This window comes from Luteimonas panaciterrae, from assembly GCF_020511115.1.
Taxonomy (GTDB): Bacteria; Pseudomonadota; Gammaproteobacteria; order Xanthomonadales; family Xanthomonadaceae; genus Luteimonas; species Luteimonas panaciterrae.
Window position 1 is genome coordinate 286,493 of sequence record NZ_JAJAVH010000001.1, and the last position, 651,008, is coordinate 937,500.

General features: G+C 65.4%; 562 protein-coding genes, 2 tRNA genes, 9 pseudogenes and 1 riboswitch (2 of these 574 running past the window's edge). Of the genes and pseudogenes, 326 read left to right on the top strand and 247 right to left on the bottom strand.

Annotated features, from left to right (window positions below; translation table 11 throughout):
* The 11 genes from dnaN to LG367_RS01320 all read left to right on the top strand — a co-directional run.
* Window positions 1-247, top strand: partial view of a DNA polymerase III subunit beta gene (dnaN, locus tag LG367_RS01270; RefSeq protein WP_226467400.1) — the 3' portion only. It extends 854 nt beyond the left edge of the window; 247 of the gene's 1,101 nt are visible here — the last part of the coding sequence; the start codon falls outside the window, past its left edge; the stop codon is at window positions 245-247.
* A gap of 115 nt (window positions 248-362) precedes the next feature.
* Window positions 363-1,466 (top strand): DNA replication/repair protein RecF, encoded by a 1,104-nt coding sequence (recF, locus tag LG367_RS01275; RefSeq protein WP_226467401.1) that lies wholly within the window; start codon window positions 363-365, stop codon window positions 1,464-1,466.
* Window positions 1,467-1,743: 277 nt separating this feature from the next.
* The gene (gene gyrB, locus LG367_RS01280; RefSeq protein ID WP_226467402.1) at window positions 1,744-4,245 is read left to right on the top strand and encodes a DNA topoisomerase (ATP-hydrolyzing) subunit B; all 2,502 of its coding nucleotides are present in this window, start codon (window positions 1,744-1,746) and stop codon (window positions 4,243-4,245) included.
* Between the two features lie 27 nt (window positions 4,246-4,272).
* Complete coding sequence (locus tag LG367_RS01285) at window positions 4,273-5,112, top strand: CPBP family intramembrane glutamic endopeptidase (protein WP_226467403.1); 840 nt, start codon at window positions 4,273-4,275, stop codon at window positions 5,110-5,112.
* An 80-nt stretch (window positions 5,113-5,192) separates the two neighbouring features.
* Window positions 5,193-6,005, top strand: coding sequence for a M48 family metallopeptidase (locus LG367_RS01290; RefSeq protein ID WP_226467951.1), 813 nt, complete (start codon window positions 5,193-5,195; stop codon window positions 6,003-6,005).
* Window positions 6,006-6,399: 394 nt separating this feature from the next.
* The gene (locus tag LG367_RS01295) at window positions 6,400-7,605 is read left to right on the top strand and encodes a tetratricopeptide repeat protein (RefSeq protein ID WP_226467404.1); all 1,206 of its coding nucleotides are present in this window, start codon (window positions 6,400-6,402) and stop codon (window positions 7,603-7,605) included.
* A gap of 139 nt (window positions 7,606-7,744) precedes the next feature.
* A complete protein-coding gene (locus LG367_RS01300) occupies window positions 7,745-8,416 on the top strand; it encodes an energy transducer TonB (protein WP_226467405.1) in 672 nt (223 codons plus the stop codon).
* Between the two features lie 85 nt (window positions 8,417-8,501).
* Window positions 8,502-9,281 carry a MotA/TolQ/ExbB proton channel family protein gene (locus tag LG367_RS01305; RefSeq protein WP_226467406.1) on the top strand — a complete coding sequence of 260 codons (780 nt, stop codon included), beginning with the start codon at window positions 8,502-8,504 and terminating at the stop codon, window positions 9,279-9,281.
* Between the two features lie 42 nt (window positions 9,282-9,323).
* Entirely contained in the window at window positions 9,324-9,749 is a 426-nt protein-coding gene (locus LG367_RS01310; protein ID WP_226467407.1) for an ExbD/TolR family protein, read from the top strand.
* Window positions 9,750-9,761: 12 nt separating this feature from the next.
* Complete coding sequence (locus LG367_RS01315; RefSeq protein WP_226467408.1) at window positions 9,762-10,175, top strand: ExbD/TolR family protein; 414 nt, start codon at window positions 9,762-9,764, stop codon at window positions 10,173-10,175.
* Between the two features lie 245 nt (window positions 10,176-10,420).
* A complete protein-coding gene (locus LG367_RS01320) occupies window positions 10,421-10,831 on the top strand; it encodes an ExbD/TolR family protein (protein WP_226467409.1) in 411 nt (136 codons plus the stop codon).
* 4 nt (window positions 10,832-10,835) lie between these two features.
* On the opposite strand, the gene LG367_RS01325 is transcribed toward LG367_RS01320, so the two are convergent.
* From LG367_RS01325 to cls, 3 genes are all read right to left on the bottom strand, one after another.
* Window positions 10,836-11,582 (bottom strand): pyridoxine 5'-phosphate synthase, encoded by a 747-nt coding sequence (locus tag LG367_RS01325; RefSeq protein ID WP_226467410.1) that lies wholly within the window; start codon window positions 11,580-11,582, stop codon window positions 10,836-10,838.
* A 69-nt stretch (window positions 11,583-11,651) separates the two neighbouring features.
* On the bottom strand, window positions 11,652-11,927 hold the full coding sequence (locus LG367_RS01330) for a hypothetical protein (protein ID WP_226467411.1): 276 nt from the start codon (window positions 11,925-11,927) through the stop codon (window positions 11,652-11,654).
* 136 nt (window positions 11,928-12,063) lie between these two features.
* The gene (cls, locus tag LG367_RS01335; protein ID WP_226467412.1) at window positions 12,064-13,506 is read right to left on the bottom strand and encodes a cardiolipin synthase; all 1,443 of its coding nucleotides are present in this window, start codon (window positions 13,504-13,506) and stop codon (window positions 12,064-12,066) included.
* Window positions 13,507-13,582: 76 nt separating this feature from the next.
* On the opposite strand from cls, the gene LG367_RS01340 reads away from it, so the two are divergent.
* The 4 genes from LG367_RS01340 to LG367_RS01355 all read left to right on the top strand — a co-directional run bounded on the left by LG367_RS01340 (window position 13,583) and on the right by LG367_RS01355 (window position 19,086).
* Complete coding sequence (locus tag LG367_RS01340; RefSeq protein ID WP_226467413.1) at window positions 13,583-14,704, top strand: PA0069 family radical SAM protein; 1,122 nt, start codon at window positions 13,583-13,585, stop codon at window positions 14,702-14,704.
* 466 nt (window positions 14,705-15,170) lie between these two features.
* Window positions 15,171-17,210 (top strand): elongation factor G, encoded by a 2,040-nt coding sequence (fusA, locus tag LG367_RS01345; protein ID WP_226467414.1) that lies wholly within the window; start codon window positions 15,171-15,173, stop codon window positions 17,208-17,210.
* Between the two features lie 158 nt (window positions 17,211-17,368).
* Window positions 17,369-18,541 carry a sensor histidine kinase gene (locus tag LG367_RS01350; RefSeq protein ID WP_226467415.1) on the top strand — a complete coding sequence of 391 codons (1,173 nt, stop codon included), beginning with the start codon at window positions 17,369-17,371 and terminating at the stop codon, window positions 18,539-18,541.
* Between the two features lie 101 nt (window positions 18,542-18,642).
* The gene (locus LG367_RS01355; protein WP_226467416.1) at window positions 18,643-19,086 is read left to right on the top strand and encodes a response regulator; all 444 of its coding nucleotides are present in this window, start codon (window positions 18,643-18,645) and stop codon (window positions 19,084-19,086) included.
* Window positions 19,087-19,280: 194 nt separating this feature from the next.
* Here the strand turns inward: LG367_RS01355 and LG367_RS01360 are convergent, their stop codons facing one another.
* The 4 genes from LG367_RS01360 to LG367_RS01375 all read right to left on the bottom strand — a co-directional run bounded on the left by LG367_RS01360 (window position 19,281) and on the right by LG367_RS01375 (window position 22,948).
* Window positions 19,281-19,994, bottom strand: coding sequence for a 2OG-Fe(II) oxygenase (locus LG367_RS01360; RefSeq protein ID WP_226467417.1), 714 nt, complete (start codon window positions 19,992-19,994; stop codon window positions 19,281-19,283).
* The gene (locus LG367_RS01365) at window positions 19,991-21,007 is read right to left on the bottom strand and encodes a class 1 fructose-bisphosphatase (RefSeq protein ID WP_226467418.1); all 1,017 of its coding nucleotides are present in this window, start codon (window positions 21,005-21,007) and stop codon (window positions 19,991-19,993) included. The genes LG367_RS01360 and LG367_RS01365 overlap by 4 nt, the downstream gene beginning before the upstream one ends.
* 134 nt (window positions 21,008-21,141) lie before the next feature.
* A complete protein-coding gene (locus LG367_RS01370) occupies window positions 21,142-21,777 on the bottom strand; it encodes a response regulator transcription factor (protein WP_226467419.1) in 636 nt (211 codons plus the stop codon).
* A gap of 31 nt (window positions 21,778-21,808) precedes the next feature.
* Window positions 21,809-22,948 (bottom strand): sensor histidine kinase, encoded by a 1,140-nt coding sequence (locus tag LG367_RS01375; protein WP_425490902.1) that lies wholly within the window; start codon window positions 22,946-22,948, stop codon window positions 21,809-21,811.
* A 244-nt stretch (window positions 22,949-23,192) separates the two neighbouring features.
* On the opposite strand from LG367_RS01375, the gene LG367_RS01380 reads away from it, so the two are divergent.
* Window positions 23,193-23,891, top strand: a complete 699-nt coding sequence (locus LG367_RS01380; protein WP_226467421.1) for a DUF308 domain-containing protein — start codon at window positions 23,193-23,195, stop codon at window positions 23,889-23,891.
* A 28-nt stretch (window positions 23,892-23,919) separates the two neighbouring features.
* Here LG367_RS01380 and phhA read toward each other — a convergent pair whose 3' ends face one another.
* A complete protein-coding gene (phhA, locus tag LG367_RS01385; RefSeq protein ID WP_226467422.1) occupies window positions 23,920-24,810 on the bottom strand; it encodes a phenylalanine 4-monooxygenase in 891 nt (296 codons plus the stop codon).
* Window positions 24,811-24,937: 127 nt separating this feature from the next.
* On the opposite strand from phhA, the gene LG367_RS01390 reads away from it, so the two are divergent.
* Window positions 24,938-25,414, top strand: coding sequence for an Lrp/AsnC family transcriptional regulator (locus LG367_RS01390; protein ID WP_226467423.1), 477 nt, complete (start codon window positions 24,938-24,940; stop codon window positions 25,412-25,414).
* A 60-nt stretch (window positions 25,415-25,474) separates the two neighbouring features.
* Here the strand turns inward: LG367_RS01390 and LG367_RS01395 are convergent, their stop codons facing one another.
* The 7 genes from LG367_RS01395 to LG367_RS01425 form a co-directional block, all read right to left on the bottom strand.
* Entirely contained in the window at window positions 25,475-27,208 is a 1,734-nt protein-coding gene (locus LG367_RS01395; protein WP_226467424.1) for a M28 family peptidase, read from the bottom strand.
* Window positions 27,205-28,182: an alpha/beta fold hydrolase gene (locus LG367_RS01400; RefSeq protein ID WP_226467425.1), complete on the bottom strand. Its 978-nt coding sequence runs from the start codon at window positions 28,180-28,182 to the stop codon at window positions 27,205-27,207. Before LG367_RS01400 ends, LG367_RS01395 begins: the two co-directional genes overlap by 4 nt.
* Before the next feature lie 112 nt (window positions 28,183-28,294).
* Window positions 28,295-29,392, bottom strand: coding sequence for a serine hydrolase domain-containing protein (locus LG367_RS01405; protein ID WP_226467426.1), 1,098 nt, complete (start codon window positions 29,390-29,392; stop codon window positions 28,295-28,297).
* 95 nt (window positions 29,393-29,487) lie between these two features.
* Complete coding sequence (locus LG367_RS01410; RefSeq protein WP_226467427.1) at window positions 29,488-30,033, bottom strand: porin family protein; 546 nt, start codon at window positions 30,031-30,033, stop codon at window positions 29,488-29,490.
* 176 nt (window positions 30,034-30,209) lie between these two features.
* Entirely contained in the window at window positions 30,210-30,818 is a 609-nt protein-coding gene (locus tag LG367_RS01415) for an outer membrane beta-barrel protein (protein WP_226467428.1), read from the bottom strand.
* A gap of 82 nt (window positions 30,819-30,900) precedes the next feature.
* Complete coding sequence (locus LG367_RS01420) at window positions 30,901-31,884, bottom strand: NAD-dependent epimerase/dehydratase family protein (protein WP_226467429.1); 984 nt, start codon at window positions 31,882-31,884, stop codon at window positions 30,901-30,903.
* Window positions 31,885-31,964: 80 nt separating this feature from the next.
* Entirely contained in the window at window positions 31,965-32,756 is a 792-nt protein-coding gene (locus tag LG367_RS01425) for a rhomboid family intramembrane serine protease (RefSeq protein WP_226467430.1), read from the bottom strand.
* Window positions 32,757-32,933: 177 nt separating this feature from the next.
* On the opposite strand from LG367_RS01425, the gene LG367_RS01430 reads away from it, so the two are divergent.
* On the top strand, window positions 32,934-34,103 hold the full coding sequence (locus LG367_RS01430) for a class I SAM-dependent rRNA methyltransferase (protein ID WP_226467431.1): 1,170 nt from the start codon (window positions 32,934-32,936) through the stop codon (window positions 34,101-34,103).
* 37 nt (window positions 34,104-34,140) lie between these two features.
* Here the strand turns inward: LG367_RS01430 and LG367_RS01435 are convergent, their stop codons facing one another.
* On the bottom strand, window positions 34,141-34,464 hold the full coding sequence (locus tag LG367_RS01435) for a hypothetical protein (RefSeq protein ID WP_226467432.1): 324 nt from the start codon (window positions 34,462-34,464) through the stop codon (window positions 34,141-34,143).
* Window positions 34,465-34,698: 234 nt separating this feature from the next.
* Here LG367_RS01435 and LG367_RS01440 point away from each other — a divergent pair, with 234 nt between their 5' ends.
* Window positions 34,699-35,982: a DNA recombination protein RmuC gene (locus tag LG367_RS01440; RefSeq protein ID WP_226467952.1), complete on the top strand. Its 1,284-nt coding sequence runs from the start codon at window positions 34,699-34,701 to the stop codon at window positions 35,980-35,982.
* A gap of 150 nt (window positions 35,983-36,132) precedes the next feature.
* Here LG367_RS01440 and LG367_RS01445 read toward each other — a convergent pair whose 3' ends face one another.
* The 9 genes from LG367_RS01445 to LG367_RS01485 all read right to left on the bottom strand — a co-directional run bounded on the left by LG367_RS01445 (window position 36,133) and on the right by LG367_RS01485 (window position 42,187).
* The gene (locus LG367_RS01445) at window positions 36,133-37,248 is read right to left on the bottom strand and encodes an MlaA family lipoprotein (protein WP_226467433.1); all 1,116 of its coding nucleotides are present in this window, start codon (window positions 37,246-37,248) and stop codon (window positions 36,133-36,135) included.
* A 37-nt stretch (window positions 37,249-37,285) separates the two neighbouring features.
* Entirely contained in the window at window positions 37,286-37,582 is a 297-nt protein-coding gene (locus tag LG367_RS01450; RefSeq protein ID WP_226467434.1) for an STAS domain-containing protein, read from the bottom strand.
* 10 nt (window positions 37,583-37,592) lie between these two features.
* Window positions 37,593-38,267: an MlaC/ttg2D family ABC transporter substrate-binding protein gene (locus tag LG367_RS01455; protein WP_226467953.1), complete on the bottom strand. Its 675-nt coding sequence runs from the start codon at window positions 38,265-38,267 to the stop codon at window positions 37,593-37,595.
* Window positions 38,267-38,803 carry an outer membrane lipid asymmetry maintenance protein MlaD gene (mlaD, locus tag LG367_RS01460; RefSeq protein WP_226467435.1) on the bottom strand — a complete coding sequence of 179 codons (537 nt, stop codon included), beginning with the start codon at window positions 38,801-38,803 and terminating at the stop codon, window positions 38,267-38,269. Before mlaD ends, LG367_RS01455 begins: the two co-directional genes overlap by 1 nt.
* Before the next feature lie 4 nt (window positions 38,804-38,807).
* Complete coding sequence (locus LG367_RS01465; RefSeq protein WP_226467436.1) at window positions 38,808-39,557, bottom strand: MlaE family lipid ABC transporter permease subunit; 750 nt, start codon at window positions 39,555-39,557, stop codon at window positions 38,808-38,810.
* A complete protein-coding gene (locus tag LG367_RS01470; RefSeq protein WP_226467954.1) occupies window positions 39,557-40,321 on the bottom strand; it encodes an ABC transporter ATP-binding protein in 765 nt (254 codons plus the stop codon). Before LG367_RS01470 ends, LG367_RS01465 begins: the two co-directional genes overlap by 1 nt.
* Before the next feature lie 240 nt (window positions 40,322-40,561).
* Entirely contained in the window at window positions 40,562-41,533 is a 972-nt protein-coding gene (locus LG367_RS01475; RefSeq protein WP_226467437.1) for a CorA family divalent cation transporter, read from the bottom strand.
* A gap of 48 nt (window positions 41,534-41,581) precedes the next feature.
* Window positions 41,582-41,977 (bottom strand): hypothetical protein, encoded by a 396-nt coding sequence (locus LG367_RS01480; RefSeq protein WP_226467438.1) that lies wholly within the window; start codon window positions 41,975-41,977, stop codon window positions 41,582-41,584.
* 57 nt (window positions 41,978-42,034) lie between these two features.
* A complete protein-coding gene (locus LG367_RS01485) occupies window positions 42,035-42,187 on the bottom strand; it encodes a hypothetical protein (RefSeq protein WP_226467439.1) in 153 nt (50 codons plus the stop codon).
* Between the two features lie 437 nt (window positions 42,188-42,624).
* Here LG367_RS01485 and recC point away from each other — a divergent pair, with 437 nt between their 5' ends.
* The 7 genes from recC (at window position 42,625) to LG367_RS01520 (ending at window position 54,756) form a co-directional block, all read left to right on the top strand.
* Entirely contained in the window at window positions 42,625-46,125 is a 3,501-nt protein-coding gene (gene recC, locus LG367_RS01490) for an exodeoxyribonuclease V subunit gamma (protein ID WP_226467440.1), read from the top strand.
* Complete coding sequence (locus tag LG367_RS01495) at window positions 46,122-49,733, top strand: UvrD-helicase domain-containing protein (protein ID WP_226467441.1); 3,612 nt, start codon at window positions 46,122-46,124, stop codon at window positions 49,731-49,733. Before recC ends, LG367_RS01495 begins: the two co-directional genes overlap by 4 nt.
* On the top strand, window positions 49,730-51,565 hold the full coding sequence (recD, locus tag LG367_RS01500) for an exodeoxyribonuclease V subunit alpha (protein WP_226467442.1): 1,836 nt from the start codon (window positions 49,730-49,732) through the stop codon (window positions 51,563-51,565). The genes LG367_RS01495 and recD overlap by 4 nt, the downstream gene beginning before the upstream one ends.
* Window positions 51,566-51,792: 227 nt before the next feature.
* A complete protein-coding gene (locus LG367_RS01505) occupies window positions 51,793-52,182 on the top strand; it encodes a hypothetical protein (RefSeq protein WP_226467443.1) in 390 nt (129 codons plus the stop codon).
* Window positions 52,183-52,403: 221 nt separating this feature from the next.
* The gene (gene folE, locus LG367_RS01510) at window positions 52,404-53,006 is read left to right on the top strand and encodes a GTP cyclohydrolase I FolE (protein ID WP_226467444.1); all 603 of its coding nucleotides are present in this window, start codon (window positions 52,404-52,406) and stop codon (window positions 53,004-53,006) included.
* A gap of 177 nt (window positions 53,007-53,183) precedes the next feature.
* A complete protein-coding gene (locus LG367_RS01515) occupies window positions 53,184-54,434 on the top strand; it encodes a TCR/Tet family MFS transporter (protein ID WP_226467955.1) in 1,251 nt (416 codons plus the stop codon).
* Between the two features lie 94 nt (window positions 54,435-54,528).
* On the top strand, window positions 54,529-54,756 hold the full coding sequence (locus tag LG367_RS01520) for a hypothetical protein (protein WP_226467445.1): 228 nt from the start codon (window positions 54,529-54,531) through the stop codon (window positions 54,754-54,756).
* 191 nt (window positions 54,757-54,947) lie between these two features.
* On the opposite strand, the gene LG367_RS01525 is transcribed toward LG367_RS01520, so the two are convergent.
* The 6 genes from LG367_RS01525 to LG367_RS01550 form a co-directional block, all read right to left on the bottom strand.
* Window positions 54,948-55,241 carry a hypothetical protein gene (locus tag LG367_RS01525; RefSeq protein ID WP_226467446.1) on the bottom strand — a complete coding sequence of 98 codons (294 nt, stop codon included), beginning with the start codon at window positions 55,239-55,241 and terminating at the stop codon, window positions 54,948-54,950.
* A 176-nt stretch (window positions 55,242-55,417) separates the two neighbouring features.
* Window positions 55,418-55,852 (bottom strand): barstar family protein, encoded by a 435-nt coding sequence (locus LG367_RS01530; RefSeq protein WP_226467447.1) that lies wholly within the window; start codon window positions 55,850-55,852, stop codon window positions 55,418-55,420.
* Entirely contained in the window at window positions 55,849-56,337 is a 489-nt protein-coding gene (locus LG367_RS01535; protein WP_226467448.1) for a guanyl-specific ribonuclease, read from the bottom strand. Before LG367_RS01535 ends, LG367_RS01530 begins: the two co-directional genes overlap by 4 nt.
* A 51-nt stretch (window positions 56,338-56,388) precedes the next feature.
* Entirely contained in the window at window positions 56,389-56,748 is a 360-nt protein-coding gene (locus tag LG367_RS01540; RefSeq protein WP_226467449.1) for an I78 family peptidase inhibitor, read from the bottom strand.
* 85 nt (window positions 56,749-56,833) lie between these two features.
* Window positions 56,834-57,709 carry an SGNH/GDSL hydrolase family protein gene (locus LG367_RS01545; protein WP_226467450.1) on the bottom strand — a complete coding sequence of 292 codons (876 nt, stop codon included), beginning with the start codon at window positions 57,707-57,709 and terminating at the stop codon, window positions 56,834-56,836.
* A gap of 109 nt (window positions 57,710-57,818) precedes the next feature.
* Window positions 57,819-59,285 (bottom strand): MFS transporter, encoded by a 1,467-nt coding sequence (locus tag LG367_RS01550; RefSeq protein WP_226467451.1) that lies wholly within the window; start codon window positions 59,283-59,285, stop codon window positions 57,819-57,821.
* 275 nt (window positions 59,286-59,560) lie between these two features.
* Here LG367_RS01550 and LG367_RS01555 point away from each other — a divergent pair, with 275 nt between their 5' ends.
* Both LG367_RS01555 and LG367_RS01560 read left to right on the top strand, forming a co-directional pair.
* Window positions 59,561-61,483 (top strand): M61 family metallopeptidase, encoded by a 1,923-nt coding sequence (locus LG367_RS01555; RefSeq protein WP_226467452.1) that lies wholly within the window; start codon window positions 59,561-59,563, stop codon window positions 61,481-61,483.
* 42 nt (window positions 61,484-61,525) lie between these two features.
* Window positions 61,526-62,713 carry an acyltransferase family protein gene (locus tag LG367_RS01560; RefSeq protein ID WP_226467453.1) on the top strand — a complete coding sequence of 396 codons (1,188 nt, stop codon included), beginning with the start codon at window positions 61,526-61,528 and terminating at the stop codon, window positions 62,711-62,713.
* Between the two features lie 43 nt (window positions 62,714-62,756).
* Here the strand turns inward: LG367_RS01560 and LG367_RS01565 are convergent, their stop codons facing one another.
* Entirely contained in the window at window positions 62,757-63,197 is a 441-nt protein-coding gene (locus LG367_RS01565) for a MarR family winged helix-turn-helix transcriptional regulator (protein WP_226467454.1), read from the bottom strand.
* A gap of 158 nt (window positions 63,198-63,355) precedes the next feature.
* On the opposite strand from LG367_RS01565, the gene LG367_RS01570 reads away from it, so the two are divergent.
* The 3 genes from LG367_RS01570 (at window position 63,356) to LG367_RS01580 (ending at window position 66,766) form a co-directional block, all read left to right on the top strand.
* Window positions 63,356-63,928, top strand: a complete 573-nt coding sequence (locus tag LG367_RS01570; RefSeq protein WP_226467455.1) for a cysteine hydrolase family protein — start codon at window positions 63,356-63,358, stop codon at window positions 63,926-63,928.
* A gap of 20 nt (window positions 63,929-63,948) precedes the next feature.
* A complete protein-coding gene (locus LG367_RS18595; protein ID WP_226467456.1) occupies window positions 63,949-64,947 on the top strand; it encodes an FUSC family protein in 999 nt (332 codons plus the stop codon).
* A 175-nt stretch (window positions 64,948-65,122) separates the two neighbouring features.
* Window positions 65,123-66,766, top strand: coding sequence for an acetolactate synthase large subunit (locus LG367_RS01580; protein ID WP_226467457.1), 1,644 nt, complete (start codon window positions 65,123-65,125; stop codon window positions 66,764-66,766).
* A gap of 58 nt (window positions 66,767-66,824) precedes the next feature.
* Here the strand turns inward: LG367_RS01580 and LG367_RS01585 are convergent, their stop codons facing one another.
* From LG367_RS01585 to LG367_RS01605, 5 genes are all read right to left on the bottom strand, one after another.
* The gene (locus LG367_RS01585) at window positions 66,825-70,559 is read right to left on the bottom strand and encodes an indolepyruvate ferredoxin oxidoreductase family protein (protein WP_226467458.1); all 3,735 of its coding nucleotides are present in this window, start codon (window positions 70,557-70,559) and stop codon (window positions 66,825-66,827) included.
* A gap of 252 nt (window positions 70,560-70,811) precedes the next feature.
* A complete protein-coding gene (locus LG367_RS01590; RefSeq protein ID WP_226467459.1) occupies window positions 70,812-71,468 on the bottom strand; it encodes an ankyrin repeat domain-containing protein in 657 nt (218 codons plus the stop codon).
* A gap of 334 nt (window positions 71,469-71,802) precedes the next feature.
* On the bottom strand, window positions 71,803-73,362 hold the full coding sequence (locus tag LG367_RS01595) for a Tle-like phospholipase domain-containing protein (RefSeq protein ID WP_226467460.1): 1,560 nt from the start codon (window positions 73,360-73,362) through the stop codon (window positions 71,803-71,805).
* A gap of 221 nt (window positions 73,363-73,583) precedes the next feature.
* A complete protein-coding gene (locus LG367_RS01600) occupies window positions 73,584-74,324 on the bottom strand; it encodes an ankyrin repeat domain-containing protein (protein WP_226467461.1) in 741 nt (246 codons plus the stop codon).
* Window positions 74,325-74,411: 87 nt separating this feature from the next.
* Entirely contained in the window at window positions 74,412-75,410 is a 999-nt protein-coding gene (locus tag LG367_RS01605) for a Tle-like phospholipase domain-containing protein (protein ID WP_226467462.1), read from the bottom strand.
* A 132-nt stretch (window positions 75,411-75,542) separates the two neighbouring features.
* On the opposite strand from LG367_RS01605, the gene ggt reads away from it, so the two are divergent.
* Both ggt and LG367_RS01615 read left to right on the top strand, forming a co-directional pair.
* A complete protein-coding gene (ggt, locus tag LG367_RS01610) occupies window positions 75,543-77,294 on the top strand; it encodes a gamma-glutamyltransferase (protein WP_226467463.1) in 1,752 nt (583 codons plus the stop codon).
* 46 nt (window positions 77,295-77,340) lie between these two features.
* Complete coding sequence (locus tag LG367_RS01615; protein WP_226467464.1) at window positions 77,341-78,378, top strand: hypothetical protein; 1,038 nt, start codon at window positions 77,341-77,343, stop codon at window positions 78,376-78,378.
* A 34-nt stretch (window positions 78,379-78,412) separates the two neighbouring features.
* On the opposite strand, the gene LG367_RS01620 is transcribed toward LG367_RS01615, so the two are convergent.
* Window positions 78,413-79,900: an AAA family ATPase gene (locus LG367_RS01620; protein WP_226467465.1), complete on the bottom strand. Its 1,488-nt coding sequence runs from the start codon at window positions 79,898-79,900 to the stop codon at window positions 78,413-78,415.
* Window positions 79,901-80,132: 232 nt separating this feature from the next.
* Here LG367_RS01620 and LG367_RS01625 point away from each other — a divergent pair, with 232 nt between their 5' ends.
* The 13 genes from LG367_RS01625 to LG367_RS01685 all read left to right on the top strand — a co-directional run bounded on the left by LG367_RS01625 (window position 80,133) and on the right by LG367_RS01685 (window position 93,425).
* Window positions 80,133-80,759, top strand: a complete 627-nt coding sequence (locus LG367_RS01625) for a ParA family protein (protein WP_226467466.1) — start codon at window positions 80,133-80,135, stop codon at window positions 80,757-80,759.
* A 159-nt stretch (window positions 80,760-80,918) separates the two neighbouring features.
* The gene (locus LG367_RS01630; RefSeq protein WP_226467467.1) at window positions 80,919-81,395 is read left to right on the top strand and encodes a SixA phosphatase family protein; all 477 of its coding nucleotides are present in this window, start codon (window positions 80,919-80,921) and stop codon (window positions 81,393-81,395) included.
* Between the two features lie 2 nt (window positions 81,396-81,397).
* Window positions 81,398-82,015: a YceI family protein gene (locus LG367_RS01635; RefSeq protein ID WP_226467468.1), complete on the top strand. Its 618-nt coding sequence runs from the start codon at window positions 81,398-81,400 to the stop codon at window positions 82,013-82,015.
* Between the two features lie 81 nt (window positions 82,016-82,096).
* Complete coding sequence (locus tag LG367_RS01640) at window positions 82,097-84,040, top strand: phospholipase D family protein (RefSeq protein ID WP_226467956.1); 1,944 nt, start codon at window positions 82,097-82,099, stop codon at window positions 84,038-84,040.
* 405 nt (window positions 84,041-84,445) lie between these two features.
* Complete coding sequence (locus LG367_RS01645; protein ID WP_226467469.1) at window positions 84,446-84,646, top strand: hypothetical protein; 201 nt, start codon at window positions 84,446-84,448, stop codon at window positions 84,644-84,646.
* 42 nt (window positions 84,647-84,688) lie between these two features.
* Entirely contained in the window at window positions 84,689-84,901 is a 213-nt protein-coding gene (locus LG367_RS01650) for a hypothetical protein (protein WP_226467470.1), read from the top strand.
* A gap of 71 nt (window positions 84,902-84,972) precedes the next feature.
* Window positions 84,973-85,404: a hotdog fold thioesterase gene (locus tag LG367_RS01655; protein WP_226467471.1), complete on the top strand. Its 432-nt coding sequence runs from the start codon at window positions 84,973-84,975 to the stop codon at window positions 85,402-85,404.
* A 117-nt stretch (window positions 85,405-85,521) separates the two neighbouring features.
* Entirely contained in the window at window positions 85,522-86,280 is a 759-nt protein-coding gene (locus LG367_RS01660; RefSeq protein WP_425490889.1) for a lysophospholipid acyltransferase family protein, read from the top strand.
* A 10-nt stretch (window positions 86,281-86,290) separates the two neighbouring features.
* Window positions 86,291-87,337: a YheT family hydrolase gene (locus LG367_RS01665; RefSeq protein ID WP_226467472.1), complete on the top strand. Its 1,047-nt coding sequence runs from the start codon at window positions 86,291-86,293 to the stop codon at window positions 87,335-87,337.
* Between the two features lie 129 nt (window positions 87,338-87,466).
* The gene (locus LG367_RS01670; protein ID WP_226467473.1) at window positions 87,467-89,530 is read left to right on the top strand and encodes a tetratricopeptide repeat protein; all 2,064 of its coding nucleotides are present in this window, start codon (window positions 87,467-87,469) and stop codon (window positions 89,528-89,530) included.
* Window positions 89,531-89,542: 12 nt separating this feature from the next.
* A complete protein-coding gene (locus LG367_RS01675; protein WP_226467474.1) occupies window positions 89,543-90,160 on the top strand; it encodes a YbhB/YbcL family Raf kinase inhibitor-like protein in 618 nt (205 codons plus the stop codon).
* A gap of 146 nt (window positions 90,161-90,306) precedes the next feature.
* Window positions 90,307-91,368 (top strand): sensor domain-containing diguanylate cyclase, encoded by a 1,062-nt coding sequence (locus LG367_RS01680; RefSeq protein WP_226467475.1) that lies wholly within the window; start codon window positions 90,307-90,309, stop codon window positions 91,366-91,368.
* Between the two features lie 125 nt (window positions 91,369-91,493).
* Window positions 91,494-93,425 carry an acyl-CoA synthetase gene (locus tag LG367_RS01685; RefSeq protein WP_226467476.1) on the top strand — a complete coding sequence of 644 codons (1,932 nt, stop codon included), beginning with the start codon at window positions 91,494-91,496 and terminating at the stop codon, window positions 93,423-93,425.
* Between the two features lie 50 nt (window positions 93,426-93,475).
* Here the strand turns inward: LG367_RS01685 and LG367_RS01690 are convergent, their stop codons facing one another.
* Together LG367_RS01690 and LG367_RS01695 are read right to left on the bottom strand one after the other, a co-directional pair.
* On the bottom strand, window positions 93,476-94,342 hold the full coding sequence (locus LG367_RS01690; protein WP_226467477.1) for an META and DUF4377 domain-containing protein: 867 nt from the start codon (window positions 94,340-94,342) through the stop codon (window positions 93,476-93,478).
* A 103-nt stretch (window positions 94,343-94,445) separates the two neighbouring features.
* Window positions 94,446-95,252 (bottom strand): undecaprenyl-diphosphate phosphatase, encoded by an 807-nt coding sequence (locus tag LG367_RS01695; RefSeq protein WP_226467478.1) that lies wholly within the window; start codon window positions 95,250-95,252, stop codon window positions 94,446-94,448.
* 256 nt (window positions 95,253-95,508) lie between these two features.
* On the opposite strand from LG367_RS01695, the gene glnA reads away from it, so the two are divergent.
* From glnA to LG367_RS01725, 6 genes are all read left to right on the top strand, one after another.
* The gene (gene glnA, locus LG367_RS01700) at window positions 95,509-96,918 is read left to right on the top strand and encodes a type I glutamate--ammonia ligase (RefSeq protein ID WP_226467479.1); all 1,410 of its coding nucleotides are present in this window, start codon (window positions 95,509-95,511) and stop codon (window positions 96,916-96,918) included.
* The gene (locus LG367_RS01705; RefSeq protein ID WP_319004000.1) at window positions 96,918-97,511 is read left to right on the top strand and encodes a GNAT family N-acetyltransferase; all 594 of its coding nucleotides are present in this window, start codon (window positions 96,918-96,920) and stop codon (window positions 97,509-97,511) included. Before glnA ends, LG367_RS01705 begins: the two co-directional genes overlap by 1 nt.
* Before the next feature lie 136 nt (window positions 97,512-97,647).
* A complete protein-coding gene (locus tag LG367_RS01710) occupies window positions 97,648-98,394 on the top strand; it encodes a TorF family putative porin (protein ID WP_226467480.1) in 747 nt (248 codons plus the stop codon).
* Window positions 98,395-98,427: 33 nt separating this feature from the next.
* Window positions 98,428-98,766 (top strand): P-II family nitrogen regulator, encoded by a 339-nt coding sequence (locus tag LG367_RS01715; protein ID WP_226467481.1) that lies wholly within the window; start codon window positions 98,428-98,430, stop codon window positions 98,764-98,766.
* Window positions 98,767-98,785: 19 nt separating this feature from the next.
* On the top strand, window positions 98,786-100,342 hold the full coding sequence (locus tag LG367_RS01720) for an ammonium transporter (RefSeq protein WP_226467482.1): 1,557 nt from the start codon (window positions 98,786-98,788) through the stop codon (window positions 100,340-100,342).
* Between the two features lie 195 nt (window positions 100,343-100,537).
* The gene (locus LG367_RS01725; RefSeq protein WP_226467483.1) at window positions 100,538-101,269 is read left to right on the top strand and encodes an N-acetylmuramoyl-L-alanine amidase; all 732 of its coding nucleotides are present in this window, start codon (window positions 100,538-100,540) and stop codon (window positions 101,267-101,269) included.
* A 10-nt stretch (window positions 101,270-101,279) separates the two neighbouring features.
* On the opposite strand, the gene LG367_RS01730 is transcribed toward LG367_RS01725, so the two are convergent.
* Window positions 101,280-102,146: an alpha/beta hydrolase gene (locus LG367_RS01730; protein ID WP_226467484.1), complete on the bottom strand. Its 867-nt coding sequence runs from the start codon at window positions 102,144-102,146 to the stop codon at window positions 101,280-101,282.
* A gap of 286 nt (window positions 102,147-102,432) precedes the next feature.
* Between LG367_RS01730 and LG367_RS01735 the strand changes: the two genes are divergently transcribed.
* On the top strand, window positions 102,433-102,960 hold the full coding sequence (locus tag LG367_RS01735; protein WP_226467485.1) for a CHRD domain-containing protein: 528 nt from the start codon (window positions 102,433-102,435) through the stop codon (window positions 102,958-102,960).
* 103 nt (window positions 102,961-103,063) lie between these two features.
* Window positions 103,064-103,477 (top strand): BON domain-containing protein, encoded by a 414-nt coding sequence (locus LG367_RS01740; protein ID WP_226467486.1) that lies wholly within the window; start codon window positions 103,064-103,066, stop codon window positions 103,475-103,477.
* 56 nt (window positions 103,478-103,533) lie between these two features.
* On the opposite strand, the gene pdxR is transcribed toward LG367_RS01740, so the two are convergent.
* Entirely contained in the window at window positions 103,534-105,003 is a 1,470-nt protein-coding gene (pdxR, locus tag LG367_RS01745) for a MocR-like pyridoxine biosynthesis transcription factor PdxR (protein WP_226467487.1), read from the bottom strand.
* 105 nt (window positions 105,004-105,108) lie between these two features.
* On the opposite strand from pdxR, the gene LG367_RS01750 reads away from it, so the two are divergent.
* The 3 genes from LG367_RS01750 to LG367_RS01760 are packed head-to-tail and all read left to right on the top strand — an operon-like array spanning window position 105,109 to window position 107,936.
* The gene (locus LG367_RS01750; RefSeq protein WP_226467488.1) at window positions 105,109-105,915 is read left to right on the top strand and encodes an MBL fold metallo-hydrolase; all 807 of its coding nucleotides are present in this window, start codon (window positions 105,109-105,111) and stop codon (window positions 105,913-105,915) included.
* Window positions 105,916-105,950: 35 nt separating this feature from the next.
* Entirely contained in the window at window positions 105,951-106,850 is a 900-nt protein-coding gene (locus LG367_RS01755; protein ID WP_226467489.1) for a DMT family transporter, read from the top strand.
* A 60-nt stretch (window positions 106,851-106,910) separates the two neighbouring features.
* The gene (locus LG367_RS01760; protein ID WP_226467490.1) at window positions 106,911-107,936 is read left to right on the top strand and encodes an SDR family oxidoreductase; all 1,026 of its coding nucleotides are present in this window, start codon (window positions 106,911-106,913) and stop codon (window positions 107,934-107,936) included.
* 25 nt (window positions 107,937-107,961) lie between these two features.
* Here the strand turns inward: LG367_RS01760 and LG367_RS01765 are convergent, their stop codons facing one another.
* Window positions 107,962-108,855: a LysR family transcriptional regulator gene (locus tag LG367_RS01765; RefSeq protein ID WP_226467491.1), complete on the bottom strand. Its 894-nt coding sequence runs from the start codon at window positions 108,853-108,855 to the stop codon at window positions 107,962-107,964.
* 109 nt (window positions 108,856-108,964) lie between these two features.
* Between LG367_RS01765 and LG367_RS01770 the strand changes: the two genes are divergently transcribed.
* From LG367_RS01770 to LG367_RS01780, 3 genes are all read left to right on the top strand, one after another.
* Window positions 108,965-109,555, top strand: coding sequence for a DUF1989 domain-containing protein (locus LG367_RS01770; protein WP_226467492.1), 591 nt, complete (start codon window positions 108,965-108,967; stop codon window positions 109,553-109,555).
* Window positions 109,556-109,577: 22 nt separating this feature from the next.
* Window positions 109,578-110,399, top strand: coding sequence for an arginase family protein (locus tag LG367_RS01775; protein WP_226467493.1), 822 nt, complete (start codon window positions 109,578-109,580; stop codon window positions 110,397-110,399).
* A 287-nt stretch (window positions 110,400-110,686) separates the two neighbouring features.
* On the top strand, window positions 110,687-111,955 hold the full coding sequence (locus LG367_RS01780; protein ID WP_226467494.1) for a glycosyltransferase: 1,269 nt from the start codon (window positions 110,687-110,689) through the stop codon (window positions 111,953-111,955).
* Window positions 111,956-112,057: 102 nt separating this feature from the next.
* On the opposite strand, the gene LG367_RS01785 is transcribed toward LG367_RS01780, so the two are convergent.
* A complete protein-coding gene (locus LG367_RS01785) occupies window positions 112,058-112,450 on the bottom strand; it encodes a hypothetical protein (RefSeq protein WP_226467495.1) in 393 nt (130 codons plus the stop codon).
* A gap of 97 nt (window positions 112,451-112,547) precedes the next feature.
* On the opposite strand from LG367_RS01785, the gene LG367_RS01790 reads away from it, so the two are divergent.
* From LG367_RS01790 to LG367_RS01800, 3 genes are all read left to right on the top strand, one after another.
* Complete coding sequence (locus LG367_RS01790) at window positions 112,548-113,678, top strand: ATP-binding protein (protein WP_226467496.1); 1,131 nt, start codon at window positions 112,548-112,550, stop codon at window positions 113,676-113,678.
* On the top strand, window positions 113,668-115,104 hold the full coding sequence (ntrC, locus tag LG367_RS01795) for a nitrogen regulation protein NR(I) (protein ID WP_226467497.1): 1,437 nt from the start codon (window positions 113,668-113,670) through the stop codon (window positions 115,102-115,104). The genes LG367_RS01790 and ntrC overlap by 11 nt, the downstream gene beginning before the upstream one ends.
* Window positions 115,105-115,235: 131 nt before the next feature.
* Entirely contained in the window at window positions 115,236-115,826 is a 591-nt protein-coding gene (locus tag LG367_RS01800; RefSeq protein ID WP_226467498.1) for a superoxide dismutase family protein, read from the top strand.
* A 38-nt stretch (window positions 115,827-115,864) separates the two neighbouring features.
* Here LG367_RS01800 and LG367_RS01805 read toward each other — a convergent pair whose 3' ends face one another.
* Window positions 115,865-116,734, bottom strand: a complete 870-nt coding sequence (locus tag LG367_RS01805) for a hypothetical protein (protein WP_226467499.1) — start codon at window positions 116,732-116,734, stop codon at window positions 115,865-115,867.
* 190 nt (window positions 116,735-116,924) lie between these two features.
* Between LG367_RS01805 and LG367_RS01810 the strand changes: the two genes are divergently transcribed.
* The gene (locus tag LG367_RS01810; RefSeq protein ID WP_226467500.1) at window positions 116,925-118,202 is read left to right on the top strand and encodes an acetyl-CoA C-acetyltransferase; all 1,278 of its coding nucleotides are present in this window, start codon (window positions 116,925-116,927) and stop codon (window positions 118,200-118,202) included.
* A gap of 24 nt (window positions 118,203-118,226) precedes the next feature.
* Here LG367_RS01810 and LG367_RS01815 read toward each other — a convergent pair whose 3' ends face one another.
* A complete protein-coding gene (locus LG367_RS01815; protein ID WP_226467501.1) occupies window positions 118,227-119,213 on the bottom strand; it encodes an alpha/beta fold hydrolase in 987 nt (328 codons plus the stop codon).
* Window positions 119,214-119,376: 163 nt separating this feature from the next.
* On the opposite strand from LG367_RS01815, the gene LG367_RS01820 reads away from it, so the two are divergent.
* Complete coding sequence (locus LG367_RS01820; RefSeq protein ID WP_226467502.1) at window positions 119,377-120,237, top strand: helix-turn-helix domain-containing protein; 861 nt, start codon at window positions 119,377-119,379, stop codon at window positions 120,235-120,237.
* A 163-nt stretch (window positions 120,238-120,400) separates the two neighbouring features.
* The gene (locus LG367_RS01825; protein ID WP_226467503.1) at window positions 120,401-121,477 is read left to right on the top strand and encodes a DUF4349 domain-containing protein; all 1,077 of its coding nucleotides are present in this window, start codon (window positions 120,401-120,403) and stop codon (window positions 121,475-121,477) included.
* A 45-nt stretch (window positions 121,478-121,522) separates the two neighbouring features.
* Here the strand turns inward: LG367_RS01825 and LG367_RS01830 are convergent, their stop codons facing one another.
* Window positions 121,523-122,359 (bottom strand): nuclear transport factor 2 family protein, encoded by an 837-nt coding sequence (locus LG367_RS01830; protein ID WP_226467504.1) that lies wholly within the window; start codon window positions 122,357-122,359, stop codon window positions 121,523-121,525.
* Between the two features lie 96 nt (window positions 122,360-122,455).
* On the opposite strand from LG367_RS01830, the gene LG367_RS01835 reads away from it, so the two are divergent.
* Window positions 122,456-123,313 carry a LysR family transcriptional regulator gene (locus LG367_RS01835; protein ID WP_226467505.1) on the top strand — a complete coding sequence of 286 codons (858 nt, stop codon included), beginning with the start codon at window positions 122,456-122,458 and terminating at the stop codon, window positions 123,311-123,313.
* A 44-nt stretch (window positions 123,314-123,357) separates the two neighbouring features.
* Here LG367_RS01835 and LG367_RS01840 read toward each other — a convergent pair whose 3' ends face one another.
* On the bottom strand, window positions 123,358-123,783 hold the full coding sequence (locus LG367_RS01840) for an XVIPCD domain-containing protein (RefSeq protein ID WP_226467506.1): 426 nt from the start codon (window positions 123,781-123,783) through the stop codon (window positions 123,358-123,360).
* 255 nt (window positions 123,784-124,038) lie between these two features.
* Between LG367_RS01840 and LG367_RS01845 the strand changes: the two genes are divergently transcribed.
* Both LG367_RS01845 and LG367_RS01850 read left to right on the top strand, forming a co-directional pair.
* Entirely contained in the window at window positions 124,039-125,616 is a 1,578-nt protein-coding gene (locus tag LG367_RS01845) for a CocE/NonD family hydrolase (RefSeq protein WP_226467507.1), read from the top strand.
* Between the two features lie 94 nt (window positions 125,617-125,710).
* Complete coding sequence (locus LG367_RS01850; protein ID WP_226467508.1) at window positions 125,711-126,157, top strand: NIPSNAP family protein; 447 nt, start codon at window positions 125,711-125,713, stop codon at window positions 126,155-126,157.
* Between the two features lie 165 nt (window positions 126,158-126,322).
* Here the strand turns inward: LG367_RS01850 and LG367_RS01855 are convergent, their stop codons facing one another.
* The 3 genes from LG367_RS01855 to LG367_RS01865 form a co-directional block, all read right to left on the bottom strand.
* Complete coding sequence (locus LG367_RS01855; RefSeq protein ID WP_226467509.1) at window positions 126,323-127,573, bottom strand: heme biosynthesis protein HemY; 1,251 nt, start codon at window positions 127,571-127,573, stop codon at window positions 126,323-126,325.
* An 88-nt stretch (window positions 127,574-127,661) separates the two neighbouring features.
* Window positions 127,662-128,642 (bottom strand): hypothetical protein, encoded by a 981-nt coding sequence (locus tag LG367_RS01860; protein ID WP_226467510.1) that lies wholly within the window; start codon window positions 128,640-128,642, stop codon window positions 127,662-127,664.
* 48 nt (window positions 128,643-128,690) lie between these two features.
* The gene (locus tag LG367_RS01865; protein WP_226467511.1) at window positions 128,691-129,530 is read right to left on the bottom strand and encodes a uroporphyrinogen-III synthase; all 840 of its coding nucleotides are present in this window, start codon (window positions 129,528-129,530) and stop codon (window positions 128,691-128,693) included.
* A gap of 115 nt (window positions 129,531-129,645) precedes the next feature.
* Between LG367_RS01865 and LG367_RS01870 the strand changes: the two genes are divergently transcribed.
* The 7 genes from LG367_RS01870 to LG367_RS01900 all read left to right on the top strand — a co-directional run bounded on the left by LG367_RS01870 (window position 129,646) and on the right by LG367_RS01900 (window position 134,015).
* On the top strand, window positions 129,646-130,107 hold the full coding sequence (locus tag LG367_RS01870) for a YiiD C-terminal domain-containing protein (RefSeq protein ID WP_226467512.1): 462 nt from the start codon (window positions 129,646-129,648) through the stop codon (window positions 130,105-130,107).
* Between the two features lie 136 nt (window positions 130,108-130,243).
* Window positions 130,244-130,582: a hypothetical protein gene (locus LG367_RS01875; protein ID WP_226467513.1), complete on the top strand. Its 339-nt coding sequence runs from the start codon at window positions 130,244-130,246 to the stop codon at window positions 130,580-130,582.
* A 379-nt stretch (window positions 130,583-130,961) separates the two neighbouring features.
* Window positions 130,962-131,528, top strand: coding sequence for a hypothetical protein (locus LG367_RS01880; RefSeq protein WP_226467514.1), 567 nt, complete (start codon window positions 130,962-130,964; stop codon window positions 131,526-131,528).
* 78 nt (window positions 131,529-131,606) lie between these two features.
* A complete protein-coding gene (locus LG367_RS01885; protein WP_226467515.1) occupies window positions 131,607-131,762 on the top strand; it encodes a hypothetical protein in 156 nt (51 codons plus the stop codon).
* 139 nt (window positions 131,763-131,901) lie between these two features.
* Window positions 131,902-132,339 carry a rhodanese-like domain-containing protein gene (locus LG367_RS01890; RefSeq protein WP_226467516.1) on the top strand — a complete coding sequence of 146 codons (438 nt, stop codon included), beginning with the start codon at window positions 131,902-131,904 and terminating at the stop codon, window positions 132,337-132,339.
* A gap of 122 nt (window positions 132,340-132,461) precedes the next feature.
* Entirely contained in the window at window positions 132,462-132,962 is a 501-nt protein-coding gene (gene secB / locus LG367_RS01895; RefSeq protein ID WP_226467517.1) for a protein-export chaperone SecB, read from the top strand.
* Window positions 132,963-132,980: 18 nt separating this feature from the next.
* Window positions 132,981-134,015 carry an NAD(P)H-dependent glycerol-3-phosphate dehydrogenase gene (locus LG367_RS01900; protein WP_226467518.1) on the top strand — a complete coding sequence of 345 codons (1,035 nt, stop codon included), beginning with the start codon at window positions 132,981-132,983 and terminating at the stop codon, window positions 134,013-134,015.
* A gap of 235 nt (window positions 134,016-134,250) precedes the next feature.
* Here LG367_RS01900 and LG367_RS01905 read toward each other — a convergent pair whose 3' ends face one another.
* The gene (locus tag LG367_RS01905) at window positions 134,251-134,829 is read right to left on the bottom strand and encodes an OmpO family porin (RefSeq protein WP_226467519.1); all 579 of its coding nucleotides are present in this window, start codon (window positions 134,827-134,829) and stop codon (window positions 134,251-134,253) included.
* Between the two features lie 449 nt (window positions 134,830-135,278).
* On the opposite strand from LG367_RS01905, the gene LG367_RS01910 reads away from it, so the two are divergent.
* Both LG367_RS01910 and LG367_RS01915 read left to right on the top strand, forming a co-directional pair.
* Window positions 135,279-138,212, top strand: coding sequence for a YadA-like family protein (locus tag LG367_RS01910; RefSeq protein WP_226467520.1), 2,934 nt, complete (start codon window positions 135,279-135,281; stop codon window positions 138,210-138,212).
* A gap of 83 nt (window positions 138,213-138,295) precedes the next feature.
* The gene (locus LG367_RS01915; protein WP_226467521.1) at window positions 138,296-139,093 is read left to right on the top strand and encodes an OmpA family protein; all 798 of its coding nucleotides are present in this window, start codon (window positions 138,296-138,298) and stop codon (window positions 139,091-139,093) included.
* A gap of 48 nt (window positions 139,094-139,141) precedes the next feature.
* On the opposite strand, the gene LG367_RS01920 is transcribed toward LG367_RS01915, so the two are convergent.
* Both LG367_RS01920 and LG367_RS01925 read right to left on the bottom strand, forming a co-directional pair.
* The gene (locus LG367_RS01920) at window positions 139,142-139,597 is read right to left on the bottom strand and encodes a tRNA (cytidine(34)-2'-O)-methyltransferase (protein ID WP_226467959.1); all 456 of its coding nucleotides are present in this window, start codon (window positions 139,595-139,597) and stop codon (window positions 139,142-139,144) included.
* A 177-nt stretch (window positions 139,598-139,774) separates the two neighbouring features.
* On the bottom strand, window positions 139,775-140,722 hold the full coding sequence (locus LG367_RS01925) for a LysR family transcriptional regulator (protein WP_226467522.1): 948 nt from the start codon (window positions 140,720-140,722) through the stop codon (window positions 139,775-139,777).
* A gap of 77 nt (window positions 140,723-140,799) precedes the next feature.
* On the opposite strand from LG367_RS01925, the gene gstA reads away from it, so the two are divergent.
* Together gstA and LG367_RS01935 are read left to right on the top strand one after the other, a co-directional pair.
* The gene (gene gstA / locus LG367_RS01930) at window positions 140,800-141,429 is read left to right on the top strand and encodes a glutathione transferase GstA (protein WP_226467523.1); all 630 of its coding nucleotides are present in this window, start codon (window positions 140,800-140,802) and stop codon (window positions 141,427-141,429) included.
* An 8-nt stretch (window positions 141,430-141,437) separates the two neighbouring features.
* Window positions 141,438-141,767 (top strand): DMT family transporter, encoded by a 330-nt coding sequence (locus LG367_RS01935; protein ID WP_226467524.1) that lies wholly within the window; start codon window positions 141,438-141,440, stop codon window positions 141,765-141,767.
* Between the two features lie 71 nt (window positions 141,768-141,838).
* Here the strand turns inward: LG367_RS01935 and LG367_RS01940 are convergent, their stop codons facing one another.
* Entirely contained in the window at window positions 141,839-142,561 is a 723-nt protein-coding gene (locus tag LG367_RS01940; protein ID WP_226467525.1) for an SDR family oxidoreductase, read from the bottom strand.
* A 119-nt stretch (window positions 142,562-142,680) separates the two neighbouring features.
* Between LG367_RS01940 and LG367_RS01945 the strand changes: the two genes are divergently transcribed.
* The 7 genes from LG367_RS01945 to oleD all read left to right on the top strand — a co-directional run bounded on the left by LG367_RS01945 (window position 142,681) and on the right by oleD (window position 151,655).
* The gene (locus LG367_RS01945; protein ID WP_226467526.1) at window positions 142,681-145,551 is read left to right on the top strand and encodes a M16 family metallopeptidase; all 2,871 of its coding nucleotides are present in this window, start codon (window positions 142,681-142,683) and stop codon (window positions 145,549-145,551) included.
* 71 nt (window positions 145,552-145,622) lie between these two features.
* Window positions 145,623-145,949 carry a DUF4156 domain-containing protein gene (locus LG367_RS01950; RefSeq protein WP_226467527.1) on the top strand — a complete coding sequence of 109 codons (327 nt, stop codon included), beginning with the start codon at window positions 145,623-145,625 and terminating at the stop codon, window positions 145,947-145,949.
* 14 nt (window positions 145,950-145,963) lie between these two features.
* The gene (locus tag LG367_RS01955) at window positions 145,964-146,626 is read left to right on the top strand and encodes a DUF6348 family protein (RefSeq protein ID WP_226467528.1); all 663 of its coding nucleotides are present in this window, start codon (window positions 145,964-145,966) and stop codon (window positions 146,624-146,626) included.
* Between the two features lie 228 nt (window positions 146,627-146,854).
* Window positions 146,855-147,877, top strand: a complete 1,023-nt coding sequence (locus LG367_RS01960; RefSeq protein ID WP_226467529.1) for a 3-oxoacyl-ACP synthase III — start codon at window positions 146,855-146,857, stop codon at window positions 147,875-147,877.
* A gap of 88 nt (window positions 147,878-147,965) precedes the next feature.
* Window positions 147,966-148,901, top strand: coding sequence for an alpha/beta fold hydrolase (locus LG367_RS01965; RefSeq protein WP_226467530.1), 936 nt, complete (start codon window positions 147,966-147,968; stop codon window positions 148,899-148,901).
* A gap of 40 nt (window positions 148,902-148,941) precedes the next feature.
* Window positions 148,942-150,645 carry an olefin beta-lactone synthetase gene (gene oleC, locus LG367_RS01970; RefSeq protein WP_226467531.1) on the top strand — a complete coding sequence of 568 codons (1,704 nt, stop codon included), beginning with the start codon at window positions 148,942-148,944 and terminating at the stop codon, window positions 150,643-150,645.
* A complete protein-coding gene (oleD, locus tag LG367_RS01975) occupies window positions 150,627-151,655 on the top strand; it encodes a 2-alkyl-3-oxoalkanoate reductase (protein ID WP_226467532.1) in 1,029 nt (342 codons plus the stop codon). Before oleC ends, oleD begins: the two co-directional genes overlap by 19 nt.
* 67 nt (window positions 151,656-151,722) lie before the next feature.
* Here the strand turns inward: oleD and LG367_RS18600 are convergent, their stop codons facing one another.
* From LG367_RS18600 to ddlA, 3 genes are all read right to left on the bottom strand, one after another.
* Window positions 151,723-153,204: a peptidoglycan-binding domain-containing protein gene (locus tag LG367_RS18600; RefSeq protein WP_319004001.1), complete on the bottom strand. Its 1,482-nt coding sequence runs from the start codon at window positions 153,202-153,204 to the stop codon at window positions 151,723-151,725.
* A 16-nt stretch (window positions 153,205-153,220) separates the two neighbouring features.
* A complete protein-coding gene (locus LG367_RS01990) occupies window positions 153,221-153,640 on the bottom strand; it encodes a hypothetical protein (RefSeq protein WP_226467533.1) in 420 nt (139 codons plus the stop codon).
* A 101-nt stretch (window positions 153,641-153,741) separates the two neighbouring features.
* Window positions 153,742-154,875, bottom strand: a complete 1,134-nt coding sequence (ddlA, locus tag LG367_RS01995) for a D-alanine--D-alanine ligase (RefSeq protein WP_264179742.1) — start codon at window positions 154,873-154,875, stop codon at window positions 153,742-153,744.
* A 49-nt stretch (window positions 154,876-154,924) separates the two neighbouring features.
* Here ddlA and LG367_RS02000 point away from each other — a divergent pair, with 49 nt between their 5' ends.
* Genes LG367_RS02000 through LG367_RS02010 form a run of 3 tightly spaced genes read left to right on the top strand, consistent with a single transcriptional unit; the run spans window position 154,925 to window position 158,050 of the window.
* Window positions 154,925-155,605 (top strand): ubiquinone biosynthesis accessory factor UbiJ, encoded by a 681-nt coding sequence (locus tag LG367_RS02000; RefSeq protein WP_226467535.1) that lies wholly within the window; start codon window positions 154,925-154,927, stop codon window positions 155,603-155,605.
* A complete protein-coding gene (ubiB, locus tag LG367_RS02005) occupies window positions 155,602-157,275 on the top strand; it encodes a ubiquinone biosynthesis regulatory protein kinase UbiB (protein ID WP_226467536.1) in 1,674 nt (557 codons plus the stop codon). Before LG367_RS02000 ends, ubiB begins: the two co-directional genes overlap by 4 nt.
* A gap of 25 nt (window positions 157,276-157,300) precedes the next feature.
* On the top strand, window positions 157,301-158,050 hold the full coding sequence (locus LG367_RS02010; RefSeq protein WP_226467537.1) for a pseudouridine synthase: 750 nt from the start codon (window positions 157,301-157,303) through the stop codon (window positions 158,048-158,050).
* Here LG367_RS02010 and LG367_RS02015 read toward each other — a convergent pair.
* Both LG367_RS02015 and LG367_RS02020 read right to left on the bottom strand, forming a co-directional pair.
* Entirely contained in the window at window positions 158,019-158,654 is a 636-nt protein-coding gene (locus tag LG367_RS02015) for a hypothetical protein (protein WP_226467538.1), read from the bottom strand. The genes LG367_RS02010 and LG367_RS02015 overlap by 32 nt on opposite strands.
* An 88-nt stretch (window positions 158,655-158,742) precedes the next feature.
* Entirely contained in the window at window positions 158,743-159,285 is a 543-nt protein-coding gene (locus LG367_RS02020) for a DUF2059 domain-containing protein (RefSeq protein ID WP_226467539.1), read from the bottom strand.
* Between the two features lie 108 nt (window positions 159,286-159,393).
* Between LG367_RS02020 and arfB the strand changes: the two genes are divergently transcribed.
* From arfB to LG367_RS02055, 7 genes are all read left to right on the top strand, one after another.
* Complete coding sequence (gene arfB / locus LG367_RS02025; RefSeq protein ID WP_226467540.1) at window positions 159,394-159,810, top strand: alternative ribosome rescue aminoacyl-tRNA hydrolase ArfB; 417 nt, start codon at window positions 159,394-159,396, stop codon at window positions 159,808-159,810.
* Between the two features lie 88 nt (window positions 159,811-159,898).
* Window positions 159,899-160,540, top strand: a complete 642-nt coding sequence (locus LG367_RS02030) for a lysophospholipid acyltransferase family protein (RefSeq protein WP_226467541.1) — start codon at window positions 159,899-159,901, stop codon at window positions 160,538-160,540.
* 88 nt (window positions 160,541-160,628) lie between these two features.
* The gene (locus LG367_RS02035; RefSeq protein WP_226467542.1) at window positions 160,629-166,517 is read left to right on the top strand and encodes an alpha-2-macroglobulin family protein; all 5,889 of its coding nucleotides are present in this window, start codon (window positions 160,629-160,631) and stop codon (window positions 166,515-166,517) included.
* Window positions 166,518-166,603: 86 nt separating this feature from the next.
* Window positions 166,604-166,969, top strand: a complete 366-nt coding sequence (locus tag LG367_RS02040) for a hypothetical protein (protein WP_226467543.1) — start codon at window positions 166,604-166,606, stop codon at window positions 166,967-166,969.
* 32 nt (window positions 166,970-167,001) lie between these two features.
* Entirely contained in the window at window positions 167,002-169,359 is a 2,358-nt protein-coding gene (pbpC, locus tag LG367_RS02045) for a penicillin-binding protein 1C (protein ID WP_226467544.1), read from the top strand.
* A gap of 148 nt (window positions 169,360-169,507) precedes the next feature.
* Window positions 169,508-171,664 carry a peptidyl-dipeptidase Dcp gene (dcp, locus tag LG367_RS02050; RefSeq protein WP_226467545.1) on the top strand — a complete coding sequence of 719 codons (2,157 nt, stop codon included), beginning with the start codon at window positions 169,508-169,510 and terminating at the stop codon, window positions 171,662-171,664.
* 92 nt (window positions 171,665-171,756) lie between these two features.
* Window positions 171,757-172,509, top strand: coding sequence for an SIR2 family NAD-dependent protein deacylase (locus tag LG367_RS02055; protein WP_226467546.1), 753 nt, complete (start codon window positions 171,757-171,759; stop codon window positions 172,507-172,509).
* Between the two features lie 20 nt (window positions 172,510-172,529).
* On the opposite strand, the gene sigJ is transcribed toward LG367_RS02055, so the two are convergent.
* Together sigJ and LG367_RS02065 are read right to left on the bottom strand one after the other, a co-directional pair.
* Window positions 172,530-173,417 carry an RNA polymerase sigma factor SigJ gene (gene sigJ, locus LG367_RS02060; RefSeq protein ID WP_226467547.1) on the bottom strand — a complete coding sequence of 296 codons (888 nt, stop codon included), beginning with the start codon at window positions 173,415-173,417 and terminating at the stop codon, window positions 172,530-172,532.
* A gap of 1 nt (window position 173,418) precedes the next feature.
* A complete protein-coding gene (locus tag LG367_RS02065; RefSeq protein WP_226467548.1) occupies window positions 173,419-173,850 on the bottom strand; it encodes a carboxymuconolactone decarboxylase family protein in 432 nt (143 codons plus the stop codon).
* A 155-nt stretch (window positions 173,851-174,005) separates the two neighbouring features.
* Here LG367_RS02065 and LG367_RS02070 point away from each other — a divergent pair, with 155 nt between their 5' ends.
* Window positions 174,006-175,055, top strand: a complete 1,050-nt coding sequence (locus tag LG367_RS02070) for a bifunctional nicotinamide-nucleotide adenylyltransferase/Nudix hydroxylase (protein ID WP_226467549.1) — start codon at window positions 174,006-174,008, stop codon at window positions 175,053-175,055.
* A 130-nt stretch (window positions 175,056-175,185) separates the two neighbouring features.
* The gene (locus LG367_RS02075) at window positions 175,186-176,610 is read left to right on the top strand and encodes a nicotinate phosphoribosyltransferase (RefSeq protein ID WP_226467550.1); all 1,425 of its coding nucleotides are present in this window, start codon (window positions 175,186-175,188) and stop codon (window positions 176,608-176,610) included.
* A 222-nt stretch (window positions 176,611-176,832) separates the two neighbouring features.
* Here the strand turns inward: LG367_RS02075 and LG367_RS02080 are convergent, their stop codons facing one another.
* The 6 genes from LG367_RS02080 to LG367_RS02105 all read right to left on the bottom strand — a co-directional run bounded on the left by LG367_RS02080 (window position 176,833) and on the right by LG367_RS02105 (window position 184,966).
* Entirely contained in the window at window positions 176,833-178,281 is a 1,449-nt protein-coding gene (locus tag LG367_RS02080; protein ID WP_226467551.1) for an efflux transporter outer membrane subunit, read from the bottom strand.
* Window positions 178,275-179,021 (bottom strand): SDR family oxidoreductase, encoded by a 747-nt coding sequence (locus tag LG367_RS02085; protein ID WP_226467552.1) that lies wholly within the window; start codon window positions 179,019-179,021, stop codon window positions 178,275-178,277. The genes LG367_RS02080 and LG367_RS02085 overlap by 7 nt, the downstream gene beginning before the upstream one ends.
* A gap of 158 nt (window positions 179,022-179,179) precedes the next feature.
* Window positions 179,180-182,356 (bottom strand): efflux RND transporter permease subunit, encoded by a 3,177-nt coding sequence (locus tag LG367_RS02090; RefSeq protein ID WP_226467553.1) that lies wholly within the window; start codon window positions 182,354-182,356, stop codon window positions 179,180-179,182.
* A 257-nt stretch (window positions 182,357-182,613) separates the two neighbouring features.
* Window positions 182,614-183,828: an efflux RND transporter periplasmic adaptor subunit gene (locus LG367_RS02095; RefSeq protein WP_226467554.1), complete on the bottom strand. Its 1,215-nt coding sequence runs from the start codon at window positions 183,826-183,828 to the stop codon at window positions 182,614-182,616.
* Window positions 183,825-184,712 carry an SDR family NAD(P)-dependent oxidoreductase gene (locus LG367_RS02100; RefSeq protein WP_226467555.1) on the bottom strand — a complete coding sequence of 296 codons (888 nt, stop codon included), beginning with the start codon at window positions 184,710-184,712 and terminating at the stop codon, window positions 183,825-183,827. The genes LG367_RS02095 and LG367_RS02100 overlap by 4 nt, the downstream gene beginning before the upstream one ends.
* Window positions 184,709-184,966 (bottom strand): hypothetical protein, encoded by a 258-nt coding sequence (locus tag LG367_RS02105; RefSeq protein WP_226467556.1) that lies wholly within the window; start codon window positions 184,964-184,966, stop codon window positions 184,709-184,711. Before LG367_RS02105 ends, LG367_RS02100 begins: the two co-directional genes overlap by 4 nt.
* Before the next feature lie 272 nt (window positions 184,967-185,238).
* On the opposite strand from LG367_RS02105, the gene LG367_RS02110 reads away from it, so the two are divergent.
* Window positions 185,239-186,291 (top strand): LysR family transcriptional regulator, encoded by a 1,053-nt coding sequence (locus LG367_RS02110; protein WP_226467557.1) that lies wholly within the window; start codon window positions 185,239-185,241, stop codon window positions 186,289-186,291.
* A 404-nt stretch (window positions 186,292-186,695) separates the two neighbouring features.
* Window positions 186,696-187,730 carry an NADP-dependent oxidoreductase gene (locus tag LG367_RS02115; RefSeq protein ID WP_226467558.1) on the top strand — a complete coding sequence of 345 codons (1,035 nt, stop codon included), beginning with the start codon at window positions 186,696-186,698 and terminating at the stop codon, window positions 187,728-187,730.
* Window positions 187,731-187,736: 6 nt separating this feature from the next.
* Here the strand turns inward: LG367_RS02115 and LG367_RS02120 are convergent, their stop codons facing one another.
* A complete protein-coding gene (locus LG367_RS02120) occupies window positions 187,737-188,561 on the bottom strand; it encodes a penicillin-binding transpeptidase domain-containing protein (protein WP_226467559.1) in 825 nt (274 codons plus the stop codon).
* 137 nt (window positions 188,562-188,698) lie between these two features.
* Between LG367_RS02120 and LG367_RS02125 the strand changes: the two genes are divergently transcribed.
* Window positions 188,699-190,213 (top strand): hypothetical protein, encoded by a 1,515-nt coding sequence (locus LG367_RS02125; protein ID WP_226467560.1) that lies wholly within the window; start codon window positions 188,699-188,701, stop codon window positions 190,211-190,213.
* 152 nt (window positions 190,214-190,365) lie between these two features.
* Here LG367_RS02125 and LG367_RS02130 read toward each other — a convergent pair whose 3' ends face one another.
* A complete protein-coding gene (locus LG367_RS02130) occupies window positions 190,366-191,331 on the bottom strand; it encodes a LysR family transcriptional regulator (protein ID WP_226467561.1) in 966 nt (321 codons plus the stop codon).
* Window positions 191,332-191,539: 208 nt separating this feature from the next.
* Here LG367_RS02130 and aceB point away from each other — a divergent pair, with 208 nt between their 5' ends.
* Together aceB and aceA are read left to right on the top strand one after the other, a co-directional pair.
* Window positions 191,540-193,141, top strand: coding sequence for a malate synthase A (aceB, locus tag LG367_RS02135; RefSeq protein WP_226467562.1), 1,602 nt, complete (start codon window positions 191,540-191,542; stop codon window positions 193,139-193,141).
* A gap of 74 nt (window positions 193,142-193,215) precedes the next feature.
* Window positions 193,216-194,508 carry an isocitrate lyase gene (gene aceA / locus LG367_RS02140; protein ID WP_226467563.1) on the top strand — a complete coding sequence of 431 codons (1,293 nt, stop codon included), beginning with the start codon at window positions 193,216-193,218 and terminating at the stop codon, window positions 194,506-194,508.
* A gap of 79 nt (window positions 194,509-194,587) precedes the next feature.
* On the opposite strand, the gene LG367_RS02145 is transcribed toward aceA, so the two are convergent.
* From LG367_RS02145 to LG367_RS02160, 4 genes are all read right to left on the bottom strand, one after another.
* Window positions 194,588-196,663, bottom strand: a complete 2,076-nt coding sequence (locus LG367_RS02145) for a S9 family peptidase (protein WP_226467564.1) — start codon at window positions 196,661-196,663, stop codon at window positions 194,588-194,590.
* A gap of 155 nt (window positions 196,664-196,818) precedes the next feature.
* Entirely contained in the window at window positions 196,819-198,333 is a 1,515-nt protein-coding gene (locus LG367_RS02150) for a YifB family Mg chelatase-like AAA ATPase (protein WP_226467565.1), read from the bottom strand.
* Between the two features lie 11 nt (window positions 198,334-198,344).
* Window positions 198,345-198,611 carry a ubiquinone biosynthesis accessory factor UbiK gene (ubiK, locus tag LG367_RS02155; RefSeq protein WP_226467566.1) on the bottom strand — a complete coding sequence of 89 codons (267 nt, stop codon included), beginning with the start codon at window positions 198,609-198,611 and terminating at the stop codon, window positions 198,345-198,347.
* 289 nt (window positions 198,612-198,900) lie between these two features.
* Complete coding sequence (locus LG367_RS02160) at window positions 198,901-199,074, bottom strand: glutaredoxin family protein (RefSeq protein ID WP_226467567.1); 174 nt, start codon at window positions 199,072-199,074, stop codon at window positions 198,901-198,903.
* Between the two features lie 315 nt (window positions 199,075-199,389).
* On the opposite strand from LG367_RS02160, the gene LG367_RS02165 reads away from it, so the two are divergent.
* Both LG367_RS02165 and LG367_RS02170 read left to right on the top strand, forming a co-directional pair.
* On the top strand, window positions 199,390-199,674 hold the full coding sequence (locus LG367_RS02165) for a DUF418 domain-containing protein (protein ID WP_226467568.1): 285 nt from the start codon (window positions 199,390-199,392) through the stop codon (window positions 199,672-199,674).
* 93 nt (window positions 199,675-199,767) lie between these two features.
* Window positions 199,768-200,106, top strand: a complete 339-nt coding sequence (locus LG367_RS02170; protein ID WP_226467569.1) for a P-II family nitrogen regulator — start codon at window positions 199,768-199,770, stop codon at window positions 200,104-200,106.
* Between the two features lie 15 nt (window positions 200,107-200,121).
* On the opposite strand, the gene speE is transcribed toward LG367_RS02170, so the two are convergent.
* Entirely contained in the window at window positions 200,122-200,967 is an 846-nt protein-coding gene (gene speE / locus LG367_RS02175) for a polyamine aminopropyltransferase (RefSeq protein ID WP_226467570.1), read from the bottom strand.
* Window positions 200,968-201,140: 173 nt separating this feature from the next.
* Between speE and LG367_RS02180 the strand changes: the two genes are divergently transcribed.
* From LG367_RS02180 to LG367_RS02190, 3 genes are all read left to right on the top strand, one after another.
* Complete coding sequence (locus LG367_RS02180; protein ID WP_226467571.1) at window positions 201,141-202,988, top strand: M48 family metalloprotease; 1,848 nt, start codon at window positions 201,141-201,143, stop codon at window positions 202,986-202,988.
* 87 nt (window positions 202,989-203,075) lie between these two features.
* Window positions 203,076-204,965, top strand: a complete 1,890-nt coding sequence (speA, locus tag LG367_RS02185; RefSeq protein ID WP_226467572.1) for an arginine decarboxylase — start codon at window positions 203,076-203,078, stop codon at window positions 204,963-204,965.
* Window positions 204,966-205,010: 45 nt separating this feature from the next.
* Window positions 205,011-205,265 carry a YciI family protein gene (locus LG367_RS02190; RefSeq protein ID WP_226467573.1) on the top strand — a complete coding sequence of 85 codons (255 nt, stop codon included), beginning with the start codon at window positions 205,011-205,013 and terminating at the stop codon, window positions 205,263-205,265.
* 105 nt (window positions 205,266-205,370) lie between these two features.
* Here LG367_RS02190 and LG367_RS02195 read toward each other — a convergent pair whose 3' ends face one another.
* From LG367_RS02195 to argS, 6 genes are all read right to left on the bottom strand, one after another.
* Window positions 205,371-206,120, bottom strand: coding sequence for an SDR family NAD(P)-dependent oxidoreductase (locus tag LG367_RS02195; protein ID WP_226467574.1), 750 nt, complete (start codon window positions 206,118-206,120; stop codon window positions 205,371-205,373).
* Between the two features lie 68 nt (window positions 206,121-206,188).
* Complete coding sequence (locus LG367_RS02200; RefSeq protein WP_226467575.1) at window positions 206,189-206,740, bottom strand: methyltransferase family protein; 552 nt, start codon at window positions 206,738-206,740, stop codon at window positions 206,189-206,191.
* 90 nt (window positions 206,741-206,830) lie between these two features.
* Window positions 206,831-207,385, bottom strand: coding sequence for a methyltransferase family protein (locus tag LG367_RS02205; protein WP_226467576.1), 555 nt, complete (start codon window positions 207,383-207,385; stop codon window positions 206,831-206,833).
* Between the two features lie 42 nt (window positions 207,386-207,427).
* Window positions 207,428-207,805 carry a hypothetical protein gene (locus tag LG367_RS02210; protein WP_226467577.1) on the bottom strand — a complete coding sequence of 126 codons (378 nt, stop codon included), beginning with the start codon at window positions 207,803-207,805 and terminating at the stop codon, window positions 207,428-207,430.
* Between the two features lie 131 nt (window positions 207,806-207,936).
* Window positions 207,937-208,773 carry an SPOR domain-containing protein gene (locus LG367_RS02215; protein ID WP_226467578.1) on the bottom strand — a complete coding sequence of 279 codons (837 nt, stop codon included), beginning with the start codon at window positions 208,771-208,773 and terminating at the stop codon, window positions 207,937-207,939.
* Between the two features lie 20 nt (window positions 208,774-208,793).
* Window positions 208,794-210,482 carry an arginine--tRNA ligase gene (argS, locus tag LG367_RS02220; RefSeq protein WP_226467579.1) on the bottom strand — a complete coding sequence of 563 codons (1,689 nt, stop codon included), beginning with the start codon at window positions 210,480-210,482 and terminating at the stop codon, window positions 208,794-208,796.
* A 136-nt stretch (window positions 210,483-210,618) separates the two neighbouring features.
* Here argS and LG367_RS02225 point away from each other — a divergent pair, with 136 nt between their 5' ends.
* From LG367_RS02225 to LG367_RS02235, 3 genes are all read left to right on the top strand, one after another.
* Window positions 210,619-211,059, top strand: coding sequence for a DUF6196 family protein (locus LG367_RS02225; RefSeq protein ID WP_226467580.1), 441 nt, complete (start codon window positions 210,619-210,621; stop codon window positions 211,057-211,059).
* An 84-nt stretch (window positions 211,060-211,143) separates the two neighbouring features.
* Complete coding sequence (locus LG367_RS02230; protein ID WP_226467581.1) at window positions 211,144-211,662, top strand: SLOG cluster 4 domain-containing protein; 519 nt, start codon at window positions 211,144-211,146, stop codon at window positions 211,660-211,662.
* A gap of 81 nt (window positions 211,663-211,743) precedes the next feature.
* Window positions 211,744-212,067: a putative signal transducing protein gene (locus tag LG367_RS02235; RefSeq protein WP_226467582.1), complete on the top strand. Its 324-nt coding sequence runs from the start codon at window positions 211,744-211,746 to the stop codon at window positions 212,065-212,067.
* Between the two features lie 6 nt (window positions 212,068-212,073).
* On the opposite strand, the gene radC is transcribed toward LG367_RS02235, so the two are convergent.
* Window positions 212,074-212,748: a RadC family protein gene (radC, locus tag LG367_RS02240; protein WP_226467583.1), complete on the bottom strand. Its 675-nt coding sequence runs from the start codon at window positions 212,746-212,748 to the stop codon at window positions 212,074-212,076.
* A gap of 360 nt (window positions 212,749-213,108) precedes the next feature.
* On the opposite strand from radC, the pseudogene coaBC reads away from it, so the two are divergent.
* From coaBC to LG367_RS02255, 3 genes and pseudogenes are all read left to right on the top strand, one after another.
* Window positions 213,109-214,352 (top strand): annotated as a pseudogene (coaBC, locus tag LG367_RS02245) (bifunctional phosphopantothenoylcysteine decarboxylase/phosphopantothenate--cysteine ligase CoaBC).
* Window positions 214,353-214,454: 102 nt separating this feature from the next.
* Window positions 214,455-214,910, top strand: a complete 456-nt coding sequence (gene dut, locus LG367_RS02250; protein ID WP_226467584.1) for a dUTP diphosphatase — start codon at window positions 214,455-214,457, stop codon at window positions 214,908-214,910.
* A 138-nt stretch (window positions 214,911-215,048) separates the two neighbouring features.
* Entirely contained in the window at window positions 215,049-217,388 is a 2,340-nt protein-coding gene (locus LG367_RS02255; RefSeq protein WP_226467585.1) for a phosphomannomutase/phosphoglucomutase, read from the top strand.
* Window positions 217,389-217,467: 79 nt separating this feature from the next.
* Here the strand turns inward: LG367_RS02255 and LG367_RS02260 are convergent, their stop codons facing one another.
* Window positions 217,468-219,255 carry a DUF885 domain-containing protein gene (locus LG367_RS02260; RefSeq protein ID WP_226467586.1) on the bottom strand — a complete coding sequence of 596 codons (1,788 nt, stop codon included), beginning with the start codon at window positions 219,253-219,255 and terminating at the stop codon, window positions 217,468-217,470.
* A gap of 149 nt (window positions 219,256-219,404) precedes the next feature.
* Here LG367_RS02260 and LG367_RS02265 point away from each other — a divergent pair, with 149 nt between their 5' ends.
* A complete protein-coding gene (locus tag LG367_RS02265) occupies window positions 219,405-221,786 on the top strand; it encodes a S9 family peptidase (protein WP_226467587.1) in 2,382 nt (793 codons plus the stop codon).
* Between the two features lie 71 nt (window positions 221,787-221,857).
* Here the strand turns inward: LG367_RS02265 and LG367_RS02270 are convergent, their stop codons facing one another.
* Window positions 221,858-222,574 carry a glutathione S-transferase C-terminal domain-containing protein gene (locus LG367_RS02270; protein ID WP_226467588.1) on the bottom strand — a complete coding sequence of 239 codons (717 nt, stop codon included), beginning with the start codon at window positions 222,572-222,574 and terminating at the stop codon, window positions 221,858-221,860.
* A 357-nt stretch (window positions 222,575-222,931) separates the two neighbouring features.
* On the opposite strand from LG367_RS02270, the gene LG367_RS02275 reads away from it, so the two are divergent.
* The 4 genes from LG367_RS02275 (at window position 222,932) to LG367_RS02290 (ending at window position 230,693) form a co-directional block, all read left to right on the top strand.
* A complete protein-coding gene (locus LG367_RS02275) occupies window positions 222,932-223,561 on the top strand; it encodes a TIGR00645 family protein (RefSeq protein WP_226467589.1) in 630 nt (209 codons plus the stop codon).
* Window positions 223,562-223,709: 148 nt separating this feature from the next.
* Window positions 223,710-227,063, top strand: coding sequence for an EAL domain-containing protein (locus LG367_RS02280; RefSeq protein WP_226467590.1), 3,354 nt, complete (start codon window positions 223,710-223,712; stop codon window positions 227,061-227,063).
* A 62-nt stretch (window positions 227,064-227,125) separates the two neighbouring features.
* Window positions 227,126-229,351 carry a DNA helicase II gene (uvrD, locus tag LG367_RS02285; RefSeq protein WP_226467591.1) on the top strand — a complete coding sequence of 742 codons (2,226 nt, stop codon included), beginning with the start codon at window positions 227,126-227,128 and terminating at the stop codon, window positions 229,349-229,351.
* Window positions 229,352-229,457: 106 nt separating this feature from the next.
* Window positions 229,458-230,693, top strand: a complete 1,236-nt coding sequence (locus tag LG367_RS02290) for a threonine aldolase family protein (RefSeq protein WP_226467592.1) — start codon at window positions 229,458-229,460, stop codon at window positions 230,691-230,693.
* Between the two features lie 58 nt (window positions 230,694-230,751).
* Here the strand turns inward: LG367_RS02290 and cycA are convergent, their stop codons facing one another.
* Entirely contained in the window at window positions 230,752-232,128 is a 1,377-nt protein-coding gene (cycA, locus tag LG367_RS02295) for a D-serine/D-alanine/glycine transporter (protein ID WP_226467593.1), read from the bottom strand.
* A 382-nt stretch (window positions 232,129-232,510) separates the two neighbouring features.
* Here cycA and LG367_RS02300 point away from each other — a divergent pair, with 382 nt between their 5' ends.
* Together LG367_RS02300 and LG367_RS02305 are read left to right on the top strand one after the other, a co-directional pair.
* Window positions 232,511-233,527 carry an AI-2E family transporter gene (locus tag LG367_RS02300; protein WP_226467594.1) on the top strand — a complete coding sequence of 339 codons (1,017 nt, stop codon included), beginning with the start codon at window positions 232,511-232,513 and terminating at the stop codon, window positions 233,525-233,527.
* A gap of 27 nt (window positions 233,528-233,554) precedes the next feature.
* The gene (locus LG367_RS02305; RefSeq protein WP_226467595.1) at window positions 233,555-234,232 is read left to right on the top strand and encodes a LuxR C-terminal-related transcriptional regulator; all 678 of its coding nucleotides are present in this window, start codon (window positions 233,555-233,557) and stop codon (window positions 234,230-234,232) included.
* A gap of 24 nt (window positions 234,233-234,256) precedes the next feature.
* Here LG367_RS02305 and LG367_RS02310 read toward each other — a convergent pair whose 3' ends face one another.
* Window positions 234,257-236,932, bottom strand: a complete 2,676-nt coding sequence (locus tag LG367_RS02310) for a PAS-domain containing protein (protein ID WP_226467596.1) — start codon at window positions 236,930-236,932, stop codon at window positions 234,257-234,259.
* 170 nt (window positions 236,933-237,102) lie between these two features.
* Between LG367_RS02310 and LG367_RS02315 the strand changes: the two genes are divergently transcribed.
* Genes LG367_RS02315 through LG367_RS02325 form a run of 3 tightly spaced genes read left to right on the top strand, consistent with a single transcriptional unit; the run spans window position 237,103 to window position 240,962 of the window.
* Window positions 237,103-238,434, top strand: coding sequence for a dicarboxylate/amino acid:cation symporter (locus LG367_RS02315; RefSeq protein WP_226467597.1), 1,332 nt, complete (start codon window positions 237,103-237,105; stop codon window positions 238,432-238,434).
* Between the two features lie 15 nt (window positions 238,435-238,449).
* Complete coding sequence (locus LG367_RS02320) at window positions 238,450-239,430, top strand: alpha/beta hydrolase (protein ID WP_226467598.1); 981 nt, start codon at window positions 238,450-238,452, stop codon at window positions 239,428-239,430.
* 47 nt (window positions 239,431-239,477) lie between these two features.
* A complete protein-coding gene (locus LG367_RS02325) occupies window positions 239,478-240,962 on the top strand; it encodes a porin (protein WP_226467599.1) in 1,485 nt (494 codons plus the stop codon).
* A gap of 29 nt (window positions 240,963-240,991) precedes the next feature.
* Here the strand turns inward: LG367_RS02325 and LG367_RS02330 are convergent, their stop codons facing one another.
* On the bottom strand, window positions 240,992-242,056 hold the full coding sequence (locus LG367_RS02330) for an oxidoreductase (protein ID WP_226467600.1): 1,065 nt from the start codon (window positions 242,054-242,056) through the stop codon (window positions 240,992-240,994).
* Window positions 242,053-242,364, bottom strand: a complete 312-nt coding sequence (locus LG367_RS02335) for a DUF2782 domain-containing protein (RefSeq protein WP_425490890.1) — start codon at window positions 242,362-242,364, stop codon at window positions 242,053-242,055. The genes LG367_RS02330 and LG367_RS02335 overlap by 4 nt, the downstream gene beginning before the upstream one ends.
* 105 nt (window positions 242,365-242,469) lie before the next feature.
* Here LG367_RS02335 and polA point away from each other — a divergent pair, with 105 nt between their 5' ends.
* Both polA and LG367_RS02345 read left to right on the top strand, forming a co-directional pair.
* On the top strand, window positions 242,470-245,238 hold the full coding sequence (gene polA / locus LG367_RS02340) for a DNA polymerase I (RefSeq protein ID WP_226467601.1): 2,769 nt from the start codon (window positions 242,470-242,472) through the stop codon (window positions 245,236-245,238).
* Between the two features lie 517 nt (window positions 245,239-245,755).
* A complete protein-coding gene (locus tag LG367_RS02345) occupies window positions 245,756-246,232 on the top strand; it encodes a DUF421 domain-containing protein (RefSeq protein ID WP_226467602.1) in 477 nt (158 codons plus the stop codon).
* 156 nt (window positions 246,233-246,388) lie between these two features.
* On the opposite strand, the gene hemF is transcribed toward LG367_RS02345, so the two are convergent.
* The 9 genes and pseudogenes from hemF to LG367_RS02390 form a co-directional block, all read right to left on the bottom strand.
* Window positions 246,389-247,300, bottom strand: a complete 912-nt coding sequence (hemF, locus tag LG367_RS02350; RefSeq protein ID WP_226467603.1) for an oxygen-dependent coproporphyrinogen oxidase — start codon at window positions 247,298-247,300, stop codon at window positions 246,389-246,391.
* A 94-nt stretch (window positions 247,301-247,394) separates the two neighbouring features.
* Window positions 247,395-247,889, bottom strand: a complete 495-nt coding sequence (locus tag LG367_RS02355) for a hypothetical protein (protein ID WP_226467604.1) — start codon at window positions 247,887-247,889, stop codon at window positions 247,395-247,397.
* A 16-nt stretch (window positions 247,890-247,905) separates the two neighbouring features.
* A complete protein-coding gene (locus tag LG367_RS02360; RefSeq protein WP_226467605.1) occupies window positions 247,906-248,523 on the bottom strand; it encodes a hypothetical protein in 618 nt (205 codons plus the stop codon).
* Entirely contained in the window at window positions 248,520-250,895 is a 2,376-nt protein-coding gene (locus tag LG367_RS02365) for a S9 family peptidase (protein WP_226467606.1), read from the bottom strand. Before LG367_RS02365 ends, LG367_RS02360 begins: the two co-directional genes overlap by 4 nt.
* A gap of 159 nt (window positions 250,896-251,054) precedes the next feature.
* Entirely contained in the window at window positions 251,055-251,684 is a 630-nt protein-coding gene (locus tag LG367_RS02370; RefSeq protein WP_226467961.1) for a YadA-like family protein, read from the bottom strand.
* A 177-nt stretch (window positions 251,685-251,861) separates the two neighbouring features.
* Window positions 251,862-252,047: pseudogene (locus tag LG367_RS18730) on the bottom strand (hypothetical protein); the annotation flags it as partial.
* A complete protein-coding gene (locus LG367_RS02380; RefSeq protein ID WP_226467607.1) occupies window positions 251,959-252,561 on the bottom strand; it encodes a hypothetical protein in 603 nt (200 codons plus the stop codon). The pseudogene LG367_RS18730 and the gene LG367_RS02380, both read right to left, overlap by 89 nt.
* 173 nt (window positions 252,562-252,734) lie before the next feature.
* Window positions 252,735-255,620: a serine/threonine-protein kinase gene (locus LG367_RS02385; protein WP_226467608.1), complete on the bottom strand. Its 2,886-nt coding sequence runs from the start codon at window positions 255,618-255,620 to the stop codon at window positions 252,735-252,737.
* Complete coding sequence (locus LG367_RS02390) at window positions 255,617-256,186, bottom strand: ECF-type sigma factor (protein ID WP_226467609.1); 570 nt, start codon at window positions 256,184-256,186, stop codon at window positions 255,617-255,619. The genes LG367_RS02385 and LG367_RS02390 overlap by 4 nt, the downstream gene beginning before the upstream one ends.
* Window positions 256,187-256,327: 141 nt before the next feature.
* Here LG367_RS02390 and LG367_RS02395 point away from each other — a divergent pair, with 141 nt between their 5' ends.
* The 9 genes from LG367_RS02395 to LG367_RS02435 all read left to right on the top strand — a co-directional run bounded on the left by LG367_RS02395 (window position 256,328) and on the right by LG367_RS02435 (window position 264,867).
* On the top strand, window positions 256,328-257,746 hold the full coding sequence (locus LG367_RS02395) for a cytochrome ubiquinol oxidase subunit I (protein ID WP_226467610.1): 1,419 nt from the start codon (window positions 256,328-256,330) through the stop codon (window positions 257,744-257,746).
* The gene (gene cydB, locus LG367_RS02400) at window positions 257,743-258,753 is read left to right on the top strand and encodes a cytochrome d ubiquinol oxidase subunit II (RefSeq protein ID WP_226467611.1); all 1,011 of its coding nucleotides are present in this window, start codon (window positions 257,743-257,745) and stop codon (window positions 258,751-258,753) included. Before LG367_RS02395 ends, cydB begins: the two co-directional genes overlap by 4 nt.
* A gap of 113 nt (window positions 258,754-258,866) precedes the next feature.
* Window positions 258,867-259,139, top strand: coding sequence for a YcgL domain-containing protein (locus LG367_RS02405; RefSeq protein ID WP_226467612.1), 273 nt, complete (start codon window positions 258,867-258,869; stop codon window positions 259,137-259,139).
* Window positions 259,132-262,452, top strand: a complete 3,321-nt coding sequence (locus LG367_RS02410; RefSeq protein ID WP_226467613.1) for an ankyrin repeat domain-containing protein — start codon at window positions 259,132-259,134, stop codon at window positions 262,450-262,452. Before LG367_RS02405 ends, LG367_RS02410 begins: the two co-directional genes overlap by 8 nt.
* Window positions 262,453-262,586: 134 nt before the next feature.
* Window positions 262,587-262,757, top strand: coding sequence for a YegP family protein (locus tag LG367_RS02415; RefSeq protein WP_226467614.1), 171 nt, complete (start codon window positions 262,587-262,589; stop codon window positions 262,755-262,757).
* A 173-nt stretch (window positions 262,758-262,930) separates the two neighbouring features.
* On the top strand, window positions 262,931-263,230 hold the full coding sequence (locus tag LG367_RS02420) for a hypothetical protein (RefSeq protein ID WP_226467615.1): 300 nt from the start codon (window positions 262,931-262,933) through the stop codon (window positions 263,228-263,230).
* Between the two features lie 884 nt (window positions 263,231-264,114).
* Window positions 264,115-264,273 (top strand): hypothetical protein, encoded by a 159-nt coding sequence (locus LG367_RS02425; RefSeq protein WP_226467616.1) that lies wholly within the window; start codon window positions 264,115-264,117, stop codon window positions 264,271-264,273.
* Window positions 264,266-264,412 carry a hypothetical protein gene (locus LG367_RS02430; protein WP_226467617.1) on the top strand — a complete coding sequence of 49 codons (147 nt, stop codon included), beginning with the start codon at window positions 264,266-264,268 and terminating at the stop codon, window positions 264,410-264,412. The genes LG367_RS02425 and LG367_RS02430 overlap by 8 nt, the downstream gene beginning before the upstream one ends.
* A gap of 86 nt (window positions 264,413-264,498) precedes the next feature.
* A complete protein-coding gene (locus tag LG367_RS02435; RefSeq protein WP_226467618.1) occupies window positions 264,499-264,867 on the top strand; it encodes a TfoX/Sxy family protein in 369 nt (122 codons plus the stop codon).
* A 16-nt stretch (window positions 264,868-264,883) separates the two neighbouring features.
* Here the strand turns inward: LG367_RS02435 and LG367_RS02440 are convergent, their stop codons facing one another.
* Entirely contained in the window at window positions 264,884-266,689 is a 1,806-nt protein-coding gene (locus tag LG367_RS02440; RefSeq protein WP_226467619.1) for a monovalent cation:proton antiporter-2 (CPA2) family protein, read from the bottom strand.
* Window positions 266,690-266,855: 166 nt separating this feature from the next.
* Between LG367_RS02440 and LG367_RS02445 the strand changes: the two genes are divergently transcribed.
* The 5 genes from LG367_RS02445 to LG367_RS02465 all read left to right on the top strand — a co-directional run bounded on the left by LG367_RS02445 (window position 266,856) and on the right by LG367_RS02465 (window position 270,936).
* The gene (locus LG367_RS02445; protein ID WP_226467620.1) at window positions 266,856-267,713 is read left to right on the top strand and encodes an energy transducer TonB; all 858 of its coding nucleotides are present in this window, start codon (window positions 266,856-266,858) and stop codon (window positions 267,711-267,713) included.
* Window positions 267,714-267,744: 31 nt separating this feature from the next.
* Window positions 267,745-268,656 (top strand): energy transducer TonB, encoded by a 912-nt coding sequence (locus tag LG367_RS02450; protein WP_226467621.1) that lies wholly within the window; start codon window positions 267,745-267,747, stop codon window positions 268,654-268,656.
* A 116-nt stretch (window positions 268,657-268,772) separates the two neighbouring features.
* Window positions 268,773-269,525, top strand: coding sequence for an energy transducer TonB (locus tag LG367_RS02455; protein WP_226467622.1), 753 nt, complete (start codon window positions 268,773-268,775; stop codon window positions 269,523-269,525).
* Window positions 269,526-269,769: 244 nt separating this feature from the next.
* Entirely contained in the window at window positions 269,770-270,579 is an 810-nt protein-coding gene (locus LG367_RS02460; RefSeq protein ID WP_226467623.1) for a hypothetical protein, read from the top strand.
* 51 nt (window positions 270,580-270,630) lie between these two features.
* Window positions 270,631-270,936 carry a hypothetical protein gene (locus LG367_RS02465; protein ID WP_226467624.1) on the top strand — a complete coding sequence of 102 codons (306 nt, stop codon included), beginning with the start codon at window positions 270,631-270,633 and terminating at the stop codon, window positions 270,934-270,936.
* Window positions 270,937-271,097: 161 nt separating this feature from the next.
* Here LG367_RS02465 and rho read toward each other — a convergent pair whose 3' ends face one another.
* On the bottom strand, window positions 271,098-272,810 hold the full coding sequence (rho, locus tag LG367_RS02470; protein WP_226467625.1) for a transcription termination factor Rho: 1,713 nt from the start codon (window positions 272,808-272,810) through the stop codon (window positions 271,098-271,100).
* A 300-nt stretch (window positions 272,811-273,110) separates the two neighbouring features.
* Complete coding sequence (gene trxA, locus LG367_RS02475) at window positions 273,111-273,437, bottom strand: thioredoxin TrxA (protein WP_226467626.1); 327 nt, start codon at window positions 273,435-273,437, stop codon at window positions 273,111-273,113.
* A 230-nt stretch (window positions 273,438-273,667) separates the two neighbouring features.
* Here trxA and rhlB point away from each other — a divergent pair, with 230 nt between their 5' ends.
* From rhlB to LG367_RS02515, 8 genes are all read left to right on the top strand, one after another.
* Window positions 273,668-275,395, top strand: coding sequence for an ATP-dependent RNA helicase RhlB (gene rhlB, locus LG367_RS02480; protein ID WP_226467962.1), 1,728 nt, complete (start codon window positions 273,668-273,670; stop codon window positions 275,393-275,395).
* Window positions 275,396-275,585: 190 nt separating this feature from the next.
* On the top strand, window positions 275,586-276,275 hold the full coding sequence (ftsE, locus tag LG367_RS02485; RefSeq protein ID WP_226467627.1) for a cell division ATP-binding protein FtsE: 690 nt from the start codon (window positions 275,586-275,588) through the stop codon (window positions 276,273-276,275).
* A gap of 67 nt (window positions 276,276-276,342) precedes the next feature.
* Complete coding sequence (gene ftsX, locus LG367_RS02490) at window positions 276,343-277,275, top strand: permease-like cell division protein FtsX (RefSeq protein WP_226467963.1); 933 nt, start codon at window positions 276,343-276,345, stop codon at window positions 277,273-277,275.
* Window positions 277,276-277,285: 10 nt separating this feature from the next.
* The gene (locus LG367_RS02495) at window positions 277,286-278,119 is read left to right on the top strand and encodes a response regulator (RefSeq protein ID WP_226467628.1); all 834 of its coding nucleotides are present in this window, start codon (window positions 277,286-277,288) and stop codon (window positions 278,117-278,119) included.
* Between the two features lie 5 nt (window positions 278,120-278,124).
* Window positions 278,125-278,571, top strand: coding sequence for a DpnI domain-containing protein (locus LG367_RS02500; protein ID WP_226467629.1), 447 nt, complete (start codon window positions 278,125-278,127; stop codon window positions 278,569-278,571).
* Between the two features lie 110 nt (window positions 278,572-278,681).
* Window positions 278,682-279,404 carry a uracil-DNA glycosylase gene (gene ung / locus LG367_RS02505; RefSeq protein ID WP_226467630.1) on the top strand — a complete coding sequence of 241 codons (723 nt, stop codon included), beginning with the start codon at window positions 278,682-278,684 and terminating at the stop codon, window positions 279,402-279,404.
* 25 nt (window positions 279,405-279,429) lie between these two features.
* The gene (locus tag LG367_RS02510; RefSeq protein ID WP_226467631.1) at window positions 279,430-280,206 is read left to right on the top strand and encodes a HipA family kinase; all 777 of its coding nucleotides are present in this window, start codon (window positions 279,430-279,432) and stop codon (window positions 280,204-280,206) included.
* The gene (locus LG367_RS02515) at window positions 280,184-280,570 is read left to right on the top strand and encodes a DUF3037 domain-containing protein (protein WP_226467632.1); all 387 of its coding nucleotides are present in this window, start codon (window positions 280,184-280,186) and stop codon (window positions 280,568-280,570) included. Before LG367_RS02510 ends, LG367_RS02515 begins: the two co-directional genes overlap by 23 nt.
* A 40-nt stretch (window positions 280,571-280,610) precedes the next feature.
* Here LG367_RS02515 and LG367_RS02520 read toward each other — a convergent pair whose 3' ends face one another.
* The 3 genes from LG367_RS02520 to putA form a co-directional block, all read right to left on the bottom strand.
* Window positions 280,611-281,081: a hypothetical protein gene (locus LG367_RS02520; protein ID WP_226467633.1), complete on the bottom strand. Its 471-nt coding sequence runs from the start codon at window positions 281,079-281,081 to the stop codon at window positions 280,611-280,613.
* 84 nt (window positions 281,082-281,165) lie between these two features.
* Window positions 281,166-282,209 (bottom strand): C2 family cysteine protease, encoded by a 1,044-nt coding sequence (locus LG367_RS02525; RefSeq protein ID WP_226467634.1) that lies wholly within the window; start codon window positions 282,207-282,209, stop codon window positions 281,166-281,168.
* Window positions 282,210-282,469: 260 nt separating this feature from the next.
* Entirely contained in the window at window positions 282,470-285,712 is a 3,243-nt protein-coding gene (gene putA / locus LG367_RS02530; protein WP_226467964.1) for a bifunctional proline dehydrogenase/L-glutamate gamma-semialdehyde dehydrogenase PutA, read from the bottom strand.
* 463 nt (window positions 285,713-286,175) lie between these two features.
* On the opposite strand from putA, the gene coxB reads away from it, so the two are divergent.
* Genes coxB through LG367_RS02550 form a run of 5 tightly spaced genes read left to right on the top strand, consistent with a single transcriptional unit; the run spans window position 286,176 to window position 290,498 of the window.
* Window positions 286,176-287,168, top strand: a complete 993-nt coding sequence (coxB, locus tag LG367_RS02535) for a cytochrome c oxidase subunit II (protein ID WP_226467635.1) — start codon at window positions 286,176-286,178, stop codon at window positions 287,166-287,168.
* Window positions 287,169-287,196: 28 nt separating this feature from the next.
* A complete protein-coding gene (ctaD, locus tag LG367_RS02540; protein ID WP_226467636.1) occupies window positions 287,197-288,837 on the top strand; it encodes a cytochrome c oxidase subunit I in 1,641 nt (546 codons plus the stop codon).
* A 10-nt stretch (window positions 288,838-288,847) separates the two neighbouring features.
* Window positions 288,848-288,979 (top strand): hypothetical protein, encoded by a 132-nt coding sequence (locus LG367_RS18490; protein ID WP_264179745.1) that lies wholly within the window; start codon window positions 288,848-288,850, stop codon window positions 288,977-288,979.
* A gap of 10 nt (window positions 288,980-288,989) precedes the next feature.
* A complete protein-coding gene (locus LG367_RS02545; RefSeq protein WP_226467637.1) occupies window positions 288,990-289,580 on the top strand; it encodes a cytochrome c oxidase assembly protein in 591 nt (196 codons plus the stop codon).
* A 36-nt stretch (window positions 289,581-289,616) separates the two neighbouring features.
* Window positions 289,617-290,498: a cytochrome c oxidase subunit 3 gene (locus LG367_RS02550; RefSeq protein ID WP_226467638.1), complete on the top strand. Its 882-nt coding sequence runs from the start codon at window positions 289,617-289,619 to the stop codon at window positions 290,496-290,498.
* Between the two features lie 146 nt (window positions 290,499-290,644).
* On the opposite strand, the gene LG367_RS02555 is transcribed toward LG367_RS02550, so the two are convergent.
* Window positions 290,645-290,863 carry a twin transmembrane helix small protein gene (locus LG367_RS02555; RefSeq protein ID WP_226467639.1) on the bottom strand — a complete coding sequence of 73 codons (219 nt, stop codon included), beginning with the start codon at window positions 290,861-290,863 and terminating at the stop codon, window positions 290,645-290,647.
* A 56-nt stretch (window positions 290,864-290,919) separates the two neighbouring features.
* On the opposite strand from LG367_RS02555, the gene LG367_RS02560 reads away from it, so the two are divergent.
* Genes LG367_RS02560 through cyoE form a run of 4 tightly spaced genes read left to right on the top strand, consistent with a single transcriptional unit; the run spans window position 290,920 to window position 294,376 of the window.
* A complete protein-coding gene (locus LG367_RS02560; protein WP_226467640.1) occupies window positions 290,920-291,651 on the top strand; it encodes an SURF1 family protein in 732 nt (243 codons plus the stop codon).
* Window positions 291,648-292,253, top strand: a complete 606-nt coding sequence (locus LG367_RS02565; protein ID WP_226467641.1) for a hypothetical protein — start codon at window positions 291,648-291,650, stop codon at window positions 292,251-292,253. Before LG367_RS02560 ends, LG367_RS02565 begins: the two co-directional genes overlap by 4 nt.
* 46 nt (window positions 292,254-292,299) lie before the next feature.
* The gene (locus LG367_RS02570) at window positions 292,300-293,454 is read left to right on the top strand and encodes a COX15/CtaA family protein (RefSeq protein ID WP_226467642.1); all 1,155 of its coding nucleotides are present in this window, start codon (window positions 292,300-292,302) and stop codon (window positions 293,452-293,454) included.
* Window position 293,455: 1 nt separating this feature from the next.
* Window positions 293,456-294,376 (top strand): heme o synthase, encoded by a 921-nt coding sequence (gene cyoE / locus LG367_RS02575; RefSeq protein ID WP_226467643.1) that lies wholly within the window; start codon window positions 293,456-293,458, stop codon window positions 294,374-294,376.
* On the opposite strand, the gene LG367_RS02580 is transcribed toward cyoE, so the two are convergent.
* Window positions 294,377-295,396: a bile acid:sodium symporter family protein gene (locus LG367_RS02580; RefSeq protein WP_226467644.1), complete on the bottom strand. Its 1,020-nt coding sequence runs from the start codon at window positions 295,394-295,396 to the stop codon at window positions 294,377-294,379.
* A 111-nt stretch (window positions 295,397-295,507) separates the two neighbouring features.
* Here LG367_RS02580 and LG367_RS02585 point away from each other — a divergent pair, with 111 nt between their 5' ends.
* Window positions 295,508-295,966, top strand: coding sequence for a RidA family protein (locus LG367_RS02585; protein ID WP_226467645.1), 459 nt, complete (start codon window positions 295,508-295,510; stop codon window positions 295,964-295,966).
* 15 nt (window positions 295,967-295,981) lie between these two features.
* Here the strand turns inward: LG367_RS02585 and LG367_RS02590 are convergent, their stop codons facing one another.
* A complete protein-coding gene (locus LG367_RS02590) occupies window positions 295,982-297,994 on the bottom strand; it encodes a S9 family peptidase (protein WP_226467646.1) in 2,013 nt (670 codons plus the stop codon).
* 177 nt (window positions 297,995-298,171) lie between these two features.
* Here LG367_RS02590 and LG367_RS02595 point away from each other — a divergent pair, with 177 nt between their 5' ends.
* Window positions 298,172-298,813 carry a LysM peptidoglycan-binding domain-containing protein gene (locus LG367_RS02595; RefSeq protein ID WP_226467647.1) on the top strand — a complete coding sequence of 214 codons (642 nt, stop codon included), beginning with the start codon at window positions 298,172-298,174 and terminating at the stop codon, window positions 298,811-298,813.
* A gap of 53 nt (window positions 298,814-298,866) precedes the next feature.
* Here the strand turns inward: LG367_RS02595 and LG367_RS02600 are convergent, their stop codons facing one another.
* Window positions 298,867-299,253: a hypothetical protein gene (locus tag LG367_RS02600; protein WP_226467648.1), complete on the bottom strand. Its 387-nt coding sequence runs from the start codon at window positions 299,251-299,253 to the stop codon at window positions 298,867-298,869.
* Window positions 299,254-299,356: 103 nt separating this feature from the next.
* On the bottom strand, window positions 299,357-301,090 hold the full coding sequence (gene dnaG / locus LG367_RS02605) for a DNA primase (protein ID WP_226467649.1): 1,734 nt from the start codon (window positions 301,088-301,090) through the stop codon (window positions 299,357-299,359).
* A gap of 130 nt (window positions 301,091-301,220) precedes the next feature.
* Here dnaG and LG367_RS02610 point away from each other — a divergent pair, with 130 nt between their 5' ends.
* Window positions 301,221-302,114, top strand: a complete 894-nt coding sequence (locus tag LG367_RS02610) for a Vps62-related protein (protein WP_226467650.1) — start codon at window positions 301,221-301,223, stop codon at window positions 302,112-302,114.
* A gap of 1 nt (window position 302,115) precedes the next feature.
* On the opposite strand, the gene LG367_RS02615 is transcribed toward LG367_RS02610, so the two are convergent.
* From LG367_RS02615 to rpsU, 3 genes are all read right to left on the bottom strand, one after another.
* Complete coding sequence (locus LG367_RS02615; RefSeq protein ID WP_226467651.1) at window positions 302,116-302,634, bottom strand: GNAT family N-acetyltransferase; 519 nt, start codon at window positions 302,632-302,634, stop codon at window positions 302,116-302,118.
* A gap of 11 nt (window positions 302,635-302,645) precedes the next feature.
* On the bottom strand, window positions 302,646-303,107 hold the full coding sequence (locus LG367_RS02620; protein WP_226467652.1) for a GatB/YqeY domain-containing protein: 462 nt from the start codon (window positions 303,105-303,107) through the stop codon (window positions 302,646-302,648).
* 127 nt (window positions 303,108-303,234) lie between these two features.
* Window positions 303,235-303,450 carry a 30S ribosomal protein S21 gene (rpsU, locus tag LG367_RS02625; protein WP_056134345.1) on the bottom strand — a complete coding sequence of 72 codons (216 nt, stop codon included), beginning with the start codon at window positions 303,448-303,450 and terminating at the stop codon, window positions 303,235-303,237.
* 98 nt (window positions 303,451-303,548) lie between these two features.
* Here rpsU and tsaD point away from each other — a divergent pair, with 98 nt between their 5' ends.
* From tsaD to folK, 3 genes are read left to right on the top strand one after another with little or no spacing between them, the layout of a single operon-like run.
* Entirely contained in the window at window positions 303,549-304,625 is a 1,077-nt protein-coding gene (tsaD, locus tag LG367_RS02630; RefSeq protein WP_226467653.1) for a tRNA (adenosine(37)-N6)-threonylcarbamoyltransferase complex transferase subunit TsaD, read from the top strand.
* A gap of 34 nt (window positions 304,626-304,659) precedes the next feature.
* Entirely contained in the window at window positions 304,660-305,013 is a 354-nt protein-coding gene (folB, locus tag LG367_RS02635) for a dihydroneopterin aldolase (RefSeq protein WP_226467654.1), read from the top strand.
* A complete protein-coding gene (folK, locus tag LG367_RS02640) occupies window positions 305,013-305,510 on the top strand; it encodes a 2-amino-4-hydroxy-6-hydroxymethyldihydropteridine diphosphokinase (protein WP_226467655.1) in 498 nt (165 codons plus the stop codon). The genes folB and folK overlap by 1 nt, the downstream gene beginning before the upstream one ends.
* Window positions 305,511-305,566: 56 nt before the next feature.
* Here folK and LG367_RS02645 read toward each other — a convergent pair whose 3' ends face one another.
* Both LG367_RS02645 and LG367_RS02650 read right to left on the bottom strand, forming a co-directional pair.
* Entirely contained in the window at window positions 305,567-305,929 is a 363-nt protein-coding gene (locus LG367_RS02645) for a VOC family protein (protein WP_226467656.1), read from the bottom strand.
* A gap of 32 nt (window positions 305,930-305,961) precedes the next feature.
* Window positions 305,962-306,708, bottom strand: a complete 747-nt coding sequence (locus tag LG367_RS02650; protein ID WP_226467657.1) for a pteridine reductase — start codon at window positions 306,706-306,708, stop codon at window positions 305,962-305,964.
* Between the two features lie 143 nt (window positions 306,709-306,851).
* On the opposite strand from LG367_RS02650, the gene LG367_RS02655 reads away from it, so the two are divergent.
* Both LG367_RS02655 and LG367_RS02660 read left to right on the top strand, forming a co-directional pair.
* Window positions 306,852-308,033, top strand: a complete 1,182-nt coding sequence (locus LG367_RS02655; protein WP_226467658.1) for a class I SAM-dependent methyltransferase — start codon at window positions 306,852-306,854, stop codon at window positions 308,031-308,033.
* A complete protein-coding gene (locus tag LG367_RS02660) occupies window positions 308,030-308,440 on the top strand; it encodes a VanZ family protein (RefSeq protein WP_226467659.1) in 411 nt (136 codons plus the stop codon). Before LG367_RS02655 ends, LG367_RS02660 begins: the two co-directional genes overlap by 4 nt.
* A 28-nt stretch (window positions 308,441-308,468) precedes the next feature.
* Here the strand turns inward: LG367_RS02660 and LG367_RS02665 are convergent, their stop codons facing one another.
* The 3 genes from LG367_RS02665 to LG367_RS02675 form a co-directional block, all read right to left on the bottom strand.
* Entirely contained in the window at window positions 308,469-310,772 is a 2,304-nt protein-coding gene (locus LG367_RS02665; RefSeq protein ID WP_226467660.1) for a beta-N-acetylhexosaminidase, read from the bottom strand.
* Window positions 310,773-310,896: 124 nt separating this feature from the next.
* Window positions 310,897-313,647, bottom strand: a complete 2,751-nt coding sequence (locus LG367_RS02670; protein WP_226467661.1) for a TonB-dependent receptor — start codon at window positions 313,645-313,647, stop codon at window positions 310,897-310,899.
* Between the two features lie 114 nt (window positions 313,648-313,761).
* On the bottom strand, window positions 313,762-314,805 hold the full coding sequence (locus LG367_RS02675; RefSeq protein ID WP_425490891.1) for a glucokinase: 1,044 nt from the start codon (window positions 314,803-314,805) through the stop codon (window positions 313,762-313,764).
* Window positions 314,806-315,192: 387 nt separating this feature from the next.
* On the opposite strand from LG367_RS02675, the gene LG367_RS02680 reads away from it, so the two are divergent.
* Genes LG367_RS02680 through LG367_RS02700 form a run of 5 tightly spaced genes read left to right on the top strand, consistent with a single transcriptional unit; the run spans window position 315,193 to window position 320,900 of the window.
* Window positions 315,193-316,467, top strand: a complete 1,275-nt coding sequence (locus LG367_RS02680; RefSeq protein WP_226467662.1) for a sugar MFS transporter — start codon at window positions 315,193-315,195, stop codon at window positions 316,465-316,467.
* A gap of 30 nt (window positions 316,468-316,497) precedes the next feature.
* Entirely contained in the window at window positions 316,498-317,562 is a 1,065-nt protein-coding gene (locus LG367_RS02685; RefSeq protein ID WP_226467663.1) for a LacI family DNA-binding transcriptional regulator, read from the top strand.
* 7 nt (window positions 317,563-317,569) lie between these two features.
* Window positions 317,570-318,652: an SIS domain-containing protein gene (locus tag LG367_RS02690; RefSeq protein WP_226467664.1), complete on the top strand. Its 1,083-nt coding sequence runs from the start codon at window positions 317,570-317,572 to the stop codon at window positions 318,650-318,652.
* Window positions 318,652-319,806 (top strand): N-acetylglucosamine-6-phosphate deacetylase, encoded by a 1,155-nt coding sequence (gene nagA, locus LG367_RS02695; protein WP_226467665.1) that lies wholly within the window; start codon window positions 318,652-318,654, stop codon window positions 319,804-319,806. The genes LG367_RS02690 and nagA overlap by 1 nt, the downstream gene beginning before the upstream one ends.
* A 5-nt stretch (window positions 319,807-319,811) precedes the next feature.
* Window positions 319,812-320,900 (top strand): acyltransferase family protein, encoded by a 1,089-nt coding sequence (locus LG367_RS02700; protein ID WP_226467966.1) that lies wholly within the window; start codon window positions 319,812-319,814, stop codon window positions 320,898-320,900.
* Window positions 320,901-320,969: 69 nt separating this feature from the next.
* Here LG367_RS02700 and LG367_RS02705 read toward each other — a convergent pair whose 3' ends face one another.
* The 5 genes from LG367_RS02705 to LG367_RS02725 all read right to left on the bottom strand — a co-directional run bounded on the left by LG367_RS02705 (window position 320,970) and on the right by LG367_RS02725 (window position 326,557).
* Window positions 320,970-322,310 carry a S41 family peptidase gene (locus tag LG367_RS02705; RefSeq protein ID WP_226467666.1) on the bottom strand — a complete coding sequence of 447 codons (1,341 nt, stop codon included), beginning with the start codon at window positions 322,308-322,310 and terminating at the stop codon, window positions 320,970-320,972.
* Window positions 322,307-322,798, bottom strand: a complete 492-nt coding sequence (locus LG367_RS02710; RefSeq protein ID WP_226467667.1) for a MarR family winged helix-turn-helix transcriptional regulator — start codon at window positions 322,796-322,798, stop codon at window positions 322,307-322,309. Before LG367_RS02710 ends, LG367_RS02705 begins: the two co-directional genes overlap by 4 nt.
* A gap of 79 nt (window positions 322,799-322,877) precedes the next feature.
* Window positions 322,878-324,098, bottom strand: a complete 1,221-nt coding sequence (locus LG367_RS02715) for a multifunctional CCA addition/repair protein (RefSeq protein WP_226467668.1) — start codon at window positions 324,096-324,098, stop codon at window positions 322,878-322,880.
* Window positions 324,099-324,111: 13 nt separating this feature from the next.
* Window positions 324,112-324,489, bottom strand: a complete 378-nt coding sequence (locus tag LG367_RS02720) for a PH domain-containing protein (protein WP_226467669.1) — start codon at window positions 324,487-324,489, stop codon at window positions 324,112-324,114.
* 79 nt (window positions 324,490-324,568) lie between these two features.
* Window positions 324,569-326,557 carry a lytic transglycosylase domain-containing protein gene (locus LG367_RS02725; protein WP_226467670.1) on the bottom strand — a complete coding sequence of 663 codons (1,989 nt, stop codon included), beginning with the start codon at window positions 326,555-326,557 and terminating at the stop codon, window positions 324,569-324,571.
* A 173-nt stretch (window positions 326,558-326,730) separates the two neighbouring features.
* Here LG367_RS02725 and LG367_RS02730 point away from each other — a divergent pair, with 173 nt between their 5' ends.
* Window positions 326,731-329,628: a TonB-dependent receptor plug domain-containing protein gene (locus tag LG367_RS02730; protein ID WP_226467671.1), complete on the top strand. Its 2,898-nt coding sequence runs from the start codon at window positions 326,731-326,733 to the stop codon at window positions 329,626-329,628.
* Between the two features lie 236 nt (window positions 329,629-329,864).
* Here the strand turns inward: LG367_RS02730 and LG367_RS02735 are convergent, their stop codons facing one another.
* From LG367_RS02735 to LG367_RS02750, 4 genes are all read right to left on the bottom strand, one after another.
* Window positions 329,865-330,626 carry an endonuclease/exonuclease/phosphatase family protein gene (locus LG367_RS02735; RefSeq protein ID WP_226467672.1) on the bottom strand — a complete coding sequence of 254 codons (762 nt, stop codon included), beginning with the start codon at window positions 330,624-330,626 and terminating at the stop codon, window positions 329,865-329,867.
* An 89-nt stretch (window positions 330,627-330,715) separates the two neighbouring features.
* A complete protein-coding gene (locus LG367_RS02740; protein WP_226467673.1) occupies window positions 330,716-331,540 on the bottom strand; it encodes a thiol:disulfide interchange protein DsbA/DsbL in 825 nt (274 codons plus the stop codon).
* Window positions 331,541-331,602: 62 nt separating this feature from the next.
* On the bottom strand, window positions 331,603-332,289 hold the full coding sequence (locus LG367_RS02745) for a thiol:disulfide interchange protein DsbA/DsbL (RefSeq protein ID WP_226467674.1): 687 nt from the start codon (window positions 332,287-332,289) through the stop codon (window positions 331,603-331,605).
* Between the two features lie 120 nt (window positions 332,290-332,409).
* Window positions 332,410-333,264, bottom strand: a complete 855-nt coding sequence (locus LG367_RS02750; protein ID WP_226467675.1) for a c-type cytochrome — start codon at window positions 333,262-333,264, stop codon at window positions 332,410-332,412.
* A gap of 283 nt (window positions 333,265-333,547) precedes the next feature.
* On the opposite strand from LG367_RS02750, the gene yihA reads away from it, so the two are divergent.
* Entirely contained in the window at window positions 333,548-334,168 is a 621-nt protein-coding gene (gene yihA, locus LG367_RS02755) for a ribosome biogenesis GTP-binding protein YihA/YsxC (RefSeq protein WP_226467676.1), read from the top strand.
* Window positions 334,169-334,201: 33 nt separating this feature from the next.
* On the opposite strand, the gene LG367_RS02760 is transcribed toward yihA, so the two are convergent.
* The 9 genes from LG367_RS02760 to LG367_RS02800 form a co-directional block, all read right to left on the bottom strand.
* A complete protein-coding gene (locus LG367_RS02760; RefSeq protein ID WP_226467677.1) occupies window positions 334,202-334,897 on the bottom strand; it encodes a VIT1/CCC1 transporter family protein in 696 nt (231 codons plus the stop codon).
* A gap of 108 nt (window positions 334,898-335,005) precedes the next feature.
* The gene (locus tag LG367_RS02765; RefSeq protein ID WP_226467678.1) at window positions 335,006-335,452 is read right to left on the bottom strand and encodes a hypothetical protein; all 447 of its coding nucleotides are present in this window, start codon (window positions 335,450-335,452) and stop codon (window positions 335,006-335,008) included.
* 45 nt (window positions 335,453-335,497) lie between these two features.
* Entirely contained in the window at window positions 335,498-336,001 is a 504-nt protein-coding gene (locus tag LG367_RS02770; protein ID WP_226467679.1) for a hypothetical protein, read from the bottom strand.
* An 11-nt stretch (window positions 336,002-336,012) separates the two neighbouring features.
* Complete coding sequence (locus tag LG367_RS02775; RefSeq protein ID WP_226467680.1) at window positions 336,013-337,440, bottom strand: leucyl aminopeptidase family protein; 1,428 nt, start codon at window positions 337,438-337,440, stop codon at window positions 336,013-336,015.
* Window positions 337,437-338,213 (bottom strand): HAD family hydrolase, encoded by a 777-nt coding sequence (locus LG367_RS02780; protein ID WP_226467681.1) that lies wholly within the window; start codon window positions 338,211-338,213, stop codon window positions 337,437-337,439. The genes LG367_RS02775 and LG367_RS02780 overlap by 4 nt, the downstream gene beginning before the upstream one ends.
* Before the next feature lie 74 nt (window positions 338,214-338,287).
* The gene (locus LG367_RS02785; RefSeq protein ID WP_226467682.1) at window positions 338,288-338,809 is read right to left on the bottom strand and encodes a hypothetical protein; all 522 of its coding nucleotides are present in this window, start codon (window positions 338,807-338,809) and stop codon (window positions 338,288-338,290) included.
* The gene (locus tag LG367_RS02790; protein ID WP_226467683.1) at window positions 338,806-339,294 is read right to left on the bottom strand and encodes a phage holin family protein; all 489 of its coding nucleotides are present in this window, start codon (window positions 339,292-339,294) and stop codon (window positions 338,806-338,808) included. The genes LG367_RS02785 and LG367_RS02790 overlap by 4 nt, the downstream gene beginning before the upstream one ends.
* 45 nt (window positions 339,295-339,339) lie before the next feature.
* Entirely contained in the window at window positions 339,340-339,708 is a 369-nt protein-coding gene (locus tag LG367_RS02795; RefSeq protein ID WP_226467684.1) for a hypothetical protein, read from the bottom strand.
* 127 nt (window positions 339,709-339,835) lie between these two features.
* Entirely contained in the window at window positions 339,836-341,311 is a 1,476-nt protein-coding gene (locus tag LG367_RS02800; RefSeq protein WP_226467685.1) for a Do family serine endopeptidase, read from the bottom strand.
* Window positions 341,312-341,919: 608 nt separating this feature from the next.
* Here LG367_RS02800 and LG367_RS02805 point away from each other — a divergent pair.
* The 8 genes and pseudogenes from LG367_RS02805 to LG367_RS02840 all read left to right on the top strand — a co-directional run bounded on the left by LG367_RS02805 (window position 341,920) and on the right by LG367_RS02840 (window position 350,572).
* The gene (locus LG367_RS02805) at window positions 341,920-344,103 is read left to right on the top strand and encodes an adenosylcobalamin-dependent ribonucleoside-diphosphate reductase (RefSeq protein ID WP_226467686.1); all 2,184 of its coding nucleotides are present in this window, start codon (window positions 341,920-341,922) and stop codon (window positions 344,101-344,103) included.
* A gap of 162 nt (window positions 344,104-344,265) precedes the next feature.
* A pseudogene (locus LG367_RS02810) lies at window positions 344,266-344,679 on the top strand (hypothetical protein); the annotation flags it as partial.
* 124 nt (window positions 344,680-344,803) lie between these two features.
* The gene (locus tag LG367_RS02815) at window positions 344,804-345,610 is read left to right on the top strand and encodes a TSCPD domain-containing protein (RefSeq protein ID WP_226467688.1); all 807 of its coding nucleotides are present in this window, start codon (window positions 344,804-344,806) and stop codon (window positions 345,608-345,610) included.
* A 42-nt stretch (window positions 345,611-345,652) separates the two neighbouring features.
* Complete coding sequence (locus tag LG367_RS02820) at window positions 345,653-347,263, top strand: DUF6119 family protein (RefSeq protein ID WP_226467689.1); 1,611 nt, start codon at window positions 345,653-345,655, stop codon at window positions 347,261-347,263.
* A gap of 226 nt (window positions 347,264-347,489) precedes the next feature.
* Entirely contained in the window at window positions 347,490-347,708 is a 219-nt protein-coding gene (locus tag LG367_RS02825) for a hypothetical protein (RefSeq protein ID WP_226467690.1), read from the top strand.
* A gap of 377 nt (window positions 347,709-348,085) precedes the next feature.
* On the top strand, window positions 348,086-348,562 hold the full coding sequence (locus tag LG367_RS02830; protein ID WP_226467691.1) for a hypothetical protein: 477 nt from the start codon (window positions 348,086-348,088) through the stop codon (window positions 348,560-348,562).
* Between the two features lie 247 nt (window positions 348,563-348,809).
* Window positions 348,810-349,838 (top strand): sensor histidine kinase, encoded by a 1,029-nt coding sequence (locus tag LG367_RS02835; protein ID WP_226467692.1) that lies wholly within the window; start codon window positions 348,810-348,812, stop codon window positions 349,836-349,838.
* On the top strand, window positions 349,835-350,572 hold the full coding sequence (locus tag LG367_RS02840; protein ID WP_226467693.1) for a LytR/AlgR family response regulator transcription factor: 738 nt from the start codon (window positions 349,835-349,837) through the stop codon (window positions 350,570-350,572). The genes LG367_RS02835 and LG367_RS02840 overlap by 4 nt, the downstream gene beginning before the upstream one ends.
* A 61-nt stretch (window positions 350,573-350,633) precedes the next feature.
* On the opposite strand, the gene LG367_RS02845 is transcribed toward LG367_RS02840, so the two are convergent.
* Window positions 350,634-351,593: an alpha/beta fold hydrolase gene (locus tag LG367_RS02845; RefSeq protein ID WP_226467694.1), complete on the bottom strand. Its 960-nt coding sequence runs from the start codon at window positions 351,591-351,593 to the stop codon at window positions 350,634-350,636.
* A 580-nt stretch (window positions 351,594-352,173) separates the two neighbouring features.
* On the opposite strand from LG367_RS02845, the gene LG367_RS02850 reads away from it, so the two are divergent.
* The 10 genes from LG367_RS02850 (at window position 352,174) to LG367_RS02895 (ending at window position 366,404) form a co-directional block, all read left to right on the top strand.
* A complete protein-coding gene (locus LG367_RS02850; RefSeq protein ID WP_226467695.1) occupies window positions 352,174-353,562 on the top strand; it encodes a carbohydrate-binding protein in 1,389 nt (462 codons plus the stop codon).
* 371 nt (window positions 353,563-353,933) lie between these two features.
* The gene (locus LG367_RS02855) at window positions 353,934-354,572 is read left to right on the top strand and encodes a YjfI family protein (RefSeq protein ID WP_226467696.1); all 639 of its coding nucleotides are present in this window, start codon (window positions 353,934-353,936) and stop codon (window positions 354,570-354,572) included.
* Window positions 354,569-355,303, top strand: coding sequence for a PspA/IM30 family protein (locus LG367_RS02860; protein ID WP_226467697.1), 735 nt, complete (start codon window positions 354,569-354,571; stop codon window positions 355,301-355,303). Before LG367_RS02855 ends, LG367_RS02860 begins: the two co-directional genes overlap by 4 nt.
* Complete coding sequence (locus LG367_RS02865) at window positions 355,300-355,932, top strand: OB-fold-containig protein (protein ID WP_226467698.1); 633 nt, start codon at window positions 355,300-355,302, stop codon at window positions 355,930-355,932. The genes LG367_RS02860 and LG367_RS02865 overlap by 4 nt, the downstream gene beginning before the upstream one ends.
* 69 nt (window positions 355,933-356,001) lie before the next feature.
* Window positions 356,002-357,990, top strand: coding sequence for a flotillin family protein (locus LG367_RS02870; RefSeq protein WP_226467699.1), 1,989 nt, complete (start codon window positions 356,002-356,004; stop codon window positions 357,988-357,990).
* 95 nt (window positions 357,991-358,085) lie between these two features.
* Entirely contained in the window at window positions 358,086-358,352 is a 267-nt protein-coding gene (locus LG367_RS02875; RefSeq protein ID WP_226467700.1) for a hypothetical protein, read from the top strand.
* 68 nt (window positions 358,353-358,420) lie between these two features.
* Window positions 358,421-363,820 (top strand): DNA repair ATPase, encoded by a 5,400-nt coding sequence (locus tag LG367_RS02880; protein WP_226467701.1) that lies wholly within the window; start codon window positions 358,421-358,423, stop codon window positions 363,818-363,820.
* Between the two features lie 59 nt (window positions 363,821-363,879).
* The gene (locus tag LG367_RS02885; protein ID WP_226467702.1) at window positions 363,880-364,605 is read left to right on the top strand and encodes a hypothetical protein; all 726 of its coding nucleotides are present in this window, start codon (window positions 363,880-363,882) and stop codon (window positions 364,603-364,605) included.
* The gene (locus LG367_RS02890; RefSeq protein ID WP_226467703.1) at window positions 364,602-365,708 is read left to right on the top strand and encodes a toxic anion resistance protein; all 1,107 of its coding nucleotides are present in this window, start codon (window positions 364,602-364,604) and stop codon (window positions 365,706-365,708) included. Before LG367_RS02885 ends, LG367_RS02890 begins: the two co-directional genes overlap by 4 nt.
* 3 nt (window positions 365,709-365,711) lie before the next feature.
* Window positions 365,712-366,404, top strand: a complete 693-nt coding sequence (locus tag LG367_RS02895) for a phospholipase D-like domain-containing protein (RefSeq protein ID WP_226467704.1) — start codon at window positions 365,712-365,714, stop codon at window positions 366,402-366,404.
* A gap of 10 nt (window positions 366,405-366,414) precedes the next feature.
* Here the strand turns inward: LG367_RS02895 and LG367_RS02900 are convergent, their stop codons facing one another.
* Entirely contained in the window at window positions 366,415-367,383 is a 969-nt protein-coding gene (locus tag LG367_RS02900; RefSeq protein ID WP_226467705.1) for a 3-oxoacyl-[acyl-carrier-protein] synthase III C-terminal domain-containing protein, read from the bottom strand.
* A complete protein-coding gene (locus tag LG367_RS02905; RefSeq protein WP_226467706.1) occupies window positions 367,383-369,197 on the bottom strand; it encodes a thiamine pyrophosphate-binding protein in 1,815 nt (604 codons plus the stop codon). Before LG367_RS02905 ends, LG367_RS02900 begins: the two co-directional genes overlap by 1 nt.
* Before the next feature lie 205 nt (window positions 369,198-369,402).
* Here LG367_RS02905 and LG367_RS02910 point away from each other — a divergent pair, with 205 nt between their 5' ends.
* Window positions 369,403-371,352 (top strand): multicopper oxidase family protein, encoded by a 1,950-nt coding sequence (locus tag LG367_RS02910; RefSeq protein ID WP_226467707.1) that lies wholly within the window; start codon window positions 369,403-369,405, stop codon window positions 371,350-371,352.
* A 110-nt stretch (window positions 371,353-371,462) separates the two neighbouring features.
* Here LG367_RS02910 and LG367_RS02915 read toward each other — a convergent pair whose 3' ends face one another.
* The gene (locus tag LG367_RS02915; RefSeq protein ID WP_226467708.1) at window positions 371,463-372,179 is read right to left on the bottom strand and encodes an autoinducer binding domain-containing protein; all 717 of its coding nucleotides are present in this window, start codon (window positions 372,177-372,179) and stop codon (window positions 371,463-371,465) included.
* Between the two features lie 257 nt (window positions 372,180-372,436).
* Here LG367_RS02915 and LG367_RS02920 point away from each other — a divergent pair, with 257 nt between their 5' ends.
* The 12 genes and pseudogenes from LG367_RS02920 to ligD all read left to right on the top strand — a co-directional run.
* A complete protein-coding gene (locus LG367_RS02920) occupies window positions 372,437-372,835 on the top strand; it encodes a DUF4902 domain-containing protein (RefSeq protein WP_226467709.1) in 399 nt (132 codons plus the stop codon).
* 75 nt (window positions 372,836-372,910) lie between these two features.
* Entirely contained in the window at window positions 372,911-373,504 is a 594-nt protein-coding gene (locus LG367_RS02925) for an acyl-homoserine-lactone synthase (protein ID WP_226467710.1), read from the top strand.
* A gap of 129 nt (window positions 373,505-373,633) precedes the next feature.
* The gene (locus LG367_RS02930; protein ID WP_226467711.1) at window positions 373,634-374,554 is read left to right on the top strand and encodes an ACP S-malonyltransferase; all 921 of its coding nucleotides are present in this window, start codon (window positions 373,634-373,636) and stop codon (window positions 374,552-374,554) included.
* Window positions 374,547-375,335, top strand: a complete 789-nt coding sequence (locus LG367_RS02935; protein ID WP_226467712.1) for an outer membrane lipoprotein-sorting protein — start codon at window positions 374,547-374,549, stop codon at window positions 375,333-375,335. Before LG367_RS02930 ends, LG367_RS02935 begins: the two co-directional genes overlap by 8 nt.
* A gap of 1 nt (window position 375,336) precedes the next feature.
* A complete protein-coding gene (locus LG367_RS02940; RefSeq protein WP_226467713.1) occupies window positions 375,337-376,557 on the top strand; it encodes a hypothetical protein in 1,221 nt (406 codons plus the stop codon).
* A gap of 26 nt (window positions 376,558-376,583) precedes the next feature.
* Window positions 376,584-378,989, top strand: coding sequence for an efflux RND transporter permease subunit (locus tag LG367_RS02945; protein WP_226467714.1), 2,406 nt, complete (start codon window positions 376,584-376,586; stop codon window positions 378,987-378,989).
* Between the two features lie 63 nt (window positions 378,990-379,052).
* Complete coding sequence (locus LG367_RS02950; RefSeq protein ID WP_226467715.1) at window positions 379,053-387,155, top strand: type I polyketide synthase; 8,103 nt, start codon at window positions 379,053-379,055, stop codon at window positions 387,153-387,155.
* A gap of 37 nt (window positions 387,156-387,192) precedes the next feature.
* Window positions 387,193-393,492, top strand: a complete 6,300-nt coding sequence (locus LG367_RS02955) for a non-ribosomal peptide synthetase (RefSeq protein WP_226467716.1) — start codon at window positions 387,193-387,195, stop codon at window positions 393,490-393,492.
* Between the two features lie 89 nt (window positions 393,493-393,581).
* A complete protein-coding gene (locus tag LG367_RS02960) occupies window positions 393,582-394,727 on the top strand; it encodes an MFS transporter (protein WP_226467717.1) in 1,146 nt (381 codons plus the stop codon).
* Entirely contained in the window at window positions 394,724-395,488 is a 765-nt protein-coding gene (locus tag LG367_RS02965; RefSeq protein WP_226467718.1) for a 4'-phosphopantetheinyl transferase family protein, read from the top strand. The genes LG367_RS02960 and LG367_RS02965 overlap by 4 nt, the downstream gene beginning before the upstream one ends.
* On the top strand, window positions 395,485-396,642 hold the full coding sequence (locus LG367_RS02970) for a nitroreductase family protein (RefSeq protein ID WP_226467719.1): 1,158 nt from the start codon (window positions 395,485-395,487) through the stop codon (window positions 396,640-396,642). The genes LG367_RS02965 and LG367_RS02970 overlap by 4 nt, the downstream gene beginning before the upstream one ends.
* Before the next feature lie 153 nt (window positions 396,643-396,795).
* Window positions 396,796-397,659, top strand: a pseudogene (gene ligD, locus LG367_RS02975) (non-homologous end-joining DNA ligase); the annotation flags it as partial.
* Window positions 397,660-397,700: 41 nt separating this feature from the next.
* Here ligD and LG367_RS02980 read toward each other — a convergent pair.
* Window positions 397,701-398,204 carry a hypothetical protein gene (locus tag LG367_RS02980; protein ID WP_226467720.1) on the bottom strand — a complete coding sequence of 168 codons (504 nt, stop codon included), beginning with the start codon at window positions 398,202-398,204 and terminating at the stop codon, window positions 397,701-397,703.
* 241 nt (window positions 398,205-398,445) lie between these two features.
* On the opposite strand from LG367_RS02980, the gene LG367_RS02985 reads away from it, so the two are divergent.
* Together LG367_RS02985 and LG367_RS02990 are read left to right on the top strand one after the other, a co-directional pair.
* Window positions 398,446-399,141: a hypothetical protein gene (locus LG367_RS02985; protein ID WP_226467721.1), complete on the top strand. Its 696-nt coding sequence runs from the start codon at window positions 398,446-398,448 to the stop codon at window positions 399,139-399,141.
* Between the two features lie 237 nt (window positions 399,142-399,378).
* Window positions 399,379-399,612 (top strand): hypothetical protein, encoded by a 234-nt coding sequence (locus LG367_RS02990; protein WP_226467722.1) that lies wholly within the window; start codon window positions 399,379-399,381, stop codon window positions 399,610-399,612.
* Window positions 399,613-399,770: 158 nt separating this feature from the next.
* On the opposite strand, the gene LG367_RS02995 is transcribed toward LG367_RS02990, so the two are convergent.
* The 5 genes from LG367_RS02995 to LG367_RS03015 form a co-directional block, all read right to left on the bottom strand.
* Complete coding sequence (locus LG367_RS02995) at window positions 399,771-400,007, bottom strand: hypothetical protein (protein ID WP_226467723.1); 237 nt, start codon at window positions 400,005-400,007, stop codon at window positions 399,771-399,773.
* A gap of 18 nt (window positions 400,008-400,025) precedes the next feature.
* A complete protein-coding gene (locus LG367_RS03000; RefSeq protein WP_226467724.1) occupies window positions 400,026-400,430 on the bottom strand; it encodes a hypothetical protein in 405 nt (134 codons plus the stop codon).
* 46 nt (window positions 400,431-400,476) lie between these two features.
* A complete protein-coding gene (locus LG367_RS03005; RefSeq protein ID WP_226467725.1) occupies window positions 400,477-401,247 on the bottom strand; it encodes a LytR/AlgR family response regulator transcription factor in 771 nt (256 codons plus the stop codon).
* Window positions 401,240-402,511 (bottom strand): sensor histidine kinase, encoded by a 1,272-nt coding sequence (locus LG367_RS03010; protein ID WP_226467726.1) that lies wholly within the window; start codon window positions 402,509-402,511, stop codon window positions 401,240-401,242. The genes LG367_RS03005 and LG367_RS03010 overlap by 8 nt, the downstream gene beginning before the upstream one ends.
* Window positions 402,512-402,655: 144 nt before the next feature.
* Window positions 402,656-403,174, bottom strand: a complete 519-nt coding sequence (locus LG367_RS03015; RefSeq protein WP_226467727.1) for an adenine phosphoribosyltransferase — start codon at window positions 403,172-403,174, stop codon at window positions 402,656-402,658.
* Window positions 403,175-403,388: 214 nt separating this feature from the next.
* Here LG367_RS03015 and LG367_RS03020 point away from each other — a divergent pair, with 214 nt between their 5' ends.
* Together LG367_RS03020 and LG367_RS03025 are read left to right on the top strand one after the other, a co-directional pair.
* Window positions 403,389-405,317 (top strand): N-acetylmuramoyl-L-alanine amidase, encoded by a 1,929-nt coding sequence (locus LG367_RS03020; protein WP_226467728.1) that lies wholly within the window; start codon window positions 403,389-403,391, stop codon window positions 405,315-405,317.
* A gap of 148 nt (window positions 405,318-405,465) precedes the next feature.
* Entirely contained in the window at window positions 405,466-406,536 is a 1,071-nt protein-coding gene (locus tag LG367_RS03025) for a M23 family metallopeptidase (RefSeq protein ID WP_226467729.1), read from the top strand.
* A 53-nt stretch (window positions 406,537-406,589) separates the two neighbouring features.
* Here the strand turns inward: LG367_RS03025 and LG367_RS03030 are convergent, their stop codons facing one another.
* On the bottom strand, window positions 406,590-408,194 hold the full coding sequence (locus LG367_RS03030; protein WP_226467730.1) for an OpgD/OpgG family glucan biosynthesis protein: 1,605 nt from the start codon (window positions 408,192-408,194) through the stop codon (window positions 406,590-406,592).
* A 59-nt stretch (window positions 408,195-408,253) separates the two neighbouring features.
* Here LG367_RS03030 and LG367_RS03035 point away from each other — a divergent pair, with 59 nt between their 5' ends.
* On the top strand, window positions 408,254-409,042 hold the full coding sequence (locus tag LG367_RS03035; protein WP_226467731.1) for a lytic transglycosylase domain-containing protein: 789 nt from the start codon (window positions 408,254-408,256) through the stop codon (window positions 409,040-409,042).
* 132 nt (window positions 409,043-409,174) lie between these two features.
* On the opposite strand, the gene LG367_RS03040 is transcribed toward LG367_RS03035, so the two are convergent.
* Window positions 409,175-410,335, bottom strand: coding sequence for a PQQ-dependent sugar dehydrogenase (locus LG367_RS03040; RefSeq protein WP_425490892.1), 1,161 nt, complete (start codon window positions 410,333-410,335; stop codon window positions 409,175-409,177).
* Window positions 410,336-410,521: 186 nt separating this feature from the next.
* Window positions 410,522-411,820, bottom strand: coding sequence for a lipase family protein (locus LG367_RS03045; RefSeq protein WP_226467732.1), 1,299 nt, complete (start codon window positions 411,818-411,820; stop codon window positions 410,522-410,524).
* Window positions 411,821-412,065: 245 nt separating this feature from the next.
* On the opposite strand from LG367_RS03045, the gene LG367_RS03050 reads away from it, so the two are divergent.
* The 5 genes from LG367_RS03050 to LG367_RS03070 all read left to right on the top strand — a co-directional run bounded on the left by LG367_RS03050 (window position 412,066) and on the right by LG367_RS03070 (window position 414,812).
* Window positions 412,066-412,254: a CPXCG motif-containing cysteine-rich protein gene (locus LG367_RS03050; protein WP_226467733.1), complete on the top strand. Its 189-nt coding sequence runs from the start codon at window positions 412,066-412,068 to the stop codon at window positions 412,252-412,254.
* Between the two features lie 326 nt (window positions 412,255-412,580).
* On the top strand, window positions 412,581-412,949 hold the full coding sequence (locus LG367_RS03055; protein WP_226467734.1) for an EF-hand domain-containing protein: 369 nt from the start codon (window positions 412,581-412,583) through the stop codon (window positions 412,947-412,949).
* Between the two features lie 93 nt (window positions 412,950-413,042).
* Entirely contained in the window at window positions 413,043-413,822 is a 780-nt protein-coding gene (locus LG367_RS03060) for an HAD family hydrolase (RefSeq protein ID WP_226467735.1), read from the top strand.
* Complete coding sequence (locus LG367_RS03065) at window positions 413,819-414,280, top strand: copper resistance protein NlpE N-terminal domain-containing protein (RefSeq protein ID WP_226467736.1); 462 nt, start codon at window positions 413,819-413,821, stop codon at window positions 414,278-414,280. The genes LG367_RS03060 and LG367_RS03065 overlap by 4 nt, the downstream gene beginning before the upstream one ends.
* A 28-nt stretch (window positions 414,281-414,308) precedes the next feature.
* The gene (locus tag LG367_RS03070) at window positions 414,309-414,812 is read left to right on the top strand and encodes a hypothetical protein (RefSeq protein WP_226467737.1); all 504 of its coding nucleotides are present in this window, start codon (window positions 414,309-414,311) and stop codon (window positions 414,810-414,812) included.
* A gap of 38 nt (window positions 414,813-414,850) precedes the next feature.
* Here LG367_RS03070 and LG367_RS03075 read toward each other — a convergent pair whose 3' ends face one another.
* A complete protein-coding gene (locus LG367_RS03075; protein ID WP_226467738.1) occupies window positions 414,851-415,849 on the bottom strand; it encodes an AraC family transcriptional regulator in 999 nt (332 codons plus the stop codon).
* A 182-nt stretch (window positions 415,850-416,031) separates the two neighbouring features.
* On the opposite strand from LG367_RS03075, the gene LG367_RS03080 reads away from it, so the two are divergent.
* From LG367_RS03080 to LG367_RS03090, 3 genes are all read left to right on the top strand, one after another.
* A complete protein-coding gene (locus tag LG367_RS03080) occupies window positions 416,032-416,916 on the top strand; it encodes a metal-dependent hydrolase (protein WP_226467739.1) in 885 nt (294 codons plus the stop codon).
* A gap of 74 nt (window positions 416,917-416,990) precedes the next feature.
* Window positions 416,991-418,487: a flavin-containing monooxygenase gene (locus LG367_RS03085; RefSeq protein ID WP_226467740.1), complete on the top strand. Its 1,497-nt coding sequence runs from the start codon at window positions 416,991-416,993 to the stop codon at window positions 418,485-418,487.
* Between the two features lie 46 nt (window positions 418,488-418,533).
* Complete coding sequence (locus LG367_RS03090) at window positions 418,534-419,376, top strand: SDR family NAD(P)-dependent oxidoreductase (RefSeq protein ID WP_226467741.1); 843 nt, start codon at window positions 418,534-418,536, stop codon at window positions 419,374-419,376.
* A 39-nt stretch (window positions 419,377-419,415) separates the two neighbouring features.
* Here LG367_RS03090 and LG367_RS03095 read toward each other — a convergent pair whose 3' ends face one another.
* The 4 genes from LG367_RS03095 to LG367_RS03110 form a co-directional block, all read right to left on the bottom strand.
* A complete protein-coding gene (locus LG367_RS03095; RefSeq protein ID WP_226467742.1) occupies window positions 419,416-422,523 on the bottom strand; it encodes an efflux RND transporter permease subunit in 3,108 nt (1,035 codons plus the stop codon).
* A gap of 44 nt (window positions 422,524-422,567) precedes the next feature.
* Window positions 422,568-423,677, bottom strand: a complete 1,110-nt coding sequence (locus LG367_RS03100; RefSeq protein ID WP_226467743.1) for an efflux RND transporter periplasmic adaptor subunit — start codon at window positions 423,675-423,677, stop codon at window positions 422,568-422,570.
* Window positions 423,678-423,701: 24 nt separating this feature from the next.
* Complete coding sequence (locus tag LG367_RS03105) at window positions 423,702-424,364, bottom strand: TetR/AcrR family transcriptional regulator (protein WP_226467744.1); 663 nt, start codon at window positions 424,362-424,364, stop codon at window positions 423,702-423,704.
* Window positions 424,365-424,549: 185 nt separating this feature from the next.
* Entirely contained in the window at window positions 424,550-425,569 is a 1,020-nt protein-coding gene (locus tag LG367_RS03110; protein ID WP_226467745.1) for a sugar kinase, read from the bottom strand.
* A gap of 183 nt (window positions 425,570-425,752) precedes the next feature.
* On the opposite strand from LG367_RS03110, the gene LG367_RS03115 reads away from it, so the two are divergent.
* Together LG367_RS03115 and LG367_RS03120 are read left to right on the top strand one after the other, a co-directional pair.
* Entirely contained in the window at window positions 425,753-428,623 is a 2,871-nt protein-coding gene (locus LG367_RS03115; protein ID WP_226467746.1) for a TonB-dependent receptor, read from the top strand.
* Window positions 428,624-428,725: 102 nt separating this feature from the next.
* Entirely contained in the window at window positions 428,726-429,496 is a 771-nt protein-coding gene (locus LG367_RS03120) for a rhamnogalacturonan acetylesterase (RefSeq protein WP_226467747.1), read from the top strand.
* Window positions 429,497-429,517: 21 nt separating this feature from the next.
* Here the strand turns inward: LG367_RS03120 and LG367_RS03125 are convergent, their stop codons facing one another.
* Both LG367_RS03125 and LG367_RS03130 read right to left on the bottom strand, forming a co-directional pair.
* The gene (locus tag LG367_RS03125; protein ID WP_226467748.1) at window positions 429,518-431,107 is read right to left on the bottom strand and encodes a carboxylesterase/lipase family protein; all 1,590 of its coding nucleotides are present in this window, start codon (window positions 431,105-431,107) and stop codon (window positions 429,518-429,520) included.
* A gap of 16 nt (window positions 431,108-431,123) precedes the next feature.
* Complete coding sequence (locus LG367_RS03130; RefSeq protein WP_226467749.1) at window positions 431,124-432,494, bottom strand: pectate lyase family protein; 1,371 nt, start codon at window positions 432,492-432,494, stop codon at window positions 431,124-431,126.
* A 119-nt stretch (window positions 432,495-432,613) separates the two neighbouring features.
* On the opposite strand from LG367_RS03130, the gene LG367_RS03135 reads away from it, so the two are divergent.
* From LG367_RS03135 to LG367_RS03175, 9 genes and pseudogenes are all read left to right on the top strand, one after another.
* Window positions 432,614-433,447: a 2-keto-4-pentenoate hydratase gene (locus LG367_RS03135; RefSeq protein WP_226467750.1), complete on the top strand. Its 834-nt coding sequence runs from the start codon at window positions 432,614-432,616 to the stop codon at window positions 433,445-433,447.
* Window positions 433,444-434,433, top strand: coding sequence for a TRAP transporter substrate-binding protein (locus tag LG367_RS03140; RefSeq protein WP_226467751.1), 990 nt, complete (start codon window positions 433,444-433,446; stop codon window positions 434,431-434,433). Before LG367_RS03135 ends, LG367_RS03140 begins: the two co-directional genes overlap by 4 nt.
* Before the next feature lie 38 nt (window positions 434,434-434,471).
* Entirely contained in the window at window positions 434,472-434,993 is a 522-nt protein-coding gene (locus LG367_RS03145; RefSeq protein ID WP_226467752.1) for a TRAP transporter small permease, read from the top strand.
* Between the two features lie 2 nt (window positions 434,994-434,995).
* On the top strand, window positions 434,996-436,276 hold the full coding sequence (locus LG367_RS03150) for a TRAP transporter large permease (RefSeq protein WP_226467753.1): 1,281 nt from the start codon (window positions 434,996-434,998) through the stop codon (window positions 436,274-436,276).
* Window positions 436,277-436,391: 115 nt separating this feature from the next.
* A pseudogene (locus tag LG367_RS03155) lies at window positions 436,392-437,186 on the top strand (family 43 glycosylhydrolase); the annotation flags it as partial.
* 62 nt (window positions 437,187-437,248) lie between these two features.
* On the top strand, window positions 437,249-438,334 hold the full coding sequence (locus tag LG367_RS03160; RefSeq protein ID WP_226467754.1) for a LacI family DNA-binding transcriptional regulator: 1,086 nt from the start codon (window positions 437,249-437,251) through the stop codon (window positions 438,332-438,334).
* Between the two features lie 135 nt (window positions 438,335-438,469).
* Entirely contained in the window at window positions 438,470-439,318 is an 849-nt protein-coding gene (kduI, locus tag LG367_RS03165; protein WP_226467755.1) for a 5-dehydro-4-deoxy-D-glucuronate isomerase, read from the top strand.
* Window positions 439,319-439,343: 25 nt separating this feature from the next.
* Window positions 439,344-440,102 (top strand): 2-dehydro-3-deoxy-D-gluconate 5-dehydrogenase KduD, encoded by a 759-nt coding sequence (gene kduD, locus LG367_RS03170; RefSeq protein WP_226467756.1) that lies wholly within the window; start codon window positions 439,344-439,346, stop codon window positions 440,100-440,102.
* Window positions 440,103-440,132: 30 nt separating this feature from the next.
* Window positions 440,133-440,630 carry a cupin domain-containing protein gene (locus tag LG367_RS03175; protein WP_226467757.1) on the top strand — a complete coding sequence of 166 codons (498 nt, stop codon included), beginning with the start codon at window positions 440,133-440,135 and terminating at the stop codon, window positions 440,628-440,630.
* Window positions 440,631-440,651: 21 nt separating this feature from the next.
* On the opposite strand, the gene LG367_RS03180 is transcribed toward LG367_RS03175, so the two are convergent.
* Together LG367_RS03180 and LG367_RS03185 are read right to left on the bottom strand one after the other, a co-directional pair.
* Window positions 440,652-442,142 (bottom strand): MFS transporter, encoded by a 1,491-nt coding sequence (locus LG367_RS03180; RefSeq protein WP_226467758.1) that lies wholly within the window; start codon window positions 442,140-442,142, stop codon window positions 440,652-440,654.
* Between the two features lie 41 nt (window positions 442,143-442,183).
* Window positions 442,184-443,218: a LacI family DNA-binding transcriptional regulator gene (locus tag LG367_RS03185; protein WP_226467759.1), complete on the bottom strand. Its 1,035-nt coding sequence runs from the start codon at window positions 443,216-443,218 to the stop codon at window positions 442,184-442,186.
* A gap of 331 nt (window positions 443,219-443,549) precedes the next feature.
* On the opposite strand from LG367_RS03185, the gene LG367_RS03190 reads away from it, so the two are divergent.
* The 7 genes from LG367_RS03190 (at window position 443,550) to LG367_RS03220 (ending at window position 453,700) form a co-directional block, all read left to right on the top strand.
* Window positions 443,550-446,021, top strand: a complete 2,472-nt coding sequence (locus LG367_RS03190; RefSeq protein ID WP_226467760.1) for a TonB-dependent receptor — start codon at window positions 443,550-443,552, stop codon at window positions 446,019-446,021.
* On the top strand, window positions 446,021-448,576 hold the full coding sequence (locus LG367_RS03195) for a glycoside hydrolase family 3 protein (RefSeq protein WP_226467761.1): 2,556 nt from the start codon (window positions 446,021-446,023) through the stop codon (window positions 448,574-448,576). The genes LG367_RS03190 and LG367_RS03195 overlap by 1 nt, the downstream gene beginning before the upstream one ends.
* 96 nt (window positions 448,577-448,672) lie before the next feature.
* Window positions 448,673-449,689 (top strand): tRNA dihydrouridine(20/20a) synthase DusA, encoded by a 1,017-nt coding sequence (gene dusA, locus LG367_RS03200; protein WP_226467762.1) that lies wholly within the window; start codon window positions 448,673-448,675, stop codon window positions 449,687-449,689.
* The gene (locus tag LG367_RS03205) at window positions 449,689-450,660 is read left to right on the top strand and encodes an arginine deiminase-related protein (RefSeq protein ID WP_226467763.1); all 972 of its coding nucleotides are present in this window, start codon (window positions 449,689-449,691) and stop codon (window positions 450,658-450,660) included. The genes dusA and LG367_RS03205 overlap by 1 nt, the downstream gene beginning before the upstream one ends.
* 233 nt (window positions 450,661-450,893) lie before the next feature.
* Complete coding sequence (locus LG367_RS03210; protein ID WP_226467764.1) at window positions 450,894-451,286, top strand: hypothetical protein; 393 nt, start codon at window positions 450,894-450,896, stop codon at window positions 451,284-451,286.
* Window positions 451,287-451,359: 73 nt separating this feature from the next.
* Entirely contained in the window at window positions 451,360-452,046 is a 687-nt protein-coding gene (locus LG367_RS03215; RefSeq protein ID WP_226467765.1) for a response regulator transcription factor, read from the top strand.
* Window positions 452,047-452,320: 274 nt separating this feature from the next.
* Complete coding sequence (locus tag LG367_RS03220) at window positions 452,321-453,700, top strand: ATP-binding protein (protein WP_226467969.1); 1,380 nt, start codon at window positions 452,321-452,323, stop codon at window positions 453,698-453,700.
* Between the two features lie 124 nt (window positions 453,701-453,824).
* Here LG367_RS03220 and LG367_RS03225 read toward each other — a convergent pair whose 3' ends face one another.
* The gene (locus tag LG367_RS03225) at window positions 453,825-454,577 is read right to left on the bottom strand and encodes a M90 family metallopeptidase (RefSeq protein ID WP_425490903.1); all 753 of its coding nucleotides are present in this window, start codon (window positions 454,575-454,577) and stop codon (window positions 453,825-453,827) included.
* 77 nt (window positions 454,578-454,654) lie between these two features.
* Window positions 454,655-454,936 (bottom strand): hypothetical protein, encoded by a 282-nt coding sequence (locus tag LG367_RS03230; RefSeq protein WP_226467766.1) that lies wholly within the window; start codon window positions 454,934-454,936, stop codon window positions 454,655-454,657.
* A 234-nt stretch (window positions 454,937-455,170) separates the two neighbouring features.
* Between LG367_RS03230 and birA the strand changes: the two genes are divergently transcribed.
* The 3 genes from birA to LG367_RS03245 are packed head-to-tail and all read left to right on the top strand — an operon-like array spanning window position 455,171 to window position 457,789.
* A complete protein-coding gene (gene birA, locus LG367_RS03235) occupies window positions 455,171-456,196 on the top strand; it encodes a bifunctional biotin--[acetyl-CoA-carboxylase] ligase/biotin operon repressor BirA (RefSeq protein WP_226467767.1) in 1,026 nt (341 codons plus the stop codon).
* The gene (locus LG367_RS03240) at window positions 456,193-456,936 is read left to right on the top strand and encodes a type III pantothenate kinase (RefSeq protein WP_226467768.1); all 744 of its coding nucleotides are present in this window, start codon (window positions 456,193-456,195) and stop codon (window positions 456,934-456,936) included. The genes birA and LG367_RS03240 overlap by 4 nt, the downstream gene beginning before the upstream one ends.
* Window positions 456,937-456,985: 49 nt before the next feature.
* Entirely contained in the window at window positions 456,986-457,789 is an 804-nt protein-coding gene (locus tag LG367_RS03245) for an SPOR domain-containing protein (RefSeq protein WP_226467769.1), read from the top strand.
* A 50-nt stretch (window positions 457,790-457,839) separates the two neighbouring features.
* Here the strand turns inward: LG367_RS03245 and LG367_RS03250 are convergent, their stop codons facing one another.
* Window positions 457,840-458,244, bottom strand: coding sequence for a hypothetical protein (locus LG367_RS03250; RefSeq protein ID WP_226467770.1), 405 nt, complete (start codon window positions 458,242-458,244; stop codon window positions 457,840-457,842).
* Window positions 458,245-458,456: 212 nt separating this feature from the next.
* Between LG367_RS03250 and LG367_RS03255 the strand changes: the two genes are divergently transcribed.
* Window positions 458,457-458,532: transfer RNA gene (locus tag LG367_RS03255), tRNA-Thr, on the top strand.
* Window positions 458,533-458,621: 89 nt separating this feature from the next.
* Here LG367_RS03255 and LG367_RS03260 read toward each other — a convergent pair.
* Complete coding sequence (locus LG367_RS03260) at window positions 458,622-459,188, bottom strand: GNAT family N-acetyltransferase (RefSeq protein ID WP_319004002.1); 567 nt, start codon at window positions 459,186-459,188, stop codon at window positions 458,622-458,624.
* Window positions 459,189-459,357: 169 nt separating this feature from the next.
* Here LG367_RS03260 and rocF point away from each other — a divergent pair, with 169 nt between their 5' ends.
* The 3 genes from rocF to LG367_RS03275 all read left to right on the top strand — a co-directional run bounded on the left by rocF (window position 459,358) and on the right by LG367_RS03275 (window position 461,286).
* Complete coding sequence (gene rocF / locus LG367_RS03265; RefSeq protein WP_226467772.1) at window positions 459,358-460,281, top strand: arginase; 924 nt, start codon at window positions 459,358-459,360, stop codon at window positions 460,279-460,281.
* Window positions 460,282-460,519: 238 nt separating this feature from the next.
* Window positions 460,520-460,675 (top strand): entericidin A/B family lipoprotein, encoded by a 156-nt coding sequence (locus tag LG367_RS03270; protein ID WP_226467773.1) that lies wholly within the window; start codon window positions 460,520-460,522, stop codon window positions 460,673-460,675.
* A 410-nt stretch (window positions 460,676-461,085) separates the two neighbouring features.
* Window positions 461,086-461,286: a CsbD family protein gene (locus LG367_RS03275; protein WP_226467774.1), complete on the top strand. Its 201-nt coding sequence runs from the start codon at window positions 461,086-461,088 to the stop codon at window positions 461,284-461,286.
* Window positions 461,287-461,355: 69 nt separating this feature from the next.
* On the opposite strand, the gene LG367_RS03280 is transcribed toward LG367_RS03275, so the two are convergent.
* Entirely contained in the window at window positions 461,356-462,144 is a 789-nt protein-coding gene (locus LG367_RS03280; RefSeq protein WP_226467775.1) for a hypothetical protein, read from the bottom strand.
* Between the two features lie 128 nt (window positions 462,145-462,272).
* Here LG367_RS03280 and LG367_RS03285 point away from each other — a divergent pair.
* Together LG367_RS03285 and LG367_RS03290 are read left to right on the top strand one after the other, a co-directional pair.
* Window positions 462,273-463,508 (top strand): annotated as a pseudogene (locus LG367_RS03285) (tryptophan--tRNA ligase); the annotation flags it as partial.
* Window positions 463,509-463,630: 122 nt separating this feature from the next.
* Window positions 463,631-463,939 carry a hypothetical protein gene (locus LG367_RS03290; RefSeq protein WP_226467776.1) on the top strand — a complete coding sequence of 103 codons (309 nt, stop codon included), beginning with the start codon at window positions 463,631-463,633 and terminating at the stop codon, window positions 463,937-463,939.
* Window positions 463,940-463,965: 26 nt separating this feature from the next.
* Here the strand turns inward: LG367_RS03290 and LG367_RS03295 are convergent, their stop codons facing one another.
* Both LG367_RS03295 and LG367_RS03300 read right to left on the bottom strand, forming a co-directional pair.
* The gene (locus LG367_RS03295) at window positions 463,966-464,883 is read right to left on the bottom strand and encodes a hypothetical protein (RefSeq protein ID WP_226467777.1); all 918 of its coding nucleotides are present in this window, start codon (window positions 464,881-464,883) and stop codon (window positions 463,966-463,968) included.
* Window positions 464,884-465,018: 135 nt separating this feature from the next.
* A complete protein-coding gene (locus LG367_RS03300) occupies window positions 465,019-465,822 on the bottom strand; it encodes a M23 family metallopeptidase (protein ID WP_226467778.1) in 804 nt (267 codons plus the stop codon).
* A gap of 178 nt (window positions 465,823-466,000) precedes the next feature.
* Between LG367_RS03300 and LG367_RS03305 the strand changes: the two genes are divergently transcribed.
* Complete coding sequence (locus tag LG367_RS03305) at window positions 466,001-466,933, top strand: MBL fold metallo-hydrolase (RefSeq protein WP_226467779.1); 933 nt, start codon at window positions 466,001-466,003, stop codon at window positions 466,931-466,933.
* Window positions 466,934-466,954: 21 nt separating this feature from the next.
* Here LG367_RS03305 and LG367_RS03310 read toward each other — a convergent pair whose 3' ends face one another.
* The 8 genes from LG367_RS03310 to LG367_RS03345 all read right to left on the bottom strand — a co-directional run bounded on the left by LG367_RS03310 (window position 466,955) and on the right by LG367_RS03345 (window position 475,973).
* Window positions 466,955-467,341 (bottom strand): VOC family protein, encoded by a 387-nt coding sequence (locus tag LG367_RS03310; RefSeq protein ID WP_226467780.1) that lies wholly within the window; start codon window positions 467,339-467,341, stop codon window positions 466,955-466,957.
* Window positions 467,342-467,359: 18 nt separating this feature from the next.
* Window positions 467,360-467,749 carry a VOC family protein gene (locus tag LG367_RS03315; RefSeq protein WP_226467781.1) on the bottom strand — a complete coding sequence of 130 codons (390 nt, stop codon included), beginning with the start codon at window positions 467,747-467,749 and terminating at the stop codon, window positions 467,360-467,362.
* The gene (locus LG367_RS03320; protein ID WP_226467971.1) at window positions 467,749-469,164 is read right to left on the bottom strand and encodes a dihydrolipoamide acetyltransferase family protein; all 1,416 of its coding nucleotides are present in this window, start codon (window positions 469,162-469,164) and stop codon (window positions 467,749-467,751) included. The genes LG367_RS03315 and LG367_RS03320 overlap by 1 nt, the downstream gene beginning before the upstream one ends.
* Before the next feature lie 36 nt (window positions 469,165-469,200).
* Window positions 469,201-469,563, bottom strand: coding sequence for an SH3 domain-containing protein (locus tag LG367_RS03325; protein ID WP_226467782.1), 363 nt, complete (start codon window positions 469,561-469,563; stop codon window positions 469,201-469,203).
* A 4-nt stretch (window positions 469,564-469,567) separates the two neighbouring features.
* Window positions 469,568-469,933, bottom strand: coding sequence for a cupin domain-containing protein (locus LG367_RS03330; RefSeq protein ID WP_226467783.1), 366 nt, complete (start codon window positions 469,931-469,933; stop codon window positions 469,568-469,570).
* 14 nt (window positions 469,934-469,947) lie between these two features.
* On the bottom strand, window positions 469,948-470,976 hold the full coding sequence (locus tag LG367_RS03335) for an alpha-ketoacid dehydrogenase subunit beta (protein ID WP_226467784.1): 1,029 nt from the start codon (window positions 470,974-470,976) through the stop codon (window positions 469,948-469,950).
* Window positions 470,973-472,046 (bottom strand): pyruvate dehydrogenase (acetyl-transferring) E1 component subunit alpha, encoded by a 1,074-nt coding sequence (gene pdhA, locus LG367_RS03340; RefSeq protein WP_226467785.1) that lies wholly within the window; start codon window positions 472,044-472,046, stop codon window positions 470,973-470,975. Before pdhA ends, LG367_RS03335 begins: the two co-directional genes overlap by 4 nt.
* 348 nt (window positions 472,047-472,394) lie before the next feature.
* Window positions 472,395-475,973: a lamin tail domain-containing protein gene (locus tag LG367_RS03345; RefSeq protein WP_425490893.1), complete on the bottom strand. Its 3,579-nt coding sequence runs from the start codon at window positions 475,971-475,973 to the stop codon at window positions 472,395-472,397.
* A 126-nt stretch (window positions 475,974-476,099) separates the two neighbouring features.
* Here LG367_RS03345 and LG367_RS03350 point away from each other — a divergent pair, with 126 nt between their 5' ends.
* Together LG367_RS03350 and LG367_RS03355 are read left to right on the top strand one after the other, a co-directional pair.
* Window positions 476,100-476,984 (top strand): tryptophan 2,3-dioxygenase, encoded by an 885-nt coding sequence (locus LG367_RS03350; RefSeq protein WP_226467786.1) that lies wholly within the window; start codon window positions 476,100-476,102, stop codon window positions 476,982-476,984.
* Window positions 476,985-477,161: 177 nt separating this feature from the next.
* The gene (locus LG367_RS03355) at window positions 477,162-478,757 is read left to right on the top strand and encodes a peptide MFS transporter (protein WP_226467787.1); all 1,596 of its coding nucleotides are present in this window, start codon (window positions 477,162-477,164) and stop codon (window positions 478,755-478,757) included.
* Window positions 478,758-478,840: 83 nt separating this feature from the next.
* Here LG367_RS03355 and LG367_RS03360 read toward each other — a convergent pair whose 3' ends face one another.
* A complete protein-coding gene (locus LG367_RS03360) occupies window positions 478,841-479,362 on the bottom strand; it encodes a MarR family winged helix-turn-helix transcriptional regulator (RefSeq protein WP_226467788.1) in 522 nt (173 codons plus the stop codon).
* Window positions 479,363-479,523: 161 nt separating this feature from the next.
* On the opposite strand from LG367_RS03360, the gene hppD reads away from it, so the two are divergent.
* Window positions 479,524-480,633, top strand: a complete 1,110-nt coding sequence (gene hppD, locus LG367_RS03365) for a 4-hydroxyphenylpyruvate dioxygenase (RefSeq protein WP_226467789.1) — start codon at window positions 479,524-479,526, stop codon at window positions 480,631-480,633.
* A 149-nt stretch (window positions 480,634-480,782) separates the two neighbouring features.
* Complete coding sequence (hmgA, locus tag LG367_RS03370; protein ID WP_226467790.1) at window positions 480,783-482,090, top strand: homogentisate 1,2-dioxygenase; 1,308 nt, start codon at window positions 480,783-480,785, stop codon at window positions 482,088-482,090.
* 36 nt (window positions 482,091-482,126) lie between these two features.
* On the opposite strand, the gene LG367_RS03375 is transcribed toward hmgA, so the two are convergent.
* A complete protein-coding gene (locus LG367_RS03375; RefSeq protein WP_226467791.1) occupies window positions 482,127-482,672 on the bottom strand; it encodes a hypothetical protein in 546 nt (181 codons plus the stop codon).
* Between the two features lie 136 nt (window positions 482,673-482,808).
* Window positions 482,809-483,444, bottom strand: coding sequence for a hypothetical protein (locus LG367_RS03380; protein WP_226467792.1), 636 nt, complete (start codon window positions 483,442-483,444; stop codon window positions 482,809-482,811).
* A gap of 141 nt (window positions 483,445-483,585) precedes the next feature.
* On the opposite strand from LG367_RS03380, the gene LG367_RS03385 reads away from it, so the two are divergent.
* From LG367_RS03385 to LG367_RS03405, 5 genes are all read left to right on the top strand, one after another.
* A complete protein-coding gene (locus LG367_RS03385; RefSeq protein ID WP_226467793.1) occupies window positions 483,586-484,251 on the top strand; it encodes a lectin in 666 nt (221 codons plus the stop codon).
* Window positions 484,252-484,340: 89 nt separating this feature from the next.
* On the top strand, window positions 484,341-485,291 hold the full coding sequence (locus tag LG367_RS03390; protein ID WP_226467794.1) for a calcium/sodium antiporter: 951 nt from the start codon (window positions 484,341-484,343) through the stop codon (window positions 485,289-485,291).
* 5 nt (window positions 485,292-485,296) lie between these two features.
* Window positions 485,297-486,733, top strand: a complete 1,437-nt coding sequence (gene nhaD / locus LG367_RS03395; protein WP_226467795.1) for a sodium:proton antiporter NhaD — start codon at window positions 485,297-485,299, stop codon at window positions 486,731-486,733.
* A 61-nt stretch (window positions 486,734-486,794) separates the two neighbouring features.
* Window positions 486,795-488,042 (top strand): Na+/H+ antiporter NhaA, encoded by a 1,248-nt coding sequence (gene nhaA / locus LG367_RS03400; RefSeq protein ID WP_226467796.1) that lies wholly within the window; start codon window positions 486,795-486,797, stop codon window positions 488,040-488,042.
* 1 nt (window position 488,043) lies between these two features.
* Entirely contained in the window at window positions 488,044-488,910 is an 867-nt protein-coding gene (locus tag LG367_RS03405; RefSeq protein ID WP_226467973.1) for an NAD-dependent epimerase/dehydratase family protein, read from the top strand.
* 92 nt (window positions 488,911-489,002) lie between these two features.
* Here LG367_RS03405 and LG367_RS03410 read toward each other — a convergent pair whose 3' ends face one another.
* Genes LG367_RS03410 through LG367_RS03420 form a run of 3 tightly spaced genes read right to left on the bottom strand, consistent with a single transcriptional unit; the run spans window position 489,003 to window position 490,790 of the window.
* Entirely contained in the window at window positions 489,003-489,494 is a 492-nt protein-coding gene (locus tag LG367_RS03410; RefSeq protein ID WP_226467797.1) for an Mpo1 family 2-hydroxy fatty acid dioxygenase, read from the bottom strand.
* Window positions 489,495-489,516: 22 nt separating this feature from the next.
* Window positions 489,517-489,852 (bottom strand): DMT family transporter, encoded by a 336-nt coding sequence (locus tag LG367_RS03415; RefSeq protein WP_226467798.1) that lies wholly within the window; start codon window positions 489,850-489,852, stop codon window positions 489,517-489,519.
* A gap of 26 nt (window positions 489,853-489,878) precedes the next feature.
* Entirely contained in the window at window positions 489,879-490,790 is a 912-nt protein-coding gene (locus LG367_RS03420) for a phosphoribosylaminoimidazolesuccinocarboxamide synthase (RefSeq protein ID WP_226467799.1), read from the bottom strand.
* Window positions 490,791-491,010: 220 nt separating this feature from the next.
* Here LG367_RS03420 and LG367_RS03425 point away from each other — a divergent pair, with 220 nt between their 5' ends.
* The 7 genes from LG367_RS03425 (at window position 491,011) to LG367_RS03455 (ending at window position 497,409) form a co-directional block, all read left to right on the top strand.
* On the top strand, window positions 491,011-491,343 hold the full coding sequence (locus LG367_RS03425; protein ID WP_226467974.1) for a J domain-containing protein: 333 nt from the start codon (window positions 491,011-491,013) through the stop codon (window positions 491,341-491,343).
* 320 nt (window positions 491,344-491,663) lie between these two features.
* On the top strand, window positions 491,664-492,338 hold the full coding sequence (gene rpe, locus LG367_RS03430; protein ID WP_226467800.1) for a ribulose-phosphate 3-epimerase: 675 nt from the start codon (window positions 491,664-491,666) through the stop codon (window positions 492,336-492,338).
* A 28-nt stretch (window positions 492,339-492,366) separates the two neighbouring features.
* Window positions 492,367-493,119 carry an AAA family ATPase gene (locus LG367_RS03435; RefSeq protein ID WP_226467801.1) on the top strand — a complete coding sequence of 251 codons (753 nt, stop codon included), beginning with the start codon at window positions 492,367-492,369 and terminating at the stop codon, window positions 493,117-493,119.
* Window positions 493,120-493,247: 128 nt separating this feature from the next.
* The gene (gene rraA, locus LG367_RS03440; protein WP_226467802.1) at window positions 493,248-493,721 is read left to right on the top strand and encodes a ribonuclease E activity regulator RraA; all 474 of its coding nucleotides are present in this window, start codon (window positions 493,248-493,250) and stop codon (window positions 493,719-493,721) included.
* Between the two features lie 170 nt (window positions 493,722-493,891).
* A complete protein-coding gene (gene yegS, locus LG367_RS03445) occupies window positions 493,892-494,824 on the top strand; it encodes a lipid kinase YegS (RefSeq protein WP_226467803.1) in 933 nt (310 codons plus the stop codon).
* 255 nt (window positions 494,825-495,079) lie between these two features.
* Entirely contained in the window at window positions 495,080-496,555 is a 1,476-nt protein-coding gene (gene trpE, locus LG367_RS03450; protein ID WP_226467804.1) for an anthranilate synthase component I, read from the top strand.
* 86 nt (window positions 496,556-496,641) lie between these two features.
* Window positions 496,642-497,409 (top strand): SIMPL domain-containing protein, encoded by a 768-nt coding sequence (locus tag LG367_RS03455; RefSeq protein ID WP_226467805.1) that lies wholly within the window; start codon window positions 496,642-496,644, stop codon window positions 497,407-497,409.
* 21 nt (window positions 497,410-497,430) lie between these two features.
* On the opposite strand, the gene LG367_RS03460 is transcribed toward LG367_RS03455, so the two are convergent.
* Window positions 497,431-498,591: an FAD-dependent oxidoreductase gene (locus tag LG367_RS03460; protein ID WP_226467806.1), complete on the bottom strand. Its 1,161-nt coding sequence runs from the start codon at window positions 498,589-498,591 to the stop codon at window positions 497,431-497,433.
* A gap of 204 nt (window positions 498,592-498,795) precedes the next feature.
* Between LG367_RS03460 and LG367_RS03465 the strand changes: the two genes are divergently transcribed.
* The 15 genes and pseudogenes from LG367_RS03465 to LG367_RS03535 all read left to right on the top strand — a co-directional run bounded on the left by LG367_RS03465 (window position 498,796) and on the right by LG367_RS03535 (window position 513,447).
* A complete protein-coding gene (locus LG367_RS03465; RefSeq protein WP_226467807.1) occupies window positions 498,796-499,002 on the top strand; it encodes a hypothetical protein in 207 nt (68 codons plus the stop codon).
* Window positions 499,003-499,250: 248 nt separating this feature from the next.
* A complete protein-coding gene (locus LG367_RS03470) occupies window positions 499,251-499,481 on the top strand; it encodes a hypothetical protein (protein WP_226467808.1) in 231 nt (76 codons plus the stop codon).
* A gap of 136 nt (window positions 499,482-499,617) precedes the next feature.
* Window positions 499,618-500,301 carry a response regulator transcription factor gene (locus LG367_RS03475; protein ID WP_226467809.1) on the top strand — a complete coding sequence of 228 codons (684 nt, stop codon included), beginning with the start codon at window positions 499,618-499,620 and terminating at the stop codon, window positions 500,299-500,301.
* 13 nt (window positions 500,302-500,314) lie between these two features.
* Window positions 500,315-501,748, top strand: a complete 1,434-nt coding sequence (locus LG367_RS03480) for a sensor histidine kinase (protein WP_226467810.1) — start codon at window positions 500,315-500,317, stop codon at window positions 501,746-501,748.
* Between the two features lie 102 nt (window positions 501,749-501,850).
* A complete protein-coding gene (locus LG367_RS03485) occupies window positions 501,851-502,429 on the top strand; it encodes an anthranilate synthase component II (RefSeq protein WP_226467811.1) in 579 nt (192 codons plus the stop codon).
* A gap of 8 nt (window positions 502,430-502,437) precedes the next feature.
* A complete protein-coding gene (trpD, locus tag LG367_RS03490; protein WP_226467812.1) occupies window positions 502,438-503,469 on the top strand; it encodes an anthranilate phosphoribosyltransferase in 1,032 nt (343 codons plus the stop codon).
* 10 nt (window positions 503,470-503,479) lie between these two features.
* Window positions 503,480-503,845, top strand: coding sequence for an antibiotic biosynthesis monooxygenase family protein (locus LG367_RS03495; protein ID WP_226467813.1), 366 nt, complete (start codon window positions 503,480-503,482; stop codon window positions 503,843-503,845).
* Between the two features lie 54 nt (window positions 503,846-503,899).
* Window positions 503,900-504,748 (top strand): cyanophycinase, encoded by an 849-nt coding sequence (locus tag LG367_RS03500; RefSeq protein ID WP_226467814.1) that lies wholly within the window; start codon window positions 503,900-503,902, stop codon window positions 504,746-504,748.
* A 20-nt stretch (window positions 504,749-504,768) separates the two neighbouring features.
* A complete protein-coding gene (locus LG367_RS03505) occupies window positions 504,769-505,335 on the top strand; it encodes a hypothetical protein (RefSeq protein ID WP_226467815.1) in 567 nt (188 codons plus the stop codon).
* 16 nt (window positions 505,336-505,351) lie between these two features.
* The gene (gene cphA / locus LG367_RS03510) at window positions 505,352-508,159 is read left to right on the top strand and encodes a cyanophycin synthetase (protein WP_226467816.1); all 2,808 of its coding nucleotides are present in this window, start codon (window positions 505,352-505,354) and stop codon (window positions 508,157-508,159) included.
* A gap of 481 nt (window positions 508,160-508,640) precedes the next feature.
* A pseudogene (locus tag LG367_RS18735) lies at window positions 508,641-508,964 on the top strand (endonuclease domain-containing protein); the annotation flags it as partial.
* A 171-nt stretch (window positions 508,965-509,135) separates the two neighbouring features.
* Window positions 509,136-510,599, top strand: a complete 1,464-nt coding sequence (locus LG367_RS03520; protein WP_226467975.1) for a Mur ligase family protein — start codon at window positions 509,136-509,138, stop codon at window positions 510,597-510,599.
* Window positions 510,600-510,608: 9 nt separating this feature from the next.
* A pseudogene (gene trpC / locus LG367_RS03525) lies at window positions 510,609-511,415 on the top strand (indole-3-glycerol phosphate synthase TrpC); the annotation flags it as partial.
* A 153-nt stretch (window positions 511,416-511,568) separates the two neighbouring features.
* The gene (locus tag LG367_RS03530; protein ID WP_425490904.1) at window positions 511,569-512,309 is read left to right on the top strand and encodes a haloacid dehalogenase-like hydrolase; all 741 of its coding nucleotides are present in this window, start codon (window positions 511,569-511,571) and stop codon (window positions 512,307-512,309) included.
* Between the two features lie 115 nt (window positions 512,310-512,424).
* Window positions 512,425-513,447, top strand: coding sequence for a bifunctional helix-turn-helix transcriptional regulator/GNAT family N-acetyltransferase (locus LG367_RS03535; RefSeq protein ID WP_226467817.1), 1,023 nt, complete (start codon window positions 512,425-512,427; stop codon window positions 513,445-513,447).
* Here the strand turns inward: LG367_RS03535 and LG367_RS03540 are convergent.
* Window positions 513,444-513,914 (bottom strand): GNAT family N-acetyltransferase, encoded by a 471-nt coding sequence (locus tag LG367_RS03540; RefSeq protein ID WP_226467818.1) that lies wholly within the window; start codon window positions 513,912-513,914, stop codon window positions 513,444-513,446. The genes LG367_RS03535 and LG367_RS03540 overlap by 4 nt on opposite strands.
* A 7-nt stretch (window positions 513,915-513,921) precedes the next feature.
* The gene (gene crp, locus LG367_RS03545; RefSeq protein WP_226467819.1) at window positions 513,922-514,614 is read right to left on the bottom strand and encodes a cAMP-activated global transcriptional regulator CRP; all 693 of its coding nucleotides are present in this window, start codon (window positions 514,612-514,614) and stop codon (window positions 513,922-513,924) included.
* A gap of 130 nt (window positions 514,615-514,744) precedes the next feature.
* On the opposite strand from crp, the gene speD reads away from it, so the two are divergent.
* The gene (gene speD, locus LG367_RS03550; protein ID WP_226467820.1) at window positions 514,745-515,536 is read left to right on the top strand and encodes an adenosylmethionine decarboxylase; all 792 of its coding nucleotides are present in this window, start codon (window positions 514,745-514,747) and stop codon (window positions 515,534-515,536) included.
* A 232-nt stretch (window positions 515,537-515,768) separates the two neighbouring features.
* On the opposite strand, the gene coq7 is transcribed toward speD, so the two are convergent.
* Window positions 515,769-516,416 (bottom strand): 2-polyprenyl-3-methyl-6-methoxy-1,4-benzoquinone monooxygenase, encoded by a 648-nt coding sequence (gene coq7, locus LG367_RS03555; protein ID WP_226467821.1) that lies wholly within the window; start codon window positions 516,414-516,416, stop codon window positions 515,769-515,771.
* A gap of 298 nt (window positions 516,417-516,714) precedes the next feature.
* Between coq7 and rplM the strand changes: the two genes are divergently transcribed.
* The 7 genes from rplM (at window position 516,715) to maiA (ending at window position 520,982) form a co-directional block, all read left to right on the top strand.
* The gene (gene rplM / locus LG367_RS03560; protein WP_226467822.1) at window positions 516,715-517,143 is read left to right on the top strand and encodes a 50S ribosomal protein L13; all 429 of its coding nucleotides are present in this window, start codon (window positions 516,715-516,717) and stop codon (window positions 517,141-517,143) included.
* A gap of 3 nt (window positions 517,144-517,146) precedes the next feature.
* Window positions 517,147-517,539: a 30S ribosomal protein S9 gene (gene rpsI, locus LG367_RS03565; RefSeq protein ID WP_226467823.1), complete on the top strand. Its 393-nt coding sequence runs from the start codon at window positions 517,147-517,149 to the stop codon at window positions 517,537-517,539.
* A gap of 99 nt (window positions 517,540-517,638) precedes the next feature.
* Window positions 517,639-517,713, top strand: a tRNA-Gln gene (locus LG367_RS03570).
* 306 nt (window positions 517,714-518,019) lie between these two features.
* A complete protein-coding gene (locus LG367_RS03575; protein WP_226467824.1) occupies window positions 518,020-518,247 on the top strand; it encodes a hypothetical protein in 228 nt (75 codons plus the stop codon).
* 153 nt (window positions 518,248-518,400) lie between these two features.
* Window positions 518,401-519,138, top strand: a complete 738-nt coding sequence (locus tag LG367_RS03580) for a 2OG-Fe dioxygenase family protein (protein ID WP_226467825.1) — start codon at window positions 518,401-518,403, stop codon at window positions 519,136-519,138.
* A gap of 198 nt (window positions 519,139-519,336) precedes the next feature.
* Entirely contained in the window at window positions 519,337-520,326 is a 990-nt protein-coding gene (locus LG367_RS03585) for a fumarylacetoacetate hydrolase family protein (protein WP_226467826.1), read from the top strand.
* An 11-nt stretch (window positions 520,327-520,337) separates the two neighbouring features.
* The gene (gene maiA / locus LG367_RS03590) at window positions 520,338-520,982 is read left to right on the top strand and encodes a maleylacetoacetate isomerase (protein WP_226467827.1); all 645 of its coding nucleotides are present in this window, start codon (window positions 520,338-520,340) and stop codon (window positions 520,980-520,982) included.
* Between the two features lie 52 nt (window positions 520,983-521,034).
* Here the strand turns inward: maiA and LG367_RS03595 are convergent, their stop codons facing one another.
* Complete coding sequence (locus LG367_RS03595) at window positions 521,035-522,153, bottom strand: PilT/PilU family type 4a pilus ATPase (protein ID WP_226467828.1); 1,119 nt, start codon at window positions 522,151-522,153, stop codon at window positions 521,035-521,037.
* Between the two features lie 171 nt (window positions 522,154-522,324).
* Here LG367_RS03595 and LG367_RS03600 point away from each other — a divergent pair, with 171 nt between their 5' ends.
* The 11 genes from LG367_RS03600 to LG367_RS03650 all read left to right on the top strand — a co-directional run bounded on the left by LG367_RS03600 (window position 522,325) and on the right by LG367_RS03650 (window position 538,919).
* On the top strand, window positions 522,325-522,666 hold the full coding sequence (locus LG367_RS03600) for a DUF4398 domain-containing protein (protein WP_226467829.1): 342 nt from the start codon (window positions 522,325-522,327) through the stop codon (window positions 522,664-522,666).
* Window positions 522,663-523,271 carry a hypothetical protein gene (locus tag LG367_RS03605; RefSeq protein ID WP_226467830.1) on the top strand — a complete coding sequence of 203 codons (609 nt, stop codon included), beginning with the start codon at window positions 522,663-522,665 and terminating at the stop codon, window positions 523,269-523,271. Before LG367_RS03600 ends, LG367_RS03605 begins: the two co-directional genes overlap by 4 nt.
* A 491-nt stretch (window positions 523,272-523,762) precedes the next feature.
* Window positions 523,763-523,981, top strand: coding sequence for an HP1242/YdcH family protein (locus tag LG367_RS03610; RefSeq protein WP_226467831.1), 219 nt, complete (start codon window positions 523,763-523,765; stop codon window positions 523,979-523,981).
* Between the two features lie 737 nt (window positions 523,982-524,718).
* Window positions 524,719-526,095, top strand: a complete 1,377-nt coding sequence (locus LG367_RS03615; protein ID WP_226467832.1) for a pyridoxal-phosphate dependent enzyme — start codon at window positions 524,719-524,721, stop codon at window positions 526,093-526,095.
* A gap of 63 nt (window positions 526,096-526,158) precedes the next feature.
* Entirely contained in the window at window positions 526,159-527,355 is a 1,197-nt protein-coding gene (locus tag LG367_RS03620) for a cystathionine gamma-synthase (protein ID WP_226467833.1), read from the top strand.
* Window positions 527,355-528,164 carry an ABC transporter permease gene (locus LG367_RS03625; protein ID WP_226467834.1) on the top strand — a complete coding sequence of 270 codons (810 nt, stop codon included), beginning with the start codon at window positions 527,355-527,357 and terminating at the stop codon, window positions 528,162-528,164. Before LG367_RS03620 ends, LG367_RS03625 begins: the two co-directional genes overlap by 1 nt.
* Complete coding sequence (locus LG367_RS03630) at window positions 528,154-529,557, top strand: ABC transporter ATP-binding protein (protein WP_226467835.1); 1,404 nt, start codon at window positions 528,154-528,156, stop codon at window positions 529,555-529,557. The genes LG367_RS03625 and LG367_RS03630 overlap by 11 nt, the downstream gene beginning before the upstream one ends.
* Entirely contained in the window at window positions 529,547-531,715 is a 2,169-nt protein-coding gene (locus LG367_RS03635; RefSeq protein WP_226467836.1) for a class I SAM-dependent methyltransferase, read from the top strand. The genes LG367_RS03630 and LG367_RS03635 overlap by 11 nt, the downstream gene beginning before the upstream one ends.
* Entirely contained in the window at window positions 531,712-533,973 is a 2,262-nt protein-coding gene (locus LG367_RS03640) for a glycosyltransferase family 2 protein (RefSeq protein WP_226467837.1), read from the top strand. The genes LG367_RS03635 and LG367_RS03640 overlap by 4 nt, the downstream gene beginning before the upstream one ends.
* 105 nt (window positions 533,974-534,078) lie before the next feature.
* A complete protein-coding gene (locus tag LG367_RS03645; RefSeq protein WP_226467838.1) occupies window positions 534,079-536,373 on the top strand; it encodes a glycosyltransferase family 2 protein in 2,295 nt (764 codons plus the stop codon).
* A gap of 230 nt (window positions 536,374-536,603) precedes the next feature.
* Window positions 536,604-538,919: a glycosyltransferase family protein gene (locus LG367_RS03650; protein ID WP_226467839.1), complete on the top strand. Its 2,316-nt coding sequence runs from the start codon at window positions 536,604-536,606 to the stop codon at window positions 538,917-538,919.
* Between the two features lie 36 nt (window positions 538,920-538,955).
* Here LG367_RS03650 and LG367_RS03655 read toward each other — a convergent pair whose 3' ends face one another.
* The 7 genes from LG367_RS03655 to LG367_RS03685 form a co-directional block, all read right to left on the bottom strand.
* On the bottom strand, window positions 538,956-539,906 hold the full coding sequence (locus LG367_RS03655) for a glycosyltransferase family 2 protein (RefSeq protein WP_226467840.1): 951 nt from the start codon (window positions 539,904-539,906) through the stop codon (window positions 538,956-538,958).
* A 61-nt stretch (window positions 539,907-539,967) separates the two neighbouring features.
* Window positions 539,968-540,519 (bottom strand): hypothetical protein, encoded by a 552-nt coding sequence (locus LG367_RS03660; RefSeq protein ID WP_226467841.1) that lies wholly within the window; start codon window positions 540,517-540,519, stop codon window positions 539,968-539,970.
* A 258-nt stretch (window positions 540,520-540,777) separates the two neighbouring features.
* A complete protein-coding gene (locus LG367_RS03665) occupies window positions 540,778-541,734 on the bottom strand; it encodes a lysylphosphatidylglycerol synthase domain-containing protein (protein WP_226467842.1) in 957 nt (318 codons plus the stop codon).
* Window positions 541,731-542,480, bottom strand: a complete 750-nt coding sequence (locus tag LG367_RS03670) for a class I SAM-dependent methyltransferase (RefSeq protein ID WP_226467843.1) — start codon at window positions 542,478-542,480, stop codon at window positions 541,731-541,733. The genes LG367_RS03665 and LG367_RS03670 overlap by 4 nt, the downstream gene beginning before the upstream one ends.
* Before the next feature lie 142 nt (window positions 542,481-542,622).
* The gene (locus LG367_RS03675) at window positions 542,623-543,762 is read right to left on the bottom strand and encodes a glycosyltransferase (protein ID WP_226467844.1); all 1,140 of its coding nucleotides are present in this window, start codon (window positions 543,760-543,762) and stop codon (window positions 542,623-542,625) included.
* 29 nt (window positions 543,763-543,791) lie between these two features.
* On the bottom strand, window positions 543,792-544,733 hold the full coding sequence (locus LG367_RS03680) for an electron transfer flavoprotein subunit alpha/FixB family protein (protein ID WP_226467845.1): 942 nt from the start codon (window positions 544,731-544,733) through the stop codon (window positions 543,792-543,794).
* Entirely contained in the window at window positions 544,733-545,479 is a 747-nt protein-coding gene (locus LG367_RS03685) for an electron transfer flavoprotein subunit beta/FixA family protein (RefSeq protein ID WP_226467846.1), read from the bottom strand. The genes LG367_RS03680 and LG367_RS03685 overlap by 1 nt, the downstream gene beginning before the upstream one ends.
* A gap of 247 nt (window positions 545,480-545,726) precedes the next feature.
* Here LG367_RS03685 and LG367_RS03690 point away from each other — a divergent pair, with 247 nt between their 5' ends.
* The 3 genes from LG367_RS03690 to LG367_RS03700 all read left to right on the top strand — a co-directional run bounded on the left by LG367_RS03690 (window position 545,727) and on the right by LG367_RS03700 (window position 549,586).
* Window positions 545,727-546,470, top strand: a complete 744-nt coding sequence (locus LG367_RS03690) for a CoA transferase subunit A (protein WP_226467847.1) — start codon at window positions 545,727-545,729, stop codon at window positions 546,468-546,470.
* Window positions 546,470-547,105 (top strand): CoA transferase subunit B, encoded by a 636-nt coding sequence (locus tag LG367_RS03695; RefSeq protein WP_226467848.1) that lies wholly within the window; start codon window positions 546,470-546,472, stop codon window positions 547,103-547,105. The genes LG367_RS03690 and LG367_RS03695 overlap by 1 nt, the downstream gene beginning before the upstream one ends.
* Window positions 547,106-547,240: 135 nt before the next feature.
* The gene (locus LG367_RS03700; protein WP_226467849.1) at window positions 547,241-549,586 is read left to right on the top strand and encodes a reprolysin-like metallopeptidase; all 2,346 of its coding nucleotides are present in this window, start codon (window positions 547,241-547,243) and stop codon (window positions 549,584-549,586) included.
* Window positions 549,587-549,697: 111 nt separating this feature from the next.
* Here the strand turns inward: LG367_RS03700 and LG367_RS03705 are convergent, their stop codons facing one another.
* A complete protein-coding gene (locus LG367_RS03705; protein WP_226467850.1) occupies window positions 549,698-551,356 on the bottom strand; it encodes an electron transfer flavoprotein-ubiquinone oxidoreductase in 1,659 nt (552 codons plus the stop codon).
* A 191-nt stretch (window positions 551,357-551,547) separates the two neighbouring features.
* Here LG367_RS03705 and LG367_RS03710 point away from each other — a divergent pair, with 191 nt between their 5' ends.
* The gene (locus tag LG367_RS03710; protein ID WP_226467851.1) at window positions 551,548-552,138 is read left to right on the top strand and encodes an alpha-ketoglutarate-dependent dioxygenase AlkB family protein; all 591 of its coding nucleotides are present in this window, start codon (window positions 551,548-551,550) and stop codon (window positions 552,136-552,138) included.
* Window positions 552,139-552,215: 77 nt separating this feature from the next.
* On the opposite strand, the gene LG367_RS03715 is transcribed toward LG367_RS03710, so the two are convergent.
* The 4 genes from LG367_RS03715 to LG367_RS03730 are packed head-to-tail and all read right to left on the bottom strand — an operon-like array spanning window position 552,216 to window position 555,791.
* Window positions 552,216-552,902, bottom strand: a complete 687-nt coding sequence (locus LG367_RS03715) for an ABC-type transport auxiliary lipoprotein family protein (RefSeq protein WP_425490896.1) — start codon at window positions 552,900-552,902, stop codon at window positions 552,216-552,218.
* Window positions 552,899-553,825 carry an MlaD family protein gene (locus LG367_RS03720; protein ID WP_226467852.1) on the bottom strand — a complete coding sequence of 309 codons (927 nt, stop codon included), beginning with the start codon at window positions 553,823-553,825 and terminating at the stop codon, window positions 552,899-552,901. Before LG367_RS03720 ends, LG367_RS03715 begins: the two co-directional genes overlap by 4 nt.
* An 11-nt stretch (window positions 553,826-553,836) precedes the next feature.
* Window positions 553,837-554,667, bottom strand: a complete 831-nt coding sequence (locus LG367_RS03725) for an ABC transporter ATP-binding protein (RefSeq protein ID WP_226467853.1) — start codon at window positions 554,665-554,667, stop codon at window positions 553,837-553,839.
* Between the two features lie 2 nt (window positions 554,668-554,669).
* Complete coding sequence (locus tag LG367_RS03730; RefSeq protein ID WP_226467854.1) at window positions 554,670-555,791, bottom strand: ABC transporter permease; 1,122 nt, start codon at window positions 555,789-555,791, stop codon at window positions 554,670-554,672.
* A gap of 257 nt (window positions 555,792-556,048) precedes the next feature.
* Here LG367_RS03730 and LG367_RS03735 point away from each other — a divergent pair, with 257 nt between their 5' ends.
* Window positions 556,049-557,296, top strand: a complete 1,248-nt coding sequence (locus tag LG367_RS03735; protein ID WP_226467978.1) for a threonine/serine exporter family protein — start codon at window positions 556,049-556,051, stop codon at window positions 557,294-557,296.
* A gap of 90 nt (window positions 557,297-557,386) precedes the next feature.
* Here LG367_RS03735 and LG367_RS03740 read toward each other — a convergent pair.
* The 3 genes and pseudogenes from LG367_RS03740 to LG367_RS03750 all read right to left on the bottom strand — a co-directional run.
* Window positions 557,387-557,752 (bottom strand): annotated as a pseudogene (locus LG367_RS03740) (H-NS histone family protein); the annotation flags it as partial.
* Window positions 557,753-557,946: 194 nt separating this feature from the next.
* Complete coding sequence (locus tag LG367_RS03745; RefSeq protein ID WP_226467855.1) at window positions 557,947-559,671, bottom strand: proline--tRNA ligase; 1,725 nt, start codon at window positions 559,669-559,671, stop codon at window positions 557,947-557,949.
* Window positions 559,672-559,794: 123 nt separating this feature from the next.
* Window positions 559,795-560,229 carry a DUF4124 domain-containing protein gene (locus LG367_RS03750; protein WP_226467856.1) on the bottom strand — a complete coding sequence of 145 codons (435 nt, stop codon included), beginning with the start codon at window positions 560,227-560,229 and terminating at the stop codon, window positions 559,795-559,797.
* Between the two features lie 189 nt (window positions 560,230-560,418).
* Here LG367_RS03750 and pssA point away from each other — a divergent pair, with 189 nt between their 5' ends.
* Genes pssA through rimI form a run of 3 tightly spaced genes read left to right on the top strand, consistent with a single transcriptional unit; the run spans window position 560,419 to window position 561,961 of the window.
* Window positions 560,419-561,195 carry a CDP-diacylglycerol--serine O-phosphatidyltransferase gene (pssA, locus tag LG367_RS03755; protein WP_226467857.1) on the top strand — a complete coding sequence of 259 codons (777 nt, stop codon included), beginning with the start codon at window positions 560,419-560,421 and terminating at the stop codon, window positions 561,193-561,195.
* Window positions 561,192-561,464, top strand: coding sequence for a hypothetical protein (locus LG367_RS03760; RefSeq protein ID WP_226467858.1), 273 nt, complete (start codon window positions 561,192-561,194; stop codon window positions 561,462-561,464). The genes pssA and LG367_RS03760 overlap by 4 nt, the downstream gene beginning before the upstream one ends.
* On the top strand, window positions 561,461-561,961 hold the full coding sequence (gene rimI, locus LG367_RS03765; protein ID WP_226467859.1) for a ribosomal protein S18-alanine N-acetyltransferase: 501 nt from the start codon (window positions 561,461-561,463) through the stop codon (window positions 561,959-561,961). Before LG367_RS03760 ends, rimI begins: the two co-directional genes overlap by 4 nt.
* Before the next feature lie 60 nt (window positions 561,962-562,021).
* Here the strand turns inward: rimI and LG367_RS03770 are convergent, their stop codons facing one another.
* The 3 genes from LG367_RS03770 to LG367_RS03780 all read right to left on the bottom strand — a co-directional run bounded on the left by LG367_RS03770 (window position 562,022) and on the right by LG367_RS03780 (window position 566,880).
* The gene (locus LG367_RS03770; protein WP_226467860.1) at window positions 562,022-564,826 is read right to left on the bottom strand and encodes a valine--tRNA ligase; all 2,805 of its coding nucleotides are present in this window, start codon (window positions 564,824-564,826) and stop codon (window positions 562,022-562,024) included.
* Between the two features lie 75 nt (window positions 564,827-564,901).
* The gene (locus LG367_RS03775; RefSeq protein WP_226467861.1) at window positions 564,902-565,327 is read right to left on the bottom strand and encodes a DNA polymerase III subunit chi; all 426 of its coding nucleotides are present in this window, start codon (window positions 565,325-565,327) and stop codon (window positions 564,902-564,904) included.
* Window positions 565,328-565,377: 50 nt separating this feature from the next.
* On the bottom strand, window positions 565,378-566,880 hold the full coding sequence (locus LG367_RS03780) for a leucyl aminopeptidase (protein WP_226467862.1): 1,503 nt from the start codon (window positions 566,878-566,880) through the stop codon (window positions 565,378-565,380).
* Window positions 566,881-567,085: 205 nt separating this feature from the next.
* On the opposite strand from LG367_RS03780, the gene lptF reads away from it, so the two are divergent.
* The 3 genes from lptF (at window position 567,086) to LG367_RS03795 (ending at window position 571,113) form a co-directional block, all read left to right on the top strand.
* Window positions 567,086-568,183 carry an LPS export ABC transporter permease LptF gene (lptF, locus tag LG367_RS03785; protein WP_226467863.1) on the top strand — a complete coding sequence of 366 codons (1,098 nt, stop codon included), beginning with the start codon at window positions 567,086-567,088 and terminating at the stop codon, window positions 568,181-568,183.
* Window positions 568,180-569,280 carry an LPS export ABC transporter permease LptG gene (gene lptG, locus LG367_RS03790; RefSeq protein WP_226467864.1) on the top strand — a complete coding sequence of 367 codons (1,101 nt, stop codon included), beginning with the start codon at window positions 568,180-568,182 and terminating at the stop codon, window positions 569,278-569,280. The genes lptF and lptG overlap by 4 nt, the downstream gene beginning before the upstream one ends.
* A 174-nt stretch (window positions 569,281-569,454) precedes the next feature.
* Entirely contained in the window at window positions 569,455-571,113 is a 1,659-nt protein-coding gene (locus LG367_RS03795) for an FAD-binding dehydrogenase (protein WP_226467865.1), read from the top strand.
* Between the two features lie 10 nt (window positions 571,114-571,123).
* Here LG367_RS03795 and lpxL read toward each other — a convergent pair whose 3' ends face one another.
* Window positions 571,124-572,056, bottom strand: a complete 933-nt coding sequence (lpxL, locus tag LG367_RS03800; protein ID WP_226467866.1) for an LpxL/LpxP family Kdo(2)-lipid IV(A) lauroyl/palmitoleoyl acyltransferase — start codon at window positions 572,054-572,056, stop codon at window positions 571,124-571,126.
* Between the two features lie 104 nt (window positions 572,057-572,160).
* Between lpxL and waaA the strand changes: the two genes are divergently transcribed.
* The gene (gene waaA, locus LG367_RS03805) at window positions 572,161-573,477 is read left to right on the top strand and encodes a lipid IV(A) 3-deoxy-D-manno-octulosonic acid transferase (RefSeq protein ID WP_226467867.1); all 1,317 of its coding nucleotides are present in this window, start codon (window positions 572,161-572,163) and stop codon (window positions 573,475-573,477) included.
* 72 nt (window positions 573,478-573,549) lie between these two features.
* On the opposite strand, the gene LG367_RS03810 is transcribed toward waaA, so the two are convergent.
* The 16 genes from LG367_RS03810 to thrA all read right to left on the bottom strand — a co-directional run bounded on the left by LG367_RS03810 (window position 573,550) and on the right by thrA (window position 593,797).
* A complete protein-coding gene (locus LG367_RS03810) occupies window positions 573,550-575,007 on the bottom strand; it encodes a TolC family outer membrane protein (RefSeq protein WP_226467868.1) in 1,458 nt (485 codons plus the stop codon).
* A 19-nt stretch (window positions 575,008-575,026) separates the two neighbouring features.
* Window positions 575,027-575,695, bottom strand: a complete 669-nt coding sequence (locus tag LG367_RS03815) for a protein-L-isoaspartate O-methyltransferase family protein (protein WP_425490897.1) — start codon at window positions 575,693-575,695, stop codon at window positions 575,027-575,029.
* Between the two features lie 108 nt (window positions 575,696-575,803).
* A complete protein-coding gene (locus LG367_RS03820; RefSeq protein ID WP_226467870.1) occupies window positions 575,804-576,496 on the bottom strand; it encodes a TetR/AcrR family transcriptional regulator in 693 nt (230 codons plus the stop codon).
* Window positions 576,497-576,599: 103 nt separating this feature from the next.
* The gene (gene leuB, locus LG367_RS03825; RefSeq protein WP_226467871.1) at window positions 576,600-577,724 is read right to left on the bottom strand and encodes a 3-isopropylmalate dehydrogenase; all 1,125 of its coding nucleotides are present in this window, start codon (window positions 577,722-577,724) and stop codon (window positions 576,600-576,602) included.
* Window positions 577,714-578,298 carry a 3-isopropylmalate dehydratase small subunit gene (leuD, locus tag LG367_RS03830; protein WP_226467872.1) on the bottom strand — a complete coding sequence of 195 codons (585 nt, stop codon included), beginning with the start codon at window positions 578,296-578,298 and terminating at the stop codon, window positions 577,714-577,716. The genes leuB and leuD overlap by 11 nt, the downstream gene beginning before the upstream one ends.
* Window positions 578,298-579,779 (bottom strand): 3-isopropylmalate dehydratase large subunit, encoded by a 1,482-nt coding sequence (leuC, locus tag LG367_RS03835; protein WP_226467873.1) that lies wholly within the window; start codon window positions 579,777-579,779, stop codon window positions 578,298-578,300. The genes leuD and leuC overlap by 1 nt, the downstream gene beginning before the upstream one ends.
* The gene (locus LG367_RS03840; protein WP_226467874.1) at window positions 579,776-581,377 is read right to left on the bottom strand and encodes a 2-isopropylmalate synthase; all 1,602 of its coding nucleotides are present in this window, start codon (window positions 581,375-581,377) and stop codon (window positions 579,776-579,778) included. Before LG367_RS03840 ends, leuC begins: the two co-directional genes overlap by 4 nt.
* Window positions 581,374-582,585: a threonine dehydratase gene (locus tag LG367_RS03845; protein ID WP_226467875.1), complete on the bottom strand. Its 1,212-nt coding sequence runs from the start codon at window positions 582,583-582,585 to the stop codon at window positions 581,374-581,376. The genes LG367_RS03840 and LG367_RS03845 overlap by 4 nt, the downstream gene beginning before the upstream one ends.
* A 10-nt stretch (window positions 582,586-582,595) precedes the next feature.
* Window positions 582,596-583,501 carry a branched-chain-amino-acid transaminase gene (gene ilvE / locus LG367_RS03850; RefSeq protein WP_226467876.1) on the bottom strand — a complete coding sequence of 302 codons (906 nt, stop codon included), beginning with the start codon at window positions 583,499-583,501 and terminating at the stop codon, window positions 582,596-582,598.
* Window positions 583,498-583,734 (bottom strand): ACT domain-containing protein, encoded by a 237-nt coding sequence (locus LG367_RS03855; protein WP_226467877.1) that lies wholly within the window; start codon window positions 583,732-583,734, stop codon window positions 583,498-583,500. Before LG367_RS03855 ends, ilvE begins: the two co-directional genes overlap by 4 nt.
* Window positions 583,718-585,472 (bottom strand): acetolactate synthase 2 catalytic subunit, encoded by a 1,755-nt coding sequence (ilvG, locus tag LG367_RS03860; protein WP_226467979.1) that lies wholly within the window; start codon window positions 585,470-585,472, stop codon window positions 583,718-583,720. The genes LG367_RS03855 and ilvG overlap by 17 nt, the downstream gene beginning before the upstream one ends.
* Before the next feature lie 81 nt (window positions 585,473-585,553).
* The gene (ilvC, locus tag LG367_RS03865) at window positions 585,554-586,585 is read right to left on the bottom strand and encodes a ketol-acid reductoisomerase (RefSeq protein ID WP_226467878.1); all 1,032 of its coding nucleotides are present in this window, start codon (window positions 586,583-586,585) and stop codon (window positions 585,554-585,556) included.
* A 44-nt stretch (window positions 586,586-586,629) separates the two neighbouring features.
* Window positions 586,630-588,381 (bottom strand): dihydroxy-acid dehydratase, encoded by a 1,752-nt coding sequence (ilvD, locus tag LG367_RS03870; RefSeq protein WP_226467879.1) that lies wholly within the window; start codon window positions 588,379-588,381, stop codon window positions 586,630-586,632.
* A 355-nt stretch (window positions 588,382-588,736) separates the two neighbouring features.
* Window positions 588,737-590,077 (bottom strand): threonine synthase, encoded by a 1,341-nt coding sequence (thrC, locus tag LG367_RS03875; protein WP_226467880.1) that lies wholly within the window; start codon window positions 590,075-590,077, stop codon window positions 588,737-588,739.
* Window positions 590,078-590,167: 90 nt separating this feature from the next.
* Window positions 590,168-591,112 carry a homoserine kinase gene (locus tag LG367_RS03880; protein ID WP_226467881.1) on the bottom strand — a complete coding sequence of 315 codons (945 nt, stop codon included), beginning with the start codon at window positions 591,110-591,112 and terminating at the stop codon, window positions 590,168-590,170.
* A 186-nt stretch (window positions 591,113-591,298) separates the two neighbouring features.
* Window positions 591,299-593,797 carry a bifunctional aspartate kinase/homoserine dehydrogenase I gene (gene thrA / locus LG367_RS03885; protein WP_226467882.1) on the bottom strand — a complete coding sequence of 833 codons (2,499 nt, stop codon included), beginning with the start codon at window positions 593,795-593,797 and terminating at the stop codon, window positions 591,299-591,301.
* Window positions 593,798-593,876: 79 nt separating this feature from the next.
* On the opposite strand from thrA, the gene LG367_RS03890 reads away from it, so the two are divergent.
* Window positions 593,877-594,248, top strand: a complete 372-nt coding sequence (locus LG367_RS03890) for a hypothetical protein (RefSeq protein WP_226467883.1) — start codon at window positions 593,877-593,879, stop codon at window positions 594,246-594,248.
* A 372-nt stretch (window positions 594,249-594,620) separates the two neighbouring features.
* Window positions 594,621-596,057 (top strand): Ig-like domain-containing protein, encoded by a 1,437-nt coding sequence (locus tag LG367_RS03895; protein ID WP_226467884.1) that lies wholly within the window; start codon window positions 594,621-594,623, stop codon window positions 596,055-596,057.
* A gap of 129 nt (window positions 596,058-596,186) precedes the next feature.
* Here LG367_RS03895 and LG367_RS03900 read toward each other — a convergent pair whose 3' ends face one another.
* Both LG367_RS03900 and LG367_RS03905 read right to left on the bottom strand, forming a co-directional pair.
* Entirely contained in the window at window positions 596,187-599,027 is a 2,841-nt protein-coding gene (locus LG367_RS03900; protein WP_226467885.1) for a type 2 lanthipeptide synthetase LanM family protein, read from the bottom strand.
* A 129-nt stretch (window positions 599,028-599,156) separates the two neighbouring features.
* Window positions 599,157-599,369 (bottom strand): DUF6229 family protein, encoded by a 213-nt coding sequence (locus LG367_RS03905; protein WP_226467886.1) that lies wholly within the window; start codon window positions 599,367-599,369, stop codon window positions 599,157-599,159.
* 454 nt (window positions 599,370-599,823) lie between these two features.
* Here LG367_RS03905 and LG367_RS03910 point away from each other — a divergent pair, with 454 nt between their 5' ends.
* Window positions 599,824-600,921, top strand: a complete 1,098-nt coding sequence (locus tag LG367_RS03910) for an efflux RND transporter periplasmic adaptor subunit (RefSeq protein WP_226467887.1) — start codon at window positions 599,824-599,826, stop codon at window positions 600,919-600,921.
* Window positions 600,922-600,929: 8 nt separating this feature from the next.
* On the top strand, window positions 600,930-604,100 hold the full coding sequence (locus LG367_RS03915) for an efflux RND transporter permease subunit (RefSeq protein WP_226467888.1): 3,171 nt from the start codon (window positions 600,930-600,932) through the stop codon (window positions 604,098-604,100).
* Window positions 604,101-604,148: 48 nt separating this feature from the next.
* On the opposite strand, the gene LG367_RS03920 is transcribed toward LG367_RS03915, so the two are convergent.
* The 4 genes from LG367_RS03920 to glpD all read right to left on the bottom strand — a co-directional run bounded on the left by LG367_RS03920 (window position 604,149) and on the right by glpD (window position 609,583).
* A complete protein-coding gene (locus tag LG367_RS03920) occupies window positions 604,149-605,468 on the bottom strand; it encodes a carbohydrate porin (protein ID WP_226467889.1) in 1,320 nt (439 codons plus the stop codon).
* A 239-nt stretch (window positions 605,469-605,707) separates the two neighbouring features.
* Complete coding sequence (glpK, locus tag LG367_RS03925) at window positions 605,708-607,213, bottom strand: glycerol kinase GlpK (RefSeq protein ID WP_226467890.1); 1,506 nt, start codon at window positions 607,211-607,213, stop codon at window positions 605,708-605,710.
* A gap of 58 nt (window positions 607,214-607,271) precedes the next feature.
* Entirely contained in the window at window positions 607,272-607,991 is a 720-nt protein-coding gene (locus LG367_RS03930) for an MIP/aquaporin family protein (protein ID WP_226467891.1), read from the bottom strand.
* Window positions 607,992-608,059: 68 nt separating this feature from the next.
* Window positions 608,060-609,583, bottom strand: coding sequence for a glycerol-3-phosphate dehydrogenase (gene glpD / locus LG367_RS03935; protein WP_226467980.1), 1,524 nt, complete (start codon window positions 609,581-609,583; stop codon window positions 608,060-608,062).
* A gap of 153 nt (window positions 609,584-609,736) precedes the next feature.
* Window positions 609,737-609,831, top strand: a riboswitch (TPP riboswitch).
* Between the two features lie 126 nt (window positions 609,832-609,957).
* Here glpD and thiC point away from each other — a divergent pair.
* From thiC to LG367_RS03950, 3 genes are all read left to right on the top strand, one after another.
* Entirely contained in the window at window positions 609,958-611,853 is a 1,896-nt protein-coding gene (gene thiC, locus LG367_RS03940; RefSeq protein ID WP_226467892.1) for a phosphomethylpyrimidine synthase ThiC, read from the top strand.
* A gap of 183 nt (window positions 611,854-612,036) precedes the next feature.
* Complete coding sequence (locus LG367_RS03945; RefSeq protein WP_226467893.1) at window positions 612,037-612,642, top strand: DUF4136 domain-containing protein; 606 nt, start codon at window positions 612,037-612,039, stop codon at window positions 612,640-612,642.
* Between the two features lie 49 nt (window positions 612,643-612,691).
* Window positions 612,692-613,360 carry an ion channel gene (locus LG367_RS03950; protein ID WP_226467894.1) on the top strand — a complete coding sequence of 223 codons (669 nt, stop codon included), beginning with the start codon at window positions 612,692-612,694 and terminating at the stop codon, window positions 613,358-613,360.
* Between the two features lie 49 nt (window positions 613,361-613,409).
* Here the strand turns inward: LG367_RS03950 and LG367_RS03955 are convergent, their stop codons facing one another.
* From LG367_RS03955 to ppa, 5 genes are all read right to left on the bottom strand, one after another.
* Window positions 613,410-613,694, bottom strand: a complete 285-nt coding sequence (locus LG367_RS03955) for a contact-dependent growth inhibition system immunity protein (protein WP_226467895.1) — start codon at window positions 613,692-613,694, stop codon at window positions 613,410-613,412.
* 75 nt (window positions 613,695-613,769) lie between these two features.
* Window positions 613,770-614,264, bottom strand: a complete 495-nt coding sequence (locus LG367_RS03960; protein WP_226467896.1) for an RNase A-like domain-containing protein — start codon at window positions 614,262-614,264, stop codon at window positions 613,770-613,772.
* Window positions 614,265-614,498: 234 nt separating this feature from the next.
* Window positions 614,499-614,807 carry a DUF1272 domain-containing protein gene (locus LG367_RS03965; RefSeq protein ID WP_226467897.1) on the bottom strand — a complete coding sequence of 103 codons (309 nt, stop codon included), beginning with the start codon at window positions 614,805-614,807 and terminating at the stop codon, window positions 614,499-614,501.
* A gap of 28 nt (window positions 614,808-614,835) precedes the next feature.
* The gene (locus LG367_RS03970; RefSeq protein ID WP_226467898.1) at window positions 614,836-615,258 is read right to left on the bottom strand and encodes a hypothetical protein; all 423 of its coding nucleotides are present in this window, start codon (window positions 615,256-615,258) and stop codon (window positions 614,836-614,838) included.
* Window positions 615,259-615,274: 16 nt separating this feature from the next.
* Window positions 615,275-615,823 (bottom strand): inorganic diphosphatase, encoded by a 549-nt coding sequence (gene ppa / locus LG367_RS03975; protein WP_226467899.1) that lies wholly within the window; start codon window positions 615,821-615,823, stop codon window positions 615,275-615,277.
* A gap of 319 nt (window positions 615,824-616,142) precedes the next feature.
* Here ppa and LG367_RS03980 point away from each other — a divergent pair, with 319 nt between their 5' ends.
* From LG367_RS03980 to LG367_RS03990, 3 genes are all read left to right on the top strand, one after another.
* Window positions 616,143-617,714, top strand: a complete 1,572-nt coding sequence (locus LG367_RS03980) for a M91 family zinc metallopeptidase (protein ID WP_226467900.1) — start codon at window positions 616,143-616,145, stop codon at window positions 617,712-617,714.
* Window positions 617,715-617,940: 226 nt separating this feature from the next.
* The gene (locus LG367_RS03985) at window positions 617,941-618,468 is read left to right on the top strand and encodes a hypothetical protein (protein ID WP_226467901.1); all 528 of its coding nucleotides are present in this window, start codon (window positions 617,941-617,943) and stop codon (window positions 618,466-618,468) included.
* Between the two features lie 150 nt (window positions 618,469-618,618).
* A complete protein-coding gene (locus LG367_RS03990) occupies window positions 618,619-619,989 on the top strand; it encodes a DUF2252 domain-containing protein (RefSeq protein ID WP_226467902.1) in 1,371 nt (456 codons plus the stop codon).
* Window positions 619,990-620,078: 89 nt separating this feature from the next.
* Here the strand turns inward: LG367_RS03990 and LG367_RS03995 are convergent, their stop codons facing one another.
* Entirely contained in the window at window positions 620,079-622,112 is a 2,034-nt protein-coding gene (locus LG367_RS03995) for a sodium-translocating pyrophosphatase (protein ID WP_226467903.1), read from the bottom strand.
* Between the two features lie 253 nt (window positions 622,113-622,365).
* On the opposite strand from LG367_RS03995, the gene LG367_RS04000 reads away from it, so the two are divergent.
* Together LG367_RS04000 and LG367_RS04005 are read left to right on the top strand one after the other, a co-directional pair.
* A complete protein-coding gene (locus LG367_RS04000; RefSeq protein ID WP_226467904.1) occupies window positions 622,366-622,869 on the top strand; it encodes a hypothetical protein in 504 nt (167 codons plus the stop codon).
* Window positions 622,870-623,165: 296 nt separating this feature from the next.
* Entirely contained in the window at window positions 623,166-623,486 is a 321-nt protein-coding gene (locus tag LG367_RS04005; RefSeq protein ID WP_226467905.1) for a hypothetical protein, read from the top strand.
* A 92-nt stretch (window positions 623,487-623,578) separates the two neighbouring features.
* Here LG367_RS04005 and LG367_RS04010 read toward each other — a convergent pair whose 3' ends face one another.
* Window positions 623,579-624,019 (bottom strand): hypothetical protein, encoded by a 441-nt coding sequence (locus tag LG367_RS04010; RefSeq protein WP_226467906.1) that lies wholly within the window; start codon window positions 624,017-624,019, stop codon window positions 623,579-623,581.
* On the opposite strand from LG367_RS04010, the gene LG367_RS04015 reads away from it, so the two are divergent.
* Window positions 624,018-624,203, top strand: a complete 186-nt coding sequence (locus LG367_RS04015; RefSeq protein ID WP_226467907.1) for a hypothetical protein — start codon at window positions 624,018-624,020, stop codon at window positions 624,201-624,203. The two genes, LG367_RS04010 and LG367_RS04015, sit on opposite strands and share 2 nt — an antisense overlap.
* A gap of 59 nt (window positions 624,204-624,262) precedes the next feature.
* Here LG367_RS04015 and LG367_RS04020 read toward each other — a convergent pair whose 3' ends face one another.
* The 10 genes from LG367_RS04020 to LG367_RS04065 form a co-directional block, all read right to left on the bottom strand.
* Complete coding sequence (locus LG367_RS04020; RefSeq protein ID WP_226467908.1) at window positions 624,263-625,114, bottom strand: sterol desaturase family protein; 852 nt, start codon at window positions 625,112-625,114, stop codon at window positions 624,263-624,265.
* A gap of 54 nt (window positions 625,115-625,168) precedes the next feature.
* Window positions 625,169-625,696 (bottom strand): DinB family protein, encoded by a 528-nt coding sequence (locus LG367_RS04025; protein ID WP_226467909.1) that lies wholly within the window; start codon window positions 625,694-625,696, stop codon window positions 625,169-625,171.
* Window positions 625,697-625,741: 45 nt separating this feature from the next.
* The gene (locus LG367_RS04030; protein ID WP_226467910.1) at window positions 625,742-626,998 is read right to left on the bottom strand and encodes a 6-phosphofructokinase; all 1,257 of its coding nucleotides are present in this window, start codon (window positions 626,996-626,998) and stop codon (window positions 625,742-625,744) included.
* A 178-nt stretch (window positions 626,999-627,176) separates the two neighbouring features.
* On the bottom strand, window positions 627,177-628,562 hold the full coding sequence (locus LG367_RS04035; protein WP_226467911.1) for a condensation domain-containing protein: 1,386 nt from the start codon (window positions 628,560-628,562) through the stop codon (window positions 627,177-627,179).
* Between the two features lie 17 nt (window positions 628,563-628,579).
* A complete protein-coding gene (locus LG367_RS04040; RefSeq protein ID WP_226467912.1) occupies window positions 628,580-629,554 on the bottom strand; it encodes a glycosyltransferase family 2 protein in 975 nt (324 codons plus the stop codon).
* The gene (locus LG367_RS04045) at window positions 629,551-630,894 is read right to left on the bottom strand and encodes a condensation domain-containing protein (RefSeq protein WP_226467913.1); all 1,344 of its coding nucleotides are present in this window, start codon (window positions 630,892-630,894) and stop codon (window positions 629,551-629,553) included. Before LG367_RS04045 ends, LG367_RS04040 begins: the two co-directional genes overlap by 4 nt.
* Window positions 630,891-633,164, bottom strand: a complete 2,274-nt coding sequence (locus LG367_RS04050; protein WP_226467914.1) for a penicillin acylase family protein — start codon at window positions 633,162-633,164, stop codon at window positions 630,891-630,893. Before LG367_RS04050 ends, LG367_RS04045 begins: the two co-directional genes overlap by 4 nt.
* Window positions 633,161-634,471 (bottom strand): glycosyltransferase, encoded by a 1,311-nt coding sequence (locus LG367_RS04055; RefSeq protein WP_226467915.1) that lies wholly within the window; start codon window positions 634,469-634,471, stop codon window positions 633,161-633,163. Before LG367_RS04055 ends, LG367_RS04050 begins: the two co-directional genes overlap by 4 nt.
* Before the next feature lie 24 nt (window positions 634,472-634,495).
* Entirely contained in the window at window positions 634,496-638,545 is a 4,050-nt protein-coding gene (locus LG367_RS04060) for a non-ribosomal peptide synthetase (protein ID WP_226467916.1), read from the bottom strand.
* Between the two features lie 298 nt (window positions 638,546-638,843).
* Window positions 638,844-639,062, bottom strand: coding sequence for a hypothetical protein (locus LG367_RS04065; RefSeq protein ID WP_226467917.1), 219 nt, complete (start codon window positions 639,060-639,062; stop codon window positions 638,844-638,846).
* A 249-nt stretch (window positions 639,063-639,311) separates the two neighbouring features.
* Between LG367_RS04065 and LG367_RS04070 the strand changes: the two genes are divergently transcribed.
* From LG367_RS04070 to LG367_RS04080, 3 genes are all read left to right on the top strand, one after another.
* Complete coding sequence (locus tag LG367_RS04070; protein WP_226467918.1) at window positions 639,312-639,890, top strand: adenylate kinase; 579 nt, start codon at window positions 639,312-639,314, stop codon at window positions 639,888-639,890.
* A 97-nt stretch (window positions 639,891-639,987) separates the two neighbouring features.
* Window positions 639,988-641,361 (top strand): UDP-N-acetylmuramate:L-alanyl-gamma-D-glutamyl-meso-diaminopimelate ligase, encoded by a 1,374-nt coding sequence (gene mpl / locus LG367_RS04075; protein ID WP_226467919.1) that lies wholly within the window; start codon window positions 639,988-639,990, stop codon window positions 641,359-641,361.
* A gap of 154 nt (window positions 641,362-641,515) precedes the next feature.
* On the top strand, window positions 641,516-642,097 hold the full coding sequence (locus LG367_RS04080) for an LON peptidase substrate-binding domain-containing protein (RefSeq protein WP_226467920.1): 582 nt from the start codon (window positions 641,516-641,518) through the stop codon (window positions 642,095-642,097).
* A gap of 116 nt (window positions 642,098-642,213) precedes the next feature.
* On the opposite strand, the gene LG367_RS04085 is transcribed toward LG367_RS04080, so the two are convergent.
* Entirely contained in the window at window positions 642,214-644,217 is a 2,004-nt protein-coding gene (locus LG367_RS04085) for a bifunctional DedA family/phosphatase PAP2 family protein (protein ID WP_226467921.1), read from the bottom strand.
* Between the two features lie 244 nt (window positions 644,218-644,461).
* Here LG367_RS04085 and LG367_RS04090 point away from each other — a divergent pair, with 244 nt between their 5' ends.
* On the top strand, window positions 644,462-645,277 hold the full coding sequence (locus tag LG367_RS04090) for an SDR family oxidoreductase (RefSeq protein ID WP_226467922.1): 816 nt from the start codon (window positions 644,462-644,464) through the stop codon (window positions 645,275-645,277).
* Between the two features lie 275 nt (window positions 645,278-645,552).
* Here LG367_RS04090 and LG367_RS04095 read toward each other — a convergent pair whose 3' ends face one another.
* Together LG367_RS04095 and LG367_RS04100 are read right to left on the bottom strand one after the other, a co-directional pair.
* Window positions 645,553-645,753: a hypothetical protein gene (locus LG367_RS04095; RefSeq protein WP_226467923.1), complete on the bottom strand. Its 201-nt coding sequence runs from the start codon at window positions 645,751-645,753 to the stop codon at window positions 645,553-645,555.
* 27 nt (window positions 645,754-645,780) lie between these two features.
* Window positions 645,781-645,999, bottom strand: a complete 219-nt coding sequence (locus LG367_RS04100) for a hypothetical protein (RefSeq protein ID WP_226467924.1) — start codon at window positions 645,997-645,999, stop codon at window positions 645,781-645,783.
* Window positions 646,000-646,257: 258 nt separating this feature from the next.
* On the opposite strand from LG367_RS04100, the gene LG367_RS04105 reads away from it, so the two are divergent.
* Complete coding sequence (locus LG367_RS04105; protein WP_226467925.1) at window positions 646,258-647,490, top strand: acetylornithine transaminase; 1,233 nt, start codon at window positions 646,258-646,260, stop codon at window positions 647,488-647,490.
* 77 nt (window positions 647,491-647,567) lie between these two features.
* Here LG367_RS04105 and LG367_RS04110 read toward each other — a convergent pair whose 3' ends face one another.
* From LG367_RS04110 to thiE, 3 genes are all read right to left on the bottom strand, one after another.
* Window positions 647,568-648,263 (bottom strand): HAD family hydrolase, encoded by a 696-nt coding sequence (locus tag LG367_RS04110; protein WP_226467926.1) that lies wholly within the window; start codon window positions 648,261-648,263, stop codon window positions 647,568-647,570.
* On the bottom strand, window positions 648,260-649,552 hold the full coding sequence (gene hemL / locus LG367_RS04115) for a glutamate-1-semialdehyde 2,1-aminomutase (protein WP_226467927.1): 1,293 nt from the start codon (window positions 649,550-649,552) through the stop codon (window positions 648,260-648,262). Before hemL ends, LG367_RS04110 begins: the two co-directional genes overlap by 4 nt.
* Window positions 649,553-649,646: 94 nt before the next feature.
* A complete protein-coding gene (gene thiE, locus LG367_RS04120; RefSeq protein ID WP_226467928.1) occupies window positions 649,647-650,306 on the bottom strand; it encodes a thiamine phosphate synthase in 660 nt (219 codons plus the stop codon).
* 22 nt (window positions 650,307-650,328) lie between these two features.
* Here thiE and LG367_RS04125 point away from each other — a divergent pair, with 22 nt between their 5' ends.
* Window positions 650,329-650,568: a rubredoxin gene (locus LG367_RS04125; RefSeq protein ID WP_425490905.1), complete on the top strand. Its 240-nt coding sequence runs from the start codon at window positions 650,329-650,331 to the stop codon at window positions 650,566-650,568.
* Between the two features lie 81 nt (window positions 650,569-650,649).
* Here the strand turns inward: LG367_RS04125 and LG367_RS04130 are convergent, their stop codons facing one another.
* A protein-coding gene (locus tag LG367_RS04130) for a SirB1 family protein (protein ID WP_226467930.1) crosses the window boundary here: on the bottom strand, window positions 650,650-651,008 show its 3' portion. 487 nt of this gene lie beyond the right edge of the window; the window shows 359 of its 846 coding nt (coding positions 488-846); its start codon lies off the right edge, out of view; its stop codon occupies window positions 650,650-650,652.

Genomic DNA, 651,008 nt, shown 5'->3' on the forward strand with positions numbered 1-651,008 from the left:
CTCGCCGGGCCTGCTGAAGATCAACGCGCACAACCCCGAGCAGGAAGAGGCGCAGGAAGAAGTCGAGGCCGAGACCAAGGTCGACGGCTTGGCGGTCGGCTTCAACGTCAACTACCTGCAGGACGCCCTCACCGCCCTGCGCGACGAGCACGTGGTGCTGATGCTGCGCGATGCCAACTCTTCCGCCCTGGTGCGGGAAGCGAGCAGCGAGAAGTGCCGCCACGTCGTGATGCCGCTTCGGCTGTAATGCAGGTCCCTCTGCAAGAGCCCGGCCATCCCTGGCCGGACTTTCCAAAAGAGCGGTTCCACGTGGAACATTCCCGCCCGGTTACTGCCGGGCGGTGTCATTTTGGGCGGCCGCCATGCGCCTGACCCGCCTCGACATCCGCGGCCTGCGCCGCTTCGACACGATTACGCTGGCCCTCGCCCCAGGTCTCAATCTGATCACCGGCGACAACGGTGCCGGCAAGACCAGCGTGCTGGAAGCCATCCATCTGCTTGCCTACGGCCGCAGTTTCCGTGGGCGCGTCCGCGACGGCCTGATCCGCAGCGGCGCCCCGGCCGTGGAAGTCTTCGCCGAATGGTGGGAGGACGCAGGTGCCCGCGTCCGCAAGGTCGGCCTGCGCCACAGCGGGCAGGCTTGGGAAGGCCGGCTGGACGGCGCTTCCGTGGGCCAGCTCGGCGAACTGTGCGCCGCGCTGGCGGCGGTCACCTTCGAACCGGGAAGCCACGCCCTGGTCAGCGGCGGCGGTGAACCGCGCCGGCGCTATCTGGATTGGGGCTTGTTCCACGTGGAACCTGCCTTCCTGCCGCACTGGCGCCGCTATGCCCGTGCCTTGAAGCAGCGCAACAGCCTGCTCAAGCAGCGCGGCACGGCTGGGCGGCGCGTCGGTGACGCCCAGCTGGAGGCCTGGGACCACGAGATGGCCGAAGCCGGTGAGCCTCTGACGCGGCTGCGCCAGCGCTATCTGGAGCAGCTGCAGGACGCCTTGCAGCCCGCCTCGACCGAGCTGGCCCCGGAACTCGGACTGGCGACGCTGGACTTCCAGCCCGGCTGGCGCCGCGAGGACATGCCCCTGGCCGACGCGCTGCTCCTGGCCCGCGATCGCGACCTCGCCGCCGGCTACACCTCGGTCGGCCCGCACCGCGCCGACTGGCGCGTCCGCCATGCCGCCCTGCCGAACGGAGAGACCCTCTCCCGCGGCCAGGCCAAGCTTACCGCCCTGGCCTGCACCCTGGCCCAGGCGGAGCACTATGTGGCCCAGCGGGGCGAATGGCCGGTGGTGCTGCTCGATGACCTGGCTTCGGAGCTGGATCAGGCTCATCAGGGTCGAGTCCTGCAGCGCCTGGCCGCCGGGGCTGCCCAGGTGATCGTCACCGGGACCGAGATCCCGGCCTCTCTGGCCCGGCTCGGGTTGGAAACGGCAAGGTTCCACGTGGAACAAGGCCAGCTTCTGTCTTCGTAGGGCGGGCCTTGGCCCGCCATCGCCATCTCAAAACCAACGTTCCGCCGAAAGCTGCCGCGAATGGCTTTTGGCAATGGCGGGCCAAGGCCCGCCCTACGTTCTGAAGCGAGTCGAAAACGGCGGAACAGCCTCGTCCATCCCGCACCTGCGCTGACTGCGGCCGCGACAACAAGCGGTTTCGCCGTCTTCCGGATGCTATAATTTCGCTACAAATCCCTATAGCTAATGTGTCTCGGCGCCGGCTCTCAACGCCGCCGCCGCGGGAGCCTTGAGCCGCATGACCGAAACAACCGACGACGCCCTCCCCACGGGAGCTGGCGCCGGCCCAAACCAGAACAAGAACGTCCCTAACGATTACGACTCCAGCCGGATCACCGTGCTGCGCGGCCTCGATGCCGTGCGCAAGCGTCCCGGCATGTACATCGGCGACGTCCACGACGGCACCGGCCTGCACCACATGGTGTTCGAGGTGGTCGACAACGCCATCGACGAAGCCCTCGCTGGCCATGCCGACGATGTCGTGGTCACCATCCACGAGGACGGCTCGGTCAGCGTGTTCGACAACGGCCGCGGCATCCCGGTCGACATCCACAAGGAAGAGGGCGTTTCGGCGGCGCAGGTCATCATGACCCAGCTGCACGCCGGCGGTAAGTTCGACGACAACAGCTACAAGGTGTCCGGCGGCCTGCACGGCGTCGGCGTGTCGGTGGTCAACGCGCTGTCCTCCAAGCTCAGCCTGGACATCTGGCGCGACGATCACCACCACCACCAGGAATACGCCATGGGCGAGCCCCTGGCGCCGCTGGCCGTGGTCGGACCGCAGAACGGCAAGCGCGGCACGCTGGTGCGCTTCTGGCCCTCGGCCGAGACCTTCACCGACGTCGAATTCCACTACGACATCCTCGCCAAGCGTCTGCGCGAGCTGTCTTTCCTCAACTCGGGCGTGAAGATCACGCTGACCGACGAACGCGGCGGGCACACGCTCGAGGAAGGCGTGCGTCGCGACGTGTTCCAGTACGCCGGTGGCATCGCCAGCTTCGTCGAGCATCTGGCGCAGCTGAAGAATCCGCTGCATCCGAACGTGATCTCGGTGACCGGCGAGCAGAGCGGCATCACCGTCGACGTCGCCCTGCAGTGGACCGACGCCTATCAGGAAACGATGTTCTGCTTCACCAACAACATCCCGCAGAAGGATGGCGGCACGCACCTGATCGGTTTCCGCGCCGCGCTCACGCGCACGCTGACCAACTACATCGAGCAGAACGGCATCGCCAAGCAGGCCAAGGTCACGCTGTCGGGCGACGACATGCGCGAAGGCCTGATCGCCGTGCTGTCGGTGAAGGTGCCGGACCCGAGCTTTTCCTCGCAGACCAAGGAAAAGCTCGTCTCATCGGAGGTGAGACCGGTCGTTGAGAGCACGTTCGGCACACGTTTGGAGGAGTTCCTGCAAGAACACCCCCTCGAAGCCCGTGCCATCACCGCCAAGATCGTCGAAGCCGCCCGCGCTCGCGAGGCCGCGCGCAAGGCGCGCGACCTGACCCGCCGCAAGGGCGCGCTCGATATCGCCGGCCTGCCCGGCAAGCTCGCCGACTGCCAGGAGAAGGATCCGGCGCTCTCGGAACTGTTCATCGTCGAGGGTGACTCGGCGGGTGGCTCGGCCAAGCAGGGCCGCAACCGCAAGACGCAGGCGATCCTGCCGTTGAAGGGCAAGATCCTCAACGTCGAACGCGCGCGCTTCGATCGCATGCTCGGCAGCGCCGAAGTCGGCACGCTGATCACCGCGCTCGGCACCGGCATCGGCAAGGACGAATACAACCCGGACAAGCTGCGCTATCACCGCATCATCCTGATGACCGACGCCGACGTCGACGGCTCGCACATCCGCACGTTGCTGCTGACGTTCTTCTACCGGCAGATGCCGGAGCTGATCGAGCGCGGCCACATCTACATCGGCCTGCCGCCGCTGTACAAGATCAAGCAGGGAAAGAACGAGCTGTATCTGAAGGACGACGCGGCGCTCGATGCATATCTCGCCAACAGTGCGGTCGAGGCGGCATCGTTGATTCCCGCCACCGGCGAGCCGGCGATCGAGGGCGCGGCGCTGGAGAAACTGCTGCTCGCCTATGCGGGTGCGCGCGAGACCATCGCACGCAACGCGCATCGCTACGATCCGAGCGTGCTCGAAGCGCTGATCGATTTCACGCCGCTCGATGCCCAGCATCTGGTCGCGAATACCGACGAGCGTCATGAGCTCGACGCGTTGGAAGCGCGCATCAACCGCAGCGGTCTCGGCAAGCCGCGTTATTCGCTGCAGTTGCAGCTGGCCAACGAGTCGAGACCGGCCGCGCTGCTGATCACGCGCCGCCACATGGGCGAAGAGTTGGTGCAGGTGCTGCCGCTGTCGGCATTCGAAAGCGGCGAACTGCGTCCGCTGCGCGATGCCGCATCGCTGCTGCACGGCCTGATCCGCGAGGGCGCGCAGATCGTGCGCGGCAATCGCACGCAGCCGGTGGTGAGCTTCGCGCAAGCGCAGGCCTGGCTGCTGGAAGAAGCGAAGAAGGGCCGCCAGATCCAGCGCTTCAAGGGCCTGGGCGAGATGAATCCCGAGCAGCTGTGGGATACCACGGTGAATCCGGAAACACGCCGCCTGCTGCAGGTGAAGATCGAGGACGCGGTGGCCGCGGATCAGATCTTCTCCACGCTGATGGGCGATGTGGTGGAACCGCGCCGCGAGTTCATCGAGGACAACGCCTTGAAGGTGGCGAACCTGGATGTCTGATGTGGACGTCTGAAACAGACGTCCTGAATGAAGCAGGGGGACACACGCATGGAAGCCTACGATCCGAACACGCAGACGATCCCGGCGTTGCCGCCGCAACGGGCGGCTTCGTCAGCGTCGCCCGTGTGGGCATTCCTGCTCGATGTCGTGATCGCCGTGGCGATCATGCTCGCGGTGACCATGGCCTACGGCTTGCTGTGGGGTATCTGGCTCGGATTCGAACAGGGGCGCCGCGGCGTGCCCCTCGATCCGGCGATGATCCAGCAAGGACCGGGCACGCTTTCGCTCCTGTTGATGACCTTGCTGGGAATGTCCGCCGCGTCGTTCACGGTGTATTTCTGGCGTCGCCGCGCCAACGCGCAGGAGCGCGCGCTGTCCTGGCAGGCGGCACGCAAGCCCGCGACCTGGGGCTGGGTGCTGCTGACGCTCGCGGTCGTGATGTGCACGAGCATGGGAACGACATCGCTCGCCACGGCGATGGATTCCAGGTTTGCGCCGAGCAATCTGGAGATCATGCAGGACATCCAGCAGCGCATGCCTTGGCTGCTGTGGGTGTTCGCCGTCGTGCTGGCGCCGCTGTACGAGGAAGTGCTGTTCCGCCGCGTGCTGTTCGGGCGGCTGTGGGCGGCCGGTCGCCCCGTGCTGGGCGCGCTGCTGAGTTCGGTGCTGTTCGCGCTGGCGCACGAATTCCCGGGCATGGGCAACAATTCGCCGGCTGCCGCGGCGCTGCTGTGGACGTACTACGTCTTCATGGGCCTCGCCCTGGCCTGGATCTACCGCCGCACCGGCACGCTGTGGGCGCCGATCGGGGTGCATGCGCTCAACAATCTCGCCGCCTGCGTCATGATCGCCCTGGGCATCGGTTGATCGGGGATTAATCCTCGCAGGGCTAAAACGTCCCGGTCATCTCGAGGGGAGCCCTGATGAAAATCCTGACGGAAATCCTGATGAAACCGCAGCCGCTGTTGCTCGGTCTGGCGATCGCCGTGACCGTTGCCGGCTGCGCCACCACCAAATCGCCCACCGGCCGCACCCAGTACGTCGGCGGCATGTCGAAACAGCAGCTCAATCAGATGGGCCTGCAAGCCTTCGCCGAGCAGAAGGAGAAGGTGCCGCAGAGCAAGGACAGCAAGCAGATCGCCTACGTGCGCTGTGTGGTCAATGCACTGACGAGGGAACTGCCGCCGCAATGGCAATCCACCGGCTGGGAAACCGCCGTGTTCGTCAACAAGGATCCCAACGCCTTCGCGCTGCCGGGCGGCAAGGTCGGCGTCTACACGGGCATCTTCAGCGTAGCCAAGAACCAGGACCAGCTGGCGGCCGTGATCGGCCATGAAATCGGCCACGTCATCTCCAACCACCACGACGAGCGCATCACCCGCCAGATGAGCGCGCAGACAGGCCTGGGCATCGTCGGTGCCGTGCTCGGCGCGCGCTACGGCGAGGGCGCGGCGAACGCCACCAGCCAGATCGGCGGCATGGCCGCGCAGGGCCTGTTCCTGCTGCCGAATTCGCGCACGCAGGAGAGCGAGGCCGACGTCGTCGGCCAGCAGCTGATGGCCAAGGCCGGCTTCGACCCGCGCCAGGCCGTGAACCTGTGGCAGAACATGATCGCCGCCGGTGGCAGCCGCCCGCCGCAGTGGCTGTCGACCCACCCGGACCCGCAGGCGCGCATCAGTGAGCTGCAGGGGCGTGCCGCCGGCCTGGTGCCGACCTACGAGCAAGCAAGAGCCACCGGGCACAAACCGAAGTGTGGGTGAAGGGCCGCGTGCTAGCGGACGCCTTCACGGCGTCTGCTGCGGCCCTGAACGCCCGGCCACGGATGGCAGCACACACGCCCCGAAGAGGCTTCGACACTGATTCGAAAGACAACCGCTTTTGCTACTTTCGGATTTCCACGCCCAAGCAATCCAAAGCCAAAAACCAGTCTCTTCCCGCCCAAAACACGCCCTGAAATCCACATTACCGCCCACCCCCTCAGCCCCCGTTCACGAATGTCAACCCGTGACAGTGCAATGACATTTTTTGTCATTGCGGGGACAGATGAAGCTCACGTTAAATTCACATAGCGCTTGTCGCGTCCGATTCTGTTAGGGTTCGCACCCCCGGCCTCGCGACGGGTTCCAACTCCGCCCCCTTTCGTCTTGGTGATTTATGTCCAACAAGGCACGCAAGCATGCGCTGAGCGCAGCCATCGTCTCGGTGCTGCTCCTGTTCGCCACATCGGAATCGCTCGCCCAATCCAGCTCGGATGACGGCAACAGCCGACGCGGCAAGAGCTCGCAGAAGTCGGGCAAGGCCGAGGTGCTGTATCCGGACGCGGCGCGCAAGGCGCCCGAGGGCAAGGCCGGCAAGCTGGCATCGAAGATGCAGAAGATGCTGGACCTGTACAACGACGACAAGCAGCCCGAAGCGCGCACCGCCGCCGATGCCATCATCGCCGACGAGAAGGCCAACGCCTACGAGAAAGCCTTCGCCAACCAGATCGCCGCGCAGGCCGCCTACGGCCAGGACGACACCGCCGCCGCCAAGAAATACCTGCAGCAGGCCATCGACCTCAACGCGCTCGACAACAACGGCCACTACCAGTCGATGTACATGCTGGCGCAGCTGCAGATGCAGGACGACCAGTACGCCGAAGCGCTGGCCACGCTGGACAAGTTCCTCAGCGAAACCAAGGCGCAAAAGCCCGAGTACCTGGTGGTGAAGGGCAACATCCTCTATCGCCTGGAGAAGTACCCGGAAGCGATCGCCGCGCTGAAGCAGGGCATCGACTCCGCGGGCGCCGACGCCAAGCCGGACTGGCAGCAGGTGCTGATGGCCGCCTACTTCGACAGTGACCAGCCGGCCGAGGCCGCCAAGGTCGCCGAGAGCCTGCTCGCCAAGAATCCGAACGACGTGAAGCTGCAGAACAACATGGCCGCCATCTACATGCAGGCCGGCCAGAACGACAAGGCGATCGCGCTGATGGAGAAGATGCGCGCCGCCGGCCAGCTCACGGATGAAAAGCAGTATCGCAATCTCTACGCCACCTACCTCAATACGGAGAACAAGGAGAAGGAAGCGATCGCGGTGATCGAGGACGGCTTCAAGAAGGGCATCCTCAAGCAGACCGACTACCAGCCGAATCTGGCGCTGGCGCAGGCCTACTATTTCTCCGATCAGATCCCGCAGGCGATCGAGGCCTACAAGAAGGCCGCGCCGCTGTCGCCGGATGGCGAAACCTACCTGAACCTGGCACGCATCCTGTGGCAGGAGAACAAGATCGGTGACGCCAAGCAGGCCGCGCAGAAGGCATTAGACAAAGGTCTCAAGAAGCCTGAAGACGCCAAGAAAATCCTTGCGCTGAAGGGGGGCTGATGTCAGCGCGCACACTGCGGCGGTTGGTATCGCTGCCATCGATTGGTATAAGCTTAGAGGTTCCCGTGGCTGTGATTAGGCTGCGGTTCAACAACACCCGGTGCGCTGCGGCGTCCGGCCACATTCGAGCCTGCTGCGCATGACGGAACAGTTGCCGTTTCATTCCAAGCACGACGACCGCGATGACGACGGTCTCAACTGGCCGCGCATCGCGGGCATCACCCTGGCCATTGCCGTGCACGTCGGTGCGCTGTTGCTGTTGATGGCGCCGGTGGCGCCTCCCGGTGGTCCGAAGGACGAGGAAGAGACCACCCGCGTGGTGATCATCGAACCGCCGCCGCCGCCACCCCCGCCGCCGCCGCCGCCGCCGGAACCGCCCAAGCCGCAGGAAATCAAGCAGCTGGCACCGCCGCAGCCCACCCCGCTGCCGCCGCCGCCGGAAGAGCCGCCGATCATCGTCGACACCCCGTCGCCGATGGATACCCCGGCCCCGCCGCCGGCTCCGCCGTCGCCGCCCGCCCCGGTGGCTGACATCGGCGCCAGCGTCGATATCTCGTCGAAGAACATGAACCCGCCGAAGTACCCGCCTGCGGCCGTCCGCGCCGGCATCGAGGGTACGGTGGTCCTGATCATCGACGTCGATGCCAGCGGCAACGTCACCAACGTGTCGGTCGAGAAGTCCAGCCGCAACCGCGATCTCGATCGCGCCGCGATGGAAGCCGCACGCAAGTGGCGCTTCAACCCGTCCGTCGTCAACGGCCAGAAGGCCGCGGGCCGAGTGCGCGTCCCGGTCGACTTCAACCTCGGTTGATGTCGGCCTCGCTAAGAATCCTTTCGCAACATCGTTCCACCGCTCCACTTAAATCCAAACCACAACATCCACAAAGGTAAGCGTCATGCTGCAGGAATCCACCACCGCGCCCGCCGCCGCCCCCACGGGAGGCGACGCCGCCGCTGCTCTGTCCCAGATGGGTGTCGACCATCTGATTACCGAGATGACCACCAACCCTGGGCAGCACGTCGTCCAGTGGGTGGTGACCATCACTCTGGTTCTGATGTCGGTGATGTCGATCTACTGGATCGTCGTCAACTTCCTCAAGAACGCCAACCTGCGTCGCCGTGGTGACAACGTCACCACCACGTTCTGGGAAACCGCGAACGCGCAGGACGCGATCCGCCACATGGAAGATCAGCCCAAGAGCGAGCCGTTCTCCAAGATCGCTCTCGACGCTGCCCAGGCCGCCGCGCACCATCAGCGTCATGAAGGTTCGCGTCTGGTCGAGTCGCTGAACCGCTCCGAGTTCGTCGATCGCGCCCTGCGTCAGGCCGTGACCCGCGAATCGATGAAGCTCGAGAACGGCCTCACCGTGCTCGCCACCGTCGGTTCGACCGCGCCGTTCGTCGGTCTGCTCGGTACGGTGTGGGGCATCTACGGCGCGCTGATCCGCTTGGGCGCCGGTGGTCAGGCTTCGATCGACGCGGTGGCCGGCCCGGTGGGCGAGGCGCTGATCATGACCGCGGTCGGCTTGTTCGTGGCGATCCCGGCGGTGCTCGGCTACAACTTCTTCGTGCGCCTGAACCGCATCACCAACAACAAGTTCGACACCTTCGCGCACGACCTGCACGACTTCTTCGCCACCGGCGCTCGCGTCGGCGAAGTGCCGGTCAAGCGTTGATCTTGTTGAATCGATCTCCCTGAATCCTGACGGAGCCCGACCATGGCCTTCAGTACCGGCGACGATAGCGGCGCACCGATGTCCGAGATCAACGTCACGCCCCTCGTGGACGTGATGTTGGTGCTGCTGATCATCTTCATGATCACGGCGCCCCTGATGTCGCACAAGATCAAGGTGGAGTTGCCGAAGGCGAATCTCGACAAGATTCCCGATGCAACGCCGAAGACGCAGCCGATCACCATCACGGTTACCGATGATGGCAACCTGTATTGGAACGACCAGCTCGTCAACCGCGACACGATGGAAAGTCGTTTCTCGGTCGAGGCGCAGAAGACTCCGCAGCCGGAAATCCGTGTTCGTGGCGATTCCACCACCAAGTTCCGCTTCATCAACGAAGTGATGAACACAGCGCAAGGCCAAGGCATGCGCAAGGTCGGTTTCGTCGCCACGAAGGATCAGGGTAACTGAGGATTTAAGACCATGGCATTCAGTTCCGGCTCTACCGGCGGCCCAATGGCCAACATCAACGTCACGCCCCTCGTGGACGTGATGCTGGTGCTGCTGATCATCTTCATGATGACGGCGCCGATCCTGTCGTATCCGATCGATATCGATCTGCCGCAGCGCTCGCTCAATCCGCCACCGACCACGGTCGAACCGCCGCCGCCGATCCGTCTGCGCGTCGACGCCTCCGGCCAGGTGTTCTGGAACGACAGCCCGACACCGCTCTCGGCTCTGCGCAACATGATGGAGACCGAGGTGCAGCGTGACGTCAACAACCAGCCCACGCTGGAAATTGACGTCAACGAAGATGCCGATTACGGCATCCTCGCCAAGGTGCTGGCCAGCGCCAAGAACGCGCAGATGATCAAGATCGGTTTCGTCAAAAAGTAAAACCCAAGGCTGGCGCACCGCAGCGCGCCAGCCGGACGCTTACCAAACCTTTCGGCGCCGCCCACTGGGCGGCGCTTTTTTATGCGTGGCGCGGATGGCCCATCATTCCGTCATCCCTGCTTTCGCCGGGATGACGAGTTTCTGACTCATTCCCGGGGGGGGGGGGGGGTCGAAGTATCCGCTTGTGGGCGCCGCGCGGCCGGGTGTAGCGTGAAGCCGGGCCCATTCCGGAAGCGAGGCGCGTCATGGCGTTCTCCAACGGTTCCGCACAGCGCAGCATGGCCACGATCAACATCACGCCATTGGTGGACGTGATGCTGGTGTTGCTGGTCATCTTCATGATCGCCGCGCCGATCGCGACGAAGGTGATCCCGATGACGTTGCCACAAACGCCAATCGGCCCGATTCCGCCACAGCCGAAGAGCGAACCGATCGACCTGCGCGTCGACGCCTCCGGCGAAGTCTTCTGGAACGACAACGTGACTCCATTGTCCGCCTTGCGCGACATGATGCAGGCCGAAGTGCAGCGTGATCCGAGCAACGCGCCAAAGTTGGAAATCGACGCCAGCGGTGACGCCGACTACGCGGTCGTGGCGAAGGTGTTGGCCGCGGCCGAGAACGCCGGCCTGGAACAGGTCCGCTTCGTCCGGAACTGACGCGTCACACCGAAACGATGGCGAGGTAGCGCTTCACCGTCGTTTCCAAGCCGTCATACAACGCCTCGCCGATCAGGGCGTGCCCGATGGACACTTCGCTGACCTCCGGCACGCCGGCCAGGAACACGGCCAGATTGGCCTGGTTGAGATCGTGCCCGGCGTTCACGCCGAGTCCCGCCGCCAGCGCGGCGCGTGCGGTCTCGGCATAGGCGGGCAGGGCATCCAGGCCGGTGCCGGCGGCGAAAGCGTCGGCATAGGGACCGGTATACAACTCGATGCGATCGGCGCCGATCGCGGCGGCGCGCGCCACATCGGCGCCCGTATCGGCGAACACGCTCACGCGGCAATCCAATGCTTTCAATCCCGCGATCAGAGGCTGCAATGCGCCGGCGTCGCGGGCGAAATCGAAACCGTGATCGGAGGTCAGCTGTGCATCGCTGTCCGGCACCAATGTCGCCTGTGCCGGTCGCGCCTGCGCGCACAGGGCGTGGAAGCCCGGATAGCCGGCGCGCGCCGGCGCGAACGGGTTGCCTTCGATATTGAGTTCGACGCCGTACTCGCGCGTGAGCGCGGCCAGCGCCAGCACGTCATCCGCGCGCACGTGGCGTGCGTCGGGACGCGGATGCACGGTGATGCCATGCGCGCCGGCATCCAGGCAGACGCGCGCCGCGCGCAGGATGTCGGGCTCGCGCCCGCCGCGCGAGTTGCGCAGCACGGCGATCTTGTTGAGATTGACGCTGAGAACGGTCATCGCGTGTGACTCATCACATATGAATCCCGCACGAGCATGCGCCGCTTCGCGCATGCCATCCACGTGATGTCACGGCTGCGGCGAATCGTGTTGCGAAACGGGCGGCACGCCGGCGGTTTGGCTGCGCGCCTCGGCCTGCTCGCGCAGACGACGCAGCGCCTGCGGATCGAGCATGATTTCCACATCGCGGCTCTGGTTGCCGATGCGCTGCGCCAACAGGCCCAGCACCCAGGCGATCAGGAAACCGAGCGCGGCCAATAGGCAGAGGATCACCACGACCATCGAGGTGGTCTTCAGGGCGATCACGAAAGCGACGATGGCCAGCAGCAGGTAAAGCCAGATCATCTGCGCCTCACGGGAAGGGAAGGGACCAGGTGGCCAAGTGTAAATGGCGATGCCGCACACTTGCGAGTCACGCGATGGAGTCGCTGAGCGCGCGGTCACGAAAGGCCGGAACGACCGCCCCGGAGCTTGGCGGCGATCACAATAGCGGCGAAAACAGCCGCGCCACCGCTTCGGGCAGGCGCACGCTGAACAGGGATTGCGAGCGATCCTGACGCACGCGTGGCGCGTGGGCGAATTCGCCTTCGATCAGGCGCGCCAGCTGCGCCGCGATGCCGGCGTCGTGGAACAGCATCGACACCTCGAAGTTCAGGCGGAAGCTGCGGTTGTCGAAATTCGCGGTGCCGATCATGGCGACATCGTCGTCGACCAGCAGCGCTTTCGTATGCAACATGCGCGGACCGTATTCGTAGATCTTGACGCCCGCGGCCATCAGCTCGTCGTAGTAGGAGCGCGCGGCCAGCGTCACCAGCCGGCTGTCGCTGCATTGCGGCACCAGCAGGCGCACGTCCAGGCCGCCGAGCGCCGCCGAGGTCAGCGCCATCAGGGCCGCTTCGCCGGGCACGAAGTAGGGCGTGACCAGCCAGACGCGCCGGACGGCGGCGTGGATCGCGCCCACGTGCAGGCGATGGATCGCCTCCCACGAGGAATCCGGCCCCGAGGGCAGTACCTGCGCCGGGATCGGCCCCGGCCGCCGGTCGGGCAGGTTGCGCGCCAGCTCCGCCACGATGTCGCGCGATTGCGTGGCGTACATCCAGTCCTCGACGAACACCAGTTGCAGCAGATGCGCCGCATCGCCATCGATGCGCAGGTGCAGATCGCGGTAGGCGTCCGCGCGCAGCGCCTCGTTCTCCTCGTCGGTGATGTTGATGCCGCCGGTGTAGGCGATGCGTCCGTCGATCACCACGATCTTGCGGTGCGTGCGCATGTTCACCCAGGTGCGCGTCCAGATGCGGCCGAAGCGCGCCGGATGAAACCAGCAGAACTCGCCACCGGCCCGGATCAGCGCCTCGAAGAAGCGCGGATTGGCCTTCGATCCCACCGCATCGAGCAGTACGCGGACTTTCACGCCGGCGCGGGCGCGTTCCACCAGCGCATCGCGGATCGCCGTACCGGTGCGGTCGGGCAGATAGATGTAGTACTCCAGATGGATATGCTCGCGCGCGTTGCGGATGTCCTCCAGCAGCGCCGCGTAGGTGGCCGCGCCGTCGATCAGCAGGCGCACGTCCCGCGCCGACGAAGGCGGCAATCCGGTGGTGCGCTGGCCGAGCCGGGCCAGCTCCGCGCTCTCGCCGCTTTCCTCGTCGAGCCGCCTTTCCTGCAGCGTGAGCCGGTTGCGGCCGCGCCGCAGACGATGACGGGTGATCTTCTGCGGCCCGAACACCTGGTAGATGATGAAGCCGACGTAAGGCAGGGCGGCCAGGCTGAGCAGCCAGCCCAGTGTCGCCGCCGGCTCGCGCTTCTGCAGCACGATCCAGCTACACAGACCGACCAGATAGATCACCCACACCACGGTCACGTACATGCCCAGGTGCGGGATGGAGATGAATGCGTGCCACGCGTCCCTGAGCCACTCGATCATCGCAAGTATCCTTAACGCGCTGACGGCGCGTTTCGATGTCGCGTCGGCTGCGACGGATGCCTAGTAGGCTAATGCCATGCGCGACAACGGCAAAGTGGCGGTGGGGAAATTCGGTGCGATCAAGGGTCGCGGCGCGGCCTCGTATGTCACCGGGCGCTACGAAAAGCGCGTGGCGCGCGCCGAGGACGATGGCTGGGGATCGGCCTACGACTTCTCCGACGCCGCGGGCGAGGATGGCGAATTGCCGCCGCACCCGGCGACCAGCGTTACCGAGGAACGCGCCCGCAGCATCATCAGCCGCAACGATTCGCCCGACATCGGCTTCGGCCAATCGGTGAACCCCTACCGCGGCTGCGAACATGGTTGCGTGTACTGCTTCGCGCGGCCCTCGCATGCCTATCTGGATCTGTCGCCGGGCCTGGATTTCGAAACCAAGCTCTACGCCAAGACCAACGCCGCCGAACGCCTGCGCGAGGAACTCGCCAAGCCCTCGTACCGCTGCTCGCCGATCGCGCTCGGCATCAACACCGATGCCTATCAGCCGATCGAGCGTCAATACCGCGTCACGCGCTCGGTGCTGGAAGTGCTGGCCGAGTGCAGGCATCCGGTCAGCCTGATCACCAAGAGCGCGCTGATCCAGCGCGATCTTGATCTGTTGGCGCCGATGGCCGAGCAACGCCTCGTCACCGTCTACGTGTCGGTGACCACGCTGGACAACAAACTCTCCTCGAAGCTGGAACCGCGCGCCGCCGCGCCGCATACGCGACTGAAGACGATCCGCGCCTTGCACGAAGCCGGCGTGCCGGTCGGCACGATGGTCGCGCCGGTGATCCCGATGATCACCGACAAGCATCTCGAAGCGATTCTGGAAGCCGCCTACGAAGCCGGCGCGCGCGCGGCCGGTTACGTATTGTTGCGGTTGCCGCACGAGTTGAAGGAAGTCTGGCGCGAATGGCTGCAGCTGCACTATCCCGAGCGCGCCCAGCACGTCATGAGCCTGATCCAGCAGATGCGCGGCGGCAAGGATTACGACTCCGCGTTCGGCACGCGCATGCGCGGCGAAGGTCCTTTCGCCGAACTGCTCGCCATGCGCTTCGCCAAGACGCACCGCCGCCTCGGCTTCGGACGCCTGCCGCCGCTGGATGGCAGCCGGTTCGTGCCGCCGCGCAAGCCTTCACCGCAAGGCGAGCTGTTCTGACACGAGCGCCGCCGATTCCAATCGGCGGGTCCTAATGGCGGGACAATGAAACCCATGCGCCGTAATTGACGCTGTTGCGTCGCCGCGCGCAGAATTCGCATCTTCATTCATCCCATCCGACCACGGACATGACGCGGAATCCGCTACTGATCCTGCTGAATCATCAGCGCGCAAGCGCGGGTCGGGTGTGCCTGCCTTTCGTGATCGGACGCGTCGGATCGAACTGATCCCTCCGCCCGACATGCGAAACGAACAAGCACCCACCCGGGTGCTTTTTTATTGCCTGCTTTTTCGCCGCGATCGCTGTATCGAGCGTTGGCGGACGTACTGAACTCTTAATCACACCGCATCAAGACTCAAGGAGAACGTGCCATGCACTCACTCGCCGAGACCGAACCCTAGCCGCCCGTCCCGTTGCCAACAGGGGCGTGCGGCCCCGCATGTTGGCGACTGAAGACACGAACTCATGAATACCCGCACACTGCTTTCCCGCTGGCGCAACATTGGCGTCATTGCCCACATCGACGCTGGCAAAACCACACTCACCGAACGCCTGCTGTGGGCCTCCGGTGCCATCCATCGCATCGGCGAAGTGCACGATGGCGAAGCCACCACCGACTTCTCGGACATCGAACGCCGGCGTGGCATCACCATCGGCGCCGCGGCCGTGCGTCTGGACTGGATGCCACAAGGCGACCAGCCGCATCGGCTGACCCTCATCGATACACCGGGCCACATCGATTTCGCGATCGAGGTGGAACGCTCCTTGCGCGTGCTCGACGGCGCGGTCGCGGTCTTCTCGGCCGTCGACGGCGTGCAGCCGCAATCCGAAACCGTCTGGCATCAGGCGGACCGGCATGGCGTGCCGCGCATCGCTTTCGTCAACAAGATGGATCGTCCGGGCGCCGATTTCGAACGCGTGCTGACGCAGTTGCGAGAGAAGCTCGATGCACAACCGTGGCCGTTGGGATTACCGCTGGGCAGCGACGGTGCGTTCGACGGTTGGGTCGATCTCGTTCACCGCACGATCGTGCGCTGGAACGAGGCTGGCGACACTGAGCGAACCGACTGGTCGACCGCCGACGCAGCGAGTTACGAGGGCGCAAGGCAGCGATTGATCGAAGCGGTTGCCGCGCACGACGACTTGCTTGCCGAGGCGTACATCAACGAGCAGCCGATCGACGACGCGATGCTGCGCGCGGCCCTGCGCCGCGGCGTGCTGGCAGGCCTTGGCGTGCCGGTGCTCGCGGGCTCGGCCATCCGCAACAAGGGCATCGATACGTTGCTCGACGCCGTCGTGCATTACCTGCCTTCGCCGCTGGATCGTCCATCGATCCGGGCCGAGCGAAACGGCGAGGAGACGTGGCTCGCCGCCGATCCCGACGGTCCGCTCGCGGCATTGGTGTTCAAGATCGCGCATCAAGCGCACGGTCCGGTGACGTACGTGCGCGTGTACTCGGGCACGCTTCGCGTGGGCGACACGGTGTGGCGTTCGCGGCAGGAGAGTGCGCGTCGCATCGGACGCTTGGCGATCGTGCAGGCCGATCGCACGCAGGACGTGACGCAAGCCGTGGCGGGCGAGATCGTGGCCATCCTCGGCTGGAAGGATGCGGTCAGCGGAGAAACGCTGAGTGCTTCGACCCTGCCGATCACGCTCGAGACCATTCATGCGCAGCCCGCGGTGCTGTCGTGGCGATTGTCGGCGCAGAAGGCGACGGACCTGATCAAGCTCGGCCAGGGATTGGCCGCGCTGGCGCAGGAGGATCCCTCGTTCCGCGTCGAGACCGATACCGATACCGGCGAAACGCTCGCCTGGGGCATGGGCGAATTGCACCTGGAGGTGATGGTCGAACGCCTGCGCAACGAGTGGAACGTCGAGGTGCGCACCGGCACGCCGCGCGTGGCCTATCAGGAAACGCCGCGTGCCGCGGTGCATGGCGTCGAGGGCAAGGTCGTCAAGCGCAACGGAGGCGTGGGCCAGTTCGCGCGCGTGGTGTTCGACATCGCGCCGCGTGAGGATGGCCTGAACACCTTCGAAGACCGCACCGTCGGCGGCATGGTGCCGAAAGCGTTCGTGGCGGCGACCGAGAAGGGCGTGCGCGCGGCGTTGGCGGAAGGGCCGCGAGGCTATCCCGTCGTCGGCATCACGGTGCGCCTGGTGGACGGTGAAACCCATGCGGTGGATTCGTCCGACCTGGCGTTCCAGCGCGCGGCGATGGAGGCGATGAAGACGGCGCTCGCGCGGGTCGGCACCACGTTGCTGGAACCGGTGATGACCGTGGCCATCGACACGCCCGCGACACATCTGGGCGATGTCGTCGGCGATGTGCAGCGCCGCAACGGCCGCGTGGCGGCGATCGAGGACAAAGGCGCGCGCGCCGACATCCTCGCACTCGCGCCGCTGGCGGCGCTTGCCGGTTACACCACGGCGCTGCGCTCGCTCACGCAAGGTCGCGCGCAGGCCAGCGTGATCTTCCACGGTTACGAGGAAGCCAGTGGGCAATGAGTGATGCAATGCGGAGGCGCCGGGGAAAACGGAGTTGACCCCGGCGCCTCTTTTTTGATCAACGACTTGATGATGAACGACCCGCGCCCATTCACGAACCTTACGACCCCTCCACGGCCCTCTTGCTAAGGTGCCGGCGGGACAGGCAAGGTCATGGAATGTTGAACGCAGACAGCAGCAACGGGGGGGCGGATGACGGACGGTTTCGTCTGGCGATGGCATCGGCGGGCATCGGCATGGCGATCGCCGATCTGGACGGTCTCTGGCTCGAGGTGAATCCCGCCCTCGAACGCATGCTCGGCTACAGCGCCGAGGAACTGATCGGCAAACCGGTCTATCAGTTCAGTCATCCCGACGAGATCGTGACGGTGAAGAAATCCATCACCGATCTCGCCAGCGGCACGCGCGAGATGGTCGATGCCCGCAGGCGCTACATCCGCCGCGATGGGCAGATGGTCTGGGTGCATCTCAACGCCGCGATGATGCACGACACTCGTGGCAAGCAGGTCTATTGCATCCTGCAGCTGCGCGATATCACCGCGCAGCACGAAGCCGAGCAGGCATTGCGCGAACTCAACGAGACGCTGGAGCGCCGCGTGGCCGAGCGCACCGCGGAAGTGGAGGCCATCAACCGGCAGCAGGAATTGTTCGCCTACGGGGTGTCGCACGATCTGCGCGCGCCGCTGCGGGCGGTGGAAAGTTTCGCCGGCCTGCTGGCGAGCCATCATGGCGCCAAGCTCGACGATACCGCGCGCGATTACCTCGATCGCATCCGCAAGGCGACCACGCAGATGGCGACGCTGATCGACGGATTGCTCGAACTGTCCCGCGCTTCGCGCGCCGAGCTCAAGTTGCAGCCGGTCGACATGAGCCTGCTGGCCGACTGGGTGGGAATCGAGCTGGCCGAGGCCGAGCCGCAGCGCGCGAACACGATCGAGGTGGAGCCGGGCCTGGTGGCCTTCGGCGACGAACGCCAGCTCAAGGTGCTGCTCGGACAATTGCTGCACAACGCCTGGAAATTCTCGCGTGATCGCGATCGCGTCGAGATCTCGGTCAGCGGCCGGCGCGTGGGCGACCGCATCGTCATCGACGTGCGCGATCGCGGCATCGGCTTCGACATGCGCTATGCGAACAAGCTGTTCGAACCATTCCAGCGCCTGCATGGCCCGGAGCAGGCCGGTGGCAACGGCATCGGCCTCGCGATCGCGCACCGCATCGTCGAACGCCATCGTGGACGGCTGTGGGCGGAGTCGGAAATCGAAGTGGGCAGTACGTTCCATCTCGAATTGCCGGCGGTGGCGGAAGCCTCGGGATCACGCGATCCTGGCTAGAAAATGCGTCAACGCGCCGCAGACGCGCCGACGTTTAGGCTCTATTCTCCGGTTGCCCCGAAGCCTGGGCCTGGGAGCCATCAGTCACGAAGCGGGAAGGCATGTCGCAGAAAGAAATTTTGCTGGTCGAAGACAATCCGGACGACATCGAACTGACGAGGATCGCCTTTGCCGAGGCCAGGATCGTCAATCCTCTCACCGTGGTCGGCGATGGCGCCGAGGCGCTGGATTACCTGTTCGCGCGCGGCAAGCATGCCGGCCGCAATCTCGGCGAGCTGCCGACCATGATCCTGCTCGACCTGAATCTGCCGAAGGTCGACGGCCGCGAAGTGCTGGAAGCGATCCGCGCCGATGAGCGCACCCGGCATCTGCCCGTGGTGGTGCTGACCACCAGCGCCGAGCCTTTCGACGTCGAGGCCTGTTATGCGCTCGGTGTGAACAGCTACATCCGCAAGCCGGTGGATTTCGAGCAGTTCGTCGGCGCGGTGAAGCAGGTGGGGTTGTATTGGCTAGTGTTGAACCAGCCGCCGCGTCCGCTCGCGTGAGTGCTAAATCCGAGGCTTTAGAGCGGTCTTCCTGTACCGCTCATGCTGATCGGTTTTTTCAGCTCGTCATTCCCGCGAAGGCGGGAATCCATGGACTTTGCTATCGGTTTTGCTGTGTCGGAACGAACGTCCTTGGATTCCCGCCTTCGCGGGAATGACGGACCTGAGAGCGCTCGCGCTTGAACTGAAACGCTCTAAGCGCGTGCGTTCTCGCCATATAGCGCCTGCGCGCGCTGAAACAGAATCCAGCTGGTCGCGATGAACTTGTCGCCACGCTGCGGACGATTGCCGCGATGCGTATGCGTGAACGCGGTCGGCGCGATCAGCAAGGTGCCGGTCGCGGGTTTGATCTTGCGCTGCTGGAACAGGAACTCGGTTTCGCCCTCGTCGAATTCCTCGTTGAGATAGAGCGTCCACAGCAGATGCCGATGCAGGGTTTCGGCGCTGGCATCGCGCGGATACAGTTCGCAGTGCCAGTACGGATAGCCGCCGGACCCCGCCGTGTACCACTGCAGATTGATCGTGCCGGGGCGCAGGCAGGTGCGCGCCAGCTCGCCCAGGCGTCGATCGTCCATCGCCGAAAGATCCTCGGCGGTGAGGCGTTTCGGTGTTCCGTCCTCGCCGGGCTGTTGCAGCATCAGCGGTGCGATCAGCGCCTGCGGATAACGGCGCAGGTAGGCGAGCAGGCCGCCGTAGACGGCGACGTTGAGGGCCTGTTCCACGTCGGCCCAGTCCTGGCGGCCGGTCAGCGACAGATCGCGGCTGCGCTTGAGTTCGGGATGCACGCCACCGCCGACGCGGCCCGGCGCCAGCGCATCGCTGGCGCGCAGACGTTCGACGATCGCCGCACAGGTCTCGCGCGGCAATGCTTCATCGAAGACTTCGATGAAGTCGTGCGCCGTGGTCATGCGGCCGCGGCGTCGTGTTCGAGGTGATAGCGCATGGCGGCTTCCACTTCGCCCTTGGAACCGAGGAACACGGGCACGCGCTGGTGCAGCTGTGTCGGCGCGATGTCGAGCATGCGTGCGCGGCCGTCGCTGGCGGCACCGCCGGCCTGTTCGACCAGCAGACTCATCGGATTGGCTTCGTACATCAGGCGCAGCTTGCCGGGCTTGCCCGGGTCCTTGCGGTCCCAGGGATAGATGAAGATGCCGCCGCGCGTGAGGATGCGATGCACGTCGGCCACCATCGAGGCGATCCAGCGCATGTTGAAATCCTTGCCGCGCGGCCCTTCCTTGCCCGCCAGCAGATCGCCGACGTAGCGCTGCATCGGCGCTTCCCAATGGCGCTGGTTGGACATGTTGACGGCGAATTCCTTGGTCTCTTCCGGAATGCGCATGTTGGGCTGCGTCATCACGAACGAACCCTGCTCGCGATCCAGGGTGAACGCATGCGTGCCGTTGCCGATGGTGAGGACGAGCATCGTGCTCGGCCCGTAGATGCAGTAGCCGGCCGCGACTTGCGCGGTGCCCGGCTGCAGGAAATGTTCGTCTTCAGGCTGCACGACATCGTCCGGACAGCGCAGTACCGAGAAGATGGTGCCGACGCTGACGTTGACGTCGATGTTGCTGCTGCCGTCGAGCGGATCGAATAACAGCAGGTAGTTGCCGCGCGGATACATGTCCGGGATCGGCTGGCTGTGGTCCATTTCCTCCGATGCGCAGGCGGCGAGATGGCCGCCCCAGGCATTGGCTTCCAGCAAGATTTCGTTGCTCAGCACGTCGAGCTTCTTCTGCGCCTCGCCCTGCACGTTGCCAGTGCCGGCATCGCCAAGCACGCCACCGAGCGCGCCCTTGCCGACGGCGACGGAAATGCTCTTGCAGGCGCGCGCGACCACTTCGATCAGCAATCGCAGGTCCGGCTTGATGCGGTCGTTGCGCTGTTCTTCGATCAGGTAGCGGGTCAGGGAGATCTCGGACATGGGCTCGCTGGCAGGGGACAGGGGCCGACATTATGGAATGGTCGCGATGACAAACGAATCGCGACATGCCGAACCCCGGTGTTTTTGTTCACGACACGCGCTGCCGCCGGGGTTTCGCGCTTGCGAAATCGATTTCAGATCACCCGCAGCGTGATCGCCTTGAGCACCGCGCGCGTGCGGTCGCGCGTGCCCAGCTTGTCGAGGATGGCCGAGACGTAGTTCTTCACCGTGCCTTCGGCGAGGAACAGGGTGCGCGCGATTTCCTTGTTGGAATAGCCGCCGGCGAGCAGGCGCAGGATCGCGACTTCGCGCTCGTTGAACGTGTCCGATGGCGGCGCCTCGTCGTGGAACCGGTAGCGCGCGCGCACCGGATCGGTGCTGACCGGCTGCAGCAGCGAATCACCGCTGGCCACGCGCACGATGGCATCGCGCAGATCCTCCGGCGCGGCATCCTTGAGCAGGAACCCCTGCGCGCCGGCTTCGCGCGCGTGCAACAGCAGTTCGCTGTCGTCGAAGGTGGTCAGCAACAGCACCGGCGTGGCGTCGCCGCGTTCGCGCAACGCGCGCAGCAGGGCGATGCCGTCGAGGCCGGGCATGCGCACGTCGCTCAGCACCACGTCGACCGGCGATGCGGCGAGCTTGTCGAGCAAGCCGTGCCCATCCTCGGCTTCGATGGCGACGATGATGCCGAGGTTCTGCAGCAATGCACGCAGACCGGCACGCACCAGCGCCTGATCGTCTGCCAGAGCGATGCGTAGCGGCGCCGTCACGACGGAACTCCCACGATGCGCAACCCGACGCTCACAACGGAAGACTCGCGTGAAGCCGAAGCGCGCCCGATGCACCGGGCGCGATCGTCAGCGTTCCGCCCGCGGCCGCGACACGCTCGCGCATGCCGGACAAGCCATTGCCTTCGCGCAGTTCGCCGCGCAAGCGGCCATCGTCCTCGATGGTGATCAGCAAATTGCCGTCCTCGCATTGCAGTTGCACGCCCAGGGTTTCGGCGTGGGCGTGTCGTGCGGAATTGGTGAGCGCTTCCTGCACCAGGCGCAGCACCGTTTCGGCGACGGCGGGATCGCGCACCTGCACGTCGTCGTCGATGCGCAGGTGCAGCCGAGGTTTCGGCATCGGCGCGGCCAGGGCGCGCAGCGCGGTGGCGAGATCGAGGCCGTGCGTATCGCGCAGCGCCGACACCACGTTGCGGATGTCCTCGAGCAGTTCGCCGGAGAGTTGTTCGGCGATGCGGATTTCACCGCGCTGTCCGAGCACCGGATCGGATTGCAGCGCGCGCAGGTTCAAACGCATCGCGGTGAGCTTGTGGCCGGCCACGTCATGCAGTTCGCGCGCCACGCGCAGGCGTTCGGCATCGCGCGCGCTGTCGGCGAGCAGGGCGCGGGTGGCGAGGAGGTCGGCGTTGACCAGGGCGAGCTGGTCGCGCGTGCGTTCGGCGCGCTTGGCGTAGTAGGCGATCAGCGCGGCGAAGGCCTGAAACCCGAGGAAGACGGTGACCACGATCGGTGCGCCTTCCACGCGTCCGCGCCGCAGGATCAGGTACAGGATCAGGTTCAGCGCGACTACGATCACAACCGTCGTGCGCGGCGAATAGGTCAGCGCGAGCTGCGACACCAGGATCACCAGAAGCGCCGGCGCCACGCCGCCGCGCGGCGCGATCCAGATCACCGTCAGCGCGCATAGCGCCTGAAAGGCGAACCAGACGGCCGTGCGCGGCGAAACGGAATGCTCGACCAGATTGGTCAGCAGACTGGTGACGAGGAATCCCGTCATTGCCGCCCAGATCAGCGGACCGTGCGCGCTGTCGTAGGGAAGCGCCAGCCACACCGCGGCCCAGGTCAGCAGCACCGGCAGGTTGAAGGGGGTGAACAGCGCGCGCAGGAAATTCCTCACCCGGCCATGCTGCGAGTTGGCGGCGATGCTGGCAATGCGTGGCACGCACAAAGTGACTTCTGGCAGGGCGAGCCAAAGCGCGCTGAGCGCGGCATGCCGCGCTGCTTAGGCGAGCTGGGGCACCCGTAAGTCAGCGATGCAGCGCCAGGGACGGCAGTCGGATATCACGGAACAAGCGAGAAGTGACTTCTGGCAGGTCATCCCGATGACTGCAAGCACTGCTGCCGCGACCGGCTTCGGCGGAGCCTGATCACCAGGACACAGCCGAAGGATTCCCGCCATGACCGCCTACCGCCTCCTCGTCATCGTGCACGGCATGATCGGCCTGGTCGCCCTCATCAGCTTCTGGAGCGCGGGCTTCCTGCGCAAGGGCGGGCCCTGGCACCGCCGCATCGGCCGCGTGTACCTGCTGGCGATGGTCGGCATCCTGGTCACGGCCGTGCCGATTACCGCGAAGTTCTTCCTCGACGGCCGCATCGTCAGCGGCGTCTTCCTCGGCTTCCTGGCGGTGATCACCGCCGCCGCCGTGTGGAGCCAGTGGCGCGCCATCCTCGACAAGCACGACGTCGTCCGCTACACCGGACCGGTCTATGTGGGGCTGGGCGTGCTGTCGCTGGTCACCGGCGTGGCCGTGCTGATCTTCGGGCTGAAAACAGGCACGACGCTGCTCACCGGATTCTCGCTCGTCGGCATCCTGGCCGGCGCCGCCCAGATCCACAAACGCGTGCATCGCGAACGTCTGGCCGCGCGCCCGCGCTGGTGGATGATCGAGCACTACACCGCGATGCTCGGCAACGGCATCGCCACCCACATCGCCTTCCTGTCGATCGGATTGCCGCGCCTGATGCCGGCGCTCAAGGGCGACACGTTGCAGCTGCTGGCCTGGTTCGGGCCGGTGGTGGTGGCGGGGATCGCGAAATGGTGGCTGGATCGCCGCTGGAAGACGAAGCCCAAGCTCGCGCCGGTGACGCAGGGCTGACAGCGAAGCCCTGCATTGCCGGCAAGCGTCAGACGTCGCCGTCTGTTGCCCAGCCCTCGCCGGTGCCGCGATTGAGCACCACATCGCCCGGCAGTACATCGCCGGCAGGAATCGAAGGCTGTTGCGCCAAGCGTGCGTAGATCGGCGTGAAGTCCGGTTCCGTCGCGCGGATCAGCTGTTCGAAGCTGTCGATGACGAAATAGGTCTTCTGATAGGTGTCGATGCGGTAGCGCGTGCGCATGATGCGCTCCAGATCGAAGCCGATGCGGTTGGACGCATCGCTTTCCAGGCAGTAGATCGACTCGCCCTTCGACGAAACGATGCCGCTGCCGTAGATGCGCAATCCGTCCGGCTGCTGGATCAGTCCGAACTCCACCGTGTACCAGTACAGGCGCGTGAGGTTCTGCAACGCCTCCGGCCCGATCCCGTGCGCCTTCACGCCGCCCTTGCCGTAGGCCTGCATGTACTCGGCGAACACCGGGTTCATCAGCAGCGGCACGTGGCCGAACAGGTCGTGGAACAGATCGGGCTCCTCGATGTAGTCGATCTGCTCGGGTTTGCGGATCCACCACGTCACCGGGAAGCGGCGGTTGGCGAGATGGTCGAAGAAATCCAGTTCCGGCAGCAGGCCTTCCACGCCGATCAGCGTCCAACCGGTGGCCTCGCCGAGCACGCGGTTGATGTCGTCGAACTTCGGGATGCGGTCGGGCGTCATGCCCATCGCGTCCTGCGCGATCAGGAATTCGTCGCTGGCGCGGCCGACCAGCAGCTCGCGCTGGCGCGCATACAGCTGCGCCCAGGTGGCGTGGTCGTCGGCGCTGTAGTCGTCCCAGGGCTGCTCGATGATCCCGGTGGCGTACACCGGCACCTTGCCCTTGTCGGTATGCAGGTTTTCGACGCGGCGTGGCTGGGCGGACATGGGGGGATTCCTGGGATTTCCGTATATCGACTTTAACCGCGGATCGGCGCAATGGGCTTGCGTAGTTGCGTGGAATCCCGGAATGGGCGCACGATTATTGCGTATAACAGGATTTAGGCGCTCGAAAATGTCCAGCATCGCCCTCGACCGCACCGACCTCCAGCTCCTGGCCGAACTGCAACGCGACGGCCGCCTGACCAATGCCGAGCTGGCCGAACGCGTCCACCTTTCGCCTTCGGCCTGCCTGCGCCGCGTGCAGCGGCTGGAGCGCGAGGGCGTGATCGCCGGCTACCGCGCCGAACTCGATCCCGAACGCCTGGGCCTCGGCCTGCAGGCCTTCGTGCGCGTGCGCCTGGGACGCCACGATGCCGCCGCGGTGGCCGCTTTCGCCGAATTCGTCACCGGCTGGGACGAAGTGGTGTCCTGCCATGCGCTCACCGGCGACATGGACTACCTGCTGCAGGTGGTGGTGCGCGATCTGGAACACTTCTCGCGCTTCCTGCTCGACAACGTCCTGGCGCTGGCGGGCGGCGCCGACGTCAATTCCAGTTTCGTGCTGCGCACGGTGAAGGCGCCGCGTGGCTTGCCGTTGCCGCGGGCATAGGCAGGAAGAGATTGAGTGCTTATCCGCTCGTCATTCCCGCCATCACGGGAATGACGGACATTAGCGATCGGGCTTCGCGAACTTCCCGCCGAAGAAATCCCCATCGTTCCAGCGCGGCGGCTGCGCCGCATCGCCCACCAATCGACCCAGGCGCGCGCTGATGCGCGCGAGACGTTCGGCGTCGCCGTACTGGATCGGCTGTGTGGCATCGTCGCAGGGCCGGTGATAGCAGTTGCGAAGGTAATAGCGCAGCGCGATCTTGGGATTGCGCGCCTTGTCCGCATCGGCGGGCGTCACGCCACCGACCAGAAAAAGCGCGGGAATGCCGGCACGCACGAAGGCGTACTGGTCGCTGCGGATGAAGGCGGTTTCTTCCGGAAAGGGATCGGGCGACAGCACGACGCCAATGTCCTTCGCGGCGGCGGCGAGGTCGTCACGCAGCGAGGAATGCTCCGCACCGATGCCGGAAACATCGGTGCTGGGCGCCATCAGTACCGGCATGTCGAGATTGAGATTGGCGACGAACGAAGTGCCCGCCGGCGGATGCGTCGCGAGCCATTCCGCGCCCAGCAATCCTTTCTCCTCGCCGACCACCGCGGCGAACAGCATCGAACGTTTCGGCGCGGGCTTGGCGGCGACGAGCTGGCGCGCGCTTTCGAGCATGATCGCCACGCCCAGCGCGTTGTCGATCGCGCCGTTGTAGATGCGATCGTTCTCCACCGGCGCACCGACGCCGAGATGATCGAGATGCGCGCTGTAGACCACAGACTCCGCGGAGCGTGAAGCATCGCTGCCCGGCAGTCTTGCCAGCACGTTGCGCGAATCGAGCGGCTCAACGCGCGTGCGCTGCGCGAGCACGAGCGTGCCGGGCAGGGCGAAGCCCTTCAGCACATCCTTCCTGGCGTCATCGAACAATTCCGCGGCCATGCGCGGCTGATCCGCCAACACAAAATCGGCCGCCGCCGCGCTGACATTCACCACCGCGCGCAGCTGCGGAAAAACGCCGATCGCCTTGCCGGATTCGTCACGCAGCCGCATCGAGGGCCGATCCCAGCTGTCCGCGTCGTGCGACCAGGGCGAGTGCGCCTCGTTTTCCGGCGTATTGATGACGACGGCGCCCACGGCGCCCCGTTCGGCGATCACGCGCAGCTTTTCGGACAATGCGGAATGAAAGGCGCGTTGATCGTCGCCGAAACGCGACGGCGCCCCGTTGAACAGCACGGCGATCTTGCCGTGCAGATCGACGCCGGCGAAATCGTCGTGCCCGAGCCCGGGCGCGTGCACGCCCTGGCCGATGAAGATCGCCGGTGCTTCGACCTGCGTCTGCGGCGCATCGAAATCGGGGCGGGGCAGGTACTGATCGCGAAAGCGCAGCGCGATCGTGCGGCCGTTGCGATGCACTTCGAAACGCGCGCCCTCGGCAAGGCGGGTGGCTTTCAATAACGGCACGCGCTGGAAGAACGTGTTCGCATCGCCCACCGGCTGCAATCCGATGTCGGCGAAGCGCTTGGCGACGTAGTCCGCCGCCTTGTCGTAGCCGGGTGTGCCGGTTTCGCGGCCCTGCATCGCATCGTCGGCGAGTGCGCGCACGTCGGTCTCGATGCGTAGCGCCGCTGGATTCGATGCCCAAGGGGAAGAGGGCTTCGCCGCGTCGGCGGCGGGCGCGGGAGATTCGCGTTCGCATGCCGAGAGCAGCAGCAGCGAAACGACGGAGGCGGCCAGCGCGCGATGCAGCCGAACACACAGGCGTCGATATCGAATTACACGCGTGAAAACAGCGGAAAGCATCGTCATGGTGCGATCGTCGTCATGAAGTCGCGGATCGCCGCGGCAAAATCGCGGGTGTTTTCGTAGTACGGCAGATGGCCGGAATCCAGTTGCACCACCTGCTGGTGCGGGAATCGGAAGGTCTTGTAGTGCTCCGGGCCGACGGCATGGTCGCGACGGCCGCTCAGGATCAGGACGGGAATCCGGATGTCCGCGGTCACCGGCGTGTAATCCCGGTAGTACTCGGGCAGGTCGTTCGGTCGTGTCACGACGGCCATGCCGTAATCGATGGTGCGGGGATAGCTTTCATCCAGCTCGCTCATGGTGCGGACGGTTTTCTTGTCGTCGCTGAGGAAGCGGTAACCGTTGCCGCTTTCCTGCAACGCGGCGCGCGCCCGTGCGTGCGCCGCGGCGAGGGCTTCGCCGGAGACATCATCGGCGACGTCGAGCGAAGGATTCTTGAGCAAGGTGCTGACGAAGTGGATCTGCATCCGCCGCTGTTCGTCGCTCATGAAATGCAAGGAAGTGTTGGCCATCACCAGCGCCGAAACGTGTTCGGGGTAGCGCTGCGCGTATGCCACTGCGAGGATGCCGCCGAACGAATGCGCGATCAGGCATGGCTTGTCGACACCCAGCTGCCGGCGCACGTCTTCCATGTCCTGCACGACGCGATCGAGGTGATAGTCGGTGGCGTTGCTGGATTTTCCCGATCCGCGCTGGTCCAGGTAGACCATCGTCAGGAAGGCTTCCAGGGAATCGCCGCCCATCCGCTCGAACGAGAGCGAACCTTGCCCGGGACCGCCGTGCACGAACAGGCAGACAGGACCGCGCCCGGCCACCTTTACGTACAACTCGGTGCCATCGGGAACCTTGATCCGACGTTCGCCGGCCGGCAACGGACGGCTTGCGGCCTCCGGTTTGGCCTCGGTCGTGGTCGGTGCCGGCGCGTTGCAGGCCGCGAGCAGCAGGCACAGCAGGGTGATGGGAATGCAAGGTCGCATGGCGATGGTTCGAAAAGAGCCCGCCACGATGGTGGCGCCGGAACGGGGGAGTCGCCAAGGCCATCGGTCACGGATGACGCGGCTGGCGTCGATGGGATGCTCCGCGTGCCGTTCAGCGGGCCGGAGATTCTGGCAGGTACTGCGCCGCGATCTTCAGCGCGAGACGGTAAGGCTCCGGATCGTTGCGATTGGTCAGCAGGATCACGGTGAGGTGCCGCTGCGGCCAGCGCACGATGACATTGCGGAAGCCGACGGTTTCGCCGGAATGCCACAACACTTCGCCGTGGATGCGCCACCCGTAGCCATAGCCGTCGACGTCGGGCTCGTCGGTCTTGGTATGCGAGGCGAAGGCGAGCTTGCGCGAAGCCGCGCTCAGCAGGCGATCGTCGTACAACGCCGCATCCCACTTCGCCAGATCGTCGATCGACGAATACACGCCGCCGTCGCCGAGCACGGCACTGGTCGAACTCTGGTCGGTGCGTTGCCAGGTGCCGTCGATATGGCTGTAGCCGTAGGCGCGGTTGGCCACCGTCGAGATGCCTGGTTCGAAGGCGACGGTGTTGGTCATGCCGAGTGGCTGGAAGATGCGCTCGCGCAGGAAGCTGGCGAAGCCATCCCCCGAAAAGCCGCGTCCCGAAGCCTTGCCGACGATCAATGCGAGCAGGGCGTAGCCGCTGTTGCTGTAGCGATAGCCGGTGCCTGGTGCGAAGTAGAGCTTGTGCTGCGTCTCCAGCAGGTGCAGCACGTCGATGTCGTGCACCTGTTCGCGCGCATCCGGTGCCATCACGTCTTCGTAGTCGATCAATCCCGACGTGTGGGTGAGCAGATGGCGCAGCGTGATGGGGTCGGCTGCCGCGGGCAGCGACGGCAGCCATTTGCGCACCGGATCGTCGAGACCGAGCTTGCCGTCTTCGGCCAGCAGCAGGATTGCCGTGGCGGTGAACTGCTTGGTCACCGAGGCGAGGCGGAAATTGGTGTGCGGCGTGACCGCGACGCGCGCTTCCAGATCCGCGAGGCCGTAGCCGCGACGCACGAGCGGCGTGCCGTCGCGCAGCACCAGCAAGGCGGCGCCTGGGCCGTCGTCGTGCGCGTAGTCGTGCATCAGCGCATCGGTGGACGATGACTGCGATGACGAAGGAGAGGACGGACCGACACTCGCGCAACCGCCGATCGCGGCGCCGAGGAGCAGGGAAAAGGCGGACGGGCGCATGGCCGGATTGTACCCGGCGGCGGTTTTCGTTCCTCCGTCAAAAACAAAGGCCACCCGCAGGTGGCCTTTGTGAAACCGTCATGCCGCCAAAGCGATCAGAAACGGTACTCGGCGCTGAGCGTCCAGGTCGTCACCTTGACGTCGAAGTCCGTACCGAACAGCTCGGGCTTCACCTTGGTGTAGTCGTAGTTCAGACCCAGGCCGAAGTTCGGCGAGAAGTCGTAGCCGACGCCGACGCCGACATAGGGGCGCAAGTCGGTGTCGTCGTCGTTGCCGAGGAACGTGTCGACCTCGACCTTGGCGTTGACGATGCCCGCGCGGCCGCCGAGATAGAAACCGAGGTCGTCGTTGCCGAAATTCTTCTTGGCCGTGACGCCGACGCCAAAGCCGTTGACCTTGGTGTCGATGCCGTCGGATTCGTCGTCACCGTACTGCGTGTAGAAACCCTCGACGGCCCAGTTCGGGCTGAAGTAGTAGCCGCCGCGAATGCTGAAGGAACTGTCGTCGCCGTCGGCATCGCCGCCGAACTTGCTGTTGCCCGCCTCGACGCGGACGAAGCCGAAACCGGGCTCGTTGGCCGACACGGTCAGCGGGAGGGCGGTGGCCGCGAGTGTGAGGGCCAGCACCAGAATCTTTTTCATCCTAAATCCTCGAAATTAGACATGCCCATCATTGGGCGACGCGAGAATAACGAAAAGTTAATGCCTGTCAATGTGAAGAAATGCACAGACAGGGGCGCCGGTTCGACTGGGCGCGCGCTATGCAACCACCCGCGCCGGCGAGCTGCGCTGGCGCGGATGGAAGTGAAGCGATCGGATCAGAAGCGGTATTCCAGCCCCAGCGACAGGGTCTGCAGCTTGATCTTGGTTTCCGCGCTGTAGAAATCCGGTTTGCCTTGCGCGTAGTCGTAGCTCAGGCCAAGGCCAAAATTCGGATTGAAGTCGTAACCGATGCCGACGCCGGCATAGGCGTTGTTCCAGCTGTCGTCGGTGTCGACGCCAGGACCCTTGAACTCGGTCTTGGCATGGATCACGCCGGCACGGCCGCTGATATAGAAGCCCAGATCGTCCTGGCCGAAATTCTTCTTGCCGAAGATGCCGGCGCCGATGCCGGCGGTTTCCACGGTGCCTTTGCCAAATTGCTCGCTGCCATCCGGGAAGATGACGGTGACTTCATCGCTCTCGTAGCCGCCGAAATCGCTGTAGAAGAATTCGAAGCCGAAATTCGGCGTGTAGTAGTAACCGCCACGCAGACTGAAAGACGTGTCGTTGTCGTCGTCCTTGCCGCCCGCTTCGCGGAAATCGATATCGTGCTTGGTATCGCCCGCTTCCGCGCGGATGAACCAGCTTCCGGGACGGTTGGCCATGGCGGACAGCGGCAGCATGGCGGCGCCCAGCGCGGCTGCCAGCACCAGAATCTTTTTCATCCTGAATCCTCAAATAGAAAATGCCCATCATTGGGCGATGCCAGAATAACGAAACATTAATGACAGTCAATCATCCCGGCCCTCATTCGACCGGGTACACCCCGTCCTCGAACGTCTCCGAGTGGTAGCCCTTGCTGCCGATCGCCTGCGCCAATGGGCTGCGCGGGTCCTCGCCCGTGCGCAGGCGTGCGAGCACGTGGGCGAAGTCGTAACGTGGCCGCCAGCCCAATTCCTCGCGCGCCAGGGCGTTGACGTACACACGGTCGATGCCGGGAAACATGCGCCAGCCGCGATGCGTGTACTCCTCGGCGTACTCGGGCACGTAGCGCGCGAGCACCGATGGCGCGTCGGTACGCAGTTGCGCCAGGTCGTCCCGGCCGAACGGCGTGGTTGCGCTGATGATGTAGCGCCCGAATCCGATCGCGGCGGCGCGTTCGATCGCCAGCAGGTGCGCGTCGACCACGTCCTGCACGTCGACGCGGCGATAGAGGAATTCGTTGGCCTTGATGTTGCCGTCGGCGTAGGCATCGCGCAGCGCGCGGCTGTCGTCCGGTTCGGGGAAGAAGCGCGAGGTGCGCAGGATCAGGCAAGGCAGCTTGCGGTTGCGGTGGAACAGCCGGCACAGGTCCTCGGCGGCGGTCTTGGTGGCGCCGTAGATGTTCTTGGCGACGGGCGTCACATCTTCCGTGATCCAGGCCGCGGGCGCGCCCTCGGGCGGGACCAGCGCATCGCCGAACGTGCTGGTGGTGCTGGTGAAGACGAAGGCGCGCATGCCTTGATTCGCCGCGGTTTCCAGCAGGTTCAAGGTGCCGGTGATGTTGGTGTCGACGAAATCCTGGCGCGCATGCGTCGCCACATGCGGCTTGTGCAGCGTGGCGGCGTGCAGCACCACGTCGACACCTTGCATGCAGTCCTCGACGAAGGCGGGATCGACGATCGAACCGACGCGGTCGGTGTAGTCGGAAGCGACGATGTCGATGCCGATCGCATCGCGATTCTGCTCGCGCAGCGTGCGCATCAAGCCTTCGCCGAGGTGGCCGGCGCTGCCGGTGACCAGGATTCGCATGTGGAATCTGCCGAAAAGAAAGAAGCGCAGATTCTAGAAAAGATTCGAGGGCGGCCGTTATGGACGCGCGCAAGGATTCGCTAAGTGTCGGCGCCCGAGCGATCGTCGCGCGGTGGGAAACGCAGCACGACGCCGCGCGGTTCCTCCTGGCGCTGCCACAACACCGGCACTTCCTGCGGGCGTTCCGGCTCGAACTGATCGCGATCGGTGCGCGCGGCTTCCTCGGCCAGTTCTTCCTCGATCTCCCAGCTGTACTTGTGCCGCGGCGCCTGCGGATCGCGTTGGCGGAACAGGAAGGCCGATACCGCGCCGGCCAGCGCCCCGCCCAGATGCGATTGCCACGACACGCCCGGCTCGCGCGGCAGGATCGTCAGCAGCATGCCGCCGTAGAGCAGGAACGCGATCATCGCCGCGGCGATGGCGGGGCGGTCGCGGCGCAGCAGGCCAAGGAAGAACACCAGGAACATCAGCCCGTGCGTGAGCCCGCTGGCGCCCAGATGATGCGAGCCGGCCGCACCGAGCAGCCACGCGCCCAGTCCCGAGCCCAGCCAGATCAGCGGGATCGCGCGCAGCGTCGCGCGCGGGTAGACGCTGCCGGCGAGTGTGCCGAGCAGCAGCAGCGATACCGCATTGGCACCCAGGTGCTCGAGCGAGCCGTGCAGGAGCGGTGCGGTCAGCAGGCCCAGCAGTCCCGAGACGGACTGCGGCACCACGGTCAAAGGTTCCCAGTCGAAGGCCGTCTGCGCCGCGAACATGGCCGCGAGCAGCAGCACGAACGCCAGGCTGAGATTGAGCGCCCGCAGCAACCGGGCGCGGTCGGCCTTGCGCTGGGCCGGGGTGTCGGGCGGGGCTTCCGGCATCTCGAGGTGCATGAGCGAGCAATGGCGGCGGAATCGGCCGGATGCAAGACCGCGTTTCCGGGTCCTTTTTGGGAGAAAGCGTCCCAACGTCGCGAAATGCGTGGAGAAGTTCCACGCCACGGCGCCATTTCGTCCCCTTCGATCCGGTGGAAAACGGGGATCAAGGGCTCGTCTCGCTAAAATAGCCGGATGACCGACGCCCTCCCCAACATCCGCCTCAAGAACGCCTGGAGATCCAATCACCCCTGGATCTTCCAGAAACTGGTCGACAAGCCCGCCGTCCGGCCCAAGCCGGGCAGCATCGTCGACGTGGTGGGTGTCGACGGCGTGTGGATCGGCCGCGGCTTCTACAACGGCCATTCGCGCATCGCATTGCGCATCCTGGAAACCGATCCCGATGCGGTCATGGATGCGGCCTGGTTCACCGCGAAGATCGGCGAGGCGGTGCGCCTGCGTCGCGAGGTGCTGAAGCTCGACGAGGTCTCCGACGCCTGGCGCGTGGTGCATAGCGAGGGCGACGGCCTGTCCGGCCTCGTCGTCGACCGCTACGGCGATCTGCTCGTGGTCGAATTCTTCAGCGCCGGCATGTTCCGCCATCGCGAATGGATCTACGACGCGCTGCGACAGCACTTCCCCGGCGCGCGCTTCCACAGCTTCGCCGACGAGCACGTGCAGAAGCAGGAAAGCTTCGACTTTCGCGGCAGCGAGCCGGCGTCACCGTCCGTCATCACCGAATACGGCGTGAAGTTCCGCGCTGATCCCGCCGGTGCGCACAAGACCGGCTTCTTCGCCGACCAGCGCGACAACCGGCAATGGCTGTCGCAGCAGGTCGCGGGCAAGCGCGTGCTCGATCTGTGCTGCAACACCGGCGGCTTCGGCGTGTACGCGGCGGTGCGCGGTGCCAGCGAGGTGGTCGGCATCGACATCGACGAGGACGTGCTCGAGATCGCCCGCGGCAACGCCAAGCTCAACGACGTGCGTGTGCGCTTCGTGCAGGCCGACATCTTCCCGTGGCTGCGCGATGCCGCCAACAACGGCGAACGCTTCGACGTGGTGATCCTCGATCCGGCCAAGATGACGCGCGATCGCGAACAGGTGATCACCGCGCTGAAGAAATATCTCGACATGAACAAGCTCGCGCTCGGCGTGGTGAAGCCGGGCGGCCTGTTCGCGACCTTCTCCTGCACGGGCCTGGTGAGCGAGGAACAGTTCCTCGACATGCTGCGCCGCGCCGCGTTCTACGCAGGCCGCACGGTGCAGGTGTTGAAGGTGGCTGGCGCCGGTGCCGACCATCCGTTCCTCGCGCATGTGCCGGAATCGCGCTACCTCAAGGCGGTGTTCTGCCGCGTGCTCGATTAGCGCGGGCTCGATTAAAGCGAGCCTGGATGCAGGCGGCTCAGGGCGCGTTGGCCTGCATCGTCTCCAACTGCTTCTGGCACGTCGCGAGATCGGTGAACACCATGTATTCGATGTCGTCATTGACCTCGCAGAGGTAGCTCGGCACCGTGCCGGTGAACCCGCCTTCGGCGGAATGCTTGCAACGCTGGAAGCGCGCGCGCAGCTTCGGGCCGATCTTGGTGCAGCGCGCGGATTCCGGATGCAGCCAGTCGAAGCCGTACTTGCCGGCGGACAGCGCGACCGGCTCGACGGCGATAGAAGACGACGAGGCGCTGAACATCGCGGCGAACGAGGCCGCCAGTGCGAAAACGCCGAGACGCATGAGTTCGGGTCCTTCCGATCGATCGACGGCCCAGGATGGAGGAGCGGCCGCAGGCGCGCAAGCGCCGGAGGGGCGCGTCAGCGCGGGCTTGGCGATCGATTCTCCAGCCCTTGAAGGCCCACGCACCCAGGTGGCGCCGTTCGCAGCCCGTGTGACGGGGGCGACTACACTATCCGCATGCCCGCCACCGAACTCCTGCTGATTCTGCTCGTCATCGGCGTCCTCGCCGTAATCGTGCTGCTGATCGTCCTGCTGCTGCGCAAGCCCGAACGCGTGCTGGAAGCGGCCTTGCGCGAGGAGCAGCGCAGCGGTCGCAGCGAACTGCGCGAGCAGCTCGACAGCCTGTCGGCGGCGCAGGAGCAGCGCATCGAGGGATTCGGCGCGCGCCTGACCGATCTGAGCACGCGCACGGACCAGCGCCTGGACGTGTTGCGCGAAGCCCTGACCGAGGACGCGCGCAAGGCACGCACCGAAGGCGCGGAACTGCAGCAGCGCTTCGCCGATGTGCTCGGCCAGCGCCTGAACGAACTGACCCAGCGCAACGAGCAGCGCATCGGCGAGATGCGCGCGACGCTCGAACAGAAACTGCGCGAACTGCAGACCGACAACGCCGCGAAGCTCGAACAGATGCGCGAGACCGTCGACGAGAAATTGCAGACGACGCTGGAAACGCGCCTGGGCGCCTCCTTCAAGCTCGTTTCCGAACGCCTCGAGCAGGTGCAGCGTGGCCTGGGCGAGATGCAGCAGCTAGCCACCGGCGTCGGCGACCTCAAGCGCGTGCTGAGCAACGTCAAGACGCGCGGCATCTTCGGTGAAGTGCAATTGGCGGCGCTGCTGGAGCAGGTGCTGACCATCGAGCAGTACGAAACCAACTGTGCCACCGTGCCGGGCAGCAACGAGCGCGTCGAGTTCGCGGTGAAACTGCCGGGGCCGCGCGACGATGCGCCGGTGCTGTTGCCGATCGATGCCAAGTTTCCGCGCGAGGACTACGAGCGTCTGCTGGATGCGCAGGAGCGCGGCGACCTCGAAGCAGTCGCGGTGGCCGCCGCCGCGCTCGAGCGGCAGGTGCGGGTGGAGGCCAAGCGCATCCGCGACAAATATCTGGCGCCGCCGCATACGACCGATTTCGGATTGCTGTTCCTGCCCATCGAAGGGCTGTACGCGGAAACGCTGCGGCGCCCGGGCCTGTTCGATTCGTTGCAGCGCGACTATCGCGTCACGCTGGTCGGGCCGACCACGCTGCTGGCGCTGCTCAACAGTCTGCAGATGGGTTTCCGCACACTGGCGATCGAGAAGCGTTCCGGCGAGATCCGGCAGTTGCTCGGCGCGGTGAAGGCGGAGTTCGGGAAATTCGCCGGCGTGCTGGAGAAGGCGCGCGATCAACTCGATACGGTGCGCAACAGCATCGACAAGGCCGGCGTGCGCACGCGGGCGATCGAGAAGCAGCTCAAGGGCGTGGAGACGTTGCCGGCCGCGGAGGCGCAGCAGCTGTTAGGGAACGACACCGAGTCCGAATAATTAGGCGCGGACCTGTCGCTCGTCATTCCCGCGAAGGCGGGAATCCAAGGACGTTCGTGCCGTCGCGATAAAACCCACAGCAAAGTCCATGGATTCCCGCCTTCGCGGGAATGACGAGCAAAATCGAGCCCTGGGCAATCGACTGCCGGATCAGGGTACCGACGTCCCCGGCACGATCGGCATCACATCCACCGGCACGGTGGTGTTGTCCTGATCGTCCTGCAGGTAGTCCGGCAGGGCTTCGTCCTGCTGCTTCTTGCGGGTGCTGTCGTTGAAGATCTGATAGTTGCGGCGTTGCAGCCAGGCATCGCGCACCAGCGAGTAGTCGTCGGCAGCGCCTTCGCGAATCTCGTCGACCGCGAACAGCTTGGTGCGCACGTCCACCAGCTGCAGGCCCTGCAGGAAGACGCGGGCCTTGTCGTTCTCCACCTGTCGCAACGGCGAGAGCGGCGCGTCGCCGACCAGGCCGAAGGTATCGCGCACGGTACGCGGACCGAACAGCGGCAGTTCGACGTAGCGCGAACGCTGCCAGCCCCACACGCCGAGCGTCTGGCCGAAGTCCTCGCTCTTGTTCGGGACCTTGCCACGGGTGGCGGGATCGAAGATGCCGCCGATGCCGATGGTGGAGTTGATCAGGAAGCGGCCGAGCGAATCCCAGGCCTGCTTCGGCTTGCCCTGCAGCAGCGCGTTGAACGCGCTGACCGGCTGGCCGAGGTTGTTGAAGAAGTTGCTCACGCCCAGACGCACCGGGCGCGGCACCACTTTCACGTAGGCCTTGGCGAGTGGCTTGGCGACGCCGCGGTCGACGGCGTTGTTGAAGCGATGCACCTTGCGGTTCCACTTCTCCCACGGGTCGAAGCTCTGCGGCTGCTCGGCGGGCGTGGGCAGGGTGGAATCGGCGACGGGGTCGTAAGGGGCCTGCTGCTGCGAGCCGTAGATCGCGGCGCTGTCCTGTTCCGCCTGCGTGGGCGTGCCGGTGCTTGCGGGCGCGGAGGCGTTCGCATCCTGTGCGGCGGCGGATGTCGCTTCCGTGGCGGGCGTGGCCTGACTGTCCGAAGCGACAGGCGGATTCGTGGACGGCTCCGTCGCCGAAGTCGCTGCCTCGGCTGGCGCCGTCTGCGCGGTGGCGGTCTCGCTCTGCACCGGGGTCGACGTCGCCGCGTTGTCGCGCACGCCGCCCTGTCCCGCGCAGGCACTCGCCAACAGCGCCGCTGCTAGGACCGTTGACAGGCCGCCGATGCGGCGGAGGGATGAAATAGGGGTCATGGAGCACTCCGTCGCGAACATCGTGGGGAAAAACCGATCAAGCCGCCGCGAAGGCCAGGTTCGGGGTCAGTCGATAAGCAGCACGCAGTTCGGCCAGGCCGGCGGGGTCGCCATCGATCGTGACCTCGGCGCCGGCGCGCGCGGCCAGTTCCGCCAGCAGCGCCAGGCCGGCGCTGTCCAGGCGATCCACCGCGCGCAGGTCGAGCCGGCGCACGCCGGCCGGCGCGCCGATCTGCTTCCACAGGGCGGTGACGCCGCCACGCAGCAGCGCGCCGCTGAAAATCAGCGCGTCGCCGTCGCGGCGGACCTGGGAAGCAGTGGCGGCGGAGGTCATGGCGGGCGGCTTATTTCTTATTGCGATCGGTGGGCGCCGCCTGCAGCTGGCCGCTGCGCAGCTCGGCCGCCACCTGCGGGATCGACTTGCGCTGCAGCTCGCCGTCGAACTGCTGACGGAAGGTCTGCACGAACGACACCCCTTCCACCATCACGTCGAACACCTTCCACTGCCCGCCGCTCTGACGCAGCAGGTAGTCGACCGGAATGGCATCGCCGCCGCTGCGCAGCAGCTCGCTCGACACCTTCACGCCGAGCCCGCGCGGCAGCGGCGTCTCGGCCGTCACGCGCACGCGCAGCTGCGTGTTGAAGTCGAGCAGCGAGGAGCCGTAGCGCTGCATCAGGCCATCGGCGAGGGCATCGGCGAAGGTCTTGATGTCGGCGTCGGAGGCGCCGCGGCCGTGGCGGCCCAGCACCTGTCGCGCCGCGTAGTCGCGGTCGAAGATGTTGTTGAACTCGGTCATCACGAACTGGCGCAGCGCCGCGCGGTTGCGCGTGAACTCGGCGCGGCGGCTTTCCAGCGTGGACAGGATGCGCTGGCTGTTGTCGAGCACCAGCTTGCTGGGCGAACCCTGCGTGCTGACGGCAGGCGCGGTGGCTTTCGCGGCGGACTGCGCCAGCGCGAGGCCGGGCGCCGCGACGAGCAGCGAGGCTGCGATCAGGAGGGACAGCGCGTTACGTTTCATCATTGCGATTTCGCCTCTTCATTGGGGGCGGGGGTAGAAGACGTGCCGGCATCACCGGCGGCGCCGGGCTTGTCGCCGCCGCCGCCGCTGAAGATGTACTTGCCGACCATCTGGATCAGGTCGACGGCTGGCGTGGTGAATGCGATCTCATCGCCCGGTTTCAAGGACTCCGGATCGCCGCCCGGCTGCAGGCCGACGTAGCTGTCGCCGAGCAGGCCGTTGCTGAGGATGCTGGCCGAGGTGTCGGCGGACAGATCGTTGTAGCGGCTGTCGATGGCCAGCGTGGCCACCGAATCCAGGCGCTTGGGATCCAGGCCGATGCTGTCGACCCGGCCGATGGTGACGCCACCGATCTTCACCGGCGCCATCGGACGCAGCTGGCCGACGTTGGTGAAACGCGCCTTCAGCTCGTAGGTATCGCCGCTGAAGCCGAAGCGGCCGTTGGTGGAGGCGATCGCCAGCACGAGCAGTGAGCCCAGCGCCAACAGGAGGAAGGCGCCGACGGCGAATTCGAGACGGGGACCGCGGGTACTCATGGACTCACCTGAACAATAGGGCAGACAGGACGAAATTGAACATCAGCACCAGCAACGATGCGTTCACCACAGCGCGTGTGGTGGCCACCGAGGTGCCCTCGATGGTCGGTTCGGCGTGGTAGCCGACGTAGCAGGCCACCATCGCGGCGACGCCGCCGAACACGGCCGATTTCTCGAACGCCACCAGGAAGTCGTGGCGGAAATCGACCGCATCCTTGAGCACCTGCCAGAACGTGCCGGCGTCGATGCCGAGCACGTGCACGGCCTCGAAGTAGCTGGCGGTGATGCCGAGGCTGCAGAAGAAGCCGGTGAGCAGCGGCACGGTGAGCACCGCGGCCCAGAAGCGCGGCGCGACCGCCTTGGCGACCGGATCGATCGCCATCAGGCCGAGCGCGGTGACCTGGTCGGTGGCGCGCATCAGGCCGAGCTCGGCGGCGATCGAGGAGCCGGCGCGGCCGACGAACAATAGCGCCGTCAGCACCGGCGCCAGCTCGCGGTACAGACCCAGGCCGACCAGGGCGCTGATCTGGCCGGCGGCGCCGTAGGTTTCCAGCGCGCGATAGCCGAGCAGCGTGACCGACAAACCGACGAAGGCGCCGCCGACGGCGATGATCGGCAGGCTGCGCGCGCCGATCTTGTAGATCTCGCGGATGAGTTCGGCGAAGAAATCGGCGGTCGGCTTCGAGGCACGCAGCACCGACAGCGAGAACAGCCCGGCGCGGCCGAGCGAACGGGTGGCGGCGACGAACGCCATTACGCGGCCTCCGTGCGGGATGCGCTGTCGAATGCGATAGGGCCGTCCGGCTCGCCGCGCAGGAACTGCAGCACCAGCGGGTCCTGCGTGGCCTCCAGTTCGGCCGGCGTGCCGGAGAAGACGATGCGGCCGTTGGCGATCACGATAGCGCGATCGGCCACCGGCAGCGTCTCGTGCACGTGGTGGGTGACGATGATGCTGGTGAGGCCGAGGCTGTCGTTCAAGCGCGAGATCAGGCTCATGATCACGCCGCTGGCGATCGGGTCGAGGCCGGTCAGCGGTTCATCGTAGATCATCAATGGCGGATCGAGCGCGAGTGCTCGCGCAAGGGCAACGCGCCGCGCCATGCCGCCGGACAGCTCGCGCGGATACAGATCGGCGGCGGTGCGCAGGCCGACCGCGTGCAGCTTCATGTCCACCAGGCGCCGGATCACAGGCGTCGGCAGATCGGTATGCGCGCGCAGCGGCAGCGCCACGTTCTCGGCCACGGTCAGGTCGGTGAGCAGGCCGTTGCCCTGCAGCAGCACGCCGATGCTCTTGCGCAGCTCGAGCAGGGCGCGCTGGCGCTGCGGCACGGGCTGGCCGAAGACTTCTACGCTGCCCGCGGCCGGCACCAGTTCACCGGTCAGCGCCGCCAGCAGCGTCGACTTGCCGCTGCCCGAAGGCCCCAGCACCGCCGTCACGCTGCCGCGCGGCACGGCCAGATCGATCCCGGACAGCACCGTCCGCGTGCCACGGTCCAGGCGCACGCCGGACAGGCGCACGGCGAGAGCGCCCTCGTCGCGTTGACGACGCAACTCGATTTGCTGCGATGGCGAAAGCTCGGCGGACATGGGGTGGCTGGGTATGAAGGGGGTTTTCGCCCGAGGATACGGACGTAATCCCGCACAGCTTGGATAAACGCGGCTGAATAGGATTAAACCGGACAGTACAGGAATTATCCCCATTCCGCGCCGCACGTCACGCTGCCCGGCGCCCGGTTGTGACAGGGCGCCGGCATGGATTCACCGCAACCAGCCCTTGCGCTTGATGTAGACCAGCGGCAGCAGCGCGGCGAACAGCGTGAGCACGATCGACATGGTGAAGCCGTGCTTCCAGGTCAGTTCCGGCATCACCGAGAAGTTCATGCCGTAGAAGGTCGCCACCAGCGTCGGCGGCAGGAACACCGCCGTGATGATGGTGAACACCTTCACGATCTGGTTCTGCTGGATGTTGAGCAGGCCGACCACCGAGTTCTGCAGATAGCGCACCTTGTCGTGCTCGAACATGGCGTGCTCCTTCACGCCGTTGACGTCGGCAATCAGCTCCTTTACCAGCGCCTGCAGGTCGGGTTCCTTGCGGCCGTCCACCTCGCCGTTGAGATAGCGCACCACGCGCGCCAGGCCGAGCTGGCTTTCCAGGCAGCGCGAGATCAGCTCCTCGCTGTCGTTGAGATCGAGCAGGGTTTCGGTGAGATCGCTCACGCCCAGCTCGCGTCCGGACGTGCCGGTATCGCTGGACAGCTTGGCGATAGTGTCGGCCGTCTGCTCCAGTTCCTCGGCGATGCCCTCGATCACCTGGCTGGTGCCGTCGTTGACGCCGGCCAGGATCATGCGCAGCAGCGACTTGGCGTCCGTGGCCAGGCCGCTCTTGCGCGCGAGCCGCTGCAGGGCGCGGCTGAGCGGCGTGAATTCCGGCGTGTCGTGCAGCGTCACTAGCAGGCGGTCGCCCAGCACGAAGGTGACCTTGTGAAACTCCGGCTCGCGGTGCTCGTTCATCGCCACGATCTCCGCGAACAGGGACACGTACTCCTCGTCCTCGTGGACGCTGGAGTGCTGCAGCTGCGGATCGACGTTGTAGTGCTCGCGCAGCAGGTCGAGATCGCCCGGCTGCGTCTGGCCGACGTCGATCCACAGGAAGCCGCCGTGCCCGGGCAATGGCGCCAGGCCGGTCTGCGACTTGATCTTGTCCTCGTGCAGGAAGATGGAACGGATCATGGGAGTCTCCCGAATCGAAATGACGAAGTAAGGAATTGCAAAGGAAGGTCAGCGCGCGGCCAGCGGCGTGCGCAGGATCTGTCCGGTGGCGGCGTCGATTTCCACCTGCCAGGGCTTGCCGTCGCGCGTGGCGATGGCCTGGAAGCCGCTACCGCCCGCATGGACGTCACGGATTTCCTTGAAGCCGCCGCGCACGAGCGCCTGTCGCGCTTGCGGCAACGTCATCGGTTCGGCAAGCGCTGCTGAAACGCGCTTCGTCTTCGCGCTGAAATCGTCGTGCGCGGGCGAGGTCGAGGATGTCTTCGTCGGCGCCTCATCGGGCTGCATCTGGTGGATCGCCAGCAGGACCGCCGAGAGCAGGACGTAGAGAATGATCACGGCGAGGATCACTTCGTTCTCCAGCCGCGATTTCTGGATTTCGGGGCGTGCGCGCTTGAGGTTCATGGGCGTTCTCCGCAACGTGGGTGGGTCAGTGGGGAATCAGGACGCTCAGGCCGTGCGTCAGCCAGGGGCCGTTCTCCGGTCGACTTGGCAGTGGCCGGGCGGCGTGATGGCCGCGTCGTCGACGGACAGGCTCGCGCCCGCCCATGCGCGGAACGCGCACAACGGCATGCAGATCGCCAGCATCGCGGCAAGCGAAAACTTGAAGGGCATCGGCGCTCTCCGGAACACGGAAACGCCAAAGGCCTCCCACTCGGGAGTTGCGTGGATTGCGTTGGGGATTACGAGGCTAGGGCGCGAGTGCCAGTTCGCGTGCCACGGCCCCGTCCTGAGCGGACGGGACCGACCTTGGGGTCAGCGGGTCCGTCGGCTCAGGAGCGGCAACGAGATCGACTATGACTGTCCAAGGTGGGTGGCCTCTGGGCGGGGTGGGAAACGAAGGCGCGCACTATAAGCGCGCGCATGGCGAGGGGCAACCCGTGATTCGCGGGTTTTACGGGCAATTTATAGGCGGGTTCATGCGGGCAATTCCGTGAGGAAGCGATCAATGCAGGCCGTGCCTGATGTTGCCCGGTCGCAGGGCCGCATCGACGGCCCCGATGCACAAACGCTTCTCGCTTCACGCGACCGGTCTCCGGCATCATGCCGTGATGCCCGAACAGCGCGGCCAACGCAGCGGTTTCCGCCTGATCCACTCCAACGCGCTCGACGTGCTGGCCGCGGTGCTGGCCGAACGCCTGCGCGCGCCGCCATCCGACGGCGATTGGCTGCGGCCGGAAACGGTGCTGGTGCCGCAATACTCGATGCGGCGCTGGTTGCAGCAGTTCCTGGCCGAGCGCACCGGCATCTGCGCCAACGTGCGCTTCCTCACGCCGGGCGAATTCGTCGACATGGCGCTCGACGCCAATCTCGGCGCCGCCGCGCCCGCCGATCGTCTGCGGCCGGAAGCGTTGCGCTGGCATCTGTTGCGCGAACTGCGCGTGCGCCCGCCCACCGATTACGCACGCTTCGTCGCTAATACCGACGGCGCCGGCGAACGCAAGGCATGGTCACTGGCCTGCGCCCTGTCCGAGACGTTCGAGAAATATCAGGCCTGGCGCCGCGATCTGCTGTTGCGCTGGGAAGCCGGCGCCGAACCCAAGGACGCGCAGGCGCAGCTGTGGCGCCGCATCGCCCGCGGGCGCGCGCATCGCGCGCGGCGCATCGGCGATTACCTGCGGCATTACGGCGCCGAGAGTGCCGCCACACCGCAACAATTGCCGCCACGACTGTTCGTCTTCGCCTGCCAGAACGTCTCGCCGGACGTGCTGCAGGTGATCGCGAGCCAGGCGCGTGCCGGGGAACAGGATTTCTTCCTGCACACGCCCAGCCGCGCCTACTGGGGCGATCTCGCGCGCTGGGCGCGCACGTACGTGCCGGCCGAGATCGATCCGGTTGTCGGGAACGACGAAGGCTTGTCCGGTGATCTTTTCAGTTTCGATCACGACAGCCTCGATCGCCGCAATCCCTTGCTGGCCGCGTGGGGGCAGGCCGAACGCGATTTCATCGCCGCGCTCGGTGGCGGCGAAGCGGTGCGGGCGCGCTACGAAGCGCAGGCGTTTGTCGAGCCGCCGCGCGCGACATTGCTAGGACGTCTGCAAGCCGATGTCCTCGACAATCGCGGCCCGCTGATCGAGAACACACTGATCGAGAGCGCCGACCGTGCATGGCCTCGCGCGCGCGTCGATCGTTCCGACACCAGCTTGCAATTCCACGCTTGCCACACGCGCTTGCGCGAAGTGCAGGTGCTGCACGATCAATTGCGTGCGCTGCTGGAAGCGCCAGGCAACGACGATGCGCCACGCCTGGACCCGCGCGACATCGCCGTGCTCGCTCCCGACATCGACGCCTACGCACCGCACATCGAAGCCGTGTTCGGCGGCGCGCTCGGCACGCCGCGCGAGATTCCCTACACCATCGCCGACACCAGCCCGCTGGCCGGCGAGCCGCTGGCGGACGCATTCCTGCGCCTGCTCGATCTGCCGCTGCGGCCGCTGCGCCTGACCGAATTCCTCGATCTGCTCGCGGTGCCGACGATCGCGCGCCGTTTCGATCTCGACGATGGCGCGCGCACCAGCTTGCAAACCTGGCTGGAAACAGCCGGCGCGCGTTGGGGACTCGATGGCGCCGATCGCACGCGCGCCGGTGCCGCGGATGTCGAGCCGCGCCGTCAGCGCGGCGAGGATGCTTATACCCTGCAATTCGCGCTCGATCGGCTCTTGCTCGGTTACGCCGCCGATGCGGAGGAAGACATCGCCGGCGTGGCGCCCTGGCCCGAACTCGAAGGACAGTCGACGCGGGCGCTCGACGGCTGCCTGCGCTTCGTCGCGTTGCTGCACGAAACGGCATCCGCGCTGACCGGCCCGCATGCGCCGGGCGAATGGGCGATGCGGCTCGACCATCTGCTCGATGCCGCTTTCGGCGCCGAACCCGACGACGCCGGCGACCGCCGCACGCTGGAACGCTTGCGCCAGGCCGTGGCCGCCTTCGCCGACGGTGCGTCCGATGCCGATTTCAATGCGCCGGTCGAACATGCGCTGCTGCGCGATCAGCTGCTCGCCGATCTGCATGCGGCCGACGCGCGCGCACCGTTTCTCTCCGGTGGCGTCTGCTTTGGCCGCATGGTGCCGATGCGGCTGATTCCCTTCCGCGTGATCTGCCTGCTCGGACTCGACGACGGCGCCTTCCCCGCACGCGAAACACGTGATCCGCTCAATCGCATCCAACAGGCGCTGGATACGCCACAGCGCCGCATCGGCGATCCCTCGCGGCGCGACGCGGACCGTTATCTGTTCCTGCAGCTATTCAATTCCGCCGGGCGCGTGCTCTATCTCAGCTGGGTGGGCTTCGATGCGCGCGACGGCAGCGTGCGTGAGCCTTCGATGCTGGTGTCCGAGCTGCTCGATGTCGCCGCGCGTTATCACGCCGGCGATGCCGATGCGATCAAGCACGACTTGGTGGTGCGGCATGCCTTGCAGCCGTTTTCTCCGGCGGCTTTCGGCGCAGCGCATGTCGATGAAGGCGAGGGTGATTCGCGACGCTTCAGTTTCGATGCGCGCTGGCGTGGGGCGATTGCTGAAAACGCGCCCGCGCAGGAGCCGCTTGTCGAAACGCCGGTATTCGCGGTCGCGCTGCCGCCGCGCACGCGGGCGAGCGAAGAAAGTGACGCCGACGAAGTCGTCACGCTGGAACAACTGCGCCGATCGCTGAGCAGACCGCAGGCGACGTACTTGCGCGAAGGCCTCGGTCTTCGCCTGCCGGAAGACACGCCGCCGCTCGCCGAGCACGAACCTCTCGGCATGCCCGATGCGTTGCAGCGCCACGCGCTGCGCCAGAACATCTTCGAACGATGGCTGGAGACGGGCACGGCGCCGGACCCACAACAGTTGCACGCGAACTTGCTCGCGCGCGCGCAATTGGCGCCCGGTGCCGACGGTCTCGCCACATTGGCGATGGTGACCGCCGAAGTGCGCCCCTTCGCCGAGGCCGCGTTGTCCGCGGGATTCCAGGGCGAAGGCGATCCGGTCAGCTTCGCGCAAACGGTGTTCGATTTCGGAAGCGCGACACCACGCGCGCGCTTCGGCGGCGGATTGTGGGGCCGCTATCCGCAAGGATTCCTGCGCGTCGCGTTGAATCCGGGCGGGCTGCATGGCGGCCATGTTCTGCGACATCGCCTCGACGCACTGGTCGCCGCCATGTTGCACGAGCCGGTGCCGGTGTTCGAGCTGTCCGTCGGCGGCAAGGGGGATTCGCCCCGTATCGAGCAGATTCCGATGCCGGAACCCGAGGACGCGATGCGCGCGTTGCAGTCGCTGCTCGCGCTGCGCCGCCGCCTGTTGCGCGCACCGCTGCCGTTCCTGCCCAAGAGCGGCTATGCGTTCTACCAAGCCGGTGACGAGGATGCCGGTCTGCGCGCCGCCCGCGCGCAGTGGCTCGGCAACGATTTCGGATTGCCAGGCGAGGCCGACGCGACGACGCGGCTGGCCTTGCGTGGCTGCGATCCGTTCCTGGATGGCAATATCGAGATGCGCGCCCGCTTCGCCGATGCTTCGCGAGCGATCTTCGCCGCGCTGATCGAAGGTGACAGCTCCGGCGTGGAGGCGCTGCCATGAGCGGAGCCAACACTCCCGGCGGTGACGCGGTCTTCGACACACGCCTGGACGAACGCAGCCTGATCGAAGCCAGTGCCGGTACCGGCAAGACCTATGCGCTGGCCGGACTGTTCGTGCGCGCCGTGATCGAACGGCGCTTGCGTGTGCCCCAAGTCCTCGCCGTCACGTACACCGTCGCCGCCACGCAGGAGCTGCACGCGCGCGTGCGCCAGCGGCTGGAACGCGCCGAAGCATTGGCGGCGAACTGGCAGGAAGAGGGCGGTGCGGACGACGATGCGGAGACAGCCATGCTCCGCGGGCTGTTGCGCAATGCATTGCACGATGGCAGCGGCGAAACCCTGACGTCGCTGCGCTGGCGTCTCGCGCGCGCGGCGCGCGATCTCGATCTTGCCGCCATCTCGACCATTCATGGGTTCTGCCAGCGCGTGCTCGCCGAGCATGCGCTCGAGACCGCGCAACCCTTGCTCGCCGCCGAGATAGAAGCCCGCGACGCCGCGGCGCGCGCGCGGCTGGCAGTGGAGTTGTGGCGCAAGTTCTCGCAGCAAGAAAGTGATACCGCGCTCTCGGACGATCTGTTCCTGCGCCGCGGCTTCGGCGATCTCGCCGGGCTTGCCGGTGCCATCGATACGCTGCTCGCTCCGGAGCCATTGCTGCCACCGCCACCCCCGGCATTGCCGGCCGATCCGCGGCCGGCGATCGCGGCAAGTTGGCGGGCGTTGCGTACGGCATTCGATGCCGACGGCGACACCGTGCGCGAAGCACTGCAGCTTGCGATCACGGACAGGACGCTCAACAACACTCAGTACAAACCCGCGCACGTCGATACGCTCTGGCGCTGGTTCCTGGCACAGCACCCCGACCTTCCACCCGTGCAGTTGCACGAGAAGTTGGCCAAGTACACGCCACAGGCACTATTGGCTGGAACGAGCCAGAAGGGACAAGGGAAAACGCCGCAATCTCCCCTGTTCGTGAGCATCATGGCGTTCTGTGAAGCGCAGGCGATGCTTTCCATCTGGCAGGAATCTCGCGACCTGCAGCGTCTGCACGCGTTGCGCGAGGCAACCCGTCGCCGCGATGCGGCCTACAAGGCATCGTTCAATGTGCGCGATTACGATGATCTGATCGGCGCCGTGCACGCGGCCGCCGTTGATCCACACATCGGCCCACCGCTGGCGACCGCGCTGCGCGCGCAGTTCCCGCTGGTGCTGGTGGACGAATTCCAGGACACCGACGCGCGGCAGTGGGCGATCTTCGATGCGTTGTTCAGCGATGGCGGCCTTGTGCTCGTCGGCGATCCCAAGCAGGCGATCTATCGATTCCGCGGCGGCGACGTGCACACCTATCTGCAGGCACGCGCGACCGCCGAGGAGACGCTGTCGCTGCAGCGCAACTTCCGCTCGCGTCCCGGCGTGCTCGCCGCCATTGAAGCCTTGTTCGCGCAGGCGCCCGCCGATGCGCTGGGCGAGGGCATCGCCTTCGAGCTGGTGGCGCCTGGAGGCAATGCGCGCGATGACGATCTCCGTCTCGACGGCACGCCGGCGCCCGCACTCGCTTTCCACACCGTGCCGGCGCGCGAGGATGCGCGTGCGAAAGACTGGGCCAAGGAAGATTCGATCCGCATCGCCGCGGCGCTATGCGCGGATGCGATCCGCGACCGGCTGCAGCTTGCCCGCGACGGCCGCCTGCTGCGCCGCGATGGCGCTCTGGGGTTGCGACCGCTCGAACCGCGCGATTGCGCCGTCCTCGTCCGTACGCATCGCGAAGCCGACGCCGTGCGCCGCGCCCTGGTGCGTCGCGGCGTGCCGGCGGTGGCGAGCGGCCGCATCAGCCTGTTCGAAACCGAGGAAGCCGACGAACTGCTGATTTTGCTGCTGGCGCTGCGCGAGGGCCGCGACGATCGCCGCCTGCGCGCGGCATTGGCGACGCGCCTGCTCGGCTGCACCGCCGCCGACATCGATGTGCTCGATCAGGACACTCGTCTCCTGCGCGATTGGCAGCAACGTTTCGAGGACTGGCGCATGCGCTGGGAACGACACGGACCGCAAGCCTTGATCGCGCAGGTCGTCGCCGAACACGCGGCGCGCCTGCTGGCCGAGGCCGATGGCGAACGCCGTGTCACCAATTTGCTGCAGCTCGGCGAACTGTTGCAGGAAGCCGGCAGTCGCAAGCTCGGCACGCAGGGCCAGCTCGACTGGTTGCGTGGCGCCATCGCCACCGCCGAACCGGATGACGAAGCGCAGCAGCCGCGTCTGGAATCCGATGCCGGCCGCGTCCACATCCTGACGTTGCACAAGAGCAAGGGGCTGGAATATCCGCTGGTGTTCCTGCCGTTCGTCGGCATCGGACGCGATCCCCAGCGCAATCTCAAAGTGGCCGTCTATCCATACGAAGGCCAGCGCGTGCGGCAGTGGAAGACCGAACAGACCTATCCCGGCGCGCCGTCGTGGGACGAGGCCGTGCGGCGTCATGTCGAGGAAGATCGCGCCGAGGACATGCGCCTGCTGTACGTCGGCCTCACCCGCGCGCGCGATGCGCTGTGGCTGTGCGGCGGCGCTCTCGCCGAGCACGCGGGAACCGCATTGCAGCGTCTGCTGCAGGGCGATGCGCCATCGCCGGCGTTACGCGAATCGCTTGGCGGCGATCTGCTGTTGAGCGAAGGCTTGCCGGACGCGTCGCCTCGACGCCTGCCGCCAGCGCCCACCGAAACCGTGCCGCCGGCACGTGTCGCGACGCGCCGCCTGCAGCGTGACTGGTGGATCCACAGCTTCAGCCAGCTGCACCAGCAGAAATCGCAGGGCGCGCAGGCGTTGGCCGATGAAGCGCCCGCCGACGACGAACGAGTGACACTGCCTAGCACGGACCCGCGATTGGGCGGCACGCGCTTCGGCAATGCCTTGCATCATGCGCTGGAGCACGTCGATTTCTCCGCGTGGGGTGATCATGACGGCGAGGACATTCCCTCTTTGCAACGCGAGATCTTGCTCGACGCCCTGCGCAGCCAGCGTTATCGCGACGATGATCTCGAAGCCGGCCTGCAGGCGCTGGCGCCACTCATCGCACGCACGCTCAACGTGCGATTGCCAGAAGGTGTCCGGCTTTGCGATCTCGCGCCGGAAGCCCGCGTGTCCGAACTGGAATTCCATTTCGGGTTGCGCGGCGCCGCCACCCGCGATCTGTTGCGGCTGCTGCAGGCGCACGGTCTTCTGCCGGATCGTCACGACTTCGGCGCCTGGCCGCAGTTGTCAGGTCTGATGACCGGCAAGCTCGATCTGACCTATCGCGTCGGCGAGCGCGTCTACGTGCTCGACTACAAATCAAACCAGCTGCCGTCCTACGACCAGACGGCTTTGGCCGAACGGATGCGCGCCAGCGAGTACGACCTGCAGGCTTTGTTGTACGCCGTCGCCTTGCAGCGCTGGCTACGTCTGCGGCTGGGCGTGGCCTACGACTTCGATCGCCACTTTGGCGGAGCGCGTTACGTTTTCTGTCGTGGGCTGGATGCGCGGCACGACTTCGACGGCCTGGAGCCAGCCAGGGGGATCTTCGTCCCTGAGTTGCCGCGCGCGCTCGTCGATGCAGCCGAAGCGCTGCTGGCGGGTGATCCATGAGCCTGCTGTCGCGATTGCGCAAGCACGAGGCAGTGCGCGCGGTCGATCTCGCCCTGGCCGACACGCTGCAACGCCTGCGGCCCGAGACCGATGAGCATGTGCTGGCGGCGGCCGTGCTGGCTTCGCTGGCAGTCGCGCATGGGCACGCCGCCTTCGATCCGGAGCATCCGCAGCTTCTGCTGGGCGAAGCCTCTGGCGATTGGCCGGAGCCCGCGACGTGGCGGGATGCGTTGCGCGCATCGGCCTGGGTCTCGCAGCCAACCGCCGAGCGCATCGCCGATCCTGCAAAACCGCTCGTGCTCGAACATGGGTTGCTGTATCTGCGCCGCTATCGCGAGTACGAACGCCGTCTCGCCGCACGGTTGCTGCGGTTGGCGGCGGCGCCACTCACCGCCTTCAATCGGGAGGCGATCGCGCCGTTGTTCGCCGCGTTGTTCCCGGATGCCAGTGAACAGGACGATCAGGCACGGGCCGCGCTTCAGGCGTTGCTGCGCCCGCTGCTGCTGATCACCGGCGGTCCCGGCACCGGCAAGACCGCCACCATCGCCCGTCTGCTCTTGCTGCTGCTGGCGCAAGCGCGCGCGGACGAGCGTGACGGCCTGCGCATCGCGCTCGCCGCGCCCACGGGGCGTGCCGCCGAACGCATGGCCGAGAGCTTGCGACAGATTTCCGCAGGTCTGCGCGAACTGTCCGGCGTCGATTCCGCGTTGTGCGATGCATTGCCGAAGCAGGCCCACACGCTGCATCGCCTGCTTGGCACGATTCCCGACAGTCCGCGCTTTCGGCATGGGCCGGATCTGCCGTTGCCGTTCGACGTCGTCGTGGTCGACGAGGCCTCGATGGTCGATCTTCCGTTGATGTGCAAACTCGTCGAGGCCGTGCGTGACGGCGCGCGTTTGATCCTGCTCGGTGATCGCGATCAGCTGCCTTCGGTGGAGGCGGGCGATGTGCTGGCCGCCATTGTGGATGCCGCCGTCGATGCCGCGGGCATCGAGCCGCGCGGTCAGCGTGGCGATGTCGTCGATGCCTTGTTGCATGCAAATGGACATGACGAGCGGGTGCTGTCCGCCACCACGGCCGGCCTGCATGGCAGCCGCGTGCATTTGCGCCGCAGCTATCGCCAATCGCGCACGCTCGAACTCGCGCCGTTGGCCGATGCTGTTCGCCAAGGCGATGCGGACACCGCCTGGCAATTGCTGCAGTCCGGCACGCTCTCCGGCGTGCATTTCGAGCCTGGCCTCCTGGACCCATTGCATGGCGCCACGCGTGAACGGCTGCTCGCGCCCTGGCGCGCGTTGCAGACTTGCGCCGATCCCGCGACCGCGCTCCGGCTCGCCGGACAGCAGCGTCTTCTCACGGTGCTGCGAGAAGGGCCGCAGGGTGCCGTCGCCTTGAACGCGCGGATCGAGGAAGCGCTGGCCGGCAGTCACCGCGCGCCGTACTTCCACGGCCGTCTGCTCCTGATCGCCGAGAACAGCACGCGACATGGACTGTTCAACGGCGACATCGGCGTCTGCCTGCGCGATGGGGAAGGCGATGCGCTCGCCTGGTTTGCCGACGGCGCGGGTGGCGTGCGGCATTTCCATCCTTCGACCTTGCCCGCGCATGGCGGTGCGTTCGCCATGACCGTGCATAAGGCGCAGGGGTCCGAATTCGATACCGTTTGGCTACTGCTGCCACGGCGTGACGTGCGTCCGCTTTCGCGCGAGCTGCTCTACACCGCGCTCACGCGTGCCCGTGACGCCGTGCATGTGTGCGCTGGCGAGCCTGTCCTGCGCGCCGCGCTGGGCCGGCGCGCGCAACGCATTTCCGGCTTGTCCGCGCGCTTGTGATTCGCTTGCCGAAGCCTGTGGCCGAGCTTCGTCGAATCAATGTTTTTGTGCGAAGACGTTCTTCACGAAGCTGATCGGATGCGACGACGCTCGAGAGGCGTTATACCGGCGTACAGCCCGGCGTCCATCGACGGCTCTGGCTTCACATCGGACCGACGGTGTCATCGATAACCTCCATCGCCAAGTTAAGGAGGCACAGGACCGGAACAGGGACGGGACGAATGCCCATGAGCCATCACAAACGACATCACATCGACGCGCGCGACGTCACGAAACGTCCTCCCGGGGTGCACACCGCCCCTATGCCGTCCGTGTTGTCGGATCTGGAAGAGACTCACTTCCGCAATCATTTCCGCGATGCGGCCTATTACTCCACCGGGCGCGACTGGAACGATTACGCGCCCGCGTATCGTTACGGCTATGCGGCGCGCGCCGCTTATCGCGGCCGGCGTTTCATCGATGTCGAGCATTTGCTGGCCCGTGATTGGAATGGCCGCAAGGGTGCGTCGCGCCTGCTCTGGGCCGAGGCGCGCGGCGCCGTGATGGATGCCTGGCACCATCTCGACGAGGAATCGCTGCTGAGCGAGCATGCGTCGGGGCGCAGCGAGCGGCATTGAGAAGCACGCAAGACGGCGATTTCGTTTCGTCTGAGGAAGACGGCTATCCTCAACTGGATAATCGATTCGCGATCTCTCCGAGGCCGTGGCTTCTTGCGGACTAGACGGACCCTCTGTTCTTTCTTCGGACAGGCTTGAATCTCGCGAACACGCTCGACTTACCCGAATCACGGGTCGAGGAGTACCATGACGAGCTTCGCACGAGCAGATGGTTGACGGACATGGCGAACTCCCACGACGAACGCAACGGCATCGACCGGACGCAGGCCGAAGAGGCGGTGCGCACGCTGTTGCGCTGGGCCGGTGACGATCCGAAGCGGGAAGGATTGCTGGATACGCCCAAGCGCGTCGTGGACGCGTACGGAGATTGGTTCAGCGGTTACGAGGACGATCCGCGCGAGTATCTGGAGCGCACGTTCGAGGAAGTCGCCGGATACGATGAAATGATCGTGCTGCGCGACATCTCGTTCGAGAGCCATTGCGAGCACCACATGGCGCCGATCATCGGACGGGCGCACGTGGGCTATCTGCCGGACGGCAAGGTGGTCGGCATCAGCAAGCTGGCGCGGGTGGTGGAGACGTATGCGCGGCGGTTCCAGGTGCAGGAGAAGATGACGGCGCAGATCGCGCAGAGCATCCAGGACGTGCTGCATCCGCTCGGCGTCGGCGTGGTGGTGGAAGCCACACACGAGTGCATGACCACGCGCGGCATCCATAAGCGCGGCGTGAGCATGGTGACATCGAAGATGCTCGGCACCTTCCGCGAGGATGCGCGGACGCGCTCGGAATTCCTGCGCTTTCTGCGCGGTGGCCAGGAAGGCTGAAACCGCGCGCCTGGGCCGTGCTTTCGAGGCTCCGGGGTCCCGGAAGGAGTCCCCGGGTTTCCGGTCCTTTAATCGTTGAAAGCCCGTAAAAAAACGGGCCGGCGGCGCAGCGCGTGAGACGGGCCCGGCGTTAAACTGGCGCCTTTCGTCGACCGCGAATCCGTCGTGACCACTTCCATGCCAGCGCCGGGCGCGCGCCGTGCCGCCCTCATGTTCATTTTCATCACCGTCCTGATCGACGTGCTGTCGTTCGGCCTGATCATTCCGGGCCTGCCGCATCTGGTGAAGAACTTCGTCGGCGGCGATACCTCGACGGCCTCGTATTGGATCGCGGTGTTCGGGACCATGTTCGCGGCGATCCAGTTCGTGTCTTCGCCCATCCAGGGCGCGCTGTCGGATCGTTTCGGGCGGCGGCCGGTGATTCTGCTGTCCTGCTTCGGCCTGGGCGTGGATTTCATCTTCATGGCGGTGGCCAACAGCCTGCCGTGGCTGTTCGTCGGCCGTGCGATTTCGGGCGTGTTCTCGGCCAGTTTCACCACGGCCAATGCCTACGTCGCCGACATCACGCCGCCGGAACAGCGCGCCAAGAGTTTCGGCCTGCTGGGCGCGGCGTTCGGCGTCGGTTTCATTCTCGGGCCGGTGATCGGCGGTCAGTTGAGCCACATCGATCCGCGCCTGCCGTTCTGGTTCGCGGCCGGTCTGGCGCTGGTGAATTTCCTGTACGGGTGGTTCGTGCTGCCGGAATCGCTGCCGGTGGAGCGGCGCAGTCCCAAGTTCGACTGGTCGCATGCCAATCCCCTGGGGTCGCTGGAACTGCTGGGGCGCTATCCGCAGGTGTTCGGGCTGGCGGCGGTGGTGCTGCTCGCCAATCTGGCGCACTACGTATATCCGAGCGTGTTCGTGCTGTTCGCCGATTACCGATACGGTTGGGAGGAAGACGACGTCAGCTGGGTGCTGGGCGCGGTCGGTGTGTTGAACGTCGTGGTCAACATCGTGCTGGTGAGCGCCGCAGTGAAAGCGCTGGGCGAGCGGCGCACGTTGTTGCTCGGCCTGGCGTGTGGTGCGCTGGGGTTCGCGATCTATGGAATCGCGGATGTGGGCTGGATCTTCCTGCTCGGTCTGCCGATCAGCGCGTTGTGGGCGATGGCAGCGCCGGCGACCCAGGCGCTGATCACGCGGCAGGTGGGCATGGACGTGCAGGGGCGCATCCAGGGTGCGTTGATGAGTCTGGTGTCGCTGGCGGGCATCGTGGGTCCGACGATCTTCGGTGTCAGCTTCGGCTACTTCATCGGCGCACAGGCGCCGGTGCATCTGCCGGGCGCGCCGTGGTTCCTCGCGGGATTGTTCCTGAGCATCGCCGTGCTGATCGCGTGGCGATATGCGCGCGTCGCGCCGGTACAGGCCTCGGCTGCGGTCGACGCGGCCTGACACGGATACTGCGCGGCGGTCACTGCGGTCACTTTCGGCGCCAACCGTTTTGGGTACAGAATCGCCGCACCGACTGCTTCCAAGGAAGACTGCCATGCGCTTGATCATCGCACTCGTGCTCGCCCTCTCCGCCGCTGGCTGCGGCACGATGCAGTACGAAAACACCAGCGCGGCGGTCGATGCGAATCCGCTATGCGTCAACCAGCCGGATCGTCCCGGTGAACCGGTCGCGAGCAACTGCGAGCGCAAGGCGACGGGAAGCTGGTCGACGGAGCGGAAGAGCGAGCCGGTGGATTTGAGCGGCAAGAAGAAAGAAGACTAAGCGGGCGCCTCAAAATGGCGCCGAGGCGCTTGTTGCTGACAACCTGCGCCGGCCATTCGAGCGCTGAGCGCGATCACGCGCCGGGAACGCGGGGCTAAAGTTTCTCTCGCCACAACGCCAGAACCAGAAAAGAAAAACCCACCTCCCGCGAGGAGGTGGGCCAAGAGCCGAAACCTGGAGAGAGGTTTGGATCAGGTCTTCGGCGGTGACGACGGATCCGCCGGCGGGGTCTGCTGATCATCCTTCGGCGGCTCGGACGCGGGAGGCGTGCTGCCATCGGCCGGCGGAGTCGTGCTGTCCGCAGGCGGGGTGGTCGTATCCGCCGGAGGCGTCGTGGTGTCAGCAGGCGGTGCCGTGGTGTCGGTGGCCGGCGCTGTCGAATCCGCCGGCGGAGTTGCTTCCGGCGTGGCGGATTCTGGCTTCGGGGAACAGGCCGACAGCGTTAGCGCAAGGGCGGCGGCCAGCGGCAACAGGATGCCTTTCATGCAATGTCTCCTCGTCATGGGTCGTTGCGACGCTCACGATTCTCCACATGCAGATGTAGCAGAAGCGTTAGTTTTCGCGAACGAAAACGTATGTTGTGCCGATCCGTGACGCAATCGATTCATGCAAACGTGTTCGATGTACGCAAACGTTCAGGCTGCGAGACGCATCGCGTTGCTCATTGAACATCGGGCAACGATTCCGCCGACATCGGAATCACCGCCCAGAACGGAACATCCGCTTCGGCCCAACTCGCGGCAGCATCGTTGAGGATTTCGAGCAGAATGGCGAACGCCTCAGGCTCGGCGCCGCGCCATGCGGCGATGTGATCGAGCACCAGCACGTAACCCTTGGCCGGCCACCACGACAAATCGCCGAGACAGTCTTCCAGCGCATCCCAGTTGGCGCCGAACCAATCGGGAAAGCGCAACGCCTGGGCGAAGCGCTCGAGGATCTCGTCCTTGTCGGAGCAGCCGGCGCAGTCGATGACGGCGACGGCGAAATCGAGGCCGAGCGCGGCCTCCTCCAGTGCTTCGCGGTCGCGGATGTCGATGAAGTACGCGCCGCTTTGCGCGGGATCGGACAGCAGCGAGCCGAGTTCGAGCGCGCTCATCGCCGCGCGGCCTCTGATTCGGCAATATCAGGCGTGAAGCGGCGGAAGCTGCGGTAGTGATCGTCGGTGTAGAAGAATTCCCGCGGCGGATCGCCGCCGGCGACGATGCGGCGCGCGCCGCGATCATCCGATCCAGGTGTGTCCACGGTGTATTCGCGGTAGTAGCCGCGTGGTTGCCGGGGCAGGCGGCCTTCGCGGTTCTGGAAGGTGCTGCCGTCCTGGCGGTGCGGGAAGGGGCCGCCGTCGCGGATCAGTCGCAGGGTTTCGATCGCTTCTTCGGGCAGCCATGCCGGTGGCGATGCAGTCGATGCGGAGGGCGCGCGGCTTGTCTCCGTCGCGCCCGGCAGCGATTGCGTGGGTGTGCGTGCTTCCTCGTGCGTAGTCGCGGGCGCATGCGCGGGCACGGGCGCGCGCTGCGACCATGCCCAGAGTGCGATCAGGGTCACTACCGCAAGCACCGTGATTGGCCAACCGTGACGGCGCATCGTTCCTCTCGTTTATCGATTTCTCGCTTGTCAGTCGCTGGGTGGTGTGGATCAGCCGCAGGCGATCCTGACGATCTTGCCCTTCTCGTCCAGTTCGATATTCAGGCGGGCGCTGCTGTAGTCCATCGTTACCGCGTCGCCAGGCTTGATCACGCGATCGCGCTTGGCGCCGGTGGCGCTGCGGATGGCGCCGAGCGTGGCATCGCTGGCGTCCTGTCCGACATAGGACTGCACGGCATTGGCGTTGCAATCGCCGGGGGCGTTGGCGTCATCAGGATTGGCGGGCGCGGCGGCCGCGGGTGGTGTCGAGGCGGGTGGCGAAGCACTCGTGTCCGAAGCGTCGGACTGTTCGTGCGCGCAGGCGGACAGGGACATGGCCATCGACAAAGCGAGCAGCATGCGGAACGACATGAGGGCGTCCTCCAGAAGAGAGCGAACAGCCTGCCGCGCCGGGTGTATCAAAAGCGTTAAAGACGATGCCTTGATCTCGCGGAGTTCATCTGACGGCGGCGCGCTTCGCCGCGGGCAGCGCGGCGCGGATCATGGCGTTGTAGCCGACGGAGAGAACACCGAAGCCGGTCTCGGTGGGATGGATCTCGTCGTACCAGAACGCGGGATCGTCGGCATCGCTCACCTGGCTGAAATCGGCGAAGGTGAACAACGAAGGAAACTCACGCTTGGCCGCCGCCAGCACATGATCGCGGAAGCCCTGCACCAGCAGCAGATCGGCGAAGCGCTTCGCTTCCGTCTTGTTGCCGAGCACCGGTTTCATCGGCGGCCACAGCCAGGGGCCGACGTTGCCGATCAGCGGCGCGGCGAGACCGAGGTTCTTGATGCTGACCTTGCCCGGATCGCCGATGCGCTGCAGGCGCGCGTAGCCGTGGCCGACCACGCGGAAGGCACCGCCCACACCGCTCAGCGCCGAGAGCAGGATGCGGTAGCGTTCGAGGATGCCTTCGAATACGCCGGCATTCAGCAGGCGATCGAAGGCCGCGTCGGCGTCCATGCGGCCGGTGTTCGCGAACAGTTTCGCCAGCGGCACCATGCCGTCATTGCCGCCGATGCTGACGCAGACGAGATCGAACTCGCGCGACTTCAGGCGCTCGGCGTAATTCGCGCACAACGCCGGCGTGCACATCTTGGATGCGGTCAGGCCCGGTCCGCCCAGGCGCAGCGAGATGCCGTCGATGCGGGAGAAGCTGTTCCAGTAGAGATTCTTGTACAGCGGTGTGCTGAACCAGGAATCTCCCCAGTACGCGATCGCCGGGCGCGTGCGGAGGTAGTCGCGCCACACGCGGCGGTTGCGGCTGCTGGGCGTGCCGGTGGCGGCGCGGACCTGATCCCAGTTGTCGTAGATGCGCTTGAGCTGCATGGCGGTCTCCGGCGTGGAAACGACAGTGCGTTCGGGATGTGACTATGTCACGCCGCCGGCGCGCGAAACGAGACTGGATGGCGGATCTGGAGGACAGACCCGGCACGTTTCAATCGCGGCGGTCGTCCTCGACAAGCGACAGCGGCGCGGCCACCGTTTCCAGCGAACGCCGTTCGGCCGCCACGCCCCAGATGGCATGCACCAGGCCGGCGCCGATCATCAGCCCCGCGCCGATCAGGTAGCCGATGAAGACGTTGGTGCGGTTGGCGGTCTCGATCAGTGCGCCGAACAGCAACGGTCCGCTGATGCCGCCCAGCGCCGTGCCGAAGGCGTAGAACACCGCGATCGCCAGCGCGCGCATCTCCAGGGGGAAGGTTTCCGCCACCGTGAGATAGGCGGAGCTGGCGGCGGCGGAGGCGAAGAAGAAGATCACCATCCAGGAGATGGTCTGCTGGGTGGCATCGATAACACCCTGCTGAAACAAATAGCCGGACACGGTGAGCAGGAGTCCGGACATGATGTAGGTGAAGGGAATCATGATCCGCCGGCCGAGGCGGTCGAACAGCGGCCCCAGTATCAGCGGCCCGCAGAAGTTGCCGAGCGCGAAGGGCAGGATGTACCAGGGCACGTCGGGCGAGGGCACGTGGTAGAAGTCGGTCAGCACCAGCGCATAGCTGAAGAAGATCGCGTTGTAGAAGAACGCCTGCGAGGTCAGCAGCGCCATGCCCACCATCGAGCGTCGGAGATGGCGCTGGAACAGCACCTGGATCACTTCGAGCAGTGAGGTGTGATCGCGGCTGCGCAGACGCAGGCCCGCTTCGGGCGGCACCGGCTGCAGACGATGGCCCGCGCGTTCGAAGCGCTGCTCGATGCTCTCCACGATGCGGAGCGCCTCGTCGCGATGGCCGTGGATGAGCAGCCAGCGCGGGCTCTCGGGAATCCACCAGCGCATCAGCAGGATCACCAGGCCGAGCGCGGCGCCGATACCGAAGCACAGGCGCCAGCCGAGTTCGCCGCCGACGATGTCCGGATCGAGCAGGTAGATCGCACCCACGGCCCCCACCGCGGCGCCGACCCAGAAGGTGCCGTTGATCGCCAGATCCACCCAGCCGCGATAGCGCGGCGGTGTGAATTCCTGGACGGTGGAATTGATGGCCGAGTATTCGCCGCCGATGCCGGCGCCGGTGAAGAAGCGGAACAGCAGGAAGCTCCACAGATTCCACGAGAACGCGGTGGCGGCGGTGGCGATGATGTAGACGGCCAGCGTGATGAAGAACAGCTTGCGGCGGCCAATGCGGTCGGCGAGCCAGCCGAAGAACAGGGCGCCGAGCACCGCGCCGGCGATGTAGGTGGCGCCGGCCAGCGTGACGTCCGCGCTGCTCAGCCGCAGCAGCGGACTGTCCTTCAGCGCGCCGGCGACGGAACCGGCCAGCGTCACCTCCAGGCCGTCGAGCAGCCAGGTGATCCCGAGCGCGAGCACCAGCAAGGTATGGAAACGGCCCCAGGGCAGACGGTCGAGGCGGGCAGTGAGATCGGTGTCGAAGACCTGCGGCTCGACGGTGGCGGTGGCGGTCATGAAGGAACGGTGTACCCGGTGGCGTGCGGAATGCGGCAGGGTAGCGTGCCGGCGCGGGGAGGGCATGCTGCCCTGCGCCATCGGGTGCCGGTTTCGCGACATCGGCACGGCATGCGCGGTCTTTCAACAGAACACAGGGATGGCTGGACCGGACGTTCCGATCGGCGGACTGTCGCCGGGAAAGGCCGCGACGCTGCTATGGCGAATGGCAGGGGGTGAAACCATGCGGCTTGATTACGATGCATGGTTTGCCGTCTCTCGTGCAGGAGTCTGGAATGTCGCGTCCGTTGTCCGATCGTCCGTCGTCGCTGTTGGCCGCCATCGTGCTGGCGCTCGGATTCGCCGCGGCAATCCCCACTGCGCACGCACAGCGTGGTGCGATGCCGGCCGATACCGCGTATCCCGGCACGATCGCGCTGGAAGTGGACGCCACCGATCTGCAGCACCGCGTCTTCCGCGCCAAGCAGCGCATTCCGGTGCAGCCGGGCCCGCTGACGCTGCTGTATCCGCAATGGCTGCCCGGCAGACACGCCGGCTACGGTTCGGTGGACAAGTACGCCGGCCTGACCATCACCGCCAACGGCCAGCGCCTGGCCTGGAAACGCGATCCACTCGACGTATACGCCTTCAACGTCGACATCCCGCAGGGCGTGAGCGAGATCGAGATCGCCGCGCAGTACATCACACCCACCGATCGCGATCAGGGCCGCGTGGTGATGACGCCGGCGATGCTCAACCTGCAATGGAACATGATCGCGCTGTATCCGGCCGGGCACGCGGCCAGCAAGATCACCATCGTGCCGACACTGAAAGTGCCCGCGGGCTGGCAGCCGTTCACCGCGCTCGACGTCGACACGCGCACGGGCGACACCGTGCGCTACAAGCCGGTCGACTTCGACACCCTGGTCGATTCCCCGGTCTACGCCGGCAAGCACGCCAAGACGTTCGATCTCGATCCCGGTGCGAAGGTGCCGGTGCGCCTGAACGTGGTCGCCGACGATCCGCGTTATCTCGAAGCCAAGCCCGAGCATCTGGCGCAGCACCGCAATCTCGTGCAGCAGGCCTACAAGCTGTTCGGCTCGCATCATTACGACCATTACGACTTCCTGTTCTCGCTTTCCGACCAGATGTCCGGTAACGGCCTGGAGCATCAGCGCTCCAGCGAGAACGGCATGGACGTGGACTATTTCAAGGACTGGGACCCGAAGGTCGGCACCGACGATCTGCTGCCGCACGAGTTCACGCATTCGTGGAACGGCAAGTTCCGCCGCCCGGCGGGACTGCTCACGCCGAGCTTCAACGTGCCGATGCAGGACGACCTGCTCTGGGTCTACGAAGGGCAAACCCAGTACTGGGGCAACGTGCTCGCCTCGCGCGCGGGCCTGCGCACGCAGGCGCAGTCGCGCGACGAACTCGCGCTGGTCGCCGCCACCTACGCCGACAACCGCCCGGGCCTGGGCTGGCGCGACGTGCAGGACACCACCAACGATCCGATCATCGCGCAGCGTCGCCCCAAGCCCTATCGCGGCTGGCAGATGAGCGAGGACTACTACCAGGCCGGCCAGCTGATCTGGCTCGAAGTCGACGCGCGCCTGCGGGCGAAGAGCGACGGCAAGAAATCGCTGGACGATTTCGCGCACGCCTTCTTCGGTGTCGACAACGGCAGTTGGACCGCGAAGCCATACGACTTCGAGGAAGTGGTCGCCACGTTGAACAGCGTGGCCGCCGACGACTGGGCCGGCTTCCTGCGTGCGCGCCTGGACGGCCACGGCCCGCTGACCGGCGGACTGGAAGCCAGCGGCTGGAAGCTGGTCTACACCGACATACCGAACGCGGCCGCGAAAGCGCAGGCCAAGGGACCGCGCGGGACTGACGATTTCCTCTACTCGCTCGGCTTCACTGTCGGCAAGGACGGCAAGTTCAGCGATGTGCGCTGGGACGGCCCCGCGTTCAACGCCGGCATCGGCGCCGGCATGAGCCTGCTCGCCGTCGATGATCGCGCCTACAGCAAGGAAAATCTGGAGGATGCGATCAAGGCCGCCAAGACTTCCGGCGCGCCGATCAAGTTGCTGGTGAAGGATTTCGATCGCTATCGCACGGTGTCGATCGATTATCGCGGCGGGTTGCGTTATCCGCATCTGGAACGCATCGAGGGCAAGGCCGATCATCTGACCGCGATCTTCGCGCCGAAAAAATAATCGGCATCGAGGACGCGGCCGAGGGATCGCATGGAGCGCATCGTGTCCAGGGAAGACAGCATCGGCCCGCGCAACGCGGGCATCGATGCGCTGCGCGGCCTCTCGATCCTGCTGGTGGTGATCCACCACGTCGCCCTGCGCATTCCCTTGCGCGAGACGGCGCTGATCGACTTCCTGCCCAAGCGTCTGCTCAATGCGTTGAGCTACAACGGCTACGAAGCGGTCTTCGTATTCTTCGTGATCTCCGGGTTCCTGATCACGCTGCATTCGTTACAGCGTTGGGGCCGGTTGTCGGCCATCGACGTGCGCGCGTTCTACCTGCGGCGCGCCGCGCGGATCGTGCCGTGCCTGTTGCTCCTGCTGGTGGTGTTGTCGGTCATGCACCTGATTGGTGTGCCGAATTACGTGATCGACAAACCGACGCAGTCGCTCGGTGGCGCCTTGCTGTCGGCGCTCGGCTTGACGCTCAACTGGTACGAAGGCCGCACCGGCTGGCTGCCGGGCGGCTGGGACGTGTTGTGGTCGCTGTCGATCGAGGAAGCGTTCTATCTCGGGTTCCCACTCGCATGTCTGCTGCTGCGTGGTGGCCGATGGCTGGCGGTCGGGCTCGCGGTGCTGGCATTGTCATTGCCGGTCACGCGCGCGGCGCTGGAAGGCAACGAGATCTGGCAGGAGAAGGCCTATCTGCCCGGCATGGCCGCGATCGCGACCGGCGTGCTTGCCGCGATGGCGGTGTGGCGCTGGCGCGCGAGCGTGCGCGAGGCGACGCTGCTGTGCGTGCTCGGCGCGACGGGGATCATCGCCGTGCTGGGCTGGGGCGGGGTGCTGTGGAAGCTGTTCGGCAACGGCACGATGCTGGTGCTCACCGGCTCCGCGGCCTGTCTGATCATGGGATTGCACTGGCGCCAGTCGCGCGGTCTCGCGTCGGCGCCGCGCGGCACGGGTTGGCTGCGTTCGTTCGGGCGCCTGAGCTACGAGGTGTATCTCACCCACATGTTCGTGGTGTTCGCCGTGGTCGGCTTGTTCCGGTTGAGCGGTGGAGACATGCGGCATGGCTTCTGGTGGTACCTGCCTGCATTGTTCTTGTGCTGGACACTAGGCGTGGTCGTCGCGCGCCTGTTCTCGGAGCCTTGTGATCGCACGCTGCGGCGGCGTTGGTTGCCGCATGCGGTGGTTTCGCCCGATGTGGATGTTTCCGCGGCGCTGAGGCGTTCTTCGACGCAGGGCTGATCTCGGGCATACGAAGTGCTTCGGATGCCTTGTCGGTGAAGTGCTATTTGTTCCTGGTTTCGGAAAACGTCGCGATCCGTTCCATCAGATGACCGGCTTCGATCAGGCGTTCCCGCTCCTTGGCGGTCAAGCGCGTCTGCATGACGTCGACCAACCAGTGCTCGCGGCGGGCACGGCTTTCGCTGAGTAGACGGCGGCCGATCTCGGTCAGCTGCACCCTGACCTTGCGACGATCCTCGGCATCGGGAATTCGGACGATGAGATCGTCCTCTTCGAGATCGCGCAGCGCCTTGGCGAGGTTGGAGGAGCGCATGCCTTCGGATGCGGCCAGCCGCGAGGGCGTGGCGTCCTTGCCGAGACGGTCAATGGCGCCCATCAGCAGCAAGCGCGCCCAAGGCATCGCTTCGGTCTGTGCCTGCTGGCGCAAACAGCGCACCAGGGACATCAGTTGTTCGCGCAAGCGTCTGGCGTCGGCATTCTTCATCGGCGGCGGGATTCCAGAGCGAATCGACAGCTTGACCCGAGGCTAAACAAGCCAAGCGTGTGGAGGGAGGTGCAGGATTGATATATATAGATAGCTATATTAGTATAGTTAAATATTCGCTTCCAGACAAGCCTCTCCCGAGTCACGGAACCAGGAAAATGAACACCGCACTGATCGGCCTCGACTACATCGTCGACATCGCGCATCCGGATGGAAAAATCGCGCGTTCGGCCAGGCACGTCGCCGAACGCGATGTGATCGCCAAGGCCAATCGCGCGCTGGCGATCGCGCGGGACAAGGGCTGGTTCCGCATCCTGGTCAGGGTGGGTTTCGCGGCCGGCTATGCCGATCAGCCCAAGCAGTCGCCGATGTTCGGAAAGGCGCACACGCTTGGCGCGATCGCCCTCGATGGCCCGGGCACGGCGTTTCATCCGGAGCTGCGGGCCGATCTCGCCGATCTCGTCATCACCAAGCCGCGCGTGAGCGCCTTCTACGGCACGAGTCTGGACGCGGCGCTACGCGCGCATCGCATCGAACGGCTCGTGATCTGCGGCGTCAGCAGTAGCTGGGCGGTGCAGAGCACAGCGCGCGATGCGCATGACCGCGACTATCAGGTCATCGTCCTCGACGATGCCTGCGCCGCCGCCAGCGAGGAAGAACATCGCAGCTCGATGGCGCTGCTCGCCACCATCGCCAGTGTCATCACTGTCGAGGAACTCTCGCGGCTGTGACAACCATCGCCAGCACCTGGGTGCATGCCGAGATCGATGCGCCGCGGCTGCGGCGTACCGTGATCGTGCTGCTGCCGTTGTTGCTGGCCGCGCTCGTGACGGGTGACGAACGCTGGCTGAGCGCGCTGGTGGTCACGATCTCCTGCTTCATCGCGTTCGACAGTGCTTCGCTGGCGCCGACGGGTGTATTGCTGCACGGGCTGGTCGTCCTGATCGGATTTCTGGCGCTGTTCTTCGCGCTGCGAGTGCCCGTGGTTTTCGTCCTCGGCTGCGCCGTGCTGGCGGCCATCACGACGGGCATCACCCGCTTTGGAAGCGGCTTGCGCTCGCTGGGCAGCTTCACGTTCGTGCCCGCGCTGTATCTCGCTTGCGAGGCCGCGGAAAACTGCCCGCCGGAGATGTTTCCGCAGCGCGCCGCGCAGCTCTTGCCGTATTTCTGTGCCGCGATCCTTCCCGTCCTGGTCGCGTCGCTGGTGGTGCATTTTCGGAACAAATCGTTTCGCGGCGGCGGCATTCTCGCCAGGCTGACCAGGCTTCGAGGCGACGGTGACTTGGGAGAGCGCCGCCTGGCGGGCGAAGCCGTCGTCGCGGTCGTCCTGGCCGTGTCGATCGCCGCCGCACTGGTCGAGTGGCTGCGGCTCGATCACGGGCAGTGGGTGGTGTGGTCGGCCGCGAGCATCGTTACCGGCGACATTGTCACGGCGCGGCGCAAGCTGCGCGATCGCTTTGGCGGCGCGCTGGTGGGCGTCCCGGCCGGGATCGTCCTTGGCTTCGCACTGCCGCACGCGACCATCGCCTATCTGCTGATGACGATCGCGATCCCGCTCACCTTCGTCGCATTCCGCCGCTATTGGGTGGGCTTCGGCGCGCGTTGCGCCTGCATCGCCTGCGCCCTGGTCCTCACCGGCCAATCCATGATCATCGCGGAAGAGCGCGCGCTCAATGTACTGCTGGGTGGCGCCATCGGCGCCTCGTGCGTATTTGGTATTCACGCGATGGCGCGTAGCATGCGCGCATGAACATCCCTCGCGTGCGGCCGTCGTTCCGTGCCGCATGGTCTTCCGACCTCCCTCCGCCCGCCGTTCCGGTGGGCGCGATCGTTCCGGGTGCCGTATCGAAGACGCCGTCACGTGCAGCGAGGCATGAGCTTCTTCCAGCAGCGCGTAGTGCGCTTCGAATATCGAGGAGATTGCGATGAAGGCGGCGGAACTGTTCGTCAAGGCCTTGGAGGCCGAAGGCGTGCGTCACATCTTCGGCGTTCCCGGCGAAGAGAATCTGGATTTTGTCGAAGCGCTGCGGCATTCGTCGATCCGTCTGATCGTCACGCGCCATGAGCAGGCGGCCGGCTTCATGGCGGCGACGTGGGGACGTCTCACCGGCGAGGCGGGCGTGGCGCTGTCCACGCTCGGGCCGGGCGCCACCAATCTGGTCACGGCCGCCGCGTATGCGCAGCTGGGCGCGATGCCGATGCTGATGGTCACGGGCCAGAAGCCGATCCGCACGCACAAGCAGGGCTTGTTCCAGCTGGTGGACGTGGTCGACATGATGCAGCCGTTGACCAAGTACACGCGCCAGATCATCTCGGCGGCGACGATTCCGGCACGCGTCCGCGAAGCCTTCCGTCGCGCCGAGGAGGAGCGGCCGGGCGCGGTGCATCTCGAACTGCCGGAAGACGTGGCCGGCGACAACGCCGACGATGCGATCCTGCTACCCACCGAATACGCGCGCCGCCCGCTCGCCGACGATGCCGCGCTGGCGCAAGCGGCCGAGGCGATCCGTAATGCGAAACAGCCGATCCTGATGATCGGCGCGGGTGCCAACCGCCAGCGCACCGCCAAGGCGCTGCGCGATTTCGTCGACAAGCTCGGTATCGCCTTCTTCACCACGCAGATGGGCAAGGGCGTCGTCGACGAGGAGCATCCGCTATGGCTGGGCAACGCCGCGCTGTCGGACGGCGATTTCGTGCATCGCGCCATCGATGCCGCGGACGTGATCATCAACGTCGGCCACGACGTGGTGGAGAAGCCGCCGTTCCTGATGCGCAAGGGGCGGCGCACGGTCATCCATATCAACTTCTCGTCGGCCGAGGTCGACACGGTGTATTTCCCGCAGATCGAGGTCGTCGGCGACATCGCGCACACGGTCGAGTGGCTGACCGGGGCGATCGAGCCGCAGGCGCACTGGGATTTCGCCTTCTTCGACAAGGTGCGCGTTGCTTTCCATGAGCAGCTGCATGCCTACGCCGACGATCCGCGCTTCCCAATGCATCCGGTGCGCATCGTGGAGGACACGCGCAAGGGCATGCCGGACGACAGCATCCTGTGTCTGGACAACGGCATGTACAAGATCTGGTACGCGCGTTACTACCGTGCGCGCAGCCCGCACACGGTGCTGCTGGACAATGCGCTGGCGACGATGGGCGCCGGCCTGCCGTCGGCGATCGCGGCGAAGATGGTGCATCCGCATTGCAAGGTTTTAGCGATCTGTGGCGACGGCGGTTTCATGATGAACGCGCAGGAGCTGGAGACGGCGGTGCGGCTGAAGTTGGATCTGGTGATCCTGCTGCTGCGCGACGATGCCTACGGCATGATCCGCTGGAAGCAGGCGGAGATGGGATACGGAGATTACGGGATGCGCTTCGGCAATCCCGATTTCGTCGCCTTCGCCGAGGCGCATGGCGCGCATGGGCATCGTCCGGCCAGTGCCGACGAGTTCCTGCCGACGTTACAGCGCGCCTATGATCAGGGTGGCGTGCATCTGATCGATCTGGCGATCGATTACTCCGACAACCATCGCGTGCTCAATGAGGAAATTCGCGAGTTGAGCGCTGCGGTTTAATTACGCAGGCTCCTCATGTTCGTCATTCCCGCCTTTGCGGGAATGACGAACGGTTTGGTCAAGCCGCTTGCACGATCCGCAGCGGATTCTTCCACTCTTTCAGCAGCTCCGCCTCGCGCGCCTTGGCCTTGTGCAGGTGCGCTTCCTTGACGTGGCCATAGCCGCGGATCTGTTCGGGAATACCGGCGATCTCCGCCGCGAGGCCGACGTTGCCGGCATCCAGGGTGTCGAGCAGGCCGCCGATGGTCTTCTCGTAATCGGCGATCAGCTGGCGTTCGCTCTTGCGCTCCTCGGTGTAGCCGAAGATGTCGAGTGCGCTGCCGCGCAGGCCGCGCAGTTTGGCGAGCAGCTTGAAGGCGGTGAACACCCACGGGCCGTATTCGCGCTTCTGCAGGCGGCCTTCGGCGTCCTTCTTCGCCAGCAGCGGCGGGGCGAGGTGGAAGTGCACCTTGTAGTCGCCGTCGAACTGCTGCTCGATGCGGCGCTTGAACTCGCCGCTGGTATACAGGCGCGCCACTTCGTATTCGTCCTTGTACGCCATCAGCTTGAAGAAGTAGCGGGCGACGGCTTCGGACAGATCGGTGGAGCCGGGCACCTTGGCGGTTTCGGCGTTGCGCACCTTGGTGACGAGGTCGGTGTAGCGCTTGGCGTAGGCGGCGTTCTGGTACTCGGCAAGGAAGGCGCCACGGCGGCTGATCACTTCATCGAGCGAGCGTGACAGGCGCAGGTCGTCGAGCGGGAGGAAGGTGACGTTGTCATTGCCCTGTGCCGGCACGTGGCGCAGTTCGTCGCCGCGGCGCTGTGGCGCGGGTGCGGCGGTCGCGCCCCATTCCGTGCTTTCCCATTCGCCCGGCGGAAGGGATTCCAGCGCGTTCGGTGTGCTTTCGGCTGCGGTCGGGGCGTTGCGGACGATGCCGGCGGCTTCCGCGACGGCGTCGGGATCGACCGCGGCCAGGCGGCCCCAGGCGAAGGCGGTCTTGTTCATCTCGATCGCGGCGCCGTTCAATTCGACGGCGCGCATCAGCGCTTCGAACGAGATCGGCACCAGGCCGCGCTGCCAGGCGTAGCCGAGGATGAAGAGGTTGGCGGCGATGGCATCGCCCATCAGCGCGGTGGCGAGCTGCGTGGCGTCGACCAGCATCGGCGCGCCATCGCCCATGGCCTGTTTCACGGCATGCACGATATCGGTGGCCGGGAACTGCATGTCCGGACGCGTGGTGAAGGTGCCGGGCATCGCTTCGTAGGTGTTGAGCACGACCTGGGTGCGGCCGACGCGAATCTTCGACAGCGCCCAGTAGTCGTTCACCACGACCATGTCGCAGCCGAGCACGAGGTCGGCCTCGCCTGCGGCGATGCGCACCGCGTGCAGGTCCGCGGGCGTGCGCGCGAAGCGGATGTGGGTGGTGACGGCGCCGCCCTTCTGGGCGAGGCCGGTCTGGTCGAGCACGGTGGAGCCGCGGCCTTCCAGATGCCCGGCCATGCCGAGCAGGGCGCCGATGGTGACCACGCCCGTGCCGCCGACGCCGGTGATGAGGATGTTCCAGGGCTGTGACAGGTCGGTCGCGAACTGCGGCATCGGCAGGTTCGCCAGACGATCTGCCGCGCTCGCTCGGCTCTTACCAGGCACGCCGCCCTTGCGCGGCGCGCCGCCGTGCACGGTGACGAAGCTGGGGCAGAAGCCTTCGACGCAGCTGTAGTCCTTGTTGCAGTTGCTCTGGTCGATCTCGCGCTTGCGGCCGAATTCGGTGTCCTTGGGCAGCACGGAGACGCAGAAGCTCTTCACGCCGCAATCGCCGCAGCCTTCGCACACGAGCGTGTTGACGAACACGCGCTTCTGCGGATCGACCATCTTGCCGCGCTTGCGGCGGCGGCGCTTCTCGGTGGCGCAGGTCTGATCGTAGATCATGATGCTGACGCCCTTCACTTCGCGCAGGCGCTTCTGCGTGGCGTCGAGTTCGCGGCGGTCGAGGAATTCGACGCCGGACGGGAAAATGGTCTTGTCCGACCACTTCTCGATGTCGTCGGACAGCACGACGATGGTCTGCACGCCTTCGGCGCGCATCTGGTGTGCGATCTGCGGCACCGACAGCGTGCCGTCGACGGGCTGGCCACCGGTCATCGCCACCGCATCGTTGTAGAGGATCTTGTAGGTGATGTTGACGCCGGCCGCGATCGACTGGCGGATCGCCAGCGAACCGCTGTGGAAGTAGGTGCCGTCGCCGAGGTTCTGGAAGACGTGCGGCGTATCGGTGAACGCGGCCTGCCCGCACCAGGTGACGCCTTCGCCGCCCATCTGGGTGAAGGTGTCGGTGCTGCGGTCCATCCAGGTGACCATGTAGTGGCAACCGATGCCGCCGAGCGCGCGGCTGCCTTCCGGCACCTTGGTCGAGGTGTTGTGCGGGCAGCCGGAGCAGTAGTGCGGCACGCGCGGGAACTGCGCGCGCGGCAGGGCGAGTTCGCTTTCCTTGGCGTCCATCCAGCGCAGCACGTCGCGCATCTGCTCGCTGTCATGGAAGCGCTGGATGCGGCGGGCGATCACGCCGGCGATGCGCGCGGGGGTGAGTTCGTTGGTGGAAGGGAGAATCCATTCGCCGCTTTCGTCGTACTTGCCGACGATGGAAGGGCGGCTGTTATCGAGATTGCTGCTGTCAGAAAGCCTGAAGTCGAAGTTGTAGAACAGCTCCTTCATCTGGCTTTCGATGAAGCTGTGCTTCTCCTCGACCACGACGATGTCCTGCAGGCCGCGCGCGAAGTTGCGGATGCCGATCGGTTCCAGCGGCCAGGTCATGCCGACCTTGTAGACGCGGATGCCGAGATCGGCGCAGGCGCGAGCGTCCAGGCCCAGGTATTCCAGCGCCTGCAGCACGTCGAGATAGCTCTTGCCGGTGGTGACGATGCCCAGGCGCGCATTCGGCGAATCGATCACGGTGCGATCGATGCGGTTGGCGCGGGCGAAGGCTTGCGCGGCCTTCACCGCGTAGCGATGCAGACGCATTTCCTGATCGAGCGGCGGATCGGGCCAGCGGATGTTCAAGCCGCCCGGCGGCATTTCGAAATCGTCCGGTGTGACGATCTGCAGTGCGAACGGATTCACGTCCACGGATGCGGAGGATTCCACCGTTTCCGCGATCGTCTTGAAGCCGACCCAGCGGCCCGTGTAACGCGACATCGCCCAGCCGATCAGGCCGAGTTCGAGGATGTCCTGCACGCCGGCCGGGTTGAGGATCGGCATCATCGCGCTGGTGAACTCGCCTTCCGAGCCGTGCGGCAGGGTGGACGAACGGCAGGCGTGGTCATCGGCGGCCAGCGCCAGCACGCCGCCGTGCTTCGAGGTGCCGGCGGCGTTGCCGTGCTTGAACACGTCGCCGCAGCGATCCACGCCCGGACCCTTGCCGTACCACATCGCGTAGACGCCATCGACCTTGGCACCGGGGAACAGGTTGGTCTGCTGCGTGCCCCAGACCATGGTGGCGCCAAGGTCCTCGTTGAGGCCGGGCTGGAATTTCACGCCGGCTTCGGCGAGATATTTCTTCGCCCGCCACAGTTCGAGGTCGAAGCCACCGAGCGGCGAACCGCGATAGCCGGAGATGAAGCCGCCGGTGTTCAGGCCGGCGGCCTGATCGCGCAGCCGCTGCATCAGCGGCAGCCGCACCAGCGCCTGCACACCGCTGAGGTAGATGCGGCCCTCGGTGCGGGTGAACTTGTCCTCGAGCGTGTAGTCGGGATCGACCACGCCGTGCGTGAGCAGGGTGTTGGCGGAGGCGGGCGAAGACAGTTCGGCGGTGCTGGTCATGGGGCCTGCTCGTGGCGACGGCGCGTGGAACGCGCCGTTGGCTGCGGAAAGGCGGCGATTTTAACAGTCGGGCCCGCCTTTCCCTTCTCCCTCCGGGAGATCGAAGCCGCTTCAAGCGGCTGAGGGGCGCGCAGCGCCGGATGAGGGCGCGAAAATGATTTGCCAGGGAACGTTCCCGTGGAGCGGGGGTTTCCCGCCCTCATCCGCCCTCCGGGCACCTTCTCCCGGAGGGAGAAGGGAAGAGCTAGTGCGTTACTGCGCGTCTTCGATCGGAATGTTGTGCTTGAGCAGCCAGTCCTTGATCGCCTCGCGCTGGCGGCGGGTCTCGCCGTTGAGGACCTTGTCCGGCGTCATGAACAGGTAGCGCTGGAAGGTCGAGCCGCGGGCGTTCTTGAGGTTCGGGTTGGCGCCGTCCTCGAGCAGCTGCAGGGCGCGGCCCATCTCGTTGATCTTGGCGGCCACGTGCAGGGCGGAATTGCCCTGGCGGTCGACGGCGTCGAGCTTGGCGCCGGCCTTGAGCAGCAGGTCGGCGTTCTCGGAACGCTCGGTCATCAGCGCGGACATCAGCGGCGTGGCCTGGGTGAGCGTGTTCGGGGTGTCGGGGCTCACGCCGCGCGCCAGCAGGGTTTCCAGCCAGTACGGGGTGTTGGCCTGCGCGGCCAGGTGCACGGCGGTGTTGCCGTCGCTGTCGCCACGGGTGGGGTCGGCGCCGGCAGCGAGCAGGGCCTCGAAGCCGCTGCGGGTCTGGTTGAGCATCGCCCACTGCAGCAGCGGCAGCCCGTTCTCGCCCTCGGCGTTGGGATTGGCGCCGCCGGCGACCAGCTCGCGGATCTTGCCGGCATCCCCGTCCTTGACGGCCTCGGCCAGGGTGGCGGTGGTGGAATCGGTGAAGATCTTGTTGCTCGACATCGCAGAGGTTCCTGATCGGGCGCAGGCGGTGCAGGCGAACAGCATAAGCGACGCCAACAGCGCCAAGCGAACACCGGACCGCAGCGCGGAAACTGTCATGGAAGAGGTCATCTCAGGGGAGAGTCCGCGGGGGATCGCGGCGGGACGCGCCTTTGTGGAGAGTCCGGACATCGCAGCTGCGTCGTCAACGCGGCGAGGCGTGCGGGCTTTTGCGGAGGGATCCGCGTGGATTGAAGGGGTCATAAGACTTGAAATGAACAGGCCCGGCTGCCGAATGCAGCCGGGCCTGCAGCATAACGGAACGGAAGAAACGGACCGTTAGAGGACAGAAACCTCACCAGTTCCAGGGCATCGCCTTGCTGACCTTGTCGCCGACCCAGCTAGCACCGTCGGCGATCTTGCCGCCGGTCCACTTCAGGCCGTCGACGGTCTTGCCACCGAGCCACTGCGCGCCGTCCGTCAGGGCCTGCGCGCCGTCGCCGAGGCGATCGACGCCCCATTCGACCAGGTCGCCGCCCTTGTCGGTCAGCCATTCCACGCCCTTGCCGAGGCCGTCGGTGCCCTTGGCGACCAGGTTGCCGCCGCCTTCGACCAGACCGGCGACGAAGTCGAGCGGTTTCTCGACGATCGTGCCCCGGCCGACATCGCGCAGGAACTGGCCGCCGGTGTCGGTGACGTTCTGCACCGTGTCGCCGGCCAGCGACAGCGTGTTCGAGGCGGTCTTGCCGACCAGGTTGAGGCTGCCGTCGACCACGTCACCGACGATGCTGACCGTGCCTTCGACGTAGTTGCCCTGGCCGTAGTCGTTCTGGGCGGTGTTCTTGATCTCGCCGACGGTGTCCTTGACGGTGTTGACGGTGTCGTTGAAGTTGCTGCGGACGGTCTGCGCGAGGTTGCCGATCTGGTTGAACACCATCTCGCCGCCGTTCTGGATGGTGTTGAACACCAGTCCGTGTTCCTTCGGCTCGTATGGCGTCTGCGTGCGCAGCGATTCGACATAGGACGTGTCATCGCCGCTGCCGCCGTGGGTGCCGATGACCGGCGTGGTGCCGGGTGTCGGCGCGACGCGCAGTTCATGGCCGACGGCGTTGGGCGGCGAGCCCACCGGGATCGGGAGGATCGGCAGATCCTGCTGCGCGAGCGTCAACGGATCGGTGTTGACCACGTAGCGGCGGATCTGGCCGCTGTCGGCGAGATCGTCGCGCACCGCGTTCGGATTCATGCCGAGGGCGCGCAGGCTGTCGTTGCTGACACCGGCGGCGTTGAAGGTGACGGCGCTGGCGTCGACCGACAGGGCTGCGAACGACGCCAGGCCGCCACCGAGTGAGTGGCCGGCGAAGGCGACGTTGCCCTTGCCGAATTCGTCCGTGGCTTCCTTGGCGAGCGCCATCGCCTGGTTGTATTGCTTGGTCTCCAGGCCGAAGGCCTGTCCGGCGTCGGCGCGCAGGTCGCCCATTTCCTTCGGATTGGTGCCGGCGTAGGCGACGACGTACTGGCCCTGCGGGTTCTGGAAGATGGCCGCGCGGAAGCCGCTGGTCGTGTCCTCCAGCATCTTCGGATCGATGTTGATCCGGTTGCCGTTGCTGTCGACCAGGTGATCGGGGTTCTCGCCCGGCGCCGTCTGCAGGCGGGTCCAGCCCGCGGCCTTCAGTTCGGCTTCGGACTTGGTGCCGGTGAGGCCGGTCTCGGCATCCGGAATGTCATACGAATCGTTCGCCATCTGCGCGAACAGCAGATCGTTCTGCTGCTGCGGATTCGTGCCGGCGATGCTGTCGCTGAAGGTGCCATCGCCCTTGGGAGCCGGTTGCGGTTCCGGAGGAGGGGGCGGCGGAGGCGGCGGCGGGGGAGGTGGAGGAGGCGGCGGTGGCAGATAAGGTTCGATGGGGAAGCCCATTGTCGCGTCTCCACGGATAATTCCGGTCAGTGGCGCGCAGCATAGGCAAGCCGCTCCCAGACTGAACAGCTAGGACTAACCCTAGTGGTGAGTGAGTTAAATGCGGGGTCGCGGGCGAGGGGCGGCCCGTTTTGTGACACCCGGCTGGAATCAGTCGGCTAGGACTGGTCGGCTAGAAGCCGGTCGGCTGAAAGTCGATGCGTCTCAGCCGACGATCACGTTCAGCCCGCGCCGGCCTCGAGCGGAATCTGGTGCGCGCGCAGCCAGGCCACGACCGCTTCGCGGTTCTGCTTCGCCTCCGCGGTGAGCGATGCGGCCGGCGTCTTGAAGAAATAGGTCTGGAAGGTTTCGCCCTGGGCGTTGCGCGCGTTCGGGTTGGCGCCGCGTTCGAGCAGCAGCAGCACGTGCTGGCCGGCATTGATCATGGCGGCGACGTGCAGCGGCGTGTTGCCGCCGTTGTCGGCGAGATCGGGCTTGGCGCCATGTTCGAGCAGCATGCGGAACTGCGCGTCGGTGCGCGGTCCGGCCGCGCCGCTCAGCGGCGGCGCGCCGGAGCGTTGGTGCGGAATGTTGGGGTCGGCGCCGGCGGCGAGCAGGCGCTTGAGATATTCCGGATTGTTGGCGATGGCCGCGGTATGCACCACGGTGCTGCCGCCGAGGCCGTAGCGATTGGGATCGGCGCCGTTGTCGAGCAGGGCCTGCAGGCCATCGACGTTCTGCGCGGTCACGGTGTACTGCAACAGGGTGGCGCCGCTGTCGTCTTGCGCGTTCGGATCGGCGCCTTCCTTGACGAGCTCGCGCACCTTCGCCTTGTCGCCGTGCGTGGCGGCATGGGCGAGCGCGGTGATCTTGGGGTCGTTATGGAAGGCCTTGTCGGCGACGGGCGGCATGGGATCTTCGCTGCAGGCGGTGACAAGCAGTATGAGTGAAAGCAGCGGCGCGAAAAGGAGGGTGGAGCGCATGACCGGAATCCGTTGACCGGGAAGTGCGCAGCTTAAAGCCCCTTTCCCGACAGGAAAGGGGGTGGCGCGAAAACGCCTATGACTTTCCTATGACGCCCAGGGCCGCTGTTCCTCCAGCGCCTCGATCATGGTCGACTGCCGGTGCAGATCGGCGACGCGCGCGGCCTTGTCCTGGAGGTAGTCGGCGGTGCGCCGCGCCATCTCGACCGGGTTCCACGTCCACTCCGGCGCCTTGATCGGCGGCAGCGGGTCCTTGAGCGTGATTTCGTGGCCGGGAGCGTCCGGCATGATGCTGCTCAGGCCGGGCGTGTCTTCCTGCGCCGCGGTCAGCGGATCGCCGGCGACGTTGTAGCGGCGGATCAGCCCGTCCTCGGCCTGTTGCTTGACGGCGCCGGGATCGAGACCGAGGCGCTCCATGGTCTTGTCGTGCACGCCGGAGGCGTCGAAGGTCACCGCCGGCACGCCGGTGGCGAGTGAGGTGATGCCGGCCAGGCCGCCGCCGAGCGAATGTCCGGTGATGACGAGGTTGCCGTCGCGGCCGAATTCGCTGTTGGTCACCAGCTGCCCCAGCTGCACGGCCTGGTCGTATTGCTCGGCGTCGAAGCCGAGGCCTTGCGGGAAGTTGGCGCCGGTCCAGTCCTGGGTTTCGTTCGAGCCGGAGAAGGCGAGCACGTAATTGCCGTCGCCATCGCCGAAGACGCCGGCGCGGAAGCCGGTTTCCGGTGTTTCCAGCAGCGCGGGATCGATGCCCGCGGCTTGCAGGTCGGCATCGCTCACGCGCGTCCAGTTGCCGACCTGGGTGGTGTTCGGGTCATAGACGGCGTTGGCGATCTTCATCAGATCAAGATCGATCGGCTTGCTGTCCTGGCCGCGCACCTCGCTGGCGAAGCCGGTCGCGGTGGCGCCACCGGGGCCGGTCTTGGGTGTGAAATTGGCCTGCAGGCCGGCGATGGCCGGGTGATAGGACGGTTCGGGCAGGGACGGCTGGGTCGCCGCGGGTGGTTCCGGCGGCGGTGGCGGCGGCGGGGGAGGTGGCGGCGGAGGCGCCAGCACGTGCGACGCGCCGTTGATCGGTCCCAAGCCCATGTGCGTCTGCCCCCGGAGGAATCGTGGGCATGTTCTAAATCCGCCGGGATCGGGCGGACAAGCTGGGGCGTGCCCTAGTGAGGCATGCCCGCGGGTATCGTGGCGGGCGGTCCATTGATGTCGAGATCCCCCATGCGAACCTCACCCCGTCGTCCTCTCCGGCCGGCCGTCGCGATCCTCGCCGCCGCGCTGGCCTGGGGTTTCGCCGTGCCGGCGGCCGCCGCCGACCGCATCACCGGCCAGCCTTTCGCCACCCGCAGCGAGGTCTACGCGCCGCATGCGATGGCGGCCACCTCGCAGCCGCTGGCCACGCAGATCGCGCTCGACACGATGAAGGCCGGCGGCAGCGCGCTCGATGCGGCGATCGCCGCCAACGCCGCGCTCGGCCTGATGGAGCCGACCGGCAACGGCATCGGCGGCGATCTGTTCGCGATCGTCTGGGACCCGAAAACGCGCAAGCTCTACGGCTACAACGGCTCCGGCCGCTCGCCGAAGGCGCTCACGCTGGCCGAGTTCGAGAAGCGCGGGCTCACCGACATTCCGCCGCACGGGCCGCTGCCGGTGAGCGTGCCGGGCACGGTCGATGCCTGGTTCGCATTGCACGAACGCTTCGGCCGCCGCCCGATGCGCGAGAACCTCGCGCCCGCCATCCGCTACGCGCGCGAAGGCTTTCCGGTGAGCGAGGTGATCGCTTATTACTGGAATCTCTCGGTGCCGCGCTTGTCGAAATGGCCGGGCTTCACGGAACAGTTCACGCTCGACGGCAACACGCCTGGGGAAAGACGTGCGCCGCGCACGGGCGAGATCTGGAAGAACCCGAATCTCGCCGACACGCTCTCGAAGATCGCCGAGGGCGGCCGCGACGCGTTCTACAAGGGCGAGATCGCGCGCGTCATCGATGCCTACTTCAAGGCCAACGACGGCTTCCTGCGTTATGAGGATTTGGCCGAGCATCATGGCGAGTGGGTGGAGCCGGTCAGCACCAACTATCGAGGCTACGACGTCTGGGAACTGCCGCCCAACGGCCAGGGCATCGCCGCGCTGCAGATCCTCAACCTGCTCGAACCCTATGACCTCAAAAAATACGGCTTCGGCAGTCCCGAGCACGTGCACCTGTTCGTCGAGGCCAAGAAGCTCGCCTTCGCCGACCGCGCCGCGCTCTACGCCGATCCGGATTTCTACAAGACGCCGGTGGAGAAGCTGATCTCGAAGGCGTATGCGAAGGAGCGCGGCAAGGGCATCTCCCTCGACAAGGCGGCGCGTGTGGTCGCGCCGGGCATTCCGGCGCAGGTCAACGAGGGCGACACCATTTATCTCACCACCGCGGATGCCGACGGGATGATGGTGTCGCTGATCCAGTCCAACTATCGCGGCATGGGCAGCGGCATGGCGCCGCCGGGCCTGGGTTTCATCTTCCAGGATCGCGGCGAGATGTTTGTCTTGAAGAAGGGACACCCCAACAGCTATGCGCCGGGCAAGCGACCGTTCCACACCATCATTCCCGCCTTCGTCACCAAGGACGGCAAGCCGTGGCTGTCGTTCGGCGTGATGGGCGGGGCGATGCAGCCGCAGGGCCATGTGCAGATCCTGCTGAACCTGCTCGACTTCGGCATGAACCTGCAGGAAGCAGGCGACGCCCCGCGCATCCAGCACGACGGCGATGCCGAACCGACCGGACAGAACACGGCGACGCGCGACGGCGGCGAAGTCGATCTGGAAAGCGGCTTCCCCTACGAGACGGTGCGCGCGCTGATGCGCAAGGGCCACAGCGTGCGTTTCGCCGACGGGCCGTATGGCGGCTATCAGGCGATCATGGTGAATCCGCACGGTGGTTATGTCGGTGCCAGCGAGTCGCGCAAGGACGGGCAGGCGGCCGGCTATTGAGACCGTGGCATGGGATGATGGAATCCCGCATCCAGGTCGATGGCTCATGTCGCTGAAACCCTTGCTCGTTCCCGGTGTGTTGGCTTGCGCGCTTGTCGCCGGCCTGTCTTCCGCGCAGATCCCGGACTTCGAGGCTTCCGACCAGGACGCCGCGGGCATCAACGCTGCCGAGGGCTATCACCAACGGCTGGCGACGCAGCTCGCCGCCAAGGGCGGCGCGCGCGAACTGGCGCTGGCGGCGCTGCTGCGCGGCAAGTTCACCGAGGGCCAGATGCAGCCGGGTGCGCCGGCCGGCGATGAGCCCTCGCAACCGGTCGAAGAAGACGCCAACGCGGATGCCTGGCGCAATCGCGCGGCGGCTGCGCCCGGCCGCGATCCAATCGCCGACTTGCTGTTGCTCGTCGCCGGCGGCCAAACGCGCCGCGAGTCCGTGGCCGATTGGGCGAAGGCGGAGCCGGACAACGCCGCGCCGCTGCTCTACGGCGACCAGCCGGTCGATGCGCTGCTGGCCGCGCTGCGCGAACGCCAGCGCTTCGATCTGCACTACCTCGAGATGGCGCGCTGGCTGACGCAGGCCTACACCGACACGCCGCCGAACGACCAGGAAGCCGCGGCGATGTTCGATTCTCCCGCCGAGCGCGACACCTTCGCCGCGAATGCCGCGATGGGCCTGTGGGGCAGCGCCATTCCGCTGCCGAACTTCACGGAATTGCTCTCCGCCTGTCGCGGTGCGGCGCTGACCAAAACGCCCACGCGCGCGGCCGATTGCCGGCACCTGGCGGAGATAATGAGCGGAGCCTCCGATACCGCGATCGGTCGCGCCATCGGCAGCGGTCTGCGGGTGGATACGGCCGCCGACGAAGCCGCGCGCGCCGCCGCCGAGGACGCGCGCCGCAGTGTCGCCTGGCAGCTGCGCCAATTCGGAGAAACCACCAGCGCGCAGCCGGACAACGGCGCCGCGCAGCTCAAGCGGCTGCTGGCCGACGCCTCCATCCACACCGAGATCGACCTGATCGTGCGCGTGTTGAAGGAAGCGAACATTCCGCTGCAGCCGCCCGCCGACTGGCGGCCCGAGCAGCCCTGAACAAATCTTCGGGATGGACTAGTTCAGAACCCGGCTAGTCCGCCGACACCGTCCGCTCGCGTGCCCACTCGCGCAGCGCGCTCACCTGTTCGGCCATCAGCACCGACAGCGGCCGCGTCTGCTTGAGTTCGGCGCGCAGCTGGAATTCGTTGAGCGGTGCCGATGCCGCGTGCGCGGCGTAGAGCGCCGAGACGATGGCCTGTTCGATCTCGGCGCCGGAAAACCCGTTCGCCGCTTGCGCCAAGGCTGCGAGGTCGAATTCTTCCGCCGTCAGCCCGCGCTTGCGCAGATGCAGCGCGAAAATTTCCTCGCGCGCGGCCGCATCGGGCAGATCGACGAAGAAGATCTCGTCGAAGCGGCCCTTGCGCAGCAATTCCGGCGGCAGCGCGTCCACCTGGTTGGCGGTGGCGACCAGGAACACCTGCGACTTGCGCTCGGCCATCCAGGTGAGCAGATAGCCGAGCACGCGGCGCGACACGCCGCCATCGGAATCTCCACCGTCTCCGGCGAGGCCCTTCTCGATCTCGTCGATCCACAGCACGCACGGCGCCAGCTGTTCCGTGGACGCCAGCGCCATGCGCAGATTGCGTTCGGTCTCGCCGTGGAACTTGTCGTAGAGCGTGCCGAAATCCAGCCGCACCAGCGGCACGCCGAAACCGCCGGCGACCGCCTTGGCCAGCAGCGACTTGCCGCAGCCCTGCACGCCGAGCAGCAGCACGCCCTTGGGTGGGTCGAGTCCGGGCGGCGCATTGCCTTCGACGAAGACCTTGCGGCGTTGCTCGATCCAGCGCTTCAGCCGCTTCGCGCCGGCCACGTCGGCGAAGCGCGCGGTGTCGTATTCGTAATGCAGATGGCCGCTGCGGTTGAGCAGTTCGAACTTGAGCTTGGCCAGTTCCGGCAGGTCGTTCGCGTTGAGCACGCCGTCGCGGAAGATCAGCTGGCGGGCGATGCGGCGCGCATCGGTCAGGCTCAAGCCCTGCAGGTTGCGCACGATCTGGCGCACCGCGTCGGCGTCCACTTCCACGCGCTTGCCGCCGTTCTCGGTGGCGTAGGCGCGTGCCTCGTCCTGCACCAGTTTCAGCAATGCGTTGGCATCGGGCAGGCGCGGCGCGAAGCGGGTGGCCAGGGTTTCCAGTTCGTCGGGCAGCTCGATCTTCTGGCCGATCAGCACCAGGCAGTGCGGCTGGCAGTCGCGGCGCTGCAGGATGTCGCGCAGCTGGCGCTGCGTGCCGGCGTAGCCGAGATAGGGATGGAAATCGAGCAGCAGGTACACGCCGCGCTGCGATGCGTTGCGGATCGCCGAGAGCGTGGTGCCGGTGTCGGGCGGCGTCTCGGCTGGGTCCTCGTTGTCGAGGTCGATGCGGCGCAGGCCTTCGGTGATCGACCAGCGGTACAGCGCGCGCCACACGTGCAGCAGCGATTGCCGGAACAGGTCGATGACGCGGGCTTCGTCCGGCGTCTCGATCACGATCAACGGCGTGCCGGCACGGATCAGTGCGGCGAGGTCCTGCAGTTCGCTCATGCGCGGGGTCGGTCGATCGTGGTCCTTGGAGCGCGGCGACGATAGCAGATGGGCACCCGAGGTGTCGGTCGGCGGCCGCATCCTCAAGGGAACCATCCAGGTGGCGTTCCACCTTCGGATCGCCGGTTTTACTGCCGTGCGGGGAGGTCCCGGTATCGAGGTGCCGCCCCCAGGGCACGTGCGAATCGTCTGGTGTACGCTCGCGGTTCGTTTCCTTGAGCGGAGGTTGCGCATGAAGACGGTGCTGGTGGCCAGTTCCAAGGGGGGCGTCGGCAAGACCACGATCGCGACCCACCTCGCGGCCCAGTCGGCGTTGACGGGACTGAGCACCGTGCTGGTGGATGCGGACCCGCAGGGCTCCTCGACCCGCTGGGCCGAGCGCCGCGCCGGCCTGCAGAGCGCCGTGCTGCCGATCGACGGCACCCGCCGCAACTGGCAAAAATCGGTACCCGAGGACGCCCAGCGCCTGGTCATCGACGCCGCCGCCGGCGCCATGCGCGAGGATCTCGACTCCCACCTGGACGCCGCCGACGTGGTGGTGGTGCCGGTGCAGCCCTCGGTGCTGGACATCGACGCCACGGTCAACTTCCTCAATTCCCTGGCCAAGCATCCGCGCGTGCGCAAGGGCCAGACGCGCGTGGGCCTGGTCGGCAACCGCCTCAAACCCTGGACCAACGCCTCGCAGCAGGCGCTCGATTTGCTCAAGCAATGGCCCTACCCGGTGGTGGCGCAGCTGCGCGACAGCCAGGCCTACGTGATGCTGACCGGGCTGGGCAAGAGCCTGTTCGACTACAACTCCGCGCAGGTGCGCCAGCACCAGGAAGACTGGCAGCCCTTGCTGCGCTGGCTGAAGAAATGAGAAGGAACTGGCCCGCCGGTTTGCTCGTCATTCCCGCGAAGGCGGGAATCCAAGGACGTTCGACCCGATCATCGTAGTCTTGACGAAAGTCCATGGATTCCCGCTTTCGCGGGAATGACGACGCTAAACTCTCCGCACCCTGCCGCTTCACGGCCCTCCATGCGCGAACTGATCCTGCTCCGCCACGCCCACGCCGAACCGGTCGCTCCGGGCGAAACCGACCTCGACCGGCCCCTCTCGGCCGAGGGCGCCGCGGAGGCCGAAGCCGCCGGCCGCTGGCTGCACGAACACAAGCTGGTGCCGGACCGGGCACTGTGCTCGCCCTCGCGGCGCACCCGCGAGACGCTGGAAGCGGTGCTGGGCGTGATCGGCTATGTCGATCAGCGCCTGGAAACGGACATCTACGAGGCCTCCTCGGGCGCCCTGGCGGCGCTCGCCGATGCCCATCGCGACGTCGACCGGCTGCTGCTGGTCGGCCACAACCCGGGGCTGGAACGCCTCGCCGCCTTGATGCACAGCGGACAATCCGGTGATTACCGCGGCATGCCGCCGGCCGGAATCGTCGTGCTGACGCTGCCGGCGGATGCCGAGATCGAGCCAGGGATTGCCACGCTGTCCGCGTTCTGGTGGCCGTGAGCATGTTGGCGACCACTTCTCGTCGGGATGCCGGCGAGAAGGGAACGGCACGTCCGCCGCGCGGGCTGCGGCGGATGGCGGCCTGGTCCTGTCTGCTGGGCGCCCTGTTCGCGGCGCCGGCGGGCGCGGCTTCGATCGACACGATGAAGTCGGAGATCGGCTTCGCCCTGCGCACGCGCTGGGGACAGACGCTCGACGGCCGCTTCCCGCACTACAGCGGCGAGATCGCGGTGCTGCCGGATGGCCGCCACCAGGTGCGGCTGCAGCTGTCGGCGCGCGATGTTGAGATCACCGGCAACAAGACCTACACCAAGCTCACCCGCGGCCGCAGCTTCTTCGACGCCGAGCATTTCCCGACGATCGAGTTCATCTCCGAACCGTATCCGGCGAGCCTGACCTTGGAAGGCGGTTCGCTGATCGGCTCGCTGCGCATCCGCGGCGTGCGTCGCAATGAGACCTTCACCGTCGAGCAGGCCGCCTGTCCGCATCCGGCGCGCGACTGCGACGTGGTTGCGCACGGCAGCATCGACCGCAACGATTACGGCGTGGATCGTTGGCGCTTCGCCTTGTCCGATCGCGTGGTGTTCCGCCTGCGCGTGCGCACGCTGCCCGAAGAATGAGACATGCAGGAAACGGGGTGAGGGAAGCAGGTTGGGCAGGCATCCCCAGGGAGGGGCATCCAGTTGAGTGATCGGGCGAAGATGATCGACGTGAGGAGAGCGGGGCGGTGGCTGACACTGTTCCTTGCGCTCGCCTGCGCGTCGTGCGCCAGCCTCACGCCGGTGCAGCGCGATCGCGCGCTGCGCATCGCCGCCGAGGCGCGCTCCACCGAGATCACGTGCCAGGAACCGGACACCGCCTGCGCGCAACCCTCGCCGCTGCGCGAGCTGGCCGTGCGCGCCTACGGCGAAAGCGTGCCGGCCGCGCCCAAGCACTACGCGCTGCTGCTCGACTACGGCCAGGACGCGCTGCTGGCGCGCTTGAACCTGATCCGCAGCGCCACCCGCAGCGTCGATCTGCAGACCTACATCTTCGACGAGGACGACGCCGGCCATCTGGTGCTCGACGAACTGCTCGCCGCCGCCCGCCGCGGCGTGCGCGTGCGCGTGCTGGTCGACCAGCTCTCCGCACTCAAGCGCGTCGACACCCTGGCGGCGCTGGCCGGCGTGCACGCCAATTTCGAATTGCGCGTCTACAACCCGGTGCTCGGACGCGGCCGCATCAGTTATCCGATGTACGCCTTCGCCGCGGCATGCTGCTGGCGCAAGCTCAACCAGCGCATGCACAGCAAGCTGCTGCTGATCGATGGCATCGTCGGCATCACCGGCGGGCGCAACTACCAGAACGACTATTACGACTGGAGCAGCGTCTACAACTTCCGCGATCGCGACGTGCTCGTGGCCGGTCCGGTGACGACGGAGATGTCCGTCAGCTTCGAAACCTTCTGGAATTCGCGCCGCACGCGCCGTATCGCCGAACTCGTCGATGTCGGCAAGCGCCTGCTCGACCGCGGCGTGCCGGTGCTGCCGCCCAACGACTACGAGCTGCCCGAGCGCGCGCAGCGCATGGCCCGCGATGCCGGCGACGAGACGCTGGTGCGCGATCGCCTCGCCGCCGCGGCGATGCCGGTGGAGGGCGTCGAATTCATCGCCGACCTGCCGGAGAAGCACCGCCGCAGCAACGAGAACGAGATCGCGCCGTCGGCACGCCGCCTCCACGAACTGGTGGCCGCCACGCAGTCGGAGATGCTGCTGCAGACACCCTATCTCGTGCTCTCGCCGGCCGCGCAGGACCTGTTCCGTGAATTGCGCGCGCGCAAGCCGCGGCCGCGCGTGGTCATCTCCACCAATAGCCTCGCCGCCACCGACGCCTTCATCGCCTACGCGCTCTCGTACAAGTACAAGCGGCGCTACCTGCGTGATTTCGGTTTCGAGATCCACGAATACAAACCGTTCCCGCAGAACGCGCCGTTCGACGTGGAAGCCACCGGTGCGGTCGACATCCATTGGAACAGCGACGGCACGCCAGTGATCAGCGATGCCGCGCCCGCTGCCGGCAAAACGGGCAAAACGGAATCGCGGCATGGCCGCGAGCGTCCGCTCGGGCGCGAATACTCGGCGTTGCGCTGGGCGGGTTCCTCGGTCAACAAGCCGGTCAAGCTCAAGCGCGGCGGCACGCGCTTCGGCCTGCATGCCAAGTCGATGGTGATCGACGAACGCATCGGCGTGGTCGGCACCCACAACTTCGATCCGCGCGGCGACCGCTACAACACCGAGAGCGCGGTGGTGATCGACGATCCCGTCTTCGCACAGGCCCTGGCCAAGAGCATCCGTCGCGACATCGAACCGGCCAATGCCTGGACCATCGCGCGGCGCGACAAGCCGCCGTTGTTCTCCGGCCTGGAGTACTCGCTGGCGAAAGTGTCGGAACAACTGCCGCTGTTCGATTTCTGGCCGGTGCGCTACGCCACCAGCTACGAATTCAAGCCGAGCCCGGACTGCCCGATGCCGCTGCCGCCCAATGATCCCAACTTCCGCCGCTGCTACGAGCCGGTGGGCGATTTCCCGGAAGTGAAGATGGGCTTGAAAGGCCTGCTGACGCGGATCTTCACCGCGTTCGGAGCCGGGCTCGCCCCGATTCTGTAATCACGCGCCAAACCGTCATCCCCTAGACCGTCATCCCAGCGAAAGCTGGGATCCATCGTGCTGCTGCCTTTTCTGCGGCCACGCAAAAAATCAAAGTGGGTCCCAGCTTTCGCTGGGATGACGGGTGGGTCACTCGGCTGGGCTTTACGACTGGGCTCCAAGGCCATGTCTGGACGCCGATTCCAGCTGTAGCGGGGCGCAAGGCCCCTGACTGCCTGGTGACTAGGCCATCGGTCATGGCAACCGTGCGCCGTCGGGGCGCATCCAATCCCTTGATTTCACAGACATGTGCCCCGTTCCCAACCATGACTTTCGAGGGGGCATGACTTTCGGCACATGGTTCTGATGTCTCGGTGTTATACTTTACCAATACACCACTTCACTATCACTCCACTGGAGACCGCCATGAACCTGCAGACCCGCACCGCCGCCGCTTCCACCGCCCTGGTCGTCGCCGCGCCCCGCAACCGCCAGACCTCGCCGGCCGACTTCCGCCGTGAAGGCCGCGCCCGCGATTTCGGCATCGGCTACGGCCGCAGCAGCGGCTACGCCAGCGGCCGCCGCTACGTCAGCAACTGGGGCAACACCCGCTTCGAATTCTGCTGAAACCGCCGCTCAAACCAACACTTCCCCCCCCCGGAGAACGTCATGAACCTGCAAACCCGCACCACTTTTTCCCTCGCCCTGGTCGCCGCCGCCAGCGCCACCCGCAATCGCCAGATGCTGACCCCCGAGCCCTCCGAGTTCCGCCGCGAAAGCCGCACCCGCGACTTCGGCGTCGGCTACGGTCGCAGCAGCGGTTACGCCAGCAGCCGCCGCTACACCAGCAACTGGGGCAATGCCCGCTTCGAATTCTGCTGATCGGAACCCGCGCTCCGGTCCACGCGAAATGCTCTAGTCTGCGGCGCTTCCCCCCTAGCAAGCGCCACCACATGACCGACAGCATTTTTCGCAAGACCGCCACACCGGAGGCCTTGAACGCCTCCGCCCGCAACACGGCGATGGAAGCCCTGGGCATCGTCATCACCGAAGTCGGCCCCGACTACGTGCGCGGCACCATGCCGGTGGACGCGCGCACCCACCAGCCCTACGGGCTGCTGCATGGCGGGGCCTCGGTGCTGCTGGCGGAAACGCTGGGCAGCAGCGCCGGCAACCTGTGCGTGGGCGAGGACGCGCTCTGCGTCGGCATCGAGATCAATGCCAACCACGTGCAGGGCGTGCGCGAAGGCACGGTGACCGGCACCGCGCGACCGCTGCATGTCGGCCGCAGCACGCAGGTGTGGGAAATCCGCATCGAGGACGAAAGCGCCCGCCTGGTCTGCATTTCCCGCCTCACGCTGGCAGTGGTGCCGCGGCGTGCCTGAGGCGCCGCGCAACGCAGACGCCGCAAAACACTGCATGCCGTGCATGATCTGTAGCCGGACTCTAACCCCGTTCGGTATCGTGACGACCCCCCACTGCCATCTTGCCGCCCTCTGTCCGTGCGCGCCCTGCGTTACCTGATCCGCGTTCCGTTCCTGCTGTGGCACATCTTCATCGATCTGCCGCTGGCATTGATCGTGATGCTGCCGCCGTGGTGCGCGTGGCAGGTCGGCGGCACGCGGCTGGACCATCGCGTCATCCGCGCCTGGTCGGCGGGACTGATGCGCGTGTTCGGATTCCGCCTCAAGCGCATCGGAACGCCGGTGCCGGGCGCGGTGCTGTTCGTGGCCAACCACGTCAGCTGGGTCGACATCGTCACCCTGCACAGCCAGCGCATGATGGGATTCGTCGCCAAGCGCGAGATCGCCGGCTGGCCGCTGGTGGGCTGGCTGGCCACGCGCGGCGAAACCATCTATCACGAGCGCGGCAATCCCGAATCGCTGGGCGGTGTGATGGAAGAAATGCAGGCGCGGCTACTCGCCGGCCGTTCGGTCGGCGTGTTCCCGGAAGGCCGCACGCGTGATGGCCACGCCGTCGGGCCATTCCATGCCCGCATCTTCCTGGCCGCGGTGGAAGCCGGTGTGCCGGTGCAGCCGGTGGCGCTGTGCTATGGCAAGCGGGCATCCGCGCAGCACATCGTCGCGTTCGGGCCGAAGGAAAGTTTCTTCGCCAATTTCGTGCGCCTGGTCGGCGAGCCTTCGCGCGAGGTCGATGTGATCTTCCTCGAACCGATCACGCCGGAAGGCGCGGGCGGACGCCGCCGTATCGCCGAACTCGCGCGCGAGCGCATCGTGACTGCCATGGGGCAGACGGACTGAGGCGGCGGCCATGGACGTCTCGCTGCCGCTGCCCACCCCCGCATTGCCGCGGGAAAGTGATTACAAGCCGCCGCTGTGGCTGCGCAACCGGCACGTGCAATCGTTCCTGGGCGGCAGTCCGTTCCGGCGCGCGCATGGCGCGCGCGCCTTGGCGCGGCTGGGCGCGATCACGCAAGAACACCTGATCGACGGCGGTGACGGCGTGCGCCTGCACGGCCTGTACAGCACGCTGCCCGGATTGCGTCCGCGCGGATTGGCGCTGCTGCTGCACGGCTGGGAGGGCAGCACCGAATCCAGCTACATGCGCACGACCGCCGTGCATCTGTTGCGGCGCGGCTTCGACGTGTTCCGCCTCAACTTCCGCGATCACGGCGACAGCCATCACCTCAACGAAGCGCTGTTCCACTCCAACCGCATCGACGAAGTGGTGCACGCGGCCTGCGACATCGCGCGGCGCTTCTGGCCCGAGGCCGGGCCGCAGCGCCCGCTGGTCGCGGCCGGCTATTCGCTCGGCGGCAACTTCGTGCTGCGCCTGGCCGTGCGTGCGACCGCCGCCGGCCTGCCGCTGGCGCGCGTGGCCGCGGTGTGCCCGGTGCTCGATCCGGCCAAGACGATGCTCTGGATGGAAGAGCGCGCGCCGCAGGTCTACCTGCGCTACTTCGAGAAGAAATGGCGCGAATCGCTGCAACGCAAGCGCGTGCTGTTCCCGGAGCAGCACAATTTCGACGACGCCACCTTGCGCCTGCGCATGCGCGAGTTGACGCAGTGGATGGTGCAGCGCCACACCGACTTCGAAACCCTCGACCGTTATTTCGACGGCTACAGCATCGCCGGCGATCGCCTGGCCGCGCTCGACGTGCCGGCCGACATCCTCACTTCGGCGGATGATCCGGTCATCCCGGTCGAGGATTTCCACGCGCTCGTGCCGGCACCGGCGATGACGGTGGAGATCGCGCGCTGGGGCGGGCATTGCGGCTTCCTCGAGAACGGACGGCTGGATGGGTTCGCCGAGCGTTGGGTGGCAGAACGCCTCACCGGGCCTGCGCCGATCACCTGAATCTCCCAGACTCGTCATTCCTGCTTTCGCAGGAATGACGAGCAAAAGCGAGCCGCGTCCTCGGGCAGGCCGCCCACGCGGGGCTAGACTATGCGGTTCCGGGCCTCCGCCCGCCAACGCAGGAAGCCCATGCAAGAACGGATCTACGACGCCCTGCGCCGCGGCGCCCATGCCGAGGCACTGACGCTGGCCCGCGACGCCATCGCCGCCACGCCCGATCAACCACAGGCGCATCGCTGGCTGGCGCTGGCGCTGGATGCCGACGGCGACCGCGACGCGGCCCTGGCGAGCATCGATCGCGCCATCGCGCTGGCGCCGGAGGATGCCGATCTGCATTTCCAGCGCGCCGGCTTCCTGCTCGGCAAGCGCGACGTGGACGCCGCGCAGGCGGCGCTGTCGCAGAGCGTGCAGCTGGATCCCAACCAGTTCGGCGCCTACATCCTGCAGGCGCAGCTGGCGATCGCGCGCGGCGATCTCGACGAATCGCAGCGCTTGGCCAAACTGGCCTCGCGCATCGCGCCCGGCCATCCCTGGCTGCGCATGCTCGAAGGCACGCAGGCGCTGCAGCGCGGCGACGCCGATGCCGCGCTCTCGCTGCTGTCGAGCGCCGCGCGACAGGCGCCGGACGACACCCAGATCCGCTACGTGCTCGGCTTCGCGCATCTGCAGAAAGGCCATCTGGCCTTCGCCGAGCATGCGTTCAAGAGCGTGCTCGGACAGCTGTCCGATGCCGACAACCTGCGCGCCCTGATCGCGGATCTGCAGCGCCAACAGGGCCGCGTCGACGATGCCGCGGACACATTCGCGCCGCTGGCGAACGCCGCCGATGCGACGCCGGCGATGCAGCGGCTTGGCGGTCAGCTGGAACTGGCGGCCGGACGTCCCGATCGCGCCTTGCCGCTGTTGCGCTCATCATTGGCGGCGCAGCCGGAAGATCCACTGACGCTGGCGGCGATCCTGGAAGTCTGGCAGCGCACGGGTGATCGCGACGACGCGCGCCGCACGCTCGATGCCGCATTGGCGACCTCGCCGCAGGTCGAAGGCCTGTGGCGCGCGCGCGTCGCCGTCGAACCGCTCGATGGCGAGGACGTGTTGGCGGTGTTCGATCGCTGGTTCGCCGCCGCGCCCGACTCGCTTGCGGCGCTCGATCTGCAGATGCGCGTCTACACCACGCGCGGCGACACGGCGCTGGCGGAAACCGCGGCGCGCCGCATCATCGAACAGCAGCCCGACCACATGCCGGCGCAAAGCTGCGTGGCCGACGGCCATCTGCGCCGCGATCCGAAAATGGCGGTCGCCCACCTCAACGACCTGATCGGCAAGACAGAGAACGAAGACCTGAAGCGCGTGTATCGCGGCTGGCTCGGCCTCGCCCAGGACGCCGCCGGCTATCGCGATAAAGCGTTGCAGACCTGGCTGGCATTGCAGGACGACACCGCCGAACAGCGGATGCCGCCGCCGGAACCGACCACGGCTTCCGCGCCGCTACCGCCGATCACCGACATCATCCCGGGCACGCCACCGGCCGTATTCCTGATCGGCGCGCCGGGCACGTCGGTGGAGCGCATCGCCACGCTGCTGGCCGGCTGCATTCCGGCATTCCGTGGCGATCGCTTCCAGGCCGAGCCGCCGCGCGATGCGCTCCAGCAGTTCAACACCTATTCCCGACTCGCCAGCGGCGAGCTGGCGACCGCCGACGTCGCGCAAAGCTGGTACACGCAGCTGCCCGCGCGCGGCGTGCCCAACGCGCAGATCATCGACTGGCTGCCGTGGTGGGACAACGCGCTGCTCGCCGTCCTGCGCGCGCACATCCCGCAAGCGGGCCTGCTCATCGCGTTGCGCGATCCGCGCGACATGCTGCTCGACTGGCTGGTGTTCGGTGCGCCGTTCCGCTTCGTCTCCGCCGACGAGGCGGCGCGGTGGCTGGCGCGGCATCTCGAACAGTTCGTCGCGATCGAGGAAGGCGACCTGTTCCGCCGCACACTGGTGCGCATGGACGCCATCGTCAACGACGAAGCCGCTGTGGCGCAGGTGCTCAGCGAAGTGCTGCAGTCACCATTGCCGCCACCGCCAGCCGGCATGTTCGGCGCGCCGCGTTTCGCCGCCGGCCGCTGGCGCGATTACGCGCAGGTGCTGGCGCAGCCGTTCGCGACGCTGGCGCCGGTGGCGCGGAAACTGGGTTATTCCGAATAGAAGGAGCACCGCATGCGCATCTCCAGCAAGAGTTTCGAACACGGCCAACGCATCCCCGCGACGTTCGCGATGGGCGCGCCCGATGGTTTCGGCGGCAACCGAAATCCGCAGCTGTCATGGAGCGAGGTGCCGGCGGAGGCGAAATCCCTGGTGTTGCTCTGCGTCGATCCCGATGCGCCCACCGATCCGTCGCTGGTCGGCAAGGAAGGCGTCGAGATTCCCGTCGCGCATCCGCGCGGCCAGTTCGCGCACTGGGCGGTGGTCGACATCGCGCCGGACGTGTGCGAGATCGCCGAAGGCAGCTGCAGCGACGGCGTGACCAAGCGTGGCAAGCAGAATCCGGACGGCCCGTCCGGCGCGCGCCAGGGCCGCAACGACTACACCGGCTGGTTCGCCGGCGACGCCGACCTCGGCGGGGACTACTTCGGCTACGACGGCCCGTATCCGCCGCCGAACGATCTGCGCGTGCATCGCTACTTCTTCCGCCTGTTTGCGCTCGACGTCGCCAAGCTCGATCTGCCGGATGGATTCACCACCGCCGACGTGCAGCGCGCGGTCCAGGGACACGTGATCGCGGAAGCCGCGACCTATGGCACCTACACGCTCAACGCCAAGGCGAATGCACCTTGAAGGATGTCCCGGGCGCGCATCGGCTCGGGATTCATGAACGAAGTCAGCGAGCGTTCCTCGGAGCGTCGTCGATGAACGCGCCACACCGACTGTGCCGTTCGGAAAATTGGGCTAGCATGCCGGCGTGATTCTGGGGATTGCAGACCATGTCCTATCAACTCGGTCTGGAGCGTCTGGTCGACGCCGTGCAGGAGCTGTCGCTCGCGCGTGATCTCGACGCGGTGACCGCCGTCGTCCGGCGCGCCGCGCGCGCGCTCACCGGCGCCGACGGCGCCACCTTCGTGCTGCGCGACGGGGACGAGTGCTACTACGCCGACGAGGATGCGATCGCGCCGTTGTGGAAAGGACAGCGCTTCCCGATGTCGATCTGCATCAGCGGCTGGGCCATGCTCAACCGCAGCGCCACCGTGATCGAGGATATCTATCTCGATCCGCGCATTCCCCATGAGGCTTATCGTCCCACCTTCGTCAAAAGCCTGGTGATGGTGCCGATCCGCACGCGCGAACCCATCGGCGCGATCGGCAACTACTGGGCGCAGATGCATCGCGCCACCGACGAAGAGGTGCATCTGCTGCAGGCCTTGGCGGATTCGACATCGGTGGCGATGGAGAACGTGCAGGTCTATTCCGAGCTCGAGCGCCGCGTCGAGGAACGCACGCAACAGCTGCACGCGGAGATCTTCGAGCGCCGCCGCGCGCAGGAAGAGGTACACCGGCTGTCGCAGACCGACGAACTGACCGGCCTGCTCAACCGGCGCGGCTTCTTCGAACAGGCCGAGCACATCTACACGATGCTGCGCGACCGGGGCGAGAGCTGCAGCCTGATCTACGCCGATCTGGACGGACTCAAGCGCGCCAACGACGTGGCCGGCCACGCCGCCGGCGATGCGTTGATCCGCGCCGCGGCGGAACTGTTGCGTCACGTGTTCCGCGAAGGCGACCTGCTGGCGCGCATCGGCGGCGACGAATTCGTGGTGCTCGCGGCCGGCTATGCGCCCGTCGCCGACGAACTGCGTCTGCGCATGGCGGCGCGGGCGCGGACCTGGGAAGCCTCGTCGAAGATGCAGGGCGCACCGCAATTCAGCATCGGCGTGGCCCAGGCGGTGAACGGCCACAGCGCCACGCTCGACCAGCTGATCGCCGAGGCCGACCGTTCGATGTACGCCGACAAGTGCCGGCGCCGGGAAGGCGCCACGGCGGACCGCTGACGCGTATTCCTAAAACGCTGCATTCCGATGCGCGCCGAGATCCGGTGACGGCCCCGTGCGCCGCATCGTGTTAGCGTCGGGCGGTTTTAATCGAATACGACAGAGGGGGCTGCGTGAGCGGGATCGTGAGTCAGCGTGATATCGAGCGCATCGAGGCGGAAGACCCGTCGCCCGACCTTCCCGAAAGTACCTACGCGCTGATCGGCCGCGCCGCCACGCAACGTCCCGACGCGCCCGCGCTGTCGTTCTTCCTGCAAGTCGATCATTTCCGCCGCCCGGAAACCTGGACCTATCGCCAGTTGTTCGAGCGCATCACCCAGACCGCGAACCTGTTCCATACGCTCGGCGCGGACAAGGACACGGTGATCGCCTATATCCTGCCCAACCTGCCGGAAACGCACTGGACGATCTGGGGCGGCGAGGCGGCCGGTATCGTGCTGGCGATCAATCCGTTGCTGGAAGCAGCGGCGATCGGAGAGCTGCTGGACACTGCGCAGGCCACGATCCTGGTCACGCTGGCGCCGTTTCCGGGCACCGATCTCTGGCAGAAGGTGCAGCAGGCGATCGCGCAGGCACCATCGTTGAAACACGTGCTGCTGATCAACCTGGCCGATCATGTTCCCGGGATCAAGGGCTGGATCGCGAAACGGCTGCAGCGTCGCGAAGAGACGCGCTTGCATGGCAAGCGTGGCGTCGCCGGCGCGTTGCCGAAACACGTGGACGTGCGCGATTTCAAGACCGCGCTCGCCGACCAACCCGCGGATCGCTTGCGCAGCGGGCGCACCATCCGGGCGAGCGACTACTCCTCGTTCTTCTGCACCGGCGGCACGACCGGCACACCGAAGATCGCCATGCGCCGGCACGGCAACGAGATCGCCAATGCCTGGGGCGCCGCGCAGACGTTCGGCGAGGTCTTCAAACCCGATGTCACCCTGTTCTGCGGCTTGCCGCTGTTCCACGCCAATGCCGTGTTCGTCACCGGCCTGCTGCCGTTCTCGCAAGGCGCGCACGTGGTGCTGGGGCCGCCGCAGGGCTATCGCACGGAAGGGTTGGTCAAGCGGTTCTGGGAGATCGTCGAGCATTACCGCATCAATTTCTTCTCCGGCGTGCCGACGCTGTACGCCGGTCTGTTGCAGCTGCCGGTGGAGGGGCGCGATCTGAGTTCGCTGCAATTCGGCATCTGCGGCGCGGCGCCGCTGCCATTGGCGGTGTTTCGCGAATTCGAAGCGCGCACGGGCCTGAAGATTCTCGAAGGCTATGGCCTCACCGAAGGCAACTGCGTGAGTAGCGTCAATCCGCCGCTGGGCGAACGTCGATCCGGTTCGATCGGTTTGCGCCTGCCGGGACAGCTGATGAAAGCCGTGCAGTTGGACGACGACGGAAACTACCTGCGCGATTGCGCGGCCGATGAAGTCGGCGCGTTGCTGATCAGCGGGCCGAACGTCTTCGCCGGCTACCGGATCGCGGCGCAGGACAAAGGGTTGTGGGTCGATCTCGGCGACGGCAGGCGTTGGCTCAATACCGGCGATCTCGCGCGCCAGGATGCCGATGGCTATTTCTGGCTGACCGGCCGCAAGAAGGAGCTGATCATCCGCGGCGGCCACAACATCGATCCGGCGATGATCGAGGATCCGTTGCATCGCCATCCGGCGGTGCAAACTGCTGCCGCGATCGCGCGGCCGGATGCCTATGCCGGCGAACTGCCGGTGGCCTACGTCCAGCTCAAGCCCGGCGCCGCGGTCAGCGAAGAGGCGTTGCTGGAATTCCTGCGCGGCGAGATCGCCGAAAGAGCGGCGCTACCCAAGCGCATCCGCATTCTCGACATCATGCCGCTGACGCCGATCGGCAAGATCTACAAGCCGGCCTTGAAGCGGCTCGAAGCCGAGGATGCCCTGCGCGCCGCCCTGGACGAGGCGGGCTTGGCCGTGCATGAGCTGCGCGTGGAGGACGACAAGCTCGGTGGGCTGGTGGTCCATGCCACGCCTGGCGACGGCGTGGCGCCGGATGACGTGCGGCAGGTGCTGGAACGCTTTCCGCTGGGCGTGCGCTTGCAGTAGTCCGAGAGTGGACGGACGATGCATCGACATCGTCCGTCCGTGCGGATCGCTTATTTCTTCGTGTCGGGCACTTCGCTCTCGACCACCATGTCGAGCACGTACACCACGGAAGACGCATCGGCCGGCGGGTTCTTGCGTTCGAAGCGCTTCACACGCACGACGTCGCGCTGACCGTCGATGTGTTCGTAACCCTGGATGTCCTCGTACAACGGCTGCCATTCGGCCTTGGTGGGCTTCTGCACGCCGTTCTCTTCGTATTCGCGCTCGCGCACCTGCAGGCACTGGTAGTTCGGGATCAGCGGGTGTCCGCACGGCACGCGCTTGGCGGCGACTTCGAAGAACTCGATCTTGCCCTCGCCGCCGTAGCGCGTTTCCGGCGTCGGTTCGCCGGTGAAGGTCAGCTTGTCGCCATTGCCCGAGACCAGGATGAGCTGCGGTGCCTCGGCGTTGTCGCTGATGGTTGCTTGCAGCTTGCCCTTCAGGCGCGCGCTGATTTCGCTGTCGAGCAGCATCAGCGGCGAATCCATGCAGGCCATCATGGTCGAGCCGATCTTCTCGCCGACCTCGATCGCGCCCTGGCTTTCGGTATAGCTGCCGAACAGGCGGTTGCAGCCGCCGCTGATGTTGAGCCGGCCATTGGCGAAGGTCAGCTGCAATGGACGCTTCGGATCGGTGCCGGGTTGCAGCGTCGCGATGGGCTGGCCCTTGCCGTCGACGGCGCTGCTCAGGCGCCAGTAATAGCCGGACAGCGCGACGGCGGGTTGCGCCTGCGGCGTCTCCGAACCGGCCTGCGTCGCGGACGGCTGCTGCGCGGTCTGCGCTTCCTGCGAAGCGGTGGGCGTAGTGCAGGCGGCCAGCAACATGGCAGCCAGCGGCACAGTGACAAGCAGGGAAGCGGCGCGGGTGGTCTTCGTCATGGCCTTGCGTCTTTTCGATGAGTGGGAGCCAGGATCAACGGGTGGTGCCGTGGATCGGGGTCATCCGGTGCCGCGAAGCGTTCAGTTTTCGAACGGCAGCGGCTCAGTGCGCCACCGGCAGGAACCACAACAGCGCCACGCCGAGCACGGCCCGATAGATCGCGAACGCGGTGAAGCGGTGCGATTGGATATAGCGCAGCAGCCATTTGACCGCGATGAAGGCGGTGACCGCCGACGCCACGAAGGCGATCGACAGCGCGCTCCAGTCCTCGTGCGCGAGGCCGCCGCTCTTGTAGACGTCCAGCAGTTCGTAGCCGGTCGCGGCGAACATGGTCGGGATGCCGACCAGGAAAGCGAATTCGGTCGCCGCGACGCGATTGGTGGTGCCGAACAGCAGGGCGACGAAGATCGTCGCGCCCGAGCGCGAGGTGCCCGGGAACACGCCCGCGACCACCTGTGCGATGCCGACCAGGATGGCGACGGTCCACGTGATCGCGCTGCGTTCGCCCAGTGCCTGCGCGCGCTTGGCCGCGAAGTGCTCCGCCAGCACCATCCACACGCCGCCGAGGATCAACGCCCAGGCGATCGGCTGGATCGTGTCGGGCAGGGTCCAGCCGAGCTTCTTGACCAGCAGGCCGCCGACCGCGGTCACCGCGAACGCCACCGCGAGCTTCAAGGCGTAGTCGCGCTGCGCCGGTTCGCGCAGGCCGACCAGCAGGCCCCACAGGCGCTGCCAGTAGATCAGCACCACCGCGAGGATCGCGCCGGCCTGGATCGCGATGTTGAACAGGTCCGAGCGGTGACCCAGCCAGTGTTCGGCGATCAGCAGATGGCCGGTGCTGGAGATGGGGAGGAATTCGGTGATGCCTTCGATGATGCCCAGCAACAGGGCGGCCAGGAGGTCGGACATGTGAGGAATGGGGAATCGGGGGAAAGCTGGGCAGCGCAGAGGATACCAGCCGCGCCACGGCGCACCGTTTTGGTGCAAGCGGGTGCCAGGGATGCCCTGAAGAGGTGCTCGACATCTCAAAACCCTTCATCTGGCTTTAACAATCAAGGGCTTGTGAGCGAAAACGACGTTGGCATGACTTGTGCTTTGTAACCTTTGTCTCGGCCATGCCGGCCGCACGATTCCCCCTTTCACTTTTCACCGGATCACAAACAACATGTCCATCGAACACGTCGAAAAGCTCGTCAAGGATCACAAGGTCGAATTCGTCGACCTGCGCTTCGCGGATGTCCGCGGCGTGCAGCACCACGTCACCTTCCCGAAGTCGATCGTCGAGCCCGGCCTGTTCGAGGACGGCAAGATGTTCGACGGTTCCTCGATCAGCGGCTGGAAGGGCATCAACGAATCCGACATGGTGCTGCTGCCCGATCCGGACACCGCCTTCCTCGATCCGTTCACCGCCGATCCGACGCTGGTGCTCAGCTGCGACATCCTCGATCCGGCGACGATGCAGGCCTACTCGCGCGATCCGCGCGGCGTCGCCAAGCGCGCCGAGGCCTATCTGAAATCCAGCGGCATCGCCGACCAGGCCTTCTTCGGTCCGGAGCCCGAGTTCTTCATCTTCGATTCGGTGCGCTACGCCAACGAGATGGGCCACACCTTCTTCCACATCGACTCCGAGGAAGCGCACTGGAACTCGGCCAAGGAATACGAAGGCGGCAACAGCGGCTACCGCCCCGGCATCAAGGGCGGGTATTTCCCCGTGGCGCCCCTGGACTCGCTGCACGACATCCGCGCCGAGATGTGCAAGACGCTCGAGCAGGTCGGCATCGAAGTGGAAGTGCATCACCACGAAGTCGCCAACGCCGGCCAGTGCGAGATCGGCACCAAGTTCAACTCGCTGGTGAAGAAGGCCGACGAGCTGCTGACGATGAAGTACATCATCAAGAACGTCGCCTTCCGCAACGGCAAGACCGCCACCTTCATGCCCAAGCCGATCGTCGGCGACAACGGCAGCGGCATGCACGTGCACCAGTCGCTGGCCAAGGGCGGCGTCAACCTGTTCAGCGGTGACGGCTACGGCGGCCTGTCGCAGACGGCGCTGTGGTACATCGGCGGCATCTTCAAGCATGCGCGCGCGATCAACGCCTTCACCAACTCCACCACCAACTCCTACAAGCGCCTGGTGCCGGGCTTCGAGGCGCCGGTGATGCTGGCGTACTCGGCGCGCAACCGCTCCGCCTCGTGCCGCATTCCGTACGTGAGCAATCCGAAGGCGCGCCGCATCGAGATCCGCTTCCCCGATCCGATGCAGTCCGGCTACCTCACCTTCGCCGCGCTGATGATGGCCGGCCTGGACGGCATCAAGAACCAGATCGATCCGGGCAGCCCGAGCGACAAGGATCTGTACGACCTGCCGCCGGAAGAGGAGAAGGGCATCCCGACCGTGTGCCACTCGCTCGACCAGGCCCTGGAAGCGCTCGACAAGGATCGCGAGTTCCTCAAGGCCGGCGGCGTGTTCTCCGACGACTTCATCGACGGCTACATCGCGCTGAAGTTGAAGGAAGTCACCGCGTTCCGCGCGGCGACCCACCCGCTCGAATACCAGATGTACTACGCCATCTGATGTGTGTTGCCCTCCCCTCACGCGCGCCGCGAGGGGAGGGATCGGACCAGCTTCGCAGTCGTTTTTCGCAACGGAACGAGGTGTCTTTTTTGGAAATCCGCCTGGACGATCTTCAATCCACCGAAGTCATCGCATTGCTGCGCGAGCACTTGCACGGCATGCGCCAGGTGTCACCTCCGGAAAGCACTCACGCACTGGACCTCGCCGAGCTGCGCCGTCCGGAGATCACGTTCTGGAGCGTTTGGGAGGGAGACGAGCTGGCCGGCTTCGGCGCGCTGAAGGAGCTGGATGCGCTGCATGCGGAGATCAAGTCGATGCGCACGGCGATCGCGCACAAACGCAAGGGGGTTGCGTCGCGATTGCTGGAGCATCTGGTCGCGGAAGCGGAGCGCCGGGGCTATCGCCGGCTGAGCCTGGAAACCGGCTCCATGGATTATTTCGAACCCGCGCGACAGCTGTACGCGCGCTTCGGATTCGATTACTGCGCTCCGTTCGATGCGTACGTTGAAGATCCGAACAGCGTTTTCATGACGAGGGAGATCAGCTCTAGGGAAGCAGGCGAAGGAGCCGGCCAGCTTCGTGCTTTTGGATGATCCGCACGACGGATATTCGGAAACGCGGGCAAGCCGAGTCGACAGGAGAAAAGCAAACGGTCAGGGCGCCATAGAAGCGGCCGGCCAGCAACATCAGCAGTGACCGGGGAGGGCCATTCTTTGAAGAGGGCCTGTCATGTCGTTCCGAAAGATCGCAATCGCATCGTCCCTAACTCTCCTTCTGTTCGGAGCGGGTTACGCGCACGCCGGCACCACAGGCTCGGTCGCCCTGACCAGTGACTACGTCTTCCGCGGCGTGTCGCAGACCAATGAGGACCCCGCCCTGCAGGGCGGTATCGAATACGCGCACGACAGCGGTTTCTACGTCGGTGCCTGGGGGAGCAACATCAGCTGGCTGTCCGACATTCCCGGTGACATCTCCAGCAGCCTCGAACTCGACGGCTACTTCGGCTATCGCGGCAAGGCCGGCGATATCTTCGCCTACGACGTCGGCGCGCTCACCTACTACTACCCGGGCGATTTCCCCGACGACTTCAACGAAGCCAACACGACCGAACTGTACGTCGGCGGCACCGTCACGCCGATCGAGGAGCTGTCGCTGGGCCTGAAATATTCCTATTCGCTCACCGATCTGTTCGGTTACGTCGATTCCGACGGCAGCGGCTATCTCGACGCCTCGGTCAACTGGACCTTCACGCCGGGCTGGACGCTCAACGTCCATGGCGGCAAGCAGTGGATTAAGGAGAACGAGGATTTCGAATACACCGACTGGAAGCTCGGCGTCACCAAATCCTTCGACAACGGCTTCTCGATCGCCGCGGCCTACACCGACACCAACGCGGACGAGGCGCTCTACACCAACGCGCGTGGCACCAAGATCGCCGATGGGCGTTTCGCGGTGACCTTCGCCAAGGCGTTCTGAGGCAGCGATGCATATCAAGACTGGGAGAACCGCATGAAACTCATCACCGCCATCATTCGCCCGTTCAAACTCGACGACGTGCGCGGCGCGCTCACCGAGGTGGGCGTGTCGGGCATTACCGTCACCGAGGTCAAAGGCTTCGGACGGCAGAAAGGCCACACCGAGCTGTATCGCGGCGCCGAATACGTCGTCGACTTCCTGCCCAAGCTGAAGATCGAATGCGCAGTTACCGAGGAGCTGCTCGAACGCGCGCTGGAAGCGCTGCAATCGGCAGCGGGCACGGGCAAGGTCGGCGACGGCAAGATCTTCGTCACGCCGATCGAGCAGGCCATCCGCATCCGCACCGGCGAACTTGGCGCCGATGCGCTCTGACATCCACACGGAGGCAATTATGAAGACTCGATTTTTCTCCGGGTGGTCCACCCGTGTTCACGCGCTGTGCCTGACGCTGCTGTGCGGCCTGATGTTGTCCGGCCTCACGGCGGTCGCCTTCGCGCAGGAAACGCCCGCCGCCACTGCGGAAGCGGCGAGTGCACAGGAAACACCCGCTGCGTCCACGGAAGCGACTGCCGCACCGGCTGAAGCTGCCGCGGCAGAAGCTCCGGCGGAACCTGCGGCACCCGCCGCGCCGGCACCGACGGCCAGCAAACCCGACACCGTCTGGGTCCTGGTCTCCGCGGCGCTGGTGATCTTCATGACGCTGCCGGGCCTCGCGTTGTTCTACGGCGGCCTGGTGCGTTCGAAGAACGTGCTGTCGATCCTGATCCAGAACCTTACGGTGTTCTCGCTGATCGCGGTGTTGTGGGCGTTGTATGGCTACAGCTTCGCGTTCACCGAAGGCAGTGCGTTCATCGGCGGCACGGATCGGCTGTTCGCGAAAGGATTGGATGCGAACGCGCTCGGTGCCACGTTCACCAAGGGCGTCTACATTCCCGAACTGGCGTTCTTCGTGTTCCAGGGCGCATTCGCCAGCATCACCTGCGCGCTGGTGCTCGGTGCGTTCGCCGAGCGCGTGAAGTTCATCGGCGTGCTGGTGTTCACGGTGCTGTGGTTCACCTTCGCTTATCTGCCGATGGCGCACATGGTGTGGTTCTTCCCGGGCCCGGATGCGTTCACCGACGCCGACGCCGCGACCAAGGCGCTGGAGAAATCCGGCTTCCTGTTCGCCAAGGGCGCGCTGGACTTCGCCGGCGGCACAGTGGTGCACATCAATGCCGCCATCGCCGGTCTGGTCGGCGCGTATGTGATCGGCAAGCGCACCGGCTACGGACGTGAGGCGATCAAGCCGCACAACCTGACGCTGACGATGATCGGCGCCTCGATCCTGTGGGTGGGCTGGTTCGGCTTCAACGCCGGTTCTGCGCTGGAAGCCAACGGCGTGGCTGCGATCGCCTTCGTCAACACCTTCCTGGCGACCGCCGCGGCGGTGGTGGCGTGGGTGGTGGTGGAGTGGATCACCAAGCGCAAGCCGTCGCTGCTGGGCGCGGCCTCGGGCGCGGTGGCGGGACTCGTGGCGATCACGCCGGCGGCCGGTTTCGTCGGCCTGTGCGGCGCGCTCGCGATCGGTGCGATCGCCGGTGTGCTCTGCCTGTGGGGCGTGAGTGGATTGAAGCGCTTGCTCGGCGCCGACGACAGTCTCGATGTGTTCGGCGTGCATGGCGTGGGCGGCATTACCGGTGCGTTGCTGACAGGCGTGTTTGCGGCGCCGAAACTCGGCGGCGCTGGCATCTGGGATTACGTCACCGAAACCGCGCTGCCGGAATACGACATTGCCGGACAGGTGTGGATCCAGGCACAGGGCGTGCTGGTCACGGTCGCCTTGTCGGGCGTGGTGGCGCTGGTGTCGTTCCTGATCGTCAAGTTCACCGTTGGCCTGCGCGTGCCGGAAGAAGCCGAACGCGAAGGCCTCGACATCACCTCGCACGGAGAAAGCGCATACGAAGCATGACGGCCGTGCGGCGGATCTGAACCCTCCCCGGGGCCGCCGCACCATGCTGTTCATCCCGATGCATCCGCTCATGCGGTGCATCGGGATTTTTTTGTCTGCTCGTCGTGATCCTTCAGTTCGTCATTCCCGCGAAGGCGGGAATGACAGGGAGTGGGGCCTGCTTGCAAATCGTTGCTGGCGCGGTTGCAATGCGGCATGCGTTTCCGAAACCTCATCGCCGCCGTCCTCGCGGCGGCGCTCGCCGCCTGCGCGCACGCGCCCGAACACAATCCGCTCGCGCAGTGGGTGTCGTCGAAGAACTACGGGCCGCGCAAGGCCGTGCTGATCGTGATCCACGCCACCGAGCAGGATTCGGTGCAGGAAAGCCTCGACACGCTGCGCACCGCCAACAGCGGCGGCCCGGTCAGCGCGCATTACCTGATCGGCCGCGATGGCAAGCGTTATCAGCTGGTGGCCGATGGCGAACGCGCCTGGCATGCGGGACCGGGACGCTGGGGCACGATCGGTGATCTGAATTCCGCGTCCATCGGCATCGAACTCGACAACGACGGCCTCGCCGAATTCCCGCCCGAGCAGATCGACAGTCTGCTGGTGCTGCTCGAGGACTTGTGCACGCGCTTGAACATCGCGCGCACCGACATCGTCGCGCACGCCGATTTCGCGCCGACACGCAAACGCGATCCCGGTGCGAAATTTCCCTGGAAGCGGCTCGCGGACGCCGGTTTCGGCCGTTGGCCGGCGGCGGATGCCGGCGAACCGCCGCCGGGTTTCGATCCCTGGCTCGCGCTGCGCCTGATCGGCTATCCGCTGGAGGATCGCGCCGCGACCGTGCGCGCGTTCCATCGACACTTCCGCGGCAGCGAGACCGACGTACTCGATGCCGAGGACTTGCGCATCCTCCACGCGCTGACGCGGCAGGCGGACTGAGCGATTCCGGTCACGCCGCTGCGGCGGATCGCGGCGACAACCATGTCTCCAGCGCCGTCAGCACTTCGCTGCGGCCCGGATCGGCTTCGTTGAACAGCTCGTGATACAGCGTGTCGAACTTCTGCGTGGTCAGCAGCGCTTGCGGCGCGACAGCGGCGAAGTCGCGGCTGCCGGTAGGATCGACGAGGTAGTCGTCACCCGCGTACAGGAGCAGGCTCGGCACTCGCAGCTGCTGGGCATCGGCGATGCACGCCGCACCCGCGCGGAAGATGAAATTCGCCAGACGCGGCGTGACCCAGCCATAGCGCAACGGGTCGCGTTTGTACGCGGGCCCGACCGCGGGATCGTGCGAGAGCTTGTCGGCTTTCAGGCCGGCGCGCAGCGGCAGGTTCGGCAGCAGAGGCGTCAATCGCGCGGCCAGGGCCTGCAGCCACTTGGGTTCATGCGCACGCAGCACGGGCGAGGAGAGCACCAGCAGCGGCGGCGCGATGCGGCCATCCAGCACCGTGCGCAGCGCGACCAGGCCACCCATGCTGTGGCCGACCAGCAATGGCGCGAAACCGAGCGAGGTGGCGTAGTCGGAGTAGAGGTCGGCCAGATCTTCCAGCAGCGCATCCGCGCGTGGAATCGCGCCGTGTTGTCCGGGTGTGCGGCCATGCCCGCGCTGGTCGTAGCTGCGCACCGCATAACCGCGCCGGTTGAACCACTGCGCCAGCGCGTCGTAGCGCCCGCAATGCTCGCCGAGGCCGTGCACCAGCAGCACCGCGCGGTGCGCGCCGGAGACCGGCCAATCGCGCACGAACAACGCGGCGCCATCGCGCATCGTCAGCGGAGCGTGGGCCGCAGCCTCCCGTGCCTGTCCGTCGTCTGGAGGCATACGCCCTCGAAACCGTGGATGTTCGGCAGACGATGCACCGTCGCCAGGAACGGCGCAACCGGCCTGACGCGGCGCGGCGCCAATGTCCACCGTGCGCATCGTCGCGATTGTCCCGGCTGAACGGGCATCGGAGCCGACACCCGTCACGCCGCAACGGCGATGCCGGTCGACCGCGGACCGCTCGTCGGCGAGGCCGGCGCGGGCCGGGGAAATTCACTGCTGTTGAACAATCGCCTGCCTAGCGTGATTCGACCGCATCCGCGGTTTTCCTCGCCCGAGGTCCGCCATGAGAGCGTCCGCCGCTGTGCCGCGTCTGCTGCTGGCAGGTGCGTTGTGCGCCGTTGCCGCCGTGGCTTCCGCCGAAGTCGTGGTGGTGCCGTTGCGCAGTTTCGAGGAAGTGCCATCGGTGTCGTCGACGGCGAAAGGTGCGTTCGTGGCTTTCATCAATGATCGCCAAGGCAGCATCCGTTACGAGTTGCGCTACGACGCATTGCAGGGCGACGTTCGTCAGGCCCACATTCATTTTGGGCAGCGCGGCGTCAACGGCGGCGTGAGCGTGTTCCTGTGCCAGACCGCGGCCAATCCCGATCCCACCGGCCTGGCGCCCACGTGCGCGCCCGCGCCCGCGCGCGTGACCGGCACCTTGACCGCCGCCAACGTGATCGGACCCGCGGGGCAGGGCATCGCCGCGGGCGAATTCGCTGAACTGGTGCGCGCGATTCGCGCGGGCGCCGCATACGTCAACGTGCACTCGAGCACGTTCCCGGCGGGCGAAGTGCGCGGACAGACGCATCACGGATGGTCCCAGCCGTGAAGAGAGATTGAAGTGAGGTTCAGTCGCCACATCCGGCGATAACGTCACGGTTCCCTGAGGTTAACTCTCGTCGGCGTACGGTCGTTGTGCGCCGATTGCGGGCATGTGCGCGCTGTTCGTTCGCAACCGCTCTCGGCGTGATGGCTCATCTTACGAGGACGCCAATATGAAATCGATCACCATTGTTGCAAGCGTATTGCTCGGCAGCGCGTTGTCCCTCAATGCCATGGCCGCGGATTCGCGGAACGGGCAGCCACAAGGCACGGAGCAGAAAGAATCCGTGCAACCAGTCAGCGACAGCTGGATCACCACCAAGGTGAAGACCGAATTGCTGGCCGCGCGCGATGTGTCCGGCCTCAAGATCGACGTCGAGACCGTGAACGGACAGGTCAAATTGTCCGGTGCCGTGAAGACGCAGATGCAGGTCGACAGGGCGATCGCGGTGGCGCGTAGCGTCAAGGGCGTCAAGGATGTGGATTCCAGCGCGCTGACCGTAGAAGGTTCGGCGGGCCATTGATCCGCATTGATCCACGTTGATCTGGGGCTCGCGAGCGTTGCGCCCTTGGGCATGGACTATCCGCCTTCCGTGCCGGTGACTTCCAGGGCGCGGCGCAGCCGCGACAGCGCCGGCGCGATCTCCTCGGCATCGATCACGCCATAGCCGAACGAGAGCGCCGGCCGCTGTGGCGGTGTCAGCGAATATTCGGCAATTGATTGCGCGCCGGGCGCATGCCGCCGTGTCGCGGCGATGATGCGTCCGGCGTGCTCGGGTTCGCGGATGCGCGCGGCCAGATGCAGGCCGGCTTCGGAGGGAAGCGGATCGAGCCACGCGCCCAGTTCGCGTCGCATGCCATCGAGCAGCGCCTCGCGTCGCGCCGCATAAAGCGAGCGCATCTTGCGCACGTGCCGCGCCAGGTGGCCGCCCTGGATGAAGGCGGCCAACGTCATCTGCGCGATCTCGTCGCAATGCGAATCGGCGTACAGCTTGGCGGCGAGCAGGCCATCGCGCGCCCACGCCGGCGCGACGACGAAACCCTTGCGCAGGGCGGGGAACAAACTCTTCGAGAACGTGCCGACGTAGAACACCAGCGCGTCGCAATCGAGCGTTTGCAGGGCATCCAGCGGACGGCCGCCGAAACGGAATTCGCCGTCGTAGTCGTCCTCGATGATCACCGCGTCGTGCTTGCGCGCGAAATCGAGCAGGGCGGTGCGACGTCGCAGCGATAGCGCCACGCCGGTCGGCGACTGGTGCGAAGGCGTCACGCAGATCACGCGCACGTCGTTCGGCAACTGATCGACGCACAAACCTTCATCGTCCACGGGAATCGCCACCACACGCGCGCCGGCGTTGGTGAAAGTCGTGCGGAAGGTGGGATAACCTGGATCCTCCACCGCTACGCAGGTGCGATCGGGTGTCACCAGCAGACGCGCCAACAGATCGAAGGCCTGCTGCGCGCCGGAGGTCACGATCACGTCCTCGCCCGTGCACGCCACCGCGCGCGCGAACGCGACGTGCTGCGCGATCGCCTCGCGCAACGCGGGAATGCCTTCGGTGGGCGGATAGCGGAAGGGCGACTTCGCCCATGCGCGCAGGGACTGTGCCGACAACTGCCGCCATAACGCATGCGGGAAATGGCGGTGATCGGGAACGCCGATGCGGAAGCTCTGCGACGGCAGGCCGGGCGGCGCGGTCGGCCCCATGAAAGGCGGCTGCCAGTAAGTGGGGTTCAAGCGGTGGTCGTCCGGTTTCGGCAGATGCCGCGCGGCGTTCGCGGGGCGTCTGGCGGCGATGCTGGCGACCGTCGCCTTCGCGCCCGGTTTCGGCACCACGTAACCCTCCGCCATCAGCAAATCGTAGGCGGCGACCACCGTGTTGCGCGCGATGCCGAGCACGGCGGCGACCCGTCGCGTGGCGGGCAGCGCCGCGCCCGCGGCCAGGCGGCCGTCGAGGATCGCGGCGCGCAGCTGCTGGTGCAGGACCTGCGTCAGCGAGCCTTGTCCGCGTGCCGGCAGGGCCAGATCGAAGGGAAAAACTGGCTCCATCTTTTTTCCTAAAACTGGCATCTCCAAGGTGCCAGATTACGCCTTTCAATAGCCTCAGGCGGCAATCCCGGCCGCCGCGCCCACTCCAGCTCCGCGAGGCCCGCCATGCCCTGTTACGTCTGCGCCACCTGCGGTACCCAGTACGCCGAAACGGCTGCTCCGCCCGCCCATTGCCCGATCTGCGAGGACGATCGCCAGTACGTCGGCTGGCAGGGCCAGGCCTGGACCACCCACGAAGCGCTGGCCGCCAAGCACACGCAGCGGCTGGAAGACGACGCCGGCCTGCTCGGCATCGGCCTGTCGCCGGACTTCGCCATCAACCAGCGCGCGCTGCATCTGCGCACCGACGCCGGCAACCTGCTGTGGGAGTGCGTCAGCCTGGTCACCGACGAGGCGGTCGCCGCGTTGCAGGCGCGTGGCGGCGTCGATCGCATCCTCATCTCGCATCCGCACTTCTACACCGCGATGGTGGAGTGGAGCGAAGCGCTCGGCGGCGTGCCGATCCTGCTGCACGAGGCCGACAAGGCCTGGGTGCAGCGGCCGTCGAAGCGGATCGAATTCTGGGGCGGCGACACGCTCGCGCTGTCCAACGACGTCACTCTGATCCGTTGTGGCGGCCATTTTCCGGGCAGCACCGCCATCCACTGGAAGCATGGGCCGCGTCCCGGCGGCACGCTGTTGCCGGGTGACGCGCTGCAAGTCGTATTCGACCGCCGCCACGTCACCTTCATGTACAGCTATCCCAACTACGTGCCGATGAACGTGAGCGACGTGCGCGCGATGCGCGAACGCCTGGAGCCTTTCGATTTCGAGGACGTGTACGGCTACACCTGGGGCCGCAACATCATCGGCGGTGGCCGTTCAGCCGTCGACGCTTCGTTCGATCGCTTCCTGCTCGCCGCCGCCGCTTGACACACCATCGATACTGATCACCCGAGGTTCTCCTCATGCAAGCCATCGAGACCGCTCCCGTGCCGACCACGACTCCCGCTGAACGCGCCTGGCTCACGCCGCTGGAACTGTCCGTGCTTGGCGCGATCTGGGGCGCCTCGTTCCTGTTCATGCGCGTGGCCGCGAACGACTTCGGCCCGATCGCGCTGGTCGAGGTGCGGCTCGCGCTCGGATCGATCGCGCTGATGCCGCTGTTGTGGCGCGCACGGGCGCAGTTTCCGTTGGCTCTGTGGCCGAAGCTCGCGCTGATCGGCGCGATCAACTCGGCGTTGCCGTTCCTGTTGTTCGCCTGGGCCGCGCAGCGCGCGCCGGCCGGTGTCGGCGCGATCACCAATGCGATGACGGTGTTGTTCACCGCGCTGGTCGGCTTCCTGTTCTTCGGCGAGAAGATCGGCACGCGCCGCGCCGTCGCGCTGGTGGCGGGATTCGCCGGCGTCGTGGTGCTGGCGAGCAGCAAGGTGGCCGGCGCCAGCATCGGCTGGGCCGTCGCCGCGGGCGCGACCGCCTCGTTCCTGTACGGCATCGGCATCAACCTCGTGCGCCGGCATCTGACCGGATTGCCACCGGCCGCGGTCGCTTCCGCCACGCTCGGCAGCGCCGCGTTGCTCACGCTGCCGTTCGCGATCGCGACCTGGCCGCAGGCGGCGATCCCGATGAAGTCGTGGGTGTCGGCGGCGCTGCTCGGCATTCTCTGCACCGGGCTGGCCTTCGTCCTGTATTACCGGTTGATCGCCCGCATCGGCGCGGCGCGCGCGTCCACGGTGACCTATCTCATCCCGCTGTTCGGCGTCGCCTGGGCGTGGCTGCTGCTCGACGAACCGCTCACATTGAAGATGGGCATCGCCGGTGCGCTGATCCTCGGCAGCGTCGCCTTCAGCCAGCGCGCGCCGAAGTAGCGGCCGCGCGCCATCCTCCGTGCTACGTTGCCGCCTTCGATCCGCAGGCGAGGGACGGCGATGGCAACGGTGCTGGTGACTGGCGGTTCGGGATTCGTCGGCAGCCATTGCCTTTTGCAGTTATTGGCCGCCGGCCATGTCGTGCGCACCACGGTGCGCGATGCGAAGCGCGAAGCCGGCGTGCGTGCCATGCTCGCGCAAGGCGGTGCCGAGCCCGGTGATCAACTCTCCTTCGCCGTTGCCGATCTCGAACGCGATGCAGGCTGGGCGGAAGCGGTCGCCGGTTGCGACTACGTGCTGCACGTCGCTTCCCCTTTCCCGGAAAGCCTTCCGAAGCACGAAGACGAATTGATCGTCCCGGCGCGCGAGGGCGCATTGCGCGTGCTGCGCGCCGCGCGCGATGCCGGCGTCAAACGCGTGGTGCTGACATCCTCGTTCGCTGCGATCGGCTACGGCCATCCGCCGCAACAAGCCCCGTTCGACGAAACCAGCTGGACGCAGCCCGAGGGCGCCGACGTGCTGCCCTACGTGAAATCAAAGACGCTGGCCGAACGTGCCGCCTGGGATTTCATCGGACGCGAGGGTAGCGGACTGGAACTGTCGGTCGTCAATCCGGTGGGTATTTTCGGCCCGGTGCTGGGGCCGGATTACTCGACCTCGATCCTGTTGGTGCAGCGATTGATGGACGGCGCCATGCCGGGTTGTCCGCGCCTGTACTTCGGCGTCGTCGACGTGCGCGACGTGGCCGCGCTGCATCTGCGCGCCATGACCGATCCGGCCGCGAAGGGCGAACGCTTCCTCGCCGTCGCCGGTGATTTCCTTTCCATCCGCGACATGGCGAAAACGTTGAAGTCGCGCGTGGGCAGCGCGGCGAAACGCGCGCCGACCTTGCAGCTGCCCGACTGGCTGGTGCGGTTGGCCTCGCTGCGCGATCCGGCCGTGAAGCAGATCCTGCCCGAGCTTGGGAAGCCGAAGAACGCGACATCCGAGAAAGCGCGGCGCGTGCTGGGCTGGACACCGAGATCGAGCGAGGACGCGTTGGTCGCCACCGCCGAAAGCCTCGTGCGGCTCGGTTTGTTGAAGTGAATCGACGAAAGTTGTTGCGTCGCCGCTAGAGATCGCCCGTCAACTCTGACAACAACGCGCGCACCAATGGCGAGGCGGCAAGCGTCTTGCGCGTGAGCGCATGCACGCGGCGGCTGAGCGGCAAGCCGCCGGGCTTGCGGGTCACGATCGTGTCAGCACTCGGAAAACGCAGTCCAAGTTCTGGCGCGAAGCCCACGCCGAGTCCCGCCGACACCATCCTGAGCAGCAGATCGTAATCGTCGACGGTATGCGCGATCCGTGGCGCGAAACCTGCGGCCGCGCAGGCGCGTTGCGCCAGCAGGTGATCGTCGGTCTGCCGCGATCCGACGATCCAGTTCTCCCGCGCCAATCGTTCCAGCGCGATCGGACCACGCTCGGCTCGCCACGACGCTGGCAACGCGAGCAGCACGGGCTCTTCCAGCAGCAACTGCGAAGCGAGACCGGCTACTTCCGGCCGCGGTACCAGGTTGTAGGCGAACGCGATGGCCAGATCGCAGCGGCCATCGCGCACGGCCTCGATCGCATCGGCGGATTCGAGTTCGCGGAGCACCACGTGCATCTGCGGGAAGCGATCCCGCAGCCGCACGACGGCCGGAAGCAGATGTGTCTTGGCGAACGTCGAGAAGCAGCCGACTTCCAGTGCGCCCTTCGGGTGCTCGTCGGCCGCGCGCAGATCGTGCTCGGCGGCCTCGACCGCCTGCAGGATCGCGTCCGCGTGCGACACCAGCCGCGCGCCTTCAGCGGTCAGGCGCACGCGGCGCCCGACATGCTCCAGCAAGGCGACGCCGGCCTCGCGTTCGAGGGTGGCGAGTTGCTGCGACACCGCGGACGAGGTCAGGCCGAACGCATCGGCGACCGCCGTCATCGTGCCGCGATGGGCGAGTTCTCGAAGCAAACGCAGGCGGGTCAGGTCGAACATCAAGAAAATCTTACAATCAATTGAAGATTTGCGAAGTGGACCTGACAGATTGGCGCCGCTAAGGTCCCTCTCCATCGAGCCGGAGTAGTCCCGGCGAGAGGAGGGTTCCATGATCGAACAGCGAGTGATTCCAGCAGCCGGCGGCGTTGGGCTGCGACTCAGGCGCGGCGAGCGGTTGCGCATCATCGATCCGCAGGGCGGACAGAGCGGCGATCTCGTCGCCTTCTCGCAGGATGGCCGCGAGCGACTCTCGAACGGCCGCACGTTCGACTATGGCGGAAAGATTTACGTCTCCACGGGCGACATGCTCTGGTCGGATCGCAGCCATCCGATGCTGACCATCCTCGACGACCAGGTGGGACGGCACGACTTCCTGTATTCCGCCTGCAGCGCCGAGATGTATCGCATCCAGTACGGCGTCACCGGAGATCACGCCAACTGCAACGACAACCTCAGTGCCGCGCTGCGCGAACTCGGCATCGATCCGGAACCGTTGCCGACGCCGCTCAATGTCTTCATGCGCGTCGACGTGGCGGCCGATGGGCGGCTGGTCTTCGCGCCACCGCAGTCGCGCGCCGGCGATGCGATCGTGCTGCGCGCCGAGATGGATCTGGCGATCGCGCTGTCCTCGTGTCCCGCATCGACCTGCAACGACGGCGCGCCGCCCATGCCGCTCGCGTTCGAGATTCTCGTCGATTGACGCAACCCAACCGGAGATTCGAATGACCAGGCTTTCCCTGTTGGGCATCCCCAACGACGACAACTCCTCGTTCCTGCAAGGCGCCTCCGAAGCGCCTTCTCTGATTCGCCGCGCCCTGCACTCCGACGCGTACAGTGCCTGGAGCGAAACCGGAATCGATCTGCTCGCCGCGGGCAGGCTGACGGATCATGGCGACATCCGTTTCGACGACGCTTCCGATCCCTGGACTCTCATCGAGCAGCGCGTGGCGGATGCGATGGCCTCCGGCGATCCGTTGATCTGCCTCGGCGGCGATCACGCGATCACCTATCCGATCCTGCGCGCGGTGCGTCGTCGTCATGCCCGCCTGACCCTCCTGCACATCGACGCGCATCCGGACATCTACCACGCCTACCAGGACAATCCACGTTCCCACGCCTCGCCCTTCGCGCGGATCATGGAAGAGCGGCTGGCCGATCGCCTGATCCAGGTCGGATTGCGCACGCTCAACGCCGAGAATCGCGCGCAGATCGAACGCTTCGGCGTCGAGACCGTCGAAGCGGCGCACTGGCGAGGGGATCTCCGGCTCGACATCACGACCCCGGTCTACCTCTCGCTGGACCTCGATGGATTGGACCCGGCCCACGCCCCCGGCGTCTCGCATCGCGAACCCGGCGGGCCGACGTTGCGTCAGGTGATCGATCTGATCCAGGGCATCGGGCAGCCGATCATGGCCGCCGACATCGTCGAGTACAACCCGCGTTGCGACGTGTCCGACATGACGGCGCTCGTCGCGGCGAAACTGCTGAAGGAAATCGGCGGGATGATGGTGAAGAACGCACGGAAGAGCGCCGCAGCCGTATGAACTGACTGCGCGAATCCGGTGGAGGCGTCCACGCCGGGGTGAAAGGCGCGTGAAATCTCCAATCGCCACATGCCGCAGGGATGCCGCGCGTTGTCGTTTCATCGCGACCGATGGGATTCACGCAAGCGAGACGCGAATAACGTTCAAGCTGTGCGGCAGTTCATGCAAGCATCAAGCCGCATCGACGGGTTCGAGAAAACCGATCGCAGGTCCCGTGAAGACCGTTGAAGGCTCGATAGACTGCAATCAACCGGCATCGGTCGCGAGATGGGGAGTGGGGATACACGATGAAGGCAATCATCCTGACCGGAGGTTCCGACGGCGACATCCATCCGCATCTCGCGCTCGCCAGCGCGCTCCGCGATCGCGGGCACGAGGTCGTGTTCCTGGCGACGTACGAATACATCGAGGCGGCGCGATCGCTGGGATTGCGTGCCATCTGCACCCTCGGTGGCGACGAGAAGCGCACGTTCAACGAGGAGGCGAGCCGGATGCGGCCGTTGCAATGGATCCGCAGCCATTTCCGGTTCTTTTCCGGAAAGATCGCCGCCTGCGCGCGCCTGGCCGCGAATGAGATCGATGACGAGACCGTGATCATCTCGCCGCTGTCGGTCTCCGGCATCGCGCGGTTGTTGCACGATCGCTATGGAACGCCATACGTGTCGACGATGCTGACGCCGGCCGATCTGATCTCCCTGCGCGATCCGCCGTTCTACAAATCCTTGCGCGGCGTGCTCGGGCTGCCGTATGGATTGCGTCGTCCGGCGTTCGCGGCCGTCGAATATGCACTGATCGATCCGCTGTGCCGAAGCCTGCTGCGCGAGGCCGCGCGCGAGTTCGATCGCACGCTGCCGCGACGGATGTACAGCCGCTGGCTGTTTTCGCCGCAACGTATCATCGGCCTGTTTCCGGAATGGCTCTGCAAGCGTCCGCCTGATTGGCCGGCGCATGTCACGCTGACTGGGTTCCCGTTGTATCGCAGCGCCGACGCGGCGCGCGAACTGTCGGAAGGGTTGCAGCATTTTCTCGACGCCGGATCGCCGCCGGTAGTGGTCGCGGCCAGCACGGCGGCGACGAAGAGCCGCGCCTTCTTCGAAACAGCGATCGAAGCGCTTCAGGCCGCCGATCAGCGCGGCATCCTGGTGACCCGTCTCGCCGATCAATTGCCGCCGCTGCCGGACGGCGTCCGGCACGAGTCGTATCTGCCGCTCGATTTGCTACTGCCGCGTGTGGGCGCGTTCGTGCATCAGGGCGGCGTCGGCATGGCCGCGCTCGCGATGTCGGCCGGCGTACCGCAGCTGATGCTGCCGTCCTTCACCAACCAGACCGACAATGCGCGCCGCGTCGCCGCGCTCGGCTGCGGCATCACGCTGGAACGTGATCGTGACGCCGCGTCACTCGCGGCGGCGCTGCGTGAGCTCGTCAGCCCTGCGAGCATCGAACGCTGTCGCGCCGTGCAGCAGATGACCGAGCCCGGCGAGATCGCATGCGCGCGCGCGGTCGAGGTGATCGAGCAGACCGTGCGTGACGCGCGCGGGCTCGCGCTCGCGGCATAGGCGATCCCGTGTGCGGCGATCGAGCGATCCGGCGCGGGCCGCTGAAAGCATCCGGGCCTCGCGAACGCTGTGAATATGTTCCGCCCAGGGGAATGCCGGGTTTCAGCTCCCGCGTCTTCCGAGCAGCGCCAGCTTCATGCCCACCCATCCTTGTAGCGGCAATGTCAGCACGAGGCCCGCGCAGAACCACCCTGGATAATCGCCGCCCATCCTGACCACGCCCCACACGGCGGCAGCCAGCAGCATTACAAAGAACGCCAGGGCGTGCCCTCGCGGCGCGCGAGGCGCCGCGCGCGCCGCCACCCAGATGGCGGCCGTGCCGGATGCGATCACCCAGCCGAGATCCCAAGCCAGCCGACCGTCTCCGCCCGGCGGCAATCCGAACCAGTCCGCCAGCTCGCCGCCCAACAGGTTGATCACGACCACCGCCGCGAGGGCCAGTGCGATCGCCAGCAGGGAGCGCAGTATCGTGATCGGGATTCGCCAGGACGGCATGGCACCCTCTTGGTGCTTGGTGCGAACTTGGCCGCGAAGATTATCGGATTGCCGCGTCCGGCCCCCCAAGACCTCATCTCTGCACTATATTGGTGCAATGAGCGCTGATGATGCCGCCTACGATCTGTTGAGCACGCCTTTGGCGCAGGCCGACGCGGATGGCCACATCCTCTCGGCCAACACCGCCTTCGCCCGCTGGCTGGGCGTCAGCGCCAAGCGCATGCCGGGACTGCCGCTGGCCGCCTTCGAGTTCGAGGGCGATGCACTGGCGCGGTGCATGGCCGATCGTGGCGAGCGCGAGCTGGTCTGCCTGCGGCGCCTGCCGCTGGCGTTCCCAGGGGCAGTGGGGCCGCCGCATTTCGCCGATGTCTGGCTGGCCCGCCTCGATGCCGGCGGCTGGCGGCTGGAGGTGCATCCGGTCGACGAGTTCCCGGGTGAGGATCCGCTGGCGGCATTGCCCTCGGCGATGTCGGCGGCGTTGAAAGGGCTCGCGCATGAGTTGCGCAATCCGCTGGCGGGCGTGAAGGGCGCGGCGCAGTTGCTGTCGCGGCGTCATGACGATCCGGCTTCGCGCGAACTCACCGGCCTGATCGAATCGGAAGTCGAACGCCTCACGCAGTTGCTCGATCGACTGCTTTCGCCCGCGCCGCCGCAGCCGCACACCGATCTGAACATTCACGTCGTGCTCGAACGCGTGCTGCGTCTGGCCGAAAGCGATGCCGGCTGGACGGTGAAGCTGTTGCGCGACTACGACCCGAGCCTGCCCGATCTGCGTGGCGATGCCGATCGCCTGACGCAGGCGGTGTGGAATCTCGTGCGCAACGCCATCGAGGCCGGCGCGGCGACGGTCACGCTGCGCACGCGCGCCGAGCACGGCGCGCGCATCGCCGATCGTCTGTATTCCGTGGCGTTGCGTCTGGAGATTTCCGATGACGGGCACGGCGTGCCGGAATCGTTGGCCGAGCAGGTGTTCCTGCCGCTGGTGTCCGGGCGCGCCGAAGGCAGTGGTCTCGGTCTGGCGCTGGCGCAACAAGTGGCGCGCGAGCATCGCGGTTCGCTGACGTTCCGTTCGCGACCGGGGCATACCGTTTTCACGTTGCTGCTGCCACTGGCCATCACCGAGTTGGAACACATCGAATTGAAGCAGGCCGATTTGAAGCATGCTGACTTGAAACACGCTGACTTGAAGCACGCTGACTTGAAGCAGGAACTCGCGAATGGCAAATGAGTCGCTCCAAGACCCGGCCCACATCTGGGTCGTCGATGACGATCGCAGCGTGCGCTTCGTGCTGGCGACGGCGTTGCGCGATGCTGGCTTCGAGGTGACGGGGTTCGACTCGGCGCAATCGGTGCTCGAAGCGCTCGGCACGCGTACGGCACCGCAACTGTTGTTCACCGACGTGCGCATGCCCGGCGACGACGGACTGGTGCTGCTCGACAAACTCAAGCGCACGCATCCGCGGTTGCCGGTGATCGTGATGTCGGCCTACACCGATGTCGCCAGCACGGCAGGGGCATTCCGCGGCGGGGCACACGAATTCTTATCGAAGCCTTTTGATCTCGACGATGCCGTCGCGCTGGCGACGCGCACGCTCGCGCAGCAGCGCGAAGCCGCCGAAGGTGAGGTCACGCCAACGGGCGATGCGGGAGGCGACGCCGATACGCTGATCGGCGAGACGCCGGCGATGCGGCAATTGTTCCGCGCCATCGGTCGACTGGCGCAGGCGCCGTTGTCGGTGCTGATCACCGGCGAAACCGGCACCGGCAAGGAACTGGTGGCGCATGCGTTGCACCGCGAATCGCCGCGCGCGCGCGGTCCGTTCGTGGCCTTGAATACGGCGGCAATCCCGGCCGAGCTGCTGGAAAGCGAGCTGTTCGGTCACGAAGCCGGTGCTTTCACCGGCGCGTCGAAACGCCATATCGGGCGCTTCGAACAGGCCAACGGCGGCACGCTGTTCCTCGACGAGATCGGCGATATGCCGCTACCGTTGCAGACACGGTTGCTGCGCGTGCTGGCCGAGGGCGAGTTCTTTCGCGTTGGCGGACGCGAGCTGATCCGCGTCGACGTGCGCGTAGTGGCGGCGACGCACCAGCATCTCGAAGCGCTGGTCGCCGATGGACGCTTCCGCGCCGATCTGCTGCATCGTCTCGACGTGGTGCGTTTGCGTCTGCCGCCCTTGCGCGAGCGTCGTGAGGATATTCCGAAGCTGGCCGAACGCTTCCTGCAATCGGCCGCCGAACGCATCCAGGCGCCGCCGAAGCGTTTCGGCAAGGCCGCGCTCGAGCGTCTGCTCGCCTACGACTGGCCGGGCAACGTGCGCGAGCTGGAAAACCTGTGCTGGCGTGTGGCGGCGCTGGCGCCGACGGACACGATCACCGTCGCCGATCTCGATGGCACCTTGACCGCGAGCACACCACCGACAACGCCCGTCGTCGCGACGGACTGGGATGCGGCGCTCGCCGAGTGGACGCATGCGCGTTTGCGCGCGGCCGACGAGGACATCCATGCGCAGGCGCGAGAACGTCTCGATCGTGTTCTGCTCGAAGTCGCGTTGTCGCACACGGGTGGCAGGCGCGCGGAGGCCGCGGCTCGGCTCGGGCTTGGGCGCAACACGGTGACGCGCAAGCTGGGATCCGGACGCAAGCCTCGATGAGTGCGATCACCATCAAGGCTTGCGCAAATGAAGTGACGAGCGAATGCTTTCCGCTCAACACTCACGAACGCTTCATCTTGCATAAACCCCGCGCTGATTAGCGTAATCATCCCCCGTTGACGGAGTCTGTCATGCAAGTCTCCATGCGTCACACATTGCTTTCGGCCGCGATCGTCGTGATGGTTGCCGCCTGCTCCAGTACTTCCGGCACCAAGCCTTCGTCCAGCGCGACACCGAAGCCCGTGCCGGTTCCGACCACGAGCACCGCGAAATCGGCCACGGCGAATCTCGCTTCCGCATCGGGCAGCCTGGTCAGCGGCAAGCTCACGCTCGTGCCGATGCGCGATGGCGTGCACATCACCGGCGAGATCGGCGGTCTCGGCGCGGGTAAAACGCATGCCATCCACGTGCACGAGAAGGGCGATTGCAGCGCGGTGGATGCCAGCAGCGCGGGCGGACATTTCAATCCCACCGGCAGCACGCACGGCCGTAGCGGCACGGGCACGCATCATGCCGGCGACATGGACAACATCGTGGCCGACGCCGATGGCGTGGCGAAGATCAACATCCATCTGGTCGGTGTCACGCTGGGCGGCGGCGCCTACAACGACATCGTCGGCAGGGCGGTCGTGGTGCATGCGGCCGCGGATGATTACCGAAGCCAGCCGGCCGGCAATTCCGGTGCGCGCGTGGCTTGCGGTGTGATCAACGTGACGCAGTGATGGCGCTTTCCTTCTCCATGCGAGAAGGATTTCGACGCCTACAGCTCACCCACGGGATCGCCGCTGCAATGCGCGAACGTGACGGCGACACCATGCGCCATCAGCACCGCGGCCATTTGTCGCTGACGGGCTTCGAAATGTGAGAAGCCGCGCTGCAACCGTTCGATGTCGTCGCCGACATCGCGCGCGTAACGCTTGCGCCAGGCGTCGGGTGTGAGCAGGGCGACGCGCGCTTCGCCGTCGACGTAGTGCAGCAGTGGCTCCGGCGGCGCGTCCAGCCAGGCTTCACGCTGTGGCGAGAGCAGTGCCGTTTCCAGGATCGGCCACAACGGCGCCAGTCCGGCGTGTTCGTATTGCATCGCTGTGAGCGCGCACAGGTCGTGCACGGTGAGGTAGCGGGCGTGCTCGATGCGCAGTCCGAAGACTTCCTGCGCCTGCAGGGCGGTTGCCGCGCTGGCCATGCCGCGTTCCATCAGATCGCGTTCGAACACATCGCCAACCTGTCGCGCGATGGTGGCCTCTCCACTCAGCAGCCACGGCACCAGGCGCAGCGGTCCGCCGGCGTAATCACTGGAGGGTGCCAATGCCCCGGGCAGGCGATCCTCGTGGCTGCCGAAGGCGATGATGCGGCCTTGCTCGCCGCGGTTGCCCGGAGCGCGCGCGCCGAGCTGATCGAGTTCGCGATGCACGGGCCAGCCGGGGCGCAGCAGTTCCACGGGGTCGTAGTGGGCGCCGACGGTGATCAGGTCGAGCGCAGCGGCGTCGGCGGCGAAACCGGCGAGATCGTGCGCGATCGCGGCCGCCAGCGCACCCGCGGCCTCCTGCGGGAGTGCGTCGCGCGTGGTCCCGTCGCTCGGGGCCAGTTCCAGCGCCAGTGCGCCGAACACTTGAAAGGAGGGGTCATTCATTGCGAATCGGGGTCACTTCGAACAGTCACGCATCGAGCCACAGCATCTAATGTGGCGAGGATACGGGTTTTTGCGAGGAGTTCACGCCACGTGATTGGCCCTGCGCAGCGACAGCGCTAGACTGCATGCCTTCCCGCCCAGCCGTCAAAGCGCGCCGTCGGAGATGGCGCTCGAAAACCGAGGAAACCCCATGCTACAAGGCCGTCCCGTCGCCGTGCTCGGCGGCGTCCGCATCCCCTTCTGCCGGCAGTACACGGCGTACACGGATGTCGGCAATCTCGGCATGTCGGTCCGCACGCTCGGTGCCCTGGTGGAGAAATTCGGCCTGCACGGCCAGCAGTTGGGCGAAGTGGCGATGGGCGCGGTGCTCAAGCACAGCAGCGACTGGAACCTCGGTCGCGAGGCGACGCTGTCCTCCGGCCTGTCGCCGCTGACGCCGGGCATCACCCTGCAGCGCGCCTGCGGCACCTCGCTGGACAGCATCATCACCGTCGGCAACAAGATCGCCACCGGGCAGATCGAATCGGGCATCGGCGGCGGTTCGGACACCACGTCCGACGTGCCGATCGTGTTCGGGCAGAAGCTGCGCCGCCGTCTGATCGCCGCGGTCACCGCCAAGACCACCAAGGACAAGCTGCGCGCGTTCAAGGGGTTCCACCTGCGCGAGTTGAAGCCCGAGTACCCGGGCGTGGCCGAGCCGCGCACCGGCAAGTCGATGGGCGACCACTGCGAGGACATGGCCAAGGAGTGGAACATCGCGCGCGATTCGCAGGACGAACTCGCCGTCGCCTCGCATCACAAGCTGGCGGCGGCCTATGAGCGCGGCTTCTTCGACGATCTGGTGGTGAGCTTCCGCGGCGTCTCGCGCGACAACATCCTGCGCGCCGATACTTCGATCGAGAAGCTAGCCACGCTCAAGCCGGCCTTCGACAAGATTTCCGGTCGCGGCACGCTCACGGCCGCCAATTCCACTCCGCTCACCGATGGCGCGGCGGCGTGTCTGCTGTCCTCCGACGAATGGGCGGCCCGGCACGGGCATGAAGTGCTCTGCCACATTCGCGACGCGCAGGTGGCCGCGGTCGATTTCGTGCACGGCGAGGGCCTGCTGATGGCGCCGACCATCGCGGTGCCGGAGATGCTCAAGCGCAACGGCCTCACCCTGCAGGATTTCGACATCTACGAAATCCACGAAGCCTTCGCCGCGCAGGTGCTGTGCACGCTGCGCGCCTGGGAGAGCGAGGACTACTGCCGCAATCGCCTGGGCCTGGACGCGCCGCTGGGCAAGATCGATCCGGCCAAGCTCAATCCGCTCGGCTCCTCGCTCGCCACCGGCCATCCGTTCGCGGCCACCGGCGCGCGCATCGTCGCCACCGCCGCGAAGCAGTTGAAGGAACGTGGTCGCGGCCGTTGCCTGATCTCGATCTGTACCGCCGGCGGCATGGGCGTGGTGGCGATCCTGGAACGCTGAGGTGTTGCCGCCCTGACGGCACGCTCAGGCAACGCCCCACAATTGCCGCGCTTCCTCGGCGAGGACGTCCGGCTGTTCCTCCGGCCAGAACGTCTTCATGCCCTCCAGCCGGCGCACGCCGCGTGAGTTGCCGAAGGCGCGATCCAGGCGATCCGGGCTGTCCGGGGAGAAAAGCGTGTCGGCCGTGCCCCAGACGATCCGCACCGGCCCTTTGAAGCGCTTCAAGGCGGGCGCGATGTCGGTCAGCGGATTGGGTTCGAAGCCGATGATGGACGCATCCACCAGGGCGCGTTGTCGTGGTGAGCGGATCAGCGGAGTGAAGTAGTAGTCGATCGCTTCGTCGGTGAGTGTCGCGGGATTGGCGTAGACCGCGCCGCCGATGGCGTTCGGCAGGCGGGCGGAGGCCTTGTCCGCCAGCCAGCCATCAAACACATCGGTGGACTTTCCGGCGTGCGCGAGCGCGATCAGCGGCTTGAGCGCCGGAGGCGGGCTGTCCTGCGCTTCGTCGCCGTTGGTGAACAGCACAGTGCGCACGCGTCGCGGATGCTGCGCGATGATCAGTTGTGCGATGGCATCGCCGCTGTCGTTCGCGATGAGGTCGACGTCGCGGATGGCGAGCTTGTCCAGCAACGCCACCAACATGGTGGCCTGCGCGGCGGGCGTCACGCTCTGGCCCGCGGCGACACGGGTGTATCCCAACGCAAGCAGATCGGGCGCGATGCAGCGACGATGGGCCGAAAGGCGATCGAGCGCGCCACGCCATTGGAATCCGTTGTACGGATGGGCATGCAGGAACAGCGCCGCCTTGCCCGTGCCGCGTTCGACGTAGGCGATCTCGCCGAAGCGTGTTTTGGCGAAGCGTCGCGAAGCGTGGTACTGCGCGGCATTCAACGGACCGTTCGCATCGGGGACTGCATCGTGGACACCGGCGATCGCGCGGATGCTGTGTCCGCCCAATATTCCGCCTGCCAATGCGCCGGCCGCCAGGCCGATGAACTGTCTGCGTTGCATGCACGTGTCCTCGGAAAAGGGAGCCACTCGGCTCGGCGGCGAGGAGCATGGGCGGGTGGCGAGAGCCCTCGCAATGACCTCGGAGGTCATATCGCCGCGATTTCGCACGAGATAGGCCATCAGTCATGGCTCGCGACGGCCGTGGCCTCACTATGATCGTCACGTGGAATCTCCACCGCGCACGCCGAAGCCGTCGCACCCGCATGTGCATGCGGGTGCGCTATTGCGCGAATGGCGCACGGTGCGCCGATTGAGCCAGCTGGATCTGGCGCTGAGCGCGGGCGTGTCCGCGCGCCATCTGAGTTACGTGGAAACCGGAAAGGCACAACCCAGCCGCGAGATGGTGCGGCGCTTCGCCGAAGTGCTGGGCATGCCCGCGCGCGAGCGCGATGCCTTGCTGGTGGCCGCGGGCCACGCGCCGGAAGCGGCGGAAACGGTGTTGAGCGGATCGCAGCAGGCGAACATCCAGCGCGCCGTCGATTACTTCCTGGCCCAGCACGAACCCTATCCGGCATTCCTGGTCAGCCGGCACTGGGACGTGCTGATGGCCAATCGAGGCGCGCAGCGCATCGGCGATTTCGTCATGGACGGCCGTCCGAGCGCGCATCGGAACATCATCCGCCAGGTCTTCGATCCCGCCGACATGCGTGCGGCCACGGCGAATTGGGAGGAACTGGCGGGCGAGCTGATCCGGCACGTGCATGCGGCGGTGGCGGCGATGCCGTCGGACCCGGTGCCGCGCGCCCTGCTCGAGGAGGCGCTGGCCTACCCCGGCGTTCCGCCGCAATGGCGCACGCGGGATCCGGATGCGACGCTGTCTCCGCTGCTGACCACGGTGTTTCGCAAGCATGGGCGCGAGTTGCGCTTTTTCTCCAGCTTCACCATGTTCGGTTTCGCCCGGAACATCACCCTTCAGGATCAGCACATCGAATGCTGCTTCCCGATGGACGATGCCACGGCCGCGTTCTGCCATGAATTGCGCGATAGAGAAAAGGCGGCCAGTGAGGCCGGGCAATACGGCTGAAGGCCATCGATCCCGCCCGGACAGGTCGTGGCGCTATCGCTGGCCGCGGAGCACGACGGTGATCCTGGCCCGCCGCTTCCGTTAACCCCGAAGCGCGGGGTGGTGCGTATGCAGTCCTCGCCGACTGCAACGTCCACCCACCTTCATCGCCAAGGGGTCCACCATGCAAGCGAATGTCCGCACCGGTCTGCTGCTGTGCTGCCTGACCGTGCTCATCGGTGCCTGCGCCAAGCAGGAATCGCCCGCGTCCACCGCCGCCGCAGCGGGCAACGCCGAGATGGCGCAAGCCGTGCTCGCCGACCAGGTAGCCGCGCCCGCGGCACCGCCGATGCCACAGGAGGAGAAGCAAGTGTCCGCGAAAGCCTCCGGCTCCGCACCGCCTCCTCCGCCCGATCCCCAGACGCAACTGCAATCCTCGTCGATGGCCTTCGACGACGGCGAGCGCAAGTTCATCCGTACCGCCAACGCGCAGTTCAGCGTGAAAGAGGTCTATCGCTCGGCGCTCGCCATCGAGGATCTGACCGCGCAGTACGGCGGCTTCGTCACCCGAAACGACATCCGCGCCGACATCGAGAGCACGCTGTCGCGGCCCGACGGCGAGGGCCAGGTGATCGATCTGGCGACCTACGTCTTGCGTGCGGACCTGCAGGTGCGCGTGCCGAGCGCGCGCACGCAGGAGTTCCTGCGCGCGATGGCGGCGCAGGTGGAGTTCCTCGACCGTCGCGGCTTCTCCGCGCAGGACGCGCAATTCGAACTGCTGCGGCAGAAGCTGGCGTTCGCGCGCCAGCAACAGGCGCAAGGCGCGCTGGGCGAAGTGGCCGACGGCGCGGGCAGGACATCGGCGAAAACCGACGCGATCTACGCGCGCACCGAGGCGCAGGCGCAGCGCGATGAGGCCTTGATCGCGCAGAAGACCTTCGAGGACCGCGTGGCCTACAGCACGATCGATCTCGCCCTGTATCAGGCCCCGCAGGTGCGCCGCACCGTGCGTCCGGATGTGGAAGCGATCGTGCGCGCCGAATCGCCGGGCTTCTTCACGCGTCTGTGGCATTCCATGCGCGCGGGATGGGATGGCTTCTTGAATCTCGTCGTCGGATTGGCCGCGCTGTGGCCGTTGTGGCTGATCGTGATCGTGGTGGGCTGGTGGCTGCGCCGGCTGATGATGCGCCGCCCGCGCGCTGTCGCACCGTTGGCTGCATCGCCCGTCGAAACTCGTTCTGATACCGGTTCTGACACTTGATCCACGATGCATCTCCACTCCGGCACCGCGTCGCCGGAGTGGAGATCATGGCGAGGGCGTGGCCCTCGCCACCAGATAATCCAGATGCGCGATGCGCCACAGGCCACCGCTGCGCACCAGCAGGGCATAATCGACCACGACTCCTCCGGATCGGTGGTGCGTGAAGCGCGCCCAGCCCACGTTCCCGGCAGTCTCGATGCGTTCGATGCGGCGTTCCACACCTTGTGGCCGGATATCGGCCGCGGCATCCCTGTCGAAGCGCGCCGACCATTCCGCAATCGGCCACGCCACCAGCTCACCGTCTTCCAGCGTTGCCGTCTGTGCCTGCGGCAGATAGGCACTGGCGAGCAGGCCGCCATCGTTGGCGTCCATCGCGGCGAGTTTGCGCCGGATCAGTGTTTCGATTTCCTGTTTGCCACGCGCGTCTGCGGCTTTGCTGTCCGCGGCCGCATCGGCCAGCGATTGCCTGACGAAGACCTTGCCGACGATGCGCCAGCGCCCTTCGATGCGCAGCAGCGTGAGGTAGTCGCGGAACTGGAAATCGTCGAACCGGCTCAGCGCTTCCGCCGAAGCACCATCGCCGCTCTGGTCGATCCAGAGGATGCGTCGCTCCCGCGCGATGGGAATCACTTGCGCGCGATCGGCCAGGCGCGCCTTCCAACGATTCTGGTCGAGCGATTGCAGGCGTCCCTCGGCATCGGCCCAGAACATGATCGTGCCGGGATGGAAGGCGAGGCCGAGCTGCTTCGGATCGCGTTCGTCGTTGGCGGCGAAGTAGTGGCGGATCGCCTCCTCGATGTCGGCGCGATCGGGAACGGCGGATTGAGCCATCGCGAGCACGGGCACCGAAACGAGCAGCAGCGAGAGCAGGGCGCGAAGCATGGAAAATCCCGTCGGGGAGCGAAGGGCAAGCTAGCGCGTTGACACCGTTCGATCCATCTGATTTTCTTTGAGTCCATCGTCAAGGAAAATCGAACGATGCGATACGCGTTGCGATTCCTGCCGAGCTTCCTTGCCGTGGTGGATGCCGGCGGCGTGCGCGCGGCCGCGGCGCGCTTGCACAAGACCCAGGCCGCGGTGAGCTACGACCTGCAGCAGTTGCAGGCCGCGCTCGGCGTGCGGTTGTTCGTGCGCAGCGGGCGCGAACTGCGTCCCACCGCGACCGGCGAGCGGCTCGCGCGGGCCGGTGGCGATTGGCTGGCCGTGCTGGAGGCGGCGGTGGGCAGCGGACGCGAGGAGACGACGCCGGTGCGCATTGCTGCCGTCTCGGGATTCGGCCGCTACGTCGCGCATCGGCGATTGATGCGGCATGCGGATGGCCGCCCATTGCGCCTGCACTACCTGCTCAACGATGTGGTGCTGGCGCAGGTGCGCGATGCGCAGGCGGATTTCGGTTTCTGCTTCAGCGCCCGGCCGAGCCGGGCGCTCACTTTCGTCCCGGTGTATCGCGAGCGGTTGGTGCTGGTCGTGCCGCCGGACTGGCGGATGCCGCGCGAGGCCCTCGCGCGCAGGCGATTTCTGGCGGAGCGCCCGGCGGTGACCTACGACGAAAGCGATTACGTGTTCGCGCGCTGGTTCGACGCGGCGTATCGTGATCCGCGCCATCGTTGCGTGCCCGGCGATCACTACGCCGAGCTGGAAGAAACGCTGGCCGCCGTGGCCGCGGGCCGCGGTTACAGCATCGTGCCCGGCGACGCCGCGCAGGCGCTGGCGCGGCTACATCCGGTCAGGATTCCGGCATCGCAGCCGCGGGTGGAGAACCAGGTCCATGCCGTCCACCGTGTTGGGGACGATCGCTGGAACGGTTACTGGCGCGCGTTCGCCGCGCGCGATTGAGGATGCGGGATCGCGACGACGCTTAGTCGATCAGGCAAGAGCGATCAAAAGAGCCCGTGCCTTGGCGATTCCTGCTGCAGCCGATCCTGTTGCTGTTGCGCATCGATCGACTGTTGCTGCCGCGTTTGCAGCTCGAGTGACTGATTGACCGACTCCAGGCGCTGCATCGATTCGGCCACCGGCGTCTGCGTGGCGACCTGCGTCGGCATGTGGGCGCGCAGCATGGACGGATCGTCCGGCCGTCCCTGCACGAGGAAGACGTTCTGGCCGGGGGCGACGTCGCGATTCCTGCCGTCGCTCAGCATCACGTGATCGATGCGGGTCAGCCCGTTCTCCTTCGCCAGCGGCAGCAGGCTGGCGGCGAGGCGGTCGCTGGCCTCGTCGGACGCGCGGCCGTGCTGGGCATCCAGGCGCTGCACGCCGGCGCGAATCTGGGAATACAGCGGATAGTCGGGATGCGAGGATTCCATGGCATCGGGTCTCATCGGTGGAACACGAGTCGCCCGAATCGTATCGCCCATCTTCATTGCGTTCCAAGCGCCGGCGTCCCGGATCGGCTGTGCGCAAGGCTTCCGGATGACTGCTGCGGTGCAACAGCGACAGTGTGTCACGAAGACATTACGTAAATTTCATTGCTCCACGACAGGACGAGGCGCTAAATCGCCGCGCGAACCATACGGGTTCGTATAGAAGCGTATTTGGACGCCTTCGGGAGGGGGCAACTCATGCGTCGATTCGTCGTGTCGTTGTTGTTGTGGGCGGTGTTGCTGCTGGGCGCCGCGCCCGCCATGGCGGGAGGGTTCAATGCCAGCTATCGCGTGATCCCGGTGTACGGTGGTGTTTCGACCACGGGTGTGGTGTTGACGCCCAAGGATCAGGGGCCGGGGCCGTTTCCGCTGATCGTGATGCCGACCAGTTGGGGCGCGCCCAATCTGGAATACGTGGGACGCGGCGCCATCCTCGCCAGCCAGGGCTATGTGGTGGTGAGTTACACCTCGCGCGGATTCTGGGAGGCGGGTGGTCTGATCGACATCGCCGGTCCGGAAACGATCGAGGACGTGAGCGCGGTGATCGATTGGGCGCTGGCGAACACGCCATCCGATCCGACGGCGATCGGTGCGTCCGGCATTTCCTACGGCGCGGGGATCAGCCTGCTCGCCGCCGAGCGTGATCCGCGCATCAAGGCGGTGGCGGCGCTGAGCGGTTGGGCCGATCTGGCGGGGTCGCTGTACGCGAATCAGACGGTGAGTCAGCAGGGCGCAGCGTTGCTGGTACTGGCCAGCACCTTCACCGGCCGGCCGGGGCCGTTGCTGGCGGATGCCACCGCACACATTGCGCTCGGCGACTTCGACGGTGCGGTCGCGGGCTTGCTGCCGCATGCGCCGGTGCGCAGCGCCATCACCGATGTCGCCAGCCTCAACGCCAACAAGACCGCGGTGCTGCTGGCCAATGCCTACGGCGACAGTCTTTTCCCGCCGCTGCAGTACATCAACTTCTTCAATCACCTCAGCGGTCCCAAGCAGTTGCTGTTCGCGCACGGCGATCACGGCACGGTGGAAATTCCGGGTGTGCTCGGTCTGCCGAACGAAGCCTATGACGCGGCCAGCCGCTGGTTCGATCGTCATCTGAAGGGCCTGGACAACGGCGTCGACAGCGAATCGCCGGTACGCCTGAAGACGCAGGACGGGCAATGGAACGGCTACGCGGATTGGGCGGCGGTGCAGGCCGGTGCGACGACGTTCGGTCTGGGCAAGCCTAGCGGCCTGCTACCGACCGGCAGCCTGAGCGCCGGCACCAGCAGCGGTTGGCAGCATCGCATCAACACCGGCGTGCCGACGCTGGCCACCTCCGGCATCGTCTTCGCCAGCGGCTTCCTGCAAGGGCTCACGGTAGCGCAGCCAGTCTCGGTGCCGCTGATCTCGCGCTTCGATGCCGCGGTCTGGTCCGGGCCGGCATATGCGACGCGCAAGCGCGTTACCGGTGCGCCGAAGCTGCACATCACGGTGACGCCGAGCAAGGCGAACACTTCGTTGTTCGCCTATCTCTACAGCGTGGATGTATTCGGCACCGGCGAACTGCTCACCCACAAGCCCTACAGCCTGCGCAACGCCGTGCCGGGCGTGGCGCAGACGCTCGACATCGAGCTGGAAGCCACCAGCTGGGAAATCCCGGCCGGTCGCAAACTGGTGCTGGTCGTCGATACCATCGATCCGCGCTACACCAGCGCCAGCCAACTGGGCGGGAACGTCGAGTTCAGTTCGCCCGCATCGAGCCCGTCGACGCTGACGGTGCCGCTGCGCTGATCCGGGTGTGAAAAGCGGCGCCTGCCAACTTCCGGCAGGCGCCGCCGTTTCGATGCCGTGGCAGAGTCCCTCCGTCTTCGATGGAGGAATGGTCATGCGCGAAGCGATGTCGACAAGCCGCTGGCGGGCGATCCTGCTTGGGATCGTGGTGCTGTTCTGCCTAGCCGCGGGCCAGGCCGTCGCTGCAGACAAGCCGGCCGCTGACGTGATCCATCAGCTGCGCATCTACGAGATCTTCGACGGCAACAAGCAGCAGTTCCACGAGCGCTTCCGCGACCACGCGATGCGCATCATGGCGCGCTACGACTTCAAGATCGTCGCCACCTGGGAATCGAAGAACGAGGATCGCACCGAGTTCGTCTATCTGCTCGAATGGCCCGATAAGCAGACCATGGATGATCGCTGGGCGAAGTTCATGGCGGATCAGGAGTGGAGCGACATCAAGAAGGCCTCGCGCAAGTACGGCGCGATGGTCGGCGAGATCGAGAGCCGCACGCTGGTGCCGACGGAGTATTCACCGCGCACACGGTTGATCGATTGATCTGTTTTTAGTTCAAGCGTGCGTGAGAAGGCCGTCATTCCCGCGAAGGCGGGAATCCATGGACTTTCGTCAAGATTGCGAAGTCCGAACCGTACGTCCTTGGATTCCCGCCTTCGCGGGAATGACTAGCAAAAGCGAATAGCGATTTCCCGGCGCCACGCGTTCTTACTCACGCAGGCGCGGCACACCGTGCTGATCGCGTTCCTCGATCCCGGCCTGGTCGTAGATCTTCTGCCGCAGATCGCGGCCACCCAGCTCCTGCACGGCTTCGCCGCGCGCGGCGCGCAAAGCGTTCGCGTAGCTCTGTCGTGCACGCGCCTCGTCGCCGGCGCTGGTATAGCCGTGGCCGAATTCTTCCCAGGCCTCGCTGCCGGCACCCTGCGCCAGCGCGCGATGCAGATAATCCTCGGCCTGTTTCCATTGCCCTTGCGCACGCGCGAGGCGGGCGAGAGTGAGGAGCAGGGCGGGGCTGGAAGGATGTGCCTGCAGCCAGCGTTCGGCATTGCCGCGGCGCTGTTCCAGGCGTTGGATCGGCAAGGTGCCGTAGCTGGCGGCCAGGCGTTCGTCCCAGCGCGATTCCAGCGCCTGCTCGACGGATTTAGCGGCCGCATCTTCCCAACGCAGGGCGGCGGCGCGTTCGGCGTAGGCGATGACCACGCCGGCATCCGCCTTCAGCGCCTTCGGCAATTGCTCCCAGCGATCGGCGAGCACGTTGGCATCGCCGGCCTCGCGCAACGCGGCTTCGGCCCAGCGGGTTTCGAATTCCGACAATTGCGTTTCGGACAGCGCCTGCTGCTGACGCAGCGGGCCGAGCAGACCATAGGCCTGCGCGGCTTGTCCGGATGCGGCCAGCGCCTGCGCGCGCAATGCCAGACCGCGCGGCGGCAACGGCTGCGCCGCGGGCGCATCGAGCGCGACCAGGGCATCGGTGGGGCGGTGTTCGGCCAGCGCGAGTTCGGCATTGCCGATCGCGCGCACGGCGGCGTGCCGATCCGCGAGCGTATCCAGATGCGCTTTCGCCGCCACGGTATCGCCGCGCGCGAAGGCGGCTTCGGCGGCGAGGCCGCGTGCGGCGCCGGCGGTCGCATCGTCCTGCGCGGCTTGCGCCAGCAGTTTTTCGGCGCGCGTGTAATGGCCGAGGCGCAGCGCATCGAGACCACCGCCCAGGCGCGCGCGCGTCTGCCGGTCGCGGCGGCCGCGCCAGGCGCGGAACGGCAAGGAGATCAGCGTCCAGGCCAGCCACAGTACGAACAGGACCGCGACCAGCACCAGCACCGCCGACACCGCGGTCATCGAATATTCCATGCCGCGATAGCGCACCAGCACGTAGCCCGGGTCCTGCAGCAGCAATTGCGCGATCAGCGCGCCGACCAGGGCCAGCACGATCCAGAACAGGAGGTTGCGGAACAGGTTCATCGTTGGGCTCCCTTGATCGCTTGCATCAATCCCGACCGAACGGTGGCTTGGGGTCGCTGAACGTCGCCCGACGCGCGCGGGCGGGCATTCATTTAGAAGCGCGCATCGCGCGCAGCTGCGTCAGTGTCGTGCCGAGCGTCGGCAACGTGATGTCGAGTTTCAGTTCGCGCAATGCGCGCAGTTCGGCACGGCGTTCGCGCAGCGCGGGCGATTCCGGCCACAGGCGCGTCACCCAGCCGTCGGCGCGCGTGAGCGCGCGGCGATAACCGTCACGATCGCGGCGTTCGACCGCGGCCTGCGCCAATGTGATTTCCAGCTGCAGCGCGGCGAGCGCAGCGGCGCGATCGCCCGGTTCGACCGCGACGCTGCTGTTGGCCGGGCGCACTTCGATCAAGCGCGAGAACGCGCGGCGCCACCACGGCGCCTGCGGGTCCACGGCCGCTGGCGTGCTCGTCGGCAGGGCCGGCAGCGAGGCCGCGAAGGCATCCAGCCGTCCGGCCGCCACCGCGCGCGGATCGTCGGGCAGCGCGTCGATCGCACTGCGCTCCTGCGTGAGCGTCTGGCGCAGGCTGAGATAAGCCGGGTCATGAATGCCCTCCAGCAGCGTCGCCGCCAGCGCGTAGGCGTGACGCGCGCCGCCGAGATCGCCGGCCAGGCGCAGGCGCTGCTGGGCCAGGCCGAGCACGATCTCCAGTTCGTCCAGGCGCAGTGCCTGCGTGCCGTTGTGCTCGGGATCGGCGAGCTTGGACACGCTGTCCTCGATCAGCGCGGCGCGCTGGCCGAGGCCGAGCAGTTCGTCGCGCAGCACGCGGTTGGTGGCATCGCCCTGTTGCAGGCGCCGTCCCTGCGCGCGCTGGTCGTCGCGCAGCGCGGTGGTGCGTGCCTCCAGCGCGGCCAAGCGCTGTATGGATTGCAGTTCGGTGTTGCGCGCATGCGCCCGGTCCTGCTGCCACCAGCGCCAGCCGAACCAGCCGGCCGCGCCGAACGCCACCAGCACGAGCAGCCAGAGGAGCGGTGCGGCGCCACCACGTCGTTTTGTGGTGGCGGGAGTGGGTGTGGGCGTGCTCAAAGTCGGAAGCTGGGCGTCGGGGGACGGACAAATCCTAGCGGATCGGCGTCAGCGACGCTGTGCTTGCGCGGCCCTGGCGGCGGCGAGCAGGCTGCGCGGACGCGCGTTGTCGGCGATCGTGATGTCTGTCCAGCCCAGGCCGCGCGCGAGTTCGGCCAGCCGCGCGCTGGCGGCGCTCACCCGCGCGCGGCGCAGGATGGCCGTAGCGTCGGGTGGGAGTGCCGCGAGCAATGTCTGCAAGGCCTCGCCGCTGCTCAGCATCAGCCAGGCCGGCGTGTCGAGCGCGCGCAACGCGGCGATGCCGCGCTGCGATGGCGGTACCGGCACGCGTTCGTAGACATCGACGCGATGCAGGCGCGCGCCGCGTCGTTGCAAGGTGGGCGCCATGCGGTCGCGTCCGCCGGGGGCGGTCAGCACGGCGACGCCGACGCCGCGAAGATCGTGCAGTTCCGGCATCGCGAGCAGGCCTTCGCTGTCCATGCGCTCGGGCTTCCGGACACGGGCGATGCCGGCATGCCGCAGCGCCATCGCGGTGCCGTCGCCGACGGCGTACCAGCGCTGCCCGCGCCGTTCGCGCAGCGGCAGCAACGCCCGTGCCGCGCGCGCGGCGGCGGGACTGGTGACGATGACATGTGGTACGGCCAGCGCCTCGTGCAGGCGCACGCGCGTGGCGTCGTCGTCGCGAACGACGAGCTTCCACGGCGAGAGCGCGATCGTCCGCGCGCCATGCGCCGCCGCGGCGCGCCGCAGCGCTTCGTGGTCGCCGACCGGACGCAGCGAGATCACGGCGCATCCGGACAACGGCGAGTGGATCGACATCTCCGAAACCGGGTGCGTGGCGGCGCGAATGTGGGAACTGCGCGACATGATGCGGGCCAGCTTGGACATTCGTCGCAACGTCCGCAAGCCGGCTTGCGGCAGAATGCCGGGTTTCGGCATCGGTCCGGGCGCGGCAGGCGCGGACGATGGCCGTTTGTGCAATCCCCACGACTCAAGGCCCCCCATGCCGTCGACAGATCAAGCCCTGCGAGCGCTCAACCACCATTACCAATCGATGCCCCCGGTGGCGACGATGCACCTCAGCATCGCCGGCTATGACGGCGAACGCCTGCGCCTGCACGCGCCGCTGGCGCAGCATCTCAACGACAAGGGCAATGCCTTCGGTGGCAGCCTGATCTCGCTGCTGACGCTGGCCTCGTGGGGCCTGGTGACGATGCACGTGCAGGCGGCGGGCCTGGAGGCGGATGTGTACGTCGCCGACAGCGAGGTCCGCTATCTCGCGCCCCTGTACGCCGACATCGAGGCGGTCTCGCAACTGGCCGAGGACGCATCCTGGGACGATTTCATCCATATGCTGCGCAGCCGCGGCCGTGCCCGCACCACCCTGGTCGCCCACGTGCCGCTGCCGGACGGGCGCATCGCCACCACCTGTCGTTCCCGTTACGTGGCGATCCTCAAATCGTGAACGTCGCGGCACTGCTACGATGTGGCCATTCATCGGGGAGGCGATCGTGATGCGGGCTTTGAAATCGATGGGGCTGGCTGGATTGGTGCTTCTGCTGACATGTCTGGTCGGCGCCTGTGCCACCTCCAAGAGGAACATGAAGTTCGACGAGTCGGTGTACGCCTATTCGGCGGCGATCCGCTGGGGCGATTTCGAAGGCGCCTGGACCATGGTCGACCCGGAGTACCGCAAGGAACATCCGATCACGGACCTGCAACTGGAGCGCTACAAGCAGATCCAGGTGTCCGCCTATCGCGACATCGCCACCAAGAACGGGCCCAACGGCACCGTGCTGCGCGAGATATTCATCGGCGTGATCAACAAACACGACATGTCCGAGCGCAGCACGCGCTACACCGAGCGCTGGCGTTACGACGAAGCCACCAAGACGTGGTGGCTCACGGTGGGCTTGCCGGATTTCTGGCAAGGCGAGTGATCGGCTGAAGATTTCGAGCCGTGTCGTCGGCACGGCTCGAGGGGCGGGCGATCCGAAGCCGACCGTGCTTCGTGAGCAGATGGCCTCCAATGATCAGAGGCGCACAAATTTGGCGGCGTGCTGAATCGCGGTGCCTGGCGGATTCCAGCTGCCAATCGCTCTCAGGCGAGATACCGAAAACCTCGGCGGGAACAGCAGGCGAGTGCGGAATGCGCGCAAGGAATGCCTTCGCGCCACATGCACAAACAGTGATGTATCCAGCTGGATACAAATTCACCAGTCCTTCTGAAACTCTTGCGGATCATCTAACGGAATGCGGTGCTTGGCCGTAGGTCTGAACTTCCCTTGGATCCCGCTCAACAATCCTGCCGGGGTGTAAATGATCACGTTCAAAAGTGTCGTGCCTGCCGCTTTATTCGCTGCCGGCGCACTTCTCGCGTCTCCCGCGTCTGCCATGCATTGGCGGGTTCAGGGCGATGATGGTCAGTGGACAGATACGTATGAGGGCATCGTCATCTCCGGTCCTGTGGCATACGGGACACGAAGCGGAACGATCCCTTGCAACATCCGCATGGAGGTGTCGTTGAAAGGAGGGGTTGCCGCAGTTGTCGCGGCTGAATTCTCCGGCCCTTGGAGCTGTCCCGACATCAAGGCGAGCAATCTGCCTTGGGACATTGCCCCACCTGTCACCCCATTCCGGCCCGAGAGCTTTAAATCGTATCTTGTCATCAGCGGCATTGCTTTGTTCTTTCGCGTTCCCTACATCACCTGCCTGGAAGGTATCGCGGTTGGGGAGCTGGAGGCGGGGCAAAACGGCGGTGGGAATCCCTTTTCCTTCAACATCGGTTTTCCGCGCCAGCCTGCCACGCCATGCAACGGCATACAGACCCTCGAAGCTTTTGGAAAATTGACGACCAACAGAGTTCTCGACTTTGTCGGCGGATGATCGATCGCTTCACCTTGCGCGCTTCTCACAGCCGCGTGTCGAGCACGTGGAGCGCGGCAAGGTGCCGCCCATGTTTCGATGAACAGTGTCGCCGCGCCGCCAGGCAGCGGCGACGTGGCCACCAACATGCGGGAGCCGGACGATCCCGGGTTCAAGAAGAAATTCGCCGCGGCCGAGCTGACCGCGAGCCCGAGCCCCCAGCGCTGGTCGGCCACTGAGGGCCGCAGCCCCTGATAAAGCGGGCAAACAGCACGACACCATGGCGCACGGCCGTGCGTATCGCCGGTCGGCCGCCCCCCGATGCGATGAAAGCCCTGAAGGCGCGCCGCGGAGTCGTGCGACAATCCCCGCCCCGTCGCATCCTTGCCATTCCGTGACCCTCGACGAACTGCTGGCCTTCGCCGGCCGCAATCCCCTCCTCTCGACCGCCCTGGCCGGTCTGACCGTCGCGATCATCGCCAACGAGATCGCGCAGCTGTTCCGCGGCTACAAGACCGTGCGCGCGGCCGAACTCACCGCGCTGATCAACCGCGACAACGCGCTCGTGGTCGATCTGCAACCGATCGCCGACTTCGAAAAGGGCCACATCCCCGGTGCGAAGAACGTGCAGATGAGCCAATTCGACCCGGAGAACAAGCAGCTGGCGGCGGCGAAGACGCTGCCGGTGGTGCTGGTCTGCAAGACCGGTCAGACCTCCGGCGAAGCCGCCAAGCGGCTGAAGAAGGCCGGTTTCGAGCGCGTCTACGTGCTCGACGGCGGCATCGGCGGCTGGCTGCAGGCCGATCTGCCGCTGGCCAAGGGCAGAAAGTAAGCCGCCGCAGTCAGAGCACGCGAAGACGCTGCGTCTGCCGCAGATCGGTCACCGATTGCGTGCGATAATCACCCTCTTTTCCCGCTTCTTTACTTACAGTTCCCAGCCGGAGTGCACTCGAAATGTCCGACCAAGCCCAGAACGGCGCCGCCCCGGTCGCCAATGGCCCGCAGTTCAGCGTCGAGAAGATCTACATCAAGGATGTCTCTTTCGAAGCGCCCAACGCGCCCGCCGTGTTCAATGAACAGGGCCAGCCGCAGCTTCAGATGAACCTCAACCAGCGCGTGCAGCGCTTGAACGACACCGCCTTCGAAGTGGTGCTCGGCGTCACCCTGACCTGCACCGTCAACGAGAAGACCGCGTATCTGGCCGAAGTGCAGCAGGCCGGTGTGTTCGGCCTCGCCGGGTTCGACGAAAACGTGCTCGATGCCATGCTCGGCACGCATTGCCCGAACGTGCTGTATCCCTACGTGCGCCAGACCATCGGTGATCTGATCCAGGCCGGTGGCTTCCCGCCGTTCCTGCTGCAGCCGATCAACTTCGATGCGCTGTACGCCGAAGGCCTGCGCCAGCGCGCCCAGCAGGGCGATCTGGCCAACAGCGAGACCGCCGGCAACGCTTGATCTGCCGCGAGGGCGGTCATGACGTCAGCGGGACAGGACACTTTGTCGGTCGCGGTGCTCGGCGCGGGCTCGTGGGGCACCGCGCTGGCGGCGTTGATCGCGCGCCATCAACATCGCACGGTCCTGTGGGGCCGTGGCGAGGCGGCGATCGCCGCCATCGACGAACGCCACGAGAACTCGCGCTACCTGCCCGGCATCGCATTGCCGGCGTCGCTGCGCGCCACCACCGATCTGGCCGCCGCGCTGCGCGATGTCGATCTGGTGCTGGTCGTGGTGCCGTCCCATGCGTTCGCCGAAACCCTGCGCGCGCTGGCGCCGCATCGTCCCGCGGGTGCTGGCGTGGCCTGGGCCACCAAGGGCTTCGAACCCGGTTCGGGGCGTTTCCTGCATGAAGTCGCCGGCGAGGTGCTTGGCCCCGGCGTGCCGCTGGCCGTGGTCACCGGACCTTCGTTCGCCAAGGAAGTCGCGCTCGGCCTGCCGACCGCGCTCACCGTGCACAGCAACGACGAGGAATTCGGCCAGCAGGTCGCCGACGTGCTGCACGGCCCCGCCTTCCGCGCCTACACGGGCGACGACATGCGCGGCGCCGAACTCGGCGGCGCGATGAAGAACGTGCTGGCGGTCGCCACCGGCGTCGCCGACGGCATGAATCTCGGGCTCAACGCGCGCGCCGGCCTGATCACGCGCGGCCTCAACGAAATGCTGCGGCTCAATCTCGCCATCGGCGGACGCGCGGAAACGCTGATGGGCCTCGCCGGTCTCGGCGATCTCGTGCTCACCTGTACCGGCGATCTCTCGCGCAATCGCCGCCTCGGCCTCGCGCTCGGTCGCGGCCAGACGCTCGACGATGCCGTGCGCGAGATCGGGCAAGTCGTCGAGTCCGTGCAGACCGCCGACGAAGTGATGCGCCTGGCTGATCGTCACGGCGTCGAACTGCCGATCGCCAGCAACGTGCGTGACGTGCTGCACGGCGACATCACGCCGGCCGAAGGCCTCGCGCGTCTGCTCGCGCGCGAGCAGAAGGCGGAATATCCCACCGACCTGTTCCACTGACGGCGAGTTGCTAGCTAGACACGGATTCTTTCCATCGTCATTCCTGCGAAAGCAGGAATCCAGCGCCTTTGCCTTTGGTTTTGCTACGACGGACGAAAGACACTGGATTCCTGCTTTCGCAGGAATGACGAGCAAAAGCAAACAAATAAAAAGCCCGGCCATTGCTGGCCGGGCTTGGTCGCGACGCGTTTAGAGGGAGAGAGAGAACGCGGCGCGGTAACGGTGTCGCGTTGGCTTACCAGCTGACGCGCGGACCGACGAACCACTGCACATCGCCGCCCTTGATCAGCTTGGCGTCGGCGGAAATGCCCCAGGTCTGGTTGAACTTCACCTGCGCGCCGAGGCGGCCGTAGAAGTCGTGGTTGTCTTCCAGCACGTACTTGGCCTTGTCGTCATAGTGCTCGTAACCGGCCAGCGCGTAGCCTTCCAGGTTCGGCAGCAACGAGGCGCGCACGCCGACTTCGGCGCTGTAGCCGTCGAAATCGAAGCCGTGGCCGGCGTCGAACTTCTCGTAGGCCACGCGCGAGAGCAGGTCGACCTTCGGCGAGATCTCGCGGTTGTAGCCGACGCCGACGCGCCACTGGTCGAAGTCGGTGCTGGTGTTGTCGATTTCCTGGTTGCTGTAGGCGCCGAACAGGTGGAAGTTCGGATGCACGGCGACCGAGCCGTCGATGCCCCAACCGTCGGCATCGGCGCCGTCGGTGTTGGTCGCGGCGTAGCCGCCCTGGACGTAGTTGTAGGACAGGCCTTCAGCGGCGGAAGCAGCAAACGGCGTGGCCGCCGCCAGCGCGAGGGCAAGCAGATAGCGTTTCATGGGGGAGTCTCTCTAGAGGGTGGTTCTTGTTCTTGGTTTTTTTAAAAGAGCCGGCCCAGGCGTCCTAGGGGAGGGAGAGAACCGTTGAGGGGAATCACGGCGACGCCTGGACCGGTGACGCGCATTTTCCTCTCGGCGAGGCAACGCGGACTGAATAATGAACTGAAAAGTACAGGAACTTTTCAATGCGAGCGGTGTCTTGTGCCGCCCGCGACGCTCGGGGCGTCACACAAGCAGCCTAAAAAGCCTGTTTTCAAGGGGACGCGGATGAGATCCGCGCGTCGGCACCGGCTTGTTCACTGCTCGATAATGTGACGCAAGTCATATTTTAATAGACGACTTCGTCACATCAGTGGATGGGGAGGCAGTCGTTGCAACCAGGCCAGTGCCGACATTCGACCGGTGCTTCGGGCGCTTTGGCGTCATTCAACAGAGAGTGAGTGCAACGCATGAATGAGCAACAACAGGGGGGACGCTATCGCGTCCGTGGAACGGCTTCCAAGCCGGTGGTCAAGGAAACCGGCATGCGGGGCGGGAAGCTGCGCCTGACGGCGCAAGGGTCGGCCCTGCTGGCCGCGGGCCTGCTGGTCGGTGGCTGGCTGGTGCCGACGCAGCAGGCGCAGGCACAGGTGTACTGCGTCGATGCGGCCGGGAATCCGGTCGATCCGGCGGGCGCGGAAGGCAGTGATTCGGTGACCTGCGGCCCCAACGCGCAGGCGATCGGTCCCAACAGCGTGGCGGTCGGCAACGGCGCGAAAGCCGACGCGGCCAGCGCCGTCGCGATCGGCGTGGACGCCCATGCGGTGGCGGTGAGCAGCGTCGCGATCGGCAGTCTGGCGGTCGCCAACGACACCAACAGCCTCGCCCTCGGCGCGAACACCAGCGCCACCGGCACCAGCAGCATCGCCCTGGGCGACCGTGCCGCCAGTAACGGCGCCAACGCGCTGTCGCTGGGCGCGAACACGCAGGCGACAGGCACCAGCAGCGTTTCCATCGGCGATCGCTCCGTCGCCAATGGCGACAACACCTTGGCGCTCGGCGCCAATACACAGGCCACCGCGACCAGCGCCGCCGCCATCGGCGATCGCGCGGCTGCCAGCGGCATCAATTCGATCGCGCTGGGCGCGAACACGCAAGCCACCGCGACCAGCGGTGTGGCACTCGGCGACAGCGCGGTGTCCAACGGCGTGAACGCGTCGGCGCTCGGCGCGAACAGCCAGGCGCTCGCGGTCAGCTCGGTCGCGGTCGGCGACAGTGCCATCGCCAACGGCGCCAACGGCATCGCGATCGGTTCCAACGCCACCACCGCGGCCGTCGACGACGCCACGGCGATCGGCAAGAACACCCTCGCCAGCGGCACCGGCGCGGTCGCCCTTGGCGGTGATGCCGCCACCGGCGCGCAAGCGACCGGCAACTACGCGCTCGCGCTCGGTGCGCACAGCGCCGCCAGCACGCTCAATGCGGTGGCGGTCGGCAACAACGCGCAGGCGACCGGCGAACAGGCCACCGCGCTCGGCGCCGATACCGTCGCCAGCGGCGAGCAGAGCATCGCCTCGGGCGTGGGCAGCACGGCCAGCGGCAGTGGCAGCGTCGCTTCGGGCGCGCTGAGCGTGGCGTCGAACAACGAAACCACGGCGCTGGGTTACTTCAGCACGGCTTCCGGCGACAGCGCCACGGCGGTCGGCGCGGAAAGCACGGCCAGCGGTGATTTCAGTTCGGCGCTCGGTTTCGGTGCCAATGCCAGCGAAGCCAACAGCGTCGCGCTCGGCGCCAACAGCACGACGACGGCAGCGGTCGCCACGCCGAGCGGCGTCATCGACGGCACGATGTACAACTATGCGGGCGGTGCGCCAGCAGGCGTGGTGAGCGTGGGCGCGCCGGGTGCTGAGCGTCAGATCCAGAACGTGGCGGCGGGGCAGGTCAGCGCGACCAGTACCGATGCGGTGAATGGTTCGCAACTGTATGCCACCAATCAGGCCATCGAGAATCTGGCCAGCACGATCGAAGTCGGCGGCGTGAAGTACTACAGCGTCAATTCCACCGGCGGCGGCAACGAGAACAACGACGGCGCCACCGGTGCGGACGCGATCGCCGCCGGCAAGGACGCCGAGGCCACGGGCGATGGGAGCGTCGCGGTGGGTCTGGGTGCGAAGGCGACCGATGACGGCGCACTCGCATACGGTTCTGGCGCACAGGCCACGACACTCAACAGCCTGGCGATCGGTGCGGGGGCGCAGGCGACGCACGCCAACAGCGTCGCGCTCGGCGCGGGCTCGGCCACGACGGTCGGCGCGCAGAGTGGCTACAACGCCGCGTATGTCGGCAGCAGCAACTCGACGGGCGAGGTGAACGTCGGTGGCCGCACCGTCACCGGCGTGGCACCGGGCATCGCCGGCACCGACGCGGTGAACGTCGATCAGCTCAAGGCCGGTGTGGATTCCGCCAACGAATACACCAACACGCAGATCACCACCGTCAACACGCGCATCGACAATCTCGACAACCGCGTCACCAACATCGAAGGCGATATCACCGACATCAAGGGTGACATCACCAACATCGACAACCGGGTGACCGATATCGAGGGCACCGTCACCAACATCAGCAACACCGTCAACCAGTTCGACAACCGCATCACCAATGTCGAGAACGGGTCGAGCGGCATGTTCCAGGTTAGCCAGGACCACAACACGCCGCCGCCGAAACCCACGGGCACCAACTCCGCCGCCGGTGGCGCCGGTGCGGTGGCCTCGGGCAACAACGCGCTGGCCGTCGGCAACGACAGCACCGCGTCGGGCCACAACAGCACGGCGCTGGGCACGGGCTCGACCGCATCCGGCGCGAGCAGCACCGCGATCGGCCAGGGCGCCAACGCCTCGCACGGCAACAGCGTGGCGCTCGGCGCGGGCTCGTCCACGACGGTGGGCGCGCAGACCAACTACAACGCCGCCTACGTCGGCGGCAGCACGTCGACCGGTGAAGTGAACGTCGGCGGCCGCACGATCACCGGCGTGGCGCCGGGTATCGCCGGCACCGATGCGGTGAACGTCAACCAGCTCAGCGCCGGTGTGAACTACGCCATCAACCAGGCCAACCAGTACACCGACAACCGCGTCAGCCAGATCGAGAACGACGTGTGGAACATCGATCGCGGTTACCGCGGCGCCACCGCTTCGGCGATGGCGATGGCTGGTTTGCCGCAGGCGTATCTGCCGGGCAAGAGCATGCTGGCGGTCGGTGTCGGCGGCTATCAGAGCGAGTACGGCATGGCCGTGGGCCTGTCGGGCATCACCGAGAACGGACGCTACGTCTACAAGGCCCAGGCCAGCGGCAACACCGTGCGCGACTGGGGCTTCTCGGTCGGTGCCGGCATCCAGTGGTAAGGGGACGCGGCGCGACACGCGACGCGCACCGTAATCGACGACATTCGAATCTGGGGTACGACAACATGAAGTTTGATTTTTCCGTGGGTAAGCAAGGAATGCTGGCCGTGAGCGTCATGGCGATCGCGTTGACGGCCTGCGGCACGCGGCACATCAGCCGCGACATCGGCGACGATGGCCGCGCAGGCGAAGTGATCTTCCCGAAGGTGGAGGACATCGTGCTGAAGGAAGGCACGTTCCCGAATCTCGACAACCTGCGTGCGGTCGCGCCGGGCGTGACCAAGGACCAGCTGTACGATCTGCTCGGCCGTCCGCACTTCCGCGAAGGCTATGCCGGCGTGCGCGAGTGGGATTATCTCTTCCACTTCCGCAAGGACGACGGCAGTGTGACGACTTGCCAATACAAGGTGATCTTCGACAAGGATTACCACGGCCAGAGTTTCCACTGGGCGCCGGAGTCGTGCGCGGATGTGCTGAAGCCGGCGGCAGCGCCGGCTCCCGCGCCGGTCGCGCAGAGCAAGCCGATCTCGCTCTCGGCCGATGCGATGTTCGCGTTCGGCAAGGCCGAACTCTCGCCGCAGGGTCGCGGCGAACTGTCGGCGCTGGCCGCGCAGCTCAAGTCGGCGTCCTCGGCGCGCGCCACCGTGATCGGTCACACCGATCGCATCGGTAATGAAGCGGCCAATCAGGCGTTGTCGGAGCAGCGTGCGCAGGCGGTGCGGCAGTTCCTGCTCGATCAGGGCGTGACCGCGGCGATCACCGCCGAAGGCCGCGGCGAACGCGAGCCGGTGAAGGAATGCGAGGAGCAGCCGCGCAAGGCACTCATCGCTTGTCTGGCACCGAATCGCCGCGTCGAGATCGCGGTCGAAGGCAACCAGTAAGCCCGCACATCGCGCGGCCGGAGACGGCCGCGCGATGCTGCTGCATCGTCAAGCGAAACCGAGCTGCCGCCACGCCTCGAACACCACCACCGCCACGGCGTTGGAGAGATTGAGGCTGCGGTTGTTCGGCCGCATCGGCAGGCGCAGGCGTTGCGCTTCCGGCACCGTGTCGATCACCTCGGACGGAAGCCCGCGCGTTTCCGGTCCGAACAGGAACGCGTCGTTCTCGGCGAAGCGCGGCGTGTCGTAGCGCACGGCGTTGCGCGTGGAGAGGGCGAACAAGCGTGGCGGCGCGATCGCCTGCAATGCCGCGTCCAGCGATTCGTGCACGCGCACCGGCGCGTACTCGTGATAGTCGAGGCCGGCGCGGCGCAGCTGCTTGTCTTCGAGCGTGAAGCCGAGCGGCGCGATCAGATGCAGCCGCGCACCGGTGTTGGCGCACAGGCGGATCACGTTGCCGGTGTTGGGCGGAATTTCCGGCTGGTAGAGCAGGACGTCGAACATGTGCGCATTATGTCGTGAGGTATCGACGGTGAGGATGTTGCATCTGCTCGTCATTCCTGCGAAAGCAGGAATCCAGTGTCTTTCGCGCAGCAGGCAGACGATCTTCCGAAGAACAAAGTCGCTGGATTCCTGCTTTCGCAGGAATGACGAGCATCGGGTGGGCGGACGTCGTTCGCATCAGCGATCCGCGAACACGCTCTCGCGTCCTGTGAACAACGCGTCCTGCGCGCGCAGACGCTCGAACAGGAATTCGCCGAGCACGCGGAGGCGCCGCACCTGCCGCAGATCCGGATGCGTGATCAGCCACAGCGGTACCGCGGCGTCGTCCAACGTGGCGCCGACGCGCCGCAGCGCGGGTTCGCGATCGGCGAGGTAACAGGGCAGGGCGGTCATCCCCATGCCGGCCTTTGCCGCCTGCAGCAGCGCGAGCAGGGAGTCGCCGCGATGCACGATGCGTTCGCGCGCCACGTGCGCGGCGATCCAGCGCGCGCTGCCCACGTGCGAGAGCGATTCGTCGGGCGCGATCCAATCGTGTTCGGCGAAATCCTCATCGCCGAGGCCGCGCTGTGTTTGCCGCGCGAGATAGTCCGGCGTGGCATAGCGCGCGATCGCGACCGTCGTCATCTGCCGTGCGATCAGGTGGTCCGGCACCGTGGCCGTCGGGCGGATCGCCATGTCGGCATCGCGCCGGCTCAGGTCGAAGATGGCATTGCCGGCGGCGACTTCGATGACGATGCCGGGTTCGAGCTGGCGGAATTCGGCGAACAGCGGCGCCACGATGTGCAGCAGGGTGTCGGTGGTGGTGATGCGGATGCGGCCCGACAGGCGCAGATCCTCACCGAGCAGGCGGCGGTCGAGCGCGTCGAGTTCCTCGCCGATGCGGTCGGCGGCGGCGATGGCGATCTCGCCGGCGGGCGTGGGCGTGTAGCCGCCGCGCGCGCGATCGAACAGGCGCGCGCCGATGCGCGCCTCCAGCGCGGCGAGTCGGCGGAAGGCCGAGGAGTGGTCCACGCCCAGCCGCTTCGCCGCGCCGCCCAGGCTGCCGCGATCGGCGATGGCCAGGAGCAGGCGCAGGTCGTCGAGCGCGATGCCGCCGGTGGGAGTGATTATTTGCTTTTTACGCAAACGAAACGTTCTTTTTTGCCGTATTGGTTTGCGAAGAATACAACAACATGATTGGGCTCCCATCCCGGAGTCCCGTCATGAAGCTCTACTACGCCACCAACAGCTGCTCGCTTTCACCCCACATCATCGCCAATGAAGCTGGCATCTCCCTCGATCTGGAGAAGGTAAACATCACCAAGGCCCCGCACCTCACGGAAGCCGGCCAGGATTTCGCCGAGATCAACCCGAAGGGTTACGTGCCGGCGCTGCGTCTGGACGACGGCAGCCTGCTCACCGAGGGCGTCGCCATCGCCCTGTACCTGGCCGATCGCACGCCACAGAGCGGGTTGGCCCCGGCCGAGGGCACGCCCGAGCGCTATCGCTTGCTGGAATGGCTCACCTTCATCAGCAGCGAACTGCACAAGGCCTACAGCCCCTGGCTGTTCCATCCCGAGCTCGGCGAAACGGCGCAGCAGGCCGCGCGCGCGAAGATCGCGGACCGGCTGGCGCTGATCGAAAAACACCTGGCCACGAACGCCTATCTGCTCGGCGAGCGGTTCAGCGCCGCCGACGCCTACGCCTTCACCGTGATCGGCTGGTCGAAGTGGACCCGCGTCGACCTGACGCCGTACCCGCGCCTGCGCGACTACCTGCAGCGCATCGCCGCGCGCCCGCACGTGCGCGAGGCCATGCGCGCGGAAGGTATGGCGATCGCGGCGGCGGCCTGAGCATCGTCATGAGCAACGCACTCGCATGGGGAATGCTGCTCGTCGCCGGTGTGCTCGACGTGTTGTGGGCGCTGGCGATGAAACAGGCCGAGGGCTACACGCGGCTGGGCTGGAGCCTCGTCTCGTTGCTGCTGCTCGCCGCGTTCGTCTGGCTGCTGGGCAGGAGCCTGAGCGTGCTGCCGGTCGGCACCGCCTATGCGGTGTGGACCGGGATCGGCGCGGTCGGCACGGTGCTGGCGGGTGCGTGGTTGTTCGGCGAATCGCTGGGTGCGGTGCGTCTTGGTGGCATCGCGTTGGTGCTGGCCGGCATCGTGATGCTGAAGCTGGCGCCGGCGTGAACCCTCATGCTCGTCATTCCCGCCTTCGCGGGAATGACGAGCAAAAAGCCATGCGTTTCTGGCGCTGGCGCTCACCAGGGCAATTCGCGCCCCTGCCAATCGAAGAAATGCCCGCTCTGCGCCGATGTCGCGCCATCGATCACGCGCAGCAAGCCGCTCACCGCATCCGTGGCCGGCACCGTGGCGTCGGGCCCGCCCATGTCGGTCTGCGCCCAGCCGGGATGCAGCGCGATCACGGGGATGCCGCGCGGCGCCAGCGCCTGCGCCAGCAGCGCGCTGACCATGTTCAGCGCGGCCTTGCTGATGATGTAGCTCGGCGTGCCGAAACGGCTCACGCCGGCGATGGAGCCGAGCTGCGAGCTGATATTGGCGACCTTGCCGCCATCGGCGAGCGACTCGGCCAGCGCCTGCGTCAGCAGCAGCGGGCCCATCGCATTGGTGCGGAAGCTGTCCTCGACGATGCTCGCGCTCAGGCGGCCGAAGCGTTCGCCCGAATGCAGCACGCCGGCATTGTTGATCAGCAGATCGAGCTTGCCGGGTGCGTCGTCGTCCTGGCCGCCGAGCACCAGCGGCAGCTCGCGCGCCAGTTCGAGATGGGTTTTCGGATCGGCCACGTCCAGCGGCAGCACGTGCAACCGCCCCGGATGGCCGCCGGCGAGGGCGTTGAGCGCGGTGGCCTTGCCCGGCTTGCGGCAGGCCGCGATCACATGATCGCCGCGCGCCAGCAACTGGCGGACGAATTCGAGCCCGAGGCCACGGTTGGCGCCGGTCACCAGGCAGTGTCGGGAAGCCATGGTGGGGAGTCTATAACGTCGGAGAGCCGCGAAACCCCCACAGGACTTGTGGCCTAGGTCGCAGTCCTGGCCGAACGGCTAGGATGCGAGACCTTTCGTCCATCGCACAGGAGTGCCGAATGCCGTCCTTCGCCCGCCGTACGTCCGCCGCGCCGCGCCGCCCGCGCGCCGCCTTGCTCGCTCTCGCCCTTGGCGCCGCTCTTGGCAGCCTGGCGCCGGTCTCCGCGTTCGCCGCGCCGGCGACGACCAAGAGCGTCGACATCCCCTACGAGCAGTTCACCCTGCCCAACGGCCTGCGCGTGATCGTGCACACCGACCGCAAGGCGCCGATCGTGGCGGTGAACATCTGGTATCACGTCGGCAGCAAGGACGAGCCGGCCGGACGCAGCGGCTTCGCGCACCTGTTCGAACATCTGATGTTCAACGGCTCGGAGAACCACAAGGGCGAATTCTTCGAACCGTTCGAACTGGTCGGCGCCACCGACATGAACGGCACCACCAACAGCGACCGCACCAACTATTTCGAGAACGTGCCCACCACCGCGCTCGACATGGCACTGTGGATGGAGTCCGACCGCATGGGCCACCTGCTCGGCGCCATCGACCAGAAGACGCTCGATGAGCAACGCGGTGTGGTGCAGAACGAGAAGCGCCAGGGCGAGAACCAGCCCTACGGCCAGGTGTGGGAAAAACTCGCGCAGGTGATGTACCCGAAGGGCCATCCCTACCACCACACCACGATCGGCTCGATGACCGATCTCAACGCCGCCTCGCTCGAGGACGTGAAGAACTGGTTCCGCACCTGGTACGGCCCCAACAACGCGGTGCTGGTGCTGGCCGGCGACATCGACGCGAAGACGGCCAAGGAAAAGGTGGCGAAGTATTTCGGTGACATCCCGGCCACGCCGAGCATGGCGCAGCCGAAGGTGGACGTGGCCCGGCGCACCGAGAACACCCGCGAGGTGATGCAGGACAAGGTGCCGCAGGCGCGCATCTACCGCGTCTGGAACGTGGCCCAGGTCGGCACCGCCGACAACGATCGCCTGCAGTTGTTCTCGCAGGTGCTCGGTGGCAGCCAGTCCTCGCGCCTGGACAAGCGCCTGCTGCATGAGGAGAAACTGGTCGACAGCATCGGCACCGATGTCGATGTGCAGCAGCTGGCTTCCAGTTTCATCATCATCGCCAACGTCAAGCAGGGCGTCGATCCGGCCAAGGTGGAAGCGATCATCGACGAGGAGCTGAAGAAGCTCGTCGCCGAAGGCCCCAGCGCCGCCGAACTGCAGCAGGCCAAAACGGTTTATCGCGCCGGCTTCATCCGCGGCATCGAACGCATCGGCGGCTTCGGCGGCAAGGCCGACGCACTGGCGCAGTGCGCGGTGTATGAAAGCGATCCCGGTTGCTTCCGCACCTCGCTGAGCAATATCGAGACCACCACGGCCGATCAGCTGAAGGCCGTCGGCGGCCAGTGGCTCGGTGTCGGCAGCCACACCCTGGTGGTGGCGCCGGGCCAGCGCACCGCGCTGGTCGAGGAGCCGAGCGAAACGCCGGCCCCGCTGACCCTGCCGGCGGTCGATCCGAAGTACAAGACCGCCGCCAGCGACGTCGACCGCGCCAAGGGCGTGCAGGTGCCGTCGCAGTTCCCGGAGCTGAAATTCCCGCAATTGCAGCGCGCCACGCTCAAGAACGGCACCAAGCTGATCCTGGCCGAACGCCGCGGCGTGCCGGTGGTGCGGATGAGCTACGAGTTCAACGGCGGCTCGGCGAGCGATGACAAGGCCACGCTCGGCGCGGCCAGCTTCACGATGGGCATGCTCGACGAGGGTGCCGGCGATCTCGATGCGCTGGGCTTCGCCAACCGTGCCGAATCGCTGGGCGCCAACCTCGGCGCCGGCGCCTCGATCGACGGTAGCAACGCTTCGCTGTCGGCGCTGAAGGAAAACCTCGATCCTTCCATCGCGCTGTTCGCCACCATGCTGCGCCAGCCGCGCTTCGACCAGAAGGAAATCGATCGCGTGAAGGCGACCTGGATCGCCGGCATCCAGCAGGAAAAGGCGCGCCCGAACGGCGCCGCGCAGCGCGTGCTGCCGCCGCTGCTGTACGGCGCTGGCCATCCCTACGCGATTCCCTTCAGCGGCACCGGTACCGAAGCGTCGATCCAGGCGCTGAGCCGCGACAACCTGCTCGCCTACCAGCGCACCTGGCTGCGTCCTGAAAACGCCACGCTGATCGTGGTCGGCGACACCACGCTGAAGGAGATCGTGCCGCTGCTCGACAAGCACCTCGGCGACTGGAAGGGCGAGGGCGCGGCGCCCGCCGCCACGACCATTCCGGAGGTGGCGCGTCCGGCCAAGCCGCGCGTGTTCCTGATCGACCAGCCGGGCGCCGTGCAGGCCACCATCCTCGCCGGCGAACTGGTGCCCTCGACCAAGGACGCGGGCTCGGTGAAGTTCGACATCGCCAACTCCGTGCTCGGCGGCGAATTCTCCTCGCGCCTGAACATGAACCTGCGCGAGGACAAGCACTGGGCCTATGGCGCTTACAGCTTCAGCTCCGGCGCGCTCGGACAGCGGCCGTGGATCGCCTTCGCGCCGGTGCAGATCGACAAGACCGCCGATTCGCTCAAGGAACTGCAGCGCGAGATCAGCGAATACGTGAGCGGCAAGGTGCCGCCGAGCGCCGCCGAAGTCGCCAAGATCCAGGCCACCGAGATCCGCGGCCTGCCCGGCGCCTACGAAACCTCGGCCGCGGTGATGGGCACGATCGGCGGCATCGTCCGCTACGACCGTCCCGACGACTACGTGTTCAAGCGCAAGGCCGAGATCGAAGCCCTGACCCCGGCGCAGGTGGCCGAGGCGGCGAAGACCATCGACGCCGACACGCTGACCTGGGTGGTGGTCGGTGACCTGAAGCAGATCGAACAGCCGATCCGCGCACTGAACCTCGGCGAAGTGAGCGTGGTCGACGCCGACGGCAAGGCTGCCGGCAAGTAAACGTTCGCGCTGTACGGTGTCCACGATGCCCGCCACAATGGCGGGCATCGCATTTTCAGGCAGAGGTGATCATGTTCGAGTCGCGCATTTACAGGCATGTCCTGATCGGACTGCTGGCCGTGTCCACGGGCGCCTGCACCTGGGTGCACATGGCGCAGGGCGCCTCTGCGGTGAAGGTGGCGACCGCCGCGCCTTCGGGTTGCGAGAAGCGGGGCGACATCACGGTATCGGTGACCAGCAAGGTCGCGCTCTACAACCGCAATCAGCTGCGTGTGCGGGAAGAGTTGGAGACGCTCGCGCGCAACGAGGCGGTTGGAATCGGAGCGGATACTGTCAATCCGGTTGATCAGCCGTTGAATGGGAATCAGACGTTTGCGGCTTGGAAGTGTGGGCGCTGAGCGAAACGGGTCTCTTGAATAAGGACATCCTCACCCGGCTGCAAGAAGCGCTGGTCTCTCATGGGCTGCCCGCCGTCAAGTATGCGGATTTCATTTCCGTCGAGGGTGGCCGCCTTGAATTGGAGGCCGAAGTATTCGAGCGAGAAATTTTATCTGCTGGCAAAGCCTCGATTGTCTTGGAGGTCAGAGCGTACTCGGCGCCTCTTGGTGGAAGGCCCATCATTGAGTGTTTCGCTGGTGTGGGGGATTCCAAGGATCAAGCGGTTTCCAATGCCTTCGCAAAGATGTTGCTCGGCGTATTCCACGTTCTCATTGAAGCGCTTACCAGCCATTCCTGTGAGGACCAAGTCGAGGTCGAAAGCTGGAGGCGTCAAGATGCGGCCTGGAAAATTTTCAGTGGACCTCTTCTTACGCAGTATTCGGACAATTCCACTCTCTCGGATTCCTATCCCGAGGTCATTTCCAAACTTGACGCTCTGTTTGTCGAAATGGCGACCCCGGGTCCGCATTGGATTCGAGTATTTGTAGGTGCATACCACGGTCAGATTCAGGCGATCGAAGTGCTTTTGGACAATGAGGATTGGGGGCAGGCTCAATCGATCTTGGTATCACAAGACTGGGCATGCACCGAGGACTATCAGTCGCTTCGCCACTTTGTCCTTGCGCTTCCCGCTTAACTTGCAAGACATCGGCGCAATGCCGCAATTTGTGGCAAACCAATTAGGTAACCGTCCTAGTAACGTCCAGCCTCGGACAGTCCGGCCCGGCTATCCCTGGCTCAGCCGTTTACCAGAACTGTGCGGCCGTGCCGTACTTGGCACGCTCCGGACCGTCCCTACGCATGCGCACAGTCCCCGAAACCAGTACCCTATGTGCCCTTTCGCCAGCCTGACGGCGGCCAGCCCATGCTCTTTCAACACGTCGCCATCGCCGGCCTCGCTCATATCGATGCTCCGCGGCGGCTCTCCAGCCAGGAAATCAATGCTCGCCTCAAGCCGACCCTGGACCGGCTGAAGATCAAGGCGGACATGCTGGAAACCATCGCCGGCGTCAGCGAGCGCCGCCTGTGGGACGGCGATGTGAAGCCCTCCGACGCCGCCACCCTGGCCGGCGTGAAAGCGCTGGCCGACGCCGCCATCGAGCCCGACCGCATCGGCCTGCTGGTCAACACCTCGGTCAGCCGCGACTTCCTGGAGCCGTCCACCGCCTCCATCGTCGCCGGCAACCTGCGCCTGGGCGAGAACTGCCAGAACTTCGACGTCGCCAACGCCTGCTTGGCGTTCCTGAACGGCATGGACATCGCCAGCCGCATGATCGAGCGCGGCGAGATCGACTACGCCCTGGTCGTCGACGGCGAAACCGCCGACCTGGCCTACGAGAAGACCCTCGACCGCCTGACCCGCGCCGACGTCACCGCCGAGCAGATGCGTGACGAGATCGCCACGCTCACCCTCGGCTCCGGCGCCGCCGCCATGGTGCTGGCGCGTGCCGAGCTGGTCCCGGGCGCCCCGCGCTATCGCGGCGGTGTGACCCGCTCGGCCACCGAGTGGAATCACCTCTGCCAAGGCGACCTGCACCACGACCGCATGATCGCCGACGGCCGCATGCTGATGATCGAAGGCCTCAAGCTCGGCCACAAAACCTGGGCCGCCGCCAGGCAGGCGCTGGGTTGGGTGGCGGACGAACTCGACGAATTCGTCATCCATCAGGTCAGCAAGCAGCACACCAAGGCCTTCCTGCGCGCCTTCCGCATCGACCCGAACAAGGTGATGACCATCTTCGGCGAGCACGGCAACATCGGCCCGGCCTCGGTGCCGATCGTGCTGAGCAAGCTGCGCGAGAAGGGCCGCCTGAAGAAAGGCAGCCGCATCGCCCTGCTCGGCATCGGCTCGGGCCTGAACTGCTCGATGGCGGAAGTGGTGTGGTGATCGGCGGCGCGGATCGCGTCGTCGTCGTTGCCAACGTAGTCCTGTCGTAAGCCTGCTTCGTGACAGCGGCGGGTTTCCGTTCGATCGCATGAATTTTCCCGACTATCCCTTCGCTCCGCAGCGCTTCGAAGTGCGTCCCGGCATCGCGATGTCGTACCTCGACGAAGGTCCGCGCGATGGCGAAGTGGTGGTGATGCTGCACGGCAATCCGTCGTGGAGTTATTACTGGCGGCATCTGGTGCTGGCGCTGCGTGATCCGGCTGCTGGAAAGGCATACCGGTGCATCGTGCCGGATCACATCGGCATGGGCTTGTCGGACAAGCCGAACGACCTGCCTTCCGTGTCCCCGCATTACCGCTACACCTTGCAGTCGCGCGTCGACGATCTCGGCACGCTGCTCGACCACCTCGGCATCGACGGCCCGGTGACGCTGGCCGTGCACGACTGGGGCGGCATGATCGGTTTCGGTTGGGCGCTGTCGCATGCGGCGCAGGTGCGGCGCCTGATCCTCACCAACACAGCAGCCTTCCCGCTGCCGGCGGCGAAGAAGATGCCGTGGCAGCTGTCGTTCGGGCGCGACCTGCGCATCGGCGGCGCGTTGATCCGCGCCTTCAACCTGTTTTCGGCTGGCGCCTCGTGGCTGGGCGTGGAGCGGCGCATGCCGCCGGACGTGCGCCGCGCCTATGTGGCGCCGTACGACAGCTGGGCCAACCGCATTTCCACCTTGCGCTTCATGCAGGACATCCCGTTGCGCGCCGGTGATCCGGCCTGGGCGCTGGTGGAGGAAGCGGGGCGGCGGCTGCCGGAATTCGCCGATCGTCCGGCCTTCATCGGTTGGGGCCTGAAGGATTTCGTCTTCGACCACCACATCCTCGATGGCTTCCGCCAAGCCCTGCCGCGGGCGCAGGTGCGGGCCTACGACGATGCCGGGCACTACGTGCTGGAAGACAAGCACGAGGAGCTCGTGCCGATGATGCGCGCGTTTCTGGATTCGAATGCTCTGGACGCGAATCCGCTGTCCTAGCTCCCAAACACAAGAGCGCGCGGCAGGCGAGAATAGCGGCATGACCGACCCGTGCAACATCGCCGCCGCCCTGCCGAAACTCGCGGCCGAACGCCCCGACCAGATCGCGATGCGCTGCCCGAGTGGCAGCGGCCGCTACGACGTCACGCTCACCTACGCGCAACTGGACGCACGCAGCGACGCCATCGCCGCGGGCTTGGCCCGTCACGGCATCCGCCGTGGCGTGCGCACCGTGGTGATGGTGCGGCCGACACCGGAATTCTTCCTGCTGATGTTCGCGCTGTTCAAGGCGGGTGCGGTGCCGGTGCTGGTCGATCCCGGCATCGACAAGCGCGCATTGAAGCAATGTCTGCGCGAAGCGCAGCCGCAGGCCTTCATCGGCATTCCGCTGGCGCATCTGGCGCGCGTGCTGCTCGGTTGGGCGCGTTCGGCGCGCATCCGCATCACCACCGGCGCCTTCGCTCTGCTCGCGGATACGACGCTGGCGCGTGTGGAGCGCGACGGTGCCGTCATCCACGCCAACACGGTCGGCGCCTCGCAGCTCGCCGACACCGAACCCGATGAAGTCGCCGCGATCGTGTTCACCAGCGGCTCCACCGGCATTCCCAAGGGCGTGGTGTACCGCCATCGTCATTTCGTCGCGCAGATCGAGATGATGCGCGCCGCCTTCGACATGCAGCCTGGCGGCGTCGACCTGCCGACATTTCCGCCGTTCGCGTTGTTCGATCCCGCGCTCGGACTCACCTCGATCATTCCCGACATGGATCCCACGCGTCCGGCCTCGGCCGATCCGCGCAAGCTGCTGGCGGCGATCGAGCGTTTCGGCGTGACGCAGCTGTTCGGATCGCCAGCGCTGATGCGCGTGCTAGCCGATCATGGCGCGCCTTTGAAAGGCGTCACGCGCATCACCTCCGCCGGCGCGCCGGTGCCGGCCGACGTGGTGGCGAAGATCCGCACGCTCATGCCCGAGCACGGCCAGTTCTGGACGCCGTACGGCGCCACCGAATGCCTGCCGGTGGCGACGATCGAGGGGCGCGAGCTGGTCGGCCTGCGCGAACGCACCGAAGCCGGTGCCGGCACCTGCGTCGGCCGACCGGTGCCGCCGAACGAAGTGCGATTGATCCGCGTCACCGACGACGCGATCGAACGCTGGTCCGACGATCTGATCGTGCAGGGCGGGCTGGTCGGCGAAATTACAGTCGCCGGCCCGACCGCCACCGACACCTATTTCAGCCGCGACGCGCAGACGCGTCTGGCGAAGATTCGCGAAACCCTGCCCGACGGCAGCGAACGCGTCGTGCATCGCATGGGCGATCTCGGTTATTTCGATCGCGACGGCCGCCTGTGGTTCTGCGGACGCAAGACGCAGCGCGTGGTCACCGCTGCGACCACGCTGTGCACGGAGCAGATCGAACCGGTGTTCAACACGCATCCCGATGTGCGGCGCACCGCGCTGGTGGGCATCGGCGCCTTCGGTACGCAACAAGCTGCGCTGTGCGTGGAGTTGCGTGCCGGCGTGGATGCCAAGGAATGGCCGCGCATCGAGGAGGAGCTGCGCCATCTCGGCGAAGGCCATGTGCATACGGCCAAGGTGGAGCGCTTCCTGCATTATCCAAAATCATTTCCGGTCGACATCCGTCACAACGCCAAGATCGGGCGCGAGAAGCTCGCGCTGTGGGCGGCGAAGCAGAAGCCGCCGCGGCGCGACGACACGCAGGAAGACGGATGGGGCAGGGGCAGGTGACGCGTGTCCTGGTGACGGGCGGCGGCGGATTCCTCGGCCAGGCGCTGTGCCGCGGGCTGCTCGCGCGCGGTCACGAGGTCACGAGTTTCAATCGCGGCCACTATCCCGCGCTCGATGCGCTGGGCGTGCGTCAGGTGCGTGGCGATCTCGCCGATCGCGATGCGGTGATCGCGGCGGCGGCCGGGATGGAGGCGATCTTCCACAACGCCGCCAAGGCCGGCGCCTGGGGCAGCTACGAGAGTTATCACCAAGCCAACGTGGTCGGCACGGAGAACGTGCTCGCCGCCTGCCGTGCGCAGAGCGTCGGCAAGCTGATCTATACCTCGACGCCGAGCGTGACACATCGCGCCACGCATCCGGTCGAGGGCGGCACCGCCGACTCCGTACCCTATGGCGACGATCTCAAGGCGCCGTATGCACACACCAAGAAGATCGCCGAACAGGCCGTACTCGCCGCGAACGGTGGCGTGCTTGCTAACGGCGGTGCGCTGGCCACCATCGCGCTGCGTCCGCGCCTGATCTGGGGGCCGGGCGACAACCAGTTGCTGCCGCGACTGATCGAACGCGCGCGCAGTGGCCGCCTGCGTCTGGTGGGCAATGGCGAGAACAAGATCGACACCACCTACATCGACAACGCCGCGCAGGCGCACTTCGATGCCTTCGAATATCTCGCCCCCGGCGCAGCCTGCGCGGGCCGCGCCTATTTCATCAGCAACGGTGAGCCGAAGACGCTGCGCGAAACGCTCAACAGCCTGCTGCAAGCCGCCGGCGCGCCGCAAATCGAGGGCACCATTCCCTTCGGCGTCGCCTACGCCATGGGCGCGATCTGCGAGACGCTGTGGCCGCTGCTGCGCCTTCGCAGTGATCCACCGATGACGCGCTTCCTGGCCGAGCAGCTCAGCACCACGCACTGGTACGACATGGCGCCGGCCACACGCGATTTCGGCTACGTGCCGCGCGTCAGCTTCGCCGATGGATTGGCGCGATTGGCCGCGGTGTATCGGGCCTGAGGCTTGTAGCGGTGTCGTCTGGATGAACCAAGTTTTGGCCAGCAGTCGCGACTGTGGCCGGTATCGATCACGACATCACTGGGCTGGCGCGTGTGGGCTCGTTCTGACCGCGCGCGAACTCTTGCTGTTGTACCAGCGCCCGTTCCTGCGTCAGGGTCTGATTGGCCGCTTGCAGCTTTTCGTCCGACTGTTCGACCGGTGTTCGAGCCAGCTGCTCGACAGGCGCGAAGGCGCGCTTGTTCGCGGGGTCGCCGGCATCATTCGGATTCCCTTGAACCGCGAAGATGTTGCCGCTCTTCCCAAGAATCACATGATCGACGCGGTTCAGCGCATTACCCGCGAGTGAGTGGTCGAGCTTGTCCGGGTACATCTCCCGGTTGTCCTTGCAAGCCGCCAGCAAGCCACGGCTGATGCGTTCGCTCATCTCGTCGTAGGGCTTGCCGAGGCCTTCGTCGATCTTGCGCACGCCGGCGCGGATCTGTTCCAGCATCGCGTGGTCTTCGTGATCCGGATCGGCAGGGCTACGGCGTCTGTGCTGATTGACAGGCGGCTGCAACGGATCCGGCAAGCCCGGGCGATGATCTGGGTGATCGGGATGCCCCGGGGCTGTTGGCGCTTGAAGCTCAGGGCTTGCAGGAATCGTCCTGCCGGGGGCCGTGTGGTCCTGGCGGTCTGACTCTCGGCTTTGTGTTCTTTCAGGCGGCGCAAAGCTCAAGGTGGCGGCGTCAATGTCACCGGTCTGTGGTAACCCATGCGCTCGCTGGAAATCCAGCAATGCGCCTTGCATTCCGATACGGTAAACGCCGTCTTGATCGAGCGGCCTATCGCCTGTTGCGCGATATCCTTCATTCGACATGACGCGCTGTAAATCCTTGAGCCGATCGCTAGATTCGCCAAGACGAATAACACCATCGTCAATCACGGGAAGTGGCTGCACGCCAACACGCTGCTCCGCCTCGACAGGAAGCCGCCCTGTAGTCAAATCCGAAATGTAGTTCTCGTATTGTTGGTAGTAGCGCGTGTCCATCTCAAGATGAACATGCTTCGCGCCGGTTTGGACATCGCTTTGAGTGCCGAGCGATTGCCCGTATTCGATGGTCTGGCCTTCAGTGACTGCAATTCCTCGCATGTGCCGAACACGCGCGATGACGTCGCCGTCTTTTTTATCGTAGATATCGACGAGCCCTTCGGCTGCATTAACGTTGCCAACATAGCCAGCAATTGGCGACGGGACATCGACCTTGCGCGCATCCGCGCTCATGGTCGGATGGTTGGGGTTCTCGATGATGAAATCTTTTTTGAGTAGTACTTGATCCGTCTTTAGGTCGTAGGTTTTGCCGTTTCTTGCAATCTCAATTTCTTGAATCTCACCGCCTATGTAGGCGTGCTGCCTGCCCCGCTGACCGCCAACCACGGAGCCATCTTCCATGTGTGCAGCCTTGTTGTCACCAGGATGGTGCGTGACAAGACTTTCAAAGTCGGTGACTGGGACGTTACCGCCCTGGCCTTTTTGGATTACTCGATAAGCTGTTCTTGTTGAATCATTCATGGGGTCCTTCCCGCGTCTAGTGGCATTTCCTATATGTGGTTGAACGTTGTCCGTCAGTCACGGTCAAATAATCGCTGCCGCTCAAGACGAAGATGTCCACGACATCGTCTTGTTCTCCATCGTGCTGTTCTATCGCCTCGATCCTCCAAGCTTGGGGCGACTGGGAAATCACCTGGACGCGCTTTGGTGTGTTCGTATGTTCGTATCCCTGCAGGAGCTTCGGGGTGATCTTGAAGCCCGCGTCGCTGTCATAGTTCAGCGGTAAATTGCAGAGGTTAGGGCCAGGCTCCCATTGACCTAGAATTTCGGCGGGATATGTGTTGGCGCTGACTGGCTGCGCCTGGATTGGGTCCGCCTTGGTTGGGCCTTTGGCCGTGGAACACGCCGGCAACGCAAGGAGTGCTGCCAGCAGAAACGCGCGTGTGTCCGTCCCCATGTCCTATCCTCGATCCGTGAAAATCATCTAAGACGAGATGTCGTGAAGGTCGCGTTAACCGCTATGACACGGGTAGCTATTGCAGCGGGTGAGGCCCCTCTTCAGACCGAGCTGCGCAGCGCCGCATCAGCCGCATGCCGCTCGACCGCGAAATCGATCAACCGCGTGATCAATTCGCTGTAGCTGATCCCGCTGGCCTGCCACAACTTCGGATACATGCTGATGCGTGTGAAGCCGGGCAGGGTGTTGATCTCGTTCACCACGATGCGGCCTTCGGCGGTCAGGAACACGTCCACGCGTGCGAGTCCCGCGCACTCCAGCGCGCGATACGCGCGCAGCGCGACGGCGCGGATGCGATCGTTGGCCTCGGCATCGATCGCGGCGGGCACGACGACTTCCGCACCGCTCTCGTTGATGTACTTGGTGTCGTAGGCGTAGAACTCGTCGTGCACCACGATCTCGCCGCAGACGCTGGCCTGTGGATCGTCGTTGCCGAGCACCGCGCATTCGATCTCGCGCCCGACGATCGCCGCTTCCACCAGCACCTTGTGGTCGTAGGTGAAGGCGAGCGCGACGGCTTTACGGAGTTCGGCTTCGTCGCGCACCTTGCTCACGCCGACCGATGAACCCTGGTTGGCCGGCTTGACGAACATCGGCAAGCCGAACTGGGCCTTCAGTGCTTCGAAATCGACCGAGTCGCGACGCTTGAGGGTAACGAATGGCGCCACGTCCAGTCCGGCATCGCGCAGCAGGCGCTTGGCGACATCCTTGTCCATCGCCACGGCCGAGCCGAGCACGGGCGAGCCGACGAAGGGCAGGTTGGCCATGCGCAGCAAGCCCTGCAGGGAGCCATCCTCGCCGAGCGTGCCGTGCACGATCGGGAAGATCACGTCGATCTGGTCGAGGCTACGTGCCGGATTTTCAGGCAACAGCTGCCGCTCACCACGCCCCGGCACCATCGCCAGAGCCTCGCCGCTGCGGTTGAGGGCGATTCGCGCCGGATCGTCGGCGTTGAGCAGGAAGTCGCGGGTGTCGCTCAGGTGCCATTGGCCCTGTTTGTCGATGCCGATCAGGCTGACGTCGAAGCGCTCGCGGTCGAGGGCGTCGAGGATGTTCCGCGCCGATTGCAGCGAAACCTCGTGTTCCGCCGATTTGCCGCCGAAGATGATACCGACACGGAGCTTGCTCACGTTTTCAGGGTCCGAACGATGGAGTGGATGCGATTGGGCGCCCATTCTAGCGGTCTGCCCGCGGCCGGGCGGCGGTGCCGGATAGAATGCACGGATGGCAGAACCGCTTTTCAACTGGAAGCAGCCGGCCGGCCGTGCGCTGGAAACCGCGCTCAACCGCGCGCTGGCGCTCGATCCGGAGACACGCACCGGCCTCAAGCCGCTCGACGGCCGCAGCATCACGCTGACGCTGGAAGCCCCGGCGCTGGCATTGCAGCTGCGGGTGCAGGGCGAGCGCCTGGTGGTCGGCCCGGTCGAGGAAGGCCGCGAGCCCGATCTGGCGGTGCGCAGCACGATCGGTGCATTGGTGTCGCAGCTGCCCTTCCTGCGCCGCGACGACGCGCCACCGGTCGGACGCATGCGTGTGTCCGGCGATGCCGATCTGGCGCGGCGCCTGCAGCGGCTGGCCGAGCGTTTCGATCCGGATTGGCAGCAGCCCTTCGCCGCCGTGTTCGGCGATGTGCTGGGCGTGCAGATCGCCAACGCCGTGGCCACCGGTCTGAAGCAGGCGCGGACGCTCGGCAAGAACGCCGCCGAGAGTGCCGCCGAATACGTGACCGAGGAGTCGCGCGACGTGGTGCCGCGTGACGAGCTGGCCGCGTTCCACGACGACGTCGATGCCTTGCGCGACGACGTGGAACGAGTCGCCGCCAGGATCAACCGACTTCAGCAGGCTGTTGCATCGAGAAGTCCGGCCATGGACGGCCGAGCTCCTGCGGAGGAATCCGCGTCATGATCGCTTTCACGCGCGCCGCCAAGATCGGCCGGGTGCTGCTGAAGTACCGTCTGGACGATCTGCTCGACGGCACGCCGGCCGAGCGCTGGCTCAATCTGATGCGGCCGTTCGTGCCGCGCGCCTCGAAGGAGATCGCCGCGCAGTCGCGCGGCGCACGCTTGCGTTGCGCGCTGCAGGAACTCGGCCCGATCTTCGTCAAGTTCGGGCAGATCCTGTCCACGCGCCGCGATATCGTCCCGCCCGACATCGCGGTGGAACTGACGCTGCTGCAGGATCGTGTCGCGCCTTTCGACGGCGATGACGCGCGCCGGATAGTGGAAGCCTCGCTCGGACGGGGCGTCGACACTGCTTTCGCGAGTTTCGACACCACGCCGCTGGCGTCCGCCTCGATCGCGCAGGTGCATGCCGCGACGCTGCCGCCAGAGAAGGGCAAGCCGCCACGCGAGGTGGTGGTGAAGGTGCTGCGGCCGAACATCGAGAAGCAGATCGCCGCCGACATCGCGCTGCTCAAGAACGTGGCGAGCCTGGTCGAGCGCACCCATCCCAGCGCCGACAAGATTCGGCCGCACGCGATCGTCGCGGAGATCGAGAACACGCTCGCCGCCGAGCTCGATCTGCTGCGCGAGGGGGCCAATGCCTCGGTGCTGCGCCGCTTCTGGCAGGACTCCGACGATCTCTACGTGCCGGAACCGATCTGGAGCCACACCACCGAGCGCGTGCTCACGCTGGAGCGCGTGTACGGCATCCCCAGCGACGACATCGTCGCGCTGGATGCCGCCGGCATCGACCGCAAGGCGCTGGCCGCCAAGGGCACGCGCGTGTTCTACGCGCAGGTGTTCCGCGACAACTTCTTCCATGCTGATGCGCACGCCGGCAACATCTGGGTCGACATCGATCCGGCGCGCAAGAAGAATCCGCGCTTCATCGCGCTGGATTTCGGCATCATGGGGCAGCTCTCGGACGAGGATCAGTACTACCTCGCCGAGAATTTCATGGCGATCTTCAACCGCGACTATCGCCGCATCGCCGAACTGCACGTGCAGGCCGGCTGGATGCCGGCGCACAGCCGCATCGACGAGCTGGAAGCGGCCGCGCGCACGGTGTGCGAGCCGTACTTCACCCGGCCGTTGTCGGAAATCTCGCTGGCCGAGGTGCTGATCAAGCTGTTCCGCACCGCGCAGCGGCACGAACTGACGTTGCAGCCGCAGCTGATCCTGTTGCAGAAAACCTTGCTCAACATCGAGGGTGTCGGCCGCCTGCTCGATCCCGAACTCGACATCTGGGCGGTGGCGCGACCGGTGCTCGAACGCATCATGATCGAGCGCTACAGCCCGCAGCGGCTGATGGATCGCTTCCGCAAGCATCTGCCGGAACTGGTGACACATGCGCCGGAGATGCCGCGCCTCTTGCACGCCTGGTTGCAGCAACAGGTGGATGGACGGCACGAGTTGTCACTGCGTTCGAAGGATCTGTACGAACTCACCCAGACCATGAAAGGCATGCAGCGGCGCACAGTGTCAGCGATCCTCGGCACCGGCTTGCTGATCGCGGCCGCGGTGCTGTACGCATTGGATGCCGGCGGCATGCGCTTGCTGTCGATTCCGGTCGCCGCGTGGGTGGCGGGCCTTGGCGGCTTGTGGGCGCTGATCGCGGCCTGGCCGCGGCGCTGAGCGCGCGAGTCGAGAGCTGCGCACGATGATCGAAACGCTGTACGGCGACGAATCCCTCGCCGTCGTCAACAAACCCGCCGGGCTGATGGTCCACGACAGCAAGCTCGCGCGCGGGGAAACCGACTTCGCGGCCGATCGTTTGCGTGAGCAATTCGGGCGTCCGATCTTCCTCGTGCATCGGCTCGATCGCGCCACGAGTGGTTGCCTGTTGCTGGCGTTCGATCGCGAGACCGCGTCGCTGCTGGGCAAGACGTTGATGTCGCGTGCGGTGGAAAAAGATTACCTGGCGGTTTGTCGCGGCTGGCCGGCGGAACAGGCATTCGTCGTCGATCATCCGCTCGATGGCGGCCCGGGCAAGCCTGAGAAGAAACCCGCCATCACCCGTTTCGCGCGATTGGCCGCGACCGAACTCGAGATTCCATCCAGCGAATTCGCCACCTCACGCTACGCCTTGCTGCGGGCGTCGCCGGAAACCGGACGCTTCCGCCAGATCCGCCGGCATCTGAAGCATCTCTCGCATCACTTGATCGGCGACAGCAGCCACGGCGACGGGCGCCACAACCGCATCTTCCGTCAGCTCGGCGTGCATCGCATGCTGCTGCACGCGTGGCGGCTCTCGTTCGATCATCCGCACACGGGGCAGCGTGTCCGCGCCGAGGCGCCGTTTGACGCGGAATTCAGTCGCGCGCTGGCCCTGTTCGGCTCGGATGCTGTCAGTGCCTTTGAAGCCAGCACCTTCGAAGTCAGCGCCCTCGGCGCGACGCGGCCTGATTGAGCGCGCCGTCGAAGTCGCGCTTGGCGTCCTGCAGCGCCGGCATCAGCTGACGGCTGATGTCGTTCACGACGCCCTGCAGGGATTGCATGATCTCGGTCGCGTTGCCGCCGCTGATGTTGAGCCCCCCGGCGGAGCCGAGGCCGTTCTGTCCGGACAACATCTGCGCTGCCAGCGCCTGCAAATCCTGACCCTGCAGGCCGCCCTGTAGCGACAAGGCATCACCAATGCCGCCAATCCCGCCAAGGCCACTAGTCTCGGCGCCAGCGGAATAGACCCGCCCCAGCCGCTCCCGAACGTTGGCATTGCCGTAGGCCTGCTCGTAGTCTTGCGGCGAGCGTGTGGTCAGCTGGCGCCATTGCTCGGCGAGGGGCGATTCGGCGGCGGGTGCGCCCGGCGCTGCCTGTTGCGGAACGGTGTCCGGAGACGGTTGCTGCGCCGGCACCTCCGTCCAGCTGGAGGAAATCCGCGGTGTGGCGGAGACATCGGCGATGTCGACGCTGGAGGCGCCATCGATCCGGGCCGGGTCCTGCGGCGCGGCGAAGGCGGTCGGAATGGCCGTTGCCATGGCGAGCAAGGCGGCCGGGAGCAGGGATGAGCCTTTCATGGCAGGCGCTCCTAACAGGGGAAACCCGATGATCCGCCAGCAGCCGGGGCGGGTCAAATCCGCCCCGGTGCGCATGGAAACGCCGGAATCAGTGCTCGTGGGCCGGTTCGGCGGTGGAGGAAGCGTTCTCCAACTGCTTGGCTTCTTCGGCCAGATCGCGCTGCAGTTCCTGCATCGCGGGCATCAACAGCTTCTGCACCCCGGCCATCGTGTTCTGCATCAGCTGCGGCAGCTTTTCGAGCATCTTCTGGCCGGCTGGCGTGCGATAGAACGCAATGATCGCGTCCACGTCCTCGGCTTCGAAGCTCTGGCGGTAGGCGTCGCGATACAGCGGGGCGAGCTTGTCCCAGGTCATCACCTGCTTCATGCGATCGAAGGACTTACCCAGGATACGGTCGAAGGACTTGCGCTGTTCCTCGCTGACCTGCTGGCCTTCGAGCATCTGGTTCACCATCTGCTTCTGCGAGTTCTCGATTTGCGGGAGCAGGGTTTCGAGCGTCTGCCGGGCGCGCGAGGCTTCGAGGAGCTCGTCGAGCTTGGCATCGCTGGGCGGCGCGGCGATCGCGGGGGCGGCCAAGCCAATGAGAGCGGGGCCGAGCAGGGCGGCCAATAGCAAGGTACGCAGGGACATCGGGGAATCCTCCATGACGAAAGACCGTATGGTCGAGGAAGCCGCGCGCGGCCGTCAAACCGCGGCGTCGACGAAGCCGCAGCGACAGCCGCAGCTACAATTGGCGCCATGACCACCCCGGCCATCACCATCCCAGAGCAGGAATTGACCGAACGCTTCGTGCGCGCGGCGGGTCCGGGTGGCCAGAACGTCAACAAGGTGGCGACGGCGGTGGAACTGCGTTTCGACGTGGCCGGTTCGCCCTCGCTGCCCGAGCCCGTGCGCGCGCGCCTGCTCGCCAAGCGCGACCGCCGCATGACCGACGAAGGCGTCCTGGTGATCAGCGCGCAACGTTTCCGCACGCAGGACCGCAACCGCCAGGACGCGCGCGAGCGGCTGGCCGCGTTCATCGAATCCGGCCTGCACGCGCCCAAGCCGCGCATCGCCACGCGTCCCAGCCGCGCGGCCAAGGCACGGCGGCTGGACGCCAAGCGCGAACGCAGTACGATCAAACAGGGGCGTTCGCGGCGCGGCTGGGACGATTGAGCCGGAATGATCGAGCTGTAACGATTGAGCCGTTGAATGAAGAGGGCGGCGCCGGACCGATCGGCGCCGTTGGAACTCGGGGAGAGGCATGAGCGATACCGATAGCGACGACCAGCACCGCGATCACAACCAGCACGACGGTGTCGTGCCGATCCTGCCGCCGAACGCACCGCAGGTGAAACATAACGGCTTCACCCGTTGGCTCGGCCGCAGCATCCTGCGGCTGGGCGGCTGGCGCGTGATGGGCTCGTTTCCCAATATCCCAAGGCTGGTGATGATCGGCGCGCCGCACTCGTCCAACTGGGATGCCGTGTGGGCGTTCGCGGCCAAGGTCGCGATGGGGCTGGACGTGCGCATCCTGGTCAAGGACTCGGTGTTCCGCATCCCGGGCTTGGGCTGGATGTGCCGGCGGCTGGGCATGATGCCGGTCGACCGCAGCGCGCCGGCCGGCGTGATCGAACAGGCCGCGGCACTGATCCGCGACCAGGAACGCTTCTGGTACGGCCTGGCGCCGGAAGGCACGCGCAAGCGCGTGGAGCGCTGGAAGACCGGATTCTGGAAAATCGCCAAGGCCGCCGAGGTGCCGATCCTGGGCATCTATCTGCACTATCCCGAACGCGTGATCGGCGTCGGGCCGCTGTTCCATCCCACCGACGACATGGCCGCCGACATCGCCGCCATCCGCAAGTGGTACCTGCCGTGGGAAGGCAAGCACCACGGCACGCAATGACATCGCGCAACTGCTAAGCTGCGCGCCATTGCCGGGTGCGGGGGAAACACTCGGTTCACCAAAGTTGTAGTCGTCGTGCGGGGGCACGATGAGCGCCCAGGGAACGGAATCAGCCGCGTCTTCTTCTTCGCCCGAACCGGACATCTGGCCGGATCGAATCCTGCGCGCGTTGTTCGGCCGCTTCGACTGGCAACCGCCGCGCTGGCTCGCGGCGTGGGGCGCCAGTCTGCGCATGCGGCCGATGCATTGGCTCGGCGGCGCGTTCGCGCTGATCGCGTTGCTGTTGTGGTGGCACACGAAGCCACCGGCACCGCCGCAACCGGATGCGCTCGAAGTCAGACTCAGCGAACCGGCGCGCACCGACTACACGCAGACCCCGCCGAAACTCTCGCCACTGCGCCTGCATTTCTCCGGCTCCGCCGCGCCGCTCGACCAGGTCGGCAAGGCGCCGAAAGGCGTGACGATGCAGCCGTCGCATCCGGGCGAATGGATGTGGAGCGACGACAGCACGCTGGTGTTCACGCCGGCGAAGGACTGGCCGATCGCCACCGAATTCGAGATCACGCTCGATCCTGCCGTCGCCGTGGCGCCGAAAGTGCGGCTGGTGGCGAGCGAATTCGAATTCACCACGCATGCCTTCGAGGCCAGTGTCGCGACATCGGAGTTCTATCAGGACCCGCAGGACCCGAACCTGAAAAAGGCGGTGTACGAGCTGAAGTTCTCGCATCCGGTCGACGCGGCTTCGCTGGAGAAGCGCATCGGCTTCACCTACACCGATGGCGCGGGCAGGACACTGCCGTCGCCGACGAAGACGCTCGTCTACGATGAACGCCGGCTCCGCGCCTGGGTGCATTCGGCGCCCCTGACGATTCCGGAGAACGGCGGCAAGCTGCTGCTGGACATCGACGAAGGCGTCGTCAGCACGCTCGGCGGCGAAGGCACGGCGGAGAAGCTGTCCTCGAACGTCAATTTGCCGTCGCTCTACAGCGTGGCTGTCGACAGCATCGACGCCACGCTTGCCGAGAACGATCGCTACGAGCCGGAACAGGTGCTGGTGCTGACCTTCAACCAGGCCATGCGCGATACCGATGTCTCGCGCGCGGTCGAGGCGCGGCTGTTGCCGGAGAAAAATCCGAAACTGCCGGCCAAGCAGCAATCGAGCCCGTACAACTGGTCGGCGAACGAAGTCGACGAGGCGATCCTCAAGCAATCCTCGAAAGTCGCGCTGACACCGCTGCCGGCCGAGCGCGAATTCGTCGAGACGCACAGCTTCAAATATCAGGCGCCGCCGAACCGCTATCTGGTCATCCGCGTGGCGAAGGGCCTGAAGTCCTTCGGCGGCTTCCTGCTCGGACAGCCCGTGAACGAAGTGCGGCAGGTGCCGCCGTACCCGGAACTGCTGCGCTTCGTCGGCGAAGGCTCGCTGCTGTCGCTGCGCGGCGAGCGCCGCGTCAGCATCGCCGCGCGCAACGTGCCGGGTTTGCGTCTGGAAGTCGCGCGCGTGCTGCCGGGCGCGTTGCATCAGCTGGTGCAGAACAACAGCGGCGACTACACCAATCCCAGCCTCGACTATCTCGACGAGGACAGCCTGGTCGAGCGTGAGGAAACCCGGCGCACTTTCCCGTCCGGCGATCCCGCGAAGACGCGCTACGAAGGTGTCGACCTTGGCGAGTATCTTGCCCCCGGCAAGCGCGGCGTGTTCCTGCTCAGCCTGCGCAAGCTGGACACGGAAGACGCCAAGAAGACCGCACGGGAAACCCTGGACGAAAACGCCGGCGAGGAATCTGACCGCCGCCTGATCGTGCTCACCGACCTCGGCATGATCGCCAAGCTGGCGCTGGACGGCAGTCGCGACGTGTTCGTGCAGTCGATCGCCAGCGGCACCCCGGTCGCCGGCGCGCGCGTGCGCGCGATCGCGCGCAACGGCGAAACCCTGGTCGATGCCACCACCGACGCCGGCGGCCATGCACGCCTACCGGCGCTGAAGGCATTCGTGCGCGAGAAGAAACCGGTGATGCTCACCGTCGAGCAGGGCGGCGACCTGTCGTTCCTGCCGATTGGCGACGACGGTCGCACGCTCGACTACTCGCGCTTCGACATCGGCGGCGAGGAGAACGCGGCCGAATCCGGCGCGCTGAAAGCAAGCCTCTTCTCCGATCGCGGCCTGTACCGGCCCGGCGACACCGTGCATCTCGGATTGATCGTGCGCGCCGCCGATTGGTCGCGTCCGCTTGCCGGCCTGCCGCTGGAACTGGTGGTGACCGATCCGCGCGGCTCGGTGGCGCAGCGCCAGCGCCTCACGCTCGGTGAAGTGGGTTTCGAGAGTGCCGACTTCACGCCGAGCGAGAACGGACCGAGCGGTACGTGGTCCGCAGAACTATTTCTGATTGGTAAGGAAAACGAACGCACCAGCATCGGCAGCACCACCGTGCAGGTGCGCGAATTCCTGCCCGACTCGATGCGCGTGGAAGCGCGCTTCTCGGCGCAGGCCAGCGAAGGCTGGGTCAAGCCGGAAGGCCTGAAAGCGGTGATCACGGCGGAAAATCTGTTCGGCACACCGGCGCAGGAACGCCGCGTCGAAGCGAGCATGGTGCTGCGCCCCGCGTTCCCCGAATTCGCGCGCTGGCCGGGATGGAATTTCTACGATCCGCAGCGCGCCAAGGAAGGCTACGACGAAGCCCTGAGCGATGCGAAGACCGACGCCGAGGGCAAGGCCGAGATCGCACTGGGCCTGGAGAAGTACGCACGCGCCACCTATCAGCTCAGCTTGCTGGCGCGCGCATTCGAACCGGGCAGCGGTCGCAACGTCGCCGCCAGCGTCACCACGCTGGTGTCCAGCAACGAATACCTGGTCGGCATGAAGAGTGCCGACGCGCTCGATTACGTCAAGCGCGACAGCAAGCGTGGCGTGCAGCTGGTCGCGATCGGCGCCGACGCCAAGGCGCGTGCGGTGACTGGCTTGCACGCGGTGCTCGTCGAGCGCCGCTACGTCTCGGTGCTGACCAAGCAGGATTCCGGCGTCTACAAATACGTCTCGCAGCTGCGCCTGGACGATCGCAAGGACACGCCGCTCGCGCTTGCCGCCAGTGCGCAGAGCTATCCGCTGCCGACCGACAAGCCCGGCGACTTCCGCCTGGAGATCCGCGACGGCAACGGCAACGCGCTCAACCGCATCGACTATAGCGTGGCCGGCGCCGCCAACCTCACGCGCTCGCTGGAGCGCAACGCCGAGTTGACGCTCTCACTGTCGAAGGCCGACTACGCGCCGGGCGAAGAGATCGAAATCAGCGTGCGCGCGCCGTATGCCGGTGCCGGCCTGATCACGCTCGAACGCGACAAGGTCTACGCCCACGCTTGGTTCAAGGCCGACACCACCGCCTCGGTGCAGCGCATCCGCGTGCCGGCCGAGTTCGAGGGCAACGGCTACGTCAACGTGCAGTTCGTGCGCGATCCGAATTCGGACGAAGTGTTCATGAGTCCGTTGTCGTATGGCGTCGCGCCGTTCAAGGTCAACCGGAAAGCGCGCACGCAGCCGCTGTCGGTCGATCTGCCGAAAGTCGCCAAACCCGGCGCCGACATCCCGCTCACGATCAAGACCGAAGGCCGCGCGCGCGTGGTCGTCTTCGCGGTCGATGAAGGCATCCTGCAGGTGGCGCGCTATCGCGTCGGCGATCCGCTCGACACCTTCTTCGCCAAGAAGATGCTGCAGGTGGAGACCGCGCAGATCCTCGACCTGATCCTGCCCGAGTTCAGCCGCCTCACCGGCATGGCCGCACCGGGCGGCGACAACGGTTCGGACCTCGCCAAGAATCTCAACCCGTTCAAGCGCAAGAGCGAGAAGCCGGCGGTGTGGTGGTCTGGGCTGGTCGATGTCGACGGCGAGAAGACGCTGCACTTCAGCCTGCCCGACCACTTCAACGGCAAGGTGCGCGTCGTGGCCGTGGCGGTGACGCCGCAGAAGATCGGCCTGCTCGAAACCAACATGCTCTCGCGCGGCGATTTCGTACTCACGCCGACACTGCCCACGCACGTCGCGCCCGGCGACGAATTCGAACTGCCGATCGGCGTCGCCAACACCGTGCCCGGCGCCAAGGCGGCATTGCCGGTGACGGTGAGCCTGCTGCTGCCGCCATCGCTGCAGGCGGTCGGCACGGCCAAGGCGATGCTCTCGCTCGCGCCCGGCCGCGAAGGCACGGTGCGCCTGCGCCTGCGCGCCGGTGATCGCCTCGGCGCGGCCGCGGTGACGATGGTGGCGCAGTCCGGCAAGTATCGCGCGCAGCGGCGCATCGAATTGTCACTGCGTCCGGCGGTGGCGATGCGACAGGAGTTGCGCGTCGGCCATACCGCGACGCGACTGGAACTGAAGCAGCTGCGCACGATGTACGACCAGCTCGCGCAGCGCCGGATCGCCGCGTCGACATCGCCCTTCGTCGCCGTCGACGGCCTCAGCGCCTACCTCGCCGACTATCCGCACCTGTGCACCGAACAGATCGTCAGCGCCGCGATGCCGGCGCTGCTCAGCGGCGCGCATCCGGAATTCGCGCTGATGCCGGCGGATCAGGTCAAGAGCTCGACCAACAAGGCGCTCGGCGAACTGCGCTCTCGCCAGAATTCCGACGGCGGCTTCGGAACATGGCTGGCGACGCCGGACGTCGATCCCTTCGTTTCCGCCTACGCCACGCTGTATCTGATCGAAGCGAACGAGCGCGGGCAAACGGTGCCGCGCGATCTGCTCGACGCCGCCAACCGCTACCTCAAGAGCATGGCCGCCGATCGCGCGCTCACCTCGCAGACGCAACTACGCGCCCGCGCGCTCGCCGTCTACCTGCTGATCCGCCAGGGCCAGAACGCCAACAATCTGCTGGCCGGCGTGCGCGAACAGCTCGAACGCGATTTCCCGAAGCGCTGGCAGCAGGATGACGCCACCGCGATGCTGCTGGCCGCCAGCCATCGCCTGTTGCAGCAGGACAAACCGGCCAACAGCCTGGTCGCCACCGTGTTCCCGCGCATCAATGCGGCCAAACCGGCGCGCGTCTTTGCCTATGCCGACTACTACGATCCCGGCATCGCGCAGGGCTGGTCGCTGTACCTGCTGTACAAGCATTTCCCGGAACAGGCCAAGCGCCTCGGCAGCAGCGCCATCGATCGTTTGCTGTCGCCGCTGCGCGACAATAGCTACAACACGCTCTCGTCCGCCTTCATTCTGTTGACGCTCGAAGCCTACGGCGCTACGCAGATATCGACTGTGCCGCCGGGCATCGAAGCCATCGGTGCCGACAATCGCGCCCGTGCCATCGGCACTGCGCCAAGCGATGTCGCGGGCCTGCTGCGCCGTGCCACCTTTACGGGCAGCGATCGCAGCCTGCGCGTGCTGCCCGCTGGTGGCAGCACCGCCTGGTATGCGCTCGCGCAATCCGGCTTCGATCGCAAGCCGGGACCGGCGGTGCAGGACAAGGGCCTGGAGATCGTGCGTGACTACCTCGACGATGCCGGCAAGCCGCTGACCGAAGTGCCACTCGGCAAGGAAGTCACCGTGCGCCTGCGCGTGCGCGCATTGGGTTCGCGTACTTACAGCAACATCGCCATCGTCGACCTGCTGCCGGGTGGTTTCGAGACGGTGATGCAGACCGCGCCTGCATCCGACGTGCCGGATGAAAGCGAGGAAGAGTACGAAGAGGGCTGCGAAGAGGAGTGCGAGGATTCTGCTTCGAGCACCGAGACGCCGGGCCCCGCGCCGGCCACCTTGGCGCTGCCCGGATCGACGTTCTATCCCGAGCACGTCGAACCGCGCGAGGATCGCGTGCTGCTCTACGGCATCGTCACTGGCGAGATGAAGGAATTCCAGTACCGCATCCGTCCGGGCAATGCCGGCCGCTTCGTTGTGCCGCCGGTCTATGCCGAGTCGATGTACGAGCGTGGGGTCTACGCGCAAGCGGTCGCTGGAAATACACTGATTGTGCGGGTGCCCGGGAAGTGAGGATCTCGGGCGTCGAAGCGCATCGGCGACGGGGTGCTTTGCAATAGGCCCGATGGCATGAAGATGTGTCCTGGAGCCGTAATCCCGTGAAACCACGCAAGCCCGCGATCTATCTCGTAGTAATCGTGCCAATCTTGTGTGGTGGCATGATCGCGATCTCCGCGTGGCTGGTGTCCACGTACGCGGTGATGCGGGGCATCTCCATGAGAGATGTTCCGAATGCGACATCTCTCCTGATCACGCTGCCCGCGATCATCGTCTGGATTCCAATTGCGCTTCTGCTCTCGAACTGTGTCATGGCGGTGATGCCGCCGTTGAGTAAGGTTGCTCAGGCATACGCAAGGCGTACTGGTACACCGGGATTCCTCAAGTCCCAGTTTCAACTGATGGGATTGGCGGCGATCCTCGCCTTGATTTGTGTGCCGATCATCATCCTTGGATTCTCGCGCTGATGCCCGATGCGCCTTTTCGGGGTCGTAGATGGATGCGCTGGTTGGTGGTACTCGCCGGCCTTTTCATGGTCGCGATCACGATCCGTCTTTATCCGCATCCGGCGCTGTCGCAAGGGTTGCCGCAGTCGATCGCCGTCTACGACAAGCAAGACCGATTGCTTCGGCTGGCCTTGGCCGATGATCAGCGTTATCGGTTATGGATTCCACTGCAAGACATCACGCCGGGCTTGGTGAAAGGAGCGCTGCTGCACGAGGATGCCTGGTTCTATCTGCATCCCGGCGCGAATCCGATCAGTCTATTGCGTGCTGCCTGGAGCACATACGCGGGCGGCGGCGCGCGCATCGGCGGCTCTACCATCACCATGCAACTCGCGCGCCTGCGCTGGCGATTGGACACGCGAACGCCGCGCGGCAAGCTGGTGCAGATCCTGCGCGCACTGCAGCTGGAAGCCTGCTATTCCAAGCGCGACATCCTCGAGGCCTATCTCAATCTCGCGCCTTATGGCGGCAACATCGAGGGCGTCGGCGCGGCGAGCCTGATCTATTTCCGCAAGCCGGCTTCCGCGTTGACGTTGCCCGAAGCGCTCACGCTGGCGGTGCTGCCACAGGCGCCGACACGGCGCGGGCGATTGCAGGAGATGGAAAATGTGCGCGATGCCGGCTACGCCGGCGCCGGCCTGTCCGCCGCGCGCGCGCGCCTGTACGCGCGCTGGCGCGAGAAGCATCCGCCTCCCGACGGGCAGGATCTGGCCGCGCAGGATGCGCTGATGGCATTGCCGCTGTCGTTGCGTCCGCCGCGCACATTGCCGTTCGCCGCACCGCATTTCGTCGATCGCGTGCTGGGCGAACGCAGCCTGCACCCGACCGAAGGCTCGCGATTGACCACGACGCTCGACCTCCGCCTGCAACGCCTGCTCGAAGAGCGCTTGCGCATGCATCTGGAGCGCGTGCGCCGCCTCGGTCTGCGCAACGCCAGCGCGATGCTGATCGATACTCGTGACATGGGCATCCGCGCGCTGGTCGGATCGGCGGATTATTTCGACGCGGGCATCGCCGGACAGGTGAACGGCGCGGCGGGCAAGCGTTCGCCCGGTTCCACGCTGAAGCCTTTCATCTACGCGCTCGCGCTCGATCAAGGCGTGTTGCATCCGGCCACGGTATTGCGCGATGTGCCCAGCGCGTTCGGCCCGTACACACCGGAGAATTTCGACGGCCGTTTCCTTGGCCCGGTCACCGCGAGCGATGCGTTGATCCGTAGCCGCAACATCCCGGCGGTGGCTGTGGCGGCACAGTTGAACCAACCGAGCTTCTACCAGTTTCTGCGCGATGCCGGCATCTCGCGCCTGGCGAGCGAGCGCCATTACGGTCTCGCGCTGGTGCTCGGCGGCGGCGAGGTGACGATGGAGGAGCTCGCGCGCCTGTACGCGATGCTCGGCAACGATGGGCTGTTGAAACCACTGCGTTGGCGCGAACAGGATCCCGCTTCCGGCGGCACCGCATTGCTCAGTGCGGAAGCGGCCTTCATCGTGCGAGACATGTTGCTACGCAATCCGCGCCCCGACATCGGCGCGGCCAGCGGCGTGCGCGAGTTGCCGGTGGCATGGAAGACGGGCACGTCCTGGGGCTTTCGTGATGCCTGGAGCGCGGGATTGGTCGGCCCTTACGTGTTGGTGGTGTGGCTCGGCAATTTCGACGGCTCCTCCAACCCCGCACTGATCGGCGTCGATGCCGCGGCGCCACTGTTCTTTTCGATCGTCGACGGGTTGCGTGCGGCGCGCATCGACTTGCGCGAGCCCGCGCGCCGCTGGCCGCTCAATCTCAAGCGCGTGGAGATTTGCCGCGCCAGCGGTGATCTGCCCAATGCCTGGTGCCCGCAACGCGGCTGGACCTGGTTCATTCCGGGCAAGTCGCCGATCCGCGTCAGCACGGTGCATCGCGCGGTCGCGGTGGATCGCGATACGGGTCTCGCGGTTTGCGGAGACGTCGATCCGTCACGCGTGCGCATGGAGGTGTACGAGTTCTGGCCCACTGACCTGGCCCGTGTCTTCGCCCAGGCCGGCATCCCGCGCCGCAAGCCGCCGGCCGGCGCGGATTGCGCATTGGACGATCACGGCCTCGGCTCGCCGCCGCGCATTCAGTCGCCGCTGCGCGCCACGCGCTACACGCTGCGATTGTCGCGCCCGCAGCAATCGGCGATCACGCTCAACGCCAGCGTCGACGCTGACGTGGCGCGGGTGTTCTGGTTCAGCGGCGACAGCTATATCGCCACCACCCGGGCCGGGGAGAGCGCCAGCTGGACACCCGTCCAGGCCGGCGTTTTTCGCATTTCCGCCGTCGACGACCATGGCCGTGCCGATACACGGGAAGTCGAAGTCACGATGGCGCAGTGACACCGCAACCCGTTTCTCCGGGCGTGTTTTCCGGGGCTTCCTGAACGAGGCGATGAACCAATTGCACATGCTGCGCTCAGCCACGGAGCGCTAGGCTGCCCCGTTTCCTGTTTGATCGTTATTTTGCTCGTTCTTATCTGGAGTTCCCATGACGCGACATCTCGCGCTCGCCGCTGCGATTACCCTTGCGCTGGCGGCCTGCCAACAGCAGGCGCCGGAAAATAAATCCGCCGACACCGAAGCCAAATCCGCCGCCGTGACCCCCGCCAGCGAAAACCCGCTCCTCAGCCCCAGCACGCTGCCATTCCAGGCGCCGCCGTTCGACAAGATCAAGGACAGCGATTATCTGCCCGCTTTCGAAGAAGGCATGAAGCAGCACTTGGCCGAGATCCGCAAGATCGCCGATAACACGGAAGCGCCGACTTTCGCCAACACCTTCGAGGCGATGGAGCGCAGCGGTCAGACCCTCACGCGCGTGAGCCGCATCTTCTTCGGCCTGGTGCAGGCCGATACCAATCCCGAGCGCGAGAAGACCCAGAAGGAAATCACGCCGAAGCTGGCCGCGCATCAGGACGAGATCAGTCTCGATCCGAAATTGTTCGCGCGCATCCAGACGGTCTACGACCAGCGCGACAAGCTCGAACTCGATCCGCAGCAGAAGCGCGTGGTCGAACACACCTATGAAGAATTCGTGCGCGCTGGTGCCAAGCTGTCCGACACTGACAAGGCGGCGCTGCGCAAGCTCAACGTCGAGGAGTCCTCGCTCGCCACCGATTTCCACACCAGGCTCGTCGCCGCGGCCGCTGCTGGCGCGGTGGTGGTCGACGACAAGGCCAAGCTCGATGGGCTGTCCGAGGGCGACATCGCCGCCGCCGCGGAAGCCGCCAAGTCGCGCAAGCTCGACGGCAAGTGGGTGCTGGCACTGCAGAACACCACGCAGCAGCCGGTGCTCGATTCGCTGAAGGATCGCGATCTGCGCGCCAAGATCATCGAAGCCTCGGAAACACGCGCCGAGCACAACGACGGCAACGACACGCGCAAGATCATCCAGCGCCTCGCGCAGCTGCGCGCGCAGAAGGCCAAGCTGCTCGGCTTCGACAGCTACGCGGCCTACAGCCTGGGCGACCAGATGGCGAAGACGCCGGACAAGGCGCTCAAGCTCCTGTCCGACACCGTGCCGGCAGCCACCGCGAAGGCGCGTGGCGAGATCGCCAAGATGCAGGCCGTGATCGACCAGCAGAAGGGAGGCTTCAAACTCGCCGCCTCGGACTGGGATTTCTACGCCGAGCAGGTGCGCAAGGCCGAATACGATCTCGATCAATCGCAGATCAAGCCGTATTTCGAACTCGACAACGTGCTGCAGAACGGCGTCTTCTACGCCGCCAATCAGCTCTACGGCATCAGCTTCAAGGAACGCAAGGACATCCCGACCTATCACGCCGACATGAAGGTGTACGAAGTGTTCGACAAGGACGGCAGCTCGCTGGCGCTGTTCTACACCGACTACTTCAAGCGTGACAGCAAGTCCGGCGGCGCCTGGATGGACGTGTTCGTCGAACAGGACGGGCTGGCCGGCACCAAGCCGGTGGTCTACAACGTCTGCAACTTCACCAAGCCGGCACCGGGACAGCCCGCGCTGCTGAGCTTCGACGATGTCACCACGTTGTTCCACGAGTTCGGCCACGCGCTACATGGCATGTTCTCGAACGTGAAGTATCCCTCGATCGCCGGCACCAGCACCTCGCGCGATTTCGTCGAGTTCCCGTCGCAGTTCAACGAGCACTGGGCGTCCGATCCGAAGGTGTTCGCGAACTACGCCAAGCACTACAAGACCGGCGAACCGATGCCGGAAGCGCTGGTGGAGAAGATCAAGAAGTCGCGCACCTTCAACCAGGGCTATGCGACGACCGAATACCTGTCCGCCGCGCTGCTCGATCTCGCCTGGCACACGCTGCCCGCCGACGCGCCGGTGCAGGACGTGGACAAGTTCGAGGCCGAGGCGCTCAAGCGCTTCAAGGTTGACCTGCCGGAAGTGCCGCCGCGCTATCGCACCACCTATTTCGACCACATCTGGGGCGGCGGCTATTCGGCCGGCTACTACGCCTACTTCTGGTCGGAAGTGCTGGACGATGACGCGTTCGAATGGTTCAAGGAGCACGGCGGCCTGACCGCGGAGAACGGCCAGACCTTCCGCGACAAGATCCTCTCGCGCGGCAACACCGTCGATCTCGCCACGCTGTACCGCGAGTTCCGCGGCAAGGATCCGAGCGTGGAACCGTTGCTGGAGAGCCGTGGGCTGAAGTGAGGTTCGCCAGCGAGTGACGTTGGATGCACGACGGGCGGCCATGGGCCGCCCGTCGCGTTTGCGATAAGGTATTCGCAGGAGCGAGACCGCGCATGAAGCCAGACATACAACCGAACAAAGTCGTCGTCCTGTCCGGCTCCGGCCTGAGCGCCGAGAGCGGACTGCCCACATTTCGCGATTCCAACGGGCTGTGGAACCAGTACTCGTGGCATGAAGTCGCCAGCCCCGAAGGCTGGAAACTGCGGCCCGAGGCCGTGCTCGCGTTCTACAACGAACGCCGGGAGAAGGCGTGGCAGGCCTCGCCGAACGCCGCCCATCTCGCCATCGCCGCGCTGGAAGCGGTCTATGACGTGGTCGTGATCACGCAGAATGTCGACGGGCTGCACGAGCGTGCCGGATCTAGCAACGTGATCCATCTGCACGGCCAGCTCGCCTACGCGCGCGGCACGTCGCAGACGCCCAAGCGCTACCACATCGGCGGCGATCCGATCGCGATGGGCCAGCTGTGCGAGGACGGAACGCAACTCCGGCCGGATATCGTGTGGTTCGGAGAAGAAACGCAACACATGACCGAGGCGCGCGCGCACGTCCACACCGCGGCGAAGGTTCTGGTGGTGGGCACTTCGCTCAGCGTCTTTCCCGCCGCATCGCTGGTCAACGCTGCTCGCAACAGAGCGGAGAAAGTGCTCATCTCGCTCGAGATGGACAAGGTGCCGTACGGCTTCAGTTTCATTCGCAGCAATGCCGCGACCGCGGTTCCAAAGCTGGTCGAAAGATGGCTCGCCGATGGCGCGATCGGCTCGGACGATGCGTCGATGTCGGAGCCGCTCGACGAGCCGATCTGATCGGGATCTTGTCGACGGCTTCAGTGGATGACGGTTTCGTCCAGCCGTGCCAGCTTGTCCGGATTGCGCATGACGTAGATGCCGGTCATGCGGCCTTCGGCGTCGTGGGAGAAGGACACCACACCCACCGTCGCGCCTTCCTGCTGCAAGAGCAGGCCGAGATTGCCGTTGATGGTCGCCGGCACCTTGCGGTAGTTCGGCCACCAGAGGTGCAGCTTGTCGGTGATGAAGTCGAGCACCAGCGCCTTGCCTTCCAACACTTCGCCAAGCGCCGCCACCTTGCCGCCGCCGTCCGCCGACAGCCGGATGTCTTCCGACAGCATGTTCGCGAAGGGGCCGGCCGAGCCGGTCGCCACCGCCTGCTCGAAGGCGGCGAGCAGTTGCTCCTGGCGCCGCATCGGCACCACGCTGCGTACCTGCGATTGCTGGATGTTGTCGCGGGCTCGCGAGACCAGTTTGCGGCAGGCCGCTTCCTGGATCTCCAATGTGCGTGCGATTTCGGAATAATCGACGTCGAAGATTTCGTGCAGCAGATAAGCCGCGCGTTCCTTCGGCGTGAGCCGCTCCAGCATCAGCAGGAACGCGGTGCTCATCGAGGAGGCGAGCGTGGAGGCGTCCTCGAAATCACCATCGGCGGTGGTGAGGATTGGCTCGGGCAACCAGGTGCCCACGTAGCTCACGCGCGTCTTGTGCGCGGAACGCAGCAGGTCGAGGCAGCGGCGCGTGCAGGCGGTGGTCAGCCAGGCGCCGGGATTCTCGATCGCGGCGTGGTCGGCGTCGCGCCATTTCAGGAAGGTGTCCTGCACCGCGTCCTCGGCATCGGCATGCGAGCCGAGGATGCGGTAGGCCAGCCCCAGCAGATTGGGGCGGGCCTGTTCGAACAGTACGGCATCGTCATGCGGAGTCATGTCAGTGCCTCGAAACGTTCACGCGATTCCAGAGATTGGTCATGGCCACGTCGGCGGTCAAGGCGGCGATCTGCTGATCGGAGAAATGTTCGCGCAGACGGGCGCGCAGAGCGCCGAAATCGGTGACGTGGTCGATCGTGGTCAAGGCTTCGGCCCAGGCCAGGGCTGCTTTTTCGCGTTCATTGTAATCGTCCGATTGACGCCAGTCGGGCAGGCGTTCGAGACGTTGCTCGGTATCGCCGTGCTGGAGTGCCTCGCGTACATGCATGCGCACGCAGAAGTCGCAGCCGTTGATCTGCGAGGCGCGCAGCTGCACCAGGGCTTGCAGCCGCGGATCCGCGCTCAGATCGTTGATCAGTGGATGCGCATTGGCGAAATGGGCGATTACATCGGGGATTTCCTGTTCATATCGGATGGTCTGGGTGTTGTTCATCGTCAGCTCCGGAGTGGGGGGTGGTTGCCCTGTACTGGAATGACGATCGAGACAGCCGTCTTGTGACATCGCTTGAAATCGTCAATGGAAGGCGTAGCATTTCAAACAAGTCCAGGGACAGACCCGGGGCTGCCAACCAACCGTGAGGGAGCCTCATGGATTTCGATTATCTCGTCTTCATCGGGCGTTTCGAGCCCTTCCATAACGGCCATGCCGCCGTCGCCCGCCACGCGCTGGGCCGCACTTCCAAGCTCATTTTCCTGGTCGGATCCGCCGACATGCCGCGTACCGTCAAGAATCCATGGACGGTCGCCGAACGCGCGGTGATGATCCAGGCCGCGCTCGCGGACGCCGGCGGACGATTGCTGATCCGTCCCTTGCGCGATCATCTCTACAACGAGAGCCAGTGGATCGCGGGCGTGCAGCGCGCGGTCGCCGACGCGATCCGCGCCGATGGCGGCGATCCGGGCGCACGGGTTGGCCTGATCGGCATGGACAAGGATGCTTCGAGCTACTACCTGCGCGAATTCCCGCAATGGCCGCTGGTCGACGTGCAACACACCGAAACCATGTCGGCGACGGAGCTGCGCCGTTACCTGTTCGCCGCCGGCGACATCGATTTCCATGGCGCATTGCTGATGCTGCGCGGCAACGTGCCGGTGCCCGTATTCGACATGCTCGAGGCATTCCGCAAAAACTCGCCGGCTTATGCCGAACTGGTCGCCGAATATCGCTTCATCGAGCAATACAAGGCGGCGTGGAAGGACGCGCCGTATGCGCCGACCTTCGTCACCACCGATGCCGTCGTGGTGCATTCCGGCCACGTGCTGCTGGTGCGTCGCCGCGCGGCACCCGGCAAAGGGCTGTGGGCGCTGCCAGGCGGCTTCGTCGATCAGAGCGAGGGCATCCTCGAAGCCTGCCTGCGTGAATTGCGCGAGGAAACCAGGCTGAAGATTCCGGTGCCGGTGCTGAAGGGGTCGCTCAAGTCACAGCATGTCTTCGATCATCCGGATCGCAGCGCGCGTGGTCGCACCATTACTCACGCCTTCCACTTCGATTTCCCGGCTGGCGAATTGCCGGATGTGCGCGGCGGCGACGATGCCGACAAGGCGCGCTGGGTACCCGTCAGCGAAGCCCTGGAAATGGGGCCGAAGCTGTTCGAGGACCATCTGCACATTCTCGAATTCTTTCTTGGCCGCGGCTGACGTCATGTGGGTCCCTCCACCAGAGCCCGCACACCTCGCCGCGCTGACGGCGCGGCTGCGATGTATAGATTTTCCAATTTCCGCTGGCGGATAGACCGCTGGCTTCACTCGACGCGAAGGAGCTTCCGTCATGCAATGCCTCGATAACCTTCTGCTCAACACCGACAGCTACAAGGCCAGTCACTGGCTGCAATATCCCCCCGGCACCGACGCCACGTTCTTTTATGTGGAATCGCGCGGCGGCATCTACGACCGCACCGTGTTCTTCGGGTTGCAGGCGATCCTGAAGGAACATCTGGCCAAGCCCATCACCCATGCCGACGTGGATCAGGCGCGTGACGTGTTCGCCGCTCATGGTGTGCCGTTCAACGAAGCGGGCTGGCGTTACATCGTCGATCATCATGCCGGTCTGTTGCCGATCCGCATCCGCGCGGTGCCGGAAGGTGCGGTGGTGCCGACGCATCACGCGTTGATGACGATCGAGTCGACCGATCCGAAGGCGTTCTGGGTGCCTTCGTATCTGGAAACGATGCTGCTGCGCATCTGGTATCCGGTGACGGTGGCGACGATCAGCTGGCATGCCAAGCAGACGATTCGTCAATTCCTGGAGCGCACCAGCGACGATCCGCAAGGCCAGCTGCCATTCAAGCTGCACGACTTCGGCGCGCGCGGCGTCTCGAGCGTGAAGTCGGCGGCGATCGGCGGCGCCGCGCATCTGGTCAACTTCCTTGGCACGGATACCGTGTCGGGCTTGCTGCTGGCGCGCGCGCATTACCACGAGCCGATGGCCGGTTTCTCGATTCCCGCGGCCGAGCACAGCACGATCACCAGCTGGGGTCGCACGCATGAGGTCGATGCGTACCGCAACATGCTCAAGCAGTTCGCCAAGCCTGGTTCGATCGTGGCGGTAGTGTCGGATAGCTACGACATCTATCACGCGATCCGCGAGCACTGGGGCAAGACGCTGAAGGATGAAGTGATCGCCTCGGGCGCCACCATCGTGATCCGCCCCGATTCGGGCGATCCCGTCGCGGTGGTGCACCAGTGCCTCGAATTGCTGGACGAGGCGTTCGGCCACACCGTCAATGGCAAGGGCTACAAGGTGCTCAACCACGTCCGCGTGATCCAGGGTGACGGCATCAACCCGACCAGCATTCGCGCCATCCTTGAGCGGGTGACCAGCGCCGGCTATGCAACCGACAACGTCGCCTTCGGCATGGGCGGCGCGTTGCTGCAGCAGCTCAATCGCGACACGCAGAAGTTCGCGCTGAAGTGCTCAGCCGCGCGTATCGATGGCCGTTGGATCGACGTCTACAAGGATCCGATCACCGACCAGGGCAAGCAGAGCAAGCGCGGTCGCATGACACTGCTCAAGCACCGCGAGTACGGCAACTATCGCACCGTGCCGGTATCGCCTGAGGCTGCTTCGCTGGCCGATGTCGAGAAGCCGCTGGGCTACGACGATGCCATGGTGACGATCTGGGAGGACGGGAAGCTGATCCGCGACTGGACCTTCGCGCAGGTGCGCGAGCGCGCGGATGCTGAGCGGTTGTGACGCTTTTGCTTTTCACAAGCAACGGCAAAAGCAACAGCCAAATGGATCCCAGCTTTCGCTGGGACGACGATCAAGCGAGAGGCTGAATCCAGGCTTCGATCAAGCCAGAGCCTGGATGACCAGCCATCCGGCTGTTAAAAACCCGGCTTCCGCCGGAATGACAAGCAAAATCAAAGCCCTTCCCCAAAAAAGCGGAAGGGCTTTGAAAACAGGCGCTATACCTCAACGCCCGGCAACTTTCTCCCGCACCGGCAACGTCTGCGGCCAACCACCCGCCAATGCCTTGAACAGTGCGACCGCGCTGGTGGCACTACGCGTGCGCCCATCAGCGAAGGCATCTTCGGCTTGCAGGCGGGTACGCTCGGCATCCAGCACTTCCAGCAGACTGGTCGCACCGGCCTCGAACCGCACGCGTGCCAGCTGCGCTGCGCGCGCGCTGTCGCTGGCGGCGCGTTCAAGATGCGAGTCCTCCTCGCGAGTGCGATCGAAGCTCACCAATGCATTCTCGGTGTCTTCCAGCGCCAGCAGTACGGCTTGCTGATAACGTGCCAGCTCGCCTTCGGCTTCCGCATCGGCGGCCTTGATGCGCGCGCGCACGCGGCCGATGTCGAGGAACGACCAGTCGATGCCGAGCGCGACCAGACGCGTTTCGCTGCTGCGTTCGAACAGATTGCTGCTGTCGATCGCCTGGCTGCCGATCAGCCCGCCGAGCGTGAAGCGCGGGAACAGGTCGGCGGTAGCCACGCCGATGCGCGCGGTGGCCGAATGCAGACGCTGTTCGGCGGCGGCGACGTCGGGGCGGCGGCGCAGCAGATCGCCCGGCGCGCCGGGGTCGATTCCGGCCGGCAGTGTCGGCAGCGGCTTGGGCGGCGTCAGTTCCGCGAGCAAGGCATCGGGCGTGCGTCCGCTCAGCACCGCGAGGCGGTGCATGTCGGTGGCGATGAGTGCTTCCAGCGCGGGAATGCGGGCGGAGGTCGATTCCAGCTGCGCGCGGGCGCGGGCGGTGTCGAATTCGCTGTCGCGTCCGGCGTTGTAGCGTGCTTCCACCAACTGCAGGGTTTCGCGCTGGTTGTCGGCGTTCTCCCGTGCCACGCGCAGGCGTTCCTGCAATCCGCGCAATTCGAGATACGTGCGTGAGACTTCACCGACGATGGCGACCTGCGCCGCCTGCAGATCGGCGGCGGTGGCGGCGGCGTCGGCGCGATTGGCCTCGACGTTGCGGCGGATGCGGCCGAACAGGTCGAGTTCCCAGGTCGCATCGACCTGAGCGCTGTAGGAGTCGCTATCCCGATCATTACGCGACACGCCGGGCTGCTGATCGGCGCTGGCGCGATTGTTGCTGGCCTGGCCGCTGGCGGTGAGCGTGGGGAAGTAGTCGAACTTCGAGCCACGCAGCAGCGCGTTGGCGCGATCGTAGTTGGCAAGCGCGATGCGCAGGTCGTGGTTAGCCGACAGCGCGGCTTCCACGAGCGAGGTCAGCTGCGGATCGTTGAAGCCGAGCCAGAACGTGCCATCGGCGGCGGGCGTGGGTGTCTGCGCGACGCCTTCAGAGGTTGCGGCTTGCGCGAAGCGTTCGGGCGTGGCGACCGTCGGTCGCGTGAAGTCGGGTCCGACGGCGCAGGCGGCGAGCAGGGCCGCCGTGAGTCCGAGTGTGAGGGAACGAATCACCATGGCAGGGTTTCTCCGAGGTAGACGTAGCCGCCGCTCGGACCGTTCTGGTCGAGCAGGGCCATGCTGACGCTGGTCTTGGCGCCGGTCGGGATGTCGATCTCGCCTTCGCCGTTGTTCATGTCGGTCTTGACGTAACCCGGATGCACGGCGTTCACCTTGATCGGTGTGTCACGCAGTTCGTAGGCCAGATGCACGGTCCAGGAATTCACCGCGCTCTTGGAGGCGTTGTAGGCCGGGATCGATTTGAAGTCGTAGATCGGCGAGGCGGGATCGCTGTGCGCGGTGAGCGAGCCGAGGATGCTCGACACGTTGACGATGCGGCCTTCCTCGGACTTGTGCAGCAGCGGCAGGAACGCCTGCGTCACCGCGACGACGCCGAACAGGTTGGTATCGAAGGTGCGGCGCCAGTTGTCCAGCGGCTGCTCCGACGGCTTGCCGCCGGGCTGCTCGGCGACGATGCCGGCATTGTTGACGAGGATGTCGAGGCGGCCGTGCTTACGCGCGACTTCCTCGGCGGCGGCGGCGATGCTCTGGGCATCGGTGACGTCGAGCACGATCGCCTCGACCGGAAGGCCTTCGCCCTGCAGCTTCAGCGAGGCTTCGACGGCCTTGTTGCGATCGCGGCCGGCGAGCAGCACGTGCACGCCGTTGTTGGCGAGCTGGCGCACGGTTTCAAAACCGATGCCGCGCGTGGCGCCGGTGACGAGAGCGACCTTGGTGGAATTTGCGTTCGTGGACATGGGGAGATTCCTTGGAGCGGATGCAGGCGGGCCTGCATCGTGGAGAGGGAGGATTGCGATCGTCAGCGGTGAGGGATGCGCCGCTCGTCGGTGCACATTGCGGTGTCGTGACGAGCGGCGCTATCCGATTCTTGCTTCTTCTGTCTTGATCGACGCGATCACACTTGCGCGGTATGCGGCGCTTCCATCGTGGAATGACCGTGGCTGACCAGCTTGCCTCCAGCCAGCTTGCGCAGGGCGACGTAGAACACCGGCGTCAGGAACAGGCCGAACACGGTCACGCCCAGCATGCCGGCGAACACCGTGATGCCGGTGACCGAGCGCACTTCCGCGCCGGCGCCGTGCGAGAGCACCAGCGGGATGGTGCCGGCGATGAAGGCGATCGAGGTCATCACGATCGGGCGAAGACGCAGGCGGCAGGCTTCCAGCGCGGCTTCGACGATGCCCTTGCCCTGGATTTCCAGTTCGCGGGCGAACTCGACGATCAGGATCGCGTTCTTGCACGCCAGGCCCATCAGCACCACCAGGCCCACCTGCACGAACACGTTGTTGTCGCCGCCGGTGAGCTTGACGCCGAGCAGGGCGGAGAGCATGCACATCGGCACGATCAGGATCACCGCCAGCGGCAGCGTCCACGATTCGTACAACGCGGCCAGCACCAGGAAGGCGAGCAGGATCGCGAGCGGGAACACGACCAGCGCCGCCTTGCCCTGGCTGGCCTGCTGGTAGCTCAAGTCGGTCCACTCGATGTTCATGCCGTTGGGCAACACCTTCGCGGCCAGATCGGTGAGCGTACTCATCGCCTGCGCCGAGGACAGCATGCGCGGGTCGGCTTCGCCGGCGATGTCGGCGGCGGGATAGCCGTTGTAGCGCAGCACCGGGTCGGGGCCGTAGGTCTGCTTGATGCTCACCATCGAGGCGATCGGCACCATCTCGCCGCGATCATTGCGGGTACGCAGGTTGGCGATGTCCTCGACGCTGTCACGATACGAGCTGTCGGCCTGCGCGATCACCTGCCAGGTGCGACCGAACTGGTTGAAGTCATTGACGTAGGCCGAACCCAGGTAGGTTTGCAGCGTGTCGAACAGCTCCGTCAGCGGCACACCCTGCGCCTTGGCCTTGACGCGATCGACTTCGGCGTCGAGCTGCGGCACGTTGGCCTGGTAGGTGGTGATCGGGAATCCCATGCCCGGTGTCTGCGACACCGCGCCCTGGAAGCTGCTCACCGCGCTTTGCAACGCGCCGTAACCGAGATTGCCGCGATCCTCGATGAACATCTGATAGCCGTTGCCGTTGCCCAGACCAAGGATCGGCGGCGGCATGATGGCGAAGGTGAATCCTTCCTGCAGTCCACCGATCTTCTGGTTGATTTCGGCGGTGATTTCCGCGGCTGTGCGGCCATGACGCTCACTGAAAGGCTTCAGCGGCAGGAACGCGACGCCGGTGTTGGGCGTGTTGGTGAACTGGAGCGCGTTCAAGCCCGGGAAGGAAATCGTGTGCGCCACGCCTTCGGTGTTCATCGCGATGTCGCTGACTTTCTTCAGCAACGCGTCGGTGCGCGCGAGCGAGGCGCCTTCGGGCAACTTCACGCCGGCGATCAGATATAGCTTGTCCTGTGTCGGGATGAAGCCGGCCGGAACCAGCTTGAACATCATGCCGGTGCCCGCCAACAGGATCGCATAGACCACGAACACCGCGCCGCGCTTGCCCAGCGTGCGTGACACCGCGCCCTGGTACTTCTCGGAGCTGGACTTGAAGAAGCGGTTGAACGGACGGAACAGCCAGCCGAACAGACGGTCGATCAGGCGCGAGGGCGCGTCCTTCGGTGCATCGTGCGACTTGAGCAGGCGCGCGGCCAGGGCCGGCGACAGCGTGAGCGAGTTGATCGCCGAGATCACCGTCGAAATCGCGATCGTCACCGCGAACTGCTTGTAGAACTGGCCGGTCACGCCCGACAGGAACGCCATCGGCACGAACACCGCGCACAGCACCAGCGCGATCGCGACGATCGGGCCGGACACTTCCTTCATCGCCTGGTGTGCCGCATCGAGTGGACTCAGGCCTTCCTCGATGTTGCGTTCGACGTTCTCCACGACCACGATCGCGTCGTCCACCACGATGCCGATGGCCAGCACCAGGCCGAACAGGCTCAGCGTGTTGATCGAGAAGCCGAGCACGTAGAGCGCGGCGAACGTACCGACGATCGACACCGGCACCGCGATCAGCGGAATGATCGAGGCGCGCCAGGTCTGCAGGAACAGGATCACTACCAGCACCACCAGCAGGATCGCCTCGAACAGGGTCGAGACCACGGCCTTGATCGAGTCGCGAACGAAGATGGTGGTGTCGTAGACGGCTTCGTACTTGATGCCTTCAGGGAAGCTCTTGGTGAGCTCGTCCATGCTGGCGATCACCTGCTCCTGGATTTCCAGTGCATTGGCGCCAGGCGACTGGAAGATACCGATGCCCACCGCGTTCTTGCCGTCGAGCTGCGAGCGCAGGGTGTAGTCACCCGCGCCGAGTTCCAGGCGGGCGACGTCGGCCAGGCGCACGATCTCGCCGTTGCTGCCGCTCTTGAGCACGATGTTGCCGAACTCTTCTTCCGAGCGCAGGCGGCCCTGGGCATTGATCAGGGTGAGGAAGCTGCTGTTGGGCATCGGCTCGGCGCCGAGCTGGCCGGCGGAAACCTGCACGTTCTGTTCGCGCATCGCGCGCACCACGTCGCTGGCGGTCAGGCCGCGCGAGGCGACCTTGTCCGGGTCGAGCCAGGCGCGCATCGCGTAATCGCCGCCGCCGAAGATCTGCGCGTCGCCGACGCCGGGCAGGCGTGCGAGCACATCCTTCACGTGCAGGCGTGCGTAGTTGCGCAGGTACAGCGTGTCGTACTTGCCGTTGGGCGAGGTCAGGTGCACCACCATCAGGAAGACAGGCGACTGCTTCTGCGTGGTGACGCCTTGCCGTCGAACATCTTCAGGCAGACGTGCCTGTGCCTGCGCGACGCGGTTCTGCACCTTGACCGCGGCATCGTCGGGATCGGTGCCGGGGCGGAAGGTGATGGTCATCTGCAGCACGCCGTCGGAGCCGGCGACCGACTTGAGGTACATCATGCCCTCGACGCCGTTGATCGCTTCTTCCAGTGGCGTGGCCACCGTTTCGGCGATCACTTTCGGGTTGGCGCCGGGATACACGGTGCGCACCACCACCGAGGGTGGCACGACTTCCGGATATTCGCTGATCGGCAAAATCGGAATCGCGATCAAGCCTGCGGCGAAGATCACGATCGACAGCACCGCGGCGAAGATCGGCCGGTCGATGAAGAATTTGGAGAAATCCATGGGGGTTTCCTCAGAGGTTTTGCTCCCCTGCCCACGGTCGCGGGCAGAGGCGGGAGAAGACGGCCGGGCGCAATGCGCCGAGCTTGATTAGGAAATCGGGCGTTCTCTCCCCAACCTTCCCCGCGTGCGCGGGGAAGGAGGATCGAAGGGAGTGGCGGCTTCGCCGATCCTCCAGCACCGGGGGAGGCGGATGCGGGAGAATCGGCGGCCGCCGGACCTGCGTAGCGAGCTCAGTCCGACAAGGGGGAGAGAGATCGTTACTGCGCTTGCGCTACGCGGGCCTGTTGCTGGGGTTCCGGTGCGCCCATCACCACTGTCTTCGGGTTGACGGGCATGCCGGGGAAGAACACTTTCTGCACGCCGTTGATGATCACCTTGTCATTGGCGGCCAGACCGGACTGCACCACGCGCAGACCGTTGATCAGACGACCCAGCACCACGTCCTTGCGCAGTGCCTTGTTCTCCGGGCCGAGCACGTAGACGTACTTGCGGTCCTGATCGGTGAGCACGGCCTTGTCGTCGATCAGCATGGCCTTGAATTCGCCGCTGCCTTCCAGCTGCACGCGGGCGAACAGCCCCGGCGTGAACCGGCGGTCGGGATTGGGCAGCACCGCGCGGGCGTGGATCGTGCCGGTGGTCGGGTCGACCTGGTTGTCGGTGAAGTTCAGCGTGGCTTCGTGCGGATAGCCCTCTTCGCTGGCCAGGCCGACGCGCACCGGATTCTTGGTCGCGGCGCGTTCGCCCTTGCGCGCGAGTTCCTGATAGCGCAGGAAGCTCTGCTCGTCGCTTTCGAAGTACACATACATCGGGTCGACGGAGACGACGGTGGTGAGCAGGGTGGCATCGGCCTGCGCCAGATTGCCGGTGGTCACCATCGCGCGACCGGCGCGACCATTGATCGGCGAGCGCACTTCGGTGAACTGCAAGTCCAGGCGCGCAGTGGTCACCGCGGCTTCGGCGGCTCGCACCGAGGCGGTGCTTTGCGCGGCGGCGGCCTTGCGCGTGTCGAACTCCTCGCGCGAGATGGCCTTGGCTTCGATCAGGGTCTGGGCGCGCGTATTCTGCGACTTGGTCAGGAGCGCTTCGCTGCGTGCGCGTTCCAGATCGGCTTCCGCCCGCGCCAAAGCCGCACGGTAGGGACGCTGGTCGATGGTGAACAGCAGTTGGCCTTTCTTGACTTCATCGCCTTCGCGGTAGTTGACGCGATCGACGTAGCCGCTCACGCGAGGACGCAGTTCGACGGTTTCCGGCGAGGCGACACGGCCGGTGAAGTCGTCCCACTGCGTGACCTGCTTGGACAGCACAGTGGCGACGCTCACTTCGGGCGGCGGCGGCATTCCGGCGTTGGGGGCGGCGTTGCTGTCGCAGGCGGCGACGACGACCGCGATCACCGCGCTCAACAGCAGCGCGGGCAACGGGACACTAGTGCCCGAACGGGCAAGGGCTTTGCGAGAGATCGCGTGAGTGATCATGGGGAGGGGGTTTCCTGTGAGCGAGGGGAGGAGGCGATCGCGCGCAAGAGCGCGCGCACATCTACTGACGATTGAGCGGCGGCCGCTTCGACATGCGCGGCTGAATTCTGTTCAGGTGCCGTATCAGGATTTGAGACTGAGCGAGGGTGGTCCGGGACGGCGCCGCCATCGATGTCGTCTGACCAGACATCCAAAGGTGCCGAACGCACGTTGTGCCGGATGATGGCGTGGTTGGGAGGTTCGATTCCGGCGGTCATCGCCACGGCATGCCGCGCGATCGCATGCACGCTCGGCCACGTTTCGCAGGCGTGACGCGCGTTGGAATCGGTGCGCGCCGGCGAATCGACCGCGAGCAGCTGCACGCGTACCGCGAACGCGCGGGCTTCGTCGTGCAGCACGCGCGCGAGCATGCGTAGCGCGGCGTTGCCGATCGAACGATAGCCGTAGCCGGCCCACGGCTGCTCGGCGCCGGGTCCGCCGATCAGCACGTAACCGCCGCGTTTGGACTCGGCCAGCAGCGGCAGCAGGTGACGCGCGGCGAACAGGTGCGGCAGCAGATCCTCGTCGAGACGGCGGCGCAGGAAGTCGGCCGGCTTGTCGAGCAAACGTCCGCGTTCGACGTCGCCGCGGATGGCGACGATCACGCCGCCGATCGGGCGCTCGAGATCGCGGATGCGGTCGGCGAGCGTCTCCGCCTCGCGATCCGTGCCCACCGAGGCGGCCATCGTCACCAGATCGGTGCCGGGGTGCTTGCGGCGCAGCGAATCCAGCTCAGCGGGGTCGCGGGCGACCGCCACCACGCCGTGTCCGGCCTCGATCGCCGCCGCGACGACGGCACGGCCAATGCAGCCGGTGGCGCCGAGGATGATCAGAGTCGAGGTCATTGTCCCGCTCCCGGGATTTTTTCTCCCGTCATTGGGACGTTGTCACGGACTGTGACGGCGTCGAGAATAGAGTTCACTAGCGGCAACACCAGCATGGTCAGCGGCAGGGCAAGCAGGGCTGCCAGGCCCCAGGATTGCCAAAAAGTGACGCCAAACCATTGATTGAAAACAAAAGAAGTCAGGCCCAGCAGGTCGACCAAAAGGAACAGGACCAGAGCCGAGCCCAGCAGATTACGGCGATGGATGTTGCTCATGTCGAATCTCCGGGGGAGAGGGTGTATCGGAATGGAACAAACGATAATCCCGGCGCCGGGACTTGATTAGCCCCTGAATCGGGGAATAATTGTCCCGAATTCGGTCTAATGCCTGGATTGTCCTTGCAATCGGCGGCGGCAGACCGATATCGACTTGCGATATTCAGAGCCCGGCCTGGCCCGGTCGGGCACCCGGAGACGCGGCGAATGCCTGGCAGGGCATTGGCGTGCGGCGTTTCCTTCTTCTGCAGAGAGTTCCTCGGAGAACACCCATGGCACGCGATCTCAACGACACCCTGATCTTCGTCAAGGTCGTCGAACACGGCAGTTTCATCAGCGCGGCCAAGGCGCTGCGTCTGCCCAAGACCACCGTCAGTCGCAAGGTGCAGGATCTGGAAACGCGCCTGGGCGCGCAGCTCCTGCATCGCACCACGCGCAAGCTCGGTCTCACCGAGGCGGGTAATGTGTACTACGAACATTGCCAGCGCATTGCGCGCGAACTCGACGAAGCCGAGAGCGCGGTCGGACAGTTGCAGGGCGGGCCGCGCGGCTGGCTGCGCTTCACCGCGCCGTATTCGATCGGCATCACCTGGATCGCGCCGCTGCTCGGTGAGTTTCACGCGCAGCATCCGGAGGTGCGCGTGGAGATGCTGCTGAGCAACGAACCGATCGACCTGATCGATCGCGAGGTCGATGTCGCCCTGCGCGGTGGCAATCTGCCCGATTCCAATCTGGTGGCGCGCCGCTTGGCGATATTCCGAACCCAGGTCTACGCCAGCCCGCATTACATCGAGCGCCACGGCGAGCCGGTGCATCCGGATGACCTGCTGCACCACCGCACGCTGGCGATGCAGAAGTCGCTGCGCAACGGCCAGTACTTCTGGCCGCTGAACGATGGCGAGCACACGAACGACTACCGCATCGATCCGGTGCTGGTCGCCAACGATCCCGGCGCGCTCACCGGCGCGCTGATCTGCGGCGAAGGCCTGCTGCTGGCGAGCGATGTCAACATGAAGGCGCATGCCGAACTCGGCCACGTGACCCGCGTGCTGGCCGGCTGGACCGGTCCTGAGTACGAATTCAACGCCGTGTTCCCGCGCGGCCAGACCACCTCGCCGAAGGTGCGTGCGTTCGTCGACTTCCTGGTGGAGCGACTCAACTTCGACGCCGACTACATGCAGGTGCTGTGCCCGGACCGCAAACGCTTCATGGCGTCCAAGCGCGCGTCCGATCTGGCGAAGGCGCAGTTGGCGAAGGCGTCCTCGCGCAAGACGACCGTGCCGGAGACGGAAGAGCCGGACGACGAGGATCTCGAACTGGTCTGAGTGGGCGGCGCGCCGCGTCGCCCGCGGCCATGTACGCCGTCCCCGGAAGGCCAGGTGCATATGGCACCCGTGATGGTCGGGGAGAGGGCGGCATTGTGCGAGCGCCCCGATGTAAATGCAAACCATTCTCAATTGGGAATGGATTTCGTTTATCGCTCGTTGGGCATCGATGTCACGGGCGAACGAGCCGTGCGGTGAGAAACGATCAGGTCGGAGCGATGGCTTCGACCGCCCACCATTGAGGTCGCGAACAGCGCTTCTGTGTTTCGGCTTTGCGTCTTGGGGACGGGGCTGTGCTCCCGCATGGACGATGAGTCCGCTTCGAAATCTTTCGCCCGTTCCCTCTTCTTCGGATCTGGAACGACCCGCCGTACACCTCCCATCCTCGCTGGAGTTTCGATCCCATGCCGCAAAGCGATACCGTCAACCGCCGCATCGTCCTCGCCTCGCGCCCGCATGGCGCGCCGACACCGCGGGATTTCCGTCTCGATCAAACGCCCGTGCCGACACCCGGTGACGGCCAGGTCCTGCTGCGCACGCTGTACCTCTCGCTCGATCCCTACATGCGCGGCCTGATGGATGAAATCGGGCCGTCCTATGCGCCGTCGGTGAAGCTGGGCGAACCGATGGCGGGCGGCACGGTCAGCCGCGTCGTGGCCTCGAAGCATCCGCGATTCCGCGAAAGCGAACTGGTGCTCGGTGCCGCCGGCTGGCAGGACTACGCACTTTCGGATGGCGAAGGGCTGACCGCGCTGGGCGACATGGCGCAGCCGTCGCTGGCGGTGGGCGGACTCGGCATGCCCGCGTTCACCGCTTACGTCGGCCTGCTCGACATCGGTCAGCCGAAACCCGGTGAAACCGTGGTCGTGGCCGCGGCCACCGGCGCGGTCGGCGCGGTGGTCGGGCAGATCGCCAAGCTCAAGGGTGCACGCGTGATCGGCATCGCCGGCGGCGCTGACAAATGCCGTTACGCGGTCGAGGAACTCGGTTTCGACGTCTGTCTCGACCGCAACGACGCGCAACTGGCGCAGCGGCTCGCCGAGGTGTGTCCGAACGGTATCGATGTCTATTTCGAGAACGTCGGCGGCGTCGTGTTCGACGCCGTGCTGCCGCTGCTCAACAACTACGCACGCGTGCCGGTGTGCGGCGTGATCGCCCACTACAACGACGAGGCACCGCTGCCCGGCCCGGATCGTCTGCCGCAGGCGATGTCGACGTTGCTGCAGAAACGCATCCGCATGGAAGGCTTCATCATCCTCGATCACTACGCCGATCGTTTCGACGCATTCCGCCGCGACATGAGCGAATGGCTCGCCGCCGGCAAGGTAAAGCTGCGCGAGGATGTCGTGGACGGTCTGGAGCATGCGCCGGCGGCGTTCATCGGCCTGCTCGAAGGACGCAACTTCGGCAAGCTGGTGGTGCGCGTCGCCGACGCCTGAGTCAAGTCATCGCGCAGGCATGGCGTGTTCCTCGGCGAGCAGGCGCTCGCCGAGCGCGACACGCTTGTCGCGCGAGTCCAACGTCTTCAGTTCCACTTCCAGCACGAAGCTGGTGGCGCGGCCCTTGCCTTCTTCCCAGCCGATCCACCAGCCGACGCCCGGCTGGCCGTCATCTTTGAAATGCGTTCCGGTCTTGCCGTAGATACGGCGGCCATCGGCTTCGCGTTCAAGCATGACCGCCTTGACCGTGGCCAGGGTCGCGGGCTTGAACGGCAGGTTGCCGCGGCGCACGCGATCGATGAAGGCTAGCTGCTGCTGCGCGGTGACTGTCAGCACGCCGTCGTGCCAGGCGCTGACCGCCTTCGGGCCGATGCGGCCGTTGCCATAACCGACCCGCGTTACCCAGGCGGCGAGACGTTCGCGTCCAATTCGGTCGGCCAGCACGCGGAAGTAGCTCTCGCTGGATGTGCGCATCGCCTGTCGCAGCGCCATGTCGGCCTGCCATTCGGGATGGTCCGCATAGTTGCGGCCGTCCCAGGGAACGATCTCGTCCGCGCTGCGCAGGACGCCGGTTTCCAGCGCGATGAGCGCAAGCATCACTTTGAACGTGGACGCGGGCGGCTGCGGCTTCCCGGCGAGCGTCTCGCCATAAGCGACATGCGCCTTGTCGCCCTCGCGCTGGATCAGCCAGGCGCCGGCGTGGCCGTAATCGGCGAAGCGCGCGGCGATCTCGGTGCGGGTCTTCGTGGCGTTCGGTGTCGCGGCGTGCGCGTGACCAAGTGCCAGTGCGAGAAACAGCAGCATGCCTGCGCGGGGGCGAAGCATCGACATGGACATCCTCTCCGGAAGTGAGTGTGTGCCGCAGTCTGGGATTGCATCGTGTCCGTATCCAATCCGGCACACTGTCGCCGTCGTCACCGCCGTAACCGTCGTCACCGCGCACGGACGCGTATGCCAGACTTCGGTGCATGATCAAGATCGAGCTGGGAAGCGCGCCGCGCCTGCAGGGACAGCCCGTGCGCCGGCAGTCGCTGTGGCTGTTGTTGCGATTGTGGCTGGCGGCGAAGACGGAGGACGGCGCCGGCTGGGTCCGCGAAGCCGAGCTGCGTGAACGCTTTGCCGCCACGCGCAATCTGCGCATGGTGATCAGCCGCGCCTATGCCGACTTCGAGCGCTGGGGCGTGCGCGTGGGCTGGGGCAAGGATCGCGACCGGCCGCTGCACATGCTGCCGCTGGCCGGACGCAGCCGCGGGCCGCATTGGCTGGCGCGCGGTGAAGCGGAGCGCTTGCAGATCTTCCTGCGCGGGAACGCGGTCGATGCGGAAGCGGTCGCGGTGTGGCTGGGCCTACCCGCCACAGCGGTCGTGCAAAACACTACGAGCGGCTTCGGCGAAGCGGACCCGGCCTACTGGCACGCCTGGGCGGGCGCCCGTCGCGACATGCTCGACGGGCGATTGATCGTCGATGGCGATCACGGCGCGCTCGCCGGTTATCGTCACGCGCAAGCGCTGGCCTCGGATGCGCGCTGGCAGGCGCTCGCCTTGCTGCAACAGGCCATGGTGTGGCGCCGCGCCGGCAACGCGGATGCCGCGCGTGCCGTGCTCGATGAACTGGATCGCCACTGGCACGACGTACAGGCGCCTGAACATGCCTGGCTCGGCGCCATGGCCGCCATCGTGCGCGCGTGGTGCGCGTATGCCGAGCGCGATCCGCAACGCGCGTATCAGATCTTGCGCGGTGCCATCGACGATCCGCGCTGGGCGCCGCTGTTCCAGCATCATCCGCGCGTGTGCTGCGAGCATGCCAATCTGCAGGCGCTGATCCATCGCGCGTTCGCTTTGGATGCCCAGCGCACGCAGGACGAACGCAACCGGGCCGCCGACACCGCGCTGCAACACTATCGGCTTGCGTTGACGCTCGCCAACGAAGCCGAACTGTTCGATGCCGCGGCGTCCACGGCCAGCAATCTGGGCTGGTCGATCTGGCTGTTCGAGCGTTGCGGCTTCGATGTCGGTGCCGCCGGGCCGCATTCGCCGCTGTCGTGGATCGCGCTCGCGGCGTGGCTGAGCGAGCATCACGGCGTTGGCGGCGGCTGCTGGAACAGCATCTACCTGTTGCGCATGGTGCGCGGTGGCGGGCCCGATATCGTGCATCCGGACGAGGCCGAATTCCGCCGCTGGCCGGTGTTGAGCCCGCAGCAGTTCCGGACACGCACGGCGCCCATCGAGCTCACCTCCCGTTGGCCGCGTTGGCTCGACCTCGCGACGGCGTTGCAGGCCGAAGTGGACAGCGGCCGGCTGCAGGTCGATGCCTTGCAGCGCAGCAATCTGTTGCTGGAAGTGGCCTGGTATCAGGCTTACGAAGGCGATCAGGCCTCCAGCGCCGCCGCGGCGACGCGATTGCGGCGGCGTCTGCGTGAACTGGTGCCCGCCGATCGCGTGTTCTTCCGCGAAGCGCTGCGCCGGCTGCCGCAGCTATCGTGATGAAAGATGCCCTTGCTCGTCATTCCCGCGAAAGCGGAAATCCAGCGTCTTGCGCGCGGAAGTTTGTTGATTTCCGAAAAGCTAAAGTCACTGGATTCCCGCTTTCGCGGGAATGACGAGCAAAAGCGTAAGCGCTAACGTTGAGAATCTTCTCAGCGTTCGGAATGCCCAGCCTCGTCATAGCCGCGCGGCGAGAACAGGTGCGGCTGGATCAACTCGATGAAAGCGCGCGCCTGCGGCGACAGATATTTGCCCTTGCGCACCACCACGCCGTAACTGCGCGAGGGGAAGTAGTCGCGCAGACTGCGCGCGACGAGTTTGCCGCGATCGGCCTCGGTGAGGCAGATCGAACTGACGATGGAAATGCCCATGCCCATCGCCACGTACTGCTTGATGATTTCCCAGCCGCCCACTTCCAGCGCCACGGTGTAGGGCACGCGGTTCTGCTGGAACACCAGATCGACCAGGCGATAGGTGATCTGCCGGCGCGGCGGCAGGATCAGCGGATAGGGCGAGAGATCGTCGAGTGACAACTGCGGTTGTGTCGCGAGCGGATGCTCGGGCGGCACGATCAGCATCGGTTCGAAGCGATACACCGGCGCGTAGCTGAGGTCGCCGGGCACATCGAGCATCGAGCCGACGGCGAGATCGGCGGCATCCGAGCGCACCAGGTCGGTGCCGTCGGCGGTGATCGCCGGATGCAGCGTCAGCCGCACGTCCGGATGCGCGGCGCGGAAGCCGGCGACGATCTTCGGCAGCAGATACAGGATGGTGGAGCTGTTGGCGGCGATGTTGAGCTCGCCGGCATCCAGGCCGCTGACCTTCTCGCGGAACTCCGCCGCCAGATCGTCCAGCCCTTCCACCAGCGGCTGCGCCATTTCGTAGAGCAGTTGGCCCTCGCGGGTGGGGATCAGGCGCCGGCCGCTGCGTTCGAACAGGGGCACGCCCATGTCCCGTTCCAGCGCCTGCAGCTGCAGGGTGATCGCCGGCTGCGAGACGTACAGCGCCTCGGCGGCGCGTGAGACCGAGCCCAGCCGCGCCGTCTGGCAGAAGGCGCGCAGAGGCTTGAGACGGTCGCCCTTGTAGGCGAAACGGGGGTTGGCGGTCGGGGTCGTCATGATGTTTTCAGCCTCCGGCGGCTTGCCGTTCAGTGCTCCGAGCTTTCGTGGGCACGGCAAGACGCTTTTGTTTCAATGAGTTAGAGACACTCGAGCATTTCATCTAACTAAAAATAAGTAGAACTTATGATTTAGATTGAAAAAACTCAGTTGTCAAATACTATGCGCGGGCGGATGGTGGGGGCCCCAGTTGTCGCCGGAGTCCTCCATGTCCGCAGTTCTCAAGCAAGCCTTGCCGGGCGGGATCGAAATCGCCGCCCGCGCCGATGGCCAGGACGCCCTGCTGACGCCCGAGGCCCTCGCCCTGCTGGCCGGCCTGCATCGCCGCTTCGAAGCCCGCCGCCAGGCGCTGCTGGAAGCGCGCCGCGAGCGCCAGGCCTTCTTCGACAACGGCGGCCTGCCGGATTTCCGCGAGGACACCCGCGCCATCCGCGAAGGCGACTGGCGCGTGGCGCCGCTGCCGGCGGCATTGCAGGACCGTCGCGTCGAGATCACCGGCCCGGTCGATCCGAAGATGGTCATCAATGCGCTGAACTCCGGCGCCAGCTGCTACATGGCCGACTTCGAGGATTCCACGGCGCCGACCTGGCCCAACCTGATCCTCGGCCAGCGCTCGCTGCGCGAAGCCACCGCCGGCACGCTCGAATTCGTCAACGAACAGGGCAAGCGCTACGCGCTCAAGCCCTTCGCCGAGCGTTCGGTGCTGATCGTGCGCCCGCGCGGCTGGCATCTGGACGAGAAGCACGTGCGCATCGATGGCGAACGCCTCTCCGGCGGCCTGTTCGATGTCGGCCTGTTTGCCTTCCACAATGCCAAGGCGCTGGCGCAGATCGATCGCGGTCCGTACTTCTACCTGCCCAAGCTGCAGTCGATGGAAGAAGCGGCGCTGTGGCAGGACGCGCTGTCGTACATCGAGAGCGAACTCGTCCTGCCGCAGGGCCAGCTGAAGGTCACCGTGCTGATCGAGACGCTGCCTGCGGTGTTCCAGATGCACGAGATCCTGCACGCACTGCGCGATCGCATCGCCGGGCTCAACTGCGGGCGCTGGGACTACATCTTCTCCTACATCAAGACCTTCCGCGCCCATCCTGACCGCGTGCTGCCCGAGCGCGCGCAGGTGACGATGACGCAGCCGTTCCTGAAGGCGTATTCGGAACTGCTGATCCAGACCTGCCATCGCCGCGGCGCGCATGCGATGGGCGGCATGGCGGCACAGATTCCGATCAGCGGCGACAGCGTCGCCAACGAAGCGGCGATGGAGCGCGTGCGCGCCGACAAGCTGCGCGAAGTCGGCGCCGGCCACGACGGCACCTGGGTGGCGCATCCGGCGCTGATCCCGATCGCGCGCGAGATTTTCGACAAGGGCATGCCGTCGGCCAATCAGCACGGCAAGCTGCGCGAGGACGTGCAGGCCACGCGCGACGATCTGATCGCGCCGTCCAAGGGCACGATCACGCGCAAGGGCTTCGTCGGCAACGTCGAGGTGTGCGTGCGTTATCTCGCCGCCTGGCTCGACGGCAATGGCTGCGTGCCGATCCACTGGTTGATGGAAGACGCGGCCACCGCCGAAATCGCGCGCACGCAGCTGTGGCAATGGCTGCATGTGGGCGAACAGCAGCTCGACGATGGCACGCCGATCGATTTCGAACTGTTCGACACCGTGTTGCACGAATTGCCGTCGCTGCTGGCCGGACAGGCGCTGCCCGGCGTGGCGCGCGTGCCGGAAGCCATCGGCATGCTCGACCGGCTCACCCGCAACGACACGCTCGCCGATTTCCTCACGCTGCCGGCCTACGAACGTCTCGACTGACCGGCTTCGACACAGACCACACCCCCACACATCCCTATCTACAAGACAGGGCTCAACGCAAAGGCCAATCGACCATGACCAGCAAACTGCCCACCGCCGAAGAACTGAAGCAAGACTGGGCCACCAATCCGCGCTGGAAGGGCGTCACGCGCGCCTACACCGCCGAGGATGTGGTGCGTCTGCGCGGCACCGTGCCGGTCGAGCATTCGATCGCCAAGCTCGGTGCGGAAAAGCTCTGGAATTCCCTGCAGACCGAGGATTTCGTCAACGCGCTCGGCGCGCTCACCGGCAACCAGGCCATGCAGCAGGTCAAGGCTGGCCTGAAGGCGATCTATCTTTCCGGGTGGCAGGTGGCGGCCGATGCCAACCTCGCCGGCGAGATGTATCCGGACCAGTCGCTGTATCCGGCCAACTCGGTGCCGCAGGTGGTCAAGCGCATCAACAACACGCTGCTGCGCGCCGACCAGCTGTATCACGCCGAGGGCGATGACAGCATCGACTTCCTGCAGCCGATCGTGGCCGATGCCGAAGCCGGCTTCGGCGGCGTGCTCAACGCCTTCGAACTGATGAAGGCGATGATCGAGGCCGGCGCCTCCGGCGTGCATTTCGAGGACCAGCTGGCCTCGGTGAAGAAGTGCGGCCACATGGGCGGCAAGGTGCTGGTGCCCACGCGTGAAGCGATCGAGAAGCTGACCGCCGCGCGCCTGGCCGCCGACGTCAGCGGCGTGCCGACAATTATCGTTGCCCGCACCGACGCCGAAGCCGCCGATCTGCTCACCAGCGACGTCGACGACAACGACAGGCCGTTCACCACCGGCGAGCGCACGGTGGAAGGCTTCTACAAGACCAAGAACGGCCTGGATCAGGCGATCTCGCGCGGTCTTGCCTACGCGCCGTATGCCGATCTGGTGTGGTGCGAGACCGGCAAGCCGGACCTGGAATTCGCGCGCAAGTTCGCCGAAGCGATCCACGCCAAGTATCCGGGCAAGCTGCTGGCCTACAACTGCTCGCCGTCGTTCAACTGGAAGAAGAACCTCGACGACGCCACCATCGCCAAGTTCCAGAAGGAAATCGCCACCTACGGCTACAAGTTCCAGTTCATCACCCTGGCCGGCTTCCATGCGCTGAACTACTCGATGTTCAACCTCGCCCACGGTTATGCGCGCCGCCAGATGAGCGCGTTCGTGGAGTTGCAGGAAGCCGAGTTCGCCGCCGCCGACCGCGGATTCACCGCGGTGAAGCACCAGCGCGAGGTGGGCACGGGCTACTTCGATACCGTGACGCAGACCATCCAGGGCGGCCAGTCGTCGACCGTGGCGCTGAAGGGTTCGACCGAGGAAGAGCAGTTCGAAACCAAAGCGGCGTAAGCGCCGGACTCCGAACCAGGGAGAGAGGGAAAGATGGGAGGCCGGGCTTGCCGGCCTCCCATTCTTTTTTGCGCGTTAGTTACTTGCGGACCGCCTGCGTATGCGTCTTCAGCGCCTCCGCGACGCCCGGAATGCGATCCGCGCCATCGGGCACGGTGATGCTGGACCCGTTGAAGTCATCGCCGACCGGTTGCACGCGGCCGCCCAGGCATTGCGCGAGGAAGCCCTCGGTTACCGCGTTGAAGGCCTTGTTGTTCTCCGGCCGTGCGAAGCCGTGGCCTTCGTCCGGGAACAGCACGTAGGTCACCGGGATGTTCTTCGCCTTCATCGCCTGCACGATCTGATCGCTCTCGGCCTGCTTCACGCGCGGATCGTTGGCACCTTGACCGATCAGCAACGGCTTGGTGATCTTGTCCGCATGCGTGAGCGGTGAGCGTTCGGCCAGCAGTTTCTTGCCGTCCTCGGTGCGCGGATCGCCGACGCGCTTGGCGAACTGCTCGAAGAACGAGGCCCAGTACGGCGGAATCGTCGACAGCAGCGTGTTGAGATTGGACGGGCCGACGATGTCGACGCCGCACTTGAACACATCCGGCGTGAACGTCAGGCCGACTAGCGTGGCGTAGCCGCCATAGCTGCCGCCCATGATCGCGATCTGATCCTTGGTGGTGACGTTCTGTTTCACCGCCCAGCCGGCGGCGTCGATCAGATCGTCGTGCATCTTGGCGGCCCATTCGCGATCGCCGGCGCTGGTGAAGGCCTTGCCGAAACCGGAAGAACCGCGATAGTTCACCGACAGCACCGCGTAGCCACGGTTGGCCAGCCACTGGTCGTAGCCGCTGTAGCCGTAGGTGTCGCGCGACCAGGGGCCGCCATGCACGAACAACACCAGCGGCACGGGCTTGTCGGCCTTGCCGTCGTTGTTGGCGTCGGCGGACTTGGGCAGGGTGAGGTAGCTCACCAGCGTCAGGCCGTCGCGCGCCTTGATCTCCTGCGGCCACATCGCCACCAGCGGCTTGCCGTCGAGGGCGGGGCGCGCGGAGAACAGCTTCTCCGGTTTGCCGCCGCGCGCGTAGCGATAGAACACGACAGGCGACTCGGCAGCGGAATAGGTGACGATCCAGGTCTTGTCGTCGAGCGTGCGCGAGGTGACGGAGATTTCGCCAGGGCCGAGCGCCTGCAATGTTTTCAGATCGGCGCCGATGGCGGGATCGATCGCCGTCCATTCTTCCTTGAGATAGTTCGACGCCACCGCCTGTATCACGTTCGTCTTCGGATCGCTCAGCGCGCCGCCGATGTCGACGCGCGAATCCTTGTGTACCAGCGTCTTCTTGCCGCTGGCGACATCGATGGCGAACAGCGCCGAGGTGTTGCGGCCACGCGAATCGAGGAAGTACTGGGTCTTGCCGTCGGTGGTGAAGCCGGCGGGATTGGTGGTGAGCGAATCCTCGAAGGGAATCTCGTCGACCTTCTTCCAGCCGCCCTTGCCGTCCGGAACGAGCAGATCGGAGCCCCCGTCGGGACGCGACTTCTGCGCCATCCGTACCTTGTAGTCGGCATCGGTGATATAGCCGGAGAACTCGTTCGTGTTCTTTTCCACCAGCGTGCGCTGGCCGGTAGCGAGATCGACGCGATAGAGATCGTGCCACTTCGCATCGCGATCGTTCATGCCGACCAGGATCGATTCCGGATGCAGCTGGCTCACGCCGGAGACCTCGGCGCGCGTTTTCGGGAACGGCGAGAGATCGCGCTTCGTCCCGGAGGCCACATCGACGCTGTAGACATGGAAGTCTTCGTCGCCGCCACTGTCGCGCAGGTACAGCAGCGTATCGGGACGATAGCTCCAGAAATACTGGCGGATGCCGCGTGCCTTGTCGTCGGTGACGGCCTTGGCTTTGCCCGGATCGTCGGCGGGCGCCACCCAGACGTTCATCACACCATCCACCGGCGCCAGCCAGCTCAGCGTCTTGCCATCGGGGCTGATCTGCACGCCGGCGCGTTCGGGATTGCCGAACAGTGCATCGCGCGGGATCAGTTCGACTTCAGCCGGTGTGGCCGCGGCTTGCGGCGTATCGGTCTTGGCAGCCGGTGTTTCGGCGGATTGCTTGCACGCGGCCAGCGCGAGCAGAAGGCTGGAGACAAGAATCAGGCGTTGCATGCGATCCCCCATCGTTGCGGATAATGACCGCCACACTAAGCGCTGCCGTTCCGGCATACGTTTGTGCATGGTTAAAAACGGCCATGACTGATGGCAGGGTAGGGTTCCTCGCCGATGGCGAGTTGCAAGCAAAAGAGAGCCGTGTTCGCTTGTGATCAGGTGGCTTGGGACTGCGCGGACTGATCCGCGCGCCGATAACCGATCGCCTCGGTCAGATGCGCTGTCGCGATCTGATCGCTGCCGGCCAAATCGGCGATGGTGCGAGCGACGCGCAGGATGCGATGCATGGCGCGCGCGGACAGCTGCAGCGAATCGATGGCGCGTTCGAGCAGTTGCTGGTCACGTTCGCACAGCCGGCACGACGACATCGTTTCCGCTTGTCCGAGACGCGCGTTCAACACGCCGGCGCGTTGCATCTGCATCTGCTGCGCTTGCTCGACGCGGGTGCGGATCGTGCCGCTGGCTTCTCCGTCGGGCGCATCGGGGCGCAATTCCGAGGGCGGCAGTCTCGGCACTTCGACGTGCAGATCGATGCGGTCGAGCAGCGGTCCCGAGATGCGTGCGCGATAACGGCGGATCGCATCGGGCAGGCAGCGGCAGCGGCCGGAAACATCGCCGGCCCAGCCGCAGGGGCAGGGATTCATCGCTGCGACCAGCTGGAAGCGCGCGGGGAATTCGTTCTGTCGTGCCGCGCGCGAGATGGTGACGATGCCGGATTCGAGTGGTTCGCGCAGCACTTCGAGGGCGCGGCGATCCCATTCCGGCAATTCGTCGAGGAACAGCACGCCGTTGTGCGCCAGCGAGACTTCGCCCGGACGCGGTTCGCCACCGCCGCCGACCAGGGCGACCGCGCTGGCGGTGTGGTGCGGTGCGCGGAATGGACGTTCGCGCCAGCGCGCCGGATCGAGTCCGCGTCCGCTGACCGAGGCGATCGCGGCCGCTTCGAGCGCTTCGGTTTCGCTGGCTTCCGGCAATAGGCCGGGCAGTCGTGAAGCCAGCAATGTCTTGCCGCAGCCGGGCGGCCCGATCAACAGCAGGTGATGGCCACCAGCCGCGGAGATTTCCAATGCGCGTCGCGCGTGCATCTGCCCACGCACGTCGCGCATGTCCGGGCCGCTCACCGGCTCGGCGGAAGGGGCTTCGGCGATCGGCAATGTCTTGCTGCCGTTGAGCAGCGCGCAGACTTCCAGCAACGTGCGCGCGGTGTGGACTTCAACGCCAGAAGCCAATGCGGCTTCGGCGCCGTTGGCGAGCGGCACCACCAGTTTGCGTCCCGCCTGCGCCGCGGCAAGCGCGGCGGGCAAGGCGCCATCGACGGGACGCAGTTCGCCGGTGAGGCCGAGTTCGCCGAGGAATTCGTAACCGTCGAGCGATTCCCGCGGAATTTGTCCGCTGGCGGCGAGGATGCCGAGCGCGATCGGCAGATCGAAGCGGCCGCCATCCTTCGGCAGATCCGCCGGCGCGAGGTTCACGGTGATCACGCGCGCGGGGAATTCGTATTGCGCACATTGGATCGCCGCGCGCACGCGGTCCTTGGCTTCGCGCACCGCCGCTTCCGGCAATCCGACGATCGACATCCGCGGCAAACCGCCGGCCAGATACACCTCCACCTTCACGGCGGGCGCGTGAACGCCCGAGCGCGCACGTCCGTGCACGAGTGCGAGTCCCATGACGGCGGGGATCAGTGCGAGGCGGTGTTGTCGGTGCCGGCGCGCGTTTCGAGCTCGGCGACCAGCTGCTCCAGTGCTTCGAGCTTCTCGCGCGTGCGCAGCAGCACCGCGCGCTGCACTTCGAATTCCTCGCGCGTGACCAAGTCGAGCTTGGCGAGGCCGGACTGCAGCACGGCCTTGAAGTTTTCCTGCAGTTCCTCGCGACCCTCGCGCAGGCCGGGTGGAACCAGGCTGCTGAGGCGGCGGGCGAGTTCGTCGATGGGATTGAGGTCGATCATCTGAATGTCTGTTCCTGCGATGGCGTCCCGAGCATGCGCCGCGATCCCGTGATCGCGCCATCGGAGCGTCCCGCTACGGGCAGTCAGAAAATTCTGACGGCGGCGCGCACTACATCATGGGTGGCGTTTTCCGGCAAGCGCCGAACGTCGGCGAGCACGTTCAATGAGAACGACGGTTCAGGGAGATGGATTCGCGGATGACTTCTTCCCTGAAACCGCTGATGCGCCGGTCGCCGATGAAAAGGAGAGGCACGCCCTTTCCGTTCAGAGAGACGAACTGGCGTTCGGCCTACGGCGAGAGATCGATGACATAGTCGCGATAATCGACGCCTTCGCGCATCAGCAATTCGCGCGCCTGCTTGCAATAGGGGCAAGCGGGTGTGGCGAAGATCACGACCGGCTTGTTCGCCTGTTTACGCAGTACGCTGAAACCGCCGCTTTCGTATGCCGGCGACGGAAACATCCGAGCGTGTGATGACTGGCAGCAGGATCGCTTGCAACATGTGGTGCGTGCGCTTGCGGATCATGAAAGATTTTCCAAGGCTTCATGGAAAAACCCGACCGTCCTTGGTCGGCTCGGGGGAATCAGCAATATTTCTTGACGCAGATGCTCGCCTGCTGCGCACAGAGAAACGGTGGGAATCCGGCATCGATGCAATTGGTCAAGGCGAACCATCCGGCGCCGAACGAAAGTAAGGGCTTCGATATCGTGATTTTTCTTCCTTAAAGAAATGAGGGGAGATTCGTATGCACGCACGCGAGACCGCGCACCGCATGCATGTCATGGCGTGACGGCCTGCTGCTGGCCGCCGGACGCGTGCCGCTGAGCCATTCTCTGGGGCAGAGCCTGGTCTGCGTACCATTGTTCTATCGCTTTGGCCTCGGTCTGTTCGGGCGGATCAGTTACGGCGTGGCGCTGCTGATCGCGATCGCCGTCTGGCTGCTGCTGGCGTGGCTGGCCCGCGCCTGGCTGCGGTGCCATCCGCATGGGCCGATGGAAATGTTATGGCGGCGTTTGAGCTGCGCCGGAAGCGGTCGAGCCGCCGCCTGGGCCGAAACCTGAAGGCTGTGGCCAGCCGTCGCGCGGCGCGACGGTCGACAAATCCGTCATTCACTCGCGTTATGCTGGCCGCATCAGCTTCCAGGAGATGCCGTGATGAAGATGGTGATGGCGATCATCAAGCCGTTCAAACTCGACGACGTGCGCGAGGCGCTGGCCGAGGCCGGCATCACCGGCGTCACCGTCACCGAGGTGAAGGGTTTCGGACGCCAGAAGGGTCACACCGAGTTGTACCGCGGCGCCGAGTACGTGGTGGATTTCCTGCCGAAGATCAAGCTCGAGATCGCCGTGACCGACGCGCAGGCGGAGATCGTCACCGAAGCGATCCTGAAGGCGGCCGGCACCGGCAAGATCGGTGACGGCAAGGTGTTCGTGTACGACCTGGAGCGCGTGGTGCGCATCCGCACCGGTGAGTTGGACGCGGACGCGCTCTGAGTTGCGCTCGGTCGATTACCCGAGCGCGCTTTCGACGAACGGAGGCAGGATCAACGCAGCCCTGTGGATGTCGTCGCTGTAGTACTTGGTGTCGAAGGGCTTGTTGTAGCTTTCGCCTTCGCGGAACTCGAAGTCACCGGATTTGCGTGCCAGCGTGGCGCTCCACCAGCCGGTCGGATAGCAGGGCTGCGGGAACGGCAGTGTCTTGAACGTCGTGAAACCGGCCTTGGCCATCTCGCCGCGCATTTCCTTGATCAGCTCGAGCAGCACCAGCGGTGATTCCGACTGCTGCACGAGGATGCCGTCGTCCTTCAGCGCGCGGAAGCAGGATTCGTAGAAGGCGCGGTTGAACAGGCCTTCGGCCGGGCCGACCGGGTCGGTGGAGTCGACGATGACGATGTCGAGGCTGCCGGGCGCGGCATTCTTCATGTAGGCGATGCCGTCATCGAACAGGAGTTCGGCCCGCGGATCGTTGTTGGACTCGCACAGCTCGGGGAAGTATTTCTCCGCCATGCGCGTGACCTGCTCGTCGATGTCGCATTGCACGGCCTTGCGCACGCCCGGATGCTTGAGCACCTCGCGCAGCGTGCCGCAGTCGCCGCCGCCGATGATCACCACCTGCTGCGGATCGCGATGCGTGAACAGCGCCGGGTGCGACATCATCTCGTGGTAGAGGAAGTTGTCGCGCGTGGTCAGCATCAGCGCGCCGTCGATGAGCATCAGGTTGCCCCAGTCGGTGCTCTCGTAGATCTCGATCTTCTGGAACGGCGACTGCACCTCATCGAGCTTCCGGGTGATGCGGTAGCCGATGGCGCTGCCGGCGGGGTCGAAGTTTTCGTAGAGCCAGTTCGAGGAAGTCATACGGAAAGCCAAAGGAATGGGGCCGAAGCCGGAATCCGGAAGCGTCGCTCGCAACACCGAGTCGCCAGGACGCTATCCGTACGAGGCCGCAGATTGTAGCGAACCGACATGACGATCTCCCGGAATCTGACATACGATTGCGCCCGGGGATCACGGAACGGACGGAACAGGCAATGGCATCTGCCGAGGCTTATCGGGAGCTGATCGAGCGGCTGGAGGTCGAGGCGCGGGAGTCGCCCGGGCGTTACAAGGCCAAGGTCGCGCTGTTCGCCGCGTTCGGCTTCCTCGTGCTCGGCGGGGCGCTGCTGCTGTCGCTGGGATTGTCGGTGGGGCTGGTGATCGGGCTGATCCTGATCAGTCCGGTGCTGCTGCTCAAGCTGGCCAAGCTGATCTGGATTCCGATCGCCTTCGGCTGGCTGATGTTGCGGGCGCTGTGGGTCAAATTCCCGCCGCCGGAGGGTTACCGGTTGGCGGATGGGGAAGCGCCCGTGCTGCGCGCCGAGGTCGAGCGCCTGCGCGAGGCGGCCGGTGCGCCGAAGCTCGATGGCATCTACATCGACCCCGACCTCAACGCCGCCGCGGCGACGGTGCCGCGCCTGCTCGGTCTGTTCGGCCATCGCCATTACCTGCTGCTGGGATTGCCGTTGATGCAGTTGCTGGATCGCGAGCAGTTCGCCGCCGTGGTCGCGCATGAATTCGGGCATTTCGGCGGCGGCCACGGCCGCTTCGGCGGCTGGATCTACCACGTGCGGCTGAGCTGGTATCGCCTGCTGGATGCGTTGTCGGCGCAACGCTCCTGGACCGGCCGCCTGTTCGTGCGCTTCTTCAACTGGTACGCGCCGTATTTCAACGCGTACAGCTTCGTGATGGCGCGCGGTAACGAGTATCAGGCCGATGCGGTCGCCGCGCGCGTCACCAGTCCGCAGACGATTGGGCATGCGCTGATCCGGACCAATCTGGGCAGCGAGCGGCTGTCCCAGGATTTCTGGCCCGGCGTGCGCAATGCGCTGAAATCGCAACCGCAGCCGCCGGCGTTGCTGTTCCGGGAGATGGCCAGCAACCTGCGCCAGCCGGCGGCCGAGGATGATCTGCGCCTGCAGCGCGCGCTGGGGCAGAAGCCGGATTTCGACGACACCCATCCGACGCTGGCGCAGCGTCTGGCGGCACTTGGTGTCGATGCTGGCGCGGTGGCACCGCCGACGGTCTCCGCCGCGGAGGCGCTGCTGGGCGATCTGTTGCCGAAGCTGGAGCACCGCTTCAGCGAGGAATGGCGCGGCAGCGTCGAATCGGCGTGGCAGGAGCAGCACCAGCAGGCGCAGGCCGATGCCGAGCGTTTGGCGGTACTGCAAGGACAGGCGTCGCACACGCCGGAAGAGGCCGTGGAGCTCGCGCGCCTGACCGAGGATCTGCATCCGGACGCGGATGTCCTGCCGCTGTACCAGGATGCGGTGACGCGCGCGCCCGAGAGCGCGGTCGCCCACTTCCGCCTCGGTGCGCTGTTGCTCGATCGCAAGGACGCGAGCGGCGTCGCGCACCTGCGCAAGGCGATGGAGCTGGATGCCGAAGCGGCCGAAGCGGCACTGCACCAGCTTGGCCAGTACTACTACAGCGTGGGTGACGAGGACGGTCGCTTGGGCGTGATCGCGGAGCTCGAGACGCTGTACGGGCGGCGCAACCTTGCCGCGTACGAGCGCACGGAAATCAGCACCCGGGACCGCTTCGAGGCACACGGATTGAGCGAGGAGGCGTTGCGGGAAGCCCGCGCGGTGTTCGACCGCGTCGGCAAGGTCCGCCGCGCCTGGATCGCGCGCAAGCACATCGACGATCCGGAAGGACCGCCGCATTTCGTCGTGCTGGTGGAATGGCGGTGGCTGAAGTGGATGACCAACGAACAGGCCATGCTGGATCGCGTGGCCGAAGGCTTGGAGCTGCCCGGCAGCCTCGTCGTCTTCAGCCCCGGCAATCAGCGCGGCATCGCCAAGCGCGTGCGGCAGACCGGCGCGCCCGTCTACGGCGGCTGAAGCCGCCGGAGTCACGGGCGTGCAGCCCGCGAACGGTAGAATGCGCGCTTTCTCCCCCGCCGGTAGCACGCACATGGAAGCACGCCCATGACCGCCTGGTCGCCCGACCAAGCCCGCAAGACCTATTCGATCCCGCACTGGTCGGAGGGTTATTTCGATGTCGACGCCGGCGGCCGCATCGTGGTGCGGCCGGGTGGCGAGCAGGGGCCGACCGTGGTGCTGCCGGAAGTGATCGACGCGGCGCTGGACGCCGGCGCCAACATGCCGCTGCTGGTGCGCTTCCCCGACATCCTCGGCGACCGCCTGCGCAAGCTGCAGGCCGCCTTCGCGCAGGCGCAGGCCGAGTGGGATTACAAGGGCGGCTACACCGCCGTCTATCCGATCAAGGTGAATCAGCACCAGGGCGTTGCCGGCACGCTGGCCTCGCATCATGGCGAGGGCTTCGGCCTGGAAGCCGGCAGCAAGCCAGAACTGATGGCGGTGCTGGCGTTGTCGCGGCCGGGCGGGCTGATCGTCTGCAACGGCTACAAGGATCGCGAATACATCCGCCTGGCGTTGATCGGGCGCAAGCTTGGCCTGCAGACCTTCATCGTCGTCGAGAAGCCCTCCGAGCTGCCGCTGGTGATGGAAGAGGCCAAGGCCCTCGGTGTGAAGCCGGGCCTGGGCGTGCGCATGCGCCTGGCCTCGCTCGGCGCCGGCAAGTGGCAGAACAGCGGCGGCGACAAGGCCAAGTTCGGACTGTCGCCGCGACAGGTGCTGGACCTGTGGAAATCGCTCCGCGATACCGGCATGACCGATTGCCTCGGCCTGCTGCACTTCCACATGGGCTCGCAGATTTCCAACGTGCGCGACATCGCCAACGGCATGCGCGAGGCGACGCGGTATTTCGTCGAGCTGTCGCGGCTGGGCGCGAAGATCAGCCATGTCGACGTCGGCGGCGGCCTCGGCATCGACTACGAGGGCACGCGCTCGCGCAGCTTCTGTTCGGTCAACTACGGTGTGCAGCAGTACGCCTCCAGCATCGTGCAGCCGCTGGCCGATGCCTGCGAGGAACATGGCCTCACGCCGCCGCGCATCGTCACCGAATGCGGCCGCGCGATGACCGCGCACCATGCCGTGCTGGTCGCCAACGTGTCCGAAGTGGAAACCGCGCCGGAAGGCCGCGTGCCCGACGTGCACGATGACGAGCCGGCGGTGATCCGCCATCTGCGCGAGGTTCATGCCGAGCTGGAATCGCGGCCGGCGGTCGAGTTGTTCCAGGAGGCGCAGCATTTCCACGCCGAAGGCCTGGTGCTGTATTCGCTCGGCCAGATCGACCTCGTCCACCGCGCGCGCATCGACGATCTGTTCTATGCCATCGCGCATGCGGTGAAGTCGCGCCTGACCTACGACGAGAAGAGCCATCGCCCGCTGCTCGATGAGTTGAACGAGCGCCTGGTCGACAAGTATTTCGTCAACTTCAGCGTGTTCGAATCGATGCCGGACGTGTGGGCGATCGATCAGGTGTTTCCGATCACGCCGATCGAGCGCTTGAACGAAGTGCCGACGCGGCGCGGCGTGATCGCCGATCTCACCTGCGATTCCGACGGCAAGATCGACACCTATGTCGAGAACGAGGATCTCGATACCTCGCTGCCGCTGCACGCGCTGCGTCATGGCGAGAGCTATCGGCTCGGCTTCTTCCTGGTCGGCGCCTACCAGGAAATCCTCGGCGACATCCACAATCTGTTCGGTGATACCGACGCCATCGAAGTGCGCGTGCAGGGCGAGGGTTACGCGATCGTGCAGCAGCGCAAGGGCGACACCACCGACGTGATGCTCGACTATGTCGGCTACAAGCTCGATGCGTTGCGGCAGGCCTATCGCGACAAGATCGCGGCTGCGAAATTGCCGGAAGAAGAGGCCGAGCGCTTGAACGCGGCGCTGGAAGCCGGCTTGACCGGCTACACCTATCTCGACGACGCGCCGATTGCCTGATCGGCGTGGTGATCTGTCTGCCGCATTTCAGTTTTAGGAATCGAGATGAACCGCTATCTGGTCCTCACATTGCGCAATCCGGGTTTCGATCCCGCCGTGATCGAGCCGCATTACGCGTTCCTTGATGGTTTACGCGCGCAAGGCCAGCTTGAGTTGGCCGGCCCGTTCACCGACAAGAGCGGCGGCGCCTATTTGTTGCGTGCCGAAAGCATGGACGCCGCGCTCGCCATCGCGCATGCCGATCCGGTGCATGTCACCGGATCGTCGGAGGTGACTGTCCGCGAGTGGAGCGCGAAGTAGGCTCGTGCGCGCCTACGACGAGCGGATCTGGGACCCGTTGCTGGCTCGAGATCCATGCGGTCTCCGCTAAGCCTCGGGGCGGTCGGAATCTTTCACGCCGTGCCGCTAGCCGCGATGGATTTGAAGGCCAGCGAACGACTGGCTCACCGGCATCACTTCCAGCCGATTGATATTCAGATGCGGCGGCAGGTTCGCCACCCACCAGATCGCGTCGGCGATGTCGGTGCCGGTGATCGGGAACGCGCCTTCGTAGAGCTTGTCGGACGCCGTCGCATCGCCGCTGGTGCGCACCAGGGTGAACTCGGTCTGCGCCAGGCCGGGCTCGATCGAGGTGACGCGCACGCCGGTGCCGTGCAGATCGCTGCGCAGGCCGAGCGAGAATTGGGTGACGAAGGCCTTGGTGCCGCCGTAGACGTTGCCGCCGGTGTAGGGATAGCTGCCGGCGATGGAGCTGATGTTGACGATCGCGCCCCTGCGCTCGATCAGCCTGGGCAGCAGCGCATGCGTGATCGTGGCGAGGGCGGTGACGTTGGTGTCGATCATCTGCCGCCATTGTTCCAGGCTCGCGCGCTGCGCCGGCGCGGTGCCGAGGGCGAGGCCGGCATTGTTGACGAGCACGTCGATGTCGCGGAATTCGGGCGGGATGCCCTCGAGCGCGGCGCGCAGCGCATCGGCATCGCGCATGTCGAAGGCGAGGGCATGCACGCGTTCGGCGCCATAACGCTCGACCAGGGCTTGCAGACGGTCGGCGCGGCGGCCGGTGGTGACCACGCGCCAGCCGCCTTCGATGAAGCGATCGACGGTGGCGGCGCCGAAGCCGGAAGTACCACCGGTGATGAGAATGATCTTGGACATCCCAGGATTCTAAGCCCTCTCCTTGAAAGGGAGGAGAAAGCATCAGGCATCGCGCATGCGCGATGCACTCACCAGAGAAATGGGATCAGCCGCTTGGTCGCGAGCGCGTATGCGGGATAGGCGTCGGGAAACGCTTGGGCCAGTACTTGCTCTTCGACACGGATGCGTCGGATGAACACGGCCGTCACCGGAACAACGATGACCAGCAGCGAGAGCCAGCTGCCCAGGGCGGCGCCGAACCCGTAGAAGGTGAGCAGGGAGCCGGTGTAGGAAGGGTGGCGCAGCCACCGGTAGGGACCCTTGCGGATGAGGGTCTGGCCGGGTTGGATGGCGACGTCAATGGTGAAGAATTCGGCCAGCGTGCGGACTGCCCAGTCGCGCAGGGCCATGCCGGCGAACATCAGTGCGCAACCGGTCCAGAGCAGCGGCGCGGACAGGGATGAGGGGAAGCGCCCGCCCGGCCATAACGCCAGCCAGACGGCGGCGACCAGGCAAGGGAAGAAGACGATCCGCAACAGGAACAGCGTCCCGGCATCGAGGCTCCGATCGGCGGCGCGCTTGCGGTTGATCCACCATTCGTGGGCTCCCCACAACAGACACAGGATGAGCAGAAGCACCATCTGTCGGTTCACCCTCGGGCGGGAACGCCGGAAGCATACCTGTCGGGCCGTGGGTGTCGTCTATAACGGGCATCGCACAGGCCGACGCGCTCACCACAGGAATGGGATCAACCGCTTGGTCGCGCGCGCATACGCGGGATACGCCTCGGGAAACGCATCGGCCAGCACGCGCTCCTCGATACGGATGCGCCGGATGAGCGCGATCGTCATCGGCACGACGAGGATCAGCAGCGACCCCCAGCTGCCGAGGCCGAGACCCAGGCCAAGGAGCGGCAGCAGGAACCCGGTGTAGGAAGGATGGCGTAGCCATCGATAGGGGCCGTTGCGGATCAGGGGTTGGTCCGGACGGATCGCCACGTCGATGGTGAAGAACTCGGCCAGTGTGCGCACCGCCCACACGCGCACCGCGATGCCGATGACCATCAGCGCGCAGCCGATCCAAAGCAATGACGGGATCGCGGGTTCGGGAAAATGCCCGGCCGGCCAACGCGCCAGCCAGATGCCGAAAAACAAGCTGCTGGAAACGACGATCGCCAGCACGCGCAGCGTGCCGGCGTCACGGCTGCGATCGGCCGCGCGCTTGCGACCGATCCACCATTCGCTGCACAGCCAGATCACGCACAGGACGAGCAGCGGCAGAGGCATCTTCCGTTCCCTCGCGGCGGGAAGGCCCGCAGCTTACGCGCGTCAGGCAGCCGGTTTTGTCTTCTTCGTCGCGGATTTGGCCGGGGCTTTCGCCGCCGGCGTGTCGCTGCTCTTGGTCGTCGCGGCTGGTTTGCGCTTGCGTCCGGTGGCGGCCTTGCCATTGGTGCGGCTCTTGGCGGCGCGGTGTTTCTTGAGCATGTCCTCGGCCAGCACCACGTCCTCGGACAGGATGCCGGCGGCCTTGGCGACGGCGATGCGCGCCTCGGCTTTGTTCTCGTCCGGATTGGCTTGCAGCAATTCGCGGATGACCTCGCGCAGTGCTTCCTCGGCGTTGTGCTTCAGGCGCAGGTTGTCGCCTTGCTTGAACAGGCCAAGCAGTACATCGACCACGGGTTTGATGAGTGCGGCTTCGATGACCATCGTCGTTCCCTCCCAGTGGCCGACAGGATGCCGGAAGGGGTTCTCAGGGATCGCGACCCCGTGAGACGGTGAACCTGAAGCTTTTTGCGATGCGTCGCGAACTGCGAAACGACCCGCCGTCGGCGGAGGGTTTACTTCGCCTTGACCGCCATCGCGGGCAGGCCGCCATTGCCGAGCTTGCGCTTGGCCTCGGCCAGTTCGGTGGCGGTGCCGTACGGCCCCATGCGCACGCGGTAGACGGTCTTGCCGCCGATGCTGGCCGATTCGACGCGGGCATTGAGGCCGAGCATGGCGATGCGGGCCTTCAAGGTTTCGGCGTCGCCGGACGCGCCGAAGGCGCCGGCTTGCAGGATGTAGCGCGCCTGGGTGTCCGCCGCGGCGACCTGTGGTGCGGGTGTCGCGGCGGGTGTGGTGTTCGCGGATGTAGTACTCGCGGATGCAGTTGCGGGCGCCGTGGTTGTCGGTGCCGGTGTCTGCTCGGGGATCGGCGCGGGCAGGGTGTTGGCGGCGGCGGTCTGTGGCTGCTGCTGCTGTTGTTTTTGCTGTTGTTGTTGCGTGAGCTTGCGCTGACGATCTTCCTCCGCGCGCTCGCTGGCGGCGAGCTCGGCGTCGGACATCGCCACTTCCTGGCCGGGCAGCAGCGTGTAGAAATCGTACTGCTGCTTGTCGTCCTTCTCGCCCTGTGCCGGCTTGGCGTCGGTGGCGGCATGCGCGGCGGCGCCGGTGTTCGTGGCATCCGATTCCTGCACCACGCTGTCCTCGCTGGCGGACACGGCGGCCGGCTGTGCGTCGGGATTGGGCTTGGGACGGATGAAGCCGTCGCCGCCGTCGGACTTGAGCCACTTCGGCGCCATCAGGATCACGATCAGCGTCAGCACGATGCCGAGCACCAGCCAGGCCCAGCCGGGCAGGCCGCCGCTGTTGCCGGTGTTGCGTCGTGCTTGGGATTTGCCTCGTCTTGCCGCCATCAGAACTCAATCTCGGTTGGTTACATGCTGTCCGGTGCGTTCACACCGATCAATCCCAGGCCGTTCGCCAGCACCTGGCGCACGGCCAGAGCCAAGGCTAGCCGGCCGTTGCGCACACCGGTGTCGTCGACCAGGAACTGGTGGTCGTTGTAATACGTCTGGAACGCCTGCGCCAGCTCGTGCAGGTAGGTCGTAATCAGGTGCGGTTCCAGTTGCTCGCCCGCCGCCGCGACGACTTCCGGCCAGCGCGAGAGGTCGATCAGCAGGTCGCGCGTGGCTGCGCTGTCGAGATCGAGCGGCTGCGCCAGCCCGTTTTCGAGATCGAAGTCGAGCTTGCGTTCGTTCAGCTGACGCAGCAGGCCGCGGATGCGAGCGTGCGAGAGCTGGACGTAGTAGACCGGATTGTCGAGCGACTGCGAGCGGGCCAGATCGATGTCGAACACCAGCTGCGAGTCGGGCTTGCGCGCGATCAGGAACCAGCGCGTGGCATCGCGTCCGGCTTCGTCGATCAGATCGCGCAGCGTGAGGTAACTGCCGGCGCGCTTGCTCAGCTTCACTTCCTCGCCGCCGCGCATCACCGTGACCATCTGGTGCAGCACGTATTCCGGATACCCGGCGGGAATGCCGGTATCGAGCGCCTGCAGTCCGGCCTTCACCCGCATCAGCGAACCGTGGTGATCGGCGCCAAGTTCGGTGATCGCGCGCTCGTAGCCGCGCTGCCACTTGCTGCGGTGATAGGCCACGTCCGGCACGAAGTAGGTGTAGGTGCCGTCGGACTTGCGCATCACGCGGTCCTTGTCGTCACCGAAGTCGGTGCTGCGCAACCACAGCGCGCCGCCTTCCTCGTAGGTATGGCCGTGGGCGATCAGCTCGCGCACGGTTTCCTCGACCTTGCCGTCGGCGTAGAGCGAGGATTCGAGGAAGTACACGTCGAAGGCGACGCCGAAGGCGGCGAGATCGCCATTCTGCTCGCGCCGCAGGTAGGCGACGGCGAAGCGGCGGATGGCATCGAAGTCCTCGACGTCGCGCGCGCCGACGATGGTGTGGCCTTCCACCTCGACGGCGGCGCCGGCGAGATAGGCGTTGGCGACATCCTGGATGTAATCGCCGCGATAGCCGTCCTCGGGCCAGCCGGCATCGTCGGGCTTGAGGCCGCGCGCGCGCGCCTGCACCGACTTGGCGAGGTTCTCGATCTGCACGCCGGCGTCGTTGTAGTAGAACTCGCGCCTGACGTTCCAGCCGTTGGCCTCGAGCGCGAGCGCGATGCAGTCGCCGATCACCGCGGCGCGGCCGTGACCGACGTGCAGTGGGCCGGTCGGGTTCGCCGAGACGTATTCGACACCGGCGGTGCGGCCGCTTCCGCTGTCGTTGCGGCCGAACGCGGCGCCTTGTGCGTGCACCTCGCGCAGCTGGCGCTGCCAGGCGCTGGGTGCGAGGCGGAAATTCAGGAAACCCGGGCCGGCGATGTCGACGCCGGCGATGTCTTCGTCCTTTGGCAGCGCTTCGACCAGCAGCTGCGCCAAGGCACGCGGATTGCTGCGAGCCGGCTTGGCTAGCAGCATGGCGGCGTTGGTGGAGAAATCGCCGTGGCTACGATCCTTCGGACGCTCGACCACGAAATCGGGCATCGCCAGGTCGGCGGGGAGGGCGCCATTGGCGCGAAGGGCATCGATGCCCTGGGCGATCAGGGCGCGGAGTCGGGATTTCACGGCCGGGTGCGGAAACTGCGGGAAGTGCGAATTCTAACCGAGTGTCCGGGGGTTTTTTGCTTTCTGGGCGATGTCTGGCGCTGCCATACAGATAGCACTGGCGGCGGATTGGTGGCAGCTGGCAATCTCTTTAGCAATGTACATCAGCCACGAAACTCCCTCGCAAACGAACGCCCGCCTCGGCCAGGTCATCGCGAGTGCGGAGTTTGTTGTCCACGACCAGCCGTATGCGTTCGTGGAAACGGATGCGTGCCATTTCCCTCAAGCGTTGCTCGAAGAGGCATTGGCGTTCGTGAGGGATGAAGGCGTTTGGAGTGCTCTTGTCCCAAGCTCCAATCCTGAGCACGAACAGTTCGTCGTGTTCAGCTTCCACTTCGCGACGGGGCTCGACAACTCGGGGTTCGTCGGCTGGCTGGCCTCGCATCTCAAAGCGACGGTCGGCACGGGTGTGCTGGTGGTCTGCGGACAGAATTCGCAGCGTGGCGGCATCTTCGATTATTGGGGCGCGCCGCTGTCGGTGGCTGGGCAGGTCGTCGCTGAAATACGCAAGCTGCGAGGCGACACCAGCAACACCTGATGCTCCCGTCGAACGGATGCATTTCAGTGACTCGTCCGCTTCCGAATACTGCTCGAACGCCAAGTTTCGCGAGAACGATTACACATGACGCATTCGATTCGCCGCTCTCAAGTCTGCATTCTCGGCAGCGCGGAACCAGGCTCTCCCGCCTACGCGTTGGCCAGCGCCGCCGGAACACTCCTGGCCAAGCTCGGCATCACAGTCGTGAGCGGCTGCGGAAGCCCCGCGACCCGGGTCGCGGCCGAAAGCGCGATCCGCGAAGGCGGTCTGGTGGTGAGCATCATCCCGCCGGATGAGATGCCGCCCGCGGATTGGCCGGCCACCGTCGTCATTCCCTGCGGCATGGGCGATGCGCGCAATCTGCTGATGGCGCTTTCCGGCGACGCGTGCATCGTGATTGGAGGGCGTGCCGGCACGATTTCAGAAGTGTGCCTGGCCTGGCTGCACAAGCGGCCGTTGCTGCCGCTGGTCGGTTATGGCGGCTGGTCCGACGAGTTGCCGGCGAATCCTCCGGACGAGAGGCAGAATTCGCCGATCCTTCCGTGGGGCTCGATCGAGGAATTGGAGACGCGGCTTCGCGGCTTGGGCCTGATTCAAGCATAGCTGGGGAGGCTGCAAAAGTCGGGATATGGCCTAGACTTTTCGCTTAGACAAACCAATGGCTTGGTTTGTGTCGGGGATTGCATGAAGCTTCTGAGTTCATCGAACAGTCTTGCCTTCGTTCATTCTCTCCGGATTGCCCTGGATGGCGAAGGAATCGAGACGTACTGCACGGACGCCGACACCGCGCTATCCAGCATCGCCGGGCCCATGACGGGAAGCGCCGCCAGGATCTACGTGCTGCATGAGGAAGACTGGGCGCGCGCGGTCGAAATCATGCGTGAGCTGTCTGGACCGGCCAAGGCACAGACGGCGGAGGTATCCGGAAGAGCCGCGCTTCCAGTTTGGTTCTGGATCGCGGCTTCTGCCGTGCTAGTGGCTTTTCTAGTGGCCGCGCTGAGCAACTAGGACAAGCTACACCCAGCCGCGTGCCGCCATGGACGTCGGCATTCCGTCACCGACGACGAAGTGATCGAGCAACCGCACATCCACCAATGCCAACGCCTGCTTCAATCGTGAAGTGACGGCGCGATCGGCGGCACTGGGTTCGGCGCTGCCGCTGGGATGGTTGTGGCCGACGATCACGGCCGCCGCGTTGTGGGCGAGCGCGCGCCGGGTCACTTCGCGCGGATGCACTTCGGCGCCGTCGACGGTGCCGTGGAACAGCTCCTCGAACGCGAGGGCGCGATGCTTGGTGTCGAGGAACAGGGCGGCGAAGGTCTCGCGCGCGCGGCCGCGCAGGCGCTGAGCGAAGTAGCGGCCGGCGGCGAGCGGGTCGGTCAGCGACGCGCCGCGTTCGAGATTGGCGGCGAGGTGGCGGTTGCACATCTCCAGCACGGCGGCGAGCTTGCAGGCGCGCGCGGGGCCGAGCCCCGGCAGCTTGGCGAGTTCGGCCGGGCTGCGTTCGAGCAGGCCGCGCAGCGGGCCGTGCTCGGCGAGCAGACGGCGGGCCGTGGCGACGGCGTCGTAGCCGCGCAGGCCGGAGCCGAGGAAGATCGCCAGCAGTTCGGCGTCCGAAAGCGTGGCGACACCGCGCTCGATCAGTTTCTCGCGGGGACGTTCGTGGGCGGGCCAGTCGCGGATGAGCATGAGTGTGGGCCGTGTGCTAGCGGACGCTTTCAAGACGTCTGCTTCGGCTCCGAACGTTCCGCCAGGGATGGCCGGGCGGAGATCCGGAGAACCGGAAAAAGTTGCGCCAGGGACGGCAAAGCAGTCCATCCAATGCCGTCCAGGGCGTGTGGATGACCGACGGCGACCGGATTTGGAGACATGACCAGGGGAATGGGGTGTTCTCCGCACCGGCCGCCGCCGGTTGCAAACATTGGACCGCATCGCCGGGGCCGGCGCCGTCGGCCGTCGACCCGGCATCGGGTAAGCTGTGACCCCGATTCGTTGTAGGGAAATTCCGATCCCGTGACTGCCGTCAATGCCAATCTCGGGGGGCGCCGCATCCTGCTTGGCGTCAGCGGCGGTATCGCCGCGTACAAGGCCGCGGAGCTGGTGCGTCGATTGCGCGATGCCGGCGCCGAGGTGCGCGTGGCGATGACCGAGGGCGCGCAGCATTTCGTCGGCGCGGTCACCTTCCAGGCGCTCTCCGGCCAGCCGGTGCGCACCTCGCTGTGGGATGCCGAGGCCGAGGCGGCGATGGGGCATCTGGAGCTGGCGCGCTGGGCCGATCACGTGCTGATCGCACCGGCCACCGCCGACACGCTGGCCAAGCTGGCGCACGGCTTCGCCGACGATCTGCTGACCACGCTGTGTCTGGCGACGACCGCGCCACTGACCGTGGCGCCGGCCATGAACCACCGCATGTGGCTGCATCCGGCCACCCAGGCGAACATGGCGCTGCTGCGCGAACGCGGCGTGAAGGTGATCGGCCCCGACGACGGCCCGCTCGCCGAAGGCGAATCCGGCCCCGGCCGGCTGGCCGAGCCGGAGGCGATCGTCGCGGCATTGGCGGCGTGGGTATGACGACGCACGCGGTGGCATCCGCCGCCGGGCTGCGCATCGTGGTGAGCGCCGGCCCGACGTTCGAGGACATCGATCCGGTCCGCTTCATCGGCAACCGCAGCAGCGGCAAGATGGGCTTCGCCGTGGCCGAGGCCGCGGTGCGGCATGGCGCCGAGGTATTCCTGGTGGCCGGCCCCGTGGCGCTGGCGACGCCGGAAGGCGTGACGCGCATCGACGTGCGATCGGCGGCGCAGATGCACGATGCGGTGCTCGCGCAGTTGCCGGCGGATATCTACATCGGCGCGGCGGCCGTGGCCGATTTCACGCCGCGGCAGGTGGCCGGCAGCAAGATCAAGAAAACGGTGGAAAGTCCGCACAGGGATGTGCGGGCTCTTGCGAGGGACTCGCATATCATCACGCAGGAAGGCCTGACGCTGGAACTGGTGCGCACGCCGGACATCCTCGCCGATGTCGCCAGCCACGCGCGGCGGCCGCGCCTGGTGGTCGGCTTCGCCGCCGAGACCGACGATGTGGCGCACTACGCCCGCGACAAGCTGACGCGCAAGCGGCTCGACCTGATCGCGGCCAATCGCGTCGGCGTGGCCGGCAGCGGCTTCGAGAGCGACGACAACGCGCTCACCGTGTACTGGCCGGGCGGCGAGCGCGCGCTCGGTCCGGCGCCGAAGACGGCGCTGGCGGACCAACTGCTCGATCTGATCCTGGAGCGGCTGCCGGCTGCTTGATGCGACCGCGAGGCGCCGATCTCCCGTCGTGCCCGCTGTTCCGTCACGCGCGGAATGACGCTTCCCGAAGACAATCCTTTCCCTTCGATCCTTTCCTTCGCGATGCATACCCTTCAAGTCCGAGTTCTCGATTCCCGTTTCGGCGATGCCTGGCCGCTGCCGGCCTATGCCACCGAAGCCAGCGCCGGCCTCGATCTGCGCGCGGCGCTCGAACAGGCGCTGGTCCTGCAGCCGGGTGACGCGGCGCTGGTGCCGTCCGGACTTGCGATCCACATCGCCGATCCCGACCTGTGCGCGGTGGTGCTGCCGCGCTCGGGACTCGGACACAAGCACGGCATCGTGCTCGGCAACGGCACGGGTCTGATCGACGCCGATTACCAGGGGCCGTTGATGATCAGCGTCTGGAATCGCGCCCGCGAGGCGTTCACGATCGAACCGGGTGATCGAATTGCGCAGTTGGTCCTGTTACCGATCGTGCGCGCCGCGTTGCAGGTGGTGGATACTTTCGCCGACAGCGCGCGTGGAGCAGGGGGCTTCGGCCATACCGGGGTGCGCTGACGGGATCGATCGCGTTCGGCCGTCGCTCATCGGCGACGGCCGTCGTGCGAATGTCCGGACGCGGAACGCCGGACGACACGATTTGGATCGGCAAGCGCTGCGTCATGGACAGCAGTGCCGATGCTCAAGGGGGACACCATGACGGAAGAACAAGAGCCAAGCGGGCTACGCCGCGTGCTGCCGCAAATCCGGCCCTACCTGTCGGTGGTGGCGGTGTTGCTGGCGCTGCTGGGGCTGTGGCTGGCGTGGAGCGGCTGGCAGCAGATGCAGGACGAGTCGCGCCGCGCCGATCTGGAGCTGAGCCGCGATGCCGTCGCCACCGACACCCAGCGCCTGCTCAACACCGAGCGCGATCGCCTGACGCAGAAGCTGACCGCCGCCGAGGTGCAGACCGCCCTGCAGGTGGGCGATCTCGCCGCCGCCGGCCAGGCGCTGGGACGGGATTGGCCGCAGGTGCAGGAAGCGATCATCGTGCCGGCCGATCTGGAGGGCGTGTACGCGGCCCTGCCCAAATCCGGCTTCGGCCGCGCGGCGGCGCTCGAGGCCGCGCTGACGGAAGACAAGGCGATCGTGGCGATCGCGCGCATCGACGGTAAGCAGCAATTGACGCTGGCCGCGCCCGCGCGCCTGGGCGATCGGCTGGCCGGCGTCGCCTTCGTGCGCCTGCCGCTGACGCGGGTGACGCTGGCGCTGCAGAACGCCGTGGTCCCCGACGACGGCTATCTGGCGCTGCGTCAGGGCGGCCACACCCTGCTGGAGCGTGGCGATGCCAGCCTGGCGAGCGGCGCTGAGCGCCGGGGCGCGCCGATTCCGGGGACGCCGTTGCGGCTGGCGGCGGCCGTGCCGAGCGCCGCTGTGATCAGCCCGTTCGGACTCGGTGTCGCGGCTTCGTTCATCGCCGCCACCGTATTGTTGCTGTTGGCCTACGTGGCCTGGCGCATGCCCAAGCGCCTCGGCCGGCAATCGGCTGCCGCCGCTGCGACCGCGCCCACGCTGGCGCAGGCGATCGCAACGGCGCCTGCCGCGTCGGCGCCGCTTCCCCCAACAGCAACAGGAGAGAAGATCATCGACGTCCAGGACGCCCCCAAACCCGCGCCCGTTCTCATCGATCGCGGCATCTTCCGCGCCTACGACATCCGCGGTGTCGTCGGTGAATCTCTAGATGTCGGCGTGGCCAAGCTGATCGGACAGGCCGTCGGCACGCTGATGGCCGAGAAGGAACTCGACGACATCGTGATCGGCCGCGACGGCCGTATTTCCGGTCCTGAACTGGTCGCCGGCCTGGTCGAAGGCCTGCGCAGCACTGGCCGCAACGTCATCGACATCGGCATGGCGCCGACGCCGGTGACCTACTTCGGCGCCTACCACCTACGCACCGGCTGCTGCATCTCCGTCACCGGCAGCCACAACCCGCCGGACTACAACGGCTTCAAGATCGTGGTCGGCGGCGAAACCCTGTCGGGCGACGCCATCGTCGATCTCTACACCCGAATCAGCGAACACCGTCTGCACGCCGCGGCGACGCCCGGCACCGTGAACAAGCGCGACATCAACGACGACTACGTGCAGCGCATCGCCGGCGACGTGCATCTGTCGCGGCCGCTGAAGGTGGTGGTGGACGCCGGCAACGGCGTGGCCGGCGAGATCGGCCCGCGCGTGCTGGAAGCGATCGGCGCCGAGGTGATCCCGCTCTACTGCGAGATCGACGGCAGCTTCCCCAACCATCACCCCGACCCGAGCGAGCCGCACAACCTCGAGGATCTGATCGACAGCGTGTCGCGCCTGAACGCTGATCTGGGCATCGCCTTCGACGGTGACGGCGATCGCCTCGGCGTGGTCACGCGCAACGGCCAGAACATCTTCCCCGACCGCCTGCTGATGCTGTTCGCCGCCGACGTGCTGGATCGCAATCCCGGCGCGGTGATCCTCTTCGACGTGAAGTGCACCGGCCGTCTGCCCGGCTACATCCAGCGTCACGGCGGCAGCCCGCTGATGTGGAAGACCGGCCACTCGCTGATCAAGGCCAAGATGCGCGAGACCGGCGCGGAACTGGCCGGCGAGATGAGCGGCCACTTCTTCTTCGGCGAGCGCTGGTACGGCTTCGACGACGGCATCTATGCCGCCGCGCGCCTGCTGGAAATCCTGTCCTCGCGCGCGGAATCGCCGAGCATCGTGCTGGAAGCGCTGCCCAATGGCGTATCGACGGCGGAGATCAAGGTCGAGGCGCCCGGCGGCGATCCGCACGCCTTCGTCGAACGTTTCCAGGCGCAAGCCCAGTTCGAGGGCGCGCGCGCGTCCACCATCGACGGCTTGCGTGTCGACTGGCCGGACGGCTGGGGCCTGGTGCGCGCGTCCAACACCACGCCGGTGCTGGTGCTGCGTTTCGACGCCGATTCCAAGCAGGTGCTGGCGCGCCTCCAGAAGGATTTCCGCACGCAGCTGCTGCGCGTCGATTCCTCGCTCAAGCTGCCATTCTGAGCGGCTTGAGAACGCGAGAGGCGTAATCGTTCCAGTCCGTCATCCCGCACGGGATGACGGACGCCAGCGGAAGAGACAGTTATTTCTGCGCGGGCACGAACTGCTCGCGCACCGCCTTGCCGAGCAGATCCGGCGGCAGCATGCCCTGATCGATCAGGAAGTTGTTGAAGGCCAAACGATCGAATTTCGCGCCGAGTGCAAGCTCGGTCTGCATGCGCAGTTCGAGGATGCGGCTGTAGCCGTAGAAGTAACTGCCGGCCTGGCCCGGCGCGTTGAACATGTAGCGATCCAGTTCCTGCTTGGCCATCGCCTTGGACACGCCGACGTCGTTTTCGAGAATTTGTCCGGCGCGCTCGCGGTCGATCAGGCCGAGGTTGAGCATCGGATCGAGGATCGCGCGCGCCGCGCGCAGCAGGCGCAGCTGCAACGCGATCATCTGTCCTTCCACTGGCTCGTACGGCACCATTTCGGCCTCGGCATACAGCGCCCAGCCTTCCACGTTCACCGAGTTGAAGGCGAACATGCTGCGCGCCAGCGACACGCCGCGCTCCACCATCGCGGTGAACTGCAATTCGTGGCCCGGACGGCCTTCGTGCGCGGACAGCGTCCACGCCGCGGCGTCGTAATTGAAATCGTCGTATTGCAGCGAAGTGCCGTCCGGATTCGGCACCGCCACCGGCAGCACGAACTGGCCCTGCTGTCCGGTGTTGCCCACCAGCGGCGCCGGCAGGAAGTGCGGTGCCGGCTGCGCCGCGGATTCGGCGGGGCTGCCCAGGCGCATCACCATCGGTCGTTGCGGCACGTCGACGATGCGCTCGCGGCGGATGATCGGATCGATGGCGTCGATCACCTTGCGGTAGCGGCCCTCGAGCTGGTCGTTGGGGATGCTCTTCTTCTTCAGTGCACGGATCACGGCGATGTAGTCGCCAGTAGGAATGCTACCGGTCAAACCCTTGGCCTTCGCCACCTGCGGCGCCAGCTGGCGCATCGCCGCGCGCGTTTCCATGAACTCGACCTGGGCACGGCGCATCAGCAGTTGCGGATCGATGTCGATGCCCACCTGCTTGAGCTGATAGGCGTAAAGCTCCGGCGGCAGCTGCGTCGTGGAACGTGCTTCAGGCAGCACGACGCTGCGCGTCCACGCGGCGTAATCGTGCAGTTGCTTGTCCATCGCATCGAGCGCGGCCTCGGCACCGGCGATCTGGTATTTGGCGAACAGCTTGCGGATGCCGTCGGCGAAGGTGTCGACATTGCCGAGCGACTGCTCGACTTCGAGTTTGGTCGGCCGCAGCAAGGATTTGTCGCTCGCGCGTTCTTCGTAGCGCGCCTTCGCCTGTTCGATGACCGATTGCGAGCCCGGTGCCAGCCCGACGTAGGCCTTCAGGCGATCGAGCGCCTTGGTGCGACGCTCCGGCTGGGTCTGATCCGACAGCAGGCCCTGCATGCCGGAGAACACCGTCTGCGGCACGTCGCTCCACGGCAGGGTGAGTTTGTCGTACAGCGCGCTGCCTTCGGCCGCCTCGTCGGCGGCGTGGATCATGATCTCCAGATCCTGGCGCACATTCGGATCGCGTTCGAGCTGCAGCTTCGTCGACAGCGCCTGCTTCGCCTCGGCCATCGCCGCCACGAAGCGCTCGCTGCGGCGCGGGCCGAAGTCGGACACCTTGTCGTCGTAGCCGGGAATGCCGAAGAACGAGAACTCTTCCGGCGAGAACTGCGCCTGCGCCTTGATCAGGATCATCGCGTTGTCGTTGCTCGTGGTGACCCAGGCGGGCGTCGTGGCCGTGGCGGCGGGTGGCGCGGACGTGGCGGAAAGCGGGATCGAGGCGGACAACGCAAGCGCGAGAGCGAGAACGAGCGGCTTCATGGCATGACCTGTGGAAAATATCCGCCGACCCTACGCCCTGCGCTGGCGCGGAACAATGGTTCACAAGTCATGTGTGGGCGATGCGTGCCGCGACGCGTTAGCATGCCCGCCCATCGCCGCGCCGGCGCGGCCTTCCAGCGGAGTCAGGCATGGTCCCCATTTTCGGCACGCGGCATTCGCTCGGTCTGCTGGCACTGCTGGCCGCCGGGTTTTCGGCGCCGGCGATCGCGCAGAACGCCGCACGAAACGCCAGTGTCGGCGCCGACGACTACGCGCGCGCGGCGCGCTTGATGAAGCCGAACGCGGAATCGCTGGTCGATCATGCCGTCGGCAAGGTGTACTGGCTGGACGACGGCCGGTTCTGGTATCGCGATCACGACGCCAACGGCGATCGTTATCTGCGCGTGGATGCCGCTTCCGGTGAGATCGCGCCGGCGTTCGATCACGACAAGCTCGCCAAGGCGCTCGGCAAGGCCAGCGGCAAGACGCTGCGCGCGAATGCGTTGCGGATCGAGGATCTCGCCATCGAAAGCGGCGATCGTTATGAAATCACCTTCAAGGATCGGCATTATCGCTGCGATCTGTCCGGCAAGGGCAGTTGTACGCCCGTGCAAGCCGGCAAGAAGGAAGCCGACAAGAAGGAAAGCACCGACGGCAAGACAGCCGGCAACGAACCCGGCACACCGTCGCCGGACAAGACGCGCGAAGCCTTCATCCGCGACTGGAATCTGTGGGTGCGCGATCGCGCCACCGGCGAGGAGACGCAGCTTACCCGTGACGGCATCGAGGATTACGGCTACGCCACCGACAACGCCGGCTGGAAGCACACCGACAAGGCGATCCTGGTGTGGTCGCCGGATTCGAGCAAGATCGCCACCTTCCGCCAGGATCAGCGCAAGACCGGCGACATGGTGCTGGTCGCCACCACCATCGGCACGCCGAAGGTGGAGAAGTGGAAATATCCGCTGGTGGGCGATCGCGACGTCACCATGATCGAGCGTGTGATCATCGATGTGCCCACGCGACAGATGCTGCATCTGAAAATGCCGCCGGACCAGCATCGTTCCACGCTGTGCGACGACATCAGCTGCGACGGCGGCTGGGAAGACGTGCAATGGGCCGAGGATGGCAAGACGCTCGCCTTCGCCTCCAGTTCGCGCGATCACAAGCAGGTCTGGCTGCGCATCGCCGACGCGACGAGCGGTGAAGTGCGCACCGTCTTCGACGAAACGGCGAAGACCTGGTTCGACAGCGGCATCACCGGCGTCAGCTGGCGCTATCTGCCGCGCAGCCGCGAAATCCTCTGGTACAGCCGGCGCAGCAACTGGGGACAGCTCTATCTCTACGATCTGGACAGCGGCAAGCTCAAGCACGCGGTGACGAAAGGCGAGGGCAACGTCGCCGAAGTGCTGCGCGTGGATCAGGATGCGCGCACGGTCTGGTTCGTCGGCGTCGGCAAGGAAGCGGGCCGCAATCCCTACTACCGCCATCTCTACAAGGTCTCGCTCGACGGCGGCGAGCAGACACTGCTCACGCCCGAGGATGCGGACCACGCCATCACGTTGTCGAAGGACGGCAGTTATTTCGTCGACAGCTATTCGACCGTCGCCACGCCGCCCGCGACCCTGCTGCGCAGGGCTGACAATGGCGATGCGGTGAAGGAAATCGCGCGCGCGGACATCACGCGCCTGAAGGCCGCCGGCTGGGTTCCGCCGGAACCGTTCACGGTGAAGGCGCGCGACGGCAAGACCGATCTGTACGGCCTGATGTTCAAGCCAGCGAATCTCGATCCTGCCAAGCGCTATCCGATCATCGATTACATCTATCCAGGCCCGCAGCAGGGATCAGTGCAGAACTGGGGTTTCCTGGCCGCGCGCAGCGACAGCCAGTCGCTGGCGCAGCTGGGTTTCGTCGTCGTCGCCATCGACGGCATGGGCAGTAATCCGTGGCGTTCGCAGGCTTTCTACGAAGCCTATGCCGGCGACATGGGCGATTACACACTGCCGGATCAGGTGGTGGGGCTGCGCGAACTCGGCAAGCGTCATGCCTGGATCGACATGGATCGCATCGGCATCTGGGGCCATTCCGGCGGCGGCGCCGCCACGGCCGCGGCGATGTTCCGCTATCCGGACGTGTTCAAGGTCGGTATCAGCGAGAGCGGCAATCACGACAACCGCAATTATGAGGACGACTGGGCGGAGAAGTGGCAGGGCCTGCCCAGGAAGAACAAGGACGGCGGCAGCAGTTACGATGATCAGGCCAACCAGAACCACGCCAGAAATCTGAAAGGCCATCTGCTGCTAGCGCATGGCACGCTCGACGACAACGTGCCGCCGTACAACACGCTGCTGGTGGTGGATGCGCTGATCAAGGCCAACAAGGACTTCGATCTGCTCCTGCTTCCCAACGAGCGCCACGGCTTCAAGGACGCGGCCGCGTATATGACGCGGCGGCGTTGGGATTATTTTCTGCGCAATCTGATGGGTGTGGAGCCGCCGAAGGGTGTTGAGCTCAAGGTGGAGAAGCCCTGACGAAAGGCGCGCGGAGAAAAGCGTCCTCGTATTTACTCGTCATTCCCGCCTTCGCGGGAATGACGAATCCTTTAGTCCTTCTTGGTCCCGTGACCAAAAAGGTGCTTCCGCTCCTCATCCGTCACCGGCTTCCCGGCGGCAGGATTCACCTGCTTGGTGAGTGCATACGCGCGCTTGGTCGCCGGCCGTGCGGCGATGGCGGCCTGCCAGCGCCGCACGTTGGCGAACGGTGCGAGGTCCAGCGGCGCGGCGGCGTAGGGACTGATCCACGGATAGGTCGCCATGTCGGCGATGGTGTACTCGCCGCCGGCGATGAAGTCGCGGCCGGCCAGGCGCTTGTCGAGCACGCCGAGCAGACGTTCTGCTTCCTTGGTGTAGCGGTCGATCGCGTAGGGAATCTTCTCCGGCGCGTAGACGTTGAAGTGTCCGTACTGGCCGGTCATCGGGCCGAGCCCGCCCACCTGCCAGAACAGCCATTCCAGCGTTTCGATGCGCGCGCGCGCATCGGTCGGCAGGAATTTGCCGGTCTTCTCGGCGAGATAGAGGAGGATCGCGCCGGATTCGAACACACTGATCGGTTCACCGCCGCCGGCCGGGGCCGTGTCGACGATGGCCGGAATCTTGTTGTTGGGCGAAATGGCCAAGAACGCCGGTGCGAACTGGTCGCCCTTGCCGATATTGACCGGATGGATGGTGTAGTCGAGCGGTTGGCCCGCATCGACCAACTCCTCGAGGAAGAGCGAGATCTTGTGGCCGTTGGGCGTGGTCCAGTAGTGCAGTTCGATCATGGCAATTGGAGGTCGGGGATGCGCGGCGCCGAAAGCGGCTTCGGTCGCGCTGTGGGCGCCGGCCGCGGAAGGCCGGAACAGGGGAATCCGCGGCGGGTCTTCATCGCCACGGACGGTTCGGTTGCGTCGCCAGACTGTAGCGTAGGCAGGGTGGCCGTGCGAGCAATGCAGCGTTGCGCCCCCGACAGGCCGATTGGCCGATCGAGCGGTAACGAAGGGGTGAACCGAACGCACGAAACCGCGCCATGAGGTGCTCCGGTCGTGCGATCGCAGCAAAAAGCCCACGCCGCCGCGCTTGGCAGCGTCATCGCCGGCCGCTAACCTGCGCCCTGTTTTCCGCTGCAAACGCCCAATCGCATGACCGACGTCCGCTCGACCCGCCTCAATCCCCTGCCGGCGCTGATCTTCAGCTCGCGCTGGCTGCAGCTGCCGCTCTACCTCGGCCTGATCGTGGCCCAGGGCGTGTACGTGTTCCTGTTCGTGAAGGAACTCTGGCATCTGATCCACGACGCGCCGAAGCTGACCGAACAGGCGATCATGCTGATCGTGCTCGGCCTGATCGACGTGGTGATGATCTCCAACCTGCTGGTGATGGTGATCGTCGGCGGCTATGAGACCTTCGTCTCGCGCCTGCGCCTGGAAGGCCATCCGGACCAGCCGGAATGGCTGAGCCACGTCAATGCGAGCGTGCTGAAGGTGAAGCTGGCGATGGCGATCATCGGCATCTCCTCGATCCATCTGCTCAAGACCTTCATCGAGGCCGGTTCGCTCGGACTGCCGGTGTGCAGTTCGCTGGAATTCGCCAGCCTCACCCAGGCCGCCGGTGAAGCCGCTTCGCAGCTGAAGTGCACCACCGCCACCGGCATCGGCGTGATGTGGCAGACCATCATCCATTGCGTCTTCATCCTTTCGGCGATCGGCATCGCCTGGACCGACAAATTGATGTCGCAGACCTCATCCAAGCGCGAGCACGCCGCGGCGCATTGAGCGCCGCGAAGGCGTCCCGCGTGGCTCGTGATGGCACCGGGGCGCGCACATTCATTCATGGACCGGGGGCTGGCCGCCGCGCCGCGCTTGACGTCGCCCTGCGCCTGCGAAACATTGCCCGCCTAGAGGCGCACGCGCGGAGCCTGTCATGAGCACTGCCGCGACCGGGCAGAAACGCTGGAACTACCGCACCATGGTCTATGGTCTGGCGCCGGCCATGATCCTGGGCATGGCGGCGATCCTGGCGCTCGCGCTCTGGAACGACTACCGCGTCCGCTACGACACCGGCAAGGCGCACGCGGCGACGCTGGCCAACAGTGTCCTGCGCCAGGTGGCGCAGCTGCTGCGCGACATCGAGCACGGCACCGAGGTCGCGATCGACGACAGCGACGGCCTCGAGGAACTCCATGTCCGCTATCCGGAGCTGTACGCAATCGAGGCCGGCCCCGCACTGTCCGCACCCGCCGCGCCGCAGGCGTCGACAAGCCACGTGCTGCACGTGGCTCCGCCCGAGCGGCGCGGCAAGGAAGGCACCTGGGTGTTGCCGATGTATCTGGAGAACGGCGCGGGCCAGGTGCGGTTGCGGGTGTGGCTGCGCGTCAGCGTCCTGCAGGCGATGGTCGACGGCATCGGCATCGGCCAGCATGGCACCGTCGCCATCGTGCATGCCAACGGCAGCATGATCGCGCGCTCCAACGATCCCGCCTTGCGCTTCACCGGCACCGACATGAACAGGGCGCGCGCCTTCTCCGGAGCGTACCGGAACATGCGCACGGCCACGTACGTGGAGCCGAGCCCGATCGACGGGCAGCGGCGCATCATCAGTTTCCGCCGGTCGGAGGAATTCCCGCTGATGGCGGCGGTGGGCACGTCCTATTTGGATCTGCTGCTGGGCTGGCTCGGTTTCGCCGTCGTTTCGGGCGCTCTGTTCGCCCTGATCGCCACGCTGTGCCTGTTGGAGCTGTGGCGGCTCACGCGTGCGGCCGGGCGCGAGCACGCGCTGCAGCAGCACATGATGCAGGCGGCGCAGAATCTGGCCGAGATGCGCGAGCGCGCGCGCCAGGCCGAGGAGCAGTACCACTTCCTCTACGAACGCCATCCGTTGCCGGCATGGGTGTTCGACAAGCAGACGCTGCGCATCCTCGAGGTGAACGACATCGCGCTGGAGCAGTACGGCTACACGCGCGAGGAATTCCTCAACCTGAGCATCCTCGACATCCGGCCGGAAGAGGATCGCGACGCCGTCGCGAAATCCGCGCGATCGGAGGAGCCCGAGAAACGCCATGGCATGATTTGGCGGCATCTGCGCAAGGACGGCAGCCTGCTGTACGCGGCGGTGTACGCCAGCGACGTGATTTTCCAGGGACAGTCGGCGCGGCTGGCCCTGGTGCTCGACGTCACCGACCGCATTCGCGCCGAAACCGATCTCGCACGCAGCGAGGAGCGTTTCCAGCTGGTGGCGCGCGCCACCAGCGATGCGATCTGGGACTGGGACATCAGGACGGGCGCGCTGTGGTGGAGCGACAGCTTCTACTCGCAGTTCCGATGGCCGCGCGAACGGATCGAACCGACCCTGGAGGCATGGGAGGCGCTCCTGCATCCGGACGATCTCGATCCGACGATGCAGTCGTTGAGCGCGGCAGTCGACGCGAACGGGGCCGATCGGAGCGTGGACGAATGGAGCGGAAGCTATCGTTTCCGCCGCGGCGATGGCAGCTATGCCATCGTTCTGGACCGCGCCATCATCCAGCGCGATGCCGAGGGTCGCGCGGTGCGCGCCGTCGGCGGCATGATCGACATGACCCGCCAGCGCCGCGACGAAGCCGAGCTGCGGCTGCTGCGCAGTGCCATCGAGGCGGCGCAGGACGGCGTGGTGGTGGTCGATGCGCTGGACGAGAACCGGTCGCTGGTCTACGTCAACCCCGCGTTCGAGCGCATGACCGGCTACACCGAGGCCGAAGTGCTCGGGCGCCCGGCCGACTTCATGCTCGGCGGTGACAACCAGCCGGCGTTGCAGGAGCTTTCCTCCGCGCTGGCCGACGCGCGCGAGGCGCGCGCGTTGCTCCGCGGCTATCGCAAGAACGGCGATCTGTTCTGGTACGAGGTGCTGGTCTCTCCCGTCTACGGCGAGGAAGGCAAGGTGACCCACTACGTCGGTACCTTCAACGACGTCAGCGCGCGCCAGTATGCGGAAGAGCAGCTGACCTATCGCGCCACCCACGATCCGCTCACCGACATGCCGAACCGGCAGCTGCTGCTCGATCGCCTCGAGCATGCGGTGAGCGTGGAACGCAAGCCGATCGCCATCGCCTTCGTCGATATCGACGACTTCAAGCTCATCAACGACAGCCTCGGACATTCCGTCGGCGACGAAGTGCTGCGGATCATCGCCGCGCGCCTGCGGTCGACGGTGCATTCGGCCGACACCGTCAGCCGTTTCGGCGGTGACGAATTCGTGCTGCTGTTGACCCGGCCGGACGAGCTCGACGACGTCGACGCGATGATGCAGCGCGTGCTCGCGGCGCTGACCCGGCCGGTGGAAGTGCAGGGCGCGGTGCTGCACATCACGCCCAGCATCGGCTATTGCCGCTATCCCGAGGATGGCGCCGATCAGCAGACGCTGCTGCGTCATGCCGACCTGGCCATGTACCAGGCCAAGAGTTACGGCCGCAATTGCGTGACTGCCTATCAGCCCGAATTCGATCAGCGCGCCAGCCAGCGGCTGGAGCTGGTGTCGCAACTGCATGAAGCCTTGCAGTTCGGACAGTTCGAGCTGGTCTTCCAGCCGCAATACCACCGCGACGGTGCTCTGGTCGGCATGGAGGCGCTGCTGCGCTGGCGGCATCCGCAGCGCGGATTGCTCGAACCCGCCGAATTCATCGAGGCCTGCGAGGACAGCGGCCTCATCGCCCCGATCGGACGCTGGGCCCTGCGCGAGGCGGCGCGTCATCATCGGCTGCTGGCCGAACGCGGCTGGGGACACGTCCGCATCGCGGTCAACATTTCCGCCGAGCAGTTCCTGCAGAATCTGGTCGAAGATGTCATCGCCGTGGTGAACGAGCTGTCGCTGCCGCCGGGCGCGTTCGAGCTCGAACTCACCGAAAGCGTGGTCATGGCCAATCCGCAGGTGGCGATCCGCAGCATGCAGCAGATCCGCGACGCCGGCGTGCTGATCGCGGTGGACGATTTCGGCACCGGCTATTCCAGCCTCGCGTATCTGAAGCAATTGCCGCTGGACCGGTTGAAGATCGACCGTTCCTTCGTCAAGGATCTTGGCCGCGATCGTGACGACGAACTGATCTGCCAGGCGATCGTGCGGCTGGCGAAGGCGATCGGCCTGAGCACGATCGCCGAGGGCGTGGAAACCGAGGCGCAGCGGCAGTGGCTGCTCGACTGCGGGTGCGACGAGATGCAGGGCTTCCTGTTCGCCTCGCCGGATACCTTCGCCAATACGCTGCGGCGGATCGGCAACGCACCTGGTTTCGGGACGCAGCGCGCCTGATCGGACGCGTGTTCAGGCGCCCGTGTCTCACGTCTCGCGCCTGCTTGCGATAAAATACGCGCATGGACGTCTCGCATCTGCTCGCTGCGCTGAATCCCGCGCAACGCGAGGCGGTCAGTGCCCCCCCCGGACATTATCTGGTCCTCGCCGGCGCGGGTTCTGGCAAGACTCGCGTGCTCACGCACCGCATCGCCTGGCTCAACGAGGTGTTCGGCGTGCCGGCGCACGGCATCTTCGCCGTCACCTTCACCAACAAGGCCGCCGGCGAGATGCGCGCGCGCGCCGACGCGATGCTGCGGCATGGCGGTCGCGGTTTGTGGGTCGGCACGTTCCACGGATTGGCGCACCGCCTGCTGCGGCTGCACTGGCAGGATGCGAAGCTGCCCGAAGGCTTCCAGATCCTCGACAGCGACGACCAGCTGCGCCTGGTCAAGCGCGTGCTGCAGCAGCTGGAACTCGACGAATCGCGCTTCCCGCCGCGCCAGATCGCCTGGTGGATCAACGCGCAGAAGGACGAGGGCCGGCGCCCGCACAACATCCAGCCAGAGGCCGGCGTGTCCGGACGCGACGAATGGTCGGACGTGATGCTGCGCAGCTATGCGCTCTACCAGGAGCGCTGCGATCGTGCCGGCCTGGTCGATTTCGCCGAGATCCTGCTGCGCGCGCACGAACTGCTGCGCGATCATCCGGCGCTGCTGGCGCATTACCGCCAGCGCTTTGCCCACATCCTGGTCGACGAATTCCAGGATACCAACAGCATCCAGTACGCCTTCGTGCGCGTGCTGGCCGGCGAGACCGGCCAGGTGTTCGTGGTCGGCGACGACGATCAGGCCATTTACGGCTGGCGCGGCGCCAAGGTCGAGAACGTGCAGCGCTTCCTGCACGATTTCCCCGGTGCGAAAACCATTCGCCTCGAACAGAACTATCGCTCCACCGCCAACATCCTCAACGCCGCCAACGCGGTGATCGCGCACAACCCGGAGCGCCTGGGCAAGCAGCTGTGGACCGACAGCGGCGACGGCGATCCTGTCGATCTCTACGCCGCCTACAACGAAATCGACGAGGCGCGTTTCGTGGTCGAACGCATCCGGCAATGGGTGCGCGACGGCGGTAGCTACGGCGAGGCGGCGGTGCTGTATCGCAGCAACGCGCAATCGCGCGCGTTCGAAGAAGCGTTGCTGGCCGAGCAGATTCCGTACCGCGTCTACGGTGGCGTGCGCTTCTTCGAGCGCGCGGAAATCAAGGACACGCTGGCGTATCTGCGTCTGGTCGCCAATCGCGGCGACGATGCGGCATTCGAACGTGCGGTCAACACGCCCACGCGCGGCATCGGCGAGCGCACGCTCGACGAAGTGCGCCGGCGCGCGCGCACCGACAGTGTTTCCCTGTGGGAAGCCTCGGTTCGCGTCGCGCGCGAGTCGTCACCGTCGGAGCGGACGCTGACGCCGCGCGCGCGCAACGCGATCATGGCCTTCCACACGCTGATCGATGCCATCGCCGGTGAAGTCGTCGACCTGCCGTTGCAGGACAAGATCGATCACGTACTGATGCGCTCCGGCCTGCGCGAGCATTACACCAACGAATCGAAAGCCTCGATCGATTCGCGCGTCGACAACCTCGACGAACTCGTGTCGGTCGCTTCGCGTTTCACCCGCGGCGATGACGACGAATCCGCGGCATTGACCGAACTGGTCGCCTTCCTCGCTTACGCGGCGCTGGAAGCGGGCGAAGGCCAGGCGCAGGCGGGCGAGGACGGCGTCCAGATGATGACGCTGCACAGCGCCAAAGGGCTCGAATTCCCGCTGGTCTTCCTGGCCGGCATGGAGGAGGGCCTGTTTCCGAATGCGCGTTCCGTGGAGGAAAGCGGGCGACTGGAAGAGGAGCGTCGCCTTGCCTACGTCGGCATCACCCGCGCGCGGCAGAAGCTGGTGCTCAGCTATGCCGAGACGCGTCGCCTGCACGGTCAGGACATGTACGGCATGCCGTCGCGCTTCCTGCGCGAGATTCCCTCGCCCCTGCTGAATGAAGTACGGCCGAAGGTGCAGGTGTCGCGGCCGACGTATCTGTCTTCGCATGCTCAAGTCGAGTCGCGCCGCAATTTCGGGCACGCCGAGCTGGCGGCGCCGCCGGGATTCAAGCTCGGCCAGAACGTGCGGCATGCCAAGTTCGGCACCGGCATCGTCACCGACATCGAAGGCGCCGGCGGCCACGCGCGCGTGCAGGTGAATTTCGACGACGTCGGCAGCAAGTGGCTAGTGCTGGCGTACGCGAATCTGCAGCCGGCCTGATAAGGAGCGAAGCAAGTATCCGTGCGCATGAGCGGCGGACGTCCGCGCAAGCGGACACTTTTCGCATGACTACCGACACTGGTTGCGGTATCGGCGCGGGCACAAGGTGCGTGAACCCACGTTCGAGCGCGCCGCCATGACCATCGAATTCTGCGATTGCGCGAGTCCCGATTGCGCGGACCCTGCGCGCCGCCGGCTGTTCGCCGCCGCGCTGCCGGCGGGGCTGATGATGTTCGGTGCCAACGCACTCGCGGCCGCGCCCGCGAGCAGCGCATCCGCGCCGCCGCGTCCCAAGCTCACCGAACGCAGCGTGCTGTTCGGTGGCGATGGCGTGCCGATGACGACGCTGGAATGGACGCGGCATCTGCAACAGCTGCTCGAACGCGATCCGGAAGTGAAGGACGTCTATCTGGCCGAAGGCGCGGTGGAGAAGCTCGAGAAGCGCTTCGCCGAGAAACTCGGCAAGCAGACGGCGGTGTTCCTGCCGACCGGCACGCTGGCCAATAATCTCGCGTTGCGCGTGCTGTGCGGCGAGAACCGTCATGCGCTGGTGCAGCACGAGAGCCACGTCTATCTGGACGAGAGCAATGCTGCCTCCACATTGAACGGCCTGCATCTGGTGCCGCTGGCGAAGGGCCGCGCGGCACCGACGCCGGAAGAAGTGCGCGCGGCCATCGACGAAGCCGAGAACGGACCGTATCCGCTGAAGGTCGGCGCGATCTCGTTGGAGAGCCCGGTACGCCGCGCCGACGGCGCGATGGTGCCGTACGACACGGCGAAGGCAATTTCGGATCAGGCGCGCGCCAAGAAAATCCCCATGCATCTGGATGGCGCCCGCTTGCTGCTGGCGAGCGGTCTGCCCGGGTTCGAGTTGAAGGCCTACAGCGCGCTGTTCGATACCGTGTACGTCTCGCTCTACAAGTATCTCGGTGCGCCGTTCGGCGCGATCCTCGCCGGTGAGTCGACCACGATCGACAAGGTGCGCGAGTGGCGGCACGTGTTCGGCGGCACGATCTTTCGCGGCTGGCCGGCGGCATTGCCGGCATTGGATGCGCTGGAAGGATTCGAGGCGCGCTATATCGCCGCCAAGGCTGTGGCCGAACGCCTGTTCGCCGGGCTGGCGCAAGCCGGCGGCTTCACGCCGCAGCGGGTCGAGCACGGGACCAATATCGCGTTCCTGCAGGTGAGCCCGGAACGCGCCGAAGGCCTGGTCGAACGCTTGCGCCGCAACGACATCTACCTGCGCGACATCGAGCAGGGCCGCGTGCAGGTCGACATCAACCTCACGCTGCTGCGGCGCAGCCCCGACGAGTTGATCCGCGCGTTTACCGCGTCACGTTAGTCGCCTCGGTGGTGCCGGCGCGCTGCGACGGACCGAACACGCAGTAGTACGACGCCGGCTAGGCCACCGCCTTGCGTCCTTTCAGCCAATACCCGATCCCCAGCAGCACGAACCACACTGGCGCGATCAGCAACGCCTGCAGCGTGTCCGGTTTCAAGGTCAGCAGCACCAGCACGAAGGCGAAGAAGGCCAAGCAGGCCCAGCACATGAAGACTCCGCCCGGCATCTTGTACTGCGATTGCGCATGCAGTTCCGGGCGCTTGCGCCGATAGGCGATGTAGGACAGCAGGATCAGCGACCAGACGAACATGAACAACACCGCCGACAGCGTGGTGATCAGGGTGAAGGCTTCGATCAGGCTGGGAACCACATAGGTCAGCAGCGCGGTTCCCAGCAATACCAGGCAGGAGACCAGCAGGCCGAAGGCCGGGACCGCGGTACGCGAGAGTTTCTCGAAGGATTTCGGTGCATGGCCTTCCTGCGCGAGGCCGTAGAGCATGCGGCTGGTGGAGAAGACGCCGCTGTTGGCCGAGGACGCGGCCGAGGACATCACCACGAAGTTGATCAAGCTGGCCGCGATCGGTATGCCGGCCAACAGGAACAGGGCGACGAACGGGCTCATTTCCGGCACCACCTGGCGCCAGGGCGTGACGGCCATGATCACCACCAGCGCCAGCACGTAGAACAGGATCATGCGGATCGGGATGGCGTTGATCGCCTTGGGCAGATTGCGGCGCGGATCAGCGGTTTCGGCGGCGGCGGTGCCGACCAGTTCGATGCCGACGAAGGCGAACACCGCGATCTGGAAGCCAGCGAAGAAGCCGGTGATGCCATTGGGGAACACGCCGCCGTCATTCCAAAGATGGCTCAGCGAGGCGGTGTGCCCGGCGGGTGAGCGGAAGCCGGTGGCGATCATGTAAAAGCCGGTGCCGACCAGGGCGATGATGGTGACGACCTTGATCAGCGCGAACCAGAATTCCAGTTCGCCGAACAGCTTCACCGCGACCAGGTTCAGGACCACCAGCAGGCCCATGCAGGCCAGCGCCGGAATCCACGGCGCGAGGCTGGGAAACCAGAACTGCACGTACCCGGCCACCGCGATGATCTCGGCAGCCCCGGTGACGATCCAGCAGAACCAGTAAGTCCAGCCGCAGAAGAAGCCGGCCCACGGGCCGAGCAGGTCGGTGGAGAAATCGACGAAGGACTTGTAGTCCAGGTTCGACAGCAGCAACTCGCCCATCGCCCGCATCACGAAGAACAGCATGATGCCGATGATCAGGTAGACCAGCAGGATCGACGGCCCGGCCAGATGGATGCTTTTGCCTGCCCCCAGGAACAGGCCGGTGCCGATGGCGCCGCCGATGGCGATCAGCTGCAGATGACGATTGGATAGGCCGCGCTTGAGTTCTTGTGAGGCCTGTGGGTTCGCCTGCATTGCAATCTCCGGCTATGGATCGATTGGAGGTCGATTGGGAATTCGGAACGTGACATGTGACATCGCCGTCCGGGCCGCCCGCAAAATCGTCGCCGAGTGTAGACGTTTCGGCGGGAGCGATGCGGGCCGGGTGTCCAGACGCGGCGGGAGGGTGCGGGGATGCCGCCGCGACCAGACAGGTACAGCGTACGTGGCCGTATCGCGTCCGGCCCGGAAGAAAAGTTCCTGATTTCTTGATTTTTGCATTTCCCGGCGGCTTCCCGGTCGCGGCGACGCTTGCCGTGGGTGGCCGCAGATCACAAAACCGGCTTGCCGGACCGGCGTCAGCCGCCGTTCGTGGCCTTCGCGTAGGATGATGCGCACCCCGTCATCCGCGCTCGCCATGAACGACACGCTTCGCACCGCTCCGCCCTCGCGCATCGCCGCCTGGCTGCTCGCGTTGCTGGCGATGTTCCTGATCGTCAAGTTCGGCCTGGTCGGCGCCTTGCTCGCGGGCCTGTTGGTCTATCAGCTGATCGACGTGCTCGCGCCGCTGGTCGAGCGCATGGTGCGCGGCCCGCGCGCGCGCGTGATCGCGGTGGTGGTGCTGGCGGTCTTCGTGGTCGGCCTGCTCACGCTGGCGATCGTGGGCGTGGTGACCTTCATCAACACCGACGCCGGTGGCCAGCAGGCATTGCTGGCGCGATTGATGGACATCATCGACGCCTCGCGCGGCCAGCTGCCGCAATGGGTGCTGCCGTACCTGCCCGAGGACATGTCCGAGCTGAGGCAGGCGCTGAAGGCCTGGATCGATGAGCATCGCGCCGAACTCAGCATCGCCGGCGCCGAGGCGGTGCAGACCGCCGCGCGCCTGCTGATCGGCATGGTGCTCGGCGCGATGATCGCGCTCTACGACGAATTCACGGCGCCGCACCTGGGGCCGTTCGGCCGGGAACTGGTCGGGCGCGTCAGCCGTTTTTCCGATTCGTTCCGGCGCGTGGTGTTCGCGCAGATCAAGATCTCGCTGCTCAACACCACGTTCACCGCGATCTTCCTGTTGGTGGTGTTGCCGCTGTTCGGCGTGCACCTGCCGTTCGCCAAGACGCTGGTGCTGATCACCTTCGTCGCCGGCCTGTTGCCGGTGATCGGCAACCTGATCTCCAACACGGTGATCACCATCGTCGCGCTGTCGGTGTCGCTGTACGTCGCGATGGCGGCGCTGGCTTATCTGATCGTGATCCACAAGCTCGAATACTTCCTCAACGCGCGCATCGTCGGCGGCGAGATCCGCGCCCGCGCCTGGGAACTGCTGCTGGCGATGCTGACCATGGAAGCCCTGTTCGGCATGCCCGGCCTGATCGTCGCGCCGATCTACTACGCCTACATCAAGCGCGAACTGGTCGATCAGGGTTGGGTGTGAGCGGATCGCCGTGAGCGGGGCATGCCGATGAGCGCGGAAGCCGCGCCGCTGCTGTCGGTCGTGATCGTGGCGGACGATCATCCGATGTTCCGCGCGGCGATGCTGCATGCGATCGATGGCATGGTCGCCGCGGGTGGCGTGATCGAGGTCGCCAGCCAGAGCGCGCTCGATGCCGCGGTCGAGGCCGCGCCGCAGATCGACCTGGTGCTGCTCGACCTGACCATGCCCGGCGCGCTCGGCTTCTCCTCGCTGGTGCGTTTGCGCAGCGAACGCCCGGAAGTGCCGCTGATCGTGATCTCCTCCAACGACCATCCGCGCACGATGCGGCGCGCGCAGCAGTTCGGCGCAGCGGGATTCGTCTCGAAGGCGGCGCCGGCGCAGACACTGCGCGAGGCCGTGCGTGCGGTGATGGCGGGCGGTACCTGGTTCATGCTGACACAAGCCACACTCGCCCAGGCCGAGCGCAGTGAGCAGGACGAGCAGTTGGCCGCGAATCTGGCCCAGCTCACGCCGCAACAGTTTCGCGTGTTGATGCTGCTGGCCGACGGTCTGCTCAACAAGCAGATCGCCGCCGAGCTCGGGTTGTCGGAGAACACGGTGAAGATCCATGTCACCGCGATCCTGTCGAAGCTGCAGTGTCGTTCGCGCACGCAGGCGGCGGTGTTGCTGAAGACACTCGATCTGGAAGACGCCCAGCAAGCCTGATCCCGAGCCTTCGCGGTGCGATGATCAGTGGTTGCGGCGATTGGCTAGCAGCAGCTGCGTCAACAGCGCGCGCAACGCGGCCGGGGCGATCGGCTTCGGGAGGAAATGCAGACCGTCGGCGATGATGCGCTCACGCAATCCCGGCTCGCGCAATCCGGAAATCACGACAGTGGGCGGAAGCGTCGTCCACACCGTGGAGAGTTCCGGCAGCAGATCCGGCCCCAGTGTTTCGCCAAGTTGGTAGTCGAGCAGCAGCACATCGGGCCGCGATTGCGCATCGTGCAATACCAGGGCGCTGCTCCGGTCGTGCGCGATATGCACTTGACCTCCCCAGCCTTCCAGCAGCGTGCGCAGCGAATCGCGGCTGTCGCGATCATCGTCGATCACCCAGATCGTGCTGCCGGACAACGGCGAAGCCGCGACGGTATCGCCCGTGCGTGGCGACGGCTGTGGCACGGGTTGAACCTCCGCCAGCGGCACGCGCAGCGAAAACACGCTGCCGCGTCCCGGCGTGGACCGCAGCACGATCCCGTGTCCGAGCAGCTTGGCGATGCGATCGACGATCGACAGGCCAAGCCCGGCATTGCGTTTGTCGCGATCGATACCGCTATCGAGACGGCGGAATTCCTCGAAGATCGCTACCTGCTTGCTCTCGGCGATGCCGATCCCGGTATCCCACACCTCGATGCGGACGTGCGGGCCCTCACGCCGGCATCCGAGCAGGACGCCGCCGTTTCGCGTGTACTGCAGCGCGTTCGACAGCAGGTTCTGCAGGGCGCGTCGCAACAACAGGGCATCGCTGCGCACGGACAGACGCGTGTCGACGATGCGCAGGCGCAGCCCGCGCGCCTGCGCGACCACGCCGAACTGCGCGGCCAGACCGGAGAATAACGGCGACAGCGGCACGCTTTCGATCTTCGGCTGCAACGCGCCCGTGTCCAGGCGCGAGAGTTCGAGCAGGCTGGCGAGCAGATCGTCCTGCGCTTCCAGTGATTGGTCGACGCGCTCGGCGAGCGCCCGCTCGTCGCCGGCCAGCCGCTCCCGCAGCGCGCCGAGCAGCATGCGCGCCGCGTTGAGCGGCTGCAGCAGATCATGCACGGCGGCGGCGACGAAGCGACCCTTGTAGCGATTGGCGTCCTCCGCCTCGGACTTGGCCTGGCGCAGGTCGTGCGTGCTCTCCTCGATGCGACGCTGCAACGTGTCGGCGAGCGTGCGCAGGTCACGTGCCGAGGCCTTGTAGCTGGTGATGTCGGCGTAGCTGGTCACGAAACCACCGTCGGGCAGGGGATTGCCGCGAATTTCCAGCACCGTGCCGTCCGGCAGTTCACGCTCGTGCACATGCGGCTGCCGGTTGCGCAGATGATCGAGGCGCCGCTGCACGGCTTCGTCGGCGGAGCCGGGGCCGAGCCAGCCGCGACGCGCGTTGTAGCGCAGCATGTCCTCGATCGGGCGGCCGATCTCCAGCAGTTCCGACGGATAACGGAAGATCTGCTGATAGCGCGAATTCCATGCCACCACGCGCAGATCGGCATCGACCACGCTGACGCCGTGCGGCAGATGTTCGAGGCTCGCGTTCTGCCCCTGCGCGGCGCGATGCGCGGCCAGCACGATGCCGTCCTGCGCGCTGCGCAGCGCCTGCGCATGGTGCGCGACCATGCGTTCGAGTTCCTCGCGACTGCGCTGGCGCAGCCGCGCCAGGCGCACGCGCTGGCGCAGGAACAGGCCAAGCAGCAGCAGCGGCAGCCAGGCCAGCAAGGTCGCCACGAACGCTGTGCGCGCGGCGAGGTCGGCACCGCGCGTGTCCTGCAACGCGCGCAGTTTCCAGGCCTGATCGGGGAGCGCGACCGTGCGCATCAGCCAGGTGCCCGACATCGCGGGCGCGTCGATGCGCACCCGCGCGGTGCCGTCGTCACCGGTGCTGTCATCGCCACGATCGAGCACATAGAGATGCGCGGCTTGTAGCTGCTCCGTCCGGTACTGGCGCGTCGCGACCAGCGCGCTGCGTTCGGTCGGCGTGAGCATGTGCAGCATGCGGTAGCGCCATGCCGGACGATTGCTGAGGAAGACGATGTCGTGCGCGTCGCTGAGCAGGAGTAGCTCCGGTGTCTTGTCCCATGCGTGTTCGATCGTGTCCAGGGTGACCTTCACCACGATCGCGCCGATGGCGCGACCGCTGGCATCGCGAATTGCTTCGGCGATGAAGTAGCCAGGGACACCCGTGGTGACGCCGACGCCGTAGAAAGTGCCGGTGCCATTACGCATCGCGTCGCGGTAATAGGGACGGAAGCGGTAGTCGACGCCGACGTTGCTGATCGGGCTTTGCCAGTTGCTGGCGGCGATGGCGATGCCGCGACGATCGATCAGCGTCAGCGTGGAGACGCGCGTGGCGCCATTGGCCTGTTCGAGCTTGCGGTTGAGCGCGGCGGTATCGACGGCTTCGGGAGGCTGCGACAAGGCCTGTCGCAACTGCGGGTCGAGCGCCAGCACCGTCGGCAGCACGCGGTAGCGATCGATCATGCCCTGCAGCGCCTGCGCGCGCAGATCGAGCTGCCGGGCCAGACGCATGCCGTCGCGCTGCGCCGTGTACGTCCAGGCGAACCAGGCCGCGAGCGCCGCGGTGCCCGTCATCGCGGCGGCGATCAGGACGACCAGGGCAGCTCTGTGGAAGCCGGGGCTGCGTAGGAGCGAGACGAAACGCATCGACGGGCGGCAAGGCCGAATGTTGCGATGCGCCATCGTGGCACAGCCGCGGCCGATGCGGGCACGACTAGTACGAATAGGTTATTGGCCGGTCTTCCCCCGGGGCGTACAACGGACGCGTCGAACGGCGGCGTCCTTGCGCCTGCCGTCATCGAGGGAGGAGGGTCCCCATGCTGAAAACCGATCTTGAGATCACCGCGCCGCCGGCGCGGGTACCGTTCTATCGTCATCTGTATTTCCAGGTGATCGTGGCCATCGTGGTCGGCGCCGTGCTCGGCCATTTCGAGCCGGCGTTCGCGGTGCAGCTCAAGCCGCTGGGCGATGCCTTCATCAAGTTGGTGAAGATGATCATCGCGCCGGTGATCTTCCTGACCATCGTCACCGGCATCGCCAGCATGACCAGCCTGAAGACGGTGGGCCGGGTGATGCTGAAGGCGATGATCTATTTCCTTGTACTGTCGACGCTGGCGCTGGTGGTCGGCCTGTTGATCGCGCACGTCGTACAGCCCGGCGCCGGTATGAACATCAATCCGGCCGAACTCGACACCACCGAGGTGACGAAGTACGCGAGCAAGGCGCACGACCTCACCCTCACCGGTTTCCTGATGGACATCATCCCGGAGACGGTGATCGGTGCCTTCACCACCGGCAACATCCTGCAGGTGCTGTTCTTCGCCGTGCTGTTCGGCATCGCGCTGGCGCTGGTCGGCAAGCCGGGCGAGCCGGTGCTGAAGTTTTTCGAGGCGCTGACCTGGCCGATCTTCAAGCTGGTCGCGATCTTGATGAAGGCCGCACCGATCGGCGCCTTCGGCGCGATCGCCTTCACCATCGGCAAGTACGGCATCGGCGCGCTGGTCAATCTGGCCTGGCTGGTCGGTTCGTTCTACGTCGGCGCGTTGTTGTTCGTGTTGGTGATCCTGGGGCTGGTGGCGCGGGTGAACGGCTTCTCTATCCTCGGATTGCTGCGTTATCTCAAGGCCGAACTGCTGCTGGTGCTGGGCACCTCGTCGTCGGAAGCCGCGCTGCCGGCGCTGATGCAGAAGATGGAGCGCGCCGGTTGCGGCAAGTCCGTGGTCGGCCTGGTCGTGCCGACCGGCTATTCGTTCAATCTCGATGGCACCAATCTGTACATGACGCTGGCGGCGCTGTTCATCGCCCAGGCCACCAACACGCACCTGTCGATGAGCGAACAACTGGGATTGCTGGCGGTGGCGATGGTGAGCTCGAAAGGCGCCGCGGGTGTGACCGGCGCGGGTTTCATCACGCTGGCGGCGACGCTGTCGGTGGTGCCGTCGGTGCCGGTGGCGGGCATGGCGCTGATCCTCGGCATCGACCGCTTCATGAGCGAATGCCGCGCGCTCACCAACTTCATCGGCAACGCGGTGGCGACGGTGGTGGTGTCGCGCTGGGAAGGCGCGCTCGATCGCGATCGCCTGGATGCCGCGCTGCATGGACACGAGTTGCCGATGCCCGAGCTCAACGAGCCCACGCTCCCCACCTGACGCGGAGACATCACGATGAAGATCCGCTGGATCGCGATCATGCTCGCGACCTGGCTGGCAATGGCCGGCCTCGCAAAAGCTCAAGCTCCATCGCCGGATATGACGCTCGATCTCTGGCCCGCGACACGACTGGCCGATGCGCCGGTTAGCGGCCCCGAGCGTGTTGGCAAGGACGGCAGCGCACGCGGCGCGGTCACGCATGTTTCGCAGCCGCGTCTTGAAATCTACAAGCCGGCGCATCCCAACGGCAGCGCGGTGCTGGTGATTGGCGGTGGCGGCTATTTCCGCATCCAGATCGGCGGCGCCGCGAAGCCGATCGCGCAATGGTTGCAGGCGACCGGCACCACGGCGGCGGTGCTGTATTACCGATTGCCGGGCGATGGCTGGAAACCCGAGGCACCGTTCCAGGACGGCCAGCGCGCGATGCGATTGTTGCGCGCGCATGCCGCCGAACTCGGCGTCGATCCGAAGCGCATCGGTGTGATCGGTTTGTCTGCGGGCGCCAATCTCGCCGGCATCGTCGCCACGCGTCCGGATTTCGCGTTCTATGCGCCGCTCGATGAGGCGGATGCGTTGCCGGCGCGTCCGGATTTCGTGGGCATGATCTATCCGGTGGTGTCGTTGCGCCCGCCGCTGAACACCACGCGTTCGGCGCGCGAGCTGTCGAAGCAGCCGGATGCGGCCGAGGCCTATTCGGTGGAAGCGCACGTCGACGCGAAGACGCCACCGACCTTCCTCGCGCAAGCGGTCGACGATCCGATCGTCAGCGTCGGTCACAGCCTGCTGATGTTCTCGACCTTGCGCAAGGCCGGCGTGCCCGCCGAGATCCACGTCTTCGAGAAAGGCGGTCACAGCTGGGGGCTGGGCGCGCCGGGTTCGACGGTGTCGGCGTGGCCACGCCTGTTCGCGGCCTGGGCGCGCAGCCACGGCTATCTCGGCGCGACGCCCGAGGACACCGCGTCGAAACCGGCGGCCGCCGATGCGAACGGCGGCTGATGCCGCGCACCACCATCTCCCCCACTTCACGAAACCGAGAGATCGCCATGAAGCAGATCCGTCCATGCGTGCTGGCTGTTGTCGTCAATCTCGCCTTGTCGGGCGTCGCCTTGCCGGCATTGGCGCAGGACGGTGCGATGTCGAATGCGGAAATGGCGCGACTGATCCGCGCGCAGGCCGCCAAGATCGATGCGCTGGAAAAACGTCTCGCGGCCCTGGAACAGCAGAACGCCACGCTGGCCGCGAGTCCCGCCGCGCCGGCCGATCCGAAGCAGCTCGACCCAAAGCAGGCCGAAGTCGCCAATGCCATCGCCGACACCACGCGGCAATCCGACATCGCGCAGCTGCAGGCGCAGGTCGCGCAACTGGCGGCCGCGAAGAACGACGGCAATCCCAACATCGACTGGCGCGACGGTAGCCCGGAATTCCGCAGCGCCGACGGCAAGTTCACCTTCCGCCCGCGTGGCCGCGTGGCATTGGACATCTCGAGCACGCGCGGTTCGGACTTCGATGCCCGCAACATCGGCGGCACCGAGATGAGCCAGGTGCGTTTGGGGGCGGAAGGCACGATCGGGCCGTTCGGCTACAAGGTCGAGGCGGATTTCGCCGACAACGCCACGTCGGTGAAGGATGCCTTCGTATCCTACGAAACCAAGGCCGGCGGGCTGCCGTTGGAAATCTATGTCGGCAACAAGCTCAAGGATCGCAGCATCGAAGGCGCCGGCACGCAGACCCGCACGCCGTTCATGGACCGCAACGCAGTAGGGACGGTGACCTCACCTGTGAATGGGTTCTACGGTCTGGGCGTGCAGGCGCGCCTGTACGGATCGAACTGGCATCTCGGCCTCGGTATCACTGGCGACGATCTCAGCAACACCGGCGAGAGCAGTGATTCGGTGGCCTATACCGTCCGCGCGCATTGGAATCCGATCAAGCGCTCGCAGGGATTCGTGCATCTGGGCGGCTGGTACTACTACGAGAACCTCTCCGACGACGTGCTCAGCATCAACAAGACCTCGCGTATCGGGCTCGGTTTCAACGACAACCTGCGCGTCTCGGCGAGCGCCATCGACAATCCCACCGACGATCACGGCTGGGGTTATGAGATCGGTGGCGTGTATCGCAGCATGTATGGCTTCGTGGAGCAGGGCGAGCGCACCATCAATTCCAGCACCGAACCCAGCGTCGAGCACAAGGCGACGTCGGTCTACGGCGGCTGGATGATCACCGGCGAGAAGCCCGGTTTCAGCGCGCGTTCCGGCGTCTGGGGCACCACGCGTGTGGCCAATCCGGTGGGCGAGGGCGGGTGGGGCGCGTTCGAGGTGGCCGTGCGCTACGACGATTACGACTTCACCGACGCACCGCGCGGCGGCGAGGGCAAGGCCTACACCTTGGGCCTGAACTGGCACCTCAACGACTGGGTGAAGCTGATGCTCGACTACGTGCACTGGAAGACCGACAACCAGGTCGGCAGCTTCCGTGGCCTGGATACCGGCGACACCATCGGTCTGCGAACGCAGGTGGTGTTCTGACGCCAGCCGCTGCGTGTCGCGGCGATGCGTCAGCGCCAGTCGGCGCGTTCGGCTTCCGTCAGTGGCAGGTCGACGGCGGCGCCGTCGCGTGCGGATCGCAGCGCCGCTTCCAGCACGGCCACCGTCGCCAAGGCTTGCGCCGGCGTGACCGGTGCGTCGGTGTCATGGAGGATCGCATCGCGCACGCCTTCGTAGTAGCGGCGCTGATCGCCTGATGGCACTGGGAGTTGCTTCGGTGCGTCGCCGCTGCCGTCGAACAGCAGCAGCGGATCATCGTCCTCACCCCAGCCGGGATCGCCCGGACGCATCCCGCGCAGCAGTTGCGACTCCTGCGGATCAAGATCCCGTTTGACCAGACTGCCGCGCGTGCCATGCACGGTGAAGCGGGCACTGCCGCCGGCGACCAGCATGCCGGCATGCAGGATTGCACGAGCCTGGCCGTAATCCAGCACGACATGCGCCCAATCGAGCGTGCGGCCGCCGTCTCGCTGCGTGGCGAAATCGGCATTCACGCGATGCGGCAGGCCGAGCAGTTGCAAGGTCTGATCGATGAGATGCGGGCCGAGATCGAACCAGATGCCGCCGCCGGGCACGTTACGCTCGCGCCAGCGATCGCGCACTTCGGGGCGGAAGCGGTCGAAATGCGTCTCCAGATGCACGACCTCGCCGATCAGGCCATCGTCGATCGCCTGCTTCACCGCGAGGAAATCGCTGTCCCAGCGCCGGTTCTGGAATACCGACAGCTTGCGTCCGCGCTCTCGCGCCAGCGCGACCAGCGCTCTCGCTTCGTCCAGCGTAAGCGTGAACGGCTTGTCCACGACCACGTGCTTGCCCGCCTCGAGCGCGGCGCGCGCCAGAGGGGCGTGGCTGTCGTTGGGCGAGGCGATCACGACGAGATCGACGCCAGGATCGGCGATGGCCTGGAGCGGATCGTCGATCACCCGCGCATCCGGGAAATCCGCATGCACCTTGCTCGCATCACGCGAAGCCACCACGGCCAGTTTCAGCCCCAGCGTGGTGGCGATCAGCGGCGCATGAAAGGTCTTGCCGGCGAAACCGTAGCCGATCAGGGCGACGTTGAGCGGTTTCGTCACTTCCATTCGAACAGTTTGAAATACGTCTGCGGCGGATTGCCGCCTTCCTCGTCGACGATGCCGTCGCCATTGCGGTCGAACAGGTAGTAGGCCGGCCCGCGGGCAGGTTGCACCTTCACCGCGCGCAGCTTGCCGGCGACGCGGTATTGGGTGATCACATCGCCGTTGTCGTGGGTCACGGTGGTCGGCTCGGCATCGGGCGGGATGTCCGCTTCCGAGGCACCACCGTGGCTGGCGCCTCCCATCGTGGCGCAGCCGGCGAGCGCCAGCGACGAGGACAGCAGCAACGCGATATGAACTCGATTCACGACGGGCTCCTCGATATCTGTAAGGGATAGTATGCGCCGCCGCGGCGTTGGCCAGGAGTGACGGTACGTCAACGCTCAGTCTCGCGACAGCAGTAGAATCCCCGCATGACACGCCTAGTCCTGATCGACGGTTCCTCCTACCTCTATCGCGCCTTCCACGCGCTGCCGCCGCTGTCCAACGCCCAGGGCGAGCCCACCGGCGCGCTGTTCGGCGTGGTGAACATGCTGCGCGCGCACCTGAAGGAAAAACCCGATTACCTCGCCTTCGTGGTCGACGCGCCGGGCAAGACCTTCCGCGACGAGCTCTACCCCGAATACAAGGCCAACCGCGCGGAGATGCCGGGTGATCTGCGCGCGCAGATCGAGCCGATGATGGAAGTGGTCGAGGCACTGGGCATTCCGCTGCTGCGCATCACCGGTGTCGAGGCCGACGATGTGATCGGCACGCTCGCGCTCGCCGCGGCGGCCGACGGGATCGACGTCACCATCTCCACCGGCGACAAGGATTTCGCGCAGCTGGTGCGCCCGCATGTGGAACTGGTCAACACGATGAGCGGCAGCCGCATGGACTCCGATGCCTCGGTGATCGAGAAGTTCGGCGTGGCGCCGGGACGGATCGTCGATCTGCTGGCACTGATGGGCGACACCATCGACAACGTCATCGGCGTGGAGAAGTGCGGACCGAAGACCGCGGCGAAATGGCTGGAACAGTACGGCTCGCTCGAGGATGTGATCGCCAATGCGGACGGCATCAAGGGCAAGGTCGGCGACAACCTGCGCGCCGCGTTGCCGCGCCTGCCGCTGAATCGCACGCTGGTGACGATCAAGACCGATGTGCCGTTGGAACAGGCGCCAACCGCGTTGACGATGCGCGAGCGCGACGTCGAGAAGCTGCGCGAGCTGTACAAGCGCTTCGGCATGAACCAGGCGTTGCGCGAGCTCGAAGGCGCGAGCACCGGCAGCGATGCGGTGGCGCCGGCGCCGGGTTCCTCGCGTCGTGGCGGCGCGGCGTTCATCACCGCGCCCGCGGCGGAATCCGAAACGCCCGATGCCGAACTGGCCGCGCCCGGCCGCTACACGGCCGTCACCACCGAGGAACAATTCGAAGCCCTGCTCGCCAGCCTGCGCGCGGCGGACAGCTTCGCTTTCGACAGCGAAACCGACGCGCTCGACGCGATGCGCGCCAATCTGGTCGGCCTGAGCTTCAGCACGACGCCAGGTGAAGCCTGGTACGTGCCACTCGGCCACATTTATCCCGGCGCGCCGCCGCAACTCGACCTGGGCAAGACACTCGCCGCGCTCGCGCCGCTGTTCGCCGATCCGAACAAGAAGAAGATCGGTCAGCACGGCAAGTACGACCTGCACGTCCTGCGCCGCCACGGCGTGAACGTGGCCGGCTACGCCGAGGACACGATGCTGGAGAGTTTCGTGCTCGACTCCGGCCGCACGCGCCACGACATGGACTCGCTGGCGACGCGCTATCTCGGCTACCAGACCATCAAGTACGAGGAGGTGGCGGGGAAGGGCAGCAAGCAGATCTCCTTCTCGCAGGTCGCCATCGACGACGCCACGCGCTACGCCGCCGAGGACGCCGACGTCACACTGCGCCTGCATCGCGTGTTCGAGCCGAAGATCGCCGCCGAGGCGGGGCTGGAGCGCGTCTATCGCGAAATCGAGATGCCGCTGGTGCCCGTGCTCGAACGCGTGGAGAGCAACGGCGTGATGATCGACGCCGAGGAGTTGCGCCGGCAGAGCGCGGACCTGTCCAAGCGCATGCTGGCCGCGCAGCAGAAAGCCACCGAGTTGGCCGGACGCAGCTTCAATCTCGATTCGCCCAAGCAATTGGGCGCGTTGTTATTCGACGAGCTGAAACTGCCGGTGCTGGTGAAGACGCCATCGGGCGCGCCGTCGACGAACGAAGAGGCGCTGGAGGCGATCGCCGATCAGCACGAACTGCCGCGCGTGATCCTCGATTACCGCGGCTTGGCCAAGCTGCGCAGCACCTACACCGACAAGCTGCCGGAGATGGTCAATCCCGACACCGGCCGCGTGCATACCAGCTATCACCAGGCCGGTGCCGCCACCGGACGGCTGGCCTCGACCGATCCCAACCTGCAGAACATCCCGATCCGTACCGACGACGGCCGCCGCATCCGCCGCGCCTTCGTCGCGCCGGCGGGGCGCAAGCTGGTAGCCTGCGACTACTCGCAGATCGAGCTGCGCATCATGGCGCACCTGTCCGAGGACGCCGGCCTGCTGCGCGCCTTCGAATCCGGCGCCGACATCCATCGCGCCACGGCGGCGGAAGTGTTCGGCAAGCCGCTGGACGAGATTTCCGGCAACGAGCGCCGCGCCGCCAAGGCGATCAATTTCGGCCTGATGTACGGCATGAGCGCCTTCGGCCTGGCCCGCAACCTCGGCATCGCCCGTGGCGAGGCGCAGGACTACATCGCGTTGTATTTCTCGCGTTATCCCGGCGTGCGTGACTTCATGGAGCGCACGCGCCAGGAAGCGCGCGAGAAAGGCTTCGTGGAAACCGTGTTCGGCCGCCGCCTCTACCTCGAATACATCAACAAGGGCACGCAGGGGCAGCGCGCCGGCGCCGAGCGCGCGGCGATCAACGCGCCGATGCAGGGCACCGCAGCCGACATCATCAAGCGCGCGATGGTCGCCATCGACGGCTGGCTGGCGGAACAGGCCGGGCGCGCCATCATGATCCTGCAGGTGCACGACGAACTGGTGTTCGAGACGGACGCCGATTTCGTCCAGACGCTGCTGCCGGAGGTGACCAAGCGCATGTCCGCCGCCGCGCAGTTGCGCGTTCCGTTGGTCGTGGACAGTGGAATCGGCGACAACTGGGATGAAGCGCACTGACTATCGGTGGAAAGCATCGTCTTGCGCACTGCATGCAATGCGCATGCGATCTGTGTGCAAAGCAGCGTAAAGGCCGCGTAGACGCGATCAACGTCACCGATATGGAAACGATTTCCACCGCGAGTAAACACGCGCTGAACCCAACAAAAACTTAACACGACGCTTCACGAACTATCCATGCACTGGGTGGTCATATACGCCGTGACAGATGCAATGTCTGTCACTGAGATCACTCCCTCCCCTGGAGTCGATCCCCGGAACGAAGGCCCCTCCCCAGGCCCCGTTCCCCAGCCCCGTTGGCCCCCCCTGCCTGCGGGGCTTTTTATTGCCCCGCATTTTATGCGGAGCAATAAAACCCAAAGTTTGCAGTGCAAACTTTGGGTCCCGCTATGTTCCCCCAATCCCCGCGGCTTCGCCGCGCGCGTATGCGGATCCCTCCGCAAGAGCCCGGCCATCCATGGCCGGACTTTCCACAAAAAGCGACACACAATCAGCGTTTTCTTGGGGAGTGAATGCCATGTCCGATCTGTTTGCGCTTTCGGCGCCGTGGTGGCACTTCGTGCTGCGGGCGGTGGCGATCTATTTCGTGGTGATGCTGCTGATCCGGATTTCGGGCAAGCGCGCGGTGGGGCAGTTCACGCCGTTCGATCTGGTGCTGCTGATCCTGATCGGCAACGCGGTGCAGAACGGGCTCAACGGTGGGGACAATTCACTCACGGGCGCCGTGGTGCTGGCCGGATGCCTGATCGCGCTCAATTACGCGGTGGCGTGGCTGACGGCACGCAGCGCGGTGGCGCGGCGCATCGTCGAGGGCGAGCCGGTGGTGGTGGCGCAGGATGGCCGCGTGTTCCACGACGTGCTCAGGCATGAGCTGGTCAGCAAGGCCGATTTCCACGAGGCGATGCGCGAGGCGGGGTGTTCCGACGTCGCATTGATCAAGCTGGCGCTGCTGGAGACCAACGGCCACATCAGCATTACGCAAAGGGATGGGTGAGTAAGGGCATGCTTTGCGCGGTATTGCCGCGCAGCCCTTGCGAGCGTCCGGTCGCGGGCGGCCGGGCAGGACGCTCCGAAGTCATTGCGCAACGCCAGGGAGTGCGGAGGCCATCTTGATAAAGAGGAGCCTGCTGTGCAGTTGGGGACGAACGAATTACGAGGCCAATTCCCCCAACCAATCGCGCGGCCGCAGATACTCCTGCAGGCGTGCTTCGGCGCTGCCTGCCTCGGGTATGAAGCCGTACTCCCAGCGCACCAGCGGCGGCAGGCTCATCAGGATCGATTCGGTGCGGCCGCCACTCTGCAGACCGAACAAGGTGCCGCGATCCCAGACCAGGTTGAATTCGACGTAACGTCCGCGCCGGTACAGCTGGAAATCGCGCTCGCGCTCGCCGTAGGGTGTGTCGCGGCGGCGTTCGACGATCGGCAGGTAGGCGTCGAGGAAGCCGTCGCCGACGGCGCGCTGGTAGGCGAAGTCGCGTTCGAAGTCCTGGTTCAGGTCATCGAAGAACAGGCCGCCGACGCCGCGCGTCTCGCCGCGATGCTTGAGGAAGAAATACTCGTCGCACCAGCGCTTGTGGGCGTCGTAGCGGTCCTCGCCGAACGGCGCGCACAGTGCCTGCGCGGTGCGATGCCAGTGCAGCACGTCCTCGTCGACCGGATAGAACGGCGTGAGGTCGAAACCGCCGCCGAACCACCAGGCCACGGTCTCGCCATCGCGCTGGGCGCGGAAGTGGCGCACGTTGGCATGCGTGGTCGGCAGATGCGGATTGCGCGGATGGAACACCAGCGAGACACCGACCGCGCGCCACGAAGCGCCCGCCAGCTCCGGCCGCGCGGCGGTCGCCGTCGGCGGCAGCTTGGTGCCGGAAACGTCGGAAAACCCGATCCCGGCCTGCTCGAAGACCGCGCCGTCGCGCAGGATGCGCGTGCGTCCGCCGCCGCCTTCCGGGCGTGACCAAAGATCTTCCTTGAAACGCGCGGCGCCATCGGCGCCTTCAATCGCCTTGCAGATGCGGTCCTGCAGGTCGGCCAGGTAAGCGTGGACGCGATCGAAATCGTTCATGCCGCCATTGTAGGGCACCGCCGATTCGATCCCAGGTGACGTTTTGTCCTAGCCCCGAGGGCGCTCGGAGTTGGGTTCGCATCGGCGAACGAAGTCAGTCGCCGCGCGCTTGCAGGGCCCACGCCCGCCAGGCGTTCATGAGATCGGCCAGCGCCTGCGCGGTGCGGCCGTAGGTGTCCGGCAATGCCGCCTCGAACCCGGACAGGCCGGCGTTGAGCTTGCGCAGGTGCCCGTGCCCGCTGTGGCCGGCGGTGAAATTCCAGCCGACCATGCGGTTCACCATGACCTGGATGACGCCGAAGCTCGCGACTTCGCGCCAGGCGACGCGATGCGAGCGGAACAGCGAGCGCATCTCGAATCCTTCCGCATCCAGGCGCAGATGGCTCGCGCCGGGCAGCAGATTGAGGAGCGCAACCAGCGCGCACAACGCGAAGAACGCGCCGCCGAGGGTGCCGATCCAGAAGTGCTCCGGCAGCAGGCGGAAGCTGCCGTACGCGAGTGCCGCCGAGGCGGCCAGCATCAGCAGCCAGCGTCCTTTCGACAGCCGCAAGGTCAATGTCTTGCCGGGGCCGGGCGCGTCGTCGCTCATGATGACGTTTCCGCGATCAGAACTGCGTGCCGGAAGACTCGAGGTGCGCGGCGAATTCCGCGCGCACTCGCGGCGAACGCAGCTTCCATATCAGCCAGGCGAACAGGGCGGCGAAGACCAGACCGAATGCGGCGCTGAACAACCGGGAGATGATCGACGTCGCTTCCATCTGCGCTTGCATCATGGCCTGCATCTCTGGCCGGACTTCCTGTCCCATCATCATCAATCCCTGGAAGTGGTCCATCATCGACCACTGCAACGGAATCATGACGATCTGCCAGACGATGAGCAGCGCGAGCAAGGCGATGAACAATTTGCGCCCCCATTCCCGGCGCTTGAGCAATCCGACCGACGCCGTCACGAAGAGCAGGTTCTGCACGACGAACAGCACCGCCAGCCAGGGCAGCCATTCCAGCGCCATCGACAAGAACGCCGATGCCTGCGGATCGAGCGCGAGCTGCTCCTGCATCTTGGAGAACAAGCCCGCGCGGCCGGCGGCCAGGAACATCACCGCCTGTAGCGCCAGCATGAGCAGGCCCAGGCCGGCGAGGCAGAGGGTGATCCAGGCCGTCGCGTTCACGAACGAAGAGCGTGGCACGGGCGGCAGTGGCGGCGGGATGGCGGGTGTGTTCATTGTTTGAGAGTCCGTTCGAACAGCTCGTCGATGCGGCGGTATTCGTCATACCAGCTGTCCGGATGCACGAAGCTGTGACGTTCCAGCGGGTAGGGCGCGATTTCCCACTTGTCCTTGCGCAATTCGATCAGCTTCTGCGTCAGCATCACCGAGTCGCGGAAGAAGACGTTGTCGTCGAGCATGCCGTGGCAGATCAACAGATGATCCTGCAAGCCGTCGGCGAATTCCATGGGTGAGGAAAGCTTGTACGCCTCCGGGTCGATGTCCGGGGTGTTGAGGATGGCCGACGTGTAGCCGTGGTTGTACTGCGACCAGTCGGTGACCGGGCGCAGCGCCGCGCCGGCCTTGAAGACGCCGGGCGCGCGGAACAGCGCCATGAAGGTCATGAAGCCGCCGTAGCTGCCACCGTAGATGCCGGCGCGATCGCGGTCGCCTTGTTTCTCGGCGATCAGCCATTCGAGACCGTCGAGATAATCCTCCAGCTCCGGGTGACCCATGTTGCGATAGATTGCGGTGCGCCAGTCGCGACCGTAGCCCTGGCTGGCGCGGTAATCGAGATCGAGCACGATGTAACCCTGCTGGACCAGCAGGTTGTGGAACATCTGCTCGCGGAAGTAGTTCGGATAGCGCGCGCTGACGTTCTGCAGATAGCCGGCGCCGTGCACGAACATCACGACTGGATACTTCTTGCCGGCTTCCAGCTGCTTCGGGCCGTAGAACTTGCCCCAGATCGTCCCGGCGCCATGCTTGGACGGCACCTGCACGATCTGCGGCGGAATCCAGTCGATGGCCTTGAAGGCGGGCTTGCGCGTATCGGTGAGTTCGCGCGCCGTGCCACCGTTCGCATCGACCACGGCCAGCTGGATGGGAACGTAGCTGGCCGAGTGCCGGATCAGCAACTGGTTGCCGCTGGGAGAAAGCGCGAAGCTTTCCACGCCGTCGAGCGAAGTGAGCTCGCGCACCTCGCCGCCGGTGGCGGGCACCGAGCACACTTCGTAATCCCCCGGCGCCTTGCGATTGCAGAGGAAGAAGAACGTGCGGCCATCCGGCGAAAGGCTCGGCGCCGACACTTCCCAACGGCCCGATGTGAGCGCGCGCCCCTTGCCGCCGTCGGCAACATAGAGATGCGAATAGCCCGACTGCTCTGATTGCAGCCACAGCTTGTTATCCGGCGTCCACCCGAAATCGTTGTAGTCCCAGCCGATCCAGGCCGCATCATGCAGGCGATGGCGCGATTGCAGCGTCGCATTGGCCAGATCGACCTCGGCGATCCAGCGATCCTTGTTGTCCACCGAGCGCAGCATCAGCGCGACGTGGCGGCCGTCACTGCTCCAGCGGATGGTGTTGCTGCCGTCGACCTCCTCGCTGGTGAGATAAAGGTCGCGATTGCCTTGCAGCGTCGGTTTGCCGGCGGCCTTGCGCAGATCGGCGAGCGGGTCGTCCTGGATGCCCGGCAGGGAGTCGAACTTGAGTTCGCGCGCGGACGCATTGGCGATGTCCACCAGCCACGCCTTCTGCGGCGGCGGCGGATTGCGGCCGACGCGGGTGCGCGCTTCCTCGGTTTCCTCGTAACCGGATTCGGTCACGTACTTCGGCAGCTTGCTCTTCTGGCCTTCGTCGGTGTCCTTGGGTTGCGTCACCGCGATCAGCCAGCGCCCTTCCGGCGACAGCACGCTGTCGACGATCGCGACGTCCTTGCCGAAATAGACCGCGGCGGCCGCGCGGCTCGGATCGGCCTTGCGCCATTGCAGATCCTGCTCGCGCGCCGCGTCCTTGCGCGCCTTGTCGTCGCGCAACGTGGCGATGTAGCGCAGCTGGCGCGCGCGCAGCTCGTCTGAGAGTTCATTTGCCGATGGCTTCGCCGGATCGTCCTCGGCCTTGAGATTGGATGCCTGCGTGATGCCGTCGCGCGCCGTCCAGCGGAACCAGTTCTCGTCAGAGCGCCACACCAATGCGCCGGAGCTCGACCATTGCGGACGTGATTCCTTGGCGTCGCTGCGGGTGAGCTGGGTGAGCGCGCCGGTTTTCAGATCGCGCACGAAGATGTCGTCGTTGCGCTGGAAGGCCATGCGCGTGCCCGTGGCATCGATCACCTGCTGCGCGCCGTCGATATCGGCGAGCGCTGCGCCATCCAACCGTGCCGCCGCGCCACCGTCCACGCGCTGCGCATACGTGTCGCGGATGCTGCCGCCGTCGCGCTTGAGCAGGTAGTACGCCTGCTTGCCGTCCCACGACCACCAGGCCTGCTCGACCGGCGGGCCGATCCAGTCGGGATCGGCCATGATCTGGGTCATGGTCAGCGGCTGCGCAGGCGCGGCCGCTGACGAGAGGGCCAGCAGCAGGGCCGTGGAGAAAGCGGACGAACGAAGCATCGGGACGGGCTCGCGAGCGGAAAAACCGCAGGGTAGCAGCCGTTTCGCGTGCCCGGACCGGCCGGTGGTCATGCTGGCCGGCCGAATTCTTCCAATCCGCAAACAGTTCTGACGACTTGGCGCGCGATCTCGCATTCGCGCGCCGGATCGTGGATGCCATCACCAGCTGAAACCGGCGCCTCCCATCAGGCTCTTCTCGCCACCACCGAAGGCGGCGCCGATCGACACACTGGCGCGATCACCGATGGCGCGCTGGTAACCCACGGCCATCGCCTTCTCGCTGCCCTGACCGCCGACGCCGACCCCCACGCGATTGTGTCCCGCCAGGCCCGCGGTGTTCATCGCCATGCCGGCATAGGCGCCGCTCATCGCCGCCATCTTGTCGATGCGCTTGTCCATCTGCCGGAAGCGATCGTCGATGTCGGTGCGGAAGCCAGCCAATGCCTGATCCGTGTACTCCTTGGCCGACGCCAGGGTCTTGGTGGCCGTGGTGTCGGTGTATTCCTTGGCCGATTGCAGGGTTTCGGCATCGCCGGTATCCATTTGGCCTTTGTTGACCGCGTCGCTGGCTTCGACACCGTCTGCGAGGTTGGTGATGCGCGTGCCGTCCTGTCCCTTCAGGATGACCTGCTCGCCGTCTTCGAGCGGAACCTCGCCACCGCTGGGCGGATCGTAGAACACCGCATCGTCTAGGCGCGTGGAGAGAGCGCTCAGGCGTTGATCGACGGCGAAGAAGGCGTCGCCGACGTTGTGATAGTCGATACCTCGGATGGAGTAGGCAGGAGCCATGAATACGCCCTCTGCGAAATGGGCGTTGCCGCCTAGAGCCAATGCCATGGGTTCCATTTGAAAAAGATTGACGGCGTCGATCCCTTGCGTCGCCGCTTCGACATTGATGATCTGCCGCCTCATCGACGCGGAGCCCACAGCGACCGTGTTGATTCGGCTGTCACTGATGGAGAATGCGCCTAGAGCGACATTATTGTCTCCCCTGGCTGTGCTTCCATGGCCAAGAGCCAGGGCGCCTTCGCCAAAGGCAGAGCTGTTGTAGCCGAAGGCATTGCTATATTTTCCGTGGCAAGGCTTCCAACGCCGAAAGCACCGCTGTAGGCCCGAGAGAAAAATTGTCGGTACCGAAAGCGCTGCTGTAATCGCCGCCCGCGAAATTGTTGCTGCCAAAAGCGTTGCTGTTGAAGCCGCGGGCTTGGTTTACGGAACCAAAAGCATTGCTTTCGCTGCCGAAAGACCTGTTGAACCTTCCGAACGCGTTACTGTTGTCCTCGTAGGCAGTGTTGCCGGCGCCAAAGGCATTGCTGGCAATACCTGCTGCCCTGTTGATGACACCGAAGGCGCTGCTGCTGTCCGCTTCGGCGAAGTTGTAGCTCCCATATGCATTGCTCATGTTGCCGCCACTAATATTCCACGCGCTTACGGCATTGCTGTTGGCGTAGATGGCGGCATTCCATTCACCATAAGTACTCGAGGTGCCGGTACAGGTGGAGTTTGCTTCGCCATGCATATTGCCTCGATAGATGCTGCCACCGTCAGGGCAGATGACCTGGGTCCAGGTGGAGCCAGACATGATCAGCAGCAGAATTGCGACAGAGGACGCGACAAAAGCAGGCCGACCGCCGGATCGGCGATCGGAATGGATAGTCGAGCACATGAGTTCCCCCCGAGGAAAGTTGAGTGCCGCGAATGGAAACATCCCGGTCGTGCACAACTCTATGCCTGGATAATCTTCAAAGATGCGCCGTTCGAATTTCTCGATTTATCCTTGTTTAAGGATGATGCCGATGACAATGCGAATCGAGATGCCGACAACCGTTTACGAATCGGTCAGGAGAAACTGTTCAGCCCCATGTATCGGGGCGATTGGCTGCCGCCGAGCGTGATCAGGCCATCGCGCGCACGGGAAAGACGAGTGGTGGAAATGCCCGATGCCGCGTCGGCATCACGCGCCAGCGAATCGATCAGCAGATCGGCCTGCCAGATCATGGGCTTGTCCTCCGAGCCGATCGCTTTCGCCAGCGCATCGCGATCGGCACGCATGCCGTGCAGGATCGCGAAATCGGGCGTGGCGAGCATGCGCGCCCAAGCGCGATGCAGCTTGCAACGCAGCGTGCGCGGATGCGTGGCGCCAAGCGCGGTGGTCATCGCCGCGACTGCGCGTTCGAAGTAATCGCTCGCGCCGGTAAGGTCGTGCGCCAGCAGGCGGCAGCGCCCGAGGCTGTCGAGCGCTTCGGCGGCATTGGCGTTGGCCGGATTGTCGCTGGTGGCCAGTGCATCGGAGAGAGCAGTCTTGAGCGCGGGTTCGGCGGCGGCACAGTCACCGTTCTGCAACCAGGTCTCGCCGATGATCCACTGCATGCGGCCGCGTTCGAAGGAAGGTTCCATCGGATGGTCGCGCAGGTAGTTCGCGGCTTCGCGTGCCAGCGGCGCAGCTTCGGCGCTGCGCAGCGCATAGTTGAGGATCTTCGCCTTGACCAGGCCGATCTCGATGCGATCGCGCGGGTTCTGGATGCCACTGGCCGCCACGGCTTGCAGGTTGCGTTCGATCACGGCCAACGCCCTGTCGTACTCGCCGTTGCCGGAATAGGCCTGCGCCAGCTGGCTGCGCGCGATCATGGTGCGGTTGGATGCGAAGCCGACCAGCTTCTCCTGTTGCGGCACCACTTCTTCGAGGATCGGAATGGCATGGGCGTAATCGCCCAGGCGGGAATAGGCGAGGCCGACGTTGAAGCGGCTGACTAGGCGCTGCAATTTGTTGGCGTCGGGGGACTGACGCACCAGCGTGTACGACTTCTGGAAATTGGCGAGGGCTTCGCGCGGACGGCCGGTGCCGAGTTGCAGATGCCCCAGATTGTTGTACAGCAGCGCATAGCTGGCGGTGCCGGTGGCGGCGGCCTGTTCGTAGAGCGAGATCGCGGTGTGCAGATCGCGTTCCGCCTCTTCCGTGCGTCCGATCTCCGACAGCGCCCACGCGCGCTGCGACAGCAGGATCGCATCGGCCGGTTCACCGTGCAGGACGACGCCACGCAGGCGCGGGCGTTCGCGATCGACCAGGCGCAACGCGCGATCGTACTGATAGGTCTCCAGATAGGCGGAGCCCAGCGCCTCGATGCGCCCGGCGTAGAGTTCGCCGTGATCGGCATGCGCGGTGCGCAGCAGCGCGACGGCGCGATCGAGATGCGGGATGGATTTGTCGTGCAGGGTCAGGTTTTGATAGACATCGCCGAGTTCGCCGAGCAGTTGTGCCTTGGCGATGGGATCGTTCGGGAAATAGCCGTCGATGCGTTCGCCGGCGCGATCGAGCAACTGCATCGCGGTGAGCTTGGCGCCGTCGGTGTTGTCGGGTGCGTTGGCGGCGAAGATGTCGCGCATGAACGCCAGCGTGGTCTCGGCGCGCTCCCGTTGCTGGTGTTCGGCATGCGCGCGCTGGAACGCGTAGAACGCGCTGCCGGCCAACGCCAGCGCGAACACGGCGACCACGGCGGTCGCGACCCGGTTCCTGCGCACGAACTTGCTTGCGTGGTAGGCGAACGTGTCGCCACCGACCGAGACGGTGCGGCCTTCCAGAAAGCGCCGCAAATCCGTGGAGAACGCCGCCACGCTGGCATAGCGGCGCGGCGGCTCCTTGGCCAGCGCGGTCTGCACGATGCGGGTGAGATCGCCGCGCACGAAGCGGCGGAACGCGGTGGGGCTGGTGTCGCGCTGCGCGATGCGGGCGCGAACGTCTTCCGGATCGCCGGTGACCAGCGCCTTGTCCATGCGATCGGCGGTGCGCGAGGTGATCGTCTCGGCGGTGGCGCGCAGATCGTCCTGGTCGACGCGATAGGGCAGTTGGCCCGCGAGCAGTTGATAGAGGATCACGCCGAGCGCGTAGACGTCGGTGGCGGCGCTGATGGTGCCGCCGGTGATCTGTTCGGGCGCGGCGTATTCGGGCGTGAAGCCGGCGAACACCCCGGTGCGGGTGGTGCCTGGCGTGTCGTCGATGCGCTTGGCGACGCCGAAGTCGAGCACCTTGGGATGGCCTTCCTCGTCGACCAGGATGTTGGCCGGCTTGAGATCGCGATGCACGACGAAATGTTCGTGTGCGTGCTGCACGGCGGCGCAGACCGCGCGGAACAGTTCGATGCGCGCGTGCAGGCCGAGCCGGTGCGCGTCGGCCCAGTCGACGAGATTGCCGCCGTCGACGTATTCGAGCGCGAACCAGGGACGGCTTTCGGCATCGAGGCCGTGGTCGAGCAGCCGCGGAATATTCGGATGGGACAGCGCGGCCAGGATGCGCCGCTCCTGCAGGAAGCGCTGCGCCTGCAGGCTGCCGTCCCAGCGTCGATGCAGTCGCTTGAGCGCGGCGCGTTGCAACGTGTCGCCATCGTCGCGGCGTGCCGCGTACACGGTGCCCATGCCGCCGCGGCCGAGCACGCGCTCCAGCAGCCAGGGCCCGGCGTGATCGCCTAGGACGCCTTCCTCGTCATCGGCGAGAGACTTGCCAAGGTCAAACTTGCCGACATCGCGCGACAGGATGTCTGCGATGCCCTGATCGAACGCATTGGTGCTGGCATCGGCGGCCAGCATGCGTTCCAGGTCCGCGCGCAGATCGCGATCGTCGGCGCAGACTTCCTGCAGCCATTGCGCGCGCGATTCTGGAGGCAATTCGATGGCATGGTCGAACAACGCCGACAGGCGGCGCCAGCGTTCCGGATCGACCGAGACGCTCATCGCTCGGTATCGTCCAGATGCGCGAGCAGAAAAGCACGCGCCTTGCGCCAATCACGATGCACGGTGCGTTCGGTGAGGCCGAGGTGCGCGGCGATCTCGGCGAATTCCATGCCGCCGTAGAAGTGGTATTCGACGACCGTGACCAGGCGCGGATCGAGTTGTTCCAGCGCGGCGAGCCCTTGCTCGATGGCGAGGATGTCGACGCGATCGTTCTCGGCGGCCATGGGGATGTCCGTGGCCAGGGTCACGCGCACGCGATCGCCGCCGCGCTTGTGCGCGGCCGCGGCGCGCACGTGGTCGACCAGCACGCAGCGCATCGCCTTGGCGGCCAAGGCGAGGAAGGCGCCGCGATCACTGGCGTCGACGGTGTTGCCGGCGAGTTTGAGATAGGTCTCGTGCACCAGCAGCGTGGTGGAGAGCGTGGCGCGGGAGCGGCGGCCGGACAATTCGCGGCGTGCGAGCACCCGCAGCTGCTGGTACAGCTGTTCGAAGCGTGCGCGATAGTCCGGATCGTTCCGCTGGGCGACGGGCACGAGCGTGCTGGCAGCGGAAGTGGTATCGAACATCGTCTCCCTCCCCGGAGCGAGTCTTGGCCACATCCGCGCCGATTATGCGCTCAAGACATGGACAAAACGTCACATTTACGCAATCCATGATACGGAGCACACTATCTTAACCAGCGCTGCCCCGCGCTGCGGAGAACGCCCGTGGACACGCTCCTGTTGTCGCGGATCCAGTTCGGCTTCGTGATTTCGTGCCACATCCTGTTTCCGGCCTTCACCATCGGGCTGGCGAGCTGGCTGGCCTTCCTGGAATTCCGCTGGCTGCGCACACGCGATCGCGTCTGGCTCGATCTGTATGCGTTCTGGCTGAAGGTCTTCGCGGTCTCGTTCGGCATGGGTGTGGTGTCGGGCATCGTGATGAGTTTCCAGTTCGGCACCAACTGGTCGGTGCTGTCGGAACGGGCGGGCAACATCCTCGGTCCGCTGCTGTCGTACGAGGTGCTCACCGCGTTCTTCCTGGAAGCGACGTTCCTCGGCGTGATGCTGTTCGGCATGCGGCGCGTGCCGGAGAGACTGCATTTCCTCGCCACATGCATGGTGGCGCTGGGCACGCTGATCTCCACGTTCTGGATCATCTCGGCCAACAGCTGGATGCAGACGCCGGCCGGTTACACCCTGGTCGACGGTGCCGACGGTATCGGTATTTTTGAACCGGATGACTGGTGGCGGATCGTCTTCAATCCTTCGTTCCCATACCGGCTGGCGCACATGGTGCTGGCCGCGTTCCTCACCACCTGTTTCGTGATCGGAGGTGTCAGCGCGCGTTATCTGCATCGCGGCGAGCACGCCGATGCGGCGAAGCGGATGCTGAGGCTGGCGGTGGTGTTCGCGGCGATCACGGTGCCGTTGCAGATCTTCGCCGGCGATCAGCATGGCTTGAACGCGCTCGAGCATCAGCCGATCAAGGTCGCGGCCATGGAGGCGCACTGGAAGAGCGAGGGCGAGGGAGAAGGCGTGCCGCTGGTGTTGTTCGCGGTGCCGAACGAGGCGCGGGAACGCAACGATCACGAGATCGCGATTCCGCGGCTGGGCAGCTTGATCCTCACGCACTCCATGAATGGCGAGATTCCGCCGCTGACCTCGGTGCCGCGCGATCAGCGGCCGCCGGTGAAGCCGGTGTTCTATGCGTTCCGGGTGATGGTGGGGCTGGGCGTGGCGATGCTGGCGCTGATGCTGCTGTCGTTGTGGATGTGGTGGCGCAAGCGGTTGTTCACCACGCGCTGGGTGCTGGTCGGATGGCGTGCGATGACGTTGTCCGGCTTCATCGCCATCCTCGCCGGCTGGTATGTGGCGGAGATCGGGCGGCAGCCGTATGTGGTGTATGGATTGTTGCGCACGGCCGATGCGGTGAGTCCGACACTCGCCGCCGGCAGCGTGCTGGCTTCACTGCTCGTCTTCGTCACGGTGTATCTGGCCGTATTCGGTGCGGGTGTCTGGTATCTGTTCAAGCTGATCCGCAAGGGGCCGCAGCCGTTCGATCTTCCGGCGATGGAGGAGGGCAAGGACAAGCGGCCTGCACGTCCGTTGTCGGTGGCGGATGAACCCTGGGAGGGACAGACATGATCGAGCACTGGCTGCCCATCCTCTGGTTCTGCGTGATCGGCTTCGGCGTGCTGATGTACGTGCTGCTCGATGGTTTCGTGCTGGGCCTCGGCATCCTGGCGCCGTTCGCCGAGGACGAGAAGCAGCTCGACCACATGATGAACACCGCCGCGCCGATCTGGGACGGCAACGAGACCTGGCTGGTGCTGGGCGGTGCGGGATTGCTGGCGGCGTTTCCGAAGGCGTATGCGCTGATCCTGTCGGCGCTGTACCTGCCGGTGCTGCTGATGCTGATCGCGCTGGTGTTCCGCGGCGTCGCGTTCGAATTCCGCTTCAAGGCGCATCGCGCCAAGCGCTGGTGGGGCGCGGCGTTCGCGCTCGGGTCGTTGTTCGCGGCATTCGCGCAGGGGGTGATCCTGGGCGCGATCGTCGAGGGCATGCCGCTGGCCGACGGCAAGTACATCGGCGGCGCGTTCGGCTGGTTCAGCCCGTTCTCGATGCTGACCGGCGTGGCGGTGGTGTTCGGCTACGCGTTGCTCGGCTCGACCTGGCTGATCCTGAAGACCGAGGGCGCGATGCAGCAGGTGGCGCGCACCCTGGCCCGGCCGCTGGTGCTGGTGGTGGTGGCCTTCATGGGGTTGGTGAGCGCGTGGCTGCCGTTCCTCGACTCGCGGATCATGGCGCGCTGGTTCGAGGGTGGGAATTTCTGGTGGCTCTCGCCCATCCCGCTGCTGGTGCTGGCGAATGCGTTCTGGCTGTGGCGCGCGGCGATGCATCGGGATCGCGACGCCCGGCCGTTCATGCTGACGCTGAGTTTCTTCGCGCTCGGCTTCGCCGGTCTCGTGCTCGGCATCTGGCCGTATCTGGTGCCGCCGGTGCTGACGATCTGGCAGGCGGCCTCGCCGCCATCGTCGCAGGCGTTCGTGCTGGTGGGGCTGGTCGTGCTGCTGCCGGCGATCCTTGGCTACACCTACTGGTCGTACTCGGTGTTCAGGGGAAAGATCGCGGCGGATGCGGGATACCACTAGCCAGCGTTTTCAATACGCCAGCGGAAAAACCGTGAAAATCGGCGATCGGAATCGCAAAAGAAGGTAAGCTTCGGCCGTTGTTTCCGAAGCTTCCGAGAGCCCGTTCCGGCTGCATGCACGCCTACGTCTACAAGAGCCAGCGCAAGGCCGATACTTACGTCTATCTCGCCGCCCGCGATGATTTCGCGGTGCTGCCCGAACCCCTGCGCAGCCAGCTGGGGCCGTTGAGCTTCGTGCTGGATGTGGCGCTGACGCCGGATCGCAAGCTGGCGCGCGAGGATGCTGCGGCGGTGCGGGCCAATCTCGCCAGTCGTGGGTTCCATCTGCAGTTCCCGCCGACGCTCGGGCAGGACCCGATAACGGAGGATTGGGGGACCGATGCCTGAACCATCGCGTCCGACGCCATCGCGCCCGAACCGGCGATCGATGATCGCGCTCGCATTGGGCGTGGGACTGGCGTTGCTGACCGGATTCGGCGGCGTGCTGGCGGTGCTGGGCGGGTGGCTGGCGCAACCGGTGCTGGCGCTGGCGCTGCGCTGGTGGCGCGGCGAGGCGCGTGAAGACGCCAAGAAAACGCTCGATACCGTGGCGCTGCGCCAGGATCTGTTGGCATTGGGCCTGTTGTGGGGCGGGACGCTGCTGGCGACCGCCGCCTTGGTGGTGTGGCCGCTGACGGCGCTGCGCGAGAGCGGCAGCCTGGGTGCCGTGCTCGGGCTGAGCGCCGTGGTCGGTCTCGGCGTGGTCGGCCTGTGGCGGACCTGGCCACTGTGGCGGGCCGTGGAGCGTGAAGGCGGCAGCCTGGCGCAACGTTGGCACCAGTTCGGCGAAAGCGATGCCAGCGGCTGGCAGGGTGTCGCGGCCGCGGCGTGCGTGGCGGTGGTGCTGACGCTGGTGCTGGTGCTGGCCTGGCCGGACTTGCTGCCGCAGGGCGCGCGCTGGGGCCTGGCTGTGCTCGCCGCGATCGCCTGGCCACTGCTGCATGGCGCCTTGCAGCGCTTCGCGGCACCGGCGGCGCTGTCGTTGCCCGTGATCGAGATGCCCGGCGTCATCGCCGCGGCCGCGCCGGAAATCGACGGCGATCCAACCACACTCCTGTTCGATGCCGCGCGCCGAGGCCGCGTCGATCGCGCGCTCGAACTGCTCGATGCCGGCGCCGATGCCTTCGCGCTCCCGCCCACGGACGAGCGCGACCAGCGCAACCTGCCGGTGCTGGCGGCGGTGCTGCCGGACCTGCGCCTGCTGCGCGGCTTGATCGCGCAGGGCGTCGATCTCAACGCCGCGCATGCCGGCATGACGCCGCTGCTGGCCGCCACCCGCGACAGCTGGCACGGCCGCCCCGAGGCGGTGATGACCCTGCTCGCCAACGGCGCCGATCCGCGCGCGCGCGATGCCGACGGCAACACGCCGCTGCACCATGCCGCGCGCAGTTCCGATCCCGGCGTGGCGGCGCTGTTGCGCGATGCCGCGGCGGAGATGACGGCGCTGAACAACGACGGCCTGACGCCGCTCGGCGTCGCCTGCGCGGCCGGCAACTGGCGGCTGGCGCGTTTCCTTCTGGAGCGCGGCGCCTATCCCGAGCCGGAAGACGCCACGCCGGCTTTGCTCGCCGCATCAGGCGGCGACGAGGACGACTGCGCCGGCGTCACCCTGCTGCTGAAGAACAAGGCCAAGGTGAACGTGCGCAGCCGCGACGGCCGCAGCGCCCTGCACGAGGCCGCCTTCGCCGGCCATGCCGAGATCGCCGCGGCCCTGATCGACGCCGGCGCCGACGTGCAGGCGCGCGATGCGGCCGGACGCACACCGCTGCTCGAAGCCGCGCGCGGCGGGCGCCTGTCCACGTTCGAGGCCTTGGTGGCGGCACGCGCCGACATCCATGCGCTCGACAACGAACAACACGATGCGTTGCAGCTGGCCAGCCGCGCCGAGATCGTGTCCTCGTCGCTGGTGCGGCGCCTGCTCGAACTCGGTGCCGATGCCACGCGCACCGATGCCGACGGCAAGCGCGCCATCGACCATGCCGCGAGCGCCGGCCGCTGGACGCTGGTGGCGGTGCTCGATCCCGACTATCCGCTACCCTCGGCGGTCGCCGCCGAAGCCGGTGACGAGCTGTTGACCGGCCGGTCACCGCCGGATCGCGCGCCACTCTCGCTGCTGCGCGACGCCTTGCGCGAGCAGCGCTTCGAAGGTCACGAACGCTTGTTGTCGCTGCTGTCGCCAACCGAACTCGGCGGCCTGCTTGTCGATGCCGAGGCGCCGTTGTCGATTCCGCGCATCGAATGGTTGCTTGCGCAGGGCGCCGATCCCGAGGCGCGCGATGCGCATGGCGACACGCCGGCGTTCACGCTGCTCGCGCAGGGACCGGCCGCGGTGCCGGCATTGCAGGTGTTGCTGCGTGCCGGCGCTTCTCCGGCCGGCAGCGGTGGACTCGCGCGCTTCCTCGATGCCTGCGCCGCCGGCGATCAGGCCGGTCGCGGGCTGGAGCAATTCGCGCTAGAACTGCTCGAACGCGGTGCCGATCCGCATACGGTCTCGAAGACCGGCAGCCCGCCGCTGTCGCTGGCGGTGCGTCTGGGCTGGTCGCGCTTGCTCGAACGTCTCGTCGCGCACGGCGTCGACCTCGACGCGCGCGATGCCCACGGCATGACCGCGCTGCACCTGTGCGCTGCCCTGGCGCGCGAGCCGGCGCTAAAGATCCTGATCTCGCACGGCGCCTCGCCCGACATGCGCGCCGCCGACGGACAGACGCCGCTCGGCGTCGCGCTCTCCGGCGGTCATCGCGAACTGTCCGACTGGCTCGACTGGCGCGGCTGGCCGCTGCCCAAGCGCGCGCTGCGCGACACCGATCTGCCGTCGGCGGCGATCGTCGGCGACGCCGATGCCGTGCGCCGCCTGCTCGATCTCGGCTTCGCCGTGGATACGCCCGACGTGCAGGGCTGCACCGCGCTGCTGCGTGCGGCCGGCGGCGGTCATGGCGCGGTCGTCGATCTGCTGCTCGCACGCGGCGCCGATCCGCGGCAGGCCGCGAAGACCGGCGCCACGCCGTTGTCGGCGGCGGTGAGCATGCGCCAGGGCGAGATCGTCGAACGCCTGATCAAGGCCGGCGCGCAACTCGAACAGCGTTTGCCGGGCGAAGTCACCGTGCTGATGCTGGCGGCCGCATTCGGTCTGCCCGATCTGTGCGCGCGCCTGCTCACGCATGGCGCCGACATCCACGCCGTCGACGCGCAAGGCCTGACGCCGCTGCACTGCGCCGCGCTGTACGGCTTCACCGCGCGCGATCGTCCGCGCCTGCTCGCCCTGTTCGACACGCTGCTGCTGGCCGGCGCCGAACCCGATGCCGCCGCCGCGGGCGGTGTCACGCCGCTGCTGCTGCTGCTCGGTGCGCGCGCCGAGCCCGGCACCGCCTGCGACGAAGATGTGGTGATGTCGGCGCTCGACCATCTGCTCGACGAGGAAGTCCTGCTCGACGCGCAGGACCCGCGCGGCTTCGGCCCGCTGCATCTGGCCGCGTTGCACGGTCTGCTGCGCGTCACCCAGCGCCTGCTGCGCGCCGGTTGCAATCCGGATCTGCGCGACGCCCTCAACCGCCCGCCGCGCGAGATCGCAGTGATGCGCGGCTTCGTCGACGTCGCCGCGCAGTTCGCGCCGATGCAGACGGGGGTGTCAATGGCGCGGTTTCTGAGGGATCAGGCGGGGTGATTTGAACCGTTCTCCTCCGTAAGTGTGCGAGGGTAGGTAGTTCCGTAAGTGTTAGAGCCCAGCTTTCTCAGTTAATGAGACAAAAATGCGGTTCTGTAACCATGCGTCAATCCGACGCATGCTGAGCCACGCTCATGTACTTCAAACTTTATAAGGATACTGGCGGCTATTGGCGCTGGACGTTGTACTCCGCTAACAACAGGAAGATCGCCGATTCTGGCGAGGGTTATCACAATAAGTCGGACGCGGAGGCCGGGATCAACCTGGTTAAATCCACCGGGTATTCCACCCCAGTCAAAGAGTAGGCCTCACCTATTTTTTGGGCGGGCGCTGGCTCGCCCCTCTTTCTTCAGTCGCGCTATGCTCAGTATTAACAATTCATTCAAACCAAAGTGCCTCGTGACTCGGATTACTTCAGGTGTTAGGCGGCAAATAAGCATCGAACTTCGATGAAGATAACGATCGAACTTGACGGGGCATGGCGATCCCGCGCCACTGGCGTCGTACGACGCATGGCCCATGCTTCCATTCGTGGATTGTCGGGCTCGGTGTCTTGGCACTCCTTTGCTATTTCGCGTATGCGGTAGATGCGGCTAAGCAAAAACGCGTCAAAGAGAGAGCAATGGATGTTGTGCGCGAGGCCAATGCGGAAAAACCTGCAACCGGTAAACGAACGCGCAAGCAGTCATGGGAGTACGGTGAAGCCGAGGAGCGTATCGGGGAGCGGATGTTGCTTGGTCTTCCATCCGAGCCGCTGCCTCAAAAAAAAGACTACTGAAACGGCAAGTGATCGATAATCGGCAGCCCGGGTGGTCGGCTGCCACTTCACGGCGCGATTTAACTCAGATGTTAGGTGCCCAATGAAGCCTATGCAGTTCCGGATTGAGTATATGTCAGTGCTGCGAGGCATGGGTTATGTTATTGCTCGACAAATGACGTATGAGGAGTTTTCTCTTCCCGAGAGTCCCGGCCTTGGAGGCGTTCCAATCAAGTGCCTTCTGTCACAGCCGAGATCATTAAGGGCTGATGGCGCTTTAGATTTTACAGTCTTTGCTTTCCAGTTAGCGTTGTCGACAGACTCCGCCAAGCTATCGGTAGGCCAACTCGTTGAACTCTCCGGTGAGTGCGCCTAACAATTAATTCAAGATGAAGCCACTTGGCGGCTCGGACTTAATTCAGGCGTTACCCATCAATGAAAACGCCCCGTACTCTTTTGATGCTTCTCCTGGCAAGTGGGTGCGCCGGATGCGATCCAATTTCCAAAATAAACGTGGCAATTGACAGTTCAACAACCAAAGGGATGGATTGCGCGATACAGGCGTTACACGCAGAAGGTCTGAACACAGGCGATGTCGAGAACACGCAAGATGTGACGGTGCAGGCCGGAAGTATCTACATGGGGCTCCATGCACGGCAAGGCGGATACGACATTTACACGTCTAGGGTCGGTAGTCCACATACATGTACCGAGATTGAGCGGTTTTCTCCTTACATGAGGCGAGCCGTTAAAGCTGTTTCCACGCAATGCTCCGGGCCAACACCTCCAATAATCAAAGTTAAGCTCCCAACCGAGGGATGCGGAGTTCGTGTTGATGGCTAACAATCCGTTCAAACCGACATCGCTCCGCAGTGTGGCTCAATTCAAGCGTTAGCCACCCGCCCATGAACCGATCGGACGCCGCCGTAGGTGCGGAACTCGCCACAAAAGAGGCTCAGCTGCTGGAAGCCGGCGAGATGCTCGCGTATCGGCATCGCGACTACTGCGGTATGGGACTGCGTTACGCGGAGGGTCGCTTCATCTGTGGCGAGGTGGATGATTGATTCTTGCGATCATGTGCTCGACGAGGAAGTCGAGCTCGACGCGCAGGACCCGCGCGGCTTCGTCGATGTCGCCGCGCAGTTTGCGCTGATGCAGACAGGTGTGTCGATGGTGCGGTTCCTGCGGGATCAAGCCGGCTGAGACATCGCACGGAGAACTTCCAACGACCCCTCTCCCGCTTGTGGGAGAGGGGCGGAAGGATTGCTTGATTTCAAGCGAGAATCACAATGCGCACGAATGACAATGAATTCCTGCGGTTTGTCTTTGAACAGCTCTCGGCGCTGCCCGATCTGAGCGCAGCGGATTTCTTCGGTGGCACCGGCATCAAGGCCGGCACGGCGATGTTCGCCATGATCATGGACGGCACGCTCTACTTCGCCACCGATGAAGCCTCGCGCCAAGAGTACGTCGCGTTCGGGAGCCGACGCTTCTCGTACCGCACGAAATCGCGCCTCGTCGAGACGAAATTCTTCGAAGTGCCGGCAGAAGTTCTCGATGATCGCGAACGGCTGGCCGAATTCGCCAAATGCGCGATCGCCGTGGTACAGGCGACCTCGCATGCGCGCACGCGAGGTCGCCGCAAGCAGGAGGGCTGAACCCGCCGTCCGGGGGCTATTTGGCCGTTTCCTGCTGCGTGGGCGGGTTCTCCGTATCCGCCTCGAACAGCTGCATCAGCTCGGCCCGTGCTTCGCGGCCGGTCTGTCGCAGCGCTTCATCGTCGTCGTAGACCAGGTGCTGGTCCCGCAGCACCTTCTCGTCGTGGACGCGGAAGCGCTGCACGTGATCGGCGGCCATTTCCGGGGACATGCCCAGTGCCGTCATCACCTGCTCGCCCATCTCGAGACTGGAACCGAACATCTCGCGGAAGACCGTCGCCCCGAGGTCCATCAGCCGCCACGCATGACGACGGTCGCGCGCACGCGCGAACACCTTGGCGTTGGGATACATGCGCCGGACCAGCCGCACGGCCTTGGTGTTGGTGTCGGCATCGTCGATCGCCATTACGAACACCTTGATGCGGTCGCCGCCGGCGGCGCGGAGCAGGTCGGGACGCGTCGGATCGCCGTAGTACAGCTCCACGCCGAAGCTGCGCAGCGTGTCGATGGTTTCCAGGTCGTTTTCCAGCGCCACGATCGGAATGCGCTGTGCCACCAGCAAGCGCGCGACGATCTGGCCGAAGCGGCCCATGCCGGCGATCAACACCTTCGGCCGTTCGATCTCGATCTTGTCGAACTCGCGCTTGGGTTTCTCCTCGCGCCGTCCCGGAAAATCCTTCAGCAAGCGCGTCAGGCCGATCAGCAGCAGCGGTGTCAGCGCCATCGACACGCCGACGATCGCCACCAACCGATCGTGCACCGCATTGTCGAGCAGGCCGACGCGCAGCGCTTCGCGGAACACCACGAAGGCGAACTCACCGCCCAGCCACAGCACGCCGCCGAGCATGAGCGCGCTGCGCCCCGGCAGGCGTCCAGGCCACAGCTTGCCGACCAGGAACAGGATCGCGAACTTCACGATCAGCAACGCCAGCACGCCGCCGGCGATCAGCTGCGGCTCCTGGATGATGCGGTCCAGATCGATGCCCATGCCGACGGCGATGAAGAACAGGCCGAGCAGCAGGCCCTCGAACGGCTGGATCTGCGATTCCAGTTCGTGGCGGAACTCCGAATCGGCCAGCAGCACGCCGGCGATGAAGGCGCCCAGGCCGGCGCTCAGGCCGGCTTCCTGCATGAACCAGGCCGACCCCAATACCGCGAACAGCGCCGTGGCCGTGAACACTTCCGGCATGCGCGTGCGCGCGACCACGCGGAACACCCAGCGCAGCAGATAACGTCCGCCGATCACCACCAGGATCAGAGCGCCGATCGCCTTGCCGGCCACATCCCAGGTGAGCGTCTCGGCATTGGCGCCGCCGAGCAGTGGGATCGCGGCCAGCAGCGGGATCGCGACGAGGTCCTGGAACAGCAGGATCGCGAAGGCCAGCCGTCCGTAATCGGCGGACAGTTCCTTGCGTTCGCCGAGCAGTTGCAGGCCCACCGCGGTCGAGGACAGCGCCAGGCCCATGCCGATCACCAGCGCCGGCTTCCAGTGCTGGCCGCTGGCCAGCGCGATCGCGCCCAGCACCGCCGCCGTGAGCACCACCTGCAGGCCGCCCGAATAGAACACCGGCTTGCGCATCACCCGCAGCCGCGGCATCGACAGTTCCAGGCCGATCACGAACAGCAGCATCACCACGCCGATCTCGGAGGCGTTGAGGATGCGCGCGGTATCGCTGACCACGCCGATCCCATCCGGCCCCAGCACCACGCCCGCGGCCAGATAGGCCAGCACCGCGCCGAGACCGAAACGCTTGAACACCGGCACGGCGACCACGCCGGCCAGCAGGAATACCAACGCCAGTTCCAGACCACTACCGTGCATGCGCACCTCCGCCGGGGATTATGCCTGTCCGCGCAAGGGGGCCGAGGTGACCGCCGGGCTGTCGTCCTGCCCGGGAACGGGGAGTCGGGCGATGCGCCCTCATGCTGAAAATCCTGCCAAGATGGTGCTCGAGCGCATGGTGTGAGTATCGGAATCGGGGGAAGGAATGACCAGGAATCGGTGGTGGGGGCTTTGCCTGTTGTTCATGGCGTTCATGGCCGTTGCCGGCGTCAGCCGCAAGGAAGTGTTGCAGCAGATGGAATTGAGTCTGCTGGTCACCGGTTCGGTCGACATCGAGCCGGACGGCCATGTCAGTGCCTACGTGGTCGATCAGCCGGAAAAACTGCCCGGTGGCGTTCGGGAGTTGATCGCCAAGAACGTGCCGAAGTGGCGCTTCGAGCCGATCCTGGTCGATGGCAAGGCGGTTTCGGCGCGCGCCAAGATGAGCTTGCACGTCGTAGCCAAGCGTGTCGACGATGATCGCTTCGACGCCACGATCGACGCCGCCAATTTCGGCACGGGAGAACAGGTGCCTGGCGTGGACCTCACCGTGAAGGAGATGAAGCCGCCGAAGTATCCGAAGTGGGCGGTGATGAATGGCTTCAAGGGAACGGTGTATCTGGTATTGCGCGTAGATCGGCAGGGCGCCGTCGAGGATGTCGTGGTCGAGCAGGTCAACCTGCGGACGGCCGGTACGCCGAAGCAGATGGAACTGGGCCGCAACCATCTTTCCCGCGCTGCGCTGGACGCCGCGAAGGCATGGACCTTCGTGCCGCCGACCAAGGGCGAGAATGCCAAGCAAGAGTCCTGGTCGATCCGCGTGCCCGTTGACTACTCCCTGGAGGGCGAAGACCGGACGCAGAAATACGGCCGGTGGCAAGCCTATATCCCGGGCCCGAGACAGGGAATTCCCTGGGATACGGGCGAGGACGGCAACGCTTCCAGTCCGGATGCCCTGGCTGACGGCGATATCTACATGATCGGTGCCGGCCCGCGGCTTTTGACGCCGCTCGGGCAGGGGTGATTTCCGCTTCTGCGGAACACGAGCACACGGTATGAACGTGATCCTGCGGGATCTGGAGAAGGGTGAGGAGTTTCGGGAAATGAAAAGATTATGGTTCGGTGTCTGCCTGATGGTACTGGCGAGCGTTGTGATGGCGGGCGGCACTCGGCTCGCGATGCGCAAGTTGGCCGAGTCCAGCACGCAGGTCACCGGAACGATTCACATCGCTCCCGACGGCAGCGTGCACGACTATGCGCTGGACAAGTCCGAACGGCTTTCGCCCGGAATCAGGAAGCTGATTGCTGACAACGTGCCGAATTGGCGCTTCCAGATGCCGCAGGAGGCAGAGCCGTCGACCGACAGGCAGTTCGAAATGAGCCTGTTGCTCACGGCCAGGAAAAACCCGGATGCGGACAGCTATTCGCTGCGGATCCGCGCCGCCAACTTCCGGGACAAACTGCAGCCGGCCGACGAAAGGATCACGGCAACACTGTTCTCGCCACCGAAATATCCACCCGCGGCGGTTCGCATGAATATCCAGGGAACCGTGTATGTGGTGCTGCGCATCGACAGGCAGGGCAAGGTGCGTGATGCGTTCGCCGAACAGGTCAACCTCACCGTGCTCGGCACCGAGAACGAAATGAACAAGGCGCGGGGCATGCTCGCGCAGAGTGCGCTGGAGGCTGCCCGCGGCTGGACGTTCAAGGTTCCGACGAAGGGCGAGGGCGCGCACGCCGAGCTGCCGACGTTGCGGATGCCCATCAGCTACCACCTGTCTTCGAACCCGGAAGAGGCCAAGGACAAGGACGGATACGGAAAATGGGAAACCTACATTCCCGGTCCGAGGATGCGGGCGCCATGGGTGGCGGAAGATCTGGGCGCCCCGGATGCCCTGCTCGCGAATCAGGTTTATGACCTGAGCAGTCGGACTCCGCGCTTGCTGACGTCACTGGACCAGGGCTGAAAACGACGCGCCGACATCGGATCGTCATGGCGGGTGGGTCGGGAAAGGAAGGGTGGGGCGTGAGAGTGCCCGCATTCCATCTTTGGGAAGGATGCAAGAACCAAGGAGAGGTCGATATGAACAAGCGAAAGTGGGCCGCCCTGGCCCTGGCATTGACGATTGGTCTCGCGAATGCCGCCGAACCGGTGGCTTTCGACACCACCGTGAAGATAACCGTGGACAGCACCGGCACGCCGACCGCGGTGCAGGCGGTTCCGGAATTGCCGGAACTGGTGCGGGTGCAGATCGAAAGGGCAGTGTCCGCATGGCGCTTCGCACCTCCCAGCCTGGATGGCGCGGCGGTGACGGGCACCACCTACGTGCAGTTGGGCGCCTGCGCGATGCCGACGGCCGATGGCGGCATGAACCTGTCGGTGGCTTACAGGAGCAACGGGCCGGAGGCATTAGGCAAGGAGGTGCCCAGGTTCCCAACCCAGAATCGCCAGGCCCTGCTCGAGAATAAAGCCGAATTCCTGGTCGAATACACCGTCGGCAAGGACGGCAAGGCAACGCTGGAAGACATCAAGAAGACCACGGGCAGCGCGAAAGCGTTGGGAATTTTCGCGCCCACGCTGCGCGAGTGGGTGACACGGCTGCGCTTCAAGCCAGAAGAACTAGCGGGTGCGCCAATCAGCACGCGGATGCGCACGCCGGTGTCCTTCTCCTCTACAGAGTCCAGGCTGGCACCCTCACCCGAGGTACTGCGACGACAGGAGCAGGAGAAGAAAATGATGTCCCCGGAATGCATCGCTGCCGCCGGCAGGCAGCCGGCGACGGGCCTGGAGTCGTATGCGATCAATTCGCCGTTGAAGTTCCTGGGCCCGGGCTAAGCGATTGATATCGCAGCGGGAGACATGTCAGCGGCTATGCGCTCGACAGGACGGGGCGTCGTCTAAAAAGCCGTTGAATCGACCGTCGGGAATGTTCATGCCGTTTTGACCAGCCAAGAGATACATATGAACATCTGATGTCGGCATTTCAACAATTGCCAAACGGGGACGAATGAGGAAACCGGACAAGGCAGGTTTGTTAAATACAAGCTTGCCGGCGTGGTTTCGAAGATAGGGAGGTATTGTGTACAAGCATATATTTCTTCTGCTGTTGTTGTTCTACTCAAGCGGCGCAATTGCTAGTGGTTGCAAGGAACTGCCTAGGCAGTCCAGATATTCGACTAGCACGGTGCTGCTATCCGACACGCAAAACCCAAGTCCCGGACAGCAAATAAAGTTAACTGCGAGCATATCCACAGGGAATTTCTTTGCCGTTGAGTGTATTTATCCGCAGACGGATATTGGCGGCTACGTCAAATTTTATCTTGGCGACAATGTTGTCGAAAGCGTGAGGATCACTTCATGGAATACGCCGCCGGAATTTTTGTTTAGCTTCAACCCATGCGGCGGGTCCGGGTGCTCCGATTTCTCATATTTTGGCGCAAATGAAGCATTGATCTCCATTTATTACACGGTTCCTTTGAGTCAGAATCCTCTGACCTTCAGGGCGCAGTTCTCCGGGGATGATTATTTTTCTGGTGAATCATGGTCAGGCCCGGTGGAAATTAACCCCGGCCCTCCAAAGCCTCCTGCACCGTCGCCCCCGACATCGTCGCCAGTAATTGGGCATACCTATACGATCTCCTGGCTTCCTGTCGCAAATGCCGAAACCTACAGTCTGGATCGTATTGATCAGTACGGGGAGCGGCAGGCGATGATCTACTATGGGCCAAGCACCAGCTGGACGGAGGTCAACATGGCCTCTGGCGTATATCGCTATACGGTTATGGCTTGCCCCTCAAGCGGCGATTGCAGCGCGCCATCGGCTGAAAGCGCACCTGTTGTTGTCGCTCCGGACATTACGCCGATTATTACTCCATACATCACTCGATAGCCCGACAAGTCATTTGCTGTCGTTTCAACTCAATTATGAGGAGTGTCTTAGATGAGAAATTTAATTCTCGCGGTGATCATTATGGTCTCAGCGGTATTTCCCGCGCATGCAGGAACTGATACTGGCAGGGTGACGAGAATTTATGTGCATGGCAGTGACCAGGTCAGTTTCAGGATCGAAGGATCTTGCAAGCAAACGTATTACTGGTCTTTTGCGCTCACCGGCGAAATTGGGAAGGCCTGGTATGCTCAATTGCTCTCGGCAGCCGTTAATAAACTGCCGGTGCGAGTGCAATATGTAGGTACTTGCAACAATACCGAAGACACCACAATTAGCTACATTTATCAGGATTTTTAACTGAAGCGCTCGTATAGAGCAGCCAAGAAAAGCCTCTCCATCGCTACAGCTTCGGAAGCCAAGGTGGTGCGGTCAGCGCGTGGCAGGCGATGCTGGAATCTCGTGTAAAACAAAAACGCCCCGCATCATGCGGGGCGTTTTTGTTGAAGCCGTGTGGAACCTCAGCGCTTCATCGACTGGAAGAACTCGTCATTCGACTTGGTGGTCTTCATCTTGTCGAGCAGGAATTCCATCGCCGCGATTTCGTCCATCGGATGCAGCAGCTTGCGCAGGATCCAGATCTTCTGCAGCAGGTCCGGCTCGATCAGCAGGTCCTCGCGGCGGGTGCCGGACTGGTTGACGTTGATCGCCGGGTACACGCGCTTCTCGGTGATGCGGCGGTCCAGATGGATTTCCGAGTTGCCGGTGCCCTTGAACTCTTCGTAGATCACCTTGTCCATCGCGCTGCCGGTGTCGACCAGGGCGGTGGCGATGATCGTCAGCGAGCCGCCTTCCTCGACGTTACGGGCCGCGCCGAAGAAGCGCTTCGGGCGGTGCATGGCGTTGGAGTCGACACCGCCGGTGAGCACCTTGCCGGAAGAAGGCACGACGTTGTTGTAGGCGCGGGCCAGGCGGGTGATGGAGTCGAGCAGGATGACGACATCCTTCTTGTGCTCGACCAGGCGCTTGGCGCGTTCGATCACCATCTCGGCGACCTGCACGTGGCGCGCGGCCGGCTCGTCGAAGGTGGAGGAGACCACTTCGCCGCGCACGGTGCGCTGCATTTCGGTCACTTCCTCGGGGCGCTCGTCCACCAGCAGCACGATCAGGTGCACGTCGGGGTGGTTGCTGGTGATGGCGGTGGCAACCTGCTGCATCATCATCGTCTTACCGGCTTTCGGCGGCGAGACGATCAGCGCGCGCTGGCCTTTGCCCTGCGGGGCCATCAGGTCGAGGATGCGGCCGGTGATGTCCTCGGTGGAGCCATCGCCGCGTTCGAGCTTGAAGCGCTTGCGCGGGAACAGCGGGGTGAGGTTCTCGAACAGCACTTTGCCGCGGCTGGCTTCCAGCGGTTCGCCGTTGATGGTGTCGACGATGGCCAGGGCGAAGTAGCGCTCGCCGTCCTTCGGCCAGCGGATGCGGCCGGAGAGATGGTCGCCGGTACGCAGGTTGAAGCGGCGGATCTGGCTGGGCGAGATGTAGGTGTCGTCCGGGCCGGCCAGGTAGCTGGCCTCGGCCGAGCGCAGGAAGCCGTAGCCGTCGGGCAGGATTTCCAGCACGCCGTCGGCGGCGACGCCCTCGCCGTGGCGGGTGAGCACCTTCAGCAGGGCGAAGATGACATCCTGCTTGCGGGCGCGGGCCACGCCTTCGTGGATGTTGAGCTGTTCGGCGATGTCGAGCAGCTTCTGCGCCGGCATGCGCTTGAGGTCGCCGAGCGAGTACAGCGGGAAGCCTTCGGGGATGTTCGGCGGCGGCAGGCGCTGCGCCTGGTCGTTGTTGCCGTCTTCGCGGGGCAGGCCGTCTTCACGGTAGCCGCGGTTGTTGTTGCGGTCGCGGCGATTGCGGAAGCGGTCGCGGCGGTTGTGGCGGTTGCCGAAGTCGTTGCCCTGCTGCTGCGAGCGCTGCTCGCCGCCGTCCTGGCCGTTGCCATTGTTGGGGTTGCCGCCGCCGTTGCTGAAGGACTCAGAAGAAGCGGCGGGCGCTTCGGCGTGCTGGGCGGGAGGCGGTGGGGGCGGCGCCGGCGGTGGCGCGGTCTGGGCCGGAGGCGGTGGAGCGAGAGGGAGTGGCGCGGTTTCGGGCGCGTCGGCCGTGGTTTTGGCGGCCTTGGTGGTGCGCACGGTTTTGCGCACGCGCTTCACGGCGGTATCGCCGGAATCGGAAGTTTTGTTGGACAAGTGCGAATTCCTCGCTAGCTGCGAGCGTCCGCAGAAGGCGGACGGGATGTGGAAAGAGGAGGCTTCGAGATGGGTGCGGCGTGTGGATCGCGGTGGGCCGCGCCGATTGAACCGCCGGTTATGAGAAAACTAGCACCGACCAGACACGTCGGCAAGCGCCGGGTGTGTGATGGTTCATCGAAGCCTGTGGTCAGGGCTGACGGGGAGGGCGCCAGGCCACGATTCGGAGATGGGGGCAATGCCCCGGAAATCAAGCATTTCGCGCGCGCCAGCGGGTGTTGCGCCGGCGCGCCGGGGCGCTCAGAGCGCCTTGTCGATCATTTGCGCGAGCTGCGCCTTGCCGACCGCGCCGATCTGGGTGGCCTGGACCTGGCCGTCCTTGAACAGCAGCAGCATGGGGATCGAGCGCACGTGGTACTTCATCGCGGTGCCGCGATTCTGGTCGACGTTGACCTTGGCGATGCGGACCTTGCCGTCGTAGGTCTCGGCCAGCTCGTCCAGGGCGGGGGCGATCATCTTGCACGGACCGCACCATTCGGCCCAGAAATCGACCAGCACGGGCTCGGACGACTGCAGCACGGCTGTGTCGAAATCGGCGTCGGTGGCGTGGATGATCTTGTCGCTCACTGCAATCTCCTGGTCAATCAAGGGGATATAAATCACATGGCGCCGCGTGGCGGTACCGGTTAACTGTTAAACTGGGGTAAGGCGCGACCGTTTCAAGAGTCATTTCAAGAGCGAGCGGCCGAACCAAGGAGGGCGGTTCCGAAGCCGTGGCCGAACATTCGGCCGGCGCAGCCAGTCTGCGCGGCGGCCGCCATCCACGCAAGCGCATCGATGCGCACACTGCATTCTTCATGAGCGACAAACCTCTTACCGATATCACTTTTTCCGCGTTCGATCTGCACCCGGCCTTGCTGGCGGGGCTCGACGCTGCGGGGTTCACCCGCTGTACGCCGATCCAGGCGTTGACCTTGCCTGTGGCCTTGCCTGGACGCGACGTCGCCGGCCAGGCGCAGACCGGCACCGGCAAGACCCTGGCCTTCCTGATCACGGTCATCAACCGCCTGCTGTCGCGTCCGGCCCTGGCCGAACGCAAGCCCGAGGACCCGCGCGCGCTGATCCTGGCGCCGACCCGCGAACTGGCGATCCAGATCCACAAGGATGCGATGAAGTTCGCCTCCGACCTGGGCCTGAAGTTCGCCCTGGTCTATGGCGGCGTCGATTACGACAAGCAGCGCGCGCTGTTGCAGGCCGGGGCCGACGTCATCATCGCCACGCCCGGCCGCCTGATCGACTACGTCAAGCAGCACAAGGTGGTCTCGCTGCACGCCTGCGAGATCTGCGTGCTGGACGAGGCCGACCGCATGTTCGACCTCGGCTTCATCAAGGACATCCGCTTCCTGCTGCGCCGCATGCCGGCGCGCACCGAGCGGCAGACGCTGCTGTACTCGGCCACGCTCAGCCATCGCGTGCTGGAATTGGCCTACGAGCACATGAACGAGCCCGAGAAGCTCGTGGTCGAGACCGAGACCGTCACCGCCGCGCGCGTCAGGCAGAAGCTGTACTACCCCGCGGACGAGGAAAAGCTGCCGCTGCTGCTCGGCCTGCTGTCGCGCAGCGAGGGCGCGCGCACGATGGTGTTCGTCAACACCAAGGCCTTCGTGGAGCGTGTCGCGCGTGCGCTGGAGCGGGCGGGTTACCGCGTCGCCGTGCTGTCGGGCGACGTGCCGCAGAAGAAGCGCGAAACGCTGCTGAAGCGGTTCCAGGCCGGCCAGCTCGAAATCCTGGTCGCCACCGACGTCGCCGCGCGCGGTCTGCACATCGACGGCGTCAGCCACGTCTACAACTACGATCTGCCGTTCGACGCGGAGGACTATGTCCACCGCATCGGCCGTACCGCGCGCCTGGGCGCCGAGGGCGATGCGATCAGTTTCGCCTGCGAGCGTTATGCGATGGGCTTGCCGGACATCGAGGCGTACATCGAGCAGAAGATTCCCTCCGAGCCGGTGACGCCGGACCTGCTGACCGCGCTGCCGCGCAAGCCGCGTGAAGGCGGCGACGTGCAGATCGAGGACGAGGAGGAAAGCATCGGCGAGATCTTCAAGGAGGCGCGCGAGCAGCGTGCTGCCGACGAGGCACGCCGGGGCGGAGGTTCGCGTGGACGCGGAGGGCATGGTGCCGGCGGTGGTGCTGGTCGCTCGCGCTCTGGAGAAGCACGTTCCGGAGCCGGTGGCGGCGAAGGCCGGCGCGAACGCGAACCGCGTCCGCCGCGCAAGCCGGAAGACGCGCCGCGTCCGCAGGTGGCGAATGCTGCGAGCGCTCCGGCCGTGGTGGAAGGGGAGGAACGCGCACCGCGCAAGCGTCGCCGCCGTCGCGGCGGACGCCGTGTCGAAGGTGGCGAGGCCGTGGCACAGAACACCGTGCCGGCGCAGGGCACGCAGACCGCGTCGGTTCGCGCGCCCCAGCAGGTCAAGCCGAGCAAGCCCGCGACCGCGTCGTCCGAACCCGCGCCGTCGTTGCTGTCCCGCATCGGCCGCGGCCTGAAGAAGCTGGTCACCCGCGCGCCGCGGACACAGCACTAGATTTTCCCTTCTCCCTCCGGGAGATCGAAGCCGCTTCAAGCGGCTGAGGGGCGCGAAGCGCCGGATGAGGGCGGGGAGAGTCATTGCCCTGGGAGCGCTCCATGGCGCATCCACTTCCCCACCCTCATCCGCCCTTCGGGCACCTTCTCCCTGAGGGAGAAGGGTAAAAGGCTTCAGGCATAATCACAGCATGAGCGTCCTCCGCTTCGACAACGTCAGCAAGCAGTATCCGGGCGGCCACGCGGCGCTCTCGGACGTCAGTTTCGAAGTGCAGGCCGGCGAGATGCTGTTCATCACCGGCCATTCCGGCGCCGGCAAGAGCACGCTGCTCAAGCTCATCCATCTCTCCGAGCGGCCGAGCCGTGGCGCCGTGCTGTTCGGCGAACGCAATCTGATGAAGGTGCGCGGCCGTCGCGTCGCGCTGCACCGGCGCGAGGTCGGCGTGGTGTTCCAGGATCATCGCCTGCTCACCGATCGCAGCGTGTTCGAGAACGTGGCGCTGCCGCTGATCCTGCGCGGCATGCGCCGTGGCGAGATCGCGCGGCGCGTGCGCAGCGTGCTGGAGAAGCTCGGCCTGGGCGCGCGTGAACGCGCGCTGCCTTCGCAGCTGTCGGCCGGCGAGCAGCAACGCGTGGGCATCGCGCGGGCGATGGTGTCCGAGCCGCAACTGCTGGTCGCCGACGAACCCACCGGCAATCTCGATCCGACCTTGTCGGCCGAGATCATGACGCTGTTCTCCTCGCTGCCCGCACGCGGCACGAGTGTGCTGATCGCCAGCCACGATCTCGGTCTGGTCAAGCGCATGAAGAAGCGGGTGCTCGTGCTCGATCACGGCACGCTCGCCGACGACATCTCGCCGGAGGATCTTGCCGATGAGTGACGCCCCGCAGGCGCCCGCGACGCGCGCCAATCCGCTTGCGCAGGTGGTGGCGGGCGCCGAGCCGCTGATGCGCGTGCCGTCTCCGAAACCCAGTCCCGTCGGCACCTGGTTCGATCATCATCTCTACAGCTTCGTCGCCAGCCTCGGCCGCGTGCTGGGCAAACCGTGGGCGACGCTGCTCACCATCGGCGTGATGGCGGTGGCGCTGGCGTTGCCGCTCGGCTTGTGGCTGGTGCTGGGCAATGTCGAACGCTTCGCCGGGCATGTGGAACAGTCGCGCGAGATCAGCGTCTTTCTCAAGCAGGACGTGGATGCCGCGCGCGCGGAAGCGCTGGCGCAGGATCTGCGCGGCCGCCGCAATGTCGGCAAGGTCGAACTGCGCACGCCGCAGCAGGGGCTCGATGAACTGCGCGACAAAGGCGGTCTCGGCGATGCGATCGACGCGGCGGGAAACAATCCGCTGCCCTTCCTGCTGATCATCACGCCAAAGGGCGACGAGACCATGCTCGCCGACGGACTGCGGCAACTGCCGGAAGCCGATGTGGTGCAGCACGACGCGCAATGGCGCGCGCGGCTCGACGATTGGCTGCGTTTCGGCACCCGCGTCGCCTGGGTGCTGGCGGCGCTGCTCAGCCTCGGCGCGCTGCTGGTGGTGGGCAACACCGTGCGTCTGGACATCCAGTCGCGGCGCGAGGAAATCGGCGTGCTGCAGTTGCTGGGCGCCACCGACGGCTTCATTCGCCGGCCGTTCCTGTATCTGGGCGCGTGGTACGGCCTGGCGGCCGGTGCCGCCGCGATCGGGCTGCTGACGGCGATGGGGTTCGCGCTGCAGGAGCCGCTGGCGGAATTGGCGCGCAGCTATGGCAGTCATTTTGAACTGGCAGGCTTCACACCCATGCAGATCCTGATCGTGCTGATCGGCGCCGCCTTGCTCGGCTGGCTGGGCGGAGGCCTGGTCACCGGCCACTTCCTGCGCCAGACCCGTCCGACCGAAACCTGACCTCGCGATCATGGCCGCAGCCCAGGACCTCCGCCACGTTGCCAGCGATGCACCGCGGGTGATGGTGGTCGACGGCTCGCGGATGATGCGCAAATTGATCGGCGATGTGCTGCTGCGCGAATTGCCCAACGTCGAGGTGATCGGTTGCAGCGGTTTGGCGGAAGCCGCCGCGGCGCTGGCTTCCACGCCCGTCGACCTCGTCACCACCGCGCTGGTGCTACCCGACGGCGACGGCCTGCGGCTCGCGCAGGCGGTGCGCACCGCGGCGGGCCAGCGCTACATGCCGGTGATCGTGATTTCCGGCGATGCGCAGTCGCATCTGGAGAATCGGCGGTTCACCGAGGATGTCACCGACTATTTCGACAAGTCGCTCGGTCATCATGCGCTGGCGGCGTTCATTCGCGGCTACGTACAGCCGGAGCCGATTCCAGGCGCGCACGTGCTCTACATCGAGGACAGCCGCACTGTCGCGCTGGCGACGATGCGCATGCTGCAGGCGCGGGCGATGCGCGTCACCCACGTCGTCAGCGCCGAGGCGGCGCTGGATTTCCTGCGCGAGCGGCGCGATGCCGGCGACGCGCCGGGCGCGGATCTCGTGCTGACCGACGTCTATCTGAAAGGCGCGCTCGACGGGCGCGACGTGCTCACCGCCGTGCGCAACGAATTCGGCTACGGCAAGCGCCGCCTGCCGGTGCTGGTGATGACCGGCGATGCCAATCGCGACAACCAGTCGACGCTGCTGCGCGAAGGCGCGAACGATCTGGTGATCAAGCCGATCGAGGAGCGGTTGCTGGTGACGAAGGCGTTGTTCCAGTTGCGGTTGGCGCGGATCTCGGAGCACTAGCTTCTATGGCAACAGCAAAGCAACAGTTGGGCACATGGGGCGAGAAGTTGGTTGCGGCAAAGTGCACCTGCCCCAAGTGCAAGCGGCCAAAGACGCTGAAGCTTCTACCGCCAAATTTCAAATGTGCTGACCTTATTTGTGACTTCTGCGGGTTCTTGGCGCAAGTGAAAGCCATGACAGTCCCCGTCGTTTCGCCTCTGCCCAAGCAGGTTCTCGGGGCTGCTTGGGGGCCGCAAAAGGAACGGATGGATTCTGGCATCTACTTCCCGCTCTTCTTGGTTCTAAAAGCGCCGGCTGCTCAGGCCGTCTACTACTTGCCAGTGGATTTCCAGAGTCCTGCGCTGTTCTCTGCTCGTAAGCCACTCTCTGCTTCGGCCAGACGTGCCGGCTGGCAAGGCTTCATGTATGTTCTTGGAGCGGTGCCGGAAGGGGCATTCGTTCGTCTGCTTTAACGGCCGAATAAGCAGACGCCACGTCGCGGCGTCGCTTAATTCAAGCGTAGACCGCCTTTTGAGACAAAAGCGGGTACGCTTCGACATCTTCCGTTCCACGATTCCGTTCCATGTCCGACGACGATCGCATCAAGCTCGAACCTTCTTGGAAAGCGCACGTCGGCGACTACCTGCAGCGCGACGAGATGCGCGCGCTCTCGCAATTCCTCCGAGAACGCAAGGCGGCCGGCGCGCGCATCTATCCGCCGGCGTCGCGTATCTTCGCCGCTTTCGATGCCACGCCGTTCGATGCGGTGAAGGTGGTGATCCTGGGGCAGGATCCGTATCACGGGCCGGGTCAGGCGCATGGTTTGTGTTTTTCGGTGCTGCCGGGCGTGCCGGTGCCGCCGTCGCTGGACAATATGTACAAGGAGCTCCAGCGCGATCCCGGCGTCACGCCATCGTTTCGGCGTCCCGATCACGGCTATCTGATGCCGTGGGCCGAGCGCGGCGTGCTGCTGCTCAACGCGGTGCTGACGGTGGAGGAGGGACGCGCCGGCGCGCATCAGGGCAAGGGCTGGGAAGGTTTCACCGATCATGTGGTCGACACGCTCAATCGCGAGCGTGAGGGATTGGTGTTCCTGCTCTGGGGCAGTTACGCGCAGGCCAAGGGCCGGGTGATCGACGTGCGCAAGCATCGCGTGCTGAAGACGACGCATCCCTCGCCGTTGTCGGCGCATCGCGGCTTTCTCGGCAGCGGGCATTTCTCCGCGACCAACGATTACCTCACGCGCCGTGGTGCGACGCCGATCGACTGGTCGCTGCCGCCGCGCGCCGAACTGATCGTGAAGTGAGCATGCATTCGTGAGCACGCCTTCGATGAGATCGGTCGTCGCCACCCGCTACGTCACGCCGCTGCGTGAGGGCGGTTCGCTGCCGGCGGTGATCGAGGCCGATGACGAGGGCATGTACGTGATGAAGTTCCGCGGCGCCGGGCAGGGCGTGAAGGCGTTGATCGCGGAACTGATCGCGGGGGAATTCGCCCGCGCGCTCGGTCTGCCGGTGCCGGAGATCGTGCTGGTCGAACTCGATCCGGACATGGCACGTACCGAGCCCGACCCTGAGATCCAGCATCTGATCCGCGCCAGCGGCGGGCTCAATCTCGCGCTGGATTATCTGCCCGGCTCGCTCAACTACGACCCGCTGGTGGATCGCCCGGAAGCGGAGCTGGCCTCGCGCATCGTCTGGTTCGATGCCTTCGTCAGCAACGTCGACCGCACCGCGCGCAATACCAATCTGCTGATGTGGCATCGCCGGCTGTACCTGATCGATCATGGCGCGGCGCTGTATTTCCATCATGACTGGAGCAGTGCATCGCGCAGCGCGGCCGCGCCGTTCGCGATGATCAAGGATCACGTGCTGCTGCCGTTCGCCACGCGCTTGCGCGAGGTCGATCTCGAACTGGCCGGCCGCGTCGACGAGAGCGCGATCGCGCGCATCGTCTCGCTGGTGCCGGAAAGCTGGTTCGAGGAGGAGCCGGCATTCGACGACGCGGCCCAGCACCGTCTGGCCTACATCGAATATTTCTGCCGGCGCCTGTCCGGGCGCTCGGCTTTCGTGGAGGAGGCGATCCGTGCCCAGTCCATCCACGTATGACTACGCCATCGTGCGCGTGGTGCCGCGCGTGGAGCGCGAGGAGTTCGTCAACGTCGGCGTGATCGTGTCGTGTCCGGACGCGAATCTGCTCACCGCCGCGATCGAACTCGACGAGGTGCGTGTGCGCGTGATCGATCCGAGCGTCGATCTTGAGGCGGTGCGCGCCCATCTGGATGCCGTGGTGCGTATCTGTCGCGGTGGCGCGGAGGCCGCGCCGATCGGTCTGCTGCCGCCGCGCGCACGCTTCCATTGGCTGACCGCGCGACGCAGCGCGATCATCCAGATGTCGCCGGTGCATACCGGGCGCACGAGCACTCCGGAGGGTGTTCTCGAACACCTGCTGACGCGCATGGTGCGCGTCTGAGAGCCGGGTCCGGCACGACGTGCGTGCCGGACCGTTTCGCTTACTTCTTCGTGAGCTCGAAGTAGCCGATCAGGCGGCGGCCGTCGGTCAGCGGTTCCTTGGTCATCGCCACGGCAATGCGGCGCGGATCGTCACCGACCTTCCAGACCGCCACGAGGTCGATGCCGGGATCGTGCCAGCTGTAGCGTTCCTGCGTGCCGCCGAGATCCTGTTCGACATAGTTGCCGACCAGTTTCTCGACTGCGTTCCAGGTGGTGAAGTCCTTGCGCGTCAGGAAGTAGCGCTGGGCGGTGACGGTGTATTCGCCCTTCATGTAATTGGTGAGCCAGCCGGACAGGGCCTGTTCGGTCCTGGTCTGTTGCTGCGGTGAAAGCGGCTGACCTTGCGGGTCGCTCCATGCGGGAAGTTGGTCGATCAAGGTGGCATCCTCGGTAGCGGGACAGCCTGCCGTCATGCCCAGCAGGGCTGTCAGAAGAATGGATTTCAACAGGGGGAAGCGTTGTGGGGCCATGCCATCTCCCGGAGACCGGTACGCACCAGTTTGGGTGAACTGTACAACCTCGGTTCCGGCCCGGGATGAAGGCGGCGGGCGGCGTTACATGCGCCGCGCGGCCGGGGCCTTTTCCGCGACTTCGACGGTGTCGGGCTGCTGCTGCTGCGTGGCCTGCTGGTCCTGCGCCAGCTGCTTCCCTTCGGCGTGGAAGGCCTGGCCGTCCGGCGAACCGGCGAGGCCTTTCAGCGCTTCCTTGAAGGAGCCCGGATCGCCGAGGCTGCCGAGCAGCGCGTCGATCTGCGCGCCGGCCTTTTCGCCGAGCGTCTTGGTGGGCGTCTTCACTTCCGGGCCGATGTTGAAATACTCGAAGCCCTGATCCTTGAGGATGTCGTTGAACTTCACGGTCATGATCGGGCTCGGACTGTCCTTGCCTTCGCCGACGTTGCTGTTGTTCGTCCACGGATTGCGCAGGTCGACCATCACATCGCCGGCCTGGTTCTTGTACATGCGCTCGACGGTGTAGACGTGGTTGTCGACCAGTCCGTCCTGCGGCGCGCCGGCCTTCTCCGGATCGGTGGACAGCGTCACCGGGCGGCCGTCCATCAGCGCCTTGTCGATGCGTTCGAGGGTCTTGTCGACGCCGATGCTCTGCGCGGTGGCGTTGCTGATGTCCTCGCCCTTGCTGCCGGTGAGGGTGAGCATGGCGTTGCGCGCCTTACCGCCCGCGGCAATGACGTTGTAGCCTTCCTTGAGGCCTTCGACCTTCGGGTCGGAATCGTTCAACTTGGCGAACGCGGTCTCGATCACCGCCGGCCAGATCGGCGAGTCGCCGGTCTTGCGGTTGTCGACCGTGCTGCCGCCCTGGCGCTTGAGGTTGTCCTCGAGCTCGGCCTGGGTGATTTCAAGCTTGACCGGCTTGATCTTGCCGCCTTCGTCCTTGTGCAGGGTGACGCTGAAGGTTTCGGTCTTGGGGTCGTACTGGATCATGTCCTTGATCCGGCTCGGCTGCTGATCGGCGATGGCGCCGAGCGAGGCGACGAAGAAACAGTCGCCCAGCGCATCCTGCTGGATGTCGCGAGCCTGAGGTTGTCCGTGTTTGCGAAAGAGGTCTTCGCTGGTGAAGCGAGGGGTAGGCGTCCCGGCCATAAGTGCTCTCCTTGAGCGAGTTTGGGCGGCGAAAAGCTAATACCCCGATTGGGCCTTCGGTCAAGCAGAAATTGGGGGTTTCGTCGGGTCTTGGGCGTGCGCTGGCCTGGAAATCAAGGGGCGCCGCGAATTTGAATCGGTTGAAATCCCGCGAAATCGCGGGAAACCGGGAGCGCGATTATCTCCGACCGTTCGGCCGGAGATAACCAGGATTACACGGAATTCCCGGGAATTTGCTGCGTTTGCACGCGCGCCAGCGCTCAGTCGCCGAGCGTGAGCAGCGAGGCGTTGCCACCGGCGGCGGTGGTGTTGACGGTGACGGTCTTCTCGGTGGCGAAGCGCGGCAGGTAGTGCGGGCCGCCAGCCTTGGGGCCGGTGCCGGACAGGTTCTGGCCGCCGAAGGGCTGCACGCCGACCACCGCGCCGATCTGGTTGCGGTTGACGTAGACGTTGCCGACCCGGGCGCGCGTGGCGATGCGCTCGATGGTGTCGTCGATGCGCGAGTGGATGCCGAGGGTGAGGCCGTAGCCGGTGGCATTGATGGCGTCGATCACCGCGTCGAGCTGGTCGGCCTGCCAGCGGATCACGTGCAGGGCCGGGCCGAAGTTCTCGCGGGTGAGTTGCGAGAGCGATTGCAGTTCCCAGGCGCGCGGGGCGAAGAAGGTGCCGTGGGCGATGTTGTCGTCAGTCTTCGCTTCCGCGATGAGTTTGGCGCTGCCGGCCATCTTCGTGGCGTGGTCCTCGAGCAGCTTCAGCGCGTCGGTGTCGATCACCGGGCCGACGTCGGTGGAGAGCAGGCCCGGATCGCCGACGCGCAGTTCGGCCATCGCGCCGGCGAGCATGCCGATCACCTTGTCGGCGATGTCGGCCTGCACGAACAGTACGCGCGCGGCCGAGCAGCGCTGGCCGGCGGAGGTGAAAGCGGAAGCGAGCGCGTCCTTCACCAGCTGCTCCGGCAGCGCGGAGGAATCGGCGATCAGCGCGTTCTGGCCGCCGGTCTCGGCGATCAGCACGCCGATCGCGGCATCGCGGGCGGCCAGTGCGCGGTTGATGGCGCGCGCGGTGTCGGTGGAGCCGGTGAAGGCGACGCCGGCCACGCGCGGGTCCTTCGTCAGCGCGGCGCCGACGGTGGCGCCGTCGCCGGGCAGGAATTGCAGCACGGCTTCGGGGATGCCGGCTTCGTGCAGCAGCTTCACGGCTTCGTAGCCGATCAGGTTGGTCTGCTCGGCCGGCTTGGCGATGACGCTGTTGCCGGCGGCGAGCGCGGCCGCGATCTGGCCGGTGAAGATCGCCAGCGGGAAGTTCCATGGGCTGATGCAGACGAATACGCCGCGGCCGGCCAGTTGCAGGGTATTGGATTCGCCAGTCGGGCCGGGCAGGGCTTCGGGCGCGAACACCTTGCGGGCCTGCGCGGCGTAGTAGCGCAGGAAGTCGGCGGCTTCGCGCACTTCGGCGACGCCGTCGGCGAGGGTTTTGCCCGCTTCCTTGGTGCACAGCGCGATGTATTGCGGCAGGCGCTGTTCGAGCAGCGCGGCAGCGTGTTCGAGGATGGCGGCGCGCGAGGCGGCGGGCGTGGCGTCCCAGGCGGGCTGTGCTTTCACGGCGTTCTGCAGCGCCAGTTCGACGGTGGCGCTGTCGGCGGCCTGCCATTGGCCGACCTGCTGACGGCGATCCGCGGGATTGCTGACGGCGATCAGCGGGCCGCCGATCTGCGCGCCGGGCACCAATGGCGCGGCGCGCCAGGACTGGCCGGCGGCTGCGTTCACTTGTTCGGCCAGCGCGCGCAGTTGATCGTCGTTGGCGAGATTGACGCCCATGGAGTTGCTCCTATCTGCATACTCATTTACAGCCGCTTGGCTGCGGTACAGATCGACCGGCAGCGGAATGCGGGGGTGGGGAATGGCATCAGCCGTGCTGAATTCGCTCACGGTTTCCACCGGGTCGCGGATGAGATCGTCGATGGCGACGTCCTCGTCGGTGATGCGATTGACGAAGCTGGAATTGGCACCGTTCTCGAGCAGGCGGCGCACCAGATAAGGCAATAGGTCCTCGTGCGAGCCGACCGGGGCGTAGACGCGGCACGGCACGTTGAGGCGATCGGCGGGAATCACTTCCGCGTACAGATCGTCGCCCATGCCGTGCAGCTTCTGGAATTCGAAGCCGCGATCCTCGCCCTTGCCCGGCGGCAGCAGTTTCGCGGCCATGCGATGCACGGCGGCGATCGTCTGCGCGTTGTGAGTGGCGAACATCGGATAGATCGCGTCGGTGGCCAGCAGCAGGCGTCGCGCGTTGGCGAGGTAGGAGACGTCGGTGTTCGGCTTGCGCGTGAACACGGGGTAGCCGGCTTGGCCTTCCACCTGCGCGCGCTTCACCTCCGAGTCCCAGTACGCGCCCTTCACCAGCCGCACCGGAATGCGGCGTTCGAGGCGGCGCGCGAGTTCGGCGATGAAGTCGATCACGAACGGCGCGCGCTTCTGGTAGGCCTGCACGACGATGCCGAAGCCGTGCCAGTCGTGCAGCGATGGGTCGGCCAGCACCTGCGCGATCAGGTCGAGCGAGAGTTCGAGGCGATCGGTTTCTTCCGCGTCGATGGTCAGGCCGATGCCGTATTGCTTGGCGAGCCGGGCCAGTTCCAGCAGGTGCGGGCCGAGTTCGGCGAGGACGCGGGCGCGCTGGCCGTGCTCGTAGCGCGGGTGCAGCGCGGAGAGCTTCACCGAGATGCTGGGGGACGAGAACACATTATTGAAGGGTCCCCCCGCATCGCCTTGGCGATGCGGATTGGAATGTTTGCCGATCGCGTGGATGGCCTTTCGGTAGGCTTCGAGATAACGCTGCGCATCACGCGCGGTCAGCGCGGCCTCGCCCAGCATGTCGAAGGAATAGCGGTAGGCGGCGTTGTCGCCCTTGCGCGAGCGCGTCAGCGCCTCCTCGATGGTGCGGCCCATGACGAACTGGTGGCCCATGATCCGCATCGCCTGGCGCACCGCCAGCCGGATCACCGGCTCGCCGACGCGGCCGATCAGGCGCTTGAAGGCGCCATGCACGTCGCGCTTGGTGCCGTCGGCGAGGTCGACCAGATGGCCCGTGAGCATCAGGCCCCAGGTCGAGGCGTTCACCAGCACCGAGTCCGACTGGCCCAGATGCCGCTTCCAGTCGGCTTCGCCGAGCTTGTCGCGAATCAGCTTGTCGGCCGTTTCCTGGTCGGGAATGCGCAGCAGCGCCTCGGCCACGCACATCAGCAGCACGCCTTCCTCGCTGCCGAGGTCGTACTGGCGCATGAAGGCCTCGATCGCGCCCTGGTTCTCGGCGTGGGCGCGCACCCGGCGCACCAGATCGGCGGCGGTGGCTTGGATGGCCTGCCGGTCGGCATCGCTCCAGTCGGGGTGAGGCTGGCGCGCCTGTTCGAGCAGTTCGCGCACGTGCGCGGCCTCGTCGCGTGCCCAGGCGGCGGTGATCGCCGCGCGCAGCGTGGCCGGCGGGGTGGGGAGTTCGGGGGAAAGAATGCTGGTCACAAAGTGCTTCAGGGCACGAGAGGGGCGTGATTTTAGGGGTGAAGGCGTTCTTGACGCGACCTTCATCGGTTTCGGCATGCGTGGACGGCGGTTTTCGGCATTGCAGGCCGTCTTGGGGTGGGATGGTGTGTTCGCCCGGGCTGTGAAGTGCGCATTTTCCGCACTTGTCGTGCTTTCGTCGGCCGTCCGTGGCGGCACGAATTTGGCTTCCGATCGCCCGGTCCGGCCCTCCGTGGCCAGGCACTTCCCCGGTCTGCGCGGCAGTGCCGCGCCAAGCGCGGCCCGGTTCGTCCTTGCCCGCAAATGCCCGTCACCGCTACCATTTGCAGGTTATCCGCAGACCGCCGCCGCTTCCTGCGTGCTTTCCGGCCCCCGGCCGTGTAGGCCGGATGTGGTCGACGTCTAAGCCATTTCGCCTAGCCAGACGCCAACGAGGCACTCGGGGTTCGATGTGATGCAATTCGGTCAGCTCAAACAAGCGCTGCTTTCACCGGTCCGCTCGGGATCGGCAAGTCTCAAGCAGTGGGCCGCGGGCCTTGCCCTGTCGGCGGCCTCCGCCAGCGCTTTCGCGCAGTCGGCCGATCCGGTGGAGTGGCAGCTCAACATGGGCCGGGGCGTGACCCCGCTGTCCGAGCACGCCTACGACGCGCACATGTTCGTGCTGTGGGTCTGCGTGGTGATCGGCATCGTGGTGTTCGGCGCGATGGCCTATGCGATGTTCAAGTTCCGCAAGTCCAAGGGCGCGGTCGCCGCGCAGTTCAGCCATAACACCAAGGCCGAGATCGTCTGGACGATCGTGCCGGTGATCCTGCTGATCATCATGGCCTACCCGGCCACCAAGAAGCTGATCGCCATGTACGACACCCGCGAGAGCGAGATGTCCGTGAAGATCACCGGCTTCCAGTGGATGTGGAAGTACGAATACCTGGGCGAGGACGTGTCCTTCACCAGCCGCCTCGACCGCGAGAGCGACCGCGTGCGCCAGAGCGGCGAGCGTCCGACGACCGAATCCAATCCGCACTACCTGCTCGATGTCGACCATCAGCTGGTGCTGCCCACCGACACCAAGATCCGCTTCCTGATCACCGGTGACGACGTCATCCACGCCTGGTGGGTGCCGGCGCTGGGCTGGAAGCAGGACGCCATCCCCGGCATCGTCAACGAAGGCTGGGCGGTGATCCAGAAGCCGGGCATCTACCGCGGCCAGTGCGCGGAACTGTGCGGCAAGGATCACGGCTTCATGCCGATCGTGGTCAAGGCCGTGCCCAAGGAAGAATTCAAGCAGTGGCTGGCGGCCGAGAAGGCCAAGAACGCGCCGGCGCAACCCGCCGCTCCGGCCGCGCCCGCGACTCCGGCGCCCGCCGAAGCGCCGGCCGCTCCGGCCGAAGCCGCGCCCGCCGCGACCGCGCAGCAGCATTCCGACGCCTCCGCTCCCGCGGCCGGCTGATCGCACGCATTTCTTGAGGTCCTAGCTCATGTCCGCCACTCATCCCGAAACTGTTGCCGGCGCTGACAAGCACGGTCACGACGATCACGCCCACGAGCACAAGCAGAGCTTCGTCGAGCGTTGGTTCTTCTCGACCAACCACAAGGACATCGGCACGCTGTATCTGCTCTTCAGCTTCGTCATGTTCATCATCGGCGCAGGCATGTCGGTGATCATCCGCGCGGAACTGGCCGAGCCGGGATTGCAGTTCGTCAATCCTGAATTCTTCAACCAGATGACCACCGTGCATGCGCTGGTCATGATCTTCGGCGGCGTGATGCCGGCCTTCGTCGGCCTGGCCAACTGGATGGTGCCGCTGCAGATCGGCGCGCCGGACATGGCGCTGCCGCGCATGAACAACTGGTCGTTCTGGATCCTGCCGTTCGCCTTCACCATGCTGCTGATGACGCTGTTCCTGCCGGGCGGCGCGCCCGCCGGCGGCTGGACGCTCTATCCGCCGCTGAGCCTGCAAGGCGGCAGCAACGTGGCCTTCGCCATCTTCGCCATCCACATGATGGGCATCAGCTCGATCATGGGCGCGATCAACGTCATCGCCACCATCCTCAACATGCGCGCCCCCGGCGTGGACCTGCTGAAGATGCCGGTGTTCTGCTGGTCGTGGCTGATCACCGCCTTCCTGCTGATCGCGGTGATGCCGGTGCTGGCGGGCGCGGTGACGATGCTGCTCACCGACAAGTTCTTCGGCACCAGCTTCTTCAACGCGGCCGGTGGTGGCGACCCGGTGATGTTCCAGCACATCTTCTGGTTCTTCGGCCATCCCGAGGTCTACATCATGATCCTGCCGGCCTTCGGCGTGGTCTCGGAGATCCTGCCGACGTTCTCGCGCAAGCCGCTGTTCGGCTACCAGGCGATGGTGTACGCGATCGCCTCGATCGCCTTCCTGAGCTTCATCGTGTGGGCGCACCACATGTTCGCCGTCGGCATGCCGCTGGGTGGCGAGATCTACTTCATGTACGCGACGATGCTGATCGCGGTGCCGACCGGCGTGAAGGTGTTCAACTGGGTCAGCACGATGTGGCAGGGCTCGCTGAGCTTCGAAACGCCGATGCTGTGGGCGGTGGCCTTCGTGATCCTGTTCACCATCGGCGGCTTCTCCGGCCTGATGCTCGCCATCGTGCCCGCCGACTTCCAGTACCACGACACCTACTTCGTGGTCGCGCACTTCCACTACGTGCTGGTGACCGGCGCGCTGTTCTCGATCATCGCGGCGACCTATTACTGGTGGCCGAAGTGGACCGGGCGCATGTACAACGAGTTCTGGGCCAAGTTCCACTTCTGGTGGACCGTGGTGTTCGTGAACCTGCTGTTCTTCCCGCAGCACTTCCTGGGCCTGGCCGGCATGCCGCGCCGCATCCCGGACTACAACGTCGTGTTCGCTGATTGGAACCTGATCAGCTCGATCGGCGCCTTCGGCATGTTCCTCACGCCGTTCATGATGATCGCGATCCTCGGCTACTCGCTGAAGAAGGGCGCTCACGCCCCGGCGCGTCCGTGGGAAGCGGCGAAGGGTCTGGAATGGACGGTGCCGTCGCCGGCCCCGCACCACACCTTCACCACGCCGCCGGTGATCAAGGATGGCGATCTGGCGCACGGCGACGTGACCCACTGAGCGATCCGTGATGAGCCCCGCACAACTCTCCAGCGATGAAGTCCAGGCACGCCGCAAGTCGGCGCGCCGGACCGCGCTGTGGGTGGCGGGGATCGCGGTGCTGATCTACGTCGGCTTCATCGTCGCGGGAGTGCTGCGATGAGCGTGCTGCCATGAGCGTGCAGCGTTTCGGCGTGCTGAGAATGGTGGCCGTGGCGCTCGGCGCGTTCGCCTTCACCTTCGCGCTGGTGCCGCTGTATCGCATCGCCTGCGAGAAGGTGTTCGGCGTGCGTCTGGAGAAGACCGCGCTGGCCGATGAGCGTGCCGCCGCGATGGAAAAGTCTGCCGGCAAAAGCGAGGAACGCTGGATCACGATCGAGTTCGACGGCGGCGTCAATTCCAAGCTGCCGTGGGCGTTCCATCCGGAGCAGACGCGCATGCGCGTGCGCCCCGGCCAGCAGTACGAGACCCTGTTCTACGCCCGCAACAACGGCCAGCGCGCCATCGTCGGCAATGCCGTGCCGTCGATCGCGCCGGCGCGTGCCTCGGGTTATTTCAGCAAGACCGAATGCTTCTGCTTCACCGCGCAGACACTGGCGGCGGGGGAGTCGCGCGACATGCCGGTGCGCTTCATCGTCGCGCCCGACCTGCCGCCTGAAGTGAAGACGATCACGCTGTCCTACACGTTCTACAAAAACGACGCGCTCACGTCGCAGCTCGCATCGCCGGTTTCGGGTGCGGTTGCCTCACGCGCCAAGCAGTAATCACCGCAAGCCCCGTTTCGTTCCCGGACATTCGCCATGGCCCAAGCTCACGCCCACCACGACGCCAACATCTACTACGTGCCGCACGGTAGCCGTTGGCCAGTGTTCGCCTCCGTCGCCCTGTTCATCACCATGTTCGGGCTGGCCAGCTGGATGAACGACGCAAGCTACGGCAAGCCCACGTTCTTCGTCGGCGCGGTGATCCTGCTCGCCATCCTGTTCAAGTGGTTCGCCGACGTGATCCTCGAGTCGATCTCCGGCTACTACAACAAGCAGGTCGACACCTCCTTCCGCATGGGCATGGTGTGGTTCATCTTCTCCGAGGTGATGTTCTTCGCCGCGTTCTTCGGTGCGCTGTTCTACGCGCGCCAGTTCGCGCTGCCGCACCTGGGCGGCGATGCCAGCCGCATCATGACCAACGAGCTGCTGTGGCAGGGCTTCAGCGCGGCGTGGCCGAGCAATGGCCCGGGCGCGATCGGCGGCCAGTACCAGATCATCCCGCCGTGGGGCCTGCCGCTGCTCAACACGCTGATCCTGCTGACTTCGGGCGTGACGATCACGATCGCGCACCACGCGCTCAAGGCCGGTCATCGCAAGCAGCTGCTGCTGTTCCTCGGATTGACCGTGCTGCTCGGCGCGACGTTCCTGTACTTCCAGGCCGAGGAATACATCCACGCCTACAAGGAACTGAACCTCACCCTGGGTTCGGGCATCTACGGTTCCACGTTCTTCATGCTGACCGGTTTCCACGGCGCGCACGTCACGCTCGGCACGATCATGCTGATCATCATCTGGCTGCGCTGTGCCCGCGGGCACTTCAAGAAGGACGATCACTTCGCCTTCGAAGCGGTGGCCTGGTACTGGCACTTCGTCGACGTGGTGTGGCTGGGCCTGTTCCTGTTCGTCTACGTGCTGTAAGGCGTTTGATCTTTCCTTCTCCCTTCGGGAGAAGGTGGCGCGTAGCGCCGGATGAGGGTGTGGCGAAGTCCATGATGTCTGGACTCTATGGGCTTCGCCGTCCCCTCACTCCAACCCCTCTTCCGGAGGGAGAGGGGCTACAAAGTTCATCGCCCGATCCCATGCGGCGTGATCCACCCCATATAGATGCTGAGGATCACCAGCAGGATCAGCAGCACCGACAGCGCGATGCGGCGGGTGAGCGCGTTCACCGTGCGCTTGGTCTTGCCCTTGTCGACCAGCATGTAATACAGACCCGCGCCGAGGTTCCAGAGGATGAGTATCAGGAAGGCGACGATCACCAGGGTTTTCAGCGAATCGTTCATCACGGGCTCCAGCACGGGCGCATGAGCGATTATCGCAGGCCCGGAACAAAGCGCGCATGAGCCGTTCTCGTCTTCTGCCATTGCTTTGGACGTTGGCGCTGCTGGCCGCCGCGGGTTTCTGCGCGCTCGGTACCTGGCAATACGGCCGCATGCATCAGAAACAGGCCATGCTGGATGCGGTGCAGGCGGTGTTGCAGCGACGCGAAGCGCAACCATTGGCGCTGGCCGCCGATCCCGCGCGCAAGACCGACTACGACTGGGCGGCGGGCGAAGGCGAATTCGCGCCGGGTCCCGCCCTGCTGCTCGACAACCAGCAGCGCGAGGATCGTGCCGGCGTGCGCGCGTATCGGCTGTTCCGGCCGGAGATGGGCGCGCAGCCGCTGCTGGTGGAGCTGGGCTGGCTGCCGTTGCCCGGCGATCGCCGCCTGCCCGTGATCGCGTTGCCGGAGGGCCGCCAGCGCATCCAGGGTCTGTTGTCGCCACCGCCTTCGCACGGCCTGCTGGCAGCCGTGGTCGCCAGGCAGCCGGATGGCACGCTGCTGATCACTGGCCTGGATGCTGCGGATCTGCCGCGCGAATTGCAGCTGGAGCGGCTGCCCCCGCGCGTGCTCAAGCTCGATCCCGCGCTCCCGCTCGGCTACGCGCGCGACTTGGACATTTTGCCCAACACCCTGACGCCGGAACGCCATTTCGGCTACGCCGTGCAGTGGTTCGCGCTGGCCATCGCGGTATTGGTGACGGCCTTGGTGCTGACTTTGCGCGGATCGAAGCCGAAAATAGCCGCATGAGCGAAACCATCCACTCCCGCCAGCGCAATCGCAACCGGATGCTGCTGCTCGTGATCTTCGCCGTGTTCTTCGGCGGCGCGATCCTCGCCGGCGCGCTGCGTTTCGCCGGCTGGAAGCCCGAGGGCATGAAGAATCACGGCGAACTGCTGCAACCGCCCGGCGATCTGCGCAAGGTGGTGCCGCATCTGGCCGCCGGCGGCGAATACCGCTGGGAGCCGGCGGCGCGCCGCTGGCGCATCGCGATCGCGCCGCCGGTCGGCTGCGCCGAGGTTTGCGTCAGACTCGCGCACCAGCTCGATGTGGTGTGGCAGTTGTTCGGTCGCGACGCCGACCACGTCGACATCCTCTGGATCGGCACGCCGCCACCGGCCGGCGCCAAGACCAACGCCGCCACGCGCGTGCTGCGCGACGATCCGGCGCTGCGTGCGGCATTGCCGCGCCTGGATGCGGCTTCCAACGCAGATACGAAAGACAAGAAAAATGGCATGGGCCTGCCGGTCTACGTCATCGATCCCAATGGCTTCGTGATCCTGCGCTACGCGCCCGGCGCCGATCCCGGCGACTTGCGCGCCGACATGTCCAAGCTGTTGAAACTGATGTGAGGCCGGCGATGAGTCAGACTCGATGAGTGTGCCCACGAAACCGGCGATGTCTCGCCCGACCGTCTACAAACCGGCTGTTTATAAGCACTTCCACAGGATCGCCTGGCTGGCGGTCGCGCTCGCGCTCACGGTGATCGTGTTCGGATCGTTCGTGCGCCTGTCCAACGCGGGCCTCAGTTGTCCCGACTGGCCGACCTGCTACGGCCGCGCGGCCTGGCCGACGGCGGCGAATCAGGCGATCGACCATGCCGCGACCGCGATCCGCCCGGTCGAACCGCACAAGGCCTGGCGCGAACAGTTCCACCGCATGATCGCAGGCCTGCTCGGTGTGCTGGTGCTGACGCTGGCGTTGCTGTCCGCGCGCAAGCGCCGTTACGGCGTGCTGCAGATCATCGCGGCAGCGGCGCTGGTGGCGTTGGCGATCCCGCTGTACATGCGCGGAGAGCATGGCATCGCTTCGGGTCTGGCGATCATCGGCGAAGCGATCCTGCTGTTCGCCGCATTGCGCTGGTCGAATCTCGACCTCGCGCGCGCCTCGGCGCTGACGTTGGCTGTCATCATCTTCCAGGCATTGCTCGGGATGTGGACGGTCACCTGGCTGCTCAAACCCATCGTGGTGATGGGGCATCTGCTCGGCGGCCTGCTCACGTTCTCGCTGCTGATCTGGATCGCCTGGCGCGCGACGCATCTGCCGATCCGTCTCGCCGATGCCACGCGATTGCGGCGCTGGCTGATCGTGACGCTGGTCCTGCTCGCGGTGCAGATCGCGCTCGGCGGCTGGGTCAGCGCCAACTACGCCGCGCTGGCCTGCGCCAACGATTTCCCCAAGTGCGTGGGGCAGTGGTGGCCGCCGCATGATTTCCGCGAAGGCTTCGTGCTGTGGCGCGGCATCGGCGTCGACTACGAAGGCGGCGTGCTCGACGGCGCCTCGCGCATCGCCATCCAGCTCGCGCACCGGATGATGGCGGTGGTCGCATTCGCGGCGCTGATCGCCACGGCAGTGCGATTGTTGCGCACGCCCGGCCTGCGCGGCTGGGGGACGCTGCTGGCGTTGCTGGCCTGCGCGCAGGTGGCGCTCGGTATCGCCAACGTCGTGCTGTCGCTGCCCCTGCAGGTCGCGGTCGCGCACAATGCCGGCGCCGCGCTGCTACTGTTCGTGCTGATCTCGCTGCTGGCGCGCCTGCGCACAATTGATCAATGACATGAAAGGGACCTTCGGCCAGTACTGGGAACTGACGAAACCGCGCGTGGTGGCACTGATCGTGTTCACCGCGCTGGTCGGTATGTTCCTGGCCGTGCCCGGATTGCCACCGCTGCGCGAGACCGTGTTCGGCCTGCTCGGCATCTGGCTGGCGGCCGCGTCCGCCGCGGCGATCAACCATCTCATCGACCAGCGCATCGACAAGGTGATGGTGCGCACCGCGCATCGGCCCCTGGCGACCGGCGCGCTGCGACCGGCGCAGGTGCTGGCGTTCGCGGTGTTCCTCGGCGCGGTGTCGATGACGCTGCTGATCGCGCTGGTCAATCCGCTCACCGCCGGGCTCACCTTCGCTTCGCTGATCGGATACGCCGTCATCTACACCGGCTTTCTCAAGCGCGCCACGCCGCAGAACATCGTCATCGGCGGCATCGCCGGCGCCGCACCGCCGCTGCTGGGCTGGGCCGCGGTCACCGGCATGCAGCACGAATGGGACTGGGCGCATGCGTTGCTGCTGGTGCTGATCATCTTCGTATGGACGCCGCCGCATTTCTGGGCGCTGGCGATCTTCCGCCGCGACGACTACGCACGCGCACTGATCCCGATGCTGCCGGTGACGCACGGGGTGACCTACACGCGCTGGCAGATCCTGCTGTACACATTGCTGCTGGTGGTGGCGACCATGCTGCCCTGGGCCGCGGGCATGAGCGGGCTGTTCTATCTCGGCGGCGCGCTGGTGCTGGGCCTGATGTTCGTCTGGTACGCCTGGAAGCTGATGAATCCGCCGGACGAGTTCTTCGCCATGCGCGTGTTCAATTACTCGGTGATCTATCTGATGGCGCTGTTCGCGTTCCTGCTGGTCGATCACTGGCTGCTGCCGGTATTGCAGCCGACGCCCGTGTTCGAGCTGCGGCCAACCTACTGATCAATCGGCGATGTCGCCGGCGGTCGCATCCGCCGCGCGGCGATGCGCGGCACGCGCGTAGCGCTGCGCCACGAAGGCGCAGACGATCAGCTGGATCTGATGGAAGAGCATGATCGGCAACACGATCGCGCCGAGGCTCGTGCCCGCGAACAGCACCTTCGCCATCGGTACGCCCGTCGCCAGACTCTTCTTCGAGCCGCAGAAGACGATCGCGATCTCGTCCTCGCGCGAGAAGCCGAGGCGGCGTGAGCCGAAGGTCAGGATCGTCATCACCAGGGCGAGCAGCACGATGGCGATCAGCGCGACCGCGAGCAGTGCATCGAGCGGCGTCTTCCGCCACAGCCCCTCGATCACCGAGGCACTGAACGCGGTGTAGACCACCAGCAGGATCGTGCCCTGATCGGTGTAGCGCAGCACGCCGCGATGGCGTTCCACCCAGGCGCCGATCCACGGCCGCAGCAGATGGCCGGCGATAAAGGGCAGCAACAACTGCAGCATGATGCTGCCGATCGCCTGCAGCGGATGCGCCATGGCCGCGCCGGCACCATTCTGCGTGCCGGCGAGCAATCCCATCAGCAGCGGCGTGAGGAACACGCCGATCAGGCTCGACATCGAGGCACTGCACACCGCCGCCGGCACGTTGCCGCCGGCCATCGAGGTGAAGGCGATCGAGGATTGCACCGTCGACGGCAGCGTGCACAGGAACAGCACGCCGATATAAAGCTCCGGCGTGAGCAGCCAATGCGCCAGCGGCTTGCCCGCCAAGCCCAACAGCGGAAACAGCACGAAGGTGCTGGCGAAGATCGTCAGGTGCAATCGCCACGCGGCCGCGCCGGCGATGATCGCCTCGCGCGCGAGCTTGGCGCCATGGAGGAAGAACAGAAAGGCGATCCCGACATCGGTGACGACATCCATTACCCGCGCCGCGGTGCCGGACAACGGCAGCAGCGAGGCGAGCAGGACGGTCGCCAGCAGCGCGAGGGTGAAGGAGTCGATGCGGAGCTTGGACAGGATCGGCATGGCGAAAGTCTAGCGTCCCGACCTCGTCATTCCGTGAGCAGGGCGAAACACAGAGTTCGGGCCGGCACGACGTGCGCCTATGATGGCGCCACCGGATCATGGGAGCGGGCGATGGACAGGCGCGATTTCTGCATCGGCACCCTGGCGTTGGCGGCGGCGCCGGCTGCGTCGCAGGCGAAGAGCGGCGGAAAACCGGGTCGACGCGCGATCGCATCGGCGGCCGACGGCACCTACGCGCAGGCGCATGAAGTCACCGGCGCCACGCGCGTGCTGTTCGTGAGCGGCCAGGTGCCGGCCGATGGCGAAGGCACGGTACCCGAAGGCTTTCGCGCGCAATGCCGGCTGGCCTGGGACAACGTCGGCGCGCAACTCAAGGCCGCCGGCATGGATTACGGCCATCTGGCCAAGGTCACCATTTACCTCGCCGATCGCCGTTATCGCGACGAGGCGCGCGAGGTGCGTCAGCAGGTGCTGGGCAAACTCGACACGCCGCCCGCGTTGACGGTGATCATCGCCGAGATTTTCGACGAGAGCTGGTTGCTGGAGATCGAGGCCATCGCACTGGCGTGATGGCCTCGTTTCCGATTACTTGGCTTCGCCCAGCAGGTGCTGTTGCCAGAACAGGACGGAGGCGGCATTGAAATAGTCGCTGTTCGACTTCTTCTTGAAGCCGTGGCCTTCGTCGTCGAACATCAGGAACCACACCGGCTGATCATTACCGCGCACGGCTTGGGCGATCTGCTCGGCCTCGGTGTACGGCACGCGCGGATCGTTCTTGCCCTGCGCGACGAATAGCGGCACGCGGATCTTGCCCGCGTTCTTCAGCGGTGAAATGCGCTCGAACACCGCTTTCATCTCCGGAACGCGCTCATCGCCGTATTCGACGCGACGCAGATCGCGGCGATAGCTCTCGGTGTTGTTGAGGAAGGTGACGAAGTCCGAAATGCCGACGACATCGATGCCGGCGCGGATGCGATCGCTGTAGTGCACGAGCGATGCCAGCGTCATGTAGCCGCCGTAGCTGCCTCCCATCACGCCGACGCGCTTGGCATCGAGTTCGGGCTGCTGCGCGATCCAGTCGAGCAGGGCGCCGATGTCCTTTACCGAGTCCTCGCGCTTTTCGGCATTGTCCAGCGTGAGGTAGGTCTTGCCGTAGCCGGAGGAGCCGCGCACGTTCGGCACCAGCACGGCGATGCCGAGCTCGTTGACCAGGAACTGCGTGTTGGCGCTGAAATTCGGAAATGCCTGCGCTTCCGGGCCGCCGTGAATGTTGATGATCACCGGCACCTTGCCGCCGTTGGCCGCCTTGGCGGGACGGTAATAGAAGGCTGGGATCGTGCGTGGCTTGCCGTCGACGCTGTCGAAGGTGGGGAAGCGCACCAGTGTCGGCGCGACGAACTTGCTGGTGTCGAGCCCGCCGACTTCGCTGCGCGTCCAGCGCGTGAGCTTGGAGGACGCGAGGTCGATGACGTAGGCATCGGTCGGCGAGGTCGCGGTGTTGAGGCTCAATGCCAGGCGCTTGCCGTCGGGCGAGAACTCCAGTCCGCCGATCAGGCCGATCGGCAGCTCGGGCAATTTCACCGGTGTATGCGAAGGCAGCGACAGCACGTGCAAACGCGCGATGCCGTCCTCGTTGGTGGCGAAGGCCAGATGCTTGCCGTCCTCGGAAATCTCCAGATCGGTGACATCCCACGGAATGTCCGCGGACAACGCCTTGAACGTGCCGCTGGCGGGATCGCTGCTTTGAGGCGAGTGATAGCGCAGCGTCTGGAATTCGCTGGGCTTGCCGTCGATCGGTTCGTCGGAGACGAAATACACGGCCTTGCCATCCGGTGCGAACTTGAAGGGGCCGAACGCCGCCTTGCCGCCGTCGACGGGGAACATCTCCAGCTTGCCTGTCGTCAGATCGACCACGCCCGGATAAGCCTCCGTCGCCGATACGCCCTTGAAGACGAGCAGGCGCTTGCCATCGGGCGAGAAATCCAGGGCTTCCCATGCGCCGCCTTCGGTGACGACCGCCTTCGCCTGTCCCGTGGCGAGATCGCGCACCCACACGTCCGTATCGGTGCCGTTGCGCGCGGTGCTGCTGTAGGCGAGCAGCTTGCCGTCGTGCGAAAGCGTCGGAACGTCGTTCTTGCTGCGCTTGCCGTCGGTGAGCAGACTCGCCTCGCGCGTATCGAAGTCGAACCAGTACAGCTGCGAGAATTCGTCGCCGCCCTTGTCCTTGCCGAACACGAACCCGTGGCGTTGGGAAGCAGGCGTGATCGTGACGCTGCCGACTGGCTCGGGATAGAACGTGATCTGCTCGCGCATGCCGAGCGGCTCGCACACGCGATGCGCCTGGTTGGTCTCGGCGAAGCGGGTGGTGATCAGCAGGCAGCCGTCCTGCGTCCAGCCGTTGACGGCAGCGCCGCGCGTGTTCTGGTAGCGGTTGAGTTGTTCGCTCAGTGCCGGTGGAATCGTGGGGATGCTTTCGCTGACGCGGTTGCCCACGGTCTCGCGGACCACGCTCTTGTCTTGCCGTTGTGCGTCTTGCGCAGAGGCGGATGCACAGGCGCAGGCGATGGCTGCGAACAACAGACCGCGAACGAGCTTCATGTCGACACCCCCAGAAATGGAAGCCGCAGTCTAGCGCAAGGCCCCTGGGGTTTCCCCTACATAGGGTTGGTCCGAGTTACATCCCGGCGCGTGAGTGAGGAGACTGCATTGCGAACGCAGTGCAGGGGGCTGCTCACGATCCGCGTTCGACCGTCCGCAGTGCGGAGAGGGCCTGCCATGATCCACAACATCGTCAGGGGCGACACGCTTTCGGAACTCGCGCTTCGCTACGGGACTTCGGTCCATCGGCTGATGTCGCTGAATCCCGAGATCAAGGATGCCGACCTGATCTACGCGGGCGATACGTTGAATATTTCCGGCGGTGCGCCGCGCGGGCACGGCGGAGCGAATGGCACAAGCGGGACGAGGGGCGTGTCCTCCGACACGCGTGTGGATTCCGGCACCGGTAATGCCGCCGCGATCGCGAAGCGCTTCATCGGCCGCGACGCCAGCGAACTCAAGCGCAGCGGCGAGTTGCCGATGAATCCCAACGTGCCGAGCACGGTGTGTTGTGCGAACTTCGTCACAGCTTGTTTGCAGAAGGCCGGCGCGATCGATTGGCACACCGATTCCGTCACCGTGCTGCGCGACCGGTTGCAGGCCGAGGGCTGGCAGCGCGTCGATTTCCGTCACGCCAAGCCTGGTGATGTGGTGATCATGAAGAACGCCAACCAGTCGCATACCGTGCTGTTCGCCGGTCTCGATGCCAGTGGACGACCGCAGTTCATCGGTTCCAACAATCGCAATGCGGATGGCACGCAGGAAGTCAGCTGGGGTGGGGCTTCCGGCAACTGGTACATCCTGTCCCGGCCTGGCTGATCGCCTTCTCGATGCGAATCAGTGCTCGTGCATGAGCGCGATTTTCCGGAACATCATTGGCCGAAAAGTGCCGCGGGCGCGCCGTGGTCCTGCGGCCAGGATTCCCATGCGACGTCGCCGGGGCCGACGACGTGCGCGACGATCCGCCATTGCGCGCCTTCCTGCTTCAGCAATGCCGCATACACGTCGGAAAGGCCGCCCGCCGCGGCTTGTTCGGCCAGCGGTGTGCGCGAGAAGTCAAGTCGCCGTCCATCGGGTGCGCGCAATTGCGCCAGCAGGAAGGCCCAGGCGCCATAACGGTCGAGGCTGTCGACGTGCAACGAGATCGGCAGCGTCAGCACCTGTTCGGCGGGAATCCGGGCGACATCGAGTATGGCTGCGTAATCGGCATCGTCGGGCTGTAGTGCCTGCAACGTCGTTTGTGGAAACGAGGAATTCATGGCGACTCCGCTGCGGCCGATGTTTGAATACTAGAGCGTTATCGGTTCGGCCGCGAACGTGCCGGGAGGATTCCTCACGACTCTTGCTAATGACGAACAGAGTTCAGCGTGTCCCAGTCCTGCTGGCAAGCAAGCCACGCAACTCGGCTTTGTCCGCATCATCGAGACTGGATTCGCGTTGCTTTGCCTGCAACTCATCGACGCGTTGCTGCAACGTCTGCTTGTCCAGCTGCGCGATGGTGTCGAGGAATTCGCGTTGCCAGGCCGATTCCTCGCCCGGTAACTGCTGGCTCGCCAACTTCTGCAGCGCCACGGCTTCCTCGCGGCCTTCGAAGTGTTCGAGCAGGGCGCCGGTGCTGATCTCGGGACGCGCGCTGATCAGCGCGATGAGTTCGGTCAGCAGCTCGATGCCGGGTTGGCGCAGGCTGATGAAACGAAACGGCGGCGCCAGCTCCAGCGCCAACGCGGGCTTCTGCAACAGCAGCGCGATCGCGCTGCGCACGAAGCTGCGCTTGGGTGCGGTCGTGGGTGTCGCGTCGCGCGCGCGCTGCACGGGCACGTGCGTGTCGGGCGTGCTCGTGCGCGCGCCGACGCCGGTCAGTTCGGTGAGATGCTGTTTCATCAGATCACCGAAAGCGCCATCGGGAATCTGCGCCAGCATCGGCTTGGCGCGCTCGGCCAGTCGCGCCTTGCCGTCGAGCGTGGCGAGATTGACGTCGGCCGACAATGAGTCGAACAGGAATTGCGACAGCGGCGTGGCCGCGCGCAATCGCGCATCGAAGCCTCCGGCGCCTTCGCTGCGCACCAGCGTATCGGGATCCTCGCCGTCGGGCAGGAACAGGAAGAAGGCCTGGCGCCCGTCGCGCATGCGCGGCAGCACCGATTCCATCGCACGCGTGGCGGCTTTGCGCCCGGCGGCGTCGCCGTCGAAGCAGAAGTACACGTCGGGCGCGTTGCGGAACAGCAGTTCGGCGTGATCGGGCGTCGTCGCGGTGCCGAGCGTGGCCACCGCCTGCGACACGCCGTGCTGGAACAGCGCGATCACGTCCATGTAGCCTTCCACCACGATCAGCCGCTCGATCTTCTGGTGTGCCTGCCGCACTTGCCACAGGCCGTAGAGTTCGCGGCCCTTGTGGAACAGCGCGGTCTCCGGCGAGTTCAGATATTTCGGCGAATCCTCGGGGTCGAGCACGCGTCCGCCGAAGGCGATGGCGCGGCCGCGGCGATCGAGGATCGGGAACATCACGCGATCGCGGAACTTGTCGTAGACCGAGCCCTTCTCGCTCTTCGACAGCAGGCCGGCGCGATCGAGCAGGTTCATGCGCCGTGCGTCGGTGCCGAGCGCATCCTTCAGCGCCGAATAGCCATCCGGCGCGTAACCGATGGCGAACTGCGCGCGCACGCTTTCATCGACGCCGCGGCGGTCGAGATAGGCGCGCGCTTTCTCGCTGACATTCAACTGCCTGCGGAAGAACTGCGAGGCCGCCTCCAAAGCGCTGTACAGATCGCGGCTGTCCGAATTCTCGTTGCGCTGCTGCGTCTCGCGCGGCACTTCCATGCCGGAGCGCTTGGCCAGCTCGTCGACCGCGTCGAGGAATTCGAGGCGGTCGTAGTTCATCAGGAACGAGATCGCCGTGCCGTGCGCGCCACAGCCGAAGCAGTGATAGAACTGCTTGGTCGGCGAGACGGTGAACGAGGGCGAGCGCTCGTCGTGGAACGGGCAGCGCGCCGAATACTCCTTGCCCTGACGCTTGAGCGGCACGCGCGCGTTGATCACCTCGACGATGTCCGTCCGGGCGAGCAGTTCGTCGATGAAGGCGTCGGGGATGCGGGCCATGCGCCCATGATCGCATCTGTGTAAAGCACCCGCGCCCCGAGCCGCGTCCGGGCGCGGGCTAGGGTCGCCCCGGATGTGCGGAACGGGCGGGAGCGGGCTAGGATCGCCCCGTCCGATCAGGAGCGCCGCCATGTTTCCGTCCGACGTCCGTCTGCCCGCCACCCCGCCGCCGCCCGCGACCTCGCCGGCGACGTCCACCGCGGCGCCCTACTGCCTGACCCCGGCGCAGACGCAGCAGCTGGCCCAGCAGTACGCCCCGATCCTGTATTTCCATCCGGATGAGCAGAATTTCCTGCAGAACCCGCAGACCTACATCGACCAGTCGACCCTGCGCCAGGAGCGCGACTTCTGGGGCGACAAGGAGCTCTACGGGCTCGGCGAGGTTCCCGGCAGCGAGCTGGCCGGGATCGGCGAGGGCAATCGGGACGCCGACGGCCAGATCTTCCTCGACCACCAGAACGAGGAACTCGGCGACGGCATCCGCGCCGGCGACCTCGGCAACAGCCAGAACCTCTACCAGTACGACCCGGCCTCCAACACCATCACCTATCACCTGTTCTATTCGTACAACGACGGCCCGCCGGGCGTGGGCGACGTGCAGAACCACGAAGGCGACTGGGAAAAGATCACGGTGCAGCTGGACAGCAACTTCCAGCCGGTGGAGGTGTGCTACAGCGCCCACAATGGCCTGAACGTCTCGCGCTCCTGGGCCGATGCGCCGAAAGAGGACGGCCGGCCCGTGTCGTACGTGGGGCAGGGTTCGCACGCAAACTATCCCGAGCCCGGCGACTGGTCCACCAACTTTCCCGGTGTGAACGACATCGCCGCCACCGGCGGCATCCGCTTCGATCTGGCCGAACGGCCGGCGGTGGACGTCACGCAGGAGGATTACTACGGCGGCTACGTGCTGTGGGGCGAACGCGGCAGCGCCGCGGAAGTGGGCATCGGCGAGACGACGGGGCCAACCGGACCTTCATCGACCAAGGGACCGATCCTCGACGCATCGCCGCGCGAGCCGGAGTAGGTCAGGGCGAGGTGAATTCGCCAGCGAGCTTGTGCAGCGCTTCGCCGTCGATGCGCTGCACCGTCCATTCGTCCATCGCCACGGCGCCGAGCCGGCGATAGAAATCGATCGCCGGCGTATTCCAGTCGAGCACCCACCATTCGAAACGGCCGCAATCGCGTTCGACCGCGAGTTTGGCCAGATAGCGCATCAGCAGCAGACCGAGCCCGCGGCCACGGAATTGCGGACGGACGAACAGGTCTTCCAGATACAGGCCGCGCTTCCCGAGCCAGGTGGAGAAATTGTGGAAGAACAACGCGAACCCTGCCGGTGCGCCATCCACTTCCGCGATCACGACTTCCGCGCCCGGCCGCTCGCCGAACAGGCTCTCGGCGAGCGTGGCCTCGTCGGCCACGACCGCCTCCGGCGCGCGTTCGTATTCGGCCAGTTCGCGGATGAAGGCGAGGATCAGCGGGATGTCTGCGCGTGTGGCGAAGCGCAGGCGGACACTTGGATCGGAAGTTTCGATCGACGCGTTCATCGCGAATGCGATCAGGGAGAAAGCTTCTTCTTCACCAGCGCGGACACCTGCCCCATATCGGCCTGCCCGGCGAGCTTGGGCTTCAACACGCCCATCAGCTTGCCCATGTCGGCGGGGCCGGCAGCGCCGCCGCTCTCATTGGAAAGCTGGGCGATCGCGGCATCGATGGCGGCCAGGATCGCGGCTTCGTCCATCTTGGCGGGTACGTAACCTTCGATCACCACGATCTCGGCGCGCTCGATGGCGGCCAGGTCCTCGCGGTTGGCCTGCTCGTACTGGCTCACCGAGTCCTTGCGCTGCTTGACCATCTTGTCGAGCACGGCGACGACTTGCGCATCGTCGAGCTGAATGCGTTCGTCGACTTCCTTCTGCTTGATCGCGGCGTTGATCAGCCGGATCACGCCCAGGCGATCCTTGTCGCCCGACTTCATCGCGGACTTCATGTCGTCGGTGAGGCGTTGCTTGAGGCTCATGACAAATCTCCTGTATGCGGGTCCTTCCGCAAGAGCCCGCACATCCCGTGCGGACTTCTGAATGCTCTAAAACACAAAAAGCCGGCGACGCTCGCGCGTGCCGGCTTTGCGGACAAGCGACGCTGCCTCAGTAGAGGCGCTGGCGCTTGGTCACGTCGCGCGAGCTGCGGCGCGCCTGGCGCTTCACGGCCGCGGCGGCCTTGCGCTTGCGTTCCTGGGTCGGCTTCTCGTAGAACTCGCGCTTGCGGGTTTCGGCGAGCACACCGGCCTTCTCGCAGGTGCGCTTGAAACGGCGCAGCGCAAACTCGAAGGGCTCGTTTTCGCGGACTTTGACGCTTGGCATGGAATCTCCGGGACAATAAATCACCGGGGTCCACCCGGCGAGCCGCGTATGATAGCCGCAGCCCTTGCAGTGACGCAACCCATCCCAATTCTGTCTTCATGCGTGTTCTAGGCATCGAAACCAGCTGCGACGAGACCGGCGTGGCCGTCTACGACACCGCCCTGTCCGGGGCGGCGGGGCTGCGCGCGCATGCCGTCTACAGCCAAATCGCCCTCCACGCTGAATACGGCGGAGTGGTGCCGGAGCTGGCCAGTCGCGACCACGTCCGCAAGCTGCTGCCGCTGATCCGCCAGACCCTGGCCGAGGCGGACTTAGGCACGGGCGATCTCGACGGGGTGGCCTATACCGCGGGTCCGGGCCTGGTCGGGGCGCTGCTGGTCGGGGCCGGGGTGGCGCGTTCGCTGGCCTGGGCGCTGGATCTGCCGGCGATCGGGGTGCATCACATGGAAGGCCACCTGCTGGCCCCGCTGATGGAGGACGACCCGCCCGAACCCCCGTTCGTGGCCCTGCTGGTTTCCGGCGGCCATACCCAGCTGGTCGCGGTCGAGGCCATCGGCCGCTACCGCCTGCTCGGGGAGACCCTGGACGATGCGGCGGGCGAGGCCTTCGACAAGACCGCCAAGCTGATGGGGTTGCCGTATCCGGGTGGGCCGCAGCTGGCGGCGCTGGCCGAACAGGCCCGGCAAAGGGGCTCTGGTCAGGCTGGAGCCGCCGGCCGCTACCGCTTCGCCCGGCCGATGACCGACCGGCCCGGCCTGGACTTCAGTTTTTCCGGCTTGAAGACCCAGGTGCTGCTGGCTTGGCAGGACAGCGACCGCAGCGAGACCACCCGCGCCGACATCGCCCTCGCGTTCGAGGATGCCGTGGTCGACACGCTGGCGATCAAGTGCGAGCGCGCGCTCGACGCGGCCGGCAGCAAGATCCTCGTGGTGGCCGGCGGTGTCGGCGCCAATCGCCACCTGCGTGCCAAGCTGCAGCAGATGGCGGCCAAGCGCGGCGGACGCGTGTGCTTCCCGCGGCCGGCGCTGTGCACCGACAACGGCGCCATGATCGCGTTCGCGGGCGCGCTGCGCCTGCAGGCGGGACAGCACGACAACGCCGAAGTGCACGTGACACCGCGCTGGGACATGGCGACGCTGCCGCCGGTCGTGGCGGATCGCGCCCAGGCGTCATAATTCGCGCCTACTTCTGCGGTTGCCCTCCGGAGTCATGGACAAAGTCTTCATCGAAGCCCTCGAGATCGAGGCACTGATCGGCATCTACGACTGGGAGCGCCGCATCCGCCAGCCGTTGCTGTTCGATCTCGAAATGGACTTCGACAATCGCAAGCCGGCCGCGAGCGACGACATCGCCGACACGCTCAACTACAAGGACGTCAGCAAACGGTTGATCGAGTTCGTCTCGCAATCCGACTATGGGCTGGTGGAAACGCTGGCCGAACGCTGCGCCGAGATCGTGCTGAAGGAATTCGGCGTCGCCCGCGTGCGCCTGAAGCTGAGCAAGCCCGGTGCGGTGCGTGGCGCCAGGGCGGTCGGCGTGATCATCGAGCGCAGCGCCGCCTGATGGGGACGGCCTATCTGAGCCTCGGCAGCAACGTCGAGGCGGAAAAGCACATCGCGGCGGCGTTCGCCGCGCTGCGCGAGCGCTTTCCTGGTGCGACATTCTCGGCGGTGTATCGGACGCGCGCGGTTGGTTTCGACGGCGCCGATTTCCTCAATGCCGCGGCCAGGATCGAGTCGGATCTCGATCCTTACGCGCTCGATGCCTGGCTGCATGCGCTGGAGGATGCGCATGGCCGCGATCGCAGCGGGCCGCGCTTTGGCGATCGCACGCTCGATCTCGATCTTGTTCTCTACGATGACCTGGTGCTGGAAGGGCCGGGGCATCTACAACTGCCACGCGCCGAGTTGCGACACGCGTTCGTGCTACGGCCACTGGCGGAGATCGCACCGGATGTGGTCGAGCCGCGTAGCGGGCTGACATTGGCGCAGTTATGGGCGCAATCGCCCGAGCGCGATGCGGTGATGGAGCCGGTTTCGAGTGAAGGCGGCGCGCTCTGAGTTGAGTGATGCCGGGTTGCGCCGCGATTCCGGGGCCGGATGACCTGTAGGGTGTTTCAGTCCTCAGCCGGCCACTCACGAAAGATCACGCACACCGTGGTCTTGTCCAGCATGGCGAACTCCCGCGAGCCCCACGGTCTGCGCGAAACGGTATTCGAGTTCGGATGCAGCAGATGCGGTGCGCGTGCGGACATCTCTTTGAATATCGCATCGACGTTATCCGTGTCGATTCCAAGCTCCGGACGATCTTTCGCGGCGTACTCCGGACTTTGGACGATGTAAGCCTTGGCGCCGTCGCGCGCGATGACGGCCATGTCCGCATCCTGGTAAAGCACCTCGAATCCCAGGCCGTCCACGAAGAACTCGAGCCCGTCTTGTAGCCGATCGTAAAAAATCTTGGGGATGAGGTTCTTGAACATCCGGGTTCCTGAATTTGAACTGAGATGCTCGGCTAGGTTTCGAGCATGCGCCCGCCATCGAGGCGAATGATCTGCCCGGTGGTGTAGGTCGCATCCTGCAACAGCCAGCGCACGGCTTCGGCAATTTCTTCGGGCGTGCCGGTGCGGCCTAATGGCGTGCGCGCTAGGATCGCCTGCTGTTTGGCCGCATCGCCTTGATCGGGCCAGAGAATCGCGCCAGGCGCGATCGCATTTACGCGTACTTCCGGCGCGAGCTCCAGGGCCAGCGAGCGCGTGGCCATCACTAGTGCGGCCTTGGCCATGCAGTAGATCGTGTGGTCGCGCAGCGGACGTTCGGCGTAGATGTCGGCAAGATTGACGATGGCGCCGCGCGACGCCTTCAGATGCGGCGCCGCGGCCTGTGCCAGGAAGAACGGTGCGCGCGCGTTCGACGTGAACAGCGCATCCCATTGCGCCGGCGTGGCGGTGCCGAGCGGCGTGGGCGTGAACGTCGAAGCATTGTTGACGAGCGCATCGAGCCGGCCGTAGCGGCCGACGGTGCGGGCCACGAGTTCCGGGATGCGATCGAATTCGGCCAGATCGGCCTGCAGCGTCAGCACGCTGCCGCCGCGTCGCGCTTCCAGTTCCGCGGCCAGTGCTTCCATCTCGGTGGCGGAATCACGGTAGTGCAGGGCGAGGTCGTAACCCCCCGCATGCAGCGTGCGCGCGATGGTGGCACCGAGGCGGCGTGCCGCGCCGGTGATCAGGGCGACGGGGCGGGCGGATTGCGGTTCCGGCATGGGCACAGGATACGTGCAGAAGCTGCACGGTGCGACAGGGCGCGCGGGGACTCCTTGTCACTCGCTCACCGTACCCTGCTGGCCGATCAACGGCATGCGCACTGGTAACACGATGGCGCACCGCTTCGCTTTATGCTGATGGCATGTCCTTGATTCCCCCAGACGCCGAGGCCTCGGCACATAGCGCGCGTTTACGCGAGTTGATCCGCGCGCAGATCGTCGCCGCTGGCGGCGCGATCCCGTTCCATCGCTTCATGGAACTGGCGCTTTATGCGCCAGGCCTGGGTTATTACAGCGCCGGTGCGGCGAAGTTCGGCCGTGCTGGTGACTTCGTCACCGCGCCGGAACTCGGTTCGCTGTTCGCCGAATGCGTCGCCGAGGCGGTGGCGCCGGTGATCCGCGAGATCTGCGGGCGCGCGGAATTCCTGGAGCTGGGCGGCGGCAGTGGCGCCTTCGCCGAGTATGCGATCAAGCGCCTGATGGCGATCGACGCGATGCCGGCGCGTTACGCGATCCTCGAGCCCAGCGCCGATCTGCGCGAACGCCAGCGCGAGCATCTGCGTCTCCGTCTGACGCCGCCGGTGTTCGCGTGCGTGGAATGGCTGGACGGGCCGGTGCAGGAGCCCTGGAACGGCGTGCTGTTCGCCAATGAAGTAATCGATGCCTTGCCGACCTCGCGCTTCACGTTGCGGGATGGCGAAGTGTTCGAGGAATTCGTCGCGCTCGATGGCGGAGGCGACTTCGTGCGCACGGAGCGGCCAGCCGATGCGTTGCTGGCGGCGGCGGTGCGTCATGTCGAGAGGCAAGGGCCGGGGCCGTTCGCCGATGGCTATCGCTCCGAGCTGTTGCCGCAGTTGCCGTATTGGGTGCAGGCGGTGATCGGCGGGCTCGATTCCGGCGCCATGTTGTTTGTCGATTACGGCTATCCGCGTCGCGAGTATTACGCGGCATCGCGCGGCAACGGCACGTTGCGAGCGTTCTATCGGCACCATGTCGTCAACGACGTGTATGCGCGCGTGGGATTGCAGGACATCACCGCCTCGGTGGATTTCACTGCGCTGGCGGAAGCCGGCACCGAAGCTGGGTTCGATTTCGCCGGTTATTGCTCGCAAGCGAGTTTCCTGATCGGCAACGGACTGGAGCAGCGGCTGGCCGAGCAGGAAGCGCGCGCGCCCACCGAGGCGGCGCGGTATTCGCTGCGGCAGCAGGTGCAGCAGCTGACGCTGCCGGGTGCGATGGGCGAACGTTTCCAGGCGATGGGATTCGCGTGCGGCGTCGAATTCGGTACGGCGTTCCTCGCCGGCGATCTGAGTTTCCGTCTGTGAGCGCCGTTTCTTCGCTGAAACCGTTGCGATATCCACGTTTCTGGCTGGCGCTGTGGTGGCTGGCGGTGATCGTGACCGTGGTCGTCTGCCTGGTGCCGGCCGCCGATCTGCCCGAGACACCGCCAGGCGGCGACAAGGTTCAGCATTTCCTTGCCTATTTCGTGTTGATGGCGAGCGCGGTGCAGCTCTATTCGACCCAGCGGTCTTTGTTCCGTGTCGCGGTGGGGTTGCTCGTGCTGGGGATCGCCATCGAGTTCGCACAGGCAGCTCTCACGGCGACGCGCGCCGCGGATTTCTGGGATGCGATCGCCGATCTGCTCGGCATCCTGGCGGGATGGGGCGTCGCATGGACGCCGCTGCGAGATTTATTGGTGCATCTGGAGCGGAAGGCCGCGCCGCGCGCGTGAGCGTGCACGCGCGCAGCCGTGCGTGACGTCAGCGCGCGCGTCGCGTTGCGGCCCGTTTGCCGGGAAGCAGCGTGACGCGGTCCACGACCCACATCGCCGGTCGCGTGTCGCCGGTGAAGACGATGCACACATCCTGCGCTGCGACCTGCTTGCGCAGTGGCAGCGGCAGCTTCAGTGTCGCGAAGCCGTCGGCACCCGGTCGCGCCGGTAGACGCGCGCGGCCCAGCACCTCGCCATCGCAACCGGCGCGGATCTCCAGCTCGCCTGCTGGTGACGCGGCGGGCTGGAACTTGCGCTTGGCCTCGTCATGGGCGAGCTGGAAGTTGTACGGCAGGCGCCCCGCGCGCACCTCGATGGCGGCGATGCCGCGCAGATCGGCCTTCGGCCAGAGCCAGCAGGGATTGAGGATGTCGGCGCCGAAGATGGCGCGCTCGCCCTCGCGTGGACCATCATCCTCGATGCGCAGCATTGCTTCGCCATTGCACGAGGCGAGCATCGCGTTGCCACGCGTGCGCAACGAGACCGGATCGAAGTCGCGCGCGCTGGCGGCGACCACAGCCTGCTCGGCGACGAACACTGCCGCTTTCACTTCCGCCGGAAGTTTCAGCACGAACGGTTCGGTATAGCGCTGTGACTGCGCTGTAGGCGCGCTGCCGTCAGTGGTATAGCGGATGTCCTCGTAACCGGAGGGATTGGAGAGCGTGATCGAAACCTTGTCATCCGGGATATCGCCGGCGCCGTCGATCCACACCTGGAACGGCGTCTCGGCGTAGGCGATGCCGAGCTGCCGGTATCGCGGCAGCTGTGCCGGCAGACGCGTGAGGAAATCGCGATAGTCCTTGCGTTCGGCCGGCGACCAGGCGATCTCCGCGACCGCCGCCAGGCGCGGGAAGAGCATGTGCTGCACGCGCGCGAAGGTGCGCACATGCTCGGTCCAGAGATTGGCCTGCACGCCGATGATGTGGCGACGCTGCTTGGGCGCGAGCGTCGCCGGCACCGGCTCGTAGTCGTAGATGTGCCGCAACGTGGTGGTGCCAGGGTGGCTCGGCGGCTCGTTCGGCAGGTCGCTCTGCGGGCGATTGAGGTAAAGCAGGTTCGAGGGCGTCATCACCGCATCGTGTCCGCCGCGCGCCGCGGCGATGCCGCCTTCGATGCCGCGCCAGGACATCACCGTGGCGTCGGCGGGCAGGTCGCCATCGAGGATTTCGTCCCAGCCGATCAGGCGGCGCTGGTGTGCTTCGAGGAAATGGTTCAGGCGCGCGATCATCCACGCTTGCAGCTGGGTCTCGTCGCGCACGCCCAGCGCGCGCATGCGCGCCTGCACCTGTGCGGAGGCCTGCCATTGGTCCTTCACCGCCTCGTCGCCGCCGATGTGGATGTAACGCCCCGGAAACAGCGCGATCACTTCGGTCAGCACGTTCTCCAGGAACGTCATCGTGGCATCGTCGGGCTTGAACAGGTTGGGATACACGCCCCAGTCGTTGCCCACCGACAACGCCTGGCCGGAGATGCCAAGCTCGGGATAGGCGGCAATGGCGGCGGTGGCATGTCCCGGTACGTCGATTTCGGGAACGACCGTGATCTGGCGTTCGGCGGCGTAACGGACGACGTCGCGAATCTGTTCCTGCGTGTAGTAGCCGCAGTATTGATGCGGCTTGCCGTCGGCACCGATACCGGCGTCACCGGCCGGCACGCGGCAGCCGCCGATCTCGGTGAGCTTCGGATAGCGTTTGATCTCGATGCGCCAGCCCTGGTCATCGGTGAGGTGCCAGTGGAAGACATTGAGCTTGTGCAGCGCCATCGCGTCGATCAACTGCTTGATTTCCTCGATGGTCTGGAAATGCCGCGCGGAATCGAGCATCAGTCCGCGCCAGCCGAAGCGCGGTGCGTCATCGATCCGAACGGCAGGCACGTGCAGCGCGTTGTCGCTACCGGCTTCGAGCAACTGCCAAAGCGTGATCGCGCCGTAGAACAACCCGCGCGCGTCCGGCGCTTTCACGATGACGCCGTTGCGGTCGGCTTGCAGCGAATAGCCTTCCGGATTGGAAGAGGCTTTCCGATCGATGGCGAAGACGATGCCGCCGTTCGCCCGCTTCGACGCGATGTGCAGGTTGAGGTCTCGCGTGCGGGCGACGTATTCGACGAAACGTTCTGCTACCGCCCGCGCGGCGGCACCTTCCGCATGCACCGGTGTCCGCGCATCCACGACGAAAGCGCCGTCGCCGGCTTGCAGCTTCGCCGGTGCCGGAATCAGCGCCGGCGCGGCCAAGGCCAGCGGCGATGCCAGCAGCAGGACGCAGACAGTGAAAGCGTGGAAGAGCGAACGGTTCATATCGTCACCATCGGCAATAGTGCAAGCATCGCGGAAAAAAACGGGCCCGGACAAGTCCAGGCCCGCGAGACCGACACCTTGGTTGGGAGGGGCGTCAGAGCTTGAAACGTCAGAACTTGAAGCGTCAGAACTTGAAGCGGAAGTTGAGGTAGTACTGGCGGCCGTTCTCGTAGAACGCGTACGGCAGCTTGCGGCCCTCGCCGTTGACCTGGCTGTAGTACTTCAGCTTCGGATCGTTGAGGTTCAGGCCGTCCAGGCTCACCGTCACCAGATCGTTGATCTTGTAGCCGATCGAGGCCGACAGGTTGCCGATGCTGTCCTGGAAGAAGTCGTCGTTGCGGTTCACGCCCGCGTAGAACTCCGAACGGTGCGTATAGCTCAGACGTGCGTTGAACAGCTCGTTCTCGAAGTAACCGGAAAGGTTGTAGGTATTACGCGATGTGCCGTAGACAGGCTTGTCTCCGTCGGAATCACTGTCGGCATAGGTATAGTTGGCCGAGATGCCGAAGTTCTCGCCGATCGGCTGCTCGTAGGTCAGTTCCACGCCCTTTACGCGTGCGTCCGTATTGACCGGCACAGAGACCGTGTAATCGGAGAACACCTGGGTTCCACCCTGAGAGGCTTGCTGATCGAGGTAGGTACGGACCTCGTTACCGAAGGTGACGTAATCCTTTAGGCGCATCGAGTACACGCTGGCTGCGAGCAGGGCGCGCGGGGCGAAGTACCACTCCAGCGAGGCGTCGAAGTTGGTGGAGATGATCGGATCGAGTTCGGGATTGCCGCCGCTGCCGCTATGGGTCAGGTCGTCCAGCGAGACCGAGCCGGCCAGTGCCGAGAAGTCCGGACGGGTGAGGGTCTGCGAGCCGGCCAGGCGCAGTACCAGGCTGTCAGTGAGGTCGTACTTGAAGTTGGCGCTGGGCAGCAACTTGCTGTAGGTGTTCTCGTAACGGTTCTTGTAGTAGTTGCCGAACGCCGAGCCGGTGATGGGACCCTGCACCGTGTTCTTTTCCGGAACGCCCGTGTTGTAGTCGATGTCCGCGCGGGTACGCACGTAACGCAGACCAAAGTTGCCGCTCCAGCGATCACCCTGGAAGTTGGCCTGGATGTAGGCCGCGCCGGTCTTTTCCTGCACGCTGTACAGGTCGGCCCAGTAGAAGCGCGCCACCGGATCGCGGTTGGCGAACTGCGCGTTGATCTGCTTCAACTGTTCCGGCGTCCAGTACCAGATGCCGCCCGGGACGTTGCCGCCGATGCCGCTGCCGAAATCGTTCGGATAATTGCTGTGCGAGGTCGGATAGTTGGCGGGGTTCTGCCAGTCGGTGGCGAAATTGGGGCCCTGTGCGATTTCGTTGAGGCTTTCACGCGTGTGATCGGAATAGCGAAGGCCGAAATCGAGCGAGGACAGCACGCCTTCGAGGAAGGTGACTTCGCCGTCGGCCTGCGCCCACTTTTCTTCATCCAGTACATCGATGCCCTGGCCGCCGAAGATCCAGCCGTTCTGCGGACGGATGCCCGAGGGCGAGCTGTTGTCGCCGCCGAGCGACCAGTCGAGCGGATTGCCGTAGCCGTTCATCGTCCAGCTCGCGCCAGCGTTGCCGGCGGTGCCGAGTTCGATCACGTCCTGCGTCGGGCTGCGGCCGTGGCCTTCGGTCTTGCCGACCTGCATGTTGAGATGGAAGCTGTCGCTGACCTGCCAATCGGCATCGGCGGTGACGTACTTGGATTCGGAACTGGCGTTCGGACGCGAGATCTGGTCGTAGACGCCGAACGGCACGATCGGATCGGAGTTCGTCGGCGCGTATTGCGCGTGCGTCAGGATGCCGTTCTCGACGCGATAACCGGGCAGCGGCGCGAAGTTCGGCGCGAACTGGCTGGTCCACATCATGTAGTTGCGGTTGTAGTTGTCCGCTTCCAGCTTCGAGTAGAACGCGTTGAGGCCGAGGGTGAGGTTGTCGTTCGCCTTCACCTGGATGTCGAGGACGCCGCCCTTGCGCGTGCGTTCCTGTTCGAACAGCACCGCGCCGACCAGGTTCGGATAGAGCACGCCAGCCAGGTCGGGATTCGCGGTCGCGGCCGCACTGTCGGCGGCGATCGATGAGAACCCGCCCACCACTTCCTGTCCGTCACGGCGCAGATTGCGGCGCTCGTAGAACGCCTGCAGCATCACGCCGACATTGTCATCGGCGCTCTTCCAGTTGAAGAGGCCATTGAACTGCGGGTCGGTCTTGCCCGGCAGATCGGCGTACACCTCGCCGAACGTGGCTTCGGTGGTGATCTGATCGGCGAACTGCAGCGGCCGGCGCGTGATGATGTTCACCGAGCCGGCGCTGCCGCCTTCGACCAGCTTGGCTTCCGACGATTTGTGCACGACCACCTGGCTGACGATTTCCGCCGGCAGCAGGCTGTAGCTGACGCTGCGGCCCACGGTCTGCACCTGGCTGAGCACGAACCAGTCGCCGGTGCCGACGGTGTGTCCGTTGACCAGCGTCTGGGTGAGGCTCGGGCTGGTGCCGCGCAGGCTGATGCGGTCGCTCTCGTCGAAGCCGCCTTCGGTGGCGCTGGAGGAGCTGATATTCACGCCGGGCAGGCGTTGCAGCGTGTCGGCCACGTTGCGGGCCGGCAGCTTGCCGATGTCCTCGGCGGTCACGGCTTCGACGTGCGAGACCGAGTTGCGCTTGGTGTCGAGCGACTTCTCGACGCTGCCGCGAATACCGACCACGACGACGGTGTCCAGATCGGTCGCGGTGGGTGTTTGCGCTTGCGGTTGCGGCGCTGTCTCGGTTTGTGGCGGTGACTGTTCCTGTGCATGCGCCTGCGCGGCGAAGCCGAGACAGGTCACGATCGCAACGGACAGAGCGGATTTACGGGTCGTCATGGTCTCTCTCCCATCAATGTTGATGAATGCCAAGCGTCGGATGCATGCCCGCCGCCCTCTTGTGCCGCCGCTCTCCACACCATTTTTCCCCTTGATGTGGAGTGCGTTGTTTCGTCACGTCTGTCGTCTGGCGAGGAACCAGTGCGCCGCACCGATCACGCCGAGCTGGCCGTGCTCGACCAGCTTCACCGGGATGCACTCCAGCGCCTCGCGCATCACGCCCTTGTTGAGGAAGCGTTCGACGAAGCTGCTTTGCAGCAGGAATTCGCGGATCTGCGGCAGGATGCCGCCGGCCAGATAGATGCTCTGCACGCCGTAGAGCAACGCCATGTCGCCGACGGTGCCGCCGAGCAGGCCGCAGAACACGGCGAGGCTGTCGCGCGCGTTCGCATCGCGGCCGGACAATGCCGCCGCGGTGATGTCGCCAGGCGAGGTGTAGTCGTGGGTGACGCCACGCAGCGTGCACAGCGCGTTGTGCAGGTTCATCAGTCCCGGGCCGGAGAGCGCGTGCTCGACCGGCACGTGCGTGCGCTGCGACAGCATCTGCTTGAGCAGCGCCATCTCGAGGTCGTTGCCGACGGTCAGCGCGGCCTGTCCGGCCTCGGTGGCGAGCACCACGGCGCCGTGTGCGGTCGGAATCCAGACCGCGGCGCCGAGTCCGGTGCCGGGGCCGACCACCAGCGTCGGGCCACGCGGCGAGGTTTCCGGGCCGGTGAGGCGCAGCACTTCGCTGGCGTCCATGTGCGCGGCCGCATGCGCGACGGCTTCGAAATCGTTGACCAGGCGGAATTCGCGGAAGCCCAGGCGCTCGCGGATGTCCTTCAGCGAGACCGGCCAGGGCAGGTTGACGGTGATCAGAGTGCCATCGCCTTCATCGCCATCAGGCCCACCGAGTAGATAACCGGCGCTGGCGATCGCGCCGGCGTCCACGCGCACGCCGTCGAGTGTGCCGAGGAAGTCCTCGATGATCTCGGCCAGGCCGGCGAACGCGGCGCAGGCGTACTTGCGGTAGCTGAGCACTTCGATCGGGCGGGTCGCATCACTGCCCGGACGGACGAGTCCGATGCGGACATGGGTGCCGCCGACGTCCGCGGCGATGAACGGTTGCGTCGCCGCACCCGTGGCATCCACCGCTGGGGGTCTTGCGATTGCGGACACTGCGTACTCCCTCCCGATCGCGCTCGTTGCGGTTGGCAGCGTCAGCGCGGGGCGGAGTGTGGAAGTGGTTTGACAACGTTGTCAACAAGTCGTCACGATGCGCCGCGCCAGCTTTCGTGGCGCCGGGAAAATCGCGGCGGCCGGCGCCAGCAAAATGTGACAAAAATCAATATTTGGCTGAAACCATGGGGATTTTCATTCGAAATGACGAGGGCGAGCGCGCTTTCGATGTTGCGATGCAACAGTAATCCGCGCGGAAACGAAGCTTTCGTTTGTGCGGAAACCGTGGCCGCCACGGTAAAAATATGACAACGTTATTCCTGGGATGATCCGGGTCACGGAGAATTCCTTCGCCCGCTTTACCGCCCGCTGCAGGAGCCACCGCGTATGTCCACAGCCGCCGCATCCCCGTCCGCCGCCGCGCGCCCGATCGTTTCGATCGCGATCATCGGCGGGCTGTTCTTCATCATGGGCTGGTTCACCTGGCTCAACGGGCCGCTGATCTCGTTCGTGCAGCTCGCGTTCGATCTCGACGTGGTCAACGCGTTCCTGGTGACGTTCGTGGCGTATCTGTCGTACTTCGTGTGGGCATTGCCGGCGTCGGCGATCCTAGATCGCACCGGCATGAAGAAGGGCATGGCCATCGGCTTGTGGGTGATGGCGGTCGGGGCCGTGGCGTTCGGCCAGTTCTGCACGCAGCGCTGGTATCCGGGTGCGCTGGGCGGGCTGTTCGTGATCTTCGCCGGTCTTGCCATCCTGCAGACGGCATCCAATCCCTACATCAGTGTGCTGGGGCCGATCGAAAGCGGCGCGCAGCGCATCGCGGTGATGGGCATCTGCAACAAGATCGCTGGCATCCTCGCGCCCATCGTGCTGGGCACCGTGGTGCTGCACGGCATGGGCGACATCGCCACCCAGGTGGCCGCCGCCGATGCCGCCGGCAAGGAGCGCCTTCTCAACGAATTCGCCGCCAGCATCCATACGCCTTATCTGTTGATGGCCGGCGTGCTTGCATTGCTCGGTGTCGCCATCCTGTTCTCGCCATTGCCGGATGTGCGCGCCGAGCGCGGCGCGAACGCGGGTGCGGATGACGGAAAGAGCTTGTTCCAGTTCCCGCACGTCTGGCTGGGTGCGCTGGCGATCTTCGTCTACGTCGGTGCCGAGGTGATGGCGGGCGATGCGATCGGCACTTATGGCAGCGGATTCAACATTCCGGTCGATCAGACCAAGTTCTTCACGTCGTTCACTCTGGGCGGCATGCTGCTCGGCTACATCGTGGGCTTCGTGACGATCCCGAGATTCATTTCGCAGCAGCGCTATCTGGCGATTTCCGCGATCCTGGGAGTCGCGTTCACGCTCGGCGCGTACTTCACGACGGGCTATCTCTCGGTCGGTTTCGTGGCCGCGCTCGGTTTCGCCAACGCGATGATGTGGCCGGCGATCTTCCCGCTGGCGATCCACGGGCTGGGACGCCTGATCGAGCGTGGTTCGGCGCTGCTGATCATGGGCATCGCCGGCGGTGCGGTCATCCCGCAGCTGTTCGCGATGCTCAAGCAGCACCTGCACTTCCAGCTGGTGTTCCTGCTGCTGATGGTGCCGTGCTACCTCTACATTCTTTACTATGCGCGACGCGGCCATCGCGTCGGTCTGCCGAAGGACTGACGGCCCGTGGACGATCGAACCGGAGGTCCCGTGCGAAGACCGACCATCAAGGACGTCGCCGAGCGAGCCAAGGTCTCGCTGAAGACCGTCTCGCGCGTGATCAACAACGAGCCGTCGGTGATGCAGGCCACGCGCTCGCGCGTGCTGCACGCGATCGCGGAACTCGATTACGAACCCGATCCGTCCGCGCGCAATCTGCGCAGCGCGACGCCGTTCGTGATCGGCCTGATCTACGACAACCCGAATCCTTATCACATCATCGGCGTGCAGAACGGCGTACTGGCGGCCTGCCGCGAGACCGGGTTCGATCTGCAGATCCATCCCTGCGATTCGAGTTCACCGCTGCTCGCCGACGAGCTGAGCGAGTGGGTGCGGCGTTCGCGCCTGGCCGGTCTGGTGTTGACCGCGCCGATGTCGGAGTCGACGGATCTGGTGGCGGCACTGGCCGCGCGCGGCGTGAAGTTCGTGCGCATCATCGCCGCGACCGAGGATCCGAAGGACGGCCACCCCTGCGTGTTCGTCGACGATCGTGATGCGGCCTACGAAATCACCGAGCACCTGATCCAGCTTGGCCATCAGCGCATCGGCTTCCTGTGGGGTGGCCTGGCGCATCGATCGAGCACGGAGCGTTATCGCGGCTACGAGGAAGCGCTGAAGGACTACGGCATCACGCTGGACAAGCATCTGGTGGTGCCGGGCGATTACACCTTCGACGACGGATTCCGTGGCGCGCGCCGCCTGCTGGCGCTGCGTTCGCCACCGACCGCGATCTTCGGCTCGAACGACGAGATTGCCGCCGGCGTGTCGGCGGCGGCGAAATCGGCGGGCATGAGCGTGCCCTACGACCTGTCGATCGCCGGTTTCGAGGACAGCCCGTTCTCGAAGCAGTCGTGGCCGGCGCTGACCACGGCCAAGCAGGCGACCGAGGACATCGCGCGTCATGCCGCGCGCCTGCTGATCAGCGGGCTGCGCCAGGACGCCTACGACGATCATCCGTTCGTCGTCCACAACCAGGGTTTCGTGCCGCAATTGGTGGTGCGCGGTTCCACCGCGCCGCCGGTGCAATCGCGCGTGGCCGCGCGCAGCGAGGATTGATCAAGTGATGTCAGACGTGCCCAATGGGGCGGTGGCCGGTGGATTGCCCGCTCCCGAGCAGACCTGGATGTTTCGCGAGGCGGCGGAATCCTGCGATGCGATCGCGCGCCAGTACATGCGCAACATCGATGTCGTGCGTGCGCTCGGCGAGCAATTGCGGCAGTCGCCGCCGCCGTTCGTGGTGACCTGCGCGCGCGGCAGTTCCGATCATGCGGCGACTTACGCCAAGTATCTGTTCGAGACGCAGCTGGGCATCGTCACGGCTTCGGCCTCGCCCTCGGTGGGATCGGTGTACGCGGCACGTCAGAGCGTGCGCGGCGCGTTGTATCTGGTGATCTCGCAGTCGGGCAAGAGTCCCGATCTGCTGCGCAATGCCGAAGCGGCCCGCGAAGGCGGCGCGCGCGTGGTGGCGCTGGTGAATGTCGAGGATTCGCCGCTGGCGCAATTGGCGGAGGTGGTGCTGCCGCTGCGCGCGCGCGAGGAGCGCAGCGTCGCCGCGACCAAGAGTTATCTGGCCTCGCTGGCGGCGATCTTGCAGCTGGCGGCCTACTGGAAACGCGACGCGGCACTGATCAATGCGCTCGATGCGTTGCCGGACGCCTTGCGCGAAGCCTGGCGGATGGACTGGTCGCCATTGATCGATGGCCTCGCGGATGCGCGCAACCTGTTCGTGCTCGGTCGCGGACTGGGCCTGGCCGCGGCGCAGGAAGCGGCATTGAAGTTCAAGGAAACCTGCGGCCTGCATGCCGAAGCCTACAGCTCGGCGGAAGTGAAGCACGGGCCGATGGCGCTGGTCGGGCCGGGATTCCCCGTGCTGGCATTCGCGCAGCCGGATGAAACCGAAGCCGGGACGTTGGCGCTCGCGGAGGAATTCCGCGCGCGCGGCGCGCCGGTCTGGGTGGCCGCCACGCGCGGCGATCCTTCGGCGAGGCCCGGCGAGGCCTTGCCGTTGCAACCGGCGCCGCATCCGGTGTGCGCGCCGTTGCTGACGATCCAGAGCTTCTATCGCGCCATCAATGCATTGGCGCTGCGTCGCGGCCGCAATCCGGACATGCCGCCGCATTTGAACAAGGTGACGGAGACGGTGTGATGTCGGCTTCTGGCAAGCTCGATGCGTTGGTGAATGGTCGCGTGCTGGCGGACGAGGAGATTCGTGACGGTCTGGCCGTGCTCGTCGAAGGCAGCCGCATCGTCGCCGTCGTGCGCGAGGACGATGCGCGACTGCGCGATGCCGAGCGTCACGACCTGCAGGGTGGCACGTTGCTGCCGGGCTTCATCGATGCGCAAGTCAACGGTGGCGGCGGCGTGCTGTTCAACAACGCGCCCGATGTCGACGCCATTCGCCGCATCGGAGCGGCGCATCGCCGCTTCGGTACGACCGGCTTCCTGCCGACGCTGATCAGCGACGATCTCGAGGTGATGCGGAAGGCGATCGCGGCGACAAAAGACGCGATCGCGCAAGGCGTGCCGGGCGTGCTCGGCATCCATCTCGAAGGTCCGTACCTCGCACCCGCGCGCAAGGGGACGCACGACGTCGGCAAGTTCCGTGTGCCGGATGCGGAAGAACTCGCGGCGGTGACCGCGCTCGATGAAGGCATCACCTTGATCACGCTGGCACCGGAGCAGGTGCCGGTCGCCTCGATCCGCGCGCTGGTGGAACGCGGCGCGATAGTGGCAGCGGGCCATACCGCCGGCAGTTACGATGAAATTCGCGCGGGTCTCGAAGCCGGTGTCAGCGGTTTCACCCATCTCTACAACGCGATGTCGCCGCTGCAGGGGCGCGAGCCCGGCGCGGTGGGCGCGGCGATGGAGGATCGCGACAGCTGGTGCGGCGTGATCGTCGATGGCGTGCACGTGCATCCGGCCAGCCTGCGTGTGGCGCTGGCGGCGAAGCCACGCGGGAAGATATTCCTGGTCACCGACGCGATGCCGCCGGTGGGCGCGAACGATCCGAGTTACGAACTGTACGGTGAAGTGATCACCGTGAAGGACGGCGTGGTGCGCAATGCCGCCGGATCGCTGGCGGGATCGGCGCTCGACATGGCGACCGCGGTGCGCAACGCCGTCGACATGCTCGGATTGTCGCTGGCGGAAGCGGCACGCATGGCTTCGACGTATCCGGCGCAGTTCCTCGGTCTCGGCGAGACGCATGGCCGCATCGCGGCGGGTTATCACGCCGATCTGGTGCTGTTCGACGACAGCATGCAGGTCGTTCGCACGTGGATTGGCGGCATCGCCGCCTGATCAGCATGGGCGCGAGCGAATCGGCTGCGGCGATTCCGCGTTTTTCTTCTGTCGATGCGCTGCGCGGTCTTACGGTCGCGGCGATGCTGCTGGTCAACAATCCGGGCGATTGGGGGCACGTCTATGCACCGCTCGAACATGCGGAGTGGCATGGCTGCACGCCGACGGACTTGATCTTTCCGACCTTCCTGTTCGTGATGGGCGTGTCGATCACGCTCGGTATCGCGCCACGCATGGAGCGGGGAGTCGATCGAAGCCGGTTGCGGCGTGAGGTGCTCCTCCGCGCGGCACGCATCGTCGGGTTGGGGCTGCTGCTGCATCTGATCGCGTGGATCGTGCTCGATCGCGACTATTTCCGTCCGTGGGGCGTGCTGCAGCGGATCGGCGTGTGCTTCGCGGCAGCCGGTTTGCTGGCGATCCAGGTTCGGGCTCGCACGCAATGGTGTGTACTGGTGGCCTTGCTGCTGGGTTATTGGGCCTTGCTCACGGCCGGGGGGTCGTATGCGCCCTGGACCAATCTCGCCAGTCGTGTCGATACCGTGTTGCTGGGGTCGCTCAATTACAAGTTCGATGCCGCCACCGGACATGGTCACGATCCGGAAGGTTTGCTCAGCACTTTGCCGGCGATCGCCACCGCCTTGCTCGGTGTGCGCGCCGGTGCCTGGTTGCGTGAAGGCAATAGCAGGTATCTCTGGATCGGTGGTTTGTTGTCGCTTGCACTCGGTGGCGCATGGGCACTGGTGTTTCCGCTCAACAAGAATCTGTGGACCTCGTCCTACGTATTGTGGACGGGTGGATGGGCGATGCTCGCGCTCGCGGCCTGTCACGTGGCGATCGATCGCTGGGGCTGGCCGCCACTCGGCCGTCGCTTCGGCGTCAACGCCATCGCGGCGTTCGCGGGCTCGGCGTTGATGGTCTACGTGTTGCTGGCCCCGGGCTGGTGGGAGCCGCTGTATCGCATTGGCTTCGCGCAGTGGATGACGCCGCGTTTCGGCCCCTATCTGCCGTCGCTGACGTTCGCACTGGCGTTCGTCGCGGTGTGGTGGGGGATTGTGTACTGGATGGATCGGCGCGGCTGGCGGTTGAAGATCTGATCTATGAAGCCTGCAGATCGTCATCCCGGCTTTCGCTGGAATGACGACATCTCTCTATCTCGAGTGGAACTATTGCTCACGCGGATAAACGCGCGGCGCGGGATCGTCATGCCAATAGAGCTCGAGTGTTTTCCCGTTGAGCCTCGCGCGCATGATGTCGTTGCCTTCGATGGAGAACAGGCCGTCCTGCGTCAGCGGTGACAGGCGTGCCGCCGGTCGGTTGGGCCGCACCAGCCAGAGCGCATCGTCGCGATACGCGATCTCGATCGGCGCCGGGCCCGTGCCGGGCGCGCCGTAACGTCCCGCCAGCGCCATGAGCACCGAAGGCGCGAGCGCAACCGGATGCAATCGCGCCTCCACGCCCGTCTTCGCCCACGCATATTCGGTGCGCGCCTCGGGCGTCGCTTTGGTATCGGCGGACAATCGGTCCAGCGCGCGCACCTGTGCGACGTCGAACGCTTGCGCGGAAGGCGTTTCCACATCCGGCGCCACGCCGGCGCCTTCCCAGTTGCCGTGGCTGACCGGATGCTCGGGTCGGCCATACGACACGCTGAGGATGAAGCCCGGCGCCACCGGCAGCAGCTTGTTGTTGTTGGCCGCACCGGCGGTCTTGACGCCGATCAACTCGCCCAGCTTGAACTGCTGTACGTCGTAGGCGAAGGCTTCCGCGGCCGAGCCGGTGAAACCGTTGATCAGGACGTACAGCGGCTTGCCCTTCAACCGGCCCGCGGGGAGATATTCGAGCGTTCGCGATTGCACCGGCGGCTTGGAGCCTTCCAGGAACGTCATTTCCAGCGTGTCGCCGTCCATGAAATGGCTGACGAGGTAGCGTACCGCGGCATGCGAGCCGCCGCCGTTGTTGCGCAGGTCGATGATGATCGCGTCGCCGTCCTTCAGGAAGCGCATCGCATCGTCGTAGACCGCGCCGGTTTCATCGTTCACCCATTCGAAACCGCTGATCTTCAGGTAACGAAGATTGCCGGACAGGCGCTTCATCTCCACCAGGCCGTGATGGTCGCGGATCGCCTGTTTGCGCATGAAGGCGTCTTCGCCCGCATCGCTTTCCGGTGCCGCCAGCGCCGCGGCATAGGCAGCCGGATTGACCTGCAAGGACAGATGATGGTCATGCGCGACATCGCGCAGGTCTTCGGTGATGCGTTCGGCGAAGAGGAACGAATCGTCCACATCGTAGCGGCCGGCTTGCTGTTCGCGATCGAGCCGCTCGATGATCTTCGGTCGCATCTCCGGGAAGACATAGCGCTCGCGGAATTCCGTCTTGATGGCTTCCAGTGCGGCGCTTCGCGTCTTCGGCGAGAGTGTTGGCAGCCCCGATTTGGGAGGCGGAGCCGCGACTGCGGTCGTGCAGAGCAGGCCGAATGCGACTAACAGGGAGCGCGCATACCGCTTCATCGGAAAGCTTCCTTGTCGGAGGAGGGGGAGTTCGCGATCGAGGCAAGCCGGTCGCCGAAGGACTGGCGTTCCAGTGCCTCGATCGCTTCATGCAGCAGGGCCGAAAGCGGCATCGACAGTTCGCGATCGAGCGCTTCCGCCGCCGCGTTGGTGGCGATCCACTGCTGTTTCAGTCGCGGCACGATCGCTTTCGCCGCGGGCGTGAGCGCGACGATGCGCTCGCGCGCGTCGCCGCCGGGGCGCAACTTCACCAGTCCCTGTTTCGTCATCTGCGAGACGGTCTGGCTGACCGCCGAATGGGTGATGCCGGCGTGCTGCGAAATCGTGCGGATCGAAGCGGGGCCGAGTTCGAGCAATGCGCGGACGATCGGCGTGAAGCGCGGCCGATAGCCGGGGGCGATGCGGGCGTAGGTGTCTTCGACGGCGCCGTCGAGGGTTTCGGTCAGGTGCCGGAGCAGGGTGCCGAGAGTGGCGGTGCGCAGGGTCATGACGGATATATAACAGTGCTGTTATATCTCCGCATATGCCATTGGATGGGGCGGATGGATGGCTTGGAGGCTGCTTCGCCTAGCGCCGCGCCGCGGCGATCGCGGCGATGCGGGCCTTGCGCAGCGCTTCGCCGAGTTCGGGGCCGGAAAGACCGATGCCGGCAAGATCGGCGCCGCGCACCGACGCGGCGGCGGCATGCAGGCGCTGCAATTCGCGGCCCTGCGGATAGTCGAGGTCGGCGAGTCCCGCGCGGCCGCGCTTGTCGGCTTCGCAGACGAGCGCGAGAAGTGGAATGCGCTCGGGCTTGCGGAAGGCATCGCAGCGCGCGAGCAGATCGTGCACGGTGTCGTTGCGCAGTTCGAGCAGGCGATGCACGTTGAGGTGTTCGCGACAGGCGAGCAGGGCGAGGTCGCGATGTTCGGCGGGGACGCGCAGCCGTTCGCTCAGGGCGCGCAACGGCGCCGCGCCGCGCTGTTCGTGCAGGATATGTTTCGGCAATTCCTCGACGGGCGTCAGCGCCTTGCCGAGATCGTGGGTGAGCGCGGCGAATCCGACGACATCGTTGCCGGGTGCGAGCCTGGCGGCCATGTCGCAGACCAGTTCGATGTGAATGCCGGTATCGATCTCGGGATGGAATTCGGCGCGCTGCGGCACGCCGTAGAGCGCGTCGACTTCCGGCAGCACAACGCGCAACGCGCCGCAATCGCGCAGCGTGCGCAGGAAGGCGGACGGCCGCGCGCTGCGCAGCACGCGCGCGAGTTCCTGCCACACGCGTTCGGGCACAAGCGCGTCGAGTTCGCCGGAGGCCGTCATCTCGCGCATCAGCGCCATGGTCTCCGGCGCGACGGTGAAGCCGAGATCGGCCAGCCGCGCCATGAAGCGCGCCGCGCGCAATACGCGCAGCGGATCCTCGACGAAGGCCGGACCGACGTGGCGCAGCACCCGCGCCTCGATGTCGCGGGCACCGCCATAGGGATCGATCAGCGCGCCGTCCGGCATCTGCGCGATGGCGTTGATGGTGAAGTCGCGGCGCTGCAGGTCCTCTTCCAGCGTCACCGACGGATCGCTGTCGACGACGAAGCCGCGATAGCCGCGTCCGGATTTGCGTTCGGTGCGCGCCAGCGCGTACTCCTCGCCGGTTTTCGGATGCAGGAACACGGGGAAGTCGCGCCCGACCGGCTTGAAGCCGGCATCGAGCATCGCCTGCGGTGTTTCGCCGACGACCACATAGTCGTTGTCGCCCGCGGGGAGGCCGAGCAGTTTGTCGCGGACGGCGCCGCCGACGAGATAGGCCTTCATGTCCGGCGCGGCGTCACTTCGAAGTGTTCTGCGCCAGGATCGCGACGATGTCGGTGGCGCCGGAGTTGCGGCCCAGGTGCAGATCGAGCGGCGCGGCCTGGCCGGAGATCCAGATGTGCAGATCGGCTTCCAGGTCGAAGTGTCCCGCCGTCTCCAGCGCGTACATGACGATGGCGCGATACGGCACGCTGCGATATTCGACTTTCTTCGCGGTCACGCCCTGTTTGTTGACCAGGATCATGCGGCGGTCGGTGAAGACGATCAGGTCGCGGATCAGGCCGAAGGCGCGTTGCAGGGTTTCGCCCGGGGCCAGCAGCGGCGCGAATTCCTCGCGGATGTCGTCGATCGATTTTTCGCCGGCGTGGCCGAGCAGGGTGTCGATGAGGCCCATGAGTGGCTCCGGTCAGGCGGAAGGCCCATTGTAGGAGCCTTGCCCCTCGCCGGGGCCACGTGTGATCAGTCGGGTGTGATCAGCCAGAAGTCGCCTTCGTGGCGGTACAGACGAATTTCTTGCGCTTGTCGGGGGCTTGCCCGCGCAGACGCTGCGAGACCGGCACGGCGTCACCATTCATGCGCCAATCGTAGAGCACGCTGAAGGCGAGCACGCGCGCGACGTATTCGCGGGTCTCTTTATAGCTGATCGTTTCGATCCAGAAATCCGGATCCATGCCCGGCCGCTGTGACTGCCAGCGCGCCACCGGCGCGGGACCGGCGTTGTAGGCGGCGATGGCGTAATAAGGCTGGCCATATTTGTCGAGCATCTGGCGCAGATAGGCGCTGCCGATGGCGATGTTGGTGTCGGAGTCGTACAGGCTGTTCGCGCCCGCGTAAGGAATGCCAAGGCGCTTGGCGACGCCGGCGCCGGTGCCGGGCAGCACTTGCATCAGTCCCATTGCGTTGGCGGAAGAGCGTGCTCTCGGATTGAAGATGCTCTCGGCGCGGATTTCCGCGGCGACCCAGGCCGGATCGAGTGTGTTCTTGGCCGATTCGCGGCGAATGGTGTCGCCGTGGTGCAGCGGGAAGCGCAGTGTGTACAGGCGCGATTCGTCCGGATAGTTCTTGCCGCCGACGTTGACCAGGCCGAACACGCCGCGATCGAACCAGCCGTTGTCCTGCGCCACTTCCACGGCGAGACGGCGCTGGGTGTCGTCGAAGCGCGACAGGGCATCGTCCCATTCGCGTTGCGCCCAGCTGGTGCGGTCGATGCGGTTCAGAGCGACCGCGCGGATCAGCGCGGGATCGCGCGCGACCGCGGCCTTGGCGCTTTCGCTGTCGTTGGGGTCCCACGGACACAGCGTGTACGGCAGATTGAGCCGATCGGCGGCGAGGAAGCCGTGGAAATCCGATTTCGTCGCGGCGGCGCGGTAGAACGGTTCCGCGGCGGCCTTGTTGCCGGTGAGTTCGGACAGGCGCGCGGCGAAGTAGCTCCAGCGCGAATCGCTGCGTTGCTTCTCGCCCATCTTCTTGATGGCGGCGAGCGCGGCGGGCCAGTCGGAGCGCGTCATCGCTTCTCGCACGCGCCATTCGTGCAGGCGTTCGTCGTAGGCGGCATCCGGCACGGCGTTGAGGCGGCGTGCGGCGTCGGGTTCGTAGGAGGCCACCGTCCACAGCGCGGCCTGGTACAGCACGCGATTGCGCTCGGCATCGTTGAAGCCGAGTGCCTGGGCGAAGCGTGGCAGCGCCATTTCCGCGGCGACCGGCGTGGATTTCGCCAGCCGCGCCAGGCCTTGCGAGGCCATCAGGCGGCTGCGCGGAGTCTTGGGCCAATTCAACGCGCGATCGTTGACCGCTTCGAAGAAGGCGGCGTAATCGTTGGCGAGCGCGAATTCCTCGGCGGGCAAGCCGCGCGCGGCGGCGCGGATCACCGACGGCTGCCATTCCTCGGCGGCCTTGTCGATGCGTTCCCAGCGCAGAGAGGCGGGCAGCCCGCCCTTGGCGGCGAGGATGTTGAATGGCGCATCGCAGCTGTCGGGCAGCGGCTTGCCGCTGTTGCGCCACAGCGCCTGCGCATCCGACACCCACTGCGCATCGGCGCGGCCGGTGGCCTGACGGGCGTCGAGTTCGGCGCATTGCAGCTTCACGTCCTTGATGCCGGGCTTCCACGCGGCGAGAAACGCCGGCCAATCGTCACGACGCGCGGCCGCCGCCAGCCAGACTTCGCGGAACGTCTCGGCCACGGCCTGGCCCTGGTAGCGCTTCAGGAAGGCCTGCGCCTGCGTGTTCGGCAGGGTGTCGATGTTGCGGCGCAACCCGGCGTATTCGAGCCAGCCGAACAGCGGATCGCGCGCGAATGGCGTGCTGTCGACCGGCTGTCCGCGCTCGCTGGCCTCGATGGCGGCGCGGATGGCGGTGTCGGACGAGGTGGTCTGGCCCTGCGCGGCGCAGGCGAACGTGGCGCAGGTGAGTGCGGCGCAGGTGAAGGCGGCCGCGATGAGCGGAACGAGTCGTGATTTCGGCATCGGCGGACTATAGCCGAAGGGAGGTGAACCGGATTTTTCGCACATTTTTGACGCACGTCTTGGTCACGACCGGTGCTTTCGGCCTTGTATGTGCCGGTCGACTTGTTTACAAAGTCGTAACGTCGTGGGAACAGGGGCGCGACGTCCAGACCAAAAAATCCGGGAGAGAACCGATGAAGTCGTTGTCCCGCCATCGGCTGGCTGTTGCAGTCCAGCTGTCGCTGTTGTGTGTATTGCCCGTTCTGGCTCAAGCCCAGGAGGCGCAGCCCCAGCAGACCCAGGCCGACGAGGCCAAGACCCTCGATACCGTCACCGTGACGGGATCGCGCATCAAGAAAGCGGAACTCGAGACCTCGGTCCCGGTGCAGGTGCTCAGCCGCGAGGACATCGACCGGAGCGGGTTCACCTCCGTCGCCGACATCGTGCAGAACCTTACCGCCAGCGGCGCGGGCCTCAACACCAAGTTCAACTCCAGCGGCAACTTCGGCTTCCCGCCGGACGGCGGCGGCGTCGGTGCCGGTGCGGCCACGGTGGATCTGCGCCATCTCGGCGCCAAGCGCGTGCTGGTGCTGGTGGATGGCATCCGCTGGGTCAACGAATCCTCCGCCTCGGGCGTGGGCGCCTCGGTCGACCTCAACACGATTCCGCTGAACATCATCGATCGCATCGAGGTGCTGGAAGACGGCGCCTCGTCGATCTACGGCTCCGACGCGATCGCCGGCGTGGTGAACATCATCACCAAGCGCAACGTCGAAGGCGCGACCGTCGAGGTGCACTACGGCCAGAACAGCAAGCTCGATGGTGGCGAGACCTATGGCGCCGACATCAGCTGGGGCGGTACCACCGAACGCGCGCAGTGGTTCATCGCCGGGTCGTACTACAAGCAGAAGGAAATCTCGTCGTCGGAATACTGGGCGGCGCGTGAGCCGGTGCCGGGCACCGGTTTGGCGAACGGAAGTTCGGCGACGCCGAACGGGCGTTTCGTCTTCCAGGATCCGAATAGCGGACAGGTCTACAGCATCACGCCCAACACCGGCATCACCGATCCCACCTACGCCAGCGGGCAGCCGGACTGCCCCACCGCGCGCACCGATGATTACCACTGCTTCGGCACGCCGGACCGCTTCAACTTCGCGCCGTACAACCTGCTGCTGACGCCCTCCGAGCGCAAGTCGATCTTCGGCCAGGTGCGCTTCGAGTTCACGCCGAGCTTCAGCGGCTACGCCAAGGCGCTGTACAACGAGCGTGAATCAGCCAATCAGGCCGCGCCCGAGCCGATCTTCCTCGGCACCGATGCCGGCGTGTACAACAAGTGGGCCGAGAGCCTGCTGGTCATTCCCGCCAACCAGGCCTACAACCCGTTCGGCTTCGATCTCACCACGATGGGGAGCAGCCCGAACCTGTTCCTGATCGGCCGTCGTCCTGTCGAGGGCGGTCCGCGCCGCTACGAGCAGAAGGTCAAGACCTGGTACGTCAACGCGGGCCTGGAAGGCACCTTCAACGTCGGTGACCGGCCGTGGAGCTGGGACGTCAACTTCGTGCGCAGCGAAAGCAAGGCCGATCAGACCAACTACGGCAGCTACAACCTGCGCAAGATCAACCTCGCCCTCGGCGATCCGGCCGTGTGCGCGGCGACGCCGGGCTGCGTGCCGCTGAACATCTTCGGCGGCCCCGGCACGATCACGCAGGACATGTTGAACTGGATCCAGCCGGTCGTGCGCGACGAGAGCGAAAACAAGCTGACGCTCGCCTCGGCCAACATCACCGGCGATCTGTTCGAGATGTGGGCCGGTCCGCTGTCGTTCGCGGCCGGTTACGAATACCGCAAGTACGAAGGCAGCTACACGCCCGATCCGATCACGGTCGCGGGCGAGTACAACGGCGTGCCGTCGGGCCCGACTTCCGGCGAGTACGACGTCAACGAAGCCTATCTCGAACTCAGCGTGCCGCTGATGAAGGATTCGGGCCTTGGCAAGAGCCTCGACCTCAGCCTCGCCGGCCGTTATTCGAAGTACTCCACCTTCGGCAGCAAGAATACGGGCAAGGTTGGCCTGCGCTGGCAGGTGACCGACGAGTTCCTGATCCGCACGTCGTGGGCGCAGGGCTTCCGCGCTCCCACCATCGGCGAGCTGTACGGCACTCTGAGCCGCTTCGATGCGACCTTGCAGGATCCCTGCTCGGGGCTGGCCACGGTCACGCCCGAGTGCGTCGCCAACGGTGTGCCGCAGGGCTACGAGCAGACCAACTCGCAGATTTCGGTGGTCACCTCGGGCAACGGTGAGCTGAAGCCGGAAAGCAGCCGCAGCTTCATGCTGGGCGCGGTGTGGAGCCCGTCGTTCGCAGACAACACATCGTGGTCCGACAAGCTCGATCTCGGCGTGACGTTCTACAAGCACGAGATCACCGACGCGATCCAGGCGCCGGACGCGCAGGCGATCCTCGACCGCTGCGTCGCGAACGCCGATCCGGCCGCGTGCGCGGCGTACAGCCGCAGCTCGACCGGCCAGATCATCCGTTTCGACGACATCCTCGACAACCTCGGCACGATCAAGACCGACGGCTGGGATTTCACCGCCGCCTGGACGCTGCCCGAGCAGAATTGGGGCCGCCTGCGCTTCGACTGGAAGAACACGTGGGTGACCCGCTACGAGCTGGTCAACGAAACGGGACAGCTGGAGCCGCGTCAGCCGGGCATCGAAGTGAACAACAGCGCGATTCCGGAATGGACGTCGACGCTGGTGACGGATTGGAGCCTCGGTCCGTGGAGCGTGGCCTGGTCCATGCGCTTCATCGACGGCGTGGACGAATCCTGCGGCGGCGCGAACGGTTTTGCCATCTGCGACGACAGTGGTAACGACATCAACCACCTCGGCGCGGTCACCTATCACGATCTGCAGGTGTCCTGGGAAACCCCGGCCATTGCCAAGGGCTTGAAGCTCACCGCCGGCGTCAACAACCTGGGTGACAAGGATCCGCCGACCTGCCTGAGCTGCTCGCTCAACGGCTACGACGCTTCGACCTACGATCTGCCGGGCCGTTTCTGGTACGCGCGGGCGAAGTTCGAGTTCTGAAGTCGATGTTCAAGTTGTGATGGAACGAAGCTGGGTGAGGGAGCGCACGCTTAGCGGACGCCTTCAAGGCGTCTGCTGCGCTCCCGAACGCCCGGCCATGGATGGCCGGGCCGGACGCTCCGAAAGCCAGTGACGTTGCGCCAGGGATGGCGTCAAGAACAACGTCCATGGATTCCCGCCTTCGCGGGAATGACGAGCAAAAAGCGAGTGCCGGGAACGCCGCGGAAGCCGTTGGCTCAACGCCGCAACGCGGCCTCGGGAATCTCCAACTCCACCGACAACGCCAGATGATCCGAATACGCCGCCGGCAGCGCGCGCATGTCGCGTGCGCCGAGGTCGCCGGTGACCAGAATGTGGTCGATCGCGCGTTGCGGGCGCCAGCTCGGGAAGGTCGGCACCAGCGATACCGAAGGCTGCAGGCGCGTAAGCCGGTACAGCACGCCCATTTCGGGGCGTTCGGCGGTGCAGTTGAAATCGCCCATCAGCACCGCGTGTGGATGATCGCTGATGAGTTCGGCGATGTAGGCCAGCTGCGCGCGTCGCGATTGCGCGCCGAGCGAAAGATGCGCCACCGCGACCAGCAGGCCTTCCTCGCCCTCGCCGAAGCGCGAGAGCAGCACGCCGCGTCCGCGGACGCGGCCGGGCAGGGGATAGTCGATCACTTCCAGCGGTTCGAGCTTGCTCAGCAGGGCGTTGGCGCTGGAGGCGACGTTGCCGATACGGCGATTGGGCTGGTGGCTCCAGTAGTCGAAGCCGCCGCGCTCGGCGAGATAGTGGGTCTGGTTGGTGAAGCCCGAGCGCCAGCTGCCCGGATCGCTTTCCTGCAGGCCGACGATGTCGTATTCGCTGGCGAGCTTGGCGATGGCGTCGAGCGAACCGCGCTTGTTGCCGGCCGGCAGCACGTGCGACCAGCTGCGCACGGCGTAATCGCTGTAGCTACGCGTGCTGGAGCCGGCCTGGATGTTGGCGCTGAGGAATTTGAGGCGTTGCGTCGCCATTCGGGCGAATTATCCCTGCTCGTCAGTGTCGCGGGAAAGCGGGACTGACGAGCGGCGGGAACCGCGCATGGCGGCTTCCGGCGGGACGATTACTTGCTCCCCGACGCGCGCTCCTGCGCGATCAGCTGATCGGCGATGCGCAGCTGATCGTCGCGCGAGGTGCCTTTCACCAGGTACTTGCCGTTGACGATCAGCGACGGCGTGCCCTGGATCTGGCTGCGCAGCGCGAACTGCTTGGCCTTGCTGGTCTTGCCGGCGATGGTGAAGCTGTTCATCGTGCTGATGAAGGTTTCGGGATTCACGCCGTACTTGGCGTAGAACTTGGCGATGTCCTCGAGCGAATCGCGGCCGCGCTCGCCCTTGAGCGTCTGGTCCATGTGGATGGCGCGGTACAAGTCGTCGTGGCTCTTCTCTTCGATGCCGAGCGCCTGGGCGGTGTAGAAGGCCTTGGCGTAGTCGTCCCACATGCTGCCGAACAGCGCCGGTACGTAGGTGAAGCGCACGTCGGCCGGCAGCTTGGCCTTCCAGGCGGCCAGCTGCGGCTGGAAGCTGGCGCAGGCGGGGCAGACGAAGCCGAACACCTCGACCACCTCGATCTTGCCGTTGAGCGGATCGAAGGGCTGGCCGTTCTTGATCTCGTCGTAGTCCTGACCCGGCACGAGCGCGGCGCCGCTGTTGGCGGCCGGTGTCGATGCGGCGGGCGGCGGCGTGGCTTCGGCCGGTTTTGCATCGGCCGGCTGCGCGTCGGCAGCGGGTGTGGTGGCGGCATCCGCGGCCGGTGCCGCTTCGGCGGGCGCCGCGGGCGTTTCGCTCGTGGCCGGCGTCGCGGTGTCGGCGGGCGCGGCGTTGTCCTGGCGCGTGCAGGCGATCAGTGGCAGCAGGGACAGGGAGAGGAGGGCGAGGCGCAGGTTCATCGGATGACTCTCTCGTGGTGTTCGAATCGTTGGCGCGGCGGCGTGTGCGGCGGATCGTGCGATCAGGGCTGCTTGCCGGCCGCGGCGCGTTCTTTTGCGATCAGGTAATCGGCGATCTTCAGTGTATCGTCCGGAGACTTGCCGTCCACGCGGTACTTGCCGTTGATGATCAGCGACGGCGTGCCTTGCAGGTTGACGCTCAGCAGGAACGTGCGCGCCTTCTCCATTTTCGCATCGACGGCCGGGCTGGCCATCGCGGCCTTGAGCTTGGCCGCGTCCACGCCCTGCTGGCTGTAGAAACTGGCCAGTTCGTCGACGCTGGGGCGGCTCTTCGGCACGGTGCCGCTGTCGTGCACGGCGTGGAACAGGGCGGCGTGGGTCTTGCGCAGCACGCCGAGCTGCTCGGCGGCGAAGAACGCGCGCGAGAAATTGTCTTCCGATTCGAAGGCGGCCGAGAGGTAGCTGAACTTCACGTCCTTGGGCAGCTTGGCCTGCCAGGTCTGCACGTGCGGTTCGAATTCGGCGCAGTGCGGGCACCAGTAGGCGAAGACTTCCACCACTTCGATCTTGCCCTTCTGCGGCTGCCAGGGCTGGGCGTTGATGACGGCGTAATCCTCGCCCTCGACCGGTGCGGCGGAAGAGGAGGACTGCGCGCAGGCCACGAGGGGCAGCAGCAGGAGCAGGAGGGTGGCGAGGCGACGGATCATGGCGGGCCTGAAGTCAGTGGTCATGGTGGTCGAGAAGGTCAAGGATGCCATCCGTTGGCGGCATGGCTGGCTTCGGGAGGCAAAAAAATGCCGGTACAGGGAACTGTACCGGCGTCTGATTCAAGGGCTGTGCGGGGTTCGACAACACCGATCCCCGGAAGTTCATCCGCCCTGGGCGGGGGCCTGCGCGGGCGGGGTGGTGGCGGCAGGCGCGGGAGCGCTCGCGGCCTCGGCCATCGCTGCCTGGGTCTCGGCGTCCGGGCGCTCGTGCAGGCCCTGCAGGTAGCTGCCCAGCGACTTGATTTCCTCGTCGGTCAGCGACTTGGCCACGGTGGCCATGATGTTGAACAGGTGCGCATCGCGCTCGGTGGTGGTGCCGGCGCGGTATTCCTGCAGACGGCGCTCGACGTAGGCCGCTTGCTGGCCGCCGACGTGCGGGTAGGCCGGGCCCGGATTGCCGGCGCCGGCGGGGCCGTGGCAGGCCATGCAGGCGGGGATGCCGCGGCTCTTGTCGCCGGCGCGGAACAGTTGCTGGCCGACTTCGTAGAACTTCTTGTCCTTGTTCGGGCCATCCTTGATGACGGTGTCGTCGGCGATGCCGGCGCCCGCCTTCTGCGTGGCGAAATAGGCGCCGATGTCGCGCATGTCCTGCGCGCTGAGCGAGGAGGCGAAGGGCACCATCACCGCGGCCATGCCGGTGTTGCGTTCGCCACTCTTGAACAGGGCCAGCTGGCGGGAGACGAAGCGCTCGCTCTGGCCGGCGATGCGCGGGTACTGCGGATCGGTCGGATTGCCGTCGGCGCCATGGCAGGCGGCGCAGGCGGCGGCCTTGGTGGCGCCGGCCTTCGGGTCGCCCCACTTCGCCTTGTCCAGTTCGGACACCGCCGAAGCGTCCAGCGGCGCGGTCTGCACCGGGGCGTTTTCCGGCAACGGTGTCACCGTGGTCTGGGCATAGGCGGCTGCCGCCACCGCGAAAGCGGCGAGGCCGGCGATACCGTAGGTGCGAGCGTGGCGCATCAGCTGGGCTCCGAAAGGCTTGGGTCGTGCTTCAGATTGTTCGCGAACCCCCAGGCCCGCGTCACGACACGGACGCTGATCGCGCCCGCTCGAACGCGGAATTATCGTCGCGGGCCGTTGGCGCGGTCAAACCGAAGCCGCGGCAATCGGGCCGCCGTGGATGCCGGATGCCATCCATGAGGCCGACTTGGACCGCCGGACCGATCCCTCCATGACCGGATCATTCGGAGCCGCGGACGACACGTCGGCCAGGCGCGACCCCCGATCATGCGATCCTTACTGCATGGCCCCACCCAACCCACTCGCTCGCGCCCGCTATCTCCTCGCGGCCCATACGCACAAGCAGCTGCCGCCCGATGGCGGCTGGGAGGTCGCCTTCGCCGGCCGCTCCAATGCCGGCAAGTCCAGCGCCTTGAACGCCCTGTGCCAGCAGAACGCGCTGGCCCGCGTCTCCAAGACACCGGGTCGCACCCAGCAATTGGTCTATTTCGAAGTGCCTCCGCACGAGCAGCACTACCTCGTCGATTTGCCCGGCTACGGCTACGCCAAGGTGCCGCAGGAACTGCAGGCGCACTGGCAGGCCTTTCTCGACAGTTACTTCGGCAGCCGCGATGCGCTCAAGGGATTGGTGGTGGTGATGGACATCCGCCATCCGCTGAAGGATTACGACCGCCAGATGCTCGGCTATGCCGTCGAGCGCGGACTGCCCGCGCATGTGCTGCTGACCAAGGCCGACAAGCTCTCGCGCGGCGCGGCGTCGAACACGCTGCAGGCGGTGCGGCGCGAACTGTCGTCGGCGTTCGGCGACAGCGTCAGCGTGCAGGCGTTCTCATCCTCGGCCAAGCAGGGCGTGGACGAGGCGCGGAGCGTGGTGTCGTCTTGGCTCGGGTTGCGCGAAGGCTGAGCGCGTCGCGTCGTCGCCTCGCACCTGCTCGCCTCACACCCGCGCGTCGAACAGGCTGCCCACCGCCGAGGCGGCCGCCATCGCCAGCGCACCCCAGAACGCCACGCGCACGCCGCCGCGCAGCATCGGCGCGCCGCCGATCCATGCGGCCAGCGCGCCGGAGCCGAACAGTCCCAGCACGGTGATGGCGGTGACGATCCTGCTCGTCCACGCCTCCGGTGCGAGCAGCACCGCCACGATCGGCAGCAAGGCGCCGCACGCGAATGCGCACGCGGAAGCCATCGCGGCCTGGAATGGCTTGGCGCGCAACGGTTCGGTGATGCCGAGTTCGTCGCGCGCGTGGGCCTGCAGTACGTCATGCGCGCTCAGCTGGCGCGCCACTTCCGACGCCAGTTCCGGCGCCAGGCCGCGCTTGATGTAGATGTTGGTCAACTCCGCCAGTTCGCCCTTCGGGTCCTCGCGCAATTCGCGTTTCTCGATGCGAAGGTCGGCCTGTTCGGTATCCGCCTGCGACTGCACGGAGACGTATTCGCCGGCGGCCATCGACATCGCGCCGGCCACCAGTCCGGCGATGCCGGTGGCCAGCAGCGTCGTCTGGTCGACCCCGCTGGCGGCCACGCCGACGACCAGGCCCGCGACCGAGACGATGCCGTCGTTGGCGCCGAGTACGGCCGCGCGCAGCCAGCCGCTGCGCTGGATCAGGTGGCGTTCGCGGTGACGTCCGGCCATCTCGGCCCTGCTGTCGACGAGGATGGTGCGATCATGCCATCAGTGTGAGGACTAGCGTTGCTGCGGCACCCCAATGGTGTCGGGTGATTTGTTACCGCCGAGCGTGGCCTAGTAGCCAGTGCCCGGATTCGGCGCATCGGGTGCTTGTCGAGGCGAGAAGCGATCGCTGACAGGCGAAGCCCAGTACGCCAGCGCGAGGATCACGCCCCAGAGGATGCTGGAGATCTCGAACAGGGCTTGTTCCGCAGCCGACGACAGTGCGGGCCCGGAAAGGGGGATGAGGGCGATGCTGATGATCGTCGTCACGAGCGCCAGCGTGCGTGCCCACGACTTGAAGAAGAACATGCCGACGTAGCTGGCGAGCATGCCGATCAGCAGGACGGCGACGATGCCCAGGAAGGGCCAGAAATGGTCCATCCAGGCCGGCGCCGGTTCGTTCGCGTAAGCGTTCGTCAGCTCTTGCGAATATCCGCCCGGGATGAAGGAAACGACGATGCCCGCGACGAAGAGGACGCAATACACGGCCAGCATCAGGCGGAATCTGCTTGCGGTCATGACGACATCCTTGCGTTGGAGTTCGGTTTCGCCGTGGCGGCGCGACTAGGGAAGGCTTTTCTGCATGTCGCAGACGGCGAGGCCGGCGACGAGCTGGTAGTAGCGCATGGCTTTCGCGTCCTCCAGCTTTTCCGGATCGCCGAGCGCGCGTTGTTCCTGGTGCATGGCCTTGCATTGCTCGGCGAATTCCTTGTCCGACAGCTTCGGCGCTTCTCCGATCGGTGCGCCGTCGACATTGGACACCATGTCGGTGACGCTGCCGTTATCTCCGCGAGGGAAAACATCGACCTGATAGACGAAAGACTTTCCGGAGCACGCTTCGACGGACCAGTGTTCGACCGAACCCCCGGCACGTTTCTCCACGGTCCTGGAACCGGTGGCCTTCTTGAAGGGACAGTCGGGGTGTTGCAGATCGTGCCATTCGGCGACGTCGCGGATCACGGCCGGAATGTGCGATTTGGGCACGGCAGTATCGCGGAAGTCGGTTGCGTTCGCAGCGCCGGCCGCGAGCACAAGCATTGGAATCGCGATTCGTGTCCAGGCGCGCATGACGACAGCCGTCAGTCCGCCTGACTCGCGCGCCGCTTGAGCAGCGCGTAGACGGCGCGCAATCCTTGCGCCTCGCCGCCGGCCGGACGTCCCGGACGATCGTTGTCGTTCCAGGAATACACATCCAGATGCGCCCACTTCTGCTCGGCGGGCACGAAGCGCTCCAGGTACAGCGCCGCGGTGACGCTGCCGGCCATGCGCGAGGGGCCGCCGTTGGCGAGATCGGCGATGTTGCTGGTGAGGTAGCGCAGGTACGGACGCCACAACGGCATGCGCCAAAGTGGATCGCGTGTCTGCATGCCGGCATCGAGCCAGCCCTGCGCGAGCGCGTCGTCGTTGGCGTACAGCGCCGGCAGATCCGGGCCGAGCGCGATTCGCGCGGCGCCGGTGAGCGTGGCGAAATCGATCAGCCAGGCAGGTTTTTCCTCGCTCGCCAGCGTGAGCGCGTCGCACAGGATCACGCGGCCCTCGGCGTCGGTGTTGTCGATCTCCACGCTCACGCCCTTGCGCGTGGCGATCACCTCGCCCGGACGGAACGCGTTGGGACCGATCGCGTTCTCCACCGCCGGAATCAGCAGCGTGAGCCGCAGCGGCAGCTTGCGCGCCATCACCAGCTCGGCCAGGGCGAGCGCGTGCGCCGCGCCGCCCATGTCCTTCTTCATGTTGCGCATGCCATCGGCGGGCTTGATGTCGAGGCCGCCGCTGTCGAAGCACACGCCCTTGCCGACGAGCGCGATGTGCGGATGCGCAGCGTCGCCCCAGTCGAAGCGGATCAATCGCGGCGCGCGATGCGAGGCGCGGCCGACGGCGTGGATGGCGGGGAAGTTACGCGTCAGCAGTTCATCGCCGACCACGCTTTCGAAACTGGCGCCATGTGCCTGCGCGATCTCGTGCGCGATGGTTTCCAGCTGCTCCGGCCCCATATCCTCGGTGGGCGTGTTGATGAGGTCGCGCACGCGCGCACAGGCGTGCAGGAGGTCGGCGGTTTCCGCATCGATCTCGGCCACCACCAGCTGCGCCGGCGCGCGCGGCGCCTCGCGGTAACGCGTGAAGCGGTAGGCGCCGAGGCCCCAGCCGAGATGCAGCGCGCGCAGCGCTTCGTCGTCGATCTTGGCGTCGAGCTGCCACAGCCCCGGCGGCAAGACGCTGGGTGCGTGCGCGTAGGAGAACGGATCGAGCGGGTCGCCGATGCCGAGCACCGCGGCGGCGAACCCGCCATCCTCGCCCGGCAGCGACAGCACCGAGCCTGGTGCGGCGTCGAAGGCATGCGTCTGCAGCCATTGCGCCAGCGCGGGCGTCTGGCGTTCGCGCCAGGCGGCGAAGCTGTCGCGATGGATCAGATAGAACGGGCGCGGCGTCTGCGTTTGATCGCGCTGGACAGAATCATGCTGGGTAGCGCGTTCGGGATCGAGTCGGACGAATCCGTTCGGGAGATTCATGCGCGGGCAGCTCGTGAAAAAGGAAGGACGGCGGCATCGAGCCAGTCGGCCAATGCGGTCAGCGTGTCGAATTCGAGATCGGGGCGCGGATCATCGTGGGGCCATTCGCTATGACCACGCACGGCCGGATCGGCGCAGCGCGCTTTCTGGTCGGCACGGTTGATCCAGCAGGTGCGCAGCCCGGCGCGCGCGGCGCCGACCACGTCGAGATCGGCATCGTCGCCGACGTGCAGTACCTGATCGGGCGCGACGCCGAGGCGTTCGCAGGCGGCGAGGAAGATGCCGGCTTCAGGCTTGGCCGCGCCGTGTTCGTGGGCGCGCAGGTAGAAGCGGAAGTGGTGCGAGAGGCCGATCCGTTCCAGATCGGCATTGCCGTTGGAGAGCGCCGCCACCGGCACGCGCGCGGCGATGCGTGCGAGCGCGTCGAGGCTGTCGGGATAGCACTCGACTTGATTGCGCGCGGCGTAGAACGCTTCGTAGGCGGCGTCGGCCAGGGTCGGATCGGCGCCGCTCTCGCGCAGCGCGTGCGCCAGCGTCATGCGCCGCAGCGTGCCGATGTCGTGCACCAGCTGCGGGTTCGCGGCGACCACGCGTTCGCGCAAGGCGCGCATCTCGGGAATCGGAAAGAGTTCCGCGGTGCGCGGGCTGTGTGTGCGGAACCAGTCGTCGAGCACCCGTTCGATCCGCGTGGCGATCGGCGCGAACGGCCAGAGCGTATCGTCGAGATCGAGGGTGATGGCGCGGACGGGGAAATTGGATTGAGAGCGAGGCACACCCGTATGTTACGGGATCGGGCGAAGCGGCGGCTCTGGCTTTTCCCTTCTCCCGGAGGGAAAAGCGATAGCCCTCAGCGCTCCGAGATTTCCGTCGCCGCCTCGGCCGGGCGCGGCGGCGCATTCCAGGTCGGGTCCGGCTTGCGGCGGCGGTCGGAGGGCGGCACGGCTTCGGGTTCCGCCGTGGCCGTGACTTCAGCCGCGTGATGCGCGGCTTCGATGTCGTTCGCGGGCTCGGCCTCGGACGGCGTCCGCATCGCCGCGTCGTTCGCCGCATCGGCGGCCTGTTCGGTCGCTTTCTTCGCCGTCGCCGCGGCGAGCCCGCTCTGCAGCGATGCCAGCAGCCCAGACACCGCGGTGAACAACTGCACCCAGCGCGCGCTGTTGAATCCACCGAGCTTGCGCACGACGCGTCCGGGCCGCGCGCGTCCGATCAGGAAACCGCCGACCAGGCCGGCGAGCAGGATCCGCGTTGGCGTCCAGCTCTCACGCCAGGTGTCCTTCAGCGAGGTGGCGTGCGCCTGCGTCTGTTCGAAGCGGCCCTCGACCAGGCGTTCGCCGCGGATCACGCGCTGCTTCAGGCGTTCGAACTTCATGGCTGCCGTGCCTGCGCGTCGGTTGTGTTCAAGGCCTCGCCGTGCGGTTCGGCGACGTCATCCTCGTCATCGCCACCGATGCCTAGCCGCGCCAGCTGGCGCCGCGTGGCATGCATGCCGGCGTAATCGAAAAACACCGACACGCGCCAGGCGGCGATCGCGGTGACGGTGAGGCTCAGTGCCGCGGCGATGGAAATCGAGGCCAGCCACGGCAGCCCCAGCGATTGCAGCAGCGCGATCAACGCGGCCATCGCCAACAGCCAGGTGGAAGCGCCGAACACGATCGCCACCGCCAGCCACGCCAGCGCGCGTCCGCTGGCGCTGCGCGCGAGGGCGAGGTCGGCGCCGATCAGGCGGCGCAGCGCGCGCCCGGTATCGAGCGCGGAATCCAGCGTCGCGCGCCCCGCGGCATGGATGCGGCGCACGCTTTCGTCCAGATGCGGCGCCTTGCCGGCGTCGGCATCCTCGCGGCGTTCCTCGCTCACGATGTTCCCCTCAACGCATTCCCCCTCGACGCAGAGGGAATCAGCTTACCTGTCTCCACCGCCGCCGCGCGCAAGCTTGGCGATGATGAAACCGGCGGCGAACGCGACGCCGAAGGAAGCGAGCGGACGCTCGCGGATCAGGTCGGCGGCGCTGTCGATCAGGTCGCGGCCCTTGTCCAGCAGCGCATCGACCTGTTCGCGCGCGGCCGCGCCGCCTTCCTCGAGCGCGGCGATGCCGGACAGGGCGCCGTCGGCGAGATCGGCCTTCAGCTGCGCGCGCCCGAGGCGTGCTTCGTCGCCGGCGGCGCTGGCGGCATTGCGCAGTGTTTCGCTCGCGTGGCTGGCGGCGTCCTTCAGATGCGTGCCGGCTTCGCCGAGATTGCTCTTGAAGTTTTCGCTTGCGGTCGGATTCATCACGAGCTCCTTTGCATGAGTGCCTGGGAAGTGTGCCGGACGATGGGTTGCCGGAGAGTTAAGCCTGTGTGCTTGCTTTGCCCGTCATTCCCGTTTTCGCGGGAATGACGGGCTTATTCCTGAATGGTCACCGCATCAGCAGATTGCCGGTCGTCCCGCCGCGCAGCACGCGCAGCACCAGCTGCGCGGGTTTTTTCTCGAAACTGGCGCGGAAGCTGGGCAGGTCGGCGAACTCGCCATTGCTGCCTTCCACCACGATGTCGTTCGGACGCAGCCCGCTGTTCCAGGCGCGGCTGCCGCGCGTCACCGTGCCGACCTGCAAACCGCCATCGGCGCCCATGCTGCGCAGCTGCTGGCGCGTGCCTTCGTCCAGTTCCTTGAAGGTGGCGCCGGCCAGACGCGCATCGAGCGCATTGCCGTCGAGCGCGCGCGGGCTTTCCTTCAGCGTCGCGGTGAGCTGCAGCGCCTTGCCCTCGCGGCGCACGTCGAGCGTGACGCGGCTGCCGACGTCCTGCAGACCTTCGAAGTTGTGCAGGGACGGGCTGTTGTCCACGCGCTGCCCGTTGGCGGACAACACCACATCGCCTGGCTGCAATCCCGCGGCCGCGCCGGCCGATCCGGGATACACGCGCGTCACCACCGCGCCGCGCGGCTCGTCGAGCCCTAGCCCCTTGGCGATGCGATCGTCGACGTTCTGCGTCTCGATGCCGAGCGTGCCGCGCTTGACCTCGCCGGTGCTGACCAGCTGGTCCTTGATGTTGCGCGCCATGTTGATCGGAATGGCGAAGCCCAGGCCGATATTGCCGGCCATGCTGCCGCGCGGATTGAAGCTGGCGGTGTTGATGCCGACCAGCTCGCCGCGCAGATTCACCAGCGGGCCACCGGAATTGCCGGGATTGATCGAAGCGTCGGTCTGGATGAAGTTCTGGAAGCCGGCCACCGGAATGCCGCTGCGGCCCACGGCCGAGACGATGCCCGAGGTCACCGTCTGCCCGAGGCCATAGGGATTGCCCATCGCCACCACGAAATCGCCCACCTGCAGCGCGTCGCTGTTGCCGAGCGGGATGGCGGTGAGGTTCTTGGCGGGGATGCGGATCAGCGCCACGTCGGTATCCGGATCGGAGCCGAGGAATTCGGCTTCCAGCGTGCGGCCGTCGGCGAGCGTCACCGACACGCCGTCGGCGTTCACCACGACGTGGTGGTTGGTGAGCACATAGCCGTTCTGCGCATCGATGATCACGCCCGAGCCGAGCGCGCGCTCCACGCGTTCGCGCGGCATGTCGGGAATGCCGAAGAAGCGGCGGAAGAACGGATCGTCGGCGAACGGCCCGAGCGGGCTGGCCACGCGCACGGTCTGGCGGCTGTACACGCTGACCACGGCGGGGGTGACGCGCTTGAGCATGGGCGCGAGCGAGGGCACGGCCTGGCCCTCGACGGTGGCGGGCAGGCTGGCCATGGTGGCCGGCACGGCCACGGGCGCCGCCGATTCGGCACGGGCGGGCTGTTCCAGGCCTTCGCGCAGGGCCGTCGCGGCGAAGCCGCCGAAGGCCGCGGCCAGGGTCAGGGCGAGCAGGGTCTTGGTAGGAGTCGACAACCGACGCATGGGGTCCTCATGGGTGGATCGTGGTGCGCGACGCACAGTGTGCCGGGGCGGGCCCGGGGACGGCGTCGCGCGGTCCGATTAAGACGTTCAGTTTTGATGGAGACCGTTTAATCGGGGATGAAGTTTCGCCGATCCGTGGCGGCCAGGCGCCCTCCCGTCCCCCCTGAAATCAGCCCTGAAAACGCCCGGATCCAGGCTCGTTAACCGCCTGTCCGACCGGTCCCGGGGGCGAGGTGGCTGTCACAAAAAAACTTCAAGATTTCCATTTTTCCGGTTGACAGCGCCCTTGGCCCGGCGTAGTTTGATCTCCCGTTCGGCCACAAGATGTTGGGGTCGGACTGGGAGGAGAGGCCCAAGTGGTAGGGTTTACCTGATTTTGACACGTCGCTACAGGGGAAGGCGCACGATGCAAGCAGGCTCGGCCCCGACTACAGATCACGGATTGGAGCGCGGCGCGTAACACGCGGCTGCGGCTTCACCGTCGGTGGCTTCAAGGCAGGACGGCGGCACCGGGTTCCCGATGACGCCCGAAAACGGCAATTCAAGAAACCAACGACAAGAACAACAAGCCGCGGCACGAGCCCGGCCAGTCAGGAGAAAGATTCAGCATGAGCACGGTGCGCCTGGAGGCGGTGAAAAACGATATGGGACAGTCCCCTGACCCCAATCGCGCTGATCCTAATCGCGAAATCCCCATGCAGCCTGCGTCCCAGGACATCTGGGACAAGAAGTACCGCCTGAAGACCAAGCAGGGCGTGGCGGTGGATGCCGACATCGACGGCACCTACCAGCGCGTCGCCCGCGCCCTGGCCGACGCGGAAACCACCCCGGACAAGCGTGCCTACTGGAACGAGCGCTTCCTGTGGGCGCTGCGCCGTGGCGCGATCCCGGCCGGCCGCATCACCTCGAATGCCGGGGCGCTGGAGCACAAGCCGGCCACCAGCACGATCAACTGCACCGTCTCGGGCACCATCGTCGACTCGATGGACGGCATCCTGGACAAGGTCCACGAAGCCGGCCTCACCCTGAAGGCGGGCTGCGGCATCGGCTACGAATTCTCGACGCTGCGCCCCAAGGGCGCCTTCGTCGCCGGCGCCGGCGCGTACACGTCGGGCCCGATGTCCTTCATGGATATCTACGACAAGATGTGTTTCACCGTCTCCTCCGCCGGCGGCCGCCGCGGCGCGCAGATGGGCACCTTCGACGTCAGCCATCCCGACGTGCGCGACTTCATCCGCGCCAAGCGCGAGGACGGCCGCCTGCGCCAGTTCAACCTGTCGCTGCTGATCACCGACGGCTTCATGCAGGCCGTGGAAACCGACGCCGACTGGCCGCTGGTGTTCCCGATCAACGAAAAGGAAAAGGGCGACATCGACCTGTCCAACGCCGAACAGGTCGTCTGGCGCGACTGGCCCCAGCACGCCAGCTACATCGTTCGCGACGACGGCCTGGTCGCCTGCAAGGTCTACGGCCACATCAAGGCCCGGCACCTGTGGGACATGATCATGGTCTCCACGTACGACTACGCCGAGCCCGGCTTCATCCTGATCGACCGCGTCAACGAGATGAACAACAACTGGTGGTGCGAGAACATCCGCGCCACCAACCCCTGCGGCGAACAGCCGCTGCCGCCCTACGGCGCCTGCCTGCTGGGCTCGGTCAACCTCACCAAGTTCGTCCGCAACGCCTTCACCGACCAGGCCGAGTTCGACTGGGAGGAATACAAGGAAGTCGTGCGCGTGTTCACCCGCATGCTCGACAACGTGGTCGAAGTGAACGGCCTGCCGCTGCAGCAGCAGCGTGACGAGATCATGCGCAAGCGCCGCCACGGCATGGGCTTCCTGGGCCTGGGCTCCACCGTGACCATGCTGAAGATGAAGTACGGCAGCAAGGCCTCGTGCGAGTTCACCGAGCGCATCGCCCGCGAGATGGCCGTCGCCGGCTGGGAAATGGGTCTGACGCTGGCCGAGGAAAAAGGCCCGGCGCCGATCATGGAAGAGCGCTTCCCCGTCACCGCCGCGATGCTGCGCCAGCGTCCGGAGATGGCAGCCGACGGCTGGAAGATCGGCCAGGAGATCCCCGGCAAGGTCCTGCACGCCCGCTACTCGCGCTACATGCAGCAGATCGCCACGGTGGCCCCGGAGCTGGTCGAACAGCTCGCCGAGAGCGGCGCCCGCTTCACTCACCACAGCTCGATCGCTCCCACCGGCACGATCTCCCTCAGCCTGGCCAACAACGCCAGCAACGGCATCGAACCGTCCTTCGCCCACCACTACAGCCGCAACGTGATCCGTGAAGGCAAGAAGTCGAAGGAAAAGGTCGACGTCTTCTCCTTCGAACTGCTCGCCTACCGCGAACTGATCAACGCCAAGGCCATGCCGTTCAGCGACGACCCGGTCGCCAAGCTCCCCGACTACTTCATCGCCGCCGACGACATCACCCCCAAGGAACACGTCGACGTCCAGGCCGCCGCGCAGAAGTGGGTCGACAGCTCCATCTCCAAGACCGCCAACGTCCCCACGGACTACCCGTACGAGGACTTCAAGGACATCTACCGTTACGCCCACCAGCAGGGCCTGAAGGGATGCACCACCTTCCGCTTCAACCCCGCCGCCTTCCAGGGCGTGCTGGTGAAGGAAACGGACCTGGAGAACACCACCTACCGCTTCGAACTGGAAGACGGCAGCGTGGTGGAGGTGAAGGGCAACGAGCAGATCGAATACGACGGCGAAATGCACACCGCCGCCAACCTGTTCGACGCGCTCAAGGAAGGCTACTACGGCAAGTTCTGACGCCGCTTTCTCTCCCTCCCTTTCGCGCGGCGAAGGGGAGGGGCGGAAAAGGTTGCTCGCACTTGCGCAAACCCTGGTCGCCAGTGCGCACACTTCGCAAAGTTCGCGCTACATTTCGCTCCACGGGCGCCCGCCCGTGTCCACTGACCTGAGGGAACCACCATGAGCAACGGCAACGGGGTCACCGCGACCCTTTCCAACGCCGCCGAGGCCGTCGCCGACAAGGCGAAGGAAATCGGCAGCGCGGTGTCGAAAAAAGCGAGCAGCGCGGTGAAGACCGCGAAGAAGAGCGCCGCCAAGGCCAAGAAGGCCGTCAGCAAGCGCGTCACCAAGGCGAAGAAGAAACTCGCCTCGGTCAGCGCCAGCGCCAAGGCCGAGGTCGCCGCGCTGAAGAAGAAGGGCACCGCGAAGAAGACTGCCAAGAAGAAGACCGCCAAGAAGGCTGCGAAGAAGGCCCCGGCCAAGAAAGCCGCCGCCAAGAAAGCGCCAGCCAAGAAGGCCGTGAAGAAGGCAGCGAAGAAGACCGCCCGCAAGGCCCCCGCGAAGAAGGCGGCCAAGAAGGCGGCGAAGAAGAAATAAGCGACACCGCCCCGATTCCCCTCTCCCGTTCGCGGGAGAGGGGTTGGGGGAAGGGCCTCCAGCCCTATCTAGTTTTCATAACCACAAAAACAAGCAACACAGACCCATCAGGAACCGCGTCATGGCCGTCAAGATCGACAAGAAAATCAAGGGATACGCCGTCGTCACCGCCGAGGACAAGGAGAAGGCCGTCGCCGGCGCCTCCGTCGCCCGCGAGAAGATCGAGGCCGAACTGCCCACGGCCGATGTCATCCAGATGCACGAGCGCATCGAGCGCCCGGAAGTCCTGATCGGCAGCACCTACAAGATCAAATCCCCGCTGGTGGAACACGCCATGTACGTGACCATCAACGACATCGTGCTCAACGCCGGCACCGAGCACGAACAGCGCCGTCCCTTTGAGATCTTCATCAACTCCAAGTCGATGGAGCATTTCCAGTGGATCGTCGCGCTCACCCGCATCATGTCCGCCGTCTTCCGCAAGGGCGGTGACGTCACCTTCCTGGTCGATGAGATGAAGGCCGTGTTCGATCCCAAGGGCGGCTACTTCAAGGCCGGTGGCGTGTACATGCCGTCGCTGGTCGCCGAACTCGGCATGATCGTCGAGGACCACCTCAAGTCCATCGGCATGATGCACGACCCGGAAATGAGCGAACACCAGCGCGCCCTGATCGCCGAGAAGCGCCGCGCGTACGAGGAACGCTCAAAAAAAAACGCTGAAGTAAGCGTTCCGGTCCATCCGCAGCGTGAGGCGGGTGGGATCGAGGGGTCGTATCCCGATACCTATCCCGAGGACATCGCCGTGACTGGCGATGGCACCTCGTTTCCACCGAGCGCGACCATGTGCCACAAGTGCAATACCAAGGCCATCGTGATCATGGATGGATGTGCAACTTGTTTGAATTGCGGTTATTCAAAGTGTGGGTGAGTGGAGATAGCTAGCGTTTCCGCTCGGGGGGGCGGTAAGCGTATGGATGCGATTGCGCAAGCGGTAAGATTGCCGCTAAATATCTACCTATTAAAGAACGATATTGCCGACTTAAGCTCTGCACTGGAGCTATCGTCTTTCCCTGAAAAGATTCCTATAGCAATCGGGCAAGACATCTCTGCAGACTTACTCATTGCTCACACGGAAGGGATTCCGTTGTGGCTCAAGTCCCTGTCACAGCTGTCGGATAGGGTATCGATTCGGAGCACCGCCTCTACGATATCTGGCTTGCTAATTGTGCCTGTAGGGGCGAGAAAGTGCGCCATAACGTTTGGCCACGCTTGGCAGAAAATAAAGCCGAAGCTCATAGAGCCAAATTTCGGAGTCCGCTGTGTTCTCAATCTTGCAGAGCGCAACGCTTTAAGAGCGATCAGGCGCGATCGAATTGCAGAGGATTTTATCCAAGCTATCGAACAGATTCCCGACAGTGATGAGATTGATCGCTTTGGGATAGATGTTGAACGCGACATTCTCAGAGGCGTGAAGGCTAAAGTACAAGCTGGTCTCGAATTTGGTAGTTGGGTCGCTGGGGGTGATTCATTCAAAACATCGGTGGATTTGAAAAGCGAATCATTGATTTGTTTCCTCGAGCGATGCCTTACTTTGTGGGGTCTGGCACATTACAAAAAAGATTTCTCTTGGGTTGATAATATAGCCCCTATTAGAGACGAAGCGCTGGAAGCACAGTTGTCAGAGGCGCTCGTCACCGCCATTGCCGACGATCACGAAAAATTTGTTTTGTGTATTCCAGATCTGCTGGCATGGGATGATTTTGATATTTTCTCATTCCAGCCAAAAAGGAAAAAGCACGCTCCTTGTGCAGATTGCCTAGAGTTTGGTATGTGGTTGAAATGGTGGGGAAGGAAGGGTGCGACGCTGAATCTGGCCGCCCTAGAGAATAATTATATATACGCATACAAGGATGATGGATCGCCAGTGCAGCGATGGTCGGTTTTGTCTTGCATTCACGGCATGCTAAAGCATGAAAAAGACAATTACTTGGTGCACAGTGGGCACTGGTTCCGCGTCGATCACGCATTCGTTGAGAGAATCAACAAACGAGTTGCCTCTATTCCAGAAGCGACGATAGCTCTGCCTGCACCTGCTTTAAAAGAAAAAGAAGGCGACTACAATCTTAGGGCGGCTGGAGAGTCTGGTGGTACTCTCTTGCGTATCGATAGAAAGTTGATTGGCCATGGGGGTGGAAAGAGCCGCTTCGAGGTCTGTGACCTTTTCACAGACAATGGTCATCTAATATGCGTGAAGCCTTGGGGGCAAGCTTCGGGATCACTCAGTCATCTTTTCGCCCAAGCGAGGATTTCCATTCAACTTCTCAACAACGACCCGATTTATCGTCAGAAGACGAGGGACATGATAGCTTCTGTGGATAAGGGGTTTGCTTTGGTTTGGGAAATAATTTGTGAAAACCCTAAAGAAGCAGAGGTGGTTCTTGCTGTCATGAGAGGCTGTCCAAAAGAGTCTCTGCCATTTTTTGCGAAGCTTGCGCTTGTTAACTGCATAGATGATTTGCAGAACATGCGATTCAAGGCATCCTTTGTTGCGCTTCCCACTAAGATGACAACAGAGCACTAGAAACAAAGATGATGGGTGGCTTTCAAGCCTTAGAGTGGCGTCGAGTACCTGCATCTGGTCAAGGCGATGCGTCTCGGCCAGTTCCAGATCGGAAACAACAAGGGATTCATCAATGGATGGATCACGGCATCGAACATCTTCGGCAAGTGCATTCGGGTAGAGCCTTAGGTTCTCGAGAACAAAGTCATGAGGCCCTTATTCGACTAGGTGGGCAAAGGAAAGGCTTGTGAGTATCCAGATCGAACTGGCCGATGATGAGGCGCTTGTTCTCTTCGAATTGCTGAGCTCAGGCAAGCTGGACAACGACATCGAGGCTCCGGAAAGAAATGCTCTCTGGGTACTTGAGTCGCTCTTGGAAAAGCAGCTCGTGGCTCCGTTCTCGAAGAACTATTCCGAATTGTTGGAGCAGGCCAGGTCATCCCTGCTTGCTCGTTACGGCGCCTGAGGCATCCATGAGCAACTACGCATGGGTCTGCTTCGATTGCCGGATGGCCGTCAGGCGTCCGGGCAGCGCCAAGGATGTTCGCTGCCCAAGCTGTGCCAAGCCGTGCGAGTGTCTCGGCCATAAGATCCCCGTGCCGCCAAAGTCGAAGACGAAGGTTTGGGAGAGATTGCGAGAGACCTGGTTTGCATCAAAGCGCTCGGCTCTCCTGCGAAGTCATCGACAGCGCGTGCGCTTCATTCATGACACTGAGCGAGAGATTGCAAGGCTTCGAGTGCTACCTGAAGCGCCGGGCCGGTTAAACACGATCGACTGTCTTATCAAACGCTTGAGGAGGCATGGTGATTAACTTCCAACCAAGAATAGTACGGCGACTCTTCGTGCTATTGGTAGCCATGTTGATGGCGGCATGTGCGGCTGGTCGTGATGCTGGCTTGTCGGATGAATCGCTTCTTGGGGTTTGGGAATGCGGGCCGACCACGATGCATGGTCCAAACTTCGATCTAGTGGTTACGACGCGCACCACCAACAATTCTGATCACACCTATTCGAGCCTTACCACCTCTGTCATCACTCCTCATGGCAAGCACGCGATAACAAACAAGGATCTAGCGTATGGGTCCTGGCGTTTGGAAAAAGGGGTTGTTGTTTCTGTGGTGGAGCGGGTCCAGTTCCTCTCGTCTTCGGATCCGACTTTCAAGAATGAGTTGGGCCAGAAGATCCAGGATGACCTGTTAAAGAAAAAATCTGTATTCAAGTCTCGAATTCTTTATTTTGACGGCAATATCTCGCGCTCCATCCCGATTGATTCGATGTATAAAGAGGCAGAAGTCGAATCGACTTGTAGGCGCGTCTAGCGAACCACTTAAGCCGAATCCGATATGTCATGACAGGGTCATGGTCCAAAAAATGGGGTCAGGTTGACTTCCAAGCCCTGAAAGTAGACACGACTAGTGCTATAGAAGATGGGAGCTGTTTAGGCAGATCCCTTGCCGCAACCCACCAGCTATGCTGCGAGTGAAGTTTCAGCGATGACCGGTAATGGCACATAACAGCTAGCGTGTCAGGGATATGCAACGACAAGCGACGTTGACATGGTTTTGGGTGAGCGCCTGGTGGCTGCTCACCGGGCTGGTCTGGACGGGGCAAATGTATGAAGCCTTTTCCGGACAGGTCGCTTCGTCCTATTTGTTGCGCACGGAGATGGCCAAGGCCGTGCTGTGGATCCCGTTCACCATGTTTCTTTTCTGGTGGGCGGGCCGTCATCCGATGGAGCGCGGCACCATGCTTCGATCGATCGGATGGCTGACCCTTGCCGTTGCCGGGATCATCGTGGCGCGCGCGTTGTGCGTTGTGGCGCTCAATCCGTGGATCGGTTGGCATGCGCAGCTGCCAAGCTGGCCCGCACTGCTGCGCACGAGCTTTCTCAGCAATCTGCTCACCGCTTGGATGATCATCGGTGTGGCGCATGCGCTCTTGTTCGCGCGGCGCGAACGGTTGCGTCAACAACAGCACGCGGAACTGGAATCACAACTGTCGCAGGCGCGCTTCGAAGCACTCTCGGCGCGGCTCGACCCGCACTTTCTGTTCAATGCGCTCCATTCGATCAGCGAAGTGATGCATCGCGACGTGGCGGCCGCGGATCGCATGGTGGTCGGGCTCGGCGGTCTGTTGCGACAAAGCATCGACGGGGCGGCGACGCAGCAGACCACTTTGGGTGAGCAGGTCGAGCTGATCGAGGATTACGTGGAGATTGAACAAGTCCGGTTGGGGCCACGACTTCATTTTTCCCTCGATGTGGACAGCGCTTTGCACTCAGTCATGGTGCCGCGGCTCTTGTTGCAACCCCTTGTCGAGAATTCGATCCGCCACGCGATCGCCCTCCGCACGACGCCCGGCAGTATCCGAGTAGCCGCGCGAAGTCATGAGCAGCGATTGCTGATTGAAGTCGACGACGATGGCAGCGGAGAGGCCGCGCCAATGCCGGGGCATGGGGTAGGACTGGCGAGCACGCGTGCGCGGTTGCAATGTCTCTACGGTGAGGATTTTCGCTTCGAGGTGGAAACTTCGCCTGGTAGCGGGACCTGTGTCCATATCGATCTGCCTTTGCAACGGTTCTCGGAGGCCACATGAGCGGGCGTCTTCGCGCCATCGTGGTGGACGATGAGCCCATGGCCCTCGCGCGCCTGGCGCGCCTGCTGCGCGAGGAGGGCGGTGTCGAGGTTGTCGCGGAATGCGGAGACGGCGCGTCCGCGATGGCGGCCCTTCGCTCGCTTTGCCCCGATGTCGCCTTCCTCGATATCCGCATGCCCGGAATAGATGGGTTGCAGGTGTCGGCGAACGCCGTTGCGGGCGATACATGCGTGGTGTATGTGACCGCTCATTCCGAACACGCCGTTCATGCGTTCGAGACTGATGCCGTCGATTATCTGCTCAAGCCATTCTCCGCGCGCCGTCTGCAAGCCACGCTTGCGCGCCTGCGGGCACGTGTGACGGCACGTAAGCGGACCTTTCCGGAGCGCCTCTTGTTGCAGGCAAGCGCACGCCAACGCCTGGTGCCGGTACAGTCGATCGATTCGCTGCTGGCAAGCGACAACTACATCGAAGTGCACTGCGGGCATGAGCGTTACCTGGCGCGTGAAACGCTGACTGCGATCGAGGCCAAGCTCGATCCGGCGCAGTTCGTGCGCATACATCGCTCGCGCATGGTCCGCATTGGTGCCGTGCGCGATGTGGAATTGTTGCCGTCGGGACAGTATCTCCTTCGCCTGCACAATGGCCAGAAGCTATCCGGTGGGCGCAGCTATCGCGATCAGTTGCGAAAGGCGTTCGGTCTCGCAAGCCCCGCCGTATCCGAGATTCCATGATGTTGGGGCGATCGCATACTGCGCATACGTGATCGCATAGCGGCCTAAGAAACTCGGCCGCCTAGACGCCCCAAAGCGCTCGCGCTTCTTCCGCGATCACTTCCGGCCTCTCCTCTGGCCAGAACAGCTTCCCCCCCTCGACAAGCCGAATGCCACGGGATTCGGGCAGGGTTTCGTCGAGCCACGTGGCCCACACGACCGGGAAAAGCGGATCCGCCGTGCCCCACACCATGCGTGTCGGGACGTTCAACCGACGAAGGGCCGGCTCGATCGCAATCAGAGGATTCGGTTCATGTGCGGACAGGTAACGATTGAGCTGCGACTTGCGCAGCGGCGACGCGACGAGCGGTCTGAAATAGTATTCAATCACGTCATCCGTGACGTTCGCCGGATTCATGTAGGCCGAGCCGATGATGCCCTTCTCGGAGCGTGCGTAGACACGGTCATCCAAATGCCGCTGTATCTTTTGATCATAAGTGCCGGCCTTGGCGGCATTGATCGAGTTGCGCATTTGCGCGGGCGGGCTGTTTTCGTGCACGTCGCAGTTTGTCAAAAGCATCGTGCGGACACGATTCGGATGCTGTGCCGCGAATAGCTGTGCGATCGTGCCGCCGCTGTCATTGGCGACGAGATCGACGGATGGAATCGCGAGGCTGTCGAGAAACGCCACCAGCATGTCGGCTTGTGCTTGCGGGGAAAGGGCCTGCTGTTCGGAAACTTCCGTATAGCCAAGCCCCATCAAGTCCGGTGCGAGACATCGCCGATAGGGCGAGAGGTGTTCAAGCGATCCACGCCATTGCAACCCGTTCAACGGGAAGCCGTGCAGGAACAACGCCGCCGGTCCCATCCCTCGTTCCACAGACGCGATGCGTCCGAAAGGCGTCTCGACAAAGCGGCGAAGTGCGGTGAATGCCGTCGTATCCAGGGCCGCATTTCCCTTGCTCGGTATGACACGACAAGCGGGGAGGACGGCGGCGCCGGCAATCGTCGCGCACGTCCCGAGAAAGTTTCGTCGGTTCATTGGGGCTAGTCGCTGGATGGTGGCCGCACTGATGCCGCGATCTTGTGGCGCATGCAAGGCATTTGGGGTGAACGACCAAAATTTGGGCGCGAGTGTCGGCTGGTCAGTGGATCGAACGAGCTGAATAAGCCGGCCCTGGGGTTCTGGGACTGCGTGATAGTGATTGCAGAATCCGATACATGCCCTCCATGTCCCATGGACATGGATCAGGCCATGCGCAGATGCCGGAGGGCCCCGCGTCTGTCCATTTGCAAGTCTCGGACGACCGTCTTGCCGTCTCCAGCATGACACTGCAACTTCGATGCCGAGACCGCCGGATAACAAGAAAGTGGTCTGGATGCATGGCTCTCACGCTGCAAGCGCGCATTACGTCACGCATCCGCACAAAGGAGTGAGACGCCTCGTAACCGCTGGAAAGTAGCGCGATATCCACACTGTCTCGATCTGTCGAATGTCGTCACACGTATCGTGCAACATGCGCGAAAGGCTTCACACCGCATGTAGCACCGCGATGCGATGTTCGCGCCTCCCACGAGGAGAGGACATCATGAAGCGACTAGTGAGAGGCATGGTTTTTCTCATGGCTTCCGTGTTTGCCAGCGGAGCCTGGGCGCAGAACTGGCAACTGGTGTGGAGCGACGAATTCAATGGATCGATCGGATCGGACTGGGTATTCGAGACCGGCAACGGTGCGAGTGGTTGGGGTAACAACGAATTGGAGTACTACCGGCGCGAGAATGCCGGCATAGAGAACAATGCTTTGGTCATCACCGCGAAGCGCGAGGATTTCGGCGGGTTCCGCTACACGTCAGCGCGGATGAAGACGCAAGGTATTCGCAACTTCAGGTACGGCCGCATCGAGGCGCGGATGCGGCTGCCTTCGTTCATGGGCGCATGGCCAGCGTTCTGGATGCTGGGCGCCAATCTGCCGCAATTGGGTTGGCCCGATTCCGGCGAGATCGACGTGATGGAGCACGTCAACAATGAGGATCGCACCTACGGCACCATCCACTGGCGCGATCACAACGGCAACTACGCGCAGTACGGCGGTAACACCGGGATCGGTGTCGCCGACTGGCACGTATACGCCGTGGAATGGGATGCGAACGCGATCCGTTGGTACGTCGATGGCAACAAGTTCCACGAGGCTAATATCCAGAACGGCATCAACGGCACCGAGGAATTCCATCGTGACTTCTTCCTGCTGCTGAACTTCGCCATCGGCGGCAACTGGCCGGGCTTCAACGTCGACGAGAGCCAGCTGCCGGCCAAGATGTACGTGGACTACGTGCGCGTATACACCGCGAGCGGTGGCGCGACCGGCGTTGCCAGTGCATATCAGGATTGCAACTACGGCGGCTACAGCGTGGCGTTGCCCGAGGGCAGCTATACGCTGTCGCAGTTGCAGGCGCGGGGCGTGCGGAACGACGATCTGTCGTCGCTGCGCGTGAACGCTGGCTATCAGGTCACGCTGTACCAGGACGACAACTTCACCGGCCCCAGTGTCACCAAGACCGCCGACACCGCATGCCTGGTCGGCGATGGTTTCAACGATCGCGCCACCTCGCTTGTGGTCGCGCGCGTCAGCCAGCCGTGGTCGCTTACGCTGCAGGCGGAGAGCTTCAGCGCGCAGAGCGGCGTGCAGGTGGAGGCTTGCTCGGAAGGTGGTTCCAACGTCGGCTGGATCGAGACCGCCGACTGGATGGCGTACAACGGCATCGCTTTCCCCGCCAGCGGCAACTATCGGATCGAGTACCGCGTGGCGAGTCCAAGCGGCGGCACACTATCGCTCGACCTCAACGCCGGCGGCATCCTGCTGGGCCAAGTACAGGTGCCAGCGACCGGCGGCTGGCAGAACTGGGCCACGGTGTCGCACACGGTCACCGTCGCCGCGGGCACCTACAACCTCGGCCTCTACGCGCAGCAGGGCGGGTGGAACATCAACTGGATTCGCATCACGCGACTTTGAGCAATGCCCGTGAAGAGCGGGCGCCGCTGCGAGGTGGCACCCGCCGATCTGTTAGATGAAGGGTCGTGCCTGCCGGCGCGGCCCAAAATTTTGTTTGGCGAGGGCGGATCATGCCGCAAAGGCGATCGGGGGTGTTTCGGGGTGCGGTCGCGTTTCATAAGCGGCTGGGCACACGACGGTGATCGAAGCTGGAGGGGAGAGGCCGGGGTGCCGAAGTTCTCGCCGTTGCCGGCCCTTACCTGAAAGCGATTGGCTGCCCGACGGAGTGGCCGAAATTCCGTAATGCCAGGCCGGATAGGGCCAATGACCGTTCGTCGGGCGGCCGCTCAAGCCAGTTGAAAGGATTTCAGGAAAGATTTACAGTTCATTTCATGAAAGCGCCCCGCCCGAGGTCGTCGACCGAGTACGTCCGCGAATTCCGCGAGCGCATGCGCCGCGAGGGGTACGTCAAGAAGGATGTCTGGATCCTCCCGCAGCACGCTCCGGCCCTGGCCATGGTCGAGCGCCGTCTGCGTCAGCCCGGAGGCATGGGGGCTGGTCACGCCGAGGGCGGGGGCTTCCCGGCCTGGACGACGCGCTCGCTGCATGCCGCCCTGGCCGACACCGCGCCGGTGCGGGCGGGCGAGGTGGTGCTGGAACTGTTGGAAGGCGTCGAGCCCAGCCTGCATCTGGTGATGCGTGAGTACGGCGATCTGCCGATCTTCATCGCGGTGAGCGGTGAGCAGATCAGCGTCGAGTCGCTGATGTGGCCGGTGGAGGACGTGGCGGACCCGGCCGCGTTCAACGCGCACGTCCTGCGCACGCACAAGGTGTTGCCGCTGTCGACGATGGGTGTGGAGATCATCGGCGGCGTCGCCTGCTACATCATGTCCGGCGCACTGGATACGCGCTCCAGTCTCGACAACGTGTTGTTCGAGATCGAGACGCTGGCCGAGAACGTTCTCGGCGCGGCCGAAGCCTATACGCCTTTCCTGCGGCCGGAAGTCTTTGCCGTGGAGGCCGCGGCATGAATGCGTTGACTCGCATCTTCGGGCGTGTGCGCGAGCAGCTGGCCGAACTTGGCGAATCGATCGCCGGTAGCCAGGCTCAACGCGAGCTCGACGAGGAAATCCGCGGAATGGACGAGCGCCTGCGCGAGTGGCGCGCGAGCCTCGCCGCGTTCCAGGCCAACCGTTTCACCACGCAGGAACGCATCGAGGCGGCGGAAGCGGCGATCGCGCAGCGCGAGGCGCAGGCGCTGGCCAGTCTGCAGGCCGGAAAACACGAGCTGGCGCGCGAAGTGGCGACGGCGATTGTGCAACTCGAGGAGCGGCGCGACGATGAAATCGCGGCGCTGTCCTGCATCGACGAGCACATCGCGCAAATGAGGCATCTCATCGGACAGGGCGAGAACGGTCTGCGCCGGTTGCAACAACAACTGGATGCGCTGCGCGCCGCCGAGACCGTGCAGCGGGCGCAGGAGAGCGTCGTCGGGCGTCAACCCGGTGTCGCGCGCCCGCAGACGGCGATCGAATCGCTGCTACGCGCGCGCCGGCGCGCGCCCGCGCCGGAGATGTCCGCTGATGGGTTCGCGGCGGTGGATGATCCCGAATTGGATGCGCGGCTCGCGGCGGAAGGCATCGATGGCCGCGATGCGCGCATCCAATTCGTGCTCGACCGCGTCGGTCAGCGCCTGATCGAAACCTCGCGTCCGGGTGGACGCCGTGCCAAGCCGCGTGCAACTCCGGGGAATTCTCGATGATCGCTTTCCTGCAAACCGTGCTGACGTTTCCCACGCTGATCTACAGCATCCTGCTGACGGTGTGTGTCCTGTACTGGCTGTTGGCGGCCACCGGGCTGGTCGACCTCGACGGACCTGATCACGTGTTCGGCGGCGATGGCGACGGTGATCTGGGGGCCGTCGCGGCGATCGTGTCGAAGCTGGGATTGTCGGGCGTTCCGGTGATGATCGTGCTGACGGTGCTGAGCTTCTGTGGCTGGCTTGGCACGTACTTCGTGCAACTGCTCCTGCTGCAGCATCTGCCGGCCGGCTTGCGCATTCCGATCGGTATCGCTGTCGCGGTGGGGATGCTGATTCCGGGTGTGATCGTGACCTCGCTGCTGTTGCGTCCGCTCAGCCGGGTGCTGTTGCGACTGCGTCCGCCGCAAGAGCCTTCGATCCTGGGACGTACCGCGATCGTCAGTACGCCGTCGGTCGATGCCGGCTACGGGCAGGCGACGGTGGATGACGGTGGCGCCGGACTAGTGCTGCAGATCCGATGCCAGGATGCCGGTCGTTTCAAACGGGGAGATCGCGTGGTGCTGATCGAGTATCTCGACAAGCAGCACGCGTATCGGGTGATTTCCGAAGAGCAGTTCCAAAGTCTGTAACTGTATTTGCTGATGAGTTCCAACCCTACAACGTAGGATCACTAAGGAGAGGTTGAAATGAGTTTGTCCATGGTCCTCCCGCTCTTGATTGGAGTGGGCGTCGTGCTGGCCGTGATGCTGGGCTTGTTCGGTCTGTTCAAGGCCTTCTATATCAAGGTCGACCAAGGCACCGCCCTGATCGTCAACGACATGAGTTCCACGCCGAAGGTGCGTTTCACCGGCGGGTTGATCATTCCGGTGCTGTATCGCGCGGAGCACATGCGCATCAGCCTGATCACCCTGCAGGTGGATCGTCGCGGCAAGGAAGGACTGATCTGTCGCGACAACATGCGCGCGGACATCACCGTCGCCTTCTACCTGCGCGTGAACGAGACGCAGGCCGACGTGCTGCGCGTGGCCAAGGCCATCGGCGCCGATCGTGCTTCCGACAAGAACGCCGTCGACGAGCTGTTCAACGCCAAGTTCTCCGAGGCACTGAAGACGGTCGGCAAGAAATTCGAGTTCACCGAATTGTTCGAAAAGCGCCAGGAGTTCCGTGACGAGATCATCAAGGTCATCGGCAACGATCTCAACGGCTATGCGCTCGAGGACGTGGCGATCGATTATCTGGAGCAGACGCCGAAGAACCTGCTCGATCCGAGCAACATCCTCGACGCCGAAGGCATCCGCAAGATCACCGAGTTGACCGCCACGCAGAACGTGGTGACCAACGAGCTCGAGCAGAACGAGAAGCTGGCGATCACCAAGAAGAACGTCGAGGCGCGCGAGGCCACGCTGGCGCTGGAGCGCCAACAGGCAGAGGCCGAGGCGCGTCAGCAGCGCGAGGTGGACACCATCCGTGCCCGCGAGGAGGCCGAGACCGCACGCGTGCGCGAGGAACAGCGCTTGATCGCCGAGCAGGCACGTCTCGCGGCCGAGGAGCAGATCCAGATCCGCGACCAGAATCGTCAGCGTGAAGTGGAAGTCGCTGAGCAGAACCGTCAGCGCGCCGTCGCCATCGAGGCCGAGCGCGTGGCGCGCGCGCGTCAGCTGGAAGAGGTCACCACCGACCGCGAGGTGCAGCTGCAGGGCGTGGAGCGCGACAAGGTGGTCGAGACCGGCAAGATGGACGTGGCCAACATCACCCGCGAGCGCATCGCCATCGACAAGACCGTGGCGCAGGAAGAGGAGCGCATCAAGGAAGTGCGCACCGTCTCGCAGGCCGAGCGCGAGCGTCAGGCCAAGGTGATCGCGGCCGAAGCCGCGGCGCAGGAAGATCTGGTGCGCACCGTCAAGGAAGCGGAAGCCGCGGAAACGGCGGCCAAGTACCGCGCGGTCGAACTCACCACGCTGGCGCAAGCCGAAATGGACGCGGCCGCCAAGCAGGCCGACGCCAAGAAGCTGCTGGCCGAAGGCGTGAAGGCGGAAACCGCCGCGCCCGGTCTGGCCGAGGCGCAGGTGCGCGAGGCGACCGCGAGCGCGATCGAGAAGGTCGGTGTCGCCGAGGCGCGCGTGATCGAGGCCAAGGCCGAGGCCAACTACAAGCAGGGCAGCAGCGAGGCGCGTGTGCTGGCGGAGAATCTCACCGCCAAGGCCGAGGGCGAGGAGAAGATGGGGCGCGCGAAGGCCTCCGCGGTGGAATCGGTGGGTGTCGCCGAAGCCAACGTGACGGTGAAGAAGCTCACCGCCGAGGCGGAAGGCTTGACCGCGAAGTTCGGCGCGATCGATTCGCTGAGCGACAACGCGCGCGGCCACGAAGAGTTCCGCATGACGCTCGAGACGCATCTGGAGCAGGCGATGGCGGCGATCCAGGCCGGTCGCGAAGTGTCGAAGGAGAACGCGGAAGTGATCGCCACGGCGCTGCGCAACGCCAATATCGATCTGGTGGGCGGCGACGGCGGCTTGTTCGAAAGCTTCTCCAAGGCGTTGTCGCTGGGCAAGGCGGTGGAAGGCTTCGTCGGCAAGAGCCCGATCGCGCAGGACTTGCTGGAACGCTTCCTCCGCGTGCCCAAGCCGGAACCGCGCGAGCCGCAGGCATTGGTCGGGCGCGACGCGCCGGAACTGGGCGAGCACGCCTGAAACCTTGAGGAGCTGACCCGCGGCATTGCGGCCGCGGGTCAGCGTCCCTTGGCGCTTCAGGTCTCTTCTTCCGTTATCGATCGAGAGTTCAAGACATGAGCAAAGAGAACCGAGATTTCCTGGAAATGGCTTTCCGCTCGATCCATTGTTTCAGCGACGACGGCCGTCTGGATGCGGCCGAACTCGGCAAGATCCTCGCCATCGCAGAGCAGGATGGCGAGGTCGACGCCAACGAGTTGCGCGTGCTGGGCAATATCATCGCGCGCATCCAGCCGCATGAGATCGACGCGGCGATGCAGGCGCAGTTGGCCGACATCAGCCGCAAGTTCGGCATCCAGGCGCCAGGAACGACCAAGGCCTGATCCCGTCGTTCCGGATTGATTTTTTCGCAGTCGCTCATTAACCGCCCAGGATCGGGCGAGGTATCACGATGTCGCAACCCGTCACGCCAGTCGCGCAAGACGCCGCCACCGAAGCCGTACAAGTCAATCAGGCTGTTGACCGGGCCGTCGCCCAAGGCGGCGCCTATGAAGTCCTGCGCCGCCGGCTGAGCGAGCAGGGCGAGCGCCTGCGGCAGACGGCCAACACGCTCAACCAGCGCCGCTTGCAGGAATTCGGCGACAGCCGTCTCGAGGCGATCGGACGCCTGCGCATCCGCACCGAGAACAATTGCATCGGCCGTGACATCGTGCCGGTCGGCGATCTGTTGCTGTTCGGCTACAACGTTTTCATCGGCTTGAAGACCACTACCCGCGTGGAGGATGTGTTCGGGTTGTACAAGCTGGTGGAGGGCGCGGACGGCTACGACGTCACGCCGGTGGAGATCGCGTCGAGCTTCCTCGGCGATGCGGCATTCGTTCGTGATTTCAACGAGCTCTACGCCTATTACAAGGATGCGCGCCTGCTGCAGCTCGACGTGGCCGGCAGCAAGCTGCTTGCGGCCTTCCAGATCGGTGCGCGCAGCAGCGACGTGCGCGTGTTCCGCTGGGCGATCTCCAGCCAGGGCGAGCTGAGCTACATCGACATGCGCGGCGAGCGTGATCTCGTGCTGGCGCCGCCGTTCGATTTCACCTGGACGCGGGCCACGCGCGAACTGATGGTCAGCGGCCGCTTTCCGCATCTGAACATCCTCGACACGATCTTTGTCGAGACCAGCGGCGGTGATCTCACCATCAAGGTCGAGAACAACACCGAACGAGGCGAGGGCATCTACAGCGAGCCGGTCGAGGACAAGACACAGTCGCTGGACGATGCCGCGTTCGAGTTCGCCCGCGTCGGCTCGCTGATCCTGCTGAAGGTGCTGCCTTATCGCGAAACCGTCTGGCGCGGCCTGGTCTACAACACCCTGACCGGCAAGGTCACGCGTAACGACGCCATCGTGCAGGCCTGCGTGCAGCTGCCGGAAGACCACGGCATCATCTTCCCCGGCGGCTACTACCTGCAGAACGGCGAGCACAAGGCGTTCGACGCCAGCATGGACGGCATGCAATTGCAGCGCTCGATCCGCTCGCCCAACGGCGAGGACGTGATGTACGTCTTCTACGAGCACGAGGAAGGCCGCAGCGCGCTGTTCGTCTACAACATGATCCAGCGCAAGCTGCAGAACCCGCTGTTCGGCCACGGTCATGCAGTGTTGCAAGACGGACGCATGGTGCTGTTCCACGCCGAAGGCGACGGCGCCACCCGCATCCATCCGATGCAGGTCTGGCAAACACCGTTCGCCAGCGCGGAATTCGCCGCCAGTCGCCCAATGGGCACCAGCTTTATGGGCAAGATCGGCAACGCGGAACTGGTGCGCGGCATCTCCAATCTGTTCGATCTCGGTCGTGAGATCGAAAGTCCGGAGGTGTCGCTGCAGCGTTATCAGCTGCTCGTGCGCAACACTCGACGCCTCTTCGACGCCCACCATTGGCTGGATGATGCCAACTGCGAAGGCGCGGCCAAATTGTTGCGTGAAATCAGTGCGACCGGCGAGTCGGTGCTGGACGAGTTCGAGAAGGTCGAAAGCATCCGGCGTCAGTCCGACGCGGCGATGACGCAGGCGCGCGCCGACCACAAGACCCTGTTGGGCCGGTTGCTGCCGGAGAACTGGATGCAGGTGTCCGAGTTTGTGGAGGCGCTCAACGCCATCACGCGCCAGCGCGGCCACCTGTTGACCATCCGCGAATACCGGTACATCGACACCGCCGCGATCGACGTCATGGGCGCCGAACTGCAGGCCGAGCACGCGCGTATCGGTGCGGCCACGGGCGCCTTCCTCGGCGACGACAAGGCGCTGCAGCCGTATGCGAAGCGCGTCGAGGAGCTGGATGCACTAGCCCAGCAGGCGCAGACCGCGAAGCAGCTGGGCGAACAGGTGCAGGCACTCCAGGCCATGTCGGCTGATCTCGACATGCTCTCGGAACTGATCGCCGGTCTGCAGGTCGACGACGCCACGCAGCGCACGCGCGTGGTGGAAGCGATCTCGGCCATCTATGCGCGTCTCAATCAAGCCAGGGCGCGCGCCGAACAGCGGCGCAAGACGCTGGGCTCGGCCGAGGCGGTCGCCCAGTTCGGCGCACAGTTCGCGTTGTTCGGACAGGCGATCACCAGTGCGCTCGGTCTGGCCACCGATCCTGAGCGCGCCGACGAGCAGTTGTCGCGACTGATGGTGCAGCTGGAAGAATTAGAAAGCCAGTTCGGCGAGTACGAGCAATTCCTCGACGATATCCTCGGCAAGCGCGAGGAACTGCTGGAAACCTTCGAGTCGCACAAACAGGCGCTGCTCGACGAACGCCAGCGCAAGGCGCAGGCCGTGCTGGATGCCGCCGACCGCATTCTCGACGGCCTTGGTCGGCGCACCGAGAAGTTCGCCAACGCTGACGAACTCAACGCCTTCTTTGCCGGCGATCCGCTGATCCTCAAGATCCGCGAACTCGCCGAGCGGCTGCGCACGCTTAAGGACAGCGTCAAGGCCGACGACGTCGAGGCGCGCCTGAAGAGCGCGCGTGATCAGTCCGTGCGTGCCCTGCGCGATCGTACCGATCTGTTCGAGGATGGCGGTAACGTCATCAAGCTGGGCCGTCATCGCTTCAGCATCAACACGCAGGCGCTGGACCTGACTTTGCTGCCACGCGGCGACACGCTGGCGCTGCATCTCACCGGCACCGATTTCATGCAACCGCTCGAAAGCGAGGAACTCGCCGGGTTGCGCGAATTCTGGCCGGTCACGCTGGAGTCCGAGTCGCCGACGCTGTACCGAGGGGAATATCTGGCGGGGCAGTTGCTGGATGCCGCTGAAGCGGGACGAGACGGCATGAGCCTGGATCTGCTGCAACGTCAGGCCGCCGATCCCGAGGCGCTGGCGAAGATCGTGCGCGAATTCGCCGCGCCACGTTATCGTGACGGCTACGAACGTGGCATCCATGATCACGACGCAACGCTGATCCTGCGCACGCTGTTGGCACAGCGCGCGGCGGCGGGCGCTCTGCTTCACACGCCGAAGGCGCGTGCGCTTGCCGTGCTGTTCTGGGTCGAGCATGGGCAGCGCGAGGATGTACGTGGCTGGGCACAACGGCGCGTCGCCGCCAGCGCCATGCAAGAGCTGTTCGGCGCGCGCGCGGGACTCGAAGCGCTGCGCGCGGAGATCGCCGAGGCCATTAGCGGCTACATCCGGGATACCGCGCTGGCTTTCGACCCGGCGCTCGCGCGCAAGGCGGCGGATTACCTGGTCGATGAGTTGGATGAAAGCGAGTCGGCCTTCATGCTTTCGCGTTACGCGCGCGAGTTGCGCGAGGGCTTGCATGCGCGCCTGACGGCCGCCGGCATTCAGGACGCCTTCGCGCGCACGTTGACGGCGTTGCCGCCGGCCGCGCGTTGGGTACATGCCCTGCATTGGCTGGAAGGGCTGTGCTCGCAGGCACAGTTCGCGCCGCTGGCCGCGTATGCACCGGAAGCGGCAGCGCTTCTGCTCAGCGAATCGGCGCTGCGTCGTCACAACAACGATGCGGCTCTGCTGACGACCATTGAAGGATTGCTCGGCGAACATCCGCGCATCCAGGGCGGGCGCATGACGCTGGCAGCGGATGACCTGATCGAGCGCCTGCATGCGCATCGTGACAGTTTCCTGCCCGGCTATCGCCGCTACCAATCGATCCGACAGGACGTCGTCACGCGTGAGCGCGAGGCGTTGCGGCTGTCGGAGTTCAAGGCGCGGCCGCTGACCTCGTTCGTGCGCAACAAGCTCATCAACGACGTCTATCTGCGGATCATCGGCGACAACCTCGCCAAGCAGATCGGCACGATCGGCGAGGATAAACGCAGCGACCTGATGGGCCTGCTGATGATGATCTCGCCGCCGGGTTACGGCAAAACCACGCTGATGGAGTACGTCGCCCATCGCCTCGGGCTGATCTTCATGAAGATCAATGGTCCCGCGCTGGGTCATGGCGTGCGTTCCATCGACCCGGCGCAGGCGCCGGACGCCACTTCCCGGCAAGAACTTGAGAAGCTCAACCTCGCGTTGGAAATGAGCAACAACGTCATGCTGTATGTCGACGACATCCAGCACACGCATCCGGAATTCCTGCAGAAGTTCATCTCGCTGTGCGACGGTACGCGCCGCATCGAGGGCGTGTGGAAGGGTGGCACCAAGACCTACGATCTGCGCGGCAAGAAATTCTGTGTAGTGATGGCCGGCAACCCCTATACCGAATCCGGTGAGGTGTTCAAGATTCCGGACATGCTCGCCAACCGCGCCGACATCTACAACCTCGGTGACGTGCTCGGTGGCATGGAAGATGCGTTCACGCTCAGCTACATCGAGAACTGCCTCACCTCCAATCCGGTGCTGGCGCCGTTGGCCACGCGCGATCTGGCGGACCTCTATCTCTTCGTCGACAAGGCGCAGGGCAAGGAAGTCTCGCTCAATGGCTTGAGTCATGCCTATAGCGGCGCGGAGAGCAACGAGATCGTCGCCACCCTGCAACGCTTGATGCAGGTGCGCGATGTGGTCTACCGCGTCAATCAGCAATACATCGCCAGTGCCGCGCAGGCCGACAAGTACCGCACCGAGCCGCCGTTCAAGCTGCAGGGCAGCTATCGCAACATGAACAAACTCGCCGAGAAGATTTCGCCGGTGATGAACGAGGCCGAGCTGCAACAGATCATCAGCGATCATTATCTCGGTGAAGCGCAACTGCTGACCACGGGTGCGGAGGAGAACCTGCTCAAGCTGGGCGAGCTACGCGGCACGCTGACGGCCGAGGAGGCCGCGCGCTGGGCACAGATCAAGCGCGACTTCCTGCGCGACAAGGCGATGGGGGCCGACGACGCCGATATCGGCGGCCGCGTGGTGGCACAATTGGCCGACATCGCCGGCGGTCTGCAGGCGATCGGTGATGCTGCGGCGCAGCCATCCGCACCGGTTGTCGTCCCTCCAGCGGCAGCCGCGTCGGCACCTTGGGATGCGTTGCTGGCATTGCTGCAACGCGTGGCCGATCGGCCATCGCCTGCGTCCGAAACATCTGCGTCGGAAACGGCGAACATCGCCGAAGCTTTGCCGCAGACCTTGCGCGCCGCGGTCGAGCCCTTGCTGGAAGCATTGCGCGCCAGCCATGACCAGCAGCAGAAAATCCAGACCGCTATGCTGCAGTTGGTTGATGCGACCCGTGCCACTGGCGCGGAATCCAAGACCAAGACTTCCGGTGCGCGCAAACAACCGCATCGTCCTACGTCAGCGGAGCTTCCGCTCGACGCAGCCCTGGAAAAATTGGGCGATACGGCATCCATAGAAGCGGCATCGGTCAAGGCCTCGAGGCGTGGCGCCGGCTCGGAGGCGGATTCCTCGTGACATCCGACGTGCCAAGTTCGCAAGCGATATCGCCCGGGCCAGACGACGGTCGTGATGCCGTGCGACAGATCGGCGCCGACATTCTCGCCGCTGTCGATCTGGCCGCCATCAATGCACGCCTGGCGGAGCTGCCATCCGGCATATTGCTTGCCGAACTCGAGAACGTCCTGGCGGCGATCGATAGCGGCGATCCGGTGCGCCGCCGTCAGCGGGCCGGCGTTTTTGGCCGCCTCATCGGCCGCGATCTGGTCGCCGAAGCTCAGGTGGATTCGGTCGAGAGCCGGGTTCGGTTGCATGTCCTGGCGGCACAGGCGCACGCCGACACGCTCATCGATGGTCGGGCCAAGTTGAGGGCGCTGTCGACATCCCTGCAACAACAGATCGAGCGGCTGAACGACCTGCTCGTGCGCGAACGCGCGGCGCCGCCGGCCACGACCGAGCGCGAGGCGGCCCGGCAGCGCCGTTTGCAGCACCTCGACGCCATTCTCGCCTCGTGGCGGATGAGCGTGTCGCAGATCGCCATGGTGTGCGACCATGCCGCCGCGCTGCTCGATCGCCATGCACAGCTGCGCGACGTCCTGGTGCCGCTCTGGCGCCAGCGTGCTTCCGCCGAAGCCGTCGCCGCGCAACTCGATCGCGAGCGTGCAGCCGCGATCGCCGACGTTCGCGATGCCTTGCGCGCGCAACTCGCCTCGCTGCACACCGCTGCCTCGCGCCTTTCCGCAGACGGACTTTCCGCAAACGCGACACCCATCGAACGCACACCCAAGGAGCCACCGCCATGACCCAGCCCACCACGGACGTCGTCGTACTGCCCGCCTCGGGCCTGCCGGACGAAGCCGCATTGACGGCGCTCGGTCTCACCACCGCCGATGCCGCGCGCATTGTGGAGATCAGCCGCACGCTGCAGGATCTTGCTCCAGCGGGCATCCAGGGGTTCGGTCGCGACGTGGCCGCCAAGACCACGGCGTTTTCCAGTCAATTGCTCGACCAGGTGCGCAACCGCGATCTCGACGGGACTGGCGAAAAGCTCGGCGAAGTCGTGCGTATCGCGCGCACGCTCAACCTGCAGAAGCTCGGCGCGCGCTCGAAGCTCCCAATCGTCGGCCCCTTGATCGACAGGATGCGGGCGTCCAAGGGCGAGCTGGTGCAGAAGTTCAGCAATACCAATCAGCAGATCGAGCAGTTGATGCGCGATGTTTCGCGTCAGCAGGAGGATCTGGGCAAGCGCGTCAAGGAATTCGACCGCATGCACGAGATCGTGCGCGAGGAGCGCCACGAACTCGGCGTACACATTGCCGCCGGCCGTTTGCGCATGGCCACTCTCGAAGAGGAGCGGCGCGGGTTGGCGGACAAGGACGATCCGGAATCGCGCACGCGCCGCTCGGAGCTCGACAACGCGGCGCGCCTGCTCGACAAGCGCATCGGCGATCTGGTGCTTCTGCAGCACGCGGCCGACCAGTCGCTGCCGACGATCCGCATCATCCAGGCCAACGCGATGCTGCTCATCGAGAAGTTCGCTGCGGTGCGCGACATCACCATTCCGGCTTGGAAGCGCAGCTTCGCCATCCAGCTGTCGCTGCACGAACAGAAGAACGCGGTCGAGCTGGCCACGGCCATCGACGATGCGACCAACGAGATGATGCGCAGGAATGCCGATCTGTTGCACGAGAATTCGGTGGCCACCGCCAAGGCCAACCAGCGCGGTGTGATCGATATCGAAACTCTGCAATACGTCCATGACCAGTTGATCAAGACGGTCGAGGACGTGCGCGAGATCCATCGGGAGGGCATCGAGAAGCGGCGTCAGGCCGAGCGCGATCTCACCCAGATGCGGGAGGATGTCCAGAAACGTCTGGCCGCGCCCACGATCGAGCCGGTGGCCTAAGCGATGGATTTCGGCCAGCTTGACGAGGCCCTGCGCGCCAGCGTCGCGGATTTCAATCTCGACAACGAAGAGCGCTTCGAATTGCGGGAAATCGGTGCGCGCCTCGACGCCGAACGCATCCGCTACCTGCGCAATCGCGCCTTCGAGATGGCGCGGGAATTGGTGTTGGCCAACGGAGCCGACACCCTGGACGTGCTGCGCTGGCTCGAACAGGTGGTCAAGACGCTCGACCTCTCCACCGCGACCGCCGTCGCAGCGACGACAGCTTTCTTCACGCCCGGTGAGAGCTGCCTTCGCAAGCTGCGCGAACTGTGCCGCAGCAGCCGGCGCAGTATCGACGTCTGTGTCTTCACTATCGCGGATGATCGCTTGAGCGGCGAGCTTGTCGCCGCGCATGGGCGCGGCGTGCATGTGCGCATCATCAGCGACAACGACAAGCGCTTTGACGAAGGCAGCGATATCGCGAGGCTGGCATCGGATGGCATCGAGGTGAGGCTGGATGATGCGCCATCCCACATGCATCACAAGTTCGCCATGTTCGACGGCGAGCAGCTTGCCAACGGCAGTTTCAACTGGACGCGCAGTGCGAGCAGTTCCAATCAGGAGAATCTGATCGTCAGCCGGGATGCGTACCTGCTGCGCTGTTTCGGGATGCAGTTCGAGCAGCTGTGGGAGAGGTTTCCGGCGTTGTCCTGACGGCGTCGCTCTAGACCCGCAGCAGAACCGCCACCTGCGCCACGCTGCCGATGCCGATGCCGTAGAGCACGAGATAAGGCGTGCGCAGCTGCTTGCGGTAGCGGGCGAGGGTGAAGGGAACGGAGGCGAAGATCAGGTTACCCGCGTCTTCGAGTGTGTCGAAGTAGTCGCGCGGTCGGATTTTCGCGTTCCAGTGATCCATCAATTTGCGGCTGGCCTGGTGACCGATGAAGGTGATGTCGTCTCCGCGCAAGCCGGAACGTTCCAGCAAACGTCCGACGAGCGCGGGCGCGCCTTCCATGCCCAGGTGGAGAAAGGTGCGCATGCCGTCTTCCTCGAGCGCGAAGGTCGGCTGCTCCGACCCGGCGCCCGCGCGCGAGCGCAGTGTCATGGCCTGATACTGCGAGCCGAGCGTTTCCGCTTCCCAGTCCTGCACGGTCAACGATTCGCTTGCGCCAAGTACGACGGCGGCGGTGCCGTCGCCGATACCGAAGGCGCTGCCGCGACGGTAATCCATGTTGCGTGTCCAGCCGGCGCCGGTGGCGATCAGCGGGTGTTGGCAATGGCCAGCCTTGAGCGCCTCCCAGGCGGTGATCAGGCTCAGCACGAAGTTGGTGAACTCGCCCTGCAGTGGCAGCGTCATGAGGTTCGAGCGCAGGCCGAGCAGTTCGTGCACGCGATATAGCTCGGCCGGTGCGAGGTATTCCGATAGCGAGATGGCGCCGTAGAGGCGATCGATCTGTTCCGTGGCCAGGCGTGCGTCCGCGAGCGCCGCGCGCGCGGCATCGGCCGCCAGTTGCGCGAGTGTCTCGTCCGGCCCGAGCACGTGATGCTGACGATTGCCGTAGAACAGCGCGGCTTCGCTGATCCCGTTGCTGGCGGCTTCCTTGCGGATGTGGTCGAAGATCGGGTCCTCGCTCGTGCGCACACGCTTGGGCAGGGCAGAGCCGAGCCCGACGATACCGAACTCCTGCGCCATCACGCGGCTCCCGGCGGACCACCACCCGCGGCCTTCGACACGGAGCTGAAGCGATCGCCGTAGGGTGGGCAGACACGATGATCGATGTGTGCGACGACGACTTGCGGCTGTTTGTCCGCTTCCGCCCGCTCGAACGCGTCGGCGAGGCAAGGCCAGAGTTGGCTTGGACGCCGCACGGCATGACTGCGCGCGCCGAGCGCGCGCGAGAACGCTTCGAGGTCGAGCGTACCCAGCGAGTAGTACGGATCGTCGATCGAATAGGCGCGATCGGCGCTGGCCCGTTCGCCATGATTGACCGTGCCGAGATAGTTGTCCTGCAATATGATCGTGACGGTGCCGATGCCGTATTTCGCGGCCACGCCGATCTCGCTGCCGTTCATCAGGAACGCGCCGTCGCCGACCAGCGAGACGGCGCGCCGTTCGGGGCGCGCGATCTTGCCGCCGATCACCGCGCCGCAACTCCACCCCATCGACGATAGTCCGCAAGGAATGAAGATGCGTGCCGGCGGTCGCACGCACAGATAGTTCGCGGCCCAGGCGGTGCAATTGCCCATGTCGACGTAGAGATCGGTGTCCGCACGCAGCACGCGATTGAGTTCCCGCATCACGTGTTGCGGCTTGAGCGTGTCATCCTCGATCGGCTGTTCCTGTGGCCGCGGCAGGCTTTGCAGTTGCGCGATTTCCTCGAAACGGCGCGCATCGGGTGCGGGCGCCTGCAAGTCGCGCGCCAGCGAGATCAGCGTGCGCAGGAAAGCGCCGGCCTCGGCGACGATCGGCACCTGCGCCGGTCGCGTCTGGCCGATGTTGGCGAGCTTGAGATCGACCTGCACGAGCGTGGGGATGGCGTGCAATGCGGCCGAGAACCCCTTGCTCGACCATTCGCCGAGACGGCTGCCGATCACCACCAACAAGTCGACGCCATGCTCCAGATAGCGATCGGCGCGCGAGCTGCCGCCGATGCCGTAGACGCCGAGCGACAGTGGATGGTCTTCGTCCAGTAGCCCCTTGCCGCGCACGCTGGTGACGGTGGGCAGGCAATGCGTCTCGATGAACTGGCTCAAGGCCTCGTGCAATCCGGGCATCGCTTCGCGCGCGCCCGAGCCCAGATACAGCAACGGCCGCTTGGCGCGACGGATCATGTTCAGGACCGCGCGCGTTTCTTCCACGCACACGTTGTGCGCATGCCGCGTGGCCGAGACCGGCGGAATCTTCGTTCCCGCCGGAATCGGCTGGTTGCCGATGTTCGCGGGCAGGCAAAGATGCACCGCACCGGCCGGCTTGGAATGAGCGGTGCGCATCGCGCGTGCCAGCAGGCGCGGGAAGCTGCGCACGTCGCTCACCAGCGTGGAACTGGCGGTGCAGTGGCGCAGCATTTCCACGGTGTTGATACCGTTTTCTGACGTGCTTTCCTGGATCGCGGATTGCCCGAAGCGGTCGGTTGCGGTCTGTCCGCTCAGCAGCAGCAGCGGCACGTTGTCCAGCTGCGCGGAAGCCACGCCGGTGATGGCATTGGTTGCGCCGGGACCGGCGGTGACCGTGCACACACCGAGTTTTCCACCGGAGCGTGCGTAGCCATCCGCCATGAAGGCGGCGCCGGCTTCGTGATTGGCGATGAAGTAGCGCACGCGCTGTTGCCGGCGCAATGCCTGTGTCAGCGCCGAGATGTGTCCGCCCGGCACGCCGAAGACGGCGTCGACGCCTTCGGCATGCAGGCTATCGAGAAAATGATCGACGGCGGATACCGGGCGCGGAGGGCCGGATGCGGCAACGGGTTCCGCATCGGCGATCTCGGGTCGGGCGTCGGTGAGTTCCATCGCGGCCTCCACAGGCTCGGCGTATCGCACTGGCCTCCATCATGCGCAGCTCGCGGCGACGCCTTCACCTGACAAAGTTCGCAGGTGCCCGACATGGCGCTGTCGTCTAGATTTGTTAGCGACGTGACGGTGGTAGCGGTTTTGAGCCCCATCCTCGATCGAAGTCACGTCTTTGATGGGTCGGCTTCTCTCCCAGGAACTCCCGATGTCTGGTCTGCTCCGCTTCTGTCTGGTCTGTAGCCTGGCGACCGCATGGTCGAGCGCGTCCGCGCAGGGCGGTTCCCAGGTCGTCGCCGAACCGCCGCAGGCAGTGATCGCGCGTGCCGACGATGACGACGGCGGCTTCAAGCGGGTAGCGGGCGTGGCACCGATGTCCGGCGGCGGTGCGCGGCTGATGCTGGATCTGCAATACACCGATTCGCAGATCTTCAATCCGGCCACCGGCCGCTTCGACAAGGTCCATCTGCGTTCCTACCGAAACCCGGGCAGCACCACGCCGGCCGTGCCTTTCGTGGCGCCGACGATCTCCGTCTATCCGGGCGAAACGGTGCGCGTCAGTCTCAACAACAAGCTGCCGCGGGAAACGGGCTGTTCGTTGGCGGATGCGCCGCCGGACAATCACAACATCCCGCATTGCTTCAATTCCTCGAACCTGCATGCGCACGGTTTGTGGATCAGCCCCAGCGGCAATAGCGACAACGTGCTGATCACGTTGCGTCCTGGCGTGAGTTTTCAGTACGAGTACAACATTCCCGCCGATCATCCCGCCGGCACGTTCTGGTATCACCCGCACCAGCACGGATCGACCGCGCTGCAGGTATCCAGCGGGATGGCCGGTGCGCTGATCATTCGCGGCACGCGCCTGCCAACGTCCGCGCGGACCGGCGATATCGATACATTGCTGCGACAAAGCACCGGCGCACCCGTGCCGGAACGCGTGGTGCTGCTGCAGCAGGTGCAATATGCGTGTCGCGACACCTCCGGCAAGATCAAGACGCAGAAGAGCGCGGACGGCAAGACCGTGTCCTGGATTTGTGATCCTGGCGACATCGGTGGTCTGGAAGGCTACGACCAGTTCGGTCCCTTCAGCTGGGGGGAATCCGGCCGCTACACCAGCATCAACGGCCGCATCCTGCCCGTCTTCACCGACGTGCGAGCCGGCAATATCGAGCGTTGGCGCATCATCGATGCCGGTGTGCGCGACACCATCCAGGTGCAGTTCCGCAAGCTGCGCATGAGCGCGGCGGCGCCCGGGAAGCTACGGCCCGCTCAGCAGAACAAGTGGATTTCCGAAAATTGCACGGGCGAGTTGCTGTCGCAATGGGAGATCGCCGCGGATGGCCTGACGCACGGCCAGATGATCCGCAAGACCAGCAATACGATGCAGCCCGGTTATCGCAGCGACGTGCTGATGGTGTTTCCGGAGGCGGGGAACTATTGCATGCTCGATGCCGCGGCGCCTGCCGATGGCAACGTCAATGCCGTGCTCGAGAGTCGACAGTTGCTGGGTTTCGTTTCGGTCGGCGAGGGCACGAACGTCACCGGCGATCCGCAAGCCTATCTGCGCGATCAGCTGATCGCCGCCGCGCAGCGCTTCATGCCGCCCTCGATCTCGACGAGCGTGGTGGCCGACCTGCGGCAGAACCTGCGCACGCGTGCCTTCATGCCGCATCCGAATATCACCGATGACGAAATCACCGGCCACCAGAGCGTGACGTTCAACATCGACCTGGCCAAATCTCCGCCGGAGCCGACCATCGACGGCAAGCTGTTCGATCAGAACAATGTGCGCACGCTGGTATTGGGCGATGTCGAGGAATGGACACTCACGTCGAAGTTCATCGGCCATCCGTTTCACATCCACGTCAATCCATTCCAGATCGTCAAGATCCTGGATCCGGACGGCAACGACGTCAGCGTGAGCGGCGAACCGGGCGATTCGCAGTACGCGAACCTCAAGGGCACCTGGAAGGACACGATCTTCGTCAAGCAGGATTACAAAGTCGTCGTGCGTTCGCGCTACCGGCGCTACACCGGCGACTTCGTCCTGCATTGCCACATCCTCGATCACGAGGACCTGGGCATGATGCAGATGGTGCGCGTGGTATTACCGGACGGCGAAGGAGGCGCGATGCCGGTGGGCCACCATCACTGAACAAAGGTGGATATGATGGGGACAGGGGAAAAATCGGAGGCGCGAGGAGAACGATGAAACGCGAACGGCGACACTCCGAAGGCTCCGACATCGTCGGAGCGGGCAGGCAGTTACATCAGCAGCAGTCCAAGCACGACAGCGCGAACGACGGCCGCGGTTTTGTTGGTCGCGTTCAACTTGATCATGGCGTTGTTGATGTGGAAGTTGACCGTGCGCTCGGTGATGCCGACGATCTGCGCGATCTCGCCAGAAGTCTTGCCCTCCGCAGTCCAGCGCAGGACCTCTACTTCCCGCTCCGACAGCTTCTGCGTGGTTTCCGGCATCAGTTTGCCGGCCAGGCAGCTGGCCATTCCCTGATGGGCTGTCTGCGAGAGCCACATCATCTTCAAGCTCTTGTCTTTGAGTTCGGCTTCGGAGAGCGGGTCATCGGAGCGCGCCAGCGTGAGCATGCCGCGCGTGCCATCCGCGCTGCTCGAGGCTTGTGCCCAACCGAAACGCAGTCCGAACGAATAAGCATCTTCCCAAAATTCCGGCGACGAAGCGGAGGTGCTGTCTGACCAGGTAGTCGGCAGAAGCGAACGCATGCCCTGCTGCACGGTGGGGTCGACGGCGAGATAGTTCTTTTCCTGATACAGCTTCTGCCAGGCCGCCGGATAATTGTTGAACATCACGGTCTTGGGTTGCGTCAGCGGCAAGGGCGTGCGCATTCCGTAGGCGCAATAAGTGAACCCGAGGTCTTGGGCGATCGAGGTGATCTTCTTGAATAAAGCTTCTTCGCCACGAGTGGACAACAACGCGTGAAGCAGCTCTTCATTCCAGGTGGTCATGGCGCCTCCCCAGGCCCAATCTGTCACAAACGATGACGTGAGTCACGATTCGGCCTCAATCTAAGGGAACGTAATGTCTGCGCTACGTGAAAGATCTACTTACCAAAAAATAGATCGAGTTTTTAGATCGATAACTGTCAGAACTGACACTACTACGCTAAAGAAGTCATATGTATCTTGCGTGACCAAGTAATCAAAATTACTCATGAGCACAATGTTTTTCTTTATTAAATACGCGGTCGCAGGGATGCCACTGGATGATTAAGCTCGCCGAAAACGGGATCGTCCGTCTGAAGCTGGCCGCACTTCTGGATCTTCCTCTAGTGCATTTGCTCTCGGGGCTGGACGAAGACCTGCATGAACAAGAACAAGGTCTTCACGGCGCCACACGCGCGACGATCTCAGGCTATACCGAATGGGTGACGCGAAGCGTGCCCGTCATCACGCTGGGCTGGGACTGGAAACTGGACACCCTGCGCGGGAGTCCGGACCTCGTGCGCGTGGGCGAACCGCGCAGCAACGTCATGCTCGTCGATGTGCGCGGTAGCGATCTTGGCTTCGACAAGACTTCCGTGTTGATCGAATCCGCGATTGATTCGTTGCCGTGGCAGCAGGTCGTGATGAAGACGATCGACGCGCGTTATTCGAGCCCCTGATAACGTTGACAGTTACGTGATTGATCTTTCACTCGCAATACTCCTAACCGCCATCCGAAAAATGAGCGGGGAGATATGCGAGTCATTTCAGGTGCTCCGGCGACGCTTCCAGAAGGGGTGCATGCGAAGGTCGCGAATTATCGTCACAAGATTTTCGTCGAGCGGCTGGGCTGGCAGCTGCAGACACAGAACAACGAAGAGCAGGACCAGTTCGATCGTCCCGACACGATCTATGTCGTAGCACAGGACAGCAACGGCCGCGTTTCTGGCTGCGCGCGCCTGCTGCCCACCAACCGTCCTTACCTGCTGGGCGAAATCTTCCCCGAGTTGTTGAACGGGCTTCCGGCGCCGAATTCTCCCGAGGTCTGGGAGCTCTCGCGTTTCGCCGCGGTGGATCCGGACAATCCGGCCAGCACGGCGCGTGGACAACTTTCATCGACCACCGCGATCAAGCTGCTGCATGAAGCGATCGCCGGCGCGGCACGCCACGGCGCGAAGCATCTGATTTCCGTCTCCCCGATCGGCATCGAACGGCTGCTGCGCGCGGCGGGTGTGCGCGCGCATCGCGCCGGTCCGCCGCTGGTGATCGGTGGTCATCCGATCTTCGCGTGCTGGATCGAAATTCCCTCGTCCCTCACAGCAGCGGCGCCCGCTGAAATAGCCGCCTGAACACGACACGCCGCCCATGTCTCGCGCCGCCTCCCAATACATGCCCATGCGCCTTGAAGGATGCTTGTTCCGCACGCAGGGGAATGGCGCCATGAGTGCGAGCGTGCATGCGTTTCGCGGGAGCGCGTCATGATCGCGAAGACGGCCTGGGTGTTTCCGGGGCAGGGCGCGCAGTATCCCGGCATGGGGCGTGGTTTTCCGTTCGCCGTCGCCGTCGTGCGCGGCATCTTCGAGGAAGCCGAGACCCTGTGCGGACAACCGTTGCGCCGTCTGGCGCAGGAAGCTTCGGCCGACACATTGCGTGATCCGGCTGTACTTGAGCCGATGCTCACCGCATTCGCATTGTCCTACGCCGCGCTCTTGCAGGAGCGTGGACATCAACCGTCGGCGGTCGCCGGATACAGCGCCGGCGCCATCGCCGCATTGTGCTGCGCCGGCGTGATCGATCGCGCCAGTGCGCTGACGATCGCCGCACGCCGCGGGCGCTTGCTGCGCGAAGTCGCGCCGCGCCATGCAGGGCGGTTGACGGCCGCATTCGATCTTTCCGCTGAGAAACTGCTCGCCGTCACGGCGGCCGACGATGTCGAAGTCGCCGGCTGGAACGCACCCGACCATCTGACGTTCGTGGCGAGCGAGTCGGCGATGCGTGAAGTGATCGAGAAGATCGCGGCCGCGGGCGGGCACTGCTTTCCCGTCGACGTCGCCGGTGCCTGGCACAGCGAGCGCGCCGCGCCGGTGGCGGAGCATGTCGCGCGCCTGTTGCAGGATTTCGAATTCAAGACTCCGCGGATTCCCTTTTATTGCAGCGTCAGCGGCACGCGGGAATCGGCGCCGGAACGTCTGCGCGCGCATCTGGCCGCACAGATCCATCGCCCCGTGATGTGGCACGCCGCGATCGGCAACCTGCGCGCGCGCGAGGGCATCGATCGTTTCCTGGAGGTCGGCTGCGGGAGAACCCTGCACGGCCTCACCCGCCGTGTCGCGGCCTTCGCCGGCGACGCACTGTCCTTTCTCAATCTGTATCAACACCTGGAGCCTGCACATGCGTAAAGCAATCCTGACCTCGGCCCTGCTTCTGGCCTCGGCGCTCGCCAGCGCCAGCATCAAGCCGGGCGATCCCAAACTCACCGGCGAAGGCATCGAGCGCGATCAGGACAAGATGCAGAGCGGCTATATCGGCGAAACGCGCGATATGACGCTCACCCTGATCAGCGCCGACGGCAAGGAGACGGTGCGCAAGCTGACCTTCGAGGGTTTCGAAGGCCCGAACCGCCGCGACAAGACCGTCATGCGTTTCGTCTATCCCGCCGACATGAAGGGCGCTGCGGTGCTGACGCACGAGCAAGGCTCCGGCGATGACGACCAGTGGCTGTTCCTGCCGGCGATCAAGCGCGTCAAGCGCATCGCTTCCAGCAATCAGAGCGGCTCGTTCATGGGTTCTGAATTCGCCTACGAAGACCTGGTTGTGCGCCAGTTCGACAAATACACCTTCAAATATCTCGGCGACGAAGTGATTGACGGCAAGGACTGTTACGTCATCGAGCGCATTCCGAAGAACAAGAACTCCGGCTATTCCAAGGTTGTCCGCTGGCGCATGAAGGACAACCTGCAGGAGCTGCGCACGGACTATTTCGACCGCAAGGGCGAGCTGCTCAAGCGCCGCAAGATGGAGGGCCACCATCTGGTGGATGGTTTCTGGCGCGTCACCAAGGTCACCGTCACCAACGTGCAGACCAACAAGAAGTCGACGATGAGCTTCGACACGGTAGCGGTGAAGCAGAAGCTGCCGGAGCAGGAGTTCAGCGTGCAGGAATTCAACGCGGTGCAATGACGTGAGATTGTCGAAGGAAATCGCCGGGATAAAGACGATCGCCGTCCCTATCACCGCATTCGCCGCGCTTGCCTGGGCCTCGGCCGCCCAGGCCGAGTGGAGCTGGAAAGGTTTCGCCGGCCTGGAAGGCGCGCGCTATCCCAAATACGTCGGTGTCGACGGCGTCGTCAACCCGCGCCAGGAACGCGACAACCTGGCGTTCAAGGGGCAGCTCGAGATCGGCTACACGGCGGAGTCGAACTGGAGTGTCGGTGTGCGCGCCTTCGTGCGGGAGGATAAGTACAACGACGATCGAGACGCGACCCGCTTCGACGAGGCGTGGATTCAATACGCGACCGATGATTGGGACTTGCGCGTGGGCAATCAGTTGGTCACCTGGGGCAGTGTGGAGAGCGTCAGCCATCTCGATATCGTCAATGCGCGCGATTACGAAGAGGACATCGTCGAGCCGATGAAGATCGGCCAGACGGCAGCGCGCATGCGCTGGCGCTTCGATTCCAGCGATCTGGCGCTGTACTGGCTGCCGTACTACGAGCCGTCGCAGTTCGCTGGACGCCGGTCGTACTACAGCATCGGCGGCGGCATTCCGGAGGACTATCCGGACAGCGGCTGGAAATCGGATCAATGGGCACTGCGCTATTTCCAGTCGGGGGATGGATTCGACTGGGGGTTGAGCTACTTCAACGGCTTCGAGCGTAACGCCAGCTTCGATTTCGATCCCGAGCGCGGCGAGCTGGTCGGCGAGACGTACCGCGCGCGCCGCCTCGGCTTGGAAATGACCAAGGTGATCGGCGACTGGCTGCTCAAGGGCGAGTTCGTCTATCGCCACAGCGGCCAGCAGAACAATCGCGACGCACTGCTGTACACGGTCGGCGTCGAGTACACCGCCAGCAGCATCTGGCGGCACTCGGATCTGACGTTCTACGGCGAATACCTGGCGACCTCGCGCAACGTGGCCGCGCACGAGTTGATGCAGAACGATCTGTTCGCGGCGCTGCGCTGGACGGTGAACGACCGCCACCAGCAACGGATTTTGCTTGGCACCTTCCTCGATTTGGACAACACCACGGGCCACGTCTACAGGCTCGAATACACGATCAGCCCCATTCCGGATTACGACGTGGTGCTGCGCTATACGGACACCCGCAACTACTACCCGAGTCCCCGCCATACCGAGCGGGATGATGGCGCGATCAGCCTGTTCCTGCGCCGCAACTTCTGAATCTCCGCAACTTCCGAGCCGCGAACATGAAGCTTTCCGACTTCGTCCAAAACTACTCTGCCTGGATCGTCCGCAACCGGATCGTGGTGATCCTGACCTGCCTGATCGTGACGATCGCGCTAGGCACCTTCACCGACCGGCTGAAGTTCGACACCAACTACCGCATCTGGTTCGAATCGGACGATCCCTATCTGGCGCAGCACGACAAGTTCCTGCGCGAATTCGGCAACGACGACAGCTTCGTGGTCGCTTTCGAGGACGAGCAGGGCATCCTGCGCAAGGAACCGCTTCAGGCGATCCAGCGGCTCACCGACAAGTTCTGGCACCTGCGCGGCGTGATGCGCGTCGATTCGCTGAGCAATTTCCAGGCCACGCGCGCGACCGATGACGGTATCTCGGTGAAGGACCTGTTCCCGACCGACGAGCCCCTGGACACGCAGGCCATCAAGGCCGGCGCCGACTACATCGCCGGCGAACCGCTGATCACCGGCGCCCTGCTCAGCAAGGATCAGAAGGTCGCGGTGATCCGGGGCAAGTTCGCGCCCAATGCGATCAATCCGGAGCTGCCGCACGCGGTCTACACCCAGCTCAAGCAGATCCTCGACGAGGAATCCGCGCGCAGCGGCTACACCTTCCACATCGCCGGCGGCCCGATCACCGACGAGGCCTTCGATCAGGTCTCCAAGAGCGATGGCGCCAAGCTGATGCCGCTGCTGTTGCTGGCGATGGTGGCGATCCTGGCGCTGCTGTTCTTCTCGGCCTGGGCCGTGATCATTCCGCTCGTGGTGGCGGTGCTGACCATCGCCGCCACGCTGGGCCTGCACGGCCTGCTCGGCTTCAAGATCGACGCGGTGACCGCCATCACGCCACAGGTGCTGCTCGGCATCTCGGTGGCGACGGTCATGCACGTGCTGGCCACCTTCTTCGACGAGAAGCGCAATGGCGCGACCTCGAAGGATGCCGCGCGCGAGGCGCTGGCCGACAACTTCGTGCCGGTGGTGCTCACCAACATCACCACCGCGCTTGGATTCGCCTCGTTCATGGTCGGCAACATCGTGCCGGTCACGCTGTTCGGCTTCCTGGCCTGCGTGGGATCGATGTTCCTGATGGTGCTGTCGCTGAGCCTGGTGCCGGCATTGTTGAGCTTCTATCCGAAGAAGGCGGGCCGCTCGCCGCTGGCCGCGCTCGATCTGTCCTCGCGTCTAGGCCGCCTTGGTGCCTGGGTGGTGCGTCATCGCAAGCCGGTGATCCTGAGCTGGGTGGCGCTCACCGTGCTGTTCGCGGCCTTCATTCCGAAGCTGACGGTGGATTCCAACCCCAGTCTGTATTTCCGGGAAGGGCATTGGTTCCGCGATTCGATCAACTTCATCCAGACGAAGGGATCCGGCGGTGCGGTGTACGAGATCGTGGTGCGCGGCAATGGACCGGAGTCGATCAAGACCCTGGATTACATGCGCGACCTCGACAAGCTGAGCGAGTACCTGAAGAACGATGCGCCCGTCGATTTTGCCAACGTGTATTCGTTGTCGATCATTTTGCGAAACATCAATCGTTCGATGCATGCCGACGATCAGGCATATCACACCCTGCCGGACAGCGATGAAGCCATCGCGCAGTACCTCTTGTTGTATTCCTTGTCGGTTCCGGTCGGTCAGGACATCAACGATCGCTTCAACGTCGACAACTCGGCCACGCGCGTGACCGTGATCCGGCCGCTGACCTCCACCAAGATCAGCCGCAAGAACATCGACGCGATCAGCGCCTGGGCGGCGCAGAACCTCAAGCACGCCAAGCTCGAGTTCACCGGACGCGACGTGCTGTACACCAACATGGGCAACAACCTGACCGACAGCATGGTCAAGTCGCTGGCGTTCGATCTTCTGGTGATCATCCCGGTGCTGCTGTTGATGTTCCGCTCGGTCACCGCCGGCGTGGTGAGCGTGTTCTCGAGCGTCGCGCCGCTGGTGATCGTGCTTGGTCTGATGGCACTCCAGGGCATCATGCTGGACGTCGGCACGCTGATGGTGGCCGCGCTCGGCCTCGGCATCGTCGTCGACGATACCGTGCATCTGCTGGCGCACTACTTCAAATATCGCAAGGCTGGAGAAGACGCGGAAACCGCATCGGTGTCGACGATGCGCCACATCGGCACACCCGCGCTGGCGACGACGCTGACGCTGATCTGCGCGTTCGCGATGTTCACCCTCGCGCAGTTCCAGCCGAACCATTACTTCGGCTTGCTCATCAGCATCATGGTGGCGCTTGCACTCGTCGCGGATTTGAGCCTGACGCCGGCGCTGCTGGCCTGGCTTGACGGCAGGCGCGCGAAGGCACCCGTGGCGAAGCCGATTCGCGGGAACGTCGCGCCGCAAGTATGGCCAGAAGGCAAGGTCGATATCCCGGCGGACGCGATGCCGTCTCCGGCGCAGTAGGCAGGCAGTCAAGGCACGTTCCATTCCTTCCGAAACGAACAGGGAAACTCATCGGATTCCGTCATGGCCAAGAAATCTGCGAAAAAAACCGCGCCAGCCCGCAGCAACAAGCGCAAGACACCCGTCATGTCGCATGCGATCGGGCGCGCGCCGGCTGGTGTCCTCGATGCCGAAGGCTCACTGGCCGATCTGCTGCTGCGAGGCGCGCAGGCGAACGATGTCGGCATGGTGTTCGTGCAGCCCGACGGCAGCGAGCTCAACGTCAGTTACGCACAAATCCTGCAGCAGGCGAAGGCACGGCTGGCCGGATTGCGCGAGGCCGGTGTGCCGACCGGTGTTCCGGTGCCGATGGTGGTCAACCACGGCCCCGATTTTCTGGTGACGTTCTGGGCCTGCATTCTCGGCGGCATCGTGCCGGCGCCGTTGACGTATCCGACCTCGTTCACCTCGGCGAACAACGCGCTGACCAAGGTGTACGAAGTCTGGCAACAACTGGAACAGCGCCCGATCCTCGGCGATCGCATGCTCGCCGAGAAGCTGGCGCAGACGGAGCTGATCGATACCAGCGGCATGCGCGTGCTGGTCGGCGACGACCTCGACCGTCCTGGTACCGAAGCCGAGCCTGCGCCTGGCCGCGCGGACGACATTGCGTTCATCCAATACAGCTCCGGCAGCACCGGCAGTCCCAAGGGCGTGACGCTCACGCACCGCAATCTGCTGATCAACGTCGAGGCGCTGCTGCTCGCGACGGAACACAAGTCCGGCGAGACGATCGCGAGCTGGATGCCCTTCAGTCATGACATGGGGCTGATCTGCCTGCATCTGTTTCCGCTGGCCGGACTCGCCAAGCAGATCAACATGGCGCCGCAGTTGTTCGTGCGACGGCCGCTGCTGTGGCTGGAGAAGATCGCGGAGCATCGCGCGGTGCTGACCGGATCGCCGAATTTCGGTTATCGGCTGGTGCTGGACAAGCTCACGCCGGAATATGTGGAAGCACTGGACCTGAGCGCTTTGCGCGTCATTCTCAACGGCGCCGAGCCGATCTCGGTGCCGCTGATGCGCGAATTCACCGCGGCGCTCACACCGTCCGGGCTGCGTCCGGAAGCGGTGTATCCGGTGTATGGCATGGCCGAGGCCAGCGTCGGCCTGGCGATTCCGCCGATGGGGCAGCCGGCCATCATTCGCGCCATCGATCGCCGCCTGCTGGCGGAAAGCGGTCGCGTGAAGGTGGTCGACGAGCATGATCCCGAAGCCATCCTGATTCCGGACGAAGGTCCGCCGATCGCCGCCAGCGAATGCCGCGTGGTGGACGATGCCGGCAAACTACTGCCGGAAGGCAATGTCGGCCATATCCAGATCCGCGGCCTCAATGTCACGCAGGGGTTCTACGCCAATCCGGAGGCCACGGACGAAGCGAAGGATGGCGACTGGATCCGCACCGGCGATCTCGGCTTCATGATCGACGGGCGCCTGAGCATCACCGGCCGCGCCAAGGACATCATCATCGTCGATGGGCAGAAATTCTTCGCCTACGACCTGGAAGCTTGCGCGGAAAGCGTGGAAGGCGTCGCCACCGGCAAGGTCATCGCCTGCGGATGGAATGACGCGGACATTGGCCGCGAGCGCGTGGCGCTGTTCGTCGGCGTGCGCGGCGAGCAAGGCAGGGACTTGCTCGCCCAGGTGTGGCGCAAGATCAACGCCGTGTTCGGCATCGCCGCCGATTACCTGGTGGCGATCAAGTCGGTGCCGCGCACGACCAGCGGAAAATTGCAGCGCTTCGCGATGCGCAAGGCCTTCCTGGCCGGCGAATTCGCCGACAGCACGTTCACCGTCGACGATCTGCTCGCCGAGCCGGTGCGGGCGGAAGCAGCGGTGCAAGACATCGAAGTACTGTCCGCGGAGGCGTTGAAGACGCGCATCCGTTCGGTGTGGGCGCAGATTCTCGGTCGCGACGAAGCGAGGATTCCGCTGGATCGCCCCTTCCTGGAACTGGGCGGCACCTCGGTGAAGGCGGTGCAGGTGCTGGGCGCGCTGGAGCAGGATCTTGCGACCACGCTCAGCCACGAATTCCTACTGCAGTGCCGCACCATCGAGGACATGGCGGCCTATCTGCAGGCGCATCTGGCGCGGCACGACCATGCCGCCCTGGAGGAAACCAAGACCGTCGCCGCCAACATCGACAGCGACGAGGACATCGCGATCATCGGCATGGCCTGCCGTTTCCCGCAGGCCGACACGCCGGAATCCTTCTGGGACAACCTCATCCAGGGCCGCGATTGCGTGAGCGAAGTGCCGCGCGAGCGCTGGGATGCCGACATCCATTACCAGCCCGGTGTGGCTGGCAAGAGCAATTCGCGCTGGGGTGGATTCATCGATGCGCCGTATGCGTTCGATCCTGAGTTCTTCCACATCAGTGCCGAAGAGGCGCGGATCATGGACCCGCAGCAGCGCCTGTTCCTGCAGACGACGTGGGAAGCGCTGGAACGCGCCGGCCATGCGGGTGCGCGCACGCACGGCAAGCGCGTGGGCGTGTTCGTGGGCGCGGGCCATCTGAATTATCTGGAACACCATCTGCACGGTCTGGACCTGCAGCGCCTGCAAGGCTTCGACAGCGTGCGCAACCTGTCGCAGGAGCAGCGCGAGGCGCTGGTCGCGGAATGGAAGACGCGCTTCGGCGACAGCGAGCTGCAGCCCAACACGCTGGTCGACAACCTGCTCAACATGATCGCCGCGCGCACTTCGCATGCGCTCAACTTCAAGGGGCCGAGCCTAGCGGTCGATACCGCCTGCTCATCCTCGCTGGTGGCGGTGCATCTGGCCTGCGACAGCCTGCGGCGCGGCGAATGCGAGATCGCAGTGGCCGGTGGCGTCAATCTCAATCTCACGCCAACCCCCTATCTGATGTTCTCACGCGCCGGCGCGCTCTCGCCGAGCGGACGTTGCCGCGTGTTCGATGCCGAGGCCGACGGCATGGTGCCGGGCGAGGGCGCCGGCACCGTCGTGCTGAAGCCGCTCAAGCGCGCGCTGGCCGACGGCGATCCGGTGCTGGCGGTGATCAAGCGCTCGGCGATCAACAACGATGGCCGCTCGCTTGGCGTGATGGCGCCCAATCCCGATGGTCAGCGTGTTGCCGTCGCCAGCGCCTATCGTGATGGTCGCTTGAAACCAGCCGATATTCAGTACGTCGAAGCGCACGGCACCGGCACGGCGATCGGTGATCCGAGCGAATTGCGCGCATTGGCGCACGTGTTCTCGGAACTCGGCGCTCCTAACGACTGCGTGGTCGGATCGGTGAAGGCGAACATCGGCCATCTGCTCAGTGCGGCGGGCGTCGCCAGCCTGATCAAGCTTGTACTCGCGTTGCAGCACCGGCAGATGCCCCCGAGCCTGCACGTGAAGCGGGTCAACGCGCAGATCGATGGGCAGATCGATACTACTACGGGCAAGCCCGTATTCCGTGTATTGCAGGAGGCGCAAGGCTGGGAAGCGCCCGCGCAAGGCGCGCGCCGCGGCGCGATCAACTCCTTCGGCTTTGGTGGTACGAACTGTCACATGGTGGTGGAAGAATCTCCGTCGACCGCCCATGAGCCACGCGCCGAGCGGCCGCAGCACCTGCTGTGCCTTTCGGCCCAGAACGAGGCCGCCTTGCAGCGCCGCGCCAGCGATCTGGCCGCGGCGCTGCAACGGTGGTCCGACCAAGCCGCGATCGATGTGGGCGCAGCTGATATCGGTGCGGTTGATATTGCGTTTTCGCAACATACCGGTCGCGCGCATCTGCCTGAACGGCTGTTCGTCGTCGGCGACAGCACCGAAGCGCTGGCCGAGCAGCTCGCCGGTGGTGAATACAAGCGCGCTCGCGCATCGCAGGTGCCGGCCAAGGTCGCGCTGATGTTCACCGGGCAGGGCGCGCAGTATCCGGGCATGGCGCGTCGCTTGTACGACACGCTGCCGAGTTTCAAGCGCATCCTCGACGAATGCGCGGCCTGCTTCGAGGGACAACTCGAAAAGCCGCTGCTTTCCTATCTATACGCCGCCGACGGCGATGAAGCGCTGCTCGCGCAGACCTGGCTGACGCAGCCGTTGATGTTCAGCATCGACTATGCGCTCGGCCGGCTGTTGCTGGACTGGGGCGTCAAGCCGGCCTGCATGCTTGGCCATAGCGTCGGTGAATACGCAGCGGCCTGTCTGGCGGGCGTGATGCGGCTTGAAGACGCGGCGAAGATCATCGCCGCGCGCGGACGCCTCATCGCGGCATTGCCCGCCGGTGGCGGCATGACCGCGGTGTTCGAGTCGCAGGAGAATCTCGCGCCGCTGCTGGCGGCCTACGAGGGAGAACTCTGGTTCGGTGCCCACAACGGCAATCACCAGGTCGTGTCCGGCAAGCTAGACGCGCTGGCGAAACTGCAGGAGCAATTGCAGGCGCAGGGCAAGGTCTGTCGCGCGCTGAAGGTATCGCATGCCTTCCACACGCCGCTGCTCGAACCGATGCTCGATGCGTTCGGGAAGGTGCTGGCCGAAGTCGAATTCTCAGCACCGAAGATTCCGCTGATCTCCAATCTCGGCGGCCAGTGGATCGAGGATCGCGTTCTGGATGCCGGATATTGGCGCGAACACGTCCTGGCGCCGGTGTGCTTCGAGCAGAGTGTGCAACTGGCGGCCGAGCGCGGCATCGGTGTCTTCGTCGAATGCGGCCCCGACAAGGTGTTGTCGAATCTCGCCCGTCACATCCTGGGTGCGCAGGCGCAGGTGTTCCCGACGCTCGATCGCAAGCGCGACGACTGGCATGGCCTGCTGCCAGCACTGGGCGGACTGTATCTCAACGGTGTTGAACCGAATTGGGAAGCTTACGACGCCGACTTCGCGCCGAGGCGGATCGCACTCCCGACTTATCCCTTCGCGCGCGACGAATACCGCATCGTCACCCACGATACGGCTTCCGCATCGGCAGCAGCCACGCCGCGCGTGGAGGATTGGAGCGGCACCGCCGAATCCGGTCGTCTACTTGCCTTGCAGTCCGTGCCGGCGCGCACCGCCAATGAAGAGCGTTTCATTGTTCAGGCTCCCGCTCAGCAGAGAAAGGAAAGCGAGAAACCGTTGCAGGACTGGTACCAGGTCGTGCAGACGCTGGTAGCCGAACTCGCGGAGATTCCGGCGTCGCAGGTCGACATGTTCCGCAATTTCCACGATCTCGGCCTGGATTCGGCGACAGCGGTGAAATTGGCGGGACGGCTGGGCGAGCTGACGCAGACCAAGCTGCCGCCGACGCTTCTGTTCGAGCATCAATCACCGACGGCCCTGGTCGAATATCTGCTCGCGGAAGCGGTGCTGACGCGTCAGCCCGCGGCACACGAGACCGTCGGCGCACCGACGGCATCGTCCCTGATCCCTCTCGGCGCGACGAGCGCGGCACCCAGTGCGATTTCCATCGAGTCCACCGCGGATCTCCCCCACGTCCGCGATCACGACATCGCCATCATCGGCATGTCTCTGCGCATGCCGGGCGCCGACACGCCGGAACAGTTCTGGCAGGCGCTGATCGAGGGTCGCAAGGCGATCCGTGAAGTCCGGCCGGAACAGTGGTCGCTCGAGGACTACTTCAAGGCCGAGGATCAGGAAGCGCATACCAGCTACACGAAATGGGGCGCCTTCCTCGACAAGCCCTACGACTTCGATCCGATGTTCTTCGGCATCTCGCCGCGCGAGGCCGAAGCGATGGACCCGCAGCAGCGGCTGTTCCTCGAAGTCGCGTTCGAAGCCCTGCAGCAATCCGGTTACGGCGGCGATTTCCGCACGCGCGAGATCGGCATCTATGTCGGCTGCGAGCAGAACCAGTACGGCGAACATTTCGTCAGCCACCAGCGCTATCAGGCGTTGCTGCGCCGCTACGCGCAGATGGAGTGGTTCAAGCAGTTGCCCGAAGCCGCGCGTGCGGAACTGCTCGGCACGCTCAACGACGTGATGCGGCCGGCCGAGCTGATCTCCGACGCGGTGGCGGGGCAGGGCCTCAACGAGATTCCGGCGCGCGTGAGCCATTGGCTCGACCTGCGCGGGCCGAACCTCATGGTCAACACCGCGTGCTCGTCGTCGCTGGTCGCGCTACATCTGGCCTGCGAAAGCCTGCGCTCGGGCGAATCGCGCATCGCCATCGCCGGTGGTGCCTATCTGACCGGTTGCGACACACCGTTCGTGTTCCTCAGCCGTCTCGGCGCGGTGTCGCCGACCGGCGAATGCCTGCCGTTCGATGCCAAGTCCAATGGCATGGTGCTCGGCGAGGCGGTGTCGGCGGTGATCCTCAAGCCGCTCAAGGATGCGATCGCCGACGGTGATCATATCCATGCCGTGATCAAGGGTTCGGCGATCAACAACGATGGTCATTCCAACGGCATCACCGCGCCGAATCCGCGTGGCCAGGCCGAAGCGCTGCGCAAGGCCTACGTCAACGCCGGTCTGAGTCCGGATCTGGTGAGTTATGTCGAATGCCACGGCACGGGCACGCCGCTGGGCGATCCGGTCGAGATCGAGGGCATGACGCAGGCGTTCCGCAAGTTCACCGATCGCAAGCAGTTCTGCGCGGTGGGGTCGTTGAAGGCGGCGTTCGGGCACAGCCTGTCCGGCTCCAGCCTGCCGAGCCTGATCAAGGTGGTGCTGTCGCTGCAGCACCGCACGATTCCAGCCACGGCCGGTTACAACCAGGCCAATCCGCACATCGATTTCGCCAGTTCGCCGTTCCATGTCGTGGCCGGACGGCCGATGTCGTGGCAGCCGAGTGGCGATCAGCCGCTGCGCGCGGGCATCAACTCGTTCGGTTTCGGCGGCACCAACTGCCATGTCGTGCTGGAGGAAGCGCCGCGCCTGCCGCCGCCGGTGCAGAGCCAGGATGCGACGCAGCTGTTGCTGCTCAGCGGCCGCACCCAGAACGTATTGCAGGAGATCGCCACGCGCCTGCTCGGCGCCGTGGAGAAGCATCCGGAATACAAGCCGTCGCAGGTCTGCCTGAGCATGAACGGCACGCAGCGCGATCTGGCCTTCAAGGCCGCGCTGCTGGTGCGTGATCGCCATGATCTGCAGAGCAAGCTCGCCGCTCTGTCGGCGGGACGCGAAACCCCGGGCATCGAGGTGCGACGCGGCAATCCCAAGCAGGTGCCGCAAGTGAGTCTGGTGCTGGATGGTGTCAATCCGCTCGACGTGCAACAGGCGCAGGAATTGATCGACGCCTTCCCGCTGCTGCAGCAGATCTGCGACGACTGCAAGGGCTATTACCGCGATGCGATGGCCTATAGCAATCCGCTCAACCAGCAGCACCTGGATGAGTTGCTGTACGCATTCGCCGTGCAGTACGCGCTCGGCCGGTTGCTGATGTCGGCCGAGATCAAGCCGGCGGCGATCGTCGCGGAAGGGACAGGTGTGTTGGCCGGTGCGTGTCTGCTCGGGATGTTGAGCCTGAAGCAGGCGGTGGCGATGCTGAGCCGGTATGCGCTCGGCCGGCACGAAATCGTCGACGGCGCATTCGATTCAGAGGCGCGCGGCGACAGCTGGCACTGCCCGCTGGTGCTGCCGGGCGCGGTGCTGCGCAGCAACCAGGACCAGGCGGCGGTACAACTGAGCGCCTATCTGCAGCAGCCGCGCCGTCTCGGCGCACAGGACGTGCAGGAACTCGCGCGCGGCGACTACGGCCTGGTGCACCTGGGCGGTTCGCGCGAGTTGCGCGAACAGTTGGGCATCACCGACGCCGGCAACTGGCTTGGTGTGTCCGAGCCCGGGCAGGCGCGTGATGGCCACGAACGATTGCTGGCGCTGTTCGGCCGCATGTACGTGCGTGGCATCCGCTTCAATGCACGTGTGCTGGCGACGGCGGGCGCGCGTCGCGTGCCGCTGCCGACGTATCCGTTCGAGAACAAGCCGTACCGCTACAAGGCGCTGACCGTTCCGGGCCAGCAGGCCGTCGCCACCACATCGGTGCAGACGACTGCTCCGGGCGTGCCGGCGCTGGTCCCCATCGCGACGCCGAGGACGGCACCCTCGCTGCCACGCTTGCAGCCGGCCGCGCCGTCATCGCAGTCGCTCACACGTCTGCAGCCAGTCGCGCTGGCACAGCAGGCGCTCTCGACCGCACAACGCACGGCCCTGGCCGAGGAGCTCCGCAAGGAGCTCAGCCAGGTGTCGTGACCAATCAATGCCGTTGCCTATCGATCAGGTGAATTCCATGGCTACCGATTCCAATTCCTTGCAACAGCGTCTGCGCATCGCCGTCTCGGCCGTGACCGGCCACCAACCGGAGGACCTGGATGCCGACCAGTTCCTGGAAAGCGATCTCGGCATTGATTCGATCAAGATGGTGGAGCTCACGCAAAGCCTGCTGTTGATCGTCGCGGAACCGCTGCGTGAGCGCTTCATGGCGGAGGTGCCGACCGATCGATTGATGCAGGTGCAGACGCTGCGCGAGCTGGAGACGATTTTCCAAGGGTGGGATGGCGTTCCCACGCCCTCCCCTGCGACCGCAGGGGAGGGTTGGGGAGGGGTTGCGTCAGCGCCGATGGCCCTTCCGGAGAGTGCGCTCTCACCCGCAGGCTCCCCTTCCAGCTTCCCCCTGCAGCCGCAGGGGGAGGAGCCAAGAGCTGCGGATCTCACGCCGCGTGTATTCGCGCTGATCTCGCAGATCACCGGCCACAATCCGGACGATCTCGATCTCGATCTGTTTCTCGAGGGCGACCTCGGCATCGATTCGATCAAGATGGTCGAACTGAGTTCGAACCTGCTCACCCTGGTGCCGGCCGAACGGCGCGACGCATTCGCCGCGCAGGTACCGACCGACCAGCTGATGCAGGTGCAGACATTGCGCGAGATCGTGCAACTGTTCGCGTCCTGGCAGGCGTCCGGTAGTGCCGCTCCCGAGCAGCCCGCGGTCACGCTGGCGCCTCAGCCGAAACTGGCCGAAGCATCCTCGAATGCAGCGTCCTGGCCGGGCAATGCACTGTCCGAAGGCGGCGAACTGAACATGCTGCCTTCGCAATATCCGTTCCTGGTCTCGCACTGGGCGGTGTCCACCTGCAGCCTGTGCTCGCGCGTGCGCCTGCAAGGGCCGTTCGATCTGCAACTGGCGCAGCGCGCCTGGAACGACCTGCTCGGTCGCCATCCCGCCTTGCGCGCTCGCTTCGTCATCCCGGCCGAAGCGCGCAGCTTCAAGGAGTATCGCTACGAAGTGCAGGCGCAGGTGCAGGCGCCCGCGCTGGCACTCACGGATCTGCGGCATCTGCCACGCGCGCAGCAGGACGAGGCTGTCGCTGCCGAAGTCGAGCGCAACGTGAACGCACAGTGGGCACTGAGCGATCCTCTGTTGCATCGCTTCTTCGCCTGGCGGCTGGCCGACGATCTGCATGAGGTGTTCTTCACCAATCATCACCTGATCTCCGACGGCTTGAGCAATCAGCAGGTGATGCGCGAATTCCTCGCTCTGTATGCCGCCGCGGCGAACGGTCAGCCGGCTGCGCTGCCACCGGCCACATCGCTACAGCGTTATCGCGAAGTCGTCGACGGCATCAACGCTTGGCATGATCCGGCCGAGGACCAGGCCATCACCGATCTGCTCAAGCGCCAGGGCAAGCAATCCTTCGTCTGGAATCCGAACAACCGTCCGCGCGCCGAAGCCCTGGCGAAAGTGCGTAACTATCGTTTCCGTCTCGACAAGGGCACCACGCAGACCCTGCAACGCCTGACCGGCGAACTGCGCGTGTCGATGAACAGCGTGCTGGTCGGCGCCTATCTGCGCACCGTCGCCGGATTCGTCAACGAAGCGAAGCCCATCTTCCTCAATATCCCGACCAGCGGTCGCGTTTATCAAGGCATCGACGCGAGCGGGATCATCGGCTGCTTTGCGCAGAATCTGGCGTTGGACTTCGCGCCACCTGCCGCCAGCGAAGCCTGGGATACGTTGCTCGAACGTGTTCACCGCGGCATCGAAAGCGCGATCGGGCAGGGTGTGGATCGCGCGCAGACACGCTCGCTCGCGCATACGATCCGCGACCGCTTCCAGCTCGAACACGGCCGCATTCCCGAAGCACATGGTCCGCTGATCCGCGCGGGCATGAAGTCCAACCTGTTCCTGCCCTACATCGGCAACACCCACATCGCCGAGCAATATGCCGGGTTGCGCGTGGTCGATTACCAGGCAGCGACGGTGACCAACGCCGGCACCCTGGACACGGTGATCGAGCAGTTCAACGGTCATCTGGAGATGACCACCAACTACGACGCCAACCATTACGACATCGACTTCGTCGCCAAGGTCGCCGAAGCCTTCCTGGTGCAGCTGCGCAGCCTGGCCGTGTTCCGCACGCCGCAGCTCGCGCAAGTCGCCGCGCCGCGAACGACGTCGATCGATTCGGTGCAGGCCGATCAAGTGCGGCAGGTGGCCGAGGAAATCATGCATCGCGCGCTCACCGTCGCCGATCTGGACAAGGATCTGGAGGCCGATCTCGGCCTGGATTCGCTCGAACGTATCCGCATCGTCTCGCGGCTGGAGCAGTTCTCCGCGGGCCGCTTCGATCGTCAGGCGCTGCTCTCTTGCCGAAGCCTGGGGGAGATGGTGGCGCAGCTGGGTGGCGAACAGGCCGCGCCTGCATCGGCGAATGCGCCGACATCCAATGATGTCGACGCGGCCCTTGTGCCCTATCGGCAGATCATCGCGCAATGCGCGCGCACGCCGCAGGCGGTGGCGGTCCAGGCCGACGGCGTGTCGCTCACCTACGATGAGCTGCACCGGCAATCCAACCAGCTCGCCAATCAACTGCGTGCGCTGGGCGTGACGCGCGGCAGTCTGGTCGGTGTGATGGCGCATCGCGGCATCAACATGCAGATTGCGCTGCTCGGCATCCTCAAGGCCGGTGGCGGCTACGTGCCGCTCGATCCGGATTATCCGAGCGACCGCATCGCCTACATCATGGAGCACGCACAGCTGACGGCCGTGCTCACCGAGACCGCGGTCGCCACGCAGCTGGCCGCCTGCCTGTCACCGTCGCTGCCGTTGCGGCATCTGGTCTATCTGGACGAAAGGCCGTTCGCGGCGCCGTCGAACTTGCACAGCGTTGGCCGCGCCGAATGGCGCGCGCAGCCGGACGCCGATCTGGCGCAGATCAGCCAGCCCGACGACACGATGGTCGTGCTGTACACCTCCGGCTCGACCGGCCGGCCGAAAGGCGTGGTGCTCGGTCATCGCGGTTACGCCAATCGCCACGACTGGCATCAGCATCTGTTCCAGCTGCAGCCGGGCGAGCGCGTTGCCCAGAAGACTTCGATCTGTTTCGACATCTCGGTGTGGGAGCTGTTCTGGCCGCTGCAGGTCGGCGGTACCGTCTGCCCGGTGTCGACGGCGACGCTGCGCGATCCCTGGGCGTTGGCGCAGTGGATTCGAGACAACGGCATCCACGTCATGCATTTCGTGCCTTCTCTGTTCGGCGAGTTCCTCAACGCCGTCGAGGCGCAGACCATCGCATTCCCCGCATTGCGGCAGCTGGTGTTCAGCGGCGAAGCGATGCCGGTCACGCACGTGCGGCGCTGGTTCGCGCGCTTCGGCTTCGGTGCCAAGATGGCGAACCTGTACGGGCCGACCGAGGCGTCGATCGACGTCAGCGCCTGGCAGATGGATCGGATGCCCGATCTGAACATGGCGCGCGTGCCGATCGGTCACGCCATGCCGAACGTACAGCTGCTCATCCTCGACGAGAACATGCAACGCGTCCCGCAGGGCGAGCAGGGCGAGCTGTGGATCGGCGGTATCCAGCTCGCGCACGGCTATCTGCACGATGCGCAGCGCACCGCCGATAGCTTCCGTGTCAATCCGTTTCCGGATGTGCCGTGCCCGACGCTCTACAAGACCGGCGATCTGTGCGTGCAGCTGCCGGATGGCAGTTTCGACTATCGCGGTCGCGTCGACAGCCAGGTCAAGATCCGTGGCTTCCGCGTCGAACTCGGCGAGATCGAGAGCGTGCTCGGCACGCACCCGGCGGTGCGCGAGGCGGCGGTGCTGGCGGTCGATCACGGTGATGGCCATCTGCGCCTGGAGGCCTGGCTGTCGGGCGAGTACACCGAGCCGCGCGCCCTGCGCGAGCATCTGGCCAAGAAACTGCCGGCCTACATGCTGCCCAACACGTTCGACTGGCTGCCGAGCCTGCCCAAGAACCAGAACGGCAAGCTCGACCGCAAGGCGATTGCCGCGCACGGAAAGACGCCCGCGTCGACGTCGCCCGCGCTGCCCGTCGGCACGGCTGCGGTGGAAGCACCCGCGCAGACGCTGGAAGACCAGATCGTCGCCAATACCATCGATTTTCCGCTCGGGCCGGCGCAGAGCTGGCTGCTGAACTACTTCGAACCACCGTACCAGTGGGCCGGCTTCAGCCGCTTCCGCTATCTGCAACCGCTCGATATCGAGACATTCAACCGTGCCCTGCGCAAGCTGACGCAGAAGCATGCCGCGCTGCGTTCGGTGTTCCATCAGAAGGGCGGCGTCTGGCACCAGAACTTCCCCGAGCCGCGCGTGTGGCCGCAAGCTGAGGTGTACGACGGCACGCATTTGCCGCCAACCGTGCGCGAGGAGCAGCTGCGCGCGTTGATCGTGGAGCGCGTGAAGGGCTTGCGCCTGGACGGCAACGGGCCGCTGTGGTCGGTGCTGGTGATCAAGGAGACCGAGGATCGTTACGACATCTGCATCGTCGGCCATCACATCATCAGCGACATGCTCGGAAACGGTGTCGCCTTCAAGTCGCTGTGGCAGTTGTACAGCGAATGCCTGGCCGGCGAGGACCGGGAAGTCCATGAAGATCCGCCGCTGTTCGTCACCTATCTCGAGGCGCTGGAGAAGAAGCGCACGCGTGATGCGGTGGCGCGCTACGTCGATTACTGGACCAAGCAGTTCCCGGCCACCGATCCGGCCTTCAATGTGCCGCTGGATCATCGCAACGGCGAGAACACCGAGGCCTCGACGGCGAGCGAGCGCTTCGTCCTCGATGCCGTGGAAACGGCGAGCCTGCAACGCGCCCGCCAGCAGTATGGCAGCACGCTGTATCACCTGCTGCTGGCGCCGCTGTACCGGGCGCTGGCGGAGTGGAGCGGTAATCCGAAGGTGGCCCTCAGCCAGCGCACGCATGGCCGCGATCTTGGCGATGGCGCGACGTTCTTCGAATGCGTCGGCAATTTCGCCGTGAACTATCCGCTCGCGGTGCAGGTGGATGCGCAGTCCGGCTGGCAGAATCTGTTGCAGGCGATCAAGCAAGGTTTCGATGCCGTGCCGCTGAACGGCATCAGCTACGATCTCGTCGCCGATCGTTTGCCTGGACATCTGTACCCGGACAACAAGCTCACGCCGGTTCGCGCCAACTATCTCGGCAATCGCGAGTTGCCCAAGAGCAGGCTGTTCGAATTCGACAGTGGCGACTGGGATCAGCGGTTCAACCTGCCGGAACAGAAACGCAGCGCGTTGATCGAAGTGTTCTTCAGCATTGGCGAGGAGAACTCGTTGCAGGTGGAACTGGCCTATTCGAGCAATTTCCATCGCGCCGAAACCATCCGCCGCGTCGGCGAGCGTTACATGCAGCTGCTGCGTGACGTGCTGACGCAGGCGCCCGCGGCCAGGCCGATACCGGCGGCGGTGCAGGCGGCCCCCGCGCAGCTCGTTGCGGCGAACTCGGAAGTCATCGCGCTGCTGCCCGCCGCGGCTCCCGTACCCACGGCATCGAAGCCGCTCACCGGCAAGATCGCCGTCATCACCGGTGCCGGACGCGGTATCGGTCGCGATATCGCGATTCGTTTCGCCGAACAGGGCGCCAAGCTGGTGCTGGTGTCGCGTTCGTCGGGACCGCTGGAAGAAACGCTGCAGAAGGTGCGTCGCGTGACGCCGGATGCGATCGCCATCACCGCCGACGTCACCCAGGAAGCGGCGGTCGAGGCGATGATGCGGCAGGCGATCGCGCACTTCGGACGCGTCGACATCCTGATCAACAACGCCGGCGCCAACCACGCGATGCTGCTGGCAGAATCCGATCCGAAAGCCTGGCGCGAGATGATCGACATCAATCTGATGGCCGCCTATCTGTGCAGCCGCAGCGTGTTGCCGCAGATGATGGAGCAGGGTGGCGGCAAGATCGTCAATCTCGGCTCGGCGGCCAGTGTGATCGGCTATCCGCTGTTCAGTGCCTACTGCGCCGCCAAGCATGCGGTGGTCGGTCTGACCAAGTCGCTGGCGGAGGAGGTGAAGCAGAAGAACATCCAGGTGAACGTGGTCTGCCCGGCCTTCGTCGACACGCGGATGACGCCGGCGGCGTTCCGCAGTGCTTCGATGCCGGTCGAGCAGGTAGCCGAGGTCGTGCTGTTCCTCGCCTCGAAGGCGGCCGACGGCATCACCGGTGAAACCTTGAACATCTTCGGCAAGCAGGACATGTACTCCTACGGTTCCGACAAGATGAGCACGTTCAAGTCGATCACGCGCGACTTCAAACCCGGAGTCGCGGCGTGAACCAGAAGGCGGCACCGCAGGCCGCAACCCGTCATTCCCGTTTCCCGGCGGCGTCGTCGACGCAACGGGACGGGAGTGACGGGCAGGGGATGCGTGTCTTTTCGCCGCCGTTGCGTGCGTTGTATCTGGTCTCGGCGCTGGCGGGCGTCGCGATCGGGTTGTTCAATCCGTTGATCTCCGCGCTGTTGAATGAGCGTGGCGTTTCCGAACTCGGCATCGGCTTGAATGCCAGTACATTCTTCGCGTTCACGCTGTTGGGCGCACCGCTCGCGGGGCGGATGATTCATCGTGTCGGCACGCGCGGCACGATCGCGATCGGCATCGTGCTCACCGCGATCGCGGCCATGCAGCTGCCCTGGTGGCATCACCAGCTCGCATGGTTCGCGGCACGCGCGGTGATGGGCGTGGGCATCGGCCTGTACATGATCGGCGGGCAGACCGCGCTCAATGCGAGCGTTTCAGAAGCGCAGCGCAGTCTGGTTGGAGGCCTGCATGCGCTGGCGTTCGGAGTCGGGCTTGGCGTCGGTCCGCTGTTGGGCGGCGTTCTGTACGGAGCCTCGCCGATCCTGGCGTTCTACATCGGTGGCGTGTTGTTGCTGATGGGATTGCCGATCGTAGGAAAGCATCTGCCGACGTTGCGCGCCCACACGCCATCGCCGCGTTTCGATTTCGTGCGCCGCCTGTCCCTGCCGCTGCATGCGATCTTCGCCTACGGCGTGGCGGAAGCGACCTTGCTCACACTCTATCCGGTCTTCCTGCTGCAAAGCGGGTACAGCGTGAGTGGCATGAGTTTCGCGTTCGCTGCGTTCATCGGTGGCGGGTTGATCGGTACCTTGCCGCTGGGCCATCTGGCCGATCGTCATGGTCGAGAACGCGTGCTCGCGATATGCGCTGGTGTCGGCGCTGTGGCGACGATTGCGCTCGCCTTCGCGCCGAGCCTGCCGATCGCCGCGGCGGTGTCGCTGCTGGTCGGCGCGAGCCTTGGACCGGTGTTCGCCATTGCGCTCGGCATCGTCGGGCAGCGTCTATCGCGCGAGGAACTTCCCGGTGGCAGCGCCTTGTTCACCATGGCTTTCAGCCTCGGCTCGCTGGTCGCGCCCTGGATGTCGGCGCTGATCATGCGCGAACTCGGCAGTGTTCACGTGTTCACGCTCAGCGCGGTGTTGTTCCTGAGTCTGCTGCTGCGCCTGCTCTGGCGGCGCCCGGCGGTCGCGTTGGTGTCGGCGGAGGCATGAGCAAGATGCAGGCCGCGATCCGCCGACCGCAGGATTTGTTCCCCTCCACGTTGTTCAGCGTGGAAGCGGGTGCGTCCAATGGCGACGAAGCGTTGTTGCATCCACTCGAGCGCGCCCTGGTGGAGCGGGCGGTGAGCAAGCGCAGGCACGAGTTCGCCGCCGGCCGTGTCTATGCGCATCGTGCCTTGACGCGGTTGCAGGTCGCACCCGGGCCGATCCTCAGCGATCGGCATGGCTGCCCTCTCTGGCCGAGCGGTACGCTCGGCAGTATCAGCCACACCGAAGGCTGCGCGATCAGCGTGGCCGCGACGTCCGGACGCGTCACCGCGGTCGGCGTGGATGTGGATCGCCGCAGCAACGCTTTCAGTCACTCGGTGCTGCGCCATGTTTGCCGCGAGGAAGAGCTGCGCTGGATTTCCGGTTTGCCGGGCATGCTGGTGCCGATGTACGGCCTGCTGCTGTTCTCGATCAAAGAGGCGATCTACAAGTGCGTCTACGCCGCGACCGGCGAACGCCTCGGTTTCGGCGACGCATCCGTCGTGCTCGATCTGTCGCAAGGCCTGTTCAGCGCGCGGCTGCTGCGCGAGGTCGGCGAGGAGGGGCGCGACAGACTCGTCGGCCGCGTCGGCTGCAACGAGGACTACGTGTTCTCCGGCCTGTGGTGGCCATCCTCCGGCCCATCCGCTTTTCCCCATTCCCCACTTCGTCATTCCGATGTACTTCGGAATGCGACCGCTCACGAGAGGAGACTCCGACCATGACGACCGAACCCATGCCTTCCCGCCGCAGATTCCTGCGCTACGCCGCCGGCGCGGCATCGCTTGCCGTTCTGGGCGGCGCCGGCGCGGTCGGTTTCGCCGGTGGCGTGCATCCCAATGCCGCGGCCTATGGCTACTGGCGGCAGAAGGAGAAGAATGGATTGAGCGATCCGCAATATCTCGCGCTGTGCGCCACGCTCGCGCCGAGTCCGCACAACACGCAGCCGTGGAAGTTCGGAATTGCCGGGGATCGCATCGAGATCTTCGCCGACCTCAGCCGCCATCTCGGGACCGCGGATGCCGAATTCCGCATGATGCAGACGGCGATCGGCAGTGCGTTGGAGAACATCGACGTCGCCGCGGGGCGCCTGGGTTACCGCGCCGAGGTGCAGGATCTCGACGCCGATCGTCGCTTCGCGCAGGACGGCTATTGCGCCAGCGTCCGGCTGCATCGCGGCCAGGTCGTGCGCGACGGCTCGTTCGACGCGTTGTTCACCCGGCAGACCACACGCACTGAATACGACATGAGCCAGCCGGTTCCGGCCGCGCTGAAAACGGCGTTGAATCAACGGACGGGCGATCTTCCCGGCATCGGGCTGACCTGGTTTCCCGATGGACCGCTAGTCACGCGTCTTGGCAACGTCCTGCGCGGATCGGTGCGTGGCTTCCTCAGTGATGACCGCAATCGCGACGGCATGAAATGGTTCCGCATCACGCCCGACCAGTGGGAAACCCGGCGCGATGGCATCGCGGTGTTCAACGGCGACGCGCCGCTGCTGGCCAAGCGCTACGTCGAATGGTTCGTCCATGAGCAGGATCTGCTCAGCGCGCAGTTCAAGCAGGGTGAGATCGACACGCTGGATCGCCTGGTGTCCACCACGCCGGCCTGGGGCTTGATCTACGCCGATCGCGCCACGCCGAATCAGCGCATCCAGGCGGGGCGCCTGGCCGAGCGTGTCTATCTGGAAGCCGCCGCGCGCGGTTACGCCGTGCAGCCGCTTTGCTATCCGACCGAGTTCGAACCGAGCCGGGAAGGCTTGCGCGAGCTGGCCGGCCTGGCGCCGGCGCAGGATCCGCTGTTCCTGTTCCGCATCGGCAAATCCGACTACGTCGCGAAGTCCGTGCGACGCGATCTGAAGGAAGTATTGCTAGCCTGACGCCTCGAAACACGATTCCGGGATCGTCCGTTTGCGCGCGTCATCGCGTCGCGCGCTCCTGCGCGCGTCAGGCGCGTGCCATCGGCGCTTAACTTGTTCGGACACACTCTGTTTCTGGTTCATTCGATACGCTAGGCCATCGGACAGGAGATCACGATGGCAGAACAGCGTTTGACCCATCCGGAACGCATCGTCTACCCCGGCACGGACATCACGAAGGGCAGGGTGGCCGAATACTATCGTGCTGTCGCCGATTGGCTGTTGCCCGAACTGGTGGGGAGGCCGTTGTCGTTGCTGCGCTGCCCGGACGGCATCGATGCGCAGTGCTTTTTCCAGAAGCATCACAACGACAATCTGGGCGCGAACGTCCACCCGGTGACGCTGCGCGAATCCGACGGCAAGGCCGATTACGTCTATGTCGACGGCATCGAGGGCGTGCTCGATCTGGTGCAGATGAATACCCTGGAATTCCATCCCTGGGGCGCGAAACGCGATGCGCCGGATCGGCCGGATCGATTGGTGTTCGATCTCGATCCCGACGAGGGCATTACCTGGAGCGATGTCAAGCGTGCGGCGCGGGAAGTCCGTGATCGTCTCGAGGAGGCCGGCCTGCACAGCTGGGTGCGGCTATCCGGTGGAAAGGGCGTGCACGTTTGCGTACCGATCGTCCCCGACTCCGATTGGGATGCGGCCAAGGCATTCAGCGAAGCATTCGCCGATGCGATGGTGGCGCAGTCGCCATTGCGCTATGTCGCCACCGCCTCCAAGGCTGCGCGCAAGGATCGGATCTTCATCGACTGGTTGCGCAATGCGCGCGGGGCGACCAGCGTGGCCAGTTGGTCGCTGCGCGCCCGCGCGGGCGCGCCCGTGGCCATGCCGTTGCAGTGGGACGAATTGTCGCGCACGAAGTCCAGTGCGGATTTCGATCTGGCACGTGCTCTGCGACGCGCCGCAAGCTTGCGCGCGGACCCGTGGGAAGGATTCGCGACGACGCGCCAGAAGCTACCCGTCATCTAAAGACCGGGGCTCGCATGGCCGTTGGATGTGGAAACGATCCATCAGGCCATCACGGACGGCGCGTCGTAGTTCAATCGCACTGCGCCCAGGCGTTTCAGCTGCGGGTCGGCGCGTTCGTGCAATGCGTCCTCGCAGTCGATCACGACCAGGACATGGCCGGCTTCGATCTCGTTCTCGAACTTGCGCCGCACCGGATCAGGAACGGGCGAGCCGACCAAGGCGGACGCCCAGCAGCCGACCAGGGCGCCGGCGCCGAAGCCGGCAAGCATGATTCCGATCAGGGCGAGGTCCAATGGCGCGAGCACGATGGCCACCGCACCCGCGGCGAGAAAGCCAGCGGCACCGCCGTAGCCGGCGCCGCGGATCGCCGCCGGCATGAAGTCGGTATCCGCTGTCTTGCGGGCATCGGGAATCTGCGCCAGTTCGATATCCGAGCGCGCGATCAGGAAGATGCACGCGTAAGGAAGACCGGCTCGGTGGGCGATTTCCACCGCATGTCGTGCCTGGCGGATGTCGGGCGTGCTGAACACATGGCGCCGTTTCATGACGAGCCTCCCGATATGTCGAGGGCGATTTCTACGATGCGCTCAGCAACATTTATCGATCGTGAGCCGGACATGCAAAGTGCGTAACGAAAGTGGGAAGAAGATGTAAATACCGACGAGCGGTGTGATATCCGGAGCGCCCGATGTTCCGTTCATCTAAGCGTCGGAATCGGCCTGCACGGCTCATCCGGAATTCATCGAGTCCCGCCAAACTGTGCACACCATCACGAGGGGTGCTGCAATGAACAAAATGATGAAGGGAGCGCTCGCGCTGGCGCTCGCAGTGGGTGTCTGTGGCGCGGTCCAGGCCCAGACCATCGGATACAACATCCACACGGGCGATGTGTGGGTCGACAATCGTCTCGGCGAGATCAACGACTACGGGACGCGCTATCGCGAACCGTTCATCGATGAAATGTCCGGTCACTACGGCGCGCCGCGCTCGCTGGTGGAGGATCTGCTTGGCTCGCGGCATTGGGCACCGGGAGACGTGTACTACGCCTGTGCCCTCGCACGCTCGCTGGGGTTGCCCTGCATCGATGTCGTGCGCGAGTACGAGCGCAACCCGGGTCAGGGTTGGGGCGCGATCGCCAAGCACTACGGCATCAAGCCGGGTTCGCCGGCCTTCCATGCCCTGAAGCGTGGCGCGGTGGGTACCTACGATCGCTGGGGTTATCCGATCGCGATCGATCGCCCCGTGCATGTGGACTGGTCGAAGCATGGACCGGGTGGCCCCAAGAAGGCTGATGCTCCGCGTGGAAAGGGCAAGGCCGCGAGAGCGTGGGACGACGATCACTCGGGCAACGGCAAGTCAGGTAACGGTAAAGGCCACGACAATGCCGACAAGGGACACGGCAACGGAAAAGGTCCCGGCGGTGGCAAGGGCAAGGGAAACGACAAAGGCAACAACGACAAGGGACATGGCAAGCAGAAGTAAGTGACTCGCCGTTATCGAGCAGCCGAACGGAATCATCACTGTACGGCTGCTCGATGCGCGAATCGCGCATAACCGCCTTGCTTCTTCGATGTGTTAAGCAAGCGTTTGATGCGCAGCCGCGTGTCTGTTCGTGTTCATCTGCATGCGCGCATTCTTCGGCCCTGCGGTACAGGGGCGTTCCAACATGAGCGGGAATTCCGGACTGCTCATGCCATCTAGATGAGGAAACCACACTGCATGAACACCACGATCCGTAATGCCGTTTTCGCCCTCGCCGCTGTCGGCGCCCTGTCGCTGAGCGCGTGCAAGAGCACCGGCGAGACGAGTGAAGAACCGTCCAGCACGCCTGCGCCGACCGAGCAGCCGGCTCCCGACACCACGACGCCGCCGGCTAGCAGCACCACGCCGACGGACTCCACGACCACGCCGCCTGCGCAGGACGGCACGACGGCCCCGACGACGACGCCCTGATCGGCTGACGTCACGAGGCAACGGCAAAGGCGGTGAAAACCGCCTTTGCTGTTTCTGGGGTGCCGGAATCGAGTGCGTGCTTTCGAGAAATCCGCGCTTTCGAGAAAGCAAAGGGCGGAAGGTTTGCAGAGAATCTTTTCCTGACGTGATTCGAATCGTCAGGCGGCCGCGGCGTGGACTGCCCGCGTCTGATCAGGGCGCCATCCAAGCAGGCGCGCGGGCAGGAAGAGAACCGCGCGCAGGAACGCGAACACCGCCGAGACGGTGATGCCGACCAAACGGAACGGCAGCGAGAGCAGCCACAGGATTGGCCAGAGCACCAGCGCCAGCAACGCCAGCGGCCAGCACAGCACGAAAAGAATGCACCAGGCGATGAAAGCGATGAGGGTTTTCATGTAGATGGGCTCCTTGAGTCAACTGGTGGGATGCAGGCAACCCGGCGCGGTGGGCGTGGACTGATGATCGACGCATTGCTGCAGACCCTTCGGCAGATGATCGACGCGCTTGGAGGCGCCGGCCTTGAGGCTGAAGGCATGCACGATGCGCGCGGTGCAGGCGCGAGCGTCGCGTTGATCGTGTCGCTGCGGAGAATCGGCTTGCGCCGTGCTCTTGCAGTCCTCGGTGAACAGCACGAAGTGACAGAGCCCGCTCACGCTGTCGATGCATTCGAATTCGCCGTTGCCATCGAGGATGCGCGTGCGTGAGGAGTTCACGCCGACATCGCTGATCGAATAGTTGGTGGTGGTGAGCGTGCCCGCTTCGATCTTGCAGCCGGAAAGCAGCAGCACGGCGGCGAGCAGTGTTGTGGCGATACGCATGGAATCGGTTCCTTTCGCTTCGGTCGCGTGCGGTGTTCGGGGGAGGTCACATGTTGCGGAACAGGGTCATGAAGGGCTGGCTGATGGTCAGCGTTTCATCGCGCTGCTTCAGGCGCAGCGTGCCCTTGCCGGTGTCGTCGCGCACGATCGAGGCGATTGCCTTTAAATTGACGATGGTGGCGCGATGGATCTGCTTGAACACGGTCGGGTCGAGCGCCGCCAGCAATTCACGGATCGGCTTGCGCAGCAGCGCCTCGCCCTCGGCGGTGACCACGGTGGTGTATTTGTTGTCGGCACGGAAATAGAGCACGTCGTCGACCATGATCAGCCGCGTTTCCTTGCCCGTGCTGGCGGTGATCCAGGACAGCGCCTGCGCATTCGCGCGGCTGGGGAGCACATCCTGCAATCGCTTGACCAGGGCGGCGAGGGTATCGGCGTCGGGATGTCCGGCGGCGGCGCGCGCGCGCAGACGCTGCACGGTGGTCGTCAGTCGTTCACGCGTGACCGGCTTGAGCAGATAGTCGATCGCGCCGTTCTCGAATGCATCGATGGCGTATTGATCGTAGGCGGTGACGAACACGACCTGCGTGGGAATCTCCGCCTGCGCGGCGGCGGATGCCACTTCCATTCCGGTCAGGCCGGGCATGCGGATGTCGAGGAAGGCGTATTGCGGGCGATGTTCTGCGATGGCTTCGAGGGCGCTGCCGCCGTCCTCGCAGATCGCGATGATGCGCAGCTCCGGCCAGACCTCGCTGAGCAGCGACACCAGCGCATTGCGCAGCAGTTCCTCGTCTTCGGCAACGATGGCGTCAGGCATGTTGGCGCACTTCCGTTTGACGTGTTTCCGTTGACATTGCCGGCACGACGATCGTGGCAGCCACACCGGCGGGGAAATTGCTGACGAGATTGAACGACGCGGCGGGGCCGTAGAGCAGGCGCAGCCGCTCGCGCACGTTCTTCAGGCCGATGCCGGTGCCGCTGCTTTCCATGTGCAGGCCGTGGCCGTCGTCGGCGACGGTCACCGACAAATCACGATCGTTGGCCTTGGCGAGCACCCAGATCGTGCCGCCCTCGGGCTTGGGTTCGAGTCCGTGCTTGATCGCGTTCTCGACCAGCGTCTGCAGCATCATCGGCGGGAATGGCACCGATTGCAGCGCCGGTGCCACGTCGATCTTCGTGGTCAGACGCGCGCCCATGCGGATCTTGAGGATTTCGAGATAGGCGTTGGCGCGTTCCAGTTCCTCGCCCAGTGTCGAGAATGTCTGTTCGGTGCGCGGTAGCGAATGACGCAGGTAGGCGATCAGATGGCCGAGCATCTGGTCGGCGCGCACGGGATCGCTGCGCGTGAGCAGCTGCGCGCTGGCGAGGGTGTTGTAGAGGAAGTGCGGCTCCACCTGCGCGTGCAGCAGATTGAGCTTGGCCACGGTGAGTTCCTTTTCGGTGGCGGTCTGCGCGGCGGCCGCCTGCTCGCCGCGGCGATATTCGGCGACGCGGCGGGCGACAGCGCGGGTGATCGCGTCGGCGTTCTCGAGATTGGTGCCGTGGTCGACGCCGATGAAGTCCAGCCAGGCCGGACTGTCCGGCTCGCACAGCAGATTGACGCTGCTGGTATCCGGGCCGGGAATGATCGTGGCGGTGATTTGATTGCGACGATTGCCGAACCAGGTCAGCAGACCGAAGCGGTCGATGCGTTCGAGCAGGCCATGGCCGTACGGATCGGGACGGCGCACCTTGGCATGCACCTGCAGGCTGTCGCGCGCGCTTTCGACCAGTTCCGTGCGCGGCAGCTCGCGCAGGGCGGCGTCGACGAGCGCGAAGGCCTCATCGGCACCGAACGGAATCTCGACCTGACGATGATGGCGGTTGCCGAGTGCTTCCCGGTCGACGCGGCCGGCGATCAGGCGCACCCGGCGCACATGCGAATAGGCGCTGGGAATGACCAGGGCGATCGTCACGACCACGAGCAAGCCGAGCACCCAGTTCGGGCCTTTGTCGCTGACCACGCTGATCGCGATCACGATCATCAGGAAGAACAACAGCCAGGCGACGATGATGCGAATGACGAAAAGAAAGCCGGTCATGCCGGGGCCCCTGATGGCGAAGTGCGGAGGAGCATAGCGAGCACGCATCCGCTTGTGTCCGCCGTTGCGACGAAACCCGCCGCCGGGCGATGAAATCGGGTTTTGGTGCCGCGAAACCGGCCCGGCAGGGCGCTCGCGGGGCGCTCAGTAGCGCAAGACGGCGTGCAGTGGCGCGGCCGCGTCCCAGCGCTGGCGGCCTCCCAGGAAACCGAGTTCGACCAGAACGGCGGCGCCGACCACGGCGACGCCCAGGCGTTCGGCGAGCGCATGCGCCGCCAGCAAGGTGCCGCCGGTGGCGAGCACGTCGTCGATCAGGACGGCGCGCGCGCCCTTCGGCAGGGCGTCGGCGTGGATGTGCAGATGGTCGCTGCCGTATTCGAGCGCGTATTCCTGCGACAGGGTCCGTGCCGGCAGTTTGCCCGGCTTGCGCACCGGCACGAAGCCGACACCGAGCACATACGCAAGCGCCGCGCCGAGGATGAAGCCGCGCGATTCGATTCCGATCACCGCGTCGAGGCGCGCATCGCGCCAAGGTTGCGCCATCGCATCGATCGCCGCGGCGAAGCCGGCACGATCGGCGAGCAAGGGCGTGATGTCCTTGAACACGATGCCGGGCTTCGGAAAATCGGGAACATCACGGATCAAGTGCGGCCAGTCGGTCATTTGCGCGGATGGGATGAGAGTCGAGCCGGCGATGCTACCCGCGATGTGTATCCCCGCGCCATTCACGCCGTGATCACGCCGCTCGGCGGTTGATGCGCAGTCCTGGGCCGTGCATCACACATTGGCCTAGGGCTGTCACTAGCTTCCCGCCGTGGGCCGAATTGCTAGGCTCGCGACGGGGATCCGACATCGTCCATCAAGAGGGGAAATCTAGATGCAGATGTATAGAGATCCGAACCGCCTGGCGGTTGCCATGCTCCTCGCTTGCGCGAGTGCAACATCCGTGGCGACGGCGGCATCTCCCGCCGAGACATCATCCACGCTGGTCGCCGCGGACCAGCCCGTCCGCGCCCAGGCGCAGGCCGCGCTGAACACCCAGCGCATTCAGCGCGCACACTATCCGGCTTTCTTCCAGCGCGCCTACGCGCGCTATCCCGATCTGCCGCGTGGCGTGCTCGAGGCGATCGCCTACAACGAAACCGGCTGGAACAACGTCGCACCGGGCGAAAAAGCCGATCATCGCCACATGCCCGCCGCCTGGGGCGTGATGGGCCTGTATCACGGCGAAGGCTTCGCCGATCAGGTGTCGGAAGGCGCCAAGCTGCTTGGCGTACCGGTCAGCCTGGTGATGCGCGATCCCGAAACCAACATCCTGGCCGCGGCCGCGCTGCTCGATCGCGCCTCGAAGGAGAACAAGGCGATCGGCGAACCGTCGGCGAAGGCCGATCAGCCGGAAACGATGAGCGCGGTGCTGGCGCGTTATGTCGGCTACGGCCCGGGTTCCGGACAGATCTATACCTATGCGCGGCAGAGCTTCGCCTACGGCGTGCTGTCGTCGCTGCGGCGCGGCGTGAGCGAGAACGGCATCGCAGTGCCGGCGCGCGCGGTGAAGATGGAGCGCGCCTTCAGTCCCAATCAGTTGAGCAAATTGCGCGTTCCCGCGCTGCGCATGAATGCCGACGAGGACACCGTCGAACTCGATAATGCGCCGCCGACGACCAGCAAATCGACCGTCACGGCCAACGCCACACTGGCGGGCGATTTCGGTGAGGCGATCTGGAATCCGGCCAGCTCCAGCAACTACAGCACCGCCAGCAATTCGATGACCGCGGTGATCATGCACACGATGGAAGGTTCGTATGCCGGCGCGATCTCGTGGTTCCAGAATCCGAGCGCGCAGGTGTCGGCGCACTACCTGATCCGCAAGTCCGACGGCCAGATCACGCAGATGGTGCGCGAGTACCACCAGGCCTGGCACGCGAAGTACCACAACTACTACACCATCGGCATCGAGCACGACGGCTACGCCTCGGATGCCGGCAACTGGTCCACGGCGATGGTCAACGCCTCGGCGCGGCTGACCAGCAGCATCTGCGCGCGTCGCGGTGTCAATTGCGCTTCCGCATGGCAAGGCCCCGGTTACGACACCTGGCACGTGGTGCCGGACAGCGTGCGCGTGAAAGGCCACGGCATGCTCACCCAGAACGAGAACCGCTACGACCCAGGCAAATACTTCCCTTGGGCGTCGTACTACAGCCTGATCAACGGTGGTACACCGCCGCCGCCCACGACGGATCGATTCTGGGTCGACACCTACGCCAATGCACCGGGCTATGGCTCGCCGACCAGCACCACGCAGACCGGCACGTTGAACGCGGGCACCAACTACGTGTTCTGCAAGGCCTGGGGCCGCGAGGTCCGCAACGGCGACAGTTTCAATCACTGGTGGCTGAAGACCGATCTCGACGTCGGCCCGGCCGGACAGTGGGTGTCGGCGTACTACCTCAGCCGTTGGGGCAACGACGAGGCCAAGGACAACAACGGCGCCGTCATTCCGGATTGCGCCACGGCGCCGCCTCCGCCGTCGACGAGCAAGTACTGGGTGGATACGTACGCCAATGCCTCCGGTTATGCCTCGCCGACGAGCACCACCGCCACCGGCACGCTCAACGCCGGAACCAACTACGTGTTCTGCAAGGCCTGGGGCCGCCAGATCGGTAGTGGCAGCAGCTACAACCACTGGTGGCTGAAAACCGATCTCGATGTCGGCCCGGCCGGGCAGTGGGTGTCGGCCTATTACTTGAGCCGCTGGGGCAACGACGAGGCCAAGGACAACAACGGCACCGTGATCCCGGATTGCTGAGCCGTTGATTCCGCGAAACGGTTCGTCGCCTCTCCTTCGCTTGCACGAGAGGGGCGACGAATGCAGTCGAGCCAATCGCACCGCGCTCCATCCGTCTGCGACTCCATGCCGGGTCGCCAACGTTGATCAATTCACAAGAGGAATGCTCATGCTCGCCCGCTTACTTTCTTTCGCAGCGGTCATCTTCTTCTCTTGGAGTTCAACGGCGCTCGCCGCGCCGAACTTCAAGGCGCCTTATCCCTGCAATCAAACCTATTCCTACTATCACCACTCCAGCGAAGTGCGTCAGGCGCTGGACTTCAATGCCCCGTATGGAACGCCGGTCCTGGCATCGGCCGCCGGCTACGCGACGAGATACTACGAAGCGGGCGGTGCGGGGAACTACATCGTCATCGATCACGGCGGCGGCTGGAAAACCTACTACTTCCATCTGGACAGCTTTTCGGTGGCCAATGGCACGACGGTAAGCCAGGGACAGAAGATCGGCGTCACCGGCAACACGGGCAACAGCTTCGGTGCGCATATCCATTACGAACAATTGCTCAACGGCGTCGGGCAGGTGATCTACATCAACGGACGTTCGCTGGCGCCGTATCCGAGCGGCAGCGGCGTCGCCAGCCTGACTAGCGACAACGGCTGCGGCGGCAACCCGCCGCCGACCGGCCAATACTGGGTCGACACCTTCGCCAATGCGCCGGGTTATGGCTCGCCGACCAGCACCACGCAGACCGGCACGTTGTATGCGGGGACCAACTATGTGTTCTGCAAGGCCTGGGGCCGTGAGGTCCGCAACGGCGACAGCTTCAATCATTGGTGGTTGAAGACCGATCTCGACGTCGGCCCGGCCGGACAGTGGATCTCCGCGTATTACTTGAGTCGCTGGGGCAACGACGAGGCCAAGGACAACAACGGCAACGTCATCCCGGACTGCGCGCCACCCGCGGCATCGAAATACTGGGTGGATACGTTCGACAACGCACCGGGCTATGCCTCACCGACCAGCACCACGCAGACCGGCACGCTCAACGCCGGTACCAACTACGTGTTCTGCAAGGCCTGGGGCCGCCAGATCGGCAGTGGCAGCAGCTACAACCATTGGTGGCTGAAGACCGATCTCGACACCGGCCCGGCCGGACAATGGGTGTCGGCGTATTACTTGAGCCGCTGGGGTAACGACGAGGCCAAGGACAACAACGGCGCGGTGATTCCGGACTGCTGATGGTTTCCGGCGCCTCTCCCGCCGTTGCGAGAGAGGCGCTGGGTGAAGTTTTCTCAGTACAGCCGCCGCTCCGCCACCGAAGGCGGCGTCCACTGGTACAGCCAGGTCTCGCTGAGCGCGCCGTCCGCGTTCTTGAGATACAGGCGGATATCGATCTGCTGCGTCGAATCATCCGGTGGAACGGCGTCGAACATCACGCGATAGCCATCGATCTCATGCAGTGGGCGCGCGGACACGGTTTCGACGCGTCCGCCGCTGCCGATCTGCAGCACCGGTTCCACCGTTGCGTTCTTCGCGGCCAGCGCCGCGAGATCGCCACCGGCGAAATCCACGGCGAAGCGCCAGGAAAAGTAAGAGCGCTTGAAACCGATCCTGCCGCCGAGCCCGGTGCGCGTGGCGACACAATGCGCCAACGTCGGCGTCGCGGGCGGCCGCGCGCCCCAGTACAAGCGATAGCCGAACAGCAATTCCTCGCCCGCGCGCACGGGCTGCTGCGGATTCCAGAACGCGACGATGTTGTCGAAGGTTTCGTCGAGTGTCGGAATCTCGACCAGCTGCACCGAACCCTTGCCCCAGCCATGTTTCGGCTCCACCCACAGGCAGGGGCGCTTGTCGTAGAACACGCCGTCGTCCTGGTAATGATCGAAGTTGCGATCGCGTTGCAGCAGGCCGAAGCCGCGCGGGCCATCGTCCTGGAACATGTTGAAGCGCAAGTGCGGCGGATTGCACAGCGGACGCCAGATCCATTCCCCGGCCCCGGTCCACATCGCCAGACCATCGGTGTCGTGAATCTCGGGACGCCAGTCCCAGTCCATGCGTCGATCGTTCTCGCCGGTCTGATACATGCTGGTGCATGGCGCGATACCGATGCGCTCGATCGGCTTGCGCGGGTACAGCGCGCAGTCGATGTCCATCGCCAGCACTTCACCGGGCGTGATCGCGAAGCGATAGGCGCCCGCGACGCTTGGCGAGTCGAGCAGTGCGTAGACCACCACGGTGTCGGAGCCGGACGTCGGGCGTTCCAGCCAGTAGGCGATGAAGTCCGGGAACTCTTCGTCCTTGCTCGTGCCGGTGTCGATCGCGAGGCCGCGCGCCGATTGTCCGTACTGGCCCTCGGCACCGACCGCGCGGAAATAGCTCGCGCCGAGGAAGGCGGCGAAATCGCGTTTGGGATCACTGCGCCGATTGAGACGAAAACCGGCGAAGCCGAGATCGGCGGGCAGCGACTTGCCTTGCAGACCGCTCTCGCCATAATCGAACATCGCCGGATCGTAGCGAATCTCGCGCGCCTGACCGTCGACCAGTTCGTGCATCCGCACCGGTGTCTTGAAGAACAGGCCGAGATGGAAGAACTGCGCCAGGAAACGCGTATCGTCTTTCGCCCACAAGGCATGGTCCTGATGGAATCGGATCGACTGGTACTGATCCCAATCCAATTTCGATACGGCCGGCGGCAGGGCGACACTGCGCGGCAGATACACGGCTTCCGCCAGCGCGCGCGCGCGGCCCTTCAGCGCGGCGTAATCAAAGCGCTCCGGCGGGCCGAGATTTTCGCCCGTGGCGGCATGGGCGTCGCGGCCAAGCATCAGGGCAGGTACAGGCAGACCGAAGGCGGCGAACGTGGCGGCGGCGTTCTTCAGGAACTGGCGGCGGGTCATCTTCGAACCGGTATCATGAGGAATAACGGGGCATCCTAGCCAAGCGCCATCAGAATTGCATGAAACCATCGCAGGGCGCACTCGCTAGTCTGATCGCGATCACCGTTGCCGCGTTGTTGGCGGCGGCGCCCGCGCAGGCGCGCACGGTGTACCGCTGCGTCCGCGACAGCACCGTCAGTATGGCTACGGCGCCGGAGCCCGGCTCGAAATGCGTGGCCAAGGAGATCGACGACAACGCCATCCAGACGCCGAACCTGTGGGGCAACATGGGCGTCTTCAGCGGCACGCTCTACGAGCGCGAGCAGGATGGCAAGCTGGTGTATTCGACACGCAACCTGCCTGGATCGCGCGTCTTTCTGAAGTTCACCGTGCAGACGCCACCGGGCGAGCCGGCGCATGCCGGTCTGGGCAAGGTGGGCAAGCCGCAGTTGAACCAGCATGCCAAATTGTTCAAAGCGGCGGCGAAGGCGACCGGAGTGGATGACGCCTGGTTGCGTGCGGTCGCGCATGCCGAAAGCGGCTTCCTCGCCACCGCGGTGTCGGCGAAGGGAGCGCAGGGCGTGATGCAGCTGATGCCGGAGGTTTCGAAGGAGTATGGCGTGACTGATCCGTTCTCGGCGCAGCAATCGATTGACGCTGGGGCGCGGCATATGAAGATGTTGCTCAAGCGGTATGGCAATGACCGGGTGCTTGCGGCGGCGGCCTACAATGCGGGGATTGGTGCGGTGGCTCGGTACAAAGGGGTTCCGCCGTATGCGGAGACGCAGGCTTATATCGAGAAGTTGCAGGCGTTGTATGTGCTTTATCGGGAGGCGATGGGGTTCAAGATAGAAAGGCCGGCGCAATAAGATGTTGTCGTCCCAGCGGAAGCTGGGATCCATTTTGCTTCTGCTCTGCTTTTGCTTGAGTCAAAAGCAAAGACGTTTCGCCCCTTCAGGGGCGAAACGCCTTTGCTCTTTAAAACAATCACAAAGAAATATTCATCCCTTGAGCGGCGTCAACTTCAACAACCGCGCCCCCGATCCATCCTCGAGCAACCAGATCGCCCCATCCGGCCCTTCCACGACATCACGAATACGCTCACCCATATCGTAACGCGCCACTTCTTCCGCACGCGTCCCATCCAGCTTCACGCGCACCAGCGCCTGCGATGACAACCCGCTCAGAAACGCATTGCCACGCCACTGCGGAAACAGTCTGCCGGAATAGATCATCAGCTTCGAAGGCGAGATCACCGGCGTCCACCACAGTTTCGGCGCGGCGAATTCCGGTCGCGTGTCGTGATCGGGAATGTCTTTTCCGTCGTAGTGATCGCCATTGGAGACGATCGGATAGCCGTAGTTGGCGCCGCGTTCGATCAGGTTGAGCTCGTCGCCGCCCTTCGGGCCCATCTCCGCTTCCCACAACCGTCCTTGATCGTCGAAGGCGATGCCGAGCAGGTTGCGGTGGCCCAGTGACCAGATCTGGGCCGTCACGCCGCCTTGTGCCGCGAAGGGGTTGTCTTTCGGGGCGCTGCCGTCGTCGTTGAGGCGCAGCAGTTTGCCGAGATTGGAGCGCATGTCCTGGGCAGGATCGAATTTCTGTCGCTCGCTGGAAGTAATCCACAATTTGCCGTCGCGTCCGAACAGAAGACGATGACCGTAGTGGCCGCGTCCGGTCACTTTCGGAACCTGTCGCCAGATCACTTTCAGGTCTTCCAGCTTGCCGCCGCCCTTGTCGTCGAGCGCCAGCTTGGCGCGTGCGACGGCCGCGCCGCGAGTGTCGTCGGGGCCGGGTTCGGCATAGCTGAGATAGAGGACGTGGTTTTCGTTGTAGTTCGGATGCAATGCGATGTCGCCGAGCCCACCTTGTCCGCCGTAGGCGACTTCGGGAATGCCGCTGATGTCGCCCTGCTTGCCGCTGGCAATGTCGAGCAGCTTCAGCGCGCCTTCCTTTTCGGTCACGAGCAGGCGGCCGTCGGGCAGGAATGCCATCGCCCAGGGTTCATCGAACTTGGCCACGGTGGTGATGTCGAAAGGCGCCTTTTGCGCGGGCGCCGCGGCGGCCAGCGTGGGGTTCCCTGTGGCGGGTGGGGCGGCCTCGCTGCAAGCGACCATGCCGAAGGGAATGCAGCAGGCAAGCAATCGAGCGAACGTTTTCATGATCATTTCCGGTGCGTATGCCCTGAAGTGGGCAGCATCTCTTGCATCAAGCCATGAACGCTAGCAGACGTTTCGGAAATGACATGTAAAGCGCTTCACAAAAATTACCCCGCACTCGCGTACGGGGTATCGGAGAGGCGCCGCTCAAATCAACGAGCGGCGCGAATGCAACTGTTCGGCTGATGGTTAATTGCAGCTCGTGGTGTATGTCACCGGCAGGGTGGCCCGCTGTCCATTGAGACGGCTATTGAGATAGTTCAACGCCGGAACCGCGCCGAGCGCGACGAATGTGACGTGTTCGCCGCCAAGCGGCGTGCGCCAGTAATGCACGGGCGTGCCGGCCGCGCACCAGGCTTCCACCATCTTGTCGGTGCCTTCGACCGGGATCAGTTCATCGAAGACGGAGTGGTAGACCAGGATGTCGAAGTCCGGCACTTTTCCGGGTTGCGGCAGGTTGATCTTTGGCAGCGTGTTCAAGACGCCGGGTGAATTCAATGGATCGGCGACGGTAGTGTAGTCGGCGAAATGTCCGATGAAGGGCACCTTGGTGATGTCGCCGCCGATGCCGAGACAGCTGTCCTTCGTTCCTTCCGCCGCGGCGATGCCCTTCGCGTTGAGGATGGGCGTCACCATCTCCGGATAGGCGCGGTTGACGCCGATCACCGCCGAGTAGCCGAGGAAGAAGAACAGATTGCCAAGGCCGCTGTCGAACGCGTTTACGGCGCTACGCAGATCGGCCGGTGTGCCGCCGGAGGCGGTGCCGACGATGTTCAGTTCGGGCGCATACGTGGTCTTGAGCGTTGCCGCCCAGGCGGTGGCGAGACCGCCGCCGGAGTATCCCCACATCGCGATCGGCGTGGTCGTCTTGGAAAGGCCGAGTGGCGTGAAGTTGAGTGCGGCGCGGATGCCGTCCAGCGTGATCTGTCCGGCGATCTTGCCCGCGGCATAGGTCGAATTCGGGCCTTGATGGTCGGGAATCACGACCGTCCAGCCCATGGTCTTGACGCCGATCAGGTATTGCAGAGGTTCGAGTTGCGATGCAAAGCTGAAATTGGGAATGATCTCGCCGGCTGCCTGATGCGACGGCGCGCAGCCGAGCCCGAGGCTGTCCTCGGCGTACTGATACGACACGAGTTTGCGCGGACCGATCTGCAGTACCGGTTTGACCACGGTGGCCACCGCCGCGATCGGGCGGTCGTGCTGATCGCGCGAGACGTACTTCAGCCGCCACGCCTGGTTGAGCATCGGAATGCCGAAGCTCGGGCGGAACAGGATCGGCTTGGATTCCAGGATGGTGCCGACCGGCAGGTTCGGGAATGGAGATGGCTGGGCGTAGAACGGATCGGAATCCGGTGTTGGTGCGAAAGGAACCTCTTGAGCCGCCGTGACGACCGGCGAAAACGCCAGCACGACGGCCGCGAGCGGTGCGATGCGGCGCAACGAACGCCGCCAATCGCGAAAGATGCGAAGCGTGGACGAAAACATGACTGAGCCCTCCTCAGAATGTCGTGGATGCATCGTCCGGAAAAGAAGCCGCTGGAAGCCGGCCGATGGCGCAGCGACCATCACATGCCCGCCGCGCGGGGGCGATCGGTGAACAGGCCAAGGTGATTAGCAGAAAAGGCCGATGGAAGATGCGTGGCCGGAGTTGAAAATTCGCTGCGATGCAGCACGTCGCCTGATCGGGCGATGTGCCGGCATGTTGTAATTGCACGCACGGGAGAAATGTCATGTTGCCAAGCGTGGATGTGCAATGTCCGTATTGCGGCGAGTGGATCACGGTCCTGGTCGACGACTCCGCGGGCGAGCAGGACTACATCGAGGATTGCCAGGTGTGCTGCCGGCCGATCCGGATCGGCGTGGCCGTAGGCGATGACGGCGAAGTGGATGTCACCGCGCGTTCCGAGGACGACGCCTAGCACGGCGTGTCGTGATCGAGATCGCATTGCAGTGACCGGGCGACGATCGCGGCGTCACGGCCTCGTGCAGAGCCGTGTTTGTAAACGTTGTGTTGCATTCAGCGGCAACCGTTCGCGCGCGGAAGGCGAGCCGGCATCGCGATGCGCCGATGCGGGCGATGCGGACGGGCATTGCGACACGCCTAGACGCATTCGCGACGGAAGTGGTTAAGCGGATGTAAGCCCATCGTCCGCTGCGGGATCTGCGTTCATGCGTGCGGAGGCAAGGTCGCACCGTGCAGAAGCGATTTGCTATCGCGGCGCGCCCCTTACGTATGGAGAACTCGATGAACCTCACCCGCAAATCCCTGTCCGGACTGGTCGCCTTCGGCGCCGTACTCGCCATGCCGCTGGCATTCGCGCAGACCTCGCCGACCACGCAGGCCGATCCGGCGCAAACCACGCAGCCGACCACGACCCAGAACGCTGAACCGGCCACGCAGCCGGCCGGCGCCGCGCAGCCCAAGCAGGTGACCTGGGCCGATCTCGACACCGACAAGGACGGCAACCTGTCCAAGCAGGAAGTCACGCCCGTGCCGAGCCTGACGCAAGTGTTCGACCAGGCCGACAGCGACAAGGACGGCAAGCTCACTGCCGACGAATACAAGGCTTTCGCCGCGAAGAGCGCCGGCACCTCCGGCCAGTCCGGCGGCTGATCCACCAAACGTTCCGTTTCATGGTGTGCGCAGGCGGCCTTCGGGCCGCCTTTTTTATGGTTCGCGCGTCATAATCGTGCGATGAACACAGCCTTGAAAACAGGGTCTCTGACAGTGGGATCTTCGACGGCGGGATCTTCAAGAACGGGAATCCGCACCGTCGCCTTCGACGGCGACGACACCCTCTGGCGCAGCCAGGATTATTTCGACGAAGCGCAATTGGTCTACGAACGCATCGTCGGCGCCTACGTCGATCTCGCCGACGCGCGCGTGCACGAACGCCTGTACGCCTTCGAGAAGGACAACATCGACTGGTTCGGCTATGGCGTGAAGGGCATGACGCTGTCGATGATCGAGGCGGCGGTGGCGATCACCGAGTCGCGCATCAGCGCCGCCGACGTACATCGCATCGTGCAGTTGGGCAAGGAGCTGCTGCGGCATCCCGTGGAGTTGCTGCCCGGAATCCGCGAGGCGGTCGAAGCGATCGCGGCGAGACACGACATCGTGCTGATCACCAAGGGCGATCTGTTCCATCAGGAAGCCAAGGTGCGCGATTCGGGATTGTCCGGGTTGTTCCGCCGCATCGAGATCGTCAGCGAGAAGGACGTGCCCACCTATGCGCGGCTGCTGGAGGAGTTGGACGTCGCTCCGTCGCAGTTCGTGATGATCGGCAACTCGCTGCGCTCGGACATCGTGCCGGTGCTGCAGCTCGGCGGCTGGGGGGTGCACATGCCGTACCACACCACGTGGAGCCACGAACGCGAGGCCGATGTTGCCGGACTCGACGCGCGCATGCGCGTCAGCGCCGACCCGCAGGGATTGCCCGCGGCGGTGGCGTCGATCGTGGAGGCGGCCACGGAGCGCGCCGCATGATGCGGAAGAATTGCGCCCATCTGCATGGATCGGCGATCGTGCGTGTCGTATCGATTTTGTTCGCGCTGACGCTTGCCGGCTGCGGAGGCTCGCGCCAGTCGAACGCGCCGATCCCGGGACTCGGGCAGGGCGACGGCGAAGCGGAGTGGGGCGGGACCTTGTCCTGCACCGATTGCGACGGCATCGACACCCATCTGCTCTTGCGGCGGCAGGGCAACGATCGCCGCTATCAATTGCTGGAGACGTATCTGGCCGAGGACGGCGATCTCGAGTTCGCCGAACAGGGCGAATGGAAGCAGGTGGACGCTGGCGTGCTGGAACTTCACGGCGACGAAGGTGGCCAGCGCACGTTCGCCGTCGTGGATGGCGGAGGCCTGCAGTTGCGTGACGGCTCGGGCGATGCCCTGCGGGGTCGCGAGGACGATGTTCTCCTGCCGCAGGCGTCGCCGGGACAATGATCCGCGAGAACTTGACGAGGAGTGTTCGATGAAAACCGTTGCCGCCGCTGTTCTCCTCGTTTGCTTGTCGATCGTGATGACGGTGTCGCAGGCGCAGACGCCCGCCGTGGATTGGGATCCGCGCAGCGGTGATGCGTGGGTCGACCGCCAGCTCGGCGACATGAACCAATATGCCGCTCGTTATCGCGGCGCCTTCATCGATGAACTGGTGCGCTATCGCGCCGCGCCGCGCGATCTGGTCACTGAGCTGGTGATGAAACGCGGCTGGGCACCGGGCGATGTCTACTACGCCTGCGCCGTCGCGCAGCTGGTGGGCAAGCCCTGTCGCGCGGTGGTCGAGGTCTGGCAACAAGGGCATGCGGATGGCTGGCGCGCGGTGGCCAAGCAGGTGGGGCTGGGATCGCAACCCAATGCAGCGGGACGGATGAGGCAGAACATCACCGACAGCTTCGAGCGCTGGGGGCGGCCATTGGCGAAACCGTCTGAAAAGGCGAGCGCGAAGAAGAGCAAGGGATCGACCAAGGGTCGCTGACCCCGGAGAACGTCGCGAGCAAGAAGCCTAAAGAGCCCTCACGTCAGATGCGAACGCCGATAAGTCGCCGGCGGCTGTCCCGACCATTTCGAAAATGCCTTCGTGAAGCTGACGCGATCGGCGAAGCCGAGCTTGGCGGCGATGGCATCCAGATCCAGCTCCCGGTCGATCAGCATCGCTTTGGCCAGATCGAAGCGCACCTGCGACTGCAGCATCGCGAACGAGGTCCCCGCTTCCTTGAGCTTGCGCTGCAAGGTGCGCGGCTCGACGCCCAGCCGCAGCGATGCTTCCGCCATGGTGATCGATGGCGCGTGCCGCAGCATCAGCAGCAGCGTTCCGGTCAGGCCGTGCTCGGCTTGCAGCCGTTGCAGCCGTCCCTCCAGCAAGAGTTGCGCTTTGGCGTGCAAGGCCGGGGAGCCCGTCGGCAATGGCCGGTCAAGGAATTCCGCCCCGAACCGGATGGCATTGCGCGTGGCGCCGAAGACAGGTCGTGTGCCGAATTGCCGTTGATAGACGCCGAGCTCCGTCAAGGGCTCGTGCTGGAACGTCAGATCGAAATGGATGGAGTCCTGCTGCAGTACTTGTCCAAGAAACTTGGCGAAGACCACGAAGGCCGTCTCGATCAATTCCGGTGATCGGATCGTTTTCGTGCGTGCCTGCAAGTCGAAGTAGACGACCAACTGATCACCGATGATGCCGTAGCGCGACACCAGATCGGGCTGGACCAGATTCGGAATGTATTCCAGCAGCCAGACCGCCTCGCGCAGTGAACTGCTGGTGATCAGGAAGGCCTGCACCTCCGGCACGTTCTCGAAAGCGAAATGCTCACCGACCACGAACGGAAAATATCCCTTGGTCGAGCGCAGCCTGCACAGTTCGAACAGGCGGGCGACGATTTCCAGATCGAGCGGTGCTTCCTCCACATCGTGTCCGGGCACCTGGATGCCGACTTCCTTCAATACCGGCGCGATGTCGAAGCCGCACAGGGCGCCGACCGTGGTGAGCCTCGAAAGATCGTGGAGCGATATCGTAGGCATGTCCGGCAGTTCGATCCTTTCACTCGCGGCGGCGGTGCGACTGCACGGGTGTTCCTTTCAGCGCGAACCACGTCACGCTCGCCCGGCATCGTGTCGCATAAAGACACATCCTGTCGCCGCACATCATATCCCGCGCCACGTCCGGCCCCCTATCGTGCCGAGAGTTTGCTGGAGGGTGGGCAATGAATAGCGCCGTGGGTCATGGCGAGGCGATCGTGCCGCGCGAGAATCTGGACTTCGGTCTCGATACGATGTCGGACAAGTACTGGTTCCGGGGCGATCCCTACAAGACGCGCTACCTGGACGCGCTGCAGCTCGGCTTCCCGGACGGGGAGCGCTACTTCATCACCAGCGTCCGTGCTTTCCGCGACCGCATCACCGATCCGGTCATGCAGGAAGACGTGCGCAACTTCATGCGCCAGGAAGGCCAGCATGGCATGGCCCATTCCCGCTACAACCGCATGTTGCAGGCGCAGGGATTGCCAATCGAGCGCATGCTGGAGGAGTTCAAGCGGGTGCTCGACGCGGACACGGCGCGCTTCTCTCCCGAGTTCAATCTCGCCGCCACCGCCGGTTTCGAACACTTCACCGCGATGCTGGCCGAGGCTTTCTTCGCCCGCTCCTCGGTGACCGCCGGCGCCGACCGGCACATGGTGGCCCTGTTCGCATGGCACGCCATCGAGGAGATGGAGCACAAGGCGGTGGCTTTCGACGTCATGCAGCAGGTGGCGCACGTCGGATATGGAAAACGTGCCGGTGCAATGCTGTTCGCGACCTGGCGCATGGCTTCCCGCTCGTATCTGCTCACCGACATCCTGCTCAAGTCCGACGGCTTCGGTTTCTGGGCGCGTGCTGGGCTGCACCTCAAGAATTTCCTGTGGGTGTATGGCCCCAGGCGCGGTATCTTCGGCGCGCTGACGCCGAAACTGCTTGCCTACTTCAAGCCCGGATTCCACCCGAGACAGTTACCCAACATCCACAACTATCCGAACTGGGTCGAGGCTTATGAGCGCACCGGCGATCCTCTGATCGCCTGTCAGGCACTGTTGGCGGCCGCTTATCGTTGACGTTCAACCAACATGACGCCGCCAACACTACGGGTGGCACACGGACGAACTTGAGGAATCGCTTGAGACCTGGCATGCCCACCGAACACCTTGATGTCCTGATCGTGGGAGCCGGCCTGTCCGGCATCGGCGCTGGCTACCACCTGCAGACGACCTGTCCGGCCAAGCGCTACGCCATCCTCGAAAGCAGGGCCGATCTCGGCGGCACCTGGGACCTGTTCCGCTATCCTGGCGTGCGTTCGGATTCGGACATGTTCACGCTGGGCTTTTCCTTCCGGCCGTGGAAGGAAGCCAAGAGCATCGCCGACGGCGCGTCGATCCTGAAATACCTGAAGGACACGGCGCGGGAGTTCGGCATCGATCGCCACATCCGCTTCGGTCATCGTGTGCTGTCGGCATCGTATTCCTCCGCGGAGGCGCGCTGGTCGGTCGAGGTCGAGACGGCCGACGGCACTGAGCGGCACCGCTTCACCTGCGATTTCCTGTTCCTGTGCAGCGGCTACTACGACTATGCGCAGGGCTACACACCGGAATTTCCAGGACGCGAGGCCTACACGGGCCAGTGGGTGCATCCGCAGCAGTGGCCGCAGGACCTGGACACGCGGGACAAGCGCATCCTGGTGATCGGCAGTGGTGCCACTGCGGTGACGCTGGTGCCGGCGCTGGCGGACACCGCGGCGCACGTCACCATGCTGCAGCGCTCGCCGACCTACATCGCCGATCTGCCGTCGAAGGACATCGTCGCCAATGCGATCCGCGCGGTGTTTCCGGAAAGGGCCGCGCATCGTCTGGCGCGCTGGAAAAACGTGCTGATGACGATGGCGTTCTTCCAGCTGTGCAAGCGCGCACCGGGGCTGGCGCGGAAACTTCTGCGCCTCGGCGTGAGGAAGATGCTGCCGAAGGGCTACGACGTCGACACGCATTTCGCGCCGGATTACGCGCCCTGGGACCAGCGCCTGTGCCTGGTGCCGGATTCGGATCTGTTCAAGGCGATTGGTTCCGGCCGTGCGTCGGTGGAGACCGATCACATCGAGACGTTCACCCGCGACGGCGTGCGCCTGCGCTCGGGAAAGGAATTGCAGGCCGACATCGTCGTCAGCGCCACAGGCTTGAAGCTGCTGCTGCTCGGCGGCATCCGCGTCAGCGTCGATGGCGAGACGATCAACAGCGGCGAGCAGTTCGTCTACAAGGGGTTGATGGTCAGCAACGTGCCGAATTTCGCGTTCTGCGTCGGCTACACCAACGCCTCCTGGACGCTGCGTGCCGATCTGTCGGCCACCTATGTCTGTCGTTTGCTCAACCACATGCAGCGGCACGGCTACCGGCAGTGCGTGCCGCGCTGCGACCCGGATCGCCTGGAACCGCAGCCGCTGCTCAACCTCAATTCCGGTTACATCACCCGCGCGACCGACGTATTGCCCAAGCAGGGTGGCGAGGCGCCATGGCGGATGCCGCAGAACTATCTGCTGGACATGAAGATCATGCGCTTCGATCCGATCGAGGATCCCAATCTTCGGTTCTCGCGCGAAGGCGCCGAACCGGTGCTCGTCGTCGATGGGGCGACTGCTTGATGTACGGGAATACGCGGCGACGCCGTTCGCTGGTCAGGGGGTATGTTTGAAAAGTTTCGAAGGACGTGTCGCCGCCATCACCGGTGCGGGTTCCGGCATCGGCCGCGCGCTTGCCTTGGGATTGGCGACGCGGCAATGCCATCTGGCGCTCAGTGACGTCAACGCAGCCCGCCTGGAAGATACGGCGCGGCTCGCGACCTGGGCGCAGCCGGAGTTGAAGATCACCACGGCCGTGCTCGATGTCTCGCAACGCGACGCGATGCATGGCTGGGCCGCGGACGTGGTGCGCGATCACAGCAAGGTCAATCTGATTTTCAACAACGCCGGCGTGGCGCTGAGTGCGACCGTCGATGGAATGACCTACGAAGATTTCGAGTGGATCATCAACATCAATTTCTGGGGCGTCGCCAACGGGACGAAGGCCTTCCTGCCGTATCTGAAGGCCTCGGGCGAGGGGCATGTCGTCAACATCTCCAGCGTTTTCGGCCTGGCCGGTATTCCGGGGCAAAGCGCCTACAACGCCAGCAAGTTCGCCGTGCGCGGATTCACCGAAGCCTTGCGGCAAGAATTGGATCTGGCGCGATGGCCGGTGAGCGCCACCTGCGTGCATCCGGGCGGCATCAAGACCAACATCGCGCGCGCCGCGCGCACCAGTCCCTCGGTGCGCGAGATCGGCCTGGATGATTGCGACAACGGCGAGAAAGCCGAGAAGCTTTTCAACACCACACCCGACAGAGCGGCCGAGGTCATCCTGCGCGGTGTGCTGCGCAATAAGCGCCGCGTGCTGATCGGACGCGATGCACAGCTGCTCGACAAGGTGCAGCGCTTGTTTCCCACGTCGTATCACGTACTCACGAACTTCATCATCCGTCGCGCGATGGCGAAGTGACGCGGGTCTTGGAATCACTGGATGTGAAAATGCCCTGACTCAAGCGGTTTGAGCACCGGAAAGCGTGGGAGATGCGGCGTCTTCAGCCTCGATCTTCGCGGCATCCGGACGATGCTCCGACGCGAGCAGCGAATAGAATACCGGCACCACGAACAGCGTGAACAACGTGCCGACGACCATGCCCGCGACCAGGATGATGCCGATGCTGTTGCGCGCCTCCGCGCCTGGGCCGGTGGCCAGCACCAGCGGCAGCTGTCCGAAGACCATGGCCGCCGTGGTCATCAGCACAGGACGCAGGCGCGTCACCGCCGCATCGCGCAGCGCGTCCATCTTTGACATCCCGAACGATTGCCGCTGGTTGGCGAACTGCACGATCAGGATGCCACCCTTGGCAACCAGGCCGACCAGCGTGATCAATCCCACCTGCGAGTAGATGTTGATCGTGGTCAGATCGAGGAAGCTGAAGATCAGCGCACCGGAAATCGCCAGCGGCACCGAGCCGAGCAGCACGATCAGCGGATCGCGGAAGCTGGCGAACTGCGCCGCGAGCACCAGGTAGATCAGCACCACCGAGAAGGCGAGGGTGATCGTCAGCGCGGAGCTTTCGCGGCGAATCTGGCGCGATTCGCCGGCGTAGTCGAGCAGCACATCCGGCCCGGCGACGGATGCGGCCGCCGTTTCGAGCACGTTCAACCCTTCGGACTTGGTGACGCCCGGCGCGACGCCGCCGAAAATGCGCACGGCATTGCGCTGCTGGAAGCGGTTGAGCGTGCGCGGTGCGGTGCTGGTCTCGATGCGAGTGAAGGTCGACACCGGCACGAGCTGGCCGTCGGGCGTGCGGATCTTCAGATCGAGCAGTGGATCGGTGGTGGCGCGATTCTCCTCGCCGATCTGCGGGATCACCTTGTAGCTGCGATCGAAATAGTTGAAGCGATTCACGTAACCGCCGCCGAGCAGTGTGCCGAGTTCCTGGCCGACGCCGGCGAGATCGAGACCGAGATCGGCGACCTGCTCACGGTCGATCACCACCCGTGCCTGCGGCAGGTCGATCTTCAGATCGGTATCGACGTAGAGGAACTTGCCGCTCTTCCAGCCGGCTTCGAGCACCTTGCCGACGGTTTCCAGCATCTGTTCCGGCGGCACGTCGCTCTGCAGTACCAGCTCGACGTCGTACTGGCCGGGCGTGGGCAGTGGCGGATCGAGGCGCGGGAACACGCGCAGCCCCGGAATCTGCGAGACCGCGCCGTACACATCACCGTACATCTCCTCGGTGGAGCGTCCGCGCTCGTGCCAATGCTTCGCATCGAGACCGCCGAAGCCGCCCCAGGCCGCGATCAGGCCCCACATGCTGCGGGTTTCGTCGAAAGACGATATTGCGTCGTACACGTGCTTCGATTCGCGATCCACCGCGGCCAGCGAAGCATCGGGCGAAGGCTCGAAGAACAGGCTGATATGGCTCTGGTCTTCCACCGGCGCCAGTTCCTGCCGCGAGAAGTTGTACAGCGGCCAGGCCGAGATCGTGATCAGTGCCGCCGCGACGACGATCGTCCAGCGCATCTGCAACGCCACGTCGAGCGCACGGCCATAAGTGCGGCGCACCACTTCGAAGGTGCGATTCACCCAGCGCGCCAGCCGGCCTTCCTGCCCGTGGGCGGGTATGAAGCGCGAGCTCATCACCGGCGAGAGCGTGAGCGCGACGATGCCCGAGACGATCACCGCCACCGCCAGCGTAATGGCGAATTCCAGGAACAGCGCGCCGGTCAATCCGCTCTGGAAACCGATCGGTGCGTAGACGGCCGCCAGGGTGATGGTCATGGCGATGATCGGGCCGATCAGTTCGCGCGCACCGATCAGGGCGGCGTCGATGCGCGATTTGCCTTCGTGCACGTGCCGCTCGACGTTTTCCACGACGACGATGGCATCGTCCACCACGAGGCCGACCGAGAGCACGATCGCGAGCATGGTCAGCAAGTTCAGGCTGAAACCCAGCGCCAGCATCACCAGTGCCGCACCGAGTAGCGAAACCGGCAGTGCGATCAGCGGCACCAGCGCCGAGCGGATCGATCCCATGAACAGGAACACGACCACCGCGACGATCAGGATCGTCTCGGTCAGCGTCTTGTTGACCTCCTTGAGCGCGGCTTCCATGAACATCGTGCCGTCGTAGGCCATCTGCATGTCGATGTCCTTCGGCAGCGTCGGCCGGATCCGCTCCATCTCGGCGCGCAGGCGGTGCGCGACGTCGATCTCGTTCGAGCCGATCAGCGGCCAGACGCCGAGATAGACGGCGTTGTTGAAGTCCTTGTCGCCTTTCTGGCTGAACTTGCCGACCAGTTCGGCTTCCTCGGCGCCGAGTTCGACTTTCGCGACGTCGGACAGGCGCACGATGGCGCCGTCGCGCTCGGAGACGATCAGGTCCTTGAATTCGTCGGTCGAACGCAAGTCGGTGTTGGCGAGCAGGTTGATCTGGATCTGGTCGCCCTTGGTCTGGCCGACGGCGGCCAGGTAGTTGTTGCGCTGCAAGGCCGCCTGCACATCGCCAGGCGAGAGATTGAGCGCGGCCAGGCGATCCGGATCGATCCAGACGCGCATCGCCAGCTGGCGGCCGCCTTCGATGGTCACGCGCTGCACGCCGGCGAGCGTGGACAGTTGCGGCTGCAATGTGCGCGCGAGCCAGTCGGTGATGGCCGGAAGATCGCGCTGGTTCGAAGCGAAGCTGACGTAGAATGTGGCGTAGGGCCGGTCGGCGCGCTGCACTTCCACGACGGGCGGTTCGGCTTCGGAGGGCAGTTCGGAGCGCACCTGTTGCAGGCGCGCGGTGACTTCGGCCAGCGCCTTGGTGCTGTCGTGGTTGAGCTTCATGCGCACGGTGACCGTGCTCACGCCCGCGCGGCTGGTCGATTCGACGTTGTCGACGCCACCGATCGCCGAAACCGCGCGCTCGATCGGCGTGGTCAGGAAGCCGCGCACCGTTTCCGCGCTGGCGCCGTAGTAGGTGGTGGTGATCACCACCGATGAACTTTCGATCTGCGGGTACTGCTGCAGCGGCAGCGCGCCGAGCGCGCGCCAGCCGGCCAGGACCAGCACCAGGTTGACGACCACGGCGAGGACGGGGTGCTTGATGAAGATATCGGTGAACGCGCGCATGTCGGACTCTCTTCACGACGCCTGGTCGTGCGAAGCGTTGAAGGTCAGCGGGTGCCGGTCTGGGCTTGCGTGTTCTTGGGCGCGTCCATCACGGCGACGAGCATCGCGTCCTGCAATTTGAAGGCACCCGAGGCGGCGACCCGCTCGCCGGCGGCGAGCCCCTTGTCGATCACCACCTCGTGCGCGCGCGTCGCGCCCACCTGCACGGGCCGTAGCTGCGCGCGCGTCTTGCCTTGCTTGTCGGCCGCCAGGACGAAGACGTGATCGCCGGACGGCCCCTTGCGCAACGCGCTCACCGGAACAGCGACGGCATCGCGCGATTCGCCGAAGGCGATCCGCACGCGCACGGAAGCGCCGGGCGCGAGCACACCGTTGGCGTGTTCGACGCGGGCGCGCACGGTGGCGTTGCGTGTGGACGGATCCACGCGCGAGTCGATCGCGATGATCTCGGCGGTGAGCGCGGGCGCGTCACCGGCGACGATGTCGACGCTGGTGCCCGGACGCAATCCGGCTGCGATCTGCTGCGCGACCGTGAAATCCACGTGCGCGGCGTCATCGACGCCTTGCAGCGTCGTCAGCTGCGTGCCTTCGTCCAGGAACTGCCCCGGATGCACATCGGCGATGCCCACGCGCACGCGAAACGGCGCGCGGATGGTCTTGCGCGCGATCACGGCTTCGGTGCGGGCGATCTGCGCCACCGCCACGTCGCGTTCGGCGCGTGCCTGATCGTATTCCATGTCGGAGATGGCGCGCTGTTGGTTCATGCGCTGCACGCGTTCGAGCCGGCTCTGCGCCAGCGCCGCCTGGGCGCGCAGTGCCTTCAGTTCGGCTTCCTCGACGGCGACGTCGAGCGCGACCAGCACCGTCCCGGCCTCGACGATCCGGCCGGGTGTGAGCGCGGTCCTGCGTACCGTGCCGGCGACTTCGTTGCGCAATGTCACCGAGCGCAGCGCGATGACCGTACCGATCGAGGTGACGTTCTGGCGATACGGATGCTGCTTCGCGACAGCGGTGGTGACCGATTCGACCGGTTCGGGCTGGTTGGCCGCGGCGGCTTCGGCCGCGCGCAGCGAGACGAATTTCCATACGCCGAGCCCGAGGCCGACGGCGATGACGACCACGAGCAGCCAGAGGGATGCGAGACGACGATTCATGGACAGTGACCTCAAGGGCGTTGGTCAGTGACGGGTTTTCTTGGGGGACGAGCGTTTGTCCGAGGACTTCTTCGCGGCCTTGCGTGGCGCGGCTGGCTTTTCCTGCGCGGCTCGTGCCGGGAAATCGGGCACCGTGCTCGCGAGCATCTGTTCCAGCGCCGTGCGCACACGGACCAGCAGTGATTCGTTCACCGGGACCAGTCCGAGCACCCAGTACAGCCACAATCCGTCGATGGCCGCTGCCGCTGCTTCGCCGACGCCTGGTGGCAGGCCGTCATCGGCGACGCGTCGTTGCAGATCGCTGTAGACCGCGCGCATGGGTTCGATCAGGCTCGGATTCTGCGCGAGCGCGGCGAAGCAGACTGAGGAATTGCGCTGCAGTTCCTCGCTCCAGCTATCCAGGTCGGACAGACAGTGATCGAGCATCGCTCGCACCATGCGTCCGGGACCTTCCGGCGTGCGCTCGTAGGCTTCGTCGTAATAGCGGCGCGAATTCTCCGCGTTGCGACGGACCAGGGCTTCGACCAGGCGGTCCTTGCTCGGGAAGTGATGCAGCAGGCCGCCCTTGCTCAGGCCGGCTTCGGCGGCGACCGCGTCGAGGGTGAGATTGGCGATGCCCTGGCGGGCGACGACGGCGACGGCGGCGTCGAGCAGGGCGTCTTGCGAGTTGTCGGCGGGAGGTGTCATGGCGGAACAATACCGTCCAGACGGTCGGTTCTCAACCGTCCGGACGGTCTGTTGCACTGGCAATTCGGGAAAGCTCGACTGCCGTCACGTTCGGATCGGGCGGGCCGAGTCGAGAGCCTTGCCTTTCAGTCGGTTGCGAGCGGCGGCTCGGTTTTCATGGTGCGGGACGCTTCCGCCGGCGCGAATCAGCGCCGCACGTCGAACCCGCGTTCCGCCACTACCGCCGCGATCTCGGCTTTATCGGACAGACTGAAATCGCCGGGCTGCGAATGCTTGAGGCAGGCCGATGCCAGTCCGAAATGCAACGCGGCCTGATCGGACATGTCCGTGTACAGGCCATGCAGCACGCCGGCCGCGAACGCGTCGCCGGCACCGATGCGGTCGACGATGGCCGACAGCGAGTACGCCGGCGCGGTGAGCAGAGCGCCGTCGCGGGTGGCCATCAACGCGGTCAGCGAATGGTGATCGACGCTGTGCTGGGTGCGCAGCGTCGTGGCGAGTCTTCGCAGGTGCGGGAAGGCATCGAAGGCGGCACGCGCGGCGTCGACGAAGACTTCGGTTGCTGCTTTTCCGTTCGGCGTCAGTTCGAGCGCGATCGCGATATCGCGATGATCGGCGAGCGCGATGTCGGCTTCGGCGATGATCGCGCGCAGCACCGCGGGCGCCTGCTCGCGCCGTTCCGCCCACAGTTTCTGGCGGAAATTGCCGTCGAAGGAAACGTGCAGGCCCAGTTTCCGCGCCGCGCGCGCGGCGGACAGGGTCGCGTCGGCGCAGGCGCTGCCGAGCGCGGGCGTCACGCCGGAGACGTGCAGGGCATCGACGCTGGTCAGCAAGCTCGGCCAGTCGTAACTTTCCGCCGGAGCGAGCGCGAAGGCGGAGTGGGCGCGGTCGTACAGCACCTCGCTCGGCCGTTGCAGCGCGCCCGTCGCGAGGAAGTACAGTCCTTGCCGGCCCGCTCCCGTGCGCACCCGTGACGTGTCCACGCCATGACGGCGCAGTTCCCCCACGACCGCCGCGCCGAGCGGGTTGTCGGAGACGACGCTGACGACCGCCGCGGCATGGCCGAGCCTGGCCAGCGCGACGGCGACATTGGCTTCGGCGCCGCCGACGTGGACCTCCAGGTGCGGCGTCTGCAGCAGCCGTTCGCGGCCGGGAGCGCCCAGGCGCAACAGCAATTCGCCAAAACATAGGATGCTTTTCGGCATGTCCGCCCTCTCTCGTCCCCGACTGGTCCCGCTTGCCATCCCGCACCGCAGCATGCCTAGATCGAAACCTTCTGATAGGTTTTGACCAGCGGTGTCATTTTTGCCGTACCCGGACACCATAGCAAGCAAGACTGGCCAGTCAAGACCGCCGCGAGAGCGGGCTGATTTCTTGGGAGGGGATCAATGCAGACGGTTTTCGAGAGAAAAAAGACACCGGTTACCATGCTTACGCTGGCCATCGGGCTGGCGCTGCAGATGCAGCCGGTAGCGGCGCTCGCGCAACAGGCGGCCGAGTCCGCCGCGGGGGCCACGACACAGGACGGGGGCGATGCGGCGACTCAGGCGGCACCGGCCGCGCAGCAGCCGGCCGCCTCCGGGCAGGAAGACATCCAGGACATGCAGACCGTGGTGGCGACGGCCACCTACCGCGCCAGCCTGGAAAAAGCGCTGGACATCAAGCGCGGCGAGAAGGGTATGGTCGATGCCATCGTGGCTGAGGACATCGGCAAGTTTCCTGATCTGAATCTGGCCGAATCGTTGCAGCGCGTGCCCGGTGTGACCATTGCGCGTGATGCGGGCGAGGGTCGCAACATCTCGGTGCGTGGCCTCGGCGCGGATTTCACCCGCGTGCGCCTCAACGGCCTTGAAGCCTTGACCACCACGGGCGGCACCGACAGTTCGGGTGGCGCGAATCGCGGTCGTGGATTCGACTTCAACGCCTTCGCGTCGGAGCTGTTCAGTCAATTGATCGTGCGCAAGACGCCTTCTGCGGAAATCGAGGAAGGTTCGTTGGGCGCGACCGTCGATCTGCGCACCGCCCGTCCATTCGACTACGGTGGATTCACCTTCAGCGCCAGCGCGCTGGCGGGTTACAACGACCTGTCGGACAACGGCAGTTCGCGGATGTCGGCATTGATCAGCAATACGTGGGCGGACGGTCGATTCGGAGCGCTGCTGTCGGTGGCATACACCGACCGCAAACTGATCGAGGAAGGATCGAGCACCGTCCGCTGGGATCCGTCGACGGCCAACGGCGGCTTCGATCCCGCCTCACCGTACACGCCCGCGCTCGCGAACGACGTTTTCCATCCGCGCATTCCGCGCTACGGTGTGATGCGGCACGACCAGCAGCGCTTGGGCGTGACTTCGTCGCTGCAGTTCAAGCCGGGCGACAACACCTTGTTCACGCTGGACATGATGTACGCCAAGTTCGATGCGACCCGGACGGAGGACTACATCGAGGCGGTGTCGTTCAGCCGTTCCGGCTCCGGCAAACCCGCGACGATCGTGCGCGACGGTGAAGTGGATGGCCACGGCAACCTGGTCTACGGCGTGTTCGACAACGTCGACATCCGCTCGGAGTCGCGTTATGACGAGCTGTCCACCGAATTCCAGCAGATCAATCTGCTGGGCGAACACAGGTTCAGCGACGACTTCAAGATCAGCGGCCTGGTCGGACATTCCGAATCGGAGCACGACAATCCGATCCAGACCACCGTGATCATGGACAAGCTCAACGCACAGGGCTACACCTACGACTATCGTGGCGACAGCCGGTTGCCTTCGTTCAATTACGGCAGCGTCGACGTCAACGATCCCAACGGATGGGCGCTGGCCGAGATTCGCCTGCGGCCGCAGTGGATCAAGAATACGTTCGATACGGGGCAATTGGACTTCGCCTGGACTGTGTCTCCCTATTTCACGCTGAAGGGCGGCGTGCAGGCGAAGGAATATCAGTTCAGCAGCCGCGAGTGGCGGCGTGCCAGCGAGACGGCAGTCCCCACCTTGACCCAGGAACAGCGCGACGAGCTGAACAAGCAGGTCGAACTGGCGGGCATCAATGTCAGCGGCAATCCGTCACGCTGGGTGGTGCCGGATATCGATGCCTACAACCGCCTGCTCAACCTCTACAGCAACAGTGGTCTGTTCGCTGTGTCCGATCGGATTTCCGGTGTGGCCGGAAACAACCGCAAGGTCACCGAGAAGAACCGTGGTTTTTATCTGCAAGGCGACTTCTCGCTAGACCTTGGCTCCATCCCGCTGTCGGGCAACATCGGCGTGCGTCACGTCAAGACCGAACAGATTTCCGACGGTGTCGGCGTCGTGGGCAGTGCGTTGGTGCCTGTGTCGGTCCGGCGCGACTACAGCGATACGCTGCCTTCGCTGAACCTGGTGGCCGAAATCACCCCCGATTTCCTGATCCGTTTCGCCGCGGCGAAGGTAATGGCGCGCCCGGGTCTGGGCAACATCGGTTCCGGCGTTACCGTCAACGTCAGTGGCGGCAATCGCACCATCACCGCCGGCAATCCGTTCCTGGATCCGTTCCGTGCCACCACCTACGATCTGGGTTTCGAGTGGTACTTCGACGAGGGCGCCCTGCTCGGGGTCGGCCTTTTCTACAAAGACATCGATAGCTTCGTACAGACCACTCGCGAGAATCGTGTATTCAATACCATTCCGGGCCTCGACCCCGCGTTGCTCGAGGGCACCACGGCGTTGCCGACCGACGAGTTCCAGTACAACTACCCGGTCAACACCGAAGGCGGGCCGTTGCAGGGCGTGGAGTTGAACTACCAGCAGCCTTTCAGGTTCCTGCCGGGTCTGTGGTCCAATCTGGGTGTGCAGTTCAGCTACACCTATGTCGATTCGAAAATCCAGTACACCACATCCACCGGTGTGCCCACGATCAAGACGGACCTGCTCGGACTGTCCAAGCATTCCTATGCCGCCACGCTTTACTACGAAGGCGAGAAGCTCTCTGCGCGCGTATCCACCACCGTGCGCGACGACTACCTGACCACCGCGCCGGGCCGCAACAACACCAACGCACTGCCGGTCGGACCAGGGAACAACGATGTGGAAGGCACGAAGGGCACGACGACGGTCGATGCCTCCTTGTCCTGGAAATTGACCGACCAGTGGCAACTCAGCCTGGAAGGAACCAATCTCACCGATGAGTGGAATGATCAGTGGATCGACTCGGCCGCCGATCGTCCGGTCGTCTACACGCACACCGGACGCCAGTACATGCTGGGCGTGCGCTATAAGTTCTGAGTTGCGGCAGTTCGTGCTGGAGATCGGATTGCCTTGCGGGCGCGGGAAAATTCGCGCCCGCAAAGGCGTTGCCAGTGCGTGTGAGTTCAGAGGTGCTCTCGTATGAGAAAACTGATCGCGATCGCTTGCCTGGCGTTGTCGCCTTTGCTGGCAGTCGCCAGCGATGCGGTTTCATCCGCGATTGTCGTCGCGAAACAGCCGGTCACGCTGTTCCTGGCCGGGGATTCGACGGCCGCCGAGAAGCTCAAGACCAAACGTCCGGAAACCGGCTGGGGTGAATTCATCGGCGTGCAATTCCTGCCCGGCGAGGTGGTCGTCGACAATCGCGCCCGTAACGGCCGCAGCACGCGCACCTTCATCGAGGAGGGGCGTTGGCAGGCGTTGATCGATTACATCCGCCCTGGTGATTACGTGTTCATCCAGTTCGGGCACAACGACGCCTCGGTGCAGAAGAAGGATCGCTACACGCCGCCCGCCGACTATCGACGCAACCTCGAACGCTTCGTTGACGATGTGCGCACGCGCAAGGCGACGCCGGTCCTGCTCACGCCGGTGGCGCGACGCAAGTTCGAAGGCGGGAGGTTGCAGCCGAGTCATGGCGAATATCCGCGGATCGTGCGTGAGGTCGCGAAGGAGCGGCAGGTCGCGATGATCGATCTGCTGGCCAGCAGCGAAACGATCCTGCGCGAGGCGGGCGACGAAGATTCCAAGTCGCTGTATCTATGGGTGAAACCCGGCGAGAATCCTAATTACCCACAAGGCGTCGAGGACGACACCCATTTCTCGCCGGAAGGCGCAAGACGCATGGCCGAGGCGGTAGCGGCTGGGCTCCGTGCTTCGGATCTGCCGCTGAAGCAATCGTTGCAACCGTGATGAATCCGAGAGCGGGAAGCGCTAGAAAGTGCCGCGTTGAATGAACGGAACGCGTTGGTAGAGCTTGCGCTCGCCACCGCGCGGATCGTTTTCGAGTCGAGGCCGCACGTCGAACAGCATCGTCTCGCGGCGCTCAAGCGAGTATTGCTTCCACGCCGGCAAGCCGAGGTGGCTTGGGCTACCGGTGCGCGCGAGCGCGATCAGGCTTTCGCTCATCGAATCCGCGAGCCGCTGCGCGTCGGCGCCGTCGCCCGTGCGAGAGCCCGGTTGGTGGATGTTGTCGAACACCAGTGGAATATCGAGCATGTGCATGGCGCCGAACTTGCCGCCCTCGAGCGGTGAGCCCCAGTCGAGTTGGTAGACCCATGTCGGCGCGTTCTGTCTCGCACGCGCTTCGGCTTCCTCGATCGCGCCGCGCCAGGAGCGGCCGGCCGTGGTCGCGGCGAAGAACACGTCGGAAGGCGTGTAGCCGGGATACAGGCGCCGGTATTCGGCGATCACCACGTCCGGATCGATATCCGCGTACTGCTGCGTGCGCAGGCGCTCCGGCAGTTGTTCCCAGGTCAGTGCGAAATTGGTCGGATCGTTGCCGAGGAACGCACGAGTCTCGTCGCGGGTGTTGCCGATCACCAGCGGGATGTGGGCCGATTGCGGTGGCGCATCGGGCCAGAACGGATGCCGGGGCAGCGAACGTTCATCCAGTACGGGACCGAAGTACAGCGAGGTGTCCTCGATGCGCGATAAGTCGCGGACCTGTGTCGCTTCGAGCAGGCGTTCGACGGGCAGGGTGCGGATCTGGGCCAAATCCTTGGGCGCCAGCCTCAATGCATCCAGAAAAAGCTGCGCGCGCTGCGTGGCGGCGCGCGGGCCGGCGGCGGTGACCTGCTGCCCGCTCATCGTCATCGCGCGATGGAACAGGCCGCGCGCGGCCGGCATCGCCATCAGCGTGGCGATCTTGGCGCCGCCGCCGGATTGACCGAACACGGTGACGTTGCCGGCATCGCCGCCGAACTCGCGCGCATGCTGACGCACCCACTGCAACGCCTGCACGAGATCGAGCTGGCCGATGTTGCCCGACCAGGCGAAATCCGGTTCACCGAACTGCGCCAGATACAAGTAACCGAAAGCGTTGAGGCGATGATTGATGGTGACCACCACTACATCACCGCGGTGGCACAGATTGACACCGTCGTAGAGCGGGCTGCTGCCCGATCCATTGTTGTAGCCGCCACCGTGGATGTAGAACAGAATCGGTCGCTTGCCGTCGTCTCGCAGGCCCGGCGTGCGGACGTTGAGGAACAGGCAATCCTCGCTGATCGATTCCTCCGCCTTGAGCTGCGGCGAGGCGGCACCATGCCGCGTGGCATCACGGATGCCGTCCCATGGCGTTTCCCGCAGCGCCGGCATGAAACGCCGCGAGGCGGTGTCGGTGCCATAGGGAATGCCTTTGAACACGTGCACACCGCGATCGAGATAGCCGCGCACGCGGCCGCTTCTCGTGGTCGCGAGGGATTCGGTGATGGCTGCCTGCGTCGTCGAAGCCGGCAGCAATAAACCGGCGCCGAGCAGTGCGGAGGATTTCAGGAAGCGGCGTCGGTTCTCGCTGTCCATCTCGCGCGCACTCCGGTCAGCGCAGCGGGTCGCGTCGCGGCAGCGGTTTCAGCGGCTCCATCGTGTCGAGGTTCCAGTCCGCCGGGACGAACGCTTGCCTCGTTTCCTTCTGCTTCGGATAACCACCGACTTCTTCCTCACTGTCGATGATCTTGCCGCGTCCTTCGATCACGTCGGCGAGGATGCGGCGGTCCACGTCATCGCGATCCCACGGGCGCGCGCCCGCGTTGGCGACCACGGCGTCCTGCACCTGTGCCGAAGGCAGCAGCTGCACGCCGAAGGGCAGCGGCGGCGCTTTCCCGAGTGCATTCACCTTGACCGGCGTGGTGGTGTAGCTGCCTTGTTGCGGCACGGCCTGGCCGATGCGATCGATCGCGAGGTTGTCCTCGGCATACAAATCGATGTCCCCGGAACCCCCGATCATGAAGAACGCCAATGTCTCCGTGGACGGGCCGGCGCGCATCACGTTGCCGCGCAGGATCATCTCGCCGGGTTCGTAGGCGTGACCGATCCATTCCTCTGCGATCAGGTTGTAATGCACCGCGCGCTGGCCGGGATCGTAGATCAGGTTGTTGATCACCTGTCCGCGCACGCCGCCCTTGAACAGGGGATTGCGCTCGTAGTTGTGCGCGTAGAGATTGCCGACGATGAGGATGCCGTGCACATGGTCGTGCACCAGCGTGCCCTTGGAATGCTCGCCCTTGCCGTGCGTGGAGTGGGCCAGGCCTTCGGCGATGAGGTTGTTGCTGAAGGTGATGCGGTGCGAGGTGGCTTCGGCGAAGTTCTTGCTGTCGTTCGCGCCGGCCGCGAAGCGCGGGCCGGAGGCGGAGAGGTTTTCGTCGGTGGCCCAGGTCAGTGAACAGTGGTCGATGATCACATCGCGCGCGGCGACGGTGGAGATGGCATCGAAATCCACGCCCGCCAGCTTGCCGAGGCCGGTGCTGCCGGGCCGCACGCGCAGATGCCGGATGACGACGTCGTGCGTGGCGATATCGATGCCGCCGCGGATCAAGGTGATGCCCGGTTGCGGCGCGGTCTGTCCGGCGATGGTGAGGTAGGGTTCGGTGATCTTCACCGTCTTGCGCTGCAGATCGATCACGCCGCCGACCTCGAACACGATCGTGCGTGGTCCGGGTGTCGACAATGCTTCCAACAGGGAGCCGGGACCTTCGGTGGCCAGCGTGGTCACGCGCAGCAACTTGCCGCCACGTCCGCCGGGTGTACGCGCGGCCCAGCCTTGCGCGCTCGGGAAAGCGAGAGCGCCTTCGGCGGTGGCGGCGGCCTTCTTGGCCGCGATCGCGGCGGGCATGGGCAGGTAGAGCGCCAACCCGATCAGCCAGCCCGCGCCAAGCCCCGGCCAGGCACGGCCTGTCCACTTCCCAAGCATGTCCATCCTCCCTCCAGAGTTCGACCCGCCATCGTTACGGTGCGCCGCAGATTGTCAATGACACCGGTTTCCTATACAACTGCCCCATGCGGATTTTGCGAACGGGAGACGGGGTGGGGATGGATCGGATCGTCTTGGCAGGGGATGACGGCGAAAGCCGGGAGATCGCCCGGCGCCTGGTGCGCGCGCGGCTCAGGGCCGAGTCCCTGCCGATCTATCCGGGCGCCCGTCCGCAGACGATGGACGCGGGTTACGCCAGCCAGGACGCGGCGATCGAGCTGTGGCCGTCGACGGTGGCGGGCTGGAAGGTGGGTCGCATCCCGGACGAATGGCTGGCGCGGATGGGCGAGGAGCGCCTGGTCGGGCCGATCTTCGCCGACGCGATCCAGACTTTCGACGCTGGCACCCCGGCACGCTTTGAAGTGATCGAGGGCGGATTCGCCGCGGTCGAAGCCGAGTTCGTGTTCCGCCTGGGCGCCGACGCGCCCGCGCACAAGACCACGTGGAGCGAGGACGAGGCCGCCGAACTGGTCGACGCGCTGATGATCGGCATCGAGCTGGCGGGCAGTCCGATGGCCATGATCAACGTGTGGGGACCGGCGGTGGTGGTCTCGGACTTCGGCAACAATGCCGGCCTGGTGCTGGGCCCGACCATTCCGGGTTGGCGCGATCAGACCGAGGATGCGCTGTTGTGCGAGACCTTCATCGATGACCGCTCGGTTGGCACCGGCCGCGCCAGTTCGATCAGCGGCGGCACGCTGGCGGCACTGCGTTTCGCCCTGGCGCGTTGCGCTCGGCGCGGTTTGCCGTTGAAGGCGGGGCAACTGGTGTCCACAGGCGCCGCGACCGGCATCCACGACATCCGCGCCGGACAGCGCGCGCGCGTCGAATTCCCCGGCATCGGCACGATCCATTGCGAAGCGGTGCCGGCGCGGGCGAGGAGCGCGGCGTGATCGCGCGTCGCCGCTTCATCGCGATGGGCCTCGGCTCGCTGGCGGGCGCCATCGTGCCGTCTGCGTTCTCCGCGCCCGGCAAAACCCTGCTGCGCGCGGCCGACGTGCACGTCGACGGCTATCCGACCGTGGAGGCGGTGCGCTGGATCGGCCGTTATCTGCGCGAGCGCACCGACGGCCGTCTCGACACGCTGGTGTATCACTCAGGTCAGCTCGGCCGCGAATCGGTCACGGTCGATCTGGCGCGCTTCAATGCACTGGCGATGACGCGTGTCTATCTGGCGACGATGAACGATTCGGTGCCGGCGACGCGCATCCTCTCGCTGCCGTTCCTGATCGACTCCACGCCGCATCTGCGGCGCGCGCTCGACGGGCGCCTCGGCGCGTCGCTATTGGCTGGCTTCGAGCGGCGCGATCTGGTCGGTCTGGCGTTCTACGATTCCGGGTCGCGCAGCCTGTACAACACGAAGCGTCCGATCCACGAGCCCGCCGATCTGCGCGGACTGAAGCTGCGCGTGCCGGTGTCGGAGATCTTCGTGCGCCTGATCCACGCGCTCGGCGCCAACGCGACACCGTTGCCGTTCGGCGAAATCTTCTCGGCGCTGCAGACGCATCTGATCGACGGCGCCGAAAACAACATCAAGAGTTTCCAGTCCAGCCGCCATTTCGAGGTGGCCCACTACTGGTCGGAATCGCGGCATGCCTACACGCCGGACGTGCTGCTGATGTCGCGCGCGGCGCTGCAGGCGCTCACGCCGTTCGATCGCGAGTTGCTGCGCGAAGCCGCGGCGGCGTCGGTGCCGTACATGCGCGCTTTGTGGGATCAGGCCGAGAAGACCGCGCGCGATGCGGTGCTGGCTTCCTCGGTAAAGGCCAACGAAGTCGATCGCGAGGCGATGCGTCGCGCCACCGAGGCCGTCGCGCACGAGTACCTGCGCGATCCGGTGCTGGCGAAACTCTACGAAGACATCCGCGCTACTGCCTGAGCTCGGTGAATCAACACGAACATCGCCTGGAGGGGTCGGTGAACGAGACAGAACATCCGCCGCAAGATGCTGTTACACCAGAAGCCTCGCCCGGCTGGCTCGATCATCTGGCGCGGCTGGCGACATGGATCGCCGGCGGTGCGCTGCTGGCGATGGCCGCCGTGCAGGCCTGGCAGGTGTTCGCGCGTTATGTCCTGAACGCTTCACCGGACTGGACCGAACCGGTGGCGCTGCTGCTGCTCAACACCGCGATGATGTTCGGCGCGGCGGTGGGTGTGCGCGCGGAATCGCATTTTGGATTCTTCATCGCGCGACAAGCGGCACCGCCGCGCATTGGCCGTGTGATGCATGCGCTCAGCCGCGTGATCGTCGCCGCTACCGGCGCGCTGCTGGCCTGGTGGGGCGCGCGTCTGACCGCCGACAGCTGGGAGGTGCCGATGGCCGGCGCGCGGATTCCGGAAGGCACGTTCTATCTGCCGTTGTGCATCGGCGGCGTCTTGATCGCGGTGTTCGCATCGCATCGCCTGTTCGCGGGCGACGCACCTGCGCAAGGACATTGACGATGGCGATCACGATCCTGTTCGTTGTGTTCCTCGGCCTGCTGGTACTGGGCGTGCCGGTGGCGTTCTCGTTGTTCGCCGCGTCGCTGGCGACCTTGCTGTATCTCGATCTTCCCGCGATCGCGGTGGCGCAGCTCACCGCGACTGGTGCTGCTTCCGCGTCGCTGCTGGCGATTCCGCTTTTCATCTTCGCCGGCGAGATCATGTTGCGTGGCGGCATTTCCGAACGATTGATCGGGCTCGCCTCATCGCTGGTCGGCCACATGCGCGGCGGTCTGGGGCAGGTGAGCGTGTTGTCGTCGCTGTTCTTCGGCGGCGTATCGGGCTCCGCGATCGCCGATGTCTCGGCAGTGGGCGGAGCAATGATTCCGCAGATGGTCAAGCGCGGGTTCGATCGCGATTTCGCCGTCAACGTCACCATGACCGCCGCACTGGTGGCATTGCTGGTGCCGCCTTCGCACAACTTGATCCTGTATTCGGCCTCGGCCGGAGGCAGCATCTCGATCGCTGATCTGTTCGCCGCGGGTGTCATTCCGGCGTTGCTGATGACGGTGGTGCTGATGTTCACCACATGGCTGATCGCGCGCCGTCGCGGTTACGCCGTGGAGGTGTTTCCGGGATTCGCGGCGGTGGCGCGGCGTTTCGTCTCCGCGCTGCCGGGATTGCTGCTGGTGGCGATCATCTTCGTCGGTATCCGCGCCGGCATCTTCACCGCGGTGGAAAGCGCGGCGATCGCCGTGGTCTATGCGCTGTTGATCACGGGGCTGGTGTACCGCAGCCTGTCGTGGCGCGACTTCGTCGCCACCTGCGGCCATGCCGGGCGCACCACCGGCATGATCCTGCTGGTGATCGCATCCGCCGCCGCGTTCGGCTGGCTGCTGGCCTATCTGCAGGTGCCCGCCGCATCGGTCGAGCTGCTGACCGGCATCACCACCGACAAGAACCTGATGCTGTTGCTGATGATCCTGATCCTGCTGGTGCTCGGCACCTTCATGGATCTGGCGCCGATGATCATCATCTGCACGCCGATCTTCCTGCCGCTCGCGAAGGCGATCGGCATCGATCCGATCCATTTCGGCGTGATCCTGATCCTCAAGGGCGGGTTGAGCCTGATCAGTCCGCCGCTGGGCTCGGTGCTGTTCGTTGGCACCGCGATCGGCAAGATCAGCATCGGCGAATGCTTGCGCACGATTTGGCCGTTCTGGCTGGCATCGCTGGCGGTGTTGCTGGTGGTGGCGTTCGTGCCGCAGCTGTCGTTGTGGTTGCCGGCGTTGCTGAAGTGAGCGGTCGCAACGGATTGGCGAGAGGGTAGGGATGGGTTCGGGGAAACGAACGTTTCCGATGTGGTTCGCGCGCGTGTCGATGGCGATGTTCGTCTTCGCCACTGCACAGGCCATCGCCGCGACACCGCAGAGGAATCGCGGCATCGAGCATCAGCGCCAGGCGGACCTGGGTGACGACATCGAGGGCCGTTGGTGGATGCTCTATCACGGCTATGAACACGGCTTCTGGACGCTGGGCCGGCAGGCCTTGCTCGAACCGATCGAATGGACCGACGACGGCTGGTTCGTCGCCAAGGGCGGCACCCTCGGGCAGCCATTGAAGAAACCCGCGGGCGAGTCGGTCGGCCGGCATGGGCTGGCGTTGTCGGACGATTTCCGTGGCGGTCGGCTCGGGCCGCAGTGGGCCTTTTTCGATCCCGGGCCGGACGAGATGAAGCGGCTGTCCTTCGGCGGCGGCGTGATGACGGTGCAAGGCAAGGGCGCGTCGCCGCGCGATGCCTCGCCGCTCACGGTGATCGCCACCGACCAGGCCTACCAGATCGAGGTGGCGCTGGAGATCGAACCCGGCGCGATCGGCGGCATCCTGTTGTTCTACAACGACCGGCTCTATGCCGGGCTCGGCAGCAAGGGCGATGCCTTCGTCCTGCACCGCTATGGCGAGGAGCGGCCGGCACGGCCGCCGGCAGGCAAGGGCGGCCGGCTCTGGCTGCGCCTGACCAACGACCGCCACATCGTCACCCTCCACCACGGCCAGGACGGCGAGACCTGGCGGAAGTACGGCGTCCAGATGGAAGTCTCCGGCTACCACCACAACGTCGCGGGTGGCTTCCTGGCATTGAAGCCGGCGATCTATGCCGCTGGCGGCTGGCGCGTGCACTTTCGTGATTTCCGCTATCGTGCGCTGGATTGAAGCGCGGCACCGGAACGAGCCGCCGGGCTAAAATCGGCTGTACGGAGGAACATCCCGCCACCATGCCACCGCGCAAGACATCAAAGGAATCCGCGCCGGCACCGGCCATCGCCGCGACGCCCGCCGCGATCGGCAACAAGGTGGCGACGATCAACGACATCGCGCGGCTGGCGGGCGTGTCCAAGAAAACGGTTTCGCGCATCATCAACCGCTCGCCGCTGGTGCGGCAGGACACGCGCGAGAAGGTCGAAACGCTGATGCGGGAAGTCGGCTACGTGCCCGATCCGATGGCGCGCGGCCTGGCGTTCCGCAAGTCGTTCCTGATCGGCATGGTCTACGACAACCCGACCGCGCAGTACATCGTCAACATGCAGTACGGCGCGCTGGATGCGATCCGCGATTCCGGCTTCGAACTGGTGGTGCATCCCTGCGACAGCCGCAGCCCCGGCTACATCGAGGGCGTGCGCCGCTTTGTGCAGCAGCAGAAGCTGTACGGCGTGATGCTGGTGCCGCGCGTGTCCGAGGACCAGGCGCTGGCGGACATGCTGGTGGGAATCGACTGCCGCTATTCGCGCATTGCAGCGGTGGCGCTGGACGAGGCTTCGCGCATGGTCGTCACGCACGACCGCCAGGGCGCCGCCGAAGCCGCCGACTATCTGCAATCGCTGGGCCACCGCGACATCGCCCTGATCACCGGCCCGCGCACCTACCGGTCGGCGCACGAGCGCACCTCGGGTTTCGTCGAGGCCTTGGCCAAGGGCGGTATCAGCTTGCCGGAGTCGCGCATCATCGAGGCCGGCTACACCTTCGAATCCGGTGTCGCCGCCGCCGAGAGCCTGCTCGCCGGCAATCGCCGCCCCACCGCGATCTTCTGCGGCAACGACGAGATGGCGGCCGGCGTGTACAAGGTCGCGCTACGCGCCGGCATCAGCATCCCGCAGCAATTGTCGGTGATCGGGTTCGACGATAGCCCGCTGGCCTCGCGGCTGTGGCCGGCCTTGAGTTCGGTGCGCCTGCCGATCCGCGACATGGGCCGCATCGCCGCCTCGATGCTGCTGCAGCCCGATGCCGTCTCGGCCTCGCTGCTGGCGGCCAACAGCGTGCATCCGCACCTGGTCATCCGCGACTCCTGTCAGCCACCGCCCTGAAGGGCACCCGGCCGCATCGAGCGGGCTGTTTGCAATGCGAAATGACACCGGTTACCAGTCGGGCTAGAATCGACCCGACCCTTCTCCCCGGCGATGGATGCCTACCATCGACCCCGCGCGACCGGAGCCCCGTGCATGTACCGCAAGACCTATCACGCCACCCATCCCGACTCGCTGGCCGGCGCCACCAACGAACAGCTGCGCGATCGCTACCTGGTGCGCGAACTGTTCGCCGCCGACGAGATCCGCCTCAACTACACCCACTACGAACGCATCGTGGTCGGCGGCGCGGCGCCGGTGAAGGCCGCGCTGTCGCTGCCCGCGCAGACCGAGCCGGCATCGGCGGCGGGCAAACCGTTCCTGGAGCGGCGCGAGCTGGCCGTGGTCAACGTCGGCGATGGCGACGGGCGCGTCACCGTCGATGGCACCGCCTACGTGCTCAAGCCACGCGACGGTTTGTATGTCGCGATGGGCAGCGCCGATGTGCGCTTCGAATCGATCGACGCGGCGGCGCCGGCCAAGTACTACCTGTTCTCCACGCCCGCGCACGCGCGTCACGAGACCAAGCATCTTTCGATCGACCAGGCGGTACCGCTGGAACGCGGCGCGCTGGAAACATCCAACGAACGCACCATCTATCAGTACGTCGTTCCGGCCACCTGCAAATCCTGCCAACTGCTGCTCGGCGTGACATTGCTCAAGCCCGGAAGCGTCTGGAATACGATGCCGCCGCATCTGCACGATCGCCGCTCCGAGGTCTACTTCTATTTCGGTCTCGACGAAAACCAGCGCGTGATGCATTTCATGGGCGATCCGGCCGACATGCGTCATCTGGTCATCGGCAACGAGGAGGCCGTGCTGTCGCCGCCGTGGTCGATCCACATGGGCTCGGGCACCAGCAGCTACGGCTTCATCTGGGCGATGGGTGGCGAGAATCTCGACTACACCGACATGCATCAGCTCGACATCTGCCAGCTGCAATGACACCGGCCCCGTCAGGAGCAAACGCATGACGCACCCGTTCGATCTCGGCGGCAAGGCGGCGCTGGTGACCGGCGCCAACACTGGTCTGGGCCAGGCCATCGCGCTCGCGCTCGCCCAGGCCGGCGCCGACATCGGCGCGGTCGGGCGCAGCGCGCCGGCCGAGACCGAAGCACAAGTGCTCGCGCTCGGACGCCGCTTCGCCTGGATCGAAGCGGATCTTGGCGATGGCGCGAACAGCGCCGACATCGTGGCGAAAGCACGCGATGCGTTTGGCGGCATCGACATCCTGGTCAACAACGCCGGCACCATTCGCCGCAGCGACGCGCTCGATTTCAGCGAGCAAGACTGGGACGCGGTGATGAACGTCAACCTGAAGAGCGCCTTCTTCCTCTCGCAGGCGGTGGCGCGCACGTGGGTGGCGGACCGGCGCGGCGGCAAGATCGTCAACATCGTCTCGATGCTGTCGTTCCAGGGCGGCATCCGCGTGGCGTCGTACACCGCCAGCAAGTCGGGCCTGCTCGGTATCACGCGCCTGCTGGCCAACGAATGGGCCGCCAAGGGCATCAATGTCAATGCGATTGCGCCGGGCTATTTCGCGACCAACAACACCGAGGCGCTGCGCAACGATGAAGCGCGCAACAAGGCGATCCTCGAACGCATTCCGGATGGCCGCTGGGGAAACCCGGCCGATCTGGGCGGCGCCGCGGTCTTCCTGGCGAGCGCAGCGTCCGATTATGTGCATGGCGCGGTGCTGGCCGTCGACGGAGGCTGGCTGGCGCGCTGACGGCTCCGCGAAGTGATGATCCATGAGGGGATGACGCGCAAGGGCATGACGATGGACGAAACGACGCACATCGATCAGAAATGGCGGCTGCTCCTGCTGCTGCTCTCGTTGTTCGTGATGCTGCTCTTCGCCGCGGATGCGCTCGCGCAATCGACGGCCGAGCCGATGCGCAAAGATTCCTACGTACAGAACGAGCGCGATATCGCCATCGAGCAACCGGGGCCGCACGAAGGGCTCGGCAAGACCACGGCATACCCTTTCTTCGAGCAGGCCGAAGGCTTCGACCTGATCTTCCGCAAGCGCGCGCTGCATCCGGGCGCCACGATCGGCGCGCACACCAACGACAAGGACGAGATCTACTACATTCTCTCCGGCAAGGGCGAGCTGACGTTGCAAGGCAAGACACGCGAGGTTAGTCCCGGCGACGCCATCCTCACCCGCAAGGGCGACAGCCATGCGTTGAAGCAGTTGGGGAGCGAGGATCTGTTGATCTTCATCGTTTATCGCAAGCAAGCCGCCAAGCCGTGAAGCCGATCCTGCCGACGCGCGCTACCGCGTTGCATCGTTTTCCGCGGGCTTGCCGACGCGCAGGACGCAAAGCGCCGCCAACAGCAGACTGACTCCACCGATCAGCAGCGCGCAGATCGGCGCATTGCCGAAGAAGGTCTTCAACAGAAAACCGAGTACGCTGGCGGCGAGCAGCTGCGGGATCACGATGAACAGATTGAAGATGCCCATGTACACGCCCATCTTCTCCGCCGGCACGCTGTCGGACAGCAGGGCGTAGGGCAGGGACAGGATCGACGCCCAGGCGAAGCCGACGCCGACCATCGACAGCAGCAGCCAATACGGATCGCGGATCAGCAGGAACGACAGCAGACCGCAGCCACCCAGGACGAGATTGAGCAAATGGCTCAGACGCGGGCCGAGCCGGCGCGTCATCCACGGAATCAGCATCGCCGCAAGAACGGCGAAACCGTTGTAGGCGGCGAACAGCACGCCGGCCCAATTCGCGCCGTCGTTGTAGGCCGCCGAGCGCGTGTCCTCGGTGGCGAAATGCACGCTGGTCACCGCCGCCGTCGTGTAGATCCACATCGCGAACAGCGCGAACCAGGAAAAACACTGCACCGGCACGAGCTGGCGCATGGTCGCGGGCATCGTCAGCAGATCGGCGATGATCGCGGTGAGCGGATTGCGCGCGCGGCTGTAGCCGGCGATCAGCTGGATCACGCCGTAGGCGAACAGACCGGCGGCGAGGAGGTGCAGTCGCGCATCGGCCCGCGTCAGATGGATGGCGATCGAGGCCGCCAATCCGGTCGCGCACCAACACACACCGGTGAACCGCACGCGTGCCGGCAACGATGGCGCGGGTGCGGCTGGTTTCGGATCCTCGAATGCGGCGAGTGCGTCAGGTGGATACTCGCGCGTGGACAGCACCGTCCAGCCGAGCGTGCCGAACAAGACCGCGGCGCCGAGATAGAACGCAAGCTTCACCGTATCTGGAATCTCTCCGGCGACGGCAAGGTTGCTGATCCCGAATCGCGCGAGCAACCAGGGCAGCAGGCTGGCGACGACGGCGCCCGCCGCGATGAACAAGGTCTGCATCGCGTAACCAGCCGGCCGCTGCGATGACGGCAGCTGATCGCCGACGAACGAACGCAGCGGCCCCATCGAGACGTTGATCGCGGCGTCGAGAATCCACAACAGCAATGCCGCGCTCCACAGCGTCGGCGAATTCGGCATCGCGATCAGCGCCAGCGCGGCGATGATCGCGCCGACGAGGAAATACGGCCGGCGCCGGCCGAGGCGTCCCCACGTGCGATCGGAGTAATAGCCGATGATCGGCTGCACGAGCAGCCCGGTCAGCGGCGCGGCGATCCACAACGCGGGAATGTCATCGATGCTGGCGCCGAGTGTCTGGAAGATGCGGCTGACGTTCGCGTTCTGCAGCGCGAGGCCGAACTGCAGCCCCATGAAGCCGAAGCACATGTTCCAGATCTGCCAGAAGCCGACCGGGAGCCTGTTCGTCGTGGCGGGCATGGAAGTTTGGCCGAGGCGTGCGGCGTGCGCGGCGGCGTTGCTCAGCGCCGCTTCGCCGAGACCGGCGCGGGTCCGCCCGACTGCCGGATCTTCAGCTCGTAAGGCACGCGCACGAGCGCGCCCGCCTGCGGATCGCGGATCGCGGCGAGCAACTGCTCCGCGGCGATGTGGCCCATCTCGCGGCATGGCTGCCGCACCGTCGTCAGGCTCGGCCAGATCTGGCGCGAGGCCGGCGTGTCGTCGAAACCGAACACCGACAGGTCTTGCGGAATGCGCATGCCGCGTTCGAACGCCTCGTGCATGACGCCGCAGGCGCTGTCGTCGTTGGCGGCGAAGATCGCGGTGGGCGGATGCTTGAGATCAAGCAGCTGCTTCGCACCGGCGACGCCGTCTTCAAAGGTGAAACCACCATCGACGACGAGCTTGGGATCGTAGGGGATGCCCGCACGGCGCAGGCCGTCGCGATAACCGGCCAGCCGCCAGGCACGTCCGCCATGCGGCGGCGGGCCGGCGATGTGGGCGATGCGGCGGTGACCGAGCTCGACCGCGTGCGCGATCATGTCCGCCGCCGCCTTGCGCTCGTCGAGGATCGTGCCGATGCGCGCGTGGCCGAGCTTGGCCTTCGCGGAGATCGTGGCGTAGCGCACGCCGAGCGCGTCGAGACGATGCAGCAGCTTGACGTCGTCGGCGAACGGCGGCACCAGGATCAGGCCGTCCGGACGGTATTGCGCGATCGATTCCTCCACCGCGCGGATGTGGTCGGCATTGGAATATTCCAGCGGACGCAGCATCGCGCTGTAACGCTGGCGCTCGCAGGCGGCGAGCATGCCGACGATGATCTCCATGACGTAGCTCGACGCCGCGGCCGGATCGTCGTACACCAGCGAGATCAGATAGGAACGATTTCCCGCCAGGCTGCGCGCCGACGGATTCGGGCGGTAGTTCAGTGCCTGGGCCGCCGCCTCGACCTTCAGTCGAGTCTTCTCGCGCACGTTCGGTTCGTGGTTGAAGACGCGCGAGACGGTTTTCATGGAGACGCCGGCGGCCTGGGCGACATCTTCGATTCTGGCGCGCATCAATGCGTTTCCGTGGGGCAGGTGGTGGCGAGTCATGTTATCGCACGTGGCGATGCCGGCTGCTGCCTGGACCGTGGGCGAATGCGATCACGCCGGCACCTGTAACGACACGAAACGCCGCGCGAATTCGTTGTTGCAGCGCGGCATCCACGCAGCCCCCCCGGAGCGCCAATGTGACGCTTGTCGGCATAAATTGGCAGCGCTGTCATTTCGCAATTGACAGCGCTGCCATTCTGCCGTATCACTCGCTCCGCTCCACACCGGACGGCGGCAGAGTACTGTCGAAAAAGAGCCGGAAGACGGGAGCGTCCGAACTGGAGGGAAGAGGGACATGGCGTACCGCTCGCACGCGCTGTATGGCGCGATTCTCGTCGCGCTCGTTTCAAGTGATGCCTTGGCTGCACCCGTCGGTCAGGCGCAGGCCGCGGATCCCGCGCAACCGCAGACACCCGCGGCCGCCGCGCCGCAGGAAACCGTGCCGCAAGCAGGCACGGCGAAGACACTCGACACCGTCATCGTCACCGGCACCAAGCGCGAGACACCGCTGCAGAAGACGCCGGTTGCGATCAGCGCGCTCGATGCCGAGACGCTCGAGAAGGAGCGGGTGATGACCGTGCAGGACATCACCAAGCTGGTGCCGAGCATGCAGGCCACGCGGCAGGGCGACCACGACGTGGTCACCATGACCTTGCGCGGCATCGGCAACGATCAGGCCAAGACCGAATACGCCGATCCGGAAGTGGCGATCTTCGTCGACGGCGTGTACTCGCCGCGCGCCGAGGCGGCCGCCGGCCTGCTGCTGGACGTGGAAGCCGCGGAAGTGCTGCGCGGCCCGCAGGGCACGTTGTGGGGCCGGAATTCCACGGTCGGCGCGGTCAACTTCCGCACCGCGAAGCCGGAGATCGGCAGCTATTTCGGCAATGTCCAGCTCAGCGTCGGCAACTACAACGCGATCGGCTCGCGCGCGGTGGTCAATCTGCCGATCAGCGACACCTTCGCGATGCGCGTCGCGGTCGCGCAGGAACAGCACGATGGCTATGTCGATTATCAGGACCCGGTCGGCCAACTCCCGTCGGTCGATGCGCAGCGCGCCGCCTACGCGGCAGCTGGCGGCGATCCCGCCACGTTCCGGCCGATCAACCCGAACCAGTACGTCACCGACGGCGACAAGTACAGCGCCCAGGACCAATCGGCCGCGCGTGTGAGTGCGCTGTGGCAGCCCAACGATGCCTTCAGCTGGAACCTGGCGCTGGAATATTTCCGCGATCGCGGCACGCCGAGCATGAATCTGATGCAGCGCCCGCGCGCCGGGCAGGATTTCTGGTCGGCGCTGATCGACACCGCGCCGTACATCGTGCGCGATTCCTACGCGCTGCGCAGCCGCATGGACTGGGACATCAACGATGGCTTGCGGCTGTCCTACATCGCCGGCTTCGGCAAGTTCGACGGCCGTTCCACCTACGATCAGGACAGCGGCGTGCTGGTGCCGACCTGTTTCGCCTGCGGCCCCGCGCAGTTCCAGGAAGACCGCACCAACGATTCCGAATACAAGAGCACCAGCCACGAGTTCAATCTATCCTCGACCGGCGAGCAGACCATCGACTGGATCGTGGGCCTGTACTACGCGGCCGAGAAGAATTCGATCCGGTTCGACATCCCGATCTTCAACGGTACCCAGGAAGGCACGGTCGCCTGGCAAGGCTCGTTCATCCAGCCGAAGGAAACGGTGGATTCCTACGCCGCGTTCGGCCAGGCCACCTGGAACGTCAACGAGAACTGGCGTCTGACCGCCGGCGCGCGCTACACCGACGACAAGAAGAAGAACGTCGGCGGCCGTGGCTGGGGTTGGGCGTACAACCCGAACGTGCCGCAGGTGCCGATTTCTCCGGGCACGTATCCGAGTCCCGAGAACGGATTCAACGTCTCCACCGTCAACGATGGCGAATACAGCCACAGCCAGGTGACATGGCTGGCGCGCAGCGATTTCGACGTCGGCGAGAACGGACTGCTCTACGCCAGCATCTCCACCGGCTACAAGTCCGGCGGCCTGCAGGACGGCGGCGCGACCTACAAGCACGAAGAGCTGACCAACTACGAGATCGGCGGCAAGTTCAGTTTCCTGGAAGGACGCCTGACCTGGAACAGCGCCATCTACTACATGGACTTCAAGAACTTCCAGCTCTCCGCGCCGATCACCTTCCCCGACGGCAATCGCGGCCTGGGCTTCTCCAATGTGCAGGGCAGCACCAAGGTGTGGGGTTACGAAAGTGAGTTGTCCGCGCTGCTCGGCGAGAACGATCGCGTGCACCTGACCGTCTCGGGCATTCCGAAGAAGGACCTCGGCACGCTGCTCTACGCCGGCAGCAACGATTACCAGGGCTTGCCGACCTGCGCGCCCGAGTCGGGCATCCAGCGTTGCATGAACGTGTCCGGCAACGAGTTGCCGCATGCGCCGGACTTCGCGATGACGCTGATCTGGGAACACGATTTCCATCTAGGCAACGGCGGCACGCTCACGCCGCGTCTGACTGGCCACTATGAAACCGAAACCTGGTTGAGCGTGTTCAACCTCGGTCGAGAGGATCAGCAGAAGTCCTACGGCCGCGGCGATTTCTCGCTGCGCTACGAGGAGCCGGGCAAGCGCTGGTGGGCGGGGCTGTACATGCAGAACATCACCGACGAGAAGACACGCACGTCGGCCGGTCGTTTCGATCCGTCCGGCAATGGCGCCGGTCCGTTCCTGTGGGTGTCGCAATACCTGCCTCCGCGCACGTACGGCGTCAACTTCGGCCTGTATTTCTGATGCGACCGGCACTGGTCGCGCTGGCACTGCTCGTGGCGGTCGGAGCAACGAGCGGCGCCGGGGACGCATCGGGCGGCAGCGCACCCGCGGTCACGTTTCATCCGGACACGTTTCATCCGCAGCGCTGGCCCGCGCCGGTCTGGCCGTTTCCGCACGACGCGGCGCTGGAAGCACGCGTCGATACGCTGCTGAAAGCGATGACCGTCGAGGAAAAGGTGGGTCAGCTGATCCAGGGCGACATCGCCAGCCTCACGCCGGAGGACGTGCGCAAGTATCGCCTCGGCGCGATCCTGGCCGGCGGCAGCTCCGATCCCGGCGGCAAATACAACGCGCCACCGGCGGAATGGCTAGCGCTGGCCGACGCCTTCTACGAAGCCTCGATGGACACGCGCGACGGCGGCCATGCGATACCGGTGCTGTTCGGCATCGATTCCGTGCACGGGCACAGCAATGTCGTCGGTGCGACCGTGTTTCCGCACAACATCGGATTGGGCGCGACGCGCGATCCGGAACTGGTGCGCCGCATCGGCGAAGTGACTGCGGTGGAAACCCGCGTCACCGGCATGGAGTGGGCGTTTGCGCCGACGGTGGCGGTGCCGCAGGACGATCGTTGGGGACGCAGCTACGAAGGTTATTCGGAATCGCCGGATGTCGTGGCGAGTTTCGCCGGCAAGATGGTCGAGGGCTTGCAGGGCAAGGTCGGCACGCCGCAATTCCTAGACGGCACGCATGTGATCGCGTCGGTCAAGCATTTCCTCGGTGACGGTGGCACCGTCGATGGTCGCGATCAAGGCGACACGCGCGTCAGCGAAACCGAACTGATGCGCGTGCATGCCGCAGGCTATCCGCCGGCGATCGCCGCCGGTGCGCAGACGGTGATGGCCTCATTCAACAGCGTCAACGGCATGCATATGTCGGGTCACCGGCCGCTGCTGACCGATGTGCTGAAAGGACGCATGCAGTTCGGTGGCTTCGTGGTCAGCGATTGGAACGCCCATGCGCAGGTGCAGGGCTGCGACAGGCTGCGTTGTCCGGCCGCGTTCAATGCCGGCCTCGACATGGCGATGGCGCCGGATAGCTGGAAAGGGCTGTATGACAGCACGCTGGCGGCGGCGAAATCGGGCGAAATTCCGCCGCAGCGGCTCGACGATGCCGTGCGCCGCATCCTGCGGGTGAAGTTCCGTCTCGGACTGTTCGAGGCGGGCAAGCCCTCGCGACGTCCGCTTGGCGGTCGATTCGAATTGCTCGGCGCGCCCGAGCATCGCGCGGTGGCGCGGCAGGCGGTGCGCGAATCGCTGGTGCTGCTGAAGAATCAGGGCGGCCTGCTGCCGCTGCATCCGAAACAGCAGGTCCTTGTAGCCGGCGACGGTGCCGACGACATCGGCAAACAAGCCGGTGGCTGGACCTTGAACTGGCAAGGCACCGGCACCCAGCGCGCCGACTATCCGAACGCCGACACGATCTTCGAAGGCATCGCGCAGCAGGTGCGGGCCACGGGCGGCAGCGCGACGCTGTCCATCGATGGCCGCTACGCGCACAAACCCGATGTCGCCATCGTCGTGTTCGGTGAAGACCCGTACGCCGAATTTCGCGGCGATCTCGCCACCCTGCTGTACAAGCCCGGTAACGACGCCGACCTGCAGCTGATCAAGCGGCTGAAAGGCGAAGGCGTCCCGGTCGTGGCGGTGTTCCTCAGCGGAAGACCGCTCTGGGTGAATCGCGAGATCAATGCCGCCGACGCCTTCATCGCCGCCTGGCTGCCGGGAACGGAAGGCGGTGGCATCGCCGACGTGCTGCTGCGCAAGCCCGATGGCGGCGTGCAGTACGACTTCGTCGGAAAACTGAGCTTCTCCTGGCCGCGTACCGCCGCGCAGTACCGCAACAATGTCGGCCAGCGTGGTTATCGGCCGCAGTTCGCCTTCGGCTACGGGCTTCGTTATGGCGACGATGGCGATCTGCCGCGATTGCCGGAAACATCGGGCGTCACCGCCGCGCAGGCATCGAGCGGCGTCTACTACGCGCGCGGCAAGCCGCAGTCTGGATTGAAGATGCAGTTGGAGACGACCAACGGGCGCTCACACAAGCTGGATGCGATGCCCGCCGCGACGGAAGACGGCAGCCTGCGCGTGCGCAGCGAGGATCATCAAATCCAGGAAGACGCGCGCCGCTTCGTCTGGTCGGGCGGCACCTGGGGCCGCGCGGCCGTCGTCGCCGAGACACCGCTCGACCTCACCCGCGAAAGCAACGGCGACGTATTGCTGCTGACCACGTTGAAAATCGATGCCCTCCCGGCCGGCGACATCTGGATCGGCGTTGGTTGCGGCCAGGATTGCGGCGCCCGCCTGCCGCTGCGCGCGACCCTGGCGGCGCTGACGCCCGGGCAGTGGACGCGCGTCGGCATCCCCCTGAAATGCTTCGCCGACGCGGGCGCGGACCTGCGCCGGCTCGACCGCCCGTGGTCGATCGAAACCGACACCGCGCTGGAACTGTCGGTCTCGCGCATCGCGCTGGGGACGGCGGATCAGGCGGAGCGGATCGTGTCCTGCACGCCCTGAGGTGCCCGGCTCAAATGATTGGCCGGTACGGCCAATCCCGCGAGTAAACCCAGCACGGAGGAGGGTTCAGCAGGGGAGTCCGTACAATGGAGGCGAATGACTGCCTCCGTCGCCACCGCTGCCGCGATGCAACGCCTGTCCGTCGCCCCGATGATGGACTGGACCGACACACATTGCCGCGTCTTCCATCGCCTGCTCGCGCCCGGCGCGCGGCTGTACACCGAGATGGTGCATGCCAACGCGGTGATCCACGGTGATCGGTCCAGGCTGCTGGCGATGGATGACATCGAGCATCCGGTAGCCCTACAGCTGGGCGGCAGCGAGCCGCCTCTGCTGGCGCAGGCGGCGCGGATCGGCGCCGAGCGTGGGTTCGATGAGATCAATCTCAACGTCGGCTGTCCCTCGGATCGCGTGCAGGCCGGGCGCTTCGGCGCCTGCCTGATGCGCGAGCCAGAACTGGTGGCCGAGAGCGTGGCGGCGATGATCCAGGCGGTGGCGGGATTGCCGAAGCCGGTGCCGGTCACGGTGAAATGCCGGCTCGGTGTGGATGACGAAACGCGTTACGAGGTCTTCCGCGCTTTCATCGATGCCGTCGCGGCCGCGGGTTGCCGCGTGTTCGTGGTGCACGCCCGCAATGCCTGGCTGAAAGGGCTCTCGCCGAAGGAAAACCGCGAGGTGCCGCCGTTGCGCTACGAGTGGGCATACGCACTCAAGCATGAGCGGCCGGACCTGACCGTGATCGTCAACGGTGGCATCGTGGCGGTCGATGCCGCGATCGAGCATCTCTCGCACGCCGATGGGGTGATGCTCGGCCGTGCGGCCTATCACGAGCCTTACGTCCTGCATCGCCTCGATGCCGTGCTGTCCGGTACCGAACCGAAACCGCGCGCCGAATTGCTGCGCGCACTGCGCCCGTACGCCGAGGCGCAACTCGCGCGCGGCATGCCGCTCAAGCACCTCACCCGCCACGTGCTCGGCCTGTTTCATGGCGAGCGTGGCGGACGCGCGTTCCGGCAGATCCTCAGCGAGGGTGCGCACCGGCCGGGTGCGGACTGGTCGCTGGTGGAAGCGGCGCTGTCGGCGACGGAAGGTTCCGCGCGGATCGCGGCCTGATGTCGGCGGATTCTTCGATGCCCGCCGGCGTGATTACCCGCGATTGCGCCGAATTCCTGCGCATCGCGCGTGCCTCCACGACCGACTTCGGGCCGGCGACCGCGAAGGCGGCCTTCCTGGTGGCGCCCGACGGTTTCGCGCATGCCGCGCAGTCGGCCAGTGACAACCGCTACATGGCCGAGGCCGAGGCTTTCGATGCCGCGCGCGCCTCGCGGCAGCATCGCGATCTGCAGCGGGCGCTGTCGGCCTCGGTGCCCACGCTGTGCTTCCCGGGCGCGCCCGACACGCCGGATGCACTGTTCCCGAACAACGTCTTCGCCACCGCGCGGACGGATGCGCGCGTGCCCGGGCAGGCGCCGCCGCGCCTGATCGTCGGCCGCATGCGTCACCCGGTCCGCCAGCGCGAGGCCGGGCGCGCCGACATCCGCGGGTTCTTCCGCGACACCCTGGGCTATGCCGAGATCGACCTCTCGGACCAGCCGCATCCGTGCGAGCTGACCGGCGCCCTGGTGATCGACCGCGCGCGCGGCCTTGGCTTCTGCGGCCTGTCCGAGCGCTGCGACGAGGCCGGCGCCGCGCTGATGCATGAAGCTTTCGGCCTGCGGGCGACCTTGCTGTTCGACCTGGCCCCGGGGGAGTACCACACCAATGTGGTGCTGGCGGTGCTGGCCGGCCGCGCGGCCCTGCTGTGCCCGGACGGCTTCGCCGATGCCGCCGTGGTGGAGGCGATCGCCGCCCTCTACGCCCCGAACGCGGTACTGCTGTCATCCCAGGAGAAGCAAGCATTCGCCGGAAATGCCATCGCATTGTCCGAAGATGTGGTATGGATGAGCGAAGCTGCCGTGGCCGGGCTCACGCCCGCCAACCGTTCCGCGTTGGCAGGGGCCGGGTTCGCGGTGCGCGGCGTGGCGCTCGATGCCATCGAGGCAGCGGGCGGTTCCCTGCGCTGTTGCGTGGCCGAAATCTATTGAGGGCACCCTTGGACCGGCCTGGCCCGCTGGTGGATCGGTGCCGCGGGACTGTCTTCGTTGATGGGTTTGGCCGGACCGTTCGAGCCTCCGGCGAGGCCTCATCTGAATGAGGGCCATCACGCAAAGAAAAAGTTAAGGACGGATTCACCGCCGAATTTTGAGAATCATCGTCCAAAACCGTAATCCGCCGTCGGCTCCCCAAGGGCCGGCTCACGAAGGAATTGCCACTGCCCATGATCCGGTCGCTCCGCCTACTGTCGATGTTCGTCGTCTGTGCCGTGCTGGCGTCGGGCGGCGCGTGGGCGCAGGATCGTCGTGGTGGCGGCGACGGACGCGGAGGTGGACGTGGGGAGATGTCGGCATCGGGCATGCAGGGGATGCCGGACCGTGGCCGCATGGGGCCGCAGGTGCGGCCATCGCGTCGCGACGACACGCTGTCCAATTCGGTCCGCAACGCCGAGCGCACCACCCCGGGCGGTCAGATCCTGCGCGCCGAGCGCATGCAGTACGACGGCCGCGAGGTCAATCGCATTAAACTCATGGACGAACGCGGACGTGTCCGCACCTATATGGATGATCCGCAACAGCCGCGTCGTCTGTCGCCTACACGCGACGATGACGATTGAGCTTCCAAGCTTGGAAACAAGCCACACCGATCCGGGCGTTGCCCCCGCAACCGCCGCCAGAATGGAGTAGCCGATGCGAATTCTGCTCGTCGAAGACGAAGCCCCACTGCGCGAGACCCTTGCCGCGCGACTGAAGCGTGAAGGCTTCGCCGTGGATGCCGCGCAGGACGGCGAGGAAGGCCTGTACATGGGCCGCGAGGTTCCCTTCGACGTCGGCATCATCGACCTCGGCCTGCCCAAGATGTCGGGCATGGAACTGGTCAAGGCGCTGCGCGACGAAGGCAAGCAGTTCCCGGTGCTGATCCTCACCGCGCGCTCGAGCTGGCAGGACAAGGTCGACGGCCTGAAGCAGGGCGCCGACGACTATCTGGTCAAGCCCTTCCACGTCGAGGAACTGCTGGCGCGCATCAACGCCCTGGTGCGTCGCGCCGCCGGCTGGAGCAAGCCGACGCTGGAATGCGGCGCCGTGGTGCTCGACCTCGCCGCGCAGACGGTGACCGTCAACGGCGCCAACGTCGACCTCACCAGCTACGAGTACAAGGTGCTCGAGTACCTGATGATGCATGCCGGCGAGCTGGTGTCGAAGGCCGATCTGACCGAGCACATCTACCAGCAGGATTTCGATCGCGACTCCAACGTGCTGGAAGTCTTCATCGGCCGCCTGCGCAAGAAGCTCGATCCCGAGGGCACCCTCAAGCCGATCGAGACCGTGCGCGGCCGCGGCTATCGCTTCGCGATTCCGCGTAGCGGCGAAGGTTGAGCTTTTTTGCCGGCGTGCCGGCAAAAAGCTCCCCCAAAGTTTGCGTTGCAAACTTTGGGCCCCAGGCACGCGGCATCCACAACCCCGCCGCTGTCGCGGCGCCCCCTTAACTTAAGGGGGCTTTTCCCCAGAATGTTTGGCTTGAGCATCGGGCGTGCTGTCTTCAAGGACGGCATGCAGGATGCACTCGCTCTTAGGGCATGAGCCGGTAGACTCTCCCTCGCGCATGGCGACTTCTCGCAAACCCCTGCTGCCTGCCTGGCGTCCGCGATCGTTGCGGGCTCGGCAGTTGTTGACGGCGAGCGTGGTCCTGCTGGCGTTTCTCGCGCTGACCGGTTACGTGCTGTATCTCGCCTTCGTCAACGTGGCGGGACAGTTGCAGCGCGATCGCCTGCACGCCTATGCGATCAAGTACGTCGCCGACATCGAGTTCTTCCGCAGCGGCGACATCTATGTTCCGGAAGTGCCGCCTGATCCGCGCTTCGACCGGCCGGGCAGCGGTCTCTATGCGGTGATCATCTCGCGCGACTTGCGCTGGGAATCGATGTCCACGCGCGGGCCGCAATTGCCGGACGTGGACATGCTGGCGCCGAACCAGGAAGAGTTCCGCGGGCCGATCAAGATCACCAATACCGACGGTACGCGCGGCGAGGTATTCCGCTACGGCATCGGCCTGACCTACGTGCAGGAGTCCGACAGCGGCGGCGAGATCGAGATTCCCTACAGCGTCTACATCATGGAGGACGAGGGCACACTGGCGCGGCAGATTCGTCTGTTCCGCGGCGCGTTGTGGACCGGCCTCGGCATCTCGGGTCTCGCATTGCTGTTGTTCCAGCTGCTGATCCTGCGCTGGAGCCTGCGCCCGCTCGACAACGTGGTCACCGAGCTGAAGAGCGTGCAGCGCGGACAGGCCAACCGCATGAGCGACCAGCATCCGCGCGAACTGGCGCCACTCACCGAGAGCATCAACGCGCTGATCGAAAGCGAGCGCGAGAATCTCGAGCGCCAGCGCAACACCATGTCCGATCTCGCGCACAGCCTGAAGACACCGCTGGCGGTGCTGCGCACGCGTCTGGACGGCGATGCCAGCGAAGCGGAGTTGCGCGAAGAGGTCGCCACGCAATTGCGCCGCATGAACGACATGGTCGGCTATCAGCTCGGCCGCGCCGCGTCCGGTGGTCACAAGCTGTTCGCGGCGCCGGTCCTGATCGAACCGCATGCCGAGCAGATCGTGCGCGGGCTGGAGAAGATCTACGCGGCGAAGGGTGTGATCTGCGAATTCGAGATCGACGAACGCGCGCGCTTCCACGGCGAACCGGGTGATCTGCAGGAACTGCTCGGCAATCTGCTGGAGAACGCCTTCAAGTGGGCGAAGTCGCGCGTGCTGCTCACGGTGCAGGCGGGCGCGAGTTCCGCCGGCCGGCGTCCGGGTTTGATCCTGGCGGTGGACGACGACGGCCCCGGCATTCCCGAGGATCGCATCGCCCACGTTCTGCAGCGCGGCGTGCGTGGCGACGAGCGCGTACAAGGGCATGGCATCGGCCTGGCGATCGTGCAGGACATCGTGCGCAGCTATCGCGGCGTGCTCGATGTGGGCCGCTCGACGGAGTTGAGCGGCGCGCGTTTCGAAGTGACGTTGCCGCCGGGCTTGTAAGCGGTCGCCCTTGCTCGTCATTCCCGCGAAGGCGGGAATCCAAGGACGTTCGCGTCATCTGCACGAAACCAACAGCAAGGTCCATGGATTCCCGCCTTCGCGAGAATGACGAACAGAAGCGAACTCATCGCTCGCCGATCGCAAACTCTCCGTAGAACTTCCGCAGATGCTCCGCCACGGCCGGCATCGCCTCCCGCAACGCTTGCGGATCGCTGAAATGGTATTCGCTGCAGACGGCGAAGAATTCCTCCGGCGCCTCCGCCGCATACGGATCGATCGCGGTCTCGTGCTCACGGTCGACTTCATCGGCAAACGCATCGAACGCCCGCTGGAAATCACGCGCCCACTGCTTCTGCCACGCGCGCGGTAGCGGCGGCGTTCCATCGAGCACGCCGTCGAGCGCGTCGAGCTTGTGCGCCATCTCGTGCACGGCGACGCAGAAGCCGGCATCGGGTTCGTCGAGATCGGCTTCGATATCGGCCCAGGACAGGATCAGCGGGCCGCTTTCCCAGGATTCGCCGATCAACTCGTCGTCCCATTCGTGCAGCACGCCGGCGGCGTCGACATGCGTGCGGTTCACGCGGAACGCATCCGGATAGACGATCAGCTGCGACCAGCCGTGCAGGCCTTCGGCGCCGAATTCCAGCAAGGGCAGGCAGCACAGCGCAGCGAGCAGCGTGCGCTGTGCCTCGTCGAGCGACAGGCCGGCGACCGGCGTGATCGTCTTGTCGCGCAGGAAGCGCGCCGCGAGCAGTTGCAGGCGTTGATCGCGCTCGACATCGAGCGCGGCGATCCACGGCACGCGCGCGCGCACTTGACGCCAGAGTTCAGCGGGCGGTGGTTCGGGGGTCGTGCCTGCGAACAGGCGTCGGATCAGCTTGCGCACGGCCAATCAGTGGAGTTTCGATCGAGCCGGTGTTGCATCCGCGAGCGCTGCGCGGCTCGCGTCGAACCTCAGCGGAACATCCCCGGCAGGAAGCTGTGCCAGCGCGGCGGACGCACGTCGCCGATGTCGCCGGACTCACGCGGCACCACGGGCTTGGTCTTGCCGACCTTGCGCACCGGCGCGGGCTTGTTGCCCGCCGCGGGTGTGGCCGGGGTACGGTCTTCGTCGTTGTGCGCGGGCGTGTCGATGCAGGCGCCGCTGCCGTTCGGGCTGAGGCGGCGGGCTTCTTGCGCCATCAGCGGGAAGCTGATGCCGAACAGCAGCAGACAGGCGGCGAGACGGGGGGACATGGCGGTATTCCAATCCTGGAAAACGGTTCTGGAAGAACCGAGGTCGACAGGCGACTATACCCCGAGATTCGCGCGTGTGCAGAAGAAGGCATGCTGCAGAGCGGCAAAAACGCGATGCGTGACGGATGTCGCGATCGTGCTCCGGGTGGCGGCTGTTCCGGGAACGGGCTGTGCCATCACCGCTCCGGCCGCCCAGGAAGGCTCCCGGCCAGGGGCGCACTGCATAATTGCGGGATGAACGCGGAACGTGCCTTCCTCGAGCGCGCCCTGCTCGAACGCCTGATCGCCGGCCCCGCCACGGGCGACGCGCTGGCGCGCGAGAGCGGGCAGACGCGGGCGGCGGTGTGGAAACGCATCGAGGGGCTGCGCGAGGCCGGCGTGGCGATCGACGCGCAGCCTGGGCGCGGCTATGCCCTCGCGCAGCCGGTGTCGCTGCTGGAGGCCGATACGATCCTGGCGGCGCTGCCCGAGGCCGTCCGCGGGGACGTGGCGGCGCTGGAAATCGCCTGGTCGCTGGACTCCACCAATTCCGAACTGCTGCGCCGACCGGTGCCGGAAGCCGGGAAGGCGGACGTGCTGTTGGCCGAACGCCAGACCGGCGGACGCGGGCGGCGCGGGCGCAGTTGGGCCTCGCCGCTGGCCGCGAATCTGTATCTCTCGGTGATGCGCGGCTTCGAGGGCGGGCTGGCGCGCCTGGGCGGCTTGAGCCTGGTCGCCGGCGTCGCCGCGGCCGAGGCCTTGCAAGCGCTCGGCATCGACGGCGTGCGCCTGAAATGGCCGAACGATCTGGTCGTCGTCGATGAAGCGGCGGGCGATGTCGCGGGCTGGCGCAAGCTGGGCGGTCTGCTGGTCGAAGGCGGCGGCGAGCATGCCGGTCCGGTGCGCGCGGTGATCGGGCTGGGGCTCAACGTGCGGATGCCGGCGGCGAGCGCTGCGGGCATCGACCAGCCGTGGATCGACCTCACCGAATTGACTGCGCAAGCGCCGGATCGCAATCGCATCACCGCGGCCTTGCTGACGCAATTGTTGCCGGCACTGGCGCTGTTCGATCGCGAAGGGCTGGCGCCATTCCTGTCGCGGCATGCCGCATTCGATGTGCTGGCCGGGCGCGAGGTGGTCGTGCATGGCGGCGCCGACGCGCATGCCGTCACCCACGCGGGTGTCGCGCTTGGTCTCGCGGCGGACGGTGCGCTGCGCGTCCGTCTGCCCGAAGGCGAGCGCAATTTTCATGCAGGCGAAGTGAGCGTGCGCACGCGATGAGCATCTGGCTGTTCGATCTTGGCAATTCACGACTGAAGTGCGCGCCGTTGCGCGAGGACGGCGGCATCGGCGAGGTCGTGCACCTGCCGCATGATGGCAACGCGTTCGGTGCGAACTGGGCCGCGGCATTGCCCGAGCGTTTCGAGGCCGCCTACGTGTCCAGCGTGGCGCGCACCGAGTTGCGCGTCGCCCTGCTCGATGCGTTGACCCAGCACTGCGGGCTCATCTCGCTCGCGCGCACGCAGCACCGTTTCGGCGACGTCACGATCGCCTACGCGAATCCGGAGCGGTTCGGCGTCGACCGTTTCCTCGCGCTACTCGCGGCGCGCGCGCGCAGCAAGGAGCCAACACTGTTGGCCGGCATCGGCACCGCGCTCACCATCGACCTGCTCGACGGCGACGGCCGCCATCGCGGCGGCCGCATCGCGCCTTCGCCCGCGCTCATGCGCGCGTCCCTGCACGCGCGCGCCGCGCACCTGCCCGAGCAGGGCGGGGACTACACCGAATTCGCCGACGACACCGACGACGCGCTGGCCTCCGGCTGCGATGGCGCGGCGCTGGCGCTGGTGGAACGCAGCCTGCGCGCGGCCGAGGAACTGCTCGGGCAGACGCCGCGGCTGCTGGTGCATGGCGGCGGCAGCGAGGCCTTGTTCGCGCATCTGCCACAGGCGACCGCCGCGCCGTCGCTGGTGCTGGAAGGCTTGGCGGTCTGGGTCGGGGAAACGACGGGCAGGCGTTGAGATCGGGTGCCGCCGTTCATTCGGCATGCCAAATCAATAGAATCTGCCCATGCTCATCCGCGCCCTGCTGATCCTGCTGATCGTCCTGAATCTCGGCGTCGCCATCTGGTGGGTGGCGCGCGGCGACGATGCCGGCGAGGCGCCGATCGTGCAGCCCGAAGGCGTGACGCGGCTGCGTCTGGTGAGCGAGGGCGCGCCTGTCGCCGTTGCCAAGACACCGGCGCCGGTACCAGCAACAGCACCAGCCGCCACTACGCCGCCGCCCGCCACGGAAACGCCGTCGCCGCAGACCGCCGCTGCCGCCGCGCCGCAAACGCAGGCTCCGGTTCCAGCACCGGCCACGCCGACGCCAGCCGAACCGACGCCACCGGCAACGCCCGCGCTCGTCGCGGCGCGCTGTTTCGCCTTCGGCCCGTTCGAGAACGCCGAGCAGGCGAAGGAAGCGCGCGCGCAGCTGCAATCGCAGGTCATGCGCCTGCGTGAGCGTGCTTCCACGCCGACGGCGCGCGGCTGGCGCGTGACGATGGCGGTGCCGGGCAATCGCGACGCCGCGCAGGCGGTGGCCACGCGGATCGCGGCGGCCGGGTTCGACGATTTCTTCATCACGGCCAATGGCGATGCCAGCAGCGTGATCGCGCTCGGACGCTACGGCAGCGAGCGCGCCGCGCGCAATCGCGAATCCGCCCTGCATGCCGCCGGCTTCGCCGATGCCCGTGCCGAACCGCTTGGCGGCAGCGCCGAGGGGCAGATCTGGATTGATGTCCTCGCGCCGACCGCATTCGAGGCCAACGCCGCGCGCCGTGTCGCCGGGGCCGCCCGCGCCGATGCGATCGACTGCGCCAAGGTGCCGTAGTCCCCTGCGTCAGGCCGAGCCGGGGAAAAGCATCTGCGTGAATCGCGATGCTAGAACGGCCCCCAGTCGGCGACGCCGGAGAGCTTGCGCCCATCGGCTTCCAAGGTGCCTTTGCCGTCTTTCACCTTGAGTGTGAAGGAGGGCGGCGCGGACAAATCGCCGGGATTCTTGTAGCGGACGGTCAGTGTCTTCCGGGGCCGGTCCATCTTGATCGTGTAGGACTTGGCGGGAAGCGCATCGGAACCCGGGCTGCTGCTCCACTCGAGCATGATCATCCCCGGATCCTCGCGCCCGATCAGCTGAAGCTGGAAATATTCGTCGTCCGCCTCGGCGGTGAACGAGAACAGATCGCCCGAGGCCCACGCCGCGGGCATGACCAACAGCGCGAACAAGAGTGCGAGCCAGGCCAACGTCTGTCGCGATTTCAGGATGGGCGCTTCGCGGGCGAAAAGCATTCGTGAATCTCCTTATTCAACGGGGCGGCAGGCTCTCGTCTTGTTCCTGTGAGAGCTCCCCACATTCTGCGCTTTTTGGATCGGCGCGGAAGCGGGCGACTGGCTGGCCCTCACCCTCTCCGCGTCTCCGCCCCGGAATCCGATGCCGGCCGTGATCGCGTAGAATGACCGCCGGCAGGGGTGGTCCATCGCCCCTCGCGGATGTGCGACATGCCGGCATAGCTCAGTTGGTAGAGCAACCGCCTTGTAAGCGGTAGGTCCCCAGTTCGAATCCGGGTGCCGGCACCATTTTCCGAATCATGTCGAACGCGTGGCGTGCTGCATGATGCAGATCGCTGCGTCTTCATGTGCGCGCATTTCGTTGCGCATCGTGCCCGTCAACGCAGACGTTGCCACATATGGATCAGGGGGCGATAACCCGTCTCCATACGCAAGGCCATCGGTTCGACCGCATACGTTTCGAAGCCGCAGGATTCGTAATGGTGTTGCGCCGAGAGATTGCCTTCGATGAGCGCGAGTTGGATCACGGCGATATGTTCGTGCTCTTTCGCGCAATCGAGCACGGCCTGCACCAGGCCTCTTCCCACACCGCCACCGCGATGCTGCGGCAACACGTACATGCCGAACAGCGTGGCCTTGTGGCGTTCGCGTTCTCTTGCTTCGAATTTGATGCCGGCCGAACCGATCAGTGCATCTTCAGCGAAGGCGCCGAAAGTGATGCTCGATCCGCGCGTGTCGGCGATACGCGTCTCCCACCACTCGATGGGAAGCAGGACGCGTTCCGCATGCGTGGAGATGAAGGCATCGCTTTCGTGCGTATGGGCCTGGAGCATGAGGTCGCGATATCGCGCAGTGCTCGATCGTGTCAGGCGTTCGATGTGCATGGGTCGACGTCGGATTCCGTTGGTTTTCCGGAGCTGTGAAGGCCGGAAAACGCCTTGCATCCCGGGCCTCTAGTGTATCGATGTTAGAATTCGCACCGTGCCTTTGGTGCATTGCATCAGCGGCGCGCACCATGCACATGAGTTGCGCGCGTTCGTTGCACTGCACCGAAACAACCCGTTCGCCCGGTGCCGTGACGCCGGGCGTTGCACTATTCGGAGTGTGATGACGATGAGCCGCCAATATCCGCCCGTATCGATCTTTGGCGTTCCCACCGATGTGGGCGCCGGCACGCGTGGGGCCTCGATGGGGCCTGAAGCCCTGCGCGTCGCGGGACTCGCCGAGGCGCTCGCGGCACGCGGCATCGACGTGATCGATCGCGGCAATCTCGACGGTCCGCGCAATCCCTGGCGTGGACCGGTCGACGGATATCGCCATCTCGATGAAGTGGTCGCCTGGAACCAGGCCGTGCTCGATGCCGCGAGCACGGAACTGCAGGCAGGACGCATGCCGGTGCTGCTCGGTGGCGATCATTGCCTCGCGATCGGTTCCATCGCGGCGGTCGCCAACCATTGCCGCGCGACCGGCCAGAAGCTGCGTATTCTCTGGCTCGATGCGCACACCGATTTCAACACGGACGAGATCACGCCGTCGGGCAACATCCACGGCATGCCGGTGACCTGCCTGTGCGGCATCGGGCCTGACGTGCTCACCGGAATCGGCGGCCACGTGCCGGCGATCGAACCCGCGCAGATCCGCCAGATCGGCATCCGTTCCGTCGATCAGGAAGAGAAGCGCCTGGTCAAGCAGCACGCGCTCGACATCTACGACATGCGCTACATCGACGAAGTCGGCATGAAGCGGACGATGGAGGAGGCGCTGGAAGGCGTCGATGAGGACACCCACTTGCACGTGAGCTTCGACGTCGACATCCTCGACCCGAGCATCGCGCCCGGCACCGGCACCACCGTGCCGGGCGGCGTGAACTATCGCGAGGCGCAGCTGATCATGGAGATGATCGCCGACACCGGGCGCCTGGGCTCGCTGGACATCGTCGAGGTCAACCCGGCGCTGGACCGGCGCAACCGCACCGCCAAGCTGGTGGTGGACCTGGTGGAAAGCCTGTTCGGAAAGTCGACGTTGATGCGTGACTAAGTCGGACGTGCCGTCTCCGCCATCCGGGGCGCGGCCTCATCGGCTTCGGATCGTCCTGCCCATCGCCGCGCCGACAGCGCGGCTCTAAATCCTTGGCCGGGCGTTCGGAGCCGATGCCGATAGGGCATCGGTTAAGCGTGGCTCCGAGCCCACTTGGCTTTCACGTCCAGGTGCGCTTTCATTCATCCTGTGGGAAGCAGACTAATCACGGCCCACACATTATCCACAGGAGAGCCTCATGAAGCGTTTGATTGTCCTGATGCTGCTGACGATGTTCTCGGTTGGCATGCTGTCCGCTTGCAACACCATCAAGGGTGCGGGCAAGGATGTACAGAAGGTCGGCGAGAAGATCGAGCAGGGTGCCGATAAAACCGGGGGCACCGACTCGAAGTAATTCGAGCGTTTTGTCAGGCGTGACCAAACGGGCCGGATTTCCGGCCCGTTTGTTTTCATGCACTCGATGATTCGATCGCGATCCGGGCTCGGATGAAGAGAGGCATCGACGATCTTGCCATCATGCGAATAAAGCGGGCCGACCATTTGGCCGGCCCGCTCGCTGCGAACGCATCCTTGCAAGACTTGCTCCCCTCGCCGCGCTGACGGCGCGGCTCGGCGTCGAATCTGCAGCGAAACCTGGAATTGAGCAGTGGATGTCATCGATTTGTTAGCGAATTCGTGAGATGTACATGAACGGTTCAAGCAGTCACTCGATCGCAACGCAATCTTGATGTGTCATGAAGGCGCAGGCGTCCATGCTTGAGCCACGACAGAATTTCCTGTCGCCAGCGAAAGAGAGGCCAAGTCATGAACAAAGACATCATTGCTGGAAAATGGACGCAGTTGAAAGGCCAGGCCCAGGCGAAATGGGGCGAACTCACCGACGACGTATTCGATGTCGCCATCGGCGACAGCAAATATCTGGCCGGAAAACTGCAGGAGCAGTACGGCTGGGACCGCGATCGCGCGGAACGCGAAATCCATGATTTCGAGAAAACGCTCAACTAAGCGGATCTTCGATCCGAGGCAGAAGAGGCCGGCCGTCGCCGGCCTCTTTTTTGTTGCCGCGCGCCATCCTCACCAGCTCGGCGGATCGGCGACGAAGCCGCCCGGGAATGCTTGAGGTTCGTCCTCGCGCGCCCAGCGCCGAGTCGGTCGCGGCAGGATGCCGAGCGCGGCCAATCGATCGGGCGCGTCATAACGCAGCTGCACCAATTGCGCGGGCCGGCTGCTGGCGCGCACGAATTCGGTGCGGCTGACCGGCGCCCATTCGCGCGCGCCATGACCGGTGCCGATGCGCTGCTTGTTCAGGCCGTAGGGCTGTGCTTCGTCCACGGCCCTCGGCGCTTCGGCGGCCGCGTTGGCTTCGCGTCGCCCGTTCTCACGATAGACCGGCGCTGGCAGCGGCACGACGTAGGCACGGCGTTCGCGGAACACGGCGATGCCGATCACGCCGACGTTGTCGGGACGGCCGGTGCGCGCGGCGTAGCTGTCGGGCAGATCGGTGAAATAGAACTGCGCGACGTCGTCCATTGATTTGCGCCAGCCGGCGATCTCGGTGCTCTGCCAGGGCGCGAGCACGTAGCCAGCTTGCGCCGGGTCGGCGTCCTCGCCGCTGACGGCGTTCACGCCATCCACGGACAGCACGACCAGGACGCGTTCGCCGCTGGTATTGGTGAGCCGCACGGCGTAGCGATGGCCAGGGGTGCCGGGCACCCAGGTGTCGCCGCGGCCGCGGTATTGCGGCAGCCATTGGCCGTCGTCGTGATCGATGACGGTGATGTCCACCAGCGGCCGTGCCGACAGGGGCGCGCAGGCGGAGGCGGCAAACAGGGCGGCGGTCAGCAACAGCAGTTTGCGGATCATGGCGATGTCTCCGGGGAGGTGACAGGGCCAACGGATGGCGGCGGGGAATGGGGTTGTCCCGGTTTCGATGGCGCTTCGGTCTCTTCGGCGAGCGCGAAGGCCCGCTGTGCAGCGGTTAAACTTGTGGCATGTCCGCTTCGACCCCCACGGCCGCTCCCGGCCGCAAGACCCGCATCCTCACCGGCATCACCACCTCGGGTACGCCGCACCTGGGCAACTACGTCGGTGCGATCCGCCCGGCGGTGGCCGCCTCGCGCGCGCCCGATGCCGAGAGCTACTACTTCCTCGCCGACCTGCACGCACTGATCAAGGTGCAGACGCCCGAGCGCGTGCAGCGTTCGACGCTGGAGATCGCAGCGACCTGGCTCGCCTGCGGGCTCGATCCGGACAAGGTCTGGTTCTACCGGCAATCCGACATCCCGGAGATTTCCGAACTCACCTGGCTGCTGACCTGCGTCGCCGGCAAGGGCATCCTCAACCGCGCGCATGCCTACAAGGCCGCCGTCGACAAGAATCGCCTCGATGGCGAGGACGACGATGCCGGCATCACCGCCGGATTGTTCATGTATCCGGTGCTGATGGCGGCCGACATCCTGATCTTCGGCGCCGACAAGGTGCCGGTGGGGCGCGATCAAGTGCAGCACATCGAGATGGCGCGCGATTTCGGTCAGCGCTTCAACCATCTGTATGGCCAGTACTTCACCTTGCCCGAAGCGGTGATCGACGAGCAGGTGGCGACGCTGCCCGGTCTCGACGGCCGCAAGATGTCGAAGAGCTACGACAACACCATTCCGCTGTTCTCGCCGCGCGCGACGCTGCAGAAGCTGATCGCCTCGATCGTCACCGATTCGAAGGCGCCGGGCGAGCCGAAGGATGTCGACAACTCCAACGTGTTCCAGCTGTATCAGGCATTCGCGAGCGTGGAGGAAACCGCGGCGTTCCGGCGCGAGTTCGAGCACGGCATCGGCTGGGGCGATGCCAAGCAGCGGCTGTTCGAGCGCATCGACGCGGAAGTCGCGCCGCTGCGCGAGCGTTACGAGGCACTGATCGCCGAGCCTCAGAAGATCGAGAAACTCTTGCGTGAGGGCGCGCAGCGCCTGCGCGCGCAGCACGCGACGCCGTTGCTGCGGAAGTTGCACGAAGCGGTGGGGCTGCGCGATCTGGCGCAAGTGGCCAGCGAGCGCAAGGCGACCGGCAAGCAGAGCGCAGCGGTGGCGCAGTTCAAGCAGTATCGCGAGAACGACGGCCGCTTCTACTTCAAGCTCGTCGATGCCGGCGGCCGATTGTTGCTGCAAAGCGCCGGCCATGCTTCGGCGCGTGATGCGGGTCAACTGATCGCGCGGCTCAAGCAGGGCGCCGGTGCCGGAATCGCGTCGGAAGGCGCACGGGAATTGCGCTTCGATGGCGTGTCGCTGGGCGAGCTCGTGGAAGACGCGACGATCGACGACGTGGTCACCGCGCTGGCGGGGTTCGCCGAAGACGCGGCATGAGCGCGCTGGTCGAGAGCAATCTCGCGCTGATCCTGTTCCTGCCGTGGTTTCTGATCCTGACGGCGTTGTACTGGATCTATCCGCGGCAGCCGCGTCATGCCGCGCGCAGACTGTTCGATGTGGGCGCGATCGCGTTGTCGGTGATCGCGTTCGTGCTCACGATCCATTGGGCGCAGTCGATCGCCGATGCCAACGCGGGGCGCATCTGGCGGCAGGTTCTGGCGACCTCGCTCGGTTACGGCGCGTTCCTGGCCGTCCTCACGTTGGCGCTGATTGTGCGCTGGCGTTGGTTGAAGCGCGCTTGATCTAACCCGATCTTCCTCGGGAACGCTTAGTACGTGATTTCGGAGGAGTTGGCGTTCGCGGCCATCGACGCCTGTTTGTAGATGGCGTATTCATCGCGGGTCAGCGGGAAATTCTGCAGCGTGAACAGCGCGGCATTGCGTTCCTCGGTGCCGCTGCGCGGATTGCTGAGAATATCCAGCATGACGGTTTTCAGACGCTCGGAGCGCACGCTGGAAACGCCGGCGGCGCCGATCGCCGCCTGCCGCACCTGCGGCGAGGGATCGAGCAGCGCGGTGTACAGCACGTCTTCCAGATTTCCGCTCTTGTCCCATTGGATGGTCTGCGTGACGCTGCTGGCGCGCACGCTGGGGTCGGCGTTGCGGCGCAGTGCCGCGAGGCGTTCGAGCACGGGCGCGGAATCGTCGGTGGACATGACGGCCGGCGTCAGCATGTCGACCAGCTGCCGCAGTTGCGCGGGATCGGTTTCGCGCTGCATTTCCGAGATCAGCAGCGAGCGCGCCTCGGGTTTGTCCAGCGGGAAGACGCGCAACAGCGCCAGACCGTCCTGGTGCCTGGCCGGATCGGCGAGGAGTTGTTGCGCCAGTCGCAGCACGTCGTCGTTGGCCACGTTCTGCAGGGTGGCGAGGAGCGCGCCGCGTGCGTCGAAGTCGGCTTCGTTCAGATAACGCTTGATCAGCTCGCGCAGGAAAGCCGGATCCTTCTTGGCGCGATCGGCATCCTCGCCGAAATCCTTGCCGTCCTCGGTCAATGGTGCAAAGACGGGGGGCGAGGCGGGCGCGGACAGGTCCGATGGCGCGGCGGGGGCCCGCGTGTTCGCCTGCGCTGTGGTGTTCTCGGCGGTGGCGACAACGCGTTCATGCCGTGCATCGGTGATCCAGGCGCCGACGATTCCGCCCGCGATGGCGGCGGCGAGCAATGCGATGCCGAGTCGAAGTCCTGTCATGTCGCTGCGATCCTATGCCTCGGGTGATCCGAAGCGCCTATGGTCGCCATTCCGGTGGGCACCTTACAAGCACGAACGCCGGCCACGTGTGTGACCGGCGTTGTGTGTACGCGCGATTTGCTGTTTTTTTGCCGGTTAACAATCCGGCGCGACGCGTCCGTCGGAGCCCGTGTAGGTGTACACATCGGGAATGTAACGACCGGTGCCGATGCGATTCCATAGATTGCTGGTGCCATAGGTGCCGGTGACGGACTGACCGGCGATCTGGCAATAGATCGTGACCTGGGCGCCGTCCGCGAGCGATCCAACGATGCTGTAAGTCGTGCTCGGACCGGAGCGCACGTTGAGATTGGCGCCGCTGGTGTTCACGGTGCCCGAGGCGGTGCCGCTGCTGCATGCGTTGTGGCTGGTGTAGCTCTGCTTGGCGTAGTAGGGAATGGCGACGCCGTTCCATACGATCTTCTTCACCGTGCCGCCGTAGCGCTGTTCATAGTGCAGATGCGGGGCGAGATTGTATTTGGCGCTGGTGTTGCCGACCGTGCCGATCTTCTGACCGATCTTGACGCTCTGGCCCGCCGACACCGAGCGCGAGTTGAGATGCGCGTAGAGCGTTTCCCAGCCGCCGCCGTGATCGATGACGATGTAGTTGCCGTAGCCGGTGGTCGTCGAATACGTGGAGGTCTTGACGGTGCCGCCGTAGGAGGCGACGACGGTGTCACCGAGATCGGAGTCCGGATTCGGACCACGATTGAGATCGACGGCGTTGGCGGGGCTGTGCCCGTCCCAGGTGCTGCCAACCCAGGTCTGGCCGCATGGAAACGGCAGCTGGAAATTGGGCGCGGCCTGCGCCGTGGCGATGGGTAGAACGAACGCCAGGATAAATGGGGCCGCGACCAGCCCGAACAATCGACGGATGCGATGCTTCACGATGCCTCTCATGCGAATGATTCCCCTCGTTGGATGGACGTTGCGAGAACTCGGACCAACAACAACGCGAACAGACAACAACGCGAACTGCCAGGGTCGTTCATGGCCTGCCGGGCCTCTCTTTGCCCGTTCGATGCCGGTATCCTGCGGGCATCCATTGCAAGCGCACGACGACGCGTCGGGAGAGTACATGACCGGACATTACGGCATCTTCACGATCGACACCGGCTTCCATCGGCCTGAATTCTGCGCGGCCTATCTGATCAAGGAAGCCGGTCACGCGGCGATCGTGGATTGCGGCACCAACCATTGCGTGCCACGAATGCTGGCCGCGCTGGAGGCGCAGGACGTGCCGCGCGAAGCGGTCGACTGGCTGATCCTCACCCACGTGCATCTCGACCATGCCGGCGGCGCCGGCGCGCTGCTGCGGGAGTTGCCGAACGCACGGCTGGTGGTGCATCCGCGCGGCGCGCCGCACATGATCGATCCGGCGCGCCTGATCGCGAGCGCCAAGGCGGTGTACGGCGAGGAGGAATTCGAGCGTAGCTATGGCGAGCTGATTCCCGTGCCGGCCGAGCGCGTGGTCGTCGCGGAGGATGGCCACGTCGTCGATCTCGTTGGCCGGCCGTTACTGTGCGTCGATACGCCGGGCCATGCGCGGCATCATCTGGCGGTGTGGGATGCGCGCAGCCGCAGCTGGTTCAGCGGCGACATCTTCGGATTGTCGTATCGAGAATTCGACACTGCGCAAGGCGCGTTCGTGCTGCCGACGAGTTCGCCGGTGCAGTTCGAACCCGAAGTGATGCAGGCCTCGATCCGGCGCATGCTGGCGGAGCAGCCGGAAGCGGTGTACGTCACCCATTTCGGTCGCGTGACCGAAGTGCAGCGCCTGGGCGCGGAGTTGATCGAGCAGGTCGATGAGATGACGGCCATCGCGCGCGATTACGACGGAAGCGCCGATCGCCATGCACGATTGGTGGAAGCGCTGACCGGGTATTACAGCGATCGCGCGCGGCGCCATGGCGTCGCCGATGCGGCGACGACGGTGTCGGAGATCCTGCCCATCGATATCGAACTCAACGCGCAGGGACTGGAGGTCTGGCTCGACCGCGCCCGGCGCTGAACGCCGCGCGGGGCAGGGCGGTCAATCGTTCCAGGCGTTCAGATGCGGGCCGAACGGCGTGCGCTGCTGGCGCACCACGCAGAAGCGGTGGCCGCTGGGCGCTTCCATCACCCACCAGGTGTGGACTTTCTCGATTCTCTTGGCGCCGAGCTTTTCCAGTCGTGCGGCTTCGGCGTCCACGTCGTCGGCTTCGATGTCGAGATGGATGCGCGAAGGGTGCGAGACTCGCTGCAACAGCAGTATCGGTTCGTCGCGCTCGGTCTTCAGCTCGGCGTATTTGCCGTCGCCGTCCTGGTCGGCGCTGACGATGCCCTTGCCGAGCGCCTTGCTCCAGAATTCGACGTGCGGAGCGAGATCGTCGACGTTGCAGTCGAGGACGAACGTGGATAGACGGCTGTGGTGCGACATGTCGGTGCTCCTGATGTTTCAGTGCGTGGTGGGAGCGGCGAGGGGCTGCCCGAATTGCAGCAGATAACCGTTGTTGTCGTAGATGGCGAACTCGCGCATGCCGTAGTGGAAATCCTCGAGCGGATAGCAGACGCGCGCGGCATCCTTCAGGCGTCGCCACCAGGTGTCGACCGCACCGGTGCGCAGGTACAGCGACCCGGTGAACGCGGGCGCGACATCGCCTTCGTGCGCGTTCGGCGCGGCGAGCATGATCTCGATGCCGTCGCGACTGAGCGCGGCCCAGCCGTCATCGATTCCGCCGGCGTCGAGCGCGAAGCCGAGCGTGTCGGTGTAGAACGCGATCGACCCCGGCATGTCCCAGGTGCGCAGCGTCGGCGTCAGGCCGTGGAGCGAGGAAGGAGTGCTCATTATTGCGACAGTGCCAGATCGTCCAGCATCGCCTTCAGGAAACGCGCCGCTTCGCCGCCGGTGCAGGCGCGATGGTCGAAGGTGAGCGAAAGCGGGATGATCTTGTGCGATTCGAAGCCGCCGATCACCGGCGTGATCTGGTGACGGCTGCGGCCAGCGGCGACGATCGCCACCGTCGGTGGCACGATCACCGGCGTGGCGTAGCGGCCGGCGAACATGCCGAAGTTGGAGAGCGAGATGGTGTAGCCGCTGAGTTCGCTGGCCGGAATGCTGCGATCCTCGACCTGCGCGCGCAGCCGGTTGACGCCTTCGCGCACGCCGCGCGCGTCGAGCACGTCGGCATTGCGCAGTGCCGGCACGAACAGGCCGTCGTCGGTGTCCACGGCGATGCCGATGTCGACTTGCGGATGCAGCGTGCGGGTGAGCTTGTCGCCATCGAACCAGGCGTTGAGCGCGGGCACGGTGCGCGCGGCTGCGCAGATCGCACGCACCAGGCGCACGGTGACATCGTTGCCGGGCGTCCAGGCGTGGATGTCGGCGTCGTCGCTGAGCGTGGTCGGCACGACCTTGCTGTGCGCGTCCGCCATCACGCGTGCCATGTTGCGGCGCACGCCCTTGAGCTGTTCGGGCTGGCCGCTGACCGAAACGCCCGGCGGTTGCGTGCGCATGGGCTTGCCGGAGGCGGACAGGGCGGTACGGTTGTCGAGACTGCGAGCAGGTGCCGCCGAGGACGCCTGCGCATTTCCGCTCGCGGTGGCGCGCGGCGCAGCTGGCGCTTGTGCGCCGGCCTTTGCACTGCCATCAGAGGCGGCGCGCTTCACGTCATCCATCGTCACCACGCCGTCCGGACCGCTGCCGCGCACGCGCGTCAGATCGACACCGAGCTTGCGCGCCTGCGCGCGCACGGCCGGCATCGCCTTCACGCCGCCCACTGCCACCGCCTGTTCGCTGCGCACCGCGTCCGAGGACTGCATCGCGCCGACCACGGTGCCGCTGTCCTCGCGCTGGGCGGGCTCGCCGGCAGGCTTGCCTTTGGGCGCGGGCTGCGCGGCGTCGCTGATCGCGCCGCCTTCATCCGAGGCGACGACTTTGTCGCCGCCACTCGGCGCTTGGCTGCCGGCACCGTGATGGTGGCCGGTATCCTGTCCTTCGGAACGCTGCGGCAGATTCGGATCGACCTCGAACACCGCCAGCATCGTGCCGGTGACGATCACATCGCCGGCGCTGCCCGCGAGCTTGAGCACCTTGCCGGAAACCGGCGAGGGCACCTCCACCACTGCCTTGGCGGTCTCCATCGAGACCAGCGGTTCGTCGAGCCGGACGACTTCGCCGACTTTGACGAACCACTCGACGATGGTGGCATCCGGCAGCCCCTCGCCGAGATCGGGCAGGTGGAAGGTTTTCTGGTCGGCCATGGTGTCCTCTACGGTCGTGCTCATGCGTTTAAGGGTTCAGTCAATGCGGCTTGAATCGATCATTTCGATGGCGCGCGCCGGAATCCATCCGCTCGCGCCTTGTGCGTTCTCGGCCCACCACCAGTCGGCCATTTCGTAATGCAGCGTGAGCACATCGCCGGGATCGGCATCCAGCTCGCGCGTGTCGTAATCCTGTTGCGCGACTGCTTCGCCGACGTCGCGATCGAACAGTATGCTGGGAATCCAGCCGCCGAGACCGCTGGCGAGCGAGGTCCAGATGAACTGCGGCCAGTCGGTGTCGCGTTCGCCCAACGTCACCATGTCGCCGGTGCTGACGCGGATCGCGGGGCGTTCCGGCGCGCGATGCTGGAGGACGACGCGGGCGCGCCTTATTCCCATGAGTTCACACCCAGACGTCGCTGGCGGCGGTCAGCGTGCCGCCAGCGTCGCCCGTGTTCACCACGCCGCGCGGTTCGATGATCAGCGCGTGGCATTCCTCTTGCGCACGAGTGATGTGTTCGACACCGCGCGGCACCACGAACAGTTCGCCTTCGCGGATCGTCACTTCGCGGTCGCGGAATCCGATCCGCATCTCGCCTTTCATGACGATGAACACCTCGTCGGTATCCTCGTGCTGATGCCAGACGAAATCGCCTTGCAGTTTCACCAGCTTGAACTGGTAGTCGTTCATCTCCGCGACGACGCGCGGCGACCAGTGCTCGGAGAACTTGGCGAGCTTCTGTGCGAGATTGACGATGTCCGATGCCATGGTGGTTGCCTCGCTCAGGCGGCGAGCGCCCGCTTGGCCGCCGTCACGATCTTGTCGACGCTCGGCAGATACTTCATCTCCAGGCGGAACAGCGGGATGTGGGTGTCGTAACCGGTGACGCGCTCGACCGGTGCCAGCAGGTCGTACATCGATTCCTCGGCGAGACGCGCGGCGATCTCGGCGCCGAAGCCGGCGGTGCGCGGCGCTTCGTGCACGATCACGCAGCGGCCGGTCTTGGACACCGATTCGGCGATGGTGGCGAAATCGAGCGGCTTGAGCGTGGCGACGTCGATGACCTCGGCGCTGATGCCTTCGCCGGCGAGCTTGTCGGCGGCTTCCAGCGTTTCCTTCACCTGCGCACCCCAGGTGACGAGGGTGATGTCGCTGCCGTCGCGCAGCACGTAGCAGACATCGAGCGGCAATGCTTCGCCGTCGTCGGCCACCACTTCCTTGTACTGGCGGTAGATGCGCTTGGGTTCCATGAAGATCACCGGATCCGGATCGCGGATCGCGGCGAGCAACAGGCCGTAGGCGCGCGCGGGCGAGGACGGCAGTACCACGCGCAAGCCCGGCACGTTGGTGAAGATGGCTTCGTTGGCTTCGCTGTGATGTTCCGGCGCGCGGATACCGCCGCCCCACGGCACGCGCAACACCATCGGGCAGTGCAGGCGGCCGCGGGTGCGATAGCGGAAGCGCGCAGCGTGGCAGACGATGTGGTCGACCATCGGATACATGAAGCCGTCGAACTGTGCTTCCGCGACCGGCTTCATGCCCATCGCGGCCATGCCGACGGTGAGGCCGGCGATGGTGGTTTCGTCGAGTGGCGTGTCGAGCACGCGCTCGGGTCCGAACTTCTGCTGCAGGCCGGCGGTGGCGCGGAACACGCCGCCGTTCACGCCGACGTCCTCGCCGAGGACGATGACGCTGTCGTCGTTGCGCATCTCATAGGCCAGCGCCTGCGTGATTGCTTCGATGAGCGTGATCGCCACCGGCGTCGCCGCCTGCGCGGAGGCCTTGTTGTTGGCTTCGGTCATGACGTTCATGCGCGCTTCTCCAGTGCAATGGCGGCGGCACGCTGTTCGAGCAGATCGGGCGGCGGATCGGCGTAGAGATAGTCGAACATCGCTTCCACCGGTTGCACCGGCGTTTCCAGGTAGGCGTTGAGCTCGATATCGATCGCCTTGGCGCATTCCTCCGTCCAGGCTTTTTCCGCGGTCTCGTCCCACAGCTTCTTCGCGGTGAGATACGTGCGCAGGCGCGTGACCGGATCGCGCGTCCAGGCATCCTTCACTTCGGCATCATTGCGGTAGCGACGGGCGTCGTCGGCCGTGGTGTGATCGTGCAGACGATAGGTGAGGAATTCGATCACGCTGCCGCCACCACCGCTGCGCGCCAGTTCGGTCGCGCGGCGCATGCCCTCGAGCACGGCGATCAGATCGTTGCCGTCGACCTGGAACGAATTCAGGCCGCCGGCGATGCCCTTCTGCGCCAGCGTCTTGGCGCCGGTCTGCGCCGAGCGCGGCACCGAGATCGCCCAGCCGTTGTTGATCACGCACAGCACCAGCGGCAGCGTGTAGGCGCCGGCGGAGTTGAGCGCGGCGTAGAAGTCGGTCTTCGACGAACCGCCGTCGCCGCAACAGGCCACGGCCACGCGGGCTTCCTTGCGCAGCTTGAACGACAGCGCCGCGCCGGCGGCGTGCAGGCACTGCGTGGAGATCGGCACCGACCAGGCGAAATCGTGACGCGGTCCGGCGAAATCGTTGCCGCGCTCGTCACCGCCCCAGTACAGCAAGACTTCGCGCGGCTTCACGCCGCGCATGAACTGTGCGCCGTATTCGCGGTAGCTCGGCGCGAACACGTCTTCCGGCTTCATCGAAGCGCCGATGCCGATGTGCGTGGCTTCGTGTCCAAGGCAGGACGCATAGGTGCCGAGCTTGCCGGTGCGTTGCAGGGCGATCGATTTGCTGTCGAATGTGCGCACGTACAGCATCTGCTTGAACAGCGGCAGCAGTGTCTTGGCGTCGGCGAACGCGGCCGGCGGTTCGGCGACGAGCTTGCCGTCGGGACCGAGGTATTGGAGGTATTCGATTTCGAATTGGGCGGCGATTGTCATCGCATCGGCATCCTGGACATTCTGGACGGGGGAATGGCCCGGGGCGCCAGGGCATCGGGGGATGCGAGATGGCGTTCCGGACGGCTGGGTCCGGCGTGTGATGGACGTCGGGCCTGGCTGAGCGTCGGAGGAATCCGCCTATGGAAGGCTTGTGAGGATTCGCGGCGCCGGGTCCGAAAGATGATAACCGCAGGTTTGTTAACGCCCATTGCGCAATGCGGCACGAGCCGCCGCGTGGCACGGAGTGTCGTTGCCGATGGGACTTGACAAAAAAGGGCGCGGCGATGGCGCCGCGCCCTTTGTCACATTTCGCCGCTGTGCGCGGCGCCGGAACCTCAATTCACGACATCAGTTCACGGTGCTGGAGAACGTCGCCGAATTGTTCGAAGCGTCCGAGTCGGTGGTCGTCGTCGCGGCCGTGCCCTGCACGGTGACCACGCCGCCGGCGGGCGTCGGCTTGACGTTCGTCTTCAACGTGAATCCGACGCTGGCACCGGGTGCCAATGCGTTGGCGCTGCTGCAGGCGAAGCTCACCGCGCGCGGACCGTTCTTGACCTTGGTGCAGGTCCAGCCGGCGGGTGCGGCGAGCGTCGAGGTGGTCACCAGCGTGTTGCCGGAAACGGTCAGCGTCGGTTGCGCCGCGGCCAGTTGTCCATCGTTGCTCAACGTCAGCGTGTACTGCGCACTGAACGCGGAAGCGGGCAGGGTGGCGGGACCGCTGATGCTGAGCGCGAGGTCCGCCGCCGGCGGCAGTTCGATGGTCAGCACGGTGCTGGCGTTGTCGTTGGCTGCGTTCGTGTCCGGCGTCTGCGAGGTGATCGACGTCGCCAGCGTGAGCGTGCCGCCCGCGAGCGCGGCGTCGGCCAGGACTTGCAGCGTGAACGTCTGCGTGTCGCCGGCGGCGAAGCTGTCCTTGCTGCACGACACCACCGTGCCCGTCGGACTGGTCTCGGGCGCACCGCAGACCCAGCCGGCGGGAGCGGCCACGACCGGCGAGATACCGTGATCGAAGGCGAAGGCGATACCGGCGAACGCGGCCGCGTTCGGACCAACATTGCTGGCGTCGACGCTGAAGGTCGCGGTCTGGCCGGGCTGCACGCTGCTCGGCGTCACGTTCGCCGCCACGCCGAGGTCGGCGAACTGCTGTGCCTTCAGGCGCAGCAGCACGACGGCCGGGTCGTGGTCGGACAGGCGCGTCGGCGTGTTGGCGTCGTTGCGCGCGGTCTCCGGGAAGTCGGCGTTGATGCGGGCGTGGTCGATCTCGACCGTCGCGAGCTGATCGGAATTCATCAGCGCCGCATTGGCGATGACGTGATCGAGCGATTGCACGTTGCCGTCGTACGCATACGAGTAGCTCTGATCCGGCGTGTGCAGGAAGGTGAGATCGTCGTAGTCGGGATTGACCAGGTCGGCGCCGTCGCCGGCGATGACGGTTTCATCGTCCGGGCTGGGATGGCCGGTGACGATGCCCATCGGATCGACATAGCCGTCATTGAACTCGAAGGCATTGAAGTCGCCGAGCACCAGCACGTGTTCGCTCGGCTTCGCCGTCTGACGCGTCTGCAGCAGGTTGGCGAGGAACTCGGCCTGCTTCTGGCGCTTGGCGCGGATGCGCAGGCCTTCGGCGTCGTCGGTTTCCATGCCGTTGAGCGAACGCTGATGCACCGCGATGACGGTGATCGGGAGGCTGCGGCCGTCGGTGAAGTTCGCCTGTGCCTCCAGCACCAGCGGCGGGCGGTCGTTGAGCAGGCTGGTGCTGCCGTCCGGCGCGGTCCAGGTGGTGGACTTGCCTTCCTGCGTCACGCCCACGACTTCGATGCGGCTGACGGTGCCGACGCTCGCGCTCTTCACCAGGAAGCCGACGTCGATGCCGCCCACGTCATTGCCTTCCATCAGGTAGGCGACGTATTCCGGATTCGACTGGCCGGCGGCGACGGCATCGTTGTTGATGCGCGTGGCCACCGTTTGCAGCACGGTCAGGTTCTCGACTTCCTGCACGCCGACGATGTCGGGCGTGTTGAGGTAGTTGCGGATCGCCAGCGAGGCCTTGTTGAGGCGGTTCTCGTAGGCGGTCGGCGTGAGCACCGGTTCGCCGATGGCCGGATCGTTGACGGTGTCGAAGAAGCGCTGCATGTTGAAGCTGGCGACGGTGACGTCGTCGGCGCTCGGCAGCAGTGCGGCCTTCGGCTGATCGGCGCCGTTGCATTGCACTTGCAGCGCCTGTTCTGGATACAGCGTGTAGCGGCGGAAGCTGTAGTCGAGCGGACCGGTGGCGTTGCTCACCAGGCATCCGGACGCGGCGTTGACGAGACCGGCGCCGAGCGCGTTGCTGCTCACCGCGATCACCTGCGGGTTGGTGTTCCAGCGCGGCACGTTGGCGCCGCTGCCGGCGGGCAGCGGGTCGGGCTGCTGCACGCCGGGCTTGCGGTAGGCGCGCGGCTGGCCGGTGACGATGGCATGGAACACGCCGTTGCTGCTGCCGGTGGCGTTGGGCTCGCTGACGTTGCCGAGGGTCGGCGTGTTCACCGTCAGGCTGGCGGCGGTGACGCGCATGCCTTCCAGGCGTTCGAGCTGGTTGTAGGCGCCGTTGGCATCCGGGAAGCTCGCGGTGAGCGCGACCGGCATCGGCAGCGCATTGCCGCTGGAGAGCTGGGTGACGACCGGCGAACTGCCGATTTCGGTCAGCGGCGGCTGCGTCGGATCGGCGCTCGGCACGTATTCGACCACCGTGCCGCGCACCTGCACGCGGTTGCCGACCGTGGCGGCGGCCGGCGGTGCGGCGTTGGTGAAGACGAACACGCCTTCGGAAGTGAGCGGGTCGGCGTCGGCCTCGGCATCCGGCATCTGGATGAAGAAGCCGTTGTTGCGGCGCGCAGTGACGATGCCGCCGGTGGTGACCACCTGGCCGGCCAGCGGCGAGCTGTCGCCGTTGCCCTGGATGTCATGAATTGGTAACAGCACGATGTCGTCGTTGACGATGGTGCCGATGGCCTGCACATCGCCGGCGAGCGCGCCGGTCACGTTGCCGATGTTGACGAAGAAGGTTTCGTCGGCCTCGTTATTGGTGTCGCCCTGCACGCTGACGCTGAAGCTGTACGTGCTGGAACCGGCCGGGATGGTCTGCGCGGTCAGCGACTGGCTGGTGTAGTCCGAGCCGGCGCTGGCGGTGCCGTTGGCGGTGGCGATGTCGAAGCTGACGCCGCTCGTGCCCGCCGGCTCGCTGAGCGAGACGATGAAGGTGAAGGTCGTGCTGCCGCTGTTGCCTTCGGCCTGGACCACGTCGGCGATGTTCAGCACGGGCTGGCCGCCGCCGCAGACGTTCACTGTCGCGGCGCTGTTGCGCGGCGTCGGTGTGCCGGTGGCGAAGTCGGCGCCATTGTTGTTGCTGTCGGTGCAGCCGCCGCCGGCGCGCAGCACGGCGAGGGTGTTGCTCGGGGCCGGTGTCGGCGTGGAGCCTTCCGAGCAGTTGGCGGTGCTGCCGAAGCCGACGAAGTCGATGTTGCCGGCCGGGCAGGCGCCGCTCAGCGCCGTGGTGCTGTTGACCAGCGCCACCTTGCCGGCGGTGCCGCTCATCGGGATGGTGCCGGTGGCGTCCGGCGTCGGCAGTGCCGTGGTGCCGCCGGTGCCGTCGGCTTCCTTGATCAGGTAGTAGCCGCCCGGCGCGATGCTGCCGGAGAGCGTGGTCACCTGCCAGCTGGTGCCCGTGGCCGAGGCGTACTGCACGGACCAGCCGGCCAGGCTGACCGCGCTGGTGCCGTTGTTGTGCAGCTCGATGAAATCGCTTTTCAGCGTGGCGCCGGAATTGCCGCCACCGCCGTAGACCTGGCTGATCACTACCTGTTGCGCCTGCGCCATCCCTGTAAAGCCGAATGCCGCGCAGCAGGACAACAGTCCCCTCAACGCCCATCGGCGCATGATCTTGCTCATCGAATATCCCCAGAATGTGGACGGACCCGCGGCTTCCCCTCACCGCATTGGCGCGCGATTGTGCCGCAACCGGATGGCAGGCGCATGACGCGCCGAATACGCCAAGATCGGTTAATCTGAAAGGTTATGAGCATCGATAAAAATCAGCGGCCGCTCGAGGCGGGGATCCATACCGACCTGTCCGGGCGCCTGACGTATCAGGGTTACCTGCGTCTGGATCGCTTGCTGACCGCGCAGCAGCCGCTGTCGAACCCGCCGCATCACGACGAGATGCTCTTCATCATCCAGCACCAGGTGTCGGAGCTGTGGTTGAAGCTGTTGATCCATGAACTGTCGACGGCGATCGAATGCCTGCGCAAGGACATGGTCTGGCAGTTCGGCAAGGTGGCCTCGCGCTGCAAGCAGGTGCTGCGGCAACTCACCGAGCAATGGTCGGTGCTGGAAACATTGACGCCGTCCGAGTACATGGAATTTCGCGACGTGCTCGGGCCTTCCTCGGGATTCCAGTCGTTGCAGTACCGCACCGTCGAATTCCTGATGGGCAACAAGAACGCGGGCATGCTGCGCGTGTTCAAGCACGATGAAGAGGCCGAGGCGGGATTGCGCACCGTGCTGGAAGCGCCCGGGTTGTACGACGAATTCCTGCGCTACCTCGCGCGCTGGGGCCATGCCGTGCCGCAGCGTCATCTCGATCGCGACTGGAGCCAGCCGCACGTCGCCGATGCCGAACTGCTGCCGGTGTTCGAACGCATCTACGAGGACACCAATCGCTACTGGCGTGAATACGCGTTGTGCGAGGACATGGTGGATCTGGAGACGCAGTTCCAGCTGTGGCGCTTCCGCCACATGCGCACGGTGATGCGCATCATCGGCTTCAAGCGCGGCACCGGCGGTTCCAGCGGTGTCGGCTTCCTCAAGCAGGCGCTGGAGCTGACGTTCTTCCCGGAACTGTTCGACGTGCGCACGACCATCGGCCCGGGGGCCGAATACGGAAAACCGGCGGACAAGTAGTCCGCGGGGTTTGCGGGAATGCTATACCGGACCCGGGAAAGGGGGCGCGCGCCTGGAATGCTGCAAAGCAGCATGAATCTCAGGGCGATCCTGGTTTGACGTGGCCTTCACGGTCGGACATCCTCCCGCGCGCCCCGTGCCGGGCGTCGCATTCCATTCACCGACAGGGGAGACCGCATGAGCGGAGCCGCCACCACCCAAGTACCGGAAACGCCGATTCCGGAATTCAAGCAGGTCATGGGCCATCCGCGTCCGCTGTGGATGTTGTTCATGACGGAATTCTGGGAACGCTTCGCGTTCTACGGCATTCGGTGGGCGTTGGTGCTGTACATGGTGGCGCAGTTCCATAATGGCGACCCTTCCGGTGAGGCACCGTCCAACCGTACCTACGGCGCGTATCTCGCACTGATCTACGCGGCGGCGATTTTCGGTGGCTATGTCGCCGATCGCATCATCGGCTATCAACGTTCGATCCTGCTGGGCGCCGCGATCATGGCGGCTGGCCTGTTCATGATTTCGATCCCGGACCCGCTGGTGTTCGAGCTCGGCCTGGCCACGATCATCTGCGGGAACGGCCTGTTCAAGCCCAATATCTCGACCATGGTCGGCAAGCTGTACGCCGTCGGCGACGGCCGGCGCGACGCCGGATTCACGATCTTCTACATGGGCATCAACTTGGGCGGATTCCTCGCGCCCATCTTTACCGGCATCCTCGCCGACCAGATCTTCGGCACGCCCGAGATGCCCGCCTACAAGGTGGTGTTCATCGCCTCGGGCATCGGCATGCTGATCAGCCTGATCTGGTTCTGGTTCGGCCGCCGCCAGTTGCAGATCATCGGCCGCCCGCCGGCCGACAGCCAGGACAAGCGCAAGGTTGTCTACGTGCTGATCGGCGCGCTGCTGTCGATTCCGGCGGCGTACTTCCTGCTGGCCATCAATGCGATCACCCTGGCCTGGGTGCTTGGCGTCATGTTCGTGGCCTTGTGCGCGATGCTGCTGGTCGAGGGCATCCGCGAAGGCGCGGTGCAGCGCGATCGCGCGATCGCCATGCTGATCATCTTCGTGTTCAACGTGCTGTTCTGGATGTTCTTCGAACAGGCTGGCAGTTCGTTCACCTTCCTTGCCGACAAGATCGTGGATCGCGACATCTTCGGTCCCGGCGGCTTCGTGTTCTCCAATGCCTGGTTCCAGTCGGTCAATTCGCTGGCCATCATCCTCATCGCGCCGATTCTTGCGGTGATCTGGGTGTGGATGGGCAAGCGCAACATCGAGCCTTCGATCTCGCGTAAGTTCAGCCTGGGCCTGACCTTCAACGGCTTGGCGTTTCTGTTGCTGGTAGTGGTGCTGACCCCGGTGGTGCTGACGCTGTCCGGCGCTCACGACATCCCGTGGTGGATGCAGTGGGCGACGAGCGTTTCCCCCTCCACGCCGTACGAGGCCGCGGCGGGGAAGATTCCGTTCTGGTCGCTGTTCATGGTCTATGTCATCCAGTCGGTCGGCGAGCTGTGTCTGTCGCCGATCGGGTTGTCGATGGTGACCAAGCTGGCGCCGGTGCGCCTGGTGGGCTTCGGGATGGGCGGATGGTTCCTGTCCACCGGTATTGGCAACAACCTGTCCGGCATTTTCGCCGGTGTGGTGAGCGGCGAGGGCGGCATGAGCCCGCTGACGGCGCTGACCGGCTACGGGTTCGGTTTCCTGGTGCTGCTCGCGGCCGGAGTGCTGCTGTTCCTAGTCGCGCCTTTGATCAGCAAGCTGATGCACGGTGTGAAGTAAGCGCGAGATGAAGTGAAACCTGTTTTTGCCCGTCATTCCTGCAACAGCAGAAATGACGGGCGAAAGCCACAAGCTTGCCGGGCTCAGGGTTCGCCGCTTTCCAGCCGCGACAAGCCTTTCTGCAGCAGCTTGTCGATCACCGAATCCAATGCCTTGTGCTCCTCGTCGCTGAGGCATTCGAACAGACGGCGCTCGCAGTCCAGCGCCATCGGCACGACTTCGTCGTAAACGCCGTAGCCCGCCTCCGACAGTGTGAGCACCGAACGACGGCGGTCGTCGCCGTGAATCTCGCGCTGGATCAGGCCGCGTTCGAGCAGCTTGGCCACCGCGCGGCTCACCGCCACCTTGTCCATCGCCGTGCGTTCGGCCACCTGGTTGGCTGACAGATCGGGATAGCGCCCAAGCACCGCCATCACCCGCCACTCGGTGATCGCCAGAGCGAAGCGGGCGGCATAGAGGTTGGCGATGGTCTGGCTGACCCGGTTCGACAGGATGCTCAGCCGATAGGGCAGGAAGCGCTCCAGCTCGAGGATCTGGTGCTGCTCTTGGCCGGGACGTTCCTGGGCGGCGTGCGCGAGGGGCGTGGAGTCGGGGGATGGGGGCATGCTGCGCTGCACCTTGCAATTGGTTTCAGTTGAAACTATAAATGAGGGCAGGCCGCTTGCGCGGTACTGCCGCGCGGTCTGCACGAATGCCCGGCGTGCTTCGCCGGGCAATGCGTCACAAGTCCGCACTATCTTCGATTCTATAGCCGAGATCACCCGTCATGAGCGCGCAACAGACACCCCAGGCCACGCAGCCGGGCATGCAGGTCACCACATTCGACAACCCGATGGGGATCGACGGCTTCGAGTTCGTCGAGTTCGCCGCGCCCGCCGGACAGGGCGCGCTGCTGCACGACTATTTCCGCAAGCTCGGCTTCACCCAGGTGGCACGGCACAAGACCCGCCCGATCAGCACCTACCGGCAGGGTGACTGCACCTTCCTTATCAACGAGGACCCGGATTCGTTCGCCGCTGACTTCGCCGCCAAGCACGGCCCGAGCGCGTGCGGCTTTGCCATCCGCGTCAACAAGCTGGCCGAATGGGCACGCGTGCAGGCGCTGAAGAACGGCGCCGAGCAGATCGGCGAGCGCGAACTGACCAAGGCGGTGGCCGCGCCGGTGATCAAGGGTATCGGTGACTGCATGCTTTACATCGTCGACCGCTACGACGAGCAGGGCACCATCCACGATCCGGACTACGAATACCTCCCCGGCGTGGACAAGATGCCGAAGGGCTTCGGCCTGACCTTCATCGACCACCTCACCCACAACCTGTATCCGGGCAACATGGCGAAGTGGGCGGATTATTACGAGCGCCTGTTCAACTTCCGCGAGATCCGCTATTTCGACATCAAGGGCGCCAAGACCGGCCTGGTGTCGAAGGCGATGACCGCGCCCGACGGCATGGTGCGCATCCCGCTGAACGAGTCGTCCGATCCGAAGTCGCAGATCAACGAATACCTCAACGCCTATCATGGCGAGGGCATCCAGCACATCGCCTGCTTCACCGACGACATCTATTCGACGGTGGAAGCGATGCGCGCGGCCGGCATCGAATTCCTGGACACGCCGGACACCTATTTCGAGGTGATCGAGCAGCGCATTCCGAACCACAACGAGGACGTGGCGCGGCTTGCCAAGAACAAGATCCTCATCGACGCCGATCCGGAAACCAAGCAGCGCAAGCTGCTGCAGATCTTCACCCAGAACGCGATCGGCCCGATCTTCTTCGAGATCATCCAGCGCAAGGGCAACGAAGGGTTCGGCGAAGGCAACTTCCAGGCGTTGTTCGAGAGCATCGAGCGCGACCAGATGAAGCGCGGCGTGCTCTGAGGCACGCCGCCCGCTCCCTGTTCAGGGCCGCTGCAACGATCTGTTGAAATCGGAGTCCGGCCACGACTGGCGCGATCTGAATTAAGGTGGCGCCGGCGCTATTTCATCCCGATGCGATTCCGAAGGAATGGCATCCAGGAGTCAGAACCATGCAATCGAACGGCTATCAATCCGGCTTCGGCAACGAGTTCGCCACCGAGGCCGTGCCCGGTGCGCTGCCGCAAGGACAGAACTCGCCGCAGAAGGTGGCACACGGCCTGTACGCAGAGCATCTGTCCGGCACCGCGTTCACCGCGCCGCGTGGGCAGAATCGCCGCAGCTGGCTGTATCGCATCCGGCCCGCGGTGATGCATGGCCGGTTCGCCGCCTACAAGTCCGCGACGGGCGATGCATTCCACAACGAATTCGAAGAGGGCCCGGTTCCTCCCGACCAGCTGCGCTGGAATCCGTTGCCGCCGCCTGAAGCGCAAGGCGTGGATTTCGTGGATGGCCTCTACACGATGGCCGGTAACGGCTCGGCCGCCGCGCAACACGGCATCGGCATTCATTTGTACGCGGCGAATGCTTCGATGCGCGGCCGTTTCTTCTACGATGCCGACGGCGAACTGCTGATCGTCCCGCAACAGGGCCGGCTGCACATCGCCACCGAGTTCGGTGTGCTGGACGTCGAGCCGCAGGAGATCGCGGTGATCCCGCGCGGCATCCGCTTCCGCGTCGAACTGCCGGACGGCGCTTCGCGTGGCTACGTATGCGAGAACTTCGGCGCGCTGCTGCGCCTGCCCGATCTCGGGCCGATCGGCAGCAATGGCCTTGCCAATCCACGCGATTTCCTCACGCCGAATGCCGCCTACGAAGATGAAGAGGGCGAGTTCGAACTGATCGCCAAATTCCAGGGCCATCTGTGGCGCGCGCCCATCAACCATTCACCGCTGGACGTGGTCGCCTGGCACGGCAACTACGCGCCGTACAAGTACGATCTGCGCCGCTTCAACACGATCGGTTCGATCAGCTACGACCATCCCGATCCCAGCATCTTCACGGTGCTGACCTCGCCGAGCGACACGCACGGCACCGCCAATATCGATTTCGTGATCTTCCCGCCGCGCTGGCTGGTGATGCAGCACACGTTCCGGCCGCCGTGGTTCCATCGCAACATCGCCAGCGAATTCATGGGGCTGGTGCATGGCGCCTACGACGCCAAGGCGGAAGGTTTCGTGCCGGGTGGCGCCTCGCTGCACAACAGCATGAGTGGGCACGGGCCGGACGCGGAGACTTTCGACAAGGCATCCAATGCCGATTTGTCGAAGCCGCATGTGATCACCGACACCATGGCTTTCATGTTCGAGACGCGCGCGGTGATCCGCCCGACAAGGCAAGCGCTGGAAGCGGCGCATCGGCAGCGCGATTACCAGGATTGCTGGACCGGGCTGCGCAAGCATTTCTCGCCGCCGGCCTAATTGCCGGCCTAACTGTTGCCGGCCGAATCGCGCGGCTCAGACGCGCGCGGATTCGCTCGCGGGCGCGGGTGTGCCGAAGGCGTCGAGTTCGATCTTGTATTGCTCCGGCAGAATTTCGCTGAGCCGTTCCGCCACGCGGCGGCTGTAGCTCGGACTGGCCACCATGCGGATGTGGCGCAGTGCGTGGAACAGGTGCAGCGCCAGTTCCTCATGGTCGCGGCAGGCGCGAAGCGCGGTGGCGATCGCGGTCGCGTCCTCGCCGCGTTGCAACTGCAGCATGTCGAACATGTACACCTTGGCGGCGGCCAGCGAGCGGCGCGACGCGGGTACCGCTGTCGTCGCGACGGCGTGTGGTTGCGCGGCGGGCATGACCGGCGCGATGGCCGCATCGCCGTCGACCAGGTAGCCATCGCGCAGCAGCCGTGGCATGGCGGTGTGCACCGAGGCGCCGAGCAATACCGCAAGCGCGCCCGCATCGCGCACACCGTCGCTGAGAATCAGGATACGGCGCTCCAGCGCATTGAGATCGCTGGGTCGGTCGCGCAGGGCGCTGCGCGCTTTCTCGGTCTTGCTGGGGCGCATCGCGGCGGACTCGGTGAGGCCGCAAATCTAGGCGCCGCGTATGAAGCCGACATGACAGCGGGCTCATGACAGTGTGCTCGTGACAGCGTGGTGCCACCGCCATGTCCGTGACCGCGATGAGTGATTTGGAATCTTTTCAGCGCGAAACGCCGTCCGAGTAGGGCAGCTTGTCCGGCAGTTTCTCGCGCAGCACGAACCCCCAGAGGGCATTGGCCGTGCCCGGGTAGAGATTCACCGCCACCGAGCGGCCATCGGCGGAGACCCAGCGCCAGGCCAGCGGCGTGTTCTCATCGATGTTGAAATAGAAATTCTGATGCGAGCCGCCGCGATAGTTGCCGTAGACGCCGGCGACGATGCCGGATTTGATCCGGACGGAGCTGCCGCCGTTCGCCAGCGGCAACGACTGGCCGGGGATGTAGTCGTTCACCTTGCTCGCGTAGTTCGCCAGCAGGTATTGGCGCGAGGCCGCGCCGGTATCGTTGAAGCCGGGGCTCGTGCAGCCGGGCGTGGTGCTGCCGCCGGCGATGGTCCACGCCGTCTCGACCCAGCCGCAGCCCTGGAAGTTGCCGCCGGCATAACCGTAGGCGTAGTCGCCGGAGGTCTGCTGGCGATAGAAGCCGGCATTGCGATACAGCGTGCCGACGAAGAAGCCTTGCGGGTTCATACGGACGTAGAGGCTGTCCGCGTTCACCTGCCGATTCTCGGCCAGGGCATGAGGAAGCGGTTCGAAGACGAAGAACAGAGCGATCGCCAGGGCTGCGAACTTTTTCATGACGGAATCCCGATTGGATAGAGCGCGGATTGGATGAGGCGCGGATGGAGGCAGCGGCGGCGATTGTCCTCGCGAGGGGCGTTTGCGTGGCGTTAATGCCGCATGGCAAACGCTATCGGTTCATCCGCATGGAGCCAGGGCATGTCATCGCTTCGCATCAAGACACCGCGCCTTAAAACATTACTCCCCGTCATCACCGTGCTTGCGCTGGCGGCTTGCGACCGCGCACCGGCACCCGGGCAGACGGCGCCGAACGCAACGCCCGCGCAGGGCCAGCTGGACCAGCCGGCCGAGGACGTGCCACCCGCCACGGCGCCGGCGGAGGAGGCCAAGCCGGCCGCAGAACCTCAGCAAGGCTCCGACCTCGCCTTGGCGCACATGGATGGATATGGCGACATGCGCTTCGGCATGACGGTCGATGAATTCAAGAAGGCCTGGGGCGGCGAACTCAAGGGCGAGACATCCTCGGAGTGCTTCTACCTGACGCCGAAGTGGGTCAAGGTGCCTTCGGATTTCGCCTTCATGTTCGAGGGCGGCAAGTTCGTGCGCTACGACGTCGGCAACGACAAGGAAACCGCGCCGGGCGGCGGCAAGCGCGGTATGGGCGCCGAGGAGATCGTCAAGCTGTATGCCGGGCGTGTCGAGGAGACGCCGCACAAATACGTCGAGGGCGGGAAATATCTCGGCATCCGCGACGACAAGGGCGGGAAGGGCAAGCTGGTGTTCGTGGTCGATGCGAACGGCAAGGTCGTGGACTGGCGCGTGGGCGTGCCGCCGCAGGCCGATTACGTCGAGGGCTGTTCCTGACGGCGTCGAAATCGATGCGGGAATCGATGTTTTCGCGCGCATGACGGCCAACGGCTAGAATCCCCTCGATCCTTGGGGAGACGCGCGCCATGTTCGAAGCCATCGGTTTCTTCCTGCTCGGTCTGGTTTTGCTCGCGCTCGGTGGCGATGCCATCGTCAAGGGCGCTTCCGGCCTGGCGCGACGGCTGGGCGCATCGCCGTTCGCGGCCGGGCTGCTGCTGGTGGCCTTCGGCACCTCGCTGCCGGAGCTGGCCGTCAACGCACGCGCGCTGGTCACCGGCAGCCAGGCGCTGGCGCTGGGCAACGCGGTGGGCAGCAATATCGTCAACATCGGGCTGACGCTCGGCGCCGCCGCGCTGGCCGCGCCGCTGCTGATCCGCTGGCGCGCGCTGGTGCCCTTGCTGGTGTGCCTGCTGCTGGCGACCGTGGCGGTGATCGTCGCCGGCCTGGACGGCGTGCTCGGCCGGTTGGAAGGCATCGTGCTGCTGGTCGTCTTCGTGGCGGTGGTGGCGTTCGCGCTGATGCGCACCCGTGGCGAGAAACCGGAGCTGCAGGATGCGATCGCCGCCTTCGCGCACAGCAATGCCGGGCTCGCGCTGAACCTGCTGCGTGTGGTCATCGCCATCGCGCTGCTGTACTTCGGCGCGCGCTGGGTCGTGCAGAGCGCGCCCGTGATCGGGCTCGCGTTGGGCATGGAGCCGCTGGTGACGGGCCTGCTGGTGGTCGCGATCGGTACCGCGTTGCCGGAAATGGCCGCGGCCGTCGCCGCCGCGCGACGCGGGCAGGGTGATCTGGTCGCCGGCCACGTCATCGGCTCCAGCCTCTTCAATCTCCTGGTCGTGCTGGGCGGCATGGCGGCCGTGCGCGACGTGCCGGTGCCGGCCTCGTTCGTGCATCTCGAATTGCCGGCGGCGCTGGTGTTCGCGTTGATGCTGGTACCGATCCTGCGCGGCGACCATCGCGTGAGCCGGACCGAAGGTGTGGTGCTGCTGCTCGCCTTCATCGCCTGGGTAGCGTTCGAAATCGTGTTGACGCATTGATGGCGATGATGTCCGCCGTCACGCGTTTCCTTCAGTGCACGCTTCGAATCGCACTGCCGGCTTTCGCCTTGGCGGCGATGTCGACGCCGGCCTTCGCCTCGACCACGCAGATCGACCTCACCACGCATTGGGCCGGCTACGCCGCGATCGCGATCTTCGTGCTGGCCTATCTGTTCGTGGTGCTGGAGGAATTCACCCATCTGCGCAAATCGCAGCCGGTGATGCTGGCCGCCGGTGTGATCTGGGCGCTGCTGGCCGCGGCAGTGGCTGCGCGCGGCGACATGGAGCTGGCGCATCACGCTGTGCGCGAGTACCTGCTCGAATACGCGGAATTGCTGCTGTTCCTGCTTGCCGCGATGACCTACGTCAACGCGATGAGCGAACGCCGCGTGTTCGACGCGCTGCGTGCCTGGTTGCTGCGGCGCGATCTCGGCTATCGCGCATTGTTCTGGATCACGGGCGGGCTGGCGTTCGTGTTGTCACCGTTGCTCGACAATCTCACCACGTCGCTGGTGATGAGCGCGGTGCTGCTCGCCGTGGGCGTGGGCAATCCGCGTTTCGTGGCGCTGGGCTGCATCAACATCGTGGTGGCGGCGAATGCCGGCGGCGCGTTCAGCCCGTTCGGCGACATCACCACGCTGATGGTGTGGCAGCGTGGCCTGGTCGAGTTCTGGACTTTCTTCGCGCTGTTGGTTCCGTCATTGGTGAATTGGCTCGTGCCCGCGTCGCTGATGCACTTTGCGCTGCCGTCAGGCAAGCCGGCGAGCAGCGACGTGCGTATTTCGATGAAGCGCGGCGCGAAACCAATCATGGCCTTGTTCGTAATCACCATCGTGCTGGCAGTCGGATTCCATAGCGTGCTGCACATCCCGCCGTTCCTGGGAATGATGACCGGGCTGGCGTTCCTGAAGCTTTACGGCTGGTGGCTGCAACGCACGGCGCGCCATCATGAGCAAGCTGATTTCGCACGCGAGGGCTCGCCCGGCGATATCGACGCCTTCGACAGCTACGAACAGGTGGCGCGCGCGGAGTGGGACACGCTGCTGTTCTTCTTCGGCGTGATCATGTGCGTGGGTGCGCTCGGCTTCTGCGGCTATCTCGCGCTGTCTTCGCAGCTGTTCTACGGACACCTGGGGCCGACCGCGGCGAACGTGCTGGTCGGCCTGGTCTCGGCCGTGCTCGACAACATCCCGATGATGGTGGCCGTGCTGCAGATGAATCCGACGATGGACACCGGGCAGTGGCTGCTGGTGACGTTGACGGCCGGCGTCGGCGGCAGCCTGCTCTCGATCGGATCGGCCGCGGGCGTGGCGCTGATGGGGCAGGCGCGCGGGCAGTACACATTTTTCAGTCATTTGAAGTGGAGCTGGGCGATCGCGCTCGGCTACGCCGCGAGCATCGGCACGCATTTGTGGCTCAACGCACGGTATTTCACTACCTGACGCGGTTTTCGCGCTTCCCGGAAGCGAGATGCGAAAAGCAGGGTGCGGCTACAATCCCCGCATGACCGACCCCACGCCCGTCACCCGCGCGGTACGCGTCCTGCCCGAACGCGCGTTGCGCGCGCTCAGCGAATTCTTTCGTCTGGAGGCAGCCGGCGGCATCCTGCTGATCGGCGCGGCGGTGCTGGCGCTGCTGTGCGCGAACTCGCCGCTGGTCTCCGTGTACGAAGGATTCCGCGAACTGCCGGTGCAGGTGCGCGTGGGCGCGCTCGATCTCGCCAAGCCGTTGCTGCTGTGGATCAACGACGGCCTGATGGCGATCTTCTTCCTGCTGGTGGCGCTTGAGATCAAGCGCGAGGCCTTGAGCGGGCAATTGTCGGAACGCTCGCAATTGGTATTGCCGCTAGCCTGCGCGGCCGCGGGTGTCGTGGTGCCGGCTGCGATCTTCTGGTTCGTCAATCGCGGCGATGCCGCGGCGCTGCGCGGCTGGGCGATTCCGGCCGCCACCGACATCGCCTTCGCGCTCGGCATCCTCTCGCTATTGGGCTCACGCGTGCCGGTGGCGATGAAGCTGCTGCTGTCGACCATCGCGGTGATCGATGATCTCGCCGCGATCGTGATCATCGCGCTGTTCTACACCGATCAGTTGTCGCTGACCGCCTTGTCGTGGGCAGGGGCCGCGATCGTGGCGATGTTCCTGCTCAATCGTCGTGGCGTGCGTTCGTTGACGCCGTATCTGCTGCTCGGCGTCGTGATCTGGGTATGCGTGCTGAAATCGGGCGTCCACGCGACGCTGGCGGGTGTCGTCACCGGCCTGATGATTCCGCATGGAAGCCGGCGAGACGATGCTGCTCATGGCGAGGAAGCCTCGTCACCGCTGGAGACGCTGGAGCATGCGCTGCATCCTTGGGTCGCCTACGCGATCCTGCCGGTGTTCGCCTTCGCCAACGCGGGCCTCGATCTGCGCGGTTTCTCCTGGGCCGATGCCTTGACGCCGTTGCCGCTGGGCATTTTGTGCGGTCTGCTGCTCGGCAAGCCGCTCGGCGTCATCGGTGCCGCGCTGTTGCTGCGCCTGTTCGGGGTGCGGCTGCCGCAAGGATTGGATCTGAAAGCGACCGTCGGGCTTGGATTGTTGTGCGGCATCGGCTTCACCATGAGCCTGTTCATCGCCTCGCTGGCGTTCTCGAACGATGCGGCGCGCTTCGATTCCGGTGTATTCGGCGTGCTGGCGGCTTCGGTGACGGCGGCGCTCGCAGGCTTCATCTGGCTGTGGATCACGCTGCCGAAAGACTCGCGTGACGAGCACTGACATGCGGCATGCGCTCGTCTTTGGCGCCAGCGGACAGATTGGACGATTGTTGTTGGCGCGGTTGGTCGAACAAGGCTGGCAGGTGCATGCGGTCTCGCGGCAAGCGCGGATCGATGTGCCGGGCGTGCGCTGGCTGCGCGGCGATCTGCAGCGGATCGAAGGGTTGCCATCCGAGGTCGGCGTGATCGTCAGTTGCGGCCCGCTCGATCTGTTCGCGCGCTGGTACGCGCAGGCACGCGTCGCCTGTCCGCGCGTGATCGCTTTCGGCTCGACCAGTCAGCTGGTGAAAGCGGAATCGGCCGATGCCGCCGAACGCGATCTCGCCGCACGCTTGCGAGAGGGCGAACGCTTGGTGCTGGAAACCGCCACGACACGCGCCGCCGCCGCGACCTTGCTGCGGCCGACGCTGATCTACGGTGCCGGCGGCGATCGCACGCTCACGCGCATCGCTGCGATCGCGCAACGCTGGCATCGCTTCGCCTTGCCGCGCGATGCCGTCGGGCTGCGCCAGCCTGTGCATGCCGATGATCTCGCGCAGGCGGCGTTCGCCGCGATCGATGCGCCCGACTCGCATGGGCGGGCTTACGAATTGCCGGGCGGCGAAACCCTGTCGTATCGCGATATGACGGCGCGCGTGCTGGCGACGCTGCAGCCGCCCGCGCGCCTGTATCTGTGGCCCGCGCCGTTGTTTCGCCTGGCGCTGGCATTCGCCCGCGTCGCCGGCGTCGCGCGCGGTTTCGGTGGCGCGGCGCTCGCGCGCATGCGCGAGGATCTCGTCTTCGACGCGACGCCGGCACGGCGGGATTTCGGCTACGCGCCGCGTCCGTTCCGGCCGACGGCGGAGATGTTCGTGTCGCGCGGCGACTGACGGTCTTCGTCCGTCAATCCCACCTTCGCGGGAATGACGAGCAAAATCAAGGCGAGAAAGCGAGCTTGCAGCAGCGCTCAAGTCGAAAGGCGTCAGTACTTCCAGCCCAGCTTGCGATAGAGCTTCGACAGCACCCACGCCGGGCCGATCAGCAGATAGGTCAGATCGGTGAAGAAGCTCGGCTTCTTACCCTCGATCTTGTGGCCAATGAATTGCGCGATCCACGCCACCACGAACACGGCGATGGCGGCATACAGCAGCGTCTGCAGGCCGTAGCGCAGGGACAACCAGCGTGTCAGCCACGACATCGCCACGAACACCACCAGCATGCCGAGCCCGAGCGCGCGCGAGGCACGGTAATAGAACATCCAGGCCGCGAACATCGCCAGCGCCGCCCACAGCCCGGCGGTGAACCAGGTGATCGGCACCGGGATGCACCACAGCAGTGCGATCACGCTCCACAGGATCGCGGGCACTGCGATCACGTGGATCGATTGGTTGGTGGCGTTACGATGATCGCCGGAGTAGCTCGCGAACCAGCGGTCGATGGGACGTTCTTCGGCGACGGCATTGACTGCGTTCATGACGACCTCCTGCAAGGCGCGATCAATGCGCGCTGGATTTGGAGAATACCTGCAACACCACGACGCCGGTGACGATCAGGCCGATGCCGACCAGCGCCGCCAGGTCCAGGGACTGCTTGAAGACGATCCAGCCGATCAATGCGATCAGCGCGATGCCGACGCCCGACCAGATCGCATAGGCCACGCCGATCGGCACGGTGCGCAGCACCATCGACAGGCACCAGAACGCGATGCCGTAACCGATCACCACCACGGCCGAAGGGCCGAGCCTGGTGAAGCCTTCCGAGGATTTCAGCGCCGAGGTCGCCACCACTTCGGCGACGATGGCGGCGGCGAGGTAGAGGTATCCGCTGTTCATGGCGAGAGACGGAAACCCGCGCGTCTTCAGTCGATCGCGATGTCGGCCAGCTTCTGCAGCGCCTCGGCGTATTTCGCCCGCGTGCGTTCGATCACCTCGGCCGGCAGTCGCGGGCCGGGCGCGGTCTTGTTCCAGTCCAGCGTTTCCAGATAGTCGCGCACGAACTGCTTGTCGTAGCTCGGCGGGCTGGTGCCGACCTGGTATTCGTCGGCGGGCCAGTAGCGCGAGGAATCCGGCGTGAGCATTTCGTCCATCACGTACAGACGGCCGTCGGCGTCGGTGCCGAATTCGAACTTGGTGTCGGCGAGCAGGATGCCGCGCTGCGCGGCGTACTCGGCGGCGAAGCTGTACAGGCGCAGCGTGGCGTCGCGCACCTGTTCGGCGAGGTCGGCGCCGATCGCGCGCACCATCGTGTCGAAGTCGATGTTCTCGTCGTGGTCGCCGACCGCGGCCTTGGTGGAAGGCGTGAAGATCGGCTGCGGCAGTCGTTCGGCCTGGCGCAGGCCGTCGGGCAGGGCGATGCCGCTGACGCGGCCGGTCTTCTGGTAGTCCTTCCAGCCGCTGCCGATCAGGTAGCCGCGCGCGATGGCTTCCACCGGCACCGGCTTCAGTTTCTTGGTCACCACCGAGCGCTGCACGTAAGGCGCCGGGTCGACGCCGGCCGGCAGCACCGAGGCCACGTCGATGCCGGTGAGGTGATTGGGCATCAGATTGGCGGTCTTGGCGAACCAGAAGTTGCTGATCTGACACAACATTTCGCCCTTGCCGGGAATCGGATCGGGCAGTACCACGTCGAAGGCGCTGAGGCGGTCGGTGGCGACGATCAGGAGCCGGGGATCGCCCTCGTCACCGGGCAACTCGAACACATCGCGCACCTTGCCGCGGTGGCGCAGGGTCAGACCAGGAAGATCGGCGGAAAGCAGGGTGGTGGCGGCCAACTCGAATGCCTCGTGGAGGCGGTGGGGCCGGGTAGTGTATGGCGAAGCGGCGCATTTGCGAGCCCCGGGCTGGCGACCGCTGAATCGAAGCCGCATCAAGCGGCCGAGGCGGCCGCGAATGGCCTGGCTGGGGCCTCCGGAGCCGATTTCGCGGCGCCAGGGATGGCAGGTGCGGCCCCCGAGCTTCGTGACAACGGTCCAGCCACTTACACTGTCGCCCATGAAGCGCTGGTACGGAAAACTCCTCGGATTCATCGCCGGCGTCCTGCTGATGCGGACCAATCCGCTGCTGGGGGCGATGCTCGGCCTGCTGATCGGCCATGCCTTCGACGCCGACTGGTTCCGCAGCCCGCGCGAGAATCCCTATCGCGTGCTCGGACTCACCGAGGAGGCGAACGACGCCGAGGTTGATCTGGCCTATCGGCGGCTGATTAGCCAATACCACCCGGATCGGCTCAATGGCGTCGCCGAGGAGCTGCGCAAGCAGGCGGAGGTGAAGGCGCGGGAGATCAATGCGGCCTACGATCGCATCAAGACATTGCGGCGGAAGTGATATCGAGTTCGGGTTTCTGAAGGCAAACGGATGATGAAACCGGTCGCATCTCTTCAAGAAGCACTAGACCTTGTGGATGCATTTGTTGGTCCCCCGTCTGAGTTTCAGTTAGTGATATCTGATTCCTTGAATGATCGGGCCGGTGTTGTCATGGCCGTCATTACGGATCGCACTCTCGCTCGGGGATGGATGCCAAAAGGATTCATTCAAGGCGATGGTTATCGCATCTACGAGTATGATTTCTTGGAGTGAGTACTGCTGCTCGTCCAATACCTGGCTCTGCATTAACGCTTACCGCCGTTTAACAACATAGAAAGAACATGCAACCCACTGTCATCGCCCCCTCCATCCTCTCGGCCAACTTCGCCCGCCTCGGCGAAGAAGTCGACAACGTCCTCAAAGCCGGCGCCGACTGGGTGCATTTCGACGTGATGGACAACCACTACGTGCCCAATCTCACCATCGGACCGGTGGTGTGCGAGGCGTTGCGCAAGCATGGCGTCACCGCGCCGATCGACGTGCATCTGATGATCGAGCCGGTGGACCGCATCGTGCCCGACTTCGCCAAGGCCGGCGCCAGCCTGATCAGTTTCCATCCGGAAGCCAGCCGGCACGTGCATCGCACGATCCAGCTGATCAAGTCGCAGGGCTGCCAGGCCGGGCTGGTGTTCAATCCGGCAACCTCGCTCGACGTGCTCGATTACGTGCTGGAAGACCTCGATCTGGTGCTGCTGATGTCGGTGAACCCGGGTTTCGGCGGCCAGGCGTTCATTCCCTCGGCGCTCGACAAGCTGCGTCACGTGCGTGAGCGCATCGACGCCAGCGGCAAGCCGATCCGGCTGGAAATCGATGGCGGCGTGAAGACGGACAACATCGCCGAGATCGCGCGCGCCGGTGCCGATACCTTCGTCGCCGGCTCGGCGATCTTCGGCCATCCCGATTACGCTCGGATCATTCGCGACATGCGCGACGCAATCGCGAGCGTGCGCGCGTAGCGCGCACGGGCTCCCGCCCACCACGGCGATGCGCGCACTCGATGCCGAGCATTACGTGCTGGACGTCCAGCTGCGCCGCGAGCGGGTGCCTTCGTTCGATCGCTATCCGTTCTCGCTGCCGGCGCTGAGGCACTTCGAACGCCTGGAGCTGCATCCGGCGGTCACGTTCGTGGTCGGCGAGAACGGAAGCGGCAAGTCCACGCTGCTGGAAGGCATCGCGGCCGCCTGGGGATTCAATCCGGAAGGCGGCACGAAGAATTTCCGTTTCTCCACCCGCGCATCGCATTCGGAATTGCATGAGCATTTGCGGTTGGGCAAGAGTTATCGCCGTCCGAAGGATGGGTTTTTCCTGCGGGCGGAGAGCTTCTTCAACGTGGCCACGGAGATCGAGGAACTGGATCGCGGGCCGGGTGGTCCGCCGATCATCGACTCCTATGGCGGGCAGTCCCTGCACGACCAGTCGCATGGTGAATCCTTCTTCGCGCTGATGACGCATCGCTTCGGCGGCCACGGCTTCTACGTGCTCGACGAGCCGGAAGCCGCGCTGTCGCCGGCGCGACAGCTGGCGATGCTGCGGCGTCTGCACGAACTGGTGCAGAAGAAGTCGCAATTCGTCATCGCCACCCACTCACCGATCCTGATGAGCTATCCGGATGCGTGGATCTACCAGATCGATGAAGGCGGCCTGTCGCGCGTGGCCTATCGCGACACGGAGCATTACGAACTGACGCGGGCGTTCTTGAACAGCCCGGAAAGCTTCCTGCGCGGGTTGCTGGAGTAATTGGGCGAAACGGCGCCATCACCGGCAACCTGCTTCCATTCCGCGAGATCGCAGCGATATTCTTCCGCCATGCCCAGAGACTTCGAGAATCGCAGCCCGAACGACATCGCTCACATGCGGGGGCGCGCATGAGCACCTGTGACCTGTGCGATGCCCACGAAGACGCCGTGCGCGTGCTCGACCTGCCGCTGCGCGATTTTGGAGGGCGGATCGCCTTCTCCGGTCAGGTCAGCACGATCAAGGTGCTGGAAGACAACTCGAAGGTGCGCGAGGCCGTGGCCGAAGCAGGGCAGGGGCGCGTGCTGATGATCGACGGCGGCGGTTCGCTGCGGCGTTCGATGCTCGGCGATCTGCTGGCCGAGAAGGCGGTGGCCAGCGGCTGGTCCGGCGTGGTGGTGATCGGCGCGATCCGCGACAGCGCGGCGATCGCGAAGCTCGATCTCGGTGTAAAGGCGCTCGGCACCTGCCCGCGCAAGACCGATAAGCGCGATCAAGGATTGCGCGATGTGCCGCTGGAAATCGGTGGCGTCGCGGTCAGGCCGGGCGACTGGCTGTACGCCGACGAGGATGGCGTGATCGTCGCCGAATTCCCCCTGACCTGACCGCGCTCCTCCGGAAATATTGGAGGCAATCCCGCCTCCGCCCGTCGTCCCTGCTATGGCCTTCCATGCTCCTGGTTTGAAATGACGGGGGCATGACAGCTGCGTTGGAGCGTTCATTTTGCGGACCCGCGACCCTGTTAGCGTGTCGGTTTTGCAGATCGCATCACAACATGACTGCTCCGCGCTGGCGCCTGGTCCTCAATGGAAAATCCGCGGGAGACGACGCGCTCCGTGCCGCGGTCGCGGCGATGCGCGCGCGCGGCATCACGCTGGATGTGCGCGTGACGTGGGAGGGCGGCGATGCTGAGCGTTATGTCGCCGAAGCCATCCAAGAAGGCGTGGATGTCATCATCGCGGCCGGCGGCGATGGCACGTTGAGCGAAGTCGCCACCACGCTCGCGCATCGCGAGGAAGCGGCAGACGCGTTGCCGTCGCTAGGGCTGGTCCCGATGGGCACGGCGAACGATTTCGCCACGGCGGCCGCGCTGCCGACCCAGCCGTTGTCCGCATTCGAACTCATCCAGGCGCGGCCTCCGCATCTGGTCGATCTGCTGCGCCTGGATGCACATGGCACACCGCACTGGGCGGCCAATCTCGCCAGCGGCGGCTTCGGCACGCAGGTCACGATCGAAACCCACGAAGGGCTGAAGAAGCTGCTCGGCGGGCTGGCGTATTTCATCACTGGAATCTCCAAGCTCGGGCGTATCGAACCGATCTCGGCGCGCATCGAAGGGCCGGAATTTTCCTGGGAAGGCGCCTTCATCGCGCTTGGCATCGGCAACGGACGGCAGGCCGGCGGCGGCCAGGCGCTGTGCCCGGATGCGCGTATCGACGACGGCCTGCTGGATCTGACCATCGTGCCCGAGTTGTCGGGCGAGGTCGCCGCCACGTTCGGCACGATGTTGACCGAAGGCAAGCATGCCGCGCTCGACCGGGTGGCGATTCGCGCCCAGCTGCCGCGGATCGAAATCGAAGCGCCGCAGCCGTTCGTGCTCAACCTCGACGGCGAGCCGGTGACCTCCACGCGTTTTCACATCGAATGCGTGCCGCGGCGGCTGCGCATGCACCTGCCCGCGGATTGCCCAATGCTGGGCGATTCCTAGGCCAGAACCAGAAGATGTCATCCCGGCTTGGCCAGTCATCCGGCTGTTAAAAACCGCTGGAATGACAAAAACAAAGGAGCGGAAGCTCGTCAACAGGCTCCCGGTGGCCGGCTCCACGCAAAGGCGGAAGACCAGCTATATTTGCCGCCATGCGTTTTCGTTCGGCTCCGCGATTCCTGTTCCCCGACCTGGGTTGGCGATGGCGGCCGCATGCCCGCATCGCTACCGCCCGTCCGCTTCGCCAGGAATCACCGCGTGACCACGCCAGAACTGTTCCAACGCTACGCCGCTGAAGGCCATACCCGCATCCCGGTGGTGCGCGAGGTACTGTCCGATCTCGACACGCCGCTCTCGGTCTACCTGAAACTCGCCGATGGCCCCTACACCTATCTGTTCGAGTCGGTGGAAGGCGGCGAGCGCTTCGGCCGCCATTCGATCATCGGCCTGCCGGCGACCAAGGTATACGCCTTCCGCGGCCACACGCTGAGCGTGAGCGAGCTGGGTGAGGTGGTGGAGACGCGCGAGGTCGACGATCCCTTTGCCGAGGTCGAGCGCCTGCGCGCCGGGCATTCGGTGCCGAAGCTCGAAGGTCTGCCGGGTTTCACCGGTGGCCTGGTCGGCTGGTTCGGCTTCGAGTGCATCGGTTACATCGAATCGCGGCTGGCAGGTGGTGATAAGCCCGATGAACTCGGCACGCCCGACATCCTGCTGATGCTCAGCGACGAAGTCGCGGTGTTCGACAACCTCAAGGGCCGTCTGTACCTCATCGTCCACGCCGACCCGCGCGAGCCGCAGGCCTGGGCGCGCGCGAATCGTCGTCTCGACACGCTCGCGCACCGCCTGCGCCATGCCGGCGCTGGCTATCCGGAAACGCTGGTGCCGGCGGCGATCGACGAGAGCGATTTCCGCTCCTCGTTCACGCGCGAGGAATACGAGAACGTGGTGCGCAAGGCGCAGGAGTACATCCGCGCCGGCGACATCTTCCAGGTGGTGCCGTCGCAGCGGCTGAGCGTGCCGTTCCAGGCGCGGCCGGTGGACGTGTACCGGGCGCTGCGTGCGCTCAATCCCTCGCCGTACATGTATTTCATCGATGTCGGCGGCACGCAGGTGGTGGGGTCGTCGCCGGAAATCCTGGCGCGCTTGCAGGATGGAGTCGTCACCGTTCGCCCGATCGCAGGCACGCGCCGCCGCGGCAAGACGGTGGAAGAGGACAACGCGCTCGAAGCGGAGCTGCTGGCCGATCCGAAGGAGCGCGCCGAGCACCTGATGCTGATCGACCTGGGCCGCAACGACGTCGGCCGCATCAGCGAATCGGGCAGCGTGCAGGTCGGCGAGCAGTTCGTGATCGAACGCTACAGCCACGTCATGCATATCGTCAGCGAGGTGACCGGGAAGCTGAAGCCGGGGCTGAGCTACGCCGATGTGCTGCGCGCGACGTTCCCGGCCGGCACCGTCAGCGGCGCGCCGAAGATTCGCGCGCTGGAGATCATCCGCGAGCTGGAGCCGGTGAAGCGCAACATCTATTCCGGCGCTGTCGGCTACATCGGCTGGCACGGCGATGCCGACACCGCGATCGCCATCCGCACGGCGGTGATCCAGGGCGGACGCCTGTACGTGCAGGCCGGTGGTGGCGTGGTGTACGACTCCGATCCCGGCGCGGAATGGGAGGAGACGATGAACAAGGGGCGGGCGCTGTTCCGGGCGGTGGCGGAGGCGGCGAAGGGGTTGTAACGCCAATTTTGTGGATCATTAACCCCCATGACGGGGTTGAAACGTTGCAAGGGAAAGATGCAATCACATTGGTTGGGGAGAACCGCATGATCCACAGAATTCTGGCCGTCCTGTTGCTGTCATCCGTGGCGGGAGGCGCTTTCGCGCAAGTGAATGCTTTGCCGCCGACGCGGCACATCCTCGTGTACGGAGAAGCGCAGGCAAGGGCGATCCCGGATCGGTTCAAGATCGAGGTGAAGTTTTCCGTGCTTGATGCCAAGGCCGACGTGGCGCGCGCCAAGGTTGAGGATCATCTTCAGGACACGATCTCGAAGCTGAAACAGGCATCCGTACCGAATAGTGAGATCGTTGCGACCTCGCTGCAGATCGAGCCGGAGAACGAGTACGACCAGGAACAGCGCAAGCAGGTATACAAGGGCATCCGGGTGATGCGGAATCTGTCCGCGCGCTTCGCCGATCAGGCGGGACTGAGAAAATTCCTGGCGGCGCTGGTCACGTCCCAGGAAGTTCAGGTCTCCGGCGTCAGCACGGAGCTGAGTTCAGAACCTGCGTTGAAGCGGCAGCTCAGACAGAAAGCCATCGAATCGACCCGGGAAAAAGCGGAAGTGATCGCCAAGTCTTACGGAGTCCGCTTGGCAGGGCTTTACAGCGTGTCCGACACGGCGCCGCAGTTCTCGTACGGCATCGTCGAAGGAACTTGGCCGACGATGTACCAATGGAGTGCCGGGGGAACACTGGATCGGATCGAGCTGACCGGGTCAGCAGCGGCTGCAGCTGCGGCTCCGGAATCCTTCCAGACCGGCTATGTGCAATTTCAGGACAAGATCTATGCGGTCTTCCTGATCGGGGATTGAGTCAGCGATCAGGTTGGTTTGTTAGGCTTTCCAGTCGAACAATCGTCGATGTCCTTCCAGGATCTCCGCTGATTTCGCGGGGTCGGGCACGGTCGACCACTCACCACGCTCGTGCGTCCCGCCAAGCTGGATGCCATCGCGCCGCGGAAACATGTAGAAGCGTCCGGCGATGGTGGCGTAGTCGATCTCCGGCTGTGGCACCAGCACGGTCAGCTGGCCCTTGATCGGCAGCATGGTGTCGTCCTTGAACAGATCGCGCGCGCCGAGGCCGGTGCAGTTGAGCACGACCGGTTCCGCCAGCGCGGCGACTTCCTCGACGCCGCGAAACTCGCGCACGACGATGCGCCCGCCGGCGATGCGGAACGCATCCATCATCGCCGGCAGATAGATCGTCGGTTCGATGATCATCGTCTGGATTTCGTGCAGGTAGCGACCGCCGAACGGATGCGTGCCGGGCGCGTGCGTGCGGGTGCGGAACAGTTCCGGCGTCTGTCCCCAGTCCCAGCCGGGCGTGAATTCGGTTTTTTGCGAGACGAAATACAGCGGCATCCAGCGGATGCCGTAGTGCTCGCCCGGCAGCAGCTGGAAGCGGCGATTGGCGAAGCGCGCGGCACGCGCCAGCCGCGCGCCGAATTCCGGGGTGCGGTATTCGCGATCGAGCAGTGAACTCGGCCCCCATTGCGCGCCGGCGATGTTCGAGACGGTGTCCGGCGGCAATTCGCGCGTGTAGATCACGACATCGAAGCCGTGATCCTGCAGCAGCCGCGCAGTGGCGAGTCCGACCGCGCCGCAACCGAGCACGGCGGCGCGCCGTTCGGGCTGTGCGAGCGCATGTTCGAGCGCGAGTTCGGCGGTACCCCAGGACAGCGTGACGCCGCAGCCGCCATGACCGTAGTTGTGGATCACCAGCTTGTCGCCGATGCGTTCGGGTTCGACACGGAAGCCGGCGGGGCGGAACGGGCGCAGCCCAGCCACTTCACGCACGACCAGCGCTTCCTCCACCTGCAATCGCGGCAATACCAGCCGCGAATCGCGCACGATCGGCCTGGCGACGCGAGTCGCGCATCCGGGCAAGGCCAGCGCGGCGGAGGCGCCCAGCGCGGCCTTGAGCAACAGGCGGCGCATCTGCGATGGCGCCGGATGGCGCAGGCGGTCGATCGTGACGAGATCGGGCTCGGGCATGGGGAACTCGGTCGGCGATTCGGTCGTTAGCTTAACCGGAGCGGGTTTTCGGGCCGTTTAAGCCGCGATTCGCGGCTTCCGGTTCCTAAATTTTTCTTCATGTTGCCGACATCTCGACGCCAGTGCCGTGGGCGCAGGCTGTAACCATCGCAACACGGCCACATCGCCGATGCGATCCACCCAATCATCCGAGGAGTCGATGTCATGAGTATCCGTCCTATCGCCGCACTGCTGGCCGCCACCTTCGCGCTCGCATCGGCCGGCGCCTTCGCGCAGGACAATGCGTCCAGTTCCACCACGCCGGCGACCAAGAGCGCCAGCGCTGCGCCGGCCAAGAAGGTCGTCAAGAAGCATCACCGCCAGGCCAAGAAGACGGCTGCCGCCAGCACCAGCGCGCCGAAGACGAACTGATCGGTAGCGGTTTTGGGCGCGGCGGGAATCCTTCTGGTCGAGCGTTCTGGAATCCCGCCGCGCCCTGTCTGACGCACCGGGGCATGCGTTTTGAGTTCCACGTCGTTTCAAGTTCCACGTCGTTTGCGTCCCGCCACGCCCCAGGCGGGACGTTTTTCCCAGCTTTGCGTCGATCCGGATCGGTGCCGAATCCAGCGTGATCAACCACGATCGGGCTCCGGCTCCGGCGGATCGCACAGGAGAGTTCCATGCGTTTCGTCGGCCGCACCCTGCTGGCGGCGGCGATGGTGGTCGCGGCAAGCAGTGCCGTCGCGGTCGCCGTGCCCGCCACTCCCGCACCGACCGCGGTGAAGCAGACGCATCCGGCACGGACCTGCCTGAAGCGCAGCAAGCTCGGCCGCTGCGAACGATGGTCGCAGACGGTCAGACACAAGGCGCCGACATCGACTGCGACCACCGATGGGCGGCACGAACACTGAGGCCGGCGTTCGCGAATCCCCGCGCAGGCCCTCGTCTCCCCAGCCCACGCCTCTCCCTTCGTGGGCCCATGCTCCGCCGGTTCAGACCGGCGGAGTATTCTTTTTCGACAGCCCGAGGCCGGCCATCGAACCCATCATGCGCATCCTGCTCGTAGAGGACGACCCCCACACCGCAGGTTTCATCGGCAAGGGACTGCGCGAGGACGGCCACAACGTCGATCACGCCGACAACGGCAAGGACGGGCTGTTCTACGCCACCACCGAGACCTACGACGCCATCGTCCTCGATCGCATGCTGCCGCAGCTCGACGGCCTCACCGTGCTGCGCACGCTGCGCGGCGCCGGCAACCGCACGCCGGTGCTGTTGCTGACCGCGCTGGGCGACGTCGATCATCGTGTTGAAGGCTTGCGCGCCGGGGCCGACGACTATCTGGTCAAGCCCTTCGCCTATGCCGAGCTGAGCGCGCGCCTGGATGGCCTGGCCCGTCGTGGCAATGGTCGCGAGGTGGGTGCCGGCGAAACCACGAAGCTGCGCGTCGGTGATCTCGAACTCGACCTGCTCAAGCGCGTCGCCGTGCGCGCCGGAAAACCCATCGAACTGCAGCCGCGCGAATTCCGCCTGCTCGAATACCTCATGCGCCACGCCGGGCGCGTGGTGACGCGCACGATGTTGCTGGAAGCGGTCTGGGACTATCACTTCGATCCGCAGACCAACGTCATCGACGTGCATATCAGCCGCTTGCGGCAGAAGATCGATCAGGGCTTCGTCACGCCGCTGCTGCATACCGTGCGCGGCGCCGGCTATCGGCTGGAAGCCTAGGAGCCGCCGCCGGATGGCCAGAACGCGGGCCGGACTGCGAGCGCTGACGCTGCGTTCGACAAGCGCCAGATTGGCGATCGTGGTGGCGTCGTCGTTCCTGATCGCGTTCGTCGTGCTGGGCGGCGGCGTGTATTTCACCGTCTCGGCCCTGCTCAACAACGATGCGCGCGAAGTGGTGCGCGCCGAGGCCGGCGGATTGATCGCCACGTATCGTCAGTCCGGGCGCGACGGCTTGCTCGCGGAAGTGCGCCGGCGCGTGGCCGCGCCCGATGATCCCGACACGGTCTATGCCCTGGTCGCGGGCGATGGCCGCATGCTGGCCGGCAGCTATGCGCATCTGCCGTTCCGGCATGACATGCACCCACGCGCCGGGCACGACTGGATCGAATTCCACGACAGCACCACCGACGGCGCACCGCGCGTGCTCGCCTATCTGGTGCGCTTGCCGGATGGCGAGATGCTGCTGACCGGGTTGCGCACGCGTTCGGAAGACGGCTTCCTGTCGTTGATGCTCAACGCCGCATGGGTCGCGTTGCTTGTGGCCACGGCGTTGGGTGCGCTGGTCGGCTGGTTCACCGCGCGCTGGGTGTCGCGGCGTTTGCGCAATCTCGACGCGACCGCCGCGCGCGTGGGCGCGGGCGCGGGCGAGCTGGGCCTGCGCGCGCCGGTCGACGGCAGCGACGACGCCTTCGACCGGCTCTCGCACCGCTTCAATGCCATGCTCGACCGCATCGAGGAACTGCTGGACGGCGTGCGCCACGCCACCGACCACATCGCACACGACCTGCGCACGCCGCTCACGCGCCTGCGCAATCAGCTCGAGCAATTGCGCGAACGCGCGATGGCGCACGATGCCGCCGGCAATGCCGCGCCGGAACTCGACGCCGCCATCACCGAGAGCGAGCAGCTGCTGCAGTCTTTCGGCGCGCTGCTGCGGCTGGCGCGGATCGAGGCGCAGCCGGTGCTGGGCCGGGCTTCTTCCGAGCAGGCGTCCTCGGAAGCCGCGCAACCGGTCGATCTGCAAGCGTTGTCGCGCGATGCGCTGGAGATGTACGCCCCGATCGCCGCGCAGCGCGGCATCACGCTGCACGACCACACCGCGCCAGTGCGAGTCCGTGGCGATGCCGATCAGTTGTTCCAGCTGCTGGTCAACCTGCTCGACAACGCCATCAAGTTCGCGCCGGAAGCCAGCGCCGTCGACGTCTCCGCCTCGGCCGTGGGCAAGGTCGCGCGCCTGGAAATCGCCGATCACGGACCCGGTATCGCCGAGGCCGACCGCCAGCGCGTGCTCGACCGCTTTGTCCGCCTGGAAGCCCATCGCGGCTCGCCCGGTACGGGGCTCGGGCTGAGCCTGGTGCGCGCCATCGCCCGGCGCCACGATGCGCGCATCGAACTGCTCGACAACGCGCCGGGCTTGCGGGTGCGGATCAGCTTCCCGCAGGCCTGACCCGGAGCCGCCACGGCGCCGAAAAAAGCGCCAGGGATGTGCGTTTTTCGGCGACCTGATAGATTGCACGTCCCCCCGACGGCACGCGCCGCTGGAGCCGCCGTGCTCTTGATGATCGACAACTACGACTCCTTCACCTACAACCTCGTCCAGTACCTGCAGACGCTGGGCGCCGAGGTGAAGGTGGTGCGCAACGACGAATTGTCGGTGGCGCAGATCGACGCGCTGCAGCCCGAGCGCATCGTGATCTCGCCCGGGCCGCGCACGCCGAACGAGGCGGGCGTTTCGCTGGACGTGATCCGCGAACTCGGGGCGCGCGTGCCGATCCTCGGCGTCTGCCTCGGCCATCAGAGCCTGGGGCAGGCCTACGGCGGTCACGTGATCCGCGCCGGAAAGATCATGCACGGCAAGACCTCGCGCATCCGCCACGAAGGCAAGGGCGTGTTCGCCGGCCTGCCGGACGGTTACGAGGCCACGCGTTACCACTCGCTGGTGGTGGACAAGCAATCGGTGCCCGACTGCCTTGAAGTGACGGCCTGGACCGATCACGAGGACGGCTCGATGGAAGAGATCATGGGACTGCGCCACCGCGAATATCCGGTGCAGGGCGTGCAGTTCCATCCGGAGTCGATCCTGACCGAGCACGGCCACGCCTTGCTGAAGAATTTCCTGCAGGCGTGAGGAAGACCATGCCCATCACGCCCCAGGAAGCCCTGCAGCGCACCATCGAGCATCGCGAGATCTTCTTCGACGAGATGGTCGAGCTGATGCGGCAGATCATGCGCGGCGAGGTGTCGCCGACGATGACGGCCGCGATCCTCACCGGCCTGCGCGTGAAGAAGGAGACGATCGACGAGATCGCCGCGGCGGCGATGGTGCTGCGCGAGTTCTCGCGCAAGGTGGATGTGGCCGACAGGACGAACCTGATCGACATCGTCGGCACCGGCGGCGACGGTGCGCACACGTTCAACATTTCCACCGCCTCGATCTTCGTGGTCGCGGCGGCGGGCGCGCGCGTGGCCAAGCATGGCAATCGCAGCGTGTCCTCCAAATCCGGCAGCGCCGACGTGCTGGAAGCGCTGGGCGCGAAGATCGAGCTGCAACCCGAGCAGGTGGCGCATTGCATCGAGACTTGCGGCATCGGCTTCATGTTCGCGCCGATCCATCATCCGGCGATGAAGGTGGTGGCGCCGGTGCGCAAGGAGATGGGCGTGCGCACGCTGTTCAACATCCTCGGACCGCTGACCAATCCGGCCGGCGCGCCCAGCATCCTGATGGGCGTGTTCCATCCCGATCTGGTCGGCATCCAGGTGCGCGTGCTGCAAGCGCTGGGCGCGCAGCGCGCGCTGGTGGTGTGGGGGCGCGACGGCATGGACGAACTGTCGCTCGGCGCGGCCTCGCTGGTCGGCGAACTGCGCGACGGCGTGGTGCGCGAGTACGAAGTGCATCCGGAGGATTTCGGCATCAGCATGGCGGCCAGCCGCAACCTGCGTGTCGAGAATGCGGATGCCTCCAAGGTGATGCTGCTCGATGCGCTCGCCAACAAGCCGGGGTTGCCGCTGGAGATCGTCGCGCTCAACGCCGGTGCCGCGCTCTTTGCCGCAGGCATCGCCGATTCCATCGCCGACGGCATCGCGCGCGCGCGCGATGCGATCGCTTCCGGCGCGGCGATGGCCAAGCTGACGCAATTCGTCGAGACCACGCGCGCGCTGGCCGCGTGAGGAGCGGAGCATGAGCGGACACACCGACGAGCCGTTTGCGGCGCTGCCCGCGCCGCCGTACTACGCCGTCATTTTCAGTTCGAGCCGTCGCGAAGGCGACAACGGCTACGACGAGACCTCCGATCGCATGGTCGAACTCGCGCGGCAGCAGCCGGGCTTCCTCGGCGTGGAATCGACGCGCGGCGAGGACGGCTTCGGCATCACCGTCGCTTACTGGGAAAGCGAGGAGGCGATCAAGGCCTGGCGCCTGCACCTGGAACACACCGCCGCGCGCGAACGCGGCCGCGCCGACTGGTATCGGCACTTCGAAGTCCGCATCGCCAAGGTCGAGCGGGCCTATGGCTGGGATCAGGGGACTGGCTACCGCCGCGGGTGAGCCAAGCGCCCGGCGTGCTATTTTGCCGCCAGCAAATACGAGAGTTCAGGTTGCATGTGTCCGAGTAGAGTCGCCGAAGGCGAAGAGCGCGGCTGGATCATTCCCATCGGCGGCGCCGAAGACAAGGAGATGCGGCGACGCATCCTCAAGCGCTTCGTGCAGCTGTGCGGCGGCCGCGACGCCGACATCGTCGTCATTCCCACCGCCAGCCGCCTGCCGGACACCGGCACGCGCTATCAGGAACTGTTCGGCCGGCTCGAGGCCGGACGCGCCACCGCGCTGGAGATCCACGATCGCGCCGACAGTCAGAAGGACGAATTCCTGCGCCGCATCGAGGAAGCCAGCGGCGTGTTCTTCACCGGCGGCAACCAGCTGCGCATCTCCACGATCATCGGCGGCACCCCGACCGCGCAGCTGATCCGTGCCCGCAATGCCGCCGGCGTGCACGTGGCCGGCACCAGCGCCGGCGCCAGCATCCTCAGCGAACACATGATCGCCTTCGGCAAGGAAGGCTCGTCGCCTCGCGCCGGCAGCGTGCGCCTCGCGCCGGGTCTGGGCCTGACCAATCGCTTCATCATCGACCAGCACTTCCGCCAGCGCGACCGCCTCGGCCGCCTGGTCGCCGCGCTCGCCTACAACCCCTTCGCCATCGGCATCGGATTGGACGAGGACACCGCCGCCTTCATCGGCCCGGACAATACCTTGGAAGTGGAGGGCAGTGGCGCGGTCACCGTGGTCGACGCCGGTGGGTTGTCGTTCTCCTCGATGGCGGAGGTGAGCCAGAGCCAGCCGGTGTGCCTGCTGGGGCTGACCGTGCATATCCTGGTGCAGGGGGCGACGTTCAATTTGAAGACGCGGCAGGCATCGGCGGGGGCGTTGGCTCCGAGCGAGAAGGGCGAGTAGGCATGCGAGCCTTGGTAGGCATGGTGGTGCTGTTCCTTGGGGCGATGCCGGCGCATGCGCAGCAGGAAGCCGAGGCGGCGCAGTCCCAGATCGGTTGGGTTCGCTACCAGTGTGGGCCGCACGCGGTTGAGCTGTTTTTCAACAAGACGGATAGCGAACCAGCCAAGGCTTGGGAAACGGTCGAGATCATCGATGCGGCTGGGCTGGTGACCTATGGTGAAAAAGACGACAAGGGCGATGTCCGGCGCACGGGAAGCCGAGAGTTACTGCGTCGATGCGGCCCGTATACGATCCGTTTTCGTGGAGGCTTCTACAATGCCAACCCGCAAGGGGAGCTTGGGGCGGCTGAAGATTATCCATTGATCGAAATCCTCGAAGGGGAACGATCAATTGCGGGTCCGATCGCGATGGGGAGTTGTAATGCGATGATTGGTCGCGAAAGCGCCATGGCTGAGTGTCCACGCAACTGGGCATCGCGCATTCAAGTTCTTTTTCCCTCTAAATCACAACCTGCTCTTCTGTCTCTTGATCACGAATACCAAGATTCCCGATCGATTCCTGAAAAGTCAGACCTAATCGACAAATAACCACTGCGAGGAACTTATGCGCATCCTCAACCGAAATGTTTACGTCGGCCCCTCGTTGTATGCGCATTTCCCAGTCATCCGGCTTGAGCTGGATCTGGGCCGGCTAGAGGATTGGCCGACTGCTAAACTCGGCCCCGCCTTCATCGACGGCCTGGTCGCCGCACTCCCAGGCCTGAACGAACACGGCTGCTCCTACCGCGAACCCGGTGGCTTCCTGCGCCGCATGCGCGAGGGCGAGGGCACCTGGCTCGGGCACGTGCTGGAGCACGTCGCTATCGAATTGCAGAACGTGGCCGGCGAGCATGTCACCTTCGGCAAGACGCGTAGCATTTCCGACGATCGTCCCGGTGTGTATTCGGTGGTGTACGAGTACGCGCAGAAGGAAGAAGGCATCGCCGCGGGCGAGTTGGCGTTGAAGCTGCTGAATTCGCTGCTGCCGGAAGAACTGCGTACGCCCGGCAGCGTGCCGGAAGACTGGAATTGGGAAGCCGCGCGCGACGATTTCATCCGCTATGCACAGCGCCGCGCATTGGGTCCGTCGACGGCTTCGCTGGTGCGCGCCGCGGAAGAACGCAACATTCCCTGGCTGCGGCTGAATCAACAATCGCTGGTGCAGTTCGGCCACGGCAAGTATCAGCAGCGCATCCAGGCCACGGTGACCGGCAAGACACCGCACATCGCGGTGGAGCTGGCCAGCGACAAGGAGGAGACGAACAAGATCCTCGCCTCGCTCGGCCTGCCGGTACCGCGTCAGGAACTGGTCACCAGCCAGACCGATGCGCTCAAGGCCGCGCGCAAGCTCGGGGGGCCGGTGGTGCTGAAGCCGTACAACGGCAATCACGGCCGCGGCATCACCATCAACATCACCGAGGACGACGAAATCCGCGAGGCCTTCAACGCCGCGCGCGAGCATTCGCGTTCGGTGATCGTGGAAACCTTCCAGACCGGCGACGACCATCGCCTGCTGGTGGTCAACGGCGAACTGATCGCGGCGACCCGGCGCACACCCGGCCACGTCGTCGGCGACGGCGAGCACACCATCGCGCAGTTGGTTGAAATCGTGAATCAGGACCCGCGCCGCGGCGTCGGTCACGAGAAGGTTCTCACGCGCCTGGAACTCGACGCGCAGGCCAATCTGATGATGGAGCGCGCCGGTTTCACCGCCGACTCGGTGCCGATGAAGGGCGAGCGCGTCTATCTGCGCTCCACCGCGAATCTGTCGACGGGCGGCACCGCCACCGACGTCACCGACATCATTCATCCCGACAACCGCGACATGGCGGTGCGCGCGGTGCGCGCGATCGGGCTCGACGTCGGCGGCGTGGATTTCATCTCACCCAATATCGCCGAGAGCTACAAGGCGATCGGCGGCGCGATCTGCGAGGTCAACGCCGCGCCGGGTTTCCGCATGCATGTGGCGCCGAGCGAAGGCACGCCACGCGATGCGGCCGGGCCGGTGATCGACATGCTGTTCCCGCCCGGCACGCCCTCGCGCGTGCCGATCGCGGCGGTCACCGGCACCAACGGCAAGACCACCACGGCACGCATGCTGGCGCACATCGCCAAGATGAGCGGGTATACGCCGGGGCTCACCACCACCGATGGCGTCTACATCGACGGGCAGCGCACCGTCGAGGGCGACATGACCGGTCCGGTGTCGGCGCGCATGGTGCTGTCCGATCCGCACATCGATCTGGCAGTGCTGGAAACCGCGCGCGGCGGCCTGCTGCGAGCGGGCATGGGCGTGCGCCACGTCGATGTCGGCGCGGTGATCAATATCGCCTCCGATCATCTCGGCCTGAAGGGCATCGATACGCTGGAGCAGCTGGCCGAGATCAAGCGCGTGGTGGTGGAAGTCGCCACCGAATGCGCGGTGCTCAACGCCGACGATCCTAACGTGCTGAAGATGTCGGCCTACACCGACGCCAAGACCATCTGCTATGTGACGATGAATCCCTCGCACACGCTCGTGCGTGAGCACATCCGCGCGGGCGGACGCGCCTGCGCGCTCGAGGGCGGCGTCAACGGCCACATGATCACGCTCTACGACAAGGGCGGCCATATTCCACTGATGTGGACGCATCTGATCCCGGCCACGCTGGAAGGTCGCGCGCTGCACAACGTGCAGAACGCGATGATCGCCGCGGCCATGGCATTTTCGCTCGGCATCAAGCTCGATGCGATCCGGCAGGGACTGCGCACCTTCGACACCACGTTCTATCAGGTGCCGGGACGCATGAACCTGTTCGAGGAGCATCCGTTCAAGGTGCTGATGGACTACGGCCACAACGCGCACGCGGTCGGCATCATGGCCGATCTGGCGCAGCGTCTGGACGTGAGCGGGCGCCGCATCGTGGTGCTGGCGGGGCCAGGCGATCGGCGCGACGAGGATCTGCGGGCGATCGCGGCGGCGACGGCGGGCAAGTTCGACCACTACATCGTGCGTCGCGACGATGCCTTGCGCGGCCGCGATGGCGACGAGGTGCCGCGCATCATCGCCGAGGCCCTGCGCGCGAATGGCGCATCGGAGGATGCGATCTCGGTGATCCCCGACGAGCAGCAGGCGGTGGATGCCGCGCTGCGCATGGGCAGCAGCGGCGATCTGGTGCTGATCTTCGCCGACGCGCTCACGCGCACGTGGAAGCAGATCACCAAGTTCAAGCCGGATGGCGAGACACCGAAGCCGAGCGCGAAAGTCGATTTGCCAGCGCTGGCGGGACAGGCGCTTTCGGAGCAGGCGCTGGACGAATCCGCGCTCGCTACGATGCAGGGCGTTGTGCGCGACGAACGTGGTCTGGTCTTTGAGCGAGAAGAAAGCGACTAGAGGGTCTACTGACATACGCGAAGCAGGCCGCGCCGGACAGAGGGCGCGCAATGCGGCGTCATCGCTCGGTTGCGTATCGGCATACGCGCCCTCACTCTTCCTTGCCTTGCACACCCTCTGCCCGGCGCAACCTACTTCGCATATGCCAACAGACCCTCATCCCGTGCAGGAACCGTTCGAGGATTCACGCCGGCTGACCGGCTGCAACGTCTATTTCGCGGATACCGGCGCGGCGCTGGAGGCCACGCGTGGTGTCGATGACGCGGCGCTCGAACGCTGGCGCGTCAATGTCATCCGCGCTCGTGATGTGCTTGGCTGGCCGCAGGCCGACATCGTCGTGCGCCAGCATCGCAGCGGTGCCTCGCTGGCATTCGCAGCGCCATTGGACCGGCTCTACGCGGCGACCGAGGTGAACGAATGGGCATGGTGGGCGGCAATCGCTTCTCCCTTCTCCCGCCGGGAGAAGGTGGCCGAAGGCCGGATGAGGGCGGGAGAATCGTCGGCCGGTGCAAGTTCCAGGAAAAAGCTGCCCTTCGACGAGGAAACTCTCTCTTTCGTGAGGGGGCTCAGGAAGGAATCCACGGATCCGGAAAGGATCATCTGGTCCTTCTTGCGCGATCGCCGCTTGCACAAGCAGAAATTCCGCCGGCAGAAATCGTTGGGCCCCTATGTCTTGGATTTCTATTGCCACGAATTGAAGCTGGCGATTGAGTTGGATGGCGGGCAGCACAATCAAGATCAGTATCGACAACATGATGAACAGCGGGATGCCTATGTCTTGAGGCAGGGAATCCAGACGCTGCGCTACTGGAATCATGACGTGCTGGTCCGGACGGAAGACGTCTTGGCAGATCTCTGGGAGCGGGTGCATGCATTAATAAGCGGCTCTGCGTCCGGAAAGTCCCTTCCCTCATCCGTCTCCGCGCTGCGCGCGAAGCCACCTTCCCCCGGAGGGGGAAGGGAAGATCAGGGGCTTTTGTATGCACCGGGACATGCGGCGGTGTGGGATGAGGATTCGGCGCTGCACACCTTGCGCGCGGTCGCGGACGCGGAAGCAAGCCCGGCCTTGATCGCGCTGAGCAAAGCGGCGCGTGCGCACGATCTTCCGTTCTTGGCTGACGACGATGCCGTCTCCATCGGCGCGGGCGAAGATGGCCAGACCTGGGCGATCGATGCGTTGCCGAATGTCGATGCTGTCGAGTGGGAGGCGCTGCATGCCATTCCCGCCGCGCTGGTGACCGGTTCCAACGGCAAGACCACCAGCGTGCGCCTGATCGCGGCGATGACGCGCGCCCAGGGCTGGCCCACGGCGCACAGCTGCACCGACGGTGTGTATTTCGACGGGCAGGCATTGGAATCCGGCGACTTCTCCGGCCCGACCGGCGCGCGCACGGCCTTGCGTCAGCCGCGGGCGCAGGCCGCCGTGCTGGAAACCGCGCGCGGCGGCATGCTGCGGCGCGGGTTGGCGCTCTGTCATGCGAACGCGGCGCTGGTCACCAACGTCAGCGCGGATCATTTCGGTGAGTACGGTGTGCACGATCTCGCCGATCTGGCCGAGGTCAAGCTCACCGTGGCGCGCGCGATTCACGAGCATGGCGTGCTCGTGCTCAATGCGGACGATCCGCTGCTGGTGCGCAAATCGGAGACGTTGACTTGTCCGTTGGGCTGGTTCGCGCTCGATTTCGATGCTCCGCTGTTGGCCGCGCATCGCACGCGCATGGGCGCCACGTGCGGCGTGCGCGATGGTCGATTGCTGCTGTCGCGTGGCGAGGATGTCCACGATCTCGGCGCCATCGCGCAGATGCCGCTCACGCTCGACGGCCGCGCCGCCTACAACATCGCCAATATCGCGGGTGCCGTGCTGGTCGCGCAGGCGCTGGGTGTCGCCGCCGAAGTCATCGCCGGCGTGCTCGCGCGCTTCGGCCTCGCCCATGGCGACAATCCGGGGCGCCTGCAGCACTGGCGTTTCGGCGGCATGGACGTCTATCTCGATTACGCGCACAACCCGGACGGCCTGCGTGGCCTGCTCGATGCCATCGACGCGCGGCAACACGGCGGACGCTTCGCGATCATCCTCGGCCATGCCGGCAATCGCGAGGATGCCGATCTGCGCGCCGTGGCCGAGACGGCGGCCGCGTACCGGCCCGAGCTGGTGGTGCTGAAGGACATCGGCGGCTACGAGCGCGGTCGCGCGGCGGGCGAGATCGCCGCGATCATGCGGCCTGTGCTGCTGGCCGCGGGCGTCGAGGCCGCGGCGATCGAGATCGTGCTCGACGAAGTGGAAGCCGCCCGGCGTCCACTGCAATGGGCGCGGGACGGCGATCTGGTGGTGCTGCCGGTGCACGATCCGGCCGCGCGCGCGCAACTGGTCGCGCTGCTCGATACACTGCACGCTCGACAATGGCGCCCTGGAGAGCCATTGCCGCCGTCGCAGTCGTAGGAAAATGCAATGAACGTGGCCTCGCGCCCCGACGTGCTGCAGAAGATCCTGCAGCGCAAGACCGAAGAGATCGCTGAACGCTCCGCGCGAGTGCCCCTGCGCGAGTTGCAGGCGCGCGCGCGCGACCTCGCGCCCGCGCGCGGCTTCGCCAGGGCGATCGAAACGAAGATCGCCGCCGGTTCGCCCGCAGTGATCGCCGAGGTGAAGAAGGCCAGCCCGTCGAAGGGCGTGATCCGCGCCGATTTCGATCCGGAGGCGATCGCGCGCAGTTACGAAGCGGGTGGCGCGGCCTGTCTGTCGGTGCTGACCGACGTTGATTTCTTCCAGGGCGCGGACCTCTATCTGCAGCAGGCGCGCGCTGCTTGCGCGCTGCCGGTGTTGCGCAAGGATTTCACGGTCGATCCTTATCAGGTGACCGAGGCGCGCGTGCTCGGTGCCGACTGCATCCTGCTGATCGTCGCCGCGCTCGACGACGACCGCCTGGCGCGGCTATCGGAGCAGGCGCTGGAACTGGGCATGGACGTGCTGGTGGAAGTGCACGACCTCGACGAGCTGGAACGCGCCCTGCAGGTGCCGGCGCCGCTGCTGGGCATCAACAATCGCAATCTGCGCACGTTCGAGGTCTCGCTCGACGTGACGCTGTCACTGCAGCATGCGGTGCCGAGGGACCGCCGCCTCGTCACCGAAAGCGGCATCCTGGTGCCGGCCGACGTGAAGCTGATGCGCGATGCCGGCATCGACGCGTTCCTGGTCGGCGAGACCTTCATGCGCGATCCGGAGCCGGGCGAGGCGTTGCGCCGTCTGTTCTTCGATGCGGGCGAGGGCGGAGGCGGAGTTTCGGGCGGTGCGTCCGGCGTGGCGGCTTCTTTGGGTGTGGAAAGCGCGGTGGCGGATTCGGCCGCGGATGCCGGCGGCGATGTGCAAGATCCGCCGCCGACCCAAGCGCGGACGGCCGACGCTTCAACGGCGATGGAGGCGGGAACCACCCCGGCAACTCCGATGCCCGAGGGGCCGTTGGTCGTCTTCGACTTCGACCACACTCTCTACGACGGCGATTCCGGCGGCCATCTGTTCGCCTGGCTGATCCGCCGCAGCCTGTGGCGGACCGTGCTGGCGCTGTTGCTCACACCGCTGCTGGCGCCGCTGCTCGCCTTCCTGGCGACGCGACGCCGCGCCATCTCGGCTTACGTCTGGATCGGCACGGTCGGGCTGCATCGTCGACAGGATCTCAACGCGATGATCGACGCCTACGTCGCCGCGCATACCGCGAAGATCAAGGAACGCCTGCTGCCGGTCGCGCTCGATGTGCTGCATTCGCATCGCCAGCGCGGCGACAACGTGCTCATCGCCACCGGCGCGCCGCCGCGGCTGGCGCGCGCGATTCTCGGCTTCGTCGCGCACGAGGACGTGCCGGTGATCGGCACCATCGTGGGGCCGCGCCTCGGCGGCCTGGGCGCGTTGCGCCACTGCCATGCCGAGGAGAAGATGCGGATGATCCGCGAGGCGGGCTACACGGGCGAGATCGCGGCGGCCTATTCCGACAGCCGCGCCGATCTGCCGCTGCTGCGCGCCGCGCGCGGCCCGGTGGTGGTGAACCCGAAGGCGGGCGCCGTGGCGACGTTCCGGCGTGTACTGCCGCCGGGGACGCCAATCCTCAACTGGGGATGCGAAGGCCGGGCCGGGGAACTGGTCGGAACGGCGCTGGGATAAGCCGACACGCGGCGGCACGGGCCGACGGACGGTCCCGCTTTCTTCGCCATGAGGGTCTCGACAACGCGCTTCCGAACAGATACGTTAGTAGTTACACAAATACTTTCGTAAACCGATGACCTTCCTCGCCGAGCAGGGCGTCCTGGCCCTGGGCAGCCGCTTCAAGACGCTGAGCGACTATTTCTACGACGCCGCCGACGCGATCTATCGCGATCGCGGCATTACCCTGCAGGGGCGCTGGTTCCCCCTGGTCCGACTGCTGCACGAGCGCGGCCCGCTGTCGGTGACCGAGATCGCCGAGGTGATCGGGCAGACGCACTCGGCCGTCAGCCAGCTCGCCGCCAAGCTGATCGAAGGCGGTTGGCTGGAAGCCACCGGCGATGCCCGCGACCGCCGCCGTCGCACGCTGGCCTTGACCACCAAGGCCGAGGCCGAGGTGAAGGCGGCGCAGCCGGTGTGGGAGGCGATCCGGACCGAGCTGGAGCAGCGCCTCGCCGCTCAGGGCAGCGGCCTGATGCATGCGCTCTCGGTGTTGGAGGAGGATCTGGCGGCCCGGCCGGTGGCGGAGGCGGTGCTGGCGCGTTGCCGCACGGAAGCGGGCGCCGAGGTGCGCGTCGTGCCGTTCGTGCCCGCTCTGCGCGAGCATTTCTATCGGCTCAACGCCGAGTGGCTGAGCAAGTACTACCGCATCGAACCCATCGATCACGCTGTGCTGTCCGAGCCGGAGCGCACCATCCTGGAGCCGGGCGGTGTGATCCTCTTCGCGCTGCTCGGTGACGAAGTGGTCGGCACCTGCGCCCTGCTACGCGAATCACCAGGCGTGTACGAGCTGACCAAGATGGCGGTGACCGAGCGCCACCGCGGCCTCGGTATCGGCCGCAAGCTGATGGACGCGATGATCGGCGAGTACAAGCGTCTGCGCGGCACGGAGCTGTTCCTGGAATCGCACAGCGCGCTGCGTCCGGCGCTGAAGCTGTACGAGAGTGTCGGCTTCGAGATGCAGCCTGGCATCAAGCCCGGCTCGCATTACCAGCGCGCCGATGTCTACATGATCTATCGCGAACCGAAATCCGCCGGCGGCCGCGCGCGTGCGCGCAAGGGCGATGCCCGCGAAGATGGTGCTCGCGAAAGCGCTTAAGCGGCGCCCAGCCGCTTGATGAAACGCAACGTGCCGTCGCTGTAGCCGCAGGCCTTGTAGAACTCGTGCGCGTCCAGGCGCTGCGAGCCGCTGGTGAGTTCCAGTCGCGCGGCGCCGGCGGTGCGGGCGCGGCGTTCGGCTTCGCGCAGCAGCTGCCGGCCGAGGCCGCGGCCTTGCGCTTCGGCACTGACCACCAGCGCGGTGATGCGGCAAGTGGTGGTGTCCAGCGGCAGGTAGTACATGAAATCCAGGGCGATCAGCCCGCGCACCACGCCATCGACGCGCGCCACCACCAGGGCCTGGCGGTCATCGGCGAGGATGGTGTCGATGCGCTGCGCGGCGTCGCGGGTCTCGCAGGGATAGCCCATTTCCGACAGCAGCGCGGCGACGTCGTCGGCATCGATCAAGGACGCGCTGCGCAGATCGGCATCCGGCAATGGCCCGCGTGGCGCGAAAGGAGCGCCCATCAAATGGTTATCCGCGGGTGCCGTACAACACGATGGTCTTGCCGCGAGCGTGCAGCACGCCGTCGGCCTGCAGCTTCTTCAGCACGCGTCCGGCCATTTCGCGCGAGCAGCCGACCAGCCGCGCCAGCTCCTGCCGCGATACGCGCAGCTGGGTGCCTTGCGGATGGCTCATCGCCTCCGGCTCGCGGGTCAGGTCGTGCAGGGTGCGCACGATGCGGTCGGTGACGTCGAGGAAGGCCAGGCGCCCGGCCTTGCGGCTGGTGTCGAGCAGGCGGCGCGAGAGCTGCGCGCCGATCGCGTAGACGATCTGGGTGGCGTCGCCGTTCAAGGAGCCCTCGAACAGCTGATACAGGCGCTCGTAGCTGATCTCGGCCAGTTCGCACTGGGTGCGGGTGCGCAGGATCACCTCGCGCACGTCGGACTCGATGAACAAGCCCATCTCACCGACGAACTCGCCGGAGCCGAAGTAGCCGAGCACCAGTTCGCGGCCGTCGTCCTCCTCGGTGATGATGCTGACCGAGCCACTGACCACGTAGTAGAGCGTGCCGGCCGGATCACCGGGTCGGAACACGTCGGTACGGGGTGGGTAGCGACGACGATGGCAATGAGCGAGGAATCGCTCGATCGTGGAGCTGGACGGGGCCAGCGGATTCGAAGGTCGACGGAGAGGAGTAATCAAGGCCACGGAAGGTGATGTCATAGCGGTCAGAGCCGAGGATGTCGCCAAGAGTAGGCTCTCTCTGTTCATCCGGCAATCAGTCAGTCTCGCGACTGCCAAATACTTGGCGCATAATTCGTCTTTCGCACCACTTCCCCAGGGGACGACCGCCGTGGTCAAACCGTTGCCGCGCCTGAAGCTCCAAGGCTTCAACAACCTCACCAAGGCGCTGAGCTTCAACATCTACGACGTCTGCTACGCCGTCTCGGAGGACGAGCGTCAGCGTTATATCGAGTACATCGACGAGCAGTACGACGCCGATCGTCTCACACAGATATTGACGGACGTCGCGGAAATCATCGGCGCGAACATCCTCAACATCGCCCGGCAGGACTACGACCCGCAGGGCGCCTCGGTGACGATCCTGATCAGCGAACAGCCGGTGATCGAGAAGGCAGCCGCCAAGGGCGTGATCCCGGAGGCGGTGCTGGCGCACATGGATAAGTCGCACATCACCGTGCACACCTATCCCGAGACGCACCCCCAGCACGGCATCGCCACCTTCCGCGCCGACATCGACGTGGCCACCTGCGGCGTGATCTCGCCGCTGAAGGCGTTGAACTACCTGATCGAGAGCCTGGAGTCCGATATCGTCATCATGGACTACCGGGTGCGCGGCTTCACTCGCGACATTCGCGGCAAGAAGCACTACATCGACCACAAGATCAATTCGATCCAGGACTTCCTGGCGAAGAACATCCGCTCGCGCTACGAGATGTTCGACGTCAACGTCTATCAGGAAAACATCTTCCACACGAAGATGCATCTGAAGGATTTCGACCTCGATCAGTACTTGTTCGAGGAAAAGGCGAAGAACCTGTCGTTCAAGGACCGCATGAAGATCGAGGCGCTGCTCAAGCGCGAGATCGAAGAACTATTCCACGGGCGGAATCTGGTGGAATAAGCCAAACGGCGGGCCAAAACCCGCCGTTTTTGCGTCTTCTCGTCACTCCTGCACCGAAGCGCGCCGTCAGCGCGCTGAGACGGGGGTCACGTGCGGATTCTGTCCGTGCATGGCATCTCGTCATAGTTTCTCGGCATGGATGACCAGCCATTCGGCTGTTGAAAACCCCGCCTACGCGGGAATGACGAGCAAGAGCGGACGCGAGATGTGTTTCCGGTTTCCGGCTATGCGCTCACAGCCGATACGCCACCGTCTTCATGAACTTCGACGCCGCCGCCATGATCGACGGAATCGGCTGCGGCAAGACGCGCGCGCCCGCCTGTTCGGCATTGTCGGCATGGCGTGCCTCGTCTTCCTTCATCGTGGACAGGATCGCGCGGCTGCGCAGATCGGCCTCGGGCAGGATCTGCAGATGCTCGTCGAGATGCGCCTCGACCTGGCGCTCGGTCTCCACCACGAAACCGAGGTTCCAACCGTCGCCGCGCAGCCCGGCGAGCACGCCGATGGCATAGCTACCGGCATACCAGAGCGGGTTGAACAAGCTTGGACGACTGTCCAACTCTTCCAGACGATCGGCGCACCAGGCCAGATGATCGGTCTCCTCCTGCGCCGCCTCGAGCAGGTGCGCGCGGGTGGCCGGATCGCGGGCGACGCTGGCCTGTCCGACATACAACGCCTGGGCGCAGACCTCGCCAACGTGGTTGATACGCATCAGTCCGGCGGCGTGAAGGCGTTCGGTGGTGTCGAGTTCGACGTCCGGCGTGTCCCGTCCGGGATTCGGGCGGGCGGCGGGCGGGCGGCCAAACACCGTCTCCAGCGCGCGCTGGGTGTCGGTGAGGAAGCGGTCGATCGGCGTGTCGTGAGGGCGGGTCGCGGCCATGATTGGGTACGTCGGCGAAAGGGGAGGGGCGCTGCGCGGCGTGGAGGGCGGGTGCCCGGGCCTGGCGGAAGCAGCCGACGCCCCATTCTCGCCCCTGACCGGGCCGGCGGCCAGAGGGGCGCCGGCACGGGTTTCCGAGAGATTCCGGTGACTTGCGGCGCCCGGCGGCGGCCTGTATCATTTCGCCTCTTTCGTTCCGCGATTCCATGTGCGGGACACAACGCGCGGCGAAATTCCGCGGGCCGAGAGGCTCCCCCGGAATCAGCCCGACAATTCACCGAGAACCCAGAGTTTCGTCATGAAAACCTTCACCGCCAAGTCCGAGACCGTCCAGCGTGACTGGTACCTCGTCGACGCCACCGGCAAAACGCTGGGTCGTCTCAGCTCAGAGCTCGCCCGCCGTCTGCGCGGCAAGCACAAGCCCGTCTACACCCCGCACGTCGATACCGGCGACTACTTGGTCGTGATCAACGCCGAGAAGATCGTGGTGACCGGCAACAAGCTCGCCGACAAGCAGTATCACCGCTTCACCGGCTACGTCGGTAACCTCAAGACCGAGACGCTGGCCCAGGCGCTGGAGCGCCACCCGGAGCGCGTCATCGAAATCGCCGTCAAGGGCATGCTGCCGAAGAATCCGCTCGGCCGCGCGATGTACCGCAAGCTCAAGGTCTACAAGGGTTCCGAGCACCCGCACGCCGCTCAGCAGCCGCAAGTCCTGGATATCTAAGTCATGGCAATCACTCAGAACTACGGCACCGGCCGTCGCAAATCCTCCACCGCCCGCGTGTTCCTGCGCCGCGGCACCGGCAACATCGTCGTCAACGGCCGTCCGCTGGACGAGTTCTTCGGCCGCGAGACCGCGCGCATGATCGTGCGCCAGCCGCTGGAGCTGACCAAGAACACCGAGACCTTCGACATCCTTGTCACGGCGACCGGCGGCGGCACCACCGGCCAGGCCGGCGCGATCCGCCTCGGCATCGCCCGCGCGCTGGTCGAGTACGACGAGACGCTGAAGACCGAGCTGCGCAAGGCTGGTTTCATGACCCGCGACGCTCGCGAAGTCGAGCGCAAGAAGGTGGGTCTGCACAAAGCCCGCCGCGCCACGCAGTTCTCCAAGCGTTAAGAAAGATCCTGCGCGAGAGTCCGTACGTCATCGTGCGGATTCTTCGCCAGGCGCTCCCCGCCGGGACGTTCATCCGTTCTGGCGTTACAATCAAAACATAGCCCCGTCGCCAAGCGGTAAGGCACCTGACTCTGACTCAGGCATTCGGTGGTTCGAATCCATCCGGGGCTGCCATCTGTTAGCCAAATGCAGCAGCCAAGTGCATTGGCAATATTCGAAAGCCCGCCTCGCGCGGGCTTTTTTGTTGCGCGCTTTTCGCTTTCGGGTGCATGCCTTGTTGCAGCGCGGCGGGCCTGGCCGTCGCCGCGTGCTAAGTTTCCGCCCGCACATGCATAACGGCCTTGTCTGGTTCAGGCGCTCTGAACGCGGAAGGTGCATGGATCGCGCTCTGGTGTCCGACCACGATGGTGGCCCGGCGGTGCAATCGATGGATCGTCGAAATCGAAGACATCCTTATTCCTCATGACCGGAGTGGATCGCATGAAAATCGGAATGCACAAGTTCGTGGGCCTGGGCGTGGTCGCGTTGGCGCTGGCGATGGGAACGGCCGGCAGCGCGTCCGCAAGCGCGGGCACCACGTACTGCTATTACCAGGGTGAAGACGGCTCGCAGTGGATCGATCGCTACGCCGGCCGTCGGGCGTGCCCGCTCTCCGACGTCAACAATGGCGTGGTGGGAGAGCTGTACGATCAGGAATACATCGCCTGACAGCCATATCGGCGGACGTGTCCGGCCGATGCGTGACGCGAGGGCCCGCTTGGCGGGCCTTCGTTCTTTGTGCCAGTGCGAGGGCAATTGCGGAGATAATGTGCTCCCGCGCAGGCGCGCGGCACAGTCGTCCCGCACCGCACAGGCCGTCGCATGGTCGCCACCTTTTCCGCTCCCTTCGACTCTCTCGAAACCGTCCTGCCGGCACTGCGCGAGCGCGGTTATGCGGTACTGACACCTGAGAGCGTGGTCGAGCTGTGCGGAGAACCGCTCGCAGCGTTCGATGCGCTCAAGCCGAGTTGGGACGATCTCGCTCCCGACAACTATCTGCGCGATGGCGGCCATTACCGGCGGCGTCGCCACTCCTGTTTCATCGTCGATGGCGCCGAGGTCACGCAGGCGCCGCGCCGGGCGCACTGGCAATCGCTCGACTACAACGCACTGCACGGCGGCATGGAGCGCTGGTTCGAGCCGATTCATCGCGAGATCGTCGAGCGGCCCATCTGGGCCCATCTGCTCCAGGCGCTAGGAAACTGCTTTTCCGCGGTCAAGCCCAAACAACCCTGGTACGTGGAAGCCCACCAGTTCCGCATCGACACCAGCGACGGCATCGGCCGGCCCACGCCGGAAGGCGCGCATCGCGACGGCGTGGATTTCGTCGCCGTCTTCCTCGTCGGCCGGCACGACATCAAGGGGGGCGAGACGCGTGTGTTCGAGGCCGCCGGTCCCAACGGCCAGCGCTTCACGCTCGATGCGCCCTGGTCGGTGCTGCTGCTCGACGACACCCGCGTCATCCACGAATCCACGCCGATCCAACCGCTGGATGGCACCGGTCATCGGGATACGCTGGTGCTGACGTATCGCGCCGGGGCGTTCCAAGGCGAAGATTGAGCAGGGCGAAGAAGCGTGTGCTTAGCGGACGCCCGGGCGTCTGCTGCGCATCCGAACGCCCGGCCAGGCCGGGCGTTCCGAAGCAAAATCGCCGCGCCGGGAAGGCGGAACAGATGTCATTGATGAAGCGGCTTTTTTTGATGCTTCGTGAAAAGTTACAATTGAAACAATATTGTCGATCGCTCTCATGGAGGCGCGATGAAGCTTGGATCCCTCAAAGAAGGCGGCCGTGACGGCACCCTGATCGTGGTCTCGCGCGATCTGACGCAGGCCGTGCGCGCCACCGGCATCGCGCCGACCCTGCAGCGCGCGCTGGAGGACTGGTCGAACCTGGCGCCGCGCCTGGCCGCGCTGTCCGAAGCGCTCAACGCAGGCAGTGCCGACGGCGCCTTCGAGCTCGACATGGTGCAGCTGGCGGCGCCGCTGCCCCGCGCCTACGAGTTCGTCGACGGCAGCGCCTACCTCCCGCATGTGGAGCGCGTGCGCCGCGCGCGTGGCGCCGAGGTGCCGGAGAGCTTCTACACCGATCCGTTGATGTACCAGGCCACCAGCGCCGGTTTCTACGGCCCGCGCGACGCGGTGAAGGTGGTGGACGAAAATTATGGAATCGACCTCGAAGCCGAGATCGTCGTGGTGACCGACGACGTGCCGATGGCGGTGACGCCGGAGCAGGCGGCCGGGCACATCCAGCTGATCGGTCTGGTCAACGACGTCTCGCTGCGCAACCTGATCCCTCCGGAACTGGCGAAGGGCTTCGGCTTCCTGCAATCCAAGCCGCGTTCGGCGTTGAGCCCGGTGTTCGTCACGCCGGACGAACTCGGCGAGGCCTGGCGCGGCAACAAGCTGCATCTGCCGCTGCTCACCCACATCAACGGCGAGTGGTTCGGTGCGCCGGAGGCGGGCGTGGACATGCAGTTCGATTTCGCCCAGCTCGTCGCGCACGCGGCGAAGACACGGCCGCTGTCGGCCGGTGCCATCGTCGGTTCCGGCACCATCGCCAACGAGGACACGTCCAAGGGCGCGTCCTGCTTCGCCGAGAAGCGCACGGTGGAAACGCTGGAAACCGGCAAGCCGATCACGCCCTTCATGTCGTTCGGCGATCTGGTGCGGATCGAGATGCTCGATCGCGAAGGCAATTCCATCTTCGGTGCCATCGAGCAGCGCATCGAACGCCAAGCCCCTCCGTGAGCGAGCATCCCTTGATTCTCCACTCCTACTGGCGCTCGAGCGCCGCGTATCGCGTGCGCATTGGCCTGAACCTCAAGGGGCTGGCCTACAAGATCGAATCCGTGCACCTGGTGCGTGACGGCGGTGAACAGCATCGTCCGGAATACGCCGCGATCAATCCGCAGCGATCGGTGCCGGTCCTCCAGCATGGCCAGCGCATGCTGCGGCAGTCGCTGGCGATCCTCGAATACCTCGACGAGATGTGGCCGCAGCCGGCGCTGCTACCGGCCACCGCGCGCGAGCGCCAGCGCGTGCGCGCGCTCGCGCAGCTGGTCGCCTGCGACATCCATCCGCTCAACAATCTGCGCGTGCTGCAGTATTTCGAGCGCGAGTGGGGCGTGCCGCAGCCCGAGCGCGACGAATGGGTGAAGCATTGGATCGCCGACGGTTTCGAAGCGTTCGAGACGTTGCTGCGGGACAACCCGTCGACCGGCGAGTTCTGCTCGGGGCATGTGCCGGGTCTGGCGGATTGCTGCCTGATTCCGCAGGTCTACAACGCGCGCCGTTTCGGCGTCGATCTGACGCCATATCCGACCATTACCCGCATCGAACAGACCTGCCTGGCGCTTCCCGCCTTCGATGCCGCGCGGCCGGAGCGTCAGCCGGACGCACCCTAGATCTGAGGCCGCGAGACGTTCGCGGCACACGCACCCGCTCCGATCTTGCGCTCTAGTGGTGCTGAGCGCTGGTCTCGAACACGTCCGCGTAAGGATCGTGCTCGCCGACGCTGCCTTCGGAGAAGCGGAACTTCAACGCCAAGCCGTCGCGCGAATCGGCGGCCTTGAGCGCTTCCTCGCGGTCGATCCTGCCGGCCTTGTACAGGCGGAACAGGCACTGGTCGAAGGATTCCATGCCCGCTTCCAGCGACTCCTCCATCGCCTGCTTGATCTCATGCACCTGGCCGCGGCGCAGCAGGTCGCGGATCAGCGGCGTGTTGATCAGCACCTCGGTCGCCGGCAGGCGGCGGCCGTCCAGGCCCATCACCAGGCGCTGCGACACCACCGCGCGCAGGTTCAGCGCGAGGTTCATCAGCACGTTGGCGTGCGCGGCCTCGGGGAAGAAGTTGAGGATGCGCTCGATGGTCTGGTCGGCGTTGTTGGAGTGCAGCGTCGCCAGGCAGATGTGGCCGGTCTCGGCGAAGGCGATCGCCGCTTCCATTGTGGCCGCGTCGAGGATCTCGCCGATCAGGATGACATCCGGCGCCTCGCGCATCGCGTTCTTCAGCGCGTAATGGAAGGCATGCGTGTCCATGCCGACTTCGCGCTGGTTGACGATCGACTGCTTGTGGGTGTGCAGGTACTCGATCGGGTCCTCGATGGTGAGGATGTGGCCGGCGGTATTCGTGTTGCGGTGGTCGATCATCGAGGCCAGCGTGGTCGACTTGCCCGAGCCGGTGGAGCCGACGATCAGCACCAGGCCGCGCGGCGCCATGATGATCTGCTTGAGCACCTGCGGCAGCTGCAGCTCCTCGATGCTGGGGATGATGCTGCGGATCGAGCGCACCACCATCGCCACTTCGCCGCGCTGCTTGAACACGTTGATGCGGAAGCGCCCGACGCTGGGCTGCGAATACGACATGTTCAGTTCCAGGTCGCGTTCGAACTGCGGGACCTGGCCTTCGTCCATCAGCGAGTAGGCCACCTTCTTGGTGGTGCCTGGCGGTAGGACGGTCGTGCCCAGCGGCTGCAGCTTGCCCTCGACCTTGATGTAGACCGGGGCGCCGGTGGTGAAGAACATGTCGGATGCGTTCTTCTCCGTCATCAGCTTGAGGAGATAGCCGATATCCATGGTGTGGAGTTTGGTCCCGTTAAGCAGCCTGGCCGCTTCATCGCGGCTGGATCATTGCGATTCCGCCGGATGCTGATTGACAATGGTCGCCGCTTCCGGGAGCGCGACCCCCCTTATATGCGTCAAAGCTTCGCACAGTTCATCTATAACAGGCCGGCGCTTCGCGCGTCGATGTTCGGAGTCGTGCTCTCGGTCACGGCTTGCGCCAGCCTGCCGCCGCCGACATCGGAGCTGGCGGCCGCGCAGCAGGCGGTTTCACGCGCCGACAATGCCGACGCCGACCAGTATGCCGCCGGCGATTTCGCGCAGGCGCGCAGCCTGCTGGAGCAGGCGCACGCGGCGATGGCCGGAGGTGATCGGGAGCGGGCGCGCAATCTCGCCCTGCTGGCCGCCGCGCGCGCCGATCTGGCCAATGCGCTCAGCCGTCAGGCGGTGACCGAGGCCGATCTCAAGCAGCGCCGCGCGGAGATCGCCGATCTGAAGCGCCGCATCGGTGCGGAGGACGGGCAATGAAGACGAAGATTTCGAGCGGCATCGTGCTGGCGCTGTTGCTGACGGCGGCGTCCGCCGTGCACGCCGAGAAGCAGGATCCTGAAGTCGCGCGCCTGTCGTCGCGGTTGCAGATGCTCGACGCCAATCCCGACACCAGCGGCGCCGGCGCCTACGAGCGCTTGCAGGCGCGGCAGGCCCTGGATGCCCTGGCCGTCGCGAAGAGCAAGGCGCGCGCCATGGCATTGCAGATCGCCGAATTGCGCGTGGAGACCGCCGAACTCGCCGCGCGCAACGAAGTCGCCCGGCGCGAGATCGACCGGCTCGACCGCACGCGCAGCGATCTGCTCGTGGAAGCGAGCCGTCAGGACGCGGCGCGCGCGCGGCAGGAAGCCGAGCGCCTGCGCATCCAGGCGCAGATCCAGGCCGAGGAGGCCGCGCGCCTGCGCGAGCAGGCCGATCAGGAAGCCGCCGCTCGCCAGCAGGCGGAGACGGCGCTGGACGATGTCGCCGGTTCGCAGGCGGCCAAGCTCAAGGCCGCCCGGCAACGCCAGGCAGAGCTGGCCAAGCGCCAGGCCGAGCTGATGGGCAAGTCCGGGAAATCCGAAGAGGAATCGGCCAAGCCCTGAGTCTTCAAGGGGTTGGCGTGGTGCGGGCGGGGTGCCTGCACCTCCGCGAAGGGCTTTCGGCCACGCCAGGAAAGCTTGCGGATTTTGCGCTCGCACAATTCCTTAAAAATCAATCTGTTATCTGGCGGGCGGTCATCGCTATTCAGAAAGGCCGGCCCACGAATCGAAGCAAATCATGGGCTTGCACCATACGCTTGCCGACGTTTTTAGGGAGGAGTAGGGTCGAACTCGCAGGCGGTCGATCGCGACGATCTCAGGCCGCCTGGCTGACGGGCCTGACCGGATGACGCTATCTCACATCTCTCGGAAGCATGCCGCCGGAATTCGTTTCCGCGCGGATGCTCTCGCGGAGCATCTGCGCACCGCAACGCTCGCCCACCCCCACGACGCCCCGCGCCATCGGCCGGGGCGTTCGCATATGTGCTCGTCGCTCCTCAGCCCGGCGCCCCCCGCGTCCGGGACATCCACGATCCATGTTGAAGGAGGCTCCCATGTTCGAAGGGCAACCACAGTCGGAACTCGATGCGCTGTTCAAGGCCAACCCCGAGTTCCGCCAGCTTTATCACCATCACCAGGAATTGGATAAGAAGGTCCTCGACGCCGAACTCGGCGTGTTGCCCATCGACGATCTCAAATTATCGGAAATGAAGCGCGAGAAGTTGGCCGCCAAGGACCGTCTCTCGCGCATGTTCGAAACCCTGCATCACTGATCTCCGGAACCCTCGCCCTCGCCGCATTGACGATGCGGTCGAGAGATGCGGGGTTTGAAGAGCTTCTCGCCGCGTCGGCGGCGGCCATCCTCGTCGGCCGCCGCCGATCGCGGACGGGAGTCCAACCTCTCCGGAGCGATTCCCCTTGTCTTAGCGAAACCTCACCGCGCTGACGGCGCGGTTCGATGTCGGCCGCCGCCGATCGCGGACGGGAGTCCAACCTCTCCGGAGCGATTCCCCTTGTCTTAGCGAAACCTCACCGCGCTGACGGCGCGGTTCGATGTCGGCCGCCGCCGATCGCGGACGGGAGTCCAACCTCTCCGGAGCGATTCCCCTTGTCTTAGCGAAACCTCACCGCGCTGACGGCGCGGTTCGATGTCGGCCGCCGCCGATCGCGGACGGGAGTCCAACCTCTCCGGAGCGATTCCCCTTGTCTTAGCGAAACCTCACCGCGCTGACGGCGCGGTTCGATGTCGGCCGCCGCCGATCGCGGACGGGAGTCCAACCTCTCCGGAGCGATTCCCCTTGTCTTAGCGAAACCTCACCGCGCTGACGGCGCGGTTCGATGTCGGCCCCCGCCGATCGCGGACGGGAGAAATAAGCGAATCCCCGCGACAGCCCGCACATCCTGATGCGGGCTTTCCACAAAAGCCTTTCCGGGCCGAATGACCGGCGCTTTTCGGGTGCGGCTTTTCGAATGCGATAATCGTGGGCCATCCCTTCCGCGCCCTATCCGCATGCCGATCCATTCCTCCGTCCTCGAGCTGATCGCCGACACGCCGATCGTCAAAGCCCAGCGCCTGGACACTGGCGTGTGCGAGCTCTATCTGAAGCTGGAAAACCAGAATCCCGGCGGTTCGATCAAGGACCGCATCGGCATGAGCATGATCGAGGCGGCGGAGAAGCGCGGCGACATCCAGCCTGGCGCCACCCTGGTCGAGGGCACCGCCGGCAATACCGGCATCGGCCTGGCGCTGGTCGCACAGCAGAAGGGCTACAAGCTGATCCTGGTCGTGCCCGACAAGATGAGCCGCGAGAAGATCTTCAATCTCAAGGCGATGGGCGCGGAAGTGGTGCTGACGCGCTCGGACGTCGCCAAGGGACATCCCGATTACTACCAGGACCTCGCCGCCCGCATCGCCAGCGAGACGCCCGGCGCCTACTTCATCAACCAGTTCGGCAATCCCGACAATCCGGCCGCGCACGAATTCGGCACCGGCCCGGAAATCCTGCGGCAGATGGCGGAGGTGGGCGGGCTGGACGCCATCGTCTTCGGCTGCGGCAGCTCCGGCACCATGACCGGGCTCTCGCGCTGCTTCGCCCAGCATTCCCCCAAGACCGAGCTGATCCTGGCCGATCCGGTCGGCTCGATCCTGGAGGAGTACATCAACCGCGGCACCCTGTCCGACAAGTCGGCCAGCTGGATGGTCGAGGGCATCGGCGAGGACTTCCTGCCGCCGATCTCCGACTTCACCCGGGTCAAGCGCGCCTACGCCATCAGCGACAAGGAAAGCTTCCTCACCGCGCGCGAGCTGCTGTCGAAGGAAGGTGTCCTCGGTGGCTCCTCCACCGGCACCCTGCTGGCGGCCGCGCTGCGCTACTGCCGCGAGCAGACCGTGCCGAAGAAGGTGCTGGTGTTCGTCTGCGACACCGGCAACAAGTACCTGTCCAAGCTCTACAACGACTACTGGATGCTGGACAACGGCTTCCTCGAGCGTGAGAGCACCGGCGACCTGCGCGACCTGATCCTGCGCCCCTACACCCAACACGACACCGTGGTGGTGGCCCCCGGTGACCTGCTGGTCACCGCCTACCAGCGCATGAAGCTGTACGAGATCTCGCAGCTGCCGGTGATGGACGGCGACCGGATCGTCGGCATCCTCGACGAGTCCGACGTGCTGCTGCACGTCTACGGCGACGAGGCCCGCTTCCGCGACCCGGTCTCGACGGCCATGGTCAGCAAGCTCGACTTCATGGACGTCAAGTCGCCGATCGAGGCCCTGCTGCCGGTCTTCGACCGCGGCCAGGTCGCGATCGTGATGGACGGCGGACGCTTCCTCGGCCTGATCACCCGCATCGACTTGCTGAACTATCTGCGCCGCCGCGTTCAGTAAACGACGGGGCGGAAAGGGGGCCGGTGTTAGAATCCGCGGCCGGATTTCCGCAGATCGACAGGCATGAAAAACGACCACGGCGCGGCTACGAAGGCCCCTGGACATTGGCGGCTGGGCACTCGCGCCATCCACGCCGGACAGGCCCCGGACCCCAGTACCGGCGCGGTCATGCCGCCGATCTACGCCACCTCGACCTACGCCCAGACCAGTCCGGGCGTCCATCAGGGCTTCGAGTACTCGCGCACCCATAACCCGACCCGCTTCGCCTACGAGCGCTGCGTGGCCGGCCTGGAGGGAGGCAGCCGCGGCTTCGCCTTCGCCTCCGGCATGGCGGCGACCTCGACCCTGCTGGAATTGCTCGACAGCGGCGACCACGTCGTCGCCATGGACGATCTCTATGGCGGCAGCTACCGCCTGTTCGAGCGCGTGCGCCGCCGCAGTGCCGGGCTCGAATTCAGCTTCGTCGATCTCACCGATCCGGCCGCCTTCGCGGCGGCGATCCAGCCCAACACCCGCCTGGTGTGGGTGGAGACGCCGACCAACCCGATGCTCAAGATCGTCGATCTGCAGGCGATCTCCGCCATCGCCCGCACCCGCGGCATCCTGATGGTGGTCGACAACACCTTCGCCTCGCCCGCCTTGCAGCGCCCGCTCGAGCACGGCGCCGACATCGTCATGCACTCGGCCACCAAGTACCTCAACGGCCATTCCGACATGGTCGGCGGCATGGTGGTGGTGGGCGACAACGCCGACCTCGCCGAGCAGCTGGCGTTCCTGCAGAACTCGATCGGCGCGGTGCAGGGGCCGTTCGACAGCTTCCTCGCCCTGCGCGGCCTGAAGACCTTGCACCTGCGCATGCGCGCGCATTGCGAGAACGCGCAGGCGCTGGCGCAGTGGCTGGAAACGCATCCGGCCATCGAACAGGTGCTGTACCCGGGCCTGCCGTCGCATCCTCAACATGAGCTCGCCAAGCGCCAGATGGACGGCTTCGGCGGCATCGTCTCGATCGTGTTCAAGGGCGGCTTCGAGGCCGCGAAGCGCTTCTGCGAACGCACCGAGCTGTTCACGCTGGCCGAATCGCTGGGCGGCGTCGAAAGCCTGGTGAACCATCCGGCGGTGATGACGCACGCCTCGATTCCGCCAGAGCGCCGCGCCATGCTCGGCATCCGCGATTCGCTCGTGCGCCTGTCGGTGGGGATCGAAGATCTCGACGACCTGCGCGCCGATCTCGCATCGGCTCTGGACTCCAAGGGAGTTTGATGAAAGCCATTGCTGCACTGGGCCCGGTTGGCCGCGCCATCGCGCGTCGCGAACTGTTCTACGAATTGACCAAGCGCGAAATCATGGGCCGCTACAGCGGCTCCTTCCTCGGTCTGCTGTGGTCGTTCCTGACGCCCTTGCTGATGCTTGGCGTGTACACGCTGGCGTTCCGGGAATTCCTCGGCATGCGCTGGCCGAACACCGACACGCGCGCCGAATTCTCGCTGATGATCTTCGCCGGCATGATCGTGCACGGCCTGTTCGTCGAAGTGATCTCGCGTTCGCCGAGCGTGATCGTCGGCAGCTCCAATTTCGTGAAGAAGGTGGTCTTCCCGCTGGCGATCCTGCCGTGCGTGACCTTGGCCTCCGCGTTCTTCCACACGATGCTGAGCACGGTGGTGCTGGTGCTGTTCGTGCTGCTGACCCAGCACACCGTGCATCCCACCATCCTCTACATGCCGTTCGTGTTCCTGCCGTACATGATCATGATGGCGGGCGTGAGCTGGTTCATGGCCTCGCTCGGCGTGTATTTCCGCGACGTCCTGCAGATCAGCGGCGTGATCGCCTCGGTCTTCATGTTTCTCAGCCCGGTGTTCTATCCGGTCACCTCGCTGGCGCCGCGTTATCGCGAGATCATGCAATTCAATCCACTGACCCTGATCATCGAGCAGTTCCGCGAGATCGCCTTGTTCGGCAACGCGCCCGACTGGCGTGCGCTGCTCGTCTACACCGTCATCGCGGTGATCGTGATGCTGGGCGGATACTGGTGGTTCCAGCGCACGCGCAACGGGTTCGCCGATGTCCTCTGAACCAATCACGTCCGTGCCGACCACATCCGAACCGATCGCAGTCGCGGACAGCCGCAACGAAGAGGTCGTGATCCGCGTCTCGGGGCTGGGCAAGTGCTACCAGTTGTTCGAGAAACCGTCGCATCGCCTGCTGCAAACGCTGATCGGCGCGCAGCGGCGGTTCTATCGCGAATTCTGGGCCTTGCGCGGCATCAGCTTCGAGATCCGCCGCGGCGAGACGCTCGGCATCATCGGCAGGAATGGCTCGGGCAAGTCGACGCTGCTGCAGCTGATCGCCGGAACGCTGTCGTCCACCGAAGGCGACGTGTCGGTGAAGGGTCGTGTGGCGGCATTGCTCGAACTAGGCAGCGGCTTCAATCCCGAATTCACCGGTCGCGAGAACGTCTATCTCAATGCCGCGATCCTCGGCTTGAGCAAGTCGGAAGTCGATCGCCGCATCGACGAGATCCTCGCCTTCGCCGACATCGGCGATTTCATCGACCAGCCCGTGCGCAACTATTCCAGCGGCATGGTGATGCGCCTGGCATTTTCGGTGATGACGCACGTCGACGCCGACATCCTCATCATCGACGAAGCGCTGGCGGTGGGCGATGCCTTCTTCACCCAGAAGTGCATGCGCTACCTGCGCGAGTTCAAGGAACGCGGAACGCTGCTGTTCGTCAGCCACGATGGCATGGCGGTCACCGGCCTGTGCGATCGCGCGATCTGGCTCGATCACGGCACGATGCAGGCGAGCGGATTGGCGAAGGACGTGATGTCGGCCTACCTCGAGGCCTATCTCACCGAACGCCAGGGCGGCAACGCCAAGAAAACCGGCGGCGACGATGCCGTGGTCCGCAACAGGACGCGTGCGATCAACGCCAGGCGTGAACTGATCGATCGCACGGTGCTCCGCAACGATATCGAGATCTTTCCGTTCAGTCCCGAACAACAGGGATTCGGCGAACTCAAGGCGAAGATCAGCGACGTCGCCATGCTCGACGACGAGGGGCGCGCGTTGGCCTGGGTCGTCGGCGGCGAACGCGTCGCGCTGGAGATCGAGGTGACCGCCGACACCCCGCTCGAGAAGCCCATCGTCGGCTTCTACATCAAGGATCGGCTGGGTCAACTACTCTTCGGAGAGAACACCTATCTCGATTATCAGGGCGAAGATTTCTCCGTGGCCGAGGGCGAGACCTTCCGTGCGAGATTCATCTTCGACATGCCGAGGCTCGCGGAGGGTGATTACTTCATCACCACCGGCGTCGCCGACGGCACGCAGGAAAAACACACCATCCAGCATTGGGTGCACGAAGCAATGATGTTCAAGTCGCGTACGGGCGGATCGCCGGCAGGCCTGATCGGATTGCCGGTGGAACGCGTCGAAATGGAGCGGGTGCCGAGTGAGCGCTGAATTCAAAAGCGACGAGCATCCGATCGTCTTCCTGCGTCCGCGCATCTCGTATCCGTATGCGTGGGCGGGGCACATTCCTTTCGCCTATCTGGCCGTCGATCTGCTCAAGCCGCGCCGGCTGGTGGAGCTGGGCACGGATTCGGGCAATTCGTATCTGGCGTTCTGCCAGGCGGTCGACACGCTGGGGCTCGACACGGTATGCACCGCGGTCGATTCATGGCAGGGCGACGAGCATGCCCGTCGTTACGGCGATGAGGTCTACGAACCGCTGCGCGCCTACCACGACCCGAAGTACGGCCGCTTCTCGACGCTCAAGCGCAGCTTCTTCGATGACGCCGTCTCCTCGTTCGAGCATGGCAGCATCGATCTGCTGCACATCGACGGGCTGCATACCTATGAGGCCGTCAAGCACGACTTCGAGACATGGCGTGCCAAGCTGAGCGAGCGCGCCGTGGTGCTGTTCCACGACACGCAGGTCAAGGAGCGCGATTTCGGTGTCTGGAAGTTCCTCGAGGAGCTTTCCAAGCAGTACGAGGTCTTCGATTTCCACCATAGCAATGGCCTGGGCGTCGTGTCCGTGGGCAAGGAGATCCCGGAGGACTTCCGCAAGTTCATGCGCGCCTGCAAGCAGCGGCCCGAAGCGATCCGCCGCTACTTCGAAGGCATCGCCGCGACCATTCTCGATACCGAGACCGCCGCGCCGAAAGCGGCGGAGGGCTCAACCCCGGTCACGGTGTCCTTGTACTATCGCAAGCAGGGTCAGAATTACGCCGAGGAGCGGCTGCTCAAGCAGTCCATCAGCGTCGAGCGGGACGAATTCGAACTGCGTTTCTTGTTGCCGCCGGGCGAACGTCCGGATTTCATCCGCGTCGATCCAGCCGACTATCCGGGCGTTTTCGACATCGGCAACGTACGGCTTTCCACCGGCACGGTGCATTGGGACATCGATGACCTGCACGCGCGGCTTGGCGCGGTCAGCGGCGAGGTGGTGCCGACGACGTGGGAGCGCGATTCCAGGATACGGCTGGTCTGCTTCGGGCTCGATCCCTACATCGAGTTCGATGTCGCCGACGCCCACGCCGATTTCCCGGCGGACGCCGCGCTGACGCTGCGCCTGAACTTGCGCTACGAGGCTGTGCTCACCCAGCCGTCCCTGTGGAAAATGGCGCGGGCTGAAATGCAGGCGATTGCCGACCTGCGCCAGGCCGCGACGAGCCAGACCGATCTGCGCGCGCTGATGCGGCAGTTGCGCCGCGAGAACGAAAAGCGCGGCATGGAAAACCGCAGCGATCTCATGCTGGCGACGGCGGGCATCGTGATGGACGGCGCGTCGCAGCCGCGCCTTCGGTGCCGCCGCGCAGGACAGGCGTTCGCGGCCGGCTTCTCGGTCGGTGGCGTGGTGGAGGAAATCGACGCGGAGCTCAGGGTGCGCTTCGCCGTGCCGGGCGATGCCGTCGCCGATTTCGTGCGCATCGAGATTCCGGCGCTGCCGGGACGTTATCGCATCGAGGCGATGAGTGTCGGCGACGTGCATGTCGATGATCTGGCGCGTCGCGTGATCGATGTGCGCGATCAGCGACTGCCGATCGAAGCGCCCGACAAGGTGCGTTATGGCGCTGAGAGCGGGCGCCCATCCGTCGAGGTCGATGTGTCCGGGTTGCCCGGATTGCAGAGAACCTCATCCGCGCCGACGCATGTCGATATCGTGATCCGCCGCGAGGATGCGTTCAGGGCGCTGGCCGAGGAGGCCGCATCCCATGCACGCGACCTGTCGGCCCAGATCGCCGGCCAGTCCCGCGAGCTGACCAGCCTGGCGTTTCGGCACAACCAGGAACTGCACCGGCAGGCCGAGGAATTGGCTCGGCAGGGGGGAGAATTGCGTCAGCAGCGAGAGTCCGCGCAAACGGCACTCAAGACGCTGCACGACCAGTCCCAGGTGTTGTCCGAGACTTTGGCGTCGCTGCAGCAGGACGTGTCCGGATGGCACGGCCGTCTCGATGCGCGTTTCGATGCGCAGGGCACGGAACAAGCCGCGGATAGCGCGGCGGTGAAGGAAAGCATCGCGCAACTGCAAGAGCGCCTGGAGCAGGTGGCGAGCATGATCCAGAACACGTTCTGGCGCCGCGTCCGCCGCAAGCTGAGTTGGAACGGCAAATGAGCATCGCTATCGATCCTGGAATTTCTCCAGTGCCTGCTGGTCCGCAGCCGCTGGAACATCGCCCGCTGGCAGGGCTGGAGCATGCCGGCGGTGACACGTGGCGTTCGCTCGACTGGGACCCGCAGTTCTTGCTGGTGCCGCCGGCCTCGCTGCAACCCGGCCTGTATCGCATCACAGCCGAACTCGAGGGCGCGGACGTCGCGGCGCCTTGCGCCTACTTCGATTTCGGTCAGGGCTGGTCGGAGATAACGCGGCGGAACTTCGAACCCGTGCCGGGCGGGTCGAAGTGGGAGTCCTATGTCTGGTTGCCGGCCGCGATCGGCCTGATCCGCTTCGATCCGACCGATCAGCAGGGCCATTTCCGTTTCGGCGGCGCGAGCCTGGAGAGAGTGAACGATGCGGAAGCCATGCTCATCCTGCTGCACGCACGCATCGCGCGCGCGCCATCGGGCGCGGCGCCGGCGATCATTCATGAGGCACATCGTCGCGCCGCGGCCGACGGCCTGAGAGCCTGTTGTGACTGGCTGCTGTCGCCCGTGGGCAATCCCGATCAGATGGCAGGCATCACGTCTTATGACGGCTGGGCGCAGCGTTACGACACGCTGTCCTCCGGCGAGGCCGCCGCACTCCATGACGCAGTGGATCGGCTGCCGTCGCGGCCGCTGATGTCGGTCGTCCTGGTGGCGGCGGGTGCGCCTGAAGACAAGCTGCGCCATTGGCTCGACGTCTTCACCGAGCAGTTGTATCCGGACTGGGAATTGCAAGTAGTCGCAACGGCGCCCAGCCGTGCGTTGGACGCGCGCATCGCCAAAGACTGCCGTATCACGCGCATCGACATCGGTCCGGACGCGAATGTGATCACCGCCGTCCAGCGGGCGCTGGCGGCAATGCGCGGTCAGTACACGGTCTTTCTGGATGTCGATTGCCTGCTGCCGTCCCATGCTCTGTTCATGGTGGCCGACACGATCGCGCGTCATCCCGCGGCGCAGGTGATCTACACCGATTCCGATCATCTGGTGGCGGGGGCCAGGTCCGCGCCCTATTTCAAGCCGCGCTGGAATCCGGAGCTGCTGCTCGGCCAGGATTATCTCGCTCCGTTCGTCGTCTATGACGCGTCCTTGCTTCGCGAAGTCGGTGGGCTACGTGCGGATTTCAGTCGCGCGGCCGCGTACGATCTGGCGTTGCGCTGCACCGCTCGCGCGGCCTCGGAAAACATCTTGCACGTCCCGATGGTGCTCTGTCATTCCTCGCGTGAGGAGACGGACGAGGATGTCGCGGGCGACGAGGCCGGCCTGCGCGTCCTGCAACAACATCTGCACGATGCCGGCGCGCAAGTGCAGGCATGCGAAGGCGGCTATCGCGTCCGCCATCCGGTGCCGGACCCGGCGCCGAAAGTCAGCATCATCATCCCGACCCGCGACAAGCTCGATCTGCTGCGCCGCTGCGTCGAGAGCATCCTGTCCAGGACGACCTATCCGAATTTCGAGATCGTCATCGTCGACAACCAGTCGGAGCTGCAGGAAACGCGCGACTTCTTCGCTTCGCTCGACGATGAGCCGCGTGCGCGGGTCATGCCGTTCGATGCGCCGTTCAATTATTCGGCGATCAACAACCATGCGGTAAACAACGTCGACGGCGACATCATCGCCCTGGTCAACAACGACATCGAGGTGATTTCACCGGACTGGCTCGAGGAAATGGTCCAGCATGCGGTGCGTCCGGGTGTGGGCGGCGTCGGCGCCATGCTTTATTACCCGGACGACACCATCCAGCACGCGGGCATCGTGTTGGGACTCGGAGGCGTCGCCGGACATATCTATTCGAGGGCGCCCAGAGGCACGTCCGGGCAGATGGGGCGTGCGCATCTGGTGCAGAGCTTGTCCGCGGTGACGGCGGCATGCTTGCTTGTCCGGCGCTCGGTCTTTCTCGAAATCGGCGGGCTTGACGAGCGGCTGCGAGTCGCGTTCAACGACGTGGATTTCTGCCTGCGCCTGCTGGAACACGGATACCGCAATATCTGGACTCCCTTCGCGGAGTTGTATCACCACGAATCCGCCAGCCGCGGTTACGAAGATACGCCCGAGAAGATGGAACGATTCCATTCGGAGGTCCATTTCATGATCGAACGGTGGAGCGCGTGGTTAGGGGACGACGCGGCGTACAACCCGAATCTGTCGCTGTTGCATGGAGACTCTTTCGCGTTGGCCGATCCACCGAGGAGTTCCATTGCCGGATGGATCCGGCATTCGTTCGCGTAGAGGTTTTGGGGCCCGCCAGGCGTTAGGTTCCCACCGGATTCGTTCCGGGGCGCATGGCGCGGTGCTGATATGAATTTTGTTGATGAGATGGGGTGAATGGACCGCATGAGTATTGACGGCAACGCAGGCGTCATCACGATGGAATTGAGCGGGCATCGCCACGTCAAGCGGGATGATGCCGATGGCGCATGGATCGCGATCGGCAACGATTCGCAATTCCTCTGTCTGAGCGACAAATTCCCGTTGCCGGGCGGCTGGTATCACGTCGACTTGCGCATGCAGCGGTTGAAGGGGCCGGAGATGTGGCCCTATTTCTATCCCTTCTATGGCGATTGGGAAAATCTGGAGAAGCACAAGGTCTTCGTGCCCTTCTTTAATCAGGATGGTGGGGAACACCAAGGCATCGTGCGGCTCACCCACGATGTTCTCCAGCTGCGATTCGATCCGTCCGTGGCCGTGGGCAAGTTCACCCTGGATGAATTGAAGTTGCAGCGGGTTGGCAAGGCGAGGGCGGCCAAGGAGATGCTGCAGGGCGTCTTGCGGCGCCCGGCGGGTGTTTTCACCAAGATCCGGTGGTTGTCGTCCCTACTGGTGCAAGGCTTGATCGGCGGTCCGTCAGGATTCGCGGAACGCCTCTACAGAATCTATAGCGAGCGCCCGACGGCGGCCGCCCGTGTCGCCTACGACACCTGGGTCGAGCTCTACGATGCGAACACGCCGGAAAGGTTGGAGGCCGAACGCGCCGCCGTCGGCGATCTCGTCAAGAAGCCGCTGTTCTCGATCATCATGCCGGCCTACAACACGCCGGAGAAATGGCTGCGCAAGTGCGTCGAGAGCGTGAAGGCGCAGGTCTATCCGCATTGGGAGTTGTGCATCGCCAATGATGCTTCTCCGGCGCCGCATGTTCGTCGCGTGCTGGATGAGCTGGCGGCCGGAGACAGCAGGATCAAGGTGGTGCATCGAGAGGTCAATGGCCACATCTCGGCTGCTTCGAACAGTGCGATCGAGGTCGCCACCGGTGAATGGCTGGTGCTGCTGGATCATGACGACGAATTGCATCCCTTGGCCTTGAGCGAAGTGGCGAAGGCGATCAACGAGCATCCGGACTGGCGGCTGATCTACAGCGACGAGGACAAGATCGACGAGCGCGGGCGCCGCTACGATCCCTACATGAAGCCGGACTGGAACTACGACTTGTTCCTGTCGCACAACTGCATCAGCCATCTCGGGGTCTACGATGCCTCGCTCGTGCGAGAGGTGGGTGGATTCCAGAAAGGGTTGGAAGGCAGCCAGGACTGGGATCTCGCGCTGCGCTGCGTCGAACGGCTGAGCTCGAAACAGATCGGACACATTCCGAAAGTGCTTTACCACTGGCGCGCCATCGTCGGATCGACCGCGCTCGCCCCGCAGGAAAAGGACTACGCGCACGACGCCGGAATGCGCGCGATCGCGGCGCATCTGGAACGCATCGGCTCCAAGGCGCGCGTGCAGGACATTCCGGGACAGAGAGGCAATTACCGGATGGTGTATCCGCTGCCGTCGCCAGCGCCCAAGGTGAGCATCATCATTCCGACGCGGGACAAGGTGGGTTTGCTTCGCGCCTGTATCGAGTCGGTGTCGTCGCTCACGACCTATCCCGATTACGAGATCATCGTCGTCGATAACCAATCGGAAGAAGCGGAGACGCTGGCTTATTTCCGGGAACTGGAATCCAACCCGCGCGTTCGTGTTCTGCCTTACGACAAGCCCTTCAATTATTCGGAGATCAACAATTACGCCGTCTCCGAAGCAAAGGGAAGCGTCATCTGCCTCCTCAACAACGACATCACGGTCATCACGCCGGGCTGGCTGGAGGAGATGGTCGGACATGCGCTGCGGCCGGATGTCGGTGCCGTCGGCGCGATTCTTTACTATCCGAACAACACCATCCAGCACGCGGGCGTGATCCTGGGGGCGCACGGCGTCGCGGCGCACGCATACAGCGGGCAGGCGCGTGGCTATCCTGGTCATATGAGCCGGGCGCGGCTGACCCAGTCGATGAGTGCCGTCACCGCGGCGTGCCTGGTCGTGCGGCGCGATACGTTCGAACGTGTCGAAGGGTTCGATCCTGCATTGCAGGTCGCGTTCAATGATGTGGATCTTTGCCTGCGGATCGGCCGGCTTGGCTTGCGCAACATCTGGACGCCGTTCGCGGAGCTCTATCACCACGAATCGGCATCTCGTGGATACGAAGACACGCGTGAGAAGGCGGAGCGCTTCAACGCTGAGATGATCTACATGCGATCCCGCTGGGGCGAAACGCTGCGGGATGATCCGTCTTATAGTCCGAACTTCAGCATCGATGATGAGCTCTTCGAGCTGTCGTTTCCGCCGCGAGAGCGCAAAGCTTCGTCCGCGTGAGGTGACGCCTGTCTTGTCGCTGGTCTGCCGGCGATACCCCATTGGAGGAGAGTGGGCATATGAGCGTGAATGAGCCGAAGGTCGCCCGTCGCTGGGAGTTGCTCTGGAACATCCTCGCGTATGCCGCGATCGCGCTTGTCGTCCTGGGCGCCAATCCGTTCCGTGGCGAAACCGTGGGGCCGTTCGATCTGCTGGTGTCGCAGCCGGGTTGGACCGTCGAAGGCGAGCCCGTGCAGGTGCGGCATCCTCAGCGCTCCGATGTGCTGGATGCAGTGCTTCCGCGCTGGCTCGAGCAGCGCGCCCAGATTCGCCGTGAAGGACATCCCGACACCTGGAATCCGCTGCCGGCCGGCGGCGAACCCGCCTTCCAGAATCTGGTCAACGGAGAATTGACGCCCGCCTTCGCGATATTCGCCGCCGCGCCGACACCGGCGATCGGTTTCCTGCTCGCGGTGGTCTTCAATCTGACCATGGCGGGTCTCGGCGCGCATTTGTGGCTGCGGCGGCGAATGGCTTGGCTGCCGGCGTTCTTCGGCGGCATCACGGTCATGCTGTGCAGTTTCCATGCCGCGTGGCTGTATTGGCCGCACGTGCTGACATCGATCTGGATTTGCTGGGTGCTGTGGGCGCTGGATCGTTGGTGGGAGCGACCCGGCTATGGTCGCTTCTGCGCACTGGCCGTCACCATTTCCCTGATCCTGGTGGGTGGATTCCCATTCGTCACCGTGCTGGCAGCGGGGGCATGCGCGATGTATGTGGGTATGTTATGGATCTTTGATCGCCAGCCGAACGTATCGCGTCGTCTTGCAGGCACCGTGGCCGCGGGCGTGGTGGCCGCAGGATTGTGTGCGATTCCCTTGATCGAATTCGTCACCTGGCTGGCGTCGTTCGATACCAGCGGACGACATGGCGGCAGCGCTTTCAAGCTGGCCTCCCATGCACGGCTACTGTTGCCAGAGGCGGCGCGGAGCGCGCCGATGGTGGAGACATCGATGTATGTCGGTGTCCTGCCACTGATCCTGGCCGGTGCCGCGTTGATCGCCGCGATCCTGAAGCGTGGTCGTATCGGCGTGATCGGCGCGTTCGCGTTCCTGTTGCTCGCGAGTGGCTTCATCCTCGTGTTCGAGTTGATTCCCGCGAAGTACCTGTCATGGGTTCCGGGGCTGGGGAACAGCCTCTGGACGAGAGGGATCGTCCTGCTCGACTTCGGCTTCGCGATCACGGCGGCCTGGCTGCTCGACCTGATCTATCGCAACGCTGGGTCGAAGCTGTTGGCGCGGGCCGTGTTGGTGGTGCTGGTGGTGGTGCAGTTGGTGGATCTCGGTTCGTTCTTCCGTCTGTTCAACGGCGAAACGAGCACACGCTTCTTCTATCCGAAGGACAAGCTGATCTCCATCATCCAGCGCGACATCAAGCCTTTCCAGAGCGTTATCGCCGACAACAATTTCATGATTTCGGGAACCCTCGGTGCTTACGGCGTCCCCGAATGGTTCGGACATGCGTTCAAGACCGAGGCGCTGAAGACGACCTTGGCCAGAGTGATCGACAATCCGTGGGCGACCCCCACCGCGACCACGGCCAAGTCGGCAAGCATCAATCTCGACATCCCAGAGTTGTCGGCGCTGGGTGTCCGCTATGTCATCGGCGATGGCGGGCTCTATGGATCTGGCATCACGCCGCAGCTGAAGGGGGGGAAGCCCACCGGTCCCTCGGTTGCGTTGCCGCCGCTACCGCTCAGTCGCTGGCAGCAGTCGATTACTCTCGCCAAGGGAATATCGCTCGACGCCGTCGGTGTGCGCATGGCGACCTATCGGCGCAATGATTTGGCGGGAAATTTGCAGCTGAGCATCCGGCGCAATAGTGACACCGCGCCGATCGCGAAATCGATCAAGCCGGCGGCGCAGCTTGCGGACAACGCGATGGCACGCTTTGTGTTTTCCGAACCGTTGGATTTGCCGGCAGGCGGTTACGAGATCGCTATCGAATATCTCGATGCTCCACAGGCGGACCGGGTCACAGCCTGGTCGTTGCCGGGAGTGGGTGAGAATTGTGCATTGCTCGTCAATTCCGCTCCGGCTCAGGGCTGTATCGACTTCAAGCTGATCGCCAGCGACGAGGATGCGAATTTCGCAGAGATTGCCTCCGAACATGGCATTTTCCTGTTCGAAAATCGTGACGTGCCGGGCGGCGCTTATTTCTTGTCCGATTTACGCACGTATCCGAATGCTTCGAGCTCGCGGGATGTCGCGCTCGAAAATTATTCCGACGCGGAGTTCGAACTTTCTTATCGCGGCCAGGAACCCGGCTACCTGATCGTGCCCATGACGTTCGCACGCGGATGGACCGTCCACGTCGGCGAGCAGAAAGTGAAGCCGGGCAAATATCTCGGAGTTCTGCCGGCGGTTCCGGTGCAAGGGCCCGTGCGCGTGCGTTTCAGCTACGAGCCGCCATCGTTGGTTTATGGCGTGTGGGTGATGCTGGCGACGCTGCTGGGGCTTGCCGTGGCAGGCGTCTTGACCTGGCGCCGACGGGCGCGCAATCGCTGATCTCGTGCTCATCGCCACATCGGGCGATGAGCGCTGTCAGCTTTTCCTTTGCTGCTGTTCGATGCGCCGGATACGGAGCAGGATGCGTTCGGACAGTTTACGGTTCACGGCGATCAGGTCCGCGATCAATCCCATCATCAGGAACAGCACGCCCACGATCACGCATAGCGCGCTGAAGATCACGGACTGGATGTGGCCTTCGCCTTGGCCGACCAGATAGAAATAGACGAAGCGTCCGCCGGAAAGCAGGCCGGCGAGCAGGCTGAGCGCTCCCACCCAGACGAAAAGCATCAGCGGGCGGTAAATGATGAAGACACGCACGATCGTCCCAAGCGATCTGCGCACGTAACTGCGGATGCTCTTCACCAGACGCGAGGGACGCAGGTCGGGATTGGTGCGGATCGGAATCGAGACGACAGAGAGATCGCTCAATCCGGCCTGGATGATCGTTTCGAGCGTGTAGGTATAAGAGTTGAAGACATTGAGACGCATGGCCGTCTCGCGGGAAATCGCGCGGAAACCACTGGGCGCATCTTCCACCTTCGTCTTGCTCGCCACGCGCACCGCCCAGCTTCCCAGGCGCTGCAATCGCTTCTTGATCCAGGAAAAGTGCTCGGTCTCGTCGATGGGCCTTGCGCCGATCACCATGTCGGCCTGCCGGCTGACGATCGGCGCGGTCAGCAGCGGGATGTCGTCCGCGTTGTACTGATTGTCGGCATCGGTGTTGACGATCACATCGGCACCGAGTTGCAGACAGGCATCAAGCCCGGTCATGAACGCAACCGCCAGCCCCCGGTTGATCTGGTGGCGAACGACATGATGCACACCCAATTTCCGAGCGAGCTCGGCGGTGCCGTCGGTCGAGCCGTCGTCGATCACCAGCCATTCGACGGTGTCAAAACCCTCGACGGTGCGGGGCAGGGCGTTGATCGCGATTGCCAGGGTCTCCACCTCGTTAAGGCAGGGAATCTGGATGATGAGCTTCATATCGGATTTCCTGAAACCAACGCGATGCGCGGCCTGTGATTCAGGCCGCGCGCGTCTTACCTCATTGAACGGTCAAGCTGCCTTGCGTGTCGCAGGCAACGAGGCCGCGGCGGCCCGGCTGCAGAAGCGAGACCGTATACGTGCCTGGATCGATTCCATCCAGACGCACACTCACATTGAAACCGGCGTTGCCGACGTCGGCCTTGCCGAGCGCCTTGGCGACGTCCGGGCGCGGCACCGACGGAGAGCCCTTGACGGCATACACCTTCGTTCCCGAAAGCACCACGGCCAGCGACGAAGGGCCGTGGCCATTTTCATCGATGATCCAGCCCGAGAAAGTGGCCGGCGAATTCACCGGAGCCGTTGCCGTCGCGCCCTGGCGATTGATGGTGTCGAGGAAGCAGGTCTTCACCTTTTGCAGCGAAGCGGTATCGACATCGGTCAGGGCGGCGAAGCTTGTCCCGATCGATGCAGGCAATTCCGCAGGTGCCGCCGGCGCGGAGGCGGGCGGTGTTTCTGCCTCGGGGGCTGCATTTTCAGGCTGCTCTTTGCTGCAGGCGCTGATGCCGATAATCGAGGCGGCGGTCAGAATGTAAAGTGATTTGCGGGACATGGTCGGAGAATTGGGTGGGAAAACTGCACCATCTTCATGTATTTCCGCCCGAAAGAGAATCCCCATCCCGGGCTTCATGCCTTTTGTTTACCGCCGCCATATGCCATGGCGGTGCTGCCCGACGCGGGGTCGAGGAAATCGCCCGCCGCAGCGGCGATGCGCAGGATTAAGTGCCCAAAGAACGGCATGCGATGGTGATAAGACTCCACTGAACCAGGCAGTAAGAACGGTTCCATCGATTTCCGGCCCGGCGAAGGTTCATGGCTGATTCGTTGATGGAATCGGTTTCGGCAGTGCGCGCAGCATCCATGTTCCGAGCACGAAATGGATGAAATCGCCGAGCGTGGTGACGATGCGAAGCAGGGCAATCGCCGTGATGCCGCCAGCGCCCGAGGTGACGCCGGCAAGCAGCGCGACGAGGACGCCTTCGCGAACACCCAGTCCCGCGGGCGCTCCGGGAACGAGCAGTCCGATCACCCAGGCGGCCGCGAATGCGCCACAAAGCGCGGGGAAGGGAAAACCACTTTGCGGGGAAACGGCATGGGTCAGCAGCGTGAAGCTCAAGCCGAGCGACAGGAAGCTGACGAGAAACACGCCATAGGCATAGAGCAGTTTCTTGGGAGAGAGATGGAATCCGGCGGTGCTGCCGGTATCGAGCCCTCTCTTGTGCTGCAGATAGGAGACGACACGAGGCAGCAGCACGAATGCCAACAGGGCGCCGATCGTCGCGATGCCCAGTAGCAGTGCCTTCGATCCCATCGGCAGCCAACGTTCCAGGGAGGGCGCGGATCGCAGAGCCAGGAAGACGACAGTGATGTGGACGCCGACGAGGAGGGCGATCACGTTCTCGTAGATCAGCGAAAGCGCCAGCTTCGGAACGTCGCCTCCGAAATTGCGCGCGACCGCGACCCTGCCGATGTGCTGGGCGACATTGCCTGGCAGATATTTCGCGAATTGCGTGGTGGCGATGATCGCGTAGGCCGTGGGCATGGGCAGGCGGACGCTCATGTCCTGCAGAATCCAGCGCCAGATCATGGTGGCGAATGGAATCTGCGCCAGATACAACAGCAGCGCGCCCAAGACCAGCGCCATGGATTTCCATGAGAGCAATCCGCTCAGATCGACGCTGCTCCATGCCGCGGCCGCCTGCCGGAAGAAGTAGTAACCGGCGGCGACGGCGACCAGCAGACCGAGCAGCCGTACGGCTTTCTTCATGTGGCTTTCGCGACCACCAGATATCCGTTGCCGATATCGGCCGACAGGAACGGCCTTTGCGCCCATTCGGCGCTGGTGATGGCCAGCTTGCCGAGAGGACTCTTGAACAAGGGGAACCATTTCATCATGTGTCGACGATCGATTCCGCTTCGGCTGGAGTTGGCGTGCTTGCCTTCAGGCGTGTCGTCGACATCAGGATTCACTTCGGGCGCATATTGAGCAGCCCGGACTTTTTCGGCGACGTTCGCAAGCGGGAAGCCATAGCATTCCACGGTCTGGGCCTCGAACCCGGCTTTCCGCAACAGTTCGATCATCGGCGCGCGTTCGTATCTGCGGAAATGTCCCGCCCAGACGTCGGAAGGATTCCATTTCGCCATGTGCGCGGGGACGGAAAGCAGCAAGGTGCCGCCGGTGGTCATCCACTGACGCCATGTCTGCAGGGCTTCCAGATCGTGTTCGATGTGCTCGAGCACCTCGAAGGCCATCAACACCGGAAAGCGTTTCTCCCAATTGGTTTCCGGAGATTCCAGGAACCGGATATCGCGGCCCGCGCCGCGCGCGAGACTGTTGGCGAGATCGCGTGCCTCGGGAGACATTTCCAGCGCGGTGCACCGGAATCCGAGCGCATCGAGTTCGTGCAGCAAGGCGCCCGCGCCGCATCCGATTTCCAATACCTCGCTGGGCTGGAGCTTGCGAATGTGCTTCAGAACCCGTGCGCGCCGCAGCAGGTACCGGGGGGCGGGCACCCATCCGGCTTCCGGTGCGGCTGGGCCGATTATTCCGTAGTTTTTCATGTCGGGCTCCAGACTCTTTGAGTGATGCTAATGCTGCGGCTCTGAAAATTCCGGACACGGCTCGATGATTTCGAGCAATGTCCGGTCCTGCATTTTAGGTGGTGCTGGCGGTCGGTTGCAGAATCGCGAGCAACTGCTTGCCCACCGCCGTTTCATCAAAATTACTTGGGAAATCGTTTTCTGCGCGCGTTTCCATCGCATGGACACGCTGATAATCGGCAAAACGCAAGATCGCATCGGCCAGCGCGCGCGCGTCGCCCGCGGTCACGAGTTGAATCATGGACGAGGGTGTCGAGACGAGTTCCCGGATGGCAGCGGAGTCGCGCGTGATGAGCGGTTTGCGCATGGCCAGCGTCTGGAACACCTTGTTGGGAATCACGCTGGCGGCTTTGTCGGAGGTGCCGAAAATGCCAAGGCACACATCGGCCGCGGTGATGTGTTCGAGCAACACCGGATATTCGGCCCATTCGATCCAGCGCAAGCGCGGGACAGGATGCCGATCGAGCATGCCGCGCACCTTGGTGGCTTCCTGGCCGGTGCCGATCAGCAGCCAATCGACCGGATGATCGCGCAATAGCAATGCGGCCTCCACGATGGTGGGAATTCCATGCAGCGGAATGAACTGGCCGTAGAAAAGAACTTGCAGTACATCGGTGCGTTTTGGTTGGTCGTCCTTGTCTCGATCCGCGCGGAAGATCTCGCCTTCAACGCCGACCCAGACCGCACCGCACGCGCCTTGGCGAAGGCCGAACACCTGTTCCATGCGCGTGGCATGGGTTTTCGTATCCATGAAAACCCGGTCCGCCAGACGCACCGCGAGCCATTCGATCGCGCGCAGCATCCACGCCAACGGGTGCCGGCGGCCGACCATGCGCCGATCCAGCACCACGGTGTCGTAGGCGGACAGGAACCAGTCCATCGCGACCCGTGTGCCACGCAGCCAGGCAAACAGCCGGATCGCGAAGATGTCGACCACGGCCGGGTATCCGAGTAGGACCCAATCGTGGGACGGCAGCCGCAGATAACGCCAGGCCAGCCGTGGATAGGAAATCAGGATGTGCCCGAGCAGTCGAATCCAGCGGAATGCGCCACGGACCTGACTCTTGTCGCGGATTCCGCTCCAGATGTCGGTATGACACTCGATGACCTCGACGCCGTTCGCGCGCAACCCGTCTCGCAGGATGCGCACGCGCGGCTTGCTCAGGTCGCACGTCCCCCACAGGACGACGCGCATGGCCGATGCCCGTGACTCATTCGCTGCGGTCAAAGCGCGGCTTCGAGCTCTGGCAACAGCTTGAACAGATCACCCACCAGGCCGATATCCGCGATCTCGAAGATCGGCGCCTCGCCGTCCTTGTTGATCGCGACGATAGTGCCGGCGTCCTTGATGCCGGTCAGGTGCTGGATCGCGCCGCTGATGCCGATGGCCACATAGAGTTCCGGGGCGATGATCTTGCCGGTCTGGCCGACCTGCAGTTCGTTCGGCACGTAGCCGGCATCGACCGCGGCGCGCGAGGCGCCGACGGCGGCACCGAGCTTGTCGGCGAAGTCGTAGATGATCTTGAAGTTCTCCGCCGAACCGACGCCGCGGCCGCCGGAGACCACGCGCTTGGCGCTCTGCAGGTCCGGGCGATCCGATTTGCCGGCTTTGATGCCGACGTAGCGGGTGTGGGTCGGCAGCGTGGCTTCGACCGAGGCGGCTTCGACCGCCGCGCTGCCACCCTTCGCCGCTTCGGGCCAGGAGGCGGTGCGCACGGTCGCGACCACGGTGTGATCGGCCGGGGCTTCGACGGTGATGATGGCGTTGCCGGCGTAGATCGGGCGCTTGAAAGTGTGGCTGCCTTCCACGGCCATGACGTCGGAGACCTGGGCCACGCCGAGCAGGGCGGCGACGCAAGGCATCAGGTCCTTGCCGAAGGTGGTGCTGGGGCCGAAGACATGGCTGTAGCCGGTCTTGGCGAGCGCCGCGATCTGCGGCGCCAGCACCTGCGCGATCGCGTTGGCGTTGGCGGCGTTGGCGATCGTCAGCACCTTGGCGACACCAGCGATCTGCGCGGCTTCGGCGGCGACGGCGGCCGGGTCGGCGGCCAGCACGACGACATCGATGGCATCCGGATTCAGCGCCTGCGCCGCGGACACGCACTTGGCGGTGGCGGCGTTGAGCTTGCCGTCGAGGTGTTCGGCAACGATGAGTACCTTGCTCATTACAGCAACCCCTTCTGCTTGAGTGCGGCGACCAGTTCGGCCGCATCCTTGACCATGACGCCCTTGCTGCGCTTCGGCGGCGGGGCGAAGTGGGTGGTCTTGAGCGTGTCGCCGGCGTCGACGCCGAGGTCGGCGAAGGCGATCGTTTCCAGCGGCTTGCTCTTGGCCTTCATGATGTCCGGCAGCTTGATGAAGCGCGGCTCGTTCAGGCGCAGATCGGTGGTGACCACGGCCGGCAGGTCGACTTCGAGCGTTTCCAGGCCGGCATCGACTTCGCGGATGACCGTGGCCTTGCCGGCCGCGACCTCGAGTTTGGACGCGAAGGTGGCCTGCGGACGACCCCAGAGCGTGGCGAGCATCTGGCCGGTCTGGCTGGCGTCGTCGTCGATGGCCTGCTTGCCGAGGATGACCAGGTCCGGCTGTTCCTTCTCGATCAGCTTCAGGAAGGTGCGGGCGGCGGTCAGCGGCTGGATCGGCTGGTCCGCGACCACGTGGATGGCGCGGTTGGCGCCCATGGCCAGGCCGTTGCGCAGGTGCGCCTGGGCATCGGCGGGGGCGATGGTGGCGACCACGACCTCGGTGGCGATGCCCTTGTCGCGCAAGCGCAGGGCTTCTTCCAGGGCGATTTCGTCGAAAGGATTGGCCGAGAGCTTGACGCCGTCGGTGACCACACCGGAACCATCCGGCTTGACCTGGATGCGGACGTTGTAGTCCACCACGCGCTTGTAGGCGACGAGGATCTTCATCGTTCAGGGAATCCTAGCTGTGGGGGGAGACGCCGGACCGCGATGGCAGGTCCGGGGTGATAAGCCTGTCCAGTTTACCGGGCGAGGGCCGTGGGTGCGACCTGAAGAGGGCACCGGACGTCCAGGCTGATTGGCGTATGGATCGAGGCCGTCCTCCTGCCGGAACACCCTGAACCAATGGCCGATGCTTCGCCGACATGAGGCGACGCTAGAATGCCGCCCTCCCCCCCGATCGGAGCTCATCGAGATGGCCGAAGCCAATGTCGCGGCGCGTGGCGCCAGCGGCGCGAAGAACAAGGTTGTCGCCGACGCCCGCCAGGCGCTCGACGGCCTCGTGGCGGACAACCAGACCCTCGCGGTGGGGGGATTCGGCCTGTGCGGCATCCCGGAGGCGTTGATCGCCGCGCTGCGCGACAGTGGGGTGAAGGGGCTGACGGTGATCTCCAACAACGCCGGCGTCGACGGCTTCGGCCTCGGCCTGCTGCTGGAGACGCGGCAGATCAAGAAGATGATTTCCTCCTACGTCGGCGAGAACAAGGAATTCGAGCGCCAGTACCTGTCCGGCGAGCTCGAGCTCGAGTTCAACCCGCAAGGCACCCTGGCCGAGCGCCTGCGCGCCGGCGGCGCGGGCATCCCGGCGTTCTTCACCGCCACCGGCTACGGCACGGTGGTGGCCGAGGGCAAGGAGACGCGCGAGTTCGGCGGCAAGCATTACGTGCTGGAAACGGCACTGATCGCCGACGTCTCGCTGGTGAAGGCGTGGAAGGCGGACAAGGCCGGCAACCTGGTGTTCCGCAAGACCGCGCGCAATTTCAATCCCGCCTGCGCGATGGCCGGCAAGGTCTGCATCGCGGAGGTGGAGGAGGTCGTGGAGATCGGCGCGATCGATCCCGACCACGTGCATCTGCCCGGCATCTACGTCGATCGCATCGTGCACAACCCGACCCCCGAGAAACGTATCGAACAGCGCACCGTGCGAGGAGCGAAGTAATGGCCTGGACCCGCGACGAAATGGCCCAGCGCGCCGCCCGCGAACTCACCGACGGCGCCTACGTGAACCTCGGCATCGGCCTGCCGACGCTGGTGGCGAACCACATTCCCGACGGTGTCGACGTCTGGCTGCAGTCGGAGAACGGCCTGCTCGGCATCGGCCCGTTCCCGACCGAGGACGAAGTCGACGCCGACCTCATCAACGCCGGCAAGCAGACCGTGACCGCGCGTCTGGGTGCCAGCTATTTCGGCAGCCACGATTCCTTCGCGATGATCCGCGGCGGGCACATCGATCTTGCGATCCTCGGCGCCATGCAGGTCACCGACAAGGGCGATCTTGCCAACTGGATGGTGCCCGGCAAGATGGTCAAGGGCATGGGCGGCGCGATGGATCTTGTGGCGGGCGTCAAGCGCGTTGTTGTACTGATGGAACATACCGCCAAGAACGGTGAGCACAAGATCCTTTCCGAGTGCACGCTGCCACTGACCGGTGTCGGCGTGGTGGACCGGATCATCACGGAGCTGGCCGTGTTCGACGTCACCAAGGACGGGCTCGCGCTGTTGGAAATGGCGCCAGGCGTCACGGTCGAGGAACTGCGCGACAAGACTGGCGTCACGTTTGCCGCAGCCGCCTGAACGGTCGATCGCGCTGAACCGCTAGGCGGTTTGGAACATATTCATTTTCGCCGCCGGCTTGATGCGGCCTTGGCGCCGCTTTCCACGTATGCTGTCGGGCGCCATCGGGCTTTTAGAGACAGGAAACGAACAGATATGCGCAACCATCTTGCCGGAGCGATCGTGCTCGGACTCGGCCTGCTGGCCGGATGCTCTTCCGAATCGCAAACGAACGGTCAGGCCACAGTCTCCGCCGCGCGCGCGCCGGGTGCGCAGTTGCCGGCACTCGCGACGATCCGCGCCTCGGCGAAGAGTTTCGCTTCGCTGCCCGATCGCGGTGAATTGCTGTCCTACGACAACATGCTGAACGTGAAGCGCCGCGGCGCGTTCACCGATTACCCGGTTTCAATCAGCGAAGCGCATGCGCTCAACGCGATGGCCTCGGGCGAGATGGTGGTCAATGCGCCGAACGGCGAGCTGGTGCGGTTGAAGTACGACCACTACGAAGAATATCCCGACGGCAACTGGTCGTGGATCGGACGCGACGAGAACGGCCGCAGCGCTGTGATCACCTTCGGCGATCAGGCCGTGTTCGGCACGATCCCGCAGAGCAACGGCCAGGCGCTGCGCCTGTCGACGTTGAACGGCCATGCCTGGGTGGTGTCCACCGACAGCGTCAAGCTCTCGAAGGTACCGACCAACGGACGTCCGGAAGTGCTGGTGCCGCCGACGGCCGCGATGATCGCGAGCGGTCTCGTCTCGGGCAGCGGCACGTCCAAGCTGACGGCGCAGGCGGAAGCGCAGGCCGGCCCGACGGGCAACATCGACATCGTGATCGGATACAGCCAGGGCCTCGTCGACAAGTACGGATCGAGCGGTGTGGGCACGCTGCTCAACAGCATCGTCGCGCTCACGAACACGGCCTACAGCAACAGCGGCGTCACCATGCGCCTGCGGCCGGTGAAGTACCTGCTGGTGAATTACCCGGACAACAGCGACAACGGCGCGACGCTGGAGAAGTTGTCCGGCTACAACGCCAGCGGCCCGATCGAGGTGGATCCGGCGTTCAAGCCGCTGCGCGATGCGCGCGAGGAATTCGGTGGCGACCTCGTCTCCTTCGTGCGCCGCTTCGAAGCGCCGGACAACAACGGCTGCGGCATCGCCTGGATGATCGGCGCCCACGTTTCGGGCGATCCCGCGCCGGGCATCTCCACCGCGGACGCGCCGTTCGCCTATTCCGTCGTCAGCTATGGCGACGATCTGAACGGCGGGCAGAGCTTCTACTGCATCGACGAGTCGCTGGCGCACGAAACCGGGCACAACCTCGGCCAGGCGCACGACAAGGACAACAGCAAGGCTTCCGACGGCCGCCTGATCTACGGCGTGCACGATTATTCGTTCGGCTATCGCGAAGCGACCGCGAACGGATTCCACACGGTCATGGCCTATCCGCTGGCCGACGCCGGCAGCGTGCAGGGCGTGATCGACTACTTCGCGAATCCGGCGGTGAAGTACCAGACCAAGCCCACCGGTGTCGCGGATCAGTCGGACAACGTCCGCAGCATGAACCAGACGATGCCGATCGTGGCGCAGTTCCGCGCGACGAAGGTGCCGATCACCACCGATCTTCTGGATTTCTACGCCGTCAAGAAGATGGGCACCACGAAGACCGAAGTGCATGCGCTGACGGCGGCCAGCAACTTCAAGACGTTCTCGCTGCATCTGTCGACGGCGCTGGCCAAGTCCGGCACCGACGGGCAGTGGGTGTTCCGCTTCGCCGACTACAACGGCGACAGCAAATACGATCTGTTCGCCATCAACAAGGTCGGCGCTTCCGGAAAAACGGAAGTGCATATCCTGGATGGATCGAAGAATTTCAGTACGTTCCTCACGCATCGATCCACGTTGCTGCAGGCGACCGGTCGCGACAACCGTTGGGAATTCCTGCTGGGCGACTACAACCGCGATGGCAAGCTCGATCTCTACGCCATCGACAGGACGGGCTCCTCGGGCAAGACGGAAGTGCATGTCCTGAATGGCGCCACGAACTTCACGACCTTCCTGACGCACCTCGCGACGTCGCTGCCGGCGTCCGGAACGGATTACCGCTGGCACTTCGAGCTCGGCGACTACAACGGCGACAAGGTGCTCGATCTGTACGCGATCGACAAGAATGGCGCGTCGGGCAAGGTCGAGATGCAGGTCCTGAGTGGTTCGGCCAATTTCAGGCAGACCCTGCTCCAGAAGTCGCTCCCGCTGGCCGCCAGCAGCGGCAGCACCAACAACTGGGAATACGAACTCGGCGATTTCAATCGCGACGGCACGCTGGATCTGTACGCGATCGCCAAGGTTGGTTCGTCCGGCAAGACCGAAGTCCACGTCCTGAGCGGCGTGAGTGATTTCCAGACCTTCCTGACGCACCTGGCGACCGCGCTCGGCAGCACCGGTACCGATGCGTCGTGGGATTTCGGCCTGGTGCCCGTGGCGCAGCCGTCGAGCTGACGGTTCGAGCCATCGCGGTGTTCCGTGGGCATCGCGCCCACGGAAATTTGCCACTGAAAAGCAAAAGGCGGCGATACGCAGTTCTGCGATTGCCGCCTTTCTTTTTTCGCGTCAGAGATTCTGGTAGTTCGGCCCCGATCCGCCTTCCGGCGTGACCCAGTTGATGATCTCGTAGGGGTCCTTGATGTCGCAGGTCTTGCAGTGCACGCAGTTGGCGGCGTTGATCTGCAAGCGCTTGCCTTCCGCGTCGTCCACGATTTCGTAGACGGCGGCCGGGCAGAAGCGGGTACAGGGATTGCCGTATTCCTCGGTGCAGCGGGTGACGCAGATCGAGGTGTCGGCCACGCGCAGATGGACCGGCTGGTCCTCGTCGTGTTCGGTGGCGGCGAAGTACACGCCGGCCAACCGATCGCGCGGCGCCAGCGTGCGGTCGACGTAATCGCGCTTCGGCTTTTCGGCCTCGCTGAGTTTCTGCAGCGACGACCAGTCGGATTTGTTCTTCAACGTCCACGGCGAGAGGCCGCCGGTGACGGTTTCCCAGGCGGCGTTGAACATGCCGAACCAGAGCCCGCGCTTGAAGCCGGGCTTCACGTTGCGCACTTTCTTCAATTCCGCCATCGCCTCGGAAGCGCGCAGCTTGGCGTCGAAGCCCTCGCTGCTCAGCGACTGCGCCAGATGCTCGGCGGCGAGCATGCCGCTGCGGATCGCCTGGTGCGTGCCCTTGATCTTGGGCACGTTGAGCAGGCCGGCGGTGTCGCCGATCAGCAGCGCGCCGGGCATTTCCGTCTTCGGCAGCGATTGCCAGCCGCCGGTGACGATGGCGCGCGCGCCCGCCGAGACGAGGTTGCCGCCTTCGAGCAGCGGCTTGACCATCGGATGGTTCTTCCACTGCTGGAAGGCTTCCCACGGCTTGTAATCCGGGTCGCGGTAGTCGAGGCCGCTGACGTAGCCGAGCGCGATGCGGCCCTTGTCCAGGTGATACAGGAAGCTGCCGCCGTAGGTGTGGCTGTCGGCCGGCCAGCCGAAGCTGTGCACGATCTTGCCGGGGCTGACGCGATCCTCCGGCACCTGCCACAGTTCCTTGATGCCGATCGAATAGCCCTGCGGATCGCTGTCGGCATCGAGCTTGAAGCGTTTGATCAGCCGCTTGGTGAGATGGCCACGTGCGCCCTCGGCCAGCACCGTGACCTTGGCGTGGATGTCGATGCCCGGCGTGTAGCCGGGCTTGTGCGATCCGTCCTTGGCGATGCCCATGTCGCCGATGCGCACGCCGATCACCTTGCCCTCGCTCCCATCGGGATTCACGTCGTGCAGGGTCTCGGCGGCGGCGAAACCCGGATAGATCTCCACGCCCAGCGCCTCGGCCTGCGGCGCCAGCCATGCGCACATCGCGCCGAGGCTGACGATCACGTTGCCTTTGTTGTGCATGCCCGGCGGCACCGGTAGCTTGCGACCGCCGGTCTTGCTGAGCAGCCAGAACTCGTCCTCGGTGGCCGGCACACAGATCGGCGGCGGATTGCTGCGCCAGTCCGGCAGCAGCGCGTCGAGCGGGCCGGTCTCGATGACCGCGCCGGAGAGGATGTGTGCGCCGATGGTGCTGGCCTTCTCGATCACGCACACCGACAGTTCGGGATTGAGCTGTTTCAGCCGGATCGCGAACGACAATCCGGCCGGGCCGGCACCGACGGCGACGACGTCGTATTCCATGACATCGCGTTCGATGGCGGGTGCGCCGTTCTCGTGGTCTGCGGTGCTGCTGGGTTCGCTCATGTTCGCGGCCTGGCTCGGTGTAGGGTGCGCTGCGTGGAAAGTCTGGACATCGAATCACGCGGTCGGCGTGAAATCGAGCCGCTCGTCCATGCGGCGAGGTGTGCGGGCTTATGCGGAGGCGGCTGCGTACGCCCGCGTATGCGACATTCTCGCGGGTTGCCGCGCGTGCGGCAAATCGGCACGATCCGGCGATGGAAGGCGCCATCACCCTGGATTTGCCCGGCGCCGACGTGCGTCTGTATCACGGTTGGCTGCCCGAAACGGAGGCCGACGCGCTGTTCCATACGCTTCGCGCGGAAATTTCCTGGCACGTGCATCGCATCCGATTGTTCGGACGCGAGGTCGATTCGCCGCGATTGAGTTGCTGGATCGGCGATCCGGAGGCGGTCTATACCTATTCCGGGACGCGTTTCGAGCCCATGCCGTGGCCGCAAGCATTGCAGTCCGTGCGCGAGCGGCTGACGCGGACACTCGCGTATCCGTTCAACAGCGTGCTCGCCAATCTCTATCGCGATGGCCGCGATGCGATGGGTTGGCACAGCGATGCCGAGCCTGAACTCGGATCAGAGCCGGTGATCGCGTCGTTATCGCTGGGTGCCGTGCGCCGTTTCGCGCTGAAGCACCGCCGCGATCCTGCCGCGAAGCGCGTGATCGAGCTTCCGCACGGCAGCTTGCTGGTGATGGCGGGGCAGACACAGGAAAACTATCGTCATGCTCTGCCGCGCACGGTGCGGCCGTTGGGCGAGCGGATCAATCTGACGTTCCGGCAGATCCTGCGCTAGAGCGTTTTGGTTCAGGCGCGCGCGGGAAGTTCGTCATTCCCACACGGGCGGGAATGAGGTGCTTCCATACGATGATCTCATCGTCCGCCCGCGACTCCGGAAGTCGCCGTGTTGCCAGTCTGCAACGTCCAGCGCGCGATGTCGCCGCCGACGCGTTCCAGGCTGCGCGAGAAGGCCTCCACCACCTGCGGGACTTCCTTGCTCGCCGCCGGTTCGGCATGGCGGAAGGTCTGCGCGCCGACCACGCTCTGGTCGCTGTTGCGCAGCAGCTTGGCATTGATCTCGATGGTGGCCGAAGGCAGGGCGCCGCCGGCGTAGTCGGCTTCGAAGCGGCGCATGTCGAGGACCAGCTTGTAGTCGGCGGCGATGCCGGTGCCCTGGCGTGCGACCGCGGCGATGCGGCCGGAATCCTCCAGCGCGCGGATGATCGTGTCCTCCACCATGTCGCTCGGCAGCTTGGCCCAGGCCGCGCCCTTGTAGACCTGCACTTCGTCGGGCGTGGGACGCACGGCGATGCGGAAGCTGTCGATCATGCGCGCCGCGGTCGGCGGGCTCAGCGATAGCTGCCATTTCACGTTGGGCCAGGCCGCATCGGGCGCGACGCGCGGATCGAGCGCGTACAGCGTCGATTGCGTGCGCTCGCCGCCGGCGTTGAGCAAGGCGCAGCCGCTCAGCGTCGCGCAGGCGAGTGCGAGCGCCACGGTCGCGACGCGCATGCGCGTCCGCGATTTCGAGAAGCGAAACAGGGTTTCCGTCGTCTTCATTTCGGCTCGAACTCCTTGGGTGCGTCGCGTCCCAGCAGATAGCGCGCCGGGCTCGCGTCGAGGCGGTCGCTGATGCGGCGCAGGTCGCGGATCAGCGTGCGCAGTTCGCCCAGCGTCGGTCCCAGTTGCGACAGGCCGTCGTTGGCGAAGCTGCTGATGGCGGCGCGGTTCTCGTTGAGGATCTTGTCGGCGCCGCCGGCCGCGGAATCGAGCCGGTTGAGCGTGCTGTCGAGCTTGGTGATCAGCATGGGCAGCTTCTTCACCAGTTCGCGATCGAGATCGGTAATGGCGCGATTGGTGCCGTCGAGCGTGGTGTTCAACTGCTCGGTGGCCTTGCGCGCGTTGACGATCAGCGCACCCAGGTCCTCGCGCCGGTCGGACACGGAGCCGGTCATCGTTTCGATGTGGTCGAGCGTCTTGGAAACGCGCGCGACGTTTTCATCGCTCAGCATCGTGTCCAGCCGCTCGAACAACCGGTTGGCGGTGTCGGCGATGTTCTGCAGTGCCGACGGCTGGGTGAGGATGATCGGCACGTCGTGACCGGGCGTTTCGCGCAGCGGCGGGCTGCGCGGATCGCCGCCGGTGAGCTGGATGATCGGCGGGCCGGTGACGCTGGTCAGCGACAGCTTGGCGCGCGTGTCGGTCTTGATCGGCGCCGAGGCCTGCAGCTTCAGGCGCGCCACCACCGCGCGCGGATCGTTCGGCGCCAGCTGCAGGTTGTCGACCGTGCCGATGGCGATGCCGTTGTACTGCACGCTGCTGCCCTGGGTGAGGCCGGTGACGGGTTCGTGGAAGACCACGTCGTACTCGCGCCAGCTTTTTTCCGAGGAGTACTTCGCCGCCCACAGGCCGAAGCCGAGCAGGAACAGCGACACCAGGATGGTGAACGCGCCGATCAGGACATAGTTGGCTTTTGTTTCCATGACGGGCCTTCTCAGAACTCTTTCGTGGCGGCGGTTTTGGCGTCGCGCGCGGCGCGTCCGCGTGGGCCGTTGAAATATTCCTGTACCCAGGGATGGTCGAGACGCTCCAGTTCCGCGACCGGGCCGACCGCGATCACGCGCTTGTCGGCCAGCACCGCGATCCTGTCGCAGATAGCGTACAGGGTGTCGAGATCGTGGGTGATCAGGAAAACGGTCAATCCGAGCGCCTGTTGCAAGGTGCGGATCAGATGATCGAAGGCGGCCGCGCCGATCGGGTCGAGGCCAGCCGTGGGTTCGTCGAGGAACAGCAGCGGCGGGTCCATTGCCAGCGCGCGCGCCAGGCCCGCGCGCTTGCGCATGCCGCCGGAGAGCTGCGAGGGCAGCTTGTCGATCGCATCGGCGGGCAGGCCGGCGAGTTTCACCTTCAGCAGCGCGAGTTCGTAATGCCAGCTGTCGGGCAACTGGCCGTGGTATTCCTTGAGCGGCACCTGTACGTTCTCGCCGACGGTCAGCGACGAGAACAGCGCGCCGTCCTGGAAGAGCACGCCGGTGTTGCGCTCGATGTGGCGGCGGATCTTGCTGTCGTCGGCGCGCGCGTCGACGCCGAGCACTTCGATCTCGCCGGCATCGGGATGGCGCAGGCCGAGGATCGAGCGCATCAGCACGGATTTGCCGGTGCCCGAGCCGCCGACCACGCCGAGGATCTCGCCGCGCTTCACGTCGAGATCGAGGTCCTCGTGCACGGTCTGTTCGCCGAAACGGTTGACCAGGCCGCGCACGCGGATGATCGGCGCGTCATCCGCGGAGGGGGGCTTTTTCGTGGGCATGGTCGGGTCGGTCATCGTCACCAGCCCATGTGCATGAACCAGATCGCCGCCAGCGCGTCGATCACGATCACCAGCGAGATGGTTTGCACCACGCTGGAGGTGGTGCGCTCGCCCACCGACTGCGCGGTGCCTTGCACCTGCAGGCCTTCCAGGCAGCCGATCAGGCCGATCACGATGGCGAAGATCGGCGCCTTCGACATGCCGACCAGCACGTGGCGCAGCTCGATGGTGTCGTGCATGCGGGCGTAGTAGGCCTGCGGCGGGATGTCGAGACTGAAGGCCCCCACCGAGACGCCGCCCAGCAGGCCCGCGATCATCGCGATGAAGGTGAGCAGCGGCAGCATGATCAGCAGTGCGAGCACGCGCGGGATCACCAGCAGGTCGATCGGATCGAGGCCGAGCGTGCGGATCGCATCGACTTCCTCGCGGCTCACCATCGCGCCGATCTGCGCGGTGAAGGCGCTGGCGGTGCGGCCGGCGAGCAGGATCGCGGTGAGCAGCACGCCGAACTCGCGCAGGAAGGCGATGTTGACCAGCTCCACCACCAGGATGGTGGCACCGAAGTTGGCGAGGATGGTGGCGCCGAGGAAGGCGATCACGGCGCCGACCAGATACGACAGCAGCGCCACCAGCGGCACCGCGTCCAGGCCAACCTGTTCCATGTGATGCACGGTGGCGGTCAGGCGCAGCCGGCGCGGCTGCACGAGGACGCGGCCGAGCTTGACCAGGTTCTCGCCGAGGAAGCTGACGAGCGCGATGATCTCGTCCCAGTTGCCGCTGACGGCACGGCCGAGGCGCGCCAGCGCCGCGGCGACGCCGTATTCGCGCTTGCGCTTTGGGCGCTCGTCGGCGACGTCCTCGATTGCGGCGACCAGGGCGTGGTGGTCGTCGCGGAAGGTGAAGGCGTCGTAATCGAGCCCGCAGCGGCTCGCGAAGCGCAGCAGCTGCAGGACGCCGGCCGAATCGAGCCGTTCGACCGCGCTCGCGTCCACCGACGTCACTTCGCCGGCCTGTTTGCTGCGCAGCACCTCGGCCACGTTCTCGGCCGTGTCCAGGGTCCAGTGCCCGCCCAGGCGCAGGCGTCCGCCGTCGTTGGGATCGACGGAGATGCTGGGAGCTTGGGGCGCGGCGACACTCATTCGAAGGAATGGAAGATGCGTTGTGGGCGAACTGGCAAGGGCGCTGCCGGCGGAGGATACAGACTAACCAATGCCAAAGACCGGGGTTTTATGAACGCATCATGCCCCGCGACCCGTTGGCGCGGCCCTGGAACGGCCAAATCCCGTGGGCGGACGATGCCCGGACCGTAGAATGCGCAGCGCGCGACGATGCGCCCACATTTTCGCTTTCCATCCGCCGGGCTTCTCCGGCCATATCGCTTCCCTTGTCCCGCTCCATGCGCCAGGCCTTTCCCACGACCATCGGCTACGCCGCCCGCATCGCCTTCGTGGCCGAGCTGGCCGAGCGCCTGCACAGCTACGGCACCACCGCGCAGCGCCTCGAGGGCGCGATCGTGGCGGTGGCGCAGACACTGGGGCTGGAGTGCGAACCCTGGGTGAACCCGACCGGCATGATCTTGGCCTTCAGCGATCCCAGCCGTCCGCCCGGCGATAGCGACACCACGCGCGTGATCCGCGTTCCGCCCGGCGAGACCGACCTCTACAAGCTGTGCGAGGCCGATCGCATCGCCGAGGACGTGATGGCCGGCAAGATTGGCCTGGCCGAAGGGCATGCGGCGCTGCGCGCGCTCGATCGTCCGCCGAGCTGGCGCGGCGTGGCCCTGCGGGTGCTGGGGTTCGGCCTGTCCTCGGCCAGCGTGGCGGGCTTGCTGCGCCTGCCTTGGCTCGATATCGCCACGGCCGGGTTGATCGGCGTGCTGGTCGGCTTGATCGAATGGCTCACGCCGCGGCGCCCGCGCCTGCGCGAGGCCAGCGACGCGCTCGCCGCGATGATCGCGGCGACCGTCGCGGTGGCCGTCGCCAGCTTCATCGGGCCGCTCAATCTCAATACCGTGGTGATCGCATCGCTGATCGTGCTGATGCCCGGCATGGCGTTGACCAATGCGGTCAACGAACTCACCAGCCAGCATCTGGTCTCGGGCACCTCGCGCTTCGCCGGCGCGGTGAGCACGATGCTCAAGCTGACCGTCGGCACGATGATCGCGATGACCGTCGCGCAGATGCTCGGTATCGAGCCGCAGATACGTGCATGGCGTCCTCAGCCGGAGTGGGTGGAGTTGTGCGCGCTGTTGTCGGCGTCGTTCGCGTTCGCGGTGTTGTTCCGCGCCAATCGCCGCGATTATCCGGTGGTGATGTTGTCGGCGGCCTCGGGTTATCTGATTTCGCGTCTGGCTGGCGAGGCGTGGGGCAGTCCGGTCGGGATTTTCCTGTCGGCGATGTTGTTGACCGCCGCCGGCAATGGGTATGCGCGCTGGATCAAGCGTCCGGGCGCGGTGGTGCGCGTGCCTGGCATCATCCTGCTGGTGCCCGGCAGCACCAGCGTGCGCAGTCTGCTGACGTCGGTGCAGCAGCAGGATCTCGCGGCGGGACAGGAAGCCGCGCTGACCGTGCTCAATATCCTGTTGGCGCTGGTGGCGGGATTGCTGTTCGGCAATCTGTTGTTGCCGGCGCGGCGGAATCTGTAAGCGGATTTATTCCGCGATGCCCCAATCAAGATGTCGAAATAAAAACGCCGGCATGCGCCGGCGTTTTTATTTGTTGCCCTGGCCCGATCACTTCTTGATCAGGAAATCCTCAGGCTTCTTACCTTTCTTCACCAGCGCGGCCATCCACAGCGGCTGCTTGCCACGACCGGTCCAGGTTTCCTTGGGGTTGCCGGGATTGCGGTATTTCGGCGCGACCTTGCCGAGCTTGCGGCCCTTGCGCGCGGAAGCGGCCTTGGCCGGGCGGCCGGCGGACTTCTTGGCCGTGCCGCCGAACAGTTCGGCGATGGTGTAACCCTCGGCGGCGACAGCGGCGATGAGCCTGGCACGCACCGTGGCGACGGGCTTGCGCTTCTTGAGCGTGGTCTTGCGCTTCTTGGCTTGCGAAATCAGCGAATCAAGTTCTTTGGCGGAAAGGCCATTCAAATCAATCGACATCAATTAACTCCGGATTATCGGCTGAAGGGCGCCATTCCGTGGCGTTGGAAAGATTCAGCCTAACAAATCCCGGAGAAATATAAAAATGCCATGGGAAATGCGGCCATGCGCGAATTAACGCGTAGCCGTTTTTTAACAAACGGAAAGGGCACAAGTCCCGGATCGAGAATCCGTTCTCGAATCCGACTTGAAAATCAGGCTGCGGCAGGCGCGCGCAGGCGGGAAATCAATGTTTCCCGCGTGATGTTTTCCGTTTCCGCGGCATTGCGCGCGCGATATTCGAACGTGCCGGCAGCCAGTGCACGTTCGGATACCACGACGCGATGCGGAATGCCGATCAACTCGATATCGGCGAACATCGCGCCAGGACGCAGGCCGCGATCGTCGAGCACGGCATCGATACCAGCCGACTGCAATTCCGCATACAGCGCCTCGGCCGCGGTGGCGACCGTCGCATCCTGTTTCGGATTGATCACGCATACCGCCACCTGCCACGGCGCCATCGGCTGCGGCCAGACGATGCCGGCATCGTCGTGGTTCTGCTCGATGGCCGCGGCGACGATGCGCGTGACGCCGATGCCGTAGCAGCCCATCGCCAGCGGCTGGGCGCGTCCCTGCTCGTCGAGCACGGTGGCCTGCATGGCTTCGGAATATTTGCGGCCGAGCTGGAAAATATGGCCGACCTCGATGCCGCGCGCGATCGCGAGCTTGCCGCGACCATCGGGCGATGGATCGCCGGCGACGGCGTTGCGGATATCGGCGACAACATCCGGTTCGGACAGATCGCGGCCCCAGTTGACGCCGGTCAAATGGAAGCCGGCTTCATTGGCACCGACGACAAAATCGGCCATCGCCGCGACTTCGCGATCGGCGATCACGCGGATTTTCCCGCGCGGTTTCACCGGTCCAAGGAAACCCGGTTCGGCCCCGAGTGCTTCGAGGATTTCCGCTTCCGTCGCCAGACGATAATCGGCGAGGCCATCTACCTTCGCCAGCTTGATCTCGTTGACGATGTGGTCGCCGCGCACCAGCGCCAGCACGAATTCCTGATTAGAAGCCGCATCGCGGCCGATCACCGCGACCGATTTCACCGTGCGCGAGAGCGGCAAGCCGAGCAGGGCGGCGACGTCCTCGCAGGTCTTCTGCGTGGGCGTGGACACCTTGCGCAATTCCTCGGTGGCCGCCGCGCGCGGACCCGGCGGCAGCGCCTCGGCCGCTTCGACATTGGCGGCGTAATCGGAGCTGTCGGAGAAGACGATCGCATCCTCGCCGGAGTCGGCGATCACCTGGAATTCCTGGCTGGTATCGCCGCCGATCTCGCCGCTGTCGGCGCGCACGGCGCGGAAGCGCAGCCCCAGGCGCGTGAGGATGCGCGAATAGGCTTCGTGCATGTTGCGGTATTCGCGTGCCAGGTCCTCATCGCTGAGATGGAAGGAATAGGCGTCCTTCATGATGAACTCGCGCGCGCGCATCACGCCGAAGCGCGGGCGCAGTTCGTCGCGGAACTTGGTGTTGATCTGATAGAAATTCACCGGCAGCTGCTTGTAGCTGACCAGCTCGTTGCGCGCGAAATCGGTGATGACTTCCTCGGCCGTCGGCGCGTAGCAGAATTCCTGCTCCTTGCGATCCTTCAGCTGCAGCAGGGTATTGCCGTAGCGTTGCCAGCGGCCGGTTTCCTCCCACAACTCCTTGGGCTGGATCGTCGGCATCAGCACTTCGATCGCGCCGGCGCGATTCATTTCCTCGCGCACGACCGCTTCCACCTTGCGCAGCACGCGCAGGCCCAGCGGCGACCAGGTGTAGATGCCGGCGGCGAGCTTGCGCAACATGCCGGCCTTGAGCATCAGCTTGTGGCTGACGATCTCGGCATCGGCGGGGGTTTCTTTTTCAGTGCGGAGGTGGAACTGCGACAGACGCATGCGGGGCGGTCGGAATGGGCGGGAGGGTCCGCCATTCTGCCACGGCATCGGGCCGCGTCGGCGCGACGCGGCGGGATTTTCAGGGGTTTCAGGCCGCGAAGGGCCCGAAGAGTGCGTTCCGGCTTACGACGGACAATTTGCTTTCAACGTGGCGCGCGCCAGTTCCAGCTGATTGCCGCGCTCCTCGGCAGTGAGGGTCTTGTCGGCCTTGCCGTCGCCGTCGGTGTCCCGCTGCACGTCGTTCTTGTCTTCCAGCATCTTGATGTTCTTGCGCGCGGCCGCGCACTGCGGATTTTCACCACCGGTAGGTTTGGCGTCGCTGGCGACGGTTTTCGATGCGGCTTCCGTCGCCTTGGGCGCGGGGGCGGCGACATCGTCGTGCCGGATTTTCTGCTGCTGATACTGCGTGTTGGCCGGCGGGGTTTCCGAATAATGGGTGACGCCCTTGTCGTCCTTCCACTGATAAACCTCCTGGCCCGAGGCGGACAGGGAGATGGCGGCGATGGCCGGAAGCAGGAGTGCCTGGCCGAACAGGGAAAGGAACGGTTTACGGGGCATGCGGAACCTGCTGCGCAAGGAGGGCGGGGCGATTGCAGCACCGTGCGGTGGCGGCTGCAAGCCCGGAAGCCGGATCGCGTGACGCTGGTCGCGGCCCTGGTTTTCGCAGCGCATGCCGGGAGAGCCATTATTTGCCCGCCTGGAGGGCCATGCGAGCGCGTCACGGCGCGGCTCGCTAAACTGCCCACCATGGATGACCAGCCCCTGCAACGTCCGCGCGGCCGCGGCATTTACCTGCTGCCCAACCTGTTCACCACCGGTGGCCTGTTCGGCGGTTTCTTCGCGATCATCGCTGCCTCGCAGGGGCGGATCGAGGCCGCCTGCGTGGCCATTTTCGTCGCCGCCATTCTCGACGGGCTCGATGGCCGCGTGGCGCGCCTGACCAATACCCAGAGCGAGTTCGGCGTGCAGTACGACTCGCTCGCCGATCTGGTGAGCTTCGGCATGGCGCCGGCGCTGGTGATGTACCACTGGGCGCTGATGTCGCTGAAGCTCGATGGCATCACGATTGGCCGGGTTGGCTGGCTGGCGGCGTTCCTGTACGCGGCCTGCGCCGCGTTGCGGCTGGCGCGCTTCAACAGCCAGGTGGGCAAGGTCGACAAGCGCTGGTTCATCGGTCTGGCCAGCCCGGCGGCGGCGGGGCTGATGGCGAGTTTCGTGTGGACGTTCCACGATCTCGACCTCAGTGGTGACGAGATGCGATACGTCGCGCTCGTCGTCACCATCCTTGCGGGCCTGCTGATGGTCAGCGGCATTCGCTACAACAGCTTCAAGGGCGGGCGCGGGGCGAAATCCGATCGCGTGCCGTTCTTCGCGCTGCTGCTGGTGGTGGCGGTGCTGATCGCGCTGGTGATCGATCCGCCCAAGACACTGCTGACGGCGACGGTGCTGTACGCGCTGTCCGGACCGTTGCTGTGGTTCAAGCGGCGACGCCTGCCGGTCGATACGACGGATGCGAGCGCATGAGTTGGGATCCGCTGCAGCGCGAAGTGCTGGAAGCCTTGGGCCATACGTTGTATTTCACGGCTTCGCCGCAGGCGCAGGCATCGGAAGAGGTGCTTCCGGAGGATGCATTGCTGATCGCGGTGTTGCGCGCCGCCGGCCGTAGCCGTGATGCGGCCGACGCCGTTGCGCTGTGTCGCGAATGGGGTCCGGCCGCGCGCCTGCGCAGCGCCGCCGCCAAGCGCGCGCTGTGGCCGCGCTTGCGCGCGTTGCGAGGACGGCCGTCGGCATGAGCGCGGTTACGACGCAAGAAGCCGGAGCGGCGCCCGCCGGCAGTCTGCGGCCGATGCGCGAGACGGATCTCGACGCTGTGATGGAGATCGAGCGTCGTGCCTATCCCTTTCCGTGGACGCAGGGCATCTTCCGCGACTGCCTGCGTGCCGAGTACCCGGCATGGGTGATGTTGAGTGAAGGCAGGCAGAGCGAAGGCCGGATCATCGGTTACGGCGTGCTCAGCGTGGCCGCCGACGAGGCGCATGTACTCAACGTGTGTGTCGATCCGCTGGCGCAGAGCCGCGGACATGGCCGCAAGCTGCTGCGGGCGTTGATGAATAACGCCCGTGGTTTCGGCGCGCAGCGCATCTTTCTCGAAGTACGGCCTTCGAATCCGCACGCCATCGCGCTGTACCACGATGAAGGCTTCAACGAGATCGGGCGGCGGCCACGCTATTACCCTGCCAAGTTTGGCAGGGAGGATGCGATCGTGATGGCGAAGGAATTGCTGGACTAAGCATATCGCCCCTCATTCCCGTTTTCGCGGGAATGACGAGCAAAAAACGACGGTCCGGCTTTAACTTAACCGCGCGCGTTGCGCAGTCAGTGTTTCAAGTTGCGCGGTCCAATCCGTCAAGCGCTTGCGCTCCTGCTCCACGACAGCCGCGGGCGCGTTCTGCACGAATGTCTCGCTGGCGAGCTTGCCTTGTGACTTCGCCTGCTCGCCCTGCACGCGCTTGATCTCCTTGTCGAGTCGCGCGCGTTCGGCATCGAGGTCCACCAGGCCTTCCAGCGGAACCAGCAGCTTCAGCGAGCCAACCAGCGCGGCGGCGGCCGGCGGCGGATCACCCGCGATCGCATCGATGCTGTCGAGACTATTGAGGAACTTCAGCTGCGAGGCATGCCGCGCGATGCGGGCGGCATCTTCCGCCGTGCCATCCTGCAGCAGCAATCGGACTGTCTTTTTCGGCGGCACGCCAAGCTCGCTGCGGATGCGGCGCAGTGCCGACACCATCGACTTGAGCCATTCGATGTCGGCTTCCGCGTCGGCATAGGCCTGCACGGCGAAATCGGCGCTGTGCGGATAGCGCTGCAGCATGATCGTGCGCCCGTCGATGCCGAGCCTGGGTGCGACTTGTCGCCACAGTTCCTCGGTGACGAACGGCACCAGCGGATGCAGCAGGCACAGCACGCGTTCGAGCACGAACAGCAGCGTGTGGCGGGTGCTGTCGGCGGCCGCAGCGTCTTCGCCGTTCAAGGCGGGCTTGGCCAATTCCACGAACCAGTCGCAGAACTCGTTCCAGGCGAACTCGTACAGGCTCTGCGCCAGCAGATCGAAGCGATAGGCGGTGAAATGCGCCTCGGCCTCGGCGGCGGTCTTCGCGAGGCGGGCGAGGATCCAGCGTTCCGCGTCCGTGACCGGCGCGAGGGTTGAAGTTTCGCCGGTCGTAGGCGCCGTGAATCCTTCCGTGTTCATCAGCACGAAGCGCGTGGCATTCCATAGCTTGTTGCAGAAATTCTTGTAGCCCTCGCAGCGCGCGAGATCGAACTTGATGTCGCGCCCGGGACCGGCCAGCGCGGCCATGGTGAAGCGCAGTGCGTCGGCGCCGAAGGCGGGGATGCCATCGGAGAATTCCTTGCGCGTGGCCTTCTCGATCTTCGGCGCATCCTTGGGCTTCATCAGGCCGGTGGTGCGCTTGGCGAGCAGGTCGTCGAGCGTGATGCCGTCGATCAGGTCGAGTGGATCGAGGATGTTGCCCTTCGACTTGGACATCTTCTGTCCGTCCTTGTCGCGCACGAGGCCGGTGATGTAGATGTCCTTGAACGGCACGCGCGCGGCGTCCGGCAGCGACGGCGGCATGAAGTGGTCGGTCATCATGATCATCCGCGCCACCCAGAAGAAGATGATGTCGAAACCGGTGACGAGGACGCTGGACGGCACGAAGCGGTCGAAATCGCGCGCCTGCATCGTGTCCACGTCGGGCCAACCCATGGTGCTGATCGGCCACAGCGCGGAGGAGAACCAGGTTTCGAGGACGTCGTTGTCCCGCGTCAGCGTTCCGGTGTAGCCATCGGTGGCCGCGCGCGCGCGCGCGTCGGCTTCGTCGCGCGCGACGTAGGCCTTGCCGGCGTCGGAATACCAGGCCGGGATGCGATGTCCCCACCACAGCTGACGGCTGATGCACCAGTCCTGGATGTTCTCCATCCAGTGGCGGTAGGTGTTGATCCAGTTGGAGGGCACGAAGCGCACGTCGCCTTGTTCAGCGAGTTTCAGCCCGCGCTCGGCGAAGACGTCCATCTTCACGAACCACTGATCGGTCAGATATGGCTCGATCACCTGGTTGGTGCGATCGCCGTGTGGTATCTGCAGTTTGTGCGGCTTGGTTTCGACCAGCGAGCCTTCGGCTTCCAGATCGGCGAGCACGGTCTTACGCGCGACGAAACGGTCCAGACCGCGATAGCGTTCCGGCGCGTTGTCGTTGACCGTGGCATCGGGGGTGAAGATGTTGATCATCGGCAGGCCGTGGCGCTGCCCGACGGCGTAGTCGTTGAAATCGTGTGCCGGCGTCACCTTCACCACGCCGGTACCGAATTCGCGGTCGACATAAGCATCGGCGATGACCGGAATCTCGCGACCGGTCAGGGGCAGGCGCACGGTCTTGCCGACCAGGTGCGCGTAGCGTTCGTCTTCCGGATGCACCATCACCGCGGTGTCGCCGAGCATGGTTTCCGGGCGCGTGGTGGCGACGGTGAGCGTGCCGCTGCCGTCGCTGAGGGGGTAGGCGATCGACCAGAGGAAGCCGTCTTCTTCTTCGTTGACCACTTCCAGGTCGGAGATCGCGGTTTTCAGCACGGGATCCCAGTTGACCAGCCGCTGCCCGCGATAGATCAGACCTTCCTCATGGAGTTTCACGAAGGCTTCGATCACCGCGGTCGAGGCCATCGGGTCCATCGTAAACACACTGCGCGACCAGTCGCCGGAGGCGCCGAGGCGGCGCATCTGCCGTTCGATGGTGTCGCCGGACTGCGCCTTCCACTCCCAGACCTTTTCGATGAACTTCTCGCGGCCGAGGCCGTCGCGGGTCAGGCCTTCGCGATCGATGTTGCGCGCCACCACCATCTCGGTGGCGATGCCGGCGTGGTCGCTGCCCATCTGCCACAGCGTGCGGTACCCGCGCATGCGGTGGTAGCGGACCAGCGCGTCCATCAGCGTGTGCTGGAAGGCGTGACCCATGTGCAGGGTCCCGGTGACGTTCGGCGGCGGCAGCAGGATGCTGTAGGCCGGGCCGTCGCCTTGCGGGGCGAATACGCCACTGCTTTCCCACTCGGCGTAGAGGCGAGTTTCGAAGGTTTTCGGGTCGTAGCCGGGAGCGAGGGTCATGGGGTTTGGATCTTGGATTCGAAAAGTGATGCTTCGGCTTTTTCCTTCTCCCATCGGGAGAAGGAACATCAAAAATTACATGTCGTGCTTGTTGACTTCCAACCCGCGCGATTTGTACTGCGTCCAGCGCTCGCGCAGCGGGCCGCGCGCGGATTCGTCGGCGGGCACCACTTCCAGTACGCGCTCGAAGCCATCCTGCACGGCGTCGTCGCGCAGGTTGATCACCAGCGGGCGCAGTGGCGTGTCGAACTCGGGCGGCGCGATCAGCACCGGCGTGAGTTCGTCTTCCTCGTCGGTGCCGGCGATCTGGTGCGGGATGTAGGCGTCGTCGCCCATGTCCCACAGCAGGTCGTCCAGCGCCTCGGCCTGGGCCGCGTCGCGCGCCAGCACCAGCGTCCAGTGGTTGGCGTCGTAGGCCTTGCGCGCCAGCTCGCAGACCAGCCGCAGCGGTTCTTCGCGGAAGCGTGGCTTGGCGATCAGATAGAAGTCGGCGCGCGGCATGGGCAGGGAGAGGGGAAGAGGGAGACGGGAGACGAAGCGTCCGCTTCCGTCTATCGTCTCTCGTCTCCCGTCTCTCTTGTGCGGTCGAGCAGCCACTGCGTCAGCAAACCCACCGGTCGTCCGGTGGCCATGCCGCGCTTGCCCTCGTCGCTGGCGGTGCCGGCGACGTCGAGGTGCGCCCAGCGCTGGCCTTCGGTGAAGCGCGCGAGGAAGCAGCCGGCGGTGATCGCGCCCGCCCAGCGTCCACCGATGTTGTAGACGTCGGCGAAGCTGGATTCGAGCATGGTCTGGTATTCGTCCCACAGCGGCAGGCGCCAGGCGCGGTCGAAGACGTTCTCGCCGGCGGTGAGCAGTTCAGAGGCCAGATCATCGTGCTTGCTCATCAGGCCGGAGGCGTAGCGGCCGAGCGCCACCATGCAGGCGCCGGTGAGCGTGGCGACGTCGACGATGGCCTGCGGCTCGTACTTCTGCACGTAGGTGAGGGCATCGCACAGGATCAGGCGGCCTTCGGCGTCGGTGTTGCCGACTTCGATGGTCTTGCCGGACATCGAGGTGATCACGTCGGAAGGGCGGTAGGCGTTGCCGTCGATGGCGTTTTCCACCGCCGGCACCACCACGACCAGATTGAGCGGAAGCTTCATCTTCACCGCAGCGACGAAGCTGCCGATGACGGTGGCGCCGCCGCACATGTCGTACTTCATCTCCTCGATGCCGCCCTGCGTCTTGAGGTTGACGCCGCCGGTGTCGAAGGTAATGCCCTTGCCGACGAGGGCGTAGGGTTTCGCATCGCCGCCACCATTCCAGCGCAGCACAATCAGGCGTGGACGATGGGCAGAGCCGCGCGCGACCGCCAGCAGCGAGCCCATGCCGAGCGCTTCCATCTGCGTTTCATCGAGGATTTCCGCCTCGGCGCCGTCGTGCCCGGCGGCGAAGGACTGCGCCTGCTCGGCGAGATAGGCCGGCGTGCAGATGTTGGGCGGCAGGTTGCCAAGGCTGCGTGCGAATTCCACGCCGGCGGCGATGGCCTCGCCCTGCGCCAGCGCGGTGGCGTCGTCACCGGCCACAGCGAAGCCCTTCAGGCCGGAGTCGTCGTGCTTGGCCTTGTTCTTCTCGCCCAGGGTGGCAACGTAGCGGTAGTTGGCGTGGGCGGCGGCGATCACGGCCTGGCGGATATTCCAGGCCTTGTCGCGGCCCGGGACCTCGAGCTCGGACAGGGTGAACAACGCCTGCTGCGCCGGGCCGGACTTCAGCGCCCGCGCGGCGTCGCCGACGGCCTTGAGGTACTGCGGCACGCCGAACTTGGCCTTGTCGCCCAGCCCCACCACCAGCACGCGCGGCGCGGTCACGCCGGGCAGGTCGTGCAGCAGCGCGGTCTTGCCGGTCTTGCCTTCGATGTCGCCGCGCTCGATCAGGGCGGCGAGGCGGCCGGCGCTGGCGCTGTCCAGGGTCTGCGCGGCGGGCGTCAGCGACTTGTCGCCATAGGCGCCCACGACGATGCAGTCGGTGGCCGCGGTGGCCGGTGTGTCGCGGTTCAGGGTGAATTGAAGGGTCATGACTCTGGTTCGGGGCTCTTTTTCGGGCGGAGTGTTGCTTGCGTCGTATTGTTTACAATCGGCTGTTCACGATTCGACAGGGATACTACCCATCCCCGTCAGGACGGGACGGCCGAAAGGCCGAGTCGCGAACTCTCTAGTCTATCAGGCCGCCACCCCGGCCCAGATCGATCCCACCCGCTAAGAGCCAGATCCCACCGTCTTGATGCCGAAGCTCGACTCCTACCTGTTCCGCGAATTCGCCCAGGCCACGTTCGCGGTCCTGGTGGTGCTGTTGATCGTCAGCCTCGGCGGGGTCTTCGCGGACGTGCTGCGCAACATCGCCGGCGGTCGGATCGCGGCGGGGTTGATGCTTTCCCAGCTGGGCCTGCAGCTGCTGAACTACCTGCCGCTGATCCTGCCCCTGGGCCTCATGCTCGGCCTGCTGCTGGGCGTGAGCCGCCTGTACCGGGATTCGGAAATGCCGGTGCTGGCCTCGATCGGTGTGGGCCCGCGGCGCCTGCTGCGGCCGGTGATGATGCTGGTGCTGCCGATGGTGATCTTCATCGGCATGTGCTCGATGTGGCTGGGCCCCTGGGCGCGCAATTATTCGCAGCAGCTGATCGAGGCCGGCAACCGCAGCCTGCTGGTGGCAGGGCTGGAGCCTGGGCGCTTCATCGAATTGCCCGGTGGCGACGGCGTCGTCTACGTCGGCGGCATGTCCACCGACGGGCGCAGCATGTCGCGGGTGTTCGTCTATCGTCAGACCGATGAGCGGCTGGATGTGACCACCGCGTTGAGCGGCAATCTCGAGGTCGATGGCACCGAGCGCTATCTCAAGCTAAATGAAGGCTTCCGCGTGGAAGGCCCGCTCGCCGACGGCCGCGACTACCGGCTGATGCGCTACGCCAGCAACGACGTGCGCCTGCCGGCGACCGAAGAGGAAGCCAAGAAGGACGATCCGGAACTGCTGTCGACCGTGGCCCTGCTCAGCGATCCGCGTCGGAAGGCCGGCGCCCAGCTGCATCAGCGCCTGACGCCGCCGTTGCTCGCGCTCGCCTTCGCGCTGCTGGCGATCCCGCTGGCGCGCAGTTCGCCGCGGCAGTCGCGCTATGGGCGCGTGCTGCTCGGCTTCCTGGCCTATCTGGTCGGCACCAATCTGATGTGGATGGGCACCGACTGGCTGTCGAAGGGCAAGGTCTCGCTGGCGCTCGGCCTGTGGTGGCTGACCGTGCCGCTGCTCGCCTTCTCGATCTGGGCGTACCTGCATGATGGACGCATGCGCAAGAAGCGTCTGCGCCGTGTGGTGGAGCGGCACGCATGACGCCATTCCCCAAGATTCACGACCAGTACGTCGCGCGCACGGTGGCCACCACCGTACTGCTGACATGGACGGTGCTGGTCGGTCTCGACGTGATCAACGGTCTCGTCGACGAAATCGGCGACGTCGGCAAGGGCAACTACAGCTTCTTCGACGCCATCACGTTCATGGTCTACACGATTCCGCGCCGGGCCTACACGATGTTCCCGACCGCAGCGGTGATCGGCGCGCTGATGGGGCTCGGGCAGCTGGCGGCGAGTTCCGAATTGACTGCGTTGCGCGCGTTGGGATTGTCGCGGCGCCGGTTGAGCATCTCGGTGGCGGCACCGCTGCTGATCCTCACCGGGTTGATGGTGCTCAGCGGCGAAAGCCTCGGCCCGTGGGGGCAGCGCAGCGCCGATGGCCTGAAGGCTTCGGCGAAATCGAGGGATATGACGGTGGCGCAGTACTCCGGCCTGTGGGCGCGCGAGGGCGACACCTTCCTCAACGCGCAGAACGGACGGGAACTTCCCCAAGGCGGCGTGGAACTGCGGGACGTGCGTCTGTACGAGTTCGCCGCCGACGGTCGCCTGGAATCGATCGCCCGCGTCAACGTCGCCGAGCATCGCAAGGGCGGGTGGCTGCTGCGCAATGTCAAACGCACCTATTTCGAAACCAATTCGGTGACGCAGACCGAAGTCCTGGAAGAACACTGGTCCTCGAAGCTCGATGCGGCCGCGCTGGCGGCGAGCGCGCGCAACATTTCGCGGCCGCGCTACATGACCTCGCACGATCTGCGCGAGGGCATCAAATACCGGCAGCGCAACAATCTCGATGCCAGCGAGTTCGAGCAGCATTACTGGGGGCGGTGGTTCTATCCGCTCAATGTGCTGGCGTTGTGCCTGGCGGCGATTCCGTTCGCATTCGGCACCTTGCGCAGCGGCGGCGCGGGCAAGCGGTTGTTCATCGGCATGGTGTTCGCGCTCGGGTTCTGGCTGCTGCAGACGCAGTTCGTGTCGCTGGCGGGCGTGTACAAGTTCGATTACCGCATCGCCTATGTGGTTCCGTCGCTAGTGTTGCTGACGATCTCGTTCCTGCTTTTCAGACGTCGAAGCGGATAAACGGTTGCCCGCGCATTCCTGGTCCTGCACTCCACTCCAGGGACGGGCAGCGGCGCGATCATGGATGTTGCAATGCGGCGAGGGGCGCTCGATCGCGGATTCCGACCGTGCTCGCATGCGCGGTCGCCTTCGATGCGTTAACTTTCCGCCATCCAAGGCTGGGGGAGTGGCGGGATGCAGGATTCGAACGACGCAATCGTCATCGGCGCCGGCCTTGCCGGCCTGGTCGCGGCCACCGAGCTGACCGATGCCGGCAAACGCGTGCTGGTGCTGGAGCAGGAGCCGGAGCAGAGTCTTGGCGGGCAGGCGTTCTGGTCGTTCGGCGGCTTGTTCTTCGTCGATTCGCCGGAGCAGCGGCGCATGGGCGTCCGCGATTCGCACGCGCTGGCGCTGGCCGACTGGATGGGCACGGCGGCGTTCGATCGGGAAGAGGATCTGTGGCCGCGACGCTGGGCCGAGGCCTACGTGGACTTCGCCGCCGGCGAGAAACGCGCCTGGCTGCACGGCATGGGCATGCGCTGGTTTCCCGTGGTGGGCTGGGCCGAACGCGGCGGCTACGGTTCGATCGGTCACGGTAATTCGGTGCCGCGCTTCCACGTCACCTGGGGCACCGGTCCCGGCGTGATCGAGCCGTTCGTGCGCCGCGCGCGCGAGGCGGAGAAGAAAGGCCTGCTGCGTTTCGCCTTCCGCCATCGCGTGGATGGACTCATCGTCGAGAACGGCACCGTTACCGGCGCGCGCGGCAGCGTGCTGGCGCCGGATGGGATGGATCGCGGTAAATCCAGTTCGCGCGAGGTCGTCGGTGATTTCGAACAACGCGCGCAAGCGGTGATCATCTGCTCCGGCGGCATCGGTGGCAATCACGAACTGGTGCGCCGTTATTGGCCGCAGCGCCTGGGCGCCGCACCCGCGCACATGATCTGCGGCGTGCCCGCGCACGTGGATGGACGCATGCTCGACATCGGCGCGAGTGCGGGCGCGAACCTGATCAATCGCGACCGCATGTGGCATTACGTGGAAGGCATCGAGAACTGGAATCCGATCTGGCCGATGCACGCGATCCGCATCCTGCCGGGGCCGTCGTCGCTATGGTTCGACGCCACCGGCAAGCGCCTGCCGATGCCGCTGTGGCCCGGTTTCGACACGCTCGGCACGCTGGAATATCTGCGCGGCAGTGGCCACGACTACAGCTGGTTCATCCTCGATCAGGCGATCATCAAGCGCGAGTTCGCCTTGTCCGGTTCGGAACAGAATCCCGATCTCACCAACAAGAGCTGGCGTCAGGTGCTCAAGCGCGCCGTCGGCAAGCGCGCGCCGGGGCCGGTGGAGACGTTCAAGGAACATGGGCGTGATTTCATCGTGCGCGATACGCTCGAGGAGCTGGTCGCGGGGATGAATGCATTGAGCGGTGACAACCTGCTCGACGTCGCGCAAATCCGGCGCGAGATCGAGGCGCGCGACTTGCAGTTCGACAATCCGTACACCAAGGACAGCCAGGTGATGGCGATCCACAACGCGCGCCGCTATCGCGGCGACAGGCTGACGCGCGTGGCCAAGCCGCATCGCATTCTCGATCCGGCCAACGGTCCGCTGATCGCTGTGCGCCTGCACATCCTCACGCGCAAGAGCCTGGGCGGTTTCGAGACCGATCTGGATGCGCGGGTGCTCGCGCCCGATGGTCAGCCGCTCCCGGGTTTGTATGCGGCCGGCGAAGCAGCAGGCTTCGGCGGTGGCGGCGTACACGGTTATCGCGCGCTGGAAGGCAGTTTCCTCGGCGGCTGCCTGTTCTCGGGGCGGCGCGCAGGTCGTGCCGCGGCGACAGCGATTGCGTAGCGAGCGGAACCTAGCGCTTGCCGATGCCAGCGTAGGGCGACACGCCATCCGGACGCCGCTTGAAGCGACGATGGATCCACAGGTACTGCGTCGGCACGGCGCGCGCCATCGCTTCGATGCCGGCCATCACCTTCGCGGTGTCGGCGGTGGCGTCGGAGGAAGGGAAATCCTCCAGCATCGGCGAGAGTTTCATGGTGTAGCCGCCATCGGCACGGCGCTCGTGCTGGAACAGCACCACCGAGGCGCCGGACAGGCGCGCGAGCTGATGCGTGGACGTGAGGCTGTGCGCCGGCTGTCCGAAGAACGGCACGTAGACGCTGTCGCCGCGGCTGGGATCCTGATCCGGCGCGTACCACAGCAGCCCGCCGCGCTTGAGATGACGCACGGTGCCGCGCACGTCCTGCTTGGGAAACATTGCGGTGGCGTAGCGCGCGCGTCCGCGACGCACCGCCCATTCCATCGCCGGCTCCGCGTGCGGACGGTACATGCCGGCCAGCGGCAGGTGATCGCACATCAGCCGCGCCGCGGCTTCCAGCGTGGTGAAGTGGCCGGAGACGACGATCACGCCGCGGCCGCCGGTGCGCGCGGCCTCGATGTGTTCGAGACCTTCCACGCGCATCCCGCGCCGCAACGGCGCGATCGAGCCCCACCAGGCACGCGCGAACTCGAACAGGCCGATGCCGAGCGCGGCGAAATGCTCGCGCAGCAGGACATCGCGCGCCTCGGCGTCGAGTTCGGGAAAGCAGAGTTCGAGATTGCGCGCGGCGATCGCGCGCCGTTCCGGCAGCAGCCTGCGCAGCGTGCCGCCGATCCACCGGCCCAGCACCCGCTGCCAGGACCAGGGCAGGCGCGCCAGCAGGCACATCGCGCCGATGTTGATCCATGTCGGCCAGTGGCGGATGCCGAGCGGAGGTGGTGGAAGTGGCGGTGGTGTCGTGGACATCCAGTGATTCTAACGGTCCAGCGCTGCGGCTATGCTGTGAAGGTGAACGCCGCCCCTGCCGCCTCCGACAGATCGTGACCGAGCCCGCGATAAACGAGCATGTCGTGAGCGAGCGCGTCATCGAGCGTCTGCTGCGTGGGCTGTATTCGGCCGTTCTGTACGTGCTCGCGCCGATCACCATCTACCATCTGATCTGGCGCGGCTTCCGCCAGACCGAATATTTCCAGCGCTGGAACGAGCGCTATTCCGTCTATGCCGGCGCGCCGCATGCGGAAACCGTCTGGGTGCATGCCGTCTCGGTGGGCGAGGTGAATGCCGCCGCGCCCCTGGTCGACAGCCTGATGCGCGAACGGCCGGACCTGCGCATCCTGGTCACCACCATCACGCCGACCGGCTCGATGCGCGTGCGCGCGCTGTGGGGCGATCGTATCGAGCACGTCTATCTGCCTTACGACCTGTCCGGCGCGGTGAAGCGCTTCCTCGCGCACTTCCGTCCACAGCTGGGCATGATCGTCGAAACCGAGTTGTGGCCGAATCTGCTGTTCTGCTGCCGCGATCAGGGCATCCCGGTGTACATCGTCAACGCGCGCCTGTCGGAGCGTTCGCTGCGCGGTTATCGCGTGCTGCGCGCACTGGTCGGCCGCGCCCTGCGCACCGTGCGCAAGGTGGCCGCGCAATCGCGTCGGGACGGCGAGCGTTTCGTGCGCCTGGGCGCCGATCGCGATGCGGTCGTCGTCACCGGCAATCTCAAGTTCGACATCACCATCGACGAGGAAGGCCTGCACGCCACGGCCGATGCGTTCCGCGCGCGCGTGGGCGTGCGGCCGATCTGGATCGCCGCCAGCACGCATGTGGAAGAAGAGGCGGTGGTGATCGCCATCCATCGACGTTTGCGTGAACGTTGGCCCGATGCGCTGCTGCTGTGGGCGCCGCGCCATCCCGAGCGATTCCGCGGTGTCACGCAGCAGGCGATCGATGCCGGCTGGCGCGTGGCGACGCGCCAGCTCACGCAATGGCCGGACCGCAACGATGGCGTGTTCGTGATCGACACGCTGGGCGAGCTGATGGATTTCTACGCCTGCGCCGACGTCGCCTTCGTCGGCGGCAGCCTGCAGGACATCGGCGGACACAATCTGCTTGAGCCGGCCGTGGTCGGCACGGTCGCGGTCACGGGGCCGCATCTGCACAACTTCGCCGACATCGCGCGGCAGCTCGATGCCGCCGGCGCATTGCGGATCTGTCGCGATGCCGGCGAGGTCGGCGATGCCATCGAATTGCTATTGCGCGAGCCGGAGACGCGTTCGGCGATGGCAGCGGCAGGATTGGCGCTGGTGGAGCAGGGGCGCGGGGCGCTGCAGCGCACGTTGGAGTTGGTGTCCGGCGATCTGCCTGCCCGATCCGGGATGCGTACCGGTTCCTAGAAACGCGAACGGATTCCGGGGCCCGATGCGCTGAAGCGCGAATCGATACCCGGAATCCGTTTTTTGCGGTGATTACTTGTTCTGCGGCGCGGGCGTCGTCGGCAGCGGACCTGTTTCGACCTGCCCCGGAGACAACTGCGCGGTGGCGTCGGCGGTCAGGAGACGGTTGATGTCGCGGAGGTCGTCGATGTCGAGCGAGCCGGCGGCCTGATCGAGCAGCAGGCGGTTCTGCAGGAAGTTGTACTTGGCCTGCGCGTAGTCGGTTTGTGCCTGGAGCAGGGTGCGCTGGTTGATCAGCACGTCGAGCACGGTACGGGTACCGACTTCGAGACCGACCTGCGAAGCGTCGTAAGCGGCCTTGGCGGAGACCACGGCCAGACGGCGCGCTTCGACTTCGCTGACGCCAGCGACGAGTGTCTGATAAGCATCGCGCGTGTTCCGTTCGAGTGCTCGCTTCTGCTGTTCGTACACATCGCGTGTCGCGTCGCGGGTAGCGATGGCCTGGCGAACCTGCGACTGCGTGATGCCGCCCGAGAAGATCGGTACATTCAGTGTCAGGCCGATGGTACGGGTGTGGCCGTCACTGCCATTGGAGCTGAACAAGCTCGACGACGAAGAGTCGCCGTCCCAAGTGGTGTTGCGGCCATAGCTCGCGCCAAAGCTCAGGGTAGGCAAATGCCCCGCGCGGGCCGTGGACACGTCGATTTCCGCGGACTTGGTCTGATATTCGACTGCTTTCAATCCGGGATTGTGTTCCAGGGCGGAAGCAACCCACGTGTCGGCACTCTGTTCCGCCGGCAGCTCCGGGCGGAAATCGTCGGGCAGCGCCTTCAGATTGACGAACTTGGTGCCGGTAATCTGGGTCAATGCCTGGTACGCGTCCTGCAAGGCATTGCGCTGCACGATGGTGGCGGCGCGCGCGCTGTCGTACTCGGCGCGGGCCTCGTGCACGTCGGTGATCGGTGCGAGGCCGACTTCCAGGCGCTTGTCGGCATATTCGAACTGGCGCTTGGCGGCGGCTTCCGCGGCTTCGGTTGCGGCCAGTGTCTCGATCAGCACCAGCACATTGAAATAGGCCGCCGAGGTACGCGTGATCAGATCACCGCCGGCATTGTCGAGCGTGAAGTCGGCAGCCTTGCTGAGCTCGCGCTGCGAGCGCAGGGTGTTGATCCTGCCCAAGTCGAAAATGGACTGGGACAGGGAGGCGCCGTACTGCCGGCCACGGCTGTTGGAAATCCCGTCACTGAAAATCCTGACCGGATTGCCTTGCAAGTCGGTGGTGGTGGCGAAGCCATCCCTGCTGTTGCTGTGCGTCCGCGACAATTCCGCAGTGCCGTTGATCTGCGGCAGCAACTGCCCGCGTGCTTGCACCGCGCCTTCCTTCGTCGCCAGGCGCCTGAATTCCGCTTCGGAGTAGGTCGGATCGCCTGTGCGCGCCAGGTCGTAGGTCTGGAGCAGGTCTTCGGCGAAGGCCGTGGCCGGCAGCAGGGCGGCGATGGCAAGGGTGAGTGCGAGGGGGCGGCGACTCATGATGGGAGATTCCTTCAACTTAGAAGTCAAACTTGGGCGCGGGGGCGGCGCCGGCGAGGTATGCGAGGTCGGTTTCGAATAACGATTGGGTGCGCGTGCCGTTGACGTCGGCGCGGACGAGCACGGCATCCATCACCGGCGAAACGCCCTGCACGGCGAACAGGCGTCCACCGGGACGCAGCCATCGCAGGAAGCGCTCCGGAATCGCTGACACCGCGCCGCTGACGCAGATCGCGTCGAACTGCCCGTCGCCTTCCCACGAGAAGGCATCGGCGGTCTCGATGCGCACGTTGGCGATGCTTTGCGTCTGCAGGCGCGCGCGCGCGGCTTCGGCGAGATCGGCATGGCGTTCGATGCCGACCACTTCGCGCGCCAGCCGGCCGAGGCAGGCGGCGAGGAAGCCGCTGCCGCTGCCGATTTCCAGCACGCGGTCGCCGGCATCGATTTCCAGTGCTTGCAGGGCGCGGCCTTCGAGCACCGGCTTCATCATCTTTTCGCCGTGGCCGATGGGCAGCTCGAGATCGCTGTAGGCGAGCGCGCGGTGCGTTTCGTTCACGAAGGCTTCGCGCGGCAGGGTCGCCAGTGCGTCGAGGACGCGCACGTCGAGGACGTCCCAGGGGCGAACCTGTTGTTCCACCATCGTCTCGCGGGCTTTGGCGTAGTCCATCGTCGGCATGCGGAATCTCATACGGGGCAGGCAGCCCGCGATTTTAACGGGGTTATGTATCGGAAGATGAAGACAGGATCGCTGTTGCAGTACACCAGCACGCAGTGCCGGAAGTCACCGCGACGGAGGTCACGATGCCCGCGCCTTGGCGGCCGGCGCGCGGCGCTCGTAGGCGCGCAGGAACATGTCGACCGAGGCGTTCAGATGCTCCTCCACCGTGCCGGTGATGTCACCGCCGCAGCCCATGACCAGGCGGTCGTGGAATTCGCCCTTGAGCAGGGAGAAGAACTGCACCGCCGCGCGGTGGACGTCGCCGATTTCAAGCTCGCCGGCCTTGATGCGCCGCTGCAGCAGGGCCGCGAAGCCGTCCTTGATGCGCTTCGGGCCAGCCTCCCAGAACAGGATCGGCAGCGCCGAATCGGCGATCTGCGGGGTGCACATCAGGCGATGCCCGGCGACCGCCTCGGGCGAGCTGATCATGGCGTGGAAGGCTTCGGCGATCTCCATCAGGCGCTCGCGCAGCGGCGTGCCGGGGGAGGGCTCGAACAGGGTCAGGGGCAGCTGCTGGTCGCAATGGGCCTTCACCGCCTCCAGGAACAGGGTCTGCTTGTCGCCGTAATGGCTGTAGACGGTGAGCTTGGAGACGCCAGCCTCGGCGGCGATCTGATCCATGCTCATCCGCTCGTAGCCGTGCTGCAGGAACATGCGCTTGGCGGCGTCGAGGATCGCCGCGCCTTTGGCGAGATCCTTGGGCCGGCCGGGGCTGGCTGGCTTGCTGGCGGCGCCGGAGGAAGCCGGCTGGCGGGCGGATGGGGCGGTCATACCCCAATACTAGACCAATCGGTTCTGTATTTATAGCAGCCGCTGCTGAACGCTGGTTCCCGCCAGCGGGACGAATCTCCGCTGGCGGTCGGCTGCTGGCGCGTTAGTCGCGTAGTTCGGCCACCTGGCAGCCCGTTTCCATCCGGTTGAGCACGGCGGCGGTGACTCCGGCCGTGCTGGCGGCATTGCCGGCCGTGGCCAGATCGGCGCTGAGGATGCCGGCGTCGAGGGTGGCGGCGACCGCCTGCTCGATGCAGGCCGCCTCGCGCTCCAGGCCCAGCGAGTAGCGCAGGAGCAGCGCGACGCTGAGGATGGTGCCGATCGGGTTGGCGATGCCGCGGCCGGCGATGTCGGGGGCCGAGCCGTGGATGGGCTCATAAAGCCCGATTTGACGGATCGGCGATGCCGATCCGTCGGGACCGACGCGGCCTTCGCCGAGCGAGGCGGAGGGCAGCAGACCCATCGAGCCGGCCAGCATCGAGGCTTCGTCGGTGAGGATGTCGCCGAACATGTTCTCGGTGACGATCACGTCGTAGGCGCGCGGCCGTGACAGCAGGTGCATCGCCATCGAATCGACCAGCTGGTGCTCCAGCGTGATGTCCGGGAACTCGTCGCGCACGACGCGCGTGGCCACGTCGCGCCACAGGCGCGAGGTCTCCAGCACGTTGGCCTTGTCGACCGAGGTGACGTGGCGGCGGCGATCGCGCGCCAGTTCGCAGGCGCGGCGCACCACGCGTTCGATCTCGGCCACACTGTATTCGCACAGGTCGCTGGCCTTGTCGGCGTCGCGCTGTTTCTTGCCGAAATAGATGCCGCCGGTGAGCTCGCGCACCACCAGCAGGTCGACGCCGGTCAGCAGATGCGGCTTGATCGGCGCGGCGCCGAGCGTGGCCGGATGCGGTTGCACCGGACGCAGGTTGGCGTACAGGCCAAGTCCCTTGCGCAGCGCCAGCAGGCCCTGTTCCGGACGCACCTTGGCGTTGGGATCGGACCACTTCGGTCCGCCGACGGCGCCCAGCAGCACGGCGTCGGCGCGCTTGCAGGCGTCCAGCGTGGCGGCGGGCAGCGGTTCGCCGGTGGCATCGATGGCGGCACCGCCGATCAGATGCTCCTGCAACTTGAAGCGGTGGCCATAGCGCTGCGCCGCCAGTTGCAGCACCTCCACGGCGGCGGCGGTGACTTCCGGACCGATGCCGTCACCGGGCAGGACGACGATGTCAGCGTGCATGTTGGCGTGCCTCGTAAGCTTGGATGTCGGGTTTGCGGACCAGCAGGTAGCCCAGTTCGTCGACGCCTTCGAGCAGGCAGGTCCTGGCGAAGGCGTCGAGCGGGAAGGAATAGGCGCGGCCGTCGGGTGTGCGCAGTTCGCGCGCGGCGACGTCGATGGTCAGCTCGTCGTCGGGACGCTGCATCAGCGTTTGCACGTCGGCTTCGTCGAGCACCACCGGCAGCAGGCCGTTCTTCAGCGAATTGTTACGGAAGATGTCGGCGATCTCGCTGCTGACGATCGCGCGCAGACCGAGATCGGTCAGCGCCCACGGCGCATGTTCGCGCGAGGAACCGCAGCCGAAGTTGCGGCCGGCGAGCAGAATGCTGCGGCCGGCGTTCTCCGGCTGGTTGAAGGCGAATTCCGGATTCGGCGCGCCGTCGGCAAGGCGGCGCCAGTCGTTGAATGCATGCTGGCCCAGGCCTTTGCGCTCGGTGGTGGAGAGGAAGCGCGCCGGGATGATCTGATCGGTGTCGATGTTGGTCTGACGCAGCACGACGCTGCGCGACCGCACGAATTGCAGTCCGCCGCTCATCACGCCACCTCCTTGCGCATGTTTTCGGAAACCTCAGCCGCCTGACGGGCGGCTTCGATGCGCGGATCGCTGACATGTCCGTTGACTGCGGCCCACGCGGCGGTCAACGGCGAGGCCAGCAGCGTGCGTGCGCCCGGTCCTTGACGACCTTCGAAATTACGATTGCTGGTGCTCACCGCCAGTTGTCCCGGCGCCACCAGGTCGCCGTTCATGGCGATGCACATGCTGCAGCCAGGTTCGCGCCATTCGGCACCGGCGTTGCGCACGACGGCGTCGATGCCTTCGGCCTCGGCCTCGCGCTTTACCTGTTCCGAGCCCGGCACCACCAGCATGCGCACGTGCGAGGCGACCTTGCGCCCGCGCAGCACGCGCGCGACGGCGCGCATGTCGCTGAGACGGCCATTGGTGCAGGAACCGACGAACACGACGTCCACCGACGTGCCGAGCAGGCTGTGCCCGGCCTCGAGCTGCATGTAGTCCAGAGATTTCCGCGCCGCCGCATCGCTTGGCGCCGGAATCGGCGTATCGACCGCGATGGCGGTGCCCGGATGCGTGCCCCAGGTCAGCGTGGGGCGGATGTCGCGAGTGTCGATCCACACCTGGTGATCAAAGTGCGCGCCTTCGTCGGTGACGAACTGCGACCAGCGCGCCTTCGCCTGCGCGAATTCGAGACTGTTGACGACACCGGCGCCGGGCGCGCGCGGCGCCTTGGCCAGCCACGCGTAGGTGATTTCGTCCGGCGCCACCATGCCGGCGCGCGCGCCGGCCTCGATCGACATGTTGCACAAGGTCATGCGCTGTTCCATGTCCATCGCGCGGATGGCGGAGCCGCGATATTCGATGACGTGGCCGGTGCCGCCGTTCACGCCGATCATGCCGATGACGTGCAGGATCACGTCCTTGGCGCCGACGCCGGGGTCGAGTTCGCCGTCAATCGTGATCGACATCGTCTTCGGCTTGCGCTGCAGCAGGCATTGCGTGGCGAGCACGTGGCCGACCTCGCTCGTTCCGATGCCGAAGGCCAGTGCGCCGAAAGCGCCGTGCGTCGATGTGTGGCTGTCGCCGCAGACGATGGTCATGCCCGGCTGGGTGAAGCCGAGTTCGGGCGCGATCACGTGCACGATGCCGCGATGCGCGGAGCCCATGTCGAACAGTTCGATGCCGAATTCGGCGCAGTTGCGCGCGAGCGTGTCGACCTGGATCGCCGCCGCCTCGGTGTTGTAGGGCAGCTTGCCGTCGGGTCCCGGAGGCAGGGTTGGCGTGGAGTGGTCCATGGTCGCTTTGGTGCGTTCCGGGCGCGCGGGCGTCAGTCCGCGTGCGCGCAACTCCGCGAACGCCTGCGGCGAAGTCACTTCATGGATCAGATGCAGATCGATGTAGAGCACCGCCGGCGCAGCCTCGGTCTCGGGGACGACGACGTGCGCGTCCCACAACTTGTCGAACATGGTGCGAGGTGCGGTGGTGCGAGATGCGGATGTCATGCGGCCACCACGTCGGCGTCGGCGTTGCGGCGCGCGCGCAATACGCGATTGGCGATGTCCAGCCACGCCAGTGCGCTGGCTTCGATGATGTCGCGGCTGGTGCCGGTGCCTTCGTAGCCACGGCTGTCGCCAGAACCGTCGTCGCAGCGCACGCTCAGGTTGGCTTCGCCGCGCGCATCCGCGCCGATGCCGACGCTGTGCACCTGATAGCTCTCCAGCGTCAGTTTCACGCCGGTGGCGGCGGACAGCGCCGCGAACAACGCGTCGACCGGACCATCGCCGAGCGCGCTCTCGCTCACGCGCTTGCCGTCCGGATCGGACAGTTCGACCTGCGCGCTGGCGCGCTGGCCGCGATCGCTGACCGTCATCGAGGCCAGGCGGAAGCCTTCGCCGCGTGTGTCACCGTGCATCAGCGCTTCCAGGTCGCCGTCGTCGATCACGCGCTGCTGCTCGCACAGCGTTTTGAAATCGGCGAAGACTTGATCGAGTTGTTCGTCTTCCAGCGTGTAGCCCAGTGCGCGCAGGCGATGCGCGACCGCGGCGCGACCGCTGTGGCGGCCCAGCACCATCTGCGAATCGGGCCAGCCCACATCCTCGGGGCGCATGATTTCGTAGGTGCCGCGATGACGCAGCATGCCGTGCTGATGGATGCCGGATTCGTGGGCGAAGGCATTGGCACCGACGATCGCCTTGTTGCGCTGCACCGGCATGCCGATCAGGCGCGTGAGCAGCTGCGAGGTCGGCAGCAGGCGTTGCGTGTCGATGCCGGTGTCGGCCTCGAACCAGGCGTTGCGCACTTTCAGCGCCATCACCAGTTCTTCCAGCGCACAGTTGCCGGCGCGCTCGCCGATGCCGTTGATGGTGCATTCGACCTGGCGCGCGCCGCCCTCGATCGCGGCCAGCGAATTCGCCACCGCCATGCCGAGGTCGTTGTGGCAGTGCGCGCTGAACACGACGTCGCGCGCGCCCGGCACGGTGCTGATCAGGAACTCGAACAGCGCGCGGATTTCCTGCGGCGTGGTGTAGCCGAGCGTATCCGGCACGTTGATGGTGCTGGCGCCGTTGGCGATCGCGACGGCGCAGGCTTCGGCGAGGAAATCGTGCTCGGTGCGGATGCCGTCCTCGGGCGAGAACTCGACATCGTCGACCAGCCGGCGCGCGTGCGCGACGTTGGTCGCGATCGCGTCCAGCACCTGCTGCTTGCTCATGCGCAGCTTGTGCTCGCGATGCAGCGGGCTGGTGGACAGGAACAGGTGCAGTCGCGGCTTGGCGGAGCCTTCCAGCGCGCGCGCGGAGGCTTCGATGTCGGCGGGAAGGCAGCGCGAGAGCACGCACAGTGTCGGCTCGCGCAGTTCGCGGGCGATCATTGCCGCGGCTTCGCGATCGGATTGCGAGCTGGCCGGGAAGCCCGTCTCGATGACGTCCACGCCGAGTTCGTCGAGCGCCCGCGCCATCACCAGTTTCTGTTGCGGCGACATGCTGCAGCCGGGCGATTGCTCGCCGTCGCGCAGGGTGGTGTCGAAGATGCGGACGCGCGCGCCGTCGGTGGACGCGTTGGCCGAGCTTTCAAAAGCGCGCCCTCGATCTGAAGTACTCATGCGGGAATTTCCTCGGGAATCTTGTCTTGCTTGTTCGTATGGGGGAGTGGCTTGGATGACTTGGGCGATGGTTCGTCATTCCCGGTGAAGCGGGAATCCGGTGGCCTTGCTTCCGCTTGATCCGGAGCGAGGTCACTGGATTCCCGCCTCCGCGGGAATGACGGCGTAAGTCGTGCACGCTCCGCGTGGAGGGTGGTATCGACTTCGCGCACCCGGCGCCGCGGTTTGCGCGGTGGCCGCGGACGTACTTCGGAGAGCAGGCGCGCGAGCGCGACAGCATCGACGTTGCCGCCCGACACTACCGCGCATTTGCGCTTGCCGACGATGCGGCGGCCCGCCGCCAGGGCCAGCGCACCGGCGCCCTCGGCGATGACGTGTTCTTCCAGCGCCAGGCGCACCAGGGTTTCGCGCAGTTCGGCTTCGCGCACGATGACGATGTCGTCGAGCAGCGTTTCCAGCACGCGACGAGTCAGTTCGCCCGGCACCTTGACGCGCACGCCGTCGGCGAGCGTGGCGACGGGATCGCGCAATGCCATGTCGCCGCGCAACGCGCGCGCCATCGCGTCGACGCCCTCGACCTGCGCGCCGACGATGCGCACGCGCCGGGACGCTTGCGTCCCGGACAAGCACGCCGACTTCAATGCCAAGGCAACACCGGACGCCAGACCGCCGCCGCCGATCGGCACCAGCACCACGTCCGGCGACAGCGCGGCCAGTTCCAGCCCGACCGTGCCCTGGCCGGCGATCACGTCGGCATCGTCGAAGGCGGACAGCAGACGGAAATCGTGCTGTTCGGCCAGTTCGGCGGCGAACGCCTTGGCTTCGTCGTAGGTCTCGCCGTGCAGGCGCACGGTGGCGCCCCAGTGGGCGACGCCCGCGACCTTGGTTTCCGGCGCGGTACGCGGCATCACGGTGATCACCGGCATGCCCAGCCGATACGCGGCCCAGGCCAGGCCTTGCGCGTGGTTGCCGGCGGATGCGGTGATCACGGTGCGCTCGTCGCCGCGCTCGCGCGCGGCCAGCAGTGCGTTCATGGCGCCGCGCACCTTGTAGGAGCCGGTGCGCTGCAGGTTCTCGAGCTTCAGCCAGCAGCCGAAGCGCTCGGCGTAATGCGTGGGCGTGACTTCGAGATAACGCCGCAGCCGCGCCTGCGCCGCCAGTACATCGGCGGCGGAGACGGGAGTGTCGTTGGCTACGGCAGGATCCATCGTTCTGAGCTCAGACCGGCGTCAGCCATTTTGAGGAGGCGGACTCCTCGCCACGCACCACGCGTGCGTACAGCGCCGCGAGTTCACGCGTGATCGGGTTTTCGCCGAAGCGGCGATCCTCGATTTCGGCGATCGGCGCCACCTCGGCGGCGGTGCCGCAGGCGAACACTTCGTCGGCGTCGAGCAGTTCCTCGTAGGTGAGCGTGCCCGACTGCGCGCCGCTCAAGGCGATCAAGGTGTCGCGAGTGATGCCGGGCAGGGCATCGCGATGCTCGATGGCGGTGACGCGGCCGTTCTTCACCGCGAAAACATTCGCGCCGGTGCATTCGACGACGAAGCCGTCCTTGTCGACGAACAGCGCTTCGTCGAAGCCACGCGCCTTGCTTTCGCGCTTGGCGAGGATGGAGTTGACGTAGGCGCCGCACAGCTTCAGTGGTGGCAACGAATCGGCGGGATTGCGGCGCCAGCTGGACACGGCCACGCGCGCGCGCGAACCGGCCAGATGCACCAGTGTCGGCGTGGTGGAGACCATCATGTGCTGCGGACGGCCGCTGACATCGAGACCGAAACTGCCTTCGCCATACCAGGCCAGCGGACGGATGTAGGCGTCGCGATGGCGGTTGGCGCGCAGTGTCGCCAGCGTGGCTTCGGTGGCCTGTTGCGCATCGAAGCTCATGCCCAGCAGTTCGGCACCGCGGCGCATGCGCTCCAGATGTTCGGGCAGGCGGAACACGGCCGCGCCATTCTTGGTGGCGTAGGCGCGGATGCCTTCGAACACGCCGCTGCCGTAGTGCATGGCGTGCGTGGTCAGATCAACCTGCAAGGCATCGACGTCGGCGATCTCGCCGTCGAACCACAGCTTCGGTTTCTCGGCGTTCGCGGCTTCGCTGATGGGAGTGACGTTGCTGGCGCTCACGGACACGGCACCACCTCGACGGACAGACAGTCGTAGAGCTTGGCGAGCTGGTTCTGCAGCGATTCGTCGGAGCGGTCGCCCTCGACGGTCATGCGCAGATGCCAGCGGTCGCCGTCGGGTTGTGCTTCGCCATCCACCGACACGGGACGGAAGCCGCGCCGTTCGGCGGTGCCGAGCACGCGAGCGAGGGCGCCTTCGGCGTGTCGCAGGGTGAGTTCAAGCTGGTATCGCATGGGGGAAAGCCTCGGGAGAGGAAGAAGACGGAGGCGCGTTGGTGCCGGGCAGCGACGTCACCTCGTCGGCATCCAGCATCTGCGCGTTGTTGTGGTTCGGCGGCACCAGCGGCCAGACATTGGCGGCGGTGTCGATGGCGACATGCAGCAGCGCGGGGCCGGGCGCATCCAGCAATGCCTGCAAAGCGCCTTCGACGTCGGCGGCCTGATTCACCGACAGCGCTTCGATGCCGAAGGCACGCGCGACCACGGCGAAATCCGGGTTGTCGGACAGATCGATCTCGGAATAGCGGCGATCGAAGAACAGTTCCTGCCACTGCCGCACCATGCCCAGCGCCTGGTTGTCGAGCAGCACGATCTTCACCGGCAGGCCGTAGCGCTTCAGCGTGGCCAGCTCCTGCACGTTCATCAGGAACGAACCGTCGCCGCTCACGCACACCACTTGCGCTTTCGGGTTCTCCAGCTGCGCGCCGATCGCCGCCGGCAGGCCGAAGCCCATCGCGCCGAGGGCGCCGCTGGTGAGGTGATTGCGCGGATGGGTGAAGCGCCAGTGCTGCGCCACCCACATCTGATGCTGGCCGACGTCGCAGGTGACGATCGCTTCGGGCGCCATTTCCGACATGCGCCTGAGCAGGGCGGGTGCGTAGACGCCGTCGCCCGGCGCGTCGTAGCGCGCGCCGAAGCGCAGTTTGCGTTCCAGGCACAGGCCGCGCCAGGCGCGTCGCGCGGCGGCGTGACGGCCGTGCATCTGCGCAGCGCACGGCGGTGCGAGGCGAGACAGACTTGCCGCGACGTCGCCACACACGCGCACGTCGGCATCACGCAGCTTGCCGATCTCGCACACGTCGGCATCCAGATGCACGATGCGCGCGTTGGGCGCGAACTCGGCCAGCTTGCCGGTGGCGCGGTCGTCGAAGCGCGCGCCGGCGACGATCAGCAGATCGGCTTCCTGCACTGCCATGTTGGCGGCGCGGGTGCCGTGCATGCCGAGCATGCCGAGATTGCAGGGATGCGCGGCCGGCAGCGCGCCCTGTGCCTTCAGCGTCAGCACGGTCGGGATGCGCGTCTGTTCGACGAAATCGCGGAACGCGTCCACCGCATCGCCGAGCACGATGCCGCCGCCGCCGTACACCACCGGCTTCTTCGCCTGCGCGATCAGCGCGGCAGCTTCGTGCATGGCGGCGTCGGGCGCGCGCGGCACGATGTCGGTCGGTGCCGACTCGTAAGCGGGCAGATGCGAGGCATCGGCGGTCTGCACGTCCTTGGGCAGATCGATCAGCACCGGCCCGGGCCGGCCACTGCGTGCCAGACGGAAGGCTTCGGACACCACGCGCGGCAGGTCGTCGACACGGCGCAGCAGGAAGCTGTGCTTGACGATCGGCATGGTCATGCCGAACACGTCCAGTTCCTGGAACGCGTCGGTGCCCATCAGCGCCGTCGGCACCTGGCCGGTGATGCAGACCATCGGCACCGAATCCAGCATCGCATCGGCGATGCCGGTGACCAGATTCGATGCGCCGGGACCGGAGGTTGCCACGCACACGCCCACGCGACCGCTGGCGCGCGCGTAGCCGTTGGCGGCGAAGGCGGCGCCCTGTTCGTGACGGACCAGGATGTGCTTCAGCGCCGCGCCGTGCAGCGCGTCGTAGAACGGCATGATCGTGCCGCCGGGATAACCGAACAGCGTATCCACGCCTTCGGCGATCAGCGCCTGCACCAGCCAGCGCGCGCCGTTCATGGGCGCCGCCGCTTTCGCGGGCGTTGTCTCCGTGTCCTCACTGTCGACGGCCGTCACGGCCGCCGCCGTGGAAGCGTTCATTTATGCAGCCTCGGTTTGGGGTTGTGCAGCGGAGGTCGCGGAAGCGGGGGGCGTCGCCGCCTTCGGTGCGTTGTCCAGCCACTTCATGTTGGCGCGCAGCTTCTTGCCGACCGCTTCGATCGGGTGATCCAGATCGCCCTGCTTGAGCGTCTTGTAATTGGCATTGCCCGAGGCGTATTCGGCGATCCACTGCTTGGCGAAAGTGCCGTCCTGGATTTCGGCCAGCACCTTGCGCATTTGCGCACGGGTGTGATCGTCGACGACGTAGGGGCCGCGGGTCAGCGCACCGTACTGCGCGGTTTCGCTGATGAATTCGTGCATGCGGGTCACGCCGCCTTCGTAGAACAGATCGACGATCAGCTTCAGCTCGTGCAGGCATTCGTAGTAAGCGACCTCGGGCTGATAGCCGGCTTCCACCAGCGTTTCCCAACCGGCCTGCACCAGCTTGGTGGCGCCGCCGCACAGCACGGCCTGTTCGCCGAACAGGTCGGTTTCGGTTTCTTCCTTGAAGGTGGTCTTGATCGCGTTCTGGCGCGCGCCGCCGATGCCGCCGCAGTAGGCGAGCGCGAGTTGTTCGGCGCGGCCGCTCTTGTCCTGATGCACGGCATAGACCGAAGGCACGCCACGGCCGATTTCATACTCGCGACGCACCAGTGCGCCCGGACCCTTCGGCGCGACGAGCACGACATCAAGATCCTCGCGCGGAGCGATCTGCCCGTAATGCACGTTGAAGCCGTGCGCGAACAGCAGGCAGGCGCCGTTGCGGATGTTCGGTTCGATGACGGTGCGATACAGCTGCGCCTGCACCATGTCCGGCGTGAGCACGGCGACGAGATCGGCATCGGCGACGGCGGCGTCCGGCGTCTTTACCTTGAAGCCGTCGGCCTTGGCCTTCTGCTCGGTGGGGCCGCCGGGACGCAGACCGACGGTGACATCGAAGCCGGAGTCGCGCAGGTTGAGCGCGTGCGCGCGGCCCTGGCTGCCGTAACCGATGACGGCGATCTTGGGTTGGAAGGCGGTGGTGGCGTTCATGGGGTCGGGTTTCCGGTTGGAGAGGGGAAGGGGAGTGGTACGAGTCAGGCGGGAATCGGTTCGGCACTGGCCGCGTTCGCGGCAGTGGATGTCACCAGGGTCGCGGCGATGTGTTTGCTGTCGTCGAGCGGGCCGGGCGCGGTGACCGCGCCTTTCGAGGCGGAGCCGACGTCGCGCGCGTACTTGGCCAGCACGCCGGTGGTCACGCGCGGCGCGATGCGCGTGGGCGTGCGCTGCGAGAGATCGGCATCGACGTCGAGACGGCGCGTGGCGACGTCGATGGTGACGCGGTCGCCGTCGCGCAGGCGCGCGATCGGACCGCCGCGCGCGGCCTCGGGGCAGACGTGGCCGACCATGAAGCCGTGCGTGGCGCCGCTGAAGCGGCCGTCGGTGAGCAGGGCGACATCGTTGCCGAGGCCTTGTCCGACCAGCGCCGCGGTGACGGCCAGCATCTCGCGCATGCCGGGACCGCCGGCCGGGCCTTCGAAACGGATCACCACCACATCGCCGGCCTGGATCTGCCGCGCCTGCACGGCGGCGAAGGCGGCTTCCTCGCTGTCGAACACGCGCGCGGGGCCGCTGTGGCGCTCGCGGCCGTGGCCGGCGAGCTTCACGATGCAGCCTTCCGGCGCGAGGTTGCCGTACAGGATCGAGTAGCCGCCGCGCGGCTTGATCGGATTGCCGATCGGGCGCACCACGTCCTGCGATGCGGACACGGTCGCCGCATCCGTCTCCTCAAAAAAACTGCGGCCGGTGATCGTTGGAATGTCCTCGATCAGACCGGCCGCTTTCAGCTCGCGCGCCACCAATGCGGTGCCGCCTTGCTCGAACATTTCCGCCGCTGTGTAGCGGCCACCCGGTTTCAGGTCGGCGATCACGGGCGTGGCCGCGCTCGCCGCCTCGAATTCCTCCAGATCGAACGGCACGCCGGCTTCGTGCGCGATCGCCAGCAGATGCAGTGCCGCATTGGTGGAACCGGCGGTTGCCGAGACCGCGCGCGCGGCGTTGCGCAGCGCAGCGAGAGAGAGAAGGTCGCGCGGTCTCGGGCCGCCATCGCGCATTTGCGCCATCACCAGCTCGCCACATGCGCGGGCAGCGGCCGGTTTCTCGGCGTGAATCGCCGGAATGTCGTTGGCTCCCAGCGGCGACAGGCCGAGGAAGGTGAGCACCATCGCCATCGTGTTGGCGGTGAACTGGCCGCCGCAGGCGCCGGCGCCGGGGCAGGCGTGGGATTCGATGCGATGCAGTTCGGCGTCGTCGATGCGGCCGGCCGAATGCGCGCCGACCGCTTCGAACACGTCCTGCACGGTGAGCGGCTTGTCGTCGCCCGCACCGTTCTTGGACGGGCAGCGGCCCGGCAAGATCGTGCCGCCGTACAGGATCACCGTGGGGATATCGAGGCGCGCGGCGGCCATCGCGGCGGCGGGGATGGTCTTGTCGCAGCCGACCAGCAGCACCATCGCGTCCAGGCAATGGCCGGTGACGGCCAGTTCGATGGAGTCGGCGATGGTTTCGCGCGAGGCCAGCGAGGCGCGCATGCCGTCCGAACCCATCGCGATACCGTCGGTGACGGCGATGGTGTTGAACTCGATCGGCGTGCCGCCTGCGTCCAGCACGCCCTTGCGCACGTCCTGGGCCAGATCGCGCAGCGTGATGTTGCACGGTGAGACGTCGGACCAGGTGTGGATCACGCCGACGAAGGGTTTGGCGATGGCGGCATCGTCCAGCCCGGTCGCGCGCAGCATCGCGCGGGCGGGAGCGTGGGCGGGGCCTTGTTTGATGGCGTTGCTTCTCACTGACTGGCGTTCCTGTTGCGAAAACCCAGGCCCGGAAACGAAAAACCCCGCGCCTTTTGGGGCGCGGGGTTTAGGTTCTTTCGACCTTGGGTTTGTGTTTTTACTTACGCAAACCCGATTCCCGCGCCTGTTTGGACGGTAATAAGTACGAGTACGAGAATAAGCGCGGCGATTGGCAGCGTTGGCAGCAGCAAGTCCTTCAGCACGTCGGGCGACGTGGCCTGGAGGGCTTGCGGATGGTTGTTGCGCTGCGTCATGGATGTGAGAGAAACATGCCCCGCGCGGGCTTGTCAACAGTTTCAGTTAGAACTTTTCGCCATGTCGCATTTTTTCTTCCTTGCGCATGAGGAAGGGCTTAATTGGTTGCGGTTGTAAGTATTGCGTGGAGAGCTGCGTAATCGGCGGGCAATGCTTCGGCGGAAGCGGGGCGGGCCAATGATTCGGCCAATGCGGGGGGCGGCTCCACCGCATGTCCCACCAGGGGCTCGACGATGCTTTCGAACTTGGCCGGATGCGCCGTCGCCACCACCGCCCAGTGACGCGTGTCTCCCTGCGCGCGCAACTGCTCGAGCAGGAACAGGCCGGTCGCGGTATGCGGACAGGGCACGATGCCGTGGCACGCCGGCGCGGCGGCGATCGTGGCGCGGATGGTGGCGTCGTCGACGCCCTGCGCGCGGATCGCGTGGCGCAATTCAGCATCGTCGCGATGCCAGTGGCGCAGCCGCTCGAAATTGCTGGGGGCACCGACGTCCATGGCGTTGGCCAGCGTGGCGCGGGTCGGTTGCGGTGCGTATTCATCGCCCGCGAAATAGCGCGGCAGGGTGTCGTTGGCGTTGGTGGCGAGCCGGATCTCGCCGATCGGCGCGCCCATGCGCTGCGCCACCAGCGCGGCGCAGGCGTTGCCGAGGTTGCCGGTGGGGACGATGAAATTCAGCGGCTCGCCGTGCCTGGCCGCGTGATGCGAGGCCGCATGCGCGTAGTACGCCGCCTGCGGCAACAGCCGGCCGAGACTGATGCTGTTGGCCGAACTCAGCGATACCGCATTGCGCAATTCGACGTCCGACAGCGCCTGCTTGGCCATGCGCTGGCAATCGTCGAAGCTGCCATCGACGCGGAACGCGCGCACGTTGTCGCCCCAGCAGCCGAGCCCGTGCGCTTGTCGCGGCGAGACCTTGCCGTCAGGGTAGAGGATCACGACTTCGAATCCGGGCCGCCGATGGAACGCCGCCGCCACCGCCGCGCCGGTGTCGCCGGAGGTGGCGACGAGGATCGTCGTGACCGGCGCCTCCGGGGTGCGCAGGCCAGACAATGCTTCGGCGAGGAAGCGCGCGGCGTAATCCTTGAAGGCGGCGGTGGGGCCGTGGAACAGTTCCAGCAGGAAATTCTGTTTAGAAGCCGCCCGTTCAGAAGCCGCCTGTTCAGAAGCGGCGCTTGGGTTCTTCAACGGCCGCAGCGGCGCTTCGAACGAGAAGGCATGCGTGCAGATGTCGGCGAGCCGGTCGTGCAGCTTCGAATCGGTGAAGTAGGGTGCCAGCACTGCGTGCGCGGTTTCCGCGAGCGTGGAGAACGGCTGCGTCGACGCGATCACGGGAATACGCTCAGGCACGTACAGGCCGCCATCGGGCGCGAGGCCGGCGCTGAGCGCGTCGTCGATGTTCGTTGCTGGTGTCTGTCCGCGAGTGCTGATGAATTTCATGCAGTGTCTCCCCGCATCACCTCAATAGCCGTCATTCCTGCTTGACCAGCCATTCGGTTGTTAAAAATCGCAGGAATGACAGGGGAGACGTCAGCGGTCATCGATGACCTCCGCGCGAGGTGCATTGACCGGCGACACGTAGGCACGCGCACCGAACCCCGCGTCGACGAAGCCACCACGCATCGCCGGCGCGGCGGCCTCGGCCTCGGCCTTGGAGGCGAACCAGGCGAAGACGCTCGGCCCGCCACCGGAAATGCTGGCGCCGAGCGCGCCATGATCGAGCGCGGCGGCTTTCACTTGCGCGAATCCGGGAATCAGCGATGCGCGCCGCGGCTCCACCAGCAAGTCGTGCAGGCCTTCGCGGATCAGACCGGCATCGCCGCGCTGCAGGCCGGTGAGAAACAAAGCCAGATGCGTGGTCTGCCCGACGATCTCATGCAGCGAGTACGGCTCGGACAGCACAGCGCGCGCGCGCCGCGTTTCCAGCACCTGGTCCGGATGCACCGCCACGCAATACAGCCAGTCGGGCGCGGCGAGCGCGATCATGCGCGTCGGCGTCGCCATCGCCACGCCGCCGAGCAGCATCGGCGCGACGTTGTCGCCATGACGGCTGCCGCTGGATACCGATTCGCCATCGAGCGCGAAGTCGTACAGCGCATCGCGTTCGAGCGGCGCATCGAGCACCGCGTTCGCGGCCACCACCGCGGCCACGCAGGACGCGGCCGAACCGCCGAGGCCAGAGCCGAGCGCGATGCCTTTCTCCAGCTCCAGAGCCAGTCCGTAAGGCAATCGTAAGGTGTCGCGCATCGAGATCAACGCGCGGCCGGCCGTGTTGTGCTCGGCTTGCAGTGGCAGCGCGTCGACGCCTGGCACGTCGCCGCGGATGGCATCGACGCGCACGACGGGCTCGTCGATGCGGCGCACGATCGCGACATCGCGCGGGCCGACGATGGCGTGGCCGAGCAGGTCGAAACCGACGCCGATGTTGCCGACGCTGGCGGGCGCGAAGGCGCGGGCTTGGAAAGTTGAGGGCATCGAGGAAGGCAAAAGGTTCTGAAGGGGATAATGCGTCAGGTGGTTGCTTTGTGTTCGTCATCCCAGCGAAAGCTGGGACCCATTTTGATCGTGTTCTTCATCTTGCGGTGAAAGCAAAAAGAAAATGGGTTCCAGCTTTCGCTGGAATGACGGATTGGAGGAATTCGCATCTGCTGTTTTCGTTTTTCAAGCACGCGCCCCAAGCCCCTGCGCGATCATCAGCACATCGCCAAACACGCCCGCCGCCGTCACCTGCGGCCCGGCGCCCGGTCCTTGCACCACCAGCGTGTTCTCCGAATAGCGTTCGCTGCGGAACTGCACCAGGTTGTCGGTGAGGCGCGTCTTGCGGCAGGCGTGTTCCGGCGGCAATCCGACCACGCCGACCGTGGCGCGGCCATCGCGATCGAGCTTGGCGAGATGGCGCAGCCCGAGGCCCTGCGCGTGCGCGACATCCAGTCGCGCCTGCATCGGAGCGTCGAGTTCCTCCAGGCGCGCCAGGAATTCTTCGAGGCTCACCTGCCGCAGATGTTCCGGCACCAGGCTTTCGACGATCACGTTTTCGACCGACAACTCGCGACCCGCCTCGCGCGCCAGGATCACCAGCTTGCGCGCGACATCGAGTCCGGAGAGGTCGTCGCGCGGGTCGGGCTCGGTGTAGCCGAGTTCGCGCGCCTCGCGCACCAGCGCCGAGAACGGGCGGCTGCCGTCATAGCTGTTGAACAGCCAGGCCAGGGTGCCGGAGAACATGCCGTCGACCTCGTGCAGCACATCGCCGGTGTCGAGCAGATTGCGCAAGGTAAGGATGACCGGCAGGCCCGCGCCGACGGTCGCTTCGTAGAGGAAGCGTCCACCGTTGCGCTGCGCCGCCTGGATCGCGGCATAGCGCGTCCAGTCGCCGCTGCCGGCATGCTTGTTGGGCGTGACGACGTGGATGCCCGCGGCCAGCCACTCTTCGTACTTCGCCGCCACCACATCGCTGGCGCTGCAGTCGACGATCAAGGCATGCGGAAGATGCTCGGCACGGACGTGCGCGGCGAAGGCATCCAGATCGACCGGCACGCCGGCCTCGCCTTGCTTGAGCGCTTCGTGCGCCGTGGCCGGATCGAGCGCGCTTTGCGAAAGCAGCATGTGCTTGCTGTCGGCGATCGCGTGCAGACGCAGGTCGACGTTCGATTGCGCGCGCAGGCGTGGCAGCGTCGCCGCCAGCTGCGAGAGCAGGGCGCGTCCGACCTGTCCGGGCCCGATCACGCCGACGGAGATCGTCTGTGGTGACAGCCAGAACGCCGCATGCGCGGCGCGCAGCGCGCGCGTGGCGTCGGCCTGCGCGACCGCCACCGAGATGTTGCGTTCGCTCGCGCCCTGCGCGATCGCGCGCACGTTCACGCGCGCCTGTGCGAGGCCGCCGAGCAGGCGCGCGGCCACGCCGGGCGTGCCGACCATGCCGTCGCCGACCGCCGCGAGCACGCAGATGTCGTAGGTGATGTTGACGCCCTGCGTCTGCGCGTCGGCCATCTCGCCGGCGAACGCGGCCAGGATCGCTTTGCGCCCACGCTCGGCCTGCGCGGCGCGCACGAGGCAGCAGATCGAATGTTCGGACGAACCTTGCGAGATCATCGTCACCGACACGCCGGCCTCGTGCAGCGCGGCGAACAGGCGCTGCGCCGAACCCGGCACACCGATCATGCCGTTGCCGACCAGTTCCAGCACGGCGAGTCCGTCGATCAGGCTCAGGCCTTTCACCGGCGCGCCGTTCGTGCTTTCATCGGCAAAGCTGGACTGCGCCACGATCCAGGTGCCGGGTGCCTCCGGTCGCAGCGTGTTGCGGATGTGCAGCGGAATACCGCGCCATTGCACGGGCGCCAGCGTCTGCGGATGCAGCACCTTGGCGCCGAAGTAGGCCAGCTCGCAGGCCTCGGCGTAGGACAGCTTCGGCAGGCAGACCGCGTCCGGCACCAATCGTGGATCGGCGGAGAGCACGCCGTCGACGTCGGTCCAGATGGTCAGCGTGTTGGCGTCGGCGAGGTTGGCGAAGATCGCCGCGGAATAATCGCTGCCGTTGCGCCCGAGCGTGGTGTCGCGCCCGCGCGCATCGCGCGCGACGAAGCCGGTGACGACCGTGTCGCGGCCATCGTTCTTCGCGCGCCATTGCGTGAAGTTGCGGCGGCTGGCGTCCCAGTCGACGCCGGCGCCCATCTCGCCCGGATGCACGACCAGCACGTCGCGGGCATCGAGCCGCTGCCATTGCTCGCTGCCGAGCGCGGCCTGCACCAGGCGCGAGGAGCAGATTTCGCCGAGCCCATGCACGCGCGCGAGCACGGTTTCGAGTTCCATCGTGCCGGCCGCCAGCGTGGCGAGGTCTTCGCGCAGCCCCGCGAAGTCGGCTTCCAGGGCTTCCCGCAGGGCGGCATCGGCGGGCGCCAATGCCTGCGCGGTGTCGAGATGACGCTGCAGCAGTGCTTGCCAGGCGGCGGCCCAGTCCTGGCGTTCGCTGGCGGCGGTGCCGAGTGCGACCAGTGCGTTGGTGGTGCCCTGCATCGCCGAGACGACGATGAAGCGGGTGCCGGCGCCGTCCTCGATCAGGGCGGGCAGGGCGCGCATGTGCGCGGCGTCGGCGAGGCTGCTGCCGCCGAACTTGTGGACGTGACAGCGGAGCGGGGAAGCATCGGAAGGTGGCGCGGACGACATCGGTGGAGCTCCAGGTTGGGCTCCGCGCCGCGTTTCGGGGGAGGCTGCCGCCCCGCACCCGATCTGGGTGCGGAGTGGCGTGGTCGATCAGGTGGACACGCCCGTCCGCACCTCGGTTGAGGTGGTGGTCGTGGTGATAATCGTCGTCGCGGCCGCGACCGGACCGGAAGGCCGGAGGCCGAGGCTGGCGATGGCGGGGACGGCGGTCATGGGCATAAGCATTACCGGATCGCGGCATGGGCCGTCAAGGCCGATGTGGCGATGGGGGCCGGAAACATCCCGCCTACGATCGGGCCGTCCGCTTTCATCTCCGATGCCGGATTCGATGCCGTCACTGAAGATGATCACCAAGGTCGCATGGATCAGGCATCAAATCATCACCACATTTGTTTGCCATATTTGTGATTCATCGTTTGAGACTGACGATACTCAGGACATCTTTTTTGATTGAACAACGTGTATGACGCAACGTCATGCATTCTCGTCGTGCGTTCTCATCATGCGTTCTCAATCCGGGAGACGATGACCTGTTCAACTATGCATCGTGCGCCACGACGCTGGTTCTGCATCTCTTGACCTGAGGGCTGGTGGCGCACGCTCATCGCGCTTTCAAAAAAACACCTGGAAACCAGGTAGGCACAGTGGTGCTTTAGCGCGATTCGAGGAGCGGGGTCAGCGAAATCCTCGGGTCTTACCATCAATCGTCAAGGGGCAAGGTATGTCATTGAAATATGCCATGAAGGCAATGGTCGTCTGTCTTGCGTTGTGCATCGGTCAAGCGAATGCCGAAGGAACATTGATTCCTGCGGCGGACAGAAAAGACATGGTGCATGACGCGAAGCGCGGAATCATCTACATCACCGATCAGGACAAGGTATTGCGCTATGAAGTGCAAACCCGGACATTCCTGCCGCCGATCATTCTGGGCGGGCAGTTGAGCGGCGCCGATCTGTCGCCGGACGGCAACACACTGGCGGTGGCCGATCGCAGTTTTTCCGGGGGTTCGAACTGGGTGCATCTGGTCAACCTGGATTCCTTGGCGACGAGCAAGCTGACGGCCCCTCTTGGTTTTTACGAAGGCGGCACCTGGACCGTGGCCTATGCCGCCGACGGCTCGCTCCTGGCGACGTCGATGTTCCAGGGTTCCGGAGGCGTTCCGCTGCGGCAATTCGATCCGGTCAGCGGCACAGCCACCGTGCTGGCGACCGTCCAGCAGAACACGATGCTGTCGGCGAGCGGGGATGCCCAGACGATCGCCTTCGCGGAATCGAACATCTCCGATGGACGCTGGGGCTTGTTCGACGTGCCGACGAAAGAAGTGGTGCGGAGGCAGTGGTACGACAACGGCACGGGCTGGTCCAACTTCGAAATCGCGACGGATCGGCTGGCCAGTCAGTTCGCGATTCCGACTTACGGCGGCACGTTCATCTACAACGACGCCTACCAGAAGATCGCGACGCTTGGACAATATGCGGGACCGCAGCCCATCGCGGCGGCCTACCACCCCGTCGAGAAGATCGCGTACTTCCCGTGGGCCGGCACGCAGGAGGTGAAGGTCTACGGCATGAACACCTTCACGCAGACCGGCAGCCTGGACTTCGAGAACAGCTTCACCCACACAGGCAATGGCGCCTTCAACCAGGGCCGCATCAAGCTCTCGCGCGACGGATCGCTGGTGATGGCGTCGGTGGCGGGCGGCGTGCGGTATGTGCAGGTGTACGCGCCGCTCAAGGCCGAGGGGATCTCGACCGGTAGCGTTGACGGAGCGCCGGTCACCACCACGCTGCAAGGTTCGATCGGCAACGGTGGTGCTCTGGAATACGGCATCGTCGAGGCGCCGCAGCACGGCACGGTGATGCTGATCGGTGCCGAAGCGACCTATGTGCCGGAAGCGGGCTTCGAAGGTGTGGATCAATACACCTATCGCGTCAGCTACGGCCGTGCGACTGCCGACGCGGTGGTGTCGGTCACGTCGATTGTCCAGCACAACCAGCCGCCGGTGGCGGTCGACGATGCCGTCGTGATCCGGAGAAGGCAGCCGGTGCTGTTGTCCGTGCTGGCCAACGACAGCGATCCGAATGGCGATTCCCTCAGCCTCGTCTCGGTGACGCAGCCATCGCATGGAGCCGTGTCCATCTTCGGCAACAGCGTGCTTTACGTGCCGCCGCGCAATCACTTTGGCAGCACGAAGTTCACCTACACCATCAGCGATGGTCAGGGTGGAACGGCGACCGCCACTGTCACCGTGACCGTCCAGTAAACGTGGTTGGAGGTTTGCCCTGGATTCTCGATCCGGGCTTGCATCGACAAGAACACGGCGCAGGGATGCGCCGATGTTCTTCATGCAGTGTCGATAACGCTTCGCGTTGGCTGCCGGTGCTGAGAGGGCTCACGCCGCCTGGCGCCGACGCTCCAGCAATAGTGGTGAAGCCAGCGTGCATTCTGGATGCATTCGATTCAGGCCGTGGATCGCGCCAGCCAGTCCCGTCATCAAGCCGGGTGTGAAAGCGGCGCGGGTCAGTCCGCCGACCATGCCGCGATGCTCCTCGATGGCGGAGACGATCTGCGCCGTCGCCTCATCGGGATCGATCGTGCATCCGTCAGGATCCAACTCGGCTGCGGTCACGAACAGCTCGCGCAGCGACATGTCGCCGTGACAGAGCGTATGGCTGGATCCCCATTTGCCACGCGCGGCGATGACCGCGCGGCGCAGCGTGCGCAGATGGCGTGCATCGCGCGTGCGGGCGTACAGGTCGGCCGCGCTCAGGCCGATGCCGACGCTGCCGTGGCACCAGGTCGGGAAGGTGAAACTTCCGTCCTGCTCGCGCGCATCGAACCAGTTGCCGAGCGCTTCGTCGTAGAACGATTCCTGGAACGCGAACGCGGCCTCGGAGAGCGCATGCCAGCGTGCGCGTTCCTCCGCATCGCCGACGCCGGACAACACCAGCCGGGCCAGTGCCCAGGCGATGCCGGTGGCGCCGTGAGCGAATCCATGCGAAGGCTCTTCTGAGCCCGTCGTGGGCCAGCGCGCTCCGAGTTCGTCCACGATCGCGGCTGTTTCCAGTCGATGCGCGGCGCGTGTCGCGAGCATGTGCCAGCGCGCATCGCCGGTCGCTTCGGCCAGGCCGAGCAATGGAACGATGGCGCCGGCGGCGCCGTCGATGATGTCGAATCGTTCATCGTCCTCGAAACCGCGGCGTTCCAGCGCTTCCGCGCGTGCGACCGCGTTCGCCAGCAGATCCGGGCGCCGCAGCAGGTCGTGCAGCGTGAGCCAGGTCCACACCTGCGAGGCATAGCCGGAGAAGCCTCCCACCGTTTCCGGCGTGTCGAGCGACTCCAATGCGCGCAACATCCGCAGCGCGCCTTCGAGTGCTTCCTCGACACCGGCCACCGCGTCGGCACGGCCATTCTCGACTTCGTGCAGGTAGCCGGCCAGCGTGACGGCGACGCCGCCGAGTCCGAAATAGACATCGGCCTGCACCGGTTGCACCAGCCAGCCATGGTGGCTGATCTCGGGCGTGATCCAGGTGGCCGAACCGTCGTCGCCGCGCACCGCCAGCCGCAGCAGGCGCTCGATCGCATCGGCCGCGAGCTTGCGACGGCGCATGTCGAGGCGATCGTGATGCGGATTGCGGGCAGCGTACAGCTGGCCGCGGCGTTCCTCTTCGCGATCGCGCATGCGCTGGTTGAGATCGGTGGCGACGAGGGCGCTGCGGATCGTCAGTTCCTCCAGATCGATCCGCATCGCGCGCCAGTCCGCAATCACCTTGTCGATGCGCTCGCGTGTCAGTGGTGCGACGAAGATCGGGACGTCGCCGTAACGCAGATCATCGATCTCGGACAGGATGTCCTGCAGCGCCGAAGGTGCATTGGGAATCGCCTCGGCGTTGCGCACAAACAGATCGCGCGCCTGCTCGATCGCTTCGGCTTCCTTGTGCAGCGAGGCCGGGTGCCACAACATGCGGCCGATTTCCACGTAGGCGCGGGTGGTGCGGCGGATCTCGCGCACACGGCAGCCTTCGAAGGCCGCGATGAGCGGCATCAGCTTGCCGGTGGCATCGAGCTCGCGCAGGCGCGCGGTGACTTCGAGGAAGCCTTCGCTGATCTCGTCCCAGAACTGCGACACGTCGGGACGCGGGCTGGGATGGTTCTGCGCCGCGATCATGTCGACGTCGACAATCTTGACCCGCGCCTGCAACGTGCCCGCATCGACGATGGTAGGTGCTTTCACCTGCGGCTGCTGGTCCGGCAGCGCGCCGGCGGCGGAAAGATCGATGCCTTCGAATCCAAGCGCCTGGGTGCGGAACGGCACGATGCCGGTGCGCAGCACCGAATTGCGGATCAGCATCACCGCGGCGTCGTAAGCCTGGCCGTACTCGGAAGGCGTCATCGCGGGCACGATCTCGAACAGGCTTTCGACATCGATCACCACCGGCACCGGGCCGACGGCGATCAGGTTTTCCAGGTGGATGTCCGTGCCGCCGAGCAAGCGAAGCACGGCGAGCCAGTGGCCGAGACCGCGATAGAACGTGCGCAGTTCATCGTCGTTCTCGCAGTAGCGGTGCGGTGCGAACGCGGTCCAGCCGTAAGCGCCGCGATCGATCACGGCGGGGACGCGCACGCGATCGGCGCCGTCGCCGAACAGATGCGCGAGGAAACCATCCAGCACGGCATCCACGCGCAGCGAGCGCGGCTTGTACATCACGGTGCCGCCTTCCAGCGTCAAACGTGCCACAGTCTGGCCGCCGTCGTGCAGATCGCCCTGGCCGAGCGAGAGGGCGGTGAGGCGTCCGGCGGGATTGCCGAGCAGTGGCGCCAGCTGATCGCGGTCCGCGAGGAGGCGTTCCGCCAGCGCTTCGATCGCCTTGCGCTGCCGATCGAGCGCGCATTGCAGCCGTTCGCGCAGCGGCGGATAACGGCGGTCCAGATGTTCCGCGAACCGCGGTTGCACGGCGCGCTCGACGAACTCGGCGAAGCGGCCGGCATCGTCCTCGGCGCTCAGCTCGCCCGCGCGCTTGGCCGCATGCAATTCCAGCAGCAGCACGCGATTGAGCTTGAGGCGGGCGTTGTTGCGCAGCGCGTCGTCGGCCGTGGTCTGGATCAGGGCGGCTTCGTCGTCGGTGAGTGCCGCCGACAACGAGGCCAATCGCGCGGCGAGGGCCGTGCGCGCGGAGGCGGTGAAATGGTCGATGATGCGGGCGAAGGCATCCGGCGATCCCATGTCGCTCATCGTGTGTCTGGAATCCTTTCGGCGTGCGCGGATGCGCTGAACGATCCGCGGCGGTTGAAGATGCGTCGAAAACGCGCAGCCGGGTGTCGACCGCGACTGCGCGTCGTTTCGATGAAGCTCAAGAACCGATCAGCAGCAGGCGCAACCGCCGCCGAAGCTGCAGGTGGTGCCGCCGGCCAACGTGCCGCACGCACGCAGCGTGGCGCGCATGTCGGTGCCGCCGAGTGCTGCTTCGGCCGCCGCGCGGCCTTCGATGTAGAGCGGACCGGCCGGATTCTCGAGGCCGTCGATGCTGTCCGAACCGCTGAGCCAGCCGGCCACGACGTCGTCATTCTGTTGCATAACCCTATTCTCCTTTTTGAGGTTCAAAAGCACATGATTTCGGTCGCGGCTTTCCCTGGCTACCGGGATCGAACCGGTTCCGAATTTCGACGTTGCTACGTAACGCGGAGCCCGTCGGCTCCGGCCCACTTGCGTGAGTCGTAGATCGCCGGAGCACCGCATCGATACGCTGCGCGCCGGTCGTGGGCGGCGTTAACTGTCATTTCGAGCCCTGCATCGCAACATGGAGTGTGCGAGCGCATCAAAGCGGAGAGGGCTTGGCCGCGCCTCGCGAGGCCTGCAGAGATACTCGTGTCGCAGAATGGCGTGAGATTGAAAGGGGGTTCTCAAAGCTGGATCAACAGCCGACGCCCGCTGGAAGCCCGTCACGTTAATGTGAAGAAATAACTGGACTGAGCGGTTTGATAAATTTACAGTACCGGCAAGTGTACTAATTGCCGCCGAGGCCCGCCCCATGCGCAGCCGGACCCGTATCGCCGCGACGATTTCCCTCGTCGTTCTCCCGATGGTGCTTTCCGCTTGCGGCAACGGTGCCGCGGTGGAGGAAGCGCCACGCCCCGTGCTGGTGACGCGGCCCACGGGCGCCGTCGACGGCGTCTCGGCCTTCGCCGGTGAAGTGCGGGCGCGCGAGGAGAGCGCGCTGTCGTTCCGCGTCGGCGGCAAGATGATCGAGCGCCGCGTCGATGTCGGCGCGCACGTCGATGCCGGGCAGGTGCTGGCGGTGCTCGACCCGGGCGATCTCGAAGCCCAGGCACGCGCCGCGCAGGCGCAGCTGGTCGCGGCCGAGGCGGAATACGGACGCGCCCGTGCCGATCAGCTGCGCTTCCAGAAATTGGCGAAGGATCAACTGGTCAGCCGCTCCAATCTCGATGCCCAGGACGCCGCCGCCAAGGCCGCGCAGGAGCAGGTCAACTCAGCGCGCGCCAATCTGCTCGTCGCCCGCAACCAGGCCGCCTACAGTCAGTTGCGCGCGCCGAGCGCGGGCGTGATCGCCACGCGCAGCGCCGAATCCGGACAAGTGGTCGCCGCGGGACAGCAAGTGTTCGCGCTCGCCGCCGACGGCGTGCGCGAAGTGGCGTTCGCGGTGTCGGAAGGCGCCATCGCCACGTTCAAGCCGGGCCAGGAAGTGCAGGTGGAGTTGTGGTCGCAGCCGGGCAAGCGCTGGCCCGGACGCGTGCGCGAAGTCGCGCCCGCCGCCGATGCCGCTTCGCGCACCTATGCCGCGCGCGTCACCGTCGATGCGCCGCCGGGCACGCTCGAACTCGGCCAGAGTGCCCGCATCTATCTGCCGCACGACGCGCTCGGCGGCATGAGCGTGCCGCTCGCGGCCGTGCAGCGTTCGGGCAATGGCACCGCGGTGTTCGTGGTCGATCCCAAAACCAACACGCTGAAATTGCAGCCCGTGCAGACCGGCCCGTTCGGACAGGAGCGCGTGCCGGTGCGCAGCGGCCTGAAACCCGATGACTGGGTCGTGGCCGCGGGCGGCCATCTGCTGCGCGTCGGGCAGAAGGTGCAGGCGGTGGATCGCGACAACCGTCCGGTCGTCCGGTAACCGCCGCCATGCGCTTCAATCTCTCCGAATGGGCGCTGCGTCATCGCAGCCTGGTCATCTACGCGATGCTGGTGATGGGCATCATCGGCGCGTTCTCGTATCTGCGGCTGGGCCGCAGCGAGGACCCGGCCTTCACCTTCAAGGTGATGGTGGTGCAGACGATGTGGCCGGGCGCCACCGCCGAGCAGGTCTCGCGCGAGGTCACCGAGCGCATCGAGAAGAAGCTGATGGAGACCGGCCAGTACGAGTACATCCGCTCGTACTCGCGCCCCGGCCAGTCACAGGTGATGTTCGTCGCGAAGGATTCGATGCGCTCGAAGGACATCGCACCCCTGTGGTATCAGGTGCGCAAGAAGATCGGCGACATCCGCTCGGAGATGCCCAGCGACGTCATCGGCCCGTTCTTCAACGACGAGTTCGGCGACACCTTCGGCAACATCTACGCGCTCACCGGCCAGGGTTTCGACTACGCGGTGCTGCGCGATTACGCCGACCGCGTGCAACTGGCGCTGCAGGATCAGCCCGACGTCGCCAAGATCGAACTGATCGGCGTGCAGGACGAGAAGATCTGGATCGAGCTGTCGAACGTCAAGCTCGCCACGCTCGGCGTACCGATGCAGGCAGTGCAGGACGCGCTGGATCAACAGAACGCGCTGGTCTCGGCCGGTTTCTTCGAGACCGGCAGCACGCGCGTGCCGCTGCGCGTGGATGGCCAGTTCAAGACCGTCGACCAGATCCGCCAATTCCCGATCCGCGTCGGCGATCGCACCTTCCGCCTGGGCGACGTCGCCGAAGTGCGGCGCGGCTTCTCCGATCCGCCGCAACCGCGCATGCGCTTCATGGGCGAGGACGCGATCGGTATCGGCGTGTCGATGCGTCAGGGTGGCGACATCCTCAAGCTCGGCAAGACGCTGGAGACGGAATTCGCCAAGCTGCAGGAAACGCTGCCGGCCGGCATGCAGCTGCGCAAGGTGTCCGACCAGCCTGCGGCGGTGGAGGAATCCGTCGGCGAGTTCGTGCGCGTGCTGGCCGAGGCAGTTGCCATCGTGCTGCTGGTGAGCTTCTTCTCGCTGGGCCTGCGCACCGGTCTGGTGGTGGCGGTGTCGATCCCGCTGGTGCTGGCGATGACCTTCGCGGTGATGGATTTCTTCGGCGTCGGCCTGCACAAGATCTCGTTGGGCGCGCTGGTGCTCGCATTGGGCCTGCTGGTGGACGACGCGATCATCGCGGTGGAGATGATGGCGATCAAGATGGAGCAGGGCTTCGATCGCCTGCGCGCCGCCGCGTTCGCCTGGGACAGCACCGCCTTCCCGATGCTGACCGGCACGCTGATTACCGCGGCGGGCTTCCTGCCGATCGCGACCGCCGCGTCGAGCACAGGCGAGTACACACGCTCGTTGTTCGAGGTGGTGACGATCGCGCTGGTGGTGTCGTGGATCGCCGCGGTGATGTTCATTCCGTTCCTGGGCGACAAGCTGCTGCCGGACCACGGTCACGCGGCGGCGCTGAAGCCGGGTTCGCTGGCGGCGCGCTGGCATGCGCTGCGCTCGCGCTGGGCCGATCGTCTGCGCGCGCGGCATGTCGCGCTGGCCGACATGATCACGCCGGCGCCGCACGACGGCCACGATCACGATCCGTACGCGAGCAAGTTCTACGTGCGATTCCGCGGCTGGGTGACCTGGTGCGTGCGCCATCGCCGTTTCGTCATCATCGTGACCGTCGCGGCGTTCCTCGGCTCGCTGTTCCTGTTCCGCTTCGTGCCGCAGCAGTTCTTCCCGGACTCGACGCGGCCGGAGTTGATGGTGGACATGGAGCTGGCCGAAGGCAGTTCGCTACGCGCCACCGCCGAACAGGCCGAGCGGTTCGAGGCGATGTTGAAGCAGCGGCCCGATCTCGAAAATTACGTGTCCTACATCGGCACCGGTTCGCCGCGCTTCTACCTGCCGCTCGATCAGCAATTGCCGGCGGCGAACTTCGCCCAGTTCGTGCTGGTGCCGAAGGATCTGAAGGCGCGCGAGGCGATCCGCGGCTGGATCATCCGCGACGTGGCGGCGCGCTTCCCCGAGCTGCAGTTGCGCGTCACGCGTCTGGAGAATGGTCCGCCGGTCGGTTATCCAGTGCAGTTTCGCGTCTCCGGCGAGCACATCGATCAGGTGCGCAAGATCGCCTATCAGGTGCGCGAGAAGATGCGCACCAATCCGCACGTCACCAACGTCAATCTCGACTGGGACGAGCCGGGCAAGCTGGTTTCGCTGCACGTCGATCAGGAGCGGGCACGCGCGCTCGGCGTTAGTTCGGCGCAGTTGTCGCAGTTCCTGTCCAGCTCGTTGTCGGGTTCGCATGTCAGCACGTACCGGGAAGGCAATCGTCTGATCGAAATCCTGGTGCGTGGTCCGGATGTCGAACGCATCCAGCTGGACATGCTCGGCAGCCTGTCGGTACCAACCTCGAATGGCCGCAGCGTTCCGCTCACCCAGATCGCCACGCTCGATTACGGCTTCGAAGAAGGCATCATCTGGCATCGCGATCGTAAGCCCACCATGACCGTGCGCGCCGACATCTACGACGGCACCCAGCCGGCGACGGTGGCCGGACAGATTTCGCCGACGCTGGACGGGCTGCGCGCGACGCTGCCGTACGGTTATTCGATCGAGATCGGCGGCAGCGTCGAGGACTCCGGGCGCGGACAGAAATCGATCAATGCCGGCGTGCCGCTGTTCGTGTTCGTGGTGTTCACGCTGTTGATGCTGCAGCTGCGCAGCTTCTCGCGCAGCTTCATGGTGCTGCTGACCGCGCCGCTCGGGTTGATCGGCGTGACACTCTTTCTGCTGGTGTTCCGCGTGCCGTTCGGTTTCGTGGCCATGCTCGGCACGATCGCGCTGGCCGGCATGATCATGCGCAACTCGGTGATCCTGGTCGATCAGATCGAACAAGACCGCCGCGATGGCCACGAGCCGTGGCGCGCGATCGTCGACGCGACGGTGCGGCGCTTCCGTCCGATCGTGCTGACCGCGCTGGCGGCGATCCTGGCGATGATCCCGCTCTCGCGCAGCGCCTTCTTCGGGCCGATGGCGGTGGCGATCATGGGCGGTCTGCTGGTGGCGACGCTGCTGACGCTGCTGTTCCTGCCGGCGCTGTACGCGGCCTGGTTCCGGGTGAAGGTGCCGGAAGACGCCTGACGGCGTCTCCGGCTGCGGACCCCCCGCTAACTCAAAGCGTGATCAGAATCAGAAGGCCAACGAGGTCTTCATGCCGACGACCCAGATGTCCTTCGCGCTGTTGATGCCGCCGGCGTCGCGGATGTACTGGATGTTCGGTCGCAGCGCGAGGAAAGGCGTCAGCTGCACGCCGTAGAACAGCTCGCCGACGTATTCGGTATGCGGCAGCGGACGCACCGGCAGCCCGGCCGCGTTGGCGAGTGCGACACCGGTGCGGGCGCGATCGTTGACGCGATTGCTGGCGACGGCGAAGCCGATCTCGTCATCGGGCCGGCTGGCGAAGGGGCCGTTGTAGAACAGGCCGAGCCTGAGCTGGCGATCGAACGCCGCGGTGCGACGATCGGCCTGCGCGTAGTGGAAGAACAGGTCCAGGCCGCGATGTCCGTCATCGCCATCGGGATGGAACACGGTCTGCTGTGCCATGAAATAACCGCCGTAGCCGCTGCTGCGCCGTAGAGGGTTGCCGCCGCTGACGGAGAGCGCGTTGCCATCGGTGTCGAGCAGCACATCGTCGAGTTCGGCATCCGCGTACCACACGCCGAATTTGTAGCTGCCGGCCAGGGCCCGCGCGCCGAACTTCGGCGTCCAGGCCGCTTCCAGCGGATACAAGGTGCCGATGGTGCCTTCGGGGCTGTCGAAGCGCGCTTCGTTGCCCTTGCGCAGATAGCCGGGATTGAGCTGATACGCGCCGACCTGCACGTAGCCTTGATCGCCGAAGTTGAACTTCAGCCGCGTCGCCCACTGGCTGACCGGCCAGTTGTACCAGTAGCTGCCGGAGCCGATGTTGCCGGGGCTGGAGCCGCAGAAACTGAGGTTCATGAAATCGCAGGAGAAGCTGGCGAAATCCTCGCCGACCGGGAGCCGGCCGATCTTCCAATCGAGTTTGTCGTTGGCGTAGGTCTGCTGGTAGTAAACCTCGGTCCAGCGCCAGGTCTGGCCGCGTCCGTAGACTTCCTGCACCTGCTGCAGGGTGCCGAGGCCGGCGTCGTCGCTGAGGTTGTCGCCGTTGCGATCGGTGATGTTGATGCGGAACGTTGCGTTGGGGATGCCCCAGAGCTTGCCGAGATCAAGCGTGGCGCCGAGCGTCCATTGATCGGTGTAGCGGCTGAGTTCTTGTTCGCCGCCGCTGGTGTTGGTGGCGAATTCAGCGACGTGGCCGAAGTTGAACGTGATGCCTTTTTCCTGCAGTTCGGTGCGCTTGCCGTTCCAGTCGCCGAACAGCCAATCCTTGCCCGATCTGGGGGCTTCCTGGGCGTTGGCGACGCTCGCGAGAATGAAAGAACTGCAAACGGCTAGCAGGGCGAGCCGGAGTATCGGGGGATGTTTCATACAGCGTGTTTTCTTCTTGTTGTTGCGGAATGCAATGTTGCTGTCATGCATTCCGACGCATGCGGTGTGTACGCAGCGCGAAGAAAGCGAAGAAAGCTAATGCTTCGGAATCGAATTCATCTTGATGACAGAGATGCGAACCAGGATTCTTCCGATGATCGGAAAGAAGACGATGACGAGTCTCTGGCAAATGCTCGTTTCGTGAAGCTCGGCGGCTCTGTCGCAGCCGCCGATTCCACTCAACTATGCTCGACGCGGAAGCTGAGTGTGGCTTCGACCGCGCGCTGCCAGCCGGCGTAGAGCGATTCGCGTTCGGTTTCGATCATCCGCGGCTCGAACTTTCGATCCACCTGCCATTGCTGCGCGATCTGCTCGCGGTTTTCCCAGAAGCCGACCGCGAGTCCGGCCAGATAGGCGGCGCCGAGCGCGGTCGTTTCGCTGACGCGCGGCCGTTCCACCGCGATGTTCAAGATATCGCTCTGGAACTGGCCGAGGAAATCGTTGGCGATCGCGCCGCCATCGGCGCGCAGGCCGGCCAGCTTGATATTCGCGTCGCTCTGCATCGCATCGAGCACGTCGCGGGTCTGGTAGGCCATCGATTCGATCACGGCGCGGATGAAATGTTCCTTGCTGGTGCCGCGGGTGAGGCCGAACATCGCGCCGCGCACGTCACTGCGCCAGTACGGCGCGCCGAGGCCGACGAATGCCGGGACGAAGTACACGCCTTCGTTGCCGCGCGCGCGTTCGGCGTAGTCCTCGGAGTCGCCGGACTTGCCGATCATGCGCAGACCGTCGCGCAACCATTGCACCGCCGAGCCGGCGACGAAGATCGCGCCTTCCAGCGCGTATTCCACCTTGCCGTCCAGGCCCCAGGCGATGGTGGTGAGCAGCCCGTTCTTCGAGCGCACCGCTTTCTCGCCGGTGTTCATCAGCAGGAAGCAGCCGGTGCCGTAGGTGTTCTTGGCCATGCCCTGTTCGAAGCAGGCCTGGCCGAACAGCGCCGCCTGCTGATCGCCGGCGACGCCGCAGATCGGAATGCCGTTGGCGAAGAAATGGCGCGAGCCGGTGCGTGCGTAGACCTCGCTGCTGGAGCGCACCTCGGGCAACATCGCTTCGGGCACGTCGAGCATGCGCAGCAATTCCGGGTCCCACTGCCGCTTGTGGATGTCGTACATCAGTGTGCGCGAGGCGTTGGTGTAGTCGGTGACGTGGGTCTTGTTTTCCGACAGGTTCCAGATCAGCCAGCTATCGATGGTGCCGAACAGCAGCTCGCCGCGCGCAGCGCGTTCACGCGCGCCCTCGACGTGGTCGAGGATCCACTTGACCTTGGTGCCGGAGAAATAGGCGTCGATGAGCAGGCCGGTGCGCTCGCGCACCAGGTCCTCGTAGCCATCCGCTTTCAATTGGTCGCAGATGCCGGCGGTCTGGCGCGATTGCCAGACGATGGCGTTGTGGATCGCCTGTCCGGTGTTCTTGTCCCAGACCACCGTGGTCTCGCGCTGATTGGTGATGCCGATGCCCGCGACCTGCTCGGGGCTGATCTGCGCCTTGGTCAGCACCTCGATCGCGGTGGTCTGCACGCTGGCGAGGATCTCGCGCGGGTTGTGCTCCACCCAGCCGGGGCGCGGGAAGATCTGTTCGAATTCGCGTTGCGCGACGCCGACGATCGAGCCGCTGTGATCGAACAGGATCGCGCGCGAGCTGGTGGTGCCCTGGTCGATAGCGAGGATGTAGGGTTTGTCCACGAGTGTCTCCGCTTGCGGGTCGTTCCGTTGTGCGGGAACGACGATGGAAATCATGAAATCAGGTGTACATGACCTTGAACAGCAGCGCACCGAGCAGCGCACCAATGATCGGGCCGATCACCGGCACCCAGGCGTAGCCCCAGTCGGAGCCGCCCTTGCCGGGGATCGGCAGCAGCGCATGCGCGATGCGCGGGCCGAGGTCGCGCGCCGGATTGATCGCATAGCCGGTTGGTCCGCCCAGCGACATGCCGATTACCACGACCAGCAGGCCGACGCCGAGCGGCCCGAGTCCCGGCGCCAGCGTGTTGGTGCCGACGGCGAGCACGACGAACACCAGCACGAAGGTGCCGATGATCTCGGTAAGCACGTTGGCGGGCAGGTTGCGGATGGCCGGCGCGGTGCAGAACACGCCGAGCTTGAGCGCGGGATCGTCGGTGTCGCGCCAGTGCGCGAGGTAGGTGAGATACACCAGCACGGCGCCGGCGAACGCGCCGCCCATTTGCGCGGCGATGAAGCCGGGGACGAGATCCCAGGAGAGCTTGTCGATCGAGGCGAGCGCGATGGTCAGAGCCGGGTTCATGATCGCGCCGCTGATCGGGCCGGCAATGAAGATGCCCATCAGTACCGCCAGGCCCCAGGCCCAGGTGATGACACTCCAGCCGGCGTTCGCCGCCTTCGATCGACCGAGCAGCACGCCGGCGACAACGCCGTCGCCGAGCAGGATCAAGACCGCCGTGGCGACGAACTCGCTGAGGTACTGCAAGCCGGGTGATGCCATGTTGTCCTCCCGTGCGGATCCCTCCGCGAGACACCGCACGTCGTGTGCGGGGTTTCAAGAAGCAGTTTCTATTTTCTTATTTGTTCTTGCAGGTACGTCTGCAGGCGTTCGATGCCGGTACGGTCGACATGCAGGCCGAGTTTCGAGCGCCGCCAGAGGATGTCCTCGACGGTGCGCGCCCACTCGGCTTCGATCAGGTAGTCCACTTCTGCCGCGTAGAGGTCGCTGCCGAAGTGCGCGCCGAGATCTTCCAGGCGCGAGGCATAGCCGACGATGCGCAGCGCGCGCGTGCCGTAATTGCGGCACAGACGCAGTGCCAGCGCGTCCGGCAGCCATTTCCGGCGGCGTGCGAATTCCTCGTGGAAGGCGGTGAAGTCGCTGTTGGGCAGGTCGCCGCCGGGCAGTGGGGCATCGCCGGTCCAGGCCGGTTGGGTGTGGCCGAGCGCCGGCTGCAACGTGTCGAGGGCTTCTTCCGCCAGTTTGCGCGCGGTGGTGATCTTGCCGCCGAACACGTTGAGCAGTGGTGCGCCTTCGCGATCGAGCGCGAGCAGGTAATCGCGGGTGATTTCCGATGCCGAGCCGCTTTCATCGTCCAGTAGCGGACGCACGCCGCTGTAACTCCAGACCACGTCCTGCGGTTTCAGCGTCTGCCTGAAGTAGCGCGAGGCGGCTTCGCACAGATACGCGGTCTCGTCGTCGGCGATGCGCGGTGCGGCGGGGTCGTCGTTGTATTCGACGTCGGTGGTGCCGATCAGGGTGAAGTCGCGTTCGTAGGGGATCGCGAACACGATGCGCCGGTCCGGCTGCTGGAAGATGTAGGCGTGATCGTGCGCGAACATCTTCGGCACGACGATGTGGCTGCCCTTGATCAACCGCAGGTTGTGCCGGTGTTGCACGCGCGCGATGTCGTCAAGGAAATGCGCTGCCCACGGCCCGGTGGCATTGACTAGCGCACGCCCGCGCACCGGCTGCGTGCTCCCGTCGGGGAGGCGAAGCTCCGCCGTCCACCCATCGTGTTCACGCCGGGCCGACAGGCAGCGCGTGCGGGTGAGGATGCGCGCGCCGCGTTCGGCGGCATCCATCGCGTTGAGAACGGCCAGCCGCGCGTCCTGCACCCAGGCGTCGGAATAGACGAAGCCGCGCACGAAGGCGTCCTGCAGCGGCCGGCCGGCGACGTGCTTGCGCAGGTTGATCGAACGCGAGCCCGGCAGGCCGCGCCCGCGTCGGCCGCCGAGGCGGTCGTAGAGGAACAGGCCGATGCGGATCATCCACACCGGCCGCAGATGCGGCTGGTGCGGAAGCACGAAGCGCAGCGGCCAGATGATGTGCGGCGCGGCGCGCAGCAGTCGCTTGCGTTCGGCCAGGGCCTTGCCGACCAGGGCGAACTCGAATTGTTCGAGATAGCGCAGGCCGCCGTGGATCAGCTTGGTGCTGGCGCTGGAGGTGTGCGAGGCGATGTCGTCGCCTTCGCAGAGCAGGACCGACAGGCCGCGGCCGGCGGCGTCGCGAGCGATGGCGGTGCCATTGATGCCACCACCGACGATGAGGAGATCGTAGACGGGGGGATCGTCCTGGCTCAGGTGTTCAACCATCCGCGGCAAGATACTTTCGTTTTTGTAAGCGCACCGTATAGGTAAGTATGCGCCCGGCCGGCGGGAAAGTAGCGCGTCGCCCAATATCAGAACGCAGCATCGCGAGACCGTCCCCGGTGAGGTTGGCGCCGGGGCGGCAACGTGGTTCAATGTGGGGCGAAGCGGGGGTACCACGCGATGTGGTTGAGACAGTCCCTTCGAACCTGATCCGGCTGACACCGGCGTAGGGAAGCTTCGCAAGGCGCCAGGTTCCGACAGGAGCATTGTGCGCATGCGGCTCCGTTTCGTCCCGGCTCGCAGATTGTTATGCGAGTCTCTTCGCAAGAGCCCGCACATCCTTGTGCGGACTTTCCATAAAGCCAGGGCGAAAGTTCATGAATGCCGTACCTTCCTCCACGCTGCTGCAGCAGACCGAGCAGCTTTCCGAATCCGTGACCCGGCCGATCCCCGGTTCGCGCAAGATTTTCGTGCAAGGCTCGCAAGCCGACCTGCGCGTGCCCATGCGCGAGATCGCGCTGACGCGCACGCCGACGATGTTCGGCGGCGAGGACAATCCCCCGATCACCGTGTACGACACCTCCGGCCCGTACACCGATCCGGACATCCACATCGATCTCGCCTCGGGCCTGGCGCCGCTGCGCGCCGGATGGATCGAGGCGCGCGGCGACACCGAGGCGCTGCCGCAGCTGAGTTCCGAATTCGGCCGTGACCGCGAGCACGACGCCAAGCTCGCCGCGGTGCGTTTCCCGAATCGCAGGCTACCGCGCCGCGCCAAGGCCGGCGCCAATGTCAGCCAGATGCATTACGCCAAGCGCGGCATCGTCACGCCGGAGATGGAGTTCGTCGCGATCCGCGAGAACCAGCGCCTGGACATGCTGCGTGAAGCAGGGGTGCGCGACGCGGGATTGCTGGCGCAGCATCCGGGCCAGTCCTTCGGCGCCAGCATCCAGACGCTGATCACGCCGGAATTCGTGCGCGACGAGATCGCGCGCGGCCGCGCCATCCTGCCCAACAACATCAACCATCCGGAAAGCGAGCCGATGATCATCGGCCGCAACTTCCTCACCAAGATCAACGCGAACATCGGCAACAGCGCCGTCAGTTCCGGTATCGCCGAAGAAGTGGAGAAGCTGGTCTGGGCGATCCGCTGGGGCGGCGACACGGTGATGGACCTGTCCACCGGCAAGCACATCCACGAGACGCGCGAGTGGATCATCCGCAACTCGCCGGTGCCGATCGGCACGGTGCCGATCTATCAGGCGCTGGAGAAGGTCGACGGCCGCGCCGAGGAACTGACCTGGGAGATCTTCCGCGACACGCTGATCGAGCAGGCGGAGCAGGGCGTGGATTACTTCACCATCCATGCCGGCGTGCTGCTGCGCTACGTGCCGCTGACCGCGAAGCGCGTCACCGGCATCGTCTCGCGTGGCGGTTCGATTCTCGCCAAGTGGTGCCTGGCGCATCACAAGGAAAATTTCCTCTACACGCACTTCGAGGACATCTGCGAAATCATGAAGGCCTACGACGTGGCTTTCTCGCTCGGCGATGGCCTGCGTCCGGGCTGCATCGCCGATGCCAACGACGCCGCGCAGTTCGGTGAACTGGAAACACTGGGCGAGCTGACCAAGATCGCGTGGAAGCACGACGTGCAGACCATGATCGAAGGCCCCGGCCACGTGCCGATGCAGCTGATCAAGGAGAACATGGACAAGCAGCTGGCCGAATGCGGCGAGGCGCCGTTCTACACGCTCGGGCCGCTGACCACCGACATCGCGCCGGGCTACGACCACATCACCTCGGCGATCGGCGCGGCGATGATCGGCTGGTACGGCACGGCGATGCTCTGCTATGTGACGCCGAAGGAGCATCTCGGCCTGCCCAATCGCCAGGACGTGCGCGACGGCATCATGGCCTACAAGATTGCCGCGCATGCGGCCGATCTGGCCAAGGGCCATCCCGGCGCGCAGGTGCGCGACAACGCGCTGTCGAAGGCGCGCTTCGAATTCCGGTGGGAGGACCAGTTCCACCTCGGTCTCGATCCGGAGAAGGCGAAGGAATTCCACGACGAGACCTTGCCGAAGGACGCGCACAAGCTCGCGCACTTCTGCTCGATGTGCGGCCCGCATTTCTGTTCGATGAAGATCACGCAGGACGTGCGCGACTATGCCGCCGAGCACGGGGTGGACGAGCAGGCCGCGTTGACCTCGGGGATGGCGGAGAAGTCGGCGGAGTTCCGCGCCGCCGGCGCCGAGGTATATCGCGTCGAGTAAGGAGCAAGCCCTTCTCCCGCGAAGCGGGAGAGGGTGGGTACGGGCGGGCAGGTGTGCCGGGAGTGACCGGCACCCCATGCGATGGACTGGCCGGATGCCCGGCGCCATGTCATATCTATGGCGTTAATCGATCCCCTCGGGCGGCGTGCTAGCGTGCGCTCCAAATCCAGACGGAGACCGTCCATGACGAAGTCGCATCACATCCTGAAGTGGCTGCTGGCGGTCTGCGCGGTCGCCCTCTTGGCCGGCTGCGCCACCGGCCCCACCGTCCGCACCGATTACGATCCGGAGGCGGATTTCTCCCGCTACAAGACCTGGGCGTTCTACCAGCCGATCGCGATGGAGGAGACGGGCTATTCCACCTTCCTCACCGATCGCATCAAGGCCGACGTGCGCCGCGAGATGGAAGCGCGCGGTTACAGCTACGACGAGAAATCGCCCGACCTGCGCGTGAACTTCCAGGGCATCGTGCGCGAGAAGACCGATGTCTGGACCACGCCGCGCACCGACTTCCAGTATTTCTACAGCTATCGCCGCCGTTCGTATTTCGCGGTGCCGTTCTGGTACGACGAAACGCAGGTGACCCAGTACCGCGAGGGCACGCTCACCGTCGATCTGGTCGACTCCGCGCGCAACCGCCTGGTGTGGACGGGCGATGCGATCGGTCGCGTTACCCGCAAGCCGCCGCAGGAGCGTGCGCAGGACGTGGATCGCGCGATCAGCGAGATCTTCCTGCGCTATCCCTATCGCGCCGGGTCCAACGAACCCGTCACGCCGGTGAAGAAGTGACGGCTGCCGCGGGCAGTCGTTCACAAGCTTTGCGGTGGAGGAGTCGGCGATGCAGCTGATGCGCGCCCTGGTGCGGCTGCGTCGCTCGCCGTCGATGGCGCTGCTGGTGGTGCAGCTGCTGGCGCTGCTGTCGTATCCGTTCATCGGCGATCACGCCGTGGGGCAGGTGGCTTCCACGGCGGTCAGCGCCGCTGTGCTGTCAGTGGCGGTATGGATGGTGCATCGCTCGCCGCGTCCGGGCTGGATCGCGGGCACGCTGGCGGCGGTGGGCATCATCGCGTGGGCGCTGCATCAGGCGACCGGCGGCTTCGTGCTGGGTGTGATCGGCAGCGTCGGCTACGCCGCGGCGTTCTTCTACGCGGCGGTGTCGATGATCGCCTACATGATGAGCGACGAGCAGACCACGACCGACGAGATGTGGGCGGCCGGCGCCACCTTCATGCTGTTCGTCGAGGCCTATGCCTGGGTGTTCATGGCGTGCCAGCTGTTCCAGCCGAATGCGTTCTCCGCGCCGCTGCAGAACGCGCAACCGGTGCGCACCTGGGTGGAATTGCTGTTCCTGAGCGGCACCAACTTCTCCGCCACCGGTCTTGGCGACATCCTGCCGATGACGCCGCTTTCGCGCATCGTGATCATTGTCGCGCAGTGGAACGGCGTGATGTATCTGGCCGTAGTGGTGGCGCGTCTGGCGGGCTTGCTGCGTGGAGGCAAGCGCTAATCCGGATCACGAGCTCCGGATGGCCTGAGGGCTGATCAACTGAAGCTGATCAACCAAAATCGGCACGCAACCCGGCGAGCCAGTCGCGCCAGGTGGCGCCGTCGAGGGTCGGGTCGTATTCGCTGCCGAGTTCGCGCAGCAGCTGCGCGAGGGCGGTTTCGTCGAGGTCGCGCGCGGACAGGCGGGCGAGGTCGTCGCGTACTTCGGCGACCTGTTCCGCGTCCTCGTTGTCGAGGTAATAGGCGACCACCGCACCGGGCGTCTCGTGCTCCATGCGCCAGTCCTGGTGGAAATAGGCGGCGAGAAAGTTTTCCAGCGCTGGGTAATTGCTCATTGGAAGCGGGTGCTCATTCGGCGGTGCTCGTTCGAAGCCGGCTGGTCAAAGGCCGGATTGGGCCCGGCTTCGCGATCAGGGCGTGGTCGGATAGCCGGTCACGATTCTATAGCCGATTCCGAGCTTGTCCGAACGTTCCAGCACGATCTTCACCGAATGTACGTCGGTGGCTTCCGTATCGCCGCGCTTGATCGAGATGCCGGTTTCGGCGTCGAAGCTCTCGCTCAGCACGAGACGGTTGCCGCCCTTGCCGTCCACCCAGGCGTCGATCTTGTCCTGGTTCTCGGCAATGGTCGCGGCGACGAAATGTTCGGCCGAGGGCAGATCGCGGAAGCTCGACGAGGCGCTGATGTTCTCGCGTTCCAGACGATCGAGCAGGTCCTGCTCGGTCTTGCCGACGTGCCGTTCGATCAGATGGCTGCCGGCCTGTTCGTGTGCTTCCAGGCCGCCGCCAGGAACCTGATCGAGAGGAACCGGCGGTTCGGGCTGGGCGACAGGCGTGGCCGGCTGTGCGTTGTACAGATCGTAAGCCGGCGACCAGGTGGCGGCGGAGACGGACGAAACGGACATCGGCTGCGTTCCCGGTGGAGTCGACGCAAAGCCTAGTGCGTGTCGTTCCACCGCAACATTGGTGGAAACCCTAGGGAGAGGAGCCGCTCTCAGCCGATGCCCTATCGGCATCGACTGCGGGGACGAACGCCCGGCCATGGACGGCTGTGCAGGGCGTTCCGAAACCGATATCGCTGCGCCAAGGATGGCAATCGAAAAGCCATCGAACAAGATAAGTGATAACTCTTACTTGCTTCAGCGCTTGTGCGGCGGAAGCGTCCCGATAGCCTCACGCAACCGCGCGTGCGCCGCCAGATCCACTGGCCGATGCCGTATTTCAGCGCTGGCCGGATTCTTTTCGAGAAAATTGCCGTCTTTCCAATCCTTCGCCGGCCGGATCGGCCGGGGCGCGAAGCCGCCGCCGCAGTTCGGGCAGATGTCGCCGAGGAGGTGATCGACGCAATCGGCGCAGAACGTGCACTCGTAGCTGCAGATGCGCGCCTCCAACGAATCCGGAGGCAATGGCTTGTTGCAATGCTCGCAGGTGGGTCTGAGTTGCAGCATGTGTCTTCCTGCTTGCTGGGGACGCTTGTTATGCGTTCGAGAAACGCCTCGCGCGATAACTTGCGAGATCGGGTGAGGCGCAATAGAGGGTGTCGACGAAAGCATTCCTTTCGAACCACATCACTTCCATGTCCCACAGGCAGAACGAAAAGCGCGCGGAATCTTCCACCCAGCCGGTGTCGGTTTCTACCGACACCGAGGTGAACAGCTCGTTGTCATTGCCCCACCAGCCCAGTACCAGATAACGCATGCTGGCGCCGTCGTGGAGGATCGCGAAGGCCGGCGTGGAAGGCCAGTCGATGGCCCGATCCGCCTTGATGCGGGTGAGACGTTCCAGGTAGGGTGATTGATCGACGGGACCGCCGTGCGTGGAGATCGTGTAGAGCTTCACGCCGTCCTGGTCGAGCCAGTCGGGCGCGCTCTCGGTTTTCCGCGTCTTGTACGTTCCCATGCGTGCCGTCTCGGCCTCAGAAGCGCGGCTTGTCGGGCGAGGTGCCGTAGCGCTCGATCGATTCGAGCAGGATCTGCTTCGCCTCGGCGGCATCGCCCCAGCCGTCGAGCTTCACCCACTTGCCCTTCTCGAGATCCTTGTAGTGCTCGAAGAAGTGGCCGATGCGCTCCAGCCAGTGCGGCGTCACCTGGTGGATGTCCTCGATGTGGGCGTAGCCGGCGAACACCTTGCTGACGGGCACGGCGAGAATCTTCTCGTCACTGCCGGCCTCGTCCTTCATGCGCAGCACGCCGACCGGACGCACGCGGATCACCGAACCCGGGATCAGCGGCAGCGGCAGCACCACCAGCACGTCGGCCGGATCGCCGTCGCCGCACAGCGTGTGCGGGACGTAGCCGTAATTGCACGGATAGCGCATCGGCGTGGACAGGATGCGGTCGACGAAGATTGCACCGCTGGCCTTGTCGACCTCGTACTTGACCGGCTCGGCGTCCTTGGGGATCTCGATGATGACGTTGACTTCGTCCGGCGGGTTGTTGCCGGTGGGGACGTGGTCCAGGCCCATTGCGTGGTGACTCCGAATCGATGGAAGGGGTGAGGGGCCAAACCGGCGCCCTATCGGCACTGGTTTAGTCCCGAACGCCCGACCATGGATGGCCGGGCCGGGGGTTCCGAAGCTGGAGAGCGCCGTCATGGACGGCAACAGCATCCAGCCCGTAGGAGCCACATTCTACCGGCTCCTGCTGCAACGCAGCATCCACGTGTCTACACGACATAGGGTCAACCCGAGTTAGGGAACGCCCCAGCTTGGCCGGGTACATACGGGTCCGTATATCTAGACCTTCATTCGATTCTGATGACCCAAGAGAAGGGGATACCGATCCATGAGCATCGATCTGCCACCGCCGCCCCCACCGCCACCGCCGCCTCCCCCGCCGCCACCGGAGACCAAGGCCAACGGATACTGGGACAACCCGGCCCAGCAGGATGCCCTGAGCGGTAATCCGACCCTGACGGCACCCGAGACGACCCCGCAGGAACCGAAGGCGGCCACCGGCGACGCGATCGCGATCGACGGCGGCGCCACCGGCACCCGTCTGCCTTCCGGGCAGACGCCCGATGGCAAGGAAATCAGGACCGCGCAGCTGGCGCAGGGCCAGCAGGCCCAGATCACCCGCGAGCAGACCCTCGCCGACGCCGGCCTCGGCCGGACCTACGTCAGCAGCAACCAGCTCGTGGTGACCACCCAGGGCACCGGCAACGACGATGTCCAGGTCACCCAGCGCGACGACGGCACGCTCGATGTGTCCGTCAACGGCGAGAAATACGAAACCCGCCTGGCCCAGGGCCAGGAACTGACCTTGCGCACCGGCGCCGGCAACGACGTCATCAATGTCGCGCCGAACGTGAAGGTCAATATCGTGGTCGACAGCGGCGACGGTGACGACACCATCACCACCGGCGCGGGCGAGGATCGCATCGATGCGGGTGCCGGCAACGACACCATCAGCACCGGCGCGGGCCGCGACGACGTGTTCGGCAACACGGGCAACGACAAGGTCGATGCCGGTGCCGGCAACGACGTGGTCTACGGCGGCGACGGCGACGACACGCTGGCCGGCGCCGACGGCGTCGACTTCATCGAAGGCGGCAGGGGCGCCGACAGCCTCGACGGCGGCCAGGGCAAGAACATCCTGTCCGGCGGCCAGGGCAACGACACCTTGCGCGCAGGGACCGACGGCAGCCGCTTCTACACCGGCGAGGGCACCGACACCGTCGAGGGCGCCACCACCAACGACAAGGTCTACGCGCAAAAGGCCACCGACATCATCAACTTCGCCCAGGGCCAGCGCGACAACGGCCAGGTCGTGGTCAATGTCGAACTCAACGCCAAGCTGGGCACGCAGGGCGTCAAGGTCGAGGGTTCCGATGCCTTCCGCCAGCGCGTCGAAGCGGAGATCGACTTCCTGCGCAGCTCGCCGAACGGACAGCAGATGCTGGCCGAATTCGACAAGGCCGCCGCCAACGGCAATACCGTCACCATCCGCGAGCTGGCCAACGAGCAGAACGGCTACGCGCAGACGCTGGGCCGCGGCAACGCCGAGATCAGCAACGGCAAGGCCGGGCAAGGCTCGGACGTGCAGATCAGCTACAACCCCTCGTTCCATATGAACGAGTTCCCGGCGCCGGTGGTGGTGCTCTACCACGAGATGTCGCACGCCTATAACGGCGTCAACGGCACCTTCCAGCCGGGCACGTATCGCGGCGAGGGTCCGGACAACGGACAGGTGCCGAATGCCGAGCGTCAGGCCGTGGGACTGGAGACCAGTGCCAAGCCCTTCGATTTCGACGGCAATCCGAACACGCCGGCCACCACCCACAACCCCGATGCGCTGACCGAGAACGGCATGCGCACGGAGCTGGGGCTGGAGCTGCGCCCGAGCTACACGCTGTAAGCACAACCGTTGTTTGACCAGGGGAGCGGGACCGGGGCGGTGCATGGTCAACATGCACCGCTCTTTTTATTGGAGAATCACCTGCATGCATCGCATGAATACAATGTGTCCCATCAACATAAACGGATTGCGCCACGCCGCGATCCTGACGCTCGCCATTGGCCTTGCGCAGCCGGCGTTCGCGCAACAGAGCACCACACCGGATTCCAAGTCAGACGGAGCCACGATGTCAGCCGACGCAAGCCAGACGGTGGTGAGCGGCGAGGGCGCCAGCCTCGAGGCCACGTTCGAGTACGCCGCTTCCGCACGCGCGCTGCATGTGCGCTATCGCCTGCATAACGAAAGCAAGACGCCGCTGATGGTATTCGATCGCGGCAATCGCCATGCGGTGATGACCAAGCAGCTCGTGCAGGGCGAGATCGCCGCGCCGCTGTTCGCCGTCGAGGGCGACGATGTCACGCTCAGCCATCTTGCCTTGCCGTTGCCGCAGCCGGCGCCGACCGTGCCGCCGACGCCGCTGGCCGCGCGCGTCGAATCTAGTGCTTCGCTGACGGGCGAGTTTGAGTTCGCCTTGCCCGTGGAAAACGCGCCCAAGCGTCTGCGCTGGTGTCTGGGGGTGGCGCCGTTCTCGTCAACGGATTTCCAGGCCATCGAGGGTGAATCGGTGTGGACGGCGTCGTTCGCCGTCGCCGAGTCCCAGCAGGTGCTGTGCACGTCTTGGTTCGACGTGACCTCGGCGTCGTTCGAGAAATAAGCGCGGCAATCGGATCGGCGTGCGATAGCGGTCGGGTTTGCGGTTTCGCGCAAACCTCGTTTTGCGCCTGCGTGATTTGTCATGTGGCTTTAATACATTCGCCATCTTGGCCTGTCGCAGTGTGCGTTTCCGATGACAGGTGCGCTTACGATGGCTCGTTTCCCGGTTCCCGCCTTGCTTCTGGCCGGCATGCTCGCCGGCGGTTTCGCGACCGCCGCATCGGCCGCCACCGCCCGCGATAGCTGGGTGATCCAGCAGGTCTACGCCTACAACCATCCCTATGCCGCAACGGCCGCCAACGAGCTGGACGCCAAGATGGCGAAGATGGCGCTCAGTCCGTACGCGTTCTATCGCGGCACCGCCCACCTCTTCTATGAGGACATGCTGACCCGGCCGGCCTCCGCCTACGCCACGGCGCAGAGCGGATACACATGGATCGGCGGCGACGCGCATCTCGGCAATTTCGATGCCTCGCGCAATGCCGATGGCACGGCCGTGTTCAAGGCGGCCGATCACGACGAAGGCTATCTCGGCCAATACGTGTGGGACCTGCGCCGCCTGGCCGCCAGCATGGTGCTGGCCGGCCGCGAGAACGGCCTGAGCGACAGTGCGATCACCACGGCCATCAACACCATGATCGGTGCTTACGCCAGCAAGATGTCGGAGTTCAAGGGCAGCAGCGCCGAACTGAGTTTCGAACTGGTGAAGGGCAACACCACCGGCGTGGTCGACGACACCATCGCCGATGCCGATGGCAAATCCCGTTCCGGTCTACTGTCGAAATACACGATGCTCAGCGGCAGCCGGCGCGTGTTCCAGAATCTGTCCAATCTGGTGAGCGTGTCCGCGCAGACCTACAGCGATATCGGCGGAGCCGCCGGCGCCTATATCAATTCGATTGCATCCTCGAAGCGCTATGCGGCGAATTTTTACGCGGTAAAGGACATACATCAAAAGCTCGATTCCGGCGTCGGCAGTCTCGGCAAGCTGCGTTATTACGTGCTCGTGGAAGGGCCTTCGACGAGCACGAGTGACGATGTCATCCTGGAATGGAAACAGGAAGCGGCCAGTACCGTTGCCACGGCGGCCAACGGCCGTCTGCCAGCTTCCGCATACGACGATAACGAAGGCAATCGCGTGGCGCGCACCGCCAAGGCCCAGCTCATCAAGGCCGACGTGCTGATCGGCTACACGACCGTCGCCGGCCGGCCGTACTACGTGCACGAGAAATCGCCGTATCAGGAAGATTTCGATCCGGCCCTGCTCACCAGCGCCGACAAGTTGAACACTGCCGCGACTTATCTCGGCCAGGCACTGGCATCCGCGCATGCCCTGGCCGATCAGGATTACGACAGCAGCGTCGTCAGCTACAGCATCGACAAGCAGGTCACCGATGCGATCACCAGCGTCAGCGGTTTGAAGGCGGAACTGGTCGCGTTCGCGTTCGACTATGCCGCGCAGGCGGATCTCGACTGGCAGGCGTTCGTCGATGCCTACGATGCCGGAACACCGTTGTATTGAAGCAAGACGCGATCCGTCGGAAGCGACATCTCCGAAACGAAAACGGCGGCCAGAGGCCGCCGTTTTCTTGTTTCCGAAACCACTCTCGATCAAACGTGCAGCAGCGGCACCAGCAGCAGTGCCACGATGTTGATGATCTTGATCAGCGGATTGATCGCCGGGCCCGCCGTGTCCTTGTAGGGATCGCCGACGGTATCGCCGGTCACCGCGGCCTTGTGCGCCTCGGAACCCTTGCCGCCGTGGTGCCCGTCCTCGATGTACTTCTTGGCGTTGTCCCAGGCGCCGCCGCCGGTGGTCATCGAGATCGCGACGAACAGGCCCGTCACGATCGTGCCGATCAGCAGGCCGCCCAGCGCCTTCGGGCCGAGCAGCAGGCCCACCACGATCGGCACGGCGACCGGCAGCAGCGACGGCAGGATCATCTCCTTGATCGCCGACTTGGTCAGCATGTCCACGGCCTTGTCGTACTGCGGCTTGCCGGTGCCCTCCATGATGCCGGGGATTTCGCGGAACTGACGCCGCACTTCCTCCACCACCGCGCCGGCCGCGCGGCCGACCGCTTCCATCGCCATCGCGCCGAACAGATAGGGAATCAGGCCGCCGATCAGCAGGCCGATGATCACCATGTGGTCGGACAGGTCGAAGGCGAAGGTCACGCCCGGATTGGCGGCCTGCAGGTTGTGCGTGTAGTCGGCGAACAGCACGAGCGCGGCGAGCGCGGCCGAACCGATCGCATAACCCTTGGTCACCGCCTTGGTGGTGTTGCCGACCGCATCGAGCGGATCGGTGACATCGCGCACTTCCGACGGCAGTTCCGCCATCTCGGCGATGCCGCCGGCGTTGTCGGTGATCGGGCCGTAGGCGTCGAGCGCGACGATCATGCCGGCCATCGACAGCATCGCCGTCGCGGCGATGGCGATGCCGTACAGTCCCGCGAGCGCGTACGCGCCCCAGATCGCCAGACACACCGCGATCACCGGCATCGCCGTCGACTTCATCGACACGCCGAGACCCGCGATGATGTTGGTGCCGTGGCCGGTGGTGGACGCGGCGGCGATGTGCTGCACCGGCTTGTACTGCGTGCCGGTGTAGTACTCGGTGATCCACACGATCACGCCGGTCAACGCCAGACCGATCAGGCCGCACCAGTACAGGTTGGTGACGCCGACCGGGGAATCAGCCATCAGCTGCGTGGTGATCGGATAGAACGCGATCGCGGCCAGCACGCCGGAAATGATCACGCCCTTGTAGAGCGCGCCCATGATCGAGCCGCCGGTTTTCACCTTCACGAAGAACGCGCCGATGATCGAGGCGATGATCGACACGCCGCCCAGCACCAGCGGATAGAGCACGGCGTTGGCGCCGACTTGTTCGGCCATCAGACCGCCGAGCAGCATCGTCGCGATCACCGTCACCGCGTAGGTCTCGAACAGGTCGGCGGCCATGCCGGCGCAGTCGCCGACGTTGTCACCGACGTTGTCGGCGATCACCGCCGGGTTGCGCGGATCGTCTTCGGGGATGCCAGCTTCGACCTTGCCCACCAGATCGGCGCCGACGTCGGCGCCCTTGGTGAAGATGCCGCCGCCAAGACGCGCGAAGATCGAGATCAGCGATGAGCCGAACGCGAGACCGACCAGCGCGTGCAGCGCGGCTTCGCCGGTCACGCCAAGCTTGGCCAGAACCAGCCAATAGCCCGCCACGCCGAGCAGGCCGAGACCGACCACCAGCATGCCGGTGATCGCGCCGCCGCGGAACGCCACGTCCATCGCCGGTCCCATGCCCTTGCGCGCGGCTTCGGCGGTGCGCACGTTGGCGCGCACCGAAACGTTCATGCCGATGTAACCGGCCGCGCCCGAGAGCACTGCGCCGATCAGGAAACCGATCGCCGTGTACCAGCTCAGCGCGAAACCGATCACCACGAACAGCACGGCGCCAGCGATTGAAATAGTGGTGTACTGACGATTGAGATAAGCACGCGCGCCTTCCTGGATCGCGCCTGCGATTTCCTGCATCCGTTCGTTGCCGGCCGGCTGTCGGTTGATCCAGCCCGCCGAGAACACGCCGTAGAGAATCGCGACGATGGCGCACGCCAGCGCCAGCCACAAACCGTACTGCTCGAGCATGAAACCCTCCCCGGAGATGAATGCCAAAGAAACAACCACAGGACTATGGCATAGCGTAGCCGCATCCCATGTTGCGGTGCGGCGCAGACGAGGTGAATTGGGACCGCCGTAGCGAGGGCATGCGTTTCGATGGCGCCGCTCTCGACGGCGCGTGGACCGATCCAATGATTACGGGGTGTGGGCGCGGATTCAGGCGCCTCGTGCCAGCCTTCCCCGCCAGCTTGTTTTGCCGTCCATGTTCCAGGAGTTCCCCATGCGTCGACTGCTCCTTCCTTGTCTGTTGCTGACCGTGCTGCCTGCCGCGGCTTCCGATCCGGTGCCCGAGATCAAGCGGCCGGAGGCCACTCCGCAAGCCAATGGCGTGGTGCATACCGTGCGCCAGATTCCAGAAACCTGCGCTCGCATCGAGGGTGTGTTCACCGGCCAGGCCGCCGAGCCCTACAAATTCTCCGTGGTGCGGATCAGCCCGACCTGCCAACCGCGCGCGCGCCTCGTCGACGCCGCCAAGGCGAAGCCTTCGGAAGCCGACGGCTGGAAGTTCAATGATCTGATCCGCATCCCCAGCGCCGCCTGTCCCTCGCAGCAAGCCGTGGTCCGGATCTGGCGCCGCTCGGTCGACCAGACCCAGAAACTCGACGGCCAGGGCCAGTCGCGCATCTATCTGGAAGAGGCGAAGAAGACCGCCGCCGCCGGCAAGCTTCAGGCGGTGCCGATGTTCGCGGCCGAGATGGGAGTCGAGGGCAAGAGTTGCCAATAGTTGCGGATGCACGGTGATCGCTGGCCGCGAGGACCGTGATGATCATCGTGCACCGAGGCTGTCCTGCGTCGAATTCACGCAAGGCTCCAAGCCCGCAAAGTGCGGGAATGGAGCCTTGCGTCTTCGTTGACACCCGTTAGGGCTTTGACCATACTCGAACGCGAGTTTGCTGGATTAACTGGCAAACCGCGCTCCCGCCTGGCGAGCGTACGGGGATGGGGCCTTATAGGAAACCGTGCTTGCGCAGGTTAATGGGCTCCGCGTAGGACAACCATAAAACTAGGATCGTTACTCAAATGAAGACGAAGCTTATCCATGCCGCGATTCTCGTCGCCGTGTTGGTGACCGGGTGTGCCACGATGACGACTGACCAGGCCATCGTTCCGCTCCAGACCGAAACCGCCAAGATTCTGGGCTTGGCCTCCTCCGACGAGCTGACCGTGACCAACGTGCGCGCAGGCACTGCCGACTCGCTTGGCGGGCAGGACATCAGCTACGTCGCAACGACGACAAAGGGCAGAAAGTTCGACTGCACCGCTCGCATGATGCCGGGCGTCCTGTTGTCCGCGCCGACGCTGTCGGCACCTTCCTGCCACCCGATCAAGACGCACGACTAAGTGCTGAGCGGGTTCAACGGCGCTGTCCTGTTTCAGGACAGCGCTGGCGTCTTTCGTTCCATGCAGCGATCGTAGGCGATGGCCATCGGCCACTAACCGCCCGCCGCCGCATTGGTGATCTTGCAGAACTGCTCGCGGACTGACTTTTTCGAAGTCAGCATCCCGGTGCTGATCGAAAACGTGATGTTGATCTTGCTGCCCTTGCCTTCCGGCGTGATCGTGACGTGGAGCGGGGCGGTTCTGACGGACATGGCCACCGAGTGCGAGGCGTAGATGGCGCCGGCCTTCTTGTCGCCTCTGACGGTCAAGTAGCCTCCCTTTTTCTCGATGAACTCATAGGCGCCCTTGTAGGCCGCCTCCGTGCGTACGTCCGGCAGGAGGGCGTGGGTGCTGAACTGTTTGCCGCGAATATAGTTGCCCGTGCTGGAGAAATTGCTGGCGCATTCGGGTTGCGCCTGCTTGTCCGCAGCGGACACCGAAGGTGCGAAGGAGATCGCGGACGAGATCATCAGCAACCAGAAGGCATTGCGCATGGAGACCTCTTTGTTTGGCCGTCGCGGTGTGAGTACGGCGATGGTATCGATTTCCGGAGAAGCGTGCGTGGACGATGTGCCGCTGGCAGAGGTGCACGATCCTGAAGTCGGTTTTGTCGTCGAGGCAGCGTTCCAGATGGCTTCGTCATCCACGTCCATGATCCGGCAAAGAGCCGTCGCGTGATGTGAGCATGTTCGCGCCGCGAGCCGGCGCGGCAACAACGGCACGAATCGGAAACGCCGTCACGAAGCGGCTTGCCGCCGCCGGTGGGAATCCGCGCGTTCCGGCGGGCAGAACAGCTGGCCGAGCGCGCCGCGCAAGCCACCCACACGTGCCGCATCGCGGAACATCGCGATCCATTCGTGGAAGGTCAGCGTGATCGGATTATGGCTGTGGATCTGGCCGATGATGCCGTACTCGCACGGCACGGCCGGATCTTCGTCGACATAGGTGCCGAACAGCTTGTCCCAGATGATCAGCACGCCGGCGTAGTTGCGGTCGATGTACTTCGGATTGCGTGCGTGATGGACGCGATGATGCGAAGGCGTGTTGAACACATATTCGAGCCAGCCGAGCTTGCCGACCGCCTGCGTGTGCACGAAGAACTGAAAGGCGAGATTGATCGCCACCACCGCGATGATGTGGGTGGGATCGAAGCCGAGCCAGGCCAGCGGTAGCCAGAACAGCCACATGCCCGAGATCGGGTAGGTGAGGCTTTGCCGGAACGCGGTGGAGAAATTCAAGCGTTCGGAGGAGTGGTGGGTGACGTGCGAGGCCCACATCCAGCGAATCCGATGGCTGGCACGGTGAAACCAGTAGTAGAAGAAGTCCTGGGCGACGAACAGCGCGGCGATCGTCCAGACCGAGGCCGGCGGCAGATCGAACACACGGTATTGATAGACGAGATAGAAGAGGCCGGTGACCACTGTCCAGGCGATCGCGTCGGACGCCTGATGCATGAGCGCCAATACCGCGTTGGAGGCGACATCCTTGAGACTGTAGTTCTCCGGCTGGCGGCGGCGCCAATACAAGGCCTCCCAGATGATCAATGCCAGGAAGACCGGGGCCAGACCGAGCAGAATCCATTTCTCCATCAACCGTTCTCCGGGTGCATCGATTGCTTCAGCAACAGAACCTCGGGGCGCCGGTCAAGGCGTGGCGAGGCCGTGCGCCTGTGATCCGGTCTCGCGCAGGAAGACGGGCAGGTCGCTCGTCGGCGGAAAGCACGGAATCTGGTACATCATCGCCGCGATGTGGCCGCGATGGTAGGTGCCGTGGTTCACCACGTGCAGGACGATGTCGCGGCGGCTCATCGTGCCTGTGCCGCCGCCGATGAAGGTGAATTCGATGACTTCCTCGCCGGCATCTTCTTGCAGCGTCTCGGCGTAGCGGGTGTACCAGGCATCGATGTGTTTCTGGGTTTCGCGCACCTGCGCGAACGGCGGGGACGTCTCCGGGTTGCGCGTCGTCAGGCCATGCGGAACGCCCTCGAGGTGCGACTTCCACACCAGGTCCATCAGGTAGACGTGATTGAGCGTGCGCAGGATGTTGCCGAAGAGGATCTGCCGCGGCTTGGTCAGCTCGGCATCCGGAATCTCGGAAAGCGCGCCGTAAATGAGATCGTTCGCCCATGCTTTGTAGCGGGTGAGCGTGCGAAGTTGCGCGGAGCTTGTCATCTCTGCCTCATGCTTGGATCGAGGGATGCCCGAACTCGTGAGCGCCTATCCCTCCCAGGCCGGCAGCTTCTGCCGCACCGCGACGTTTTTCAAGACGACGTAGTTCGGAATGCCATCGCGCCCGTACGGCGGCGGCGCCTCGCCACGGATCAGCGGCTCCAGGTATTTGCGCGCGGCCGGAGTGATGCCGTAGCCATCCTTGCGGACGAAGTTCGCCGGCATCTTCTTCTCGTGATTGGCCACCTTGTCGAGCGGCGCGGCTTCGATCTTCCAGCGATAGGGCGCGTCCGAGGTGCGCTTGATCACCGGCATCGTCGCGTTCATGCCCTTGAGCGCGAACTGCACCGCGGCCTTGCCGACGGCCATGGCCTGATCGAGGTCGGTCTTCGAGGCGATGTGGCGCGCGGAGCGTTGCAGATAGTCGGGCAGGGTCCAATGCACCTTCAGGCCCAGCTTGTCCTTCACGCGGCCGGCGAGGAACGAGGCGACGCCGCCCAGCTGCGTGTGGCCGAAGGAATCCTTGCCACCGCCCGCGTCGGCGACGAACCTGCCGTCGGCGGTCTGAATGCCTTCGCTCGCGACCACGACGCAGTAGCCGACCTTCGCCACGATCTTCTGCACCTGCGCGAGGAAGTCGGCCTCGTCGTAGGGGCGCTCGGGAAACAGGATCAGATGCGGCGCATCGTCGGCCGTCTTGCCGGCGAGGCCCGCGGCGGCGGCAAGCCAGCCGGCATGACGGCCCATCGCCTCGTACACGAACACCTTGGTCGAGGTCTCGGCCATCGCGGCGACGTCGAGCGCGCACTCGCGCACGGAGACCGCCGTGTACTTCGCCGCCGAACCGAAACCAGGGCAGCAATCGGTGACGGCGAGGTCGTTGTCCACCGTCTTCGGCACGCCGATGCAGGTCAGCGGATAGTTGAACTCGGCGGCCAGCTTCGACACCTTGTTGGCGGTGTCGGCCGAATCGTTGCCGCCGTTGTAGAGGAAGTAGCGCACGTCGTGCGCCTTCAGCACCGCCAGCAGGCGTTCGTAGCGGGCGCGATCGGCTTCCAGCGACTTGAGCTTGACGCGGCAGCTGCCGAAGGCGCCGCCGGGCGTGTGCGCGAGCGCGCGGATCGCGGCGGCGGATTCCTTCGAGGTGTCGATCAGTTCCTCGCGCAATGCGCCGAGGATGCCGTTGCGCGCGGCGAGCACCTTGACCTTGCGCGCGCGCGCCTCGGTGATGACGGCGGAGGCGGTGGCGTTGATGACGGCGGTGACACCGCCGGACTGGGCGTAGAGCAGAGTTCCGGAAGACATGAGGTGGGGATCTGGCTATCCGCCTGCGAGGCGTGCATCGCGGCCCCGAATGGCCTGTCCGCCTGAAGCCGCGCGTCGGCGCGGCTAGGAGCCGGCGCGCGGCCGGGAACCGGAAAGCCGCGCCAGGAGTGACAGCGGCGATCTTAGCAAGATCGTGTTAAGGATCACGCGCCACGGATCACGAGAGAAGTTCTGGCGACTTCGCATGCTCGCGATGCCCGCTCGCCAGGCCGAGTGTCGGAGTATTCGTGGTCGAGACCGCATGCGCCCGCTGCGGCGGAGATGCCAGTTGCACGACATCGCCGTCGGCGGTGCACTTGTCCAGGGAGGCCGTGAATGCATGGCCCAGCGCCTCGGCCTGTTCGCGCCTCAGGCACATCTCGTCGCCAAGGTAGACGAAGCGCAGCTGGCCATGCAGCGAATGGGCGAGGATGCCGAGCGTCCGCATCGTGAACGAGTGCACGTAGGTGGTGAAATCCTTCACCTGCAACGGAGATGCGGCATCGTCGAGCGAGACGTTGCCAAGATTGGAGAGCAGGATCCGGTTCCAGCTGCCGTTGCGGCCCACGGCATCGCCCAATCGCACGATCGAGCGGATCTTTCCGGCCGAAGGTGGTTTCAGCATCTCGCAGAACTGGTACTTGCCGGGAATGTCGGCGATGTCCTGATCGATCTTCCGGCGCATGTCCTCGGCGGTCTCGCGTGCCCGCACCCAGAAATCGCGACGGAGATCCTGTCGGGAAGCGATCTTGAAGGCGCCGCCGCCGAAGAACAGCATGTCGTCCTTCAAGGCGGGCAGTCGTCCGCGTCTGGCGTCGATCGGGCTTTCGATCCAGTCGGGTGCCTGCTTGCCGAGCACGGGCAGGGCCTCACCCAGCGCGACGAGCATCGCGGCATGCAGTGGGACGCCTTCCGTCTTGCAGCGCCGTTTCAGGCGTTCCGACACGTCGTGACTCACTCCCCATTCCAGGCGCACTTCCCGGTTCACGAGAGGGCGACGGGAGGATGGGATGAGCGAGAACAGTGAGTTGATCGCGCGTGCAAGCAGTTTTCGTTTCCAGGCGTGCTTGTCGTGGAAGTCGCCGATGACGTCCTGGATGTCGAGTGCTGTGTAAGGAGTCAATGCCTGATCCGAATGCAGTCCTTCCAGCAGTTCGCGGACGATGACGAACATGCTCATGCCATCGCAGATGCGGTGCGCGCTGGTGATGAGCAGTTCGTCGTGCACGCCAGGCGTGTTGTCATGGGGGCGTCGCAGCCAGACCACGCGCAGTTGCGGCTGATCGTGCGGAAAGGCCGCATAGGCCTCGGTTTCGCACTCGTGGGTGCGATGCTCCGCGGAGACCCATTCGACCACGCGCAGCGGGATCTGCCGCGCCGCGTCGAGTTCGTAGAAGAACTCGCCGTTCGCTTCGTGGATCAGCATCCGTAGCGCTGGATGCTTGCGCTGCATCCGGTCGAGTGAGGCGCGCAGCTTTTCCGCGGTGAGATTGCCTTCGAGGGCGATGCGCCAGCAGAGATTGCCGTCGATCAGACGCTCGATCGTGGAGAGTTTTCGTTTCATGTTGGGTCCGCTCGCGACTACTCGACCGTGATCGTCGGCGCGCTGTCCGGCGCGAGCTTCTCCGGCGCGGCACCCGTGCAGAACGAGAAGATCCTCGGATGCCTGCTCTCGAACGGGCCGAGCCTGCCGAACAACCCATCCAGATAACCGAACAGGATCGCGGTGATCTTCCGCAGCTTCTGCGGTTCGAACAGCAGGACGCAGAGGGCCTGGTGGAAGGCCAGCAGGCCGGTCAGCCAATGCAGGCCCCATTTCGATTTGTACAGCGCCAGCGCATGGACCGCGTTGCGCGCGCCGTAGTAGCGGCGCCAGGCCGGATGGTGCGTGGTGAACAGCTTGCCGTGGCGCACGATGTGGCCGGTGGTCTGGCGCATGGTCACGGCGGCGTTCATGTAGACGGGAACGTCGTGGCTGGAGGCGCGCAGACCGTATTCGATGTCGATGTACTCGATGAAATAGTCCTCGCGGAAGGCGCCCAGCTTGCGGTAGGCCTGCGCCGAGATGGCGGAGCCGGAGGAGATGATGAACAACGTGGGGAAGAGGCCTTCGGTTTCGTGATCGATGCGCTTGGGCTTGGGGAAGCGCGGCCCGGGCGGAAATACCGGCATGCATTTGCCGAGGTTGATCTCGTGGATTTTCGGGCCGACCAGGAAGGTGTCGGTGTCGAGTTCAGAACATGCCTGCATCATCTTCTCGAAGAAGGACGCATCGATGTCCGAATCCTGGTCGAGCAGGAAGATCACGTCGCAGTCTTTCGCCAGCAGGATTTCCGCGCCGCGGTTGTAGGCGCCGGCGAGGCCGCCTCGGTTGCGGTTGAAGATCACGGTGGCGCCGTCGCGCCGCAGCGTGTCGTGCAGGGTGACGTCGGCTTCCGACGAGTTGTCGACCGCGACCACGTTCGGACACACCGCCAGCGCTTTCCGCAGGTTGTGCAGGAATTCCTCGGATGGATGATAGAGAACGAAGATCAGGCCAAAACTATTTGCGCTCATGCGGTCACCTCCATCGGAACCGGAAGCGGCGGCGTGGTCGCCGGTTCGGTCCTGGGTTCGGCTTCGGCAGATAGTTGCGCGCAATCGTGAAGGATCTTCATCGCCGTGTCCCTGATGGCGACGGCCTGCGAGCGGGGCAGGCATTTCTCGTCGGCGACGAACGAGAAATCCAGGCTGTCCGCGAAGCGGCTGATGATGACCAGGGGCGCGGGCGTCAGCGCCGCCGAAGGGCTGTGCACCGCCACGATGCGGAAATCGCGGCGATCCTGCGCCAAGTCCAGGCGGCCGAGATAGCTGAGGCTGACATTGCGCGCCGCGGGGCGCGACGCGGCCAGCGCGAGCATCTTGGTGTAGACCGAATGCAGGTATTCCATGCCCAGCAGATGCCGGTAGAACTTCGCGCCGAGCCGGCCGATTTTTTGCCACATGTCCGTTTTGAGCGCGCGTCCCAGGTTCCAGAAGCCCGCTTCGGTGATCTTGTCGGCCTCGGGCGTCTCCAGGCTCACGTCGATGGTGGGTGCGATCAGGAACAGATGGTCGGCCTGCAGCTTCGGCAGGAATTTGCGCGCATCCACCGGTACGGTGAATTTCTTGACGCCACGCGCGCCGCATACGTCGCGGAAACCCAGGATGAGCGCCACGCTCAGCGCGCCGAACACGCTGATGCCCTCGGTCTCGCAGCGACGGGTCAAGGCCTGCAAGGTGGATTGATCCAGTGTCCAGCGCAAGGTGTATCTGTCGTTGTAGGTCAGTGCTCGTCCGGATGGGAAGAACCGGATCACGAGCCGGAGCAGCGCCGCCATCCAGCGTATCCGGCGTTGCAGGCGGTGATCCTGCAGCACCGCGTCCGGCAGCAGTTCCGCATAGGTGTGCAGCGAGTCGTCGCGCCCGATGTCGTGCTCGGGCGCGTCGTGCAACAGCAGCAGTTCGCGCAGCAGCGTCACAACCGAAGCGCCGTCGCAAAGGCAGTGATGGCAGGTCAGCAGCAATTCGCTCGCATCCTCGCCGCGCAGCCAGGTGAGGCGGACGAGTGGGGCGCCGGCGTCGAACAAGCGTGCTTCCTCGGTGCCGCATTCCCGCACCCAGTCATCCGCGTTCCTGCGCGCGAGGATGCGCAACGGAATCGGCGGCGGTGATTCCTGTACCTGGAACCAAGGACGTCCGTCCTTGTATTCGATCAGGCAACGCAGCAGCAGGTGCTTGGCCTGCAATCCCGCCAGAGCATTGTGCAGCCGCTCCTCGGAGAGTTGTCCGTGGATTTCGATCGGCAGCACGATCGCAATGGGAACGCGCCCGTCCTGATACATCACGCGTTCCGGCAGGGTGAGCGGTCGCTTCATGTCGTCTGCCCCGCTTGGCGCGGTGTGGCCGGCCGTAATACGGTTGCATGGGGGAATGCGGCGCGGACGCTGGATTCGCGCATCGGTACGTGGATGTACTCGCCGCGCCGCCATAGGGCGATCTGGTCGAGATAGTTGGCGCTGCCGGCCCAGCCGTCCTGGCCGCCGAGCAGTACGAACTGGTTAGCGTCCAGGTCCGAAAGGTCCGAGACATGTCGTGCGCAGGAGCCAAAATCGGCCTCGTGCTGGCCGGTCTGCAGCGGGTGGGCACTCTTTTGCACGGTGTTGTTGCCGCCTTCGCCCTCGAAGGCGGGCGCATGCAGCCTGCGCCCCAGCCCCGGCAGACCGCCGAGCATGTGTTTCAAGCGGATGCGATGCACCGCGCCCCAGCGTTTGTATCGGCGCAGTTGCCGCGCCGCCGCCGGCAAGGCACGCCGGGCCGCGCGGCGCAATTCGTGGTCGCTCGCCGCCGTTAGGTCTTCCAGCAGCAGCGGCTGGGTCATCCACACGGTTTGATAGGCCGGCAGCAAGTGGCGATTGCCCAGACACCGCGCCGTCCCCGCCAACAGCAGTTCAAAGGCTAAGGCGCCGGCGGATTCGCGACCGTATTCGCCATCCCATTGGTGCAAGGCGTCCAGCAGACGCTGTTGCCCGGGATTGCGCATCCGCGCCGGCAAGGCCGTCAGCAGGCGTTCGCGCAGGGGCAGGCTGCCTGCACCTGACACATCGCGCTGGATCAGCTGCATATCCTCCGCGGCCAACGGCTGGTCCCGATCGAGCAGGGCAGTCAGACGGTCCGCGCGGTCGTTCGGGGCGAAGAAATAGCCGATCGGAAACTCACTCAGGTGGGGGCGCTCGTTGGCCGAAACCACGAAGCCTTCCTGTGGATCGATGCGTGTCGGCAGACTGGCGGTGTCCGCCACGTGATTCCAATGGACGGCGGCATGCGCGGGCAGCACCAGATCGGTCGGCAATGACGACGCGCGGCGTGGCAGATGCGCGCCCAAGACGTGCGCAACCCGGCCGTCGCTGCCGGCGAACACGAAATTGACGCCGGCGACGCCGTAGCCTTGCAATGCTTGGTGGAAGGTCTCGAAATCGCGCGCCCGCGCCACGCCGAGCAAGGCGCCCAGCTCGTTGCTCGGGCGATGGCCCATCCAGCGCAAGGCCAATAGCTGCTTACAGGACAGCAACATGCCATCGGAGACGATCGGCCCCAGCTCGCTCTCGCGCAGGCGCAGGCGGCGCGGACGGCCGCCGCGCACGCGCACGCGCGTCTCGCGTTCGCGAATCGCGCCGGCCGGAAGGGCGGAGGCGTCGAACAGGTCGCTGCTCTGCGCGTGCAGGCTGGTGCCGCCCCACGCGATCCAGCGGTTGCGGCCCAGCAGCACGGATGGCAGCCCGGGCATCATCAGTCCGACGCAATGGAATCCGGGCGAACGCATGCCGGCGATCAGCCAGACATTGGGCAGCTGCAGCGACAGGTGCGGATCGCTGGCGATCAGCGCCGCGCCGCTGCGCGAACGCCGCGCCGCCACGGCCATCGAGTTGCTGCCGCTACGCAGCATCGAGGTGACCGCACGGCCATCCAGCTCGTGCCAATGGGCGGTCGCCGCGGCCGGCATGCCGCCGGTCAGCAGGCGCGGCCACAGCGCCTCCCAGACCTCGGGCGGCAGGCGCTCGCGCAGCGGCAACAAGCGCATCCAGATCAGCCAGCTGAGATCGGTGCAGGTCAGCCGTTGATAGGTGAGCAGGTCCGCCAGCGTCCAGGGCTCGGGTTCCATGCCCAGCAACGCGAACTCGAATGGCTTTTCGCGGCCGTTCAACAGCACATGGTTGATGCCGGCGACGAAATTCTCGGCGAAGCCGCGCTCCTCTTCCGACATCATCTCCAGCATCTGCGGCAATGCGCGGCCGAAGTCGAACAGGCGTAGCGCGCGATCCACTTCCACGCCCATCGGGCCGATCATCTCGGAGATGCGGCCAAAAGCGATGCGGCGTGTCAGCTCCATCTGGCCCAGCCGCAAATGTGCGTGCACCGCGCCGAGCGCGGTCATCAGGTCGGCGTCGCTGGCGGCTTCGATGAAAGGGACCTGGTGCGAGTTCCAGCGGATGGTCACGTCGGCGTCTACCGGCGCGCCTTCGCAGGGCAGCATGGCCAAGCGTTCTTGCAGGTTGCGCGGAGTTGGCCGGCTCGCCAGCGCTGCCTTGCCGAGCAACAAGGCGGTCACACCCAACCCGCCGGCCAGATTGCGCCAGCCGAGCTTCATGCTGCGCTCCGTTGCGTCGCCACCATGCCGCGACGCAGCAGTCCCCAGGTGCGCAGGTAGCGGATCGCTTCGGCGACGCCATCCTCGGCGCGGATGCGGCGGCCGAGCAATTGCGCGGCGTCCTGCATGATGGGGCGCGCGGTGTCCGTCAGCGCCTCGGCCAGTGTTTCCGGACGCAAGTGTTTGCGATCGAGCGCGGGTGGCGCCACGCCTTGGTTGTGCAGGCTGCGTGCCCAGAACGGCTGGTCGCCGTAGAAGGGCACGATCACCGAAGGGATTCCCGCGCGCGCGGCCGCCGCGGATGTGCCGGCACCGCCGTGATGCACGGCCGCCGACATGTGCGGGAACAGCCAGTCGTGCGGCGCGCTGCGGATGAAGAAGGTCTTCTCGTCCTGAGGGCCTTCCTCACCTTCCAGGCCACCCCAACCGGTCGCCAGCACCGCGCGCTGGCCGCTCTTGCGCACGCCTTCGAGCACGGTGTCGGTGAAGGCGGTCGCATTGCTGCTCACCATGCTGCCGAAGCCGATGTAGACCGGCTTGGGGCCGGCGTCGAGGAAATTCCGCAACGCTTCGGAGGGTTGCCATTGCGGTTCCTGCAGGAACCAATACCCCGCGATCTGCGCCGTATGCGGCCAGTCGGCGGGCCGTGGCACCACATGACGGCTGAATCCGTAGATCACGCGGTTGAGAAGTTCGCGGCCGCGATGGAAATAAGGCCCGTACCAGGGATGGGGAGCCAGCCCCAGTTGCGGACGCACGATATCGTTGATGGCGGGCTTCATCACCCGCCACACCAGCACGCGCAGCAGGTGGTAGATGCCCGCGTTGAGCGATCCCGGCAGTGTGCGCCCGGACTCCGCCAGCACCATCGGCGCGAGGATGCGAGACGGCATCATCGCTGGCTGCAACTGCATGCTGATGAATGGCAGGCCATGTGCTTCCGACAGCGATTTGGCGAGCAGGGTGACGTTGCCGACGCCGACAATCAGTCCGGCGCCTTCGATGGCCGCCTGTCCTTGCGCCACCCAGTCCTTGGCCCAGTTGGCGTAGCAATCGCGGAAGATCCGCGCCATCTGGCGCAGGTCCAGGCCTTTGTCGGCGATGCTGCGGTCCGCTTCCAGCAACTGCTGGAAATCGGCGGTCAACGGAAAGAAATCCAGTCCGTTGGCGCGCACGAGCGGCGCGAAACTCTCGTCGGTGACGATGCGCACCGGATAGCCGGCGCGCTGCAGCCCCTGGCCCAGCGCCACGCAGGGGCGGATGTCGCCCTGCGTGCCGACGGTGAAGATCGCGATCGGTGCGGTCATGTCGATGCCGGAAATGAGGAGATGTCAGCCGAAAGCAGGAATCGGCTCCTGCCACGACACTTCCGACAGCACCGGCGCCGCGACGTCGGCCGTCGCGCGCTGATTGTTGAATTGACGTCGCAGGACACGGCCGATCCGCGCGGCCGGCACCGGGTCGAGCATCTTCTGGTGGTGGCAGTCGATCTCGTGCACTTCGAAGCGACCGCCGATGTAGGAACGCCACGCTCCCGGGTTGTATTGCAGGATGGTGTCGATCGCATCGTTGTGCTGATGGTCGGTGGCGCGGAAGAACACCACGCTGGCATCGATCCGGGACGGCCGGTAGCGACGCGCCAGCGCGAGGTTGTTGCGCGTCACCGTGGTCACGTGATCGAGCAATCTCGGATTGCGCTTCAGCAGGCCCTGCACCAGTGGCTGCGAGTGCACGCCGTATTCCTGATAGAGCAGGTCGGCCAGCGCCTCCATGTGCGACGGCGGATTTTCGGCATGGCAATGGAAGCCGAGGAAGTGCAGGGCGGCCTGAATCTCCTGCGCTTCGTCCGTTGGAGGCGCGGCGGCGAAAAGATAGGAATCCATCATCGCCAGGAATTCCACGCTTTCGCCCTCGGCTTCCAACTGCGCGGCGATGGCATGGCCGATCAGGCCGCCCATCGACCAGCCCAGCAGCCGGTACGGTCCGTGCTTCTGGACCTGCCGCATCTGCGCGAGATAGTGGGCGGCGATCTCCTCGATGCTGCCCGGCAGGGCCGCGTCGCCACGCAGGCCGTGCGATTGCAGGCCGTAGATCGGCAGTTCGTTGTCCAGATGCCGCAACAAGCTGGAGAAGCCCCAGCTCAGGCCGGTCACCGGATGCAGGCAGAACAGTGGGCGTTCGTCCGGCGACGTGCGCAGCGGCAGCACTGTCGCCAGTGGATCGTCCTCGTGCTGCGCGCGCTGCAGATAGGTGGCCAGCTGCGCGATAGTGGAGGCTTCGAACAGGCTCGCCAGCGGCAGCTCCGCGGAGAAGTACTCCGAGGAGCGCGCGATCATCTCGGCGGCGGTGAGCGAATCGCCGCCCAGCTCGAAGAAGTTGTCGTGGATGCCGACGCGCTCCAGGCCGAAGATGTCCTGCCACAGCGCGACGAGCTGCTTCTCCACGTCCGTCACCGGCGGCGCATAGGTGGCGCGGCGGACGCGTTCCGGCGCCGGCAACGCCTTGCGGTCGAGCTTGCCGCTCGGCGTGAGCGGCAGGACGTCCAGCAGCGTGAAGCTGGAGGGAATCATGTACCCGGGAAGATGCTTCGCGAGATGGGTGCGCACCGCATCCGTATCGACGGTGGCGCCGAACTTCGGCACCAGGTACGCGGCCAGGTGCGCGCCTTCCTCGGCATCGTGGTGCGCCGTGACCACGGCCTCGCCGATCGCGATGTGGCCGAGCAATTGGTGTTCGACCTCGCCGAGCTCGACGCGATGGCCGCGGATCTTCACCTGGCCATCGGCGCGCCCGATGAATTCGATCAGGCCGTCGTCGCGCCAGCGCACCAGATCGCCGGTGCGATACATGCGGCTGCCGTCGGCGGCGAAGGGGTCGGGGAGGAAGCGTTCGCCGGTCAGCTGCGCGCGATTGAGGTAGCCCTTGGCCACGCCGCTGCCGCCGATGTACAGCTCGCCGATGGTGCCGGTGGGCACCAGTTGTCCGCCCACGTCGAGCACGTACAAGCGCGTGTTGACGAGCGGGCGGCCGATCGGCGCGGCAATGCCTTCGGCGAGCGTTTGCAGCGAATCGTCGGGCAGTTCGTAGGTCGTCGACCAGATGGTGGTTTCGGTCGGCCCGTAGATCTGCGTGACGCGCGCGGCTTCGCGCTTGAGTTTGATGGCCAGATCGGGACTCAGCGCCTCGCCGCCGACCACCACGTGGATGTTGTCCAGCTCCATCTGCGGGCAGGTGAGCAGCACGCGCCACAAGGACGGCGTGGTCTGCAGATACGTGGCGCCGCTCTCCTGGATCAGGCGCGCGAGCAGTGGCGGGCTGCGCACGGCTTCGTAGCTTGCGATCACCGAGCGTGCGCCCACGCGCAGCGGTAGGAACAGCTCCACCGCGGCGATGTCGAAGATGATCGTCGTCACCGCCAGGAAGCGATCGCTCGCACTCAGGCCGAGCACATGCTGCGCGCCGAGCAGGAAGTTGTTGAGATTGCGATGGCTGACTTCCACGCCCTTGGGCCGGCCGGTGGAGCCGGAGGTGTAGAGGATGTAGGCCGTGGCCTCGGGCAGCGCGAGATCCGGCTCGATCAGGGACGTTCCCGGAAGCGTCTCGTCGGCCAGGCCGCCCCTGATGCCGCTCTCCTCCTCGGGCGTGAGCATGAGCATGTCGAGCCGGGCCAGTCGCTGGCAGGTATCGGATTCAGCGATCAGCGCGATCGGCGAGGCATCGTCGAGCATCATGGCGACGCGTTCGGACGGCGCGTCGAGGTCCAGCGGCAGATAGGCCGCGCCCGTGCGCATGATCGCCAGCAGCTCGATCAGCATCTGTTCGCTGCGCGGCAGGGCGACGGCGACGATGTCGCCCGGCAGCACGCCGTCGGCGAGCAGGCGGCGCGCTTCGCGCACGCTGCGTGTGTGCAGTTCGCGATAGCTCAGCACCGTGTTTCCGAATACCACGGCCGGCGCGTCAGGCGTCAAGGCCGCATGGCGGGCGACGATGGCGGGCAGGCTGGTGTCGAGATCGGCATCGGGCGCGGCGGTGTTGTTCCATTCGACCAGCAGGCGATGGCGTTCGGCCTCGCCGAGGATGTCGATCTTGCGCAGTGCCTGCTCGGGATCGGCCAGCACCGCGTCGATCAGGCGCATCAAGCGATGGCGGTGCTCGTGCAGCTCCTCGATCGAATAGAGCGCGGGATTGGCGTCGAACATCACGCACAGATCGCTGCCGTTGTTGCGGTCGAATACGAAGACGATCAGGTCTTCCTGGGTGGTGTTGGACAGGTTGTGCGAGGTCGCCGGCACGCCGCCGAAGCTGATCTGATAGTCGAACGGCTCGATGTTGATGCCGAGCCTGGCGATCTGCTGGCCCTGGCCGACCAGGCCGAGATCGCGACGCAGGTCCTCGTAGCGATACTGCTGATGCCGCAGCGCCTGGCGCACGGTGCGCGAGACCTGTCCGAACAGGTCGAGCGCGCTCATCTCGGGCGTGAAGTTGAGACGGATGGGGACCGCGTTGGCCACCATGCCAGGGCAGCGGCGCAGGGTGTGATTGACGCGCCCGGACACCGGCATCGCGAAGACCAGGTCGTCCGCGCCAGTGGCGCGATGGTAGTAGGCCGCGATCAGCGCGATCAGCACCTGCGGCGAACTGGCGGAGACGCGCTTGCCCAGTTCAGCGAGCGCGTTGGCGGTGGCGACGGGGATGTAGCCGCTGCTGTGGCACAGGCTGCCGGCCTTGCGCGCGGATTTGCGCGCGAGCGTCGCCGGTTCTGGCAGGCCGGCGAGTTGTTCGTGCCAATAGGCGCGGTCGCGGCGCAGGCGGTCGGATTCGCGATAGGCGGTTTCCGCTTCGACCAGTTCGGCCAGCGTGCCGAATTCGCAGGGGGGAGGTGCGATGCCCTCGACATAGGCCGTGTACAGCTCGGCCACGCGCATCGACACGATGCTGCCGGTGTATCCGTCGAAGATCGCGTGATGCGCGCGGTGGTACCAGAAGTAGCGGTCCTCGGCGAGCTTGAGCAGCGCGCTGAAGTACAGCGGATCCTGCCCCAGGTCGACGGGCCGGCTCAGTTCCGCGTGCATCCAGGTCTCGGCCGCCGCGCGCGGATCGGCTTCGGCGCTGACGTCGATGAAGGGGAATTCCCAGTCGTAGGTGGGACGCACGATCTGTTGCGGCTTGCCGTCGCGTTCGACGATGCGCAGGCGGATCGGTTCCACCTCGCTCGCCACCTGTTGCAGGGCACGTTGGAAATGCAGCGGATCGATCGCACCGAAGATCTCCACGGCTTCTGCGATGTTCATCACGGCATCGCTCGCGCCGACTTTTTCTCCGACCCAGACGCCGCGCTGCGCGGTCGTCAAAGGCAGGGCGCATTCATGGTGCCCACTCATCTGCTATTCCCCCATCAGACTGGAATCGTCGTCACGGTCGGACGCAGGCGCCTTTCCATGGACGCCGAGCTTCTCGGCCATGCCCAAGGCACTGCCGAATCCGACCTCTCGCTTGTTCCCTCCCGGAACTGCGTTTTCCCCGGACAAAGCTCATTCGCGCGCCGGAGCAATAATCACGAGCATCGCGTCGAAGCGTGACGCATCGAGATTTCCTGACTAACACCAACCTGCTTCCACATCGGAGGCGGTCGAATTTCTGTTCGTCGTTCCGTTTACATCGAGACGCCGATCAAAAACGTCAGGGTGTTGGGATTTGTGATTTCTTTTTACGTGCGACCACCGTGAAAGACTCGTGATTGCACGCGCGAAAACGATGGGTGGTTGCGTCGAATGCATCGACGGCATCGCGGAAGCATTGTTTCGCAAGCGTGATGAGAACGTGTTCAAGTGCAATGCGTGCACTTCGCGTGTACGAGAATGTTTGTCGTCGCTGCCGCGAGACGAGGATCGAACGCATGCGATGCGTCCACGTCTTGCGATCGTGCGTCTCCAAATCTTTGTGATCGTGTGCCGTCATCCGTGCTCCATGTTCATCGTCCTGGCGGAGCTGTCGGCATGGCGCGGAGGCCGGTCGGGACGTCCGAGCCCGGGGGTGGGCTCCAGAGAGGTCGCGGGGAGATTTCGGGTAAGCTGACACGGTTTTCGCCCGGGTCCGCGCCATGCGCGCCGCGCGGCGAACCTGAATTCAGTGTTTTTGGAGCAAGCGATGCGATTGGTACTTCTCGGCGCGCCCGGTTCCGGCAAGGGCACGCAGGCGGCACGTCTCAAGGATCATCTGCAGGTCCCGCACATCTCCACCGGAGATCTGCTGCGCGCGGAAGTGGCCGCCGGCAGTCCGCTCGGACAGCAGGCCAAGGCCGTCATGGACCGCGGCGAACTGGTCTCGGACGACATCCTGCTCGGCATGCTCGAGGACCGTTTCTCCCGCTCGGATACCCGCAACGGCTTCATCCTCGACGGCTATCCACGCAATCTGGCCCAGGCCGACGCGCTGGACGGCCTGCTGACACGCATTCGCCAGCCGATGGATTACGCGGTGCAGCTGGAAGTGCCGATGGACCTGCTGGTCGAACGCATCGCCGGCCGTGCCGCCGCCGAGGGCCGCGCCGATGACTCTCCCGAATCCGTGCGCACGCGTCTGAAGGTGTACGAGGAGAAGACCGCGCCGGTGATCGAGTTCTACCGCGCCCATGGCCAGCTCACGGTGGTGAACGGGGTCGGGTCGCTGGATGAGGTGTTCACCCGGATCGTCGAGGCCATTTCGCCCGCGACGGAAGTAGGCTGACTTCATGCCTCGCCCTTCCCCGCGAGCGGGGGAGGGCTACAGACGATGCGCGGAAGCTGTTTCGTGAGTTCGTCACGATCTTTTGGGAATTGCAGATTTGAAGCTCCACATCCTGGGCATCGCCGGAACATTCATGGGCGGCGTCGCCGCGCTCGCGCGCGAACTCGGCTTCGACGTCGAGGGTTCCGACCAGGCGATCTACCCGCCGATGTCGACGCAGCTGGAAACGCTGGGCATCGCGCTGAAACAGGGCTATCTGCCCGAGAACATCGCCGCCGACTGCGACGAGATCGTGGTCGGCAATGCGCTCTCGCGCGGTAATCCTGCAGTCGAGCACGTGCTCGATGCAGGCCTGCGCTACACCTCCGGCGCGCAGTGGCTGGCCGAGCGCATGCTGCCGGGGCGCGACACGCTCGCCGTCGCCGGCACCCACGGCAAGACCACGACGACCACGATCCTGACCTATCTGTTGCAGGCTGCCGGCCGCGAGCCGGGCTTCCTGATCGGCGGCGTGGCCGAGGATTTCGGCGTGTCCGCGCGCGCGGGCAGCGGCAAGGCCTTCGTGGTCGAGGCGGACGAGTACGACACCGCGTTCTTCGACAAGCGCAGCAAGTTCGTGCACTACCGGCCGCTGGTGGCGATCCTCAACAACCTCGAGTTCGACCACGCCGACATCTTCCCGGACGTCGCGGCGATCCAGCGCCAGTTCCATCACCTGGTGCGCACCGTGCCCGCGCGCGGGCGCTTGATCGTCAACGGCGAGGACGCGCGCCTGGCCGAAGTGCTGGCGATGGGCTGCTGGACACCGGTGGAGCGCTTCGGCCTCGACGGCGGCGATCATGAGTGGAGCGCGCGCCTGATCGCCGACGACGGCAGCGCCTTCGCGGTGCTGCACAAGGGCGCGGAGATCGGCGAGGTGCGCTGGCCGCTGCTCGGCCGCCACAACGTCATGAACGGACTGGCCGCGCTCGCGGCCTGCCATGCGGTCGGTGTCGATGTGGCGGCGGTGCTGCCGGCGCTGGCGGGGTTTCGCAGCGTCAAGCGCCGGCTGGAGGTGCTGGGCGATGCGCAGGGCGTCACCGTCTACGACGATTTCGCCCATCACCCGACCGCCATCGCCACCACGCTCGCCGGCTTGCGCGCGAAGGTGGGAAGCGTCGGCGGCAGGATTGTCGTGGCGATGGAACCGCGCAGCAATTCGATGCGGCTCGGCGCGCATGCCGATGCGCTGGCGCCATCGCTGGACGGGGCCGATGCCGTGGTGTTCCTGCACCGGCCGGAACTCGCTTGGGATGCCGGCAAGGTCGTCTCCGCGCTGCGCGGGGAGGGCGTCGCGGTGCCGGACGTCGACGCGCTGATCGCCGCTCTGCGCACGCTCGTGCGCGCGGGCGACCACGTCGTGTTCATGTCCAACGGTGGATTCGACGGTGCGCCGCGGCGTTTTCTGGCTGTGTTGCGGGAATCTGCGTAGGGCGGGCCTTGGCCCGCGATGACGATGTGTCTGTTCGCGACGGCGTTTAATGCATCGCAAACGTGAAGATGGTAATGGCGGGCCAAGGCCCGCCCTACGCGGGCGAAACCTTCCCGGCATAGATTCCCGCTTCCGCATCCGTACACTGGGACAGGTGCCGACGACCGCATCGCTGCCGCTGTTTCCCCTGCACACCGTGCTGCTGCCCGGCGCCACGCTGGGGCTGCGCGTGTTCGAGGCGCGTTATCTCGACCTGGTGCGCGAATGCGGCCGGAACGCGAGCGGATTCGGCGTCTGCATGATCCTGGAAGGCAACGAAGCCGGTGCGCCGGCTACGCCGGCGGCGTTCGGCACCGAGGCGCGGATCGAGGATTTCGGCACCGACGACGACGGCCTGCTCACCCTGCGCGTGCGCGGCGTGCGGCGCTTCCACGTCCGGCGCACGCGCGTGCGCGACAACGGCCTGCTGGTGGCGGATGTGGAATGGCGCGATGTCGCCGTCGGAGAAGAACTCCTGCAGCCGCAGCACGGCCTGCTGACCACGGTGCTGCAGCGCATCCTCGAGCGTATCGGCGGCGAATACGCGCAGGCCTCGCGCGAGCAGTTCGACGATCCGGAATGGGTGGGCTGGCGGCTGGCGGAAGTGCTGCCGCTGACGGACATGCAGCGGCAACAGCTGCTGCAGGACGATGATCCGCATGCGCGGCTGGATCAGCTGCTCGCGCTGTTGTCCTGAGGTTGTGACGCATCGCGGGGCATTGCGCGGTGCTCGAAGTCCCCGGATCGTCATCCCAGCTTCCGCTGGGACGACGATGTGAGTGCGCTGAGACGGCGATGTGAGTGAGGCCGTCGTTACTCGCCCGCGCGCGTGCGCACCCGCAACACCGGCATGCCGGTGCCCGGATGCGGCGCCTGCACGGCGTCGAGATCACGCAGCGCCGCGCGCACCTCGTCGTGCGCGCGGCTGGAAGACCCCACGGGCGCCGCCTGTGGCAGCCAGAGCCCGAACACGCCAAACGGCTCGGCGTAACGCAGCGTCTGCGTGCTGCCGATCCACAAGGGCGTGCCGTCGCGCAGCCGCGCCGGCGCCCGCCACAGGCGCAGTACCTTGGTCTCGTGCGAATCCTTGCCCGGACGGCGTAGCAGCAACACTTCGGCCTCGGCATCGAGCGTAGCCGGCAGCACCGGCTGCAGTTCCGGCGGCGTGTCGTCGTCGAGCAGGTGCAGCGTCTCCAGCCAGCCGGCCTGCGGCTGCACGCCCCAGCCATTGGCCTGCAGGCGCCGTTGCAGCGGTTCCAGCGGTCCGGCCACCTGCAGGTCGAGCGGCCAGCGCTGGTTGGCCTCGCGCTCGCGTTCCGCCGGCAGGATCGTCCAGCCGGTGTTCCACCAGGTCTGGGCGTCCATCACGATGCGCGGCGGCCCCGGCGTGAAGCGCGCCAGCACGTCGTCCACCGCGCGCGGCGCGTGCCACAGCGCCGCCGCCAGGAAGGTCAGATAGAAGATCCACGCCGGCGGACCCATCCAGAACGAGCGCGCGACGTGCCGGCGATAGGCGATGCCGAGCATCAGCAGCCAGACGATGCCGAACAGCATCCCGCCGACCACGTCGCTCAGCCAGTGCGCGCCGAAGTACAACCGCGCGAAGCCCAGCAGCGCGACCACGGCACCGGAGAGCACATACGGCCAGACCCGCTGCCGCCCCGGCAGCTCGCGCGCGATCAGCACGGCGAAGAAACCGAAGGTGATCGTGGTCATCGTCACCGCGATCGACGGGAAGCCGAAACCGCGCGGCGCGGTCGGCGGATTGGGCATGTCCACCACCGCGCCGAGCAATGCCGTCAGCACCAGCCCGAACGCCAGCGCCGCCAGCCAGTGCGCAGCCGCGATCCAGCGCCGGCGCCACAGCAGCCACGCCAGCGTCAGCACGATGGCGGGGATCAGTACCATCGCATCGCCGATCGAGGCCAGCGCGGCCATCAGCCGGTCGGCCAGCGGATTGCGTAGCGCCAGCATCGTCTCGAACACGACACGGTCCAGGCCCAGCGGCTCGTTCTTGCCCATCAGCACCGTGCCGAGCAGGGCGAACCAGGCCACGCCGATCCCCAGCAGGCACGCCGCCAGGATCGCCAGGGATGGCGACTCGGGCCGGTTCGGATCGATCAGCGCCCCCGCGTAGCGGCCCAGATGCGGATGCGCGCGTGTCCAGCGCAGGGCGCGCGCCAGCAGCGAATCGGCATGGCCGGCGAACCAGCGGTACGTGTACAGCACCGCCGCCCACATCAGCAGTAGCGCCGCCAGCAGCCCGCCCAGCACCAGCGCCAGGCGATTGGCCACGGCGGCCACCGCGTCGTAGGCATGGCCGAGCAGCCAGCCCGGCGCCAGGAACAGCATCGCCCACAACAGCGCCGCCAGCAGGCTGGCCGGCGCGTAGCGCCGCAACGGCATGCGCAACATCCCCGCCACCGCCGGCACGAACGGCCGGATCGCGCCGACGAAGCGCGCCACCAGCACGCTCTTGATCGAATTACGGCGGAACAGCACCTCGCCGCGATCGAGCAGCTGCGGATAGCGCGAGAACGGCCACACGCCGCGCAGCTTCGGCCCCCAGCGATACCCGACCCAATAGCTGGTGGCATCGCCGACGAACGCGCCCAGCGCCGCGCACAGCACCGCGTAGGGACCGGAGATCTCGCCCAGGCTGATCAGCACGCCGACGCCGAACAGCAACGGGATCGACGGCACCGCCGCGCCGAGGATCAGCAACGAATCGCCGAACGCGATCGCGAAGATCACCAGGCCGGCGGCGAGGGGATGCGTGCCGATCCATGCGACGAGACTGTCGAACCATCCATTCATGGCGGGCGATTATGGCAGGTGAGCGACCGCGCTTAGCCGATGCCCGATCGGCATCGGCTGCGCTCGTGAACGCACGGTCAAGAATGGCCGGGCCGTACGTTCCGAAACCGCAAGGCCGCGCCATGGAAGGCATTCAAACAAAATCGCTGATCTTGAGTTCCATCGGCGCGGAAGATGCGCGCCGGACGAGAATGACGCAAAAGCATGTACGCTTCGCCCGACCCTCGCCAACGGACGCCGACACATGTCCCTAGCCAACAAGACCCTCTTCATCACCGGCGCTTCGCGCGGCATCGGCCTGGCGATCGCGCTGCGCGCCGCGCGCGACGGCGCCAACGTGGTGATCGCGGCGAAGTCCGACGTGCCCAATCCCAAGCTGCCGGGCACGATCCATTCCGCTGCCGAGGCCGTGACGGCCGCGGGCGGGCACGGCCTGGCGCTGAAATGCGACATCCGCGAGGAGGAGCAGGTGCATGCCGCCGTGGCCGCGACCATCGACGCCTTCGGTGGCATCGACATCCTGGTCAACAACGCCAGCGCGATCTGGCTGCGCGGCACGCTCGACACGCCGATGAAGCGCTTCGACCTGATGCAGCAGGTCAACGCGCGCGGCAGCTTCCTGTGCGCGCAGGCGTGCCTGCCACATCTGCTGAAGGCGCCGAATCCGCACATCCTCACGCTGTGCCCGCCGCCGTCGCTCGATCCGAAGTGGTGGGCGCCGCATACCGGCTACACGCTGGCGAAGATGGGCATGAGTTTCGTGACGCTCGGACTGGCCGGCGAATTCGGCCCGCAGGGCGTGGCCGTGAACGCGTTGTGGCCGCGCACGCTGATCGCGACCGATGCGCTCAACCTGATCCCCGGCGTGAGCGCGGGGAACGGGCGCAAGCCGGAGATCATGGGGGATGCGGCGCATGCGGTGCTGACGCGGGATGCCGCCGGGTTCTATGGCCGGTTTCTGATTGACGATGAAGTGTTGGGTGAGGCGGGGGTGACGGATTTTTCGGGGTATGCGGTGGATTTGGCGCAGCCGTTGTTTCCGGATTTGTTTTTGGATTGAGGTGTGGTTGGAACGAATGCGAAAGCGCCGGGGTTTGTCTTTGCCGTCATTCCCGCGAAGGCGGGAGTCCAGGGACTTTCGTGCGGTTGGTGTGACGCTGTTTTAGCAGAAGCTCTAGATTCCCCTGGCGGGAATCACAACCGTCACTTCGAAAGAAGTCTTGCAGCCCTCCCTGGCGCGACTTCACGGCTTCGGGTCGTCCGGCCCGGCCATCCATGGCCGGGCGTTCGGGGCCGCAGCAGACGCCCTGAAGGCGTCCGCTAGCACGCGGCCCCTCACCCACAACAATAACAACGTCCGCTGATGTACTGACCGCCGAATTCCGGACACTCCGCGCGGCACTGCGAGCACGTGCCTTTCGGAGAATTCGCGCCGGTGTCGGAAGTCGCCAATGCCTGGCTGGCGCCGAAGGCAAGGCAGCCGAACACCGCGACCGCCATGACGCCGTTACGCAGATACGACAGATAGGACTTCATCAGTAATCTCTCCTCGTTGGTGGGTGCTCAGGGCTCGGCACAGCAAAGGCAGGGGGCGCCGGGGCGCAGTCTCTGTCCGCCGTAGAAGCCGCATTCGGCCCTGCAGTTCGAGCTTGGACAGGTCGCCCGATGCGTCGGCGTACCGTTGTCGCCGATCGCCAATGCCTGGCTGGCACCGAACGCCAGGCAGCCGAATACCGCCACCGCCAGAGCGCCGTTGCGCAGGTGTGACAAGTAACGTTTCATTTCAACCTCTCCGTTTGTTGAGATGTGACAGTTCGTCGGGAACTCCGATGGACAGAGCCGAACTCGCATCCGGCTATGAGGGGGCCGCATCGAGAGAGTTTTCGCGCCTCTCGTCTTTCCGGTCGACTGCGCGAGGCAGTGGTCGAAAGACGCGGATCGAAGCTATTGGCGGCGCTGCGACAGGGTCAAGCGGCGTCGCACCAAATCCTCCGACATGGGTCACAATTGCGCGTCCCTTTTCCTCAGAGAAATCAAAAAGTGAGCGCCACTGCCGATCTTGTCGCCCTTGGCCAGCAGTTCTACCTGCCGGTGTACCGTCCGCGCGAGGTCATCCTCGAGCGTGGGCAAGGCGCACGCGTGTGGGATCGTGACGGGCGCGAGTACGTCGATCTTTCCGCGGGCATCGCCGTTTGCGGGCTCGGTCACGGCGATCCTGATCTGATCGCGGCGCTCACCGAACAAGCCGGCAAGCTGTGGCACACGAGCAACGTGTTCTACAGCGAACCGCCGCTGCGCCTGGCCGAAGAACTGGTCGAAGCTTCGCGCTTCGCCAGCCGCGTGTTCCTGTGCAACTCCGGCGCCGAAGCCAACGAGGCGGCGATCAAGCTGGTGCGCAAGTGGGCCGCCGCGCAAGGGCGCGAGCCGACGCGGCGCGTCATCGTCAGCTGTCGCGGCAGCTTCCACGGCCGCACGCTCGCCGCGGTGACCGCGACGGCGCAGCCGAAATATCAGGAAGGCTACGAGCCGCTGCCGGGCGGTTTCCGTTACATCGATTTCAACGACGTCGCGCAGCTCGAGGCGGCGATGTCGGCCGGCGATGTCGCCGCCGTGCTGGTGGAACCCGTGCAGGGCGAGGGCGGCGTGATGCCGGCGGCTCCGGGTTTCCTGCAGGGGGCGCGCGCGCTGTGCGATCGTTACGGCGCGCTGCTGGTGCTGGACGAAATCCAGTGCGGCATGGGACGTACCGGCACGCTGTTCGCGCATTGGCAGGACGGCGTCGTGCCGGACATTGTCACGCTGGCCAAGGCGCTCGGCGGCGGTTTCCCGATCGGCGCGCTATTGGCGGGCCCGAAGGTCGCTGAAGTGATGCAATACGGCGCGCATGGCACGACTTTCGGCGGCAATCCGCTCGCCGCCGCCGTGGCGCGTGTGGCGCTGCGCAAGCTGGCCTCGGACGCGATCGCCGCGAATGTGCGGAAACAGTCGGAAGCCCTGCGTGCGGGACTGATGGCGATCGACGAAGAGTTGTCCCTGTTCGCCGAAATCCGCGGCCGCGGCCTGATGCTCGGCGCGGTGCTGAAGCCCGAATACGCCGGCCGCGCCGGCGAGGTGCTCGATCACGCCGCCGCCAACGGATTGCTCCTGCTGCAGGCCGGGCCGGACGTGCTGCGTTTCGTGCCGGCGCTGAACATCGGCGATGCCGACATCGCTGAAGGCCTCGCGCGGCTGCGCAAGGCGTTGCAGGCGTTCGTCGCCCCGGAAAACGGCTAGGGAAATCTTGGGCCTGGATCGTCATTCCCGCCTTTGCGGGGATGACGAAACTCAAGAGCCGTCGATCTAAACGGCGGCTAGTCCGCCTCGATCAGGCTGTAGCTGGCGAACGTCTCGGTCAGCGCCGCCATGCTGGTGAATTGTTCGGCCTGCAGCCCGGCCATGATCGCGCCTTCCACGTTCTCCGGCTTGTCGTCGATGAACAGCGTCGTCTCCGGAATCGCGTCGAGCGTCGGCAGGCAACGCAGATAGACCTGCGGGTCCGGCTTCAGCAGCCGGAATTGCGCGGCGAAGCGGACCTGGCCTTCGAATAGCGGGAACAGGTCCGGGCAGATCGTGCGCAGCGTGTCGCGCAGATACAGCCCGTTGTTGGTGAGGATGCCGATGCGTGCGCGCTCGGCGACGCGCTGCGCCAGCCGCAACGCATCGGGGCGGATCCGCATGCTCGCGCCGCGGGCATCCACGCAGTCGGCCAGGGTGACCGGCGCGCCGAGCCGGCGCGCGAGTTCGTCGGCGTATTCCTGCGGCTGGAAGCGTCCCATGTCGGAATCGTGTTCCAGGCCCGACTGGAACAGCGCCGCATAAACCTGCTCCCGTGTCGTGCCGCTGCGCGCGGCCAGCAGGGACAGCCGCGCCTCGTGGTCGTAATCCACGAGCACTTCGTCGAGATCGAACAGGACGAGGGCAGGCAGCCGCTGCGCCGCCGGCTGCCCAGCCGGCGTTTCCTGTGCCTGCGCCGCGGCTTCGCGAAAGCTTTCGGTTTCTTCGATCATGCGCGTGCCACCACTGCGAACGCATCGCGCGCGGCGGCGATCGTCGCCGCGATCGCCTGGTCGTCATGGGCGCTGGACATGAATCCGGCCTCGAATGCCGAGGGCGCGAAATACACGCCGCGCTCGAGCATGGCGTGGAAGAAGCGATTGAACGCAGCGGTATCGCAAGCCACGGCCTGCGCGTAGGTGTCGACCGGCGAGGCGCTGAAGAACAGGCCGAACATGCCGCCCACGCGCTGCGTGGTGAAGGGAATGCCCGCCGCCTGCGCCGCCGCTTCCAGGCCGTCGCAGAGCGCGTGCGTGCGCCGCTCCAGTTCGTCGTAGAAGCCGGGCGCCTGGATCAGCTCCAGCATCGCCAGCCCGGCCGCCATCGCCACCGGATTGCCGCTCAGCGTGCCGGCCTGGTAGATCGGGCCGGCGGGCGCGATCTGCTGCATCAGTTCGCGGCGTCCGCCGTAGGCGCCCACCGGCATGCCGCCGCCGATCACCTTGCCGAACGTCGACAGGTCCGGCGTCACGCCGTAGCGCGCCTGCGCGCCGCCGAGCGCGACGCGAAACCCCGTCATCACCTCGTCGAAGATCAGCAGCGCGCCGTGCCGCGTGCACAGCTCGCGCAGATGCTGCAGATAGCCCTCGCGCGGCGGCAGGCAGTTGGCGTTGCCGACCACCGGTTCCATGATCAGCCCGGCGATGTCGTCGCCGCATTCGTCGAACAACGCGGTGGCAGCATCGAAATCGTTGTACGGCAGCGTCAGTGTCAGATCGGCCAGCGCCTTCGGCACACCGGGCGATGTCGGCACGCCGAACGTGAGCGCGCCGCTGCCGGCCTTCACCAGGAAGGAATCGCCGTGGCCGTGATAGCAGCCCTCGAACTTGACGATGCGCGCGCGCCCGGTCGCGCCGCGCGCGAGGCGGATCGCCGACAGCGTCGCCTCGGTGCCGGAATTGACCATGCGCACCATCTCGCAGCCGGGAATCAGTTGCGTGATGGTCTCGGCCATCGTCACTTCCAGCGGGTTCGGCGTGCCGAAACTCAGACCGCCGCGCGCGGTGCGCAGTACCGCTTCCAGCACCGCCGGGTGGTTGTGGCCGACGATCATCGGTCCCCATGAACCGACGTAGTCGATGTAGCGGTTGCCGTCGACGTCGAACAGATAAGGCCCCTCGGCGCGCTGCACGAAGAACGGCGTGCCGCCGACCGATTTGAACGCGCGTACCGGCGAATTCACGCCGCCGGGCATCAATGTCTGCGCTTGGGTGAAGAGGGCTTGGGAACGCGAGCTATCCATGTAAATCCTGTGCGGAGGAGATGTCCGGCGTCGGCGGAGCGGAGGCTCAACCGGGCGGGAGCGATGGGGGCGAACTGGTTTGGGGCGAGCTGATTCAGAACTTGGCGCGGTAGGCGCGTGCGGCCGCGACCGGGTCGGGAGCGTCGAAGACGCCACTGATCACCGCCACCAGATCGGCGCCCGCGGCGATCACCACCTCCGCATTGTCGGGCGTGATGCCGCCGATCGCCACCATGGGCAGTCCCAGGTGCGCGCATTCATGCAGCAGTTTCGGTTCGGCGTGGCGCGTGCCGGATTTGCTGCGGGTGGGGAAGAAGGCGCCGAAGGCCAGATAGCTGGCGCCCGCGCGCACAGCCGTTTCGGCGCGGTCGACGTCGTCGTAGCAGGACGCACCGAGGATCGCGCTCTCGCCCAGGGCCTCGCGTGCGGCGCGCAGATCGCCGTCGTCCTCGCCCAGATGCGCGCCTTCGGCGCCGAGATCGCGCGCCAGCCGCCAGTCGTCGTTGACGATCAGCGGCACCCGTGCCGCGCGGCACAGGGGCAGCAGGGCCTCGGTTTGAACGCGTCGCAGCGCGGCATCGGCCTGTTTGTTGCGGTACTGCAGCCACGTCGCGAAACCGAGCACTGCCCGCACCCGTTCCACCAGGCGCGCGGTATCCGTCTCGTCCGGCGTGATCAGGTAAAGCCCCTTGGGGGGCGCTCCCGCCGAGTCCTCGGGAGCGGCGCCGCGGTGCGGCCGGCGCGAATCATTCATCCTCATGGTTTCCTGCACGGGCGTGGGATGGGACAATGCGCGTTCCACGAACGCATGCCTCCGACCGCATTATCCGATGAACGAGACCGCCACCGCCTACAGGACCTGGATGTGCGTCGTCTGCGGATTCATCTACGACGAGGCCAAGGGCTTGCCGGAAGAAGGCATCGAGCCCGGCACGCGCTGGGAAGACATTCCGGATACCTGGACCTGCCCGGACTGCGGCGTCACCAAGGATGATTTCGAGATGATGACGCTCTGAGCGCGCCGGCCTCGCTCGAGGCGAGGCTCGATGCGTCCGCATCCGGGGCGATCCTCAATGCGTCCGTGTCCGGAGCGATCCTTAATGCGTCCGTGTCCGGCCGACGCTCACTTCGATCAGGCGTTCGCGTAGCGTGGCCGCGTCCTCGGCCTGCGGATTGAGTTGCAGATAGCGCGACAGATCCTCGCGCGCGCCGTGCCGGTAATCGAGTTCCAGATAGCCGAGGCCGCGATCGCGCAGCGCTTCCGCATCGTTCGGCGACAGGCGCAGCAGACGATCGGCGCAGCGCGTGGCGCGCTCCCAGTCCTGCACATTGCGGTACACGCCGTGCAGATTGCGCAGCACGCGCATCAGGATGCTGCGATGCGAGGCCGGATTCAGGATTTGCGACAAAGCCTCGTCATCGATCGAATCGCCGCCGAGATGGGGCCGCGCGCGCT

Excerpts from the sequence above, each read along its gene's own strand:
- LG367_RS02665 (WP_226467660.1), bottom strand. The coding sequence starts at position 310,772 with ATGAACCGTTCGCTCTTCCACGCTTTCACTGTCTGCGTCCTGCTGCTG.
- gstA (WP_226467523.1), top strand. The coding sequence starts at position 140,800 with ATGAAGCTCTACTACGCCACCAACAGCTGCTCGCTTTCACCCCACATC.
- LG367_RS03945 (WP_226467893.1), top strand. The coding sequence starts at position 612,037 with ATGACGAAGTCGCATCACATCCTGAAGTGGCTGCTGGCGGTCTGCGCG.
- LG367_RS01935 (WP_226467524.1), top strand. The coding sequence starts at position 141,438 with ATGAGCAACGCACTCGCATGGGGAATGCTGCTCGTCGCCGGTGTGCTC.
- LG367_RS02710 (WP_226467667.1), bottom strand. The coding sequence starts at position 322,798 with ATGACCCTGCGCACCGCCACTCTCGGCACCCTGCTCCGGCACCTGACC.
- LG367_RS02145 (WP_226467564.1), bottom strand. The coding sequence starts at position 196,663 with ATGCAACGCCTGATTCTTGTCTCCAGCCTTCTGCTCGCGCTGGCCGCG.
- LG367_RS01690 (WP_226467477.1), bottom strand. The coding sequence starts at position 94,342 with ATGACGAAGACCACCCGCGCCGCTTCCCTGCTTGTCACTGTGCCGCTG.
- LG367_RS02345 (WP_226467602.1), top strand. The coding sequence starts at position 245,756 with ATGTCCGATCTGTTTGCGCTTTCGGCGCCGTGGTGGCACTTCGTGCTG.
- kduI (WP_226467755.1), top strand. The coding sequence starts at position 438,470 with ATGTACCGCAAGACCTATCACGCCACCCATCCCGACTCGCTGGCCGGC.
- LG367_RS01350 (WP_226467415.1), top strand. The coding sequence starts at position 17,369 with ATGTTGAACGCAGACAGCAGCAACGGGGGGGCGGATGACGGACGGTTT.
- thiC (WP_226467892.1), top strand. The coding sequence starts at position 609,958 with ATGAATGCCGTACCTTCCTCCACGCTGCTGCAGCAGACCGAGCAGCTT.
- LG367_RS03895 (WP_226467884.1), top strand. The coding sequence starts at position 594,621 with ATGGTGCATGACGCGAAGCGCGGAATCATCTACATCACCGATCAGGAC.
- LG367_RS03760 (WP_226467858.1), top strand. The coding sequence starts at position 561,192 with ATGAGTTGGGATCCGCTGCAGCGCGAAGTGCTGGAAGCCTTGGGCCAT.
- LG367_RS02845 (WP_226467694.1), bottom strand. The coding sequence starts at position 351,593 with ATGAACCGACGAAACTTTCTCGGGACGTGCGCGACGATTGCCGGCGCC.
- LG367_RS02995 (WP_226467723.1), bottom strand. The coding sequence starts at position 400,007 with ATGAAAACCCTCATCGCTTTCATCGCCTGGTGCATTCTTTTCGTGCTG.
- LG367_RS01900 (WP_226467518.1), top strand. The coding sequence starts at position 132,981 with ATGACGTCAGCGGGACAGGACACTTTGTCGGTCGCGGTGCTCGGCGCG.
- LG367_RS03110 (WP_226467745.1), bottom strand. The coding sequence starts at position 425,569 with ATGCCGAAAAGCATCCTATGTTTTGGCGAATTGCTGTTGCGCCTGGGC.
- LG367_RS01850 (WP_226467508.1), top strand. The coding sequence starts at position 125,711 with ATGCGCGAAGCGATGTCGACAAGCCGCTGGCGGGCGATCCTGCTTGGG.
- LG367_RS01285 (WP_226467403.1), top strand. The coding sequence starts at position 4,273 with ATGAAGCAGGGGGACACACGCATGGAAGCCTACGATCCGAACACGCAG.
- coxB (WP_226467635.1), top strand. The coding sequence starts at position 286,176 with ATGCAATTCGGTCAGCTCAAACAAGCGCTGCTTTCACCGGTCCGCTCG.
- LG367_RS02800 (WP_226467685.1), bottom strand. The coding sequence starts at position 341,311 with ATGCGTCGGTTGTCGACTCCTACCAAGACCCTGCTCGCCCTGACCCTG.
- LG367_RS01675 (WP_226467474.1), top strand. The coding sequence starts at position 89,543 with ATGCGCATCTCCAGCAAGAGTTTCGAACACGGCCAACGCATCCCCGCG.
- LG367_RS03710 (WP_226467851.1), top strand. The coding sequence starts at position 551,548 with ATGGAAGGCGCCATCACCCTGGATTTGCCCGGCGCCGACGTGCGTCTG.
- LG367_RS04005 (WP_226467905.1), top strand. The coding sequence starts at position 623,166 with ATGAAGACGAAGCTTATCCATGCCGCGATTCTCGTCGCCGTGTTGGTG.
- LG367_RS02960 (WP_226467717.1), top strand. The coding sequence starts at position 393,582 with ATGCGTGTCTTTTCGCCGCCGTTGCGTGCGTTGTATCTGGTCTCGGCG.
- LG367_RS02495 (WP_226467628.1), top strand. The coding sequence starts at position 277,286 with ATGGCCGCAGCCCAGGACCTCCGCCACGTTGCCAGCGATGCACCGCGG.
- LG367_RS01525 (WP_226467446.1), bottom strand. The coding sequence starts at position 55,241 with ATGAAAGGCATCCTGTTGCCGCTGGCCGCCGCCCTTGCGCTAACGCTG.
- LG367_RS02585 (WP_226467645.1), top strand. The coding sequence starts at position 295,508 with ATGGACAGGCGCGATTTCTGCATCGGCACCCTGGCGTTGGCGGCGGCG.
- folE (WP_226467444.1), top strand. The coding sequence starts at position 52,404 with ATGGCGAACTCCCACGACGAACGCAACGGCATCGACCGGACGCAGGCC.
- dusA (WP_226467762.1), top strand. The coding sequence starts at position 448,673 with ATGACTGCCTCCGTCGCCACCGCTGCCGCGATGCAACGCCTGTCCGTC.
- LG367_RS01990 (WP_226467533.1), bottom strand. The coding sequence starts at position 153,640 with ATGGGGACGGACACACGCGCGTTTCTGCTGGCAGCACTCCTTGCGTTG.
- LG367_RS02510 (WP_226467631.1), top strand. The coding sequence starts at position 279,430 with ATGAGATCGGTCGTCGCCACCCGCTACGTCACGCCGCTGCGTGAGGGC.
- ubiB (WP_226467536.1), top strand. The coding sequence starts at position 155,602 with ATGATCGCTTTCACGCGCGCCGCCAAGATCGGCCGGGTGCTGCTGAAG.
- LG367_RS01740 (WP_226467486.1), top strand. The coding sequence starts at position 103,064 with ATGTGCGCGCTGTTCGTTCGCAACCGCTCTCGGCGTGATGGCTCATCT.
- LG367_RS03960 (WP_226467896.1), bottom strand. The coding sequence starts at position 614,264 with ATGTCCGTTTCGTCCGTCTCCGCCGCCACCTGGTCGCCGGCTTACGAT.
- rplM (WP_226467822.1), top strand. The coding sequence starts at position 516,715 with ATGAAAACCTTCACCGCCAAGTCCGAGACCGTCCAGCGTGACTGGTAC.
- LG367_RS02550 (WP_226467638.1), top strand. The coding sequence starts at position 289,617 with ATGGCCCAAGCTCACGCCCACCACGACGCCAACATCTACTACGTGCCG.
- LG367_RS01810 (WP_226467500.1), top strand. The coding sequence starts at position 116,925 with ATGCTACAAGGCCGTCCCGTCGCCGTGCTCGGCGGCGTCCGCATCCCC.
- folK (WP_226467655.1), top strand. The coding sequence starts at position 305,013 with ATGGGGACGGCCTATCTGAGCCTCGGCAGCAACGTCGAGGCGGAAAAG.
- LG367_RS04095 (WP_226467923.1), bottom strand. The coding sequence starts at position 645,753 with ATGAAGTCCTATCTGTCGTATCTGCGTAACGGCGTCATGGCGGTCGCG.
- LG367_RS03750 (WP_226467856.1), bottom strand. The coding sequence starts at position 560,229 with ATGCCCCGTAAACCGTTCCTTTCCCTGTTCGGCCAGGCACTCCTGCTT.
- LG367_RS02170 (WP_226467569.1), top strand. The coding sequence starts at position 199,768 with ATGAAGATGGTGATGGCGATCATCAAGCCGTTCAAACTCGACGACGTG.
- LG367_RS02785 (WP_226467682.1), bottom strand. The coding sequence starts at position 338,809 with ATGAAGTTCGAACGCCTGAAGCAGCGCGTGATCCGCGGCGAACGCCTG.
- LG367_RS03245 (WP_226467769.1), top strand. The coding sequence starts at position 456,986 with ATGCTCATCCGCGCCCTGCTGATCCTGCTGATCGTCCTGAATCTCGGC.
- LG367_RS02980 (WP_226467720.1), bottom strand. The coding sequence starts at position 398,204 with ATGAAACGGCGCCATGTGTTCAGCACGCCCGACATCCGCCAGGCACGA.
- LG367_RS02750 (WP_226467675.1), bottom strand. The coding sequence starts at position 333,264 with ATGCGCCACGCTCGCACCTACGGTATCGCCGGCCTCGCCGCTTTCGCG.
- LG367_RS02620 (WP_226467652.1), bottom strand. The coding sequence starts at position 303,107 with ATGAGCCTCAAGCAACGCCTCACCGACGACATGAAGTCCGCGATGAAG.
- LG367_RS02840 (WP_226467693.1), top strand. The coding sequence starts at position 349,835 with ATGAGCGGGCGTCTTCGCGCCATCGTGGTGGACGATGAGCCCATGGCC.
- LG367_RS03050 (WP_226467733.1), top strand. The coding sequence starts at position 412,066 with ATGTTGCCAAGCGTGGATGTGCAATGTCCGTATTGCGGCGAGTGGATC.
- LG367_RS02150 (WP_226467565.1), bottom strand. The coding sequence starts at position 198,333 with ATGGGACTCGCACTCGTGCACGGACGTGCGCGCTCGGGCGTTCACGCG.
- LG367_RS03470 (WP_226467808.1), top strand. The coding sequence starts at position 499,251 with ATGCGTTTCGTCGGCCGCACCCTGCTGGCGGCGGCGATGGTGGTCGCG.
- LG367_RS02305 (WP_226467595.1), top strand. The coding sequence starts at position 233,555 with ATGAGCGCGGAAGCCGCGCCGCTGCTGTCGGTCGTGATCGTGGCGGAC.
- ftsE (WP_226467627.1), top strand. The coding sequence starts at position 275,586 with ATGAGCGTCCTCCGCTTCGACAACGTCAGCAAGCAGTATCCGGGCGGC.
- arfB (WP_226467540.1), top strand. The coding sequence starts at position 159,394 with ATGACCACCCCGGCCATCACCATCCCAGAGCAGGAATTGACCGAACGC.
- LG367_RS02120 (WP_226467559.1), bottom strand. The coding sequence starts at position 188,561 with ATGTCGATGCTTCGCCCCCGCGCAGGCATGCTGCTGTTTCTCGCACTG.
- ntrC (WP_226467497.1), top strand. The coding sequence starts at position 113,668 with ATGGCAAATGAGTCGCTCCAAGACCCGGCCCACATCTGGGTCGTCGAT.
- LG367_RS03815 (WP_425490897.1), bottom strand. The coding sequence starts at position 575,695 with ATGAGATTCCGCATGCCGACGATGGACTACGCCAAAGCCCGCGAGACG.
- ubiK (WP_226467566.1), bottom strand. The coding sequence starts at position 198,611 with ATGATCGACCTCAATCCCATCGACGAACTCGCCCGCCGCCTCAGCAGC.
- glnA (WP_226467479.1), top strand. The coding sequence starts at position 95,509 with ATGTCCATCGAACACGTCGAAAAGCTCGTCAAGGATCACAAGGTCGAA.
- LG367_RS02765 (WP_226467678.1), bottom strand. The coding sequence starts at position 335,452 with ATGACCGCAAGCAGATTCCGCCTGATGCTGGCCGTGTATTGCGTCCTC.
- LG367_RS01550 (WP_226467451.1), bottom strand. The coding sequence starts at position 59,285 with ATGACCGCCACCGCCACCGTCGAGCCGCAGGTCTTCGACACCGATCTC.
- LG367_RS01425 (WP_226467430.1), bottom strand. The coding sequence starts at position 32,756 with ATGCACCTCGAGATGCCGGAAGCCCCGCCCGACACCCCGGCCCAGCGC.
- LG367_RS02900 (WP_226467705.1), bottom strand. The coding sequence starts at position 367,383 with ATGGCGCAGGAGTTCGGTATCGTCGGGCTCGGCTCTGCCCTGCCCAAG.
- LG367_RS04035 (WP_226467911.1), bottom strand. The coding sequence starts at position 628,562 with ATGAAACGAAAACTCTCCACGATCGAGCGTCTGATCGACGGCAATCTC.
- LG367_RS03025 (WP_226467729.1), top strand. The coding sequence starts at position 405,466 with ATGCTCGCCCGCTTACTTTCTTTCGCAGCGGTCATCTTCTTCTCTTGG.
- LG367_RS03125 (WP_226467748.1), bottom strand. The coding sequence starts at position 431,107 with ATGGACAGCGAGAACCGACGCCGCTTCCTGAAATCCTCCGCACTGCTC.
- LG367_RS02380 (WP_226467607.1), bottom strand. The coding sequence starts at position 252,561 with ATGTGCTCGACTATCCATTCCGATCGCCGATCCGGCGGTCGGCCTGCT.
- LG367_RS02590 (WP_226467646.1), bottom strand. The coding sequence starts at position 297,994 with ATGAAGCTCGTTCGCGGTCTGTTGTTCGCAGCCATCGCCTGCGCCTGT.
- trpD (WP_226467812.1), top strand. The coding sequence starts at position 502,438 with ATGCCCATCACGCCCCAGGAAGCCCTGCAGCGCACCATCGAGCATCGC.
- LG367_RS01910 (WP_226467520.1), top strand. The coding sequence starts at position 135,279 with ATGAATGAGCAACAACAGGGGGGACGCTATCGCGTCCGTGGAACGGCT.
- ppa (WP_226467899.1), bottom strand. The coding sequence starts at position 615,823 with ATGGGCCTGGACCACGTCCCCACCGGCAACAACCCGCCGGACGAAGTC.
- LG367_RS02525 (WP_226467634.1), bottom strand. The coding sequence starts at position 282,209 with ATGGCCGGGACGCCTACCCCTCGCTTCACCAGCGAAGACCTCTTTCGC.
- LG367_RS03385 (WP_226467793.1), top strand. The coding sequence starts at position 483,586 with ATGTCATCGCTTCGCATCAAGACACCGCGCCTTAAAACATTACTCCCC.
- LG367_RS03930 (WP_226467891.1), bottom strand. The coding sequence starts at position 607,991 with ATGGCATCACCCGGCTTGCAGTACCTCAGCGAGTTCGTCGCCACGGCG.
- LG367_RS01480 (WP_226467438.1), bottom strand. The coding sequence starts at position 41,977 with ATGAACCTCAAGCGCGCACGCCCCGAAATCCAGAAATCGCGGCTGGAG.
- LG367_RS03955 (WP_226467895.1), bottom strand. The coding sequence starts at position 613,694 with ATGAGCAATTACCCAGCGCTGGAAAACTTTCTCGCCGCCTATTTCCAC.
- LG367_RS01420 (WP_226467429.1), bottom strand. The coding sequence starts at position 31,884 with ATGCGAATCCTGGTCACCGGCAGCGCCGGCCACCTCGGCGAAGGCTTG.
- LG367_RS01780 (WP_226467494.1), top strand. The coding sequence starts at position 110,687 with ATGAAGGCAATCATCCTGACCGGAGGTTCCGACGGCGACATCCATCCG.
- LG367_RS03775 (WP_226467861.1), bottom strand. The coding sequence starts at position 565,327 with ATGCCGCGCGCCGACTTCTATCTGATCGCCAAGCCACGCTTCCGCGAA.
- LG367_RS01665 (WP_226467472.1), top strand. The coding sequence starts at position 86,291 with ATGGACGTCTCGCTGCCGCTGCCCACCCCCGCATTGCCGCGGGAAAGT.
- LG367_RS02965 (WP_226467718.1), top strand. The coding sequence starts at position 394,724 with ATGAGCAAGATGCAGGCCGCGATCCGCCGACCGCAGGATTTGTTCCCC.
- LG367_RS02415 (WP_226467614.1), top strand. The coding sequence starts at position 262,587 with ATGTACTTCAAACTTTATAAGGATACTGGCGGCTATTGGCGCTGGACG.
- LG367_RS03505 (WP_226467815.1), top strand. The coding sequence starts at position 504,769 with ATGGTGGTGCTGTTCCTTGGGGCGATGCCGGCGCATGCGCAGCAGGAA.
- LG367_RS01530 (WP_226467447.1), bottom strand. The coding sequence starts at position 55,852 with ATGAGCGCGCTCGAACTCGGCTCGCTGCTGTCCGATCCCGCGCAAAGC.
- LG367_RS04070 (WP_226467918.1), top strand. The coding sequence starts at position 639,312 with ATGCGATTGGTACTTCTCGGCGCGCCCGGTTCCGGCAAGGGCACGCAG.
- LG367_RS02315 (WP_226467597.1), top strand. The coding sequence starts at position 237,103 with ATGCTGAAAACCGATCTTGAGATCACCGCGCCGCCGGCGCGGGTACCG.
- LG367_RS01865 (WP_226467511.1), bottom strand. The coding sequence starts at position 129,530 with ATGTCCAAGCTGGCCCGCATCATGTCGCGCAGTTCCCACATTCGCGCC.
- LG367_RS01360 (WP_226467417.1), bottom strand. The coding sequence starts at position 19,994 with ATGACCACGGCGCACGACTTCATCGAAGTCTTCGATGAAGCATTGCCG.
- LG367_RS03480 (WP_226467810.1), top strand. The coding sequence starts at position 500,315 with ATGGCCAGAACGCGGGCCGGACTGCGAGCGCTGACGCTGCGTTCGACA.
- LG367_RS01755 (WP_226467489.1), top strand. The coding sequence starts at position 105,951 with ATGCAAGCCATCGAGACCGCTCCCGTGCCGACCACGACTCCCGCTGAA.
- pbpC (WP_226467544.1), top strand. The coding sequence starts at position 167,002 with ATGCGCTGGTTGGTGGTACTCGCCGGCCTTTTCATGGTCGCGATCACG.
- LG367_RS03810 (WP_226467868.1), bottom strand. The coding sequence starts at position 575,007 with ATGAGTCGCCGCCCCCTCGCACTCACCCTTGCCATCGCCGCCCTGCTG.
- LG367_RS01415 (WP_226467428.1), bottom strand. The coding sequence starts at position 30,818 with ATGAAAAAGATTCTGGTGCTGGCAGCCGCGCTGGGCGCCGCCATGCTG.
- LG367_RS01830 (WP_226467504.1), bottom strand. The coding sequence starts at position 122,359 with ATGCTTCGCGCCCTGCTCTCGCTGCTGCTCGTTTCGGTGCCCGTGCTC.
- LG367_RS03985 (WP_226467901.1), top strand. The coding sequence starts at position 617,941 with ATGTCAGCCGACGCAAGCCAGACGGTGGTGAGCGGCGAGGGCGCCAGC.
- LG367_RS02205 (WP_226467576.1), bottom strand. The coding sequence starts at position 207,385 with ATGCCTCTGCCGCTGCTCGTCCTGTGCGTGATCTGGCTGTGCAGCGAA.
- LG367_RS03680 (WP_226467845.1), bottom strand. The coding sequence starts at position 544,733 with ATGAGCAAGGTACTCATCGTTGCCGAACACCTCGACGGCAAGCTCAAC.
- LG367_RS03210 (WP_226467764.1), top strand. The coding sequence starts at position 450,894 with ATGATCCGGTCGCTCCGCCTACTGTCGATGTTCGTCGTCTGTGCCGTG.
- LG367_RS02035 (WP_226467542.1), top strand. The coding sequence starts at position 160,629 with ATGAGCGCCCAGGGAACGGAATCAGCCGCGTCTTCTTCTTCGCCCGAA.
- LG367_RS02915 (WP_226467708.1), bottom strand. The coding sequence starts at position 372,179 with ATGACCACCTGGAATGAAGAGCTGCTTCACGCGTTGTTGTCCACTCGT.
- LG367_RS03720 (WP_226467852.1), bottom strand. The coding sequence starts at position 553,825 with ATGGAAACAAAAGCCAACTATGTCCTGATCGGCGCGTTCACCATCCTG.
- LG367_RS02770 (WP_226467679.1), bottom strand. The coding sequence starts at position 336,001 with ATGCGCGCCTGGACACGAATCGCGATTCCAATGCTTGTGCTCGCGGCC.
- LG367_RS03055 (WP_226467734.1), top strand. The coding sequence starts at position 412,581 with ATGAACCTCACCCGCAAATCCCTGTCCGGACTGGTCGCCTTCGGCGCC.
- LG367_RS02725 (WP_226467670.1), bottom strand. The coding sequence starts at position 326,557 with ATGCCGAAATCACGACTCGTTCCGCTCATCGCGGCCGCCTTCACCTGC.
- LG367_RS03455 (WP_226467805.1), top strand. The coding sequence starts at position 496,642 with ATGATCCACAGAATTCTGGCCGTCCTGTTGCTGTCATCCGTGGCGGGA.
- LG367_RS02990 (WP_226467722.1), top strand. The coding sequence starts at position 399,379 with ATGAACACCACGATCCGTAATGCCGTTTTCGCCCTCGCCGCTGTCGGC.
- aceA (WP_226467563.1), top strand. The coding sequence starts at position 193,216 with ATGACCAGCAAACTGCCCACCGCCGAAGAACTGAAGCAAGACTGGGCC.
- LG367_RS02945 (WP_226467714.1), top strand. The coding sequence starts at position 376,584 with ATGAAGCTTTCCGACTTCGTCCAAAACTACTCTGCCTGGATCGTCCGC.
- LG367_RS02405 (WP_226467612.1), top strand. The coding sequence starts at position 258,867 with ATGCACGCCTACGTCTACAAGAGCCAGCGCAAGGCCGATACTTACGTC.
- LG367_RS01805 (WP_226467499.1), bottom strand. The coding sequence starts at position 116,734 with ATGAATGACCCCTCCTTTCAAGTGTTCGGCGCACTGGCGCTGGAACTG.
- LG367_RS02190 (WP_226467573.1), top strand. The coding sequence starts at position 205,011 with ATGAACCGCTATCTGGTCCTCACATTGCGCAATCCGGGTTTCGATCCC.
- lptF (WP_226467863.1), top strand. The coding sequence starts at position 567,086 with ATGCCGAAGCTCGACTCCTACCTGTTCCGCGAATTCGCCCAGGCCACG.
- LG367_RS02955 (WP_226467716.1), top strand. The coding sequence starts at position 387,193 with ATGGCTACCGATTCCAATTCCTTGCAACAGCGTCTGCGCATCGCCGTC.
- LG367_RS02890 (WP_226467703.1), top strand. The coding sequence starts at position 364,602 with ATGACCCAGCCCACCACGGACGTCGTCGTACTGCCCGCCTCGGGCCTG.
- LG367_RS02425 (WP_226467616.1), top strand. The coding sequence starts at position 264,115 with ATGAACCGATCGGACGCCGCCGTAGGTGCGGAACTCGCCACAAAAGAG.
- pssA (WP_226467857.1), top strand. The coding sequence starts at position 560,419 with ATGGATGACCAGCCCCTGCAACGTCCGCGCGGCCGCGGCATTTACCTG.
- LG367_RS03375 (WP_226467791.1), bottom strand. The coding sequence starts at position 482,672 with ATGCGCCCCAGCAAGACCGAGAAAGCGCGCAGCGCCCTGCGCGACCGA.
- oleC (WP_226467531.1), top strand. The coding sequence starts at position 148,942 with ATGACCGACCCGTGCAACATCGCCGCCGCCCTGCCGAAACTCGCGGCC.
- LG367_RS02445 (WP_226467620.1), top strand. The coding sequence starts at position 266,856 with ATGACCAGGAATCGGTGGTGGGGGCTTTGCCTGTTGTTCATGGCGTTC.
- ung (WP_226467630.1), top strand. The coding sequence starts at position 278,682 with ATGTCCGACGACGATCGCATCAAGCTCGAACCTTCTTGGAAAGCGCAC.
- thrA (WP_226467882.1), bottom strand. The coding sequence starts at position 593,797 with ATGTCGTCCGCGCCACCTTCCGATGCTTCCCCGCTCCGCTGTCACGTC.
- LG367_RS02730 (WP_226467671.1), top strand. The coding sequence starts at position 326,731 with ATGAAGTCGTTGTCCCGCCATCGGCTGGCTGTTGCAGTCCAGCTGTCG.
- LG367_RS03350 (WP_226467786.1), top strand. The coding sequence starts at position 476,100 with ATGAGCATCGATAAAAATCAGCGGCCGCTCGAGGCGGGGATCCATACC.
- LG367_RS01655 (WP_226467471.1), top strand. The coding sequence starts at position 84,973 with ATGACCGACAGCATTTTTCGCAAGACCGCCACACCGGAGGCCTTGAAC.
- LG367_RS03915 (WP_226467888.1), top strand. The coding sequence starts at position 600,930 with ATGCGCTTCAATCTCTCCGAATGGGCGCTGCGTCATCGCAGCCTGGTC.
- secB (WP_226467517.1), top strand. The coding sequence starts at position 132,462 with ATGTCCGACCAAGCCCAGAACGGCGCCGCCCCGGTCGCCAATGGCCCG.
- LG367_RS02820 (WP_226467689.1), top strand. The coding sequence starts at position 345,653 with ATGGATGCGATTGCGCAAGCGGTAAGATTGCCGCTAAATATCTACCTA.
- LG367_RS02795 (WP_226467684.1), bottom strand. The coding sequence starts at position 339,708 with ATGAATCCGACCGCAAGCGAAAACTTCAAGAGCAATCTCGGCGAAGCC.
- LG367_RS02705 (WP_226467666.1), bottom strand. The coding sequence starts at position 322,310 with ATGAAGCGGTATGCGCGCTCCCTGTTAGTCGCATTCGGCCTGCTCTGC.
- LG367_RS02255 (WP_226467585.1), top strand. The coding sequence starts at position 215,049 with ATGACGGAAGAACAAGAGCCAAGCGGGCTACGCCGCGTGCTGCCGCAA.
- LG367_RS03415 (WP_226467798.1), bottom strand. The coding sequence starts at position 489,852 with ATGAACAGCGGATACCTCTACCTCGCCGCCGCCATCGTCGCCGAAGTG.
- LG367_RS03620 (WP_226467833.1), top strand. The coding sequence starts at position 526,159 with ATGAAAAACGACCACGGCGCGGCTACGAAGGCCCCTGGACATTGGCGG.
- LG367_RS02680 (WP_226467662.1), top strand. The coding sequence starts at position 315,193 with ATGTCCACAGCCGCCGCATCCCCGTCCGCCGCCGCGCGCCCGATCGTT.
- speE (WP_226467570.1), bottom strand. The coding sequence starts at position 200,967 with ATGACTTCCTCGAACTGGCTCTACGAAAACTTCGACCCCGCCGGCAGC.
- LG367_RS02860 (WP_226467697.1), top strand. The coding sequence starts at position 354,569 with ATGAATGCGTTGACTCGCATCTTCGGGCGTGTGCGCGAGCAGCTGGCC.
- LG367_RS04015 (WP_226467907.1), top strand. The coding sequence starts at position 624,018 with ATGGAGACCTCTTTGTTTGGCCGTCGCGGTGTGAGTACGGCGATGGTA.
- LG367_RS03190 (WP_226467760.1), top strand. The coding sequence starts at position 443,550 with ATGGCGTACCGCTCGCACGCGCTGTATGGCGCGATTCTCGTCGCGCTC.
- LG367_RS03355 (WP_226467787.1), top strand. The coding sequence starts at position 477,162 with ATGAGCGGAGCCGCCACCACCCAAGTACCGGAAACGCCGATTCCGGAA.
- LG367_RS01965 (WP_226467530.1), top strand. The coding sequence starts at position 147,966 with ATGAATTTTCCCGACTATCCCTTCGCTCCGCAGCGCTTCGAAGTGCGT.
- LG367_RS02655 (WP_226467658.1), top strand. The coding sequence starts at position 306,852 with ATGTCCTTGATTCCCCCAGACGCCGAGGCCTCGGCACATAGCGCGCGT.
- LG367_RS01875 (WP_226467513.1), top strand. The coding sequence starts at position 130,244 with ATGAAGTTCGACGAGTCGGTGTACGCCTATTCGGCGGCGATCCGCTGG.
- LG367_RS02935 (WP_226467712.1), top strand. The coding sequence starts at position 374,547 with ATGCGTAAAGCAATCCTGACCTCGGCCCTGCTTCTGGCCTCGGCGCTC.
- LG367_RS02920 (WP_226467709.1), top strand. The coding sequence starts at position 372,437 with ATGATTAAGCTCGCCGAAAACGGGATCGTCCGTCTGAAGCTGGCCGCA.
- folB (WP_226467654.1), top strand. The coding sequence starts at position 304,660 with ATGGACAAAGTCTTCATCGAAGCCCTCGAGATCGAGGCACTGATCGGC.
- LG367_RS04000 (WP_226467904.1), top strand. The coding sequence starts at position 622,366 with ATGCGTCGACTGCTCCTTCCTTGTCTGTTGCTGACCGTGCTGCCTGCC.
- LG367_RS03270 (WP_226467773.1), top strand. The coding sequence starts at position 460,520 with ATGAAGCGTTTGATTGTCCTGATGCTGCTGACGATGTTCTCGGTTGGC.
- ggt (WP_226467463.1), top strand. The coding sequence starts at position 75,543 with ATGCGAACCTCACCCCGTCGTCCTCTCCGGCCGGCCGTCGCGATCCTC.
- ftsX (WP_226467963.1), top strand. The coding sequence starts at position 276,343 with ATGCGCGTGCCGTCTCCGAAACCCAGTCCCGTCGGCACCTGGTTCGAT.
- LG367_RS03950 (WP_226467894.1), top strand. The coding sequence starts at position 612,692 with ATGCAGCTGATGCGCGCCCTGGTGCGGCTGCGTCGCTCGCCGTCGATG.
- LG367_RS02370 (WP_226467961.1), bottom strand. The coding sequence starts at position 251,684 with ATGGCTCCTGCCTACTCCATCCGAGGTATCGACTATCACAACGTCGGC.
- LG367_RS02560 (WP_226467640.1), top strand. The coding sequence starts at position 290,920 with ATGAGCCGTTCTCGTCTTCTGCCATTGCTTTGGACGTTGGCGCTGCTG.
- LG367_RS03240 (WP_226467768.1), top strand. The coding sequence starts at position 456,193 with ATGAGCATCTGGCTGTTCGATCTTGGCAATTCACGACTGAAGTGCGCG.
- LG367_RS03500 (WP_226467814.1), top strand. The coding sequence starts at position 503,900 with ATGTGTCCGAGTAGAGTCGCCGAAGGCGAAGAGCGCGGCTGGATCATT.
- hemL (WP_226467927.1), bottom strand. The coding sequence starts at position 649,552 with ATGGATAGCTCGCGTTCCCAAGCCCTCTTCACCCAAGCGCAGACATTG.
- LG367_RS02570 (WP_226467642.1), top strand. The coding sequence starts at position 292,300 with ATGTCTCGCCCGACCGTCTACAAACCGGCTGTTTATAAGCACTTCCAC.
- LG367_RS03665 (WP_226467842.1), bottom strand. The coding sequence starts at position 541,734 with ATGAAGAAAGCCGTACGGCTGCTCGGTCTGCTGGTCGCCGTCGCCGCC.
- LG367_RS03330 (WP_226467783.1), bottom strand. The coding sequence starts at position 469,933 with ATGGCATCGGACATCGTCAATCTCGCACAGAAGCTCGCCAAGTTCTCC.
- LG367_RS02085 (WP_226467552.1), bottom strand. The coding sequence starts at position 179,021 with ATGTCCACGAACGCAAATTCCACCAAGGTCGCTCTCGTCACCGGCGCC.
- LG367_RS02500 (WP_226467629.1), top strand. The coding sequence starts at position 278,125 with ATGGCAACAGCAAAGCAACAGTTGGGCACATGGGGCGAGAAGTTGGTT.
- LG367_RS03115 (WP_226467746.1), top strand. The coding sequence starts at position 425,753 with ATGCAGACGGTTTTCGAGAGAAAAAAGACACCGGTTACCATGCTTACG.
- LG367_RS02600 (WP_226467648.1), bottom strand. The coding sequence starts at position 299,253 with ATGAATTCCTCGTTTCCACAAACGACGTTGCAGGCACTACAGCCCGAC.
- LG367_RS02230 (WP_226467581.1), top strand. The coding sequence starts at position 211,144 with ATGACGCATTCGATTCGCCGCTCTCAAGTCTGCATTCTCGGCAGCGCG.
- LG367_RS01535 (WP_226467448.1), bottom strand. The coding sequence starts at position 56,337 with ATGCGCCGTCACGGTTGGCCAATCACGGTGCTTGCGGTAGTGACCCTG.
- LG367_RS03075 (WP_226467738.1), bottom strand. The coding sequence starts at position 415,849 with ATGCCTACGATATCGCTCCACGATCTTTCGAGGCTCACCACGGTCGGC.
- LG367_RS03920 (WP_226467889.1), bottom strand. The coding sequence starts at position 605,468 with ATGAAACATCCCCCGATACTCCGGCTCGCCCTGCTAGCCGTTTGCAGT.
- LG367_RS02870 (WP_226467699.1), top strand. The coding sequence starts at position 356,002 with ATGGTCCTCCCGCTCTTGATTGGAGTGGGCGTCGTGCTGGCCGTGATG.
- LG367_RS01650 (WP_226467470.1), top strand. The coding sequence starts at position 84,689 with ATGAACCTGCAAACCCGCACCACTTTTTCCCTCGCCCTGGTCGCCGCC.
- LG367_RS03070 (WP_226467737.1), top strand. The coding sequence starts at position 414,309 with ATGAAAACCGTTGCCGCCGCTGTTCTCCTCGTTTGCTTGTCGATCGTG.
- LG367_RS03310 (WP_226467780.1), bottom strand. The coding sequence starts at position 467,341 with ATGTCGCACCACAGCCGTCTATCCACGTTCGTCCTCGACTGCAACGTC.
- LG367_RS02985 (WP_226467721.1), top strand. The coding sequence starts at position 398,446 with ATGAACAAAATGATGAAGGGAGCGCTCGCGCTGGCGCTCGCAGTGGGT.
- LG367_RS01855 (WP_226467509.1), bottom strand. The coding sequence starts at position 127,573 with ATGAACCTGTTCCGCAACCTCCTGTTCTGGATCGTGCTGGCCCTGGTC.
- LG367_RS02075 (WP_226467550.1), top strand. The coding sequence starts at position 175,186 with ATGCAATGCCTCGATAACCTTCTGCTCAACACCGACAGCTACAAGGCC.
- LG367_RS04085 (WP_226467921.1), bottom strand. The coding sequence starts at position 644,217 with ATGAATGGATGGTTCGACAGTCTCGTCGCATGGATCGGCACGCATCCC.
- LG367_RS04020 (WP_226467908.1), bottom strand. The coding sequence starts at position 625,114 with ATGGAGAAATGGATTCTGCTCGGTCTGGCCCCGGTCTTCCTGGCATTG.
- LG367_RS03175 (WP_226467757.1), top strand. The coding sequence starts at position 440,133 with ATGACGCGCAAGGGCATGACGATGGACGAAACGACGCACATCGATCAG.
- LG367_RS01365 (WP_226467418.1), bottom strand. The coding sequence starts at position 21,007 with ATGTCCGAGATCTCCCTGACCCGCTACCTGATCGAAGAACAGCGCAAC.
- LG367_RS03580 (WP_226467825.1), top strand. The coding sequence starts at position 518,401 with ATGGTCGCCACCTTTTCCGCTCCCTTCGACTCTCTCGAAACCGTCCTG.
- LG367_RS01505 (WP_226467443.1), top strand. The coding sequence starts at position 51,793 with ATGAGCCATCACAAACGACATCACATCGACGCGCGCGACGTCACGAAA.
- cycA (WP_226467593.1), bottom strand. The coding sequence starts at position 232,128 with ATGCAGGCGAACCCACAGGCCTCACAAGAACTCAAGCGCGGCCTATCC.
- LG367_RS03695 (WP_226467848.1), top strand. The coding sequence starts at position 546,470 with ATGGCCTGGACCCGCGACGAAATGGCCCAGCGCGCCGCCCGCGAACTC.
- LG367_RS02430 (WP_226467617.1), top strand. The coding sequence starts at position 264,266 with ATGATTGATTCTTGCGATCATGTGCTCGACGAGGAAGTCGAGCTCGAC.
- LG367_RS01775 (WP_226467493.1), top strand. The coding sequence starts at position 109,578 with ATGACCAGGCTTTCCCTGTTGGGCATCCCCAACGACGACAACTCCTCG.
- LG367_RS01715 (WP_226467481.1), top strand. The coding sequence starts at position 98,428 with ATGAAACTCATCACCGCCATCATTCGCCCGTTCAAACTCGACGACGTG.
- LG367_RS03295 (WP_226467777.1), bottom strand. The coding sequence starts at position 464,883 with ATGACAGGACTTCGACTCGGCATCGCATTGCTCGCCGCCGCCATCGCG.
- LG367_RS02910 (WP_226467707.1), top strand. The coding sequence starts at position 369,403 with ATGTCTGGTCTGCTCCGCTTCTGTCTGGTCTGTAGCCTGGCGACCGCA.
- LG367_RS04040 (WP_226467912.1), bottom strand. The coding sequence starts at position 629,554 with ATGAGCGCAAATAGTTTTGGCCTGATCTTCGTTCTCTATCATCCATCC.
- LG367_RS03335 (WP_226467784.1), bottom strand. The coding sequence starts at position 470,976 with ATGAACGTCATGACCGAAGCCAACAACAAGGCCTCCGCGCAGGCGGCG.
- dut (WP_226467584.1), top strand. The coding sequence starts at position 214,455 with ATGCATACCCTTCAAGTCCGAGTTCTCGATTCCCGTTTCGGCGATGCC.
- LG367_RS02740 (WP_226467673.1), bottom strand. The coding sequence starts at position 331,540 with ATGAACCTGCGCCTCGCCCTCCTCTCCCTGTCCCTGCTGCCACTGATC.
- LG367_RS01595 (WP_226467460.1), bottom strand. The coding sequence starts at position 73,362 with ATGGGCTTCCCCATCGAACCTTATCTGCCACCGCCGCCTCCTCCACCT.
- LG367_RS02970 (WP_226467719.1), top strand. The coding sequence starts at position 395,485 with ATGACGACCGAACCCATGCCTTCCCGCCGCAGATTCCTGCGCTACGCC.
- LG367_RS04090 (WP_226467922.1), top strand. The coding sequence starts at position 644,462 with ATGTCCCTAGCCAACAAGACCCTCTTCATCACCGGCGCTTCGCGCGGC.
- rraA (WP_226467802.1), top strand. The coding sequence starts at position 493,248 with ATGAGCACCTGTGACCTGTGCGATGCCCACGAAGACGCCGTGCGCGTG.
- LG367_RS03795 (WP_226467865.1), top strand. The coding sequence starts at position 569,455 with ATGCAGGATTCGAACGACGCAATCGTCATCGGCGCCGGCCTTGCCGGC.
- LG367_RS01325 (WP_226467410.1), bottom strand. The coding sequence starts at position 11,582 with ATGACCGTTCTCAGCGTCAATCTCAACAAGATCGCCGTGCTGCGCAAC.
- gyrB (WP_226467402.1), top strand. The coding sequence starts at position 1,744 with ATGACCGAAACAACCGACGACGCCCTCCCCACGGGAGCTGGCGCCGGC.
- LG367_RS01705 (WP_319004000.1), top strand. The coding sequence starts at position 96,918 with ATGTGTGTTGCCCTCCCCTCACGCGCGCCGCGAGGGGAGGGATCGGAC.
- LG367_RS02875 (WP_226467700.1), top strand. The coding sequence starts at position 358,086 with ATGAGCAAAGAGAACCGAGATTTCCTGGAAATGGCTTTCCGCTCGATC.
- LG367_RS03215 (WP_226467765.1), top strand. The coding sequence starts at position 451,360 with ATGCGAATTCTGCTCGTCGAAGACGAAGCCCCACTGCGCGAGACCCTT.
- LG367_RS01590 (WP_226467459.1), bottom strand. The coding sequence starts at position 71,468 with ATGTCGAGCAACAAGATCTTCACCGATTCCACCACCGCCACCCTGGCC.
- LG367_RS02055 (WP_226467546.1), top strand. The coding sequence starts at position 171,757 with ATGAAGCCAGACATACAACCGAACAAAGTCGTCGTCCTGTCCGGCTCC.
- LG367_RS01605 (WP_226467462.1), bottom strand. The coding sequence starts at position 75,410 with ATGGGCTTGGGACCGATCAACGGCGCGTCGCACGTGCTGGCGCCTCCG.
- LG367_RS02440 (WP_226467619.1), bottom strand. The coding sequence starts at position 266,689 with ATGCACGGTAGTGGTCTGGAACTGGCGTTGGTATTCCTGCTGGCCGGC.
- LG367_RS03685 (WP_226467846.1), bottom strand. The coding sequence starts at position 545,479 with ATGAAGATCCTCGTCGCCTACAAGCGCGTGGTGGACTACAACGTCCGC.
- LG367_RS03855 (WP_226467877.1), bottom strand. The coding sequence starts at position 583,734 with ATGCGATACCAGCTTGAACTCACCCTGCGACACGCCGAAGGCGCCCTC.
- LG367_RS01585 (WP_226467458.1), bottom strand. The coding sequence starts at position 70,559 with ATGACCAGCACCGCCGAACTGTCTTCGCCCGCCTCCGCCAACACCCTG.
- LG367_RS03820 (WP_226467870.1), bottom strand. The coding sequence starts at position 576,496 with ATGACCGCCCCATCCGCCCGCCAGCCGGCTTCCTCCGGCGCCGCCAGC.
- LG367_RS03045 (WP_226467732.1), bottom strand. The coding sequence starts at position 411,820 with ATGTTTTCGTCCACGCTTCGCATCTTTCGCGATTGGCGGCGTTCGTTG.
- LG367_RS03035 (WP_226467731.1), top strand. The coding sequence starts at position 408,254 with ATGAAACCATCGCAGGGCGCACTCGCTAGTCTGATCGCGATCACCGTT.
- LG367_RS02360 (WP_226467605.1), bottom strand. The coding sequence starts at position 248,523 with ATGAACACACCCGCCATCCCGCCGCCACTGCCGCCCGTGCCACGCTCT.
- LG367_RS03495 (WP_226467813.1), top strand. The coding sequence starts at position 503,480 with ATGAGCGGACACACCGACGAGCCGTTTGCGGCGCTGCCCGCGCCGCCG.
- LG367_RS01945 (WP_226467526.1), top strand. The coding sequence starts at position 142,681 with ATGCCGTCCTTCGCCCGCCGTACGTCCGCCGCGCCGCGCCGCCCGCGC.
- LG367_RS03465 (WP_226467807.1), top strand. The coding sequence starts at position 498,796 with ATGAGTATCCGTCCTATCGCCGCACTGCTGGCCGCCACCTTCGCGCTC.
- yegS (WP_226467803.1), top strand. The coding sequence starts at position 493,892 with ATGACTGCTCCGCGCTGGCGCCTGGTCCTCAATGGAAAATCCGCGGGA.
- LG367_RS02130 (WP_226467561.1), bottom strand. The coding sequence starts at position 191,331 with ATGACGACCCCGACCGCCAACCCCCGTTTCGCCTACAAGGGCGACCGT.
- sigJ (WP_226467547.1), bottom strand. The coding sequence starts at position 173,417 with ATGACTCCGCATGACGATGCCGTACTGTTCGAACAGGCCCGCCCCAAT.
- LG367_RS03290 (WP_226467776.1), top strand. The coding sequence starts at position 463,631 with ATGAGCGCGCTGGTCGAGAGCAATCTCGCGCTGATCCTGTTCCTGCCG.
- nagA (WP_226467665.1), top strand. The coding sequence starts at position 318,652 with ATGTCGGCTTCTGGCAAGCTCGATGCGTTGGTGAATGGTCGCGTGCTG.
- LG367_RS03655 (WP_226467840.1), bottom strand. The coding sequence starts at position 539,906 with ATGAAGCTCATCATCCAGATTCCCTGCCTTAACGAGGTGGAGACCCTG.
- LG367_RS03000 (WP_226467724.1), bottom strand. The coding sequence starts at position 400,430 with ATGCGTATCGCCACAACACTGCTCGCCGCCGTGCTGCTGCTTTCCGGC.
- LG367_RS02850 (WP_226467695.1), top strand. The coding sequence starts at position 352,174 with ATGGCTTCCGTGTTTGCCAGCGGAGCCTGGGCGCAGAACTGGCAACTG.
- LG367_RS02450 (WP_226467621.1), top strand. The coding sequence starts at position 267,745 with ATGAACGTGATCCTGCGGGATCTGGAGAAGGGTGAGGAGTTTCGGGAA.
- ctaD (WP_226467636.1), top strand. The coding sequence starts at position 287,197 with ATGTCCGCCACTCATCCCGAAACTGTTGCCGGCGCTGACAAGCACGGT.
- recD (WP_226467442.1), top strand. The coding sequence starts at position 49,730 with ATGAGCCTGCTGTCGCGATTGCGCAAGCACGAGGCAGTGCGCGCGGTC.
- LG367_RS01640 (WP_226467956.1), top strand. The coding sequence starts at position 82,097 with ATGATCGACGTGAGGAGAGCGGGGCGGTGGCTGACACTGTTCCTTGCG.
- LG367_RS03360 (WP_226467788.1), bottom strand. The coding sequence starts at position 479,362 with ATGCCCCCATCCCCCGACTCCACGCCCCTCGCGCACGCCGCCCAGGAA.
- LG367_RS01885 (WP_226467515.1), top strand. The coding sequence starts at position 131,607 with ATGAACAGTGTCGCCGCGCCGCCAGGCAGCGGCGACGTGGCCACCAAC.
- LG367_RS03250 (WP_226467770.1), bottom strand. The coding sequence starts at position 458,244 with ATGCTTTTCGCCCGCGAAGCGCCCATCCTGAAATCGCGACAGACGTTG.
- LG367_RS02030 (WP_226467541.1), top strand. The coding sequence starts at position 159,899 with ATGAGCGATACCGATAGCGACGACCAGCACCGCGATCACAACCAGCAC.
- LG367_RS01515 (WP_226467955.1), top strand. The coding sequence starts at position 53,184 with ATGCCAGCGCCGGGCGCGCGCCGTGCCGCCCTCATGTTCATTTTCATC.
- LG367_RS03840 (WP_226467874.1), bottom strand. The coding sequence starts at position 581,377 with ATGAGTACTTCAGATCGAGGGCGCGCTTTTGAAAGCTCGGCCAACGCG.
- LG367_RS01380 (WP_226467421.1), top strand. The coding sequence starts at position 23,193 with ATGACCGCCTACCGCCTCCTCGTCATCGTGCACGGCATGATCGGCCTG.
- LG367_RS02020 (WP_226467539.1), bottom strand. The coding sequence starts at position 159,285 with ATGTCCCTGCGTACCTTGCTATTGGCCGCCCTGCTCGGCCCCGCTCTC.
- LG367_RS02905 (WP_226467706.1), bottom strand. The coding sequence starts at position 369,197 with ATGGAACTCACCGACGCCCGACCCGAGATCGCCGATGCGGAACCCGTT.
- LG367_RS01600 (WP_226467461.1), bottom strand. The coding sequence starts at position 74,324 with ATGCGCTCCACCCTCCTTTTCGCGCCGCTGCTTTCACTCATACTGCTT.
- dnaG (WP_226467649.1), bottom strand. The coding sequence starts at position 301,090 with ATGGCCCGCATCCCCGACGCCTTCATCGACGAACTGCTCGCCCGGACG.
- LG367_RS02280 (WP_226467590.1), top strand. The coding sequence starts at position 223,710 with ATGAGCACTGCCGCGACCGGGCAGAAACGCTGGAACTACCGCACCATG.
- LG367_RS01920 (WP_226467959.1), bottom strand. The coding sequence starts at position 139,597 with ATGTTCGACGTCCTGCTCTACCAGCCGGAAATTCCGCCCAACACCGGC.
- LG367_RS03675 (WP_226467844.1), bottom strand. The coding sequence starts at position 543,762 with ATGCGCGTCGTCCTGTGGGGGACGTGCGACCTGAGCAAGCCGCGCGTG.
- LG367_RS02325 (WP_226467599.1), top strand. The coding sequence starts at position 239,478 with ATGAAGCAGATCCGTCCATGCGTGCTGGCTGTTGTCGTCAATCTCGCC.
- LG367_RS01430 (WP_226467431.1), top strand. The coding sequence starts at position 32,934 with ATGACCGACGCCCTCCCCAACATCCGCCTCAAGAACGCCTGGAGATCC.
- oleD (WP_226467532.1), top strand. The coding sequence starts at position 150,627 with ATGGGGCAGGGGCAGGTGACGCGTGTCCTGGTGACGGGCGGCGGCGGA.
- LG367_RS03770 (WP_226467860.1), bottom strand. The coding sequence starts at position 564,826 with ATGACCCTCGCTCCCGGCTACGACCCGAAAACCTTCGAAACTCGCCTC.
- LG367_RS02950 (WP_226467715.1), top strand. The coding sequence starts at position 379,053 with ATGGCCAAGAAATCTGCGAAAAAAACCGCGCCAGCCCGCAGCAACAAG.
- speA (WP_226467572.1), top strand. The coding sequence starts at position 203,076 with ATGACCGCCTGGTCGCCCGACCAAGCCCGCAAGACCTATTCGATCCCG.
- LG367_RS03195 (WP_226467761.1), top strand. The coding sequence starts at position 446,021 with ATGCGACCGGCACTGGTCGCGCTGGCACTGCTCGTGGCGGTCGGAGCA.
- leuD (WP_226467872.1), bottom strand. The coding sequence starts at position 578,298 with ATGAGCGGCGGACTGCAATTCGTGCGGTCGCGCAGCGTCGTGCTGCGT.
- LG367_RS04060 (WP_226467916.1), bottom strand. The coding sequence starts at position 638,545 with ATGAGTGGGCACCATGAATGCGCCCTGCCTTTGACGACCGCGCAGCGC.
- LG367_RS01695 (WP_226467478.1), bottom strand. The coding sequence starts at position 95,252 with ATGTCCGACCTCCTGGCCGCCCTGTTGCTGGGCATCATCGAAGGCATC.
- LG367_RS03005 (WP_226467725.1), bottom strand. The coding sequence starts at position 401,247 with ATGCCTGACGCCATCGTTGCCGAAGACGAGGAACTGCTGCGCAATGCG.
- LG367_RS03435 (WP_226467801.1), top strand. The coding sequence starts at position 492,367 with ATGCGCGCACTCGATGCCGAGCATTACGTGCTGGACGTCCAGCTGCGC.
- birA (WP_226467767.1), top strand. The coding sequence starts at position 455,171 with ATGAACGCGGAACGTGCCTTCCTCGAGCGCGCCCTGCTCGAACGCCTG.
- LG367_RS03380 (WP_226467792.1), bottom strand. The coding sequence starts at position 483,444 with ATGAAAAAGTTCGCAGCCCTGGCGATCGCTCTGTTCTTCGTCTTCGAA.
- LG367_RS03595 (WP_226467828.1), bottom strand. The coding sequence starts at position 522,153 with ATGGATATCGGCTATCTCCTCAAGCTGATGACGGAGAAGAACGCATCC.
- LG367_RS01645 (WP_226467469.1), top strand. The coding sequence starts at position 84,446 with ATGAACCTGCAGACCCGCACCGCCGCCGCTTCCACCGCCCTGGTCGTC.
- LG367_RS02615 (WP_226467651.1), bottom strand. The coding sequence starts at position 302,634 with ATGAACGCGTCGATCGAAACTTCCGATCCAAGTGTCCGCCTGCGCTTC.
- LG367_RS04100 (WP_226467924.1), bottom strand. The coding sequence starts at position 645,999 with ATGAAACGTTACTTGTCACACCTGCGCAACGGCGCTCTGGCGGTGGCG.
- LG367_RS01300 (WP_226467405.1), top strand. The coding sequence starts at position 7,745 with ATGACGGAACAGTTGCCGTTTCATTCCAAGCACGACGACCGCGATGAC.
- LG367_RS03015 (WP_226467727.1), bottom strand. The coding sequence starts at position 403,174 with ATGACCGACTGGCCGCACTTGATCCGTGATGTTCCCGATTTTCCGAAG.
- LG367_RS01950 (WP_226467527.1), top strand. The coding sequence starts at position 145,623 with ATGTTCGAGTCGCGCATTTACAGGCATGTCCTGATCGGACTGCTGGCC.
- LG367_RS02880 (WP_226467701.1), top strand. The coding sequence starts at position 358,421 with ATGTCGCAACCCGTCACGCCAGTCGCGCAAGACGCCGCCACCGAAGCC.
- LG367_RS02125 (WP_226467560.1), top strand. The coding sequence starts at position 188,699 with ATGATCAAGATCGAGCTGGGAAGCGCGCCGCGCCTGCAGGGACAGCCC.
- LG367_RS02180 (WP_226467571.1), top strand. The coding sequence starts at position 201,141 with ATGGCATCTGCCGAGGCTTATCGGGAGCTGATCGAGCGGCTGGAGGTC.
- LG367_RS01455 (WP_226467953.1), bottom strand. The coding sequence starts at position 38,267 with ATGAAACGTAACGCGCTGTCCCTCCTGATCGCAGCCTCGCTGCTCGTC.
- LG367_RS03575 (WP_226467824.1), top strand. The coding sequence starts at position 518,020 with ATGAAAATCGGAATGCACAAGTTCGTGGGCCTGGGCGTGGTCGCGTTG.
- rpe (WP_226467800.1), top strand. The coding sequence starts at position 491,664 with ATGCAACCCACTGTCATCGCCCCCTCCATCCTCTCGGCCAACTTCGCC.
- LG367_RS01825 (WP_226467503.1), top strand. The coding sequence starts at position 120,401 with ATGCAAGCGAATGTCCGCACCGGTCTGCTGCTGTGCTGCCTGACCGTG.
- LG367_RS01330 (WP_226467411.1), bottom strand. The coding sequence starts at position 11,927 with ATGATCTGGCTTTACCTGCTGCTGGCCATCGTCGCTTTCGTGATCGCC.
- LG367_RS03610 (WP_226467831.1), top strand. The coding sequence starts at position 523,763 with ATGTTCGAAGGGCAACCACAGTCGGAACTCGATGCGCTGTTCAAGGCC.
- ddlA (WP_264179742.1), bottom strand. The coding sequence starts at position 154,875 with ATGGGCGCCCAATCGCATCCACTCCATCGTTCGGACCCTGAAAACGTG.
- LG367_RS01570 (WP_226467455.1), top strand. The coding sequence starts at position 63,356 with ATGAACACCGCACTGATCGGCCTCGACTACATCGTCGACATCGCGCAT.
- LG367_RS01395 (WP_226467424.1), bottom strand. The coding sequence starts at position 27,208 with ATGACGATGCTTTCCGCTGTTTTCACGCGTGTAATTCGATATCGACGC.
- hemF (WP_226467603.1), bottom strand. The coding sequence starts at position 247,300 with ATGAACGATTTCGATCGCGTCCACGCTTACCTGGCCGACCTGCAGGAC.
- mlaD (WP_226467435.1), bottom strand. The coding sequence starts at position 38,803 with ATGAGTACCCGCGGTCCCCGTCTCGAATTCGCCGTCGGCGCCTTCCTC.
- LG367_RS04025 (WP_226467909.1), bottom strand. The coding sequence starts at position 625,696 with ATGACAAGCTCCGCGCAACTTCGCACGCTCACCCGCTACAAAGCATGG.
- LG367_RS03300 (WP_226467778.1), bottom strand. The coding sequence starts at position 465,822 with ATGAGAGGCATCGTGAAGCATCGCATCCGTCGATTGTTCGGGCTGGTC.
- LG367_RS02225 (WP_226467580.1), top strand. The coding sequence starts at position 210,619 with ATGTACATCAGCCACGAAACTCCCTCGCAAACGAACGCCCGCCTCGGC.
- LG367_RS02595 (WP_226467647.1), top strand. The coding sequence starts at position 298,172 with ATGATCCACAACATCGTCAGGGGCGACACGCTTTCGGAACTCGCGCTT.
- LG367_RS01905 (WP_226467519.1), bottom strand. The coding sequence starts at position 134,829 with ATGAAACGCTATCTGCTTGCCCTCGCGCTGGCGGCGGCCACGCCGTTT.
- LG367_RS03745 (WP_226467855.1), bottom strand. The coding sequence starts at position 559,671 with ATGCGTCTGTCGCAGTTCCACCTCCGCACTGAAAAAGAAACCCCCGCC.
- LG367_RS02410 (WP_226467613.1), top strand. The coding sequence starts at position 259,132 with ATGCCTGAACCATCGCGTCCGACGCCATCGCGCCCGAACCGGCGATCG.
- LG367_RS03260 (WP_319004002.1), bottom strand. The coding sequence starts at position 459,188 with ATGCAAGGCGTTTTCCGGCCTTCACAGCTCCGGAAAACCAACGGAATC.
- LG367_RS02735 (WP_226467672.1), bottom strand. The coding sequence starts at position 330,626 with ATGGCGACGCAACGCCTCAAATTCCTCAGCGCCAACATCCAGGCCGGC.
- hppD (WP_226467789.1), top strand. The coding sequence starts at position 479,524 with ATGAGCGCGCAACAGACACCCCAGGCCACGCAGCCGGGCATGCAGGTC.
- LG367_RS02580 (WP_226467644.1), bottom strand. The coding sequence starts at position 295,396 with ATGCCGATCCTGTCCAAGCTCCGCATCGACTCCTTCACCCTCGCGCTG.
- LG367_RS01845 (WP_226467507.1), top strand. The coding sequence starts at position 124,039 with ATGCGTCGATTCGTCGTGTCGTTGTTGTTGTGGGCGGTGTTGCTGCTG.
- LG367_RS03230 (WP_226467766.1), bottom strand. The coding sequence starts at position 454,936 with ATGTCCCCCCGTCTCGCCGCCTGTCTGCTGCTGTTCGGCATCAGCTTC.
- LG367_RS18600 (WP_319004001.1), bottom strand. The coding sequence starts at position 153,204 with ATGAATGATTCAACAAGAACAGCTTATCGAGTAATCCAAAAAGGCCAG.
- LG367_RS03425 (WP_226467974.1), top strand. The coding sequence starts at position 491,011 with ATGAAGCGCTGGTACGGAAAACTCCTCGGATTCATCGCCGGCGTCCTG.
- LG367_RS03880 (WP_226467881.1), bottom strand. The coding sequence starts at position 591,112 with ATGCCCTCAACTTTCCAAGCCCGCGCCTTCGCGCCCGCCAGCGTCGGC.
- LG367_RS03615 (WP_226467832.1), top strand. The coding sequence starts at position 524,719 with ATGCCGATCCATTCCTCCGTCCTCGAGCTGATCGCCGACACGCCGATC.
- pdhA (WP_226467785.1), bottom strand. The coding sequence starts at position 472,046 with ATGACAATCGCCGCCCAATTCGAAATCGAATACCTCCAATACCTCGGT.
- rpsU (WP_056134345.1), bottom strand. The coding sequence starts at position 303,450 with ATGCCAAGCGTCAAAGTCCGCGAAAACGAGCCCTTCGAGTTTGCGCTG.
- LG367_RS03965 (WP_226467897.1), bottom strand. The coding sequence starts at position 614,807 with ATGCTGCAACTCAGACCCACCTGCGAGCATTGCAACAAGCCATTGCCT.
- LG367_RS03780 (WP_226467862.1), bottom strand. The coding sequence starts at position 566,880 with ATGACCCTTCAATTCACCCTGAACCGCGACACACCGGCCACCGCGGCC.
- LG367_RS03705 (WP_226467850.1), bottom strand. The coding sequence starts at position 551,356 with ATGAGCGAACCCAGCAGCACCGCAGACCACGAGAACGGCGCACCCGCC.
- LG367_RS03715 (WP_425490896.1), bottom strand. The coding sequence starts at position 552,902 with ATGAAGACGACGGAAACCCTGTTTCGCTTCTCGAAATCGCGGACGCGC.
- LG367_RS01580 (WP_226467457.1), top strand. The coding sequence starts at position 65,123 with ATGAAGGCGGCGGAACTGTTCGTCAAGGCCTTGGAGGCCGAAGGCGTG.
- LG367_RS02165 (WP_226467568.1), top strand. The coding sequence starts at position 199,390 with ATGTCATGGCGTGACGGCCTGCTGCTGGCCGCCGGACGCGTGCCGCTG.
- LG367_RS02105 (WP_226467556.1), bottom strand. The coding sequence starts at position 184,966 with ATGAGCAACATCCATCGCCGTAATCTGCTGGGCTCGGCTCTGGTCCTG.
- LG367_RS03095 (WP_226467742.1), bottom strand. The coding sequence starts at position 422,523 with ATGCGCGCGTTCACCGATATCTTCATCAAGCACCCCGTCCTCGCCGTG.
- LG367_RS03630 (WP_226467835.1), top strand. The coding sequence starts at position 528,154 with ATGTCCTCTGAACCAATCACGTCCGTGCCGACCACATCCGAACCGATC.
- LG367_RS01725 (WP_226467483.1), top strand. The coding sequence starts at position 100,538 with ATGCGTTTCCGAAACCTCATCGCCGCCGTCCTCGCGGCGGCGCTCGCC.
- polA (WP_226467601.1), top strand. The coding sequence starts at position 242,470 with ATGACACGCCTAGTCCTGATCGACGGTTCCTCCTACCTCTATCGCGCC.
- LG367_RS02435 (WP_226467618.1), top strand. The coding sequence starts at position 264,499 with ATGCGCACGAATGACAATGAATTCCTGCGGTTTGTCTTTGAACAGCTC.
- recF (WP_226467401.1), top strand. The coding sequence starts at position 363 with ATGCGCCTGACCCGCCTCGACATCCGCGGCCTGCGCCGCTTCGACACG.
- cyoE (WP_226467643.1), top strand. The coding sequence starts at position 293,456 with ATGAAAGGGACCTTCGGCCAGTACTGGGAACTGACGAAACCGCGCGTG.
- nhaA (WP_226467796.1), top strand. The coding sequence starts at position 486,795 with ATGACCGACCCCACGCCCGTCACCCGCGCGGTACGCGTCCTGCCCGAA.
- LG367_RS02235 (WP_226467582.1), top strand. The coding sequence starts at position 211,744 with ATGAAGCTTCTGAGTTCATCGAACAGTCTTGCCTTCGTTCATTCTCTC.
- LG367_RS02565 (WP_226467641.1), top strand. The coding sequence starts at position 291,648 with ATGAGCGAAACCATCCACTCCCGCCAGCGCAATCGCAACCGGATGCTG.
- LG367_RS02855 (WP_226467696.1), top strand. The coding sequence starts at position 353,934 with ATGAAAGCGCCCCGCCCGAGGTCGTCGACCGAGTACGTCCGCGAATTC.
- LG367_RS03120 (WP_226467747.1), top strand. The coding sequence starts at position 428,726 with ATGAGAAAACTGATCGCGATCGCTTGCCTGGCGTTGTCGCCTTTGCTG.
- phhA (WP_226467422.1), bottom strand. The coding sequence starts at position 24,810 with ATGTCCGCCCAGCCACGCCGCGTCGAAAACCTGCATACCGACAAGGGC.
- rpsI (WP_226467823.1), top strand. The coding sequence starts at position 517,147 with ATGGCAATCACTCAGAACTACGGCACCGGCCGTCGCAAATCCTCCACC.
- LG367_RS03040 (WP_425490892.1), bottom strand. The coding sequence starts at position 410,335 with ATGAAAACGTTCGCTCGATTGCTTGCCTGCTGCATTCCCTTCGGCATG.
- LG367_RS03315 (WP_226467781.1), bottom strand. The coding sequence starts at position 467,749 with ATGAGCACTCCTTCCTCGCTCCACGGCCTGACGCCGACGCTGCGCACC.
- LG367_RS02310 (WP_226467596.1), bottom strand. The coding sequence starts at position 236,932 with ATGCGTTTCGTCTCGCTCCTACGCAGCCCCGGCTTCCACAGAGCTGCC.
- LG367_RS02805 (WP_226467686.1), top strand. The coding sequence starts at position 341,920 with ATGAGCACGGTGCGCCTGGAGGCGGTGAAAAACGATATGGGACAGTCC.
- LG367_RS01540 (WP_226467449.1), bottom strand. The coding sequence starts at position 56,748 with ATGTCGTTCCGCATGCTGCTCGCTTTGTCGATGGCCATGTCCCTGTCC.
- LG367_RS01750 (WP_226467488.1), top strand. The coding sequence starts at position 105,109 with ATGCCCTGTTACGTCTGCGCCACCTGCGGTACCCAGTACGCCGAAACG.
- LG367_RS01765 (WP_226467491.1), bottom strand. The coding sequence starts at position 108,855 with ATGTTCGACCTGACCCGCCTGCGTTTGCTTCGAGAACTCGCCCATCGC.
- LG367_RS03180 (WP_226467758.1), bottom strand. The coding sequence starts at position 442,142 with ATGCCCGCCACGACGAACAGGCTCCCGGTCGGCTTCTGGCAGATCTGG.
- LG367_RS02015 (WP_226467538.1), bottom strand. The coding sequence starts at position 158,654 with ATGAAAGGCTCATCCCTGCTCCCGGCCGCCTTGCTCGCCATGGCAACG.
- LG367_RS03150 (WP_226467753.1), top strand. The coding sequence starts at position 434,996 with ATGGCGATCACGATCCTGTTCGTTGTGTTCCTCGGCCTGCTGGTACTG.
- LG367_RS01475 (WP_226467437.1), bottom strand. The coding sequence starts at position 41,533 with ATGATCCGTTCCATCTTCCTGCACGAGGACAAGATCAAGTCGCAGACC.
- LG367_RS03970 (WP_226467898.1), bottom strand. The coding sequence starts at position 615,258 with ATGGGAACGTACAAGACGCGGAAAACCGAGAGCGCGCCCGACTGGCTC.
- cphA (WP_226467816.1), top strand. The coding sequence starts at position 505,352 with ATGCGCATCCTCAACCGAAATGTTTACGTCGGCCCCTCGTTGTATGCG.
- LG367_RS02260 (WP_226467586.1), bottom strand. The coding sequence starts at position 219,255 with ATGAAGCCGCTCGTTCTCGCTCTCGCGCTTGCGTTGTCCGCCTCGATC.
- LG367_RS02555 (WP_226467639.1), bottom strand. The coding sequence starts at position 290,863 with ATGAACGATTCGCTGAAAACCCTGGTGATCGTCGCCTTCCTGATACTC.
- LG367_RS03410 (WP_226467797.1), bottom strand. The coding sequence starts at position 489,494 with ATGAACGCAGTCAATGCCGTCGCCGAAGAACGTCCCATCGACCGCTGG.
- LG367_RS02275 (WP_226467589.1), top strand. The coding sequence starts at position 222,932 with ATGACCGACGTCCGCTCGACCCGCCTCAATCCCCTGCCGGCGCTGATC.
- LG367_RS03475 (WP_226467809.1), top strand. The coding sequence starts at position 499,618 with ATGCGCATCCTGCTCGTAGAGGACGACCCCCACACCGCAGGTTTCATC.
- fusA (WP_226467414.1), top strand. The coding sequence starts at position 15,171 with ATGAATACCCGCACACTGCTTTCCCGCTGGCGCAACATTGGCGTCATT.
- LG367_RS03010 (WP_226467726.1), bottom strand. The coding sequence starts at position 402,511 with ATGACCGGCTTTCTTTTCGTCATTCGCATCATCGTCGCCTGGCTGTTG.
- LG367_RS01355 (WP_226467416.1), top strand. The coding sequence starts at position 18,643 with ATGTCGCAGAAAGAAATTTTGCTGGTCGAAGACAATCCGGACGACATC.
- LG367_RS01815 (WP_226467501.1), bottom strand. The coding sequence starts at position 119,213 with ATGCAACGCAGACAGTTCATCGGCCTGGCGGCCGGCGCATTGGCAGGC.
- LG367_RS03080 (WP_226467739.1), top strand. The coding sequence starts at position 416,032 with ATGAATAGCGCCGTGGGTCATGGCGAGGCGATCGTGCCGCGCGAGAAT.
- glpD (WP_226467980.1), bottom strand. The coding sequence starts at position 609,583 with ATGGTTGAACACCTGAGCCAGGACGATCCCCCCGTCTACGATCTCCTC.
- LG367_RS04050 (WP_226467914.1), bottom strand. The coding sequence starts at position 633,164 with ATGAAGCTCGGCTGGCGCAATCTGGCCGGCGGGTTGGGTGTGACCGCC.
- thiE (WP_226467928.1), bottom strand. The coding sequence starts at position 650,306 with ATGAATGATTCGCGCCGGCCGCACCGCGGCGCCGCTCCCGAGGACTCG.
- LG367_RS01400 (WP_226467425.1), bottom strand. The coding sequence starts at position 28,182 with ATGCGACCTTGCATTCCCATCACCCTGCTGTGCCTGCTGCTCGCGGCC.
- tsaD (WP_226467653.1), top strand. The coding sequence starts at position 303,549 with ATGCGTGTTCTAGGCATCGAAACCAGCTGCGACGAGACCGGCGTGGCC.
- LG367_RS02925 (WP_226467710.1), top strand. The coding sequence starts at position 372,911 with ATGCGAGTCATTTCAGGTGCTCCGGCGACGCTTCCAGAAGGGGTGCAT.
- LG367_RS01720 (WP_226467482.1), top strand. The coding sequence starts at position 98,786 with ATGAAGACTCGATTTTTCTCCGGGTGGTCCACCCGTGTTCACGCGCTG.
- LG367_RS03275 (WP_226467774.1), top strand. The coding sequence starts at position 461,086 with ATGAACAAAGACATCATTGCTGGAAAATGGACGCAGTTGAAAGGCCAG.
- LG367_RS02670 (WP_226467661.1), bottom strand. The coding sequence starts at position 313,647 with ATGACGACCCGTAAATCCGCTCTGTCCGTTGCGATCGTGACCTGTCTC.
- LG367_RS01405 (WP_226467426.1), bottom strand. The coding sequence starts at position 29,392 with ATGCGCCCGTCCGCCTTTTCCCTGCTCCTCGGCGCCGCGATCGGCGGT.
- LG367_RS03160 (WP_226467754.1), top strand. The coding sequence starts at position 437,249 with ATGCCACCGCGCAAGACATCAAAGGAATCCGCGCCGGCACCGGCCATC.
- LG367_RS03910 (WP_226467887.1), top strand. The coding sequence starts at position 599,824 with ATGCGCAGCCGGACCCGTATCGCCGCGACGATTTCCCTCGTCGTTCTC.
- LG367_RS02100 (WP_226467555.1), bottom strand. The coding sequence starts at position 184,712 with ATGACCTCGACTCTGATCATCCTCGGCGCCACCGGCTGCATTGGCCGT.
- LG367_RS01960 (WP_226467529.1), top strand. The coding sequence starts at position 146,855 with ATGCTCTTTCAACACGTCGCCATCGCCGGCCTCGCTCATATCGATGCT.
- LG367_RS01670 (WP_226467473.1), top strand. The coding sequence starts at position 87,467 with ATGCAAGAACGGATCTACGACGCCCTGCGCCGCGGCGCCCATGCCGAG.
- LG367_RS03305 (WP_226467779.1), top strand. The coding sequence starts at position 466,001 with ATGACCGGACATTACGGCATCTTCACGATCGACACCGGCTTCCATCGG.
- LG367_RS18490 (WP_264179745.1), top strand. The coding sequence starts at position 288,848 with ATGAGCCCCGCACAACTCTCCAGCGATGAAGTCCAGGCACGCCGCAAG.
- pdxR (WP_226467487.1), bottom strand. The coding sequence starts at position 105,003 with ATGGAGCCAGTTTTTCCCTTCGATCTGGCCCTGCCGGCACGCGGACAA.
- kduD (WP_226467756.1), top strand. The coding sequence starts at position 439,344 with ATGACGCACCCGTTCGATCTCGGCGGCAAGGCGGCGCTGGTGACCGGC.
- LG367_RS01870 (WP_226467512.1), top strand. The coding sequence starts at position 129,646 with ATGCCGTCGACAGATCAAGCCCTGCGAGCGCTCAACCACCATTACCAA.
- recC (WP_226467440.1), top strand. The coding sequence starts at position 42,625 with ATGCCCGAACAGCGCGGCCAACGCAGCGGTTTCCGCCTGATCCACTCC.
- LG367_RS03280 (WP_226467775.1), bottom strand. The coding sequence starts at position 462,144 with ATGATCCGCAAACTGCTGTTGCTGACCGCCGCCCTGTTTGCCGCCTCC.
- LG367_RS02390 (WP_226467609.1), bottom strand. The coding sequence starts at position 256,186 with ATGTTCGATACCACTTCCGCTGCCAGCACGCTCGTGCCCGTCGCCCAG.
- LG367_RS02690 (WP_226467664.1), top strand. The coding sequence starts at position 317,570 with ATGTCAGACGTGCCCAATGGGGCGGTGGCCGGTGGATTGCCCGCTCCC.
- LG367_RS03640 (WP_226467837.1), top strand. The coding sequence starts at position 531,712 with ATGAGCATCGCTATCGATCCTGGAATTTCTCCAGTGCCTGCTGGTCCG.
- rimI (WP_226467859.1), top strand. The coding sequence starts at position 561,461 with ATGAGCGCGGTTACGACGCAAGAAGCCGGAGCGGCGCCCGCCGGCAGT.
- LG367_RS03905 (WP_226467886.1), bottom strand. The coding sequence starts at position 599,369 with ATGCAACAGAATGACGACGTCGTGGCCGGCTGGCTCAGCGGTTCGGAC.
- cls (WP_226467412.1), bottom strand. The coding sequence starts at position 13,506 with ATGATCGAGTGGCTCAGGGACGCGTGGCACGCATTCATCTCCATCCCG.
- LG367_RS02195 (WP_226467574.1), bottom strand. The coding sequence starts at position 206,120 with ATGTCCAAGATCATTCTCATCACCGGTGGTACTTCCGGCTTCGGCGCC.
- LG367_RS01450 (WP_226467434.1), bottom strand. The coding sequence starts at position 37,582 with ATGACCTCCGCCGCCACTGCTTCCCAGGTCCGCCGCGACGGCGACGCG.
- ilvC (WP_226467878.1), bottom strand. The coding sequence starts at position 586,585 with ATGAACGCCACCACCGCCTTCCAACCCAAGATCGCCGTCATCGGTTAC.
- LG367_RS01630 (WP_226467467.1), top strand. The coding sequence starts at position 80,919 with ATGCGCGAACTGATCCTGCTCCGCCACGCCCACGCCGAACCGGTCGCT.
- LG367_RS03185 (WP_226467759.1), bottom strand. The coding sequence starts at position 443,218 with ATGCGCGCCAGAATCGAAGATGTCGCCCAGGCCGCCGGCGTCTCCATG.
- LG367_RS02210 (WP_226467577.1), bottom strand. The coding sequence starts at position 207,805 with ATGGTCATCGAAGCCGCACTCATCAAACCCGTGGTCGATGTACTGCTT.
- LG367_RS01730 (WP_226467484.1), bottom strand. The coding sequence starts at position 102,146 with ATGCCTCCAGACGACGGACAGGCACGGGAGGCTGCGGCCCACGCTCCG.
- LG367_RS03345 (WP_425490893.1), bottom strand. The coding sequence starts at position 475,973 with ATGAGCAAGATCATGCGCCGATGGGCGTTGAGGGGACTGTTGTCCTGC.
- thrC (WP_226467880.1), bottom strand. The coding sequence starts at position 590,077 with ATGAAATTCATCAGCACTCGCGGACAGACACCAGCAACGAACATCGAC.
- LG367_RS02080 (WP_226467551.1), bottom strand. The coding sequence starts at position 178,281 with ATGGTGATTCGTTCCCTCACACTCGGACTCACGGCGGCCCTGCTCGCC.
- LG367_RS01465 (WP_226467436.1), bottom strand. The coding sequence starts at position 39,557 with ATGGCGTTCGTCGCCGCCACCCGTTCGCTCGGCCGCGCCGGGCTGTTC.
- LG367_RS04055 (WP_226467915.1), bottom strand. The coding sequence starts at position 634,471 with ATGACCGCACCGATCGCGATCTTCACCGTCGGCACGCAGGGCGACATC.
- LG367_RS02650 (WP_226467657.1), bottom strand. The coding sequence starts at position 306,708 with ATGCCGGAACCGCAATCCGCCCGCCCCGTCGCCCTGATCACCGGCGCG.
- LG367_RS03585 (WP_226467826.1), top strand. The coding sequence starts at position 519,337 with ATGAAGCTTGGATCCCTCAAAGAAGGCGGCCGTGACGGCACCCTGATC.
- LG367_RS04030 (WP_226467910.1), bottom strand. The coding sequence starts at position 626,998 with ATGTCTTCCGGAACTCTGCTCTACGCCCAGTCCGGCGGTGTCACCGCC.
- LG367_RS02070 (WP_226467549.1), top strand. The coding sequence starts at position 174,006 with ATGGATTTCGATTATCTCGTCTTCATCGGGCGTTTCGAGCCCTTCCAT.
- LG367_RS02010 (WP_226467537.1), top strand. The coding sequence starts at position 157,301 with ATGATCGAAACGCTGTACGGCGACGAATCCCTCGCCGTCGTCAACAAA.
- LG367_RS03980 (WP_226467900.1), top strand. The coding sequence starts at position 616,143 with ATGAGCATCGATCTGCCACCGCCGCCCCCACCGCCACCGCCGCCTCCC.
- LG367_RS01635 (WP_226467468.1), top strand. The coding sequence starts at position 81,398 with ATGTTGGCGACCACTTCTCGTCGGGATGCCGGCGAGAAGGGAACGGCA.
- LG367_RS02095 (WP_226467554.1), bottom strand. The coding sequence starts at position 183,828 with ATGATCACTCACGCGATCTCTCGCAAAGCCCTTGCCCGTTCGGGCACT.
- LG367_RS02815 (WP_226467688.1), top strand. The coding sequence starts at position 344,804 with ATGGCCGTCAAGATCGACAAGAAAATCAAGGGATACGCCGTCGTCACC.
- hmgA (WP_226467790.1), top strand. The coding sequence starts at position 480,783 with ATGCAATCGAACGGCTATCAATCCGGCTTCGGCAACGAGTTCGCCACC.
- LG367_RS01545 (WP_226467450.1), bottom strand. The coding sequence starts at position 57,709 with ATGCAGCTCAAGCGCATCTACGACAACTGGGATCAGGTCCGCGCCGCC.
- LG367_RS02160 (WP_226467567.1), bottom strand. The coding sequence starts at position 199,074 with ATGTTTCCGTCGCCGGCATACGAAAGCGGCGGTTTCAGCGTACTGCGT.
- coq7 (WP_226467821.1), bottom strand. The coding sequence starts at position 516,416 with ATGGCCGCGACCCGCCCTCACGACACGCCGATCGACCGCTTCCTCACC.
- uvrD (WP_226467591.1), top strand. The coding sequence starts at position 227,126 with ATGGACGTCTCGCATCTGCTCGCTGCGCTGAATCCCGCGCAACGCGAG.
- LG367_RS02930 (WP_226467711.1), top strand. The coding sequence starts at position 373,634 with ATGATCGCGAAGACGGCCTGGGTGTTTCCGGGGCAGGGCGCGCAGTAT.
- LG367_RS03325 (WP_226467782.1), bottom strand. The coding sequence starts at position 469,563 with ATGGGAATAAGGCGCGCCCGCGTCGTCCTCCAGCATCGCGCGCCGGAA.
- LG367_RS01295 (WP_226467404.1), top strand. The coding sequence starts at position 6,400 with ATGTCCAACAAGGCACGCAAGCATGCGCTGAGCGCAGCCATCGTCTCG.
- LG367_RS01565 (WP_226467454.1), bottom strand. The coding sequence starts at position 63,197 with ATGAAGAATGCCGACGCCAGACGCTTGCGCGAACAACTGATGTCCCTG.
- leuC (WP_226467873.1), bottom strand. The coding sequence starts at position 579,779 with ATGACATCCGCATCTCGCACCACCGCACCTCGCACCATGTTCGACAAG.
- LG367_RS02465 (WP_226467624.1), top strand. The coding sequence starts at position 270,631 with ATGAGAAATTTAATTCTCGCGGTGATCATTATGGTCTCAGCGGTATTT.
- ilvG (WP_226467979.1), bottom strand. The coding sequence starts at position 585,472 with ATGAACGGCGCGCGCTGGCTGGTGCAGGCGCTGATCGCCGAAGGCGTG.
- LG367_RS03130 (WP_226467749.1), bottom strand. The coding sequence starts at position 432,494 with ATGCTTGGGAAGTGGACAGGCCGTGCCTGGCCGGGGCTTGGCGCGGGC.
- LG367_RS02065 (WP_226467548.1), bottom strand. The coding sequence starts at position 173,850 with ATGAACAACACCCAGACCATCCGATATGAACAGGAAATCCCCGATGTA.
- LG367_RS01320 (WP_226467409.1), top strand. The coding sequence starts at position 10,421 with ATGGCGTTCTCCAACGGTTCCGCACAGCGCAGCATGGCCACGATCAAC.
- LG367_RS01790 (WP_226467496.1), top strand. The coding sequence starts at position 112,548 with ATGAGCGCTGATGATGCCGCCTACGATCTGTTGAGCACGCCTTTGGCG.
- LG367_RS03725 (WP_226467853.1), bottom strand. The coding sequence starts at position 554,667 with ATGACCGACCCGACCATGCCCACGAAAAAGCCCCCCTCCGCGGATGAC.
- LG367_RS02610 (WP_226467650.1), top strand. The coding sequence starts at position 301,221 with ATGTTTCCGTCCGACGTCCGTCTGCCCGCCACCCCGCCGCCGCCCGCG.
- LG367_RS01770 (WP_226467492.1), top strand. The coding sequence starts at position 108,965 with ATGATCGAACAGCGAGTGATTCCAGCAGCCGGCGGCGTTGGGCTGCGA.
- LG367_RS01410 (WP_226467427.1), bottom strand. The coding sequence starts at position 30,033 with ATGAAAAAGATTCTGGTGCTGGCCCTCACACTCGCGGCCACCGCCCTC.
- LG367_RS01735 (WP_226467485.1), top strand. The coding sequence starts at position 102,433 with ATGAGAGCGTCCGCCGCTGTGCCGCGTCTGCTGCTGGCAGGTGCGTTG.
- LG367_RS02895 (WP_226467704.1), top strand. The coding sequence starts at position 365,712 with ATGGATTTCGGCCAGCTTGACGAGGCCCTGCGCGCCAGCGTCGCGGAT.
- LG367_RS01620 (WP_226467465.1), bottom strand. The coding sequence starts at position 79,900 with ATGAGCGAACTGCAGGACCTCGCCGCACTGATCCGTGCCGGCACGCCG.
- LG367_RS03065 (WP_226467736.1), top strand. The coding sequence starts at position 413,819 with ATGATGCGGAAGAATTGCGCCCATCTGCATGGATCGGCGATCGTGCGT.
- LG367_RS03030 (WP_226467730.1), bottom strand. The coding sequence starts at position 408,194 with ATGACCCGCCGCCAGTTCCTGAAGAACGCCGCCGCCACGTTCGCCGCC.
- LG367_RS03645 (WP_226467838.1), top strand. The coding sequence starts at position 534,079 with ATGAGTATTGACGGCAACGCAGGCGTCATCACGATGGAATTGAGCGGG.
- LG367_RS03700 (WP_226467849.1), top strand. The coding sequence starts at position 547,241 with ATGCGCAACCATCTTGCCGGAGCGATCGTGCTCGGACTCGGCCTGCTG.
- LG367_RS01785 (WP_226467495.1), bottom strand. The coding sequence starts at position 112,450 with ATGCCGTCCTGGCGAATCCCGATCACGATACTGCGCTCCCTGCTGGCG.
- LG367_RS03085 (WP_226467740.1), top strand. The coding sequence starts at position 416,991 with ATGCCCACCGAACACCTTGATGTCCTGATCGTGGGAGCCGGCCTGTCC.
- lptG (WP_226467864.1), top strand. The coding sequence starts at position 568,180 with ATGACGCCATTCCCCAAGATTCACGACCAGTACGTCGCGCGCACGGTG.
- LG367_RS02000 (WP_226467535.1), top strand. The coding sequence starts at position 154,925 with ATGGCAGAACCGCTTTTCAACTGGAAGCAGCCGGCCGGCCGTGCGCTG.
- LG367_RS02700 (WP_226467966.1), top strand. The coding sequence starts at position 319,812 with ATGGGCGCGAGCGAATCGGCTGCGGCGATTCCGCGTTTTTCTTCTGTC.
- LG367_RS01840 (WP_226467506.1), bottom strand. The coding sequence starts at position 123,783 with ATGGAATCCTCGCATCCCGACTATCCGCTGTATTCCCAGATTCGCGCC.
- LG367_RS02300 (WP_226467594.1), top strand. The coding sequence starts at position 232,511 with ATGAACGACACGCTTCGCACCGCTCCGCCCTCGCGCATCGCCGCCTGG.
- LG367_RS01520 (WP_226467445.1), top strand. The coding sequence starts at position 54,529 with ATGCGCTTGATCATCGCACTCGTGCTCGCCCTCTCCGCCGCTGGCTGC.
- LG367_RS01485 (WP_226467439.1), bottom strand. The coding sequence starts at position 42,187 with ATGCCCTTCAAGTTTTCGCTTGCCGCGATGCTGGCGATCTGCATGCCG.
- LG367_RS02420 (WP_226467615.1), top strand. The coding sequence starts at position 262,931 with ATGGCGATCCCGCGCCACTGGCGTCGTACGACGCATGGCCCATGCTTC.
- LG367_RS01680 (WP_226467475.1), top strand. The coding sequence starts at position 90,307 with ATGTCCTATCAACTCGGTCTGGAGCGTCTGGTCGACGCCGTGCAGGAG.
- LG367_RS03845 (WP_226467875.1), bottom strand. The coding sequence starts at position 582,585 with ATGGATCCTGCCGTAGCCAACGACACTCCCGTCTCCGCCGCCGATGTA.
- LG367_RS03735 (WP_226467978.1), top strand. The coding sequence starts at position 556,049 with ATGCGCCAGGCCTTTCCCACGACCATCGGCTACGCCGCCCGCATCGCC.
- LG367_RS02645 (WP_226467656.1), bottom strand. The coding sequence starts at position 305,929 with ATGTTCAAGAACCTCATCCCCAAGATTTTTTACGATCGGCTACAAGAC.
- LG367_RS02355 (WP_226467604.1), bottom strand. The coding sequence starts at position 247,889 with ATGAGCGACGACGCGCCCGGCCCCGGCAAGACATTGACCTTGCGGCTG.
- LG367_RS03605 (WP_226467830.1), top strand. The coding sequence starts at position 522,663 with ATGAAGACGAAGATTTCGAGCGGCATCGTGCTGGCGCTGTTGCTGACG.
- LG367_RS03105 (WP_226467744.1), bottom strand. The coding sequence starts at position 424,364 with ATGACACCTCCCGCCGACAACTCGCAAGACGCCCTGCTCGACGCCGCC.
- LG367_RS01290 (WP_226467951.1), top strand. The coding sequence starts at position 5,193 with ATGAAACCGCAGCCGCTGTTGCTCGGTCTGGCGATCGCCGTGACCGTT.
- LG367_RS02365 (WP_226467606.1), bottom strand. The coding sequence starts at position 250,895 with ATGCTTCGTTCGTCCGCTTTCTCCACGGCCCTGCTGCTGGCCCTCTCG.
- LG367_RS02090 (WP_226467553.1), bottom strand. The coding sequence starts at position 182,356 with ATGGATTTCTCCAAATTCTTCATCGACCGGCCGATCTTCGCCGCGGTG.
- rocF (WP_226467772.1), top strand. The coding sequence starts at position 459,358 with ATGAGCCGCCAATATCCGCCCGTATCGATCTTTGGCGTTCCCACCGAT.
- LG367_RS03100 (WP_226467743.1), bottom strand. The coding sequence starts at position 423,677 with ATGAATCGTCGTCTCGCATCCCTCTGGCTGCTCGTGGTCGTCATCGCC.
- LG367_RS01880 (WP_226467514.1), top strand. The coding sequence starts at position 130,962 with ATGATCACGTTCAAAAGTGTCGTGCCTGCCGCTTTATTCGCTGCCGGC.
- LG367_RS01710 (WP_226467480.1), top strand. The coding sequence starts at position 97,648 with ATGTCGTTCCGAAAGATCGCAATCGCATCGTCCCTAACTCTCCTTCTG.
- LG367_RS01940 (WP_226467525.1), bottom strand. The coding sequence starts at position 142,561 with ATGGCTTCCCGACACTGCCTGGTGACCGGCGCCAACCGTGGCCTCGGG.
- LG367_RS03535 (WP_226467817.1), top strand. The coding sequence starts at position 512,425 with ATGACCTTCCTCGCCGAGCAGGGCGTCCTGGCCCTGGGCAGCCGCTTC.
- LG367_RS03530 (WP_425490904.1), top strand. The coding sequence starts at position 511,569 with ATGGAGGCGGGAACCACCCCGGCAACTCCGATGCCCGAGGGGCCGTTG.
- LG367_RS03390 (WP_226467794.1), top strand. The coding sequence starts at position 484,341 with ATGTTCGAAGCCATCGGTTTCTTCCTGCTCGGTCTGGTTTTGCTCGCG.
- LG367_RS03660 (WP_226467841.1), bottom strand. The coding sequence starts at position 540,519 with ATGTCCCGCAAATCACTTTACATTCTGACCGCCGCCTCGATTATCGGC.
- LG367_RS04110 (WP_226467926.1), bottom strand. The coding sequence starts at position 648,263 with ATGATCGAAGAAACCGAAAGCTTTCGCGAAGCCGCGGCGCAGGCACAG.
- lpxL (WP_226467866.1), bottom strand. The coding sequence starts at position 572,056 with ATGTCCACGACACCACCGCCACTTCCACCACCTCCGCTCGGCATCCGC.
- LG367_RS03690 (WP_226467847.1), top strand. The coding sequence starts at position 545,727 with ATGGCCGAAGCCAATGTCGCGGCGCGTGGCGCCAGCGGCGCGAAGAAC.
- LG367_RS02215 (WP_226467578.1), bottom strand. The coding sequence starts at position 208,773 with ATGGCGGCAAGACGAGGCAAATCCCAAGCACGACGCAACACCGGCAAC.
- LG367_RS03900 (WP_226467885.1), bottom strand. The coding sequence starts at position 599,027 with ATGAGCGACATGGGATCGCCGGATGCCTTCGCCCGCATCATCGACCAT.
- LG367_RS02110 (WP_226467557.1), top strand. The coding sequence starts at position 185,239 with ATGGCACGCGATCTCAACGACACCCTGATCTTCGTCAAGGTCGTCGAA.
- LG367_RS02200 (WP_226467575.1), bottom strand. The coding sequence starts at position 206,740 with ATGGTGCTTCTGCTCATCCTGTGTCTGTTGTGGGGAGCCCACGAATGG.
- LG367_RS02115 (WP_226467558.1), top strand. The coding sequence starts at position 186,696 with ATGCCGCAAAGCGATACCGTCAACCGCCGCATCGTCCTCGCCTCGCGC.
- LG367_RS04045 (WP_226467913.1), bottom strand. The coding sequence starts at position 630,894 with ATGAAGCGACCGCTCACCCTGCCGGAACGCGTGATGTATCAGGACGGG.
- LG367_RS03320 (WP_226467971.1), bottom strand. The coding sequence starts at position 469,164 with ATGGCCGACCAGAAAACCTTCCACCTGCCCGATCTCGGCGAGGGGCTG.
- LG367_RS01495 (WP_226467441.1), top strand. The coding sequence starts at position 46,122 with ATGAGCGGAGCCAACACTCCCGGCGGTGACGCGGTCTTCGACACACGC.
- LG367_RS01445 (WP_226467433.1), bottom strand. The coding sequence starts at position 37,248 with ATGACCCCTATTTCATCCCTCCGCCGCATCGGCGGCCTGTCAACGGTC.
- LG367_RS01315 (WP_226467408.1), top strand. The coding sequence starts at position 9,762 with ATGGCATTCAGTTCCGGCTCTACCGGCGGCCCAATGGCCAACATCAAC.
- LG367_RS03020 (WP_226467728.1), top strand. The coding sequence starts at position 403,389 with ATGCAGATGTATAGAGATCCGAACCGCCTGGCGGTTGCCATGCTCCTC.
- LG367_RS02760 (WP_226467677.1), bottom strand. The coding sequence starts at position 334,897 with ATGGCCGGACGTCACCGCGAACGCCACCTGATCCAGCGCAGCGGCTGG.
- LG367_RS03730 (WP_226467854.1), bottom strand. The coding sequence starts at position 555,791 with ATGAGTGTCGCCGCGCCCCAAGCTCCCAGCATCTCCGTCGATCCCAAC.
- LG367_RS02455 (WP_226467622.1), top strand. The coding sequence starts at position 268,773 with ATGAACAAGCGAAAGTGGGCCGCCCTGGCCCTGGCATTGACGATTGGT.
- LG367_RS03990 (WP_226467902.1), top strand. The coding sequence starts at position 618,619 with ATGGCTCGTTTCCCGGTTCCCGCCTTGCTTCTGGCCGGCATGCTCGCC.
- LG367_RS03135 (WP_226467750.1), top strand. The coding sequence starts at position 432,614 with ATGGATCGGATCGTCTTGGCAGGGGATGACGGCGAAAGCCGGGAGATC.
- cydB (WP_226467611.1), top strand. The coding sequence starts at position 257,743 with ATGATCGAGCACTGGCTGCCCATCCTCTGGTTCTGCGTGATCGGCTTC.
- LG367_RS01625 (WP_226467466.1), top strand. The coding sequence starts at position 80,133 with ATGAAGACGGTGCTGGTGGCCAGTTCCAAGGGGGGCGTCGGCAAGACC.
- LG367_RS03625 (WP_226467834.1), top strand. The coding sequence starts at position 527,355 with ATGAAAGCCATTGCTGCACTGGGCCCGGTTGGCCGCGCCATCGCGCGT.
- LG367_RS03995 (WP_226467903.1), bottom strand. The coding sequence starts at position 622,112 with ATGCTCGAGCAGTACGGTTTGTGGCTGGCGCTGGCGTGCGCCATCGTC.
- LG367_RS03460 (WP_226467806.1), bottom strand. The coding sequence starts at position 498,591 with ATGCCCGAGCCCGATCTCGTCACGATCGACCGCCTGCGCCATCCGGCG.
- radC (WP_226467583.1), bottom strand. The coding sequence starts at position 212,748 with ATGCTCATCCGCGACTGGCCCGCCCACGAACGTCCCCGCGAGAAACTG.
- crp (WP_226467819.1), bottom strand. The coding sequence starts at position 514,614 with ATGACATCACCTTCCGTGGCCTTGATTACTCCTCTCCGTCGACCTTCG.
- LG367_RS02775 (WP_226467680.1), bottom strand. The coding sequence starts at position 337,440 with ATGAATCTCCCGAACGGATTCGTCCGACTCGATCCCGAACGCGCTACC.
- LG367_RS02320 (WP_226467598.1), top strand. The coding sequence starts at position 238,450 with ATGAAGATCCGCTGGATCGCGATCATGCTCGCGACCTGGCTGGCAATG.
- rhlB (WP_226467962.1), top strand. The coding sequence starts at position 273,668 with ATGAGCGACAAACCTCTTACCGATATCACTTTTTCCGCGTTCGATCTG.
- LG367_RS03405 (WP_226467973.1), top strand. The coding sequence starts at position 488,044 with ATGCGGCATGCGCTCGTCTTTGGCGCCAGCGGACAGATTGGACGATTG.
- LG367_RS02265 (WP_226467587.1), top strand. The coding sequence starts at position 219,405 with ATGGTCCCCATTTTCGGCACGCGGCATTCGCTCGGTCTGCTGGCACTG.
- yihA (WP_226467676.1), top strand. The coding sequence starts at position 333,548 with ATGGCCCCACCCAACCCACTCGCTCGCGCCCGCTATCTCCTCGCGGCC.
- LG367_RS01835 (WP_226467505.1), top strand. The coding sequence starts at position 122,456 with ATGCGATACGCGTTGCGATTCCTGCCGAGCTTCCTTGCCGTGGTGGAT.
- LG367_RS01310 (WP_226467407.1), top strand. The coding sequence starts at position 9,324 with ATGGCCTTCAGTACCGGCGACGATAGCGGCGCACCGATGTCCGAGATC.
- LG367_RS02270 (WP_226467588.1), bottom strand. The coding sequence starts at position 222,574 with ATGATCGAACTGCACTACTGGACCACGCCCAACGGCCACAAGATCTCG.
- LG367_RS02865 (WP_226467698.1), top strand. The coding sequence starts at position 355,300 with ATGATCGCTTTCCTGCAAACCGTGCTGACGTTTCCCACGCTGATCTAC.
- LG367_RS01390 (WP_226467423.1), top strand. The coding sequence starts at position 24,938 with ATGTCCAGCATCGCCCTCGACCGCACCGACCTCCAGCTCCTGGCCGAA.
- LG367_RS04010 (WP_226467906.1), bottom strand. The coding sequence starts at position 624,019 with ATGCGCAATGCCTTCTGGTTGCTGATGATCTCGTCCGCGATCTCCTTC.
- LG367_RS04065 (WP_226467917.1), bottom strand. The coding sequence starts at position 639,062 with ATGCGTTCGATCCTCGTCTCGCGGCAGCGACGACAAACATTCTCGTAC.
- LG367_RS01305 (WP_226467406.1), top strand. The coding sequence starts at position 8,502 with ATGCTGCAGGAATCCACCACCGCGCCCGCCGCCGCCCCCACGGGAGGC.
- LG367_RS02385 (WP_226467608.1), bottom strand. The coding sequence starts at position 255,620 with ATGAGCGTCTCGGTCGATCCGGAACGCTGGCGCCGCCTGTCGGCGTTG.
- LG367_RS01555 (WP_226467452.1), top strand. The coding sequence starts at position 59,561 with ATGTCGCGTCCGTTGTCCGATCGTCCGTCGTCGCTGTTGGCCGCCATC.
- leuB (WP_226467871.1), bottom strand. The coding sequence starts at position 577,724 with ATGCACGCTGACATCGTCGTCCTGCCCGGTGACGGCATCGGTCCGGAA.
- LG367_RS01435 (WP_226467432.1), bottom strand. The coding sequence starts at position 34,464 with ATGCGTCTCGGCGTTTTCGCACTGGCGGCCTCGTTCGCCGCGATGTTC.
- LG367_RS02715 (WP_226467668.1), bottom strand. The coding sequence starts at position 324,098 with ATGAAGGCCTATCTCGTCGGCGGCGCCGTCCGCGACAAACTGCTCGGC.
- LG367_RS03540 (WP_226467818.1), bottom strand. The coding sequence starts at position 513,914 with ATGGGCGCTCCTTTCGCGCCACGCGGGCCATTGCCGGATGCCGATCTG.
- aceB (WP_226467562.1), top strand. The coding sequence starts at position 191,540 with ATGTCCGCAGTTCTCAAGCAAGCCTTGCCGGGCGGGATCGAAATCGCC.
- LG367_RS02545 (WP_226467637.1), top strand. The coding sequence starts at position 288,990 with ATGAGCGTGCAGCGTTTCGGCGTGCTGAGAATGGTGGCCGTGGCGCTC.
- nhaD (WP_226467795.1), top strand. The coding sequence starts at position 485,297 with ATGATGTCCGCCGTCACGCGTTTCCTTCAGTGCACGCTTCGAATCGCA.
- LG367_RS03600 (WP_226467829.1), top strand. The coding sequence starts at position 522,325 with ATGTTCGGAGTCGTGCTCTCGGTCACGGCTTGCGCCAGCCTGCCGCCG.
- LG367_RS02720 (WP_226467669.1), bottom strand. The coding sequence starts at position 324,489 with ATGGGCCTCATCGACACCCTGCTCGGCCACGCCGGCGAAAAATCGATC.
- dcp (WP_226467545.1), top strand. The coding sequence starts at position 169,508 with ATGACGCGACATCTCGCGCTCGCCGCTGCGATTACCCTTGCGCTGGCG.
- LG367_RS01760 (WP_226467490.1), top strand. The coding sequence starts at position 106,911 with ATGGCAACGGTGCTGGTGACTGGCGGTTCGGGATTCGTCGGCAGCCAT.
- LG367_RS03205 (WP_226467763.1), top strand. The coding sequence starts at position 449,689 with ATGTCGGCGGATTCTTCGATGCCCGCCGGCGTGATTACCCGCGATTGC.
- LG367_RS01800 (WP_226467498.1), top strand. The coding sequence starts at position 115,236 with ATGCAAGTCTCCATGCGTCACACATTGCTTTCGGCCGCGATCGTCGTG.
- LG367_RS01340 (WP_226467413.1), top strand. The coding sequence starts at position 13,583 with ATGCGCGACAACGGCAAAGTGGCGGTGGGGAAATTCGGTGCGATCAAG.
- LG367_RS02520 (WP_226467633.1), bottom strand. The coding sequence starts at position 281,081 with ATGGCCCCACAACGCTTCCCCCTGTTGAAATCCATTCTTCTGACAGCC.
- LG367_RS01615 (WP_226467464.1), top strand. The coding sequence starts at position 77,341 with ATGTCGCTGAAACCCTTGCTCGTTCCCGGTGTGTTGGCTTGCGCGCTT.